Source organism: Nitratireductor sp. ATLC21, from assembly GCF_057196525.1.
The window spans coordinates 504,928-1,409,280 of record NZ_JBXUOU010000001.1 but is presented as its reverse complement, the minus strand read 5'-3'; the positions used below and the strand labels follow the sequence as shown (position 1 = coordinate 1,409,280).

At 59.3% G+C, this 904,353-nt stretch carries 848 protein-coding genes, 14 tRNA genes, 2 other RNA genes, 6 pseudogenes and 2 riboswitches (2 of these 872 cut by a window edge); of the genes and pseudogenes, 468 read left to right on the top strand and 402 right to left on the bottom strand.

Annotation, left to right across the window (positions count from 1 at the left end):
• Together AC2CHD_RS06910 and rpsU are read right to left on the bottom strand one after the other, a co-directional pair.
• Window positions 1–251, bottom strand: partial view of a tetratricopeptide repeat protein gene (locus AC2CHD_RS06910; RefSeq protein WP_229448386.1) — the beginning only. It extends 598 nt beyond the left edge of the window; 251 of the gene's 849 nt are visible here — the first part of the coding sequence; it begins with the start codon at window positions 249–251; its stop codon lies beyond the left edge, outside the window.
• Window positions 252–393: 142 nt separating this feature from the next.
• Window positions 394–621 carry a 30S ribosomal protein S21 gene (rpsU, locus tag AC2CHD_RS06905; protein WP_007008828.1) on the bottom strand — a complete coding sequence of 76 codons (228 nt, stop codon included), beginning with the start codon at window positions 619–621 and terminating at the stop codon, window positions 394–396.
• A 206-nt stretch (window positions 622–827) separates the two neighbouring features.
• Here rpsU and AC2CHD_RS06900 point away from each other — a divergent pair, with 206 nt between their 5' ends.
• The 6 genes from AC2CHD_RS06900 (at window position 828) to AC2CHD_RS06875 (ending at window position 7,527) form a co-directional block, all read left to right on the top strand.
• Window positions 828–1,973 (top strand): hypothetical protein, encoded by a 1,146-nt coding sequence (locus AC2CHD_RS06900; RefSeq protein ID WP_484553044.1) that lies wholly within the window; start codon window positions 828–830, stop codon window positions 1,971–1,973.
• A gap of 118 nt (window positions 1,974–2,091) precedes the next feature.
• The gene (locus tag AC2CHD_RS06895; protein WP_484553043.1) at window positions 2,092–3,345 is read left to right on the top strand and encodes a sarcosine oxidase subunit beta; all 1,254 of its coding nucleotides are present in this window, start codon (window positions 2,092–2,094) and stop codon (window positions 3,343–3,345) included.
• 15 nt (window positions 3,346–3,360) lie between these two features.
• The gene (locus AC2CHD_RS06890; RefSeq protein ID WP_484553042.1) at window positions 3,361–3,654 is read left to right on the top strand and encodes a sarcosine oxidase subunit delta; all 294 of its coding nucleotides are present in this window, start codon (window positions 3,361–3,363) and stop codon (window positions 3,652–3,654) included.
• A complete protein-coding gene (locus tag AC2CHD_RS06885) occupies window positions 3,654–6,635 on the top strand; it encodes a sarcosine oxidase subunit alpha (protein WP_484553041.1) in 2,982 nt (993 codons plus the stop codon). The genes AC2CHD_RS06890 and AC2CHD_RS06885 overlap by 1 nt, the downstream gene beginning before the upstream one ends.
• On the top strand, window positions 6,628–7,170 hold the full coding sequence (locus AC2CHD_RS06880; RefSeq protein ID WP_484553040.1) for a sarcosine oxidase subunit gamma: 543 nt from the start codon (window positions 6,628–6,630) through the stop codon (window positions 7,168–7,170). Before AC2CHD_RS06885 ends, AC2CHD_RS06880 begins: the two co-directional genes overlap by 8 nt.
• Before the next feature lie 60 nt (window positions 7,171–7,230).
• A complete protein-coding gene (locus AC2CHD_RS06875) occupies window positions 7,231–7,527 on the top strand; it encodes a hypothetical protein (RefSeq protein ID WP_484553039.1) in 297 nt (98 codons plus the stop codon).
• 12 nt (window positions 7,528–7,539) lie between these two features.
• Here AC2CHD_RS06875 and AC2CHD_RS06870 read toward each other — a convergent pair whose 3' ends face one another.
• A complete protein-coding gene (locus AC2CHD_RS06870; RefSeq protein WP_484553038.1) occupies window positions 7,540–8,943 on the bottom strand; it encodes an MFS transporter in 1,404 nt (467 codons plus the stop codon).
• A 21-nt stretch (window positions 8,944–8,964) separates the two neighbouring features.
• The gene (locus AC2CHD_RS06865; protein ID WP_484553037.1) at window positions 8,965–9,636 is read right to left on the bottom strand and encodes a helix-turn-helix transcriptional regulator; all 672 of its coding nucleotides are present in this window, start codon (window positions 9,634–9,636) and stop codon (window positions 8,965–8,967) included.
• A gap of 136 nt (window positions 9,637–9,772) precedes the next feature.
• Between AC2CHD_RS06865 and AC2CHD_RS06860 the strand changes: the two genes are divergently transcribed.
• Window positions 9,773–10,783 (top strand): DUF2156 domain-containing protein, encoded by a 1,011-nt coding sequence (locus tag AC2CHD_RS06860; RefSeq protein WP_484553036.1) that lies wholly within the window; start codon window positions 9,773–9,775, stop codon window positions 10,781–10,783.
• A 217-nt stretch (window positions 10,784–11,000) separates the two neighbouring features.
• On the top strand, window positions 11,001–13,007 hold the full coding sequence (locus AC2CHD_RS06855; protein WP_484553035.1) for a BCCT family transporter: 2,007 nt from the start codon (window positions 11,001–11,003) through the stop codon (window positions 13,005–13,007).
• A 70-nt stretch (window positions 13,008–13,077) separates the two neighbouring features.
• Here the strand turns inward: AC2CHD_RS06855 and AC2CHD_RS06850 are convergent, their stop codons facing one another.
• From AC2CHD_RS06850 to kynU, 5 genes are all read right to left on the bottom strand, one after another.
• Window positions 13,078–13,785 (bottom strand): SAM-dependent methyltransferase, encoded by a 708-nt coding sequence (locus AC2CHD_RS06850; protein WP_484553034.1) that lies wholly within the window; start codon window positions 13,783–13,785, stop codon window positions 13,078–13,080.
• A gap of 169 nt (window positions 13,786–13,954) precedes the next feature.
• Window positions 13,955–14,437 (bottom strand): MaoC family dehydratase, encoded by a 483-nt coding sequence (locus AC2CHD_RS06845; RefSeq protein WP_229448398.1) that lies wholly within the window; start codon window positions 14,435–14,437, stop codon window positions 13,955–13,957.
• Window positions 14,438–14,546: 109 nt separating this feature from the next.
• Window positions 14,547–17,663 carry an efflux RND transporter permease subunit gene (locus AC2CHD_RS06840; protein ID WP_484553033.1) on the bottom strand — a complete coding sequence of 1,039 codons (3,117 nt, stop codon included), beginning with the start codon at window positions 17,661–17,663 and terminating at the stop codon, window positions 14,547–14,549.
• A complete protein-coding gene (locus AC2CHD_RS06835) occupies window positions 17,660–18,832 on the bottom strand; it encodes an efflux RND transporter periplasmic adaptor subunit (protein WP_484553032.1) in 1,173 nt (390 codons plus the stop codon). Before AC2CHD_RS06835 ends, AC2CHD_RS06840 begins: the two co-directional genes overlap by 4 nt.
• Window positions 18,833–19,027: 195 nt before the next feature.
• Window positions 19,028–20,251: a kynureninase gene (gene kynU / locus AC2CHD_RS06830; protein ID WP_484553234.1), complete on the bottom strand. Its 1,224-nt coding sequence runs from the start codon at window positions 20,249–20,251 to the stop codon at window positions 19,028–19,030.
• Window positions 20,252–20,335: 84 nt separating this feature from the next.
• On the opposite strand from kynU, the gene AC2CHD_RS06825 reads away from it, so the two are divergent.
• Window positions 20,336–21,100: a GntR family transcriptional regulator gene (locus AC2CHD_RS06825; protein ID WP_484553031.1), complete on the top strand. Its 765-nt coding sequence runs from the start codon at window positions 20,336–20,338 to the stop codon at window positions 21,098–21,100.
• A 111-nt stretch (window positions 21,101–21,211) separates the two neighbouring features.
• On the top strand, window positions 21,212–21,886 hold the full coding sequence (locus tag AC2CHD_RS06820; protein WP_484553030.1) for an amino acid ABC transporter permease: 675 nt from the start codon (window positions 21,212–21,214) through the stop codon (window positions 21,884–21,886).
• 159 nt (window positions 21,887–22,045) lie between these two features.
• Here AC2CHD_RS06820 and AC2CHD_RS06815 read toward each other — a convergent pair.
• Both AC2CHD_RS06815 and cpdR read right to left on the bottom strand, forming a co-directional pair.
• Window positions 22,046–22,120 (bottom strand) — tRNA-Val (locus AC2CHD_RS06815).
• Window positions 22,121–22,237: 117 nt separating this feature from the next.
• Complete coding sequence (gene cpdR / locus AC2CHD_RS06810) at window positions 22,238–22,600, bottom strand: cell cycle two-component system response regulator CpdR (RefSeq protein ID WP_007008549.1); 363 nt, start codon at window positions 22,598–22,600, stop codon at window positions 22,238–22,240.
• A gap of 184 nt (window positions 22,601–22,784) precedes the next feature.
• Here cpdR and AC2CHD_RS06805 point away from each other — a divergent pair, with 184 nt between their 5' ends.
• Complete coding sequence (locus tag AC2CHD_RS06805) at window positions 22,785–23,675, top strand: N-formylglutamate amidohydrolase (RefSeq protein WP_484553029.1); 891 nt, start codon at window positions 22,785–22,787, stop codon at window positions 23,673–23,675.
• A gap of 276 nt (window positions 23,676–23,951) precedes the next feature.
• Entirely contained in the window at window positions 23,952–24,722 is a 771-nt protein-coding gene (hisN, locus tag AC2CHD_RS06800) for a histidinol-phosphatase (protein WP_484553028.1), read from the top strand.
• 6 nt (window positions 24,723–24,728) lie between these two features.
• On the opposite strand, the gene AC2CHD_RS06795 is transcribed toward hisN, so the two are convergent.
• Window positions 24,729–25,688, bottom strand: a complete 960-nt coding sequence (locus AC2CHD_RS06795) for an alpha/beta fold hydrolase (RefSeq protein WP_484553027.1) — start codon at window positions 25,686–25,688, stop codon at window positions 24,729–24,731.
• Window positions 25,689–26,114: 426 nt separating this feature from the next.
• Between AC2CHD_RS06795 and AC2CHD_RS06790 the strand changes: the two genes are divergently transcribed.
• Window positions 26,115–26,573, top strand: a complete 459-nt coding sequence (locus tag AC2CHD_RS06790; RefSeq protein ID WP_229448406.1) for an Hsp20 family protein — start codon at window positions 26,115–26,117, stop codon at window positions 26,571–26,573.
• Window positions 26,574–26,628: 55 nt separating this feature from the next.
• On the opposite strand, the gene AC2CHD_RS06785 is transcribed toward AC2CHD_RS06790, so the two are convergent.
• The 5 genes from AC2CHD_RS06785 to AC2CHD_RS06765 form a co-directional block, all read right to left on the bottom strand.
• On the bottom strand, window positions 26,629–27,198 hold the full coding sequence (locus tag AC2CHD_RS06785; protein WP_484553026.1) for a DoxX family protein: 570 nt from the start codon (window positions 27,196–27,198) through the stop codon (window positions 26,629–26,631).
• Window positions 27,199–27,203: 5 nt separating this feature from the next.
• Window positions 27,204–28,019, bottom strand: coding sequence for an HvfC/BufC N-terminal domain-containing protein (locus AC2CHD_RS06780; RefSeq protein ID WP_484553025.1), 816 nt, complete (start codon window positions 28,017–28,019; stop codon window positions 27,204–27,206).
• Window positions 28,003–28,923 (bottom strand): MNIO family bufferin maturase, encoded by a 921-nt coding sequence (gene bufB / locus AC2CHD_RS06775; RefSeq protein ID WP_484553024.1) that lies wholly within the window; start codon window positions 28,921–28,923, stop codon window positions 28,003–28,005. Before bufB ends, AC2CHD_RS06780 begins: the two co-directional genes overlap by 17 nt.
• A 44-nt stretch (window positions 28,924–28,967) precedes the next feature.
• On the bottom strand, window positions 28,968–29,273 hold the full coding sequence (locus AC2CHD_RS06770; RefSeq protein WP_229448410.1) for a BufA1 family periplasmic bufferin-type metallophore: 306 nt from the start codon (window positions 29,271–29,273) through the stop codon (window positions 28,968–28,970).
• Window positions 29,274–29,427: 154 nt separating this feature from the next.
• Complete coding sequence (locus AC2CHD_RS06765) at window positions 29,428–30,480, bottom strand: threonine aldolase family protein (protein WP_484553023.1); 1,053 nt, start codon at window positions 30,478–30,480, stop codon at window positions 29,428–29,430.
• Between the two features lie 548 nt (window positions 30,481–31,028).
• Here AC2CHD_RS06765 and gltB point away from each other — a divergent pair.
• From gltB to AC2CHD_RS06750, 3 genes are read left to right on the top strand one after another with little or no spacing between them, the layout of a single operon-like run.
• On the top strand, window positions 31,029–35,762 hold the full coding sequence (gene gltB / locus AC2CHD_RS06760) for a glutamate synthase large subunit (protein ID WP_484553022.1): 4,734 nt from the start codon (window positions 31,029–31,031) through the stop codon (window positions 35,760–35,762).
• A 25-nt stretch (window positions 35,763–35,787) separates the two neighbouring features.
• Window positions 35,788–36,378, top strand: a complete 591-nt coding sequence (locus AC2CHD_RS06755) for a glutathione S-transferase family protein (protein ID WP_484553021.1) — start codon at window positions 35,788–35,790, stop codon at window positions 36,376–36,378.
• Between the two features lie 18 nt (window positions 36,379–36,396).
• On the top strand, window positions 36,397–37,851 hold the full coding sequence (locus AC2CHD_RS06750; RefSeq protein WP_484553020.1) for a glutamate synthase subunit beta: 1,455 nt from the start codon (window positions 36,397–36,399) through the stop codon (window positions 37,849–37,851).
• 23 nt (window positions 37,852–37,874) lie between these two features.
• Here the strand turns inward: AC2CHD_RS06750 and AC2CHD_RS06745 are convergent, their stop codons facing one another.
• Window positions 37,875–39,119 (bottom strand): SGNH/GDSL hydrolase family protein, encoded by a 1,245-nt coding sequence (locus AC2CHD_RS06745; protein WP_484553019.1) that lies wholly within the window; start codon window positions 39,117–39,119, stop codon window positions 37,875–37,877.
• Window positions 39,120–39,140: 21 nt separating this feature from the next.
• Window positions 39,141–40,367, bottom strand: coding sequence for a lytic murein transglycosylase (locus tag AC2CHD_RS06740; RefSeq protein ID WP_484553018.1), 1,227 nt, complete (start codon window positions 40,365–40,367; stop codon window positions 39,141–39,143).
• Window positions 40,368–40,565: 198 nt separating this feature from the next.
• On the opposite strand from AC2CHD_RS06740, the gene galU reads away from it, so the two are divergent.
• Complete coding sequence (galU, locus tag AC2CHD_RS06735; protein ID WP_229448417.1) at window positions 40,566–41,438, top strand: UTP--glucose-1-phosphate uridylyltransferase GalU; 873 nt, start codon at window positions 40,566–40,568, stop codon at window positions 41,436–41,438.
• Between the two features lie 87 nt (window positions 41,439–41,525).
• On the opposite strand, the gene AC2CHD_RS06730 is transcribed toward galU, so the two are convergent.
• Window positions 41,526–43,088, bottom strand: a complete 1,563-nt coding sequence (locus AC2CHD_RS06730; RefSeq protein ID WP_484553017.1) for an outer membrane beta-barrel protein — start codon at window positions 43,086–43,088, stop codon at window positions 41,526–41,528.
• Between the two features lie 198 nt (window positions 43,089–43,286).
• Between AC2CHD_RS06730 and AC2CHD_RS06725 the strand changes: the two genes are divergently transcribed.
• Both AC2CHD_RS06725 and AC2CHD_RS06720 read left to right on the top strand, forming a co-directional pair.
• Window positions 43,287–44,282: a KpsF/GutQ family sugar-phosphate isomerase gene (locus AC2CHD_RS06725; RefSeq protein WP_484553016.1), complete on the top strand. Its 996-nt coding sequence runs from the start codon at window positions 43,287–43,289 to the stop codon at window positions 44,280–44,282.
• Window positions 44,283–44,484: 202 nt separating this feature from the next.
• Window positions 44,485–45,114, top strand: coding sequence for a LysE family translocator (locus tag AC2CHD_RS06720; RefSeq protein WP_484553015.1), 630 nt, complete (start codon window positions 44,485–44,487; stop codon window positions 45,112–45,114).
• Window positions 45,115–45,153: 39 nt separating this feature from the next.
• Here AC2CHD_RS06720 and AC2CHD_RS06715 read toward each other — a convergent pair whose 3' ends face one another.
• The 4 genes from AC2CHD_RS06715 to AC2CHD_RS06700 form a co-directional block, all read right to left on the bottom strand.
• Complete coding sequence (locus tag AC2CHD_RS06715) at window positions 45,154–45,615, bottom strand: NfeD family protein (RefSeq protein ID WP_484553014.1); 462 nt, start codon at window positions 45,613–45,615, stop codon at window positions 45,154–45,156.
• 4 nt (window positions 45,616–45,619) lie between these two features.
• Entirely contained in the window at window positions 45,620–46,579 is a 960-nt protein-coding gene (locus AC2CHD_RS06710; protein WP_229448422.1) for an SPFH domain-containing protein, read from the bottom strand.
• 202 nt (window positions 46,580–46,781) lie between these two features.
• Window positions 46,782–47,846: a ferrochelatase gene (gene hemH / locus AC2CHD_RS06705; RefSeq protein WP_484553013.1), complete on the bottom strand. Its 1,065-nt coding sequence runs from the start codon at window positions 47,844–47,846 to the stop codon at window positions 46,782–46,784.
• Window positions 47,847–47,973: 127 nt separating this feature from the next.
• Window positions 47,974–50,010 (bottom strand): 5'-nucleotidase C-terminal domain-containing protein, encoded by a 2,037-nt coding sequence (locus tag AC2CHD_RS06700; protein ID WP_484553012.1) that lies wholly within the window; start codon window positions 50,008–50,010, stop codon window positions 47,974–47,976.
• Between the two features lie 203 nt (window positions 50,011–50,213).
• Between AC2CHD_RS06700 and AC2CHD_RS06695 the strand changes: the two genes are divergently transcribed.
• Window positions 50,214–50,723 (top strand): OsmC family protein, encoded by a 510-nt coding sequence (locus tag AC2CHD_RS06695; RefSeq protein WP_484553011.1) that lies wholly within the window; start codon window positions 50,214–50,216, stop codon window positions 50,721–50,723.
• On the opposite strand, the gene modC is transcribed toward AC2CHD_RS06695, so the two are convergent.
• The 4 genes from modC to AC2CHD_RS06675 form a co-directional block, all read right to left on the bottom strand.
• Entirely contained in the window at window positions 50,698–51,921 is a 1,224-nt protein-coding gene (modC, locus tag AC2CHD_RS06690) for a molybdenum ABC transporter ATP-binding protein (RefSeq protein ID WP_484553010.1), read from the bottom strand. The two genes, AC2CHD_RS06695 and modC, sit on opposite strands and share 26 nt — an antisense overlap.
• Entirely contained in the window at window positions 51,918–52,601 is a 684-nt protein-coding gene (modB, locus tag AC2CHD_RS06685) for a molybdate ABC transporter permease subunit (RefSeq protein WP_484553009.1), read from the bottom strand. The genes modC and modB overlap by 4 nt, the downstream gene beginning before the upstream one ends.
• A gap of 9 nt (window positions 52,602–52,610) precedes the next feature.
• Window positions 52,611–53,348 carry a molybdate ABC transporter substrate-binding protein gene (modA, locus tag AC2CHD_RS06680; RefSeq protein ID WP_484553008.1) on the bottom strand — a complete coding sequence of 246 codons (738 nt, stop codon included), beginning with the start codon at window positions 53,346–53,348 and terminating at the stop codon, window positions 52,611–52,613.
• 303 nt (window positions 53,349–53,651) lie between these two features.
• Window positions 53,652–54,347 carry a tellurite resistance TerB family protein gene (locus AC2CHD_RS06675; protein WP_229448429.1) on the bottom strand — a complete coding sequence of 232 codons (696 nt, stop codon included), beginning with the start codon at window positions 54,345–54,347 and terminating at the stop codon, window positions 53,652–53,654.
• A 393-nt stretch (window positions 54,348–54,740) separates the two neighbouring features.
• On the opposite strand from AC2CHD_RS06675, the gene AC2CHD_RS06670 reads away from it, so the two are divergent.
• Window positions 54,741–55,598 (top strand): alpha/beta fold hydrolase, encoded by an 858-nt coding sequence (locus AC2CHD_RS06670; RefSeq protein WP_484553007.1) that lies wholly within the window; start codon window positions 54,741–54,743, stop codon window positions 55,596–55,598.
• A 4-nt stretch (window positions 55,599–55,602) separates the two neighbouring features.
• Here the strand turns inward: AC2CHD_RS06670 and trhO are convergent, their stop codons facing one another.
• On the bottom strand, window positions 55,603–56,553 hold the full coding sequence (gene trhO / locus AC2CHD_RS06665) for an oxygen-dependent tRNA uridine(34) hydroxylase TrhO (protein WP_484553006.1): 951 nt from the start codon (window positions 56,551–56,553) through the stop codon (window positions 55,603–55,605).
• A 114-nt stretch (window positions 56,554–56,667) separates the two neighbouring features.
• Here trhO and AC2CHD_RS06660 point away from each other — a divergent pair, with 114 nt between their 5' ends.
• Entirely contained in the window at window positions 56,668–57,594 is a 927-nt protein-coding gene (locus AC2CHD_RS06660) for an N-acetylmuramidase domain-containing protein (RefSeq protein WP_484553005.1), read from the top strand.
• Window positions 57,595–57,725: 131 nt separating this feature from the next.
• Window positions 57,726–58,364, top strand: a complete 639-nt coding sequence (locus tag AC2CHD_RS06655) for a 2-dehydro-3-deoxy-phosphogluconate aldolase (protein WP_484553233.1) — start codon at window positions 57,726–57,728, stop codon at window positions 58,362–58,364.
• 75 nt (window positions 58,365–58,439) lie between these two features.
• Here the strand turns inward: AC2CHD_RS06655 and mepK are convergent, their stop codons facing one another.
• Together mepK and AC2CHD_RS06645 are read right to left on the bottom strand one after the other, a co-directional pair.
• Complete coding sequence (gene mepK / locus AC2CHD_RS06650) at window positions 58,440–60,200, bottom strand: peptidoglycan L,D-endopeptidase MepK (RefSeq protein ID WP_484553004.1); 1,761 nt, start codon at window positions 60,198–60,200, stop codon at window positions 58,440–58,442.
• Window positions 60,201–60,441: 241 nt separating this feature from the next.
• Window positions 60,442–61,947 (bottom strand): sigma-54-dependent transcriptional regulator, encoded by a 1,506-nt coding sequence (locus AC2CHD_RS06645; RefSeq protein WP_484553003.1) that lies wholly within the window; start codon window positions 61,945–61,947, stop codon window positions 60,442–60,444.
• 157 nt (window positions 61,948–62,104) lie between these two features.
• Here AC2CHD_RS06645 and AC2CHD_RS06640 point away from each other — a divergent pair, with 157 nt between their 5' ends.
• From AC2CHD_RS06640 to AC2CHD_RS06590, 11 genes are all read left to right on the top strand, one after another.
• The gene (locus AC2CHD_RS06640) at window positions 62,105–63,964 is read left to right on the top strand and encodes a M3 family oligoendopeptidase (protein WP_484553002.1); all 1,860 of its coding nucleotides are present in this window, start codon (window positions 62,105–62,107) and stop codon (window positions 63,962–63,964) included.
• A 19-nt stretch (window positions 63,965–63,983) separates the two neighbouring features.
• Entirely contained in the window at window positions 63,984–65,114 is a 1,131-nt protein-coding gene (locus AC2CHD_RS06635; protein ID WP_484553001.1) for an aminodeoxychorismate synthase component I, read from the top strand.
• A gap of 14 nt (window positions 65,115–65,128) precedes the next feature.
• Window positions 65,129–65,413 (top strand): YciI family protein, encoded by a 285-nt coding sequence (locus AC2CHD_RS06630; RefSeq protein ID WP_229448438.1) that lies wholly within the window; start codon window positions 65,129–65,131, stop codon window positions 65,411–65,413.
• Window positions 65,414–65,507: 94 nt separating this feature from the next.
• Window positions 65,508–66,953 (top strand): homospermidine synthase, encoded by a 1,446-nt coding sequence (locus tag AC2CHD_RS06625; RefSeq protein ID WP_229448440.1) that lies wholly within the window; start codon window positions 65,508–65,510, stop codon window positions 66,951–66,953.
• A gap of 142 nt (window positions 66,954–67,095) precedes the next feature.
• Window positions 67,096–67,479 carry an Omp10 family outer membrane lipoprotein gene (locus tag AC2CHD_RS06620; RefSeq protein WP_229448441.1) on the top strand — a complete coding sequence of 128 codons (384 nt, stop codon included), beginning with the start codon at window positions 67,096–67,098 and terminating at the stop codon, window positions 67,477–67,479.
• A gap of 145 nt (window positions 67,480–67,624) precedes the next feature.
• A complete protein-coding gene (locus AC2CHD_RS06615; protein ID WP_484553000.1) occupies window positions 67,625–68,878 on the top strand; it encodes a phenylacetate--CoA ligase family protein in 1,254 nt (417 codons plus the stop codon).
• Between the two features lie 190 nt (window positions 68,879–69,068).
• Window positions 69,069–70,064, top strand: a complete 996-nt coding sequence (locus AC2CHD_RS06610) for a DctP family TRAP transporter solute-binding subunit (RefSeq protein ID WP_229448443.1) — start codon at window positions 69,069–69,071, stop codon at window positions 70,062–70,064.
• A gap of 103 nt (window positions 70,065–70,167) precedes the next feature.
• Window positions 70,168–70,863, top strand: coding sequence for a TRAP transporter small permease (locus tag AC2CHD_RS06605; RefSeq protein ID WP_484552999.1), 696 nt, complete (start codon window positions 70,168–70,170; stop codon window positions 70,861–70,863).
• Between the two features lie 5 nt (window positions 70,864–70,868).
• Window positions 70,869–72,485: a TRAP transporter large permease gene (locus AC2CHD_RS06600; RefSeq protein ID WP_229448445.1), complete on the top strand. Its 1,617-nt coding sequence runs from the start codon at window positions 70,869–70,871 to the stop codon at window positions 72,483–72,485.
• A gap of 274 nt (window positions 72,486–72,759) precedes the next feature.
• Window positions 72,760–73,434, top strand: a complete 675-nt coding sequence (locus AC2CHD_RS06595) for a GNAT family N-acetyltransferase (protein ID WP_484552998.1) — start codon at window positions 72,760–72,762, stop codon at window positions 73,432–73,434.
• Between the two features lie 34 nt (window positions 73,435–73,468).
• The gene (locus tag AC2CHD_RS06590; RefSeq protein ID WP_484552997.1) at window positions 73,469–73,669 is read left to right on the top strand and encodes a hypothetical protein; all 201 of its coding nucleotides are present in this window, start codon (window positions 73,469–73,471) and stop codon (window positions 73,667–73,669) included.
• Window positions 73,670–73,682: 13 nt separating this feature from the next.
• On the opposite strand, the gene AC2CHD_RS06585 is transcribed toward AC2CHD_RS06590, so the two are convergent.
• From AC2CHD_RS06585 to AC2CHD_RS06570, 4 genes are all read right to left on the bottom strand, one after another.
• Entirely contained in the window at window positions 73,683–74,807 is a 1,125-nt protein-coding gene (locus AC2CHD_RS06585) for a nickel/cobalt transporter (protein WP_484552996.1), read from the bottom strand.
• Between the two features lie 3 nt (window positions 74,808–74,810).
• A complete protein-coding gene (locus tag AC2CHD_RS06580; RefSeq protein ID WP_484552995.1) occupies window positions 74,811–75,476 on the bottom strand; it encodes a DUF1007 family protein in 666 nt (221 codons plus the stop codon).
• Between the two features lie 70 nt (window positions 75,477–75,546).
• Complete coding sequence (locus AC2CHD_RS06575) at window positions 75,547–76,449, bottom strand: LysR family transcriptional regulator (protein ID WP_484552994.1); 903 nt, start codon at window positions 76,447–76,449, stop codon at window positions 75,547–75,549.
• 11 nt (window positions 76,450–76,460) lie between these two features.
• Window positions 76,461–77,648, bottom strand: a complete 1,188-nt coding sequence (locus tag AC2CHD_RS06570) for an amidase (protein WP_484553232.1) — start codon at window positions 77,646–77,648, stop codon at window positions 76,461–76,463.
• 546 nt (window positions 77,649–78,194) lie between these two features.
• On the opposite strand from AC2CHD_RS06570, the gene odc2 reads away from it, so the two are divergent.
• The gene (odc2, locus tag AC2CHD_RS06565) at window positions 78,195–79,328 is read left to right on the top strand and encodes an ornithine/lysine decarboxylase (RefSeq protein WP_484552993.1); all 1,134 of its coding nucleotides are present in this window, start codon (window positions 78,195–78,197) and stop codon (window positions 79,326–79,328) included.
• Window positions 79,329–79,392: 64 nt separating this feature from the next.
• Window positions 79,393–79,956: a GNAT family N-acetyltransferase gene (locus AC2CHD_RS06560; RefSeq protein WP_484552992.1), complete on the top strand. Its 564-nt coding sequence runs from the start codon at window positions 79,393–79,395 to the stop codon at window positions 79,954–79,956.
• Window positions 79,957–80,044: 88 nt separating this feature from the next.
• On the opposite strand, the gene AC2CHD_RS06555 is transcribed toward AC2CHD_RS06560, so the two are convergent.
• The 38 genes from AC2CHD_RS06555 to AC2CHD_RS06370 all read right to left on the bottom strand — a co-directional run bounded on the left by AC2CHD_RS06555 (window position 80,045) and on the right by AC2CHD_RS06370 (window position 111,531).
• The gene (locus tag AC2CHD_RS06555; RefSeq protein ID WP_229448459.1) at window positions 80,045–80,326 is read right to left on the bottom strand and encodes an SCP2 sterol-binding domain-containing protein; all 282 of its coding nucleotides are present in this window, start codon (window positions 80,324–80,326) and stop codon (window positions 80,045–80,047) included.
• A 128-nt stretch (window positions 80,327–80,454) separates the two neighbouring features.
• The gene (locus AC2CHD_RS06550; protein WP_229448461.1) at window positions 80,455–81,129 is read right to left on the bottom strand and encodes a MarR family winged helix-turn-helix transcriptional regulator; all 675 of its coding nucleotides are present in this window, start codon (window positions 81,127–81,129) and stop codon (window positions 80,455–80,457) included.
• 351 nt (window positions 81,130–81,480) lie between these two features.
• Window positions 81,481–81,996 (bottom strand): hypothetical protein, encoded by a 516-nt coding sequence (locus AC2CHD_RS06545; protein ID WP_229448462.1) that lies wholly within the window; start codon window positions 81,994–81,996, stop codon window positions 81,481–81,483.
• The gene (locus tag AC2CHD_RS06540) at window positions 81,993–82,406 is read right to left on the bottom strand and encodes a hypothetical protein (protein WP_484552991.1); all 414 of its coding nucleotides are present in this window, start codon (window positions 82,404–82,406) and stop codon (window positions 81,993–81,995) included. Before AC2CHD_RS06540 ends, AC2CHD_RS06545 begins: the two co-directional genes overlap by 4 nt.
• Before the next feature lie 22 nt (window positions 82,407–82,428).
• Window positions 82,429–82,971, bottom strand: a complete 543-nt coding sequence (locus AC2CHD_RS06535; protein ID WP_484552990.1) for a rod-binding protein — start codon at window positions 82,969–82,971, stop codon at window positions 82,429–82,431.
• A 59-nt stretch (window positions 82,972–83,030) separates the two neighbouring features.
• Window positions 83,031–83,420, bottom strand: coding sequence for a hypothetical protein (locus tag AC2CHD_RS06530; RefSeq protein WP_484552989.1), 390 nt, complete (start codon window positions 83,418–83,420; stop codon window positions 83,031–83,033).
• 2 nt (window positions 83,421–83,422) lie between these two features.
• On the bottom strand, window positions 83,423–84,169 hold the full coding sequence (fliR, locus tag AC2CHD_RS06525; protein WP_484552988.1) for a flagellar biosynthetic protein FliR: 747 nt from the start codon (window positions 84,167–84,169) through the stop codon (window positions 83,423–83,425).
• 60 nt (window positions 84,170–84,229) lie between these two features.
• Window positions 84,230–86,317: a flagellar biosynthesis protein FlhA gene (flhA, locus tag AC2CHD_RS06520; RefSeq protein ID WP_229448467.1), complete on the bottom strand. Its 2,088-nt coding sequence runs from the start codon at window positions 86,315–86,317 to the stop codon at window positions 84,230–84,232.
• 97 nt (window positions 86,318–86,414) lie between these two features.
• Window positions 86,415–86,681, bottom strand: coding sequence for a flagellar biosynthesis protein FliQ (gene fliQ, locus AC2CHD_RS06515; protein ID WP_007008607.1), 267 nt, complete (start codon window positions 86,679–86,681; stop codon window positions 86,415–86,417).
• Window positions 86,682–86,684: 3 nt separating this feature from the next.
• A complete protein-coding gene (gene flgD, locus AC2CHD_RS06510; RefSeq protein WP_229448468.1) occupies window positions 86,685–87,083 on the bottom strand; it encodes a flagellar hook assembly protein FlgD in 399 nt (132 codons plus the stop codon).
• A gap of 3 nt (window positions 87,084–87,086) precedes the next feature.
• Entirely contained in the window at window positions 87,087–87,524 is a 438-nt protein-coding gene (gene flbT, locus AC2CHD_RS06505; RefSeq protein WP_229448469.1) for a flagellar biosynthesis repressor FlbT, read from the bottom strand.
• Window positions 87,521–87,871, bottom strand: a complete 351-nt coding sequence (gene flaF / locus AC2CHD_RS06500) for a flagellar biosynthesis regulator FlaF (protein ID WP_229448470.1) — start codon at window positions 87,869–87,871, stop codon at window positions 87,521–87,523. The genes flbT and flaF overlap by 4 nt, the downstream gene beginning before the upstream one ends.
• 36 nt (window positions 87,872–87,907) lie before the next feature.
• Window positions 87,908–88,957: a flagellar hook-associated family protein gene (locus AC2CHD_RS06495; RefSeq protein ID WP_484552987.1), complete on the bottom strand. Its 1,050-nt coding sequence runs from the start codon at window positions 88,955–88,957 to the stop codon at window positions 87,908–87,910.
• 11 nt (window positions 88,958–88,968) lie between these two features.
• Entirely contained in the window at window positions 88,969–90,429 is a 1,461-nt protein-coding gene (gene flgK / locus AC2CHD_RS06490) for a flagellar hook-associated protein FlgK (RefSeq protein ID WP_484552986.1), read from the bottom strand.
• Between the two features lie 37 nt (window positions 90,430–90,466).
• Window positions 90,467–91,723: a flagellar hook protein FlgE gene (locus AC2CHD_RS06485; protein WP_484552985.1), complete on the bottom strand. Its 1,257-nt coding sequence runs from the start codon at window positions 91,721–91,723 to the stop codon at window positions 90,467–90,469.
• 99 nt (window positions 91,724–91,822) lie between these two features.
• Window positions 91,823–92,497 carry a response regulator transcription factor gene (locus AC2CHD_RS06480; RefSeq protein WP_229448474.1) on the bottom strand — a complete coding sequence of 225 codons (675 nt, stop codon included), beginning with the start codon at window positions 92,495–92,497 and terminating at the stop codon, window positions 91,823–91,825.
• Window positions 92,498–92,636: 139 nt separating this feature from the next.
• Window positions 92,637–93,191 (bottom strand): transglycosylase SLT domain-containing protein, encoded by a 555-nt coding sequence (locus tag AC2CHD_RS06475; protein WP_484552984.1) that lies wholly within the window; start codon window positions 93,189–93,191, stop codon window positions 92,637–92,639.
• On the bottom strand, window positions 93,163–94,440 hold the full coding sequence (fliK, locus tag AC2CHD_RS06470) for a flagellar hook-length control protein FliK (protein WP_484552983.1): 1,278 nt from the start codon (window positions 94,438–94,440) through the stop codon (window positions 93,163–93,165). The genes AC2CHD_RS06475 and fliK overlap by 29 nt, the downstream gene beginning before the upstream one ends.
• On the bottom strand, window positions 94,437–95,720 hold the full coding sequence (locus AC2CHD_RS06465) for a chemotaxis protein (RefSeq protein WP_484552982.1): 1,284 nt from the start codon (window positions 95,718–95,720) through the stop codon (window positions 94,437–94,439). The genes fliK and AC2CHD_RS06465 overlap by 4 nt, the downstream gene beginning before the upstream one ends.
• Window positions 95,717–97,057: a MotB family protein gene (locus AC2CHD_RS06460; RefSeq protein ID WP_484552981.1), complete on the bottom strand. Its 1,341-nt coding sequence runs from the start codon at window positions 97,055–97,057 to the stop codon at window positions 95,717–95,719. The genes AC2CHD_RS06465 and AC2CHD_RS06460 overlap by 4 nt, the downstream gene beginning before the upstream one ends.
• Complete coding sequence (locus tag AC2CHD_RS06455; RefSeq protein ID WP_484552980.1) at window positions 97,054–97,701, bottom strand: hypothetical protein; 648 nt, start codon at window positions 97,699–97,701, stop codon at window positions 97,054–97,056. The genes AC2CHD_RS06460 and AC2CHD_RS06455 overlap by 4 nt, the downstream gene beginning before the upstream one ends.
• Entirely contained in the window at window positions 97,701–99,341 is a 1,641-nt protein-coding gene (gene fliF, locus AC2CHD_RS06450) for a flagellar basal-body MS-ring/collar protein FliF (protein WP_484552979.1), read from the bottom strand. Before fliF ends, AC2CHD_RS06455 begins: the two co-directional genes overlap by 1 nt.
• A gap of 117 nt (window positions 99,342–99,458) precedes the next feature.
• A complete protein-coding gene (locus AC2CHD_RS06445) occupies window positions 99,459–100,328 on the bottom strand; it encodes a flagellin N-terminal helical domain-containing protein (RefSeq protein WP_484552978.1) in 870 nt (289 codons plus the stop codon).
• Window positions 100,329–100,530: 202 nt separating this feature from the next.
• Complete coding sequence (locus AC2CHD_RS06440) at window positions 100,531–101,400, bottom strand: flagellin N-terminal helical domain-containing protein (protein WP_229448486.1); 870 nt, start codon at window positions 101,398–101,400, stop codon at window positions 100,531–100,533.
• 217 nt (window positions 101,401–101,617) lie between these two features.
• Window positions 101,618–102,355, bottom strand: coding sequence for a flagellar type III secretion system pore protein FliP (fliP, locus tag AC2CHD_RS06435; RefSeq protein WP_229448487.1), 738 nt, complete (start codon window positions 102,353–102,355; stop codon window positions 101,618–101,620).
• Window positions 102,352–102,855 carry a flagellar basal body-associated FliL family protein gene (locus tag AC2CHD_RS06430; RefSeq protein ID WP_484552977.1) on the bottom strand — a complete coding sequence of 168 codons (504 nt, stop codon included), beginning with the start codon at window positions 102,853–102,855 and terminating at the stop codon, window positions 102,352–102,354. The genes fliP and AC2CHD_RS06430 overlap by 4 nt, the downstream gene beginning before the upstream one ends.
• A 24-nt stretch (window positions 102,856–102,879) precedes the next feature.
• On the bottom strand, window positions 102,880–103,584 hold the full coding sequence (gene flgH / locus AC2CHD_RS06425; RefSeq protein WP_223021383.1) for a flagellar basal body L-ring protein FlgH: 705 nt from the start codon (window positions 103,582–103,584) through the stop codon (window positions 102,880–102,882).
• On the bottom strand, window positions 103,581–104,093 hold the full coding sequence (locus AC2CHD_RS06420) for a MotE family protein (protein ID WP_229448490.1): 513 nt from the start codon (window positions 104,091–104,093) through the stop codon (window positions 103,581–103,583). The genes flgH and AC2CHD_RS06420 overlap by 4 nt, the downstream gene beginning before the upstream one ends.
• A 9-nt stretch (window positions 104,094–104,102) precedes the next feature.
• Complete coding sequence (locus tag AC2CHD_RS06415; RefSeq protein WP_370633334.1) at window positions 104,103–105,206, bottom strand: flagellar basal body P-ring protein FlgI; 1,104 nt, start codon at window positions 105,204–105,206, stop codon at window positions 104,103–104,105.
• Entirely contained in the window at window positions 105,203–105,670 is a 468-nt protein-coding gene (flgA, locus tag AC2CHD_RS06410) for a flagellar basal body P-ring formation chaperone FlgA (RefSeq protein ID WP_484552976.1), read from the bottom strand. The genes AC2CHD_RS06415 and flgA overlap by 4 nt, the downstream gene beginning before the upstream one ends.
• A gap of 6 nt (window positions 105,671–105,676) precedes the next feature.
• Window positions 105,677–106,465: a flagellar basal-body rod protein FlgG gene (gene flgG, locus AC2CHD_RS06405; protein WP_229448495.1), complete on the bottom strand. Its 789-nt coding sequence runs from the start codon at window positions 106,463–106,465 to the stop codon at window positions 105,677–105,679.
• A gap of 12 nt (window positions 106,466–106,477) precedes the next feature.
• Window positions 106,478–106,786, bottom strand: coding sequence for a flagellar hook-basal body complex protein FliE (gene fliE, locus AC2CHD_RS06400; RefSeq protein ID WP_229448496.1), 309 nt, complete (start codon window positions 106,784–106,786; stop codon window positions 106,478–106,480).
• Window positions 106,783–107,202 carry a flagellar basal body rod protein FlgC gene (flgC, locus tag AC2CHD_RS06395; RefSeq protein WP_229448497.1) on the bottom strand — a complete coding sequence of 140 codons (420 nt, stop codon included), beginning with the start codon at window positions 107,200–107,202 and terminating at the stop codon, window positions 106,783–106,785. The genes fliE and flgC overlap by 4 nt, the downstream gene beginning before the upstream one ends.
• A 3-nt stretch (window positions 107,203–107,205) precedes the next feature.
• On the bottom strand, window positions 107,206–107,583 hold the full coding sequence (gene flgB / locus AC2CHD_RS06390) for a flagellar basal body rod protein FlgB (RefSeq protein WP_229448498.1): 378 nt from the start codon (window positions 107,581–107,583) through the stop codon (window positions 107,206–107,208).
• A 66-nt stretch (window positions 107,584–107,649) separates the two neighbouring features.
• A complete protein-coding gene (locus tag AC2CHD_RS06385; RefSeq protein WP_484552975.1) occupies window positions 107,650–108,291 on the bottom strand; it encodes a hypothetical protein in 642 nt (213 codons plus the stop codon).
• The gene (fliI, locus tag AC2CHD_RS06380) at window positions 108,288–109,685 is read right to left on the bottom strand and encodes a flagellar protein export ATPase FliI (RefSeq protein WP_484552974.1); all 1,398 of its coding nucleotides are present in this window, start codon (window positions 109,683–109,685) and stop codon (window positions 108,288–108,290) included. Before fliI ends, AC2CHD_RS06385 begins: the two co-directional genes overlap by 4 nt.
• The gene (gene flgF, locus AC2CHD_RS06375; RefSeq protein ID WP_229448501.1) at window positions 109,682–110,398 is read right to left on the bottom strand and encodes a flagellar basal-body rod protein FlgF; all 717 of its coding nucleotides are present in this window, start codon (window positions 110,396–110,398) and stop codon (window positions 109,682–109,684) included. The genes fliI and flgF overlap by 4 nt, the downstream gene beginning before the upstream one ends.
• Window positions 110,399–110,406: 8 nt before the next feature.
• The gene (locus tag AC2CHD_RS06370; RefSeq protein ID WP_484552973.1) at window positions 110,407–111,531 is read right to left on the bottom strand and encodes a DUF1217 domain-containing protein; all 1,125 of its coding nucleotides are present in this window, start codon (window positions 111,529–111,531) and stop codon (window positions 110,407–110,409) included.
• Between the two features lie 142 nt (window positions 111,532–111,673).
• On the opposite strand from AC2CHD_RS06370, the gene motA reads away from it, so the two are divergent.
• From motA to AC2CHD_RS06340, 6 genes are all read left to right on the top strand, one after another.
• A complete protein-coding gene (gene motA, locus AC2CHD_RS06365; RefSeq protein WP_229448504.1) occupies window positions 111,674–112,549 on the top strand; it encodes a flagellar motor stator protein MotA in 876 nt (291 codons plus the stop codon).
• Window positions 112,550–112,580: 31 nt separating this feature from the next.
• A complete protein-coding gene (locus AC2CHD_RS06360) occupies window positions 112,581–113,519 on the top strand; it encodes a FliM/FliN family flagellar motor switch protein (protein WP_484552972.1) in 939 nt (312 codons plus the stop codon).
• 25 nt (window positions 113,520–113,544) lie between these two features.
• On the top strand, window positions 113,545–113,931 hold the full coding sequence (gene fliN, locus AC2CHD_RS06355; protein ID WP_229448508.1) for a flagellar motor switch protein FliN: 387 nt from the start codon (window positions 113,545–113,547) through the stop codon (window positions 113,929–113,931).
• A gap of 39 nt (window positions 113,932–113,970) precedes the next feature.
• Entirely contained in the window at window positions 113,971–114,981 is a 1,011-nt protein-coding gene (locus AC2CHD_RS06350) for a FliG C-terminal domain-containing protein (RefSeq protein ID WP_229448510.1), read from the top strand.
• Window positions 114,982–115,061: 80 nt separating this feature from the next.
• Window positions 115,062–116,132, top strand: a complete 1,071-nt coding sequence (gene flhB, locus AC2CHD_RS06345; RefSeq protein ID WP_229448512.1) for a flagellar biosynthesis protein FlhB — start codon at window positions 115,062–115,064, stop codon at window positions 116,130–116,132.
• A gap of 16 nt (window positions 116,133–116,148) precedes the next feature.
• Entirely contained in the window at window positions 116,149–116,589 is a 441-nt protein-coding gene (locus AC2CHD_RS06340; protein ID WP_229448513.1) for a hypothetical protein, read from the top strand.
• A gap of 42 nt (window positions 116,590–116,631) precedes the next feature.
• On the opposite strand, the gene AC2CHD_RS06335 is transcribed toward AC2CHD_RS06340, so the two are convergent.
• The 7 genes from AC2CHD_RS06335 to AC2CHD_RS06305 form a co-directional block, all read right to left on the bottom strand.
• A complete protein-coding gene (locus AC2CHD_RS06335) occupies window positions 116,632–117,291 on the bottom strand; it encodes a helix-turn-helix domain-containing protein (RefSeq protein WP_484552971.1) in 660 nt (219 codons plus the stop codon).
• 6 nt (window positions 117,292–117,297) lie between these two features.
• Window positions 117,298–117,990 (bottom strand): response regulator transcription factor, encoded by a 693-nt coding sequence (locus AC2CHD_RS06330; protein ID WP_484552970.1) that lies wholly within the window; start codon window positions 117,988–117,990, stop codon window positions 117,298–117,300.
• A 253-nt stretch (window positions 117,991–118,243) separates the two neighbouring features.
• A complete protein-coding gene (locus AC2CHD_RS06325; RefSeq protein WP_484552969.1) occupies window positions 118,244–119,332 on the bottom strand; it encodes an ABC transporter ATP-binding protein in 1,089 nt (362 codons plus the stop codon).
• Window positions 119,329–120,972, bottom strand: coding sequence for a beta-galactosidase BglA (gene bglA / locus AC2CHD_RS06320; RefSeq protein ID WP_484552968.1), 1,644 nt, complete (start codon window positions 120,970–120,972; stop codon window positions 119,329–119,331). The genes AC2CHD_RS06325 and bglA overlap by 4 nt, the downstream gene beginning before the upstream one ends.
• Window positions 120,973–121,025: 53 nt before the next feature.
• Entirely contained in the window at window positions 121,026–122,162 is a 1,137-nt protein-coding gene (locus tag AC2CHD_RS06315) for a carbohydrate ABC transporter permease (RefSeq protein WP_484552967.1), read from the bottom strand.
• The gene (locus tag AC2CHD_RS06310; RefSeq protein ID WP_484553231.1) at window positions 122,159–123,121 is read right to left on the bottom strand and encodes a carbohydrate ABC transporter permease; all 963 of its coding nucleotides are present in this window, start codon (window positions 123,119–123,121) and stop codon (window positions 122,159–122,161) included. Before AC2CHD_RS06310 ends, AC2CHD_RS06315 begins: the two co-directional genes overlap by 4 nt.
• Before the next feature lie 272 nt (window positions 123,122–123,393).
• Window positions 123,394–124,749, bottom strand: a complete 1,356-nt coding sequence (locus tag AC2CHD_RS06305; protein WP_484552966.1) for an ABC transporter substrate-binding protein — start codon at window positions 124,747–124,749, stop codon at window positions 123,394–123,396.
• Window positions 124,750–124,848: 99 nt separating this feature from the next.
• On the opposite strand from AC2CHD_RS06305, the gene AC2CHD_RS06300 reads away from it, so the two are divergent.
• Genes AC2CHD_RS06300 through AC2CHD_RS06290 form a run of 3 tightly spaced genes read left to right on the top strand, consistent with a single transcriptional unit; the run spans window position 124,849 to window position 127,499 of the window.
• Window positions 124,849–124,995, top strand: a complete 147-nt coding sequence (locus AC2CHD_RS06300) for a hypothetical protein (RefSeq protein WP_484552965.1) — start codon at window positions 124,849–124,851, stop codon at window positions 124,993–124,995.
• 39 nt (window positions 124,996–125,034) lie between these two features.
• On the top strand, window positions 125,035–126,105 hold the full coding sequence (locus tag AC2CHD_RS06295) for a LacI family DNA-binding transcriptional regulator (protein ID WP_484552964.1): 1,071 nt from the start codon (window positions 125,035–125,037) through the stop codon (window positions 126,103–126,105).
• 38 nt (window positions 126,106–126,143) lie between these two features.
• A complete protein-coding gene (locus tag AC2CHD_RS06290; RefSeq protein ID WP_484552963.1) occupies window positions 126,144–127,499 on the top strand; it encodes a GH1 family beta-glucosidase in 1,356 nt (451 codons plus the stop codon).
• A 7-nt stretch (window positions 127,500–127,506) separates the two neighbouring features.
• Here AC2CHD_RS06290 and AC2CHD_RS06285 read toward each other — a convergent pair whose 3' ends face one another.
• A complete protein-coding gene (locus tag AC2CHD_RS06285; RefSeq protein WP_229448523.1) occupies window positions 127,507–128,289 on the bottom strand; it encodes an SDR family oxidoreductase in 783 nt (260 codons plus the stop codon).
• A 304-nt stretch (window positions 128,290–128,593) separates the two neighbouring features.
• On the opposite strand from AC2CHD_RS06285, the gene AC2CHD_RS06280 reads away from it, so the two are divergent.
• From AC2CHD_RS06280 to AC2CHD_RS06265, 4 genes are read left to right on the top strand one after another with little or no spacing between them, the layout of a single operon-like run.
• Window positions 128,594–130,195: an OpgD/OpgG family glucan biosynthesis protein gene (locus AC2CHD_RS06280; protein ID WP_484552962.1), complete on the top strand. Its 1,602-nt coding sequence runs from the start codon at window positions 128,594–128,596 to the stop codon at window positions 130,193–130,195.
• Window positions 130,179–130,334: a hypothetical protein gene (locus AC2CHD_RS06275; RefSeq protein WP_484552961.1), complete on the top strand. Its 156-nt coding sequence runs from the start codon at window positions 130,179–130,181 to the stop codon at window positions 130,332–130,334. The genes AC2CHD_RS06280 and AC2CHD_RS06275 overlap by 17 nt, the downstream gene beginning before the upstream one ends.
• Before the next feature lie 36 nt (window positions 130,335–130,370).
• Complete coding sequence (gene mdoH, locus AC2CHD_RS06270; protein ID WP_484553230.1) at window positions 130,371–132,188, top strand: glucans biosynthesis glucosyltransferase MdoH; 1,818 nt, start codon at window positions 130,371–130,373, stop codon at window positions 132,186–132,188.
• A gap of 9 nt (window positions 132,189–132,197) precedes the next feature.
• Window positions 132,198–133,376: an OpgC family protein gene (locus AC2CHD_RS06265; RefSeq protein WP_484552960.1), complete on the top strand. Its 1,179-nt coding sequence runs from the start codon at window positions 132,198–132,200 to the stop codon at window positions 133,374–133,376.
• 71 nt (window positions 133,377–133,447) lie between these two features.
• Here AC2CHD_RS06265 and AC2CHD_RS06260 read toward each other — a convergent pair whose 3' ends face one another.
• Window positions 133,448–134,848: an FAD-binding oxidoreductase gene (locus AC2CHD_RS06260; protein ID WP_484552959.1), complete on the bottom strand. Its 1,401-nt coding sequence runs from the start codon at window positions 134,846–134,848 to the stop codon at window positions 133,448–133,450.
• 398 nt (window positions 134,849–135,246) lie between these two features.
• On the opposite strand from AC2CHD_RS06260, the gene AC2CHD_RS06255 reads away from it, so the two are divergent.
• From AC2CHD_RS06255 to AC2CHD_RS06240, 4 genes are read left to right on the top strand one after another with little or no spacing between them, the layout of a single operon-like run.
• A complete protein-coding gene (locus AC2CHD_RS06255) occupies window positions 135,247–135,798 on the top strand; it encodes a hypothetical protein (RefSeq protein WP_229448528.1) in 552 nt (183 codons plus the stop codon).
• Complete coding sequence (locus AC2CHD_RS06250; protein WP_484552958.1) at window positions 135,795–137,126, top strand: GAF domain-containing protein; 1,332 nt, start codon at window positions 135,795–135,797, stop codon at window positions 137,124–137,126. Before AC2CHD_RS06255 ends, AC2CHD_RS06250 begins: the two co-directional genes overlap by 4 nt.
• Window positions 137,127–137,173: 47 nt before the next feature.
• Window positions 137,174–138,076 carry an ROK family protein gene (locus AC2CHD_RS06245; RefSeq protein ID WP_484552957.1) on the top strand — a complete coding sequence of 301 codons (903 nt, stop codon included), beginning with the start codon at window positions 137,174–137,176 and terminating at the stop codon, window positions 138,074–138,076.
• A complete protein-coding gene (locus AC2CHD_RS06240) occupies window positions 138,060–138,803 on the top strand; it encodes a copper homeostasis protein CutC (protein WP_484552956.1) in 744 nt (247 codons plus the stop codon). The genes AC2CHD_RS06245 and AC2CHD_RS06240 overlap by 17 nt, the downstream gene beginning before the upstream one ends.
• 18 nt (window positions 138,804–138,821) lie before the next feature.
• Here AC2CHD_RS06240 and AC2CHD_RS06235 read toward each other — a convergent pair whose 3' ends face one another.
• Both AC2CHD_RS06235 and AC2CHD_RS06230 read right to left on the bottom strand, forming a co-directional pair.
• On the bottom strand, window positions 138,822–139,463 hold the full coding sequence (locus tag AC2CHD_RS06235) for a TetR/AcrR family transcriptional regulator (protein WP_229449213.1): 642 nt from the start codon (window positions 139,461–139,463) through the stop codon (window positions 138,822–138,824).
• A gap of 123 nt (window positions 139,464–139,586) precedes the next feature.
• A complete protein-coding gene (locus AC2CHD_RS06230; RefSeq protein WP_484552955.1) occupies window positions 139,587–140,531 on the bottom strand; it encodes a nucleoside hydrolase in 945 nt (314 codons plus the stop codon).
• 98 nt (window positions 140,532–140,629) lie between these two features.
• Between AC2CHD_RS06230 and AC2CHD_RS06225 the strand changes: the two genes are divergently transcribed.
• From AC2CHD_RS06225 to AC2CHD_RS06210, 4 genes are all read left to right on the top strand, one after another.
• Window positions 140,630–141,646 carry an isopenicillin N synthase family dioxygenase gene (locus AC2CHD_RS06225; protein ID WP_484552954.1) on the top strand — a complete coding sequence of 339 codons (1,017 nt, stop codon included), beginning with the start codon at window positions 140,630–140,632 and terminating at the stop codon, window positions 141,644–141,646.
• Between the two features lie 110 nt (window positions 141,647–141,756).
• Entirely contained in the window at window positions 141,757–142,617 is an 861-nt protein-coding gene (locus AC2CHD_RS06220) for an ABC transporter substrate-binding protein (RefSeq protein ID WP_484552953.1), read from the top strand.
• A gap of 38 nt (window positions 142,618–142,655) precedes the next feature.
• On the top strand, window positions 142,656–143,606 hold the full coding sequence (locus tag AC2CHD_RS06215) for an amino acid ABC transporter permease (protein WP_484552952.1): 951 nt from the start codon (window positions 142,656–142,658) through the stop codon (window positions 143,604–143,606).
• Window positions 143,603–144,409: an amino acid ABC transporter ATP-binding protein gene (locus tag AC2CHD_RS06210; RefSeq protein WP_305082515.1), complete on the top strand. Its 807-nt coding sequence runs from the start codon at window positions 143,603–143,605 to the stop codon at window positions 144,407–144,409. Before AC2CHD_RS06215 ends, AC2CHD_RS06210 begins: the two co-directional genes overlap by 4 nt.
• Window positions 144,410–144,445: 36 nt before the next feature.
• On the opposite strand, the gene dgoD is transcribed toward AC2CHD_RS06210, so the two are convergent.
• Window positions 144,446–145,594, bottom strand: a complete 1,149-nt coding sequence (gene dgoD / locus AC2CHD_RS06205) for a galactonate dehydratase (RefSeq protein WP_229448538.1) — start codon at window positions 145,592–145,594, stop codon at window positions 144,446–144,448.
• Between the two features lie 19 nt (window positions 145,595–145,613).
• Entirely contained in the window at window positions 145,614–146,336 is a 723-nt protein-coding gene (locus AC2CHD_RS06200) for a FadR/GntR family transcriptional regulator (protein ID WP_255663659.1), read from the bottom strand.
• A 219-nt stretch (window positions 146,337–146,555) separates the two neighbouring features.
• On the opposite strand from AC2CHD_RS06200, the gene AC2CHD_RS06195 reads away from it, so the two are divergent.
• The 16 genes from AC2CHD_RS06195 (at window position 146,556) to AC2CHD_RS06120 (ending at window position 162,963) form a co-directional block, all read left to right on the top strand.
• Window positions 146,556–147,539, top strand: coding sequence for an arabinose ABC transporter substrate-binding protein (locus tag AC2CHD_RS06195; RefSeq protein WP_229448540.1), 984 nt, complete (start codon window positions 146,556–146,558; stop codon window positions 147,537–147,539).
• Between the two features lie 102 nt (window positions 147,540–147,641).
• Window positions 147,642–149,153 carry an L-arabinose ABC transporter ATP-binding protein AraG gene (gene araG, locus AC2CHD_RS06190; protein ID WP_484552951.1) on the top strand — a complete coding sequence of 504 codons (1,512 nt, stop codon included), beginning with the start codon at window positions 147,642–147,644 and terminating at the stop codon, window positions 149,151–149,153.
• 11 nt (window positions 149,154–149,164) lie between these two features.
• A complete protein-coding gene (gene araH, locus AC2CHD_RS06185; RefSeq protein WP_484552950.1) occupies window positions 149,165–150,115 on the top strand; it encodes an L-arabinose ABC transporter permease AraH in 951 nt (316 codons plus the stop codon).
• 83 nt (window positions 150,116–150,198) lie between these two features.
• Window positions 150,199–150,987 (top strand): SDR family oxidoreductase, encoded by a 789-nt coding sequence (locus AC2CHD_RS06180; RefSeq protein WP_484552949.1) that lies wholly within the window; start codon window positions 150,199–150,201, stop codon window positions 150,985–150,987.
• Window positions 150,988–150,997: 10 nt separating this feature from the next.
• Window positions 150,998–151,918: a 2-dehydro-3-deoxygalactonokinase gene (locus AC2CHD_RS06175; RefSeq protein ID WP_484552948.1), complete on the top strand. Its 921-nt coding sequence runs from the start codon at window positions 150,998–151,000 to the stop codon at window positions 151,916–151,918.
• Window positions 151,919–151,920: 2 nt separating this feature from the next.
• Window positions 151,921–152,559: a 2-dehydro-3-deoxy-6-phosphogalactonate aldolase gene (locus tag AC2CHD_RS06170; protein ID WP_484552947.1), complete on the top strand. Its 639-nt coding sequence runs from the start codon at window positions 151,921–151,923 to the stop codon at window positions 152,557–152,559.
• A 180-nt stretch (window positions 152,560–152,739) separates the two neighbouring features.
• Window positions 152,740–153,879 (top strand): amidohydrolase, encoded by a 1,140-nt coding sequence (locus AC2CHD_RS06165; protein ID WP_484552946.1) that lies wholly within the window; start codon window positions 152,740–152,742, stop codon window positions 153,877–153,879.
• The gene (locus AC2CHD_RS06160) at window positions 153,879–154,787 is read left to right on the top strand and encodes a LysR family transcriptional regulator (protein ID WP_484552945.1); all 909 of its coding nucleotides are present in this window, start codon (window positions 153,879–153,881) and stop codon (window positions 154,785–154,787) included. The genes AC2CHD_RS06165 and AC2CHD_RS06160 overlap by 1 nt, the downstream gene beginning before the upstream one ends.
• 106 nt (window positions 154,788–154,893) lie before the next feature.
• Window positions 154,894–155,781 carry an NAD(P)-dependent oxidoreductase gene (locus AC2CHD_RS06155; protein ID WP_484552944.1) on the top strand — a complete coding sequence of 296 codons (888 nt, stop codon included), beginning with the start codon at window positions 154,894–154,896 and terminating at the stop codon, window positions 155,779–155,781.
• Window positions 155,774–157,318 carry an aldehyde dehydrogenase family protein gene (locus tag AC2CHD_RS06150; protein ID WP_484552943.1) on the top strand — a complete coding sequence of 515 codons (1,545 nt, stop codon included), beginning with the start codon at window positions 155,774–155,776 and terminating at the stop codon, window positions 157,316–157,318. The genes AC2CHD_RS06155 and AC2CHD_RS06150 overlap by 8 nt, the downstream gene beginning before the upstream one ends.
• Window positions 157,319–157,403: 85 nt before the next feature.
• The gene (locus AC2CHD_RS06145) at window positions 157,404–158,228 is read left to right on the top strand and encodes a DUF3100 domain-containing protein (RefSeq protein ID WP_229448553.1); all 825 of its coding nucleotides are present in this window, start codon (window positions 157,404–157,406) and stop codon (window positions 158,226–158,228) included.
• Window positions 158,229–158,230: 2 nt separating this feature from the next.
• Window positions 158,231–158,707, top strand: a complete 477-nt coding sequence (locus tag AC2CHD_RS06140; RefSeq protein ID WP_229448555.1) for a hypothetical protein — start codon at window positions 158,231–158,233, stop codon at window positions 158,705–158,707.
• 207 nt (window positions 158,708–158,914) lie between these two features.
• A complete protein-coding gene (locus AC2CHD_RS06135; protein ID WP_484552942.1) occupies window positions 158,915–159,940 on the top strand; it encodes an aldo/keto reductase in 1,026 nt (341 codons plus the stop codon).
• Between the two features lie 259 nt (window positions 159,941–160,199).
• Window positions 160,200–161,456, top strand: coding sequence for a 3-oxo-tetronate kinase (otnK, locus tag AC2CHD_RS06130; RefSeq protein ID WP_484552941.1), 1,257 nt, complete (start codon window positions 160,200–160,202; stop codon window positions 161,454–161,456).
• Window positions 161,453–162,097 carry a 3-oxo-tetronate 4-phosphate decarboxylase gene (otnC, locus tag AC2CHD_RS06125; RefSeq protein WP_484552940.1) on the top strand — a complete coding sequence of 215 codons (645 nt, stop codon included), beginning with the start codon at window positions 161,453–161,455 and terminating at the stop codon, window positions 162,095–162,097. The genes otnK and otnC overlap by 4 nt, the downstream gene beginning before the upstream one ends.
• 98 nt (window positions 162,098–162,195) lie before the next feature.
• A complete protein-coding gene (locus AC2CHD_RS06120) occupies window positions 162,196–162,963 on the top strand; it encodes an SDR family NAD(P)-dependent oxidoreductase (protein WP_484552939.1) in 768 nt (255 codons plus the stop codon).
• Window positions 162,964–162,981: 18 nt separating this feature from the next.
• Here AC2CHD_RS06120 and AC2CHD_RS06115 read toward each other — a convergent pair whose 3' ends face one another.
• The 3 genes from AC2CHD_RS06115 to AC2CHD_RS06105 are packed head-to-tail and all read right to left on the bottom strand — an operon-like array spanning window position 162,982 to window position 166,332.
• Entirely contained in the window at window positions 162,982–164,196 is a 1,215-nt protein-coding gene (locus AC2CHD_RS06115; RefSeq protein ID WP_484552938.1) for a class I SAM-dependent methyltransferase, read from the bottom strand.
• Window positions 164,183–164,989, bottom strand: a complete 807-nt coding sequence (locus AC2CHD_RS06110) for a DUF1365 domain-containing protein (protein WP_229448564.1) — start codon at window positions 164,987–164,989, stop codon at window positions 164,183–164,185. Before AC2CHD_RS06110 ends, AC2CHD_RS06115 begins: the two co-directional genes overlap by 14 nt.
• Window positions 164,986–166,332: an NAD(P)/FAD-dependent oxidoreductase gene (locus AC2CHD_RS06105; protein ID WP_484553229.1), complete on the bottom strand. Its 1,347-nt coding sequence runs from the start codon at window positions 166,330–166,332 to the stop codon at window positions 164,986–164,988. The genes AC2CHD_RS06110 and AC2CHD_RS06105 overlap by 4 nt, the downstream gene beginning before the upstream one ends.
• A gap of 122 nt (window positions 166,333–166,454) precedes the next feature.
• On the opposite strand from AC2CHD_RS06105, the gene AC2CHD_RS06100 reads away from it, so the two are divergent.
• The 3 genes from AC2CHD_RS06100 to AC2CHD_RS06090 are packed head-to-tail and all read left to right on the top strand — an operon-like array spanning window position 166,455 to window position 168,237.
• Window positions 166,455–167,126 carry a sigma-70 family RNA polymerase sigma factor gene (locus tag AC2CHD_RS06100; RefSeq protein ID WP_484552937.1) on the top strand — a complete coding sequence of 224 codons (672 nt, stop codon included), beginning with the start codon at window positions 166,455–166,457 and terminating at the stop codon, window positions 167,124–167,126.
• The gene (locus tag AC2CHD_RS06095) at window positions 167,123–167,797 is read left to right on the top strand and encodes a ChrR family anti-sigma-E factor (protein WP_484552936.1); all 675 of its coding nucleotides are present in this window, start codon (window positions 167,123–167,125) and stop codon (window positions 167,795–167,797) included. The genes AC2CHD_RS06100 and AC2CHD_RS06095 overlap by 4 nt, the downstream gene beginning before the upstream one ends.
• Window positions 167,798–167,829: 32 nt before the next feature.
• Window positions 167,830–168,237 carry a DUF2177 family protein gene (locus tag AC2CHD_RS06090; protein ID WP_484552935.1) on the top strand — a complete coding sequence of 136 codons (408 nt, stop codon included), beginning with the start codon at window positions 167,830–167,832 and terminating at the stop codon, window positions 168,235–168,237.
• Between the two features lie 197 nt (window positions 168,238–168,434).
• Here AC2CHD_RS06090 and AC2CHD_RS06085 read toward each other — a convergent pair whose 3' ends face one another.
• The gene (locus AC2CHD_RS06085) at window positions 168,435–169,280 is read right to left on the bottom strand and encodes a fumarylacetoacetate hydrolase family protein (RefSeq protein WP_484552934.1); all 846 of its coding nucleotides are present in this window, start codon (window positions 169,278–169,280) and stop codon (window positions 168,435–168,437) included.
• A gap of 17 nt (window positions 169,281–169,297) precedes the next feature.
• The gene (locus AC2CHD_RS06080; protein ID WP_484552933.1) at window positions 169,298–170,032 is read right to left on the bottom strand and encodes an SDR family oxidoreductase; all 735 of its coding nucleotides are present in this window, start codon (window positions 170,030–170,032) and stop codon (window positions 169,298–169,300) included.
• A gap of 130 nt (window positions 170,033–170,162) precedes the next feature.
• Here AC2CHD_RS06080 and AC2CHD_RS06075 point away from each other — a divergent pair, with 130 nt between their 5' ends.
• The 13 genes from AC2CHD_RS06075 (at window position 170,163) to AC2CHD_RS06015 (ending at window position 183,923) form a co-directional block, all read left to right on the top strand.
• Complete coding sequence (locus AC2CHD_RS06075; RefSeq protein WP_484552932.1) at window positions 170,163–170,843, top strand: RraA family protein; 681 nt, start codon at window positions 170,163–170,165, stop codon at window positions 170,841–170,843.
• A 101-nt stretch (window positions 170,844–170,944) separates the two neighbouring features.
• Window positions 170,945–172,522, top strand: coding sequence for an ABC transporter substrate-binding protein (locus tag AC2CHD_RS06070; protein WP_484552931.1), 1,578 nt, complete (start codon window positions 170,945–170,947; stop codon window positions 172,520–172,522).
• Window positions 172,523–172,583: 61 nt separating this feature from the next.
• Window positions 172,584–173,528 carry an ABC transporter permease gene (locus AC2CHD_RS06065; RefSeq protein WP_484552930.1) on the top strand — a complete coding sequence of 315 codons (945 nt, stop codon included), beginning with the start codon at window positions 172,584–172,586 and terminating at the stop codon, window positions 173,526–173,528.
• Window positions 173,525–174,418, top strand: a complete 894-nt coding sequence (locus AC2CHD_RS06060; protein WP_484552929.1) for an ABC transporter permease — start codon at window positions 173,525–173,527, stop codon at window positions 174,416–174,418. Before AC2CHD_RS06065 ends, AC2CHD_RS06060 begins: the two co-directional genes overlap by 4 nt.
• Window positions 174,419–174,420: 2 nt before the next feature.
• Window positions 174,421–175,434 carry an ABC transporter ATP-binding protein gene (locus tag AC2CHD_RS06055; RefSeq protein WP_484552928.1) on the top strand — a complete coding sequence of 338 codons (1,014 nt, stop codon included), beginning with the start codon at window positions 174,421–174,423 and terminating at the stop codon, window positions 175,432–175,434.
• Window positions 175,431–176,423, top strand: coding sequence for an ABC transporter ATP-binding protein (locus AC2CHD_RS06050; RefSeq protein WP_223021320.1), 993 nt, complete (start codon window positions 175,431–175,433; stop codon window positions 176,421–176,423). Before AC2CHD_RS06055 ends, AC2CHD_RS06050 begins: the two co-directional genes overlap by 4 nt.
• A 66-nt stretch (window positions 176,424–176,489) precedes the next feature.
• Window positions 176,490–178,217 carry an IlvD/Edd family dehydratase gene (locus AC2CHD_RS06045; protein ID WP_484552927.1) on the top strand — a complete coding sequence of 576 codons (1,728 nt, stop codon included), beginning with the start codon at window positions 176,490–176,492 and terminating at the stop codon, window positions 178,215–178,217.
• Window positions 178,214–179,638, top strand: coding sequence for a neutral/alkaline non-lysosomal ceramidase N-terminal domain-containing protein (locus AC2CHD_RS06040; protein WP_484552926.1), 1,425 nt, complete (start codon window positions 178,214–178,216; stop codon window positions 179,636–179,638). Before AC2CHD_RS06045 ends, AC2CHD_RS06040 begins: the two co-directional genes overlap by 4 nt.
• A 169-nt stretch (window positions 179,639–179,807) precedes the next feature.
• Complete coding sequence (locus AC2CHD_RS06035) at window positions 179,808–180,848, top strand: LacI family DNA-binding transcriptional regulator (RefSeq protein ID WP_484552925.1); 1,041 nt, start codon at window positions 179,808–179,810, stop codon at window positions 180,846–180,848.
• Between the two features lie 582 nt (window positions 180,849–181,430).
• On the top strand, window positions 181,431–181,565 hold the full coding sequence (locus tag AC2CHD_RS06030) for a hypothetical protein (protein WP_349365601.1): 135 nt from the start codon (window positions 181,431–181,433) through the stop codon (window positions 181,563–181,565).
• Window positions 181,566–181,937: 372 nt separating this feature from the next.
• Window positions 181,938–183,191 (top strand): D-amino acid dehydrogenase, encoded by a 1,254-nt coding sequence (locus AC2CHD_RS06025; RefSeq protein WP_349365600.1) that lies wholly within the window; start codon window positions 181,938–181,940, stop codon window positions 183,189–183,191.
• An 11-nt stretch (window positions 183,192–183,202) separates the two neighbouring features.
• Window positions 183,203–183,754 carry an alanine racemase gene (locus AC2CHD_RS06020; protein WP_484552924.1) on the top strand — a complete coding sequence of 184 codons (552 nt, stop codon included), beginning with the start codon at window positions 183,203–183,205 and terminating at the stop codon, window positions 183,752–183,754.
• Window positions 183,690–183,923 (top strand): alanine racemase, encoded by a 234-nt coding sequence (locus tag AC2CHD_RS06015; protein ID WP_374730095.1) that lies wholly within the window; start codon window positions 183,690–183,692, stop codon window positions 183,921–183,923. The genes AC2CHD_RS06020 and AC2CHD_RS06015 overlap by 65 nt, the downstream gene beginning before the upstream one ends.
• 230 nt (window positions 183,924–184,153) lie before the next feature.
• On the opposite strand, the gene AC2CHD_RS06010 is transcribed toward AC2CHD_RS06015, so the two are convergent.
• Complete coding sequence (locus tag AC2CHD_RS06010; protein WP_484552923.1) at window positions 184,154–184,669, bottom strand: cupredoxin domain-containing protein; 516 nt, start codon at window positions 184,667–184,669, stop codon at window positions 184,154–184,156.
• On the bottom strand, window positions 184,666–185,085 hold the full coding sequence (locus AC2CHD_RS06005; protein ID WP_349365597.1) for a hypothetical protein: 420 nt from the start codon (window positions 185,083–185,085) through the stop codon (window positions 184,666–184,668). Before AC2CHD_RS06005 ends, AC2CHD_RS06010 begins: the two co-directional genes overlap by 4 nt.
• A gap of 218 nt (window positions 185,086–185,303) precedes the next feature.
• Between AC2CHD_RS06005 and folE (AC2CHD_RS06000) the strand changes: the two genes are divergently transcribed.
• The 3 genes from folE (AC2CHD_RS06000) (at window position 185,304) to AC2CHD_RS05990 (ending at window position 188,439) form a co-directional block, all read left to right on the top strand.
• Window positions 185,304–186,023, top strand: coding sequence for a GTP cyclohydrolase I (gene folE, locus AC2CHD_RS06000; RefSeq protein ID WP_484552922.1), 720 nt, complete (start codon window positions 185,304–185,306; stop codon window positions 186,021–186,023).
• Window positions 186,024–186,146: 123 nt separating this feature from the next.
• Window positions 186,147–186,854, top strand: a complete 708-nt coding sequence (locus AC2CHD_RS05995; protein ID WP_484552921.1) for an RNA polymerase sigma factor — start codon at window positions 186,147–186,149, stop codon at window positions 186,852–186,854.
• Window positions 186,855–186,918: 64 nt separating this feature from the next.
• Window positions 186,919–188,439, top strand: a complete 1,521-nt coding sequence (locus AC2CHD_RS05990; protein ID WP_484552920.1) for an FAD-dependent oxidoreductase — start codon at window positions 186,919–186,921, stop codon at window positions 188,437–188,439.
• Between the two features lie 13 nt (window positions 188,440–188,452).
• Here the strand turns inward: AC2CHD_RS05990 and AC2CHD_RS05985 are convergent, their stop codons facing one another.
• From AC2CHD_RS05985 to AC2CHD_RS05975, 3 genes are all read right to left on the bottom strand, one after another.
• Window positions 188,453–189,004, bottom strand: coding sequence for a DUF488 domain-containing protein (locus tag AC2CHD_RS05985; protein WP_229448590.1), 552 nt, complete (start codon window positions 189,002–189,004; stop codon window positions 188,453–188,455).
• A complete protein-coding gene (locus AC2CHD_RS05980) occupies window positions 188,997–189,206 on the bottom strand; it encodes a hypervirulence associated TUDOR domain-containing protein (RefSeq protein ID WP_007009994.1) in 210 nt (69 codons plus the stop codon). The genes AC2CHD_RS05985 and AC2CHD_RS05980 overlap by 8 nt, the downstream gene beginning before the upstream one ends.
• Before the next feature lie 110 nt (window positions 189,207–189,316).
• A complete protein-coding gene (locus AC2CHD_RS05975; protein ID WP_484552919.1) occupies window positions 189,317–190,156 on the bottom strand; it encodes a LysR family transcriptional regulator in 840 nt (279 codons plus the stop codon).
• Window positions 190,157–190,312: 156 nt separating this feature from the next.
• Here AC2CHD_RS05975 and AC2CHD_RS05970 point away from each other — a divergent pair, with 156 nt between their 5' ends.
• The 5 genes from AC2CHD_RS05970 (at window position 190,313) to AC2CHD_RS05950 (ending at window position 196,071) form a co-directional block, all read left to right on the top strand.
• On the top strand, window positions 190,313–190,912 hold the full coding sequence (locus AC2CHD_RS05970) for a 5-formyltetrahydrofolate cyclo-ligase (RefSeq protein ID WP_484552918.1): 600 nt from the start codon (window positions 190,313–190,315) through the stop codon (window positions 190,910–190,912).
• A 96-nt stretch (window positions 190,913–191,008) separates the two neighbouring features.
• On the top strand, window positions 191,009–192,619 hold the full coding sequence (gene ctaD, locus AC2CHD_RS05965; RefSeq protein ID WP_484552917.1) for a cytochrome c oxidase subunit I: 1,611 nt from the start codon (window positions 191,009–191,011) through the stop codon (window positions 192,617–192,619).
• A gap of 12 nt (window positions 192,620–192,631) precedes the next feature.
• Window positions 192,632–193,240, top strand: coding sequence for a Tim44/TimA family putative adaptor protein (locus AC2CHD_RS05960; RefSeq protein ID WP_484552916.1), 609 nt, complete (start codon window positions 192,632–192,634; stop codon window positions 193,238–193,240).
• A gap of 446 nt (window positions 193,241–193,686) precedes the next feature.
• A complete protein-coding gene (locus AC2CHD_RS05955; RefSeq protein ID WP_484552915.1) occupies window positions 193,687–194,616 on the top strand; it encodes a mechanosensitive ion channel family protein in 930 nt (309 codons plus the stop codon).
• Window positions 194,617–195,546: 930 nt separating this feature from the next.
• Complete coding sequence (locus tag AC2CHD_RS05950; protein ID WP_229448596.1) at window positions 195,547–196,071, top strand: PTS sugar transporter subunit IIA; 525 nt, start codon at window positions 195,547–195,549, stop codon at window positions 196,069–196,071.
• A 118-nt stretch (window positions 196,072–196,189) separates the two neighbouring features.
• On the opposite strand, the gene AC2CHD_RS05945 is transcribed toward AC2CHD_RS05950, so the two are convergent.
• The 4 genes from AC2CHD_RS05945 to AC2CHD_RS05930 form a co-directional block, all read right to left on the bottom strand.
• Entirely contained in the window at window positions 196,190–197,371 is a 1,182-nt protein-coding gene (locus AC2CHD_RS05945) for an MFS transporter (protein ID WP_484553228.1), read from the bottom strand.
• Window positions 197,372–197,506: 135 nt separating this feature from the next.
• Entirely contained in the window at window positions 197,507–197,728 is a 222-nt protein-coding gene (locus AC2CHD_RS05940; protein ID WP_229448598.1) for a hypothetical protein, read from the bottom strand.
• A gap of 75 nt (window positions 197,729–197,803) precedes the next feature.
• Window positions 197,804–198,022: a hypothetical protein gene (locus AC2CHD_RS05935; protein WP_484552914.1), complete on the bottom strand. Its 219-nt coding sequence runs from the start codon at window positions 198,020–198,022 to the stop codon at window positions 197,804–197,806.
• A 77-nt stretch (window positions 198,023–198,099) separates the two neighbouring features.
• Window positions 198,100–198,408, bottom strand: a complete 309-nt coding sequence (locus tag AC2CHD_RS05930; RefSeq protein WP_484552913.1) for a DUF1127 domain-containing protein — start codon at window positions 198,406–198,408, stop codon at window positions 198,100–198,102.
• A gap of 1,058 nt (window positions 198,409–199,466) precedes the next feature.
• On the opposite strand from AC2CHD_RS05930, the gene AC2CHD_RS05925 reads away from it, so the two are divergent.
• The 6 genes and pseudogenes from AC2CHD_RS05925 to AC2CHD_RS05900 all read left to right on the top strand — a co-directional run.
• Window positions 199,467–199,724, top strand: a complete 258-nt coding sequence (locus AC2CHD_RS05925) for a DUF1883 domain-containing protein (RefSeq protein WP_484552912.1) — start codon at window positions 199,467–199,469, stop codon at window positions 199,722–199,724.
• Window positions 199,721–200,266, top strand: a complete 546-nt coding sequence (locus AC2CHD_RS05920) for a toll/interleukin-1 receptor domain-containing protein (protein ID WP_484552911.1) — start codon at window positions 199,721–199,723, stop codon at window positions 200,264–200,266. Before AC2CHD_RS05925 ends, AC2CHD_RS05920 begins: the two co-directional genes overlap by 4 nt.
• 26 nt (window positions 200,267–200,292) lie before the next feature.
• Window positions 200,293–200,490 carry a hypothetical protein gene (locus AC2CHD_RS05915; RefSeq protein ID WP_229448603.1) on the top strand — a complete coding sequence of 66 codons (198 nt, stop codon included), beginning with the start codon at window positions 200,293–200,295 and terminating at the stop codon, window positions 200,488–200,490.
• A 12-nt stretch (window positions 200,491–200,502) separates the two neighbouring features.
• On the top strand, window positions 200,503–200,808 hold the full coding sequence (locus AC2CHD_RS05910) for a hypothetical protein (protein WP_484552910.1): 306 nt from the start codon (window positions 200,503–200,505) through the stop codon (window positions 200,806–200,808).
• Between the two features lie 87 nt (window positions 200,809–200,895).
• Window positions 200,896–202,455 carry a Fic family protein gene (locus tag AC2CHD_RS05905; RefSeq protein ID WP_484552909.1) on the top strand — a complete coding sequence of 520 codons (1,560 nt, stop codon included), beginning with the start codon at window positions 200,896–200,898 and terminating at the stop codon, window positions 202,453–202,455.
• Between the two features lie 331 nt (window positions 202,456–202,786).
• Window positions 202,787–202,897 (top strand): annotated as a pseudogene (locus AC2CHD_RS05900) (recombinase zinc ribbon domain-containing protein); the annotation flags it as partial.
• Here the strand turns inward: AC2CHD_RS05900 and AC2CHD_RS05895 are convergent.
• Together AC2CHD_RS05895 and AC2CHD_RS05890 are read right to left on the bottom strand one after the other, a co-directional pair.
• Window positions 202,898–203,287 carry a hypothetical protein gene (locus AC2CHD_RS05895; protein WP_229448606.1) on the bottom strand — a complete coding sequence of 130 codons (390 nt, stop codon included), beginning with the start codon at window positions 203,285–203,287 and terminating at the stop codon, window positions 202,898–202,900.
• Between the two features lie 193 nt (window positions 203,288–203,480).
• Window positions 203,481–203,557 (bottom strand) — tRNA-Met (locus AC2CHD_RS05890).
• Between the two features lie 229 nt (window positions 203,558–203,786).
• Here AC2CHD_RS05890 and AC2CHD_RS05885 point away from each other — a divergent pair.
• Window positions 203,787–204,740, top strand: coding sequence for a Gfo/Idh/MocA family protein (locus AC2CHD_RS05885; RefSeq protein ID WP_229448607.1), 954 nt, complete (start codon window positions 203,787–203,789; stop codon window positions 204,738–204,740).
• Between the two features lie 101 nt (window positions 204,741–204,841).
• On the opposite strand, the gene mnmA is transcribed toward AC2CHD_RS05885, so the two are convergent.
• Window positions 204,842–206,023: a tRNA 2-thiouridine(34) synthase MnmA gene (mnmA, locus tag AC2CHD_RS05880; protein WP_484552908.1), complete on the bottom strand. Its 1,182-nt coding sequence runs from the start codon at window positions 206,021–206,023 to the stop codon at window positions 204,842–204,844.
• A 288-nt stretch (window positions 206,024–206,311) separates the two neighbouring features.
• Between mnmA and sciP the strand changes: the two genes are divergently transcribed.
• Window positions 206,312–206,587 carry a CtrA inhibitor SciP gene (sciP, locus tag AC2CHD_RS05875; RefSeq protein ID WP_007009631.1) on the top strand — a complete coding sequence of 92 codons (276 nt, stop codon included), beginning with the start codon at window positions 206,312–206,314 and terminating at the stop codon, window positions 206,585–206,587.
• Between the two features lie 269 nt (window positions 206,588–206,856).
• Here sciP and AC2CHD_RS05870 read toward each other — a convergent pair whose 3' ends face one another.
• Window positions 206,857–207,231, bottom strand: a complete 375-nt coding sequence (locus tag AC2CHD_RS05870; RefSeq protein WP_229448609.1) for a flagellar export protein FliJ — start codon at window positions 207,229–207,231, stop codon at window positions 206,857–206,859.
• Between the two features lie 443 nt (window positions 207,232–207,674).
• Here AC2CHD_RS05870 and ctrA point away from each other — a divergent pair, with 443 nt between their 5' ends.
• Window positions 207,675–208,370 carry a response regulator transcription factor CtrA gene (gene ctrA / locus AC2CHD_RS05865; RefSeq protein ID WP_223021304.1) on the top strand — a complete coding sequence of 232 codons (696 nt, stop codon included), beginning with the start codon at window positions 207,675–207,677 and terminating at the stop codon, window positions 208,368–208,370.
• A 92-nt stretch (window positions 208,371–208,462) separates the two neighbouring features.
• Here ctrA and AC2CHD_RS05860 read toward each other — a convergent pair whose 3' ends face one another.
• Both AC2CHD_RS05860 and chpT read right to left on the bottom strand, forming a co-directional pair.
• Window positions 208,463–208,831 carry a response regulator gene (locus AC2CHD_RS05860; RefSeq protein ID WP_229448610.1) on the bottom strand — a complete coding sequence of 123 codons (369 nt, stop codon included), beginning with the start codon at window positions 208,829–208,831 and terminating at the stop codon, window positions 208,463–208,465.
• Between the two features lie 102 nt (window positions 208,832–208,933).
• Window positions 208,934–209,566: a histidine phosphotransferase ChpT gene (chpT, locus tag AC2CHD_RS05855; RefSeq protein WP_229448611.1), complete on the bottom strand. Its 633-nt coding sequence runs from the start codon at window positions 209,564–209,566 to the stop codon at window positions 208,934–208,936.
• 363 nt (window positions 209,567–209,929) lie between these two features.
• Between chpT and AC2CHD_RS05850 the strand changes: the two genes are divergently transcribed.
• The gene (locus AC2CHD_RS05850; protein ID WP_484552907.1) at window positions 209,930–210,520 is read left to right on the top strand and encodes a DUF1134 domain-containing protein; all 591 of its coding nucleotides are present in this window, start codon (window positions 209,930–209,932) and stop codon (window positions 210,518–210,520) included.
• 160 nt (window positions 210,521–210,680) lie between these two features.
• Window positions 210,681–211,919 carry a coiled-coil domain-containing protein gene (locus AC2CHD_RS05845; protein WP_484552906.1) on the top strand — a complete coding sequence of 413 codons (1,239 nt, stop codon included), beginning with the start codon at window positions 210,681–210,683 and terminating at the stop codon, window positions 211,917–211,919.
• Between the two features lie 2 nt (window positions 211,920–211,921).
• Here the strand turns inward: AC2CHD_RS05845 and AC2CHD_RS05840 are convergent, their stop codons facing one another.
• The 6 genes from AC2CHD_RS05840 to AC2CHD_RS05815 form a co-directional block, all read right to left on the bottom strand.
• The gene (locus AC2CHD_RS05840; RefSeq protein ID WP_484552905.1) at window positions 211,922–212,725 is read right to left on the bottom strand and encodes a TrmH family RNA methyltransferase; all 804 of its coding nucleotides are present in this window, start codon (window positions 212,723–212,725) and stop codon (window positions 211,922–211,924) included.
• Window positions 212,722–213,492, bottom strand: coding sequence for a HugZ family pyridoxamine 5'-phosphate oxidase (locus tag AC2CHD_RS05835; protein WP_484552904.1), 771 nt, complete (start codon window positions 213,490–213,492; stop codon window positions 212,722–212,724). Before AC2CHD_RS05835 ends, AC2CHD_RS05840 begins: the two co-directional genes overlap by 4 nt.
• Before the next feature lie 82 nt (window positions 213,493–213,574).
• Window positions 213,575–214,336: a 3-hydroxyacyl-CoA dehydrogenase gene (locus AC2CHD_RS05830; protein WP_484552903.1), complete on the bottom strand. Its 762-nt coding sequence runs from the start codon at window positions 214,334–214,336 to the stop codon at window positions 213,575–213,577.
• Window positions 214,337–214,428: 92 nt separating this feature from the next.
• Window positions 214,429–215,616, bottom strand: coding sequence for a choline ABC transporter ATP-binding protein (choV, locus tag AC2CHD_RS05825; RefSeq protein WP_484552902.1), 1,188 nt, complete (start codon window positions 215,614–215,616; stop codon window positions 214,429–214,431).
• Window positions 215,613–216,467 carry a choline ABC transporter permease subunit gene (gene choW, locus AC2CHD_RS05820; RefSeq protein ID WP_484552901.1) on the bottom strand — a complete coding sequence of 285 codons (855 nt, stop codon included), beginning with the start codon at window positions 216,465–216,467 and terminating at the stop codon, window positions 215,613–215,615. Before choW ends, choV begins: the two co-directional genes overlap by 4 nt.
• 135 nt (window positions 216,468–216,602) lie before the next feature.
• Window positions 216,603–217,550 carry a choline ABC transporter substrate-binding protein gene (locus AC2CHD_RS05815; protein WP_484552900.1) on the bottom strand — a complete coding sequence of 316 codons (948 nt, stop codon included), beginning with the start codon at window positions 217,548–217,550 and terminating at the stop codon, window positions 216,603–216,605.
• 226 nt (window positions 217,551–217,776) lie between these two features.
• Here AC2CHD_RS05815 and AC2CHD_RS05810 point away from each other — a divergent pair, with 226 nt between their 5' ends.
• On the top strand, window positions 217,777–218,397 hold the full coding sequence (locus AC2CHD_RS05810; RefSeq protein ID WP_229448623.1) for a thymidine kinase: 621 nt from the start codon (window positions 217,777–217,779) through the stop codon (window positions 218,395–218,397).
• A 9-nt stretch (window positions 218,398–218,406) separates the two neighbouring features.
• Here AC2CHD_RS05810 and AC2CHD_RS05805 read toward each other — a convergent pair whose 3' ends face one another.
• Window positions 218,407–219,417 (bottom strand): YeiH family protein, encoded by a 1,011-nt coding sequence (locus tag AC2CHD_RS05805; protein WP_484552899.1) that lies wholly within the window; start codon window positions 219,415–219,417, stop codon window positions 218,407–218,409.
• A 102-nt stretch (window positions 219,418–219,519) separates the two neighbouring features.
• Here AC2CHD_RS05805 and AC2CHD_RS05800 point away from each other — a divergent pair, with 102 nt between their 5' ends.
• The 9 genes from AC2CHD_RS05800 (at window position 219,520) to soxR (ending at window position 230,694) form a co-directional block, all read left to right on the top strand.
• Window positions 219,520–220,452: a LysR family transcriptional regulator gene (locus AC2CHD_RS05800; protein ID WP_484552898.1), complete on the top strand. Its 933-nt coding sequence runs from the start codon at window positions 219,520–219,522 to the stop codon at window positions 220,450–220,452.
• A 20-nt stretch (window positions 220,453–220,472) separates the two neighbouring features.
• Window positions 220,473–221,561 (top strand): hypothetical protein, encoded by a 1,089-nt coding sequence (locus tag AC2CHD_RS05795; protein ID WP_484552897.1) that lies wholly within the window; start codon window positions 220,473–220,475, stop codon window positions 221,559–221,561.
• 39 nt (window positions 221,562–221,600) lie between these two features.
• A complete protein-coding gene (locus AC2CHD_RS05790) occupies window positions 221,601–222,749 on the top strand; it encodes a hypothetical protein (protein ID WP_484552896.1) in 1,149 nt (382 codons plus the stop codon).
• Between the two features lie 252 nt (window positions 222,750–223,001).
• Window positions 223,002–224,912, top strand: coding sequence for an AAA family ATPase (locus AC2CHD_RS05785; RefSeq protein WP_484552895.1), 1,911 nt, complete (start codon window positions 223,002–223,004; stop codon window positions 224,910–224,912).
• Between the two features lie 63 nt (window positions 224,913–224,975).
• Window positions 224,976–225,383, top strand: coding sequence for an endonuclease domain-containing protein (locus AC2CHD_RS05780; protein WP_484552894.1), 408 nt, complete (start codon window positions 224,976–224,978; stop codon window positions 225,381–225,383).
• Window positions 225,384–225,806: 423 nt separating this feature from the next.
• Window positions 225,807–227,093: a DUF6638 family protein gene (locus tag AC2CHD_RS05775; RefSeq protein ID WP_484552893.1), complete on the top strand. Its 1,287-nt coding sequence runs from the start codon at window positions 225,807–225,809 to the stop codon at window positions 227,091–227,093.
• Between the two features lie 32 nt (window positions 227,094–227,125).
• Window positions 227,126–228,250 (top strand): DUF2333 family protein, encoded by a 1,125-nt coding sequence (locus AC2CHD_RS05770; RefSeq protein ID WP_484552892.1) that lies wholly within the window; start codon window positions 227,126–227,128, stop codon window positions 228,248–228,250.
• A gap of 182 nt (window positions 228,251–228,432) precedes the next feature.
• Window positions 228,433–230,112 carry a formate--tetrahydrofolate ligase gene (locus tag AC2CHD_RS05765; protein ID WP_484552891.1) on the top strand — a complete coding sequence of 560 codons (1,680 nt, stop codon included), beginning with the start codon at window positions 228,433–228,435 and terminating at the stop codon, window positions 230,110–230,112.
• Between the two features lie 147 nt (window positions 230,113–230,259).
• Window positions 230,260–230,694: a redox-sensitive transcriptional activator SoxR gene (gene soxR / locus AC2CHD_RS05760; RefSeq protein ID WP_229448635.1), complete on the top strand. Its 435-nt coding sequence runs from the start codon at window positions 230,260–230,262 to the stop codon at window positions 230,692–230,694.
• 10 nt (window positions 230,695–230,704) lie between these two features.
• Here the strand turns inward: soxR and AC2CHD_RS05755 are convergent, their stop codons facing one another.
• From AC2CHD_RS05755 to rnk, 3 genes are all read right to left on the bottom strand, one after another.
• On the bottom strand, window positions 230,705–231,484 hold the full coding sequence (locus AC2CHD_RS05755) for a MerR family transcriptional regulator (RefSeq protein ID WP_229448636.1): 780 nt from the start codon (window positions 231,482–231,484) through the stop codon (window positions 230,705–230,707).
• A gap of 51 nt (window positions 231,485–231,535) precedes the next feature.
• Window positions 231,536–232,114, bottom strand: a complete 579-nt coding sequence (locus tag AC2CHD_RS05750; RefSeq protein WP_484552890.1) for a GreA/GreB family elongation factor — start codon at window positions 232,112–232,114, stop codon at window positions 231,536–231,538.
• Window positions 232,115–232,257: 143 nt separating this feature from the next.
• Window positions 232,258–232,662 (bottom strand): nucleoside diphosphate kinase regulator, encoded by a 405-nt coding sequence (rnk, locus tag AC2CHD_RS05745; protein ID WP_229448640.1) that lies wholly within the window; start codon window positions 232,660–232,662, stop codon window positions 232,258–232,260.
• A gap of 454 nt (window positions 232,663–233,116) precedes the next feature.
• On the opposite strand from rnk, the gene AC2CHD_RS05740 reads away from it, so the two are divergent.
• The 3 genes from AC2CHD_RS05740 to AC2CHD_RS05730 all read left to right on the top strand — a co-directional run bounded on the left by AC2CHD_RS05740 (window position 233,117) and on the right by AC2CHD_RS05730 (window position 237,164).
• Window positions 233,117–233,884 carry a phosphatase PAP2 family protein gene (locus tag AC2CHD_RS05740; RefSeq protein WP_484552889.1) on the top strand — a complete coding sequence of 256 codons (768 nt, stop codon included), beginning with the start codon at window positions 233,117–233,119 and terminating at the stop codon, window positions 233,882–233,884.
• 151 nt (window positions 233,885–234,035) lie between these two features.
• Window positions 234,036–236,225 (top strand): anthranilate synthase, encoded by a 2,190-nt coding sequence (locus tag AC2CHD_RS05735; RefSeq protein ID WP_484552888.1) that lies wholly within the window; start codon window positions 234,036–234,038, stop codon window positions 236,223–236,225.
• A 57-nt stretch (window positions 236,226–236,282) separates the two neighbouring features.
• Window positions 236,283–237,164, top strand: coding sequence for a cation diffusion facilitator family transporter (locus AC2CHD_RS05730; protein WP_229448646.1), 882 nt, complete (start codon window positions 236,283–236,285; stop codon window positions 237,162–237,164).
• Here the strand turns inward: AC2CHD_RS05730 and AC2CHD_RS05725 are convergent, their stop codons facing one another.
• The 3 genes from AC2CHD_RS05725 to AC2CHD_RS05715 form a co-directional block, all read right to left on the bottom strand.
• Window positions 237,165–237,587 (bottom strand): YciI family protein, encoded by a 423-nt coding sequence (locus AC2CHD_RS05725; RefSeq protein ID WP_404934634.1) that lies wholly within the window; start codon window positions 237,585–237,587, stop codon window positions 237,165–237,167.
• A 160-nt stretch (window positions 237,588–237,747) separates the two neighbouring features.
• Window positions 237,748–238,242, bottom strand: a complete 495-nt coding sequence (locus AC2CHD_RS05720; protein ID WP_484552887.1) for an SRPBCC family protein — start codon at window positions 238,240–238,242, stop codon at window positions 237,748–237,750.
• Window positions 238,243–238,281: 39 nt separating this feature from the next.
• Entirely contained in the window at window positions 238,282–238,632 is a 351-nt protein-coding gene (locus AC2CHD_RS05715) for an ArsR/SmtB family transcription factor (protein ID WP_229448649.1), read from the bottom strand.
• 149 nt (window positions 238,633–238,781) lie between these two features.
• On the opposite strand from AC2CHD_RS05715, the gene AC2CHD_RS05710 reads away from it, so the two are divergent.
• The gene (locus tag AC2CHD_RS05710) at window positions 238,782–239,873 is read left to right on the top strand and encodes an AbrB family transcriptional regulator (RefSeq protein WP_229448651.1); all 1,092 of its coding nucleotides are present in this window, start codon (window positions 238,782–238,784) and stop codon (window positions 239,871–239,873) included.
• Between the two features lie 9 nt (window positions 239,874–239,882).
• Here AC2CHD_RS05710 and AC2CHD_RS05705 read toward each other — a convergent pair whose 3' ends face one another.
• From AC2CHD_RS05705 to AC2CHD_RS05695, 3 genes are read right to left on the bottom strand one after another with little or no spacing between them, the layout of a single operon-like run.
• Complete coding sequence (locus AC2CHD_RS05705; protein ID WP_484552886.1) at window positions 239,883–241,190, bottom strand: serine hydrolase domain-containing protein; 1,308 nt, start codon at window positions 241,188–241,190, stop codon at window positions 239,883–239,885.
• Window positions 241,180–241,875 carry a glutathione S-transferase family protein gene (locus AC2CHD_RS05700; RefSeq protein WP_484552885.1) on the bottom strand — a complete coding sequence of 232 codons (696 nt, stop codon included), beginning with the start codon at window positions 241,873–241,875 and terminating at the stop codon, window positions 241,180–241,182. The genes AC2CHD_RS05705 and AC2CHD_RS05700 overlap by 11 nt, the downstream gene beginning before the upstream one ends.
• Window positions 241,872–242,486 carry a dihydrofolate reductase family protein gene (locus AC2CHD_RS05695; RefSeq protein WP_484552884.1) on the bottom strand — a complete coding sequence of 205 codons (615 nt, stop codon included), beginning with the start codon at window positions 242,484–242,486 and terminating at the stop codon, window positions 241,872–241,874. Before AC2CHD_RS05695 ends, AC2CHD_RS05700 begins: the two co-directional genes overlap by 4 nt.
• Window positions 242,487–242,607: 121 nt before the next feature.
• Here AC2CHD_RS05695 and AC2CHD_RS05690 point away from each other — a divergent pair, with 121 nt between their 5' ends.
• Window positions 242,608–243,120: a winged helix-turn-helix transcriptional regulator gene (locus AC2CHD_RS05690; RefSeq protein WP_484552883.1), complete on the top strand. Its 513-nt coding sequence runs from the start codon at window positions 242,608–242,610 to the stop codon at window positions 243,118–243,120.
• Window positions 243,121–243,170: 50 nt separating this feature from the next.
• Here the strand turns inward: AC2CHD_RS05690 and AC2CHD_RS05685 are convergent, their stop codons facing one another.
• Window positions 243,171–243,638 carry an SRPBCC domain-containing protein gene (locus AC2CHD_RS05685; RefSeq protein ID WP_484552882.1) on the bottom strand — a complete coding sequence of 156 codons (468 nt, stop codon included), beginning with the start codon at window positions 243,636–243,638 and terminating at the stop codon, window positions 243,171–243,173.
• The gene (locus AC2CHD_RS05680) at window positions 243,635–243,970 is read right to left on the bottom strand and encodes an ArsR/SmtB family transcription factor (protein WP_484552881.1); all 336 of its coding nucleotides are present in this window, start codon (window positions 243,968–243,970) and stop codon (window positions 243,635–243,637) included. Before AC2CHD_RS05680 ends, AC2CHD_RS05685 begins: the two co-directional genes overlap by 4 nt.
• 381 nt (window positions 243,971–244,351) lie before the next feature.
• On the opposite strand from AC2CHD_RS05680, the gene leuA reads away from it, so the two are divergent.
• From leuA to AC2CHD_RS05660, 4 genes are all read left to right on the top strand, one after another.
• Window positions 244,352–246,076 (top strand): 2-isopropylmalate synthase, encoded by a 1,725-nt coding sequence (leuA, locus tag AC2CHD_RS05675; protein WP_370633358.1) that lies wholly within the window; start codon window positions 244,352–244,354, stop codon window positions 246,074–246,076.
• Complete coding sequence (locus AC2CHD_RS05670) at window positions 246,073–246,837, top strand: alpha/beta fold hydrolase (protein WP_484552880.1); 765 nt, start codon at window positions 246,073–246,075, stop codon at window positions 246,835–246,837. The genes leuA and AC2CHD_RS05670 overlap by 4 nt, the downstream gene beginning before the upstream one ends.
• Window positions 246,838–246,981: 144 nt before the next feature.
• Window positions 246,982–247,593, top strand: coding sequence for a hypothetical protein (locus AC2CHD_RS05665; protein WP_484552879.1), 612 nt, complete (start codon window positions 246,982–246,984; stop codon window positions 247,591–247,593).
• A gap of 66 nt (window positions 247,594–247,659) precedes the next feature.
• A complete protein-coding gene (locus tag AC2CHD_RS05660) occupies window positions 247,660–247,875 on the top strand; it encodes a DUF3955 domain-containing protein (RefSeq protein WP_484552878.1) in 216 nt (71 codons plus the stop codon).
• Between the two features lie 6 nt (window positions 247,876–247,881).
• Here AC2CHD_RS05660 and AC2CHD_RS05655 read toward each other — a convergent pair whose 3' ends face one another.
• Window positions 247,882–248,805, bottom strand: coding sequence for a metallophosphoesterase family protein (locus AC2CHD_RS05655; protein ID WP_484552877.1), 924 nt, complete (start codon window positions 248,803–248,805; stop codon window positions 247,882–247,884).
• A gap of 54 nt (window positions 248,806–248,859) precedes the next feature.
• On the opposite strand from AC2CHD_RS05655, the gene AC2CHD_RS05650 reads away from it, so the two are divergent.
• Complete coding sequence (locus AC2CHD_RS05650; protein WP_229448663.1) at window positions 248,860–249,345, top strand: NUDIX domain-containing protein; 486 nt, start codon at window positions 248,860–248,862, stop codon at window positions 249,343–249,345.
• Between the two features lie 93 nt (window positions 249,346–249,438).
• On the opposite strand, the gene AC2CHD_RS05645 is transcribed toward AC2CHD_RS05650, so the two are convergent.
• Window positions 249,439–250,428: a glutathione S-transferase family protein gene (locus tag AC2CHD_RS05645; protein WP_484552876.1), complete on the bottom strand. Its 990-nt coding sequence runs from the start codon at window positions 250,426–250,428 to the stop codon at window positions 249,439–249,441.
• Between the two features lie 274 nt (window positions 250,429–250,702).
• Between AC2CHD_RS05645 and AC2CHD_RS05640 the strand changes: the two genes are divergently transcribed.
• Both AC2CHD_RS05640 and AC2CHD_RS05635 read left to right on the top strand, forming a co-directional pair.
• On the top strand, window positions 250,703–251,212 hold the full coding sequence (locus AC2CHD_RS05640) for a GNAT family N-acetyltransferase (RefSeq protein ID WP_229448665.1): 510 nt from the start codon (window positions 250,703–250,705) through the stop codon (window positions 251,210–251,212).
• Between the two features lie 98 nt (window positions 251,213–251,310).
• Entirely contained in the window at window positions 251,311–251,517 is a 207-nt protein-coding gene (locus AC2CHD_RS05635; RefSeq protein WP_484552875.1) for a hypothetical protein, read from the top strand.
• A gap of 20 nt (window positions 251,518–251,537) precedes the next feature.
• On the opposite strand, the gene AC2CHD_RS05630 is transcribed toward AC2CHD_RS05635, so the two are convergent.
• From AC2CHD_RS05630 to AC2CHD_RS05615, 4 genes are read right to left on the bottom strand one after another with little or no spacing between them, the layout of a single operon-like run.
• On the bottom strand, window positions 251,538–253,598 hold the full coding sequence (locus tag AC2CHD_RS05630) for a hypothetical protein (RefSeq protein WP_484552874.1): 2,061 nt from the start codon (window positions 253,596–253,598) through the stop codon (window positions 251,538–251,540).
• 1 nt (window position 253,599) lies between these two features.
• Complete coding sequence (locus tag AC2CHD_RS05625) at window positions 253,600–256,410, bottom strand: DUF4159 domain-containing protein (RefSeq protein WP_484552873.1); 2,811 nt, start codon at window positions 256,408–256,410, stop codon at window positions 253,600–253,602.
• Window positions 256,407–257,324, bottom strand: coding sequence for a DUF58 domain-containing protein (locus AC2CHD_RS05620; protein ID WP_484552872.1), 918 nt, complete (start codon window positions 257,322–257,324; stop codon window positions 256,407–256,409). The genes AC2CHD_RS05625 and AC2CHD_RS05620 overlap by 4 nt, the downstream gene beginning before the upstream one ends.
• A gap of 28 nt (window positions 257,325–257,352) precedes the next feature.
• Window positions 257,353–258,375, bottom strand: a complete 1,023-nt coding sequence (locus tag AC2CHD_RS05615) for an AAA family ATPase (RefSeq protein ID WP_484552871.1) — start codon at window positions 258,373–258,375, stop codon at window positions 257,353–257,355.
• Between the two features lie 160 nt (window positions 258,376–258,535).
• Between AC2CHD_RS05615 and AC2CHD_RS05610 the strand changes: the two genes are divergently transcribed.
• From AC2CHD_RS05610 to AC2CHD_RS05600, 3 genes are read left to right on the top strand one after another with little or no spacing between them, the layout of a single operon-like run.
• Complete coding sequence (locus AC2CHD_RS05610) at window positions 258,536–259,165, top strand: DUF1285 domain-containing protein (protein WP_484553227.1); 630 nt, start codon at window positions 258,536–258,538, stop codon at window positions 259,163–259,165.
• Between the two features lie 2 nt (window positions 259,166–259,167).
• Entirely contained in the window at window positions 259,168–259,800 is a 633-nt protein-coding gene (locus tag AC2CHD_RS05605) for a CoA pyrophosphatase (RefSeq protein WP_484552870.1), read from the top strand.
• Window positions 259,800–261,068: a CCA tRNA nucleotidyltransferase gene (locus tag AC2CHD_RS05600; RefSeq protein WP_484552869.1), complete on the top strand. Its 1,269-nt coding sequence runs from the start codon at window positions 259,800–259,802 to the stop codon at window positions 261,066–261,068. The genes AC2CHD_RS05605 and AC2CHD_RS05600 overlap by 1 nt, the downstream gene beginning before the upstream one ends.
• Before the next feature lie 23 nt (window positions 261,069–261,091).
• Here AC2CHD_RS05600 and AC2CHD_RS05595 read toward each other — a convergent pair whose 3' ends face one another.
• The 5 genes from AC2CHD_RS05595 to AC2CHD_RS05575 form a co-directional block, all read right to left on the bottom strand.
• Window positions 261,092–261,277: a DUF1059 domain-containing protein gene (locus AC2CHD_RS05595; protein WP_229448673.1), complete on the bottom strand. Its 186-nt coding sequence runs from the start codon at window positions 261,275–261,277 to the stop codon at window positions 261,092–261,094.
• A gap of 120 nt (window positions 261,278–261,397) precedes the next feature.
• A complete protein-coding gene (locus tag AC2CHD_RS05590) occupies window positions 261,398–262,288 on the bottom strand; it encodes a LysR substrate-binding domain-containing protein (protein WP_484552868.1) in 891 nt (296 codons plus the stop codon).
• 328 nt (window positions 262,289–262,616) lie between these two features.
• Complete coding sequence (locus AC2CHD_RS05585) at window positions 262,617–264,503, bottom strand: ABC transporter ATP-binding protein (protein ID WP_484552867.1); 1,887 nt, start codon at window positions 264,501–264,503, stop codon at window positions 262,617–262,619.
• Window positions 264,500–266,347 carry an ABC transporter ATP-binding protein gene (locus AC2CHD_RS05580; RefSeq protein WP_484552866.1) on the bottom strand — a complete coding sequence of 616 codons (1,848 nt, stop codon included), beginning with the start codon at window positions 266,345–266,347 and terminating at the stop codon, window positions 264,500–264,502. The genes AC2CHD_RS05585 and AC2CHD_RS05580 overlap by 4 nt, the downstream gene beginning before the upstream one ends.
• Window positions 266,348–266,481: 134 nt before the next feature.
• Window positions 266,482–266,772: a hypothetical protein gene (locus AC2CHD_RS05575; protein ID WP_484552865.1), complete on the bottom strand. Its 291-nt coding sequence runs from the start codon at window positions 266,770–266,772 to the stop codon at window positions 266,482–266,484.
• An 896-nt stretch (window positions 266,773–267,668) separates the two neighbouring features.
• On the opposite strand from AC2CHD_RS05575, the gene AC2CHD_RS05570 reads away from it, so the two are divergent.
• The gene (locus AC2CHD_RS05570; protein WP_484552864.1) at window positions 267,669–268,115 is read left to right on the top strand and encodes a tRNA (cytidine(34)-2'-O)-methyltransferase; all 447 of its coding nucleotides are present in this window, start codon (window positions 267,669–267,671) and stop codon (window positions 268,113–268,115) included.
• Between the two features lie 234 nt (window positions 268,116–268,349).
• Here AC2CHD_RS05570 and AC2CHD_RS05565 read toward each other — a convergent pair whose 3' ends face one another.
• On the bottom strand, window positions 268,350–268,607 hold the full coding sequence (locus tag AC2CHD_RS05565; RefSeq protein WP_223021253.1) for a hypothetical protein: 258 nt from the start codon (window positions 268,605–268,607) through the stop codon (window positions 268,350–268,352).
• A gap of 119 nt (window positions 268,608–268,726) precedes the next feature.
• Between AC2CHD_RS05565 and hemF the strand changes: the two genes are divergently transcribed.
• Both hemF and AC2CHD_RS05555 read left to right on the top strand, forming a co-directional pair.
• Window positions 268,727–269,641 carry an oxygen-dependent coproporphyrinogen oxidase gene (gene hemF, locus AC2CHD_RS05560; protein WP_484553226.1) on the top strand — a complete coding sequence of 305 codons (915 nt, stop codon included), beginning with the start codon at window positions 268,727–268,729 and terminating at the stop codon, window positions 269,639–269,641.
• A 113-nt stretch (window positions 269,642–269,754) separates the two neighbouring features.
• A complete protein-coding gene (locus AC2CHD_RS05555; protein ID WP_484552863.1) occupies window positions 269,755–270,636 on the top strand; it encodes an EamA family transporter in 882 nt (293 codons plus the stop codon).
• A gap of 7 nt (window positions 270,637–270,643) precedes the next feature.
• Here AC2CHD_RS05555 and AC2CHD_RS05550 read toward each other — a convergent pair whose 3' ends face one another.
• Window positions 270,644–271,276, bottom strand: coding sequence for a LysE family translocator (locus AC2CHD_RS05550; protein ID WP_229448682.1), 633 nt, complete (start codon window positions 271,274–271,276; stop codon window positions 270,644–270,646).
• Between the two features lie 92 nt (window positions 271,277–271,368).
• On the opposite strand from AC2CHD_RS05550, the gene AC2CHD_RS05545 reads away from it, so the two are divergent.
• The 6 genes from AC2CHD_RS05545 to AC2CHD_RS05520 all read left to right on the top strand — a co-directional run bounded on the left by AC2CHD_RS05545 (window position 271,369) and on the right by AC2CHD_RS05520 (window position 276,196).
• The gene (locus AC2CHD_RS05545) at window positions 271,369–271,698 is read left to right on the top strand and encodes a DUF6665 family protein (protein ID WP_484552862.1); all 330 of its coding nucleotides are present in this window, start codon (window positions 271,369–271,371) and stop codon (window positions 271,696–271,698) included.
• A gap of 73 nt (window positions 271,699–271,771) precedes the next feature.
• The gene (locus AC2CHD_RS05540; RefSeq protein ID WP_484552861.1) at window positions 271,772–272,551 is read left to right on the top strand and encodes a class I SAM-dependent methyltransferase; all 780 of its coding nucleotides are present in this window, start codon (window positions 271,772–271,774) and stop codon (window positions 272,549–272,551) included.
• A gap of 270 nt (window positions 272,552–272,821) precedes the next feature.
• Complete coding sequence (gene petA / locus AC2CHD_RS05535) at window positions 272,822–273,385, top strand: ubiquinol-cytochrome c reductase iron-sulfur subunit (protein WP_484552860.1); 564 nt, start codon at window positions 272,822–272,824, stop codon at window positions 273,383–273,385.
• Between the two features lie 23 nt (window positions 273,386–273,408).
• The gene (locus tag AC2CHD_RS05530; RefSeq protein ID WP_484552859.1) at window positions 273,409–274,692 is read left to right on the top strand and encodes a cytochrome b; all 1,284 of its coding nucleotides are present in this window, start codon (window positions 273,409–273,411) and stop codon (window positions 274,690–274,692) included.
• Between the two features lie 29 nt (window positions 274,693–274,721).
• Window positions 274,722–275,546: a cytochrome c1 gene (locus AC2CHD_RS05525; RefSeq protein ID WP_229448687.1), complete on the top strand. Its 825-nt coding sequence runs from the start codon at window positions 274,722–274,724 to the stop codon at window positions 275,544–275,546.
• 98 nt (window positions 275,547–275,644) lie between these two features.
• Window positions 275,645–276,196, top strand: a complete 552-nt coding sequence (locus AC2CHD_RS05520) for an adenine phosphoribosyltransferase (RefSeq protein ID WP_223021247.1) — start codon at window positions 275,645–275,647, stop codon at window positions 276,194–276,196.
• A 7-nt stretch (window positions 276,197–276,203) separates the two neighbouring features.
• Here the strand turns inward: AC2CHD_RS05520 and AC2CHD_RS05515 are convergent, their stop codons facing one another.
• The 7 genes from AC2CHD_RS05515 to AC2CHD_RS05485 form a co-directional block, all read right to left on the bottom strand.
• Window positions 276,204–276,674, bottom strand: a complete 471-nt coding sequence (locus AC2CHD_RS05515; protein WP_229448688.1) for a MaoC family dehydratase — start codon at window positions 276,672–276,674, stop codon at window positions 276,204–276,206.
• On the bottom strand, window positions 276,671–277,138 hold the full coding sequence (locus tag AC2CHD_RS05510; protein ID WP_484552858.1) for a MaoC family dehydratase: 468 nt from the start codon (window positions 277,136–277,138) through the stop codon (window positions 276,671–276,673). Before AC2CHD_RS05510 ends, AC2CHD_RS05515 begins: the two co-directional genes overlap by 4 nt.
• A 269-nt stretch (window positions 277,139–277,407) precedes the next feature.
• Window positions 277,408–278,379, bottom strand: a complete 972-nt coding sequence (locus AC2CHD_RS05505; RefSeq protein WP_484552857.1) for a magnesium transporter CorA family protein — start codon at window positions 278,377–278,379, stop codon at window positions 277,408–277,410.
• 86 nt (window positions 278,380–278,465) lie between these two features.
• On the bottom strand, window positions 278,466–279,569 hold the full coding sequence (gene ychF, locus AC2CHD_RS05500; protein WP_484552856.1) for a redox-regulated ATPase YchF: 1,104 nt from the start codon (window positions 279,567–279,569) through the stop codon (window positions 278,466–278,468).
• A gap of 3 nt (window positions 279,570–279,572) precedes the next feature.
• Complete coding sequence (gene pth / locus AC2CHD_RS05495; protein WP_484552855.1) at window positions 279,573–280,292, bottom strand: aminoacyl-tRNA hydrolase; 720 nt, start codon at window positions 280,290–280,292, stop codon at window positions 279,573–279,575.
• A 24-nt stretch (window positions 280,293–280,316) separates the two neighbouring features.
• Window positions 280,317–280,967 carry a 50S ribosomal protein L25/general stress protein Ctc gene (locus tag AC2CHD_RS05490; RefSeq protein WP_484552854.1) on the bottom strand — a complete coding sequence of 217 codons (651 nt, stop codon included), beginning with the start codon at window positions 280,965–280,967 and terminating at the stop codon, window positions 280,317–280,319.
• A gap of 204 nt (window positions 280,968–281,171) precedes the next feature.
• The gene (locus AC2CHD_RS05485; protein ID WP_229448694.1) at window positions 281,172–281,594 is read right to left on the bottom strand and encodes a winged helix-turn-helix transcriptional regulator; all 423 of its coding nucleotides are present in this window, start codon (window positions 281,592–281,594) and stop codon (window positions 281,172–281,174) included.
• A gap of 102 nt (window positions 281,595–281,696) precedes the next feature.
• Here AC2CHD_RS05485 and AC2CHD_RS05480 point away from each other — a divergent pair, with 102 nt between their 5' ends.
• Window positions 281,697–282,257 (top strand): NADPH-dependent FMN reductase, encoded by a 561-nt coding sequence (locus AC2CHD_RS05480; RefSeq protein WP_229448695.1) that lies wholly within the window; start codon window positions 281,697–281,699, stop codon window positions 282,255–282,257.
• Between the two features lie 68 nt (window positions 282,258–282,325).
• On the opposite strand, the gene AC2CHD_RS05475 is transcribed toward AC2CHD_RS05480, so the two are convergent.
• The 6 genes from AC2CHD_RS05475 to lgt all read right to left on the bottom strand — a co-directional run bounded on the left by AC2CHD_RS05475 (window position 282,326) and on the right by lgt (window position 287,942).
• Complete coding sequence (locus tag AC2CHD_RS05475) at window positions 282,326–283,258, bottom strand: ribose-phosphate pyrophosphokinase (RefSeq protein WP_223021238.1); 933 nt, start codon at window positions 283,256–283,258, stop codon at window positions 282,326–282,328.
• A gap of 103 nt (window positions 283,259–283,361) precedes the next feature.
• A complete protein-coding gene (locus AC2CHD_RS05470; protein WP_484552853.1) occupies window positions 283,362–283,988 on the bottom strand; it encodes a hypothetical protein in 627 nt (208 codons plus the stop codon).
• A gap of 7 nt (window positions 283,989–283,995) precedes the next feature.
• Window positions 283,996–285,147, bottom strand: a complete 1,152-nt coding sequence (locus tag AC2CHD_RS05465; protein WP_484552852.1) for a M24 family metallopeptidase — start codon at window positions 285,145–285,147, stop codon at window positions 283,996–283,998.
• Entirely contained in the window at window positions 285,147–285,941 is a 795-nt protein-coding gene (gene pgeF / locus AC2CHD_RS05460) for a peptidoglycan editing factor PgeF (RefSeq protein WP_229448698.1), read from the bottom strand. Before pgeF ends, AC2CHD_RS05465 begins: the two co-directional genes overlap by 1 nt.
• Window positions 285,942–285,999: 58 nt before the next feature.
• Complete coding sequence (locus tag AC2CHD_RS05455) at window positions 286,000–287,088, bottom strand: class I SAM-dependent methyltransferase (RefSeq protein ID WP_484552851.1); 1,089 nt, start codon at window positions 287,086–287,088, stop codon at window positions 286,000–286,002.
• Complete coding sequence (gene lgt, locus AC2CHD_RS05450) at window positions 287,088–287,942, bottom strand: prolipoprotein diacylglyceryl transferase (RefSeq protein WP_484552850.1); 855 nt, start codon at window positions 287,940–287,942, stop codon at window positions 287,088–287,090. Before lgt ends, AC2CHD_RS05455 begins: the two co-directional genes overlap by 1 nt.
• A gap of 113 nt (window positions 287,943–288,055) precedes the next feature.
• Between lgt and AC2CHD_RS05445 the strand changes: the two genes are divergently transcribed.
• The 3 genes from AC2CHD_RS05445 (at window position 288,056) to AC2CHD_RS05435 (ending at window position 289,582) form a co-directional block, all read left to right on the top strand.
• Window positions 288,056–288,370, top strand: coding sequence for an accessory factor UbiK family protein (locus AC2CHD_RS05445; RefSeq protein ID WP_484552849.1), 315 nt, complete (start codon window positions 288,056–288,058; stop codon window positions 288,368–288,370).
• A 336-nt stretch (window positions 288,371–288,706) separates the two neighbouring features.
• Window positions 288,707–289,207: a type III secretion system chaperone family protein gene (locus AC2CHD_RS05440; protein WP_223021232.1), complete on the top strand. Its 501-nt coding sequence runs from the start codon at window positions 288,707–288,709 to the stop codon at window positions 289,205–289,207.
• A gap of 21 nt (window positions 289,208–289,228) precedes the next feature.
• On the top strand, window positions 289,229–289,582 hold the full coding sequence (locus tag AC2CHD_RS05435) for a tRNA-binding protein (RefSeq protein WP_229448702.1): 354 nt from the start codon (window positions 289,229–289,231) through the stop codon (window positions 289,580–289,582).
• Window positions 289,583–289,632: 50 nt separating this feature from the next.
• On the opposite strand, the gene AC2CHD_RS05430 is transcribed toward AC2CHD_RS05435, so the two are convergent.
• Together AC2CHD_RS05430 and AC2CHD_RS05425 are read right to left on the bottom strand one after the other, a co-directional pair.
• Window positions 289,633–289,989: a GFA family protein gene (locus AC2CHD_RS05430; protein WP_484552848.1), complete on the bottom strand. Its 357-nt coding sequence runs from the start codon at window positions 289,987–289,989 to the stop codon at window positions 289,633–289,635.
• Between the two features lie 5 nt (window positions 289,990–289,994).
• On the bottom strand, window positions 289,995–290,489 hold the full coding sequence (locus tag AC2CHD_RS05425) for a DUF2165 family protein (RefSeq protein ID WP_484552847.1): 495 nt from the start codon (window positions 290,487–290,489) through the stop codon (window positions 289,995–289,997).
• A gap of 146 nt (window positions 290,490–290,635) precedes the next feature.
• Here AC2CHD_RS05425 and AC2CHD_RS05420 point away from each other — a divergent pair, with 146 nt between their 5' ends.
• Window positions 290,636–290,878, top strand: coding sequence for a hypothetical protein (locus AC2CHD_RS05420; RefSeq protein WP_484552846.1), 243 nt, complete (start codon window positions 290,636–290,638; stop codon window positions 290,876–290,878).
• A 15-nt stretch (window positions 290,879–290,893) separates the two neighbouring features.
• Here the strand turns inward: AC2CHD_RS05420 and AC2CHD_RS05415 are convergent, their stop codons facing one another.
• Window positions 290,894–292,234, bottom strand: a complete 1,341-nt coding sequence (locus AC2CHD_RS05415) for a sensor histidine kinase (RefSeq protein WP_484553225.1) — start codon at window positions 292,232–292,234, stop codon at window positions 290,894–290,896.
• Window positions 292,235–292,551: 317 nt separating this feature from the next.
• Here AC2CHD_RS05415 and AC2CHD_RS05410 point away from each other — a divergent pair, with 317 nt between their 5' ends.
• Entirely contained in the window at window positions 292,552–292,899 is a 348-nt protein-coding gene (locus tag AC2CHD_RS05410) for an antibiotic biosynthesis monooxygenase family protein (RefSeq protein WP_484552845.1), read from the top strand.
• An 8-nt stretch (window positions 292,900–292,907) separates the two neighbouring features.
• Here the strand turns inward: AC2CHD_RS05410 and AC2CHD_RS05405 are convergent, their stop codons facing one another.
• Window positions 292,908–293,630 (bottom strand): response regulator, encoded by a 723-nt coding sequence (locus AC2CHD_RS05405; protein ID WP_484553224.1) that lies wholly within the window; start codon window positions 293,628–293,630, stop codon window positions 292,908–292,910.
• 35 nt (window positions 293,631–293,665) lie between these two features.
• A complete protein-coding gene (locus AC2CHD_RS05400; RefSeq protein ID WP_229448707.1) occupies window positions 293,666–294,166 on the bottom strand; it encodes a MarR family winged helix-turn-helix transcriptional regulator in 501 nt (166 codons plus the stop codon).
• A 260-nt stretch (window positions 294,167–294,426) separates the two neighbouring features.
• Between AC2CHD_RS05400 and AC2CHD_RS05395 the strand changes: the two genes are divergently transcribed.
• From AC2CHD_RS05395 to AC2CHD_RS05385, 3 genes are all read left to right on the top strand, one after another.
• Window positions 294,427–295,320 carry a branched-chain amino acid aminotransferase gene (locus AC2CHD_RS05395; RefSeq protein WP_229448708.1) on the top strand — a complete coding sequence of 298 codons (894 nt, stop codon included), beginning with the start codon at window positions 294,427–294,429 and terminating at the stop codon, window positions 295,318–295,320.
• Between the two features lie 120 nt (window positions 295,321–295,440).
• Window positions 295,441–295,716 carry a hypothetical protein gene (locus AC2CHD_RS05390; RefSeq protein ID WP_229448709.1) on the top strand — a complete coding sequence of 92 codons (276 nt, stop codon included), beginning with the start codon at window positions 295,441–295,443 and terminating at the stop codon, window positions 295,714–295,716.
• A 91-nt stretch (window positions 295,717–295,807) separates the two neighbouring features.
• Window positions 295,808–296,449 (top strand): MBL fold metallo-hydrolase, encoded by a 642-nt coding sequence (locus tag AC2CHD_RS05385; RefSeq protein WP_484552844.1) that lies wholly within the window; start codon window positions 295,808–295,810, stop codon window positions 296,447–296,449.
• Window positions 296,450–296,457: 8 nt separating this feature from the next.
• On the opposite strand, the gene AC2CHD_RS05380 is transcribed toward AC2CHD_RS05385, so the two are convergent.
• Window positions 296,458–296,979: an anthrone oxygenase family protein gene (locus AC2CHD_RS05380; protein ID WP_484552843.1), complete on the bottom strand. Its 522-nt coding sequence runs from the start codon at window positions 296,977–296,979 to the stop codon at window positions 296,458–296,460.
• 64 nt (window positions 296,980–297,043) lie between these two features.
• On the opposite strand from AC2CHD_RS05380, the gene AC2CHD_RS05375 reads away from it, so the two are divergent.
• Entirely contained in the window at window positions 297,044–297,655 is a 612-nt protein-coding gene (locus tag AC2CHD_RS05375; RefSeq protein ID WP_484552842.1) for a TetR/AcrR family transcriptional regulator, read from the top strand.
• Between the two features lie 226 nt (window positions 297,656–297,881).
• Here the strand turns inward: AC2CHD_RS05375 and AC2CHD_RS05370 are convergent, their stop codons facing one another.
• The 9 genes from AC2CHD_RS05370 to AC2CHD_RS05330 form a co-directional block, all read right to left on the bottom strand.
• Window positions 297,882–298,319, bottom strand: a complete 438-nt coding sequence (locus AC2CHD_RS05370) for a BA14K family protein (protein ID WP_229448713.1) — start codon at window positions 298,317–298,319, stop codon at window positions 297,882–297,884.
• A gap of 164 nt (window positions 298,320–298,483) precedes the next feature.
• The gene (locus AC2CHD_RS05365; RefSeq protein WP_484552841.1) at window positions 298,484–298,633 is read right to left on the bottom strand and encodes a hypothetical protein; all 150 of its coding nucleotides are present in this window, start codon (window positions 298,631–298,633) and stop codon (window positions 298,484–298,486) included.
• A 274-nt stretch (window positions 298,634–298,907) separates the two neighbouring features.
• A complete protein-coding gene (locus tag AC2CHD_RS05360; RefSeq protein ID WP_223005964.1) occupies window positions 298,908–299,123 on the bottom strand; it encodes a cold-shock protein in 216 nt (71 codons plus the stop codon).
• 413 nt (window positions 299,124–299,536) lie between these two features.
• On the bottom strand, window positions 299,537–299,749 hold the full coding sequence (locus tag AC2CHD_RS05355; protein WP_223021220.1) for a cold-shock protein: 213 nt from the start codon (window positions 299,747–299,749) through the stop codon (window positions 299,537–299,539).
• A 332-nt stretch (window positions 299,750–300,081) separates the two neighbouring features.
• Entirely contained in the window at window positions 300,082–300,552 is a 471-nt protein-coding gene (locus AC2CHD_RS05350; protein ID WP_484552840.1) for a VOC family protein, read from the bottom strand.
• 71 nt (window positions 300,553–300,623) lie between these two features.
• Window positions 300,624–301,199, bottom strand: coding sequence for a histidine phosphatase family protein (locus tag AC2CHD_RS05345; RefSeq protein WP_484552839.1), 576 nt, complete (start codon window positions 301,197–301,199; stop codon window positions 300,624–300,626).
• A gap of 54 nt (window positions 301,200–301,253) precedes the next feature.
• Window positions 301,254–301,691 carry a DUF1284 domain-containing protein gene (locus AC2CHD_RS05340; RefSeq protein WP_484552838.1) on the bottom strand — a complete coding sequence of 146 codons (438 nt, stop codon included), beginning with the start codon at window positions 301,689–301,691 and terminating at the stop codon, window positions 301,254–301,256.
• Window positions 301,688–302,293, bottom strand: coding sequence for a biotin transporter BioY (locus AC2CHD_RS05335; protein ID WP_484552837.1), 606 nt, complete (start codon window positions 302,291–302,293; stop codon window positions 301,688–301,690). Before AC2CHD_RS05335 ends, AC2CHD_RS05340 begins: the two co-directional genes overlap by 4 nt.
• Window positions 302,294–302,491: 198 nt before the next feature.
• Window positions 302,492–303,157 carry a GntR family transcriptional regulator gene (locus tag AC2CHD_RS05330; protein WP_484552836.1) on the bottom strand — a complete coding sequence of 222 codons (666 nt, stop codon included), beginning with the start codon at window positions 303,155–303,157 and terminating at the stop codon, window positions 302,492–302,494.
• 115 nt (window positions 303,158–303,272) lie between these two features.
• Between AC2CHD_RS05330 and AC2CHD_RS05325 the strand changes: the two genes are divergently transcribed.
• Both AC2CHD_RS05325 and AC2CHD_RS05320 read left to right on the top strand, forming a co-directional pair.
• Window positions 303,273–303,845, top strand: coding sequence for a helix-turn-helix domain-containing protein (locus AC2CHD_RS05325; RefSeq protein ID WP_484552835.1), 573 nt, complete (start codon window positions 303,273–303,275; stop codon window positions 303,843–303,845).
• Between the two features lie 71 nt (window positions 303,846–303,916).
• Window positions 303,917–304,402 (top strand): GNAT family N-acetyltransferase, encoded by a 486-nt coding sequence (locus tag AC2CHD_RS05320; RefSeq protein WP_484552834.1) that lies wholly within the window; start codon window positions 303,917–303,919, stop codon window positions 304,400–304,402.
• Here the strand turns inward: AC2CHD_RS05320 and AC2CHD_RS05315 are convergent.
• On the bottom strand, window positions 304,397–304,972 hold the full coding sequence (locus tag AC2CHD_RS05315; protein WP_484552833.1) for a DUF2239 family protein: 576 nt from the start codon (window positions 304,970–304,972) through the stop codon (window positions 304,397–304,399). The two genes, AC2CHD_RS05320 and AC2CHD_RS05315, sit on opposite strands and share 6 nt — an antisense overlap.
• Before the next feature lie 92 nt (window positions 304,973–305,064).
• Here AC2CHD_RS05315 and AC2CHD_RS05310 point away from each other — a divergent pair, with 92 nt between their 5' ends.
• The 3 genes from AC2CHD_RS05310 to uvrB all read left to right on the top strand — a co-directional run bounded on the left by AC2CHD_RS05310 (window position 305,065) and on the right by uvrB (window position 309,247).
• On the top strand, window positions 305,065–305,589 hold the full coding sequence (locus tag AC2CHD_RS05310) for a SixA phosphatase family protein (RefSeq protein ID WP_484552832.1): 525 nt from the start codon (window positions 305,065–305,067) through the stop codon (window positions 305,587–305,589).
• Between the two features lie 239 nt (window positions 305,590–305,828).
• Window positions 305,829–306,257, top strand: coding sequence for a GNAT family N-acetyltransferase (locus AC2CHD_RS05305; protein ID WP_484552831.1), 429 nt, complete (start codon window positions 305,829–305,831; stop codon window positions 306,255–306,257).
• 113 nt (window positions 306,258–306,370) lie between these two features.
• Window positions 306,371–309,247: an excinuclease ABC subunit UvrB gene (uvrB, locus tag AC2CHD_RS05300; RefSeq protein ID WP_484552830.1), complete on the top strand. Its 2,877-nt coding sequence runs from the start codon at window positions 306,371–306,373 to the stop codon at window positions 309,245–309,247.
• A 435-nt stretch (window positions 309,248–309,682) separates the two neighbouring features.
• Here the strand turns inward: uvrB and AC2CHD_RS05295 are convergent, their stop codons facing one another.
• Together AC2CHD_RS05295 and AC2CHD_RS05290 are read right to left on the bottom strand one after the other, a co-directional pair.
• Window positions 309,683–310,543 (bottom strand): HAD family hydrolase, encoded by an 861-nt coding sequence (locus AC2CHD_RS05295; RefSeq protein WP_484552829.1) that lies wholly within the window; start codon window positions 310,541–310,543, stop codon window positions 309,683–309,685.
• A gap of 159 nt (window positions 310,544–310,702) precedes the next feature.
• The gene (locus AC2CHD_RS05290; protein ID WP_484552828.1) at window positions 310,703–311,074 is read right to left on the bottom strand and encodes a GFA family protein; all 372 of its coding nucleotides are present in this window, start codon (window positions 311,072–311,074) and stop codon (window positions 310,703–310,705) included.
• Between the two features lie 1,279 nt (window positions 311,075–312,353).
• On the opposite strand from AC2CHD_RS05290, the gene AC2CHD_RS05285 reads away from it, so the two are divergent.
• A complete protein-coding gene (locus tag AC2CHD_RS05285; protein ID WP_484552827.1) occupies window positions 312,354–312,821 on the top strand; it encodes a hypothetical protein in 468 nt (155 codons plus the stop codon).
• A gap of 73 nt (window positions 312,822–312,894) precedes the next feature.
• Here the strand turns inward: AC2CHD_RS05285 and AC2CHD_RS05280 are convergent, their stop codons facing one another.
• The gene (locus tag AC2CHD_RS05280; protein WP_484552826.1) at window positions 312,895–313,128 is read right to left on the bottom strand and encodes a hypothetical protein; all 234 of its coding nucleotides are present in this window, start codon (window positions 313,126–313,128) and stop codon (window positions 312,895–312,897) included.
• Window positions 313,129–313,378: 250 nt separating this feature from the next.
• Between AC2CHD_RS05280 and AC2CHD_RS05275 the strand changes: the two genes are divergently transcribed.
• The 5 genes from AC2CHD_RS05275 to AC2CHD_RS05255 all read left to right on the top strand — a co-directional run bounded on the left by AC2CHD_RS05275 (window position 313,379) and on the right by AC2CHD_RS05255 (window position 317,402).
• On the top strand, window positions 313,379–313,699 hold the full coding sequence (locus AC2CHD_RS05275) for a BA14K family protein (protein ID WP_484552825.1): 321 nt from the start codon (window positions 313,379–313,381) through the stop codon (window positions 313,697–313,699).
• Window positions 313,700–314,045: 346 nt separating this feature from the next.
• A complete protein-coding gene (locus tag AC2CHD_RS05270) occupies window positions 314,046–314,288 on the top strand; it encodes a DUF1344 domain-containing protein (RefSeq protein ID WP_229448733.1) in 243 nt (80 codons plus the stop codon).
• A gap of 172 nt (window positions 314,289–314,460) precedes the next feature.
• The gene (locus tag AC2CHD_RS05265; RefSeq protein WP_229448734.1) at window positions 314,461–315,681 is read left to right on the top strand and encodes an NAD-dependent epimerase/dehydratase family protein; all 1,221 of its coding nucleotides are present in this window, start codon (window positions 314,461–314,463) and stop codon (window positions 315,679–315,681) included.
• A 12-nt stretch (window positions 315,682–315,693) separates the two neighbouring features.
• On the top strand, window positions 315,694–316,503 hold the full coding sequence (locus AC2CHD_RS05260; protein WP_484552824.1) for a glycosyltransferase: 810 nt from the start codon (window positions 315,694–315,696) through the stop codon (window positions 316,501–316,503).
• Entirely contained in the window at window positions 316,500–317,402 is a 903-nt protein-coding gene (locus AC2CHD_RS05255) for an NAD-dependent epimerase/dehydratase family protein (RefSeq protein ID WP_484552823.1), read from the top strand. Before AC2CHD_RS05260 ends, AC2CHD_RS05255 begins: the two co-directional genes overlap by 4 nt.
• Before the next feature lie 254 nt (window positions 317,403–317,656).
• Here AC2CHD_RS05255 and AC2CHD_RS05250 read toward each other — a convergent pair whose 3' ends face one another.
• Both AC2CHD_RS05250 and AC2CHD_RS05245 read right to left on the bottom strand, forming a co-directional pair.
• Window positions 317,657–318,865, bottom strand: coding sequence for a mandelate racemase/muconate lactonizing enzyme family protein (locus AC2CHD_RS05250; RefSeq protein WP_484552822.1), 1,209 nt, complete (start codon window positions 318,863–318,865; stop codon window positions 317,657–317,659).
• Complete coding sequence (locus AC2CHD_RS05245) at window positions 318,862–319,950, bottom strand: Zn-dependent alcohol dehydrogenase (protein ID WP_484552821.1); 1,089 nt, start codon at window positions 319,948–319,950, stop codon at window positions 318,862–318,864. The genes AC2CHD_RS05250 and AC2CHD_RS05245 overlap by 4 nt, the downstream gene beginning before the upstream one ends.
• Before the next feature lie 182 nt (window positions 319,951–320,132).
• Here AC2CHD_RS05245 and AC2CHD_RS05240 point away from each other — a divergent pair, with 182 nt between their 5' ends.
• Window positions 320,133–320,522: an acyl-CoA thioesterase gene (locus AC2CHD_RS05240; protein ID WP_484552820.1), complete on the top strand. Its 390-nt coding sequence runs from the start codon at window positions 320,133–320,135 to the stop codon at window positions 320,520–320,522.
• Window positions 320,523–320,525: 3 nt separating this feature from the next.
• On the opposite strand, the gene AC2CHD_RS05235 is transcribed toward AC2CHD_RS05240, so the two are convergent.
• The 6 genes from AC2CHD_RS05235 to AC2CHD_RS05210 all read right to left on the bottom strand — a co-directional run bounded on the left by AC2CHD_RS05235 (window position 320,526) and on the right by AC2CHD_RS05210 (window position 326,385).
• On the bottom strand, window positions 320,526–321,824 hold the full coding sequence (locus AC2CHD_RS05235; protein ID WP_229448743.1) for a hemolysin family protein: 1,299 nt from the start codon (window positions 321,822–321,824) through the stop codon (window positions 320,526–320,528).
• A gap of 60 nt (window positions 321,825–321,884) precedes the next feature.
• The gene (locus tag AC2CHD_RS05230) at window positions 321,885–322,772 is read right to left on the bottom strand and encodes an extensin-like domain-containing protein (RefSeq protein ID WP_484552819.1); all 888 of its coding nucleotides are present in this window, start codon (window positions 322,770–322,772) and stop codon (window positions 321,885–321,887) included.
• Window positions 322,773–322,893: 121 nt separating this feature from the next.
• Entirely contained in the window at window positions 322,894–323,442 is a 549-nt protein-coding gene (locus tag AC2CHD_RS05225; RefSeq protein WP_484552818.1) for an extensin-like domain-containing protein, read from the bottom strand.
• Window positions 323,443–323,754: 312 nt separating this feature from the next.
• Complete coding sequence (locus AC2CHD_RS05220; protein ID WP_484552817.1) at window positions 323,755–324,183, bottom strand: DUF3775 domain-containing protein; 429 nt, start codon at window positions 324,181–324,183, stop codon at window positions 323,755–323,757.
• 76 nt (window positions 324,184–324,259) lie between these two features.
• Window positions 324,260–325,150 (bottom strand): DMT family transporter, encoded by an 891-nt coding sequence (locus tag AC2CHD_RS05215; protein ID WP_484552816.1) that lies wholly within the window; start codon window positions 325,148–325,150, stop codon window positions 324,260–324,262.
• A 101-nt stretch (window positions 325,151–325,251) separates the two neighbouring features.
• A complete protein-coding gene (locus AC2CHD_RS05210) occupies window positions 325,252–326,385 on the bottom strand; it encodes a PQQ-dependent sugar dehydrogenase (RefSeq protein WP_484552815.1) in 1,134 nt (377 codons plus the stop codon).
• Between the two features lie 275 nt (window positions 326,386–326,660).
• Here AC2CHD_RS05210 and greA point away from each other — a divergent pair, with 275 nt between their 5' ends.
• Genes greA through AC2CHD_RS05190 form a run of 4 tightly spaced genes read left to right on the top strand, consistent with a single transcriptional unit; the run spans window position 326,661 to window position 329,786 of the window.
• Window positions 326,661–327,134 carry a transcription elongation factor GreA gene (greA, locus tag AC2CHD_RS05205; protein ID WP_229448749.1) on the top strand — a complete coding sequence of 158 codons (474 nt, stop codon included), beginning with the start codon at window positions 326,661–326,663 and terminating at the stop codon, window positions 327,132–327,134.
• 5 nt (window positions 327,135–327,139) lie between these two features.
• Window positions 327,140–328,228 (top strand): glycosyltransferase family 4 protein, encoded by a 1,089-nt coding sequence (locus AC2CHD_RS05200; RefSeq protein WP_484552814.1) that lies wholly within the window; start codon window positions 327,140–327,142, stop codon window positions 328,226–328,228.
• Window positions 328,225–328,983: a glycosyltransferase family 25 protein gene (locus AC2CHD_RS05195; protein WP_484552813.1), complete on the top strand. Its 759-nt coding sequence runs from the start codon at window positions 328,225–328,227 to the stop codon at window positions 328,981–328,983. The genes AC2CHD_RS05200 and AC2CHD_RS05195 overlap by 4 nt, the downstream gene beginning before the upstream one ends.
• Window positions 328,983–329,786, top strand: coding sequence for a glycosyltransferase family 25 protein (locus AC2CHD_RS05190; protein WP_229448753.1), 804 nt, complete (start codon window positions 328,983–328,985; stop codon window positions 329,784–329,786). The genes AC2CHD_RS05195 and AC2CHD_RS05190 overlap by 1 nt, the downstream gene beginning before the upstream one ends.
• 27 nt (window positions 329,787–329,813) lie before the next feature.
• Here AC2CHD_RS05190 and AC2CHD_RS05185 read toward each other — a convergent pair whose 3' ends face one another.
• Genes AC2CHD_RS05185 through AC2CHD_RS05175 form a run of 3 tightly spaced genes read right to left on the bottom strand, consistent with a single transcriptional unit; the run spans window position 329,814 to window position 331,958 of the window.
• Window positions 329,814–330,596: a hypothetical protein gene (locus AC2CHD_RS05185; protein ID WP_484552812.1), complete on the bottom strand. Its 783-nt coding sequence runs from the start codon at window positions 330,594–330,596 to the stop codon at window positions 329,814–329,816.
• A complete protein-coding gene (locus AC2CHD_RS05180) occupies window positions 330,593–331,429 on the bottom strand; it encodes a polysaccharide pyruvyl transferase family protein (protein WP_484552811.1) in 837 nt (278 codons plus the stop codon). Before AC2CHD_RS05180 ends, AC2CHD_RS05185 begins: the two co-directional genes overlap by 4 nt.
• Before the next feature lie 55 nt (window positions 331,430–331,484).
• Window positions 331,485–331,958, bottom strand: coding sequence for an Lrp/AsnC family transcriptional regulator (locus tag AC2CHD_RS05175; protein ID WP_229448756.1), 474 nt, complete (start codon window positions 331,956–331,958; stop codon window positions 331,485–331,487).
• A gap of 386 nt (window positions 331,959–332,344) precedes the next feature.
• Between AC2CHD_RS05175 and trxB the strand changes: the two genes are divergently transcribed.
• Window positions 332,345–333,319, top strand: coding sequence for a thioredoxin-disulfide reductase (gene trxB, locus AC2CHD_RS05170; protein ID WP_484552810.1), 975 nt, complete (start codon window positions 332,345–332,347; stop codon window positions 333,317–333,319).
• Window positions 333,320–333,395: 76 nt separating this feature from the next.
• Window positions 333,396–334,286, top strand: a complete 891-nt coding sequence (locus tag AC2CHD_RS05165) for a LysR family transcriptional regulator (RefSeq protein WP_223021186.1) — start codon at window positions 333,396–333,398, stop codon at window positions 334,284–334,286.
• A gap of 278 nt (window positions 334,287–334,564) precedes the next feature.
• Here AC2CHD_RS05165 and msrP read toward each other — a convergent pair whose 3' ends face one another.
• From msrP to AC2CHD_RS05145, 4 genes are all read right to left on the bottom strand, one after another.
• Window positions 334,565–335,542 (bottom strand): protein-methionine-sulfoxide reductase catalytic subunit MsrP, encoded by a 978-nt coding sequence (msrP, locus tag AC2CHD_RS05160; protein WP_484553223.1) that lies wholly within the window; start codon window positions 335,540–335,542, stop codon window positions 334,565–334,567.
• A 112-nt stretch (window positions 335,543–335,654) separates the two neighbouring features.
• Entirely contained in the window at window positions 335,655–337,700 is a 2,046-nt protein-coding gene (locus tag AC2CHD_RS05155) for an elongation factor G (protein ID WP_484552809.1), read from the bottom strand.
• 207 nt (window positions 337,701–337,907) lie between these two features.
• A complete protein-coding gene (locus AC2CHD_RS05150; protein WP_484552808.1) occupies window positions 337,908–339,437 on the bottom strand; it encodes a putative bifunctional diguanylate cyclase/phosphodiesterase in 1,530 nt (509 codons plus the stop codon).
• Between the two features lie 126 nt (window positions 339,438–339,563).
• Window positions 339,564–340,766 carry a pyridoxal phosphate-dependent aminotransferase gene (locus AC2CHD_RS05145; RefSeq protein WP_229448760.1) on the bottom strand — a complete coding sequence of 401 codons (1,203 nt, stop codon included), beginning with the start codon at window positions 340,764–340,766 and terminating at the stop codon, window positions 339,564–339,566.
• A gap of 182 nt (window positions 340,767–340,948) precedes the next feature.
• On the opposite strand from AC2CHD_RS05145, the gene AC2CHD_RS05140 reads away from it, so the two are divergent.
• Complete coding sequence (locus AC2CHD_RS05140) at window positions 340,949–341,869, top strand: EAL domain-containing protein (RefSeq protein ID WP_229448762.1); 921 nt, start codon at window positions 340,949–340,951, stop codon at window positions 341,867–341,869.
• Between the two features lie 4 nt (window positions 341,870–341,873).
• Window positions 341,874–342,725, top strand: coding sequence for an EAL domain-containing protein (locus AC2CHD_RS05135; protein WP_484552807.1), 852 nt, complete (start codon window positions 341,874–341,876; stop codon window positions 342,723–342,725).
• Between the two features lie 81 nt (window positions 342,726–342,806).
• On the opposite strand, the gene AC2CHD_RS05130 is transcribed toward AC2CHD_RS05135, so the two are convergent.
• From AC2CHD_RS05130 to AC2CHD_RS05120, 3 genes are all read right to left on the bottom strand, one after another.
• Window positions 342,807–343,295 carry a hypothetical protein gene (locus AC2CHD_RS05130; RefSeq protein ID WP_484552806.1) on the bottom strand — a complete coding sequence of 163 codons (489 nt, stop codon included), beginning with the start codon at window positions 343,293–343,295 and terminating at the stop codon, window positions 342,807–342,809.
• A gap of 136 nt (window positions 343,296–343,431) precedes the next feature.
• Window positions 343,432–343,689 (bottom strand): hypothetical protein, encoded by a 258-nt coding sequence (locus AC2CHD_RS05125; protein ID WP_484552805.1) that lies wholly within the window; start codon window positions 343,687–343,689, stop codon window positions 343,432–343,434.
• A 180-nt stretch (window positions 343,690–343,869) separates the two neighbouring features.
• The gene (locus AC2CHD_RS05120; RefSeq protein ID WP_484552804.1) at window positions 343,870–344,424 is read right to left on the bottom strand and encodes a methylated-DNA--[protein]-cysteine S-methyltransferase; all 555 of its coding nucleotides are present in this window, start codon (window positions 344,422–344,424) and stop codon (window positions 343,870–343,872) included.
• Window positions 344,425–344,579: 155 nt separating this feature from the next.
• Here AC2CHD_RS05120 and AC2CHD_RS05115 point away from each other — a divergent pair, with 155 nt between their 5' ends.
• From AC2CHD_RS05115 to AC2CHD_RS05100, 4 genes are all read left to right on the top strand, one after another.
• Window positions 344,580–345,209: a transglycosylase SLT domain-containing protein gene (locus tag AC2CHD_RS05115; protein WP_484552803.1), complete on the top strand. Its 630-nt coding sequence runs from the start codon at window positions 344,580–344,582 to the stop codon at window positions 345,207–345,209.
• A 166-nt stretch (window positions 345,210–345,375) separates the two neighbouring features.
• A complete protein-coding gene (locus AC2CHD_RS05110; RefSeq protein WP_229448768.1) occupies window positions 345,376–346,386 on the top strand; it encodes an ATP-binding cassette domain-containing protein in 1,011 nt (336 codons plus the stop codon).
• Window positions 346,383–347,192 carry an ABC transporter permease gene (locus AC2CHD_RS05105; protein ID WP_484552802.1) on the top strand — a complete coding sequence of 270 codons (810 nt, stop codon included), beginning with the start codon at window positions 346,383–346,385 and terminating at the stop codon, window positions 347,190–347,192. The genes AC2CHD_RS05110 and AC2CHD_RS05105 overlap by 4 nt, the downstream gene beginning before the upstream one ends.
• 67 nt (window positions 347,193–347,259) lie before the next feature.
• Entirely contained in the window at window positions 347,260–347,430 is a 171-nt protein-coding gene (locus AC2CHD_RS05100; protein WP_484553246.1) for a hypothetical protein, read from the top strand.
• Here the strand turns inward: AC2CHD_RS05100 and AC2CHD_RS05095 are convergent.
• Together AC2CHD_RS05095 and carB are read right to left on the bottom strand one after the other, a co-directional pair.
• Window positions 347,410–347,715, bottom strand: a pseudogene (locus AC2CHD_RS05095) (cupin domain-containing protein); the annotation flags it as partial. The gene AC2CHD_RS05100 and the pseudogene AC2CHD_RS05095 overlap by 21 nt on opposite strands.
• A 449-nt stretch (window positions 347,716–348,164) precedes the next feature.
• Window positions 348,165–351,662 carry a carbamoyl-phosphate synthase large subunit gene (gene carB / locus AC2CHD_RS05090; RefSeq protein ID WP_484552801.1) on the bottom strand — a complete coding sequence of 1,166 codons (3,498 nt, stop codon included), beginning with the start codon at window positions 351,660–351,662 and terminating at the stop codon, window positions 348,165–348,167.
• 403 nt (window positions 351,663–352,065) lie between these two features.
• On the opposite strand from carB, the gene ypfJ reads away from it, so the two are divergent.
• The 3 genes from ypfJ to AC2CHD_RS05075 all read left to right on the top strand — a co-directional run bounded on the left by ypfJ (window position 352,066) and on the right by AC2CHD_RS05075 (window position 355,244).
• A complete protein-coding gene (ypfJ, locus tag AC2CHD_RS05085) occupies window positions 352,066–352,992 on the top strand; it encodes a KPN_02809 family neutral zinc metallopeptidase (protein ID WP_229449223.1) in 927 nt (308 codons plus the stop codon).
• Between the two features lie 61 nt (window positions 352,993–353,053).
• Complete coding sequence (locus tag AC2CHD_RS05080) at window positions 353,054–353,569, top strand: DUF2937 family protein (RefSeq protein WP_484552800.1); 516 nt, start codon at window positions 353,054–353,056, stop codon at window positions 353,567–353,569.
• 163 nt (window positions 353,570–353,732) lie between these two features.
• Entirely contained in the window at window positions 353,733–355,244 is a 1,512-nt protein-coding gene (locus AC2CHD_RS05075; protein ID WP_229448772.1) for a VWA domain-containing protein, read from the top strand.
• Window positions 355,245–355,298: 54 nt separating this feature from the next.
• On the opposite strand, the gene carA is transcribed toward AC2CHD_RS05075, so the two are convergent.
• Window positions 355,299–356,498: a glutamine-hydrolyzing carbamoyl-phosphate synthase small subunit gene (gene carA, locus AC2CHD_RS05070; protein ID WP_484552799.1), complete on the bottom strand. Its 1,200-nt coding sequence runs from the start codon at window positions 356,496–356,498 to the stop codon at window positions 355,299–355,301.
• Window positions 356,499–356,891: 393 nt separating this feature from the next.
• On the opposite strand from carA, the gene AC2CHD_RS05065 reads away from it, so the two are divergent.
• Together AC2CHD_RS05065 and AC2CHD_RS05060 are read left to right on the top strand one after the other, a co-directional pair.
• Window positions 356,892–357,341: a GatB/YqeY domain-containing protein gene (locus AC2CHD_RS05065; protein ID WP_229449224.1), complete on the top strand. Its 450-nt coding sequence runs from the start codon at window positions 356,892–356,894 to the stop codon at window positions 357,339–357,341.
• A 148-nt stretch (window positions 357,342–357,489) separates the two neighbouring features.
• The gene (locus tag AC2CHD_RS05060; RefSeq protein ID WP_484552798.1) at window positions 357,490–359,703 is read left to right on the top strand and encodes a copper-transporting P-type ATPase; all 2,214 of its coding nucleotides are present in this window, start codon (window positions 357,490–357,492) and stop codon (window positions 359,701–359,703) included.
• 22 nt (window positions 359,704–359,725) lie between these two features.
• On the opposite strand, the gene AC2CHD_RS05055 is transcribed toward AC2CHD_RS05060, so the two are convergent.
• Window positions 359,726–362,119, bottom strand: coding sequence for a putative bifunctional diguanylate cyclase/phosphodiesterase (locus AC2CHD_RS05055; RefSeq protein ID WP_484552797.1), 2,394 nt, complete (start codon window positions 362,117–362,119; stop codon window positions 359,726–359,728).
• Between the two features lie 206 nt (window positions 362,120–362,325).
• Here AC2CHD_RS05055 and dnaG point away from each other — a divergent pair, with 206 nt between their 5' ends.
• From dnaG to AC2CHD_RS05030, 5 genes are all read left to right on the top strand, one after another.
• Window positions 362,326–364,263, top strand: coding sequence for a DNA primase (gene dnaG, locus AC2CHD_RS05050; protein ID WP_484552796.1), 1,938 nt, complete (start codon window positions 362,326–362,328; stop codon window positions 364,261–364,263).
• A 359-nt stretch (window positions 364,264–364,622) separates the two neighbouring features.
• Window positions 364,623–366,620 carry an RNA polymerase sigma factor RpoD gene (gene rpoD, locus AC2CHD_RS05045; protein ID WP_229448777.1) on the top strand — a complete coding sequence of 666 codons (1,998 nt, stop codon included), beginning with the start codon at window positions 364,623–364,625 and terminating at the stop codon, window positions 366,618–366,620.
• A gap of 117 nt (window positions 366,621–366,737) precedes the next feature.
• Window positions 366,738–367,157, top strand: coding sequence for a secondary thiamine-phosphate synthase enzyme YjbQ (locus tag AC2CHD_RS05040; RefSeq protein WP_229448778.1), 420 nt, complete (start codon window positions 366,738–366,740; stop codon window positions 367,155–367,157).
• An 82-nt stretch (window positions 367,158–367,239) separates the two neighbouring features.
• Window positions 367,240–367,533 carry an HlyU family transcriptional regulator gene (locus AC2CHD_RS05035; protein ID WP_229448779.1) on the top strand — a complete coding sequence of 98 codons (294 nt, stop codon included), beginning with the start codon at window positions 367,240–367,242 and terminating at the stop codon, window positions 367,531–367,533.
• Between the two features lie 113 nt (window positions 367,534–367,646).
• A complete protein-coding gene (locus tag AC2CHD_RS05030; RefSeq protein ID WP_229448780.1) occupies window positions 367,647–368,360 on the top strand; it encodes a DUF599 domain-containing protein in 714 nt (237 codons plus the stop codon).
• An 11-nt stretch (window positions 368,361–368,371) separates the two neighbouring features.
• Here the strand turns inward: AC2CHD_RS05030 and AC2CHD_RS05025 are convergent, their stop codons facing one another.
• Window positions 368,372–368,968: a TetR/AcrR family transcriptional regulator gene (locus tag AC2CHD_RS05025; protein ID WP_484552795.1), complete on the bottom strand. Its 597-nt coding sequence runs from the start codon at window positions 368,966–368,968 to the stop codon at window positions 368,372–368,374.
• Between the two features lie 135 nt (window positions 368,969–369,103).
• On the opposite strand from AC2CHD_RS05025, the gene AC2CHD_RS05020 reads away from it, so the two are divergent.
• On the top strand, window positions 369,104–369,529 hold the full coding sequence (locus AC2CHD_RS05020) for a VOC family protein (RefSeq protein ID WP_484552794.1): 426 nt from the start codon (window positions 369,104–369,106) through the stop codon (window positions 369,527–369,529).
• A gap of 71 nt (window positions 369,530–369,600) precedes the next feature.
• Here AC2CHD_RS05020 and AC2CHD_RS05015 read toward each other — a convergent pair whose 3' ends face one another.
• The 4 genes from AC2CHD_RS05015 to AC2CHD_RS05000 all read right to left on the bottom strand — a co-directional run bounded on the left by AC2CHD_RS05015 (window position 369,601) and on the right by AC2CHD_RS05000 (window position 372,453).
• The gene (locus AC2CHD_RS05015) at window positions 369,601–370,035 is read right to left on the bottom strand and encodes an FKBP-type peptidyl-prolyl cis-trans isomerase (RefSeq protein ID WP_229448785.1); all 435 of its coding nucleotides are present in this window, start codon (window positions 370,033–370,035) and stop codon (window positions 369,601–369,603) included.
• Between the two features lie 270 nt (window positions 370,036–370,305).
• Window positions 370,306–370,725, bottom strand: a complete 420-nt coding sequence (locus tag AC2CHD_RS05010; RefSeq protein ID WP_484552793.1) for a VOC family protein — start codon at window positions 370,723–370,725, stop codon at window positions 370,306–370,308.
• Window positions 370,726–370,816: 91 nt separating this feature from the next.
• Complete coding sequence (locus AC2CHD_RS05005; RefSeq protein ID WP_484552792.1) at window positions 370,817–372,070, bottom strand: RNA polymerase sigma factor; 1,254 nt, start codon at window positions 372,068–372,070, stop codon at window positions 370,817–370,819.
• On the bottom strand, window positions 372,067–372,453 hold the full coding sequence (locus tag AC2CHD_RS05000; protein WP_484552791.1) for a YciI family protein: 387 nt from the start codon (window positions 372,451–372,453) through the stop codon (window positions 372,067–372,069). The genes AC2CHD_RS05005 and AC2CHD_RS05000 overlap by 4 nt, the downstream gene beginning before the upstream one ends.
• A 174-nt stretch (window positions 372,454–372,627) precedes the next feature.
• Here AC2CHD_RS05000 and AC2CHD_RS04995 point away from each other — a divergent pair, with 174 nt between their 5' ends.
• A complete protein-coding gene (locus AC2CHD_RS04995) occupies window positions 372,628–373,332 on the top strand; it encodes an orotate phosphoribosyltransferase (protein ID WP_229448790.1) in 705 nt (234 codons plus the stop codon).
• Between the two features lie 74 nt (window positions 373,333–373,406).
• Here AC2CHD_RS04995 and AC2CHD_RS04990 read toward each other — a convergent pair whose 3' ends face one another.
• Window positions 373,407–374,276: a dihydrodipicolinate synthase family protein gene (locus tag AC2CHD_RS04990; protein ID WP_484552790.1), complete on the bottom strand. Its 870-nt coding sequence runs from the start codon at window positions 374,274–374,276 to the stop codon at window positions 373,407–373,409.
• A gap of 151 nt (window positions 374,277–374,427) precedes the next feature.
• Complete coding sequence (locus tag AC2CHD_RS04985; RefSeq protein ID WP_484552789.1) at window positions 374,428–376,410, bottom strand: OmpA family protein; 1,983 nt, start codon at window positions 376,408–376,410, stop codon at window positions 374,428–374,430.
• Between the two features lie 183 nt (window positions 376,411–376,593).
• Between AC2CHD_RS04985 and AC2CHD_RS04980 the strand changes: the two genes are divergently transcribed.
• The 3 genes from AC2CHD_RS04980 to AC2CHD_RS04970 all read left to right on the top strand — a co-directional run bounded on the left by AC2CHD_RS04980 (window position 376,594) and on the right by AC2CHD_RS04970 (window position 377,966).
• A complete protein-coding gene (locus tag AC2CHD_RS04980; protein ID WP_370633340.1) occupies window positions 376,594–377,043 on the top strand; it encodes a YcgN family cysteine cluster protein in 450 nt (149 codons plus the stop codon).
• A gap of 52 nt (window positions 377,044–377,095) precedes the next feature.
• Window positions 377,096–377,512 (top strand): nuclear transport factor 2 family protein, encoded by a 417-nt coding sequence (locus AC2CHD_RS04975; RefSeq protein WP_229448794.1) that lies wholly within the window; start codon window positions 377,096–377,098, stop codon window positions 377,510–377,512.
• 100 nt (window positions 377,513–377,612) lie between these two features.
• On the top strand, window positions 377,613–377,966 hold the full coding sequence (locus AC2CHD_RS04970; RefSeq protein WP_229448796.1) for a hypothetical protein: 354 nt from the start codon (window positions 377,613–377,615) through the stop codon (window positions 377,964–377,966).
• An 80-nt stretch (window positions 377,967–378,046) separates the two neighbouring features.
• Here AC2CHD_RS04970 and AC2CHD_RS04965 read toward each other — a convergent pair whose 3' ends face one another.
• Window positions 378,047–378,775, bottom strand: coding sequence for an SIMPL domain-containing protein (locus AC2CHD_RS04965; RefSeq protein WP_484552788.1), 729 nt, complete (start codon window positions 378,773–378,775; stop codon window positions 378,047–378,049).
• A 110-nt stretch (window positions 378,776–378,885) separates the two neighbouring features.
• Here AC2CHD_RS04965 and AC2CHD_RS04960 point away from each other — a divergent pair.
• Window positions 378,886–378,962, top strand: a tRNA-Ile gene (locus AC2CHD_RS04960).
• A 571-nt stretch (window positions 378,963–379,533) separates the two neighbouring features.
• Entirely contained in the window at window positions 379,534–388,071 is an 8,538-nt protein-coding gene (locus tag AC2CHD_RS04955; RefSeq protein WP_484552787.1) for an isopeptide-forming domain-containing fimbrial protein, read from the top strand.
• 68 nt (window positions 388,072–388,139) lie between these two features.
• Here AC2CHD_RS04955 and AC2CHD_RS04950 read toward each other — a convergent pair whose 3' ends face one another.
• Entirely contained in the window at window positions 388,140–391,811 is a 3,672-nt protein-coding gene (locus AC2CHD_RS04950) for a DUF7929 domain-containing protein (protein ID WP_484552786.1), read from the bottom strand.
• A gap of 10 nt (window positions 391,812–391,821) precedes the next feature.
• Entirely contained in the window at window positions 391,822–393,702 is a 1,881-nt protein-coding gene (locus tag AC2CHD_RS04945) for an NHL repeat-containing protein (protein WP_484553222.1), read from the bottom strand.
• A gap of 535 nt (window positions 393,703–394,237) precedes the next feature.
• On the opposite strand from AC2CHD_RS04945, the gene AC2CHD_RS04940 reads away from it, so the two are divergent.
• Genes AC2CHD_RS04940 through AC2CHD_RS04930 form a run of 3 tightly spaced genes read left to right on the top strand, consistent with a single transcriptional unit; the run spans window position 394,238 to window position 396,853 of the window.
• On the top strand, window positions 394,238–394,807 hold the full coding sequence (locus AC2CHD_RS04940; RefSeq protein WP_484552785.1) for a sigma-70 family RNA polymerase sigma factor: 570 nt from the start codon (window positions 394,238–394,240) through the stop codon (window positions 394,805–394,807).
• Window positions 394,804–395,460: a hypothetical protein gene (locus tag AC2CHD_RS04935; protein WP_484552784.1), complete on the top strand. Its 657-nt coding sequence runs from the start codon at window positions 394,804–394,806 to the stop codon at window positions 395,458–395,460. Before AC2CHD_RS04940 ends, AC2CHD_RS04935 begins: the two co-directional genes overlap by 4 nt.
• Window positions 395,453–396,853 (top strand): S8 family serine peptidase, encoded by a 1,401-nt coding sequence (locus AC2CHD_RS04930; protein ID WP_484552783.1) that lies wholly within the window; start codon window positions 395,453–395,455, stop codon window positions 396,851–396,853. The genes AC2CHD_RS04935 and AC2CHD_RS04930 overlap by 8 nt, the downstream gene beginning before the upstream one ends.
• Here the strand turns inward: AC2CHD_RS04930 and AC2CHD_RS04925 are convergent.
• From AC2CHD_RS04925 to AC2CHD_RS04910, 4 genes are read right to left on the bottom strand one after another with little or no spacing between them, the layout of a single operon-like run.
• The gene (locus AC2CHD_RS04925) at window positions 396,850–397,635 is read right to left on the bottom strand and encodes an ABC transporter ATP-binding protein (RefSeq protein ID WP_484552782.1); all 786 of its coding nucleotides are present in this window, start codon (window positions 397,633–397,635) and stop codon (window positions 396,850–396,852) included. The genes AC2CHD_RS04930 and AC2CHD_RS04925 overlap by 4 nt on opposite strands.
• The gene (locus AC2CHD_RS04920; protein WP_484553221.1) at window positions 397,635–398,636 is read right to left on the bottom strand and encodes a FecCD family ABC transporter permease; all 1,002 of its coding nucleotides are present in this window, start codon (window positions 398,634–398,636) and stop codon (window positions 397,635–397,637) included. The genes AC2CHD_RS04925 and AC2CHD_RS04920 overlap by 1 nt, the downstream gene beginning before the upstream one ends.
• Window positions 398,612–399,481: an ABC transporter substrate-binding protein gene (locus AC2CHD_RS04915; RefSeq protein ID WP_484552781.1), complete on the bottom strand. Its 870-nt coding sequence runs from the start codon at window positions 399,479–399,481 to the stop codon at window positions 398,612–398,614. Before AC2CHD_RS04915 ends, AC2CHD_RS04920 begins: the two co-directional genes overlap by 25 nt.
• Window positions 399,481–401,334 (bottom strand): TonB-dependent receptor plug domain-containing protein, encoded by a 1,854-nt coding sequence (locus tag AC2CHD_RS04910; protein ID WP_229448807.1) that lies wholly within the window; start codon window positions 401,332–401,334, stop codon window positions 399,481–399,483. The genes AC2CHD_RS04915 and AC2CHD_RS04910 overlap by 1 nt, the downstream gene beginning before the upstream one ends.
• Before the next feature lie 126 nt (window positions 401,335–401,460).
• Window positions 401,461–401,667: riboswitch (cobalamin riboswitch) on the bottom strand.
• 276 nt (window positions 401,668–401,943) lie between these two features.
• On the opposite strand from AC2CHD_RS04910, the gene AC2CHD_RS04905 reads away from it, so the two are divergent.
• The 11 genes from AC2CHD_RS04905 to AC2CHD_RS04855 all read left to right on the top strand — a co-directional run bounded on the left by AC2CHD_RS04905 (window position 401,944) and on the right by AC2CHD_RS04855 (window position 415,096).
• Window positions 401,944–403,596 (top strand): ABC transporter substrate-binding protein, encoded by a 1,653-nt coding sequence (locus AC2CHD_RS04905; protein ID WP_484552780.1) that lies wholly within the window; start codon window positions 401,944–401,946, stop codon window positions 403,594–403,596.
• 83 nt (window positions 403,597–403,679) lie between these two features.
• Window positions 403,680–404,717 (top strand): ABC transporter permease, encoded by a 1,038-nt coding sequence (locus AC2CHD_RS04900; protein WP_484552779.1) that lies wholly within the window; start codon window positions 403,680–403,682, stop codon window positions 404,715–404,717.
• Window positions 404,718–404,729: 12 nt separating this feature from the next.
• The gene (locus AC2CHD_RS04895) at window positions 404,730–405,887 is read left to right on the top strand and encodes an ABC transporter permease (RefSeq protein WP_229448810.1); all 1,158 of its coding nucleotides are present in this window, start codon (window positions 404,730–404,732) and stop codon (window positions 405,885–405,887) included.
• Window positions 405,888–405,910: 23 nt separating this feature from the next.
• Entirely contained in the window at window positions 405,911–408,529 is a 2,619-nt protein-coding gene (locus AC2CHD_RS04890; RefSeq protein ID WP_484553220.1) for a dipeptide ABC transporter ATP-binding protein, read from the top strand.
• Window positions 408,530–408,647: 118 nt separating this feature from the next.
• Window positions 408,648–409,586 carry a peptidase inhibitor family I36 protein gene (locus AC2CHD_RS04885; protein WP_484552778.1) on the top strand — a complete coding sequence of 313 codons (939 nt, stop codon included), beginning with the start codon at window positions 408,648–408,650 and terminating at the stop codon, window positions 409,584–409,586.
• A 195-nt stretch (window positions 409,587–409,781) separates the two neighbouring features.
• Entirely contained in the window at window positions 409,782–411,134 is a 1,353-nt protein-coding gene (locus tag AC2CHD_RS04880) for an NAD(P)-dependent oxidoreductase (protein ID WP_484552777.1), read from the top strand.
• A 14-nt stretch (window positions 411,135–411,148) separates the two neighbouring features.
• Window positions 411,149–412,459 carry an NAD-dependent dihydropyrimidine dehydrogenase subunit PreA gene (gene preA, locus AC2CHD_RS04875; RefSeq protein ID WP_484552776.1) on the top strand — a complete coding sequence of 437 codons (1,311 nt, stop codon included), beginning with the start codon at window positions 411,149–411,151 and terminating at the stop codon, window positions 412,457–412,459.
• A gap of 190 nt (window positions 412,460–412,649) precedes the next feature.
• Window positions 412,650–413,141: an RrF2 family transcriptional regulator gene (locus AC2CHD_RS04870; protein WP_484552775.1), complete on the top strand. Its 492-nt coding sequence runs from the start codon at window positions 412,650–412,652 to the stop codon at window positions 413,139–413,141.
• A 35-nt stretch (window positions 413,142–413,176) separates the two neighbouring features.
• Entirely contained in the window at window positions 413,177–413,644 is a 468-nt protein-coding gene (locus AC2CHD_RS04865; RefSeq protein WP_484552774.1) for a carboxymuconolactone decarboxylase family protein, read from the top strand.
• A gap of 40 nt (window positions 413,645–413,684) precedes the next feature.
• Window positions 413,685–414,059 (top strand): DoxX family protein, encoded by a 375-nt coding sequence (locus AC2CHD_RS04860; RefSeq protein WP_229448817.1) that lies wholly within the window; start codon window positions 413,685–413,687, stop codon window positions 414,057–414,059.
• Between the two features lie 92 nt (window positions 414,060–414,151).
• A complete protein-coding gene (locus AC2CHD_RS04855; RefSeq protein ID WP_484552773.1) occupies window positions 414,152–415,096 on the top strand; it encodes a DMT family transporter in 945 nt (314 codons plus the stop codon).
• A gap of 2 nt (window positions 415,097–415,098) precedes the next feature.
• Here AC2CHD_RS04855 and AC2CHD_RS04850 read toward each other — a convergent pair whose 3' ends face one another.
• The 4 genes from AC2CHD_RS04850 to paaI are packed head-to-tail and all read right to left on the bottom strand — an operon-like array spanning window position 415,099 to window position 418,436.
• The gene (locus tag AC2CHD_RS04850) at window positions 415,099–415,989 is read right to left on the bottom strand and encodes a PaaX family transcriptional regulator (protein WP_484552772.1); all 891 of its coding nucleotides are present in this window, start codon (window positions 415,987–415,989) and stop codon (window positions 415,099–415,101) included.
• A gap of 40 nt (window positions 415,990–416,029) precedes the next feature.
• Window positions 416,030–416,626 carry a TetR/AcrR family transcriptional regulator gene (locus tag AC2CHD_RS04845; RefSeq protein ID WP_229448822.1) on the bottom strand — a complete coding sequence of 199 codons (597 nt, stop codon included), beginning with the start codon at window positions 416,624–416,626 and terminating at the stop codon, window positions 416,030–416,032.
• Window positions 416,627–416,669: 43 nt separating this feature from the next.
• Window positions 416,670–417,980 (bottom strand): phenylacetate--CoA ligase PaaK, encoded by a 1,311-nt coding sequence (gene paaK, locus AC2CHD_RS04840; protein ID WP_484552771.1) that lies wholly within the window; start codon window positions 417,978–417,980, stop codon window positions 416,670–416,672.
• 18 nt (window positions 417,981–417,998) lie between these two features.
• Window positions 417,999–418,436 carry a hydroxyphenylacetyl-CoA thioesterase PaaI gene (gene paaI / locus AC2CHD_RS04835; protein WP_223022407.1) on the bottom strand — a complete coding sequence of 146 codons (438 nt, stop codon included), beginning with the start codon at window positions 418,434–418,436 and terminating at the stop codon, window positions 417,999–418,001.
• A gap of 115 nt (window positions 418,437–418,551) precedes the next feature.
• On the opposite strand from paaI, the gene AC2CHD_RS04830 reads away from it, so the two are divergent.
• The gene (locus AC2CHD_RS04830; protein ID WP_484552770.1) at window positions 418,552–419,790 is read left to right on the top strand and encodes a cytochrome P450; all 1,239 of its coding nucleotides are present in this window, start codon (window positions 418,552–418,554) and stop codon (window positions 419,788–419,790) included.
• 18 nt (window positions 419,791–419,808) lie between these two features.
• Window positions 419,809–421,842 (top strand): phenylacetic acid degradation bifunctional protein PaaZ, encoded by a 2,034-nt coding sequence (gene paaZ / locus AC2CHD_RS04825; protein WP_484552769.1) that lies wholly within the window; start codon window positions 419,809–419,811, stop codon window positions 421,840–421,842.
• A gap of 51 nt (window positions 421,843–421,893) precedes the next feature.
• Here paaZ and pobA read toward each other — a convergent pair whose 3' ends face one another.
• Window positions 421,894–423,066 carry a 4-hydroxybenzoate 3-monooxygenase gene (gene pobA, locus AC2CHD_RS04820; protein WP_484552768.1) on the bottom strand — a complete coding sequence of 391 codons (1,173 nt, stop codon included), beginning with the start codon at window positions 423,064–423,066 and terminating at the stop codon, window positions 421,894–421,896.
• A 268-nt stretch (window positions 423,067–423,334) separates the two neighbouring features.
• On the opposite strand from pobA, the gene AC2CHD_RS04815 reads away from it, so the two are divergent.
• The gene (locus AC2CHD_RS04815; protein WP_484552767.1) at window positions 423,335–424,081 is read left to right on the top strand and encodes a helix-turn-helix domain-containing protein; all 747 of its coding nucleotides are present in this window, start codon (window positions 423,335–423,337) and stop codon (window positions 424,079–424,081) included.
• Between the two features lie 9 nt (window positions 424,082–424,090).
• Here AC2CHD_RS04815 and AC2CHD_RS04810 read toward each other — a convergent pair whose 3' ends face one another.
• The 8 genes from AC2CHD_RS04810 to aptA form a co-directional block, all read right to left on the bottom strand.
• The gene (locus AC2CHD_RS04810; protein WP_484552766.1) at window positions 424,091–425,074 is read right to left on the bottom strand and encodes an ABC transporter substrate-binding protein; all 984 of its coding nucleotides are present in this window, start codon (window positions 425,072–425,074) and stop codon (window positions 424,091–424,093) included.
• Between the two features lie 45 nt (window positions 425,075–425,119).
• Window positions 425,120–425,980 (bottom strand): ABC transporter permease, encoded by an 861-nt coding sequence (locus tag AC2CHD_RS04805; RefSeq protein ID WP_229448829.1) that lies wholly within the window; start codon window positions 425,978–425,980, stop codon window positions 425,120–425,122.
• On the bottom strand, window positions 425,977–426,903 hold the full coding sequence (locus AC2CHD_RS04800; RefSeq protein ID WP_484552765.1) for an ABC transporter permease: 927 nt from the start codon (window positions 426,901–426,903) through the stop codon (window positions 425,977–425,979). Before AC2CHD_RS04800 ends, AC2CHD_RS04805 begins: the two co-directional genes overlap by 4 nt.
• 159 nt (window positions 426,904–427,062) lie before the next feature.
• A complete protein-coding gene (locus AC2CHD_RS04795; protein WP_484552764.1) occupies window positions 427,063–427,887 on the bottom strand; it encodes an ABC transporter ATP-binding protein in 825 nt (274 codons plus the stop codon).
• A gap of 13 nt (window positions 427,888–427,900) precedes the next feature.
• Window positions 427,901–429,352 carry a dihydropyrimidinase gene (gene hydA / locus AC2CHD_RS04790; RefSeq protein WP_484552763.1) on the bottom strand — a complete coding sequence of 484 codons (1,452 nt, stop codon included), beginning with the start codon at window positions 429,350–429,352 and terminating at the stop codon, window positions 427,901–427,903.
• Between the two features lie 51 nt (window positions 429,353–429,403).
• On the bottom strand, window positions 429,404–430,654 hold the full coding sequence (locus AC2CHD_RS04785) for a Zn-dependent hydrolase (protein ID WP_484552762.1): 1,251 nt from the start codon (window positions 430,652–430,654) through the stop codon (window positions 429,404–429,406).
• 13 nt (window positions 430,655–430,667) lie between these two features.
• Window positions 430,668–430,961 (bottom strand): cupin domain-containing protein, encoded by a 294-nt coding sequence (locus tag AC2CHD_RS04780; protein WP_025029618.1) that lies wholly within the window; start codon window positions 430,959–430,961, stop codon window positions 430,668–430,670.
• 1 nt (window position 430,962) lies between these two features.
• On the bottom strand, window positions 430,963–432,291 hold the full coding sequence (gene aptA / locus AC2CHD_RS04775; RefSeq protein WP_484552761.1) for an omega-aminotransferase AptA: 1,329 nt from the start codon (window positions 432,289–432,291) through the stop codon (window positions 430,963–430,965).
• A 245-nt stretch (window positions 432,292–432,536) separates the two neighbouring features.
• On the opposite strand from aptA, the gene AC2CHD_RS04770 reads away from it, so the two are divergent.
• The 6 genes from AC2CHD_RS04770 (at window position 432,537) to AC2CHD_RS04745 (ending at window position 436,595) form a co-directional block, all read left to right on the top strand.
• The gene (locus AC2CHD_RS04770; protein WP_484552760.1) at window positions 432,537–433,154 is read left to right on the top strand and encodes a TetR family transcriptional regulator C-terminal domain-containing protein; all 618 of its coding nucleotides are present in this window, start codon (window positions 432,537–432,539) and stop codon (window positions 433,152–433,154) included.
• A gap of 243 nt (window positions 433,155–433,397) precedes the next feature.
• The gene (locus AC2CHD_RS04765; protein ID WP_484552759.1) at window positions 433,398–434,132 is read left to right on the top strand and encodes a hypothetical protein; all 735 of its coding nucleotides are present in this window, start codon (window positions 433,398–433,400) and stop codon (window positions 434,130–434,132) included.
• On the top strand, window positions 434,129–434,500 hold the full coding sequence (locus tag AC2CHD_RS04760) for a DUF2019 domain-containing protein (RefSeq protein WP_484552758.1): 372 nt from the start codon (window positions 434,129–434,131) through the stop codon (window positions 434,498–434,500). The genes AC2CHD_RS04765 and AC2CHD_RS04760 overlap by 4 nt, the downstream gene beginning before the upstream one ends.
• A gap of 699 nt (window positions 434,501–435,199) precedes the next feature.
• On the top strand, window positions 435,200–435,571 hold the full coding sequence (locus AC2CHD_RS04755; RefSeq protein WP_229448838.1) for a DUF2019 domain-containing protein: 372 nt from the start codon (window positions 435,200–435,202) through the stop codon (window positions 435,569–435,571).
• Window positions 435,572–435,778: 207 nt separating this feature from the next.
• On the top strand, window positions 435,779–436,153 hold the full coding sequence (locus tag AC2CHD_RS04750) for a DUF2019 domain-containing protein (RefSeq protein WP_484552757.1): 375 nt from the start codon (window positions 435,779–435,781) through the stop codon (window positions 436,151–436,153).
• 64 nt (window positions 436,154–436,217) lie between these two features.
• Window positions 436,218–436,595, top strand: a complete 378-nt coding sequence (locus AC2CHD_RS04745; protein ID WP_484552756.1) for a DUF2019 domain-containing protein — start codon at window positions 436,218–436,220, stop codon at window positions 436,593–436,595.
• 63 nt (window positions 436,596–436,658) lie between these two features.
• Here the strand turns inward: AC2CHD_RS04745 and AC2CHD_RS04740 are convergent, their stop codons facing one another.
• Window positions 436,659–437,300 (bottom strand): glutathione S-transferase family protein, encoded by a 642-nt coding sequence (locus AC2CHD_RS04740; protein ID WP_484552755.1) that lies wholly within the window; start codon window positions 437,298–437,300, stop codon window positions 436,659–436,661.
• Window positions 437,301–437,465: 165 nt separating this feature from the next.
• Between AC2CHD_RS04740 and AC2CHD_RS04735 the strand changes: the two genes are divergently transcribed.
• Window positions 437,466–437,948 (top strand): CreA family protein, encoded by a 483-nt coding sequence (locus tag AC2CHD_RS04735; RefSeq protein ID WP_484552754.1) that lies wholly within the window; start codon window positions 437,466–437,468, stop codon window positions 437,946–437,948.
• 51 nt (window positions 437,949–437,999) lie between these two features.
• On the opposite strand, the gene AC2CHD_RS04730 is transcribed toward AC2CHD_RS04735, so the two are convergent.
• The 3 genes from AC2CHD_RS04730 to AC2CHD_RS04720 all read right to left on the bottom strand — a co-directional run bounded on the left by AC2CHD_RS04730 (window position 438,000) and on the right by AC2CHD_RS04720 (window position 440,642).
• A complete protein-coding gene (locus AC2CHD_RS04730; protein WP_484552753.1) occupies window positions 438,000–439,211 on the bottom strand; it encodes a PAS domain-containing sensor histidine kinase in 1,212 nt (403 codons plus the stop codon).
• Window positions 439,208–439,996 carry an alpha/beta fold hydrolase gene (locus AC2CHD_RS04725; protein ID WP_484552752.1) on the bottom strand — a complete coding sequence of 263 codons (789 nt, stop codon included), beginning with the start codon at window positions 439,994–439,996 and terminating at the stop codon, window positions 439,208–439,210. Before AC2CHD_RS04725 ends, AC2CHD_RS04730 begins: the two co-directional genes overlap by 4 nt.
• A gap of 214 nt (window positions 439,997–440,210) precedes the next feature.
• A complete protein-coding gene (locus tag AC2CHD_RS04720) occupies window positions 440,211–440,642 on the bottom strand; it encodes a PaaI family thioesterase (RefSeq protein ID WP_484552751.1) in 432 nt (143 codons plus the stop codon).
• Window positions 440,643–440,758: 116 nt separating this feature from the next.
• On the opposite strand from AC2CHD_RS04720, the gene paaA reads away from it, so the two are divergent.
• The 5 genes from paaA (at window position 440,759) to paaE (ending at window position 444,584) form a co-directional block, all read left to right on the top strand.
• Complete coding sequence (paaA, locus tag AC2CHD_RS04715; protein ID WP_484552750.1) at window positions 440,759–441,754, top strand: 1,2-phenylacetyl-CoA epoxidase subunit PaaA; 996 nt, start codon at window positions 440,759–440,761, stop codon at window positions 441,752–441,754.
• Window positions 441,755–441,759: 5 nt separating this feature from the next.
• A complete protein-coding gene (gene paaB, locus AC2CHD_RS04710) occupies window positions 441,760–442,047 on the top strand; it encodes a 1,2-phenylacetyl-CoA epoxidase subunit PaaB (RefSeq protein WP_484552749.1) in 288 nt (95 codons plus the stop codon).
• On the top strand, window positions 442,047–442,820 hold the full coding sequence (gene paaC, locus AC2CHD_RS04705) for a 1,2-phenylacetyl-CoA epoxidase subunit PaaC (protein WP_484552748.1): 774 nt from the start codon (window positions 442,047–442,049) through the stop codon (window positions 442,818–442,820). Before paaB ends, paaC begins: the two co-directional genes overlap by 1 nt.
• A gap of 134 nt (window positions 442,821–442,954) precedes the next feature.
• A complete protein-coding gene (gene paaD / locus AC2CHD_RS04700; RefSeq protein WP_484553219.1) occupies window positions 442,955–443,482 on the top strand; it encodes a 1,2-phenylacetyl-CoA epoxidase subunit PaaD in 528 nt (175 codons plus the stop codon).
• 22 nt (window positions 443,483–443,504) lie between these two features.
• Window positions 443,505–444,584 carry a 1,2-phenylacetyl-CoA epoxidase subunit PaaE gene (paaE, locus tag AC2CHD_RS04695; RefSeq protein ID WP_484552747.1) on the top strand — a complete coding sequence of 360 codons (1,080 nt, stop codon included), beginning with the start codon at window positions 443,505–443,507 and terminating at the stop codon, window positions 444,582–444,584.
• 608 nt (window positions 444,585–445,192) lie between these two features.
• On the opposite strand, the gene AC2CHD_RS04690 is transcribed toward paaE, so the two are convergent.
• The 3 genes from AC2CHD_RS04690 to AC2CHD_RS04680 all read right to left on the bottom strand — a co-directional run bounded on the left by AC2CHD_RS04690 (window position 445,193) and on the right by AC2CHD_RS04680 (window position 449,031).
• Entirely contained in the window at window positions 445,193–446,839 is a 1,647-nt protein-coding gene (locus tag AC2CHD_RS04690) for a thiamine pyrophosphate-binding protein (protein ID WP_484552746.1), read from the bottom strand.
• Complete coding sequence (locus tag AC2CHD_RS04685) at window positions 446,836–448,011, bottom strand: CaiB/BaiF CoA transferase family protein (protein WP_484552745.1); 1,176 nt, start codon at window positions 448,009–448,011, stop codon at window positions 446,836–446,838. The genes AC2CHD_RS04690 and AC2CHD_RS04685 overlap by 4 nt, the downstream gene beginning before the upstream one ends.
• Before the next feature lie 90 nt (window positions 448,012–448,101).
• Window positions 448,102–449,031 carry an alpha/beta fold hydrolase gene (locus AC2CHD_RS04680; RefSeq protein ID WP_484552744.1) on the bottom strand — a complete coding sequence of 310 codons (930 nt, stop codon included), beginning with the start codon at window positions 449,029–449,031 and terminating at the stop codon, window positions 448,102–448,104.
• Between the two features lie 100 nt (window positions 449,032–449,131).
• On the opposite strand from AC2CHD_RS04680, the gene ettA reads away from it, so the two are divergent.
• A complete protein-coding gene (gene ettA / locus AC2CHD_RS04675; protein WP_007008370.1) occupies window positions 449,132–450,781 on the top strand; it encodes an energy-dependent translational throttle protein EttA in 1,650 nt (549 codons plus the stop codon).
• Window positions 450,782–451,021: 240 nt separating this feature from the next.
• Window positions 451,022–452,143: a beta-ketoacyl-ACP synthase III gene (locus tag AC2CHD_RS04670; protein ID WP_484553218.1), complete on the top strand. Its 1,122-nt coding sequence runs from the start codon at window positions 451,022–451,024 to the stop codon at window positions 452,141–452,143.
• Between the two features lie 14 nt (window positions 452,144–452,157).
• Here AC2CHD_RS04670 and AC2CHD_RS04665 read toward each other — a convergent pair whose 3' ends face one another.
• Window positions 452,158–452,493, bottom strand: coding sequence for a DUF2293 domain-containing protein (locus tag AC2CHD_RS04665; protein WP_223022402.1), 336 nt, complete (start codon window positions 452,491–452,493; stop codon window positions 452,158–452,160).
• 125 nt (window positions 452,494–452,618) lie between these two features.
• Between AC2CHD_RS04665 and AC2CHD_RS04660 the strand changes: the two genes are divergently transcribed.
• Together AC2CHD_RS04660 and metF are read left to right on the top strand one after the other, a co-directional pair.
• Entirely contained in the window at window positions 452,619–453,638 is a 1,020-nt protein-coding gene (locus AC2CHD_RS04660; protein ID WP_484552743.1) for an ArsR/SmtB family transcription factor, read from the top strand.
• Window positions 453,638–454,558: a methylenetetrahydrofolate reductase [NAD(P)H] gene (gene metF / locus AC2CHD_RS04655; protein ID WP_484552742.1), complete on the top strand. Its 921-nt coding sequence runs from the start codon at window positions 453,638–453,640 to the stop codon at window positions 454,556–454,558. The genes AC2CHD_RS04660 and metF overlap by 1 nt, the downstream gene beginning before the upstream one ends.
• Window positions 454,559–454,893: 335 nt before the next feature.
• Here metF and AC2CHD_RS04650 read toward each other — a convergent pair whose 3' ends face one another.
• The gene (locus tag AC2CHD_RS04650; protein WP_484552741.1) at window positions 454,894–455,817 is read right to left on the bottom strand and encodes a DMT family transporter; all 924 of its coding nucleotides are present in this window, start codon (window positions 455,815–455,817) and stop codon (window positions 454,894–454,896) included.
• A 197-nt stretch (window positions 455,818–456,014) separates the two neighbouring features.
• Here AC2CHD_RS04650 and AC2CHD_RS04645 point away from each other — a divergent pair, with 197 nt between their 5' ends.
• Both AC2CHD_RS04645 and AC2CHD_RS04640 read left to right on the top strand, forming a co-directional pair.
• A complete protein-coding gene (locus tag AC2CHD_RS04645) occupies window positions 456,015–457,235 on the top strand; it encodes an alanine racemase (protein ID WP_229448861.1) in 1,221 nt (406 codons plus the stop codon).
• Window positions 457,236–457,292: 57 nt separating this feature from the next.
• The gene (locus tag AC2CHD_RS04640; RefSeq protein ID WP_484552740.1) at window positions 457,293–458,702 is read left to right on the top strand and encodes a cation:proton antiporter; all 1,410 of its coding nucleotides are present in this window, start codon (window positions 457,293–457,295) and stop codon (window positions 458,700–458,702) included.
• Here AC2CHD_RS04640 and AC2CHD_RS04635 read toward each other — a convergent pair.
• Window positions 458,699–459,877 carry a lytic murein transglycosylase gene (locus tag AC2CHD_RS04635; protein ID WP_484552739.1) on the bottom strand — a complete coding sequence of 393 codons (1,179 nt, stop codon included), beginning with the start codon at window positions 459,875–459,877 and terminating at the stop codon, window positions 458,699–458,701. The genes AC2CHD_RS04640 and AC2CHD_RS04635 overlap by 4 nt on opposite strands.
• 43 nt (window positions 459,878–459,920) lie before the next feature.
• The gene (locus tag AC2CHD_RS04630) at window positions 459,921–460,721 is read right to left on the bottom strand and encodes a glycoside hydrolase family 25 protein (protein ID WP_484552738.1); all 801 of its coding nucleotides are present in this window, start codon (window positions 460,719–460,721) and stop codon (window positions 459,921–459,923) included.
• Window positions 460,722–460,849: 128 nt separating this feature from the next.
• On the opposite strand from AC2CHD_RS04630, the gene AC2CHD_RS04625 reads away from it, so the two are divergent.
• Window positions 460,850–462,247: a serine hydrolase domain-containing protein gene (locus tag AC2CHD_RS04625; RefSeq protein WP_484552737.1), complete on the top strand. Its 1,398-nt coding sequence runs from the start codon at window positions 460,850–460,852 to the stop codon at window positions 462,245–462,247.
• 138 nt (window positions 462,248–462,385) lie between these two features.
• Here AC2CHD_RS04625 and AC2CHD_RS04620 read toward each other — a convergent pair whose 3' ends face one another.
• The 3 genes from AC2CHD_RS04620 to AC2CHD_RS04610 form a co-directional block, all read right to left on the bottom strand.
• Complete coding sequence (locus AC2CHD_RS04620; protein WP_484552736.1) at window positions 462,386–463,063, bottom strand: class I SAM-dependent methyltransferase; 678 nt, start codon at window positions 463,061–463,063, stop codon at window positions 462,386–462,388.
• A 2-nt stretch (window positions 463,064–463,065) separates the two neighbouring features.
• The gene (locus tag AC2CHD_RS04615; RefSeq protein ID WP_484552735.1) at window positions 463,066–464,310 is read right to left on the bottom strand and encodes a BtaA family protein; all 1,245 of its coding nucleotides are present in this window, start codon (window positions 464,308–464,310) and stop codon (window positions 463,066–463,068) included.
• 129 nt (window positions 464,311–464,439) lie between these two features.
• A complete protein-coding gene (locus tag AC2CHD_RS04610; protein ID WP_484553217.1) occupies window positions 464,440–468,066 on the bottom strand; it encodes a hydantoinase B/oxoprolinase family protein in 3,627 nt (1,208 codons plus the stop codon).
• Between the two features lie 160 nt (window positions 468,067–468,226).
• On the opposite strand from AC2CHD_RS04610, the gene AC2CHD_RS04605 reads away from it, so the two are divergent.
• The 9 genes from AC2CHD_RS04605 (at window position 468,227) to rnpB (ending at window position 475,052) form a co-directional block, all read left to right on the top strand.
• Window positions 468,227–469,198 (top strand): TRAP transporter substrate-binding protein, encoded by a 972-nt coding sequence (locus tag AC2CHD_RS04605; RefSeq protein WP_484552734.1) that lies wholly within the window; start codon window positions 468,227–468,229, stop codon window positions 469,196–469,198.
• Between the two features lie 99 nt (window positions 469,199–469,297).
• On the top strand, window positions 469,298–469,849 hold the full coding sequence (locus AC2CHD_RS04600) for a TRAP transporter small permease (protein WP_484552733.1): 552 nt from the start codon (window positions 469,298–469,300) through the stop codon (window positions 469,847–469,849).
• Window positions 469,849–471,153 carry a TRAP transporter large permease gene (locus AC2CHD_RS04595; RefSeq protein WP_484552732.1) on the top strand — a complete coding sequence of 435 codons (1,305 nt, stop codon included), beginning with the start codon at window positions 469,849–469,851 and terminating at the stop codon, window positions 471,151–471,153. The genes AC2CHD_RS04600 and AC2CHD_RS04595 overlap by 1 nt, the downstream gene beginning before the upstream one ends.
• Entirely contained in the window at window positions 471,153–471,677 is a 525-nt protein-coding gene (locus tag AC2CHD_RS04590) for a winged helix DNA-binding protein (RefSeq protein WP_484552731.1), read from the top strand. Before AC2CHD_RS04595 ends, AC2CHD_RS04590 begins: the two co-directional genes overlap by 1 nt.
• 129 nt (window positions 471,678–471,806) lie before the next feature.
• Window positions 471,807–471,992 (top strand): hypothetical protein, encoded by a 186-nt coding sequence (locus AC2CHD_RS04585; protein ID WP_229448873.1) that lies wholly within the window; start codon window positions 471,807–471,809, stop codon window positions 471,990–471,992.
• Window positions 471,993–472,157: 165 nt separating this feature from the next.
• Window positions 472,158–472,868: a J domain-containing protein gene (locus AC2CHD_RS04580; protein ID WP_229448874.1), complete on the top strand. Its 711-nt coding sequence runs from the start codon at window positions 472,158–472,160 to the stop codon at window positions 472,866–472,868.
• Window positions 472,865–473,632: an N-acetylmuramoyl-L-alanine amidase gene (locus AC2CHD_RS04575; RefSeq protein WP_484552730.1), complete on the top strand. Its 768-nt coding sequence runs from the start codon at window positions 472,865–472,867 to the stop codon at window positions 473,630–473,632. The genes AC2CHD_RS04580 and AC2CHD_RS04575 overlap by 4 nt, the downstream gene beginning before the upstream one ends.
• Window positions 473,633–473,841: 209 nt before the next feature.
• Window positions 473,842–474,531: a lytic transglycosylase domain-containing protein gene (locus tag AC2CHD_RS04570; RefSeq protein WP_229448876.1), complete on the top strand. Its 690-nt coding sequence runs from the start codon at window positions 473,842–473,844 to the stop codon at window positions 474,529–474,531.
• Window positions 474,532–474,611: 80 nt separating this feature from the next.
• Window positions 474,612–475,052, top strand: an RNA gene (gene rnpB / locus AC2CHD_RS04565) — RNase P RNA component class A.
• A gap of 73 nt (window positions 475,053–475,125) precedes the next feature.
• Here rnpB and AC2CHD_RS04560 read toward each other — a convergent pair.
• Window positions 475,126–476,235, bottom strand: coding sequence for a cystathionine gamma-lyase (locus tag AC2CHD_RS04560; RefSeq protein ID WP_484552729.1), 1,110 nt, complete (start codon window positions 476,233–476,235; stop codon window positions 475,126–475,128).
• Between the two features lie 362 nt (window positions 476,236–476,597).
• Here AC2CHD_RS04560 and mraZ point away from each other — a divergent pair, with 362 nt between their 5' ends.
• The 22 genes from mraZ to AC2CHD_RS04450 all read left to right on the top strand — a co-directional run bounded on the left by mraZ (window position 476,598) and on the right by AC2CHD_RS04450 (window position 502,746).
• Window positions 476,598–477,065, top strand: a complete 468-nt coding sequence (mraZ, locus tag AC2CHD_RS04555; RefSeq protein ID WP_229448878.1) for a division/cell wall cluster transcriptional repressor MraZ — start codon at window positions 476,598–476,600, stop codon at window positions 477,063–477,065.
• Window positions 477,062–478,081, top strand: coding sequence for a 16S rRNA (cytosine(1402)-N(4))-methyltransferase RsmH (gene rsmH / locus AC2CHD_RS04550; RefSeq protein WP_484552728.1), 1,020 nt, complete (start codon window positions 477,062–477,064; stop codon window positions 478,079–478,081). The genes mraZ and rsmH overlap by 4 nt, the downstream gene beginning before the upstream one ends.
• A gap of 8 nt (window positions 478,082–478,089) precedes the next feature.
• The gene (ftsL, locus tag AC2CHD_RS04545) at window positions 478,090–478,458 is read left to right on the top strand and encodes a cell division protein FtsL (RefSeq protein WP_229448880.1); all 369 of its coding nucleotides are present in this window, start codon (window positions 478,090–478,092) and stop codon (window positions 478,456–478,458) included.
• Window positions 478,458–480,179 carry a peptidoglycan D,D-transpeptidase FtsI family protein gene (locus tag AC2CHD_RS04540; protein WP_229449230.1) on the top strand — a complete coding sequence of 574 codons (1,722 nt, stop codon included), beginning with the start codon at window positions 478,458–478,460 and terminating at the stop codon, window positions 480,177–480,179. The genes ftsL and AC2CHD_RS04540 overlap by 1 nt, the downstream gene beginning before the upstream one ends.
• Window positions 480,180–480,241: 62 nt before the next feature.
• A complete protein-coding gene (locus tag AC2CHD_RS04535) occupies window positions 480,242–481,696 on the top strand; it encodes a UDP-N-acetylmuramoyl-L-alanyl-D-glutamate--2,6-diaminopimelate ligase (RefSeq protein ID WP_484552727.1) in 1,455 nt (484 codons plus the stop codon).
• Entirely contained in the window at window positions 481,693–483,117 is a 1,425-nt protein-coding gene (locus tag AC2CHD_RS04530; protein ID WP_229448882.1) for a UDP-N-acetylmuramoylalanyl-D-glutamyl-2,6-diaminopimelate--D-alanyl-D-alanine ligase, read from the top strand. Before AC2CHD_RS04535 ends, AC2CHD_RS04530 begins: the two co-directional genes overlap by 4 nt.
• A 3-nt stretch (window positions 483,118–483,120) precedes the next feature.
• Window positions 483,121–484,203: a phospho-N-acetylmuramoyl-pentapeptide-transferase gene (gene mraY, locus AC2CHD_RS04525; RefSeq protein WP_065814948.1), complete on the top strand. Its 1,083-nt coding sequence runs from the start codon at window positions 483,121–483,123 to the stop codon at window positions 484,201–484,203.
• A gap of 9 nt (window positions 484,204–484,212) precedes the next feature.
• Window positions 484,213–485,610 (top strand): UDP-N-acetylmuramoyl-L-alanine--D-glutamate ligase, encoded by a 1,398-nt coding sequence (gene murD, locus AC2CHD_RS04520; RefSeq protein WP_484552726.1) that lies wholly within the window; start codon window positions 484,213–484,215, stop codon window positions 485,608–485,610.
• 1 nt (window position 485,611) lies between these two features.
• Window positions 485,612–486,766, top strand: coding sequence for a putative lipid II flippase FtsW (ftsW, locus tag AC2CHD_RS04515; RefSeq protein WP_484552725.1), 1,155 nt, complete (start codon window positions 485,612–485,614; stop codon window positions 486,764–486,766).
• Between the two features lies 1 nt (window position 486,767).
• The gene (gene murG / locus AC2CHD_RS04510) at window positions 486,768–487,892 is read left to right on the top strand and encodes an undecaprenyldiphospho-muramoylpentapeptide beta-N-acetylglucosaminyltransferase (protein WP_484552724.1); all 1,125 of its coding nucleotides are present in this window, start codon (window positions 486,768–486,770) and stop codon (window positions 487,890–487,892) included.
• A complete protein-coding gene (murC, locus tag AC2CHD_RS04505; protein ID WP_484552723.1) occupies window positions 487,889–489,292 on the top strand; it encodes a UDP-N-acetylmuramate--L-alanine ligase in 1,404 nt (467 codons plus the stop codon). Before murG ends, murC begins: the two co-directional genes overlap by 4 nt.
• Window positions 489,289–490,251, top strand: coding sequence for a UDP-N-acetylmuramate dehydrogenase (murB, locus tag AC2CHD_RS04500; protein WP_484552722.1), 963 nt, complete (start codon window positions 489,289–489,291; stop codon window positions 490,249–490,251). The genes murC and murB overlap by 4 nt, the downstream gene beginning before the upstream one ends.
• A gap of 306 nt (window positions 490,252–490,557) precedes the next feature.
• A complete protein-coding gene (locus AC2CHD_RS04495; protein ID WP_484552721.1) occupies window positions 490,558–491,484 on the top strand; it encodes a D-alanine--D-alanine ligase in 927 nt (308 codons plus the stop codon).
• On the top strand, window positions 491,472–492,392 hold the full coding sequence (locus AC2CHD_RS04490) for a cell division protein FtsQ/DivIB (protein ID WP_484552720.1): 921 nt from the start codon (window positions 491,472–491,474) through the stop codon (window positions 492,390–492,392). Before AC2CHD_RS04495 ends, AC2CHD_RS04490 begins: the two co-directional genes overlap by 13 nt.
• Entirely contained in the window at window positions 492,389–493,705 is a 1,317-nt protein-coding gene (ftsA, locus tag AC2CHD_RS04485; protein WP_484552719.1) for a cell division protein FtsA, read from the top strand. The genes AC2CHD_RS04490 and ftsA overlap by 4 nt, the downstream gene beginning before the upstream one ends.
• A 66-nt stretch (window positions 493,706–493,771) precedes the next feature.
• A complete protein-coding gene (ftsZ, locus tag AC2CHD_RS04480; protein ID WP_484552718.1) occupies window positions 493,772–495,478 on the top strand; it encodes a cell division protein FtsZ in 1,707 nt (568 codons plus the stop codon).
• Between the two features lie 276 nt (window positions 495,479–495,754).
• Window positions 495,755–496,693: a UDP-3-O-acyl-N-acetylglucosamine deacetylase gene (gene lpxC, locus AC2CHD_RS04475; RefSeq protein ID WP_229448893.1), complete on the top strand. Its 939-nt coding sequence runs from the start codon at window positions 495,755–495,757 to the stop codon at window positions 496,691–496,693.
• A 171-nt stretch (window positions 496,694–496,864) separates the two neighbouring features.
• Window positions 496,865–497,707, top strand: coding sequence for an outer membrane protein assembly factor BamD (locus AC2CHD_RS04470; protein ID WP_370633360.1), 843 nt, complete (start codon window positions 496,865–496,867; stop codon window positions 497,705–497,707).
• Window positions 497,708–497,715: 8 nt separating this feature from the next.
• Window positions 497,716–499,389 carry a DNA repair protein RecN gene (recN, locus tag AC2CHD_RS04465; RefSeq protein ID WP_484553216.1) on the top strand — a complete coding sequence of 558 codons (1,674 nt, stop codon included), beginning with the start codon at window positions 497,716–497,718 and terminating at the stop codon, window positions 499,387–499,389.
• 124 nt (window positions 499,390–499,513) lie between these two features.
• On the top strand, window positions 499,514–501,625 hold the full coding sequence (ligA, locus tag AC2CHD_RS04460; RefSeq protein WP_484552717.1) for an NAD-dependent DNA ligase LigA: 2,112 nt from the start codon (window positions 499,514–499,516) through the stop codon (window positions 501,623–501,625).
• Window positions 501,626–501,718: 93 nt separating this feature from the next.
• Entirely contained in the window at window positions 501,719–502,447 is a 729-nt protein-coding gene (locus AC2CHD_RS04455; protein ID WP_484552716.1) for an AzlC family ABC transporter permease, read from the top strand.
• The gene (locus AC2CHD_RS04450; protein ID WP_229448897.1) at window positions 502,444–502,746 is read left to right on the top strand and encodes an AzlD family protein; all 303 of its coding nucleotides are present in this window, start codon (window positions 502,444–502,446) and stop codon (window positions 502,744–502,746) included. Before AC2CHD_RS04455 ends, AC2CHD_RS04450 begins: the two co-directional genes overlap by 4 nt.
• Before the next feature lie 7 nt (window positions 502,747–502,753).
• Here AC2CHD_RS04450 and AC2CHD_RS04445 read toward each other — a convergent pair whose 3' ends face one another.
• On the bottom strand, window positions 502,754–504,583 hold the full coding sequence (locus AC2CHD_RS04445; protein ID WP_484552715.1) for an aminopeptidase P family protein: 1,830 nt from the start codon (window positions 504,581–504,583) through the stop codon (window positions 502,754–502,756).
• A 230-nt stretch (window positions 504,584–504,813) separates the two neighbouring features.
• Between AC2CHD_RS04445 and AC2CHD_RS04440 the strand changes: the two genes are divergently transcribed.
• The gene (locus AC2CHD_RS04440; RefSeq protein WP_007007727.1) at window positions 504,814–504,993 is read left to right on the top strand and encodes a hypothetical protein; all 180 of its coding nucleotides are present in this window, start codon (window positions 504,814–504,816) and stop codon (window positions 504,991–504,993) included.
• A 77-nt stretch (window positions 504,994–505,070) separates the two neighbouring features.
• On the opposite strand, the gene AC2CHD_RS04435 is transcribed toward AC2CHD_RS04440, so the two are convergent.
• Genes AC2CHD_RS04435 through AC2CHD_RS04425 form a run of 3 tightly spaced genes read right to left on the bottom strand, consistent with a single transcriptional unit; the run spans window position 505,071 to window position 506,733 of the window.
• On the bottom strand, window positions 505,071–505,943 hold the full coding sequence (locus AC2CHD_RS04435) for a 50S ribosomal protein L11 methyltransferase (RefSeq protein WP_484552714.1): 873 nt from the start codon (window positions 505,941–505,943) through the stop codon (window positions 505,071–505,073).
• A 12-nt stretch (window positions 505,944–505,955) separates the two neighbouring features.
• Window positions 505,956–506,534, bottom strand: a complete 579-nt coding sequence (locus tag AC2CHD_RS04430) for an SCO family protein (RefSeq protein WP_484552713.1) — start codon at window positions 506,532–506,534, stop codon at window positions 505,956–505,958.
• 37 nt (window positions 506,535–506,571) lie between these two features.
• Complete coding sequence (locus AC2CHD_RS04425) at window positions 506,572–506,733, bottom strand: hypothetical protein (protein ID WP_229448902.1); 162 nt, start codon at window positions 506,731–506,733, stop codon at window positions 506,572–506,574.
• A gap of 251 nt (window positions 506,734–506,984) precedes the next feature.
• On the opposite strand from AC2CHD_RS04425, the gene AC2CHD_RS04420 reads away from it, so the two are divergent.
• Window positions 506,985–507,353, top strand: a complete 369-nt coding sequence (locus AC2CHD_RS04420) for a DUF488 domain-containing protein (protein ID WP_484552712.1) — start codon at window positions 506,985–506,987, stop codon at window positions 507,351–507,353.
• A 122-nt stretch (window positions 507,354–507,475) separates the two neighbouring features.
• A complete protein-coding gene (locus AC2CHD_RS04415) occupies window positions 507,476–508,006 on the top strand; it encodes a hypothetical protein (RefSeq protein WP_229448905.1) in 531 nt (176 codons plus the stop codon).
• A gap of 36 nt (window positions 508,007–508,042) precedes the next feature.
• Here AC2CHD_RS04415 and AC2CHD_RS04410 read toward each other — a convergent pair whose 3' ends face one another.
• Together AC2CHD_RS04410 and AC2CHD_RS04405 are read right to left on the bottom strand one after the other, a co-directional pair.
• Entirely contained in the window at window positions 508,043–510,541 is a 2,499-nt protein-coding gene (locus AC2CHD_RS04410) for an ATP-dependent helicase (protein WP_484552711.1), read from the bottom strand.
• Window positions 510,542–510,655: 114 nt separating this feature from the next.
• Entirely contained in the window at window positions 510,656–511,069 is a 414-nt protein-coding gene (locus tag AC2CHD_RS04405; RefSeq protein WP_229448908.1) for a MerR family transcriptional regulator, read from the bottom strand.
• A 151-nt stretch (window positions 511,070–511,220) separates the two neighbouring features.
• Between AC2CHD_RS04405 and AC2CHD_RS04400 the strand changes: the two genes are divergently transcribed.
• Window positions 511,221–512,099 carry a dienelactone hydrolase family protein gene (locus tag AC2CHD_RS04400; protein WP_484552710.1) on the top strand — a complete coding sequence of 293 codons (879 nt, stop codon included), beginning with the start codon at window positions 511,221–511,223 and terminating at the stop codon, window positions 512,097–512,099.
• Window positions 512,100–512,102: 3 nt separating this feature from the next.
• Here the strand turns inward: AC2CHD_RS04400 and AC2CHD_RS04395 are convergent, their stop codons facing one another.
• From AC2CHD_RS04395 to AC2CHD_RS04385, 3 genes are all read right to left on the bottom strand, one after another.
• Window positions 512,103–512,333 carry a hypothetical protein gene (locus AC2CHD_RS04395; protein WP_484552709.1) on the bottom strand — a complete coding sequence of 77 codons (231 nt, stop codon included), beginning with the start codon at window positions 512,331–512,333 and terminating at the stop codon, window positions 512,103–512,105.
• 174 nt (window positions 512,334–512,507) lie between these two features.
• Entirely contained in the window at window positions 512,508–514,145 is a 1,638-nt protein-coding gene (locus AC2CHD_RS04390; protein ID WP_484552708.1) for a chloride channel protein, read from the bottom strand.
• Between the two features lie 8 nt (window positions 514,146–514,153).
• Window positions 514,154–514,642 carry a thioesterase family protein gene (locus AC2CHD_RS04385; RefSeq protein WP_484552707.1) on the bottom strand — a complete coding sequence of 163 codons (489 nt, stop codon included), beginning with the start codon at window positions 514,640–514,642 and terminating at the stop codon, window positions 514,154–514,156.
• Between the two features lie 111 nt (window positions 514,643–514,753).
• Between AC2CHD_RS04385 and AC2CHD_RS04380 the strand changes: the two genes are divergently transcribed.
• Window positions 514,754–516,172 (top strand): FAD-binding oxidoreductase, encoded by a 1,419-nt coding sequence (locus tag AC2CHD_RS04380; RefSeq protein WP_229448914.1) that lies wholly within the window; start codon window positions 514,754–514,756, stop codon window positions 516,170–516,172.
• A gap of 191 nt (window positions 516,173–516,363) precedes the next feature.
• Window positions 516,364–520,173 (top strand): AsmA family protein, encoded by a 3,810-nt coding sequence (locus AC2CHD_RS04375; RefSeq protein WP_484553215.1) that lies wholly within the window; start codon window positions 516,364–516,366, stop codon window positions 520,171–520,173.
• A gap of 8 nt (window positions 520,174–520,181) precedes the next feature.
• Here the strand turns inward: AC2CHD_RS04375 and AC2CHD_RS04370 are convergent, their stop codons facing one another.
• From AC2CHD_RS04370 to AC2CHD_RS04355, 4 genes are all read right to left on the bottom strand, one after another.
• Window positions 520,182–520,412, bottom strand: a complete 231-nt coding sequence (locus AC2CHD_RS04370; protein ID WP_229448916.1) for a ribbon-helix-helix domain-containing protein — start codon at window positions 520,410–520,412, stop codon at window positions 520,182–520,184.
• Complete coding sequence (locus AC2CHD_RS04365; protein ID WP_370633342.1) at window positions 520,409–520,609, bottom strand: DUF4169 family protein; 201 nt, start codon at window positions 520,607–520,609, stop codon at window positions 520,409–520,411. Before AC2CHD_RS04365 ends, AC2CHD_RS04370 begins: the two co-directional genes overlap by 4 nt.
• Window positions 520,609–521,175, bottom strand: a complete 567-nt coding sequence (locus AC2CHD_RS04360; protein WP_484552706.1) for an SspB family protein — start codon at window positions 521,173–521,175, stop codon at window positions 520,609–520,611. Before AC2CHD_RS04360 ends, AC2CHD_RS04365 begins: the two co-directional genes overlap by 1 nt.
• An 86-nt stretch (window positions 521,176–521,261) precedes the next feature.
• The gene (locus tag AC2CHD_RS04355; RefSeq protein ID WP_484552705.1) at window positions 521,262–521,963 is read right to left on the bottom strand and encodes a TetR/AcrR family transcriptional regulator; all 702 of its coding nucleotides are present in this window, start codon (window positions 521,961–521,963) and stop codon (window positions 521,262–521,264) included.
• Between the two features lie 165 nt (window positions 521,964–522,128).
• Here AC2CHD_RS04355 and AC2CHD_RS04350 point away from each other — a divergent pair, with 165 nt between their 5' ends.
• Window positions 522,129–523,334 (top strand): multidrug effflux MFS transporter, encoded by a 1,206-nt coding sequence (locus AC2CHD_RS04350; protein WP_484552704.1) that lies wholly within the window; start codon window positions 522,129–522,131, stop codon window positions 523,332–523,334.
• Between the two features lie 117 nt (window positions 523,335–523,451).
• Here the strand turns inward: AC2CHD_RS04350 and ssrA are convergent.
• Window positions 523,452–523,819: a transfer-messenger RNA gene (ssrA, locus tag AC2CHD_RS04345) on the bottom strand.
• A gap of 152 nt (window positions 523,820–523,971) precedes the next feature.
• Between ssrA and AC2CHD_RS04340 the strand changes: the two genes are divergently transcribed.
• From AC2CHD_RS04340 to AC2CHD_RS04310, 7 genes are all read left to right on the top strand, one after another.
• On the top strand, window positions 523,972–524,283 hold the full coding sequence (locus AC2CHD_RS04340) for a DUF2853 family protein (RefSeq protein WP_229448920.1): 312 nt from the start codon (window positions 523,972–523,974) through the stop codon (window positions 524,281–524,283).
• Window positions 524,284–524,443: 160 nt separating this feature from the next.
• Window positions 524,444–525,238 (top strand): thymidylate synthase, encoded by a 795-nt coding sequence (locus AC2CHD_RS04335; RefSeq protein ID WP_484552703.1) that lies wholly within the window; start codon window positions 524,444–524,446, stop codon window positions 525,236–525,238.
• 15 nt (window positions 525,239–525,253) lie between these two features.
• Window positions 525,254–525,748 (top strand): dihydrofolate reductase, encoded by a 495-nt coding sequence (locus AC2CHD_RS04330; protein ID WP_484552702.1) that lies wholly within the window; start codon window positions 525,254–525,256, stop codon window positions 525,746–525,748.
• Window positions 525,749–525,896: 148 nt separating this feature from the next.
• On the top strand, window positions 525,897–527,003 hold the full coding sequence (gene hflK, locus AC2CHD_RS04325) for an FtsH protease activity modulator HflK (protein ID WP_484552701.1): 1,107 nt from the start codon (window positions 525,897–525,899) through the stop codon (window positions 527,001–527,003).
• Window positions 527,003–527,932: a protease modulator HflC gene (gene hflC, locus AC2CHD_RS04320; protein WP_484552700.1), complete on the top strand. Its 930-nt coding sequence runs from the start codon at window positions 527,003–527,005 to the stop codon at window positions 527,930–527,932. The genes hflK and hflC overlap by 1 nt, the downstream gene beginning before the upstream one ends.
• 12 nt (window positions 527,933–527,944) lie before the next feature.
• Window positions 527,945–528,130: a DUF2065 domain-containing protein gene (locus AC2CHD_RS04315; RefSeq protein WP_484552699.1), complete on the top strand. Its 186-nt coding sequence runs from the start codon at window positions 527,945–527,947 to the stop codon at window positions 528,128–528,130.
• A 191-nt stretch (window positions 528,131–528,321) separates the two neighbouring features.
• Complete coding sequence (locus tag AC2CHD_RS04310) at window positions 528,322–529,821, top strand: DegQ family serine endoprotease (protein WP_484552698.1); 1,500 nt, start codon at window positions 528,322–528,324, stop codon at window positions 529,819–529,821.
• Between the two features lie 56 nt (window positions 529,822–529,877).
• On the opposite strand, the gene AC2CHD_RS04305 is transcribed toward AC2CHD_RS04310, so the two are convergent.
• Together AC2CHD_RS04305 and serB are read right to left on the bottom strand one after the other, a co-directional pair.
• Window positions 529,878–530,441, bottom strand: a complete 564-nt coding sequence (locus AC2CHD_RS04305; RefSeq protein WP_484552697.1) for a GNAT family N-acetyltransferase — start codon at window positions 530,439–530,441, stop codon at window positions 529,878–529,880.
• Window positions 530,438–531,325 (bottom strand): phosphoserine phosphatase SerB, encoded by an 888-nt coding sequence (gene serB / locus AC2CHD_RS04300; RefSeq protein ID WP_484552696.1) that lies wholly within the window; start codon window positions 531,323–531,325, stop codon window positions 530,438–530,440. Before serB ends, AC2CHD_RS04305 begins: the two co-directional genes overlap by 4 nt.
• Window positions 531,326–531,355: 30 nt before the next feature.
• On the opposite strand from serB, the gene miaA reads away from it, so the two are divergent.
• Window positions 531,356–532,291 (top strand): tRNA (adenosine(37)-N6)-dimethylallyltransferase MiaA, encoded by a 936-nt coding sequence (gene miaA, locus AC2CHD_RS04295; protein ID WP_484553214.1) that lies wholly within the window; start codon window positions 531,356–531,358, stop codon window positions 532,289–532,291.
• A 90-nt stretch (window positions 532,292–532,381) separates the two neighbouring features.
• A complete protein-coding gene (locus AC2CHD_RS04290) occupies window positions 532,382–533,164 on the top strand; it encodes a GGDEF domain-containing protein (RefSeq protein ID WP_229448928.1) in 783 nt (260 codons plus the stop codon).
• 132 nt (window positions 533,165–533,296) lie between these two features.
• Here AC2CHD_RS04290 and AC2CHD_RS04285 read toward each other — a convergent pair whose 3' ends face one another.
• Window positions 533,297–535,192, bottom strand: a complete 1,896-nt coding sequence (locus AC2CHD_RS04285) for an ATP-binding protein (RefSeq protein ID WP_484552695.1) — start codon at window positions 535,190–535,192, stop codon at window positions 533,297–533,299.
• A gap of 352 nt (window positions 535,193–535,544) precedes the next feature.
• Here AC2CHD_RS04285 and AC2CHD_RS04280 point away from each other — a divergent pair, with 352 nt between their 5' ends.
• The 5 genes from AC2CHD_RS04280 (at window position 535,545) to AC2CHD_RS04260 (ending at window position 540,628) form a co-directional block, all read left to right on the top strand.
• Window positions 535,545–537,347 carry an acetolactate synthase 3 large subunit gene (locus AC2CHD_RS04280; RefSeq protein ID WP_229448930.1) on the top strand — a complete coding sequence of 601 codons (1,803 nt, stop codon included), beginning with the start codon at window positions 535,545–535,547 and terminating at the stop codon, window positions 537,345–537,347.
• An 84-nt stretch (window positions 537,348–537,431) separates the two neighbouring features.
• Window positions 537,432–538,004, top strand: coding sequence for an acetolactate synthase small subunit (ilvN, locus tag AC2CHD_RS04275; RefSeq protein ID WP_223021038.1), 573 nt, complete (start codon window positions 537,432–537,434; stop codon window positions 538,002–538,004).
• Window positions 538,005–538,131: 127 nt separating this feature from the next.
• Window positions 538,132–538,728 carry a LysE family translocator gene (locus AC2CHD_RS04270; protein WP_229448931.1) on the top strand — a complete coding sequence of 199 codons (597 nt, stop codon included), beginning with the start codon at window positions 538,132–538,134 and terminating at the stop codon, window positions 538,726–538,728.
• Between the two features lie 226 nt (window positions 538,729–538,954).
• A complete protein-coding gene (locus tag AC2CHD_RS04265; RefSeq protein WP_484552694.1) occupies window positions 538,955–539,452 on the top strand; it encodes a hypothetical protein in 498 nt (165 codons plus the stop codon).
• 48 nt (window positions 539,453–539,500) lie between these two features.
• Window positions 539,501–540,628 carry an ATP-dependent DNA helicase gene (locus AC2CHD_RS04260; protein ID WP_484552693.1) on the top strand — a complete coding sequence of 376 codons (1,128 nt, stop codon included), beginning with the start codon at window positions 539,501–539,503 and terminating at the stop codon, window positions 540,626–540,628.
• A 37-nt stretch (window positions 540,629–540,665) separates the two neighbouring features.
• Here the strand turns inward: AC2CHD_RS04260 and AC2CHD_RS04255 are convergent, their stop codons facing one another.
• Window positions 540,666–541,073 carry a SpoIIAA family protein gene (locus tag AC2CHD_RS04255; protein WP_229448934.1) on the bottom strand — a complete coding sequence of 136 codons (408 nt, stop codon included), beginning with the start codon at window positions 541,071–541,073 and terminating at the stop codon, window positions 540,666–540,668.
• 118 nt (window positions 541,074–541,191) lie between these two features.
• Here AC2CHD_RS04255 and AC2CHD_RS04250 point away from each other — a divergent pair, with 118 nt between their 5' ends.
• The 6 genes from AC2CHD_RS04250 (at window position 541,192) to AC2CHD_RS04225 (ending at window position 545,528) form a co-directional block, all read left to right on the top strand.
• On the top strand, window positions 541,192–541,932 hold the full coding sequence (locus tag AC2CHD_RS04250) for a pyridoxine 5'-phosphate synthase (protein ID WP_484552692.1): 741 nt from the start codon (window positions 541,192–541,194) through the stop codon (window positions 541,930–541,932).
• Window positions 541,933–542,049: 117 nt separating this feature from the next.
• On the top strand, window positions 542,050–542,631 hold the full coding sequence (locus AC2CHD_RS04245) for a transglycosylase SLT domain-containing protein (RefSeq protein WP_484552691.1): 582 nt from the start codon (window positions 542,050–542,052) through the stop codon (window positions 542,629–542,631).
• A 242-nt stretch (window positions 542,632–542,873) separates the two neighbouring features.
• Window positions 542,874–543,524, top strand: coding sequence for a TetR/AcrR family transcriptional regulator (locus AC2CHD_RS04240; protein ID WP_484553213.1), 651 nt, complete (start codon window positions 542,874–542,876; stop codon window positions 543,522–543,524).
• Window positions 543,525–543,572: 48 nt separating this feature from the next.
• Window positions 543,573–544,592: a ketol-acid reductoisomerase gene (gene ilvC / locus AC2CHD_RS04235; RefSeq protein WP_223021030.1), complete on the top strand. Its 1,020-nt coding sequence runs from the start codon at window positions 543,573–543,575 to the stop codon at window positions 544,590–544,592.
• 93 nt (window positions 544,593–544,685) lie between these two features.
• Complete coding sequence (locus tag AC2CHD_RS04230) at window positions 544,686–545,036, top strand: PilZ domain-containing protein (RefSeq protein ID WP_484552690.1); 351 nt, start codon at window positions 544,686–544,688, stop codon at window positions 545,034–545,036.
• A 207-nt stretch (window positions 545,037–545,243) separates the two neighbouring features.
• Complete coding sequence (locus AC2CHD_RS04225) at window positions 545,244–545,528, top strand: hypothetical protein (protein ID WP_484552689.1); 285 nt, start codon at window positions 545,244–545,246, stop codon at window positions 545,526–545,528.
• 48 nt (window positions 545,529–545,576) lie between these two features.
• Here the strand turns inward: AC2CHD_RS04225 and AC2CHD_RS04220 are convergent.
• The 3 genes and pseudogenes from AC2CHD_RS04220 to AC2CHD_RS04210 form a co-directional block, all read right to left on the bottom strand.
• A pseudogene (locus tag AC2CHD_RS04220) lies at window positions 545,577–545,780 on the bottom strand (phytanoyl-CoA dioxygenase family protein); the annotation flags it as partial.
• A gap of 142 nt (window positions 545,781–545,922) precedes the next feature.
• A complete protein-coding gene (locus AC2CHD_RS04215) occupies window positions 545,923–546,057 on the bottom strand; it encodes a hypothetical protein (RefSeq protein WP_484552688.1) in 135 nt (44 codons plus the stop codon).
• A 380-nt stretch (window positions 546,058–546,437) separates the two neighbouring features.
• Window positions 546,438–547,379, bottom strand: a complete 942-nt coding sequence (locus tag AC2CHD_RS04210; RefSeq protein ID WP_484552687.1) for a phytanoyl-CoA dioxygenase family protein — start codon at window positions 547,377–547,379, stop codon at window positions 546,438–546,440.
• Window positions 547,380–547,498: 119 nt separating this feature from the next.
• Here AC2CHD_RS04210 and AC2CHD_RS04205 point away from each other — a divergent pair, with 119 nt between their 5' ends.
• A complete protein-coding gene (locus AC2CHD_RS04205; protein WP_484552686.1) occupies window positions 547,499–548,359 on the top strand; it encodes a helix-turn-helix domain-containing protein in 861 nt (286 codons plus the stop codon).
• A gap of 29 nt (window positions 548,360–548,388) precedes the next feature.
• Here AC2CHD_RS04205 and AC2CHD_RS04200 read toward each other — a convergent pair whose 3' ends face one another.
• Window positions 548,389–548,751 carry a BA14K family protein gene (locus AC2CHD_RS04200; RefSeq protein ID WP_484553212.1) on the bottom strand — a complete coding sequence of 121 codons (363 nt, stop codon included), beginning with the start codon at window positions 548,749–548,751 and terminating at the stop codon, window positions 548,389–548,391.
• Here AC2CHD_RS04200 and AC2CHD_RS04195 point away from each other — a divergent pair.
• Complete coding sequence (locus tag AC2CHD_RS04195; protein WP_484553245.1) at window positions 548,737–548,931, top strand: hypothetical protein; 195 nt, start codon at window positions 548,737–548,739, stop codon at window positions 548,929–548,931. The genes AC2CHD_RS04200 and AC2CHD_RS04195 overlap by 15 nt on opposite strands.
• 151 nt (window positions 548,932–549,082) lie before the next feature.
• On the opposite strand, the gene AC2CHD_RS04190 is transcribed toward AC2CHD_RS04195, so the two are convergent.
• Entirely contained in the window at window positions 549,083–549,532 is a 450-nt protein-coding gene (locus AC2CHD_RS04190; RefSeq protein ID WP_484552685.1) for a BA14K family protein, read from the bottom strand.
• Window positions 549,533–549,716: 184 nt separating this feature from the next.
• On the opposite strand from AC2CHD_RS04190, the gene AC2CHD_RS04185 reads away from it, so the two are divergent.
• Window positions 549,717–550,832, top strand: a complete 1,116-nt coding sequence (locus AC2CHD_RS04185; RefSeq protein WP_484552684.1) for an endonuclease/exonuclease/phosphatase family protein — start codon at window positions 549,717–549,719, stop codon at window positions 550,830–550,832.
• 25 nt (window positions 550,833–550,857) lie between these two features.
• Here the strand turns inward: AC2CHD_RS04185 and AC2CHD_RS04180 are convergent, their stop codons facing one another.
• The 3 genes from AC2CHD_RS04180 to AC2CHD_RS04170 are packed head-to-tail and all read right to left on the bottom strand — an operon-like array spanning window position 550,858 to window position 554,002.
• Complete coding sequence (locus AC2CHD_RS04180; protein ID WP_484552683.1) at window positions 550,858–552,066, bottom strand: ABC transporter permease; 1,209 nt, start codon at window positions 552,064–552,066, stop codon at window positions 550,858–550,860.
• Complete coding sequence (locus AC2CHD_RS04175) at window positions 552,066–552,782, bottom strand: ABC transporter ATP-binding protein (protein WP_484552682.1); 717 nt, start codon at window positions 552,780–552,782, stop codon at window positions 552,066–552,068. The genes AC2CHD_RS04180 and AC2CHD_RS04175 overlap by 1 nt, the downstream gene beginning before the upstream one ends.
• Window positions 552,779–554,002 carry an efflux RND transporter periplasmic adaptor subunit gene (locus AC2CHD_RS04170; protein ID WP_484552681.1) on the bottom strand — a complete coding sequence of 408 codons (1,224 nt, stop codon included), beginning with the start codon at window positions 554,000–554,002 and terminating at the stop codon, window positions 552,779–552,781. The genes AC2CHD_RS04175 and AC2CHD_RS04170 overlap by 4 nt, the downstream gene beginning before the upstream one ends.
• 135 nt (window positions 554,003–554,137) lie before the next feature.
• Between AC2CHD_RS04170 and AC2CHD_RS04165 the strand changes: the two genes are divergently transcribed.
• The 3 genes from AC2CHD_RS04165 (at window position 554,138) to AC2CHD_RS04155 (ending at window position 556,072) form a co-directional block, all read left to right on the top strand.
• On the top strand, window positions 554,138–555,055 hold the full coding sequence (locus tag AC2CHD_RS04165; protein ID WP_484552680.1) for a PhzF family phenazine biosynthesis protein: 918 nt from the start codon (window positions 554,138–554,140) through the stop codon (window positions 555,053–555,055).
• Between the two features lie 106 nt (window positions 555,056–555,161).
• A tRNA-Lys gene (locus tag AC2CHD_RS04160) sits at window positions 555,162–555,237 on the top strand.
• 166 nt (window positions 555,238–555,403) lie between these two features.
• On the top strand, window positions 555,404–556,072 hold the full coding sequence (locus AC2CHD_RS04155; RefSeq protein ID WP_484552679.1) for a protein-L-isoaspartate(D-aspartate) O-methyltransferase: 669 nt from the start codon (window positions 555,404–555,406) through the stop codon (window positions 556,070–556,072).
• Window positions 556,073–556,243: 171 nt separating this feature from the next.
• Here AC2CHD_RS04155 and AC2CHD_RS04150 read toward each other — a convergent pair whose 3' ends face one another.
• Together AC2CHD_RS04150 and AC2CHD_RS04145 are read right to left on the bottom strand one after the other, a co-directional pair.
• Window positions 556,244–560,863, bottom strand: coding sequence for a translocation/assembly module TamB domain-containing protein (locus AC2CHD_RS04150; protein ID WP_484552678.1), 4,620 nt, complete (start codon window positions 560,861–560,863; stop codon window positions 556,244–556,246).
• Window positions 560,860–562,764: an autotransporter assembly complex protein TamA gene (locus tag AC2CHD_RS04145; RefSeq protein WP_484553211.1), complete on the bottom strand. Its 1,905-nt coding sequence runs from the start codon at window positions 562,762–562,764 to the stop codon at window positions 560,860–560,862. The genes AC2CHD_RS04150 and AC2CHD_RS04145 overlap by 4 nt, the downstream gene beginning before the upstream one ends.
• 371 nt (window positions 562,765–563,135) lie before the next feature.
• Here AC2CHD_RS04145 and AC2CHD_RS04140 point away from each other — a divergent pair, with 371 nt between their 5' ends.
• From AC2CHD_RS04140 to AC2CHD_RS04130, 3 genes are all read left to right on the top strand, one after another.
• Window positions 563,136–564,470: an acetyl-CoA C-acetyltransferase gene (locus AC2CHD_RS04140; protein WP_484552677.1), complete on the top strand. Its 1,335-nt coding sequence runs from the start codon at window positions 563,136–563,138 to the stop codon at window positions 564,468–564,470.
• Window positions 564,470–566,572: a 3-hydroxyacyl-CoA dehydrogenase NAD-binding domain-containing protein gene (locus tag AC2CHD_RS04135; protein WP_484552676.1), complete on the top strand. Its 2,103-nt coding sequence runs from the start codon at window positions 564,470–564,472 to the stop codon at window positions 566,570–566,572. Before AC2CHD_RS04140 ends, AC2CHD_RS04135 begins: the two co-directional genes overlap by 1 nt.
• A gap of 69 nt (window positions 566,573–566,641) precedes the next feature.
• The gene (locus AC2CHD_RS04130) at window positions 566,642–566,824 is read left to right on the top strand and encodes a DUF3008 family protein (protein ID WP_229448949.1); all 183 of its coding nucleotides are present in this window, start codon (window positions 566,642–566,644) and stop codon (window positions 566,822–566,824) included.
• Between the two features lie 30 nt (window positions 566,825–566,854).
• Here AC2CHD_RS04130 and AC2CHD_RS04125 read toward each other — a convergent pair whose 3' ends face one another.
• Entirely contained in the window at window positions 566,855–568,057 is a 1,203-nt protein-coding gene (locus AC2CHD_RS04125) for a pyridoxal phosphate-dependent aminotransferase (RefSeq protein ID WP_484552675.1), read from the bottom strand.
• 206 nt (window positions 568,058–568,263) lie between these two features.
• Between AC2CHD_RS04125 and AC2CHD_RS04120 the strand changes: the two genes are divergently transcribed.
• Window positions 568,264–568,971: a nitroreductase gene (locus AC2CHD_RS04120; RefSeq protein WP_229448951.1), complete on the top strand. Its 708-nt coding sequence runs from the start codon at window positions 568,264–568,266 to the stop codon at window positions 568,969–568,971.
• A 129-nt stretch (window positions 568,972–569,100) separates the two neighbouring features.
• A complete protein-coding gene (locus AC2CHD_RS04115; protein ID WP_484552674.1) occupies window positions 569,101–569,685 on the top strand; it encodes an EF-hand domain-containing protein in 585 nt (194 codons plus the stop codon).
• A gap of 100 nt (window positions 569,686–569,785) precedes the next feature.
• Here the strand turns inward: AC2CHD_RS04115 and AC2CHD_RS04110 are convergent, their stop codons facing one another.
• Genes AC2CHD_RS04110 through AC2CHD_RS04095 form a run of 4 tightly spaced genes read right to left on the bottom strand, consistent with a single transcriptional unit; the run spans window position 569,786 to window position 574,904 of the window.
• A complete protein-coding gene (locus AC2CHD_RS04110) occupies window positions 569,786–570,376 on the bottom strand; it encodes a sarcosine oxidase subunit gamma (RefSeq protein WP_484552673.1) in 591 nt (196 codons plus the stop codon).
• The gene (locus tag AC2CHD_RS04105; protein ID WP_484552672.1) at window positions 570,369–573,362 is read right to left on the bottom strand and encodes a sarcosine oxidase subunit alpha family protein; all 2,994 of its coding nucleotides are present in this window, start codon (window positions 573,360–573,362) and stop codon (window positions 570,369–570,371) included. The genes AC2CHD_RS04110 and AC2CHD_RS04105 overlap by 8 nt, the downstream gene beginning before the upstream one ends.
• Window positions 573,359–573,634 (bottom strand): sarcosine oxidase subunit delta, encoded by a 276-nt coding sequence (locus AC2CHD_RS04100; protein WP_484552671.1) that lies wholly within the window; start codon window positions 573,632–573,634, stop codon window positions 573,359–573,361. The genes AC2CHD_RS04105 and AC2CHD_RS04100 overlap by 4 nt, the downstream gene beginning before the upstream one ends.
• A gap of 10 nt (window positions 573,635–573,644) precedes the next feature.
• Entirely contained in the window at window positions 573,645–574,904 is a 1,260-nt protein-coding gene (locus tag AC2CHD_RS04095) for a sarcosine oxidase subunit beta family protein (protein ID WP_484552670.1), read from the bottom strand.
• A gap of 196 nt (window positions 574,905–575,100) precedes the next feature.
• Between AC2CHD_RS04095 and AC2CHD_RS04090 the strand changes: the two genes are divergently transcribed.
• The 7 genes from AC2CHD_RS04090 (at window position 575,101) to AC2CHD_RS04060 (ending at window position 583,990) form a co-directional block, all read left to right on the top strand.
• Window positions 575,101–577,566: a mechanosensitive ion channel domain-containing protein gene (locus AC2CHD_RS04090; RefSeq protein WP_484552669.1), complete on the top strand. Its 2,466-nt coding sequence runs from the start codon at window positions 575,101–575,103 to the stop codon at window positions 577,564–577,566.
• A gap of 105 nt (window positions 577,567–577,671) precedes the next feature.
• Window positions 577,672–577,944, top strand: a complete 273-nt coding sequence (locus AC2CHD_RS04085) for a hypothetical protein (RefSeq protein WP_229448958.1) — start codon at window positions 577,672–577,674, stop codon at window positions 577,942–577,944.
• 222 nt (window positions 577,945–578,166) lie between these two features.
• On the top strand, window positions 578,167–579,600 hold the full coding sequence (locus AC2CHD_RS04080) for a UbiA family prenyltransferase (RefSeq protein WP_484552668.1): 1,434 nt from the start codon (window positions 578,167–578,169) through the stop codon (window positions 579,598–579,600).
• Window positions 579,601–579,603: 3 nt separating this feature from the next.
• On the top strand, window positions 579,604–580,953 hold the full coding sequence (locus AC2CHD_RS04075) for an FAD-binding oxidoreductase (protein ID WP_484552667.1): 1,350 nt from the start codon (window positions 579,604–579,606) through the stop codon (window positions 580,951–580,953).
• 111 nt (window positions 580,954–581,064) lie between these two features.
• The gene (locus tag AC2CHD_RS04070) at window positions 581,065–581,502 is read left to right on the top strand and encodes an EamA family transporter (RefSeq protein ID WP_229448961.1); all 438 of its coding nucleotides are present in this window, start codon (window positions 581,065–581,067) and stop codon (window positions 581,500–581,502) included.
• On the top strand, window positions 581,499–582,506 hold the full coding sequence (locus AC2CHD_RS04065; protein WP_484552666.1) for an NAD-dependent epimerase/dehydratase family protein: 1,008 nt from the start codon (window positions 581,499–581,501) through the stop codon (window positions 582,504–582,506). Before AC2CHD_RS04070 ends, AC2CHD_RS04065 begins: the two co-directional genes overlap by 4 nt.
• 56 nt (window positions 582,507–582,562) lie before the next feature.
• Window positions 582,563–583,990: an aspartate aminotransferase family protein gene (locus AC2CHD_RS04060; RefSeq protein ID WP_484553210.1), complete on the top strand. Its 1,428-nt coding sequence runs from the start codon at window positions 582,563–582,565 to the stop codon at window positions 583,988–583,990.
• Between the two features lie 278 nt (window positions 583,991–584,268).
• On the opposite strand, the gene AC2CHD_RS04055 is transcribed toward AC2CHD_RS04060, so the two are convergent.
• Entirely contained in the window at window positions 584,269–585,996 is a 1,728-nt protein-coding gene (locus AC2CHD_RS04055; protein ID WP_484552665.1) for a hypothetical protein, read from the bottom strand.
• Window positions 585,997–586,233: 237 nt separating this feature from the next.
• On the opposite strand from AC2CHD_RS04055, the gene AC2CHD_RS04050 reads away from it, so the two are divergent.
• Together AC2CHD_RS04050 and AC2CHD_RS04045 are read left to right on the top strand one after the other, a co-directional pair.
• On the top strand, window positions 586,234–588,753 hold the full coding sequence (locus AC2CHD_RS04050) for a GcvT family protein (protein WP_484552664.1): 2,520 nt from the start codon (window positions 586,234–586,236) through the stop codon (window positions 588,751–588,753).
• Window positions 588,754–588,845: 92 nt separating this feature from the next.
• Window positions 588,846–589,688, top strand: coding sequence for a DUF1194 domain-containing protein (locus tag AC2CHD_RS04045; RefSeq protein ID WP_484552663.1), 843 nt, complete (start codon window positions 588,846–588,848; stop codon window positions 589,686–589,688).
• A gap of 6 nt (window positions 589,689–589,694) precedes the next feature.
• On the opposite strand, the gene AC2CHD_RS04040 is transcribed toward AC2CHD_RS04045, so the two are convergent.
• The 5 genes from AC2CHD_RS04040 to AC2CHD_RS04020 form a co-directional block, all read right to left on the bottom strand.
• On the bottom strand, window positions 589,695–590,180 hold the full coding sequence (locus AC2CHD_RS04040) for an SRPBCC family protein (RefSeq protein ID WP_229448966.1): 486 nt from the start codon (window positions 590,178–590,180) through the stop codon (window positions 589,695–589,697).
• An 81-nt stretch (window positions 590,181–590,261) separates the two neighbouring features.
• Complete coding sequence (locus AC2CHD_RS04035) at window positions 590,262–591,260, bottom strand: GlxA family transcriptional regulator (RefSeq protein ID WP_484552662.1); 999 nt, start codon at window positions 591,258–591,260, stop codon at window positions 590,262–590,264.
• A 216-nt stretch (window positions 591,261–591,476) separates the two neighbouring features.
• The gene (locus tag AC2CHD_RS04030) at window positions 591,477–591,617 is read right to left on the bottom strand and encodes a hypothetical protein (protein ID WP_229448968.1); all 141 of its coding nucleotides are present in this window, start codon (window positions 591,615–591,617) and stop codon (window positions 591,477–591,479) included.
• Window positions 591,618–591,881: 264 nt separating this feature from the next.
• Complete coding sequence (locus AC2CHD_RS04025; protein WP_255663563.1) at window positions 591,882–592,013, bottom strand: hypothetical protein; 132 nt, start codon at window positions 592,011–592,013, stop codon at window positions 591,882–591,884.
• A 30-nt stretch (window positions 592,014–592,043) separates the two neighbouring features.
• The gene (locus tag AC2CHD_RS04020) at window positions 592,044–592,226 is read right to left on the bottom strand and encodes a hypothetical protein (protein WP_229448969.1); all 183 of its coding nucleotides are present in this window, start codon (window positions 592,224–592,226) and stop codon (window positions 592,044–592,046) included.
• A 131-nt stretch (window positions 592,227–592,357) separates the two neighbouring features.
• Here AC2CHD_RS04020 and AC2CHD_RS04015 point away from each other — a divergent pair, with 131 nt between their 5' ends.
• Both AC2CHD_RS04015 and ligD read left to right on the top strand, forming a co-directional pair.
• Window positions 592,358–593,257 carry a LysR substrate-binding domain-containing protein gene (locus AC2CHD_RS04015; protein WP_229448970.1) on the top strand — a complete coding sequence of 300 codons (900 nt, stop codon included), beginning with the start codon at window positions 592,358–592,360 and terminating at the stop codon, window positions 593,255–593,257.
• A 47-nt stretch (window positions 593,258–593,304) separates the two neighbouring features.
• Window positions 593,305–594,204: a non-homologous end-joining DNA ligase gene (gene ligD / locus AC2CHD_RS04010; protein ID WP_484552661.1), complete on the top strand. Its 900-nt coding sequence runs from the start codon at window positions 593,305–593,307 to the stop codon at window positions 594,202–594,204.
• Between the two features lie 55 nt (window positions 594,205–594,259).
• On the opposite strand, the gene AC2CHD_RS04005 is transcribed toward ligD, so the two are convergent.
• From AC2CHD_RS04005 to AC2CHD_RS03970, 8 genes are all read right to left on the bottom strand, one after another.
• Complete coding sequence (locus tag AC2CHD_RS04005; RefSeq protein ID WP_484552660.1) at window positions 594,260–596,317, bottom strand: ASKHA domain-containing protein; 2,058 nt, start codon at window positions 596,315–596,317, stop codon at window positions 594,260–594,262.
• Window positions 596,318–596,389: 72 nt separating this feature from the next.
• Complete coding sequence (locus AC2CHD_RS04000) at window positions 596,390–597,346, bottom strand: methyltetrahydrofolate cobalamin methyltransferase (RefSeq protein ID WP_484552659.1); 957 nt, start codon at window positions 597,344–597,346, stop codon at window positions 596,390–596,392.
• Between the two features lie 52 nt (window positions 597,347–597,398).
• On the bottom strand, window positions 597,399–598,511 hold the full coding sequence (locus tag AC2CHD_RS03995) for a methylenetetrahydrofolate reductase (RefSeq protein ID WP_484552658.1): 1,113 nt from the start codon (window positions 598,509–598,511) through the stop codon (window positions 597,399–597,401).
• Complete coding sequence (locus AC2CHD_RS03990; RefSeq protein WP_229448975.1) at window positions 598,508–599,104, bottom strand: methylenetetrahydrofolate reductase C-terminal domain-containing protein; 597 nt, start codon at window positions 599,102–599,104, stop codon at window positions 598,508–598,510. The genes AC2CHD_RS03995 and AC2CHD_RS03990 overlap by 4 nt, the downstream gene beginning before the upstream one ends.
• Entirely contained in the window at window positions 599,091–599,393 is a 303-nt protein-coding gene (locus AC2CHD_RS03985) for a virulence factor (protein ID WP_229448976.1), read from the bottom strand. Before AC2CHD_RS03985 ends, AC2CHD_RS03990 begins: the two co-directional genes overlap by 14 nt.
• A 114-nt stretch (window positions 599,394–599,507) precedes the next feature.
• Window positions 599,508–600,140 (bottom strand): exopolysaccharide biosynthesis protein, encoded by a 633-nt coding sequence (locus tag AC2CHD_RS03980; protein ID WP_484552657.1) that lies wholly within the window; start codon window positions 600,138–600,140, stop codon window positions 599,508–599,510.
• Between the two features lie 126 nt (window positions 600,141–600,266).
• Window positions 600,267–600,896 (bottom strand): DUF4893 domain-containing protein, encoded by a 630-nt coding sequence (locus tag AC2CHD_RS03975; protein WP_484552656.1) that lies wholly within the window; start codon window positions 600,894–600,896, stop codon window positions 600,267–600,269.
• An 80-nt stretch (window positions 600,897–600,976) separates the two neighbouring features.
• Window positions 600,977–601,612 carry a DUF1638 domain-containing protein gene (locus AC2CHD_RS03970; RefSeq protein ID WP_484552655.1) on the bottom strand — a complete coding sequence of 212 codons (636 nt, stop codon included), beginning with the start codon at window positions 601,610–601,612 and terminating at the stop codon, window positions 600,977–600,979.
• 49 nt (window positions 601,613–601,661) lie between these two features.
• Between AC2CHD_RS03970 and AC2CHD_RS03965 the strand changes: the two genes are divergently transcribed.
• Window positions 601,662–601,820, top strand: coding sequence for an entericidin domain-containing protein (locus AC2CHD_RS03965; protein WP_484552654.1), 159 nt, complete (start codon window positions 601,662–601,664; stop codon window positions 601,818–601,820).
• 46 nt (window positions 601,821–601,866) lie between these two features.
• Here AC2CHD_RS03965 and AC2CHD_RS03960 read toward each other — a convergent pair whose 3' ends face one another.
• On the bottom strand, window positions 601,867–602,565 hold the full coding sequence (locus AC2CHD_RS03960; protein WP_229448981.1) for a corrinoid protein: 699 nt from the start codon (window positions 602,563–602,565) through the stop codon (window positions 601,867–601,869).
• Between the two features lie 305 nt (window positions 602,566–602,870).
• On the opposite strand from AC2CHD_RS03960, the gene AC2CHD_RS03955 reads away from it, so the two are divergent.
• The 6 genes from AC2CHD_RS03955 (at window position 602,871) to AC2CHD_RS03930 (ending at window position 606,885) form a co-directional block, all read left to right on the top strand.
• Window positions 602,871–603,341, top strand: a complete 471-nt coding sequence (locus AC2CHD_RS03955) for a hypothetical protein (RefSeq protein WP_484552653.1) — start codon at window positions 602,871–602,873, stop codon at window positions 603,339–603,341.
• A gap of 10 nt (window positions 603,342–603,351) precedes the next feature.
• Window positions 603,352–603,732 carry a hypothetical protein gene (locus AC2CHD_RS03950; protein WP_229448983.1) on the top strand — a complete coding sequence of 127 codons (381 nt, stop codon included), beginning with the start codon at window positions 603,352–603,354 and terminating at the stop codon, window positions 603,730–603,732.
• A complete protein-coding gene (locus tag AC2CHD_RS03945) occupies window positions 603,732–604,157 on the top strand; it encodes a hypothetical protein (protein ID WP_484552652.1) in 426 nt (141 codons plus the stop codon). Before AC2CHD_RS03950 ends, AC2CHD_RS03945 begins: the two co-directional genes overlap by 1 nt.
• A gap of 109 nt (window positions 604,158–604,266) precedes the next feature.
• Window positions 604,267–604,725 (top strand): hypothetical protein, encoded by a 459-nt coding sequence (locus AC2CHD_RS03940; protein ID WP_484552651.1) that lies wholly within the window; start codon window positions 604,267–604,269, stop codon window positions 604,723–604,725.
• A 7-nt stretch (window positions 604,726–604,732) separates the two neighbouring features.
• Window positions 604,733–605,119, top strand: coding sequence for a hypothetical protein (locus AC2CHD_RS03935; protein WP_484552650.1), 387 nt, complete (start codon window positions 604,733–604,735; stop codon window positions 605,117–605,119).
• Between the two features lie 191 nt (window positions 605,120–605,310).
• Window positions 605,311–606,885: a trimethylamine methyltransferase family protein gene (locus AC2CHD_RS03930; RefSeq protein WP_484553209.1), complete on the top strand. Its 1,575-nt coding sequence runs from the start codon at window positions 605,311–605,313 to the stop codon at window positions 606,883–606,885.
• A 2-nt stretch (window positions 606,886–606,887) separates the two neighbouring features.
• Here the strand turns inward: AC2CHD_RS03930 and AC2CHD_RS03925 are convergent, their stop codons facing one another.
• Complete coding sequence (locus AC2CHD_RS03925; protein WP_484552649.1) at window positions 606,888–607,766, bottom strand: META domain-containing protein; 879 nt, start codon at window positions 607,764–607,766, stop codon at window positions 606,888–606,890.
• A 90-nt stretch (window positions 607,767–607,856) separates the two neighbouring features.
• On the opposite strand from AC2CHD_RS03925, the gene AC2CHD_RS03920 reads away from it, so the two are divergent.
• Window positions 607,857–608,906, top strand: a complete 1,050-nt coding sequence (locus tag AC2CHD_RS03920; RefSeq protein ID WP_484552648.1) for an aldo/keto reductase — start codon at window positions 607,857–607,859, stop codon at window positions 608,904–608,906.
• Between the two features lie 152 nt (window positions 608,907–609,058).
• Window positions 609,059–609,984: pseudogene (locus AC2CHD_RS03915) on the top strand (alpha/beta fold hydrolase).
• 62 nt (window positions 609,985–610,046) lie between these two features.
• Here AC2CHD_RS03915 and AC2CHD_RS03910 read toward each other — a convergent pair.
• On the bottom strand, window positions 610,047–610,709 hold the full coding sequence (locus tag AC2CHD_RS03910; protein ID WP_484553208.1) for a L,D-transpeptidase: 663 nt from the start codon (window positions 610,707–610,709) through the stop codon (window positions 610,047–610,049).
• A gap of 499 nt (window positions 610,710–611,208) precedes the next feature.
• Here AC2CHD_RS03910 and AC2CHD_RS03905 point away from each other — a divergent pair, with 499 nt between their 5' ends.
• On the top strand, window positions 611,209–612,207 hold the full coding sequence (locus AC2CHD_RS03905; protein WP_484552647.1) for a glycoside hydrolase family 25 protein: 999 nt from the start codon (window positions 611,209–611,211) through the stop codon (window positions 612,205–612,207).
• 23 nt (window positions 612,208–612,230) lie between these two features.
• Here the strand turns inward: AC2CHD_RS03905 and AC2CHD_RS03900 are convergent, their stop codons facing one another.
• A complete protein-coding gene (locus tag AC2CHD_RS03900; RefSeq protein ID WP_484552646.1) occupies window positions 612,231–612,827 on the bottom strand; it encodes a thermonuclease family protein in 597 nt (198 codons plus the stop codon).
• A gap of 162 nt (window positions 612,828–612,989) precedes the next feature.
• Between AC2CHD_RS03900 and AC2CHD_RS03895 the strand changes: the two genes are divergently transcribed.
• The 3 genes from AC2CHD_RS03895 to AC2CHD_RS03885 all read left to right on the top strand — a co-directional run bounded on the left by AC2CHD_RS03895 (window position 612,990) and on the right by AC2CHD_RS03885 (window position 614,204).
• On the top strand, window positions 612,990–613,568 hold the full coding sequence (locus AC2CHD_RS03895; protein ID WP_484552645.1) for a TetR/AcrR family transcriptional regulator: 579 nt from the start codon (window positions 612,990–612,992) through the stop codon (window positions 613,566–613,568).
• A 13-nt stretch (window positions 613,569–613,581) separates the two neighbouring features.
• The gene (locus tag AC2CHD_RS03890; RefSeq protein WP_484552644.1) at window positions 613,582–613,869 is read left to right on the top strand and encodes a YciI family protein; all 288 of its coding nucleotides are present in this window, start codon (window positions 613,582–613,584) and stop codon (window positions 613,867–613,869) included.
• Between the two features lie 77 nt (window positions 613,870–613,946).
• The gene (locus AC2CHD_RS03885; protein WP_484552643.1) at window positions 613,947–614,204 is read left to right on the top strand and encodes a GIY-YIG nuclease family protein; all 258 of its coding nucleotides are present in this window, start codon (window positions 613,947–613,949) and stop codon (window positions 614,202–614,204) included.
• 197 nt (window positions 614,205–614,401) lie between these two features.
• On the opposite strand, the gene AC2CHD_RS03880 is transcribed toward AC2CHD_RS03885, so the two are convergent.
• From AC2CHD_RS03880 to AC2CHD_RS03850, 7 genes are all read right to left on the bottom strand, one after another.
• Window positions 614,402–618,151, bottom strand: coding sequence for a vitamin B12-dependent ribonucleotide reductase (locus AC2CHD_RS03880; protein WP_484552642.1), 3,750 nt, complete (start codon window positions 618,149–618,151; stop codon window positions 614,402–614,404).
• A 676-nt stretch (window positions 618,152–618,827) separates the two neighbouring features.
• Complete coding sequence (locus AC2CHD_RS03875) at window positions 618,828–620,363, bottom strand: inorganic phosphate transporter (protein WP_484552641.1); 1,536 nt, start codon at window positions 620,361–620,363, stop codon at window positions 618,828–618,830.
• Between the two features lie 115 nt (window positions 620,364–620,478).
• Entirely contained in the window at window positions 620,479–620,946 is a 468-nt protein-coding gene (locus AC2CHD_RS03870) for an NUDIX hydrolase (RefSeq protein ID WP_229448996.1), read from the bottom strand.
• Between the two features lie 234 nt (window positions 620,947–621,180).
• The gene (gene bluB / locus AC2CHD_RS03865; RefSeq protein ID WP_484552640.1) at window positions 621,181–621,894 is read right to left on the bottom strand and encodes a 5,6-dimethylbenzimidazole synthase; all 714 of its coding nucleotides are present in this window, start codon (window positions 621,892–621,894) and stop codon (window positions 621,181–621,183) included.
• Window positions 621,895–621,915: 21 nt separating this feature from the next.
• Window positions 621,916–622,413, bottom strand: coding sequence for a xanthine phosphoribosyltransferase (gene gpt / locus AC2CHD_RS03860; RefSeq protein WP_229448998.1), 498 nt, complete (start codon window positions 622,411–622,413; stop codon window positions 621,916–621,918).
• Window positions 622,414–622,557: 144 nt separating this feature from the next.
• Window positions 622,558–623,400: a universal stress protein gene (locus AC2CHD_RS03855; RefSeq protein ID WP_484552639.1), complete on the bottom strand. Its 843-nt coding sequence runs from the start codon at window positions 623,398–623,400 to the stop codon at window positions 622,558–622,560.
• Window positions 623,401–623,476: 76 nt separating this feature from the next.
• Window positions 623,477–624,229, bottom strand: coding sequence for a competence/damage-inducible protein A (locus tag AC2CHD_RS03850; protein ID WP_484552638.1), 753 nt, complete (start codon window positions 624,227–624,229; stop codon window positions 623,477–623,479).
• Window positions 624,230–624,417: 188 nt separating this feature from the next.
• On the opposite strand from AC2CHD_RS03850, the gene wrbA reads away from it, so the two are divergent.
• Together wrbA and AC2CHD_RS03840 are read left to right on the top strand one after the other, a co-directional pair.
• The gene (gene wrbA / locus AC2CHD_RS03845; protein WP_484552637.1) at window positions 624,418–625,017 is read left to right on the top strand and encodes an NAD(P)H:quinone oxidoreductase; all 600 of its coding nucleotides are present in this window, start codon (window positions 624,418–624,420) and stop codon (window positions 625,015–625,017) included.
• A gap of 135 nt (window positions 625,018–625,152) precedes the next feature.
• Window positions 625,153–625,237 (top strand) — tRNA-Leu (locus AC2CHD_RS03840).
• A 45-nt stretch (window positions 625,238–625,282) separates the two neighbouring features.
• Here the strand turns inward: AC2CHD_RS03840 and AC2CHD_RS03835 are convergent.
• The 3 genes from AC2CHD_RS03835 to AC2CHD_RS03825 all read right to left on the bottom strand — a co-directional run bounded on the left by AC2CHD_RS03835 (window position 625,283) and on the right by AC2CHD_RS03825 (window position 630,709).
• Window positions 625,283–627,694 (bottom strand): autotransporter family protein, encoded by a 2,412-nt coding sequence (locus AC2CHD_RS03835; RefSeq protein WP_484552636.1) that lies wholly within the window; start codon window positions 627,692–627,694, stop codon window positions 625,283–625,285.
• A gap of 317 nt (window positions 627,695–628,011) precedes the next feature.
• A complete protein-coding gene (gene recQ / locus AC2CHD_RS03830; RefSeq protein ID WP_484552635.1) occupies window positions 628,012–629,814 on the bottom strand; it encodes a DNA helicase RecQ in 1,803 nt (600 codons plus the stop codon).
• A gap of 136 nt (window positions 629,815–629,950) precedes the next feature.
• Window positions 629,951–630,709, bottom strand: coding sequence for an SDR family oxidoreductase (locus AC2CHD_RS03825; protein ID WP_484552634.1), 759 nt, complete (start codon window positions 630,707–630,709; stop codon window positions 629,951–629,953).
• A gap of 144 nt (window positions 630,710–630,853) precedes the next feature.
• On the opposite strand from AC2CHD_RS03825, the gene AC2CHD_RS03820 reads away from it, so the two are divergent.
• Together AC2CHD_RS03820 and ade are read left to right on the top strand one after the other, a co-directional pair.
• Window positions 630,854–631,411 carry a TetR/AcrR family transcriptional regulator gene (locus AC2CHD_RS03820; RefSeq protein ID WP_484552633.1) on the top strand — a complete coding sequence of 186 codons (558 nt, stop codon included), beginning with the start codon at window positions 630,854–630,856 and terminating at the stop codon, window positions 631,409–631,411.
• Between the two features lie 72 nt (window positions 631,412–631,483).
• Window positions 631,484–633,301, top strand: a complete 1,818-nt coding sequence (gene ade, locus AC2CHD_RS03815) for an adenine deaminase (RefSeq protein ID WP_484552632.1) — start codon at window positions 631,484–631,486, stop codon at window positions 633,299–633,301.
• Between the two features lie 9 nt (window positions 633,302–633,310).
• Here the strand turns inward: ade and AC2CHD_RS03810 are convergent, their stop codons facing one another.
• Together AC2CHD_RS03810 and AC2CHD_RS03805 are read right to left on the bottom strand one after the other, a co-directional pair.
• Complete coding sequence (locus AC2CHD_RS03810) at window positions 633,311–634,492, bottom strand: alpha/beta hydrolase (protein WP_484552631.1); 1,182 nt, start codon at window positions 634,490–634,492, stop codon at window positions 633,311–633,313.
• Between the two features lie 85 nt (window positions 634,493–634,577).
• Entirely contained in the window at window positions 634,578–636,035 is a 1,458-nt protein-coding gene (locus AC2CHD_RS03805) for a TrkH family potassium uptake protein (RefSeq protein ID WP_229449008.1), read from the bottom strand.
• Between the two features lie 133 nt (window positions 636,036–636,168).
• Between AC2CHD_RS03805 and ilvA the strand changes: the two genes are divergently transcribed.
• The 3 genes from ilvA (at window position 636,169) to AC2CHD_RS03790 (ending at window position 640,503) form a co-directional block, all read left to right on the top strand.
• Window positions 636,169–637,455 (top strand): threonine ammonia-lyase IlvA, encoded by a 1,287-nt coding sequence (gene ilvA / locus AC2CHD_RS03800; RefSeq protein ID WP_484552630.1) that lies wholly within the window; start codon window positions 636,169–636,171, stop codon window positions 637,453–637,455.
• Window positions 637,456–637,794: 339 nt separating this feature from the next.
• Window positions 637,795–639,156: a DEAD/DEAH box helicase gene (locus AC2CHD_RS03795; RefSeq protein ID WP_484552629.1), complete on the top strand. Its 1,362-nt coding sequence runs from the start codon at window positions 637,795–637,797 to the stop codon at window positions 639,154–639,156.
• Between the two features lie 132 nt (window positions 639,157–639,288).
• Window positions 639,289–640,503 (top strand): MFS transporter, encoded by a 1,215-nt coding sequence (locus tag AC2CHD_RS03790; protein ID WP_484552628.1) that lies wholly within the window; start codon window positions 639,289–639,291, stop codon window positions 640,501–640,503.
• A gap of 2 nt (window positions 640,504–640,505) precedes the next feature.
• Here AC2CHD_RS03790 and AC2CHD_RS03785 read toward each other — a convergent pair whose 3' ends face one another.
• A complete protein-coding gene (locus AC2CHD_RS03785) occupies window positions 640,506–641,342 on the bottom strand; it encodes an SDR family NAD(P)-dependent oxidoreductase (protein ID WP_484552627.1) in 837 nt (278 codons plus the stop codon).
• A gap of 201 nt (window positions 641,343–641,543) precedes the next feature.
• Here AC2CHD_RS03785 and AC2CHD_RS03780 point away from each other — a divergent pair, with 201 nt between their 5' ends.
• The 5 genes from AC2CHD_RS03780 (at window position 641,544) to AC2CHD_RS03760 (ending at window position 645,406) form a co-directional block, all read left to right on the top strand.
• On the top strand, window positions 641,544–642,578 hold the full coding sequence (locus AC2CHD_RS03780; RefSeq protein WP_229449013.1) for a cysteine synthase A: 1,035 nt from the start codon (window positions 641,544–641,546) through the stop codon (window positions 642,576–642,578).
• Complete coding sequence (locus tag AC2CHD_RS03775; protein WP_484552626.1) at window positions 642,578–643,318, top strand: alanyl-tRNA editing protein; 741 nt, start codon at window positions 642,578–642,580, stop codon at window positions 643,316–643,318. The genes AC2CHD_RS03780 and AC2CHD_RS03775 overlap by 1 nt, the downstream gene beginning before the upstream one ends.
• A gap of 15 nt (window positions 643,319–643,333) precedes the next feature.
• Window positions 643,334–644,188 (top strand): 3-mercaptopyruvate sulfurtransferase, encoded by an 855-nt coding sequence (gene sseA, locus AC2CHD_RS03770; protein ID WP_484552625.1) that lies wholly within the window; start codon window positions 643,334–643,336, stop codon window positions 644,186–644,188.
• Between the two features lie 91 nt (window positions 644,189–644,279).
• Window positions 644,280–644,837, top strand: coding sequence for an OmpA family protein (locus AC2CHD_RS03765; RefSeq protein WP_229449015.1), 558 nt, complete (start codon window positions 644,280–644,282; stop codon window positions 644,835–644,837).
• A 95-nt stretch (window positions 644,838–644,932) separates the two neighbouring features.
• A complete protein-coding gene (locus AC2CHD_RS03760; protein ID WP_484552624.1) occupies window positions 644,933–645,406 on the top strand; it encodes a DUF1203 domain-containing protein in 474 nt (157 codons plus the stop codon).
• A 75-nt stretch (window positions 645,407–645,481) separates the two neighbouring features.
• Here AC2CHD_RS03760 and ald read toward each other — a convergent pair whose 3' ends face one another.
• Entirely contained in the window at window positions 645,482–646,597 is a 1,116-nt protein-coding gene (ald, locus tag AC2CHD_RS03755) for an alanine dehydrogenase (protein WP_484552623.1), read from the bottom strand.
• Between the two features lie 152 nt (window positions 646,598–646,749).
• Here ald and AC2CHD_RS03750 point away from each other — a divergent pair, with 152 nt between their 5' ends.
• A complete protein-coding gene (locus AC2CHD_RS03750) occupies window positions 646,750–647,223 on the top strand; it encodes an Lrp/AsnC family transcriptional regulator (RefSeq protein WP_229449018.1) in 474 nt (157 codons plus the stop codon).
• 12 nt (window positions 647,224–647,235) lie between these two features.
• Here AC2CHD_RS03750 and AC2CHD_RS03745 read toward each other — a convergent pair whose 3' ends face one another.
• Entirely contained in the window at window positions 647,236–647,886 is a 651-nt protein-coding gene (locus AC2CHD_RS03745; RefSeq protein ID WP_484552622.1) for a 5-formyltetrahydrofolate cyclo-ligase, read from the bottom strand.
• Between the two features lie 212 nt (window positions 647,887–648,098).
• Here AC2CHD_RS03745 and AC2CHD_RS03740 point away from each other — a divergent pair, with 212 nt between their 5' ends.
• Entirely contained in the window at window positions 648,099–650,078 is a 1,980-nt protein-coding gene (locus tag AC2CHD_RS03740) for a bifunctional 2',3'-cyclic-nucleotide 2'-phosphodiesterase/3'-nucleotidase (RefSeq protein WP_484553207.1), read from the top strand.
• 159 nt (window positions 650,079–650,237) lie between these two features.
• A complete protein-coding gene (locus AC2CHD_RS03735; RefSeq protein ID WP_484552621.1) occupies window positions 650,238–650,543 on the top strand; it encodes a Dabb family protein in 306 nt (101 codons plus the stop codon).
• On the opposite strand, the gene AC2CHD_RS03730 is transcribed toward AC2CHD_RS03735, so the two are convergent.
• The 4 genes from AC2CHD_RS03730 to AC2CHD_RS03715 form a co-directional block, all read right to left on the bottom strand.
• The gene (locus tag AC2CHD_RS03730; RefSeq protein ID WP_484552620.1) at window positions 650,544–651,992 is read right to left on the bottom strand and encodes a cryptochrome/photolyase family protein; all 1,449 of its coding nucleotides are present in this window, start codon (window positions 651,990–651,992) and stop codon (window positions 650,544–650,546) included.
• Window positions 651,993–652,015: 23 nt separating this feature from the next.
• Window positions 652,016–652,339, bottom strand: coding sequence for a hypothetical protein (locus AC2CHD_RS03725; protein WP_484552619.1), 324 nt, complete (start codon window positions 652,337–652,339; stop codon window positions 652,016–652,018).
• Window positions 652,340–652,393: 54 nt separating this feature from the next.
• Complete coding sequence (locus AC2CHD_RS03720; protein ID WP_484552618.1) at window positions 652,394–653,938, bottom strand: CYTH and CHAD domain-containing protein; 1,545 nt, start codon at window positions 653,936–653,938, stop codon at window positions 652,394–652,396.
• A 232-nt stretch (window positions 653,939–654,170) separates the two neighbouring features.
• Window positions 654,171–654,245: transfer RNA gene (locus AC2CHD_RS03715), tRNA-Asn, on the bottom strand.
• A 186-nt stretch (window positions 654,246–654,431) separates the two neighbouring features.
• On the opposite strand from AC2CHD_RS03715, the gene AC2CHD_RS03710 reads away from it, so the two are divergent.
• Both AC2CHD_RS03710 and AC2CHD_RS03705 read left to right on the top strand, forming a co-directional pair.
• A complete protein-coding gene (locus AC2CHD_RS03710; protein WP_484553206.1) occupies window positions 654,432–654,731 on the top strand; it encodes a hypothetical protein in 300 nt (99 codons plus the stop codon).
• Between the two features lie 118 nt (window positions 654,732–654,849).
• Window positions 654,850–654,923 (top strand) — tRNA-Cys (locus AC2CHD_RS03705).
• Window positions 654,924–655,036: 113 nt separating this feature from the next.
• Here the strand turns inward: AC2CHD_RS03705 and AC2CHD_RS03700 are convergent.
• The gene (locus AC2CHD_RS03700) at window positions 655,037–655,978 is read right to left on the bottom strand and encodes a hypothetical protein (protein ID WP_229449024.1); all 942 of its coding nucleotides are present in this window, start codon (window positions 655,976–655,978) and stop codon (window positions 655,037–655,039) included.
• A 262-nt stretch (window positions 655,979–656,240) separates the two neighbouring features.
• Here AC2CHD_RS03700 and AC2CHD_RS03695 point away from each other — a divergent pair, with 262 nt between their 5' ends.
• The 9 genes from AC2CHD_RS03695 (at window position 656,241) to AC2CHD_RS03655 (ending at window position 669,211) form a co-directional block, all read left to right on the top strand.
• Window positions 656,241–657,176 carry a pirin family protein gene (locus AC2CHD_RS03695; RefSeq protein ID WP_484552617.1) on the top strand — a complete coding sequence of 312 codons (936 nt, stop codon included), beginning with the start codon at window positions 656,241–656,243 and terminating at the stop codon, window positions 657,174–657,176.
• A gap of 220 nt (window positions 657,177–657,396) precedes the next feature.
• Window positions 657,397–658,071 carry a protein-L-isoaspartate O-methyltransferase family protein gene (locus AC2CHD_RS03690; RefSeq protein WP_484552616.1) on the top strand — a complete coding sequence of 225 codons (675 nt, stop codon included), beginning with the start codon at window positions 657,397–657,399 and terminating at the stop codon, window positions 658,069–658,071.
• A gap of 205 nt (window positions 658,072–658,276) precedes the next feature.
• Window positions 658,277–659,641 (top strand): TolC family outer membrane protein, encoded by a 1,365-nt coding sequence (locus AC2CHD_RS03685; protein WP_484552615.1) that lies wholly within the window; start codon window positions 658,277–658,279, stop codon window positions 659,639–659,641.
• Between the two features lie 269 nt (window positions 659,642–659,910).
• Window positions 659,911–660,705 (top strand): PopZ family protein, encoded by a 795-nt coding sequence (locus AC2CHD_RS03680; RefSeq protein WP_484552614.1) that lies wholly within the window; start codon window positions 659,911–659,913, stop codon window positions 660,703–660,705.
• A 186-nt stretch (window positions 660,706–660,891) separates the two neighbouring features.
• Window positions 660,892–663,744 carry a valine--tRNA ligase gene (locus AC2CHD_RS03675; protein WP_484552613.1) on the top strand — a complete coding sequence of 951 codons (2,853 nt, stop codon included), beginning with the start codon at window positions 660,892–660,894 and terminating at the stop codon, window positions 663,742–663,744.
• A 406-nt stretch (window positions 663,745–664,150) separates the two neighbouring features.
• Entirely contained in the window at window positions 664,151–665,257 is a 1,107-nt protein-coding gene (locus AC2CHD_RS03670) for an outer membrane protein transport protein (protein WP_484552612.1), read from the top strand.
• Window positions 665,258–665,527: 270 nt separating this feature from the next.
• Window positions 665,528–666,454: a TerC family protein gene (locus AC2CHD_RS03665; RefSeq protein ID WP_484552611.1), complete on the top strand. Its 927-nt coding sequence runs from the start codon at window positions 665,528–665,530 to the stop codon at window positions 666,452–666,454.
• A gap of 242 nt (window positions 666,455–666,696) precedes the next feature.
• Entirely contained in the window at window positions 666,697–668,421 is a 1,725-nt protein-coding gene (ilvD, locus tag AC2CHD_RS03660; protein WP_484552610.1) for a dihydroxy-acid dehydratase, read from the top strand.
• Complete coding sequence (locus tag AC2CHD_RS03655; protein WP_229449032.1) at window positions 668,408–669,211, top strand: tetratricopeptide repeat protein; 804 nt, start codon at window positions 668,408–668,410, stop codon at window positions 669,209–669,211. Before ilvD ends, AC2CHD_RS03655 begins: the two co-directional genes overlap by 14 nt.
• Before the next feature lie 20 nt (window positions 669,212–669,231).
• Here the strand turns inward: AC2CHD_RS03655 and AC2CHD_RS03650 are convergent, their stop codons facing one another.
• The 3 genes from AC2CHD_RS03650 to AC2CHD_RS03640 form a co-directional block, all read right to left on the bottom strand.
• Window positions 669,232–669,519, bottom strand: a complete 288-nt coding sequence (locus tag AC2CHD_RS03650; protein ID WP_229449033.1) for a hypothetical protein — start codon at window positions 669,517–669,519, stop codon at window positions 669,232–669,234.
• 73 nt (window positions 669,520–669,592) lie between these two features.
• A complete protein-coding gene (gene xth, locus AC2CHD_RS03645) occupies window positions 669,593–670,384 on the bottom strand; it encodes an exodeoxyribonuclease III (RefSeq protein WP_484552609.1) in 792 nt (263 codons plus the stop codon).
• A 106-nt stretch (window positions 670,385–670,490) separates the two neighbouring features.
• Window positions 670,491–671,546, bottom strand: coding sequence for a polysaccharide deacetylase family protein (locus tag AC2CHD_RS03640; RefSeq protein WP_484552608.1), 1,056 nt, complete (start codon window positions 671,544–671,546; stop codon window positions 670,491–670,493).
• A 253-nt stretch (window positions 671,547–671,799) separates the two neighbouring features.
• On the opposite strand from AC2CHD_RS03640, the gene AC2CHD_RS03635 reads away from it, so the two are divergent.
• Window positions 671,800–673,179 (top strand): uracil-xanthine permease family protein, encoded by a 1,380-nt coding sequence (locus tag AC2CHD_RS03635; protein ID WP_484552607.1) that lies wholly within the window; start codon window positions 671,800–671,802, stop codon window positions 673,177–673,179.
• Between the two features lie 81 nt (window positions 673,180–673,260).
• Here AC2CHD_RS03635 and erpA read toward each other — a convergent pair whose 3' ends face one another.
• On the bottom strand, window positions 673,261–673,611 hold the full coding sequence (erpA, locus tag AC2CHD_RS03630; RefSeq protein ID WP_229449245.1) for an iron-sulfur cluster insertion protein ErpA: 351 nt from the start codon (window positions 673,609–673,611) through the stop codon (window positions 673,261–673,263).
• A 146-nt stretch (window positions 673,612–673,757) separates the two neighbouring features.
• Here erpA and AC2CHD_RS03625 point away from each other — a divergent pair, with 146 nt between their 5' ends.
• The 15 genes and pseudogenes from AC2CHD_RS03625 (at window position 673,758) to AC2CHD_RS03555 (ending at window position 689,950) form a co-directional block, all read left to right on the top strand.
• A complete protein-coding gene (locus tag AC2CHD_RS03625; RefSeq protein WP_484552606.1) occupies window positions 673,758–674,978 on the top strand; it encodes a deoxyguanosinetriphosphate triphosphohydrolase in 1,221 nt (406 codons plus the stop codon).
• Between the two features lie 59 nt (window positions 674,979–675,037).
• Window positions 675,038–676,795 carry an arginine--tRNA ligase gene (gene argS, locus AC2CHD_RS03620; protein ID WP_484552605.1) on the top strand — a complete coding sequence of 586 codons (1,758 nt, stop codon included), beginning with the start codon at window positions 675,038–675,040 and terminating at the stop codon, window positions 676,793–676,795.
• A gap of 111 nt (window positions 676,796–676,906) precedes the next feature.
• A complete protein-coding gene (locus AC2CHD_RS03615) occupies window positions 676,907–679,669 on the top strand; it encodes an SPOR domain-containing protein (RefSeq protein WP_484552604.1) in 2,763 nt (920 codons plus the stop codon).
• A 93-nt stretch (window positions 679,670–679,762) separates the two neighbouring features.
• Complete coding sequence (gene nagZ, locus AC2CHD_RS03610; RefSeq protein ID WP_484552603.1) at window positions 679,763–680,782, top strand: beta-N-acetylhexosaminidase; 1,020 nt, start codon at window positions 679,763–679,765, stop codon at window positions 680,780–680,782.
• A 61-nt stretch (window positions 680,783–680,843) separates the two neighbouring features.
• The gene (locus AC2CHD_RS03605; protein WP_229449246.1) at window positions 680,844–681,650 is read left to right on the top strand and encodes a segregation and condensation protein A; all 807 of its coding nucleotides are present in this window, start codon (window positions 680,844–680,846) and stop codon (window positions 681,648–681,650) included.
• Window positions 681,643–682,374: an SMC-Scp complex subunit ScpB gene (gene scpB, locus AC2CHD_RS03600; RefSeq protein WP_484552602.1), complete on the top strand. Its 732-nt coding sequence runs from the start codon at window positions 681,643–681,645 to the stop codon at window positions 682,372–682,374. The genes AC2CHD_RS03605 and scpB overlap by 8 nt, the downstream gene beginning before the upstream one ends.
• A 53-nt stretch (window positions 682,375–682,427) precedes the next feature.
• Complete coding sequence (locus AC2CHD_RS03595; protein ID WP_484552601.1) at window positions 682,428–683,546, top strand: ABC transporter ATP-binding protein; 1,119 nt, start codon at window positions 682,428–682,430, stop codon at window positions 683,544–683,546.
• Window positions 683,547–683,581: 35 nt separating this feature from the next.
• Window positions 683,582–683,806: a twin-arginine translocase TatA/TatE family subunit gene (locus tag AC2CHD_RS03590; RefSeq protein ID WP_223020928.1), complete on the top strand. Its 225-nt coding sequence runs from the start codon at window positions 683,582–683,584 to the stop codon at window positions 683,804–683,806.
• A gap of 53 nt (window positions 683,807–683,859) precedes the next feature.
• Window positions 683,860–684,435 (top strand): Sec-independent protein translocase protein TatB, encoded by a 576-nt coding sequence (tatB, locus tag AC2CHD_RS03585; RefSeq protein WP_484552600.1) that lies wholly within the window; start codon window positions 683,860–683,862, stop codon window positions 684,433–684,435.
• Window positions 684,432–685,265, top strand: a complete 834-nt coding sequence (gene tatC, locus AC2CHD_RS03580; RefSeq protein ID WP_065815102.1) for a twin-arginine translocase subunit TatC — start codon at window positions 684,432–684,434, stop codon at window positions 685,263–685,265. Before tatB ends, tatC begins: the two co-directional genes overlap by 4 nt.
• Window positions 685,266–685,331: 66 nt before the next feature.
• A pseudogene (locus AC2CHD_RS03575) lies at window positions 685,332–686,003 on the top strand (serine--tRNA ligase); the annotation flags it as partial.
• Between the two features lie 183 nt (window positions 686,004–686,186).
• A pseudogene (serS, locus tag AC2CHD_RS03570) lies at window positions 686,187–686,798 on the top strand (serine--tRNA ligase); the annotation flags it as partial.
• A 4-nt stretch (window positions 686,799–686,802) separates the two neighbouring features.
• A complete protein-coding gene (gene surE / locus AC2CHD_RS03565; RefSeq protein ID WP_007008238.1) occupies window positions 686,803–687,561 on the top strand; it encodes a 5'/3'-nucleotidase SurE in 759 nt (252 codons plus the stop codon).
• Entirely contained in the window at window positions 687,558–688,211 is a 654-nt protein-coding gene (locus tag AC2CHD_RS03560; protein ID WP_484552599.1) for a protein-L-isoaspartate(D-aspartate) O-methyltransferase, read from the top strand. The genes surE and AC2CHD_RS03560 overlap by 4 nt, the downstream gene beginning before the upstream one ends.
• Before the next feature lie 110 nt (window positions 688,212–688,321).
• On the top strand, window positions 688,322–689,950 hold the full coding sequence (locus AC2CHD_RS03555; RefSeq protein WP_484552598.1) for a peptidoglycan DD-metalloendopeptidase family protein: 1,629 nt from the start codon (window positions 688,322–688,324) through the stop codon (window positions 689,948–689,950).
• 88 nt (window positions 689,951–690,038) lie between these two features.
• Here AC2CHD_RS03555 and AC2CHD_RS03550 read toward each other — a convergent pair whose 3' ends face one another.
• Window positions 690,039–690,917: an ATP-binding protein gene (locus AC2CHD_RS03550; RefSeq protein WP_484552597.1), complete on the bottom strand. Its 879-nt coding sequence runs from the start codon at window positions 690,915–690,917 to the stop codon at window positions 690,039–690,041.
• A 242-nt stretch (window positions 690,918–691,159) separates the two neighbouring features.
• Here AC2CHD_RS03550 and yajC point away from each other — a divergent pair, with 242 nt between their 5' ends.
• The 5 genes from yajC to AC2CHD_RS03525 all read left to right on the top strand — a co-directional run bounded on the left by yajC (window position 691,160) and on the right by AC2CHD_RS03525 (window position 697,223).
• A complete protein-coding gene (yajC, locus tag AC2CHD_RS03545) occupies window positions 691,160–691,507 on the top strand; it encodes a preprotein translocase subunit YajC (protein WP_484552596.1) in 348 nt (115 codons plus the stop codon).
• A 69-nt stretch (window positions 691,508–691,576) separates the two neighbouring features.
• Window positions 691,577–694,150, top strand: coding sequence for a protein translocase subunit SecDF (gene secDF / locus AC2CHD_RS03540; RefSeq protein ID WP_484552595.1), 2,574 nt, complete (start codon window positions 691,577–691,579; stop codon window positions 694,148–694,150).
• Complete coding sequence (locus AC2CHD_RS03535) at window positions 694,150–694,539, top strand: Mth938-like domain-containing protein (RefSeq protein WP_229449051.1); 390 nt, start codon at window positions 694,150–694,152, stop codon at window positions 694,537–694,539. Before secDF ends, AC2CHD_RS03535 begins: the two co-directional genes overlap by 1 nt.
• Before the next feature lies 1 nt (window position 694,540).
• Entirely contained in the window at window positions 694,541–695,389 is an 849-nt protein-coding gene (locus tag AC2CHD_RS03530; RefSeq protein ID WP_484552594.1) for a phytoene/squalene synthase family protein, read from the top strand.
• A gap of 76 nt (window positions 695,390–695,465) precedes the next feature.
• Window positions 695,466–697,223 carry a DUF4153 domain-containing protein gene (locus AC2CHD_RS03525; protein WP_484552593.1) on the top strand — a complete coding sequence of 586 codons (1,758 nt, stop codon included), beginning with the start codon at window positions 695,466–695,468 and terminating at the stop codon, window positions 697,221–697,223.
• Between the two features lie 92 nt (window positions 697,224–697,315).
• Here AC2CHD_RS03525 and trmFO read toward each other — a convergent pair whose 3' ends face one another.
• A complete protein-coding gene (trmFO, locus tag AC2CHD_RS03520; protein ID WP_484552592.1) occupies window positions 697,316–698,719 on the bottom strand; it encodes a methylenetetrahydrofolate--tRNA-(uracil(54)-C(5))-methyltransferase (FADH(2)-oxidizing) TrmFO in 1,404 nt (467 codons plus the stop codon).
• A gap of 243 nt (window positions 698,720–698,962) precedes the next feature.
• On the opposite strand from trmFO, the gene AC2CHD_RS03515 reads away from it, so the two are divergent.
• Entirely contained in the window at window positions 698,963–699,412 is a 450-nt protein-coding gene (locus AC2CHD_RS03515) for a hypothetical protein (RefSeq protein ID WP_484552591.1), read from the top strand.
• 478 nt (window positions 699,413–699,890) lie between these two features.
• Here AC2CHD_RS03515 and AC2CHD_RS03510 read toward each other — a convergent pair whose 3' ends face one another.
• The gene (locus AC2CHD_RS03510) at window positions 699,891–700,031 is read right to left on the bottom strand and encodes a DUF1127 domain-containing protein (protein ID WP_007008226.1); all 141 of its coding nucleotides are present in this window, start codon (window positions 700,029–700,031) and stop codon (window positions 699,891–699,893) included.
• Window positions 700,032–700,364: 333 nt separating this feature from the next.
• Here AC2CHD_RS03510 and AC2CHD_RS03505 point away from each other — a divergent pair.
• Both AC2CHD_RS03505 and tig read left to right on the top strand, forming a co-directional pair.
• Window positions 700,365–700,449, top strand: a tRNA-Leu gene (locus AC2CHD_RS03505).
• Window positions 700,450–700,537: 88 nt separating this feature from the next.
• The gene (gene tig / locus AC2CHD_RS03500; protein ID WP_484552590.1) at window positions 700,538–701,974 is read left to right on the top strand and encodes a trigger factor; all 1,437 of its coding nucleotides are present in this window, start codon (window positions 700,538–700,540) and stop codon (window positions 701,972–701,974) included.
• 86 nt (window positions 701,975–702,060) lie between these two features.
• Here tig and radC read toward each other — a convergent pair whose 3' ends face one another.
• The 7 genes from radC to AC2CHD_RS03465 form a co-directional block, all read right to left on the bottom strand.
• Window positions 702,061–702,801: a RadC family protein gene (gene radC / locus AC2CHD_RS03495; protein WP_484552589.1), complete on the bottom strand. Its 741-nt coding sequence runs from the start codon at window positions 702,799–702,801 to the stop codon at window positions 702,061–702,063.
• 66 nt (window positions 702,802–702,867) lie between these two features.
• Window positions 702,868–703,695, bottom strand: coding sequence for a type I methionyl aminopeptidase (gene map / locus AC2CHD_RS03490; protein WP_229449058.1), 828 nt, complete (start codon window positions 703,693–703,695; stop codon window positions 702,868–702,870).
• 54 nt (window positions 703,696–703,749) lie between these two features.
• Window positions 703,750–704,451: a DNA/RNA nuclease SfsA gene (gene sfsA / locus AC2CHD_RS03485; RefSeq protein WP_484552588.1), complete on the bottom strand. Its 702-nt coding sequence runs from the start codon at window positions 704,449–704,451 to the stop codon at window positions 703,750–703,752.
• Between the two features lie 52 nt (window positions 704,452–704,503).
• Complete coding sequence (locus AC2CHD_RS03480; RefSeq protein ID WP_484552587.1) at window positions 704,504–705,478, bottom strand: hypothetical protein; 975 nt, start codon at window positions 705,476–705,478, stop codon at window positions 704,504–704,506.
• 142 nt (window positions 705,479–705,620) lie between these two features.
• Window positions 705,621–705,696: transfer RNA gene (locus tag AC2CHD_RS03475), tRNA-Glu, on the bottom strand.
• 80 nt (window positions 705,697–705,776) lie between these two features.
• Window positions 705,777–706,928, bottom strand: coding sequence for a YcbK family protein (locus AC2CHD_RS03470; protein ID WP_484552586.1), 1,152 nt, complete (start codon window positions 706,926–706,928; stop codon window positions 705,777–705,779).
• A 253-nt stretch (window positions 706,929–707,181) separates the two neighbouring features.
• Window positions 707,182–709,011, bottom strand: a complete 1,830-nt coding sequence (locus AC2CHD_RS03465; RefSeq protein ID WP_484552585.1) for a PHA/PHB synthase family protein — start codon at window positions 709,009–709,011, stop codon at window positions 707,182–707,184.
• Between the two features lie 114 nt (window positions 709,012–709,125).
• Between AC2CHD_RS03465 and AC2CHD_RS03460 the strand changes: the two genes are divergently transcribed.
• From AC2CHD_RS03460 to recJ, 5 genes are all read left to right on the top strand, one after another.
• Window positions 709,126–709,548, top strand: a complete 423-nt coding sequence (locus tag AC2CHD_RS03460; RefSeq protein WP_484552584.1) for a hypothetical protein — start codon at window positions 709,126–709,128, stop codon at window positions 709,546–709,548.
• A gap of 86 nt (window positions 709,549–709,634) precedes the next feature.
• Window positions 709,635–710,855, top strand: a complete 1,221-nt coding sequence (locus AC2CHD_RS03455) for an LL-diaminopimelate aminotransferase (RefSeq protein ID WP_484553205.1) — start codon at window positions 709,635–709,637, stop codon at window positions 710,853–710,855.
• Window positions 710,856–710,894: 39 nt separating this feature from the next.
• Entirely contained in the window at window positions 710,895–712,208 is a 1,314-nt protein-coding gene (locus AC2CHD_RS03450; protein WP_484552583.1) for a homoserine dehydrogenase, read from the top strand.
• A gap of 137 nt (window positions 712,209–712,345) precedes the next feature.
• Complete coding sequence (glpX, locus tag AC2CHD_RS03445) at window positions 712,346–713,323, top strand: class II fructose-bisphosphatase (protein WP_292896066.1); 978 nt, start codon at window positions 712,346–712,348, stop codon at window positions 713,321–713,323.
• 51 nt (window positions 713,324–713,374) lie between these two features.
• On the top strand, window positions 713,375–715,156 hold the full coding sequence (gene recJ, locus AC2CHD_RS03440; protein ID WP_484552582.1) for a single-stranded-DNA-specific exonuclease RecJ: 1,782 nt from the start codon (window positions 713,375–713,377) through the stop codon (window positions 715,154–715,156).
• 9 nt (window positions 715,157–715,165) lie between these two features.
• Here recJ and AC2CHD_RS03435 read toward each other — a convergent pair whose 3' ends face one another.
• The 3 genes from AC2CHD_RS03435 to folE (AC2CHD_RS03425) all read right to left on the bottom strand — a co-directional run bounded on the left by AC2CHD_RS03435 (window position 715,166) and on the right by folE (AC2CHD_RS03425) (window position 717,450).
• On the bottom strand, window positions 715,166–716,146 hold the full coding sequence (locus tag AC2CHD_RS03435) for a patatin family protein (RefSeq protein ID WP_484552581.1): 981 nt from the start codon (window positions 716,144–716,146) through the stop codon (window positions 715,166–715,168).
• A gap of 192 nt (window positions 716,147–716,338) precedes the next feature.
• Window positions 716,339–716,785, bottom strand: a complete 447-nt coding sequence (gene hisI / locus AC2CHD_RS03430) for a phosphoribosyl-AMP cyclohydrolase (RefSeq protein ID WP_229449069.1) — start codon at window positions 716,783–716,785, stop codon at window positions 716,339–716,341.
• Complete coding sequence (folE, locus tag AC2CHD_RS03425) at window positions 716,785–717,450, bottom strand: GTP cyclohydrolase I FolE (protein WP_229449070.1); 666 nt, start codon at window positions 717,448–717,450, stop codon at window positions 716,785–716,787. Before folE (AC2CHD_RS03425) ends, hisI begins: the two co-directional genes overlap by 1 nt.
• 242 nt (window positions 717,451–717,692) lie before the next feature.
• Here folE (AC2CHD_RS03425) and AC2CHD_RS03420 point away from each other — a divergent pair, with 242 nt between their 5' ends.
• The 3 genes from AC2CHD_RS03420 (at window position 717,693) to thrS (ending at window position 720,558) form a co-directional block, all read left to right on the top strand.
• Window positions 717,693–718,139 (top strand): iron-sulfur cluster assembly scaffold protein, encoded by a 447-nt coding sequence (locus AC2CHD_RS03420; protein ID WP_229449071.1) that lies wholly within the window; start codon window positions 717,693–717,695, stop codon window positions 718,137–718,139.
• Window positions 718,140–718,143: 4 nt separating this feature from the next.
• Window positions 718,144–718,461: a membrane protein insertion efficiency factor YidD gene (gene yidD / locus AC2CHD_RS03415; RefSeq protein ID WP_484552580.1), complete on the top strand. Its 318-nt coding sequence runs from the start codon at window positions 718,144–718,146 to the stop codon at window positions 718,459–718,461.
• Window positions 718,462–718,569: 108 nt separating this feature from the next.
• A complete protein-coding gene (gene thrS, locus AC2CHD_RS03410) occupies window positions 718,570–720,558 on the top strand; it encodes a threonine--tRNA ligase (RefSeq protein ID WP_484552579.1) in 1,989 nt (662 codons plus the stop codon).
• A gap of 69 nt (window positions 720,559–720,627) precedes the next feature.
• Here thrS and AC2CHD_RS03405 read toward each other — a convergent pair whose 3' ends face one another.
• Window positions 720,628–721,536 carry a hypothetical protein gene (locus AC2CHD_RS03405; RefSeq protein WP_484553204.1) on the bottom strand — a complete coding sequence of 303 codons (909 nt, stop codon included), beginning with the start codon at window positions 721,534–721,536 and terminating at the stop codon, window positions 720,628–720,630.
• Window positions 721,537–721,742: 206 nt separating this feature from the next.
• On the opposite strand from AC2CHD_RS03405, the gene AC2CHD_RS03400 reads away from it, so the two are divergent.
• The gene (locus AC2CHD_RS03400; RefSeq protein WP_484553203.1) at window positions 721,743–722,303 is read left to right on the top strand and encodes a nitroreductase family protein; all 561 of its coding nucleotides are present in this window, start codon (window positions 721,743–721,745) and stop codon (window positions 722,301–722,303) included.
• Window positions 722,303–722,911, top strand: a complete 609-nt coding sequence (locus AC2CHD_RS03395; RefSeq protein ID WP_484553202.1) for a flavin reductase family protein — start codon at window positions 722,303–722,305, stop codon at window positions 722,909–722,911. Before AC2CHD_RS03400 ends, AC2CHD_RS03395 begins: the two co-directional genes overlap by 1 nt.
• A 10-nt stretch (window positions 722,912–722,921) precedes the next feature.
• On the opposite strand, the gene AC2CHD_RS03390 is transcribed toward AC2CHD_RS03395, so the two are convergent.
• On the bottom strand, window positions 722,922–723,800 hold the full coding sequence (locus AC2CHD_RS03390; RefSeq protein ID WP_484552578.1) for an HpcH/HpaI aldolase/citrate lyase family protein: 879 nt from the start codon (window positions 723,798–723,800) through the stop codon (window positions 722,922–722,924).
• Between the two features lie 2 nt (window positions 723,801–723,802).
• The gene (locus tag AC2CHD_RS03385; protein ID WP_229449077.1) at window positions 723,803–724,258 is read right to left on the bottom strand and encodes a MaoC family dehydratase; all 456 of its coding nucleotides are present in this window, start codon (window positions 724,256–724,258) and stop codon (window positions 723,803–723,805) included.
• A 136-nt stretch (window positions 724,259–724,394) separates the two neighbouring features.
• Here AC2CHD_RS03385 and AC2CHD_RS03380 point away from each other — a divergent pair, with 136 nt between their 5' ends.
• Complete coding sequence (locus AC2CHD_RS03380) at window positions 724,395–725,540, top strand: DUF2336 domain-containing protein (RefSeq protein WP_229449078.1); 1,146 nt, start codon at window positions 724,395–724,397, stop codon at window positions 725,538–725,540.
• Between the two features lie 13 nt (window positions 725,541–725,553).
• Here the strand turns inward: AC2CHD_RS03380 and parE are convergent, their stop codons facing one another.
• From parE to AC2CHD_RS03340, 8 genes are all read right to left on the bottom strand, one after another.
• The gene (gene parE / locus AC2CHD_RS03375; RefSeq protein WP_484553201.1) at window positions 725,554–727,611 is read right to left on the bottom strand and encodes a DNA topoisomerase IV subunit B; all 2,058 of its coding nucleotides are present in this window, start codon (window positions 727,609–727,611) and stop codon (window positions 725,554–725,556) included.
• Between the two features lie 192 nt (window positions 727,612–727,803).
• Complete coding sequence (gene gcvP, locus AC2CHD_RS03370; protein WP_484552577.1) at window positions 727,804–730,605, bottom strand: aminomethyl-transferring glycine dehydrogenase; 2,802 nt, start codon at window positions 730,603–730,605, stop codon at window positions 727,804–727,806.
• 9 nt (window positions 730,606–730,614) lie between these two features.
• Window positions 730,615–730,983: a glycine cleavage system protein GcvH gene (gene gcvH, locus AC2CHD_RS03365; protein ID WP_484552576.1), complete on the bottom strand. Its 369-nt coding sequence runs from the start codon at window positions 730,981–730,983 to the stop codon at window positions 730,615–730,617.
• A 7-nt stretch (window positions 730,984–730,990) separates the two neighbouring features.
• Window positions 730,991–732,094 (bottom strand): glycine cleavage system aminomethyltransferase GcvT, encoded by a 1,104-nt coding sequence (gene gcvT / locus AC2CHD_RS03360; RefSeq protein WP_484552575.1) that lies wholly within the window; start codon window positions 732,092–732,094, stop codon window positions 730,991–730,993.
• Between the two features lie 42 nt (window positions 732,095–732,136).
• Window positions 732,137–732,244: riboswitch (glycine riboswitch) on the bottom strand.
• A 225-nt stretch (window positions 732,245–732,469) separates the two neighbouring features.
• Window positions 732,470–732,853 (bottom strand): helix-turn-helix domain-containing protein, encoded by a 384-nt coding sequence (locus AC2CHD_RS03355; RefSeq protein WP_229449083.1) that lies wholly within the window; start codon window positions 732,851–732,853, stop codon window positions 732,470–732,472.
• A gap of 211 nt (window positions 732,854–733,064) precedes the next feature.
• Window positions 733,065–733,904 (bottom strand): S-formylglutathione hydrolase, encoded by an 840-nt coding sequence (fghA, locus tag AC2CHD_RS03350; RefSeq protein WP_484552574.1) that lies wholly within the window; start codon window positions 733,902–733,904, stop codon window positions 733,065–733,067.
• Between the two features lie 4 nt (window positions 733,905–733,908).
• On the bottom strand, window positions 733,909–734,415 hold the full coding sequence (locus AC2CHD_RS03345) for a YaiI/YqxD family protein (RefSeq protein ID WP_484552573.1): 507 nt from the start codon (window positions 734,413–734,415) through the stop codon (window positions 733,909–733,911).
• Complete coding sequence (locus AC2CHD_RS03340) at window positions 734,378–735,505, bottom strand: S-(hydroxymethyl)glutathione dehydrogenase/class III alcohol dehydrogenase (protein WP_229449085.1); 1,128 nt, start codon at window positions 735,503–735,505, stop codon at window positions 734,378–734,380. Before AC2CHD_RS03340 ends, AC2CHD_RS03345 begins: the two co-directional genes overlap by 38 nt.
• A gap of 196 nt (window positions 735,506–735,701) precedes the next feature.
• Between AC2CHD_RS03340 and AC2CHD_RS03335 the strand changes: the two genes are divergently transcribed.
• The 3 genes from AC2CHD_RS03335 to dnaE all read left to right on the top strand — a co-directional run bounded on the left by AC2CHD_RS03335 (window position 735,702) and on the right by dnaE (window position 742,041).
• A complete protein-coding gene (locus AC2CHD_RS03335) occupies window positions 735,702–737,714 on the top strand; it encodes an acetyl-CoA carboxylase biotin carboxylase subunit (RefSeq protein ID WP_484552572.1) in 2,013 nt (670 codons plus the stop codon).
• A gap of 13 nt (window positions 737,715–737,727) precedes the next feature.
• Window positions 737,728–738,414: an HAD hydrolase-like protein gene (locus AC2CHD_RS03330; protein ID WP_484552571.1), complete on the top strand. Its 687-nt coding sequence runs from the start codon at window positions 737,728–737,730 to the stop codon at window positions 738,412–738,414.
• A gap of 102 nt (window positions 738,415–738,516) precedes the next feature.
• Window positions 738,517–742,041, top strand: a complete 3,525-nt coding sequence (gene dnaE, locus AC2CHD_RS03325; RefSeq protein WP_484552570.1) for a DNA polymerase III subunit alpha — start codon at window positions 738,517–738,519, stop codon at window positions 742,039–742,041.
• 60 nt (window positions 742,042–742,101) lie between these two features.
• Here dnaE and AC2CHD_RS03320 read toward each other — a convergent pair whose 3' ends face one another.
• Complete coding sequence (locus AC2CHD_RS03320) at window positions 742,102–743,412, bottom strand: DNA polymerase IV (protein ID WP_484552569.1); 1,311 nt, start codon at window positions 743,410–743,412, stop codon at window positions 742,102–742,104.
• Between the two features lie 82 nt (window positions 743,413–743,494).
• Between AC2CHD_RS03320 and AC2CHD_RS03315 the strand changes: the two genes are divergently transcribed.
• Window positions 743,495–744,070, top strand: coding sequence for a GNAT family N-acetyltransferase (locus tag AC2CHD_RS03315; protein WP_484552568.1), 576 nt, complete (start codon window positions 743,495–743,497; stop codon window positions 744,068–744,070).
• A gap of 95 nt (window positions 744,071–744,165) precedes the next feature.
• Here the strand turns inward: AC2CHD_RS03315 and AC2CHD_RS03310 are convergent, their stop codons facing one another.
• A complete protein-coding gene (locus tag AC2CHD_RS03310) occupies window positions 744,166–744,819 on the bottom strand; it encodes a DUF2608 domain-containing protein (RefSeq protein WP_229449091.1) in 654 nt (217 codons plus the stop codon).
• Between the two features lie 20 nt (window positions 744,820–744,839).
• Window positions 744,840–745,124 (bottom strand): DUF3572 domain-containing protein, encoded by a 285-nt coding sequence (locus AC2CHD_RS03305; RefSeq protein WP_229449092.1) that lies wholly within the window; start codon window positions 745,122–745,124, stop codon window positions 744,840–744,842.
• 225 nt (window positions 745,125–745,349) lie between these two features.
• On the opposite strand from AC2CHD_RS03305, the gene AC2CHD_RS03300 reads away from it, so the two are divergent.
• Window positions 745,350–745,721, top strand: coding sequence for a response regulator (locus tag AC2CHD_RS03300; RefSeq protein WP_229449093.1), 372 nt, complete (start codon window positions 745,350–745,352; stop codon window positions 745,719–745,721).
• 42 nt (window positions 745,722–745,763) lie between these two features.
• Window positions 745,764–747,128 (top strand): PleD family two-component system response regulator, encoded by a 1,365-nt coding sequence (locus tag AC2CHD_RS03295; protein ID WP_229449094.1) that lies wholly within the window; start codon window positions 745,764–745,766, stop codon window positions 747,126–747,128.
• A 599-nt stretch (window positions 747,129–747,727) separates the two neighbouring features.
• On the opposite strand, the gene rpmG is transcribed toward AC2CHD_RS03295, so the two are convergent.
• Complete coding sequence (rpmG, locus tag AC2CHD_RS03290) at window positions 747,728–747,895, bottom strand: 50S ribosomal protein L33 (RefSeq protein ID WP_007008183.1); 168 nt, start codon at window positions 747,893–747,895, stop codon at window positions 747,728–747,730.
• Window positions 747,896–748,240: 345 nt separating this feature from the next.
• On the opposite strand from rpmG, the gene AC2CHD_RS03285 reads away from it, so the two are divergent.
• Window positions 748,241–753,136, top strand: a complete 4,896-nt coding sequence (locus AC2CHD_RS03285) for a DUF7507 domain-containing protein (protein ID WP_484552567.1) — start codon at window positions 748,241–748,243, stop codon at window positions 753,134–753,136.
• A 176-nt stretch (window positions 753,137–753,312) separates the two neighbouring features.
• Window positions 753,313–756,669, top strand: coding sequence for a DUF7507 domain-containing protein (locus AC2CHD_RS03280; RefSeq protein WP_484552566.1), 3,357 nt, complete (start codon window positions 753,313–753,315; stop codon window positions 756,667–756,669).
• 60 nt (window positions 756,670–756,729) lie between these two features.
• Here the strand turns inward: AC2CHD_RS03280 and AC2CHD_RS03275 are convergent, their stop codons facing one another.
• Complete coding sequence (locus AC2CHD_RS03275; protein ID WP_484552565.1) at window positions 756,730–757,431, bottom strand: retropepsin-like aspartic protease family protein; 702 nt, start codon at window positions 757,429–757,431, stop codon at window positions 756,730–756,732.
• Between the two features lie 5 nt (window positions 757,432–757,436).
• Window positions 757,437–757,670 (bottom strand): DUF1289 domain-containing protein, encoded by a 234-nt coding sequence (locus AC2CHD_RS03270; RefSeq protein WP_484553200.1) that lies wholly within the window; start codon window positions 757,668–757,670, stop codon window positions 757,437–757,439.
• Between the two features lie 124 nt (window positions 757,671–757,794).
• Here AC2CHD_RS03270 and AC2CHD_RS03265 point away from each other — a divergent pair, with 124 nt between their 5' ends.
• Window positions 757,795–758,751: a nicotinate-nucleotide--dimethylbenzimidazole phosphoribosyltransferase gene (locus tag AC2CHD_RS03265; protein WP_484552564.1), complete on the top strand. Its 957-nt coding sequence runs from the start codon at window positions 757,795–757,797 to the stop codon at window positions 758,749–758,751.
• Between the two features lie 27 nt (window positions 758,752–758,778).
• Here AC2CHD_RS03265 and AC2CHD_RS03260 read toward each other — a convergent pair whose 3' ends face one another.
• Window positions 758,779–760,320, bottom strand: coding sequence for a sensor histidine kinase (locus tag AC2CHD_RS03260; RefSeq protein WP_484552563.1), 1,542 nt, complete (start codon window positions 760,318–760,320; stop codon window positions 758,779–758,781).
• Between the two features lie 120 nt (window positions 760,321–760,440).
• On the opposite strand from AC2CHD_RS03260, the gene AC2CHD_RS03255 reads away from it, so the two are divergent.
• The 4 genes from AC2CHD_RS03255 (at window position 760,441) to AC2CHD_RS03240 (ending at window position 762,840) form a co-directional block, all read left to right on the top strand.
• Window positions 760,441–761,001, top strand: a complete 561-nt coding sequence (locus AC2CHD_RS03255; RefSeq protein ID WP_484552562.1) for a thermonuclease family protein — start codon at window positions 760,441–760,443, stop codon at window positions 760,999–761,001.
• Window positions 760,998–761,609, top strand: a complete 612-nt coding sequence (locus AC2CHD_RS03250; protein ID WP_229449101.1) for a glutathione S-transferase — start codon at window positions 760,998–761,000, stop codon at window positions 761,607–761,609. Before AC2CHD_RS03255 ends, AC2CHD_RS03250 begins: the two co-directional genes overlap by 4 nt.
• 79 nt (window positions 761,610–761,688) lie before the next feature.
• Window positions 761,689–762,246 carry a uracil-DNA glycosylase family protein gene (locus AC2CHD_RS03245; RefSeq protein ID WP_484553199.1) on the top strand — a complete coding sequence of 186 codons (558 nt, stop codon included), beginning with the start codon at window positions 761,689–761,691 and terminating at the stop codon, window positions 762,244–762,246.
• 99 nt (window positions 762,247–762,345) lie between these two features.
• Window positions 762,346–762,840 carry an Lrp/AsnC family transcriptional regulator gene (locus AC2CHD_RS03240; RefSeq protein WP_229449103.1) on the top strand — a complete coding sequence of 165 codons (495 nt, stop codon included), beginning with the start codon at window positions 762,346–762,348 and terminating at the stop codon, window positions 762,838–762,840.
• Window positions 762,841–762,845: 5 nt separating this feature from the next.
• Here AC2CHD_RS03240 and AC2CHD_RS03235 read toward each other — a convergent pair whose 3' ends face one another.
• From AC2CHD_RS03235 to moaA, 10 genes are all read right to left on the bottom strand, one after another.
• On the bottom strand, window positions 762,846–763,403 hold the full coding sequence (locus AC2CHD_RS03235) for a DUF3299 domain-containing protein (protein ID WP_484552561.1): 558 nt from the start codon (window positions 763,401–763,403) through the stop codon (window positions 762,846–762,848).
• 9 nt (window positions 763,404–763,412) lie between these two features.
• The gene (locus AC2CHD_RS03230) at window positions 763,413–764,282 is read right to left on the bottom strand and encodes an NAD(P)-dependent oxidoreductase (RefSeq protein ID WP_484552560.1); all 870 of its coding nucleotides are present in this window, start codon (window positions 764,280–764,282) and stop codon (window positions 763,413–763,415) included.
• 36 nt (window positions 764,283–764,318) lie between these two features.
• Window positions 764,319–765,143 (bottom strand): ABC transporter permease, encoded by an 825-nt coding sequence (locus AC2CHD_RS03225; protein WP_484552559.1) that lies wholly within the window; start codon window positions 765,141–765,143, stop codon window positions 764,319–764,321.
• The gene (locus AC2CHD_RS03220) at window positions 765,140–765,853 is read right to left on the bottom strand and encodes an ABC transporter permease (RefSeq protein WP_229449107.1); all 714 of its coding nucleotides are present in this window, start codon (window positions 765,851–765,853) and stop codon (window positions 765,140–765,142) included. Before AC2CHD_RS03220 ends, AC2CHD_RS03225 begins: the two co-directional genes overlap by 4 nt.
• 155 nt (window positions 765,854–766,008) lie before the next feature.
• Window positions 766,009–766,794 (bottom strand): ABC transporter substrate-binding protein, encoded by a 786-nt coding sequence (locus AC2CHD_RS03215; protein ID WP_484552558.1) that lies wholly within the window; start codon window positions 766,792–766,794, stop codon window positions 766,009–766,011.
• A gap of 141 nt (window positions 766,795–766,935) precedes the next feature.
• Window positions 766,936–767,454, bottom strand: a complete 519-nt coding sequence (gene mobB, locus AC2CHD_RS03210) for a molybdopterin-guanine dinucleotide biosynthesis protein B (protein ID WP_484552557.1) — start codon at window positions 767,452–767,454, stop codon at window positions 766,936–766,938.
• Window positions 767,451–768,077: a molybdenum cofactor guanylyltransferase MobA gene (mobA, locus tag AC2CHD_RS03205; protein WP_484552556.1), complete on the bottom strand. Its 627-nt coding sequence runs from the start codon at window positions 768,075–768,077 to the stop codon at window positions 767,451–767,453. The genes mobB and mobA overlap by 4 nt, the downstream gene beginning before the upstream one ends.
• A 6-nt stretch (window positions 768,078–768,083) precedes the next feature.
• Entirely contained in the window at window positions 768,084–769,289 is a 1,206-nt protein-coding gene (locus tag AC2CHD_RS03200) for a multidrug effflux MFS transporter (protein ID WP_229449111.1), read from the bottom strand.
• A 114-nt stretch (window positions 769,290–769,403) separates the two neighbouring features.
• Complete coding sequence (locus tag AC2CHD_RS03195; RefSeq protein ID WP_484552555.1) at window positions 769,404–770,354, bottom strand: DMT family transporter; 951 nt, start codon at window positions 770,352–770,354, stop codon at window positions 769,404–769,406.
• Window positions 770,355–770,503: 149 nt separating this feature from the next.
• Window positions 770,504–771,508 carry a GTP 3',8-cyclase MoaA gene (gene moaA / locus AC2CHD_RS03190; RefSeq protein WP_484552554.1) on the bottom strand — a complete coding sequence of 335 codons (1,005 nt, stop codon included), beginning with the start codon at window positions 771,506–771,508 and terminating at the stop codon, window positions 770,504–770,506.
• Between the two features lie 174 nt (window positions 771,509–771,682).
• Between moaA and AC2CHD_RS03185 the strand changes: the two genes are divergently transcribed.
• Both AC2CHD_RS03185 and AC2CHD_RS03180 read left to right on the top strand, forming a co-directional pair.
• Window positions 771,683–772,036: a gamma-butyrobetaine hydroxylase family protein gene (locus tag AC2CHD_RS03185; protein ID WP_229449113.1), complete on the top strand. Its 354-nt coding sequence runs from the start codon at window positions 771,683–771,685 to the stop codon at window positions 772,034–772,036.
• Window positions 772,029–772,655, top strand: a complete 627-nt coding sequence (locus AC2CHD_RS03180; RefSeq protein ID WP_484552553.1) for a pyridoxamine 5'-phosphate oxidase family protein — start codon at window positions 772,029–772,031, stop codon at window positions 772,653–772,655. Before AC2CHD_RS03185 ends, AC2CHD_RS03180 begins: the two co-directional genes overlap by 8 nt.
• A gap of 6 nt (window positions 772,656–772,661) precedes the next feature.
• Here the strand turns inward: AC2CHD_RS03180 and AC2CHD_RS03175 are convergent, their stop codons facing one another.
• Together AC2CHD_RS03175 and AC2CHD_RS03170 are read right to left on the bottom strand one after the other, a co-directional pair.
• A complete protein-coding gene (locus tag AC2CHD_RS03175) occupies window positions 772,662–773,012 on the bottom strand; it encodes a VOC family protein (protein WP_484552552.1) in 351 nt (116 codons plus the stop codon).
• Between the two features lie 19 nt (window positions 773,013–773,031).
• Complete coding sequence (locus AC2CHD_RS03170; protein ID WP_484552551.1) at window positions 773,032–774,240, bottom strand: MFS transporter; 1,209 nt, start codon at window positions 774,238–774,240, stop codon at window positions 773,032–773,034.
• Window positions 774,241–774,372: 132 nt separating this feature from the next.
• Between AC2CHD_RS03170 and AC2CHD_RS03165 the strand changes: the two genes are divergently transcribed.
• Window positions 774,373–775,185: an AraC family transcriptional regulator gene (locus AC2CHD_RS03165; RefSeq protein ID WP_484552550.1), complete on the top strand. Its 813-nt coding sequence runs from the start codon at window positions 774,373–774,375 to the stop codon at window positions 775,183–775,185.
• A 30-nt stretch (window positions 775,186–775,215) separates the two neighbouring features.
• Here the strand turns inward: AC2CHD_RS03165 and AC2CHD_RS03160 are convergent, their stop codons facing one another.
• Window positions 775,216–775,668, bottom strand: coding sequence for a MarR family winged helix-turn-helix transcriptional regulator (locus AC2CHD_RS03160; protein ID WP_484552549.1), 453 nt, complete (start codon window positions 775,666–775,668; stop codon window positions 775,216–775,218).
• 32 nt (window positions 775,669–775,700) lie between these two features.
• On the opposite strand from AC2CHD_RS03160, the gene AC2CHD_RS03155 reads away from it, so the two are divergent.
• A complete protein-coding gene (locus tag AC2CHD_RS03155; RefSeq protein WP_484552548.1) occupies window positions 775,701–776,669 on the top strand; it encodes an alpha/beta fold hydrolase in 969 nt (322 codons plus the stop codon).
• 125 nt (window positions 776,670–776,794) lie between these two features.
• Complete coding sequence (locus tag AC2CHD_RS03150; protein WP_484552547.1) at window positions 776,795–778,675, top strand: L,D-transpeptidase family protein; 1,881 nt, start codon at window positions 776,795–776,797, stop codon at window positions 778,673–778,675.
• Window positions 778,676–778,880: 205 nt separating this feature from the next.
• Here AC2CHD_RS03150 and AC2CHD_RS03145 read toward each other — a convergent pair whose 3' ends face one another.
• The 11 genes from AC2CHD_RS03145 to AC2CHD_RS03095 form a co-directional block, all read right to left on the bottom strand.
• Window positions 778,881–780,335 carry a TrkH family potassium uptake protein gene (locus tag AC2CHD_RS03145; RefSeq protein WP_484552546.1) on the bottom strand — a complete coding sequence of 485 codons (1,455 nt, stop codon included), beginning with the start codon at window positions 780,333–780,335 and terminating at the stop codon, window positions 778,881–778,883.
• Window positions 780,336–780,465: 130 nt separating this feature from the next.
• Entirely contained in the window at window positions 780,466–781,266 is an 801-nt protein-coding gene (locus AC2CHD_RS03140) for a methyltransferase, TIGR04325 family (RefSeq protein ID WP_484552545.1), read from the bottom strand.
• A gap of 147 nt (window positions 781,267–781,413) precedes the next feature.
• A complete protein-coding gene (locus tag AC2CHD_RS03135) occupies window positions 781,414–781,929 on the bottom strand; it encodes a hypothetical protein (RefSeq protein ID WP_484553198.1) in 516 nt (171 codons plus the stop codon).
• A 70-nt stretch (window positions 781,930–781,999) separates the two neighbouring features.
• Window positions 782,000–783,343, bottom strand: a complete 1,344-nt coding sequence (locus AC2CHD_RS03130; protein ID WP_484552544.1) for an HlyD family type I secretion periplasmic adaptor subunit — start codon at window positions 783,341–783,343, stop codon at window positions 782,000–782,002.
• Window positions 783,344–783,356: 13 nt separating this feature from the next.
• The gene (locus tag AC2CHD_RS03125) at window positions 783,357–785,483 is read right to left on the bottom strand and encodes a type I secretion system permease/ATPase (RefSeq protein WP_484552543.1); all 2,127 of its coding nucleotides are present in this window, start codon (window positions 785,481–785,483) and stop codon (window positions 783,357–783,359) included.
• Between the two features lie 20 nt (window positions 785,484–785,503).
• Window positions 785,504–787,465, bottom strand: coding sequence for a type I secretion protein (locus tag AC2CHD_RS03120; RefSeq protein WP_484552542.1), 1,962 nt, complete (start codon window positions 787,463–787,465; stop codon window positions 785,504–785,506).
• 175 nt (window positions 787,466–787,640) lie between these two features.
• Window positions 787,641–789,431 (bottom strand): hypothetical protein, encoded by a 1,791-nt coding sequence (locus tag AC2CHD_RS03115; RefSeq protein WP_484552541.1) that lies wholly within the window; start codon window positions 789,429–789,431, stop codon window positions 787,641–787,643.
• A 485-nt stretch (window positions 789,432–789,916) separates the two neighbouring features.
• Window positions 789,917–790,402 (bottom strand): hypothetical protein, encoded by a 486-nt coding sequence (locus AC2CHD_RS03110; protein WP_484552540.1) that lies wholly within the window; start codon window positions 790,400–790,402, stop codon window positions 789,917–789,919.
• A gap of 146 nt (window positions 790,403–790,548) precedes the next feature.
• Complete coding sequence (locus AC2CHD_RS03105) at window positions 790,549–790,752, bottom strand: hypothetical protein (RefSeq protein ID WP_484552539.1); 204 nt, start codon at window positions 790,750–790,752, stop codon at window positions 790,549–790,551.
• Window positions 790,753–790,933: 181 nt separating this feature from the next.
• A tRNA-Val gene (locus tag AC2CHD_RS03100) sits at window positions 790,934–791,008 on the bottom strand.
• 78 nt (window positions 791,009–791,086) lie between these two features.
• On the bottom strand, window positions 791,087–791,770 hold the full coding sequence (locus AC2CHD_RS03095; RefSeq protein WP_484552538.1) for an HAD family hydrolase: 684 nt from the start codon (window positions 791,768–791,770) through the stop codon (window positions 791,087–791,089).
• A 145-nt stretch (window positions 791,771–791,915) separates the two neighbouring features.
• Here AC2CHD_RS03095 and rpiA point away from each other — a divergent pair, with 145 nt between their 5' ends.
• The 8 genes from rpiA (at window position 791,916) to AC2CHD_RS03055 (ending at window position 799,742) form a co-directional block, all read left to right on the top strand.
• Entirely contained in the window at window positions 791,916–792,617 is a 702-nt protein-coding gene (gene rpiA, locus AC2CHD_RS03090) for a ribose-5-phosphate isomerase RpiA (protein ID WP_484553197.1), read from the top strand.
• A gap of 22 nt (window positions 792,618–792,639) precedes the next feature.
• Window positions 792,640–793,185: a DUF2059 domain-containing protein gene (locus AC2CHD_RS03085; protein ID WP_484552537.1), complete on the top strand. Its 546-nt coding sequence runs from the start codon at window positions 792,640–792,642 to the stop codon at window positions 793,183–793,185.
• A 165-nt stretch (window positions 793,186–793,350) separates the two neighbouring features.
• Window positions 793,351–794,736, top strand: a complete 1,386-nt coding sequence (gene gor, locus AC2CHD_RS03080; RefSeq protein WP_484552536.1) for a glutathione-disulfide reductase — start codon at window positions 793,351–793,353, stop codon at window positions 794,734–794,736.
• A gap of 1 nt (window position 794,737) precedes the next feature.
• The gene (locus AC2CHD_RS03075; protein ID WP_484552535.1) at window positions 794,738–795,340 is read left to right on the top strand and encodes a gamma-glutamylcyclotransferase family protein; all 603 of its coding nucleotides are present in this window, start codon (window positions 794,738–794,740) and stop codon (window positions 795,338–795,340) included.
• A 132-nt stretch (window positions 795,341–795,472) separates the two neighbouring features.
• Window positions 795,473–796,849, top strand: coding sequence for a class II 3-deoxy-7-phosphoheptulonate synthase (locus tag AC2CHD_RS03070; RefSeq protein WP_229449131.1), 1,377 nt, complete (start codon window positions 795,473–795,475; stop codon window positions 796,847–796,849).
• A 99-nt stretch (window positions 796,850–796,948) separates the two neighbouring features.
• Entirely contained in the window at window positions 796,949–797,380 is a 432-nt protein-coding gene (locus AC2CHD_RS03065) for a GFA family protein (RefSeq protein WP_229449132.1), read from the top strand.
• Window positions 797,377–797,970 carry a hemerythrin domain-containing protein gene (locus AC2CHD_RS03060; protein WP_484552534.1) on the top strand — a complete coding sequence of 198 codons (594 nt, stop codon included), beginning with the start codon at window positions 797,377–797,379 and terminating at the stop codon, window positions 797,968–797,970. The genes AC2CHD_RS03065 and AC2CHD_RS03060 overlap by 4 nt, the downstream gene beginning before the upstream one ends.
• An 86-nt stretch (window positions 797,971–798,056) precedes the next feature.
• Complete coding sequence (locus AC2CHD_RS03055) at window positions 798,057–799,742, top strand: NAD+ synthase (protein WP_484552533.1); 1,686 nt, start codon at window positions 798,057–798,059, stop codon at window positions 799,740–799,742.
• Here the strand turns inward: AC2CHD_RS03055 and AC2CHD_RS03050 are convergent.
• From AC2CHD_RS03050 to AC2CHD_RS03040, 3 genes are read right to left on the bottom strand one after another with little or no spacing between them, the layout of a single operon-like run.
• Complete coding sequence (locus AC2CHD_RS03050) at window positions 799,739–800,401, bottom strand: ATP-dependent Clp protease proteolytic subunit (protein ID WP_484552532.1); 663 nt, start codon at window positions 800,399–800,401, stop codon at window positions 799,739–799,741. The two genes, AC2CHD_RS03055 and AC2CHD_RS03050, sit on opposite strands and share 4 nt — an antisense overlap.
• 39 nt (window positions 800,402–800,440) lie before the next feature.
• The gene (locus AC2CHD_RS03045; protein ID WP_484552531.1) at window positions 800,441–800,797 is read right to left on the bottom strand and encodes an SRPBCC family protein; all 357 of its coding nucleotides are present in this window, start codon (window positions 800,795–800,797) and stop codon (window positions 800,441–800,443) included.
• Window positions 800,794–801,108 carry an ArsR/SmtB family transcription factor gene (locus AC2CHD_RS03040; RefSeq protein WP_229449137.1) on the bottom strand — a complete coding sequence of 105 codons (315 nt, stop codon included), beginning with the start codon at window positions 801,106–801,108 and terminating at the stop codon, window positions 800,794–800,796. The genes AC2CHD_RS03045 and AC2CHD_RS03040 overlap by 4 nt, the downstream gene beginning before the upstream one ends.
• A gap of 145 nt (window positions 801,109–801,253) precedes the next feature.
• On the opposite strand from AC2CHD_RS03040, the gene AC2CHD_RS03035 reads away from it, so the two are divergent.
• On the top strand, window positions 801,254–802,471 hold the full coding sequence (locus tag AC2CHD_RS03035; RefSeq protein WP_484552530.1) for an MFS transporter: 1,218 nt from the start codon (window positions 801,254–801,256) through the stop codon (window positions 802,469–802,471).
• Window positions 802,472–802,517: 46 nt separating this feature from the next.
• Window positions 802,518–803,891: a glutamate--tRNA ligase gene (gene gltX, locus AC2CHD_RS03030; protein WP_484552529.1), complete on the top strand. Its 1,374-nt coding sequence runs from the start codon at window positions 802,518–802,520 to the stop codon at window positions 803,889–803,891.
• On the opposite strand, the gene AC2CHD_RS03025 is transcribed toward gltX, so the two are convergent.
• On the bottom strand, window positions 803,809–804,909 hold the full coding sequence (locus AC2CHD_RS03025; protein WP_484552528.1) for a DUF2865 domain-containing protein: 1,101 nt from the start codon (window positions 804,907–804,909) through the stop codon (window positions 803,809–803,811). The genes gltX and AC2CHD_RS03025 overlap by 83 nt on opposite strands.
• Window positions 804,910–805,076: 167 nt before the next feature.
• Window positions 805,077–807,392: an NADP-dependent malic enzyme gene (locus tag AC2CHD_RS03020; protein WP_484552527.1), complete on the bottom strand. Its 2,316-nt coding sequence runs from the start codon at window positions 807,390–807,392 to the stop codon at window positions 805,077–805,079.
• 309 nt (window positions 807,393–807,701) lie between these two features.
• Here AC2CHD_RS03020 and AC2CHD_RS03015 point away from each other — a divergent pair, with 309 nt between their 5' ends.
• A complete protein-coding gene (locus tag AC2CHD_RS03015) occupies window positions 807,702–808,532 on the top strand; it encodes a UDP-2,3-diacylglucosamine diphosphatase (RefSeq protein WP_229449142.1) in 831 nt (276 codons plus the stop codon).
• A 24-nt stretch (window positions 808,533–808,556) separates the two neighbouring features.
• On the opposite strand, the gene dgcA is transcribed toward AC2CHD_RS03015, so the two are convergent.
• The gene (gene dgcA / locus AC2CHD_RS03010; protein WP_484552526.1) at window positions 808,557–809,540 is read right to left on the bottom strand and encodes an N-acetyl-D-Glu racemase DgcA; all 984 of its coding nucleotides are present in this window, start codon (window positions 809,538–809,540) and stop codon (window positions 808,557–808,559) included.
• Window positions 809,541–809,654: 114 nt separating this feature from the next.
• Between dgcA and AC2CHD_RS03005 the strand changes: the two genes are divergently transcribed.
• From AC2CHD_RS03005 to AC2CHD_RS02990, 4 genes are all read left to right on the top strand, one after another.
• The gene (locus AC2CHD_RS03005; protein ID WP_484552525.1) at window positions 809,655–810,845 is read left to right on the top strand and encodes an ABC transporter permease; all 1,191 of its coding nucleotides are present in this window, start codon (window positions 809,655–809,657) and stop codon (window positions 810,843–810,845) included.
• 8 nt (window positions 810,846–810,853) lie between these two features.
• Window positions 810,854–811,666, top strand: a complete 813-nt coding sequence (locus tag AC2CHD_RS03000) for an ABC transporter ATP-binding protein (RefSeq protein ID WP_229449145.1) — start codon at window positions 810,854–810,856, stop codon at window positions 811,664–811,666.
• Window positions 811,667–811,675: 9 nt separating this feature from the next.
• Window positions 811,676–813,049 carry an MlaD family protein gene (locus AC2CHD_RS02995; RefSeq protein WP_229449146.1) on the top strand — a complete coding sequence of 458 codons (1,374 nt, stop codon included), beginning with the start codon at window positions 811,676–811,678 and terminating at the stop codon, window positions 813,047–813,049.
• 109 nt (window positions 813,050–813,158) lie between these two features.
• A complete protein-coding gene (locus AC2CHD_RS02990; RefSeq protein ID WP_229449147.1) occupies window positions 813,159–813,761 on the top strand; it encodes an ABC-type transport auxiliary lipoprotein family protein in 603 nt (200 codons plus the stop codon).
• Between the two features lie 19 nt (window positions 813,762–813,780).
• Here the strand turns inward: AC2CHD_RS02990 and AC2CHD_RS02985 are convergent, their stop codons facing one another.
• Together AC2CHD_RS02985 and AC2CHD_RS02980 are read right to left on the bottom strand one after the other, a co-directional pair.
• Window positions 813,781–814,821 carry a zinc-dependent alcohol dehydrogenase family protein gene (locus tag AC2CHD_RS02985; protein WP_484552524.1) on the bottom strand — a complete coding sequence of 347 codons (1,041 nt, stop codon included), beginning with the start codon at window positions 814,819–814,821 and terminating at the stop codon, window positions 813,781–813,783.
• 210 nt (window positions 814,822–815,031) lie between these two features.
• Window positions 815,032–819,849, bottom strand: a complete 4,818-nt coding sequence (locus tag AC2CHD_RS02980; protein ID WP_484552523.1) for an apolipoprotein A-IV repeat region-like domain-containing protein — start codon at window positions 819,847–819,849, stop codon at window positions 815,032–815,034.
• Window positions 819,850–820,112: 263 nt separating this feature from the next.
• Here AC2CHD_RS02980 and AC2CHD_RS02975 point away from each other — a divergent pair, with 263 nt between their 5' ends.
• Window positions 820,113–820,472: an Hpt domain-containing protein gene (locus AC2CHD_RS02975; protein ID WP_484552522.1), complete on the top strand. Its 360-nt coding sequence runs from the start codon at window positions 820,113–820,115 to the stop codon at window positions 820,470–820,472.
• A 150-nt stretch (window positions 820,473–820,622) separates the two neighbouring features.
• The gene (locus AC2CHD_RS02970; RefSeq protein ID WP_229449151.1) at window positions 820,623–820,943 is read left to right on the top strand and encodes a 2Fe-2S iron-sulfur cluster-binding protein; all 321 of its coding nucleotides are present in this window, start codon (window positions 820,623–820,625) and stop codon (window positions 820,941–820,943) included.
• A 39-nt stretch (window positions 820,944–820,982) separates the two neighbouring features.
• Here AC2CHD_RS02970 and AC2CHD_RS02965 read toward each other — a convergent pair whose 3' ends face one another.
• Window positions 820,983–821,597 carry a DUF922 domain-containing Zn-dependent protease gene (locus AC2CHD_RS02965; RefSeq protein WP_484552521.1) on the bottom strand — a complete coding sequence of 205 codons (615 nt, stop codon included), beginning with the start codon at window positions 821,595–821,597 and terminating at the stop codon, window positions 820,983–820,985.
• A 152-nt stretch (window positions 821,598–821,749) separates the two neighbouring features.
• On the opposite strand from AC2CHD_RS02965, the gene folP reads away from it, so the two are divergent.
• From folP to folK, 3 genes are read left to right on the top strand one after another with little or no spacing between them, the layout of a single operon-like run.
• Complete coding sequence (folP, locus tag AC2CHD_RS02960) at window positions 821,750–822,586, top strand: dihydropteroate synthase (protein ID WP_484552520.1); 837 nt, start codon at window positions 821,750–821,752, stop codon at window positions 822,584–822,586.
• A 15-nt stretch (window positions 822,587–822,601) separates the two neighbouring features.
• Window positions 822,602–822,961 (top strand): dihydroneopterin aldolase, encoded by a 360-nt coding sequence (gene folB, locus AC2CHD_RS02955; protein ID WP_484553196.1) that lies wholly within the window; start codon window positions 822,602–822,604, stop codon window positions 822,959–822,961.
• Window positions 822,930–823,484: a 2-amino-4-hydroxy-6-hydroxymethyldihydropteridine diphosphokinase gene (gene folK, locus AC2CHD_RS02950; RefSeq protein WP_229449154.1), complete on the top strand. Its 555-nt coding sequence runs from the start codon at window positions 822,930–822,932 to the stop codon at window positions 823,482–823,484. The genes folB and folK overlap by 32 nt, the downstream gene beginning before the upstream one ends.
• A 65-nt stretch (window positions 823,485–823,549) precedes the next feature.
• Here the strand turns inward: folK and AC2CHD_RS02945 are convergent, their stop codons facing one another.
• The 4 genes from AC2CHD_RS02945 to AC2CHD_RS02930 form a co-directional block, all read right to left on the bottom strand.
• On the bottom strand, window positions 823,550–824,095 hold the full coding sequence (locus tag AC2CHD_RS02945) for a hypothetical protein (RefSeq protein WP_370633352.1): 546 nt from the start codon (window positions 824,093–824,095) through the stop codon (window positions 823,550–823,552).
• 199 nt (window positions 824,096–824,294) lie between these two features.
• Window positions 824,295–825,353, bottom strand: coding sequence for a YcjF family protein (locus AC2CHD_RS02940; RefSeq protein ID WP_484552519.1), 1,059 nt, complete (start codon window positions 825,351–825,353; stop codon window positions 824,295–824,297).
• Window positions 825,350–826,831 (bottom strand): YcjX family GTP-binding protein, encoded by a 1,482-nt coding sequence (locus tag AC2CHD_RS02935; RefSeq protein WP_484552518.1) that lies wholly within the window; start codon window positions 826,829–826,831, stop codon window positions 825,350–825,352. The genes AC2CHD_RS02940 and AC2CHD_RS02935 overlap by 4 nt, the downstream gene beginning before the upstream one ends.
• A 70-nt stretch (window positions 826,832–826,901) precedes the next feature.
• The gene (locus tag AC2CHD_RS02930; RefSeq protein ID WP_484552517.1) at window positions 826,902–827,408 is read right to left on the bottom strand and encodes a SixA phosphatase family protein; all 507 of its coding nucleotides are present in this window, start codon (window positions 827,406–827,408) and stop codon (window positions 826,902–826,904) included.
• A gap of 266 nt (window positions 827,409–827,674) precedes the next feature.
• Between AC2CHD_RS02930 and dksA the strand changes: the two genes are divergently transcribed.
• Window positions 827,675–828,091: an RNA polymerase-binding protein DksA gene (gene dksA / locus AC2CHD_RS02925; RefSeq protein ID WP_223020818.1), complete on the top strand. Its 417-nt coding sequence runs from the start codon at window positions 827,675–827,677 to the stop codon at window positions 828,089–828,091.
• Window positions 828,092–828,199: 108 nt separating this feature from the next.
• Here the strand turns inward: dksA and AC2CHD_RS02920 are convergent, their stop codons facing one another.
• Window positions 828,200–829,036, bottom strand: a complete 837-nt coding sequence (locus AC2CHD_RS02920; protein WP_484552516.1) for a hypothetical protein — start codon at window positions 829,034–829,036, stop codon at window positions 828,200–828,202.
• Between the two features lie 241 nt (window positions 829,037–829,277).
• On the opposite strand from AC2CHD_RS02920, the gene cckA reads away from it, so the two are divergent.
• Window positions 829,278–831,860 (top strand): cell cycle histidine kinase CckA, encoded by a 2,583-nt coding sequence (gene cckA / locus AC2CHD_RS02915; protein WP_484552515.1) that lies wholly within the window; start codon window positions 829,278–829,280, stop codon window positions 831,858–831,860.
• 48 nt (window positions 831,861–831,908) lie between these two features.
• Here the strand turns inward: cckA and pncB are convergent, their stop codons facing one another.
• Window positions 831,909–833,213, bottom strand: coding sequence for a nicotinate phosphoribosyltransferase (gene pncB / locus AC2CHD_RS02910; protein WP_484552514.1), 1,305 nt, complete (start codon window positions 833,211–833,213; stop codon window positions 831,909–831,911).
• A 243-nt stretch (window positions 833,214–833,456) separates the two neighbouring features.
• On the opposite strand from pncB, the gene AC2CHD_RS02905 reads away from it, so the two are divergent.
• Window positions 833,457–833,795, top strand: coding sequence for a hypothetical protein (locus AC2CHD_RS02905; RefSeq protein ID WP_484553195.1), 339 nt, complete (start codon window positions 833,457–833,459; stop codon window positions 833,793–833,795).
• A 33-nt stretch (window positions 833,796–833,828) separates the two neighbouring features.
• On the opposite strand, the gene AC2CHD_RS02900 is transcribed toward AC2CHD_RS02905, so the two are convergent.
• Window positions 833,829–835,361 (bottom strand): acyl-CoA carboxylase subunit beta, encoded by a 1,533-nt coding sequence (locus AC2CHD_RS02900; RefSeq protein ID WP_229449161.1) that lies wholly within the window; start codon window positions 835,359–835,361, stop codon window positions 833,829–833,831.
• Window positions 835,362–835,473: 112 nt separating this feature from the next.
• Window positions 835,474–835,914 carry a lactoylglutathione lyase gene (gene gloA / locus AC2CHD_RS02895; RefSeq protein ID WP_229449162.1) on the bottom strand — a complete coding sequence of 147 codons (441 nt, stop codon included), beginning with the start codon at window positions 835,912–835,914 and terminating at the stop codon, window positions 835,474–835,476.
• Window positions 835,915–836,140: 226 nt separating this feature from the next.
• Here gloA and AC2CHD_RS02890 point away from each other — a divergent pair, with 226 nt between their 5' ends.
• Genes AC2CHD_RS02890 through AC2CHD_RS02875 form a run of 4 tightly spaced genes read left to right on the top strand, consistent with a single transcriptional unit; the run spans window position 836,141 to window position 838,921 of the window.
• The gene (locus AC2CHD_RS02890; RefSeq protein WP_229449257.1) at window positions 836,141–836,737 is read left to right on the top strand and encodes a cold-shock protein; all 597 of its coding nucleotides are present in this window, start codon (window positions 836,141–836,143) and stop codon (window positions 836,735–836,737) included.
• A 33-nt stretch (window positions 836,738–836,770) separates the two neighbouring features.
• On the top strand, window positions 836,771–837,277 hold the full coding sequence (locus tag AC2CHD_RS02885; RefSeq protein ID WP_484552513.1) for a DUF192 domain-containing protein: 507 nt from the start codon (window positions 836,771–836,773) through the stop codon (window positions 837,275–837,277).
• 23 nt (window positions 837,278–837,300) lie between these two features.
• A complete protein-coding gene (locus AC2CHD_RS02880) occupies window positions 837,301–838,065 on the top strand; it encodes an alpha/beta fold hydrolase (protein ID WP_484552512.1) in 765 nt (254 codons plus the stop codon).
• Window positions 838,052–838,921, top strand: a complete 870-nt coding sequence (locus AC2CHD_RS02875) for an alpha/beta fold hydrolase (RefSeq protein ID WP_484552511.1) — start codon at window positions 838,052–838,054, stop codon at window positions 838,919–838,921. Before AC2CHD_RS02880 ends, AC2CHD_RS02875 begins: the two co-directional genes overlap by 14 nt.
• A gap of 3 nt (window positions 838,922–838,924) precedes the next feature.
• On the opposite strand, the gene AC2CHD_RS02870 is transcribed toward AC2CHD_RS02875, so the two are convergent.
• Window positions 838,925–839,725, bottom strand: coding sequence for an enoyl-CoA hydratase/isomerase family protein (locus AC2CHD_RS02870; protein ID WP_484552510.1), 801 nt, complete (start codon window positions 839,723–839,725; stop codon window positions 838,925–838,927).
• A gap of 209 nt (window positions 839,726–839,934) precedes the next feature.
• On the opposite strand from AC2CHD_RS02870, the gene cysE reads away from it, so the two are divergent.
• Together cysE and AC2CHD_RS02860 are read left to right on the top strand one after the other, a co-directional pair.
• Window positions 839,935–840,771: a serine O-acetyltransferase gene (gene cysE / locus AC2CHD_RS02865; protein ID WP_484552509.1), complete on the top strand. Its 837-nt coding sequence runs from the start codon at window positions 839,935–839,937 to the stop codon at window positions 840,769–840,771.
• A 295-nt stretch (window positions 840,772–841,066) separates the two neighbouring features.
• Entirely contained in the window at window positions 841,067–841,273 is a 207-nt protein-coding gene (locus AC2CHD_RS02860; protein ID WP_007008028.1) for a DUF3126 family protein, read from the top strand.
• 90 nt (window positions 841,274–841,363) lie between these two features.
• Here AC2CHD_RS02860 and AC2CHD_RS02855 read toward each other — a convergent pair whose 3' ends face one another.
• Entirely contained in the window at window positions 841,364–842,149 is a 786-nt protein-coding gene (locus AC2CHD_RS02855; RefSeq protein WP_484552508.1) for a hypothetical protein, read from the bottom strand.
• A 164-nt stretch (window positions 842,150–842,313) separates the two neighbouring features.
• Here AC2CHD_RS02855 and AC2CHD_RS02850 point away from each other — a divergent pair, with 164 nt between their 5' ends.
• Window positions 842,314–842,841: a gamma carbonic anhydrase family protein gene (locus AC2CHD_RS02850; protein ID WP_484552507.1), complete on the top strand. Its 528-nt coding sequence runs from the start codon at window positions 842,314–842,316 to the stop codon at window positions 842,839–842,841.
• 200 nt (window positions 842,842–843,041) lie between these two features.
• Here the strand turns inward: AC2CHD_RS02850 and AC2CHD_RS02845 are convergent, their stop codons facing one another.
• From AC2CHD_RS02845 to AC2CHD_RS02835, 3 genes are all read right to left on the bottom strand, one after another.
• Window positions 843,042–843,656 carry a transglutaminase-like cysteine peptidase gene (locus AC2CHD_RS02845; protein WP_229449170.1) on the bottom strand — a complete coding sequence of 205 codons (615 nt, stop codon included), beginning with the start codon at window positions 843,654–843,656 and terminating at the stop codon, window positions 843,042–843,044.
• Between the two features lie 539 nt (window positions 843,657–844,195).
• Window positions 844,196–844,813 (bottom strand): PilZ domain-containing protein, encoded by a 618-nt coding sequence (locus AC2CHD_RS02840; protein ID WP_229449171.1) that lies wholly within the window; start codon window positions 844,811–844,813, stop codon window positions 844,196–844,198.
• A gap of 92 nt (window positions 844,814–844,905) precedes the next feature.
• The gene (locus tag AC2CHD_RS02835; RefSeq protein ID WP_484552506.1) at window positions 844,906–845,544 is read right to left on the bottom strand and encodes a PAS domain-containing protein; all 639 of its coding nucleotides are present in this window, start codon (window positions 845,542–845,544) and stop codon (window positions 844,906–844,908) included.
• 340 nt (window positions 845,545–845,884) lie between these two features.
• Here AC2CHD_RS02835 and AC2CHD_RS02830 point away from each other — a divergent pair, with 340 nt between their 5' ends.
• Both AC2CHD_RS02830 and AC2CHD_RS02825 read left to right on the top strand, forming a co-directional pair.
• Window positions 845,885–846,634: a rhomboid family intramembrane serine protease gene (locus tag AC2CHD_RS02830; RefSeq protein ID WP_484552505.1), complete on the top strand. Its 750-nt coding sequence runs from the start codon at window positions 845,885–845,887 to the stop codon at window positions 846,632–846,634.
• Window positions 846,635–846,731: 97 nt separating this feature from the next.
• Entirely contained in the window at window positions 846,732–847,163 is a 432-nt protein-coding gene (locus tag AC2CHD_RS02825; protein ID WP_229449174.1) for a CBS domain-containing protein, read from the top strand.
• 36 nt (window positions 847,164–847,199) lie between these two features.
• Here the strand turns inward: AC2CHD_RS02825 and AC2CHD_RS02820 are convergent, their stop codons facing one another.
• Window positions 847,200–847,457: a YjhX family toxin gene (locus AC2CHD_RS02820; RefSeq protein WP_484552504.1), complete on the bottom strand. Its 258-nt coding sequence runs from the start codon at window positions 847,455–847,457 to the stop codon at window positions 847,200–847,202.
• 288 nt (window positions 847,458–847,745) lie between these two features.
• On the opposite strand from AC2CHD_RS02820, the gene gatB reads away from it, so the two are divergent.
• The 5 genes from gatB (at window position 847,746) to AC2CHD_RS02795 (ending at window position 851,375) form a co-directional block, all read left to right on the top strand.
• Entirely contained in the window at window positions 847,746–849,248 is a 1,503-nt protein-coding gene (gene gatB, locus AC2CHD_RS02815; protein WP_484552503.1) for an Asp-tRNA(Asn)/Glu-tRNA(Gln) amidotransferase subunit GatB, read from the top strand.
• Window positions 849,249–849,255: 7 nt separating this feature from the next.
• Window positions 849,256–849,750 (top strand): GNAT family N-acetyltransferase, encoded by a 495-nt coding sequence (locus AC2CHD_RS02810; protein ID WP_484552502.1) that lies wholly within the window; start codon window positions 849,256–849,258, stop codon window positions 849,748–849,750.
• A 32-nt stretch (window positions 849,751–849,782) separates the two neighbouring features.
• Window positions 849,783–850,235: a GNAT family N-acetyltransferase gene (locus AC2CHD_RS02805; protein ID WP_484552501.1), complete on the top strand. Its 453-nt coding sequence runs from the start codon at window positions 849,783–849,785 to the stop codon at window positions 850,233–850,235.
• 102 nt (window positions 850,236–850,337) lie between these two features.
• Window positions 850,338–850,736 (top strand): NADH:ubiquinone oxidoreductase subunit NDUFA12, encoded by a 399-nt coding sequence (locus AC2CHD_RS02800; RefSeq protein ID WP_229449179.1) that lies wholly within the window; start codon window positions 850,338–850,340, stop codon window positions 850,734–850,736.
• 258 nt (window positions 850,737–850,994) lie between these two features.
• Entirely contained in the window at window positions 850,995–851,375 is a 381-nt protein-coding gene (locus tag AC2CHD_RS02795; RefSeq protein WP_229449258.1) for a DUF2155 domain-containing protein, read from the top strand.
• Window positions 851,376–851,386: 11 nt separating this feature from the next.
• On the opposite strand, the gene aat is transcribed toward AC2CHD_RS02795, so the two are convergent.
• The 7 genes from aat to AC2CHD_RS02760 form a co-directional block, all read right to left on the bottom strand.
• Window positions 851,387–852,007, bottom strand: coding sequence for a leucyl/phenylalanyl-tRNA--protein transferase (aat, locus tag AC2CHD_RS02790; RefSeq protein ID WP_229449180.1), 621 nt, complete (start codon window positions 852,005–852,007; stop codon window positions 851,387–851,389).
• Window positions 852,008–852,054: 47 nt separating this feature from the next.
• A complete protein-coding gene (gene accC / locus AC2CHD_RS02785; RefSeq protein WP_229449181.1) occupies window positions 852,055–853,398 on the bottom strand; it encodes an acetyl-CoA carboxylase biotin carboxylase subunit in 1,344 nt (447 codons plus the stop codon).
• Between the two features lie 16 nt (window positions 853,399–853,414).
• On the bottom strand, window positions 853,415–853,882 hold the full coding sequence (accB, locus tag AC2CHD_RS02780) for an acetyl-CoA carboxylase biotin carboxyl carrier protein (protein WP_229449182.1): 468 nt from the start codon (window positions 853,880–853,882) through the stop codon (window positions 853,415–853,417).
• Between the two features lie 21 nt (window positions 853,883–853,903).
• Window positions 853,904–854,347: a type II 3-dehydroquinate dehydratase gene (gene aroQ, locus AC2CHD_RS02775; RefSeq protein WP_229449183.1), complete on the bottom strand. Its 444-nt coding sequence runs from the start codon at window positions 854,345–854,347 to the stop codon at window positions 853,904–853,906.
• A 119-nt stretch (window positions 854,348–854,466) separates the two neighbouring features.
• Window positions 854,467–855,234 (bottom strand): DsbA family protein, encoded by a 768-nt coding sequence (locus tag AC2CHD_RS02770; RefSeq protein ID WP_229449184.1) that lies wholly within the window; start codon window positions 855,232–855,234, stop codon window positions 854,467–854,469.
• A gap of 83 nt (window positions 855,235–855,317) precedes the next feature.
• Window positions 855,318–856,679 carry a M48 family metalloprotease gene (locus AC2CHD_RS02765; RefSeq protein WP_484553194.1) on the bottom strand — a complete coding sequence of 454 codons (1,362 nt, stop codon included), beginning with the start codon at window positions 856,677–856,679 and terminating at the stop codon, window positions 855,318–855,320.
• 242 nt (window positions 856,680–856,921) lie between these two features.
• Complete coding sequence (locus AC2CHD_RS02760; RefSeq protein ID WP_484552500.1) at window positions 856,922–859,660, bottom strand: Rne/Rng family ribonuclease; 2,739 nt, start codon at window positions 859,658–859,660, stop codon at window positions 856,922–856,924.
• A 632-nt stretch (window positions 859,661–860,292) separates the two neighbouring features.
• On the opposite strand from AC2CHD_RS02760, the gene AC2CHD_RS02755 reads away from it, so the two are divergent.
• The 3 genes from AC2CHD_RS02755 to prfB all read left to right on the top strand — a co-directional run bounded on the left by AC2CHD_RS02755 (window position 860,293) and on the right by prfB (window position 865,550).
• Window positions 860,293–861,516 carry an N-acetylmuramoyl-L-alanine amidase gene (locus AC2CHD_RS02755; protein ID WP_484552499.1) on the top strand — a complete coding sequence of 408 codons (1,224 nt, stop codon included), beginning with the start codon at window positions 860,293–860,295 and terminating at the stop codon, window positions 861,514–861,516.
• A gap of 324 nt (window positions 861,517–861,840) precedes the next feature.
• Window positions 861,841–864,297 carry a penicillin-binding protein 1A gene (locus AC2CHD_RS02750; RefSeq protein WP_484552498.1) on the top strand — a complete coding sequence of 819 codons (2,457 nt, stop codon included), beginning with the start codon at window positions 861,841–861,843 and terminating at the stop codon, window positions 864,295–864,297.
• A gap of 121 nt (window positions 864,298–864,418) precedes the next feature.
• Window positions 864,419–865,550, top strand: a protein-coding gene (prfB, locus tag AC2CHD_RS02745; RefSeq protein WP_229449188.1) for a peptide chain release factor 2 whose coding sequence is annotated in 2 segments (ribosomal slippage) — window positions 864,419–864,487 and window positions 864,489–865,550 — 1,131 coding nt in all. Because the reading frame shifts where the segments join, the coding sequence is not laid out codon by codon here.
• Between the two features lie 65 nt (window positions 865,551–865,615).
• Here prfB and AC2CHD_RS02740 read toward each other — a convergent pair.
• Window positions 865,616–866,914 (bottom strand): M23 family metallopeptidase, encoded by a 1,299-nt coding sequence (locus AC2CHD_RS02740; protein ID WP_484552497.1) that lies wholly within the window; start codon window positions 866,912–866,914, stop codon window positions 865,616–865,618.
• Window positions 866,915–867,094: 180 nt separating this feature from the next.
• Complete coding sequence (locus AC2CHD_RS02735) at window positions 867,095–867,574, bottom strand: peroxiredoxin (protein ID WP_484552496.1); 480 nt, start codon at window positions 867,572–867,574, stop codon at window positions 867,095–867,097.
• Window positions 867,575–867,818: 244 nt separating this feature from the next.
• Between AC2CHD_RS02735 and AC2CHD_RS02730 the strand changes: the two genes are divergently transcribed.
• On the top strand, window positions 867,819–871,040 hold the full coding sequence (locus tag AC2CHD_RS02730; RefSeq protein WP_484552495.1) for a YhdP family protein: 3,222 nt from the start codon (window positions 867,819–867,821) through the stop codon (window positions 871,038–871,040).
• Between the two features lie 58 nt (window positions 871,041–871,098).
• Here the strand turns inward: AC2CHD_RS02730 and tyrS are convergent, their stop codons facing one another.
• Both tyrS and AC2CHD_RS02720 read right to left on the bottom strand, forming a co-directional pair.
• The gene (gene tyrS / locus AC2CHD_RS02725; protein ID WP_484552494.1) at window positions 871,099–872,352 is read right to left on the bottom strand and encodes a tyrosine--tRNA ligase; all 1,254 of its coding nucleotides are present in this window, start codon (window positions 872,350–872,352) and stop codon (window positions 871,099–871,101) included.
• 64 nt (window positions 872,353–872,416) lie between these two features.
• Window positions 872,417–873,091 carry an alpha/beta hydrolase gene (locus AC2CHD_RS02720; RefSeq protein ID WP_223004011.1) on the bottom strand — a complete coding sequence of 225 codons (675 nt, stop codon included), beginning with the start codon at window positions 873,089–873,091 and terminating at the stop codon, window positions 872,417–872,419.
• Between the two features lie 261 nt (window positions 873,092–873,352).
• Between AC2CHD_RS02720 and AC2CHD_RS02715 the strand changes: the two genes are divergently transcribed.
• The 9 genes from AC2CHD_RS02715 to AC2CHD_RS02675 all read left to right on the top strand — a co-directional run bounded on the left by AC2CHD_RS02715 (window position 873,353) and on the right by AC2CHD_RS02675 (window position 881,395).
• Entirely contained in the window at window positions 873,353–874,516 is a 1,164-nt protein-coding gene (locus AC2CHD_RS02715; RefSeq protein ID WP_484552493.1) for a cysteine desulfurase family protein, read from the top strand.
• 181 nt (window positions 874,517–874,697) lie between these two features.
• The gene (sufB, locus tag AC2CHD_RS02710; protein WP_484552492.1) at window positions 874,698–876,221 is read left to right on the top strand and encodes a Fe-S cluster assembly protein SufB; all 1,524 of its coding nucleotides are present in this window, start codon (window positions 874,698–874,700) and stop codon (window positions 876,219–876,221) included.
• The gene (locus AC2CHD_RS02705) at window positions 876,218–876,700 is read left to right on the top strand and encodes a hypothetical protein (protein ID WP_484552491.1); all 483 of its coding nucleotides are present in this window, start codon (window positions 876,218–876,220) and stop codon (window positions 876,698–876,700) included. Before sufB ends, AC2CHD_RS02705 begins: the two co-directional genes overlap by 4 nt.
• 46 nt (window positions 876,701–876,746) lie before the next feature.
• Entirely contained in the window at window positions 876,747–877,502 is a 756-nt protein-coding gene (gene sufC / locus AC2CHD_RS02700; protein ID WP_484552490.1) for a Fe-S cluster assembly ATPase SufC, read from the top strand.
• A 9-nt stretch (window positions 877,503–877,511) separates the two neighbouring features.
• A complete protein-coding gene (gene sufD, locus AC2CHD_RS02695; RefSeq protein ID WP_484552489.1) occupies window positions 877,512–878,783 on the top strand; it encodes a Fe-S cluster assembly protein SufD in 1,272 nt (423 codons plus the stop codon).
• Between the two features lie 159 nt (window positions 878,784–878,942).
• Window positions 878,943–880,184 carry a cysteine desulfurase gene (locus AC2CHD_RS02690; RefSeq protein ID WP_484552488.1) on the top strand — a complete coding sequence of 414 codons (1,242 nt, stop codon included), beginning with the start codon at window positions 878,943–878,945 and terminating at the stop codon, window positions 880,182–880,184.
• Between the two features lie 5 nt (window positions 880,185–880,189).
• The gene (locus AC2CHD_RS02685) at window positions 880,190–880,588 is read left to right on the top strand and encodes an SUF system Fe-S cluster assembly protein (protein WP_229449198.1); all 399 of its coding nucleotides are present in this window, start codon (window positions 880,190–880,192) and stop codon (window positions 880,586–880,588) included.
• 89 nt (window positions 880,589–880,677) lie between these two features.
• Entirely contained in the window at window positions 880,678–881,058 is a 381-nt protein-coding gene (gene sufA / locus AC2CHD_RS02680) for a Fe-S cluster assembly scaffold SufA (protein ID WP_229449199.1), read from the top strand.
• A 10-nt stretch (window positions 881,059–881,068) separates the two neighbouring features.
• Window positions 881,069–881,395, top strand: coding sequence for a TfoX/Sxy family protein (locus tag AC2CHD_RS02675; protein ID WP_484552487.1), 327 nt, complete (start codon window positions 881,069–881,071; stop codon window positions 881,393–881,395).
• A gap of 74 nt (window positions 881,396–881,469) precedes the next feature.
• Here AC2CHD_RS02675 and AC2CHD_RS02670 read toward each other — a convergent pair whose 3' ends face one another.
• Both AC2CHD_RS02670 and AC2CHD_RS02665 read right to left on the bottom strand, forming a co-directional pair.
• Entirely contained in the window at window positions 881,470–882,876 is a 1,407-nt protein-coding gene (locus tag AC2CHD_RS02670; protein WP_484553193.1) for a DEAD/DEAH box helicase, read from the bottom strand.
• Between the two features lie 164 nt (window positions 882,877–883,040).
• On the bottom strand, window positions 883,041–883,814 hold the full coding sequence (locus AC2CHD_RS02665) for an NAD kinase (RefSeq protein ID WP_229449201.1): 774 nt from the start codon (window positions 883,812–883,814) through the stop codon (window positions 883,041–883,043).
• Between the two features lie 161 nt (window positions 883,815–883,975).
• Between AC2CHD_RS02665 and AC2CHD_RS02660 the strand changes: the two genes are divergently transcribed.
• A tRNA-Thr gene (locus AC2CHD_RS02660) sits at window positions 883,976–884,051 on the top strand.
• 54 nt (window positions 884,052–884,105) lie between these two features.
• Here AC2CHD_RS02660 and AC2CHD_RS02655 read toward each other — a convergent pair.
• Both AC2CHD_RS02655 and AC2CHD_RS02650 read right to left on the bottom strand, forming a co-directional pair.
• Entirely contained in the window at window positions 884,106–884,519 is a 414-nt protein-coding gene (locus tag AC2CHD_RS02655; protein WP_484552486.1) for a DUF4440 domain-containing protein, read from the bottom strand.
• A gap of 93 nt (window positions 884,520–884,612) precedes the next feature.
• Complete coding sequence (locus AC2CHD_RS02650) at window positions 884,613–885,467, bottom strand: TrmH family RNA methyltransferase (RefSeq protein ID WP_484552485.1); 855 nt, start codon at window positions 885,465–885,467, stop codon at window positions 884,613–884,615.
• A 184-nt stretch (window positions 885,468–885,651) separates the two neighbouring features.
• Here AC2CHD_RS02650 and AC2CHD_RS02645 point away from each other — a divergent pair.
• The 12 genes from AC2CHD_RS02645 to rpoC all read left to right on the top strand — a co-directional run bounded on the left by AC2CHD_RS02645 (window position 885,652) and on the right by rpoC (window position 900,189).
• A tRNA-Tyr gene (locus AC2CHD_RS02645) sits at window positions 885,652–885,736 on the top strand.
• 32 nt (window positions 885,737–885,768) lie between these two features.
• Window positions 885,769–885,842, top strand: a tRNA-Gly gene (locus AC2CHD_RS02640).
• Between the two features lie 238 nt (window positions 885,843–886,080).
• Window positions 886,081–887,256 (top strand): elongation factor Tu, encoded by a 1,176-nt coding sequence (tuf, locus tag AC2CHD_RS02635; RefSeq protein ID WP_223004024.1) that lies wholly within the window; start codon window positions 886,081–886,083, stop codon window positions 887,254–887,256.
• A 562-nt stretch (window positions 887,257–887,818) separates the two neighbouring features.
• Window positions 887,819–887,894: transfer RNA gene (locus AC2CHD_RS02630), tRNA-Trp, on the top strand.
• Between the two features lie 297 nt (window positions 887,895–888,191).
• A complete protein-coding gene (secE, locus tag AC2CHD_RS02625) occupies window positions 888,192–888,395 on the top strand; it encodes a preprotein translocase subunit SecE (protein WP_007010606.1) in 204 nt (67 codons plus the stop codon).
• Between the two features lie 29 nt (window positions 888,396–888,424).
• Entirely contained in the window at window positions 888,425–888,952 is a 528-nt protein-coding gene (gene nusG, locus AC2CHD_RS02620; RefSeq protein WP_229450902.1) for a transcription termination/antitermination protein NusG, read from the top strand.
• A gap of 136 nt (window positions 888,953–889,088) precedes the next feature.
• Window positions 889,089–889,517 (top strand): 50S ribosomal protein L11, encoded by a 429-nt coding sequence (gene rplK / locus AC2CHD_RS02615; RefSeq protein ID WP_229450903.1) that lies wholly within the window; start codon window positions 889,089–889,091, stop codon window positions 889,515–889,517.
• 4 nt (window positions 889,518–889,521) lie between these two features.
• Window positions 889,522–890,226 (top strand): 50S ribosomal protein L1, encoded by a 705-nt coding sequence (gene rplA, locus AC2CHD_RS02610; RefSeq protein ID WP_229450904.1) that lies wholly within the window; start codon window positions 889,522–889,524, stop codon window positions 890,224–890,226.
• A 344-nt stretch (window positions 890,227–890,570) separates the two neighbouring features.
• Complete coding sequence (gene rplJ / locus AC2CHD_RS02605; RefSeq protein WP_229450905.1) at window positions 890,571–891,089, top strand: 50S ribosomal protein L10; 519 nt, start codon at window positions 890,571–890,573, stop codon at window positions 891,087–891,089.
• Window positions 891,090–891,140: 51 nt separating this feature from the next.
• Entirely contained in the window at window positions 891,141–891,518 is a 378-nt protein-coding gene (gene rplL / locus AC2CHD_RS02600; protein WP_229450906.1) for a 50S ribosomal protein L7/L12, read from the top strand.
• A gap of 181 nt (window positions 891,519–891,699) precedes the next feature.
• Complete coding sequence (gene rpoB, locus AC2CHD_RS02595) at window positions 891,700–895,839, top strand: DNA-directed RNA polymerase subunit beta (RefSeq protein ID WP_229450907.1); 4,140 nt, start codon at window positions 891,700–891,702, stop codon at window positions 895,837–895,839.
• A 150-nt stretch (window positions 895,840–895,989) separates the two neighbouring features.
• Window positions 895,990–900,189, top strand: a complete 4,200-nt coding sequence (gene rpoC / locus AC2CHD_RS02590; RefSeq protein ID WP_484552484.1) for a DNA-directed RNA polymerase subunit beta' — start codon at window positions 895,990–895,992, stop codon at window positions 900,187–900,189.
• Between the two features lie 116 nt (window positions 900,190–900,305).
• Here rpoC and AC2CHD_RS02585 read toward each other — a convergent pair whose 3' ends face one another.
• Window positions 900,306–900,587: a transcriptional regulator gene (locus AC2CHD_RS02585; RefSeq protein WP_229450909.1), complete on the bottom strand. Its 282-nt coding sequence runs from the start codon at window positions 900,585–900,587 to the stop codon at window positions 900,306–900,308.
• Between the two features lie 464 nt (window positions 900,588–901,051).
• Between AC2CHD_RS02585 and rpsL the strand changes: the two genes are divergently transcribed.
• From rpsL to tuf (AC2CHD_RS02565), 4 genes are all read left to right on the top strand, one after another.
• On the top strand, window positions 901,052–901,423 hold the full coding sequence (gene rpsL / locus AC2CHD_RS02580; protein ID WP_007010616.1) for a 30S ribosomal protein S12: 372 nt from the start codon (window positions 901,052–901,054) through the stop codon (window positions 901,421–901,423).
• 60 nt (window positions 901,424–901,483) lie between these two features.
• Window positions 901,484–901,954: a 30S ribosomal protein S7 gene (gene rpsG, locus AC2CHD_RS02575; RefSeq protein ID WP_229450910.1), complete on the top strand. Its 471-nt coding sequence runs from the start codon at window positions 901,484–901,486 to the stop codon at window positions 901,952–901,954.
• 27 nt (window positions 901,955–901,981) lie between these two features.
• A complete protein-coding gene (gene fusA / locus AC2CHD_RS02570; RefSeq protein ID WP_484552483.1) occupies window positions 901,982–904,072 on the top strand; it encodes an elongation factor G in 2,091 nt (696 codons plus the stop codon).
• Window positions 904,073–904,147: 75 nt separating this feature from the next.
• Window positions 904,148–904,353 carry the beginning of an elongation factor Tu gene (gene tuf, locus AC2CHD_RS02565; RefSeq protein ID WP_223004024.1) on the top strand. Its footprint extends 970 nt past the window's final position, so only the first 206 of its 1,176 coding nucleotides appear in the window; the start codon lies at window positions 904,148–904,150; its stop codon lies off the right edge, out of view.

The window sequence follows — 904,353 nt, the reverse complement described above, 5'->3', positions numbered from 1 at the left end:
TGGTACCGGCCCGCGCGGCCGTAAGCCGCGCCACGCATGTTGTAGGCTTCCGGTTCATTGGGGGTTCTCTGGATGACCGCACTCAGCGAGCCGATGTTCTCGGCGGAACCCTGCGCAGTGTCGATTCGACTCAGATCGGTGGCTGGATTGGTGGCGGTTTGGCAGGCCGCCAAGGGCAGAAGCGCTGCGAGAGCAAGGCCCGCAAGCATCTTGCGCGAAGTGCGGGACGGGGACGTGTCGAAAGAAGTCATGCCACTTAATGCCATAAGCCGAGTGTCAAACCAAGCCATTGCCGTCCCCATGCAAAAAGTCATCGGATATGCGAAAACGCGGCACGACCAAAAGATCGTACCGCGTCCTCTATAAGCAAAAATCGTCGAAAGCTGGGCGCTATCAGCGGGCGCCCGGACGTCCGCCGACCAAACCTTCGCGCTGAGCGCGCTTGCGCGCCAGCTTGCGTGCGCGGCGAACGGCTTCAGCCTTTTCGCGTGCGCGCTTTTCTGACGGCTTTTCGTAGTGCCCACGCATCTTCATCTCGCGGAAGATGCCTTCGCGCTGCATTTTCTTTTTCAGCGCGCGAAGCGCCTGATCAACATTGTTGTCGCGGACGAGTACCTGCACGTGGGTTTCCTGTCAGAACGTTGGTCTTCGATATGTTCAGCATTGAATTCAATTTTTCCTTTGCCCATGGGCAAAGGGTTCCGCGGCAGAATTCAGCCACGAATAGCGGTGGCACATAGCAGAAGCATTGCCCGCTGTCGAGTGATTTCTTGTGGACGCCTCTTTCGAGAGCTTATTCCTTCCTTCGCGTTAACGTAGAGAAAAGGATGCGCTACTACACAGGCGTGTTCTGCATATTGGAGTATATCGACATGGCGAATGGATATGGACGGGCTGTCGCCGGCTCTGGAACGGGCGCCATGCGGCTTGGTTTTGGCGCGGCGACTTTTGCACTGGTTGTCGGCTCGGCTGTCTACGGCGAGGTGGTCCATGGATATGGCTTGTTGCGCAAGGGCGACCCTGATTTCACGCCCTTCGGCCGCGCCCGTATTGGTTTTTCTGCCCTTGCAGCTTTGCTCTTGTACTTTGCTTTGAGACCTGTGATCCAAATTCTTCCAGTCAGGATCGAAGATCGCAGTCGGGTGATGGTTGGCATCGTTCTGGCTGCCGCGTTTCTCCTGGCTGTCGCAGCCGCTGTTCATTTCGTACCCACGGCACTGAATGATTATGTGCGTGAAATGCAGCCGCTTGGCATGGCCACGGAAGTCTTGCTCATTGCAGCCATTGGAAGCCTCTTGATGGCCGCCTGGGGCGCGCGTGGAAAAAGAGAGGGACGTCTGCTCGCCATTTTTCCGCCTGCGCTGGTGCTCACGGGCATGGCTGGTGTGGTGTTTCTTATTCTCATGGAGGAGATGTCGTGGGGACAGCACTGGATTGGTTGGGCCACTCCGGAGTTTTTTAGCCGGAATGTGCAGAACGAGACGAACCTTCACAATTTCTACACCTATCAATTCGAGGCAATCTATTACACGAGTGCTATCTTCTGCTTCATTGTGATGCCGTGGTGCTGGCCGCGCGGTGCCGGCGCGTTTTTCGCCCAGGTAGAGCCCTATCTGCCGTCACGCTTCTTTGCGTTGATGGCGCTTCCGGTCGCTTCGCTGATGTACGAAGCCTGGAACATTGTCCCCTATCAGGTCTGGTATTTTCTGGGCCTGATGATCGGTGTCGACATTGCCCGGCGGATTCAACCTGCAAGACTGCGCGCAGCTGCCTTCGGATTGGTGATCGTCTATGCCCTCACCATGCTGGTGTTTCTCTTTGGCGGAGAGGCGATGGTGGATGGGTACGAACTTTCCGAGGTTCGAGAATTCTATATCGCTTTTCTCTTCCTGGCGTTTGGCGGGATGCTGATGGAGCGTTTTTCGGGCGAGACACCACTTTTCAGGCAGACGAAAGCCCATCAGGAAGATTGACGCAAAACGGCAATCTCCGTCGCAATCAGTGCAAGGCATTGCCTCGTATTTCGCTACTGCTAGGCTGATATCCGGGGCGTCCGTTTGCAAGGCGCCTTGATTGTCTGCGGGGAGGCCCATGCGCAAATATTCTGTCTTCGCTATCGCTCGCGAGGCCATGCGTGGTCACAGGGGCTGGCCGCAACAGTGGCCGTCTCCCGAGCCGAAGAAGAACTACGATGTCATCATCGTCGGGGCGGGCGGTCATGGGCTCGGAACGGCCTATTACCTTGCAAAGGAGCACGGCATCACCAATGTTGCCGTGCTGGAGAAGGGCTGGCTCGGCGGCGGCAACACGGGCCGCAACACCACCATCATCCGCTCCAACTATCTCTATGACGAGAGCGCGGGCATCTACGATCATTCCGTCAAACTCTGGGACGGGCTTTCGCAGGATCTGAATTACAACGTCATGTATTCACCGCGCGGCGTGATGATGCTGGCGCACAATGTGCACGATGTGCAGGTGTTCAAACGCCATATCCATGCCAACCGGTTGAACGGCGTGGACAATGAGTGGTTGACGCCCGAAAAGGCGAAGGCCTACTGCCCGCCGCTCAACATTTCGCGCGAGGCCCGCTATCCGGTCATGGGCGCGGCGCTGCAAAGGCGCGGCGGCACGGCCCGCCACGACGCGGTTGCCTGGGGTTATGCGCGGGCCGCCGCCGCGCGTGGTGTCGACATCATCCAGAACTGCGAGGCCACCGGCATCAATCGCGGGCCGGATGGCGCCGTCACCGGCGTGGAGACCACGCGCGGCACCATCGGCGCGAAGAAAGTCGGCGTTGTTGCCGCCGGCCACTCTTCGGTGTTGATGCAGATGGCGGGCGTTCAGGTGCCGCTGGAATCCTACCCGCTTCAGGCGCTGGTGTCGGAGCCGGTCAAGCCGGTCTTCCCCTGCGTGGTCATGTCCAACACGGTCCATGCCTATATCTCCCAGTCCGACAAGGGCGAACTGGTCATCGGGGCAGGCACGGACCAATACACCTCCTATTCGCAGACCGGCGGGCTGCACATCATCCAGCACACGCTCGACGCCATCTGCGAGATGTTCCCGATCTTCACCCGCATGAAGATGCTGCGGTCGTGGGGCGGCATTGTGGATGTCACGCCAGACCGCTCACCCATTCTCGCAAAAACGCCGGTCAGCGGGCTTTATGTCAATTGCGGCTGGGGCACGGGCGGCTTCAAGGCGACACCGGGCTCGGCGCATGTGTTTGCCCACACGATCGCGCGCGACGAGCCGCATCCCATCAACGCGCCCTTCACGCTGGAGCGGTTCCGCAATGGTCGGCTTATCGACGAGGCGGCTGCCGCCGCCGTGGCGCATTAGGCGCAAGGGGATATCATGCTTCTCATTCACTGCCCCTATTGCGAGGAAGACCGACCGGAACTGGAGTTTCGCCATGCCGGCGAGGCGCATATTGCACGGCCTCGAAACATGGCCGAACTATCGGATGAAGAGTTCGAGCGCTTCTTCTTCATTCGCTCAAACCCCAAGGGCGTTGTCTATGAGCGTTGGCGGCATACCCATGGCTGCGCCCGCTTCTTCAACGCCGCACGCGACACCGTGTCGGACAAGTTTTTGATGACATACAAGGCTGGCGAGCCGAAGCCCGATCTCGAAGGGGAGGGCAAGTGATGACCCAGCCCTTCCGCCTCGCCACCGCTGGCCGGCTTGGCAAGGCCGATCCCGTTGGTTTCACCTTCGACGGCAAGTCCTTCGAGGGGCTTGCCGGCGACACGCTTGCATCGGCCCTGCTTGCCAATGGCGTGCATCTTGTCGGTCGCTCCTTCAAATATCACCGCCCGCGCGGCATGGTCTCCGCCGGTGCGGAAGAGCCCAATGCGCTGGTCGGCGTTCACCGGGATGCTGCCCGCAAGGCGCCCAATGTGCGGGCCACCGTTCAGGAAATTTACGAGGGGCTGAACGCGGTGTCGCAAAACCGCTGGCCCTCGCTCTCCTTCGATATCGGCGCGCTCAACGATCTGGCATCGCCCTTCTTCTCCGCCGGCTTCTACTACAAAACCTTCATGTGGCCGAAGGCCGCCTGGGAGCGGGTCTACGAACCCTTCATCCGGCGCGCTGCCGGTCTAGGAGAGGCACCTGACCGGCCCGATCCGGACTGTTACGCAAACCGTTTCGCCCATTGCGACGTGCTGGTCATCGGCGGCGGGGCTGCCGGGCTTTCCGCAGCGCTTGCTGCCGCCGATGCGGGCGCGCGTGTCATTCTGGCTGACGAACAGGCGGAAACGGGAGGCGCGCTGCGCTTTGAGACCGGCGCGATGATTGACGGCAAGCCCGGCTGGGACTGGGCGCGGGCCGTGGCGGCTGATCTCGCCGCGCGGGACAATGTCCGGCTTCTCACCCGCACAACGGGTTTCGGCTACTACGCACAGAATATGGTGGGGCTCGTCGAGCGGCTGACCGATCATCTCGCGAGCCCTGCGCAAGACCATCCACGTGAGCGGCTCTGGCAGGTGCGGGCAAGGCGCGTGGTGCTCGCCACAGGGGCCATCGAGCGGCACATGGTGTTTCCCGACAACGATCGGCCGGGCATCATGCTGGCGTCCGCCGCCCGCACTTATCTCAACCATTACGGGGTAGCGGTCGGGCGCAATGTGGCGGTTTACACGGCTGAAGACAGCGCATGGCAGGCGGCCATCGATCTGAAACGTGCAGGTGTTGCAATTGCTGCCATCGTCGATTGCCGGCCCGATCCGCAGGGACCGCATGTGGAGGAGGCGCAACGTCTCGGCATTGAGTGCCTGACGGGGCATGCCGTCACCGGCACGGGCGGCCGGCTCAGGGTTTCATCCATAAAGGTAGGACCGATTTCCGGCGGTGCGGAGCGCACGATCGCCTGCGATGCGCTCCTGACCTCGTCCGGCTGGACGCCAGCCGTCCACCTCTTCTCGCAGTCGCGCGGCAAGCTTGCCTTTGATGCCGAAACACAGCGCTTCCTCCCCGGCCAGACGGTTCAGGAACTGATCTCGATTGGCGCATGTGCAGGCAGCGTCGATCTGGAGGAGACGGTGGCCGACGCTCTGAAGGCCGGTCATGAAGCTGCCGGCGCATCCGGCAATCCACCAAAGCTTTCTTCCAATAGCACCGAGCGCTGGAGCGGCGGCATGCTGGGTGCGGGCGAGGGGGCAGGGGCGGAAAGCACCGCCAAGGCCTTTGTCGATTTCCAGAACGATGTGACCGCGAAGGACATCCGCCAGGCGGTGCGCGAGGGCATGCGCTCCATCGAGCACGTCAAGCGCTTCACCACCACCGGCATGGCGACCGATCAGGGCAAGACGTCCAACATGCACGGTCTCGCCATCGCGGCCGAAATGCTCGGAAAACCCATTCCCGACGTCGGCCTCACCACCTTCCGCGCGCCCTATACGCCCGTCACCTTCGGCGCGCTTGTGGGCCACGGCAAGGGCCGCCTGTTCGAGCCGGTGCGCCGCACGCCCATGCACGACTGGGCAGCAGCCCATGGTGCCGTGTTCGAGGATGTCGGCCAGTGGAAACGCGCCTGGTATTTCCCGAAGCCCGGTGAGGATATGCACGCCGCGGTCGCCCGCGAGTGCCGCACGGTGCGCCGGAGTGCGGGCATTTTCGACGCCACCACGCTTGGCAAGATCGAGGTCGTCGGCCCGGATGCCGCGCGCTTCATGGAGCTGATCTACACGAACCCGTGGCAGAAGCTCGGTGTCGGGCGCTGCCGCTATGGCGTCATGCTGCGCGAGGACGGGTTCATCTATGATGACGGCGTGGTGGGGCGGCTTGCCGAAGACCGCTTCCACGTGACCACCACGACCGGCGGCGCACCGCGCGTGCTCAACCATATGGAAGACTATCTCCAGACCGAATTCCCGGATCTGAAGGTCTATTTGACTTCCACCTCGGAGCAATGGGCGGTGATCGCCGTTCAGGGACCGAAAAGCCGCGACATCATCGCCCCGCTGGTGGAAGGGATCGACCTCTCCGACGAGGCGATGCCGCATATGTCGGTGCGGGAAGGGATGATCTGCGGCGTGCCAACGAGGCTTTTCCGCATGTCGTTCACCGGCGAGCGCGGTTTCGAGATCAATGTGTCGGCCGATTATGGCCGCGCCGTGTGGGAGGTCGTCTGGGCGGAGGGCGAGAAGCACGGCGCCTGCGCCTATGGCACCGAAACCATGCATGTGCTCAGAGCAGAAAAAGGCTTCATCATTGTCGGGCAGGAGACGGATGGCACCGTCACGCCGCACGACGCCGGGCTTTCCTGGGCGATCGGCAAAAAGAAAACGGATTTCGTCGGCATGCGCGGTCTGATGCGCCCGGACCTCGTGGCTCCCGGGCGCAAACAGCTCGTGGGCCTGAAAACGCGCGACCCGAACACGGTGCTGGAAGAGGGCGCGCAGGTCGTCGCTGACCCGCAAGCGCCGGTGCCTGTGCCTATGCTCGGCCATGTCACCTCCTCCTACTGGTCGGAGAATTGCGGGCATTCCATCGCATTGGCGCTGGTTGCTGGCGGGCATGAACGCATGGGTGAGACGCTTTATGTGCCCATGCCGGATGGCGCGATCGAAGTGGAGGTCACCTCCACCGTTTTCTTCGACGAGAAGGGAGAGCGCACCAATGGCTGACACGATTGCACGCGCCAACGCGCTCGAAGGCCGCTTTCTCAATGATGAAGGCATCACGTTGGTGCGCGCGGAGCCAGCCACACGGCTTTCTCTGCGTGGGCGGAAGACTGCGGTAAAGTCTCTCTCGAAGGCCCTGGGTCTCGATTTGCCACAGCGCCCGAAGGCGTCCACCACCAAGGATGGTCGCGTCGCCCTCTGGCTTGGCCCGGACGAATGGCTGGTGATCGACGAGACCGAAGCCGATCTGGTCGGTGTGTGTGCCTCGGTCAGGGCATTCCACTCTGCCGTGGACGTCTCGCATCGCAACACGGCGGTTCTGGTTTCCGGCCCGCATTGCGAGACTGTGCTCAATGCCGGATGCCCGCAGGACCTTTCTCTGGTTGCCTTTCCGGTCGGTGCCTGCTCGCGAACCGTTTTCGGCAAGGCTGAGATCGTTATGTGGCGCACTGGCAGCGATGCTTTCCGGGTGGAGTGTTGGCGCTCCTTCTCGGATTATGTCTTCATGCTGTTGGAGCAGGCTGCCCGCGACCGATGATCGGCGTAGCGTGGAACCGGACAGGCTGTTCCCGCATTGACCTGAAAAGGGAAGACATCAATGCAGCCTGACCACAAGAAACCGAGTTCTGAAACCAAAACCGAGAAGATGGAAAAGGAAGAAGCCCTAAGGGAAGGGCTGGAAGAGAGTTTTCCAGCGAGTGACCCGGTTTCCGTGACGCGCACAACCCGCACCGGAGCGCCGGGGGAGTTCGCGAAAAAGCCTCCGAGGGAGGCGACGGACCAGGAGGAACTCGAGGAAGAGCTGGAAGAAGGTCTCGAGGACACGTTTCCAGCGAGCGACCCTGTGTCCGTGACCTCGACGACCCACACGGGGCGACCCAAGAGAGAGCGCTAGCGGTTTTCGCTTCTAGCGGGCAACCCGCCAGACTGCCGCTGCGCCGAAGGCCGCCAGCGGGACAAAGCTGGCAAATACCCAGATCGCCACTGTTTGCATGGTCTCGGCCGCGCCGCTCTCGGCGAAGCCGGCCATGTTGGCAACAATGCCGGCAAGCGCCGCGCCGAGCGCAAATGCGATCTGCTGCGTGGTCGGCATCGCGGAGGATGCGCTGTCGCGCTCGGTTTCGGGGGCGGCAGCGACCACGCGGCGGATCAGAAAGCCCCACAACATGCCGAAGCCCGCGCCCTGAGCGATCGAGAGCAACACGACCGCCCACACTGGGCCGTCCGCCATTGCGGGACCGAGCAGAGTGACCGCCAGGAGGATCAGCAAGGCTCCGGTTTTCATCACCCGACGCTCTCCCATCTCATTCACCCCGGCGAAAACCACGGCCGTTGTGCTCCAGGCAACCGCTTCAGCCGCAATCACGTAGCCGGCTCCCAGTGCCGACAGGCCGTGGATGCGTTGCAGAAAGAATGGGCCATAAACCGTGAACGACATGGCTGCCGTACCAAGGGCAAGATTGGCAATGAAGCCAGCGCCCACAGGCGTGCGGATATCGAAAGCGCGCGTCGGAAACATCTTGTCGCTCTTGCGACTCCCATCCCTTTTAAGAAAGAGAAGAAACAGCACCGCGCCCGCTATCACCAGCGGGAGAGAGATGGACGGCGTCACATAGATCCCCGCTGTCGCTACCGAGAGTACGGCAAGCGACAGGAGCGCGAGCCTCATCATTGGAAAACGCTGCGCGCTCGCCATGCCCCCTTTGGTCGGGCGCAGGAATACTGGAACGAGAACCGCAAGCAGCAACGCCTGGATCGCGAAGGTCCAGAAACCCCAGCGCCACAGGCCGATATCTGCGAAAAAGCCACCAATCATAGGGCCGCAGAAGGCGGAAGCGCCCCAGATCGCCGACATCAGCGCAATCAGGCGCGGCCACATGTCCTTGGGAAAAAGACGCTGGATCGCGACATAGGTCAGCGCCACCAGCAGGCCGCCGCCCACCCCCTGACCGAAGCGCCCCAGCAGCATCACAGGCATGTTGGGCGCAAGTGCGCTGATCATGCAGCCCATCGTGTAGACGAGTGCCGCGATCACAAAGGCCCGGCGCAGGCCCACCGCCGTGGCTGCGAGGGCAGCCGCCGCCGCCGAGATGATCGACCCCAGCAGATAGAGTGATAGCGTCCAGCTCACCAGTCGGTCGCCGCCGATCTCCGCGACTGCCGCAGGCATTGCCGTTGCCACAAGCAGTGTGTCGGCGGCGTGAAGCCAGATGCCGAGGCACAGCAGTGCAAACTGGCCCAATTGTCCGGTTTTCAGGATTGCCGCCCAGCCGGTGTTGCCGAGAGGGCCCTCGGTGCTTGTATCTGTCATAATGACCTCGGCTTTTCAGGTTCAGTCGGCTGAACGTTCTTCTATGCGGTAGGCACAGCGCCTTGCGCCGGCCAGAATATGATCCGTCCTTTCGACCCGGGTCTCAGGGCCAAGAACGGTTTTGAAAACGTTGAGTTCGGAGCGGCAAAAACCCTGGCAGGCCATCGCGGCGGCACAGATAGGGCAATGATTTTCAATCAGGAGATAGGCGCCGTCCTCGAGAGGCTCGATTTCGGCCATATAACCCTCCCGCGCGCGGATACGGGCCAGAGCAGCAACACGCTCGGCGAGATCCGAATGTGCCCGGACCGCATGTTTGTAGGAGGTCTGCATTGTCTGTTCACGCTCGCCGATCAGCCTGTCGAGCCCTTCCTCTCCAAACACCCGTCGGATCGAGTTGATCAGTTCGAGTGTCAGGTCCGAATGGCTGTCGGGGAAACGGCCATGCCCCTTCGCCGTCAGGCGCCACACCCGCTCGGGGCGTCCAGGTCCACGTACCTCTTCTTGAAACTGCACCAGTTCACCCTGTTCCAGGCGCGAAAGCTGTTTGCGCACGGCTACAGTTGAGATGCCGAGCTGATGCGCCAGACGCTGGGCTGTCATCGCCCCCTTTGTCTTGAGGGCAAAGAGCAAACGGTCGTCAGCACTTTCTGGTGCTGCTTCGGTCTGAACTGATGCGGCAGGTTTGGTCATGGCACTCTCCGATTGATATTAAATAACCAATTGGTTTCTTTATTGTCAATCGGCTTGTCACCATCCCCAATGCGTGGCATCCCTCCGTCCGTGGGGGCGCAGAACATGATTCTTCGCCGTGAACCAGATAGCTCGCTTGTCCAAATTTGATCGCCTGAGCGACAACGCTCTTCTCACCGACAATCAGCGCCATGCGCTTCTTCAGCGGCACGGATGTTTCGTGCTTGCCTATTCGGTCGCGCATCAGCCGGGAATGCGGTATTTCGGCAATGAGGATGGTGTCATCGCTTACCGGATGGTGGGACGAACAGCCTATGCGCTGGCTGACCCGCTTGCACCAAGAGAACTTTGGCCTGCCCTGCTAGACGCGTTTGTAGCGGTCAAGAACGACGTGACCTTTTGGCAGGTCTCCCGCCCGATGGCAGAGCTTCTTTCGTCCAAGGGGTTTTTCGTCAATGCGCTGGGTATAGAAAGCCTGATCGATCTAAAAACCTATAGTTTCACCGGGCCTTCCAAGCGCAGTTTCCGCACGGCCACGAACCGTTTCACCCGCATGGGATGCCGCGTTGCGGAGGTTCCCGTGGCATCGCTGCAAGCGAAGCAGGTCGAGGATATCTCCCTCGGCTGGCGGCGCACCCGCACCACAAAACGCCGCGAGCTTTCCTTTCTCGTGCGCCCGATCCAGTTGCGTGATGAGCCCGATGTTCGAAAATTTTTCATACTGGATGGCGATAATCAGCCGCTCGCCTTTGCATTCTTTGATCCGTTGTATGAAGAAGGGAAGCTGATCGGATATCTTTCGGCAACACGCCGCTGGCTGCCGGATACCGATCCTCTGGCCGCTTACTTTCTCGTGCGCCATGCCGTGGAAACGTTTCAGGCTGAAGGCGTGCCGAAGCTTTATCTTGGTCTCATGCCGTTTCACAAGATCGAGGATCAGGAGTTCGAAAAGGACTGGCTGACCCGTCGTGCATTCCGATTCATCTACACCAATCCCCTTGCCCAGAAGCTGGTCTATCCCACGCAGTCGCTTGCAAGGCACAAGGAGAGCTATGGAGGGGAAGCGCGCGAGACCTGGTGCGCGATGAACACGAAGCCCTCCCTGCCGCGCCTCCTCAAGCTTGTTCGGGCGTGCGGAATCGTCTGAGCCCACGCCTCTTCTGTCAAGCGCTACCCGAAAGCCGACCTTGGCTTTGTCCGCCAAACATTGACAATCCACCTTATGCGCCGCAGAAACGAGACGCTTGCCGCCGGCGCTCTGACCGCGTGTCCCAGCCATTCAGGGGGTGTTTCCGCCCTTTGCGAGCCATTTTTTGAGAGCGCCAATCGCCATTTCAAAAACGGAAGCGCAGAGAGTATCCCTCATGTTCAAACGCTTTGTTATCAACCCACCGGTCTTTTTCGGTGCGGTATCCATCATCGCCGTGTTTCTTTTGATCGGTATCGTTTTTCCCGGCCGGGCAGGGGAGATGTTCTCCGCTTTGCAGAGCAACATTTTGGCGAGCTTCGGTTGGCTCTATCTCCTCTCCGTCGGTATTTTCCTGGCTGCAGTGCTTCTGTTTTCGTTCGGACAGTTCGGTAGACTGAAACTCGGTCCAGACGATTCTGAACCGGAGTTCAAATATCATTCCTGGGTTGCCATGCTTTTTGCGGCTGGCATGGGCATCGGCCTGATGTTCTATGCGGTTGGTGAGCCCATGACCCATTTTCTGGCGCCGCCCACAGCAGAGCCGGGAAGCATCGCCGCCATGCGAGAAGCCATGACGGTCACCTTTTTTCACTGGGGTATCCATGCCTGGGCCATCTATGCGGTGGTGGGGCTTTCGCTTGCCTATTTCGGCTATCGCTACAATCTTCCGCTCACCATCCGTTCCGGCCTCTATCCGCTGTTGAAGGACAGGATCAACGGCCCCATCGGCCATGCGGTGGATATCTTTGCCATTGTCGGGACCATGTTCGGCATCGCCACATCGCTTGGGCTGGGCGTCACCCAGATCAACGCAGGTCTCAATTATCTGATCGGATTGCCCATTGCGCCTTGGGTGCAGCTGCCACTTATCGCGGTCATCACCGCGTTTGCCACAATCTCGGTGGTTACCGGGCTGGACAAGGGGGTTCGCATCCTGTCGGAAACGAACCTGGTCGTGGCGGTCCTTTTGATGATCTTCGTGCTTGTGGTCGGGCCGACAGCAGATCTCTTTCGCGATTTCGTGCAGAACATCGGGCTTTATCTCGACACGCTCGTTCTGCGCACCTTCAACATCTATGCCTATGAGCCGACGCCGTGGGTTGATGGCTGGACCTTGTTCTACTGGGCGTGGTGGATATCCTGGTCGCCTTTCGTGGGCATGTTCATCGCGCGCATCTCACGCGGTCGCACAGTGCGCGAATTCGTGACGGCCGTCCTTTTTATTCCGGCAGGGTTTACCTTCTTCTGGATGACCGTCTTCGGCAACACGGCAATCTTCGTGGATACGGGCATTGCAGCGGGGGAACTGGGCGCGGAAGTGGCGAAGGAAGTTTCCGTCGGTCTTTTCCAGTTTTTCACCTATCTGCCGTTGACGGGACTGACATCGACGCTGGCCGTGGCGCTTGTCGCGATCTTCTTTGTCACCTCGTCCGATTCCGGTTCGCTCGTCATCGATACCATCGCAGCAGGTGGTGAAACGGAAACCACCACCCTTCAGCGGGTCTTCTGGTGTGCGCTTGAAGGCCTGGTTGCCGCATCTCTGCTTCTCGCCGGTGGATTGGGCGCGCTGCAATCTGCCACCATCGCCAGCGCATTGCCCTTCACGTTTGTGATGCTCGCCCTGGTCTGGGCGCTCTATGTGGGCATGCGGGCCGATCTGGCGCAGCGCGAAGCGCATGCTGCCGTGCCGCAGGTTGCTCCCGCTTATCCGGCTTCCGGGCTGACCTGGCAGCGCAGGCTTGGATTGATGCTGCATGCGCCAAGCGAAAAGGAGATCCTTTCCTTCATTCAGAAGGAGGTGAAACCTGCCCTTGAACAAGTGGCCAAGGAGCTCACCGAGCGAGGGCGTGAGGCGTTTGTGGAGGAAGAGGAGAGTGGCGCCATTGCCTTGACCTCGCCAGCCGAAGACATGCGAAACTTCGTTTACGGTGTCGCGCCAGCCTCTCAGAAACTGCCGGCCTTTTCTGCCTTCGATGCGGCAAGATCCGGCCTGCGCTACGAAGCCCGGACCGAGTTCTCGAGCGGTAGCAAGGGGTATGACATCATGGGAATGACGCGCGACCAGATCATCCATGATGTGCTGATTCAATATGAGCGTTATTTGCTGTTGGTTCAGTCGACAGCCTCAGAGCTCGTCTCTGCTGCACCGGAACATGACGTTCAGGCGCAAAAGGAGGACTAAAACCCTCCCTGGGGCCGGATTGCAGTCGCCTCCGGCCTCATTCGCCGTCCAGGCCTGACCGGTGGTTCGATCAGCGCGCGCGTATGGCCATGATCGATTTGTTCAGGAAGGCGAACTTCTCGAAAATGATGTTTCCGTCGTCGAAGAGCTGCTGCATCTGTGCCGCTGAAATCAGCGTGTTGTGCCTGACCAGCGAGCATGCTTCTCCGCGATCCGGCGTGCGGGGGAAAAAGCCCAGTGGGAACCGCTGAACGAGTGAGACCTTCATGGTTTTGGGCAGGTACTGAAAGCCGGGCAGGCGAAAATGCGGCTCGAAAGGAAACCAGTAATTCGGGGTCTGGACGAAGTAGCGGCTGGACAGTCTTTTGCTGTTTTCGGCAAACCGCTGCATCCTGTCCCAGCTTCCCATATGCTCAACCACGGAATTGGAGTGGACAAGGTCGAATCCTTCTCCCTGCAGGAGCTTCGGGTCGGCCGCGTCGCCGGCAATAGCTTCAAATATGTTCGTGTCTTCCACCTCTTCCGCTTCCAGATTGAGAAGCGTGATCTTGAGCTTGTTACGGTGGTGGTTGAGAAAGTCTGCGCCAATCTGCCAGTATTCTTCTGTGCCGCCGAGATCGAGAATGTTGATCTTTTGCTTCTCGTCCAGAGCGTCTTCGATAAGCGGGCGGATATGTTGAAATCGCCTTGCTCTGAAGTTGAACTCTAGGCTTTCGGGATCGCGGTAGGGGTTCTTCCGTTCTTCCTTTTGAAGTGATGGGCTGGAACTGAGCGTCATGGAGAACTCTTGGAGGAACGGTAATGCCCTCCAGAATCTGAAAGGCCGCAAGTATTATTAACGTGAATAACTGCGGAATACAGGTCGAGCAATTGTTTGCCGTCCGGTAACGTTAACGTCTGGCCCGAAACCGGCTTCCTGAAGCCAGCGCCTATGAGCGAGCCACTCTTTATTCATCCCGCCCGCGGTCCGGCATCGCCAGTGTCAGCCAGTGTGCTGTAAGTGCCGGCTTCAGTGAATTCTCGATTTCGACGGAAACGTCGTAATTCACCTCGGCGATACCCGAGGGACGTAATTTAATCGCGGCGAGCACGAAACGCGCGCGAATGCGGGCACCGCATCGCACCGGTGCCAGAAAGCGGATACGCTCGAAACCGAAATTCACACCCATCGCCGAGCCTTCAAGACGCGGCACTGCCTCGAACACCATTGTCGAAAGGAGGGACAGGGAGAGAAAGCCATGAGCGATCGTGCCGCCATAAGGTGTTTCCCGCGCGGCACGCTCGGGGTCGGTGTGGATGAACTGGTGATCATCGGTCGCTGCGGCGAACTGATCGATCATTTCCTGGGTGACGACACGCCAGTTGGACAGGCCGACTTCCTGTCCCACCAGTTTCTCGGCTTCCTCAATGCTGATTGTCCCGGTACTCAACGGGGCACTCCGTGGCTGTTGAAGGGGTCGCGCGGGCTCCATTCGCCCCCGCGCGCCGCGCACAGATACAGTTTTGTACGGCGATTGTCACCCGCTTCAGACCCAATGTTCAGGAGAGCTTGCCACCGAGGCGCGACGCGTGGTGAAGCTCGCGCTCAAGCCTTTCTTCTTCTTCCACTTTCGGGGTGATGAAACGGCCAAGCAGCAGATAAGCCACCGGGGTCAGGAAAAGGGTGGACAATGTGGAAAGGCCAAGGCCACCCACGATCACCCAACCAAGCGCGACACGCGCTTCCGCGCCGGCGCCGCTTGCAAGCACCAACGGTACCCCGCCCACGATCGTGCAGATCATTGTCATGGCAACCGGGCGCAGTCGGATGAGCGATGCCTCTTCAATGGCCTGGCGGACACCCATGCCCCGATCTCTGAGCTGGTTGGCAAACTCGACGATGAGAATGCCGTTCTTGGCCATAATGCCAACCAACAACACGAGGCCGATCTGGCTGTAAACATTGAGGCTGGTGCCCGTCAGCAACATGGCGAACACAGCGCAGGCAAGCCCGAGCGGCACCGTTGCCATGATGATGATTGCGCTGGTGAAGCTCTCGAATTGGGCAGCGAGCACAAGGAGAATGATGACCAGCGCAAAGCCGAAAATGATCAACATGGAATTGGCGGTTTCGCCGAGCGCGGCCGCCTCGCCGAGCGGCACGAGGCGCATGCCGGGCTCGAGGAAAGGTTCGGCAATTGTCTGCGCCCTTTCATAAGCTTCGCCCAGCGCCACATTGCCGAGTGCTGCATTGATCCCCACCGAGCGCAGTTGATCCTCGCGCGACAGGGATGGCGGAACAGCCTGTTCCTTGAGCGTTGCAATGACGGACAACGGCACGAAGCGGCCATCGCCTGCCTTGATGTAGATATTTTCCAGGTCGGTCGGATCGTTCACCGGATTCGTGGTCGAGACCAGTTTCACGTCCACGCTTCGGTCATCGATGAAGACCGAGCCGATCTTGCGGCCATCGAGCATTGCCTGGATGGTGTTGCCAAGGCCATCAATATCGATCCCCAGATCGAAGGCGCGTTCACGATCGATGGCGATCGAAAGCTGTGGTTGTGTCGTGTCATCGGAAAGGCGCGCCTGGCGGAAACTCGGATCCTCATCCATCGCTGCGACGATCTTCTCCGCGGCTTCCGTCAACTTGGCGTAGTTGTTGCCGGCTATCGCGAAACTCAGGCCGTTGCCCGCGCCGCGAATGCCGAGGCTGTTGGGTTGGAAAACAAAGGCACGCACACCAGGCTCATCGCGCACACGGGCAGAGATATCGGCAACGATCTCCTGCTGGCTGCGCTCGCGGTTTTCCCAGTCGGCCAGCCGCAATACAAGAAAGCCGCTGTTGGAGGAGCCGCGTCCGGCGATGGAAAATGTGCTGACCACTTCGCCGCTTTCGCGCAGTGGTTCTATCAGGGCCTCGATACGACGCATCCGTTCGGCAAAGTAGTCAAGGCTGACGCCCTGCGGTGCCGACACGCGCATGAAGGCGATCGAACGGTCCTCGCTCGGCGTGATCTCGGATTTGATGAGACCGAAGGCTCCATAGGAAGCGGCAGCGAAAAGCACCGAAATCACCACCACCACGGCCGGCGCGTTCAGGCAGGCTTGCAGGCAGCGCCGATAAAGGGTCGACAGGACACGCCCGGTACCTGAGCCGCTGCCTTGCTTTTCCTCCCCTTCGGGGTGTGAGGCCAGCATGCGAGAAGCAAGCATCGGACACAGCGACAGAGCCACGATGGAGGAGAGGAACACGGCCATCGCGAGCACGAAACCGAATTCCTTGAAAAGACCGCCTGCCTGCCCGGGCAGGAAGGAAATGGGAACGAAGACCGCTATAAGCGTGGCCGTCGTTGCCAGAACCGCGAAGAAAACCTCCTGCGTGCCGAGCACGGCGGCAGCGCGCGCGCCCATGCCTTCATTGCGCCGGCGCACGATATTCTCCAAAACCACGATCGCATCATCCACCACAAGACCTGTCGCCAGAACCAGAGCCAGCAGGGTCAGGATGTTGATGGAAAAGCCGGTCAGATAAATGGTTGCCAGCGTACCGATCAGCGCAACCGGGATGGCGAGACCTGGTATGATCGTCGCGCGAACGTCGCGCAGGAAGATGAAAATGACCAGAAGCACCACGGTCACTGAAATCAACAGCGCAATCTCGACTTCGTGTATGGCGCCGTTGATAAAGGTCGCATCGTCACTGGTCACCTCGATGTCGACCCCTTCGGGCAGGATCGCACGCACTTCTTCCACCGCTTTGCGGACGCCGGTAGAGATCTCGAGCGTGTTCGATTGGGCCTGGCGCACGATGCCCAGTCCGATGCCGGTGCGGCCATTGGCGCGCAACTGGCTTTCCCCGAGATCGCCACCTAACGTTACAGTCGCAACCTCTCCCAGCCGGACATTGTCCTTCAGATAGATCGCCTCGAACTCTTCCGGCGTCGAGATGGCGGCAGTGGCACGCACCGTCAGGTCCTGCGTCGTGTTGCTGAGCGAGCCGGCCGGTGTATCGAACGCGACGGTGCCAAGAGCCTTCGAAACATCGGCCACTGTCAGCCCCATACTGGAGAGCTTCGTCTGGTCGATGTCGACGCGGAAGATTTCCGTCCGATCACCATAAACCTGAACGTCTGCAACTCCGGGCACAGCCGAAAACGCATCAACGACCTCATCCTCCACCAGGGTGGTGAGTTGCTGTACCGGCATGCTTGCGGAGGTCAGCGCAATCCGCATGACCGCTTGCGCGTCGTTGTCGGATTTGATGATGCGCGGCGCTTCGGCATCATCGGGAAGACTGTTCTGGATGCGGCTCACCGCATCGCGCAGATCGGAAGCGGCTGTATCCAGGTTGACGTTATCGCTGAACTCCACCGTCACGCGGCTGCGGCCATAGGAGGAGTCTGAAGAAATCGCCACCACGCCGGAAACGCGAGCGGCCGCACCTTCGATCATGGCCGTCACTTCGCGGTCCATCGTTTCTGCGGCCGCGCCGGAGAAATTGGTGGAGACGGTGATAACCGGGCGATCGACATCCGGCAGTTCCCGAACTTCGATGCCGAAGAGCGCCGCAAGGCCCGCCACCGCGATCAGCGTGTTGAAGACAAAGGCAAGAACCGGGCGCCGGACAAACAGGGCGGTGATGCCGGTTTGGGCGTTCTGAAGCGTTTCCTTCACGACGCGGATCCTCCCGCATTGGCCTGTCTGGCGCCGGCACTGGCTGGCTTGCCGGCTGTTTCAATGGGAGTGCCTTCGCGCACATTGTGAATGCCCTGGGTGACAACGAGCGCGTTCTCGCCAAACTCTGCGTCAACAAGCACACTGTCGGCGTTGCGCTGAACGATTCGAACGGGCTTCTGGCGTGCCATACCGTCTTCAACTGCCCAAACGAATGGCCCGTCAGAGCTCCACTGAATGGCCAGCGGATCGATGGCCGGGTAGGTCTCGCCGGGAAAGCGCATGGAGATGGTGAAGGCCATGCCGGCGCGCAGGCGGTCATCGGGGTTGTCAATCCGTCCCTCGATGCGCAGCGTCCGGCTCTCCGGGTCGATCCGATTGTCGATCGCGCTTATTTCGCCTTCATGAACCGAAGACGCGCGTGCGACCGAAATGGCGGTCAGCGGCGATCCGATATCGATCAGGCCCGCATAGCGTTCGGGAATCCAGAAATCCACCAGGATTTGCGACCGGTCGTCTATGCTGGCGATTTCCGTGCTGTTGGTGACATAGCTGCCTGCGGAAATCGGGAGAATGCCGACCGTGCCGTCAATCGGCGCGGTGATGGATCGGCGTTCAAGGGCAAGTTCCGCTTCGCGTTTGGCCAGCTCCGCATTGCGCAGAGCAAGCTCGGCCTCGTTCTGTTGCACCACGCTCACCGTGTTGGAAGTGCGTAGCGCCTTGATGCGCTCGAGCGTCGCGCGGGCATCCTCAAGTGCGATGACGGCGCGATCAAGTGCGATCTCTTCGGCATCTGAATCGAGTTTGGCGATCAGATCGCCGGCCTTCACCTCCGCTCCCGAGGAGACCGCGATCTCGACCAGCGTGCCAGCGGTGAGCGGATTGACGACCACCGAGCGCCGCGCCCTGCCGGTGCCTATCGCGGTGAGCCGGTCGTTGATCGTCGCTTGTGTGATCGGTGTTGTCACCACCGGGCCCGGCGCACCGCCCCCGCCACGGCCTCCACGCTGCGGGCCGCGCTCTGCTGCGGCTTGTTGCGATCCAGATTGGGGTGAGACAAGCCCCGAGCGGGCCAGAACATCCTGTGCGCCGGGGTAGTAAAGGAACCAGACGAATGCTGCGACGATAAGAATGATGAGGCAGGCAACTGCCTGTTTCCAGAAAGACATGCACGCTCCGGCAATTCGGTTTTGGCAATGGAGGCGGCACTGATCAGCCGGTATACCGGTCGCTTCGAGCCTTGCCCTTTATGCCAGCTTCCGGGCGGCTTTTCATCTGTTCTAGTATTAAATTATCGTAAGGCTACGGGAAGCAAACGGCGTTGCTTCCCGGGTTGATGTTGAATGCATCGCCGCTGCCGGCTGTCAGGTCACCTTCGCGCGTCGGCGATATTCTTCCCGGTCCCACAGTTTTTCGCGCATCACACGTTCGAGTGTTTCTGCAGCAGCCAGGATGTCGGTGTGTCGCAAGTAGAGCGGGGTCATGCCGAAGCGCAGAATATCGGGAGCCCGAAAATCGCCAATAACGCCGTTGGCAATCAGCGCCTGCATGATCGCATATCCTTCAGGGTGCCTGAAGGACACCTGGCTGCCCCGCATCGCGTGATCGCGAGGGGTCACAAGCTTCAGTTCAGGGCAGCGGCGTTCGACCTCTAAAATAAAGCGGTCGCACAGTTCCTGCGATTTCTGACGCACCAGTGTCATGTCGACACCGTCGAATGCATCGAGTGCAATGTTGAGTGCGGAGAGGGAGAGGATCGGAGGCGTGCCCACCTTCATGCGGTCAATCCCCGCAGCCGGGGTATAATCCGTTGTGAAGGCAAACGGGGCGTTATGCCCCATCCATCCCGACAGCGCGGGGGTAACGCTCGTCAGGTGCCGTTCGGCGACATAAAGAAAGGCGGGTGCGCCGGGGCCCCCATTCAGATATTTATAGCCGCAGCCAACGGCAAAATCCGCCCCGGCGGAATCCAGATGAACCGGGAAGGCGCCGGCGCTGTGGCACAGATCCCAGATCGCCATCGCGCCTTTTTCATGAATGTGCCGGGTCATGGCCGCCATGTCGTAACGCCCACCGGTACGATAATCGACTTCCGTCAGAAGCACCGCAGCCACGCTTTCGTCCAGGGCGTCAATCATCGTCTCGGCCGTGGCGAGCTTCAACTCGTAGCCCTGCCCGAGGAGACGCGTGAGGCCGTCGGCGACGTAGAGATCGGTCGGAAAATTGTTTCGGTCGGATAGAATAACGCGCCGGGAGGGGCGCAGGGAGAGGGCGGCAGAAAGCACCTTAAAGACGTTGATCGATGTGGAATCTCCAACCGCGATGCAGCTTGCACTCGTCCCGACAAGGGCGGCTAGCTTCCCCGCTACCTGAGAAGGGAGGTCGATCCAGCCAGCGTCGTTCCACCCGCGCACCAGACGTTCGCCCCACTGATGTTCAATGATTTCGCTCATGCGATGATTGAGATCAGCCGGCAGCACGCCGAGACTGTTGCCGTCCAGGTAGATGACGCCGTCTGGAAGACTGAATCGGGAGCGATAGTCTTTCAACGGGTCCTTGCGGTCACCCTCCCGGGCACTTGCCATCATCGCGATATCCTGATTTTGTTCGGCTGTGCTCATTTGATCAAAATCCTGTTGGCCCGGCAGATTATATATAATATGATTGATTATATGAAATCTGAGGCCGAGACAATGCCGAAGCGTGACCTGCAGGAGCCTGAAGACGCGCTTTCCGCCCTAAAGCGGGACATTGTGGATGGAGTTCTGGCGCCCGGGGAGCCGTTGCGCCTGATGACGCTGTCGAAGCGCTACGGGATCGGATACACGCCTCTGCGGGAAGCGCTACCGCGTCTGGAAGAGGCTGGACTTGCGGTTCTCAGCCCCAATCGCGGTTATCGTGTTGCGTCCGTTTCCGTCGCGGAACTGGAGGATCTTGAGCAGGCGCGAGCGGTGGTGGAGACGGCGCTTCTCAAGGACTCTATAGCCCATGGCGATCTGGATTGGGAAAGCGCCATCGTGGCGTGTCATCACCAATTGTCTCGTGCGTCAACCTCGCTGCGCCGCGGCAGCTCCACGGCTTTTACGGTATGGATGGACGCGCATGACGCCTTCCATCAGTCACTTCTTTCGGCCGGCAGATCAGGCTGGTTGAGATCCTTTCAGCGTCAGATATCCGAGCAGTTGAGGCGCCATCATCAGGCTCTTCTGTTTTTGCCGGATGATGACACGGGGAACCCTGTCGAACATGACGCAGCGACTCAGGCGCTCCTTGAGGAAGCGCTGTCTATTTCCAATCACACGCGGTTGATGGATGCCGTGCTTGCCCGTGATGCGGAGCACGCGGCTAGCCTGCTGCGCGAGCACGTCCAGTTCACGCTGGCAGTCTATCAATCGGTAGCGAAACAATCGGTGGGGGATGGCCCGGCCAGGGCGTGAAGCCAGTCGAGCACTAGAACCGGGAAAGGGGTGCCTGACCCGTGTCTCGGTCAAACAGGATCAACCGGCCATCCGTGGGGATGCGGGGAGTGCCGCGGGAGGATTAAAAACATGCCGGGTTTCGTCGATACATTTCTTAATGCCGAGGTTTTTTTCCGTATCTTTCCGATGCTCCTGAAGGGGGTTTGGAATACGATCCTGCTTGCCCTCACAACGATTACGCTCGGAGGGCTTGCGGGGGTGCTCATCTGCCTGGCAAGGCTTTATGGGCCGCGTCCATTGCGCCTTCTCGCTGTTTTGCACGTGGATGTGTTTCGGGCGCTGCCGATTCTCGTTGTCCTCGTACTGATTTATTATGCCTTGCCCTTTGTCGGCATCCGCCTCAACGCGTTCACATCCGCAACCTTGGCGCTCGGACTGGTCTTTTCTGCGTTCACCGCGGAGGTCTTCCGCGCTGGCATCCAGTCGATTCCCGAGGGGCAAACCGAGGCGGCGAAGGCTCTGGGCATGCCGTTCTGGGCGATCATCTACAAAATCATCCTGCCACAGGCATTTCGCGTGGCGATCCCGCCGCACACGAGCAATTCCGTGGCAATTGCCAAGGATACGTCGCTGGCTTCGGTGGTCGCCATGCCTGATCTTCTCAAGCAGGCGACCGATGCCCAGGCGCTGACGGCCAATCCCACACCGCTAATCGCCGCCGCGGTCATGTATCTGATCGTGCTTTGGCCAGCGGTGCGTCTGGTGTCGTATCTGGAAGAGCGTTTTCGCACCGTGAAGCGCTGAGCCGACCGGTTTCCTCCCGGCTCTCGCGGCGCCCACCGGCCGGCTCGGTCGGGCCCGGCAAAAGGCAGGTCGCAAAACACCGAACGCCACCGATCCTGCAGACGAACGCAGCAGATGTAGCGCACCAACACAATGTATTAATTTGAAAGAGGGTTCGGATGGTGGGCGTGACTGGGATTGAACCAGTGACCCCTACGATGTCAACGTAGTGCTCTCCCGCTGAGCTACACGCCCATCCGACGCCGCGCATAGATCATAAAATTGCGGCAGGCGTCAATAGGTAGTTTGGGGATTTTACCGCAATTTCGACACCCGTCTCGAATGCCGCATCTCCCCGCTACGAAACGCCTCTCAGGCTGCTTGCAAAAGCTTTTCCACCTCATTCACGAGATCGCGCAGGTGGAAGGGTTTGGATAGGACTTTTGCATCCTGCGGAGCGTTCGAGTCGGGGTTCAGCGCGACAGCGGCGAAACCCGTGATGAACATCACCTTGAGGTCTGGGTCGATTTCCGTCGCCCGCCGTGCCAGCTCGATGCCGTCCATTTCCGGCATCACGATGTCCGTCAAAAGGAGAGAAAAGGGCTCTTCACGCAGCCTGTCATAGGCGCCGGCGCCATTGTCGAAGTCCACCACTTCGTAGCCTGCTCGTTCAAGCGCCTTCACGAGAAAGCGCCGCATATCGTTATCGTCTTCCGCCAGGAGAATCCGTGCCATTGTGCCGTCCGAATCGTGCGAGAGCGGTCGTCCCGCCAACCGCTTATGTGTTACCAGCTATATGATTCTCGCATGGTAAATATCAAGTGAATCCTTATGGGCCAGTCTGTGGAGCGGCTGGACAGGCGGGGGCGCCGGTGGCAGGCTTCGGAAGAATACAGCGTTGCGGAGGCGCAAAACACGAATGAATGCTGCAGCGGATTTCGGCACGGTGCCCGCCTTCGAGGTACATGCTCCAGCGTCGCAGGAGGTGCCCTTTGTTTTCAACTCGCCACACAGTGGACGCCATTATCCGCAACGTTTTCTTCAGATGAGCAAGCTCGATGCCAGGGTGATCCGGCGGTCGGAAGACTGTTATGTGGATGAACTCTTTTCCGGTGTCGTCGCCTGTGGCGCCCCTTTCCTGAAAGCCAACTTCCCGCGGGCCTATCTCGATGTGAATCGTGAGCCCTGGGAGCTTGATCCACGCATGTTTTGCGAGCCGGTGCCGCCCTATGCCAATATCCGCTCGCCACGGGTGGCGGGCGGGCTTGGTACAGTGCCCAAATTGGTGGGAGAGGGCCTCGACATATATCAGGGGCGGTTGCCGCTGGCTGAGGCGGTTTCACGAATAGAATCGATCTACCAGCCTTATCATGAATGCCTCAAACGCCTTCTCATCGACACGCATTGCGCGTTTGGGCATGGCATTCTCATTGATTGTCATTCCATGCCCGCCGGGGTGCGGTCTGGTGACGGCGGTCTGCGGCCGGATTTCATCATCGGCGACCGTTTCGGCGTGTCGGCTGCCCCTGTTCTCACGGAGTGGGTGATCGGGCTTTTAACCGCGCGCGGCTACTGCGTGGTGCACAACAAGCCCTATGCGGGCGGTTTCATTACAGAGCATTACGGGCGTCCCGCGCAGGGGCTTCACGCCTTGCAGATCGAGATCAATCGAAGCCTCTATATGGATGAGCGCACGCTGGAGAAGACGGCAGGCTTTCACGCGCTTAAAGAGGATTTAACAGATTTCGCCCGCGAGCTGATGCTCACCGCCAGCCAGCACTTCAGCGCTTTTCCCCTGGCCGCCGAATGATCCACGATTTTGCGGCAGTGCAGCATATGCTGTTGCCGATCTGCGGAAAAAGACACAAAAAAAGACCGCATCGTTTTGGCGACGCGGCCTAAAGTCTAGGGAGGAAACGCCCAAAAAGGGCATTCGGCAGATAAACTGCCTGATTGGAAGTTTATGTTGCATTGCAGCATTGTCAAGCGTTAACCGTTCCTGAACCGTTGCAAACGGTCGCATTCACAGCGAAGATCGGCTCCCGACCATTCGCCCGCCAGCAAATCCAGTATCCAGGAGTTTTCCATGACCGTCTCGCCGGCTCTGATGCGCCGCATTGCCGAAGCTGCCGCACAACAGACCCTGCCACGCTTTCGTCAGCCTGTGCTGATCGACAATAAGGTGGATGGTGGTTTCGATCCGGTCACGGAGGCCGATCGGGAGGCAGAGAAAGCCATTCGCGCGCTGATCGGTGAGGCCTATCCCGATCATGGCATACTGGGTGAGGAATTTGGCCTTGAGGGCGAGGCGAGCGATCACCGCTGGATCATCGATCCGATTGACGGCACACGCGCGTTCATCTCGGGCTTGCCGCTTTGGGGAACACTGGTGGGGCTAACGGTGTCGGGCCGGGCGGTTGCGGGCATGATGTCCCAGCCATTTACGGGTGAGCTGTTCTATGCGGTGGGTGAGGGCAGCCACTATGAGGGCCCCGGCGGTGCGCGCCGGTTGAAGACCCGCGACACGACCGAACTTTGCGATGCCACGCTGTGCACCACCACGCCTGCGCTCTTTGATGCTCTGCGTCGCGCGGCTTACGACCGGGTGGAAGAAGCGGTCTGTCTCGCCCGCTATGGCACCGATTGCTATGCCTACGCCATGCTGGCTGCGGGGCAGGTCGATCTTGTCATCGAGTCTGGCCTGCAGCCTTACGACATTGTCGCGCTGGTTCCGATCATCGAACAGGCAGGTGGGGTGATCACGAGCTGGGCAGGGGGGCGACCTGAAAGCGGTGGCGACATCATTGCTGCGGCAACCCGCGAGCTCCACGAAGAAGCGATGGCGCTGCTGCGCTGAGCCAGTTCAGTGGTCGATGTCGTCCGTGCCTTCCACAAAGGCAAAGAAAGCTGCAAGCGCCTGCTCGCGAAAGCGATCAGCCTCCTGAAGCAATTCGTGCCGCGCTCCGTCGATCGTCAACAGGGATCCGCTGCGCAGGTGCTGCACATAGGCTTCAATCGCCCTGTTGGAAACGACCCGGTCGCCGCCTGCTGCCAGTGTCAGCGAGGGGATGTGCAGCCGTGCCATGAACTCCGGCTCCGTCACCTGTTCCACCGCGCGGAACATCGCCCGCGTCCAGGCCACTGTCGGGCCATTGATGGCCAGCCCCGGCCAGGCCGTCACAGTCGCGCGGTTGCGGTTGAAGCGTTTCGGGTCGGAACTCAGCGCCGCGGGTGAAAAATCCGGGATCTTGAGCCGGTTTCGACGGCCCGGCATGTACATTTTGCCCAAGCCGATCGCATAGAGAAACCGGGCGAGACGCCTGACCCACACCGTTGTCGAAGAAGACGCCGCAAGGCCGAGCAGGGGCGCACAGAGCACCATGCGGCGCACGCGATTGGCAAGGCTGGGGGAGGCAAGAAGGGCGATCAGCACACCGGTCGAATGCGCAAGGATGTAGTAGGGGCCCCGGCAATCGGGCAGAACAACCTGCTCAAACAGCGCGTCCAGGTCGCGGACATAGTCGCCAAAGCTCTCCACGTAGCCGCGATTGGCATTCGCCAGAAGCCTTTCAGAGCCACCCTGCCCACGCCAGTCGAGGATTGCCGTCCCATAGCCCCGTTGCGCAAGATCATCGGCCGTTTCGAAATATTTTTCGATGTATTCGTTGCGGCCGGGAAGCAGCACCACTGTGCCGCGTTTCGTCTTGCCCCGGCCCGGCACGCGGGCATACCGAATCGAGATCCCGTCGCTTGTCCGCAACAGACCTGCCGTAATCCCCTCTGGTGCGGGATTTTCAGGAACCACAATCAGCAGGTCATCCATGCGGAAACATTGGCCTCAAGAGCGAAGATGAGGGGCGGAAGAAGATGATTTTCCTATGGATTGATAGAGCCGGGTCGGCTGAAAGGCAAGAAATTGAAAGGTTTGGGGAAATGAATGCCGGAAGCGACGTCATGCCGCTTCCGGCGTTCCGCACCGGTGGAAGGGACGTTACATCCGGTGCTACCCCGATGGCAGCGCGAGGCCAACCATCAGGTTCGCCAACCCTACCGTGATCAAGCTGAACGATTCCCGAGTGCACTGTTCATCGGCTGTTCATGTGCCTGGGACACACTCTTGAACCGGATTTTTGATGTCCCCATATTATCTCTGCGGCCGCCAGGATGGGGCCGTTGGCCACTCAGAAACGCCCAAAGCGGGTTTCGGAACAGGGCCATAACGCAATGTTGCTCAACAGGAGAACAGACCATGCGTCACGTTGATTTTTCACCTCTCTATCGTTCCACCGTCGGGTTCGACCGGCTCTTCTCGATGCTCGATACGCTCGGGCAACCGGATAACGGCCAGACCTATCCGCCCTACAATATCGAGCGCACGGGTGAGGACGCCTACCGCATCTCCATGGCGGTCGCCGGGTTCGGCGAAGAAGATATTTCCATTGAGGCCCACCGCAATGTGCTCACCGTCAAGGGTGAGAAGAGCACCGAACAGAAGGATGAAGGCGAGCTGCTTTACCGCGGCATTGCCTCGCGCAGCTTCGAGCGCCGCTTCCAGCTTGCCGATCATGTCGAGGTGACTGGAGCCAATCTGGAGAACGGCCTGCTTCACATCGAGCTTACGCGCAACATCCCCGAGGAGATGAAGCCGCGCCGCATCCCCATCGCTTCGGTGAAGGATGCGAAGGAGATCGAGGCGAAGGCCCACTAAGGCGAGTAATGCGTTGAAGACCTGACGGCGGCGCCCTTGTGGCGCCGCTTCTGGTTCAGGTGTTTGCAATCGCGCGGCGGCGCGAAAGAAGCGCGTCGAGCGAGATCAACCCCGCGCCTTTGACCCCGAGATAGAGAAGCAGGAAAACCCAGAGCGTGCGCTGGTCCCAGATCAGTCCGTCCGAAAAGCGATCGAACCAGGCGCCTCCCGTCTGGGAGCCGACCTTGTGAACGGCGATGTCGACATAGGACTGTACGAGCACAAAACCGATCATGCCGAGCGCGGCGATACGGGTGAAAAGCCCCACCACGATCAGCAATGGCAACACAAACTCCGAATACGTCCCCAGCCACACGATGATCCCCCACGGGATGAACGATACGGCGGAAACGTTGCCGCCCGCTGCCTCCACTGCCGGCAGCGCGATCTGGTAATACGCGCCGTCAGCGACGTGAAAGAAACCGAAAAAGCCGTCTCCGACTTTCGTACGTGCCGAGTTCAGGAAGTAGAAATAGAGAACGGCGAAGAAGGAGAAGCGGGCGGTGAGGCCCAGGAACCATCCGTCAAGCAGGCGCTCGACGGTCGAGAATACACGCGCATGCAGCGCCTCGATTGTCTGAAACACGGGCCTTAGTCCTTTTCGTCGATATCGTTGCTTGAACGGCAACCTGCAAAAGCGCCGCTTTCAATGGTCAAGGCAATTGCAGCCTGAAGATCGAATTCCGGCACCGCCTCAAGGGAGAGGCCCACGGCCTGCTGCAGTGGGGCTCCGCGGCTGAGCGCCTCAATAAAAAGAAACTGGCCGTGGTCGATTTTGCGCACCTGCACCGTAAGAGCCGGCCGCGTCACAAGGACTGCCTGCGCGAGACCGGCATTGATGCGTTCGGGCATCGGCCCTTCCCGATGGGCGGTAAAGATCGTGTGGATCGCGTAGGCGGACGAAATGAACCTTGCAGCCGGATGCGGCGTGAAGACCGCTGTCGCCAGGGCCTCCGGCGGCAGCGCACCCAGATCATCTGCGTCAAGCGGTGCATGGTCGGCCGCGTGATAGGCGTCCAGCCAGGCGCGTTCCAGCCGGGCAACGTCAGGCAGGTATTTCAGGTGGCTGATCGGAGCGCAGCCGGCGAGGAACCGAGCAAAATCTTGACCATACTCAAAGACCAGCCGCGAGCGTGGCGGATGCGCACGCACAAAATCTCGTGCGATCATGCGAAAGTTTTCCTTCCCGAGGATTTGTGCCACTGTCGGGAAGATCTCGGTCAGAGCCGTGACAAGGCTGTGCGTGACATTGTTGCGGTAGACATTGAAGCGCTTGTTTGCGGACTTTCCGCAGGGGCCGGTCAAACCTTGGGGCGTGGCGCGCCCGGGATTGAGCAGCACGGAACCAAACGCGCCGTCATACGCTGCTGAAATGCCTTCGGCGGGCATGTCAGGAGTGGAGGGCATGGCGTTTCACGTTCTGCTGTCGACCGCGATGGCGGTCGAGAATGCGCTCGGCAGCAATGGCCTCCGAGCGAAGGATTGGCCAATCGGGCACATCGGAATCCCATTCTACAAGCGTGTCGATCGGTCCACATTGTTCGATCACCGTCTCGTAAAGGCTCCATACGGGATCGGCGACCGGTCGGTCATGGCTGTCGATCAGAAGGGGCGCGCCCTCGTCGTCTTCCTGTTCGTCATGGCCGGCGAGATGAACCTCGCCCACATGTTCAAGTGGAAACTCGGCCAGATATTCGGTGGCGCTGAAACCGTGATTGGTTGCGGAAACGAAAACATTGTTGATGTCGAGCAGCAAGCCGCAGCCCGTGCGCTTCACGATTTCACGCAGGAAATCGGTTTCGTTCCAGCTGGATTCTGAGAAAAGGACATAGGTGGAGGGGTTTTCCAGCAGCATCGATCTGCCGATGGCTTCCTGCACCTGGTCGATATGCCCACATACGCGCTCCAGCGTCTCGTCGGTATACGGTAGGGGCAGAAGGTCGTTGAAGAATACATCGTCATGGGTCGACCATGCGAGGTGCTCGGACACCTTGAAGGGCTCGTAGCGTTCGACCAGGTTTGCAAAGCGGGACAGATGTTCGGGATCGATTGGGTCCAGACCGCCGATGGACATGCAGACACCGTGTAGCGAGACGGGCAGAAGTGTACGTATTTCGCTCAGGACGGCGTGCGGCGGTCCGCCCGCGCCCATGTAGTTTTCAGCGTGGATTTCGAGGAAGCCCACGGATGTGGGTTCCGCTTTTATCGCATCGAAATGCTGTGGTTTGAAACTCGCGCCGGCCCTGCCGGCGGGATGGAATGCCGGGAAGCGGTTTTGGTTTGCGGATTGAATCGCAAATTTGCGTGTCATCAGGCGCCTCCCGGCATTGCTGGTTCAGGATGCTGTCAGGCCGATCAGGACGGCAGGTCGCGATCGAGCGGCTCAAGCGAACCCATGCGGTCGCCAGGAAGCTCCATCGTGGTGCATGTACCGGAATCGACATACGTCCAGGCATTGCCCTGATAGTCGACCTTCGATGTGCCGGCGCAGGTGGTGCCGGGGCCGGCAGCGCAGTCATTCTTGCCTGCCATGGAAACGCCGTAGCATTTCTCTTTTTCCTGCGCCTGGGCAGCCGTGGTCGTGGCAAGGGTGCCTGCAGACAGGGCGGCTGCAACCGTTCCAGCGATATAGGCAGCGGTCAGTGCGGTTTTCGTGGACATGAAAAGATCTCCTCTAGAGGTCGCGTCGAAGCCGGATTCAACTCCGGCACGACCCGTTTTTTCAGAGGGACAGTTCACTTGGAAATCAAGCGCGCGCGAGCCACCATCACATGGGCGTGAAAGCGTGTTTATCGTCAGGCACGCGCGCGTGAGTTCAGCCTTGCAGCAGGTCTGTAAACCGACTGATTTCATAAGGCTCGGTTGCGAAGCTGGTCACGAAGCGATGAAGTATGTCCCCCTCGCTGATCTCGCTGGCGAAAGACAATGGTGGTTTCCAGGGGTAGAACCGCGCACCTGCCGCCTGAAGGCTCTCCGCCTTTTCGGCTGACATGAGTGCAAACACCTCGTTCGCCTGCGGCTGCCAGGCAAGGCGTATGCCTTCGGCACTATCGATTGCGGAGGCCAGTTCGCTGGTCATGGCGTTGGCGTGGCGGGCGGTGTGGAGCCACAAGTCGTCCCTGAAATAGGCTTCGAACTGTGCGGCGATGAAGCGTGACTTGGAAAAGAGTTGTGCGGCCCGCTTGCGCAGAAAATGCATCTGCCCGACCTTTGCAGGATCAAGCACAACAATAGCCTCCGCACACCAGCAGCCATTCTTGGTGCCGCCGAAGGAAACAATGTCGACGCCGCGCTTCCATGTCATTTCGGCCGGGGTGGTGTCGAGCGCCACAAGAGCGTTGGCAAAGCGCGCTCCGTCCAGATGCAACGGAATACCGGCCTCGCGGCAGATGCCGGCGATCTTCTCGATGTCGTCGAGAGAGTAGAGCGTGCCGATCTCGGTGGCCTGGGTGATGGAAGCGGCCATGGGTTGTCCCGCATGCACGAATTCAGCCGGGTGTTCGCGGATCGCGGCGTCGAGCGCGTTCGGATCCATGCGCCCCAACCGACCGGCAACCCCCTTCAGGCGCGCCCCGCCGGTCAGATATTCCGGCGCCCCGCCCTCGTCTTCGATGGCGTGGGCTTCCGTGTGGCAGAAGGCGACCCCGCCCGGCCTGGCAGCCCAGGCAAGCGACAGGCTGTTTGCGGCCGTGCCGGTGCCGACAAAGAAAACCGACACCTCGCGCTCGAAGACGTCGCAAAAGCTTCGCTCTACCTGTTTGTCCAGATCGCCTGTCCCATAGGCCGATGCGTAGCCGCCTGCATTGTTTGTGAGCGCTTCGGCGATTTGCGGATGGGCGCCGGCCCAGTTGTCGGAGGCGAAATTCATGCAGTCGATCTCTCTTTTGACCTTAAAATAAGCAGTGGCGGCGCGACATTGCGCGCTTCGCACCCTTCTATCAAGTCCCGAAGATTAGATGTTGCGGTCATTCGGTTGCTTTGCAGGATGATCTGCGGTCATGACGGATAATTTCGATAATACTTGCAGCTTGGGAATTTTCTTTCGCTTTTTGCGCAAAAAATTTGCATTTCCGTCTTGTCTGGTGTTGGTATTTCTGGCATTTCAGCGAATAGGACAGCACTCCTGTCTTATTGCGCGCAGATTGCGCTGCGGTGCATTGCAAACGCCTCCCCGGGTCGTGGTAATGTAGCAGTGATCGGCGCGACACAGGCGGTCCGGCAATGACCGGAGCAAAATCCATAGGCAGGAATGCCCCGCCCAAGAACAAGAAAATGCGCCGGAGCGAACCGGTAGCGTTCCTCCGGCTTCTAAATGGAAATGCCGTGCATACACCCCGGATGGCCGCAAGGGCAGCCCGGCGACTGAACGACCGCTCAGGGAGGAGAGGCTCTGGGCAACAATAGTGAGGAATTGCGATGACGGAAATGACGCCATCTGTTTCGACCAAGTTCGAACCTGCCGCCGAGGCTGGAGCGGCCACCGTCAAACGCACAGAAAAGCACGCTGTACCCGGCCTGCCGGCAGCGCAGGGGCTTTATGATCCGCGCAATGAACACGATGCCTGCGGTGTCGGCTTTGTCGCGCATATGAAGGGCAAGCGTTCGCACAGCATCGTCCAGGACGGGCTTGCCATGCTCGAAAACCTCACCCATCGCGGTGCCGTTGGCGCCGATCCGCTTGTCGGTGACGGTGCGGGCATGTTGATGCAGATTCCGGACCGTTTCTATCGTGAGGAATGGGCCGAACGCGGTGTCGAGCTTCCCGAGCCTGGCCATTATGGCGTCGGTCATTTCTTCATGCCGCGCGATGGCGCGCTGCGCGAGAAGATCGATACGATTATCGCCGATGTCGTGCGCTCGGAAGGGCAGGAACTGATCGGTTTCCGCGATGTGCCGGTCGACAATTCCTGCCTCTCCAAGGCGCCCGAAATCGTGGCGTCAGAGCCGGTTCATCGGCAGATTTTCATCGCGCGCGGTGCCGGCATCGAAAATGAAGAGGATTTCGAGCGCAGGCTCTACATCCTCCGCAAGGTGATTTCGGGCCGTGTGCGCGAGGAGCTGGAAGGCGGCACGCATGGTTTCTACACCGTCTCGCTGTCGGCGCGCACCATCGTCTACAAGGGCATGTTCCTCGCCTATCAGCTTGGCGCCTATTATAAAGACCTGAAGGACCCGCGTTTCGAGACGGCGTTGGCTCTCGTGCACCAGCGTTTCTCCACCAACACCTTCCCCTCCTGGGAACTCGCGCATCCCTATCGCATGGTCGCCCACAATGGCGAGATCAACACGGTGCGCGGCAACGTCAACTGGATGGCGGCGCGGCAGGCTTCGGTGGATTCGGAGCTCTTCGGCAACGACATTTCCAAGCTCTGGCCGATTTCCTATGAAGGCCAGTCCGACACGGCCTGTTTCGACAACGCGCTGGAATTCCTGTTCCAGGGCGGTTATTCGCTCGTCCATTCCATGATGATGCTGATCCCGGAAGCCTGGGCCGGCAATCGCCTGATGAGCGACGAGCGCAAGGCGTTCTACGAATATCACGCCGCATTAATGGAGCCGTGGGACGGTCCCGCCGCCGTCGCCTTCACCGATGGCGTTCAGATTGGCGCCACCCTCGATCGCAACGGCCTTCGCCCGGCGCGCTACATCGTCACCGACGATGATCGGGTCATCATGGCGTCGGAAGCCGGTGCGCTGGTGGTGCCGGAGGAGAAGATCGTCAGCAAATGGCGTCTCCAGCCCGGCCGCATGCTTCTGATCGACATGGAAGAAGGCCGCATCATCTCCGATGAAGAGGTGAAGGCGAAGATTGCCACGAAGCACCCCTTCCAGAAGTGGCTCGACAACACCCAGCTCATTCTTGAGGATCTGAAGCCGGTGGAGCCGCGCGCCCTGCGCAAGGATGTCTCCCCGCTCGATCTGCGGCAGGCTTTCGGCTACACGCAGGAAGACACGAAGATGCTGATGGCGCCCATGGCCACGACCGGCCAGGAGGGCATCGGCTCCATGGGCACCGACACGCCGATCTCGGCCATGTCCGACAAGCCCAAGCTGCTCTACACCTATTTCAAGCAGAACTTTGCGCAGGTAACCAACCCGCCGATCGATCCGATCCGCGAAGAACTGGTGATGAGCCTGGTCTCCTTCATCGGCCCGCGGCCCAATATTTTCGATCTGGTCGGCTCCTCGCGCCGCAAGCGGCTTGAGGTGCGCCAGCCCATCCTCACCAATGGGGATCTGGAAAAGATCCGCTCCATCGGCCACACCGAGGACCGGTTCGACACCAAGACCATCGACGTCACTTATGCCTCGGGCGAGGGGGCTGCCGGCATGCGCGGCGCGCTGGAGCGCGTGTGCGACCGTGCCGAGGCAGCCGTTGCCGGCGGTTACAACATCATCATCCTGTCGGATCGTCAGATCGGCCCGGACCGCATCGCCATCCCGATGCTGCTTGCCACGGCGGCGGTCCACCATCACCTGATCCGCAAGGGCCTACGCACGGCGGTCGGCCTCGTGGTCGAATCCGGCGAGCCGCGCGAGGTGCACCACTTCTGCTGCCTCGCCGGCTATGGCGCCGAGGCGATCAACCCCTATCTCGCCTTCGATACACTGCTTGCCATGCACAAGGCAGGCGAGTTCCCGCCGGAGGTGGACCCGCAGGAGGTCGTCCAGCGCTACATCAAGGCCATCGGCAAGGGCATTCTGAAGGTGATGTCCAAGATGGGCATCTCCACCTACCAGTCCTATTGCGGCGCGCAGATTTTCGATGCTGTCGGCCTCGAAAGCGATTTCATCGAGCAGTATTTCACCAACACCGCCACCACGATCGAAGGTGTCGGGCTGGAGGAGATCGCAGCCGAGACCGCGGGCCGTCACACATCCGCGTTCGGTCCCGACCCGGTGCTGAAAAACGCGCTCGAAGTGGGCGGCGAATACAATTACCGCATGCGCGGCGAAGCCCACATCTGGTCGCCCGATGCGGTCGCCTCCCTCCAGCATGCCGTGCGCGGCAAGTCCTGGGAGACCTATCGCGAATTTGCGAAAATGGTCGACGGGCAGGCAGCCGACGCCAAGTCCATTCGCGGCCTGTTCGCGATCAAAAAGGCGAAGGACACAGGCCGCAAGCCGGTCTCGCTGGACGAGGTCGAGCCCGCAGCCGAAATCGTCAAGCGGTTCTCCACCGGCGCCATGTCCTTCGGCTCCATCAGCCGCGAGGCGCACACCACGCTGGCGCGCGCCATGAACGCGCTGGGCGGCAAGTCGAACACCGGCGAGGGCGGCGAAGAGCCTGATCGCTATCTGCCGATGCCCGACGGCTCGATGAACCCGGAGCGCTCCTCCATCAAGCAGATCGCCAGCGGTCGTTTCGGCGTCACCACTGAATATCTCGTCAATTCCGACATGATGCAGATCAAGGTGGCGCAGGGCGCAAAGCCCGGCGAGGGCGGTCAGCTTCCCGGCCACAAGGTCGATGCCACCATCGCCAAGGTGCGCCATTCCACGCCGGGTGTCGGCCTCATCTCACCGCCGCCGCATCACGACATCTATTCCATCGAGGATCTGGCGCAGCTCATCTACGATCTGAAAAACGTCAATCCGGATGCGGATGTCTCCGTCAAGCTCGTCTCCGAGGTTGGCGTGGGCACGGTCGCGGCTGGCGTCGCCAAGGCGCGCGCCGATCACATCACCATTTCGGGCTATGATGGCGGCACGGGCGCTTCTCCGCTCACCTCCATCAAGCATGCCGGCAGCCCGTGGGAGATGGGGCTTGCCGAAACCCACCAGACCCTGGTGCTCAACGGGCTGCGCTCGCGCGTCGCGCTTCAGGTCGACGGCGGGCTGAAAACCGGCCGCGATGTCATCATCGGCGCGCTGCTCGGTGCCGACGAATACGGCTTCTCCACCGCACCGCTGATCGCCGCCGGCTGCATCATGATGCGCAAGTGTCACCTTAACACCTGCCCTGTCGGCGTCGCCACGCAGGATCCTGTGCTGCGCAAGCGCTTCAAGGGCACGCCGGAGCATGTCATCAACTACTTCTTCTATGTCGCGGAAGAGGTGCGTCAGTATCTGGCCGAGATGGGCTACACGAAGCTCGACGACATTATCGGCCAGTCGGATCTTCTCGAGAAGAATGCGATGATCGCGCACTGGAAGGCGCGCGGTCTCGACTTCACGAAAGTCTTCTACAAGCCCGATGCCCCGCGCGAAGCCTTGCGCTGGACGGAACGGCAGGTCCATCCGATTGATGACATTCTCGACCGCAAGCTGATCGACGCGGCAAAGCCCGCGCTTGAAAGCCGCGAAAAGGTGTCGCTCGATTTCCCGATCTGCAACACCGACCGGTCCGCCGGCGCGATGCTGTCGGGCGCGGTGGCCAAGCGCTACGGCCAGAAGGGCCTGAAGGACAACACGATCGATGTGCGCCTCACGGGCACGGCCGGTCAATCCTTCGGCGCGTTCTTGGCGCGCGGTGTCACCTTCACCCTTCATGGCGATGCCAACGACTATGTCGGCAAAGGTCTCTCGGGCGGGCGCATCGTCATTCGTCCGACGGACGATTCGAAGATCATTGCCGAAGAGTCCATCATCGTCGGCAACACCGTGCTTTATGGTGCGACCGAGGGCGAATGTTATTTCCGAGGTGTCGCCGGCGAGCGTTTTGCCGTGCGCAACTCTGGTGCCATTGCCGTGGTTGAAGGCGTCGGCGATCATGGCTGCGAATACATGACCGGAGGCGTTGTCGTCGTGCTTGGCCAGACGGGCCGCAACTTCGCAGCCGGCATGTCGGGCGGTGTCGCCTATGTGCTGGACGAGGCGGGCGATTTCGCCGAGCGCTGCAACATGGCGATGGTTGAGTTGGAGCCGGTGCCGGAGGAAGACGACATCCTGGAAAAGCTGCACCACCATGGCGGCGACCTCATGCATAAGGGGCGTGTCGATGTTTCCGGAGACATGACCCGTCATGACGAAGAGCGTCTGGCGCAGCTCATTGCCAATCACCTCCACTATACGGGGTCGTCGCGTGCACGGGCGATCTTGGACAATTGGGCCGACTATCGCCCCAAATTCCGCAAGGTGATGCCGGTCGAATATCGGCGCGCGCTTGAGGAAATGGAGCGCATGAAACTGGGCCTGGCGGCTGAATAGCCGCCACTTTCGAGGTCTCTTGCCAATGGACATCTTCGGCGATCAGAATTCGGGCAATTGCCTGAAGGTGAAATACACGGCCGACCATCTTGGTCTCGCCTATCGCTGGCACGAGCTCGACATCATGGCGGGCGAGAGCCGAACGGAGGCGTTTCTTGCCATGTCACCTTTCGGTCAGGTGCCGGTGGTCCGGTTCGATGACGGGCGGGTGCTCGGGCAGTCGGGCGCGATCATCCGCTATCTGGCGCGTGGCTCGGCCCTCCTGCCCGATGATCGGTTCGCGCAGGCTGAAATCGACCAGTGGATGTTCTGGGAGCAGAATATCCACGAGCCCAATGTGGCAGGTGCGCGCTTCCACGTGGTCTACCGCAAGGAGCCGGTGGAAACACGGGATCCAGCCAAGGTCGAGCGGGGGGATGCCGCGCTCGATTTCATGGATCAGGCGTTGAAGACGCGCGATTTCTTTGTGGGCGCTACGCTCACCATCGCCGACATTGCGCTGCTCGGCTACACGCGGCTTGCGCCGCAAGGCGGTTTTGAATTCGACGGGCGCAACGCGCTCACCCGCTGGATTGCACGGTGCGAGGATGTCCTCGGACTTCCGGCACTTCAATAGAATAACGGGGTTTACTCGATGGGTAAGGTTACAGGTTTTCTCGAAATCGACCGGCAGGTCCACAAGTATCAGCCGGCATCCGACCGCATTCGCCATTTCCGCGAATTCACGCTGCCCATGTCGGACAAGGAAGTCGAGAAACAGGCCGCGCGCTGCATGGATTGCGGCATTCCCTATTGCCACGGGCCGACAGGCTGCCCGGTCCACAACCAGATCCCGGACTGGAACGATCTGGTCTACAATGGCGACTGGGACGAGGCGATCCGCAACCTGCATTCCACCAACAATTTCCCCGAGTGGACGGGCCGCATCTGCCCCGCTCCCTGCGAGGAAGCCTGCACGCTCAACCTCGAAGATATTCCCGTTGCCATCAAGACGGTGGAACAGGCAATCGCCGACAAGGCCTATGAATCCGGCTTCGTGCGGCCCTATCCGCCCGAGCACAAGACCGGCAAGACCGTGGCCATCATCGGCTCGGGCCCGGCCGGCATGGCGGCGGCCCAGCAGCTTGGCCGCGCAGGCCATCAGGTTCATGTCTATGAGCGGGAGAGCAAGCCAGGCGGTCTGATGCGCTACGGCATTCCCGATTTCAAGATCGAGAAGCACTACATCGACCGCCGCGTCGAGCAGATGGAGGGTGAGGGCGTCACCTTCCATTGCGGTGTCAATGTCGGCGTCGACAAGCCGGTCGAGGACCTCCTTTCCGAATATGATGCCGTTTTGTATTGCGGCGGTTCGGAGCGCCCGCGTCCTGCCGGTATTCCTGGCGCCGACCTCGAAGGTGTGCACGACGCAATGCCCTATCTGGTTCAGCAGAACAGGCGTGTGGGAGGCGAGGACATCCAGTCTGTTGCCTGGGCATCCGATCCCATTGTGGCCGGCGGCAAGCATGTCGTGGTGGTCGGTGGCGGCGACACCGCGTCGGATTGTGTGGGCACGGCGTTTCGTCAGGGGGCGGTGCGCGTTACCCAGCTCGACATTCGTCCGCGCCCGCCGGAAAAGGAAGACAAGCTCGCCGTCTGGCCCTACTGGGCAACGAAGATGCGCACTTCCTCTTCTCAGGCCGAGGGGGCGGAGCGCGAGTTCCAGGTCGCAACGCTTGAATTCATCGGCGAGGACGGTGTTCTGACCGGCGTGAAATGCTGCCAGGTGGATGAGAAGCGCAAACCCATCGCAGGTACGGAATTCGTCATCCGCGCCGATCTCGCCTTCATCGCCATCGGCTTTTCCGGTCCGGCTGAGACGGGCGTTCTGTCGGAATTCGGGGATCGCCTGAAGACCGATGTTGATCGCCGCAACTCGGTCAACGTCAATGCCAATGACCGCGACTACAAAACGACGGTCGATCGGCTGTTTGCGGCAGGCGATGTGCGTCGCGGCCAGTCTCTGGTCGTCTGGGCTATCCGCGAGGGGCGTCAGGCCGCACGGGCGATTGACGAGTTCCTCATGGGAAGTTCCGTTCTGCCGCGCTGAGTGCTTCAGCAGAGTTTGAGAAATCAGGGCGTCGCCTGGGCGGATGGGCCAGGCGACGTCTTGTTTTGCGGGGATGTGTTCGTCTGAAGGGAAAAATTGTCTGCCCGACCAGATGGAGTGGCAGCCTCTCGAGGGCGTTCGCGGCTTTCGATACGCTCTTGACGCTCGATCGGCTTGACCACCGCGCCCATCAGTTCCACTCCGCCGTCGAGAGCGGGATCGGAAAGCGAGATTGGCATTGTCCGGTTCACCGGCGCAGGGTTTTCCGGATGAAGCACAAGGGCCGGGAGGCTCTCCATGCCGAGCTCGCCGATATCCGGAGACACAGCCTCCCCGAGCAGCTTGTTCAGAGGTTTCTCCACATAAAAGGCAACCTTGCGTTTTCCCGCGCGGGTAAGATTGATGCCGTCACTGCCGCGTAGCCGAACGGGCTGGCCGTTCATGTCGGGCCCGGTGAAGACAAAGCCACCATTCTCGTCCACAAAACCGTCCCAGATATCCACAAAGGAGCCGTCGATGGCTTCGACGGCGGTTTTGTAGATATCGTTGAATGCGAGCATGTCCGACGACATGCTCGATGATTTGAATGACGGCAGACCGCTCCAGACGAGGGGAATCTGCCTGTCTTCAACTGCTGCAGCAAAGGTTGCGACACGCTGTGTATATTCCGCGACCCAGGCTTCGGAGCGCGGCGCTTCGCGTTTGCCGTCAACGATGAGTTGCTGGCGATCATTGGAGCCAATCATCATCACCACAACCGCGGGTGATACATCGTCCAGAATGCCCGCTATTTCGCCGTTCCAATCGTAGTAGTCGTCACGGACGAAGCCGGACGACCCATTGCTCCGATTGATCACGCGCACGCCCGGTGATTCTGCGTATGCTGTGGTTAGCCCCTCGGCAAGTCCGCCTGCAAGGAAGTCCCCCACCACGAGGACGACGCGTGCATTGTCCAGCTTCTCCACTTCCGGGGGTGGCGGTTGCTGACGTGGAGCAGAAGGGGCTGCTGAACGGCGCCTTTGTGTCCCTTGCTGCTTTCTGGGTGCGGAACGTTGGCGGGTCGCAGGTTTTTGCGGCTCGCGTTGACGTAGAGCCCCACCGAAAAGAAGGTCGAAAAGGCCACGTCGCTTCTCGCGCTGATAATCCTGTGCCTCGGCGAGTGAGGGCAGGGTGATAGAAGCGGGCACGGCAAGAGCCAGAGCAATAGCGACGATGACAACGCGGCTGCCTTTGCCGCTGCCGTCGATACCGCTTCGTGTTAAGCCCATGCCCGCTCCCCTTGTTTCGGCTCAGTTTCCGCGCAGGCGACGAAGGACTTCTTTGCCGGGATGGCCATCCTCCTGCATACCATTGCGCGCCTGAAACGCGCGAATGGCGGCACGCGAGCCTGAACCGATCTTGCCATCAATCGGGCCATCATAATAGCCGAGGGCGCCGAGGCGCTTCTGCAGTTCCTCGGTTTCAGAATAGCTCAGACGCTCGAACGGACGGTTCCAATCCCGCACCAGACCGCCGTAGCCAGCGATCTCGTCGGCGAGCAGGCCCACTGCGAGGGCGTATTTGTCTGAGTTGTTGTAGCGTTTGATAACCTGGAAGTTCTTGGTCACGAGAAAGATCGGTCCGTCGCGCCCGTCGGGCACTTTCAGTTCGGCTGTGTCGCTCGGGCGCGGGAAGGGTTTGCCATTGGCACGGACCACACCGATTGACTGCCAGCGGCTCAACGCCATGTTGCCGCCGGGGAATTTGCGACCCCCGGGGAGGGCTGCGGTTTCGTAGCCCCAGGTCTCTCCGGTCCGCCATCCGTTGCGACGCAGGAGATTGGCTGCGGTCGCCAGCGCATCAGGAATGGATGTCCAGATGTCTCGCCGCCCATTGCCGTCCATATCGACTGCATAGGCTTGATAGCTGGTGGGGATGAACTGGGTGTGCCCCATCGCGCCAGCCCAGGAACCGGTAAGGTGGCCGACATCGATGTCGCCGGTCTGAAGGATTTTCAACGCTGCGATGAGCTGCTGGCGGGCGAATTTTGCACGGCGCTTGTCGGCATAGGCGAGCGTCGCCAGCGAACGCGGCACGCTGCGCATGATGCGCTCGTTCTTAAGCACTTCGCCGTAGTTCGATTCGATCGACCAGATGGCGAGCAGAATGTAGCGGCTGACACCAAACTGGCTTTCAATGCGGTCGAGCCACGGCTTCCACTGGCGGGCAAGTTGGCGACCGCGCTGAATTGCGTCTTCCTGCACACGGTTGTCGAAATATTCCCACGGCTCGGCGCGGAACTCGGGTTGGTAGCGCGCTTTTTCCAACACTTCTGGGTCCGGGGCCGTAATGCCACGGAAGGCGCGGTCATAGGTGGCGCCGGAAATGCCGTTCTGGATCGCCACGTTGCGGAACTGTTGAATCCATCTTTGGAAGCCGGCATCCGCATTGGCCGGTTGAAGGGTTACGGTGAAGGCAACCACGAAAGAAGCGACCAATGTCGCGACGAGGTTTCGTGGGGGCAAGCGGAACAACATCACGATCTCCGTTACAGGTACTCCAGCCTATCCATGGCATGCCCCGGTTAGAAAAACGTTTACCATGCTGTTATCCTTCGTGAACGATCTTCTCGCATTTCCGTCACGAAATACGCGAATTCATTATGGAAACATCAATCCGGCGTTGCTAAGGCAGCGCCAAGCTCATTTTCATAAACCTTCGGGGGTCGATTTCTGATGACGAAACTTCGCAAAGCGGTTTTTCCTGTTGCCGGTCTTGGGACAAGGTTCTTGCCTGCTACCAAAGCGGTGCCGAAGGAAATGCTGACCGTTGTCGATAAACCCGTCATTCAATATGTCGTGGATGAAGCGCGCGAAGCCGGGATAGAGCACTTCATCTTCGTGACCGGTCGCAACAAGGCGGTCATCGAGGATCATTTCGACATCCAGGTGGAATTGTATGACACGCTTGAGCGGCGCGGCAAGACTGAGGTGCTTGATCGGCTGCGCAGTCTGCAGCCGCAACCGGGACAGACAAGCTACACGCGCCAGCAGGAACCGCTTGGCCTTGGCCATGCGGTGTGGTGTGCACGGGAACTTGTCGGAAACGAACCATTTGCTCTTCTTTTGCCGGACATGATCATGCAGGCACCGAAAGGGTGTCTTTCACAGATGGTGGAAGTGTTTGAGAAGACCGGGGGCAATGTGGTCTCGGTGGAAGAATGCGATCCGTCCCAGACCCACAAATACGGGATCGTCGGACGCGGCGCCGATGTCGCCGGAGGGTTCGAGATCAACGGCATGGTTGAGAAGCCGAAGCCGGAAGACGCGCCATCGAATTTCTATATCAATGGTCGGTATATTCTTCAGCCGACCATCTTCGATCTTCTCGCCAAGCAGGAGAGGGGGGCCGGCGGCGAAATTCAGCTCACCGATTCCATGCTCACCTTGATGAAAGAACAGCCATTCCACGGGTACCATTTCACCGGTCGAACCTTCGACTGCGGATCGCCTGAAGGCTTCGTTGAAGCCAATCTCGCCTTTGCGCTGGAAAGGCCGGATTTGCGCAAACATGTGTTGAAGGCGGTTGCCGCTTCGGACCGTAGCTAAATTTTTCGAAAACGCCGTCATTTCCCGAAAATGGCGGCGTTTTTGCTTCTTTTCCGGAATTTTCAGGGAAATTCCGGAAAACGGCTTTTAGCGCTGCATCCGGATGCCCATGAAGACACTTGTGGCATCGTAATCACGGTCTGGGAGGCTGCTGGTACGCTTCTCATAGCGGGCGCGACCCGTCAGGCCCAGCGTGCGGTTCAGCCACCATGTCATGCCCGCTTCGCCATTCATGGTGAGGTCATGGCCACCGCTCATATAGTCTCGCCATGAAAGACCGGCAGCTGCTTCGGCGGTGAGGTTGGCGCGAATCTGCCTTTCGACGCGCAGGGTTCCTGCATAAAGGATCGACCCGCTGTCACCGGCATCCGTGGTGCCTTCAATTGTGGTCGAACCATCAAGCCTCACATTCGTGCCTCGTTGCGGAGACCAGTTCAAGGCCGCTGCAAGCGCAAGGCCCGAAACCGTATCGAGGCGTTCGTCATCCAGATCCTCTGCAATCCAACCGATGGACGCTTCACCGGCCAGCTTTTCCTCGATATCGACCATGACACCGGCGCGGGCGGCAAGGCGTGTTGCCGAACGCTCATAACCGGCGCTGTCCTGCTTCTGATCGTAGAACCGGCGACCGAACTCACCTTCGATAAAAGGTGTGAGTGCCGGTGAAATCGCATAGCCCGTGCGCAGGCGCAGTGTAGCCAGGGTAGAGTTTCGCTCTTCCTGAGAGAGGTTAGTGCCATCGATCAGCGTGGCATCGCCATATTGCTGTCGCGACACTGATCCCGTGGCGCTGAGGCGCAGTTTTCCAAGGTCCTTTGATAGGCCAAGGCTACCGTCGATTGTGTGACGCAGCGGACGATCATCCACGCCTGTGATGATCACAGGGGATGAAGCCGATTCGGGGCTGATTGCGTAACCGAGGCTGGCAAGTGCAGTGTAATCGCGCGCGAGATCGAAGCGCAGGCTGCCATCGATGCCGCCCTCGAGATCGGACACCTCTTCGCCGTCAACGGATTTGCGGTAGATGCCATACGCGCCCACGGTTGCGGCATGCCGGGCCCAATCGGAAGCCGCATTCAGGCGTAGCGTTGTCTGTGAAATGACCGCTTCGCTGCCATTGGTGCTGGAATCGGCGTTTGAGGTCCAGGTAAGCCCCTGTTCGAGTGTGGGAGTGACAATAACGGTGCCGACCCGCAATCCCAGCGCTGCATAGGGGTTTTCATCCGTTGCCTGATAGTCGCTTTCTATGGCGCTGGTTCGCGGATTGAGTGCTTCCGCCCGTTCGATGCGTTCAACAGCCGATGGCGCTTCGTCGCTTTCGGGTATCGCGTCGGTGACGACAGGGTCCAACACTGCCGGTTCTCGCGGAGATTGTGTGGGGCTGTTGCGCGCGGCACGCGCGCGTTCCCGCTCGACGGCCGTGGAGGGAGCGCGGGCAGTCCGGTCATTTTCCGTCTCCGCCCGGTTGGCTGGGCTGGGGGTGGCCGGCGTGTAAGCCGGAGCGGAAATTCCGGCACCAGAATCAGCCTGGATGGAGGACGTGATGTCTGTTTCGGAGACGAGCCCGCGCAGGCCTTCTGCTTGCTGTGCGCCCGCAATACCGGGTGTCAGCGCAAGCACAGACAGGCCAATCGCGGTCGACCCGTACAATCCGCGTATGCGGGAACCCACTCTGACACCGGGACGAGACATACAGATCCAGACTATCAAGACGCGCCATTCTTATGCTTACCGAAATCTAAACCTGTGTGGTTAACGGAAGGTTGAGCACTGCGGCGCTATGCTCACCCACCGAAGAATGGACAATCTGAATGGACAGCCGGTCACCAAGGCGGTAAGGGCATTGCCATGCTGAAAGACTCTTCCATCAAAATCGATCGGAAAAGCGTCGTCGCTTCCGCCGTTCGCACCCTTGAAACCGAACGGGCAGGCCTGAAGGAATTGGCCGATGCGCTCGACAATGGTCTTGCCGATCCGTTTGCAGAAGCGGTGCGTATCATTGCCGGGGTCAAGGGACGCCTGATCGTGACCGGTGTAGGCAAGAGCGGGCATATCGGCTCGAAGATTGCCGCCACACTTGCTTCGACAGGGACGCCCGCTTTCTTCGTGCATCCGGCAGAGGCCAATCATGGCGATCTCGGCATGATTGGTGATGACGATGTCATTCTCGCCATGTCTTGGTCGGGAGAAACCACTGAGCTGCACGGCATTGTCGCGTATGCGCGACGCTTTGCCATTCCGATCATTGCCATTACGGCGGGCAAATCCTCTGCGCTCGCCAAGGAAGCGACCGTGGTCCTCGGTCTGCCTCGTGCGCCCGAAGCGTGCCCGCATGGGCTGGCGCCGACAACCTCGACTGTCTTGCAATTGGTGATCGGTGATGCGCTTGCGGTCGCATTGCTGGAAGCAAGGGGCTTTACCGCAGATCATTTCCGCACATTCCATCCCGGTGGCCAGCTTGGGGCGAAACTGACCCAAGTGCGCCAGATCATGCATTCGGGCAGCGAGCTGCCACTCGCCAGCAGCGGCGCGCTGATGCGCGAAGCGATTCTGGAAATGACGCAGAAGGGCTTTGGCTGTGTTGGCATTACCGACAATGAGGGTGCATTAATCGGTATCATTACTGACGGCGATCTGCGTCGCCACATTGACAGTGAGCTTCTGTCAATGACCGTGAATCAGGTGATGACGCGCAATCCGAAGACGATTGGGCCGGAAACGCTGGCCGAAAGCGCGTTGCAGATCGTGAACTCGTCGGCCATCACAACGCTGATGGTGGTCGAAGACGGCAAACCTTGCGGTGTCGTACACCTCCATGATCTGCTGCGAATTGGCGCTGCCTGAAACCAGCTCGCGGCCTGGAGCCGAGTGTGAGACTTGACGACGCCCCGTTTTGACGGGGCGTTTTTTGTGGTCTCCCCGGTTGGTCGTGGGTTCATGCTGCCCGTGAGGATGATGCAAAAGGGGACAATTCTTCGATTGGGGGTGTCGATCTCCCATGCCATATTGGCGTTTTGAAACCCGAAGCACTCGCCGGGGAAGCACGATGCTTGCAGAACACGTTCAGCATCTTCTGGTCGTCTTTGGCGCTTATGTTGTTGTGATCGCCAGCCCTGGCCCCAGCACGTTGGCTATTATGGGGGTGGCCATGAAACAGGGGCGAGAAAGAGCGGTCCTTCTCGCCCTCGGAGTGGTGACGGGAAGTATGTTCTGGGCCGTGTGTGCAGCCACAGGCGTGGCGACGATGTTGACCGCCTATGCCGAAGCGATCTTTTTCATCAAGCTCGCTGGTGGGCTCTATCTACTTTACCTTGCCTGGAAATCCGCGAGGTCTGCCATGTCGCCGCAGACTGCAATCACGAAATCAATGGCACCGGCAAGGAAGATAATCTTCTATCGGAGAGGCGTGCTCTTGCACTTGTCTAACCCCAAAGCTGTTCTCGGCTGGGTGGCGATTATGGCGCTTGGAGTGGGGCCTGATGCGCCATCTCACACCTTGATCACAATCATAGCGGGGTGTGGTGTTCTGGGGCTCACAGTGAATGTGGGCTACGCTCTGCTTTTTTCGACCGGCGCTTTGGGACGGGCCTACCAGAAGTTCAGCAACTGGATCGAAGGAGCTTTGGCACTGGTTTTTGGCTATGCAGGTTTTAGGCTGCTCTTGGCCAGATCGTAAGTCCCGGAGAAGATTTAAGGCCCCGGGACTCTTGAAAATTCAGACGGCCTCGACGCGGAGGGTTCCGGCGTCTACCGATGCGACCCGGACGCGGGTTCCAGTCGGCAGGTCAGGACCGGCGACACGCCACAACGTGTCATCCAGCCGAATGCGGCCATATCCGTTTTCAATGGGTTCTTCGAGCGTTGCCATGCGGCCGATAAGCTGTTCTCGGCGCCGGTTCAGAAGCGGCTGGTCGGTTTCCTCATTGCGGCGCGAATCCATCAGGCGTTTGCCGGCATAGGCCGAGATGAGTGCCAGGGCGAGGAAAACCAGAACCTGCACCTGCCAGCTCCAAAGCGACAGGTCCCACAACTGCAGCGAAAGCGCGCCGGTCAGGATCGCGGCGATCCCGATCCATAAGAGAAAGACGCCGGGCACGAGGATTTCGGCTGCAAGAAGCACGAAGCCGAGCAGCATCCAGTTCCAAGGACCGAGTTCCACGATGACATGCTCGATCATGGGATTACTCCTGCGACGGTCCCGTGCGGGGAGGGCGGGCAGAAGAGACGCGCTGGCTCGTCGCTGAGGCTGCATTTCCTTCGCCAAACACCTCGCGTGCAATCGAGCCGATGCCGCCGAGCGAACCGATCAGTGAGGAAGCCTCGAATGGCATGAGGACGATCTTGTTGTTGCTGGAGGAGCCGATGGTGGCCAATGCTTCCGTATATTTCTGGGCCACAAAGTAATTGACGGCCTGAACGTCGCCGGCCGCAATGGCTTCCGAAACCACCTGGGTTGCGCGGGCTTCGGCTTCGGCGGCACGCTCGCGCGCTTCAGCGTCTCGGAAGGCGGCTTCCTTGCGGCCCTCGGCTTCCAGAATTTCTGCCTGCTTCAGGCCTTCAGCCTCAAGGATCTGCGCGCGCTTGTTGCGTTCGGCCATCATCTGGCGCGCCATCGATTCCACGAGGTTGGCCGGCGGATTGATATCCTTGATTTCGACACGCGTCATCTTGATGCCCCAGGGGCTTGCAGCATCGTCGACAATGCGCAGGAGCTTCTCGTTGATCGCATCCCGGTTGGACAGGAGTTCATCGAGATCCATCGACCCCATCACCGAGCGAATGTTTGTCATAGTCAGGTTCAGGATCGCATTTTCCAGACCCGACACCTGGTAGGCAGCCTCAGCGGCGGTGAGCACCTGATAGAAGGCAACGCCGTCGACTGCGACGATGGCATTGTCGCGGGTGATGACTTCCTGGGTGGGGACGTCAAGCACCTGCTCCATCATGTTCATCTTCGCGCCAACGCGGTCGATGAACGGGACAATGAGATTGAGGCCGGGCGTGAGCGTTCTGGTGTAGCGGCCAAAGCGCTCCACTGTGTAGTTGAAACCCTGAGGGACGGTCTTGATGCCTGCAAAGAGCAAAAGCAGGACAAGGACAACGAGGACGGGAATGATGATGTCAAAACCAGAGAAAAGCATATTCAGCTCCTGGAACCGCTTGTGCGGGAACGGATGTTTAGGCTGGCACGCAGTTTAAGGGTCTGCGCTGTGATGTGAACAGAAAGATCACGGATCCCATTGCCGCGGAAACAGACAGCGCGTCGACACAGGCTGTTTCCACAAAAAGTTGCAGCGCACGGCATATGCTTCGCCAATTATGACACCCTTGTGGCAGGACGTTTCACACCCAGCCAGCAAGCTCCCGGCGCACCAGGGTCTCGATCACAGCCATGCCTTCGTCGGTGTCGTTGAGACAGGGGATGTGCGTGAAATTCTTGCCACCAGCCTCATGAAAGATTTCTCCGCCTTCTCCAGCGATCTCCTCCAGGGTCTCCAGACAGTCGGACACAAAACCCGGATTGAATACCGCGATGGATTTGACACCCTCTTTTGCGAGCTTCTCGACGGTCTTGTCGGTGTAGGGCTGAAGCCATTCTTCCGGACCAAAACGGGACTGGAAGCAGGTGATGAGCTTCTTCTCCTCCCAGCCGAGGCGCTCGCGCAGGAGGCGGGTCGTTTTCTGGCAATGGCAATGATAGGGGTCGCCGCGCCTGAAATAGCTTTGCGGGATGCCGTGATAGGAAGCGATGACAACTTCGGGCTCGAAATCCAGGCTCTCAAAGTGCTTTTCGATGGAGCGGGCCAAAGCCTCGATATAGACCGGTTCGTCCTGATAGGAGGGCACGGTGCGTATGGCCGGCTGGAAGCGCATTTGCATGAGCGCTTCGAAGAACTTGTCGTTCACCGTTGCGGTGGTGGTGGCGGAGTATTGCGGGTAGAGCGGGAACATGACGATGCGGTCGCAGCCGCGCTCCATCAGACTCCTTGTCACCGTCTCGATGGAGGGTTGGCCATAGCGCATGGCCCAGTCGACGATCACATGCTCATGCCCCGACAGCGCCTGGGCGAGTTTTTCGCCCTGCGACCGGGTGAAGGTGCGCAGCGGCGATTCATTGCGCTCGTGGTTCCAGATTTCCGCATAAGCCGCGCCTGACTTCTTCGGCCGTGTATTGAGAACGATGCCGTAGAGGATCGGATACCAGATCGCCTTCGGCCATTCGATGACGCGGGGATCTGATAAAAACTCCTTCAGATATCGCCGCATCGGCGCGTAGGCGGTTCCGTCTGGTGTGCCGAGATTCACAAGCAAAACGCCTACCTTGCCGACATGGACAGGTGGGTGTTCCGCGGGCAGCGGGCCGACGGCTTTCGCTGCTTTGGGGTCGATTGTGGTGGGGAGATTCATGCTTTGGCTCCGATCATGCAAGGGAAGCTAGCGAAGCCGAGCCGGTTTTCAATGGAGCGCGTAGCCGCAGGGGCAAAAAAGAGCCCCGCCGGCTGGCGAGGCTCCGGACCGGTGCCGATGGGGCGGATCAGTTTGCGGTCGGCAGATTGATCTCCATACCCACATCGATGCGGTGTGGGTTTAGCTGCGGATTGGCGTCCGCGATGGCTTTCCACTTCACCGGGTCTCCATAATGTGTGCGGGCGATCTCCCAAAGCGTGTCTCCGCGCACAACCGTGTGGGTGTTTTTGTCGGCTGTCATGGCCTCTCCGGCGTCTTTTGCGGCATCTTCGGTCGCCTCGGTCATCTTCGCCATGGCTTTGCCGGCGTCGTCGGCGGCCTTCTCGGCCATTTCCTTTGCGCCCTCAGTCACGGCTTCGACAGCCTCGCCTGCCTTTTCCATGGTTTCCTCAACGGCTTTGGGTGCCTCGCTGGCGATTGTTTTCGACATTTCGGGCAGGTCCGGGGTCGTGGCCTCAGCCTCAGCAGCGGCGACGCTCGCATCGATTTTCGTGATGCGGCCGTCGATGGCAGGTTTGTACGGGCTGTTTTCGGCCAAGTAATCGGCAAGCATCTGTTCGAGGCCCGGGCCGTAATCATAGGCGTTTTCGGCATTCTCCGCGAAGAGCTTGTAACCGTCGCCCCCGTTGCGCATGAAATTGTTGGAGGCAACCGTGTAGGTGGCATCCGGATCGATGGCGGTCCAGCCGTCGCCGTCCTTTACCTGGACAGACTTGATGCGGCCTTCGCCGGGCGCGACAGACGGGTCGAAGCTGTACCGCAGGCCCGAAACCTGAGGGAAGCGCCCGGCGCCTTCCTCGATCTGGCTAACGCCGCTTTCGAGTGAGGCAACGACGTCTGCACCCTTCAACTGGAAGGTGGCAAGCGTGTTCTGGAAGGGCAGAACTCCGAGCACTTCACCCATGGTGACTTCGCCGGCATCGATGGAGGCGCGCAGGCCGCCGCCATTGGTGATGGCGAACTGCACACCCTGATCCCTGGCGCGCGCCACCATGGCATCCGTAACGAGATTGCCCATCTCGCATTCGCCGGCACGGCACGTTTCGCGGCTGCCATCGACAGCGGCTGACGTTTCAGCCACGATCTTGTTTTTCAGTTCCTCGATGGGGCCGGCCAGTTCCTTGACACGGGCAACAACGGCTTCGTCCTTGGCAACGGAAGCGTCGATCAGCTTGACGTCGCCCGTGGCGGCGGTGACGACACCCTCATCATCGAAAGTAAGCTTCAGTTCGCCGAGATATTTCGAATAGGATGCGGCCTGCACCACGGGCACCTGATGGCCGTCGGGATTGTCGACCATGGTCGGGTAGGGGCCAGCCGCCCCTTCGACCGTGTTGGACAGCAGCGTGTTTGAGTGGCCACCGACGACCACGTCGACACCGGGGATCTTCGCGATGGCCTCAAGGTCGCGCGGATAGCCGACATGGGTGAGCGCGATGACCTTGTTTGCGCCTTCGGCGGTGGCGGCTTTCACGGCTGCGGTGATGCCGGCCACGTCCTCGATGATTGAGACATTTTCGCCGGGCGAGGAAAGCTCCGCCGTGTCGTTGGCGACCGCGCCGACAATGGCGATCTTCTCGCCGCCCACATCGAGGATGAGATACTCCTTCACCCGGTCACCGAGTGCTGAAGCTTCCTTGGCCTTGACGTTGGAGCCCAGAACCGGGAACTCGACCTTGTCGAGGAAGGTGGCGAGACCGTCTTCGCCATCATCGAACTCATGGTTGCCGACGACCATGGCGTCGGTCTTCATGAGGTTCAGGAACTCGGCTTCGGCAGCTCCCTTGTAAGTGGTGTAGAAGAGCGAGCCCTGGAAATTGTCACCAGCGTTCAAAAGCAGGACGTTTTCGCCCTCAAGCGCCTTGCGGGACTCGGCCACGGCGGTGACGAGACGGGCTGCGCCGCCGAAACATTCGCCGGCTTCATCGTCTTCTGGCGAACAGGTGGAATCGTATTTGTTGATGGGTTCAATACGGCTATGCCAGTCATTCATGTGGAGAATGTTGAGCGTGTAATCGGCAAAGGCCGCACCGGTGCTCAGCGTCAATGCGGATGCGGTGAGCGATGCAATGGCGAGGCGTTTTCTGAAGGTCGATCTGTGCATGGTGACTTCTCCCGAATGGCTCTTTGCGGTCTCTACCGCCGCATTGTGACGCCCTGTTAAAGGCTTCGACCAGCATGTTTTCACCGGGCAGATGGCGATGCAAGAGAAAGTTGGGTCGCGAACCGAAAGTTCGCTGAAGGTCGCTCAAAGTGCTATTCTGGGTGATGCTGACGAGCCCAATGGGCTCCAGGGAGGTGAATGCCATGGACGCTGCAGAACTGCGCGCCATTCAGGCGCCGATTAAGGACCGCTATCGCGGAGAACCGGGTGCTGCTCTCATCACACTTCGCGCCAGGGGCGCGCTCGACGATCAAAACATTGCCTGCAAGGTGGAGACCGGTCGTGCGATCGCCGTTGCCGGGCTGCATCCGGCGACGGGGGGAACGGGGCTGGAGCTGTGCTCCGGCGATATGCTTCTGGAGGCGCTGGTCGCCTGCGCGGGCGTGACGCTGAAGGCAGTGGCCACGGCGCTGGAGATACCGCTCCGGGCCGGCACCGTCTCGGCGGAGGGCGATCTCGACTTTCGCGGCACGCTGGGCGTGGTGAGGGATGCGCCGGTGGGTTTTGCGGAAATACGGCTGTCCTTCGATCTCGACACGGATGCATCGCAGGAGCAGCTCGATCAGCTTCTGAAGCTGACCGAGCGCTACTGCGTGGTCTACCAGACGATCGCGAACGGCCCTTCGCTCAACGTGGCGATGACGCGGATGTGAGCGCGGGGCGAGGCTTTTCGACACGGGCCATCTCTACGGAAACCGCCTTGAGCAGGGCGTGGACCCGGCTGCCCGGCTGAAGGTCGAGCGCGTCTGCCGATTTTGCCGTGATGCGGGCCAGAAGCTGCTGCCCGCCAAAGCCAAGCGCGACCGTGGCGAACGCGCCGTCGCGGCGAATTTCCGCGACCGTTGCAGGCAATTGGTTGCGGATCGACAGCCCGTCATGGGGCGCAATGGCAATGGCGACATCGCCCGCCCGCACGCGCAGCCGCACCATCATGCCGGGTGCGAAACCGTTTCCGGTAAGTTCGATGCGGTCGTTGCCAAGCGCGATGGTGGCGGTGTGGTAGGAGGGGTCTGTATCTACCACGCGGCCCTCAAGGATGACGCCGGCCTCTTCGGGATCGCCGCCGGCGGCAAGGCCGAGGCGTGCGAGGATGGCTGCGGCGGGGCCGCTGTCCGTGACACGTCCGTTTTCAATGAGAACGACCGTGTCGGCCAGACGTGCGACCTCCGAGGTTTCGTGGCTCACATAATGGATGGGAATGCCGGCCTCGGTGCGGAGTCTCTCCAGATAGGGAAGGATCTCGTTGCGCCGCACTTTGTCGAGCGAGGAGAGCGGCTCATCCATGAGAAGCAGAGCAGGATCGGCAAGCAGCGCCCGGCCGATGGCGACGCGCTGGCGCTCGCCGCCTGATAGCGTGGCGGGTGCGGCGTCGAGGCGCGCCTCAAGGCCAAGCAGGGCCACCACTTCATCGAAGGCGCGGGATGCCGGACGGCGACCGGCCCAGCGGGCATAGGTGAGGTTTCTGCGCACCGAAAGATGCGGGAAGAGGCGCGCGTCCTGAAAGACGAAGCCTATGCCGCGTTTTTCCGGTGGGAGGTTCGTGCCCGTGGCTGAATCGAACAGCGTGCGTCCGCCCGCCACGATGCGCCCCGACTGTGGACGGGCCGTGCCGGCGATCATCTTGAGCAGGGTTGATTTGCCGGCACCTGATGGCCCGAACAGCGCGGTGACGCCTGCGCCGGCCTGAAAGGCGGTTTCGATCTCGAAACTGCCGGCGCGGCCCCTGATGTCGACATATAGAGCACTTCCGCTCCTCGCTGAATCGCGAAAATGCTCTAACTCATTGTTTTTCCGAAATTCCGGACGGAAAACCGGTTTCCACTTTTCCCGGAATTTCTTCAGCACGCTCATACGCGTCCTCCGGCGGTGAGCCTGCGGGCCAGATATTCGGACGCGAGGATGGCGGCGAGCGCCAGGGCTATGGCGATTGCGATCAGGCGAAGGGCGGCAGCGTCGCCGGACGGCGATTGCAGCAGCGCATAGATGGCAAGCGACAGGGTCTGCGTTTCGCCGGGAATGTTTGAGACGAAGGTGATCGTCGCCCCGAACTCGCCAAGCGCCTTCGCAAAGCCAAGCACTGCGCCGGCAATGACGCCCGGAAGGGCGAGCGGCAGGGTGACGGTGAAGAACACGGTGAGACGCGATGCGCCGAGCGTGCGCGCGGCTTCGCCAAAGCCCTGATCCATGGCTTCCAGCGACAGGCGGATGGGCCGCACGAGAAGCGGAAACGCCATGACGCCGGCGGCAAGCGCCGCACCTGTCCAGCGGAAGGCGAAGCTGATGCCGAACAGGTTTTCGAAGAGCTGGCCAAGCGGACCTTTGGAGCCGAACAGGAGCAACAGGCCATAGCCGGTGACGACGGGCGGAAGCACGAGCGGCAGGGTGACCAGCGCCTGAACGACGCCCTTTCCGGGGAACTCCCTGCGGGCCAGAAGCCAGGCCACCGCAAAGGCCGGGACGAGCGCGCAAAGGATGGCGGTAAACGCCACCCTCGCGGACAGGAGTATGATCGAAAGTTCGGTCTCGCCCATGTCGGCAGTCTATTCTGTAGCTTCGGAAAAACCGAGATCGGTGAAGATTGCACGACCGGCCTCGCTTTTCAGGAAAGTGAGGAAGGCTTCTGCGCTTTCGGCTCCATTCTTCGTGGCGGCGGCAGGGTAGAGGATCGGCGCGTGGCTGTCTGCCGGGAAAACATAGGCGCGCACCAGATCGCCGGCGGCTTTCTGGTCCGATCCGTAGACGATTGCCGCTTTCACCTCGCCACGGCTGGCGAGCTCCAGAGCCACACGGACGTTTTCACCGAACACGGCGTTCTTTTCGACGTCCTTCCAGAGACCGAGGTTTTCGAGCGCCGTGCGGGCATATTTGCCGGCGGGCACATGGCTCGGGTCGCCCATGGCGAAACGCTGGTCGAGCAGGGCGTCGGGGCTGTCGACCGGGTCTGTGCCCTCTGCGGCTGCGATGACGAGATTGTTGCCGGCGATGATGGTCTCGCTGTCGGAGCGGACCAGATCGCGTTCGATCAGATACGCCATCCAGTCGATGTTTGCGGAGATGAACACATCCGCCGGTGCACCAGCCTCGATCTGACGGGCAAGAACGGAACTGGAGGCAAACGAGATGACCACTTCCTCGCCACCAGCTGCCTGATATTCGCTGGCGGCGCGCTCGATGGCGTCCTTCATGCTGGCGGCAGCGAAGACGGTGAGCTTTTCAGCGAGAGCCGCGGTGGAGAGAGAAGCGAGTAGGGCGAGGCTCACAAAAGTGCGTTTGAACATGAAACCACCATAGATCATTGATGCGGGCGAATGCCGCGCCAGTCAGCGAGAATGCATGGTGGTCAGGTCTGGACATTCGCGCCCCGAATGCCGCCCGAACCTTGGGACAGAGGCAGCCATCACGCGCTGCCCGGACCGGATATTAGGAGGGGCGCGACGGTGGGGTCAAGGGAGGATGGGGCAAAGGTCTTGGGGACGGGGGTGTGTGGGGCGTGATGGTATCTTGGAAGTGCCGGTGCTCGCCCCTCATCCTCACCTTCTCCCCGCGTGCGGGGAGAAGGGGGCCTCGACGTTGAGAAACGGTCAGGCGGTTGCTCCGGAGACGGTAGCCTCGATATGGTCGACAAGTGCATCGGGCAGGCGCAGGCGGCCGGCGAGCATGTCGAGATAGCCGCGCTCGGCGCGCGTCTTCGGTTCTATGGTAAGCCGTGAAGCTGTGTAGAGCTCGATTTTCTGAGCGTCGGTCTGGGCTGCTTCGACCAAAGCATCGAGATCGACCGGACGTTCGAGCTCCTGGATGAGGAAGGCTTCCGCCTCGCCGTCGATGCCGGAGAGCCTGAGCTTGTCGGCGATCTTTCCGCGCTCGGCCTCGTCAATGTGCCCGTCGGCACGGGCAGCGGCGATCATAGCACGCACCAGTGCGAGGGCGAATTCGCTTTCACCCTGTGGCGCTTGAGCCGGGTTGAAACTCGTGTCTTCCGGCGGTGGAAGAAGGTCACCTTCCTGCGCGGCTTCGGTTGGTTCCTTGCCTGCCTGATAATTCTGATAGGCCTTGTAGGCTAAACCGGCCACGGCGGCGATGCCGCCAAGCTTCAGTGCACTGCCGGTGACCGAGCGTCCTGCGCTGGTGCCCAAAAGAACTGCAGCGATTGCGCCCGTCGCGAGCGGATTGTCCTTGGCAAGCTGTACCGCCTGGCCTGCCTTGTCCCGCACTGTGCCTTCGGTTCCGGGCACCTGCGAGCCCAAAAGGTCGTTCAGCAGTTTCTTGGGGTCGAACATCCGCATCTCCTCGTTTCGCGCAGTATACACCCTAGGGTTGGCAGGAAAGTAGGGATGCATTCATTGCATTGCAATGACAACGCCTGGCGTTACCGTGATGGCGCGGGTCATCACGGGCGAGCGAAGATCATCCGAACGGCTCGTTGGGTGCCGTGCCTCCTGAAAGGCGGGTCATAATAGCGGGCCGTGTGTCTTTTCTATGCCTGGCGATTTCGAATTGGAGCGCCTCGATCACTCCATCGCGCGGAAACCGCTCAAGAACAGCAGAGAGTGTTGCAGGCGCGATACGGTGCCGACCGGTGCCAAGATGCTGGGCACCGGCTGATTTGGCTTTGACATTTCGCACGTCCGGTGGCAATGGCTCCCGCCCCCTTATTTTTACAGGTATCGACCGTGAACGATGTTGTTTCCCATCGACTGAATCTCCCCGATGGCCGGCGTCTCGGCTGGCACGAATGGGGTGCAGAAAATGGCAAGACGGTGATTTTTTGTCCCGGGGCCGGCATGGCCGGGGCGATCCCGTTCGGCGAGGCGGCGGCCCGGCGAATGGGCTTGCGCATTCTCTCCGTAGACCGGGCTGGTCTTGGAGCGTCAGATGCCAATTCGGAGAAGAGCTTTGCGAGCTGGAGCGGCGACGTTGCTTCCTTGCTTCAGCATCGTGGAGGCAATGAGGCTTTGGCCATCGGATTTTCGCAAGGTGCGCCCTTTGCCTTGGCCTTGGCAGATACCGGTTTGGTCAACGCGGTGTCGGTGGTGTCGGGGCAGGATGAACTTGCATCGCCCGAGATGTTCTCGCAACTGCCTGAGCCGGTGGCAAACATGGTGCAGCTTGCAAAGGATGATCCTGAACGACTGGAGGCTGACGTCGCTGCCATTGCGACCGCTGAGTGGCTTTGGCAGATGATCGAGACAATGAGCGGGCCGCAGGATCGGGCATTTTATGCATCCGAAACCTTCGCGCCCCTTTATCGCAGGGCGCTTGAGGAAGGTTTTCGCCAAGGAGCTGCAGGATACGCTCGCGACACGCGTCTTGCCATGGCACCATGGCCCTTCCGGCTCGAGGACATCGTTTGCCCGGTGCGGCTGTGGTATGGCCTGGCTGATACTAGCCCGGTGCATGCGCCGGATTTCGGAGAGACTCTCAACAAGCGTTTGCCGAACAGCAAGCTTATGCGGCTCGAAAATGAGGGAAGCGCGATTTTGTGGAGCCATGCCGAGGCGATCCTTGAGGATCTTGCCGGTATGGGATGAAAGCTCAGGCCTCTTGCTTCCCTGCCGGCGTTCCGATGGGGAAGCGGTCGCCGCGTTTTTCTGCCAGCTCGATCTGACGCTGGCGCTCCGCATAGCGGGCGCGGTCCGCTTCGCTGCGACTTTCGGCGCAGTGGGGGCAGGCAATACCTTCCTGGAACAGAGGTGACGCGCGATCCTGCGTTGTCAGCGGATGCCGGCAGGCCCGGCAAAGCGTCGCTTCACCCTCTTCGAGCCCATGGCGAACAGAGACGCGTTCGTCGAAAACGAAGCACTCCCCTTCCCAAAGGCTCTCTTCTGCCGGCACTTCTTCGAGGTATTTCAGGATGCCGCCTTTGAGGTGATAGACGTCATCGACGCCAATCAGCTTCATGTATGCGGTGGCCTTTTCGCAACGGATGCCGCCGGTGCAGAACATGGCGACCTTGCGGCCTTTGAGGCGGTTGAGATTTCGCTCGGCCCAGGCCGGGAAATCGCGGAAGGTTTCAGTCTCCGGATCCACGGCGCGGGAAAAAGTGCCGATGGCAGTCTCATAGGCGTTGCGAGTGTCGACGACCACCGTCTCGGGATCGGAGATCAAGGAGTTCCACTCGGCCGGCTCCACATAGGTCCCTGCCTGATTAACAGGATCGACCTCGGGCACACCCATGGTGACAATCTCTTTTTTCAACCGGACTTTCATGCGGTGAAAGGGCATTTCGGAGGCCGTGCTGTACTTGACCTCCAAGCCTTTAAGCGCCGGCTTTTCTCCAAGATGTTCGATGAGCGCTTCGATGGCTTCGGGTGTTCCGGCCACCGTGCCATTGATGCCTTCGGCAGCAAGAAGGAGCGTGCCGCGAATGCCTCGCTCGCAGCAGAAAGCGGCAAGCTCGGAACGCAATGCCTTGTGGTCGGGGAGAGAGGCAAAGCGATAGAGCGCGGCAACGCGAAACGCTTGTTCGGGTGAGGAAGAAATCATGCGCGGTCTCCTACGCCTCTCCTGAACCGCATGCAAGAAAAAGCAGCGTTTTAAAGGTTTGAACGGGATGTGGCAGCCCTCTTCGAAATTGTATGTGCCGCGATTTATCCCCTCATGGTTGTTCTGACGGATAATTGTCCAATGCAACCATGGGCGAGAGCGATGTTTTCAAACACAGCAATCAGGGAAATCAGCGAAGCGGCCTCGAAGGCGGGAATCGAGCCATCCCTTTTATTGGCGGTGGCGCAGGTGGAAAGCGGTGGGAGATCTCATGTGGTACTGCGCGGCCGACCGGAGCCAATTATCCGGTTTGAAGGGCACTATTTCGATCGACGGCTCACTGGTGCCAAACGTGCGGAGGCGCGCGCGGCAGGGCTCTCTGCGCCGGAGGCTGGGAAAGTCGCGAATCCACGGGGGCAGGTGGAGCGCTGGCTGATGTTTGAAAAGGCCGCGCGCATCGACCGGAAGGCAGCCTGCGAATCCGTCTCCTGGGGGATTGGGCAGGTGATGGGGGCGCACTGGAGCTGGCTTGGCTTTGCCGATGTGGAGGCGCTGGTCGCAGAGTCCCGACGCGGCCTCGCCGGACAGGTTGCGCTGATGCTGCGATTTATCGAGAAAGCGGGCCTGAAGGATGCGCTGATAGCGCGGGACTGGGCGCGCTTTGCGCGCGGTTATAATGGCCCGGGCTACAGGCGCAACCACTATGACCGGAAACTCGCCCGGGCTTACCGAGCTTATTCGGCAGATGACCCGCCTCTTTCGGAAGCGGTGTTGCGGACCGGCATGCGGGGCGCTGCAGTCGAGAGCCTGCAGTTGATGCTGTGTGCCCTTGGTCGAAGGGTTGCGGTGGATGGCGTTTTCGGTCCGCAGACCGAGCTTGCCGTGCAGCGCTTTCAGACAGAAGCCGGCCTGGATTCGGATGGCGTCGTGGGCCCCGTGACCGTTGACGCGATGACACGCCGCTTGCCGTATCGCGCCTTAGGTTTGCGTTTGTGGGCGTATTTCCTTCGGCTCGGGCGATTTTTGGGAGCAATGTTTTGAGTTTTGCAACTTGCCAGATTCTGGAGAAAAGTGTTCATGGACTGCGAAATCCGTGTCTTGAACCGTTTTAACGCTGCGATTTCGCTCGGAGATGGAAAATTTTGAGGAGACGTTTGCATATGAACGCTGCGATGCAAAAGAAGAACGAGGTGCTGCTGGCTATCCTGCAAGGTCAGCCGGTGATACCGGTTCTCAAGATCGAGCGGTTGGCAGATGCCGTCCCGCTGGCGCAAGCGTTGGTGAAGGGTGGATTGCCGGCGATCGAGATCACGCTGCGCACACCCGATGCAATCGACGCCATCCGTCTCGTCAGCGAGGAAGTGCCGGAAGCGATTGTTGGTGCGGGCACGATCCTGACCGCGAAGGATTTTTCCTATGCGGTGGCGGCCGGCGCGCGTTTCATCGTCAGCCCCGGCATCACGCAGGAGCTGCTCGATGCGGCTTCGATGTCGGAGGTGCCGTTTCTGCCCGGTGCGGCGACGCCAAGCGAGGTGATGGCGGCGCGGGAAGAAGGGTACAGCCTGCTCAAATTCTTCCCTGCCGAGCAGTCGGGTGGCGCCCCCTTCCTCAAGGCTCTTTCTTCGCCGCTCGCCTCTATCCGTTTTTGCCCGACAGGCGGCATATCGCCAAAGAATGTGGGAGATTACCTCTCCCTGCCGAATGTGATTTGCGTGGGCGGGTCCTGGGTGGCGCCTGACGCAGCGATCGAAGCCGGGGACTGGACGACCATTGAAGCTCTGGCGCAGGCAGCGAGCCAGCTCAGGGGCTGATGGTCTCCTGAGCAAGGCGCCCAAAAAAAGCGGGGCCGGTTAGGCCCCGCTTTTTTGTTGAACTTTTGCCGTCTCTTAATTGGTGCGGAAACGGGCCATGGAGATAAAGTTGACCGCTTTTCCGGAGAAGCGCGTGGCGTCCGCCACGGTAATGTCCTGCTGGAACCCAGTCGTGTAGACGGTTTCGGGCGAACGGACGAACTCGCTGTCGAACGCCGGTGGGCGGGCTGGGGGCGTGGCTTCTGTCAGCATCGAATTCTGGCTGAGCGCGCGGGACGGTGCCTCAGACAAGGTGGCGACGACCACGGGCTGAGCGCCGCGGGCGACATCATTTGGCCCGGGCTTTGCCGATTTACGTGTGCTGCGCGCCCGGCTCTCCTGGCGGCTTTGGGGGAGTTGTTCCGCACGCGCGAGAAGCGCCTTGCGGGGGGAGGCGGAAACGGGCTGGCCTAGCTCCTCCTGGAGTGAAGAAGCGTCAGGAGCTTTCGCATCCACGTCGCCAGCAAGCGCGAAATCGCTCTTCACGGGTTCCGCATCTGCCTCTGGTCGCGGCTCGGGAAGCGCGGCGAGGGTGAACTCGTCAGCTACGGCGCGCTCGGGACGGCTTGAAGGCATTGGCAGATAGGCGGCCGTGGTGATCGGCTGCTCGGCTTCTTTGGCTTCGGCCAAAACGCCTGCAATCGCTTCCGGTGCATCCGTCTGGGCGGAAGCCATCTGCACGAGCGCTTCCTGGGTAGCGGTATCCGGCACATATTCCGGACGACGTGTCGGGATCGGGATGTTGGTGGCAACCAGCATCGCGGTTCCGGCGTTTTCAGGTGTTGCCTGCTCAATAGCAGGAGCTTCCTCCACCGGCTTGACTTCGAAGGGCAGCGGTTGGCCGACGGCAACATCCGGCCTCGGTGCAGCGCGCGGCGTGGGAAGACTGCGTTGTGGAAGGGCGGCCAAGATCGTGCTCGGCGTCTCGGGTTCGGGTTCGGGTTCGGGTTCGGGTTGCGGTGCACGTGCTGCCGCCGGCGCCTCAGGCTGGCGCGCTGCGGGTTGCTGCCGCGCAACGACCGTTGTGGTCTCTGCGGTATCCTCTTCCTCGTCGGCTCCACCACCAAAGAGTGCTGCCAAGAGGCCTCGGCCATTGCCGCCGCCATTGTCACGTGCGACCTGGATCGGGCTGCCGTTCCGCTTGCGCGATTCATAAGCAGCGAGTGCCTGCTTGTATCCGGGCAGCGGTTTGCCATCCGTAGGAACATGCATGGTCTTTCCATCGGGGAAGACCGCAAGAAGCTGTTTGCGGCTCATGCGGGGCCAATGGCGCACACCCCCCACATCGATGTGAATGAAGGGAGATCCTGAACGGGGGTAATACCCAACACCACCAGCTTGGAATTTGAGGGCGGCGTTCCGCAAATTGGAGAGCTTTACGCCTGGAATGTAGAAATCGATTGCCTTGCCGAGCATGTGTTGGCTTTTTTTGGCAACTCCGCTCGAGCGGCTACGCAGCATCGCATTCGTTTTGGGCGAACGGTAGGCCGAGACGACGTGTATGTAATCGCGCCCGCCGGCGGCGCGATAAACTTCCCACAACAGGTCGAGGACCTGCGGATCCATGTTGGTGGGTTCGTTCTGGCGCCAGTCGCGCAGGAAGCGGTTCACCTGCTTCAGGCCGCTCTGAATGTAGCGACCGTTCTTTTTGAACGTGATCTCCGCTCGCTCTTTCGTGTGGATGAAATAGAGCTTTAGAGTGCGTGTTTCCGCGTGAGCGGCGGGCGCTGCTGCGACAAGCGCGCCAACTGCTAGCATCAAACCGGCGATAAGCCTCACGCGTATGAGCGCAGGCAAGCGCCACCCAAGAACGTGAACGTCGTTTTGTTTCAAGATCCGTGGCCTTACAGGCTGGTGTTTGTCCCCCGAGCCTGAGGCCCGGACTGTGTGGTTCCCACCTTCCGATTATTCTGTTTAATGGTTAATTCGATCTTATTAAAGGAGGAATGCGCGAAGAGGATGGCGATATCGTGGCAAAATGAGACAAGCCGTCGCAGGGTAAACAGGACGTTAAACTCTGGACTGTGGCTTTGGGGCCTCAATCGTCTTTTGCGCGTGGGCGCTCGGTCGGATCGATGCCCATGTCTTTCAGTTTCCGGTATAGGGTTGAACGGCCGATTCCCAGCCGTCGGGCGATCTCGCTCATCTGACCACCATAGTGATCCAGAGCAAATCTGATGATCTCGCCTTCAATCTCCTCTAGCGGGCGTACGTTGTCGTTTTCGTCCAGAACGGCGACCTGCCCGGGCAGATCGCGGGGGACAGCCGACGAGAGTTGCGAGACCTCCTGCACCGCCGGATCTGCAGGGCGGGCGCGGCCCGCAGCTTCCATTCCGACATTCAGCAATTCGTAAGGATCAAGTCCTTCAACCTGGGCGAAGATCTGCGGAAAGTCAGCGACATCAAGGACGCCGGTTTCACACAGTACCACCGCCCGGAATACCGCATTTTCCAACTGCCGGATGTTGCCAGGCCAGTCGTAACGCTCAAGGAGTTCAAGCGCGCTGCGCGAAATCCCGGTAACGCGACTTGTTGCATTGTCGCCGAAGCGGGCGATGAAGGTTTGCACCAGAAGGGGGATGTCATCCTTTCTGTCGCGCAGGGGGGGCACCATGATCGGAAAGACATTGAGGCGATAGTAAAGGTCCTCACGAAACCGTCCTTCCTTCACGCGCTCGATCAGATTCTGATTGGTGGCCGAGATCAGGCGAATGTCTACTTTTTGCGTGCCGCGTCCGCCGACGGTGTCCACCTCCCCCTGCTGGACTGCCCGCAAGAGCTTTACCTGGACGTCGAGAGGGAGGTCGCCGATCTCGTCCAGAAAGAGTGTACCCGTGTCAGCCTCGGTAAACTTTCCGGCACGCTTTTCCGTGGCTCCCGTGAAGGCTCCCTTTTCATGACCGAAGAGGATGCTCTCCACCAACGTATCGGGGATCGCTCCGCAATTGACCGTGACGAAGGGTTTTCGCCGCCGCCGGCTTTCGCTCTGAATTGCCCGGGCGATCACCTCCTTGCCGACGCCCGATTCACCTTCGAGCAGGATGGGAATGTCGCTGGCAGCTGCCTTCCGGCCCAGCATAATAACCCGCGCCATGGATCGGCTGTTGGTGATCAGTTGGTTGAAAGACGATGCCTCCGCCGGTTTTTCGCCCCGTCGCTTGCGAATTTCCATGGCACTGACTTTGAGGGCATTGCTGATGGCAGTACCCAGCCGAGCGGGAGCCACAGGCTTTACAATGAAATCGAAAGCACCAGCGCGCATGGCTTCGACGGCGGTGTCTATGCTGCCGCGGGAGGTCTGAACAATGACCGGGATATCGGTCTCTTCCCCGCGAAGACGGTCAAGCATTTCCAGCCCACCCATCTGCGGCATCACCAGGTCAAGCACGATCGTAGACGGTGGCTTTTCGGCCCGTTCCAGAACCTCCAGTGCTTCCAAACCGTTTTCTGCAAAGAGCGGCGTATGCCCCAATTTCTCGACCGCCGCCTGAAGAAGGCGCCGCTGAACTGGGTCATCATCCACTATGAGAACGGCTTCGGACATGTCGCAATTATGCAATGGCTTTACGATATCGCGCTCAGTTTTTCGGCGCGGGCTGGATCAAAATGGCATAGGCTTCTAAACAAGGGCTCAAGAATCCCGGTGAACGAAACCTTTCGGCACCGCGGGGAGACAGCGATTTCTGCTCAACGAGGTTTATATGGCCAAGAACACTGACAGGGCCTCACACCCTGCGGCAACGGATGCGGCGCTAGCGGCTGAAAACGCAGTTTCTGAACTCGGCAACCTGCCAGAGTGGAATCTGGCTGATCTGTATCCGGCGATCGAGTCGCCTGAATTGAAGCGCGATCTTGATCGCGCGGCGGCGGAAGCTGCCGGTTTTGAGACGGCCTGGAAGGGCAAGCTGGCGGACGAGGCCGCGAGAGGGAATAAAGGCAGGCTTGGCGAAGCCGTTGAAGCCTATGAGTCCATCGAAGAACTGATGGGCCGAATCGTGTCCTATGCGGGCCTTCTCTACGCTGGCGACACCTCTGATCCAAAACGTGCAAAGCTCTACGGAGATGTGCAGGAGAAACTGACGGATGCGAGCGCGCATCTCATCTTCTTCACGCTGGAGCTCAACAAGATCGACGATGCCGTTATCGATGCAGCGCTGGAAGCGGATGCGAAGCTTGCGCGCTACAGGCCCTGGGTGCTCGATATCCGCCGTGACAAGCCCTATGAGCTGGAAGACAGGGTCGAACAACTTTTCCACGAGAAGTCGGTAACCGGGCGAGGAGCCTGGAACAGGCTGTTCGACGAGACCATGACCAGCCTTCGGTTTACCGTGGACGGGGAAGAGCTGGCGCTGGAGCAGACGCTCAACCTGTTGCAGGACGCGAATGGGGAGAAGCGTCGTAGCGCTGCCGAGGCTCTGGCTGACACGTTTTCCAGGAATTTGCGCACGTTCACGCTGATCACCAACACCCTGGCAAAGGACAAGGAGATTTCCGACCGGTGGCGTGGTTTTGAGGACATCGCTGATTCCCGCCATCTAGCGAACCGGGTCGAGCGACCAGTGGTGGATGCTTTGGCCGAAGCGGTCCGAAACGCCTATCCGAAGCTTTCGCATCGATATTACGCCCTGAAAGCCAAATGGCTTGGAATGGAGGTTTTGAACCATTGGGATCGCAACGCCCCCTTGCCGGAGACGCCGCAGGCAGTGATCGGCTGGGACGAGGCGAGGAAAACGGTGCTCGATGCCTATCAGGCCTTCGATCCGCGCATGGCGGAGATTGCGAGCCGGTTTTTCGATCGCAACTGGATCGATGCGCCTGTGCGTCCGGGCAAGTCACCGGGCGCTTTTGCACATCCCACGGTTCCGTCTGTGCATCCGTATCTGCTGCTAAACTATCTCGGAAAACCGCGGGATGTCATGACGCTTGCCCATGAAATGGGGCACGGCATCCATCAGGTGCTGGCCGGCAAACAGGGTGCCTTGATGGCGCCGACGCCACTGACACTGGCCGAGACGGCGTCGGTGTTTGGCGAAATGCTGACATTCCGTTCCCTGCTCGATCGGACGACCCAGAAGCGAGAGCGCAAAGCCATGCTGGCGCAGAAGGTGGAGGACATGCTGAACACGGTTGTCCGCCAGATCGCTTTCTACGAGTTTGAGCGGAAGGTGCATGCAAAGCGCCGCAGCGACGGGGAGCTGACCTCTGACCAGATCGGTGAATTGTGGCTCGATGTCCAGAAAGAGTGCCTCGGGCCTTCGGTGAAGCTGCGCGAAGGGTATGAGACTTTCTGGACCTATATCCCCCACTTCATCCATTCACCTTTCTATGTCTACGCCTATGCCTTTGGCGATTGTTTGGTGAACTCCCTCTTTGCGGTCTATCAGCAGGCCCCGGAAGGGTTTCAGGATAAGTATTTCGCCATGCTTGAAGCTGGCGGTACGAAACACCATTCCGAGCTCCTGAAGCCATTCGGGCTTGATGCCAGCGATCCGGATTTCTGGAGCAAGGGTCTTTCGGTGATCGAGGGTCTCATCGACGAGCTTGAATCGCTCGACGGCTAAGACAGGTTTCTCAGACGCAATGCCCGGGCAATTTCGGGGGCAGGTTCTTATTCGCGATGACGCGGCTGGCCGGGAGCTGCATTTCTCCCGGCCCCGCGCTGTTCTATCCGCATTGGATGCCGAGACATTCGACATCATGCTCGAACGGGCTGAGTTGGCGCGGCGTGAGGGGTTCTGGCTGGCAGGATACATGGCCTATGAGGCCGGATACCTGCTGGAGCCGAAATTGAGACCACTCCTGCCAGAAGGGCGGCGTGGGCCGCTTCTGTGCTTTGGCGTTTTCGATCCGCCCGAGGATCGGCCGATTGGCGCGCCGGTCGTGGGAGATGGCGCGCTTTCCGACGTCAGGCCGAGCTGGAGCAGTACGGATTACAGGAGCCGTTTTGAACGCCTACACGCGCATTTGCGGGCGGGTGACTGCTATCAGGCGAACCTGACCTTTCCCATCAAGGCGCGCTGGAGTGGAAAGCCTGCCGGGCTTTTCGATGCGCTTGGCGCACGCCAGCCGGTGCGGTACGGGGCGCTGGTGGAGCTTGGCTGGCCGGTAATCGTCTCCCGTTCGCCAGAACTGTTTTTTCAGGTTTCACGGGATGGTTGGGTCGAGACCCTGCCTATGAAGGGGACGGCGCCGCGCGGAGCAACGCCTAAAGAGGATGCGGCGCAACGGACCTTCTTGCGCAATGATCCGAAAAACCAGGCGGAAAACCGCATGATTGTCGATCTCCTGCGCAATGATATCTCCCGCATCAGCGAGGTGGGAAGCCTGGAGGTGCCCGAGCTCTTTCGGGTGGAAAGCTATCCAACCGTTCATCAGATGGTCAGTCGTGTTCGCGCGAAACTACGGCCGGATGTCGATTTTCGTGACATTTTTGCTGCGCTCTTTCCCTGCGGTTCGATTACAGGGGCGCCGAAAATCCGCGCCATGGAGATTCTTCACGGGTTGGAAGCAGCACCACGCGAGGCCTATTGCGGGGCGATCGGCTGGGCCGCACCTGACGGCACTATGCGTTTCAACGTGGCGATCCGCACGGTTTCGCTCTTTGCCGGGGGGGAAGCCGTCTACAATGTGGGCGGTGGGGTGGTATTCGATTCCACTGCCGAAGGCGAATATGAAGAAGCGATGCTCAAAGCGCGCTTCGCGATGACCTGAAAAGGGGATGGGTGATGTTTATCGTATCGTTGCGCTACGTTGTGCCGGTGGAGCAGGTGGAGCCGCATATGGAGGGGCATATGGCCTGGCTCGAGGATCATTACGCGAGCGGGATGTTCATGGCTTCGGGACGCAAGGTGCCGAGAACCGGTGGCATCATCCTGGCGCGCGGCGAGCGCGAGGCCGTTGAAGCCTGTATCGCCCAGGACCCGTTCGTGGCGAACGGTGTGGCAGAAGCAGAGATCATTGAATGCGCCATTTCACGCACCACCCAAGGCCTTGATGCGCTTAAAGAATAGCAAGGCTTTGGCGAACCGGATCAGCATTTGCGCTTTATTGTGACACGCTTCTGTGTTTTGGAAGCTCTACTGTTCTGTTTAGGAGAGGCGCGCAATGGCTGACAAGAAATGGCCCATCCATGGTGAAATCACCGGTCCGATCGTTATGATCGGCTTCGGCTCTATCGGGCGTGGTACGCTGCCGTTGATCGAGCGCCATTTCAAGTTCGACAAATCGCGCATGGTCGTGGTGGACCCGAACGACGCGGATCGCAAGCTTTTGGATGAGCGTGGTATCCGTTTCGTGCAGGCACATGTCACGAAGGACAATTACAAGGAACTGCTCAAGCCGCTGCTGACCGAAGGTGAAGGGCAGGGTTTTTGCGTGAACCTTTCCGTGGACACGTCCTCGCTGGATCTGATGAAGCTGTGCCGGAAACTTGGCGTGCTTTATATCGACACGGTGGTGGAGCCCTGGCTGGGCTTCTATTTCGATGACAAGGCCGACAATGCCTCGCGCACCAATTATGCCTTGCGCGAGACAGTGCGCAGCGAGAAGGCGAAAAATCCCGGTGGCACCACGGCCGTTTCCACCTGTGGCGCTAACCCGGGCATGGTCTCCTGGTTCGTCAAACAGGCTTTGGTGAACCTTGCTGCCGATCTCGGGCTCGAGTTTGCAGAGCCTGGCGTCAATGACCGCGAAGGCTGGGCAAAATTGATGAAGGCCTGCGGCGTGAAGGGCATACACATCGCCGAACGCGACACGCAACGCACCAAAAAACCCAAACCGATGAACGTGTTCTGGAACACCTGGTCGGTCGAGGGCTTTATCGCGGAGGGTTTGCAGCCGGCGGAGCTGGGCTGGGGCACGCATGAAAAATGGAAGCCGAAAAACGCGCGCAAGCAGAAGAAGGGCAACAAGGCTGCAATCTTTCTTGAGCAGCCGGGTGCCAATACGCGGGTGCGCAGCTGGTGTCCGACGCCGGGTCCGCAGTACGGATTTCTTGTCACCCACAATGAGTCTATCTCGATCGCCGATTTCTTCACGGTGCGTGACAAGAAGGGCAAGGTCGTCTATCGGCCGACGTGCCATTACGCCTATCACCCCTGCAACGATGCGGTGCTTTCGCTGCACGAAATGTTCGGAGCAGAAGGGAAGGCTCAGCCGGAGCAGCATGTGCTTGACGAAACCGAGTTGGTTGATGGCATGGATGAGCTCGGCGTCCTGCTCTATGGCCACAAGAAGAATGCCTACTGGTTCGGTTCGCAGCTTACGCTTGAGGAGGCTCGAGAACTCGCGCCATATCAGAACGCGACAGGACTTCAGGTGACGTCAGCGGTGTTGGCGGGGATGGTGTGGGCGCTGGAAAACCCTGAAGCGGGTATCGTCGAGGCCGATGAAGTGGATTACCGCCGCTGCCTTGAGGTGCAATTGCCTTATCTGGGGCCAGTGAAGGGCTATTATACCGACTGGACTCCACTTGAGGGCAGACCCGGCCTTTTCCCCGAGGATATCGACGAATCCGATCCGTGGCAGTTCCGCAACATTCTCGTGCGTTGATCGTTGAAGTGCGTGCTGTGCTTGCATTGATGACAAAATCGGGCAATTGGATTGGATGTTGCCGGGCCCTGAACAGGGCTGGGCCCAATTCAAGGCGGGCGCTGCCGGCCATATTCCAGTAGCGCGACAGGAGGCCAGAACCATGAAGACAAGCAAAATTCTGACGCTTGCGACGGTCGTTTCAGCTCTTGCGGTGGCCGGCTGCCAGACGGGTATGCCAGACGGTGGTGGGCAGCGCGCAGCGCGCCAGACCGGCGTCGAAGGACAGTGGATGGGCACGGACGGTGTGGCCGTGTCGACCCTTCAGGGCGGTCGCTTCAGCTCGCGCGCCGTGGAGACCGGCGAGGTCCTGACGGAGGGATCCTACTCGCATCGTGGGGCGCAGACCATCGATCTTTCCTTCTATTCGTTGAAGAGTCAGCGGCAGACCTCAGCAACATGTCTTCTGGCATCGAGCGACCGCATGAACTGCACGCTGGCCAATGGCACGAATTTCGTCCTGACGCGCACTTCTGGCGTTTCCTGATTGCGAACACAATGAAGGGAAGCCGGGACATACGGCTTGCCTTCCTCGTTTTGTTTTTGACCGACTGCACTGCATGACCTTGGTCGGTCTTGCCCGCGGGCGGCGATTGTTGCGATAACATGGTCAAAACCCTTCGGGAGGAGCCATGTCCCCGCATTTCGACGCGCTGGAAATCCGTGACCCAGCCGAGCGCGAACGTGACCTGTTTTCAAGGTTGCCGGATTTTCTGAACGGTGCCGTGGCCAAGGCCGATGGGCTTGCGAACTGGCTTTCGGGGCACGATCTCTCCGGCATTGTAGATCGCGCAGCCCTTGCGCGCCTGCCGGTCCTGCGCAAAACGGAGCTTCTGGATCGTCAAAGGACCACTCCGCCTTTCGGCGGGTTTGTCGATCCTGACGCGCTGGAGGGCGCGCGGGTTTTCATGTCCCCGGGGCCGATCTGGGAGATACAAGGGGCAGGTGCTGACCCCTGGCAGGCCGCGCGTGCCTTTTTCGCCGCCGGCGTGCGGCCCGGAGCGCGGGTTCACAATGCGTTCGCCTATCATATGACACCGGGCGGGTTCGTGCTCGACACGGGCGCGCGTGCGCTTGGATGCAGCGTATTCCCAGCGGGGACAGGCAATACGGACATGCAGGTGGAGGCAGCGGAGATCTTTCGTCCGGATGTCTATGCCGGAACGCCGGATTTTCTGCAAATGATGCTCGAACGGGCGGATCGCGACGGCAGGGACCTTTCGTCGATCCGGATTGGCCTGGTTTCCGGGGGAGCACTGTTTCCTGCCATGCGCGAAGCGTATCGTGCGCGGGGAATTCACGTGCTGCAGTGCTATGCGACGGCTGAGTTTGGGGTGATCGCCTATGAAACCTCCGGGGCTGACGGGGCACCGCTGCCGGGCATGGTCGTGAATGAAAACCTGATCGTGGAAATCGTGCGTCCTGGAACCGATGATCCGGTTCCGGAGGGTGAGATCGGCGAGGTGGTTGTCACCTCACTTAACCCGTCCTATCCGCTGGTGCGTCTCGGCACTGGTGATCTTTCTGCGGTTTTACCCGGCACAAGTCCGTGCGGTCGGACCAATATGAGGATCAAAGGCTGGATGGGGCGCGCTGACCAACGCACGAAGGTCAAGGGCATGTTCGTCGATCCCAAGCAGATCGCCGAACTCACCCGCAGGCATGCTGAGATTGAGAGGGCCCGGCTCGTTGTGACACGGGATGGCGCGAGCGATGCCATGACCTTGCATGTGGAGGTGCTCGCCGGCGCCACGCCCAACGCCGACGCCATCGAAACGACGCTGCGCGATGTGACCAAGATCGGTGGGCGCGTGGTTCTGGCTGAACCCGGTAGCCTGCCACGCGATGGCAAGGTGATCGCAGACGAGCGGGAATACTCAGACTAAAGCATAAGGGAGAAAAGGGGCTGGCAGTTCCCGTCTCGCTTGATTTCGCTCTGCCTGTATCACAGGATACATTTGCAATGGCGCGTGGGCGCGGAGGATCGCCCATGCCTTGCCAGAGAAGAAACAGGCGGTGACAGGCCGCGATTTTTCGGCCGCAGCATACTGCGGACCGCGGAGTGGAGGAGACCCCATGCGACTTCTGATCGGTGCCGTCTCGGCGCTTTCCCTGACCATGTTTGCAGGGCAGGCCCAAGCCCAGTGCGACGATGGCGAAATGGTTATCAAGTTCAGCCACGTGGTTGCCGAAAAAGGCCATCCCAAGGGAGATGCGGCAACGCTTCTGGCAGACCGGGTGAACGAGGAAATGAACGGAACTGCCTGTATGGAGGTGTTTCCGAATTCGACCCTTTATGATGACGACAAGGTGATGGAGGCCCTGCTTCTTGGCGATGTTCAGCTGGCTGCTCCTTCGCTTGCGAAGTTTGAGGCCTACACTCTCAAATATCGCCTGTTCGATCTTCCTTTCCTGTTTCCCACACTGGATGCGGTGAACAAGTTCACCACGTCAGATGACGGACAGGGCCTGCTGACTGTGATGGAAGACGAAGGCTATACGGGCCTTGGTTTCTGGTCTTCGGGTCTGAAACAGTTTTCTGCCGGCAAGCCGCTTCTGGAGCCGAAGGATGCGGCGGGGCTAAAGTTCCGCGTTCAGACGTCCGACGTTGCCGTTGCCATGATTGAGGCAATGGGCGCGTCAGCGCAGAAACTTGCTTTCAAGGAAGTGTATGGCGCGCTCCAGACCGGTGTCGTGGACGGCCAGGAAAACAGCTGGTGCAACATCTATACGCAGAAATTCTTTGAGGTGCAGGACGGCATCACTGAGACCAATCATCAGCTTCTCGCCTATCTTCTCGTGACGTCTACGGAGTGGCTGGACGGGCTTGATCCGGCGGTGCGCGACCAGTTCGTTACCATTGTTCAGGAAGTGACCGAGACCGCCAACGCCAATGTGGCCGATCAGGAAGGAACTTGCCGCCAGAACATTCTGGATGCCGGGGGCACGATCCGTGAACTGAGCCCTGAGCAGCGCGCGACATGGGTCGAAACCATGAAGCCCGTCTGGGCAAAATTCGAAGGCGATATAGGCAAAGAACTGATTGATTCAGCTGCCGCAAGCGGCTCCTGAGGTTTCAGTCTTTCCCGACGCGACGTCTCCCCTCGTCGCGTTATGCAGGGCCGTCCGCCGTGTGCGGGCGGTCTTGTGGCAGGCGATCTTCGGGAGGGAAATCATGGTTCTGTTATGGCCAGCGCTCGGGCTTGTCGCAATCGTGGCCGTCATGTTCCTCCTGGAACGGCGTTTTCCCGATGCGGTCGGGCGGTTTGAGGAGAATGTGCTTGCCATACTTCTGGCGGCGATCACATTTGTCTCTTTCACCCAGGTTATTGCCAGATACGGCTTCAACAGCGGATGGGGTGGGGCTCTGGAGTTCACACGCATCCTGTTTGCGTGGATGATCCTGTTCGGGATGAGTTATGGCGTGAAGAACGGCATCCATCTGGGGGTCGATGCTTTCATTCGGCTGCTTCCTTCCCGGCTTTTCAAGGCGGTGGCGATTTTCGGCGCTGTCTGTGTTTTCCTTTACGCCTTCATTCTTCTCTACGCGGGTTGGATGACGCTCGTGGGGGCCGATGTGTCCACCAATTGGCGCCAGACCGGCGCTATCGGATACTGGAAATTCATGTTTGACCGGGGCACCGGGCTCGACGATCTCCGCTACCCGCTCTGGATGCAGGAGGCGTTCGGACTGCAGGATCGCGTTCAGCGTTGGGTGGCCTATCTCATGTTGCCCGTGGGGCTCGCCCTCCTCGCATTTCGCGCTCTTGAGGGCGTGGTGGGTATCGCCAAGGGCGAGCGCGACCTGATCATTGCCGGCCACGAAGCAGAAGATCTCGTCGCCGAAAACAAAGATGCCCTGAAGGAGTAGCGGCGATGGAACCGGCCATTCTTTTCGTCCTCGTTTTGCTCCTCCTGTTCCTCGGGGTGCCGGTTGCGGTGGCCCTGGGGCTCTCGTCGCTTATCATCATCGCGTTCTTTTCCAGCGATTCCATCTCCTCGGTGGCGCTTCAGCTTTTCACGGCTTCGCAGAACTACACGCTTCTGGCGATTCCGTTCTTCATTCTGGCGTCCGCCTTCATGTCGACGGGTGGCGTTGCGCGACGCATCATCCGGTTCGCCATCGCTTCCGTCGGCCATTTTCGCGGCGGTCTGGCAATGGCGTCTGTGCTGGCATGCATGATGTTTGCCGCCCTTTCCGGTTCGTCGCCGGCAACGGTGGTTGCGATTGGTACAATAGCCATCGCCGGTATGCGGCAGGTTGGATACTCCAAGGAGTTTGCGGCCGGCATCATCGCCAATGCGGGCACCCTTGGCATTCTGATACCGCCGTCCATCGTGATGGTCGTTTATTCGGCGGCCACGGATGTGTCTGTGGGGCGGATGTTTCTGGCCGGTGTAGTGCCCGGGCTCGTTGCAGGTCTGATGCTGATGGTTGCCATCTATGTGATGGCACGGGTCCGCAACCTCCCGGCCGAGGAATGGAAAGGCTTTCACGAGATCGTCGAGGGCGGCAAGGAGGCGGGCTGGGGCCTTTTTTTGATCATCATCATTCTCGGCGGCATTTATGGCGGAGTTTTCACGCCGACCGAAGCGGCTGCCGTTGCCGCAGTGTATTCCTTCGCGGTGGCCTTGTTCGTTTATCGCGACATGGGACCCATGAAGAACGAGCGGTGGGTCAAGGAGGAAGATGGCCCGCGCGCAAGGGTGGGATTTTCGGCCACGGTCTATGCGCTCGCATTCTTCTTTGTCTGGATGATTTTGAGCTTTTTCCTGACAGCGGACTGGGACGGGGTGACGCTGCAGGGGCGTACGGTGACCGGGGTCGTCCTCTCTCTGGTGGCCATGGTGGCTTATGCAGTGTGGCGCAGCGGGGATGGGCCCGCGGCACTGCCGCGATTGCTTTCGGCGAGCCTGCCGATCTGGCGGCGCAATCTGAGCCTGATGGGACGGAATTTCCTGCGCGCCTTCTTCAACGAAGAGACACGGAAAGTGACGGTCGATGCTGCGCGCACAACGGTCATGCTGATGTTCATCATCGTCAACGCGCTTCTGTTCGCCCATGTGCTTACGGCCGAACGGATCCCCCAGGCCATCACAGGTCTCATGGTCGATGCCGGTTTCACCTGGTTTACCTTCCTGATCGCCGTGAATCTGCTTCTGCTTCTGGGAGGGCAGTTCATGGAGCCATCAGGCCTTCTTCTTATCGTTGCCCCAGTTGTGTTCCCCATCGCTATGGAACTGGGTGTGGATCCGGTCCACCTCGGCATCATCATGGTGGTGAACATGGAAATCGGCATGATCACGCCGCCAATCGGGCTCAATCTGTTCGTGACAAGCGGCATAACCGGCATGAGCTTGATCCAGGTGGTGCGTGCGGCGGCACCATTCGTGGCGGTTCTGTTTATCTTCCTGATACTGGTTACCTATATGCCGGTTATGTCAACATGGCTGCCATACAGCCTTATGGGGCCTGAGATCGTGACAAGGTAACTGCGATTTGAGGAATTTCGTTAAGTAAACGTTAACGATTGGGCAGTTAGGATTCTGACTGTCGGATCGGCTTTCCTCCTCCCAAGCACGGTTCGAAACGGGGCGGCCGACCAGTGGCCGCCTCGTCCGTTTTCATTCTCCTCTCTATCCATGCTCGAGTGCTGTCTGGCGCAGGTCTGCATGTCCTGCTGGGCCTTTCGTGCGGCGCGCCACCATGCTTTGCAGAACAATGACAAGGCTGGGCAAAGCCCGGGCAAGGCTGGAGAACATCCGTATGCAGACCGATCTCATCAAATGGAGCACCAGACCGCGCCCGGAACGCAAGGTGCTTGAGGGACGTAACGTCAGGCTCGAGCCCCTTGATCCGGTGCTCCATGGCAATGGTCTTTATGCCGTATCCACGGTTGCCGATGCGGATGAGCGATTTCGCTGGCTGGCAGAATATCCGCCGGAAAGCGAGGAGGCGTTCAGGCCCTGGCTTGAAACGGCGGCCAAGAGCGCCGATCCGTTTTTCTACGCAGTGATCGACAGGGCGACAGGACATGTCGGCGGCCGGCAGGCACTGATGCGTATCGACCGGGCCAATGGTGTTATAGAGGCTGGAAACATTTATTGGGGACCGGGGATATCGCGCAGCGTGCGGGCGACCGAGGCGCTCTATCTTTTTGCCAGCTACGTCTTTGATGATCTGGGGTACAGGCGCTTCGAATGGAAGTGCAACAATGCCAATCTGCCCTCGCGTCGCGCCGCAGAGCGGTTCGGTTTCAAGTTTGAAGGCGTCTTCCGTCAGCATATGATCGTAAAGAGCGAGAACCGCGACACGGCCTGGTACTCGATACTCGACAGCGAGTGGCCGGCGCTAAAAAGTGCATTTGACGCATGGCTTGATCCAGCCAACTTCGATAAGGAAGGCCGTCAGAAGAAAAGGCTGGAAGCTTTCAGGGACTGACCCTGGAGCTCGGCGAGCAGACAGGCAGGGTCCTTTGTCGGAAAATCGCAAGGCGGCGATCGCAGCCGCGCTCATCCTCATGGGTTTTGGTGTCGTGGCCTATCTGATGCCGCGCATCATGCTCGCCATCGGTGCCTATTCGCCCTGGATTGCAGGCGTCGTCGCTGTTCTTTTCGTGCTGGCATTCTTCATGGTCTTCTGGTTGCGCGCCCGCGCTCAGCGGAAACGCAACTGATCCGGCTAGCCACTCAGGCGGCAAGGCTTGCTGCCAGGAGGGTCAGGCCCAGAAGCATAACAAGGGCGGCGCCCCCGATCTCTATCGCAGTGTGAATGTGGTTGCTCGCGCGGTTGCCGCCCGACAAGGCCACTGCCCAGTTCTTCGCCGTAACGGCGAGGGTCGCCAGCACCGAAACGGTGATCGCCGTTCCGATCGACATGGCAATCACCGATAGAATGCCACCAAGCCAGAGGCTGTTCAGAAATGCAAAGGTGAGCACGATCAGTGCACCGGAGCAGGGGCGTATGCCCACGGCGGCGATGGCAGAGCCTGCGGTTTTCCAGTCAAAACGTTCTCCCGTCAGCAGGGCGGGGTCCGGGGCGTGAGAATGGCCGCAGCTGGGGCAGACCGCATCAGAGTCGTGATCGTGTGCAGCTTCGTGCCCGTGCCCGTGATCAAGGTCATGTCCACATGCGTGTTCATGCACGTGATGATGATGCTCGTGACCGCAGGTGGAGTGGTGGTGATGATCACAATCATGCGCATGAACATGGTGGGGAGTGTGTTCATGGACATGGGCCGCCGAAAGGCTGTGCATGGGTTGCGGGGCGGGGACACGGGTGCGGATGAGGCCTGTGAGCTTGCGCCAGAGGAGCCAGGCACCGAAAGCCGCGATCAGCCCGAAGCTTACAGTTTCAAGAAACCATGCCGCATCGGTCATGGAGATCGACGTCCCACGCAACGCGAGAAAGACGACACCCATCAGAATGATGGCGGTTGCGCCTTGAAGCAGTGCTGAGGCGAAAGAGAGAATGACGCCGCGGCGCAATGCCACCTCATTGGCGAGCATGTAGGAGGAAATGACGGCTTTGCCGTGTCCAGGTCCGGCTGCGTGGAAAACGCCATAAGCGAATGAAAGGCCGATAAGCACCCAGAGCTTGCTGCCATCTTCACGCATCGCCTTCAAGGCGCCGGTCAGAGTGCGATAAAATGCCTGCTGCTGTGCGTTGATCCATTGCAGGGTGCCAGCAAACGGGCCGGTCGGGTTGATCGCCGGTTCGGCCGCTCCAATGCCGAGCGAGCTTTGGGCCAAGGCCGCGCTGCAGATCAGAAGAAGGATTGCAGAGGCGGCAGCGACGTGGCGGAATCGGAGCATGGTTCAGCTATCCTTGCTGCAGATTAGCTCCAGGCGGGTAGCAAAGATCTGACTCATGTCATTGCCGGTTGGATCGTTGAAAAAAGCTTCTGTCAGCGTCTGCTGATTCTGGGCGATCGCTTCATCAGGATCCGGGCGAATGACGCTGCGGGTGCAGCCAGCCGGAAGATTGTTGACGGTCATGTAGCTGTCTTCAACGAAATCGATGGCTGTGTAGAAGGTGGGGTCGTAAACACCAAAATGAATTTCACCGCTAAGGGGAAGGGGCGCTTCGGGTGCGGATTCAAACAGGATGATGAGCTGATTGTCGACGAAGTCGGCGACAAGTCGGTCGGGGGCTTGCATGGGGACATCCTTGCCGTCCCGCGTGACCAACTGGAAATAATTGAAATCGGCAAGCGACCCGTGAACGACGCCTGCAACCTCTTCGAGTTCCGCCTGATCGAGCGCGAGGTCCTGGTTCTTGTCGAACTCGACCAGAACCGTGCTGGAGAAAAGGTCGTCGAAACGCCAGACGTGATGGAGGGACGATACGTTTCCAGCGTCATCGACATTCACGTCGAGCCGAGCTTCGGCAAACACGTGTGGATGAGCAAGGGCGGGAACGGCGAAGAGAAGGGCAAGAAGCGTGGTGCCGGTTCCAAACGTGTAATTCCTGCGAATCGGCATACCCAACAGTCCTGCTCCCAGATCGTCTTTGCTGTTATGTACACGAAACGGGCGGAAATTGGACGCGCTGTTATTTGTTGGGATAATTTTCTTTCAGCCACTGGGCGAGAAAGTCCACAAACGCGCGGACTTTTGCAGGCAAATAGCGTCGATGCGGATAGATGGCGTATATTCCGGCGCCGTCGAAGCTGTTTTGCTCGAGCAGGGGGACCAGACGACCGGCACTGATTTCCGGATCCGCGATGAAGTCCGGCAGGATGGCGAAACCCAGGCCGGACAAAGCCGCTGCTCTGGCCGCCATGGGGCTGTTTACCTCCAGGCGCCCGGTGACCGGGACATTGACGGTTGTGCCATCTTCCAGGCGGAACGGCCAATTCTGACGGTAGCGACTGTTGGTGTCTACAATACAGGGTAAATGGGTGAGCTCTTGCGGCGTGCCTGGTTCACCATGACGGGAGATTAACTCAGGGGACGCGCAAAGCACTACGCGGAAGGGGGCCAGCCGCTTGGCGATCAGCGAAGAGTCGGCGAGCTTGGTGATGCGAATCGCAAGATCGAACCCCTCTTCGACGAGGTCCACGAAACGGTCGTCGAGATTGATTTCGAGCGTGACGTCCGGGTGCGCGCTGGCGAAATCGATGAGTGATTGACCGATGGGAGCATCGGCAAATGTACGGGGTGCGGAGAGCTTTATCCTGCCGCGGACATCTCCTGAAGAATCGCGCACCGCCTCGGCAAGGTCCTCGACATCACGCAACAGTTCAACGGCGCGGGCGAAATAGGTGTGGCCGGCTTCCGTGAGGGACAACTGCCTTGTGGTGCGGTTGAGCAGAAGGGCGCCCAGTTCGTCTTCCAGCTCGCGGACATATTTCGACAAAAGCGCCTTCGATTTTCCGACCTTTCGCGCGGCGGCGGAAAAGCCTTCGGCCTCGACTACATCGACGAATGCGCGCATGCGGCTGAGTGTGTCCACGAGAGTTTCCTTCAGCTTCCAGAGAGGATGTCGGCGGCGATGCGGATGAGCTGCCGGTCGCTGCCGGCGGGCCCGAGCAGTGAGATGCCGAAGGGGGCATCATGCACCTGGCCGAGAGGGATGGTGATCTGCGGCCAGCCCAGTAGGCCGGCAATGGACGTAAGCTTCAGCGCAAGGCTTCGATATCGGTCGAGCTCTTCCTGCGTAGCGTTTTTCAGCGGCGCCACGGTCGGCTGGGTCGGCATGACGAGCACCATGTCGTGATCGAAGAGTGCTGCAAAGTCCTGTTGAAAACGATGGCGCTCAGCGCGCGCCTCGGCCACCGTCGTCGCGCTCAGACGGCTGCCAAACTCGAACCGTTCGTGAACGCCGGGACCGAGTTGCGGGTTTGCAGAGCGGATGAACTCGCCATGCACCTGCCAAGCCTCGAAAGCCTGGATAATACGGAAGCACTCGAACAGTCTGTCCATGGAGCCAGGCAGAGCAAGGAAGGCAGCGTCCCGGTCGAAATGATGCATGACCGACGCAAACATCGCGCCGTAGACCGAGCGCTCCTGCTCCGCGAAAAGAAGGGCCTCGAAATCCGAGATGCGGACCGGGCGCACGAGACAGTCCTTATGCGGATCGCTTCCAAGAAGCACATCGCCGACCCGTGAATAGATAATTGCATCCCGGGAGAACCAGCCAAACGTGTCGAAAGACGGGGCAAGGGGCATGGCTCCCTCGAGCGGGATGCGGCCGTGCGTCGTGCGGAGACCGATCAGGCCACAATAGGAAGCGGGCGCGCGGATGGAGCCATTCGTGTCAGAACCGGCGGCAATGTCGGCCAACCCGCCAGCCACCGCTGCGGCCGAACCGGAAGAAGAGCCACCGGTGAAACGTTGCGGTGCGGCGCGATTGACTGGAGCGGGGTAGTGGGCGTTCTGCCCAATCATCGAGAAGGTCAGTTCATCGGTTTGTGTCTTGCCAATGAAGCGTGCGCCCGCATCAAGAAGTTGCTGGATTGCGGGTGCTGTGTTCTGGGCACGGGGAAAATGCTCAGCGCGGCGCGGATTGCCGCCACCGGTCGGATATCCCGCCACGTCGAAGATATCTTTCACACCAAGCGTCAGACCCGCCAATGGTCCCTCGCCACTGGCAGGAGGAGAAGCGTCTGGGTAATCGAGGAAAGCGTTCAGCGTATCGCGCATCTTGATCATCATCGTCTTCCTCATCGCCCCAGAGCGCCAAAGGTCGGCATTCACGCGCTTTTTTTCAAGGACATAAAATTTTTCATTGATTGTGACAGCCGTTGCGCCTATATCCGCGCTGCCCAAAGTCGCACGTGCCTGTGGGTGTCCGCCGGGCCTCGAAAATGGCGAGGAAACCGGTACGGTACCTGGACCTAACCGCTCCAGTCGGTCTGATGGCCAACCATCAAACCGAGGACATCTTGAAGCAACGACGGTGCGGGCCTTTCTGGTGTCTGCCGGCTGTCCAAAAGCCGGGGTTACTGAAGAGGCACACCTTCATTGCCGGCAGTGCGGTTGGGATCTCCCATCCAAAGCTGAGGCAGACAAAGCGCATCTTCGCCGCGAGGCGGGAATGCATCGTAGCGCGTTATCGCATGACCTGGTTCCGGTGCTCTCCACCTGCCGGCTCCCGTGTGCGCATGCCGCGCCCTTTGTCCACCGCGGAAGCAAGGTTCGCTTTCGCAGTTCGAAGCTTCGGTAACGCGGTCTGAAAGCCGCGATTGGAGAGACACAATGGCCACCCAGCGTATTCTCGATTTCCTCGCCACCCGACGTCCCGAGGGGCCCTGCCTCGTCGTTGATCTCGACGTGGTGCGCGACAATTTTTGCGCCTTCGAAAAGGCACTGCCTGATTCCCGGATCTACTATGCGGTGAAGGCCAACCCGGCACCGGAAATCCTGCGTCTTCTTGCTCAGTTGGGCTCCAGCTTCGACACGGCTTCGGTGGCCGAGATCGAGATGGCGATGAATGCTGGCGCGACTGCAGACCGCATCTCCTATGGCAACACGATCAAGAAGGAGCGCGATATCGCGCGTGCCTATGAACTGGGCATCCGCCTGTTCGCGGTCGATTGCGAGGAAGAGGTGGAAAAAATCGCTCGTGTTGCACCCGGTAGCAAAGTGTTCTGCCGTGTCCTGACGGATGGCGCCGGGGCCGAGTGGCCACTGTCGCGCAAGTTTGGCTGTGTACCGGCCATGGCTGTCAACGTCCTGCGCCATGCCCGCGCCCTCGGTCTGGACCCCTACGGGGTTTCCTTTCACGTTGGTTCGCAGCAAACCGATCTCGACGCTTGGGATCGTGCACTGGCTGACGCGCGTGGTGTTTTTGGTGCGCTGGCCGACGAAGGTATTGTGCTGCGCATGGTCAATATGGGTGGCGGCTTCCCGACGCGTTACCTGCGGGATGTGCCAGCCGCTCAGGCTTACGGCCAGGCGATCTTTTCAGCGCTTCGCAAGCATTTCGGCAACCGCATTCCCGAAACGATTATCGAGCCAGGGCGCGGCATGGTGGGCAATGCAGGTGTCATCAAGTCGGAAGTGGTGCTGATCTCCAAAAAGGCGGACAACGACAATGTCCGCTGGGTCTATCTTGATATCGGCAAGTTTGGCGGTCTGGCCGAGACCATGGACGAGGCGATCCGCTACCCACTCGTGACGCGTCACGACGGCAGCGAAACGGCGCCATGCGTGCTCGCTGGTCCGACCTGTGATTCCGCCGATGTGATGTATGAGAAGACCCCTTATCCGCTGCCGCTGTCGCTGACCATAGGCGATGAGGTGCTGATCGAGGGCACGGGTGCATACACCACGACCTATGCATCGGTGGCTTTCAACGGTTTCGAGCCGCTCCGATCCTATGTGATCTGACCTAGACTGTGTTGCCCGCGCGCTGCAGCGCGGGCCGGGTTTTCCGGATTTCAGGATCAGGCTTATGGAACAGGCTGTTTTCGGCAGCGCATGTGCGCCTGCCATCTCGATTCTTTGCGAAAAGGCTGGTGATGCGGCCGAGCGGGAGGCTCTGCTGGATCGCGTCATGGGCCCTCGGCGCAAGTCAAAATCTTCGGAGAAGCTGCGCCGCGGTCGTTTGCCGGCGGAAGGTTTGGCGTTCGTTGCGCGTGACTTGGGCGGTCGTATGATCGGCTCTGTCCGCCTCTGGAACGTTCGCCTGGGCGATGCTGGCGCCAATGCGCTTCTTCTCGGACCGCTAGCAGTTGAAAGAGAGTTCGCCGGGCAGGGGATTGGCGCTGCGCTGATGCGCCATGCGATTGCAGAGGCGCGTCGGCTGGAGCATCAGGCTATCCTGCTCGTCGGTGATGCCGGCTATTATGGCCGCTTTGGTTTCACGTCCGACCTGACAGGGGGGATTTCCATGCCCGGCCCATACGAGGCCCACAGGTTTTTGGCGTTGGAGCTTACAACGGGCGCGATGGCGCACGCGAGCGGCACGCTTTGTCCCACCGGACGGAAAGCAGCTAGGCGCAGTCTGGTTGCTTGATGATGCCGGAGCGGATCGCACAGGATTTGCGATCCGCTCCGGCAAATCTTTTCTCAGAGCTTATGCGTCTCCAGCTCAGGGGAGTGCGTTACAAGATCTGGCTCAGCTGCATGGCGACAGACATGTCGCCATCAACCTTGAGTTTTCCCTGCATGAATGCAGCTGTTGGGTCGAGGTCGCCCGATATCATTGCTTCCAGATCGTCTTTGGACAAGCTGATGACGCAATCGGCCTGACCATCTTCAGTAGAAACAGCGCTGCCATCCACCACGATGACACCGTCATCTCCACAGTCAAACTTGACCGAACGGCTGAAATCCGAAGCCGCCACGCGGGCCTTCACTTTATCGGCAATTGCGTCCATCCCCATATGGATTCTCCCTGTATGCGCATCTGCGTTGTGTTGTCATTCGGTTGGCAATAGCACATGTCGGGTGCAGTCTGCCGCTGGCGGACAGTAGGTTATACTTGACGTTTACGTCAACGTCTTTCTTGCCGTCAACGTCGTGGTATTGGCGCTCGTTTCTTGCCGACAAGCAGGCGGTCGAGAAGTGCGATCAGAGCATCTCTATTGTCTTCTCCCCCTAGTCTTTCAATGATCCGCTTCTCATGCTGAGCCCACAATTTCGAGATCTCAGAAACGAAATCGGAGCCCTTTGCAGTGAGGTGCAGGGAATGTGACCGGCGGTCGATGTCGCCTTTGCGACGCTCAGCCAGACCGCGGGTCTCAAGGCAATCCATGAGTGCAACGAAATTGGCGCGCTTGATGCCCAACTGCTCCGCCACCTCTGTTTGCTTTTGGCCCGGATTGGCGGCAATCAGAGACAAGACTGCAAATTCGGTTGGTCGCAGCTTCACGCAGGCAAAGGACTTCTGGAAATCCTGAAATACGACAAGTTGCGCCCGGCGCAGCTTGTAGCCGATGGCGGTCGCCAGAAGCGGTAAACAGGGGCTCTGAGCGTGGCTCTCAAAAACATCAAGATATTCATTCCCGGGGTTTCCGGTGGATATATTGACCGAAGGCTGGGTCATCTTCACTGTAAATCTCCAAACTATACTCTTTCGGCCCGCATAAACCGCATCGTCGAAACAGTGCTTTGCATCTCGACCGATAATTGGCGAGACCACCGAAGTAGCAAAAGACTGTTTGCATACGTTGGCCGTATAAGGCAACGCCCTATATCCACATTAAACAGATCCATTTTGGACAAGAATGAGGCGTTTGGATACAAAAGTTCACATAGAATGAGGTTTTTGTATATTATGTTTATGGATATAAGTTTTATAAATAATATTATTTAATACTTCTACTTTTCGTATATGGCTTTGTCTGATTGCTAAAATCAATAAATATTATGGTTCATATGTATTTCTTCACCGCCAAAGCCTTCTTCGGCTCGGCGATCGCATATCTCACAACAAGTCGGGGGAAGCTCAAGCGGGATGTGAGAGCTTGTCTCTCTGTTCAATGCAATGGAGAAGGATGCGTCCGGAGATTATCTGCCATGCCCACCCCCGCTAGGCTTAGTGAGCGCTCTTCTTGGGTGCGGGCGCGGCTTCTGCCGGTCCGAGCCTGCTGCGGGCAGTCTTGTCGCGGATCTCGCTCTTCGACAAATATTCGGCCTGCTCGATGAATACCTCGTGGATGAGCTTATCGCCGACGCGCTCGTTGATGCTGTCGCGAAGCCCATCCCGGAAAGCTACAACGTCGAAGCCCTCTTTGCTTGTGTAGTCAATCGCGGGGTTTGCATAGAGGTGGGAATAAATTTCATCGACCAGCATCGTCTGGACAGGGATGCTGAGGGCGGGCAGTTTCTTCGAATCCACGGAGTAGGAGAGGCGGGTCAGAAAATAACCATCCACCACCCCGGCCTTGATCACCGGCACAGAGATGACATCGGTGCTCACATAGTCGAGGCCACCGAAAAATGCGGGTGGTGGCTCTGCACTGATCTTGGCCTGCGAGAACTGGAACGAATAGAGCATCGTTCCAACCGTGACGGCACAGATCCAGAGCGCGGCAAAAACGAATTTGATCATGCCGGTGAGGCCTGTCCGAATTCCTGCTGCGAGTAGGTGCCGTCTGTCTGTGCGCGCTGGATGGCGTCTTGCAGAAGATCGGCAACTTCGTTGACCGCACCCATGTGAGCCCGAATGGTGGCCTCGTTGTCGGCGAGCTTGTCGCGCAGGCGAATGAGAGCATCCCGGTGCGCATCGGCCAGCCCCGCCTCATTGGCGCCTTTGAGTGCCCGGGTCAGCTCGTAGAGGTGCCGGCTTTTGCGGGCGTTGGAAGCCTTGAGGTCGAAGGCGGGGTCGTTGCGGATTGCCGCGGTTTCCGCATCGATGGTTTCCTCAATGCGCCGCATGATCGCCAAAGCGCTTGCGCCACCATGCTGGTTCAACATGAGGGAGGCATTGTCGGAGTTTGCTGCGGAGGTCATATCATACATGGGGTTGTTCCGTTCCTGAACTTCAGCTGTCTTTGTCGCCGCCGGTCGGGGCCGTGTTCACGCCTAGCGTCTTGGCTGCTTCCCGTTGAATTTCCTCGACCATGGCAGTGGAAAGAAGCGCGCGTTTTCCGATCTCTTCCTGCTCAGGTGTTTGGGAGACTGCGCCTATCGGCACGGGCTTTTCATTTTCCACCGTATAGTCGCGCAAGACATTGCGCGCGATGCCGATGCCGCCCTTTTCTGCCAGCGTCTCGCTCAGTTGCTGGGCCAGCATGGAGCGCCACATTTCACCCGCGAGACCCTCGCCGTAGACGGCAGATGTCTCCTCAGGCAGAAGGGACTGCATAAAGTTCTGCAGCACCATCGCCTCAAATTTCTTTTCGACATCGGAAGGCGCGTTTGCGCTGGCCTTCGAAGTCTGGACGGAATTGCTGTCGAACACTGCCGAGAAACTTGCGGTCACACCGGATTTCGCCTGGAGCCGCTCTTTTGCAGCTGCAGCTTTGGCGGGGTCGGCGGCGCGCGCGACGTTCAGGACAATGTCGCCGGGAGGCGATATCGCCAAGGCGTCCTCCATCATTCGTTTCGTAGGCAGCATCTTCCCAGAACAAGCTTGTGGGAGGCTTAAGTCTCGACGGGTTTGCTCCGCTCGATGAACTCAAGACGTTCCCTGTCAGCAGCACTCCGCTCGGAGAGATCTGTGGCTTCGCGATAGGCTCGCGCGAGCGCATTGCCGCGTGCATCAGCCTGCAAGAGGCGCTGTGCTTCCTGCCTGGCGCGCTCGGTGCTTGTGCGGCTGCGTTCGAGCGCACTGGCGACGCGACGGTGATAGAGTTCAGGAAACAGGGCGGTTATGGCCGATCCGGCATCGAGCGTTTCGGTTATGGCTTTTGCCTCTTCGTGTGCGACGGCGGCCTCGGCCATGTGCGCGGCGTGTTGGGCCTGATGAAAATCCTTGAGGCGCTGCATGACCATAACCAGTTTCTGCAGGCGCTTCTGACGGGGTGTCGGCATCGCTAGCGACCTTCGAAGATTGGGAAGAAGCCCTCGGCAAACAGGCCGAGCAATGAGGGAATGGCGAAATAGAGTAGAATGATGCCTCCGGCGATTACGAACGGCAGGGAAATGAAGTAGATCGGGATTTGGGGCGTAAGCTTGTTGATGAAGCCAATCGCGAGGTTCACCAGGATTGCATAGGCCAGAAACGGGCTGCCAAGCCGGATCATCACGAAGAAGGCATCGGACAGCGTGTCGGTAATATCGGTCAGGGCCGATTGCGGATCGAACAGGCTCTCAATCGGGGCCAGCTCATAGGAGACCACAAGTGCGCGGATGATCTGATGATGAAAATCAAGAACGAAAAGCAACATCAGAGCAGACAGTGAAATGAATGCCGTCAGGGGTGGCTGGGCCTCGGCCTCTTCAATGGCCGTACCACCCGCGGCCATACCGAAGCCGGAAAACATTGCCATGGATGTGCCGATAAACTGCAGCGACAGCACATAAAAGCGGGCGATGAGACCAATCAGCGCTCCAATGGCCAGTTCGGAGGCGATCAGCAGGAAGAGGGGCCCAGGTTCATTGGACACATGTGGCGTGATCAGGTCCCATAGATGCGCCAGCAGGGCCAATGTGGCCGCGACGGCTGCGAACAGGCGGACCTGCATCGGCACACGAACGCTTGAAAGCCCCGGCATAAAGAGGAAGCAGCCGCCAATGCGGCAGAAAGCAAGAAAGGCGGCCAGGAGCGGGGTTTCCAGCATGGGCTCACGTCAACGCCGTAATCAATCGGGGGATCAGTCCCTGGAGACCGGAACCGGTCATCAGGAGATCGAGCCCAATACGCTGAGGTCGACCCCTTTCGCCATTTCCACATGGCTGAGCACGGGAAGCGTGGGGAAGAGCCGCTCGGTGATCATGCGCACATAGGGGCGTGCCTCTGGCGCTGTGACGAGAACGAAGCGTTCGCCGGCATCGAGGTGTTTGCGAATGGCGGTGCTGGCTTCCTGCCCGAACTCCTCGAGCTGGCGCGGGTCGATATCGAACTCGCGGATTTCGCCCTTGGCATCGCGCTTGAGCGCCTGGTGGAAGGCAAGGTCCCAGCGGCCGCCGAGCCTAAGGACCTTGAGCGTGTTGCCTTCAGTCAGATCTCCGCAGATCTGCTGCGCCATCCGAATGCGCACATGCTCCACGATCTGCTCGGTGCGGCGGATATGCGGGGCAATCTCCGCAATCGCCTCGATGATCAGGTGCAGGTTGCGGATCGAGACGCGCTCGGCCAGGAGCAGTTTCAGCACCGCCTGCAGGCCGGGATAGGTGATGTGGGAGGAGCAGATTTCATCAGCAAGCTTGCGGTACTCGGGGTCGAGCCGTTCAATCAGCGCCTTCATGTCCTTGTAGGAGAGGAGCTGCGGCAGGTTGTTGCGGATGACTTCGCTCAGATGGGTGAGCAGCACCGACATGTTGTCGGCGAAGGCATAGCGCTCGCGCTTCAGGTCGTCGGCAAACATTTCCGGCACTGAGAAGGCGCGCATACCGAACGCAGGTTCCTTTACTTCCTCACCGGGCATGTCCGGCATGCGGTTATTCCCGACGAGCACCAGAAGCTCTCCCACGCGCATCTGATATTCCGTCACCACGGTGCCGTGGATCTTGATGCGGTAACTCTTGGGCGGAATGGAGTAGTCGTCGGTCAGGCGTACTTCGGGCACCACAAAACCGTACTGAGCGGCGAACTTCTTGCGCATTTTGCCCATGCGATAGGCGAGCTCCTGATGCGATGCCAGAAGCCGCGTCGAAAGCTGTTTGCCGATGAGGAGTTCGATCTCGGCCGTTTTGAGTGAAGATTTGACGGAGTTGCGCTCCTCCTCTTCCTGGGAGAGCTGTTCCTGTCGTTGTGCTTCATTCTCTTTTTCACGCCGCTGTCGGGCACGCCGTGGCAAGGCGTAGCCTATACCGCCCATGATGCCGGCCAGTGCGACGAAGGGAAGGAAGGGGAGCCCGGGAACGAGGCCGAGCACGGTCAAGAGCATCGCGGCAACGAAGAGCGCACGCGGGTAGGCGCTGAGCTGTCCGAACACCGCCTGATCGGCAGAACCGCGCGTGCCGCCCTTGGAGACCAGCAGACCCGCCGCAAGAGAGACGATGAGTGCGGGGATTTGCGACACCAGGCCGTCGCCGACAGAAAGCTTGGTGAAGACATCTGCCGCTTCGCCGATACTCATATCGTGGCGTGCATATCCGATGGCGATGCCGCCGACGATGTTGATGGCGGTGATGATGAGGCCAGCGATCGCATCGCCGCGCACGAATTTCGAAGCGCCGTCCATCGCGCCGAAGAAGGAGCTTTCCTCTTCAAGTTCGGCGCGACGACGCTGAGCTTCCTTGTCGTCGATCGTACCAGCAGAAAGATCGGCGTCGATCGACATCTGCTTGCCGGGAATGGCATCCAGGGTAAAACGGGCGCCGACTTCGGCGATACGCGTCGAACCCTTGGTGATCACGACGAAGTTGACCACCACCAGGATCATGAAGACGATCAGGCCGATGACGAAATCACCGCTCATCACCATGCGCGAGAAGCCACCGATCACATAGCCGGCCGCGTTGGCTCCTTCATGACCTTCGGACAGGATCACGCGGGTCGTGGCGATGTTGAGCGAGAGGCGCAGCATCGTTGCGATAAGCAGGATGGTGGGGAAGGAGGAGAAATCCAGTGGCCTTTGAATCCATAGCGCGACCATGAGGATCAGCACAGAAAGCGCTATGGAAAAAGCGAGGCCGACGTCGATCAGGAATGCTGGAATGGGCAGAAAGAGAACAGCCAGAATGATGACGATGCCGATGGCAAAGCCGATGTCGCGGCCGTGCTTTCTGGTCTCTGCACCTGTGATTGCTTCGCTTAACGCCATGCCGGTATTCCCACTCAATTCAGGACGCGTTTGCACGTCCGTGTGTGGAAGCTAGCGTCTCAAGCTTGCGTGAAAGAGGAGAGGGGCTGAAAAAGCTTCAGAAGCCGCCTTCAATGCGCTGGAAAATGACGTTGCTGAAACCGGAAATCTGCGATGCGACGAAGGGTGCGGAGAAGGCGACAGCGACGAGGATCGCCACGATCTTGGGAACGAAGGTGAGGGTGATTTCCTGCACCTGTGTCAGCGCCTGTACGAGCGCGATCCCGACGCCGACCACCATGGCGACAATCACCGCCGGGCTGGAGGCGACCAGAACTGTCCAGATGGCATACTGAACAATATCGAGAGCGTCGGCTTCGTTCATCGTTCAGCGGATCACGACACCCGGTCCGACAGGGATTTTGTCGCCGCTTTCGAGAATGGCCATGACGCCATCGCTATACAGGCGCACCTCGGCCACCTTGCCGGTGGTTTCGCCATCGGCGGAAGTGATTTCCCGGCCCACTAGGCTGCCGGCCTGGGCAAGGGCGGAAGCCTGCAGGATCTGGTCGAGCTTGGCATTTGCCTGCACCGACTGCTCGACCTGCGAGAACGTGGCAAGCTGTGCCACATAATCGGTGGATTCCATCGGGCTGGTGGGATCCTGGTTTTTCATCTCCGCGACCAGAAGGCGAAGGAATGCCTGGTAATCGACGGTCTGGGGTGCTGCGGTCTGCTGGGTGCCGTTATTGTAGGTCTGGGCGCCTGATGCTGCTTCCACGTTCATAGCTTACTCTCCTGCAAGGGCGGTGACGGGCTCGCTGGTGGTGGATTGCGTGCTTTGCGTCATAATCTCGTCTTCAACGGGATAGAGCGCACGGATTTCCTTCAGAGCATCATACACCTGGCCGTTCGATACGAGTTCTTCCACATGCTTCAAGCCGGCCCGAATGCGCTCGCTTGTAAAGCTGTTCAAAAGCCGGGGGAGCAACTGAGCGAAGAGCTGACGCGCGTCGTCTGCATTGTCTGGCGTGATCAGCATTATCTGCACGGTGAAGTACAATTGACGCAGCGGCGTGTGCGCATCTTCTGCCTGAAGAACGTGGTTCTCGAGGAGGAATTGTACATTGTTCAGGAACTCGAGCGTGACTTTGCGGTCTGTCTTGATGACAGCGCCGTTGACATAGATCTTCTCGTTCGCTTTGAGTGATATTTTTAAAGTGCTCATTGCTGAATGCCGTCGCGGATGATCTGCGACACCTCGATAAGACCATCAAGGTTCTGCGATCGTCCCTGACGCACCTCTTCTCCCTCGCGCAGCAGCCATAAGCCGATTGAAATAAGATTGGCTCGGAGCTCTTTGGGTAGCTCGTTTTCCGGATTGCCTAAATCGTCGATGAAGGCAGTCCAGACGCGGATCATGAAGTGGATTGCCTCGACGGCTTCCTGCGAGTTCGGGCCCTTGTCGCGCGCGGCCTGAAGAAGATCGATCGAACGGCTCAGAACCTGTTCCTCCCGATCTCGGGCGTCGGCGAGCGAGTCTGTCTGAACTTCGCTGTAGGAAAACTGGTACATGTGCTTCCCGTTCGTTTGGTTCCGGCTGTCTGTCGGTTATCGCAGATAGTTCAAGATGCTGAGCTGCTGCAGGCGTGCGGTCAGTGCGTAGGAGGCGTCGAGCTGGGCTCTCAGATCGTTGACCCGCGTCGCAGCCTCGTAAGGATCTATGCCTTCGCTGTCCTTGATGAGCGTCTTGAACAAATCAACCTGTGTGGAAAGCCGCTCGCTGGCTGCTGAGACCCGGTTTTCGACAATCCCGGCCTGAGCCTGCGCATTTGCGATCTCGGCAACGGCTTCCCCAACAAGCGTGAGCGCCCTATCGTAAAGTACCGTGCGCGCTTCGCCACCGAGCGGGCCGTTGAGGAGATCGGAAATCGTGGTCGCAACCATAGCCAGCTTACGGATGCCGCTCTCATTGGCCGTCAGAGATGTCTCCGCGGTTTCATTCAGGGTGATACGGCTGGTAATCTTCTGGCTGGAGGCGCTGGACCAGTTGGTCTCCCAACCCACTCCGACGAACTGGGGTTCCACAAAATTGGTGAGGAAGTCGTCCATGTCGGCTGCGGTGATATTCGCCGCTGCCGGGTCGTTCTGACTGAAGCCGAACTTGGCCATAAAGGCTGCATCAAAGGCGGCTTTGGCTGGCGAAGCCGGGTCGTGGAAGTCGGACATCGGCTTGACGTCGGTGTTGATGCCAGCGAACAGATACTCACCATTGAGATTGGTGTTGAGTATGCCGGTGATCGACCTCAACACGCGCTCGGCTTCTGCCTGGGAAACCGAGACCTGGTCGATATCAGATTTTGCTGCGGTCAACGAGGCAAGCAGGCTTTGCCCGAGATCGCCAATTTGCGTCATAGCATTTTGTGTTGCTGAAAGACGGTTGGCGGCAATCGCGTTGGCGTCGACAAGCCCGTTGAGGCGGTCAATGTTACGAGTCATCGAAAGGTTGCGGCCGGCATGGGCACCAAGGGCAACGCCAACATCAGCATGCCGTCCGGTTTGCGACTCCTTCAGTCTTTCAGCCAGCTCAGCCTGCATGCGCATGGTCTGGTACCGCAGTGATTGCGACATAGCCAGCGATGAGATGAAGGAGGTTTTCATGGTCGGTCTTTCTACCGGGTCGCCTGCATCAGCGTAGAGAGCATTTCGTCGATGATTGAGATGAGCCGCGCTGAGGCTTCGTAGGCATTTTCGAGATCGAGCAACAACGCCATTTCATTATCGACGTTCACGCCTGTTGCGTTCGAGAGTGCAGTTGCGGTTCGTACGGCCAGAGCTTCCTTGCCTTCAGCACCGCTGGCCGCCTCCTTGCGACTGGCTTCCAGCCAGCCGACGGAATCGAACGAGAACGCGGTCACGCTCCTGTTTGTGTCGAGACCGGCCAGAGGATCAAATGCCATCGGTTCGTCGAGGCGTTGCGAGTAGGCGAGGAGCAGGTCCGAGTAGGATGCCGCGCCGCTTGTGTTGTGCAGATAGGCCGCGCCATTGGCACCGCCGTCACGCAGGAGCGAGGGGTTTCCTCCAGCGCTCTTGTCGAACGCTGTATTGATACGGATTGCTCCGGCCAATCCGTCAATGAGCGTGCCTGCGGGTGGAATGCCGGGGCCGCCGGCCCAGGTAAACAGGCCTGCCATGTCAGGCTGGGTGGCGCTTGGATCCGTCTCGGCAAAGGCCGTGATCAGGCCGCGTGCGACCTCGTCGAGTTGACGCTGCATCTGCAGCGCAGTCTCGTCGCGCAACTGCAGCGCAGCCGCTATCGAGCCTTTTGCACTTGTGTTTCCACCCACGCCGGGCACCAACGGGACGCCGTCAACATAGACCGAGTTTCCGGTCGTGCCTGGCCCGTAGCTTGTGTTCGGAGTGAATGTGACAGGCCGGGGAATAGTCTCAAACAAGGTGGCACCGTCGGCGGTGACGATGACCATATCGTTTCCGGAACGCGTCGTCGTCGAGATTGCGACATATTCGGAAATCTTCTTGAGTAGTGCTCCTCGCCTATCCAGCGCGTCCGAAACGTCGCGGCCGCTTCGCGTGCCATTGACGATCTCCGTATTGACGGTTTCGAACTCGCCGAGAAGGTAATTGAGATCTTCAACCGCTGTCGCGATATCCCGATCCGCATCTGCCCGGAAATTCTGTACCGAGATGGCGCCGTCATTGAGTGACCGCACCACCTGCTTGGCAGCCTGAACAGCGCTTTCTGCAAGAGTCGTGTTGGACGGCGTGGCCGCGTAAAGCTGCAAAGCCTCCTGCAACTTGCTGATCGCGGTGGCCGGCGCATTCGCATCGTCAACGCCATTGACGGTGAGGCGCATGGTGTCGAGCCCGCCAGACATCGCCTTCTGACCTTGCCAGGCCGATATCGCGAAGAGGTTTTGTCTGAAGAGAACTTCGTCGGCCGCGCGCCGAATCTGGACGACGCGCGCCCCGGGGCCCATGCTGGATAGGAGCGCGCTGCGATGCGCGTAGTCCGGATTGCTGGCTTCCGAAACGTTGCGAGAGACAACGGTGGTCTGGCGCGAGGTGTTGAAAAGCGCCGTCTGCGCAATGTTCAGTGCAGATGTCAGGGACATTTACGTTCTTCCACTCCCCCGTTCCGGAAACCCAGGCTTAGCGTTTCAGATTGACCAGAAGTTCCATCAGTTCGGAACCTGTCTGAAACGATTTCGAATTGGCGGTATAGTTGCGCTGAGCCTCGATCATGTCGGTCAGCTCTGTGGCGATGTCGACGTTGGAACGCTCCACAGCCCCCGGAGTTACCTTGCCAAGGCCGCCGGTTCCCGAAAAGCCCAACTGCACGCCGCCCGAATCCGCACTTTCGGAGAAGACGTTGCCGGTAATGACCTTCAACTGATCGGGGCTCTGCACATTGGCAAGAGGAATACGGTACAAAGCCCGCCGGGAGCCATCAGCGTATTGCGCGAAGATCGTCCCGTCCTCGGAGATCTCGACGCTGTCGATTGCATAGGGTGCGCTTCCATCCACCTCGCCGGTGACCGAGAACCCGGTATCGAGCTGGGTCATGTCGGAAAGATCGATGGTCAGCGTGTCGCCGCCCGGCACAGTCAGAGAGATATCCGTGGGGCTCGCGCCATCGAGTTTGCCGTTGGTGGGATCGAAGGTGAGCGTTGTCGTCGCCAATGCCGGATTTGCGTAGGGAAACGACGTGTTGGGTGCCGCATCAGCGCGGTCGTACACAGCGACTTCCCACGTGTCCGCACCTGTCTTGGTCATATAGACGTCGAGCAGTTGCTTGCCGCCCAGGTTGTCGTAGGCGACCAGCGAAGTCTTGTGGGTGTACTGAGCGGTCGCAGCATTGGCAGAGGGCAGATCCGCTGCCGCCACAACGTCAGAGCTTGACGGAAGGTTGGCCGTGAGCGTTCCGTTGCGCGATGGGGTGGCCACCAGCTCCGATTGCGCGATTGTGACAGCTTCAAGCCCGGCGTAACCGTTTGCGGTGACCGCTGGGATGCCGTTGGCGTAGCTGTAGCCCATGAGTTTATAGCCGGCCGCGTTGACGAGCTCACCGTTTGAGTTGGGCACGAAGGAGCCGGCGCGGGTGAGAAAGGGCTGACCATTGGTGCCCTGGACGACAAAGAAGCCATTGCCCTCAATGGCAAGGTCCGTTCCAGAAGTGGTGTATTGCAGCGGTCCGGACTTGGAAATTTCATAGCGGATCGACGTGGTCACACCGCCGGAGTTGTAGGAGCCGCCAGAGGACGGCAGAACAAGCGAGGAAAATTCCGCTTTCGCGCGCTTGTACCCATTTGTGCTGGAGTTGGCGATGTTGTCGGCGACGGTGGACAACCGGTTGGATTGTGCCGCCATGCCGGAAACACCGGTACGCATCATGCCGTAAAGGCCCATCGGAAGTCTCCTCATAGTCTACGCCGATCACGGTCAAGGTAGGAGGCGTGACTTGCGTGAAACTGGTGGTGGCACTTTCTGAAGAAAAAAATTGGCGGATCAGATGTCCGCCAGCCGGTAGCCAAGGTAGCGTTTGGAGTCGATCGGGTCGAACCCAAGCTTCTCGCGCAACTTCTTGCGCAATTTGCTGATGTGACTTTCCACCACGTTCTCTTCGACGTCCTCATCAAAGATGCCGTAGATGGCATTGAAGATCTGCGTCTTGGTCACCCGGCGTGTGGGGTTGCTCGCCAGATATTCCAGGATCCGGCGTTCACGGCGCGGCAGGGGAAGCGGTTGCCCCTCGATTTCCGGATCGCGCCCGTCGAAATAGATTCGCATGGTGCCGATTTCCGTGAAGGTGGCCGTTTCCTGCTGGGCGCGGCGACGGATGGCTGTGATACGCGCGAGGATCTCGCGGATGTGGACCGGCTTGCGAACGACATCGTCGACACCCCATTCGAACATGCGAAGCGTGTCGTCGAGCGAATTGCGTTCACTCAGAGCAATCAACGGTGCGGTGGAGCGCTCACGAATGCGCTGAGCCCGAATGCTGCCCCCATCGCATTGGCCGAGCAAGAAAGCGCTCACGGCCTTGAGTTCATCATCCGGAACAGTCTCGACCCATTCGCCGAATTCGTCTGGTGCGAATCCTGCGCTCGCAACCCCTTCACGATTGAAAAGTGAGTGATAACCTTCAGTCACCAACTCACGCTCGTCTATCACGACAATCACCGGCCCGCCCTCCGAATCAACTTATGTATCAAGTGGTAACTGGTCGGGCGAATCGCGCACAACTATGAAATCTCAGGAGTCAATATTGGGGAGTCTGGAAGCCTGGCCTTCTGGACCGTGCTCGAAAAAATAATTTCAATCAGGGATTGCAGAAACGGCGTGCCTCCGGTGTCCAGGCTCCAAAGCCCGTGGCAACCATATTGGCAATCACACGGCAAACGTATCTTTTCTGCGCTGGATCGTTATCAGGGCCTGCGTGATAGCGCGCGACAGCCATCGACCACGAGCCATGGCGTTGCTTGAGCTGGATCAAAAACCGGGCGGCATAATCGACGTTCTGGCGCGGGTCCAACATGGATCGCAGATTCTGGAACTGCTCGCCATGGTAGTGGTAATTGATCTGCATGCAGCCCAGATCGATAAGTTTCTTACCTTCGCTACGAGCGCGCTCAAAGCTGCGAATTGCATCCCCCGCGCTACGCGCGAAGACTGCCTTCCCCTCGATGTTCAGCGCGTAGGGTTGCAGGCTTCCCTTCACGCCCGTTTCCGTGAGGCCGACGGCATAAAGGATCCCGGGGGGGACACGGTACTTTTCCGCTGCGCGAAGGATTTCACCCTCACATGCATTCCCGGCGGCCTGGGCACTGCTCGCCATTGCCGAAAGGCTAAATATAAACGCCGCTATGAGACGCATCGGCGGTATCCTGTGCCTGCCGGCCGCCATTGCTGGCCTCCTCACGGGTAGAGCGATCACCGCCGGTTCCTCGCGAGGGATCACCCTCGCCGCGTCCATCGCTCATGGACTGGAACGCTCCGTCTCGCGTGTTGCCACCGGTCGCGGTGTTGGTTTGCCCGCCGGGCGTGGATTGTTGAATGGTGACCCGGTCAATGTCGTAGCCGAGTGAGCGCAGGGCCTTGACGATGGAGTCGCTGTCGGTGCTCAGGCGGTGGCGCGCCTCGGTGCTTTCAACCTGCAGATCAACCATCAGTTGCTCACCCACGAGACGCAACTTGGCCGTTACGGTTCCGAGTTCGGCTGGCTGAAGCTGGATCTTCAGGGTCTGCACCATCTTTCCGGCTTCGCCCTGCTGACTGGTCTGCAAATGTGCGGCCTCGCTTGTTCCGGCGCGCGGGGCCAAAGAGCTCTGGTCGCCGCCGACCGTGGGGGCGGGGGCGGGTGCACGCTGGATGGACACAACGCGGATTTCCTGTTGTTGCTGCTGGGCATTCTCGCGCACGGGCCCCTCATTGCCGCCCAGGCCTCGCAGCGTCGCCTCGGACTTTGCAGATTGTTGGGTGGTCTGCTCAGCCGCTATCGGCGTGGAAGACTTCTCACTGACAGACAATGCGGCTTTGTCAGATGCCTTTGGCAGTCCAGGAAGAGGTTGCTCGGCTCTGTCTACACGTTTGGCTGGTACTACGCGTTCCCGGGTCCGATCGTTCGCCTGAGGAAGAGGTTGGGCTGAAGCCATTTGTGGCGCAGCAGGGGCGTCTTCGGAAACCGGAGTGGCGGCCGTTCGTACCTCGCTGGATTGCACTGCAGGACCTTTACCGCCTTCCAGAAGCTCGTCCGCTGTTGCAGCCGCTTCCCCGTCACCCTTGGCGTCGCCTGTTTCACCGCTCAATCTACCGGGGACGGGTGCATTCGTTTGAGGAGAAAGTGTCTCGGGAAGGTGCTGCAGTTCGCCGTCTTCGTTTTGCTGTTCTTCTTCGCTGGAAGGCTCTTGCCGTGGCCCCAACCCTTCGGCAAGCGTCCAACGTATCGGCTGCCAACCTGTGGCTTCCTCGCTGATCTTCCTCTCCTGATTGCCCTTCGTGGTCCGTGTTTCCGTCAGAGCTTCCTCGAAGTCTGACGAAAGAGGCTCTCTGCCCGCACGTTTCTGGAGCCCCGCATCCAGCGTCTGCAGGGTGGTCGGCAAACTCCGGCTTATGGCGGGATTCATTGTGCGGTTTCCTTTCCAAGCAGCGCATCTATGTCGTCGAGTTTGCTGCGCATTTCCTTCAAATAGCTATCGGCCTCGTCATTCTCGGGATCACCGGGAAAAACGGCGTCGGCAGCCTCCTGCGTCATGAGAGATGCGGCGCTCTCAGCAATCTCAGCGTTGTTGTCGTCTTCAACGGAAATTTCTTCGTCAGGCAGGCGCGCATCCACGAGTTCCGGTTGGGAATCCGGCACGAGTGCAGAAGTATGCCGTGGCTCGTCAAGAACCGCCCTGGCTATCGCGACAGCCGCATCGAGCAATTCCTGATCGGCTTTTGATAGACGATGACGATCGATGCTGTTCAGGGCGGTCAGGACATCGTTCACATTGTCCGAAGTCACAGAAGCCATGTTCGCGTAGAGAACGGCTCTTGGATCGTTGCGTCCGTCTGCGTCTTGACCATAGGCCATGGCCTTTTGCGAAGCGAAGGCGAGCAGCCGCTCATAACCCTCAATGGCGCTCTTGCGGGCAAGCCGCAGATACACGATCCTCGCCTGTTCATCGGACATCTGTGCAGTCACTTCGTCAATCATGGAAGGGTCGACGGTATCGTTTAACTCCACCACTGCAGCCACGAATGTGTCGACGAACTGTGTTGCGTAGGGCGAACGTAGAAAACGCCGAACATATTGTTCCGATGCCCGGGTGAGCCGCTCTGTGTCTTTCAGCGCGGCAGCAAGCGGGATGCTACGCCGCAGGGCTGCCTCCTCTATAAGGGTTCCCGGGCTGAGAAGCCGGGCCTCATCAAGCATCCGAACCGCAAAAAGAGGGTTGTCCCGCGCCGTCACGGTCGCGCTGACGAGAGCGACTGGCGGCCCCACTTCCGGTGGAAGAGACTTGGGGTCGATTTCCTGAAGCACAGCGCGCGCCGCAGTGAAGTCTCCAAGCGCATAGCGCACTATTGCTTCGCCGAGCCGGGACTCCTGTGGGCCCAAAGAGAGCTTGGAGAAGAGCAATTCGAGAGTCTTGGGATTGCCGCCGCTTAACCCGTATATCAGCAAAGCCTGCAGGTTCCGCGGATCCGAGAAATCTGCCGGGTCGGCTTTGCGTATGCGGTTGTCAATGATGCCGAGCAGCTTTTGCTGCATGGGCAGGGCCGCATGATCGCCGTCTGCGATGCGGTCTTGAACGCGCTGAAGCGAGCGAACCATCTGATAGGGCTGCATGGAAGCTGCCTGCGCGCCGGTTTCGACGGCGAGACCGGTTATCAGAATAGCGGCGAATCTCGCAACTGCCCTCATCGTGGCACTTCCAGAAGGATTTCGATGCGGCGGTTGGCACTGGCGTACGGATCTTCGGGTACTTTGAGCTTGCGATCAGCAAAACCTGCCACCTGCTCAATGCGCATCTCATCCAGCCCGCCGCGCACAAGCATGTAATAGGCGGCCTGAGCGCGGGCGCTGGATAGACGCCAATTGTCGTAAGTCTCGCTACGGAATGGACGCCCGTCCGTGTGGCCACGAACGCTCACCTTGCCTGATTGTTCGCTCAGGGTCTGGCCGATCTTGTCCATGGCGAGAACGAGCTCCCGCTGCGGCACCGCCGACCCTACCGGGAACATGCCGTTTTCAAGATCATCGGTGATCGAAACAAGCACACCCTCGTCGGTTGCTACGACGGATATGGAGCTCTCGAGCGGTGTTCCCGCAAATTGTGCAGCAAGCTGGGATCGAATCTTCTCGGCCAGCTGCTCACCTCTTTCCAGCGCATATTGAGCAGGAGGCTCGGCGGGCGCTTTTGCGGCGTCGCTCTCGCTACTCTGTGATGTTTCGGGAGGAGCGGTTTCCTGTGCGCCAACGTCTTCCCGCTCCAGGGGTTTCAGGGGCTGAACCTCGCGAACCGGCTCGAGAGCGATTTGGGCCCCAGCCTCGGGTTCGGAAGCGTCCTGAGCGATAGCTGGTGGCGGATTTGCGCCGTTGCTTGGGAGATCGGCATCGGTTCCGGCAGAATTTTCCCGCGCATTGTCGGGGTCGCCCTGAACACCAATCTGCGGTCGCGCGACCTGCTGCGACCAGAAATCGGGTGCGAATGGATCGCGGTAGGATTCTCCTCCGGACGCGCCCGAGGAAGGGCCCGCAATCTGCGCACCTCCGTCCCCTTTCTGGGAAATGTTCTGCATCGTGTCGGTGTTGGATGCGATTTCGGCGAGCACGGCATAGGGGTCCGAGAACAGGTTCTCGTCAGACAGTTTCTGGATGTCCGACTGGCCGACGGAGTTCTCGAAACTCATCGGTCCTGATGTCTGCTCCTGGTTCTGCGATGGAGCGCCCGGTGCGTCATCTTCGACATCGTTGGGCGCGCTATCGACCGGATCGCCTTCGACGTCCTCAAGGCCCTTGCTGCTCGTGTTGCGATCGATGAGCTGCACCGGGTTGAAATAACTCGCAAGCGCGGTTTTCGTATCTTCGTCGGTCGCGTTGATGAGCCACATGACCAGGAAGAAGCACATCATGGCGGTCATGAAATCCGCAAAAGCGATCTTCCATGCACCGCCGTGATGGCCCTCGTCTTCGTCGCCGCCGCCACGACGAACGATAATGATCTCCGAGGCGCGATCCTCGTCTTCCGCAACGCTCATGAGATCAATCCTGCAAGTGTTTCCGACCACTCCGTAAGTCGGGTCTCAAAGAGTTCTTCATCGACTGAGATACTGAGGTCGAATCCGGGGGCTTCCGCAAAATCGACGTGACGCGCTTTCTCGCCAAGCCCTGCCTTCAGACTGTCCCACAATGCGGGCGAACCGCTGGCCCGGATGCGCAGGGTTTCACGGTCACCAACCGCACTGCGTATCACGCGTTCAAGTTCCGCGATCGATCGCTTCTGCAGATCCTCCGTCAGAACGCCGCCGAGGATCCGCGATGTGGCCTGCGAGGTCAGCGCGACCAGGTCGTCTTCCAGAGCGGCAAAGCGCGTTTCGATTGCCAGACCCACCGCTTCGCCCAGTTGATTGCGCAGTGCCTCGAGCTCGTGAGCGTGCCGTTCACGTTCCTGTTCGAGAGCCACTGCATGTTCTTGAGTGAGCTTTTCTGCCAGCGCGGCTTCTGCTGCCGCGATCATCTCGTCGAGCTGGGTCTGCAGTGGAGGAACTGCTTCCTTGGCAGGAGGCTCCGGGCGCTCGATCAGTGGATCGAAATGTGCGCTCTGCGCCCTGCGTGGGGAGGCGGGCGGGGCTGGGGTGCCGAAGTCCGGCAAAACGTCGAAGAGCGAAAGAGCGGGAGGCATCAACCGGCCTCCGCCTCAGCGCGCGCCCATTTGCGCAGAATGTGGGCTGTGCGCTCCTCGTTGAGGTCGACCATGCGGGCCAGACGTTCCTGCGGAGCAGGACGGATCTTGAGCCGGTGCGTGCCGTAGGTGTCGTCTTCCTCGAACTCAGGGTCGGAGTACGCGCCGTCGGTCAGACGTGCCTGTTCATCTTCCGGATTGGGCAGAGCCCGCTGCATGTCATCCGAAACCGGACCCTGTGCGATGGCCGGACGCATCAGGTTGGTCCCGATCGGTTTAAGGCCGAACCAGGTGACGAGAAACGCGACGAGGATGAAGGCGGCTGCGTTGATCAGGGTACCGGTGTGCTGTCCGACCGCATCAAGAATGCCCGGCTCAGGCATTGGTGTACCGTCGAGGCCGTCGATGAACTCGACCGATGAGACATTGATCACGTCGCCGCGAGCTTCGTTGAAGCCGGTAGCAGAGGCAACGACATTCTGAATTTCTGCAATCCGGGCATTGATTTGATCGGGTGTGGCGTTGGGACCGAGGATCTCCAGGATCCTTGCCTGATTGACCACCACGGCAATCGACATCTTGTCGACGCTGTAGCCGTTGCTGGTGGTGGCAATGCGCTTGGTGTTCAGCTCATAATTGGTGGTTTCTTCACGACGCTCGCTTTCTTCGGAGGATTTCGGACCCGCCGTTGCGGCCGTCTCGTCCTCGGGAAGATTCTGCGCCACTGAGGTTGGTTGAATGGCTGTTTCGCGATTGGCGCTGTCGCTGGAGCGGACGACCTGAACCGACCGTTCGACGCGAGAGTTCGGATCGTAAATGACCTCCTCGATCTGACGTGCGTCAGTGTTTACGTCTGCTTTGACGCTGGCGCGGAAATTGTCGGGGCCCAGATAGGGAGCCAGCGCGCGGCGAATGTTCTGCTCGATCTGGTTTTCGACCGTGCGTTCGACGCCTATGGAACGTTGCGCGGTGCTGTTGGAGGGATCATCGCCGGCGGCAAGCAGCGTGCCGGTCGAATCCAGAATGGTCACTTTCTCCGCATCCAGGCCGGGGACGGCGGCTGCGACGAGATAGCGGATCGACGAGGCTGCGTTGGTTGCATCCAGACTGGAGGCCCGAATGACGACAGAGGCCGAGGGCTGGCGTTCTTCCGTGCGGAATGTGCCGCGTTCCTGCATGACGATGTGAACCCGCGCTGCCTTAATGCCTGCGAGTGACTGAATGGTGCGGGCGATTTCGCCTTCAAGAGCGCGGACGCGGGTCACCTGCTGCATGAAGGTCGTGAGACCCAGGGAGCCGACATTGTCGAAGAGTTCGTAGCCCGCATTGGTGCTGCTTGGCAGGCCCTTCTCGGCCAGCAACATGCGCGCCTGCGCGGTTTTTCCGGCAGGTACCAGAACGGCCGTCCCATCCGAAACGACGTCAAACCCAATCCCTGCCTCACCCAGAACCAGTCCGATCTGGTTCACGTCGGACCTGTCGAGGCCGACATAAAGCGTCTCATAAGCGGGCCTGTTGAGATAGGCCGCGCCCGCTACGATGACGGCCATGAAAAGTGCCAGCATGCCCCCAAGAAGGGCAAGCCGGCGAGGGCCGAGACTTTTCAGGTTTTCAACGACGGTCTGAATCTGCTCAGGCAACGCCCAATGCTCCCATACGAGTTCTGTCCGTGAGACTAGACGTTGAAGCTTGTGCGAAAATGAAATGGGGCCGCGATGCGGCCCCATTGTGTGAGCGGTTTGGCTGCGGTTTGCGGCCTACTTGAAGAGGGAAAGAATGCTCTGCGCGTTCTGATTGGCGATGGCGAGCGCCTGAATGCCAAGCTGTTGCTGGACCTGAAGGGCCTGAAGCCGCGTGGATTCCTCGTTCATGTCCGCATCGACAAGCTGCCCGACCCCGCGCTCGATGGAATCCATCAGATTGGAGACGAAGTCCTTCTGCAGATCGAGGCGTGTCTTTGCCGCGCCGAGGTCGGCAGCAGCGTTGGACATGTTGGACAGTGCTGTCTCAACGTCCGTCAGGTAGCCATCAATATCCGCGTCAGTTCCATTGGTGACGATGTCGATGAGCATGATGTCGTCGGCCAGACCACCGGGAAGTCCGCCCGCCGCAAAGAGTTTCACGCTGGCAATGTCGATTTTGATCGTGTCGACCGTCACCGTTCCGGCTGAAGAGCGATTATAGGACGAAACGACTTCGACGTTTCCGGTGTCATCGGTCGCGAGAATGTTGGTTCCGGCATAGCTCGCACCGGTGGCAGCACTCTTGATGTGGTCAAGCAGGATGTCGATCTCGGCCTGGATTTTGCCTTGGTTCTCAGCACTCGCGCCGCGGGCTGTCACCAATTTGGACTTGATCGCATCCACCGCTTCCAGAACGTTGTTCATGGCCGTGTAGGATGTGTCGATCTTGCCGGCGCCCAGTCCGAGTGCGTCCTGAACCGCGGATAAAGCCTTGTTGTCGGAACGCATTGTCGTTGCGATAGACCAATAGGCGGCATTATCGCTCGCTTCAGCAACGCGGTAGCCCGTGGAGATGCGGCCCTGGACCACGTCCATGGCCTTGTTGGTCACCTTAAGGCTCTGCAATGCAACCATCGCAGAAGTGTTGGTCATGATGCTGGCCACGTGATCACCTCTTTGTTCAATCACTCCCGGTGGCACCGCGTGTTCGCGCCGGGTATGGTTAACGATAGGTAGATGCACATGGTTAACAGGCTATTAATGGAGGTTAACTGTTGCTCCAAATATCAAAAAAAGACGGGCCGCTCGAATGAGCGGCCCGTCCATTGTGGATTGATTCCGGCGCTTTTGCGCCGGGATCGATCTATTAGCGGAACAGCGACAGGATGTTCTGCGAGTTGGAGTTGGCGATCGAAAGCGCCTGGATGCCCAGCTGCTGCTGAACCTGCAGAGCCGACAGACGAGCCGATTCTTCGTTCATGTCAGCGTCGACGAGCTGGCCAACACCGCGTTCGATAGCGTCGGAAAGCTTGCCAACGAAGTCTTTCTGAAGATCGACGCGCGACTTGGCCGCACCAAGTTCTGCTGCCTGGTCGGCGAGGGAGGCGAGAGCCGTCTCGACGGTGCCCAAAGCAGTGTCGATTGCAGCGTCACCAACCTGGCCGCCGGAAGCATCGAACAGAGCCGCTGCAACGACGTTGGCTGCGGAACCACCGGTACCAGCCGCGTCGAGCACTAGAACGTTGGCACCCGTCAGCGTGATCTCGTCAATGGTGACGGTCGCGCCGCTGCGGTTGTAGGACGCAACGATGTTCACATCGGTGTTGTCCTGGATGATGTTGGAACCGGCATAGTTGGAGTTGCCGACGACCGACGTGATGTGAGCCTGGAGCGCGTTGATTTCGCCCTGGATCTTCTGCTGGTCTTCCTGAGAAGCACCGCGTGCCGTGACAAGCTTCTGCTTGATCTTGTCGACGGTGTCGATGACTTCATTGATACCCGTGTAGGCCGTGTCGATCTTGCCGGCGCCGAGACCAAGAGCATCCTGAACGCTGGAAAGGGCCTTGTTGTCGGACTTCATCGAAGTCGCGATGGACCAGTAAGCTGCGTTGTCGGAAGCTTCGCCCACGCGCAGGCCTGTCGAAATGCGGGACTGGGTGGTAGCCATGTTCTTGGAGATGGTGTTGAGGGTCTGCAGCGCCGTCATTGCCGACGCGTTGGTCATAAGACTTGCCATGGGATAAACGCCCCTGAAATACAAAACAAACGAGGGACATACCGGGCTTACCGGTATGACGGAGCGGCATCATGCCCTTGATCCTGTTGTAAGATCTGTCCGCCATGCTTGAAGGCATTTATCGCGGCAAAGTCCTACCAAAAGGATAATGGGCCGGCTTAATTTTGTCGGCTGGCGTTTTTTCTGAAGAAACGAATTGTGGGGCCGCGAAGCCCCTCTAAACGAAAGAGCGGACGAGGCTGCCGACGAGCAGGTTCCAGCCATCGATCAGGACAAAGAACAAAATTTTGAACGGCAGGGAAACGACGGTCGGTGGCAGCATCATCATGCCCATGGACATGGTGATGGTGGCAACGATCAGGTCGATAACGAGGAAGGGCAACACGATCAGGAATCCGATTTCGAAGCCGCGTCTGATCTCGGAGATCATGAAGGCCGGAACCAGAACTCGCAGGTCTGCAGTCTCCACCGTTACGTCGATGTCTACATTGCCGCGTTCTGCGGCCAGGTCGGCGAAGAGTGCAAAATCCTTCTCGCGGACATTGTTGACCATGAAGCCCCGAAAGGGTTCGGCAATGCGCTGGACCGCAACTTCTTCGCTGATCTCGTTGTTCATGAGCGGACGCATGCCTTCCGCCCAGGCTCTGTCGAAGGTTGGAGCCATGACATAGAAGGTCATGAACAAGGATAGGCTGATCAGGATGAGGTTGGCAGGAGTGGTGGGCAGCCCCATGCCGGCGCGCAGGATGGAGAAGGCGATCACGAAGCGGGTGAAGCTTGTGACCATGATCAGAATTCCCGGCGCAACGGACAGGATCGTCAGAAGACCGAAGAGCTGGATGATCGTTCCGATCGTGGAACCGTCTGCGCCCGTCAATGCCCCAAGATCGATGGATTGCGCCGCCGCAACGGTCGGAACGAGAGATGCGGCGATCAGAAGAGCAAGGCGTCTCATTCGAACAACAGAGCCCTGAAGAGGATTTGCTTGACCGCACCCTCGCTGCGAATGCTGGCGCGTTCTGCAAGATCAGAGCGCAGATGCTGAAGGCCGCTCGCGGTTTCCACCTGACGCAGTTTCACTGTGCGCAGGTATGCAAAAAGGTCCTGGTGGATCGCCGCTGCCATCACTGGGTCGGGCTCCCCCTCGAACACAAGAGAAAGTTCAGCACGAACCCAGACTTCGCTGGGTTCGGCGAGATTGGTGGTGATGGGCTCCAACATGAAGATGCCGGGCGGGGGGGTGGCGGCGCCATCCTCGTCGGGAGCGTGATTGGAGGCAACGCTTTCTGCTGCCGTAGCAGCGGGTTCCTCGGCGCTGCCCGATCTGCTCTGCAGATAGCTGCCGGCGAACCAAGCAGCTCCGGCAGCAAGGGCCGACATGACCAAAAGCATGCCCAACTGGACGACAAGGGACGGGCCCTTTTTTTCGGTGGGTTGCTGTTCAAGCAGCGCCATGCGTCTTGAGGCTCCGGCGTTGGGTTAGAATGGTAGCACCTGGTCGAGGAATTGCTGGCCATAGGGCGGCTGCTGTACCTCGCTGATCCGACCGCGCCCCCCGTAGGAGATGCGCGCTTCGGCGATGCGTTCGTAGGAAATCATGTTCTGCGGATCTATATCGCTTGGCCGAACGATGCCCTCGATGGTGAGGATGCGCAGTTCTGCGTTGACCCTGACCTCCTGGGTTCCTCGGATGCGCAGATTACCATTCGACATCACCTGTGTGACCACCGCGGCCACGAGGAGGCGAATGTTTTCCGAGCGCTCCGTCTGGCCGCCGCCTGCCGTCGATGTGCCGGAACCAATCTTGCCGTCGAGCGCGGCTGATGAGCCCGCGCCGCCGATGGAGTAGGAGCCAGAAAGACCCAAGCTGCGATCCACATCGCGCGAACGCTCGGATTCGTTCTTGAAACGAGCCTTGTCGTTGATCGATATCTCGACTGTCAGAATATCGCCGACATTGAGCGCGCGCGGATCTGTGAAGAGCCGGCTCTGCTTGTCGTCCCAGAGGGAGTAGCGAGTAAGCGCCGGGGCAGGGCGCTTTGGATAGTTGTAGGCGGCCATCACTTCCGGATCGATGGACGCTCCCACCTGCGTCATGGCCGGCTCTTTGCCAATCTCCTTGAGCGATTGGGAGCAGCCGGCGACGAAGGCCAGCGGGAGGAGAAATACGGGCCGGAACGTCATGTCGGGTCCTCCGGACGCGCGGCGCTGGCGATGATGGTCGTCAGTGTCGCTGCGGACTTGCTGTTCATTTCATTGAGGATGATGCCGGCCGTGCGCGGTTCGAGCTTCATCAGGATGGCGGCGGCGAGTTCGACACGGACTTCCGCAAGGCGTTCGGCGGCAGCGTCGGGTCGCATCGAGGCATAGATTTCCACGATGCCGGCTTCGGCCTGCGCGAGAAAGATGTTTCGGCGCTGGAGCCAGCCTTCGTAATCGGCGCGCTTTTGCTCGAGAGCGGCGATGCGCTCGTCCACTTCACCCTTGAGTTTCTCCAGTTCCATCGCCTGGAGAGCGTAGCGGCGGTCGCGTGCTGCATCGGCGATGTTTGCGCAGAAGCGCTCAACCTCGTCGGGCTTCATCGTTGCCGGGTTCTCGTTCGCCAGTGCATGGAGTGGCGCGATCTGGGTAGCGATCACGAGCGCCGCGAATGCGCCAGTGGTGATTTTTCTCAATCGAAGACTGCGGGACATGCGGTGCACCTATTGCAGCACGAGTTCGGCCTGAAGCGCACCGGCGGACTTGATGCCCTGAAGGATGGCGATGATGCCATCCGGCTTCACGCCCAGCCGGTTGAGGCCGGAAACGAGGGTTTGCAGATTGGGACCGTCCAGCAGAGCCACATTGGCATCGGGCTGGTCGGCTTCGATTTCGGTAAAAGGTTCGATGGCAGTCTCGCCGCGAGAGAACGGCTCGGGCTGAACCACACGCGGGGTCTCGGTGATGCGGACGGTGAGCGTGCCGTGGCTTATGGCAACGCGGGAGATGCGCACGTCATTGCCGATGACCACGGTGCCGGTGCGCTCGTCGACGACGACCCGGGCCGGACCGTCGGACTCCACCATCAGGTTTTCGATCTCGGCGTAGAAGCGGGCGTAGGAAATACCCTTGGGCCTGCGGATCCGAATGGTGCGGGCATCTTCTTCGTTGGCAAGCCGTGCGCCAAAACGGGAGCCGGTGTATGTGTTGATCGCGTCTGCAACACGCACGGCCGTGGAGAAATCCGCATTGCGCAATTGCAGGACAAGGCTGGCGCTATCGGACATGGAGGCCTCGACCTTGCGTTCGATGATGGCCCCGTTGGGCACGCGTCCCGAGGTGGGTACGCCCTGCGTGAGTGTCTCTGCCTGCCCCTGGGCGCTGAAACCGGAAACGATGACGGACCCCTGAGCCACCGCGTAAATTTCGCCATCGGCGGCGCGAAGGGGCGTCATCACCAGCGTGCCGCCAGCAAGCGACGTCGCGTCGCCAAGCGAGGAGACGCTGACGTCGATCCGAGCGCCCGACTGCACGAAGGGCGGAAGGTTTGCGGTGACAATGACGGCGGCGACGTTCTTTGCGCGGGCGCGACCGCCTTCCGACGCGATACCGAGATTTTCGAGCATCGCGCGCATGGACTGTTCGGTGAAGGGCGAGTTGCGCAGGCTGTCGCCGCTTCCCTGAAGGCCGATCACCAGTCCGTAGCCGACAAGCTGGTTGTCGCGTGCAGCCTGCAGCATCGCGATATCCTTGATGCGCGACGCGGCCTCGGCCGGGAGGCTGAGCGTGACCGCGAAGAGAATGGTGAGGAGGAGGCGATTCATCATATGGCACCGACCTGAACGCTACCATCTGCGAGGACGACCCCCATGAAGGTGCGACCGCTCTCAATGTTGCGCAAACGGATCATGTCGCCGGCTGCTCCGGCTTGAAGCGGTACGGCGCGGAGCGAAATGACGAGGGGGCCTTCGCTGAATGTCACCGTGACCGGGGTGCCGGTTTCCACCAAATAGGCGTCACGCACATAGCTGATGGGTATAAGGCGTCCCGGGAGGAGCGTACGCCGGGCGACTTTTCCGTCGACGTCTTCCAGCATTCGAGCAATCGCGGTGTTGCCGCGCGGGGGGCGTCGCAGAAACACTTCGTCGAGCGCGTCGACAGAAATGGTTTCGCCGGGATAGATGACACGCGTGGACACCACCGCCTGCTCCTGCGCTGCTACCGGAACACCGGTTACCAGGAAGCTGGCCAGCGCCAGGACAAGTGCGGAGACGATGGAGTGCGTGTTCATGCGAACCTACCGGATCGACTGGGTGACGGTTGCGGCCATCTCGTCGGCCGCGCGGATGACCTTGGAGTTCATCTCGTAGGCGCGTTGAGCGGATATCAGCTCGGTGATTTCTTTCACCGGATCGACATTTGAACCTTCGAGATAGCCCTGTTCGATGACGGCGAAGCCGGGATCTCCTGGTACGCCCTGGATCGCAGCACCCGAAGCGGGAGTTTCGCGGAAAAGGTTGTCACCGATCGGGTCGAGGCCCGCTTCATTGGCGAAATTGGCAAGGGTTAGCTGGCCAAGATCTTGAAGCTCTGCCTGCCCGTCGATCCGCGCAAAAACCTGTCCGGTCTTGTTGATCACAACCTCTACCGCGTCCTCGGGAATGATGATCGCCGGGTTCACATTGTAGCCTTGGGTGGTTACGAGCTGACCGGTCGCATTGGTGTTGAACGAGCCGGCGCGCGTATAAAGCGGCTCACCGTCAGTGCCTTCAATCTCGAACCAGCCCTTGCCGACGAGCGCTACATCAAGCTTGTTGCCGGTGTTGTTCATCGGGCCCTGGATATGCAGGTTGCGCACGGCTGCGGCTTTCACGCCGAGGCCGACATTCGCGCCTTCCGGCACGATCGCCTGATTGGCGCGACTGGGAACGCCCTGCATGCGCTCCGTCTGATAAAGCAGATCGGAAAACTCGGCCCGGGCACGTTTGAAGCCGGTCGTGTTGATATTGGCGATGTTGTTGGCGATCACTTCAAGATTTAGTTGCTGGGCGCTCATGCCGGTGGCGGCAATCGACAGGGCTTTCATCAATCAGGCTCCTCAGATGGCCATGCGGCTGATGTCGAGATAGGCGGTGACAAGCTTGTCACGTACGGCAATCGCAGCCTGTAGCGCCTGTTCGGCGCTCATGACCGCGTCCACCACTTCCCGGGTTTCTGCTTCACCTTGCAGCGCCTTGATGGAAACGCCTTCGGCATGGTTCAATTTCGCTACCGTATTGGCCGCCGCTTGCCCCAGCATTGCGCTAAAAGCTTCTCCGGTTTCGGAGGTGGGGGCCTGACGAGCCGGCTGCAGACCGGTGGCCTGCGTCAATGTCGAAGGGGCGATGCTGCCCACGGGAGGAATCATGACTGGCTCCGCATCAGATCAATGGTCATGGAAATGAGTTCGCGCGCTTGCTTGATGACCTGCAGGTTCGCTTCGTAGCCGCGATTGGCCTCACGCATGTCGGCCATCTCGATCAAGACGTTGACATTCGGCATCTTCACATAACCGCGCTCGTCCGCGGCCTCGTGACCGGGATTGAACTCGAGGGTGAAATCGGTGGGATCACGGGCGATCGACCCGACCTCGACAACACTGCCGCCAATATTGCGATCAAGCTCGGCAACGAAGCTGATGGTCTTGCGGCGGTAGGGGTCTCCGCCCGGAATGTCGCTGGTAGACTTGGCGTTGGCCAGGTTTTCAGAAACCACCTGCATCCGCTCCGACTGCGCTTGCAGGCCGGATGCGGCGACTTTCAATGAAGCGGAAAGGGGGTCCACAGCTTATCCTCTCGACGTGTTCATCAGCATGCGGTGGAAGGCTTTGACGATTGCCGTGTTGAGCTCGAAGGAGCGGCGAACCTCGCCTGCATTGGCCAGTTCGTCTTCCATTTTCACGGTGTTTTCAGAAGGCAGAACAGACGGATCTTCGGTGCTGTTTACTGAAAAGGAGGCGTTTGTCGCACCGAATTTGAGATGGTTTGGATTGGTGCTGGTCAATGCCACGCGCGAACCGTTCAAGACATTTTCGAAGGGCTCAACCTCCAGGGCCTTGTATCCGGGTGTGTTGATGTTGGCGACATTGCTCGCCACTGTCGTCTGGCGAACGGAAAGCCACTTCGCCTGCTGGGTGGCAAGATCAAACAGGTTGACGGGCTGCATCAGGCAAGTCTCTCGGTCTATGCAAACATCCTGACGGCACTTTATGCAGCCAGTCTTGTGCGGGCCTTACGTCCCGTCTTCTGCAGAAACCTTGACCACCAGTTCACGTGACGTGATCATTTCCCAGTGCCCGTTTTTCCAGACGATCTGAGAGACACGGCTGCCATCGGGCAGACGTGAGCCTCTCTGCACGAGCCAGTATCCGTCCTCATCCTCGATCATGGCGCGTCCGCCCGCCACATGCACAAGCCGAAAGCCTGGTTCATCGCCAGGAAAGGGCTGATTTTCCAGTGCTTCGGTGGGGGTGCGGTCGACGGTTCCGGTGGACGTGTAATCAACCTGCGGCAAAGGAATGATCTGCGAGGGGATACGGGCGCCGACCAAAGAGGGAAGAGCTTCACGGGAAGGTCCTTGTGGGGAGGGGCGCCCCGCAAATGTCATGGGTCGAACGCCAAACTGCTCCTGATTGAAGAAGATGTACCAGGGAAACATGGCACAGACAGCGGCCAGCCCGATACCGCCCACCATGATCATCCAGTCGCTGCGGCTGCTGCTTGGCTTGTGGAGAGAAGCCGTCTTTGGAATTCTGCGGGGAAGAAAGACGGATTTTCTTGAAGGCGGGGGCGTCTCGACAACAGGCGTGGCGGTTGGGTTGGGTTCGGTTCGCCGCCCGTCCGGGAGTTCGAGACTGGCCAGTTTAAGCGTCATTGTACCGGTTCTCCGGCTTTCAGTTTCATCGCCAGATCCGTGAAAGGATCAGTCGACCGCGGATCGTTTGGCGATTGTGTGAGGGCATCGTAGATGAGCGGTATCTGGCGCACGGCCTGATCGAGATCGGCATCGTTGCCGGGCTGATAGGCGCCCAGAAGGCGAATGTCGCGGGTGTCTTCGAAGCGGGCGATCATCGCGCGCAAGCGTGTCACCAAACGTTTTTCGTCCGGTTTCCATGCACGTTCGGCAAGCCGCGAAATGGAAGCGAGGGGATTGACCGGTGGGAAGCGGCCCTGCTCGGCTATTGCGCGGTCGAGCACCACGTGGCCGTCGAGAATGCCGCGTACTGCATCGGCAACCGGGTCGTTGTGATCATCTCCATCCACAAGGACGGAGAGGATCGCCGTGATGGAGCCGCGGCCGGTTTCGCCGGGTCCGGCGCGTTCGAGCAGGCGCGGCAGTTCTGTGAACACCGAAGCAGGATAGCCGCGCGCCACGGGTGGCTCGCCGGCGCCGATTGCCACTTCGCGCAGTGCATGGGCGAAACGTGTGATGGAGTCGACAATGAGCAGAACCTTGTCGCCGCGATCGCGAAAATATTCAGCGACGCTCATGGCCGTATCGGGTGCTCGGCGGCGCATCATGGCGCTTTCGTCGCTGGTGGCGACCACAGCCACCGATTTGGTCATTCCCTGCTGACCAATCGTGTCTTCCAGGAATTCACGGACCTCGCGGCCACGCTCTCCCACCAAAGCGATGACCACCGTGTCAAACGCATCGGCGTTGGCGAGCATGGACAGGAGCGTTGATTTGCCAACGCCAGAACCGGCAAACACCCCGAGCCTTTGTCCGTGGCAAAGAGGGGTAAAGATGTCGATGACACGAACACCTGTGCGGAAAGCCTCGGAAACCCGTTGCCGTTGCATGGCGGGTGGCGTGACAGGGGCCCCGCCGGCGGCGGAGCCCGCGCCACCGGGGGTGGGTTTCCCATCCGCTGGGCGGCCCAGGGCATCAATGACACGCCCACGCCATGCCGGTGAAGGCGCAAGGCTAAGTTGGCCACGATTGAAAACGGCTTCGCCCAGACCCACGGCCCCTGCTTCCTCGTAGGGAGCGACGAGCACGCTGTCTTGCGCGATGCGGACAATCTCCCCGGCACCGGCAATACCACCCCGGCGGGCCTGCCGCGAAACGACATCACCGAGCCTTGCCGTTTCAGAAAGGCCGCGCACGCTGTAATGGGTCGGAGAAACCTCGCTGACGCGGCCGCCGTGCCGGACGAGGAAACGCTGATCGCCCGCTATCCGCCGATAGGCTTCTTCGAGAGCGGTCAGTGCGGTCTCGCGCGGAGGGTCAGCCGAGATTGCAGGCTCTGTCACAACTTCACTCATGCGCCCAGAAGCTTAATGGCATCCTTGAGGGCGGTGTCGCTGTCGCTCATCAGGGCCGAAACATGTTCAAAGGTGCGCTGTACCTCAATGAGGTTCATCATTTCGAGAACCGGATTAACATTTGCTTCTTCCACAAAACCCTGGGCGACGCCCACATCCGGCTGGTCGATGACCGGCTGGGCATCATTGGCGACGAAGCCCGAATTGCCGAAACGAGCGTAATCCTGTGATGGAGCGAAGGCATAAAGACCGATAGCGCCGACCAACTGGCCGTTTTGACGAAGCGTTCCATCCGCGCTTGCTTCAGGCGGGCCGGCGAGAGGGTCAAGCAACAATGGCGCGCCTCCCGCATCCAATACCGGATGCCCGTCTATGCTGACCAGTTCGCCGGTCTCACGCATGGTGAAGCGACCGTCCCTTGTGACCACGGTACCGGCCGGCGTATCAAGCGCGAACCAGGCTTCGCCCTGTATCGCGAAATCGAATGGATTCTTCGTTTCACGCAGTCCGCCGGCATGGGTGGCGATGTTGGGTGTACCTGGTGCGGCAAACGAAACCGAATCCGGACCGTCGCCATTGACCATGTCGCGGAAGTTCACCGACGTGGCGCGGAAGCCGACAGTGCCGGCATTCGCGACGTTGTCGGCCAGTGTTCCAAGGCGTTTTTCGAGCGCTACCTGGGAGGACAGGGCCACGTAGAGTCCGGTCTGCATTGGATCTGTTACCTCTTCAACTGCGCGATGGTAAAAAGCATATCGGTGGAGATGCCGAATTCGGCGGGCTGGCTGAAAAGCGCTGCGATGGAAGTCTGCTGGGAGTTGGTCGGGTTCTCCAGTTCCCACATTGTGGTGAAGCGCTTCAGGAAATCCTCCAGCTTCTCGGGATCACGGAAGTCTTCGATGTCGATGCGCTCCTTGATCATCTCGACCTGCTTATCGATATCGGCCTGAGCAAGCGCTGCAGGGAAGCCGAGCGCCGTGCGCACCACCTCGGCGATGGCCTTGTCTGCCAGCAGCTCATAGTAGGAACGGAATTCAGGGGCCTTGCGCTGGAAGTAGAGCGCGAGGCGCACACCCTCGTTTTCACGTCCCGCATCCTCTTCGAGCGTCTGGCGCACATAGCGCTCGACCGCCAGATTGTTGGCGATGTTGTAGGTCGTTGCATCCTCGCCGTAGCGTGCGAAATTGAACGCTTCCGCAAGTGCCCTGTAGCGCTTGTCTTCGGTCTGGTTTGCCGGGCTGGCTGGATCGTCAATGCCGCCTTCCAGGACCGAACGAAGGAATTTGACGTCGATCACTTCATCTGGATCGAAGCCGTGCGCAAGCAAGGCGAAAGACAGCATTTCCTGATCGTTCATCAGATCATCGACAGATTTGATGTCAGGGATCTTCGCCAGATAGTTGTTGATGCTGCCGATCAGGGCCGGATCACTGGGAGAAGCGCCGTTCTTGAGTGCGCGGGTGAGATATTTGTCCACCGTTCCCTTTTGGGCGGGATTGTAATTGGTGGTGTCGACGCCGCCGGCGGCAAAGTTATAGGTCCGGGCAAATTCGGCATAGCGTTTGTCGGTGAGCTTGTTTGCGAAGCTTTCAGGATCGCTGATGCCTTCTTCCAGCACCTTCACCATGAAGGCCTTGGCGTAGGCCATGTCGTCCAGCCCATGCGCTTTCATTGCGTAGCGGAACAGGCGGTCGTCATTGACGAACTCTTCAATGGAGGTCACTCGACCGATGTTCTCCTGATAGTACTCGGTCTCCCGTTGCACCATGGGCTGCGACTGCACACGCTCCAGCGAACGCGACAGGTCGCGGTTGATGAGGTTGTAGCTTGTGAACGTGTTGATCAAGGCCGCCCTCCGCCATCTTCGGTTGCGCAACCCTAATCCGTCTATCTTGCGCGAGGCTTTCGCGGACGCTTCCGGTATTCAAGCCTCACGCAAGCCACGGCGGGTACACAGGAGAAAAGGCCAAGAAAAGATGGCGGTTTAGATGGGTATTCTGATCGGACTGGTGGTAACGCTCGGCTGCGTGATCGGCGGCTATATGGCGATGGGCGGACATGTGGATGTGCTCTTCCAGCCGTGGGAATTCGTGATCATCTGTGGGGCAGCGTTCGGCACGTTTCTGGTCGCCAACCCGATGTCGACGGTGAAGGATGCGGGCAAGGCCTGCATGGAGGCTTTCAAGGGCGCGGTGCCCAAAGAGACCGAGTATCTTGAAACGCTGGGCGTTCTTCACAGCCTGATGCGGGAGTTGCGGACCAAGTCGCGCAGCGAGGTTGAGGCTCATATCGACAATCCCGAAGAATCCGCGATCTTTCAGACCTATCCAACGATCCTGAAAAACAAGGATCTCACCAACTTCATTTGCGACTATTGCCGCATTATCATTATCGGCAATGCGCGCCCTTTCGAAATCGAGGCGCTGATGGATGAGGAAATCCAGACCATCCGGCGCGATAAGCTTAAATCCTACAACGCGCTCGTGGCGGTTTCAGAGGGGCTTCCTGCGCTGGGCATCGTGGCTGCCGTTCTTGGTGTGATCAAGGCCATGGGGGCGATCAACGAATCGCCGGAGATTCTGGGTGGCCTTGTTGGCGCAGCGCTGGTCGGCACGTTTCTGGGAATCTTCATGTCCTATGCGGTGGTTGGTCCGATCGCGACCAAGATCAAGATTGTTCGCGAGAAGAAAAACCGGCTTTACGTGATCGTGAAGCAGACCTTGCTCGCATACATGAACGGCTCGCTGCCTCAGGTGGCGCTGGAGTTCGGCCGCAAGACCATTTCCGCCTACGACCGGCCGACCATCGATGCGGTCGAACAGAGCACGATGAACGCCGGCGGTGGCGAGAAGCAGGCGGCATGAAGCAGCAGGATCAATGGAGTTTCAGCCGATCATGGCGTTGACGAATGACCCTGAACTGATGCGTGCGCTCGTCGTGGAGCGGCTGGTGGGCGCCACCGGAGATCCGCGAAAGGTTGTTGAGGCGGCGCGTTCATGCGCGACCCGTGCCCTGCCGCGTGTCATGGAAAGCCTGGAAGAAAAGCTGCCGACGCCGATAACGGTGGATCTGGTGGATGTCGAGATCGTTCGCCTTGCCGAGCTCAAGCCTCAGCCAGATTGTTGTGATGCATTGGTGGTGGTTCCTGGCGAAGCCTCCGGTGACGCTCTTACCATGCGGCTCGATCCCACAGCGATCTCCCTTCTTGTCGGAGCCATGTTCGGCGGCAATCCAGAGCTGCCGGCAATTCCTCTCGAACGTCCGCCTTCTGCTATCGAACGCGATGTGGCAGCACACGCCTTCGACATTTTTGCCAAGGCGCTCAACGGAAAGGGGGCCCGTTCGCTTGGATTGCGGTTGCAGATGCCAACCGTGCTGGCCGGCGCTGACTTTCGACGTTTCGTTGTGCGGGATGGGCCAGGTGTCCGCATCAGATTTGCCATTGGCGGGGAAGAGCACGGTGGTTTTCTCACTGCCTGGATGCCGCAGCGACTTCTGCTGGAAGTTCGCGACCCTGAAGCAGAAGACAATCGCCAGCAAAGTGCCAAGGCTGCCGACTGGCACAATCGCTTCAGCGATGAGGTTATGCGCTCGAACGTCCGCCTTAAGGCGACCATCCCGTTGATGCGGATGGCGCTTGGACAACTCGCGTCGCTTCATGAAGGTCAGGTGATCGAGTTTGGCGACGGGGCTCAAGCCGAGGCAAGGCTCGCGGTGCGCGACAAGACGGTTTTCACCTGTGATTTTGGAAAAGCCGGACATCACTACACGGTGCGGATCAAACAGCCCTTTGACGCCCGAAAGGACGTCGTCGAGGGGCTTCTGGCACAATGATGTGCCAGACAGGCGGTGAAGGAGAATGACCATGACGAATGCCCAGCCGGAGCCGCAGGAACACGGCGAGGAAGAGCTCAACAAGGCGATAGAGGAACTGAAAGACGTGCTTCACGAGGAGAGCTCCGGCGGCGAGGAACGGGTCGATTCCTTCTCGGGAAACCCTGACCTCGTCATGAGCATTCCGGTCGAGGTCCAGATTGTTCTCGGCAGTGCCGAGATGCCCGTGTCCCAACTCATGGCCCTTAAAAAGGGATCGACAGTTTCGCTCAACCGCCGGGTCGGCGAGCCGGTGGAGATCGTCGTGAACGGACGGCGTATCGCTCGGGGTGAGATCACACTGGTTGACAACGACCCGTCTCGCTTCGGGGTTAAACTCACGGAAATCGCCGGCAAGGCCTCCGTTGAATAAAGCGTGGAACGGTAAGCGGTTAGGAAGGTCGGTTCGATCATGACGGAAGCTCTGGCTCTGACACAGGCGCAAAAGGCTGCCACCATTCTTGTGGCGATGGGCAAGCCCTCTGCAGGGCGTCTCCTGAAATTCTTCAAGCAGGACGAGCTCAAGGCGCTCATGGAAGGAGCGCGTCTGTTGCGAACCATTCCACAGGCAGAACTCGAGAAAGTTGTCAGTGAGTTCGAAAGCGAATTCACCGAAGGCGCCGGGTTGCTGGATTCGGCCGACAGCATTGACACGATTCTCAATGAAACGCTTTCCGAAGAGGAAATGAACCTTCTCATGGGGCGCAATGCGCCAGCGGCGAGTGAGGCCGAAGAGGTCTGGGCCGAACTTGAGAAGCTTCCTGCGGAAGAACTGATCGAACTCATCTCCGCCGAACACCCACAAGTGATCGCAGCGATTCTGGGCGGTATCGCTCCCTCCATCGCCGCGAAAGTGTTGGTAAGCCTGGATAAAACCCTGCGCACCTCCGTCATCAGTCGGATGGCAGCGACGGGCGAAATGCCCGCCCAGGCGAAGAAGCTTATCGAGAACCGTATGAGTGACCTTCTGCGCAATATGCGTGCGGGCAAGGATTCTGCCGTCGGACTGGCGCGCGTGGCGTCTCTGCTCAACGAACTCGACAAGGAGCAGGCCGATGAGGTTATCCACGAGTTGGAATTGACCGGTACAAGCGATGTGAAAGCGATCCGCTCTCAGCTTTTCAGTTTCGAGGAGATCGTTCTGCTCGATCAGAAAGCACGTGTTGCGCTGTTCGACGGGTTGTCGAGCGAATTGGTCACGCTGGCGCTTCGCAATGCCTCCGAAGCCATCGTCGAAGCTGTGCTATCGGCGCTTGGCCAGCGCACACGCCGCATGATCGAGGCCGAACTCAGCACCGGTTCGGAGGACGTGCCAGAAGCCGATATCATGCAGGCTCGCAGACGCATTTCCGCAAGTGCTGTTCAACTTGCACAACAGGGCAATTTTGTTCTCCCGAGCATGCAGCAGCAGGAAGCAGCCTGACGCTTTCACGAAGGACAAGCCCGGGTCGCGATCCGGCACACCGGACTACTGTATTTGCAATCGCTTGAGCGAAGGTCCTGATGGCGGAAGGTGCCGACAAGGAAAGCAAGACCGAAGAGGCAACGGAAAAGAAGATCCGTGACTCCGTCGACAAGGGTCAATTGCCCTTCTCCAAGGAAGTGCCCGTTTTTGCGTCTTTTCTTGCCATACTGACCTTCGCAATATTCTTCGCGCAGGATAGCGCGATGCGGCTCGGCAGTTTTCTCTCCATTTTTTTGGAGCGGGCGGATGGCTGGTCGCTGGAGACGCGCTCCGATGCGATGGCGATCTACCAGCTTGTGTTTGTGGAGATCGCGAAGGTTGTCGGCGTCGTTATGGCTCTTCTTGTGACCGCTGGTATTGCTGCTTCGGTTTTTCAGAACACACCGCGTTTTGTCCTTGATCGGGTGAAGCCGAAGCTGTCGCGCATTTCTCTGAAAGAGGGCTGGAGCCGGATTTTCGGCGCCAAGGGTTTCGTCGAGTTCGCAAAATCGCTGGGCAAGATCATCGTTGCCGGCGGCTTTCTCATTCTGGCGATGCGCGAGGCAGAGACGCGACTGCTCGCGGGCATGATCACCAATCCAGTCGAGTTTACCTCGGTCATTCGCGATATCGCGGTTCAAAGTCTCGTCGTTGTGACGCTTGTGGTGGCGGTTATCGCGGTCGCCGACCTTTTCTGGTCTCGCCATCAATGGCGCGTGGACCTGCGCATGACCAGGCAGGAGGTCAAGGACGAGCACAAGCAGACTGAAGGTGACCCGATCGTGAAGGCGCGCTTGCGCTCGCTTGCGCGTGACCGGGCTCGCCAGCGCATGATGTCAGCAGTGCCTCAAGCCACACTGGTTATAGCCAATCCAACCCACTTTGCGATCGCATTGCGGTATCGCCGTGATGAGGATGCGGCGCCCGTGGTGCTGGCAAAGGGGCAGGATCTTATTGCGCTTCGCATCAGGGAAATTGCCACCGAGCACGGCATTCCAGTGTTCGAAGAACCGGTGCTCGCACGCTCCATGTACAAACAAGTTTCGATTGATAGTTTGATTCCGTCACAGTTTTACAAAGCTGTCGCGGAGTTGATCCGTCGCATCTACAGAACCGGTGAGAGACCGTAGTCAGCAGGGATACACTATGGATAAGCAGCCGCATTCGCCTGCTCGCGAAATCATCGTTGCCAATGCAATACGCGCAGTGGCGAACGAGTTGCGTCTTATCGACGTGGCCGACTATATCGCGTTTATTCGGCTGGAGAGCCTGGCGAGTGTCGCTGATATCGTTGAATCTGCTGCAGAGCTTTATTTCATGCCGGGTACGCTGCGTCTGGGGCACGGCTGTGACGCCCATGTGACATGGAGCGGAAGCCCGCGCATTTCGCTCGATCTGGAATTGCGCCCGCAGGGTGCCACGGTCTATTTCACCTTGGAACTCAGCGCCGACAATGCGGGCGTTGAAGTCAATTACGTGGCGTTTGACAATCCGTCCGATGATCCTGAGGTGAACTCACGTTATCTGGCCGAAGCCTTGCAGGCTTCGCGGATCGTGCGTAGCGAAAGGCCGCTCATCAACGGATGATCTTCGGGCTTGCGGGCCAGCATTGGCGCGGAAGATGGCCGGCTAGTCAATCAGTCCCTTGCGAAGCGCCTTGGCAACTGCGTGAACGCGGTTAACCGCGTTGAGCTTTTGCGTCGTGTTTGCCAGATATTGGTTTGCAGTATGTACCGATAGCCCAAGGCGCTTGGCGATTTCCTCGCTGGTCAATCCGTTGGCGGTCAGTTTCAAACACTGCAGTTCGCGTTTGGAAATGGTCGGGCTTGCGCTTTCCGCAGGGTGTGGGTCTCGTTCGATAAGTTGCGCGAAAAGAACGTGACATTGACTATGAAGATCAAAGAGAACATCGCGATCCAGACGAATGTTCTGGCCGAGAATGAAAACTGCACCATGATTTCGCTGATCCGTGGCGAGCGGTAGGATCAGGCCACTCCCCGCGTCAATCGGGGAGATTTCCTCCCAGTGCATGCCCGACGTCTCCTCAGGCATGGCAATCCCCCAGAACAGGGGATGGAAGGTTTCAGAAAGCTTGTCCGCAAAGCGTTTGGGTAATCGACTTGCGAACTCGATACTTTCGTTCCCTTGTTCGGTGGGCTGCCCTGTCAGACACGGGGTCAGGCGGGGTTTTGAGACGCCTTGGACCAGATAAAGATGAAACCGGTCAGCGCCGATGCTTTCGCTGAGCTCCTGCAGCTCATCTGCGATGTCCGAAAGCATCCCCGTCATACCGATCTATATGAGTCCGTTGCGAATGGCAGTTGCAATCGCCATAGCGCGGTTCTTGGCCGCCAGCTTGTGGATCGCGTGGGCGACATAACTGTTCACCGTGTTCGATGACACGTTGATGATAAGGGAGACCTCATCGGCCGTTTTTCCTTCAGAAACCCAATAGAGGCACTCCCGCTCCCGCTCGGAGAGCGGTTCGCCGACTGGGTTTGCTATTGTCTTGTAGCCTGAGAGAAGGTGACACAGACCCATCTGCAATCGACGCAGCTCGGCGAGATCAAGCGTGTCGGTCTGATTGGTGGATATCAGTGCGATGTAGCGCTTCTTGCCTGATGGCAGTTTGAGAAGGAACACCTCTTGCTGCTGATGCAGCGAAAGGTTCGCCACTTCATCGCAAGCCAGGAGCGCAGACAGTGCGAGCGGGTGCCAGCCGCGCGGCATCGCACCCGGAAAGGTTGAAATGGAGCTTTCCACGAGCCGCGTAATCGCGGTCAGCCCCACATCTTCGATCGTGTCGAAGGTCCAGTTGGAAACGAGAATGCTTGCCATGCCCGTGGCACTGTCTGGTGCAGCTTCCGCAATGAGGTAGGAGACAGGCTCGCCAGACTGACAATACCCGCGCGCAAGGTTGGAGAGATCGCGCCGCGATACGGTCTTGGACAGCCTTGCAGGGCGTTTCTCGCGTGTCTCAGTCGCCATTCGGTTTCACCGCAAATCCGCACCTTCAACGATCGGTGCCAAGGTTTCGCGGATACGCAATACGAAGCCCGCTAAATGCCCGTTCCATACAAATCTGATGGCGAAAGGGCCGGTAAAATCAGAACCGGTCGTTCCATTACGAGCTGCACAAAAGGGACGATCCAGAGTGGACGTTCGGAAGCCCCAGTAACTTCATTATGGTTAGGTAAGCTTTCGATTCGGGTCAAGAAATCCTGCGCGTGCTTCAAACGTTTCAAATATGAAGGAATGAGCGGCCCTCTTCGCTGAAAAGATGCATCTTTTCAGGCGCTGCAGTGATGCGGAGGCGATCTCCCTTGGCGTATTTCTGGACACCCGCCAGCTTCACGACGATGGCGTCATCCACATCTTTCACGTGTAAATAAACATTGGTGACTTCACCCAGCCGCTCGACGAAGTGCACATCGCCTTCAAAAAGGAAGTCGTCCTTATCTGCGATTCGCAGGTCTTCGGGGCGGACGCCGAAGTGGCACCGGGTGCCAGAGAGCGGTTCGGTGGAGGGAGTGGGAACCATGGTCTTCCGTCCACCTAGGCTGATAAGAGTGTTGTCGCCGGTTCTTTCGACCCGGGCCGGCTGGATGTTCATGGCGGGCGAGCCGATGAAACGGGCGACGAACAGGTTTGCTGGTTTTTCATAGAGGTCAATTGGCGCCCCCACCTGCTCGATATGACCCGAGGACAGGACCACAATGCGGTCGGCGAGCGTCATCGCTTCCACCTGATCATGGGTGACATAGATCATGGTCGTTTCGGGCATGGAGCTTTTCAGCTTGGCAATCTCAATGCGTGTGGCAACACGAAGCGCAGCGTCGAGATTGGACAAGGGTTCATCGAACAGAAACACTTTCGGATTGCGGACGATGGCCCGACCGATTGCCACGCGTTGACGTTGACCGCCCGAGAGGGCCTTAGGCAGGCGACCGAGATATGGAGTGAGCTGCAGAATTTCAGCGGCAGCGTGTACGCGCTTGTCGATCTCATCCTTCGGGGCTTTGGCGATCTTCATGCCGAAGGCCATGTTATCGTAGACTGTCATATGGGGGTATAGCGCATAGGACTGGAACACCATGGCGATGCCGCGCTGGGAAGGTGGGATGTCGTTGACCCGTTCGCCACCGATGAACATGTCTCCGCCGGTGATGTTTTCCAGCCCGGCGATCATGCGCAGCAGGGTGGACTTACCGCAGCCCGACGGGCCGACGAAAACGATGAACTCGCCATCCTCGATCTTCAGATCGATCCCGTGGATGACCTTTGTAGCGCCATAGCTTTTTTGAATGTTCTTCAAATCGAGCGCTGTCATTTTCTCACTCCCCGACTGCCGAACCAGCATCCATATGGCGGCAATTTCAAAAGGTTGTTCTCCATCACGCCGTCGGCCTCGGCGTCTTCCATGGTCGCATACGCTTCCAGATCCAGTGAAAGCTCGACGGGATGCCCGGTCATGTTGATGGCAATGATGATCGTGTGTGCCGCCATCGAGCGCTCGAAAAGGAGGACGTCCGATCCCGCTTCGCGAAACGTTATGTCGCCCTTGGCGAACACCGGATGCCGCGCGCGGAAGGCAAGCGTTTTGCGATAATGGGAGAGGAGGGAGCCCGGTCTGTCCTGGGCGGAGACCGCCAGATGCAGATGCTCCGGTGGAACGGGAAGCCATGGTTTTACGCCCGAGAACCCGGCGTTAACCTGTGTTTCCGACCACACCATCGGCGTTCGGCAGCCATCGCGCCCCTTGAAGGTAGGCCAGAACTGGATGCCATATGGATCCTGCAGGTCCTTGAAGTCGAGCACCGCTTCCGTGAGGCCCAATTCTTCTCCTTGATAGAGACAAACAGAACCGCGCAGCGTCAGAAGCAGCGTTGTCGTCATCTTGAGGAAGGCTTCGCGGTCATGCACCTGGTCGGCCCAACGCGAGGCGTGGCGCACCACATCATGGTTGGAAAAGCTCCAGCATGACCAGCCGTCGGGAGCTTTCTCCTCGAAAGCTTCGATGACCTGGCGGACGCGTTGCGGTGTCAGTTTCTCCTGAGACAGAAAATCGAAAGAGTAGCACATGTGCACCTTGTCGCCGCCGCTTGTGTATTGGGCAACGATGTCGAGCCCGCGCTGAGCGTCGCCCACTTCGCCGACGGCCGTAGTGCCGGGATACTCATCGAGCAGCGCGCGAAAACGCTTCAGGAATTCGAGGTTTTCAGGCTGATTCTTGTCGTAGAGATGGTCCTGATAATTGTAGGGATTGACCGCCGGAGCGATGGATGCGTTGCGGCGCTCCTGTTGGAGCGGGGGATTGTCTTCAAGCCCTGCCGAGTGAACGTAGAAATTGATCGTGTCGAGGCGGAAGCCATCGACGCCGCGCTCGAGCCAAAAGCGGACCGTATCGAGTAGCGCATCCTGCACGTCCGGATTGTGGAAGTTGAGATCCGGCTGGCTCGCAAGGAAATTATGCAGGTAGTACTGGCATCGGCTCGTATCCCACTGCCAGGCCGAGCCGCCGAAGATTGACAGCCAGTTGTTCGGCGGGCTGCCATCGGGCTTCGGATCGGCCCAGACATACCAGTCTGCGCGCGGATTGGTACGGTCCTGCCGGCTTTCTACAAACCATGGATGCTGATCGGAAGAGTGCGAAATCACCTGATCGATCATCACCTTGAGATCGAGCCGATGCGCCTCCGTGATCATGGCGTCGAAATCGGCCAGCGTGCCGAACATCGGATCCACTTCTTTGTAGTCGGACACGTCATATCCGAAGTCGAGCATGGGGGATTTGAAGAATGGCGAGATCCAGATCGCATCGACGCCGAGCGAAGCTATATAGGGCAGGCGCTGGGTGATCCCTTTCAGGTCACCGATGCCATCGCCGTTGGAATCCTGAAAGGAGCGCGGATAGATCTGGTATATGACCGCGCCGCGCCACCAGTCGGCGTCTTCCGTGTGTCGGCTCATGGCTCCAGGAGCATGTTCGAAGGGAACATCATGCAGAACATTCATGGGAACGGTCAGCCTCCTTTGACGGACCCGGCAAGAAGGCCGCGGACCAAATAACGTTGCAATGCGAAGAAAACGAGAATGGGCACCACAATGGCCACAAAGGCCGAGGCGGTAAGAATTTCCCAGTTGCCGCCGCGTGAACCGAGCAATTCGCGCAGACGTCCCGTCAGTACCAGTTGCTCTTCGTTGTTGCCGAGGAAGACGGTGGCGACGAGCAGATCGTTCCACACCCAGAGGAACTGGAAGATGGCGAAGGAGGCCAGCGCAGGAAACGACAGCGGCAGAATAATTTTTCGGAAGATTTCGAAGTCCGAGGCGCCATCCACGCGTGCGCTCTCGATGATTTCGCGTGGCAGGCCAGCCATATAATTGCGTAGGAGATAGATGGCGAGCGGCAGGCCGAAGCCGGTATGCGCAAGCCAGATGCCGATGAACGATTTACCGATGCCGACCGTGTTGTAAAGACGCAGGAGCGGGATGAGCGACATCTGAAGCGGTACGACCAGCAGGCCGACGATGGCGGCGAGCAGTAGCGCGCGGCCGGGGAACTCCATCCAGGCAAGCGCATAAGCTGCATAGGCAGCAATCAGGATGGGAATCACGGTGGCCGGAATGGTCACGGTCATCGTGTTGATGAAGCTTTTGCCAAGCCCTTCCGAGAACAGCACGTTCTCATAATTCTCCGTCGTGAATTTCGGCGGTTCCACGGTGCTTACGAAGATGCGCTGACCGCGCCCGGGTTCGGGTTTTTCCGAGTAAGCAATCGTATAGTTGCCCTCGGTGTCGACGGTCAGCATGCCGCCGTCGCGCAATTCGGCATTTTCTCCGACGGCAAACGCAGAGGGTTCACGCGAGGAAATGCCAAAGCCGGTGACCTCGCCACTGTTGCCCTCGAATACATTCCCGGTGAGCATATACCGGCCTTCCTGAAGCCTTGCCTCTTCAGGTGGCGCCGAACGTGCGACGAGATTGCGCTCGGATGAGGTCAGAGCTGTCCACCAGCCACTTACTGCCAGCTGATCCTTGTCGCGCAAGGAAGAAACGAGAATGCCGAGCGTGGGAAGCGTCCAAAGGGCCACGAGGAGGATGACGGAAATATTGACAACCCATGCAAGTGCGGGCCGGGAGCCGACGGGCGTGCTCATTTCATGTCCTTCCGTGCTTCACGGATGTTCCAGATCATGATGGGCGTGACCATGGCCATGATCACCAGCGCGATGGTGGAGGCGCGTCCGAAATCGAGGCCGCGGAACATCCAGTCGAACATGTAGTTGGCAAGAACCTGGCTGCCCCACTGGCCGTTGGTCATGGCGAGCACGATGTCGAAGACCTTGAGGACCAGAATGGTGATTGTGGTCCACACCACGGCGATGGTGCCCCAGATCTGGGGGACTTTTATCTTGTAGAAAATCTGGAAGGGTGAGGCGCCGTCGATGACGGCCGCCTCAATGGTTTCTTCAGGAATGCCGCGCAGCGCGGCTGAGAGAATGACCATGGCAAATCCCGTCTGGATCCAGATCAGGATGACCATCAGGAAAAAATTGTTCCAGAAAGGGAGGGTGATCCAGGCCTGCGGTTCGCCACCGAAAAATGTGACAATGGCGTTGAGGATGCCGATCTGTTCCGACCCTTCAGCGCGGTAATCATAGATGAATTTCCAGATCACGCTGGCGCCGACGAAGGAAATCGCCATGGGCATGAAGATCAGGCTTTTGGCGACATTTCCCCAGCTGATCCGATCGGTCAGGGCAGCGGCAATGAGGCCGAAGAAGGTGGCGGCGGCGGGCACCACGACGAGCCACAAAAGGTTGTTGCGCATGCTCTCGCGGAAAGCCGCGTCCTTGGCGAGCCAGGCGTAATTGGCCCCGCCGACCCAGTGCTCTCCGCTTGGTCCATAGAAAGACAGAACGATCGAGTTGACCACCGGATAGACCAGATAAATCCCCAGGATGATCACTGCTGGCCCAAGAAAAAGCCATGGACGGATGCCGTTGGCTGCATTGATGTTTTCAGCCACGCGGTGGCCGCGAGGCGGATAAATCATATCCAGCAATCGGTTGGAGCCCCAGAAATAGCCGAAGCAGGCCGCCACGCCGAGCACCATGACCAACACCGCCTGAACAAGCTTGATGTCGGGCAGGACAGTGTTGAGCGCGGAGAAGACGGCGACGGCGCAAAGCACCGCAAAGACGATGCCTGCAGCCATGATGCCCAGTGCGATCACGAGATTTCGAAAAAATGCACCAAGACCGGGTGAGCCGTCAGAAGGTCCTGTTTCGGTAGAGGAGATTGCCATGGCTGCCTCCCGGGGCCGCATGAGATGGGTTTGATCCGTCCCGCCGCTCTCGAGGCGGCGGGACCGCCGGATGCTTACGCCTACTTGATGGCGTCCCATTCCTTCTGGATGTCCGAGGCGACATCCTCGGCGGATTTGCCTCCAACATAGTCAATCATGCCGGTCCAGAATGCGCCGGCGCCAATCTTGCCCGGCATCAAGTCGGATCCGTCGAAGCGGAAGGTCGTCGCACTGGTCAGGATTTCACCCTGCTTGCGCAGTGCGTCATTGGAATAGGCGTCTGCATTGACCCCTTTGTGGGGTGTCAGGAATCCGCTTTGCGCCATCCAGAGTTCGTGTGCGATCGGTGTTTTCAGGAACTCGATGAAGGCGCGTGCCACCTCAGAGTCTTTCGTGATCGCAAAGACAGTTCCTGCACCGAGGAGTGGTGTTCCGAGATCCTTCTCCGCATAGGCGGGCAGATAGAAGAAATCTGCATCGCGGCCAAGTTCGGTGCCTTCGGGGAAAAAGGATGGAATGAAGGACGCCTGTCGGTGCATGTAGCATTTTGGCGGTACGGCGAAGAGACCATTGGGGCTATCGCGGAAGTCGGTTGATGCAACGGCGCCTGCGCCACCATCGACATAGTCGTCATTGCGGGCGAACGCACCGAACTCCTCGATTGCGGCGACGACGCGTTCATCGTTGAAGGGGATCTCGTTGCGCACCCACTGGTCGTAGACTTCCGGCGGCTGCGTACGAAGCATCATGTCTTCCACCCAGTCGGTCGCGGGCCAGCCGGTCGCACCACCCGAACCGAGGCCGATGCACCAGGGTGTTTCGCCATCGGCGACGATCTGCTCGGAGAGCGCTTTCAGCTCTTCCATGGTTTGCGGCACTTCATAGCCCGCGTCTTCAAAGTTTTCGGGAATGTACCAGACGAGCGACTTCACGTCGGCCTTGTAGGGAAAGGCGAAAAACGCGTCCGTCCCGTCGTTACCCTTGTAGGTTCCAAGGTCGACCCAGGACTGGCCCGCCGCGTAATTGTCCTTCATCCATTCGGCGGTATCGTTGCCAAGCGGTATGAGGAGGCCTTTCGATGCGAGATCGGCAGCGAGGCCGGGCTGCGGGAAAATCGCGATGTTCGGTGCACTCCCAGCCTGTGTATCGATAACGATCTGCTGTTCGAAGGAATCGGAGCCTGAATAGTTCACCGTGGCACCCGTGGCTTCCTCGAAGAAAGCAGTGATCGATTCAAACAGGTCTTTGTCGGCGCTCAGCCACGGGCCGAAGATGTTCAGCTCCTGTCCGGAGAAATCATATTCTGCCTGGAAGTCCTCATAGCTTTTCCAGTTGAAGCGGGCATCCTCGCCGGGGGTGAATTTCAGGTCGGCGGCATGAGCAGTGGCGCCGGCGAGCGCCAGAGCGAGCGCGCCGACAATCATGGACGTTTTCATGGTTCCTCCACATCGCGGCACAAGGCCGCTCCTCCTCGGGGTTCTGCATGTCCGGCGCAATGACAACGTTTTAAACGAAATTCAAAGCGCTTTGGATATATGCAGCATCAATCCGCAGGGTTTTGGAGTCAAGAGGGTGTTCAAATCGCCCTGGAAAAAACGCAGGAAATTGGAAAAATACCTTCATTTCTCTTGGTGTCTCACATTCCGCTGAATGAAGGACTTGATCTGATCGAAGGGCTGTGACACGAATTTTTAAAGCGCTTTGAAAAAAAGGAAGATGCATTGCCCGCCCGAAAAGCGATCAATCTCAAAATGCTCTCGGAAAGTCTGGGGCTGTCGCAAACGACTGTTTCACGGGCGCTGAATGGTTTTCCGGAGGTGGCAGAGAAAACGCGTGCCCGGGTGGTGGAAGCAGCCGCGCGACTGAACTATCGGCCGAGCCCAAGTGCAGCGAGCCTTGCGACGGGCAAGTCGCGCATGATCGGTCATGTGGTAAGCCTGTCCGAGCATATCATGATCAATCCGCATTTCGCCGATTTCATTGCCGGGGCCGGGGAAGTTTACGGCGAGAATGGATATGACATCCTTCTTCGGCTCGCGTCCCTTGAAGAACAGGAGCGCATTTATCGGGATCTGGTGGATGACCAGCGCGTGGACGGAGTGGTGGTTCACGGTCCCCTGACAGGGGACAGCCGCATTGGGATCCTCAACGCACTCGGGCTCCCCTTTGTCGTCCATGGGCGAAGTGACGAGGAAGGGGCGGATTATTGCTGGATGGATGTGAACAACCGTCGAGCCTTCCATCGAGCCACGAAGTTCCTGCTTGATCTGGGCCATCAAAGGATTGCGCTCATCAACGGGTTGGAGACCATGAACTTCGCAGATCGCCGGCGTCAGGGTTATGAAGCTGCGCTGAAGGAGGCCGGCATCGCGCCGGATGCGCGGCTGATGCACAGTTCCGACATGGTGGAGCCCTATGGTTACCACGCAATGCGGACATTGATGGAACTTGCCGAGCCTCCGACCGCGATCGTCGTGGCAAGTGTCCTGCCGGCCATGGGCGTGACCCGGGCGTTGGCAGACCTGGGCCTGCGGGCAGGTGAAGACGTTTCGGTCATCGCCTTTGACGATTGCCTGTCGTTCCTGCAGTCCGGCTCCAGATCCGGTTTCGGAGGCAGGGTGCCGGACATCCCCTACTTCACTGCAGTGCGCTCCTCCATCCGCGAGGCCGGTAAGCGTGTGGCGCAGATGCTTCTAGACCGTATCGACAATCCGCATGGCCCGCTTCAAAGCGAATTGTGGGAGGCCGATTTCGTCATAGGCCAGACCACTGCTCCGCCTCGGCGGCGCTGATTCTGGCTCCTCATCCAAGGCAAACCCGGGAACCCCTCATGTCCGCCACAGACACGGAAATCATGGAGCTTGAATTCTCTCGTGCGGATTTTCCGGACGATTTCATCTTTGGAACGGCCACTTCTGGCCATCAGATCGAGGGTAGCCGATTTGGTGGATGTGGTTTGTCGCACTGGGATACGTTCGCAGCAACGCCAGGGAACACGGTGCGCGGGGAAAGCGGGGCGACGGCCTGTGATCACTATCACAGATGGGAAAGCGATCTCGACCTGGTTCGCGATGCCGGGTTCGATTGTTATCGTTTCTCCACTTCCTGGTCGCGTGTGTTGCCGGAGGGGCGCGGCACAGTCAATGAAGCAGGGCTCGATTTCTATGACCGTCTCGTCGACGGCATGCTCGAGCGAGGCCTGAAGCCATTCGCCACGCTTTATCATTGGGACCTGCCAGCGCCGCTGGCAGATCTCGGCGGGTGGCGCAACAGGGATATAGCGGCCTGGTTCGCCGATTACGCCAATGTTGTCATGAAACGCATCGGCGACCGCGTGGCGACCGCTGCCACGATCAATGAACCGTGGTGTGTGGCCTGGCTCAGTCATTTCATGGGCGAGCATGCGCCGGGACTGCGCGACATTCGTGCGACTGCCCGCGCCATGCATCACGTGCTCCTGGCACACGGTTGTGCCACGCAGGCGATGCGCGCATTGGGTATGAACAATCTGGGTCTGGTTGCCAATTTCGAGTATGCGGCACCTGCGGATGATCGTCCGGAGGCACGAAAGGCCGCGCGTCTCTACGATGGCATATACAATCGCTGGTTCCTCGGAGGTGTGTTCAACAAAGCCTATCCGGAGGATGTGCTTGAGGGGCTTGGACCCCATATGCCAGAGGATTTCGAGAAGGATTTCGAGACAATTGGCGCGCCCGTCGACTGGCTCGGGATCAATTATTACACGCGCAAGCTGATTGCCGCGGATGAGTCAGACCAATTCCCTGCACTGAAGGAAGTGGAAGGGCCATTGCCCAAAACCCAAATGGGCTGGGAAATCTACCCTGATGGTCTGCATCACTTCATCACCTGGGTGCATGAGAGCTACACCAAGGGGCTGCCGATCTTTGTGACGGAGAACGGTATGGCTTCGCCCGACGAGGTGTTGAACGGGCAAGTGAATGATGTTGCCCGCATTGATTTCCTCAACCGGCACCTCGGTGCAGTGCGCAGGGCCCTGAGCGCGGGCGTTCCCCTGAAGGGCTACATCGTCTGGTCACTTCTGGACAATTACGAGTGGGCGCTCGGCTATGAAAAACGCTTTGGCCTCGTGCACGTCGATTTCAAAACACTCGAGCGCACGCCCAAGGCATCATGGCATGCGCTTGGGCGTGCGTTGAGACGCTGAAACCGGATCAGACCGAACGCGTCGCGCCGCCGTCAATGCGGACCTTGGTGCCTGTCACATAGGAGGCCCGCTCGGAGGCAAGGAAAACTGCCATGTTGGCAAATTCCTCAGGGTCGCCATACCGTCCCATCGGGATAGATTCTGCGGCCGCAGCGGAAACTTCCTCCAGCGGTTTGCCGGAACGGTTGGCCGCCGCTGTGTCGAGTTCGACGACGCGCTGGGTGTGAATGCGTCCCGGCATCAGGATGTTGACCGTAACGCCGTCCCGCGCAACCTCCGTCGCCAGCGTCTTCGACCAGCCGACGATCGCCGAACGGATACCATTGGAGAGGGCCAGAATGGGAATAGGCTGCTCCACGCCGGAAGAGGTGACGGTGAGGATGCGGCCCCATTTGCGCTCGCGCATCGCTGGCAGGAGCCGCCCGGTGAGATGAAATATGTTGGCAGCCATTGTTTCGAAATTCGCGATCCAGTCGCCGCGTTTTGCATCGACAGCCGTAGCGGGCGGAGGGCCGCCTGTGTTGTTCACGAGAATGTCGACGCCCCCTTCGGCCAGGAGCTTGTCGGCCAAATCGTCGATCGCGGCATGATCTGAAAGGTCCAGCTCATAGGCCTGGACGGCGCCTGCGCTTGCCGGCAATTCCTTCGCCCAAGCCTCGATCTTGTCCTTGCTGCGTGCGGCTGCGACCACGGTCGCGCCTTCCTTCGCCAGCCCCTGGGCAATGGCAGCGCCGAGGCCGCGGCTTGCGCCGAGCACGAGGGCGCGCTTGTTTTTAAGTCCTAGATCCATCGGCAAATTTCCCGGATTGATGCACCGCCAACAGCCTTTTATCCAATTCGGCCATGACGGCTTGTGGTGGGTTTGCTCACCTTAGGTGAGACGGTGCGATTGGGCACGATTCAGAACAGGATTGCAAGTCTTGAGGGGAAGCTGTACAGCGATCCGCCGCTCCGCGCTGTGCCTTCAAATCTTGGTAACGGTCAGTCTTCGAATGTTATGTCCAGTGCCGAAACAAAACCGCAATTAATGCGTTGAAAGCGCGTGGTTTGTGCCGCGGCTTCACCCTAAGTTTTCTTGCATACGAGCTCCATATATGGACCGACGATCCTTCCTTGTTTCCTGCCTGTCAGCGTCGCTGTTGGGTACGTCCAGCCTGACGGCTCTTGCAACCCAGGCGCGCGCCGAGAATCCTGCGCCGCAAGGCGTTGATGAGAAAGGAAAGGCACAGGCCTTTTCCTTTGAAGCTCTCACGGAGGCGATGAAGAGCAAAGCTTCCGAGCCATTCTCAAAGGCTGAGTTCAAGTTGCCGGAGCAGATAGCCAGCTTGACCTATGATGAGCATCGGGCGATTCGCTTCCGGCCCGATCACGCCCTGTGGCAGGGGGAGGCCCCATTCGAGCTTCAGGCCTTCCATATGGGCTGGTTGTTCAAGGAGCCTGTTCGCCTGTACGCGGTGGAGGGGGATAAGGCCGAGCCGATCCTCTTCACCGGTCGTGATTTCGAGTATCGCAAGCCGCTCGATCCGGCCCTTTTCGAAGATCTCGTGATGGAGGGTGAGGCCGGATTCCGGCTTCACTACCCTCTCAACGCTCCTGATGTGATGGATGAGTTGGTCTCATTCCTCGGCGCAAGTTATTTCCGTGCGCTGGGGCGGGACACGCTTTATGGGCTGTCGGCGCGTGGTCTCGCCATCGATACAGCTACCGCGAATGGGGAAGAGTTCCCCCGTTTCACCGATTTTTATATCGAGAAGCCAAATCGGCGCAGCAAGGAAGTGGTTGTCTATGCGGCGCTGGACAGCGAAAGTGTGACCGGCGCCTATCGCTTTGTCATAACGCCTGGGCGAAACACCGTCATGACGGTGACAGCACGCCTCTTCGCCCGCAAGGATATTGGGCGCCTCGGCGTTGCGCCAATGACATCCATGTTCCTCTTTGCTGAGAACAATGACAGCGCTTTCGATGACTATCGCGGGCAGGTGCACGACAGCGATGGTCTGAAGATCGTTCGCAAGGACGGTGACGAGCTGTGGCGTAATTTGAACAACCCCTCCCAGCTCGCAACATCCTTCTTTTCCGAAGACAGCCCGCAGGCTTTCGGGCTTTATCAGCGCGATCGTGATTTCGCGCAATTCCAGGATGCCGGCGCTCACTACGAACGCAGGCCGTCACTGCTTGTTGAGCCGCTCGAGGCCTGGGGGCGTGGCAACATTACTCTGGTGGAGATCCCCACCGACCTGGAAGTCAATGACAACATTGTCGCGTTCTGGGTCCCTGAAAGAGACGTCAAGGCCGGCGATGCCCTTGAATTCAACTACCGCTTGACCTGGGGCGCTATCGACGAACCGACCAACCGGTTCGCCAGAGTTATGGCGCTTCGCAGCGGAGAGGGCGGTGTTTCGGGCGTCAAGAACGAGGACGGGTTGCGCAAGTTCGTCGTGGATTTTGATGGTGAAGTCCTGCGGAACCTTCCCGGCGATTCAAACATTGAAGCAGTTGTAAACGTCAGCCGGGGCGAGATTGCCCATTCGGCGGTTTCCCGCATCGAGAGCAACGGCATGTGGCGTCTGGTGATTGACCTGAAGCCGAACGGTGCGGGTCCTGTCGAAATGAGCGGGCACCTCAAGCTCGATGACAAACGCCTTTCCGAAATCTGGAGTTATCAGTGGAGAGAAACAGATGATGCACGTTCGTGAGACGGATAGCCAGCCGATGACGCCTCTCCGTCACACTCTGCCGGCGGCGCCCATGGCGATGCCCGAACAGGTGCTTGAACGTCGGCGCGCTCGTCCGGCGCTTTTCTCCATCCTGCTCAAAAGATTGGCGTGGAAGTGAAGCCGGGTACGCACGTGACCCCCGAAAGGGGCGGTCATTGAACGCCGCGAGAGTGTGATGGTCAGCGTAAGACGCGTTTTGTCGATCCTTTTCTGCCTGCTTATGGCGGGACTCGTCGCTTCGCTTGCGGTCGGCTATTTTTCCGCCGACGGCATTCAATGGATCGACGCCATCCGTATTGTTCTTCTGGCCGCCAGCACAGCCTGGCTGGCCTGGGGCGCAGCTTACGCGTTCAACGGCCTGTTGACCTCTCCCATTTCAGAAAAGCACAAGCCTTTCGAACTGGCGCCGACAGAGGCGCGCACGGCGGTTCTGGTTCCCGTATACAACGAAGATCCGGTCAAAACCTTTTCCCATGTGGCCGCGATGATCGGCAGCCTCCACACGCTGGGTGCCGCCGGTCGATTTGATTTCGCGATCTTATCGGACACAAACGATGATCGCGTTGCGGCTGAGGAGGAGCGCTGGTTCCAGCGTCTGCTGGTGGAGAGTGGGGCGCAAACGGCGATCTATTACCGCCGTCGCGAGAAAAATACCGGCAAGAAGGCCGGGAATATCGCCGACTTTATCCGATCGTCCGGTGCATTGTACGACTATATGATCGTTCTCGATGCGGACAGTCTGATGGAAGGCTCCACCATGGCCGAGATGGTGCGGCGCATGGATTGCGAACCCAGGCTGGGATTGCTTCAAACCCTGCCCAAGATCGTTCACGCACGATCATTTTTCGGACGTGCGATGCAATTTTCCACCAGCTATTATTCCCCGATCTATACACGCGGCCTTGCATCCCTGCAGGGTGAGGCTGGTCCGTTTTGGGGCCACAATGCCATTATCCGCACGCGCGCGTTTGCTCAAAGCTGCGGGCTGCCGGAATTGTCTGGAACCCCGCCTTTCGGCGGGCATATTCTTAGCCATGACTATGTGGAAGCCGCGCTTCTGAGCCGCAATGGGTGGATCGTTCGCGTCGATCCGGATCTTTCCGGTTCCTATGAAGAGGGCCCCGACAATGTGGTGGACTTTGCCAAGCGCGACCGTCGCTGGTGCCAGGGCAATCTTCAACACGCTCGGGTGATGGTGGCCCCCGGCCTGAAGCCGTGGAGCCGGTTCGTCTTTGTCCAGAACATCATGGCCTATGTTGCATCGCCTCTTTGGGCTCTCTTCATCATGGCCTCAATCGCTGCGCCGGTGTTGAAGGGTGTGCCGGATTATTTTCCTGAACCGGGGCTGTTCCCGGTTTTTCCGCGGGTTGAACAGGGACTCGCGCTTACCCTGCTGGTCGGGGTTTTCGGCCTCTTGATCGGGCCGAAACTTCTCATCGTCCTGCGTGGCGCTTTGAGCGGTGTGAATGAGCGGTTTGGCGGCACTGGCCGGGCTTTGCTCAACACGTTGACGGAAATCCTATCGACGAGCCTGCTTGCGCCGATCATGTTGATGTATCAGTGCCGTGCGGTGGTAGAAGTGTTTCTCGGTCTCGATGGCGGATGGCCTGCGACTGATCGGGAAGCCGGCTCTGTCAGTCTTTCTGAAGCGTGGTCTGCAAGCTGGTGGATCAGTGCCACGGGTCTCGTTACGCTGGGCCTCGCTTTCCAGTTCGCCCCCGAATATGTGGGCTGGCTTCTTCTGGTGGCCGGACCGCAGGTTTTTTCGCCAGTTCTCATCCATGTCAGTTCGTGGAGTGCGATCGAGGCTGGGGAGACCGGGCTGTTCCAGACCGCAGACGATCGCGCGCCTTCGCCGGTGGTCCTGCGTCAGGAAGCAATTCTTTCTTACTGGCGAGGCGCTGCAGAGCCTGCGCCCGCAAATCAGCCGGTGACAGAACCGGCGCTCGAGCCCGCTGACGCGGAGCAGTGAGGCTGCCCTATGAATGCCCCCTTCATCCCCGCAAGCGTTGGCCGTGACCAGCGCCTGGACGTGTTTCGTGGTCTCGCTCTGATCACGATCTTCATCAATCACGTGCCGGGAAATCTCTATGAGAACCTGACATCCCGCAATTTCGGTTTTTCTGACGCCGCCGAGGCATTTGTTCTGATGTCAGGCATTGCCGTGGGGCTTGCGTATTCGCGCGGATTTCGCGAGGGAGCGTTCCTCGCGTCCTGCATGAAGGTTTGGCGGCGCGCAGGACTGCTCTATGTCACGCATATCGTATCGTCGCTTCTGGCCATTGCGCTGGTCGCTGGCGGGGCGCTGTATTTCGGCGTCTTCGAGATGCTCAGTCGCATCAATTTTGGTCCGCTTCTGACCAAACCATTGCAAACCATGGTCGGCGTGCCGCTCCTTGGCCACCAGCTTGGATACTTCAATATCCTCCCGCTCTACGCCGTGCTTTTGCTAGTGTCGCCATTCTACATAATGATTGGCCTGCGCAGCCCTCGGGCGCTGATCGCAGTGGCCGTTGTTGTCTGGTTGCTTGCGGGAACCTTCCGTCTGAATCTGCCCAATTACCCGAATCTGGGGGGGTGGTTCTTCAATCCGGTAGCCTGGCAACTGATCTACGCGGTGGGGATTGCGGGCGGCCTTTGCATGCTTGAGGGTAGAAAGCTCGTCCCCTATCGCGCGTGGCTGTTCTGGTTATGCGTCGCGTTTCTGGCGTTCTCGTGCATCTGGGTGCTGCTCAAGGCCGGTGCGCTGCCGGGGCGCAAGTTTCTGCCATTCTTCATTGCGGGCTTTGACAAGACCTTTCTGGCGTTGCCGCGGCTCCTCCACGCGCTCGCGCTTGCCTATGTCCTGACCAATGTCGCCTGGGTGGTCAAGGCCTTTCAATGGCCGGTTTTCCGGCCGATCGAGCTGATGGGGAGGAACGGTCTCGCCGTTTTCGCCTCCGGATCGGTTCTCGCAATCGTGCTGCAAATCCTGCGTTTGCGTTTTGAGACCAATTTCGCTTCTGATACCGTCTTGCTGGCTGTCGGGATTTGCCTGCAATACGCGGTCGCCCTGTTCCTTTCCAGACAGAAAGCAGAGCGAAAGGAAGCGCGGCGAGCCGCCGAACGCAAATTCATGCCAGGACCGACCGAGAAAGAGCGTCTTCGCGAGAGCGCTTGATCAAATGTGAGGCAGTGCCCAGGGCCGGGGGAGTGCCCCCGGCGCCGGTTGCGCTGGATCCCGCCCAGACCCTAAACTGCGGGCGGAATGTTCTGGTTGAGCCGGAAGATATTGTCCGGATCATATCGGTGTTTGATCTGCCGCAGGCGGTTCCAGGTCGCCTCCGGATACGCATGACGGATGCGCTGATCGCCTTCGTCGGCGAGGAAATTTACATACGCGCCGAGACCGTTATCGCCCAGTTCCTTCAGGCACTGAGAGACCCATTCTTCATTTCGCGCCAGTGTTTCCGGGGTATCAATCGCGAGAAACACAGTCATGATCTTCCGCTGCCGATGCGCAAAAGCGGTGGCCTCCGGTGCGATCCGGGATGCTGCTCCGCCCAGTACCCGGACCTGGATCATGCGAAGAGGGGCTTCGTTGCCTTCGATCAACTCAAGCATTTTTTCCGCCTGCGACTTCGTGATCCCATCCATGAAGGTGGTGCGTATGGAGACCGACTGATGAAGGATCGGGTCATCGGGCATATACATTGAGCTGTAAGGGGCCGGCCCAACGAGGTCTGCTATCGGCTTTGCCAGCGCCCTGAAGGGAGCGAGCGCCTTCTCAGCCTGATCGACCGGTCCGGCAAAGGCCATCATGCCCATGAGGACCGTTTTCCCAACCATTTCCGGCGGCAAAAAGGGCATGGGAGGTGCCGGCATCACCATCGCGATGGTCGAGAGTTCATCGGGCGCCGCCTCCGCTGCCGCTACAAAACCGGTTAGTGTCTCAGGCGTCAGGGGAAGGATGAGCGGTCCGCCGGTGAATTCGGGAAGCGGATGAAGTCGGTATTTGAAGCGTGTCACGACACCGAAATTGCCACCACCGCCTCTGAGAGCCCAGAAGAGATCTGGATGATTGTCGGCGTCAGCAATCAGGACTTCACCTGCGGCTGTAACCACCTCGAAGGCAAGGACGGAGTCGATCGTCAAACCGTGCTTGCGAACCATATATCCTATGCCGCCACCGAGGGTGAGCCCACCAATGCCGACCGTGGCCGCGTCCCCAAAACCAACGATGAGCTTGCGCTTTTCGACCTCGACCGTCACCTCGCCAGCAGTGAGACCGGCACCAGCCCAAACCCAGCTTTGATCCTGTGCGAATTCAAGCGCGTTCAGGTCGCGCAGATCGATCACAATGCCCCCGGAACAGGAGCTGTGGCCGCATGTGGAGTGTCCTCCGCTTCGCACCGCTATTTCAATGCCCTGTTCCCGGGCAAAGCGAAGTGTAAGTGCCACATCGCGCGCGTCGGCCACACGCATGATCAACGCGGGTTGGTGGTTCCAGTTGTTGTTTGCGAGTGTCCGAGCCTGTTCATACTCGGCATCCGAAGGACGGATAGGCTTGCCCCTGACTTCACTCAGAAGCGGTTTCAGGCGGAGCCCTGTTGAATCGGATAAATCCGAGTCTGGACGAATGAGATAATTCATTTTGTATATCCTGGTTGAACTATTTCGGTGTCCCATGCGGGTGAGGCGCACCGTCTTTGGTCGCTACACCGCACACAACAGCTCAGACCCAGCGTTCAGACGTTCTGGGCGGCGATCAGGGAAGGGTTCAGACATGTTCCCAGACCTGCGCATCCCCGCGCCATGCTTTTGGCGAGCGTCTTCGCGCTTCTTCCTCGCGGTTGCTTCGGGTTGATCGCTGCTGTCGTTGCAATGAACGCGGCAGCGAATGGCCAGTCGAATAGTCCACCGGGATTTCCGCAGCCTGCTAAATCTAGCTGCAAGGGATCATAAAAAAATGCTAAATAGCGTCCATGCGCGTCGGGGTGGGCCTTGGGGGGCTGCATCCCTCATGCGATCCAGGGAAGGCGAAACCAAAAATGCCGCGCGCACAGCGCCCTCATTCTCCTGAAGCCGAGTTGGCGGCGCTCAGCGCTTGCACTGATGATCTCGGCGCTGGCAGCGTTCTTTCGGCAGAACTCGCGGAGTTCTGCCAGAGCGGTGTCAGTGTGATTATCGCTGTTGGGGGCAGGGGCAATGTGCCGCTGAGCGGTCAAGGTTGCGCTTGTCGTGTTCTGGAAGACGGGCGCATGCGCATCCTCCTGTTACGCAGAAGCAATCATGCGATTATTGCTGCAGCGGATCAGGACGCCCCCATCGCCGTCACCTTTAGCCAACCGCTTACCCATCGATCCATCCAGATCAAGGGGATCAACCCTGCCACTGGCGAACCCACACTGAGTGACAGGCAGGCTGCTGTGGAGCAATCGGCCGGGCTGGAACAGGAACTTCGCGACGTGGATTATGCCCGCAGGTTCACTGAAGCATACTGTGCGGTCGACGTGGATGATCTCGTGGCGCTCGATTTTGATCCGGTGGCCGCTTTTGTGCAGACCCCGGGGCCGGGGGCTGGGGCGGAATTGCGCAAATGACCACCACCTGGCTCCCCGAGATACGCAATGCGCTTGAGGGCATCGTTCCTTCGATACTTGCCACGGCAGACGTTGACGGTATCCCCAATGTGTCTTTGATTTCACATGTGCAGTATGTCGATCCCGATCACGTTGCACTGTCCTATCAGTTCTTCAACAAGACCCGCCGCAATCTGCTCGCGACCAGACTGGCTTCCGTCACGGTTGTCGACCCGGATACGAATGCGCAGTATCGCCTCACCTTGGAGTATCTGGAAACGCAGACGAGCGGTCCACTGTTTGAGATCATGCGTGCCAAGCTCGCAGGAATTGCCTCGCATAGCGGCATGCAAGATGTTTTCCGCCTGCTTGGTTCCGATGTGTTTCGTGTGCGTGAGATAGAACCGGTCGTAAGCGAGGTGATCGCCAGGCCCATGAAACGCAATGCGTTGGCGGCCGCACGGCGCAGTTGCGAGCAATTCTCACGCGTCTCGGATATGGGGGAGCTGTTCGATACGCTGCTTGCCTGCCTGCAGCAGCACTTCGGAATCGAGCATGCCATGGTGTTGATGCTCGATCAGGTTTCCAAACGCCTGTACACGGTCAGCTCGCGTGGTTATCCCTTCTCCGGCATCGGTTCCGAAGTTGGCCTTGGGGATGGCGTGATCGGGGTCGCAGCCGCACAGCGCGTGCCCATTCGCATCGGGCATATGACGTCGCAGTATACCTATCGCGCTGCCGTTCTGGACAGTGCCAGGGCGGCCGGGCTCGAGTGGGAATGTGCCAATGCAATCGCCTTCCCCGGTCTTGAGGCGCCGCAGAGCCAGATTGCCGTTCCCATTCTGTGTGAGGACCAAACAATGGGGGTGCTGTTTGCCGAAAGCACAGAGCCCAACCAGTTTGGCTATGACGAAGAGGATGCGCTCACGCTGATTTCGGAGTTGGTGTCTGCACGGGTTGCCCTTTTGCAGAAAGAAGAGACTGCCGAGCGCATGCAGCCGGCTCCGTCCGGCAACGCAACCGCAGGCAAGGCCATCCGGCTCCGTCACTACAGGGTCGACAACTCGGTGTTTGTCGATGATGTCTACATCATTCGTGGTGTCGCGGGCGCGATCCTCTGGAAGCTCGCGCGGGAACATGCGCAGAGTGGGCGTGTCGCCTTCACCAACCGGGAACTGCGTCTCGACCCAGCGTTGCGGTTGCCCGACTACATCGACAATCTGGAGGCGCGGCTGCTTTTGCTTCAGCGACGATTGAGCGAACGTGGGGCCGGTATCGTCATCGACAAATGCGGTCGTGGACGCTTTCGATTTCTGGTGGAAGGCAAGCTTTTACTGGAGGAGACCTGAGAAGGAATTCAAGCATTGCTCAATGCAGCCAGCACAAGAGAGCTGAAATGATATGCTGTTTTGACATCGGCGGCTCCAAAACCGTTGTTGCCGATATGGGGGAAAACCAAAGGCCCGTCATCCGCCACCGGCAGATCACACCCGTGGGAGATTATTGTGCGTTTCGCGAGACCGTGAAGGCAATGGCGGGGAGAGGCACGACGCCTGTTGGCGTCTCGATCGCCGCGGTGATCGACCCGCATACCGGCTTGGCGCGCAGCGCCAATATTCCCTGCATTACAGGCCAAAAACTCGCCAGGGATCTGAACGAAACTTTAGGGCGTCCGGTTCATGTCATGAACGATGCGAATGCATTTGCGCTTGCCGAGGCCAGGGCAGGGGTCGGTGCCGGTCATCGGCATGTTCTGGCGGCAATTATTGGTACCGGTATCGGTGGTGCGATCGTTATCGACGGGAAAGTGATGACAGGTGCCACGGGCAATGCGGGTGAATGGGGGCATGGGCCGGCAAGCGCCATGCGGACAGGAACACTCCTGCCTGCCATTGAATGCGGGTGCGGACAGATGGGGTGTGTTGACACGCTTGGTGCCGCGCGCGGCATTGAGCGACTGCACGAGCACCTCCATGGCCTTGAGAGCGATAGCTATGAAATTCTTGAGCAATGGCATGGCGGAGGAGAACAAGCGACGCGGACCGTTGACGTGTTTCTCGACATTGTCGGTGGAGCATTGGCCAACATGGTAAATATGGTCGACCCTTCCATCGTGCCGGTCAGTGGTGGCTTGGCACAGGACGAACTACTCATGGAGGCACTCGATGCCGAGGTGCGTCAGCGCTGCCTCATAGAACGCAGTGGCCGATTGTTGGTCCCTGTACCGGGTGGAGTTGAGAGCGCACTGATCGGGGCTGCGATTTTTGCAAGGGAGTCACACGATGCGGGCAACCCTTGAGGTTTGCGTCGACACTCTGGAGGGAGTGGAAGCATGCGTCGAGGGTGGGGCCGACCGTATTGAGTTGTGCGCGGCACTTCCACTTGGCGGGCTGACACCCTCTTATGGCTTGATGCGGGCGGCAGCCAAATGCGGCGTGCCTGCCTACGCGATGATCCGGCCACGCCAGGGAGATTTCTGCTTCAGCATGCGGGAGATCGCTCTGATGCGGGATGATATTGCGGCCGCACAGGAGGCTGGTCTCGCAGGCGTTGTGTTTGGAGTGGCGGCGGTCGAGGGGGTGCTTGACAAGGAAGCACTTGAAATATTGAGCGAAGCAAGTGCCGGCATGGGGCGCACGCTCCATCGTGTCATCGACACGGTGGAGGACCGGCTGGTGGCAATTGACCTTGCTGTTGCGCTCGGTTTTGAAAGAATTTTGACGTCCGGCGGTGCTCCGTCGGTTCTGGAGGGGCAGGATGCGCTTGCTGCCATGTGTGCCCATGCAGGCGATCGCATCGAGATCATGGCAGGTTCAGGTCTGACGCCGGAAAATCTGGGCGAGATTGCGCGCTCAACCCGTATTCGCTCGTTCCATGCCTCGTGCAGCGTGGCGCTCAGGAGCGATCAAAAGATTGCCGGCTTGGGCTTCTCCCGCAGCGTGGAGCGGCAAACGTCCGCGCGGACAATTCGTGATATGAAAGACGTGCTGAAACGTCTTGAACTCGCCGAACAGACGGAAAACTAAGGTTTCGGGCTGGGCGAACTATTTACCGTCCGTGTCTTGCCAGTCTTTTGGCAGGTTTGGTTCCTGAACGAGCGGTGCCAATAGAACCTTGCCATAGATCGGGCCATGGCGTTTGCGCTGCTCGGGGTCTTCCTTGAAGGAAAGTGCATACTGGCCGATTTGGTGGAAGTAGGTGAGGCGCGCCCGCACGAGGCTTTCTTCTGGGCCATATCCCATGGCGCGAAAAGCGCGCTGCAGCAGCGTGATGCGCAGGTCATCCATCTCCGCCACTTCGCGTCCCAGCGCCCTTGATGTGCGCGACCAGTCGCGTACGGCAAGGTCCAGCAATGGGCTGAAGGGCTTTTCGTCTACCCAGATATGAACGATCTCGGTGAAGAACTGCAGGCCGTCGATGTCGGTGACGTCGCGCTTTGCCTCGAAGGGCGCGCAGTTCGCGCGGCGCCATTCGTTCAACAGTTCGTCGTGGAGATCCTTCAGGCTGGAGAAGTGAAAATAGAAACTGCCGCGCGTAACCTTGAAGTGACGGGCGAGCCGGTCGATCTTGACCTCGGCGATGCCGCGTTTTTCCAGCACCTTGCGCGCGGCCTTGACCCAGGCCTCGCGGCTCAGCGTCTGGCGCGGGGAGGACTTTGGGTCCGAGGCGGGCTTTGCATTCGTCATTCTTGCCAACGCTTTCTCCACTTCGGATGGGTTGCCGGCCTCATGTGTGACCGGAACCCAGATTTGGACCATGGCGACCTGGCTTCCGCTAGCAGAAGTTGAGCGCGGGGTCATCCCATGCCTTTATGGGAGGGCGCTGATGCGCTCGAGCATCAGATCGAAGAACGGGGCCGGGTCGATGCGTCGGAGGACGTTGACATTCTTCTCCTTTCCGGTGACGTGCCACCAGTCGACGACGGTCATGCCTATGGTCTCGGACGATGAAATATCGACGGTGACATAGCACTGGCGTTGTTCATAGATCTCCGGGGAAAGCAAATAGCCCGTCACGCATGCATCGTGGATCGGCCGCGCCTTGGTGGGAAATTTGTGGTCGCCATACTGGCAATAGAAATCGGCCATGTTGGCCGCTTCCAGGGCCGCGCGGCTGCCTGTGGCGCGCAGTGCCTGTAGCCACTCCGGTGTCATCTGCGCGGTGTAGGTGCAGTCAATTGGCGCCATGGTGACTGGTGCGCCCGAATGGAAGACTTTGTGGGCCGCATGCGGATCCACGAAAATATTGAATTCTGCTGCCGGCGTGGCATTGCCGCCTTCGAAGAAACCACCGCCCATCAGCACCACTTCGCGAATGCGCGGGATGATGCGCGGCTCCATGGTCATGGCCATGGCGAGGTTGGTCATCGGCCCGAGGGTGCAAACGGTGATCTCGCCTTCGGGCGCGGCCATAATCGTGCGCACGAGCCAGTTGACCGCATGCTCGTTCTGTACGGGGGTTACCGGTTCGGGCAGGTCTGCGCCGTCGAGGCCGGTCTCGCCATGAACGTATTCCGCCGTCATCAGCTTCTTCACCATGGGAGCCGGGCACCCCGCGAAGACGGGGACATTGGGACGCCCCGCCAACTCCACCACTTTGAGGGCGTTCCTCGTGGTCAGCGAAAGGGGGACATTGCCGCCAACTGTTGTGATGCCGACCACTTCCAGCTCCTGAGGCGAGCCCAGAGCGAACAGGATGGCAAACGCATCGTCCTGTCCAGGGTCTGTATCGATGATGATTTTTCTTGGCGCCATGCTCGTTGTCCAATTCCGTCTGCCTCGGCTATTGCCGACCACAATTCGATATGCATAAATACAGTACTGTATGGTATGTTCAAGCTGGGATGGTGGCCATGTCAATGAGTGCACGCGGCGAGTTTTCGAAAATTCCCGTACTCGATGTTTCCGGTCTGTATGACGGCGATGAGGAGGCGGTGCGCGCGGTTGCGTCAACCCTGCGCGGCTATCTTGAGAATATCGGCTTTCTATACATTGTCGGCCATCCGATCCCCCAATCCGATATCGAGGCGGTTCGTGAGGCGAGCAAGCAGTTCTTTGCTCTTTCTGAAGATGAAAAACTCAAGCTGCGAATAGACAAGAATTTCCGTGGCTATCTGCCGTTTGCCGGTTCCACGATCGTTACCTCGTCTGTGGCCACTGTCAGCAAGCCCAATCAGAGCGAATCGATTTTCTTCATGCACGAGGTGGATGCAAACGATCCACGAGCGCTTGCCGAGAAGCCTCTTCAGGGGCCGAACCAGTGGCCGGATGTGGCGCTGTTGCCGGAGTTTCGTGAAACCATCGAGCGCTATGTGGACCAGATGAGTATGCTGGCCCGCAAGATGGTCGCCGCTATCTCCATTTCGCTGGGGCTTTCGCCAGACGAACTGAACGCGCATTTTGAAGATCCGACGACATTTCTGAGGCTTCTTCACTACCCGACACAGAAGGCGGAAGAGGGGCTTTTTGGTTCTGCGCCACATACCGATTATGGGTTCATAACGCTGCTCGCCCAGGATGACGTCGGGGGACTTGAAGTGAAGAACAAGGCCGGCGACTGGGTGCCTGCGCCGCCGATCCCCAATTCCTTTGTCATGAATGTGGGCGACATTCTCGCCCGCTGGTCGAACGACGTCTTTGTCTCCACGCCGCACCGGGTGATCAATCGTTCGGGCCGCGAACGCTATTCACAGCCCTTCTTCTTCGACCCATCGATGGAAGCGCTGATTGAGGCCCTGCCGGCCTGTGTCGCGGAAGGTGCCACACCAAAATACGAGCCGGTGCTCTATGGCGACTACCTGATGGAGCGGATCGATAAAAATTACCATTACCGCAAGAAGAAGGCTGCGCAGGAGAGCGCCGCTGGCTGAGAATCGCAGCTGGATACGGTCCTGACGGTCCCGCGGGCCGCAGGGCTGTTTTGCAAAGGGTTAGACAGCCGGGCGCCGGCACATAAGAATAAATCCAGAGGAGAATGGGTATGAACACATATTTTACGCGTCTGACGGGGCTCGGCCTTGCCGCGGTGATTGGTGGCTGGAGCGTTTCGGCAATGGCTGCGGATGTGACCAAATCGCCGGAGGTCGAAGAGACCGGTAGGCTGACCATCGCCAACACGATCGACTTCGCGCCATTCGAATATCTCGATGCGGATGGCAAGCCGACAGGCATCATCATCGAACTGGCTGGCGAAGTCGCCAAACTTGTGGATGCCGAGCTTGATGTTCAGCGAACCCCGTTCCCTTCGATGATCCCGGGTCTGGCTGCCGGTCGCTTCAAGATTGCCTGGGAAACCTTCTCGGCCAATCCGGATCGTTTGAAACAGGTCGATTTCGTGATGTTCATCAAGGCCGGCATTGCCGCCTCCACATCACCGGAAAAGAAGGACGAGTTTACAGGGGAATTGCCTCTTTGCGGCAAGCGCGTCGGCGTTTCGGCCGGCAGTGCGTCTGACTTCCTCGTCGACAAGCTGACCGCCGAATGCACGGAGAAGGGGCTGGAGCCGATCGACAAGTCGGTGTTCAATTCCTCAACCGACATTATTCAGGCCGTGCTTGCCGACCGCGTTGATGCGCGTATGGACGATGCCACCGCCTCCAGCTATTTCGAGGTCACGAGCAAGGGCCAACTGGTCGTGCTGCCGACGCTCTATGACGTTGCGCCGCTCGGCCTTGCTATCGCCAAGGACGACAAGCCGACCGCCGACATGATGGTTTCGGCCCTTTCCGCACTGTTCGAGAACGGCACCTACCAGTCGATCCTCGAGAAATACGGAATGGGCGCCTATGCGATCAAGGAACCCTATTTCGTCGGTGACATGGAAGCGCTGCGGGCCGAGTGATCGGCCCATAGCGTCATTGCAGTGAATTTGGAGAAACGATGAGCAAGGTCGACGCGAGCGAAACTCGCCCCCAGCCATCCTCCCTGGTCGCGGATGTCGACCGTCTCGTCGTGGTGCCGCGCCGCAATTATGGCATATGGATCGGTACGGCACTCACCCTGGTGCTCTCGTTCTTCATTCTGCGCGCTTTCGCCGTGAACCCGGCTTTTGGATGGGAGACAGCCGCAGGCTATCTCTTCCATCCGTCGATCATGCGGGGTCTACTGAACACGCTGATCCTGACCGTGGTGATCATGGCGCTAGCCATCATCATCGGCACGGTGGTGGCCGTCATGCGGGTTTCTCCGAGCCCCGTCCTGCGTGGTTTCGCAGGGGCTTATGTGTGGTTCTTTCGCGGCGTCCCGGCGCTGATCCAGCTCATCTTCTGGTTCAATCTGGCGCTTCTGGTACGCGAATTTTCGCTGACGCTGCCGTTTGTCGGCGAGGTGTTCTCGATCCGCACAAATGACTTCATGACGCCGTTCTTCTCTGCCGTTGTCGCCCTGTCGCTCTGTGAAGCGGGGTATATGGCCGAGATCATCCGCGCGGGCATCAAGTCGGTGCCTTCTGGGCAATCGGAAGCGGCAAGCGCCCTTGGTATGCCCTATCGCAACATCCTGAAGCGCATTGTCCTGCCGCAGGCCATGCGTTTCGTCGTGCCGCCCACGGGCAATGAGGCGATCAATCTTCTCAAGATGACCTCGCTCGTGACCTTTATCGCGGTCGATGACCTTTTCTATTCTGCGCAGTCGATTTACGCGCGCACCTTCGAGACCATCCCGCTGCTGATCGTGGTCGCGTTCTGGTATCTGGCGGTCGTGTCCATCATGTCGGTAGGGCAGCATTTTCTGGAACGCCATTTCGGGCGCAGCGAGACCCGGACGGATTCTTGGGCTCTGCGCGTCATTCGCAATGCAATCGGATCTCATGCCAAGGAATTTTCTGTATGAGCAACACGCCAAGTGAAAATCGCGTGCGCTTTGGCGTGCCGGAGAACTCCATGGTGTTTGCCCGCGGCGTGCGCAAATCCTATGGTCAGCTTGAGGTGCTCAAGGGCGTGGACATCGATGTGCCAACCGGCTCGGTTGCCTGCATCATCGGCCCGTCCGGCTCCGGAAAAAGCACGTTTCTGCGCTGCATCAACCATCTGGAAAAGCTCACCGGTGGCATTCTTCTCGTCGATGGCGCCTTTGTGGGGTACGACCTGCGTGACGATCGTCTCTACGAGGTGAAGGACGACGAGCTATGCCAGCGGCGCGCCGAGATCGGCATGCTGTTTCAGTCCTTCAATCTGTTCTCTCACATGACGGTGATGGAGAACCTCATTGAAGCGCCCATCCATGTGCGTCGGATGCCGGCGGAACAGGCAAAGGCTGAAGCTCTGGAGCTTCTGGCGCGGGTGGGGCTGTCCGAAAAGGTCGACCGGTATCCGCGAGAATTGTCAGGCGGTCAGCAGCAGCGCGTGGCCATCGCGCGCGCCATGGCGATGAAGCCAAAGGTGCTGTTGTTTGATGAACCCACTTCCGCACTCGACCCCGAGCTTGTGGGGGAGGTTCTGCAGGTGATGCGTGATCTCGCCGAAGCCGGCATGACCATGGTCGTTGTCACCCACGAGATCGGCTTCGCCCGCGAAATCGGCGACCAGCTCATTTTCATGGATGGCGGCGTGATCGTCGAGCAGGGGGACCCGCGCGAGATGATCGCCAACCCGCAGTCGCCGAGAACACGGGAGTTCCTCTCAAAGGTTCTTTAGAGACGCCGTTTCCGAGCCTGTTTCAGGAGTGACCGGTCACCATTCGGCGATTGATCCGTCCTCGTGACGCCACACAGGTGCGCGCCAGCGATGCCCGATCTCCGCCTGCTTTCGCACAAACTCCTCGTTCACCCGAATGCCGAGGCCGGGTCCCCTGGGGATTTTCAGAAAGCCATCCTCCAGTTCAAAACCATGACCCGGCTCGAGATAGTCGGCCATGTCCTGCGTGGCGTTGTAATGAATTCCGAGACTCTGTTCCTGGATGAAGGCGTTGTGACAGACGGCATCCACCTGCAGGCAGGCGGCCAGCGCGATCGGTCCCAGCGGGCAATGCGGTGCAAGGGCGACATCATAGGCTTCGGCCCAGTGTGCAATGCGCAGCATTTCGGAGATGCCGCCGACATGCGCAGTGTCGGGATTGATTACGCTTGCTGCCCTTTGTTCGAACACCGGCTTGAAATCGAAGCGCGAATGCAGCCGCTCCCCGATGCACAGAGGGATCGAGGTTTGTCGGGAGAGATCGGCCAGCGTGCCGATATGAGCGGAATCGACCGCGTCTTCGATGAATATCGGCCTGAGATGCTCGATTTCCTTCAGCAATTGCTTCGACATTGGTGCGTGAACCCGGCCGTGGAAATCGAAAGCGAGGTCCATCTCGGTCCCGACAGCAGAACGCAGATCCGACAATTGCTGGACCACGCCATCGAGCTTCTTGTAGCTGTCGATGATCTGCATTTCCGCGCAGGCGTTGAATTTGCAGGCGCTGAATCCACGCTTCATCAGGTCTTTCGCGCCGGAAACGAGATCCGAAGGACGGTCACCGCCGATCCAGCAATAGCTGCGGATCTTGTCGCGAACGGCACCGCCCAGGAGGTCGTGGACGGGAGCGTTGTAATATTGCCCCTTGATGTCCCAGAGCGCCATGTCGATGCCTGACAAGGCGCTCATCAGCACCGGCCCACCACGATAGCATCCATTGCGATAGAGCATGTGCCAGATGTCTTCGATCCGCATGGGATCGGCGCCAATCAGAAAATCGGAGAACTCTTCGATCTTGGCTGCGAGCGTTGCAGCGTGACCTTCCAGAACGGGTTCGCCCCAGCCGGAAATCCCTTCGTCAGTTTCGATCTTGAGAAAGAGCCAACGCGGCGGAACAAGGAACGTGGTGAGCTTGGTGATCTTCATGAAAACGTGTCTTTTTTGGTTATGGTTTAACAGACCGGGCGGCGCTCACATCATGCTTGGCCTTGGCAATGAGGGCGAGGGCGAGCTTGCGTGCACCTTCGCTGTCGCGCAATCGCAGCGCCTCGACCAGTGCCCCATGTTGCCCGATCGATTCTTCGAGATTCTCGGCCGAGTGCGCCGAGGTCGACAGCATGAAGTTCAAAGCCGGGTCCATGAGAGCGCCAAACTGCTGGAAAATGCGGTTGTGGCTGGCTTTCAGAAGGAGCTCATGAAAGACGGTGTCGGCGGCGATAAAGGCTTCGACATCGTTGCCGGCCTTCGCCATCGCCTGCCACGCCGCTTCGATATCGGCGATTTCCTGCATCGTGGCCCGCCGCGCGGCCAGTTCTGCCGCCATCGGCTCAATCGCGCCGCGCGCCTCCAAAATGCAGTCGACCAACCCCATCCTGTCGAGATTGGGGCCAATCCATTCAAGGACCTGGTTGTCAAGAATGTTCCATTCGTCCTGCGGACAAACGATGGTCCCGATGCGAGGGCGGCTTACAACCAGACCCTTGGCCTGAAGGATTTTCAATGCTTCCCGGATGACCGTGCGACTGACGCCGTATTCTTCGCAAAGATCGTTCTCACGGGGCAGGTTGGAGCCCTCCGCGAACTTTCCCGAAAATATGTCCTGGGCAAGGGACTGCGCCACTGACAGGCGGACCCGTGGGCGGATCAGCTTACCCGCCGGAGCTTCCATGGTTGAAACGGTCACTGTCCTGTTGCCTCCACATTCTCTTTCCCGTCGGCTTTCTGGGAAAGCCGCGAGAGGGGTTCTTGTCGGCAGTCATGGCCGTCTTTTGTGCGTTGTCAAATCAATAGCATTATTTATCATACAAATGCAATTGACTAATATGATAATTGGACGTAATTTTCATCCGCTCTCAGGAGGGCGTCGCAGAGCAACAGGGAGGTTCTCATGCGTTTTTTGAAAACCGCAGCAATGGCTGCGATTGCCGGCACGCTTCTGGCCGGGTCGGCTTTGGCCGACGAAGTGAAGATCGGTTTTCTGGTTAAACAGCCGGAAGAGCCGTGGTTTCAGGATGAATGGAAGTTTGCTGATATCGCGGCTTCTGAAAAAGGCTTCACGCTGGTCAAAATCGGTGCGGAAGATGGCGAGAAAGTCATGTCTGCCATCGATAATCTCGGTGTTCAGGGTGTCCAGGGCTTTATCATCTGTACGCCCGACGTGAAGCTCGGACCGGGTATTGTCGCAAAGGCCGCCGCCAATGGTCTGAAGCTGATGACCGTCGATGACAGGCTGGTCGGTTCCGATGGCGAGCCTCTCGCCGATGTGCCTCACATGGGTATTTCGGCCGTGAAGATCGGCGAGACGGCCGGTGAAGCCATCGTTGCCGAGATCAAGAATCGCGGTTGGGATATGAGCAAGGTCGGGGCGATCCGTGTTTCCTACGATCAGCTTCCGACTGCAGTCGATCGGGTCGAAGGGGCGATTGCGAAGCTTAAAGAGGCTGGCTTTCCGGAAGCCAACATCTTCGATGCGCCGCAGGCACGTACAGACACCGAGGCCGCTCTCAATGCAGCCACCGTGGTTCTGAACAAGAATGCTGACATCAAGCATTGGGTTGCTTTCGGCCTCAACGATGAGGCTGTCCTCGGCGCAGTACGCGCTGCGGAAGGCGTGGGAATCGGCGCCGATGGCATGATCGGTGTAGGCATTGGCGGTGCAGATTCGGCGATCAACGAATTCAAGAAGCCAGAGCCAACGGGCTTCTTCGGAACGGTGATCATCTCGCCGAAGCGCCATGGCTATGAAACTGCACTCAACATGTATGAGTGGATTGTCGACGGCAAGGAGCCTGAGAAGCTGATCCTGACGTCCGGCGCTTTGGCGCTGCGCGACAACTACCAGGATGTCCGCAAGGAACTCGGCATCGAATAGCCGACGGTTTCCATGCAGCCGGCTTGTATTCATGCCGGCTGCTTTCCTCCCGCCTGTCGGGCGGGGTTCGACACTGGCTACGCTTTGGAGGAAGCCGGCTTCATGTCTTCCTATCTCGAATTCTCCGGCATCTCGAAGAGTTATCCCGGCGTTAAAGCGCTTTCCGACGTTTCTTTCGGAGTTCGCAAAGGCGCGGTTCACGGGCTGATGGGCGAGAACGGAGCAGGGAAATCCACGCTGATCCGCATTCTTTCTGGCGACGCAGCGGCCGATGAAGGCACTGTGCGCATAGACGGTGAGACGCAGAATTACCAGTCGACCCGCGATGCCTTCGATGCTGGCGTCGTTGTCATCCATCAGGAATTGCAGCTTGTGCCTGGGCTAACAGTCGCTGAGAACCTCTGCCTTGGACGGTTTCCTGCAACCGGCGGCGTCATCGGTTTCAGTGCCATGTATGAGGATGTCCGGCGCAAGCTCGAGCTTGCCGGAATCTCGGTCGATCCGACGCGCAAGGTTGCAGAGCTTTCCATCGGCGAACGCCAGATGGTCGAAATCGCCAAAGCCGTCATGCTGGATGCGCGTGTCATCGCGCTGGATGAGCCGACTTCCTCGCTATCCTCTCGTGAGAGCGAAATTCTTTTCACCCTGATCGACAGGCTGAGGGAGGATGGCCGCGTCATTCTCTACATTTCCCATCGGTTGGACGAAGTCTTCCGCCTCTGTGACAGCCTCACGGTTCTGCGCGACGGCAGACTTGCTGCCCATCACGAGACAATCGAAGGTGTCACGCGCGAGCAAATCGTCTCCGAAATGGTAGGGCGTGAAATCAGCGATATCTGGGGGTGGCGCGCGCGTCCCGTCGGAGCGGTCGAACTGGAGGTGGACGGGGTTTATGGCGAGAAGCTGCCCGTTCCAGCCTCCTTTCAGGCGCGAAAAGGGGAAATACTCGGGTTCTTCGGCCTCATTGGCGCGGGGCGTTCGGAGCTGTTGCGCATGATCAGTGGTGCCGATCCGCGCGCCGGCGGCCAGGTGCGTGTCGGCGGCGTGGACATCGGGTCAGGCCAACCGGCGGAGGCGATCCGCAAGGGGGTCGTTCTGTGCTCCGAGGATCGCAAGTTCGACGGCATCATCCAGGGCCGTTCACTCGAAGAGAACATCCTTATCTCTTCGCGCAGGCACCTGACGCGCTTCGGTGTGCTGGACCTGCGCCAGGAGGGGGAGGTCGCCGAGACCTTCCTGAAGAAGCTCAGGGTGCGCACGCCGTCGCGTAAGCAGGACATCATCAACCTGTCCGGCGGAAACCAGCAGAAGGTCATCCTGTGCCGCTGGCTCTCGGAAAAGGGTGTCCGGGTTCTACTCGTCGACGAACCGACGCGCGGCATCGATGTCGGTGCCAAATCGGAAATTTACGACATTCTCTATCAGCTCGCGGAGGAGGGGATGGCCATAGTCGTCATTTCCAGCGAATTGCCCGAAGTCATGGGCATTTGCGACCGTATCCTCGTGATGTGCGAAGGGCGCATCAGCGCAGAGATCGGGCGGGCTGACTTCAACGAACAATCCATCCTCGCCGCCGCGCTGCCGGACGAGGCCAGCGCCGCGTCGGTCGGTTAAGAGGCTTCACGATGACGACTTCCATCAAAAAGCTCATCCTGGGCGACCAGGGACTGCTTGTAATCTTCATTCTCGCCTTCGCGCTCGTGTCGCTGACGGTCCCCAACTTCCTGACCGAACGCAACATGCTCGGTCTCTTGCAGTCCGTTGTTACCGTCGGCGTGATCGCCTGCACCATGATGTTCTGTCTGGCGGCGCGCGATTTCGACCTGTCCGTCGGCTCCATTGTTGCTTTTTGCGGCATGGTCGCGGTGATGGCGTCGAACGCCACCGGGTCGATCTTTCTGGGTATTCTGACCGCGCTGGCTGCGGGCGCGCTGGTCGGCCTTTTCAATGGCGTCGTCATCGCCAAATTTCGCATCAACGCGCTGATCACCACGCTGGCAACCATGCAGATCGTGCGCGGGCTGGCGCTCATCTCGTCGGACGGGCGGGCTGTCGGTATCGACGATCCCATGTTCTACCAGCTGGCTCTCTCCAAGTTTTTAGGCGTTCCGACACCGATCTGGGTTCTGGCGGCTCTTTTCGTCATTTTCGGTTTTGTCCTGAACCGGACGGTTTTCGGCAAGAACACGCTTGCCATGGGCGGCAATCCGGAAGCCTCAAGACTTGCGGGCGTCAATGTCGACTGGATGCGAATCTGGATTTTCACGCTGCAGGGCTTCATTTGTGCGGTGGCAGGCATCCTGCTTGCCTCGCGCATCACATCCGGACAGCCGAATGCGGCCACGGGGCTCGAGCTCTCCGTCATTTCCGCTTGTGTTCTTGGCGGTGTGTCTCTGGCGGGCGGGCGTGCGACAATGACCGGAGTGATCGTCGGTGTGATGATCATGGGCATTGCAGAAAACGTCATGAATCTTCTGAATATTCAGGCTTTCTATCAATATGTGGTACGCGGGTTCATCCTGTTGCTTGCCGTGTTGCTCGATAATATGCGGTCGAGCGCAATCGGGCGACGCTGATGCAAGATGGCGTGTCGCAGATACTGGATTTGCCATCCTTTTAGCGAACGTTTGGCAGTGCCTTGGACATCGGGAGAGATCGCATGACATCTGGACAGGGACGGTTGAGCGGCAAGCGCATTTTTCTGACAGGTGCCGCTCAGGGCATAGGGCGGGCGATTGCCCAAGCCTGCCTGCGGGAAGGGGCTTCTCTATTTCTGGTGGACAGGGATGAAGCACTTCTCGAGCAGACGGTTGACCAACTCGGCAAGGCCGAGGGACGGCTGGCCCATGCTGTTGCCGATATCTCGGATGCCTCTGCCATCGAGGCGGCGGCAGCCATGGCCGGAATCACGATCGGGACACCCAACGCGCTCATCAACAATGCCGGTGTCAATGTGTTCCATGAACCGCTGCAGACAGACGATGAAGAATGGGCGCGCTGTTTCGACATCAATCTGAAGGGCGCATGGCATTGCTGCCGTTCGCTTCTACCCGGCATGATTGAAGCGGGCGGGGGCGCGATCCTAAACATCGCCTCGACGCATAGTTTCACAATCATTCCGCACACATTTCCCTATCCCGTTGCCAAGCACGCGCTTCTGGGCATGACAAAGGCGCTGGCGCTCGAATATGCGGGCAGGGGTGTGCGGGTGAATGCCATCGCACCCGGCTATGTGGAGACACAGAAAAACGTCGATTACTGGAACAGTTTTCCCGATCCGGATGCTGCGCGGGCTGAGACCATGGCCCTGCATCCGGGCGGTCGCATCGCGACGCCCGGCGAGATCGCCATGGCGTCGGTTTTCATGATTTCCGACGAATGTCCCTTCATGAATGCCGCCTGCCTCGTTATTGATGGTGGTCTGAGCGTTTTGCAGCATCCGGCCTGAGTTCACTTTCATGACCGACCCTTCCCGTCCGTTCTGCGCTGCCGTTGACTGGGGCACGAGCAGTTTTCGTCTTTGGCTTCTGGATGCCGAAGGAGCCGTCATCGCATCCAGCAGGAGCGACGAGGGCATGATGCATTGCGCGAAGGCGGGCTTTGCGCCGGTTCTTGGAGCCCATCTGGCAAAGGTGGAAGCGCCTGCCGGAACGCCTGTCGTGATCTGCGGGATGGCGGGTGCAAGGCAGGGGTGGCTGGAGGCCCCTTATGTGGAGGTTCCCGCGAGCCTCGAAGCATTGCCGACACAGGCAATAAAAATAGCCGGTACCAAGAACGATGTTCGTATCCTGCCGGGCATTTCGCTGAACGACCCGCAGGCGCCGAACGTCATGCGCGGCGAGGAAACACAATTGCTGGGTGCTGTGAGCGAGAGCGGCAATGCGTTGGTATGCATGCCGGGCACGCATAGCAAATGGGTCGAGATTGAAAACGGTGTGGTCACGCGTTTCAGCACGTTCATGACCGGAGAGCTTTTCTCGCTGCTCACGAAACATGGAATTCTGCAGCACGCGGTCGAGGAAAAAGCCGTTGTCTCGTCAGATGACCCAGCATTCCGGTCCGCACTGGAACACACCGAAGGACAGGCGCACGTTGCTCTTTCCGGCTTCTTTGGAGTCCGTGCTGCACAATTGCTTGGTCTGGAAACTCGTGGCGATGGTGCCGCCCACCTTTCCGGTCTCTTGATCGGCGGCGAGATCTCGGCCGCGCGAGAGCTTTTCGGTAAGGAGGGCAAGGTTACGTTGATCGCATCAGAGCCGATCAATGCGCTGTATTCGGTTGCCTTGGAAAAACAGGGTTTCCAGGTCGTCTCGAAAGATGCGGGAGAAGCCTCGCGGGCAGGGCTTTTCAGATCAGCTAAACGAATTTGGAGCCGATAGACATGCCGGAACGAGATGTGAGCTGGCCGGGAGAGAGGCGTGCGCTGGTAGCGATCCTGCGTGGCATTCGTCCTTCGGAAGTTGCGGCCATGACTGAGATGCTCATCGACGAGGGCATCACGTCCATAGAGGTTCCGCTGAATTCGCCGGAACCGTTTCAGTCCATCGAAACGGCCCTTGCGATAGCAGGAGACCGGGCGCTTGTCGGCGCCGGCACCGTGCTCACCGTCGAGGATGTCGAACGGTTGCATGATATCGGCGGCCGGCTGGTCGTGAGCCCGAATACGGACCCCGAGATTATCCGGCGCAGTGTGGCGCTCGGCATGATCTCCATGCCCGGTGTTTTCACACCCAGCGAAGCTCTTCTGGCGCACAAATGCGGGGCTTCGGCGCTTAAGTTTTTCCCGGCATCCGCGCTTGGCGTGTCCGGCATTGCGGCTATCAAGGCAATTTTGCCGAAGGGTGCTGTGGTGTGTGCCGTGGGCGGTGTCTCCGATGCGACGCTGGCCGATTATTTCAAGATCGGCGTGCACGCTTTCGGTCTGGGAACGGGACTTTATCGACCGGGTGATGCCGTTGATACAGTCAGGACGCGGGCCCGCAAAACCGTAGAGGCCTATGATCGTGCTTCGAGGGGCTGAATTTTCCACCAAAGTGTCGCGAGAGGCCGGATAGCCGCCTTGGCAGTTGTGAAGGCGGCGTTGCCTTTTCGATGAAAGGGTGATCGGAGCCTGTTCTTGACAATTGCGGGTGTCTCTTTCACCTCCTGTCGGGTGCGCGGCATCGGCGGCGTTCAACAGACAATCCGGAAAGGGTGGAAAATGTTCGAAAGCGCTCACATTGACGAGGCCATTGCGTGGCGTCGCGACTTGCATCGTCATCCCGAGTTGGGATTTCAAGAAGAGCGTACGTCGAAGCTGATCGCCGGTCTCCTGGAGGGCTGGGGCTGGCAGGTTCAAACCGGGCTTGCGAAGACCGGCGTGGTCGCGCGGTTGGGCGAGGGAGGGCATTCGATCGGATTACGGGCGGATATTGATGCGCTGCCCATCGAGGAAGCGACGGGGCTGGATTACGCTTCGAGCCACCCTGGAAAAATGCACGCCTGCGGGCATGACGGGCATACAGCGATGCTGCTTCTGGCCGCGCGTCAGATGGCGGCTGAAGGTGTGACCGGCGGAAACGTCACTCTGATCTTTCAGCCGGCAGAAGAAAATGATGGCGGCGCGCGCGTGATGATCGAGGAGGGACTTTTCAACCAGTATCCTTGCGACAAGGTGTTCGGGATTCACAATTGGCCAGGTCTCGCTCCCGGGCGCCTTGTCGCCCGCAACGGGGAAATGATGGCAGCCTTCGCGATTTTCGAGATCACCATCGGAGGGCGCGGCGGGCATGGTGCGATGCCGGAGCAGAGCGATGGTGTGGTGGCTGCGGCAGCACGCGTTTCAGCCGCGCTCCAGGAATTGCCGGCGCGGCGGTTGTCTCCGCTCGTGCCGGGCGTCGTTTCAGTGACGCAGATTCACACCGGCTCTGCATTCAACGTTTGCCCCGACCGGGCGGTCGTTTGCGGAACGACCCGCTGGTTCCAGTCTGAGGCAGGGGATGAGATCGAAACCAGGCTGGCCGAGGTGGTCCATGGCATTGCTGCAGCGCATGGCTGCCGGGCAAACATCGATTATCAGCGACGCTATCCCGCGACAATCAACAGTGCAGCCGAGGCGGGGCTTGCCAGGCAGGTGGGGGAGGGCATGGGTCTCGATGCCGGAGAGGCTGGACCGAGCATGGCATCGGAGGATTTCGCCTTCATGCTGAACGAAAAGCCCGGGGCGTATATCTGGTTGGGTGCCGCGCGCCAGGGCGAGAATCCCGGACTTCATTCGCCCAGGTTTGATTTCAACGATGAAGTGCTGCCGACGGGCGCCGAGTTCTGGGTGCGGCTGGTGCGGCAAGCTCTTTCTGTCTGATGGACGCTCTGGACAGCCGCTTCTTGCGGGCGTTTCTGGTCGTTGCTCGTGAGGGGTCGATCCGTCGCGCCGCTGAGCGGCTGAACGTTGCACCCTCGGCGATCAGCCGCAAACTGGCGGAAGCCGAAGCGCGGCTGGGTGTGGGTCTCGTGGAGCGTAGCGCGCAGGGCATCGTGCTGACGGATGCGGGGCGGCTGGTGCGTGAGCATGCACTCGTTCGGCAGGATGAGGAGACCTTTCTGCTCGATCAGCTCGGCAAGTTCAGGGCCTCGGGTGGGCAGGTGGTGCGTATTGCGGTCGGCGAAGGGTTTGCCGCAGATCTGATGCAGAATGGCCTGGCCCCGCTTGCAGCGAACCATCCTCATCTCAGGTTTCGCATCAACATTGCCGGAACGGAGGAAATTCAGCGTCAGGTGGTTGAAGGGGACGCGGATCTGGGCATCGCCTACAATCCTGTCCCCATGGAAGCAACACGCGCAGTGGCGCTTGCAAGGCAACCGCTCTGCGGTGTGGTCCCGGTCCATTCTCCGCTCGCTGAACTCCGGTCTGTACGGCTTGCTGAAATGCTTGATCACCCCTTTGCCATCCTTGATGCCCGCCATGGCATCAGGGCACTGGTTGCGCGTGCAGCCGGCGATCTTGGGCTTGCGTTGCGGCCCCAGGTGGAGACCTCCTCCATCGCTGCTTTGATTCGATATGTGGGCGCGGGCATAGGGGGGAGTTTTCTTCCCCGCTTTTCGGTCTCCATTCAGGCGGAGCGGGGTGAGGTTGCGATTGTCGAACTTGATGAGGAGAGCCTTCGGCATGTCAGTGCGCACCTCATGGTGCGGGCCCGCCGCCGGCTTCCGCAGTCAGCTTCAACGACGGTGGAATATCTCGCCGCAAACATGGCGGCATTTCGCGAATAGAGCATTTAGTGTTGCCAAAATTGCAACACTACGTGCCTGAATCGGCGTCTACTCAACAACACCCTGTCATCGCAGTGTCATGAACACCAAGTGGATGGGAGGTGGCATGACGCAGTCGGTTGGCGTGATCGGTCTTGGAGCTATGGGAATGGGCATGGCCCGCTCTCTTCTGGCCGGTGGCTTTTCCGTGACAGCTTTTGATCTTTCGCCGCAGGCCATGGCAAGAGCGAAAGACGCAGGCATTGCTGCGCAAGAGACACCAGCCGGGGTGATAGAAGCAAGCGACATCATTGTCCTCTCATTGCCCCTTGCCAGCCATGTGGATGCGACGATTGAGGCCGGACTGGCCGCAGGTGCCTTCAAGTCTCCAAAAATCATCATCGACACGTCGACTTCCGAAGCGGCGGTGAGCCGCAAACTGGCAGCGAAACTCTCCGAAATCGGCCACGGTTTCCTTGATGCGCCCGTCAGCGGCGGACCGCAGGGGGCGGCAAGCGGTTCCCTTTCGGTGATGCTGGGTGGCGATGCGCAATGGGCCGCGCAGGCGAAGCCGGTTTTGGATGCACTTGCCTCCAAGGTGATCCATGTCGGACCGAGCGGAGCCGGCAATATCGCGAAGCTCGTCAACAATATGCTCGTGGCCTGCCATATGCTGACCACAGCGGAAGGGCTGCGCCTTGCAGAGGCAGCGGGTCTCCCTGCCGAGGACGCACTTTCCGTCATCAACAGCGCAACGGGACGGAGCGCGCTGAGTGAGATTCATTTTCCCAACTGGGTTTTGAGCGGCACTTTCGACAGCGGTTTTTCTGCAGGTCTGATGCGCAAGGATGTGAGACTGGCGCTTGAATTGGCACGGGACAGCGGCTGTTCCATGCCGGTTTCGGAGCTGGTTGCGAAACTGTGGTCCGAGGAAAGCTCGGGCATCGCCGACAATCAGGATTTTATGCTGCTTGGCCGTGTTGCGGCCAGTACAGAAGAGAAGACGAATGGCTGACGACATACTCCCTGCAACCGACACGCGCACAGAAGTCGCGCGGCTGCTGACCGAGCTGCTTGGCAGTGCCGAGGTGCAAAATCACGTCGCCGGACGGTTGATGTCGGGCGATGGCGAGACCCTGGCCTTGACCGATCCGGCCACCGGCAAGGCCTTTGCCGAGTTCTTCGATGCCGGTGCAGCCGTGGTGGACAAAGCCGCCGAGGCAGCAGTTGCTGCGCAGCGCGAATGGTGGGGCAAGACAGCTTCGGAACGCGGGCGCATCATGTTCGAGATCGCGCGCCAGATTCGTGCTCATGCGGAACCGCTTTCCCGTCTTGAGGCGATCTCGGCCGGCCGTCCCATCCGCGATGCCGCGGGCGAGCCGGCTCGCATGGCTGAGATGTTCGAATATTATGCGGGCTGGTGTGACAAGATCAGTGGCGACGTGATCCCGGTACCGTCAAGCCATCTCAACTATACCCGCCACGAGCCGATCGGCGTGGTTACCCAGATCACCCCTTGGAATGCGCCGCTTTTCACCTGCTGCTGGCAGGTGGCACCGGCGATCTGTGCGGGCAATGCGGTGATGCTGAAACCTTCTGAGCTAACTCCATTGAGCTCGCTCGTCATTGCGGCCTTGTGCGTCAAGGCAGGTGCGCCGAAGGGGCTCGTCAATGTGATTGCAGGGCAGGGGCCGACGGCCGGCCAGAAGATGATCGAACACCCCGCGACGGGTCTGGTGGTGTTCGTCGGCTCGGCTGCGGGCGGTGCGGCGATCGCATCTGCCGCGGCGCGACGTCTCATCCCGTCAATCCTGGAACTGGGCGGGAAATCCGCCAACATCGTGTTTGCCGATGCAGATATCGACCGTGCCGTGGTCGGTGCGCAGGCGGCGATCTTTGCCGCGTGCGGTCAAAGCTGTGTGGCAGGTTCCAGGCTTCTGGTTCACCGCAGCGTGCACGCGCAGATGGTTGAAAAACTGGCGAAGGCCAGTGCCCGAATTCCAGTCGGCATGCCGCTCGACCCGTCCACCCAGATCGGCCCGGTCAACAACGCCCGCCAGTGGAACAAGGTGGACACTATGGTGCGTGCCTCCGTTTCAGAAGGTGCGCATCTGGCAAGCGGTGGCGGAAAGCCAGAGGCCCTGAGCGATACCGATGGTTTTTTCTATGCTCCGACAATTCTCGATCAGGTCTCCCGCGAGATGGAGATAGCGCGTGAAGAGGTGTTTGGCCCCGTGCTCTCCGTTCTTTCGTTTGAGGACGAGGAAGAAGCAGTGGCGCTTGCCAACGACACGCCCTATGGCCTGGCGGGAGCGGTCTGGACGCGGGATGTGGGCCGTGCACACCGCGTTGCAGCAAAAGTTCGCGCTGGCACTTTTTGGATCAACAGCTACAAGACAATTCATGTGATGTCGCCTTTCGGCGGCTTTGGCCAGTCGGGCTACGGGCGTTCCTCCGGCCGGGAGGCGCTTGCCGCCTACACGACCACGAAATCAGTCTGGGTCGAAACCGCAGCCGATCCGACGATCGGCTTCGGTTACGCGCCGGGCTGAACCGCATGGGCGGTCCCTCGGGGCCGCCCTTTGTTCCATCCCGGCCCGCGTTAAGAATGGGGCGGGCTTAAGAGAGGGGATCTCAATGGAGAAGACGAAAGACATACTTTTGGACTGGCGCCTTCATCTGAGCGTGCTGGTCATCACGGTCATCGCAGAAGCCGTCGGCGTAATCGCGGTGCCGATCGGCATCGGTTCGATCCTGCTTCTTCCACTGCTTTATGCCTTTGTGATGGGGCTCATTCTCAATCCCAACGTCATTCGCAAGGTGGAAGGCTGGATGGGGCAGCGCGAGGTCCGTGCTGCGTCACCGCTGATCGTGATCGCGATCATGCCGTTCATCGCCAAATTCGGTACGATTATTGGGCCGTCGATGGAGAAGATCATTGCTGCCGGGCCGGCTTTGATTTTGCAGGAGCTCGGCAATCTGGGCACGATTTTGCTTGCTTTCCCGGTTGCCGTTCTGGTGCTCGGCATGGGGCGGGAAGCAGTGGGAGCCACTTTCTCCGTCGCCCGTGAACCGAACATCGCGATCATCGCCGACAAATACGGGTTGAAATCCGCCGAGGGTGCCGGCGTCATGGGCGTCTATGTCATCGGTACACTTTTCGGGACGTTCATCTTCGCCATTCTCGCGTCGCTTCTGGCGACATCCGGCTGGTTCAGCATCGAGGCTCTTGCCATGGCGTGCGGCATCGGGTCGGGCTCGATGATGGCGGCCTGCTCCGGTGCGCTGTCTCACGCCGTGCCGGAGATGAAGGAGCAAATCCTTGCCCTCGCCGGGGCCAGCAATGTGCTGACATATGCAACAGGCCTTTACCTGTGCATCTTTGTGGCGTTGCCGGTGACCGAGAAACTCTATGACCTTCTGGGCCGTAAAGAGCCCGTGGCCAGCAACGCCGGAGAATGATCATGAGCACTGCTGAACTTCCTGTCGATTACGAAGCAAACACGAAGCCCGACCTTGGCCAGCATGCCGTGCTGCTGGCCGCCGTGTCCCTCATTGCGCTGGTGGGGAATACGGTTGCGACAGACGCTACGGTTATTCAGGGGTTGGTCGGCCTTGCCGTCCTTTACGTCATTGCGATGGTTGGCCTGGTTCTGACACATGTCGTTCCAATCAACCTGCCATCGGTCGCCTGGATCTCGCTCGTGGGTATACTCGCAACCTTGCCCTGGACACCCGGGAGCGCGTGGGTTCTGGACAAGGTGAGCCACGTGAACTTCCTCACGCTGGCCACGCCGTGTCTGGCTTACGCAGGTATCGCGATCACACGTCGCGAAATCTCAATCGCCAAGTCCTCGGGCTGGAAGCTCTTCATCGTGGCCGTTCTCGTGATGACGGGCACTTATGTCGGATCGGCAATCATCGCGGATCTGTTCCTCTGAAAGGATCTTGGGGCTACCGCCCGAATGCGTGGTGGCCCCAGGGCGCTGGATGCAGACTTGCTGCATTCGTTCAAAGATGCACTATGAGCGCCAGTGGCACCGTGTGTTTCTGCTGTCGAGCGTCCGAGCGCGATCCTCTGCGCCTAGTGTTAGAGGCAACGGCCGGTTCGGTGTCTGACTGGAAGGTTTGGATGGGAGCGGCGAGGCATGCCATTGACGGCCACGAAGCTTGGACCGGATGGCCCCGAGGTCTCACGCCTTTGTCTCGGCACGATGATGTTCGGGGACCAGACCGACGAAGAGGCTTCCGCAGCCATCCTCGATTGCTATCTGGCAGCAGGCGGCAATTTCATCGATACGGCGGACTCCTATGCAGGAACCCGATCGGAAACCATTCTTGGAAAGCTTCTGAACGAGCGCGATCTGCCCGTTTATCTTGCCACAAAGTGCGGCAATCCACTGCCGGGGATGAACGGAAGCGGCGGCCTCTCGCCTGCGTGGATTCTTCAGGCGGCCGAATTGTCGCGGGAGCGTTTGAAGCGGGATTCGATCGATCTCTACTATTTGCACCACGATGACAACTCGACACCGCTCAATGAAATTGTCGGGGCGATGGGAGAGCTTCTGACCAGAGGAACCATTCGCGCTTGGGGTGTCTCAAATTTCCGACCATGGAAGATCGTTGAGCTTGTCCATCTGGCGGACAGGTTCGGGATCACGAGACCGATCGCTGCACAGCCCTATTACCACATGCTCAACCGAACTGCGGAAGCAGACTATCTGCCAGCGTGCCGCCATTTCGGCATTGGTGTCGTTCCCTATTCACCGCTTGCACGAGGTGTTCTTACGGGCAAGTATCGCTCTGGCACACCGGAGGGTTCGCGCGCGGCGCGCGGAGATACCCGCATGCTGGAAACGGAGTTTCACCCTGCAACACTGGAACTTGCGGCTAGAGCGGCTGCGTATTCCGATCAGAAGAAGGTGCCGCCGGCGCATCTTGCGCTCCAATGGGTGCTGGCCAATGATGCTGTTAAAAGCGCACTCATCGGCCCGCGCACCGTCGGTCAGCTCAATGATTATCTCAATGCGGTGAAAGCACCCTACGATGCCGACGATGAAGCATTCCTGAGTGCGCTTTGCACACCAGGCACCACACCCGTGCCGAACTATTGGGACCCCCGCGCGCCTTTGCAGGGTAGGCGAGCTCGGTTTGAAACGTCATTTTTCCGCTGACATAGACAGACCCGTTGGTTCGATAAGGCTCCTGTAAAGTCTGAATGAGCGGAATACCCCGTGAGCCGATGAGCGGAGAGGAGCGGAAAATCGTCCTCGCGGTCATGGCTACTAAATGCAATCGGCGTCGAGCGGTTTTCAGCCGCAGCCTGGACAACGCCTTGAGGGCCCTTTCCCATCGTCGCAGAAAATGGAAAGCTAGCAGGCAACGGGCCCCAGGGAGGGCTTCAACTGTGTCCAACAGGCGGGGCAGGCATAAATGAAGCTTGGCTGTATCGGGGACGACTTCACCGGGTCGTCCGACCTTGGCAACACGCTTGCGAAAGCCGGTATGCGGGTCGTTCAATATTGTGGGCTCCCCAGTTCACCTGCCGCACCGGATGTGGAGGCCGGCGTCGTTTCATTGAAGACGCGGACAGTGCCCGCCGATGAGGCCGTCCGACAGTCGCTGGAGGCATTGGAGTGGCTGCGCGATCAGGGTTGCAGTCAGTTCTTCTTCAAATATTGTTCTACATTCGATTCAACATCTGAAGGCAATATCGGCCCTGTCGCGGAGGCCCTGAGTGAGGCGCTGGAGGCGGGACCAGTGATATTCTGCCCGGCCTTTCCCGCGACAGGTCGCTCCATCTATCAGGGACATCTTTTCGTCCATGACCGGTTACTCAGTGAATCCGGTATGGAAAACCACCCCCTGACGCCGATGCGGGATGCGGATCTGCGCCGGGTGTTGGCTTCGCAGACAAAAAAGCCTGTCGGCCATGTGGCGATCGGCGATGTGTTGGCCGGGCATGAAGCCATTCGACGCGCAATCACGCGGGAGTTCGAGGCGGGGCGGCCCTTCATCATTGTCGACGCGGTCACCGACGCACATCTGGTGGAGACCGGCAAGGCGGTGGCCGGTCTCCCGCTTGTGACCGGCGGCTCAGGGATCGCTCTTGGCCTTCCAGAGAATTTCGGCTGCCGCCCCGCCCGGCTCGCCCGTGGGGAAGGGTTCGGGCCGATGGCATCGAAGGCGGTGGCACTGGCGGGCTCTGTCTCCCGTGCCACATGCGGTCAGGTGGAGGCGCACCGAAGGGCAGGCCAGCCCGCCTTCGAGATTGTCGCTGCCGATGTGCTTGAAAAGCGGCTCAATGCGGACTCTCTGGCTGAATGGCTGATCGAACAAGAGGGCATTCCGCTGGCCTATTCTTCCGCCGATCCAGAAACGGTTTTGGAGAATCAGCGCCGGTTTGGCTGGGACACGGTGGCGCAGGCCATCGAACAACTGTTTGCAGAGACCGCACGTGCTCTCGTGCAGCGTGGCGTGGACATCATCATATCCGCCGGGGGCGAAACCTCCGGAGCGATCGTGTCGGCGTTGGAAATCGAGGCCTTCGAGATCGGGCCGGAGATTGACCCAGGCGTTCCAGCGCTTCAGGTCGTTGGAAGATCGCTGAGACTGGCGTTGAAATCCGGCAATTTCGGAGGACAGGATTTTTTCACCAAGGCAGCAGGGATTCTTGGAGCAAGTGCATGAGTGAAGAAACACGCCTGCGAGATGAAATCGCACTTTTGGCGAAATCTCTCTATGATCGCGGCCTGACCCATGGGTCCACCGGCAATATATCGGCGCGGCTCTCCGATGGCAGTTTGCTTGTGACCCCCACGGGGTCTTCGCTCGGCATGCTGGACCCGGCTCGCATTTCCCGTCTCGATGGATTGTTCAACCATATTGACGGCGATCTTCCAACGAAAGAGGTTCCCCTCCATTCAGCCTTTTACGAAACGCGTCAGGCCCAGACCGGCGCGGTGGTCCATCTGCACTCCACCCATTCGGTGGCGCTCTCGGTGCTGCCTGAAACGGATCCCGATAATGTGCTGCCACCCATTACACCCTATTCGCTGATGCAGCTGGGCAAGGTGAAGCTTCTTCCCTATTTCATGCCTGGAGACGCGGCGATGGGAGAGGCGGTAAGGGGCCTTGCAGGCAAGCATTCAGCAGTGCTTCTGGCCAATCACGGGCCGGTGGTGGCGGCAAAGAACTTGAGAGCAGCGGTTTTCGCCATGGAGGAGCTCGAAGCAACGGCCCGTCTGGTTCTGCTTACGCGCGGCATGAAGGCGAACCTTCTCACCGACAATGATGTGGCGGCCCTCGCGAAGCGGTATCCGGTCGAATAAAGGATTTTCGCGCATGCGAAATTGGGGGAGGCGGAGAATAGAGTGATCCGGCCTTTGTTTTGACGCGTAGTTTCCGGCAACAGAGGAGTTTGGGCGTCATGACAGGCAATACCGCAAAAGGCACGGTGTGGATCACGGGTGCCAGTTCCGGCATCGGGCGCGCGCTGGCGTTGCGTCTCGCGCGTCGCGGATGGCAGGTGGCGGCCAGTGCCAGACGTATGGAAGCGCTGGAAGAACTGGCGGCCGAGCAGACGGGGCACATCTTCCCTTATCCGCTCGATGTCACCAATTTGGCGTTGACCAGGCGCATTCACAGACAGATCGAGCATGATCTCGGGCCGCTCGATATGGCTATACTGGCGGCAGGCACCTACAAGCGCGATGGTGCTTTTGACTTCAGGGCCGAAACCGCGCAGGCAATGATTGCAGTCAATCTGCAAGGCACCTTGAATGCGCTTGAGCCGCTGCTGAAAACGATGATGCAGCGCGAGCGGGGCAAGATCGCCATCATGGCTTCAGTGGCGGGCTACAATGGTCTGCCTGGTGGCGCAACCTATGGCGCGACCAAGGCGGCGCTCAACAATCTGTGTGAGGCAATGAAGCCGGAGGCCGAGCGCCGGAACGTTTCGCTGAGCATCATAAATCCCGGTTTCGTGGATACGCCGCTTACGGCGCGCAACGATTTCCCGATGCCATTCCTGATCTCTGCGGAGGAGGCCGCAGACACGATCGAGAAAGGGCTCGATTCCGGGAAGTACGAGATCATATTCCCCTGGAAAATGAAGATGGCAATCAAGGTGTTGCACGCCCTGCCAGCGGCTCTTCGCTTTATCATTACCCGCAGGCTCGTGCGCGCCGGAGACTGATCCTCTCACTGTGGCAGGTTATCCAAGTTCGTATTGAACCACGTCGATACGACCGTTGCGGAAGCCTGCCCGGCAATAGGCGAGATAGTAAAGCCACATGCGGCGAAAGCGCTCGTCGAATCCGAGTGACGAAATGGCCTCCCACCCTCGTGCGAAGCGCGCTTCCCATTCGGTCAATGTACGTGCGTAGTCCTTCCCGAAACAATATCGGTCAGCGAGTGTCAGACCGGCGTTGAGAGCGGCATCTTCGAAGGCGCGTTGAGACGGGAGCATGCCGCCGGGAAAAATATAGGTCTGGATGAAATCCGCCTTCCGTCGATAGATCTCAAAGCGACTTTCATCCACGGTGATCACCTGGATGAGAGCACGCGCACCCGGTGCCAGGAGGGCACGGACACGGTCGAAATACACAGGCCAGTTCTCCTCGCCCACGGCCTCAAACATTTCGATGGAGACAATCTTGGAGAAGGTGCCGCGGCAGTCGCGGTAGTCTTGCAGACGAGTTTCAGACCTGTCGGACAATCCGGCTTGCGCAAGTCTTTCCCGGGTAAAATTGGCCTGCTCGCGCGACAGGGTCAGTCCGGTCACGCGGCAACCCGTCTTGCGGATCGCATGTTCAGCGAAGCCTCCCCAGCCACAACCAATTTCGAGAACATGATCGTCAGGCCCGATCTTCAGGCGATCGATGATGCGATCGTATTTGGCAGCCTGGGCTTCCTCCAGGCTCTGTGTTTGCGCGTTGAAGATGGCTGACGAATAAGTCATGCTCTTGTCGAGCCACTGGCTGTAGAATTCGTTGCCGAGATCGTAGTGGAAGGCGATGTTGCGCCTGCTTCCTGCACGCGAATTGCGCCGAAGACGATGCTTCAGCACATCGAGTTTGGAGATCAGCGACGAACTTTCCAACACGGCGCGCCAGCGTGTTTCATTGGCCAGTGCCAACTCGAGAATAGCGTCCAGGTCGGGCGTTTCGATATGGCCGTCGAGAAAGGCGCGTGCAAAGCCGTTGCTGCCTCCTGTCAGGATCTGCATGAATGCCCGCCCGTTCTTGAAGTGGAGCACGGCGGTAGGTCCTGGCCGTGTTCCGGCGGCTGTATGACGCCCGCCATCGGGGAAACGCAGAGTGATTTGACCGCAATCGATGGCGTCTGCCCAACGACAGACGATGCGCTGCCACAGAGGGCTCGATGACTGAGCGTGCAGTCGTCTGGAGGCATTTTCAATATGACTCATGAGGATCTGCCTTTCGATCGGATTTGACCAGAGACTGCGTGACCCGGTGCGGGGAAGGCACGTGCCTGTGGAAGGGGACCTTTTTCAGCCAGAGGCGTACCGCCTCGAGATGGATTGCACCGGTGATCTTAAGTGTCATCAGCGGGTGGCTGAAAAGCAGTCCGAGCAATGCCTTGTCGGTTAGGTCCTGTCGTCGCCCTGCAAAGGAGGCATGCAACACCGGCGCGTTCTCCTCTGTCTCGTTGATGGCGACCAGGACATCCTCTGTCGGCGGCAGGATACGGAAGTTGTACCTGCAGTTCATTGACAGGAAGGGTGATACGTAAAGCGCCTTGTCGCAGGCATGGCGAATGCCTTTCGCGGAAAGGTTCTCCGCAGGGATCACATAGGTGTGCCGTTCGCCGAAAGTGTTGCAAACTTCGTAGAGTATAAGCCGGACATCGCCCTGTTGATCCGTGCAGAAATACACGGACAGAGGGTTGAAGACGTAGCCAAAGATCCTCGGATAGCACAGCAGGCCCACCCGCATTGTCTTGGCATCGAAACCGGCCTTTTCAATCTGAGTGTTTACCCAGCGGCGCAATCCACCCCGAGTGCCATCGCCATGATCCGTGTCGTGGAAAGAGAACACGCCGGCGCGATTGTAGCTGAAGAACCACATGTGCTCCGACAGACAAGGCAACGCATCGAGATCGAGGTACAGAGCGAAAACCCGGTAACTCAGCCGGTGCGCCTTTGGGCGGTGACGTCGATGGACGACCTGTCCGGAATATATGGCGGAATCCCAGCTCATTCTGCGGCCACAGCATCCTGACTGAACGGCAGTGGCTGGTCTTGCCGATTGGCCCGCCATGGCGGAGAGACGCCGGCCAATTGCTCTGCCACGCCCAGTCCCGAGCGGATGCCGTCTTCATGAAATCCGCTCCCGAAATAGGCACCGCAAAACCAGGTTCTGCGGGTGCCCTGAAGGCGCCAAAGCTGCTTTTGTGCCACGAGCGCTTTCGTATCGAAGAGGGGATGCGTGTAGGAGAAGGCGGCAATCTGATCTTGCTTGGGAACCGCATAGACCGGATTGAGCGTCACGAAGAGCGGATGGGCCTGATCGAGATTCTGCAAACGGTTCATCCAGTAGGTGACACAGAGCTGGGGTTCGGCGAACTGGCGCGTTGCCTCGATGTAGTTCCAACTCGACCAGACACTGCGACGCTTGGGCATGAGCCCCGTGTGCCGGTGCAGCACCGCCTCATTGGGCGTGTAGGCGAATTGGCCCAGGAGCTCATATTCATCCTGACTTGGGTCTTCGAGCATGCGCAGCGCTTGGTCCGCGTGCGTGGCAATCACGACGTCGTCAAAAATGTCGGTATGCCCAGAAGCGTCGGTCACCTCCACCCCGCGATCCCGACGTCGGATCTTCGTTACGGGCGAGGCGAGGCGCACCTCGCCGTCGAAATCTTTTAGAAGTCGCTCGACATAGTTTCGGCTGCCCCCCGTGACAGTGCGCCAACGCGGACGGTGGGTGAGTGTCAGAAGCCCGTGTCGTTCGAAGAACCCGATAAAGGCGTGGAGCGGATATTCCCGCATCTGCGCAGCTGTGGTTGACCAGATCGCTGCGCCCATGGGCAAAAGATGGTTGTTGATGAAGCTATCGCTGTAGCCCGCCCTTGCAAGAAATGAGCCGAGCGTTTCGTCCGCATTGCCGCGTTCGATCAGAATGGATGGGGCCGTGCGGTAGAAGTGCATGATGTCGGCGATCATGCGCCAGAAGAACGGACGCAGGATATTTGCTTTCTGGCCAAGCAGGCCCTTGAGGCCGGACCCGGAATATTCGAACCGGCCGCCATCCAGCGACGCCGCAAAGGACATGTCAGAGGGTTGGGTGGAAACGCCCAGATGTTCAAAAAGAGAGACGAGTTCAGGATAGTTGCGGTCATTGTAGACAATAAACCCAGTATCCACTGCGGTGAGGCCGTTGGGGGTGATCACGTCGATCGTGTTTGCGTGTCCGCCAGGGCGCTGGTCCGCCTCATAGAGGGTCACCTGGCGAGAGCGGGAAAGCAGCCAGGCAGCCGAAAGCCCGGAAATGCCGCTGCCGATGACCGCCACGCGACTGTCGGTCGGTCTGTGTTTTCGTGTCAGCAACGGGCAACCCTCCATGGATGTTATTAAGAGTTACGGACATGGAGTTCGTTTGGATCTCCCGGCATCAAAAAATTTTGCTTGTTGTGATCCGGAATGCTCTAACTGTCGTAGCTCAGGGCATGAATCTCGATCTTTGCCCCACATTGCCTGCCGAACAGGCGCTTGCAGCGTTTCGCGCCGTTCACGACATTCGGCACCACACACCAGTCTTGCGGGGTTTGATGAAGGACATCTCCAGACCAGAGCCCAAAGACGATGTTGGACGGATGATCGTCCGCGTTGGTATGAGCGGCGACATGGAGGCTTTCGAACAGATTTTCCGCGCCTACGCTCCAAGGGTGCGCGCCTTCATGATGCAGCGTGTCCGGGACCCGCAAATCTCGGAAGAACTGATGCAGGAAACGATGGTCATGATCTGGCGCAAGGCCGCGCAATTCGACCCGGTGAAAGGCTCGCCCGGTGCCTGGATATTCACCATTGCCCGCAACTTGCGCATCGACAGCTATCGTCGTAGTCGGCAACCGGACTTCGATCCGAACGATCCGGCGTTTGTACCGGAAGCGGGGCCCGCAGCCGACGATTTCGTCGAAACGCAAGACCAGGAACAAAGGCTGCATGCTGCGCTGACCGGTCTGCCTGCCGAACAGCATGACCTTCTGAAACTCGCATTCTTCGAGGAGGTTTCGCACAGCGAGATCGCGACGCGTCTCGGTCTGCCGCTGGGCACGGTGAAATCGCGCATCCGGCTCGCCTTCTCGAAACTGCGTGCGGCTCTGGGAGACCGGCCATGAAAATTCGGCACCAGGTCAGCGACGCGCTTCTTCTCGATTACGCCACCGGTGTGCTTTCGGAGGGCTGGCGCATCGCGATTGCCACCCATCTCGCTCTGTCTCCGCAGAGCCGGCGCCGCCTTGCGCTGATGGAAATGGCGGGTGGAGCTTTGGTGAGGGATCTTCCGCCTGAGCCTTCGCCGCTCGATGAGGAGCGCAGCTGGATGGCGCTCATCAGGCGGTTGGAGAACTCAAAGACGCAAGATGAGGCACCGTCGCCCGGCCCAAACCCGCAGAACGCTACCTCTGTTGTCCTGCCCGAGCCTCTGCGCTCATATGTGGGGGGAGACGTGGCATCTGTGAAATGGCGGCCGCTTGGTCGCGGTGCCTATCACCTGCCCATTGCAGTGGACGACAAGAACACCATGGTCCGGTTGCTGCGCATTCCGGCGGGCAAGCCCGTGCCTGAGCACGGGCATCGGGGCCGGGAGTTAACGCTTGTTCTTTCCGGCAGCTTTCGCGACGGCGAGGCGTTATTTGCACGAGGCGATCTGGAAGAGGCCGACGAGACCCTGCAGCATCAGCCGGTGGCGACGGAAGGCGAAGACTGCATCTGCCTTGCCGTCACCGACGCCCCGTTGAAATTCCGCAGCTGGCTGGTGCGCGCCGTGCAGCCCATCCTTGGAATTTGACGTGCGCGAATGACCAAGCATCGGAGCGTTCTATGATCTACATTATCGCCTATATCGCAACGGCCATCGTGTTTTTCGGGCTGGATTATGTCTGGCTGTCGCGTGTGGCCACTGGCTTCTATCGAGACCGCATGGGGCATCTGCTTCTGGATCAGCCAAACCTTGCTGCCGCCGGGCTTTTTTACTGCGTATATGTGGCAGGTATCGTCTACTTCGCCGTCGCCCCCGCACTTGGCAACGGTACTGCAACCAGTGCCCTTATTGCCGGTGCACTCCTCGGTCTGATTGCCTATGGAACCTATGACATGACCAATCTGGCAACGGTGAAAAACTGGTCCGTGGCGGTGACGATCGTCGATATGGCATGGGGCACTGTACTGACAGGCGCGTCGGCCTGGGCCGGCTACATGGCGACGCTGCGTCTGGCCGAGAGACTTTAGCCCCTGCACGGGGCCGCCCACGCGTCCGAGACAGCGTTTGAATGTATAAAAGCGGTTGTGAATGGTGGCAACGGAAGGCCGTCGCCACCATTCTCACAGCTAGAAATATGCTGCAGCTACCCCGTTTTCTTGGGGCATTCATCGCTTGGTTCCCAGCACCTGCTTCAACAGTGAAGTGGTTCCCGCGCTTGGGCACTTCAGCCGTACGATACGCAAAGCTGCTTTTGCTTCCCAAGGCCCTCAATGCCAAGCTCTACTACATCGCCTGCCTTGAGATAACGCTGGGGGGAGAGACCCATGCCGACGCCGGGCGGTGTGCCAGTCGAGATGATATCGCCCGGTTGCAAGGACATGAAATCGGAGAGGTAGCTGACGAGTTCCGCCACCCCAAATACCATTGTCTGGGTGGAACCAGATTGCATCATTTCACCGTTCACCGTGAGCCACATGGAAAGGTTTTGAGGATCGGCGATTTCGTCTCGGGTTACGAGCCAGGGGCCGGTAGGCCCGAAGGTGTCGCAGGATTTCCCCTTGGTCCATTGTCCCTGACGCTCGTTCTGGAAAGCGCGCTCGGAAACATCGTTAAGGACGCAATATCCGGCCACATGTTCGAGTGCATCTTCCTTGCCCACATGCTTGGCGGCTTTGCCTATGACAACACCCAGTTCCACTTCCCAGTCGGTTTTGGTTGCGCCGCGCGGGATGACGAGATCGTCGTCGGGGCCGCAGATCGCGCTGGTGGCTTTCATGAATATTATAGGCTCGGTGGGAACGGGCAGTCCTGCCTCGCGCGCATGGTCACTGTAGTTCAAGCCGATGCAGATGAACTTTCCCGTGCCTGCGACACAGGGGCCGAGCCGCTGTTTTTCCGCGATGCGGGGCAGGGAGGATGCATCGAGTGCTGCCAGAGCCGCGAGCCCTTCGGGCGAGAGCGTTTCACCGGCAATGTCCGCGATATGGTTGGAGAGATCGCGCAGATCGCCATCGCCGTCGATAAGGCCGGGCTTTTCGGCACCGGCTGCGCCAAAGCGTACTAGTTTCATCGTGTTTTCCTATGGTTTCAGATCGTCCAGCCGCCGTCGATGACATAGGCCTGGCCGGTGGTGTAGGTGGCCCCGGCCAGATGCACGACGAGATCGGCGATTTCCTCGGCAGTCCCCAGCCGCCCCATCTGTTGGCGGCCCACGAAGGCCTTGCGGGCGGCTTCGTAGTCGCCGGTCGCTTCAAGCCGCTGGCGCAGCGACGGGCTGTCCACGGTGCCTGGGCAAATCGCATTGCAGCGAATTCCGCTGCCCACATAGTCTGCGGCGACGGATTTGGTGAGCCCGATCACCGCAGCCTTGGTGAGGCCGTAGACGCATCGATTGGGCGCGCCCTTCACGCTCGATACGACCGACGCCATGTTGATGATGCTGCCGCTACCCCGGTCCAGCATGCCGGGCAGCACAGCCTTGATGGTGTGGATCATCGCCTTGACGTTGAGATCCATGGCGAGGTCGATGTCCTCATCGTTCGCCTGAAGAACGGTTCCGTTGTGAACGATGCCAGCGCAATTGAAGAGAATGTCGATCCTGCCGATCTCCGAAACCAGCGCGGCGATGGCATTCATGTCACGGACATCGAGCAGGTGCGGTTCTATGGAGCCTGTCTGCCGGGCCAATGCCGAGAGGCTTTCTTCATTGATGTCCGTGGCGTGAACCGTTGCACCGGCTTCGGTCAGGGCGTGGGCGCTTGCAAAGCCTATTCCCTGTCCCGCTGCGGTGACGAGGGCGGTCATTCCAGTGAGTGAACCCATTTTCCATCCTTCATCGTCTTGAGTGGCGGTCGTCGAAATTGACTATTGACTCGGCGCAGCCTTCGCATATGATTTAACGATAAACCTAATGCAATTCAAGCATACAATCACTATGAAGGCGACCGCACCGATGGCCACCCTGGAAACCGAACCGCAACCGACCCTGATCGAACTCAGGGAGCGCTTCTTCACTGCTCTTCTCTCAGATGTCCTGGACGATCTCGGTTACATGAACCAGGCCATGCACCACACGATCCGGCCGCTCGACAGTTCCCTGGTGATGGTCGGAAGGGCGCGTACGGCGCTTTGCATGGATGTCTATGAACGTCCTGCGCCGGGTGAAAACCCCTATGAGCTCGAAATCAAGCTCGTGGACGATTTGAAGGTAGATGAGATTCCGGTTTTTGCATGCGGAACCTCGGGGCGCATGGCGCCATGGGGTGGGCTTTTGAGCACAGCGGCAAAGTTTCGTGGCTCAGCAGGGGCGGTTATGGACGGTTTGGTGCGCGACACGCGTGAAATTCTCGCCGCGGGCTTTCCCGTTTTCCACGGCGGCATTGCGCCGCTGGATTGCAAGGGGCGCGGCAAGGTCGCGGCGCTTGACGTCGGGATCGAGTGCTCCGGTGTGAAGGTCAATAGCGGCGATCTCGTCTTCGGCGATGCCGATGGTGTCATTGTCGTGCCGCAGGAAATAGAGGCCAAGGTTCTTGAGGTTGCGCAGGAACGTCTGCGCGGCGAGCGCAATACACTGGCCGATCTCGAGGCGGGAGAACGCCTCGCAACCGTGTTCGCGAAATATGGCATCCTGTAAGTCGTCGTGACTCGCACTTGCCATAAAGCGAAACTCTCGGACGCGGCGCGAAGCGTGCTTTCGGGGGAATGCTGACAAGAAAAACAGAGGGGTAGAGTGAAATGACGCACAGAAACTCAAAAAACCGGTTGCGTGGCCTGCTGGTTGCAGGCGCAATGGCGGTCGCTGCCGGGCCGGCTCATGCTGAACTTTGCGGTCAAGTGGGGGGCGACCTGGTGATGGGTATGGAGGCCAAACTCGGGACGCTCGATCAGCATGTGAACGCCGCCAATGCGACGCGCAATGTCGCCATGAATATTTTCGAAACGCTGATGACGCGCGACGAAAATATGGCGCCAATCCTTGATCTTGCAGAATCCCTCGACGTCAGCGAGGACAAGCTGACCTACACCTTCAAGCTTCGCCCTGGTGTGAAGTTTCACAATGGCAAGCCGCTGACCTCGGCGGATGTGGCTGCCTCCTTCGACCGATACAACCGCATTGGCGTCGATCGTTCCGCGCTTGGCAGTGTCGATCGCTGGGAAACGCCGGACGATGCGACCTTTGTGATCTTTCTAAAGGAACCGCAGGCAAGCTTCCTGGAGAGCATTTCCGCATCGACAGTGCCGATCGTCATCGTTCCCTCGGAACAGGCGAGTGCGGAGGCGACCCGGCTGGAGCCCATTGGCACTGGACCTTTCCAGCTTGAGGAGTTCGTGGCCGACAGCCATGTAAAGCTGAAGCGTTACGAGGATTACAAGCCCAACGAAACGCTTGACGCCATGTCGGGCTTTGCCGGCCGCAAGCAGGCCTGTGTCGACACCGTCACCTTCCGCACGCTCGCCGAACCTGGCGCCCGCCTTGCCGCTCTCGAAACGGGCGAAGTGCATATTGTCGAGGATGTGCCGACGCTCTCCAAAGAGCGCCTTGTCGGCAATGAGGACATCGTCCAGACTCAGCTCAAACATGCTGCCCTCTGGCTGAACTATCCGAACCTCTCGGAGCCGCCGACGGACAATGTGAAGGTTCGCCAGGCGATTCAGGCAGCCATGAATCTCGATGAAATCATGGATGCGATGAGCGATGGTTCCTACAGCCTCAACCCGTCATTCCAGTTTCCCGGCCAGACCTATTACACAGAGGCCGGCAGCCAGTATTACAATCAGAACGACCCGGAGAAGGCCAAAGCCCTGCTCGAGGATGCTGGCTACAATGGCGAGGCAGTCAAACTTTTGACCACACGGGATATTCCTCGCCTCTACACGGCTGCGGTTGTCATGTCGGAGCAGTTGAAAGCGGTGGGCATCAATGCCGAACTGGTGGTTCTGGACTGGCCTACTGCGCTTGGCATGAGCGTGAACGAGACGGAAGGCTGGAACTTCTTCTTCACGGGCTGGATCACGGTCACCGCTCAGGGCGGCGCCCAGTCGCTGCGCAACCTTGCCGATCCGTCCAATGTGCACAAGCCGAAGGACAACAAGTCCGACGCCGAGTTCATGAAGGAGTTTCAGATTTTGAGCACGAGTCCTGATTTGGAAGAGCGCAAAGCCGCTTTCGCCAAGGCTCAGGAGCGAGTGTTCGAGCAAGTGATGGCGATTCCCTTCGGCGTGACGCCGAAGAACCAGGCGACGCGTGCCAATGTGAAGGGCTATGTGCCATTCTTCAACACGCGGGTCTCTAATGTCTGGTTGGCCGAATAGCCAGCCATTCCGACCCATGTTCCGTCATGTATGAACCGGCACGGAAACGTTTGGAGGTCACATGCTTGCTTACACGCTGAGGCGCATAGCCCAGGCCGTGCCGATTCTTCTGCTCGTCAGCCTGATCTCCTTCGGGATCATGCAGCTGGTACCCGGGGATCCCGCCGCCGTTCTGGCGGGCCCCAACGCCACGCCTGACGAACTCATCAAACTGCGGCAGACACTGGGGCTCGACAAATCCCTTCTGTCGCAGATCATGATCTTTTACGGCAACCTGTTCCAGGGCGATCTCGGCTACTCCATTATTCTGGGAGAGCCGGTCCTGAAGGTGGTACTGGAGCGTTCTCCCATCAGCATATCGCTCGCGCTCTATTCGCTCGCGCTGACAGTCATCCTCGGGCTTTCCATCGGGGTCATTGCAGCGATGAAACACAATCGCTGGATCGATCAGGCAGCGATGACCTTTGCACTGATCGGGGTTTCCGTCCCCAATTTCTGGCTGGGACTTGTGATGATTGTCCTGTTTTCGGTGCATCTTGGTTGGCTGCCAACGGGCGGCTATGTGCCTTTCTTTGAAGACCCGGTTGGCTGGTTTCTCGCCGCAACCATGCCGGCGGTTTCGCTGGCAATGATGCAGATCGGACTGCTCGCCCGTCTGACCCGCTCTACCATGTTGGAAGTGCTGGGCCAGGATTATATTCGCACGGCCCGCGCCAAGGGTGCGAGCGAGCCACGGGTGATCATCAAGCACGCGATGAGCAATGTGCTGATCCCTGTCGTTACCGTGCTCGGAATGATCCTCTCGGTGCTTCTTTCCGGTTCGGTGATTGTTGAGACGATTTTCGCGGTTCCGGGGATCGGAGCGCTTCTCGGTAATGCGATCCTTGGACGGGATTATCCCATGATCCAGGGAGGTCTCATTTTCGTGGCGGCGGTTCTTCTGATCCTGAACATCGTTGTCGATGTGCTCTATGCCTGGCTCGATCCAAGGGTGCGCGTCCAATGAGCCATCTCGAAATCTCCAACAATCCGAGCGCGCTGCCTTTCCTGCGCCGGTTCCTTGGGGGGCGGCGTGTGCGCCGCCTCATCCGGCATCGATCCTTCATGATCGGGTTGTGGTTATGTCTTTTCGTGACGGCCATAGCCATTCTCGCTCCGATAATCTCAGCGGTCGATCCGAACAAGATGGCCATCCGTTCACGTTTCCAGCCGCCGTCTCTCGAGTTCCTTCTCGGCACAGACAATCTGGGGCGTGACCTTTTCAGTCGGGTGGCGTGGGGCGCGCGTCTGAGCCTTGCCATCGGTCTGGGCGTGGTTCTCCTCAATGCCGTGTTCGGCGTAATCCTTGGGGCGCTTGCGGGTTACTTCCGGCGTCTAGACGGTATTCTCATGCGTCTTTCGGATGCGCTCATGGCCTTTCCGTCGGTGCTGCTTGCCATCGGAATTGCCGCGGCGATGGGAGCGTCGGCCATGACGGCGGTGATCTCGCTGGCGGTCGTCTATATTCCACGCACGGCGCGTATCCTGCGCGCTTCGGTTCTGCAGGTGAATGAGCTCGAATTCGTCAATGCGGCGCGAGCGGCGGGTGCGGGCGACTTCCATATCTTACGGCGTCATATCCTGCCCAATTGCATGGCACCTCTGGTGGTGCAGCTCAGTTTCGTCTTCGCCTATGCGATTCTCTCGGAAGCAGTGCTCAGTTTTCTCGGGCTCGGGGCGGCGCCCACCGATCCCAGTTGGGGCATCATGATCTCCGAAGGCCGCAGTTATATCCGAGAAGCGCCCTGGATGACCATCATCCCGGGTATGGCGATCGCCATCACGGTGCTTGGCCTGAACCTTCTGGGGGATGGCTTGCGCGACGTACTCGACCCTCGCGTGAAGATGGAGCACTGACGATGCAAAAAAATCCAATTCTGCGCGTTGAGGGACTGCGCACCACGTTCACGAGTGACGATGGTGAGGTGGTCGCGGTGGATGATGTCAGCTTCGACGTAAACGAAGGCGAGATCGTTGGCCTTATCGGCGAGAGCGGCTCCGGCAAGAGCGTCACTGCGCTCGCCGTAATGGGGCTTTTGCCGAAGAGTACATCGCACGTTACTGCAGAGCGAATCATGTTCGATGGTCGCGACCTTGCGCACGCTTCCGAGCGGGAGTTGCGGCGGTTGCGCGGGGGCTCCATCGGTATGATCTTTCAGGAACCGATGAGTTCGCTCAATCCGGTTCTGAAGATCGGCGATCAGCTCATCGAGCCGATCCGTATTCACGAACGCATAAGCTACCGTGCAGCCTTCGACCGGGGGGTGGAGCTTCTAACCAAGGTCGGCATTCCGTCGCCTGTGCAACGCATGAATGATTATCCGCATCAGCTTTCGGGCGGTATGCGGCAACGGGTCATGATCGCCATTGCCCTGTCTTGCTCTCCCAAGCTGCTTCTTGCCGATGAGCCCACCACGGCGCTCGACGTGACCATTCAGGCCCAGCTCCTCGACCTTCTTCTGGAAATCCAGGCCGAGACAAAGATGGCGATCGTGCTGATCACGCACAGCATGGGGGTCATTGCTGAATGCGCCGACAAGGTGGTGGTCATGTATTCCGGCCGAATCGCGGAACAGGGCCCGGTCACGGAAATATTCGACAGGCCGGGGCATCCCTACACGAAAGGTCTCATGCAGTGTACGCCGGAACTGACCGGAAATTCCCGTCGATTGACCACCATACCGGGTACGCTGCCAAGCCTCAGCGCGCTGCCACCCGGCTGTCGTTTCGCGCCGCGCTGTGACCTCGCACAACCGGACTGCGTGGCCGGTAGACCGCCCATGATCGCTATAGGAAAGGAACATGCTTCTGCCTGTATCCGGGCGGATGAAATCGTCGCCTCGGCAGCACAACCAGAGGGAGCCGAGGTATGAGCAAAGCACCGCTTCTATCCGTTCGGGATCTTTCCAAATATTTCACCATCCGCAGCCCTTTCAGGGGCACGACCGTTGGCACAGTGCAAGCGGTCAATCGGGTGAGTTTCGATATCGGCGAGGGAGAAACGCTCGGGCTCGTTGGAGAATCCGGTTGCGGAAAATCCACGACCGGGCGGCTGCTTCTGCGTCTTATCGAACCGGACCGCGGGGAGGTCCTTTTCGAGGGGAGGGACCTCTTGAAGCTTGATGCCGGTGAACTCAAGGCCATCCGCAAGTCGATTCAGATCGTCTTCCAGGATCCGTTCAGTTCCCTCAACCCCCGTATGACGGTCGAAGACATTATCACCGAGCCGCTCTATGTGCAGGGAGGCATGACGCGACATGACATGCGCGACCGTGCCCGTATGCTGCTTGAGCGGGTGGGGCTCAATGCGGCGCATATCACGCGTTACCCGCATGAATTTTCGGGCGGGCAGCGGCAGCGGATCGGTATCGCGCGCGCTCTTGCGGCAGACCCGCGCTTCATCGTCTGCGACGAGGCGGTCTCGGCGCTGGATGTCTCGGTGCAGGCGCAGGTCATCAATCTGCTGCAGGATCTTCAGGAGGAATTCAACCTTTCCTACCTGTTCATCGCGCATGATCTTTCGGTCGTGCGACATATCTCGGACCGGGTTGCCGTCATGTATCTTGGTGAGGTGGTGGAGATCGCGGGAAAGGATGCGCTCTACGCCTCTCCACGTCATCCCTATACAAAGGCGCTTCTGGAGGCGATTCCGGTTGCTCATCCACGTCTCCGGGGCAAGCGTGCGCGCCTTGGCGGTGAGGTATCCAGCGCTCTCAACCCGCCTCCGGGATGCCGCTTCAGCCAACGCTGTCCTTTCGCACAAGACGTTTGCCGAAGAGAGGCGCCGGCGCTCAGGGAGTTGGGCGAGCGCCATCAGGTAGCGTGTCATTTTGCAGAGGAATTACAGGCCGTCGCAGCCTGAAAACCAATTCCGCTGCCATGACCGGAAGATCATCAGGGCCGTTGCGCCAATCTCGCGAGAAACGAAATGACCAGCAAAAAAGATCCGTTGCGTTCCACCGAATGGTTTGGAGGGCATGAAAAGGGAGCCTTCATTCACCGAAGCTGGATGAAAAACCAAGGCTTTCCTCAGCATCTTTTCGACGGCAGGCCTGTCATCGGCATCTGCAATTCATGGTCGGAACTGACCCCTTGCAACGGTCAACTGCGCGATTTGGCCGAACATGTGCGACGCGGCATATTCGAGGCAGGCGGTTTTCCCGTCGAGTTCCCGGTGATGTCGCTGGGTGAATCAAATATGCGCCCGACCGCCATGATGTTCCGCAACCTGGCGGCGATCGAGGTGGAAGAAAGCATTCGCGCGAATCCCATCGACGGGGTGGTTCTTTTGGCGGGCTGCGACAAGACCACACCGGCTCTTCTAATGGGGGCAGCGAGTTGCAACCTGCCGACGCTGCTGGTTTCTGCCGGCCCCATGCTGAGCGGCAGTTTCAACGGAGAGGTCCTGGGATCGGGAACGGACGTCTGGCGTCTCAGCGAGGAGATGCGGGCCGGAACCATCTCGCCAGACCAGTTTTCGGCGGCGGAGGCCGCCATGAGCCGGTCGCCCGGCACCTGCAACACGATGGGCACCGCCTCCACGATGGCCTGCCTTTCGGAAGCAATGGGGATCACGCTTCCAGGAAACGCTGCCATCCCTTCTGTGGATGCGCGGCGGCGCGTACTGGCGTTCATGAGCGGCAGGCGCATTGTCGAGATGGTTCACCAGGGACTGGGCATGTCGCAAATCCTGACGCGCGAGGCGTTCGAAAATGCAATCTGCGCAAACGCTGCAATCGGTGGATCGACCAATGCGGTTATCCATTTGCAGGCATTGGCGGGGCGGGTCGAGGTGCCATTCTCGCTCGATGACTGGAACCGCATTGGCCGCAACATTCCGACCATTGTCGATCTGATGCCTTCGGGCCGCTTTCTGATGGAAGACTTCTTCAATGCCGGGGGCATGCAGGCAGTGCTCAGAAGGCTTCTCGATGCGGAGCGTCTTCACGCGGATTGCCTCACGGTGAATGGCCGTACGATTGCCGAGAACAACAGCGCGATCCGGGTGCTCAATGAAGAGGTCATTCGTCCCTTTTCCGAACCGCTTACCGCGGATGGGGGGATCGTGGTGCTGCGAGGCAATCTGGCTCCCAATGGGGCGATTATGAAGCCTTCGGCCGCGACGGCGTCGTTGATGACGCACCGCGGCGCGGCGGTGGTGTTCGAGGACATCGATGACTACCACGCAAGGATCGATGATCCCGCACTCGACGTCGACGAAACCAGCGTTCTCGTACTGAAGAATTGCGGTCCGCGCGGGTATCCGGGCATGCCGGAGGTGGGGAACATGGGGCTGCCCCGCAAGCTGCTTCAGAAAGGCGTGACTGACATGGTGCGCATATCCGATGCGCGAATGAGCGGCACGGCCTATGGCACGGTCATCCTCCATGTATCACCGGAGGCGGCTATCGGCGGCCCCCTCGCGCTGGTGGAAAACGGTGACATGATTTCCATTGATGCATCGACAAACGCCATAGTGCTTGAAGTGCCGGACGAGGAGCTTGCCCGTCGCAAGGCAGATTGGGTGCCGGCCGCGCCGCCCGCCAGCGGGTTCGAGCGGATGTTTTCCAATCACATCTTGCAGGCGGATGAAGGGTGCGATTTCGAGCTTCTCAAGGGTCGGCGCGGGGCCGTGGTGGCGCGGGATTACGTATGATGAAGGAGGGAACCTTGTTGAAATGTGGAGCGGGACGCGCGGACATGACGCCGCCGGTGGGCATCCCTCATATCCTGTGGGGGGCGCGTACCGTTGATCTGGCCGAGAGCATTCACCTGCCGCTGCATGCGACAGCACTTTGCCTTGAAAACGACGGAACGAAAATTCTGGTCTGCGATCTCGATCTGACGGGATTGCCGACGCGTGTCTGTGATGAACTGCGTTCGGAAATCGAGCGTGAAACCGGCGTTCCGGCTGCTCACGTTTCGATAGGGGCAACGCACACACACAGCGCGCCCGTCTGGGATGCGGAGACGACCAATGGTCTGTCGCCGGACATGCCCGGAATGAAGCTGATGCCATCATGGCGCGAAAAGTGCCGGAACGCTGTTCTTTCAGCTTGCCGCACGGCGGTGGAAAGCCTGCAGCCGGCGCGCATCGCCTCTGGTTATGGCACAAGCGAGGTCACGCTGAACCGGCGTTTCTCCACGCCGGAGGGACGGATGGTGGTCAGCCCGCATCAGGGCGGGTTGCGCGACACCACGATAGCGCTCCTGCGTTTCGACGATCTCGACGGCAATACGATCGCAAGCGTGGTGGGTTACGGCACGCATCCAATCGTGCTCGCTCACCAGAATACGGCGATCAGCGCCGAGTTTCCGGGAGCTCTGAAAGAAGGTGTCGAGAAGCTCGTCGGCGGTATCTGTCTGTTCCTGCAAGGCAGTGCGGGTGATCAAATCCCGTTCGAGGCCCTGAGCGGCGATGTCCGGCTTGCCGAGCGGATCGGCAACCGGATCGCGGCAGATGCAGCCGCCACGCTCACCGCGATGTCTCCGATGAACTACCGCATGGAATACAGCCATGTGGTGGAATCGGGTGCGCCGCTCGGCGTTCAGAAGAAGACGGTGCTTGCCGACAACCCCGCGACAATCCGCGTTGCCGAAACCGTGGCCGAGCTGCCCGTCAAGCCGTTCGAGTCCATCGACGTTCTTGAAGAACGCGCGGCCGCGACCAAGGCGGAGCTCCACGCGTTGAAGAATGAAGGCGTGGACCATGACACGCTTGCCGATATTCATTTCCGGGCACGGCGCGACGATATCATGCTCGTCATGGCCCGGCGCGTTCAGGGCGTTTCGACGGTGCCCATTCCGATACGCGCCCTGCGCATCGGCGATGCGGTTCTGGTGTCGGCTCCGATGGAGATCTTTTCTGCCACGGGACTAGCCATCCGGGAAGCGTCGCCCTTCGGGATGACTTTCGTAGGAGGGTATACAAACGGGACCGAGGGGTATTTGCCACCAGCCGATTGCTATGCTGAAGGCGGCTATGAGGTGGAGCTTGCTTGCTATGTTTCGAAGGATGCAGAAGCCGTTTTCCGGCAATCTGCGATCGAACTGGTGAAAGCACTTTACACGGAGTGAAGGCGCTGAAGTGCCGAGAGTGGCACCCGGGAGAGCAAATAAACGCATTTACCGATGCTGAAGCTTTCAGTTGTCCACAGTCTCCAGACCCGCCAGGCCGCAATTCGGCGTATATCAATCACAGCAGCTTGTAGGGCCGCTGTGACGGGGCAATTGGGTCGAACGCGATATGGCCAAGAAGTCCGCCGTGGGGCGGTCGTCAAAACCGAGCCTTAAGGACGTGGCAAAACTCGCCAATGTCTCCGTGATGACGGTCTCCAATGTCATCAATGGACGCATGGCGCGTGTCGGCGACGAGGTGGCGGCTCGGGTGCGCGAAGCTATCCGCGAACTCAATTATCGCCCTCAGCGCAGTGGCCGCAGCTTGCGGCTGCAAAAGGAATTCGCGCTTGGACTGACGGTATTGCATCCTGATCGGCGTTTTCTCGACGATCCATACATCACCCAGGTTGCAGCGGGGATGAGCAATTATCTCGCTACCATCGGCTATAGCCTCATGGTGAACGGGTTGCGCAACCTCGAAGCTCTCAACACGTTGATGGAGCGCAGCTTCGGCTATGACGGTTTTGCGGTGATGGTCTCAGGTGAGCGTGAGCAGAGGGTGCAGGTCTATAAAAAACTCGCACAGCTCAAGCTGCCGATGGTCGTCATCCAGGACGCTCCACCATCTGATCTGCCTGAAGTCTCTTCGGTCTGTCAGGATGATGGTGTAGGGGCGGGGATGCTTGTCGAGCGCCTGATCAGCAAGCGAGCCAAGCGAATTTTGTTTGCCGCTTCCCGCCAGGTCTGGCCGGCTATGGAGAGACGGGCAGCCGCCGCCGTTGCCGCTGCGGGAAAGCGGGCACATATCGATCACCTGTCGTGCAGCGAAGATGATTTCGAATTGTCTATCCGCCAGATCGAAGCCTGGTTGCGAAGTCATCCTAACACCGACGCCGTTATGGGTGGCAACGACCAGCTTGGCCTTGCGGCGATGCAGGCTGCGGAGCGATGCGGTCTTTCCGTGCCGGCGGAACTGATGGTGACCGGCTATAACGCCTTCCTTTTCCAGAAATTCTCCAAGCCCACCCTGTGCAGCGTTTCCTCGCCTGCTTACGAAATCGGCCAGGAGGTCAGCAAGATGCTGATCGACCTGATCAATGGAGATGGGGGCGAGGCTCAGCATCTTCTGATGCCAGTAAGTATCGTCGAGGGCGGCTCCATCGGCTGATCTGAAATACATGCCCGACGATATTTGTTGGCTCTTATAGAGAGTGGTTTGAGTTGCTTTCCGAGAAGGAAAAAGGTGAAGGAATCCATACGAACCAAGAAAGAATAACGTTCTGTTTGGCTAAAAAGCTAGGAAGTCGCGGCCTTGGGTATCAGAGGCACATCTTCTCGGTACGTAGCGCACAGTGAGAGACAATTGCTTCTTGGGGCCGGTTAATACCGCTCGTCGGGTCGGAGTGGCCCCCTGCATGAACTGGTAGCGGAGGAGGGTTGCCGTCAATCCCCACACCTACCGGATATACGCTACAGGCTTCGATTATACTCCAGGGTTCTGGCGGCATAGTCACGCAGTGTGTTTGATCAGTTTGGCGTCGGCAAACGGCGCTATTCTCGATCAGTGTTTGCAGCCAACTTGTATGGGGCGGCGAAACCTTCGCGCAGTAGGCATATTCATCCATCGCCGCTGATCGTAGTTCGCTTATTCTTTGCATGAGCGCATTCGGTTTTTGGTCAAGCTACGGTGAGCACACCATTCGTGAAATCGGCGCCTACCCTTCGTCCTCGAACTCAAACCACAGAGGGAATGATGCGCGAGCATACCGGAAGGAAGTTCGATTGGGTGGCGGCGCTGGCGTTCGGCTCTGGCGCGGCGGTGATGATTCCGAGCATGATCGCTTTGGCAGTCTCGTTGATGGCTGTGTTCGTTCTGCTGTTCTGAAACCGTAGCAATGCGGGGAATTGCGTCTTGATTCGCTGGTCTAAGCCGTCTGGTCATTGCAAGCTGCGCGGGCTGCGCTATTGTGCGGCTTGGAAAACGATTGAGTTCGTAACGTGCCTAATTCTCGAATGGACAGGACATCGTCGCGGACCCGCATCCGGTTCATGAACCACGCGGGCAGTCTTATCGCATGCATCTAGCCCTGGCGCGGCCGCAAGGCCGTCGACCGGGGGCCGGAAATCCAACCAAGTCACAAATTCGGTTCTGATTTCCGGGTCCGCAACCGCTGGCCCGGTGGAGACGCATGATGATCGACAGACTTCCCAGCCGCTTGTGCGTGGCTTCCGATATTGTTGTCCGCGGGAGGCGGACATGAGGATCCTGATCGTAGGCAGCGGGGTCATCGGCGTGACCTCCGCATGGTATCTGGCGCGCGCCGGACACGAAGTCACCGTCCTCGACCGGCAGTCGGGTCCCGCGCTGGAGACCAGCTATGCCAATGCCGGAGAAGTGTCGCCGGGCTATTCGTCTCCTTGGGCAGGTCCGGGAGTGCCGTTGAAGGCGCTCAAGTGGCTCCTGATGAAGCACGGCCCTCTCGCCATCCGTCCCCGGCTCGATCCGGCGATGTGGTCGTGGTTGTTGCAGATGCTCGCCAACTGCACGTCGCGGCGATACGCCGTGAACAAGGCGCGCATGGTGCCGATCGCGGAGTATAGCCGTGACTGCCTGCGGGAACTGCGGGCCGGGACAGGTATCGCATACGACGAGCGGGTGCGCGGCACCCTGCAACTGTTCCGGACCCAGAAGCAGCTCGATGGAACGAGCGGAGATATCGAGGTCCTGAAGCAGTTCGGCGTCGAGTTCAACGTCCTTGATCGCCGCGGCTGCGTCACTGCCGAACCGGCGCTCGCGCGGGTAACCGAGAAGTTCGTCGGCGGCTTGCAGCTTCCTGGCGATGAGACGGGGGACTGCCGCGTCTTCACCGATAAGCTGGCGGCTCTCGCCTCTGCCGCGGTCGACTTTCGTTTTGGCGTCTCGGTTGAAGGACTCGTCCAAGAAGGCGGCAGAGTTTCAGGAGTCCTGACTTCGGACGGGTTGCTTCCAGCAGAGGTCGTCGTCGTCGCCGCAGGAAGCCACTCCCCCCGACTTCTCGCTCCTGTGGGCATCCATGTCCCTGTCTACCCGGTCAAGGGTTACTCGCTTACCATGCCCATAATCGATGAAGCGGCCGCGCCCGTATCGACGGTGATGGACGAGACCTACAAGATCGCCATCACGCGTCTGGGCGACCGCATCCGCGTCGGCGGCACTGCCGAGATATCGGGCTTCGACCTCTCGTTGCCGAGTTCGCGTCGCGCGCCGCTGGAGCATTCGGTCATGGACCTGTTTCAAGGGTCGGGCAGCGCCGCGGACGCATCCTTCTGGTGCGGCCTCAGGCCGATGACCCCGGACGGTCCGCCGATCGTGGGGGCCACATCGGTGGCCGGCCTCTACGTGAACACAGGGCATGGAACCCTCGGATGGACGATGGCCTGCGGCTCGGGACGAGTCCTGGCGGACCTCATTTCGGGCAAAATTCCCGATATCGACGTCTCAGACCTCGGGCCAGGGCGGTATCGGTCATGAGCGCGCAGGCGATGCGGGCGGGCGCCATCCTTACGATCGATCTTGAGGCGATCGTTTCCAACTGGCGGCTGCTGTCGAGACTGGCGGAGCCCGCCGAGTGTGCCGCTGTCATGAAGGCGGACGCCTACGGACTCGGAGCGCCCGAAGTCGCGGCCGCGCTTCAGGCGGCAGGGTGCAAAGCCTTCTTCGTCGCCCATCTCGAAGAGGGACTTGATCTCAGGGAGGCGATCGGTTTCAGCTCCCGCGTCGTCGTTCTGAACGGCACCCCTCCGGGTGCCAAGAACGAGTTCCTGCGATCGGTCTTGATCCCGGTCGTCGACACGGCAAGAGAGCTCGCTGCCTGGCGAAGTCGCGCCTGCGAAGCGGGACGCGGCGTGCCTGTCGCACTCCATCTCGACACGGGTATGTCTCGCCTCGGACTGTCGCCGGGCGACGTCGCCATGCTGGTAGACGATCCCGCCCTCATGGAGGGACTTTCAGTGGAGCTGATCATGAGCCATCTCGCCTGCGCCGACGAGCCGACGCATCGCGCCAACCAAAGTCAGCGGCGCGAGTTCGCCTAGCTCCGCTCGGTCCTCCCTCGCGAACTCGTCGGGTATCTTCCTTGGCAAGGGATTCCACAGTGACCTTGTGAGACCGGGAGCCGCGCTCTACGGGATCAACCCGGCTCCCGGGGCGCCAAATCCGATGCGTCAAGTCGTGAGGCTGTCCGTGCGCGTCCTTCAGCTATAGTCCTCCAGCAAGAAGCTGGAAAGGGGCGTGTGTTACATTGCCGTGCTGGCCAAAGACGGCGAAATTCTTATACACATCGTCGTAGACCCTGTAGTTGGGTTCGACGAAGCGGGCTGACGTTCAGAGCAGGCTGGCTGGTTTCAGAATGGAACGCTGGCCGCCATCCGCACTAGCCGCTGAATTTCGGCGTGTGCTCACCGCTTGCGAGGATGTCGAAGATTCCGAGTGATCTAGTCAATCCGCCCGCGGGCTAAGATGTCCTCGACTGACGGCAGGGCCGACATCACCTCAATCGTGATATCGCTTTCTGCCGGCGTCGTCCCTTCCCAGCCGGCGTCGCTCGGCTTTCCCACGACGATCCGACCGACCATTGCCGCCATCTCGTGCGGGACACAGTAATAATCATAGACACCCGGTACCTTGAGAACGATCTCTGCGCTTTCTCCCGGCAGGAGAAACCCGGTATCCCAAGGCTCCGCATTGGAGGGTATGCGGCGCGAACGGTCGTAATTTGCCGGGTGATAGGCTGTGGCGGTATGGCTGTTGCCCTTATCCCGATTGACGAAACGCAGGGCCGTGCCAGGCGAGACAGCAAGTCCGACAGGTGTGAACCAGATGCGCTCGCCGCGCGACGTGCCGCGCATTTCTATTGTCACGGCAGGTGCAGCCTTGAGCGAAGGCGAAAAGAGGAATGCGGCGCCAAGGCCGCCTCCCATTGCAAGGAATTGTCGACGCGGGGTGATCATTCTGCCAGACGTCCCTTGGCGTCAGCGTCATGGTAAAGAACGACATGCGCGTGTGGCTTGTCCACGCCCGGATGGCCGGCATTGTAGTAGATGTCGACGCCACTCACCGTGTGCGAGCCAATGCTCAGCCCGTCATAGGCGGTACCATTCTGCAGTTCTTCGAGGGGCGTCATGTAGACTGTGGCGGATAGTTTGCCATCGTGATCATAGGCCAGGAACGGGCCGGCGGGCAGGGTTTCGGGATCGACGAACAGCGTGCCGAGACTTGGGATAAACTCCGGCAGGGGTAAAGCATCGCTGACTTTGACGTAAGGTTCTCCGGGCGGTGCTTCCTTCAGGGTTTCCTCGTCATGCGCGACTGCTGGAGCTGCTGCAAGAAGCGATACGGTGGTAAACAGTATTTGCAGAAATTTCATGGGGTTGTCCTTTCCTGTTGGATGGAGGCCCTTTGGAGGGTGCTCGATCCATTGGATGCGCGCCGCTGCAAAACGTTCCCGAAATTGAGCCGCCCTGGCCGAATAAAAATTCTACGACGTTTCGGGAACGCAGCGCCGGGTCCGCGCATCCAATGGTCGAATGGAGCGATTGCCCCATCCCGCCGAGCGGCCGTCTTGCCGCAAGAAGGAGTTTGATTGTGCTCAACACGATGTTCCCCCCCGATCACACCTGCGACAGCGTCCCGGTATCTGCCCGAATTCGCGCACGTTTGAGGGATGCCGGCCACACCTTCCGGGCCAATGACAACATTGCGGCTTTCATCGAGGATGGTGAGCTGGAAGACCTTTGCCTGGAAGTCGAGAACCGGATGAATGCGGTGCTCGACGCACTCGTGATCGACACGGAGAATGATCACAACACCGTGGGCACCGCGCGGCGGGTGGCGAGGATGTTTGTCGATGAGGTGTTTGCAGGGCGGTATCGCCCGGCGCCGCCCGTCACCAGCTTTCCCAACGTCTCGCAGCTGAATGAACTGATGATCGTCGGCCCGCTCACGGTGCGCAGTGCCTGCTCCCACCATCTGTGCCCGATCATGGGAAAGATGTGGATCGGAGTCCTTCCCAGCAGGGAGGCTGAACTGATCGGTCTGTCCAAGTTTGCCCGCGTTTGCGACTGGATCATGAGCCGCCCGCAGATTCAGGAGGAAGCTGTGATCATGTTGGCCGATGAACTCGAAAGCCGTCTTCGGCCTGAAGGGCTGGCCGTCGTGATGGAGGCGGATCATTTCTGCATGCACTGGCGTGGCGTGAAGGATGAGCAGCCGGTGATGACGACGTCCATTATGCGCGGCGCGTTTTTGCAGAACGAGGCGCTGAGGCGTGAATTTCTCGACCTGCGAAAAGGGGGTGACAAGTGATCCTGATCAGACGTTCAAGATCAAGTCCGACAAGTCTATTCCGTTGGCTCGGCAGTGGTGAACCGTCGATGCCAGGGAACGGGATGAAGGGTGCTGGTGTTAGTCAACTCCGAGGAGGCACAAATGCATGAAGCCATCGAACGGGCTGCATCTGTATTCACTGAAGATGTTCCAGATACCGAATTGGCCAGGCGTGCGGCCCGAAAGGACGGCGGCGCCTTCGAGGCGATCATGCGTCGCCACAACCAGCTCCTGTTCCGAACGGCCCGGGGCATCGTGCGCAGCGACGGTGAGGCAGAGGATGTCGCGCAGGAAGCATGGATGCAGGCGTGGCGCGCGCTGTCGGGCTTCCGCGCCGAAAGCAAGCTTTCCACCTGGCTGGTCCGCATCACCGTCAACGAGGCGTTGGGCCGGTTGCGCCGGAAAAGCGCGCAAATCATTCCACTGGAGACAGCCATGATGTCGTCCGACAAGGACACACGCTCGGCACTGACGGAAGCACCTGCTCGTGGACCGGAGCATTCGGTCGAACGGTCCCAGCTCCGCGCTCTTATAGAGGCGCGCATCGCGGTGTTGCCCGAAGCATTTCGCAGCGTCTTCATGCTGCGGGCAATCGAGGACATGAGCGTTGATGAGGTGGCGGAGGTGCTGGACATTCCCGCAGCCACAGTCCGCACACGCTATTTCCGTGCCCGTGCCCTTCTGCGCGAAAGCCTCGCGCAGGAGATGGACGTTGCCATCGGCGAGGCCTTCAGCTTTGCCGGTGAGCGCTGTGATCGCATCGTGGCGGGCGTGTTGGCTCGAGCCCGGGCGGAAGGTCTCTGCGAGTAGGGCTGCTTGCTGAGCGGAAACAATCTGCGCTCTGCGGGACGAATGATACGAAGGGAGACATGGCATGGGCAATACGCAGGACGTGGATAGGGGCCCGGACCTCACTGAGGGGGTGACGTTGGCTGACTTCAACGACCGACAGATGTTGCGTGGGCATGTGGGGAAGGCCTCCGTTCTGCTTGCACGTGTTGGTGAAGAGGTTCTGGCGGTCGATGCCAGTTGCACGCATTACGGAGGTCCGCTGGACGAGGGACTGATCACCGGAGAAACCGTTCGCTGTCCGCTTCATCATGCCTGTTTTTCGCTGCGCACCGGCGAGGCTCTGGCCGCTCCTGCCTTTGACCCATTGTCATGCTGGAAGGTGGAGCGTGATGGCCAACGCATTTTCGTTCGCGAGAAGGCGGCGCCGCCGCCGCGCGTGATAGCAAACACGGATGAACCGCGCGCCATCGTGATCATTGGCGCTGGAGCTGCCGGATTTGCTTGCGCCGAAATGCTGCGCAGAAGAGGCTATGATGGGGCAATCACTCTTCTCGGCGCCGACGAGGATGCGCCGTATGACCGGCCGAACCTGTCCAAGGACTATCTCGCCGGAGATGCGCCGCCCGAATGGATGCCGCTCAGGCCGGATGAGTTTTACCAGAAGAACGACATCGATCTGCAACTGGGCGAAACGGTTTCCTCCATCGACGTGCCGGCGCACCGCGTGGCGCTGGAGGGCGGGCGTGTTCTGGAGTTCGACCGCCTTCTGATCGCGACGGGAGCGGAACCGGTTCGCCCACCGATCCCCGGTGCCGACCTGCCGCATGTCTTCACTCTGCGCAGCTTTGCTGACGGACGTGCCCTTGCCGATGCGGCAGAGAGAGCGAAAACTGCCGTTGTGCTGGGCTCGGGTTTTATAGGACTCGAGACGGCGGCGGCGCTCAGGCAGCGCGGACTGACAGTGCACGTGGTCACGCAGGATGCCCGTCCGCTTGAGAAGGTGCTTGGGCCTGCGCTGGGAGATTTTATTGCCGGGTTGCATGAAGACCATGGTGTCACTTTCCACATGCGGACTTCGATCAAGGCGATCTCCGCGAATGCGGTGACACTCTCTTCAGATGACACGATTGATGCGGACTTGGTTGTCATCGGTGCAGGTGTACGCCCGCGCACCGCACTGGCGGAGAAGGCGGGGCTGTCGGTCGATGATGGAATTCTCGTCGACGAACGGCTCCAGACGTCTGCCCCCGGCATTTACGCGGCGGGTGACGTGGCGCGCTGGCCGGGGCCGCAGAACCGAGAAACGATGCGCATTGAACACTGGGTGGTAGCAGAGCGCCAGGGTCAGGTGGTGGCTGCAAACATGCTTGGTGATGATAAGCCGTTTGACGACATGCCTTTCTTCTGGAGTGCACATTACGACATTCCCATTCGCTATGTGGGCCATGCCGAACACTGGGATGTTGCGGCCGTTGATGGCGATATTACAGCGTGCGATGCCAGCGTCAGCTACCGGAGGGGCGGGCGAACGCTGGCCGTAGCCACCCTTGGGCGAGATGTGGAGGCGCTGGTCAGAAGGCGAACCCTGCCAACCTCCGAATGAGGCCAGCTGGCCTCTACCGAGCTGGGTAGCGAACACGCAGGTCGGGGTCGATCACGGCGCCGTCGGACAAGTGCGCCTTGGTGAGCTTTCCGATGTCCATGACATGATAGACGCTCACGCCGCGTGCAATGAGGTGGTCGGTGATAATCCGCCGATGGCAGCGCCACCAGACCGCTTCCGCACACATGAGGGCGCATCGCCGCTCATGGCAAAGATCGAGCAGCTTGAGCAATGCTGATCGAAACGTGTCGGTGAGGGCGAAATCCGCGTAGTTGTGAAAGCTCTTGTTGCGCCAGAAGCCGTTTTCATCAGGCGGAATTTCTGCGACCTTGGACCTTAGACCGCCAAGGGGCGGGCAATGGATGTAGCCGATTCCATCAGATTGGAGCTGTGGCTTGAGTAACTCCGAATTATAGGACGGATTGGTCCGTGATCTCGGAAACCTGCGCACGTCGACAACCATGTCGATTGACGCTTCCAGAAGCATTGCCTTGAAGGTTTCCAGTGTCCGGTTCGAATGGCCGATCGTGAAAGCCACTGTTTCTGACTGGACCGCCTCATCCATTTTTTGAAAGCGCCGATTCCTTGTGAGCGGCGATATGATCGGTCTTGTCGCTCTTGATCTCGTACTGGGGCTCGTCTGGCGATGCGCGCCGCCTGTGCCCCTTGTACTCGAAGTCGCTGTCGTGGATCTTGATGATCTTTCCGGAGACCCGCCCGGCCTCCGAATTCCAGCTCACTGAATCACCGACATCGAACCTGGCCATTGGACTGTACTCCTCGTCTGGGCATTGCCAAGAACAACGCGTGGTGGATGAAGGACGTTCCAAATGCGAAGTGGTGTGGCCGTCCCGAGGGCCGCGATCGGGAACCCAGATCACCGAACCACCTGTTTGAGACCGTCCAATGCTATCGGCAATTCAGCGCGGGCCGTGCCCGCCTCTGCGTAGATAGCATAGGCGGGATAGGTGAAGCGGGGAGCTCCTGCAACGAGTTCGAGTTCGCCGGTTTCCAGGTGTGGTTTGACAGCACCTTTTCGAAAGTACCCGCTACCTCCAGCGCGAAGGATGTAACTCAGGCCGAGGGGTCCTAGGCCGACCAACAGCCCGTGTGGGTCTGTTGAAAGTGTCGCCGAAGCCTGTGACGCTGCAAACTGTGGCCCCCAGTCGACATGGACATAGTGCGGTTCTTCCGACGCAGCTTTCTGCACGGTCCGCACGAGAACGAGTTCTTCTTCCTCGATCAGTTCAACCTTGAAACCCGTCAACATCGGCGGTGCGTAAAGCACAGCGATGTCGAGCACGCCGGTCCGCAATTGCTCAATCAACTGGTCCGGCAAGCCGACATTGGCGCGAATGGCGATTTCCGGCCGGTTCTGCTTCATCCATAGCAGCCAGTCGAGCAGCACGGGGTTCCACAGGCTGAGTTCGCCCCCCAGAGCTATGATGCCGGTCTTTCCTGCCGGAATTTTGAGTTGCTGGCGAGCGCGTTCCCACACCTGGAGAAAGGACAGTGCGAAGCGTTCGAACTCACGGCCGGCCGATGTCAAAACCGCTCCGTTCCGGTTTCGTATGAAGAGTTTGCGTCCGAGTTCGTCCTCGAGCGTGCGGATACGTGCGCTCACCGTGGTTTGGGTGACATGCAGCCGCTCCGACGCTTTCAGGAAGCTTCCAGTGTGCACAATCTCCAGAAACGTTCGCGCGCGTTCAATATCCATCACGATCTCCGATAAATGCAATTTATTTGCACTGATACAGCATTTAATTCCGTTTGCCTTTGATTTTCGAAAGGCGCAGCCTGAGCGTGGTTCACGAGGAGTCCGCCAATGCAGCATTCGTCAAAGCCCCCGCAATATGCGTCCCCGCCATGCTTCATGCATGAGCTGTCCGCCAGCGGTGGCGGTGAAGATGTTGCCTCGAAGGACTGGACGGAGGTTCGACGCTGGCGAAAGGAAAAGCGCAAGCTCCTGATTGCGGCTCGGATGGCAAAGAGCCAAATCGAGCGGCAAGCCTGTTCCGACGGGATCGTTCGGAAGTTGGATCGGACGATCAAACAGTTCGCAGGCAAGGTGATCGGCATCTATTGGCCGGTACGAGGAGAACCGGACCTGCGCAACTGGGGCATCGAAGCCATCGATCGTGGTGGGCGGCTGGCGCTGCCGGTCGTCACTGAGAAGGGCGCGCCGCTTGAATACCGGCTATGGACTCCCGGTGATCCTCTGGAGCGGGGTGTCTGGAACATTCTCGTGCCAGCAGGGGGATCTGCAGTGCAACCTGATGTTGTCATCGCGCCACTCGTGGGTTTTGACGCAAGGAGCTACCGGCTCGGCTATGGCGGCGGTTATTTCGACCGCACTCTGGCGGCGATGTCCGCGAAGCCGCGGACGATAGGCGTCGGTTATGCCGACTGCGCGCTGACAAGCATTTTCCCGCAACCTCACGACATACCAATGGATGAGATCATCACGAGTTAACCGCTGAAGACAGGCAGTCGATTTTCGGACAAAGCGACGTGTCCTCGCCAATTCCTCGAGACCACCGTGCCTGTCGCATGAAAGAGGGTCCTGCACATGTTTGCGAATGCGCATGAGAAAGAGAAAGAGTTGGAGCGAGCCGCCGACACTCCACCATTCGTTCGCCGTTGGTTATTCTCGACCAATCACAAGGATATCGGAACACTCTATCTGATCTTCTCGATCCTTGCGGGCATTCTCGGCACTGCTTTGTCGGTCGCCATTCGTATGGAGTTGCAGGAGCCGGGCTTGCAGATATTTGCCGCCTCCGAAACCTTCAACGTGTTTGTAAGCGCCCACGGGCTCGTGATGATATTTTTCATCATGCCGGCGCTCATCGGTGGCTTCGGCAACTGGTTCGTGCCGATCATGATTGGCGCGCCGGATATGGCCTTCCCGCGAATGAACAACATTTCGTTCTGGCTGCTTGTCGTCTCGTTCCTGCTTTTCCTTATGTCGCTGTTCGTGCCGGGTGCGCCCGGTTCGTTTGGCCATGGAGGCGGCTGGACGCTGTATCCGCCTTATTCCGTGTCCGGACAGCCGGGGCCGGCGGTCGATCTCGTCATCCTGTCGATCCACCTGTCGGGCGCCTCATCGATCCTTGGGGCGATCAATTTCATCACGACGATCTTCAACATGCGCGCTCCGGGCATGACGCTGCACAAAATGCCGCTTTTTGCATGGTCCATGCTGGTCACTGCATTCATGCTCCTGCTGGCGCTACCGGTGCTGGCAGGCGCCATCACCATGCTTCTGACCGACCGAAATTTCGGCACGGCTTTCTTCGATCCGGCAGGGGGTGGGGATCCAGTCCTCTACCAGCATCTGTTCTGGTTCTTCGGACATCCGGAAGTCTACATCATGATCCTTCCTGCCTTCGGCATTATAAGCCACGTCATTGCGACCTTCGCCCGAAAGCCGATCTTCGGCTATCTCGGCATGGCATACGCCATGGTGGCCATAGGCGTGATCGGCTTCGTGGTGTGGGCGCACCACATGTACACCTCTGGCATGTCTATTGACAGCCAACGCTATTTCGCCTTCGCCTCAATGGTAATCGCGGTGCCGACCGGCGTGAAGGTCTTCTCCTGGCTTGCCACCATGTGGGGTGGCTCCATCACCTTCCGTGTGCCGATGTTGTGGGCGACCGGCTTCGTTCTTCTGTTCACGATCGGAGGCGTGACCGGCGTGGTCCTTGCCAGTCCCGGCGTCGACCGGATGTTACACGACACTTACTATGTCGTTGCGCATTTTCACTACGTTCTGTCACTGGGTGCAGCGTTCGCCATCTTCGCGGGCTGGTATTACTGGTTCCCCAAGATGACCGGTTACACGATGAACGAGACGTTGGGACGATTGCATTTCTGGCTCACCTTCACCGGCGTCAACCTGGTCTTCTTTCCGCAGCATTTTCTTGGCCTCGCCGGAATGCCACGCCGCTATGCCGACTACCCCGATGCCTTCGCCGGTTGGAATTATATCTCCTCGGTCGGATCTTATGTTTCAGCGGCAGGTCTTCTGGTTTTTCTTTTCGCTGTAGGTGAAGCCTTTTCCCGCAAGTGCCTTGCTGAAGCCAATCCATGGGGTGAGGGAGCGACGACGCTCGAATGGACGCTGACCTCGCCGCCACCGTTTCATCAGTTTTCGTCGCTCCCGCGTATAATGTGACAGGAGGCATGAATGAACGAGGTTATGGATGGAGCAACCAGCCTGCCCGGGATCATTCTGTTCTGGTTGTGGTGGATTTTTCTGACGTTTCTTGAAGCTGCGACACGGGTCAAGGATACCGAACATCAACCGCAGCCGACACAAGCCATGGCAGATGCCGCAATCGAGGATGGCACGACCCACACCGGCATCGCCAGAATTCTGCGCTTCGATCCCGCATTCGACCTCGACATGTTTCTGTACGGTGCGCGCCATGCCTACGAGACCATTGTGGAGGCGTTTGCGGCGGGGGACATGGAGAAACTTGAATCTTTGGTTTCGAAAGAGGTTCTGGCAATCTTCGTAAAAGACTGCGCCGCGCGCGCCAGTCGAGGGGAGAGTGTCGACCTCACCCTGATCGGTGTTAAAAGCATCGACATTGCGCAGATGGACGTGGCCGAGACTGCGATGGAAGTGACGCTACGCTTCCACGCGCAAATGATCTGGGTCGAACGCAGCGCCGAAGGTCTGATCGTCAGTGGGAATCCTGCGGAAATCATCGACGTGGTCGAAGCATGGACGTTCGCCCGCCCCATCCCGGTCCCCGGCAATGCATGGGTGCTCGTGGCCACCAGCGGTTGAACGGAGCAGGAAGTGAGGGGCGGGTTCTGTCTGCGTGCTTCAGACGCACCCACGACCCCTTGAAACAATGGGTTGAGTGGCTAGATTCATTGCATGTGTAACCTGTTTCTTTCATTGACGCTCAGGATAACCTCGCAAGCCCATGGGCTTGCCGGGGCGGCTTTGCGTTGATGTAAAGACATCGGCTCTTTTTCCGCTCCGGGTTCCTCGCACAGGTTCTTTGAGGTGATCCGCCGGTTCTTCCCGGTGTTGGAGAGAGACATGTTCATAATTGCCCAGCCCCTGCTCTGCAGGCGATGCGGTGATATTTCGCCGCGCGCAGCCACACGCTGCCTTCATTGCAAAACTCCGTTCAAGGCTACCGTTCGATCATCGCTGTCTTCCTATCAGGGATGCAGCCGATCAATGCGCAGCCACAAAGCGCATCGCTTCGACATGGTGCGGATGTGAATAACCTCCGCTCGACACTGACCCGTGTTCTGCTGCCGGTGCTGTTCACATCGGCGGCAGTTGCGTCATACATGCTGCACCCTCAGGCACTGGCTTGGCTCGAATTCGACGTGTCGGAGAAACCGATCCGTGTCCTGACGGGCGGGGCCGCCTATTTTTCGGCAGCCTGGCTGGGCGGTCGGCTCGTTGGACTTGCACTGGAGCGTGCTGGTCGCAAACGCCGTCAGGTGCCAAAACTTCTGCTTGAACTGGTTTCAGCGGCTCTTTTCATTGCCGCGACCATTGCAACTGTGATGCTGGTGATCGGCCAGAGCTGGAGCGGTGCCATCGCCGGTTCAGGCCTTGTGATCGCCGTCATCGGCTTTGCTTTGCGGAGCACGCTTGCCGATGTCTTTGCGGGGATCGCGGTTGGACTGGAAGCCCCTTACCGGATCGGTGATTGGATCTCCATCAACGATCGGACAAGAGGGCGGGTGATCGAAATCGGCTGGCGGACGACGCGGCTGTTCACACGCAACGACACCTATGTGATTCTTCCCAACAGTCAGATCGCCCAGCAGGCATTGACCAACTATAGTGCGCCCAATCGCAAGTATCGCGCGCAGGTTGAAGTTGTGCTCAGCCATGAGCTTCCCGTTGCGGTGGCGCGTGAGTTGCTGACCGACGCGGCGGCCCGTTCGCCGATCATTGTCAATGTCCCGAAGCCGGATGTGCGGGTCGCTTCCTACGATATTGACGGCGTCCGTTATCATGTGCGGTTCTGGGTGCCCAGTTTTGCCGACGATATCGATTGCCGTGACGCCATTTTCGGCCAAATCGACTCCGCGCTTCGCGACGGCGGATTGCCGCTGCCTGCTACAGGTTTGCGGTTGTTGAGCGAACGGGTAACGGGAGGCGCTCAGAGGCGGGAAATCGGCGATGCCTGACCGTCGGCCTCAATGCACGGAGTCAGAATTTTCTCATAAGAAAATTTTGTAATAATAATATGATTTGTTGCGTCTATGAGGTCTTGTTTATTTATTTCTTTGGGCTATATTAAAGTCATGGGTAAGAAAATTTACAAAATATTCTGCACCGGCCTTCGGGAGATTCATGTAATCGCCCGGGGTTTTACGTGCGAATCGTAGAAAAAACGCCTTCAGACTCCGGGTTTTCTTCAAGAAAAAATGTCAATTCTTTTGCGCAATTTCTTGCGGAAGCGGAGCGTAGAGTGTCCATTCGTAATACATTGCTGTTATGTCAAAAATGCCGCGCCGGTATTCCACGGGCTGCAGTGCGTTGCCCCTGGTGTTCTGCCTCAGTGCGCGTTTTCGCGAGCACGAGATATCCTGCTGACCATGAACTCCGACTTCGGAGTACGGGATACACCAGGAACCGTAGATACACGAATGATGGTCGGAGTGACCTTGAGCCAGGAGGCTGAGATGTCGCAGTCGTCCCACCGAGCCGAAGGAGCGCATATCCAAATCGGAACACCTCCCTGGCGCTGAATCCTCGGCGCCAGGGGACGTGGAGGGCGAACTCGGTTCGTCAATGCCTCATTAAATTTGGAGAAGCGCATATGGCCAAGAGAAAAGGCGATCAGAAGCGAAAGCAACCAAAGGGAAAAAAGAAGAAAAACATCCAACAGCCCGATGCGGTCACAGAACAGTTGGCATCCGCCAATCGGAAGCCACCTCGATAGACTGACCTTATGACATGAGGAAGTGAATGGCCGCCCAGGCAGTCAAAATCGCTTCCTTGGTCGGGTAACCCACGCTCCCCGGGCGTACAGACGTTCCCGCGCGGGGAGTTTGTTTGTCGTCCGGAATGACGGAGCGACTATCTTGGATCCCAGGAATAATGGATGGCGTGCGATGATACCCGCTCGTGTTTCCTTCGTGGTCGATTTCGAGATCGATGCAAATTCCAACGGCAGGAGAATGGCGCTGTGGAGGGTTGCTGCTCGAACTGCAGAACTACTGCCTAACAGCAGCAAGGCCGACGTCGCCAGCGCGCTTTATGCACGTGAGAGGCTGGGCACCACCGCGGTCGGCGGCGGCATCGCTTTCCCGCACGCTGTTGTGGAGGGTTTTCCGGAGCCGTTGATTCTGGTTCGGCGATTGAAAAGACCCATCGATTTTGGTGCTCCGGATGGGCGCGGAATCGATATTCTCGCGGCAGTGCTCGGCGACACAACCGATATAAAGTGGCTCCGCTCGGCTTTGATAAGGCTCGAGCGGCTCGCCCGGGATAAGAAACTGCTCACGCAACTGCGCAGTGCCGATAACTCAAATGAGGTCAGGGCGATATTACTGGAAAGCGGCCTTGAGGTTCGTATCGCTCGAGACATGATGACAATGGGTGGGGCGATGCGTTGCAAAATGCACGCTTTGGGTTGAGCTGGATCGATGTCTTTGAGCGCAGGCGCGACAGTTGCGCACTGGGGCTCGGGACGGTTGCCGCGAAAAACGCCATCTTTCCTATTGCACCGGAAGTGTCGCGACCGGTGTACAGGATTCAACCCGGTTCCGTGCGCGGATCGAGCCCCAGGGCAGCTGAGGAAGTATCGGGAAGAGGAACGAATTTCTCCCGCTCTTCTTCTGCAGGCAGACGCCCGTCGGCTTTCATGCTGAGCAAGAGGAACAGGGCGTATATCACGGCTACCGTGGATTCGAATAAAAAGAACGATGCCGGTCCGTAAAGCGACATGAGCGCGGCAGCGACAAGCGGGCCGATCGTTGCGCCGATGGAGTAGACCATCAAAAGGCGCCCGGATGCCGCGACATAATATTTGCGTTCCAATCGATCGAAGGCCTGAGCGACGCAAAGCGGATAAACGCTGCTGATCGCACCTCCGAATGCCAAAGCCATGACGATCAGAACGGCGCGCGGAAGTTCGACGGCAAGCGCGCCCGACAGTAGCCCCCATGACGCGCCGACTGCAATCAATATGCAGGACATGACGATGCGCCGGTCAAACTTTTCCGCCAGCATGCCCACGGGAACCTGAAGTCCCAGCCCTCCCAGCACGACGGTGCTCATGAACAGAGCCGCTTCAGAAGCGCTCAAGCCAATCTGGCGAGCGAAGACCACGCTCAGCGCATAGAAGGAACCGACGAGGATGCCTGCGACGCCGGCTCCCGCCAGACCGATCCGTGATACCTCATGCAGTCTTCGTACGCCGAGCACGCGCAACTCACCCAAATTCGGCTCTCCAAGGCGTGTCATGGCGATGGGAACAAGGGCCAGCCCGGTCAGTACCGAGGCCAGCATCAGATGGCCGCTGGAGTCGTCCGGGGCTAAGCTGATCAGTGTCTGACCCGTTGCGACGGCCAAGTAGAATACCAACATGTAGAAGCCGAGGACGCGCCCCCTGGTCTCATTGTTGCTGCGCTCATTGAGCCAGCTCTCAATTGCAGTGGTCATGCCCGCGATGCAAAAACCGTTGATCACCCGCAGAATGATCCAGACGATAGGCGTCGGGAAGAAACCGTAGGCAAGGCAGATTGCGGCGGTCAATGCGGCGAATGCCGAGAAGGCTCGGATATGTCCGATTCGCATGATGACCCGTTTCGCGCGATAGCCGCCGAGCACCAGGCCCAGATAATAAGACGCCATCACGACGCCTGTCAGAGCCACCGGGTAGTCTGCAGCCTCCATCCGTAGTGGGTAAAACCACGCCAAGCAAGCTGTTACCAGCCATGACGAGGATGGTGCCTCCCAGGAGGGACTTCACGGGAGCCAGCGATTCTACGAGGTTCCGAGGCATCGTTTGAAAATGCTCTCCTCCTGTGCCCGCATGATTGACGGACAGGTTGTCGCCCACCACCAGTATCAGAAACGAGCTTGTTCAGGCAGTTGGCGGAAGAAGAGCCTCGCCCGAAACCGCTTTTCAAATATTTTCCTCAATGAACGCAAATCAGCTTTGGCGATGGTCGATCCGCATCCAGCCAGCGTGGTTTGAGTCGCTTGGCTCGGCGTCGCGAATCCATGCAGATTGGGGGAACTGGCAAGAGCCTTGCGCAGGCACACCAAGCGGGTTTGCTTCGCATTCATACTTGCCAGCCCCTTGTGCAGAGCAATGGTGAGAAAAATTCTACTGTCGCGCTGTGAGCGACTGTATCATCATATCTAGGCAGCAGGTTTTACCACCCGCAGCCTAATACCGGTCGAACTCTCCCGCATCACCCCTTCAGCATAGTGATCCAGATGCGGCGGTGCAGCCCGCCCCCCGTCATCCTCCCAGCGCGCCAGGCATTCAGAGCTGGGCTCACCTGCATAGCCAATGCTGGCTGCAGGTTCGAACGTCTTCGGAAACAGTTTGCCGAAGTGTTCACTACGCATCATCATGTCATCGATCCTTCCATATTTGTCGTGGCGGCGGTTTGCTGATCTCTCCACGAATTGTACTCGCGCTTTTCGCCAGATCACGAAGCCAGAGGATTGCCCGACGCGCTCTGGCGCTCGACCTCTGGTGAGACCGGCCACATTCGCAATTCGCGATCGTCGAAGCCGTTGACGACGCGCGGAATGTCGTTTCGCGAAATCCCAATATCATCGAGCAAATTGTCGTCCATGGCCCGCAGAGCCGCGATCATCCTGCGGCGTTGCCAGTTTCGAACGACATTTCGAGCCAATCTGCGCAACCTGGCAGGTATTCTGTCTCTATTTGACTGGCCGAACTTGTGGGTCTCGGGAGACAAGGAAATGTCGGGATTGATAATTTCAGTGTGCATGACGCGTTCTCCAGATTGAGGAGGTTGAACCGACACGTTTGCGTCCTACTTTCGAGCCGTCCGCATATGAGCGGAATCGGGCCCTTCGGCGCATTCGTGACTCAGAGTATCGGTGTGGAGATCAGGAGTACCCCGCAGCGCAGACAGGCAAACGCCTTGTCCCGCCCGGGGTCACCGGCGGTTCAGATTGTTTCCTGCAGTGAGCAGGAACCTCATATGGAGACTGAACTTGGTCATGCTCCGTATTTGGGTTTGTCGGCGCACCTAATCAAGTGCGCAAGGTGCGCTGCGACCTTCTGGCGCGAGCTATGGTAGCTTGAGTCAATCGTGAACAGTTCGAGCAGGTTCAAACGCGTAATCGCGGACGCTGCCTTGACTTCCCGCACTGTCACAGACGGCTGCGCCACATGCTTTCTGGGTGTCTGAGATGAAGCGCTGATGGATTGGACTTGTCACAAGGACAAATCGGGATGTATCCGGATCAGATGCTCGGAGGCAATGGAAAGCGGACGTGTCCCGACATTAATGCCTTTTATCTCGAACCGTGGAAACCGCGATCCTGGCTGGAATGTGCGCTGAAATGAAGAACTCTCCAAAGTGCTCGCCGAATAGGTGACGACCCATCACCAGAGCGCGAGCGACCATCGCGGAGGCCACTGCCACTCGAACTCGGCTTACTGACGTGCCGCTTCGGGATATGTCGCGGTCGCTTGAGGAGTATGATGCCGCTCTGGCGTGTTCCAACACACGAGATGTAGTGTTATGGATATCGAGTCTTTGGACCGCTACCGTCAATCCCCACACCTGCCGGAAATACGCTACAGGCTCCGATTGTTCTCTCGGACATTGGCGGCCTAGCTATACTGACAGCACTGGAGCTTCCAGACCGTCCCGTCATAGCGAAAAAGCGGTCGATCAACTCTAGCCGCCGATGGGGTCCTCGGTCTTATCTGAAACTGCCAATCGCTTGGCGTCCGCCAAACGAAAAGCATGTCAGGTTTTGACACCCCAACGTGCCAGCCTCCATCTGAAGGACCGGTGGTTCACGGGTGAGCTCGATGAATTTTACCCATTACAATCTGGGGCACGTCGAACGGGGCAGTGTCGTCGTGGTGACGCTCAGCGGCAGCGCGGCCAACGTTCGCCTCATGGATGGCTCAAATTTCAGCAACTACAAGGCGGGCCGCCGCCATCGTTACGTCGGAGGACTTGCCAAACGTTCCCCCGTGCGCCTGCCGGTGCCGCATTCCGGCACCTGGCATGTTGCCGTCGACATCAGGGGTTGTGTGGTTCGGTGCGGTCTGGTGTTCAGGTGATCCGAGGTGATGCGCTCAAGCCTCTTCCTGCAATCAACGAGGCACCGCTGCGTAGCGTCCCCACACTCGTTCGCAATGCCGAGGACGAACTCGCGCCCACGACCGAGGCCCCCGATGGCCGGGTTTTCGATGTTTTCATCTCCCACGCATCGGAGGACAAGGATGAAGTCGTGCGACCGCTGGCGAATGCACTGCGCGAAGCAGGATTGTCGGTCTGGTACGACGAATTCGAATTGCGGATCGGCGACAGCCTTCGCCGCAAGATCGACCGCGGTCTGGGAAGCAGCCGCTTTGGCGTGGTCGTGCTGTCGCAGGCGTTCTTTGGCAAGGGCTGGCCCGAATACGAGCTCGATGGACTGGTAACCCGCGCCGTGTCGGGCGAACAGGTCCTGCTGCCGATCTGGCACAACGTCTCCAAACGCGAGGTGATTGGCTACTCGGCTTCGCTCGCGGATCGACTGGCGCGCAGTACCGCCACTCACACCGTCGAAGAGATTGCCGCGGAAATTGCCGACGTCGTGCGCCTGCCGAATGCAGCGTGACCCCGGACGCCCCAGGAGAGACCCAAATGAGAAAGCAGATTGAAGATGAATGGACAGGTTGGGACGGCGACACCATCGTCCGGCTGACCGACGGTTCGGTATGGCGCCAGGAGGAATATCACTATGAGTATCACTACGGGTACCGCCCCTCCGTGACCCTGTCCGGCAATGTCATGCATGTCGAGGGCATGAGCCGCGGCATTCGCGTCCGCCGGATCGACTAGGAGAACAGGGGAATGCAGACACGCATTGCAGGAGCCTGGACGGGCTGGAGCGGCGATACCATTGTCAAGCTCGCCAACGGAACGGTCTGGCGTCAGGATCAGTATTATTATCGCTATCAGTACAAGTACCGGCCATCCGAGACGCCAAGTTCCTTCGCCACCTCTTGCGTCGGCTTTCCCCAAACCAGCGCGAACAGTTCCTCGCGCGAGAGCTCTTGTGACGGCATTTTGGCTCCTTTCTGGTCAGTGGCCGGCGGGCATGCTTCGCTTACTTATCGACACTTATATCTAGCTGTGAACGATTTTCGACATTGGTGATTGTTTTTCAATCGTTCGGACTGTAAGGCTCTTTCGATCGACGGGCGATGTATGATCGCTTTTCGACAGCCATGAGGGAAAGCCGACATGAAGCTGGATATCGGGAATCCTGCCCATTTTCAGAACGAACCCGTTCCAGAGGGCGCCCGGCTCGCAGGGTGGGCGGCCCTCGTTCACGCGCTCGACGTGAAAGCACCGGTGCGAAGCCCTTCCTGCATCTCCGAACGGCACGTGCGCGGCAATCGTCGGGGGGAGGGCATCTGGGAGATCTATGACAAGCGGTATCAGCCGGACGATACCCTTGATGGGCATCTCGGCTTTGCCCTACGCCATGAGCCGATCGATTTTCTGGTTCTCAAACGCATCCTCGATGCACTGCCAGAACAGGACCTCATAGACTTCATCCAGCGGACACCGACCGGCGCGGTCACACGCCGCGTATGGTTTTTTTACGAAACCCTGACGGGCAAGCGCCTCGATATCGACGACGCCCCCACAGTTACCGCCGTCGACGCACTTGATCCGGAAACATATTTCACCGGTCCAGCGTCACTGTCCCTGCGCCATCGTGTGCGCAACAATCTGCTTGGCACGGGCGCGTTCTGTCCGATCATCAGGCGCACCGAAAAGCTGGAAGCATTTCTGGCCCTCCACCTTTCCAGGAAGGCCCAGGAGACGATAGGGCGGACAGGTGCTCATGTCGTCTCCCGGGCCGCGAGCTTGCTCCTGCTGGCCGACAGCCGCGCGAGCTTCGAGATCGAAGGGGAGCGCGCACCTGCCAATCGGCTCGAGCGCTGGGGACGCGCGGTTCTGGAGGCCGGCAAGCGTCCACTCAATCAGACCGAAATCTATCGCCTGCACCGCATCCTGATCGGCGACGACCGGTTCACCGAGATTGGATATCGCAGCGAGGGCGTGTTTCTGGGCGAGCGGGACCACAACCATGATCCGTTGCCCGAATTCATCGGAGCTCGCCCTCAGGATGTTTCCGACATCATGACCAGCCTCAATGAATGCAACAACAGACTGCGGATCTCAGACGTCGATCCGGTCCTGCAGGCCGCGGCAATCGCGTTCGGGTTTGTATACGTGCATCCGCTGGCCGACGGCAACGGGCGCCTGCACCGCTGTCTCATCCACCACGTGCTCGCCGAGCGCAAATACACCCCGCCCGGCATGGTGTTTCCTGTTTCTGCGGTCATGCTGCATCGTATCGACGACTACGCCTCGACCCTGAAGCGGCACTCTGGCCCCTTAATGGAGTTCATCGACTGGCGCGCGCTGCCCAATCACAATGTCGAGGTCACCAACGAAACGGCGGACCTCTATCGCTATTTCGAGTGTACCGAGGAGGCCGAGTTCCTCTATAGCTGCGTGCAGCGGACAGTCGAAATCGATCTGCCGCGCGAGATCGACTACCTCAAGTGCCGCGATCAGGCGCTGACCGCCATCATGAATCTGGTCGAAATGCCGGACCGTATGGCGCAGGACCTCATCATGCACATCCGCCAGAACGGCGGCTCCCTCAGCAAACGCCGCCGCACCGGCGAATTTGAGAAGCTGCGCGACGACGAAGTTCAGCAGATTGAGGCAATTGTCGCGGATGCCTTCCAAGATTTTGACAACAGCTACAGCACAGAACCCTAAGCTTCAGCCATCGTATTGTTCGGGATCGCACTTCGGTTCGAGCCGACAGAGATCGGCCACGACGTGGCGTGGCGGACGGGTGCCTCGGCGAAAGATGCAGGCAGGCGTCAGCGCGGAGTTCGAATCCCTCTCGGGGCCTCAAGTCGGAATGAACCTGAGCACCACATCGAAGGCCGGCCGCCGTGTGTCTCGCCCCAATCCGAAAGAAGAGTGGCAGTCAGCCGACGTGCCCGAACTCGCTATTGTCAGCCGCGAACTGTTCGAGCAGGCGCACGCGCGCAAACGCGAGCGCAGCCTTGACTATCCACACCATCATCGCCGACCGCGTCATATGCTTTCGGGGCTGCTTCGGTGCGGTGCGTGCGGATCAGGCATGTCGACCAACGGCAAGGACAAATCAGGCCGTATCCGGATCAGGTGCTCGGCCGCGACGGAAAGCGGGTCATGTCCCGACCCGAAAACCTTCTATCTCGAGACCGTGGAGACCGCCGTTCTGTCTGGCCTGCATGCCGAGATGAAGAGCCCCAGGGTACTCGCCGAATACGTGAAGACCTATCACGAGGAACGCAAGCGACTGTCCGCAGAGGCCGATGCTAATCGAATTCGGCTTGAGCGCCGCGCCGAGCAACTCAAGCGCGAGATCGACCGTTTGGTCGATCATCTCGCCAAAGGTATTGGCGATCCGTATGTGATCGGTCCCCGCTCGACTGAACTCTACCATGAGCGCGAGGCGGTTCTTGCAGAGTTGGAGAAAGCTCCACCTGCCTTCGAGGTCGTTTCGCTGCATCCCGCCATCCTGAAGCGCTATGAGGAGCAGCTCGAAGTCCTTCAACACGCACTGGCGGAAGGCATCCGGTCAGGCGACCGGGAATGTGCGGAAGCAATACGGGAACTGGTCGAAACGGTGACCGTCTACCGCGATCCTTCAGAACCCGGAGCGGTCGAGATCGAGATTGCAGGACGGCTCAACTCGATCCTTGGCGAACGTGCCTACCCCAATGGCGTCAAACGGGTGTGGGGATTGATGGTAGCGGAGGAGGGATTCGAACCCCCGACACAAGGATTATGATTCCTCTGCTCTAACCGACTGAGCTACTCCGCCGCCTGGAGGCCGGGGAACCTGTTTCAAAACCGGTCCGGTGCCTCACGAAGACGCGCGGATATAAGGGGGCGGTGTCTGTCGTGTCAAGCGGGGTTCACCGTTTCTTGGGGGAATTTGTCGAGGCTAACGATTTCGCTGAAGAAATTGGCGGGATTTCACGGGCAGGGTTGAGTCGCGAGGGCCGCATCTGTATGTGTTTCCTGCGCCAAAATCTTGGGCGAAGGATTTTATGAAACCGCGTATTGCCGTACTCGGATGTGGCTACTGGGGCTCGAACCACATTCGCACGCTTAAATCTCTGGGAGTGCTGGCGGCCGTGTCCGATGCCAATGAGGCACGGGCCGAAGGCTTTGCCAGCGAACATGAATGCGTTGCCATCTCACCCGACGCACTCTTCGAGCATGCCGAGATCGATGCGATCGTGCTGGCGCTGCCGCCGCAGTTTCACGCCGAATATGCCATTCGTGCCATGCGTTCGGGCAAGGATGTTCTGGTTGAAAAACCCATCGCGCTGACTGTCGAGGATGCCGAGCGCTCGGTCTCCGTGGCGCATGAAACAGGGCGCATTATCATGGTCGGCCATGTGCTGCGCTTCCATCCGGCTTTCGAGAAGCTGAAGTCGCTCATCGATCAGGGCGATCTCGGTGACATCCGCTATATTCATTCGCACCGGCTGGGGCTTGGCAAGTTTCACACCGAGAACGACGCTCTGTGGGATCTTGCCCCACACGATCTCTCGATGATCCTGGCGTTGACGGGAGCAGCTCCCGAAGAAGTGCGCGGCGAGGGAGCGGCGCTGCTCGACCATCTGAGCGATTTCGCGCATTTGCACATGCGTTTCCCCGGCGGCCTGCGCAGCCACCTCTTCACCTCTCGGCTTAACCCCTATCGTGAGCGTCGCCTGACAGTTGTCGGCGACAAGGCGATGGCGGTTTTTGACGACGTGGAGCCATGGGGGCGCAAGCTCGCCGTCTATCGCCATGCGGTCTGGCAGGATAGCGGCCACTGGGCGTTCACCACCAACGAGCCAACCTATGTGGATGTGGAAGAAGGGATGCCGCTGACGCGTGAGCTGCAGCATTTTCTCGACTGCATCGAAACAAGGAGCGAGCCGCGCACGACGGGCGAAGAGGCCATCGAGGTTCTGCGCATCCTGACGGCCGGTTCTGTAACGCATGGCTGACGCGTCTCGTCAGCCAGTGTAATTTTTCCAGCCACTGCCCATTGTAGCAAGATTGCCCGCTCCTTGCAGGCCACCAACCGCGAACGCAGGCGAAGAGAACCTTATGCGCTGTGGGAGGCTGCTGCCAGGCGTGTGAGCTGTGCTTCGGCTTCCCGCCCTCTTTCTGAACGCTCAATGAAGCCACCGCCAAAGACGCGGGCCTCATTACCGTCATCGGAGTAAAGCACGCAGGCCTGCCCGGGAGCGACGCCTGCCTCGCCCTCGGTCAGTTCAACCCAGGTCTTGCCGTCTGCGTGATGCAGCACGGCAGGGCGTGGTGGGCGGGTCGAGCGAACCTTGGCAAAGACCTCCATCCCATCTGCGGGCAATTCGTCAAGCGGCCCATCGCCCAGCCAGTTCACCTGGCGCAGGAACACCTTGTGCGTTTCCAGCGCCTCTCGCGGGCCGACAATGACACGCGCATTCTCGGCATCCAGATGCACCACGTAGAGCGGTTCTCCCGTGGCGACGCCGATACCGCGCCGCTGGCCGATCGTGTAATGCATGACGCCGTCGTGGCCGCCGAGCTTGCGCCCGTCCAGATGCACGATCTCACCCGGCGTTGCGGCTTCCGGCTTCAGCTTGCTGATGATGTCGGAATACTTGCCGCGCGGTACGAAACAGATGTCCTGGCTGTCCTGCTTGGTGGCAACGCTCAGGCCCATCTCCTCCGCAATGGCACGCACCTCCGGCTTGGACAGGCCGCCCAGCGGGAAACGCAGATAGTCGATCTGCTCCTGCGTGGTGGCGAAGAGGAAATAGCTCTGGTCGCGATCTGCATCCACCGGCCGTGTAAGGGCCCGGTGGGCGCCATTGGCGCGGCTGCGGATATAGTGGCCGGTGGCGAGTGCATCGGCGCCGAGATCACGTGCGGTCTCCAGAAGATCGGCGAATTTCACGGTCTGATTGCATGAAACGCAGGGGATCGGCGTTTCGCCGGCAACGTAGCTTTGAGCGAAGGGGTCGATCACGGCTTCGCGAAAGCGCTGCTCGTAATTCAGCACATAGTGGGGGATGCCCAGCGTCTCTGCGACACGGCGTGCGTCATCGATGTCCTGACCGGCACAACAGGAGCCCGGACGGTGTGTCGCCTCGCCATGATCATAAAGCTGCAGCGTGACCCCGACGACGTCATAGCCCTGTTTGGCGAGGATGCCGGCGACGACGGAGGAGTCCACGCCGCCCGACATGGCCACCACGATTCGGCAGTCCTGCGGGCGTCCGGGCAGGTCGAGGCTGTTCATTTGCTTGATCTTCTTTGTGTTTGATCGTGGCCGATTACATGCCAATGCGGCGAATATAGGTCAAGGATCTGCGTGCTTCCAGCCCGAAGGTTAACGAGAGCCATCAGGAGCCAAGCCCTGGTTTCCCGGAGGTTTGCCGCGCGGGTCGACGCAATTTGAAACAAAACGGCGACAAATCCCTAACGCGGGATTCATGTCCGTTACCGTATGCTTACCATGTGTTTAGGCAAATTTTAAAGCCGGCGCAGTAGCTTGTGTATCGGGTCTTGAGTTCAGGTAGAGAGTACTATGACCGAAATGGTTCGACCGCGCGTAAAATATGTGATCGGCCCGGATGGCAGCCCGCTGACAATTGCGGATCTGCCGCCGAGCAATACGCGCAGGTGGGTAATCCGTCGCAAGGCGGAAGTGGTGGCCGCAGTGCGCGGTGGGCTTTTGAGCCTCGAGGAAGCCTGTCAGCGATATCGTCTGACGGTGGAGGAGTTCCTCTCGTGGCAGGCTTCTATCGATGATCATGGCCTGGCGGGGCTGCGGACAACACGTATCCAGCAATATCGACATTGATCAGGTTTCGGCGCATTTCCACGAAAACTGGAAATTGCGTCGACTGCCGTTCAAACCCGAAAGGGGCCGGTGTTCTGCGCCGGCCCCTTTCTTTAAGGGCTCAGTGCACAGGTCGGTCCTATACGGTTACCCGGATCGGGGGTATTTTTGAGAAATGCTTGAAAATCTGGCTCTTTTCCTCGGGCAAAGGAACAACGCAAAACGGCAGGGAAATCCCCGCCGTTGAAACCGGTTCAGCGCTCAAATGTGGTCGTGTGGGCGGGCGGTAATCAGCCAGTCATCGCGCGGGATGCTGCTGCGTCCTGACGGCCACGCCCGTCACGGTTCTCCAGAGCTTCGGCCTTGGCAAGTTCTGCTTCCGCTTCGGACAGTTCCGCCTCGGCGGACTTACGCTGTTCGACAAGCTCTGCTTGCGAGGTGCGCAGGTTGTCGCGGCGCAGGCGCGCGGCCTTGGCAAAGGTTGGGTAGGCGAAATGGTTGAGATCGGTGATACCGGCCTTCGTTTCTTCCGAAATGATCTGCGCATCCAGCTCCGCAGCCATGCGGTCGAATTCGGCGATCATTGAATCCAGCTGTGCCATGCGGCGGCGCTTCTCATTAACCTGAAACTGCTTCAGTCGAACGAGGTTTTCACGCGGCTTCATACTCGATACTCCCACAATACGCACACACCAGCGCCCCTCGGCGGCTGTCCGTCCCGTTTACGCCGGGTCAGTCCTCGCAGGGTAAGCGCACTTAGGAAACAAATTCCTAAGATTTGGCCCCTTCGGTAACCATTCGTTTACGGGCATTGTTAATCATAAGGACGATGGCTTAAGGCACGGTAAAGATTGTGCGTGAGAAAGCCGTAATTTGATTGCGGGGAGAGTCGGTTAGCATGAATTGCTAATGTGATTCGATCTATTCATAGGCGGATATTTCACCATTGGAATCAAAGCGGTGCTTTCAAAAGCTGAAAAGGGAATCTGGTGCTTGCCAGACCGAATTAGATTTTGTTAACCATTAACTGGCAGCCTCCGATTCAGGCAATCATTGCTTCGGTGCCGGGTGCCTGCCAGGCCGGGTCGGCGGCGAGAAGGGGATAAAGATGCGCGTTTTGCTGATTGAAGACGACAGTGCCACGGCACAGAGCATCGAACTGATGCTCAAGTCCGAGAGCTTCAATGTTTATACGACGGACCTCGGAGAAGAGGGCGTCGATCTGGGTAAGCTCTACGATTACGATATCATACTGCTTGATCTCAACCTGCCGGATATGTCGGGCTACGAGGTCCTGCGGACACTGCGCCTTTCGAAAGTGAAGACGCCGATCCTTATCCTCTCCGGCATGGCCGGCATCGAGGACAAGGTGCGGGGCCTCGGCTTCGGTGCGGATGACTATATGACCAAGCCCTTCCACAAGGACGAGCTGGTGGCGCGTATTCACGCCATCGTGCGTCGCTCCAAGGGGCATGCACAGTCGGTCATCACCACCGGTGATCTGATTGTGAACCTGGATGCCAAGACGGTTGAGGTCGCTGGACAGCGCGTCCACCTGACGGGCAAGGAATACCAGATGTTGGAGCTGCTTTCGCTCCGCAAGGGAACGACGCTCACCAAAGAGATGTTCCTGAACCATCTTTATGGCGGAATGGACGAGCCGGAATTGAAGATCATCGACGTCTTCATCTGTAAGCTTCGCAAAAAGCTTGATGCAGCATCCGGCGGTCAGAACTTCATCGAGACGGTGTGGGGGCGCGGTTACGTATTGCGCGAGCCCGAGGAAATTCGCGAAAGCGCCTGACACCTTCTCGAATCCCCTTCAAAAACGCGCAAACCCGGCCGCGAGGCCGGGTTTTTTGCTTTGCCTGGATCTATTTCTATTGTGGCCGGGTGCTATGCGGCGGTCTGAAACTCTCGGAACTGCTCGAGCAATTGCGCGCGCGTAAAAGGCTTCAACATGTAGCCTTGGGCACCAGCCCGCTTCGCGCGCATGATCGCGCCGAGGTCGAGCTCAGCAAGACACAAGAGAATATAAGGCTTGAACTCTGCCGGCAAAGCCATCAACCGGCGAACGAGATCGCTTGAGTCCATATCCGGCAGAGAGCTGTCGATGATGATGATGTCGGCCATATCGTGGGCAGACAGATCGAGGGCCTCCTGCCCACTGGCCGCCTCAGTGACCATCATTTCCGCGCTGGCGAGTATCCGTTTGGCGACCTTCCGGATGACGCTGGAATCGTCGACGATCAGGCAGCGAGCCATTTTCCACATCCTTTCGTGCAATGCAGTTGCCGCTGTCAGGCAAGCAGGAAGGATTATGGAGCACGGCTGGTAAAGCTGCCGCAAAGACTTATGGTTAACGGACTATTTCCCTGCAGACAGGATGATCTCATCGGCCGTGGCGCGAATATTGACGGTCATGCCGGTATCGCGCGCCAGAAGCAGCGTGTAGTAAAACTGAACGCTGTGGGCATCGATGGGCTCTTCCGGTTTGCTTCCAGAGTGAAGCTCCAGAAATTTTGGGGGCACGCGGAGCATTGGCCCCTCGGCCTTGATCTTGAAGGCAGGCGCGCTTTCAAGATTTTCTAGGTAAACACGCAGTTTGCCGCCGCGTGGGATAGCGGAATTGGCAACCAGCAACAGGTTCAGCAAAAGTTTTACCTGGTTCTTGGGCAGAAGCGCACGCGCGCCGTGCCATTCAAGGTCGGGCTTTTCGTTCGCTATGAAGGCCGTGGCCACTGCCTGTGCATCTCCTGTATCGATCTGCATGCCAGCCGAGCCGGCGGCGCCAAAAGCGATGCGCGCAAATTGAAGGCGTGCCGAGGCGTTGACTGCGCTGGCGCGGATCAGGGCCATGGCATCTTCGTCAGCGCCGCCCTCATCTAATAGTTCTAGGCCGTTGTTGATCGCACCTACCGGCGAAATGATGTCGTGGCATACGCGGCTGCACAGAAGAGCGGCGAGATCGGTTGCGCTCAATGAGAAAAGTTCGGACATAGGCATCTGTCCTCCAGACGTTGTTGCCGATCGGGCCATCGCCGCCTGTGGACGCTGCGGTGCCGGCCGGTCTTTGCTCTTGTGGTTCCGACTTCGAACAGGCTCCAGTCACCAACCGAATCAGATCATGGAACGCGCTGCTTCTGGTTACACAGGCGCGCGAAAACCGGCAACAGTTTGGCCTGAAATGGCGCGGGCGACAGACGCTCATCCCGGGCGTGGGGCCATGCGCCGGCCATGTTTCAGGTTGAGGTTAACAGTTGGAAAAGATTCACGGCCTATTTTGAAGCAATCGTGGCTCTTGGCGGGGTAACGGTGGGCGGTCTGGGTCTATGACAGCCACTCATGGATGGAGAATGAACAATGCCTGCACGGCTTTTTGATTGGACGCGGTTTATCCAGCTTTTTCTGGTGGTTTTCGCGGTCGGCCTGGGCGCCATCTCCGTGACCACCAATACGGCACGGGCCAACAATGGTTACACAGCTCAGGAGATCGTTGACGCCGGACACGGATTTTTCGGTGCCACCACGGGTGGTCTGGCAACCGTGGTGGAGAAGGTCTTTTCCAATTACGGCTTGCCGAACGGATATGTTCTTGGCGAGGAAGGCTCCGGAGCATTCATCGGAGGCCTGACCTATGGCGAGGGCATGCTCTATACCAAGAACGCTGGCGACCATAAGGTCTTCTGGCAGGGACCATCTATCGGCTGGGACTATGGCGGTCAGGGATCCCGCGTCATGATCCTCGTCTACAACCTCAACTCCGTGAACGATCTTTATCGACGTTTCGGCGGCGTTGCGGGCTCTGCTTACCTGGTGGCGGGTCTTGGCTTCAATGCGCTGACCAATGACAACATGATTTTGGTTCCGATCCGCACCGGTGTCGGCGCGCGCCTTGGCATCAATCTGGGTTATCTGAAAATGACCCCGCAGCCGACCTGGAATCCTTTCTAAGGTGGCTCTCCCACGGTGGCGGGCAACTGATCGGTCCGCCGTCCCCAATGGTCAAAACGGCTTCCTGAGCGTATCAGCTTGACGTGCGTGTCGCTTTGCGTGACCCAATGAGGTAACAACTGCACATGCAGGGTTTCCTCGACGAAATGGGTTTCATGCGGTGATCACGACGATACTGCTTATTCTTCTGGGCTTTTTTATCGCAGGGTTTCTCGCTCTTGCTTTGGCGCCGCTTGTGTGGCGCAGGGCGGTGCGGCTTACGACAAAGCGGATAGAAGCCAGCATGCCGCTTTCCACCAATGAACTCGAGGCGGAGAAAGATCGGTTGCGCGCCAGCCATGCCATGGCGGCCCGCCGGCTCGAGATGAACATCGAGTCCCTGAATGCGAAGACGTCTTCGCAACTGGTCGAAATTGCCCGGTTGAGCGATGAGGCCCGGCAGCTTGCCGAGGATCGCGACGCACAGGACAAGGTGATTGCCGAATTGCGCAGCGAGACCGAAAAACAGCGCACGGCCCTGGCGGAGAACGCCGAAGTCATTTCCATGCTTGAAACCAAGCTGGAGGAAGCGCTCTCGGAGCTTGAAGTGCGCGGCAGCGCGCTGACGGAGCTCAATGACCGCTATGAGGAAGAGCGCTTGCTGGCGAGCAGCCGGCAGATCGAAATGGTCGCTCGCGAGACGGAATTGCGCAAGGTGGAGGATGATCTGGCCGAACTTCGCCGTGATCGCAAGGATGCGGTTCGCGCAGCACGCGAAGCCGAAACCGCTCGCAAAGAGGCTGAAGCCGGCTTGAAAGTGGCCGAGAAGCGCAACGCGGATCTTCAGAAAAAGCTGGAGGCACAGATGAGGGCGCTGTACGAACACGAGGAGAAGCTTGAGCGCCGTGAAGCCGAAATTGCACGTCTCCGCAAGGAGAAGAATGGGGCGAGCGAGGCCAGCTTGTCTGAGGAGGGTGCTCGCCGGCTGAAGGAAGCGGAGGCGGAATGCGAGCGCCTGTCACGTGAACTTGCAGACAAATCCCTGCAACTTCGTACGCTTTTGGCCGATGGAGGTGCAAAGACGACGGTCGTTCAACAGTCTTCCGACGGTGATCAGGAAAAACTCAAGACACGGATTTCCAGGCTGCTTCAGGAAAACAAGAAACTGCGTGCCGAGCTTTCTGAGAACAAGAAAAACGGAAAGGCTCCGCGTGCCAAGGCAGCCGATCATGCACAGGCGGATGGAGCGTTGCGCGAGCAGATCCATAGCCTGGCGGCAGAAGTGATCGGTCTGACGGCATCCCTGGAAGGGGAGAGTTCACCAATCGCCGAAGCACTTCGGTCTCAGGAGACAGGAGGCGACGGCCGCCCCATGAGCCTTGCGGAAAGAGTGCGCATTCTGCGCGAACGTGCATCCTAGCATCAGACCGGGCGCCAGAGCCGGTGTAGGGCAATCGCAGAGGCTGCGGCCACGTTGAGACTGTCGAAATCCGGGGCCATCGCAATGCGTGCGGTGGGAAGCCGCCTCATGTCCTCTTCCGAAAGTCCATGCCCCTCGCTGCCAAGAAGCAACGCATGGCGCGGGTCGCGCTTTATCTCCGCAATGTCCATCTTTCCTTGTGGGCTCAGCGCGAGAATTGAATAGCCCCGATCCTGTAGTGCCGCTGCAAGACTGGCTGTATCGCTGAACCGTGCGAAGGGAACTTTCAGCGTAGCCCCTACCGATACACGGATAGCCTTGCGGTAGAGCGGATCGCAACAATCGTTGGTGAGAAGCACGGCGGCAGCGCCGAAGGAAGCTGCGTTGCGGAAGATCGAGCCCATATTGTCGTGATTGGATATGCCCGCAAGGGCGACCACCAGCGCCGCGTCGGGCAGCGTATCGAGCAGCGCTTCGCCGCTTGTTTCGCGCTTGCGACCGATTGCCAGAATGCCCCGATGGATCTCGAAACCGGCAACCTCGTCCATGACCGCAGCGCTGGCTGTATAGATTGGAACGTCTTCGGGAATGCGCTCAATCAGGTCGCCGAGCCCGGCCACACGGTTTTCGCGCAGAAACACGCTTTCGGCTGTGAACCGGCTTGTGGAGAAGAGCACGTTGAGCACCACCCGCCCTTCGGCCACGAAACGGCCCTGCCTTCCCACGAGATCGCGTTCGCGAATATGGCGATAGGCAGCGATGCGAGGATCTTCGGCGCTTGCGATAGATAAGAGCTTCCGTTTCAACTGGCGAGCCCCATGCGCGCTTCCTTTGCCATCGCCACAAGGGTGTGGCGCATCTGTTTCGTGTCGCTTAGCGGAGATTTGAAGAAAATGCGGCACGTTCGGTCGCCGAGTGCCAGGTCGATCCCCTCGGGGTCAATCCCGGTCAGTTGCCATTTTCCTGAGGGAGCATTGGCAAAATGGCGGGCGTAGTTTTCAATCGCGTCTGCATGGTCGCTGTTCATATGGGCGATGGCACCCACTTCTGCTTCGGCCAGGCCGGTGAGTGCCGGGCTATCGATCACAAGTTCCGTTCGAGACAGCTTGTAGGCTCGTGCAAATCCTCCATTGAGAAGTGCCGTCTTTGGCTCCAGCCGGTAGAGAGAGAAATCCGGGAAATCGATATACAGCTTGGCCTTGGGATGGCGTGCGAGATAGCGACGCTTGGCGCGCGCATGGTCTTCGCTCTCGTGCTCCAGCCGCAATGCGGCAGCCTTGACGGAAAGGCGTGGATGCGCCAGCGGGTCGCCTTTGCCGGGTTCGCCCAACAGGAGGGAGCAGCGCGGATCGGATTCCAGCCCCTTCGTATGAGCGGACAGTCCAGACACCAGGATGAGCGGTGCGCCGTCCAGATCGGTTGCGGTGGCAACGCGGGTGGCAAAGGGTGCGCCGTCTTCTGGATCGATTGTCGCCAGTCCACCGAAGCGCGCAGCGCGCATAAGCGTCTTCGCAAGACGAATGGCATCCGCATCCGTTTCGAGAATGACGTCTTTTGTTTTTCCTTCGCTCATCGATGCCTCAATCCGTTGAAGCATCTCCTTCGCCGATCATGCTTTCGGCTGCAAGCGGCGACGGTGGATTTTCCGTAGTCTGCTATTTCGGCGCCATGCGGATCGCGCCGTCGAGGCGGATGGTCTCGCCATTCAGCATCTGGTTCTCGACGATATGGCAGGCAAGCGCTGCATATTCGGATGGTTCACCGAGGCGCGGCGGGAAGGGCACCTGCTGGCCGAGCGAGGCCTGCGCCTCTTCCGGCAGGCTCGCCATCATCGGCGTCTTGAAGATGCCCGGAGCGATGGTGCAAACCCGGATGCCGGAGCGTGAAAGATCGCGCGCGATGGGCAGTGTCATGCCCACCACCCCGCCTTTGGAGGCGGAGTAGGCCACCTGGCCGATCTGGCCGTCGAAGGCTGCCACCGACGCGGTGTTGACGATGACCCCGCGCTCGCCACCCTCAAGCGGTTCGAGTTCCTGGGCCTGGGCGGCAAACAGGCGGATCATGTTGAACGTGCCAAGGAGGTTGATCTCGATCACCTTGCGATAAAGATCGAGCGGGTGGGGCCCATCCCGACCGACGGTCTTAGTGGCCGTGACAATGCCGGCGCAATTCACCAGTATGCGGGGCGCACCGAGCTTTTTCGTTGCTTCAACCAGAGCCGCCAGACCATCGGCTTCGCTGGTGACATCGCATTTGACCGCAATGCCGCCGATATCGGCAGCCACCGCTTCGGCTCTCTCCATGCCGACATCGGCGATGGCGATCTTTGCGCCTTTGTCGGCGAGCGCGCGCGCGGTCGCTTCACCAAGACCTGAGCCTCCGCCCGTAACGAGTGCAACGATGCCGGATGGGTTCATGAGACTGCCTCCCTCAATGTGTCGTCAAGACACTAGCGAGGGAGGCCGGGCTGGAAAAGCGGCATCTGCGCAATGCCGCTGTGTGGAGATGCTCAGCGCCGGATGATGGCGCCAAGCACGTCGCGTATGCCAATCGCCCCGACAAAACGTGAGGCCTCGTCAAACAGCGCCACCGGCGCCGTCTGGGATTGCTGCATGGCCCGCATCACGGTTCGCAACGGCGTACCCGCCGTCGCCCAGAAGACCTTTGGCCTGTCCTCGGGCAGGTCTTCGACATTGTCGCAGGAGACCCAGATGGCAGGCTTGCCGTTTCTCTCAGCATCGATGACCAGCATGTTGTCATCGAACTTGAACCGCGTGGTCTTGCGCCGGTCGAGCCACAGCCAGCCTTCGCCGGCCGCCTCCAGGTCGCGCACATCGCGCATCACGTTCCAGGCGGTCAGCACAGAGAGCGGATTCACATTGGAAATGAAGTCCCGCACATAATCGTTTTCGGGTGCAAGAACGATGTCTTCCGGGGTGCCCGTTTGCACGATCCGACCGCCTTCCATGATGGAGATGCGGTTGCCGATCTTGAGCGCTTCCTCAAGATCGTGGCTCACGAACAGGATGGTCTTTTTCAGGCGCTCCTGGAGTTCCAGCAACTCGTCCTGCAGCTTGGTGCGGATGAGCGGATCGAGCGCGGAGAAGGGCTCGTCCATGAGCAGGATCGGCGCTTCCGTGGCAAAGGCGCGGGCAAGGCCCACACGCTGCTGCATTCCGCCCGAAAGCTCATGGGCATATTTGTCGGCCCAGTCGGTCAGATGCACCAGATCGAGCTGCGCCATCACGCGTTCTTTGCGCTCCTTGGCAGGCACACCTGCCAGCTCCAGCCCGAAGCCGACATTCTCCGCCACCGTGCGCCAGGGCAGGAGGGCGAATTGCTGGAAGACCATCGCCACGCACTCGCGGCGGATCTTGCGCAATTCGGCTTGCGAGCAGTTCACCACGTCCGCCTGCCAGTCGCCGTCGTGAACGACGACATTGCCACGCGCCACAGTGTTCAGCCGGTTCACCGCACGCAGCAATGTGGACTTGCCCGATCCCGAAAGCCCCATCAAAACGGATATCTCGCCGCGCTCGACGGTGAGGTCGCAATGGGCACAGCCGAGCACCGCGCCGGTTTCGGCAAGGATTTCCTCGCGGTTCCTGCCCGCATCCACCAGCGGAAGCGCTTCGGCCTTCTGGCGATCCGTCCCAAAGAGGATGTCGACCTTTTTGAAATCGATGGCCACGCTCATTTGTCGCTCCCCCGCTCGATGCGCGCGATGCGGTCGAGAATGATCGCCAGCACGACGATGGCGAGGCCGGCTTCAAGCCCGAGAGGAATGTTGACCGAGTTGAGTGCGCGCACCACCGGTTTTCCGAGCCCATCTGCACCGATCAGTGCAGCGATGACGACCATGGAAAGCGAGAGCATGATGCATTGGGTGAGACCCGCCATGATGGAGGGCAGGGCAGCCGGCAGTTCCACCTTCCACAGGAGCTGCCGTTTCGTAGCGCCGAACGCATGGCCGGCCTCAATCATGGGCTGAGGCACGGAGGTGATGCCGAGATAGGTGAGCCGGATTGGCGCCGGTGAAGCGAAGATCACGGTCACGATCAGGCCGGGTGCGGCACCCAGGCCGAACAGGATGAGAACGGGGATGAGATAAACGAAGGTCGGCAGTGTCTGCATCAGATCGAGCACCGGTCGCAGAAACTGATAGACGCGAGGATTGTGCGCTGCCCAGATGCCAACGGGAACGCCAATCGCCATGGACACGGCGGCCGCGGCCACGACGAGCACCAGCGTTTCAACCGTTTCTTCCCATAAACCCTGATTGATGATGAAAAGCAGGCCGAGCGCGACCGCGACTGAAAGCTTCCAGGAGCGTTGCAGCGCATAGGCAAGTGCTGCAATGGCAAGCACCAGAACGATGGCGGGAACGGCCAGCAAAATGTCCACCATTCCGTCGAGCACGTCGGCCAGAACATCTGCCAGCGTGTCGAACAGCCAGGCAAAATTGGTGGTCAGAAAGTCGAAGAAGTCTCGGCCCCACCGGCCGATGGGAGTTTTCCAGTCAGCGATCCATTCTGAAAGAGGGTCCATGAGCCCGGGGAGTTCCTTTTTTCGGATTTCTTCTTATGCGTTGCGTGTGCCGTCGGTGCGGCGGACTTTCGGCCTTCAGGCCGAAAGGGAGACGCCGCGGAGTGCCTGCCCGGGCACCCCGCACCGTCCTGTCGTCTACATGCCCAGATGCGCCTTCAAGGCATCGAGACCGGGCTCGCCCTCAAACGTGGTCACCCCTTCGAGCCACGGACCGAGCGTGTCCGGATTGGCCTTGAGCCATTCTTCGGCGGCCTTTTGCGGCTCGGCGCCGTCGTCAAGGATCTTGCCCATGATCTCATTCTCCATCTGGAGAGAAAAGACCATGTTCTTCAAAAGCTTGCCGAGGTTGGGGCATTCTTCGGAAAGGCCTGCGCGGGTGTTGGTGTGCACTGTCGCGCCGCCATAATTGGGGCCGAACACATCGTCGCCGCCTTCCAGATAGACCATCTCGATATTGGCGTTCATCGGGTGCGGTTCCCAACCGAGGAACACCACGTGCTCCTTCGATCCCACAGCGCGGCGCACCTGCGAAAGCATGCCGGCTTCCGAGCTCTCCACCACTTCGAAATCCTTGAGACCGAACGTGTCGTTCTCGATCATGTCGAGGATCAGGCGGTTGCCGTCATTGCCGGGCTCGATGCCATAGATCTTGCCGTCCAGCTCGTCGGCAAACTTGGCGATATCGGCAAAGCTCTTGAGACCCGCATCATAGGTATACTGCGGAACGGCCAGCGTGTATTTCGCGCCTTCCAGATTGGTGACCACGGTTTCCACCGTGCCATCCTCGCGGTAAGGCGCGATATCGGCCTCCATGGTCGGCATCCAGTTGCCGAGGAAGACGTCCACGTCATTGTTCTTGAGCGATGCATAGGTCACCGGCACTGAAAGTACCTGCGTTTCGGGCTCATAGCCAAGCCCCTCCAGCACCACCGAGGCAGTGGCCGTTGTTGCGGTGATATCGGTCCAGCCGACATCCGAGAAAGTTACGGACTGGCAGGACTCCGGTTCGGCGGCGAATGCGGTGCCCGATGCGAGACTTGCGGCGAGCGCAAGGACCTGGGACGTTTTTCGGCTCGGTAACATTGACGGCTCTCCTCTGTGTTTGTTCTTGGCTGAGCGCGGGTCTTAACCGGCTTTGCGCGTTATTTCAAAGGCAAGCACCAATTCAGGGGCGCTGCAAGCACAAACAGGTGTCTGTTTGCGCCATGCAAGGCGTCGTATGCGACGGTATTTGGTGGAAGAATGGCGTTGCGGCGTTTTCTAAAGTCTGCTGGTGGTGTTTAAGAGCGCGAACGATACAGGCAGCGCGATGGCAAAACTCTACTTCCACTACGCGACCATGAATGCCGGCAAGTCGACCATGCTCCTGCAGGCATCCTACAATTACCGCGAGCGCGGGATGAACACGATGCTGTTCGTCGCGGGCCACTACCGCAAGGAAGATGGCGGCTATATTTCCTCGCGCATCGGGCTCGACAGCGATGCGGAAATGTTCCGCGATGGCGATGACCTTTTTGCGCGCATCGCCGAGCACCACGACCACACGACGGTTCACTGCGTATTTGTCGACGAAGCGCAATTTCTGGAAGAAGAACAGGTCTGGCAGCTCGCCCGCGTGGCAGACAGGCTGGGCATCCCGGTCATGTGCTACGGGCTGAGGACCGATTTTCAGGGCAATCTCTTCACCGGATCGCAGGCACTTCTGGCGCTGGCGGACGAGCTGCGCGAAGTACGCACGATCTGCCGCTGTGGCCGCAAGGCCACCATGGTGGTGCGGCTCGGGCCTGACGGCAAGGTCGCGAAAAAGGGCGCGCAGGTCGCCATCGGCAAGGATGTCTACGTTTCGCTTTGCCGAAAGCACTGGGAGGAAGAGATGGGGCGCTGGAAGGCGGAGGATCTTGTGGGGTTTGCCGGGAGTGCTGCCGACTAGTCTGCTCGCTCAGGCGATACCCAGAAAGCGGATGAGCGCATAGCTCGCCACACCCAGCGCAGTCAGCGACAGAAGGGCTGCGACGATCACGCGCCCGCCGCTCTTCATCACGCTTCTCATATCGACCGTCAGACCAAGTGCTGCCATGGCGACAATCGTCAGAAGCCCCGACGTTTCATGCATGACGGGAAGCGCCGGGGCGGGGATGAGGTCTGCCGAGCGCAGCCCCATCATGGCCAGAAAACCGATGATGAACCAGGGCACCATCTCGAAGAACCCAAGCTTGACGCCGGTCCTACGCCCGTGGGTCAGCCCTAAAAGGAAGATCACCGGCCCGAGCATCAGCACACGAACCAGTTTGACCAGTGTTCCCACCTGAATGCCGATTGCGCCGGCCGGCGCGGCGGCGGCCAGCACCTGAGGCACCGCATAGACTGTGAGGCCGGCAAGCACGCCCGACTGGACCGGGCTCATGCCGATGGCCGCATAAATGACGGGCAAAAGCAGCACGACAAGAATGCTCAGAAATGCCGTGAAGGACAGGGAGGCGGCCACTTCCGATGCTTCGGCGCGGATCACGGGTGCTGCGGCTGCAATGGCCGAATTGCCACAAATGGAGTTTCCACAGGCGACCAGCGTTGCCAGTCCACGCGAGAGGCCGAGCGCGCGGCTGATCGCATAGCCTGCAACGAGCGAGAGTACGACCACGCCGACAATGCCGCCCACAAGTCCGAGGCCCGCATCGCCAAGGGCTGCGAGACTGATGGAGGCACCGAGCAAAACGATCGCCACTTCCAGCACCGCCTTGGCACAAAAATCGATGCCGGGGCGGAAGGCAGGGCTGATGCGCGCGATGGAGCTTATCGCGGCGCCGAACAGAATGGCGAGAACCAGTCCTTCAAGCCATGCCTCGCCGAGAAAAACCTGCTCCGCCCACGCGGCCACAAGCACCACCCCGGCGACAAGGAGGGAGAGAAAAACGCCGGGAAGAAGCTGAAACGGGTGGCGAAGTGCGGACATGAATGCGACCTGATGCGATGAACGCATTCTTGGTCGCATGAGCATTTATCGACTTCTATCGAATAATATGTCATATTTCATTCGTGAAAATCGAATGATCCCATGACTTTTGAACAATTGCTGATCTTTGTGGCCGTCGCCGAGCGGGAGCACCTGACCCAGGCTGCCGCCGCTGTCGGGCGTACGCCCTCTGCCGTCAGTGCATCGATCAAGGCGCTTGAGAGCTATTATGGTGTCGAGCTTTTTCACCGCGTTGGCCGCCGCATCGAGCTGACACGTGTCGGCAAGGTATTTCTTGGCGAGGCGCAGGCGACGCTCGCGCGGGTGCGCTCGGCCGAAACCATGCTTTCAGAGCTTGGCGGGCTGCGGCGCGGCACGCTCAATGTCCATGCGAGCCAGACGGTGGCTAGCTACTGGCTGCCGCCGGTGCTCATGCGGTTTCACAAGCTTTACCCCGGCATCTCGTTGAAACTCACTGTGGGCAACACCCGCATGGTGGCAGACGCAATGCTGGAAGGCGTGGCCGAGGTGGGGCTGGTCGAGGGGAGGGTGGATGAGCCGGCGCTCACCGTGCGCCGTGTGGATCGGGATGTCATGGCAGTCGTGGTCGCACCCACGCACCCGTGGGCCGAGGGGCCGCCTCTTACGCCGAAAGACCTCATCTCGGGAGCGTCATGGATCATGCGGGAGGAGGGATCAGGCACGCGTGCTGCCTTCGAAAGCACGTTAACCGAGATGGGTGTCGACCCAGCCGGGCTCAATCTGGTCATGGAGTTTCCCTCCAATGAGGCAGTGCTTTCCGCCGCGCGCGAGAGTGATTGCGCTGCGGCCATCTCCATGTCTGCCGCAGGCCCCCTGGTGGAGCGTGGTCTCCTGAAACTGGCCAATATCAATCTTGGCGCACGCGACTTCAGCCTGTTGCGGCACAGAGAGCGACGCCAGAGTGGCGCTGCCACCGCGCTTGAGGAATTGTGCGTCGAGGCCGGTAACGTCTTTCAATCGTCAATCGACCCACATATATTTCCGCAACCCTGACCTTTGCGGAGCGTATCATCATGGCCACCTTGCAGAATTTCGACACGGAGATCGCGAAGACCCGTGAGGTGGTCGACGAGATGCGCTCGAGGCTCGAGCAGTCGGGCACTGTGCTCGACAAGCTTGCCCGCACTGACGAAAAGATCGGCCAGGCCGATTTCGACATCGAGAATGCCCGCATTCAGGATGTCTTGACGCAGCAGAAGGTGATGGAAACCAACATCGCCGACCTGATCATCGGCCTTGAGGACGCGACCAATGTCTTCGGCTCCGAGTTCGAGAGCATGAAAAGCTATACGGGCTGGGAAAATTTTATCGGCATCTTCTCCAAGCAGAAGAAGCAGCGCATGCGCACCGAGCGTGTCCGCAACATGTCTCTGGCAGGCAATCTGCAGGAACTGCTTTCAAAATCGGACACCATCACCGGTATTCTGAAGGATCAGAAGCAGGTGCTCGAAGAGCGCTACCAGACCTCTGAGGCCAGCCTTGCCAAGGTCATCGAACGGCGCAAAACCACGATGGAAACCTTGGAAGCGACCCAGAAACGCATCGAGGAACTCAACCCGATGCTGCTCGACATCGAAAACCGGATCGCCGCTTCCACGAGCCAGAAGGACCGCACGGAGCTCGAGGGAGAACGCTCGAAGCTTGCCACCGAATACAATGAGGCACAGGCGAAGGAGCAGGAGCTTCTTGCCGAAAGCCAGACGCTTGAGCGCTACACCTCCATGTTCCAGACCTTCGTGGATTCGCTCAACAACCAGATCGCGGCCCAGTCGACGCTGATCAACAAGCTCACCATCGACACCGAACAGCGCATCGTTCTCTACAAGGCGCTTGAAGATTCATTGAAGACCGCAGCCCAGCAGGACGTGGCCCACCGCATCAACACTCTCGGCTCGAAGGTCGACAACACCGCCGAGGAGACGATGGCTGGCATCGGCGCAGCCGCTCAGCGGCACATTGGCGACCTGCTTGAATTGCATGAGAAAAACATGGTCACCACCGCCGACATCCAGCGCCGCAAGAAGCTTGCCGACGATGCCTTCGCCCGCCGCTTTGAGGACGTGATGAAGAAGCACGACGCCGCGAATTACGTTCGCAGCTGATGACGGCATGGGGGAAAACAGACAGTCGGGGCGATCTGCATGAATACCGCTCCTGACGCCGCATTGCGCTATTTCGACGCCATTGCGTCCGCGCTTGAAGGGCTCGGCGTCTATTTCGGTGACCGCTCTGCATCGCCTTTCCAGTCGCACGGTCTCGTGGCCGAAGTCGTCTCACCCTATATCGGACGGCTCGAGCGCTCTTTCGAGTGCTGGCAGAACCGTCTAGGTTTCATGGAAAAATTCCGCATCCAGCGCGCCGAGAGCGGTTATCCGGTTTTTCAGAGCGTGCTTGAGCTGGAAAACGACCGGCGTCAGGCCGAGAAACGTCTTGCCGGCATCTCCGGACCGGATGAACTTCGCGCCGAGATGGTCGATTTCATCCTGCGCCACCGGGAATTTCCGGCTGACCTCCAGCGCTCCATGGCCGAGCGCCTTTATCTGGAGCAATTGAAGGCGGGCAATGTGTTTTCGCCGTTCATTTTGCCGGAAACGGTGCGCGTTTCGGTGAATCCCAAGACAAAACGGCCGTATTATCTGGTGCATTGGGGTGCTTTTGACGGAAATTCGAGCCTGCCCATGGTCTATATGGCAGCGGTGGAGGATTCCTCGCCCGGCATGGTCAAGGCGCTTGTTTCCGACGATGGCAGGCTCAACGAGGATGTCGAGATCGGCCTGCCGGTGGGCGGTCTGCTCAATCCGGAGCTCGCGCATCAGTTCGACGATTTTGCGGAAAAGAACTCCGCCTATTCCCTGTCGCCCGCCACCATTGCCGGGAATCTCGACAAGGATTTCGACCACCTCCACCCCAAGCAATTGCGCCGGGTGGTGCTGGGGCCGTTCTACACGGCCGGCATCACGGAGAACAATTCGACCGTTGCGGAGGTGCTTGGCAAGGTGCGTCGGCAGGAAAATGCGTGGCTTCTCACCTGGACGGTGCAGGAGGTCTATTCAAAGACCGAACGCCCGGCCCGCAAGGGGCTGTGGTCCAGCCAGCCGGCGCGCGAGGAGTTCTTCATCGACACGGATGATCTCGACGCCGCCCGCATGGGCGTGAGCGCCTATGAGCAGCACGCGCTTGTACCGCACGAAGCCTATCAGGCGCTCTATGCCGCCGGCGAGGCGCAGAAGATTTTCGATGGCTACGACGTGCACGTCATTTCGGGCGGGCGGGTGATCACGGATGTGTAGCAGCTTCGCCCAGGCAGAAGACTATGCGCCAGCTTTTGTGCCCCCTTCTCCCCGCTTGCGGGGAGAAGGTGAGGATGAGGGGCGCGCGCCAGGGGTGAAAGTTTGGCAAGGCATGGGCGCCTTTCCGCCCGAAACGCTGCATGCCCCTCATCCGCCTGCCGGCACCTTCTCCCCGCAGGCGGGGAGAAGGGCGATGGCCGCTGGCGTTGTGCATCAGGGGCGGTTCCACTGCCCGACAGATCAGGAGTTTCCATGGACACCGGCCTGACGACCATCGACGAGAAGGACATCGAAAAGCACCGGGCGACGGCGCAGAGCCTTGTGACGCGCTTTGTGGTGCTTCAGTCTGATGGCGGCCGCTCCGGCACCGAGCTTGCCGGCACCGGGCGGCGTTTCGTGTCGACCGTCTCCACCGGCGCGCTGCGCAGGACGCGCGAGGTGGAGCTGGCGAAAACCATCGCCGCCATCCGGCAGGGCGACCCGATGCTGTCCATTCCGCAACACACGCTTCTCTATCGCACGCGTCGCGGGGTGGCCGTGGCGCTGGCCGTCGCCGATGTCTTTGCGCGTTCCACCGAGCTTGAAAGCCTTCAGGAGCGCAACGCCCGCAGCCCGCTCGAGGGTGAGGCCGCGCAGACCTATCACGCGCTCCTGCAGGCATCGGCCTATGTCGCTGCCTTCACGCTCTCGTCCTATCTCCTCCAGATGCTTGATGCCAACAGCGAGCCGGTGAACGACACGGATGAGCCGGATTTCCAGTTCGATACGCCGCAGGATGCGCTCAAAAGCGTTCTTGCCGCGCTCGAAGGCGCGATCTCGGGTGCTGCCGACGACACGGCGATGACGGCGCGCGCCCGCGCGCTTGCCCGCGTCGCAATCGAGGGGCTTCTGCAGCGGCGCAGCCGTTTCACCGGTCTCGGCGCGTTTGAAGACACGCATATGCGGCTTGAGGCCGACGATTTCACGCAGGACGGCTTCGACGTCGCACCGGGCAGCCGGCGTAAGCCGCTCGTCATGACCTTCAAGAAGCCCAACGAGATCATCGGCAATCACATCGCCAAATATCAGGCCATGAAGCTCGCCAAGATGCTGATGGCCTATGATTTCGACCGTCAGCTCAACCCGTTCGTCGAGCTGGGGGGCTTTCTGTTCACCTTCATCGGCGATGGCGCGCCGGGCACCGGCAAGACCATCCTCATTCAGATGACCGCCGGACTTTTGAACGATTACTGCCAGATCGCGGGCGTGCCGTTCCATTACGAGAATTTCGGCGTCGACCAGATTTCCTCCTATCAGGGCAAGTCGGGGCAGAACTGCAAGCAGTTCGTGGAAAATGTTCTGAGCCCGCGCGCCATCGGCTTCGGCACCATCGACGACATCGATCAGGTGGCGGCCAAGCGCTCCGACGACCGGGCGTCTGCCGGCCAGCAGGAGGTGACGGGCGTTCTGATGGAGAGCTTTGCGGGTGCGGGCACCGTTGTGCGCGGCAATTGCTCCTTCGGCATGTTCTCCAACTATCCGGAGAATGTGGACGACGCGCTGCGCCAGCGCGCCGGCGCGCGCTGGCTTGTCGACGGGCCGCAGACTTTTGAGGACTATGTCGACATTTTTGTGCTTCTGGCCGGCAAGAACCATGCGATCCCGCTCGGCGAGCACGAGCCGTTTGCAACACAGGAAATCAAGCGCGCGGTCGAGACTGCCTATGAGGCGCATTCGAAGCCTCAGGAAGAAGGGCTTGCGAAGGTCTATGAGCGCTTCCTGAACGATCGCGGCGAGCCGAAGACGCTCACGGATATCGGCGCCTATCTGCATGAGATCAAGCTCGCGGAGCCGCGCTTCACCGGCCGCGCCATCAAGAACATCACCGACGCCATCAAGATGCGCGCCATGGACATCGAGCTTCCAGACGAATGGTTCGAGACGCCCGACGCTTTCATGCGCAAAAGCTATGATGAAAAGAAAGCGATGATCGCCGAACTGCGCCGGCCATTCACGATGGACATGGTGATGCAGGAAATCAACCGCTACGCGGATTCGGAGTTCCGCTATTCGGACCGCTCGGACGATGCGGCCGTCTCCACCATCGTCCGCGACCAGCGCCTGCGCGAACGCGCCCTGCGCGAGATCGAGGACATGAAGGCGAGGGGTGTTTGGGGAGGTTGAATGAGCTTCCTTCTCCCCGCTCGCGGGGAGAAGGTGCCGGCAGGCGGATGAGGGGCGAACGCCATGCGCAATGCGAAGCCAGAACAGACCGAAAGAGCGCGCTCCCTGCGCCGCGCAGAAAACGATGCGGAAGAGGTCCTGTGGTCGGAACTGCGAAGTCGTCGGTTGAATGGCTTCAAATTTGTGCGGCAGCTGCCTCTCGGGCCGTATTTTGCTGATTTCGCCTGTAGGGAGAAGCACCTTGTGGTCGAAGTCGATGGCAGTCAACATGCTGAAAACACTGCGGATCGGCGTCGCGATAGCTATATGAACGAGAAGGGGTGGTCTGTGCTGCGGTTCTGGAATGTCGATGTGCTGAAACAGCGGGAACAGGTGCTCGAAACGATATTAGCTGTGCTGGACGGGCGGCTTTCGTCGTCGGTCGTGGCTGCTGACATGCGGTTTTCTCCCGCTGAGGGTCTGAAATGGTAAGGGGGATGTTTTTTCAAACTGTTGCACGCCCCTCATCCCCCTGCCGGGACCTTCTCCCCGTGAATACGGGGAGAAGGAAAACGGCGGAGGGCGAGGCTCCAATGCTTGGTCACTTGCAATTGTTGTGTGAGAAAACCCGCAATCTCTTTCCGGGCATGAGCAGAGCCATTCGAAATGACGAACCAGCGTCTGCGCGCCCTTCTCCCCGCGTGCGGGGAGAAGGTGAGGATGAGGGGCGAGCGCGAACGGCCTGTCTTTGGCGCGTCATGGGCGCTTTGGCGCCCGGATCGCTACACCGGTTTCATCCGCCAGCCGGCCCGTCATCCCCCTGCCGGGACCTTCACCCCGCGAGTGCGGGGAGAAGGAGGATGGCCGCAACGCTTACGTCTTTCTCTCCACATGTGCCGGGTGAGGAGTGACACCATGAACCTCCTCCGCGAAAACGATCTCATTTTCGGCCGCCTCCTGAAAATCGAAGAACCGCATCTGATCGCACGCTACAACAAGGCGCTGGATGCTTTTGGCGTGCCGCAGACGAAGCTCGCCTCCTTCGAGATCGACCGCACCGGCTTCTCGCCGCAGATCGCCGAGGAACTGGACGACGCGCAGTATCTCGATCCCAACGGCGTCAATCGCCGCTTCATCATCCTCACCCCGGCGCAGATCGAGCTGCCGGTGGTGCATACGGCCTTCTCCAACACCTCGCAGCTCGTCTACGAATTCATGATGGCCAATGCGCGCGCCATCAATGCGATCACCATCAAGGATGTGGTCTATGGCGAGATCGAGGAGCAGGTGAACCAGGTGCGCGACATTGAGGACCTGCTGTCCATCGCGCAGGTGGAGTTCAAGGTTCTCTCCGCCGAAGATCTGCTCGGAAAGGCCGCGGAGCTTGGCCGGCTTGCCGACCGGGTGAAGCATGAGCCCGACGCCTGGCGCGACGACGAATTGCTCAACCGCATGGTCGCGCTCGCGCGCGAAACCGGCGACATCCGCGAAAACAGCCTCGTGCCCGAACAGGTCGTGTTTCGGCATGATGCCTATTGGACGAGCCATTTCGGCGGCGTCTACATATTTGCCGATACGGACACGACAACGGTGATCGCCGATCCGGCGACGCCGGGCTTCCGCCGCTCGCGGCCATGGCAGGTGAGCTATCTGTCGAAGGACGATCCCGCGCGCATCTTCCGGTTTCTGGCCGAGACGGGCCGCATCCAGCTCCCCCGCGCCTCGTGGGTCGAACGCTCGAACTATCTCGCCCATCGCGGCGAAATGGTGCTGCTCGATCTGATACGCCGCGAGGAGCCGGATACGGATTTCGCGCGCGTCGATCCGGTATGGCTGCAGACCTGGACGCACCGCAACGCGAAACTGGTTTCTGGTGAGGGGAGTGTTCCGCTTCTCAACGCCGCCGTGCGCGAAATCAGCCAGACGGGTACGCTCAAGATCGAGGAGATCCCGCCGCGGGAACGCTTTCTCGTCACCCGCGCCGACCCCGCGCATAAGGATGCCTGGCTCACCAACCGGCTGATCTCCGATTTCGTGCCGTCCGATTTCATTGCGCGCTATGTTTTCAACAAGCAGGGTTTTTACCGCGATTACGAAACCTGGCCGGAAGGCTGGCGCGAATATGTTGTGGCGCGGCTGAAAACCGCATATCTCATGGACAAACCGGCGCTGCGAAAGCGCCTCTACGGCCTGGAAAACTGATCCAGGACCCAAACGCCTGAGGGAGGCGCTTCGTGCTCGATCCGATCGTTGAATTCTTCACCCGCGTGTTTCACTGGATCGGTCGCGGCATCGGGCTGCTGATTGCCTGGATCCTCTGGCCCTTCATGGCCGCTGGCCGCTGGTATACGCGGCGCGGCTGGATCATTCGGGGTTCGATCGGACTTGTGCTGCTCGCGATCGTTGGCTTCTACGGCTATTTCTTCTGGCAGACACAGGTCTGGACGGGCTTCAATCCCGATTACGTCGCGGAATACAATCTTGACGCGCGTGGCGTTTCCGCCGGCGAGCAGACAGCAGCCACGCAGGGCGGTGAGACACGGACCTGCGGACGGTCCGCCATCGTCGACGTGACCGCGGATCTCACCGATTTCAACGTCAACGACAATGCATGGATTTCCTCCATGCTGCTCTACAAGCTCGGCTTTTTCTTCGTGCTCGACTGGGACGACACGCCCTTCTTCGACAACAAGGCATCGTTCCAGCGCGGCATCAATCAGGCCGTTCGCCGCAGCGCCATCGAATTGGTGGATGCGCTTGGCCGCGTGCGCGGCACATCGCAGATCGACCGCGATCTGCAGAACGCGCGCGGCGCGCTGACCTTCGATGAGGAAACCTGGTATTTCGGGCTGAGCCCCTTTGGGCCCAAGACGCCCACCCCGAGCTTCTATCGCTCCGCCATCCGCGATCTGCGCAGCTTCAACGACCGGCTTGAGACTTGCGAGGCCGTGTTCGATGCGCGCGCCGACAATCTGATCCAGTATCTCGACCGCATTGCGAGCGATCTGGGTTCGACCTCCGATCTTCTGCGCCAGCGTTCGGAAAACTACAATTCCGGCTGGTTCGACACACGTGCCGATGATCGTTTCTGGTTCGCCTATGGCCAGCTCTACGCTTATTACGGCCTTCTGAAAGCGGCGGGTGCCGACTTTGAAGATGTCATCAAGCAGCGTTCGCTGGGCTCGCTCTGGGACACGACGGAAGAGCAGTTCCGCGCGGCGCTGAATGTGCAGCCCTTCATCATCTCCAATGGGCGTGAGGATGGCTGGATCATGCCGACCCACCTCGCCACGATGGGGTTCTACATCCTGCGTGTGCGCTCCAATCTCGTGGAACTGCGCCTGGTTCTGGACCGGTAGGTCAACCGATCTGCGGGTCAAACGCCGATGTCTGCCCCGCCTGCTGCTTCATTGCCACCGTCGCACATGCCCTGTCGCATTTTACGCATTGCGCGCCTCTTTTGCGACGGTGGACGTTTAGAATTCGCGGCTTTATGCCAATCGGCAAACGTTGCGGACCACCGGGAGAGGAAATCATCGTCATGGCCGAAGTGAAATCCGACATCGAGATCGCCCGCGCGGCGAAGAAGAAGCCGATCCAGGAAATCGGGGCGCGGCTCGACATTCCATCCGAACACCTTCTTCCCTATGGCCATGACAAGGCGAAGGTGTCGGCCGAGTTCATTGCAGAGGCCCGCAAGAACGGGAACGGCAAGCTGATCCTCGTCACGGCGATCAACCCGACGCCGGCGGGTGAGGGCAAGACGACCACCACGGTCGGTCTGGGGGATGGGCTGAACCGCATCGGCAAGAAGGCGGCGATCTGCATCCGCGAGGCCTCGCTTGGCCCCTGCTTCGGCGTCAAGGGCGGGGCAGCCGGCGGCGGCTATGCCCAGGTGGTTCCGATGGAGGACATGAACCTCCACTTCACCGGCGATTTCCACGCCATCACATCGGCCCACAACCTGCTTTCGGCGCTGATCGACAACCATATTTACTGGGGCAACGCGCAGGAGATCGACATTCGGCGCGTGGCCTGGCGGCGCGTGATGGACATGAACGACCGGGCGCTGCGCGAAATCGTCTGTTCGCTCGGCGGCGTGGCCAATGGTTTCCCGCGCGAAGCAGGGTTCGACATCACCGTTGCCTCCGAGGTCATGGCCATTCTGTGCCTTTCGACGGACCTGAAGGACCTCGAAAAGCGGCTCGGCGACATCATCATCGGCTATCGCCGGGACAAGAGCCCGGTCTTTGCGCGCGACATCAAGGCCGATGGCGCCATGACCGTGCTCCTCAAGGACGCACTCCAGCCCAATCTGGTGCAGACGCTGGAAAACAATCCGGCTTTTGTGCATGGCGGCCCCTTCGCAAACATCGCCCATGGCTGCAACTCGGTGATGGCGACAACCACGGCGCTGAAGATCGCCGACTATGTGGTGACGGAGGCCGGTTTCGGCGCCGATCTCGGTGCGGAAAAATTCTTTGACATCAAATGCCGCAAGGCAGGCCTCAAGCCCGCCGCCGCCGTGATCGTGGCGACCGTGCGGGCGCTCAAGATGAATGGTGGCGTCAAGAAGGAAGATCTGGGCACCGAGGATGTCGCATCCGTCAAGGCAGGCTGCGTCAATCTTGGCCGCCACATCGAAAATGTGAAGCAGTTCGGCGTTCCGGCCATCGTCGCCATCAACCATTTTCACACGGATACGGATGCCGAGATTGAGGCGGTAAAGGCCTATGTGGCCGAGCAGGGGGAAGAGGCCGTTTTATGCCGCCACTGGGCGGAAGGCTCTGCCGGGATCGAGGAGCTGGCGCACAAGGTGGTGGCGCTGGCCGAAAGCGGGGTCTCCCAGTTCGCACCGCTCTATCCCGACGACATGCCGCTCTTCGACAAGATCGACACGGTGGTGAAGCGCATCTATCGCGGCTCCGAGGCGATCGCCGACAAATCCGTGCGCAATCAGCTAAAGCAATGGGAAGAGCAGGGATACGGCCACCTGCCGGTCTGCATGGCCAAGACGCAGTATTCCTTCTCCACCGATCCCAATCTGCGGGGCGCACCCACCGGCCATGTGGTGCCGATCCGCGAGGTGCGGCTTTCCGCCGGCGCCGGTTTCGTGGTGGCGATCTGCGGTGAGATCATGACCATGCCGGGTCTGCCGCGCGTGCCGTCCTCCGAGCATATTTTTCTCAATGAAAACGGCCTGATCGAGGGGCTTTCCTGATAAAATGAGTCTGATGGCTGGGCGGGCTGCAGGCCCGCCAACTGCCTGCACGGGGACAGAGGGCAGGCCCGTATGTGGTACAAACTCAAGTTCACTTGAAGTTTAATCCTGGTCATGAGATTTTAGCCTCAACAGGAGAGGCTGCCGATGCTCACCATCAATCAGGTTTCAAGGCGCAGTGGCGTGGCCGCATCCGCACTGCGATATTATGAAGAGCGGGGATTGATCACCTCGGAGCGTGCAGGCTCTGGCCATCGGCGCTACCAGCGCGCCGTGCTGCGTCGCGTGGCCTTCATCGTTTTCGCCCAGCGGGTGGGGCTGTCGCTTGATGAGATCAAGGCGGAACTCGACAAACTGCCCACCGACCATGTGCCGAAGGGTGATGACTGGGCGCGGCTTTCCGAGCACTGGACGAAGCGCATCGATGAACGCATCGCCGAGATGGAGCGGTTGAAGCACGGCCTAACCGAATGCATCTCCTGCGGATGCCTCTCTCTGGAGACCTGCGCTCTGACGAACCCGGCCGACCGGGCAGGCCGGATGGGGCCGGGTCCGCGTTATTGGGTAGGTGCCAAGGCGTGAGCGACGTTTTTCAGCTTTCCTTCACACGCCTTGTCCAGCTGCGCATGGCAATCGGTAGCCATTTGGAAAAGCCGGGCGAAAGCGTTTCGTATCGCTGCTTGAAGTCATCGTGGCTTTCATAAATGTCGGCAAGCCCGGCGTAAGCGTCGTGTGAGCAGTCTCTACCCCACATCTGTGCCACCCAGGCATGGTGTCGTTGGATCAATGGATCAAGCGCCCGTGCTTGCGGCACTGTGCCGTCCTCCATTGTCTTCACTAGGTCCGCCTCGATCCCCGCGAGCGCACTCATGCGCTCTTTCATATCCTGATCGCTGATTGCCTTTGCTGCCGAATCGCTTGCGGTGACTTTCTCGTGTGTTGAATCACCAAGGCGATCTTTCAGCCATGCTTCGTATTCGGCCTGTTTTTCGGGCGTCACGAAGCCCTTGTACAAATTCTCATATTGCATCGCACGTTCTCCTTTCAGATGGGCGATCGTGCGGTCGATCGTCCTGATGAGCTGGCGATAGCGCTTGGCTTCGGCCGCGAGATGGCTGCGTTGTTCATTCAGCGCTGCCAGACTGTCGAAGCGCGGATCGTCGAGAATGGAACCGATCGTCTCGAGCGGCATCCCAAGCTCGCGATAAAGGAGGATCTGCTGCAGGCGCAGCAATTCCGCCTCTCCGTAGTAACGGTAGCGGTTCTCGCCGACACGCACAGGTGAAAGAAGGCCTATGGCATCATAGTGGTGAAGGGTCCGGACCGAGACGCCGGCAAGCTTCGCCAAATCGGTGACCATCCATTCTTTCATCGCGCACGCCTCCGCAGGACCAAGGGATTAATCCCTCCCCTGTCGTGAGGGTCAAGCGGCACTGGGCCCCGGGTCATCGCCGTCGGAGTATTCGGGGGAATGTCGCGCAATCGCATCCGCATTATGAACAAGGCGCAGCGCCGGGCGCGCCACCGCGAGCATCTTTCGACGTGCTGCTTCCGGCTGATAAAGCACGTCTTCGAGCATGAGGTGCTCCGGGTGAGAGTTGCCGTGTCTTGGAAGAACGATGCTCTCGCCTGCAGCCAGCCCGATAAGCGCCAGCCCGCGCAATGTTGTCAGTGGCAATGTCAGCCCGACGAAGCCTTGTAGTTCGTCGTGGCTGATGATGCGTGTTTGCGGGTGTTCATCACCCGTGCGGAAGCGCACACGGCTGTTCAACGTCGCCACATGGGCTGGCGCGTCTTCGCGAAGCACGACACGCGCTCCATCAAGCTTCGCGCGCAGAAGTGCCGCATACGCTTCACTGAAGTGGTGCCTGCGCTCCTGCAAAAATTCCAGAATGGTGAAGTCCTTGGTGGTGAGAATACATCCCTGCCCGGTCCACACGGCGATCTCCTGCTGATCTCCAGTACGGCCCTTCGCATGGGTGGTCGAAAGGGCCGTGAACAAACAAATCCGCACGCCACTTGCGTGGTCGTGCAGCCTGCATTTGGGTGGTTTCCCCTGCGCCCAAGGCATGGCGCAGGGGTCAAACTCCCGTCAGGAGATGTCCCGTGAAAAAGCGGAGATGCGGGCTCGTCATGATTGTGAGCTCAGGCGTTTTCTTCCTGGGTCACGCGGACCACGGTCAGCTTGTGAGTCTGACCTGTACGCGCGGTCCAGTCGATTGATTGGCCCTCCTTGAGGCCGATAAGCGCCGTGCCCACGGGTGTCGTGATGGAGATGCGGCCCTGTTCTATATCTGCGTCGCCGGGGTAAACCAGGGTCACGGTTTTTTCGGGCCCACCGTCGGCGGTATAGACGACGGTCGAACCCATGCGCACAATGGTAGCGGCAAGCGAGCCGTCGCGAACGACGCGAGCCCGGTCCAGTTCGGCCATCATGGTTTCCGATACGTCCGGATTGCGATCTTCCAGCGCCTCGGCCAGGCCGGTCAGGCGTTCATAATCGGTTTCGGAAATCGTGATGCTCGGCTTGCGCCCTGTCTTCTGCTGCATTGGCTTGTCCATGCGTGTCATCCGGGCATGCAACCATGCACGCCACGAGGCTTCGATTGTCGTACGAAATTCTGGTGATGCGCCTTAGAACCGTTTCCGCCGTGTGACCTGATCGTGTCGATCAACAGGCGGAGGAGCGCCCCTCGGTTCGGAGGCGCACGGCACCGAACCGGGGGTCAGTATCCCGCAATGGGACATACCCGGAAAAAAACGGACATGTGTTTTCGGTTCGTGCTCATTGTTTAAACGTGGTGCGTGGATCAGGCGATGTCAAGACAGTTGCAGTAAATGCTGGAGTAATGCGCAGGACCATTTGAGCCCGCCAGTTGCACGCTCACAGCAAATCTCTGACGGGTTTCGAACCTTCCCGAATTCAATCTTAATTACGCAACAATCATGGTGTTCGCATCCAGCGTGTTGCAAAACCGATCAGTCAGGAGGGGGCTATTAGGCTATGACAGGTGAGCGGGACGGATTCTTTCGACGGGTTGCGCGCCAGCGCGGGGCACTTGCACCGGTGCTCCTTCTCCTCGTGCTGACACTTGGCTCGTTCGCCTTCTTCGCCATTGCTGATGAGGTGGCGGAAGGGGAGATCAAGGCTCTGGATGAATATCTGCTCCTCTCCCTGCGTAATCCAATGGATGCGTCTGATCCGCTCGGCCCGCCCTGGCTGGAGGAAACCGCACTTGAGATCACCGCCATCGGCGGTTATCCGGTCATCGTTCTTTCGCTTCTCGTGTTGACAGGTCTGCTTCTTGTAACACGCCGTTTCGGTGCAGCCTTCTATGTGCTTTTGTCCGTGGGGTCTGGCGCGCTTGTCTCATATCTTCTGAAAAACCATTACGAGCGTCCGCGGCCGGATCTTGTCGAACATCTCGACGTGATCCACACGGCCAGCTTTCCAAGCGGTCACGCAACGGTCACCACAGTCGCTTATCTGACGCTGGCTGCTCTTGTCGTGCGTTTTTTTCCGGACTGGAGGGTCAGGCTTTATGTGCTTGCTGTCGCGGTGTTCATTTCCTTTATCGTCGGAGCAAGCCGCGTTTACCTTGGGGTTCACTGGCCGAGCGATGTTGCTGCAGGCTGGGCGCTGGGCGCTGCCTGGGCAAGTTTCATATGGCTGTGTCTGAGTCTCCTTGCGCTTTATCGCGGCAGACGGGCGGCCGATGGCTCGGGAAAGCGGTTGCGCGAAAGCGCTGTCGAGGTTATGGAGAAACCATGATGATGATTTCTTGCGCGAAACTCTGGTGGTGGGCCCGCTAACAGCGGCCAGCCGTGCAGTGTGCGCGCAGAAAAGACCATGGCCGCAGGTGAAAACCGGGCGGCCTTTTTTGTCTGCGCTTCCCGGCGGTGCCTGAAACAGGGAGCATGAAATGAGCCTGGAAGTTCTGGATAACGGCGCTGAGCGTTTTACGACCGCTGGCGGTGTGATGATCACGCGAAGCCGTGTGGAAACCGCCTATGAAGGCGCCATCGACGCCTATATCGATGCGCTGGATGAGCGCCGCGGGGCAGTTTTCTCCTCCAATTATGAATATCCGGGTCGCTATACCCGCTGGGACACGGCAATCATCGATCCGCCCCTGGTGATCTCGGCCCGTGGCCGCGAAATGAAGATCGAAGCGCTGAACACACGTGGCAAGGCACTTTTGCCCATCCTTGCCGACCGGGTTGCTGCACTCGATCCCGTGACGGTGAAGCAGCGCGATGATGCGCATCTTGAGGTTTCGGTGGCAGAGCCGGAGCGGGTCTTTTCCGAGGAAGAGCGCTCGCGGGTGCCCACGGTCTTTACTGTGCTGCGTGCCGTTACGGAGCTTTTTCACACCGATCACGATGCCAATCTGGGGCTCTATGGGGCGTTCGGCTACGATCTCGCCTTCCAGTTCGACCCGATAAGGCAGAGCCTCAAGCGCCCCGAAAGTCAGCGCGATCTGGTCCTCTACCTTCCTGACGAGATCCTGGTGGTCGACCATCACGCGGCCCGAGCCTGGCACGACCGGTACGACTATTCGGGCGAAGGCTTCTCGACGGCGGATCTGCCGCGAGATGGCGCGCGGGAGGCCTTCAAGACAGCCGATCATGTGCCGCCGCGCGGCGATCACGAGCCCGGCGAATATGCCCGTCTGGTGGAGAAGGCGAAGGACAGTTTCCATCGCGGGGATCTGTTCGAAGTTGTTCCGGGGCAAATGTTCATGGAACGCGCCGAACGCCGACCCTCGCAGATTTCGCGTCGTCTGAAGGAGATCAATCCCTCACCCTACTCCTTCTTCATCAATCTGGGCGAACAGGAATATCTTGTCGGCGCCTCGCCGGAGATGTTCGTGCGGGTCAATGGAAGGCGCGTCGAGACCTGTCCGATATCCGGCACGATCAGACGAGGCGATGATGCTATTGCCGATGCCGAGCAGATCATCAAGCTTCTGAATTCCAAGAAGGACGAGTCCGAACTCACCATGTGCTCTGATGTCGACCGCAACGACAAGAGCCGTGTGTGCGAGCCGGGGTCCGTGCGTGTGATCGGCCGCCGCCAGATCGAGATGTATTCGCGTCTCATTCACACGGTCGATCACATCGAGGGGCGGCTGCGCGAGGGCATGGATGCCTTCGACGCGTTTTTGAGCCATGCCTGGGCCGTCACGGTGACGGGTGCGCCGAAGCTTTGGGCCATGCGGTTCATCGAGGAGAACGAGAAGAGCCCGCGCGCCTGGTATGGCGGCGCCATCGGGATGGTGCATTTCAACGGCGACATGAATACCGGCCTGACACTTCGAACCATCCGCATCAAGGACGGTGTGGCGGAGGTGCGGGCGGGTGCGACGCTTCTGTTCGATTCCGATCCGCAGGAGGAAGAGGCCGAAACGGAGCTCAAGGCGTCGGCCATGCTGTCGGCGATCCGCGATGCCGGGAAAGCAAACACGGAAAATGAAACGCGCGCCGGTGCTCGTGTGGGTGAGGGGGTGAAGATCCTGCTTGTCGATCACGAAGATTCCTTCGTGCATACGCTCGCCAACTATTTTCGTCAGACGGGCGCGGAAGTGGTGACGGTGCGCTCGCCGGTCGCCGATGAGGTGTTTGACCGCGTTGCGCCGGATCTGGTCGTTCTCTCACCCGGACCCGGCCGGCCGGAGGATTTCGACTGTAAGGCCACCATCGCCAAATCTCGCGCGCGCAATCTGCCGATGTTCGGTGTTTGCCTTGGTCTCCAGGCGCTTGTAGAAGCCTATGGCGGCGAACTGCGCCAGCTCGCCGAGCCTATGCATGGCAAGCCTTCGCGCATTCGTGCCAGTGGAAACAGCCTTGTGTTCTCGGGCCTGCCTTCGGAAGTGACGGTTGGGCGCTATCATTCCATTTTTGCCGATCCGGTGCGCATGCCTTCCGCTTTCGTGGTGACAGCGGAGACTGAGGATGGTGTCGTGATGGGGATAGAACATGAGGAAGAGCCGATTGCAGCCGTGCAATTCCATCCCGAATCGATCATGACGCTTGGGCAGAATGCAGGGATGCGCATGATCGAGAATGTGGTGGCGCATCTGCCGCGCAAGGCGCGTGTGAAAGCGGCCTGAAACATTGAGCTTTTGTGTTCCCGTGGGGTTGGCCGGGAGCCGTGAAGGGGAACCGTCATGCCATCCAACGGCAAGCTTCAACGCATCGCAATGTGGTCCATTGTTGTTGCGCTGGGCATTTTTGCACTCAAGCTTGCCGCGTGGTGGCTTACCGATTCTGTGGCGTTGTTTTCCGATGCGATGGAATCGGTGGTCAACGTCGTCGCCTCATGCGTGGCATGGTATGCGCTGCGCATCGCCCACACACCGGCGGACGACAACCACCCTTTCGGTCATCACAAGGCGGAGTATTTCTCCGCCGTTCTGGAAGGCGTCCTGATCGTTGTTGCTGCGCTGCTGATCATCCATGAGGCTTGGACGGTTCTTTTCGACCCGCGCCTGCTCGATGCTCCGGTTCTCGGATTGCTGGTAAACGGGCTGGCTGCGGTCGGAAACGGCCTGTGGGCGTGGCTGCTCATCTCGACTGGGCGCAAGGCGCGCTCGCCGGCCATGGTGGCGGACGGCAAGCATCTATGGACCGATGTGGTAACCTCAGCCGGGGTGATATTGGGCCTCGTTCTTGCGGTTGCCACCGGCTGGTATTGGCTTGATCCGGTGATGGCGCTGGTGGTTGCGGTGAACATTCTGTGGCATGGCTGGCATCTGGTCGGCGATTCCGTCCAGGGGTTAATGGACGTGTCCGTGGAGCCGGAGGAACTGGCCAGAATCGAGCGTGTGATCGCCGACAATGATGACGGCGCACTGGAATTTCATGATCTCAAGACGCGTGAAGCGGGCAGGGCCCGCTTCATCGAGTTTCATCTGGTGGTTCCCTCGCAAATGACGGTCGAAAGCGCCCATCGCATCTGTGACCGTATCGAGGGAGCGCTCGCCAAAGCCCAGCCCGGCGCGGAAGTCACCATTCATGTGGAGCCGGAACACAAGGCGAAATTCTGCTGATCAGGACCGTTTGATGCCTTTTTCCAGCACATCAGGATACGTCTTCACGATCTCCTGAATCTCCTCGCTATAGTCGTCCATTTGCTGGATTTTACGCACCTCGATCGTCTCGTTGGGCGAGGCAGGGCAGCGTTTGGCCCACTCGATGGCATCAGCCATTGTTGGAACATTGATGATCCAGAAGCCGCCGAGCACCTCCTTGGCCTCGATGAAGGGGCCGTCGATCACCACCGGTTCGCCGCTGGCGAACGAAACCCGCGCGCCTGCAGACGGCGGATGCAGGCCTTCCAACGCTTCCAGAACACCGGCGGCACGCAATTCCTCATTGTAGGCCATCATTTTGGCCACCGCGTCGGCGGGCAGATCAAGCTCGGGGCCGGCCGTCTCATATCCCTTGGGGATCATCAGCATCATGTAGCGCATTGCAGGTTCCTTTCTCGCTGTTGCTCCCATCTAGGACGGACAGGGAAGGGGCGATCCGACAGGCTCATCGATTTCGTTTGGTGAACCCGGACCCCTACGACGCTACCGCGAGCCTGATTTCCGCGCCAGATAAAGCTTTTTGCCGATCCGGGGGCAGGGCCTAAGCGGCCTTGCGTTCGGCAAGCTGGCGATCGAGACGCGCATAACCCTGTTCCATGCCGTCGGACATGGGGGATTTCAGGATCATGTCGCGTGCTTCCTTCGATTTGCAGCGGATCACCATTTCCATGCGTGTGCCTTCGCCGTCTTCCTCGAAGGTGGTGGTGATTTCCGTGCCGCCGCCGGTCCAGTCCTCGTCAAACATTTCCTCGTGAACAATGCGGTGAGGGATGTCGATCTCCCGGTAGGTCGCCGTCATGCCCATATCGGCGCCATTTTCGGTGTTGTGCCAGACGTAGCGGCCTTTGCCGCCTTCCTTCAGGTCGATTTCGCAAACAGGCAGGGTCCAGTTTTCCGGGCCGGTCATCCAGCGCTTGATAAGCTCGGGTCGCGTGTGGGCATCGAAAACCATTTGCCGCGGAGCGTTGAAATGGCGGGTAATCACCAGCTCGTTATCCCCGCGGGTGGTGACTGTGAGAGTGTGGGGTTGTGGCATGCTCTTACCTTTTCGGAATTCGAGGGGGCTGACGCCTGTTCAGCCGGTCCCGGCCGGCGGTTCATTCACGGTCTTCAAGGTGTCGAGGAGTGCGTCGAGCTTTGCGTAACGCTCTTCCAGGAATTGACGGTACTGAGCGAGCCAGTCGATGGCATCGCCCAAGGGTTTGGCCTCGAGCTTACATGGACGTTTCTGGGCATCGCGGCTGCGCGACACGAGCCCCGCCTTTTCCAGCACCTTGATGTGTTTGGAGATGGCGGGCTGGCTGAGTTTGAACGGCTCAGCGAGTTGCATCACGGTTGCTTCGCCTTTTGCCAATCGGGCGAGAATGGCGCGCCGTGTTGGGTCTGCCAGAGCGGCAAATGTCGCATCCAATTGGTCTGTCTGCATGATGTTCACTTTAATTCTATTTTAGTTATATAACTAAATGGAAATATATAGTCAATGCCTCCTTTGGAGCCACACCGACCTGAAGTGAACATTCCCATCCGGGCACTCATCCTGTATGTCGTGACGGCAGGCAGTCAGGACACTCATTAATGGATTCCACACCGCAACCCTCTTTCGAAGGCCCGCTCACGCGCCTTGCTCCGGTTGCACAATGGCTGTTTCTCGTCGCGCTCACAGTGGCTTTCGCCGGCATCATGCTCTACGGGACGCTGCCGGCGGCGCTGCTGATTGGCCCCATGCTGGCAGCTGTTGCCACCGGGGCAATGGGTGCGCGCATTCGCGTTCCGGGTCTTGGCTTTGCCTCGGCGCAGACGCTGGTGGGGCTTCTGATCGGCGGTTCACTGGAGCCCGCGATCATCGCCTCCTTCGCTGATATCTGGCCCATTCTCCTGCTTACGGTTCTGGTAACGGTCGCGGCCAGCAGCTTTCTCGGCTTTCTTGTCAGTCGCTGGAGGATCCTGCCGGGCACGACGGCCGTCTGGGGGTCTGCGCCGGGTGCGGCTACGGCCATGGTTCTCATGGCAGGTGCATTCGGCGCGGATGCAAGGCTCGTGGCGTTCATGCAATATTTGCGCGTGATTTTCGTGACCGTTGCTGCAGCGCTCATTGCACGACTATGGGTGGACACTTCTGGTGTCGAAATGCCCGCAACAGACTGGTTTCCGCCGATCGGACTTGCGGCCTTTGCGATTACGCTGGTCACTGCGCTGGCGGGAGGGCTTTTCGGCAGGCTGGTGCGCTTTCCGGCGCCGTTCTTTCTTGGAGGCATGGTTGCCGGAGCGCTGGTGCATTTGGGCGGCGGTCTTGCGCTCGAGCTCCCGCCCTGGCTCATGGGCGCCTCCTATATGATGGTGGGTTGGACCATCGGCCTGAAATTCGACCGGGCGCTCCTGCGCACCGCCTTCAGGGCGCTGCCTCAGGTGGTGTTGTCTGTTCTTGCCCTCATGGCATTGTGTGGTGCGCTTGGGTGGTTTCTTCATGTGGAATGGGGCATCGACCCACTCACAGCCTATCTGGCAACGAGCCCCGGCGGCATGGATTCGGTTGCGATCATTGCGGCTGCCGCCTCGCAGAATGTGAACCTCTCCTTCATCATGGCGGTGCAGATGGCGCGTTTTCTTTTCGTGCTTCTGGCCGGCCCGCCCATCAGCCGCCTGGTGGCGCGGTGGGCAGGGCCTTAGAAATCGCGGTTATGTGTCCCCATAGACCTTGCTCCAGAAGTCCATATAGGTCGCCGGCGGCTCGGGAGACGTCATCATTTTCTGGCTGAGGAAGATGCCGATAATTCCGTTTTCCGGGTCGGTGTAGGCAGTTGTGCCGTAGCCGCCGTTCCAGCCGAAGCTGCCGGGCGCAAGCCAGGGCCGCGTCCTTTTCACACTCACCGAGACGCCAAGGCCCCAACCTGCTCCTCCGTCCTCCATGAACATATCGGCATGAGGGCCGGTCTTCTGATGGGGTGTGAGTTGATCGCGCGTCATCTCCGCGACGGATTCAGCCTTCAGATAGCGCCTGCCGTTCAGTTCGCCGCCATTCATCATCATCCGGCAGAATGCGAGATAATCGTCGACGGTGGTGGCGAGACCACCGGCCCCGGAATCGAGCGGTGGCGGAGCGCTGAAATCGATACCGTCTTCCGGGCCGTATGTTTTGATTTTCATGGCGCCGCCCGTAAAGTCCGGACCGTAGAGGGGTGGCAGGCGATGCTGTTTTTCGGGCGGCACGAAGAAATCCGTGTCCTTCATACCCAGTGGTTCAAAGAGCCGCGCCTTCATCAAGGCGCTCAGCCGCTCCCCCGCCACCCGTTCGATCAGAATGCCGGCCACGTCTAGACCGTTGTTATAGAGAAATTTTTCTCCCGGATGTGCCGCGAGCGGCAATGCGGCGAGCTGCTGCATATATTGATCCGGCGACATTTTCGGCAGAACCCAACTCGGTGCGACGCCGGCTTTGCGCATCGCCATCTGGATTGGATAGGCATCCGGAAACACCATGATGGCGCCGAGGCCGAAGGTCATGGTCAAAAGATGGCGAAGCGTCACCGGCCGGTTTGCCGGTACGGTGTCGTCGAGTGGCCCGTCTATCCGTTTCAGAACCTTGCGGTTTGCCAGCTCAGGCAAAAAGTCATCCACGGGACGATCCAGCGTCAGCAGACCTTCTTCCACCAGCATCATCGCAAGCGCTCCCGTCACCGGTTTGGTGATGGACGCCACGCGAAAGATCGTGTCGCGCTCCATTGGCGCACCTGAACCGTTCATCTCGAAGGTTCCGGCGCTCGCCACATGTGTCCGTTCTCCGTGGTGGACCAGCCAAGTGGCACCGGCAATTTCGCCCGCATCCACGCGGGCGTTCATGGAATGTTGCAGTGCGGCCAGGTCGGGAGTCACAGTGTGCATGGTGTTGGATCTCGAAGGCAGGGAGGAGGAGGCAAGTAGAACTCCGGCGCTGGTCAGCAGGGCGCGGCGGGTGCGGTCAATCTTTCGTCTTTCGCTACTCGGCATGGTCCCTCGCTCCCGGCGGCGCCAGCGTCGGTTTCTTGTCGAGCGGAACCATGTGGAAATAGGGTTCAGCCTCCGCCAGCGTTCGCGCATAGCTCGGCCGCTGCATGAGGCGGGTGAGATAGGCTGCCAGTTCCGGATGCCCGTCGTTTATCGCAACAATGTTGTTGGCATAAAACAGCGCGGGCGCTGCGGAGCAGTCTGCAAGCGAAAACATGTCCCCGAGCGCAAAGCGTTTTCCCTTCAAGCGCTTCTCGAGGAAGGTGTAGGCCGTCTTCAGCCCGTCGATTGCTTCTTCAACCCCAAAAGGATCGCGTTTCTCCTCGGGTCGAAGCTGATCTCCGACGACCTTCTGCAGGTTCTGGTGAACGTAATTGTCGCACAGACGGTCGATCATTCTAGCCTCGAGCGCCTGCTCGGGATCTGCCGGTACGAGGCGGGTCGGGCCGGGATGGAAATGGTCGAGATATTCGATCACGGTGGTCGATTCCACCACAACGCGGTCGCGCGCCTCATCCACCAGGGCCGGGATCTTGGTTGCTGGCGAAATGCTCTGGTAGGCTTTGCGCTCGCTCGGGTCCATCAGGTTGGGTATGACCGGCTCAAACGGCGTCTCATTCTCATAGAGCGCGATCAATGCCTTGTGGGAGTACGACGAGAGAGGGTGGGAATACAGTTTCAGGGTCATGGCTCAACCTCGCTTTTCTCCGGGCCGTGTGGCTCCGTGCCGGTGTGGTCGCCCGGCGCATAGCGCAGGATCAACGTCCCGTTTGGCAGTGGGCGTGTCTCGATCAACCGGAATCTGCGTGGGGCACTGCCTTCCTTGAAGAACGGCGTGCCTTTGCCGAGTTGGATCGGGACGATTGCAAGCATCAGTTCATCCACGAGACCTGCGCTCATAAGCGCATGTGAAAGCTTGGCGCTGCCGAAGACATAAATGTTCTTGTCGGGTGCAGCGTCGGCTTTCAACGCCCGTATTCCCGCGGCAATATCGCTCGTCACGCGTGTGTTGTTCCAGTCGGACTGGGTCAGTGTATGTGAGGCTACCAGTTTGGGCAGCGCGTTCATGAACGTTCTGACCTCGGACGCTTCCGACTCGTCAGCAGTCGTCCAGTAGTTCTTCATTCCTTCATAGGTGGTGCGGCCGAAGACAAGGCAGGCCGCATTCTTTCCGAAACTCCGGCTGAGGGCATCCAGCTCCTCGCACCAGGCTTCGCCATGGAAGCCAAGGTCCCATTTCTCCTCACCCTCAAAATTGCCGTCCAGTGTCACAAGCACCCAGATAATGACCTTGCTCATCTCGATCTCCCTTGAAGAGCGACGGTTTTCGGTGTCGAATTAAAACTGGTTTCATTTTCTAACTGGTTGTACCATATGCTTACTGGTAGCATTCTGCAATCAGAATTTTCAGGAGGCTTTCTTGCAGGATCAGCATCGCTCGGGTTGCCCGATCAATCTCACGGTCGAGGTGATTGGCGACAAATGGAGTTTGATTGTCGTGCGCGACATGATGTTCGGGAACAGGCGTCACTTCCGCGAATTGCTGAACAATTCAATGGAAGGGATTGCTTCAAACATCCTCGCCGACCGTTTGCGCAGGCTCACATCGGAAGGCGTGATCTCAAAGGCGGACGACCCCAGTCACAAACAGAAGGCAATCTACAGTCTGACGGAAAAAGGCATCGAGTTGGTGCCTGTCTTCGCCATGATCGGCGCTTGGGGCAGCAAATGGCTTCCGGTCACCGAGGAATTGTCGATCCGGGCGAAGATCCTTGCGGAGGGCGGACCGTCGCTCTGGGAAGATTTCATGGATGATCTGCGTGTGACGCATCTTGGGGCGCCACCCAATCGGGACAAAAAAGGGCCGGACGTGCGCGAGCGGCTCCAGGCAGCCTACGAGGCCGTCCTTGCCCGTCAGTCTGAAGCGGATTGAAGCTGAGACGTTCAGCGTGTCCCTGGTGCGAAAGCCGCCAGCGATAGGAGCTATGCCGCTTGGGCCAGCAGTGTTTCAAGCCGCCTGAAGCACGAGGACCACCCCTCCTCATGGCCATCACGCGATGCGGTCGAGGTGAAGAATGCCTGGTGGAAATGCATGTGCGTCTTGCCATCTTCGGTGTCGCTGAAAACGATCGTGACCACGGTTTCGTGTCCGCGCGCTCCGTCTTCCTCCTCCCAGGCATGGGTGAAAACAATCCGTTCGGGTGGTGAGACTTCGTGATATGTCCCGCTGACCCAGTGTTCTGAACCATCACTGCCGCGCATGCAGGTGCGAAACCAGCCGCCTGTGCGGATGTCGCCTTCCGAAACCGGTATCGTCATCCCCTCCGGGCAGCTCCAGCGGTCCAGATGTTCCTTGCGGGTCCACATCTCGAAAACGAGATCACGCGGGGCATTGAATACCCGTTGAATGGCGAGCTCGGCATCGGCTTTCTGCGTGGTCTCCACGTTCATCGTGGTTGCTCCTTCTGTATTTCTTGCAGGTAGCTGTCGAGGCGGTAGAAGCTCGCCTCCCAATATTGGCGGTAGGCTTCCACCCAGCCGGCGACATCCTTCAAGGGGGCGGCTTCGAGCCGGCAGGGGCGAAACTGGGCATGCTTTCCGCGTGAAACGAGCCCAGCTTTCTCCAGAACTTTCAGGTGCTTGGAGATGGCTGGAAGTGTCATCTCGAATGGTTCTGCCAGTTCGTTGACCGTGGCTTCGCCTTCCGCCAGCCGGGCGAGCATTGCCCGGCGGGTTGGGTCGGCGAGGGCGGAGAAAGTGGCGCTCAGTGCGTCGGTCTGCATTGCTTCACCAGTTAGTTAATTAACTAATTGGTAAAATACAGTTTGAATGTGCCTTGTCAAGCTCTCCGTTCCGCCTGCATGACGATCCACTTGCCAGCCGCGCCGGCGTCGTTTAAGGAAAGCTCCATGATGACGCGCCAGACAGTTTCCCGTTCCGCTCGTGCCGCCTTTTCCGGCGCGACTGTGCGCGCGCTAGCATCCAGCCTTCTTCTTCTCGGCCTTATCGGCGATCGCCGGGTCCGTTGAAGGAGCGCCCGGCGATCGATGTCGCCGGCTGGCAGAAGCTCTTTCTCCAAAACTTCACTTTACTGTTGACAGGCCCGCCGTGCGAAGCGCACGCAACCGGTGCCGGGAGAAAATGGAATGGACGCGCAGAACACGATGACTGACATGGAAAGAAACCGAGTACAGGGAGAGAAAGCCGCGCAGGGCCGGAAAGGCATGCCGGACGCTTCGGTCAAGTATCAGCCTTATCCGCAGATCGATATTGCTGATCGGACATGGCCTTCGAAGCGCATTGAAAAGGCGCCGATCTGGTGCTCGGTCGACCTGCGCGACGGCAATCAGGCATTGATTGACCCGATGGGGCATGAGCGCAAGGCGCGTATGTTCAAACTCCTGCTCGACATGGGCTTCAAGGAGATCGAGATCGGGTTTCCCTCCGCCTCGCAAACTGATTTCGATTTCGCCCGCTGGTGTATCGAAGAAGGTGGAGTGCCCGATGATGTGTCGCTGCAGGTTCTCGTGCAGTGCCGTCCGGAATTGATCACCCGCACCTTCGAAGCGCTGGAGGGCGCGAACCGTCCGATCGTCCACTTCTACAATTCCACCAGCGAATTGCAGCGTCGCGTTGTGTTTGGCAAGGATGTCGCCGGCATCAAGCAGATCGCCACCGATGCCGCCAAGATGGTGATGGACATGGCCGCCAAGGCAGGTGGTGGCTACCGGTTCCAGTATTCTCCGGAGAGCTTCACCGGTACAGAGCTCGACGTCGCGCTTGATATCTGCAATGCGGTGATCGAAATCATCAACCCCACTCCGGACAACAAGCTGATCATCAATCTGCCGTCCACGGTCGAGATGTCCACGCCTAATATCTACGCCGATCAGATCGAATGGATGTGCCGCAATCTCGACCAGCGCGAGAACCTGATTGTCTCGTTGCATCCGCATAATGATCGCGGAACCGGCATCGCCGCCACCGAGCTTGGCCTGATGGCCGGCGCCGACCGTGTCGAGGGCACGCTGTTCGGAAATGGCGAGCGGACCGGCAATGTCGATGTCGTCACCCTGGCGCTCAACATGTATACGCAAGGGCTCGACCCGGAGCTGGACTGCACCGACATCAACCGCATGAAGGATGTCTACGAATACTGCAATCAGCTCGTCATCCCCGAGCGGCATCCTTATGTGGGCGAACTGGTCTACACCGCGTTTTCCGGCTCCCATCAGGATGCGATCAACAAGGGCATGAAGGCTATCAAGACGGCGAACAAGCCGCTCTGGGAAGTTCCTTATCTGCCGATCGATCCACAGGATGTGGGACGATCCTATGAGGCGATCATACGGATCAACTCCCAGTCGGGCAAAGGCGGCATCGCCTATGTCATGCAGGCCGATTACGGGCTTAACCTGCCGCGCAATCTGCAGGTGGAATTCCGCGAGGACATTCAGGAGATCACCGACCGCGAGGGCAGGGAACTGCCTGCGAAGCAGATCTACGAACGTTTCATGGAACTCTATGTCGACCAACCCGGCGCGCGCCTCAAATTCGTCGATCACCAGACCTTCCCCGACACCAGCGTTAAAGGTCAGCGCATCGTCGAGGCGACGATCATGGACGGGGGCAGGGAGACGGTGATCAAGGGCGTGGGCACCGGCCCTGTAGACGGTTTCATCGACGCCCTGTCCAAACATCTGGGCGTCGCGATGTCGGTGGTCGATTATTCGGAGCACTCCATGCAGCAGGGCTCCAATGCAGCGGCCATCTGCTACATGGAAGTCCAGCATCCCGGCGGCAAGCTTTTCGGTGCGGGCGTCAACACAAACATCGTCACGGCCTCGCTCGAAGCGGTGGTGTCGGCGGCCAACCGGATCGTGGGGTGACCGGCACTCTTTTTCGTGAAGACACGGGCGAGGGGGATCCTACCCTCGTCCTGCTGCACGGCTTTGCCGGCAGCCACCGTGTCTGGGAGCATGTACGCCGCGCACTTCCCACCGGTCTGCGCATCCTTGCATACGATCTTCCCGGCCATGGCCGCTCGCTCGATTGCCCGGGTGCAGGCAAGGCGAAGGCCACCGCGCAGGCTGTCATCGATGATCTTGAGGCGCGCGGAATCGGGCGCTTTCATATGGCCGGCCATTCCTTCGGCGGTGCCGTCGCAGTCCTTGCCGCCCATCTCGCACCCCATGCCGTTGCTTCCCTGGCGCTGTTCGCGCCGGGCGGCTTCGGGCGGGAGATCGCCGGCGATCTGATGGTGGCGCGAGCACAAGCCGGCACTGACATCGAAATCGCAGCCGCCATGCAGGGCATGTTCGGGCCACATCGCACCGTTCCTCCCGAAAGCGTGGCTGAAGCCATCGCACTGAACGCCGTGCGGGGACAGCGCGAGAAGCTTGTCGAGATAGCAGCCCTGATAGTTCGCGATGGCAATCAGGGCGTTTTTCCAGCCGGTATGCTTGAGAACCTGACGATGCCGGTTCATCTCGCATGGGGTGCGCTGGATTCCGTGTTGCCACTTCGCCAGGCGGCACGTGCGCCTGGCTCTTTCACTCTTCACCATCTGGAAGGGGCTGGTCACATGCTACCGGAGGAAAGGCCAGAGGCAGTGGCCCGTATCATCGCGCGGAGTATCGGGGAGGTGTAAGGCTGGCAAATCCCTCAAAGTCCCCGGTTTTTCACAAATTTACTTTGTAAACGCTGCTTTCTAAAGCGGAACAAAACGTGATGATTTTCTGTTTTAGCCATGTTAACGATGGGTTAACGCTAAGTTTCATCAGGAGTCCTGCCCATGAGTGAGGCTGGTCAGTCCGCAGCTTCGGTTACCAATGTGCGCAATCTTTCTGAGGCTATGCGCGAGATGAAAAACGCGGCTGCCGACAGGGCGGATGTGGTCGTCGAGATGCGGGAGGCAAGTCGAACGCGCCTCGAATTGCTGGCTCAGGAACTTCAGCCGGTTTTCGCTGATGTGCCGGCGGATGATCCCTCTTTCGACTTTGTCATCTCTTCCGGGGAGCAGCCGAGGCTGTGGATCGACGCCGTCGCTCATGTGGTGATGGGGCGGGACCGCCGCACCTATCGGTTCCTGCGCGACACCCGTCTCGGTCGGGTGGTTCTGGCCGAGAGCACGGAGATCGCGCCGGTGGCCGATCAGGTCACACGCTACATCGCCGAACGCATGGTCGAACGCCAGCGCGCTGTGGAGGGTGATGTGGAAGTGTTTCGGCGCCCCGAAGCAATTGATGAACCCATGGCCGCCACCACCTCAGAAGGCTCCGCCTGGCGCAGCTTTCTGAGCGGATTGGGTCTCGTGGTTCTGGGTGGCATCGTTGGTGTCGTGGGCGTCGCCATTGCCATGTGGGATCGGTTTCCCGAACTGGAAACGCTATTGTCCCGTTTCTGAAGCTTCAAAATTTCGCCTCGTTTTCGGATCAACTTTTGGTTGAAGGGCCGATAGCGAGTGATTGTGATGAAGTTTCTGTTTTTTTGTGCCTTGCTTCTGGTCTCGACCGGTGTCTTCTCTCTGATCGCAGTGGTCATTATTGGCAGTTCCGTCGATGCCGCGGGTGTCCTCCACGAGCCGGTCGCCCTGATGGACCTGTGCGTCACGTCTTTGGTGTCGGGGCTCGCTCTTGGGTCGGTTTGGGCGTTCATGGTCTTCTACCGGAGCGTACGCCCGTCCTGACCGTGCTCAGCCAGCCGATGTCTCCCCACTGGTAAGCAGGGCCCCGGAGACCTCACCGATGGTGCCGTTTCCATCGGTAACACCGCGCCGGGAGAAGCGGATTTCCCAGGCCCCCGGCGCGCCGTCAATTTCGAAGAGATTGTAGTGGGCCGGCGGTTTGGCGCTACCATGGGACTGCCCAGCAGCGGCAACACCGACCACCGGCACCGTTTCCTCATTGGGGCCGTCGATGCGATGCACCGTCGGTTTGTGCGTGTGCCCGTGCAGAACGAGTTCCGCGCCGTGCTTGCGGATCAGCTTCTGGAACCGTTTGATGCCGTAGAGCCGCTTGGCTGCGTGGGTCGCCCCACGCACCGGAGGGTGGTGGATCATAATGACCCGAAAAAGCCCAGCTTTCCCAGTGATGTCGAGCATCTTTGCCAGCCGTTTTGCTTGCGCCTTGGAGAAATGCCCGCTCGCGAGAAAAGGCGCTGTAGCACGTGCCGAGGAAACGCCGATGATGGCGATCTTCTCCCGTACACGAAGATAGGGGAAGCCACCCTTGCCTTTTGGTGCCTTGCCATCGTCTCCTGTCATGTAGGCAGCCCATGCCTTGCAGCATCGCGCCAGCGCGCCTGGCACATAAGCATCGTGGTTGCCCGGGACCACGGAGATCTTGTCAGCCGGCCCGAGGCTTTCCAGCCACAGCCGTGCCATCTCGATCTCCTTGTCGAGGGCTAGGTTGACGAGGTCTCCGCTAAGCGCGATGTGGTCGGGTTCTGCCGCCAGCATGTCGTCGGTAATGCGGTCGATCAGACCATGATCGAGATTGAGCCTGCGGTTGCGGCGCCAGTTGATGTAACCGGTGATACGCTTGGAAGCGAGCTCCCGATAGCTTATGGCGGGGAGGGGGCCCAAATGGATGTCGGAAAAATGCGCAAGGCGAAACATGCTTTCGTGTGTAGAACACCCAAAACGCCCTGACCACCCCGCAGGATGCTGCATATGAATGAAACACCTCCTCAGCGCCCTTCCCCGCCGTTCAATGCCCGCCTTTTTCATTTCTGGTTGCGCTTGAGCCGCCCCATGACGCTCGGCATGCGCGGTGTGGTGTACGATCAGAAAGCTCATGCAGTGCTTCTGGTGCGCCACACCTATGTGAAGGGTTGGCACTTTCCGGGCGGTGGTGTCGAGCCAGGCGAAAGTACGGAGGCTGCCCTTGCCCGCGAACTGATTGAGGAAGGCAACATCGAGCTTATCGAAAGGCCGGTCCTCAAATCACTTCATTTCAATCGCATCGCCAGCAATCGTGACCACGTAGCGGTTTACCTGATCACACGATATCGCCAGACACATCCACATGTGCCCGACCGGGAGATTGCAGAGGCGCGCTTCTTTCCGCTCGATGGCCTGCCTGAGGGAACAACTGGGGGCACCCGCCGCCGTATCGCTGAAATATTCGAGAATGCCCCCGTCTCGGACGAGTGGTAGAGACGCAATACGGTTTGGTCAGAGAGGGTACTGTCGGTCGGGCCATCCTCCTCCCCATCCGACGTGGCGAGAAGGAGGATTGGCGGCTGCACCTCAGGCAGCCTGCTCCAAACGGTCGCGATTGTGTGGTGCAGTCAGATCGAGCTCCGGTCCCAGTGGTACGACCCCTGTCGGGTTGATCGTACCGTGGCTGCCATAATAGTGCGCCTTGATGTGAAGCATGTCGACAGTCTCCGCCACGCCTGGCACCTGGTAGAGTTCTCGCAGGTAATTGGAGAGCTGCGGGAAGTCGGCGATGCGGCGCAGATTGCATTTGAAATGCCCGACATAGACCGGATCGAAGCGTACGAGAGTCGTAAAGAGCCGCCAGTCGGCCTCCGTCAGGCGGTTGCCAGCAAGATAACGCTGGCGTGAGAGCCGTTCTTCCACGTCATCAAGAGCTTTGAAGAGCGCCTTGAACGCTTCTTCATAGGCTTCCTGCGTGGTCGCAAAGCCCGCCTTGTACACGCCGTTGTTGATGTTGTCGTAAACAAGCGTGTTGATGCTGTCGATCTCGCTGCGCAGATCTTCCGGGTATAGGTCCAGCGTCGCATCGCCCCACTCGTCAAAGGCATCATTCAACATGCGTATGATTTCCGCCGACTCGTTGGAGACGATCGTCTCGGTCTTTTTGTCCCAAAGCACCGGCACGGTCACTCTGCCCGAATAGGCGGGATCTGCCTTGGTATAAATCTGGTGCAGAAAGTCGAACCCATAAAGATCGTCGCCGGTGGCGCCGTCTTCCTTCAGGAACGTCCAGCCGTTTTCGCCCATGAAGTGATGGACGACTGACACGGAAATAACGTCCTCCAGCTTTTTCAACTTTCGGAAGATCAGCGTGCGGTGCGCCCAGGGGCAGGCAAGCGAGACATAGAGATGATAGCGACCGGGCTCGGCCTTGAAGCCACGCTCACGGCCTTCTACGGGCGTGCCGTCCTTGGTGACGAAATCCCGGAACTGTGATTTGGACCGCTGAAAGCGGCCGCCTGTCTTTGACGTGTCATACCACTTGTCGTGCCAGATACCTTCTACGAGCAAACCCATTCAAATCTCCTCTGTTTCGATGGATGTAGGGCATTGGTTGACCGATCCCAACCGTTGGGAGCGTAAACGCTGCGTCAACAACTTCCGTTCAGTGGCAAAGTTGCAGTGGACGAGGCGGAAAAATGCTGGTAGCGGGAATTCCCTTCAGCGAGGAAAATGCACGGCAATGATCCGGTTTCTGGTGGAGCGACGACGAAAGGACTGAAGGCCCCTGGCATGGGGCAGGCGCGCCTGCGGCCGCCTCCACCTTTCGAGACCACCGGAATAACTGCTCATGTCTTCTGCTGACATTCACTACCTGCCGGAAGAGCCGGCACACGACGCTGAAATCGAACTCATCAACGAGGAAGCCTTCGGCCCTGGCCGTTTTACGCGTGCTGCCTACAAGATTCGCGAGGGCGGGCCGCATGACCGCTCACTGTCCTTCGTGGCCGTTCATCAAAACCACGTCATTGCCTCGGTCCGCATGACATGGATCGCAGCCGGCGAGGGGCGGGCGCTCCTGCTCGGCCCGCTTGCGGTGCGGCCCGCCTTCAAGAGCATAGGCATAGGCCGCAAGCTTGTAGCCATCGCCGTCGAGGCCGCGCGCGAAGCTGGCGCCGGCTCCGTCGTTCTGGTTGGCGATGCCCCGTACTATGGACCGCTCGGCTTTGAAAAAATTCCCCAAGGTCAGCTTTCCATGCCGCGCCCTGTTGATGCGGAGCGTCTTCTGGCCGTCGAATTGAAAGAAGGTGCGGTGGCGACGCTGAAAGGTGACGTTACTCACGCTGCACTTTCAAGATAATCTCGACTCCCGGAAATAATTGTGGAATATAGATTGCCTATCCAAAGGTGATTTATGATTATATTTGTTATTGTAGAAATTTGTACAGAAAAGAATAAATGCGTTATTTCATGATATTTCCCTTCATCTCTCTCTTTTTGACGGGGTGTGTTTCCCCCGAACCCTACACCGTGGAACCTCGTGGACCGGGAGCGCTGACAGGGAGCGCCACGCCGCCGCCCTATGTGAAGGGCGGCTTTCCGGGAAAAGGGCGCCTCTGCGAAACACGGAACGGCGCCGGCGAGCCGGTGACCTACAATTGCTGAAGTCGGTTGGGCGCTGGTTTTCAGCGCCCCTCGCGATACCACATAGCGCCAAAAGCGAAGAGCAACAGCGCCAGTGCCAGAAGCCCGGTGAACACAGGAACCCGGCGCACGGCTTTCAGAATGCTGTCGTCAGTGGTTCTGAACCCGATCCAGTCATTGCCCGATGCGCTGCCGGTGCGGCGCACGGGAACGATGTTGGGCAGGTCGCTATCGGCAATTCTGCGCACCGAGCCGCCTGTCGCATCGGCGGCCGGTGCAAGCTTTTCCTCTGTAGAAATCATGTCGCCGAATTCCGGCGCGTTCACCGGCCCCACATGGGCAAGTGTTGTCAGGTCACCATTGGCGATGCTGTAAATGCCTATTTCATTCGTCTCCAGGCTTGTGGAGAAGCGGCCGGGTCCGGCGGGGCCAAGATCGGTCGATAGCGTGTTTCCCGAAGGGGTGGTGATCTCGGCCTGCGGCGCGCTTTCTTCCATTGTCTGGCGTGTGATCTCGAGCCGCATGCCGCGGCCCGCCGCCGAGAGGCGCTCTTCCTCGAGCTCCGGCTCCTTCATCAGCCAGTGGGCGATGCGGCGATAGAGCGCCACATGCGGGCCGCCACCCTCGAAACCGCGGGCCCACAACCACCCCTGATCCGACAGGAACATGCCGACCCGACCCTCGCCCTTGCGGTTCAGAATGAGAAGCGGCTGTTCGTTTGCCCCCTGCATGACCACCTGACCGTCTGGCCGGTCGATGCCGATCAGGCGGAACCAGCGGCTCCATACCGGAGGCTCGGAGCCAGCTCCTTCAAGGCCGCGCGTAACGGGGTGGCGTTCGCCGGTCTCTGTCAGGCGCGGATAAAAACCCTGTTCCACCACATCGCCCGTCGGCAGGCCGGGCAGGGCAGCGATCAGTGGCGTGCGGGCGATGGACTGGTTGCCGGCGAATTCCGGCCCCGCCGCGATCAGCAGCGCACCGCCATTTTCCACATACTCTGCGATATAGTCGTAGTAGAGGATAGGCAGCACATCGCGGTGCTGGTAGCGGTCGAAGATGATCAGGTCGAAATCGTCGATCTTTTCGACAAAGAGTTCGCGCGTCGGAAAGGCAATCAGCGAAAGCTCGTTTATCGGCGTCCCGTCCTGCTTTTCCGGCGGGCGCAGAATGGTGAAGTGAACGAGATCCACCGAAGCATCGGATTTCAGCAGGTTCCGCCAGGTGCGCTCGCCCGAATGCGGTTCGCCTGAAACCAACAGAACGCGCAGGTTTTCGCGGATGCCGTCGACGAGCGCGACCGCGCGGTTGTTCACATCCGTCAGTTCGCCCTCAACCGGGTCAATCGCCAGTTCGATGATGTTGCGTCCGGCATTCGGCACATCGATTTCGAGCAGTGTTTCCCGTCCGATCAGCGCCTCTTCGATGAAGAGTTCCTCACCATTGATGATCACGCGCACATCCACCGGGCCGCGCTGGTTGCCTGTTGCGACCACGCGATAGGTCATTTCCAGGGGCTTGCCCACTATGCCGAAACGTGGTGCGCGCTCGAAACGTATGCGGCGGTCCATCTCGTCGGCCTTGCCGGTGATCAGGCCATGGATCGGCGCGCCAATGCCTGCAGCGTTTTCAGGGACGTCGTGCACCTGACCGTCGGTGATCAGCACGGCCCCGCCCACGCGGGATGGCGGTACATCGCGCAGGGCACCATCGAGCGCCTCGAAAAGGTGTGTCTGGGCATTTTCAGTTGCCGAAGAAGACCGGCCAGTGCGCACCACGCGGGTTTCGAATTCCTTGAAACGGGCAAGCCTCGCTTCCAATTCGGCGGCGGCTTCGTCGGTCGTCTCGCTGCGTCCGTCGATCGTGGTCTGGCTCTGGCTTTCGTCGACCACAAGGGCGACCACGCTTTGAAGCGGCTCGCGCTCTTCATCGAGAAGCACCGGATTGGCCAATGCCGCGGCCAATGCGGCCAGCGCAGCCAGCCTAAGCCACGCGCCGCGTTGTCGTGTCCACAGTCCGAGGAGCGCCAGAAGCGCAACGGGGATGAGCAGCGCTGCCAGAACAGGCCAGGAAAAGAAGGGTTCGAAACTGAGCGACCAGTTCATCCTATTGCCCCAGCCGTTCCAGCAGGACCGGCACATGAACCTGATCCGATTTGTAGTTGCCCGTGAGCATGTACATCATGATGTTGACGCCCGCGCGGTAGGCATAAAGGCGTTGAAGCGGGTCGTTGGGCACGGTCGGCAGAAGCGGTTCGCCGCTGGCGTCCAGCGCCCACGCCCCGGCCAGATCATTGCCGGTGATCATGATCGGCGTCACCCCGTCACCCACCCGGACGGGCCGGTCGGTGCGGGTGGAGGAATCGAGCGATGCTTCCACCCAGAGCGGGCTGCCGCGATAGCGCCCCGGAAATTCCGGCAGGATGAAGAAGGATTTCGTCAGCACATGGTCTTCGGGTACCGGTTCCAGCGGCGGCACGTTGAGGCCGGAAAGGATATCGCGCAGGCGTTGCGTGGCAGGTGTCACGGCATCCGAGCCGAACCCGCTTGAATACTGATCGCGCGTGTCGAACAATACCGTTCCGCCAGACTGCATATAAGCGTCTATGCGGGCGATCGCTTCTTCGCCGGGCATTGGTGCGTCCGGGTCGATGGGCCAGTAGATCAACGGGTAGAAGGAAAGCTCATCGGTGGCGATGTCGACGCCTGCCGGTTCGCCAGGCTCCAGCGCGGTCTTCGCTGCAAGGAAAGCCGACAGCCCCTGAAGTCCGGCGCGGCTCGTGGCGTCGAGCGAGGAAAGCCCGGTGATCACATAGGCGATGCGCGTCTGCGAAATCGCCTCGATCGCCTCTGCCTCTCCGGCACGCTCGTCCTGCGCACGGGCTGCGTCCGGTGACATCATGGCAAGCATCAGGCCCATGGCCAATAGGGTCGCCGCACCCTTTGCCAGTTGCGGTTTGCGGCGAAGCCGTCCCCCGAGCCAGAGTACGGCGAGTGTGTCCAGCGCCAGAAGGGCGAGGGCGGCGGCAAAGAGTGGGCCTTTCAAGGGCTGTTGTTCGTCCAGTCCGTAGGAAATGGCGGTCATCGGGGCAGGGGCCTCAGGGCGAGTGATCGGGATCAGCTCCGTGTCGGGCGCAAGCAGGTTGTGGGCCACGACGCCTTCCTCGCTGCCATAGAGGCCGGGCGGGTGCTTCAGCGTCACGGCGTTTGTGTCTACGGCAAGAGGCTCGGCCTCGCCGGAGGGCGGCACAAGGCGCCCCTCCGCCGAAATCAGGCGATACGGTGCAAGCGCTCGCCCGCCTTCGGCAGCTGCAGTGTTGAGCGCCCCCTGATTGCGCGAAAGCTGGACGATCCGGCGCAGCATTTCCACGAAACTGCCGGAGATCGGCAGGTTCGACCAGGTCGCCTCAGGCGTCACGTGAAAGAGCACGATCTGGCCTCCGCCCCGCGAAACGCCGGTGACGAGCGGCGTGCCATCGGCCAGGTTTGCCCAGCTCCGCTCCACGATGTCGGGCGAGGGTTCGGCCAGAACCTGCCGGTTTACCGTCACGTCGCGCGGTGGCGCGAGATCGGAGAAGGGACCATTGCCCGGAAACTCAGCAACGGGTTGCGGCTCTGTCCAGGAGAGCGCGCCGCCGAGCGACCGTTCGCCCAGCCTGAGCCGAACGGGCAACAGATCCTCGTCATTGTCGGCCGCTGCCAGTCTGGGCCCGGCAAACCGCACCAGCGTGCCACCGCCATTCACCCAGTCGATCAGCGCCTGACGCGGGGCTGCCGGCAGTGTACCAACATCGGCCATGATGATCACCGCCGGCTTCTGCTCCAGCAATTCCGGCAGCGCTTCGGTCAGTTCGGCGCTCGATGGCTCCATGAGGTCGGCGAATGGCGCAAGCGCCCGCTCTATATAGTAGAGCGGCGAAAGCAGCGGCTGAGCCTGGTCCGCTTCGCTCTGTGAAATCAGGCCGATGCGCCGGCGCTTGCTGTTCTCATCGAGAACCCTCAGGCCGGCGGCCTGGTTCTGGCCCTCGATCCCCACAGACACGAAGTCGTTTCGCAGCTCGAAGGGAAGACGCATGGCGCCCGTCGCCCGGGTTTCGCCCGCGCCGAACGTGATTGTCGTTTCGGCGATGCGTCGGCCTCTCTCGTCACTCGCATAGGCAACGGCCTGACGCGGCCCTGTATCGTTTTGCGGGCGTGTTGCCGTGATTTCGAAGGCCTCCGCCGTGTTTTGCGTATCCGTCGCTGCGAGCAAGTCGAGCCGATCTGGTTGTGCCCACAAGACCTCTCCCGGGCTGCCGGAGAAAAGCGCGCTGAAGGCGGCTTCATCCCCACTCATGGCCAGACCGTCGGTCAGAACAGCAACAACGGCGCCCGGAAAATCATCCAGCGCTTCAGCGACCCGGCCATAGGTGGCCGGCCGATTGCCGGGGACGGGACGCGGTTGCGCTGCGTTGAGACGCTCCAGCGCCGTATTGGCATCGAAAGGTCCGATCTCCTGGTTCTGCTCTTCAGCTGTCAGCGCCAGGACGACTGGCTGTTGATTGACGCGGGCATCCTCGATCAGACGCGCCGCCGTGGCCACACGTTCGTCCCACTCAGGAGCTGCAGCCCAGCCATTGTCGAGCACGACGGCCAGTGCCGAGCCTTCGCCCGCTGCCTTCTCGCGCGGGTTCAACACCGGGTCGGCCAGGGCGAAAATAACCAGTGCGGCGAGCATCAGCCTGAGCAATGTCAGCCACCACGGACTCTTGTGCGGTATTTCCTCGCGTTTTGCGATTCGCGCCAAAATTTTCAGCGGCGGAAAGGTTTCGGTCTGTGGCCGTGGCGGTGTCAGGCGCAAAAGCCACCAGATCACCGGCAGGGCGATCAGCCCCCAAAGCAGGAAAGGTTGCGCAAAAGAGAGAGAAAGCCAGTTCACAAGCCCCTCTCCATTCCAAAGCCGGCATCGGCGCTCATGGCATTGTGTACGGTGACCAGCGCCTGCGCAGCAGGCTTGTCCGTGTGGTGCACGGTATAGCTCCAGCCGAGCCGCTTGCACCAGAAAGCCAGTTCCTCACGTCGAGCGAGATAAAGTCGCCGATAATCTTCTGCCAGTGTTTCGGCGCGGCCCGCTGTCAGTTTTTCGCCCGTTTCAGGGTCGGAAAATTCAGTGCGACCGGTGTAGGGGAAGCTTTCTTCCGCCGGGTCGACCACCTCGACAAGATGGGCGCGTGCGCCCCGGCTCGCCAGTTGGTCAAGCCAGGCGATGGTTTCTTCCACCGGATCGAGAAAGTCGCTCACCAGAACCACGTCCGAGAAACGGCGGATCTGCAGAAGGTCGGGCCGGGCCGGCAGGTCGGGGGTGTGCATGATCTGGGCCGCCAGCCGCTCTGCTCCATTTCGGGCGGAAAACGGATCGGTGACGCCGGGCCACGCGATTCGCTCGCCGCTTCGCGACAAGAGTTCTGCCAGCGCAAAGGTCAGCACGAGCGCTCGCGCTTCCTTGGGCGTTGGCGCCAGGGATGATTTGTAGAGCATGGAAGGCGATGGGTCGGCCCAGAGCCACACCGTGTGAGCCGCCTCCCATTCGCGGTCCCGCACATAAAGATGGTCGTCGCGTGCGGAGCGCCGCCAGTCGATGCGTGAAAAAGCCTCGCCCTCCACATAGGGACGGAACTGCCAGAAGTTCTCGCCTATTCCGCGTTTGCGTCGTCCGTGCCAGCCGGCGATCACGTTGTTGGCAACGCGCTTTGCATCCACAAGCAGGTCAGGCATCAGCGCGGCTCGCGCACGCGCGCGAACCAGCGCATCGCTCGATGCGACCGGTTTGGAAACTTCGCCGATCTTTACCATCAAGATCCTATCTGGAGCGCGGTGCCCATCAATCGAGCGCCTTCACGAGGCGCCGGATCACGTCGCGCACGGTCATGCCTTCCGCGCGCGCCGCGAAGGTCAATGCCATCCGATGTTGAAGCACAGGTTCGGCCAGCTCCCGCACGTCATCCACGGAGGGGGCGAGCCTGCCATCATAGAGCGCCCGGGCACGGGCACAGAGCGTCAGAGCCTGGCTGGCGCGAGGGCCCGGGCCCCATGCCACATGGCGGTCCGTGTCAGGGTTGCCGACGCCGGGCCTCGCCGTGCGCACCAGTTGCAGAATCGCATCGACCACGCTCTCGGGCACGGGCATACGGCGGATCAGCATCTGGATTTCCTTCAGCCGCTCCGGCGAAAGCGCGTTCTTTGCCTCAGCTTCATCCGTGCCCGTGGTTTCGAGAAGGATGCGTCGCTCGGCGTCGAGCTCGGGGTAGAGAATGTCCACCTGCATCAAAAAGCGATCAAGCTGTGCTTCCGGCAAAGGATAGGTGCCTTCCTGCTCCAGCGGGTTCTGCGTCGCGAGCACATGGAAGGGCGAGGGCAGGTCGTGCCGGTGGCCGGCCACAGTCACGTGATATTCTTGCATCGACTGGAGAAGCGCGGATTGGGTGCGCGGGCTGGCACGGTTGATCTCGTCCGCCATCAGAAGCTGTGAGAAGATCGGACCGGGCAGAAAGCGGAACGAGCGCTTGCCCTTCTCGTCCTGCTCCATCACTTCCGAACCCAGAATATCGGACGGCATCAGATCCGGTGTGAACTGGATGCGTCGTGCATCGAGACCGAGCACAACGCCGAGTGTCTCCACGAGTTTCGTCTTCGCGAGCCCGGGTACTCCGACAAGCAGTGCATGGCCGCCGGCGAGGATCGCCACAAGCGTGCGTTCCACCACCGCTTCCTGACCGAAAATCACCTGCCCGACGCCTTCGCGCACCATTGCTATATCTGATAGCGCACGTTCGGCTTCAGCGACCATTTCCTTGTCGCTCATGGGCTTTTTGCCCGGAACTTCGTTGTTGGAAACAATGGTCATGCCGTCTCGATCCTCGTTAAAGGCCCCGGGGGACTAAAGGGCAGCAGGAACGGACCACACCGGCACGTGTCTGGAGCGATTCGTGCCTTCACGTCCCTTTGGCAAACTTAAAACACTCAACAAGGCTGACAAGCGAAACAACAGTGACTATTTCGTGACCATGAACAAGAAAACGAGCAAGAGCCCGTCAAGCCTCGCGGGAGCCGCCGACACTGCCAGCCTGGAAGCCATGATCGCGCGCGCTGCCCGTTCGGGCAAGGGCGTACCGCCGGTGGAGCGCTGGAATCCCGAGTTTTGTGGCGATCTCGATATGGAGATTCGCGCCGATGGCACCTGGTTCTACATGGGAACACCGATCGGACGACCGGCGCTGGTTCAGCTTTTCTCCTCCGTTCTGCGCAAGGACGAGGACGGCAAGACCTATCTCGTCACTCCGGTGGAAAAAGTCGGCATTCGCGTTGAAGATGCGCCGTTTCTTGCAGTGGAGATGGTTGTGACCGGTGAAGGAGAGGCGCAAGCGCTTACCTTCCGCACAAATGTCGGTGATGTGGTCGAAGCCGGTCCCGGGCACGAATTGCGCTTCGTGGATCAGCCGGATACAGGCGGATTGAAGCCATATCTGCATGTGCGCGGAAGGCTTGAAGCTCTTGTCGCACGCTCTGTTTTGTATGAGTTGGTGGAGGTCGGGGAGGAGATCGAGATCGACGGGCGCATGATGTTCGCGATCCGCTCGCGCGGCGCAGTGTTTCCTGTCATGCCCGCTGACGCGTTGCATAGGCTGTCGCAATGACCATGACGAGCATCTCGAAAACTCTTTATTCGGCGGAAGAATTTCGCCGTCGCGCGGCGCGCCAGCAGGGACCCGCGGGAGCGGAAGATTACGGCGATCACAGCCTGAATCCCGACCTGCGTGAAATGATCGTGCGACCTGGGCTGCGTGATGCCGCCGTGCTCATACCGGTCGTTGACCATGCGGATGGCGCGTCGGTGATCCTCACCCAACGCACTCAGTCGCTTCGCAGTCACTCAGGCCAGATAGCTTTTCCGGGTGGGCGTATCGATCCGGAGGACGCGTCGCCGGAGGCCGCGGCCTTGCGCGAGGCAGACGAGGAGATCGGCCTTCTTCCCAATGCGGTCGATGTGGTCGGCCGCATGCCCGACTATTCCACCGGGAGCGGATACCGTATTGCTCCGGTCCTTGGCATCGTGCAACCAGGCTTTGATCTGCGCATCAACCCTGACGAGGTGGATGCCGCTTTCGAAGTGCCGCTGGCCTTCTTGATGGACCCCGCCAATCATCGGCGCGAAAGTCGTCTGTGGCAGGAAAAGGAACGGTTCTATTATACCATGCCCTTCGGTGAGCGCTTCATATGGGGTGTTACGGCCGGCATCATTCGCACTCTTTACGAAAGACTTTATGCTTGATGGACAAGCGATTGATTTTAGATTCGGAATGGCTGTCCGATAAAAAGCTACAGGCGCTGCTGGAAGCACTGTCTACGGGCGGTGATGAGGCGCGTGTCGTTGGTGGAGCTGTGCGCAACACGCTGCTTGGCCAAATAGTCACCGACATTGATATCGCCACCACCACGCAGCCGGATGAGACGGTGCGTCGGGCGCGGGGCGCCGGCTTCCGCACCGCGCCCACCGGCATCGACCACGGAACCGTTACGGTTATCGCGGAGGGGCAGGCCTACGAAGTGACCACGCTGCGCGCGGATGTGGAGACCGATGGCCGTCATGCGCATGTCACTTTCGGCCGCGATTGGCGCAGCGATGCCGAGCGGCGTGACTTCACCATCAACGCGCTTTATGCGCGCGCGAATGGCGAGATCATCGATCTGGTGGGCGGCCTTGAGGATCTCCAAAGCCAGACCCTGCGCTTCATTGGCGACGCCGATACCCGGATCACTGAGGATTATCTGCGCATCCTGCGGTTTTTCCGTTTTTTTGCCTGGTATGGGCGAGGCCGCCCTGATGCGGCGGGGCTCAAGGCCTGTGCACGTCATCGCGATGGGCTGGAACGGTTGTCGGCCGAACGTGTCTGGGCGGAACTTAAAAAACTCCTCTCGGCGCCGGATCCCTCACGTGCTCTCCTCTGGATGCGCCAGACAGGGGTTCTGACGAAAATTCTTCCCGAATCGGAAAAATGGGGAATCGACACCATCGCTCCGCTGATCCAGGCGGAGCAGACGCTCGGCTGGCGGCCGGACCCATTGCTTCGGCTTGCTGCGATCATCCCGCCCCATGAACCTCGAATTTTGGAACTGGGAAAGCGTCTGCGCCTGTCCAATGCTGAGAAGAAAGACCTTTCGGATTGGGCGAGTGCACCGGTACCCTCGGCGGATTTGAGCGAGAGCGGTTTCAGGAAACTCGCCTACAAAGCAGAACCAAATGGCCTCTGGTGGCGTCTGAAGTTGGCTTTGGTGAGTGCTCGTGCGCGAGCATCGGAAGACGACAAGGCGCTGATGGAGGCAGCCGGTTATACTCGCCTCATGAAGCTCGCTGAAGCATGGCAAAAGCCATCACTCCCGGTCGATGGGACCGATCTCGCAAAACTCGGGCTGCAAAAAGGGAAGGCCGTTGGAGAGGTTCTCTCCCTGCTGGAGGAAGAGTGGATCGCGTCTGATTTTTCGTTGAAACGCGACGCGCTGCTTGAGCGCGCCGCCTTGATGATCTCGTCCACCGGCTGAAAAGGTCGGTGAAACAAGCGTGGTCAGGCCGCGTTGCGCGCCTCTGCGATGCGTGAGCGAATGGCTTCAACCATGCTCTCGCGGATCACGGTTTCGCCGTGAGCTTCGCGCATATGCTCGGCTGCACGGCGAATGACCTCCGCCTCTTCTTCGTGGCGGGTGTGCCAGTCGCAGCCTGGAACGAGCGAGCCGCAATGAAATTCCTTCATGAGACGATCCTCCTGTTCTCAGTTTATGCGTGCCATGAACTATAACACGGAATGCGGCAAGAGGTTGCCGAAGGAAAAACCGTCAGCAGTCCGCGTGGATTGTTACTGTAAACCCAACGGTTATTCCGCCAGCATCCGTTCTATCTCGCTTCGTAGCCACGTCTTGAAATTGCGGACCTTGGCTGGCTCAGGCCTGTTTTGGGATGTGATCAGCCAATAGCTAAAGCGTGTCTTGGCGCGTTCGCGGAAGGGGGCGACGAGTTGACCGCCGCGCAGGGCATCATGAGCAAGCGTGTGCCAGGCAAGCATTACGCCCTGTCCGGCAATAGCCGCATCAAGACAGAGCGCTGCGTCGGTAAACGTATCGCCTTCCGCCAGATCCCGCTCGTCCAGGCCAAGCGGTTTTAGCCACACATCCCACTCGATGTTGGAATTGGCGTCACGGATGATGGGGGCGGTCAGGACGTCTTCCGGTGTTTTCAGATGCCTGGCGATCGAAGGGGCACAGACGGGAAAAACTTCCTGCGGCAAAAGATGTTCTGCGCGCACATCCGGCCAATTTCCCTCGCCGACACGGATCGCAAGGTCGATGTCCGTGCTGTCGGGATGTACCAGACCGATTGAGGCTTCAAGTCGGAGCTTGGTTTCTGGGTGTGCTCTTGCATAGCCGGCAAGACGGGGTACCAGCCATTTCGCGGCAAAGACCGGGGCGACGGAAATCGTCAGCACTGAATCCGTGTCATGGCGCGTTAGCGCTACAGCTGAATCGAGCGCTTGAAACCCTATGCCCAGCCGCTCGATGAACTGGCGTCCCAGCGCAGTCGGGCGAATGCCGCGTCCCGTCCGCTCGAAAATCGCGACGCCGAGCTGCGCCTCGGTCTTCACCACCTGTTGGCTGACGGCTCCGACCGATACGCCCAGCTCTTCTGCGGCAGCGCTTAATGAGCCGCCGCGACCGACCGCTTCGACGGCGCGTAGTCCGTTCAGGTGAACCCTTGGCAGATGTTTCATGCAGTTTTTCTAAAGTATCCGATAGGCAATCTCCATTGAAAATCATCGCATCCGAGCAGATTCTGGCTCCTGAACACGCCATTCCTCGAGAAAGGGAATGCTATGATACAGTTTTTCTGGATAAGAATTCAGGCTTTCAGGACCCGTTACCGGCGGGCGCGCAGGGCGCTCGCAGAACTTGAATGGCAGCACGATCCGCTGGCTCATCCGGTTTTGCGCACAATGTCGATGGAGGAGTTGGCCGACTTGCCCATGGACAGGACCGCGAACGCAAGGATGGTGGAGCCTGCTCGACACTTTGCGCCTGCGACTGCTGGTGCCGAACTGCCTACTCCGCCGCCATCCTTCCGCCCAGAAAGCCGCCTGACTGGCGTTTCCAAAGCTGTGCGTAAAGTCCGTCCCGTTCCACCAACGCCTCATGGGAGCCTTCCTCCACGATACGTCCCTGATCAAGCACGATGATCCGATCGAGGGCGGCGATGGTCGAAAGACGATGAGCGACAGCAATTACCGTCTTGTTCTCCATAAGTCGCTCAAGATTTTCCTGGATCACGGCTTCGATCTCGGAATCGAGCGCCGAAGTCGCTTCGTCGAGGATGAGGATGGGTGCATTCTTCAGCATCATTCTTGCAATCGCGATACGCTGGCGCTGACCACCCGAAAGTTTGACGCCGCGCTCGCCCACCACCGCATCATAGCCGGTGCGCCCTTTCGGGTCCGACACGTTAAGGATGAACTCGTGAGCCGAGGCGCGCTTCGCCGCGGCAATGATGTCCTCTTCACTGGCCTTGCCCCGGCCATAGGCGATGTTGTCGCGGATTGAGCGGTGCATGAGCATCGGCTCCTGGCTCACCACGCCGAACTGGGCGCGAAGCGAGGCCTGTGTCACCTGGGTGATGTCCTGCCCGTCAAGCAGGATTTTTCCATGCTCGGCCTCAAAGAGCCGCAGCATCAGATTCACAATCGTGGTTTTGCCGGCGCCCGAGGGTCCAACCAATGCCACCCTTTCCCCCGGCTTGATATGCAGATCGAGCCCTTCGATTATGCCGCTTTCCTTGCCATAGTTGAACGTGACGTTGTCGAAACGGATGTCTCCCTTGGCACGCTTCATCTCTTTGGCATTATCAGCGTCGCGGATAGCCGGTTCCACTGAAACGACCGTGGTGGAATCCTGCACGGTCGCATAGTTGCGGATCAGCCCGTTGATGTTGAACATCATCCAGCCGGACATCTGGTTGAGCCTGAAGACGAGGCCCATCGCGGCAGCGATCTCGCCGGTGGTGATCGCGCTGTCCAGCCAGCGCGATACGGCAAGAATAAAGATCGCAGCCATCATGAAACCATTGACGATAGCCACCGCCACACGCACCCGGGTGATGGCGCGCGTCAGTGTTTGAACGGCACTCAGAAAATGCGCCATGCCCTCGCGCACATAGGAATGTTCGCGCTGTCCGCTGTCGAACAGCTTGACGGCCAGGATGTTGGTGAAGGCATCCACCATCCGCCCGTTCAGGATCGAGCGCTGGTCGGCTGTACGACGGCCCGCCCGCCTGAGCGGGGGCAAGAGGTAGCGCGCGATCGCCACATAGGCCACGAGCCAAAGCAGGACCACCAGTCCCATGAACGGGTCGAGCACGGTGAGGATCGAAGCGGCCAGCACGACGAAGGTGAGGAAGCTCCACATGGTTTGCAGAACGTTGATGATGAAGTCGCCGGTTGCCTCACCGCCCTGCAGAATTTTGGTCGCGATGCGGCCTGCAAAGTCGTTCTGGTAGAATTCATAGGGTTGTTCGATCACACGGCGAAACGCCTGCCAGCGCACACGCTGATAGAAGGCCGGCGCGATCACCTGTTCTTCAAGGATGGTGTTGCCGATGATCACCACTGCACGGATGATGAGAAGGAGCGCGAGGAAACCGGCAAGTTTTTCCCAGTGGTCGGCAATCAGTGTCTGTGGCGAAGAGGAGTCCAGAAGGTCGATCAGCCAGCCAAGCGCCCAGTAAAGCCCTGCATCGACGGCACCCATCAGGCCGCCGGCGATCAGAAGCAGAATGAAGGGCCACTTGGCTTGCCGTGCGAAGAAAAGGATGAATTCATGCGCCTTGACGGGCAACACGGAGCGCCCGGTGTCGCCGAAGGGGTCGATGACCCCTTCGACGCTGCGCCACCAGCTTTCAGACCTGGGCGGTTCTTTGCTTTTCTCGTCTACGCTCATTCCGCAGCCTCATTTACGTCCAGATCGAGGAAACCGCCGGACTGACGCTGCCACAGGCTTGCGTAAAGCCCTCCGGCAGCCACCAGTTCGTCATGCGTGCCTTCTTCGACGATGCGGCCCTTGTCCATGACGACCAGGCGGTCCATTGCAGCGATGGTCGAAAGCCGGTGTGCAATGGCAATCACCGTTTTGCCCTCCATGAGGCGATAGAGGTTCTCCTGGATTGCCGCCTCAACTTCTGAATCGAGCGCTGAAGTCGCCTCATCGAGGATGAGGATCGGAGCATCTTTCAGCATGACACGGGCGATGGCAATGCGCTGGCGCTGGCCGCCGGAGAGTTTCACGCCCCGCTCACCCACATGCGCATCGAAGCCCTTGCGTCCTTTCGGATCGCTCAGCCCGCCGATAAAGCCCATCGCTTCGGCACGCCGTGCCGCTTCCAGCATCATCGCTTCGGTCGCGTCGGGTCGACCATAGAGGATGTTGTCACGTACCGACCGGTGAAGCAGGGACGTGTCCTGTGTCACCATGCCGATTTCGGCCCGCAGCGAATCCTGCGTGACCTCCGAAATATCCTGTCCGTCGATGAGGATGCGGCCACGCTCCAGATCATAAAAGCGCAACAGAAGATTGACGAGGGTGGACTTACCGGCGCCCGAACGGCCCACGAGCCCGACCTTCTCACCGGGCTTCACCGTAAGTGAGAGATCTTCGATGACGCCACCCTTCTTGCCATAATGGAAGCCGATCCGATCGAACTCGATCCGGCCTTTCGGGACGACAAGCGCTTTCGCGTCCGGCTTGTCATCCACCAGACGCGGCAGCGAAATCGAGCCGATGCCATCCTGCACGGTCCCGACATTCTCGAACAGCCCCGTCAGCTCCCACATGATCCATTGCGACATGTTCCAGAGCCTCAGCACGAGGCCGATGGCAACCGCCACTGCGCCCACCGATATTTCCCCGCCGATCCATAGTGTGATCGACAAATATCCCACCGCGACAAGGCAGGCCGAGTTCAGGAAATAGAGAAGGCCGTATAGACCGGTTACATATCGAAACTGAGCGTAAACCGTCTGCAGAAACCCATTCATCCCTTCGCGCGCAAAGCCAGCCTCGCGCTGTGCGTGCGAGAAAAGCTTCACCGTCTGGATGTTGGTGTAACTGTCCACCACGCGGCCGGTCATTATCGATCGGGCATCGGCTTGCTTTTCGGCGATTTTGCCGAGCCGCGGGATGAAATAAGCCATGAGGGCAATATAGCCGCCGAGCCAGAAAAGGATCGGAAGGGACAGACGCCAGTCGGCAGAAGCTGTCAAAAACAGAATGCCCACGAAATAGATCACGACGTAATTGAAGACGTCGAAGGTCTTGACGACGCACTCCCGCACCGCCAGTGCGGTTTGCATCAGCTTGGTCGCGATGCGGCCGGCGAATTCGTCCTGGTAGAAGCTCATCGACTGCTTGAGAAGATAGCGATGCACTTGCCAACGGATTCGCATGGGGTAGTTGCCCATGAGAATCTGGTGGTTGTTGAGACCGGCAAGCAAGATCAGTCCGGGCAGGATGATAAGGATGAAGCCCGCCATGCCAATAAGTCGCATCCCTTCCTCATCGAGGAATGTGGCCCGGTCGCGGTCCGATAGCCAGTCGACGATGTCGCCCAGAAAGGCGAACATCCAGACCTCCGCCAGGGCGATGGCCGCGACAAGAAACGTACCCAACAGGACATAGGGCCACGCGCCTTTCGTGAAATGCAGGCAAAAGGCGAAGAATGTGCGGGGCGGCTCCTGCGGTTCTTCGTTGGGAAAAGGCTGAAGCCTTTGTTCGAACCATTGAAACATCGTCTCAGGCGTCTTTCATTCTGGAGCCCGCGAACGTGATGTGTTGAATCACGTTCGCGGGATAGTTGTCTGTGTTCAAAAAGCTTTTCCGCGGGCGGCGGCTGGCGGAAAAGCGATGATTGCCGGTTGCCCGGCTATCTGTGGCCCTTGCGCGGCACGGATGCTGCAGGGCTGTTCGTTCGCGGCTTGCCCGGTCCCTTCAGGGGACCTGCACTCAGCGGCGCGGCGTGGCCGATACCGCCCATGTCACGAGCGATACTATGCGGCGGCCCTGCGGGCCTGCCGAGAGCGGCCTTGAAGGCTCCTGAAAGCAAGGTGGCAGGAGCGCCGTCGTTTCCGCGCTCGAGTGCGCGGGTGGCCGGGTCGGCTTTCGCGAGATTGTTCTTGCGGGGCGGCACGCCCCCTTTTTGAAGGTGTGCAGTCATGATGCAAATCCTTTGTGACAACCGGAAGAAACGGTCGGCGGATTCGCTCGGCTGCGGCTTTACCTGTGTTGAAAAAGCTGAAGAACGAAACCCGCCGTCAGGCCTGGTGCGGCGCCGTGTTCCACGGGCGCAGGCCTGCGAAGGAGGTAAGCATCGAATTGTCCATTGCCGCCTCCAGCGGTTTTCGTTTATAGGACGCGTCTTATAGCGTTCATAGCCGGGTTTGGCCAGATGATTTTTCACCAAAAGACCTACCAGGGGTTGTAGGAAAATTGATCTCCGTCGGCCCACCCCACAGGGAAGCGGGGCGGGTTTCGATGAGGGCTGCATGGTCCGCTGTCTTGTCATTCGAACAGCTTTCGCAGCATCGTCCAAAGGGCGGGGCGCTCCGGCATGGAAAACTTCATGTCCACGTCGGGAAGCTGACCTCGATGAGCCCTTCTTTGTTCAGTATGTCTATCGGGCGATATCGTAGCGCCGATTGTCAAAGCCCATGCCTCCAGCCGGCGATCCTGCGAGGTGGGGCGGTTTGGGTCTATGTGCGGAACGACAAAGTCGTTGTTGCGGCCGAACGGCCGCCGGGGGAAGCGGTTATGCATCGCGAACGTCCTTGAAAAGCGGGAGGAAATCCCGACGGACCGCGATACGTAGCTACCTGAAAAATTGGTGGGAGCGAGCCGAACCGTGTCCGCCGTCAGGCCTTCAGGCCAAAGGCGCGGAGCCAAGTCATGTAATGTCGATGCGTATCCATGCTTTTCTCCTGTGGTTCGCGTTGACAATGGTGGGCTTATACTCACAGTTGCAGAGAACTGCCACCTGTTTTTGTGCTCTTTCGTTCGCCCGCTGCCTGGTGTAACCGGAAAGCCACAGCCAGCCATGTCGAGAGACACAGCCAGATGCGTATCGCGCTCTATCAGCCAGACATCCCGGGCAATACCGGGGCCATACTTCGCCTCGCCGCCTGCCTGGGCTTTACCGTCGACCTGATTGAGCCGGCCGGATTCGACCTTTCCGACAAAAACCTGAAGCGGGCGGGCATGGATTACCTCGAGCGTGCCGCCCTGGTCCGTCATTCGTCGTGGGAAGATTTTGACCGCTGGCGTCGGGAGGAAAAGCGCCGTCTTCTGCTTTTCACAACCAAAGCCCAGATGCATTACACCGAGGTTTCTTACATCGAGGGCGACATTCTGATCTTCGGACGCGAATCTGTTGGAGCACCGGATTTTGTTCACGAGGCGGCTGATGCCCGTCTGGTGATCCCGATGGAGAAGGGCGCGCGGAGTCTGAATCTGGCCATGAGCGCGGCGATGGCTGCGGGCGAGGCGTTGCGTCAGTTGCGGTAAAGCTTCGAACCGGGAAGATGAAACCGGCTTTTCGTTTCCCAGGCAGCGCATCGAAGGGCCGGGTTGTTCTTTGTGCGCCCGCCAGGATGCATGGCGATCCGGCGTGTGTGTTTGATAAATCCTGGGTGGCATCATTTCACTTTCCTTTTCGGGAAAGGGATGCCTAAAAGTTCAAGTGAACTTTAAGTCAAGCTTCGTGTGGGTTGGCGTTTTTTGCTTGAGAGCAGTGGTTTCTCAGTCCGCGCTCGGTAAACGGCGCATCGTGAATTCGATCACATCGCCTGGTCGCTCGCACCAGCTTTCTATTTCGGTCCAGTAGGCTTGCTTGGGCCACCGCTCCAGCCATTCCCGTGCTTTTTCCCGGGCTTGCGCACGGGGCAGCGAAAAACTCTCCCGCAAAAAACCATCGCGTGGCAGGCGGCTTGCCCTGGCGCGGTGTTTGTCGAGGCTGCGTTTCAGCCCCTCCAGCGGTGGTTTTGCGGGCACTCGCACAAAAGAACTCCTTGACCCGATGGATAAGAAGCTTAGGCAACGCGGTTGAAAATTGCGAGTCATTTGTAGGGCTGTCCGCCTGCCGCAGCGTCGCGTAGGATCGGGCCAAAGGGAAGATGATGGAACGACCAGAGCTGCCTGCCGGTTTGCCGGAGAATATCGAAGACAAGAAAGTCGCTGCGCGCGCCTGGTTCGAGGAACTGCGCGACAGGCTGTGCGCTGCCTTTGAGGAACTCGAGGACGCGCTGACCGGTCCACTGTCAACACGCACGCCCGGCCGCTTTGAGCGCACCCCCTGGGAGCGGGAAGGCGGTAAGGGTGGTGGTGGCGTCATGTCGATTATGCACGGCAGGGTGTTTGAAAAGGTTGGCATTCACGTGTCCACCGTCCATGGTGAGTTTTCGCCCGAATTTCGAAAGCAAATCCCGGGCGCGGATCGCGATCCGAGCTTCTGGGCCTCAGGGATTTCGCTGATCGCCCACCCGCAGAACCCGCATGTGCCGGCCGTTCACATGAACACCCGCATGGTGGTCACCACCAGCCAGTGGTTCGGGGGCGGGGCTGATCTCACACCGGTTCTCGACCGTCGCCGTACTCAGGAGGATCCTGATACGGAGGCCTTCCATAAGGCCATGCGTTTCGTCTGCGAACGCCACGCAGCCATCGTCGATTACGAAAAGTACAAAGCCTGGTGTGACGAGTATTTCTACCTGCCGCACCGTCAGGAGCCGCGCGGCATTGGCGGTATCTTTTACGATTGGCTGCGCTCGCCGGAGGATAAGGGGGGCTGGCAGGCCGATTTCGACTTCACCCGTGATGTGGGACGTGCCTTCGCAGTCGTCTATCCGCATCTGGTGCGCAAGAACTTCAACACCAATTGGACGGAAGCTGACCGCGAGGAGCAACTGGTGCGGCGAGGCCGCTATGTGGAGTTCAACCTGCTCTATGACCGGGGCACGATCTTTGGTCTCAAGACCGGGGGCAACGTCAATTCCATCCTGTCCAGCTTGCCGCCCGAGGTGAAATGGCCCTGAGCCAGTATGGGGTTCAATCTCGCTGATCGATAAGCGGCAGTGTTTTTGATTTGAAAGTTGTGAACGGGTGGGGTCTTTAGCGAAGGCTGCTTCCCCGCCCGAGGACAATGCACATGAAACTGCCCCATATCCTGTTGGCGCTTCTGGTGACTGCCGTCTGGGGCTTCAACTTCGTCGTCATCAAGGTCGGCATTGACAATTTTCCGCCAATACTTTTTTCCGCGTTGCGGTTTGCGGCGGCGGCTTTGCCCCTTGCCTTTTTCGTGCCGAGACCTGTGATCGCCTGGCGCTATGTCATCGCCATTGGGGTCGTGCTGGGCATCGTCAAGTTCACGCTCCTGTTCTTGGCCATGGATGTCGGGCTTTCTGCCGGATTATCCTCGCTCGTGCTTCAGTCACAGGCGTTTTTCACCATCATGCTTGCGGCGTTCGTGCTGGGTGAACGGCCGACACGCATGCAGCTTCTCGGTATTTTCGTCGCCTTCTGCGGGATTGCCCTGATTGCGCTGACGGTAGACGCAAGCATCACGATCACGGGCCTGGCGTTGGGGATCGCCGCCGCTTTCATGTGGGCGATTTCCAATCTTCTGATGAAGCAGGCTGGCAAGGTCGACATGTTTCGCCTGATGGTCCATGTGAGCCTCATTCCACCGATCCCGCTATTTGCCCTTTCTCTCATGATCGAAGGCTGGGAGGCGGATATGGCCGCGCTGTCCAACATCAACTGGACCGGCGTTGGCGCGGTCATCTATATCGCTTACGCCGCAACGATCTTCGGTTTCGCTGTATGGGGAATGTTGATCAGAACCTATGGTGCGGGGCGGGTTGCGCCATTTTCCTTGCTGGTGCCGATTTTCGGGATGAGCTCGTCAGCCCTGTTTCTCGGCGAAACTTTTGGCCCGATGCGCATGGTGGCTGCAGCACTTGTTCTCGTCGGGCTCATGCTGACCCAGGTCAGGCAACGCGCGCCGCTGGCACAGGCGGGCGCTGCCTGAGACAGCCCTATGGGCGCATGGTCGCGAGTTTCAGGCCGAAACCGATAAACACCGTGCCAGTGAGCGCTTTCAGCCCGCGCTGCATGCGGACATTGCTGCCGATCGTCTTGAGGCCCGAAAACAGAAGCACGAGCGAGGAGAACCACACGATGTTCAGAAGCGAGTGGATCACCACGAGCGCGAAGGCCCAGAGGGTGGCGTCGGCATTGGCCGGAATGAACTGCGGAAATGCCGCCAGGTAGAACATCGATACTTTTGGGTTGAGCGCGTTGGTCAGAAACCCTTCGAATGCCGCGCGTATGAGTGTGCGCCGGCGTTTGGCAGGGGTCACCTCAAGCGGTGACGCAAAGCCATGCCAAGCCTGCCAAAGCGCTTTCATACCGATATAGCAGAGATAGGCCGCACCCAGCATTTTTACGATGAAGAACAGCTGGGCTGACTGCACCAGAATGATCGAAATGCCGAGGATCGACAAAGCGCCATGAACGTAGAACGCTGCGAAGAACCCGGCGATGTTGGCAAAACCGGCCGCTTTGCCTGAAGTGGGGACTGTCTTGGCAATCAACACGCCATTCGGGCCCGGCGACATGACAAGAAGTGCGGCAACCAATGTGAAGGTTCCAAGCTCGATCAGCGTCATGGTTCGTGCCCTGAGTTGAACGCGGTTGTGAGACGCGGCAGAATACTCGGCAAACGTTTTGATTGTCGAGCGATACAAGAGCGGCTCCTGACATGCTGAAACCACCCAGCACCGTGACCGGCCTCATGGTTCATCCCGTCAGTGGCGATACAGTGCTGCAAAACGAGATTGTGGCCGAGCAGGCGTCATCGCTCGGCCATGCCGGTCGAATTGCCGAAAAGGCACTCATGCATCTTGCCGAGGCAGACCCCGCCGATGGAGAGGATGTGGACCGCCGTCTTCACGCCGCCGCCGAAGCGGTGCATTTTTATTTCATCCAGCGTGAGCTTTGTGGCCTGCGCAGACATGACGACGTGATTGCCGAGCTGTCGATCCCTGGCAGGGTATTGGTGCGCCTCGGGGCGCGTATAGGGACGCGTTGAGCGCTGGCCTGCTGGATGTCGCGGTCTGGCCCGCTTGCTGCCGTCAGGGGTTCGTGGCACTGGCCTGCCAGCAATGGCAGACAGGAAAGACGGCGCCATGGAAAACGCTTACGGTACGCTGGCCTCGTGGGTTTATCATCTCGACAAACCCATAGGCCGCTCTTTCGGGGATATTGAGTTCTATCGCGACCGCCTGGCGGGCTGCACCGGTCCGGTGCTCGAGCCTGCAGCCGGTAATGGCCGTGTTCTCATCCCGCTTCTTGAGGCCGGGTTTGATGTTCGCGGTTTCGATGCTTCCGAGGAGATGGTGGCCTACTGCCGTAGGGAATGTGAGGCGCGCAGCCTGCCGTCACCGGTCGACATCGCACGCTTCGAGGATTTCGAATATGAAACGCGGTTCGGTGCTGTCATCATTCCTGCGGGTTCCTTCCAGTTGATCACGGAGCCGCGGCAGGCGCTGACCGTGCTTGAGCGTTTCCGCAAGGCGCTTCTCCCCGGCGGCCGGCTGATCCTCGATCTCGATGCATTGGCATGTCTTGCCGACACCGCGCTCGCGGCGCGGCACTGGCAGACGAAGGATGACCTGCTTACACTCGTCGAAAGCCGGGTGGAAACCTGTTTCCAGCGCCAGACAACGCTTTCGCAGCTGCGTTACGAGCATTGGCGCGAAGGCCGACTCGTGGCCAGCGAGATCCAGCTTTTTCACCTGCGTCTCTGGGGGCTCCTGGAATTCGAGCTGGCATTGCGCTCTGCCGGCTTCGCCGAGGTTAATGTCTTTGCGGACTATCGGACCGAGAGCGCTTTGGCGCCGGGTGCTTCCATCTTTACCTTTGAGGCAGTCGCGCCGCTTTGAGGGCGAGAGATCGGCGACCGAAACTTGGCAAAAGCGCCCGTATTGAAAAATAGGAGTTTTTAAGTCATCTTTATTCGCTGCGTTTTCCCCGCGACAATCTGCCCTGTAGGGTCGCCCCCGTCTGGACAAGTTCCTGCGTGGCGCATAGAAACCATCGAAAAATGCCGGGGGTAGAACCGGGCAGTTTCCGTCATGCGCGGGAGTTTGCTTGGGTTCGAGTGCAATAAGGCGTCCCCACCGGCCGACTCAAGGTGAAAGGATCGCAGTCCCGTGAGCGCTACCGATTCGACCGAACATACAAGGCGTGACTTTCTTTACGTCGCAACAGGCGTTGCCGGTGCCGTCGGTGCGGCTGGTGTTGCATGGCCGTTCATCGACCAGATGCAGCCCGATGCCTCCACCCGCGCACTGGCGTCAATCCAGGTTGATGTGTCCGGCGTTGAGCCTGGCATGTCCCTGACCGTCAAATGGCGTGGCCGGCCTGTGTTCATCCGCAACCGGACGGAAAAGGAAATCGAGGAAGCGCGGGCGGTCGCACTGGAGGATCTGAAGGATCCCGTGGCGCGCAACGCCAACATCGCCGCTGACGCGCCTGCCACTGACATCGACCGTTCTGCGGGCGAGGGCAAGGAAAACTGGCTGGTGATGGTCGGCGTTTGCACGCATCTCGGCTGTGTGCCGCTTGGCCAGGCCGGCGATTTCGGCGGCTGGTTCTGCCCATGCCATGGTTCGCACTACGACACCGCCGGCCGTATCCGCAAAGGCCCGGCTCCGGAAAACCTTGCGGTTCCGACATTTGAATTCGTGTCCGACACCGTCATTCAGGTCGGCTAAGGCTCGGCGAGAGGGGATTTTCTATGAGCGCTGGACATTCGACCTATACGCCCAAGACCGGCCTCGGCCGCTGGATGGATGCGCGTTTGCCGCTTCCGCGTCTGGTCTATGATTCTTTCGTGGCCTATCCGGTGCCACGCAATCTCAACTATGCTTACACATTCGGTGGCATTTTGACGCTGATGCTGGTCGCGCAGATCGTGACCGGCATCGTGCTGGCGATGCATTATGCCGCCAACACCGAGGTGGCCTTCAACTCGGTCGAGAAGATCATGCGTGATGTCAACTCCGGTTGGCTGATCCGCTACCTGCACTCCAATGGCGCGTCGATGTTCTTCATCGCCGTCTACGTGCACATCTTCCGCGGCCTTTATTACGGTTCCTACAAGGCGCCGCGAGAGCTCCTGTGGATCCTCGGCTGCATCATCTATCTCCTCATGATGGCGACCGCTTTCATGGGTTACGTGCTTCCCTGGGGCCAGATGAGCTTCTGGGGCGCGACGGTGATCACCGGCTTCTTCACGGCCATCCCCGTTGTGGGTGACTGGATTCAGCAGCTTCTGCTCGGCGGCTTCGCGGTCGACAATCCGACGCTGAACCGCTTCTTCTCGCTCCACTACCTTCTGCCCTTCATGATCGCCGGCGTCGTCGTGCTGCATGTCTGGGCGCTGCATGTCACCGGTCAGACCAATCCGACCGGCATCGAAGTGAAGCAGAAGACCGACACCGTGGCCTTCACGCCCTATGCGACCGTCAAGGATGCGTTCGCCATGGTCGTGTTCCTGGCTCTGTTCGCCTATTTCGTCTTCTACATTCCGAACTTCCTTGGTCACCCGGATAACTACATCGAGGCTGACGCGCTGAAGACCCCGGCGCACATCGTTCCGGAATGGTACTTCCTGCCGTTCTACGCGATCCTGCGCGCCATCACCTTCAACATCGGGCCTATCGATTCCAAGCTCGGTGGTGTTCTGGCCATGTTCGGCGCTATCGCGGTTCTCTTCGTCGTGCCGTGGCTCGATACCTCGAAGGTCCGTTCGGCGGTTTATCGTCCCTGGTACAAGCTGTTCTTCTGGCTCTTCGTCGTCAATGCAATCTTCCTGGGCTGGCTCGGCTCCCGCCCGGCAGAAGGCACCTATGTGGCGATGGCTCAGGTGGCGACGCTTTACTACTTCGCCTTCTTCATCGTGATCATGCCGGTTCTCGGCCTGGTCGAGAGGCCCCGCCGGTTGCCCAATTCCATCACAGAAGCGGTGCTGGAGAAGAAGTCCGCCGGCGTACCGGCCACAGAACAGGCAAAGGGCTGAGCGAGAGAATGCGCAAAGGGATTTTCGCAATGAAAAGCATCCTCAACGGATTGGCTGCGCTCGGCCTCGGCCTGGCAGCGGTCACGGCAGCGAACGCGGCCGAGTATCCGATCAAGAAGCCGGTCGAACAGGACTGGTCCTTCGCTGGCCCATTCGGAACCTATGACAAGGGCCAGTTGCAGCGCGGATTCAAGGTTTACCGTGAGGTCTGTGCGGCCTGTCACTCGATGAACCTTGTGGCCTTCCGCAATCTTGAGGATCTGGGCTATTCTGAGGCCCAGGTTCGTGCGATCGCAGCCGAATACGAGGTCGAGGATGGCCCGGATGATTCCGGAGACATGTTCATGCGTGCTGCAAAGCCGTCTGACCGTTTCCCGGCACCGTTCGCCAACCCGCAGCAGGCAGCCGCCTCTAACAATGGAGCGGTTCCACCGGACTTTTCGCTGATCGCCAAGGCGCGCGCCGTGGAACGTGGCTTCCCGACCTTCGTCTTCGACATCTTCACACAGTATGCCGAAGCTGGTCCGGATTATATCCACGCTCTTCTCACGGGCTATGAGGAAGATTCCCACGGGCACGAGGTTCCGGAAGGCACCTACTACAATCCGTATTTCATTTCCTCGGCCTCGCTTGCAATGGCACCTCCGCTTTCTGAAGGCATGGTCACCTACGATGACGGCGCGCCCGAGACCGTTGACCAGTATGCCCGTGACGTTGCAGCGTTCCTCATGTGGGCGGCCGAGCCCCACCTGGAAGCCCGCAAGTCCACCGGATTTGTGGTCATGGTCTTCCTTCTGCTCTTTGGTGGACTGATGTATCTCACCAAACGCAAGATCTGGGCGGACGTCCATTAAGGCGCCTGCAAGGCAAGAAAAAACAGGAAGGGCGCTTGAAGCGCCCTTTTCTTTTGCTTCGCAACGCGGCAAGAACTATCTGAACCGGGGCAGGGCACATGGCAGCTTCTCAGACACTTCAAGACACGCTTCTTTCCGCGATCCGCACCATTCCGGATTATCCGAAGCCGGGCATTCTGTTTCGCGATATCACGACCTTGCTTGGCAATGCGCGCGCATTTCGCCGGGCCGTGGACGAACTGGTCCATCCCTATGCGGGTGCCAAGGTCGACAAGGTCGCCGGCATTGAGGCACGTGGCTTCATTCTTGGAGGCGCGATTGCGCACCAGCTCTCTTCGGGTTTTGTGCCGATCCGCAAGAAGGGCAAGCTGCCGCACGACACGGTGCGCGTTGCCTACAGTCTCGAATATGGCATCGACGAAATGGAGATGCACAAGGATGCGGTGACGCCGGGCGAAAAGGTCATTCTGGTTGATGACCTCATTGCCACCGGTGGAACCGCCGAAGGTGCGGTCAAGCTCCTCACGCAGATGGGGGCCGACATCGTGGCAGCCTGTTTCGTGATAGACCTGCCTGATCTTGGCGGACGGGCCAAGCTGGAAGCGCTTGGCGTCGATGTTCACACATTGATCGCTTTTGAGGGCGAGTGAGACCGGTTCAGCCGGCTTTCATCAGCACCCCGTTTTCAAAGCTCATCACGGGCTCGCCATCTGCGCCGTGTGCCGCAGCGGAAAGCGAGACCAGATGCCAGCCGGGGCGGGAGGCCAGGGGACGATGGCCGGTCACGGCCCGCGTGAACGTGATCGTGTCTCCCTCGTAGACAGGCTTCAACCATTTCAGATTGGAAAAGCCGGGCGAAGGGCCGAATTCGGGTTTCTCGCCGGGTCCTTCCCACGGGCCGAACGCATCGCGTTCGATGCCGATCAGATTGTACCGCATCCACATGGCGCATGTATGCCAGCCGGAGGCGCATAGACGGCCGAACACGCTGTCGCGCGCTGCCTCTGCATCGGTGTGAAACGGTTGCGGATCGAACTGGCGACCGAACGCTATGATCTCGTCGGCTGTAAACGTATGAGTGCCCAGCGTTATTGTTTCGCCTAAGCGCAGAAACCGATCGAGGCTCATGCCGCGTCTCCCGTATTGCGCATTCTGAACATGATCGGGTTCTCCATCTCCATCACCGTTTCGCCGCGCTGGTTGGTGATCAGATGCCGGAAAGTGACGAGACCGATGCCGGGCCGCGATTTCAATGCCCGCCGTTCGAGCACGGTGGCTTTCCCCGTCAGTGTGTCGCCGGCGATCACAGGACGCCTCCAGCGGGCCTCGGTGATGCCTGGAGAGCCCTGCGAGGTGGAGTCCACCAACAACGCGTCATAGAGCATGCGCATGAAGATGGCGCAGCTATGCCAGCCGGAGGCCGATAGGCCGCCAAGAATGCTGGCTTTCCCCGCTTCTTCGTCCAGATGCATGGGTTGCGCGTCGAACTGGCGTGCGAAGTCCTTGATCTCTTCGGCACCAACGGTTTTTTCGCCGAAGGGGATGGTCACTCCGGGCTCAAGGTCTTCAAACGCCCACTTTTTGTCAGTCATGGTTCAATCCTGTTCAGGCTTGAACCTTATGGCCGCAAGCAGTGCATTCTTCAAGCACCGGATGGAGAAGATTGCCAGGCTTGGACGCTACAGAGCCGCGCGTCTTATAAGACGCGCAAAGGACGCTATAGTACTTTCAAATGAATTCATTTGAAAGCGACATGCATTAGATCGCCGTGCGTCCATTCGGACGCACAAAGGAGGATCTAAACTATTGATGGAGCATCGGAATAATCCGAAAATCGGATTCCACTTTTCGGTCCGATGCTCTAGAGCCAGCCGCGGCGTTTGAAATACCAGAAGGGCAGAAGAGCGGAGAGCACCATCAGCCCAAGGGCGAAGGGATAGCCGAGCGGCCAATGCAGTTCCGGCATGATATCGAAGTTCATGCCATAGACCGAGGCGACAAGCGTCGGCGGAAGGAAGATGACGGCCACCACGGAGAATATCTTGATGATGGCGCTCTGTTCGATGCTGATCATGCCAAGGGTCGCATCAAGCAGAAAACCGATCTTCTGTGAAAGCCCTGTCGTATGATCGGCAAGCGAGGCGATGTCGCGCGAAAGGGTTTTGATGCGCGCGCGTTCGTCCTTGCCGCTGCGGCCCGAGACCGCGCTCAGGAAGCCGGAAAGACGCTGCATGGTGAGAAGACTGTCCTGCAGTTTTGAGATCAGATCCTCTTTGCGGCCAATCCGGCGAAGGAGGATCTGGAAGTTACGGTCGCGTTTGGAGGCCTTCTTTTCGGAAGGATGAAAAATGCCTTTCGAAAGTTCCAGAATTTCGCGGCCCGCCCTTTCCAGAATGTCGGCAAGCCGGTCAGTGATGACTTCCAGAAGATTGATCAGCACCGCCTCACCATTGTTGCACCCAAGGGCGGCTTTCGCCGCTCTCTGGGGGAGGATCTGGAAGGCGCTGGGTTCGTGGAATCGAAGTGTGACCAGCGTGCCTGCGGGACTGAGAATGAAGGTTACGGGCCCCATCTCCGGCTGGTCGCCGTCTGCCCGCGCCGGCAGGGTTGCCGTCATGTAGTGCGCGCCGTCTTCGCTATAGAGCCGGCTTGAGATTTCGATTTCTTCCATGTCGGCACGCGTCGGAATTGCGATCCCGAGCCATGCTTCGACGGTCCTCTCTTCCTCCGGTGAGGGGGAAAGCATATCGACCCAGACGATTGCGTCCTGGTCAACAGATGCCAGCGCGACTGAATTCAGACGTTCGTTCTGGAGACTATAGGCCTTGATCATTGCTTCGTTCCCTCAAACCGGGAATGAAGATTTCCGGCTATTGGCACGCCGTCAAGACCAGGTCCTTCTGGCCAGTCGGTATGCGATCAGGTGTTGAACTTGAACAGCATCACGTCACCGTCCGTCACCACATACTCTTTGCCCTCATCACGCGCCTTGCCGGCCTCTCGGGCAGCCACTTCACCGCCGAGAGTGACAAAGTCTTCGTAGCCGATGGTCTGCGCACGAATGAAGCCGCGTTCGAAATCCGTGTGGATCACGCCGGCGGCCTGCGGAGCCTTTGCGCCCTTCTGCACCGTCCAGGCCCGGGTTTCCTTGGGGCCTGAAGTAAAGAAGGTGATCAGGTCGAGCAGTTCGTAGCCGGCACGGATCAGACGGTCGAGGCCGGGCTCTTCCAGCCCCATTGCCTCCAGATATTCAGCCGCTTCCTCATCGGCAAGCTGGGCCACCTCGGCCTCGATGGCGGCGGAAATCACCACCGTCATCGCACCCTGGGCCTTTGCCATTTCCTCCACGCGCTTGCTCTGGGCATTGCCTTCGGCAGCGTCGCCCTCGGCCACATTGCACACATAGAGCACTGGCTTTGAGGTCAGCAGGTTGAGGCCGCGCAGGATCTTCAGATCCTCCGCCGCGATGCCGTCCAGAAGCACGCGCACCGGCTTGCCGTCCTGAAGCAGCGCCAGTGCCTGCTCCATCATGGGCAGGAGCGTTTGGGCTTCCTTGTCCTTGCCGGTGGCGCGCTTCTGCATCTGCAGGGTGCGCCGTTCCAGGCTTTCGAGGTCGGCGAGCATCAGCTCCGTCTCGACGGTCTCGGCATCCGCCACCGGGTCGATTCGACCCTCCACATGGGTGATGTCGTCATCCTCGAAACAGCGCAGCACATGCACGATGGCGTCTACTTCGCGGATATTAGCCAGAAACTGATTTCCCAGTCCTTCGCCCTTGGAAGCGCCGCGCACGAGGCCGGCAATGTCGACAAAGGAAATGCGGGTCGGAATGACCTCCTTGGAGCCCGTCACGCTGGCAATCTTCTTCAGACGCGGGTCCGGCACGGCCACTTCGCCCGTGTTGGGCTCGATGGTGCAGAACGGGTAGTTGGCAGCCTGTGCCGCGGCCGTTTTGGTAAGCGCGTTGAAGAGCGTCGACTTGCCAACATTGGGCAGACCGACGATGCCGCATTTGAAACCCATTTCCTATTCCTTCTGGCCGAGGAGTTTTTTGAGCATGGCTGCCATCGGGCCGCTCTCGGGGAGGGGGGCGGAAGGCCCCTTCTGCCGCGCCTGGCGGATGTGGCTCTGTTGTTTGGCGGGCTTGCTGTCCCGTTTTTCGGCCGGCTCTGCGCCGGCACCCTTCACCGCAAGGCTGACCCGGTTCATGAAACCCGATTCATCGCCTTCGGCAAGCATTGCAATATTGTCTGCGATGGCGTCCAGCATCGGTTCAAGCCAGGCCTGGTCCGACTTGGCGAAGTCGCCCAGCACATGCGCGTTCACACGCGCCTTGTCGCCCGGGTGGCCGATGCCGATGCGCACGCGGCGGTAATCCTTGCCGCAATGGGCGTCGATCGACTTGATGCCGTTGTGGCCGCCCGAGCCGCCGCCCGTCTTGATGCGCAGCTTGCCAGGCGCAAGGTCGAGCTCGTCATAAAAAACGATCAGATCGTCGAGATCGATCTTGTAGAAGCGCATGGCTTCGCCGATCGCCTGGCCGGAGAGGTTCATGAATGTCTGCGGCTTGATCAGCAACACCTTCTCGCCGCCGATACGGCCTTCGGCCACCAGCGCGTTGAACTTCTTCGACCATGGCGAAAAACTATGGCGGCGCGCAATCGCGTCCGCCGCCATAAAACCGACATTGTGCCGGTGCCGTTCGTATTGCTGGCCGGGATTGCCGAGCCCTGCAATAAGCAGCATGAGGTTTCGCAGGAAAGGGGAGGATTACTCCTCGCCCTCGCCCTCCTTCTCTTCAGCCTCGACTTCAGCTTCGTCCTCGTCAGCCTCGGACTCTTCCGACTTGAGGCCGGCAGGGGCTGCGATGGTTGCGATGGTGAAGTCGCGGTCTGTGATGGTCGGCTGAACACCCTCGGGGAGTTTGACGGTAGAGATGTGAGCGGAATCGCCGATATCCATACCGTCCAGATCAACCTCGATGTATTCGGGGATGGCCGTGGCGGGGCAGGTGAACTCGACCTCGTGGCGCACAACGTTGAGAACACCGCCGCGCTTGATGCCCGGAGCGGTCTCTTCGTTGATGAAGTGAACCGGCACGTTCACGGTAACGACCGTGCCCTTGCCGATGCGCAGGAAGTCCACATGCATGACGAAATCGCGGACGGGATCAAGCTGATAGTCCTTCGGAAGGACCTGGATCTTCTTGCCGTCGACGTCGATGGTGGCAATCGTGGTGAGGAAGCCGCCGCCGAAAATCTTCATGGACACTTCCTTGTAGGGAAGCGTGATGGAAAGCGGGGCATCCTTGTCGCCGTAAATCACGGCAGGAACTTTACCGTTGCGCCGAATAGCCCGGGCGGACCCCTTACCGACCCGTTCGCGCGCCTCGGCCTTCAGCTCGTAGCTCTGATGGCTCATGGCCTATCCTTTCATGTTTTGGAGCGCTCCCGCGCAATCGGGGAACGTGAAAGCCTTCCGAATAAGAAACAGGCGGCGCATGATGCACTGCCTGAATACCGAAATCGATCGGACGGACTTCCGCCCGCGTTGCCTCCAAGGGTGTCTACGCGGACGGCGGGTCTATAGCCGATGCAAGGGGTATGTGCAAGGGCGCAAGCCCTTTCAGCCCATGGCTGCCGGCTGGATGGGCTGCGGTGGCCGGCCGCTGGTTTTTTCAGCGCTGACGCGTGCGTCGTACATTGCCCGGGCCGCTTCCATTCTGCCGGCGTTGGCGAGGGCAAACTGTTTCAATGCCGAAAGCGGTTGAGCAAGCTCATGCCCGAAGGCAGTCAATCGGTATTCCACGCTCGGGGGCACCGTCGGATGTTCGATGCGCTCAAGAAAGCCATCGCGTTCGAGGGCCCTGAGCGAACTTGTCAAAACCTTCTGCGAAATTCCATCCACGCGCCGTTTCAGCGCGTTGAAGCGCAACGGTTCCTCGTTGAGGCGCTCGATGATCAGAGATGTCCATTTGTCTCCAATCAACGACAGAACCTCGCTGATCGGTCGGCAGTTTTCAGAGATGTGTCCGTGACGTGGTTTCATAAAGGTGCCTTCTTGCAACCCGCTTTCCTCTGCCAGATATAGGGGCGGTTACTAAAAGATACCACCGGGAAATTGAGCCCGGGCGGACAGAGGAATGACGCTATGAAAAAAATCCTGGTTCTCGTTGGCTCCAATCGAAAGGAGTCGATCAATCATAAATTTGCACAGGCTTTGGAAAAGCTGGCCGACGGACGCCTTGCGTTCGAATATTTCGATCTCACCACATTGCCGATGTACAATGATGACGACGTTGGGGCGTATCCGGCCGCTGCGCAGCAGCTTAAGGACAGCGTTGCGGCAGCCGATGGCGTACTTTTGGTGACGCCCGAACACAATCGCTCCATACCCGCGGTTTTGAAAAATGCAATCGACTGGGGCTCGAGGCCCTGGGGACAGAATAGCTGGACCGGAAAGGCCACCGCCATCGTGGGATCCAGCCCGGGCGCCATGGGAGCGATTGCGGCCCAGATCCATCTTCGTTCGATCATGGTCAGCCTTGGAGCCACGCTGTTGACCAGCCCGGAAGTCTATCTGCAGATGAAGCCCGGCCTGATCGACCAGAACAACGACATCACCAATGAAGAAACGAAGGCCTTCCTGACAGGCTTCATCGATAAATTCTCTGCGTGGGTTGGCTCGGCTCAAGATCGCGTCGCTGCCTGAGCAAAGAGGCGCGCGAACAAAAAAGCCGGCTCTCGGAGCCGGCTTTTTTATCTGGGAATCTGTTTTTGTCAGTCAAACAGGCTCGAAACCGATTCTTCCGTTGCCGTGCGTGAGATCGCCTCGCCGATAAGGTCAGCGATGGTGATCGTGCGAATGTTTTCGGCCGCTTCCACTGCCGAACTGGGCTGGATGGAATCGGTGATCACCAGTTCCTTCAGGCGCGACCCGGCGATGCGCGCTGCGGCACCGCCCGAAAGGACGCCATGCGTGATATAGGCTGTCACACTCGTTGCACCGTTGTTGAGCAGTGCGTCGGCCGCGTTGCACAGTGTCCCACCGGAATCGACAATGTCGTCGATGAGCAGGCAGTCCTTGCCGCTGACGTCGCCGATCACGTTCATCACTTCGGATTCGCCGGGCCGGTCGCGGCGCTTGTCGACAATGGCGAGCGGTGCATCGATGCGTTTGGCGAGCGAGCGGGCGCGCACCACACCGCCGACATCTGGCGAAACCACCATGACATTGGAGAGGGTGTAATTGGCCTTCACGTCTCGCGCCATGACGGGCACGGCAAAAAGGTTGTCGGTCGGAATGTCGAAGAAGCCCTGGATCTGCCCTGCATGAAGATCGAGCGTCAACACGCGGTCGGCCCCTGCCTGGGTGATCAGATTAGCCACCAGCTTGGCCGAAATCGGTGTGCGGCCGGATGTGCGTCGGTCCTGACGCGCATAGCCGAAATAGGGCAACACGGCGGTGATGCGTCGGGCGGAAGAGCGCCGGAAGGCATCGATCATGATGAGGAGTTCCATCAGGTGATCGTTGGCCGGGTAGGCGGTCGACTGCAGAACGAAAACGTCCTCGCCGCGCACATTTTCCTGGATTTCGACGAAAATCTCCTGATCGGCGAACCGGCGAACGGTGGCTTTGCCAAGAGAAATGTTGAGATAGCGGGAAACGGCCTCTGCCAAAACCCGGTTGGAATTGCCCGCAAAGAGCTTCATGGAATGTCCTCGGAGAACGCCTTGACGCTTGACCGCGCTTTTAACGGGGTGAGGCTTTATTGCAAGCGCCTGAGGAAAGAATCACGATGAAATCCCGAAAAAATCAGCTCTGCCTTTGTACAAGCCAGGCGGATAGCTGACTGATGGTTGCATCGGCCACGGCTTCCATCGTCGCGTTGGTGACTGAAGACCAGCCGTCGCCTTGCCCCCCAGGTGCGGCTTGCTGCCCCTGAAAACGGTGCAGCCGGTTGCCTGAAGGATCGAGCACGTCCCAGACATAAATCACGGTCGTCTTGCCGCCATCGGCGATGGCTGAAAAATAGCCTTTCATCACCATGGAGGCGCTGCCGCCCTGGGGCACGATGGCAATACCGCTTTGTCGGGCTCGGGCTTCGAGGCGGAGGGAGAGCGCCGGGACGGCCTCTGCCGTTGCACCGATCACCGGGGCAAACTGTATGCGCTCACTGGTGGTCACGGCCTGCAGGGGGGCTGCCGCAGTCTCGTTCGCCGCGTCCGTCTGCAAGGCGAGGGCGGTTTCGGTTGGCTGCTGCTGAAGCCCGGTCTGCCCACCGGGAACAGTGCCCTCCGGTGTCGGCCCGGAATTCAGATCGAGCGGGGATCCCGTGTTGCAGCCGGCAAGACCGACAAGGCTCAACATGGCGATGCCCGTTATGGCGCGTTTAGTCAAAATACCGCAGCCCCCCTCAATGGCTTCGATCCTGCGCGGCATATTGCCTTCACCTCGTTATAAGGTCCAGCCCGTAGCGCGAAAGCGGCACGGGTGCGTCTTCGGTGGTCAGATACGTGCGGCCGAGACACATGGCGCTGCCAGTGTCGGAATCCATGATGATCATGTGTGCGAACAGCGTCATGCCTGGCGCGATGGGCTCTTCATTGCCGGCGTAGAACATCTGCGGATCCATCCAGGACGGCGAGAACCGCGCGCCCAGCGAATAGCCGCAGGCGTTCAGCCGGTGCTTTGTCAAGCCATGGGTTTCCATCACGCGTGCGTGCGCATCGAACACATCGCCGAATGTGCTGCCTGGCGTCATCGTCTTCTGCACTGCACTCAGCGCATCACGTGCCGCCTCGAAAAGCTCCTGATGCCTTTTGGAGACCTTGCCCGTCAGCACGGTCTGCATCATGGCTGCATGATAGTGATGATAAACACCGGCCCATTCGAGCGTGATCTGGTCGTTCTTGTTGAGCTTGCGCCGGCCCGCCTTGTAGCGGCACAGAAGCGCGTCCTCGCCCGAACCGATGATGAATTCATTGGCCGGATAGTCACCACCGCCGGCAAACACCGCGCCCTGCATGGCGGCCAGGATTGCGGCCTCGTCTCCGCCCTGCTTGATAAGTGGCAGCGCGGCGTCCAGTGCCTCATCGCCGAGCTTCGCAGCGCGTTTCACTTTCTTGATCTCCGCCTCGCTTTTGAACAGCCGCAGGCGGCTGACGAGATCTGACGCGTCCTCGATCTTGCCGAATGTCTGCAACTGCTCGTCGAGCAGGCGGGTGCTGCGGCCCGTGAGGCCATGCGTGTCGTATTCGACACCGATCCTGGCACCCAGCAGGTCGAGATCGTTAAGCAGATTGCGCAGGTCGACGGCCGGGTTGGCGTCGTGCCTGTCTGTCCACAGGACGATGTTTTCGATGGTGGAGGTGTGCCGCGCCTGACGCAGATCGGCCGAGCGTGTCAAAAGCACCATCGAGCCATCGGCTTTCACGACAAGGCACTGGAAGAAGCAGAAGCCGAACGTGTCGTAACCCGTCAGCCAGTACATGCTCTCCTGCGCGAAAAGCAGCATGGCGTCGAGCTTGCGCTCGGCCATTTCGATGACGAGGCGATCGCGCCGGGAATCGAATTCTGCCTGGTCAAAATGAAGCGCCATCAAATGTCCTCCAGGATGATCGCTGAAATCTGGCGTCCGTAGTCCCGTTCACCGCGATGCGTGGCGCGGCGATAGGAGTAGAAATGCTCTTCTTCTTCATAGGTGCAGCGCCCGATCTGCACGGCATGGACGCCGGCCGCCGTCAGCCGCGCCACCGTGTAGCCATTGAGATCGAAAAGCGCATGCCCGGCCTTGGGCGACGGGCGGAACCAGTCCCGGTTTGCCGGATTGTGGTTGACGAAACGCTCCACGAATTCCGGCCCCACCTCATAGTTTTCCTGGCTTATGGAGGGACCCAGCACGGCGGTGATGTTTTCCCGCTCCGCGCCCAGCAGTTCCATCGCCGCAATGGTGTTTTCCAGAATGCCGGTCAGAGCCCCTTTCCAGCCGGCATGGGCGGCTGCGATCACGCGCGCCTTGCCGTCGGCGAGCAGAATGGGCCCGCAATCGGCAGCAAGCGCGCCAATCGCCAGCCCCGGCCGGTTGGTTACCAGCGCGTCGGCCTCGGGTCGCTCTCCTGCAAAAGGTTCATCGACAATAACGGCATGGGGCGAGTGCACCTGGTGAACCGTCAGAAGATGGTCTGCGTCGACGCCCAGCCATTCGGCCACGCGTCGTCTGTTCTCGGTCACCGTCTCGCGGTCGTCGCCCGAGCCATAACCCACATTGAGCCCTTCATAGAGCCCTGTCGAAACGCCGCCCGCCCGGGTGAAGAAGCCATGCTTCACACCATTTTCCCGCTCACGGTCCAGTAGCGGGGACCGCAGGGGTTCCGGCCTCGTCGTGTCCAGCATGCGCCGCCTTTTCAGATGTTCTCAAGCGGCGGGATGGTGGGGCAGGGGCGAAATCAAGTCAATGCGCTGAGAGGAAAGGGGGAACCGCCACTGTGGATGGCGTCACGGCCAATACCTTGAACAATGTTCCCATCTGGTCGGGGCTGGCGAGCCGTTCCACATCGTTGCGAATGGCTTGCTGCTCCGTGGCGTTCCTGCCGGCACCCAGTCGTCCGGCGCGCTCCAGAAGGCCGAGCCCGATGAGAAAGTCACCCTGGCTCATCAGTTCGGCGGTCAGGCCCTGCTCCTTTGCTGCACCTGCCAGAGCGGAGAAATCCACATGCGCCGTCAGGTCGGCTTTGCCGGGCTCCTTCAGTACGTCCTGATAGGCGTGGCCGCGCATCGCCTGCAACGTGTCGCCGGTGGCCGCTGTCGCATAGCCATAATCGATGAAAAGCCCGGCGCCGCCCTCTCTGCCGATGCGTTCGGCGATGCGGGCCATCAGGGCATTGCGAGCGGGCGCGAGTTCCACGATTGCCCCTTCGGGTGCGTTATTTGCACCCGGCGGCAGTAGAGCGGGGTCCGCAGAGCCGGCCCCTGCCATGAACGCAAGCCGTTCTTCCGCATCGAGGCCAACCACGCGTTCGCGCCAGGCATTTCCGATCTTCACATATTGCCGGATGGGAATGGCGTCGAACAGCTCATTGCCAATGATGAAGAGTGGCCCTTCCGGCAAAGCGTCCAGATCGGCGATCCATGCCACTTCACCTTCCGGAAGCCCAAGCGTCTTACGCTGCACGTCGCTCAGCCGGGGGCTCGCTTCGATCATGAAAAGCCGCATTTGTTTTCTGAACGCCGGGTCGATTTTGGCCCAGGTCCGGAGCATGTCCTTCATCAGCGTTCCGCGTCCGGGGCCAATCTCGGCCACAACAGGCGTTTTTGGTGCGCCGCTCGCCTTCCAGGCCGAGTAGAGCCAGATGGCGCACAATTCGCCGAACATCTGGCTGATCTCCGGCGCGGTGGTGAAATCGCCATCGGCGCCAAAGGGCTGGCGCGTCGTGTAATAGCCCTCGTCGGGATCGAACAGGCAAAGCGCCATATAATCGGCGACGCTCATCGGCCCCGCCGTTTCGATCTGCGCTTTGATGCGGTCCTTCAGCGTCTTCATCAGGCTGCGGCCCGCGCCCTCAGCATCGCCCACACACCCACAAGCACCATGGGAAGCGAAAGCACCATGCCCATGGTCAGCCACCCGCCGGCCAGATAGCCGATATGCGCGTCAGGCTCGCGGAAGAACTCGACCACGATGCGCGATAGGCCGTAGCCGCACACAAACGCGCCGGCGACGAAGCCCGGCATCTTCAGCTTCAGCCCCTTATGGGTGAGAAAGCGCAGCACCACGAAAAGCACCAGCCCTTCGAGCGCTGCTTCATAAAGCTGGCTCGGATGGCGCGGCTCCGGTCCGCCATTGGGAAAGACAAAGGCCCAGGGCACGTCCGTCACCCGGCCCCAAAGCTCCGAGTTCACGAAGTTGGCCACACGCACCAGACCGAGACCGATCGGCACCACCGCCGAGACCGTATCGAACAGGCTCCAGGCACTGATGTCACGCTTCTTCGCAAACAAAAGCATGGCAAGCGTGACGCCGAGCAGCCCGCCATGGAACGACATGCCACCCTCCCACACGGCGAGAATGTCGAGCGGGTTCGCGATGTAGCGGGGAAGGTCGTAGAAGAGAATATAGCCGATGCGTCCGCCGGCGACGATGCCGATCGCTGCCCAGAGAACGAAATCGTCGAGATCCGTGACCGTCATCGCCGGCTTGCCGCCTGCCCACAGGCGCTCGTTCGAAACCAGCCGGCGCGCATACCACCAGCCAAGGAGTATGCCGACCACATAGCCGAGCCCGTACCAGTGGATGGCAAGCGGTCCGACCTGCAGCGCCACCGGGTCTATGTTGGGAAAGGGCAGGGCGGCCAGGGGCGTTAGCAGGTAATCGGTCAATCGGGCCTCCCGGCGCATGAAACATAGTCGCCGCAGGTATTGCGAAGCATCGGGGCGAGGTCAAGGCGCGGTTTGCCTTGCAATCGGCCGTCTTGCCCACTAGGTCAGAGGTTCAATCTGGGAAACGAGCCATGACCAACGGAAGCAACCGAATCCTCGACGAGTTCGCCAAGCTGATGACCGATGCCGCAGGTGCCGCTCAGGGCGTGCGCCGCGAGGTCGAGACAGCCTTTCAGGCACAGGCCGAACGCATTCTCAGCTCGATGGACGTCGTCCAGCGCGAAGAGTTCGAGATGGTGCGCGAGATGGCTTTGAAAGCGCGCGAAGAAAACGCGGCGCTCATTGCGCGCATCGACGCCCTGGAAGCAAAACTTTCGGAAGGCGGCGTGTCAAAAGCTGCGAAATCCGATTCGAAACCGGCGTCATCCACCCGGACGAAAAAATAATTTTTTATTACTGGCGCCTGTGTATGGCGTCGAAAAATCCTTGTCCGAGAGTCGCTTACGTCGCGCCGCTCTGTGCCGCGCGGCGTTTCTATCCACACGCTCCACAGGCTTTCGATAAAAAAGGTCTGGTCACGCGACTCTGCATCAATACACTGAATTTACAGCGTGATTCGTAACTGGTCATGCAGTCGGGCAGGGGCGGGCCCGCGTAAGTTCCATGCGTTGTCGTTGTCGCTCCACATTGTGTTTCAGGTCTGAAACGTCTTGCGGAAGAGCATTTCCGCTGTGGATTCTTGCGGGGTGTTGCGGCGCCTCCAGATACGGGAAAGCAGATTAATGAGCCTTCTTGAACTCGACATGACCCGTGATGCGCATCCCGTTGATGTCATCGAACATGTCGCGCACACCAATGACTGGAGCTTCGAGCGTAATGGCGACGACGAGATCGCCATCGCCGTGGCCGGCACATGGACCGACTATAACGTGTCCTTCTCCTGGATGGAGGAATTCGAGGCGCTGCATGTTGCCTGCGCCTTTGATCTGAAAGTGCCTGCGAAGCGTACCCTGGAAGTCATGCGGCTCCTTTCGCTCATCAACGAACAGATGCTGTTCGGCCATTTCGACCTGTGGGAGCGCGAGAATGTCGTGATGTTCCGCCAGGCGCTGGTTCTTGCCGGCGGCGTCGAGCCTACGGGCCAACAGGTCGAGACCATGCTGAACAGCGCTCTGGAAGCCTGTGAATGTTATTATCAGGCTTTCCAGTATGTCATCTGGTCCGGCAGCACCGCTCAGGATGCATTGAACAGCGTGTTGTTCGAAACCTACGGAAACGCCTAGGTCGCAAGAAGGGGAGCGGGCATGTCATCGGAGAAGGCCCCGGAAATCACATTCGACGATTTCCTGAAGGTGGATATCCGCATCGGCACCGTGATTGAGGCTGAACCTTATCCGGAAGCCCGCAAACCCGCCATCAAGCTCAAGGTCGATTTCGGTCCGGAGATCGGTATCAAGAAGTCGTCCGCGCAGATCACCGTGCATTATACGCCCGAGACTCTCGTCGGGCGGCAGGTGGTGGCGGTGGTGAATTTCCCGCCGCGCCAGATCGGTAAATTCATGTCGGAAATCCTCGTGATGGGGTTTTCAGACGAAAATGGCGCCATCGTTCTCGCTGGATGCGACGGGAAAGTGCCAAACGGCAGCCGCCTTCACTAAACAGCCTCAGCAGGCCTGTTCCGGGTTGTATAAATTCGGCCGTCCGTGCCTCAATCCAGAAAACCAAACGTCTCCGCGCCGTCGAAGTGGCGAATGCGCAGACCAGCAATCGCACCTGTTTCCATCAGCCGTGCATTGATGGCCATGCGGTTGCCTCGGTCTCGTGGGCTCCAATGGGTTGTGCATCCGCAGGTGGGGCAGTGGTGCATTGCAAGCGTCTTGTCGCCCTGCACATAGGCCACGGTTGTGTCTTCGCCGCTTAGAAAGCTCACCTCGGCAGGGTCGCAATGAAGCCAGAGTGCGCCGAGCCTGCGGCAGAGCGAGCAGTTGCAGTCGGTCAACCACAAGGGCCGTGCGGACGTTTCCATCCGCACGGCCCCGCAATGACATGCCGCTGTCAGGATCATATCCGTCAGGCGGCTTCGTCGTCGCGCTGGTTGACGAAGATCAAGACGCCGATGATCGCCATGTAGAACTTGAAGGCCGCGTCCTGTCCGTTCCACGTGTCGGACTGCCACATCAGGAACCATTCGCCCCCGACGACCATGAAGCCGAAGAACCAGACGAGAAAGCCGATCGTTGCACCCGCGACCATCAGTTTCTTGGATGCGTTGAACTCTGCAGCCGAAGCGTTGCGCGCACCGAGCATCCTGAGGCCGCCGAGCAGCAGAAGCACAAAGGTAAGGCCTTCACCGGCGATAATCAGCCAGTATCCCGCATGCCACAGCGCCGGCGTGGTGATAGCGCGATACATGGCTGAATTGCCGGGGAATGTCGTGTCCATGCTGAACACGTGCTGCACGAAGGCGAAGTTCGAGCCGTAATCGGTGATGTTGTTGAACGTCACCATGAAAGCAAAGGCAGCGAGTGCCAGCGTCATGGCGATTTTTGCGTAGCGTGAAGTCATGGGCCCCTTCCTTGGATGACCGGGCGGGCGAAATAAGCGTGTGTAGCCCGGTTGCGACTCAGTGTGTTAGACGAAAGGATAACGTGCAATTTACTGCAGGCGAAGGGTCAGGAAACTGCCCGACCCGCGATATCGGGAGACAAGTCTTGAAGACGATCGTCGAACTGACCAGCGCCGCGCGCCGCAAGGCTGAAATCGCCGGCCTCGACAGGCAGCTGGACAGGCTCAGTCTGGGTGACTGGGCCCGAAAGGGGGATTTTATTGAACTGGCGGGGCAGGGGGAAATCATCGTCTTCATGATCCGTGCCCGGCGCATCCGCGTGGATGCCGATGGCGTCCAGACACTGGTTTTCGAGTTGGATCACCCACCCCGCCCGGCTGTACGTTGACCTGGTTGAAACGCTCTATGAGGGCACGCGGATAACGGCCCGCAGTCCGCCGAGCGGGCTGTCGTCCAGAGTGACGTCGCCCCCGTGGCTACGGGCGATATCGCGGGCAATGGACAGGCCAAGCCCTGTTCCGCTTTCATCCTGATTGCGGGCTTCATCGAGCCGCACGAAGGGTTTGAAAACATCCTCGCGCATGTCGGCTGGGATGCCGGGCCCGTCATCGTCCACGGTGATGGTCAATGTCCCATTGCTGTTGCGGGCGGTGATCTGAACATTGGAGGCATAGCGGAAGGCATTGCCGATCACATTGTTCAACAACCGGCTGAAGGCGTTGGGCCGTACATGCAGATGCGTGTTGCCGTTGGTCTCGATCTTCAGCGTGCATCCGCGCAGGCCGGCTTCTTCCACAGCGCGTTCAAAGAAAGCGACGAGGTCGAATTCACCCGGATCCTCCGCCGCTTCGCCGCGCGCAAACGCGAGATATCCTTCCAGCATCGAGCGCATATCCTCGATGTCCTGATTGAGCGCCTCGATGTCCTCTTTGCTGCCAGCCACGGCAAGTTGCAGCTTGAAGCGGGTCAGAATGGTTCTGAGATCGTGGCTCACCCCCGTCAGCATGGCGGTTCGCTGCTCGATCTGCCGCTCGATTCTTTCACGCATCAAAAGGAAGGCACTGCCGGCACGGCGAATTTCCTCCGCACCGCGCGGCCGGAAATCGCTCGGTGTCGGCCGCCCCTTGCCGAAACTGTCAGCAGCGGCGGCCAATTGCAGGATGGGGCGGATCTGATTGCGCAGGAAGGCCACAGCAATGGCAATCAGCACCAGCGACGTGCCAACCATCCATAGAAGAAAAATATGCGTGTTGGATGCATAGGCCTGGCTGCGGCGGGCAAATACACGCAGGACCTGGTTCTCGAGCTGAATGCGAATTTCGATGATGTTTGAATTGCCCACCGTGTCGAGCCAGAAAGGCCGGTTGATCTGCCGGGTGATTTCTTCACCCAGCGTTTGATCGAGGATGGAAAAAAACGGTTTGGGGCCGGGAGCGGGCAGAGGATCGGGCGGCAGAAGGTCGATCTTCAGTGCCAGCCGTTCCTGCGCAATGCGAATGACCTGCGCATAGCCGTCATTGCCCGGATAGGTCTCGATCATGTCGATAATCGCAGAAATGTCGCGCGTGACAGCCTGGCTCAGACGCTGCGTGACCGTTTGCCAATGGCGCTCCATGAAAACGAAAGCGATGACGGACTGGAGAAGCAGCATCGGCGCAATCACGATGATCAGCGAGCGCGCATAGAGTTGCTTGGGCATATAGCGCGAAACGATGCGCCAGAACCGTCGCCAGGGCCTGCGCATGGCACCCAATGCCTGTTTGAAGTGCGTCAACGACGTAATCTTCCTGGCTGCCGTCTTCTGTTCTGAGTTGATGTTCAATTCCGCCATTCGCCCTTTCGGGCATCCATTCCCGAACTGCAATCCGGTCCGATCCTATGCATTGCGTGCGAAAGAGGGAACCGCTTTTCCGCGCGGCGTTCTCGCGGTCGAATTGTGCTGGCCTGTAAGCGGATACAACGTCAGCAACCGCAAGTGCGAAGAGCCTCTTGACTTAAAGTCAACTTGAACTTCGAAAGTGTGTGGCATGTCGGTTCCCATTGATTTTCCAAGGAGACACCATGCCCGCGCAGTCACAAGCAAATTCCAACCCGGGCGCGATCTATCGCGTCGATAAATTCACTGTTCCTGTCGCGGCCCGCGAGGAATTTCTCGATCGCGTCTCGGCCACGCATGCGCTTCTGCGAGAACAGGTGGGTTTCGCGGGGGACATCATTCTCGAGCAGGCCTCAGGCCCAGGCGTGTTCAATTTTGTCACGATGGTGGAATGGGAGGGGCCTGAGGCAATTGCGCGCGCAGGTGAGGCTGTGGCTCGGATGCATTCCGAAACGGGGTTCGACCGCCTCGAGATGATGGATCGCCTTGGCATAAAAGCGGATATTGCGAACTACCGGCCGCTTTCGGTTTGAGATACGGGCTATTCCACGCTTAGCCGATAACCGATGCCTCGCACGGTCTGCAGGTAGACGGGATTGGAAGGGTCGCACTCGATCTTGCGGCGCAGGCGGTTGATCTGAACGTCGATCGTGCGCTCGCCCACCTCCGAATCCTCTCCCACCAGTTCATGCCGCGGCACAGTTTCGCCCGCCCGCTCTGCGAAAATCACCATGATGTCACGTTCGCGGTCGGTCAGCTTCACCAGCTTGCCGCTGTGCTTGAGTTCTCGTTTGGCGATCTGGAATGCGTATGGGCCGAACACCACTTGCTCGACCTTGGGAGTGGATTGCGGCGCGCTACGGCGCAAAATGCTGTTGATGCGCAGCACGAGTTCCCGAGGATCGAACGGCTTTGGCAGGTAGTCGTCGGCGCCGGCTTCAAGTCCCGTGACGCGGCTGTCCGTTTCCGAAAGCGCGGTCAGCATAAGGATCGGTGTGTCCTTTTCTTCGCGCAGTGATCTGGTGAGCGAGACACCATCTTCTCCCGGCATCATGACATCGAGAACGACGAGATCGAAATCGAGTCCCACCAGTTTGCGGCGTGCTTCGGCCGCGTTGCCGGCAATGGTCACGCGGAAACCGTTTTCCCGCAGAAAGCGGTTGAGCAGGCTGCGAATACGCGTGTCGTCGTCGACCACCAGCAAGTGCGGCGCATCATCGCTCAGGACAGGTGGGTCCTTTTCGAGATTGCCGGTTTCGCTCATCGTGACGACCTCCTCAAGCGACGTGGACGCATTGCTCATTTAGAACGCCCGTTGGGCAGTTTGTCCATCTGAGCGCGCAATTCCGGGTTCACCATCGCGCGCAGAAAGCGTTCTACCGCCGTGCTGTCGCCCGGCTGAGCTTCTTCAAGTGCCGCACGGATGCGGCGGGACTGTGGCAGCGCCAGCGCCAGCGCCAGGTCGCGCCCCTTCTGCGTTGGGTAGAGTTCGCGTTGGCGGCGGTCGCGGGGCCCTGGGACCTGGACAATGTATCCATCGTCGATGAGCTGTTTGAGCACCCGAGCCAGGCTCTGCTTGGTGATCCTCAAGACTTCGAGAAGTTCCGCCACGGTCAGGCCGGGCAGCCGGTTGACGAAGTGCAGAACCCGATGGTGCGCTCGTCCGAAACCATATTGGTCAAGGATGGCGTCAGGATCGGCCGTGAAATCCCGGTAGGCGAAGAACAGATGCTCGATGATTGCGAAGTCAACGCCATCATCCAGTGTCAGCGGGGTTTTGATCGGGTCGGCGTCTGTCATGCTTGTTGGCTGCTTCCGGTCGTTTCGGTCGAGTGATGAAGAAATTATGTCAGCCTTATTGACATAATTTCAAGGCATGGTAATTTTTGACAATGTTTTCGTCCTGACGCGAACAAAAAGGTATCCTGAAGGTCATTTTTCGGAACATCCTTCAAATTCCTTTTGGTAACGCTTAGGCTGAGATGGATGAAAGCGTCGTCCTCAGGGCGGTATTTTCGATTTGCCCGGTTCCACGGAAACGAACCGGCGGGAGAGGTTACATGGCAGCGGTTCCTTTTGATCAGCTCGAGGGCTTTATCTGGCTCAATGGTGAATTCGTCAAATGGGCGGATGCGAAGATTCACGTATTGTCCCATGGTCTGCACTACGCCAGTGCCGTGTTCGAGGGCGAGCGCGCTTATGGTGGCGAGATCTTCAAGCTCACCGAGCACACCGAGCGCCTTCATGAATCCGCACGTATTCTTGGTTTTACCATTCCCTGGTCGGTGCAGGAAATTGATGATGCCTGTCGAGAGCTTCTGGCGCGACAGGGCTTCGCCGACGCCTATGTTCGGCCAATTGCCTGGCGCGGAAGCGAAATGATGGGCGTGTCGGCGCAGAACAACCGCATCAACCTCGCCATCGCGATCTGGCAGTGGCCGAGCTATTTCGATCCCGAGCAGCGTCTCAAGGGCATCCGTCTTGACATGGCCGAGTATCGTCGGCCGGATCCTCGCACGGCCCCGTCCAAATCCAAGGCCGCCGGCCTCTACATGATCTGCACGCTTTCCAAGCACGCGGCGGAGGCCAAAGGGTATGCTGATGCAATGATGCTGGATTGGCGCGGCCAGGTCGCTGAAGCGACCGGAGCAAACATCTTCTTCGTCAAGGATGGCGTCCTGCATACGCCGACGCCTGACTGCTTTCTTGATGGAATCACCCGTCGCACGGTGATCGATCTTGCCCGCCGTCGCGGCCTGGAAGTGGTTGAGCGTGCAATTATGCCGGAAGAGCTGGAAGGTTTTGAACAGTGTTTCCTTTGCGGTACCGCTGCGGAGGTCACACCTGTCTCCGAGATCGGCCCTTACCGCTTCGAAGTCGGTGAAATCACGCGTTTGCTGATGAATGACTATGCCAACGAAGTGCGTCCGGAGTTGCGCGTGGCAGCGCAATAAGTAGCCGCAACCGCAGGTTACTTCCTGAAATATTCACAGCCTCCTGTTTGACAAGGGCCGGAAACGCGCTTTCATGTGCGCGCCGGCCCTGGGAGGTCGGTGTTTTGAGAGGGACCGGATATGGAAGCTCTACTTCCTATTATTGTGCAGGCTGTGACTGGTGTTCTTGGCGGCGAGGCGATCGGCGCTGTCGTGAAGAAGGCCGCAATGGGTCACGGCGCCAAGATACTGAGCGGTATCATCGGCGGCGTCGGTGGCGGCGCTCTGCTGTCAAGCATGGGCGGCGATGCCGGTGCGTTGGGCGGTCTGCTTGGTGATGCTGTTGGCGGCGCTGTCGGTGGCGGCGTGCTCACCGGCATTGTCGGTGCTGTCATGGGCGCCATGAACAAGAGCTGATCTTCATCAATTTCATGAAGCGGGCAGCCGGGGGTGGTTGCCCGTTTCCCGTTTCTGTACCGCGTTTTCAGGTCATGACCACGAGGTCTTTATGGGCAATCTCCGGGCCGGCATCATCCCCGTGACGCCATTTCAGCAGAACTGCACCATTCTTTTCGATGAAGAGACCAAGAATGGGGTGGTGGTGGATCCAGGCGGTGAGGTGGACCGTATTCGCGGGGCTATTGACGACAATGATATCTCTGTTGAGGCGATCTGGCTGACCCATGGTCATATCGACCATGCTGGCGGCGCGATGGATCTCAAGGAGGCACTTGGTGTCCCCCTTATAGGGCCGCATGAGGACGACCGGGAGCTTCTGGCCAATCTTGAAAACCAGGCGCGCATGTTCGGCCTCGATCAATCCGTGCGCAACGTTATCCCCGACCGCTATCTGAGCGAGGGCGAAACGGTCTCCTTCGGTGAGCACGAGTTCGAGGTTCTTCATTGCCCAGGCCATGCGCCGGGGCATGTCGTGTTTTTCAATCGCAAGGCCCGGTTCGCTCATGTGGGCGACGTGCTCTTCAACGGTTCGGTCGGCCGTACCGACCTGCCGGGCGGCGACCATGATGCGTTGATCCGCTCGATCAGGGAGAAGCTGCTGCCGCTCGGTGACGATATCGGCTTCCTGTGCGGTCATGGCCCCGGTGGGCGTTTTGGCGACGAGCGGCGCTCGAACCCATTTCTCGTATAGTTGCGCGTTCAGTCTGTGCGCAGCCGGGCAATTCCATAGCCGGCAAGCGCCAGTGCCACGGCGGATGCGGCTGTCCGCGCCTGGTTCCAGAACTGCCATCTTGAAGAGTATTCGGACCAGATTGCTTCCGCTGCTTCGATTTCTTCCGGTACCGAAACCAGCGCCAGCGCCTCGTTCATCGGCACGTTGACCGCCATCGTAAGAATGAGGCCGAACACCAGGTAGGTCGCGGCCCCTGCGGCGATCCAGAAGGCTGGAGCCTTCTGCCCCTGGACCCGGATCATGAACGCTGTCAACGCAAGGACCACAGGTGTCAGAAAGAATGCGGGAAAGAACACCGCATTGCGCACCGAGGCGTTCATCGCCTGCATGGCGGCGATCGCCACACGCGGGTCTGTCTGGTCGAGGCCCCACATGGTTGAGCAAACCCACGCATAGAAGAACCCGAAGATCGCCCCGGAGAAAAGAATAGCCACGACCGAGAGGCCGGTTGTCACGCTGCGCATCGCCTTGTCTCCAAAATCGTACATATCTGTACACTTTATATTTTCGTACATTTGTGTACGGTGCGTGTCAAGGCAGTCGGAGATGTGCATGCGTGAGGAAACGAGGGTTGAACGCCAGGCGCAGATTGAGCGTGCCGCCTATCGGCTTTTGCACGAAAGGGGCTATGGCGGAACGTCGATGCTGGCCATTGCCAGGGAGGCGAGGGCGTCAAACGAAACGCTCTATCGCTGGTATGGCGACAAGAATGGTCTCTTCAAAACGATGGTCGAGGCGAATGCGCAGGAAACGCGTGAGGCTCTGCAGCGAGCGATTGAGACAGGGGAAGATCCGCTGGAATGTCTGGAGAACGTTGCCCCGGTTCTCCTGTCGATGCTTCTTGGCGAGAAGGCGGTCCTTCTCAACCGTGCTGCCGCTGCCGATGAGAGTGGAGAATTGGGCCGCGCCATCGCCGCTGGCGGACGCAGCGCCGTGGCGCCACTTGTTGAACAGTTGCTTCGCCAGGCCTGTGAGGATGGCTGTCTTGATGTGCTGTCGCCGTCGGCCGCTGCGGAACAGTTTTTCAGTCTTCTGATTGGCGATCTTCAGATCAGGCGCGTGATCGGTGTTTTGCCGGAGCCGCAACCTGACTTCGTTGTAGAGCGGGTGTCCAATGCCATGATGGCTTTCAAAACCCTTTGCGTTCGCTCCTGCTCTGATTGACATCGCGGCCGTGAATCAACTACAGATTGAATTTCGCGCGAGGCGATCGTTGGCTCAGCGGGTGGCTGCGATCCAGGTCTGGCGTTCGTTGCTTGTGTCCGAGGACCGGTTCTTCATTTTCCAGAGTGTCCCTTGGAGGCGTTCTTTATCCCCACATCCAGCTTTTCATGAAGAAAGGCCGGGCTGAGCCCGGCCTTATTTCAACTCGGGGCAGGGAACCCTGAGGTTAGCGCGGCTGGCAGAAATGGCGCTGACCGTCATAGCCCATGAACGTCCCGGTACGCCCGTCGAAGCTGCGATAGCGGTTGGAGCAATAGCGGAACCATTCGCGCGACCATGGCTCCATCGCGGGGCGATAGCGAACCGGATGTTCGCGATATACCGGGCGTTCCCGGTAGCGGTATGCTGGGCGCTCTCGGTATTGATAGACAGGCTGGTAGTCGGGACGATAGGGCGGGTCGATATAGACACGATCATTGTCGCGGCGCGACTCCGAGAGAAGCCCGCCGACAATGGCGCCTGCTGCCAGGCCGATCACTCCGGCGGCGATCGCATCATTGTTTTTGTGCCGATGGCGATGGCCGGCATCGGCGGTGGAGATCGCTCCAAGCGTTGTGGCTGCGACGGCAAGGGAGAGAATTCCCGTCTTCAGGAAGCGTTTCATGACTTTACCTCTTCAAACACGAGCTACGGTTTTTCAGGGGGATCCGCAGCTTTCGCCAAGGATTTACCCCTTCGCACCTGAATGGCACCTGAATGAGGCAGGCAGCCTGCATTCAACCGTTATGAAACATTCCAGAAGAGTGGAACGCGTTGCGGACACACCGCTCAAACGCTCTGCCGCGTCTCGCCTGCAAGCGTAATTGCGAGAGCTTCCGACAATGAATTCCAGCCGGGCTTGCGCCTTTCGCCGGTTACTCGGTGGGTGAGGGTGCGCGGATCCGGCTGGAGAATGCCCGATACTGACGATTGAGGCATTGGATCCCGCCATACCGGAACGCCGGGGCACAGGTTAAAGGCAGGCACCGGCGGGCAGGGCTTCATCTCCGCGGCCACGCCATTTCAGCAGCTTTGCCTCCCCATACAAGCTGGCGCAAAATCAGAGCGCGTCCAGCGATCGCTGGACGTTTCAGGGCAATTCCGGAACCGCCATAACGGCTCATTGCCCGGAACTGCTCAAAAACAGGGGCTTTGCCTCAATCGTTGTTGCGCGACACCGGCAAAGCTGTTCTGCAGGAATGCTGCGCCCCCCTCAGGGCGCAACCTCCAGGTTGACGGCTTTCGGGCCTTTGCCGCGCTTGTCCGGCTCGGTCTCGAATGTAACCTTCTGTCCGTCCTCGAGGCCCTGCAGGCCAGATGCCTGGACAGCTGAAATATGAACAAACACGTCCTTCTCGCCATTGTCCGGGGTAATGAACCCGTATCCCTTGGCCTGGTTGAAGAACTTGACGGTACCACTCTGCGACATAGGAAGGAGTCCTTTCTCCCTTTATGCTGGTTTCGGCGGGCCAACCTCTTGGCGGGTTTTGGCCCATGGCGTCATCGGTCGTTTACTGGGGGAGAAGAAACAGTCAGCTTCGCGCCTCTCATCGGGACCAATGTTGCGGGCTTCTCGCCCGGACAAATCTTTTGTCCTCATTGCTTCGACGCGACTTCCCGGAAGGGGGATTTGAGCCCCCGCCAGGGCATGCCATTCCAGTCTCCGGGCCGGCAAATGCCCGAATGGCAGGGAGCTTGTTCGATTTTTTTTAAGGGGGCAAGCGAAAGTTTTATGAATAATACGAATTGCGAAGAGCCATGCTTCTGCAATCTGTACGGGCAAACAAAAAGCGCGGCGAGTGCTCGCCGCGCTTGAAATGTGCATCCGAGAATGTCTCGAAATCAGGCTGCGGACAGATTGACTGCCTTCGGACCCTTACCCATACGGTCGGGCTCGACCTCGAAGGAAACCTTCTGACCATCGCTGAGCGTGGTCATGCCGGAACGCTCAACAGCCGAGATGTGAACGAACACGTCTTTCGCGCCATCATCGGGGGTGATGAAGCCGAAGCCTTTGCTCGCATTGAAGAATTTAACGGTGCCTGTCTGGGCCATTGGGAAACTCCTTTTCCCTTTGAGAAGTCGCGTCTGCGCAACGTGCACAGGTTAGCGGTGGTTCGAGAGTTTGAAGAAAATCGGGGAAAGGGGCCGTCCAAATCATAAAGCTTCCAGTCTCCGGGTCTGCAATCACCCGAGCGCGGATGAATCTATGACACGAAAGGGAAACAGCTACAAGACTGTCCGAAACGCCCTGTTGCGTCCCGTCTGAGGCGTGCCGCAGCGCGGTTTCTCGCAATCGCCCCTTTTTTCTTTGAACCGCACAAACACCAGTTTCAGCCACTTTTCAGCGCGTTTTCCGATCAATCTTCGACTAAGGTATAATATCCTCATCCTCTCGCAGCCGCTTCCAGTGCAGCAATATCGAGCTTTACCATTTTGAGCATTGCCTGGGTCACACGTTGTGCCTTGGCGGGGTCTCGATCATTTATCAGTTCGCCGAGCTGTCTTGGCAAAATCTGCCAGCTCAGCCCCCATCGATCCTTCAGCCATCCGCATTGCTCGATCGTTCCATCTTCTCCGAGCGCGGCCCATAGCTTATCGATCTCGCTCTGACTGTCGCATTCGACGATGATTGAGAAACTGTGGTTGAAAGCATCGAGCGGCCCGGCTTCGAGGCCTCGGTAGTGTTGATCACCGAGCATGAAGCTGGCGATCTTTACGCTTCCCGGCGGCCCGCTCGGGGTTTCAGCGGGTAGGGTGTTGAGGCTTTCGATCTTCGATCCCGGGATCAGTGACGTGTAGAGCCGGAGTGCGCTTTCCATGTCTTTTTCGAACCACAAATGCGGTATGACTTTCATGGTCGTGCCCTTTCGTCTGGCTGAATTTCTCCACGCAGGACGAGGGCCGGTGTTGAATTCCGACACGCCGGTTAGGTTTTTTCGGCAATCGGCCTCCAGCCGTGCAGGATTCGCATGTCCGGCAGTGCCGCGGACCAGAAATGCCCCTGAAAGGGCTGGTCATGGGCCCGGGCGATCGGCACACCGCGCAGGCTGCACAGGAGCAGCGTGCCAACAGCACCATGGGCGATGACAGCGATGTCTCCGGTTCCCTTTTCCATCCTGATCCTTTCCACGGCTGCAAGAATCCGGTGCTGCGCATCGATGGCGCGCTCCCATCCTCTCACGCTTATGGTCGGCTGGGCGAAGAATGCATCGGCCGTGCGTTCAAATTCCTCGGGTGGAAGAAAACCGGTCGCTGAGCGGTCATTTTCTCCAAGCATGGGGTCCGTTTTGACGTCGAGGTGGTGCCGGGCACCAAGAATGGCAGCCGCTTCAAGGGCTTTCTTTTCCGTGCTGGACCAGATTGTGCCAATGTTTTGCGCTGCGTTGCTTTCGGCAAAATGCTTCATGCGTTCGCGTCCGGTGGTGCTTAGCCCCCAGTCTTCCACAGCGATCGAAGGGTCAATGATGACCTCGGGGTGCGTGATGAAGAGAAGTTTTGCCATTGGTGCAGGTTCTGACACGGGGAGTGTCCGGCGTCCATCCTGCGGTTTGAAACGTCATCTGTGCTTATCTGGCGCCAGAAGTGCGCCCTCAAAGTCCTGTCGGGCAACGGTCGAGCACAAAGTAAGCCATTCACAGCCAACACACGCCTTCCGGGTCTTGCCATGGGCGAAGGCGGAGCGCATCCGCTCGATCAGTCTTTTGTCGGGGCGAAGCAAGCGGCCTGTCTCTGTCGCTTGGCCGAGCCAGTGTGAGAGTGCATGTGCTGCACGGGCATCGCGTTGGTTCACGCGCGGGTTGAGGCAATGTGGGTGCGAGCTTTCGTGAAGGAGCGGACGGCAAATGTCGTCAGGTCCTTCGACGAGAAGCAGATCTTCACCTGCATTGAGACGCGAAATGATCTCGTCGTAATTGGCGGTGAAGGCGGGGCTGTAGCCCCGCCCGACATAAGTGAGCATGCACAAAAGATGATGCGCACGCAGCCGAATTGTCATTTTGTCTCGCCGCGCTTTGCAAACCGCGCGAGCGCGACAAGGGATGCTGCTCCCAGTGCGGACTTCAGAATGCCGCCGACAACAAAGGGGGCAACGCCGAGCAGGAACGCCTTTTCCATCCCGATCATGCCGGCAAGCCAGATGCAGCCCATAGCAAGACAGAGTCCGTTCGCTGCGAGCATCGAGCTGAAGGCGAGAAGCGGGCGCTGGGCGTTCCATCCGCGCTCAGCCAGAAGGCCGACGAGGTAGGCCATGACCGGGAATGAGGCAAGATAACCGCCAGTCGGTCCTGCGAAGTGCGCAAGGCCGCCAGCACCTCCGGCCAAAACAGGCAGGCCGATCATCGCCTCGCCGAGCCAGGCAAGAACAGTCAGCGTGCCCAGGCGTGCGCCGTAGAGTGCACCAATCATCGCGATCGCGAAGGTCTGCATGGTCACCGGGACGGGTACCATGGGCACCTCGATGCGCGAGGCGAGCGCGAGAGCGAGGGTTCCAAGCACAACGGCGCTGACCTTGTAAGCAAGCGACTTCTGGTCAAGCTGCAAGACGCCCGCACTGCCGATCAGACCAGGGGTGTTCAGGGGGACGGTACTCTGTGACATTTCGCACCTTTTAAATTATAGATAATTTTTAATATTGATCTATTATTGAGTCCATATTCGAGCGGCTTTGGCAAGAGGGTGTGAATAATCCCTGCCTTTGCATCGGTTTCAGCGCATGTGAACGGGGTGCGCAACGAAGATGCGCGAAAGACATGGGGCCATATCCGCCCCATTTGAAAATGAAGCTTCCGAGGCTGGTTAGCCCTCGATCACAAATGCCTTGCGCTGTTTGCCGGATGCCGTCTCGACTGGCTTGTGTCCGACCCATTGCACATGCCGGGAGAGGACCGCGCATGCCGCGTCCGTTTCTCCACGCCGCAGGTGTTCGAGGATCGCACGATGATCGCGGTCTGTACGGATTTCCCAGTTGGAGCGCCATGCGGAGAACAGGAACCGGGCGCTGGCCGCATGGAGATCGTCTATGGCGGCAAGCAGGCGAGGCATGCCGCATGGGGTTACGAGAAGTCGGTGAAAACGCCGGTTTGCTGCTTCCCACGCGATGACGTCTTTAGCCTGATCGCCTTCCAGCGTTGCCTCCTCAGCTGCGGCGAGGATAGCCGGGGTCAGGTGCTGTGCAGCGTTGCGCAACGCCAGCACTTCCAGTGCCGCGCGCATCTCTGCCACTTCGCGCACCTGATTGAGATCGAAGGCCGCCACCCGGACGCCGCGGCGTGGCTCGTTCTTTGCCAGGCCCTGAGCTTCCAGCAGCCGGAATGCCTCGCGCACCGGCACATGGCTTGTAGCGAATTCCTCGGCGATATGATCCTGCCGCAACCGCGCCCCCGGTTCCAGTTTGCCTGAAACGATGCGCTCGGCCAGCGTGCGGGCAATCTGAGTGGCTTTGGTCTCTTTGCGTGCGGTCATAATTATAGATAATTTGGTTCGTGCTCTTTTGTCGAGTGCCGGCCGGCCCCTCTTTTGAGGGGCGTGTGGAACTGTGACGCTTGACGATTTTCATATATGGGATATTTTCTCAAATATGGATTCTGGATCGCATGGACCCTCAAGCGTTGACCGACGTATAGCCGAGCGCCTCCGCACACTTCGTCAGGAGCGTGGTTGGTCTCTGGAAGATCTTGCCAGTCGGAGCGGTGTGAGCAGGGCGACCCTTTCGCGACTTGAAAACGCCGAGGTCAGCGCCACTGCCAATGTGCTGGGCCGTCTCTGCCAGGCCTATGGCATCACGCTTTCGCGTCTCATGCACCTTGTGGAAGATGATTTTCCTCCACTTGTGCGGCGGTCTGCTCAGACGGTGTGGGAGGATGCGAAGTCTGGATTTAAGCGCCGGATCGTTTCACCTCCGGCCCGTGCGCTTGCCGGGGAGGCTATGGAGGGCCTGCTACGCCCCGGAGCGCAGATCACCTATGAAGGGCCACCGCGGGCGGGGTTGGAACACCACCTCGTTTTGCTGGAGGGTGCCTTGCATATCATGGTCGACGGGGCGTCTCACACACTGCATCCCGGCGACTGCCTTCGCTATCAGCTTCGCGGCCCAAGTCGGTTTGAGGCCGATGTGACCGCGGGTGCGCGCTATCTCCTTTTCACGGTCTGATCATGCCGAGCACTGCCACATTTTTCATAGAACGTGTTGATGCTATCAAAGCGCAAAGCCTCCTGCCTGAATTGGCTGCTTTGCTTCACGCTTGTGTCCATGACGGGGCGAGCATCGGTTTCATCTTGCCGTTCGGTTTGGAGGACTCTGCGCATTTCTGGCGCGAGAAAATTCTTCCAGCGCTCGGATCAGGCGGGCGCATACTGCTCGTCGCCTGGCAGGGCGGCAGGCTCGCGGGGGCCGTTCAACTTGTCGTCGATACCCCGCCCAATCAGCCGCATCGCGCCGAAGCTTCCAAACTGCTCGTTGATCCCGCCTGTCGCCGGCAGGGCATTGGGCGGGCGCTTATGAGAGCACTGGAAGCTGAGGCGGGAGAGCTTGGACGCAGCCTTATCACGCTGGACACCAGGACGAGCGACAAGGCCGAGCCGCTTTACGCTGCACTGGGCTTTTCCGTTGCGGGCGTAATCCCGGATTATTGCCGTGATCCGTTTCTCGATCGTCTCGACGCCACGACGATCATGTACAAGCGGATCGATGCCATGCGGGCTTTATGACACCGCTCGACTTTCGAAGGCCGGAGCCGCAAGACGTTCCGCGTGGGCCCGCAGGTCGGCAGGCCATTGGCCTGTTCTGCGTCGGAAGCTCTCTGCATCACCGGCATAAAGGGCGCGTGCCGCGTCTTCATATCCGGGCTGGTCGCCCAGCATCGCCATCATGAATGCATCGGCCGCCGATTTGGCTCTGCGGACTTTTTCATGGGGCGCATCCGCGGTGCGGGCGGCATCGACCAGCTTTCGCAGTGTTGCCGAAGCACCGCCGGGCTGCCCGTTCAGCCAGTCCCATTGGCGCGGCAGCAGGGTCACCTCGCGCGCCACCACGCCCAGCCTGGGTCGGCCGGGGGCGCGCTTCGGTTGCGTCTCCTCTTCCTTCGGAGCCAGCCTTGCCGCCACGTCCTCGCAGCTTCCTGCAAGGTTGAAGTCGATCTGTCTGCCCGACAGGTCATCGAAGATCAGCACATCGGCACCGGAATGCTCATCGAGCAGATTCTTGGCCGCCAGCGCAACCTCGACGGCGCTGCCTCTGGCGAGAAGCTTCTTGCCATGAAAGGCGGTGAAACTGGACATTGGGGTTATTCCTTTGAGTTGGGTGTTTTTACCCGGGTATAATAAATCTGTCAATATACCCGGGTAAATTCCTGATCGAGACGGGAGTGCGTATGAAAGAACTTCTGCTGTTGCGCCATGCGAAGTCGAGCTGGGAGGATCCGGGGCTGAGCGACGTTGCACGCCCGCTGGCGTCGCGGGGGCGTCGTGCTGCTCCGCTCATGGGGCGGGAGCTCATGCGGCGCGGCTGGCTGCCTGACCGGGTTCTGGTGTCTCCGGCCCGTCGTGCGCAGCAGACATGGCGCCTGGTTGCCGCAAAGCTTGGGGGTGCCGAACCGGAACTTGGCAGCGGGGAGGGGCTCTATATGGCCGCTCCCGAACACTTGCTTACCGTGCTGCAAGAGGTGCCGGAGCAAGCCCGGCGCGTTCTCCTTGTCGGTCACAATCCGGGCATGCAGGATTTTGCTATTCGTCTTGCCGGCCCGGGGTCCGAAGTGGATGCGCTTGAACGCATGCGGCAGAAATTCCCCACCGCCGCGATCGCCCGCTTTGGCTTTGAGGAAGAGTGGGCGGGGCTTGCGCTTGGCGGTGCACGGCTGCTTGATTTTATCAAGCCGAAGGATTTTTCCCCAAAATAGGTTTGCGGGCCGAGCTTGCGACAGCGGCGCATCCGCGCTAGCACGCTCTCAAACGTCTGGAGGTTTTATGTCCCGGTGAAGGGGGGCGGTTTGCGCCCCGGAAATGGATGCCGGAATTGGATAATTGCCGATTTATAAGCGGCTCGCGCATCCGTTTCGCTTTCTTCAATGCAGTTTTCCTGCAGTCAGCGTGCCTCTGGCAGGCGCGTTCGATGCTGCACAACCGGACATGACCGAAAATGATCAAGACCTATCAGCCCGGCGTCGATGACGACGCCATCGTCGATATCTGGCTTCGCGCCAGCCGGCTCGCGCACGCCTTCCTTGGCGAAGATTTCATCGCCGGGGAAGCTGACAACATCCGCAATGTCTACCTGCCTATGGCCGAGACACGCACCATCTGGGTGGATAACCGGCTCGTCGGCTTCATCTCGCTGCTTGGCCACCAGGTGGGCGGTCTTTTCCTCGATCCGGCGTTTCATGGCCGCGGTCTCGGACGAGCGCTGATGGATGATGCCGTTGCCCGCATGGGTACGCTCGAACTCGACGTCTTCGTGAAGAACGATCTCGGCCGACGCTTCTATGCGCGCTATGGCTTCGTTGCGATCGAGGAGCGTATCGACGAACCCACGGGTGAGCCGGTGCTGCGTCTTCGCTATCCTGCCTGACATGATGGCGGATGATGAATCCTGACACCCTTCTGTCAGGATCTGTGAGGGGTGACGCATTCCCTGTGCGTCACCCCTTTCCATTTCGGGTCCGCGGTTCCATATTCAGCCCCATGGCCAGATCATCCGAAAAGAAGAATGGCGGCTTCGCCGAAGCCCCCCAGCCCGCGCTTTCGGGCACGCCGCTTTCCGGTTCCCCCTCCGGTTCTATCGCGGACTGGGCGGATGAAATCGCGCAGGAAGCCGAGAAGCCTGCAAAACCGAAGAAGCCCAAGGCCCCCGCCGGACGCTCTTCCGCCGCCACCAAGACTTCGCGCGGCACCTCCATGGGCGGCGCGGCCTCGGCCAAGGAGCGCGCTGCTGCCGGTCTCATGCCGGTTGCCGGTCTCGATGTCACGCTGGAAGAGGCCGAAGGGCTGTCTTCCTCCGGCGTCACGGCCACGGTTGCCGCGCTTTCGAAGCTGATCGAAGGCGGCGATCCGAACCTTCAATCCACATGGACACCGCACCGCCCCGCGCGGCCGGAAAAATCCGAGGGCGGCATTCCGCTCAAAATGTCGACGGAGTTCAAACCCTCCGGCGATCAGCCCACGGCCATTGCCGATCTTGTCGCGGGCGCCCACGAAAACGAGCGCACCCAGGTCCTTTTGGGCGTCACCGGCTCCGGCAAGACCTTCACCATGGCCAAGGTGATCGAGGAAACGCAGCGCCCGGCCATCATCCTCGCGCCCAACAAGACGCTGGCCGCCCAGCTCTATGGCGAGTTCAAATCCTTCTTCCCGGACAATGCGGTCGAGTATTTCGTTTCCTATTACGACTACTACCAGCCGGAAGCCTACGTCCCGCGCTCCGACACCTATATCGAGAAGGAGTCCTCCATCAACGAGCAGATCGACCGCATGCGCCATTCGGCCACGCGCGCCCTGCTTGAGCGCGATGACGTGATCATCGTTGCGTCGGTCTCCTGCATCTACGGTATCGGTTCGGTCGAGACCTACACGGCCATGACCTTCCAGATGCAGATTGGCGACCGGCTCGACCAGCGCCAGTTGCTCGCCGATCTCGTGGCTCAACAATACAAGCGCCAGGACATCAATTTCGTCCGTGGCTCCTTCCGCGTGCGCGGCGACACGATCGAAATCTTCCCTGCTCACCTGGAAGACCGCGCCTGGCGCATCTCGCTCTTCGGCGACGAGATCGAGACCATCACCGAGTTCGACCCGCTCACCGGCAAGAAGACGGGCGATCTGCAATCGGTCAAGATCTACGCCAATTCGCACTATGTCACCCCGCGCCCCACGCTCAACCAGGCCATCAAGGGCATCACTGCCGAATTGAAGCAGCGCCTTGCCGAGCTGGAGCGCGCCGGTCGTCTGCTGGAAGCACAGCGTCTCGAACAGCGCACCCGCTTCGATCTCGAAATGCTGGAAGCCACCGGCTCCTGCGCTGGCATCGAGAACTATTCGCGCTATTTGACCGGCCGCGCGCCGGGCGAGCCGCCGCCCACCCTGTTCGAGTACATCCCCGACAATGCGCTCGTCTTTGTCGATGAGAGCCATGTCACCATTCCGCAGATCGGCGGCATGTATCGCGGCGACTTCCGCCGCAAGGCCACACTCGCTGAATACGGTTTCCGCCTCCCGTCCTGCATGGACAACCGGCCGCTCCGCTTTGAGGAGTGGGACGCCATGCGCCCGGCCACGATCGCCGTCTCCGCCACGCCCGGCAATTGGGAGATGGAGGCTGCCGGCGGCGTTTTCGCCGAGCAGGTCATTCGCCCCACCGGCCTCATCGACCCGCCTGTCGAGGTGCGCCCGGCCAAGACCCAGGTCGACGATGTGCTGGGCGAAATCCGCGAAACCGCCGCCAAGGGCTATCGCACGCTCGTCACCGTGCTCACCAAGCGCATGGCGGAGGACCTCACCGAGTACCTGCATGAGCAGGGCGTGCGCGTGCGCTACATGCACTCCGACATCGACACGCTGGAGCGCATCGAGATCATCCGCGACCTGCGCCTTGGCGCCTTTGACGTGCTGGTCGGCATCAACCTTCTGCGCGAAGGGCTCGACATTCCCGAATGCGGCCTCGTCGCCATTCTCGATGCCGACAAGGAAGGCTTTCTGCGCTCCGAAACCTCGCTCATCCAGACCATTGGCCGCGCCGCGCGCAATGTCGATGGCCGCGTCATGCTCTATGCCGACCGCATCACCGGCTCCATGGAGCGCGCCATGGAAGAGACGAACCGCCGCCGCGAGAAGCAGCTTGCCTACAATGAGGAACACGGCATCACGCCGGCTTCCATCAAGAAGAACATCGCGGACATTCTCGATTCCGTCTATGAGCGCGATCATGTCCGCGCCGACATTGGCGGTGCGGCGGGCAGGGGCGAGGACCTCAACAATCTCGTCGGCAACAACCTCGCCGCCCATCTCGAGCATCTCGAAAAGGCCATGCGCGACGCCGCCGCCGATCTCGATTTCGAGGAAGCCGCGCGCCTGCGCGACGAGATCAAGCGCCTGAAGGAAACCGAACTCGCCATCCTCGACGATCCGCTGGCCCGCGACGCCGGCGTGGAAAACACGCAAAAATCCCGCCGCGACAAGGCACGCAGCCGCAAGGGGCAGGGCGGGCAGGCCAAGGGCGCGGGCGTGGGCGCACCGTCAGCCCCTCATGGTGAGCCTGTCGAGCCACGAGAGGCGGGCAGCAAAGCTCCGGCCTCATCGCTCTTCCACAAGCCCGATCTGAACGAAATGGGCACCTCCGGCGCGCACGCCGTGCCTGCCGGCAAGAGCCTTTTCCGCAAGAACGATCTGGACGAAATGACGGTCGGCCGCACCGAAAAGCCGGTGCGCAAGCCGCTTCCGCAGAAGCCGGAAGACGACCCCAAACCGGTGAAACGCCACCGGCCCGGCATCGGCTCCTACGAAGATCCGGCGGACGAGCGGCGCGCGAAGCGCCGGCCCGGGAAGACCGGGCGTCCGGGGCGGTAGCGAGACGGTAGCGCCAAGTTCCTACGCTTGGTTTACGTTCCAGACGAGCTTAACTGATATATGAAAGACGTATTAGGTATTGTATCCGTATTGATTGAGTCGTTCCCGCGCGCGATCGATTTGTGATGTGGTAAATAGGTGATGCCAACGTTGGTTGGCGACGATCAGAGCTTCCACAGTTAAATCTAGTCGACCTCTTTCATACAAGTGTGTGTAGCCCTCCGAAACAGTATGTGTGTCTAAAAGATATCTCGCTGTTCCTAATCCGCGCTTTTTGTATAGCATACGAAGGTATATTGTGGCTTTGTATCCGGCCTCTGATTTTGCACGTAAGTAAATTTCGTGCATTGCTCTCTCAAAGTCAGCTGGCCCCTCTGTCATTGATAAATTCTCACATATAAGAAGAATAAAAATATACTTGAGGTGCTTGTAATTTCAAATTTGTTGGGTTTCCTCAGGGCGGTATCCGCACGATCGGGCAATCCGTCCAAGTATACCTCTTGTAATGATGTCTAGTTGAGAGTTTTCACTGTAGTCCGCCGGTGCGACAAAATCAACGCGGCCGTCCGATATCAGGCGATGTATTTTTGAAAGGTCACTGTCGCCGCGCGATGGATCATACACGGCTATCGAATTGCCTCCTTTGTAAGTAAGCATTTTCATTGTTGGGATATCGGTATCGCCATCCCCAAAGAAGATCATCCGATCAAAAGGTATTGGTCGCTCGTTTTCGGGTTTGAAACTGTTAATTGAGACGTTGTCCCAATTGTTTTCTATTCCTTTGTTGATTCTGAATAAATATTGAGTTTTTGTTGTGTAGTTTATTCCTACACCGGGCCATGAGGCTTCTTCATTTATATATATAAATTTTGATGCGTATATTTTTTTGAATTTTTCTCTAATCTTACAGCCATCGATCATTTCACTAATGCCAGAAGATACGATGTAATGCTCTATGCATAGGTTCCTCTCATGACCAAAGTTGTTAATCCGATCAAACCAGCTTCCATCTGCTAGGCCGGGGAACAAAGGAGCATCTTCTCCATGTTTGCGTAGTGCCTCTTTTGTAATAGGTTTTTGGAGTGATGCTGCCTTCCTTAGCATCGTGTGCATATAAACCAACACCTCATCGGCATCATGCTCGCGCGTCTGTTGTTTTACCTCGTCCCAGAATTCTGTTCTTTCCATACCAATGTCAGGAATGAAGCTTCGCTCTTGAAGATTCCCGTGAGCGAGTGTTCCATCGAAATCATAGATGAGCGCGGTACGTTGTGGACTTGGTGAGTCAATACCCATCGAAACGCAATCCTCATAAGTTGAATATTTTTGATTATGCAACTTAAGATTATTTTATATGTCAAGATTTTTTTAACATTTAGAAAAATTTAGGGGCCTTCTGTAGTTTAGGAGTAACAATCCCTGAGCGATATTGTTGAGGCCTGTTCGATTGTCGCCTCACTCCCGATCCCGCTCGAACCGCTCCTTCACCGGAAATTCTGGCAGCCATTTCTCGCGGCGTGAGACCCACAGCTCATAATCCGGCACAAGCTGGTCCGGCGCGTCCAGCGTGCCGAGATGCACTTCTATCTCGTCGCCGGTGCGGGCAAAGACCGAAGAGCCGCAGCGCGGGCAGAAGTTGCGGCCCTCAAAGGCGCTCGTCTCGCCGGTGATACGCACCGCCTCCGCCGCAAAGACGGCTGCCGCATAAAACAGCGCGCCATGGTGCTTGCGGCAGTCGAGGCAATGACAGATGCCCACGCGGTCGGGCTCTCTCGAAACCTCGATCCGCACCGCGCCGCACAGGCATCCGCCGCTCAACCGCTTCATTCCCTGCTTCCTTTTCTGCTTTTGGTCGGGTGCACTCTGCCGCCTGAAAGGTGCGACGGCAAGGAACACAGGCGCAGAGGGAGTGAGGCGGCTTGAAGAGTCCCGACAGCATCCGTGTCGCCTTCTCCTCGCGAACGGGGAGAAGGAGGCCGTCAGTCCCTACAGCTTCGTCATCATCGGACCTGATTCGAGGACCCATGCCAAAACGCCGGGGATAAACCGCAGCCCTTCAAGGCGAAACGCAATTTTTCTCAGCCGCACCCCATCACCACCGCAACGGCATGGATCCTATGGTCAAGCCATAGGAGACGACGTTGGCGAAGCGCATTCCCTACTCGCTATTCGCTACTCCCTATTCGCTCTTTTCTCCCCATCCCCAAAACCTCCACTACACTCCCTCCATCGCCCCTGTCGGGAACCGGGTCCGGAGCCGGGGATCAGGAGGGGTGACGGCAGCCTCCCCCTCGGGTTCGGTAACCCGAGGCCTGTGAGGGCCCGCAAAAGGCCGGCGGCCGGCATCATGTCGGTTGCGGAAAAGCCGCTAGGGCGCAGATCGCCCGAGTGACCGGTCGGCAGTCGGGACAGCGGCCGGCGGGGCGCGCTTTTCGCGCCACTTCAATTCCAACAGAGAGGCACGAAAAACGCGCCCCGTTTCCCGAACGATCCAGACCCCGGCGGCAACCCCGCGCGGGAACGAAGGAGCCTGCCCAAAATGTATCGCTGCTCAGCAAATTGCTCACCAACTTCAAACGCCCCCTTCTCCCCGCGAGCGGGGAGAAGGTGAGGATGAGGGGCGAGCGCCATCAGTGGCCGGGATACCGACACAGGTGGAAAAGATCGCAAGGCCCCGCCCGCCCCTCATCCCCCTGCCGGGACCTTCTCCCCGCAGGCGGGGAGAAGGAAGCCGACATCCCGGAAGCCGCGATCCATGGAAAAGTACGCTGGAACACGGCCCTGTCCTCGCCCCGCCCCCTCTGCAAATTGCACACCAACGTCAAACGCACCCTTCTCCCCGCAGGCGGGGAGAAGGTGAGGATGAGGGGCGAGCGCAATCACCTGCAAGGAGACCGACAGAGCTGGAAAAGCTCGCAAGGCCCCGCATGCCCCTCATCCCCCTGCCGGGACCTTCTCCCCGCAAACGGGGAGAAGGAGGCCGTCATCCCGAAAGTCGCAGGCTACCCGGGGCCCATTGGCAGAATGCGCAAGCACACGACCGGTCAACAGGAACCCGCAACGACCTTTTTCTCAAATCGTCAACGCAAAAGAAGGGAGGCCCCAAATGCAACGCAAAACCAGAAAATCGCCGGCGAAGACCGAGGCCAATGAGCAGCTGCTCGAGATCATCCGCGGCCTTGTGAAGATTCGCGACACGCTATTGGATGAGAAGGGCATCAAGCCACTTTTGCCCATTTGCCCGCCCGAATGGCCGCACGAGGAAATGCAGGTGGCGTTTCGCTATCTCGCGGGGCAGGCCGAGAGGCCGCAGCATTGTTCAAACCGGCGGTGCCGCCGCGCTGGCATGTGTCAGGCAGGGGCGGATGCGCTGCTGGAAGCAGACTGTTTTCCGGACTGGAGCGATAGCGACGTCTCGCGGCTCCATGCTGCCTGGCTGGGCGTCGTTTTGTGCTGGATCTATGATTGTGAGCGGTCTTTGCATTTCATGGAAATGACGCGGTATGGAACGCAGGCATGCAGCGTGCCGACACGGAAACAGGGCCTCGAGGAGCCCGGGAAAAAGCTTGCATGAAGAACCCTCTGACAGGGAAATGCCAGCATGTCTTTCTGCGCGTACGTCTCTCAGGCCCGGGTGGATGTGCCTCTTAGGCTTCGAACCTGGCGGCGCTGTCCAATCCGGCCTGAACCAGGTTCAATGGCAGGCGGTGTCCGCTCGCCCACGACCGCATCACATGACCGGCGACCCGTTCACGGGAGGCGCTATCGCTCCGTCTTATGCCAAGTTCGGCACACACGGCCTCAATGGCATTCTCCATCGCGGCCATTTCATCTGCATCGAAGATGCCAGCGCTTTTGTGCAGTACTCCAGGCTTGGCCATGTCCGGCCCTCCTCTGCCGTGGGAAGTCGCAGTCGGCGTGTGTTACCTCCAGTGCCGTCGTCTGCTCGTCCTTCGCCTTACACGGTAACAGGTTTATTTCCCGTGTCTATTATGGCGAATCTATGTTGCGAGGCCGCGACGGGCCTGCAAAAAAAATCAAGAGGGCATGAACCTTTCTTTCTCCCCCCGCGACAGACGGGCATCGGACGGCCGAAGTGGCCGGCCATCAATCCCAAAGGAGGATGAAGAAATGTCCCTGAAACGCACCATTGCAAAAGGCCTGATGGCCATCACTCTTGCCGCCACTGCACTTTCAACCGTCAGCGTGGAAAGCCGCGCAGGCAGTCTGTCTCCGGGCGAGGCGGCGGCCATCGCCGGGCTTGGCGGTTTCATCGCCGGTGGCCTGATCGCGGACTCGCGAGCCCGGTACTACGGTCCTGCGCCGGTCTATGGCCGTGCCTCAGCCTGGGATCGGCATGTGGCGCGCTGCTATGCCCGCTACCGCTCCTATGACGAGTACAGCGACACCTTCCTTGGATATGACGGCTACCGCCATCGTTGTCGCCTGTGAACGGTTCACGCCGAAATGCTGCGCGGTTACTCGATTTGACCGCGCCGCCGCCGCGTGCGTTGAAAATTCGGGCAGGTCGTGAACACGGCTTGTCCGGATTTTGTCGGTTTTTAGCCGCTGGAGGATGAACCAATCCGGGGATCCTGCGTTGTACGACCGACGATGGCCGGCGGATCGGGAGATTGCGGCAAAGCTTGGGCAGGCGACGTGTTTAAAGCGGTCACCCCGTTTGATTTGAGATTTCCGGCATCCCGCACCACCTTTTTCTCGCCGACCTGGTTTCCGGCTCCCCCAAAACTGTCAACGGGGATCGGGTCGGCATGTACACAGCAAAGGAGTTCCCTCCATGAAAAAAATCCTCGCAGCCCTTGCCGCAACCGGTTTTCTCACGCTTTCGGCCTACGCCGCCGAAGTTCAGGGAACCGTCGCTTCCATCGATGTTGCGACCAGAACGATCGCTCTCGACGACGGTACCGTCTACACCGCCGGTGAGGGCGTCGATCTCGCCAATGTTGCTGCAGGCGCCACGGTGACGCTGACAATTGACGACACGACAAATGAGGTGACCTCCGTCGAAGCGCAAATGTAGCCCTGCCCGTTCGTCCCTCCGGACGGGAGCCGGTCTCCACAGGAGGCCGGCTTTCTTGTTCGGGTTTGTCCTTTCGGAACAAACTGTCATAAAACAATGCTAAGGGGGCTTTCGAGAAGGGAATCGGTCCGGTTCCCTTGCCTTATGCATCGATGACCGGAGGCGGAATTTCATGAAGATTGCAGTTCTTGGCGGCGATGGGTTCGTCGGCTGGCCGACCTCGCTTCACCTGTCGGCCCGTGGGCACGAGATCCACATCATCGACAATCTGTCCCGGCGGTGGATCGATACCGAGCTCGGTGTCCAGTCGCTGACGCCCATGGACTCCATTCAGGAGCGCACCCGCATCTGGCATCAGGAAACGGGCCGTCGCATCCGCTTCCATCTGATCGACCTGGCGCGCGACTATGATGTGCTGAAGGCATGGCTTGCCGAGCACAGGCCCGATGCCATCGTGCATTTTGCCGAGCAGCGTGCTGCGCCCTATTCGATGAAGAGCGACCGCCACAAGAACTACACCGTCAACAACAACGTCAACGCGACCCACAATCTGCTCAACGCAATGACGGAGATAGGCCTCGATGCACATCTCGTCCATCTGGGCACAATGGGCGTTTATGGCTATTCCTCGGTTGGCGCGGCAATTCCGGAAGGCTATCTCCCGGTGGGCGTGGAGACGCTCTCGGGCGAGACGGCGTCGCAGGAAATCCTGTACCCGACCAATCCGGGCTCCATCTACCACATGACGAAGTCGCTGGATCAGCTTCTCTTCCAGTTCTACGCCAAGAACGATGGCGTGCGCATCACCGACCTGCATCAGGGCATTGTGTGGGGTACGCACACGGAAGAAACGAAGCTCCATGCGCAGCTTATCAACCGCTTCGACTATGATGGTGACTACGGAACAGTGCTGAACCGCTTCCTGATCCAGGCGGCGATCGGTTATCCGCTGACCGTGCACGGCACGGGCGGCCAGACGCGGGCGTTCATCCACATTCAGGATTCGGTGCGCTGCGTCGAGATCGCATTGAACAATCCGCCGAAGCGGGGCGACCGCGTGGAAATCTTCAACCAGATGACGGAAACGCACCGCGTGCGGGACCTGGCCGAGCTCATCGCGCGCATGACGGGCGCGAAGGTCGCGTACCTGCCGAACCCGCGCAAGGAAGCGGCGGAAAACGATCTGGTCGTGAGAAACGACAAGTTCCTGTCGCTCGGCCTCAACCCGATCACGCTGGAAGAAGGGCTTCTGGCCGAGGTCGTCGATGTGGCGAAGAAATTCGATTACCGCGTCGACCGCTCGCGCATCCCGGCCGTGTCCGCCTGGACCAAGGACATTGCGCCGACCATCGAGCGCGATCCGGAAGGCAAGCGGCTCAAGAGCGTGGGCTAAGCGACGGCTTTCATGTCGAAACACGCCTATGTGACGCTTGTCACCAACGAAGATTATGCGATGGGCGCGCTGGCTCTGGTGCGCTCGCTGCGGCTAACGGAAACGGATGCCGATCTTGTGGTGATGCACACCGGCGGAGCTCCTTCTGAAGCGCTGAAGCCGCTGGCTGCGCTCGGCGCGCGGCTGGTGCCGGCGGAGCTTCTGCCCACTTCAGATGCCTTCAACGAGCGGCATCAGCGCGCGCGGCTTCACGCGAATGCGCCCTTCACCAAGGGCAACAAGCCGAGCTTTCACACCCCGCTCGACAATTTCGCCAAGCTCCGGCTGTGGCAGTTGACGGAGTATGAACGGGTTGTCTTCATAGACGCCGACGCGGTGGTGGTGCGCAATATCGACCGGCTGTTCGGTTACCCGGAATTCTCCGCCGCGCCCAATGTCTATGAGAGCCTTGCGGATTTTCACCGGCTGAATTCAGGCGTGTTTGTAGCAGCGCCTTCGGAGGCAACCTTTGTCGCCATGCTTGCGCGACTGGATCAGCCCGAAGCGTTCTGGCGGAGGACCGATCAGACTTTTCTGCAGGCGTATTTTCCGCATTGGCACGGTCTGCCGGTGTTTTTCAACATGCTGCAATATGTGTGGTTCAACCTCCCGGCGCTCTGGGACTGGAACTCTGTTTCCGTGGTTCACTATCAGTATGAAAAGCCTTGGGAGCAGGATCATCCGAAAGCCGCGGAGCTGGGTCCTCTGATCGATCTTTGGCACGCCTTCCATTCGGGTGAGAACATTCCCGATGTTGAGACGCTGGCGAACCCCTCGCCATGAGTGGGCCCCACAGTATCGTCTCCGGCGGGACAGGGCTGGTCGGCCGTTTCATTGTCGAGGCGCTGCTGGCCGCAGGTCATCGGGTGACGGTGCTTGGCCGAAACGCACCTCCGGAAGGCCTTTTTTCAGGGGCGGTCGCATTTGCGCCCATGACGCTTGAGCCGACATCCATCTCGACGGCTCTGTTCGAGGGGGCGGATTTCTTCGTGCATGCTGCCTTCGACCATGCCCCAGGGAAATACCGAGGCGGAGAGGGCGAAGATGCCGAGGGTTTTCGCCGGCGCAATCTCGACGGAAGCATTGCCATGTTCCGCGCTGCGCGGGCGGCGGGTGTGGCGCGAACGGTGTTTCTTTCGACCCGGGCCGTTTACGGGCCCCGCGAGCCGGGAGCGATGCTCGATGAGAACGATGCCTGCCGTCCCGACACGCTCTATGGCGAGGTGAAACTTGCCGCCGAAGAAGCGCTTTCCCAACTTTCCGGAGACGGTTTTTCCGGCGTAAGTCTGCGGGTTACCGGTGTGTACGGGCCGGCCGGAACTGGACGATCTCACAAGTGGGAGAGCCTCTTTGAGGACTATTTGTCGGGCCGTGAGATTACACCGCGCATCGCGACGGAGGTTCATGGTGAGGATGTCGGATCGGCGGTGCGCATATTGTTGACCTCGCCCGCGGAAAAAATCGCGTCGGGTCTTTTCAATGTGTCGGATCTGACCCTCGATCGCAGTGAACTTCTAGCGCTGGTCGCTCGCGAGACCGGCAGTGAGAATCCACTGCCGCCCGCCGCCGATCGAGATGCGGTCAACGCCATGAAAACGGAACGTCTTCGTGCACTTGGATGGGCGCCAGGTGGGTGGGCGTTGCTGGAACGATCTATGCCCCTTCTGTTAGGCAGACGTTAACTGCTCCGTGGTTTGTGGAGCGGAGCTGCAACGGTCAACTTCATGTGTTGATTCAACTTGTTCACGTGTTGATTCAGGTTGTTCCTGAGATGAGTCCGTTTGCGGCGGCAAGTGTCTGAACAAGAATCGAATTCTTCCGTTCTGTGCGGTGAGCCAGCGCTTCTCCAAGCGCTGAGTTTCACTGTGCCTCTGCCATATATCTCCAAATCCGCAACGCGGGCAGGGCAGCCATCTTTTCCAATGAATTGCCTTCGCTAAAGCGGTGTCTGCTGCATTTGCAGGTGCAAATCAGTCCCGTTGTAGGGGTTGGCCTCTGCAATGGTTTCATCGAGTTCGACGCCAAGGCCGGGGTCGCGCGACGGAATGACAAAACCATCCTCCCAGGTGATTTTCTTTTTCAGCAGTTGCGCGTGGAAACCATCGAAGGTCCGGATCGCTTCAAGGATCAGAAAATTGGGAAGTGTGGTGGCGAGCTGAATGTTTGCCGCGGCAATGATGGGGCCGCAATAGCAGTGCGGTGCGATCTGGACGTGGTGGGCTTCCGCCATCGCGGCGATTTTCTTCGTTTCAAGCAGGCCGCCTGACCGGCCAAGATTGGGCTGAAAGATGCCGGCAGCGCCGAGGCTGAGAAGCTGTGCAAATTCATACTTCGTGGTGAGTCTTTCCCCCGTGGCGATTGGGATCGTGGTTGCACGTGCGACCTGCGCCATGGCTTCGGGACTGTCCGGAGGAACAGGCTCCTCGAACCAGAGCGGATCATAGGGCTCGAGCGCTCGTGCCATGCGGATCGCACCCGACGGTGTGAACTGGCCGTGGGTGCCGAACAGGATGTCGGCGCGCGTGCCGACAGCTTCGCGCACCGCAGCAACCAAGCGTATGGAAAGGTCGATATCGCTCTGGCGCGGCTGATGGCCGCCGAAGGCGGTGTATGGGCCCGCCGGATCGAATTTGACCGCGTCAAAACCCTGCGCAAGGCAGGCCAATGCGGCTTCGGCGGCAAGGTCGTGATCGTTGTAGACATTGCGTTCGCTATCCGTCTCGCCCGGTACGGCGCTGCCCGTGGCAGGGTAGAGATAGGTGTAGCTGCGCAGCCGCTCTTGCACCTTTCCGCCGAGCAGCTTGTAGACCGGTTTGCCCGCCTCTTTGCCGATGATGTCCCAGCACGCCATTTCCAGGGCTGACACGCAACTCATCAAAGTCGGATCGGGCCGCTGACTGAAGCCGGAGGAATAGGCACGGCGAAAGAAGGTTTCGATGTCGTGCGGGTCGTAACCGATCAGGTATCGTTCGGCCACGTCTTCGATCATGCGCGCGGTGAGGTGTGGACTGAAGGCGGCGGAATAGGCTTCGCCGTAGCCAACAACACCGCCATCGGTGACGAGCTTCACGAAGATGAAGTAGCGACCGCCCACATACGGAGGCTGGTTTGCGGTGACGAAGGTTTTGGCGTCCGCGATCTTCATTCGAAAACCAGCACGTTGCGTAGGGCCTGGCCATTGTTTACTGCGGCAATCGCCTCATTGATGTCTTCAAGCCGGTAGCGGCCGGTGATGAGTTCATCAAGCTTCAACCGGCCCTTTTGATAATGCTCGACAAGGATGGGTATGTCGTGTCGGAGCCGGGTTTCACCCATCTTGGAACCGATGATTTTCTGGTTGAGGGCCGCCAGCTTTCCCGGGTCATAGGGGATGCGCACGCCGTTGGCCGGCATGCCAACCACGATGACAGAGCCGTTGCGGGTGATATAGCGCGGGGCGCTTGCCAGGGCTGATTCGACGCCGACTGTAACGAACACGAAGTCCACGCCGCGCCCATGTGTAAGCGCTTTGATCGCCTTCGTGTGATCGGGGTCAGCGGGGCTGAACGCGTGGGTGGCGCCGAAATCGCGCGCTGCCGCGAGTTTGTCTTCACTCAGGTCGAGCGCGATGACCGGGCTCGCGCCGGCAAGTGCCGCACCCTGAACGGCATTGAGCCCGACGCCACCACAACCGATGACAGCCACAGCATGGCCAGCCGACACCCGCGCTGTGTTGGCGACTGCGCCAAAGCCGGTGATGACGCCGCAGGCAAGAAGCGACGCGACGTCGAACGGCATATCGGTTGGGATATGAGCGAGTTGACTTTCGTGAACGACCACCTTCTCGGCAAAGGCGCCGGTGCGCAGCCCCTGTTCACATGCGTCGCCATTGGTGAAGGTGAGTGGCCCCTGCTGATCGAGCGGGAACACCTCTTCGCACATGACGAGGCTCTGACGCGCGCAATAATGGCAATGGCCACAGGAGCGGATCAGCGTGACGACAACATGATCGCCCGGCGCCACACCAGTAACTCCAGAACCGATCGCTGAAACCACGCCGGCGGCCTCGTGACCATAGACTGCCGGAAGATCGCCGCCCCAGGCACCTTCGGCATAGGAGATGTCGGAGTGGCAGATTGCGCAGACCTTGAGGTCGACGAGAACTTCACCCTGGCGGGGCGGGGAAAGTTCAAGCGTTTCAATCGAGAGGGGTTTGCCGAACTCCCGGCATACGGCGGCCTTGATCTGCATGGAAACCTCGCTGGAATGCGTGCAAACCGGATTAAAGCCGGAAGTTTGTCTTTGGTGCAACGCAGATGCGACGTCGAAGCGCAACCATGCGTCAATGGAAGAGGTGCCATGCGCTAGCGTTTGTTGACCGGAAGCGGGCGTGGAGATAGGCCGGATGTAGATAAAAAAGGGAACGACAAACGATGAATGCACCGGAAACACCCACTGGAGATTTGACGCTACGCACGCAGGCGATGCCCGGTGACGCGAATGCCGCAGGCGATATTTTCGGCGGCTGGGTGATGGCGCAAATGGATCTCGCGAGCGGCATTCGAGCTGCCGAACGCGCCCATGGACGCGTGGTCACCGCCGGCGTGAAAGAAATGGCCTTCGCCAAGCCGATGAAAGTGGGCGATACCCTGTGCATCTACACCCATATCGAAGGGGTGGGGCGGACATCAATCCGGCTCAAGGTGGAAGCGTGGGCACAGCGTTATCTGTCACCGACCATGGAAATGGTCACCCATGCGGATTTCGTCATGGTAGCGCTTGATGCCAATGGCAAGCCCACACCGGTTCCGCTGGAAGATTGAGGCTTACGCCTCCGTCGATGCTTCGATTTTTGTGGCGAGCACGCGGTCGATCCGGCGGTTGTCCAGATCCATGACTTCGAAACGCCAGCCCATGGCATCGACGCTTTCGCCGGTCTTCGGCAAATGCGTGAATTCGTTAAGCAGGAAGCCGGCGAGCGTGGTGTAGGTGCGCTCGGCCGGGAGATTGAAGCCAAGATGATCGGCCATCTCGTCGGCAGGCATGGAGCCGGGAAGCAGCCAGGAGCCGTCGGCGCGCTCAACGATGTCCAGCTCACCTTCCTCGGCATCCGCACGAAAAATTCCGGCGATTGCTTCGAGAATATCGGATGGGGTGATGATGCCTTCGAAATGGCCATGCTCATCGTGCACCAGCGCCATAGGGATAGCGGCCTCTCGAAGAACGGAGAGTACATTGAGCGCGTCGGCCATGTCATGCACGATCGGTGCGGGCAGAACATGCGCCCGGATGTCCAGCGCTTCCCCCGATAGCTGGGCAGCCAGAAGATCGCGCAATTTGACGACGCCTTTTATCTCGTCGACCGAACCATCGCCAGCGGGCAAGAGGGAGTGGCCGGACCTTTTGACATCCTCCGCCAATGCCTTTTCATTCGCTGTAAGATCCAGCCAGTCGATCTCACCACGCGGGGTCATGATGGCGCGCGCCTTGCGATCGGCAAGCCGCATGACGCCGGCAATCATGCGGCGTTCATCGGATTCAATGGTGCCGCTGGTTTCGGCTTCGGCGATAAGCGTGCGGATCTCCTCATCGGTCACCCGTTGTTTTGACTCCGCGCTCTGGCCGAGCAATGCAAGGACCAGCCGCCCCGACACATCCAGCAGCCACACGAGCGGCAGGGTGATGCGTGACAGGAGACCCATGATCGGCGCAACCTTGACGGCGATGCCTTCAGCGTTCTTGAGTGCGATCTGCTTTGGAACAAGTTCGCCGACGATCAGCGACACATAGGTGATGAGAGCCACCACAAGGCCCACGCCGAGCGGATTTGCCAAGCCTTCCGACACACCTTGCAGGATAAGCCAATCGGACAGACGCGTGCCGAGCGTCGCGCCGGAAAAGGCGCCGGAGAGCACACCCACGAGCGTTATGCCGATCTGGACCGTCGAAAGGAAACGCCCCGGATCAGCCGAGAGGGCGAGGGCCCGTGCCGCACCGCGCTGCCCCTGATCCGCCCGGGATTTCAACCGGGCAGGTCTGGCGGAGACCACGGCCAGCTCCGACATGGCCATGAAACCATTGAAGAGAATGAGGACGAAGAGTATGGCGATTTCTACAATGAGCATGAAAGCTCTTTAGCACTCCGGGATGAACGGCGCGAGACTGCCTTGTGGGCAGTGGAAGCGCTATTTACAGGCGCGGTAGCCGTTGCGGCGGCCTTTCAGATCGAAATGAAAGTGATCGCGGTGATCGTAGTTGTAACCGGGGCCGAGAACGGTGGTGAAATAGTCACACCCTTCGGCACGCACAGAGTTCAACAGTCCGCGTTCGCGGAAGGCGAAAAAGCCCGGCTTGCGCACATCGATTTCGCGGCCGCTTTTCAGCTCGATGCTCATTACGTCAAGAGCGTTGCCTTTGGAATGCTCCGAAGCGACGCTGGTGCCGGCAATGCGGCGGCACGAATAGCTTGAGCCTTGCCGGATTTTTCCGATGCCGGTGAGATAGCGTTTGCGGGCGGCAGGAGCGAGCTCGTTTTTTGTCCAGCGGGCGAACGTTTCCGCCATCTGGCAATTCAGCGTGGCGGCTGGCGCCATTTCGATGTTGCCCGAAAGGCCACTGACTTTGACGGGCCAATCGATGCGGCAAGCACCACCGTCGTTGATGGGCTCCAGATCCTGATACTTGACGCCAAGGCGCTTGAGCCGGCGTCGACAGGCGATTTCTTCTGCTGGCATGACACGCGGCGAGCTTTCGTTGCGGGGCAGGGTCATGCGCGGATAGGAGACCATCATCGGGTTCGACGGAACCAGCGCCTGCAATCCCCTCGCATTTTCAGGTGCGGGAGTGGAAACAGTGGGTGTTACCACCTGTGGAACCGGTGCGATGGGAGCAGGTGCCAGTTGCGCGACCGGCACTGCTGCAGTCTGAACACCGATATCTACCGATGGGCGCGGGGACATCACATCGCTGACGGAGCAGGCAGAAAGAACCAGAAACGTGGCAGCAACCGCTGCGCGCCGCAGAGGTGCACGTAGGGGTGTTGCAACCGGGTTGCCAACACGAATACCGACCATGAACACGCCCCGTCGACCTTGTACGCTTCCAGAAGGAAGGTACCGTAGCCCGACAAGGTAAAGGAAAGGTCAGCAGGGGCATTCAGACCTGTGACCTCATTGTGACGCGTCGAGCAGGCAGCTATTTGCAGTAGAGGCTGTCGTTCCGACGTTGGGCCAAGTCCAGATGAAAATGGTTGGCGTGATCTGCATTGGCGCCTGGGCCGAGAACGGTCTTGAAAGGGCCACAGGCGGCTGTGCGGAAGGCATCGAGAAACCGCGCGCTTCCGCTCTTGGAGTTGGGCTTTTTCGCAACATCGAGTTCAGTGCCATCGGCCAAAGTGAAGCTCATGATGTCGAAGGCGTTCCCGTAGGCGTGTTCGGAAAGTTTCCGGGTCCCAGCGCGTGACCGGCAAACATAGGCCGAGGCATGCCGAACGGCTGTGATTGGCTGTTTGAGGTGACGCCTGGTGAGGGGCGGCGTTGTGTCCGTGAAGAAACGAGCGAGTGTGAGAGCCATCGCGCAATTGAGCGTTGCCTTGGGCTGTAATGCGATTTTCGCGGAAAGGCGTTCGATCTCCAGCGGATGAGCGATTGCGCAACCGGCAGCCTCTGCTATGGGCTTGTGCTCGGAATACGAAACACCAAGTTTTGTCAGGGCGCGGCGGCAGGCGACCTCTTTGGCGGGCATCCGGCCTGGCTTTTGCGCGGGCGGGCGTTTCTGGGGTTCGGTTTTTGCTGGTGGACGAGGCGAGGGGATGGGGACGATGACCGACATTTCCTCGCGCCGCACTTCTCCGCGGCTATTGGGTATGGGGCCTGTGGCCGGTAGGGGAACGGAGGCGGTCGGCTCAGCGGCACGTGCGTTGCTCGGGAGAGGAGGCAGGAACAGAGCGCAAAGCAGTATTGCCGGCAGCGCGTGTCGAACAGCTAAAAGAGCGATCATGCCGGATGTTTGCCGGAACTTAGGCTTATCGGGAAATAACGGTGTGTTTCGAAGTGTTCACGATACGCCGAGTGCATCCAGGCCTTCTATCAGCCAATCATAAAGCATCGGCATTCCGAGCAGATAGGTGGCGACATGCTTCGCGCCGTGCTGGCGGGCGTCCCTGACGGCTGTTGACCACTCCTTCACGTCGTAGTCGCCGCGCCCCACCCATGCCAGCGCAATCAATTCAGCAATCTCATCCACATTGAGATCACCCACCAGTTCTCGAAATTCCTCTTCGGTGAGGTCTTCTTCCTCTTCTTCGATCAGCCCGTCATGCTGATGCCGATCACGAGCATCGCCATCGATCTCGATTTCGCGCTCGTGACCATCATCATAGTCTGCGTTCAGCGCGGCGCTTAATATGCGCGCTTTGCCTGCCAGCAAGCGCACGGTTTCCGGGTCTATGGTCAGCGCCCATTCGCGCTCAACAGGCTTCTGCATGCGCTTCTCCTCCGGCACTTCGGAGATATGATAACGCAGAACGTGCGGAAAGCACGACGGATTGTTGACCTCCTGTTCAGGCCACGCTGCGTTGCCTGTTGCGCAGAGCCGGAACGATTTCGACTGCAAGGATCGCGGCAAAGATCAGACCGCAGCCGGCGAGACCGAGCGCCGGCAACCGTTCTCCGAGAAAGATCGCACCGAAAAGTGCGGCGAAGACTGCTTCCGTGGAGAGGAAAATCGCAGCTTGCGGGGCTGTGGTGTAGCGTTGGCCGATGACCTGCAATGTGAAGGCAATGCCGCCGGAGAAAATGCCGGCGTAGAGGATTTCGGGCAGGGCGGTGCGAATGGCGGACAGGTCGACCGGCTCAACAAGGCCCGCAATGGCGAGGGCTATGACAGCGGTGATACCGAATTGGCTGACGGATAGCGTGACAGGCCGGCCGGTATGACTAGCACTTCTTCCGATCATGATCACCTGAAGCGCCCAGAAGAGTGCGCAAAGGATGGTCAGCCAGTCGCCGGTGGTCAATGCCACGCTGCCTGCACCTGAGAGCAACCAGATGCCCGCAAGTGCAGACAAGGCTGCCGGCCAGACGACGAGGTGCGGCCATTGGCGGAACAGAAGAACGGCCAGAAACGGCACCATCACAACGTACAGGCCAGTGAGAAAGCCGGAATTGGTGACGCTGGTGGTCAGAAGCCCGACCTGTTGTGCCGCCATGCCTGCGAACAGAAGCAAACCAATAAGCAGGAAATTCCGCTTATCAGTGAAGGTCAACGACCTTGTGCTGCCTCGGGATTCCCATATTGCGAAGGGCAGCATGGAGAGGCAGGCGATGGCAAAGCGCAGACCGATGAACAGGAACGGGCCGATGGCATCCATCGCGGTCGACTGGGCGACGAAGCCCATGCCCCACATGGCGCCTGCAAGAAGCAATACAAAATTGGCCTGAACCCGTGTCATACGCCTGCCCGGAATGAGGAAATTGCGCATGTCTTACGGAGCCGCCGCCTGCCGCACAAGGGCCGCTCCACATGTCTCCTATGGGCCAGCCTGGCGATGCATCACTCCGAACGGAAGATGCGGATGATCTCGCCCCGGCGCTTGTCTGTCAAAAGCCATATCGAGCCGTCAGGTGCGACATTGACATCCCGTATGCGCCCGAAGGCTCCCTTGAAAAGGCGCTCTTCACCGAGGATTTTGCCATTTTCGTCTCGATCAAGTCGGGCGACGAGGTGGTATTTCAGCGCCGCGACCAGAAAATCCCCCTGCCATTCGGGAAACATTTCGCCCTGATAGACCGCAGTGCCAGACGGTGCGATGGACGGATCCCAATAGAATTCGGGCTGTTCATATCCCGGCGCTTCGTTGCCGACGCCGATCTTCGTGCCGCTGTAGTTGACGCCGTAGGAAATGACCGGCCAGCCATAATTCTTTCCGGCTTCGGGGCGATTGACTTCGTCGCCGCCGCGGGCACCATGCTCAACCGTCCAGACCACGCGGGTTACAGGGTCAAAGACGGCACCTTGCGGGTTGCGATGCCCCATAGACCAGATTTCAGGCGCGGTGTCGGCGCTCCCGGCAAAAGGATTGTCCTTGGGAACGGTCCCGTCGGGGTTGATCCTGAGCACGGATCCGGCGTGGTCGGTGGGATCCTGTGCCCGATCGCCTTCTCCCCGGTCGCCAATGGTGAAGAACAGGGTACCGTCTGGATGGAGCACGATGCGCGAGCCGAAATGTTGTCCTGCTCCAGACTTGCGGTTCATGGAAAAAATCGTCGCGACATCTTCAAGGCGCGCATCTGAGCCGTTTCGTACAAGGTTGGCCCGGGCAATGGCTGTGCCGGCTCCGCCCTCGCCAGGCTCTGAAAAAGAGAGAAAAATCGTTCCTGTCTCGGCAAAATCCGGCGAAACGGCAACATCGAGCAATCCACCCTGGCCGACAACGGCGACCTCGGGCACGCCCGCGATTGGGGCAGAGAGAGAGCCGTTGGAGAAAAGGCGCAACTGGCCCGGGCGTTCCGTGACGAGCGCGCTTCCATCGGGCAGAAAATCAAGCCCCCAGGGATTGGAGAGACCACGGACAAGGGTTTCGGCCTCGACCGTCACTGCCTGGGTGGTGAAGGTTTTGGCGGCGGCGGCGCCCGGGCAGGCAAGGAGACCGGCGGCGAGGGCGGTTCGAAGAATCTGGTCTTGCATCAGCGGGTCTCCCATTGTCTCTTTCATCTTGAGATAGGTTATGAGGGCTGTCGAACAAGGCGAGACAACGGGGCGCAACAAGAGGGGAAGAACGGACGCGCAAAAATTTGCGTGAAAATCGTCACCGGCTTGTTATATTGGGAGAGGTCATACGAAACGGTTCCGTAGGCAGACGCTTTCGGACCGTTTCTTTTTATGTCTGCACCGGCGGCAGGACGACGCTTCGCGTAAGGCGTGTGGGGTCTTCCTGCCTTCATGTCTGGAAGGTGAATGAAATGAACAAGGTCCCTATGACGCTTGCCGGAGCCGCGGCGTTGAAGGAAGAGCTGCGTTGGCGCCAGCAGGAAGAGCGGCCACGCATCATTGAGGCGATCGCGGAGGCGCGCGCCCATGGCGACCTTTCGGAGAATGCGGAGTATCACGCTGCCAAGGAGGCCCAGAGCCTCAACGAAGGCCGCATTGGCGAACTCGAAGATCTGATCGCGCGCGCCGAGGTCATCGACGTCACAAAGCTTTCCGGCGATACGATCAAATTCGGCGCCACGGTGATGCTGGTCGATGAAGACACGGAAGAAGAGAAGACCTATCAGATCGTCGGCGATCAGGAAGCCGATGTGAAGGCGGGCCGTATCTCCATTTCCTCGCCCATCGCGCGGGCACTGATCGGCAAGGCGGTGGGCGATTCCATCGAGGTCAACGCACCAGGCGGCGCGCGCGGCTATGAAGTGGTGGAAATCCGCTACGGCTGACCATCATGTCCGGTAAAACGCCCGAAAGCGGCCTGCGGCGCCGCGTCCGTGATGTGGACGTGGTGGCCCCCAACTTCAAGAAGCGGCTTTCGGGTGTCACCAGCACCATCGTGCAGCTTGTTCCAGAACAGTCGAAGACGCTTGCGATTGCGACGTTGGGGCCGGGACTGCCCGACACGCTGCCCAAATTGCGCTGGTGGCAGGTGCCAGGGCTTCTGCGAAAGCCGGCGAACCGACCCTTTCGGATATGGCATGCGCGGCGCAATCCGGAGATGCTGGCTGGGGTGGTGTTGCGGGACGTGTTTCGTGCGCCGCTGAAACTCGTTTTCACCTCCGCTTCGCAGCGCGAGCACACGCGCTGGACCCAGTTTCTGATCCGTCGCATGGACCGGGTCGTGGCCACCAGCAGGAAATCTGCGGGTTACCTCAAGGTTGAAAGCCGTGTGATCATGCATGGGATCGACACGCACCGTTTTTCGCCAGCGCTGAGCCCAGAGGCCGGGGCGGTCGCGGTGGGTTTGCCGGATGAAAAACGGTATGTCGGGTGTTTTGGTCGCGTACGGCACCAAAAAGGAACCGACCTCTTTGTGGATGCGATGATCGCGCTTTTGCCGGATCGTCCCGGCTGGTCTGCGATCATCGCCGGTCAGGCGACCGGGCCGCATATTGGTTTTGAGCGGGAGCTGAGGGAGCGCGTTCGCGCAGCCGGGCTCGCAGACCGAGTGCATTTTGTGGGCACGCGTCCGCAAATTCCAGCCTGGTATCAGGCACTTTCACTGTTTATGGCGCCGCAGCGCTGGGAAGGTTTTGGACTGACCCCGCTTGAGGCTATGGCCTCAGGAGTTCCGGTTGTCGCCACGGATGTGGGGGCTTTTTCGGAGCAACTGGAGGGCAGCGGGGCAGGTATTCTGGTGCCGGTTGACGATCTTGATGCGATGATTGCCGCTGCGGCGTGCTACATGGATGATGAAAAGCGGCGCAGTGTGGCGGCAAGCGCGGCGCTTCAGCATGCGCGCTCGCGTTTTCCGCTGGAGGGTGAAGCGAATGCGCTCAATGCCCTCTACGAAGACCTTTGGCATGAGGCCAGTACGTGAAGATCGAAGGATTCATCGTTCACCTGAAGCGCGCTACAGCGCGTCGTTCACAGGTGGAGCATCTGTTGGCGACGTTGCCTGTCGCAAGCCATGTGGTGGACGCCGTCGATGGTCAGGAACTCGGCGACGAGGAGATCGGGCGGCACTATGTGAAGGGACTGCATCAGCCGGTTTATCCCTTCGTGCTGAAGCAATCCGAGATCGCCTGTTTTCTGTCTCACCGCAAGGTGTGGCGCATGATCGTGGAGCGTGGGCTCGATGCGGGGCTTATCATCGAGGACGATGTGGCTCTCCAAATGCCGCTTTTCCGAAGGTGTCTCGCGCTTGCCAAACGGGGCTGCACGGGAAAGGCATATGTGCAGTTTCGCATCAGCCCTGTTCGGGGCAGGGTGCGGGAGGTGGCAGGGGGGGACGATGTTCGCCTCGTGGCGCCGGAGGTTTCGCAACTCGGCACGGTGGCACAGCTTGTGACACGCGAGGCAGCTGAGCATCTGCTTGTCCTGAGTGAGCGTTTCGACCGGCCGGTCGACACGTTTCTGCAAATGCGCTGGGTGACAGGGATCGCACCCTATTGCGTGGTGCCCTCGGGGATCAGTGATCAATCAGCCCAGATCGGAGGCAGCACGGTCAGTGTGTCGGGCAAGGTGAAGCGCAGCGCAGGCGAACGACTTTGCAGAGAATGGAAGCGTTTCGTTTATCGCAGCGAGGTGCGAAAATATTCTCGTTCCTGGCAGGCGCCCGAGGTGAAGCGGTGATGAAGACGCTGGTCATCAATCTGGAACGTGAAACGGCCCGGCTTGCGCATATGCGCAAGGTGTTTGGTGAACAGGGGCTCGACTTTACGGTGGTGAAGGCGGTCGATGCCAAGCTTCTTTCACCGGAGGACCTGAAGGCCGGGCGCACTGGAAAACCTCGATTTTACGAGTTGGGCGCAGGTGAAATAGCCTGTTTTCTCTCTCATCGGAAATGCTGGGAGATCGCGGCTCAGAGTGAAGATGCCTACACGATCATCTGTGAGGATGACATTTTCCTTGGGGAGAACGCATCGGCCATTTTTGGTGATGCAAGCTGGATACCCGCGGACGCAGGGGTTGTGCGACTGGAGGCGTGTCGGCCGAAGACGCTGATCGCCAAGGCGGCAGTTTCCACGGTGGCCGGTCGTAAGGTGCATCCTTTGCGCTTGGCACATGCTGGCTCGGGTGCATATGTCGTTTCCCGAGATGCCGCCGTCAGGCTGCTTCGTGAAACCACCGAGTTTTGCGACCCGCTCGATCAGTTCCTTTATAGTTCTGAAGAGCCGGCAACCGGTGCTCTGGAAAAATACCAGATGGTTCCCGCGCCTGCTATCCAGGAAGTATTTCTTCGAAAAGATAAATTGCTCGGAAGTTCATTGCTGGATGAACGTTACTCGGTCCAATCTACCGGGAAGCCGAGAGGTGTTGGGAAAAAGATCCTTCGTGAGATTGGACGCTCCAGGAAGAAAATCGCACGCTTTTTTGCCAACGTCTGGACTTATATAACCACCGAGAACATGTGGGTTCGTGTGCACTTCAAATAGTGGCAAGCGCCGCGCTGCTCACCTTTCTTAGATGCCGAAACGATGCATGAGTTCCGCAAGAGGAGAACCCTTTGGCGGTCGGGTGCCTTTCAAGCCGGCACTTCTGAGAACTTCATTCCACAGGTGAATGGTTCTGGTCTTCTCCGTGCAAATTTCTGCGAGGCTTTTTCGGCTATCGTAGAGCAGAGGGGCGTCCTTGAAGTGCAGTGGGTAGAAGACCTCTTCTGGCTCTGCCAGATCAAAAACACCGTGTTTCTTCGCGAGATAAGTAATAGCCTTTGGGCCAAATGTTCCCCAGGGAAGGGTTGCGGGTTCGATCTTCTTCCCGAGGAACCAAGATTTCAAGCGAAGGCGATTGGCGTCACGACCGCGCGTCCACGGCGGGATCGCATCCCGGTTAAAGAAAGAAAGGACCTCTTCAATAACTGGGTGATCCGGTTTTGCGTAGAGGAGGGCGCCATTGATGTAAGTGGCGCTTTCTCGTCCGAAAACGATGTCTTTTTCAAAGCTCACTGGTCTGAGGCAGATCATGTCCAAATCCGCCCATGCACCACGCTCCTCTTTTTGCAGTAGGAAACGAAAGTAGTCAGATGCGAGCGCGTAGGACCCCGTTTTTCTATGGCGTAGCCGATCGACTTCCAAACGGGAAAGTATTTTATTAGCGTCCAGATTTTGCACGCCTGGTGGGGTGTTTTTTATCTCTTCGAATGAATAGAGATTAACATCGTGTCCGGCGTCGACAAAGCTCTTTGCGGACAGAACCTCTATCTCGCCAAGGTTTCCTCCGATCCAAAGAGTGTTGATTTTCATCTAAGTGCTTTTTCTACTCTTGATTTCAGGCTTGTTGAAATCTGGTTTTTGAATTTTTCGCTAACTTTGTTTTTTGTGAATATCTTTTTCTCTCGGAAGCCGAATAACTCTCGAAGGCCGTTCTCAAATGCTTGGGTCGTTGGGGCGCCGAATTCGTTGATGATGTTGGTTCGCCCGTCTGGCTTCTTGGGCATATAGAGCGTCGGAATACCCATTGCCATGCAGGGCATGGCTGCATGTATGCGGGACGTGACAACCAGACTGGCTTTGTCTCTGTACAAGGCGAGGAGGTCTTTCGCGAATGCCCGTTGAACAGGCGAAGAGACCGGGGCCACTTCATGTTGGATGGCAAGTTTGCTTTTCCAGCGTTTTACTCGGTGTGCGGGTTTGGGAGCATCTACGAGAACAACAAGCTCTTCCTCGGGCTCCTGTGTGCGGGTCGGGAAAGTGAGCGTTGTACAGTAAGAAAGATACGCCTCCACACCCCAACTTTGAATGATTTCCAAAGTGCTCTGATCGCGGCAACCGATCGGAGCGTGTTTTTTGAAGTAATCTAAATGTTTCCGGTAGTATTCTGCCGCCCCAGGGGTGATGTGGAATCCGTGAAAGATCGGAGTGATCTTTTCGCTGGGCGGCCATGCCTGAGGGCGGTGGCTGAACCATCCATTCATGACAAGCAGACACTCATCGCCGTCATAAGTGTTTAGAGAATCACGATCCAGATAGAAATCGACTTTGGGTAGATGCTGTTCGACCGCCAGTGTCTGAATCCAATCGCCGATATTGGCAAGAATCCCGGTGGGATATTGAAATGACAGGGCGGCGATCTTCATTGGAGTGTCCCAGCGGCTTTCGGAAATCACTGACGAAACGTGCTGCACCAGCGCTCTAATCGATCGCCACCAGGCCTTCGTCCTTCACCTGGCGGATGGTGAGTGCGGTGCGGACCGTGTCTACATTGGGCGCGGAGGTCAGCTCTTCAATGACAAAGGTCTGGAAGGTGGTCAGATCCGTTGCCACGCAATGCAGCATGAAATCGGAATCGCCGGAGACCATCCAGGCGCGGCGTACGATGGGCCATTTCAGCGTTCGCTGAGCGAAAGTCTTCAGCTCGGTCTCCGACTGATAGTGAAGGCCGATCAGGCAGAAGGCGACCACATCATAGCCAAGTGCCGGGGAATTGAGCAGGGCACGGTAGCCCTTGATGATGCCGCCTTCCTCCAGCCGCTTGACACGCCGGAGGCAGGGTGGGGCGGAAATGCCGACGCGGCGCGAAAGCTCGACATTGGTCATCTTGCCATCGGCCTGAAGCTCGCGCAGAATTTTCCAGTCGATTGCGTCAAGATCGGCCTGTAGCGGCATAGTGTTTCCCATTTCTGCTCTAAACACGCGAGAATCTTTCATGCGCGCAGACCGAAATTAGGGCAAGCGTCCTGCCAAGCCAAGCAATGCATTCACCGGCAAGGTGGACTATCCACCGTGTTTGGAGCTCTCGCGAACGCGCAAATGCGGGGCAGCGGCATTCGGTAGCTGTTGGAAACCTGTTCCTCGCCTTGCACTTTGCGGTGGTGAATACTTAGATCATGTCACCGGATTGTTTTGGATGGTGGCCCAGGGGTGATGCCCGGAGGTCTGCTGTCCGGTTCGCGTTTTCTGCCCGCTGGTGGTTCCAACGCGCTTACAAGTCAAGAATGCCCGATGGGGTGGGAACATGCCCGCGGTGCTTTTAGGAAGAAAGGATTTCATCCATGTCACGTCGTCACGCGCCCGTCCTTATCATCGGCTCGGGTCCGGCCGGATACACGGCGGCGATCTATGCGGCGCGCGCCATGCTGAAGCCTCTTCTTGTGGCTGGTCTGGAACAGGGCGGACAGCTCATGATCACCACCGATGTGGAGAACTATCCGGGCTTTGCCGATCCGATCCAGGGACCGTGGCTGATGGAGCAGATGCGCGGCCAGGCGGAGAATGTGGGTGCGGAGATCGCCAATGACCTCATCGTCGATGTCGACCTGTCGTCGCGCCCCTTTGTGCTCAAGGGCGATTCCGGCACGGAGTACAGCTGCGATGCGCTGATCATCGCCACCGGCGCCAAGGCGAAGTGGCTCGGCCTGCCTTCCGAGCAGACCTTTATGGGTTTTGGCGTCTCAGCCTGCGCGACCTGTGACGGGTTCTTTTATCGTGGCAAGGATGTTGCCGTTGTGGGCGGCGGCAACACGGCTGTGGAGGAGGCGCTTTACCTGTCGAATCTCGCAAAGTCGGTGACGCTCATCCATCGCCGCGACGAACTGCGTTCGGAACGCATTCTTCAGGAACGCCTGATGGCCAAGGAGAATGTAACGATCATGTGGGATACCGTGGTGGAAGAGATCACCGGGACGCCCGCAAAACCGCCCATGCCCGCATCTGCATCGGGCGTGCGCGTGAAGAACGTGCATTCGGGGGCGGTGTCCGACCTCGCCGTGGATGGTGTTTTCGTGGCGATCGGCCATGCACCCGCGGTCGAGTTATTTGAAGGCAAGCTCAAGCAGAAGCCCAATGGCTATCTGTGGACGCAGCCCGGCACCACGCAAACGGATGTTCCGGGGGTGTTTGCTGCAGGTGATGTGGCAGACGACATCTATCGCCAGGCCGTGACGGCAGCGGGGCTTGGCTGCATGGCGGCGCTGGAAGCAGAGAAGTATCTGGCAGCCATGGAGACAAAAAAAGAAGCTGCCGAATAGACGGGAACGACGCAGCGACAGGAACGGGCGGCAACGCCCATGACGGTACAAGCGCCTGACAGAGGAGAACGAGGCGTTGGACTGGGACAAGCTCAGGGTTTTTCACGCCGCCGCAGAGGCTGGCTCGTTTACGCACGCCGCTGAAACGCTGCATCTTTCGCAGTCGGCCATTTCACGCCAGGTGAGTGCGCTCGAACTGGAAGTGGGGGTGCCGCTTTTCCATCGGCACGCTCGCGGGCTGGTGCTGACGGAGCAGGGCGAGATGCTTTATCGCACCGCTCATGACGTGCTGATGCAGCTGGAAAGCGTGCGCGTGCGGCTGACCGAGGCGAAGGACCGTCCGTCCGGTCTGTTGAAGGTTTCCACCACGGTGGGGCTCGGCACGGGCTGGCTGACAGAAAGGTTGCCGGAGTTCATCGAGCTCTACCCGGACATAGAATTGCAACTCATTCTCGACAATGAGGAGCTCGACCTGACCATGCGGCAGGCTGATTGCGCGATTCGGATGCGCCAGCCGCAGCAGCCGGATCTGATCCAGCGCAAGCTGTTTACTGTGCATTTTCATCTCTTTGCGTCGCCTTCCTACGTGAACAAGCATGGAAAACCGTCGTCCATTGCCGATCTGGACAAACATCGGATCGTGACATTCGGCGAGGCGGTGCCGCCGCATCTCAGCGATATGAACTGGCTGGAAACAGCCGGCAGACCGGAAGGGCAGAAACGCCAGACAGCGCTGCAGATCAACAACATCCTGTCGATCAAGCTGGCGGTGCAGCGCGGGGCCGGCATCGCCATGCTGCCTGATTATGTGGTGGGCAAGAGCAATGATCTGGTGCAGCTTCTGCCGGAAACCGCCGTGCCGTCATTCGACACCTATTTTTGCTACCCGAACGTGATGAAAAATCAGGCAAAGCTTCACGCTTTCCGGGATTTCCTCATCTCAAAATCAAGGCATTGGGCATTTTGACGCAGTATTTCCCAAGAAATACGGGGCGTTATGCAAAATTGCATGGGTGAATTGCAAAAACATGTGGTTGTTATTTAGGCTGTCATTGCCCATATGAGAAGCACTCCCGGGGGCGTTCTCCTCCCATTTGCCCCCGCGAGTGTTCCCCTCTGGAGGTTTCGCCTATATGGCACTTCCAATGACTAAAGCCGGATCTCCGTGATCCGGCTCTTTTTTTATCTGCCAGAGCTTTATGTCATTCCAAGGCTATGGTGCTGAGCGGGTTGCTCTGGTGAAAGTCAGCGAAAGAGCGGTTCGTTTTCCAACCCAGTATAGAGGCTGGCGACCTCCTCAGCATAACCGTTGAAGAGCTGCGTCGGTATGCGCTCGCCCGTATGCAGTACCTGCTCCTCGGCCTGACTCCAGCGCGGGTGGGGCACGTCAGGATTCACATTTGCCCAGAAGCCGTATTCACTGGCTGCGATCTCCTCCCAAAAACTCACCGGCCTTTTTTCTGTGAAAGAGATGCGTCGGATGGATTTGATGGATTTGAAGCCGTACTTCCATGGCAGAGCCAGACGCAGAGGCGCGCCGAATTGCTTGGCCAAGGGTTTACCGTACGCGCCGGTGACGAGGAAGGCGAGGTCGTTCGAAGCCTCTTCGATGGTCACGCCTTCGACATAGGGCCAAGGATACCACACCTGCTTCTGGCCCCCGGCGACGGAGGGATCATTGAAGGTTTCAAAGCGGAGATAGCGCGCGGACGAAAGCGGCCTCGCCATCGCCAGAAGAGCTGAAAGCGGAAAGCCGGTCCACGGCACTGTCATAGACCAGGCTTCGACGCAACGATGCCGGTAGAGGCGCTCTTCTAGTGGCATACGCTTTATCAAATCCTCGAAGGCAATGGTGCCCGGCTTTTCCACCAGACCATCAATCTCGATGTCCCAGGGGTGAGTCGAGAGCGCCTGAGCCGCGCGCGCGATCTGCTTGTGCGATCCGAATTCGTAGAAATTGTTGTAGGTGCTGCTTACATTCTCCGGGGTGAGCGGGCGTTCGATCCGGTAGGCTTCGTTCCGCTCCGCTGGGTAAAGAGATGCGGTTCGCGACGCGGCGTCTTCGTCTGCCTGCGCTTTTGCCGGCCGGGACAGCAAGCCTGGACCCGCAATCGCCCCCAGACCAAGTGCCGCGAGCACCGCACGGCGATTGGCGAAAACGCATTCGGGCGTCGCCATGCTTTCAGCTAATGCCCAGCGCGGGCGGCGGAAGATCGTGGGCATAGCTTTCTCCGGCGAGTTCCTGATAGCATCACCTTTGGTAAAACCGCTGGCCAGCGGTTCAAAATCACGGTGCTTCACGATTGCGTGGCGGTCTTTCAGATTGATGCTCCCATCAAGCCGCCTTGCCCTGCGCGCTCATCGCCGCATCCGCCAAGCGCCCGGTCAGTTCAGCCATGTGATCAAACGTGGCGCGATAGCTGGCGACACCCGCCGTGGCGGAACGCAACTCGATGATCAGATCGTCTGTTTCGGACGCGGGGATCGTCGCCTCGACAATGTCCCAACCTGTCCAGCCGGGGCGTGCGTCGAAGCCAAGAATCTGCCCGCGCCGTTGTGACAGAATGGCGGTGATGCGGGCAGTGGCATCTGAGGGGGTGTAAACCTCGACCTTGAGGACGGGCTCGAGGAGAACAGATGAGCACTCGGCAAGTCCTTCCTTCATGGCAAGTCGCCCGGCAAGCTGGAACGCCATGTCTGAGGAGTCCACCGAATGGTAGGAACCGTCCGAGAGGTTGACGGCGAGATCTATGACCGGAAACCCGAGCGGACCGGATTTGAGATAGTCGCGAACGCCCGTTTCGACCGAGGGTATGTATTGCTTCGGAACGACGCCTCCGGTGATCGTGTCGGTGAACTCGAAACCGGAGCCGCGGGGCAGGGGGCGTATCTCGAGCACAACATCGCCGAACTGGCCGTGACCGCCCGATTGCTTCTTGTGCCGGCCGCGTTTCGTGGTGCTCTTGCGGATCGTTTCGCGATAGGCAACGCTCGGCACGGTGGTGTCCACAGGGATCTGGTATTTGCCTTCCAGGCGCTCGCGGGTGACGCGCAGATGCATTTCGCCCTGCCCGCACAGAACGGTTTCTCCGGTCTCCTGCCTCTGTTCAAGGCCGAGCGAGGGGTCTTCTTCCATGAGCTTCTGCAAGGCGATCGAGAGCTTTGCTTCGTCTTTGCGCTCGCTTGGATGTACCGCCACCGAATAAACAGGCTGAGGATTCTCCAGTGTGAGGAGCGGCGGCTGCGGTGTCTTGGCTGAGGTCAGCGTGTCCCCCGTCTTTACCCCCTCAAGCTTGCCCAGTGCCACTGTTTCGCCGGTCCCCGCATTCGTGACTTTGGATTGTTCTCGCCCGAGAAGCGTGTACAGGCCGGAAACCTTGTCGATAGTCTGGCTGCTGCGCAGTTCCATGCCATCGCTGACCGAGCCGGAAAGCACACGTGAGACGGACAGCTTGCCTCCATGCGGTGTGTGGATTGTTTTCAACACCTGGAGGACTGGCTCACCAGATGCGTCCAGACCTAGCCGCCTTCTTGTCGCTTCAACATCTGGCGCATCGTGGCGAATTGCCTTCAGAAGCCGCAATATCCCATTGCCTTTTTCTGCTGAGCCGATCAGCACCGGTGTTACGGCCCCATCGCGCAGATCGGCCGCCAGGTCGTCGAAAATCGCATCACGGGGTGGCTCTATCTCCTCGAGCAGTTGCTCCATCAACCTGTCATCGTGATCCGCCAACGTTTCAAGCATCGAGAACCGCGCTTCAACCTCGCGTGCCCTGTCATCGTCAGAGATGGGGGCGATCTCGCTACTTGCGTGTTCCCGGTAGATATAGGCGCGTTCCAGGGCCAGATCGATCGATCCGATAACGATGCCGTCCTTGCGCAAGGCAATCTGGCGCAGAAGCAGCGGGGTCTCGCTGGTTGGCTGCAACATCTTGAGCATATCGCGCACGCCCATGGTGGCATGCTCGATCTTGTTCAGGAAGATCATGCGCGGAATGCCGAGCTCGTCGAGCCGATGGAGGGCGAGCTGCAGGGCGGGGATTTTTTTCTCGTCGGGTTCGGTGACGACGATGGCGATGTCGGCTGCAGCGAGAACCGGATCCGCCTCAAAGGCAAATTCAACCGATCCGGGACAATCCACGAAAGTCATGCTTTCATCAAGGAAACTGGTGGTGGCGACACACGCCTCGACACTCATCTGATGGGCCTTGGCTTCAGCGGAGTGATCACCCACGGTTCCGGAGCCAGTGCTGGCCTGCTTGGTTATGGCGCCGGTGCGCTCCAGAATGGCTTCAAGCAATGTTGTCTTGCCACTCGCAAACGGACCGACAATGGCGATGCACTTCGGTCCGCGACTTCTCTCTCCCGAGCGTTTTCCCATGGTCGGCGGCCTCCTCACACGCGTTTACTTGCACACGTTTCATGAGCGGCGGCCGGCCTGTGCGGCCGTCGCGCGGTCGTAGCGCGTAGACGGTGATCCGGAGCATTCTCCGCCCTTGAAGAACCCGTTTGCGGCACTCACATGCCGGTGCGCCAACGTTTCCCGTAGAATATGGTCACACGGCTTTGGGTTTTGGGCAAGGGGTTCTCAAGCGCTCAACGCCAGGGTTTCGAGATGCTCACTCTTGTGCCGGACCATGGGAGCGGGCTGAGGGCGCCCGAGGAAATAGCCCTGGAACCGATTGCAGCCGGCAGCGCGTGCGAGCTCGAACTCCGTCTCGGTCTCGATTCCCTCAGCAACGATTGTTAGCCCTTGAATGCGCGCGATCTGCGTCAATGCCGAGACGAAGACCTGTGCGATACGATCATGTCCGAGGTTTCGGATGTAGCTGCGGTCGATCTTGATCGAGTCGATCGGCAACGTCTTGATATAGTTGAAGCCGCAATGGCCTGTTCCAAAGTCGTCAAGTGCGATGTGGAACCCCATTGCGCGCAACCGTTCGATACGGGCGATGATTTCGGGTGTAGCCGCCGTGGCGACGGTCTCGGTGATCTCGAGAACGAAACGGTTGGCCGCCATGCCGGTTTCTTGCAGAACGCGATCCAGCATGTGCACCAGGCCATCACGCTTGAGCTGTTCTCCCGAGACATTGATGCTGATGCGCTCACATGACAAACGGTCAAGATCCAGGCAGGCGCGGCGGAACACCCATTCGCCGACCATGTCGATCAGGTTCGATCTCTCGGCAACAGGGATGAATTCGGCCGGTGAGATCATGCCGCGCACAGGATGACGCCAGCGCACCAGACCCTCCAGGGCCGTGCAGTTGCGCTCGGCATCGGTCAGCGGCTGATAGTGAAGTTCGAGCTCGTTCAGATAGATTGCGGCGCGCAATTCGCGCTCCATAAAGCGACGCTGGCGCTTCTCCGAGAGCATGTCGGGATCAAACACGGTTATACGCCCCCGTCCGGCTCCCTTGCTTTCATACAGCGCGAGATCCGCGAGCAACGGAAGCTCTTTCGGGCTGCTGGCATGTTCGGGTGCTATGGCAATGCCGATCGAGGCGCCAAGCGGTATCTGATGTCCTTCGCACACGCGCCCCTGCTGAAGCATTGAAAGCAATTTTTCGGCCCGGGAGCGGCAACGATCGAGGTCATTTCCGTACATGAGGATGGCGAATTCGTCCCCGCCCAACCGACCGATCGTGCAATCGGGGAAACAGTGTTTCGCGCAGGCAACCAGATGGGCGAGCGCCTGGTCGCCAAACTGGTGACCGAATCCGTCATTGAGCTGTTTGAAATGATCGAGGTCGACGAGCAGCAGCATGATGCGGCGCGGCTTTGAAAGCGTGCCGATGCTGGCGCTGAGTTCATCGAGGAAACGCCCGCGGGTGAGCGCGCCCGTGAGAAGATCATTTTCAGTAAGCCGTGTCCGCTCGGCTTCAATGCGTACGGCATCCTTGAGTTGGTCGGTCACGGTGCGTTTCAGGTATTCAAGCAAACCCAGGCCGGTCGCGCTGAGTACGAAACAGGTGAGCAACAGCCAATTCGGCACGCCACTTTCGCGTGGCACGATGAAATAGGCCACGGCGACGAGTGCCGTTGCTGTAATCAGAAGCGCTTGAACGCCTATGTAAACACGCGCGCCATTGCGGCGAACGGTGGAGAGGATGCTCATGCCCCTGGTGTCTCCCCGAATCCCTTGGAAAACGAGAGAACAATGAGAAGCTTAAAGAGTGCGTTAAGACTATTGCGCCGCAGAAGATTATTTTGCGGCGCAATAGTCCGGCTGTCGTTCGGACAGCTACTTGAGTGATGCCGTGAAGCGCTGGATGCGGTTGCAGGCTTCTTCGAGGAGCGCCTCGGACGTGGCGTAGGAGATACGGAAATTGGGTCCGAGACCGAAGGCCGACCCGTGCACAACCGCAACACCTTCCGCTTCCAGAAGCTCCGATACGAAGTCCTCGTCAGTGTTGATGGTTTTGCCGGACGGTGCCGTTTTGCCGATCAGTTCCGCACAGGACGGATAAACATAGAATGCGCCTTCGGGGACAGGGCAATTGATGCCCTTAGCCTGATTGAGCATCGACACCACGAGATCGCGGCGGCCCTGGAAGATCGCCTTGTTCCTGGCCACAAAATCTTGCGGACCATTCAAAGCCTCCACGGCGGCCCATTGAGCGATGCTGCAGGCACCCGAAGTCTGCTGACCCTGGATCATATCCATGGCCTTGATCAGCTCGATGGGACCTGCCGCGTATCCGATGCGCCAGCCCGTCATGGCGTAAGCCTTGGAAACCCCGTTCATTGTCAGGGTGCGCTCATAGAGCTTCGGCTCCACCTCGGCGATGGTGTGGAACTTGAAATCGCCATAGGTCAGGTGCTCATACATGTCATCCGTCAACACCCAGACGTTGGGGTGGGCGAGAAGAACTTCGGCAAGAGCTTTGAGCTCTTCAGCCGTATAGGCCGCCCCTGAAGGATTGGACGGCGAGTTCATGATCAGCCATTTGGTCTTAGGCGTAATCGCCTTTTCCAATGCCTCGGCGGTGAGCTTGAAGCCGTTCTCGATGCTGGTTTCAGCAGCTACCGGCGTGCCGCCGCAAATGGACACCATTTCGGGATAGCTCACCCAGTAAGGGCTCGGGATGACCACTTCGTCGCCGGCGTTGAGCGTCGCCATCATTGCATTGAACAGAACCTGCTTGCCGCCGGTAGCGACAATGGTCTGCTTCCAGTCGTAATCAAGGTTGTTCTCGCGCTTGAACTTGGCGGCAATCGCCTCACGCAGCGGCTGGATGCCGGAAACGGGTGTGTATTTCGTCTCGCCTCGGTTGATGGCCTCAATCGCTGCTTTCTTCACATTCTCCGGCGTGTCGAAATCCGGCTCGCCTGCACCAAGACCGATCACGTCACGGCCCTGGGATTTGAGTTCGCGCGCTTTCTGGGAAACCGCGATGGTTGCGGAGGGTTTTACGCGTGAAAGGGCATCGGCAAGGAAAGCCATAATGGAGGACTCCGGTTCCTGTGAGAATTACGCTGCACATCAGCGTGAACCTTCATGTCCGATCGTGCGCAGAATCGCAAGCGGCCAGCCAATTTGCGGCATTAAACCAGTCGTTAACGGCGAATAAAGGCGTTGGGTGGCATTTTGCGCACCATGAAAGAGACGTCTCAAGGAAGCGCAGCATGCCGCGCAGCATAGGCCTCGGCCACATCGCCCGCCAGGACGACGGGATCGCTGTGGGTATCTGGGGCGGCTATACATTGAAATCGGCCTTTCAACCGATCTTCTCCTTTCGTGAAGGCCGTCTCCTGGTCAGCGCGTATGAAGGCCTCATTCGCCCCTTTCGAGATGAAAAGCCTGTGGGCCCGGGCATCTTCTTTTCCAGTATTCCCGACATTGACCGGTTTCAGGTCGAAACGCTGGCTAGAACCCTGCACCTGTTGAATGCAGGTGTCAGTCTCGGCGAAACGGCTTCGCTTTTTGTCAACTTCGACCCGTCGCATTTTGTGGATGCCGCGTCCGCGGCGAGCGCGTTGCGCGACGTGCAGGGGGTGCTGAGGGAGGCAAATATCTCGGCTGAGCGTGTCGTCTGTGAAATTACCGAGCAGGAGACGGGGTCTGACGAGACACTCATCAGATTTGTGCAGGCGCTCAAAGGGTATGGACACCGGGTTGCGGTTGATGACTACGGAGCCGACAGTTCTGATCTGAAGCGGATTGAGGCTCTGGGGCCGGATATAGTCAAGTTCGATGGCGCCTGGACCGGTCGCCTTCTTTCCTCAGGACCTGGTGTTGCAATGCTGACCGATATGGTGCGGGCATTCGCGCAGAAGGGGATACGAACCGTTTTCGAAGGCATTGAAACCGGTGATCAGCTTGAATTGGCCGAAAGTTGCGGCGTCTCCATGGTGCAGGGGTTTGCGCTCGCCCGTCCGCAATTGGCACCCGGCGCTTTTGCCGAATTTGAGGCGGCACGCGAGAGCGAGCGACGACGGGTGCTGGCGGACACTGTAGAGCATCTTGAGCGAGGCAAGGTCGAAACGGCCAAACGCGACGTTTCCTCCAATCGGAGCGGACGCACCTTCGGGCGCCGTGGAACCTGAAAACATGAGCAGGCAGCGAAGCGTCGAGCCGGTCGCGGCCTCGATCCTGGTCGATGAGATCGGTCTGGAAACGGGGGTCTATGGCCGGTACCGGCTACGTAGCCTCTATCAGCCCCTCTTCCGCATTGCATCAGATATGCTGATACCCGAGGCGCTGGAGGCCTCAGTGTTGCCCATGCTCAAATCTCTGCCGGTGGACAGGGATGGCTTTCTTGCCTCGGTCGACCCTGCCGCGCAAGCTGATGTTCTGTCGCTCTGCAATCTCATGCATATCGGAAATCATCATCATGCCAGGCATGACAGTCTTTCCCTCCACGTGCCCTTCAGGCGGTCGATGCTCTGCGGACAAACGGCGCTGGAGCATCTTGCTCTTACCTTCGCGCGACTTGCGGAGACCGGTTTTCCTCCCAAATCCCTGGTGTGCAGTGTTCAAAATCCCGAACCCTGTGACCTGGAAGCCGTCGAGCGCTCGCTGGCGGTTCTGAACGCAGCTGGCGTGGGGGTGGCGATGGAGGGGTTCGGCTTGCATACGGAAACGGCTGAACTGTTGGAGCGTCTCCAGCCGCGCATTGTGAGCGTCGATGGCTCCTGGTTTCGACGCATTGCCGATGAACGTGCTGCATTGCGGCTCATGCGTCAGGTAATAAAAAGCCTCAAGCGCCGAGGTGCAAAAGTGCTGGTAAAAGGTCTCGAGAGCCCGGCTCATCTCCTGGCGGCACTATCCGTCGGTGCCGACCTGGTTCAGGGCGATCTGCTCGCCAGAGCTGAAGAAGCGGGGTGTGTGGCGGATGTGAGACCGCTGGATATCGGGCGTATATTCCGCGATCCGGAGACGGTCGTGGTTTCGCTCAAATGAAGCTCGGAGTGATTTGATCCAGCGTGGCTGGCCATGTTGTCAAAGGTCAGGGCCCGATACTGTCAGGCCCTGACCCTATCTTTAGTGTGCGGAATTGCTGTTTGCTGCCGTAACCGGCTCCTGGCTTTCGCCATAGGCGGCAGTCGCGGAGCGGAGATCGGTTCTGTTTTGGGTGTCATTTTGAAGCAGAGCGATATGCGCTGCGGCTTCCGGCTTGGAAATGCGCTGGAGCATTGATGCGAATTGCTCATGCTTTTGCACTTCAAGCGCTGCGCGCCTGGCCCAAGCCTCGATCGAGACGACGTCTGTCGGTTCCTCGGACACCATGGTCATCGACGAAAGCCGGTACTCGTCATTTATCGCTGTCGTCTTATTGGGAGCGCCGGGCGATGAGCCAGTTGCAGGGCCCGGCGGGTTCGAGTTGCCGTTCGAGCCTGTCGGCTGATCTTCGTTCGGTTCGGGTTGGGTTGCCTCGTTAGGCGGCGAAGCCGGCTCCTGTGGCTCAGGCCGGTTTGCCGGCGGTCTGACCCTGTCGAACAGAGGCAGTTTGTACAAGTTTCCGATCAGCACGATGCGTCCTCTCCTGATTAAAATTTGTGCAATTGGTTGTAGTTGAGTTTCAATTGCTACCAGAGAGGGATTTTAAATCGGTGTTCGAGACCGGAAAAATTCGAGGTAAATTTTGTGAAAACCGTATCGACTTGTATTAGGCCGCAGCCCTGTCGCTGGTGCCGGGCGCTTCTTGTTTTGAGGGGCTTTTGGACGATTTGCGCTCCTGCATTTTCTTGCGCATCACACGCAAAACTGCATTTAGAAGATCAATATCGATATAGAACTGCTTCGAAAGTTCGGGCGCTATCTGATCCATCTCTACGCCTTGTGCGATAAGGCGCTTGACCTGGGCAATCATCGCTGATGGCTCAGTGAGACGGTTTTTTATGCCGCTGTCGGCAGATGGAAGCATGGAATTCCCGCCGGTTGAAAATCACGGACGCAACGAACTCACGCTGAACAGAAATACCGCCGATAAATCGACCGATTGACGGCGAGATTGTGGCTGTCCCCGTTAATCACCGGCAGCCTACGAATCGACACTATTATGCGCCCGCTACGCTTGAGTGCAAGATATAGGGTTCAACCGGGGCTAGAAGGCAAATGTGCCCTGTGCGTCGATGGCATCGGGTGAGCGCGCGTTTTCCAGTGCAAGCATTTTTTGCTTTGTCGTGATGCCGCCATGGGCGGAAAAGCCGCCTATCTTGCCGCCCGCGGCAAGGACACGATGGCAGGGGATGATCAACGGGATGGGATTTTGGCCCATTGCCGCGCCGGTCTCCCGGGTTGCTTTCGGGAACCCCACGCTCTCGCAGAGAGCACCGTAAGTCGTCGTTTCCCCATAGGAGAGATGTCTCATGGCCGTGTAAAGGGTCCGATGAAACGGGCTGATGCCGGAAAGATCGAGAGGAACCTTCGAGAAGTCCTCCTGATTGCCGTTGAAATAGCTTTGGGCGGCCCCGATCAGATTTGCCATGGCGCCTGCCGCTTGTGTGGCTTTGCAATCAGGAAACCGCCGTTTCAGCAAGCGCTCGACCGCTTTTGCGTCCGGTGCAGGAAGAATGAAACGAGCAAGCCCGGACGCACTCCAGCCTGCACCGCAGAAGCCGAAAGCCGTTTCGAAAACCTGATAACCACTGGATGACATGGGAGCCTGATCACGCTGCTATCCAGCTTGCTTCTAACATGGAAACATTATGGTACGAAGAGTGAACAGTGACTGTCCTGACATGAGATTGCCACGCTTTGGTTTGCACGATAGAAGGCGCGCGGGTGGGGATGATCTGATCAAAGGAATGCGCCTTGCCGTTGTTTTCCCGTCTTTTGGCCGCCGGTCTCGTACTTGCCCTGCCTTCCCTGGCCGGTTGCGCAACGACTGGGAGCGATGGTCAAGCCAAAGTCGAGGCAGCTGAAAATCCTGCCGATGCGGCAGTGATTGCCAACAGCCTGGTCGCGGAACAGGACGCCGCGATTTCGGATGAGGATGTCAGCCCGGATGCATTTGCGGGGCAGCGTCCGCCGTCCGCCGCGCTCACGGCACTGGAAGCCGGGGCAGGCGTAAAGCCGGTGGCGCCGCGTAGCGCTGAACTCGATGCGCTGATCGCTCGCTATGCGACCATCTATGAGGTGCCTGAGCGGCTTGTGCGCCGGGTGGTCAAGCGGGAGAGCAATTTCGATCCCTCGGCACGCAACCGCATCTACTGGGGGCTTATGCAGATCCGGCACGATACGGCACAGACCATGGGATATCGCGGCCCCGCATCTGGTCTTCTCGATGCAGAGACCAATCTCAAATACGCCGTCAAATATCTGCGTGGCGCCTACATCACTGCCGATCGAAACGAAGATCGCGCGGTGCGCTTCTATGCCAGCGGTTATTATTACGACGCCAAGCGCAAAGGCTTGCTCAAGGAAACCGGGCTGCGGAATTGAGGCGCTGGCTTCGGCGGGAGCTGTCAGCAGGCTTTGACGCAGTGCGATAAACCCGTTCTGAACGATCTTCTATTGGTGTATGTCTTCTCCCTGCCGGATGCTGCTCGGCGGCTCCTGCTTGCAGTCATGGGAATGCGCTTGAACCGGCCGCCTCGGAGGATTGCAGATGAACGACATGAAGCCGGTGGGTGCCAATGAAGCTGCACCTGTCTTGCCATCCCTTGCAATTTCCGTGCGCGGGCTGACCAAGCGTTACGGGACCGTTCCCGCGCTGGACGGTATCGATCTGGATGTTCCGCGAGGCATGATTTTTGGCATTCTCGGGCCAAACGGTGCGGGAAAGACCACGTTGATCCGATTGCTTGCAACGCTTGCACGCCCCGACGGGGGCACTGCTTCGGTCATGGGGCACGATCTTGTTTCAAGCCCCCAAGCCGTAAGGGGTCTTATTGCGTTGACGGGCCAGTTTGCCTCCCTCGATGAAGATCTGACGGGGCGTGAAAACCTCATCATGCTCGCGCGCCTGTGGGGCTTTTCAGCCAACGCAGCCAAGGAAAGGGCAGATGAGCTGCTTGCGGCTTTCGAGCTTTCGGACGCCTCCAGAAAGCAGGTGAAGTCCTATTCTGGCGGGATGCGCAGACGGCTCGACATTGCAGCATCGCTGATCGTGACGCCGGGCGTCCTGTTCCTTGACGAGCCGACCACCGGTCTCGACCCCAAAGCCCGGCAGGGCGTCTGGAAGATGATCCGCTCACTGGCTCAATCGGGTGTGACAATTCTTTTGACCACCCAGTATCTCGAAGAAGCGGATCAGTTGGCCGCGCGTATCGCGGTGATCGACCGTGGCCGCAAGATCGCTGAGGGAACGAGCCGGGAACTCAAATCGGCCATTGGTTCGGGGTTCCTGCATGTCGCTCTTGGTGATCATGCGCGGTTGGGCGAAGCGGAAGCCATTTTGGAGCAGGCTCTGGGAGCGCCCGTTCAACGCAGTGCCGAAGGCGCACAGCTTTCTGTGGTTGCAGGATCGACCAGAGCCGCAAACGAGGCGCTGGGGCTGTTGATTTCAGCAGGAATAGAGCTCTCCGATTTCTCGATGGGCTCTCCCAGTCTCGATGAGGTGTTTTTCGCTCTCACCGGGCAACCGATGGATGAAGAAGCGGGGGGAGAGACGTCATGAGTTCCGTAGAGACCGGCCCGGCGCTGCTATCCCACGCGGCTCGACCGCCCCGACCGTCAGCACTTGCCAATGCGCTGACCTTTGGTTGGCGGGCGGTGTTGAAATTCAAGCATGTGCCGGAGCAATTGTTTGACCTGATCATGACACCGCTCATGTTCACGCTGCTGTTCACCTTTGTCTTCGGTGGCGCCTTGGCGGGGTCGACGAGCGACTATCTACAGTTCTTCCTCCCCGGCATTCTTGTGCAGACCGTGGTGTTCAACTCGGTTTATTCCGGGATGGGGCTTTCAACGGATCTGTCAAAGGGATTGTTCGACCGTTTCCGCTCGTTGCCGATATGGTCTCTTTCGCCCTTTGCAGGGCTGATGGTCGGAGATGTTCTGCGCCACACGATTGCGGGGTCGATCATCCTCTCCGTCGGGCTGGCCTTGGGCTATCGCCCGGAAGCGGGGATGGTGGGGGTTCTATTCTCATTTTTGCTTCTGATTGTCATTGGCTTCGGTGTCGGCTGGATTTTCATAGTGCTCGGCCTGCTCATCCGTACACCCATGACCGTTATGACGATCGGTTTCACCTTTATTTTTCCGCTTGTATTCGCCTCCAACATCATGGTGCGTCCCGAGACGATGCCGGGATGGCTCGAAGCAATTGTGGTGCGGAACCCGGTGACGCACATGGCGACGGCCCTGAGAGGGCTGATGAGCGGAACGGCCACAGCAGGCGATGTGGTGCTTGCTTTGACGGCGCCGGTGCTTTTGACGATCGTTCTGTCACCTCTCGTTTTGTGGCTTTATCGGCGCAATTAGCGAGTGTGTTCCGGATCGCAGAAAAAGAGCGCGCCCCCGTTGGGAGGGCGCGCTCGGAGTTGAGCAAATGAGCCTCGTTCTCTTCCCGGTATGGGACAAGGTCGAATCCTTTGTCCTGATACTGGAAGAGGAGGCAGTCGATGCCCTCAGCGCAACCGCTGAAGTGCCTCAGGTGCCCCGGCAACTCATAATACGAGCCTTTCGGGTACGCCGTCCGCCGGCCGTCGACCTCAATTAAAAACGTGCCCTGCACAACCACGGTCCGGATGGACTGGCTGTGATAATGATACGGGTTGTCCTTCCCGGCGGGGTACAGAACGAAGGCCTCATAAGGGGCCTCTCCTGCGAGGTCGCCGCGAACATTGGCATATTTGATGCCACCCGAATCCGGGATCTCGATCCACTCGAGTTCCGATGCGGGGAAGGATACGATCCTTTCCTTGAGCGATGCGGGGCCCGAGCAGGCGACAATCACGGCTGTCACTGCCGCAAGCGGCAGGGCAATTCTCAAAAAGAACTTCATCGCAAAAAATCCCAGGTGCTCGAAAATGCGCACAGGGCCTTAAAATATTTGGCCCCGATATCTTGCTCCAATGGCGGGAAAAGCGCCGATATTCCAATTTTACCAATGTCCTTCGAATGCTTTCGATGTTCAGTTTCCACATCCGGCGCAGGAATGCTGTTTACTCTGTATATTGCTATAATATTTGCTATTATGCGCCGTTGTTTATGCGTTTAATATCGTCGTTTACGAGGGGCATCCAGTCGAACTTTATCTATTCGACAGCGCGTTTTCATCGCCTTCGCTGTGGCGAATGCCTGAGATCAATGTAGGAAATGTTAGACGGCGAGGGACATGCTTTCCCGGTCGGTGGTGTCGGCACACCGAGCGCTTGCACCATGTGGCATGGGGCGTGGGGAGGCTGCAGCCGCCGGGTCGGTGTGGCGGCTGCGCTCGTCTCGTCTGACTGCTTAGAGGAAGTAACTCTGCAGTGGCCGCACCTCGAGGCTGCCGGCCTTCAATGCGACAATGGCTTCGGCGGCAGCTTCCGCACCTGCCATGGTGGTGTAATAGGGCACTTTCTGCATCAGGGTCGCGCGGCGCAGCGACTTGGAGTCCGACATGGCTTTCTGGCCGTCCGTCGAATTGAACACGAGCTGCACCTGGCGGTTGCGGATCGCATCCTCGATATGCGGGCGGCCTTCCAGAACCTTGTTGATCTTCTCGGCCTTGATGCCGTTTTCGCGCAGGAAACGGGCGGTGCCGCCGGTGGCCAACACATGCCAGCCGGCGTCGGCGAGCCGCTTGACGGCGGGCAGGACACGGGCCTTGTCATCGTCGCGCACGGAGACGAAAAGCGTGCCCTCGCGAGGCAGATCGACGCCGGCACCGAGCTGCGCCTTGGCAAAGGCGAGCGCGTAATCGGTGTCGAGACCCATCACCTCGCCCGTGGATTTCATCTCCGGTCCAAGCAGCGTGTCGACGCCGGGGAACCGGGCGAAGGGGAAGACGGCTTCCTTGACCGCGATATGACCGAGGTCGCGCGCGTTCGGCATGGCGCCATAATGGGCGAAGGCGTTTTCCAGTGTTTCGCCCGCCATGATGCGCGCGGCGATCTTGGCGATGGGGCGGCCGATGGTCTTGGCGACGAAGGGAACCGTGCGCGAGGCGCGGGGGTTGACCTCAAGCACGTAGATCTCGCCGTTTTTGACGGCGTACTGTACGTTCATCAGGCCGCCGACCTTCAGCGCGCGGGCGAGGGCTGCGGTCTGCTGGTCCAGTTCTGCCACAAGGCCCTCGTCAAGAGAGTGAACCGGCAGGGAGCAGGCGGAATCGCCCGAATGAATGCCCGCTTCCTCGATATGCTCCATGATACCGGAAACATAGGTCTGGTTGCCATCGGACAGGCAGTCCACATCCACTTCGACGGCCTCTGTGAGATAGGTGTCGAAAAGGAGCGGGTTCTTGGAGAGTAGCGTGTTGATCTGGCCGGTCTTGTCGGCCGGATACTTCTGGCGGATTTCTTCCGGCACAAGGCCCGGCACCGTATCGAGCAGATAGGTCTGCAGCATCGTCTCGTTGTGGATGATCTGCATGGCGCGGCCGCCCAGCACATAGGAGGGGCGCACGACCAGCGGGAAGCCGAGTTCGGACGCCACCACACGGGCCTGCTCAACGGAGTAGGCGATGCCGTTCTTCGGCTGCTTCAGGCCGAGCTTGACCAGCAGCTTCTGGAAGCGGTCGCGGTCTTCGGCCAGGTCGATCATGTCGGGCGCGGTGCCGAGGATCGGGATGCCGGCCTTCTCCAGCGCGTCGGCAAGCTTCAGCGGCGTCTGCCCGCCAAACTGCACGATCACGCCGTGCAGCGTGCCGGCGGCCTGTTCGGCGCGCAGGATTTCGAGCACGTCTTCGGGCGTCAGCGGCTCGAAATAGAGACGGTCGGAAGTGTCGTAGTCGGTGGACACGGTCTCGGGGTTGCAGTTGACCATGATCGATTCATAGCCGGCATCGGCCAGCGCGAAGGCGGCATGACAGCAGCAATAGTCGAACTCGATGCCCTGGCCGATACGGTTGGGGCCACCGCCGAGGATTACCACCTTCTTGCGGTCGGAAACGCGGGCCTCGTCGGCAACAGCGCCGGCGAAAGGCAACTCATATGTCGAGTACATATAGGCGGTGGGTGCCGCGAACTCCGCCGCACAGGTGTCGATGCGCTTGTAGACGGGATGAACGCCAAGGGAATGGCGAATCTTTTGAATCTCTTCCGTCTCTTTCTTCGTGAGCGACGCGAGGCGCGCATCTGAGAAGCCCATGGACTTCAGAAGGCGCAGGTTTTCGGCATCTTCCGGCAGGCCGTGTTCGCGTACCCGCTCTTCCATGGCGAGGATCGCTGCGATCTGCTCCAGGAACCACGGGTCGATGCGGCACATCGCGTGGACGTCTTCGAGGCTGGTGCCGAGGCGGATGGCCTCGGCCACCATGCGCAGGCGATCGGGCGTGGGCGTGCCGAGGGCCGCGCGGATGGCGTTCTTGTTTTCCGAAGGATCGCCTTCCGGATCGTATCCGGGGATCTCGATCTCATCGAGGCCGGTGAGGCCGGTTTCCAGGCCACGCAGGGCCTTCTGGAAGGATTCGGCAAAGGTGCGGCCGATGGCCATGACCTCGCCCACCGACTTCATGGCCGTGGAAAGCACCGGTTTGGAGCCTGGAAACTTCTCGAAGGCGAAGCGCGGGATCTTGGTGACAACATAGTCGATGGACGGTTCGAAGGAAGCCGGTGTGGCACCGCCGGTGATGTCGTTCTCCAGCTCGTCCAACGTGTAACCGACGGCAAGCTTCGCTGCGACCTTTGCAATGGGAAAGCCGGTTGCTTTCGAAGCAAGTGCTGAGGAGCGCGACACGCGCGGGTTCATCTCGATGACGACGAGACGGCCATTCTCTGGGTTGACGGCGAACTGAACGTTGGAGCCGCCGGTCTCCACACCGATCTCGCGCAGCACCGCAATCGATGCGTTGCGCATGATCTGGTATTCCTTGTCCGTCAGCGTCAGGGCAGGGGCCACGGTGATCGAATCGCCCGTGTGCACGCCCATCGGATCGACGTTTTCAATGGAGCAGATGATGATGCAGTTGTCCGCGCGGTCGCGGACCACTTCCATCTCGTATTCCTTCCAGCCGAGAACGGATTCTTCGATCAGGACTTCCGTGGTGGGGGAGGCATCGAGGCCTGAGGAGACGATCTCGAAGAATTCCTCGCGATTGTAGGCGATGCCGCCGCCCGTGCCGCCCAGCGTGAAGGAGGGGCGGATGATGGCGGGCAGGCCGACAAAGTCGAGCGCCTGCGCGGCCACGCCCATGGCGTGGTTCATGTAGCGCTGCTTGCGGTCGCTCTCGCCGAGGTTCCATTCGTTTTCGAGATCGTCCAGCGCCTTGTCGAGAGCGTCGCCGGAGAGCTTTTCCTTGAGCTCCTTGCGCTTTGCCTCGTGTTTTTGGCGATCGGCGTTCTTGACGTCGGAGGCGTTGGCGAGCATCGAGCGCGGCGTTTCAAGCCCGATCTTGGCCATGGCCTCGCGGAACAGTGAACGGTCTTCGGCCTTGTCGATGGCCTCGGGCTGGGCGCCGATCATCTCGACATTGTAGCGCTCCAGAACGCCCATGCGGCGCAGGCTGAGAGCGGTGTTGAGCGCCGTCTGGCCGCCCATGGTGGGGAGCAGCGCGTCGGGTCGCTCCTTGGCGATGATCTTGGCGACAACTTCCGGCGTGATCGGCTCGATATAGGTCGCGTCGGCAAGCTCCGGATCGGTCATGATCGTGGCCGGGTTGGAGTTCACCAGAATGACGCGATAGCCTTCTTCTCGCAACGCCTTCACGGCCTGAGTGCCGGAATAATCGAACTCGCAGGCCTGGCCGATAACGATGGGGCCGGCCCCGATGATCAGGATCGACTTGATGTCGGTGCGTTTTGGCATGGAAGATCACTCGCGCGTGTGAGCCGACGCCGCACGGGCGTATGCCGCGCGCAGGCCGGGCAAAAATTGTCGGGCTAGGCGCGCCTTATAGGCAATGGGCGAGACTTACGGAACCCCGAAAATGAGGATTTCAACGCTGCTTTCGCCTGAAATGCTGTTTCGTGGTGGGGGTGTGCATTCATCAGGGCCGAATGTCGTTTCTGTGGGGACGCGACCGGGCCGCTTGGTTGCCTGCGGCATGGAGACGGTTTTCCATGATACTCGGATCTACCCGTTTTCGGCGGAATTGAAATTCCCGGAAACCAACAATTCCTTCCGTCACGCAGGCGGGCAAACAACCTCTGGCCTTGTGGCGTATAAGCCGATAACTAGTATTTATTGGAAGCAATCGGGAATTTTGCGCATGCGCTGGAAGGGTCGTCGCCAAAGCAGCAATGTCGAGGACCGTAGGGGTCGGTCGGGGAACGGGGGGATGTTCCCGGGGGGATTTGGTCGGTCAGGTGGCCGCGTGAGGCTTCCTGTCGGCGGCGGCAGACGCGCCGGGGGCGGGCTGTCCGGTATCCTTGTGCTCGTGGTTCTTTTCTTCGCTTTGCGTGCCTGTGGCATCAACCCGTTGGAGATGCTTTCTGGTCAACCGGGTGGCGGCGGTAGCCAGACCACCACAACGCAGCAGCAGTCTCCGAGCGGCGCCAGCGATCAGATGAAGCAGTTTGTGAGTGTCGTGCTGGCCGAAACGGAAGACACCTGGAATGGCATATTCGAATCGCAGGGGCTCGACTACAAGGAACCATCCATGGTCCTCTTCACCGATTCCGTGCGGTCAGCCTGTGGCTTTGCTTCCGCGGCGACGGGCCCGTTTTATTGCCCCGGCGATCAAAAGGTCTATCTCGACCTCGGCTTTTTTGATCAACTTTCACGCCGTTTTGACGCATCGGGGGATTTTGCGCAGGCCTATGTGGTGGCCCATGAAGTGGGGCATCACGTGCAGAACGTCACTGGCATTCTGCCGCGTTTTAACCAGATGCGCCAACGTATGAGCCAGGCTGAGGCGAATGCGATGTCGATCCGGGTGGAACTGCAAGCGGATTGCTTCGCCGGCATCTGGGCACATTACACGGCCCAGAAAGGACTTCTCGATGACGGCGATATCGAGGAAGCGTTGAACGCTGCCAACCAGATTGGCGACGATACGCTGCAACGCCGCACACAGGGTTATGTGGTGCCGGAAAGCTTTAACCATGGTACGTCCGAACAGAGGCGGACATGGTTTGCGCGGGGGCTTAAGAGCGGACGGCTGGCCGATTGCGACACGTTCAACGAGCCTATCTAGAAACGCGCCAATCCAGACCTGAGCCGGTCGTTCCCTTACCACGCACGAGGTGGATCGGAACATGTTTGGACTAGGAAGAATACTGGGCCTCGCCTTGACGCTGGGCTGCGGCCTGGTCACGTCGCAGGCTCCCGAGTTTTCGCAACAGTACCGGCAACGGCTCAACGGCGCTCAGGACGAGTTGAGACAAGTCGTCGAAGCTTTTGACGCTGATGCCGCAGACAACAATCTGAACCGCGAAACTGCGATACAGGTATACGAAAAGACCGGTAGTGCTTTCCTTCAGGACCGTGCCGAGTCCGTTCGGGCGGCGATCGGAAGGTTGGGGGATCTGGAGCGGCAATCTCAGGCGTTTGATGAGGCTATGCCAGTGCTCAGGCCCCTGGTTGTGGCGCGAGCACCAGACGGTCCCATCTTTCAGGGGGCTTTAAGAGATTTCGAACCCGCCATACCGGTTACATTGCACGGATTTATCTGGGCAGGTGCCGGGCTGATACTCGGTTTCTGTATCGCTTGGCTCATCGGTCTGCCATTTCGGCGAAGGCAACGTTATTCAACGCGCAATCTTCGCGTGTAGAATTGCAACTACCCGTTTAACGCGTTTTTAAAACCCGCGAAGTAGTTTGCCGCCAACAAATAAAGCTTGGGTGGGCAACATGGTTTCTCGGTTTGGACGCGTTTTGCGCTCTGGTAGGCGGCTGTGTCAGCGTTTCGGTGCTGACAGGTCTGGTAATTTCGCAATGATGACCGGCCTGTCGGCCATGGCATTGATCGGCGCGTCCGGTTTTGCTGTTGATTATTCGAATCTGAGCCGGGTGCGCTCTGAATTGCAGAACGCACTCGACACGGCTGCCTTGGCCGTGGCCCAAAAGGGCAAGAAAATCTCGGATTCTGAAGCGAATTCTATCGCTTACAACTATCTCAAAGGGAATCTGGACAGAAACTTCGATGCGTTGAATGTTGAACGCGATGGTCGTTCTGTACGTGTTACGGCCAAGGTCGATGTGGATCTGATGTTCGGCGGGATACTCGGCAAGGACACCATGCCCGTCGATGCAGTTTCGCAGGCCGACGTCGCCCTGGTGTCTTATGAGATCGCTCTGGTGCTCGATACGACGGGTTCCATGCAGGGCAGCAAACTGCGCGACATGAAAAAAGCCGTCGAAGAAATGATCGACAACATCTCCGCGCAGGTAGACAACAAGGATCGATTGCGCTTTGCGCTTGTTCCCTTCTCGACCTTTGTTAACGTCGGTCCGCAATATGGGCCGGAGTTCGACGAAAAGGGTAAGATGAAGGAGGGAACTGGGGCGCCTTGGCTTGATCTCTACGGGGAAAGTGAGATTCCTCAGCTCGAGCTCCAGACCGGCATTAGCCGCTTCCAAGTCTACAACACTCTGGGTTACGAGTGGAAAGGCTGCGTGGAAACCCGCATGCGCGATGGCAACACGCGGCATGATGTGGCGGCAACGCCTGCAGATCGTCGAGACCCCGCCAGCCTTTTCGTTCCTGCATTTGCGATCGATGAACCGAATACACATTGGTCAGAGCGCTTTTACAATGATTACCTCGACTCGTCGGTCGATCCTCTCGACAACAGTCTTCTGGGCAAAGTGAAGAAGGTCGGAAAATACGGTTTTGATCTTTTGGGGAATGTGCTGGGCGGCAAAAAGCCGAAACCCAAATACGATGCACCGGGGCCGAACTATATGTGCAGTTCGGAGCCACTGACACCGCTCACCAACGATTATGCTTTGCTCAAGTCGAAGGTAAAGCAGTTTGAGGCTGAGGGTAACACCAACATCATGGAAGGCGTTTCCTGGGGGGCACGTGTTCTTTCACCGGACGAGCCTTTCCCCGCGGGGAATTCGGAGGATGGCCTGGTTAAGGTCATGGTCGTTCTAACGGATGGTGCAAACACGTTTGGTGTTTTGAATAACCGTCTCCGGTCCCGCTATACGAGCTTTGGCTACATGGTTGAAGGTCGCCTCGATGGAGAGGTCAATGCAAGCTCCAGCAAATCCACAAGGCTGATGAACGACAAGACGATCGAAGCCTGCGATTTTGCAAAGGAAAGCGGTATCGACATCTACACCATCAGGCTTGAGGTCCGTGATACCGGCACGGGCGACATGATGCGTTCCTGCGCCAGTCGGCCAGACCAGTATTTTGACACCCCTTCCAGTCGCCAGCTCAAGGAAGTGTTCGACAAGATCGGTGAGCAGATCGTCAAGCTGCGTCTTTCTTCCTGATCGCTGCTGCGGACGTGCAGAACAAAAAAGGGCGGCCCGAGGCCGCCCTTTTGCTTATTCAGCAAGCGCTGGTTCGCCGCGCCGTTCACGAATGAGATTGGCGAAACGACGGAAGAGGTAATGGGAATCCTGCGGACCGGGTGAAGCCTCCGGATGATGCTGGACCGAGAAGACAGGTTTGCCGACGACTGTCAGGCCGCAATTGCTCCCGTCGAAAAGAGAAACATGTGTTTCCTCGACGCCTTCCGGCAGAGTGTCGCCATCCACCGCGAAACCGTGATTCATGGAGACGATTTCCACCTTGCCGGTGGTGAAGTCCTTCACTGGATGGTTCGCACCGTGATGACCCTGGTGCATTTTAACGGTTTTCGCACCGAGCGCGAGCGCGAGCATCTGGTGTCCGAGGCAGATGCCAAACAGGGGAATTTCGGTTTCCAGCAACTCCCGGATCATCGGTACGGCGTATTCGGCAGTGGCGGCGGGATCGCCGGGCCCGTTTGACAGAAACACCCCGTCGGGCTGCAGGGCCAGAATGTCCGCTGCACTTGTCTTTGCAGGGACCACGGTGACTTTGGCACCGAGGCCGGCAAGAAGGCGCAGAATGTTACGCTTTGCACCATAGTCGACAGCGACAATGTGATGGGTAGTGTCCTCCACAGACCGGTAACCTTCGTCCCAGACCCAGGGTGTCTCCGTCCATGCCTGCGACTGGCCCGAGGAGACCTCTTTTGCCAGATCAAGCCCGACGAGACCGCTCCAGTCACGCGCCTTGGCCTTCAAGGCGTCGATGTCGAAACTTCCCTGGGGATCGTGCGCTATGACGGCATTCGCTGCACCCTTTTCACGCAGGAGCGCCGTCAAAGCACGTGTGTCAACACCGCTGATGGCCACGATGCCGCGGCGCTTCAGCCAACCATCGAGATGGCCGCTCGCACGATAATTTGACGGGTTGGTGATATCAGCGCGGAACACGGCACCGACCGCGCCGGCGCGGGCAGCAGGATGAAGATCTTCAATGTCTTCATCATTGGCCCCGACATTGCCGATATGCGGGAAGGTGAAGGTGACGATCTGGCCGGCATAGGAAGGGTCGGTGAGAACCTCCTGATAACCTGTAAGCGCCGTGTTGAAGCAGAGTTCGCCGATCGCTTCGCCGCCGGCTCCCACGCCCTTTCCCTCGATCACAGTGCCATCAGCCAACACGATCAGGGCTGTTGGCCGGCTCGTGCTCCAGGGGGCGGTTTTGGTCGCCATTGGGGTCTCCATCATTCGTGTGCCTGACCACCCTCGCAGGCAGAGGCCTGCGAGGGCTTCAGGTTTTCTTAACATGATCTGCGAGCAGACCGGTTCTCACTTTTTGCCGTCAAACGCAAGGGGGCATCGGCATGGGGGGCTTGAAAGACACTCGCACATGGGCCATATGCCCCAGCGAATTGGGTCCGCGGAAAGGCAAAAGGCTGGCGGATTCAGGCCGAAAAGGAAATTGTCCATGCAAGCCGCGGACAATAGGCAAAGGCTGCAAATCGGTCAATCACTCGCAATTAATTATTTATGTCAATGTTTCCAATGGTTTATTGGGGCGTTGTCGCTTGCTTCGTGAGTTGGCCGGAGCTATGTTCGTCCTAGCGACGGGAGACAGGTGTTATGATGCGCGAGAAACTCGCCAAGGCGTTGAACGACGCCGTCAAACAGAAAGACAAACGCCGCATTTCAACGCTGCGTCTGGTTCAGACTGCGATCAAGGATCGCGATATTGCCAATCGTGGAGCCGGCAAGGACCCGGTTAGCGATGAGGAAATCTTGCAGATCTTGTCCAAGATGGCCAAGCAGCGGCAGGAATCCGCGAAAGCCTTTGAAGAGGGCAACCGGCTGGAGCTTGCGGAGCAGGAGCGCGAGGAAATCGCTGTCATTTCCGAGTTCCTCCCCAAACAGCTTGGTGAAGATGATCTCAAGCAGGCCTGTGCGCAAGTCGTGCATGAAGTCGGTGCAGACGGGCTTCGGGACATGGGCCGATGCATGAATGTGCTCAAGGAGAAATTTCCAGGGCGCATGGATTTCGGCAAGGCCAGCGGCATTGTCAAAGGCATGCTGCGCTGATCGCGTAGGCGGCTTTTTCTGAGAAAAACTTGCAGGCGGCTCAACCGAGCCGCCTTTTTTGCGTTTGTGAGTTAAGGAGGCTCGGTTCTTGACCTTCCAGTTGCTGGAAGGGTTACCACAGGATCCGGATTGTTTCAGGAGTTTTCGGATGGCTGACGACCAGAAACATCATGCGCACGGGGCGCACGGGGCGCACGGCAGCTGTGACAAGCAGGCGTCTGGTGAAAAGAAAGCCGCGCCGCAGGGAACCAAGTATACCTGTCCAATGCACCCGCAGATCGTGCGTGACCAACCAGGATCCTGCCCGATCTGCGGTATGGCCCTTGAACCCATGGGGGTTGCAGACGGGGAAGGACCAAATCCGGAGCTGGTGGACTTTACCCGCCGTTTTCAGGTTAGCGCTTTTTTGGCCATTCCGCTCCTATTGGTCGCCATGGGGCCGATGGTGGGGGTGCCTTTTCGACACTGGATCGGAGAGCAGGCGGCCGTATGGCTCGAGTTCGTGCTGGCCACTCCAGTTGTTCTTTGGGCGGCGCTTCCATTCTTTCGCCGCGGTTACGAATCCTTCCTCAATCGCAGCCCGAACATGTGGACCCTGATCTCCATAGGCGTTGGAGCGGCCTATGCTTATAGCGTGGTGGCGACGTTCGCGCCGGGCCTCTTCCCCGCCCAATTTCGGGGCGAGGGGGGAGCCGTGCCGGTTTATTTCGAGGCTTCGGCGGTCATCGTTGCATTGGTTTTCCTTGGTCAGGTGCTGGAGCTGCGGGCGCGGGAGCGAACTGGTTCAGCCATCCGCGCGTTGCTCGATCTTGCTCCCAAAACAGCACGACGCCTCAAGGAGGATGGGGCCGAAGCGGATATACCGCTTGAAGAGGTCCGTGTCGGGGACCGGCTGCGGGTCCGTCCCGGTGACAGTGTGCCGGTCGATGCCATGGTCGAAGAGGGACGGTCGTCGGTTGATGAATCGATGATCACGGGCGAGCCGGTTCCGGTTGAAAAGTCAGAGGGTGATCCGGTGACTGGCGGAACCATCAACAAGAACGGCACGCTGATCGTGCGGGCACAGCGCGTGGGCTCGGAGACTGTGCTTTCGCAAATCGTTGACATGGTCGCCAAGGCGCAGCGTTCCCGCGCGCCTATCCAGGGCCTTGCCGATCGGGTTTCCTTCTATTTCGTGCCAACCGTTGTGCTGGTGGCAATACTGGCTTTCGTCGTCTGGGCTCTGTTCGGACCAGAACCCTCAATGGTTTTCGCGATAGTCTCTGCGGTTTCGGTGCTCATCATTGCCTGCCCCTGTGCGCTGGGACTGGCAACTCCGATGTCCATCATGACAGCGACGGGACGGGGGGCGCAGAGCGGTGTACTGATCAAGGACGCCGAGGCGCTGGAACGGTTCGCCGGTGTGGACACGCTTATCGTCGACAAAACGGGGACGCTGACTGAAGGACGTCCCAGACTAACAGACGTCGTCGTGGTCGGAACGTTGGACGAGAAGCAGCTTTTGATGTTCGCTGCCAGCCTGGAGAGGGGATCTGAGCATCCCTTGGCTGAAGCGATCGTCGCCGGCGCGGAAGATCGTGGCATTGGGCTTGAAAAGGTCAGCAATTTTGATGCGGTCACCGGCAGGGGGGTGGTCGGTCGGGTCGCCGGTCGCCAAGTGGTGCTCGGGAACAAGGCGATGATGGAACGGGCCGGAGTCGCGATCGAGCGTTTGATCGAGCGCGCCGATGCGCTTCGTGCGGAAGGCAAGACGGCGATGTTCGTATCCGTGGATGGCGAGGCGTCGGGTCTGGTCGCTGTGGCCGACCCGGTCAAGGAAACGACCTCTGATGCCATTCGTAAGCTTCACGAACTCGGGTTGAACATCATTATGGCGACGGGTGACAACGAACGAACGGCGAAAGCGGTGGCCGCGCGGCTGGGTATTGATGAAGTGCGGGCCGATATGTTGCCGGAGGATAAGCAGAAGCTGATTGAGGAACTACGAGAAAGAGGTGGTCGCGTTGCGATGGCCGGTGACGGGGTGAATGACGCGCCCGCACTTGCTGCTGCCGATGTCGGGATTGCTATGGGGACGGGCGCTGATGTGGCAGTGGAAAGTGCCGGGATAACGTTGGTGAAGGGTGACTTGAAGGGGATCGTGCGCGCTCGCGCGCTTGCTCAGGCAACGATTCGCAACATCAAGGAGAACCTCTTCTTCGCCTTTGTCTACAATGCTCTAGGTGTTCCGATCGCGGCCGGCATACTTTATCCTGTCTTCGGCACCCTGCTGTCACCGATGATTGCCGCAGCCGCAATGAGCCTGTCCTCCGTTTCGGTCATAGCGAATGCGTTGCGGCTGCGTACTGTCAAGCTTGGATAGGGTTTGCTGCAGCCCCTAGGGGTCACGCGGCGTTGGCATCCGTGCTTTCTTCTTTCGTGCGGACGCCATCTTCGCGCAGCTCCTCGAGCGGGCTTGGGCGTCCCAGATAATAGCCCTGACCGATCTGGCACAATTCATTCGCAAGGAAGCTTAATTCGCCTGACGTTTCGACCCCTTCGGCCAGGACCGGGAGACCGAGACCACGGCCGATGCCCAGCACCGCGCGAACGATGGTGGCAGCCTGTTCGTTTGTATCGACCTGTCGAATGAAACTTCCATCGATCTTGATCTTGTCGAAGGGGAAAGCGCGTAGATTGGAGAGTGAGGAATAGCCCGTCCCGAAATCGTCCATTGCCACGCGGATTCCGAGTGTTTTCAACTGACGGAGTGTGGTGAGCGCGCGATGCATATCGCGGACAAGAGCCGTCTCGGTGATTTCAATCTCAAGGCGATGCGGTGACAACCCGGTCTCAAGCAGGATGCGATGAACCGTTTGAGCGAAGTTCACGCTGTGAAGCTGGATCGCTGAAACATTTACCGCGACCATCAGGTTGCTTTTCCAGCCAACGGCGGCCTGGCACGCTGTCTTGAGAACCCATTCACCGATCGGAACGATGGCGCCGCTTTCTTCTGCCACAGGGATAAAAATACCGGGCGAGACGTTGCCTCTTTCGGGATGGTGCCAACGCAGAAGCGCCTCGTAGCCGATCAGTTCGCCGCTATCGAGCTTTTTCTGAGGCTGATAAACTAGATGAAATTCGTTGCGGGTCACTGCATGGCGCAGTTCGTGTTCCATTATTCTGCGGGAACGGGCTTCGATGCCCATGGCGTGTTCGTAGAATCTATAGGTGTCGCGTCCTTCGGATTTGGCGCGGTAAAGTGCCGTGTCGGCGTGGTTGATCAGTGTCTCCTGATCCTGAGCATCGCGTGGATACAGGGCAATGCCGATGCTGGTTGACATCAGACCGTCGCTGCTTGCCCGCGCGTTCTCTGCCCGGAAAGCTTCAAGCACCCGTTCGGCGAGTGTTGCCGCTTCCTTCTGATTGGAGATACCAGGAGCGATGATGGCAAACTCGTCACCACCGAGACGTGCCAGCATTTGCCCCTCGCTCAGAACGCTGCCGGCGTTGTCTGCGACCTTGCGCAGCATCGCATCACCTGCGGCGTGTCCGAACAGATCGTTGACCTCTTTGAACCGGTCAAGGTCAAGGCACAGCAACGCTATCGACTTTCCATCGGCGAGTGTTGCCATCTCTTTTTCAAGCTGGGCTGTGAAGCTCCGCCGATTGGGCAGATTGGTCAGCGTATCGTTCATCGCCAGGCGACGGATGTCGGCTTCTGCCTTCTTCCGCTCGAAGAGGTCGCGTACCGCAATCACGGTATGCGGTTTGCCGCTGTAGTCGATGGTTCGGGAAAGAAGCTCAACCGGTCTGCTCGTTCCATTGGCGTTCTCGAGCGTGGTTTCCCAGACAGGTTCTTCGGCATTGGCGCCGTCGAGCTGGATGGCGCCGAACAGGGTCGTAAAATCCATCCCCACCAGTTCCTCGATGGTCCGCCCACATAATCTTGCCAGGCTCTGATTGGCTGTAACGATAACTGTATCATCACAAACCAGAAGACCTTCGAAGGCAGCGTTGGCGAGGCCACGCATCCGGCGTTCCTCCGCGACGGCACGCCGCTTGTCACGAATGTCTACCCAGAGGGCCAAAGCCGTCAACGCGAAGATCAGCACGGCTGCGAGAGACACTGCCGCTGCCAGAATTGTGGAAGGAACGGAAAATTGAGAAATGGTGATGGCTGGATCAGGAATGATCGAGGCGGCGCCCATCGCTGTGAAATGCATGGTGCAGATTGCAACGGTCAGCGTCAGGCTCGCCAGGAAGTTTCGTGTCTGCGAGGTTCGTGCGAGAGCAATCTGAATGGCGAGGGCACCAAGAACAACACCGGCGATCACGGAGGCTGCCACCAGCACCATGTTCCACTCAAGCCGTCCCTCGACTTCGAACGCGATCATGCCGGTAAAATGCATCACTGCAATTCCACCTCCGATGATCGACCCTCCAACGAGTTGATGGTCCCTGGTGGGGCGTGCCGTGGCAACGGACATTCCCAGACCGCTACACAAGATTGCAAGGATCAGGGACAGGGCCGTAAGCGGGACGTCATATGCCGTGGGCATGCCGGGGGAGAAGGCCAACATGGCGACGAAGTGCGTGGCCCAGACACCAAAACCGAAGCAAATGGCGGCTACTGTCGTCCATAAGAGGCGGGTTTGGCCCGTCGATTTGCGCAGATGCCTAAGAAGCGTCACCGCCGCAAACGAGGCGATCGCCCCCAGAACGCCAGCCAGCACAACCAGCCGGAGATCGTGTTCATTGACAATGCAGTTGTAAACCGTAAGCACGTGTACCGCCATCCTGATGCTTGCAATGCCGGCCTTGTTGGCCGGTCCGTATCCAATCGATCTCCGGGGTTTAGCATCTGCGCTTGAACAATCGGTTAAGTTGTATGATGGGCGGCTCCCTCTCTTGTCTTTTCCGGCTGTGAATACCGTGAAGAAGCCTCTTCAAGAGTCGCGGTCGCCGACGATCGTGCTTATATGATCCGGTAGGCAGGATAAAAATGCGCTTTCCGAACTCCTTTCTCGATGAACTCCGTGACCGCGTGCCCATATCGCAGGTGGTGGGAACGCGCGTCACGTTCGATCGCAAGAAGACAAATGCGTCGCGTGGAGATTACTGGGCGTGCTGCCCTTTTCATGGAGAGAACACACCGAGTTTTCATTGCGAAGACAGGAAGGGGCGCTACCATTGCTTCGGTTGCGGGGTTTCGGGAGACCACTTCCGGTTTCTGTCAGAACTCGATGGCATTGGTTTTCCAGAAGCCGTGGAGCGGGTGGCCGACATGGCTGGCGTGCCCATGCCGCAGCGCGATCCGCAGGCAGAGCGGCGCGAGCAGCAGCGCGCGTCCCTGTCTGACGTCATGGAGATGGCGGCGGGTTTCTTTCAGAGCATGCTGCAGGAGCAACAGGGGGCGGAAGCGCGCGCCTATTTGCGCGGACGGGGGCTTTCCAGCGCTACTCAGCAGGCTTTTCGCATTGGCTTTGCCCCTTCCAGCCGGAATGCACTCAAGGAATACCTGGCTGGCAAAGGGGTAACAAAGGACCAGATCGAGGCTTGTGGTCTTGTTGTGTTCGGCCCCGATATACCGGTTTCCTATGATCGCTTCCGTGACCGGATCATGTTTCCGATCGAGGACGCCAGAGGGCGTGTGATCGCTTTCGGCGGGCGCGCCATGTCGAAAGACGTGCCGGCCAAATATCTGAATTCCCCCGACACCGAGCTCTTCCACAAGGGAACGGTCCTTTACAATCTCGCCCGCGCGCGACGGTCGGCAGCCAAGGGCACCCCCGTGATCGCGGTGGAAGGCTATATGGACGTGATCGGGCTCGCACAGGCTGGTTTCGAGAATGCCGTTGCGCCATTGGGCACAGCCTTGACCGAGAATCAGCTGGATCTCCTTTGGCGCATGTCAGGAGAGCCGGTTCTGTGTTTCGACGGGGACGAGGCTGGCTTGCGGGCCGCCTGGCGTGCGGCAGATCTCGCGCTGCCGCTTGTGCAGCCGGGGAAAAGCCTGCGCTTCGCGCTCCTGCCTGAGGGCAAGGATCCCGATGATCTCGTGCGGGAGGAGGGGCCTGATGCGTTTGCTGCAGTTCTTGCCGGAGCGCGGCCGCTTGCCGATATGCTTTGGATGCGAGAGACGTCCGGCAAAGTGTTCGACACTCCAGAACGCCGGGCCGAACTGGAGCGCAACCTGCAGGCATTGACGGGGCGGATCGGGGACGAGAATCTGAGGCGCCATTACAGTCAGGACATGAGGGAGCGCGCGCGTGCTTTCTTTGGCGGAAACCAGGCGCAACGCGGCGGTGGACGCGGGTTCCGTGATGGTGGCACAGGAGGACGAAGCCGCGGCTTCGGCGGGCGCCCTGGTGGCGCATCCGGGCGATTGGCTGTCTCGGAGAGCCTCGCCCGTTCTGCGCTTGTTCGCAGCTCATCACCGACGATGCCGCTGCGTGAGGCAACGCTTCTTGTTTCGCTCGTCAACCATCCGCCCTTGATTGATGAGTATTTCGATGCGCTGGATCAGATGCTTTTGGCTAGCGCTGATCTCGGGCGGTTGCGCATGGCGATCCTCGATGCAGTCGCGCATAATCCGGCGCATGATCGCGAGGTTCTTCTGCGAAAGATCGAGGCGGATGGGCTTCTTCCAATCTGGCAGCAGGCCGAAGCGCGGGTGAAGTCCGCCTATATGTGGCCAGCGCTCGAAAATGCTGCGCTGGATGACGCTCGGGAAGCCTTTGCGCAGACGCTCCACTTGCACCGGCGCGCAGGCTCTCTACATAAGGAGCTTAAAGCGGCCGAACTGGCGCTCGCCAATGACTGGAATGAAGAGGATGCGCGGCACTTGGTGGAAATCCAAGCCGAGCTGAGCAATCTGCAGGCAACCGAAGCGCTCATCGAAGGCTTTGGTATTCTATCGGGGCGTGCGAATCGGTCCTGACGACGAAGGCGCATCGCTGTGGGGTTTCGGTCTGTGAACGTTCGAAAAAGCACCTGAATCACTGTTTGATTCGCTTTTTTGACACGAATCACCATGCTTCACCTTGACGCCGCGTCGGAATACAGGAATCAGGATCGATTCGAGAATGAGCCGTGCTGCCGCGGAAGATCGGACAGCACGCAAGAACAAGATACCGAAATTGGACGTGACAGGGAGTCCACCTAAGTATCAGGGTTAATCCGGCATTAACGCGGCCAGCGCTAGATCACGAATCAGGTTGCGAAATGCCGCGACGGACAGCCGTTGCAGCGGCGGCGACGGGGTGGCATGGAACCCCGCTCGGTTGGAGAAGGCAAAGCATGGCGACAAAAGAGAAGGAAGAGGTCGAAACCGAACGTGAGGGCTCCGATGGTCCCTTGCTCGACCTCTCCGACGACGCAGTCAAGAAGATGATCAAAGCCGCCAAGAAGCGCGGCTATGTGACGATGGACGAGCTGAATGCCGTCCTTCCTTCCGGCGAAGTCAGTTCCGAACAGATCGAAGACACGATGGCGATGCTCTCGGATATGGGCATCAATGTGGTGGAAGAAGATGAGGTCTCGGAAGACAATGATTCCAGTGATAGCGAGGAAGGCGGCGAGCTGACCACGCAGTCGGGAACCGCTGTCGCGACGACCACGAAGAAAGAGCCCACAGATCGCACCGACGATCCCGTGCGTATGTATCTGCGCGAGATGGGTTCGGTGGAGCTTCTGTCGCGCGAGGGCGAAATCGCCATTGCGAAGCGCATTGAGGCCGGCCGGGAAACGATGATCGCGGGGCTTTGCGAGAGCCCGCTGACCTTCCAGGCGCTGATCATCTGGCGTGACGAGCTGAACGAAGGCAAGATCCTGCTGCGCGAGATCATCGATCTCGAGGCCACTTATGCGGGCCCAGAAGCAAAGCAGGCGCCGGTCGTCCAGCGTCCCGATGAAGAAAACAAGCCGGCGGCTGAAGAAAAGCCAAAGCGTACCCGCGGTGACGACGTCACGGACGTGGGTGGTGAAGGACAGCCGGAGGAAGAGGACGACGAAGAGGATGAAGCCAATCTGTCGCTCGCCGCGATGGAGGCTGAACTCAAGCCCGGTGTCATGGAGACGCTGGACTTTATCGCCGACACCTACAAGAAGCTGCGCAAGCTGCAGGACCAGAAGGTCGAGTCGAGCCTTGCCGACGGCGATAGCCTGTCCAGCAGCCAGGAACGACGCTACAAGCAGTTGAAGAGCGAGCTGATCACCTCGGTGAAATCTCTGTCTCTCAACAATGCGCGTATCGAGACTCTGGTCGAGCAGCTCTACGACATCAACAAGCGTCTCGTGCAGAATGAAGGTCGTCTGCTGCGGCTTGCCGAAAGCTATGGTGTCAAGCGCGAGTCGTTCCTCAAGGAGTATCAGGGTTCGGAGCTCGATACGAACTGGACCGAGCGTGTTGCGACGCTTTCCGGCAAGGGCTGGAAAGAGTTTTCGAAGAACGAGGCGAAGGCGATCGAGGATCTGCGGGCCGAGATCCAGAATCTTGCGCAGGAGACCGCGATCTCCATCGGTGAGTTCCGACGCATCGTGAACCAGGTGCAGAAGGGTGAGCGGGAAGCGGCCATCGCCAAGAAGGAGATGGTCGAGGCCAATCTGCGCCTCGTGATCTCCATTGCCAAGAAGTACACGAACCGGGGCCTTCAATTCCTGGATCTGATCCAGGAGGGCAATATCGGCCTGATGAAGGCGGTGGACAAGTTCGAGTATCGTCGCGGCTACAAGTTCTCCACTTATGCGACCTGGTGGATCCGGCAGGCGATCACGCGTTCGATCGCTGATCAGGCCCGCACGATCCGCATTCCGGTTCACATGATCGAGACGATCAACAAGATCGTGCGCACTTCGCGCCAGATGCTGCACGAGATCGGGCGTGAGCCGACGCCGGAAGAGCTGGCCGAGAAGCTCGCCATGCCGCTCGAAAAGGTGCGCAAGGTGCTGAAGATCGCCAAGGAGCCGATCTCGCTCGAAACGCCTGTGGGCGATGAGGAGGATTCGCATCTCGGTGACTTTATCGAGGACAAGGGTGCGGTTCTGCCCATCGATGCGGCCATTCAGGCAAACCTGCGTGAGACGACGACGCGCGTTCTTGCCTCGCTGACACCGCGCGAGGAACGCGTGCTGCGCATGCGTTTCGGCATCGGCATGAACACCGATCACACGCTGGAGGAAGTTGGTCAGCAGTTCTCGGTGACGCGTGAGCGTATCCGCCAGATCGAAGCGAAGGCGCTGCGCAAGCTCAAGCACCCGAGCCGGTCGCGCAAGTTGCGGTCGTTCCTCGACAGCTGATCGACAGTCCATTCCGATCGAGAAGAGCCGGGCGAGGAGCCCGGCTTTTTCTTTGCGTTTTGGGCGGAACGGCCAACCCCGCTTGACAGGCTGGCCTGACCCGGGCACCACGACACGATGCAACAACGGCTGCTTTCCGTTTCGACATCAGGTCCGGGTCTTTACGAGTTCACCGATCAGGTGGACCTGTTCGTAAGGCAAGCTGGGATTGATGCCGGCCTGCTTACGGTCTTTGTTCGTCACACCTCTTGTTCGCTGATCATTCAAGAGAACGCAGATCCGGATGTGTCACGCGACCTGCAGACCTTTTTTTGCAGGCTCGTGCCGCCATCCGATGATGCGTCGATGACCTGGGTGACGCATCGTCTGGAAGGGCCTGACGACATGCCTGCTCATATAAGGGCGGCGCTGACACAGACCTCCATCGGCATACCGGTGATGAACGGCCGCCCGGGCCTCGGAACTTGGCAGGGCATTTACCTTTATGAGCACAGAAGACAGCCGCATCGCCGAGAGGTGATTCTTCATCTGGCCTGAGCAAAACGCTGAGTTCCGGTTTCGCTGGCAGTCGGGTAGGGTTAAGTTGCTATAGAGTTTTGACAGTGAGGGGAGTACGGGCATGTCATTCCTGAAGCGCCTGTTCGGAGGAGGAACGGACACATCCACCGCGGGGGAAGGAAAGCCGGTAGGGGATGCTGTCGAGCACAAAGGTTTCATGATCCAGCCCACTCCGTTTTCTGAAGGCGGCCAGTTTCAGACTTGCGCGGTGATCTCCAAGGAGGTGGATGGCGTTCGCAAGGAGCATCGCCTCGTTCGGGCCGATCGCTTCCCAAGTGCAGATCTCGCCGCAGAGCAGGCGATCCGCAAGGGACGGCAGGTGATCGATGAGCAGGGTGACCAGATTTTCAGCTGATCCGGTCGTCCTTTGCTCTTTATGCGCCTTCACACAGCAATGGCTGACTGGACCAACAGCGAGGCTTCGGTCAGACTTGCAGTCTGTGATCTACAGGCTGAAAGGCATTTACATTGACGCTCGCAGCTTCGCTCTTTCCCATCTTTTGCTGGGGGTTCTACACCGTTTTTGCCAGCTGGTTGGAAAAGCGCCGGCCCTCATTGTCCATCATCATGGGAGCGCAGCGCCATCGGTGGGTGCGCAACGCGGTGCATCGCGAGACACCGATGGATGCCATCCTGTCGGGCAATTTGATGGGAGCGGTGTCATTTTTCGCGTCCACAACCGTTCTGATCATTCTGGCCATCATCGCGGTGTTCGGGCAGATCAGTGCTGTGGTGGAAGCAGTGTCCGTCATGCAGCCGACGCTGGATATCTCGAAAGCGGCCGTCGAGCGGCATCTGGTCCTGTTTCTGGTGATGTTCGTGATGGCATTTCTATCCTTCACGCTGTCGCTGCGGCAGTTCAACCACTTCTGCATCATGCTCGGCGCAGCGGACGAGGCGGATGAATGCGACCCTGAGGAAATCTATGTCATGGCCGCGCTCAACACCATCGCGGCACGCAATTTCAATCAGGGTATTCGGGCCTACTATTTCTCATTGGGTATGATCGCCTGGTTCGTCTCCGTGTGGGCGGCTATCGGCGTCAGTGTTTTGCTGTTTGCGTCGATACTCTACCGAGAATTCTTCTCCGCTGCCCGTGAACTGGTGGCGGGTCTCAAGGTTGAGGTCACCAATCCTGCACAGAAGGGGATGGCCAGGAAGAGGAACTCGGACAAGCCATAGACTGCCCACGCCTATGGCGTGGGAGCCAGCCCCTCAATCAGCCCAGCGAGAGCTGTACGGTAGGGTTCGACATCCGCACCAGCGTCAATAGCCAGCGCTGCCCGATCGAATGCCGCGCCTAGCAAGCCGGTCAGTGCATCGAGCGGCAGATCGCGGATCTGGCGGGCCTTGATGGCGGCCTCCAGCCCCTGCTTCAAGGTTCTGTTGCCGTGGCGGTTGTCCACCTCATCCATTCCGCTTCTTCCGAGAACAGCAGGACCATCAAGCAGCAAGAGGCGTGTGCGTCCGGGCGCAGCCATCGCTTTCAGATAGGCTTCGCCGCCTTCGATCAAGGCGATCGTGGCGGTCGAAGATGTGGTTGTGTGCCTCTCGATTTCATCCGCCACTGTGCTCGCTTCACGTTCAACCACAGCGGCAAAGAGAGCCTGTTTGTCCGCGAAATGATGATAGAGCGCTCCCCGCGTGACACCGGCCTCCCGGGCTATCTCCGGCGTCCCTGTCTCCGCATAGGACTTGTCCACGAAAAGACGCCGGGCGGCCTCGATGAGCCTCTCGCGTGTTTCATCACTGCGCTCGCGGTTGGAGCGCCGACCTGTTTCCTGTTGCATACATGCAGCCTGTATGTTAATTTCCAATACATGCAGTCTGTATGTTTATAGCGGCGGTCGCTGATTGCAAGTGTTTTGGGCGTCGCGAGAACAAGGCATGCAGTTGTGTCCAACGCGCCAACAGGAACCACACCGATGAAAATCACCAGCTATTACCCGGTTGTCATGACGGAAAAAGTCGCCGAAACCGCAGCGTTTTACTGCGCCCATTTCGGCTTTCATCCGGCGTTTGAGGCGGACTGGTATGTCCATCTTCAGTCAAGCAGCGACCCAAGCGTCAATCTCGCCATACTGAACGGAAACCACGCGACCGTTCCGGAGAGCGGCAGGGGGCAGGTGTCAGGTCTGATCCTGAATTTTGAGGTCGATGATGTAGACACCGAATATGCGCGGCTGAAAGGAGCCGGGCTTCCAATGCTGCTGGAACTGCGTGACGAAGCGTTCGGGCAACGTCACTTCATCACTGCCGATCCGAATGGTGTGCTGATCGACATCATCAAGCCGATCCCACCCTCTGCGGAGTTTGCAGATCAATATTCGCCTGATGCCGTTCCCCAGTAGGGTTGCTGGTGAAGGGAGATCAGATTGGAAGCCGCGGTGCGATTGCACCAGCGGCTTCCGCACTGTCGTGATCAGGCGCCAACGATTTCGACGACTTCAATGTCAAAAATCAGATCGTGTCCGGCCAGCGGATGATTGGCGTCCACCGTGATTTCATCATCACCCACGCCAACCACGGTAAGGGAAATCTGGTTTCCGTCCTGCGTGGTGGCCTGGAGGTTGGAGCCCACCTTTACGTCCAGCTCCGGGGGCAATGCCGAACGTGGCACGGCCTGAACCTGGTTTTCGTCTCGGGCACCGTAGGCCTCAGCCGCGGGGATGTTGAGCGTGCCGCTCTCACCCTGCTTCATACCCTGGATCTGCCGGTCGAGGCCGGAGATTATCTGGCCGCTGCCTACCTTGAACTCGAGTGGTTCGCGTCCGGCCGAGGAATCAAACTGCGTGCCGTCGGCCAGCTTGCCTGTGTAATGGATGCGCACGACATCGCCGCTTTTGACCTGGCTCATGTCTGTCTCTCAATCGCTTTCGTGTGAGAAGATGTTGACGCGGCATAGCGCTCTGCGTCGGCGAACAGGGATGTGGCAACGCCTCTCTTACCCTTGTCGACACAGCCTAGTGCGTGCGGGGCACTCCTGTAAAGCGATGGAAGGCAAACGGCCGGGGATGTTTTGTCCCCGGCCGCCTTCCGCAGCGTGGAACGGCCCTGGGGCTTGGGGAGCACCTGGGGTGGGCCAAGCGCCGCGAAAGAGCGTGTGTCTTGCAGAAACCGAGCGCCTTTATTTGCCGACGATCGCCCAGGCCACACCAAAGGGATCGACAAGTTGCCCATAGCGATCCCCCCAGAACATCCGCTCCAGAGGCATTGTTACCTTCATGCCGGCGCCCACCGCGCGTGCCCACCAACCGTCGACATCGTCAACGTTCAGGGTCAGCGTGTATCCGGCATGCTCTCGCAGGGGCTGGCCATACTCAGGATAGGCGTCGCACAGCATGAGCGATCCGCCGTGAACGTAGAGATGAATGTGCATGGTGCGGCCATTGTCGTCTTCCGGTTGTCGGAAAACCTCTTTTGCCGCCAGGGCCTGTTTGTAGAATTCGGCGGCTTTTGATGCGCCATCGACAATGAGATAAGGGACTACACCACCCAGAACCTCGGGCATCTCCTGTTCATCTGCAACATTGTGGGTTTCGGACATGATTTTCTCCTAATAGCAAGCCCGCGATGTCGGGACTTGTCATCAGGACGAATAGTGGTCGGCAACTCCGACAAGCCTACCGATTTTTTGTTCAATCCACCCGGTTCTTCACGGCCAGGCGGTCAAGATGCTGACGTATATGCGCAGCTTCGGCTGGCGTGCGCGCTAAAGCTATGGCGCGGTCAAACGCTTCGCGGGCTTCTTCCGCACGACCGATTTCGCTCAGATAGGCACCGCGCACACCATGATAATAAAAATATCCGGAAAGGCGCTCTGCGAGAGGCGCGATCAATTGCAATGCGGCTTCGGGCCCGTGCGTTTTGGAGACTGCGACTGAGCGGTTGAGCGTGATGACGGGTGACGGAGTCTGGCTTTCCAGCATCTGATAAAGAAGGTCGATTTCTTCCCAGTCGGTTTCCTCCGGCGTGCGGGCGCGGGCGTGAAGCGCGGCGATCGCCGCTTGTATCTGGTAGGAGCCGGGCCGTCCGTGACGCAGAGCCTTGTCCACCAGGGCCAATCCCTCTTCAATGCCGGTGCGGTTCCAGAGCGAGCGGTCCTGGTCATCAAGCAGAACGGCGTTGCCATCCGCATCTGTGCGGGCGGCGCTGCGTGCATGCTGGAGAAGCATGAGGGCGAGGAGACCCATGATCTCGGGTTCGGAGGGGAAAAGCCTCAACAACAGGCGGGCAAGCCGGATCGCTTCATCGCACAGCGAGGCGCGTACGACGTCTGTGCCGCTGGTCGTGGAATATCCCTCGTTGAAAACCAGGTATATCATCGCAGCGACCGCACCGAGCCGCTTCGAGCGCTCGACGGCATCGGGGGCCGCAAAGGGTACATTGGCCTCTGCGACCCGACGTTTGGCGCGGGTGATGCGCTGTTCCATTGCCTTTTCACCAACCAGAAAGGCGCTGGCGATCTCTCGCACGCTCAGACCGGAAACAATACGCAACGCAAGCGCCACCTGCTGGGTTGCGGGGAGGTCGGGGTGACAGCACACGAACATCAGCCGAAGAATGTCGTCGCGGTAGTGCGCATCGTCCAGCCGTTCCGCCATGTCGGCTTCGACATCGTCGAGGTCCGATATCCTGTCTTCGGGGGGAAGAGCGGTGTTGCGACTGTCCCGGCGAACACCGTCTAGCGCTGCATTGCGGCCGACGAAAATCAGCCAGGCGGTCGGGTCGCGCGGCGGGCCCTTAAGGGGCCAATTCTTCAAAGCCCGCAGACATGCTTCCTGAAAAGCCTCCTCGGCCCGGTCGAGATCGCGGAAATAACGCAGAAGCGCGCCCATAGCCTGCGGGCGCGCGCTCGTGAGGGCATTCTCGATCCAGGCCAGCTCAGTCATTTCGTAGATGCTTCTTTCTCAGGCAGGTTGCCTTTCTCAAAAATCTGTACCGGACGGATTTCGAAGGTGACGCTCTCGCCTTCCTTCATGCGTTTCGCGAAATCGACCACCTCTTCCAGGTTTTCGCAATCGACGACATAGAAGCCGAGCAACTGTTCCTTGGTTTCGGCAAAGGGGCCATCGAGCACCAGGTGCTCGTTGCCGGAAGCACGAAGCGTTGTTGCAGCGGAGGTGGGCATCAGACGGATCGCAGGGCCCATCCGGTCCGTGTCGACCAGTTCTTTCTGGACGCGCCGACGCTTGGCGAGGACAGCATCGTCCTCTTCCTTGGACCAGGACATGACGACGTCTTCATTGTGGTAGCAGAGAATTGCGTAAAGCATTCCGGTTCCTTTCTCGATTGGAAGACGGCGAAGCTTGCCGCATTCCGACACGATGCGTCGAGATAATTGTGGGGTGGATGGCGCAAAGCCATCCACCGGAATATTGTCGGAAAAACTTCCGCCCGGCGTTCAATCCTGATAGCTGAAAGCCGCGTCACCAAACGAGAGCCAGCCATGTTCGCCAACACATTCCCCGACCGCGCCCTGATTGCCGAGACCGTGGCCAAGATGCTGATCGAGATCAAGGCGGTTCATTTCCGGGCTGACGAGCCCTATACGTTTACCTCAGGCCTGAAGAGCCCGGTCTACATCGACTGTCGGAAGCTCATCTCCTATCCGCGCATTCGCTCGGCCATCATGGACTTCGCGGCCTCAGTCGTCTTGCGCGATGCCGGCTTTGAAAAATTCGATGCGGTGGCCGGCGGCGAGACGGCGGGTATTCCCTTTGCTGCCTGGCTCTCCGACAAACTCGGCCTGCCCATGCTCTACGTTCGCAAGAAGCCTAAGGGATTTGGCCGCGATGCTCAGATCGAAGGCAATCTGAATGAAGGGGCGCGGTTGCTTTTGGTGGAAGATCTGACCACAGACGGTGGGAGTAAGCTCAAATTCGCCGAGGCCGTCCGCAAGGCGGGCGCCGAGGTGACCGACACTTTTGCCGTTTTCTACTACGGTATTTTCCCCGATACCCCGAAGCGTCTGGAGGATGCCGGCATGAGGCTTCACTATCTCACCACTTGGTGGGACGTTTTGCAGGTAGCGCGTGCGGACAAGCTTTTTGACGAAAAGACGCTCGATGAGGTGGAGAAGTTTTTGAACCAACCGCTTGAATGGTCTGCTGCCAATGGCGGCATCTCCGAGATCGGCGAAAAGGCTGGCTAACAGACGATCAACCGAACCTCAGCAACAAATGGCAGGCGGCGGTTTCGCAAAACGAAACTGCCGCTTTTCTGTTTTCACAAGGGTATCTCGTCGAGAGCCGTTTTTTGTTCGTCGGTGAGCGGCATATGCGGCGGTAGCGGCGTGGCAAAGTCTGCGTCATCATGCAGTCTCGCAGTCAGGTATTTCACCGCAGGAATAAGCGGGTGAGCAGAAATCGCGGTGCGTGCACTGGACGCCGCCTCCAGGGCATTATCATTGGTGGGTTCGGCCCAAAGTTTTGCAACAAGCGGCGCGGTCACGCTGGCAGTTGCCGAAATGCATCCGGCGTAATTTTCAGATTCCGCCTTCGAAATTGAGGCTTCGTTGCTCGGGAAGACGGCAAAGTCACTGATCTTTGCCAGTTCGGAAGCATAGTCGAGATCGCCTGAACTGTCTTTCGCACCGGTTATGCGATCAGGGAAGGCATCTTTCAGACGGCGGGCAAGGGCCGGGGAGAAGGTAAGGCCCGTCATCTGGGGGAAATTATAGAGATAGACGGGAATGGGGGTTCCGGACGTGCTGGAGATCAGCCGTTCAAACCAGGCGAACAGGCCCTCATCACTCACTCCCTTGTAATAATAAGGTGGCAAGACCAGCGCTGCGGCGAAGCCCAATTCGTGAGCGCGGCGGGTCAGCGCGATTGTTGTCTTCAGATCTGGTGTGCCGGTACCAACCATCAGTCTGGTGGTGTCGAGGGCGCCGGCGGCGGCTTCCATGAGGGTAGTGCGCTGCTCAGGGCCGAATGAGTTGGCTTCGCCCGTGGTGCCGAGCACGTTCAGCGCATCGCATCCATTGTCCAGCGCCCATTGCGCGTGGCGCAGAAAACGGGTCGTGTCAGGGTCACCCGAAGCTGTCACAGGTGTTGGGACGGCGGCGATAACACCACGCAGGCCGTTGCGCGTCATGAAGGAACTCCTTTGAAGCCGGCAATGAATTCGAAGGCATCTTGCAGATTTCGCAAACACAGCAAAGCCCGGTCGGAGGAGGGAACATCCGACCGGGCTCCTTTCGCCAGCCCGCAGCCAGAGCATGGGGCGGGCAGAAAGGGGTCAGTGCCTATCTGGCGCTGGCCACCGGAGCGACAAGCGGGGTGATACGCCGCAGTGCCACACGCCTGTTCTCGCGTTCGCGCTCCTGGGTATCGATTTTAAGGTAGCGCTCGCCATAGCCCTGAGTGACCAGGTTTTCCGGCGGGATGCCGAACACATCCGTCAGCGCGCGGGCCACCGATTCGGCGCGGCGATCCGAGAGCGCCAGATTGGCGAGATCCGAGCCCACAGCATCCGTATGGCCTTCGATCAGAAAGGTCTCGGCAGGATTCTCGTCCAGCATGCGCTCAATGGCGGTCGCAATCGCTTCGAGCTCGTCAATCTCGCTCTCTTCGATATCGGCCGAGCCGAAGGCGAATTCGACTGTATCGAGATCGATGCGACGAACCATATCGCGTAGGCGCGCTGAGCGTTTGACCTCTTCAAGCGAGTATATACGGCGCACGGGTTCTACCGGAGGCTTTTCAAGGAAAGTATAGTAACGCTCCGGATCCTCCACACGCTCTGCCTCCAGAATATAATCGCTGACGGGGATCGTCAGGCGAAGTGGTGGCAGCTCGCGAGCCGGATCATGCCACCGGTCGACGGTCTCGAGGCGCTCGTCTGGTACGAAGACGAGGACCTGTTCGCGGCCATCCGGCGTAACCCGCACACGGCGAATGACGTCGCCATAACGGCTGCGAACGGTGATCAGGCGAACACCATTCGGACGCGTGACAACCTCGCGCACACGGTCGCGCGGCAGCTCCTCGTAATAAACTTCGTCATCCTCGCGGATAAGGCGGTCGCTGTCCTGGCTTTCGACGAAAATCTGATTGTTGATCTGGATGATCGTTCGATTGTCATTGAACTCGCGTACGACCTCCGCCGATTCGCGGCGCTCTCGCAGTTCACGCCGGCGCTCGCGGCGTTCCTCACGCGTTTGACCCAGTTCGATCCGTTCGCCGCGCTCTTCAAGAATGTTGCGGATTTCGCTGCGAAGCGTTTCTGGATTGATCGCGTCAGCCTGCGCCTCGGCGTCGCTTTCAGGCATGGGGGCCTGTTGTGGTTCTGCCTCGGCGTTGGCATTCTCCTCTTCCGCGGCGCTCTCCGCCTCGGATGCTTCGGCTGGAGCGGAGGACTGCGCTCCTCCGTTGGCCTCTGGCTCCTTTTCGCTATCCAATACAGGCGCGGCGTTTTCAGGCAGAGGCTCGATTTCCTGCGCTTCGGGCTCGTTGCCACTCTCTGGCTGAGCTTCAATCACTTCATTTGTACGTTCTTCCGCGGGCGTGGGAGCAGCGTCCTCCGCTTGTCCGGAAGGCTCTTCTTCAGCCGACCGTTCCTCGGCGGGCTGCTGAGCGGCTGGCGCCACCTCTTCAACAGGCTGGTCTTCTGCGGGTTCTTCCGTGCTGGGCGAGGGGGTGGGCTCTGCCGGCAGATCTGTGTCGTCGGAAGCTGGTTGAGAGCCTGCCTCAGGCTGAGCGGCGGTGCCTTCCCCGGCGTCCGGAGTGCCCTCTTCTGCACCAGAAGTCGCTTCTCCCTCGGCAGGAGCGCTTTCCGCAGGGGCCGTTTCTTCAGCGGCTTCGGGCTCGACAGGGGGCGTAGGCTGCTCTTCCGGTGCTTCAAGACCGGAGGGGGCGTCCTCAGGCGCTCCTGCGTTGTCGGTTCCAGGCTCTTCCTGTGTGCCCGGTTCGTCGGCGGCTGCCGGCTGCTCGACTTGAGTTTCGGCAGCAGGTGCAGTTGCCTCAGGCTCCGATGTCGGCTCGGGTTCCGACGCTGGCGCGGCCTCGTTCTCAGCTGGAGCCTTGTCCTTGTCCTTCTGCTTTTTTTCGCCGCGCTTTTTCAAGAGCGCCCGCCAGGCTTCTTCGGTCATGCCTTTGGGCTTTTCGGCCTGTGCCAGCACCACCCCGGAGTAGCGCTCCGTTGCGATGCTCGGCTGCGTTGCCAAAGGTGCGGCAGCAATGAGCAGACCGAGGGCGGTTGTCGTCATGATCCGCTTTCGCGTCGTCATAAAATCTCTCCTGTATGCAGGCGTCCCATCGCCGCTTTAACCGCTTCGATGGCGTTCGGTTCCCTTTTTCCCGCAATTGATACTCCTGCGTGTGGAAGCGTGACTGCGAAGTGACGAGAACGTGTCTGAAACGGGGCCCTTACGATGCTTGACGTGCGATCCTTGGCGGTTCAAAGCTCGAGCATGACGACGAAGAAATTCTGGAAGACCAAGACGCTGGCAGAACTCAACGACCAGGAATGGGAAGCTCTTTGCGATGGCTGTGGCAAATGCTGCCTCGCCAAACTCGAGGACGAGGACACCGGTGAGATTTACTGGACGAGTGTGGGATGCCGCTTGTTCGACGGCGAAACGTGCCGATGCAGCGACTATGGGAACCGGCTGAAGCGCGTTCCTGATTGCGTGCGGCTTACACCGGACAATGTGGGCAATATCCCCTGGCTTCCCAGCACTTGCGGATATCGCCTCGTGGCAGAGGGCAAGGAACTGCCATGGTGGCATCCGCTGGTTTCGGGTGATCCAAACACTGTGCACGAAGCCGGCATTTCCATTCGTGGCCGGGTGAAGACCAACGAAGATCAATTGGCAGAGCCGGAAGACTATTTTGCCTTCATCCTGGATGAGGAACCATAGACATCACCCGATGTTTTCTTCTGGGGCGCTTTACGAATGAGGAGTTATGCCGATGTCCGATGAAAAGGCGCTGAGCCTTGTGCAATCCTTTCTGAATGCCCTGAACGCCAGCGATCACGATGCTGCTCTGGCATTGGTAAGCGATGATGTAGCGCACGATCCGTTCGACGGAGAGCGAGAGATCGGCCGAGAGAAACTGCGTTGGCGTCTCGGATTGAGGACTCGGCATTTCGACGAGCGCCTTGCAGATATCACCGTCATGAATGCCCCAGGTGGCATTCGTGCGGCTGCGGAGTTTACGGTTCGCGGCACCTACCGAACAACTGCAGAAGGCCTGCCGGAGGCGACAGGGCAGACTTATACGCTCCCCGGCGGAATGTTTTTCGAGATCGATGGCGGCGAAATCACGCGGATCAGCGAGCATCGAAATCCGGTCCAGTGGAACGCGGCTTTGTCGGCCATCGGCTGAATGCGATATGAACAGCCCATTCCTCATTGGTTCAGGAGTGTTTTGAGATTGTGATCTCCATCAGGGGCGCGAGAGGGTCCCAAACACCAAGGAGAGCACAATGTTCGAGAAACTCAAGATTGCCACGCTGTCAGCCATGATCGGGTTGGGCACGCTGCTTGCGGCGCCGGCAACAGCTCAGGCGGACAGCCTTTACTTCGGCTTTGGCATTGGTGGCCCCTCGGGCGGTTATCTTTACGGAAATAGCGCCCGCAGTCATCGTGCCGAGCGTCCTCGTCGCCATCACAGCGCGTGCACCCCTAGACAGGCGGTTCGCAAGGCGGAACGCATGGGTATCCGTCGCGCCCGGGTGGTCAGGGCCAATCGGAACATCATTCGCGTTGCAGGACGCACCCATTGGGGGCGGCAGCATGTTGTTTTTGCTCGCGCCCCACGGTGCCCGGTTATCCGTTGAGTGCGGATTGACCGAGATAAAACACGAAAGCCGCCGGCGAGCGCCGGCGGCTTTCGATTTCTGATATTCGATCGTCGGGTTTACCGGTCGAGTTCAAAGGTCACATTGACCTGTACCTGATAGGCGTTCTCGCCTGCTTCCACGGGGACAGCCTCGGCTGAGGCCTGCATCCGAACAGCCTTGCCAGCATAGGGCATCGGGGGGCGCTGATGCATCTGTTCGGAGATCTCAACGATGTCGCCCAATTTCACGCCGGCAGCCTCTGCCAATGTCTTGGCCTTGTCGAGTGCATCCTTCACGGCGCGCTTTCGGGCCTCGGTGATGGCCTCGGATGGATCGTCGTTGGTGAAAGTAAGTCCGCCGCCCTGATTCACACCAAGACTTACCGACCGATCGAGAACAGTCCCGACTTTAGCGAGATCGCGGATGCGTACCGTGAGCGTATTGCCGACCTCGTAGCCCACGATGCGTGGCGTCTTTTCCTCGTTCTTCTCGTTGGGGTACACATAGCGCGGGTTGATGGACAGACCGCCTGTCTGCAGATCACGCGCTTCAATGCCGTCTTCCTTCATCGCATCGATGACTGCGGTCATTGCCTGATTGTTTGCGTCGAGAGCGTCGCGTGCCGTTTCTGCTTCACGCACCACGGCGATTGTGAGAACTGCCATATCGGGGCTGACAGCGGCTTCTCCCTCGCCAGTCACGATGATTCGCTTATCCCTATCGTCTGCCAAAGTTGGAACAGCGCTGAGCAGGGAAGCAGCAAGCACGGGAGCAGCGAATACGGCGGGGAAGACGGATTTGGTCATGGAAATCTCCTTTTGCGATGTCCCGAAAAGCGACCTAGCTATGGATTGTGTGTCGATTGCGGCAAGATGGCTTGTGCGCGGCGAAAAAAGCAATTAATCCATCGGCCACCGGGCCTGTAGCTCAATTGGTTAGAGCCGGCGGCTCATAACCGCTTGGTTGGGGGTTCGAGTCCCTCCGGGCCCACCATCGACCAGACTTCTGGTGGTGCAGATCTATCCCGGTTGTTTGGTACGGTTTTTTTATCATAACTGATTAAGTTTTTATTAATCCACGGATTCCCCAAGAATTGGTGTTTCCGGTGGAGAAGCTACTACTACGATCTATATTTTTATTCGTATTTTGTCTTTTTCCGGACTTTGCCTTTTCCCAAATCGGCATCGGTTTCCGTGGAGATGGCAGTTATGTAGGGACGATCGGCACCAACAAAGGATCAGTCGAAGCTTACAAATGTCCGGCCGGAACAGTGCTTCGAGGTCTCCACCACGCCGACGTCTCCATGAGCGCAAATCTTTCCACCGTTCGCGGTATGACAGCACAGGTGGGGCTTTATTGCGCGTCGATATCTGTTCTTCCTAACGGAACGGTTGAAACCATCAACACGTCAGCCAATGGTACCCCGGAAATTTCGGGTTACGGCTATCCCAATCAAGGAACCCAGCGACATGGATACTGTCCTCCAGGACAGATTGTTCATCAGCTAGGTGGATACGATCGGGTTGTGTCTCCAAGCACATTTCGTTGGGCTTCGAGTTTGCGAATGGAGTGTCGTCCTCTTCAACTCGGTGCATCGGATTGGGTTTCCGTCAATACGGCTGCTACAGCTGGCGTTCAGACCGTTGGGGTGAATGAGGGCAACGCCACGCACACTTTCCGGGGCTGGTTTTGCAACAATGAGGCCTATCGAGCAGCCTCGGGTATTCATAGGCAGGCTGGTGGGAGGGGCTACGATGGTATCAATGTCTATTGCGGCCAATTGGAGCAAGCGCGCCACTCGGCGGCTCTGAATTTTTCCGACTTTGCTTGGGATCAAACGATTGGCGGCACAGGCTGGCTGCTCAATTTGACCAAGGATGGCGTTCTTCTCGACAATGGAAGCGGACTTTCGGGAGAAGATGTTGAGCCATATCTCGCTGCTTCCGACAACGATACGGCTGATTATGATTCCAGCAAGGAGGTTTATGTTCTGCCGGGATCCGGCTATGGGGCCACGGCCTCACAAAGGCCGGCAGGCATTCCCGAAAACTCTTTTGCGGAAACAGGCAGTTGCGCGAGCAACATCCTAAAGGTCGACCAGGAAGATAGCACCTGTTCTCTCACGGTTACGGGGCGACCCGATCTTTCGATTTCCATCTCAGCGCCGGCGGGTGTTTACCACGCGCCAGGCGACACGATGGATATGAGTGTGAGCGCCACCAATCTTGGCCCCGGTACTGTCCAAACCTCTGATGGATTCGCCATCACGGTGTCCGTGCCGGCAGGGTGGACAGCCAGCCCGGTTCCCGGGTGTACGGTCTCAGGGCAAACGGTGTCGTGTGCTATAGACACGCCTCTTTCGCCCGCTCCTGTCCCTGGAGGCAGCGGCGGAAACATAGGCTTCACAATCCCGCTGGTCGCAAACTCGGATGCCGTTTCAGGAAGCTATCCGCTTGTTGCCTCGCTTGACCGGTCTGTCTCCGACGGAGACACCGACCCGACGAACGATGATTTTGTTCTGTCAAACGATCAGGCGCAGGGGACTGTGCAGTTCGTCAAATTGCCCAGACTCACGCTTCGCAAGACCACCTTGGATGATGTCGGCAGCTTCACCTTCACCGGCAACAATGGGTGGGAAACTCAGACGATCACCACTGTGTCCCAGGGCGTTGCTCAACCGGGGGCCACACAGATCCTGGCGGAGGTCGACGTCCAGACGGTCATTTCAGAGACGTTGCCGCCCAATTGGGTTCTGGACGACGTTGTCTGTTTGGGAATGGGGACAGGGGGAACAGTGTCGTTTGATGAGAATTCCTTCACACTTTCTCCCGAGGCGGTGGCGGTCGATAGCGAGATCGACTGTGCGGTTATCAATCAGAAGGTTCTGTTGAATACTTCGAAGAGCTCGGATGTTGGCAACGGTGTCGGCGTCCAGGCGGGGGACACGATCACCTACACGCTGACGACCCAGGTGACCGGAGGGACGACCTCTCAGGACCTGGTTTTATCAGACACGCTGGGGGCGGGGCTCGACTTTGGCAGCGTCACCTCGCCGGGGGCTTTCGTTCCAGATACGGGAAGCGCGCCGAACCTCTCCTTCACCTTGCCTGCCGGCACGGCAGCGGGAACCTATAGCGTGTCCTATACGGCGACGGTTTCTGACAGTGCTTCGGGATCGGTTTCCAACAGCGCTGTGGCCGATGTGGGGGATTGCTCTCCCTGCGCGACCACGAACCCGCTGGTGGAACTGAACACATCGAAGGCTTCGGATGTGGGTGACGGTGTTGGCGTACAGGCGGGCGATATGATCACCTACACGCTGACCACACTCGTAACCGGAGGGACCACAACACAGGATCTGGTTCTGACCGATACGTTGGGGGCGGGGCTCGATTTTGGCAGTGTCACGGCGCCGGGGGCTTTCGTCTCAGATACGGGGAGCGCGCCGAACCTCTCCTTCACCTTGCCTGCCGGCACGGCAGCGGGAACCTATAGCGTGTCCTACACGGCGACGGTGTCTGACAGTGCTTCGGGATCGGTTTCCAACAGTGTGGTGGCCAACATCGGCGACTGCTCTCCTTGCGCGACCACGAACCCGCTGGTGGAACTGAGCACATCGAAGGCTTCGGATGTGGGCGACGGTGTCGGGGTTCAGGCGGGGGACACGATCACCTATACGCTGACGACCCAGGTGACGAGGGGAACGACGACACAGGATCTGGTTCTCACCGACACGCTGGGGGCGGGGCTCGACTTTGGCAGTGTCACGGCGCCAGGGGCCTTCGTTCCAGATACGAGCGGCGCACCGATCCTGTCCTTCACCTTGCCCACCGGCACGGCAGAGGGAACCTACAGCGTCTCCTACACCGCGACTGTATCAGACAGTGCGTCGGATTCGGTTTCGAACGCAGCGTCTGCTGATATTGGCGAATGCAGCCCCTGTTCCACAAACAATCCTCTTGTGACGACCAGCACCTCGAAAGCTGTCGATGTGGGCGATGGTGTAGGCGTTCAGGTTGGAGATACGCTCACCTATACGCTAACGGCCGTTATTGCAGCCGGCGTCTCAACACAGGACCTGGTTCTCAGTGATGTTCTGGGGTCGGGCCTGGAGTTTGGCAGTGTTACGGCGTCGGGCTCGTTTGTTCCAGACACAGGCAGTGCGCCCAATCTGTCATTCACGCTTCCCTCAGGAACACCTGCAGGAAGCTATGCCGTTTCCTACACAGCGACAGTGACCGATTTGGCTTCGGGGCAGGTGTCAAACGCGGTGAGTTCAAATTTTGGGAGCTGCGCGCCCTGCGCTACGACGAACCCTTTGGTGGAATTGAGCACATCGAAGGCTTCGGATGTGGGTGACGGAGTGGGCGTACAGGCGGGGGACACGATCACCTACACGCTGACCACACTCGTGACTGGAGGGACCACAACACAGGATCTGGTGCTGACCGATACGTTGGGAGCGGGGCTCGACTTCGGCGGTGTCACGACGCCCGGGGCTTTCGTTCCAGATACGGGAAGCGCACCGAGCCTGTCGTTCACGCTTCCTGCCGGCACGGCAGCGGGAACCTATAGCGTGTCCTATACGGCGATGGTGTCTGACAGCGCATCGGGATCAGTTTCCAACAGTGCGATGGCCGATGTGGGGGATTGTTCTCCCTGTGCGACCACGAACCCGCTGGTGGAACTTAGCACATCGAAGGCTTTGGATGTGGGCGATGGTGTCGGGGTTCAAGCGGGGGACACGATCACCTATACGCTGACCACTGTGGTGACGGGCGGCGTGACGACACAGGAGCTGGTTCTCACCGACACGCTGGGGGCGGGGCTCGACTTTGGCAGTGTCACGGCGCCGGGCTTGTTTGTTCCGGATACGAGCGGCGCACCGAGCCTCTCCTTCACCTTGCCTGCCGGCACGGCAGCGGGAGCCTATAGCGTGTCCTATACGGCGACGGTATCGGACAGTGCGTCGGATTCGGTTTCGAACAACGCCGTCGCCAACATCGGAGACTGCTCTCCTTGCGCGACCACGAACCCGCTTGTTGAACTGAGCACATCGAAGGCTTCGGATGTGGGCGACGGTGTGGGCGTACAGGCGGGGGACACCATCACCTATACGCTGACGACCCAGGTGACGGGTGGAACGACGACACAGGAGCTGGTTCTCACCGATACGCTGGGGGCGGGGCTCGACTTTGGCAGTGTCACGTCGCCGGGGGCCTTCGTCTCAGATACGGGAAGTGCGCCGAGCCTCTCCTTCACCTTGCCTGCCGGCACGGCAGCGGGAACCTACAGCGTCTCCTACACAGCGACGGTATCTGACAGTGCATCGGGATCGGTCTCCAACAGTGCGGTGGCCGATGTAGGGGATTGTTCTCCCTGCGCTACGACGAACCCTTTGGTGGAATTGAGCACGTCGAAGGCTTCGGATGTGGGTGATGGTGTTGGCGTACAGGCGGGGGACACGATGACCTATACGCTGACCACACTCGTAACCGGAGGGACCACAACACAGGATCTGGTTCTGACCGACACGCTGGGGGCGGGGCTTGACTTTGGCAGTGTCACGGCGCCGGGGGCTTTCGTTCCAGATACGGGAAGCGCGCCGAACCTGTCATTCACGCTTCCTGCAGGCACGGCAGCGGGAACCTACAGCGTGTCCTACACGGCAACGGTTTCTGACAGTGCTTCGGGATCGGTTTCCAACAGTGCGGTGGCCAACATCGGCGACTGCTCTCCCTGCGCGACCACGAACCCGCTGGTGGAACTGAGCACATCGAAGGCTTCGGATGTGGGCGACGGTGTGGGCGTACAGGCGGGCGACACGATCACCTACACGCTGACGACCCAGGTTACGGGAGGAACGACGACACAGGATCTGGTGCTGACCGACACGTTAGGGGCGGGGCTCAACTTTGGCAGTGTCACGGCGCCGGGGGCCTTCGTCTCAGATACGGGAAGTGCGCCGAGCCTCTCCTTCACCTTGCCCACCGGCACGGCAGCGGGAACCTATAGCGTGTCCTATACTGCCATGGTGTCTGACAGTGCATCGGGATCGGTTTCCAACAGTGCGGTGGCCAATATCGGCGAGTGCTCTCCCTGCGCGACCACGAACCCGCTGGTGGAACTGAGCACATCGAAGGCTTCGGATGTGGGTGACGGTGTGGGCGTACAGGCGGGGGACACGATCACCTACACGCTGACGGTCCAGGTGACGGGTGGAACGACGACACAGGATCTGGTTGTGACCGATACGCTGGGAGCGGGGCTCGACTTCGGCAATGTGACTGCATTGGGGCCATTCGCAGCCGACACCGGCAGTGCGCCCGAGCTCTCCTTCACACTTCCCGTTGGAACGTCGGAGGGGACCCATAGTGTGTCCTATACGGCGACAGTATCGGACAGTGCCGCTCTGGAAGTACAAAACAATGCAGTTGCCAACATCGGGGATTGCTCACCCTGCACAACCACAAATCCACTCGTTGAACTGAGTACCTCGAAAGTCTCGGATGTTGGCAACGGTGTCGGCGTCCAGGCGGGGGACACGATCACCTACACGCTGACCACGGTGGTGACGGGCGGTGTGACGACGCAGGATCTGGTTTTATCAGACACGCTGGGGGCGGGGCTCGACTTTGGCAGCGTTACGGCGCCGGGGGCTTTCGTTCCAGATACGGGAAGCGCGCCGAACCTCTCCTTCACCTTGCCTGCCGGCACGGCAGCGGGAACCTATAGCGTGTCCTACACGGCAACGGTGGCTGACAGCGCATCGGGATCGGTTTCCAACAGTGCGGTGGCCGATGTGGGGGATTGCTCTCCCTGTGCGACCACGAACCCACTGGTGGAACTGAACACATCGAAGGCTTCGGATGTGGGTGACGGAGTTGGTGTTCAGGCGGGCGATACGATCACCTACACGCTGACCACACTCGTGACTGGAGGGACCACAACACAGGATCTGGTGCTGGCCGATACGTTAGGAGCGGGGCTCGATTTTGGCAGTGTCACGGCGCCGGGGGCTTTCGTTTCAGATACGGGGAGCGCGCCGAACCTGTCATTCACCTTGCCTGCCGGCACGGCAGCGGGAACCTATAGCGTGTCCTACACGGCAACGGTTTCTGACAGTGCTTCGGGATCGGTTTCCAACAGCGCTGTGGCCAACATCGGCGACTGCTCTCCTTGCGCGACCACGAACCCGCTTGTTGAACTAAGCACATCAAAGGCTTCGGATGTGGGCGACGGTGTGGGCGTACAGGCGGGCGACACGATCACCTACACGCTGACGACCCAGGTGACGGGGGGAACGACGACACAGGAGCTGGTTCTCACCGACACGCTGGGGGCGGGGCTCGACTTTGGCAGTGTCACCGCTCCAGGGGCCTTCGTTCCAGATACGAGCGGCGCACCCGTCCTGACCTTCACCTTGCCCACCGGCACGGCAGCCGGAACCTACAGCGTCTCCTACACGGCGACGGTATCGGACAGTGCGTCGGATTCGGTTTCGAACAGCGCCGTGGCCGATGTGGGCGATTGTTCGCCCTGCATGACCTCCAATCCACTCGTTGAATTGAGCTCATCCAAAACATCGGATGTAGGGGACGGTGTCGGGGTTCAGGCGGGGGACACGATCACCTATACGCTTACGGCCGAGGTGACGGGAGGAACGACAACACAGGATCTGGTGCTGACCGACACGCTCGGGCCGGGGCTCGATTTCAGCACTGTAACCGCGCCTGGCCCATTTATTGCCGATGCCGGTTCCGCGCCGGTGCTGTCCTTCAGGCTTCCCGCGGGATCGGCAGCGGGGACACACAGCGTTTCCTATACGGCGACGGTCTCCGAGAGTGCTACCGGACCCCTGTCCAACGCGGTGGTCGCGAATGTGGGAGAATGCAAATCCTGTACAACGGCAAATCCGCTGGTCCGGCTTGGTACGTCAAAGACGTCGGATGTGGGCGACGGTGCGTCCGTCGAAATCGGAGACACGCTGACCTACACATTAACGACGGTGGTTGCAGACGGGACGACAACGCAGGATCTCGAATTAACCGATACGCTCGGGCCCGGGCTCAGATTCGGCAGTGTGGTCAGTTCCGGCCTGTTCGAAGCAGAAACAGGTGCAGCGCCGGAGCTTTCCTTCAAGCTTCCCGCGGGAACGCCGGCTGGAACTCATAGCATCACCTATACGGCTGTCGTTGACGAGGATGCACCGGTGACCTTGTCCAACACAGTGGTTGCCAGCAATGGGGCGTGTGCACCTTGCCGAACGGAAAACCATATTCCTCCGGATGTGAGTGTTGCAAAATCGCTTGTGACGGAGGGAGGCGCGGTTCCGGGGCTCGCCGAATTGGGAGAGCCCCTTACATTCGAGATCGTGCTGACCAATGTCGGTAGCGCTGCCATCGACTTTTCCGTGCTCGATGTTCTGGACCCGCATTTGCGGTTTGTGGCCGCCAGCCACGGTGGACGCCACAGCAGCGGTACTGTCGAGTGGACAGGCTTGACTGTCCCGCAGCGCGAGGGGAGCACCAACGGTCAACTTGTTCTGAGGGTCGATGCCTCTGTGGTCGAACGACTGGCACACCCGGCGGATACGGTAGTCAACTTTGCCAAACTCCCCGCTGAAGCGGACCCAGATTGCCCCTCCGAACAATGCGTCGTCCTGCCTCTCCAGTTCCCCGGGTTGAGCTTGACCAAAACCGGTGGATTCTCGGATATGGATGGCGACGGCTTGGCTTCACCCGGCGATGTCCTCCTCTACGAGTTTGAAGTCACCAATACCGGCAAGCTTCCGGTCACCGACATTCGGATCGAGGACCATGGTCCTAAGTTCAATGGGCATGCTGCGAATGGCCGCTTGTCTGATGTGCAGCCGGCAACGCTAGCGCTGGAGGTAGGGGAGACGGAGCGCTTTTCAGCCAGCTATCTGCTCACGCAGGCTGATATCAAGAATGGTGCGGGAACGTCCGAGGCGGTTGTGAACACAGCAATTGCTTATGGCTCAGTTTTGGATGGCGGCGGAGCGGTGTTTTCGCTCGCTTCGAACGAAAGCACGCTGCCACTGACATTACCGGCTGGGGCCGGCAACCTTACAATCAGCAAAACTGCGGAAAGAACGACAATCCGGCGGGGTGAGTTGGCGCCATTCACGATCATCGTAACCAACAATAGCGATGGGCCCGTTCGAGGGTTGAAAGTGGAGGATCGGCTTCCGCCGGGGTTTCGCTTTGTTGAAGGTTCTGCACTGGTGGATGAAGCGCCGGCAGCCCCGGTCGTGAATGGCCGCTTGTTGCGCTTCGATGACATTTCGCTGGCGGCCCGCAGTTCCATTGAAATCCGCCTGAGCATGAACGCCCCGGCGTCTATAGGCCCAGGTGTTTACATCAACACAGCGGTGCTGACCGATCCCCTCGGTCGCCGGATATCCTCCGAAGCTCAAGCCAGTGTCCGGATAGAAGAGGAGCCGGTTTTCGACTGCGGTGATGTGATCGGCAAAGTCTTCGATGACACAAACCGAAACGGGTATCCGGACGATGGTGAACCGGGACTGCCGGGGGTGCGATTGGCCGCAGTAGAAGGGAAGTTGATAACAACCGATGCGGCGGGTCGCTTTCATATACCATGCGCGTCGCTGCCAGATCAGCGATTGGGGACCAACTTCGTTGTCAAGCTCGATGCTCGAACCCTGCCTTCCGGCTATCGCCTGACGACGGAACATGTCCGGGTGGTTCGTTTGACGGCGGGCAAAATGACCAAAATCAATTTCGGCGCATCGATCCAGCGCCTGGTGCGGCTTGATCTTCGGAGCGACGCCTTCATACGAGGGAAAAATGCGCTGAAACAGAACTGGCTCTCCGCTGTCGACCAGCTGATCGAGATTCTCGACAGGGAGCCCTCCGTCCTGCGGGTGAGCTATCTGGATGAAGAAGGCAGCCCTACGCTCGCGAGACATCGTCTTGCATGGGTTGAAAAACGTATCACGAACCATTGGCGCCGGTGGGGCGGACGGTACCGTCTGGACATTGAAACCCGTGTTCTCACCGGGAAAGTCCGACCCCCTGGATATTCGGGGTTTGACCTGGGCCAGGCCATCGGAGAGTGAAGCTCATTGGGGAAGGATAAACGCCCCGCCGGCAAAACCGGCGGGGCCATTTTCGAGAGGTGCTCCGGCTACTGGAGCTGATTGCCTCTGTCACGCGGCCGCAGGAGTTGCGGATTGATGCGCAGGGGACGATCAAGCTGCTGCCGGGGCACCCGGTTGACCGGCGGCGTCACGCGAATCTGCCGGCAATTCGGGTATTTGCCCGTGGTGCCGGGCGGGCAGCGGCGCTGCACGACCGGACGACAGTTCGGGAAGGTTCCCGTTGTTCCCTGCGGGCAGCGGCGCTGCACAACCGGGCGGCAGTTGGGGAACGTGCCAGTCGTTCCACGCGGGCAGCGGGGCCGCACGATGGGTGCGCAGTTGGGATAGCGCCCCGTGGTTCCCGGCGGGCACTGACGCTGCACCTCCGGCTTGCGGCAGGCACCGGCCACCAGACGTGTTCCACGCGGACAGACGCATTGTCCGTCCTGGGTGCGGATCATACCCGGAAGCAGGCGGCATTGCTGGCGGATTGGCCGGCAATTGGGCGGCGTGCCCGTCGTGCCGCGCGGGCATTCGCGCTCGACCTGCGGCTTGACGCAACGGCCGTTTGCCAGGCGCGTTCCGCGTGGGCAGACACAGCGGCCATCGCGGGTGCGGATCTGGCCCGGCAGGAGCCGGCATTGCGGCCGGGGATCTGCCTGCGGCTTCGGATCGGGCTCGCGCGGCGGTGTTGGCCGCGGCGTGGGCAGCGGAACCGGAGCGGTCTGCGTGCCGACGCACTGGCCATTGCGGAAGGTGGTGCCTTCCGGACAGACACAGCGCCCGTCATTGTTGAGAACGAGACCCGGCGAACATTGCTGGTCCTCATCCTCATCCGCCAGAACCGTGAAGTCATGGCAGTCATAGGCACGGCCATCTCCAGCACCATCCGGCGCACCTGAGAGCGAGGGCGCGGTGCGCACATCCGCTTCACGGTCGATCACCGCAGCGCAGTTGCGTCCCGATGCACCATTGCCCACTGCGTTGGCGAGACCGCCATCTTCCGGCAGCTCGACAACCACCTCATGCGTGCGGCCTTCGCCACTGGCAAGGGTGAGGTCGGCTTCGCAGGCGAAGGGAAGCTCGGACGGCTCGGGCGAACAGCCGAAGGGCGGATTTACCGAGACGATCCGGGCCGGAACGCCGCCAAACCCTTCGACCCGAAGCGCATCGCCGATGCGAACCGGACCGGAGATCGATGACGGACCTTCGTTGCGGATGGTGATCTGGAACGTGCAGGGCTGGCCAAGCAGGCACTCTGCATCGCCGGCCTTCTCGACCGTGATCTGCGTGCCGCCCTGAGCACAGGCCTCGCCGATGGGATAGACGATGTCGTCTCCCGGAGCCGGGCCGAAGGAACCGCGTGCGCAGTTCTCGAACCGCTCATTGGGTGAGACATTGACCGTCACATCGAAGTGCCGCGCGGTTCCGGGTGTCATGACAGCGCCGGGGATCTCACAGGTGAGATTTGCCGCAGGCACCGCGCCGCACGACCATTCCGGGCCGTCAGGCGTGACAGTCTGGACATTGACCGGTGCACCGCTGCCGATGATCTCGGCGGCGTCGTTGACGCGAACCGGACCGACGGGTGCTGCCGTTCCGGCATTGCTGACCGTGATCCGGCAGGCCACACCTTCTGCGAGCGACACGGTGGGCTCACAGGTCTTCTGGATGCGCATTTGCGGCTGGCCGCCCGGGATGCCCGGTATGGTAGCCGTTGCACAGGCCTCGTTGTTGGCGAGATCGGTTTCGCCTTCAAGCGCGGTCACCTTCGCACAGTTCTCGACCTCGCTTGTCGGATAGTCGCCAACAATCGTGGTCACGAGAATGTCCGTCGATGCGCCCGGCACGAGGTTCAGGCCCGGATGATCGCACTGGAACGTGTTGCCGGCGAGCGGCGCGCACGACCAGGGCGGTGAGGGGCTGAAGGATGCCGAGGCGACATCACCGGCCGGGAACGTGTCCACGAAGCTGATGGGGCCGCTGATCGGCGTGGCACCGGCATTGAGGATGGTCACGACATAGGTGCAAAGACCATCCGGCGTGCAGACCGTGGGTTCTGCGCGCTTGCGCACGGCGATGTCCGGAATGTCGTTCTCCGGCGGCGTGCAGGCCGGATCGCCCGGCAGGCAGATCGCGATTGTGGCGCAGGCCTTGTCGTTGGTCGGATCGCCGAACGGATCCTTGCCGCTGGCCGTGTAGTCATATTCGGCGCAGTTGCGGATCGCGCTCCAGCTCCATGCCGGTCCCGGCTGGAAGCCGAGTTTCAGCTCCACGAACTCGCCTGGATTGAGGGTCGTTTCGGGGTGCTCGCACGACATGGGGCTCATCATCGGAACGCAGGTCCATGGCGCATTTGGCCCTGAAACCACCGTTGCATTGCCGGGCGTCGTGACCTCATCCAGAACGATCTTGCCGGTGTAAGGGGCGTCACCCGCATTGGAGACGCGAATGGTGAAATCGCACGAACCGTCGATCTCGCATTCGGCCTCATCGGCGCGCTTTTCGACCTTGATGTCGGGTTCGCCTTCATCGTCGGGCGGGCATTCGAGGTCTTCGGGGATTTCAATGTCGACCACCTGTGAACAGCATAGCCCAACGCCCTCGGCCGGACCCGCATAGGTCTCGATGCCTGTGACGATCAGATGAACCGTATCGCCAGGCAGCGCGCCGGTGATTTCCCATTCCAGCGTCCCGCCGCCGGCCGGAACGGGCTGGCTCGGCGGATCGATGGTGATGCCGGGTGTGGTGGAGGTCACGGTGACGACATTACCTGCCATCTCCGGACCGACATTCATGCGATAGATATAGGCACCGCCGCCGGGAAGGCAGTCCACCTCACCGGTCTCGACCGAGAAACACGCCTCTTCCGGCCCGTCGCCGGGTGGCGGGGGAGGCGGTGGCGGCTCGCAATCCGTTACATCGATGGTGATGGTGGTCGGGTCGCCGGTCTTCCAGTCGCCATCGTCCGGCAGGGCCGGGTCGTGCGACGGAATGGTGGCGACAAGCCCGCCGGTTGCCGTGCGGATCACGGCCACATTGGCCTGATTGTCGACATTGGTTGCGGCAGGGAACGCCGCCTGGTCGATCTTTGCCTTGATGGTGATGTCGATGGCGCGCTCGGTCAGACTGCCGTCGCCGTCGAGATCGGCGGCCGACAGGTGGAAGTCCGATTGGGTGAGCGTGTCGTCCAGGGTGGCGGTCGTGCTGACCACATGGGGTGGAACGGCCCCACCGCCGACACCTATAATGTCGCCGCTGAAAGTGGCGTCGACAATCGACAGATTGGCGGGAAGTTGATCGGTAAACTCGAAGGTCACATTGGTGAGAAACGCGTCGAGGCCCGGGTGGGCGATCATATCAGGTGTGCCGCGCACGCCGAGGCGCAGGCGGTATTCCACATAATCGCAATTGAGCTGTGCTCCGCGCTTTTCAAGGAAAGGCGTCAGATCAGGCTCGACTTCGGGCACTTCCGGTTCAAGTTCAATGCGTGGGCCTTCGGCGTCGCCCGGCGTTTCGAGAACCTCAAGCTCCTCGATCGTCCGGTCCTGTGCTCTGGCCTGATTGATGCCGGAAAGCGGTATGAGCGCGGTGGAGAGCGCCATGCCCGCCACCAGAAGCCAGCGCGGCGAGCGCGCTTTTTCTGCAAGGGGTTTCATGATCGTCTCCATGACGTTGTTGACCGTGGTCCGGTCGGCGGGAAAAGTGAACATGATCATCTCTCCCTCCTCACGGCGCACAGGATTCAAGCGGCGTTTCAAGCGGCAACGTCACCTTGCAACAGGGGAAGTAGCCACCCGCCTCGGCGTCGGACTGCTTATAGAAGCACAGGCCGAGATCGACGGTTTCGCCAGGGATGTGGCCGTTGATGCCGAGAGTGAACGGCGTGGCCAGGCTGGGAACCGTCTGCTTGGACGGGGAAACGCCGACGCCGGGCGTCAGCGATTTCGCGGAAAGCGAATCGCCACCGACGCCGGCGCGGTCATGGATGTAGAGATCGGCTTCAAGCCCTGCGGGCGTACAGAAATACGCTGCAGTCTCCAGCTCGATACAGGGCGGGAGATCGTTGGGCGGCGGGAAGCCGGGCGGCCAGCCGGGGACGGGAATGTCGCCCGGATAGGGGATAGGCTCGTAGTAACCGGCGCGGCCCTCACAGGGACGCCAGACCTCCACGTCGCCGACATGTCCCTTAACCTCGGGGTCTTCGAAGAAACCGTCGTAATCGGCAAACCACGAGCCGAAGGGCGGTTCGTTTTTTGGCCGCACGAGCGTGCTTCTCGTAAGCTGTACGCCATGGACGGCAAGTGGCCCGCCTTCGATGAGCTGGTCTTCAAGGGCAGGGTTGTCGCGCAGCCTGTCGCCGGTTTTGACCAGCGTGGCGGCGCAGGCGTTGCGATTGAAGAAGCCTTCGGCGTCATAGCCATATTGCAGATCGATGCCGCCGGCTCCCTGTCGGTATGGTTCGGGAAAGCCGACTGCATATTCCTGAGGTGCCGGCACCCAGATGCTTTCGGTTTCGGGATCGTCAGGGCTTTCGCGCCAGTAGCGCAGCACCGATGCCTCGCCGCTGTCGGCGAAGCTTGAGTAGTCATAGCGGCTTTCGACCTCGCCCCGCTGGGCAAGGTACATGAAGCCGCGCGTGTCGAAGGCGATGTCGGTGACCGGAAGGTCTTCCTCGGCTTCCACCGTCAGCTCCCAGCGCGGGTCGCCGGCGAAGGTGCCGTCGCGGGCGATGCCCACGGACCAGATTTCCGCTTCCTCACCGACTGCGTAGTAGAGGCGTCCGCCATGCATGGCGAGGCCATAGACGCGACGCTCTTCCTGCGTGTAGCCCCAGCTTTTGGGCTCTTCCGCGTCGAAAGCAGCACCCTGTATATCCATCACGGCGCCATCGTCGCCCACGGGATCGAGCCCGCGTGCCGGCCTGCCGTCGACGCCATGATCGAACGTGTCGATGAGATTGCCGTCGATATCGATGCGGTGAATGAGACCGCTGTCTAGATCGGAAGCGAAGAACTGGCGGTGTGACCGGTCAAAGGCGATGTTGCCGATGCCGGGTCCGCTGTTGGTGTCGATATTGGCAAACAGGGTCACGGCACCGGTGATACCGTCGATTTTCCAGATCGAACCGGGGCCGCCGCCATTCTTCTCGCCGAATTGCCCATCCATGAAGCGTGCGCCGGCTTCGCCGCGGCGCTGCCGTTCGGGCCGCCCGTCCTCGTCTTCGTCTTCCGTGACGATCTGGAGGCCGTGCAGGGACGTGGCCGCCGCATAGAGGTTCGGCACGATGGCCGTGGTCTCTTCGCGCTTGCCGTCATCATAGGCAAGGCCGAACACCTGGCCGATTTCGGAGGCCGGTACTTCGAAGGGTGGCGGCGTAAAGACCACCTGCCCGCTGGGTGGGGCGCCGAGCCAGGTCATGTCGAAGATGCGCAGCGAGGCGCGCTCGGTGTCGATGAAGGTTTCGTCGACCGGGTCAACGCCGGGCAGAAGACCTTCCTCGAAACCGGGGATGAGCGTGCCGGGAAAACCGGTCACGGCCATGAAACCCGGCTGGATGATCGCGTTTTCCTGCGCGCTCGCTGGCGCATGTGTTGAAAAGCCCGCCATGATTGCGAGCGCTATGGCGGCGGTGCTTTCAAGAAAGCGTTTGGCGATTCTGCCAGAACGCGCATGTGCGTTTTCTTCGCACCGTGCCGGGAACTGCCGGTTATGCCCCATAACGTGCCTCCCGAAGCCGTTTCGGAAGGTTGCCGGATGGGCATCCTTCTCGAGCCCTGTTCCCCTTGTTCCGGTGTATCCCCCCGAAGCGAGGTTCATTTCAACCCCGTCATGGGAGAGCCTACGCCTCGGCTTACGCAAGGTCAACAAAACCGCCCCAGCCATGCGCCGCGGCGGCTTCAACGACCGTTTGCAGTCGATATGCCGTGTCATCAGAACACTCCTTTCCGGGTGCGCACCATGCGTACCCTGCAGGGTTTGTCTGACGAGGCTGTGAAAAGGTTCACACTGAAGAGCGCCGTAAAGCCGATAGAGGGAGGCAATTCTGTTTCCACCGAACCGCAAATGGACTAGCTTTTCAGAAACTGGGGGAAGCGATGAACCGAAACGCACCGTCGCGCAACACACTGTCGAAGAGCCAGGCATGAGTGGTTCGGATCAGACATCCGATGCTGCACTCGTGGCCAGAACGGCGCGCGGCGACAGGGCGGCGCTCCGGCTCTTGTTCATGCGGCATCACACGCGGGTGTTCCGTTTCGTGATGCGCCAGACGGGATCGGAAACCATGGCGGACGAGATTGCGAATGAAGTGTTTCTGGAGGTGTGGCGCCAGGCGCCGCGCTTCGAGGCGCGCTCTCAGGTCTCCACCTGGCTGCTTGGCATCGCCCGTTTCAAGGCGCTTTCGGCCTTGCGCAAGCGCCGGGAAAGCGCGCTGGATGACGGGCAGGCGGAGGCGATTGCCGATAGCGCCGACACGCCCGAGGTCACCACAATGAAGGATGACAAGGCGGCGGCGCTGCGCTCATTCGTCAACGCGCTGTCCGAGGAGCATCGCACCGTGGTGGATCTCGCCTATTATCACGGCAAGTCGGTGACCGAGATCGGCGAAATCCTTTCCGTCCCCGTCGCCACCGTCAAAACCAGAATGTTTTACGCCCGCAAGAAGCTTGGAGAAGCTCTGCAGGCGGCAGGATATGATCGAGGCTGGCCATGAGCGAGAACGCACAATCAAACCGCCGCGACCGGCTTGAGGCGCTGTTGCCCTTCTTCCTGAACGGCACGCTTTCGGGCGCGGAACTGCGTGAGGTCGAGGAATGGCTCGCATCCGATCCGCAGGCCATGGCCTCGTTGGCTGACGCTGAGGGTGAATATTCGGCCACGATTGCCGACAATGAGGCGATCCGTCCGCCGGACGATGCGTTGACCCGTTTTTCCAGAGCGTTGGCCGAAGAAGCAGGGCCTGAAAGGGCCGCGAAATCCTCGCTGCGTGAAAGATTGGCCGGCTTTCTGCCTTCGCTGCCGGTGCAGGCTGCGTGGGTGGCCGCCGGGCTTGCGCTCGCCATTCTCGTGGGCCAGACGGTCTGGCTCAATTTTTCGCAGACCGAGCAATATTCCGTGGCCGGCGCGGATCGCGAGGATGCACCCTTCGCCTTCGTGACGTTTGCGGCGGATGCCTCCATGACGGATGTCTCGGCATTGCTGGAGGAAAGCGGGACCGAGATTGCCGCCGGACCGCTGCCGGGTGGGCTCTACCGTGTTCTTGTTCCTGCCGAAACGGTGGAGCAATACGACGCAATTGTTGCCGGGCTCGAAAAGGCTGAATTCGTGGAAACCGTCGTCATCGGACGCAGACCAGGCGATGACTAGGCTCGTTTCACGCATGCTGGCGGGTATCGCCATCACAGCCCAACTGGTAATGGCCGCGCACGCTCAGACCTCCGCACCAGCCGAGGCTGGGGGCGGTGAAACGCAGGCTCGCGCAGCCTCCGGCGAACGGCACGTGGTTTATCTGCCGCAGATGCTGGCGGAGCTTTTTGGTCCGGGGACGGGTGGGGCTGCACCGGCGCAGCCCGCCGCATCCGGTGACGCGCCTTCAACAGATGGCAATGCTTCAGGCGGCGGGGCTCGCCCGACCGTTCCTCCTCCCACGACGGCGGGAGCGGGCGCCAATGCCCGGCCTGTCGCGCCGCAACGCGCCATCTCCGGGGCTTTTGTGCCGGATGAGGTGCTTGTCACCCTTGACGGCGATGCGGATGTGGCCGCCGCCGTGGCCGCACAGTTCGGCCTGGAGCTGCGTTCGGCCCGTGGATCGGCTTTGCTCGGGCGCACCGTTGCCCGGTTCGGCATCCCCGACGTGCGTCCGGTGGCCTTTGTGCTTGCACAGCTCGAGGGTGACGGCCGGCTGTCAGATCGTGTGCCGAACCATGTGTTTCAGCTTCAACAGGCGGCAGGCGTTGTCAATTACGCCTTCGAGCGGATTGCGCTCGATGCCGGTGCGGTGAGCGGAGAGAATGTGAGCGTGGCCGTGATCGACACGGCGCTGGATGAGGCGCACCCGGCCCTTGTCGACCGTGTGGCACGCGTGTTTGACGCGCTCCCCGACATGGCGGTGAAAGACCGGGAGCATGGCACGTCCATCTCTGGGCTGATTGCTGGCGATGGGCCGTTTCGCGGCATGGCGCCCGGCGTGCGGCTTCTCCATGCACGGGCTTTCGAGGGCGGTATCTCCAGCACGAATGTGCTTCTGGCCGCACTCGACTGGGCGGTGGAAGAGGGGGCGCAAATCGTGAATATGAGCTTTGTCGGGCCGGAGAACCCGCTTTTCTCGTCCGCCTGCCGCAATGCGATGGCGCGGGATGTGGTGCTTGTTGCCGCTGCCGGCAACAATGGACCCGGCGCGCCTTTCGGCTATCCTGCAGCCTATGATGGGGTGATCGCCGTGACGGCAACGGATGTGCATGACCGGGTGATGGGAAAGGCCAATCGCGGCCGTTATATCGATCTTTCAGCGCCGGGCGTGAACGTGGTGGCGCCAATTCCCGGCGGCATGGATGTGGTTACCGGCACATCTTTTGCCGCTGCAATCGTCTCAGGCGCGATTGCCAATCTGATCCATGCCGGCGAGGACGCCGAGCCAGAGACGCTTTCGCAACTGTTGCGGACGACTGCGGTGGATCTGGGCCGACCTGGACGGGATGATGATTTCGGCGACGGACTTGTGAACACACGGGCGGCAATGGAAGGACGGACTGCCAATTAGCCGCCTGTGGAAGCCTTCTTGAGACCTACAGGCGCGATGACCAGGCCCTGATCGTCTTGGGCACGATGGGCTGTCACGCCGTAAATTATCGCAAGGTTTTCATCCGAGAGCACGGTTTCCGGCGTTCCAAGCGCAGCCAGCTTTCCTTCGTTGAGAAGCATGACCTGGTCGCACCATCGGGCGGCCAGTGTGAGATCGTGGAGCGAAACCAGAACGGTTCTTCCTTCGGCGGCCAGCCGTTTCAGCGATTGCATCAGCATGATCTGGTGCGCTGCATCCAGGCCCGAGGCTGGTTCATCGGCCATGAGAAGCGGTGTTTCCTGCGCGATTGCACGCGCCATCAGTACGCGAGCCTGCTCGCCGCCCGACAGCTCCGTTGCGACCCGGTCGGCAAGCGGTGCAATGTCTGCCATTGCCATGGCGCGGGCGATTGCGGATTCGTCCCGGGCGTTCGGACGCTGACCGAAGGCTCGCCATGGCAGGCGGCCAAGGGCCACCAGATCGCGCACGGACAGACGCCAGCCTATGGTTCTCTGCTGCGGCAGATAGGCGATGAGGCGGGCGCGTTGGGCTGGGCCGATCGCCGCGAGATCGTGTTCGCCGAGCTGCATGGCGCCCGCGGCGGCTATGTGCCCGTTGAGCGCGCGCATGAGCGTGGATTTACCGGCGCCATTCGGCCCCAGTAGACCGATCACCTGTCCAGGTTCAAAATCGAACCTGATGGCATCAAGGACCTGCCTCTTTCCAAGTACTACGCTCAGATTTTTGACCTGGAGGTTCATCACAGCATCTCCCGGCGGGCGCGGACAACGAGCCACAGGAAGAACGGCGCGCCGATAAGCGCCGTCAGAACGCCGACATTGAGCTCGCCGGCTGGCAGAACGATCCGCGCGGCGATGTCTGCCGCGAGGAGCAATGCTGCGCCGCCAAGGCCGGCCGGTAACAGGAGACTGCTTGGCATCCTGTTGGTGAGCGGGCGGATAAGATGAGGCACAACCAGGCCGATGAAGCCGATCGTGCCGCTCACTGCAGTGGCCGCACCGACGGAGAGTGCGACACCGGCTACAATCATGAAGCGTGCGCGGCCCATATGAATCCCGAGACTGGAGGCTGCTTCCTCCCCAAGTGAAAGCGCGTCTATCGCGCGGGCTGAGAGCGAAATCAGGAACCAGCCCACAGCCATCAGCGGCAAGGCGATCGCCACAAATTCCATGGACCGGTCTTTGAGAGACCCGAGCAGCCAGAAGATGATCTCGTAGGAGGCAAAAGGGTTGGGCGACAGGTTGAGAACGAGTGAGGTAAGCGCTCCTGCGAGACTGGAGAGCGCAACGCCCGCCAGAATAAGTGTAAGCGTTGAGCCCTGGCGGGCGGCGATCGCAAGCAAGATGAGAACTGCGAGGAGTGCGCCGAACAGCGCACCGGCGGGGAGGGCGTAGAGCGAGCTTCCGGCAAGCCCCGAGTAGAAGACCAGCACCGCTCCGAGCGCTGCCATGGAGGACACGCCGATCACGCCGGGTTCGGCCAGCGGATTGCGCAAAAACCCCTGAAGCACCGCGCCGGAAAGCCCGAGTGAAATGCCGATGGCGAGACCAAGAATGGCGCGCGGCAGGCGAATTTCGCGCATGATGATGGCCGCTGCCTCTCCTCCGCCAGCAAAAAGCCCGGCAACGCTATCTCCTATGGACAGTTCAGCTGGGCCAACCAATAGCGACACGACGAAAAGCGCGAGAGCCAGGAGTGTAAGCGATATGGAAAGCCTCATGGCGCGGCGCTTTCGGGGCAGGGGGCCATCGTGGAGCGGAGCGCTGCCAATGCCCGCACGGCTTTGATCACCAGGGGCGTTCCGCAAGACAGAGAGCCTTCAGGCACGAATGCGCCGACGCGCGTCTGCGGAAGAGCGGCTATGGCGGGATGACGTGGTACGTATTCTCCAAGCGTTGGCGCCGTCTGAGGTGTGCTCATGTTGATGACATCAGGTTGTGCGGCGATCACCTGCTCAAGCGGAAAGGGTGCTACGCCAACGATGCCCATTTCGGCGGCAAGATTGACAAAGCCCGCAGCCCGCATCACGGAATCGGCCAGCGTGCCGCGCCCCGAGGCGATGCCATTCTGATCATAGGCGATCATCGTCGGGTGCTTGCCGCAATGTCTGGCGGCAATCGCTTTGAGTTCGCTGGTGAAATCGTTTGCTATGGTTTCGGCTTTTTTCTCCTGTCCGATGAGCGCACCCATGCGCCGGATTTCACCGGGAATGGTTTCAAGTGTCTGCGCGAAGGAAAACTCTTCGACATGAAAGCCGAGACGTTTCAGCAGCGCGGTGGTGTTGTGCAATGAGTAAGTGCCGGTGACGACCAGGTCGGGATTTTCCAGAAACACTTCTTCTGCAAGCCCGTGATTGACCGGGTAGCCCTGCGCTTTCTCATGCAGCATGGAGAGGCTCGGTTCGCGCGCCAGAAAAGAGACGGACACCAGCTGGCCAGGTTCTGCCAATGTCATGGCAAGCTGGTCAGTGCACAGATTGAGCGACATGACCCGTTTCGGCATGGCTTCGACCGGCGCGACAAGCAGCGCGCCGGCCAGAAGAACAAGGCCGGAAAGGCAGGGGAGGCGTTTCCGGCGCTTCAACATCAGGGAGCGAACTTTGCCCGGAAGCCGGCAAACACGCCGAAGCCGGGTGTGCCATAGCCCTGAACGACTTCATATTTCTGATCGAGCAGGTTTTCGCCTCTCAGATAGAGTTCCGTGTTTTCGTTCGGCTTGTAGGCGATTTTCGCGTTGAGAAGAACGTAGTCATCCAGCGCCGAGCGCGGGCCGTCGACATAACCGTCCACCGTATCGAGAGCGATTTTCGCCGTTGCTCCGATCTCCCAGCGTTCGGCTGGACGGATGGTGGCGCCGAGGGCGATGTCGTGCTTCGGGATGCGCACTTCCCGCAGTCCGTCGGTCTGTGTTGCTTTCGTGTAGGTGTAAGCGCCACGCAGGTCGAGCCAGTCGGTTGCCGCGTAGGCAAAGGACGCCTCCACGCCGCGCGTTTTCACCACGCCATCGGTCTGGATGTTCTGATAGGTGACCGGGTGGTAGCCGATATAGTCCTCGACATCGATCATGAAGAAGGTGAGGTCGGTGACGAGCCTGTCATCCAGAAAACGCTGTTCGACACCAATATCAAAGCCGATGCTGGTTTCTGGCTTCAGGTTGATATTGCCATAGAATGGTGCGTAGAGCTCATAGAGGCTCGGCGCGCGATAACCCGTTCCGACCGAGGAGTGGAAACGGGTTCCGGTGCTGGCAAATTCGTAGGAGCCGGTGGCACGCCAGGATGTGTGACCGCCGAAGGTGCTGTGTTCGTCGTGGCGGAGGCCCGCTGTCAAAGTCAGCGCGTCAAACGGGCTGTAGATCGCGTCGATCCAGCCGCCGCCCATCGAAACGTTTTTATCGACACTTGCGGTAAGGGCGGTCTGACGCTCCCAATCCGCGCCGAAATTGAGCGTCAATTGGGGAGAGATTTCCAGAGAACCGAGATAATCCAGCTTGTAGCGCAATCCGTCAAAGGTTGAGGTGGAACCGAAGCCGCTGGTGCTTTCGCGGGCAGTATCGGATATCTGCGCGGACACCGTGTTGTTCAATTGCCCGTCAAACAGAGAGAATTCGGCACCAACCCGCCCGGCTGCCTGTCGAAACGTGCCATTCGCCGGGCTGTCAGCGATGGGATACCCATCATCCGTCTCCGTTGAACCATTCAACAAAAGCCCGCTGGCGAAGACGGCCAGATCGTCGCTGATCTCGTATCGGCCGCTGAATGTCCCGGTCAGATTGGTGTACCCATCATCTTCAACACCGGATGACGCCATTGAAAAGCCATCGGTGGTGAAGCCAGATAGAGAAAGGCCAAACTCGCCGCGGTCGAAACCGCCCGTCAGCGTGTAATTGCCAAAGCCGGTTTTGCGCGACCCGCCTTCGACATGAATGCCGTGTTCGATGCCCTGCGGAATGCCGCCAAGCGTCGAGAGATTGACCACGCCGGCAATTGCATCGGAGCCATAGAGCGTGCTCTGCGAGCCTTTCAGAACTTCGATCCGCCCAATGCCGCCGGAGAGAAGATGACCATAGGCGGACTGCACGGTGGGGCCCGAAACCTCCGAAATATCGATGCCCTCGAAGAGCGTCTTTACATACTGCCCGCGAAGGCCGCGCATGATCAGCGTGGTGGTGTTGCCCGGACCGCCATTCGGGGAGAGATTGAGACCAGGCAGTTGATTGAGATAATCCTGTACCAGTGGCAAAGACTGTTCCTCGATCTCATCGCGCTCGATGATTTCCACGGTCGAGCCCACTTTGGACGCCTCTGTGGGCGTGCGGCTGGGGGTGATGACCAGGGTGTCGAGCTCAAAGTCCTCGGCCTGCGTGGTGAGCGCGGAGAAGCCAAGTATCAGTGCGGTCGTGCTGGACAGGATAGAATTTCGGTGTCGGCGTGAATGCATGCGTGTGCTCCAGGACCAGGTTCTTAGGTGTGCTGGAGAGCGACAGACGCCTGAGTTCGGTCTCCCCGCCAGCGATGACAATCGCCACCACTGCGAGAAACACAGCCCCGGAAGCGTCCCGCATCCGGTCGGTGACGGCCTGAGGCAGGTTTCCTGGCTCGCGCTTCACTGGCTTCCTCGCCTTCCCGGGCCTTGCACCCAGTGGCATTCGAGGAGCCTCTGCGCTCACAGTTGCGGGAGCAGCCACGGCTTCGGTTCGAAACGACCGTTCCGTGTTCCCTTTTCTCTGGCGGATGAACACCCTGCCAGAGCACCTCAAGCGAACCGAAATCGCTTAGCAACTGGCCGTGACAGCGTCAATCGCAAGGTTGGCGCAGATCCCTGGAACGTGACTCCTGACGTCAGGGTTTGGCAGCAACGAAACGCATCTCTTGTTGCGAAATCGGCTCTTCATGTAATTTTTGCGGCAATGCTGTCGCAAATCCGTCATTGGGTTTGTCGAAAAAGTTGCAGAATTCCCTCCTCCAACCTCGAGGCAATTTTGACATCGGGGTCGGGATGGGAAATGCTAACGGCGAACCGAAAACGGTAAATAATGGGAGTGCGTCGATGACGTTTTTCAAGAGCAATGGCGAGAATGTGCCGGCACACGTCGCCGACATGGCGAATGAGGCACGTGCCGGCAGAATGGACCGGCGAGAGTTTCTTGCGCTCGCAAGTGCGCTCGGCGCATCGACAGCAACCGCCTACGGCATGCTGGGGCTCGCAGCCCCCACACACGCAATGGCGCAGGAGCCGAAAAAAGGCGGTACGCTGCGTGTGGCGATGTTCATCAAGGATCCGAAAGATCCACGCACGGCCGACTGGTCGGAGATCGCCAACGCCATGCGCCAGACGCTTGAGCCGCTGGTAAAGTACACGCGCGATTTCACCTTTGAGGGCAAGCTCCTCGAAAGCTGGGAAGTCAACGAGGACGCGACTGAGTACATTCTTCACGTGCGGCCGGGCGTGACCTGGAACAATGGCGACGCCTTCACCGCGGATGACGTGATCTACAACTTCAACCGCTGGTGCGATCAGACCGTGGAAGGCAATTCCATGCCGGCCCGCATGGCTTCGCTCGTCGATCCGGAGACCAAGAAGGCGCGCGAGGGCGCGATCGAAAAGGTCGACGACATGACGGTGAAGCTCAACCTGTCGGCACCGGATATTTCGATCATTCCGGGCATGTCGGACTATCCGGCCCTTATTGTTCACCCAAGTTTTGATGAAACGGGTCGCGATTTCGTTGCAAATCCCATCGGGACCGGTCCGTTTGAACTCGTGTCCTATGAGGTCGGCAACCGGGTGGAGCTGAAGAAGCGGGCCGACGGCAAATGGTGGGGCGGCGAGGCCTATCTCGATGGTATCGAGTTCATCGACTACGGCACGGATCCGTCCGCGACCGTCAGCGCCTTTGAATCCGGAGAAATCCACACGAACTACGAGACCACCGCCGATTTCGTCGACATTCTGGATTCACTCGGACTGGTGAAATCCGAGGTCACTACGGCGACAACCATCGTGGCGCGCACCAATGTCGACAACGCGCCCTATGACGACGAGAAGGTGCGCCGGGCGCTGCAGCGCGCCGTCGACAACACGACCGTGCTGGCGCTTGGTTACAACAATGCCGGCGAGGTGGCCGAGAACCACCATGTTTGCCCGATCCATCCCGAATATGCAGAGCTGCCGAAGCTCAAGCGCAATCTGGACGAAGCCAAGGCCCTGATGGAGGAAGCCGGCCAAATGGACTATGAGCACGAGCTCATTACCGTGGACGAGGACTGGCACAAGAACACGGGCGACGCCATCGCCGCCCAGTTGCGCGAGGCCGGCTTCAAGGTGAAGCGCACGGTCCTGCCCGGCTCCACCTTCTGGAACGACTGGACGAAGTATCCCTTCTCCATGACCAACTGGAACATGCGCCCGCTGGGCATTCAGGTGGTGGCACTCGCCTATCGCACCGGCGAGGCGTGGAACGAATCCGCCTATTCCAACCCGGAACTCGACAAGCTGATCGAGGAGGCGCTGGCCATTCCTGATCCCGACAATCGCCGCGAGGTGATGAAGAAGATCGAGGAGATCATTCAGAGTTCGGGCATCATCCTACAACCCTATTGGCGCAAGCTTTACAACCATTCCGTGGAGGCCGTGAAAAATCACGGCATGCACCAGACCTTCGAGATCGATCTGGAAAAGGTCTGGCTCGACGAGGGCTAAGACTGAACCAGAAAGGGGGCCACGAGGCCCCCTTTTGCGCAGGCAATCAATAACAACCTCCGCAAACGGGGGAAGGGGAAACCGTGCTTGGGTTTATTCTAAGACGTCTGGGCGTCATGGCATTGACGATGCTTTGTCTGACCCTTGTTGTTTTCTTTCTGGTCAATCTTGAGCCGAACCTCAAAAAGCTGGCGATCAGCCAGCTCGACATGCGTTCCTCTGCAGCGGAGCTCGAAAGTTGGCTTCAGAAGAACGGGTACCGCCAGAATTTCTTCGTGCGCTACGGCCAGTGGCTCGGCGTGGTGCAGAAGCAGCCGAATGTCGATCCGGAAACCGGTGTGTCTTCGCCACGGTTCTCCTATTGCGATGAACCGGCCGAGCCCTATTACGGCGGCATTTTACAGGGAGACTTCGGCTGCTCGACCAAGTTCAAGGTGCCGGTCGCCGAAAAGCTCTTTCCGGCCCTTGGCGCTACCGGCATCCTGATGTTCTGGGTCATGGTGGTGATGGTTCCCGTCGCACTTTTGATCGGCGTCCTCGCGGGGATGCGGGAGGGGACGCGAACGGACCGAACACTCTCCGTCGCCTCGATCGCCACCACGGCAACACCGGAATATGTGTCCGGCGTGATCTTTGCGGTCATATTCGCCTCATGGCTGGGATGGTTGAACGGTTCGGCCGCGACAGCCACGCGCCAGGGCATTTCCTTCTACAATTTCACCCTGCCGGTGATGACGATGGCGATTTACGGCATCGGCTATATCGCGCGCATGACACGGGCCTCCATGGTGGAGGTGATGACGCAGCAATATATCCGCACTGCCCGCCTCAAGGGGCTGGGCTTTCGCGCCGTGGTGATCAAGCACGCGCTGCGCAATGCGCTGATCGCCCCCTTCACCGTCATCATGCTGCAGTTCCCCTGGCTTCTGACGGGTGTCGTCATCGTGGAAGTGATGTTCCGCTATCAGGGGTTTGGCTTCACGCTGGTGGAGGCGGCCAGCAACAACGACATCGATCTGCTTTTAGGCTGTTCTCTGGTGTCGGTCTTCGTCGTCCTGTCCACCCAGCTCATTTCGGATGTGGGCTATGCCTATCTCAACCCGCGCATTCGCGTGCATTAGGGAGGCCGCGCGATGCAGGTAGAAACCCTTGGCATTTTCGGCATCATCTTCGGCGTGCTGGCGCGCTTCTGGCCGGTGTGGATCGCGCTGGCCATCATCCTGTTCTTCAGCCTGCGCTTTCGTGAGCGGCTCGGCCTCTATGGACAGCTTTTTGAAACGGGCGTCGGCGTTGCCGGTGTGATGATCTGCTTCTTCTGGCTGTTCACGGCAATCTTCGCCGGTACGGTCGCGCCCTTCGATCCGTTGGCGCAGTTTCCGATCATGAAGAATGTGCTTCCAGGCGGGATAGAGCCGGAAAGCGGACAGGCCTTTCTGTTCGGGGGCGACCGGCTGGCGCGCGACGTGTTCTCGCGCATGGTTTATGGCAGCCAGATCGTTCTGATCATCGCGCCTGCGGCGACGCTGTTCGCGCTGATGGTGGGCACCACGCTCGGCCTGCCGGCGGGTTATTATGGCGGGCGGATCGACAGTTTCCTGTCCTTCCTCGCCAATCTGGTGCTCGCCTTTCCGGTCATCCTGCTCTTCTATCTTCTGGTGACGCCGGGCATCCGTGAAACACCCATTCCGCAATGGATGGCCGGTGTGTTCTTCATCTTCCCCATCGTGTTTTTCGTGACGCTGTTCTGGACGCGCTACAGAAGCCGACCGCAGCTTCTGGCGATCCAGCTTGCGCTGACATTGCTCATCGGTGGCTGGGCCTATCTGGGGCTCGTGTTCGATGCCGATCCGCTCGGCATCATCTCGATCAGCTCCAACCAGCTTAACATCTTCGTGGCGGTTGTCTTCGCCTCGGCACCGGGCGTGTTTCGCATCGTTCGCGGGCTGGTGATGGACATCAAGACACGGGACTATGTGGCAGCAGCCCAGACGCGCGGCGAAACGCCCTGGTACATCATGCTGTGGGAAGTGCTGCCCAATGCGCGCGGGCCACTCATTGTCGATGTGTGCCTGCGCATTGGCTACACGACCATCCTTCTTGGAACGCTCGGTTATTTCGGCCTCGGTCTCGCGCCCGAAAGCCCGGACTGGGGTACGGGCATCAAGGAATCGAGCCGTCTGCTCCGGGCGTATGTTCATCCGGCGCTGCCGCCCGTTTTTGCCCTCATGTCCTTCGTGCTCGGGCTGAACCTGCTTGCCGATGCGCTGCGTGAGCAGTCACTGAAGGATTGAGGATGAACACTGAGAGCGACGCCATGAACGAAGCCATCAGCATCACACGCGGTCAAAAGAGCGGTCAGCCCATTCTGGAGATCGAAAACCTCTCCATTTCGTTTTTCACGCGCGCCGGCGAAATCCCAGCAGTGATGGATTTTTCCTGCGAGGTCATGCCCGGTGAGGCGATGGGCATTGTGGGCGAATCCGGCTGCGGCAAGTCGACCGTTTCACTCGGCATCATGCGCGATCTTTCCAATGTCGGGCAGATCGTCGGTGGCCGCATCAGGTTCAAGGGCCGTGACATGGCCGAGATGAGCGAGGAGGAGCTGCGCCAGATCCGCGGCAATGAGATTGCCATGATCTATCAGGAGCCGATGGCGAGCCTCAACCCGGCCATGAAGATCGGCCAGCAGCTCATGGAAGTGCCGCTCATCCACGACAATGTGTCGAAGGACGAGGCGTGGCGCCGCGCGCTGGAGATGGTGGAAGCGGTGCGACTGCCCGATCCCGAACGCATGATGCGGTCTTACCCGCACCAGCTTTCCGGCGGCCAGCAGCAGCGCATCGTCATCGCCATGGCGCTTCTGTCGAAGCCGGCACTGCTCCTGCTGGATGAGCCGACCACCGCGCTCGACGTGACAGTCGAGGCGGGCATCGTCGAACTGGTGAAGGGGCTGGGCAAGAGATACGGCACGTCGATGATCTTCGTGTCGCACAATCTGGGCCTTATCCTTGAAACCTGTGACCGTGTAACAGTGATGTATTCGGGCGAGGCGGTGGAAACGGGCCGCGTTGAAGACGTGTTCGACCGGATGCGCCATCCCTATACGCAAGGGCTCTTCCGCTCCATTCCGCTGCCGGGTGCCGACAAGAATGAGAGGCCCTTGATTGCCATTCCCGGCCAGTTGCCGCTGCCGCATGAGCGCCCGAAGGGCTGCAATTTCGGCCCGCGCTGCCAGCATTTCAAGGAAGGTCTGTGCGATGCCGGCGACGTGCCCATGCTGCCGGTTGAAGGGCATCAGCGGCACCATTCCCGCTGCCTGCGCTTTGATGAGATCGACTGGAATGCGCTGCCGGAAGGCGCGATTGTGGACAAGGAGCCGATAGAGGCCGGCAAGCCGATGCTCCGCATCGAAAATCTCAAGAAATACTACCACGTCGCCGCCAACAGCATCTTCGGTGGCGGGGATACCAAGACCGTCAAGGCCAATGAGCAGATCAGCTTTGAGGCGCGGGAATCCGAAACCGTGGCGATTGTGGGCGAATCCGGCTGCGGAAAATCGACCCTCGCCAAGGTGCTCCTCGGGCTGGAAACGGCGACGGATGGCGAAGTGGTGCTGGCAAACGAGCCCATTCAGTCCATAGCGGTCGAAGACCGGGATACAGGCACGGTGGCCGGCATCCAGATGGTGTTCCAGAACCCGTTCGACACGCTCAATCCCAGCCATTCAGTCGGTTCGCAGATCGTGCGCACGCTGGAGAAGTTCAACATCGGCAAGACGCTGGCCGACCGCAGGCAGCGCATGCTGGAACTGCTCGATCTGGTAAAGTTGCCACGCGCCTTCGCAGAGCGCATGCCGCGTCAGCTTTCCGGCGGGCAGAAGCAGCGCATCGGTGTCGCCCGTGCCTTTGCCGGCAATGCCAAAGTGGTGGTGGCGGACGAGCCCGTCTCCGCGCTCGACGTTTCCGTGCAGGCGGCGGTGACCGAACTGTTGATGGACATTCAGCGCAAGAACAAGACCACCATGCTGTTCATCAGCCATGACCTGTCCGTCGTGCGCTATCTGGCCGACCGTGTGGTGGTCATGTATCTCGGCCATATCGTGGAGCAGGGGACGACTGACCAGATATTCGCGCCGCCCTATCATCCCTATACGGAGGCGCTGCTCTCGGCGATCCCGATTGCCGATACGTCTGTCCGCAAGAAGCATATCGTGCTCGAAGGGGACATACCCTCGGCGATGAACCCGCCCTCGGGCTGCCCCTTCCAGACGCGATGCCGGTACAAGGACCAGGTGCCAGGCGGCAAGTGCGAGCGAGAGGTGCCGCCGTTGAAGGACCTTGGCGACGGACATTTCAGCCTTTGCTGGCTGGACGATGACGTTCTGAAATCCATGGAGCCGGTGATCAGTTTCGATGCGCCGCGGAAAGCCGGCAAACCGGCGCGCCGGCAGGGGAAGGCAAAGGCGGCCAGTCAGAAACCGAAGGCAAAGGGCGAAATCCGGCCGATTGCCGGAGGTCGAAAGCCCGTCAAGGCCTCTGCGGCTGACCTTTCAGCGGTGCGCGGTTCTTCCTCGCCGAAGCGGGTCCAGGCCGAAGCGGGGGCAGGGCGTCAGGCCGCATCTGCCCGCGTCAAGCCCGCCACTGCAAAGGCGGCAAAAGACGCGAAGCCCGCCCGCATCCGCCAGCCCAAAAAGCCGGATGATCTGAAGCTGATTTCCGGCGTGGGGCCGAAGCTGGAGGCGCGGCTCAACGAGCTGGGCGTCTACACCTTTGCGCAGATCGCGGCCTGGAAAAAGGCCGAGCGCGACTGGGTGGATGATCATCTGAGCTTCAAGGGCCGGATTGAACGCGACGACTGGGTGAAACAGGCCAAGGCGCTGGCCAAAGGCGGTGTCGAGGAGTATGTGCGGGTTTTTGGCAAGAAGCCGCGCTGATCCCGATCCCGTCACGCATTTTAAGCGATCTCTTCTGGATATCGTTACGACTTTGCATCACTTTGCGCGGGCCAGCCCATATGCGATGGAGAAACGTGTGCCTGCCCGGATGGTTCCCATGTTGCTTGTCCTGCTGACCCTGGCAGGATTGTCGATCCCCCTTTCGAGCTCTGCCTATGCGCAGGGTGGTGTTGCCGCCGAGGCGACTGCCGATGTGAAGATGCGCGAAGGGCCGGGCATGCGTTATCGCGCCGTGCTTACCATCCCGCGGGGCGCCCGCGTTGCGACATTGCGCTGTACACGGCGCTATGAGTGGTGCGAGGTGGGGTATGCAGCGCGAAAAGGATGGGTCTCTGCGAGACATCTGCGTGATACGCGTCCGCGCTATCGTGATCGCCCGATTTCCGATGTCGGTGCTTTGATCGGTTTGGAAATCTTTGATTTCGTGATGCGAGAGCTGGAGGACCGCGACCGCGACGATGCGTTTGATGAGATTGCGGGCTCTGGCGGTGATCGCCGCCCGACACCGCGCAACGCCTGTTTCTACGATCGTCCGAACTTTCAGGGGCGCCAGTATTGCGTGGGCATTGGTGAAGACGTTCGCGCCCTTGCGCCCGGGTGGCGTGGGCGCATTGCCTCGGTTCGTGTGGGGCAGCGCGCCACGGTCGAGATCTGTTCGCGCCCTGGCCATGATGGACGCTGCAGTCAGCTCACGCGTGATGTGCCGTTCGTGCGCAGCGGCCATGCGGTGTCGTCTTTCCGTGTGCTCCGTCGGCGGGCAGGTGATGAACCCGATGTCGAGCCGGTGCGTCGGGCGTGCTTTTTCGAACGTCGTGAGTTTCGCGGTGCAAGCATCTGTCTCGATGCAGGTGATGGGAACCCGGCGCTGCCGCGTGACTGGGTGCGCCGCATTGCGTCGGTGCGTCTTGAAGGCGGTGCCGAGGTGCGCATCTGTGATCGGCGTAATTATGGTGGTTGGTGCGAAACGATCGAGCGCAGTGTGCGCCGTCTGAGCGATGTCTTCAACGATCCTGTTCGTTCCATAGAGGTCTATTGATCGGACCATCGGGATGGTTCTTGCAAGTGCGCCGGCCCTCGGGCCCGCGCATTCGCTTGGGATGTCTGTGTTGCTAAAATATGAGTAGAAATATCATATAATATCAATGCGATACATCGCATTCCAAAATTTGACCGATTGATAAAAAATTGAAACTGCGTTAGCCTTTCCCCAATAATAAAAGGGGAATACGGAATGGCTGATGGTCTCTATGCGGACGGCATCGCCGCCGGCCGCCTTTCCGGTGAGGAGTACGACAGGAACTTCTCCGACCTGCATCCACCGCTCGACCGCCATGAGGCGGCCGTGGAGGCGGATCGCTGTTACTTCTGCTTCGATGCGCCGTGCATGACGGCGTGTCCGACATCGATCGACATACCCATGTTCATCCGCCAGATTGCCACGGACAATCCGCTGGGCTCTGCCAGGACGATCTTCGACCAGAACATTCTTGGCGGAATGTGCGCCCGCGTTTGCCCGACGGAGACGCTGTGCGAAGAAGCCTGCGTGCGTGAAAAAGCGGAGGGCAAGCCGGTGCAGATCGGCCGTCTGCAACGCTATGCCACCGATGCGGCGATGGCCGCTGGCGCACAGTTTTATGAGCGTGCCGCGCCAACCGGCAAGCGGGTTGCCATTGTCGGAGCGGGGCCTGCGGGGCTTGCCTGCGCCCATCGACTGGCCGTGCACGGGCATGACGTCACCATCTTCGAGGCTAGATCAAAGCCTGGCGGCCTCAACGAGTTCGGCATTGCCGCCTACAAGACACCGGATGGGTTCGCCCAGGCCGAGGTGGACTATGTGATGGCGATTGGCGGCATCACGCTTGAGGAAGGCAAGGCGCTGGGGCGGGACTTTTCGCTCGGTGACCTTAGCCGGGATTTCGACGCCGTGTTTCTCGGCATGGGGCTGGCCGGCGTCAACGCGCTTGGCGCGGACGGCGAAGATGTGGAAGGAGTTGAGAGTGCGGTGGATTATATCGCACATCTGCGTCAGGCGCAGGATCTCGCCAGCCTGCCGGTCGGTCGTCGTGTCGTCGTGATCGGCGGCGGGATGACGGCCATCGACGCTGCCGTTCAGGCAAGGCTCCTTGGCGCCGAGGAGGTGACGATCTGCTATCGCCGGGGCCAGGAACACATGAACGCATCCGAATTCGAGCAGGATCTGGCTGCCTCCAAAGGCGTTGTCATCCGGCACTGGCTGCAGCCCCGGCGCATTCTCGCGGAGAATGGCAAGGTCACGGGGATCGAACTTGAATACACAGCGCTGAAGGACGGAAAGCTGTCCGGAACCGGTGATACACTGACCCTGCGCGCCGACCAGGTGTTCAAGGCCATCGGCCAGTCTTTCGAGGCCGGGGTTCTGAATGGCTCCGGCGCATCGATTGCGCTTGAGGGGCGTCGCATCAAGGTCGACGAGGAAGGGCGAACCTCCTTGTCGAAGGTCTGGGCCGGCGGCGACTGCATCGCCGGCGGCGACGACCTCACCGTTTCGGCAGTCGCGCAGGGACGTGACGCGGCCGAAAGCATCCATCGCGCATTGGCCGGCTGAGGAGCGAGAAACCCATGGCAGACATTCGCAGCAATTTCATTGGTATCAAGTCTCCCAATCCGTTCTGGCTTGCTTCCGCACCGCCCACCGACAAGGCCTACAACGTCGAACGCGCCTTCAAGGCGGGCTGGGGCGGTGTCGTCTGGAAGACGCTTGGCGAGGAGGGGCCACCGGTCGTCAATGTCAACGGACCGCGCTATGGCGCGATCTGGGGGGCTGACCGCCGGCTTCTCGGCTTGAACAACATCGAGCTCATCACTGACCGCGATCTCTATCTGAACCTGCGTGAAATCAAGCAGGTGAAGAAGAACTGGCCTGATCGCGCACTGATCGTTTCGCTCATGGTGCCGTGTGAGGAACAGGCCTGGAAGGCAATCCTTCCCTTGGTCGAGGAAACCGAAGCCGATGGCATCGAGCTCAATTTCGGCTGTCCGCATGGCATGAGCGAGCGTGGCATGGGGTCTGCTGTTGGACAGGTGCCCGAATATGTCGAGATGGTGGTGCGCTGGTGCAAGCAGACCACGCGCATGCCTGTCATCACCAAGCTCACGCCGAACATCACTGATGTGCGCAAACCGGCTCGCGCGGCTCATGCGGGCGGCACGGATGCGGTGTCGCTCATCAACACGATCAACTCGATCACGGCGGTTGATCTCGACACTTTTGCACCCGAGCCCACAATCGACGGCAAGGGATCTCATGGTGGCTATTGCGGCCCTGCGGTCAAACCCATCGCGCTCAACATGGTGGCCGAGATCGCGCGCGATCCCGAGACCGCCGGCCTGCCGATTTCCGGCATCGGCGGTGTCACCACATGGCGTGATGCGGCCGAGTTCCTGGCGCTGGGGGCAGGAACGGTGCAGGTGTGCACCGCGGCCATGACCTATGGCTTCAAGATCGTCGAGGAAATGATCGAGGGGCTGGAAAACTGGATGGACGCCAAGGGGCACGCCACGCTTGATGACGTGATCGGCCGGGCGACACCAAACGTGACCGACTGGCAGTATCTCAATCTAAACTACGTGACCAAGGCGCGGATCGATCAGGATCAGTGCATCAAATGCGGGCGCTGTCACATTGCCTGCGAAGACACTTCTCATCAGGCGATCACCGCCATGGTGGATGGCAAACGCCATTTTGAGGTGATCGAAGAGGAATGCGTTGGCTGCAATCTTTGTGTCAATGTCTGCCCGGTGGAAGGCTGTATCGACATGGTGCCGCTGGCCGCCGGCGCGCTCGACAAGCGCACGGGCGAGACAGTCCAGCCCGTCTACGCCAACTGGACGACGCATCCCAACAACCCGGCCAAAGTGGCTGCGGAATAGCGAGAGCGGCGGCGGCATACTGCCGCCGTTTCCCTGTACACCCTCTTCACACGCATCCCTGCGCTAAAAGCCTGCCGCCCGTCTGACCGAGCAACACGGCCATCTGTCAGGAGATGGCAATTGGTGGTTTTGCTTCTATTGCGGATATAAAATATCCAGGATATTAAATATCGATATTACGGAGGTCGAGATGAAACTAAGCGAGGGTGTCGAGGCTGCTGTTCATTGCGCCACGCTTCTGGCGCAGCTGGATGAGGGACGAGCCATGCCTGCCAGTGCGCTGGCCGAATATCACGGTCTTTCGCAAAGTTATCTTCTGAAACATCTCAAGCAGCTCACGGCGGCAGGTCTTCTGGAATCTGTTCCCGGCCCCCATGGGGGCTATCGGTTGGCGCGCTCCGCGGATGCGGTCACGCTGCTTGACGTGGTGTTGGCGATCGAAGGTCCCAAACCTGCCTTTCGCTGCGCCGAAATTCGCCAGCGCGGGCCGGGGGCTTTGGAGCCGAAGGCCTACACGAAACCATGCGGTATCAACGCTGCCATGCTGCGCGCCGAGCAGGCTTACCGTGCCGAGCTTCGCAAGACGCGGCTTTCCGATGTGATTTCCGATTATGAGGCGAGCGCTGATTCCCGCTCGCTTGCCTTCGGCTGCGCTTTTGTCGAGCGCCATCAACGTCCATAGGGCAGTGCCCGAGTTTAGAAGAGAAGGACAGGACTATGCAGGAACGTCTGAACTACATGAAAACCCAGCCCGAATTGATCGGCACCGTGCTTGATCTGAAGAAGGCCGTGGATAAATCCGGGCTGGATCGCGGGCTGATCCATCTGGTGAACCTGCGTGCCTCGCAGATCAATGGCTGCAGCTATTGCGTCGACATGCACACGCGCGAGGCGCGGAGGGATGGCGAGAGCGAGCAACGCGTGCATCTTATCTCGGCCTGGCGGGAATCTCCCCTGTTTACGGAACGGGAGCGCGCGGCCCTCGGGTGGACCGAACGCCTCACAAAGATTGCCGAAGGCCCGGTGGAGGATGAGGATTACGAAAACATGCTTGAGCATTTTTCAGAACCGGAACTGGTCCAACTCACGGTTCTGGTCGGCCTGATCAACGTCTGGAACCGGATCGCGATCCCGTTCCGCTCCGTACATCCTGTCGTTCCGGATAGCGCGCGGAACGTGGCGTAGGGAGAGTGGCCATTTCATCTGCAATCGATTGGAGTGGATGATGTTTGAAACAGTACCCACGTTCATTCCTGTTCTGGGGCGTTTGCTTCTTGGTGGAGCCTTCGTCTTCGCGGGATTGCGCAATCTTGGCAGTATGTCCTTTCTGACGGGTGCGCTGTCCGCGCGCGGGGTGCCCCTGGCTTCAATCGTGCTGATAACCGGTATAGCGATCCAGTGTGTGGCCGGGCTCTTGCTGATGATCGGTCTGTATTCCGCATTTGCGGCTTTGGGATTGATTGTATTCCTGATCGTCGCAACCCTGATCTTTCACAATTTCTGGGATTATCAGGGAGAGGAGCGGGTCGCGCACCTCAATGGTGTGATCACCAACACTGCTCTTGCCGGAAGCTTTCTGCTCGTCGTCGCGTACGGATGATCCAAGCCTTGCAAGTTTACGGAAGAACCCGGAAACCGGTTTCGGTTTCCGGGCCTTTTCTTTAAACATCGGGGGGAGAAAGGGAGGCGGGTTTGACCGACACCGTGGACACCAAGGCGGCGCGCCGCGCTACACATCGCTCAAGCGCGACTGGTATTCAGAAGAAGCTTGGGCATCTTGCCATGCTCGGCTTCGCAACATTGGTGGCCGGCTCGTTTTCGCTAGGGTCCTTGGCTGCGCCGCATATTGGCCCGGTCGCCCTCAATGCGGCGCGTTTCCTGATCGGGATTGTCTTCATGGGCGTGATGGTGCAGCTTGTTCTGCGCCAGCCGCTGCCTCTCCCCAAAGCCCCATGGCGCTTTCTGGTGCTGGGCGGGCTGATGGCATTCTATTTCGTCACCATGTTCATGGCGCTTGGCATGACAAGCCCGGTGTCGACCGGGGCGGTGTTCACGTTGATGCCACTGCTCAGCGCCTTTTTCGGGTTTCTCATTCTCCGACAGGTGCCGCGCGGGCTTGTCATACCAAGTCTCGTCCTGGCGGGTCTGGGCTCGGTCTGGGTCATTTTCGACGGGAATCTGGAGGCCATGCGTCGCTTCGATCTGGGCAAGGGAGAGTTGATCTTCTTCGCCGGTGTGGTTGCGCACGCCGCCTATGCCTCATTGGTGCGGCTTTACAACCGCGGTGAACCCATCATCGCATTTACGTTCTGGACGCTTCTGGCAACCGGTTTTCTGATAGCGATTTATGGCGTGCCGGAGATTGCTGCGACTGAATGGAGTGCATTGCCGTCGATTACCTGGATCGCGATCTTTTATCTCGCGATTTTCACGACGGCGGGCACCTTTTTCCTGCTCCAGTTTGCCGCTCTGCGTCTGCCGGCCTCAAAAGTTCTGGCTTATAACTATCTGACGCCGACGCTGATCATTGTGTTCGAGGGGCTGCTCGGTCATGGCTGGGCCAGCCTTTCGGTGATCGCAGGCGCGGTTCTCACCATCTTCGGATTGATCATTCTGGCATTGTCGCCCGAAAGGTGAACCTATCCGACAAACCGGCGCTGGAAGGCGTCGGCGTTCCTGAGCGGCGGCAGGCCTGTCTGATCAAGCCAGCGTTCGCTGGGCTCGACAAGCCGGCGATAGATCTCGTGAACCAGGCTCCTTGCCTTTTCTCCCGGCCAGTCCTTTGGCAGGAGAGCCATTGGCAGGCCGGGATCGCGCAGAACGATCCGTCGCCAGTCATGGATAAGCAGGGTTCGCGCTGCCATCGCGTCCACTGGGGTTGGAAGCGGCGTTTTAGAAAGGCTGTCAGCCAGGGGTGTATACTCGGCAACCAGTTGGCGATAGGCGCCAGCGATCTCTTCTGAAGGCCAGAGGTTTCGCAGCATTTCGGGGTGCTCGGCGCTCGAGCCGTGGATCACCAGCATCTCGCTCAAAGGAGCATCGCCGGGTGCCGTGCTGTCGGGTGGCTCTACGGTGCGTGGAAGAAGATAGATTCCATCGGCGATCTTGAGAAATCCGCCGTCCTTTAGAGTGGCATCATGCATGCCATTGCTGCCGGGTGCGGCGATAGCAACGGTCCACGAACCATCCCAGGCTGGTGGCCCGCCCGCATAGATACGACGGGTCGCAAGGTCAAAGGCGTGCCGGCCGTGCTTGTCGAGGGAGAAAAACGAGTTGCGACCGCGTCGCTCGCGCACCACCCAACCGTCGCTGGCAAGCCGGGACATGGCCGTGCGCAATGCTCCCGCTTCGATGCCAAGCCGCGCCATGACCTCTTGGAGCCCCGCTAGCGGCGCTTCGCCGCCGCGCGGCACAATGGCGTCGCCGAAGAGGGTGATCACCAGAGACCAGACGCGAACACGCCCGCGCTGATGCAGACGTTCGATCAGGTCGGCAAGGGCGGATTCGGAAGGTTCTGCGGGCACATCCATTCTCTTCAAATGCCATGGCAGAACGGGGCGGGCAAGACTGTCAGTCGAGCGTGGAGACGCCGCTCACAAGCAGATGGGTCGCGAGCCTTGCATAGTCCTGCCTCGAAATTCCGCGATCCTCGCGAAACCACATGTAGAACCAGTTGAGCATACCGAAAAGGCTCATCGTGACCGGTTTCAGAAGTGGCCTGTTGTCGAAGGCCGTGGGATTAACCTGACGCACCGCTTCGGCGAAGATCGCCACCAATTGCCGCTCCAAAGCCTTCAACTGTTCCTGTTGTCGCTCGGGGAGAAGCTGAAGGCCGGAAAGTTGAACGCGGTGCTCATTGTCGGCGTCGCGATAGGCTTCGAGCAGGGCCGTGACCAGCCGTTCGAGTCGTGCACGAGGCCCGGCCTCCGGATCATCCGCCTCTTCCACCGCCTCCACCAGTTCCTGAAGATGGGTCTCGATGATGTCGAAGAGCAGCGCTTCCTTGGAGGCGTAGTAGTGGTAGAGCAGCGCCTTGGAGACACCCAGTTCTGTTGCAAGCTGGTTCATTGAGGCGCGGTCGTAGCCATCACGCGCGAAAATGCGCGCAGCGCCATGCAGCATGGCGTCGCGCTTGTCGTCGTAGTCCTTGGCGCGTGTGCGGGCCATCAGTTTCCTTCGAAATCAGGATGCTTGGAAATGTCGGGTAAGATCATTGTTTTACCCGCTTGTCGATGATGCGCACGGCCTTGCCCTGGCTGCGGGCCACACTGCCGGGATCGGTCGCGTGGACGCGCACCGTCACGCCGACCACATCCTTGATGCGTTCGCCGAGCTGGCGGCAGGCGGCGAGGCGAACATCTTCACTCGCTTCGAGCGAGGCCATCTCCACATGGATGGTCATGGCGTCCATGCGGCCTTCCTGCGCCAGCTCGATCTGGAAATGGGGCGCAAGGCCCTTCACGGTCAGAATCTGTTCCTCGATCTGGGTCGGGAAGACGTTCACTCCGCGAAGGATCATCATGTCGTCCGAGCGGCCGGTGATCTTTTCCATGCGACGCATGGATCGCGCTGTGCCGGGAAGAAGCCGTGTCAGATCGCGGGTGCGGTAGCGCACGATGGGGAAGGCTTCCTTGGTGAGCGAGGTGAACACGAGTTCGCCCATTTCGCCATCCGGCAGCACTTCGCCGGTTTCCGGGTCGATGATCTCGGGATAGAAATGATCTTCCCAGATGTGCAGCCCGTCCTTGGTCTCCACGCATTCATTGGCAACGCCCGGTCCCATCACTTCCGACAGGCCGTAAATGTCGACCGCATGCATGTCGAATGCGTCTTCGATCTCGGCCCGCATGGCGTTGGTCCAGGGTTCGGCACCAAAGATTCCCACCTGCAGTGGGCTCTTGCGCGGGTCCAGCCCCTGCGCCCGGTATTCGTCCAGGATCGAGAGCATGTAGGAGGGGGTGACCATGATGGTCTGCGCCCGAAAATCCTCGATCAGCGTGACCTGGCGTGCGGTCATGCCGCCGGATGCGGGCACCACAGTGGCTCCAAGCCGTTCCGCGCCATAATGCGCGCCAAGCCCGCCGGTGAAGAGCCCATAGCCATAAGCCACATGCACGACATCACCGGGGCGTGTGCCAGACGCGCGGATCGAGCGCGCCATGACCTCCGCCCAGGTGTCGATGTCCTTTTCGGTGTATCCCACCACGGTCGGCTTGCCGGTGGTTCCGGAAGAAGCGTGAATACGCACCACTTTCTCACGCGGCACGGCAAACATGCCGAAGGGATAGTTGTCGCGCAGATCCGTTTTTACGGTGAAGGGGAATTTCGAGAGATCGGAGAGCTCTTTCAGGTCGTCGGGGTGAACGCCGGCAGCATCGAAACTCTTCCTGTAATGCGGCACATTCTCATAGGCGTGGTTCAACGACCATTTGAGACGTACCAGCTGCAACGCCTGGATTTCATCGCGCGAGGCGATTTCAATGGGATCCAGCTCTTCTTTTCTTGGGGTCAGGTCTTTCATGTGTCTCTCCCGAAGCTCTCAGGCCTCCTCCTCGAAATGTTTGCCGCTGATCACGCGAGAATTGCCACGGAATTCCGCGATCAGCTTGCCGTCCTGGTTTTCGACCCGCACGTCATAAATCCCGGAGCGGCCGAACCGCGCAACCTCCCTCGCGACTGCTTTCAGCCGGTCGCCGAGCGCGGCGGGCGCGATGAAGGTGATGGAATTGTGCTGTGCGACAACGATCTGATTGTAGGAGTTGCAGGCAAAGGCGAAGGCCGAATCCGCCAGCGTGAAGATGTAGCCACCATGGCAAATGTCGTGCCCGTTGGTGTGGTGTTTCTCCACCGTCATGGAGAGGGTCGCGCTGCCCGGGGCCACCGCATCGAGGCTGCATCCCAGCCATTTGGACGCATCGTCGCGCGCCCACATCGCCTGCGCGCTGCGCTCTGCGATCTCCTGTGGAGACAGTTGCATTTGTGACATTTAGGCTCCTCCCGAGGCCATCAACGCAATCAGACTTGCATAAACCGACCGGTCGGTCAATAATACTGTTGTGAGGAGGCGGTGGTGCCGCTTCCGGGAGGATAGCATGACGAAAACGGCACAGATCGCTGTGGCGGAAAGCCAGAAACTGGCGCAAGAGTTCGAATTGACGGCACTGCCATCGGGTTTCGTGGATGACCCGTTTCCGGTCTATCACGCGCTTCTGGAGCATGCACCCTTGAAGCGCTTTTCCGATGGCTCCGTTATGCTGTCGCGCTATGCCGATCTCGATCGCGTCTACCGCGACACGAAAACCTTCTCCTCCGACAAGAAGGCGGAGTTCCGGCCGAAATTCGGCGACACACCGCTCTATGAACATCATACGACAAGCCTCGTCTTCAATGATCCGCCGCTCCACACGCGGGTGCGCAAGATCATGATGGGGGCGCTGACGCCGCGCGCGCTGGCAGCCCTTGAGCCGGGCCTGATCACGCTGGTCGACGGCCTGCTCGACCGTATGGAAGAGAAGGGCGAGGTCGATCTGATCGAGGATTTTGCCGCGGCGATTCCGGTCGAGGTGATCGGCAATCTGTTCGATATTCCCCATGAGGAACGCGAGCCGCTGCGCGACTGGTCGCTCGCCATTCTCGGGGCGCTGGAACCGGTTCTCAGCGATGAGCAACTCAGATGGGGCAATACCTCCGTCACCGATTTCAAGGCCTATCTCAAGGATATCGCCGACGACCGGCGACGCAATCCCGGCGATCCGGCGACCGACGTTCTGACCCGTCTCATCAACGGTATCGAGGGGGAGGAGCTCTCCGAGGTGGAGCTTTTGCAGAACTGCATCTTCATCCTCAATGCCGGTCACGAGACCACCACGAACCTGATCGGCAACGCCCTTTATGAGCTGTTGCAATGGCCCGAAGAGAAAGCGCGGCTTGAAGCGGACCCGGACCTGATTGCAACGGCTGTCGATGAGTTCTTACGCTTCCAGAGCCCCAATCAGCTTGGCAACCGCATGGCGGTGGAGCCGGTGGAGTTTTATGGTGAAACCGTGGAGCCTGGCACGCCGATCCATTTGTGCATTGGTGCTGCCAACCGCGATCCTCGCCAGTTCGCCGAGCCGGACCGGCTCGATGTGGGGCGCAAGCCGAACAAGCATCTGGCCTTTGCCGGCGGCCCTCATCTGTGCGCGGGCTTCTCGCTTGCGCGCATGGAAGGACGCATCGGCATTTCGCATTTTCTCAAACGTTTTCCCGATTACCGGCTGACCGGCGAACCCGAACGCACCGGACGTGTGCGCTTTCGCGGCTTCTCCCGGCTGCCGGCGCGGGTGCGCTGATCAGTAAAGGAGTTTTCCATGAGCGTGATGCGGCTTGAAAGCTATGTGGCGGGGGCGTGGGTTGCGCCCTCGGGCGACCTCAAACCCCTGCGGAGTGCGGTCACCGGCGATGTCGTTGCCGAACTCGGCTCGCAAAAGCTGGATTTCGCCCGCATGGCCGATCATGCCCGCCAGGTGGGCGGACCGGCGCTGCGCGCGATGACGTTCCACGACCGCGCCTTCGCCATCAAGGCGCTGGCGCAATATCTGAACGACCGCCGCGATGCGCTCTACGAGCTTTCCTACGAGACCGGCGCGACCAAGCCTGACTCGATGATCGACATCGATGGCGGCATCGGCACGCTGTTCGTCTATTCGTCCAAGGCCCGGCGCGAGCTGCCGGACGATCACGTCTATGTGGATGGCGCGCTGGAGCAGCTTTCCCGCTCCGGAAACTTCGTTGGCCAGCACGTGGCGACCCCGCTTCAGGGCGTGGCCGTCCACATCAACGCCTTCAATTTCCCCGTCTGGGGCATGTTGGAGAAGCTTGCGCCGACACTGATCGCCGGCGTTCCGGCCATCGTCAAGCCGGCCTCCGCCACCGCGTGGCTCGCCGAAGCCTGTTTCCGCATGATCGTGGAATCGGGCCTGTTTCCGGAAGGCGCGGTGCAGTTCATCGCCGGCTCCACCGGAGAGCTGCTTGACCGTCTTAGCGGTCAGGATGTGGTGTCCTTCACGGGCTCTGCCTCCACTGCATCCATGCTGCGCGCCAACCCGAAGATCATCGGCAATTCCGTGCGTTTCGTGGCCGAGCAGGATTCGCTCAACGCTTCGGTGCTTGGCCCGGATGCAGCACCTGGAACGCCTGAATTCGATGCCTTCATCAAGGAAGTGCACCGCGAAATGACGGCCAAGGCCGGCCAGAAATGTACCGCCGTGCGTCGTATTTTCGTGCCGGACGCGCACCGCGATGCGGTCACCGACGCGCTCATCGCCCGGCTTGAGAAGACCGTGGTTGGCAATCCGCGCAGCGAAGGCGTGCGGATGGGCGCGCTCGCAAGCCTCGCCCAGCGCGACGACGTTCTTGAGAAGGCCGGCATTCTGGCCACCGAGGCCCGCCGTGTCTTCGGCGATCCGGATGCGTTTTCAGTCACCGATGCCGATGCCGGCGCGGGCGCTTTCGTGCCGCCCATGCTGTTCTCCTGCGACGATCCCGATGGCGCTCAGAAGCTGCATTCCGTCGAGGCGTTCGGCCCCGTCTCCACCATCATGCCATACCGTGATCTCGGCCATGCGCTGAGGCTTGCCAATCGCGGTGAGGGCTCGCTTGTCGCCTCGGTCTTCACGCATGATCCGGCGGTTGCCCGGCAGGCGGTTCTGGAGGCGGGCGCTTTCCATGGCCGGCTCTATTTCGCCAACCGCGACACCGGCAAGGAGGCAACCGGCCACGGTTCGCCGCTGCCGCACATGGTGCATGGCGGTCCCGGCCGCGCCGGCGGCGGTGAAGAGCTTGGCGGTGTGCGTGGCGTGATGCATTACATGCAACGCACCGCAATCCAGGCAAGCCCCGACCTGATCGCCGGCATCACCAACCGCTATGTGGCGGGCGCTTCGACCGAAGAGAAAGAGCCGCATCCCTTCCGCCTGACCTTTGGCGAACTGGAGCCGGGCCGCACGATCTGGGTGGGGCCACGCGAGGTGACGCTGGCGGACATCGAGCATTTCGCCGAGTTCACCGGCGATACATTCTACGCGCATATGGACGAGGAGGCTGCCGCGGCCAATCCGTTCTTCCCCGGCCGGGTTGCACACGGCTATCTGATCCTTTCCTTCGCGGCGGGCATGTTTGTCGATCCGGCACCGGGCCCGGTGCTCGCCAATTATGGTCTCGACAATCTGCGCTTTATGAAACCGGTTTCTCCTGGTGATGCGCTCAAGGTGCGCCTTACGGTGAAGCAGAAGACGCGCCGCAAGAACGAATATGGCGAAGTGCGCTGGGATGTCGGCGTTTACAATCAGGAAGGCGAACAGGTTGCCGCCTATGAACTCCTGACGATGAACGCCATGGAGTGACGGTTCAAAACCGCTTCAAGTTCCTCCGGCCTGATCTTTTTCGGTTTCGGGCTAGAAGGGCAGGCCCACATAATTTTCGGCCAGCATGGTAAGCGCGGCACGCGACTGGAACAGATAATCGAGTTCCGCATGCTGGATCCGCTGGCCGAACGTGCCCTGGTCGGGAAACCGATGCAGGGTGCTCGTCATCCACCAGGAAAAACGCTCGGCCTTCCACACACGCGCAAGTGCCTTGTTTGAGTAATCGTCCAACCCGGCGGAGGACCGCTCGATATAGAATTCCCGAAAGGCATCAAAGAGATAGCGCACGTCGCTCGCAGCGAGATTCAAGCCCTTCGCGCCGGTGGGGGGCACGATGTGAGCGGCGTCGCCAGCCAGAAACAGACGGCCAAAGCGCATCGGTTCCGCCACGAAGGACCGCAGAGGCGCAATGGATTTTTCGATCGAGGGCCCGGTGATCATCGCCTCGGCAGTGGCTGTCGGCAGCCGTTTGCGGATCTCCTCCCAGAAGCGGTCGTCGGACCAGTCCTCGACGTGCTCATCCGCCCCCACCTGAACGTAGTATCGGCTGCGGGTCGTTGAACGCATGGAGCACAAGGCGAAACCGCGTGGGTGGTTTGCATAGATCAGCTCGTCGCCCACCGGAGGCACTTCGGCGATGATGCCAAGCCATCCAAACGGATAGATGCGTTCGAAGGTTTCGATGGCGTCTTGCCGGATGGATTTGCGGGAAATTCCGTGGAAACCATCACAACCGGCGATGAAGTCGCAATCGATGCGATGGAGCTTCCCGTCCTTTTCATAGGTCACATAGGGGTGGGCGCCCTCAAAATCGTGCGGCTGAACCTTTCCGGCCTCGTAGACGGTGATGGCGCCTGCGGAGCCTCGACCGTCCATCAGGTCCTGTGTGACCTCTGTCTGGCCATAAACAAGAACGCGTTTGCCGCTGGTCAGGGCATGGAGATCAACCCGGTGACGGCGGTTGTCGAATGCCAGATCGAACCCGTCATGGGGCAGGCCTTCGCGGCGCATGCGCGTGCCCACACCGGCTTCATCGAGCAGTGCGGCGGTGCCTTCCTCAAGCACGCCTGCGCGGATTCGCGAGAGCACATGTGCCTTCGACGCCCGCTCGAGAATGACATTGTCGATGCCGGCATTGGTAAGAAGCTGTCCAAGCAGCAGGCCTGCCGGGCCAGACCCTATTATGACGACTTGTGTTCGCACGCTTCGTCCTTCCTCCCTTGGTGAGGGGAAGACTGAAAGACGCAACGCTGTCGGACAATGGACATTTGTCGCAAACGATTGCACTTTTCGATCATGTTTGAAGAGAAGTGCGATGCGGACCAGAGTTCCAAACTACCGACTTTATCAAGAAGAATCAGGCGAATCCTCTGATTTTTGGCTCCACTGTGAAACGCTCTCTGCTCGCAGTGCGCTGCACAATTGGGAAATTTCGGTGCATCGGCACAACGCGCTTTTTCAGCTGTTCTGGATGACCGCAGGAGAGGGAAAGCTGATCGGTGAGGATATGGCGGGGGGCGTGTTTTCCGCTCCTTGCGCCATTTTTATTCCCCCGGGGGCGGCGCATGGGTTTCACTTTGCTCGAGGTTCCGAAGGCGTCGTTGCGACGGTTCTCGCAGACCGGCTGGCTTTGCCGCGTGCGTCAGACAGGGCGTTTTCGACCTACTTCACTCAGTCGCGCATTGTGCCCATGGGGAATGACACGGCCGGTGAAGGGACGCATCTGGAGCGCCTTTTCTTTCAGTTGCTTGAAGAACATGGCAAAGCTTCCGTTCTGGGCCGTGATCTGTTGCTGGACATGCATGTTACCGAAATTCTGCTGCGGCTGGCGCGCGCTGGTGTGCGAGCATCCTCGTCGGAGCCGCAGGGCAGGTCAGACAGCGACAGCCGGCGGCTCTTGGCACTGGAGACACTGATCGCAACGCATTTTCGCGAGCATCGTCCCGTTGCCTTCTACGCTGAGAAAATCGGTGTATCGGTCGCGCAGCTGAACCGGATCGCACGACGGGAGGCGGGTGCGAGCGTCTCGCGGTTGCTCGCACGCCGTCTGATTGACGCGGCGCGCCGTGATCTGGTCTTCACACCCACACCTGTTCAGGCGATAGCCTACTCGCTGGGCTTTCAGGATCCGGCGTATTTCAATCGCTTTTTCCGGCGTCAGACCGGCACCACGCCGGGCGTCTATCGGGAGACGCAACGGCGCAGGCTGGCGTCGTGATACAAGCAATCACATAGCCTTCTTGGTCACCTCGTGGGTGAAAGCGCCTTCCGGCTGCTTGGTGATCACCGGATCGGATCCGCCCTGCAGCAATGTCTCCACCGTCTGCTGATAGGCGGCCTCATCCAGTGTGGCGTCTTCACCCAAAAGCTTGGCAATTTCGCCCATCATCCGCGTTTGGTGCTTTTCGGTCTGCGCACCGGTTTCGTCATTATCGAGCACGATCATAGCCGCTTCTTCCGGGTTGTCCTTTGCCCACATCCAGCCCTTCATCGAAGCCCTTACAAAACGCGCCATCCTGTCCACGAACTCGGGATCCTGAAGCCTCTCTTCCAGCACGTAGAGACCATCTTCCAGCGTCGCCACGCCTTCGTCGGTGTAGTTGAAGACCACGATATCGTCTTCGGTCAGACCGGCATCAATCACCTGCCAATATTCATTGTAGGTCATGGCGGTGATGCAGTCGGCCTGTTTCTGCAAAAGCGGGTCAACATTGAAACCGATCTTCTGGATCGTCACTCCGTCTTCCGAACCGTCTCGCGGCAGGCCAAGTTTCGACAGCCAGTTGTAGAGCGGATACTCATTGCCGAAGAACCAGGTGCCCAGCGTCTTGCCCTTGAAGTCTTCCGGTTTCTCGATGCCGGTTTCCTTGCGGCAGACCATGGTAAGGCCGGACCTGGCGAAGGGCTGGGCGATGTTGACCACCGGGGCACCCTTTTCCCGTGCGGCAAGCGCGGAGGGGAGCCAGTCCACCATAACATCGGCGCCGCCACCCACGAGGACCTGAACCGGGGCAGCATCGGGGCCTCCCGGCTTGATCTCAACGTTCAGATCTTCTTCTTCGTAGAAGCCCTTGTCCTTGGCCACGTAATATCCGGCAAACTGTGCCTGCGTCACCCATTTGAGCTGCAAGGTCACATCGTCTGCGGCGATTGCCTGTGAGGCGGTGAGCATCAGTACGCCGGACAATAGTCCTTTCACTGCGTGTTTCATCTTCGCTTCCCTCTTTGATTGGGCCGCCGTTCTCCACGCGGCCGGTTATCCACTCCTCATGGATGGATGCCAGAAGGTGACAGCGCGCTCCAGAAGCGCCACCGCACCATAGAAAAGTGAGCCTGCCAGAGCCGCCATCGCGATCTCTGCCCACACCATATCGATGTTCATGCGCCCCACCTCGGTGGAAATGCGGAACCCCATGCCCACGATAGGCGTGCCGAAAAATTCGGCGACGATGGCCCCGATCAGCGCCAGCGTGGAGTTGATTTTCAGTGCATTGAAGATGAAGGGGGCTGCCGCCGGCAGGCGCAGCTTGAAAAGCGTCTGCCAGTAGGACGACGCATAGGTGCGCATCAGATCGCGGTCGATGGCGGAGGAGGCTGAAAGCCCCTCGACCGTGTTCACCAGCATGGGAAAGAAGGTCATGATGATGACGACAGCGGCCTTGGAGGGCCAGTCGAAGCCGAACCACATGACCATGATCGGCGCGACGCCGATGATCGGCAGGGCGGAGACGAAGTTTCCAAGCGGCATCAGGCCGCGCTGCAGGAAGGGCGAGCGGTCGATGGCGATGGCGGTCAGGAAGCCGGCGCCGCAGCCGATGGCGTAGCCGATCAGAACCGCCTTCAGGAAGGTTTGCTGGAAATCGGCCCAGAGTGTCGGCAGGGAGGATGTGATGCGGGTCCAGATGGCGCTGGGTGGCGTGAGGAGCACGGGAGAAATGTCGAAACCGCGCACGACGCCCTCCCACACCACTAGAAGCGTGATACCGAAGATCGCCGGGATGAGCAGGCCAAGCGCACGTCTGGCGGATGCCGAGTGCGGGTTCAGCCTGGCGAGCCACTCGTTCAGCGCCCATGCGGCGGCCCAGAAAAGAAGCGCTCCGGTCAAGGCCCAGTTCATGGCTTTGCTCCCATCCGGGCCATCACCACGCGCTGGCCGATGCCTACAAGCCCCACCAGGAGGGCCGCGAGTGCGGCAGCCATGAAGAGGGCCGACCATATCTGCACCGTCTGGCCGTAATAGGAGCCGGCCAGAAGCCGCGCGCCGAGGCCCGAAACCGCCCCTGTCGGCAGTTCGCCGACAATCGCGCCGACAAGGCTGATCGCCACCGCCACCTTCATGGAGGTGAAGAGATAGGGAAGGGCGGCCGGCCAGCGCAGTTTCCAGAAGGTCTGAGTGCCGCTGGCATTGTAGGTGCGCATCAGGTCGAGCTGGAATGCTTCCGGGCTGCGGAAGCCTTTCACCATGCCCACCACAACGGGAAAGAAGGAGAGATAGGTGGAAATCAGCGCCTTGGGCAGAAGGCCCGAGAGGCCGATGGCGTTCAGCACCACGATGATCATTGGTGCGACCGCCAGGATCGGGATCGTCTGGCTTGCGATCACCCACGGCATGACGGATTTGTCCATCGCCCTGTTGTGCACGATGCCGACGGCAAGCAGCACGCCGAGCGCGGTGCCGATCACGAAACCTAGCAGGGTGGAGGAGAGGGTGATCCAGGCGTGATAGAGCAGGTTTCGCTTGGATGTGAGCTGGGTTCCGACCGTGGTTTTCCAGATTTCCGCCAACACCTGATGCGGCGAGGGCAGAACGGGACGCTCCTGCGCCATCGTATCACGCACGAGATCGGTGGCTGTCCATCCCGTCCCCGCCCGCTCATAGGCGTCGATCTGCCATGGGGCGTTGAGATAGACGGTGAAGGCGTACCAGATCAGGATTATGACGCCGAGCACGATGAGGATCGGCAGCGTTTTGCCTTCCACCGCGCGGCGGAAGACGGGCGTTGTGGTGCGGGTCGGGGCTGTGTCCGTCGCCGCCGTCATAGTTTCACCTGCTGGGCGGGGTGCTGCCCCTCATCCGCCTGCCGGCACCTTCTCCCCGCACGTGGGGAGAAGGACGACGCGGCGACGTCTATGCCTCCTTCTCCCCGCCTGCGGGGAGAAGGTGAGGATGAGGGGCGGGCGCAAACGGCAATCATTGGCTCAGTCATCGCCATGCCCCGCACGCAGACCCTCGCGCACCCGGTGTGCGACTTCCAGAAATTCCGGCGATTCCCGAATGTCGAGCGGTCGTTCCTTTGGCAACGGGGAATCGATCACGTCCGTCACGCGGCCGGGCCGTGGCGACATGACGATGATGCGCGTCGAAAGATAAACCGCCTCCGGTATCGAGTGGGTCACGAAGCCGATGGTCTTGCCGGTGCGGGCCCACAGGTCTAGCAACTGTTCGTTCAGGTGGTCGCGCACGATTTCGTCGAGCGCGCCGAACGGCTCGTCCATCAGAAGGAGATCGGCGTCGAAGGCGAGCGCACGGGCAATGGATGCGCGTTGCTGCATGCCGCCGGAAAGCTGCCAGGGAAACTTCTTCTCAAAACCCGCCAGGTTCACCAGATCGAGCGTGCGGTGCACGCGCTCTTTCTGCTCTGCCTTCGAATAGCCCATGATCTCCAGCGGCAGGGCGACATTCTGCTCGATGGTGCGCCAGGGAAAGAGCCCCGCCGCCTGAAACACATAGCCATAGGCCCGCTTGCGGCGCGCCTCTTCCGGCGTCATTCCGTTGACAAGGATTTCGCCGGCGGTCGGCTGCTCCAGATCGGCAATCACACGCAGAAACGTGGTCTTGCCGCAGCCCGATGGGCCGATGAAGGAGACGAACTCACCCTTGTTGATGGTCAGGTCCACATCGGCGAGCGCACGCACCGGCCCGTCATTGGTTTCGAAGGTGAGGCCGAGCCCCTTCGCTTCCACGACGGGCTGGCTGGTTTGAGGGGAGGACGCTTCCTGGCGGATTGCTGGGTTGGCGTTCAATGGATGTGCCTCCTTATACGCCGCTCGCCGGAATGCCCGTCCGCTCCACCTTGCGCGGCGCGGTCACTTCCTTCCATTGCGAAAGCGCCCGGTTCACCGCCATGTGCGGCTCGCGCGCCACGAATTTCCCGTGGCCGGGCTTGGGCTTCACCACGCCATCCTCGACCACGATCTCGCCGCGCGACAGAACGGTCTTTGGAAGGCCCTTCACCTCAATACCCTCGAACACATTGTAATCGATGGCCGATTGCTGGCTTTGGGCGGAGATCGTCTTCGTGGCTTCCGGGTCCCAGATCACGATGTCCGCATCGGCGCCCTCAACGATCGCACCCTTTTGCGGATACATGTTCAGGATTTTCGCAATATTGGTGGAGGTGACGGCGACGAATTCATTCATGGTCAGCCGCCCTGTATTGACCCCGTAGGTCCACAGAACGGGCATGCGGTCCTCAAGCCCGCCGGTTCCATTGGGGATTTTTGTGAAATCGCCCACGCCATAGCGTTTCTGGTCCGTCGTGAAGGCGCAATGGTCGGTCGCCACCACCTGCAACGATCCCGCCTGCAAGCCCGCCCACAGCGAATCCTGATGCTGTTTGTTGCGGAAGGGCGGGCTCATCACGCGGCGCGCGGCATGGTCCCAGTCGGCATTGGCATATTCGCTTTCGTCCAGCACCAGGTGCTGGATCAGCGGTTCGCCGTAAACGCGCATGCCCTTCTGCCGCGCGCGGCGGATCGCCTCGTGGCTCTGCTCGCACGATGTGTGCACCACATAAAGCGGCGTGCCTGCCATGTCGGCGATCATGATGGCTCGGTTGGTGGCCTCGCCCTCCACCTCGGGCGGGCGCGAATAGGCGTGCGCCTCCGGCCCATTGTTGCCTTCCTCCAGAAGCTTTGCCTGAAGCTGTGCGACCACATCGCCGTTTTCGGCATGGACGAGGGGCAGGGCGCCCAGTTCCGCACAGCGCTGGAACGACGAATACATCTCGTCATCGTCCACCATCAGCGCGCCCTTGTAGGCCATGAAATGCTTGAAGGAGGTGATGCCCTTTTCCACCACCTCTGGCATCTCGTTGAACACCTGCTCGCCCCACCAGGTGATCGCCATGTGAAAGGAATAGTCGCAGGTCGCCCGGGTCGACTTGTTGTCCCACATCTGGATGGCTTCCAGCAGGGATTGACCGGGCGAGGGCAGGCAGAAATCCACCACCATCGTCGTGCCGCCCGAGACGGCAGCGCGGGTGCCGCTTTCGAAATCGTCGCTCGAATAGGTGCCCATGAAGGGCATTTCCAGATGGGTGTGCGGGTCGATCCCGCCCGGCATCACATAGCAGCCGGTGGCGTCGATCTCATGATCGCCATGAAGATCGTGGCCGATCGCCACGATCTTGTCGTGCTGTACGAGAATGTCGGCCTTCCACGTCCGGTCGGCCGTGACGATGGTTCCGTTTCTGATGACCTTGGACATGAGTTTCCCCTCTTATTGTGTTGTCCTCGGCGGATTTGGGGGATCGTCAGATCATTCGACGATCTCCGCCGTTTCCACCACGGCATGGAAAAGAACGTCCGCACCCGCTTGCGCCCACTCCTTCGTGATCTCTTCCGCCTCATTGTGCGAAAGCCCGTCGACGCAGGGGCACATCACCATGGCGGTCGGCGCCACCTGATTGATCCAGCAGGCGTCGTGTCCGGCGCCCGAAACGATGTCGCGATGCGAATAGCCAAGCCGTTCGGCGGCGTCGCGGATCGCCTTCACGCAGCCTTCGTCGAAGGTGACCGGGGCGAAATGGCCGACCGGCTCGATCTCGAATTTGATGTCGAGCGCGTCGCAGATCGTCTCGATGCCCGCCTCGATCTTCGCGCGCATTTTGTTCAGCGTCTTCTCGTCAGGCGAGCGGATGTCGACGGTAAACACCGTCTTGCCCGGAATGACGTTGCGGGAATTGGGGTAGACCTCCACATGGCCGATGGCGCCCACGGCGTTTGGCTGGTGGTCCATCGCCACTTCATGCACCAGCTCCGTCACCCGCGCCATGCCGAGCCCGGCATTGCGGCGCTTGGGCATCGGTGTCGAGCCGGTGTGGCTCTCCTTGCCGGTCAGCGTTACCTGCAGCCACCACAGGCCCTGCCCATGGGTGACGACGCCGATGTCGACGAGCTCGTCCTCAAGGATCGGTCCCTGCTCGATGTGCAATTCGAAGAAGGCCTTCATCTTGCGTTGGCCGACAGGCTCGTCGCCCTTCCAGCCGATGCGCTCCAGCTCGTCGCCGAAGCGCTTGCCTTCCGCGTCCGTGCGGTCATAGGCCCAGTCGCGCTCATGGACGCCCGCAAACACGCCCGACGCCAGCATGGCCGGCGCAAAGCGCGTGCCTTCCTCATTGGTCCAGTTGGTCACGACGATGGGGTGCCTGGTCTTGATACCGAGATCGTTCATCGAGCGGATGATCTCGAGCCCACCCAGAACGCCGAGCACGCCGTCATATTTTCCGCCCGTCGGCTGGGTGTCGAGGTGGGAGCCCACATAGACGGGCAGGGCGTCCGGATCGGTGCCTGCCCGTGTCGCGAACATGGTGCCCATTTCGTCCACGCCCATTTCGAGCCCGGCTTCCTCGCACCATTTCTGAAAGAGTTTGCGGCCTTCGCTGTCCTCGTCGGTCAGTGTCTGGCGGTTGTTGCCGCCGGCCACACCAGGCCCGATCTTCGCCATCTCCATGAGTGAATCCCAGAGGCGGTCGGCGTTGATCTTCAGGTTCTCGCCCGGTGCGGCCATGTTGTGTTGTCCCTTACTTCAATTCCACTTCGACGAACGACATCGGTTTGTCGCCGCCATTGATGACATTGTGCTCCACGCCCTCGTCGCGGCGGTATGAAACGCCCGCTTCAAGGTTGTTGTGCACGGTTTCGCCACCCGGCATTTCCAGATGGAAGGCGCAGGGCGTGAGCGTGGTGATCACATAGTCCATGCCATGGCGGTGCCAGCCGGTTTCCGCGCCCGGCGCGAAATCCCAGCGGGTCACGCGCACGCGCTCGTCGTCGATCAGTACCTCATGGGTGGCCTTTTCGCGTTCCGTCGCCATGTCAGTCGATCATCCTCAAAACGTCGCGCAGATTGTCGATCAGCTCGTCGATCTGGCCTTTCGAGATAATCAGCGGCGGCGAAAGGGCGATGATGTCGCCGGTGGTGCGGATCAGGAAACCGCGCTCATAGGCTTTCAGGAAGGCGGAGAAGGCGCGCTTCGTCGGTTCGCCGGGAATGCCCTCAAGCTCCACCGCGCCGACGAGACCGATGTTGCGGATGTCGATCACATGCGGTTCGCCCTTGAGCGAGTGCAGCGCATCGGCCCAGTGGTCGGCAAGCTCCGAGGCGCGCGTGAGCAGCCCTTCTTCCTGGTAGGTGTCGAGCGTGGCCAGACCCGCCGCACAGGCAATCGGATTGCCCGAATAGGTGTAGCCGTGGAAAAACTCGATCAGGTGTTCGGGCCCGTTCATGAAAGCGTCGTGGATTTCCTTCTTCACGAAAACCGCACCCATGGGGATGACGCCGTTGGTCACCCCCTTGGCGGTGGTCATGATGTCCGGCACCGCGCCGAAATAATCCGCAGCAAACGGCGCGCCGAGGCGGCCGAAACCGGTGATGACCTCATCGAAGATCAAGAGAATGCCGTGCTTGTCGCAGATCTCGCGCAGACGCTTCAGATAGCCCTTCGGCGGGATCAGCACGCCCGTGGAACCGGCCACCGGCTCGACAATCACCGCCGCCACCGTCGAGGCGTCGTGCAGCGTGACGATGCGCTCCAGCTCGTTGGCCAGGTCGCCGCCATGCTCGGGCTCGCCGCGCGTGAACGCGTTCTGGCCGGGCAGATGCGTGTGCGGCATGTGGTCGACGCCCGTCAGAAGCGTGCCGAACATCTTGCGGTTGGCAACGATGCCGCCCACCGAGATGCCGCCGAAATTGACGCCATGATAGCCACGTTCGCGGCCGATCAGGCGGAAGCGGGAGCCGTCGCCCTTGGCGCGGTGATAGGCAAGCGCGATCTTCAGCGCCGTATCGACGCTCTCCGAGCCGGAATTTGTGAAGAACACATGGTCCATGCCTTCCGGGGCAATCGCTGCCAGCCGGTTGGCGAATTCGAACGCGATGGGATGCCCCATCTGGAAGGCGGGCGCATAGTCGAGCTGTGCTGCCTGCTGCTGAATGGCCTCGGTGATCTTCGGCCGGCAGTGGCCGGCGTTCACACACCATAAGCCTGCCGTGCCATCCATGATCTTGCGGCCATCCTCGGCGGTAAAATGCATGTCCTTGGCGGCGACCAGCATGCGCGGCGTTTCCTTGAACTGCCGGTTCGCGGTGAACGGCATCCAGAACGCAGACAGATCGTTCGGCCGCTTGTTGAGCCTGTCGAGCATGACCAAGCTTCCCCTGATTGTTGTTTCGCTCGGCTTGTCCCGGTCAATGCTTGGTGCTTTGCGCGAAGATATGCTACGCAATTTTTGACCGTTTGGACAAACGTTAACACCGCCATGTTGGCGGTCAAGGGGATAGTAGGGGAAATGTCCTTGCGCTGGCGCATTCCACAGTGGACTAATCGGCTGGACCAGCGTGGCCTTTCGCCATGGGCTGGTGATGTCCGCCATGCGGGCGAGGCCACCTGATGGACAAGCCCGCCGCCCGTCCAAAGCGCACCCGCATCCAGCGCGAAAAGCGCGAACTGATCGGCGAGGCCGCGCTGGAGGTTTTTTCCCAGCACGGGTTTCGCGGCTCGACCATTGACCAGATTGCCGATGCGGCCGGCATGTCGAAGCCCAATCTCCTCTATTATTTCAAGAACAAGGAGGAGATTTTTGCGACTTTGATTCACCGTCTCATGGAGACCTGGCTCGCCCCCCTGCGCGAGATGGATGCGGCGGGTGATCCGCACACCGAAATCCGCTCCTATATTCGCCGCAAGATCGAGATGTCGCGTGATTTCCCGCGCGAGAGCCGGCTGTTTGCCAATGAAATCCTGCAGGGCGCACCGCGTATCCTGCCGCTGTTGGAAGGCGAATTGAAGGAACTGGTGGACGAGAAAGCCGCGATCATCGCCACATGGATGCGCGCGGGACGCCTGAAAAAGAGCGATCCCTACCACTTCATCTTCGCCATCTGGGCGACCACCCAGCACTATGCCGATTTCGACGTGCAGGTGCGTGCGGTGTTGGGCGAAAAGCGCGGTGGCGAGGGCCGTTTCGAGGATGCCGCGCGGTTTCTGGAGGGGTTGTTTCTGGCCTGAGGAACGGCGCTTATCGAGACGGTTCGTCATGAGGATGCGATAAGGGCTGGCCCCGTCCGGGGATAAACCCGCGCTCATACCCGCAATCCTGATCTTTTTTCTTTTCCCAAGCATCTGACCAAGCATCTGAATTGTCTTCGGAACGCGCATCGTTCCCCGCATCGCATCAAGAAAAGGTTAGGAATTTTATCCTCGCCACCCGCAGTGGCCCGATCATAGCCCCGTTGAATGAGGCGGGGTCAGATGGTCAGCGAAGGTGACGAGCGAGAACTTGCCAGGGAATATGCGGCGCTGCGCGCGGCCTATGCCGAAGGCGCGTTTCTGATACGGGCTTGGCATTTGCAGGCCTTGCTGGAGGCGCGGGCGAACTTCAATCCCGCTCAGCCGCGTGTTCCGCGTGGTTACCGCTACGGTGGGCGGTGGACTGGGCCGGGTGGCGACTGGGGCGGACCTGCACGGGACGATGGCCGTGCGAGAATTGTGGCGGTCAGCGGCGACCCGGACGAGCCGAAGATCCCCCACAGGAGACCTGCGCGGGCGCGTGAGCGCAATCGGATCGGCCGTGCTGCGGCCGGGTATCTGCGGACGCTTCCGCTTTGGCAGCAGGTTCGCTTTCTCGCGCGGGTCGGCTGGCTGGCGAACGAAGCCGGGCACACGATCCGATCCTACTCTGATGAGCCGCGCGCGCTGGAGGAACTTAAGGAACGTGCGACTGTACCGAGTCCGGGCTATGATATACACCATATAGTTGAGAAAGCGCCGGCATATCGTGACGGATTTTCGCGGGAGATGATCGAGAGCCCGCAGAACAAGGTCCTGGTACCGCGGTACAAGCATTGGGAGATCACGGCCTGGTATGCAACGAAGGATGAGAGATTTGGAGGTCTTTCACCTCGAGAGTATCTTCGCAGTGAGTCCTGGCAAAAGCGCGTTGAGATAGGGTTGTTTGCACTGCGATATCATGGAGTTTTGAGATGATGGTGAAGAAAGGGAAAGCGGTTCCGGCTGACGCCACAGTGCAAGAATTCATCGATCTCAGCCTGACACAGCATGAGGCCGTGCTTTATCTAGAAACGCGGGCCTACAATCGCGCCTATGAGAAAATCCGCAAACTAGTTGACAAGCTCAGGTTGTCCCCCGGTGATCAGCGTCGTGTTCTAGTCGATCTGTTCGACCATCCAAACCCTCAAGTGCGATTGAACGCAGCCAAATATGCTCATCCTCTTTTCCCGGAGGAGTCTATTCAAGTCGTTCAATCCATCATTGATGCCAAAAAATATCCGCAGGAAGCGCATGCCAGGAGCGCGCTTGATTATCTGATGTTCGGGCCATTGCCCCGAGAATGATGGTTGTCCAGCGTTGTTGACGTAGGACGTCGCTCCTGAACCCACGGCAATCCATCCGCGAGAGCGCGGTGGATATTGAGATTGCATAAGCAAGTTTCAACCCGCACCAACCCCGTGTTCCGCGTGGTTACCGCTACGGTGGGCGGTGGACTGGGCCGGGTGGCGACTGGGGCGGACCTGCACGGGACGATGGCCGTGCGAAAATTGTGGCCGTCAGCGGCGACCCGGACGAGCCGAAGATCCCCACAGGAGGCCTGCGCGGGCGCGTGAGCGCAATCGGATCGGCCGTGCTGCGGCCCGGTATCTGCGGACGCTTCCGCTTTGGCAGCAGGTTCGCTTTCTCGCGCGGGTCGGCTGGCTGGCGAACGAAGCCGGGCACACGATCCGATCCTACTCTGACGAGCCGCGCGCGCTGGAGGAACTTAAGGAACGTGCGACTGTACCGAGTCCGGGCTATGATATACACCATATAGTTGAGAAAACGCCGGCATATCGTGACGGATTTTCGCGGGAGATGATCGAGAGCCCCGACAACAAGGTGCTGGTTCCACGGTACAAGCATTGGGAGATCACGGCCTGGTATGCCAAAAGAAATGGCAAGTTCGGTGGCCTTTCTCCTCGAGAGGCTCTCCGTAATGCCACTTGGCGCAGGCGGGTAGAGATAGGACTGTCGGCATTGAGGGAACATGGAGTTTTGAGATGACGGTGAAGAAGAGAAGTGAGCTCTCCGTCGATCAGATTATCCGGCGGTTTATCGACCTCAGCCTGACGCAGCATGAGGCTGTGCTATATCTCGAAACACGGCCCTACAATCGCGCTTATCTTAAGATTAAAGGTTTGGCGGAAGAACTGGAAGCACGCCCCGGTGATCAGCGGCATGTTCTGGTCGATCTTTTCGACCATCCAAACCCGCAAGTGCGTTTGAACGCAGCCACATATGCCCATCCCCTTTTCCCAGGTCCGGCCATTAAGGTCGTTCAATCCATCATCGATGCCAAAAGACATCCACAGGAAGCGGATGCCAGGACCGTGCTTGACTACTTGATCAATGGACCTCTTGAACCGGAATGATGGAGTTGTTGCGAAGATGACATCTCGACATCATACCGAAACCCAGGCCCGTTCATTGAACATGCTGGATGGGTTGGACGCTTGGATAGGTCTGCTGCCAAATCCAATGATTTGGGAGGATTCTTGTTTCAGCAACTTCTTCGAGGGCGTCAGGGCGCGGGCGGGTAGAGGCCGGCCTTTTGCGTTGCAGCGGCTTGGAACTTTCAAATGATGACGAGACGCAAGAATAACGCTCCCGTCGATGAGATGCTGCAACGCTTCATAGAACTGAGCCTGACGCAGCATGAGGCGCTGCTATATCTTGAGACCGGGCCTTACAATCGCGCTTATATGAAAATCAAAAAGCTGGTTGAAGAACTGGAAGCGCGCCCGGGCGATCAGCGTCATGCGCTGATCGAACTGTTTGATCACGACAATCCTCAAGTGCGGCTGAACGCCGCCAAACATGCCCACCCTCTTTCTCCGGATAAGGCCATTCAGATTGTTCAATCCATCATTGATGCCAGGGCGCTTCCGCAGGAAGTCTATGCCAAGGATGTACTTTCATTTCTGATGTATGGACCACGGTTTGGGCGAAGGTAGAAAGCCGCCGGGAGGAACGCGAATTGATGGGGCGATATGCACTGAGAGAGTTTAGAGTGCTGAAATGAAGTCCAAAGCCGCTCGTCTTGCAAACCAGTCGGACGATAGCCTCATCGCGCGTGCCGCTGAAATTGGCATGGAACAGGATCATGCGCTGTTGGGAAATGAAATTTCCCGTTTTAACAAGCTCTTCGACGAACTGATTTCGATTAAGAATGAACTACGCACGCGGCCAGGAGATCGGCGGCGGCTGTTCATGAAACTCTATGAGCATCGAAACATGCAGGTGCGTCTGAATTCCGCCAAGGCGACCCTCGCCGTCGCGCCGCAGGAGGCGCGGGCGCTTCTGGAGTGGATCGCGGAATCGAAGCATAATCCACAAGCTGGCGATGCCGGGATGTGCCTCTGGGCGCTGGATGAAGGGATCTTCGTTCCGGAATGAGTTTCAGCAACCGATGCAGGCAGTGATGCAGTGTCATGTCATCAGCCGGCAGAACCCGCAAACTCATCGCGCGCGATAGAGCGCATGCTGTGCGTCGAATGCGCGCTGATAGTCGGGACGGCTCGTGCCGCGCTCCATATAGGCGCAGAGGCTGGCGTGTTTCTCAATGAGTGAACTGCCCTCCAGCCGGCGCAGCACGGTCACCATCATGATGTCGGCCAGGCTGAAATGGCCGCAAAGCCAGTCCCGTTCTGCAAGCGCATCCGAAAGATCCCTGAGCCGGAGATCGACCTTTTCGTCGAGGAGGGCGAGGAGTTCACCGAACCAGGGGCGGTCCCGTACTGTATAGCCTGCAGCCTCCCGCTCGACGATGGGTGGCTCTATGGTGTTCAGGGCGGCAAAGAACCAGGAGAGTGCCTTCGCGCGCGCCCGTTCATCTTCCGGCAGAAGACCGGTATGTTCGCTGGCAATGTGAAGAAGGATGGCGCCCGTTTCAAACAGGCTCACCGTGCCCGTTTCAAGGGTGGGGATCTGGCCGAACGGCTGGAGCCTGCGATGACTGGGCTCCTTCATTTGCTGGAACGAAACGGTGCGGATATCATAATCCTGCCCGACCTCCTCAAGCGCCCAGCGCACACGCATGTCGCGGGCATGACCCTGCCCACGGTCGGGTGATTTCTCAAAAACAGTCAGAAGCGGACGCATCTTGTTTCTCCCTTGTCACTGCCCTCAAGTTCGAAGGACGAGAAGCAATGCCGTGATCCGACATGTTCCTTGCTCTTCAGACCCGGTTTTCAGCGAGAGGACTTCAATATCGCGCAAATTGCCCCATATGCGCAGAACGCATCGTCGTAACGAAAGGATCAGTCCATGCGCCCTTCCTTCATTGCCGCTTCGTTTCTGATGACCGCCCTTGCCGCGAGCCCGGCCTCTGGCGAGCAGGTGGGTGAGGTGGGCGTGGACTGGCTCGGAAACGACATCGTGATAGAGGCCGTGAGCGATCCCGAAGTGGAGGGTGTCACTTGCCACGTCACCTATTTCGATCGCGGTATGATCGACCGGCTGCAGAAGGGAAACTGGTTTGAGGACCCCTCCAACTCCTCCATTTCTTGCCGACAGACGGGGCCCATTGTCATTGGTGACATCGATCTTGGCGAGGATGGCGAGGAGGTGTTCAAACAGCGCCAGTCGCTGATCTGGAAGTCGGTCGTCGTCAAGCGCATTTACGACGAGAAGAACGACACGCTGATTTATCTCTCCCACGCCCGTCAGGTGCAGGATGGTTCGGCCAAGATGGCGATCTCCACCGTGCCGCTTTACGGCACTCAGGCGCGATGGGTGAAAGAGGAGTAAGGCGCAGCGCGCGTTCTCCTGTCAGCTCGGTTTGGTCGCCTGAGGGGCTATTCAAGGAACTGTTTGCGGCGCTGTTTGAGGCATTGAAAACAGAAACGTCGTTTCCTTCTCGTCGCTTTCAACCTCCAGCTTGCCTTTGTGGGCGCGGGCGATTTCGGAAGCGATGAACAGCCCAAGGCCCAGCCCTTTCTGATGCGCGCGCACTTCGGCGCGGGAAAAGGGCTGGAAGAGCCTGACGCGCACGTCCGGAGGAATCGGCCCGCCGGCATTGGTGACGCGGATTGAGAGAACGCCGTTGCGGCATGCGGAAACAACGCGGACGGCTTCACCCTCGGAGCCATGATCGATGGCATTGCCCACGAGATTGGAAACGAGCTGGCCGATGCGCCCCTCGTCACACTCGATCGGATCCGGAAGATCGATCTGTGTTTCAATCCTCGCCTCATCGCGACCGGCAACGACCTCGTCCACCACCTGCTGGATGACGGGCCCGAGTTCGACCCTCTTCATCTCCACCGCCATGCCTTTGCCAAGGCGGCTCGCCGCCAGGTCAAGCATGTCGTCGATGAGACTGCTCATCCGCGCAATGCTGGAGCGCATGAGGGTGACGACTTTCTCGCGTTTCTCCGGATCGGGGTCTCGCGCCAGAATCTCCGCGCCGCTGCGGATGGAGGCCAAAGGGTTGCGCAGATCGTGGCCGAGCACGGCGACAAACTGCTCGCGCAGTTTCGCCGTCTGCTTTTCGTACCAGAGTCCCTGTTCCAGCTTGATCCGCTTTTGAACCGCATTCTCGACGCGTTCCTCCAGCGATGCGTTGAGTGTGGCGAGTTCTTCACGGGCCTTTTCGGCTGCGCGGCGCGCTTCCAGAAGTTCCCGCTCATATTGCCGGCGTTGACGCGCCCGAAACAGCGCGATGCGCACGGAGAGGGGCGCGCCATCGGCGTCGCGCACTTCGCGGGCGTTTGCAAGCACTGGCATTGTGGTGCCCGAAGCGTCGGAGAGATCGAGCGCCACCTCGTCGAAAAAACCCTGCATGCGCAGCAGGGGGGCAAAGTGGGTTTCATAGAAGATGCGCCCCGGGGCGCTCAGAATGTCATGAAACGCCTTGCCTGCGAGTTCCTCTTTCGAATAGCCGAGCCAGTCCACGAGCGTTTGATTGGCGCGCAGGATATAGCCGCTGGGGTGCAACGAGACATAGGCGCAGGGAGCGTTTTCATAAAGCTCCTCCGCATCATCCACCGCGTTCTTGTAGACCACGTTCACACGAAATTCCTCATGGCCTTGATCACCTCATCGGGTGCGCTCAGATTTGGGCAGTGTCCGTAGGCATCAATAAGGGCCAGATGCGCATCGGGTATGTGCTCTTTCACGTATTTTCCGACCTGTTGACCCGCGATGACATCTTCCTTGCATTGCAGCACGAGACACGCGGGGCGAACCGAGGCCAGATCGGCCCGGTTATCGGACAGGAAGGTTGCACGTGCGAATGCGCGGGCAATATCCGGATCAGTCCGGCAGAAGCTGTTCTCAAGCTCTTCTGAAAGCTCGGGGCGATCCGCATTGCCCATGATCAAGGGCGCCATCTGCGCCGACCAGCCCATGTGATTTTCGTCGAGAAACTCCAGGAGTTCTTCCAGTTGCTGGCGCGAAAACCCGCCCTGATAGTCTCCGTCATTGAGATAGCAGGGGGAGGGGCAGACCAGCACCAGCTTCTCGAAATGCTTGGGCGACTTGATCGATGCCAGTGCGCCGATCATGGCGCTCACCGAGTGTCCGACAAAAATACCGTTCTCGACATTTAACGCTTCGCAGATCTCCACCACGTCATCCGCGTAACCTTCCAGCGTGGCGTATTTCTTCTGATCATAGGCACCAAGATCAGAGCGGCCCGCACCGACATGGTCGAACAGGATCACCTTGTGGTCGCGCTCGAATTCCGGTGCAACGAAACGCCACATGTTCTGATCGCACCCGAAACCATGAGCGAAGATCATCGGCTTCTGGCCTTCGCCGCTGACATTGATGTTGTTGCGTTTGATGATCGACATTCAGAACTGACCCATTGTTATCAGGGTGGACCTGCCGCCGCTGGCCAGCCACAGGAGAAATTGTCTGCTGTCGGTGGTGGGTTGCCTCCCTCTATGCATGCTAAGCCATATTTATCATGCGCGGAAGCCGGTTGTGGTTTTTTGTGTTTCCGTTGCGGAAGGCTGAATGACCCATCGGTTCACGTGCGCTTCCGGCCAAATGAAGGGCTTCATTTTATTCGAGATAGGCATAGGCTCCGGTCGCGGTGAAGGCCAGGCGAGGGTCGCTTTCGCCCCGCATCTCCACCCGCACATAGGCCATGCGCCGACCATTCGACAGGATCTCGACGCGGATTGCGAGCGGACCCGGCTTCAAAGGCCGGATGAAATGCGTGGTCATGTCCACCGTGGTGCAGGTTCGAAAGTGGCCATTGGCGGCGGAAAGCGCTGCCACGGCGCAGGTGTCGGCGGCGGAAGCCGTCGCCTGCCCGCAGATCACCCCGCCCACATGCACCAGATCGGCATTTTCCGGAAGACGGAAATCGACCCCCGTCTCATCCGCCGATAGCGCTTCGATTGCCAGCGCTTGGATCCACGGTGCGAAGACAGTTTGGAGCGTCTCCTTTGCCGCGCCAAGTGCCTTTTCGGTGTCGAACGGATCGGTCATGTCACTCGAATCTCCAAAAAGCGTTACGAAATATTGTCATGAATTGTATTTTTTGTTACATGTCATGCGTGGGCTTTGCCCCGCCCTGAGCCGCGCGTGAGCATGGAGGACGAGCGATGTATAGCCAAGGGCTTATCGGCGCGAAGACCGATACCAAGGAAGACGAGGCCTTTCTTGCCGCCTTTCAGGCGCGCATCGATGCCGAAGAGAAGATCGAGCCCAACGACCCGATGCCGGAGGGCTACCGCAAGACGCTCGTTCGCCAGATCGGCCAGCACGCGCATTCCGAGATTGTCGGCATGTTGCCGGAAGGCAACTGGATCACGCGCGCTCCCTCGCTGCGCCGCAAGGCGGCACTCCTTGCCAAGGTGCAGGATGAGGGCGGCCACGGGCTTTATCTCTATTCCGCCGCCGAGACGCTGGGCGTTTCGCGCGAGGAGATGACCGAAGAGCTTCTCAGTGGCAAAGCGAAGTATTCCTCCATCTTCAACTACCCGACGCAGACCTGGGCCGACATCGGCGCGATCGGCTGGCTGGTGGATGGGGCGGCCATCATGAACCAGATTCCGCTCTGCCGCTGTTCCTATGGTCCCTATGCGCGCGCCATGATCCGGGTGTGCAAGGAAGAAAGCTTCCATCAGCGTCAGGGCTACGAGATCATGATGACGCTTGCGCGCGGCACGCCCGAGCAGAAGGAGATGGCGCAAGATGCGCTGAACCGCTGGTGGTGGCCCTCGCTCATGATGTTCGGTCCTTCCGACAGCGACAGCCAGCACAGCGACCAGTCCATGAAGTGGAAGATCAAGCGTTTCACCAATGACGAGCTCAGACAGAAATTCGTCGATGCGACGGTGCCGCAGGGCGAGTTCATCGGCCTGACCTTTCCCGATCCCGATCTGAAATGGAACGAGGAGAAGGGCGGGTACGATTTCGGTGCCATCGACTGGGACGAGTTCTGGCGTGTGGTGAAGGGGCATGGCCCCATGAACCGCGAGCGCATCGCGGCGCGGCGGAAAGCCTGGGAGGATGGCGCATGGGTGCGCGAGGCGGCCCTTGTCCATGCGGAAAAACGCAAAGCCCGCCGCGAGGCGGCGAAAATGGCGGCGGAGTGAGTGACATGACGAAGAACCTGATCCCCCTTTGGGAAGTTTTCATCCGCCCGCGCAACGGGCTGGCACACAAGCATTGCGGTTCGGTTCACGCCGTCGACGAGGTGATGGCGTTGCAGGCCGCGCGCGATGTCTACACGCGCCGGGGCGAGGGCACCTCCATCTGGGTCGTGCCGTCGTCTGCGATCACCGCGTCGGACCCGGAAAACAAGGACGAGAATTTCGAGCCGGCAATGTCGAAGGTCTACCGTCACCCGACCTTCTATGACATTCCCGAAGATGTGGGACATATGTAATGGCTGCCGCGTCTTCCATCTCTCGTGAAACGCTGACGGCGTTCCTGCTGCGCCTTGCCGACGACCATCTGGTTCTCGGCCACCGGCTTTCAGAGTGGTGCGGTCACGCGCCCATGCTGGAAGAAGATCTCGCCATGCCAAACATGGCGCTCGATCTCATTGGTCAGGCGCGGTCGCTCTACCAATATGCCGGCGAGGTCGAGGGCAAGGACCGCGACGAGGATCAGCTGGCCTATATGCGCCGTGAACGTGAATATGTGAACTGCCTGATGGCCGAGCGCCAGAACGGCGATTTCGCACACACCATGCTGCGCCAGTTCTATTTCGCAGCCTTCATGCAGCCGCTCTGGCAGGCCATGATGACGTCGACCGACGAGCATCTCGCCGGCATCGCCGCCAAGGCCCAGAAGGAAGTCGCCTATCACATCCGCCATGCCGGCGAATGGGTGGTGCGCCTTGGCGACGGCACCGAGGAAAGCACCCGCCGCATGAAGGCCGCTGTCGAGGCGCTCGCGCCCTATGTGGACGAACTGTTCGAGAGCGACGACGTCACCCGTGCCATGGCCGAGGCCGGCATCGCGCCCGACCCGTCCACCCTGCGGCCTGCCTTCGACGCCATTGTTGGCCCGGTCTTTGCCGAGGCTGGCCTTGAATGGGTGGAAACGCCCTATGGCCAGACTGGCGGCCGTCAGGGCCGTCACGGCGAAGCGCTGGGCTTCCTGCTCGCCGAGCTGCAATACATGCAGCGCACCTATCCGGGGATGACCTGGTGAGCGCGAGGTCGGATAAGGTCGTGACAGCCTCCTTCTCCCCGCCTGCGGGGGTCCAAAGGACGGGCCGAGACCAGCGGCTCGGCCCCGGCGGGTCCCGGCAGGGGGATGAGGGGCGAGCCTGCCTCTCGGATGCTGTGCAAAGCCCCTCATCCGACCCTTCGGGCCACCTTCTCCCCGCGCGCAGGGAGAAGGAAGAGAGCGCCTATCGCGCCGCCGCCGCCGTGGTTGATCCGGAAATCCCCGCCGTCACCATTGCCGATCTCGGCATCCTGCGCGGTGTCGAGGTGGAGGGGAACGTTGCCGTCGCCCGCCTCACGCCCACCTATACGGGTTGCCCGGCGGTGCTCGCCATTGAACTAGCGGTGGAAACGGCGCTGCGTGAGGCGGGTTTCGAGCCGCGGGTGGAGCGCGTCATCTCTCCTGCCTGGACCACGGACTGGATCACGGCGGAGGGGCGGGAAAAGCTGCGCGCTTACGGCATCGCACCTCCGGCAAAAGCCTCCAATTCCATTCGCGCCCTGTTCGGCGAGACGGAGGTGGCATGCCCACGCTGCGGCTCGCTCGAGACCGCGCGCATTTCCGAGTTCGGCTCCACGGCCTGCAAGGCGCTTTACCGCTGCCAGAGCTGCCACGAGCCTTTCGACTATTTCAAATGTATCTGACAGAACCCAGACCGAGGTGACCATGGCCCCGCGTTTTCACGATCTGAAAGTGGCCTCCATCGAGCGCCAGACACCCGAAGCCGTGGCGATCGCCTTTGAGATCCCGGCCGATCAGGCCGAGGCCTTTGCCTTCACACCCGGCCAGTATCTGACGCTCGCCACCGACATTGACGGCAAGGAAGCCCGCCGCTCCTATTCCATCTGTTCCGCGCCCGGCGATCCCTATCTGCGCGTCGGCGTGAAGAAAGTTGCCGATGGCCGCTTCTCCACCTTCGTCAACGATGTGCTTTCGGTCGGCGACACGATCCGCGTGATGCCGCCGCAGGGGCGTTTTACCGCGCTCAAGGGCGAGCGCCACGATTACCTTCTGTTTGCCGCCGGTTCCGGCATCACGCCGATGCTTTCCATCGCCCGCACGGTTCTGGCCCATGAGCCCGACAGCACGATCACGCTGGTCTATGGCAACCGCTCCACCGAGACGATCATGTTCCTTGAGGAACTGAACGACCTCAAGGACCGCTATATGAACCGCTTCACGCTGATCCATCTCCTGTCGCGCGAAACGCAGGATGTGGAGCTTCTGAACGGTCGTATCGATGCAGAGCGTGTTGGCGAGCTGGCCGCTGGTGGTCTCATCGAGCCCGCCGCCATGGATGGGGTGTTCCTTTGCGGCCCCGGCGAGATGATCGATGCGGTTTCCGGTGCGCTTCAGAGCATGGGTGTCGAGCGCGACCGCATCCGCTTCGAGCGCTTCACGCCCTCCGGGGAGGCGCCGGCCCCGCGCAAGGCGTCGAAGGCCGCGCGTGAGGCTGTTCAGGATGGCGTTGCCATTGAGGTCGTGGTTGACGGCGTGCGCCGCAGCTTTTCCATGCAGGATACCGATGGCACCGTGCTCGACGCCGCCCACAAGGCCGGCATCGAACTGCCTTATTCCTGCGCCGGCGGCATGTGCTGCACCTGCCGCTGCCGCGTTGTGGAGGGACAGTCGGAAATGGCCGTGAACTTTTCGCTGGAACCCTGGGAAGTGGAAGCCGGCTTCACGCTCGCCTGCCAGACCCGCCCCACGGCGAAAAAACTGGTTCTCGATTTCGACGCCGCCTGACCAGCGCGCTTCATTTCTGCTCAACAGTTAATGACGCGCTCCTTCTCCCCGCTGGCGGGGAGAAGGTCCCGGCAGGGGGATGAGGGGCGAGCACCTGCTCCTATTGATTTTGCGCTGCACGCGCCATGCCGCCCCCGCCCTTCGCCTTTCGGCAAGCTCAAGAGGCTCAGGATGAGGGCTGTGTTGGTGCGTGTGGTGTCGTTGCGATCGCCTCGAATAGGTGGTTCAAGCTCCCGGCTCGCTTCCCGAATAGCGCAAAATTCCGCCTGACCAGCGCGCTTCATTTCTGCTCAACAGCCAATGACGCGCTCCTTCTCCCCGCAAGCGGGGAGAAGGTCCCGGCAGGGGGATGAGGGGCAAGCGCCTGCTCTTATTGATTTCACGCTGCACCCTCCATGCCGCCCCCGCCCTTCGCCTTTCGGCAAGCTCAAGAGGCTCCGGATGAGGGCTGTGTTGGTAGCAAGTCGGAACCCAACCTATCAGTGGGCTTTCAAACGTAATCCCGCCTGATCAAAGATAGCACGGTCAATCTGCCTTCTCCCTCATCCTGAGCCTGTCGAAGGGCGGGGGAGAAGGCACGCGCTGCCATGGCTGTTGGCCAACGATGCTCAGCGCTTCTCACGAATATCCGTCAGCGTCTTTGCCGGCGTGATGGCTTCCGGGTCGAGCTTGATCTCGATCAGCGCCGGTTTACCACTCGCCTGCGCGCGTTCGAAGGCACCCGCAAATTCTTCCGTCTTCTCCACTGTCTCGCCATGCCCGCCATAGGCACGGGCAAGCGCTGCGAAATCGGGGTTGTTGATCGAGGTGCCGGAAACACGGCCGGGATATTCGCGCTCCTGATGCATGCGGATCGTGCCGAAAATGCCGTTGTTCACCACCACCACGATGATCGGCAGGTTCTCCTGCACGGCGGTGGCGAATTCCTGGCCGTTCATCATGAAGCAGCCATCGCCGGCAAAGGCCAGAACGGGCCGCTTGGGGAAAAGCGCCTTGGCGGCCACGGCTGCCGGCGTGCCATAGCCCATCGAGCCAGAAGTCGGCGCGCCTTGCGTGGCGAAACGGCGGAAGCGGTGAAAGCGATGCACCCAGGTGGCGTAATTGCCGGCGCCATTGGTGAAGATCGCATCCTCCGGCAGAACGCTTTCCAGATACTCCATGATCGGACCCATCTGCACCGTGCCGGGGCCGGTCTTTGGCGGGGTCGACCAGTCGAGATAGGCCTGATGCAGGCGCTCGGTCTCCGCCGCCCACGGCGCATCACCGGGCGCGAGCCCGGCAAACGCTTCGGCGAAGGCTGCCGACGATGCATTGATGGCAAGCGTTGGGCGGTAGACACGGCCAAGCTCATTGGCGTCGGCGTGCACATGCACCAGCTTCTGGTCGGGATAGGGGCTCTTCATGAGCGTGTAGTCGGAGGAGGGCATCTCGCTGAACCGGCCACCAACCAGCAGCACCAGATCGGCCTCCTTGATCGCGGCTGCGAGCTTTGGATTGGGGCCTATGCCCACATCGCCGGCATAGGAGGGGTGCAGGTGATCGAACAGCATCTGCCGGCGGAACGAGCAGCCGACGGGCAGGGACCACGCTTCCGCCGCCTTCTGAAAATCGGCCACGGCTTTCTCGTTCCAGCGCGAACCGCCGAGAATGACGAAGGGGCGCTTGGCATCTTTCAGGAGAGCGGCAAGCTCTTCCATCTCGGCGTTGCCCGGTCGCGTCTCCACTGGTGTGTAGGGCAAGGCCGCCGGCGCATCCACCACGCTGGTCAGCATGTCCTCGGGAAGCGAAATCACCACCGGGCCGGGCCGGCCGGACGTCGCGACTGAAAAGGCGCGGGTCAAGATTTCGGGAATCCGCGCCGCATCGTCGATTTCGGTCGCCCATTTGGCGACGGGGCCGAAAAAGGCGCGGTAATCCACTTCCTGAAACGCTTCGCGTTCACGCGCGTGGCTTGCCACCTGTCCAATGAACAGGATCATCGGTATGGAATCCTGCATGGCGATGTGAACGCCGGGCGAGGCGTTTGTTGCGCCGGGCCCGCGCGTGACGAAGCAAATGCCGGGCTGGCCGGTCAGCCGTCCGTGGCAGTCGGCCATCATCGCCGCGCCGCCTTCCTGGCGGCAGACGATGTTGCGGATCTTTGAATCGTGAAGCGCGTCGAGCACCGCCAGGTAGCTTTCGCCCGGCACGCTGAAAATGCGGTCGACGCCATTGGCTTCAAGGCTGTCGACGATAAGCTGGCCGCCGGTCTTCATTCGCTGTCTTCTCCGATTTCGCGCAGGATCTCTGCCGTGTGTTCGCCAAGCCTTGGGCTTGGCCGCTCAACGGCGAGCGGTGTCTGTGAAAGGTTGATGGGGGAGCGCACCGAGGGTAGCGCCGTGCCGTGCCCGTCATCGAGAGAAAGCTGCATGCCGCGTGCCTTCACCTGCGGATCGTCGAACATCTCCTCGATCGTGTTGATCGGGCTTGCCGGCACCGCGTTTGCGTCGCACTCGCCCAAAAGCGCTCCCTTTTCCCAGCCCGCCAGCGTGGCCACGATGCGTTCGCGCAGCGCTGTGCGGTTGGCCACGCGCGCCGGGTTGGTTGCAAAGCGCTCGTCTTCCGGCAGATCGTCAAGCCCGACGATCTTGCAGAAGCGCTGGAACTGGCCGTCATTGCCCACGGCGAGGATGATGTGCCCATCCTTCACCGGCAGCACCTCATAGGGCGCGATGTTCATATGCGCATTGCCCATCTGCACCGGGCTGTTGCCGGAGATAAGGTAGTTCATGTTCTGGTTGGCAAGCACGGCGACCTGACTGTCGAGCAGCGCCATGTCAATGTGTTGACCCTGGCCGGTCGCCTCCGCGTGGCGCAGTGCCGCCTGAATGGCGATCACCGAATAGAGCCCGGTGAAGATGTCGCTCACCGCCACGCCCACCTTCTGCGGCTCGCCGCCCGGTGCGCCGGTGATGGACATCAGGCCCGACATGCCCTGAATGATGAAGTCGTAGCCCGCACGTGGCGCATAAGGGCCGGTCTGGCCAAAGCCGGTGATGGAGCAATAGACGAGGCGCGGGTTGATGGCCTTCAGGCTTTCATAGTCGAGCCCGTATTTTTTGAGACCACCCAGCTTGAAGTTCTCGATCAGAACATTGGCGGTGGCGATCAGCTTTTTCAGCTTCTCCGCCTCTTCCGGCTGCGAGAAGTCGAGCGCGATGGAGCGCTTGCCCCGGTTGCACGAATGGTAATAGGCAGCCGAGAGATTCTCGCCATCCGCACCTTCCACGAAGGGCGGTCCCCATTTGCGGGTATCGTCTCCGCCAATGGGGTTTTCGACCTTGATGACGTCAGCGCCCAGATCGGCCAGAACCTGACCTGCCCATGGCCCGGCCAGAATACGCGCCAGTTCGATGACGCGAACGCCCTTCAGGGGTGGGTTGTTCATGATCGCCCGCAGCCCTCCAAAACTCATGCCGTTTTGAGGTAGCAAACCGCAGGGCGTGCTTCCAGATGCGCAGACAGCATTATTTTGGCATTAATTGATGAGTTTTCCGGCCCAGCGAACAAAGTCCTCCATCGCCCTCTCGCGGCCGATCTCGTTGAGAGATTCATGTCGGAAACCGTCGTAGATCGTTGTTTCAAGATTCAAAAAGCCGTTTTCTCGCAGTCGGCTTTCGAGCTTGCGGACGATCTTCCCGCCTTTGGTGGAGGGGTCTTCGCTTCCACCGACGAGCATGAAGGGCAATGTCTTGCGGGCGGCCTCCAGTGCCGCATTGTCGGCTGCCTTCAGACTGAGATCGAAGAGTGCTGTCCAGATGCCGATGGATGCTTCCCATCCGGAGAGTGGGTCTGCGATATATTTGTCCACTTCGCTCTCATCCCGAGACAGCCAGTCCGCATCGGTGCGCCGGTCGGGAAAGGCACGCGCCCAGCTGGCGAAGGTGAGTTTCGGCAAAAGCCGCGAGGGAACGTCCGAGCCCAGGCGAAAACGCTCCCACGCGAGCACGGCCTTGCCGGCCAGCGCCTCCGCCCTTGTGGCGAGCGGCGCATTCCAGATCGCCGCGCCAGCGAGGCGGTGGCCATTGCGCAGCGCATAGTTGAGCGCGATCATACCCCCCATGGAGTGGCCGAAAATGATGATCGGAAGTCCGGCATGCTCCTTGGCAATGTATCTGTGAACCGTCTCCACATCCTTGAGCAGCGTTCCGGCGGTCGCCTTCGGCCCGATATGGCCGAGTGGCGCGCCGGGAGCCCTGGTTTTCCCGTGGCCGCGATGGTCATGCGCGTACACATGGAAACCGCTTTCGGACAGAAAATCTGCGAAACGGGCATAGCGGGCCGCATGCTCTGCCACCCCATGGTTGATCTGTACTGCAGCGCGCACGGTTTCGCGCGCCCGGCGTGTCAAAACATGCAGATCGGACCCGGTCGGCGATGCCAGGCGGGTTTCAGCATCGAAGCCCATCTTCCCTCCTCACGGCGGATTGCCCCGCCGCTCCGTTTGGCCTACATACGCTGCGCAACAGGTTCCCCCAATTCGAGTGAGACGGAGCGCGACGAGCCACATGGCACGCCAATTCATCTACCACATGTCCGGCCTCAGCAAGGCCTATGGCTCCAAGAAGGTTCTGGAGAACGTACACCTGTCCTTCTACCCGGATGCGAAAATCGGCATTCTCGGCCCCAACGGCGCGGGTAAATCGACCGTTCTGAGGATCATGGCCGGCCTCGACAAGGAGTTCACCGGCGAGGCGTGGCTCGCCGAAGGCGCGACCTGCGGATATCTGCCGCAGGAGCCGCAGCTCGATCCGGCCCTCGACGTGATGGGCAATGTGATGGAGGGCGTCGCCGCCAAGAAGGCGATCCTCGACCGCTACAACGAGCTGATGATGAACTATTCCGACGAGACGGCGGAGGAGGCGTCCCAGCTTCAGGACCAGATCGACAGCCAGAACCTCTGGGATCTGGAAAGCCAGGTGGAAATGGCCATGGAGGCACTGCGTTGCCCGCCGGGCGATGCTTCCATCGATCATCTTTCCGGCGGTGAAAAGCGCCGCGTTGCGCTGTGTCAGCTCTTGCTGCGCCAGCCCGACCTGCTTCTCCTCGACGAACCGACCAACCATCTCGACGCCGAGACCACCGCATGGCTTGAAAAGCACCTGCGCGAATATCCAGGCGCCGTGCTCATCATCACCCACGACCGCTACTTCCTCGACAATGTCACGGGCTGGATTCTCGAGCTCGACCGCGGTCGCGGCATTCCCTATGAAGGCAACTACACCGCCTATCTGGAAGCCAAAGCCAAGCGCATGCAGCAGGAGGGGCGCGAGGAAGCCGCCCGCGAAAAGGCGCTGGCGCGCGAGCGCGAGTGGATGGCGGCCAGCCCCAAGGCCCGTCAGGCCAAGTCGAAGGCCCGTATCCGCGCCTATGACGAGCTGGTCCAGTCGGCGGCCGACCGGCGGCCCGGCGACGCGCAGATCATCATTCCCGCCGGCGAGCGGCTTGGCAATGTGGTGATCGAGGCAGAAGGGCTTACCAAGGGCTATGGCGACCGCCTTCTGATCGACAATCTCGAGTTCAAGCTGCCGCCCGGCGGCATTGTCGGCGTCATCGGTGCCAACGGCGCCGGTAAGACGACGCTCTTCCGGATGATCACCGGCCAGGAAAAGCCGGATGCCGGCGAGATCCGCATTGGTGACACCGTCAAGCTCGGCTATGTCGACCAGAGCCGCGATGCGCTCGACCCCAACAAGACGGTCTGGGAAGAGATCTCCGGCGGCAACGACATCATCAAGCTGGGCACCCACGAGGTGAACAGCCGTGCCTATTGCTCGTCCTTCAATTTCAAGGGCGGCGATCAGCAACAGAAGGTCGGCACGCTATCCGGCGGTCAGCGCAACCGTGTTCACATGGCCAAGCTGCTCAAGGAAGGCGGCAACGTCCTGCTGCTCGACGAACCGACCAACGATCTCGACACCGAGACGCTGGCCGCACTCGAAGACGCACTTGAAAACTTCGCCGGTTGCGCAGTTATCATCTCGCATGACCGCATGTTCCTCGACCGCCTGGCCACCCACATCCTCGCCTTCGAAGGCGACAGCCATGTGGAATGGTTCGAGGGCAATTTCGAGGACTACGAGCAGGACAAGATCCGCCGCCTCGGTCCCGACAGTGTCAATCCGAAGCGGGTGACCTACAAGCGACTGACGCGGTAGACAGACCGGTCCTTGTCGATAAAATATGGCGGGAGGGGCTTCGGCCCCTTCATCTTTTTGACATTTACACTCTGTTTGAGTGTTTAAATCAGTATCGGATCGTGAACGTCCGCAGTCGTGTTTCCTTGACACTATGGCGTTTCAGCGTAAATCCGCCCCAGAAGGCAAACACAGGCACGGACCATGTTGCGCACCGGCGAGCCAGAGGCTTCAGATTTCGCACCACACCACTCCAACGCCATGACGCGGGTCTGCGTTGGCGGGATTGGTGTCGAGATCCCCGAGGCATCCATCTCAAATGAAGAGCTGGTCGACAGCTTCAATGCCTGGGTCGACATGGAAAACCCGAGGAGAGAGGCGAGGGGGCTGTCACCCTTGGCCAAGTCCGATGCGGATTTCATCGAGCATGCCTCCGGCATCAAGCGCCGCCACGTCTATGAGCGCGACGGCATTCTGGATCCGAACCGCATGGCTCCCATCATTCCGGCCCGGGCCGACGATGAGCTTTCGGTCATGGCCGAGTTCGGTGCGGCGGCCGCCCGCAAGGCGCTTGATCAGGCCGGTGTCCAGGCGCGGGATGTCGATCTCGTCATCTGCGCCTCCGCCCATCACCAGCGGCCCTATCCGGCCATCGCCATCGAAATTCAAAAGGCGCTCGGCACCAGCGGTGCGGGTTTCGACATGGGGCTTGGTTGCTCCTCGGCGCTCGCCGGTTTGCATGTGGCAACCAATCTCGTGCGCTCCGGCGCGCATCGCCGTGTGCTCGTGGTCACGCCTGAGCTCATCACCGCGCATCTGAATTTCCGCGACCGGCAGACCCATTTCATTTTCGGAGATGCCTCCGTGGCGGTTCTGATCGAGGCGCTGGGCGCGCGCGAAGAACGTCCCGGCCACTTCGAGATTGTCGACACGCGCAGCTGGACCCAGTTCTCCAACAATATCCGCACGAATTTCGGCTTCATGAGCCGCCTTGCGCAGGATGATCCGTCCTATCTCGCCATGGAAGGCAATCTCATCAAGCAGAACGGCAACAAGGTCTTCAAGGATGTGACCGTTGCCGGCCACAAATTCATCGTCGATTTTCTGGCCGAGCATGGTCACACGCCCCAGACCATGCGCCGTTTCTGGTTGCATCAGGCCAATGCACGTATGAATGCCATGATCCTGAAGCTCGCTTTCGGCGGCGAGGTGGGACAGGATCGCGCCCCCACCGTGCTCGACCGGCTGGGCAACACGGCTGCTGCCGGTGCCATTGTCGCACTGGAAGAAAACCATCGGGACATGCAACCCGGCGAACATGGGCTGCTGTGCGCTTTCGGTGCTGGTTATTCCATCGGCGGTGCGCTGCTCAGGATGATGTAGGCGCTCGCTACGCTTCAGCTCTGCCTGGCTTCCAGCCCGTCCTCTTCTTCCGGATCGAGCAGACGTGTGGCGCGCCAGCGCGTCAACACCGTATTGATGTCATCGACAATGAAGTGGCGTGCCGCGTCCCGGTCATAGCCATCGTCCAGCATTGCGTCATAGTCGGTATGCTCGTGGCGGATATGGGTGATGGTGGCGAGCCAGACTGCGATGGCCGGCGGCAATGTGCGCAGCTTGCGGTCATTGGCCTTGTCGCGGATAGCCTCGGCGTCGGCCATCGGTGCCCAGGGAATCAGCAATGTCAGCGCCTTGTCGACCGATTTGCGTCGCCCGGTAGAAGCCCGCTTCATTGTCATAAAAACCTTGTTCTGCTTGGGTTCTGGGCAATTGGCTCTCTTTGCACACTGAACTGTGCTGCCTTGCCAAGCAAGTCGAAACGATATAAACATATCTTTATATCTATTGGGAGAAGCGCATGCTCATGCGTCCGGCAATTCAACTCGACCAGATGGTCGACACGTTGAAAGCGGCGGCAGAAACCAGCCGCCTGCGTATCCTTGCGCTCTTGTCGCAGGGGGATCTGACCGTGACCGACCTGACCGAAATTCTTGGTCAGTCGCAGCCGCGCGTTTCCCGCCACCTCAAGCTTCTGCTGGAGGCCCAGCTCATCCTTCGCTATCAGGAAGGCTCCTGGGCCTATTTCCGCCTGTCCGATGCCGAGGCAGCGCGCGAGTTTGTCGACGGTGTCATTTGCAGGCTGGATCGTGCCGATGCCGTCATTGAGCGTGATCTGGAGCGGCTTGCTGCCATCAAACATCGCCGCGAAGAGCGTGCGGCAGAATATTTTGCGCAGAATGCGGCGAGCTGGGATCAGATTCGCTCTTTGCACGTGCCCGACAAGGCGGTCGAGGAAGAGCTGCTGAAGCTCATCGGTGCGCGGCCGTTCCAGTCCATGGTGGATCTCGGCACCGGCACGGGGCGCATGCTGGAGCTTTTTGCCCCACTCTATCAGCGCGCCGTCGGGATCGACCTTTCGCGTGAGATGCTTGCGGTCGCCCGCTCCAACCTCGACCGCGCGGGCATTGGCCATGCACAGGTTCGGCTTGGCGATATTTCCGCCCCGCAGCTCGAGCGTGACGCCCATGACCTGGTGACCATCCACCAAGTCTTGCACTATATCGACCGGCCAGGCATTGCCATCCGTGAAGCTGCCCGGCTGTTAAGACCGGGTGGGCGGCTGGTGATCGTGGATTTCGCGCCACATGAGCATGAGTTCCTGCGTGAGGAACATGCGCATATGCGTCTGGGGCTGGCCGATGGCCAGATCGCCGAATGGCTTGACGAGGCCGAACTGGACCTTGCTGAAACACTTGAATTTGCGCCGCAGGGTGAGGCTGGAAAAGGTCTCACGGTCAAGCTCTGGCTTGCCCGCGACCGGCGCATGCAGATTGCCGATGGCAGAGTGCCGTCATTTGCTCAAAAGGAGACGGCTTGATGCCGCAACAGCGTTTTTCCCGCCAGCCCGATGTATCCGGAAAGCTCCGTGTATCGTTCGAGTTCTTCCCTCCGAAGACGGATGCCATGGAGGCGCGTCTGTGGGAGACGGTGAAACGGCTTGAGCCGCTTTCCCCCTCGTTCGTCTCGGTCACCTATGGTGCCGGCGGTTCCACACGTGAACGCACGGCACGCACGGTCAAGCGCATCCTTGAGGAAACGCAACTTACGCCAGCCGCGCACATGACCTGTGTGGATGCATCGCGCGAAGACGTCGATCAGGTGGTGGGCGAGTTTGTTGATATGGGTGTGAAGCGCTTTGTGGCCCTGCGCGGCGATCCGAGCGCCGGTGTCGGAGCAGCATACCGCCCGCATCCCGACGGCTATGCCAATGGCGCTGAGCTGGTGGGTGCGATGAAGCGTCAGGGCGATCTGGACATTTCGGTCTCGGCCTATCCGGAAAAACATCCCGAAAGCCCCGATTTCGCCACTGATATCGATATGCTCAAGCGCAAGGTCGACAATGGTGCGACGCGCGCCATTACGCAGTTCTTCTTCGACAACGATCTTTATGAGCGTTATGTCGAGCGTGCGCGCCGTGCGGGCATATACATTCCCATCGTGCCGGGTGTCCTGCCGATACACAATTTCACGCAGGTGGCGAATTTTGCCGGGCGCTGCGGCGCCAGCATTCCCGGCTGGCTTGCAGAACGCTTCGCCGGGCTCGAAGACGAGCCGCAGATACATGCTCTTGTGGCCTCTGCGGTCGCTGCCGAACAGGTGCTCGATCTCATGGAGCGCGGCATTGGCGACTTCCATTTCTACACAATGAACCGGGCCGATCTTGTTTATGCGGTCTGCCACATGATCGGGATTCGTCCGCGTTCCGCCTCGAAAGTGGAGCAGCCTGCCGCTGCTTGAAATAAAGGGCCGGATGAACCGGCCCTTTTCGTATCATATCAACAAACTCGGATGCGCTGCCTTCCAGGTGGCTGCTCCGATCATGGATTTACGGCAACACACCCATCACAAGGGCGCCGATAAACACGAATGCCGCGCAAATCATCAGTGCATTCACAGGCCGTGTCAGTCCCATGCCAAAGCCTCCTCTGCTTATTTGCAAGCCGGATTCTACGGATGGAGCGCTGTCCGACAAGCGGATTTTATGCTGCGCCGCGGCAGGTTTGTGAAAAAACCAACCCTTACTGCTCGTGCTCGTTTGAAATCATTGAGCAATTGGTCTGATTCACTTTGTGTTAACGGATGCGAGCCTGGAACCTTCCGTCGATGATGATCAATCCGACGGCGATTAGCACGATGCCGGCGATTTCAGAGGGAGCCAGCCGTTCACCCAGGAACAGGCTTCCAAGCAATATGGCGCTCACGGGATTTAGGAAAGTGACCAGGGATGCATTGGTCGCGCCGGCGGTTGCCAGGATCCGGAAATAGATCAGATACGCGAATGCGGTAGAAAGCACGGCCAGCCCCAGGACCGCGGACCAGATTTCGCAGGAGAACCCGGTCAGGTTATCCGGTCCGTATAGTGCGAACACCAGAGGGATCATGATGATACTCGAGGCGGTCAGCTGGCCTGTGGCGACGATGGTTGGGGGCACGCCGCGAAAACGCCGTCCATAGATGAAGGCGAGGCCATAGGAGATCGCGCCGCCGATCAGCGCGAGTTTTGCCCATAGCGGACCGCCAAGCCCGGAGAGGACGCCCGGGCCGATCATTACGGCAGTGCCTGCAACGCCGAATGCGATGCCGATCAGCTTCGCCGGAGTGAGCCTTTCGTCCGCAGTAAGGACATTGGCAAGAAGAGCGGTCCAGAAAGGTGTCGTGGCATTCAACACAGATGCAAGCCCGGCTCCCAATTGTGTCTGTCCCGTGAAGATCAGCGAAAAGGGAATGACGTTGTTGAGGAGCGCCAACACGACAAAGCCGCCGGCGAGAGGCAGAGCCGTGTGGAAGGATGGTCCGCGGACGGTCAGGAAGAGATGGAGCACGAGGGCCCCGATCGAGACGCGAAACATGACAAGCACCAAAGGCTGCATCTCACTGACAGCAATGCGCGCGAAGAAGTAGGATCCGCCCCAGACCGTGCCCAGCAGGATGAGAAGAGCCCAGTCTTGCGTCGACATTTGATAACCGGTCGTCTGAGCGGGCGCTTGGGAAGTCATTGTCCCTCCTTCGGTTTGGATCATTCGTCCGCTTCCTGCGTTAAGTTGCGGGGAGGGGAGCTGCCACCCGAAACCTGCCTGAAACCCAAACCGACGCGGTTTTCAACCGCAATCGCTGCGGTGGAACGTTTACATGCAACGCAAATCCACTACGCTTTCCTCCCGCCCTTTGCGTTCATTCGAACCAGGAGCTGCCAATGCAGATTTTTGAGACCGCCCGAGACGCTGCCCTCAAGCTACGTCCGGATGATCCGGTCTACTGCTTTCGGCCTGAAGTGCTCAAAGCCGATGCCCGCAATTTCATGGGGCAGTTTCCGGGCAAGACTGCCTATGCAGTGAAAACCAATGGCGAGAAACTCGTTCTGAAAACGCTGGCTGAGGCGGGTGTTGATGCCTTTGATGTGGCGTCTCCGGCGGAATTTGCCGCCGTTCGCTCCGTCGCGCCCAACGCCGAAATGCTCTACATGCATCCGGTCAAGGCGCAGTCGGATATTCGCCTTGCCCTTGAAGAGTATGGCATTCGCGTCATCGTGGTCGACCATGAGGACGAGGTGACGAAACTGATCCGGGTCGTCCGTGCCCTCGACATCGACCCCGGCTCCCTCACTGTTTTCGTACGCATTCAGACCAAAGGCCATGCAGCTTATGAACTGTCGAAGAAATTCGGAGCCGGCCCGGCGCAGGCAGTCGAGCTCTTACGCCGTCTGGATCGTCATGGCTATAAGCTCGGCCTGTGTTTCCATGTCGGGTCTCAAATCCAGGATCCGGACACTTACGAGCGCGCGCTCGCATCAGCCGACTGGGTGCGGGGCAGGGCCGGTGTCGAGCTTGCGGCCCTCGATGTCGGCGGCGGCTTCCCGGCGGAATATGGCCACGATCCCAACCGCAGGAAGCCCGAAATGCCAAGCCTTGATGAAATCATGGCGCGGCTGCGGGCCGACATCGTGGAGTGGGGTTTTGACGATATGCCGCTCGTGGCCGAACCTGGCCGTGTCATCGTCGCGCGTGCCTTTTCGCTGATTGTGCGCGTACTGCTGCGCAAGGGCCGCCGGCTTTACATCAATGATGGCATCTGGGCTTCGCTTTCGGATTCCTGGACCGGCAAGATCACACTGCCGGCCCGCTTCATTCCCGATCCCGCGATCCGCAATCGCAACGGTGATCCTGAAAAGCTGGTTCCGTTCAAGGTTTGCGGGGCCACCTGTGATTCCGTTGACATTCTTTCGCGTCCATTCTGGTTGCCGGAAACGGTGGATACCGGCGATTGGATCGAAATCGGCCATATTGGTGCCTATTCCCTGTCGCTAAGAACCCGTTTCAACGGGTTTTATCCCGATACGTTCGTCGAGGTAAAAACACCTTTCGATGCGGGCGCAGCGCCGGAAGGCTTTGCCAGCCTCGAAACCATGGCGGACTGACCGGGCGCAAAAGGACAAGGGGAACAGTTTTTGGAAGCGGAAGCACATGCCTTTCCTTTGACGGAGGTCGCCTTCGTCCTTCTCGTAGCCATTGCGCTCGGGCTTGGCCTTATGCGGTTGAAGCAACCGCCGCTTGTGGGGTTCATTCTGGCCGGCGTGGTCATGGGGCCGACCGGCTTCGGCCTCATAGGCAATTCCGAAAACGTGATAGCGCTTGCCGAGATGGGCGTCCTCATGCTGCTTTTCTTCATCGGCATGGAGTTGTCCCTCAGAGCTTTCATCATGAGCCTCAGGCCCGCCGTACTCGTGGCCGTCGGGCAATTGTCCGTGGCGCTGGCCATCGGTCTGTCCATTGCATGGATGAGCGGAACGGGGCTCGCCGAGGGCATCATCTTCGGCTTCATCATCGGTATTTCCAGCACGGTCGTCGCCATGAAAATGCTCGACGACATGGACGAACTGCGCCGTGATGCAGGGCGCATCGCCATAGCGGTTCTCATCGCCCAGGACATTGCCGTTGTGCCGATGCTCATCATCGTCTCCGCGCTGGGTGGCGCGGATACCAGCCTCGTTGCCATCGCCGCGAAAGTGGCGCTGGCGGTCGGCTTTCTGGGGTGGCTTTTGTGGTGGCTCGGCCGGCGGGGCAAGCTGCGCGTACCCTTCGCCGATGCGATCGGCGACAATGTGGAAATTCTCGCTCTTGGCGCGCTGGGTGTCTGTTTCGGTGTCGCGGCGCTATCGGGTTTCCTCGGCCTTTCGCCGGCCTACGGCGCATTCGTCGCGGGTATTCTGGTCGGCAACTCAAACCTTCGCGCGCGTATCATTCCTGTCATCGAGCCGATTCAGAGCGTGCTCGTGGTGATCTTCTTCCTGTCCATCGGCCTGCTGTTCGATCTGGGCTATATCTGGAACAATCTCTGGATGGTGCTGGGGGCAGCGTTTCTCGTCATCGCCGCCAAGACGCTGCTCAATGTTTTTCTGTTGCGCGCCACCGGTCATGATCGCAACACGGCGCTGATCGGTGGCCTTTCCATGGCGCAGATCGGCGAGTTTTCATTCGTGCTGGCGGCGGCCGGGCTATCGGCCGGCGCTCTGGCGCAGGACAGTTATCGTCTCGCGATTGCTGTGACAGCAATCTCCCTTCTCTTCTCGCCTGCCTGGATGTCCGTGATGCGTCGCATCGAAGACGTCGCGGCTCAGGGTTTCTCTTCCTATCGTGAAGCCTTGTCGGAAGCTTATGCCGATGAGATCGAGAATGTCGGTGAGGGACTTTGGTGGGTGCGCGCCCGCTATCGCGCCGGCCGGATGACCCTGCGCAAATGGCGCGCGCGCCGTGCGTTGGAAAAGGCCGCCAAGGCGGCCAGGAGGGAACGGGAGGAGTCGCCCCCCGAGGCTGTTACGATGGAAGCCACGACCCGGCAACCCGATCAACGAGAGGCCACCGGGACGTCGAAGCAAAAGGTCTAGAGGTTGGAAAACAGTGTCGGTGTCGGCCACCCGTCGGCGGGCAGGCCAAGGCGCAGTTGCTCCTGGCGCACGGCTTCGCGTGTTCCGGCCCCCAGAATGCCGTCGATCTTACCCACATCGTGGCCGCGTGCGGCAAGCTTGGTCTGCAGCTGTTTCATCGTCTCCGGCGCCAGGCCCTGTTCAGGCGATCCCACGTCGAAACGGGGCGCACCGGCAAGACGCGCGGCCAGATGTGCCGCCGTCAGGGTGTAGATGAGCGACTGGTTCCACTCTAGATAAATATCGTAATTGTCATAGACGAGGAAGGCTGGACCCTTGTGCCCCATCGGAAGCACCAGTCCTGTCGGCATTCCGTCGGCTGGTAGGGGGCTTCCGTCGCGGCGCGTCACGCCCATTGCCGCCCATTCCGAACGGGGCAGTTTGTTGACGCGGCCGGTTTTCTCCCAAGCCATCTGGTCGGGCACGCGCACTTCTTCCATCCACGGCTGACCGGGTTTCCAGCCCAGCGACTGAAGGTTTTTTGCTGCGGTCAGAATCGCGTCGGGAGAGCTGCCCTTAAGGTCAACTTTGCCGTCGCCATCGCCGTCAACACCCTTGGTGTAATAGTCGGACGGCAACATTTGCATCTGGCCGATTTCGCCCGCCCAAGCGCCGGTTACGTCAGCGGGCACCCAGCCCTGATCGATCAGGTGCAGAAGCGCGATGAGCTGCGGGCGGAAGATTTCCGGACGGCGGCAGTCATGCGCCAGCGTGGCGAGCGCGTTGAGGGTCGAGAAGTCACCCTGCACGGCGCCGAAATCCGTCTCCAGCGCCCAGAAGGAGGCGATCACCGGCCCCGGTACGCCGAACTCGTTCTCTGCCCGTGCAAAGATGTCTGCATATTTCTGCAGATTGGCCGCGCCGTTTTTCAGGCGATAATCGTTGATCATGCGGTTGGCGAATTCCGCAAACGTCTGGTTGAAGACACCCTGTGCCCGATCGCGCTCCAGAACTTTCTGGTCGATGCGCGCGCCGTTCAGCGCGGAGAGCCCGCGCTCGCTAACTCCGTCTGCGGCAGCGTCCTGACGCACACCTTCTCGCCAGGCGTTGAAATCACCACCGCACTGTTGCGCCAGGGCGCTGCCGGTGAGGCCGAAGGCAAAGAGCGCTCCGAGCAAAATGGTTTTACTGCGCATGTCTACTCTCCTTGGAAACGCACGCCGTGGGCGCTTCGTGTTGTCATCTGGCGTTGGCCTTCAGCCAGTTTTTCCAGGCTGTCGCATTGCCGTTAAACACGTTGATGTCGGCTTTACCCTCTATGCCGGGGATGACACCGGTACCGGTGTATTGCCAGAAGACCCACGGATGGTTTGCATATTTGTCGTCCGGGTGTCCGGCCACCGAGCGTAACCAGAAGGGATAGCCTTTGAAACTGCTGAGGCCGTTGTCGTCAAAGAAATCGATCGATGTGTAGATAATGGGGCGCTTGCCGTAATGCCGTTCCACCGTATCGAGGAAAATCCGCATCTCTGCGCGCACTTTCTCCGCTGGCGGGCGGGTCGTGCAGGTTGGCGAGAAAGGGTTCCACTCCATGTCGAGCACGGGTGGGAGTGCCGAGGCATCCCGCGGCACGTTGCGGATAAACCAGCGTGCTTGTTCGATGGCCGGCCGGCAGAAGTAGAAGAAGTGATAGGCGCCGCGGGGCACACCCGCCGCCTTGGCCTCGCGCCAGTTGCGCGCGAAAAAGTCATCCACCCGGTCGCCGCCTTCTGTCGCTTTGATAAAAGCGAAAGAGATGTTGTTGCGCGCGACCTTATTCCAATCGATTTTAGCCTGATATTTGGCCACATCAGTGCCATGGATCGCATAGTGCCAGGGCGCCCGACCTTTCCATTCATGCGGGTCGGTGTCGCCAAACCGCAGGCCATGGCTGGTTGAAGCGGGTGTTTGCACCTTGGGAGCAATATCGGAAAAATCATAGTCGACCGTGGAGCAGCCAACGAGCAAGACGGATAGACTGGCGATGATCAAACGACGCATGATGTGCAGAGGCTCCCCCGGATGCGAATCAGCGAAATTGAGCGTCGCTCACAGGAATAGGCGAAGATGACAGCCCAGTCACCACGGCAGGCCCGGCAGCGAGACGAAATCAGGAACTGGAAGTGCGAATGCGGCTGATGTTCAGGCTTCTCAAGTGGCTCCTCAGCCTCATTTTGATCGTGCTCATCGGGGGGGCTTTGTGGCTGTATCTTGCTCCCCCCGCTCTTATCCGCGTTGGTTCCAATTACGCGGCCAAAATTATCTGCTCGAATGTCTTTGTAGCGGGCCGCGACCCGCAGACCGTGCTTGAGCAGGATGTTCAGGCGCCGGGGCACCCGCTCCTGAAGCTCATGCGCGTGCGGGTCGAGCCGTCCGATGCCACGGTTCACACCGGCCTCTTCGGTGTTTTTGGCGGGGGGCTTGCCGTCTATCGCGGTGCGACCGGCTGCGCCGCCGTGCCCGATGGCGATGTGGACGCGGCACTGGGCGCCCGTTTCGACAGGCAGGAGCCTTCGCCTCAGGGGACGGATCTGTGGCCGGATGGCCCGCGCATCGACGTAAAGGGGCATGAGCTGGTGGCCAAACTGCTTGATGATCCCGCGCTCACCGGCCCCGGCATGCGCGCCGTGGTCGTCGTGCAGGATGGCCGCATCATTGGCGAGCGCTTTGGCGAGGATGTCGCCCATTACACGCAGCCCCTGATCGGCTGGTCCATGACCAAAACCGTTACCGCCGCCCTCATCGGCACCCGCGTCAAGGCCGGTCGCCTGTCCGTCGAGGATAGAAATCTGTTCCCCGAATGGGCGGATGACGAACGATCGCAGATCACCGTTGCCGATCTTCTCGCCATGGAGAGCGGTCTCTACTTCAACGAGGATTACGGCGATGTGAGCGATGTCACGCGCATGCTCTATCTCGCCTCGGACATGCCGGCCTTCGCGGCTGACCAGAAGCTTGAAAGCCCGGTCGGCGAGGTTTTCAACTATTCGAGCGGCACGAGTGTTCTCCTGTCGCGTGTGTGGCAAGACACGTTCAGCGCGCCCCAGGATGCGCTGGCCTGGCCCTATGAGGCCCTGTTCGGTCCGCTCGGCATGGACAGCGCCGTCTTCGAGACCGATACGCGTGGCACTTATGTCGGGTCCTCAAACCTTTATGCATCTGCGCGTGACTGGGCGAAGTTCGGCCAGCTTCTCCTTCAGGATGGCGTGTGGAAGGGCGAGCGCATTCTGCCCGAAGGCTGGGTGCGGTGGATGCGCACCCCCACCGAGGCTTCGGGCGGCGAATATGGCCGTCATGTCTGGCTGCACGGCCCGCGCGCCAACACACCGCGCGGTGTACCGGAAGACGAGGGTTTCGACCTGCCTTCTGATGCATTCTGGATGCTCGGCCATGATGGCCAGACCATCACGGTCATCCCCTCGCTGCGCATGGTGGTTGTGCGCATGGGCCTCACACCCTCACGCCTCGGCTACAAGCCACAGGCGCTGATCGAGGCTCTGGCGAAACTTCCGGGGAAGATGGAGTAGGGTGAAGTTGTGCGTGGTTCGACAAGCTCACCATGAGGGATGGGATTGGCTGCACAACTGGTGAGCAAGGGCGTGGAACCGGTCTTCACCGCGAAGCTCCACTTCCCTCATGGTGAGCTTGTCGAACCACGCACCACGTCAATGCAACAGTATCTCGTCTACCGCAGGCAGTTCCACAATCGCCCGCACGGCGTAACCGCGAAAAGACGAGTCGAAACGCAGGTTTGCGCCCCGTTTCTCGCATTCCGATTCCAGTGCTTCACGCAGTGAATCACGCGGCGTCACGTGGAAGGCTGCAAGCCAGCGCCGCAGTCCTGCGCGGAACCAGCCGGGCAGGCGCTCCTGCTGGCCGAAATCCACGATGTGCAGCGACCCGCCCGGCGCAACGCAGTCGAGGCCGGCTGCAATGGTCTCGCGCCATGGCGGGATCATCGACAGCGAATAGGAAATGAAAACCCGGTCGAACCGGGTTTTCCCGAACAGCGCTTCGGCATGGAAAGAAGATGCATCGGCCTTGGCCAGTTGGGCCTCAATGCCCTCGCGCTCCATGCGCCGTCTGGCGGTTGACAGCATCTCCTGCGAGATGTCGAGGCCGAAGAGCCGCGCTTTTGGAAAGTGGCTCGACACGAGCGCCAGATTGCGCCCCGTTCCACAGCCCAGCTCCAGTACCGTGCCGCCTTCCGGCACGTTCAGCCCGCCGATCAGCCCGTCGCGCCCAAGCAGATAATATTTGCGCGTCAGATCATAGATATGGCGCTGGCGGCGATAGACGCCGTCCATCAGGCTGGCGTGGCCTGCGGCCTGCGGCATGGCCATTCTCAGGCCGCCTTCACATAGAGGTGGAAGCCGCCATAGATCGCCGAGCGATCATTGGCTGAAAGTTCGCGCGAGCGGATTTTCTCATAGTGCCACTGGTTCAGAATGTGGTCGTGTACGCGGCCCGGCAGCAGGCTCGGTGCTGCGGCTGTGCGGAAAATGACGCGGGCGCCGGGCGCTGCCGTGCGGGTTATCTCGCTCCACAGCGCGTTGAGCTGATCATCGTTCATCCAGTCCTGGGCGTCGAGCAACACATAGCGGTCCACGCTCTGTGCCGGCTTTTTACCCAGCACATCCATCAGGTTTGCGTGATGCACGGTCACGTTGTCTGCTGCTGCGCGGATTGTCTCGAAGTTTCGGCGTTCCAGATAGGCGGGCAGGGCGGCCTCGTCCTGTGCGGGGTAGTGGCGTGCAAAAGCCTGCCAGGCGAAATAGTTTTCCTTGAGCGGAAAATGGCAGGCGAGTTTTTCAAGGCGGCTCGAGAGCACGTCTGCCATGCTGCCGTTGCCGGCGGTGATGAGTGAATCGTACTGTGCGGGCGGAATACCCAGGCCGAACAGGGAGGCTTTGCGTGACGTCGCCCAGCGGACCAATTTCCGCTCGAAGAGGGGCCGCAATTGCTCATCGAAGAAAAGGCGCTGGTCGCGCATAGAACGTGATTTCATGATGTCGGCAGGGTTCACGCCATAAAGTTTTGCGACCGTGTGGCCCGTGGCGATGAAGAGGCCGAGCAGGCCTTTGCGATAGAAATTCTTGCTGAATGCATCGATCCGGCGGCGCCCGAGCGGTCCACGTTTCTCCCAATGCCGGCGTGACTGGGCATCGAGTGCGGGCGCGATGAAACGCTCATAGGCCTGTTTGTTGGAGCGCTGGTTGGTGGCGCCGAAAAACCGGAGGAGGTCGCCATGGTTTGGCAATGTCTTGAAGGCTGCGAGCTTCAGCCGGTTGAGCGCTACATGCGCGGCGTTCAGGTCCACGGCGTCGATCTTTGCCGGCTGGCGGGTGAGATAGGCCAGCACATTGCAGCCGCCCGACGCGATGGTGACGATGCGATGGCTCTCATCGAGTTCCATCGCGGCCATGTCCACGTCCGGGTCTTCCCAGATCTGCGGATAGACGAGGCCCGAGAAAAGAAGGGCGAAGAGGCGTTCGGAAAGGCCGGCGCGCGTGGTGGCCCTGTTCTGGTAGACCGCCTTGCCGAGATGGCGGCGGGTGGAAAGGCCGGTGCCGGCTGAAAGATCTGTCATGGGTCTCTCCCCTCAATCTTTTATTGAGGGGCTACTGCGCTTCCATGACAGGCGCGTGAACGCTGAATGACCGAGTGTGACGGGGCTGTTAAAGGCGGGGAATATTCCCCGCCCGCAGTGCCGAGCGCTTTACGCCTTTCCGAACCCACCGGCGGTGGGCGTGGTCACGATCACCGCTTCACCGGCCTCGATGACTGTCTGGTCGCAGCCCTTGAGCGTTTCGACGTGGCCATCACGGCGGCGCACCTCGGTCTTGCCCATTTCTCCGTCTCCGCCGCCCTCTACGCCGCGTGGCGGCAGGGTGCGGTGAGAGGAGAGAATGGCGCATTCCATGGTTTCGAGGAAGCGAATGGTGCGGCGCGTGCCGTCGCCCGCATTCCACTTGCCCTTGCCGCCCGAGCCTCCGCGGATGTGGAAGTCCTCGAGCAGAACCGGGAAGCGCAGTTCAAGGATTTCCGGGTCCGTCAGGCGTGAATTGGTCATGTGGACATGCACGCCCGACGCGCCGTCAAAGCCGCGTCCGTCATTCATGCGCCCTGCTGGAGCACCCGAGCAGATGGTTTCGTAATACTGATATTCTTCGTTGCCGAAGGTCAGATTGTTCATCGTGCCCTGGCTGTTGGCGATTGCCTTCATCGCGCCGAACAGCGCATTGGTCACGTGCTGGGACGTCTCCACATTGCCGGCCACGACAGCCGCCGGATAGGAGGGGCGCAGCATGCAGCCTTCCGGGATCACGATGTTGATTGGCCGCAGGCAGCCCGCATTCATCGGGATCTGCCCTTCCACCATCACGCGGAAGGCATAAAGCACCGCCGCGCGGGTCACAGGTTCGGGCGCGTTGAAATTGTTCTTTTGAACATCCGATGTGCCGGTGAAATCGACGGTCGCCTCGCGCTTCTCGCGGTCGACGGTGATCTTCACCTTGATCACCTGGCCGGTATCAGTCGGATATTCATATTCCGACGCATCCGGCAGGCGTTCGAGCACGCGGCGCACGGCTTCTGCCGCATTGTCCTGCACATGGCCCATATAGGCCTGCACCACGTCCAGACCGAACTGGTCGATCATCTTGCGCAGTTCCGCCACACCCTTTTCATTGGCGGCGATTTGCGCCTTCAGATCGGCGATGTTCTGGTGCGGATTGCGTGCGGGGTAGGGGTGGTCGGTGAGAAGCGTGTGCAGGTCCTGTTCGCGGAAGCGGCCGCCATCGACGAGCTTTAAATTGTCGAACAGAACGCCTTCCTCGTCCACCGTGGTCGCCAGCGGTGTCATGGAGCCGGGGGCGGTGCCGCCGACATCGGCATGGTGGCCGCGCGAGGCGGTGTAGAACAGGATGGTTTCGCCGCGATCATCAAACACGGGCGTGACCACCGTGATGTCGGGCAGATGCGTGCCGCCATTGTAAGGCGCGTTCAGCGCGAACACGTCGCCGGGGCGGATATTGCCCTTGTTCAGCCGGATGATTGTTTCCACCGAACGGTCCATGGAGCCCAGATGCACCGGCATGTGCGGGGCGTTGGCCACCAGCGCGCCATTCTGGTCGAAGACCGCGCAGGAGAAATCGAGCCGCTCCTTGATGTTCACCGAATAAGCGGTGTTCTGCAGCGTCACGCCCATCTGTTCGGCGATCGACATGAACAGGTTGTTGAAGACCTCCAGCATCACCGGGTCGGCTTCTGTGCCAAGGGCTGCCATGCGGGCCTTTTTCTCCACGCGCCGCATGAGGATATGATCGAGTGCAGTAATCTCGGCCTGCCAGCCGGGCTCCACGACAACCGTCTGGTTGGCCTCGATGATGAGGGCAGGCCCGTTGATTTTTGCACCGCGCGACAGGGCTTCACGCCGGAAGATACCGGCATCATGCCATGCGCCATCGCAGAAGATGGGACGCGTTTCGCCGGGCTGTGGCATCGTTTCGGTGGTCGCCTGCTCCTGCTCCACCGGTCGTCCGTCGCCGGCGTCCAGTCCCTCGACGCTGACGGCTTCCACCACCATCGGCTTGTCGTCATAGACGAAGCCGAACTGCGCCTTGTGCGCCGCCTCGAAGGCGGCTTTGGCAGTCTCAAGCGTGCCGTCGAAGGCAATGGGCAACGTCGTATCGGTGCCCTCGTAGCGGATTTCCAGCTTTGTGGCCCAGACCACCTTGTCGCCGGTGATGCCCTGATCGGCAAGTTCGGCGCGCACTTCTTCGCGCAGCGACGCCGAAAGCGCGTCGATGGCCTCCAGCGCGCTTTTTGAGAATGGCTGCATCAGCGCCTGCTGGCGCGAGGCAAAGACGGTCGCAAGCCCGATGCCATAGGCTGAAAGCAGGCCCGACATCGGATGGATGAGCACGGCTTCCATGCCAAGCGCGTCGGCCACGAGACAGGCATGCTGGCCGCCCGCGCCACCGAAGCAGTTCAGCAGGTAGCCCGTGACGTCATAGCCGCGCTGTACGGAAATCTTCTTCACCGCATTGGCCATGTTTTCCACGGCAATGGTGACAAAACCTTCCGCCACGGCTTCCGCCGGGCGTCCGTCGCCGAGCTTTTCGGCAAGCGCGGTGAAACGCGCGCGCACGGCGTCCACATCGAGCGGCTCGTTCTGCTCGGGGCCGAAAATGGCCGGGAAGAAGTCGGGCTGCAATTTTCCGAGCATCACATTGGCATCGGTTACGGCGAGTGGCCCGCCACGGCGGTAGCAGGCGGGGCCGGGATTGGCGCCAGCCGAATCCGGACCGACCTTGAGCCGGTTGTCCTCGAAATGCAGCACCGAGCCACCGCCGGCGGCCACGGTGTGTATGCGCATCATCGGCGCGCGAATGCGCACGCCCGCCACTTCCGTGTCGAAGGCGCGTTCATATTCTCCGTCATAATGGGCGACATCCGTCGAGGTGCCGCCCATGTCGAAGCCGATCACCTTGTCGAAGCCGGCAAGCCGCGCGGTCTCCACCATGCCGACCACGCCGCCGGCAGGACCGGAGAGGATCGCATCCTTGCCCTGAAACTTGTCGGCTGCGGTCAGACCGCCCGACGACATCATGAATTTGAGGCTGGGGCCCTGGCCGTTCTCATCGACGCCCAGTTCTGCCGCCACGCGGCTCACATAGCGTGACAGGATCGGCGACAGATAGGCATCCACCACCGTCGTGTCGCCGCGCCCAACCAGCTTGATGAGTGGTGAGGTCTCGTGGCTGACAGAGACCTGCGAGAAACCGGAATCGCGGCAAAGGCTTGCAGCGGCTTTCTCATGCTCGGGATATTTCCACGCATGCATGAAGACGATGGCCACCGCATCGATGCCGTCGGCCTTGGCCGCCTCGATCTCGCCCTTCACGGCTCCAAGGTCGAGTTCCGTTTCCACCGTGCCGTCCACGCGTCGGCGCTCCGGCACCTCGATCACGCGCTCATAGAGCTGTTCGGGAAGAATGATCTCCTTGGCGAAGATGTCGGGCCGCGCCTGGTAGGCGATCTTCAGCGCGTCGCGAAAGCCTTTGGTGATGAGAAGCACCACGCGGTCGCCCTTGCGCTCCAGAAGCGCATTGGTGGCCACCGTTGTGCCCATCTTCACGTCGCCGATCAGATGCGAGGGCATGGGCTCGCCCTTTTTGACGCCGAGGTGATCGCGAATACCCTGAATACCGGCGTCGGCATAGGCTTCCGGATTTTCAGAAAGCAGCTTGCGGGCAAAGAGCCCGCCATCGGGGGCGCGGCCGATAACGTCGGTGAACGTGCCGCCGCGGTCGATCCAAAAATCCCATTTGCCTGCTGTCATCATCGGTTCCTTCGCATTATCCTTGCCGGAAGGAGAACCATGTCTCGGATAAAACGTCAATAATTTATTGACATATTATCTGGATGTGCCACGCTGCCTAAGTCGCAGCGAAGAAGGTGAGGGAACGCCTCCGTTGCATTATAGAAATGGGAGATCAAACATGCATCATTCCGTCAAGTTCGCTTTGGCCGCAGCTGCGCTCGGCTTTGCCACATCCGCATCGGCGCAGACCAAGTGGGATATGCCGGTGCCTTATGGCGACACCAATTTCCACACTCAGAACATCGTTCAGTTTGCCGACGATGTGAAAACCGCCACCAATGGCGGGCTCGAAATCACCGTTCATTCAAACGGTTCACTCTTTAAGCATCCGGACATCAAGAATTCCGTGCGTCAGGGGCTCGCCCAGATCGGTGAGATCCTCGGCTCGCGCCTTTCCAACGAAGATCCGATCTACGAAGTGGATTCCATCCCCTTCCTGGCAACCAGCTATGATGATGCGAAGAAGCTTTATGATGCGTCGAAAGAGCAGCTTGCGGCCAAGCTTGAGGAGCAGGGATTGCAGCTGCTTTTCTCTGTGCCCTGGCCGCCGCAGGGCATCTACACCAAAAAGGAAATTTCCTCGGTTGACGACCTCAAGGGCCTGAAGATGCGTGCCTACAATGCGGCGACCGAACGGCTCGCCCAGCTTGCCGGGGCATTGCCCACACAGGTCGAGGTGCCCGATCTGCCCACAGCCTTTGCCACGGGGCGTGTTGAAGCCATGATCACCTCACCGTCGACAGGTGCAAACTCCAAGGTCTGGGATTTCCTCTCTCACTACTCCGATGCGCAGGCGTGGCTGCCGCGCAATATGGTCTTCGTGAACAAGGCAGCATTCGGCGCCCTGTCGGAGGATCAGCAGGCAGCTGTGCTCGAGGCGGCCGCTACCGCGGAGACCCGTGGCTGGGAGGCTTCCGTCAAGGAAACGATGGAGAAGACGCAGATCCTGAAAGACAACGGCATCACCGTGACGGCGCCCAGCGCTGAGCTCAAGGAAGGGCTGGCAGCGATCGGTGCTGAGATGTCGGCGGAATGGGCCGAAAAGGCCGGCGACGAAGGCAAGGCCGTTCTGGACGCCTACAAGAACTGATCGCTTTGACAGGCGCTGCAGGCGACGGAACATTTCGTTGCCTGTAGACGCGTTGCCGCGTGCAACCGCAATCTGACCGTCGGAGCGGAGACGACGACAATGAGAAAGACATTAAACGGGCTCTATGGCGCGGCCGAATGGCTGGCCATGGCTGCTCTCGGCGTGATCGCTCTTATGGTGTTTGCGCAAGTGCTCGGACGTGTCATCGACACTGTGATGGGCCTTTTCGGTCTGCCACCCTTCGGATTTCTTGTTCCGTCGCTGGCTGAGATCGCTGGCTTTCTGCTGGTGGGAGCCTCGTTCATGGCGCTCGCCGGCTCGCTTCGCGGCGGTGCGCAGATTCGCGTGACCTTGGCATTGACAGCCATGCCCGACAGGATGCGGCAAATGGCCGAGGTATTCGTGCTTGTCATAGGTGCCGCGCTGTCGGGATTCTTCTTTTACTATGCGTCAAAGCTCGCCTTCGACAGCTACCGTTTCAACGAGTTGTCCTATGGCATTATCGCCGTTCCGCTCTGGATCCCACAGGCGGTCATGGCGCTCGGGGTTGGTGTTTTCACCCTTGCCCTTCTGGACGACCTCTTTGCGGCTCTCGCCGGGAGGCCTCCATCCTATCTGGCAAATGAAGATGGCGCAGCGGAGGAGGTGTGATGGATCTTCTGACCATTTCTCTCACACTCGGCGGCCTGCTCCTCGTTTTGCTGGCGGCAGGACTGTGGGTCGCGTTGGCGCTCATGATTGCCGGTCTTGCCGCCATCTTCTTCATGGTGCCGGTGCCGCCCGGCGCGGTGATGGCCACCACAGTATGGGGTTCCATCAACTCCTGGGACCTTGCCGCTCTCCCGATGTTTATCTGGATGGGGGAGATTCTCTTTCGCACGCGGCTCGCAGAAGACATGTTCGCCGGGCTGGCGCCGTGGATGCGGCGTCTGCCGGGACGGCTTCTGCACGTCAACATTCTTGGCTGTGCCATTTTCGCCGCTGTGTCGGGTTCGTCCGCCGCCACCACGGCCACCATTGGGCGCATGTCTCTCCCGGAACTCAGAAAGCGTGGCTACGACGAGCGCATGGCCATCGGCTCGCTCGCTGGTTCAGGCACGCTCGGCCTGCTTATTCCTCCCTCGATCATTCTGATCGTCTACGGTGCGGCCACCGAGCAGTCGATCGCGCGACTTTTCATCGCCGGGGTTATTCCCGGCCTGATGCTCGCAGCGCTCTTCATGGGCTATACGGCAGTCTGGTCTCTGATCAATCGCAGGCGCATGCCCGAAGCCGATGCACGTGTGCCCTATCTTCAGCGCATTTGGCAGACCCGTCGCCTTTTTCCGATCCTTGCACTCATCGCCGGGGTTATCGGTTCCATTTATGGGGGCTTTGCTTCTCCCACGGAGGCGGCAGTCGTGGGAGTGGTGCTTGCGCTGGCGCTCTCTTGGTTCACCGGCACGCTCAATCGTGTGACGTTTTCTGATGCGTTGCGCAACGCTTCACGTACCTCCTGCATGATCGTGCTCATTCTGGCTGGCGCATCGGTGTTGACGGTGGCTATGGGCTATACGGGCATTCCCCGGGCGCTGGCGCAGTTCATAGCAGAACAGGGATATTCGCCCTATGCCCTGCTCGCGGCGCTGACATTGTTCTTCATCGTTCTCGGCTGTTTTCTGGATGGCATTTCGATCGTCGTGCTGACCGCCTCCGTCATTTTGCCCATGGTGGAGGCTGCGGGGCTCGACATCATCTGGTTCGGCATCTATCTCGTCATCGTGGTCGAGATGAGCCAGATCACACCGCCGGTGGGTTTCAACCTGTTCGTCATTCAGGGGCTGACCGGCCACAACATTCTGAAGGTCGCCGGCATGACACTGCCGTTCTTCCTCATGATGATCGTTGCCGTGGTGCTGATCATCATGTTCCCGCAACTGGCGCTGTGGCTGCCGCAAACCATGCTCGCGAGGTGATGATGTCGAACGCGGAAAGGAAAGTCGGTCCGGTGGTCTCTGCTGCCCATCTGGCCGCCGGTGCCATGCCGGCATTGTCGGAGATCGAATTTGCGATGACCGTGATGAACCATTCCTTCGAGCGCTGGATGGTACGCTGCATGGCGGCTGCAGGTGTTCCGGGACTGCAGCCCACCGCCGTGCAAATTCTGCACGCGGTCAATCATCGGAACCGGGAGAAGACGCTTTCGGAATTGTGCATGATGTTCAACATCGAGGATGTGCACGTCGCTTCCTATGCCATCAAGAAACTTGCCGCGCTCGGCCTGGTCAAGACCGGGCGCAGAGGCAAGGAGAAGACCGTCAAGGCCACGGCGGAGGGCGCTGCGGCTTGCGAGCGCTATCATGAGGTTCGCGAGGCTCTGCTTGTTGCCAGCACAAAGCGGCTCAAACTCGATGAGGAGGCGCTTTCTGGCATCGCAGCGGTTATGCACGCCCTCTCTGGCCAGTACGATCAGGCTGCGCGCAGCGCGACCAGTCTTTAGTCCTCTCTTCTGATCCCGCATCGTTACCGACAGTCACTCAACGTGACGAAACTCCGTGCCGGCGCGCGCATTTCCCTTTTGTGAGCGCGGCGACGCGCTTTTGAGATGCGCTTTGTATGGAGAGTGGATATGAAAAAGTTTCTAGCCGCCACCGTTTCGGGCCTTGCCCTTCTTGGACTTGCTGCCTGCAGCGAAGGCGACAACACGACCACCCAGAGCATCGAGCCCGAGCAGCAGGATGCGACCCCGATGGATCCGCCGGCTGCAGCGCCGGAAGCTGAGCCGATGCAGGATCAGGATACGACCAGTCAGTAAGGGCCAGCCAATAAAGGCCATCAAAGGCCAATAAAGGTATGACCCGTCAGGCTGCGTATTGAGTGCCTGAGACCAAAGACCGGATGGCGCAAAAGGTGCCGTCCGGTTTTTGCTTGCGCCAAACTGCGCCTCGAAATCCAAAGCGTTTGCGGTTACAAAACCGACATGACGTTTTGGGATCGGATAACAGACTTTATCACGCGCGCGCCGGGCAATGCGCTGTCGGCGATGGTCGAGGCCATCCGCACGGTTTTCGAAGGCGACCCGCAACTGCGCCGGCGTGTTGCCTTTTCGATCGCCATCATCGCCCTGTCGGCGAAAATGGCTAAGGCAGATGGTGTCGTCACGCAGGACGAGGTGCGGGCGTTTCACGAGATTTTCTCGGTTCCGCGCAATGAACAGGCCAATGTTGCGCGTCTATACAGCCTCGCTCAGCAGGACGTGGCCGGCTTTGAAGCCTATGCGCATCAAATGGCTAATCTATGCGGATATGGCGGACCCAATTGCATGGTCCTCGAAGACATTCTTGATGCGCTCTTCCATATCGCAAAGGCCGATGGTGTGATTCACGAGCGGGAGACGGCGTTTTTGCAGCGCGTCGCAGAGATCTTTGATATTGGCGAAGATCATTTTGAGCAAATTCTGTCACGTCACGCCATTAAGGGAGATGGCAATCCCTATCTGGTTCTGGGCGTTGATCAGGATGCACCGTTCGAGGACATCAAGCGTCATTATCGCAAGCTGGTCGCCGAGAACCACCCAGACAGGCTGATCGCGCGTGGGGTTCCCGAAGAATTTTTGGCCATCGCCAACACTCGTCTTGCCGCGATCAATGCCGCCTATGAGAGCATCGAGAAAGTGCAGGTGCGCGCTTGAGTGTGGACGTCCTGAAAGCTGCCTCATTTGAGCCGGATTTCCAAGGCGCAGAGGTTTGTCCATCTCCCAATTTTGGCGAGCGGCGGAATGGCTGCACTCCCGATGCTCTTATCCTTCACTACACTGGAATGGAGACCGGCCAGAGCGCGCAGGACTGGCTTTGTGCGTCAGAGAGCGAGGTTTCAAGTCATTACCTCGTTCATGAAGATGGACGCATCGTGCAGATGGTTCGTGAGGCGGACCGCGCATGGCATGCAGGCCGGGGCACCTGGCAGGGCCGCGATGATGTGAATTCCTGGTCCATCGGCATCGAAATTGCGAATGCCGGGCATCCCATGGGGTTACCGGAATTCCCGGAGGCCCAAATCGAAGCGGTTTTGAGACTTGGGCGCGATATCTGCCGGCGTCACGGTATTTCACCAAAACGCGTTCTTGCTCACTCCGACATTGCCCCTGGCCGAAAGGTAGATCCAGGGGAACGTTTCCCATGGAAGCGCCTGGCGGAAGCAGGACTTGGCCATTTTGTCGCAACAGCGTCTGTTTCAGGCGGACGTGTCCTCGGCCCGGAGGACGACGGGCCAGCCGTTGAGGCGCTGCAGAGATTGTTGAAACGCTATGGCTATAACATCGATGTCAGCGGTGTTTATGACGAAAAAACCCAAACTGTTGTCCGGGAATTTCAAAGACATTTCAGACCTTTAGAGGTTGGTGGTCTGGCTGATGCGACAACATGCATAATTCTGCGGGAATTGTTGTATAATTGATCTGTGATTGATTCTTCTCCCTGACGATCACTCACTCCCAAGACTGGCGCAAAATTACATCGATTCATATTTATTGAATTGAAGCGCCTTTTTTGTTTCCCCTTCGCTTGCAAAACACCGCCCGTGTTGAGGTCGTGGGACCCTTGTCCTGGCCTCTTGAAAAAGCAAAACCGCCGCGCGAATGCCGCGGCTCAGAGTTACGGGTCGAAATGAAAATCAAAACCTTACTCGCGGCAGCGATCGCTGTCGGCGCTGCAACGTCTTTGTCCAACGCTGGCGAGAAGACCAACTACGCACAGGAAATAGCTCTGCATTCCGCGAAGAAGAGTGCTGAGAAAACCACCAAAGGCGAAGATGCTCCTAATCTGCTTCGGACAATTCTTCGCGGCGGAAATGGTTCCCAGGCGAGCAAGGTCGATATGACCACCACCGCGTCCGTCAAGCCGGCGAAAGCCACCAAGAAGACCGCTTCAAAGTCGAGCAGGAAGAAAACCACGGTGAAGACGACCGTCCGTTCAAGCGGGAAGGGCGGTTCCTATCAGACGATCATCGCTCAATACGCTTCGGCTTATGGGGTGCCGGTTTCCCTGGCGAATGCGGTGGTCCGGGTTGAGAGCAACTACCGTGCCAATGCACGGGGAGCGGCAGGCGAAATTGGCCTCATGCAGATCAAGCCGGCCACGGCGCGCATGATGGGCTACCGCGGTTCGGCCAAGGGGCTCTACAATCCCGACACCAACATCAAGTATGGCATGAAGTATCTCGCCAAGGCGCACAAGCTCGGTGGAGGCACGACCTGCGGGACGATTCTGAAATACAATGCAGGCCATGGCGCAAAGCGCATGAACCCGATCTCTTCGCGTTATTGCTCGAAGGTGAAGCGCATTCTCGGACACTAAGTTCGGGAATACGGGGTTTCGTGTGCAAACGCATGCGTTTTGAGTTGCGTTTTGTCGCACGAAACCCTTTATACGTCCTGCCAGCCGGTCGGACGGCCGCGCGAACGAGAGCCGAAAGGCTGTTTGCGAGGAAAGTCCGGGCTCCACGGAAAAACGGTGCCGGATAACATCCGGCGGGGGAAACCCCAGGGAAAGTGCCACAGAAAGCAGACCGCCCCGCCTGTTTTTCGGTTGTTTTTCAGCTATTTGCCGAGAACCGAAAAACTGGCGGGGTCAGGGTGAAAGGGTGGGGTAAGAGCCCACCGCGTCGACGGTAACGAAGACGGCATGGTAAACCCCACCGGGAGCAAGACCGAATAGGAATGGCGCGAGGGGCGACCCTCAGGGCGTTTCCGGCCCAGCCGTTCGGGTAGGTTGCTTGAGGCCGATGGCAACATCGGACCCAGAGGAATGGCCGTCACGTTGCATCGTTTTCGGGCGTTGCAGCCATACAGAACCCGGCTTACAGACCGGCTGGCACCGATTTTCCGAAATTCGCCGATTTTTCCGGAATTCGACGGATTTCGGCTCCTTTTCAGAAAATTTCGAACAGTTTCACGCCGTTTTCAATGCAGCGTCGATCGCCTGCCAAAGGGCGTCTGTCGGCTCGCATCCGACCGACAGACGAACGAAACCTTCGGCCACATCATCACCCCATCGCGCGCGCCGTTCGGCCGAGGTGTGAACGCCGCCGAACGAGGTGGTCGCCTCAATGAGCGGACAGGTATCGATGAAGCGCTCTGCCTGTTCTTTCGAGCCGAGCGTCAGTCCGACGAGCGAACCGAAACGGAGCATCTGGGTTTTGGCAAGGGCGTGCGAGGGATCATTCTTCAGGCCAGGATAGCGCACCGACCGGACCGCCGGATGATCTGCGAGACGTGTTGCAATGGTCTCGGCGGATGAGCACATACGGTCAAAACGCACTTCTAGCGTTTCGAGCCCGCGCAGGACCAGCCATGCTTCGAAGGGGCCGGGGATGACACCGGCAAGTTTGCGCCACTCGCGGATCGTTTCGATCATCGTCGCGTCGCGGCCTGCGACGTGGCCGAAAAGCACGTCGGAATGTCCGTTGGGGGCCTTGGTGTCGGCGGCAAGCACAAGATCGACGCCGAGATCCAGCGGTCGCTGGCCATAGGGGGTCATGGTGGTGTTGTCGGCGACAACGATTGCGCCCGAAGCATGGGCAGCCTTCGTGATCAATTGAATGTCGCACAGATCAAGGCCGGGATTGGACGGCGTCTCGATGAGCACCATGCGGTATCCGGCAAAACCACCTTCTGCGAATGACGCGGTCGGGCGGGTGTCGTAGCTGATGCCAAGACGGGTGAGGTGCTTTTCCAGAAGAACTCGGGGTGTGTAGTAGCCGTCCGAGGGCAGGAGTACCCGATCGCCGGCTGAAAGCAGGGCCAGGAGAACCGACGAGATGGCCGCCATGCCCGATGGGAAGACGATGGCTTCGGCATCCTCCAGATGTGCGAAGGCTGCCTCCACCGCCTCCCAGGTGGGGTTGTCAAACCGGCCATACTGACGCGCGCCCGCCGGGTCGCCGGGCAGATGAAACACCGAGCTCATGACGATCGGCGTAGAGAGCGGGTCGCCTTTTGAAAGGTTGCCCGAATGAAGGTGTGAGAGGCTTGCTGCACGGGCATTCTGACTTTCGGACATTGGGCTCCTCACGCTGAATTTGGATGGATGCTGGCCGGACGGCACGAGGCTCTTCCTAACCTTTTGTTAGCCTTAATGCACGATAAATGACCATGGCCCGATGCATGTCCAAAACGCCTGTCATTGCGGCATTTGTGAAGCTTAATCCCGTTGACGCCCATATCGGCCCATGGTACCCCATATAACAAATCAGCGTTTCGTTGCAGTTGGAGTACGGGTTCCTCCCATGTCGGCCTCTTTTTCCGGGCGGCGTGGAAGCTGGGATTCACCCTTGCAGGGGGGCGGGCAAATGTTCGGAGAGCCGCGTCTGAGCGCGGCTGAAGAGATGCAGAGGGGCATGGGCCTTTTGGCCACAACGCGTCATGGACCGGTTTCTGTCGAATGCAGTAAACAAGATCGACTCCAAGGGTCGGGTCTCGGTGCCGGCGCATTTTCGCTCCGTCGTTCAAAAACGTGGCTTTACCGAACTCTATGCGCTGCGAGCGCTCGACATTCCTGCGATGGATGTGGGCGGTCTCGATCTGCTCGACCGCTACGAAGAGCGGATCGCGCAGGAGGACCCTTTTCTGCAGACTGCGGACGATATGTCGTTTTTCGTGCATGGCGACGGCGCGTTCCTGAAACTGGATCAAGATGGGCGCATCACCGTGACGGATTTCATTCGCGAGCACACCGGGATCACGAAGGATGTGGCCTTCGTCGGGCGCGGGCATTTCTTTCAGATCTGGGAGCCGGAGCGGCTGAAAGCCCATGGGCAGGCGGTGCGCGAACGGCTTCTCAAGCTTCGGCAGGCGGCCACATCGGCCCGTACTGCCGGACAGTCGGAATGATGGCGGGCCCCGGCGGCGAAAGCCCGGCCGGTGGCGGACCGGCCCGCCACATTCCGGTTCTTTTGCGTGAAGTTCTCGACGCTCTTCGGCCTCTCGACGGCCAGCATTTCATTGACGGCACGTTCGGTGCCGGCGGCTACACAACCGCGCTGCTTGAAGAGGGTGCATCGGTCACGGCAATCGACCGCGACCCGACCGCCATCGAAGCAGGTCAGGCACTTGTGGAGCAATGGGCTGGACGTCTCAGACTGGTGGAGAACCGGTTTTCCAGGCTCGACGAGGTGGTTGAGGGCCATGTCGACGGTGTTGTGCTCGATATCGGCGTTTCCTCCATGCAGATCGATCAGGCCGTGCGCGGTTTCTCCTTCCAGAAGGATGGACCCCTCGACATGCGCATGGAGCGCTCGGGTTTGAGCGCGGCCGATGTGGTCAACACGATGAAGGCGGGCGATCTGGCGCGCATATTCGGAATTTTGGGCGAGGAGCGTCAGGCAGGGCGTATCGCGCGTGGTCTTGAGAGACTGCGCGCTGAAAAACCTTTCGAGACAACGCTGGAGCTGGCGCGTGCCGTCGAAAAAATCGTTGGCCGTCGACCGCAGGAGAAAATTCATCCCGCAACGCGCGTCTTTCAAGGGTTGCGTATCTACGTCAATGACGAGCTTGGTGAACTGGCGCGGGCGCTTTTTGCGGCCGAACGGGCTTTGAAGCCCGGCGGGCGGCTGGTCGTGGTGACGTTTCATTCTCTGGAAGACCGGATCGTGAAACGCTTCATGGTTGAGCGGGCCGGTGGCCAGGGCGGTTCCCGCCATCTGCCGGAGGTGCATGACGCCGCTCCCACATTTCACAAACCGGCCAAGCCCGTCGCGCCAACACGGGAAGAGACGGAGCAAAACCCCAGGGCGCGCTCGGCGCGGCTAAGACTGGCGGTGCGCAGTGAGGCACAAGCCGGAGAGGTTGATTTCGACATTGTCGGTCTTTCGCGCTTTCCGCGGCCGGCACGTGCTGGTGAGAGGTAGAGGCAAAGATGTTTCGCACGAGCGATATTGTGCTGATCACGGTCATGATGGCGGCGGCAGCGTTTACCTACAAGACCAAGCACGATGCCGAAGCCAAATATGAGGAGCTGCGCAAGATCGAGCGACAGGCAGAGCTCGAGGAGGATTCGATCGATCTCCTCAAGGCCGACTGGAGCCTCTTGACCCAGCCAGCGCGCCTGCAGCGACTGGCCGAGACCTATAAGGACGAATTGGGACTGCAGCCGGTGGAGGCGCCTCAGATAGCCGAATTCTCCGACCTTCCGGAAAAATCCTTGACCATTGAAGGGCTCGTCGGCGGCATGGCGGATGCCGGCGGCGAAGCGGATCAGACGACAACCGGGGCGGTGCAGCCATGATGAGCTCGAGCGGATATGCAGACGACCTGGCTTCCTCGGCTGTTCGCCGAGGGGCCGCAACCATCGTGATGGACGGAACCGGCAAATCCCGCGGCGGGCGGGCCCAGAACCGGGTGGTGATGGCGATGGCCGTCATGTTCGGTATTTATGCGGCACTCGGCGGGCGGCTGGTTCATCTCGCCTTGCAGGATGAGCCCGAGCCAAGCGTTCCCGCCGCGCGCGTCACCGCCTCACGGCCCGATCTTGTGGATCGCAATGGTGAAGTGCTCGCGACCGACATCAAGACAGCTTCGCTTTTCGCGGAACCACGGCGGATCGTGGACATCGATGAGGCGATCGAAAAGCTTTCGACCGTTCTTCCCGATCTCAACTATCAGCAGACCTATCGGAGGCTCGACAGCGATGCGGGCTTCGTGTGGCTGCGCCGTCAGCTGTCGCCGCGCCAGCAGGCGGACATTCTGGCACTGGGCGTGCCAGGGCTTGGTTTTCGCACGGAAAAGCGGCGTTTCTATCCGGGCGGACCGACCGCATCGCATATCCTCGGGCTCGTGAACATCGACAACAAAGGCATCGCGGGCATCGAGAAATTCGTCGATGACCAGGGCCTTGCAGACCTGCAGGCCACGGGGCTTGCGGTGGAGGGGCATCTGGAGCCCGTCAAGTTGTCGATCGACCTGCGTGTACAGCATATCATCCGCGATGAACTGGTTCAGGCACTCGACCGGTATCAGGCAATTGCAGCCGGTGCTGTGGTGTTGAACGCCAATACCGGCGAAGTGGTGGGGATGGCATCCGTGCCCGATTACGATCCCAACAATCCGGTGAATGCGCTCGACAAGGACCGGTTGAACCGCATGTCGGCCGGCGTGTTCGAGATGGGCTCGACCTTCAAGATCTTCACGACCGCGATGGGGCTCGATTCGGGCCTGGTGAGCATCAATGACAGTTTCGACGCGACACGCCCCATTCGCATCGGCGGTTTCACAATCAACGACTTTCACGGCAAACGTCGCGTCTTGAGCGTGCCCGAGATTTTCATCTACTCTTCCAACATCGGCACAGCAAAGATGGCCGATGTGGTCGGTATCGAGGGGCACAGAGCGTTTCTTGAGAAGATCGGTCTTCTGGGGCGGATGTCCACGGAATTGCCCGAAGTTGCCTTGCCGACGGAACCGAAGGAGTGGAAGAAGATCAACTCGATCACGATCTCCTACGGTCATGGTGTGGCCACGACACCGCTGCAGACCGCGGTGGCGGCCGCGGCCATGCTGAACGGTGGCAAGCTTATTCCGCCAACGTTCCTGCCGCGCTCGGAGGCGGAGGCAGACGAAATCGCAAAACAGGTGATCTCGCCCAAGACAAGCGCCCAGATGCGCTATCTCTTCCGCCTCAACTCAGAAAAAGGTTCCGGCCGGCGGGCTGAGGTCGAAGGCTATTATGTGGGTGGTAAAACGGGCACGGCTGAAAAGGTCGTCAACGGCCGCTACTCCAAGAATGTTCGTTTCAACGCATTCATCGCCGGTTTCCCGGTCGACGATCCCGAATATATCGTGCTGGTATTCGTGGATGAACCCAAGCCGGAGCGGGACGGGATCGGTGCGACCGCGGGTCTGAACGCCGCGCCTATGGTGCGCAACATCATCCGCCGTTCGGCGCCGTTGCTTGGCGTGAAGCCTGAATTCGGTCAAGAAAGTGATGCCTTGCTGATTTCGCAGCAGTGAGTCGGCGCAGTGAGACGGCCATGTGCCGAGACAACAAACGCAAATGAAAGTACCGGGGCCTCATGAAGTTCAGTGAATTGGCGGAGATTCTTCCTCAACAGGGATTGTTGTCTGCGGAAGCGGAAGTCTCGGGGATTTCCGCGGATTCGCGAAAGGTAGAGGCGGGGGATCTGTTTTTCGCCCTGGCGGGGACAAAGGCCAATGGTGCAGCATTTGCGGCAGAAGCTGCCAGTAAGGGGGCAGCCGCCATCGTTGCTGCTCCCGGAGCGCTTTCTTCCGATCCCGGCGTTCCTGTCATTGAAGCAGAGGACCCCCGGCACGCTCTTGCCCTGTGCGCGGCGCGTTTTTTTCCGCGCCAGCCCGATACGATGGTTGCGGTGACCGGGACCAGCGGCAAAACCTCTGTGGCCTCATTCACGCGCCAGATCTGGGAACACGCGGGCCTGGCCGCAGCCAGCATCGGCACGACCGGCGTGGTGGCACCGGGGCGCGACGAGTATGGTGAACTGACGACGCCCGATCCGATCGCGCTGCATCGGCTGCTCGACGAACTGGCAGGTGAGGGTGTTAGCCATGCCTCCATGGAGGCATCGAGCCATGGCCTAGACCAGCGCCGTCTTGATGGGGTGCGGCTCTCGGCTGGTGGTTTTACCAATCTGGGCCGCGACCATATGGATTATCATCCAACGGTTGAGGAATATCACAAGGCCAAGCTCCGGCTCTTCGACACGCTCCTTACAAAGGGAGCGCCTGCGGTGGTCTTTGCCGACGATCCCTGGACCGAACCAACGGTAGCAGCCGCGCAAGCTGCGGGTCTCGACGTGCGCACGGTGGGGCGGCGGGGGACATTCCTGACGCTGAAGCGGGTTGAACACGAGCGTCACCGTCAGCGGGCGGAAGTGGATGTCGACGGGGTTATCTACGAGGTTGACCTGCCGCTTGCCGGCGATTTCCAGGTGGCCAATGCATTGGTTGCGGCCGGGTTGGCAATCAGCACCGGAACGGCGGTTGAGACGGCGTTTGCGGCCCTGGAGACCCTCAAAGGGGCGTCGGGTCGTCTCGAGCTCGTGGGGACGGCCGAAAACGGCGCCCAGGTCTATGTGGATTATGCCCACAAGCCGGATGGGCTGGAGAACGTGTTGAAATCTGTCCGCCCCTTCACGACAGGGCGAGTGATCGTCGTCTTCGGCTGTGGCGGTGACCGCGACACGGGGAAACGCCCGATCATGGGTGAGATCGCGGCGCGACTGGCGGATGTGGCGATCGTGACGGACGACAATCCGCGATCGGAAGATCCGGCAACCATCCGGGCCGCCATCATGGCGGCAGCGCCGGGAGCGCGTGAAATCGGGGACCGCCATGAAGCGATCCGGTATGCCGTGTCGATGCTTGAAGAGGGCGATACATTGATTGTCGCTGGCAAGGGGCACGAAACCGGACAGGAAATCGCCGGCGAAAAACATCATTTCTCGGACCATGAGGAAGTGCGGGCCGCACTCGCGGAGCGGGCCCGATGAGCGTTTTGTGGACACATGATGCGCTGGTACAGGCAACGGGGGGCAGACCGCTCGGCCAGCCGGTCGCGGCGATTACCGGCATCTCCATCGACACGCGGACGCTGCAGCCGGGCGATGCGTTTTTCGCGATTCAGGGCGAGCGGTTCGACGGACATGATTTTGCCACCGCAGCCATGGCGGCGGGAGCCTCCGTTCTGGTGGTTTCCGAGGCGAAGCTGCCGGCGCTCGGGCGGTTGGCTGTTCCGAAAGTTGTTGTGCCGGATGTACAGACGGCCATGGAAGATCTGGGCCGCGCCGCGCGCCTGCGCAGCCGCGCCAAGATCGTGGCGGTGACCGGTTCGGTTGGCAAAACGTCTACCAAGAACATGATGCGGCAGGCCTTTTCGGCTTGCGGAAGCGTTCATGCAGCGGACCGTTCTTTCAACAATCATTGGGGGGTGCCCCTGACGCTCGCCAGGATGCCGGCCGATTGCGATTTCGCGATTTTCGAGATCGGCATGAACCACCCGGACGAAATTCGCCCGCTGGTGAAGATGGTGCGCCCGCATATTGCCGTTGTCACGCTGGTGGCGGCGGCGCATCTCGGCTTCTTCAAGAGTGTCGATGAGATCGCGCGTGCCAAGGGCGAGATTTTCGAAGGTGTCGTGAAGGGCGGTGCTGCGCTCGTCAACCGCGACGACAAGCGCTGGAAACTGCTTTCGGCGATTGCCGGGGAAGCCGGTGTGAAGACCATTGCGGGATTTGGCGAGAATGCGCGCGCCGATGTCCGGTTGATGCATGCTGAATGCGGCGCGCAATCCTCCACCTTTGCCGTGAAGATCGAAGGCCAGGAGACTGAGGTGCGGCTCGGTGTTCCGGGGCGGCATATGGTTCAGAACGCGCTTGCCACACTGGGCGCTGTGCATCTGGCGGGCGCGGATGTGGAGAGGGCGGCGATGGCGCTGGGCTCCTTCGGCACGGAAGCGGGGCGTGGCGCGCGGCACCGGCTGATGCTGGAGGATGGCGCGTTTACGCTGATCGATGAGAGCTTCAACGCCAATCCGGCCTCGATGGAGGCCGCGTTCGATCTGCTGCAACGCGCGGACGTGGGCGAGGGCGGGCGGCGCATCGCCATTCTCGGCGACATGGCGGAGCTTGGCACCCACGCGCCCAAACTGCATGCGGGGCTGGCGGATCTTGTCACGGGAGCGGGAACGGACTGCGTGTTTCTGGCCGGACGCGAAATGAAGGCGCTGGCTGAGGCGCTGCCGGAGGGGCTGCCGGTGGAATATCGCGAGACGACGGACGAATTGCGCGAACTTGTGATCAACGCGGTGAAGCCGGGCGACGCCGTGATGATCAAATCTTCGAAGAGCATCGGCTTCAACAAACTGGTCGACGCCTTTATCAACACCTATCCGGGCGCGGCGACGGGGGACTGATCCATGCTCATGATGCTCGTTGAACTGGCCGATGAAGTTTCGGTCTTCAACGTATTCCGTTACATCACTTTCCGCACCGGCGGAGCGCTGATCACCTCGGCGCTGATCGTTTTTCTGTTCGGGCCGATGATCATCGCCTCGCTCAGGGTGCGGCAGGGCAAGGGACAGCCGATCCGTGCCGACGGGCCGCAGACCCATTTCAAGAAGGCCGGTACGCCGACCATGGGCGGGCTCATGATGCTGTCGGGCATTCTGGGCTCGTGCGCGCTGTGGGCAAACCTTTCCAGCGTTTATGTCTGGGTGGTGCTGATGGTGACGGTGGGCTTTGGCGCCATCGGATTCTACGACGATTATCTGAAGGTGACGAAACAGTCGCATCTCGGATTTTCGGGCAAGGCGCGGCTTTCGGCGGAATTCCTGATCGCGGGGCTTGCGGCATGGACCATCATGCAGGCGGGGCAGGCGCCGTTTTCCTCGTCGCTGACTTTTCCGTTTTTCAAGGATTTCCTGCTCAATCTCGGTATTTTCTTCATCCCGTTCGCGGCTTTCGTGATCGTCGGGGCGGGCAATGCGGTGAACCTGACGGACGGGCTCGACGGGCTTGCCACCGTGCCGGTGATGGTGGCGGCGGCTTCATTCGGCGTGATCGCCTATCTCTCCGGCAACGCCATTTTCGCCAACTATCTGCAGATCCATTTCGTGCCCGGCACGGGTGAGCTGGCGGTGATCCTCGGAGCCGTGATCGGCGCGGGGCTCGGCTTCCTGTGGTTCAACGCGCCGCCGGCGGCGATCTTCATGGGGGACACCGGATCACTGGCGCTGGGTGGCCTGATCGGCTCGGTGGCCGTGGCCACCAAGCACGAGATCGTGCTCGCCATTATCGGCGGGCTGTTCGTGGTGGAAATCCTGTCGGTGATCATCCAGGTGGCGGTCTTCAAAATGACCGGAAAACGCGTGTTCCTGATGGCGCCGATCCACCATCATTTCGAGAAGCTCGGCTGGACGGAGAGCCAGGTGGTGATCCGGTTCTGGATCATCGCAGTGCTGCTTGCCCTGATCGGGCTCTCCACGCTCAAGCTGCGCTAGGGGTCGCGAATGATCCCGGCCACGGTTTTCAACGACAGGACCATCGCCCTTTTCGGGCTCGGCGGTTCGGGTATCGCCACCGCCCACGCGCTGATGGCCGGCGGGGCGCGAGTGACGGCCTTTGACGACAACCCCGACAGCGTGGCGCGGGCGGCGGGTGAAGGAGTGCCGACCGGAGATCTGCGCAACATCGACTGGAACAGGCAGGAGGCGTTCGTCCTTTCGCCGGGTGTGCCGCTGACGCATCCGCGTCCGCACTGGAGTGTGGATCTGGCGCGGGCAGCGGGAGTGGAAATCATCGGCGACGTGGAGCTTTTCGCACGCGAGCGCCGGGTCCATGCATCTGGGGCACCGTTTGTTGCCATTACCGGCACCAACGGCAAGAGCACGACAACAGCTCTGATCGCACACATTCTCAAAAGTGCGGGACGCGACACGCAGATGGGTGGCAATATCGGCCGGGCCGTGATGACGCTCGAACCTCCTGCTGCTGATCGATACCATGTGGTGGAATGCTCCTCCTATCAGATCGATCTTGCTCCGACGCTTGATCCTTCCGTTGGCATTCTGCTCAATCTTTCGCCCGACCATCTGGACCGGCACGGCTCCTTCGAGAATTATGCGGGTATCAAGGAACGCTTGGTGGCGAGGAGCGGGCTGGCGATAGTCGGTGTCGACGATCCCGACTGCCGGCACATCGCCAACCGGCTTGAAAAGCAGGGACGCAGGCTGCAGCGAATCTCGGCGACATCATCGCTCTCCGATGGGTTCTATCTGGAGGGTTCCGATCTCATGCGAGCCGCCGATGGCGTCGCCGAAAAACTGGCGACGCTTCAAGGCATCGGATCTCTGCGCGGCGCGCACAACGCTCAGAACGCGCTGGCGGCCCTTGTGGCCTGTCTCGACTGCGGTCTGACGGCGGACCAGATCCAGGCCGGTTTCAGCAGTTTTCCCGGGCTTGCCCACCGCATGGAGCAGGTGGCCCGCCGGGAACGGGTTCTCTTCGTCAACGATTCCAAGGCCACCAATGCCGATGCGGCGGAGCGGGCATTGGCAAGTTTCGAGCGCATCTACTGGATCGCGGGCGGCCTGCCCAAGGAGGGCGGGATCGAGACGCTGAAAAGCTTCTTTCCGCGGATCGCCAAGGCCTACCTCATTGGCGAGGCGGCACCGGCTTTCGCTGCCACCATCGGGGAGGCGACGACGTTCGAGATTTCGGGTACGATAGACAAAGCCGTAGACCATGCGGCGCGCGATGCGGCGGGCGATCCCGCGCCGGAATCTGTTGTTCTGTTTTCGCCAGCCTGTGCGAGTTTCGATCAGTTCAGAAATTTTGAGGTGCGTGGCGATGCCTTCCGCGAAGCGGTGCGTTCGCTCGCCGGTACCGAAATGATGGGGAGCAAGTGACATGGTGAGCCGCACCGATCGCAGCCCGGTGGCTAACTGGTGGTGGACCATTGACCGGTGGTTTCTCGCGGCCTTCCTCATGCTGATGGGGCTGGGCGTGGTCCTGTCGTTTGCGGCAAGCCCCGCCGTGGCGGAGCGCATCGGCTTGTCGAGTTTTCATTTCGTCACGCGCCAGATCGTTTACATGCTGCCTGCGTTGGTGGTCATGATCGCGATTTCCTTCCTCAGTCCGCGTCAGGTACGTCGGGTCGCCCTCGTCATGCTTGCGGGCGCGCTGGTTCTGATGGTGGTCACCCTTTTTGCGGGCATGGAAGTCAAGGGTTCGCGGCGCTGGCTCTATGTATTCGGAGTGTCCGTCCAACCTTCCGAATACCTGAAACCGGCCTTTGTGGTGATCTGCGCGTGGCTCTTTCATGAGCACGCCCGGCAGCCGGAGATCCCGGGCAACCTGTTCGCAATGCTTCTTCTGGGGCTCGTGATCGCGCTGCTGGTGGCGCAGCCCGATCTCGGCCAGACCATGCTGGTTCTCGGCACCTGGGGGGCGATGTTCTTCATCGCCGGAATGCCATGGTTGTGGATTGCGGTGCTTGGTGCATTGGGTGCAGGCGGGGCATTTCTTGCCTACACGATTTTCCCTCACGTGGCCGACCGCATCGACCGCTTCCTGACCGGTGAGGGTGACACCTATCAGGTGGATATGAGCATCGAGGCGATAACCCGTGGCGGCTGGTTTGGACGTGGTCCTGGCGAAGGGACCGTCAAACGTATCCTACCTGACAGCCACACGGATTTTGTCTTTGCGGTTGCCGGTGAGGAGTTCGGCATCATCCTGTGTCTGATCCTGCTGGGGCTGTTTGCCTTTGTGGTCTTGCGCGGGCTGACGAGAGCGCGGCGTGAGGAGGATGACTTCACACGCTATGCGGTGAGCGGCCTCGTTATCCTGTTTGGTTTTCAGTCAATCATCAACATGGGTGTGAATGTCCGTATGCTGCCGGCCAAGGGTATGACGCTGCCCTTCATCTCCTATGGCGGTTCGTCGCTGATCGCCATGGCCATTTCCATGGGTTTCGTGCTGGCGCTGACGCGCCGCAAACCGGAGAAGCGCCGCCCTGTGGCCTATGCGCCGGCATCGGGACACGAGGCGATCGCGAACTGATATGAAACGTGGCACGATCCTTCTTGCCGCCGGTGGGACCGGCGGTCATCTCTTTCCGGCTGAAGCGCTGGCACATGCGCTACACGCGCGTGGGTGGCAGGTGCATCTGGCGACAGACAAGCGGGCAGCGCGCTTCTCCGGCGATTTCCCCGCCGAGGAAACCCATGTCATTGAGAGCGCCACATTCGGTTCGAAAAACCCGGTTGCGCTTCTGAAAGCGGGCTGGACCATCTGGCGTGGCGTCAAGCAGGCCTCGGCGCTGATGCAGCGGCTGAAGCCTGCTGCGGTGGTCGGTTTTGGCGGATATCCCACTCTCCCCCCGCTCTGGGCGGCGACGCGAAGAGGTATTCCCGCGTTGATCCATGAGCAGAATGCCGTGATGGGACGTGCCAACAAGGCGCTGGCATCGCGTGTGGAGGCCATTGCCGGTGGCTTTCTGGCCGATGAGGGACCGTTTGCCGACAAGATTTTCATGACGGGCAATCCGGTCCGTCCGGCAGTTATTGAGGCGGCTGGCGAGGCTTACCGAGCGGCAGATTCGCAGGACGCATTTCGTTTGCTTGTTTTTGGCGGCAGCCAGGGGGCGCAGTTTTTTTCCGACGCCATCCCTGCTGCAATCGCGAAGCTCGCGCCGAAGCAAATCAAACGCCTTCGCGTCACTCAACAGGCGCGACCGGAAGACGAAGCGGAAGTTCGTGCCGCTTATGACAAGCTTGGTGTGCCGGCAGAGGTTTCGACATTTTTCAACGACATGGCGCGGCGCATTGCCGAGAGCCATCTGGTGATATCGCGTTCGGGTGCCTCGACCGTTTCTGAGATTGCAGCGATTGGCCGACCGGCCTTTCTGGTGCCATACCCACATGCGCTCGATCACGATCAGGCAGCCAATGCAGCAGCGCTGGAGCGCGCCGGGGGGGCTGAACTCCATCCGCAGGCCACGCTCAGCCCCGAGCGTCTTGCCGAACTGATCGGAGGAGCGATGGAGCAGCCTCAACGCCTCGCCGACATGGCCGCGGCAGCGCATGGCGTGGGTAAAACGAATGCGGGCACGTTGCTTGCAGACCTCGTTGAGGCTATTGCCTCCGGCCAATCTGCCAAATCAGTGAAAGAAGGAAGCCACGCATGAAAATGCCGGAGACGATCGGAACCGTGCACTTCGTCGGCATCGGCGGCATCGGCATGAGTGGTATCGCGGAAGCTCTGCATACGCTGGGGTACCAGGTGCAAGGGTCGGATCAGGCCGAAAATCCCAATGTTGTGCGTTTGCGCGAGAAGGGTATCGAGGTTTTCGTGGGACATGCCGCCGAAAATCTCGGGGAGGCCGAGGTCATTGTGGTCTCGACGGCCATCAAGAAGAACAACCCGGAACTCGTGGCCGCGCGTGAAAAACACCTTCCGATCGTGCGTCGCGCGGAAATGCTGGCCGAACTGATGCGATTTCGCCAGGCGGTTGCCATTGGAGGAACGCACGGCAAGACCACAACCACTTCGATGGTGGCTGCCCTGTTCGATGCAGGTGGATTCGATCCGACAGTCATCAATGGCGGCATCATCAATGCCTACGGCACCAATGCCCGGATGGGCGAGGGCGACTGGATGGTGGTGGAGGCCGATGAAAGCGATGGAAGCTTCCTGAAGCTGCCCGCGGAGATTGCCGTCATCACCAATATCGATCCGGAGCATCTCGATCATTATGGTGATTTCGACAAATTGCGCGCTGCGTTTCGCCAGTTTGTCGAGAACGTACCGTTTTATGGCTTTGCTGCCATGTGTATCGACCACGCCGAAGTTCAGGCGCTTGTTGGGCGGATCGAGGATCGCCGGGTGGTCACTTACGGCGAAAACCCGCAGTCGGATGTGCGCTTTTCCAATCACCGGATGGATGGGCCGGTTTCCGTGTTTGACGTGACCTTCCGCGATCGCAAGACGGGTGGCACGGAAACGCTCGAAGGACTGCGCCTGCCCATGCCCGGAAAACACAATGTTTCGAACGCGACGGCGGCGATTGCCGTGGCGCATGAACTGGGCATCGACCATGAGGCGATCCGGACAGGCCTTGCGGGCTTTGGCGGCGTTAAACGCCGTTTCACGCTCACAGGAAACTGGAACGGCGTGAGCGTTTTCGACGATTATGGGCATCACCCGGTGGAGATCCGTGCGGTTCTGAGAGCCGCTCGGGAAGCATGCAAGGGGCGTATTCTCGCCATTGCTCAGCCGCACCGTTATTCGCGCCTGCACGATCTCTACGATGATTTTGCGGCTTGCTTCAACGAGGCCGACAAAGTGTTGATTGCCCCGGTCTATGCTGCCGGTGAAGACCCGATCGAAGGCGTGTCGTCCGAGGCGCTGGTGGCACGGATTCGTGCGGCCGGACATCGGGACGTTGCCCATATCGAGGGACCGGAGGCGGTGGAACCCATAGTACGGAGCTGGGCGGAAGAGGGCGATTTCATTGTCTATCTGGGCGCCGGCAACATCACGCAATGGGCCTATGCGCTTCCTGACGAACTGGGGGCGAATGGATGAGTGGGGCCGCTCTGCTCGACCGTCTCGGGGATCGTCTGTCGGGGCTGCGGGGGCGTCTGACACCCGACGCCGGCATGGACAAGATCACCTGGTTTCGCGCTGGCGGGCCTGCTGACGCGCTGTTTCAGCCCGCTGATGAAGAGGATCTGGCTGCCTTCCTGAAGGCGGTGCCGGAAGACATTCCGGTGACCATGGTGGGGATCGGTTCGAACCTGCTTGTGCGCGAAGGTGGCATTCGTGGTTTTGTGGTGCGCCTGTCGGCCAAGGGATTCGGCCAGGCGGAGATCGTTTCCGATACGCAAATCCGAGCCGGAGCGGCCATCCCCGACAAGCGGCTCGCAGCAGCAGCGCTGGAGGCGGGCATCGGTGGTTTTCACTTCTATCACGGCATACCCGGCGGACTGGGTGGGGCGCTGCGCATGAATGCGGGCGCCAATGGCGTCGAGACCAGGGAGCGGGTCGTGGAAGTGCGCGCGCTCGACCGGAACGGCGACCTGCACGTCTTCTCGAACGCCGATATGGGATACGACTACCGCCATTCCTCGGTGCCAAAAGATCTGATCTTCACCTCCGCCCTGATGGAGGGCTACCCCGAAGACCGGGAGACGATCCAGAAAGAGATGGATGCGGTGCAGCACCATCGCGAGACCGTGCAGCCGGTGCGCGAGAAGACGGGTGGTTCGACATTCAAGAACCCTCCCGGCACATCGGCCTGGAAGGAAGTCGACAAGGCCGGATGCCGCGGGCTTACCATCGGCGGTGCGCAGATGTCGCCCATGCACTGCAATTTCATGATCAACACGGGTACGGCGAGCGGGTACGATCTCGAGTATCTCGGTGAAACGGTCCGGGCGCGCGTGCTTGAGCATTCAGGGATTCGCCTGGAGTGGGAGATCAAACGCATCGGCGAATTCAGGCCGGGGCGCGAGATCGATCCGCTGTTGGGGCAAATGCTCTGAGGATGAAACCAGGCCTGCGCATGAGGCGGGTTCTGTTCCGATCGTGAGGCCCTTCATTCGTGTCGTGTCAAGTTGCGCGGCAGGGGTGTTCGCGTTCACAAAGTGTAAAATTTTCAGAAAATTGAATCTTCGGGAATCTCAAGCCCTTGCCATGGAATCAAACCTCTGATTCTTTGGCTCATAAGTAATCACTGATTTGAGTCGCGGCGTTCGGGTCGGGGGCTTTCCTAATCGAGGAGGTCTCACTCGGCCAATGCAGCTTATCGCCCAAAATTCTGGGCGGCCGGACAAGGGGGTAGCCGGACCATGAAGAGAAAGAACGTTGCCGTGCTTATGGGAGGTTTTTCCTCTGAACGGCCCGTCAGTCTTTCTTCCGGCTCTGCCTGTGCCGATGCTCTCGAGGTTGAGGGATATGCCGTCACGCGCGTCGATGTCGGGCGCAATGTGGCGCGTGTCCTGTCCGAGCTCAACCCGGATGTCGCCTTCAATGCCCTGCATGGCCCGTTCGGCGAGGACGGGGCGATCCAGGGGATTCTCGAATATCTCGACATTCCCTACACGCATTCGGGCGTGCTTGCATCCGCATTGGCCATGGACAAACAGCTCGCCAAGACGGTGGCGAAGGCTGAGGGTATTCCCGTTGCCGATGCGCTGGTGGTGAACCGTTTCGAGATCGGCAACGAGCACCCCATGGCGCCGCCCTATGTGGTGAAACCCGTCAATGAGGGGTCGAGTTTCGGTGTGGTCATTGTCACCGAAGGGCAGAGCAATCCGCCGCAGATCATCGGGTCCACCGAGTGGCAATACGGCGAGCGCGTGATGGTGGAGCGCTACATTGCGGGGCGTGAATTCACCTGCGCGGTGATGGGGGATCGGGTGCTTGGCATCGCGGAGATCATTCCGGTTGGGCACGCCTTTTACGATTACGATTCAAAATACGTTCCGGGCGGCTCAAAACACGAATGCCCGGCAAAACTTTCACCAAATATTTACCAAAAAATAGAAACACTGGCCCTTAAGGCACACAAGGCTATTGGCTGCCGGGGCGTGTCCCGGTCCGACTTCCGTTTCGACGATCGCAAATCCGATGATGGGGAGCTTGTCTGGTTGGAGGTGAACACGCAGCCCGGCATGACGCCAACCTCTCTGGTGCCCGAGATCGCCGCTGCGGCGGGAATTGGGTTTGGTGAATTGTTGAGTTGGATTGTGGAGGACGCCTCGTGTTCTCGCTGACGTCATCTCAAGCCGGGACTGGCCGGAGCGGCGGACGCTTTCGCGCAGGCGACATCGTATTGCCGCGCTGGCTGCGTCGTCCGGCGCGTTTCATGCACAGGGTCAACGCAGGCGAAGTCGAGGCGCCGCGCTACGGCGCGACGATCGCGACCGCCGTGCTGCTTAGTGCGACGGCGGTATACGGGACGCTGGCTGGCGGGCATCTGCCGCAGGTTCTGCAGAGCGTTACCGCGCGGACGGGACTTGCAATCGCACAGGTCCATGTGGTCGGAAATGAGGAAACCTCGGAGATCGATGTTCTGCAGGAGGTCGGTCTGAACGGCTGGACGGCTCTGGTGGGCTTCAATGCCGAGGATGCCAGGCAACGTCTTTCCGGTCTGCCCTGGGTCGAGGGTGTTGCCGTGCGCAAGGTCTACCCGGCCACGCTCGAAGTGGACATCACCGAGAAGAAGGCCTTTGCGATCTGGCAGCACGGCAATGAGCTGTCGCTGATCGAAAAGGATGGCTCCGTGATCGCGCCGTTCGATGGTGGTCGGTATACGACGCTGCCGATGGTGATCGGCGTCGGCGCGCGCGAGGCGGGGCCTGAATTCATTGCCAAAGTCGCCAGGCATCCCTCCATCGCGAACGAGGTGCGGGCCTATATCCGCGTGGGGGACAGGCGCTGGGATTTGCGGCTTAAGAATGGCGTTACCGTGAAGCTGCCCGAGAAGAACGAGGCGCTGACGCTGGCGACGCTCGCCGCCCTTGATCGCAAGAACGGTCTTCTGTCGCGCGAAATCACTTCGGTGGACATGCGGCTGCCCGATCGTATGGCGATCGGTCTTTCGGAAGAAGCTGCCAAGGCGCACCAGGACGCGATGCGTGAGCGCTACAAGACGCGAATTGCAGACGGGGCGCAGATATGAGCTGGTTATCAGATCCCAAAAAGGGTGCTGCCCGCCGCTCCGGCATCATCACCGTGCTTGATGTCGGGTCGAGCAAGGTCTGCTGCATCATCGCCAGGCTGATGCCGGCGGAAGAGGGGCGGGCACTGCGCCATCGCACGCATCGTGTGAAGGTCATCGGCATTGGCCATCAGCAATCGCAGGGCATGAAGTCGGGCGTGATCGTCGATCTCGACCGGGCCGAGGAGGCGATTCGGCTGGCTGTGGATGCGGCCGAGCGCATGGCGGGGCTGACCGTGGATTCGCTGATCGTCAACGTGTCGGCGGGGCGGCTGCGCAGCGAGACGATCTCGGCGTCGATCAATCTTGGCGGTCACGAAGTCGCCCAGTCCGACATCAACCGCGTTCTCGCGGCTGGTGCGCGGCAGGGGCTGGAGACCGAGCGCGAGGTGGTGCACTCGCTGGCGACGGGGTTCAGCCTCGATGCCGAGCGCGGCATTCGCGATCCGCGCGGCATGGTCGGTTCCGAACTCGGTGTCGACATGCACATCCTGACAGCCGATGCGGCGCCGCTGCGCAATCTGGAGCTTTGCATCAACCGCTCGCATCTTTCGGTCGAGCGCATGGTGGCAACGCCCTATGCGAGCGGCCTGGCGGCACTGGTGGACGACGAGGCGCAGATGGGCGCGGCCTGCATCGACATGGGCGGCGGCACGACGACGATCTCCGTTTTCGCAGAAGGGAAATTCGTGTGGGCCGATGCGCTGCCGGTGGGTGGCAATCATGTGACGATGGATCTGGTGCGTGGGCTGTCGGCGCGGCTCGAGGATGCGGAGCGGCTGAAGGTGATGCACGGTTCGGCGCTGATCTCTTCGAGCGACGACAGGGATATCGTTTCCATCCACCCGATGGGGGCGGATCCAAGTGAACAACCGATACAGGTGCCGCGCGCGGTGATGACAAGGATCATCCGCGCGCGCATCGAAGAAACGCTGGAGATGGTGCGCGACAAGCTCAACCGCTCCGGCTATGGCGGCCTTGTGGGGCGCCGCGTTGTGCTTACGGGCGGGGCAAGCCAGCTTGTTGGTCTGCCCGAGGCAACCCGGCGGCTGTTTGGGCGCAATGTCAGGCTCGGGCGTCCGCTCGGCGTGGCGGGGCTGCCCGAAGCGGCCAAGGGAGCGGCTTTTTCCGCATCCGTGGGGCTGTTGATTTATCCGCAGGTGGCGGAATTCGAGAACCGTGGCCGCGGCGGCAAGAGCGGCATATTCACTCGCGCGACCGGCACTGGCGGCCGGTTCCAGCGCGTCAGCCAATGGCTGAAAAGCAACTTCTAGCGGGGGCGCGCCCCAAATGACGACCGCGGCGGCGAGGCGGCGGCAAAGGCGGAAAGGACGAGGACAATGACTATCAATCTGCAGAAGCCGGATATTACCGAGCTGAAGCCACGCATCACCGTGTTCGGTGTCGGGGGCGGGGGCGGCAATGCCGTCAACAACATGATCAATGCTGGCCTGCGGGGCGTCGAGTTTGTCGTCGCCAATACCGACGCACAGGCGCTGACCCAGTCCAAAGCCGAGCGCCTGATCCAGCTTGGTGCTGCCGTGACCGAAGGACTGGGTGCCGGTTCGCAGCCGGAAGTTGGAAAGGCCGCCGCCGAAGAATGCATCGACGAGCTGGTCGATCACCTGTCCTCGACCCATATGTGCTTCGTGACCGCCGGCATGGGCGGTGGTACCGGCACCGGTGCTGCGCCCGTCGTGGCACGCGCTGCCCGCGAAAAGGGTATTCTGACCGTTGGCGTCGTCACCAAGCCGTTCCACTTCGAAGGCCAGCGCCGCATGAAGACGGCGGAAGCCGGCATCGAGGAACTGCAGAAGTGCGTCGACACGCTCATTGTCATTCCGAACCAGAACCTCTTCCGCATCGCCAATGACAAAACCACCTTCGCCGACGCTTTTGCGATGGCGGACCAGGTGCTCTATTCGGGCGTTGCATGCATCACAGACCTGATGGTCAAGGAAGGCCTGATCAACCTCGACTTCGCCGACGTCCGTTCGGTGATGCGCGAGATGGGCAAAGCCATGATGGGCACGGGTGAGGCTTCCGGCGAGGGCCGTGCAATGGCCGCTGCCGAAGCTGCCATCGCCAACCCGCTGCTGGACGAAAGCTCCATGAAGGGCGCGCGCGGCCTTCTGATCTCGATTACCGGCGGACGCGACCTGACCCTGTTCGAGGTGGACGAGGCAGCAACCCGCATCCGCGAGGAAGTGGACCCGGACGCGAACATCATTCTCGGCGCGACTTTCGACGAAGATCTCGAAGGCGTTATCCGCGTCTCCGTCGTGGCAACCGGTATCGACAAGTCCGCTGCCGAAATTTCTGCCCCCGCCACGGCAACGCGTACCATGCAGCCACCTCGGACCATTGAGGCGCAGCGTCCGGCAGCGGCTGCTGTTGAGGCGAAGCCGCAGCCTGCCTCTGACCTGGTGGCGGAAGCCATTCGTCAGGCTGAGCGTACGAATTCGGAGCCTGCTTCGGCGCCAGCTGCAACACCCGCTGCTGCACCTGCTGCCACCCAGGCTGCACGTCCGGCCATGAGCAATGGCGGCTTCCAGCCGCAGAGCTCGCTCTTCCGTACTGCTCAGCCCGTACAGCCGGCTCCGCGCGCCGCTGCACCTGCACCCAAGCCGGTCCAGCCAGCCCCTGTGGCTGAACACACCGAGCCACAGCCGCAGATGCGGGTTCAGGAGGAGCAGGTTTCCGCTCCCCGGATGCCGCGCGTTGAAGATTTCCCCCCGGTGGTGAAGGCCGAGATGGAAGCAAAGACGCAGGAGCATGAAGACCGTGGGCCGATGGGGCTTATCAAACGTCTCACTCACGGGCTGTCCCGTCGTGACGGCGACCAAGGCTATGCCGAGCAGCCCCGCGAGCCGAAACTGCGCCAAGCTGCTCCTCAGCCGCGTCGCGCCCCGGAGAGTGAAGGCCAGCTCTATGCACCGCGCCAGGGGCGTCTGGATGAGCACGGCCGGCTCACGACCCAGACTCGGAGTGCCCAGGAAGAGGATCACCTGGAGATTCCCGCGTTTCTTCGCCGGCAAGCCAACTAGGCGAGAAACTCTGTTACAAACGTTGATCGGGGGGATGCGACGCATCCCCCTTTTTTGTTAAAATTCAGTAAATAATTCAAAAAGTTATAAGACACTCGTATTTTTCTTATGCCGTAACATGAAGTAAGAAAGCGTGATTTGGAGTCTGTATTGCGCGACATTATCTTTCGTTGCGAATAACGGTGGGGTGTGGGACGCATTTTGGGGGTGTCGTCCTGAAACGTTGGACAAGCCGGCGCTGAGAGGCGCGGCCTCGAAGAGCTCACGGGGACCATTTTGCTCGAATATCAGACGACACTCAAAGCACGCTGCTCTCTGTCGGGCATCGGTGTTCATAGCGGCAAGCCGGTCTCCATTCACTTTTCCCCTGCTGAGCCAGATACTGGTATCGTTTTTCAACGCATCGATGAGGCTGGCACTGGCCGTGTGATTCGCGCGCTTGCTTCCGAGGTTTGCCAAACCGACCTATGCACCGCCCTTGGTGACGCGCGCGGCGAATCCGTCGCCACGGTTGAGCATCTTATGGCCGCTCTTCTGGCTGTCGGAATTGACAATGTGGTCATCGAGATCGATGGCAGCGAAGTGCCTGTTCTCGACGGCAGTGCGATCGGCTTCGTGGATGCCTTTGAACAGGCCGGTATCGCCACACTTTCCGTCAAGCGCCGGTATATCCGCGTCGTGAAGCCCGTTCGCATCGACAATGGCGGTTCCTGGGCCGAGTTTCGCCCCTATGACGGCACACGCTTTGAGGTCGAAATCGACTTCGAGACCCCGGCAATCGGTCGTCAGTCGCTCAGTCTTGACCTGAACGCTGAGAATTTCCGCCAGGAGGTCGCGCGCGCGCGCACGTTCGGTTTCATCAAGGATGTCGAGCGCCTTTGGGCTGCAGGCTATGCCCTGGGTTCCTCGCTTGAGAACTCGGTCGTGATCGGTGAGGACCACAAGGTCATCAACATGGAAGGCCTGCGTTATCCCAATGAGTTCGTGCGCCACAAGATGCTCGACGCGGTTGGCGATCTCGCTCTGGCCGGTGCTCGGTTTATCGGCTGCTTTCGTTCCTATCGTGGCGGGCACCGGCTCAATGCGGCGGCGCTGCGGCACCTTCTGACCGATCGCTCTGCTTATGAGATCGTTGAGACCACGCGGCGTGAGCAGGGGCGTCGGGCCGAGATGGTGGCTGTGAGTGCGCCGGTTTATGCGCCCTGGACGCTCTGAACTGCGTTTTTCTGCTGCATTTGCGAACGGGCTTTCCTGCTGAAACGCCACAAAATTGTACGATTGGCAGGCAATAGCGTTGCCGCGTGGCGGTCATATGCTCTATGACTGCGTTCCGAAATTGATTTTCCGTTTGCGAGAGGCGAAATGCGTTCAACTTTTGTTGCCGGCATGACCAGGACAGGCAAGGTGGCCGTTACCGCGGCTTCGGTGCTTGGCGTTTCGCTTCTTCTTGCTGCGTGCAATGCCGAGAAAGACCTGGATCTATCGACCTATGTCGAGCAGACGGATCCGGCGGATGTGCTTTACAATCAGGCGCTGGCGAACATGAATGCCGGTCGTCTGAAGGAGGCAAGCGCCAAGTTCGAGTCCATCGATCGGCAGCATCCCTATTCCGAGTATGCCCGCAAGGCGATGGTGATGAACACATTCGCCAATTACCGGCAGGGCAAATATGACGAGGCGATCAACGGCGGCAAGCGCTACGTTGCCCTTTACCCGACCACGGAAGATGCGGCCTATGCGCAATATCTTGTGGGGCTCAGCTATTTCCGCCAGATTCGGGACGTGACCCAGGATCAGCGGGAAGCACGCCGTACGCTTGAAGCGATGGAAGAAGTCGTGCAGCGCTGGCCGGATTCGGAATATGTCGAGGACGCGCAGGCCAAGATCCGCTTTGCGCGCGATCAGCTCGCCGGCAAGGAAATGCAGATCGGGCGCTATTACCTCGAACGGCGTGAATATGTTGCCGCCGTGCGGCGTTTCCGTGGTGTTGTGGAAACCTATCCGAACACACGCCATGTCGAAGAGGCGCTGGCGCGCCTGACGGAGTCCTATTACGCCATGGGACTTGTTTCGGAAGCGCAGACGGCCGCCGCTGTCCTTGGGCATAACTTCCCGGATAGCGACTGGTACAAGGACTCCTACGCCCTTCTGCAGTCTGGCGGACTGGAACCGCGTGAGAACACCGGTTCGTGGATCTCCAAGGCTGGGGCGGCGATTCTGGGCGGCTGACCCGAACCATGCTGTCTCACCTGTCGATCCGCGATATCGTCCTGATTGAACGCCTCGACATGGATTTCTCCGGAGGGCTCTCGGTGCTCACCGGTGAAACCGGTGCGGGCAAATCCATTCTTCTTGATTCTCTTTCGCTCGCGCTTGGCGGGCGCGGTGATGCATCTCTGGTGCGCCATGGCGCCGATCAGGGGCAGGTGATCGCCGTTTTCGACCTGCCGGCCTCGCACCCTGTGCGCGCCCTGCTGGCTGAGAACGCGATCGACGATGAGGGCGATATCATTCTGCGTCGCGTGCAGAGCGCGGACGGGCGCACGCGTGTCTTCATCAACGATCAGCCTTCCAGCGTGGCGCTGATGCGCCAGGTGGGACGTCAGCTGGTGGAAATTCACGGCCAGCACGACGAGCGCGCGCTGGTGGATGCGGGAATCCACCGGGACCTTCTCGATGCATTTGGCGGGCATGGCGAGGCTGTTGCGCGCGTGCGGCTTGCATGGCGCGATCTGCGCAAATGCGAACAGGAGCTGGCGCGGCACAGGGCGCGTGTGGAAGCGGCTGCGCGAGAGGCCGATTTTCTGAGGGCTTCGGTGGAGGAGCTTTCCAAGCTCGATCCGCGCCCGGATGAAGAGGCGATGCTCGCCGAAGAGCGCGCAGGCATGATGCGGGCCGAGAAAATCGCCAGCGATATTTCCGACGCGCAGGAGGTTCTCTCCGGCAACGCGTCGCCGGTCTCGCAACTTTCCAGCCTGTTGCGGCGCTTGCAGCGTAAGGCGGAGGATGCGCCGGGTCTGCTCGACGGGATCATCGAGCCGCTTGATTCGGCGCTTCTTTCGCTCGACGCAGCGCAATCGGCCGTGGACGAGGCGATGCGGGCGACGGAATTCGATCCAAAACGCCTTGAGGACACCGAAGAGCGGCTCTTTGCCCTACGTGCCGCAGCCCGCAAGCACAATGTTCAGGTGGATGATCTGGCCGAACTATGTGCGCGCATGGTGGGCGATCTGGATGAACTGGATGCCGGCGAGGAACGGCTGGCAGTGCTGGAGCAGGACGCGAAGGTGGCAGTCGCGACCTATGACGCGGCGGCGGCGGAGCTTTCGCAATTGCGCCGCGAGACGGCGGCCGCACTCAGCAAGGCGGTGATGGCCGAACTGCCGGCACTGAAGCTGGAGCGGGCAGAGTTCATCGTTGAGATCGCGACGGAGGCCGATGACCGTGGCGAAGACGGCATCGACCATGTGGAGTTCTGGGTGCGCACCAACCCCGGGACACGCGCGGGGCCGATGATGAAGGTTGCCTCCGGCGGCGAGCTTTCGCGCTTTCTGCTCGCGCTCAAGGTGGTGCTGGCCGATCGGGGCTCGGCACCGACACTTGTGTTCGACGAAATCGATACGGGCGTAGGCGGCGCGGTGGCCGATGCCATCGGCCAGCGGCTTGCGCGGCTCTCCGAGCGCATTCAGGTGCTCTCGGTGACCCATGCGCCACAGGTGGCCGCGCGCGCGGGCACACATTATCTGATCGCCAAGAGCGGCGGCACCGACCGGGTTGCGACCGGGGTTTCGGTGATGGACACGGATGCGCGCCAGGAAGAGATCGCAAGGATGCTGGCCGGCGCCACCGTGACGGACGAGGCGCGCGCTGCCGCCCAGCGCCTGCTGCAGGGAAGCCGGGTCGCCTCCTGACGGTTTCTGTTCACGGCACCATGGCCGGCCTTGTCAGTAGGGATGAGCTGCGTAAAAAGACGGCTGCCAAAACCGCGCGCGGATCGATTAAACTGCGCTTTTGAATACATCCGGATAGATCGTCATGCCCAAAGCCAAGCAAGCCGTTGATACGCTGACGGAGGCCCAAGCCAGGGACGAGTTGCAAAAGCTCGCCCGAGAGATCGAGGAGCATGACAGGCGCTATCATGGTGAGGATGCACCGACGATCTCGGACGCCGAATATGACGCGCTGCGGCGGCGCAACCTGGCCATCGAACAGCGCTTTCCCGATCTCGTGCGGGAGGATTCACCCTCGCGCCGGGTGGGGGCGCCTGTTTCGGAGAAATTCGAGAAAGTGCGGCACAAGGTGCCGATGCTTTCGCTCGACAACGCGTTTTCCGATGAGGATGTGGTCGATTTCGTGGCCCGCATACGCCGCTATCTGAAGCTTGATGCAGACGCGCCGGTGGCGATGACGGCCGAGCCCAAGATCGACGGTCTTTCGCTTTCGCTTCGCTATGAGAACGGACGCCTCGTTTCGGCTGCCACCCGCGGCGACGGGCAGGAGGGGGAGAACGTTACCGCCAATGCGCGGAATGTGAGCGACATTCCCAATGTGCTCGACGGCAACCCGCCGGAGGTGATCGAAGTGCGCGGCGAGGTCTATATGACCCATGCCGATTTCTTCGCGCTCAACAAGAGGCAGGAGGAGGCTGGGAAACCGACCTATGTGAACCCGCGCAACACGGCGGCGGGCTCGCTGCGCCAGCTCGACTCCTCCGTGACGGCGGCGCGGCCGCTCAAATTCTTCGCCTATGCGTGGGGTGAGGTTTCCGACATGCCGTCCGACACGCAGACGGGCATGGTGGCGGCGCTTCAAAGCTACGGCTTTCGCGTCAACGATCTGATGAAACGCTGCGAGAGCGCCGAGGCGCTTCTGGCGCAATACCGTTTGATCGAGGAAAAGCGGGCAACGCTGCCTTATGACATCGACGGCGTGGTCTACAAGGTGGACGATCTGGCGCTGCAGCAGCGGCTGGGCTTCGTGTCGCGCAGCCCGCGCTGGGCGATTGCCCATAAGTTTCCGGCCGAGAAGGCGACGACCATTCTGAACGGCATCGACATCCAGGTGGGACGCACGGGCGCGCTGACGCCTGTGGCGAGGCTCGAACCCGTGACCGTGGGCGGCGTGGTGGTGACCAATGCGACGCTGCACAATGCCGAGGAGATCGAGCGGCTGGGCGTGATGATCGGCGATACGGTGACCGTGCAGCGCGCCGGCGATGTGATCCCGCAGATCCTCGGTGTGATCGAGGAGAAGCGACCGGCGGATGCGCAGGCTTTCGAGTTTCCGAGCGTGTGCCCATGCGAACTGAAGACGCCTGTGGTGCGGGAGGGGATAGGCTCTGGTGCGGAGGGCGTGGTGCGGCGCTGTTCGGGCGAATTTGCCTGCCCGTTCCAGCGGGTCGAGCATCTGCGCCACTTCGTGTCGCGGCGCGCCTTCGACATTGACGGGCTGGGCGACAAGCAGATCGAGTTCTTCTTCAACGATCCCGATCTGCCGGTGAAGGCACCCGGGGACATTTTCACGCTCGCAAGGCGCGATGCCGACAATCTGAAGAAGCTGAAGGACAAGGAAGGGTGGGGCGCGACCTCGGCCGCCAACCTGTTCGACGCCATCGAGGCGCGGCGCTCCATCGCGCTGGAGCGGGTCATCTATGCGCTTGGCATTCGCCATGTGGGCGAACAGACGGCCAAGACGCTGGCGCGGGCCTATGGCACCTGGCAGGAGTTTCACGATGCGGCGCTGGCAGTGGCCAATGGCGACGCGCAGGCGCGCGAGGAAATGGATGCGCTGGACGATATCGGCGATGCGGTGATCGATTCCCTGGCGCATTACTTCGGCGAGGCGCACAACCGCGAACTGGTGGAGGCGCTGGCAGGTGAGATCGATGTGCAGGAGGCGGAACGGCCAGCGATGGATTCGCCCGTTGCCGGCCAGACCATCGTGTTCACTGGCGCGCTGGAGCGCATGTCGCGCGATGAGGCCAAGGCCATGGCCGAACGGCTGGGCGCGAAGGTGGCAGGCTCCGTCTCCAAGAAGACGGATCTGGTGGTTGCTGGACCAGGCGCGGGCTCGAAACTCAAAAAGGCTGCCGATCTGGGAATCGAGGTGATCGACGAGGATGCCTGGTTCGAACGGGTGGGCGGCTAGTCCCGGCGTTTCACCACCATTGATGGGTGGCTCAACGGAATTCATGTGACTGGTCAGTCTTGTTGACCTAAACTGCGCTCCTCTGGAGGATTCATGACAGCCGACATTGCCAAGGAAAACGCGCGCCCGCGCGATTTTGCGCAAGGGGTGCGCGACAGCGTGCCCGTGGTGGTCGCGGCGATGCCGTTTGGGCTGTTGTTTGGCGCACTGGCGGTGGAGAACAATTTTTCGGTTTTCGAAGCCGTTCTGATGAGTGCCACAATCTTTGCCGGCGCGAGCCAGATGGTCGGGATCGACCTGTTCGGCCAGAAAGTGGCGCCCTGGCTGATTGTGTTGTCGATCCTTGCCGTGAATTTCCGCCATGTGCTCTATTCCGCGACCACAGGGCGGTGGATCGCGCATTGGGGCCCCGTTCAGCGCCTGCTTGGCTTCTTCATGCTGGTCGATCCGATGTTTGCGGAGACCGAGCGGCGAGGCGAGACGCATGGAACCGTTTCCTTCGGCTGGTATATGGGCGCTGCGCTGCCGCTCTATCTCTCCTGGGTGATCGAAGCCTGGCTTGGTGCGCTGTTCGGCAACCTGGTTCCCGACCCACATGCGTTGGGCATCGATTTTCTGTTGCCCATCTATTTTCTGGGGCTGGTGATGAGTTTCCGCAAACGCTCCTTCTGGCTCCCCGTGGTTCTGATGAGCGCGGCGGCTTCCATGCTGGCCTATCGCACCGTCGGCTCGCCCTGGCATGTATCCATCGGGGCGATCGCGGGGGTGGCGCTGGCCGCCATCATGGCGCCCGACGCACGCAAAGGCAGGAAAACGCGATGAGCACCACGGTCTGGATTATTCTTGCCGGTGCGGTGCTGACGTTTCTGACACGTATCGGCGGACATATGGTGCTGTCGCGCTTCGAACGCATACACCCGCGCGTGGAAGCGGGGTTGAATGCCGTGCCCGCCGCCGTTCTGACCACGCTGGTGGCACCGGCCGCCATGAATGGCGGTATACCTGAAATCGCGGCCCTGACGGTCGGTGTCGTGGTATCGCTGGTCGCTGGTGGCATGATGCCGATGTTTCTGTCCTCGGCAGCGGTGCTTATCCTGCTCCGCCACCTGATCAGCCAGTAAGAGCCTGTCAGCCCAGCGGGGCGGTCGCGTTTTCAAGCCATCCCAGGGTTTCGCCGTCGAGCAGCGGTGTCAGCGTTTCACGCACGCGAGCGTGATAGGCATCGAGCCAGGTGCGCTCGCCGGCAGAAAGCAGGCTCATGTCGATCAGACGGCGGTCGAACGGGCAGAGTGTCAGTGTCTCGAAACTGTGCATGTCGATGTCTCCGCCGGCGATAGCGGTCGCCGGTTCCACAACGATCAGGTTCTCGAGCCGGATGCCATAGCCGCCGGGCTTGTAGTAGCCGGGTTCATTGGACAGGATCATGCCTGCCTCCAGCACCTGCGTTCCGGTTTTGGCAATGCGCTGTGGCCCCTCATGGACGGCCAGATAGGATCCAACACCATGACCGGTGCCATGGGCATAGTCGAGGCCGGCCTGCCACAGGGCGTGGCGCGCGAACGGGTCGAGATCCATACCGCGTGTCCCCTTGGGAAAGCGCAGTGTGGAAAGGGCGATCAGGCCTTTTAGAACACGCGTGTAGCGTTCCCGCATCTCAGCACTGGGACGACCGATGATGATGGTCCGGGTAATGTCGGTGGTTCCATCGTCATACTGCGCGCCGGAATCGACCAGATAAAGCTCGCCTGCCTTGAGGGTACGATTGGTCTTCGTGGTAACGCGGTAGTGGATTATCGCGCCGTTTGGCCCAGCACCGGATATCGTGTCGAAGGAGATGTCGCGAAGCGGCATCTGCAGGCTCTGGCCTGTCTCTGTACGGCTTTTCTCCAGCTCCTGCACTGCGCCGATCTCGTCGACCGCGCCGGGTTCCTGAGAATCGAGCCATGCGAGGAAGCGCACCATGGCGACACCATCTCTGCGATGGGCAGAACGGGCACCCTCAAGTTCGGTGGGGTTTTTAATCGCACGAGGAAGGCGGGCCGGGTCATCAAGATCCGCGATGCGGCCGCCAGCCTCTTCCACGACCAGACGCAGCCGCTCGGCTGCGAGCGATGGATCGAGGCCTATCGAACCCGGGTTTCCGGCCGCGGCCGAGAGTTCCGTCTCCAGCGTCGAAGGTGCTTTCAGATCTGCGAGCTGGGTCAGATAGGCTTCGGTTTCGCGGTCGAGCTTGCGCTTGTCGAGGAAGAGCGAGGGCCGCCCTTCGGCGGGGATAATGGCAAAACCCAGGGCCAGCGGTGTATGGGGCACGTCCTGCCCGCGAATATTGAATGTCCAAGCAATCGATGACGGGTCTGTAAGCACTGTACAGGCGGCGCCTGCCTCACCGATGGCTTCTGCCATGCGACCGAGCTTCGCGGTGGCGCGTTCTCCTGCAAGGTCCTTCGAATGGATGCGGGTCTGAGCCAGTGGCGGGGAAGGGCGATCTTCCCAGATGCCATCGACCAGATTGTCGTCTGTTGGCACAAGCTCGATTCCACGCGCTTCGGCCTTGCCACGGAGAGCACGAAGCTCCGCAATTGTGTGCAGCCATGGATCAAAACCGATGCGGCAACCGGGCTTCGCGTTTTTGGCGATCCATTCGCGCGGCGGAGTGTCGATCAGGCTCTCGATGGTGAAAATGGATGGATCAGTCTGTTCGGCAGCCTGAAGTGTGTAGCGGCCATCAACGAAGAGAATGGCGCGATCCTTAAGGATCAGCGCTGCGCCCGCCGATCCGGTAAAGCCTGTCAGCCAGGCAAGCCGCTCGGATGAGGGAGCAACATATTCGCCCTGATGCTCGTCTGCGCGGGGCACGAGATAGCCGTCGAGCCCCGCTTTCGCCATTGCCTCACGGAGACGCCCGACGCGGGCAATGCCCTGGCTGGGGTCGGCGGTAACATCGAAAGACTGAAACATGGAATCTTGCCGCTTGGACTGAAAAAATCGAGCCGAACCTACAGCATGGGTGAAAAAAGCGGAACGGGTCTTCAAAGATGGATGCTTGTATTGCGCCGCACAATTGATTGTTGCAATGCAAAATCAGATGGTAGCCATGCGCAATCGGCGCTGGTTGGGGCGGCTTTGCGGGCCTATCTTTGGACCATGAGCAACGGAGCTTTCGTTGCAGGAATTCAAGGAGAAATCAGATGGCCCAAAAGCGTGGCTTTTTCCGCGGCGCATTCGACGCGCTGATCGAAGCCCGTCAGAAGCAGGTCCGGAGCTATGTCAACGGCGCGCTTCTGATGCTGGACGACGAGACGCTGCGTGCGCACGGCTACAATCGTGACGAACTCAAGCGCAGCCGTAGCGTATCGCACATGTTCTGATCCGCTTTTAGTAGCGATGGTTCAAACCCCGGCAGCCCAGCTTCCGGGGTTTTTGCTTGCCGGTGTTTCCGGCGCACTCAGCGCTTCATTTGGATTGTGACCCAGCCTTCACGCGCCTGGGTGCGCACGTGGCGGAAACCCTGCCCCCCATAGGCCGCAACAACTGCTCGTCTCTGCCGTTCGAGAATGCCCGACAGAACGAGCGACCCGCCAAGCGTTATATGGTTTGCCATCGCAGGAGCCAGAGCCATGAGCGGACGGGCAAGAATGTTCGCGACGATCAGGTCGAAGGGTTTCTTGCGGGCAAAGACCGCGTGATGAAAGCCGGGGGCCGTGTGCGTTTCAACCAGGCTTGCAACGCGGTTGAGCCGGACATTTGATGCGGCCACCTCGGTGGCGATCGGATCAATGTCGGTGGCCAGTACCGGAATGCGGGCGGCCCTTGCAATCGCGATGGCGAGCACGGCACTACCGGTGCCCAGATCCAGTGCATTGCGCGGGTGTTCGCTTTTGAGAATGTCAGAAAGCGCGCTCAGACATCCGGCCGTGGTGCCGTGATGACCGGTGCCGAAAGCGAGGCCGGCGTCGATCTCTATGGCGATGTCGCCGATACGCTGCAAATGCCGATCATGGCTTCCGTGGACCAGAAACCGGCCCACACGGACCGGGCGCAGGCCTTCTAGCGAGTGGCTGACCCAGTCTATCTCCGGAACCGCTTCCCGCTCGAGCGGGGGGAGAGGGGAAACATCCGCAAGACTTTCCCGCACCCGTCGTTCCAAACCGTCAACGTCGTCTTCGGCATAGATCGATATCTGGAAGATACCGCTGTCTTCATCGGGCTCGAAAATACTGATCGGCAGCCCATCATCCTCAAAATGCGCCTCGAGAATTGAAAAAATCGATTCGGCCTGCTCGCGCGGCGCCGTCAGGTAAAGTCGTGTTTGGCCCATGAATTTCCGGTGTCAGGTTTCGTTTGCCAGACGCTTCAACTTGGCGATGGCAGTTTCACTGTTTTCTTCATAGGCGATCGTGCCGAAAAAGTCGCCATCGCTGTCGAGCAGCAGGATCGAAGCAGTGTGATCCATTGTGTAGTCGCCATCCTCCAGCTCGACCTTGCGAACATAGATGGAAAAGCCTTTGGCCATGGCGGCGACCTTCTCCGGGTCGCCGGTGATGCCGGTGATGCGGTCCGAGAAATTCGATAGATAGGTCTTCATGACCTCGGGGGTATCGCGCTCCGGGTCAATGGAGACGAAATAGGGTTTGATGTCGGCAGCTTCATCTCCCAGTTGCTCGAGATAACCGTCAAGCTCGAACAGGGTGGTCGGGCACACTTCCGGGCAATGGGTGAAGCCAAAGAAGACGACTCTGGGGCCGCCTCTGAATGCGGCTTCGGTGATGGTGTTGCCATCCTGGTCAACAAGTTCGAATGGCACACCGAAGGCTTTTCCCGAATTTTGCTGCTGGTACCACTGAAACGTGAGAAGGCCGACGCCGACGGCCATGACCGCCAGGATGCCGATGAGGATGGAACGCATCATTGATGTTTACCTGAAACGAGAAGGCTGAGAGGTGGCGTCAAAAGCACCAGGACAAGCCGGATTCCACGAGCGCGAGAAAAATCCCGGCCCCCTTTTCCAGCCACATGGCAAAGGCCAAGCCGGTGAAGGCGGCCAGAAGCAGAGCCGCTGCGCCCAGTTTAAGCCAGATGGCCGTGTGCCGTGGATGCTCTATTTTCATGCCCTACAATAGCTGAAAGTGCTGGCTGCGCGCAAAGCCTCATCTTGTCGCAAGGCAATGGCCTCAAAAGCAACCTCCCGCCGCCTGGAGGCCGACGGGAGGTTCAGGGTTGAGGTTAAGTTGCCATGATGGCCATGGGGACGGGTCAACCCCACATATGCACTCTAACGATTTATGGTTTGAAATTGATTGGCTTGATCTTCAATCATCGCGTGTAGCTGATTGTGTTCGATGGCTGCGGGAGGTTTGCCATGGCGAATGCCGATATTCGGGTGAAGCGCATCTATGATCCCGTAGAGGACGGCGACGGAAAGCGGATCCTCATCGACCGGTTATGGCCGCGGGGCATGAGCAAGGAGCGCGCGGCACTGGACGCTTGGATGCCCGATATCGGGCCGAGCCACGCGTTGCGTAAGTGGTATGCGCACAGACCCGAGCGCTGGAGCGCGTTCTGCGAGCGATATCGGGAGGAACTGGCCACTCGGAACGAGCTTTTGCAGGAATTGATGGACGCCGCGGAAGAGGGGCCTTTGACATTGCTGTTTTCGGCGAAGAATCGCGAACGCAACCAGGCCGTGGTCGTTCGCCAGCTGTTGCAGGAGAGGTGTGATTCGCGCTGAAAGCCTCTTCAACCAGTGATTGTTCTTTGTATTTTGAGGCAGGAAATGAGGAAAACCGGGGATGATCCAGCTTGTCGTAGGTGTTTAGCCTATACGGCCATGTCGCACTCTTGACTTACAGAATGCTTATAGAGACATATGTGCGCGTTTCACCTGTTTATGGTGGTAATTACGGTATCGGGGCGGATTTCATGATCAAGGATTTCGACAAGCTCAAGCAGCAGCTCAACGAGCTTTCGGAGGCGGTGAACAAGTTTGAGTCGGAAGCCGTTCAGCTTCGTGTGGTGGAACTGGTCCTGGGCCAGAATGACCCCCGGCCTGGCGGGTTTTCCGAGGGGGGGATCAATGATTTCATCGCCGGCCCCGGTATGATGCAGGTCGTGCGGAGCACGTCTCGCCCCGGTCGACGCCGGACAACCACTGACAGTGCCAAGGGCGCCGTGGCTGCCTTGAACGATCTGCTTGAGAGCGACTTTTTCGATGCCCCCCGAACCATCGGCGATATTGTTGCTCGCTGTCAGGAGACATTCGGCATGCGCTACAAATCGAACGCCTTTTCGGGGCCGCTGTCGCGCCATGCGCGCACGGGCGTCTTGTCGCGGGAGAAGAATGCCGACGGCAAGTTCGTTTACGTCAAGCCGGGGACTGACTGAGCGCGGAGGCAGGATCGACCGCTGCGCGGTGCGAGGCTAGACCCGTTCGACAAAGCCGTCGAGAACGCGCTTTTGGCCTGCCTTATCGAAATCGATGGTGAGCTTGTTGCCCTCGATCGACGAGACGTTGCCATTGCCGAATTTGAGGTGGAACACCCGGTCACCGACCTTGAAGGCAGAGGGCGTGTCGGACACGGATTTGGCGACAAGTTCGCCTTCGATCACGCGACCCTTGACCGAGCCGCGGCCTGCGCCATAGCCCGAATCCGCCTCGCCATAACCGATGCGCTCCACCTGATGGCCGGAGCGGTTGCCCCAATTGCGGGTGGTGGCTTCGGTCCGGTTTTTCTGGGCGCGCTGCCAGCCGGGCGTGGCATAGCTGTTTGAAAAGGCGGGCTGATCGTCGAAGCGGGACTTGCCATAGGGGTTGGGCCGGCCGGGCTGGCCGGCGGAATAGCCACCATAGCTGTTGCTTTCCTCTGCCACATCCACATGGGCCTCGGGCAGCTCGTCGAGGAAGCGTGAGGGGATGGTCGACTGCCAGAGGCCATGAATGCGCCGATTGGAAGCAAACCAGATGTGCAGGTTTTTCTTGGCGCGGGTGAGGCCGACATAGGCGAGGCGCCGCTCTTCCTCCAGGCCCGAGCGGCCACCCTCATCGAGCGCGCGCTGGTGGGGAAAGAGGCCTTCCTCCCAGCCGGGCAGGAACACGGTGGGGAATTCGAGACCCTTGGCGGAATGAAGCGTCATCAGACTGACGGCATCAAGTTCCTCGTCGCGTTCGGCATCCATGACGAGCGCGACATGTTCGAGAAAGCCGCGCAGACTGTCGTAATCCTCCATGGAGCGGATCAGCTCCTTGAGGTTTTCAAGCCTGCCGGGAGCCTCGGCGGAGCGGTCGTTCTTCCACATGTCTGTATAGCCGGACTCTTCAAGGATGATCTCGGCAAGTTCGGTATGGGGCGTGCGGTCGAGCATGCCCTGCCAGCGCTCGATATTGTCGACCAGCGTACGCAGCGAGGCGCGCGGCTTGGGCTTCATCTCCTCGGTGCCGACGAGATCGCGCGCGGCCTGCAGGAGGGTGGCTTCGCGCATGCGCGACACGTCGTGGATCTGCCGCACGCTGGCTTCGCCCAATCCGCGCTTCGGCGTGTTGACGATACGCTCGAAGGCGAGATCGTCGGCGGCCTGCGCGACGATGCGGAAATAGGCCATGGCATCGCGGATTTCCATGCGCTCATAGAAGCGCGGGCCGCCGATGACGCGATAGTTTAAGCCTAGGGTGACGAAACGGTCTTCGAATTCGCGCATCTGGAAGGACGCGCGCACGAGGATGGCGATGTCGTTGAGCGCGTGGCCCTTGGCCTGAAGCGCCTCTATTTCCTCGCCGACGGCGCGGGCTTCCTCTTCCGAATCCCAGGCGGCATGGACCTTGACCTTGGGATCGTCGGGATCGGACTGTTCGGTGAACAGCGTCTTGCCAAGCCGCCCCTCATTGTGGGCGATAAGGTGGGAGGCGGCGCCCAGAATATGGGCAGTGGAACGGTAGTTGCGCTCCAGCCGGATGACGGCGGCCCCGGGAAAATCCTTCTCGAAGCGCAGGATATTGTCCACCTCGGCACCGCGCCAGCCATAGATGGACTGGTCGTCATCGCCCACGCAGCAGATGTTGACGGGTTCGCTGCTCTTGGGGCGCTGGGCCAGAAGCCGGAGCCACATATATTGCGCGGTGTTGGTGTCCTGATACTCGTCGACGAGAATGTAGCGGAACTTTCGGTGATAGTCGGCAAGCACATCCGGATTGTCGCGCAGAATGCGGATCGGATGGCACAGGAGATCGCCGAAATCGACGGCGTTGAGCGTCTTCAGCCGGTCCTGGTAGGCGGCGTAGAGTTCACGGCCCTTGCCATTGGCAAAGGCGCGGGCATCCCCCTCGGGAATGTCCTTGGGCGCGAGGCCCTTGTTCTTCCAGCCATCGACCATCTGCGCGAACTGGCGCGGCGGCCAGCGCTTGTCGTCGAGCCCTTCGGCCTGGATGATCTGTTTCATCAGGCGGATCTGATCGTCGGTGTCGAGGATGGTGAAAGAGTTTTTGAGTCCCGCCAGCTCTGCATGCTTGCGCAGGATCTTGACGCCGATGGAGTGGAATGTGCCAAGCCAGGGCATGCCCTCGATGGCCTCGCCCACCAGGGTGCCAATGCGCATCTTCATCTCGCGCGCAGCCTTGTTGGTGAAGGTCACGGCGAGGATCTGCGAGGGATAGGCGCGCCCGGAGGCCAGAATATGCGCGATGCGGGTGGTCAGCACCCGTGTCTTGCCGGTGCCGGCGCCGGCGAGCACCAGAACGGGCCCCTCGGTGGTCTCGACGGCAAGACGCTGCTCGGGATTGAGCGCATCGAGGTAGCGGGTGTCGGGACCGCCCGAGCGCGCGGCCATGGCGCGCGCGGCAATGCCGGAAGGCTTGTGCGCTGCCGGGGGAGGCGGGGTGGGGTCGTCCTCGTCGAAGAACGGAATATCGTCAGGAAAGCCGGACATCGGACCTGCATATGGTGATTCGGGGGGCAAAGCCCAAGGATGTTTTCCATTTGTACCGGTTTGCGGGCCTCGAACCAAGGTGTTGACAGCCGGCAAATTCATCCGTTCTGGTTATCAGTGCTCACTCTCGCAAAGCGAATGGTCGGAAAGGGCGCGAAGAACGTAGCAATCGCAAACCGTGCCGTTGTCACAGCTATCAACGATGCGTTGCAGTTCATGCTCAAGTTTCCGGAGGCGCGCTATGCGCTCGCGCACTTCCTTCAGGTGCTCTTGGGCGATGCTGTCGGCTGCTTCACACGGCTTTTCGGGATGGCTGCTCAGTTCTATGAGCGAGCGAATGGCGTCTATGCCGAGGCCGAGATCGCGGGCATGCCGAATGAAGGTCAGGCGATCCACGGCGTCGCGGCCATAGCGCCGCTGGTTGCCCGAAGAGCGTTCGGGCGGTTCGATCAGGCCGGTCTCTTCGTAATACCGGATTGTCGGCACTTTCACGCCCACCCGCTTCGATAGTTCTCCGATGGACCACATGAGGATCGCTCCTAACTTTTATTGCCGGAGATATAGGGATTGGCGGTCAGGAGCGAAAGTCTGCCGTCGCTCACGCGGGTGTGAATGGACCTCAGCCACACGGACTATAGTCTTTGCACAGCGGGGCCCAACAACAATCGGGAGTGAATTCATGCAGGATCAGCCCAAGATCACACAGGCGATGATTGATGCGTATGACGAATACACGCATCTCACACTCGATCGCCGCGCTTTCATGAACAAGATGACGAAGCTTGCAGGCTCGGGAGCTGCGGCTGCTGCTATCGTGCCGATGCTCGCCGCCAATTCTGCGCGGGCGGCGATGGTGGCTGAAGATGATGATCGCCTTTCGTCGGAGGATATCACCTACCCGGGCGACGGCGGCGATATGGCGGGATATCTGGTTCGCCCGACCGGTGCGGAGGGAAAACTTCCGGCGGTGATTGTCATCCATGAAAACCGGGGCCTCAATCCACATATCCGCGATGTCGCGCGGCGCATGGCGCTTGAGGGTTTCGTTGTGCTGGCGCCCGACTTTCTTTCTCCCTCCGGCGGCACGCCGGAAGACGAGGACAAGGCGCGTGAAATGATCGGCCAGCTCGACGGTGGCGAGACGGTGCGCAACGCAGTTGCAACGCAGGCGTTTCTGGCTGGACACGATGCGACCAACGGGAATGTCGGCGCCATCGGTTTCTGCTGGGGTGGTGGGCTGGTAAACCAGCTGGCCGTGAACGATCCCGATCTTGATGCAGGTGTTGCCTATTACGGACGCCAGGCTGATGCGGCTGAGGTTGCCAAGATCGAAGCGCCGCTGCTGCTCCACTATGCCGGGCTCGACGAACGGATCAACGCAGGGATCGACGCTTATCGCACCGCGCTCGAAGAGGCCGGCAAGGACTTCACCATTCATGTCTATGAGGGCGTGAACCACGCGTTCAACAACGACACGTCGGAAGCCCGCTATGACAAGGAAGCCGCTGATCTGGCCTGGGAGAGAACGGTGGCGTTCCTGAAGGAACAGCTGTCCTGAAACTCAGAACGGGTCGAAAGGCGCCGGATCATAAGCGATGAAGAGGCGCTTCTGGCGCGCGGTGCGGACGATGGCGCGGACATAGATCAGGTCGATGGGAATTGGCCTGCGGTTTCGCTCGAGCCAATAGAGTTCGTCCTCAATGGATTTCAGCGCGCGCCAGAAGTCGTAATCCGTGATCTCGTGTGTGCGCGCGAGACCGTCCGACAGGGCTTTGGCTTCCTCGTTCAACACCGGGCTTTCCGCCAACCACGAATCGAATGCGTTTATGAAGGATGGTCGGCGTGCCGCTTGAGCGCTTCAAGCGGAGGGCATGGTTAAACTTGTGCAAAGATGCTGCCTTAACCGGTATGGTTAATGAAAACCTGCTTTCATGATGCGAGCGGGCGGATCTTGTAGTCCGGCAGCCTATCTATGCTCTTCCTCACTCATATCCACGAGCGCGCGGTTGAAGAAGCGCAGTGCACGGACATGGCTTGCGAAAGCGATGACCTTGCTCGGATCTTTCAAATCGACCACCGGCAGGCGGTCGTGCCCGCCTTTGTCGAATGCGCGCAACGAAGCTTCCAGTGTATCGGTTGGTTTGAGTGAAGGAGCACCAGTTTCGGGGTCATAGGTGACCGGCTCGCCCTCATCATCCAGTGGCTCCATGAAATCCATGACGCGAATGGATTGGCCGAGGGCCCGGTGAGGGCCTTCGACGAGGAAAAGACCGCGCATCTCGAGCTGCCATTGGAACCAGGAATGGCCGTGAATGGTTTGGGTGATGCCGTGCGCCACGGCGACGGTCAGCAAAAGTGCGATTGAGAGTTCGTAGCCACCGGTCAGTTCAAACACGATGACGGTTGTAGATATGGGTGCGCCCAGAACAGCGCCGGCGACGGCTCCCATGCCGAGGATGGCGTAAAGCCCCTCGCTTGAGGCCATGGTGGGAAAAACCGATGCAGCGATGATCCCGAATGCGCCTCCGGTAAGCGCCCCGAGAAAAAGGGCTGGTGAAAAGATGCCGCCGCCAAAGCGCATGGCGAGCGTTATGGACGTGGCGGCCGTTTTCACAACAATCAGCGCCAGCATGGTCATGAGCGGCAGGCGGTTCCACAGAGCCATGTCGGTGATCTCGTAGCCCACGCCCAGCACATGCGGGAAGACGACGGCGATGCCTCCGACAATCAGGCCGCCGACGAGGGGACGCGTCCAAAGCGGAATGCGGATCCCACGAGCCGCATAATCCGAGACGAAGAGCGAGAACTGAAAGAGGATCGCCACCACGGCTGCCGTGACCCCCAGAAGGGCGAAGGCCGGGAATTCCCAAAATGAGGTGATCTGGTGTGTGGGGACCAAAAACGCGGCGGCGCTCCCGAACCAAAGCCGGGATGCCACCGCGCCAGCAGCCGAAGCAATGACGATGGGGACGAAGGAGCGCATGGCGTAGTGGCCGAGGATGACCTCATGAGCAAAAAGAACACCGGCAATGGGAGCGTTGAAGGAGGCTGAAATCGCGCTGGCAACACCTGCACCCAAGAGGGTGCGCCGACACCATTCGGGCAGGTTGGCGCGCCATGCAATGGCCGTTGCCAGAACGGCGCCCAGATGGACCACAGGGCCCTCGCGTCCTGCGCTTGCGCCTGAGCCGAGTGACAGGGCGGTGACGAAAGCGGAAAGCAGGCCTTCACGAAATCTGAGCTTTCGCCCCGACAAGGCACGCGCTTCGATGACATCGGCCACGGCACCTGTGCGCCGCGCTTCAAGGCGTGTGAGGAGAATGCCGACCAGGAGACCGCCGACAACGGGACCGGCCATGATCCAGTACCAGGGCAGGGAGAGGGCGGCGGTGAACACACGTTCCGAACTCGTGCCGAGCCAGAAGAGCTGGAAGAAGCCGATCAGCTCGCGGAACGCAATTGCCGCGATCGCCACTGCGAGGCCGAGAAACAGCGACAGGAGCCAAACGAGGGGCAGCCGCGCCTCGAGGAAGGCGCTGATATTCGGCTCGATCCACGTTCGCAGAATCTGTGGCAGACGCTGTATCAGCTTGAGAAGGGGCATGCGAAACCCTAGCGCTTCCGGCGGCGGATGGCGATGGAGTGGCCGGCCTGTTCCGGTTGCGGAAGCGATTTGTGCATGGCGAACATCGTTTCGATGCGGCCAAGCACATCTGCGGGAAAGGGCGTGACCTTCGGGCCTGACATATCGATGTGCAACGTCAGCGTCTCGCAGGTGGCGGCCAGCCAGCCGTCCTCGGCATGGCGCAGCTCCTGATAGGAATGAAGGCGTTTTTCGTCATGATCAAGGAGCTGATAGGTGCCACGAACCTTGTCTTCAAGATGAAGTTCGCGCAGGTAGCAAAGGTGGATTTCCGCCGTGTAGGTGGTCAGGCGCCGGTCTGCCGCATAGCGCGCACCCATTCCAAACCCCTCAGACACTTCTTCATAGGCGCGGTCGAAAAGAACCGTGTAATAGGCCATGTTCAGATGACCGTTGAAGTCGATCCAGTCCTTCTGCAGCTCGAAGACAGATGAGCAATGGAGTGCTTTGTCTGGCATTGTGTTTCTCTATTCCCTGGCTGCGGACTATGTTCGACTTGCATCAGATTCGGATAGAAACGAAAACGATCCTGTGCGGCAAGGGTTGGACCACCTGATTGGAGAAGTTGAATGGCGCTTGCGGAATTGGAACAGGTAGCAAGGAACGAAGAAGGTGTTCGGCTTGTGCTGGACCTTTTGCGTCAGCGTTATGGGGAGCGGCTGGCCACCGGACATTCGGTTCGCGAGCAGCATGCCCATTCCACGAGTTATATCCCTCCGCAATTGCCGGACGCCGTCTTTGCGCCGCAAAACGTCGAGGAAGTTCAGGATGTGGTGCGCATGTGCGCCGAGCATCGCGTGCCTGTCATTCCCTTTGGGACCGGGTCTTCTCTGGAGGGCCACGTGAATGCGCCGGGCGGCGGGATCTCTCTTGATCTGATGAACATGAACCGCATTCTTTCCGTCAATGCCGAAGACCTGGATTGCACCGTGGAGCCCGGTGTGACGCGTGAGGACCTCAACCATTATCTGCGCGATACGGGCCTGTTCTTCCCGATCGATCCAGGCGCAAATGCAAGCCTGGGAGGCATGGCCTCGACGCGAGCATCGGGCACCAATGCAGTGCGTTACGGGACGATGCGCGACAATGTGGTGAACGTGCAGGCTGTGATGCCGGATGGACGGCTGATCACCACAGCACGACGCGCCCGCAAGACATCGGCCGGCTACGATCTCACGCGGCTTCTGGTCGGTGCCGAGGGCACGCTGGGCATCATCACCGCGTTGACCTTGAAGCTTTATGGCATTCCTCAGGCCATCTCGGGTGGCGTATGTCCGTTTCCGGACGTCGAGTCGGCGTGCCAAGCGGTGATCACGACGATCCAGATGGGCGTGCCGGTGGCGCGTATCGAGTTCGTCAATGCACTCGCGATGAAGGCCATCAACGCCTATTCCGATCTGAATTACCCTGAAAGCCCGTGCCTGTTTGTCGAGTTTCACGGAAGCGATGCCGGCGTAAAGGAGCAGGCTGAAACCTTTGGCGAAATCGCGGAAGAGTTCGGTGGCGGCCCGTTTCAGTGGACGAGTGTTGCGGAGGAACGCACCAAGCTGTGGAAAGCACGCCACAACGCCTATTGGGCGAGCGTCGCGCTGCGACCTGGAACGCGCGGCATCTCGACGGATGTCTGCGTTCCCATTTCGAGGCTCGCCGAGTGCATTCTGGAAACCGAGGCGGATATCGAGGAGCAAGGGCTGATGGCCACGGTTCTCGGCCATGTGGGCGACGGCAATTTTCATGTGCTCGTTTTGATGGACATGGACGACCCGAGGGAAATCGAGCAGGCCGAAGCTTTTGTCGCGCGCCTCAACAAGAGGGCACTTGCCATGGATGGCACCTGTACGGGTGAACACGGGATCGGGCAGGGCAAGATGCGGTTCCTGGAGGAGGAACTCGGGGATGCGGTGGATGTTATGCGGGCGGTCAAACAGGCGATCGATCCGCTCAACATCATGAATCCCGGCAAGGTGGTGGGAAGCAGGCGGTTATAAGCGATCCCTTGTGCGATCATATGGCCGACCGGCGCTTTAATGTCGTTGAGAGCGCACTCGGCCCATTCTGCTTTCCGCGGAATCTTGAAGATGCTCTAACTCATTGTTTTTATGCAGTTCCGGGCGGAAAACCGGTTTCCACTTTTCCTGGAATTGCACTAGTGTAGGCCAACGGTGTTTGAACCAGGGAGATCGAACTGGCCCGGCTGTTTGTATTCTTCGGTGGACTTGTGGTGCTGGCGCTGACCTCGGCGCTCGTTGCCCCCTATTTCATCGACTGGAATCATTACCGATCCGCGTTTGAGCGTGAAGCGGGGCGGGTGCTCGGCCGCGACGTGCGGGTGGAGGGCACCGCGCGAGCACGGCTTTTGCCGTTTCCCTCGCTGACCTTCACCGATGTGGTTGTGGCCGGCGAAACGCCGGATGCACCGGGCATGACGGTGGACGAATTCTCCATGCATGCCGAGCTTGCTCCGTTTCTGCGCGGCGAGGTGCTGATTTTCGACATGCAGCTCACGCGGCCGAAGGCACGTATTTCTGTGGCCGCGGACGGCGGAATCGACTGGGCCGTGCGTCCTTCCGGGCCCTTCGATCCGCGGCAGGTAACGCTTGAAAACGTCAGTATCGTCGATGGCGCGGTGACCCTTCGCCATGAAGCGAGTGGGCAAATTCATCAGGTGTCCGATATCGATGCGGAGCTTTCCGCTCGCAGCCTGGCAGGACCCTGGCGGATTGGAGGATCGCTCGCCTTCGACGGTTTGCCAATGCGGGTTTCCGTTTCGACGGGTACGCTTGGGGATGACGGACGCATGCGGTTGCGGATCGATGCATTGCCAGACGATCTTCCTGTCAGGGTGGCGATGGACGGTCAGGCGCGCATCGAAGACGAAGCCGCCTATTATGACGGCACGTTTGCGCTGAACACCTATAGCCAGGAAGCGATGGCCGAGCTGCGCGAGGAGGACGAGCAGGCCCCGGCTCTCACCACGGGGGCGGCGAGCAACCGACTGACCGGCAGCTTCGATCTCAGGCACGATCAGCTTCTGGTTGATGCGTTTCGCTTCGAGACGGGGCCAATTGATGCCCCCTATAGCGCAGAGGGCAGGGCGCGCATCGAGTTTGGCAGCGCGCCGCGTTTTCTCGTAGAGGCGGACGGAGCCCAACTTCGTTTTGAACCGGAGGAGGGTGAAAGCGGCTCTGTCGCCGGACTGGACCTCAATGCACGCTTCAACGCGTTTGCGAACCTCATGCGCGCTCTGCCGGCGCCGGGCATCCCCGGTGAGATCGCAATCAACCTACCGGCAATCGTGGCCGGAGACACGACGATCCGGAATATCGAACTGCGGGCGCAGCCGGCTGACCGCGGCTGGTCGATCGGCTCTGTGGCCGCGACGCTGCCCGGCCGGACGCGCCTGGAAGCCAGTGGCCTTTTGACCACGCGCGATGCCCTTGCCTTCAAGGGACGGATGCTGCTCGCGATCGCACAGCCATCGGGCTTTGCGGCCTGGATTTCGCGCGATGTGGATGATGCCATCCGTCGCCTCTCTTCGGCCGGTTTCAGCGCAGATGTGGATCTCTCGCGGCGCGCACAGACCTTCGAAAGGTTGGAGCTTATCCTGGGCGGCGCACGCTTCAATGGACGCGTGGAACGGCAGGCGCCCGACGATGCGAAACCCTCTCTGGACATTGCGCTCGAGGGGGAGGCGCTCGATCTGGACGGTATTCGGGCTTTTGCCTCGCTTTTCGTGAATGACGCCGGTGTGAACAGGCTTTCCGGACATGACGTGGATCTCGCGGTGAAGGCGGGACCCGTTGCTGCCGGAGGTGTGGAGGCGGACACGGTCGACACGGCTCTGCGCCTGCGCGCGGGCGTGCTTGAGATCGACAAGCTGACACTGGGCGGGCTTGCCGGCGCCCAGATCAGCGCCACAGGGCAGCTTCGCGATTTCTCCACCGCGTTGACGGGCCAGATCGACGCGACGATCCTGTCGACCGATCTTGCCGATCTCGCAATGATGGCGGCCGACCGCTTCCCTGAAAACCGCGTTCTGGAGGGTATTGCCCAGCGGGCCCAGGCCTTTCCGGGGCTATTGGAAAATGCGGAAATCAACCTTGTCGCCAGCGCGGCCAACAACAGGGACGGTACGGTGGGGCTCGCGGTCAGCGCGGAAGGGGAGGCCGGTGGCACCGATCTCAGCTTTTCGCTCTCCGATCGCAGCCCCAGGGACGATGCGCTGCAGGGCGAATTCAAGCTTTCCGTGACGGCCAGAAACGATGATGCCGCGGTGCTTTATGGCCTTGCAGGCCTACCGGCGCTTCCGCTCGGGTTGGTTGGCGATGCCAAGCTTGAACTTACGGCCTCGGGCTCGCTGGCAGATACGGTCAGCACACAGGCTGCGGTCACCGGGCAAGGCTTTACCGCATCTTTCGACGGTGAACTGGCCAATGCCCTCTCGACACCTGCTCTTTCCGGCAGGGTGCGCGTGGAGAGCGATGATATCGAGCCATGGCTGGCTGTCGGCGGCGTCGTGCTGCCGGGATTTGGGCTTGGATTGCCCGTCGAGCTCGCAGCGGCGCTCGAGTGGAGCGAAAAGGTGGTCGTGCTCTCCGGGCTCTCAGGTGTGGTGGCCGGAATGGATCTGAGTGGCGATTTCAACATTCTGCGCGATGGCGGCAAACCGCGTATCGACGGTGCCCTACGCCTGGCGCGTTTTGACCTTGCACCGGCGGCAGAGCTCGTTCTGGGACCGGATGTGTTGTCGGGCGAGGAGAGCGGGGCCTGGCCTGAAGAACCGTTTGCTGGCGATGTCAGTCTGCCGTTTGCAGCCGATCTCGACCTTCAGACGGACGCGCTCTGGGCTGGGTTCCTCTCGGCTGGGCAGGAGGCTAGCCTGAAGCTGAAACTCGACGATGAGGGGCTGACGGTTTCCGATCTGAAGGCGGCGGCCTTTGACGGTTCGATCGAGGGTTTTGCGACGCTTAAAAACAATGCCGGAACCGGGCTTCTGACGGCGCAGATCGGATTGAAGGACACGGCGCTGGACGCGCTTATGCCGCAGGGGAGCCTTCAAGGTCGTCTCAGTGGCCATGCCAGCGTGACAGCCAGCGGCAAGACCGTGAACGGCATGGCCTCGGCTCTCACCGGATCGGGCTCGGTCACGGTGAACGATTTGAGCATACGCGATCTCAACCCGCAGGCTTTGCCGCTGATCCTTCAAAAGGCTGATGTTCTGGGAAATGAGATTGATGCCGCACAGACCGAGATTTTCGCACCGCCTATTCTTCGTGAAGGCGAATTTCAGGTGGGGAGCACCGAGTTTGCCTTCACGATCGCCGGAGGTGTTGCACGCACACCGCCTATGCGACTTGAGGCAGAGGGAGCCATATTGACCACGACGGCGTCGGCTGATCTTCAGCGCATGACGGTCGAAACGGACGGGGCGCTGGTTTTTGATCCCGGTCTCGAGGCGGTTGTGGGGGCGGAGCCTCGCGTGGACCTGGTGGCATCGGGACCGTTTGGCGATGTAGAGGCATCGCTTTCAATCGGGCCGCTTGCTCAGTTTTTGACCCAGCGCGCGCTGGAGCGCGAACAGGTGCGGGTGGAGCGCATGCAGTCGGTGCTTCTGGAAAAGCAGAGGCTGCGCCGCGAGGCACGCTATTTCGCAGCACTCCAGACCGAACGCGAGCGAGCGGAAGCAGAGCGCCAAAGACTGGAACGCGAACTGCGTCAGAAGCGCGAGGCGGAAGAAGCAGCGCGCCGAAAGGCAGAACGAGACGCCGAAGCTGCGCGCCGAGCTGCAGATGCTGAGCGTGCTGCAGAAGCGCGAAAGCGCCGGCAGCAAAATTCCCCGCGCGAAAGCGCCATACCCTCGGAGGTCGAGCGAGCTCCGCTGGAGGCTCCGGAAGGCGCGAATTCGCCTGATGCGGTTTCAGAATTCTTTCGCTCGAAGAACCTTTCTCCCGAGAGGCTTCGCGAACTTCTGGGCTCAGACGGGGGGTGAACTGAGGGTCAAGCGTTGTCGGGAGTCCGGGTTTTCAGATCCTGAAGAACATAGAGCCGCAACCGGGAAGAGAGATTGTTTTCGTCTTGGCGGGCAGCGTCCACCTCTGCAATAAGCGCTGCCAACGAGATATTTCTCCGCCGGGCAATGCTCTCCAGCTCGGCAAGGAACGGCTCTTCTAAAGATACACTTGTTTTATGGCCACGGATGCTGACCGAACGCTTGGCGATCCCGCTCATTTGGGCGGGGTGTCCCGCTTCTCTTCGCGTTTGTGCCCTTCAAGCAGGCTCACTGAACGCGCCTGTTGGCTCTCATTCAAGAGGCGTTCGGCCTTGGTGCGTCCGTGAAGGATCCGATTTTCCGTGGCGCGCTGTTCTTTCTCTTCGCGGGCGCGGCGCTTGCGCTGCTGCCTGAGATTGACCAGTTCGCCCATCATCACTTCTTTCGGAAAGCGTCGAGGGATACGACTTCGGCCCCTTTGCCTTCGGATGCAGGAGCTTCTTCCTTTATGGGATCGCTTTCTGTCTCCGCCTTTTCCTTCTTGGTCTTTTTTGCCGGCTTCTTCCTGGCAGCGGGCTTTTGCGTTTCTTCGGCAGTATCCTCGGGATAAACCTCGGTAATGTCCGCGGATTGCTCGCCTTGCTCCGGCTTGACGTCGAACTCGAGCTCGAAGTTGACCGAGGGGTCGTAGAAACCGCGGACTGCGGAGAAGGGCACGCTCAGCATTTCGGGAACGTCGGCAAAGGACAAACCGACCTCGAAGCCAGTCTCGCTGACTTTCAAATCCCAATATTGATACTGCAATACGATTGTCATCTGCTCGGGATAACGCTCACGGAGCCGCGAGGAGACGCGGACGCCAGGAGCGTTGGTCAGGAAGGTGATGAAGAAGTGGTGCTCACCAGGAAGTCCGGTGCGCGCAACTTCTGCCAGAACCTTGCGCATTACGCCACGCAGAGCGTCCTGAGCGAGAATATCGTATCTTATGCGGTCTTCGGCCATCAACAGGAACCGGTTTGTGAATCTTCGACCTACCTCTAATCAAGGACTGTGCTCAGGTAAACCGGCAAAAGCCGGGTTCCGCAGCGTCAAGCGCGCAAAGCGCGGTCGCCCGACGATATTTCTTCGTTTTCCGACCGCTTCCTGCCATAGGCGCGCAGGAAGGTTTTGACCGCGCAGGCGGCTGTTTCCTGAAGCCGATTGCTCCCCAGCTTCTCGCCAAAGAGAGCGGGGATCTGCAATTCGGTGTTCACCAGGGCAAGGAATTGACGTGCCGCGATGTCGGGGTTGTCGAGATCAAGATGCCCTGCATAGGCCAGACGGGCGAAGCGAGAGGCGAGCGCAGACCAGACCTTGCCCGGCCCGTCGGTGCGCCAGCTGGCGAAGAGCTGCGGATGCCGCTCGCCTTCGCTCTGGATGAGCTTGCGAAGATATTTCCCATCCTCGTCGCACAGGCAATTCTGCGTCAGGCGCACTGCAAAGGCGACAAGTTCCTTTTCGAGGTTTTCGGGATGATCGGGAAAGGTTGCCAACACCTCGAAACTACGGGCATTGCAGCGCTGGGTGATTTCGGTGACGACGGCTGCGAACAGCTTATCCTTGTCGCCATAGTGATTGTATACCGTTTGACGCGAGACCGAAGCTTCGGCGGCGATCATGTCAATGTTTGCGCCGGCATAGCCTTCCCGGCAGAAAACGCGCGCGCCCGCTTCGAGAATGGACACGCGCTTGGCGGCATGTCCGCGTGTCGGGAGCCTGTCAGTAGCGTTGATCGCATCCATAAAAAACATATATGTGTGATTGACAAATTAGACAAGACTGTCCAAAAATATAGTCAATAAAGATCAGCTTTGTGAGCCGCGCCATGCTGGCAGCTGCGCCGGGCCTTCTCCTTTGTGTTTTGTCTTGAATGTGACGCCGATCGCGGCGGTCACCTTTTCTGAAAGCGAAAATCAATGACCACAAGATTTCTGCGCATTGCGCTGGTTCTTGGCCTTCTAACTGCCGTCGGCCCGTTCGCCATCGATATGTATCTGCCGGCCCTGCCGTCGATTGGCGCAGACCTCGATGCAGGCACCGTTCCGGTGCAGATGTCACTTCTGGTGTTTTTTCTGTCGATGGGGTTGGCTCAGATCATCGTTGGACCGATTTCCGATATGGTGGGCCGCAAGGTCCCACTCTATGCCGGGCTTATTGTTTTCATCATCGGCAGTATCGGCTCGGCGCTCGCCAACAATATCGAAATGCTGATAGCGTTCCGGTTCCTGCAGGGGCTGGGGGCTTCGGCCGGAATGGTCGTACCGCGCGCTGTGGTGCGTGATCTTCACACCGGTACCGAAGCGGCGCGGCTCATGTCGCTCTTGATGCTGGTGTTCTCCATCTCGCCCATTCTGGCTCCGCTTACGGGGAGCGTGATCATCGCCACTCTTGGGTGGCGGGCGGTATTCTGGTCCGTGACTGTCGCTGCAGTGTTTGGCCTTTTCCTTCTTGCAACCGCGCTGAAGGAAACAAGGCCTGTTGAGGAAAGGAAAGGCAGTTCGCTGCGCACGGCGCTTGCCGGCTATCGTTTTCTCCTCGGGGATCGAAAGTTCATGGGGCTGACGTTCATCGGCGGTTTCGGCATTTCCAGCTTCTTCGTTTATCTGTCGAATTCGTCCTTTGTGCTGATCGACCATTACGGCCTGTCGCCGACGCTCTACAGTGTCTTCTTTTCCATGAATGCAGTGGCGTTTTTCACCATGTCGCAGCTCACGGGGCGGTTGACGGAGCGATATGGTCTCCGGCGTGTCGTGCGGGTCGCTGTCGTTTCCTATGCGACGACAATCGTGGCCATGTTGGTGGTCATGGCAGCGGGGCTGCAGTCGCTGTGGGTGCTGGCCGCGTTCCTTTTCGTGGGCTACGGGTTTCTGGGCCTTGTTATCCCAACCACTTCGGTTCTGGCGATGGATGATCACGGCACCATTGCCGGCACCGCATCGGCCCTGATGGGAACGCTGCATTTTGCCATCGGGGCCACGGCCATGGCTGTATCGGGGCTGTTCTTTGACGGGACGCCATTGCCAATGGTGACGAGCATTGCCGTGTGTGCCGTGCTCGCGCTTTCTTTGACCCATCTGACGCTGGGACGTGATCAGCAGCCTGCGCGGGCGGCAGCTGAATGAGTTCGGATGGCTGGCAAGGCTGTTTCTGGAGGGGGCGCTGAGGCGCCCTTTCTGTTGCGGGCGGCAGGAACACTCCCGCCGGAAAAAACGGAAACTCACAAAATAAAAAACTGGAAGAGTGGAGGCTTCTGTTGCCAGGTGCCTCCGAACCCCGCCTGAAGGTGCGAACCCTCAGGAGTTTAAGTGAAGCTATCGCGCTGCATTAAGCAGCGAGACGTGCCTCCGCATAGTTGTCGTTTGCAACTACTGGTTTGACCCGATAACGGTGGTATCATGCCGAGCGAAAGTCCGATCTTTACACCCTCGTCGATCCTGTTTCGCCCCCGTCAGAAGCCGTCGGCGGACGCATGGTCTTCGGCGGTTTCTGGTGGAGGCGCCGGGCACTGCCCCCGGGTCCGAATGGTTTATTACACCGGCAGTTTATCGCCATAGTCGGTCGAGCCGACGGTGCGAATATAGTGAGGCAACCGGAGCAAGAAAAGGGGGATTCTGGCGAAAAGTCTTTTCGGCATTGACTTGACGTCATGCTTTGCGGAATGTCTGCAATGGTGTGGGAAGAACTTTGGCAAACGTTGAGGTTGCGTTGCTGGCCGGATCGTGTCGAAGGGGGCCCACGATTTAAAACGAGGGAAAAATCATGGCCGATTATCTCGCGGATGTCCGCAAATATGATGCAACCGCTGACGAGGACATCGTCAACAAAATCGTAAAGCATCTTGGCATCGCGTTGCGCAACCGGGACTCGTCGCTGGTCTCGTGTACCGATTCCAGCGAGCTTGATCGTGTGCGCGAGAGCTGGTGCATGAAGAAGCTCGGCGAATCCGACGGCGCAAAGTGCGATTCCATCATCGAGAAAGTCTGCGAGACAATGTCCGGCGACAATTCGAAAAGCCGCGTGACCTTCTACTATCTTGTGGCGAAGCATCTGGGCAAACTGTCGAGCCTCTGAGCTTCTGGCTATGCCACTTGTTCATGCTGCGCCCCTGCCAGCTCGGCGGGGGCGTTTTCATTTGGGTGTGAGAGAGCGCGACAATCAGCGTGCCGGGCACTTTTCGTGCTTGCTGTCTGCTTTATGATGCGGCGACAACCCCAGCCCGAATCGGACCACCATGCGCCAATATCTCGATCTTCTTTCCCATGTTCTCGAAAACGGCGTCGACCGTGACGATCGCACGGGAACGGGTACGCGCGGCGTTTTCGGCTATCAGATGCGCTTCGATCTGGAAGAGGGGTTTCCGGTCCTCACCACGAAGAAGCTGCATCTGCGCTCCATCATTCACGAATTGCTGTGGTTTCTGAAGGGCGATACGAATATCGCCTACCTCAAGGAGAACGGCGTTTCGATCTGGGACGAATGGGCAGACGAGAATGGCGACCTCGGTCCGGTTTATGGGGCTCAATGGCGTTCGTGGCCGGCACCGAACGGTGGGCAGATCGATCAGATCACGAATCTTCTTAAAGGGTTGCGTGACAATCCTCATTCGCGGCGGCATGTGGTTTCTGCCTGGAACCCGGCCGAGGTCGATTCCATGGCACTGCCGCCATGCCATTGCCTGTTCCAGTTCCATGTGGCGGAGGGGCGGCTCTCCTGCCAGCTCTACCAGCGCTCTGCCGACATCTTTCTCGGCGTGCCCTTCAACATCGCGTCCTATGCGCTTTTGACCATGATGGTGGCGCAGGTGATGGGACTGCGGGCAGGGGATTTCGTGCATACGCTGGGCGATGCACATCTTTATTCCAATCATTTCGATCAGGCGCGCGAGCAGTTGACGCGCACACCAAAGCCGCTGCCGACAATGTGGATCAACCCTAACGTGACCGATCTGTTTGCGTTCCGTTTCGAGGATTTCCGGCTGGAGGGCTATGTGGCCGACCCGACGATCCGCGCACCGATTGCGGTTTGAGCGGGAGGGAAGCTGATGAGCGTCGAACTGGTTGTTGCGATGGCGGAGAATGGCGTGATCGGGCGCGACGGGGATCTGCCCTGGCGGCTTTCCACGGATCTCAAGCGCTTCAAGGCCATCACCATGGGCAAGCCCGTTATCATGGGGCGCAAGACCTGGGAGAGCATTGGCAAGCCGCTGCCTGGTCGGCGCAACATCGTCGTCACGCGGCAGGCGGACTATGCTGCTGAAGGGGCGGAATGCGTATCTTCCCTAGACGTGGGGCTGGCTTTGGCAGTGGCTGGCGACCCCGGCCAGGATGTGTGCGTGATCGGTGGGGGGCAGATTTATCGGGAAGCGATGGACAGGGCCGATCGCCTGCATGTCACGCATGTCTATGCGCGGATCGAAGGGGATACCGTGTTCCCTGAAATCGCCCCCGAAATATGGGAGGAAGTCTCTCGCGAGGAGGTGCCTGCGGGCGAAAAGGACGTTTACGCCACCTCCTATGTGGTCTACCAACGACGCTGAAGAGGCAGGGCAGCGCTCTCTTTTCGCTGGAAAGAGCGGGAAACGCGGCGGGCTGCCGCGTTGAAAGAGGATTTGCCGCTACCTATAACTGACCGGATGGGAGAGCTGTCCTCGACGGACGGAACCCGGATCGAGAAAAGGAACAAGAATGCCCTGGAATAATCAAAGTGGCGGAGGCGGCCCTTGGGGCGGCGGCAATAACGGAGGCCCCTGGGATCAGGGACCGCGTGGGCCGAGTGGACCGCAGGGATCTCCGCCCGATCTGGAAGAGATCATCAAACGCGGCCAGGACAGGCTGAAAAACGCGCTGCCCGGCGGCGGCGGCATCAGCCCGGCCATGGTCGGTCTGGTGCTTCTGGCACTGGCGGGTCTGTGGCTTTTCAAATCCGTTTATACGGTGCAGCCGGATGAACTGGCCGTCGAACTGCGCTTCGGCAAGCCGAAGCCTGAGCTTTCCGAGCCGGGGCTGCATTTCCATTGGTGGCCGATCGAGACTGTGGAGAAGGCTTCCGTTGCCGAACGGCTGGTGGATATCGGCCAGACCAGGGGCGGGGCTTCCAGCGGGCTCATGCTTTCCGGTGATCAGAACATCGTCGATGTGAAGTTTTCCGTTGCCTATCAGGTTGCCGATCCTGCTGCCTATCTCTTCAACGTCGCCAACCCCGACGAGACGCTGCGCCAGGTGGCTGAAAGCGCCATGCGTGAGGTTGTCGGCCGGCGTCCGGCACAGGACATTTTCCGTGATGACCGCCAGGGCATTGCCGAAGATGTGCGTGTGACCATTCAGACAGCGCTCGACGAATACGGCACGGGGCTGACGGTCAACGCGCTGTCTATTGAGGACGCCGCACCGCCGCGCGAGGTGGCCGATGCGTTCGATGAGGTGCAGCGCGCCGAGCAGGACGAAGACCGTTTCGTGGAGGAGTCCAACCAGTACTCCAACCAGAAGCTCGGTCAGGCGCGTGGTGAAGCCGCGCAGATCCGCGAAGAGGCGGCTGCCTACAAGAACCGTGTCGTTCAGGAGGCGGAAGGTGAGGCGCAGCGTTTCATCTCTGTCTATGACGAATATGCCAAGGCTCCGGCGGTGACGCGCAAGCGTCTGTTCCTGGAGACGATGGAAGGCGTGCTGCAAGGCTCGAACAAGGTGATTGTCGAGCAGAATGGCGGACAGGGCGTCGTGCCTTACCTGCCATTGCCGGAACTTCGCCAGCAATCGCAGCAGCAGCCGCGTGGAACCGCGGGAGGGAGCAACTAATGTCCAACCGTCTTCCCATACTCGTCATCATTGGCGCGGTTCTGCTCTTCCTGCTCTATTCGGCGATTTTCGTCGTCAACGAGCGTCAGCAGGCCATTGTTCTTCGTTTCGGTGAAATCGTCGACGTGAAGACCGAGCCGGGCCTTTACTTCAAACTGCCCTTCGCTTTTGTCGAGGCGGACAATGTCCAGATCATCGAAGACCGCATCCTGCGCTTCGATCTCGATGACATCCGTGTGCAGGTTTCGGGCGGCAAGTTCTACGAGGTGGATGCGTTCATCGCCTATTCGATCAACGATCCCCGCAGGTTCCGTCAGACCGTTTCGGGCAGTGTCGCGCTGGCTGAACAGCGACTGCGGACCCGTCTTGATGCGGCCTTGCGCCGGGTCTACGGTCTGCGTGGCTTCGAGGCGGCTCTTTCGGAAGAGCGTGCATCGATGATGCGTGAGGTGGCCGAGGAATTGCGGCCTGCCGCTGCATCGCTGGGGCTTGAGATCGAGGATGTGCGCATTCGCCGGACCGACCTGACGGCGGAGGTCTCCCAACAGACTTATGACCGCATGAAGGCGGAACGACTGGCGGAGGCGGAGCGCCTGCGTGCACGTGGCCGTGAGGCTGCCGCGCGCATCCGCGCCCGGGCCGATCGTGAAGTGGTCGAGATTCTGGCTGCCGCCCAGCGCGAATCGGAGATCCTGCGCGGTGAGGGCGAGGCGGAACGCAACGCCATCTTTGCCGAGGCATTCTCGCGCGATGAGGACTTCTTCGAGTTCTATCGTTCGATGAACGCCTATCAGCAGGCTCTCGACCCGAATGGCACCACCATGCTTTTGTCGCCTGATTCGGAATTCTTCCGTTTCTTCAACGACTCCAGCGGCGGTGGAGCCCGCGTGACAGCGCCGGCTGCTCAGGGCACCGCTGCCGGCCAGTGACCGGCGGCTGATATGAGCGATTTCATTGCCGCCCTGGGCCTGGTTCTCGTCATCGAGGGCCTGGTCTATGGCGGCATGCCGAGGCTGGCCAGAAAACTCGCCCAGCAGGTTCTTGAAATGCCGGACAGCGCGCTTCGCGCAGCGGGCATCTCGGCCATGGCACTCGGTGTGTTGGTGATCTGGCTTATTCGAGGTTGAAACAGTTTGCGGCCCGCATGGAATTCCCGTGCGGGCCGCAAACGTGCCGTAATCAGGCCCAATCATACAGATGTGAAACGCCTGTTAATGGAATCCAGTCAGTGTTGAGCCTAAAGTTCCGCCAGGGTGCCGGCTTACCGTTCCAGCGACGGGCCGTTCCACCAAACAAGCCATCTGGAGAAACGCTCTCAATGTTCCCGACGAAGATTTTACGCGCCACGCGGGTGGCACCAGTTGCCGCGCTGATCGCGCTGGGTGGTCTCAGCTCCGCTCCGGTGATCCTGGCACAAGAAGCAAGAGCAGAGGGCCCGGCTTCGGTGGCTGATCTGGCTGAGCGGCTTGCCGGCGCGGTGGTCAACATCTCCACTTCGCGCTCCGCGGATGGGGGCGCGTCGGGACGCGTGCCGCTGCCAAAGCTGCCGGAGGGCTCGCCGCTGCAGGAGTTTTTTGACGATTTCTTCCAGGATGAGCCTGAACAGGAGCAGGGGCCGCGTCAGGCCCAATCGCTGGGCTCGGGCTTCGTAATCGATGCGCAAGAAGGCATTGTCGTCACCAACAACCACGTGATCTCCGGCGCAGACGAGATCGTCGTCAATTTCACCGACGGCGGCAAGCTGGACGCCGAATTGCTGGGCGTGGACACGAAGACCGATCTGGCTGTGCTCAAGATCGATCCAAGCAAACGCAAATTGCAGGATGTTCCGTTCGGGGATTCCGACAAGATGCGGATCGGCGACTGGGTGATGGCGATCGGCAATCCGTTCGGTCTTGGTGGAACGGTGACCGTGGGCATCGTTTCGGCGCGCAACCGCGAAATAGGCTCAGGTCCTTACGATGATTTCATCCAGACGGATGCGGCCATCAATCGCGGAAACTCCGGCGGGCCGCTGTTCAACATGGATGGCGAGGTGATCGGCATCAACACGGCCATCATTTCGCCGACCGGTGGTTCCATCGGCATTGGCTTTTCCATTCCATCGGCGCTGGCCATCAAGGTGGTGGATCAGTTGCGTGAGTTCGGTGAGACGCGGCGCGGCTGGCTCGGTGTGCGTATTCAGGAAGTCACAGATGAGATAGCCGAGAGCCTTGGCATGGGCAAAGCCATGGGCGCGATGGTGAGTGGTGTGATCGAAGGTGGCCCAGTGGACGACGGATCCATTCAGCCGGGTGACGTGATTGTCGAGTTCGACGGAAAGGCTGTCGATAATGTGCGCGAACTGCCGCGCATCGTTGCCGAGAGCCCGGTTGGCAAGGAAGTGGACGTCGTCGTCGTCCGTAAGGGCGAGGAAGAAACCGTACGGGTGACGCTCGGACGGCTGGAAGATGGTGAGAAACTGGCTTCCGCAGAGACGAAAACGGACACGCCCGCCGGCGAAAGCGAGGCTGTCTCCTCGGCGGCTGTTCTGGGAATGCACATGGCCACTCTGGATGATCAACTGCGGGAGCAGTTTGAAATCACTGCTGATGTTAGCGGCGTGGTTATCACAAAGGTGGATGAGGGATCCCCGGCATCGACGAAGGGCGTTGCCGCGGGCGATGTCATCGTGGAGATCGCCCAGGCAACAGTCTCGACACCCAAGGAAGCGCTGGACCGGCTCGAAGAGCTGAAGGGGCAGGGGCGCCGCAACGCATTGCTGATGCTTGCCTCGAAGAATGGTGAGCTTCGTTTCGTCACATTGCGGATGGACTGAGCTTTGGTCACATATCGCAGATCAAACGCAGCCCGGTGGGATGACCACCGGGCTTTTTATTTTTGCGCGGCGCGCCAATCCGATTGTGTGAGCCTGTAAAGCGCATGGCGTTTCAAATGCGGATGGCTCTCTGGAACGCCGGGATGATCAAAGTCTCCATTCGGATCGTGGTGCATCCCGATACGCCGCATGACGGCGATGGAACGTGCATTGTTAACAACCGCGAAGGAGACGATTTCCTCAAGCCCAAGCTTGTCAAAACCGAATGCAAGCCATGCCTGAGCGGCTTCGGTCACGTAGCCTTTGCCCCAATACTCCGGGGCCAGCCGCCAGCCGATTTCTATCGATCCATCCGGCAGGTTGGTGAGACCTGAAGGCTTGTGCAGCCCTATAAAGCCGATCGGCTGGCCAGAGCATTTCAGGGCTGCCGCCGCGAACCCGAAGCCATTTTTCGCAATGCCGTCACGAACCCTGTCCATGACGGCATCAGCCTCCTCGCGGTTCCGGCGGAAAGGGAAGAACTCCATGACCATGTCGTCGGAATTGATGCGATGGAAAAACGGACGATCTTCCTCGCTCCAATTTCGCAGGACCAGACGGTCGGTCTCCAGGAGGGTCATTGAATGAAGTCCGATTCTCGGTAGCCCTGCAGGAAGAGGAGCGCTGTGAGGTCGCCGTGGTCGATGCGCACGCCGGCCTGAGCGGCAACGGCGGGTTTGGCATGGAGCGCAACACCGAGGCCCGCCCGTTCGATCATGTCGAGATCGTTGGCTCCATCGCCGACTGCCAGCACGTCCTGCCGTGGAATGCCCTGTTGTGCGGCGAGGCGATCCAACGCCTCGGCCTTGGCTGCGCGGCCCAAAATAGGTTTTGCAACCTCGCCGCTGAGTTTCCTGTCATGCGTAAGGAGCCGGTTAGCCTGCTGGGTGTGAAAGCCGAGTTTTTCACCGACCGGTCCCGTAAACTGCTCGAAGCCGCCCGACACCAAGGCAGTGAATGCACCGGAGGCCTTCATTGTGGCGACCAGCGTACGCCCGCCAGAAGCGAGCGTGATGCGTTTTTCAATAACGCTGTCGATGACATCGAGGGGCAGGCCCCTGAGCAAAGCGACGCGTTCTTCCAGTGCGGGCTCAAATGCGATCTCGCCATTCATGGCGCGACGGGTTATCTCCGCAACAGCTTCCTTGAGCCCGAGTTCGGCTGCAAGCTCGTCGATGCATTCCTGATCGATCATGGTGGAGTCCATGTCGGCGATCAGCAGTTTCTTGCGACGCCCCTGCGCATTCTGCACCGCTATATCCACGGGGCTGCGGGCGAGGGCATCACGCAGGATGGAATCTGCGGCTTTGGGGTCAACTCCGGGCTTCAGGACAATATCACAAGCGAGGTTTTCCCCCAGCCAGTCGATGGCGCTTGCATCGAGCGCCTTCATGGCCATAGTCGCAACGTCCGGCGTCAATGCGCGTTTTGCCGGATGGGAAATGAGGGTGGCTACGAGGGACATGGGCGCTTTCCGGGAGCTTGAATGGCAGGCATGCTGAACGATGCGATCCTGATAGCCGGGCCAACGGCCAGCGGCAAGTCTGCGCTGGCGCTGCGTCTGGCTCTGGAGGTCGGCGGTGCGATCGTCAACGCCGACTCCATGCAGGTCTATGACGTGCTTCGGGTTCTTTCGGCCCGGCCGGGGACAGATGATCTGGATAGAGCGCCGCATCATCTCTATGGGCATGTATCACCTTCCGTCGCCTATTCGACAGGGGCCTGGCTGGACGATGTTTCTGCGCTTCTTGAGAAGGGCGCTCTCGCAGGTCGTCGTGCAATCTTTGTGGGCGGGACCGGGCTTTATTTTCGAGCACTTCTCAATGGTATCGCACCCACGCCACCAGTTCCTGAGCCCGTGCGGTCTCATTGGCGGAAGCGTCTTGCGGATGAAGGGCCCGAGGCGCTTCATCGTGTTCTTTCAAAGCGCGATGCGGCGGCTGCGGCTGCGATAGGACCCACGGACGGGCAGCGCATCACCCGTGCTCTGGAGGTTCACGATGCCACTGGCAAGGCACTGAGCGCCTGGCAGGACGAGACAACCCAACCGTTGGTCGCCCGGGAAAACAGCACCTGTATCGTGCTTGAGCCGGAGCGCTCATTTGTTGTCGAGCGCATCGAAAGTCGTTTTGACAGCATGATTGCGCAGGGCGCGCTTGAAGAAGTCATGGCTCTCCTTGCGCTCGATCTTACGGTGTCTCTTCCGGCAATGAAGGCCATCGGGGTGCCCGAACTGACTGCGTATTTGCGGAATGAGTGCACATTGGAACAAGCCGTCACACAAGCAAAAACCTCTACGCGGCGCTATTCCAAGAGACAGGCAACCTGGTTTCGGCACCAACTCGACGATCAGTGGCTGAGGCTGCCCATCGGCAGTCACACAAGATCAACGGATGAACTTGTGACTGCCATCAAAAACAATCTCAAATAGCCAATATGGCGCCACTTCTACCTGTGGAGATTAACCTTGCGTAAGTAAGGCTGTGCGAGAACGGCTTAAAGGGTGTCGTTCGGGGCCAGCATGCGTTTCCACAAAGCGGAGTCGGCGTTTATTGTATTCATTTCGCTCGTCCTTGGAGCGGGGGGAATGCTCGCCTATGCCTATTGGCTTCTGCGTTCGGATATAGGCATCTTTCCGGTTCCGCGGGAACTCGGAAGCTTTATCCAGCTTCTGTTCATTTCCGGGGTACTGCTTGCCACCGCCACCCTTTTCGGCCTGTTCTTCATCTATCCGCTGATCCGCACCCAGGTGCAGGAGGAAGGGAAGTTACGGGCGATGACCGAAACGCTCAGTGCACGATCGGAATCCCTTCAGCATGCTGCCCTGACCGATAGCCTTACGGGCATGCAGAACCGGCGCTTTTTCGATGATGCTTTGAGGGAATATCTTCAGGAGTTTCGCCGTATCGAAAAGCCCGTCGGGCTGATGGTGCTCGATCTCGACCACTTCAAACAGGTCAACGACACACACGGTCATGACGTGGGAGACGACGTGCTGCGCGCCGTGGCGCGTTGCCTGAAGGACCTGACCCGCTATCATGATGTGGTGGCGCGCATGGGGGGCGAGGAGTTCGCCATTGTCGCACCGAACATGAACAATGAATCGCTGGTAAAACTGGCTGAGCGGATTCGGCGGGCGGTTGGCGCGCTTGTTATCGAAACGTCGAATGTGAACATCCGCGTGACGATCAGTGTGGGGTTGTCGATCTGGAACGGCCGCGAATCCGCCGAGGAATTCTATCGCCGGGCCGACAAAATGCTCTACGAGGCCAAACGCCTGGGGCGCAATCGGGTGTGTGCCTGACGAAGTTGCGGCTCGTTTTTCTCATCCCCTGGAACATGCTTCGCTGACAGGGCGTAGGGCAAATGGTCCTGTGCTCTGTGATCCTGCACAGTATCAGCGCTTTCCATGCCCTGGCTGCAGACGGCTGAGCTATCAGCGAGTTCCGAATTTTCCGCGAGGCTGGGGTGTCGTGCCCGTGTAGCGGCTGAGAGAAGACGCATCCGAGGGCCGCAATGGGGGGAGGGGCGCTGGCCGAACGGTCCCGTTCTCAACCGAACGAGAGACATGACCGACAGAATATCCCTGATCACCTGCCTGAAGTCCGGCAGGCACGGGGGCTCCGATATTGGGAGATGTCTCCACCTGCGTCCGCGGTGTGCGTCCGGTGTCTCGCAAGCGGCTGACGATGGATGCGAGGTCCACTTCGCGATCGATCTCTTCCGGGTTGGAGGCCCTGTGCCTGTCGTTTTCGCGAACGCCCGGCAAGGCATGTGGCGGAAGAGATTCGAACTTCATGCGCATGGTCGTCGCCACGCCCTCACCGAAGGCAATCGCTTCCCGGCGACCCATGGCAGACAGGAAGGAGAGCATGGAGGCGGAGGAATCGGCAATCGCAGAGCGGATGATCGCCTGATCCTGATCGTTGGCCAGGCGCATGGCGAAGACGGTGGAGCATTGCGACAGAACGGTCGGGTCAAGCTCTCCCGGACGCTGGGTCACCACGCCGAGATAGCAACCGTATTTGCGCCCTTCCTTTGCGATGCGCGCCAAAGCGTGACGCGTCGGAGCAAAGCCAAGGCGCGGATCGGCCGGCATGTAACGGTGGGCCTCTTCGCAGACGACGAGAAGATTGAGTTTCCCTTCACTCCACAGCGCAAGGTCAAAGGCCAGACGCGCCATGACAGAGCAGACGGAGTTGACCACTTCAGGCGGCATGCCTGCCATTTCGAAACAGGTCACGGTTTTGCCATGACTCGGGACACGGAAGAGCCTGCCGATCGTTTCGTGGATCGTGTCTTCGATAACCCGGGCAGCGAACATGAAGCGATAACGCGGATCGTTGATGGCCGCTTCGATGCGTGTCTTCAGGCTGCGATAAAGAGGGCGTTCCACCTTGTTTTCAAGCTGACCAATGCGTTCATCGATCTCCTTGAGGACATCAGCCATGCGATACGGCACGGGTGTGTCTGCAGTCAGGCCGCCAGCATCATTGTTGCGTCGCAGCGCGGCCGCGGTACCCGGATTTCGATAGAGATGCTTGGCGTTGGGAATGAGATCGCGGAGGAGCTCGACCTCTTCTGGAACGGGTTCGCGGCCCCTGAAAAGTACTTCGACAAGTTCCTCCAGCCGAAACAGCCAGAAGGGCAGGTCGAGTGTGTTGGTGTCGACGCGAACCGCGTGTTCTGGCAGCGCGGAGGCAAACTCATTGTGCGGGTCCAGGATCAGCACCCGCAGGTCAGGCCGGGAAGCGATGGTCTTTCGCAGCAGAAGTGAAACGGCGGAAGATTTGCCCACGCCCGTGGTCCCGACCACCGCGAAGTGACGGTTGAGAGTATCGTCCACGGCTATGCAGGCGTCGATTGCCTCGTCCTGCGACAGCTTGCCGATGACGGCTTGCTGGCGGCCAGCGAGATCATAGACCGCCTGAAGGTCGCGAGAGCGAATACGATGGGCAGGGGCACCGATATGGGGGTACTCGGTGATGCCACGGTCGAAGACCGGTTCCGAGCCGCGGTCCCGGACCTCCCCGACCAGTTCGACGGAAATGGCGATGGGATTGGCTTCGCCGTCACGCCAGCGGTGTTGGGGACGTTCGACAGCATAGACAAGGCCGACGGTCCGTGTTGTTCCCATATTAATGGAAATCATCTTGCCGACGGTCCAGTAATTCGACTGACCTGCATCGTCTATTTCGGTATCGGCAGCAATGGTCGCACGGGCGCCATCACAGTGCACCACGTGGCCGAGCAGACGCCGGCGCGGCTGATCGGCCGCGCGCCGTTCCTGCGACGTGGTTTCGCCCTGCGTCGTTCCGCCTTCCAAATACATCGTGCCACCCCATTTTCCCTAATCCACAAACCTAAGGGCACGAGGTTAAGACCACGTGTTTGGGGATGGTTGAGGAGGGGTAAACACGACCGTTCAACTGGTCTGCGTTAGCCGGTTGACGAACCGCTCGAGCAACCTTATTGTGCGCGGCCATGATGACACGAAACATTCTTATCGTAGGAAGGCGCATGGGCAAGGCGGCGTAGCCGTCTGGCGAAAGCTCCCATGCGCGAAACACAGGCTCCTTCGGGGGCCTTTTTTATTGGCCCGGTGTTTCCTTGGGGGCACGGGGCGGCTAAACCAACTTCGCCGGTTGACAGAACGAGCCGGTAGACAGAACGGAAAGACCAAGATGAACAAGGCAGTGTCGGAGCCAGCAGCGGATACATCCGCCCACAACGAGATGACGGGAGCGGAAATCGTTGTGCAGGCGCTCAAGGATAACGGGGTCGAGAATATTTTCGGATATCCGGGCGGCGCCGTGCTTCCCATTTATGACGAGCTCTTTCAGCAGGAAGAGGTCCGGCACATCCTGGTGCGCCATGAACAGGGGGCAGGGCACGCGGCCGAAGGCTATGCTCGGGCCACCGGTAAGGCGGGCGTGATGCTGGTGACGTCCGGGCCGGGCGCCACCAATGCGGTGACGCCGCTGCAGGATGCCTTGATGGATTCCATTCCGCTTGTTTGCATCAGCGGGCAGGTGCCGACTGCGCTGATCGGTTCGGATGCCTTTCAGGAGTGCGATACGGTGGGCATCACCCGCCCGTGCACGAAGCACAACTGGCTTGTGAAGGACGTGAACCAGCTTGCAGCGATCATTCATGAAGCTTTTCACGTGGCGACCACGGGGCGCCCCGGACCTGTCGTCGTGGATATTCCCAAGGATATCCAGTTCGCCAAGGGCACTTACACCCCGCCGCAGACGGCGCCTCGTACCAGCTACCAGCCTCAGGAGCAGGGCGACATCAATCAGATCAAGGCCGCGATCGAATTGATGGCGCATGCCAAGAAGCCTGTGATCTATTCAGGCGGCGGTGTGATCAATGCCGGGCCGGAAGCAAGCCATTTGCTTCGTGAACTGGTCGATCTCACGGGTTTCCCGATCACTTCGACACTGATGGGACTGGGAGCCTATCCGGCTTCCGGCGCCAATTGGCTCGGCATGCTGGGCATGCACGGAACCTATGAAGCCAATATGGCGATGCATGATTGCGATGTGATGTTGTGTGTCGGTGCGCGTTTTGATGATCGCATCACCGGGCGTCTCGACGCGTTCTCGCCGAATTCGCGTAAGATTCACATCGACATCGATCCCTCTTCGATCAACAAGAATGTGCGGGTTGACGTGCCGATCATCGGCGATGCCGGACGCATTCTCGAGGATCTGGTGCGCTTGTGGCGGGCAACCGCCAAACCCAACAAGGCCGCGCTCAAACCCTGGTGGACGCAGATCGACATCTGGCGGGCTCGCGATTCTCTGGCTTACAGGCCGAATGAGGATGTGATCATGCCTCAGTATGCGATCCAGCGGCTTTACGAATTGACCAGGGATCGGGACGTTTATGTGACGACCGAGGTCGGCCAGCACCAGATGTGGGCGGCGCAGCATTTCGGCTTCGAAGCCCCCAACCACTGGATGACGTCTGGCGGACTTGGCACGATGGGCTATGGCCTGCCTGCCGCGCTTGGTGTGCAGATCGCGCATCCAGATGCGCTAGTGATCGACATTGCCGGCGACGCCTCGGTGCAGATGACAATTCAGGAAATGAGCGCGGCGGTTCAGCACAACGCGCCGATCAAGATTTTCATCCTGAACAACCAGTATATGGGCATGGTGCGTCAGTGGCAGCAGCTTCTGCATGGAAACCGCCTGTCGCACTCCTACACCGAGGCGATGCCCGATTTCGTCAAACTGGCCGAAGCCTATGGGTGTCACGGTATCATGTGTGACAAGCCGGCTGCGCTTGACGATGCGATCCGCGAGATGATCTCGGTGGACAAGCCGGTGATCTTCGATTGCCGCGTTGCAGCGCTTGCAAACTGTTTCCCCATGATCCCCTCCGGCAAAGCGCACAACGAGATGCTGCTTCCCGATGAAGCCAGTGACGAAGCGGTGGCCAATGCGATCGACGAAGAGGGCCGGCAGTTGGTCTGATGGTGTCGAGGCGTCTTTCTGAATGTGGCAAGACGCTTTGATTTCAGTCCGTTACACAATGGTTTTGCAGAAGAGATTCACGCAATGAACGCGCAACTACAACCCACCGGCTCTGCCTATTTCATAACCAAGGAAACCGAAGCTGCCCAAACACACACGCTGGCGGTTCTCGTGGACAACGAACCGGGTGTTCTCGCCCGCGTCATCGGCCTTTTTTCTGGCCGCGGTTACAACATCGACAGCCTGACCGTCTCAGAAACCGAACATGAGCGGCATCTTTCGCGCATCACGATCGTCACGCGCGGCACCGGCCATGTTCTTGAGCAGATCAAGCATCAGCTCGAGCGCATTGTGCCCGTTCACCGCGTGGTCGACCTTTCGGTGGTGGCCGACGAGCGTGGCCATGACCGGCCGATGGAGCGGGAGCTGGCGCTGGTGAAGGTGAGGGGGCAGGGAGACGACCGTGTGGAGGCTCTGCGCCTCGCCGACGCTTTCCGTGCTCAGGTGATCGACGCCAATACAGAGCACTTCATCTTCGAGATTACCGGGCGGGTTTCGAAGATCGAGCAATTCATCGCGATCATGAAGCCGCTCGGCCTGGTGGAGGTGTGTCGCACGGGCGTTGCGGCGATGAACAGGGGACCGGAGGGAATGTAAGGCGCCGGCCAGGGCGAGGGACAATTTTTCGACGCATGGGGACAAGTTTCACATGGCCTGTGTCGGAAACCAGGTCAATAATGCTGACCTTCCTGTCTTCTTCTGGTTGCTGTGTGGGAGCAAACGGATGTCACCTGATGTCTTCCTCGCCTTGCTGGTTTTCTCTTTTGTTTCCTCCGTTACGCCGGGACCAAACAATTTCATGCTGTTGGCCTCCGGCGTGAATTTTGGCTTTCGGCGTACGATTCCACATATGCTCGGCATTGCCGGTGGTTTCGCCTCGCTGCTTCTGGCCGTTGGCTTCGGTCTTGGAGCGGTGCTCACGGCGGTGCCGGGGCTCCATACCGTTTTGAAGGTCGCCGGCGGTGCCTATCTCCTCTATCTTGCCTGGCGCATTGCGATGTCGCGGGCGCTGGGCGAGGCCGGGAATGGCAAGGCCGAGCCGATGACATTTCTTGAGGCGGCTGCCTTTCAGTGGGTCAATCCCAAAGCCTGGGTCATGGCTTTGACTGCGATGGCGGTCTATACGGATCCTGCGGCACCGTTTCTGACGGTCTTTCTGGTGGCTTTCGCTTTCGTCATCGTCAATTTCCCAAGCGTATCGGTATGGGCCGGTTTCGGCGTTGCGTTGCGAGGGTTTCTGGCCGACCCCGTTCGTCTCAAATGGTTCAACATAGCCATGGGCATTGCGCTTGCCGCGACACTGTGGCCGATGCTGCGCTAGCGCGCCGTGCGTCCTCTTGGACGCACAAAGGACCCTCAATCTTCTTGTTTTTCCGCATTTATGCGGACGTCAGGTGATTCCACCTGACTGCAAAATGCTCTCGCGCCATCTGCTTAAGTTTGTCCTCCAGGACGAGTTATAGCGGAGGCGATCAAACCTCCGTGCTTGCATACATCATATTAGCCGGCTATCTTTGCCGCTTCCCGCAGCGCGGCGGAGTGGTCGAATGGCGAGGCTTGATGAAGCCACAGTGACCTGGCGGTTGTTCCTGTGCACATTTGCTGTTTCGATCGTTTTGTTCGCCATCGGTTGGTTCACCTACGAGCCGCCAGCCGAGAAACCTCTGCTCAACATCGTTGGGGGCGGTTTTACCGTTGACCACACCAAGGCGGAGATCCGGTACGATCTTTCGGTCAAGGAAGTTCGCCCACTCCGTCACGGCATGATCATCGAGGCGAGCTTCGAAGACCCTGCAGGAAACGGTTATTACGTGGTTCGGGAGCGTGCCCAGCGCTGGCGCAGGCAATACAGTCTGCGTTCTCCTCCGGTTTGTGGTGTGAGAGCGCGTAAACGCTATCTTGTCATGCTGCGGGTATTAAGCGACAGGGGAGATGTCGAGCTCTGGCACGACGTCCTTTACCTCACAAGTCATCTGGGTGAGGATGTCATGCCGGAGCCTCCGGTTACCACATGGCCAGGCCGGAATTTTTCCCCTAATCAATAGCTCCGGTGCGGCCTGTTCAGGCGGGAGCGAATCTGCTTTCTGGACCCTATGGAATTCTCCCCGCAACAAGATGCTGCGCTCAACGCCGTGGCACGTTGGCTCAAGGCCGGTCAAAGCCAGATTTTCCGTCTGTTCGGTTATGCTGGAACGGGCAAGACGACACTGGCGCGCTATTTCGCCGAACATGTGGACGGCGATGTTCAGTTTGCTGCCTTTACCGGCAAGGCCGCCCAGGTTTTACGCTCGCGCGGTGCCACCAATGCCCGCACCATCCATTCGCTGATCTATCGTCCGCGTGGAGAGGAGGAGGTGGAGGATGAACTGACCGGGCGTACGTCCATTTCTCCCACATTCTCGCTCAATCGGCAGAGTCCCATCGCCAAGGCAGCCATGGTGATCATTGACGAATGTTCGATGGTTGACGAGGCGCTCGGGCGGGACCTCATGTCGTTTGGAACACCCATCCTGGTTCTGGGCGATCCCGGCCAGCTCCCGCCGATTTCGGGAGGCGGATTTTTCACCGAGCATGAACCAGATCATCTTTTGACGGAGATCCATCGGCAAGCAAGGGACAACCCCATCATTCAGCTTGCGCTCGATGTGCGGGAGGGGCGGGAGATTGCCTATGGCGATTATGGGGCTGCCAAGGTGATTTCCAAGGCTGAAGTCGATCAGGATCTGGTCCTCTCGGCCGATCAGGTTTTGGTGGGAACCAACCGTACACGTCGGCGCTACAACCAGCGCTTGCGCGAGTTGAAGGGTTTTGATGCTGTCTATCCTCAAGCTGGAGACAAGCTCGTATGCTTGCGCAATGACCCGGCCAAGGGGCTGCTCAACGGGTCGCTGTGGAAGGTGATGACTTCATCGAAGGAGACAGTGAAGCCGGGCATCAATCTTCTGGTTTCTCCCGAAGAAGACGATCCCGACCGCGGTGTGTCCAAGATCAAGCTGTTGAAGGCGGCTTTTGAAGATCCGGAGGCGGAGATTCCCTGGCAGACCAAGAAGCGGTTTGACGATTTTGATTACGGCTACGCACTGACGGTGCACAAGGCGCAGGGCTCGCAATGGGACGAGGTGGTGCTCTTTGATGAGAGTTATTCCTTCCGCGACACCCGCCAGCGCTGGCTCTATACGGCGATTACCCGCGCTGCCGAACGCCTGACCATCGTGCGGTAGAGCGCTTCGGTTTTTATCGGATTTACGTTAGCGCCGATCACGCTGGTGGAGATGCGGGTTCGGCACCCAGCCATTTCCACGCCTCTTCGACCTTTTCATAAGGGAAGTATTCCATTTCCATGGTGAAGAACGGGCGAAAAAGGGCGATCGTCGTGCCCATCCAGCCCGGTCCACCTGCCACAGCATATTTGCGAATGTGCTTCAGCGCGTGGGTTTTGCCCAGTATTGTCTGTTCCTTGAAGGCAGCCTGCCAATCAAAGCCTTCGTAGTCATGAATGATGACCAGAAGATCGATCTTGTCATGCACCTCATAGGCGCCTTCGAGAAGGCCATAGAGGTTCTCGACGTCGGCTGCCGTGATGTGCCCCACAACTTCGAAAGCATAGGCATCCTCGCGCGTGGTTTCGATGCGTCGGACATTCGGAGGCGTGTCGTTGATGGTCATTATTCTCTCCTGACCGCTTCTGCCTGCATTATCAACGCTGTCTGGGCCTGTCCGTTCCCGCCTGATCGCGCTATGGAGCGGGGACGATCCAAAACGTCTTAGAAAGCAGAAATCGACAATGCCGGCAAAACTCTCCGTCAATCTCAATGCTGTTGCCATGCTGCGCAATCGGCGCGACCTGCCATGGCCGAGCGTTACGGGACTTGGCCGTATTGCCCTGGAGGCGGGTGCCAGCGGGCTGACGGTCCATCCCAGACCGGACCAGCGGCATATCCGCTTTTCCGACCTGCCGGAGATCCGGGCGTTGCTGGATGACGAATTTCCCGACCGCGAGTTCAACATCGAGGGGTATCCCGCTGAGGAATTTCTTGCTCTCGTGGAAGAGCACCAGCCAGAACAGGTGACGCTGGTGCCGGACGACCCGGCGCAGGCGACCTCGGACCATGGCTGGGATTTTTCCGGGCAGGGCGAGTTTCTTCAGCCCATTATCGCGCGGCTGAAAAAGCAGGGCTTTCGGGTCTCGCTCTTTGCCGACCCGGATCCGGAGCAGGTGCCGCACGCTGCCGCGCTCGGAGCCGACCGGATCGAATTGTACACGGGGCCATATGGCGCTTGCCATGATGATTCCGGAAAGGCGGCTATCGAGCTGGAAAAGCTCGGAAAAACGGCGGACGCCGCCGCGAACATCGGGCTCGGTGTCAATGCGGGCCACGATCTGACAGTGGCGAACCTTCCTGCACTGGCGCGCCGCATTCCCGGCCTTTGTGAAGTCTCTATCGGGCATGGGCTTACTGCCGATGCGCTGGAACATGGCATGGCACAAACCGTCCGTCGCTTCATGCGCGCTTGCGAAGGGTGAGTTTTGCTCTCTCTGAGCCGCACCTCGTCACGGAATCGCCCAGAGCGTTAACGCTTGCGCATAGGGTTTCTTAGGATTCGCCAGCCTATGCAGGGGATGCGGGTTTTGAGGTGTTCCATGCGTATAGTTGCAGTGATCATGCTGCTCGCGCTGGCGTTGGCAGGCTGTGCTTCGACGCCGCGCAGCATCAACAATGTTTGTACCGTCTTCGATCAGAAGCAGGGCTTTTTCGGTGGCTGGTACACGCAGGCCAAGCGCGCCGAGCGAAAATATGGTGTCCCTGCAGAGGTGTTGATGGCGACGATCCGGATCGAATCCGGTTTTGACGCCGATGCACGCCCGCCGCGCCGGAAGTTGCTTGGTTTCATACCCTGGAAGCGCGCTTCGAGTGCCTATGGCTATTCGCAGGCGCTCGATGGAACATGGGAGCGCTACAAGCGCGAAACCGGGAATCTGATGGCGAGGCGCACGAGTTTTGCCGATGCCGTCGACTTTGTCGGCTGGTACCACCAGACCAGCCACAGGACCAACGGTGTTGCTCTCAATGACGCCTATGGACTTTATCTCAACTATTATGCGGGGCATGCGGGATATCGGCGCGGGGTGTGGCGCAGCAGTCCTCATATGCAAAATTCCGCCCGAAAAGCCGCCGGCATGGCCAATCGCTACGCACAGCAGATGCGGCAGTGCGGGCGCTGAAAACCCCGTGCGTTTTCTGAATAGGCTTTTTGTTGCGTCGCTGCGAGCGCGCTCAACCTTAATGGAATGAATCTATGGCCCCTGCATCTCGCCCGGATGCGGGGCTTTTCCTGCCTGTCCTGGTCGCGTAGTCGAAGAGGGACCTTGTTGCTCACGAACCTGCTTGCAATCCGACGGTTCATATGACAGAACCGTACCGTACGGTACGATCAGAAACAGGAAACATCACCTTCGTGCGCCACATGCCGGAAATGCAGGACGAATTCACGCCCCGCCAACGCGCGGTTCTGGACAAGGCGCTCGGTCTTCTGGTGGAGGGCGGGGAGCGCGCGCTGACAACCGCAGGGCTGGCGCGTGCGGCCAATTGCTCGAAGGAAAGCCTGTACAAATGGTTTGGCGACCGCGACGGGCTTTTGGCCGCGATGATCGCCCATCAGGCGAGCAAGGTGCGCGCCCGGATAGACGGAGGCGAGAAGCTGGACCATGGCCGCTTTCGTGCGCATCTGGTGGATTTCGCCAATGATCTTCTGCAGGTTTTGAGCGGAGACGTTTCGCTGGCACTCAACCGGCTGGCGATCGGGCAGGTGAGCCGCGAAGGCAGCCGGCTGGGCGCGCTTCTCATCGAGCGGGGGCGGCGCGGCATCGACAAGCGCGCGGGAGCGTTGCTGGAAGCGGGGCGACAGCGCGGGCTGATTGCTTATCACGACCGAGATGCTGCTTATCACACACTTTACGGCCTGATCGTGCGCGACCTTCACGTGCGCATGCTTTTGGGCGAGGCCGGTGTGCGCCGGCCGGACAATCACGCCGCGCTCGCGGAGGAGGCGGTGGAGCAGTTTTTCGTGCTTTTTGGGGTGCGAAAAGAAGAGACGGCAAGCCGGGACAGGACCTAGGCAGTCGAAAACGAACAACACCAAGTTGGATCAGGAAAGGAACTGAGTATGCGTGTGTATTATGATCGCGATGCCGATCTCAATCTCATCAAGAGCAAGAAGGTCGCCATTATCGGTTATGGCAGCCAGGGCCGCGCGCACGCGCTGAACCTGAAGGATTCCGGCGCCAAGGACATCGCTGTTGCGCTGCGTCCGGGCTCGGCAACCGCCAAAAAGGTCGAGGCCGATGGTCTGAAGGTGATGTCGGTGGCCGAGGCGGCTGCTTGGGCCGACCTGATGATGATGGCCACGCCTGACGAGCTGCAGGCCGGCATCTACAATTCCGAGATCGCGCCGAACATCCGCGACGGTGCGGCCATTGCCTTCGCGCATGGCCTCAACGTGCATTTCGGCCTGATCGAGCCGAAGAAGACGGTCGACGTGCTGATGGTTGCGCCGAAAGGCCCGGGCCACACCGTGCGCGGCGAATATGAGAAGGGCGGCGGCGTACCGTGCCTGGTTGCCGTTCACCAGGATGCTTCCGGCAATGCGCTGGACCTCGGGCTCTCCTATGCTTGCGGTGTTGGCGGCGGCCGTTCGGGCATCATCGAGACCACGTTCCGCGAAGAGTGCGAGACGGATCTCTTCGGTGAGCAGGTGGTTCTGTGCGGTGGTCTGGTCGAGCTCATCCGTGCCGGCTTCGAGACGCTGGTCGAGGGTGGTTATGCGCCGGAAATGGCTTATTTCGAGTGCCTGCACGAAGTGAAGCTGATCGTCGACCTCATCTACGAGGGCGGCATTGCCAACATGAACTACTCGATCTCCAACACCGCAGAGTGGGGCGAGTATGTCACGGGCCCGCGCATCATCACGGCAGAGACCAAGGCAGAGATGAAGCGCGTTCTGCAGGACATCCAGTCCGGCCGTTTCACCACCGAGTGGATGCAGGAGTGGCACGCCGGTGCAGCCCGCTTCAAGGCGACCCGTCGCCTGAACGACGAGCATCCGATCGAGGAAGTCGGCGAGAAGCTGCGTGGCATGATGCCGTGGATTTCCAAGAACAAATTGGTGGACAAGGAAAAGAACTGATCTTTCCCAAAGTCTCAGAGAGAAGGCCGCGGCATCGCCCGCGGCCTTTTTCTTTACCGGTCCTTCATCTGCCTGTCCCACCATGAAACGGACATGCTGGCACAATTTTCGCTGCGTGGTCCTCCAGAAGTGGGCAAATGCGAGGAGATGGTGATGATTTCGGACGCGGAAAGACGATTACCTTCCGGGCGCACGGTTTCGACCGAGCGTCGCAACGAACCGCGCGATCCCGTGGAGCGACGTGCCCGGCTCTTCTGGAACAACGGCGCCTGCATGCTTCTGGGTATGGTGCGTGATCTCAGCGAGAGCGGCGCGCGCATCCGCTTCTGCGACATCTGTGCCGTGCCGGATGAATTTTACGTCGAGATTGAGGGCAGCGATCGCGTGCGCCGGGCCAAGATCTGCTGGCGCAGCCTGACGGAGATCGGAGTTGCCTTTGGGTAAATTTTTGCCCTACATGAAAATTTACTTTATGTTTTTGCATAATTCAAGATAATAATATCGCTTTGGTAAATAGTTATATTATTTTTACTTGATGAAAACATCCATTCAAACCAGTATAGAGCGCATGATTTTTGTATTTATTAAAACGGTTTTGCAATGCGCTTATTTTGTAAATTTGCATTTTTACCCTTGTTCCTTTTCCCCGGAATGGCTTCAGCTGAAGACGTGTCCATCAAGTTCGAGAGGCAGATGGAGGTGAGTTCGCGTTGCGGCGAGGCGGCCCGCGAGACCTGGCAGAATCCGATTGTCTTGCCGGACGTCGGTGGGGTGCCAGGCTATGACGTGGCGGTGGTGGCCGGTCCGCGACTGACGGACGCCTATCGTCCCGTGCTCGTCTGTCTGATCAACACCGAGACAGACGTTGTGACCCTGTCAAAAGGGTTCGACATCAGTCCTCTCCTGCCAGGAGCGCATGCGCTGACAGGAGAGTGACGATATATATGCCCAGGGCCTTGGTTTGTCGTGAATTGACTAGCCTGTTCAGGCTGTTAGCGGCCAGGGTTCAAGGCCCAGAAGCTTTTCCCCCAGCTCCGTGAGCTTCGCCGTCTTCGCGTTGTTCTTTTCCCATTCGCGCGGGTCGCCGGGGAAGGCGTCGCGCTTGGGGTGGTCGAGTTCGCGCCAGAGGCGGAGGTGTTCTTCCTCGTTTCCGTGTTCGGCCGGATGCGTGGCGATATACTGGGTCATTCCCGATGAAGTTTATGTAGAGATCGAAGGCAACGATCGCGTGCGCCGGGCGGTCATTCGCTGGCGAAGCCAGACGGAGATCGGCGTGGCGTTTGCGTGAGGGGGCGGGTGCCGGACGTAAATCCCGTCCGGCACGGTTAGCCTATTTTGCGACGATCGCATCAATAATGGTTTTGCCGTCCTCGAAGGAGATCTTGGCCTTGTCCAGACGGATTTCTGTGCGCTCATCAGTTAGGACGACATTGCCGCTGGCATGCATAACGTTGGTGTCGTCCACTGTTATCTCTTCAGCGCTCACTTCGAAACGATCAAGAATGGAAGTATCACCTGCCGCAAGTGCAGATCCGCTTATTAGAATAATTGATATAAGTGAAAATGATATTCTATTCATTGCATAAAGCCATTCTTCTTTAAAGTATTTAATTCTTCTATACCTGCCTTGTTATTCAGTGTTTGCGGCAAATTTGTGTTTGGCCTTCTTCATGGGGTGACGAAGACGGACAAAGCGGGCAGGCATAACAAAGCCTTATCCCTGCCCAGAGGGAAGCGGTTTGCCTCCCATCGAAACAGACAAGTCCTGAACCCTGCTGCTTCTTTTCAACTATGCGACGGCCAGGGTTCGCCTCGGACGGCAAACCCTTTTCGTGATCTCACGTCTCAATCCCATTCCGTTAGCCCCAGAAGCTTCTCTCCCAGCTCCGTGAGCTTCGCCGTCTTTGCGTTGTTCTTTTCCCATTCGCGTGGGTCACCGGGGAAGGCGTCGCGCTTGGGGTGGTCGAGTTCGCGCCAGAGGCGGATGCGTTCGAGGCGCTCTTGCTCATTTTCGAATTCGGCCGGGTGCATGGAGATGTATTGTGCCATCCGAACCCGGTCCTTCGAATGGTTGGGGCGCACGCCATGTGCCAGGAGCGAGTTGAAAATCAACAGGTCTCCTGCCTCCATGTCGATGTTGGTGATCTTGAAACCAGTCGTGTCCGGATGCATGGGATCGCGGTCGGCGGGCTGGGTCTTCACCCAGTCATCGAAATGCTCGAAGAGCTCGGGAATGCACTGGAAACCGCCAACATCGCCGTCTTGCTTCTTCAGGCTCAAGACGCCCTGAACGCCGATTGGCAGGGGGCGGAGCGATGTGTCGGCATCCCAGTGGATGAAGCCGTTGGGATTGCCGGGGGCTTTCTTCGGCACGTTGAGATTGGCACGGTCGATGGTGACCCAGAGGTCTTCGCGGTCCCAGATGTCGACGAAGGCATCGTAGACGCGCTTTTCCATACGATTATCCCACAGATACTGGTGATTGTAGATCTCCAGCATGCCGGTGTTGTTGAGCTCTTTCATTTTATGCTCGCGGCGCTGCGGAGCGTACCAGGTCGCCGGGTCTTTGGGGTCTTTTTCGTCGAACTCCCATAGGAGCTCCACCAGACGCTCGACATTCTCGCGGGGCACGGCCTGACGTACAATGACGTAGCCCTTCGTGATCCAATGCTGCCAGTCGTCTTCAGAAAGCACACGCAGTGGCAGTGTCTTTTTGATGTCCTTAAGCTGCGTGCCAACCTTGCTGGTTGAGGGGTGCGCATCGCGCTTGATGGCCGCTTCTTGCATGGTTTCCTCCCGAATATTCCTACTTACAGGGATCAGAATACCGCGGCCCCCAGGGCGATGTTGTACTCTCGTGGCCGATATTGATACGATTATGGCCTTCTGAGGCTGTGGAGCGCTGGATGAGGCCTTTTCTTGAGACATTACCCAAGGTGCCGGGTGCCTCCTGGAGTATGCTCAATCGTCGGCTCGAGGATGGTATTCCCTTCGAGTGGCACCATCATCCCGAATACGAGTTGACGCTGACACTGAATTCCGTGGGGCAGCGTTTCGTCGGCGATCATGTGGGGGAATATGACGATGGCGATCTGGTTCTGGTGGGCGCGAACCTGCCGCATACATGGGCTTCCCGGTCGCGGCGGAACCCTTCTCTACCCCATGTGGCGCTGGTCATGTGGTTTCGTCACGAATGGGCGGCGGCACTGGGGGAGGGGTTTGCGGAGCTGCGCCCCATAGAAGGGCTCTTGTCGCGCGCAGAGACCGGACTTGCCTTTTCGGCAGAGGTTTCCGCACGGGCGCGGCCCCTGATCGAGGCACTTTTCGAGGCGGAGTTGGCCGAGCGGTTTCTGGCGCTGGTGCGGGTATTGCTGCTTCTGGCAGCAGACACGGATGCGGAACCTCTTGCAAGCACGGTGGCGGCGCGTGATCTCGATCGGGCCGACCGCGAACGGATAGATCGCGTTCTTTTGCATATTCATACCCACTACGCGGAGCGGATTACCAACGCGGAGCTGGCCAAGATTGCAGCGCTCAGTTCCTCCGGTTTGCATCGTCTGTTTCGCCGGCATACGCGCACCAGCATTTCGGACTACGTAATGCGGCTGCGCATTGGTGAAGCCTGCATGCGGCTTTCCTCAAATGATCAGCCAATCGGGCACGTGGCTGCAGCGGTCGGCTATCACTCGCTGGCCAATTTCAACCGGCAGTTCAAGGCTTTGCGAGGCATGACCCCAAGAGCTTATCGGGCGCTGTTTCGCGGGTGAGGCTCGCATCTCTTTTTCAGGTAGCCAGCCTATCGGCCGTAAGGCGATACACAGCGTTTGCGTGGACCGCGATGGGGCTGGAAGGTGTTGTCTGAAGCGCGAAACGAACGGTATTTCCCGCCGCACCAAGCCAGATGCGCGGCGCGCGCGTTATGGCTCGGATATGGGCGTGCCACCCCCGTGCGCTGCGCTGGCTCATAGCGCCAGTAGAACGATCGCGCTCCATGGCGTGGTCTCAACAATGGCCGACCTGGACCGTACACATCGTTGAAACCGAAGAAATAGCCCGCAAAGCGGCCATGCGGATCATGCCAGGGCGACCATGAGGGATCGGTGCGATGATTTAAGCGATAGGCAGTGCGGCAACGCTCTATCCAATGGCGACGATGCATGTCGCCCAGTGTCAACTGCATTCGGCCGGGAAAGAGATGCCGCATCGCGCGGCGTTCGTTCCAGCTGTCCAGGCATATGCGGCTGCTGGTGGCCGCGAGCAATTTGCCAGCAGCCGCCATTTGTGTGCCGACCAAACAAAACGCCACGACAAGAATGACTTTAAAACAACGCATCAATAACAACTCCAGATAGCAGTCGGAATTCTGGATTGCTTAGCGGGAGTTGAAAAGCCAAATTGTCCTAAAGATCGTTTCAAGTCCGTGCGACAGGACAGGCTGAAAAAAAATGGCGCGGTCGATCCCGCGCCAAAGCCAGAAATCTCGCCGTTGCCTAACGGTAGTACGGCGAACGGCAGGACCGGCGTGGGCCGTGGTAGGGCTGAAACGTGTTATCCGACGCGCGGTAGGAGCGATAGCGATTGTAACACCACCGCACATGGGCACGTGACAGTCTCACTGGCTGGCCGTAGTAGGGGCGCGCGGGACGCGGGCGGACGTAGCCAGGACGGTAGTAATAGGGAGCTGGCCGGCCGAACTCCAGGTAAAATCCTGCGCGCGGGCGATGCCTGTTCCAGTGGCGGCGTTGTTTATGGTGGCGCCATTTCCTGTGGTTGCGGTGATTTACCTGCGTTACAGGCGTTTCTACAGCCGAACGCTCTACCGCTCCGGAAGTCGCGCTTCCAGCGATACCGAGTGTATTGGCATTTGCAGGTGCGCCGACGAAAGCGAAGCCAAGGGCGATCAGGCCCGAGCACGCGATTCTTGTCAGTCCGTGTTTCATAGTGGTCTCCTGGTTTCCAGACCCCAAAAAGCCCCTTCATCCCATCCAACAAGCAATGTCAGAGATGCTTATACTATCAGAAGCAAGCATAATCTCCATGAACGCGCGATGAATGGAGAAGTTGCCGGTTTTTTGCACCGAGCTCAGGCTTGTAATCCGTGCTCGAGCGTTTAAACGTTCATGCATGTCGCTGCGGCTTGCCACTTTCAACGTTGAAAATCTGATGAACCGGTTCGATTTCTCCGGTTTCCGCAACGATCTGCATCGCGATCGCGCGCTATCGCTCTATGAAATCGAGGATGAAGCGCATTATCGCGCGCTCGAACAGGCGCGAGCCGTAGCGTTGACGGACGATGCGAGGCAATTGACTGCGCTTGCCATCGCAGCGACCCGTGCAGACATTCTGTGCCTTCAGGAAGTCGACAATCTCGCCGCACTCAAGGCATTCGAGTACGGCTATCTCTTCAAGATGATCGGGAACGGTTATCGGGAGAAGTATTCGGCGTCGGGGAACGATTCACGCGGGATCGATGTGGCGGTGATGATGCGGCCGATGACTGCGCATGGCCAGCCGATCGAATTCGAGCGCCTGACCAGTCATGCCCATGTGACCTTCTCGGACCTGGACCTTTACAACGACGCTCTGGCTGACCTTGGTATCGAACCGCAGGACCGCATTTTCCGCAGGGATTGTCTGGAGCTGGACATCAAGATCGCTGGCCGCCCCATGACGCTCTACGTCGTGCACTTCAAGGCGATGAGCCCGCCACGAAATGGGATGGATGGCCGCACTGCCTCGATGCCGGTGCGAATGGCTGAGGCGGCTGCGGTCCGCCGCATTATCGAAGAGCGTTTCGGCGGCGCCGCGCGGGCATCTTCGAAGCGCTGGGTGGTGTGCGGCGATTTGAACGATTATCGCGAGCGCCTGGTCATTTCCGGAGAAGCGCATGAGGGATATCATTTTGAGCCTGTGCAGGAAACGCTTTCCAGCGTCAACACGCTGACCGCTGGCGGCTTCTGCGAGAATCTGGTGGAGCGCCGACCTGAAATGGATCGCTGGACGCTTTATCACACCAGAGGGCCCGAAGAACGACATCTATGCCAGCTCGATTATCTTCTTGCCTCAAAAGCGCTCGCCGAGCGCAATCCACGGGCAGTACCTGAGATCATCCGCTCCGGCCAGCCATGGCGCACGATCTTTCCACCGGAGCAGGATGTACCCCGTTTTCCCCGCGTGGGCTGGGATCGCCCCAAAGCTTCCGATCATTGTCCGGTGGTGGTTCAACTCGACATAACCTGATCGGGCGGAGAGCCGGCAACAACGTTTATTCGTGCCGAAGGGCATCGATCGGATCAAGACGGGCGCCGCGTAGGGCGGGGAAAAAGCCGAAGACGATGCCGATGAACATAGAAACTGTTGCGATCGCGGTGATGGCGGCAAGGCTGGGCACGAAATCCACATTCATAAGAGCGGTTACGACCCAGGCGATGCCAAGGCCGATGCCGATCCCGATGACACCTCCAAGCAGTGACAGAACGGAGGCTTCTGTCAGGAACTGAACCAGAATGTCACGCTGGCGCGCACCGATGGCCATGCGGATGCCGATTTCGCGGGTGCGCTCGGTTACCGATACCAGCATGATGTTCATGATGCCTATTCCGCCGACCAGAAGGCTGATGGCGGCGATCGCGCCGAGTATCGCCGTGACATTGCCAATAATGCTGCTCGCCTGGCGCATATATTCGGCCATGTCCTCAACCTGAAAGTCATCATTCCGTCCCGGTGCAATTCGGCGGAGACGGCGCATCTCCTCCGCCACCTTTGCCTTGAGGGTAGGGATAGATGCCTCGCTGGGTGCGTTGATCAATATCTGCTCAACATCGTTCTTTCCGCTGATGCGGGTTTGAAACAACCCGAGCGGCATCATCACGATAGTGTCCTGATCTCCGGAAAATGAGGCTCCCCTGGCGGAAAGTTCGCCGACAATCCGACAGTGGAACGAGCCAAGCCGAATGCGTGCGCCGATCGGATTCTCCACACCGAAAAGCGCTTCTGACACCTTGCTACCAACCACGCAAATGCTGGCATTGCTGGCCAGTTCCACGGCTGTGGGCAAGCGTCCCCGTTTTAGCGACCAGTCGCGGAGTCCGAAATAGGCGCGGCTAACGCCCAGAATCTGACCAGAAAGTCCCCGCGCTCCATAGGAAACACGGAGACGGGTCTCTGCATGCCCGGCAACGATCCCGTAAGGGCCGATGGTCTTCTCGAGAGAGAGTAGATGCGTGTTTGTCAGCGCGCGTGCTGTCGCGACGGCCGGCATGGATGGATCCCTGGGCATGCCGGCGAAAACGAAGATAAGGCGGCTTCCAAGACCGGCCATCTCAGAACGAATTTTTTCCCGCGCGCCGCCACCGATCGTCAGCAGCGCGATCACCGCGGCGACGCCGATAATCACTCCGAGCAGTGTGAGAAAGGAGCGCATCTTGTTGCGGACGACGGAGAGAAGCGCCAAGCGAACCGACTCAAGCAGCATCAGCCCATTCCCTCATCGCAACTGTCATAAGCGATCCGCCCGTCCCGAAAGCCGATCTGCCGCCCGGCAAAGGCTGCGATATCCGCTTCGTGTGTAACCATCACAATGGTCAGGCCCTGCTGCCGGTTGAGATCGGTCAAGAGCGTCATGATTTCATGGCTGCGCTCGGTGTCCAGATTTCCGGTCGGCTCGTCGGCCACGAGCAGGGTCGGTTCCGAGACGAGTGCGCGGGCAATCGCGACCCGTTGCTGCTGACCACCCGAGAGAGCGCTTGGGGTGTGATGCTCACGCCCTTCAAGCCCGACCTGCGCCAATGCTCTTCGCGCCAAGGTCCGGCGTCTGGGGGCCGACAGACCGCGATACACAAGAGGTAGCTCCACGTTCTCGAGAGCGGTGGTTCTTGGCAGCAGATTGTAGCCTTGAAACACAAAGCCGATGTGCCGGTTGCGCAGGTCGGCGCGAGTTCCCTTGTCCAGGCGACCAGCGTCAGTTCCGTTAAAATAGTAGTCGCCACGCGAGGGGGTGTCGAGCGAGCCCAGAATGTTCATTGCGGTGGATTTCCCCGAACCCGATGGCCCGGTGACCGCCACAAACGATCCTTTCTCGATCTGGAAGCTGACATCCGACAGCGCATGGATCTGCATGTCGCCTTCGCCATAGCTGCGCCAGACCTTTGAGAAGGCAAGAAGCGGGGAAGACCCGGGCGGCGCATTCATTGTGTCAACGCACCGAACTGCTCGCCGGTGATGACCTCCTGACCAGCCAAGAGGCCGGAGATAACCTCGGCCTTTTCCCAGTTGCGTACACCAAGCTTCACGCGGACCGCTTGTGGTTTGCCGTTCTCAAGCACGTGGACGAGCACGAGATCGTTTGAGCCTTCGGATGCGGCCGGAGAGGATAGGTCTTCCAGGATACGGGGCCGATAGCGCAGGGCGCTGGTGGGAATGAGGAGAGCGTCGCGAACTGCGTTGGTTCTGATCGAAACAGAGGCTGTCATGCCCGGACGCAGTTTTAGATCGGTGTTGCGTACGTCGAGATTCGCCTCGTAGGTGACCAGATCGTTTTCGTTCGTGTGTTCAAACGAAACATTGCGGATTGTTGCGCTGAAGCTCTCATCGGGATAGGCCTCGACGGTGAAACTCGCCTCTTGTCCGCTTCGCACCGCCCCGATGTCGGCCTCGTTGATTTTCGCGACCAGTTCCATCTGGTCCAGATTTTCAGCCAAGATGAAGAGTACGCCGTCATCGGAGGAGGCAAATATGGTTTTGCCGGGTTCGGCCTTGCGTGCCAGAACCACTCCGTCGATCGGCGAGCGGATGGTCGTCCGGGCGAGGTCAAAGCGTCTCAGTTTGAGATCGGCCTCTTTGGCCTTTAGATCGGCGCGTGCGGTGGCGACACGGGTTTCGGCGCGGTCATGCTCGGCCTGAATATCTTCCAACTTCTGTTCGCTAAGGGCATTTCTTGCTTTTAGCGCCATGGCTCTTTCGAGCTTGCGCCCGGCTTCGCGCAAGGAAATTTCCGCGTCGGACAGGCTTGCCTTTGCCGTTGCCACAAACGCTTCTGTCCGTTCCACGGCATATTCGAACACTGTAGAATCGAGCGTGGCCAGTATATCGCCGCGGCGGATGCGCTGGCTCTGTTGCACGGGAACAGAATGGACTGTGCCTTTCAATTCGCTTGAGATCTCGACTTGAGTGCGAGGCCGCAAAACCGCTGTTGTTGCCACTTGAACGACGAGATCACCCCGCTGGACGGGTTGTACCGTGTAAGCGCTGTCTCTCTGACCTGACTGGGTGCCGGCGAGAACCCAGACACCCGTTGCCAGAATTGCTGCACCTGTCAGGAGCAAGGGCCACCGGCGGCGTTTAGGGTTGAGGGCGGTGTTTTTCTCCCGGTTCTGTGCGGTTGCCGGCCCGTCAACTTCATGGTTGGTCATGTCCATGGTCGCCTGTTGTTTGCGGCGCCCCCCTTTCGTTCTGACGTGGTATGAGGAAAGTGGGCAAAAGATGGCGAAGCACGGCGAGCCCTGCCACATTGCCGCGGTGAGATGAATTTTTCTGTGAGAGGCGAAATGACTGGTCGAAACTATTATATTTACGACGTTTTTTCCGATGAGCCACTTTCAGGAAACCCATTGGCCGTGGTGCTGGATGCGGACGGGCTGGACGATGCGGCGATGCAGCGGATCGCGGGGGAGTTCAATCTGTCGGAGACCGTTTTTGTCGGACAGGCGGCGAGCAAGAACCACACTGCACGCCTCCGTATCTTCACGCCGCGTACGGAATTGCCTTTCGCCGGCCATCCCACGGTGGGAGCTGCGATTGCTCTTGCCGAGCGGGCAGCTAAGACAAGTGGCGCTCCCCAGACTTCGATCGTGATGTTGGAGGAGGCGGTAGGGCCAGTGCGCTGCGCTGTGACGGCAGGGAAGGGGGCGGCCTATGCGGAGTTCGATCTGCCCAGGCTTCCAATGTCGCTCCCGTTCCCCATAGAGCCGGAAGCGGTGGCGGCGGCGCTTGGGCTTGGTCATCACGAAATCGGCTTCGAGAACCACACGATCAGCACCTGGAGTGCAGGTGTGCCTTATGTCTGTGTGCCGGTGGCCGATCTGGGGGTGGCTCGCCGTGCGCGGCTCGATGCTGGCCTGTGGCGTTCGCTTCTCCCTCCGATGGAGGGACCGTCTGCCGCTCCCTATGTTTACTGCCGGGAGACGGTCAACCACGATCACGCATTTCATGTCCGCATGTTCGCCCCTGATGACGGGATTCCCGAGGATCCGGCAACAGGATCGGCGGCGGCTGCCTTTGCAGGTGCGATCATGCAGCATGATGCGCTTGTCGATGGAGCGCATGGGTTCCTGATCGAGCAAGGCATTGAAATGGGGCGGCCTTCCAGCATCCGCCTTGAAGTCGACGTCCACCACGGCGCGATCACTTCTGCCCGGATCGGCGGTCATGCGGTGCGCGTGGCGGAAGGGAAACTGTTGATTTGAGCAATAAGTGACAAACTCATGTCAGAGTGTCTTGCATGCGTGGCCGAAACCGTTTAAGGAGCCGGTCATTCGGTTGACGGCGACCTGATCGCCGCCCGAAATGGTCGGGTGATTAGCTCAGTTGGTAGAGCAGCTGACTCTTAATCAGCGGGTCACAGGTTCGAGCCCTGTATCACCCACCAATCTTTTATTCATTGTATTTCAAACGGAATCTTTGGCCCCACCGGTGGAGCTATGCACGCTGCATGCGCTGCCATGCATATGTTCATGGCCGTAAGGATGGACGCTGAGAGGGGTTTGGCGGCATTATAGAGCTCGCTTTTTCTTCATGATCGAAGCCAGACAGGTTTGAGTAACAAACAAAACTCCGAGCAGAACGAGGATCGCCGCCGCGCGATGCTGGCGGTGTTGAGACGGCGTGGCATCGTCTCCGAAACAGTGCTCGATGCAATGGCCGAAGTGCCGCGCGACCTGTTTGTGCCGGAGCATCTCGCCGAACTCGCCTATGAGGATGGGGCGCTGCCCATTGGTGACGGGCAGACCATATCGCAGCCCTATATCGTTGCCCTGATGACCGAGGCTGCCGAGCTCAAACCGGAAAGCCGGGTTCTGGAGGTGGGTACGGGCTCGGGCTATTCCACGGGCGTCCTGTCGCGGATCGCCGGGCATGTTTTTTCGATTGAACGTCACGATTCACTTGCGATCGCCGCGCGTCGGCGCCTGGCAGATGTGGGCTACCTCGACAATGTGAGCATCGTCGTGGGTGACGGGACGCTGGGGCTGCCGGAGGAAGCTCCGTTCGACGCCATCATCGTGGCCGCAGCAGGACCGCGTGTGCCGGAGGCGCTGAAAGCGCAGCTCGCTCTCAACGGGCGGCTCGTCATGCCGGTGGGCTCTGCTGCAGGATTCCAGCAGCTCAATTGCATCGTGCGTGAAGGGGAAACCGACTTTCGCACCGAGGTTCTCGCGCCGGTGTCCTTCGTACCGTTGATCGGCGCCCAGGGCTGGCAGCGCTGAAGCTCCGCCTGGCCTGAACCTGAAAGGCGGAGATCTTCGCGAAGGATTTTTCTGCGGAACTTTTGTCGCCTGGCGGTGTTTCCAGTCAAGGCGCGCACCCACCATCCCCCCGACCCGAACCCAGCGCGCCGTTTGCCGGCCAGTTTCCTGGCCGGCTTTCTTTATTCGGGATCAATAGTCTTTTTCGAAGAATATACCGAGGCTTGAGTTGCCATCGGATCCCACCGCGCCGCGCGCTTTCAGATCCTCGGTAATGTCGAGATTGATCGTGCCCCGCGTCGTGCCTTTCGCGCCGGCTTCAACCCCGAGATAAATATTATCCTGGATGTAGCGACCCGCGCGCACCGCCGCATTGCCCTCGCTGTCGGTGACGACATCCAGATCGTCGAGCCCCGTCGCATTGCGCAAAGAGCCCAGAAGAGAGCTGTTGGATCCGCCGGCGAGTTCTGCGGCGGCGGCAGCTAGCTGGGCAATCTGAACGGCAGAGAGCTCGTCGATGCCACGATTGAAGATGAGGCGGGCAAGCACTTCATCCTCGGGCAATTCCGGTTGCGAAGAGAACGTGATGTTCAGGTCGGAGACACGGCCGTTCACATTGATGAACACGATGATATCGTTGCCGCGCGAGCGGGCGATGAAGTCGAGTTGCGGATCGAGGTCGCCCACCAGGGTGACTTCTCCTTCGTCGAAGGTTATGCGCTGACCGATGATCGACAGTCGGCCGCGAATGAGCTTGAAACCTCCGACCGGCTGAATGTTCGTTACCGGTCCTGTCAATCTTACCGAGCCTCCGAGTTCCGCATCGAGGCCGCGACCGCGCACAAAGATGCGGGCCGGCGCTGTCACATTGATGTTCAGCCGCATAACGCTCGGCCGTGCGGAGGGCATCGGCGTACCGTCATCTGCGCGTGCACGCTCAAGAGTGCGCTGTACAGCGGGGGGCGGATCGATATGGCGCACATTGATCTGAGCAGCGCCGCCGCCGATGCTTTCGGGCACGAGAATTTCGGCCCGCTCCACATTCACCTCGCCAGCAAGCAGCGGATCGCGGGTGAGGGGGCCTGTCATGGTCAGGGCACCGTTAACGGTTGCCGTCACCATTTCTCCGTCCGTGTGTCTGGCGTTGTTCAGCCCGATCCTGAGATCGGCGGGAAAGCCCGCCTGCGCATTGGTGGAAATCGTGCCGGATACGGAAACCCTGCCGCCTGCCGCCAGGGCCGCCGACCCCTCCGTGATGGATATCCGATCGCCATTGACGGCGGCAGCCAGGCGGACGTCGCCGACGCGCAGATTGGTGAGCGGATCAACCGCTGACGCGTTGGCAGTCGTGATTGTGCCGTTGACGACGGGATCTGCCACGGCGCCGGAGACGCGGATACTGGCGGAGGCGGTTCCGGAAAGCTGGGTTCCACGATCGGCAAGGAAACGATTGGCGATCGAAAGCGGTGCGGTGCCTGCAAGGTCAAGCCCAAGGCCGGACCCGGACAGCGGGATCGTGCCGCTCGCTTCTATTCCCAGCCCTGACGGGCCATCCGCCGTCAGTCGGGCAAGCTCAATCGCGTTGCCCGCGTAACGTCCGCTGGCGGCGAGTTGAAGCGGGCCGAGGCCCGCGCTGGACAAAGGTGCAGCCCGCAGACCGGTGGCGCGCATGTCGAAGCTTGCCTGCGGCTCGGTGAGCCTGCCGGTCACCCGTGCGCTGCCTGTCAACTGCCCGGCAAGGTCCTGACCGCGAACGACACGGTTCAGTGCGGCCAGTGGGAAAGCGTTGAGAGCAACATCCAGGGAAAGCTGACCGTCGTCGATGGGGACCGCGCCACGTGCTGTGGCGTTCAAACCTTCCGGGCTGGTGATGGCGGTGTCGACGTTCAGTCGATCGCCATTGCTCGTTCCGGCAGCATTGATCGTCAGCGTACTCAAACCTGCTTGCGTCAAGATTGGAGAGGCGATCTGGCGTCCGTCGATGTCAAAATTGACAAGCGGTCTGTCTCGGGTGCCCTTGATCTCTGCCTTGCCGTCGAGCGTCCCGCCAAGACCGAGCTCGGGCTGGATCGTATTGGCGATGGAAAGCGGGACGCTTTGGAGATTGACCGCGAGATCGAGAGCATTGGCGAAGCGACCTCCGGCCGTAATGCGACCGCCCGCGATATCGATCACCAGCGGATCCAGTGTAAAGGCATTGCCTTCCACAAGAAGGGACGTGGGGTCCACAAGACGGGCCTTTACCGCCCCCTGTTCCAGGTGGAGTTCGTTGAGCCTGAGGCGATAGCCTTCGCCTTCAGGTGCGAGTGCGCCCTGGGTTTCAATTTCAGTGCCCTGTTCAAGCAAGGCTTTGCCTTCGAAATCCGTGGCCCCTTCGTTCTGGCGCGCGGTGGCTTCGACCAATGTAATGCTCAGGCCGCCTGCGCTGATCCCCTTGGCATTGATCGAGCCGACGGCGGAGGGCACCCCGAACAAATCCTCGATTGTTGCAGCAATTGCCGCATTTGAAATGCGCGTCTGATCGACGGCGAGATCGCGGACAGTGGCGTTTACGTCGGCAATCTGGCGTTCGTCCACATGGGAGAGAGAGAGAGCGGCCTTCACGCTGCCGGTTGCCTCCCGAAGCAGCAACGCAGCCGCCGTGGAAACATCGGCGGCGTCGACATTGATGCGACCGTCGATCAGGCTTTTGCGCACATTCTGAACAAGATTGCCGCTGGCAGTGGCACCTCCTGCTCGGAAGGAAAATTCAGTCAGCCGCCGTTGATCCGGTGAAAGAACGAGTTGGCCGGACAGGTCCACTCGCTCCCCAGCCAGGAAGGCGGAGCCGTCGACGGCCCCCGTCAGGACTTCATCTTCCAGTTGCCCATCGAAACCGACAGTGGCCTCGCTGAGGTCCCGGCCGGACAATCTGCCGCGCGGCGCATCGGCTTTCACCGTGAGATTGATGCGTCCCTCTGCCCCCTCAGCGCGGCCTGTGGCTGTCAGGCGGCCTGATGCATTTTTCGCGACAAGGGCCATGTTTTCCAGCGCAGCGTCGAAGCGGAAGTTCGCTGTTCCGGTGGCAAAGGTACCGTCAGCCTGCAAGTTGAACTGATCGTTTGCGAGGGAGAGCGCGCGTGCAGTCAATCCTTCAGGACCTCGTGCCACACCGCCCTCTATCCGCGTGGTGCCCGCAAGCAGGTTTCCTGCAACTTCGTTCTCGATACGCAGGTCGGTTGCCGTACCGTCGAGGTCGAGATCGAATGCGCCGCTGATGGGGCGCACGGTGCCATTGGCGGCGAGATTGACCGAACCGCCCAGTGCCTGACCCGCAAGGCCAGAGAAAGGCGCAATGTCGCTTGCTCTAAGCTTGATATCGCCGTTAAAGGCGAAATCTCGGATCTGGCCGGTGAGGGCGGTCTCCAGTCCGTTTCCGGAAATGCTAACCTTTTCCAACACGACGGGATTGCCAGCCTGCCAGTCGCCGCGCGCCATGATATCAAGGGTGTCGCCGAGTGCTTCGGCGATCTTTGCTTGTGTGGCAGTGATCTCGGAGAGGCCTCCGTCGATCTCGAAGCTTATCCGCCGGGAAAGTGGATCATTCAGGTTTTGCGCCAACCCGCCCATCGTGAGGATGGTACGCCCGGCGGCTAGTTCTGCAGTCTGAAGTCCATTCAGCTCAAGCTTTCCATTCCAACGCTCGGACCCGGCCTCGCCGAAGGTGATGTCCAGTTTTGCCGATTGAAGAGAGGTCTGTCCACCTGCAACGGGCAAAAGCACGCGGTCGCCCTTGGGGTTGGCTACTGAAGCGCCAAGTGAGAGAGCAGTGAGGAAATTGTCGCTGCTGGTCTCTGCAACGGCCTCGATGCGCATGGAGGCGCTGGCGACCTGAAAATTTTCGAGCAGGATCCCGCCACCTTTCTTCGAAACGCCATTGACGTTGATGCGGGTGCCGGCGCCGAAGAAATCCTGAAACTGGGCCGGCACGAGCCTCTTGATGGTGCCGGCGAGGCGGGCGGAAAAGCCCAGGCCCTCCTCGCGTTCGCGAAGCCGTGCCGTGCCGCCAAAAGCGGGTACGCCGTCCGCCTCAAGTGCAAGTTTGATGTCGAGCTGGCTTAGCGGTCCGCTGCCGGCAAGGGTGAGTTTGAGTGGCGGGCGGCCCTGGACGTTGAGAAGATTGGCGACCACGCCATTGGCCGGCTCATCGAGAACCAGATCGAGATCCAAAATCTCGGTTTCGTTGGAATACGCAGCTTCAAGCGCAAACTGGCCGCCAGGACCGTCCAGGCGCTGCACGTCGAAATTGCTCTCGAGCGTTCCGCTGTCGATTTTGAGAGCCCCTATCAAGGCGAGGTCGGCGGAAAGGCCGAAGACTTCCTGTCCGAAAGATGCCTGTTTTATCTCGAGCGCTTCGAGATTCACGGCAAGCGGCAGTTCCGGGACCTGGAAAGAGCGCGACTCGGGCGAGGGCAGTCCCTTATCGGGCAGTGGACGGCGTGTGACCTCAATATTTTCGGCGGCAAGCTTTTGTACTTCGAGACGCTGGCGCAGCAGCAGCGTGGAGCGGCTCCAGTCGATGGAGGCGTTGCTGATGCGCAGCCAAATCCCTTCCCTGTCAGCGATGGTGATTTCACCGATGGTGGCCTGTGAAGACAGCGCACCGGAAATGCCGGAAATGCGAATCTGCCGGTTGGGCGTGGAGAGCTGATCTTCCAGAAGACGCGTGAAGAATGAGCGCTCTTCATCGGGCGTGCGTTCACTGGGTGTGTCCTGCGCCATGGCGGGCAACAGGACGAAGAGCAGGATCAGAGCTGCGAAAAAGCGGATCAAAACGCTTGTCCTATTCCGACGTAAAAGGCAACGCTCGGATCGCCGTCGCGTCGATCGAGCGGAACGGCGACATCGAGACGCACGGGACCCAACGGGGTGAGATAGCGCAGACCGGCGCCGACACCGATCCGCACATCCTCCGAGAAGTCGGGGAAGGATTCCGCCCCAACGGTCCCGGCATCGATGAAACCGACGACGCCAATAGAATTGGTAACGCGCGCGCGCAGTTCGGCAGACGCTTCCATCAGCGACCGTCCGCCCGCGATACCATCCTCCATCTCCACGCCGATGTTTCGATAGGCGTAGCCGCGGACCGAACCACCCCCGCCGGCAAAGAACAGCTTGTCGGGCGGCGTTTCGTCAATGGGCGCGCCGACCAAGGCACCGATCTTGGCGCGTCCGGCCAGAACGAAGCGGCCGTCACTTCCGAAATCATGGTAGGCGCGGCCTTCCAGAAGCATGCGCGCGGCCAGGTTGCGGTATTCCATTTCGTAGAATGGTTCGAGCGACAATTCGGCAAAAAATCCTTCGGTCGCATCGGCGGGATTGTCCCGGCTGTCATAGGTCAGCGTGCCCGACAGACCGACGGTGGTGAAATCCCGTGTTCCGAAGTCGTCTTCGAAGCGGGCGCGGCCGGCATTGGCGAACAGGCTTCCAGACAGGGCTTCAGTAAACTCGTGCCGGAAGCCAAGTTCGGCGCTGACTGCCGTGCGTGTATAACGTTCGAGCACCTCCCGGTCGCCGAATATGGAGGCATGGAAATCCGTGTCGGGCGTATAGACACCGGGCTTGATGAAAGTGGCGCCAACGCGGTAGGTCAGATCTTCAGGCTTGAACGTGTTGCCGATGCCGGAAACCTGCCCTTCGAAACGGAGTCGTTCAGCACGGCCGAAAAGGTTTCGGTGCATCCAGTAGGCCTGTACGCCAAGCCCGTCGAGCGTTGAATAGGTGCCGCCGACACCGAACCGGCGTGGCAGGCGTTCCTGGACGATAACGGCGAGCGGGAGGAGGCCATCGGCGCCGATCTCGTCCGCTTCCTCGATCCGGGCAGAGCGAAAAACATCAAGCTTCGACAGGCGCTCGCGGGCGCGGTCAATATCGTCCGGGTCGTATTCGCGACCGGGAACAAGTCCGGTCTGGCGCGCCACGAAGTCGGGATCCATCCGTTCCGTCCCGCTGACGGTGACAACGCCATACGCTGCACGGCGACCAGGCTCAACGGTCAGGATTGCGTCCACCGTTTTGGTTTCATGCGCGGCGGTAACGCGACGCTCCACGATCTCGGCCTTGGCATGCCCCTGATGGCGCCAGGCTTCAACCGCGAGGCGACCTGCCTTCAGGATGGTACCGGATGCAGCGACTTCTCCTGACTGGAAACCTTCTTTTGCCGGGTCTTCGACGCGATCATTGCGGTTCAGCGGCGGCGGCGCCTGATTGATGATCCGCGCCTGGTCGAAATGAAAGACAGAGCCCGGGTCGACGGCGACGCGAACGCTGGCCGGATTGGCAATATCCGCGTCAATGGGAAGCCCGGATACCTCTTGCCCGTCAATGGTGATGCTGATGGAGCCGCCATAAAGCGCCGAACCGTAGAGCGTGTTGAGGAGACGGCGATAGTCGCCGCGCGCCTTGACGATCAACCCCGCAGCACCCGAAGCGGGTTTCTCGCGGTCCGCCCAGAGAGAGGAGGCGCCCTTGAGTTTTTTCTCGGTTTCGTCCGCGCCATAGGGGAGGACAAATTCTACCGTGTAATTCCAGGGTTCACCGATTGTGTCCGGCTCTTCGGCAGCCTTGTCCTTGCCAAACAGCTTTAAGCCGAACAGCTCGAAGGCATTGGCAGAAGGCGGCGAAAAGGCGAGCATGAGCGCGAGCAGCAACGGCCCGTGCAAACGCCGACCCATCGACGGTCTCGCGTCGATTCCACTCAAACCCGTCTCCCATTCTCGAGCTGAAGTGTCGGTCACCAACCTTGCCGTGACGTTAACGCCTGTCGCCCGTATGCTGCAAAACAGTGCGGTTAAACCACAAACCGCTTTTGCGGCCAATGCGGCTTATCGGGTCAGGCCAGACAATTGTGGCTTAAAGCCGGCGTTATTGGGAATGAAGCGAGATCGGAACCAGGAAAGGCCGGAAAGGTTGTGTCATTGATGACAAAGATGCTCAACTGCCTCGACTGAGCTGAACAATCGCTGACGGTCGGGTTTTCAGGAAAGGTGCGTATTGCATGGCACAAATGCCCCGAGAGCAGAAGCGCGTTAACCGGAAGCCGCCTGTGCGTGCGAAGCGAACGGCTCCTGTCCGTCAGACAAAATATCGTGAGAGCAAAGACAGGCCCGTCTTCATCGTGGACGGCGCACGGACCCCTTTTCTGAGGGCGCGCGGAAAGCCGGGTCCATTCACGCCGGTAGACCTTGCCGTTCAATGCGGGCGGCCCCTGCTGGCGCGACAGAATTTTTCTCCCGCCAGTTTTGACAAGGTGATCCTCGGCTGTGTCAACGTCCTTGCCGACGAGATGAACCCGGCACGGGTGGCAGCACTGCGGCTCGGCATGGGTGATGCGATGCCGGCCTTCACTGTTCAGATCAATTGTGGTTCCGGGATGCAGTCGATAGACACCGCTTTCCGAACGATCGAAGCGGGAAAGGCCGATCTTATCCTTGCCGGAGGAACCGAAGCGCTTTCCCACGCGCCACTGGTGTGGCCGCAGGAAGGCGCTGCTTGGTTTGGCCGTTTCGCTTTTGCCAAATCGGTTTTAGAGAGGCTCGCCGCCCTGGGTGCGTTGCGACCGCGCATGCTCAAGCCGGTCATCGGGCTTGAGCGGGGACTGACCGACCCCGTCACCCAGCTCAATATGGGGCAGACGGCCGAGAAAATCGGCCATATCTTCAATATTTCCCGTGAAGCTGCTGACGCTTACGCGCTGGAAAGTCACCAGCGATTGGCGAGGGCACAGAAAAGCGGCACTCTCAAAGGGGAAGTCGTTCCTGCAGTGACCCGCGATGGCGTCTTATATGACCATGATGACGGCGTTCGCCCGGATACCTCGATGGAGCGGCTCGCCAAGCTGAAACCCGCTTTTGAGAAGCCTTTCGGCAAGGTCACCCCTGGCAATTCTTCGCAAATCACCGATGGAGCCTCCTGGGTGATCCTTGCGTCCGAAGAGGCGCTCAAGAAGCACGGTCTTACCCCGCTGGCCCGGATTGTCGACAGTGAGTGGTCGGGACTGGATCCGTCCATCATGGGTCTGGGGCCGACATTGTGCTCGACGGCGTTGCTCGAACGGCAAGGTCTGACCCGTGAAGACATTGAATTGTGGGAGCTGAATGAGGCTTTTGCGGCGCAGGTTCTTGCGTGCCTCGCGGCGTGGGAGGATGACGACTATTGCCGCCATGTTCTCGGGCTCGAAGCTCCGTTCGGCCGCATCGACCACAATCGCCTCAATGTGGATGGGGGAGCAATCAGCCTCGGGCACCCGGTGGGAACCAGCGGCAACCGGATCGTACTTCACCTGGTCAACGCCTTGCGCAGAGGTGGTTTCAAACGTGGTGTGGCAACCGAATGTATCGGCGGCGGCCTTGGTGGCGCGATGCTGATGGAGGTGGTTTGATGGCTGTTGGAACGATACCCGCTGGCAAGCATCTCAATCGAAACCGGCTCGCGCTCGGCCCCGACGCGCAGGAGGTTGCGAAAACCGAACATTGGTCGCTGTTCAGGGACGAAGACGCTGTTGCCTGGCTGGTGCTTGACCGGGCGGGGGAGAGCACGAACACGCTTTCCGAACCGGTGATGAGCGAATTGGAGACCCTGCTGGAAAAGGTCGAGGCGGTGCAGCCGAAAGGGCTCGTGCTGCGCTCGGGCAAAGCCGGAGGTTTTATCGCCGGAGCCGATATTCGCGATTTTTCCGGTGTTTCTCAAACGGATGTGGTGGAAGCCCGCATGACGCGGGCCCATGCGATCGTTGACCGTCTGGCAGCGCTCCCCATGCCGAGCGTTGCGGTGGTCCACGGCCATTGCCTCGGCGGCGGGCTCGAGCTGGCTCTCGCGTGCAGGTTCAGGATAGCTGTCGAGGGAGCGGTCTTCGGGTTTCCCGAAGTGCTTCTCGGACTTCATCCCGGACTGGGAGGGACGTTCCGGCTGCCGGCGCTGATCGATCCGGTCGAAGCCATGAAGATGATGCTGACTGGAAAATCCGTGCATACAGCCAAGGCACGGAAGCTCGGCCTGATCGACGCCGTGGCCGAGGAGCGACATGTCGTGAACGCGGTCAAAGCGGCCATCTCGGGAGATCTGAAACCGACAAGGCGCGGCGCGGGTTTGAGCCGCTTCTCGTTTTATCGGCGTCTCGCCGCGCGCAAGATGCGTTCCATGGCTGCCAAGCGTGCGCCGGAGGAACATTATCCCGCCCCTCATCGATTGATCGACCTTTGGGAAAACCACGGCGCCGGGAAAAAAGACGTGATGCAGAAGGAGGAAATCCGCTCCTTCTCGCGTCTTTTGACCGGTGAGACGGCGCAGAATCTCATCCATGTCTTCTTCCTGCGTGAAACTCTGAAGGCTGGAGGAAAGGGGACGAGCGACATTGCGCAGGTTCACGTTATCGGTGCCGGGACAATGGGCGGGGATATTGCCGCATGGTGCGCGGCGCGCGGTCTCAGGGTCACGCTGTCCGATCTCGATGAAAAGGCTCTTGCGGCAGCAATCGGAAGAGCAGGGAAGCTTTTTGATACACGTCTGCATAGCGGGATCGCCAGACGCGACGCATCCGATCGGCTGACACCGGATTTTGCGGGCGATGGTGTCAGGCAGGCTGATCTGGTGATTGAGGCGGTTGCGGAAAAGGCCGAGGTCAAGCGCAAGGTTTTCGAGACGGTCGCGCCTTTGATGAAGAAGGACGCTATTCTCGCGACCAACACGTCCAGCATCCCCCTGAAAGAGCTGCGAACGGCTGTTCCGTTTCCCGAAAGGCTGCTGGGGCTGCACTTCTTCAATCCTGTCGCACGCATGGAACTCGTCGAAGTCGTTTCACATGATGGGGTTTCGGCTGCGGCGCTGGCGCGGCTTAAAGCTTTCTGCGGCTCTATCGACAGACTTCCCGCAGCGGTCAAAAGCTCGCCGGGCTTTCTTATCAACCGCGTTCTGACGCCTTACCTCACCGAGGCGTTTGTTATGCTCGACGAAGGCATGCAAAAAGAAACCATCGATCAGTCTGCGGTTTCGTTCGGCATGCCCATGGGGCCGATCGAACTTGCCGACCGCGTCGGCCTGGACATTTGTCTGGAAGTGGCCCGCACCATGCGGGCCGGTCTCGACACCCCAGTACCGGATGTGCCCGCCTGGCTGGAATCCATGGTGGCGGAAGGACACACCGGGCGGAAGGCGGGACGCGGGTTTTATACCTACGATAGAAATGGCGGGCCGAGAAAAAGTGCCAAACACCCCGAGCCGCAGGCGGCCATCACGGATCGCCTGATCCTCCCCATGCTCAACACTTGCGTGACCTGCCTGCGCGAAGGCGTTGTGGGGGACGAAAAAACGCTTGAGGGGTCGATGATCTTTGCCACGGGGTTTGCTCCGTTTCGGGGCGGGCCGCTTCGATATGCGCGTGCGCGTGGCATAGAGGAGATCGTTGCCGCGCTTGAGCGCCTGCAGGCGCAGCACGGCGATCGCTTCAATCCCGATCCGTATTGGCGAAATTTATCTTCGGGTTGAAAAATCCCGGGAACTCAGCCCGATCCGGAGTCTTCTTCCTAGAGTGAATACTTCAAACAGGAGGCAAAGATGCCGGCAAAATCCAAGGCGCAACAAAAAGCCGCCGGTGCCGCCCTCGCGGCCAAACGTGGTGAGACGTCCAAGTCGGAGCTCCAGGGCGCGTCGAAGGAAATGTATGAATCGATGAGCGAATCGGAGCTCGAAGAGCTTGCGGAGACGAACCGTAAAGGGTTGCCGAACCGGAAGGACTGAGGCGCGCTCAACAGCGCGCCCGCTTCCGGTTCAGCCGGCGGCGGTTTTTTTCACCGGTTTATCCAGCCTGGCGGCAATGAAACGCTGCAGCCGTTTGGCCGCCTCGCGCAGCGTTTCCTCATCCTGGCACATGGAAATTCGGATATGCCCTTTGGCGGCATCACCGAAACTGGCGCCCGGCAAGACTGCGACATTTTCCTGGTTCAGGAAGTCCCAGGCAAATTTCTCGCAATCCTGCTCTATCGCCCGTATGTCGAGCATTACATACATGCCACCCTGAGAGCCGCGCACGATCACGTCGTTCAAGCCGCGCACCGCCTCAAGAAACGCTTCGCGCCGTCTGGTATAGAGCTCTGCGATCTCACGCATGCCGAACCCGTTCTCTGCGGCAGCGATGGCCGCGTGGGAAGTGAAATCGGGCAGCCCATAGGTGGCCACGAGGTTGAGATTGGTCAACACGGCGATCATGTCGGCGGGTCCGGTGAGCCATCCGACCCGCCACCCGGTCATGCCGTGGCTCTTCGACAGGGAATTGATAACCAGCGTGCGCTCCTTCATATCGGGCAGGGCGCGCGGCGAGATGTGCTCCTTCTCCGAGCGGATGGTCCAGTAAACCTCGTCGGACAGGAGCCACAGATCGCGTTCGCGGCAGATCTCTGCGATACGCTCGATCGTGGCGCGAGAGTAGACGGCTCCGGTGGGGTTGTTGGGCGAATTGATCAGGATTGCGCGCGTGTCTGCTTCGAGTGCGGCTTCGATTTCCTCGAGGCTCGGCTCAAAATCGTTTTCCGCATGGGTTTCGATTTCCGTGTAGCGCCCCCCGGCGGCGCGCACCGTGCCTGGATAGGTGGCGTAATAGGGCGACACGATCACCGCATGATCGCCCGGGTCGAGCACCCCCTGGAAAGCCGCGTAGAGCGCGCCCTGGCCGCCGATGGTGACCATGATCTCTTCGGAGCTTGTCCTGGTCCCTGTACACTCTTCCGATAATTTCGCCAAGGCCTGTCGCAGGCGGGGCAGACCGGGAAGTTGCGTGTAGTGGTGATGGCCGCCCCGGACGGCATTGACGCAGGCTTCGACCGTACCTTCCGGAGTATCAAAATCGTGGTCGCCCACAGACAGCATGATGACGTTTTCACCGGCCTGCTTGCGGGTCATGGCGGCGAAGTGGATTTCCCACCCGTTTTTGCCGGACGGGACGATGCCTGAAATGCGGGAGGAGGGCTTTGGCATTGGGGGCTCCAGGGGCGAACTTGGCATTCGACTTGAAAAAAACAGGCCCTTCGACTACGAGGACCGGCGCATTGGTCGGCGTTTTAGCAAATCGACCGGCGTGAGAACAGCGCAGTGAGTGAGTGCATTTGGTCCTGAATGGATCGCGATATTGATGCAGGGGGCATTGTCGCGCATCTGAAAGGACCGCCAGGAAGGATAGTGGCATGTTAGCCCCTGACAAGAAGAACGAACTGTCCATTACCGACATTGTCGATCAGGCGATGCTGACGCGGCGCTCCGTGCGGGCGTTTCTGCCCGATCCTGTCGATGACGAGACGATCAGAGATATTCTTCGTGTCGCCGCGCGCGCGCCCTCGGGCACCAACATGCAGCCCTGGAAGGTCTATGTGGTGTCGGGCGAGCGCAAACAGGCGCTTTCCGAGGCTATTCTTTCTTCCGGTGTACGCCCGGAAAAGATCGAATGGGACGAGTACAAATATTATCCCGACAAGTTCTTCGAGCCCTATCTCTCGCGCCGTCGTGCGGTGGGATATGCACTTTATAGCCTTTTGGGCATCGGTCGCCGTGAGGTGGAGCGCATGCGCGCTCAGCATGATCGCAATTTCACCTTCTTCGATGCTCCCGTCGGCCTGATCTTCACCATCGACCGACGATTGAACAAGGGATCGTGGATCGATCTCGGCATGTTTGTACAATCGGTGATGATTGCCGCACGCGGGCGTGATCTTCATACCTGCCCACAGGCTGCATTTGCACCTTACCACAAGCAGATCCGCCCGATCCTCGGCATTCCCGATGAGGAAATTGTCGTCTGCGGTATGGCGCTTGGCTACGAGGATGCCTCAAAACCAGAGAATGCCCTGCGTAGTGAACGGGCGCCGCTCGAGGAGTTTGTCTCCTTCGTTCGTTAAGTCATTTCCCACGAATGTTGCTTACGAAATTGTAATTTCCCGGCAAGGTCGTCGTAATGTGAGATCGGCGACTATCTCCTCGTTCCCTGCCGCATTTCCCTGGCGGCGCCCCCTTACGAGGAGACTGATATGAAAAACAAGATTCTTTTGTCCGCCGTGGCCCTGAGCCTGATTGCCGGTTCTGCTGCGATCGCTCAGGAAGCTTCGTCCGACCAAGCTGCACCGCCGGCTGCAGGAGAGCGAATGAAAGGCGGCAAGATGATGCGGGGGTTTTCCCGCATCGATACCAACGGCGATGGGAACCTATCCATCGAAGAGTTTTCCTCTGTTCATATCGAGCGTTTGAAGGCCGCCGATGCTGATGGCGACGGCGTGCTGTCTGAAGCCGAACTTCAGGATATGGCTATGAAGCGCATGGCCGAGCGGCGGGCGAAACGCGCTGCACAGCGTCTCGACATCGATGGTGATGGCACCGTTACGATTGCGGAGATTGAAAGCCAGCAGGCAAAGCGCTTTGCGCTGATGGATGCCAATGACGATGGCAAAGTCGACCAGCGCGAAATGCGCCGTGGCTTCCGCCAGATGGCAGGGGAGCGTGGCGGACGCCACGGAAAAATGATGCACCACAAGCGTGACCACAGAGGTGGCCCGCGCGGTGAAATGCATCAGGGCAATCCGCCGGCGGAAATGGCTCCTGACGGCGATAATGGCTGACGACGACCGCCGGAGGCGCCGAACGTGCCTTCGGGATGATAAAACCGGTTCGTGGGTGCTCCGCGAGCCGGCCGATAGGTCCGGTGTCGCCGCGCCGGGCCTATCTTATCGTATAGCCCACATCTTCGGATGCGCGGCGGAGCGTTTTGGCAAAAGCCCGCGCAAATGAGCGGAAGACATATAGCTCGAAGCGTTTCTCGCCACGGCGCTGGATTTGAACAAACAGGTCGTGATGCGCTGTGGCCCGTCCGGTGTGGACGGGAAAGGCAGAGAGGCTGAAATCGAGCGCGAAAAGCTTGGCAAGAACCCATTCGACCTTGGGGCCTTCAACCGCGAACACCGCGCGCCCATGCGAGAGATCGGTCACGGTTCCCGCGCTCTCATCAATGGCGGCAATCATAACGCCGGCCAGAGCCTCGTCCTGACCACTTACGAGAAATCGGCCAGGGCCGATGTTGAAGGCGCATGTGCCTTCACGGTTGGCAGCGCCGCTTCCCGGTGAAGCTGAAAGTTTTAGACGGCAGATGGCGGAAAGATTTTCCGTCAGCGTCTTTTCCTCGCCAGGCCAGGCGCTGGCCTCGACGATCGATCCCTTTATGGCTTCCAAGATCGTCACACCGGTCCCTTCAACAAAGTCGCCATAGGAGCCGGGGCGGAAATCGCTGCCCAGCGGTGATGTGCGCTCAACCATGCATGCGTTCTCCATCCGGATCGAAGAAATGATGGCTGACGATTTCCACCTGGCCGAAACGCTTGCGCAGCGGATCAGACAGATGCGCTCGCGTGCCATGGCGGGCCTTGCCACCCCGGACAAGCGCAAGGCCGATATATTTCTGCAGCGCAGGTGAGTAGCAGAAGGCTGTCACATGGCCGATGCTTTCGCCGGGCTCGTCTGGAGTTCCACGCTCAACCAGATGCGCACCTCCGCCAAGCTTTTGTCCATCCAGAGAGATGACGCCGACAAGCCTGAGGCGGTTTTTGTCGATGAGGGCAGGGCGGTCCATCAGGCCCGAACCGATGAAGGGCTTTTTCTTTGACAGCATCCAGTCGAGATAGAGATCGCGGGCGGTGGTTCGTCCGTCAATCTCGGCTCCGGTCACGTGGCCTTTCTCGATTCGTAATGCACCGAGCGCTTCCATGCCATAGGGGGTGATGTCGAACGGTTCGCCCGCCTCCATCAAGGCTTCCCATATGAGTGTTCCGTAACCGGCACCGCAATAGACCTCATAGGCAAGCTCGCCGGAAAAGGAGAGGCGGCAGATCATGACGGGTGCGCCTTCGATCTCGCCATGCACGATGCCCATGAAAGGCAGGGTCTCATTGTCGACCCTGGTTCCGCTAACGCAACGCTCCAGCACGGCGCGCGCCCTCGGACCGGCAATGGCCGCGCCGGCCCACTGGTCCGTCACCGAGGTGAGATGGACCTTGAGTTCGGGCCAGAGAATGTCGAGACAATATTCCAGATGCTGCATCACCGCGCCGGCATTGGCGGTGGTGGTGGTCATCAGGAAGTCGGTCTCGCCAAGCCGCCAGGTGGTGCCGTCGTCAAAGGCAATGCCGTCTTCGCGCAGCATCAGGCCATAGCGCGCCTTGCCCACTTTCAGCGTGGAGAAAGTGTTGGTGTAGACCCGATCGAGGAAGGCGGCGGCGTCGGGTCCCTTCACCGCGATCTTGCCCAGTGTGGAAACATCGACAATGCCCACGGAGCGGCGCACCGCCGCTGCCTCGCGGATGTAAGCCTGTTCGACCGTTTCGCCGGCAGCGGCATAAACCAGTGGGCGATGCCAGAGACCTGCCGGCGTCATCTCGGCACCGTGGTCCACATGCCAGTCATGTATGGGGGTATAGCGCTCTGGCTTCAGATCGCCATAACGTTCCGCGGCCATCGCACCGATGGCCACCGGCGAATAGGGCGGTCGAAAGCGCGTGGTACCGGCCTCGGGGATCGTGATGCCGCGGGCCGCCGCCATGATGGCGAGGCCGGGCACATTCGATGTCTTGCCCTGATCGGTCGCCATGCCGAGCGTGGTATAGCGCTTCAGATGCTCGACGCTGACAAAGCCTTCGCGGTGGGCGAGCCGCACATCATCGGCGGTCACATCGTGCTGGAAATCGACAAAAGCCTTGCCTTTTCCGCGAATTTCGAGAACCGGGGCTGGCGTCAGGTCGAGAGGTTCAGGCGCGATCTCGGGCAGCCTGCCGCGTGAGGGGCGCTTGCCAGCACATTTGAGGCCCGCATCACGACCGCTTCTAAGGGCGTCAACAGTGCCGAATGTACCGAGGAATGCGCCTGCGCCTGCCCACCGTTGTGTTGGCTCGGGTGGCAGGAAGGCCTGTTTTTCCTCATCCCAGACGGGCTTTGCGCCAGCCTGGCTCGCCAGATGAAGTACGGGCTGCCAACCACCGGAAACCGCCAGACTGTCGCACTCGAGCGGTCTGGCATCTCCCGACAGCGTACCGGATGCCGCATCGTACGCTTGAACAAACACGCGTGAAAGCGTCTTGCCGCCCTTGGTGCCCACGATGGCGTGTCCGGTGAGCGGCGAAACGCCTGCCGCGGTGGCAAGTTCGCTGGCGGCACTGCTGATCCTCGCGCGCACATCCACAATGGCTGCGACATGGCCGCCAGCCCGCTTGATGGTGGCTGCCGCCTCATAGGCACTGTCATTGTTGGTGAAAAAGATCGTTCTGTTTCCCGGCAGAATGCCGAATTCTGCGGCATAGCGGCGTGCGGCGCCGGCCAGCATGACACCCGGACGATCATTGCCGGGAAAGACGATCGGGCGTTCAAGCGCACCCGTTGCAAGCACAACATCCGTTGCGCGGATCGTCCAGTGCCGCTGGCGTGGGTGTCCCTTCGGCGTGCGGGCCACATGATCGTGGACGCGTTCGAGCGCGGCCAACGTGTTGCCGTCATAATACCCCCAGACCGCGGTGCGCGTTAAAAGGCGGACATTGTCGAGGCTGGCAAGCCGTGCTGTCAGGTTTGAAGCCCATTCGTGGGCGTGTTTTCCCTCGATGATTTCGCCGGACCAGCGCGCAAAGCCGCCCGTGACAGGCTCCTGTTCGGCGAGGATCACGCGCTTTCCGGCCTTTGCCGCAGCCTCGGCTGCCATCAGGCCGGCGATGCCTCCGCCCACCACCAGAACGTCGCAGAAGGCGTTCACCCGCTCGTAGCGTGAAGGATCGGCCTCGTAATCGGCTCTGCCAAGACCGGCGGCACGGCGGATGAAATGTTCGCACATCATCCAGAAGCGCGTGCCCTTGAGTGGCCCGATCACCGGCCCCATGAAGGTCTTGTAGTAGAAGCCCGCACCGATCAGCCGGCCGCCGAGTTGGTTTACCGCGCCAAGATCCCATGCCAGAGAAGGAAAGCGGTTCTGGCTTTCTGCGCGCAGACCGTCATAGATTTCGATCTGCGTGGCAGGAATGTTGGGCTCGCGCACGCCTTCCCGCAACAGCGTCACGAGCGCGTTCGGTTCGTCGACACCGGCGCTGAAGACACCGCGCGGGCGGTGATATTTGAAGGAGCGACCCATCAGCGAAACACCATTGGCGAGCAGCGCCGAGGCCAAAGTGTCGCCGGCATGGCCGGACAGGTTCTCGCCGTCGAAGGTGAATCGGACGGTGCGGGTACGGTTGATCAGCCCGCCGGAAGTGGATCGGCGCGGGCTCATGCGGCGTCTCCGCCAGAAGTCTTTCGCGCGAAGGAGACCGTGAAAATCTCGTGGGTCAGCGTGTCGCGTTCCACCACCAGATGCGCACGGCATCCACCTGCGTGCTGCCAGAACTCGTGGTGCCGCCCGGCCGGGTTCGGCCGGTGATAGACATAGTCGAGCCAGGCCTTCGTGTCAGTCGAGGCAAGGTCGGGTCGGGTGCGCGTCGCATCCCCCTGATAGGAGAATTCGGCGAGGTCGCGAGGGCCGCAATGGGGGCAGTCGATCAGCATGGCATTCCCCTCAATGCAGTTTGGGTATCGGGCCGTGACCCGTTTCATCGATTGCGGCACCGCGCTCGAAGCGGCTGAGCGTGAAGGGCGCGTTGATGGCGTGGGGTTCGTCCTTTGCGATGGTCCATGCGAAGGAATAGCCGGAGGCTGGTGTTGCCTTGAAGCCGCCATAGCACCAGCCGCAATTGAGATAGAGACCGGGCAGAGGACCCCTGGTGATAATCGGGGATCCGTCCATCGACATGTCCATCACGCCACCCCAGGAGCGCAGAAGCCTCAGCCGTGCGACGGAGGGGAACATGGCGCAGATTTCGCTCATCACATCCTCGACCGTGGGGAGGTTTCCGCGCTGGGCGTAGGAATTGTAGAAATCCAGGCTGCCGCCGAAAACCAGCCCGCCCTTGTCCGATTGCGACATGTAAAGATGGCCGGCACCGAAGGTCACGACGCAGTCGACAAAGGGCTTGATGGCTTCTGACACGAAGGCCTGAAGAACATGGCTTTCAATAGGAAATCGCTCAATGCCCGCGCGCTGCAGCACGCGGCTGGTGCTGCCGGCCACGGCCAGCGCAACCTTTTTTGCACGGATCTCGCCTCTTGTGGTGGAAACGCCCGTGATCTGATCGCCGTTACGCAGGAAGCCCGTCACCTCGCAATTCTCGATCAGGTCGACGCCCCGGCGATCGGCTGCCCGCGCATAACCCCAGGCGACCGCATCGTGGCGTGCGGTGCCCGCGCGTGGCTGAAGAAGTCCGCCGACGACCGGAAAGCGCGCCGATTTTGACGTGTCGAGACCGGGCACCTTGCGTGCGATCTGCTGCGGCGTGAGCCACTCGGCGTCGACACCGCTATGGCGCATCGCATTGCCCCGGCGGATGAAAGCGTCGGCCTGACCCGGACTGTGAGCGAGGTTCAGAACGCCACGCTGGGAGAACATCACATTGTAATTGAGCTCATGGGAGAGGTTTTCCCAGAGTTTCATCGAAAATTCGTAGAAACGAAGGGATTCGGGTAAGAGATAGTTGGAGCGTACAATCGTCGTGTTGCGACCGATATTGCCGGAGCCCAGCCAACCCTTTTCCAGTACGGCCACATTGGTGATGCCGTGTTCGGCTGCAAGATAATAGGCAGTTGCGAGCCCATGGCCCCCACCACCGATGACGATGACATCATAGCTCGGTTTGGGATCGGGCTTGCGCCAAGCCGGCTTCCAGTCACGATTGCCCGATAAGGCATTTTTCAGAAGCGAAAGAGCTGAATATTCCGCCATGCGCCGCCATTCTTTTTGCCAGACCCAGACCAAAGCTATAGGACAGGCTGGACACTGGAGGCAAATAAAGCGCCATGGCTTTTCACAGACCCGACTCCGGCACGGCCCTATGCTTGCTGCGCAGGCGTGGCTCAGGCAATGTTCTCTGATTAAAGCCGATCTCCGATTGCGTATGATTCTGAAAAGACTGCTAGACATGTTGCTGACATTTCGCGCCTTGCCGGTCGTCCTGTGCCTCGTTTTCCAGCTGGCCAGCCTTGCGCCGGCGCTGGCTCAGGGACCGGAAAACTTCCTGACGACGCAACGCGAAAAGCTCTCTGAAATCGAAGCCACCGTCGACGGGCTGGAACAGGAGATCGACGATCAGGCCACGGACGATGGCGAACTCGTCTCGGTCCGGGTTGAGTTGGAAAAGCTGGCGCGGGAAGTCTTCGATGCCAGCCTGGCATTTCGTCCGAGGCTTTCTGAGATCAATACGCGTCTCGAACAATTGGGAGAACCGCGCAAGGAGGGCGAACCGGCAGAACCGGAGGAGGTGACGCGGGAACGCACCCGCCTGCTCGACGAGAAGGCGAGCTTCAACGTGCTGATCGGCGATGCCGAGAGGCTTACCGTTCGCATCAACAGTGTCGTCGATGGGATTGCAGAACTGCGTCGTGACCTCTTCACACGGACGCTTTCACGCCGCTACGACGTTTCGGCCGCCTTGAGTGCGGACGTTGCCGGGGAGTTCGCACAAGAGGTCGGGCGCGTTTATCAGCGGGTTTCCGCCTGGCTCTCTTTCGTGTTCAAATATCGCCTGAAATCGCTCTTGCTTGCCACCACACTGGCAACGATTGCCGCTCTTACGCTGCTTTTCGGGGGGCGGCGGTTGTTTGGCGATTTCGTAGAGCCTGATCCCACCGAGGCAGAACCCACCTATCTCAGCCGTCTCTCGGTGGGGCTCTTTTCCACCCTGATCCCGTCTTTGTCGATCGGGGTTTTTCTGGCATCGACCTACTATTTCCTAGATTACTTCAGTCTTCTCCGAACTGATATTCAACCGCTTCTCTGGTCGCTTTTTTCCGTCATCATCCTCGTCTATTTCGTCTACCGCCTGGCGCGCGCCATTCTTGCGCCGCGACGTCCGAACTGGCGGCTTTTGCCGGTGCGGTCTCAGGCAGCTCAATGGCTGCTTGTTCTGGCGGTGGTCACCGCGATCGCGACCGGGTTCGATTATTTCATGGACCAGGTCTATTCGCTGTTCGGTTCTCAGCTCTCGCTGACAGTGGCCACCAGCCTCGTGGCTACCGTCATTGTGGGACTGCTTATCATGGCGATTGGCGGCGTCAGTCCTCTGGATGACGAGGAGGGCAACCCGAAGCCATGGCCACTTAAGTTCCGCTATCTCTTGTTCGCTCTGGGGGCTGCGATCATTATCGCGGCGATGCTCGGCTATATCGGCTTTGCGCGGTTCCTTTCCCAGCAGGCCGTGGTCACGGGCGCGATCATCGCCACCATGTATATCGGCTTCCTGACAGCAGGGGCGATCACGTCGGAGGGCGCGTTCGCCAATTCCTGGCTGGCACGGCGGCTGGAGCGTTACACGGCTTTCGATGAAACCGCGCTTGACCAGCTCGGCCTTGTCACCGGCATGCTGATCAACATGATCGTAATCCTGATCGGCGTCCCGCTCATCCTTCTGCAGTGGGGGTTCCGATGGGCCGATCTGACGGCGTGGAGCTATCGTATCGCCGGCAGGATACAGGTCGGCTCTCTCTCATTCTCCATCGTGGGAATCCTCACCGGTATACTCGTTTTCGTAATTGGCTATTTCGTCACACGCTGGTTCCAGAGCTGGCTCGACGGCAAGGTGATGGCGCGCAGCCGCATGGATTCTGGCGTGCGCAATTCCATCCGCACCGGCATCGGCTATGTGGGGCTGGTGATCGCTGCGCTGATCGGTATCTCGGCGGCCGGTATCAATCTGTCCAATCTCGCCCTTGTGGCTGGTGCTCTTTCGCTCGGAATCGGTTTCGGGCTGCAGAACATTGTCTCGAACTTCGTTTCGGGTCTGATTTTGCTCGCCGAACGCCCGTTCAAGGCGGGCGACTGGATCGTTGCGGGCGGCGTGTCCGGCACGGTAAAGAAGATTTCCGTCCGCGCCACGGAGATCGAAACGTTTCAGCGCCAGTCGGTGATCCTGCCGAATTCCGAGCTGATCAATGCGGCCGTCGGCAACTGGACCCACCGCAACAAGCTTGGACGCATGGAGATACCGATCGGTGTTGCCTATGGGTCCGACGTTCGGCGCGTACACGAGATCCTGCTTGAAATTGCCAGATCCCATCCGCTTGTTCTCAAGAACCCTGAACCGTTCGTACTGTTTGCCGGCTTTGGCGATTCCTCTCTCGATTTCGAGATCCGTGTTTATCTTTCAGACATCCTCATGCAGCTCAACGTGCAGAACGACATCCGTTTTGCCATCGTGGATGCGTTTGAAGCAGAGGGGATCGAAATTCCGTTTCCGCAACGCGATATCCACGTGCGCTCCGGGCTGTTCAGGGCACAGGAGCCCGACGAGACGCCAAACGAAGAAGAATTGGCGGACGGGGTCCAGGACGAGCAAGGTGATTTACCGGCAGGCAAAAGGCGGCGCCGACGCAAGGTCGACCCGGAATAGCGGCGGGAAGCTGGATGCGCCGTTCAGTTGCCGTTCAGGTTGAAATCTCTATAAACGGGGCCAAAGGGCAGTCGTGCCCGCTGTTACAGGGGTGGTGAAACACCGATGAAAACCATGAAGATATTTGCACTTGCGGCCACCACGTTCATTTTCGCCGGCGGTTCGGCCTTTGCTGCGAGTGTGGTCAATCGCGACAGCGAACCACAGACCATCGTCGTTACCGAAGGCGGCTCGCAATCGGAGATCGTGGTGGGTGCGGGCGAAACGATCGAGTTCTGTGCGGCCGGCTGCTTTGTCACCATGCCCAATGGTGACCGCGAAGTGCTGACCGGTTCTGAAACGGTCGAGATTTCCGAGGGCCGTGGCCGCGTGCGCTGAGTGTATCGGTCTCGAGGTTCGAATGCCTCATCAACAAAACTCCGGCAGACCCTGCCGGGGTTTTTTTGTGCGCCTGGTTTTCGCTGCTTGTCCTTAGGGAAGCCTTAAGCCTGTTTTTGATTTCTGTCTGCACATTTGCCTCGTCTATCGATGGCTTCAGACTTTGGAAGCTCCTTTCGCGTATGGCCGTTTGAAGAACGGTCATCTCGTCGGGGGGCTTTTATGGACGCGCGATCTGAACGCAATGCAGTGCCTTTGGCTGTCGATCTCGACGGCACGCTGATTGCGACCGATCTTCTGTGGGAGAGCCTCTTTATGCTCCTGCGCCGGAAGCCGCTGTGTCTGTTTCTCCTTCCACTTTGGCTGCTGGGCGGCAAGGCGCGGCTCAAATGCGAGATCGCCGCACGTGTAGAGCTGGACGCGGCAGGGTTGCCTTACCGGCAGGATCTTCTCGCACAGCTACGCAAAGACAAGGCAGACGGGCGACATATTGTTCTGGCAACGGCTTCGCCGAAGAAATTCGCGGATGCAATCGCAGAACACCTCGGGGTTTTTGACGAAGTCATCTCCACCGAACCCGGGCGCAACATGGCATCCGGCATGAAGCGTGACGCGCTGATCGAGGCGTTTGGCGATGGCGGATTTGACTATGCGGGCAATAGCCGCGCCGATGTTGCTGTCTTCGATGCCGCACGCAGTGCGATCGTGGTTGCGCCTGATCGCGCCGCCGCGCGCTGGCATGCCGTCAATGGTGGCGAGTTGCTGACGGCACCCCGGCCAACGGTCAAGACTTATGTAAAAATGCTCAGAGTTCATCAATGGCTGAAGAACAGTCTGATCTTCGTGCCGCTGATTCTCAGCCATGAATATTTCAATGTTCCGCTGCTCGTCCTCTGTGTCCTGGCCTTCATCTCATTCAGCACGGCGGCCTCGGCCATCTATATTCTGAACGATTTTTTCGACCTCGGACTGGACCGCCGGCACCCCACGAAGCGGAACAGGCCCTTTGCAAGCGGGATGCTTTCCATTCCTTTCGGCTTTGCCTCGATGCTCGCGCTTCTGGCGATCAGCGGCGCAACGGCGCTTTTCCTGCCGCCGCTTTTCGGCCTGGTGCTGATTGCCTATCTGGTGGCCACGACCGCTTACTCCCTATCCCTCAAGCGGATGTTGCTGATTGACGTGTTGACGCTGGCAGGTCTCTACACGGTGCGCATTCTTGCCGGTAGCGCGGCGACCATGATTGGCGTCTCATTCTGGCTACTGGCATTCTCCGTGTTCTTCTTTCTCTCGCTTGCGCTGGTCAAGCGGTATGTTGAGCTCCGCTCCACGGAGCTCCCGGCCGGCGAGCGCATTGCGGGGAGGGGGTATCGCGCAGAGGATCAGGAAGTGATTGCGCAGGCGGGTATGGCCTCCGCCTTTTCCTCGGCGATGGTTCTGGCGCTCTATATTCAAAGCAGCGCTGTGCGTGATCTTTACGAGATGCCGTGGCTGATCTGGCCGCTTTGCCCAATCGTCCTCTACATCACGATCCGCATGTGGATCCTGGCGCGGCGCGATGAAATGCATGACGATCCCATCGTCTTCATCATCAGTGACTGGCGCAGTCAGCTGTTTGGTTTGCTTGGTGCGCTTCTCCTGTTCACGGCGGGGCTCTGAGGCATGACTGAATTCGGGGCGTTCGGATTGGTGCGCAAAGGCACGGCTCAGGCGATCGGCGCTGAAGACGCGATCCAGCGGCTGTGTACGGGCCGGGGATTGCCTGAGACAGTTCTGCCCTATGGCAATGGGCGCTCCTACGGTGACACATGTTTGAACGATGCCGGCGCGCTGATCGACATGCGCTCCATGAAGCGCATCCTCTCATTCGATGCGGAGAGCGGGATTCTGACGGCTGAGGCCGGGCTCATGCTGTCGGACCTCATTGCTCATGTCGGTCCAAGGGGATGGTTTCCCGCCGTGGTGCCGGGCACGCAGTTTGTCACCCTGGGCGGCGCGATTGCCAATGACGTGCATGGCAAGAACCATCATTGGCGCGGCACGTTCGGATGCCATGTGGTCTCGTTCACGCTGCTGCGCTCGGACGGCCAGACGCGGCATTGCAGCGAACAGGAGAACGTGGAGCTCTTTCGCGCCACCATAGGCGGCATGGGGCTGACCGGCCTCATCGTCGAGGCGACGATCCGGCTGATGAAGGTCGCTTCCGTCGATGTGAACGAGCATGTGCGTGGCTTTTCGGGGCTCGGCGAATATTTTGACCTTGCCGAAGAGGCTGACACCAACAACGAATATGCTGTGGCCTGGCTCGATCAACTGGCTTCCGGCGCCAATGCGGGCAGGGGGTTCCTGCTCACGGCAAATCATGCGGAGGATGGGGAGGTCTACAGTTCTCCTTCCAGCCCCCGTCTTGCCATTCCATTCCGGCCACCGCTCAACCTCCTGAACCGCTGGTCCCTGACCCTGTTCAACCGTGCATTCGCATGGAGCAAGGCACGGGTGGAGGGGGTCCGGCGTTCTTCATATCAAAGCTATTTCTTTCCGCTCGATGCCGTGCGCCACTGGAACCGGCTCTATGGTCCGCGTGGTCTTCTGCAGCATCAAAGCGTGGTGCCGTTCGACGCGGCGCGGGAGACCATTCCGGCCATGCTGATGGCGGCGCGCGAGGCCGGGCAGGCTTCGTTTCTGACCGTGCTCAAGCGTTTCGGCGATGTCGCTTCGCCAGGCATTCTCTCGTTTCCGAGGCCGGGCTATACGCTGACGCTGGACTTCTCCAATGCCGGCTCGGCCACATATGCCCTGTTTGAGCAGCTTGATCGCATGACGGTCGAGGCGGGCGGTGCGGTCAATCCCTACAAGGATGCGCGCATGGGAGCGGATTTGTTCGAGGCGTCTTTCCCGGGATGGCGCGATCTCGAGGCGTTGCGCGATCCTGCATTTCTTTCCGACTTCTGGCGGCGCACGGCGCTGCAATTGCCGGCCGAGGCCACACGGGGGCGCCATGCTGCCGAATAAATGGCCGGTTCCGGTTGCGCACCGAAAAACTCACGCAATGGATGCAATTTTTCTGCAGCGCTTCACGCTTTGTTTGCAAGAGGACGCTATGACGGACAAGGGCGGGACACGATGAAATATATACCCTTCATACTCTTCACGGTGATGACCAACGCGGCTGCGCAGCTCATGCTGAAGCACGGCATGATGACGCTCGGCGATTTGAGCTTTGCCGGTGCCAACCCGATCCTGAAGATCCTTCAGATTGTCTTCAGTCCGTGGATTTTCGCGGGCCTGTGTGTGTTCGTCATTTCCATGGCCTCTCATCTCTACGTGCTTTCGAAGGTGGATCTGTCCTTCGCCTATCCATTTCTGAGCCTTGCCTATGTGGCGGTGGCGGTGTTCGCGTATCTGCTCTTCAAGGAGGATCTGAACGCCTATCGCATTGCCGGCATTGCGCTCATCTGCGTCGGCACCGTGCTGATCGCACAGAGCGGCCGCGAGATGCCTGAAGAGCAGGCAGCGCTCGCCAAAGACAAACCTCAGTCCGAAAGGTCGATGATCCAATGAGACATATCATTTTTGGCGGTGACGGCTTCGTCGGCCGGCACCTGGCCCCCAAGCTCGTGGCCGATGGCGAAGAGGTGATCGTTGCCGATATCGTGAAGAGCGACCTGCCGCACTATCGCCAGGTGACGTTTGTCCATTGCGATGTGACCGATCCCGCGGCGATTGAGGCGGTGGGCATGAAGGCCGACGACATGGTCTATAACCTGTCGGCCAAGATGCTCTCGCCGATCCAGGTGCGCGCCAAACGGCACGATTTCTTCTATCCGGTGAATTATCACGGCACGGTCAACATCATTGAGGCGATGGACAAGGCGGGTGCGAAAAACCTCGTCCACTTTACCACCGACATGATCTACGGCCATACCGTCACTTATCCGATGACCGAGGATCACCCGGTTTCGCCGCTTGGCGAATACGGCCAGTCGAAGCTCGATACGGAAGTGCTGGCAGCCGAATGGCGCAAGCGCGGCATGAACATCTCGCTGTTCCGCCCGCGTCTCATCATCGGGCCGGGACGCCTGGGCATTCTGGAAAAGCTGTTCAAGCTGGTGGACATGAATCTGCCGGTGCCGATGATCGGCTCGGGCAAGAATCCCTATCAGTTCATCTCTGTGTTCGACTGTGCGGAGGCTGCGCGCCTTGCCTGGAAGGCCGGTGTGCCGAACGAGGCCTATAATCTCGGCTCGCTCAACCCGCCGCCGGTGCGCAAGCTGCTTGGCGATCTGGTGAAGCATGCGGGCTCCAAATCGATCCTTGTGCCGACGCCCGGATGGGCCGTGAAGCGCACGCTCGATTTGCTTGACCGAATGAACATGCCGCTCATGGATCCGGAGCAATATCTGATTGCCGACGAGATGTGCGTGCTCGACGTCTCCAAGGGTGAGCGCGACCTGGGCTGGGTGCCGCAATACAATGATGGCGACATGCTGATTGCCGCCTATGACGAATATCGTGCCAAGAAATCTGGCCAGGCCGTCGGCGCCAGCCAGGTTGCGGCCGAGTAGGAGAGGTCGCCATGACCGTCGTGACAAAGACCGAGACAGAAGGGGCAAGGCCCGTGATGGATGCACCCGAACTCGCACCCAGGACAATCGCGAAACCCGATCTTCTCACCGTGGAAGATGCCAAGGCTTTGAGCGTCGAGCGGATGACCGATCTGTTCAAGGCGCATCTGAACCCCGGCCAGCTTCACTTCATGAAGCTTCTGGGCTTCCACAAGATCAAGATCGAAAGCGCTGAGGGGATGTATTACATCGACCAGAACGGTCGAAAGATCCTCGACTTCTTCGGCGGTTTCGGGTCGCTGGCCTTCGGCCATAACCATCCTCGGATTCTCGAAGCGCGCAAGAAATTCCAGGACGAGAAGCGCCATGAGATCGCCATCGCCTTTATGTCGCAATATGCGACGGCGCTCGCTGCCAATCTGGCCGCCTGTTCGCCGGGTGAGCTCGACATGGTGTTTTTGGGCTCTTCGGGCTCCGAGGCGATGGAATCGGCGATCAAGCTCGCCGAGCGCGCGGCCGGTCCCAAGCGGCCGAAGGTCGTCTATGCAGAAAATTCCTTCCACGGCAAGACCAAGGGCGTTCTCACCATCACCGATGGCAATCTCTACCGCGCCGAGTTCCGCCTGACGGACAACACGGTGCGTGTACCCTTTGGCGATATCGATGCCATCGAAACAGCTTTCCGCACCGATCCGGAGATTGGCTCGATCGTTCTTGAAACGGTGCAGGGCGGTGGCGGCATCAACGAGGCGCCGCGCGAATTCTGGCAGAAGCTGCGCCAGCTCTGCGACCAGTACGGCGTGATCTGGGTGGCCGACGAGGTGCAGTGCGGCTACGGGCGGACCGGCCGTTTCTACGCCTTTGAGCACTATGACGTGGTGCCGGACATCACCGCGCTCGCCAAGTCGCTGGGTGCCGGCAAGGCGGCCATGGCCGCGATGATCGCCAAGCGCGACATCTACATGAAGGCCTATGGCACGCCGAAAACGGCGATGATCCACGCCATGGCCACGTTTGGCGGTATCGGCGAGGCCTGCGCCACGGCCATCGAGGGCACCAATGTGCTCTACGACGAGGCGCTGATGGAGAACGCCGAAAGCACCGGCGCCTATCTGGTCGAGCGTCTCAATGCGCTGAAGGACAAGTATCCGCGCATCATCAAGGACATTCGCGGCCGTGGCTGCATGGTCGGGCTCGAATTCCATGATTTCTCGCAGACCCTGCCGGCGGTCCTACGCCCGGTGGTGGGTGTGCTGGACGAAAAGCTGAAGGGTTCGCTCTCTGGCTTTGTCGGTGCGCTTCTGCTGCGCGATTACGATGTGCTGGTGGCCTTCACCGAATACAACCGCAATGTCATCCGTCTCCTGCCGCCGCTCATTATGCGACCCGAGCATGTGGACAAGCTCGTGGACTCGCTCGATGCGCTGCTTGGGCGCGGTGTCGTTTCCATCGTGAAGGATTTCGTCAAAAGCCAGGTGAAGTGAGAGCCTGCTTCTGAGAGAATGAGTCTGAAACGCTTTTCAAGGCTTTGAAACGTTTAGGAATAGCGCCTCTCGCGCGACAACTGGCCGGGCTTGTCCCGGCCTTCTTTTTGTCTGCGATGGCGTTCGTTCCTCATCCGCCTGCCGGCACCTTCTCCCCGCAGGCGGGGAGAAGGAGGCTTTCATCAGCGTTGCGGCCATCGCCCTTCTCCCCGTAAACGGGGAGAAGGGGCGGCAGGCGGATGAGGGGTGTGCGCCCGGCTTTGAAAGAGCTGCCGCGCCTATTCGATCCGGTCTGCCATACGGGGGCTGAGATAGGCATCGAAACATTGGTTAAGCGCGATGCGCTCATGGTCCTGCATGGCGGGGGCGTAAATCTTCAGAAGATCCGCATTGGCCGTGGTCAGTGGGCAGGTGGGGTGCAGGATCAGGTCCGTGTGGCGAACGGCTTCCAGCGCTTCGGCATCCGGCGGGGGAACGGCGCGTGTCGGATCGGCACCAATGGCCACATGCAGGGGCGCACTCCGATCCAGTAGCCAGGGGAAGGGATTGACGAAGTTGAGGTTGAGGATGGTTTCGAACCTGATTCCCTGTTCCGCTTCCAGCTCGCGGATCGCGTCGATGGCACCGTCGATGGCCAGGAGATGCGCGGCCTGAAAGTCGAATTCCGAATAGTACATATAGGCCGGAAGTTCCTGAATGCGGATGAAATCGGCATAGGTATCGCGATGCCGGGCGTAGAAATCGAGCATCTTTTCCGACCGCCGGAGGACTTCGGGGCGCATGTTGACGCGTCCCAATGTTTTCAGGTTGCTGTTCGGCAGCTCAACATTCTTGATCGCGCCGATATAGGTGCGAGCCGCGCGCTCAACCGTGTTGACGAGTGGCGGGAGTGCTGCTGCAGCGGCGAGAGCGACTGCGACCAGAAAGGCCGGGCTGCGGGCCGTTTCGGTTTGCCAGAGCCGCGTGAGGGCGGGCAGAATTGCGGGCCAGATGAAGATGAGCGCCTGGCTTCCGGTGTTCTGGGTCTCGAAGAAAATGCCGGCGATGAGCACCGCCATGATCCAGAAGGCTTCATGGTCGATGACGCTTGCCATGCCCGAGAGGCTTCCCGAGCGGAGTTTTGCCAAAAGGGCGGCGCGATCGTGGAAGATCAGCGTGAGTGCGAGAAGGCCCGCCGGAGCGACAATGCCGAATGTGTGGGACGCGGCCTGAAGGAAACGCGGCAGAAGGCTTCCCTCATTCATCACCACCAGTGCCAGAATATCGGCGAAATAGTTGAGCGTGAAACCGCTTGCGGCTTCCAAAAGACCGAGAATGCCGAGGAACAGGACGGCGGACGCGATGGCGGTTCGCAATGAGATGCGGCCTGCTGCGAAGGCAAAGGCGCAAAGCAGCCCGCCTGATACGAAGCCGGTGATCTTTGTCAGGAAAAGCCCTGTCATGCCGGCGACAATGGAAATCAGCAGGAGGCGCTGATCACGCAGATAGATGAGCGCGACAGTCAGCACATAAAGAAGCTGGCAGACCTGCCTGTTGTATATGCCAAACCCGTCGGAGCCGGGAAAGGAATAGAATTCGCGTGTGTTGAAAGGCAGCACGGCGAAGACGAGGAATGGCAGGAGCAGCGCCAGCGCGGTGGCGCGTGACCTTTGATCCACTCGCCAGAGTGCCAGCGCCATCAGCGGTGCGGTGACTGCAAAAAGCGACCAGTGCACCAGAAGCAGCGGTTGTGCGTTGGAAAAGAGTTTGACGCCGCCGGCAAACAGATAATAGCCGAGGGGGCCTACCGGTGCGAAGAAATCCGTGGCCGGAACCTGCCCGGAAAAGAGCCTGTTGGCAGCATCGAAATAGATGAACAGGTCCCAATACATGGGGCCGATCGGCACATTCAGCGGCAGGGCGAGAAACGCCGCCATCACAAGTGCGGTGATCGCGAGAATGGAAACCGGGCTTGTCAGCCAAGTGCGCCGTTTTGCTGTCGCTGCGTGATCGACCGCCATCGTCATGTGTGTCCCCGAAAGCAAATATCCTGCCGTTGGGGCATTTTTTACCGGAGAGGCGGTGAAAAGAGGTTAATCGGCTGGGCAAAACGTCCGATTTGCTTAATGGCGCGCGCCGCTTCTGTGATGTCGCATTCAGGCAAAACAGCCCTGTGCCCGTCAGACTAGGATCGGCTTCTGTCACGGGTCATATCCAGCCTGGCTGCACAGTTCGGCCGGAGAGCGATCGAGGGGAGTGAGAGCATGAAGGCCAATGCGCGAGCGGTAGTCATCGGCGGTGGTGTGGTGGGGGTATCGACGCTCTACCACCTGGCCAAAAAAGGCTGGTCTGATGTGGTGCTGCTTGAGCGCAAGGAATTGACATCCGGCTCCACCTGGCACGCCGCCGGCTTGCTGCCGCTGTTCAACATGAGCTACTCGGTCGGACAGATCCACAAATACTCGGTGAAATTCTATCAGGAGCTTCAGGAGGAGACCGGCATGAATGTCGGTTTCACGCAGTGCTCCAACATTCGTCTCGCGCGTACCAAAGATCGTTGGGACGAGTACATGTATTACGCCGGGATTGCCGAAACCATTGGCATTCCTGTCAATGTTCTCACGCCTGAACAGGTGAAGGAGATCTGGCCGCTTTGCGAGACCGACGGGCTTCTCGGCGCGATCCAGCATCCCGACGACGGCTATATCCAGCCGGCCGATCTGACACAGGCACTTGCCAAGGGCGCGCGTGATCTCGGCGCAACCATCTATCGCAACACCGCGGTGACCGCGATTGCACAGGGCGATGACGGGACCTGGACCGTCACCACCGACAAGGGCGAGATTGCCTGTGACCATGTGATCTCCTGCACCGGCAATTTTGCCCGCAGGACGGGTGCCATGGTCGGGCTCGACGTGCCGGTGATCCCGGTCGAACACCAGTACATCGTCACTGAGCCGCATCCCGCCATTGTCGCGCGCAAGAAAGAGGGGCTGCCCGAAATGGGCGTTCTGCGCGAGAGCGATTCCTCCTGGTATATGCGCGAGGAGAATGGCGGTCTCCTGCTTGGTCCTTACGAGGTCGGTGCGCCCTGCTGCTATGTGGACGGTCCGACCGACGACAGTGAGTACGAGCTGTTCCAGGAGGATCTGGAGCGGCTCATGCCCTATGTGGAAACGGCGATCGCACGGGTTCCGGCCTTTGGCGAGGTGGGGATCAAGAAGATCTACAATGGCGCCATCGCCTATACGCCCGACGGTTCGCCGATCATCGGACCGGCGCCCGGCCTTAAGAATTTCTGGCTGAATGAGGGACACTCATTCGGTGTGACGGCGGCCGGCGGGGCCGGCTGGCAGCTTGCCGAATGGATTGTGGAGGGCGAGCCCTCCATCGACATGATGGGTGTCGATCCGCGCCGCTTCGGACCCTATGCCACCGAAGGCTATCTGCGCGAAAAGAACGAGGAGGCCTATGCCAATGTCTTCACCGTGCATTATCCGGATGAGGAGCGCCCGGCCGCCCGGCCACTGAAGACGACGCCGAGCTATGAGCGAATGAAGAAGCTCGGTGCCGTGTTCGGCTCCGTTTACGGGTGGGAGCGGCCCAACTGGTTTGCGCCGGAGGGTTATCAAGTTACGGAAAGCGAACTGGGCGTTGGTGCGGATGTTCTCCTGAAGCACAATCACGCGCCGGCGCTTGCTGATGGTCGTGTCGTTGAAAAATGGTCGTTCCGCCGCTCAAACTATTTTGAGCATGTCGGGAACGAGGTGAGGAACGTCCACGAGAATGTCGGGCTTCTCGACATGTCGGCCTTCGCCAAGATCGAGGTTTCGGGGCCGGGGGCAAGGGTCTGGCTCGACAGCATTCTCGCCAATCGTATCCCGAAGAAGCGGGGCAGGGTGGCGCTGTGCCATCTGCTCACGAAGAACGGCGGGGTGCGTTCCGAATTCACGGTTTACGAGTGGAAGCCGGGGCGGTTCTATCTGGTGTCCGCCGGTGCCTATGAGGCGCATGATCATGACGTGCTCTTCAAGCTTGCTCCCGATGACGGTTCCGTTGCTCTGCGGCCATTGACGCAGCAATATGGCGTGTTCGTTCTGGCCGGGCCGAAAAGCCGTGACGTGATGCGCAGGCTTACCCGCACGGACCTATCCAATGCGGCGTTTCCGTGGCTTTCGGGCAAGGAGATTTCAATCGGGCGTGCGAGCGCCCATGCGCTGCGCGTGAATTTCGTAGGTGAGCTTGGCTGGGAGTTGCACCATCCGATCGAGCAGCAGAGCCTGATCTTCGATCTGATCATGGACGCAGGCGCGGAGTTCGGCATCAAGCCCTTCGGCATTCGCGCCATGACAGCGATGGCCATTGAGAAGAGCTATCGTCTGATCCCACGCGAACTCTCCATTGAATATACGGCCTGGGAAAGCGGGCTCGACCGTTTCGTTCATCCCGACAAGGGTGATTTCATCGGTCGTGAGGCGCTTCTCAAGCAGCGCGAGTCGGAGCTCAACTGGAACTATGTCACGCTGCAGGTTGCGGGTGTCGTTGACGCCGATGCGCGTGGTAACGAGGCAATCTACAAGGCCGGAGAACTGGTCGGGCGCGCCACCCATGGCGGTTTTGGCTGGCGGGTGGGCAAAAGCCTGGCGCTCGCCATGGTGCGCCCCGAGCATGCTGCGGAAGGGACTGAACTGGACATCAGGATTTTGGGCAAGCTCCACCCGGCGAAGGTGATCGGAGAAAGCCCGTTCGATCCAGAGAATGCAGCCTTGCGCGCCGACGGCTAGCGAATTGCAAATCGTTCTTCGCTCTTGTTCAGGTGGACGATTACGCCAAATAGCGGGATTTGTATGCGGTCGATCATGCGCTAGACTGGGCTATGCGCAGGTCAGAAACGACTCAGCGATTTCCTAGAAGCAGCTTGATCGCTGCCTTCGTTGGGTTTTGCAGCGTTTTTTTTGCTGGCGGACCGGCAGCGAAAGCCCAGGAAATCGTTGATGTCCAGCTTGTTTTGGCGGTCGATGTCTCGCTGTCCATGTCCTCAGGCGAACTGGAGATTCAGCGCCGCGGATATGCAGAAGCTCTTGTTCATGATGACGTTGTGAACGCCATATTGAGTGGACTGCATGGAAAGATTGCCGTGACCTATTTCGAATGGGCCGGTCATTTTTCGCAACGCGTGATCATCCCCTGGACCCGCATCGCTTCTGCTGAAGACGCTCAGCGCGTGGCCGAGCAATTGTCAGCCAATCCCCCTAGCAGTGCGCGCCGGACCTCGATCTCCGGCGCCCTTGATTTTGCCAGTGATCTGCTTGCTGAAAGCGGGTTCCGGGGGCTGCGCCGCGTGGTGGACGTCTCCGGAGATGGTCCCAACAACCAGGGCGGCCCGGTGGTAGCGGCACGCGACCGGCTGGTGGATATGGGCATAACCATCAATGGCCTGCCCCTGATGACCAATGGCGGGCTGACAACCAGTTTCGACGTCAAGGACCTGGATACCTACTATCGAAACTGTGTGATCGGAGGGCCGGGCGCCTTTGTCGTGCCGGTGAATGACTGGTCGCAGTTCCCAGAAGCCATTCGGCGCAAGCTTGTGCTGGAGCTTGCGGACACGAAAAAGCACGAGCTGCATGTGGTGCTCGCGCAGTTTCATAGTGCCTATGACTGCCTCGTCGGCGAAAAGATGTGGCGGGACCGCTCCTGGATGTGGCGCGATCCCTGATGGCACTTACAGTCTGGAGGCAATCTCTTCGAGTTGCTCGGCGCATTGGCCCCAACCCTCATGGAAGCCCATCTTTTCATGAGCTTCGACATCTTCCGCGTTCCAGTGGCGCGCCCGGGCGATATAGCGTGTCTTGCCTTCGCCCGCGTCCTCCAAGGTGAGGATCATGGTCATGAAGGGCTTTTGAGAGGGCTTCCACGCCTCGGTAAAGGCATCGGTGGTAACGATTTTCTCGTTCTCAATCACCTCAAGAAATACGCCTGGATTGGGATACTCGTTTCCATCCGGATCCCTCATAACAACGAGGCTTGAGCCGCCCGGGCGCACGTCCATCTCAACTTTCGAGATGGTCCATGGCTTTGGTACGAACCATTGCTGGAGGATCTCCGGGTCTGTCCAGGCACGGAAGATTTTTTCGCGCGGTGCATCGATGATGCGGGCCAGAACCAGTTCGTTTTCGGCGGACGGTGTGACGTCGATGGTCGTGGTCATTGTGGTGCTCCCATTGGTTGTCTATGCATCGAGAACGAATGGCAGACCTCCACTCCGACACGTGCCGTTCATTTTTTTCGGTCAAGCGACGAGAAGCTGCTTGCGGTCGGCGCGTTCCTGCTGGGGCGATCGGGCGTAGAGTTCGCGGTAGCATTTTGAGAAATGCGATGCCGAAACAAAGCCACAGGCGACGGCAACCTCCACCACAGGCAGGGAAGACTGGATAAGCAGGTGGCGGGCTCGGTCGAGCCGGATTTCCAGATAATAGCGCGCTGGGGAACGTCCCATCTCCTGCCGGAAGAGCCGCTCGATCTGGCGGCGGGAAAGGCCGACATTCTCGGCGATCTGCACCAGAGAAAGAGGTTCGGCCAGGTTGGCCTCCATCAGTTCGATGATGGTCAGGACTTTGGAATTTTGAACACCGAGCCTGGCCCTCAGCGGCAGGCGCTGGCGGTCGGATGGGCTGCGGACGCGATCTGTTAATAATTGCTCGCAGACCCGGTTGATCAGGCTCTCATCGAAATCTTCACCGATCAGTTTCAGCATCATATCCATTGCGGCTGTGCCACCAGCGCAGGTGTAGATATTCGCCTCTGTCTCGAAGAGATCAGCAAACACATGGGCACGAGGGTATCTTTCAGCGAAACCAGGCAGGTTCTCCCAGTGTATTGCGCATCGCCGGTCGGTGAGGAGACCGGCTCCGGCCAGAACATAGGCTGCCGTGCACAGCCCGCCAATGGCGACGCCGCGGTTGTACTCCTCGCGCAGCCAGGCAAAAACGGTCTTGTTGTTGTAGTCCTCGATGTTCAGACCGCCGCACACGATGACCATTGACGGGCGCTCGTGCCCGACCATCTTCTGCCTTTCGGCTGCGAGAGAAGTCCCGACGGCAACCTCCACGCCATTGGATGCGCGAACAGGTGCTCCGTCGCTGCTTGCCAGGCGCCATGTATAGGCCTCATAGCCTGCCATCCGATTGGCGGTTCGCAAGGGCTCCAGCGCGGCCGAAAAAGCCATCATGGTGAAGTCGGGGATGAGAAAGAAAACGATTGACCGTTTGTGATGGTTCTCGCCCGGCATGGTGCCTCCCGATCGCACATGACGCCCGCTTCCCGGGTCAAGTCGCTGTCATCCAAGCGTCATCAGGAAACGGGTTTTCTGTCAATCCGGGAGGCCGCGCAGGGCGTGTTTTACCGGCATTTGCGTTCGATGCCGACGATCCCGAGTGCGCAAACAATGTTCTCCCCCGCGCCGGTGTGACGCGGTGGGTGTTCAATATGGCCTGGGAGGGATTTGTCAGTTGACGAGAAAACCGAACCGCGCACCAGCGAGTGCGCCGGTCTCACCCGGCATGGTCTTGCCGAACCGCTGACGGGCAAACACCGTGTTCGGGTTCGAGCCCCGTTGGCGGCGTATAAAGCGGGCAAACAGCTTCATTCTGCGCTCCAGAAACATTTTTATCGAAAGACAATCGGCTCTCACCGAGCGCCTTCTCATGCAGGATGGAGTGGGGTCGCTCGTTCGATGCAGCGAAATTATCGTGTGCGGATGATCAAGGAGATGGAAAAAGCGAAGCGCACGTTAGAAAAAGCGACATTCAGAGGATTTGCAGCGCAGGGCAAAAAAAGACCCCGACATACGGGCCGGGGTCAGCTTCGCTTAGGATAGGCTGCGCATAAGCGCGTGGCTTTTGTCTTCATGTCAGTGCGAGCACCGGCCTGAGGGCCTGGGCTTCCTCGCGGGGTGGCTGCCGTATTTCGCGTGATGGGTCATCGCGTCGAACTCGATCGCGAAATCCCGCACGGCCTTCAGGGCCTTTGTCAGCAATGTCATTCCACACTCCTCCTTGTCTGGGACAGCACTTCAGAAACGGGATATGCTGCGATTGTCCTGCCCATCGGACTGAACACCGGTGTAATGTGCGGGCCAGCCGATATCCTTGCGGATTTCTGCAGGAAGCGTGTCGATCAGACGCTCGGTGCGCCTACGGTTCAGAGTCGTCCGGTAGTGACGGACATACTGGTTCATGCGTGTGAATACAGACATTGTCCTTCTCCTCTGTCTGGCTGCTTTGCCAGACGTCATCGCCTGACAAGGTTGACTATGCCGCAAGGTTGATGTTCAATCAAACACAATCGAATGATCTTTTTGTTCAAAGTTATTGAATGGAGAACGGCATGAACGCCCCCCTCAATCATCCGATGCCCTTATTGGAGCTCGATGTGCTGCGCACCTTTGTGGCAATTGCGGAGACCGGCAGTTTCACCGCAGCGTCCAATGCGGTTTTCCGGACGCCTTCAGCCGTCTCCATGCAGATCAAGAAGCTCGAGGAAATGTTAGGACGCTCGGTCTTTCAGCGCGATGCGCGCTCGGTGTCACTCACTGCAGACGGTGAGTTATTATTGAACTATGCTAGGAGATTGCTGGCTTTGAACCGGGAAGCGGTATCGAAGTTCGTGATGCCCGATATCAGCGGCATCGTTCGATTAGGATCGCCGGATGACTATGGCGAGCGCATCTTACCCAGCGTTCTCAAACGCTTTGCAGAAACCCACCCTTCCATTGCTGTCGATGTGGTCATTGACCAGAGCGCGAACCTGCGCAAGCGCATGGCCAACCGGCAGCTCGATCTTACACTTCTCACATGCACCGAAGGATCTGAAGACAGCAGCGTTCAGATCGTTTTCACCGAACCCATAGTCTGGGCGGGTGCCAAGGGCGGTTGCGCTCATTTGCGCGAACCGCTGCCGCTTTCCCTTTGGGAGGAGGGCTGCGCCTGGCGCGCTGGCGCGCTCTCTGCCATGGAAAAAGATGGCCGCGACTACCGTATCGCCTATATGAGCGCCCACACGGCCGGACAGCGGGCTGCTATCCTGTCGGACCTCGCCATCGCGCCACTGCCCAAATCCTTCCTGCGGGACGATCTCGTGGAACTTGGTCCGAAGGACGGTTTGCCGAAGCTATGCAACTATCACATCGGCATGGTCGTTGCTCCTGATGCCTCGGCGCCGGTGCGGGCTGCGGCCGACCATATTCGCTCGACTTTCGATATTTTCAGCGAATCCGGTCGGTTTTGAACGAAACGCGCGCCGTCGGAGCTGAAACAAGCTGGAGGCCGGTGCAGATGAGTTCGGATGATCGATTGCAGATTGGCGGTGTTTCGCTGTCCAGTCCGGATAAGGTGCTGTTCGAAGAGGACAGTATCACCAAAAGCGACCTGGCGCGGTATTATGAGCAGGCGAGGCAGCGGATGCTGCCGCATCTGAAAAAGCGGCTCATCAGCCTGGTGCGTTGCCCGGACGGGCGGGCGAGGCCCTGCTTCTTTCAGCGGCATGGCGGGAAAGGGTTCCCGGAGGCTGTGCGACGCCTGGAGATAGCCGAGAAGAGTGGCGACAAGGACGAATATCTCTATATCGATGATTTGAAGAGCGTGATCGCTGCAGTGCAGATGAGCACGCTGGAATTCCATATCTGGGGCTCGCGCATTGATCGCCTCGAGTTCCCCGACCGGCTGGTCTTCGATCTTGACCCTGACCAGGAACTCGATTTCAACGCTGTTCGAAGCGCGGCATTTGCCGTGCGAGCCCGACTGGCTGATCTCGGCCTGCGTACAGTGGCTCTTTTGACCGGGGGCAAGGGTATCCACGTAATCGCGCCGCTGGAGCGACGCCGGCAATGGGCTGATGTCAAGGATTTCGCCCGCGGGTTTGCAAAACGTCTTTCCGACGACGAGCCTGAACGGTTTTTGGCGGAAGCCTCGAAAGCCAAGCGGGAAGGGCGGGTTTTTGTCGACTGGCTGCGCAACGAACGCTCGGCCACGGCCATCGCGCCTTATTCGACGCGAGCGAAGCCCGGAGCGCCAGTGGCCACACCTGTCTCCTGGAGTGAGCTCGAGGCCATCACTTCATCCAGTGCGTTCAACCTGACCTCTATGCCAGAGCGACTGAAAGCACCTGATCCTTGGGCCGAGAGTGCCGACTGGCGCCAATCGATCACCGATAAAATGCTGAAAGCCGTGCATTGAGGGCAGGGCCTCTGACAATGAATGCAGACGTTTTGCATCCATTCGCATGTTGCTGCTATTGGTGTTTCCTTCGTGCCGCACGTTCCTCGCGGGAGCGCCGGCGAGGGCGCGCGTGGCCTGTTTCATTGGCTGCGGTATCCGACCTCGAACGAGGGGGGAGATGCACCTGCCCGGCGAGTTTCAGGAACGGGTCGACCTTGTTGGGAAGAGCCATGGCATTCACGAAATGCTCCTGGAATTTTGGCTCAAGCGCTGTTTCGATTTTCTCGATGCGGCGCACCGTTTGTTCGATTTCACGGCGATGGTCGCGATTGAGCAAGGCCATGCGTGCACCCGTTCCGGCGGCGTTGCCAACCGCCGACACACGGGCCAGATCGCAATCGGGTATGAGACCCAGAACCATGGCATATTGCGGATCGATGAAGGAGCCGAAGGCGCCGGCAAAGCGGATGGTGTCCACGGTCTCCACGTCCTGCTTCTCCATCAAAAGCTTGATGCCGGCATAGAGCGCCGCCTTGGCAAGCTGGATGGCCCGTACATCATTTTGGGTGACAGTGATGCGCGGTTCAGTTTCGCTCAGAACATAGGAAAACGTACGGCCCTCGGCGACGATGCGCGGACTTTCACCCGCCAGCATTCCGTTCACCACACCATCTTCGGAAATGATGCCGGCGAGATACATCTCCGCGATGACCTCGATGATGCCGGAGCCGCAGATGCCGGTGACGCCGGTCTGGCCGAGCGAAGCGAGAAAACCCGGTTCGTCCGACCAGAGCTCGCTGCCGATCACACGAAAACGCGGTGTGAGCGTTTCACGGTCGATGCGCACCCGTTCGATGGCGCCGGGTGCCGCGCGCTGACCGGATGAAATTTCCGCACCCTCGAAGGCAGGACCGGTGGGTGAAGATGCGGCGACCACCCGGCTTTTGTTGCCCAGAACGATCTCCGCATTGGTCCCCACATCGACGATGAGCATCATTTCAGCCTGCCGATGCGGGCCTTCAGAAAGGGTGACGGCAGCCGCGTCGGCTCCGACATGGCCCGCAATGCAGGGCAGGAGATAGGTTCGCGCGCCCGGATTGAGGTTGAGTTTCAAATCGTCCGCCCTGATGCTGACGGCCTCGGACACTGCCAGCGCGAAGGGGGCACCGCCAAGTTCCGTCGGGTCTATGCCAAGAAACAGGTGGTGCATGATGGGATTGGCAACAAAGACGGTGTCCAGAATGTCGGTGCGCGCGATGCCGCCGTCTTCGGCAACTTTCTGCACGAGTTTGGAGATTTCCTCGCGTACGGCGCGGGTCATGCCCTCGCGTCCGTCCGGGTTCATCATCACGTAAGACACCCGACTCATCAGATCTTCGCCAAAGCGGATTTGCGGGTTTGACGCGCCAGCCGAGGCCACCACGCGGCCCGACAATAGCGACACGAGATGCATGGCGATGGTGGTGGAACCGATGTCGCAGGCAAGCCCGTAGGCCTCATTCTTCAAGCCCGGCCACAGAGCAATGAGCCGGGCAATGTCGTCATCCGCGTCTTGATGGAGGGCGGCGGTAACGGCCCAGTCTCCCTTGCGCAAGATCGCCTGCACTTGTGGCAGGAGATGCGCGTCTACCTCGATGCGACCAAAGCTCCAGTCTCTCTGCAGAGCGGCTTTCAGGCGGTCGAGATCGCCGAGGGGCTTGTGCATGTCGGGCTCTTCAACCTCGACATAGCAAAGGTGCACGGCGGGGTGTCGCTCGATGACACGCGTATCGGCGTCCTTGCGCACCACTTGCGCATTGATGACCGCATCCTGGGGTACATCAACCACCAGATCACCCTCGATGGTGGCGGAACAGGAAAGGCGGCGGCCGGGCGGCAGAACGCGCTTTTCTGCATATCGGGCTTCCTTTGCGCCGAGCGGTGATATGTGAGCCGGGGACGAAGAAATCTTGTGCTTGGCGAAATGTCCTTCCTGCACCTCAATCTGGCATCGGCCGCAGGTGGCGCGCCCGCCGCACACGCTCTCCACATAGACACCAAGCTGCCGCGCGGCATCGAGCACGGTCGTGCCCCTTCGGAAGCGACCCCGCTTGCCCGACGGCATGAAGAGCACGAGGGGATCGTCATTCATGGCGAGGTCCGTTTTCCTGGAAGCGGAACTGGAAATGCGCTGCGTGGCCAGTGGAGGCAAATCAAAGCTTGTTCACCCCCGCGCCCGACGCGCCTCGCGGCCGCCGCGCCGCCGCCCGCCGGAGGAAGCGGGGGCTGCAGCAGCCCCAACCGGCTCGCCTGATGCTGCGGGCTGGTGGTCGCGATAGGTCATGATCCAGTTCTGGCAGTTTGGGTCTGTGCCGTTCAACACATTGGCGGCGCGCACCATTTCCATCTCCTGCGGACGGCAGGGGTTCATGATTGCGCTCGTCATGCCGGCTCCAATCACCATGGGGATAAAGCCCGCATTGATGCCATGCCTGTGCGGCAGGCCGAAGGAAATGTTCGAGAGCCCGCAAGTGGTGTTCACCTTCAACTCCTCTCGAAGTCGCCGCAGGAGACGGAAGACCTGCTGGCCGGCGGTCCCCATGGCGCCGATGGGCATCACCAGAGGATCCACGACGATGTCATGGGCGGGAATGCCATGGTCGGCAGCGCGCTGAACGATTTTTTTCGCAACCTCGAAACGCACATCGGGGTCTTCGGATATTCCGGTCTCGTCGTTGGAGATGGCGACGACAGGCACGTCATATTTCCGGATCAGCGGAAGGATCGCCTCGAGCTTTTCCTCTTCCCCGGTGACCGAATTGACCAAGGGTCTGCCTTTGGCGATCTTCAGGCCAGCCTCGATAGCGGCAGAGACTGAGGAATCGATGGAAAGCGGTACGTCCACCAGGTTCTGTACGATTTCAAGAGTCTGGACCAGAAGTCCGGGTTCCGTCGCGTTGGGGTCGACCGCCGTGACGCCGGCATTCACGTCGAGCATGGTGGCGCCGGCTGCGACCTGAGCCAGTGCATCGCTTTTCACGGTCTCGAAATTGCCGGCCACCATTTCGGCAGCAAGCTTCTTGCGTCCGGTCGGGTTGATGCGCTCGCCGATCACGCAGAAAGGTTGGTCGAAGCCGATCACGACTTCCCGGTTTGCAGAGGCGACGATGGTTCTGGTCATTCAAATTCCTCCTGGAGGCATGGTGGGCGTCCATGCGGCTGCTCGATGGTTTTCATTCGCTGGATGCCTCGCTCGCATCCTTCACCATGTCCACGGGCGTCTCGCTCGGATTGTCATGCAGAATGTGTTCGAGCCGCTCGGCCACCATGGCATCGTCGGCGCCCGGCTCCCGCTTCCACGGTTTGCGGCCTTTCAGAACGCCGGAATCGTGAACGATTTCCGCGACGAACTCCTCTTGCCGGTAGGCCATGACATGAATGCCGGAAACGCCCTCGATTTCCTTCACCTCATTGATGATGTCGATGCACAGGCGCTTGCCTTCTTCCTTCTGCTTTTCCGCGCCTTCAAGCCGCGTGATCACGGCATCGGGAATGTGGACGCCGGGGACGTTCGAGCGGATCCAGCGGGCGGTTTTCGCCGAGGCGAGCGGCCCAACACCAACCAGAATGAAACATTTCTCGTCGAGCCCCATATCGCGCACCCGCTTCATGTAGTCCCTGAGCATCGGCACATCATAGCAGTACTGGCTCTGAACGAATTGCGCGCCGGCAGCGATCTTTTTGGCAAGTCGGTGAGGGCGAAAATCAAAGGGCGGGGCGAATGGATTGATGGCCGCGCCGAGGAAAACGGCGGGTGGCGTTGTGAGGGTGCGACCGGAAAGAAACTTTTCCTCGTCGCGCATGGTGCGGACGGTTTCCAGAAGAGACATGCAGTCGAGGTCGAAAACGGGTTTTGCGCCCGGCTGGTCGCCTGCCTGCACGCCATCGCCCGTCAGACACATGATATTGCCTACGCCCATGGCGGCGGCCCCCAAAACGTCGCCCTGTATGGCGATGCGGTTCCTGTCACGACATGCGATCTGCATGATCGTGGCGTAGCCCATGCGCGTGAGCAGCGCGCAGATTCCCATGGAAGACATGTGGCAATTGGCACCGGAGGCGTCCACTGCGTTGATGCCGTCCACCCATCCATCGAAGATTGCCGCTCGCTCAAAGACATCCTGCGCATTGGCGCTGTCGGGTGGATTGAGTTCTGTTGTCACCGCAAATTCACCGCGCCGCAGCACACGTTCCAGCCGGCCCCGCGACGAATGACCAGGCAGGGGCTCGAGCGGCAGGTCGACGCCATCGGGGTTTTCGTCGATCTGGGGCGGGCGGGGCATCATTCAGTATGGCTCCGTTCGGCATCCCGCGTGCGTGCTGCTTGTGCCGTGACCCGTAGCCAGGCAGAGCTTTCTCTTAAGGACTGGTCGACAGGCTTCTGCACGTCGAAGATCGTTTGCCCCCCGCGCATGGCCTGAGCCCCCTCCCAAGCCTTCACCCAGACGCACGGCATGTCCGGTTCCACCTCGCAGTTCCCATTGCTGCGTACGCCGCCGCAGGGACCGTTGCGCAGCTGCTTTGGGCAATTCATGGGGCAGGACATGCCAGTGGAAGACAGGATGCACTGGCCGCACATGCGGCAGTCGAACATCAACCCCTTCATATGGCGCTCGATGAATTTTACTGGCGCCTCGGCGCGTGCATACCCTACGGCCTTCCAGAATGGGTGAAGGAGGAGGAAGAAGCGCGAAAAGCGAGCGTAGACCCATTCAAGAAAGCGCGCGTGGCGCACAGACCAGCGGCGCATCGTATAGCGGCGCTGGACGCGGCGCTGCGGCGAAACATCGGCTGGTTTGTAAGCAAGGGTTTCACGCGCCTTTTTTACCAGCGTTGCCTGGGTGACGGTCGGTGGCTTTGTGGCGCTATCGATCGGCATGGCCACCCGCCTTGACGAGCGCCAGCAGGCGTTCTCTGTTGAACTCGCGGTCAATCGCTTCAAGAGCCAGATTGGCCTCTGCTTCCAGATCGTCGCTAACGGAGACCGGCTCGCCGCGCCGCCACTCGGCAAGGTAGGCGTCGGTGTCCCGCGCGCCGACGCGCATGGCGCACATGTCGATGGCCTCGGTGAAGCGAAGGGGCAGTTCGCGCTTGGCTGTCTGCCGTCCCTTTCTGACAATCACCTGAGCGGGGATGTCGCGCCAATATACTATGATCAGCTGGGCCATAAGCGCCTGTTCCTTCCTCGATTTTCAGAATTGCTGCATTGCTGCGCGCCCGCTTGCTGCAAGGCGACGCGCGTGCATTCAAATGCGACGTGGAAGGGAAGAGTAGCGCGAGGGCTAGTGCATCACAGCGCCGGCCATCATGCTGGCGCCGATCACGACGCCCGCAATGACCATGAGGGAGAGGACACCACATGTGATGGCAATACCAAGAAGGATACCGTCACGCTCGGAGAGGGCCAATCCGATCAGCGTACAGGAGAAGGCGGGAAACCAGTTGCCGAGCGGGATAGGAAGCGTCACGGCGATCGACAGGATCAGGGCGGCAAGGCCGATGATCCTGTCGGCATGATCGCGTGCAAACGGCCAGTAACGCGGCTTGATCAGCCGCTCGAGCCAGATCAGACGCGGGATGAGGCGTTCGCTCATATGGCGAAATTTGTCGGCGCCGATGGCCTTGTTGAGCAGGAAACGGGGCAGCCAGACGGTGCGATTGCCCATCACCATCTGCAGGGCGACCAGAACCAGCGGCGGCCCGAGCACGAGCGTGCTGCCGGGGGGGAAGGGCAGGAGGTTGAGGCTGGCAAAGAAAACAAGAAGGGTGGCGAAGCTGCGGTCGCCCAGCGCCTGGCGGATTTCGCCGATGGTTACCTTGTCTTCAGCGTGCTTCGCGAGGTCGCGAAAGATGCGCGACAGCCTGCGCGGCGGAAGGTGAGCCGGCGGTGCGCTCAACACCGTATCCAAATCCATTCCCTCCGCCTTCATTTCACTCTTTAGCCAGCCGTTCGAATCCCGGTCGGGATGACGTACAGTTTTGTATGGATGGCGTTAAGCCTTCATGACAAAAGCCGCAAGCACCGTTCTGCTGGCCCAGGCTTATGGGAGACGGCGGAATTCAAGAATATCGAGCACGGATTCACGCTGCGGTGCCGGGAATTCCATCCGCCAACCATCGTCACGGTCGCGAAAAACATAGGCCACCTGATCGCTGTCGCGGCCGGAGCCATAGGATGGCGGGCGGTCGGGCGACACGAAATAGCTGCCGAGATAGATCAGCCGATTGTCGGAGTCGGTAAAAAAGCGGCCCTTGGTCCGCTGCGATCCGGTCAGTTTTTCCAACACCCAGCCGGCTCCGTCGTCGCTGACTTTGCAATGGAACCAGTCATAGACCACGAGTAGAACAAGACCGCCTGCTTTTATGGTGCGGCACTCCCAATCGCCCGTGAGATCGAACTCCTCAAACGAGCGTTGATCGCGCTGCTCGATTTCTTCCAGAATTGCCACATCCGGCGCTGCCCCACCGGTTTTCGCCTGCTTCACGGCTTCGGCACGTATCCGTTCATATGCGTCGAGACGCGCGGCGTCGCGGTAAGTGATGTCCTGCATCACCGTGTCTTTTTCGAAACCGGCCCGCTCCATATCGAGTTTTTCCTGAACCAGCGACTGTGCGCTTACCGGGACTGTGCTCAGGCCTATAACCAGGGCGGGGAGGAAAATGCGGCGCATGAAAATATCTCCTGAAAATCACCTAATATGCTGGAAAATTGCACCGCCAATGTAACCATTTCATGGCGTCGGATGCGCCGCTATCGACCGCTTTGCGCCGCTAAGGCAAGCGCGTTGGTCAGATCGCCGTAGCCGGTTTGACGCTTTTCATAGGTCAATCCCAAAAAAACTGCCGCATTCTGTGCGACGCGCTCGAGCTCTGGGTCTTCTGTCTGCGCGAGGTAGACGAGTTTCTCATAATTGCCGAAGAAATCGCCGATCAATTCGGGATGCCTGTCGAGACCGAGCGGTTTCATGAAAAAGGCATAGAACTGGCGACACAGAAAGTCGGTCATGTAGAAGGAAAGCATGTCGTCTTCGGCAGTGGCATCGAAGGCCGAAAGCCCCTGGTAAAATGCAAAACAATGCGGGCCATCGATGCGTGCGACACCGTGTTTCTCACAGACGCGGTCGAGCGCTCCTCCGGTACCGCAATCCGCATAACCGACGAAGATGTGACGATAGCCCTCCGAGCGCGCCTTGACTATGGCCGCATCCATGGCGGGGGCGATCCGGTCGGGGCGATAATGGTATTCTGCGGGGAGGCAGGTCAGCTCCAGATGCGCGAAGCCAAGCGCGTCTCGTACAGCCAGAACCTCTCGCGCGATCATGCCGCATGCGATGACGAGAACCTTTTCGGGTCCGAGAACTTTTTGCGGTTTCGCGCGTTTCTGCATCGTCACTGTCCCGTTGATGCGGGCGATCTATCTGCGATGGAGACAAACCATGAAAGTGTCACTTCTTTCCCGGCTGGCCATTCTCGTTATCGTCGCCGGTTCTGTTGCCGGCTGCGCCAACACAATTCGCGGCGTTGGCAAGGATGCGGCCAACGCGGTCGATGCGACGCAGAGCGCGGGACGCGACATTTCGCGGTCTACCTACTGACACCCGACCAGCCTGAAACCCGAGCGGCGGGTGAGCGTAGCCAGGATCAGGCGCCAGCCGATACATTGTGCTTGCGCTTGATCAGTTCCTTGGCCATCTCGACCGTTACCGCCGCGTCGCGGCAATAGGCATCGGCTCCCACCGCCTTGCCGAACTCTTCGTTGAGCGGCGCACCGCCGACGAGGACAATGTAGTCGTCGCGGATGCCTTTTTCCTTCATCGTGTCGATGACGACCTTCATATAGGGCATGGTGGTCGTCAGCAGTGCGGACATACCGACAATGTCCGGCTGATGCTCCTCGATCGCATTCAGGTAATTTTCGACCGGATTGTTGATGCCGATGTCGATCACATCGAAGCCGGCGCCTTCCATCATCATTCCGACCAGGTTCTTGCCGATGTCGTGGATGTCGCCCTTGACTGTCCCGATCACCATCTTGCCTTGCTTGGGCGCGCCGGTTTCGGCAAGAAGCGGCCGCAGGATGGCCATGCCGGCTTTCATTGCGTTGGCCGAAAGGAGCACCTCAGGGACGAAGAGAATGCCGTCACGAAAATCCTCACCGACGATGCGCATGCCTTCAACCAGAGCGTCCGTCAGCACTTCATAGGGTTGCCACCCGCGGCTCAGAAGGATGTGCGTGCCTTCCTCGATCTCCTCTTTGAGCCCGTCATAAAGGTCGTCGTGCATCTGCTGCACGAGCTCGTCGTCCGGAAGCTCCGAGAGGATGATTTCGTCGTCGGACATGCTCTGCCTCCTGCTCGTCATGTTGCGCAAACGTTGCATGCCGTGCTGCGCTCATGATGGTACACCATAGTGCGATGCCAGCAGAATACGGTGCGAAACACCTGAATATATAGCTGATTTGCGACTCGGGCCGTCAGGAAAGCGACGGCCTGACTCAAGCGGCACTGGCAGCGAAGATAGAAATTGAAAGGTTGTATTTTTATGAGTTTAAAATCATAGGTTGATTATTAGCGGTATGTTAAGCGGTGTAGGGTTTCATAGAAGCTGCAAGAGGGGGCTTGTCTGCTTGTGTAAGGAGCAGGGTCATGTTCAGAACCTCTCTATCTGCAGTTTTGCTTAGCGCCATTTTTATCGCACCCGCCGCGGCTGTTACTGACACGGTCATTTTCAACGGCAATGTCATTTCAACATGTCTGATCACTGTAGGAACGCCCGGTGTTCTGTCTACCAATGGCGCGATGAATGTCCTTTCATCGAGCGAGGCAGGTGGCGTTTCAGGTACGGCCACCGTTGTCACCACGGGAACGGACTTCAATCTGTCGACGTCCGCGCCATCGTCCTTTTTTCTTGCGCCTGCTGGCGGAGATGACGATGTGAGCTTTACCACGCATTACAGCGCGTCAGGGGTGACATCGCTCCTCGATGTGGTGGGCACTGTCACGTCTCCGCTCGGGCTCGGCTTGACCAATGTCGATGTCGATCTTTCCGCAACGAAGTCGGCTGGTGTTTTTCCCGCTGGAAATTACACGGCCCAGGTGACGCTGACCTGTGAATAAACGTGTTTGGATGAGTGTCGTGCTGGCCGCGGTCGTCGCGGCTGGTTGCGGCGCGAGCGCTGCGCAGTCGATGACGCCGATGCGCGGCAAGATATCGAGTTTTGACGATACGTTTTCGGTGCGGGTTTTTCCTTACAATCCCTATCCGCACAGAATTCGCATGGCGGTGAAAGTCTACGATCAGGACTTCCGGCCGATCGCTGCGCAGGTTTCTCCCGCAGAAGCGATGGTCGGCAGCAAATCATCCCGCTCTGTGCTCGTCTCGATAGGGTTCAACGACCAGAAGGTCAGGCGTGTCAGGATCTGTACCGAGAGTGTGCCGTTTCCTGGCCGCGGCACCAACATTAAGGCTCAAGTATGCGGACGTTTCATAGCTTATCGTATCGATTGATGGGGGGCTTTGTGCTTCTGTTCCTGAGCGCATCCGTTGTTTACGGGGATAGCGATCAGTATGTCATCAATCAAAATCAGACCGGTGTGACCCTGCCTGGCGTTGTGATGCCGAATGGCTTTGACGAGATCAGGGCGGCGGACGGGACCACCTGCCGTGCCTCCATGGCGAATTCCGGTGCTTATCTGGATTCAGGCGTCATCGGAGACAACAGTTCGCACCGCATTTCCGCCTATGGGCGACTGGTGGTGCCGCTGGGGCAAAAACCGCGGCGGCTGGACTGCGACAAGCTTTATCAGCTGGAACTGAAACGTCTGGAACTGGAGGTTGAGCTCATGCGGCAGGGGCTGGATCCGCGCATGCGGTCTAATCCCGAGGGAGATTGGGCAAGCGACGCTTCCTGGTCCAACAAGGGCAGGCGCTAAATGCGCCTGTTCTTTGGGATAATTGTTTCTTTTCATGCTCTTATTCCTGTTGACGGAGCTTTGTTTCGGCACTACATGGCGCCCTTGATTTTCAACCTAGGGTTTTGTCATGAAGTATATTTATTCTTGTGCGTTGTTGCTTCTGGGTACCGTTTCCTCGCTCGGAGCCCAGTTGGATATTCCTTTTAGAGCCTCTCTTGAGGAGAGCTGCACCATCGAGCTTCAGTCCGATGGTTTGCTCGTTCGGGATGGTTTGGAAGTTCTTGATTCCGCAGCCGCCGGTGGGCGGGCTGGCGTGGCCACGATCTACACGACAGGTGCCGGGTTTCAAACGTCGCTTAACACGCCGCAAGCCTTTTCATCTGCTCCGAGCGGCACGGGCGGTGTGACGTTCACCTCCACCTATAGCTCGACAGGGGCCACGACCACTCCGAAAGTTGCAGGTTCGACCATCACTTCGCTTGAAGTGGGGGCCAGCACTCTGTCGGTCGATCTCCGTGCCGTAGCGAGCAATGCCATCTTCCAGAAAGGCGATTATGAAGCCTTTGTCACAGTGACCTGTGAATAGGGAAATCATGTACAGATCGATATTGGCAGCGATGATTGCGGCTTGTGCCGGTACTACACCGGCCTGGTCGCAATCCATGTCGCCCATGCGGGGAGAGATCCGCAGTTTCGCGGACAGTTTCGCCGTACGGGTTCACCCGCGAAACCCCTACAAACATCGCATCAATGTGAGCATTCGCGCTTATGATGCGGATTTCAGGCCGATTGAAGCGCGCATATCGCCACCGGATTTTTCGCTCGGGGCCGGTGCCTCGCGCTCGGTGCTGGTTGTGGTGAATTTCAACGGAGTTCGTGAACGAAGGGTGCGTATATGCACCGAGAGCGCACCTCTTGCAGGCAAGGGCGTTGGAATGAAGGCGCAGATCTGCGGAAAATTTATCGGCCATCATCTGTGAGGCGTGATTGGCATTGAGCTGGCTGCGGGAAACGATGGCAGATCGATCGTTTCCATTTTGACGCTGTTCCCTTCTGCTCACCAGTTGCGACACCATCTGCCGCTCGCGGAACGGAAGTTGCCGCTGCAGACGCTAGGCTCGCATCATGAGTCTCATGACGATCCTGGCGTGGAGTTTGCGCGATGACGATGATGGCCGGTGACGAGGGAACACAGGATCTGCCGCGCCGGAGCCGCTCCGGACGCGGCGAGCGCGGTGGCGCGGCGGCGCGCAGGGCGGCGCGAAGCAGTGGCGGGCCGGGGCTGCAATTGTCCTATATCCGCCGGTCGCTGAAACCCTATGAGGTGCTCGATGAGGAAGCGCTTTCACTCGTGGAGGCAAATGCCGACACGGTTCTCGAGGAGATAGGGATTGAATTCCGTGATGATCCGGAAGCGCTTTCTCTCTGGAAGGACGCGGGAGCGGATGTCAGAGGTGACAGGGTGCATTTCCCCAAGGGATTGTGCCGGCAACTTCTCAAAACCGCACCTTCAACCTTCACGCAGCACGCGCGCAATCGGGACCGTTCTGTGGAGATCGGTGGCAACTCCACGGTCTTTGCGCCGGTCTATGGTCCACCCTTTGTGCGGGATCTCGATGGAACGCGCCGCTATGCGACCATTGAAGACTTCCGTAATTTCGTAAAACTCGCCTATATGGCTCCATCGATCCATCATTCAGGCGGCACCGTGTGCGAGCCTGTGGATGTTCCGGTGAACAAGCGCCATCTCGACATGGTGTTTGCGCATATGCGCTATTCCGACAAGCCCTTCATGGGCTCTGTCACGGCGCCGGACCGCGCCGAAGACACGGTCGCCATGGCGAAAATTCTGTTTGGCGAGGATTTTGTCGATCAGAACACAGTGGTCATTAATCTGATCAACGCCAACTCGCCCATGGTCTTTGACGAAACCATGCTGGGAGCGGCAAAGGTCTATGCGCGGGCCAATCAGGCCTGCATCGTCACACCATTCATTCTCGCCGGCGCCATGAGTCCGGTCACGGTCATCGGCACACTGACGCAGGTCCTGGCCGAAGTTTTGGCCGGTGCAGCGTTCACGCAACTCGTTCGTCCCGGAGCGCCAGTTCTTTTCGGCACCTTCGCTTCCTCGATTTCCATGCAATCGGGCGCGCCCACCTTCGGTACGCCGGAACCCTCCCTGGTTTCCTACGGGGCAGCGCAGCTTGCGCGACGCCTTGGGCTTCCCTTCCGAACCGGTGGTTCGCTCACGGGCTCCAAGATACCTGATGCCCAGGCGGCTTATGAAAGCGCCAACACGCTGAACTCTACCGTTCTCGCCGGAACCAATTTCGTACTTCACGCAGCTGGATGGCTGGAGGGCGGCCTGGTCTCTTCTTATGAGAAGTTCATGATGGATGTCGATCAGCTCGGCATGCAACAGCGGCTGTGTGAACCTCTCGACGTTTCGGAAAATGGTCAGGCGATGGACGCCATCCGCGAAGTGGGGCCAGGAAGCCATTATCTGGGTTGTGCCCATACGCAGGCCAATTTCCAGACGGCGTTCTATCGCTCGTCCGTTGCCGACAACAATTCCTATGAGCAATGGGCGGGAGAGGGTGAGAAAACCGCGGCGCAACGGGCCAACCAGCTCGCCCGGAGCTGGCTCGACGCGTATCAGGCCCCGCCACTCGATTCAGGCATTGAAGAGGGCCTGCTTGATTTTATCGCCCGGCGGAAGGAATCGATGCCGGACGCCTTCGCGTGAAATCAACCGGCCGGAAACGCGTGAAGCTTTCGTCCATCGATTGTCTGAAGCACAAGGGCGCCTTCGGGCGTGGTGGCGTAAAGTCTAACGTCAGCCAGGATGGAGAGGAACTTTTGCTCCTGATCCATCAGGGCTTCGGCACAGGCCATTCTGGTGGTGGCAGCTGGCCCCACTTTCAGTTTGCCATTCGCCTCGGTCCAGCTTGTCGAATAGCGGTTGCATGAAGCGTGGCCACTGACGCTGCCGTCCGTAGCGAACCTGACGGACACACGTGAGCTGTCGATTATGCCGCGTCCATCGATGTCTTCCACAACCCACTCCGTATCAACGATTGCGTCCATGGTGACGGGGGTGAGGCGGGTTTCAGATTTCGCAGGCAAAAGGAACATTGTTCGTAGGTCGATTTCGCCTTGTTCGGGATCGATCAAGACCGCCTCCAACGACCAACGCTTCAGCGAACCAACATGAATGGCGCCATGGAGGTGGTATATTCTGTCTGGCTGAAGCTGGCTCTTTTTCACCGAGAGGCTGAAGGGAATTGGCACTTGCTTTCCGTTGAGTGCGATCCTTGCTTCCGCAATGGGAGGCGCGTCCGCGGGGGGCAGGGCATCACGGAGCTCAACGGTTGCGACACTGTCCAGCGGCAGCGCTACGCGCACGAGATAGGCAAGTTCGCCGGAAATCGTCAGCATATCGTTCTCCGCGTCTTGGGCGAGGGCTTCGGAGCCCATGATCGCGCCAGCCATGAGGGCAATGCTTTTGAGGAGGGTGCGTCTTTGCATCAACATGCTTGTCTTCAATCTGCCTTGGGTGTCCCGTAGTTTTTGGTTGTATTTGCTCTCTGGTGCTATTTTATGGCGCATAAAAAGTGGGCAGATCATCGGTCGATCAAAGCTTGCGTGTCGCGGTAACCGGCCTATGATGTGGCGATTGGCGCGTCCGCGCCTGATTTCAGCACCCGGAGAGTTTTGATGGAAAAGCGCCGTCTTGGACGCAGCGACCTCCTTGTTTCTCAGATTTGCCTAGGCACCATGACTTATGGTGAGCAGAACACCGAGGCAGAAGGCCACGAACAGATGGACCGCGCCGTGGAGCGCGGGGTGAATTTTCTGGACATGGCCGAACTTTATCCAATCCCCCCGAAAGCAGAGACACAGGGTCGGACGGAACGTATCGTCGGCACCTGGATGAAAGCGCGGGGCAATCGCGATCAGGTCATCATAGCGTCCAAGGTGATCGGCCGCACGGCCAATGAATGGTTCCGGGGCAACAGGCCATCGAAGCTGGTGCGCGCCGACATTATGGATGCCATCGACAAGTCGCTTGCCCGGCTCCAGACGGACTATATTGACCTTTACCAGATTCACTGGCCAGACCGTGAAAACCCGTTTGGCTCCAACCCGACACGTGTCACGTTGGTGTCGGAGCCGCTGGCTGATGAAACACCGATCGCGGAAACGCTGGCGGTGTTCGATGATCTGGTGAAAGCTGGAAAAATCCGGCATTTCGGTCTTTCCAATGAGAGTTCCTGGGGTGTCATGCGGTTCATAGCCGAGGCCGACAAAGGTGTTGGGCCAAGGGTCGTTTCCTTGCAGAACGCCTACAACCTCATGAACCGCACTTTTGAAGTGAACCTTGCAGAGACCTGTCAGCGTGAAGAGATCGGCTTGCTTGCCTACTCGCCGCTCGCCCAGGGCTATCTGACCGGTAAGTACGATGATGGCGCCATGCCGGAAGGGTCGCGGAAGGTTCTGTTCGACCGCCTTCAAAGGTACGAAAAGCCGGGTGGTCCGGAGGCTGCCAAGGCTTACAACATGATGGCGCGAGAATTCGGTCTCACGCCGGCCACCTTCGCACATGCCTTTGTGAATTCGCGGCCTTTTATGGCATCCAATATCATCGGGGCGACCACGATGGCGCATCTTGAAGAGGCGCTTAATGCTCTCGAGGTGCGCTGGACAGAGGAGATGCAGACGGCTGTCGATTATCTGCATCAACGGATCGGCAATCCAAGCCCCTGAGGCGCCAGCAGGACGATGCCGGTCAGCGGCATCGTTCTTGATAGAATTTCAACAGAATTCGTTTTCCTGTCGGATCGGTGTGGTCTTCTGCGTCCTTCGAGCATCGCAATGACGGTGCGTCGCAGCGACGGCCGGTTTGACAGGAGAGCGCGATGTTTAAAACTGCCTTTGCTGCCGCTTGTACGGCTCTTTTCCTCACAGTATTCGCGGCTTCGCCTGCGCAGGCGGCGGCCGGGATATCCAAACCGCTGAAGAGCGGGGAGGTGGAAGCTGGCGGCCTTCAATATCACTATCAGATCCACGGGGAGGGTGAGCCGCTGCTCCTGTTGCATGGGGTCTCGGACTGATCGAGATGTTCGGGCCGGTGTTGTCCATGCTTGCAGCAGAGCGGGAGGTTATTGCCATCGACCTGCAGGGGCATGGCCGCAGCGAGCTTGGTGATCGTCCGATCAGCCTGGAGGCGATGGGCGATGATATGGCGTCTATTCTCGAACAACTGGGTTATGGCCGTGTGGATGCCATGGGCTATTCCATGGGGGGCGGTGTTGTCCTGCGTCTGGCCGTGCAACACCCGGACAAGGTGCGACGCATCGCGCTTGTCTCGGCGGGCTTTGCGCAGGAAGGCTTCTATCCTGAAATGCTTCCCATGCAGGCTGAGGTGGGGGCCGGCATGGCCGAGATGATGAAAGATACGCCCATGTATCAGTCCTATGCTGCGGTGGCGCCGGATCCCTCTCTCTTCCCGGACCTGCTCGACCGCATGGGCGCCTTCATGCGCAAGCCCTATAATTTTGCCGAGGATGTGAAGACATTGGACATGCCTGTGATGCTGGTGTTTGGCGATTCGGATATGTATCGGCCTGAGCATATTGTGGCGTTTTACCAATTGCTCGGTGGCGGGCTGAAGGATGCTGGCTGGCAGCGCGAGAACATGTCTCAAAACCGCCTGGCGATCCTGCCGAATCTTACGCACTACGACATCGGTGTTTCGCCCAGGCTGACCGAAACCGTGTTGCCGTTCCTGAACGATGACCAGGTCAATGCGCCGTGGACAGCGGATGACCTGACGCGCAAATAGGCGCGTTGCGGGAGAACCTCCCTTGCCGGGCGGGAACCGGCAAGGGTATTCATGCTTGTGGGTCAGACCATGTCAGGCCCAGCTTGTCCGCCGCCAAGCACGACCATGCGGGAGCCGCGCGGGACGCGCTTGTAGAGATCGATGATGTCGTGGTTCAGCAAGCGAATGCAGCCTGATGACACCGACCGCCCGATCGACCAGGGCTCCGTCGTGCCGTGGATGCGGTAGAGCGTGTCCTTGCCATCCTTGTACAGATAGAGCGCGCGCGCGCCGAGTGGATTGTCGATCCCGCCCTGCATGCCGGCGGCGAGGGGACGGTAGCGCTCCGGTTCACGGTTTATCATCGCGAGAGTGGGGGCCCAGTTCGGCCACTCGGCCTTCCGTCCGATAATGCCGTCGCCTTCATATTCCAGCCCCGCCTTGGCGACGCCGATGCCGTATCGCATGGCCTTCCCGTTCTCCATTACCAGGTAGAGAAAACGGTTTGCGGGATCGACAACAATGGTACCCACCGGCTCGTTGGTCGGATAATCGACCATCTGGCGCAGATATTTGCGATCCATCTTGGTGACGTCGATTGCCGGAATGACGATGCCGTTGTCATCGATCTCGCGGTACATCTCCTGATAGTAGGAGAGCATGGGACCGGGGACGTCTGCCGCGGGGATGGTGCTGCGGCCTGTGGTGGTGCAGGCGGCAGCGAATGCAGGCAGGAGCAGCAACATGACGAGCCGCGCAACGCGGGGGGCTGCGCGTACAATATTGGTGTGGAACAAGGATACTCTCCTTACGTATGGGATTCGGAATTTCATGTGTGGTTCGCCTCTCCGGCGCGGATGCGTGGGAGCGTTGAGTGGCGCTTGGCATGCGGTTCTCGAAAAATTGTGGCAAAGACCGGACCTGTGCCCGAATGTCGCGCGAATAGCGTTCTTCAGTCGAAATCCGCCCATGCGGTGAGGCATTTTTCCCACAGTCTGCGCCTCGTGAGGGGCGGCCCAACGCCGTTCACCGCTCTCAGGGGCTCATTGCCCTTTCGTGGCACGGATTGGGAGGGGCGGGCGGTCTGCTCACCGGGAAGCAAACACGGGTGGCACAACTTTCATCGTTGCAACGTGGTTAACAGGTCGATTCAAACTTTATTGGTAAGTTTGCAATAACACTGCCCTTTCAACCGGTGGAACGGGCACCGGGCTTCCAAATTCCTCGAACTCCTGCAGATCGTCTATGCGTGTTCCTGCATTCCTTCGACCTGTCCTTTTAACGCTTGCTCTGACCGGCTGCACTGGCGGACCCAGCATTGACACCGCACTCAAGATCGATCCGCCCTCACGCGAGGTGACGAGTTCGATCGTGAGGCCGGATGTGGGACTGCCGGGCGCCGCAATCGCTCAAAGCGAGGCCAGTCACGTGAGCGAGGCGGGGATGACGGCCATTGCCGAGCCTGACCGTGTCTCGACACCTGCGCTTGAACAGGTGGCGATGATCACGCCGCCAAAGCCGACACTGCGCCCCAAGAGCGCTGCGCGCGGTAAAGTGTACCGCAGCCAGTTCGGTGATGCTCATCCGATCAATTTCGGGAAGATCACACCGAAACATCATGCGGTGCACGGTGTTGATGTTTCGCGCTGGCAGGGTGATATCGACTGGGAAAGGCTGCGAGAGCGTGGCGCCAACTTCGCCTATATCAAGGCGACGGACGGGGTCGACCATATCGATCCGATGTTCAAGAAAAACTGGAACGGAGCAGCTGAAGCCGGCATTCGACGTGGTGCCTATCATTTTTTCTTCTGGTGTCGCAGGGCTTCCGATCAGGCTGAATGGTTCATCCGCAATGTTCCGAAGGTGAAGGGCGCGCTGCCGCCGGTCCTGGATGTGGAATGGAACCACCAGTCAAGTTGTAAGTGGAAGCCATCGCGCGCGGAAGTCATCGAAAAAATGCAGGTTTTTCTGGATCGGTTGGAACGCCATTATGGACAGCGGCCAATCATTTACACCGCGCCCGATTTTTATGAAGACAATCTGAAGGGGGCTTTCCCCAACCATCCGTTCTGGCTGCGTGCCGTGGCGGAACACCCCTCGAAAGTCTATCCGGGACGCGATTGGGTCTTTTGGCAGTATTCAGGCTCGGGCTTGAGCCAAGGCGTGAACGGCAGGATCGACCTCAATGTCTTTCACGGCGATGAAAGCGCCTGGTGGCGCTGGCTGGGGAAGGTGGCCGGCTGATCCTGCCGGAGAAGCGGGCTCCCTTAGCTACACCAGGATTCCTTGAAACCGCGCCAGCGATGAGCGAGCCCTTCGGCGATGAGTTGATCGCCGATGGGCTTTCCGTCTCGATAGATACTTCTGAGTTTGCGACCATAAACATCCCGATCGTGCTTGCTCGTGCGACGCAGCTCGAACGGGCCTGAATTGATTAGCTGCTGAAAACGGCGTTGCGCGCGGCGAGCGAGCTTTTTTTCGTACGCGCATTCGGGTGAGAACAGTTCGGGCGTGTTGAAACCTGTCACCCTGATTTTATCGCCGTTCACATAGAGCGTGTCTCCATCGACGATGCAGTTCATGCGCTTGCCGCTTCCGCAGATCGGGAAATACCGGGCGATATGTGGCTGGCTCTCCGATCGGGGAGCGCTAAAGAGACCTGAGATCCTGTCCGTGGGGACAACGGAATAATGCGCTGCCGCCCAGCCGGCGACAAGCGCGAGCGTGATCAAGCCGAAACCGTCCTTGAGCACCCGCAATGGGCGCCATGGCCGGGTGTTGCGCTTCCTTCCGTGGCACGAAGACGAGCGCCAGTGGTTGTTGTTTCTGCTTCTTCTGGAGGAAAGGTCGTAAGTGCGCGCCATTGTCCGCTCCCTGGCGGAAGTGGAGCAGGGCGGGATGAAGATGGGGTTTGATTCACCCTGAAAATTTTAAGGATTGGCGTGCTTCCTGCACTGAATCCGGTGGCCACTTGATTGATTTGGACAATTGTCCTAATTGTGGGAAATCAATCGTGCGAGGTCTTCATGGCTGCTGTTTCTACTCGTGATCAGATCGTCGAGATCGCGGATGACCTGTTTTACCGGGGCGGGTTCGAGGCCACGTCATTTGCCGATATTGCCGCCGGGGTCGGTATTTCGCGGGGCAATTTCTATTATTATTTCAAGACCAAGGACGAGATTTTGGATGCCGTCATCGACCGGCGGATCGCGCGCACCCGGGGAATGCTCGACGGGTGGGAAACTGAGGCTCCTGAGCCGCGCGAGCGGATTGTTGCCTTCATTGAACTTCTGATCGCCAACCGTGCTCCGATCATGGCTTATGGATGCCCGGTTGGCACTTTATGCGCCGAACTCGCCAAGCTCGATCACGTGCACCAGGATCGGGCGGCGGATATCTTCGGCCTTTTTGCCCATTGGCTTGAAAAGCAGTTCAGGGCGCTGGGCGCAGAGGAGGCGGCGCGGGAATGGGCGCTGCATGTGCTGGCCTGGTCGCAGGGGGTGGCGTCGCTTGCCTCCGCGTTCAAGGACGAAGCGTTCATCCGCCGGGAAGTGGCGGACATCACCGGCTGGCTCGATCGCCAGATTGTTTCACTCTCACAATAGGGACTCGATTTGCATGTTCGTTACTCTTTTGAAGTTTGCCGAGAACCGAAGCGCCGCTGGGGAGTTCATGGCTGGCCACAATGAATGGATCGCAAAGGGGTTTGCCGATGGCGTTTTCCTGAGCGTCGGCTCTCTGGATTTGGGCGGTGGAGCGGTTATTGCCCATGGGGAGAGCCGTGAAGCCCACGATGCACGCATTGCCGCCGATCCATTCGTGGAGCATGGCGTGGTGAGCGCGGAGACCTATGAGATCGACCCCAAGCGCACGGTGCCGGCGCTGGCGTTTACGAAGGCTGGGTAGCGGCGGGCTCATCTTGCAGGCGCAGCACGGTTTTGTCGTTGATTGGCCGGAAGAGCGGTTGGGACCAATCTTCAGGCATGACCGGCTTTGTCTATATGCTCTCCAGCCAGAAGCGCAGCCCGATCTATATCGGGGTGACGCGACTCGTCTGGTATGAAGAGCACTTTGACATTCGCGATGCGATTCAACGGGAAAAATCGCTGAAGCGCTGGCCGCGGCAGTGGAAGATCGTGCTGATCGAGACGACCAATCCGGAGTGGAATGAGCTCTTGCGGGATGGGGCTGGTGACGCGGTGCTGGTCCGGCATGGATCCTCGGGTCAAGCCCGAGGATGACGAAAGAGAGCGACTGGGTGGACGTCCCTCGTCATGCGGCTGTCGGCTGTGCGCCATCTTCCTCAACCTCGTCATCCTCGGGCTTGACCCGAGGAACCATGCCATGACGGTCACCGAAGTGTTGGCGGTCAAAGCATCACCCAAGAAAAAACCCGCGCCTGAGTAGCGCGGGTTTTAATCGTCAAAGGGTGAAAGCCTCAGCTACATCCGCTCGTTGCGCCGCAGGTGTCGCATTTCTCGCAGGTGCCGTTTCTCACCATGGTGAAGTTCTGGCACTCCGAGCACATATTGCCCGTGTAACCCTGCATGATCGCCTGCTGGCGGCGGTGGGTTTCGACCTTCTTGGCGTCGGCGGCTTCCGTGGCGGCGGCGTCGGTGAAGACATCGTTGATGTCGTTATCCTGTGCAACCTCTTCGGCCAGTTCCTTCGCACGCTCCTCATAGTCACGACGGAAGGCGGTGGCTTCCTCGTGCAGTTCGGAGACCGCCGGCTTCAACGCATGCACCGTTGCTCCGGAGGAGATGGCACGCACCGTGCTGCCGGATGAGCCCTTGGGCTCGCCACCGGACTTGCCGGAGACGACCTTGAGCGGCGCGCCGCGGGTCAGGCCCTTGGAATAGGGCAGGGCCTTGCCTTCATTGATGCCGCGGCCAAGCGCGGTGTTGGTGAAGTCGGACGTGTCCACATGGGCAAGGTCGGACCGGTCGAGATAGGAAACGGCCAGTTCGCGGAACACATAGTCGAGGATCGACGTGGCGTTCTTGATGGCGTCATTGCCCATGACCATGCCGGCCGGCTCGAACTTGGTGAAGGTGAAGGCCTCCACATATTCGTCGAGCGGCACGCCATATTGCAGACCGAGCGAGATGGCGATGGCGAAATTGTTCATCATGGCGCGGAAGGCTGCGCCTTCCTTGTGCATGTCGATGAAGATCTCGCCAAGGCGGCCATCGTCAAACTCGCCGGTGCGCAGGTAGACCTTGTGCCCGCCGATCACCGCCTTCTGGGTATAGCCCTTGCGGCGGTTGGGCAGCTTCTCGCGCTCGCGCACCACCTTTTCGACCACGCGCTCGATGATCTTCTCGGAGATCGTCGCGGCCTGGGCGGCGGTTGGTGCTGCGGCCAGTTCCTCGACCAGATCGTCGGCATCCTCTTCATCATCGGCGATGAGCGAGGCATTGAGCGGCTGTGAAAGCTTGGAGCCATCACGGTAGAGCGCATTGGCCTTGAGCGCCAGCTTCCAGGACAGGAGATAGGCCTCCTTGCAGTCCTCGACCGTGGCATCATTGGGCATGTTGATGGTCTTGGAGATGGCGCCCGAGATGAAGGGCTGGGCAGCCGCCATCATGCGGATGTGGCTTTCCACCGAGAGATAGCGCTTGCCGATCTTGCCGCAGGGATTGGCGCAGTCGAAGACGGGCAGATGCTCCTCCTTCAGATGCGGTGCGCCTTCCAGCGTCATGGCACCGCAGATGTGGATGTTGGCTGCCTCGATCTCTTTCTTGGAGAAGCCAAGTGCGGCCAGCATGTCGAAGGAGAAATCGTCGAGCTGCTCGTCGGTGAAGCCAAGCTTCTCGCGGCAGAAATCCTCGCCCAGCGTCCACTTGTTGAAGGCGAACTTAATGTCGAAGGCCGATTTGAGCGCGGCGTTGACGGCGGCGATCTTCTCGTCGTCGAAACCTTTGGCCTTGAGGCTCGTCGGGTTGATGGCCGGCGCCTGGTCGAAATTGCCATGACCGACGGCATAAGCCTCGATCTCGGCGATCTGGGCCTCGGAATAACCGAGCGTGCGCAGGGCTTCCGGCACGGCGCGGTTGATGATCTTGAAGTAGCCGCCACCGGCCAGCTTCTTGAACTTCACCAGTGCGAAATCGGGCTCGATGCCGGTCGTGTCGCAGTCCATGACGAGGCCGATCGTGCCGGTGGGCGCGATGACGGTGGCCTGCGCATTGCGGTAGCCGTGCTTTTCACCCAGCTCCAGCGCGCGGTCCCAGGCTTTGCGTGCATGCTCGATCAGATCGGCATGGGGGCAGTCTTCGGCAATGAGCGGCACCGGGTTCACGGCGAGCTTCTCATAGCCATCGCTTTCGCCATGGGCGGCGCGGCGGTGGTTGCGGATGACACGCAGCATGTTTTCCGCATTGCGCTCATAATCGGCGAAGGGGCCGAGTTCGCCAGCCATTTCGGCGGAGGTCGCATAGGCAACGCCGGTCATGATCGCCGTCAGCGCGCCGCAGATGGCGCGGCCTTCAGGCGAATCATAGGGAATGCCGGAGGTCATGAGGAGGCCGCCAATATTGGCATAGCCGAGGCCAAGCGTGCGGTACTCGTAGGAAAGCTTCGCGATCTCCTTGGACGGGAACTGCGCCATCATCACGGAGATCTCGAGCACCATGGTCCACAGGCGCACCGTATGCTCATAGGCCGCGATGTCGATGGAACCGTCCTTGTTGCGGTATTGCAAAAGGTTCATCGAGGCCAGGTTGCACGCCGTGTCGTCCAGGAACATGTATTCCGAGCAGGGGTTCGAGGCGCGGATCGGGCCCGCTGCCGGCGAGGTGTGCCAGTCGTTCATGGTGGTGTTGTAGTGGAGGCCCGGATCGGCGGACGCCCATGCGGCATAGCCGATCTTCTCCCACAGATCGCGGGCCTTCACGGTCTTGGCGACCTTGCCGTCGATGCGGTTGATCAGGTTCCACTCGCCATCGGCCTCTACAGCCCGCAGGAAATCGTCCTTCAGCGAGACCGAGTTGTTGGAATTCTGGCCGGAGACGGTCAGATAGGCTTCCGAATCCCAATCTGTGTCATAGGTCTTGAAATCGAGATCGGTGTAGCCCTGTCGCGCGAACTGGATGACGCGCTGGATATAGTTTTCCGGCACGGCATTGCGCTTGGCGGCCTTGATCTCGCGCTTCAGCGCCGGGTTCTTGGCCGGATCGAAGCAATCATCATTGGCACCCTCGCAATTGATGCAGGCCTTCATGATGGCGTCGAGATGTTTTTTGGCGATCTTGGAGCCGGTGACGAGGGCGGCAACCTTCTGCTCCTCCTTCACCTTCCAGTCGATGTAGGATTCGATATCCGGGTGATCGACATCGACCACCACCATCTTGGCGGCGCGGCGCGTGGTGCCGCCCGACTTGATGGCCCCGGCGGCACGGTCGCCGATCTTGAGGAAGGACATGAGGCCCGACGACTTGCCGCCGCCGGAGAGCTTTTCGCCTTCGCCGCGCAGATGCGAGAAATTCGAGCCGGTGCCCGAACCATATTTGAACAGACGCGCCTCGCGGACCCACAGGTCCATGATGCCGCCCTCATTGACCAGGTCGTCACCCACGGACTGGATGAAGCAGGCATGCGGCTGCGGATGCTCGTAAGAGGATTTGGACTTGGTCAGCTTTCCGGTAAAGGGATCCACATAATAGTGGCCCTGGCCGGGGCCATCGATGCCATAGGCCCAGTGCAGACCGGTGTTGAACCATTGCGGGGAGTTGGGCGCAACGCGCTGGGTGGCGAGCATGTAGCACAGCTCGTCCATGAAAGCCTGGGCATCTTCCTCGCCGTTGAAATAGCCGCCCTTCCAACCCCAGTAGGTCCAGGTGCCAGCAAGACGGTTGAACACCTGCGCGGCGCTGGTCTCGGACCCATAGCGCTCCTCTTCCGGCAAGTCCTTGAGGGCTTCCTCATCGGCCACCGAGCGCCACAGGAAGGAGGGGACATCATTCTCCTCAACCTTTTTCAGGCGCGCAGGTACGCCTGCCTTGCGGAAATATTTCTGAGCCAGAATGTCGCTGGCGACCTGGGAGAACTGCGCCGGAACGTCGATATTCTCCAACCGGAAGACCACGGAGCCATCCGGGTTCTTGATTTCGCTCGTGGCCTTGCGGAAAGAAATCTCCGCATATGGGCTCTGGCCTTGCTTTGTGAACCGGCGTTCGATGCGCATTTTGTCCTCTTCGCCCCTAATCCAAATATAGTGTCTGCACCGGCGAATGCCTCATCACATTTTCACCGTGCAGACGCTGTGTCCGCCGACTGCCATCCACCGCAGCGAATGACTCTCCTTGACCGAAGGTTGGTGCTTCTCAAAGGATCGGGAAGAAGACCCATTCGAAGCGTTGTCTCGCCCTGAGCGAAATCGCCCCCAACCTGACGCCGTTGCTACGCTAACGTCACATAACATTCACATTATCTGGTGCGCAGAATATCTGAAGACACTAAATATAGTGTTAACAGCTTCTTTATACCAGATCGAAACTTACACCCTCGCTTGCGATTTTCCGCGGCGCAAACGACACCGTTCTGCCCAGAAAGCTGTTCGGGCAGGTCTCGGAAACTCAATACAAAATTGGAAAATCGACCGGGTTTTCGCCGACCAATCGCACCTTACGAACGCAGGCGCAAAACCCATAAAAAGCGACTCGTACCCGGACGTCAAGGAGTCGAGTTTGGATCATTTATGACCGCAAGATGTTGTGTGTCACATGTGTGAATAATGGGGAAGTCACTCAGTCGCTGTTGCGGTTTGAGAAACCCATCGTTCCCGGTGTCTTGCGAAGCCGTGCACGGAAATTGGACGGGGCGAGCCTTCCGAGCATACCCGCTTGGGAAAAATGCTGATGTCAGGCGATGAAGTCCAGCACCAGAAAGATGCCGGCAGAAAGCAATGCGGCAGCCGGCACCGTGGTCACCCATGCTGCGACGATCGTGCGCACATGAGCGCGGCGCACAAGTTTGCGTCGTGCAATCTCCTCGCGCGATGTCTTCTGCAACTCGATTTCCAGATCGTCATCATCGCTGGTTCCATTGTCCGTCTTGAGCCGAACGCCCTTGCGTTCGAGATAGGCGCGGCGGCGTTTGGAATGCGCCGTGTACCACTCACGGAAAAAACCAACGCCGAAAATCGCGCCGACGGCAGTGTGTGTGGAACTGATCGGCAGGCCTAGGCCCGAAGCGATGATGACGGTGATAGCGGCGGACAGCGCGACGCAGAACGCGCGCATCGGATTGAGTTTCGTGATTTGCTCGCCGACCATGCGAATGAGCTTGGGCCCGAAAAGGACGAGGCCGATCGAAATGCCAGCGGCGCCGATGATCATCACCCAGAGCGGGATGGTGACAGTGGTGTTCACCGCGCTTTCGTGAACCGTGAAAACGATGGCGGCAAGGGGGCCCACTGCATTTGCAACGTCGTTGGCGCCATGGGCAAATGAGAGGAGGGCTGCCGAGATGACCAGGGGCACCTTGAAGAGGCTACGCAGAGACTGGTTGCGATTCTCCAGACCCTCAGATTGTGCATGCACAAACAGATGAGCCAGAAACCAGGTGACCGCGAAAAAGGCGAGGCCGATGATCCCGGCGCCTGTGCCGCTGACCGGAAAGACCTTTTTCAATCCCTTGAGCGCAAGGTAGGCGGCAAAAGCTCCCGCCATGATGGCGATCAAAAGCGGCAACCAGCGCCGCGCCGCCGAAATCTTGTCGTCCTGATAAATGATGGCGGTTTTGATGAAGGCGAGGAACAGCGCAGCGATAACGCCTCCGACCAGGGGGGAGACCACCCAGCTCGCGGCGATCTGCATCATCGTCGACCAGTCAACAGAGGAAAAACCTGCAGCAGCGATACCTGCGCCCATGACACCGCCGACAACTGAATGCGTGGTCGAAACCGGAGCGCCGATCCAAGTTGCCAGATTGATCCACAGTGCCGAAGAGATGAGAGCGGCCATCATGGCCCGAACAAATGCTTCGGGTGTTCCCACCGCAGCCGGGTCGATGATGCCTTTTGAAATTGTGTCAACGACATCGCCGCCGGCAATAAGCGCTCCGGCGCTTTCGAACACGGCTGCAATAAGCAAGGCGCCGCCGAGAGTCATCGCCTTGGCACCGACAGCGGGTCCAACATTGTTGGCAACATCATTGGCGCCGATGTTCAACGCCATGTATGCGCCGATGGCAGCCGCAGCAATGATGATGACGGCGCGCGGTTCACCGAAGGTGTAGGTGGCAGCGAAAATGGCGGTGAGTGCCAGAAAAAGCAGGCCGAGCCCCGGCGCGACCAGCCCGCGTGCGACGGTTGTCGTGGCTTCCTCTACGTGGACGAGCTTGTCGAGGTCCTTGTCGAGGGTCTGCTTGCGCGGGTTGGTGGCGGATTCGCTCATGCGTTTTCCCGTTTCTGCCAATGTGTCGCTGCGGGTCGAGCGTTCGGCGAAGAAGTCCGCCTCCGGTTAGGAAACTATGTTCCTCACGGCAAGGGTTGACGGCAAAAAAGGGGGCTCAGGCCGCGATTTCCCGTGGATTGTGAGCGAACTGAACAAGAAGCTCACCCAGGTCCGGCTCCTGGACAGCGGTGGCTGCGTCCTGCGGCGTGAACCATTGACGGGTTCGCTGCTTGCGTTCCGGCCATTTGGAACGCTCTTCCGTGACTTCGAGGGGAATGACGGCGACCTCGCAGGGCCATTCGACACCGGTTCCATCGAGCTTGTGATAATAAAAACGCCCGATTTCATTTTCACTGGCGCAGCCTCGCACGCCTGCTTCTTCGCGGGCTTCACGCTGCGCAGCCATGGCAAGGGTTTCTGAACCCTCCGGCCACCCCTTGGGCAGAACCCAACGACCAGTACCACGGCTTGTCACAAGCAGAATCTCGATGCCATTGCCATCGGCGGTCGCGCGCCACGGCAGGGCTGCAGCCTGCACACGGCGGGGGTTTCCGCCGAACAGACGCCGGACCGTCTCGGTCAACCGCAAACGTGTGCCGTGAGTGAAAATCGCGCTTCTCCTTCGCCCGGACACGATGTGCCAGGAATTGCTTCTTTTCTACAAGTGACTGTTTCTACGCTTAATTTACGCGCCGAGCGGATCCAACCGCCGAACCGCTTATGCGCTCGAATCGTGGAACGCAGAAAGCCTGCTGGCAGACATAGTGAATTGGTGCCAAAAATCAAGGGTTTGGCGCTTTGATCGCGTCTGGAGCCATCACTCGCTTGCCCGCTTTGGCGCCGTCCATCTTTCTTGATGGAGATGTAATGCGAGATCGTCACGTTCCCGCCAGCCGCGTTTTTCAAGTTCGGGCCGTTCGTGAAAGCCACGCACGTGCCCGACACATAGATATCCTACAAGTCGCAGCCGGTCGGGGATGTCGAGCACTGCCTTGACGCGGTCTTCATGCAGTATGCTGACCCAACCAACGCCAATTCCTTCAGCACGAGCGGCAAGCCACAGGTTTTGTATGGCACACACCGTGCTGAAAAGGTCCGTGTCAGTCATGTGCGTGGCGCCGAGGACGACGGGACCACCGCGCTTGGGATCACTTGTGACGCAGATGTTAAGGGGAGCAGACAGGATCCCCTGTAATTTGAGAGAGCGGTATTGAGCCTGCCGGTCGGCGGGAAAACGGATCGCAGCCTCCTCGTTTGCATCGGCAAAGATCCGGGCTATGCGAGCGCGTGTTTCCTTGTCGCGTATCAGGATGAAGTCCCAGGGCTGGGAGAGACCGACCGACGGTGCCTGGTGGGCGGCCGTGAGCATGCGAGAGAGCGCTTCTTCGCAGATCGGGTCGGGAAGAAATTCGCCACGGACGTCACGACGGGTGGCTATGGCCCGATAGACAGCGTTCCGCTCCGCAGCTGCAAACGCTTCACCGGAGGTCAGGCCATCCACGGTATCGTGCTTCTTTGCTCCGTGCGACATGCGGCCTTTCCTTCGCGCCGTTCAGCCGCGCTGATCTTCCGCGATCGGTTTCTGGTAGGAGAACCCCATATCCCAGGGGAAGTAGATCCAGGTGTCCTGAGAGACTTCGGTGACGAAGGTGTCAACAAGGGGGCGCCCTTTTGGTTTGGCGTACACTGTTGCGAAATGCGCCTTGGGCATCATGGCGCGGACGATGGCCGCCGTTTTTCCCGTGTCAGTCAGATCGTCGACAATCAGGACGTTTTCGCCGTCTTCCTTCAAAAGCTCCGGATTGATCTCCTTCAGAACCTGAAGATCACCTTGCTCGGTGTAATCGTGATAGGAAGCGACACAAACCGTCTCGATCAGGCGAATGCCCAGCTCCCGCGAAATGACGGCAGCGGGCACCAGACCACCGCGCGTGATGCATACGATGGCCTTCCAGCCGCCATTTGCGCCAGCAAGCCGCCAGGCAAGCGCGCGCGCATCACGGTGAAACTGGTCCCACGAGACGGGGAAGGCTTTTTCGGGAAGAGACATCGGCATCGCACTCCATGGGCGCATCAGGACGGCAGATCGGAATGCGCGGTGAATTAGCCGGAAAGGGATGTCGAACGCAAGCCCGACACCCGTCGAAGATGGATTTCCCGCCAGGCTGCAGTGGGCGCGCCAACCGGGCGGCGCTCAATGAGCCATGAAAGTTGGCACCGTCATGCTTTGCAGGATGGTGCGGGTGGCACCCCCGAAAACGAACTCCCGCAATCTCGAGCGACCGAATGCTCCCATGACAAGAAGGTCGGCGCCGGTATCGGAGACGCGGTTGTCAAGAATTTCTCCGTGAGAAACACCACCGGACTGCTCTACCTTGACGGTGACTTCGATCTCGTGACGGGCCAAAGCGGTGGCTATTGCCGTGCCGGCCATGGAGGCGTCGCGACGAGGTGTGTCCTGCGGATCGATGCAGAACACCTCGACACTGTCCGCTTCCTTCATGAAGGGCAATGCGTCGAAAGCTGCTCTTGCGGCCTGCCGGCTTCCATTCCAGGCGAGCAGAATTTTCTTGAACTCGGCTTCGCGCGCCTTGTGGATATAGGGCACGAGAAGGACCGGGCGCCCACTTTCAAAAAGAAGAGCCTCGACATTGGCTTCCATGGCCCCCGCAGCATCCGGATCGGTCTGCTGGGCAATGACAAGGTCAGCGCTGCGGGCGCTCTCAATGCCTGAAATGGCGGAATCGCCTGAGACACTGTCGAAACCGCGCCATTCATTGCCGACGCCTTCTTTGCGCGCACGCTCGTTGAAAAGATTGCGGATTACAGCGTGGCGGCGGCCGGCCTCCTCATGCATATCCACACTCAGGTCGACCACAGGGCCTCCCATGGGTGAGGCCATGACCATCGGCAATGCCTCCGCGTGCAGCCCGATCACGTGGCTGCGGTGACGGGCCGCCAGAGGCAGGGCGAGATCGAGAACGCGGGGGGCGTCGGCTTCGCTTTGAAGAATCGCGAGAATGGTCTTGTAGCTCATGTCAGCCTCCTTGGAGCTGCGATGAAGTGCCTTCTCTATTCTTAACGCTTTCCCGGGCAGAAAGTTTTGCCCCAGATCAACCTTTTACCACCTGCCTGTCCGGAATGGACGCGAGCATGCCGCGGATTGCATCCACGGCGGCTGTGAGTGCTGCTGTTGAGCGAGAACGAACGACGATTTCTGTCCAGAAGGTGCCGTCCTGATATTTTGGATAGGAGCCGATGATGGTTTCAGGATGCGCGGCCTGGATTTCACCCAACGGGCCACCGATTGCGCCCTCGGGCAACGGGGAGGGCACAGTCTCGGAGATGAGCTTTGCGCCTGTCTTCAATGTGGGTATCACATTGTCGAGCATGGCCTGAAAAATGGCCGGAACGCCCGCCATCACATAAACATTTTCAACGCGGAAACCGGGCGCGACCGAAATCGGGTTGTCGATGTGCTCTGCGCCCTCAGGCATGCGTGCCATGCGCTTGCGAGCCTGAGAAAACTCTATTCCGCGACGGGCGTAGTGATCTTCAAGAAGACGATAAGCCTTTTCGTCGTAACCGCACGGCCGGCCGAAAGCACGTGCGATGGAATCGGCGGTTATATCATCATGGGTCGGGCCAATGCCGCCGGTGGTAAATACGTATGTACTCCGGGCGCGCAGCGCATTCACCGCTTCGACGATGGCCGCCTCGTCATCCGAGACGATCCGGACCTCTTTCAGATCTATGCCGACTGCTGTCAGCATATCCGCCAGGTGGCCGATGTTCCTGTCTTTGGTTCGCCCTGACAGGATTTCGTCACCGATGACCACCATTGCCGCCGTTACAAGCTCGTTCATTCTCCAGGATCCCTGTTGTCGAAAGAAGAGATAGACCTGTGCCCAAGCCAGGGCAATGGGTTTGAAACGGTGAACAGTGTGTCGGCTTTGGTGCGGTTTTTAGTGAACCAGACAAGGGTTACATCCGTTGGCATCGCAGGGTCGTGGTTGGCGACCGAAACCGAATTTGCAGCAAAGCGGAGCAGACAATGACCAAAATTCTGGTTCTTTACTATTCGAGCTGGGGGCATATGGAAGCCATGGCCCAGGCCGCGGCCGACGGTGCGCGGGAGGCCGGTGCCGACGTGACCATCAAGCGCGTGCCCGAGCTGGTGCCGGAAGAGGTGGCAAAGAAGGCGCACTACAAGCTCGATCAGGACGCACCGTTCGCTGAACCTCTGGAGCTTGCTGATTATGACGGTTTCATATTCGGCATTTCGACGCGCTATGGCATGATGGCTTCGCAGATCAAGAACTTCCTGGATCAGACCGGACCCCTTTGGGCCGAAGGCAAACTGATCGACAAGCCTGCGACTGTCATGTCTTCCACCGCGACGCAGCATGGTGGCGCCGAGATGGCGCTGGCTTCCACGCAGCTCGCTCTTCAGCATCACGGGATGCTGATTGTGCCGCTCTCTTATGCCTATCAGGACCAGATGGGCAACGACACGGTTCGCGGTGGCGCGCCCTACGGCATGACCACCACCACGAATGGTGACGGCTCTCGAATGCCTTCCGATCAAGAGCTCGAAGGCGCGAAGTTTCAAGGCAAACGGCTGGCCGAGATTACTGCGAAGCTGGCAGCCTGAGAGAAGGTTTGGCTCACTACGGGGAGGGGCGCCATGCGCGGTCCCTCCCTTTGTGTTTATGAACAAGCGTATTCTTTGAAGAACATGCGTATCCCGCTTGATCAGCAGGGTTTCTACCGCTAGTCGTTGACGTGTGCGGACGTGGCGAAACTGGTAGACGCAGCAGACTTAAAATTTGCCGCCTTCGGGCTTGCGGGTTCGACCCCCGCCGTCCGCACCAACAATCCAGCTGACGGTGGGTTTTGGCGAAACCGCAAGCGCTGTTTTACCAAGTGATGCTCAGGCCGAGATTCCCCTCGAATATTTGCTTCTTCTCGCCACCGATGTTTGTGGTGTAATCGGCAGTTGCAAAAAGCCCGACCTGCTTGGTGAGGTTCGCGACAAGCCCTGCACCCAACTCCAGTGAGGTGCCTTCGAGCTCGGTTGCAACCGGATCCCCGCCGAAACGCAGGATGTGATCTGACGAGAATGTGTGCCAGAGATTGGCCTTGAGATAGGGTTTTAGGCTGCGACCACCCTCGGCCTGAAAATCTCCTTCCAGACGCATTCCCAGCCGCCCGGTTAAGACGTTGTCTGTATCGAATGTGACTGTCGAAAAACGGTCGTTCTGGTCGTCGAGGGAAAGGTGTTGCCAGATCAACTGGGCCTGCGGTTCCAGACGCCAGCGATCGTGCACGACAATGGGGTAGCCCGCCTCTACAGAGGCCGCGATACTGGAACCATCCACATCAATGGCTTCGCCGGCGTCGGAGCGTGTCTCTCCACCAAACCAGGTGCCGAGCAAAACGCCATCCACATACCACCCATGGGGCGCAACATGCGTCCAGTAGCCGCCCACGCTGGTGCCATGGACATCGAGTTCGCCAACTGCCAGATCATTCCAGCCGATGGCCTGGCCTGTAATGTCACCGTTCATGCGGGCGTGACTGATGAAGATACCCGCACGATCAATGTGCCCATCGTCGCTTTCGCGACCAATCAGGTCCTGGCCGATCTGGAAGCCAAACAAGTTCCCGTCAAAACCCTGGGCAACGGTGCCCTCCCATTTGCTCTCGACCGATTGGCCGAAGAGCCTGCTCCAGCTCGCGGGCAAAACCGCGTCACCATTCTGGAGAAAAGGTTGTGCTCCACGCCTTTCATGAAACGTGCCAAGCGTGGATGCGGCCAAATGCTGAAGCACGGGAGGAACGGCGGAATAGGTCGCAACCTCCGGACGGTAAAGCGGTACCGTTTCGCCGGTCACCAGGGACGCGCCTGGGGTGGGCGGCGGTGTGACCGGCCCTGGAGCAGGCTCCGGCACAGAGGGCGAGGGGGTTGTTGGGTTGACGACAGTCGAACGCAGATACCAGTTCTCCTGCGTCCCGGCGGAAACACCGCCTCTATAAAGCTGATATTCGAAGGCTCCGACCGCGACGCGGTCGTTGAGGGAGAAAGCTCCGGCTGCAGTCGTGCCGCTTCCGGTTGCTTCCACAACCATGATCCCATCCTGAACCGTGGCGCCACCACTGCCGCCTGCGTTCACGATTGAAATACCGGTGGAACCGGTAGCGGTCCCCTCAGCAATCACAAGCTTGTCTGAAGGCGAGGCGTCGTCTCCCAGCACCGTGTTCAAAGAGAGGTTTCCACCATCTCCGACGTAATCGCCTGTGATCGTGAAAGTATCAGTGGCACTGTTCCCACCATTGGTCAGATCGATGGTGCCGGCATTGCGCACGATTGCGCGCTGGCCGGCGCCGAACGCATTGATGCCGCCATTTGCAGAGCCGCCGAACAGAGTGCTGGTCGCATCGATGTTCACGGTGCCGGTGCCCGTCCCGCTGTCGCCGAGCGTGAGTGTTTCACCGCCCGCGAAGGTCAGCGCGGATGCTGCGTTTACATTGATGGTTTCGAGTGTCTGGAAACGATCGGGGGTGCCAGTCACCACGCCTTCCAGGGTCAGCTCGTCTGTGCCAAGGCCGCCGAGAAACGCGTTCATGCTGGCGAGATTGGTTTCGTTCAGGTTGCGTAGCATGGCGGTATCGTCGTCGCCGCCCATATCCACATTGCCGCCAATGCTTCCGCCGCCATCCCAAAGAAGCGTATCGGATCCCACGCTCAACAGGACATCCCCTCCAACAGAACCGCCGGTGATCGTGACGCGGTCCGTGCCTCCGCTGACGCTGATGTTGCCGCCGATGGAGCCCCCGGACAGGATGATCGTGTCGTGCCCGAACCCGGCCGACAGATTGCCGTCAATGGCGCCGCCAGACATATCGAAGACGTTGTTGGCGAGTCTCATATGGACGCGACCGATGCGCCCACCAGTCATGACCGCTTCGTCGCCATCGTCGAAGTAATTGACGATGTGGCCGCCGGACATGAAGAACGTATCGAAATGTCCACCCTGGTTCAGGCTGTCGATTTGGCCGCCAGTCATCCTGAAATCATCGATCCCGTCGCCTTGCTGCAACTGCCCGTTGATTTCACCTGAATGGACTTCGACCGTATCGACGTCGGGGCCAAATGTGATATTGCCATTAATGACGCCGGTGCCACCAGCAGGCAGTGTCAGCGTGTTGTCGCCGGAAAGGTCCAGAACATCGCCCGTGTGCGTTCCGCTGTCACAGACGAACACGTCGTTGCCGGCTGTTGGGACGAGAGTGCAGGCGGCCTGGGCGTTGGAAACCGGCCAAGCCAAGAAACCTCCCAATGCGCTGCCCGACAACAAGATTGCGGTTAATCGACCGTTGAACGTGCGATAGTGCATGTGCCCCTCAAACCACTGGCATCACGACGCAGCTTGTTGTTCTGGTCGGCGCTTCTTCGGAATATCAGGATTCTAGAAGTGCCATTTTTGAGTGCGTGGTGATGGTCTGTTGCAGTTCTACCAAGCTGCCCTTTGCTTGCCGAATCTTAGATACCGTTAATTTACAAAGATTAACGAGACCTAACTCGGCTTACAATTGCTCTGCGGCTGGATTTTTTCGCCTTGCATCTCCGTTCGCAATCTTCGGTTCAACCATGACTGACGATAACATCCAGAAAGGCTTCGCCGTAGCGCTCGAGCTTGGCATCACCAATGCCGGAAATCCCCGCCATCGCCTGTCGGGAGGTAGGGCGAACGGCAGCCATTTCGATCAGGGTGCGGTCGTGGAAGATCACATAAGGCGGCAGGTTTTGTGCTCGGGCGATCTCGATGCGCTTTTCGCGCAAAGCTTTGAACAATTCGGCATCGGCGGGAGCCAGCGCGCTGGCAGCCTCGCTTCCTGAAGCACGGCGGCTTCTGCCCTTAGCTGCGGGCCGAGGAACACGCAGCATCAGCTTTGGTTTTTCCCGCAGGAATTGCGCGCCTCGTTCTGAAATGGAAAGTCCGCCATGGCCGCTGAAATCCACATCGACGAAACCATGAGCGACCATCTGGCGAAGGATGGAGCGCCAGGTGCGCTGATCGTGTTCCTTGCCGATGCCGTAGGTGGAGATCTGATCATGACCGAAGCGGGCTATGCGCTCATCTTCCGCACCGAGCAGCACGGATACGATGTAGGCCTGACCGAAGCGTTCGCCTGTGCGGTAGATGCAGGAGAGCGCCTTTTGCACAGCGATGGAGCCGTCGAAACGCTCCGGCGGGTTGGCACAGGTATCGCAATTGCCGCAGGGCTCACAGTGGTCACCGAAATAGTTCAGCAGAACCTGACGGCGGCATTGAGCCGTTTCCGCAAGCCCTAGCAGAGTGTCGAGCTTCTGCATTTCCATTCGTTTGCGTGGATCGGGCGCTTCGGACTCCTCGATGAAACGACGGCGCAGAGCAATGTCGTCGAAACCGTAAAGCATCAGGGCTTGCGATGGCAGGCCATCGCGGCCGGCACGGCCCGTCTCCTGATAATAGGCTTCAATGCTGCCAGGCAAATCGAGATGGGCAACGAAGCGCACATCGGGCTTGTCGATGCCCATGCCGAAGGCGATCGTGGCGACCATGACAACGGCTTCTTCGCGCTGGAAGCGTGTCTGATTGGCTTCGCGCATCTCACGGTCCATACCCGCATGATAGGCGAGTGCGTTCCAGCCTTCCGACTGAAGCCAAGCGGCAGTCTCGTCGGTTTTGCGTTTGGAAAGGCAGTAGACGATGCCGCTCTCGTCCCTGTGCTTTTCAAGGAACCGCTGGAGCTGCCGACGCGGATTGTCCTTTTCTTCAATGGCATAGTGTATATTGGGCCGGTCGAAACCAGCGATGAAACTGTCGCGTTCGGCGATACCCAGATGTGCAATGATCTCCGCGCGGGTGGGGGCGTCAGCGGTTGCCGTCAAGGCCATGCGCGGTGTGTCGGGGAATTCCTGCACCAGCGCATCGAGTTGGCGATAATGGGGGCGGAAATCGTGACCCCATTGGGAGAGGCAGTGGGCTTCATCGATTGCAATGAGCGACAGGGGAACCTGCTTCAACCGGTCTACGACAGCCGGTCTCAAGAGAGTTTCGGGCGAAACATAGAGAAGGTCTAAAGCGCCTTTTCCTATCGCCTTCCAGATGGCCTGTCGGGCTTCGAGTGGTAAATTGGAATTCAGTGCAGCGGCCCGTACGCCTGCCTGTTTCAATGCCGCGACCTGATCGGCCATGAGCGCGATGAGGGGCGAAACTATCAGGCCAAGGCCTGGGCGGCAAAGTGCGGGAATTTGATAGCAAAGGGATTTGCCGCCACCTGTCGGCATCAGGACGAACGCGTTGTTGCCCGCGATCACATGATTGACGATTTCCGCCTGGCGACCCCGAAAGGCCTCATATCCGTAGACGGTCTTGAGGATGTGCGTCGGGTCAGCGGTCACGGCAGGCCTGTCGGGAGAATCGGGTGATTATTCTCTCATAACAGGTTTCGCCCAGCGCTGCAGACCGGGGAGGCGGGTGAGGTGCGGCAGCGCCGCACCGTGCTTTTTTGCGCGCTTGTGGGCAGCAAAGACCTCTTTAAGCGTTGCTGCCGCCATCCACGGCCAGTGATGCGCCTGTGATGTAGTGCCCCTGAGGGCTTGCGAGATGAGCGACCATGGCAGCTATGTCGTCCGGCGCGCCGTATCGACCAACTGCATTCAATGCGCGCTGCCCGTCCGCTCCCGGTCCATCTGCCGGATTCATGTCGGTATCCGTTGACCCGGGATCGACCACATTGACCGTAATGCCGCGTGCGCCGACATCGCGGGCCAGCCCTTTGGTGAAGCCGATGAGAGCGGACTTGCTCATGGAATACAGCGTAACACCGCCATGGGGAACGCGCTGGGCGAAACAGGAGCCTATCGAAATGATGCGGCCCCCTTCACCCATATGTGAAAGTGCTGCCTGGGATGCGACGAAAACGCCTTTCACGTGGATGCCAATCGTGCGGTCGATCTCTTCGATCGTCACCTCTTCCGGTGGACCATAAGGGAAAATACCGGCGTTGTTCACAAGAATATCGAGACGGCCAAAGGTTTCGGCAGCGGTATTGACCGCAGTGGTGATTGCATGGTGGTCGGCGCTGTCGGCCTGGATGGCAAGGCCGCGACGACCGGCGGCATTTATCTCAGCCACAACGTCTTCGGCCTTTGTCGCGCTTGCAGCATAGGTGATTGCAACGTCGGCGCCACGCGCTGCAAGACGCCGGGCGATGGCCGCTCCAATCCCGCGGCTTCCCCCTGTTACGAGCGCTGCCTTGCCAATCAAATCCTGGTGCTTTTCCGTTCGGGTCATGGTGAGCTCCTATTTATGTACCGATCGTTATAAAAATAGTCAGGCTTGAGAAATCGGGTCAAGGAAATTATTTACGGCTTGGTACAAAAGGTTTTCAGAATGGCTGGACGCGGCAGGCCTAGAGCTTTCGACAGGAACAAAGCCTTGCATCAGGCGATGCGGGTGTTCTGGTCATGCGGATATGAAGGTGCTTCGGTGAGTGAACTGGCTGAAGCAATGGGCATCAACAAGCCGAGCCTTTATGCGGCATTCGGCTGCAAGGAGGCTCTCTTTCGTGAAGCAATAGAGCTCTATGAGCGTGAAGAGGGGGCTCCAGTCAGTGAGGCCTTGCAAAACGGGAGGACAGCACGGGCGGCCATCGAGACGGCGTTGCGCGTCAATGCGCGCAGCTACACGAATCCAGAGAATCCGAGAGGTTGCATGGTCGTCATTTCAGCCCTTGCAGGAGCGCCGGAGAACAATCCGGTTTGCCGGTTCCTGGCTGAAAACCGACAGGGCAGTGAGGACGATTTCCGTCGACGTGTGGAACGCGGGATTGCAGACGGGGATGTGCCGGAGAGCGCCAATCCCCGCAGCGTAGCCGCATTTTACGCAACCGTTATGCACGGACTTTCGATCCGCGCCCGAGACGGGGCCACAGCGGCCGAACTCGAGCGGGTCGTCGATAGCGCCATTGCAGCGTGGGACACCATCGCGCGCTGAGAGGCGGCTGTCAAACAGGCTGGCGAGAAACGCGCAGGTTTGACAAAGTGTGTCCTCTATCAGGAGGATACCATGCCCAACACCAAGCCCCTACCGTCCACTGAACTCAAACCGTGGCATACGGTTGCACCGCTTCTGGTGGATGTGGCCATGGGGCGCCGCCCGGCTGACCTGGTGGTGCGCAACGGGCGCTGGGTGAATGTCCATTCGGGCGAAGTGATTCCCGCGACAGATATCGCCATTGTGGCAGGACGCTTTGCTTATTGCGGGCCTGATGCGAGCCACGCCATAGGCGAGACAACCAAGGTGGTCGACGCCACTGGGCGCTACCTCGTGCCGGGACTGTGCGATGCGCATATGCACGTGGAGAGCGGCATGGTGACAGTGACGGAGTTCTGCCGCGCCGTGGTACCGCATGGGACGACCTCCATGTTTGTTGATCCCCATGAGATCGCCAATGTTCTTGGCCTCGACGGCGTGCGGCTGATGCATGACGAGGCCATGGCGCAGCCGATCAATGTTTTCGTGCAGATGCCATCCTGTGTGCCTTCCGCTCCGGGCCTGGAGAATGCCGGCGCCGAAATCACGGCCGAGGATGTGGCGGAAGCCATGAACTGGCCAAACATCATCGGGCTTGGCGAAGTGATGAATTTCCCCGGTGTAGCTGCAAACAACGCGACGATGATTGGGGCAATTGCTGCGACTGTGAAGGCTGGGAAGACGGTTGGCGGGCATTATGCCTCGCCGGACCTTGGTCTGCCGTTTCACGGTTATGTGGCCGGCGGGCCGGAGGACGACCATGAGGGCACGCGCGCCGAGGATGCAATTGCACGCGTAAGGCAGGGCATGAAGGCCATGCTGCGGTTGGGCTCAGCCTGGTATGATGTGGCAAGCCAGATCAAGGCGGTGACAGAACAGGGGCTCGACCCGCGCAATTTCATTCTGTGCACAGATGACAGCCACTCTGGAACGCTGGTCGATGACGGGCATATGGACCGAGTGGTGCGGCATGCGATCGCCCAGGGGCTGAAACCGGTTACGGCGATCCAGATGGCGACGATCAACACGGCCGAGCATTTTCGTCTCGAACGCGAGCTTGGTTCTATCGCACCGGGACGGCGAGCCGATTTTCTCATCGTGTCGGACCTGGCCGAACTTGCCATTGACGAGGTGTTCGCGCGGGGTGTGAGGCTCGCGCGGGGTGGTCGGCTCGAGGCAGACATTCCCGTTTATGATTACCCCGAGAAGGCGAAGAGCACGGTGCGGCTTGGCAAGGAGATTGCAGCAGAGGATTTCGACATCGCGGCGCCGGAAGGGGCGAAGCATGTGCGGGCGCGGGTGATCGGTGTAATCGAGAACCAGGCGCCAACGCGGGCACTCGAAGCAGAACTCACTGTCGAGGACGGGGTTGTCGCCATGGATCGGCGCAATGATGTCTGCCAGATTGCTCTGGTGGAACGGCATCGCGGCACAGGGCAGGTGACGAACGGTTTTGTTTCGGGCTTCGGCTATATGCAAGACTGTGCGATGGCCTCGACGGTTGCACATGATTCACATCACATGATCGTGGTGGGGACCAATAAGGAGGACATGGCGAAAGCCGCCAACCGGCTGGGCGAAGTCGGCGGCGGCGTGGTGCTTTTCTCGAAGGGGCGCGAGCTCGCGCTGGTCGAGATGCCGATTGCCGGGCTGATGTCGGACGAGCGCGCGGAAGTGGTGGCGCGGAAGGCGGCGAAGCTGACTGCAGCCATGCGAGAGATGGGCTGCACGCTCAACAATGCCTATATGCAGCATTCGCTTCTGGCGCTGGTGGTGATTCCGGAACTTCGGATCTCCGACGCAGGTATCATCGACGTATCGAATTTCCGAAAGGTCGACTTGTTTCTATGATAAACCAGATCACCGGCGTCGTCCTTGGCCGGTCGCGAGCTCTATAACGTTGAGCGGCGTGGTGATGACGATATCGGCGGCCGAGCCGAACGTCTGTCCGAGGCCGCGCACAAGTCTCTCCATTTGGCCTATAACCACGTCTTCATCCTCCTCGTTCAGCTCTCCCTCGCTGGACAAGCGCTCGCCGAGCAGGCGAACGAGGACCGGATTCTCGGCAAATTTGGTGTGGTTGAGCCAGTCTCCGGAGGAGACATTGGTGACATCGATCACCGTCACACCCAGCGCCGTCAGGTCTTCTGCGTTGCGATAATCACCGAGCCGAGGCTGATTGCCGGCAATGAAGCCGGAGAGGGTGAGTGCTCTGTCATTCTGGGAAGTCAGGACTGCAAAGGGCCGCTGTGGCACGCCGTAGCGCCGCATCTGGCCCTTGAACACATCGATATCGATGTCTGGAGAGGCGAGGATGACGTCGGCGAGCCTTCCCCCGAGATCGCGATCTCCTGAAAGGGCAAGCTGACGCAAGGCCTCCATGGTCACCCAACTGCCCATTGAATGAGCCACAACATCGATGCGTCGAGCACCGGCGCGGGCGAGCGTGCGCAGGGTCTCTTCAAGCGCGTCGCGCGCTGAAGTGGCACTGTTGCTGTCATAGACATAATCGATGGTGCGGCCAGCCGACGGCCAGGAGAACAGAATCGGCGTGCCGGCATATTCTGAATCATGAAAGATCTGCGCGGCTCGATAGACCGCGTCGTCGAAGCCAGTGTTGTATCCATGGATAAAGACGAGTGCGCGTCCGTTGTGGGCGGCGATGTCGTCTCTGAGTGCTTTTTCGAAATCGCTTCCCCCGGCAAAGAGTATTGCGCGGTGAGCCGCAAAATAGCGGGCAGGGTCGGCAATACGGGGATTTGGAGCGAGCTCCATCTTTCCGGTTTCATGCACGGCGGGAACCGTGATCTCGACCTTTGCGAAGGCCGGTTCGGGTGCCCGCCCGCCGGCAAATATTTCGCCAGGCTTGTCGGTTGGCATTCGATTGGTGGCGATGAAAATGCCATGATTTCCGGCAATCTGATCAGAGCGTGCAGGTGCAATCGTTTCGGCTATCAGACGGGAAGCGTGCGGGTTTGCACAGCCCGTGATCAGGAAGAGCAGCAGAAGGACGAACAGGTTCGGGAATTTGCGGAACGGCATGCGACGAAAATCCTGCTCGTGCTTTGTGGATCAAAAATATCGGATCCCAGGTCTCATTAGGAGGAAAGAGGTTTCACTTGGAAGCCTATCTTTCCCAGAAAACCGGCGTGAAGATGACCAAAACCGCCAATATTTCAAGCCGTCCCATCAGCATGGCAAAGGCGATTATCCATTTGGCGAGATCGGGAACCGGCGCAAAGCTGCCCGCGGGGCCAACGACCTGTCCAAGACCGGGGCCGACATTGGTGAGGCCGGTCAGCGCGGCGGAAATGGCGGTGACGAAATCGAGTCCGGTGGCGGCAAGCAGCAGGATGATGACCGCCCAGATAACAAGAAATGCCGACATGAACAGCACGACTGCGCGTTGCAGATCGTCATCCACCGGTCGGTCGCCGTAGCGCACTGTGACGATCGTGTTTGGATAGACGAAGCGGCGCAGGCCATTTGCCAGAAGCTTGAACAGGATCAGGAACCGATAGGCCTTGATTCCACCGGTGGTCGACCCGGAACAGCCGCCGAGGAACATGGCGACGAAGGCAGCGGCCACGGCAAAAGCTCCCCATTGGGAATAGTCGTCGCTGGCATAGCCTGTGGTGGTGATAATCGACACGAAATTGAAGGCCGAATGGGTGAGGGCATCGAAAAACGTGTGGTCGTGGACAAGACGCAGATAGATGGCAACGGCTAGGACGAACACGATCACATAACCGGCGAAGACGCGGATCTGAGGATCGCGTAGCGCATCAAGTCTGCCGCGAACGGCAAAGAGGATCAGGATTGAGAAGGGCAGTGCCGAAATGAACATGAAGAGGGTGCTGATCCAAAGGACCGCCGGATTGTCGGCGTAATAACCCATGGACGCATCGTGGGTGGAGAAGCCTGCCGTCGCGATGGTTGTCAGTGCGTGATTTACTGCATCAAACGCCCGCATGCCCGCCGCCGCATAGGCAATGGCGCAGGCGAGTGTGAGCAGCGAGTAGATGCTGATGAGGCCCAGCCCGAATGTCGAGAAACGGTCGAAAGGCCGGTCTTCGATATCGGAGGATTCGATCCGGAAATACGACACGCCGCCCACATTGAGAAACGGAAGGACGAAAAGTCCTAGCGCAATCACACCGAGGCCGCCGATCCATTGTAGTATGGAGCGCCAGATAAGCAGCCCGGGAGGCATACTGTCGAGACCTACGATAACCGTGGCGCCAGTTGCGGTGACGCCTGAAACGGATTCGAAAAATGCATCCGCCACACTGAATTCCACCGAAGAGGCCAGCATCGGCACGGCTCCGGCGATGCAGGCCGTCATCCACAAGAGGTTGACAACGAGAAAGCCGAAACGGGAGGAAATGGCAGGCGCGCGCCCTTGGGTGGCAAGCGACACGCCAATGGCAAGCCCGCCGGTGAAGAGTGCGGAAAAGGCAAACACCTGCCAATCGTCATTGCCATAGTAAAGGTCTACGGCGGCCGGGATGAGCATGGCGGCCGAAAGGTATATGGCAAAGACCGCCGCGATGTGGAGTGCGGCGCGTATGGCGAGATACTGCAAGGACTGAACCTCAGGCTGCTCATCAAAGCGTCTGTTGTTCGGGAAACGGTCCCCCTCCCTGGCGCGAGAGTGGCGTCCCGCGCCCCGATATGCAATAGCCCGTAGGACACAAGTACGGGATAGGCAAGAGAGCATGAGTGCAGCAGCGAGAAAGGACGAGTTCGTCAATGCGGTCGCGGAGGCGGCGGACGCGCTGCGCTCGCTTTTTGCCGAGACGCCGCTTCAGGAGAACGATTACCTGTCCAAGAAAACCGGCGCCCGGGTTTTCCTGAAGCGTGAGGATCTGACGCCGGTTCGTTCCTACAAGATACGCGGCGCCTTCAATTTCTTCCGCAAGGCGATGGCACGCGGAGGGCAGGAGCGAACCTTCGTTTGTGCTTCGGCGGGCAATCATGCACAGGGATTTGCTTATGTATGCCGCCATTTCGGCTGCAAGGGCGTCGTTTTCATGCCGGTTACGACGCCTCAGCAGAAAATCGACAAAACGCGTATTTTCGGCGGAGATTTCGTTGAAATCCGGCTGATTGGCGATTTTTTTGATGATTGTTACCGTGCCGCGCTTTCATTCGCAGAGGAAAGTGGCGGGGCAATGGTGCCGCCATTCGATCACCCGGACATCATCGAGGGGCAGGCGACAGTCGGACGAGAGATCGCCGAGCAGATCCAGTCGTTCGACGGGGCGCAGATGGACGACAGCCTGGTGATTCTGCCCGTCGGCGGTGGCGGGCTGGCCTCTGGCGTGACGCGTTATCTTACCGCGTGCGGGGAGGCGGGAGCCTTTGCTTTTGCCGAACCGGAGGGTGCCGCCAGCCTGCAGCAGGCGCTGGTGCAGGACCGGCCTGTGCGGCTTGAAAGGGTAGACAATTTTGTCGACGGGGCTGCTGTCGCCGAGATTGGCGCGGCTCCGTTTTCGCATCTCAAGGCGTTTGATGCCGAGGCCGTGCATCTGGTGCCGGAGAACCGGCTATGCGCGACGATGATCGAAATGCTGAACATCGAGGGGGTGGTTCTGGAACCGGCGGGAGCGCTGGCGATCGATACGCTAAAGGATTTCGCGCCGCAGGACCTTGCAGGGCGAACCGTGATTGCAGTGGTGTCGGGCGGAAATTTCGACTTCGAGCGTCTGCCGGATGTGAAGGAACGAGCGCTTCGCTTTGAGGGGCTTAAAAAGTACTTCATTTTCCGCTTCCCGCAGCGACCTGGTGCATTGCGCGATTTCCTCGATCTTCTGGGGCCGGAAGACGACATCACGCGGTTTGAATATCTCAAGAAATCGGCGCGCAATTTCGGTTCGGTTCTGATCGGCATAGAGACACGGAACCACGCAAACTTCGATGTGCTGACCCAACGGTTCGACGCTGCAGGCTGGGCCTATCAGGATATTACGAACAACGACACGATCGCCGGATTGATCATCTGAGGCTGAGGGCAAAGGGGGAACGCTCCCTGCCGTTCGGACGCCGTTCCGTGAGGGACCGTCTGGTTGCAAAGCACAAATTAGAGATTGCACTTTGTCCTCGAATAGCCCATATGACGCCAAGACGCATGGGCTGGCGCTGCCGGCTTTCTAAAATGACTGGTTGCGTCTGATGCCACCGCCCGCGGGCGGGAGCTTAAGCCGGCACTGCCGGCGCGACAGCGCAGCCGCACGGGGTATACCCGTCGTCTCGTCGTTCATTCAAACATTTATTCGGCAGGTTGCGCCCTGCCACGTATCAATTGCGACGCCTGACGGCGTCAGCATGGGAAAGATTGCAAATTGACCAATGACAACAATGCGAAACAGATTGGTTTCGCGGAACTGGGAATTACGGGCTCACTGTTGAAGGCGGCTGAAGATGCGGGGTTTGTGACCCCCAAGCCGATCCAGGAGAAGGCCATTCCCGCAATGCTTGCTAAGCGCGACGTTCTCGGAATCGCACAGACCGGTTCCGGCAAGACGGCGGCTTTCTCACTGCCCATTCTCTCGCAGATCATCGCGCTTGGCTCCAAACGGGTTCGCAAGACCGCCAGGGCGCTGATCCTGTGCCCGACGCGGGAACTGGCCGTGCAGATCGACGATGTGGTGCGTGAACTTTCGCGCCACGCGCATCTGGCCACAGCGCTGGTTCTTGGTGGTGTCTCCCGCAACAGCCAGGTGAAGCGGCTTGCTCAGGGTGTCGACATCCTGGTGGCGACGCCGGGCAGACTGACCGATATCGTGCGGTCAGGCGAGCTTTCGCTGGCCGAAACACGCTGGCTGGTGCTCGACGAGGCCGATCGAATGCTGGACATGGGCTTCATCAATGATGTGCGGCGCATCGCGCGTGCAACGCATCCTGCGCGCCAGACCGCATTGTTCTCCGCGACCATGCCCAAGGAAATCGAGGGGCTTGCAAAAAGCCTGCTCAACGATCCCTTGCGGGTCGAAATTGCAAAGCAGTCGACCACGGCGGGTGAGATCACTCAGCATCTGGTGATGGCGCGTACCAAGCAGAAGCGCAAGATTCTCTCCGACATGCTGGCAGATGAGGCCATGCGATCGGTGATCGTCTTTGCGCGTACGAAGCACGGTGCCGATCGTGTGACACGCGATCTGGAGCGTGATGGGTTCGAGGCTGCCGTTATTCACGGAAACAAATCCCAGAATGCCCGCCAGCGCGCGCTGAACGGCTTTCGGGACGGATCGGTGCGTATTCTCGTGGCGACCGATATCGCGGCGCGTGGCATTGACGTTCCCGGAATCAGCCATGTGGTGAATTTCGACCTGCCCGACCAGCCCGAAAGCTATGTGCATCGCATCGGGCGTACTGGCCGCAATGGCGCTTCCGGCGAGGCAGTGACGCTGTGCGATCCCGCCGAGGCTGACAAGCTTAAGGCCGTGGAAAAAATTATCCGGATGCGACTGCCATTGAAGGCGGATTACACATCGGAGCCTGATCCGGTCCGTCAGCCCCCGGCCAACAATGCCGGTGAGCGTCGCGCTGCGCCGAAACCTTCGAAAGGTGGCGAAAATCGCAGACCGCAGCGGTCCGCTGCGAAACCGCAGCACCGCGCAGAACAAGGGCAAAACGAAGGCGACAAACCCGTACGCCGACGCCGCAGAAACCGCAACAGGCGGCCTGGCATGCGCGCCGCTTAGCCTTTTGAGCCATATTCACGATCAGGGCTGATCGGCCGATAGGCCGGTCTGGCCCAATTGTCGCCGGCGGCCTGTTCGGTTAGGCCAAGTCTGTCTGGGCTTGTGGCAAGAACGGGAGGGAATGGCGAAGCGATGATCGGTCTTGCGACTTTGGCGATTGGATATGTCCTGTCGCAATTCTACCGGTCGTTTCTGGCTGTCCTGACCCCGGCGTTGACGACCGAACTCGGTGCCACCAAGGCTGAGCTTTCGATGGCGTCGGGTGCGTGGTTCGTTGTTTTTGCCCTGATGCAGTTCGTGGTGGGCGTGTCGCTCGACCGCTATGGCCCACGCCGCACGGCAGCTTTTTTGCTGACGGTTTGTGGCGGGGGTGGCGCGCTGATGTTTGCACTCGCGCCGACGCCTGGCACAATCATTCTTGCCATGGCACTCAACGGGGCAGGGTGCTCTGCCGTCTTGATGGCCTCCGTGTTCATCTTCGCAAAATCCTTTTCGGCGGGACGCCTTACCATCCTCATTTCCTGGCTGGTCGCCTTCGGGACGCTCGGCAATGTTGTGGGATCTGCGCCGATGGCTGCGGCGGCAGAAGCTTTTGGCTGGCGAAGCGTGATGGGCGGGCTGGCTTTTTTCACGATTCTCACCGGCATCGCCATTCATCTGCTTGTTCGGGATCCTGCCCCGGCAGGAGAAACTGGACAGGAAACCGGTTCGGGGTTCAAGGGATATCGCGAGCTCCTCAGCCTTCGCGTGCTCTGGCCAATCCTTCCTTTGACTGCCTTGAACTATGCGCCCGCCGCAGGCATTCGCGGGCTTTGGGCCGGGCCCTATCTTTCCGAGGTCTATAGCGCGGATGCGCTGATGATCGGGAAGGCCACGCTTTTCATGGCGCTGGCGATGTCGGCCGGCAGTTTTGTCTACGGCCCGCTGGACGTTTTTTTTCGCACACGGAAATGGGTGGCCGTGGGCGGCAACCTCATCGGGCTCTTGGCGATCCTGTTCCTGGCTATCAGCCCGGTCACGTCTATTGTCACAACCACGACCATCTTTGTGGTCATCGGCCTGTGTGGCGCGAGCTATGGCCTGTTGATGGCGCATGGCCGAGCGTTTGTTCCAGCCCATCTGACGGGGCGCGGCGTGACACTTTTGAACTTCTTTTCAGTGGGCGGCGCCGGGGTGATGCAGTTTCTCACCGGTGGCGTTGTGTCAGTATCCACCGTGCCTGGCGATCCGGTAGCAGCGTACCAGACCCTGTTCGTTTTCTATGCGGCGCTGATTGCTCTTTCACTGGCGATATACCTGGCCTGCAAAGATGCTCCGCCCGAGATCGAGCGGAGGCATGGCGGCTGAGGTCAGGTTTTGGCGGATGCGCGTTTTTCCGTTTTCTTACGTGGTCCCAGGGAACGCTTGTTCCAGCCAGTCAGGCGATACATGACAAAAAAGATCAAGGACGATGGGAAGAGCCGCAGAAATTTAAGCGGCCAGACCAGCCGCTTTGGGAAGGTGATTTCGTACCCGCCCTTTTGAAGGCCTCTATCGATGCGGCGGGCAGCCTCCGACGCGGTCAAAAGTGCCGGCATAGAGAAATTTGTCTTCCTGGTGAGCGGCGTGGCAACAAAGCCCGGATTGATGATTTGAGTCCGGATGTTGAGCTTCTCGAAATCGTAGCGCAAACCTTCGACGAGATTGTTGAGCGCGGCTTTTGTCGACCCATAAGCGGCAGCGGACGGCATTCCGAAGAAAGAGGTGACAGAGCCCATGACCGCGATGTGGCCGAAGCCGCGGTCACGCATCCGGTCGGACACCGGAATCAAGCCGTTCAGTGTGCCAAAAACATTGATCTGGTAGCTGCGAACAAAGTTGGTGGTTTCAAGCCGGTCACCCCGCACCGGCAAATATGTTCCTGCATTGAAGACTGCCAGCGTGATAGGTCCGAGATTTTTTTCGATTTGCGCAACGGTGCGCTCCATCCCTGCTTCGTTCATCACGTCGCAGGGGAAAACGAATATTCGCCCTTCGAGATCTTCTGCTTCACGGGTGATGGAGGAAAGACCATCTTCGGCGCGGGCAGTGGCGGCGACAGTGTATCCCTGGCCGGCAAGACGCACCGCAAGCGCCCGTCCGATGCCGGTGCTGGCGCCGGTGATCCATGCTACTCCATCCTTTGGATTGGCCCGGTAAAGCGCCATCCCAATCCCCTCCAATTTTGGGGCAGGTTTATCGGGCGTGGCGCATGTTGAAAAGCGCCTTGTGGACAGTACACACGGAAATCGTTTCTGCAGGCATACAATAAGCGACAGCTTTGCGTGCTTTTGCGCTGTGGCGCAAAATCGCACCTTGCAACGCCGCTATGGGCTTTCTAACCTCCGCAAAAATCGAAAGAGGATGCCATGAAAAACTCGGTTGTGGACGCCATTGGCAATACCCCACTGATCCGCCTCAAGCGGGCCTCCGAAGAAACGGGATGCGAGATTTTCGGCAAGGCCGAGTTCATGAACCCGGGCCAATCGGTCAAGGACCGGGCCGGGCTTTTTATCATCCGCGATGCAGAGAAACGGGGGCTTTTGAAGCCAGGCGGCGTCATTGTGGAAGGCACTGCGGGCAACACCGGCATCGGCCTGACAGTGGTGGCCAAGGCGCTGGGTTATCGCACCGTGATTGTTATTCCCGAGACCCAGAGCCAGGAAAAGAAAGATGCCTTGCGGGTGCTGGGAGCTGAACTGATCGAGGTTCCGGCTGTCCCCTACAAGAACCCGAACAATTATGTGAAGGTTTCCGGCCGCCTTGCCGAGCAGCTCGCAAAATCGGAGCAGAGCGGTGCCATCTGGGCCAATCAGTTCGACAATGTCGCCAATAGGGAAGGCCATGTGCGCACAACCGCTGCGGAAATCTGGGAGCAGACGGGAGGAAAGATCGACGGTTTCGTTTCGGCTGTCGGCACAGGGGGAACCCTGGCTGGAGTGGCAGAGGGCCTGCGCGGCAAAAGCAGAGATGTGAAGGTGGCACTGGCCGATCCGATGGGGGCGGCCCTTTTCAGCTATTACACTGCGGGTGAACTGAAATCCGAGGGCACGTCGATCACCGAAGGTATAGGGCAAGGGCGTATCACGGCCAATCTGGATGGCTTTGCGCCCGATTTCTCTTTCCAGATCCCCGACGACGAGGCGCTGCCGATCGTCTTTGATCTGGTGCAGGAGGAGGGGCTGTGTCTTGGCGGCTCGACCGGGATCAATATCGCCGGCGCCATCCGGCTTGCGCGGGAACTGGGGCCGGGGCATCGCATTGTGACGATCCTCTGTGACTACGGAACGCGCTACCAGTCCAAGCTCTTCAATCCATCATTCCTGCGCGAAAAGGGGCTGCCTGTACCCGGCTGGATGGATCAATCTCCGGAGATCGACGTTCCGTTCGAGGAGGTTGCCTGATGGCGCAGACGGAAGCGCTTTTTCGAGATGATGCCTATATGCGCGAAGGCGCGGCGCGCGTCATCGGGATCAATGATCGCGGCGGAATCGTTCTGGACCGCACGATGTTTTACGCCACGTCTGGCGGGCAGCCGGGCGACACCGGACGCTTTGTCCGCGAGGATGGCTCGATTATCCAGATCGCTGCCACGGTGACGGGGGAGACCAAGGATGAGATCATCCATGTGCCCGTTGCGGAGCAGGTTTTACCCGAGATGGGCGAGACTTTGCAGCTAACGATCGACTGGGATCGCCGCTTCAAGCTGATGCGTATGCACACGGCCTGTCACCTTCTGAGCGTGATCTGTCCTTTTCCGATCACCGGGGCTTCGGTGAATGAGGCCGATTCACGGGTAGACTTTGATCTCCCCGATGCAAGCGTCACCAAGGAGGATGTCAGCGCCAGGCTGATGGAGCTGGTGAACGGGGGACATCCTGTCTTCACCCGCTGGATCAGTGAGGAGGAGCTTGATGCCAATCCCGGTCTTGTGAAATCGAAGAATGTGCGACCGCCGCGGGGGGCTGGGCGCATCAGGCTTGTCTGTATCGGCGATGAGGCGAGCGTCGACAGCCAGCCATGCGGCGGCACGCATGTTGCGAACACGGCCGAAGTCGGGGAAATCCATATCGGGAAGATCGAGAAAAAGGGGCGGGAGAACCGCCGCTTCCGCATTCGTTTTGGCCCTCCGCCAGCAAACTGATATCGCGAGGATCCCATGAGTGAAACAAGCCGATTTACCGTTTCGTCCGAATGGCTGGAGAACCGACTGGATCAACCCGGTCTCTCCATTGTCGATGCCTCCTGGTATCTGCCGGCGCAAGGGAGAGATGCGAAGGCGGAGTACGAGGCAGCCCACATCCCAGGGGCGGTGTTTTTCGATCAGGACGCGGTTGTGGATGCCGGTTCTGATTTGCCGCATACGCTGCCAGATGCCGCAACCTTTCAGCGGCATGTGAGCGCCATGGGGATCTCCAAAACCGACACCATCGTGGTCTATGACGGGCCGGGCCTGTTTTCTGCGCCGCGTGTGTGGTGGATGTTCCGGGTCATGGGCGCGCAAGATGTGCGGGTTCTCGATGGCGGCCTGGACGGCTGGCGGGCCGAGGAGCGTGTGCTGACCAACGAGCCAACCAAGATCGCTCCCTCCGTTTTCAACGCTGCGCTGGATGAAACGCGTGTCGCCGACATCGATGCTGTACGGAAGGCTGTTGAAGACGGATCAGCGCAGATCGCCGATGCGCGTCCCGCGAGACGCTTTACAGGTGAAGATCCGGAGCCGCGTCCTGGCATGCGTTCGGGCCACATGCCAGGAGCACGCAATGTGCCGGCTTCGGCTCTTGCGCGCGACGGCAGGCTTCTTGCACCGCCGGATTTGCGGGCGCTGTTTGAACAGGCGGGCATCGATCTAAATCGACCTGTGGTGACATCCTGTGGTTCCGGGGTGACTGCGGCGGTGATCACGCTGGCGCTGGAAACGCTGGGGCACACGGACAATCAGCTTTATGACGGATCCTGGAGTGAGTGGGGTGGCCGTGAAGACACACAAGTTGTGACCGGGAAGGAAGGCTGAAAGACAGGCAACAGCACGTTCATCCTGAATTCAGACGTCTTGCACAAAGATCGCCAGAACGGACGAACCTGTTTCCTGAAAGGAGCTTTCCATGTTGAATCGCCGTCAGATGCTTGGGACCGTCATTGCAGCGGCCTTTTTGCCGAGTGCGGCCATGGCACAATCCACCATGCCTTCGGCATCTCGCATTCAGCGGAGCCTGGAGGCAGCTCCAACGAGGCGCGTACGCCCGCAGGACCGTGTGACTGTGCGCGAACTGAAACGCCGGCCCGACCTGCGCCGTCGTGCGCCTTCCATCGATATTCAGGCGATCAATTTCGGCTTTGATTCGGCTGAGATCCCTTACTCCCAGTTTCGCAAGGTGGAAGAGATCGCCAATGCCCTGCATCAGCTGCGTCGCCGGCGGCCGGGAACCATTGTGCTTCTGGAAGGGCACACGGATGCGGTCGGGTCTTTCGGCTACAACCAGCAACTCTCCGAGCGCCGTGCTGCTTCACTGAGGCGCGTATTGGTGCGCGAGTTCGGTGTGCCCGCGCGTATGCTGGAGACAGTTGGTTATGGCGAGGAATTTCTTTTGGTGCCCACACCCAATGAGAACTGGCGCAACCGGCGCGTGACCCTGCGCCGCATCGACGACTTCCTGCGCTGACAAGAGGACGCTGACAGGCGGATTTGGCTGGATTCGGGTGGAAGTGGATAATCCGGCAGGCAAACTGGTCCCTTCATTATTGAAGGAGACCAGTTATGGGACTGATCAAATTTGTGGCCATGACGAGCGATGAAGCGAACGCCTTTCGCAATGGCGCACCCGATGCTTATGGGATGAAGCCCGAACGAAGATTATCGGACGGCAGTGGTGTTCCATGCCGCCATTGCCTTCGTTCGGTACCTGAGGGAAAACCCTATCTTGTCCTGGCGTACCGGCCATTTCCGCAGACCCAGCCCTATGCCGAGACGGGGCCGATTTTTCTGTGTGCGGACGAATGCGAACGGGCACCGGACAGCGATGTCATGCCCGAACTGTTTCGCGCCCGCACGGAATGGCTTGTGCGCGGTTACGGTCATGACGATCGTATTGTCTATGGCACGGGGGCAGTGACGCCGAAACAGGATATTTGTACGCGGGCACACGAACTCCTGCAGCGTGAAGATATTGCCTATCTTCACATGCGTTCTGCGCAATACAACTGCTATCAGGTGCGCATAGACCGGGCCTGACCGCCTTTACCTCGAGCAACGAACAAAAAAGCCCGCCGTTTCCGGCGGGCAACGTTGGAGGCAGAGTGTTTATTTTCAGGCGGCGAGCGCGGATTTCGGCTCGGCCATTTCGTAGCCCAACGCTTCGGCAACGGCCTGGTTTGTGATGCGGCCCTTGTGGACGTTCAGGCCATTGCGCAGGTTCTGATCGTCGACGAGTGCCTTAAGGCCCTTGTCGGCAAGCTGCAGACCATAGTGCAGTGTGGCGTTGTTCAAGGCATGTGCCGAGGTAACGGGCACGGCGCCCGGCATGTTTGCCACGCAATAGTGAATGATGCCGTCGACCTCATAGGTGGGGTCAGAATGGGTGGTGGCATGCGAGGTTTCGAAGCAACCGCCCTGATCGATCGCGACATCGACCAGCACGGCGCCCTTCTTCATGCCCGAAAGCATCTCGCGGGTGACCAACTTGGGCGCTGCAGCGCCAGGAATGAGCACGGCGCCGACAATGACATCGGAAGAGAAGCATTCTTCTTCCAACGCCTCAACGGTGGAGTAGCGCGTGTGGACGCGGCCATTGAAGATGTCGTCCAGCTTGCGCAGGCGGGGAATGGAACGATCGATGATCGTCACATCGGCACCGAGGCCAACGGCCATCTTGGCCGCATTGAGACCCACCACGCCGCCGCCGATGATGGCGACCTTGCCGGGAAGAACGCCCGGAACGCCACCAAGGAGCACGCCCCGTCCGCCATTGGCCTTTTGAAGGGCGGTGGCACCAGCCTGTATCGCAAGACGGCCCGCCACTTCCGACATGGGAGCAAGCAGGGGGAGGCCGCCGCGCGTGTCGGTCACGGTTTCGTAGGCAATCGCAGTGACGCCGGCATCGACAAGACCTCGGGTCTGATCCGGGTCAGGCGCGAGGTGAAGATAGGTGTAGAGGATCTGGTCTTCGCGCAGCTGTACCCATTCGGCGGGCTGCGGCTCCTTGACCTTGACGATCATGTCCGACTTGGCGAAGACCTCCTCCGCCGACCGGGCAATGATGGCGCCGGCCCCACGATAGGCATTGTCATCGGCACCGATGCCCGCACCCGCACCGGTTTCCACCAGCACCTCGTGCCCGTGCGCCACATATTCGCGTACCGAACCGGGCGTCAGGCCGACACGGTATTCGTGATTCTTGATCTCTTTCGGGCAGCCGACGCGCATGGGCGTTTCCTCCGGGCTTAGCAGCGATTTTTCTGGCTCAATGGATGAGACCACAAAAACGGCCGAACGTCTTTGCGAAGTTATTTGCGCTGCGGCTGGTTTTTCGTTATTTCTTGCGTAAAATCGCGAGAACTTGGGAGGAATTTCGAAGAATGGCTCTTGATAGGATTGATATCGCCATTTTGGAAGTTCTGCAGAAGGATGGGCGAATATCCAATTCCGCGCTTGCGGAACAGGTGGGCCTGTCGCAGTCAGCCTGTTCGCGCCGCCTCGACAATCTGGAAAAGAGCGGCGTCATCAAAGGATACCATGCCCGGCTTTCAAATGCAGCCCTTGGCCATGGCGTCACCGTCATTGTTCATATCTCGCTTTCGGGACAGTTTGAACGCACACTCAGCGAGTTTGAGGCGGCAGTGCAGCGCTGTCCGAATGTGGTGTCCTGCCATCTCATGTCGGGTGAGTATGATTATATCCTGCGGATTGCGGCGCGTGACCTGCAGGATTACGAACGGATTCACAAAGAGTGGCTGACCGGTATGCCCCATGTGATCAAGATCAATTCCGCTTTCGCGTTGCGCGAGGTGGTGGACAGGACCGGTATGGGGTTGAAACCGCAGATGGCCTGACGGCGGGGGCAATCAGCCGGCAACAACAATGTGGTCCATTGGAATGTCGTGGGGCTGCGGGTAGATCGTCGGCACTTCGGCTAGGGCGTAGCCGATGCCGATGAGAAGCGGCCGTTTCGGCAAGACGGCGATGGTTCGATCATAAAACCCGCCACCATAGCCCAGTCGGTAGCTGGAAGCATCGAAACCCACCAGCGGGGAAATGATGATGTCGGGAATGACCGTCTTGTCGACTGACGGAACGGGAATGTTCCAGACCCCGCGTTCAAGCCTGTCTCCCGGGCGATAGGGGCGGAAGAGGAGGGGTGCGGCTTTCCGTATGACGACCGGCAAGGCTGGCGTGGCGCCGCGGTTATCGAGGGTGGCGAGCCATGGGCGCAGGTTCGGTTCGCCCCGAAACGGCCAGTAGAGGCCAAGGACGCGGCCTGAAGGATCTCCGATCAGAGCGTCGAGCTTTTGCGCAATGACGCCCGCAAGGCGCGCGCGCTCGGCGGCGGGGATGGCTAGGCGCTCAGTGATCAGGCGCTCGCGTGTGGCCCTGCGCCAGCGGCGAACCTCCGGCCAAACCTCCTCATGGGATGAACCGGCTCCGTCGGCCAGCTCGTGCATGAAGCAGGGTGGAGAGGCATAGGTCATTTTACGTTCGTTTGCTTCATCGTTCATCGCATCTCTCCCCATCGTTCAAAGCGGTCAGCCTTGAGGAGGCTGCATCGGCTGCTGCTGCAATCCTGTCCTGGACACGACAGACGACCGTCATGGAGCGGCCTGGACCCGTGTCACGCCGGCGTCACGAGATTTTGCTGGAAGTCTCAACGCGACGGCGCAATCATGCTCCTTCGCCGGTTCTTTTCAAAGGCCCAGGAGAGACGATCATGATGTCCGCATACGCCTCCATGTCCCGCCGTTCGTTCCTGGCGGGCTCTGCTGCCGCAGGTTCCATGGTGCTGATGCACCCTTTTTCCGCCAAAGCTTCGGTGAACCAGGCGCATCTGCGCATCACGGAGACCACCGATCTGCATGTGCATGTCTTTCCCTATGATTATTACGCGGACAAGCCGAATGACACGATGGGGCTCGCCCGCACCGCATCGATCATTGACGCAATCCGCGCCGAGGCGACGAACTCGATCCTTGTCGACAATGGCGACTTCCTCCAGGGCAACCCGATGGGGGATTACATCGCCTATGAGCGCGGCATGCGCGAGGGAGACATTCACCCGGTGATCAAGGGCATGAACACGCTGGGCTATGATTGCTCCACGCTTGGCAATCACGAGTTCAATTACGGGCTCGATTTCATGTTCAAGGTGCTTGCGGGCGCCAATTTTCCCTTTGTCTGTGCTAATCTGACCAAGGGACAGCTTGCCGCAAATGGACGCGATGATGACCTGTTCCTGAAACCCTATGTCATCCTTGACCGGACAGTGAAGGACGGCAGCGGGGCGGAGCATCCCATTCGTGTCGGCCTGATCGGCTTTGTTCCGCCGCAGATCATGAACTGGGATTCCAAACATCTGACCGGCAAGGCGATGACGCGCGACATCATTCGCGCGGCGGAGGCCTGGGTGCCGCAGATGCGCGAGGAGGGCGCCGACATCGTGGTGGCGCTGTCTCATTCCGGTATCGGTCCGGCGCAATATGAGGAAAACCTCGAAAATGCGTCTTTGTTGCTTGCGGGCGTTGAGGGCATCGATGCGATCGTGACCGGTCACAGCCATCTCGACTTTCCCGGTCCGAAGTTCGAGGGGATCGAAGGCGTGGACAATGCGAAGGGCACGATCGCAGGCAAGCCGGCCGTGATGGGCGGTTTCTGGGGCTCGCATCTGGGTCTCATCGACCTGCTTCTGGAAAGGGACGGGCAGAGCTGGGTGGTCGTGAATGCGACCTCCGAGGCGCGCCCGATTTTCAAGCGGGTGGAACGCCAGACCGAGCCGCTCGTCGAGAGCAAGGCGGAGGTCGAGGAAGCGGTCCGCGACGACCACGAGGCAACCCTTAAATATGTGCGCACGGCTGTGGGCAAGACGTCTGCGCCGCTGCATTCCTATTTCGCGCTGGTGGCCGACGATCCCTCCGTGCAGATCGTGAGTCAGGCACAGACCTGGTACATCACCGACATGCTGAAGGATGGCGAGTACAAGGATCTGCCGGTCCTGTCGGCGGCAGCGCCCTTCAAGGCGGGTGGTCGCGGCGGCCCCGACTATTATACGGACGTGCCGGCCGGCGATATGGCCATCAAGAATGTGGCCGATCTCTATCTGTATCCAAACACGGTTCAGGCCGTTCTGGTGACCGGGGCGGATGTGAAGGAATGGCTGGAAATGTCCGCTGGAATTTTCAACCAGGTGAAACCGGGCAAGGCAGACCAACCGTTGCTCGACCCATCCTTCCCCTCCTACAATTTTGATGTGATCGACGGTGTGACCTATCGGATCGACCTGTCGCAGCCGCCCAAATATTCATCCAAGGGCGAGCTTCTCAACGCGGAATCAAGCCGTATCGTTGACTTGCAATTCAATGGCCAACCCATTGACCTGGCTCAGAAGTTCATTGTGGCGACGAACAATTATCGTGGCGGTGGAGGGGGAAACTTCCCCGGTATCGGCCCAGACAAAGTGATCTTTGCCGCGCCCGATACGAACCGTGATGTAATCGTGCGCTATATTGTCGAGCAGGGGACGATCAACCCCACGGCCGATGCCAACTGGGCATTCAAACCATTGCCGGACACATCGGTCCTGTTCGAAACGGGACCGAAAGGAGCGGAATTCGCTTCCAGCGTCGAGGGGGTTTCGATTGAACCCGCGGGCGAGGGGCAGGAGGGTTTCGCCCTCTATCGCATTACGCTTTGGCGATAAAATCTGGTGGGCCGGGCCGTAAGCTCGGCCTTTTTTGTATAAGAAACAGTTCTTTGCTGAAGGGTGTTGAGATTCTGATTCCGCTCCAGCGACATGGCGATGCATTGACATTCGTATGGTACGGCGCGATCTGCGGGCACAATTTCAGGAGGCAGGCCCGTGATTCGACACATCGTTTTCTTCAGCGCCAAGGATGAGGCTGACGTAATGCGGATTGCCGAGGGCCTTGGCATGCTGGCTGACATTCCGCATTCGGATTTTTTTGAGGTTGGTCTCAACCGCAAGGTCGATCAGATCGGCACTGAGGTGGATGTCATCGTTTATGCGGAGTTCCGTGACGAAGCTGCACTCGCCGCGTACAAGGCTCATCCGACCTACCAGGCATGTACTGCAAAGGTACGGCCTCTTCGGGAGATGCGCATGGCTGCGGATTTCGTTTCCAGTAAATCCGGCAGACCGGCATAGTCAGCCAGCATTCCTGACGGATTTATACGCGTCGAGCGCACGTTCGCGGGCAGTTTTGTGATCAACCATCGGGCGTGGATAGGTTTGACCTAGTTCTACATCAGCCTTCTCAAGAGCGCTTTGGGGGGCTTTCCAAGGCTGATGCAGGTGTTTGTCCGGGAGTGGGGCCAGTTCGGGCACGTATCGGCGGACGTAATTTCCATTCGGATCAAATTTCTCGCCCTGAAGGACGGGATTGAAGATGCGGAAGAACGGTGCGGCATCGGCACCGGATCCAGCCACCCATTGCCAGTTGGCCGGGTTGGAGGCGGGGTCGGCATCAACCAGTGTGTCCCAGAACCATTCCTCGCCCTCACGCCAATGGATGCCCAGATGTTTCACGAGGAATGAGGCGACGACCATCCGCGCGCGATTGTGCATCCAGCCGGTCTCCCAGAGCTGACGCATGGCCGCATCGACGACGGGGTAACCCGTCTCGCCGCGCTGCCAGCTTTGCAACGCATCGTGATCCTTGCGCCAGGGGAACGCGTCGAAATCGCGATTGTAGTTTTCCGTTGCAAGGCTCGGGTTGTGGAACAAAAGGTGCCAACAGAACTCGCGCCAGCCGATTTCCTTGCGAAACGTTTGCAGATCCTCTTCGTCGATGTCGCTTTCACCGTCCAATGCCTGCCAGATCTGGAATGGGGTGATTTCACCATGCGCGAGATGCGGTGAGAGGCCCGAGGTGCCAGGCACGGCCATGAGATCGCGGCGGGATTTGTAGTTTTCGCCGGTTCCATCCACGAAGTCTGCCAGTCTTTCGCGCGCGCCCCTCTCGCCTGGTGTCCAGCTTTCCTGCAGGCCTGTCGACCAGTCGGGTTTCTGCGGGAGGAGATTCCAGCCGTCCAGCGTGTCACCCTGCAGATGGCCCTCATAGTGCTTGACCTGTACCGGTGGATCGGCAGGCGGGCGCGGGTGGATGGTGTCCCTCATCGCACGCCAGAAAGGCGTGAAAACCCGGTAGGGTCCCCCCGAACCGGTCTTCAAGCGCCATGGCTCGTGAAGCAGGTGGCCGGAGAAGCTGTCCGTTTCAATCCCGCGCTCTCTGAAAACGGACTTCATCCGGGTGTCGGATGCGATGCCCGCGGGGTCATAGCGCCGGTTCCAGAAAACGGTTCCTGCACCGGTCTCCTGGGCCAGCGATGTGGCTGTCTCCACCATGGGGCCTCTACGAAGAACCAGATTCAATCCGGGCTTTTCAAGCGCTTCTTTCAGCGCTGTCAGGCTGTGGTGCAGCCACCAGCGCCGTGCGCCGCCCAACGGTCGGGCGCCTTCGCTTTGCTCATCGAGAATAAACGCTGCGGCAACGGGATGACCCGACTCAGCGGCGGCACAGAGAGCGAGATTGTCGCCCACGCGCAAATCGTGCCGGAACAGAAGTAGGACCGGGCGCTCATCATCGACGGGCATGTGATCTCCCATGCGCAAGAGGATCAATCATCGTTTGTGGCGTTGAGCTGCTCGGGCCGCAAGCCCTCGCCGCCGCCTTCTTCCGTTTTTAGCAACCCGCGTGAAAGAGCCCATGTTCTGAGTGCCGTGAGAAGAGCTTGCTCACGGGTCATGCCCGCTCCCTCCATGGCACTGAAACGGTCCAGGGCCGCAACGATGTCGTTTGGAAGCGCGCGCGTTAAGTTGGCCAGCGATGCGCGTGGCGCTGTCTTTGTGAACTGTTTCATCATTCCCGCCCGAATTTGGTGTGTTGATCTACAATCGGCACGATCAAAAAATGTTCCACCGCTCTCTGCTGGCTCACGCATCTGTGTTTGCGATGGAGGAAGGTTTGCGCCCAACCGTGGGAACAGCTTGTCGGTTTAGGGCTCGATATGCTTCCAGAACGGGGAGGATTCGTGCAACAGCTTCCAGTCTTCGATGGTTGCAGGCCAATCATACACGCTGCGTGTCTCGCAAGCCCCCCACAGCCGGCCAATGGCGCGTTGAGCCGACGGGTCATTGATGGAGGAGAGGGGGGGCTTGCTGAGAACGAGTTCAGTCACAGCCGCATCGTTCAAACTCCCAAACATCGTTTGCAATGTTTTCAACCGGCTGGATATTCGCTTTACGCTGGCGGGGGTGTAGAGCGGACCGAGAAACTCTATGGCATAGCGGAGCTTTTTCAGCGCCTTGCGTAGCCCGTGTTTCTGGTCTGTGGTGAAACTCTCGATCCCTTCTGCACGTGCAAAGAGGTGATTCCACCGCTTGCTCAGCTTTTCGTCTGCCAGATCCTTAAGCTTTCGGTCGGGTTTCGACGGAGCGTGAAGACCTGTCTGGATCAACTCGGAGAGACCAAGCAAAAAGACGTTCACGCGTTCCGCCGAGAGGGTATGCCGAAGATCGGCCCGGACATCGCGAGTGTGCCGTTCAAGGGTGCTCAAAACGAGGTTCGCGCCGGGTTCCTGGTGAATGTCTGCATAGAATGGGCGGGCAATATCGTTCAAAACGACGTCAAGATCGCGCAAGCGCCCAATTTCGTGACCCAACCAGCGCGCCTCATTGGCGAACTGGTCGGCGATGGGACGCCCGATCACCCGGTCGAAGAGCGAAAGCGCACTGCGCAGCCTCCGTAGGCCTATGCGCAATTGGTGCGGGCCCTCGACATCCTCGGACTGCCGGACAGCCTCGATGTTTGCTGAAATCTGCGCCAGACATTCCTGCAATATGTCTTGCGCGGCTTCGCCAACACCGCTCTTGCGGGTGATCGGAACGCGCAGGGCCTTGCGGGGCGAGGCCGGGGGCTCGATATAGCCGTTTTCGGCCAGGAGCACACTGCGTGCCGCCTTTGAATAGCGGGAGAATCGCAAGGCGCCATCCGGAAGTATCATGCGCGCGCTCCGGTAGAGACCAGCCGGCTGCCCGTCGATCAGTTCGATTTCGAGCTCGTGAAGAGGAGCGCTGCGCCCTGCTGCCTTCACGGCGCCGCTGTCGAGCGCGATTTCTGCCCTTGTGCCGTCCTCGAGATGGAGGTCGACCTGCGTACGGCGTATGCTGGTTTCGGCAACTGTCTGGAGTTGCACGTTCTCAACGAGCTTTATGATATGGTCTCGGACCTTCCGATTGTCGATTGCATCGACCGAAACCACGCCGTCAGGAACCACGCCCTCGATTTCGGTGACCCTGGACAGCCCACCTTTGATGGACCCGTTGAGCTTGACCGTCTGCACCCACTGCGTGCCGGTACACCTCAGGCGCAGCGTAATCCCGTTGTTGCGCAGCACACCATCCGGCGTGTCAAAATAAAAGCTGCGCAGGTGCCGCGTGCCGCGCATCCTTCGTATGGCAGGGGGCAATTGCTCTATGCGCGCGAGCGTGGTGGGCACTTGCTGCTTTTCCAGCAAAAGCTTCAACTCGATTTCGGGCAAGAAGAATCCCCGCACAAATGAGCAGACGAGAGGGCTTGGCTACAGTTCATCCTAGACCGGATCGATGGGTGAAGAAACATTCTCGCATAGCAAGCCGTTCTCAACCGCATGAGATTTGTGGGGAGGGCGACAAGATCCGCTGGGACAAACCGCTCAGACAAGGTGCGGAATCCAGGGCTAATACAATCGTGCCCAAAGGCGACTGCGCTATAACGAATTGTCCAAAGAAAAGTGGCTCCCCGGGCCGGATTCGAACCAGCGACCAACCGGTTAACAGCCGGTTGCTCTACCACTGAGCTACCGGGGAATGCCTGTGCTCGTGCGAGTGAGCGTGCCTATAGCAAACCAAATTCAGCTTTGCAAAGCGCCAATTGTGATTTTCGCGGATTTTTTCCGGTCGCCCCTCCCAATCAAGGATTTCGCAACGCATATGGAAGGTCCGGTATTGGTATGGACGAGATTGATTGGCCGCCAAAGGGCGATGGAACAACGTATGGATCAGCAAAACAATGATACCGAGGCAGCGCGGAACGGACGCCCTTCGGTTTCTCTCATGGGGAAAAGGATTCCCATTCCCCGTTCGCGGCTCGCCCGAATCGGAGGAGGCTGCATGCTGGTGGTACTGGGCCTGTTCGGCTTTTTGCCTGTGCTTGGCTTTTGGATGATCCCACTTGGATTGCTGATACTCTCCTACGACATCGCATTCGTGCGTCGCCAAAGACGCAAAGTGACCGTTTGGTGGAACAGGCGCAGTCAACGCAGCCAAGGGCAACACAGCGCGCGCGATTCATGACCAGGTTCCTGAAGTGGAACCGCGCTGACTCTGCGTTTATTTTAGCAGCAATCACATTTGCCCGCTTGACGAGGAATTGGACGCAACCTATTGAACAGCCCGTTGCCGCTTGCGGCATGGCCTCGTGGCGGAGTGGTTACGCAGAGGACTGCAAATCCTTGCACCCCGGTTCGATTCCGGGCGAGGCCTCCAAATTCTCTTTCTACCCAGCGCAAGTGAAACGTTAGGCGTCGGTCGTTTCCGTTCGCGCCGGCTCCATTGTGCTGACTTTGCGGGGCGCACAAGACGAATCACGCCGTCGGCGTTTATTTGCGGCTCCAGCATTTGATATGCACTTCCGAAAGCCTGCAGCCCTCATATTGCTTCTCGATCACCCAGCGACCACGGCTTACGGTGAAGGAGGACCAGTAGTAGCCTTTGAAGAGAAACCCGAGGTTTAGCAGCTGGGCCATCGGACGCATCTCCTTCGACGCTTCAATCCGAGCATCAAGCTTGTACCGGCAGTAGAACGGACCATTTTTGGTCGACAGACACTGGTCCAGATCGAGCGCGTGTATCTTCAGCTTCGCATCTTTAAGAATCAGGGCATTGGCAAGCTGCAGGCGAAATTGAAGATTTCGATATTCTGCGGCTTCGATCTGCAGGGCGCTTGGACCGCGCAGCAGATCGATCCTGCCTGCATCTGCGTAGCGCTCCTCCTGCGGGTCAGGAGGGGCTTTCGCGGGCTCCCAGGGGATGACGGCGTAATCTTCGTGGAGCGTGCCTGGCTCAACGGAGACATGAAGTTTGGCCAGACTGCCTGCCGCTCGTCGGCCGGCGATATAGAAAGGGAACTTGGCGGAAACCATATCGCGCGGGCAGTGCTTGCCGCCTGGTCGAGCCCGGGGACGGAAAAAACCATCCTTGGGATGGATGCAGAATGAATAGGGGCCTCGGGTAAGCCGATATTGCCCGCCGGCTCGGAAATCGGGATTAAACGGAACGGCGCCCAGCCGTCCCTTCTTGTCTATATAAGCCACCAGAACCGACATCCTTTCCATTTTCGGCGCTTCGCGCTTCCAGCATTTGCGCGATGTCAGTTGCGTCCATCCGCCGACGGCCCGGTAAGGTGAATTCAAGGAGGATTCCGCGTGAGCAACGAAAACCGTCTGCTCGCCCGAATTGCAGACCTCCAGATTCAGGGCGAAAGCAGGAGTAATCAGCATCAGCTGAAACAGGAATGCAAAGGGGAAATATGCTTTCATCATGTCTTGCCCGCCGGTTTCTTGATCGAAAACGGTGCCGGATATTGCCCCGAACGCAACTCATGAATTCGACTTACCGGGATACCCCTGCCGGTCACATACGGGGCGTTCTTTTCTGCACCCGACGCACTCCAGGGTGCGCTGCCGCCCTTGAAACCATGTGCCCCGTGGAAGGTGACGGACTGTCAATAGGAGCGACGTTTCAGGCCGTCGAACCGAGTGATAGGATTTCTCAAACAGAATGCTTGCTGCGAAGGATGCTGCCATGAGCTGGAATCCTGCTCTCACGCCGGGATGTCCTGATGATATCGAGGCCGATTCCATTGAAACGCTGATCATTCCACGGGCGCGCGATATCGGCGGGTTCGAGGTGCGGCGGGCGCTGCCTGCGCCGCGGCGACAGATGGTGGGGCCGTTCATTTTCTTCGACCAGGCGGGGCCTGCGGAATTTCTGACCGGTCAGGGGATTGATGTTCGGCCGCACCCGCATATCGGATTGGCCACGGTGACCTATCTGTTTCGTGGCGATTTCCATCATCGCGACAGCATCGGCTCGGATCAGGTCATTCACCCCGGCGCGCTGAACTGGATGGTTGCCGGGCGAGGCGTTTCCCACTCGGAGCGTACAAGTGCCGCATCAAGGCAGGGGCCGCACAGTCTTTTTGGCATTCAGACCTGGGTGGCATTGCCTGAGGCAATGGAAGACGCGTCCCCCGTTTTTGAACATCACGGCAAAGAGACACTTCCTCAAATCAGCGATGATGGCGTGCGCTTGCGGCTCATTCTGGGACGCGCCTACGGCGAAACGGCGCCGGCGACCGTCTATAGCGATATGTTCTACGCTGATGTGACGCTGGAGGCAGGTGCGCGCTTTCCACTGCCGGACGACCATGAGGATCGCGGCATCTATGTCACCGAAGGTGAAATATCTGTCGCCGGGCAGGTCTTCGAGGCAGGGCGCATGATGGTTTTCCGCCCCGGCGATGCCATTACGGTGGGGGCTGGAGCGAATGGCGCGCGTTTGATGGTTCTCGGCGGCGCCACGATGAGTGGGCCGCGTTATATCTGGTGGAACTTCGTGGCGTCCTCGCAGGAGAGGATAGAAGCGGCCAAGAACGACTGGCGCAATGCAAAATGGGGCGCAGGGCTTTTTGACCTACCCCATGGTGACGACCAGGAATTCGTACCGCTTCCTGGTTGAGCGTTTGAGCAGCGCATGGCCGTGTCTGCTTCCGGTCAGACCCGTTCGCGCCCCTATGGCGATTGGCATTTCTGTCCGTGTCAGTGGTCCACGACTGGCTGCCCTAGAGCGATTGACAGGGGCGGCGGCAGCCGTTAGCAAACCCTTCAAATCGTTGTTTTCGCCAAAGCGGGAAACCTCTTCATTCGATCGTGCGAAAACGGGCTTCGGGAACAGACGCATGACAATCGATTTCTCCCAACAGCGCGCCAATATGGTGGAAGGGCAGCTGCGTACGTCCGATGTGACGAGCAGCGCACTTCTTGAAGCGATGGGTGAGATTCCACGCGAGGCCTTCGTGCCGGGACGTAAGAAGGCGCTCGCCTATATCGACGAGGACATTGAAATCGCTTCGGCTGCCGAAGGAAACGGTGCGCGCTACCTGATGGAGCCCGCAGCTTTCGGCAAGCTGGTTCAGCTCGCCGACGTTCAGTCCAGTGATGTGGTTCTCGATGTGGGGTCGGGTACCGGATATTCCGCAGCCGTGCTGTCGCGTCTCGCCAGTTTTGTTGTTGCGCTGGAGAGTGACGAAGGGCTTTCGGGAATGGCGACAGAGGCGCTCAACGAGCTGGGTTGCGTCAATGTTGCGGTTGTAGGCGGCGCCTTGCAGGGCGGATATGCAGATGATGCACCGTATGATGTGATCATTGTCGGTGGTGCCGTGGACCGCGTGCCGCAAACCCTTCTGGATCAATTGCGCGACGGTGGACGTCTCGTCGCAGTGATCGGGGAAGGCAATGCGGCACAGGCACATCTGTTCGTGAAGGACGACGGCATCGTTTCAAGCCGGCCAGCCTTCAACCTCTCAGTGAGGCCGCTGCCCGGATTTCAAGAAGAGCCGGCATTCATTTTTTGAGGTGAGACTTGTTGCTTTCATGCAACGGAATTGATCAAGGGATTGATGTAACATCTTTTTAAAGAGCGCCTGATTTGGGGGTGGGGGACATGGCGTTGCAATTGTCTCCCGGGCGTGGTCGCCGGTCGAAAGACCGGAACACATAGTCGGGGTGGTGGTGTCCTGAAAGACGCGGCTGCCGATAACAGTCCGAGGTTGACAGATCGTGCCTTTTTACCGTCGTTTCCTTATCCCCCTAGTGGCCTCCTCTGCGTTGATTGCAACGCCAGTCACCGTTTCCGCCGAGACCATCCTGGGTGCCCTGGCGAAGGCTTACGAGAACAACTCTACCCTCAATGCGGAACGCGCAGGCGTTCGAATCACGGATGAAGATGTGGCGATCGCGAAGTCCGGCATGCGGCCACGAGTCCAGGGCACCGCTTCGCTCGCACTGACCCACAATGATGGCACCGACATTCGCACCGGCGAATTTGGTATTTCGCTTACGCAGCCGATCTTCGACGGTTTTCAGACACGAAACAATGTTGAGGCTGCCGAGGCTTCGGTTCGGGCGGCCAATGAGGCGTTGAGGAATCAGGAACTCGACACGCTCTTCAACGCTGCCAGCGCGTATATGGACGTGATTCGTGATCGCCAGATCGCGGCGTTAAGGGCACAGAATCTGGAATTTCTGGAGGAGCAGGTCCGTTCGGCACGCTCGCGTTTCGACGTGGGCGAGGGGACGAGAACCGACGTTGCGCAGGCGCAGGCGCGTCGGCAGGCGGCTCTGGCGCAGCTCAGTGCGGCTCGCGCAGCCGTAACCTCCAGTTCGGCCGTTTATCGTCAGCTTATCGGCGATGCGCCCGACAATCTGAAAGCGGCAGGCCCTCTGACCAATTTGCTTCCCAAAAATCTGGATAGTGCCCTCGCACTCGGTCTTGCGGAGCACCCGGTCATCAAAGCGCGTCAACATCAGATCGACACCGCCTCTTTCCGTGTAAAGTCTTCCGAGGGCGCTTTCCTGCCGCAGCTTTCGGGGTCCGTGGGGCTGTCTCACAGCTATCAGGATACCTCACCGGGCCTTTCGAGCGACGGATCGAGAGACAGTGCGCGTATCGGGCTTAATCTTACCGTCCCGATCTATCAGGGTGGACAGGCTTCCGCTCAGGTGCGCAAAAACAAGGAAACGCTCGGTCAGGCGCGCATCAATCTCGATGTGAGCCGGGATCAGGTTCGCGCGGCCGTGGTTTCGGCATGGAGCCAGTATCAGGCTGCGCGCGAATCGCTCGCGGCCAACCGTGAATTGGTGCAGGCTGCCCAACTGGCGCTCAATGGTGTGATCGAAGAGCGTAATGTGGGGCAACGCACCACGCTCGATGTCTTGAATGCGCAAGCGGATGTGATTGACGCAAAGATCAATCAAGTCAGTGCGGAGCGTGACATCGTGGTTGCCAGTTACGCAATTCTCTCGGCAACGGGCCGGCTCTCAGCCAGCCGGCTTGGTCTTCAGGTCAGCCAGTATCGTCCTGAAGAGCATTACCAGGCCGTCAAGGACAAGTGGTACGGTCTGCGTACCCCGGATGGTCGCTGAGGGCGACCTGTTCCGCCCCTGACGTGGCGCGCCTCTTTCGAAACGCGCCTCTTTCGAAAATTGAGTTTTGATGAATGCCGGACTTCGTTGAGTCCGGCATTCTTGTGTGCAACCTGAAACTGCGTGGGCGCGGGGATTCTCATAAGGCTGACCGTGCGTTACGCTTCTTCATATGATTCGACCGCCTGTTCCGGCGCCCGGATGGACTTGAGATCGCGGGTCCGCGCAGGCAGGTGAGGCGGACGCAGCTGGAGGCGGCAGGTTTGACGATGTCACAGGGTTTTGGGGCGCAGAAGATGGAAGCTGCAGTCGAGGCGCTGACTTCCAACGGGAGTCAACGTGAGCCCTCCATGGAGGAAATACTCGCCTCGATCCGTCGCATCATTGAGGACAATGACGCCCCCTCAGCAAAATCATCCGAGAAAGCGGGCCCTGAGGCCATTGCTGCGAACGAGGCTGTAGCGCAGCGGAACGAGGCGGCTTCCCCGGATCAGGTCTCGAGCCGGCAGCCGAACCAGGAAAGCGAGGAAGCTTCATCCATTCAGCCGCCAAGACCTGACGAAACGCCGAGCGCCGACATGTCGGGTGACGTTGAAACCTTCAAGTCGGAGTTGCGAGAGACGTCAGATCCTGAAGTAGCCTCTGATGCTGAGGTGCCGGGAGCGCATGTCGCTGGTTCATCCTCATCGTTTGCCTCCACAATTGATCGCGGGCTGATGCAACGGATCGCCGAGGTTGATGCAGTACAGAGTGCACCGGGTTCTGTTGAGAGTGCTGGTCGTGTCGAGAATAAGCTCCATGACGATGAGCCCCGCCTACCGGCTGCCGCCGAGCGGACCGAGGAAGCGAAACAGGGCATCCTTTCGGAATATACCGGGCGTAAGGTGGCTGCCGCATTCGGCGAGTTGAATGAAGCCTTTGAAGCCAGCAGGCGGCGCAATTTCGATCAGATGGCCGAAGAAATGCTGAGGCCCATGTTGCAGGACTGGCTCGACAACAATCTGCCAACCATTGTCGAGCGTCTTGTGCGCGAGGAGATCGAACGGATCGCGCGTGGCGGGTAGGCTGCGCCCTCTGCCGGTTGACTTGACCTGACCCTTCGGCTTTACACCGTTCTGTGAAGAGACCAGATTGCTGGTTTGCCGCTTTGTCGCCTTCTTCGGGGTGGCGGAGCGATCAATTGTTGATTCCACGCAGTTCCGGAGGGGCCGTTTGCATGTTCCCGGGATTGCTCTAGCGCGGAAACCCTCATGCTTGAAAAGACTTACGACGCGGCAAGCGTCGAGCCGAAAATCGCCGCTCGCTGGGAAGAGACCGATGCCTTCAAGGCGGGAGCCGGCGCGGAAGCGGGCGCGGACTCCTTTACCATCGTCATTCCACCCCCCAATGTGACCGGCTCACTGCATATGGGGCATGCACTCAACAACACGCTTCAGGACATCATGGTGCGTTTCGAGCGCATGCGCGGCAAGGACGTTCTGTGGCAACCGGGCATGGACCATGCGGGGATTGCCACGCAGATGGTTGTCGAGCGTCAGCTCATGGAGAAACAGCAGCATCGCCGCGACATGGGCCGCGAAAAATTCATCGACAAGGTCTGGGAATGGAAGGCCGAGTCCGGTGGCGCGATCATGAACCAGCTGAAACGGTTGGGGGCTTCCTGCGACTGGTCGCGTGAACGCTTCACCATGGACGAGGGGCTTTCGAAGGCCGTGGTGGAGGTTTTCGTTTCGCTCTACAAGCAGGAACTGATCTATAAGGACAAGCGTCTGGTCAACTGGGACCCGAAGCTTCTGACGGCAATCTCGGATCTCGAGGTCGAGCAGATCGAGACCAATGGCAATCTTTGGCATTTCCGCTACCCGCTGGCTGACGGGCTGACCTATGAACATCCCTACAAGCTGGATGAAGATGGCAACCGGGTGACCTGGCGGCCGTCGGACGGCCAGCCGGATGGCTATGAGACGCGTGACTATGTGGTGGTCGCCACGACCCGTCCGGAAACCATGCTGGGCGATTCCGGCGTGGCGGTGCATCCTGACGATCCGCGCTACAAGGAACTGGTCGGAAAGAATGTGCTCCTGCCGCTGGTTGGCCGGCGCATCCCGATCGTGGCCGACGATTATCCGGATCCGGAAGCAGGCACCGGCGCGGTGAAAATGACACCTGCGCACGATTTCAACGATTTTGAGGTCGGCAAGCGCCATGATCTGGCACAGATCAACATCATGGCGACCGATGCCACGATAGCCCTCAAGGCTAATGAAGCCTTTCTCGAAGGGTTGGAAGGCGCGGATGCGCCGCTTGCTCGCACGATCGCCGAACTCGATGGTGTCGATCGCTTCAAGGCGCGCGAGAAGATTGTCGCCATGATGGATGAGGCGGGGCTTCTGGAGAAGGTGGAGCCCCACAAGCATATGGTGCCGCACGGCGACCGCGGCGGCGTGCCGATTGAACCCTTCCTCACCGACCAGTGGTATGTGGACGCAAAGACCTTGGCGAAAACGGCGATCGCGTCCGTGCGCGAAGGCCGCACGAAATTCGTGCCCAAGACTTGGGAAAAGACCTATTTCGAGTGGATGGAAAACATTCAGCCATGGTGTGTTTCCCGCCAGCTTTGGTGGGGGCATCAGATTCCGGCGTGGTACGGCCCGGATGGGCAGGTCTTCGTCGAGAAGGACGAAGAAACCGCGCTTGAGGCTGCAATCCAGCACTATATTTCGCACGAAGGGCCGTGGAAGGCCTGGGTTGAAGAGAAGCTTGAGAATTTCAAGCCAGGCGAGATCCTGACCCGGGACGAGGATGTGCTCGACACATGGTTTTCCTCAGCTCTGTGGCCATTTTCAACGCTGGGATGGCCGGACAAGACGCCTGAGCTTGCACGTTATTACCCGACCTCGGTTCTGGTGACGGGCTTCGACATTATCTTCTTCTGGGTCGCCCGGATGATGATGATGGGCATGCATTTCATGGAGAAGGAGCCGTTCCACACGGTCTATGTCCACGCGCTGGTCCGGGACAAGAACGGCGCCAAAATGTCGAAGTCGAAAGGCAATGTCATCGATCCGCTCGAGCTGATCGACGAGTATGGTGCCGATGCCCTGCGCTTCACGCTGGCCATCATGGCAGCGCAAGGCCGCGACGTGAAACTGGACCCGGCGCGTGTGGCTGGTTACCGCAATTTCGGCACCAAGCTCTGGAATGCAACGCGTTTTGCCGAAATGAACGGGGTCAAGCGTGACGAGAATTTCCGTCCTGGGGATGCGAAGCTCGCCATAAACCGCTGGATTCTGACCGAGCTGACGCGGGCTGCCAGGGGAATTACCGAGAGCATCGAGACATATCGCTTCAACGAGGCGGCGGGGACGGCTTACCGGTTCGTCTGGAGCCTTTTCTGCGACTGGTATCTGGAACTTCTGAAACCTGTCTTTGCGGGGGATGATGAGGCGGCGAAGGCGGAGGCCCGCGCGTGTGCGGCCTATGTGCTTGAGGAAACCTACAAGCTTCTGCATCCAATGATGCCGTTCATGACCGAGGAGCTCTGGGCGCATACAGGAGGAGACGCTGGCCGGGATAGCGTTCTGGCGCTAACCCGCTGGCCGGCCCCAGACTTTGAGGATGAGGATGCGGCCGCCGATATCAACTGGCTCGTCGAGCTGGTGTCCGGCATACGCTCTGTGCGCGCCGAAATGAACGTGCCGCCGTCTGCGACGGCGCCTCTGGTGGCTGTTGATGCCGATGAGGCAACGCGGGCGCGTGTTGCCCGGCACGACCCGGCCATTCGACGCCTTGCGCGGGTCGGAGAGCTTGGTTTTGCGGGAGAAGCACCGAAGGGATCAGCGCAGATCGTGCTCGGCGACACCACGTTCTGCCTGCCGCTTGGTGACCTGATCGACCTGTCGGCGGAAGCTGCGCGGCTGGAAAAGGAAATCACCAAAACCTCCGCGGAAATGCAGCGGCTGGAAAAGAAGCTGGGCAATGAGAAATTCGTTGCGAATGCGCCGCAGGAGATCGTTGCGGCCGAGCGCGAGAAACTGGCGGAATTCGCCGATGCGAAGGCACGTCTCGAAGTGGCGCTTGCCCGTGTGAACGAAGCGGGCTGACGACAGGGGTCTGGGACCAAGATCAGAGGGTCACAAGCCGCGCTCAACCTGCAAGGTGGGCGCGGCTTTCTCATTGGGCTGATGATTCGTGATCGGATGGCGACGACGCGTGTCGGAGACGTTCCGCGCGACCGGTTTGTGACGTTTTCACGAAATCTCTGACAGGTGTTGCTATTGTGCAACTTGCTTCAAATTCGCGTTTGCTTTGGAGCGAAATGTGTCGATTTGAGGGGAATTTTAAGGCCATGGCGGCTTTGCTGAGCCTGACAGAGCACGTTGCTCCGCCAATATCCGATAGAGGTATTACGTTCACGTAAGCGTGAGGTGGGGTAAGCTGTACAGTAACAATTGAGCTTCGAGACGCCGCTGCTATTCTTGAAGCAGCAATTGGAGGAGAGGGGATCTCATGCGTTTGGTTCGGATTCTATCGGCTACGACCGTTCTGGCTGCGGCTATTGGTTCAGCCCAAGCGGGTGGTTTTTCGCGTGGCACTGCTGACACCGACATCCTTTACGAGGATGGCAACTTCAACATGCGTGCGGGTGCGATCATCGTCGTTCCGACGCAGAAGTTTTCCAAGTCGGTCAATCCGGCGCTTGTCGGTACGGATTACCTCGACACCTACGTCATTCCATCGGGTGCCGTGAAGATCAAAATGACGGACAATTTGTCCTGCGCGGGCACTTACACGGACGTTTACGGTGCAGCTTCGACCTATGCGTCGCCATTTGGTCCCGCTTTAAAACTGTCAGAGAAGTTTACCGTTACCGAGTTCGGTGCGACCTGTGCCGTGTTCATGAACATGGGGAAGGGGCGGCTTGCCGTTTTGGGCGGCGCTTTTCTTGAAAAATTCAATTACGACTTTGTCGGTGGCGGGGGCGCGCTTGACGTTGGCCTCACAAGCAGCGCCGTGGGGTGGCGAGCCGGTGTCGCTTATGAAATTCCGGATATCGCGTTTCGCACCGAGCTTATGTATCGCTCCGGCACGACACATGATGCCAGCGGCAGCGGTAATCTGACGGTGGCTCCTGGCGTTTCCATTCCGGTACCGGCAGCCGGTGATGGCGAACTTCCGCAGAGCGTGGAATTGAAAGTACAATCCGGCATCGCACCCGGCTGGCTTGCCTTTGGTTCCGTTCGCTGGACTGACTGGTCTGTTAATGAAACGCTGAACCTTAATGTGACCGGCGTCGGCACCAGCCAGAACCAGTATTACTGGCGGGATGGATGGACCATCACCGGTGGTGTGGGCCATGCGTTTACAGACAATGTGTCGGGTCTTGTCAGCCTTCAGTGGGACCGTGGAGTGTCTACTGGTTATGACTTCCGCACCGACAAGTGGCTTTTGGCGGCCGGCGTCAGCATGAAGGATTCTCTGGGTGGGGAGCTCCGCCTGGGTGGTGCTGTGTCTTATCTGGCGAGCGCAGAGGCCACGAAGGGGATCGAAGCCGGCAATGCGGTGGATTCAGGTTGGGCTGGCATTCTATCGGCCAACTACAAGGTCAAATGGTAGGCTCATTCAAAAGCCCAGAGGGGTTAATCCCATCTCTCCAAAGACCCGGCTTCGGCCGGGTCTTTTTTATTCCTGGCAGGAAGGCCAACCATTCTTGCGGGCGACCATGCTGTCGGCGGTGGGAGGACGAGACTTGTATTGCGACGGGTTTTGCCGCACATAAGAGCAGTCACCCGATCCGGGCCCCTCTGGCAGGCAAGGCGTTGCCTGTGATGTCGGATCGAACGACAACGCGCAAACGCGGCGCAAACCTCGTATCTCTCCATGACAATGCATGACTGGCTTTGGCCCGGTTTTCTGGCCTTCGTGGCCGTAGTCCTCATTTTCGATCTTTTTGTCCTGCACCGACGCGATCACGTCATCACGACGCGCGAAGCGATGAAGACAGTGGCAGGCTATGTGGCTCTGGCCATGGTCTTTGCGATGGGCGTGTTCTACTTCGGCGGCAAGGATCGGGGGGCGGAGTTCCTGACCGGATATCTGATCGAACAGGCGCTTTCTCTCGACAATATCTTCGTCATCGCGCTCATATTCACCTATTTCAAGGTGCCTTCCGAAGCGCAGTATCGCGTGCTCTTCTACGGCATTCTCGGCGCGATCGTGATGCGTCTTTCGCTGATCGTTCCGGGCGTAAAGCTGGTTGATCAGTTTATGGTCATCGGTATGGCGCTGGGGGCGCTTCTCGTCTTCTCCGGCTTCAAGATGATGACCTCCGACGAAGAGATGATCGACCCGGGGGAAAGCCGGATCGTGAAACTTCTGATGAAAACCGGGCGTGTCACACAGGAGTATGAAGGCTCGCGCTTTTTGACAAAGCGCAACGGCGTTCTTTTCATGACTCCGCTTTTCGTCGTCCTGGTGACAGTGGAATTCACGGATCTGATCTTTGCGGTCGATTCCATTCCGGCCGTTCTCGCCATCTCCAATGATCCCTTCATCGTCTTTTCATCCAACGTGTTCGCGGTGATGGGATTGCGCGCGATGTTCTTTGTTCTCTCCGGCATGATGCGGACCTTCAAACACCTCAAAACCGGACTTTCTCTGGTTTTGATGTTCATTGGCCTCAAAATGCTGGTTGCGCACTGGATCAAGATTCCCTCACCGCTGGCTCTCTCTGTCACGGTGCTTCTGATCGGAGGTTCGATCGTCGCCTCGATCATCGCGCGAAAGCGTGAGGAACAGGGAATGCAGTCTTGAAACTGTTGTGAGGGGCAGGGCCGCTTTGTGCGCCCTGTTTCCACTGCTGACAGCCCCTGACTGTTGTGCACAGGGCAATGTGTTCATTTGGCAACAGTTTCTCAATAAGCATTCGGTTAAGAATGGGGTGGGACGAAACGCCAATTTCCCGCCATAAACCCGGCGCATCGAAAATGCTCGATGGCGCACGGGACACAACCGACTGTTCAGGAGAAGTGCCGCGCGCTGCGGCTGGGGTAATTATGGACGCAAAAGCAATTTCGAAAGACAAACTTCCAAGCCGATACGTCACTGTGGGCCCGGCAAGGGCACCGCATCGCTCGTATCTCTACGCCATGGGGCTTTCGGAAGAAGAGATCGCGCAGCCGCTCGTGGGTGTTGCAACCTGCTGGAACGAGGCTGCGCCCTGCAACATTTCGCTGATGCGTCAGGCGCAGGTGGTCAAGAAGGGCGTTGCGGCCGCTCATGGCACGCCGCGCGAGTTCACCACCATCACGGTGACGGACGGCATCGCCATGGGACACCAGGGCATGAAGTCTTCGCTCGTGTCGCGCGAGGTCATCGCCGATTCCGTCGAACTCACCATGCGCGGCCACTGCTATGATGCACTGGTCGGCCTGGCGGGCTGCGACAAGTCGCTCCCCGGCATGATGATGGCGATGGTGCGCCTCAACGTGCCGTCGGTCTTCATCTATGGTGGCTCGATCCTGCCCGGTACCTATCGCGGCCGGCAGATCACGGTTCAGGACGTGTTCGAGGCCGTCGGCCAGCATTCCGTGGGCACGATCTCCGACGAAGACCTGACCGAGATCGAGCAGGCAGCGTGCCCGTCGGCCGGTTCCTGCGGCGCGCAGTTCACGGCCAACACGATGGCGACGGTTGCCGAGGCGATTGGCCTGGCGCTGCCTTATTCCTGCGGCGCGCCGGCTCCTTACGAGATGCGTGACCGGTTCAACTACGCATCGGGCGAGAAGGTGATGGAGCTCGTCGCCAAGCAGATCCGCCCGCGCGACATCGTGACCCGCAAGGCTCTGGAAAACGCTGCAGCTGTCGTTGCGGCTTCGGGCGGCTCGACCAATGCGGCGCTACACCTGCCAGCCATTGCCCATGAGGCGGGTATCGAATTCACCCTGTTCGACGTGGCGGAGATTTTCAAGAAGACCCCGTATATCGCCGATCTGAAGCCGGGCGGCAAATATGTCGCCAAGGACATGTTCGAAGCCGGCGGAATTCCGCTGCTGATGAAGTCGCTTCTGGAGCACGGATATCTGCACGGCGACTGCATGACCGTAACTGGCCGCACAATTGCCGAAAACATGGAGCATGTTCCATGGAATGCAGATCAGGATGTGGTTCGTCCGGCGAACAATCCGATCACGAAGACCGGCGGTGTGGTTGGCCTGAAGGGCAATCTCGCGCCTGAAGGGGCTATCGTGAAGGTTGCCGGCATGAAGAACCTGACGTTCTCGGGCCCGGCGCGCTGCTTCGATTCCGAGGAAGAGTGTTTCGCTGCTGTTCAGGAGCGGAAATACAAGGAAGGCGAGGTGCTGGTCATTCGCTACGAAGGTCCGAAAGGTGGACCGGGGATGCGCGAGATGCTTGCGACCACGGCAGCGCTCTACGGCCAGGGAATGGGCGATAAGGTTGCGCTCATCACCGATGGCCGGTTTTCGGGCGCGACCCGCGGGTTCTGCATTGGCCATGTGGGGCCGGAAGCGGCAGCATGTGGGCCGATCGGCCTGTTGAAGGACGGCGATGTGATCACCATCGACGCCGAAGCTGGAACGATTGATGTGGCGCTCAGCGATGAAGAACTCGCGGAGCGTGCGAAAAAATGGAAGCCGCGCGAGACGGACTATCAGTCCGGCGCGATCTGGAAATATGCCCAGACGGTTGGACCGGCCCGCGATGGTGCCGTCACCCATCCGGGGGCAAAGAAAGAAACGCACTGTTATGCGGATATTTGAAGCAGGGAAAACAGCTGTTCTTGCCGGTCTGGTAGCGTCCTTCGTGACGCTGCCGGGCACCGCCTACGCGCTGGACGAGAACACTGTGATTCAGGAGCAGGAAAAGCGCAGCCCCTGGGCCGTTTTCCGCTTCGCTTTCTCTGCTTACAAGCGGGGCGACAAGGAAGAGGCGCTGGAAGCTTACCGCTACGCTGCCGAGAACGGGCAGGTGGGCGCGCGCTGGAAGCTGGCTCGCATGTATGCCGAAGGTGATGGTGTCGCCCGCAATGATCGTGAGGCGTTCAAGTTCTTTTCGGCCGTGGCACAACAGGATGTGCGGCCGGGCAGCCCGGACGAGACCTATGTCTCTGACGCGCTTGTGGCACTTGGCAAATATCTCAAGACCGGCATTCCCGACAGCCCGATTCGCGCAAATCCTTTGGCTGCCCAGGAGCATTTTATGCGGGCGGCTGCGACCTACCGGAATCCGGAAGCTCAGTATCAGGTCGGCCGGATGTTTCTGGACGGTGAGGGCGTGGCTCAGAGCGTGCAGCAGGCTGCGCGCTGGTTTCAGCTCGCTGCCGAGAAGGGGCATTCGGGTGCGCAGGCCATGCTCGGGCATATCCTTTTTGAAAGCGGTCGCGTGGTGAAAGGCCTGGCGATGATGACAGCGGCGTTAGACCGTGCTGCGCCAAACGACGTCGGCTGGATCCGCGCCATGCAGGAGCAGGCCTTCGCTCTCGCCGGAGAATCGGATCGGCGCACGGCAATTGCTCTGGCGCACGACCTGCGCGACAACGGTTTCGATTGATCGGTAAAAGAGGCGGGCCTTTAGTGCCCGCCAAACAGGTTGCGATATTGCGCCACCGCCATTGGACTGGCTTTTTCCAGACGCTTTGATGTCTGGAAGCAGGTTTCGTCGAGAATTTTCCAGGATGAATTGTTGAGAACCATCTCGCACCGCGCCAGACGTGGCCCGTCCGGCAGCGCCAGGCAGGTTGTTTGACCCTGACGGAAAGCGGAGCCATTGGCACGGCAAAGGCAATCGGCCGCAGAGGTGCCTGCGATCGGTAGAGAGAGCGTGACCGCCAGAGCGGCGATCCCGACGTACCGTAACATGGGCATAATGTGATCACGTTAGCACAGGGGACGACACCTGGCCATTGACCCGCGTTAAATGCGGCCGGGGTGTTCAGACGGGGCGCAACTTCAGATCAAGAACGACAGGGACGTGATCGGATGGTTTCTCCCAGCCACGTGTGTGCTTTTCGACCGTCACAGCGCCTATATGATCAGCGGCTTCCGGAGAAAGCATCAGGTGATCGATGCGGATCCCGTTGTTCTTCTGCCAGGCACCCGCCTGGTAATCCCAGAACGTATAGACGCCATCGTCCTGATTGACCGCACGCAATGCGTCGGTGAACCCCAGAGCACCCAACCGCCGGAAGGCTTTCCGGCTTTCCGGGCGAAAGAGGGCATCGCCCACCCATGCCTCAGGATTCTTTGCATCTTCCGGTTCTGGTATGACGTTGTAGTCGCCTGCCAGAACCAGGGGTTCTTCCAGCTTGAGACGCTCGGCGCTCCACTTTTCAAGACGCTCCATCCAGCTGAGTTTGTAAGAAAACTTTTCGCTGTCGACGGGGTTGCCGTTCGGCAGGTAGAGCGAAACGACCCGGAGAACACCTTTGTCGGTGGAAAACACGCCCTCGATGAAACGCGCCTGCTCATCGCCATCGTCACCCGGCAAACCGCGATTAACCTCGTCAAACCGGAGTTTTGAAAGGAGCGCGACGCCGTTGAAGCCTTTCTGACCATGGGTTTCCACATGGTAGCCGAGCGCTTCGATCGGTTCGCGGGGAAAGAGTTCGTCGACGGATTTGATTTCCTGAAGACAGGCGATGTCCGGCCTGGACTCTTCAAGCCAGTGCAGGAGGTTGTCGATGCGCGCCTTGACGCCGTTGATGTTCCAGGTAGCGATCTTCATGGGGCCCTTCCACAACTCAACTCTTTCTTAGGTTGGTCGGGAATGTGCCGCAACCGCCTTGTGCAGAATACTGACAGGCTGTGCCGAGTGTCACCCGATTGAGGCTTCAGCTTTTCCGGAAGCGAAACGGCAGACCGGACAAGAGGGCGCGCACATAGCGCTTGCGCTGATAAAACCCGTTGAGTGAAACGCGCGGCAAAGCCGTTGCAGCCTTGCTGCATGTCTCTGACAGGAGGCCGGGTCTGGTGGTGACTGCGGCGATGAACCCTGCTTCCCTTGCCGCCGCGATTTCACGTGCACCGACAGCGGAAGCAAACCCGTATGGATACGCGAAGGTGGTGGGTTTGGTGCCCACATAGCCGCAAACCTTCGACGCAGACTGGGTCAACTCCGTATGAAGGCGCTTGTCATCCACCTTGGTCAGATTTGTGTGCGTAAGCGTGTGTGCGCCAAAGCGAGCAAGCGGGTCTGCGGCGAGCGCGGCAAGTTCGCGGGCGTCCATCGTCAAGCGTTCAGTGATTTCGAGCGGGTCAATGCCATGAGCTTTTACCAGAGTGTCGAGCCGGGTGATGGTGGCGTCTTCGTCTTCTGCATCATTTATGGCGTTTGCCAGACGGTCAAACAGAGCGACCCGCTCGGCCCGGTGCCTGATATCCACGCGTGAATCAATTCCGAACACTGAAAGATCGACGTCGTCCGTGTTCATGACAAGTGCCTCGGCGGTCTTCCACCAGATGGATCTGGTACGCTCGACGAAGCCTGGTGTGATGAAGATTGTATAGGGTACAGCGTGGCGCCGGAACACGGGCGCAGCGAAACGTGCATTGTCCCGATAGCCGTCATCCAATGTGAAACACACATATCTGCGTGTGTCCCGGCGATCCGCAAGACGCTCAGGCAAATCCTCGAGTGCTATCGGTGTAAGGCCTTGCTCGCGGCAGAGCTGGATGGCCTGTTCAAGGAAAGTGGGCGTTATGCTCAACCAGGCATTGGGTACCCAGTTTGCGGGACTTTCAGGATCCACATGGTGTAGGGCGAAAATGACCCCGCGTTGTGGTTTGGCCAGCGGCAAGCCCAGTTTCAATGCCAGGGCTGTTCCCTCCAAGCCGGCGCGGATCAGCTCATAGCGGGCAGATCTTTTGAGAGCTTGAAGAGAAGGCATCAGGGGCTTGGCATCTTTCGATCGAGGTGGGTGACTGAGGACAATCGATTTCCGGCGTGTGCCTTGAACCGAAGCTGCCACGATCCAAGCAGAAAATGTTGAAGAATTTCCTTCGGTAGATCTCAGGATTTGTGATGCAATTCGCGCTTGAAATCTGGCTGTCTTTCAAAAAAATATAGATAGATGCGTGCCCGTTTGTGCCCGATGCTTCACCAAAAAGATTTCAGAGTTTCTGAAGCAACCGGGGAACCACATGACACAAACGACCATAAGCGATGGCGATCAACTGTCGCGCGCAGACCTGAGTAATCCCGATTATACGCCTCCGCTTCTGCAGGCGGTACCGCTTGGAATTCAACACGTGCTGGCGATGTTCGTTTCCAACGTGACCCCAGCGATCATCGTGGCAGGTGCCGCTGGTTTCGGTTTCGGGTCAAATTCACCGGATTTCCCAAATCTCATCTACATGATTCAGATGTCGATGCTCTTTGCCGGAATTGCGACGCTGTTCCAGACCATTGGCATGGGGCCGGTTGGCGGGCGACTTCCGATCGTTCAGGGCACAAGCTTTGCCTTCTTGCCGGTGATGATCCCGATCGTGGCGGGGCAGGGCGTCGCCGCTATGGGGGCATTGATGGGCGGGGTCGTGGTTGGCGGTATCTTCCACTTCTTTCTCGGCAGTTTCGTGGGGCGCCTGCGTTTCGCGCTGCCACCGATGGTAACGGGTCTGATTGTTCTGATGATCGGACTGTCGCTCATCAAAGTGGGAATTCAGTATTCCGCTGGCGGTGTGCCGCTGATCGGAAAGCCCGCTTATGGCAGCTTGCAAAATTGGAGCGTTGCGCTGGTGGTGGTTGTGGTCACATTGCTGCTGAAGTTCTTTACACGTGGCATGTGGTCGATTGCGGCCGTTCTCCTCGGCCTGGTGGCAGGCTACGTTGTGGCCCTGGCGCTGGGTATGGTCAGCTTTTCCAATGTCGGAAACGCATCATGGGTGGCGGTCCCCGTTCCATTCAAATGGGGTTTCGAGCTTGCGCTCCCCGCGATTATCGGAATGTGTTTCATGGCGGTCATTTCAGCAATAGAGACAGTCGGTGATGTGTCCGGAATCACCAAGGGGGGAGCCGGCCGCGAGGCGACGGAGAAAGAAATCTCAGGCGCCACATACGCGGATGGGCTCGGAACGGCCATCGCTGGTGTTTTTGGCGGTCTGCCCAACACCTCGTTCAGTCAGAACGTCGGCCTGATCTCAATGACAGGCGTCATGAGCCGACACGTGGTGACCTATGGTGCAATTTTCCTCATCCTTTGCGGGCTCATTCCGAAAGTCGGCGCGCTGATCTCGACAGTGCCGATCATGGTGCTTGGCGGAGGTGTCATTGTGATGTTCGGCATGGTCGCAGCGGCAGGTATCAATATGTTGTCGGACGTGCACTGGAATCGGAGAAACATGGTGATTTTTGCCGTGTCGCTCTCTGTGGGCCTGGGCTTGCAGCTCGAGCCAGGAGCGCTGCAGCATCTGCCGAAGACCGCGCAAATTCTCATGACCTCCGGTCTTCTGCCTGCTGCGTTCCTGGCAATCGTCCTGAACCTTATCCTGCCACAGGAAGCGGGGGCGGAACGGGATAACTGAGCCGCCTCTGGCCCAAAATATGAAAAGCGCCGCGAAACGATACGCGGCATTTCTCAAAAAGACGATCGTTGCGAAGAAAAGTCAGATCGAAAAGCTGGTTCCGCAGCCACAGGAGGCGACGGCGTTCGGATTTTTGATCTGAAATGACTGGCCGATCAAATCGTCGACAAAGTCGATTATCGATCCGCCCATATAAACGAGCGACAGGTCATCGATGAGGACGGTTGCCCCATCCCGCTCGATGGCGTGATCGTCTTCGTTGCGCTGATCTGTGAGGTCGAAAGCATAAGAAAAGCCAGAACAGCCGCCACCTTCCACCGAGACGCGCAGGGCGATCTTGCCCGGCTCATCCTTCAGAATGGTCGCGATGCGCTTTGCGGCAGCTTCCGTTAGTTCAACGCTCTTCAATTCGGTTCCAGCGTCCATGCCCATGATGGTTGTCCTGACGGTCACCTTGCGTTCGTGTTCATGGAATAGGTATGAAGCCGCAGGCAGCAAGTCAACCTGAGCGAGGCGGTCGGGTTTCAAAGGGGACAGTGGCAGGCCGATCAGGGCTGCCTGAGAAGGTGTTACCAAGCATGGAAAAGGATCAGGGCTTACAGAACATCGGCTTTGGCTATCGCCCCCGCGCTGCCTATGCGACAGATCCGGCGGCGTCGCGCGGCCGGCTCGTGATGGAGCCCGAGAGCCCGACACGCACGCCTTTTCAGCGCGACCGGGATCGGATCATCCATTCTACGGCGTTTCGCCGCCTTAAGCACAAGACGCAGGTGTTCATCGCCCATGAGGGCGATCATTATCGCACGCGGCTGACCCATTCGATTGAAGTGGCGCAGATTGCCCGTGCTCTCGCGCGGGCGCTTTGCTGCGACGAGGATCTGGCGGAGGCGATCGCGCTGGTGCATGACTTCGGTCACACGCCATTTGGACATACCGGAGAAGACGCACTCGACGTACGCATGGCAAAATGGGGGGGCTTCGATCATAACGCCCAGTCGCTGCGGATCGTGACCGAGCTTGAAAGCCGCTACGCGGAGTTTGATGGTCTCAATCTGTCGTGGGAAACACTGGAGGGGTTGGTCAAGCACAATGGACCGCTTACGAATGCTGAGGGAGAAGGGCTGGATGGCCCTGTTCCGCAATCCATTCTCGACTATGTCGCCCGCCACGACCTAGAACTGGCCCGTTTCGCCGGGATCGAAGCGCAGTGTGCGGCGATTGCGGATGATATTGCCTATAATGCGCATGACATCGATGACGGTTTGCGTTCCGGCCTCCTGACGCTTGAAATGCTTGAAGAGGTCGGTCTGCCGGGAAACATCCTCGCGGACGTCGGGCGCCGCTATCCCGCGCTTGATCCGGTGCGCCGCGGGCACGAGCTCATGCGGCGGCAGATAACGGCGATGGTAGAGGACGTGATCGTGGCTTCTCGACAGCGTCTTGAAGTTCTCAAACCCGCCAGTGCGGATGCTGTGCACGATGCAGGTTTCACGATCGTCGCATTCTCGGACCACATGGCGGCGGAAGAAAAGGAGCTGAAACGTTTTCTCTACGCCAATCTGTACCGTCATGAGGCGGTTGTGGCGGTCCGGGCGCGTGCCGACCGGATCGTGAAGGATCTCTTTGACGCGTATTTCGACAATCCGCGTGAGATGCCCGAGGGGTGGCGTGATGGCCTCGAAATGGCAGGAGATGCGGAAAAGGCCAGGCTGGTGGCCGATTTTCTCTCCGGCATGACGGACACCTATGCGGTGAAGGAACACCAGCGCCTGTTTGACCAGACTCCTGATTTGAGCTAGTGCCAACCGCAATTCCGCCCCGTGCGGACGACAAAGATCTTTCTTTCAGGACATCGTCCATGAACATTTTCGCCGATTTCACAGATCGGGTCGCCAAGACCATTGAAGCTCTCGGCCTGCAGTCCAACAGTGGGGAGGCGCTTGACCTTTCGCGCGTGGCCGTCGAACCTCCGCGTGATGCGAGCCATGGTGACGTGGCGACCAATGCGGCCATGGTGCTTGCGAAGTCAGTTGGTGAGAACCCGCGAGCGCTGGGGGAGAAGATCGCCAAAGCATTCGAGTCAGATCCCGACGTTGCCGCGGCTACGGTGGCGGGTCCAGGCTTTGTGAACCTGAAGCTGAGCGACAGTTTCTGGCAGGCCCGGCTTGGTGAAATGCTGGATCTCGGTACGGAGTACGGCCGCTCGCAGATGGGGCGGGGAGAGAAAGTGAATGTCGAATATGTCTCGGCAAACCCAACAGGCCCCATGCATGTGGGTCATTGCCGTGGCGCGGTGGTGGGGGATGCGCTCGCGAATCTCCTTGCCTTTGCGGGTTATGATGTCGCGCGTGAATATTACATCAATGATGCGGGCGTGCAGATCGATGTGCTCGGTCAGTCGGTGATGCTGCGGTACCGCGAGGCGCTGGGTGAGAAGATCGACGAAATTCCCGCGGGTCTTTATCCAGGTGATTATCTGGTGCCGCTGGGCGAAGAACTTGCGCGGGAGTTTGGCACGAAACTTCTGGAAATGCCCTCCGCTGCAGCGATGACGATCGTCAAGGACAGGGCTGTCGAGAGCATGATGGCGATGATCCGGGACGATCTCGCTGCACTGAATATTCGTCACGATGTATTCTTTTCGGAACGCTCATTGCATGAGGGCAATGGCGGGATGATCCGGTCGGCGATCAACGATCTCACCATGAAGGGCCATGTTTACAAGGGTAAATTGCCGCCGCCGAAGGGGCAAAAACCTGATGAGTGGGAGGATCGCGAGCAGACGCTTTTCCGTTCGACAGAGGTGGGGGACGATATTGATCGCCCATTGATGAAATCGGATGGCAGCTTCACCTATTTCGCGGCTGACGTGGCCTATATGAAGGACAAGCTGGACCGGGGCTTCGAACATCTGATCTATGTGCTTGGTGCTGATCATAGCGGCTATGTTAAGCGCTTGCAGGCCGTGGCGCGGGCGCTGGCGGAGGACCGGGTGGACCTGACCGTGCTTCTCTGCCAACTCGTGAAGCTGTTCCGCGGCGGAGAGCCTGTGCGCATGTCGAAGAGGGCAGGGGAGTTCGTTACCCTGCGCGAGGCGGTGGACGAGGTGGGTCGTGATCCGATCCGCTTCATGATGCTCTACCGCAAGAACGATGCTCCGCTCGATTTCGACTTTGAGAAAGTGACGGAACAGTCGAAGGATAATCCTGTTTTCTATGTGCAATACGCTTCCGCCCGAAGCCACTCGGCATTTCGCCAGGCAGGCGAGCAACTCGGTGTGGAGGAATTCAGCCGCGCGGAGATGAAGGCTCAGCTTGGAAAGCTCACGGACGAGGGCGAGATGGCCTTGGTGCGCAAGCTTGCTGAATACCCTCGGCTTGTCGAAAGTGCAGCGCAGGCGATGGAGCCTCACAGGTTGGCATTCTACCTTTATGATCTGGCAAGTCTGTTCCACGCCCAGTGGAACAAGGGTAGCGAGACAGCCGACTTACGTTTTGTTAAGGTTAACGATCCAGAATTGACCTATGCCAGACTGGGTCTGGTGCAGGCAGTTCGCGATGTGTTGACATCCGGGCTTGCGTTGATCGGGGCCGAGGCGCCTTCTGAGATGCGCTGACCCCATCCCGTAAGGGGTGCGGTGGTCTGTCACCTTTTGCCCACATTGCGCTGGTACCCGACAATTGTACGACGTCGCGGGCGTCTACCGAGTGTGAGTGCGGAAAAAAGCATGGCAGATCATAGCTCGAACCAACGCGCGGATAGCGCCGTTTTTTCTGAGGACGACCCATTTGCGGAACTGACCCGCATTATGGGCCACGACCCACGGCGCGCCGAAGCGTCCGGCAATGAGGCCGAGCAGGAGGGCGATGATCTCGCGCTTGAGCTCGAGAACGAATTGCTTGGCGATCTGGCGGAATTTTCCGACGAGGTTCATGAGGAAGCAGTTCCCCAGGACGACTGGCAGCCTCAGCCATCGGGCGACTGGCGTTTCGATGCTGTTGAGGCAGAGCAAAGGCCTGATGAGCCTGCCGTCGACATCGCGGCCGATATGGCTGATGAACTCGACGAGAGCTTTGCTGCGAGTTTTGAAAGCGAAATGCGCCTGGAACCGGCTGACGATTTTCCAGCCGTTTCAACGCTGCCTGAGGAAGAGGCCGAAGTTTCAGAATCTGTTGAGGGTGTTGAAGCTGAACTCGTTGAGCAGCATTTCTCCGAGTTCGACGTCGATATGGCCGAGCCAAGTGGCCCTTTTTTCGAACCGGACTATGAGCGCGACGAGCCCATAGAGAGTCCAGCCCAGAAAGATGCGCTTGAGTTCAGCGATCAGGACTTCGCGCAACTGGATAACGATCTCGAAGCTTCTCTGGCGAACGAAGATTGGTTCGGCTCCGAGAATGACGTCGGCGAGCAGTCCCTCGAAACCACGGATGCTGCGACTTCCGCGGCAGATCCGTTTACTGATCTGGTGACGGAAGAGGCACTGGAAGCCGCCGAACCGGACGTTGCCCTCGATCCGTACAATGCGGAACCCGATTACCCCGCTGAACGCGATGATTTCGAGGAATTCGAGCAATCCGAGGTGTCGCTCAGTCTGGATCAGGCTGAAGACACAGCCGCCAGTGCAGATCCGTTCCTTTCTCCTCAGGCGTTTGCCTCTTCCATCGCTCAGGGCGCCGAGCGGGCGAGTGCGGTGGACGGGGATGTCGCACGCGAGGATCATGATTTTACCGCGACCCTTGAAGATCAGCTTTCAGCGTCGCCCTCCGAAGAGCCGGCGCCTGTAGAGCCGCTGGTCCAACCGCAAGCGGAAGATGGTCTGCAGGCCGAAGCCACTTGGGAAGGTTTTGACACTGTTGATACGGAGCCTGAGCTGCCAGCTGAAGATGATCCTGTGGAGGCGACTTTGGCTGCTCCGTTCTGGCAACAGCCGGAGCATCCCTCTGACGCACTGTCCTCGGAACACCAGTCATCCGTACCGCATATCGATACAGTTGATGTGCCAGGAAACGAACGGGTCCAAGTCGAAGATTCCGCACACATTCCGGAGTTCATAAGCGAACCGGAGCGTGTGCCTGAAACAGAATCGGACGACCTGGAGCTTGCTCTTGCGCGTGCCTTTGGGGACAGTGAAAGCCTGCCTGGGACAGTCGCAGCTGCAGAGGTCGGTTATGAGGCCGGCACCGCGGTGCCCAACGATGCATATGCTGCTGCTGCCCTGCAGCCAACCGAGCAGGCCCGGGAAGAAGAGGATTTCGGTTTCGAAACTGCTTTTGCGGATAGTTTTTCCGAACCGGATGACTTTGCCGGGCCGAGCGAAGAACGAGCAGTTGATAAGCGGGAAGCAGATCCTGCCGACGCTTTCGTGGTCTCGGATATGGACTCCTGGAGCGATCCGTCCGAAGAATTCGAGCGGGGACCGGGAAGCTTTGCTTCAGAGACTGCGGGAGCCGTGGCTGGGCGTTCTGGGCCGCTTTCCAATCGCCGAAACCTTGCAATGTTCGGCGTGGCCGGAGGCGTTGCCATTCTCGCTCTCGTCGGCTTTTTCGCCTTCAGCGGCGGTGGCGAAGACAATTCTGCACCAGTGGTTGTTCGAGCCGATGACGAGCCCATAAAAGTGAAGCCGGAAAACCCCGGGGGCGAACAGGTTCCCAACCAGGACAATCAGGTCTATCAGAGGGTTTCGGGTGCAGAGGCCGGCACTGATCCTGTTCAGGAACGGCTTGTTTCGACGGCAGAAGAGCCCGTGGACGTGCCACAAGCGGCGCCGAAGTCGGAGGAGAGGCTATCGTCGAGTGCCGACGATACGGTAACCCCGACGAGCGAGCCGGTAACGGCAATGACACCACGGCGCGTACGCACCATGGTGGTTCGACCGGACGGCACGATTGTTCCGCGTGAGCCGGAGGCACCTGCCCAGAATACTGAAAACGCTGTGGCAACTGGTAACGTTGAAAGCCCTGAGCAGCAGGTTGAAGCTATGACAGCCCAGCAGGCGAGCCAGGAAGCAGCGCCGGATGCGCGGCTTGCGAGTGCAGATCCGCTGAACGGATCAGCGGAAGATGCGAACGCCTCCGCGGGCAATGTGCCGGTTACAGCGCCGGTCCCGCCCTCACGCCCTGCTGCACCACCTTCGCAGCCGCAGCGAACTGTTGAAACAACACCTCCTGCTCAGGTCGCAGCAGCGCCCAGCCAGCCTGCGCAACCTGTTGCGCAAACACCTGCGCCCGCGCCTGTGACCTCTGGTTCGGATGGCTGGTCGGTGCAGATTTCTTCGCAGCCGACCGTGGAAGCAGCGCAGAAGTCGTATCAGGACATGGCTCAGCGCTATGGCGGTCTTCTGACCGGAAAAGGCGTGAACATCGTCAAGGCTGACATTGCAGGTAAGGGAACTTATTACCGCGTGCGCATTCCCTCATCGTCGAAGGATGAAGCAATTCGCCTTTGCTCGCAGTTGAAGTCGGCGGGAGGAAGTTGCTTCGTTTCGAAGTGATCTTGCATCCGAGCCAACCGAAACCGCCGCCATTGTGCGGCGGTTTTTTCTTGTTTCCTTTTCCAGATTCGCGAGCCCGGTTATCCTGACGGCATGAGCGAATCAAAATCCATGATCCTCGGTGCGACGGGGAAAGAACTAACGGCGGATGAAATCGCCTTCTATCGTGATGAGCGGCCGTGGGGCTTTATCCTGTTTGCGCGCAATGTCGGCGAGCCCGCACAGCTGAGCGACCTTGTGGCATCCATGCGCGACAGTGTCGGCAGGCCGGATGCGCCGGTGTTCATCGATCAGGAAGGGGGCAGGGTGCAGCGCATCCGTCCGCCCATGGCAGGCAGCTATCCGACGGCCTCCGAACTCGGCCGCATTTACGCAAGAAGCCCGGAAGTGGGACTGCGTGCGGCATGGCTGATGTCGCGCCTGCATGCTATGGACCTCAGACGCTATGGGATCACGGCGGATTGTCTGCCGGTGCTCGACGTGCCGATTGCCGGTGCGCATGACGTGATCGGCGATCGCGCCTATGCACATGACCCGCAGACGGTGATTGCACTTGGCCGCGCTGCGAGCGAGGGGTTGATGGCAGGCGGTGTTCTGCCGGTGATGAAGCATATGCCGGGCCATGGGCGCGCCTTTGCGGACAGCCACAAGGCGCTGCCCGAGGTGTCGGCTTCCCTCGACGAGCTGCGCACGCACGATTTTATTCCGTTCAAGGCGTTGGCAGACCTGCCGATGGCAATGACTGCACATATCGTGTTTCATGCAATCGACCCGGAGCGGCCAGCGACCACATCCGCCAAAGTGATCCGCGACATTATCCGAGGCGAGATCGGCTTCGATGGGCTCCTGATGAGCGATGACGTGTCGATGCACGCACTTTCTGGGGATTTCTCGCAACGGGCGGAAGCAATCCTTGCGGCGGGCTGTGATCTCGTCCTTCACTGTCATGGGATTATGCCCGAAATGCAGGCTGTCGCCGAAAAGGCGCCTGAATTGTCGGGCAAAAGTCTGGAGCGGGCTAATCGTGCACTGGCTTGCCTCAATCCGGGGGATGATACGGAAGAAAAGGTCGCGCGCGCGGAATTCGAGGAGTGCTTCGCGGCGGTCGCTTGACGATAAGGGTCGATGACGCTTGGCGCAGAACGCTGAAAAGACGGCTGTGAAACCGGCACCCATGGACAAGCTGTGGGACGACAATGCGAAGGAGCATGGCGTTTCCGAGCCTGCCCTGACGGTTGATGTCGATGGTTTTGAAGGGCCGCTCGACCTGCTGCTCCACCTAGCACGCACACAGAAGGTGGACCTCGCGCGCATTTCCGTTCTCGCCCTTGCTGAGCAATACATCGCTTTCATCGAGAAAGTGCGCAAAATGCGGCTGGAGCTGGCGGCCGACTATCTGGTGATGGCGGCCTGGCTGGCCTATCTGAAATCACGCCTGCTGATCCCCAAAAAGCCGGAGGATGAAGAGCCGACCGGTGAGGAAATGGCCGCACTCTTGCAGTTCCGCCTGAAAAGGTTGGAAGCGATGCGCGATGCGGCAGCGCGTCTTGTCAACCGCAATCGTCTGGGCCGGGACGTGTTTGCCCGTGGCATGCCAGAGCCGGTGATCGTCCAGAAAGAGAGCGCTTTTGCGGCGTCGCTCTATGATCTGCTCACTGCCTATGCCTCACAGCGCCAGCGCCGTGCGGTGACGAATGTGCGCATTGCAAAGCGGGGCGTCTGGTCGCTCAAGCAGGCGCGTGAAATTCTGGTGCGGATGATTGGCGACTTTGGCGACTGGACGGCGCTGGATCACTTCCTGATGCGTTACATGACCAAGGCTGAGGAACGGGCGACAGCCACTGCGAGCGCTTTCGCGGCCTCTCTCGAACTGGTGCGGGAAGGCGCCCTTGAAATCCGACAGCAGGAGCCGTTTGCCCCCATCTACATGCGGACGGGCAAGAAGGCGCCAGCCAGCCTTTTTGAGAATGCCGATGACTGACAACAGCAATGTGGTTCCGTTTGTCGCCAATGAGGGCGAGCTGGAAAACGAAACCTCCGAGACGCATTCGCCGCATCTCGTCGAGGTCAAGCGGATGGTGGAGGCGATTGTTTTCGCGAGCGCGGAGCCGGTGGCCGAAAAGGCTCTGGCGGAGCGTCTGCCCGATGGAACCGATGTTGTCCAAGCTCTGGCCGAACTTCAGAAGGATTATGAAAAGCGCGGGGTGAACCTCGTCCGCGTCGAAAACAGTTGGGCGTTTCGAACAGCAAGCGACCTCTCGTTCCTCATGAACCGGAACGCTGTCCAGCAGCGCAAATTGTCGCGTGCCGCGCTCGAGATGTTGGCGGTGATCGCCTATCACCAGCCGGTCACGCGTGCGGAGATCGAGGAAATTCGGGGTGTGGAGACGTCCAAGGGGACGCTCGACATTCTGCTTGAAACGGGCTGGGTCAAGATGCGCGGCCGCCGCCGCACACCGGGGCGCCCGGTAACCTATGGAACCAGCACAGAATTTCTGGATCACTTTGGGTTGACGGAGCTGCGCGATCTGCCGGGCATCGATGAGTTGAAGGGGGCTGGACTGCTTTCCGCCAGAATGCCGGTCAACTTCTCGGTGCCGCAGCCGATGACTGATCCGGATGAACTCACAGAAGATGAAGATCCGCTGACAGATATCGACCTGGAAGAACTTGGTCTGTTGACACCGCTCGCTGAGGATGATTGACGGAAGTCCTGCGGGACAGGGGCCGCCTGCGATCCATCCAGGGATACCGGTGCATGGACAATAAGAAGCAAAGTTCGGCGCGTGGAACGGCCGGCGTCAGCTTCGCGGCGCGTCTTTCCTTCCAGAATATCAGCCATTCCTATGCTTCGGGCGTGCAAACACTCAGGGACGTGTCTCTTTGCGCGGAGCCTGGCGAGGTGCTTTGTCTTCTCGGGCCTTCCGGTTCCGGCAAGACGACGCTCCTCCGGATTGCTGCCGGCATCGAGGCTCAGCGCTCCGGCCAGGTGTTTCTGAACGAGCGCGAAATTGCCGGTCCGAACGTGTTTTTGCCGCCCGAAAAGCGCTCGATCGGTCTCGTGTTTCAGGACTTTGCGCTTTTCCCGCATCTGACCATTCTCGACAATGTGCGCTTCGGACTGACCGCCCTTTCGGGTGAGGAAGCCCAGAAAGAGGCAATGATCGCGCTTGAGCGGGTCGGGCTTGAAGGCTATGCCGGCGCCTATCCGCACGTGCTGTCAGGCGGTGAGCAGCAGCGTGTTGCGCTGGCGCGGGCGCTGGCGCCACGACCGGCGGTGCTTTTGATGGATGAGCCATTCTCAGGGCTCGATTCCCGTTTGAAGGACAGTGTGCGCGCGGAAACGCTCTCCATTCTGCGGCAAAGCCGTGCGACCGCCGTTGTGGTGACCCATGACGCAGAAGAAGCCATGCGTATGGGTGACCGGATAGCACTTCTCAAGGATGGAAAACTCGTTCAGGTGGGGACCGCCGAAGAGCTTTATCGACGCCCCGCCGATCTTTTCGTGGCCGGCTTCTTTTCCGAGATCAACGAGTTTGATGGACAGGTGCACGCCGGCAGTGTGGAAACGCCTCTGGGGCGTTTTTCGGCAGATGGGCTGGAAGAGGGCGCGGATGCAACTGTTGCGGTTCGCCTGTCCGGGTTTCAGGTGGATCAAGAGCGCGGTTCCGTACCGGCGCGCATCGTTTCCAGGCGCTTCCTCGGCGTGGTGGAATTTCTCGAGCTCGCGATCCCCGGGGCTGACCGGCATGTGCGTGCCCGCGTGCGCTGCGGGCAGTTGCAACCGGGCGTGCGGGACATATGGCTGAACGTGATCGAGAGCGATGTTCTCGTATTCGCGAGACAATCGTTTGAAACATCGCGCGAAACCGCATAAATCAAATCAATGGCAATTGGTGAAAGAGACTGATCATGGGTTCCTTTTCAATCTGGCACTGGCTTATCGTGCTCGTCGTGGTGCTGCTCCTGTTTGGACGCGGCAAGATACCCGAGCTGATGGGCGACATGGCCAAGGGCATCAAGAGCTTCAAAAAGGGCATGTCCGACGATGATGAGGACACGACCAAGACGGTCGAACATCAGGCCGATGAGCCGGTGAAGGAAGCGAGCAAGCCGAGCAAGAAGAAGTCCGGCTGATTCGCCGCAATTCGCACAGCGTTTCCGCTTCCTGCTATCCGTTCCGGTGACCTATGTTTGATCTTGGCTGGCCCGAAATCATGGTGATCGCCATCGTCCTGATCGTCGTGGTCGGGCCGAAGGACTTGCCGCGCATGTTGCGCACCTTTGGGCGTACGACGTCCAAACTGCGCACCATGGCCGGCGATTTTCGCAAGCAGTTCGATGAAGCGCTGCAGGAGGCCGAGCTTGATGATGTGAAATCCCTCGTGGATGACGCGCGCAAGCTCGATCCGCGCAACGAGATCAAGAAACATCTCAACCCGATCGAGAAGGTGGGGCAGGAGATCCGGTCCGGTCTCGATGCGGCGATGAAACCGCAGGCGGCGAAATCCGGTCCGCCGGCGTCAAAGGAACCGCATGCGGCGGAACCAGCCAAGGCAGGCGCAACCCAGATGCCAGGTAAGGCGAAGCCCAAGGCCACGGCCAAGCCCCGCACGGCGACGAAAACGGCAGCGAAGCCAGGGGCGACCAAGGCACCGGCAACAAAGCCCGCGACGACGGCCAAGCCAAAGGCAGGCAGCAAAACCAAAACGGCGGGCGCGACCAAGCGCGCTCCGGCAAAGAAGACTAGCGGAGCCAAGTCGTGAACGCCGAACGTGACGACGATATCGATCAGTCTTCCGCACCGCTGATCGACCACCTGATCGAGCTCCGATCGCGCCTGATGTGGGCGCTTGCCGGTTTTTTTGTGGCCTTCCTCGTCTGCTTTTTCTTCGCCAAGCAGATTTTCAATCTGCTGGTCATCCCGTTCCAGTGGGCAACCCAGTGGGCGGGTCTAGACGCGGACAAGGTGGACCTGATCTACACCGCGCCGCAGGAATTTTTCTTCACCCAGATCAAGCTCGCCATGTTCGGCGGACTGGTGCTCGCCTTTCCGGTGATCGCCATGCAGGTCTATAAATTTGTGGCGCCCGGTCTTTACCGCAATGAGCGCCGGGCCTTCATGCCGTTCCTGATCGCTTCGCCTATTCTGTTCTTGATTGGTGCGGCGCTTGTCTATTTCTTCTTCACGCCGATGGTGATGTGGTTCTTCCTGTCCATGCAGCAGGTGGGGCCGGACAACACTGTGCAAATCTCGCTGTTGCCCAAGGTTTCCGAATATCTCGGGCTGATCATGACGCTGATCCTGTCCTTCGGGCTGGTGTTTCAGCTTCCGGTGGTGACGACGCTGATGGCGCGGGTGGGGCTTCTCACCTCGACTGGGCTCGCCGACAAGCGCAAATATGCGATCGTGGCGGCGTTTGTCGCGGCGGCGATCCTGACGCCGCCGGACCCGGTGAGCCAGATCGGTCTTGCGCTTCCGACCATCCTTCTCTACGAAATTGCCATCTGGGCCGCCCGTATGGTTGAGCGCCAGCGCGAGAAGGAAAAGACCGCGCAGGACGAAACCGACGAAGCGGACCAGCCGACCGCCTAGATTTGCTGGCTTTCCTGTCGCGTTCGAGGCGGTTCACCGCAATCTCTCCGCGATTGGAAATCTGACATGCTCGACATCAAATGGATTCGCGAGAACCCGCAGGCGCTGGATGAAGCGCTGAAGAAGCGCGGCGCGGACCCTGAAAGCGCGAAGCTTCTTGCGCTCGACGAAGCGCGCCGCCAGCACCTGACAAAACTTCAGGAAGCGCAGGAGCGCCGCAATGCAGCTTCCAAGGAAATCGGCAAGGCGATGGCTTCCGGCGACAAGGAGCTTGCCGAGAAGCTGAAGGCCGAGGTGTCGGAGCTGAAGAGCTTCGTTCAGGATGGTGAAGCCGAAGAGCGGCGTCATGATGCGGCGCTGAACGACGCGCTGGCGCGCATTCCCAATGTTCCGCTCGACGATGTGCCGGTTGGCGCTGACGAGAACGACAATGTGGAGGTGCGCAAACATGGCGAGCCGAAGCGCGCCAACTGGGCCAAGGAGCATTTCGAGATCGGCGAAGCGCTCGGCCAGATGGATTTCGAACGCGCGGCGAAGCTTTCGGGCGCGCGCTTCACGGTGCTTTCGGGGCAGCTTGCCCGTCTGGAGCGTGCGTTGGGGCAGTTCATGCTCGACCTGCACACGCAGGAGCATGGCTATACGGAAGTACAGCCGCCGCTTCTGGTGCGCGACGATGCGATGTTCGGCACCGGACAGTTGCCGAAGTTTGAAGAAGATTTGTTTGAGGCAGTTAGCGGAGATGCTACCCAACTAGCCCTAAAAGTAGCAATGGATGAAACTTGGCGAAACTTACCTGATGATATTCGTCGAAAGCTTGAGGACCCAGAAAGAGAACGCGATCCGATTTTGTCTTTTGCGGATAAATCTCTTGCGACGATTTTGGATCAGTGGGCTAAAGAGCGTGCTCGTATTTCTGCAAGAAAGTGGCTGATCCCGACGGCGGAAGTTTCACTCACCAATCTGGTGCGCGAGGAAATTCTCGATGGCGAAAAGCTGCCCCTGCGCTTCACCGCGCTGACGCCATGCTTCCGTTCGGAAGCGGGTTCTGCGGGACGCGATACGCGCGGCATGCTGCGCCAGCATCAGTTCTACAAGGTGGAGCTCGTCTCGATCACCGATGCGGAAAGCGCGATTGACGAGCATGAGCGCATGACACAATGCGCCGAAACCGTACTCAAGAAGCTCGATCTTCCGTTCCGCACCATGGTGTTGTGCACCGGCGACATGGGCTTTGGCGCACGCAAGACCTACGATCTGGAAGTGTGGCTGCCGGGGCAGAACGCCTATCGTGAGATTTCGTCCTGCTCGGTCTGCGGCGATTTTCAGGGGCGGCGCATGAATGCGCGCTACCGGGTTGCGGGCGAGAAGCAGACGCGCTTCGTGCACACGCTCAACGGCTCGGGAACGGCGGTTGGCCGGGCGCTGATTGCGGTTCTGGAGAATTATCAGAACGAGGACGGCAGTGTCACGATACCGTCAGCGCTGAAACCCTATATGGGCGGCCTGGAGAAAATCGAAGCATTAGAGGATTGAGACTTTGCGCATTCTGTTGACCAATGACGATGGCATTCACGCGGAAGGACTGGCGACGCTGGAGCGGATCGCCCGCACGCTGAGCGACGATGTGTGGGTGGTGGCGCCTGAGACCGACCAGTCGGGCTTTGCCCATTCGCTGTCATTGTCCGAGCCGCTCAGAATGCGCAAGATCGACGACCGGCATTTTGCCCTGCGCGGCACGCCAACGGATTGCGTGATCATGGGCGTGCGGCACGTGATGGACACGCCGCCGGACCTGATCCTCTCTGGCGTCAACAATGGCACCAATATTGCCGATGACGTGACCTATTCGGGCACGGTGGCCGGCGCGATGGAGGGGACGCTTCTTGGCATTCCCTCCTTTGCCTTGAGCCAGGCCTATGATTTCACCGACGAGAGCCGTTATATCCCCTTTGCGACGGCAGAGGCGCTCGCACCGCCAATCCTCAAGAAACTGATCGAGCGGCCGATGCCGGAGGGGGTGCTGGTCAACATCAACTTCCCCAACTGCACGCCTGAAGAGGCCAAGGGCACGCTCGTGACCGTGCAGGGCAAGATGGTGCACGGGCTCAACGTGGAAGAACGCCGCGACGGGCGAAACTATCCGTATTACTGGCTGCGTTTCGGGCGCAAACAGGCCGACATCCGCCAGGGCAGCGACCAGGCGGCCGTCCGCGACGGTTATGTTTCGGTCACGCCGCTGCATCTTGACCTGACGGCGCACGAGGTGCGCGATCAACTGGCCAAGGCGCTGGCATGATCGAACCGGGGCAGGAGCGAGAGAGCTTTGCCGCCTTCATGCTGCGCATGCGTGCAAGCGGGGTCGGCAGCAAGGAGCTCTTCGCCGCGATGGAAGCGACGCCGCGCTGCAGCTTTCTGCCATCGGAATGGTACGCGCTTTCCTGGTCCGATCGAATGGTGCCAATTGCCTGCGGCGAGGCCATCGAAGGTTGCGACTTTCAGGCCCAGGTGATTGATGCGCTGGCGTTGTCTTCCGGACACCGGGTTCTGGAGATTGGCACTGGATCCGGTTTCACCGCAGCCGTTATGGGACGTCTGGCGGGGAGGGTGCTTACACTCGACCGCTACCGAACGCTGGGAATGGAGGCACAGTTGCGCTGGGACCATCTGGGTATCAGCAATGTGGTTGCACGCCATGCCGATGGAACGGATGGGGCGCCCGCTGATGGGCCCTTCGACCGAATCGTATCCTGGGCGGCTTTCGATGATCTGCCGCGGCGATTTGTGGATCAACTCTCAACGGGCGGGGTGATGATTGCGCCAATCGGCCCCGGAGATGATGTTCAAAGCGTTGCCAAACTGGAGAAAGTCGGCAGCAGGTTTGAGCGGACGGATATTGCGGAAACGCGCCTTCAGCCACTCCTGAAGGGGGTTTCGTCAGCGATCTGAAACCGCGAGGAACAGCGCGATTTATTAATTTCCGCGCGCGGCTTAACCGCTGAGTAACATTAACGCGATTTAATTGCTCGTGTTCAGGTATTGGGTACGCGGGTAGTCAAATGCGTTGTATTGCACGGAATTTCGATCGCGCGCTTTTGCGCGGAGCCGCCGTCATCTTGATCGGCGGTGTGGCGGCAGGATGCAGCTCAGACCTCTCGCGCTTCAAGTCTAGCGACTTTGCTGATGCGCGATCGACAAATGGCAGTGTGGCGATGGCGCCAGCCAGCCAGCCTTATCCCGGCGATACGGCGAGTGGCCTTGATACTACCTATACAGGATCCATCAGCAGGCAGGGCGGAGGGCCGCGGCCATCAGCTTCAGTTGGCGGCGCGATGCAGCAACCTTTGCCCGCGCCCACGAATACCGCGGCTCGCGCTGCAACGCGGCCTGTCGATCTGACCGCCCCCAGCGCTGCCAGCGGCAGTGTGCAACGCCAGCCTATCGCGGCGCCAACACAAACGGCACCGGCGGTGGCGGCTGCTCCTCAGCCGCAGCTTGACCGCACTCCGACCGGATCGATCGCGCGTCAGTCGGCGCAGGCCCCCGCACGCAGTGGCAACAGCGGCGATAGCGGCTGGAGCGATGTGGGCGGCACGACCATCACCGTGCGCGAGGGCGAAACGGCTTACAATCTTTCGCGACGCTTTGGTGTTCCCGTGGGAGCAATCCTCAGCGCCAACAATCTTTCGAGCGCGTCCGAGTTGAAAGCGGGACGGCAGATTGTCATTCCGACCTATGTTTATTCGCGCCGAGCACCGGTCTCTGCACCGGACAATGATGCGCGCGCGTCACAGCAGGCTGCACGCCAGCCGATCCCAAATGAGCCGGCGCCACAGCGCGAGCCACAGGAGCGCCTTGCTGTCCTGCGCGAAACGCCCCGGCCAAAATCGCGTCCGCAAGGTGCTGAGACCAACAATGCCGCTGCAAACACCCACAGCGCTGGTGGGAGAACGGCTACGTCCCCTGTCACCTCGAGCGCGGGGGGCACATATACGGTCGTTTCAGGTGATACGCTTTACGGCATTGCCCGCAAGACTGGCGCGAGTGTTGGTGCCATCAAGGCGGCGAACGGTCTGTCGGATGGCTATCTGCGGGTCGGGCAGACGCTGGCCATTCCGTCGGGCAATGGCGGCGAGCAGTCGCAGGTGGCGGGCGTGACGCAGCAGAAAGTTGACAAAACAACGACAAGCGCTACGACACGTGAAACCACGCCTACAGTAAAAGCATCTGCTCCGCAGGCAGCTTCCTCCACGCAGACCCAGGTTGCAGCCGTTGCAACGCAGAGCAACGATGTTGCGCCGGATTCCACCGGCATCGGCAAACTGCGCTGGCCCGTTCGTGGGCGGATCATCTCGGATTTCGGCAGTACGTCCGGTTCGGCCCGCAATGATGGCATCGACATCGCCGTCCCGGCAGGCACACCTGTCAAGGCTGCGGAAAACGGTGTTGTGATTTATGCCGGTGATGGCCTCAAGGAATTCGGAAACACGGTTCTGGTACGGCACGATGATGGCATGGTTACGGTCTACGGACATGCTAGCGCGCTTCGGGTCAAGCGTGGCGAGAAAGTGCGACGCGGTCAGGAAATCGCGCTGTCGGGCATGAGCGGCAGTGCCGATCGTCCCAAACTGCACTTTGAAGTGCGCAAGGATGCGACGCCCGTCAATCCGAGTGGCTATCTGGAATAAGCGTTCCCTGGATAACGAGAAAAGCTGCGGCCTGCCAGACCTCCGGTCGGGCCGCCTCTTTGACCCGCCCGAAAGGGCGGGTTTTTGTTCATGTGTCCAACCGTTTTCCGAGACGACCGGCAAGATCCTGGATGAACTGCCAGGCCACACGTCCGGATCGGCTGCCCCGCGTGGTTGCCCATTCAAGCGCTTCAGCGCGGAGCGCTTCTGGAGCTATCTTCAGGCCGAAATGAGCAACATAGCCGCGGACCATTTCGAGATAATCATCCTGCGAACATTTGTGGAAACCGAGCCAGAGCCCAAAGCGATCCGATAGCGAAACCTTTTCCTCAACGGCTTCCGACGGGTTGATCGCCGTGGAGCGCTCGTTTTCGATCATGTCCCGCGGAAGAAGGTGGCGCCGGTTGGATGTGGCGTAAAGAATGACGTTGGCTGGCCGACCCTCGACACCACCTTCCAGCGCCGCCTTCAGCGATTTGTAAGATGTGTCGTTTTGATCGAAGGACAGATCGTCGCAGAACAGGATGAATCGGAAGGGGGCAGCCTTCAGAAACGCCATGAGCTGAGGAAGCGTTTCGATATCTTCCCGATGGATCTCGACCAGTTTCAACGGTGGCTGTCCGGCCGCGGCGGTGCGGTTGACCTCTGCGTGCACCGCCTTAACCAATGAGGACTTGCCCATCCCCCGGGCGCCCCACAAAAGGACGTTGTTGGCCGGGAGGCTTTTGGCGAAACGGTCCGTGTTGTCTGCAAGAATATCGCGGACCCGGTCGACTCCTCGGATAAGACTGAGCTCTACCCGATTGACGTTTTCTACAGGTTCAAGGGCTTTTCGCTCAGCCTGCCAGACGAAGCAGTCGGCCACATCGAAACGGGGAGGTACAGCAGGTGCGGGGCCGAGATCCCGAACCGCAGCGATCAACCTGTCCAGCTTCTCGCTCAACACTTCGATGGTCTTGTCGGTCATGATTCCCTCACGAAGGCGTGTGCTGCCATGGATTGCGTACCGTACGGTACGGTTCTTTCATAGGGGCGCGGTATTTGCAAGCGGGTAAGGGGGCAATGCGGTACGGAGTGCCGAGCGGGAGTGCACACGCTTGCAGAAGTCGGTGTGCCGAGACGGTGAACAGTTGCAATGGATAGGCGAAAGTCTATATTCCGGCCACATTTATGACCAGCCGGACGTCCGGCGCATATCAGGAGTTTTCGATGTTTATCACCCCGGCATACGCACAGGCTGGAGCAGGCGGAGCGCCTGACATCTTTGTCAGCATTCTGCCTTTCGTCCTGATCTTTGTGATCATGTATTTTCTTATCATCCGTCCGCAGCGCCAGCAGATGAAGAAGCGGACTGAAATGCTGGCCGCTGTTCGTCGCGGCGACACGGTGGTGACGGGTGGCGGTCTTGTCGGAAAGGTGACGAAGGTCATCAACGACGCCGAGCTTGAAATCGATCTCGGCGGCGGAAACAAAGTGACGGCGATGCGCGCCATGCTTGCCGAGGTACGCGTCAAGGGCGAACCGGTGGCCGACAACAGCCAGTCCGCCAAGAAATAACCGCAATATGACGTGATTGCCGGGAAGGGCCGGCAAAACGGCCCTTCCAAACCGAACCGACGAGGCCCCATGCTACATTTTTCGCGCTGGCAAACGATCCTCATATGGCTGGCCGTGGCGCTTGGTGTCGCCTATGCGGCGCCAAACATCATACCGCCATCCTACCTGTCCTCGATGCCAAGCTGGGCGCCTTCAAGGCCGATGACCCTGGGTCTCGACCTTCAGGGCGGTTCGCATATTCTTCTGCAGATCGAAAAGCAGGAACTGATCGAAGAGCGCATTGTCACGACGCGTGACGATATCCGGAGGCTGCTGCGCGAGAAGCGGATCGGCTACACGGGGCTCACGGGTTCGGGCCAGACCGTTCAGGTGCGCATCCGCGACGTGGGCCAGGTTGCGGAGGCCAAGGAAGCGCTGCGTGAGCTCACACAGCCGGTCAATTCGGGACTGTTCGGCGGTGGGACCGTCACCGAACTTCAATTGACGGAGCCGGAGCCGGGACTGCTGCGCTATTCGTTGACGGAAGAGGGGATCAACTATCGGATTTCCTCAGCATTGTCGCAGTCCATCGAGGTGGTAGGGCGTCGTGTCAACGAGCTCGGCACAACCGAGCCGATCATTCAACGCCAGGGTGACGACCGTATTCTGGTTCAGGTACCGGGTCTTCAAGATCCTCAGCGCCTGAAGGACATCCTCGGCCAGACGGCCAAGCTTACTTTCCAGATGGTGGATCAGTCGGTGCCGGTGCAGGAGGCCATAAACGGCCGTCCTCCTATTGGAACGACGATCAAATACTCGGTGGACGATCCGCCGGTTCCCTATTTGATCGAAGACCGGGTCATCGTTTCGGGTGAAAACCTCGTGGATGCGCAGGCGACATTCGATCAACGGACCAACGAGCCCGTCGTGAGTTTCCGCTTCGATACCAAGGGCGCAACCCGTTTTGGCCAGGCGACACAGGAGAATGTCGGGCGGTTGTTCGCCATCATTCTTGACGACCAGGTCATCTCTGCACCGCAAATCCGCGAACCCATTCTGGGCGGCACCGGCCAGATATCGGGAAGTTTCGACGTTCAGTCGGCCAATGATCTGGCTGTTCTGCTGCGCGCTGGCGCGCTGCCAGCTACGCTTACAATCATCGAAGAGCGTACGGTCGGTCCGGGCCTTGGGCAGGATTCGATTGATGCCGGCAAAATCGCTTCGGTCATCGGTGCGGCTCTGGTTATTCTGTTCATGATCGCGGCCTATGGGCTTCTCGGTGTGTTCGCCGTGGTGGCGCTCGCAGCGAATGTGACCATGATTATCGCGATCCTATCGGCGCTCGGGGCAACCCTTACGCTTCCCGGTATTGCCGGTATCGTTCTCACGATTGGCATGGCGGTCGATTCCAGTGTGCTTATCTTCGAGCGTATACGCGAAGAGCGGGCTGGCGGGCGCTCATTGATCCAGGCGGTAGACACCGGTTTCTCCAAGGCTTTGGCGACGATCGTCGATGCCAATGTGACGACACTGATCGCCGCCATCATCCTTTTCTATCTCGGTTCTGGACCGATCCGCGGCTTCGCCGTCACGCTTGCCATCGGTATCGCCACGACAGTGTTCACGGCCTACACGCTGACACGCTGGATCGTAGCCGACTGGGTGCGGCGCCGCCGTCCGAAGGAGCTGCCCCGTACGCCGCTGCGTTTCGTGCCGGACAACACGAGTATCGGCTTCATGAAGCTGCGGCGCGTCACCTTTACGCTCTCGGCCATTGCGTCGATCGCGGCGGTGGCGTTGTTCATGACCGTGAACATGAACTATGGCATCGATTTTAAGGGCGGTTCCTCGATCGAGGTTCAGTCTCGCGAGGGACCCGCAGATATCGGCGATATCCGTGCTCGCCTTTCCGATCTCAACCTTGGAGAAATCCAGGTTCAGGAGTTTGGCGATCCGCGTGAGGTGCTGATCCGGGTTCAGGCGCAGGATGGCGGCGAAAACGCGGAGCAGACCGTGATCACAAAGATTCGCGGTGAGCTTGAGGACGCCTACGAATTCCGCCGCGTTGAAGTCGTCGGGCCGACGGTTTCCGGTGAACTTGCCCGTGCAGGTACCATAGCGGTGCTGGTATCGCTGATGGCGATCCTGATTTACATCTGGCTGCGGTTCGAGTGGCAGTTCGCCGTGGGTGCGATCCTGGCGACGCTGCACGATGTCATCATGACGGTCGGGTTCTTCGTGATTACCGGGATCGAGTTCAATCTTTCGAGTATTGCCGCGATCCTGACGATCGTGGGTTACTCCTTGAATGATACGGTGGTCGTCTATGACCGTGTGCGCGAGAATCTCAGACGGTTCAAGAAGATGCCACTGCCTGAGCTTCTCAACCTGTCAATGAACCAAACATTGTCGCGTACCATCATGACGTCGGTGACGACGCTGCTGGCGCTGGCGGCTCTGTTTGTCTTTGGCGGCGAGGTCATTCGCTCCTTTACGGCGGCGATGATCTTCGGAGTGGTGATCGGCACCTATTCATCGATCTTCATCGCTGGGCCTTTGCTGATCCTGTTCCGCATGCGCTCCACTGGCGCGCTGGGCGCGGAGCAGGCTGGCGATGACGCATCAGCCGGTTCGGAGACGACCGGACAACTGCCGGCCAAGTGATGGCGGGCGGGATCGAAATCCGCGCGGCCCACTTTCCGGGCCGTGCTCCGATTGATGCCTATGGCAATGGCGGTTTCCGCTTCGCCGACATGTCGCATCGGGGTTCGATCCTGTGTTTGCCTTCGGGCATTCACGGATGGGATGTCAGCGGTTTCGGCGAACTGGAGGAGGCAGATCTTGCCCGCATGTTCGATGAGGCCAGCGAATTCGACATTTTGCTTGTCGGTACGGGTGAGCAACTGATTCCGATGCCGGCCGAGCTCCGCAAGCGATTTCGCGAGGCCGGCGTGGCGGTGGAGACCATGGCCACCGGCGCGGCAGTGCGGACTTACAATGTGCTTTTGGCCGAAGACCGCACTGTGGCTGCAGCGCTGATCGCTGTCGACTAAGATGACTGATTGGCATCAATACGTCGTTTCTCTGGTGCGGGATACCGATCCGGATCGCTATCTTTCTGTTCTTTATGCTCCGGAAGAAAAGCGCTCAGCTCTTTTCGCACTTTATGCGTTCAACGCCGAGGTGGCGGGCATACGGGACCGTGTGAGCGAAGCCCTGCCGGGCGAGGTGCGGCTGCAGTTCTGGCGTGATGTTCTGATGGCCCAGACAGCATCGGAAAGCGTCGAAGGCTCGCCCCTAGCGGTCGCACTGCTCGAGGCTGTTCGTTCTCATCAGCTTCCGGTCCAGCCTCTGCTGGATCTCCTGGAAGCGCGTATCTTTGATCTTTATGACGATCCGATGCCGAGCCGGAATGACCTGGAAGGTTATTGTGGCGAAACGGCTTCTGCACTTATCCAGCTGGCTGCGCTGGTTCTCGACCCGCCAGCTGCCGCTCGGTTTTCCGAGGTTGCCGGACATGCCGGCTGTGCACAGGCCATCGCCGGGCTTCTTCGCATGCTGCCAATCCATCGCAGGCGGGGACAGTGCTACATACCCGCCGACCTGCTCGCAGCGGCCGGAACCACACGCGAGGCTCTGCTGAGTGGCGAGGACAAGGCGGGTTCGGTGCGCGCACTTGCCGCGATGATTGCGCTCGGCAGGCACCACGTGACAAGATTTGAGGAAGGGGCGAAGGATCTTCCAGCCAGCCTGCGCTCGGCGTTTCTGCCTGCAGGCCTTTCAAGCACTTACCTTGATCGTCTCGAGACAGGTGGGGAGGCGGTACTTGATGAAATTGTCTCGCTTCCTCTTTGGCGGCGTCACTGGCTCATGTTGAAACGGGCCGTGAGAGGTTGGCGCTAAGCCACCAATGCGATTGCCTAATTTGCGCCGTGCTCACATGCTCGTGTTCGTCTGGCAATCTGCTTGAGGACGTCTTTTGTCTGAAAAATCGAATAGAAATCATGGGGCTGTCGGCTGGTTTCAATCACTGCAAGAGGCCGGTGCCGCGATGGTGGAGGCTGTATCCCGCTTCCCCGTGACGGTCGGGTTTTTGTTTGTCACGGCGGCGCAGGCCAATGCCCTTGTTGCCTACAGTAGCCTGTTTTCGTCTCGGATTTTTGGCGCGGCCTCCCAGGAAAGCCAGCTTTTCGCACTGATCGGGGCCGTGCTTGCATCATTTGCTGCAACGCTGTTTGCGCAATCCAGGCGTCTCTCGTCGTGGGCGTGTTATATTCTGCCCGCGGTTGCCGGATTGGCGGCATTCACCGTGATGTGGCCACCGATCGGTGTGCGAACTGTGGAGTGGGCATTTTTGTTCTCTCTGGCAGCGCTCGTTCCCATAGCGCCCTTTGTCGGCAGAGGGACAGGCGACGCCTTCTGGATGTTTACGGCGCGTTTGGCTTTTGCGGCTGCGCTTGCCCTCCTCGCATTCGTTCTTTTCTGGGGAGGTGCCTCTGCAATACTGGCGAGCCTCACCAACCTTTTCGGTATCGGCATTTCGAACGGCCTCTACAAACATATCGGGGTTTCCATTTGTCTCTTCGTTGCTCCGTTGTTCGGTCTCGGTCAGACACCCTTTGTGTTTGACGAGGAGCCGGGCGGGCGTGAGCGTGACATGATGCAATATGGAATGCGGGCGCTTGGCGACTTTGCAGCAGTTCCGCTTCTCATCATCTACGCGATAATCCTGCATCTCTACACGATGAAGATCGTCCTTACCGGTGAGATCCCGCAGGGGCAGATCGGCTGGTTGGTTCTAACCTATGGTGTCTCCACGGTTGCGGTACTGCTTCTAACCAAGCCGTTTCTAGACACAGCACGCGCGCCGACCCGTTTTTTCGTTCGCTTCTGGCCTTTGATCCTTGTGACGCCGCTTGGCCTTCTCTTTTACGCACTGTGGTTGCGCGTGAGCGTTTTCGGATGGACCGTGGAACGCTATTTTCTGGGGCTTTTCGGCGTAGTGATGCTTGCTCTTGTCATTCTGCAAGCGCTCCGGCCTTTGCGTGGCGATATCCGTGTGGCGGCAGGGCTGCCGGTGATCGCGCTTCTCATTGGCAGTTTCGGCCCTCTGGGGGCTGTCGACTGGTCGATCAGGTCGCAACAGTCACGCTTTCTTGAGCTCGTCCGCGGCGAGCCCGACGATCATCAAACCAAGGCGGAAGCATTAGCCGTGCTGCGCTATCTCAGTGGAGAGAATGCCGAGCTTGGTGTAGCGCCTGAAGGGTTCTCGCCGTCTGGAGAAGAAAGCCTTTACCGGCAGATTGCGCATGCGTGGAACCTGGATCCGGACAATCCTGTCCAGCGTGGGCGTCAATGGTATTCTTATGACAGGAACTCGACCGTTATGGTCGCTCTGGATGGGTTCGATGTGCTTTTTCAGCACGTAAGAGTAGACCAAAAGGATGGTGCCAACAGCCCCTTGTCATTGCCTGACGGAACCAGTCTCAAATTGACTCTGAACAAGAACGAAGTTTCGCTGACCTCGGAAACAGGCACCCCCACCCTCTTCAAGGTCGAAACCTCAAGAATAGTCGAACTGTCGACTCAAGCTGACCAATCAGCTTTGTTGCGCCTCGAGGCGGACGGGAAGCAGATCCTATTGATCCCCACCACTCTGTCTGCCAGTTCATACCCCGAAACTGTGCTAACGCATTTCTATGGCGCGGTGGTTCTGCGCAGCAGCGACTGGGAATGAGGGTTTGGCGACATTTGCAAATGCCCTGAACGAACAAGGGGTGCGCCAACCGCACCCCTGACAGTTTGCATTTCAAAGCACGAGAGGCCGAGCTATTCGGCTGCCTCAGCCGCGGGAAGCCCGTCAAGCCATGCTTTGAAGTCCGCAAGCGCGCGCGCCGTAATTGCTTTCTTCTTGGCGACCGATTTCTCCTTCCCGCGAAGCCGCTTGCCTTCCGGCTTTGGGACTTCCACGGGAGGGAAAAGGCCGAAATTGACGTTCATTGGCTGAAACGAACGTTTTCCGGGCTCATCATCCGCAACAATGTGTCCGCCGGTGATGTGGTTGAGCAGGGCACCGAAGGCGGTGGTCTGCGGCGGGGTGGGGATGGAGCGCCCCAAACGTTCCGCGGCAGCGAAACGACCAGCGATCAATCCCATGGAAGCACTTTCCACATAGCCTTCGCAGCCTGTGATCTGGCCGGCAAAGCGCAACCCCGGGCGGCTCTTCAACTGCAAGGTCCCATCCAGAAGGGTCGGGGAATTCAGATAGGTGTTGCGGTGCAAGCCGCCGAGACGTGCGAACTCGGCGTTCTCCAGACCCGGAATCATACGGAAGATGCGCGTTTGCTCGCCATATTTCAGTTTCGTCTGAAATCCGACCATGTTGTAGAGCGTGCCGAGTGCATTGTCCTGACGCAGCTGGACGACCGCGTAGGGCTTTTCGTCCGGCTTGTGCGCATTGGTCAGGCCCATCGGTTTCATCGGGCCGTGACGCAAGGTTTCGGGACCGCGCTCTGCCATCACCTCGATGGGGAGGCAGCCGTCGAAATAGGGTGTGCCTTCCCACTCCTTGAATTCGGTCTTGCCGCCATCTAGCAACGCCTGAATGAACGCTTCGTACTGCGCCTTGTTCATCGGGCAATTGATATAGTCCTTACCCGTTCCGCCGGGGCCGACCTTGTCATAACGTGACTGGAACCACGCCACATCGAGATCGATTGAATCGAAATGAACGATAGGGGCGATAGCGTCAAAGAACGCAAGGGATTCGGCACCGGTTGCCTCTGAGATCGCTTCCGCAAGGGCCGGAGCGGTGAGAGGGCCCGTTGCGATGATCGCCAGATCCCAGTCCTCGGGCGGAAGGCCGGTCACTTCTTCACGCTTGATCGTAATCAGCGGGTGAGCCTCCAATGCCGCGGTCACGGCATGTGAAAAGCCTTCGCGATCCACTGCAAGCGCGCCCCCGGCTGGGACCTGATTGGAATCGCCCGAACGCATGATAAGTGAGTCCGCCAACCGCATCTCCGCGTGGAGCAGACCGACCGCATTGGTCTCTGCGTCGTCTGAACGGAAGGAATTAGAACAGACCAGTTCGGCAAGGCCATCGGTCTTGTGGGCATCCGTACCGCGCACCGGGCGCATCTCATGCAGAATGACTGGAACGCCAGCCTGCGCAACCTGCCAGGCAGCTTCTGAACCGGCGAGCCCGCCGCCAATGATGTGTATCGGTTTCATGGGGAGGAGATAAGCTGCCGTGTGAGGGAATGCAACGGGATAGAAACCGGCGCTAACCAAATATGCAGTGTCCTGCCGGGAACGCTTCCCTCGTCGCCCAACGCGCCCTAAACTGTGACGATGGGGCTTGGAATTTTCAGAGTTGGAGCGGTTTGCATTGCGTCTGCACTCTTCTGGGTGGGCGATGCGAACGCAGAGCGCGTGTATCTGTGCAGCGGTTATGGCTGCTATTACAAGAAAAGCATGACGATCGACACGGCGATGAGGCAAAGACTGGTTGCCATCATGGCACCGGGCAAAGCATCTGCGAAGGCTGAACGGAAAGCCGTGGCGCAGGCGGTTCGCTATTTCGAAACCGTGGCAACCCAGACCATCGGTGTGCGGGACGGCCCGAAATCGGCTCCCGGCGGCGCGCGGGTCTACGGGCAGATGGACTGTATCGACGAGTCGCGCAACACGCGCACGCTGCTACGCTATCTGGAGCGACACGGGCTTCTTCATCATCACACTGTTCAGCGAAACTCCGCGCGCGGTTTCTTTCTCGACGTGCGCTATCCGCACGCTACGGCGGTCCTGCGCGCGAAAAGCGGTGAGGAATGGGCGGTGGACAGCTGGTTCGAGCCAGCCGGAGGGGCACCGGACATCATGAAGCTGACCGAATGGAAAACGCGCGGTGTGCGAGGCGAACGATAGGCAATAAAAAACGACACCCGCCGAGGGAGGAGGTTCGGCGGGTGTCGTTATGGGATGACCGGCAATTTTGGGAGGAGGAGGTTGCCGGTCTATTCGCCAGGGTTGGGAGGAGGTAACCCAGGCGAAATCTATGAAACTCAAATCCTGACAGGCCCCATATGGGGAGGCTGCTGCCCGGAAACAACACCCGCCGAGGGAGGAGGTTCGGCGGGTGTCGTTTTGGGATGACCGGCAATTGGGAGGAGGAGGTTGCCGGTCGGTTCCTTCAGGATTGGGAGGAGGATAACCCCAAAGGAAACTCTAAAATTCTGTTTGGCGTGCCGTTCCCGGCTCTGCCGCCCGTTTCAACACCTGCCGGGGGAGGAGGTCCGGCAGGTGTTGTTTTGGGTGACCGACAATTGGGAGGAGGAGGTTGTCGGTCATATTCGTCAGGATCGGGAGGAGGTGATCCTGGCGAAACTCTTAATCTCAAATGCCCTTAGAGGGACTTGCGCGCCACGAAGGGGATGTCGCCGCGGGAGATGCCCAGATCGTTCAACTCGCGGTTGGACAGGCGGCTCAGCTCGGTGACGGTCTGACGGTAACGGCGCCAGTTGCGGTAATTGCGGATGATGTTCATCTCAGTGCTCGCTTCGTTTGAATTCCGTGTTCGTTTGTTGAGCCTGAAATAGTCCCATCCCGCTCAGCTTTGAAGTGCCAATGTTGCATGACAGCAATGCGATTTGTGCAATGCAGCATGGCGCTTTTGCGGCTGCGTTATGGCGGATGTTCGGCTTGGATATAATCGATTTATAAAAGCGTGGGAAAAATCAGGCAGCATGTTCGTGTTGGGCTGGTTGGCGAAAGGCATAAAAAAGCCCTGAATCTTGCCAATTTTGCTTTGATAGACTAGGTGCAGGTGATATAGAACCCGCGCTTTCGGAAGCTTAGGGCGCTCCTTGGGTTTTTCGAAGCGGGTGTGGTGGAATTGGTAGACACGCAGGATTTAGGTTCCTGTGGCGCAAGCCGTGGGGGTTCAAGTCCCTCCACCCGCACCAGAAGGGCCGATCCCGGTAAGATTCCCCGACAGGAAGAGCGGTGGGCGCCGTGAAAGCGGCGGCAAAAGCGAATACAAAGGTATGATGGATGCAGGTAACCGAAACTCTCAACTCAGGGCTCAAGCGCGAACTTAAGGTCGTCGTTCCTGCAAAGGACATGGAGGCGCGCCTTAGCCAGCGTCTCGATGACGCGAAGGGCAAGGTCAACCTTAAGGGGTTCCGCCCCGGCAAAGTGCCCGCACAGCACCTGCGCCGCGTCTATGGCAAATCCTTCATGGCTGAGGTCGTGAACGAGATCCTTGCGGACACGCAGAGCATCCTGACCGACCGCGGCGAGAAGCCGGCCATTCAGCCGGAAATCTCCATGACCGAGGACGAAAAGGAAGCCGAAAAGGTTTTGGCCGGCGATGCGGACTTCGAATTCTCGATGTCTTACGAAGTCATCCCGCCGATCGAACTCAAGAGCTTCTCCGATATCAAGATCACGCGTCAGGTTTATGACGTCACGGATGAGGAAGTCGAAGAGCAGGTTAAGCGCGTCGCCGATTCTGCCCGCACCTATGAGGTGAAGAAGGGCAAGGCCGCCGAAGGCGACAAGGTGAAACTCGACTATCTCGGCAAGATCGATGGCGAGCCCTTTGATGGGGGCGCTGCCGAGGATTCCGAGGTCGTGATTGGTATGAACCAGTTCATCGCTGGTTTCGAAGAGCAGCTTGTCGGTCTCAAGGCCGGCGATGAGACCACAATCAAGGTGACTTTCCCGGAAGAATATGCGGCAGCGCATCTGGCCGGAAAGGAAGCCGAGTTCGACATCAAGGTCAAAGAAATCTCCAAGCCCAATGATTTGGAGATCAATGACGAGACCGCAAAGCAGCTTGGCCTGGAATCGGCCGAGAAACTTCGCGAGATCGTTCGTGGCCAGCTCGAGAACCAGTTCGGCCAGGTAACCCGCCAGAAGGCGAAGCGGCAGATTCTCGACGCGCTGGATGAGGCATACAAGTTCGAAGCGCCGTCCAAGCTGGTGGAAGCCGAGTTCGAGAATATCTGGAACCAGGTGACCCGCGATCTCGAGTCTGCCGGCCGGACCTTCGAAGACGAGGACACGACCGAGGAAGAGGCGCGCGAAGAGTATCAGCGTCTTGCCGAACGCCGTGTGCGCTTGGGACTCGTTCTGTCCGAGATCGGCGAAAAGGCCGAGGTGAAGGTCAGCGATGAAGAGATGCAGCGTGCGCTCATTGAATCGATCCGCCGCTATCCTCCGCATCAGCAGCAAGAGATTTACGAGTTCTATCGCCAGAACCCGCAGGCCATGGCAAACATCCGTGCGCCGCTCTTCGAGGAGAAGGTCATCGACCATCTGCTCGGTGAAATCTCCGTCACCGACGAAAAGGTTTCGCGCGACGAGCTGATGGCGGATGATGAGGACGAAGCGGAGGCAAAGCCCGCGAAAAAGGAGAAGGCTGCTCCGAAAAAGAAAGCCGCTCCGAAGAAGGCTGCCGCCAAGAAGAAGGAAGAAAGCGAGTAATCGCTTCTCTTCTTTTGTGAGACGATTGGAAAAGGCCGCTCTTTCAGCGGCCTTTTCTTTTTGACGCCTTTAGCCCCAAAGCGGGATCAGATCAGCTGAAGCCCCTTGAAGCTCGCATGCCCCTTCTTGCCAATGATGATGTGATCATGGACCGTAATGCCCAATGGTTTGGCGGTGTCCACGATGGTTTTGGTCATGTCTATATCTGCGCGGGAAGGGGTTGGGTCGCCTGAAGGGTGGTTGTGGACGAGAATCACCGCCGTTGCGGCAAGCTCCAAAGCGCGGCGTACCAGTTCTCGTGGATAAACCGGGGTATGATCGACGGTACCGGTTTGCTGAACCTCGTCGGCAATGAGCTGGTTTTTTTTATCGAGGAAGAGGACGCGGAATTGCTCTCGATCCTCATGGGCCATCACTGCGGTGCAGTATTCAATCACCTGTGACCATGACGTCAGGAGTTGGCGGTCGCGCAAGTCTGCCTTGAGCATTCTTTGAGCCAGGGCTGCTGCCACTTTGATATCTCGCGCGGCAGCCTCTCCTATACCGTCGATTTCCTGCAACAGACGCTCCGGCGCGCCGAAAATCTCGGGAAGCGAGCCAAAGCGCTCCAGCAAGGCTTTTGCCGGACCTTTGGTGTCTGCACGCGGTATGGAACGGAACAGAAAAAGTTCCAGCAGCTCATAATCAGAGAGCGCTGTGCTACCCGTTTCCGCAAAGCGCTGCCGCAAGCGGTCCCGATGTCCATGATAATGCGGCTTCATGCCGGATTTTCGAGTGGGCACAATCGGCCGTTCGGCCAGAAAACCGTGATCGTCGTCCTCTTCCATGAAATGTCCCCGCCACTGTTCCATGGGAACGTGCGGTTTGCCGATGGCGCACGTCCTGGTGGCAGTCTAAGCCGGGAGACCGGGCCGGTCGAGCCCTGCAGGCGAAAGCGTGAAAATTTCGCACCCGGTCTCTGTGACGCCGATCGAGTGTTCATACTGAGCGGACAAAGAACGATCGCGTGTGACTGCAGTCCAGCCGTCCGAAAGGACTTTTACATGCGGCCGGCCGAGATTGATCATCGGTTCGATGGTGAAGATCATGCCCGGACGCATTTCGACACCTTCGTTCACACTGCCATAGTGCAGGATGTTGGGTGCGTCATGGAACAGTTGACCAACACCATGGCCGCAAAAATCCCGCACAACCGAACAGCGTTCACCTTCTGCGTAGGCCTGGATAGCCGCTCCGATGGCTCCGGTGCGTGCGCCCGGCTTCACCGCGGCGATGCCGCGCATGAGGCACTCATGGGTGACCTCCAGCAGCCGTTCGGCGGCGCGCTTGATCGTACCGACGGGATACATGCGGCTTGAATCGCCATGCCACCCATCGAGGATATAGGTGACGTCGATATTGACGATATCGCCATCGCGCAGCGGTTTGTCATCCGGAATCCCATGGCAAACCACGTGATTGATGGAGGTGCAGGTGGACTTTGTATAACCACGATAGTTCAATGTCGCGGGGATCGCTCCGTGATCCATCCCGAACTCAAACACAAATCTGTCGATTTCGTTGGTGGTAACCCCTGGGGCGACCCGGCTTGCAAGCTCGTCCAGGCAGCGGGCGGTGAGACTTGATGCCCGGCGCATGCCCTCGAACCCTTCTTCGCCATAAAGGCGGATCTGTCCGGTGTTTCGCATAGGGGCGGAATCTGCTTCGAGATAGGTGACCATGAGGTTTGAATCGCTTGCGCTTGGACTGGATAAGGTTGCCGGATTTTGCTGTTTTTATAGCACGATGTCTATCAGACGATCCGGTTTGATTGCTTCAGGGCTGATTTGGCACTTGATGGCGTAGGCTTCAACCCCGGCTTTGTCAGCAAGTGCAAAAGCCTTTGCGTAAGCCGGGTCGAGATCGTCACACAAACGAAAGCGCGCGCAATCACCTCTTTGAATGAGATAGATCATGATAGCGCGGTGGCCTGCCTTGCGCATGGTGACAAGCTCGTGCAGATGCCGTGCTCCCCGCTCCGTCACCGTGTCGGGAAATTCCGCAAGTCCCTCTTCGCGCATGAAATGCACATTCTTTACCTCCACATAGGCGCGAGGGCGTTCCGGCTCCTCAAGAAGCATATCGATGCGTGAGCGTTCTCCATAGCGCTGCTCGCGCTTCAATGAGCCGTATGTGGCAAGATCGGACACAAGGCCGGCACGGATGGCCTCTTCCGCAAGCCTGTTTGGCAGTCCCGTGTTTATCCCGACCAGGGTGCCGTCAGCCTCGACGATCTCCAGCCGGTGTCGGTATTTTCGCTTCGGATCGTCGGAGCGGGAGAGATAGACGCGCGACCCTTTGGCTGTGAGCCCGAGCATGGAACCGGTGTTTGGTACGGAGACGGTGACCTCTGTACCGTCCATCAATGTGACGTCCGCCAGGAAACGCTTGTAGCGGCGGATCAGACGTGCCTCGATGAGCGGTGTTGAGAATTCCATGAGGGTCCTTCGAAAAGTGCCTGTTGGGAATGGCTGTGCCTTCTCGGATCGATCAGCTTCGCGCCTGTTGCTGGGGCAGCGCGGCAGCACGTTTTCGATAATAGGGGCCCAGCACCAGCGGCGTCAGATACATGGGGATCTGGTAGCAGCCGATGAAGAGCAGCAGCGAATCGGTCACGCCGGCGGGGAGGGCGGTGAGGAAGAGGCCAATATTGCGATTACCCGCGGCAATTCCCAATGGTGCGGCCATGGTGTTCTTGCCAAAGCGCTCGAGCAGAACCGTGACAGCGATCTGCAGCATGAAATTGGCTGCAAAGGCAATCGCCAGATTGAGGCCCACCCGTGCCGGATCGATCAAAAGCGTTTCGCCGACCGCTGACATGAGGCCGATCACCACGATGCCCATGAGGATGGCGGAGAGCCCGTCGATCGACTGGATCGCAACCGGCGTGGGGTTTTCCAATGCAAATCGGCGAAGGACGAATGCTGCGGACACGGCCAGCACGATGACAGCCAAAAGCCGGCCGGCAGCCGCGAAAATGACGTCTGCACTGCCGAGTGCCGGTGTGAGCCAGAAAACGGGCAGCACAGTGAGTGGCAAGAGTGCTGTTCCAAGCGTCATGACCCGCATGACGGGGGCAGGGTCATTACCGGTCATGATTGCCAGGTGCGGGCTGCCGGAAACCGGAGCTGCAGCGGCCATCAAAACCAGCGCGGTCGGCAGCACACCTTCCCAGCCCATTGCGAGGAAGGAGAGCGCGAACCCGATCGGCAGCAGCAATTGAAAGGCGAGGGTGGCGACAAGCGACTGACGCAGGTCCCCCAGAGCACCGACAAGGGCTTTCGGGCCCATTCTCAGAGCCGCAAGGAAGAGCAAAGCGGCGATCATTTCGGCGATCCAGGGTTTGGCCGCGTGCGCGGCCGCCGGTGAAGCGATGCCGACCAGAAGCCCGGCGATCAGGAAGAACCGTGCGCGCGAGGCGGCAAAACCGAGCGCCTTCTCAGCAACAATCAACGGACCTTGCATTTCATGCCTTCCTGCGCGTCTCAGTGAGTTCTCACATCCCCATCAGTCCAAAAAAGGACGAGCGAGAAGTACGCGGGCTGGCACGCCGGGTCAAACGCCACACGGCTTTGTTCACTGATGCACAATGTCAGGAAGAAAAAACTGGCACGCCCAACGGGACTCGAACCCGTGTTTCCGCCGTGAAAGGGCGGCGTCCTAGACCGCTAGACGATGGGCGCGCTCAAGACGATCCGGCTTATAGTGAGCTTCGTTGCCGGGGGCAACCCGTCTTGTGATGGTTCTATGCTTTTTTTGTGATTTATTTTCTGCGACGGCAGCGCCAGTTCCAGTCACGCTCCGGGCCGACGTCGACATGCACCGATTTCGTATGACAATAGGTGCCTACGCCGCCGCGGCCGGGCATGGAGCGAACATATTTCGCCAGTTCCCATTTGCTGACGCCATCGATCTGGATGTCTGCGGCTGCACAATACATATGAAGAGACTTACGGGCCCCTCGAACGCGGCGATTGTAACTGGGGCTGCGATAACCTGAAGTGACGACGATTCGTTTGCCGTAATGTCGTTCGATCGCCTTGAGCATGCCGACCAAGGCGGGTTTCAGGCAGGCCGTATCAACGCTCTCACGCTGTTTGAGAAGGCCATTGGGGGCAAGACGGGCCATGCCTGCGGCCGAGGCGACCTGGTAAGCAGGTTCTTCCTCGTAAATATCCGCGTCGGCATCATCGTTGCCTGTCTTGCTCGAAAACTCGAACAGGCTTTCGCCTTGCCTTACACCAGGGAGGGCAGAACCCATATTGACTGATGCCTGCACGGGCTTTGTGTCGGGTGAGGCTGAGGCAAGCACAACCTTGGAAGTTTCTGCGGGTTTGGCTTTGCTCGTTTCGACCAGCGGACGGGAGGCTTTCTCTGCCGCTTTCGCTGCCTTGGGTTCTTTTGCGGAGAAAAAGGCTGAAAGAAAACTTTGCCGTTTGGAAGCTGATTCGCTCTCGGACTGCGGTGTCGTATCGGCTTCCGCAACCTCTTCAGAAGCATCTTCTTCAGCTGGAGCGACGGTCGCAGTCTGTGTTGGCACGCTTTCGGTCGGAGGAGCAGGGTCTTCTGAAACGTTGTCGGCGGCGACCGCCTCGGTTGATGAGACAGGTTCTTTCTGGGACGCTGCTGCTGTTTCCGTTGCGACCTCCTCTGGGGCCGCTGCCTCTTCTTTTTGACCAGGACGTTCGGAGGGGAGAGGCATCGAAGTCGAGGCTTCCGACCCGCCGGCGCCTTCTGCTGCCGCAAACAGGGTGGCGTCGCTCGTCGAGAGCGAAGAATCGGTTTCGCCGTTTTGCAGTGCAGTCGGGGCGAGACCCAGTTGGGTCACAGGATCAGAGGTGGTGGAGCAGGATGCCAGAAATAGAGCGCAGATCACACCCGCCAGACTGGATCGACCATGCCTCAACACCGACATATAGCGTTTTCCGCTCTCGTCCCCCAACAACAGAAATATGCCCCTCAATTGATTGAATCACGCACACGACGATGAACTGAATTCCGTTCGCAAATCTATAGCAAGTGCTTGTCTTGCCTGCGAATCCCAGCCCCATGAACAATCATATAGGCGGTAGAAAACAATTGAGGCAAGAACATGTTTCATGCCGAAACTACGTCAAAGTTCCCTTGGGGCCTCTAAAAGCATTGTTTCGTTCTGTCATTTTGTGTGATCAGGCGCGGATGCGCACATAATCTCCCGGAGCTTCACCAAGCGCATTCTTGTTCTTCCCTGGTTTGCGGGCTTTCACCTGGCGGCTGTCCTGAGAAAGGATCCAGTACTGCCAGCGCGGCCACCAGGAACCGGCGTGCTCATCGGCGTTTGCCATCCAGTCATCAAACTCGCCTTCGGGGTCTCTGCCCGTCCAAAACTGGTACTTTTTCATCTCGGGCGGGTTGATGACGCCGGCGATGTGACCGGAACCCGCCAGCACAAACTCAACCGGCCCACCAAAAAAACGGCTGCCAAGGAAGACGGATTTGGCTGGTGCTATGTGATCCTCACGCGTGGCAAGGTTGAATATCGGGATCTTGATGTCTTCCAGATGAAGCGATTTTCCGCGTAGAACGGCGCGGCCCTGGGAGAGGTTGTTCTCAAGATAACAGTTGCGCAGGTAATATGAGTGATTGGCGGCTGCCAGCCGTGTGGAATCGGAATTCCAGTAAAGAAGGTCGAAAGGCAGAGGCGCCTGACCGCGCAGGTAATTGTTGACCACATATGGCCAGATCAGATCGCCTGCGCGCAGCATATTGAAGGCGGTGGCCATGCGTGTGGCGTCCAGGTAGCCGCGTTCACGCATGGCTGCATCCAGAGCCTGGATCTGGTCTTCATCCACGAAAACCTTGAGATCGCCAGCAAAGGTGAAATCCACCTGTGTGGTCAGGAAGGTAGCGGAAGCGATACGGTCGTCTCCCTCGGCTGCCATCAGGGCCAGACCGGCTGCCAACAGGGTTCCGCCCACGCAGTATCCCATAGCGTTGACCTGTTTTTCTTCTGTCGCAGCCTCGATCGTGTCCAGCGCGAACCTTATGCCCTGGTCGATATAGTCTGCCCAGTCATACCGGGCGTGTCGCTCGTCCGGATTGACCCATGAAATCACAAAAACCGTATGCCCTTGCTCAACGGCCCAGCGGATGAACGAGCGCTTGGGATTGAGATCGAGGATGTAGAATTTGTTGATCCAGGGAGGAACAATAAGCAGCGGCCGCTTCAAAACCTTCTTCGTCGCGGGCGCGTATTGCAGAATTTCGACCAGTTCGTTGCGGGCTATCACCTTGCCCGGAGTGTTGGCCAGATTCTCGCCGATCTTGAATTGTGAACTGTCGGATTGCCGGAGTTTGAGGTCGCCTTTCCCTGCGGCAATGTCTTCGGCGAGCATCCGCATGCCGCGTACGAGATTTTCCCCGTTACTTGCCATGGTCTCACGATACAGCTCAGGGTTCGTAAGGAGAAAGTTCGACGGCGATAGGGCCTGGCTCATCTGCTCCACATAGAACCGCGCCTTGTGACGCGTTATGTCATCAAGGTCGTCGGCGCCGTCCACGAGGTCTGCAGCCCAACGCGCAGTGACGAGATAGGCCTGCTTCAGGAAACTGAAAAAAGCATTGCGTCCCCATTCGGGATCCTGGAAGCGCTTGTCCGTAGCCGCAGCGGAGGCGTAGTCGCCCACGTTCTCCTCGCTCATTCGGCGGATGGCATTTGCCCAGATGCCCATGAACTCGGCGAACAGACGTGTCTGGGCCTCCAGCGCGCGGGTGGGATCGCCCAACCAGTATTCACTGACGCGCGAAAAGGTTCTGATCATGTCGGCAAGGGGGGCGGCGGTTATGTCGCTGGCTTCATTCTTTTCTCTCGCTTGCGTCCAGGAGGCGGCGGCCTTGCCGAGTTCCTCAAGCGCGCGCGCCAGGTTTTGTGCCAGACGTTCGGGGTCTTTTGCGAAATACTGGTCGAATGCCGACTCTTCGTGATTTTCTGCGCCCGTGGTCTGCTTTTCTCGAGCCATAATCTGCGCCTGCAACCTGAACGCGCCTTTCAAGCGGCGCGGTGTTAACGTAATCTCCACGGGAGGCTCCCCCGCGACCATCATGCATGGTAGTGGCTTGAATCGGAAGAGAATATGAAAATCAGAGCTCACCGCGGTTTTTTTCGCATCACCGAAGCATTTGCCTTGGCGGCTTCCCTTTCGCTTGTGCTCGGTGGATGTGTCAGCGCGAGTTTGGAAGATGCAGCGCCTTCCGCGGCGATCAGCACGCCACCGCCCTTGCCAGGCCCTGCTTCACAAGCTGGGACCGGGGCAACCAATACGTCTGCTGCGCGCAACACGGGTGCCTATCCCGATCTCAACATCCCGCCGGAATCAGCGGCTACGCCAATTGATTCAAGTGAGAAGGATGCACTGACGCGGGATCTCTCCGCAGTGCGGGAGCGCCTGGCGGTCCGGGCTCCAAGCAACGACGCCGAAGCAGAGGCTGCACGGTTGCGCCGTCTTGCCAAAACGCATGCGGAGCGGCAGCTCGAGGAAATCGAAAAGAGCGAATAACCTCAGCTCTCCTTTCCCTCGACCACTGAGTGGAATGGGTATATGAGGACCGGTCACCGGTCTCGCGTCACCTGCATCGAGGTATGATGATGGAAGAATTTCATAAGATCCGTCGGCTCCCGCCCTATGTTTTCGAGCAGGTGAACCGCCTGAAGGCGAGTGCGCGTTCGCGTGGTGCCGATATCATTGATCTCGGCATGGGAAACCCCGATCTTCCAACGCCGCAGGCCATTGTCGACAAACTGTGTGACGTGGTGCGCGATCCGCGCACGCATCGCTATTCATCTTCGCGTGGCATTCCCGGTCTTAGACGGGCACAAGCGGCCTATTACCAGCGTCGCTTCGGCGTGAAGCTTGATCCTGAAACTCAGGTGGTCGCGACGCTGGGGTCGAAGGAGGGGTTTGCCAATATGGCCCAGGCGATCACCGCGCCGGGCGATGTGGTGCTGTGTCCAAATCCGACTTATCCCATTCACGCATTCGGGTTCATCATGTCGGGTGGTGTCGTGCGGGCTATCCCCGCCGAGCCTGACGCGAATTTCATTCCGGCGCTCGAGCGTGCGGTGCGCTATTCGACGCCAAAGCCGATCGCCCTCATCCTGAATTACCCGTCAAACCCCACGGCCTGTATGGCGTCGCTGGATTTTTACAAGGATGTGGTTGCCTTTGCGCGCAGGAACGATCTGATCATTCTTTCTGATCTTGCCTATTCGGAGATCTATTTCGAGGGCAATCCACCACCTTCGGTTCTGGAAGTGCCCGGCGCAATGGACGTCACGGTGGAGTTCACCTCGATGTCCAAAACGTTTTCAATGCCGGGCTGGCGCATGGGCTTTGCCGTGGGCAATGAGCGGCTGATCGCCGCGCTGTCGCGTGTCAAATCCTATCTGGATTATGGCGCCTTCACACCGATCCAGGTGGCGGCTGCGGCTGCTTTGAATTCCGATGGTACGGAGATTGAAGAGGTGCGCGAAATCTATCGCCGCCGCCGGGATGTGCTTGTGGAATCGTTTGGCCGCGCCGGCTGGGATGTGCCGCCGCCACCTGCCACCATGTTTGCCTGGGTGCCGATCCCGGACGCCTACCGAGAACTCGGCTCTTTGGAATTCTCCAAACTTTTGGTCGAAAAGGCCGAGGTGGCGGTTGCACCCGGTATCGGTTTTGGTGAGTTCGGGGACCAGTTCGTGCGTATCGCGCTGGTGGAAAATGAGCATCGGATTCGGCAGGCCGCCCGCAGCATCAAGCGCTTCCTTGCAACCGCGCCGGAAAACACCGACAACGTCATTCCGCTCGGCGCCCGTCGCTGAGTCTAACCACTGAACTATCGAGAAGGAGCACGCCTCATCATGGCCGAAGCGTTGCGTATTGGAATTGCGGGTTTGGGAACCGTGGGTGCCTCTGTCGTGCGTTGCATGACGGACAAGGAAGCGGAACTCACCAGGCAATGCGGACGCACGATGGCTCTGACGGCGGTTTCTGCCCGCGACCGTAATCGCGACCGCGGAATAGAATTGGGTAATGCGCAGTGGTTTGACGATCCGGTCGAACTGGCCAGTTCGGCCGAGATCGATGTGTTGGTGGAACTGATCGGTGGCGACAGTGGTGCGGCTTATGATGCGGTGAAGGCGGCACTGGAGGCGGGGCACCACGTGGTGACTGCAAACAAGGCGCTCCTCTCCAAACACGGTGTCGCGCTGGCCGCAATCGCGGAGGAGAAGGGCGTTCTTCTCAACTACGAAGCGGCGGTGGCCGGCGGCATCCCCGTTATCAAGACCATGCGTGAAGCGCTCGCCGGGAATGAAGTGAGCCGTGTGTTCGGAATCATGAACGGCACGGCAAACTACATTTTGACACGCATGGAAGAAGAAGGGCTCTCCTTCGAGGACTGCCTTTCAGAAGCGCAACGCCTTGGATATGCCGAAGCCGACCCCACCTTCGATATCGAGGGACACGATACGGCGCACAAGCTTTCGATCCTGACCAGCCTCGCCTTTGGGTGCAAGATCTCTGCTGACGATATCTATATGGAGGGTATCTCAAATATCAGCCAGGCTGATATCCGCGCAGCCAGCGAGCTTGGTTACCGGATCAAGCTCCTGGGTGTGGCCGTCAAGACCGACAGCGGGATCGAGCAGCGAGTTCACCCCACCATGGTGCCGACGCAATCTGTCATCGCGCAGGTCCATGGTGTGACCAATGCCGTGGCGATTGAGACGGATGTACTGGGCGAGCTTCTGCTTTCGGGACCCGGCGCGGGAGGAAATGCAACGGCCTCCGCGGTCATCGGCGATATGGCCGACATTGCGAAAAGCCGTCCGGGTTTTCAGCACGGCCCGGTTTTTGGGCGACCCGCTGCCAAGCTGAAACCCTACAAGCGGGCTCGAATGCGCTCGCATGAAGGGGGCTATTTCATCCGCATGACTGTGCATGACCGGGCCGGTGTCTTCGCGGCCATTGCCAAGCGTATGGCTGACAATGACATTTCGCTCGAATCGATCGTCCAGCATGCTGATGGCGGCCTGCCGGACGAGCAGAAGAATGTGATTCTCGTGACCCACGAGACGACCGAAGCAGCCGTCCGCAAGGCAGTCGATGGCGTGATGAAGGACGGTCATCTCGTGGACAAGCCGCAAGTTATCCGCATCGAGCGGGCAGCCTGACGCACATTTCGAGCCTGTCACATTTATTCAATCGATTCATGTTTTTGACGGGGCGGCCGGGGTCTTGCCGTGCCGCGCCGTCTTTGTCACAAGAAGCCGCCGCCCATGGAAGGCGGTGAACATCAGGATCTGGATACATGTTGAAAGCCACGCAGGCGGGTCTCGACCGCATTCTCACACTGGAACTCGTTCGTGTGACGGAGCGCGCGGCTGTTGCTGCGGCAAGGCTGCGGGGCCGCGGCGACGAGAAAGCGGCGGATCAGGTGGCCGTTGACGCCATGCGTTCGGAGCTCAACCGTTTGCCGATCAAGGGCACGGTGGTGATCGGCGAGGGCGAGCGCGATGAAGCGCCGATGCTTTATATCGGAGAAGAAGTGGGTGTGGGTGAGGGACCCGAGGTCGACATCGCGCTCGACCCGCTGGAAGGCACCACGATCTGCGCCAAGAACCTGCCAAACTCGTTGGCTGTGATTGCCATCGCGGAGCGCGGCAGCCTGCTTTATGCGCCCGACGTCTACATGGAGAAAATCGCTGTCGGTCCTGGTTATCCCGAAGGTGTCGTCGATCTCGATGCTCCCGCCGTGGAGAATATCGAGGCGCTGGCAAAGGCCAAGGGTGTGCCGGTCAACGAGATCACGGCCTGTATTCTCGACCGGCCGCGCCATGCGCGCCTGATCGAGGAAGTGCGCGGCACGGGTGCCGCGATCCGGCTGATCGGCGATGGTGACGTGGCCGGCGTCATACACACGACCGATCCGGATGAAACCGGCATTGATATCTATCTCGGCATCGGCGGCGCGCCCGAGGGGGTTCTTGCGGCGGCAGCGCTGCGCTGTATCGGAGGGCAGATGCAGGGACGCCTGCAGCTCAATACCGAGGAGAAGATCGCGCGCGCGGCGAAGATGGGCATTTCCGACCCGAACAAGGTCTACCGTATGGATGAGATGGCAAAGGGTGATGTGTTGTTTGCCGCGACCGGTGTGACGGACGGCAATCTGCTCTCCGGTGTCAAATTCGGCCGCGACCAGATCTCCACCCATACGATCGTCATGCGCTCTTCTTCGCAGACGGTGCGCGAGATCATCGCCCGCCATCAGGATCTGGACAAGTTCTGAGAACCTCAAAGTCGCTTGCCATTGTTCATCCTCTGTGAAACCTAGTCGGCGATGACTGGCGACAAGCGATATTTCCTGGATGTGCGGCACTCGGCACGCGGGCTTGCGTGGGAGCATCGGTTGGACCTGCGCGGCGAGAACGTTGCGCTTGCGATGGCGCAGACCCATGGTATTCCCGAAATCGTTGCGCGCGTTCTGGCCGGTCGTGGGGTGGAGTTGGACGAGGCCAAACGTTTTCTCGACCCGACGATTCGTGATCTCCTGCCCGATCCAGCGAGCCTGACCGACATGGAGAAAGCCGCCGAACGGCTGGCCCGCGCTGTTCAGCGCGGCGAAAAGGTAGCGATTTTCGGCGACTATGATGTCGATGGTGCTGTTTCCTCGGCCATGATGAAGCGCTTTCTTGCGCACTACGGCATCGCATCCGAAATCTACATTCCGGACAGGATCTTCGAGGGCTATGGACCAAATCCCGAGGCGATGAGAGAGCTTGCCGGCAGGGCAAGCCTGATTGTCACCGTGGACTGCGGCGTCAACAGCGCCGTCGCCATCGCAGCGGCGACGGAGGCGGGTGCCGACGTGGTGGTTCTCGATCATCACCAGGTAGGCGGCGAGTTGCCGGAGGCGGTCGCGGTGGTGAACCCGAACCGGGAAGATGACCTCTCAGGCCAGGGATTCTTGTGTGCCGCCGGTGTTGTGTTTCTTGCTCTGGTGCAAACGGTCAAACGTCTTCGCCAGGAGGGGGCGGTAAAGGGCGCGCCGGACCTGTTGGGGCTTCTTGATCTCGTGGCGCTCGGAACGGTGTGCGATGTGGTGCCGCTGGTGGGCGTCAACCGCGCCTTCGTGGTGAAGGGGCTGTTGGCCGCGCGTCAGATGAAAACGCCGGGACTGGCCGCGCTGGCACGCGTGTCGCGCATTGGCGAACCACTCAACCCCTACCATCTCGGCTTCATGATCGGGCCGCGCATCAATGCCGGTGGCCGTATCGGCAACGCGGCTTTGGGCAGCAATCTGCTCGCCAGCGACGATCCGGCCGAAGCCGCGAAAATCGCAGAGACACTCGACCGGCTGAATACCGAGCGTCAGGACATGGAAACGGTGATGCTTGCGGAGGCGAAGGCCGAGGCGGACGCCGAGTTGATGGCCGGCGAGGGGCCCGCTGTGCTTGTTACCGCGAGCGACCGCTGGCATCCGGGCATCGTTGGTCTTCTGGCGTCCCGCCTCAAGGACCATGCAAGGCGGCCGACCTTTGCGATCGCTTTCGATCCGAGCGGCAAGGGCACAGGCTCGGGGCGCTCCATTCCGGGATTTGATCTGGGCAAGATCGTTCGTGAAGCGGTCTCCGAAGGGTTGTTGGTCAAGGGCGGCGGCCATGCCATGGCGGCCGGGATTACCATTGAACGCGGTAAGCTCGGGCCGCTTAGGGCGTTTTTCGAGGAGCGGGCTGCTCGCGCGGTGAAAAAGCTGAGGGATGCTGAAAGCCTGAAGGTCGATGCGGCACTCTCTGCCGATGGAGCAAATTTTGCGTTGCTCGATGCGTTGGAGACCGCCGGGCCGTTTGGCTCGGGTCACCCGACACCAGTGTTGGCGCTGCCGCGCCACCGTCTGGCCGATGCACGGATCGTGGGCAATGGACATATCCGGGTCGATCTGCGCTCACAGACAGGCGCGCGCATGGAGGCCATTGCCTTCCGGGCTGCCGAGACGGATCTTGGCAATTTCCTTTTCGCCAACCGCGGTGCGACGATCCACGTTGCGGGGACGCTGGCCGCCAACCACTGGAACGGAACGAAGCGCATCCAGATGCGGCTTCAGGATGCGGCGAGCGCATGAAAGCGGGGATTACCCCAGAACGGCGATGATCCGGTCAAGCTCTGAGAGGCGGGCCTGGGTGGTCTCGTAACCGATCGCAATGGCTTCATCGGCACGGTGGAACTCGGTAAGGCCGATGTGGCCGAGCTTGGGCTGGAGCGACAGATCCGGCGGGTCGCCCGCCATACGCGCGCGCGAAATTCGATCCTGAATGATGTTGAAGGCTTCGACCATCACGCCGGTAATGCCGAGCCGCTGATCGCGCTGATGCGGGCCCTTTTCCACCACTAGCGGGGCTTTGTCGCCTTGCTCGGTTTCCCGAGGCATATCGGCTGCGTGCTTGATGACTGCAGCGCGTCCAAACAGGTCGTAATGAAGATTGACGGCCATGACGAGGGGCTGTTCATAGGTTCGGCAGGCCGAAACAGGGACCGGATTGACGAGCGCGCCGTCAACAAGCACTCGACCGTTGCAGGTAACTGGTTCGAAAACGCCCGGCAACGCGTAGGAAGCCCGCATCGCAGTGATGAGTGACCCGCTCGACAACCAGATCTCGTGGCCGGTGCGAATTTCGGCAGCGACGCAGACAAACGGCTTTGAAAGATCATCAAAGGTCACGCCGCGCAGATGCTCTTCCATGCGGGCCGTGAGTTTCATCCCGCCAAACAGACCGCTGCCGCCGAAATTGATGTCGAGCAGTCCAAAAATACGCCGCTTGGTCAGGGAACGGGCAAAATCTTCCAATTCATCCAGCTTACCGGCCAGATAACAGCCACCCACCAGCGCGCCGATAGAGGTGCCGGCAATCATACCGATGGGGATGTTCGCTTCGTCGAGTGCGCGCAGGACACCGATATGAGCCCAGCCGCGCGCAGCGCCGCCGCCGAGGGCAAGCGCGATACCATTGCGGGGATTTGGTGCAGGCACCCGCTCGGCCACGGGTGGCTCAGGCGAACCCAAATCGCCCTGCCTGCTGTCTTGCTTCCTGCGTAGAGATGCCCAATCGAGCATGATCATCTCCTCGTCCCCATGGCATCATGCCTGGGAACTGTATCAAATTGGTGAATATGCGTCGCTTTGACGAACCGAACGGTTCAACGCTGCCTCACCGGGGAACGTGGCGAATCTGCCAGCCTCTAGATGTGCGTTCCCGAGAAGAAAGTCTACGCCGCGGTCGATCAAGAAATCGAGACCGACTTTTGGTCAAGCGTGTCCGTCTTTGTGATCCAAGGGCTTCATGCCGAGGTCGATGAGAACCGCCTTGCCATCACGGACAGAGACGTTTCTGTAGAAACAGGAACGCCGGCCGGTGTGGCAGGTGGCACCATCGCCAGCAACCTTCACGCTCAAATGCACCGCATCCTGATCGCAGTCCGTGGCGATGGAGACAATGTGCTGGACGTTGCCGGAGGTCTCGCCCTTCTTCCAGAGCTTACCCCGCGAGCGCGACCAGTAATGGGCAATGCCGGTTTCAAGCGTCATTGCCAATGCCTCGGCATTCATGTGCGCAACCATCAGGAGCGCATTCGTTTCGGCATCTGTCACAACCGCCGTAAGAAGGCCGTTGGCGTCAAAGCGCGGCGAAAAAGCCGCGCCTTCTTCAAGCGCGGCCTTATCGGATGGGGCTGGAGGAAAACTCAATGTCGTCATCAGCGATGATTGTCGCGCAGCATGGTCATGAAGCGCGCCTGCTCCTGAAGATCTTCTCGATATGCACCCGTAAACGTGGTGGTGAGCGTGACGGAGCCCTGTTTGCGGATGCCACGCATGGCCATGCACATATGCTCGGCCTCAACCAGTACGGCCACGCCGCGCGGTTTCAGGACATCCTGAATGACATGGGCGATCTGTGCGGTCATGGCTTCCTGCGTCTGCAGGCGGCGGGCGAAAATGTCGACAACGCGGGCGATCTTGGACAGGCCGACCACCTTCCCATCCGGCAAATACGCCACGTGTGCCTTGCCGATGATTGGCACCATGTGATGCTCGCAGTGCGAGTGGAACGAGATGTCCTTGATCAGGACCATATCGTTGTAGCCCTGCACCTCTTCAAAGGTCCGCCCCAGTTCCTCGGCGGGGCATTGGTCGTAACCGGAGAACATTTCGCGGTAGGCTTTGGCCACGCGCTTGGGCGTTTCGATCAGACCTTCTCGAGCAATGTCGTCACCAGTCCAGCGCAACAGGGTGCGCACGGCGTTTTCCACCTCTTCCTGAGATGGACGTTCGGTAGCCGGCTTGTCCATGTAAGATTTCGTCTCCGCGATTTTCTCACCCTTTTCGGCATGAGGCGGAAAATTCTTGATAATGGCGTCCATAGAAGGCGTCTCCCGTAGTCCCTGTCTCGGCAGGGACGAGTTGAACGGTTCACGGCCTTATCCAGCGGGTATTGGAGAAAAATCTCAGCCCGGCCTGACAGTGGCGTGCGCGAAACTGGTACCCACAATGGCATCATGCCTTGTCGCAGGCCCACAGCGACCATTATATAAGTGGCTTGAAGCAGAAGGGAAGGTGCCGAAGCGACTTTGATGTGTTTCGGTTGCGGCAGAACGGAAATTCTATGCTGGACGACGTCTACAACGCGAAAATTCTTGGTTTTGCCGGAAATATTCAGCGGATCGGGCGGCTGGAAGCACCCGATGCTTCTGCAAAGGCACATTCCAAACTTTGCGGTTCGACCGTTCTGATCGATCTCAAGGTCGAAAATGACACGGTTGTCGATTTCGCACATGAGGTAAAAGCTTGCGCTCTTGGACAGGCTTCATCTTCGATTATGGCCGCTCATGTGGTGGGAGCGAAGTTTGACGAGTTGCGGCAAGTCCGCGAACAGATGTACGCCATGTTGAAAGATGAGGGCGCGCCGCCAGCCGGCCGTTTCGAGGATCTGAAATATCTGGAGCCGGTGCGTGGTTACAAGGCGCGTCATGCGTCCACGCTGCTGACGTTTGATGCGGTGGTGGATGCCATCGACCAGATCGAGAAGGCGCGTGCCGGCGCTGCCGCCTGACGTTATGGCAAACGGTGCGCGGAGCCGAAACTGGCAGGGGCCCTGGCCCAAAACCCCGGGGCGTGTTCTGGGCACGGCTTTGGTGCGGTTCTATCAGCTCACCCTGTCGGGTTTCATTGGCAATTCCTGCCGGCATCTCCCTACCTGTTCGGAGTACGCCTATGAAGCGATTGCCCGCCATGGCTTGTGGGCTGGCGGCTGGATAGGGCTTTTTCGCCTTGTGCGCTGCGGGCCGGGTGGTACCCACGGGCTTGATCCGGTGCCCGAACATCTGGATGAGCGTCTGAAATGGTGGGCTCCCTGGCGGTATTGGCGTCTTTAAGGTGCCTTACAGGGGTTTACGCTTTCCGCTGATGGCGCTAAACGCCCCTTGCTTACATACACCAAGACCACCCGCGCTCGTTGGCGGGACTGGATAAGGAGAAGTCTTATGGCCGAGGCCGTTTCCCTCAAATTTCCCGATGGTTCCGTTCGCGACTACGATGCGGCGACGACCGGCGCCGACATTGCTGCCGGCATTTCCAAGTCACTTGCCAAGAAGTCGGTCGCCTATGCGCTCGACGGCACCGTGCGCGACCTTTCCGACCCTGTCGGCAAGTCGGGCGACATCGAAATCATTACCCGTGAGGATCCGCGGGCGCTGGAACTCATTCGGCACGATGCTGCTCATGTGCTGGCCGAGGCCGTGCAGGAATTGTGGCCCGGCACGCAGGTGACCATCGGCCCGGTGATCGAGAACGGCTTCTACTATGATTTCGCCCGCAACGAGCCTTTCACGCCCGAGGAGCTGCCGGTCATCGAGAAAAAGATGGCCGAGATCATCGCGCGCAACAAGCCTTTCACCAAGGAAGTCTGGTCGCGCGACAAGGCCAAGAAGGTGTTTGCCGAGAAGGGCGAGAGCTACAAGGTTGAACTGATCGACGCGATCCCCGAGGATCAGGACGTGAAGATCTATGCGCAGGGCGACTGGTTTGACCTGTGTCGCGGTCCGCACATGGTGTCCACCGGTCAGATCGGCAAGGCGTTCAAGCTGATGAAGGTGGCCGGCGCTTATTGGCGCGGCGATGCCAACAATCCGATGCTGACCCGCATTTACGGCACAGCCTGGCAGACGCAGGAGGAGCTCGACCAGTATCTGCATATGCTGGAAGAGGCCGAGAAGCGCGACCATCGCCGCCTTGGCCGTGAGATGGACCTATTCCATTTCCAGGAAGAGGGACCGGGCGTCGTCTTCTGGCATTCCAAGGGCTGGCGCATGTTCCAGAACCTCGTCAGCTACATGCGCCGCAGGCTCGCCACCGATGGCTATGATGAGGTCAACGCACCGCAGGTGCTCGACAAGAGCCTGTGGGAGACCTCTGGCCACTGGGGCTGGTACAAGGAGAACATGTTCAAGGTTGAGTGCGCCGATGACGAGGCGGAAGACACCCGCACCTTCGCGCTGAAGCCGATGAACTGTCCCGGTCACGTGCAGATATTCAAGCACGGCCTGAAATCCTATCGTGACCTGCCGATCAGGCTTGCCGAATTCGGCAATGTGCACCGCTATGAGCCATCTGGCGCGTTGCACGGGCTGATGCGTGTGCGCGGCTTTACGCAGGACGATGCCCACATCTTCTGCACGGAAGAGCAGCTTGCGGCCGAGTGCCTGAAGATCAACGACCTGATTCTCTCCACCTATGCTGATTTCGGCTTCGAGGAAATCACTGTCTACTTCTCCACGCGGCCGGAAAAACGCGTCGGCTCCGATGCGCTATGGGATCATGCCGAAGAGATCATGAGCAAGGTGCTGGTGCAGATTGCCGAACAGTCGGGCGGGCGCATCAAGACCGCGATCAATCCCGGCGATGGCGCATTCTACGGTCCGAAGTTCGACTATGTGCTGAAGGATGCCATTGGCCGCCAGTGGCAATGCGGAACGACCCAGATCGACTTCAACCTGCCGGAGCGCTTTGGCGCGTTCTATATCGATCAGGATTCAGAGAAGAAGCAGCCGGTTATGGTGCATCGCGCCATCTGTGGTTCGATGGAACGCTTCCTTGGCATTCTGATCGAAAACTATGCCGGACATTTCCCGCTCTGGTTTGCGCCGGTGCAGGTGGTGGTGGCGACGATCACCTCCGACGCCGATGTTTATGCGCTGAAAGTGACGGAGACGCTGAAGGAGGCTGGGCTTCTGGCTGAGGCGGATCTGCGTAACGAGAAGATCAACTACAAGGTCCGCGAGCATTCGCTGGCCAAGGTTCCGGTCATTCTCGTGTGCGGCAAGCGCGAGGCTGAGGAGGGCACGGTCAATATCCGCCGTCTGGGCAGCCGCGATCAGGCTTCCATGTCGCTCACCGATGTCACCGCAATGCTGGTCGAGGAGGCAATGCCGCCTGACCTCAAGCGGAAGGCTGCAAAGGTGCCTGCGGCCTGAAGGCGTTCAATGCTTCATTCGGAAAAAGCCGCGCCGATGCGCGGCTTTTTCATCTGAGGCGGAAGCAAATCAATCTGGAAACTGATTGCGCGTATCGAGCAGGTCTGTGGGGAGGAGTTCAACGTCCTGATTGCGACCGGGGACGACCGAGAAATCGCGTTGGTAGATTCGGTCACGATTTTTGGCGACGATGGTGTAGTCGCCCTCCGCTAGCACCATGGATGCATAGGCACTGACCGTTTCGTAGACGATTTCGCCTGTGTCGGTGAGCACCGACCAGGCGGTGTCGGCAATGGCTTCGCCACCGCGTTCGCGCACGAGCTTCATGGTGAGGTCGGCGGCCCGGTGCTCGACTGTCGCTTCAGTGAGCTTGCCAGCTTCGACACGGATATCGGAGCGGATCACGGCATTCATGGCGCCATACTTGGCGACGACGTGATATGTGCCGGCATTGAGACGCACGATGCTGCCAGGCTGAACGTCCGGGAGAATCAGGGTACCGTCTCCGATATTGTCTTCACCGGCCTCGTAGATTGAAAAGCGAAGCTGATTCTGCGGAATCCTCACGCCGCCGGGAAGGATTGCATTCAGTTTCAGGCCACCCGCGTCAAGGAACAGGTCCTCACGCATCGGTTCCCGCCCGACCGTGATGCGCTTGGTGACACCGGCGCGACCGTAGGCAGCGTGTACCAGATAGCTCCCCGGGGCGAGCTGGAAAACCGTGTTGCCGCCACGGGCGGTGGCCACCAGTGGGAGCTTCTCATCTGCGCCTGGCTGCGTCCCAAAAATACGCCAAACAAGCCCATTCGGGATCTCCTCGCCACCCTCATTCAGGTGAGCGACAAGAGTAACCTCGCCAGTCTCGGCGATGGCCAAGGCATTATCCACTGAAGCAGGAGCATAATTGTTGAGGCCCGGCAGGCGCAGACCATCCACTGCATTTGCCCTATCTTCCTGCGCATGAGCGGGAAACGCCATCAGTGGAGAAGCACACAGGGCGAAACAGGAGAGTATCGATCTTAAAGGACTGCGCATGCCTGACATGAAGCCCAAGGCGGTGGCAATTTCAAGGCGATTGTGCGATCTGAATTCCACGAAAGAAAGCTTTCGCAAAACATTCTGCCTGAGTCAGGCCTTTTTATCCTACAGGAGACAGACAATTGCACCCATCCGTGCTTGATTTCATGCTTGCGCGCCGCTCGACGCCGGTGAAAGATCTTGCGGAACCAGCGCCGTCCGACAAGGAAATCGAGACCATATTGAAGGTGGCCTCGCGTGTGCCAGATCATGGCCGGTTAACACCGTGGCGTTTCATTCTTTATCGGGGCGACGCCAGAAAGCAGGTGGGTGAGGCCTTGGCCGCACGCGCCATGGAGCGGGAACACAACCTCCCGGAGGCGCGGATCGAGCAGGAACGGACCCGGTTTTCGCGCGCACCCCTGGTGATTGGCGTGGTGTGCGTTCCCAAAGAGAGCCCGACAATCCCCGAGTGGGAGATGTTCCTCTCCGGTGGCATGGCTGCAATGAACCTGATGATTGCCGCCAACGCTCTGGGCTACGGCACCAATCTCATTACAAACTGGTATTCGGATGATGCCGAAGGTCGCCGCATATTGGGGCTCGCGCCGCAGGAGCGTGTGGTTGGATTTGTGCACATCGGCTCTTTTGACGGTGAGCTTCTGGAACGACCGCGCCCGGAGCTTGATGATATCGTCTCCGAGTACACCGGACCGTGGGAGGAATGATGTTCTACGAACCATCCAAGGGCCATGGGCTACCACACGACCCGTTCAAGGCCATCGTGTCGCCGCGCCCGATTGGCTGGATTTCCACGCTCTCTCAAGAGGGAATTGCCAATCTCGCTCCATATTCCTTCTTCAATGCGATCTCGTCCAATCCGCATTTGGTCTTCTTTTCCTCGGAAGGGGCAAAGGACAGCGCTACCCACGCCGAAGAGAGCGGCGAGTTTGTCGTCAATCTGGCCAGCAAACATCTCGCCGAACAACTGAACGCCAGTTCGGTGGATGCGCCGCGTGGTGTCAACGAATTTGCATTTGCCGGCCTCACGGAAGCTCCCTCAAAGCTTGTAAAGCCGCCGCGCGTGGGTGAATGCCATGCGGCGCTTGAATGCAAGGTGACCGAGGTGAGGCGTCCGCTGGGTCTCGATGGGGCACCGGCGGGCGTGATTGTTGTTACCGGTGAAGTGGTTGGCGTGTATATCAGCGAGGCCGTGTTGAAGGATGGCCAGTTCGATGCCGTCGCTGCAAGCAATCTCGCGCGTCTCGGCTATCGCGATTATGCGGCGATCACCGAGACTTTCGAGATGACACGGCCGCAATGGAAGGGCGACTGAACCCCTTCGGTCAATCCTCAGAAACCGCAGCGGCGCGTTCAAGAACACGCTGGGCAAGGGCGAGGTGCGGGCGATCATACATTCGCCCGCCAATGTTCACCACGCCTGCATCGCCCGCGGCGGAAAATGCCTTCACCACCGCGCGCGCGTCCTCTATCTCCCGAGCGGAGGGCGTAAAAATGGTATTGATGGGCTCGATCTGGGCCGGATGAATGGCCATCTTGGCGACGAAACCATCACGGGCAGCGGTGCGGCATTCTCTCTCAAATGTTTCTGTGTCGGAGAAGTTGGGGAATACCGTGTCAACGGCTGGAACACCCGCTGCCGCGGCAGCCAGAAGCGTCATGCTGCGCGCGAGCTGGAAGAGTGATGTATAGCTTCCGTCTTCGTGGCGCGCTGTGAGCGCGCCGATATGCGCGGAAAGATCTTCGGCTCCCCAGGTCAGTCCGCAGAGACGCGGGCTGCAATTGCGGTAGCTGGCGGCATTCAGAACGCCAAGGGCAGTTTCCGTGATGATCGGGAGAATGCGTGTTCGCCCGTCTTCTATCCCGTTTTCTGCTTCGTGGACGCGCAGCATCGTTGCGAGACGTGCCACGTCGTCTCCGCCTTCGGCCTTGGGGAGCATGATGCCATCCGGTTTGCCCTTCATGATCCCGTCGAGGTCATCATTGGTGAAACCGGAGGACAGGTCGTTTACCCGCACAAAAAGCCGAGCTTTTGTGCGGGCTCGTGCGTGCTCCAGAAACGCGGCCGTGACGCGACGTGCTTCTTCCTTCTTGTGGAGACCGACTGAATCTTCCAGATCAACAATCAGAACGTCGCTTGATCCGTGCAAAGCCTTTTCGAGCTTGCGTTCAGAATCGCCTGGAACAAAGAGCAGCGAGCGCATGTTCAAGCGCTCTTTTTCTTGAGGATCATCGCCTGGCGCAGGCAGCGGGCCACCAGTTTGTCATTCTGATTGAAAGCCCGATGCTCGAATTCCACGATGCCTCGATCGGGCTTAGATTTGGATTCGCGCACCGACTTCACCTCCGTCTCGACACGGATCGTGTCGCCGTGGAACACCGGGTTCGGGAAGTTGGTTTCGGTCATTCCAAGGTTGGCCACGGTGGTGCCGAGCGTTGTGTCGTGTACCGAGATGCCGATCATCAGACCGAGGGTGAAGAGTGAGTTGACCAACGGCTTGCCCCACTCGGTCTTCTCTGCAAAATCGAAATCGATGTGAAGCGGCTGAGGGTTCAGCGTCATGGTTGAAAACAACATGTTGTCGCTTTCGGTAACGCTTTTGCGCAGGGTGTGTTGAAACACCTGTCCTGGCTGGAATTCCTCAAGATAAAGGCCCGCCATAGGGCTCCTCCCGTCCAAAGGATGATCTGTCTCTTGATAGGGGCGGCGGCGGCGGGCCGCAAGTCGCTCTTATGGTAAACGTTTCCTATACGAATTCACGCTAGGTTTGCTTCAGACAGGGCGGGAGTGTGACTTCGTGCAAGTGGTTCAGCATTTTCTCAAGTGGACGCAGACGGCAAAAGTGTCCGAACGCGCAGGAGCAGCAGCAGCCCTCGCCAGAGCCTATCTCGAGGGAGAGCTGCCGTTCGAGGATCGCTACGCGGCAGAGGCCGCACTGACGGCTTTGCTTGACGATCCATCTTCCAAGGTGCGCTTCGCGCTGGCCGAGGCGCTTTCCATGAGCCGGCACGCGCCCGTGCAGGTGGTGGCGGCTCTGGCGTCTGATCAGCCGGACGTCGCTGCGCCAATCCTGGCGCGCTCTCCGGTTCTGTCCGACACTGATCTCATTGATCGGGTCGCGGACGAAAGAGTGGCAACCCAATGCCTCATCGCGCGGCGTGCGCATCTGAGTATGAGTGTGTCTGCCGCCATAGCGGAGGTGGGGGCTCTCGAGGCTTGTATAGCTTTGGCGGAAAACTCGAGCGCGGACATTGCGGCCGTGAGTTTTCGCCGCATGATCGAACGCCACGGAAACGATGCGCGTTTGCGGGAAAGACTGGCTGGGGACCCGCGTTTGCCCTCGGATTGCCGCCACGTGCTCTTGCGACAGTTGGGAGAAGCCTTGCGGGACGCTCCTTTAGTGCGAGCGCTGGTGGGCGCGGCGCGTGCGGAGAAGCTCACCAAGGATGCCTGTATTCGCGCTTCGCTCACGCTGATCGAGACCCTCGACGCCGATGAGCACGGGGCCATGGTTGAGCATCTTCGCATCCAGGGGGAATTGACGACCAGTTTCATCGTGCGACTTGTGGCCCATGGAAAGATCGATTTTTTTGGCCATGTCCTTATGTCATTGACAGGAGAGTCCCTGGCAAGGATCGGGGGGCTTCTGGTAAGTGGACGCGATCTACCGCTGGCCGCTCTTTTCAAAAAAGCAGGTCTTGCAAAGCCTGTTCATGCACCGATCATCCGAGCTTTGGCCGTCTGGCGTGACGTCGCGCTCGGTAAGCGGATAGCAGGCGCTCAAGAGGTTTCCTGGCTGATGCTTGAGAGCATTGGAGCCACGCCGGGGCAGGATGGACCTGCAGCGGATGCCGCAGAACTGGCCGGGTTGTTACGGTCCATTCACCTAGACGCCTTGCGCGAGAATGCGCGTATTCAAGCACAGGCGATCGCAGCCGCCTGAAGAACCAGGCGCTTCAGATGTCCAGCTCGTCAGCGAACTCTGCGTTCTCCTGAATGAAGCGAAAGCGTGCCTCGGGTTTGGTACCCATCAGGGAATCTATGGCGCTCTTTGTCGCCTCTTCGCCATCGAGAACGGACACGCGCAGCAATGTGCGTTTGGCCGGATCCATGGTCGTTTCCTTGAGCTGGCTCGCCATCATCTCGCCAAGTCCCTTGAAGCGCCCGATCTCGACCTTACCACGACCCGTGAACTCCGTTTCCAGAAGCTCGTCCTTGTGCGCGTCGTCGCGAGCATACATGGTCTTGCCACCCTGGCTGATGCGGTAGAGCGGGGGTACGGCCATGTAGAGATGCCCGTTCTCGATAAGCTGCGGCATCTCCTGGTAGAAGAAGGTGATCAGCAGAGACGCGATATGCGCGCCGTCGACGTCGGCGTCCGTCATGATGATCACGCGATCGTAGCGCAGGTCATCTTCGCGATATTTCGACCTGGTGCCGCAGCCAAGCGCCTGAACGATGTCGGAGATCTGCTGGTTGGCGGCGAGTTTTCCGGTGCCGGCACTGGCCACGTTCAAAATTTTGCCTCGCAGTGGCAATACGGCCTGACTGGCTCGATTGCGCGCCTGCTTGGCGGAGCCTCCGGCGGAGTCGCCCTCGACAATGAAGATTTCGGCACCCGCCGCTGCACCCATGGTACAGTCGGCGAGCTTTCCGGGAAGGCGCAGTTTTCGCACCGCACTCTTGCGGCTGACTTCGCGTTCCTGGCGGCGGCGCAGGCGTTCGTCTGCGCGGGCCACAACCCAATCGAGAAGCTTGGAGGCCTCCTGCGGATTTTCCGCAAGCCAGTGGTCAAAGGGATCGCGCACGGCGTTTTCGACAATGCGCATGGCGGCAGCCGTGGCCAGCTTGTCCTTGGTCTGGCCGACGAATTCCGGCTCGCGAACGAAGACGGAGAGCATGCCGGCGGCCGAGATCATCACGTCTTCGGAGGTGATGATGGACGCGCGCTTGTTGCCGGTGAGCTCGGCATAGCCGCGAAGGCCGCGCAGGAGCGCGTTGCGGAAGCCGGTCTCGTGGGTTCCGCCTTCGGGAGTGGGCACGGTGTTACAGTAGGAATTGAGCATGGCGTCGCCGCCATACCAGGTGATCGCCCATTCCACCGCGCCATGGCCGGAGCTCTTTTCGCTGCGGCCGGAAAACACTTCCTTGGTGACCTGAAACTGCCCGTCGAGCGAAGCGATCAGATAATCCTTCAATCCGCCGGGGAAGTGGAAGGTGGCCTTGTCCGGCGTCTGGTCTTTCTCACCGATCAACTCGGGCGCACAGACCCAGCGGATCTCGACACCGCCGAAGAGATAGGCCTTGGAGCGTGCCATGCGGTAAAGGCGCGCCGGTTCAAACTTGGCGCCCTTGCCGAAGATCTGCTCGTCCGGCTTGAAGCGCACTTTCGTGCCGCGACGGTTGTGGACATCGCCGAGCTTTTCGAGCCCGCCCTGCGGCAGACCGCGCGAAAAGGTCTGGCGGAAGAGCTGTCGATTGCGCGCGACCTCGACTTCAAGGAGTTCGGAGAGCGCATTCACGACAGAAACGCCCACCCCGTGCAAACCACCGGAGGTCTCATAAACCTTGGAATCGAATTTGCCGCCGGCATGCAGCGTGGTCATGATGACCTCGAGCGCCGACTTGTCCTTGAACTTAGGGTGCGGGTCTACGGGGATGCCGCGACCATTATCCGTGACAGAAAGAAAGCCTTCCGCGTCCAGCTCCACCTCGATGAAAGTGGCATGACCGGCCACCGCCTCATCCATGGAGTTGTCGATGACCTCGGCGAAGAGGTGGTGCAGCGCCTTGTCGTCGGTGCCGCCAATATACATGCCGGGACGGCGGCGGACAGGCTCAAGGCCTTCCAAAACCTCGATGTCGGCAGCACTGTAGCCATCTCCGGACGATGTGGGCGAGGGGGACGGCGCGGGGCGCGGTGCGGGCTTGCGTTCAGGCGCTGCCGGCTCCGGTGCTTTCGCACGTTCCACATTTGCGGTCATTCCGGCGAAGAGGTCGTTGTTGTCGTCCATGAAGCGTGTTGTGTCCTGTCCGCGAATCACATCGCAGTTTGCCATGGATTCCAGGGCAAAGCGAAGCCTGTTCCGGTTCCGTTCGGAGTGTGTGGACGACGCTTTATCAGAAAGCGCGGGCCCCAGCCAAGTGCATGCGGCAAAAAGAGCGATCATCTCCCCCGACAGGGGAGATGATCCGTGGTGTTAGTCTCAGCTGGCCAATGCCTCGATGGGCGGGCAGGCGCAGACCAGATTGCGGTCGCCGCTGACATTGTCGACGCGCGAGACCGGCGGCCAGTATTTGGACGCGGACGCCAGCGCACCCTCGGGGAAGGCGGCTTCATTGCGGCTGTAGGGGTGTGTCCACTCGTCGCCCATCAGCTCCATCGCCGTGTGGGGTGCATTGACGAGAGGATTGTCCTCGTTCGGCCATACGCCCTTTTCAACCTTCGCTGCTTCCTCGGCAATGGAGATCATCGCCTGACAGAAGCGATCAACCTCGCTCTTTGGCTCCGATTCCGTTGGTTCGACCATCAATGTTCCCGCAACCGGAAAGCTCATGGTCGGGGCATGGAAGCCATAATCGATGAGCCGCTTGGCGATATCGTCGACGGTGATGCCGGCACGATCCTTGAAGACGCGCGTGTCGAGAATGCACTCATGCGCGACCCGGTCATTGCGGCCTTTATACAGCACCGGATAGTGCTCTTTCAGCCTGTGAGCGATGTAGTTGGCGTTGAGGATTGCCATTTCCGTCGCCCGTTTGAGCCCGTCTCCACCCATCATTCGGATATACATCCACGTGATGGGCAGGATCGACGCGCTGCCATAGGGCGCTGCCGCGACCGCCTGGTCGCTGCCCAGCGCCACATGGCCCGGCACGAATGGTTTGAGATGTGCCTTGACGCCGATGGGGCCGACACCGGGGCCCCCACCACCATGGGGGATGCAGAAGGTCTTGTGCAGGTTCAGGTGGCAGACATCCGCGCCCAGATCGCCCGGACGCGCAAGGCCGACCATGGCATTGAGATTGGCGCCGTCGAAATAGACCTGGCCGCCATGCTCATGAATGACCGCGCACATGTCGCGCACGCCTTCCTCGAACACGCCGTGGGTGGACGGGTAGGTGAGCATGAGAGCGGCTAGCTTGTCTGAATGTTCTGCCGCTTTGGCCTTCAAATCGTCCTGATCGATATTGCCATCATCCGTGCAGCGCACGACCACCACCCGCATACCCGCCATGGAGGCGGACGCCGGGTTGGTGCCATGGGCGGAGGAGGGGATGAGACAGATGTCGCGACCGGCCTCGCCACGCTCGGCATGGTACCGGCGGATCGCCAGAAGACCGGCATATTCGCCCTGGCTGCCGGCATTGGGCTGCAGGGAGACCGCATCGAAACCGGTGATTTCCGAAAGCCAGCGGTCGAGATCCTCGATCATGCGACGATAGCCTGCCGTGTGCCCGGCAGGAGCAAAGGGATGCAGCCCCGCCACTTCCGGCCAGCTGACCGGCATCATCTCGGCGGCGGCGTTGAGCTTCATGGTGCAGGAGCCGAGCGGGATCATGGCGCGGTCGAGTGCCAAATCCTTGTCGGCGAGCCGGCGCAGGAAGCGCATCATTTCCGTTTCCGAGCGGTGGGCATGGAAGTCGGGCTGGGTGAGGAAGCCTTCGCCACGCGCTTTTGACGGAGCAAGGCGCGGTGCTTCATCCGGCAACTGCGCACCGAACAGGGCGGCAACGGCGGCAAGATCATCCTCATCTGTGGTCTCGTCGACATTGATCCCGATCCGATCCGCGTCGATCACGCGAAGGAGACGGCCGCCAGCCTCGGCTTTCTGGGCGATTTCGTCAGCCTTGCCCGGAACGGTGGCGGTTACCGTATCGAAGATCTTGTCGCCCGCCAGTTCGATGCCTGCGGCTTTCAACGCTGCATGAAGGCGCGACGCACGCGCGTGGATGCCCTCGGCGATGGCAACGAGGCCTTCCGGTCCGTGCCATATGGCAAAGGCTGCTGCCATATTGGCAAGCAGGGCTTGCGCGGTGCAGATGTTGGAGGTCGCCTTGTCGCGGCGAATGTGCTGTTCGCGGGTCTGGAGCGCCAGACGATATCCCGGGCGGCCGTGGGCGTCGACCGACTGGCCGACGAGACGGCCGGGCATCAGACGTGTGAGCTTGTCAGAGACTGCACAATAGGCAGCGTGCGGGCCACCAAAGCCCATCGGCACACCGAAGCGCTGCATTGAGCCAACAGCGATGTCCGCGCCAAGCGCTGCCGGCGTTTCGCTCAAAAGCAGGCCGAGCGGATCGGCCACCATGATGACGATGGCACCCTTGTCTTTGGCCTTGGCGATAAGCGCGCTGTAATCGCCATAGACGCCATATGTATCCGCCCAAGGCACGATGAGGGCGAACGTGTCGTCGTCGATCGTGTCGCCGTCAACCTCAATGCCCAATGGCTCGGCGCGGGTGACGACCACATCACGCGTTTGCGGATGGAGTTCGCCGGCAAGTGCCAGCCTGTTGCGCTTGGAACGATGGTGCCGCCAGGCAATGCCCACGGCTTCCGCCACGGCCGACCCTTCATCGAGCAGGGAAGCGGAGGCGACAGGCAGGCCGGTCAGCTCTGTTACCAGCGTCTGGAAATGGAACAGGAGCTCCAGGCGGCCCTGACTGATTTCAGATTGGTACGGCGTGTAGGCCGTGTACCAGGCCGGGTTCTCGAACAGATTGCGCTGGATGACCGGTGGCACCTTCACGCCGTGATAGCCGGTGCCGATGAAGCTTTTCAGAACCTTGTTCTCGCGCATGGCGGCGCTGAGCTCGGAAAGAGCCTCGGATTCGCTGGCCGCCGGTGGCAGGTCGAGCGGACGGTCGAGGCGAATGGATTTCGGCACCGCCTGCGTGATGAGCGTTTCGAGCGAAGGAACGCCAAGCGTTGCCAGCATGGCCTTGGTTTCCTCACCGCGCGGGCCGATATGGCGGGCGGCGAAAGAGAGTGATTTGGCAGACATGGTGTTTCCTCAGGCAATCGACGCCTTGTAGGCGGCTTCGTCCATAAGGCCTTCGAGCTGGCTCTGATCGGCAAGTTTCATTTTCCAAAGCCAGCCATCGCCGGTCGGGGCAGAATTCACCAGGGCCGGATCGCCTGTCAGAGCATCGTTCACTTCCGCGACTTCGCCATCGACCGGAGCATAGACATCGGAGGCAGCCTTGACGGATTCGACCACCACGGCAGTGTCACCCTTGGAGAGCGTGGCGCCGGTTTCCGGCAATTCGACAAAGACCAGATCGCCAAGCTGTTCCTGCGCGTAGTCGGTAATGCCCACGGTTGCGACGCCGTTCTCGACTTTGATCCATTCGTGATCTTCGGTGAAATAGGTCTGGCTCATCTGGCTGTTATCCTTTTTTGTAGCGCTGCGGCGTGAAGGGAAGGGGATGGACGTCGAGTGCGATGCGATTGCCGCGCACTTCGGTAAAAAGACGGGTGCCGGGTTCGGAGAGCGGTTTGGCCACATAACCCATGGCCACCGGGTGTCCGGCCGAAGGCCCAAACCCGCCCGATGTGACGCGGCCGACCCTCTCGCCTGCCTCGTTGATCAACAGCGCACCGGCACGGACCGGCTGACGACCTTCCGGCTTCAGACCGACACGCTTTTCCCTTGCGCCCTCCGCGATGATTTTCTGCAACGCTTCCGCGCCGATGAACTGGCCCTTTTCGCGCAGCGCCTTCGGCACGGCCCATAGGATGGCCGCACTCGCCGGATCTGTGTTTTCGTCGAGATCCTGACCATGCAGGCAAAGGCCTGCTTCCAGGCGCAGGCTGTCGCGCGCGGCAAGACCCACCCATTGAACCCGTTCATCGTCGAGCAGCGTGCGGACAAAACGCTCCGCCTCATCGACGGGCAGTGCCACCTCGAAACCGTCTTCGCCGGTGTAGCCCGAACGGGCCGCGAACCAACCCTTGCGCGGCTCGGTGCCGGTCATGAAGGTGAGGTCGCTCAGATCGAGGCCCGCCGCAATCATGGCAGCTTCGGCTTCAGGGCCCTGCAGCGCCAAGAGCACGCGTTCTAGCGGGGTGAGCGAAACCTCGAACGCGGTAGCAATGGCCCGGAAATGCGCTTCGTCCTTGTCGGCATTGCCGGCGTTTGCAACGACCATGAAGCGGTTTTCGCCAAGACGCGTGACAATCAGATCGTCGATGATGCCGGCATTCTCGTTGAGAAGAACGGTGTATTTCGACTGGCCATCCTTCAGGGCCGCTGCATCGATGGGGCAGGCGCGCGACAGGAAATCGGCGGCACCGGCGCCTTCAAGCTCGAACAATTGCATGTGGGAAATATCGAAGAGGCCTGCACTTTCGCGCGTGTGCAAATGCTCTTTCATGACGCCGGCAGGGTAGGTCAGCGGCATACTCCAGCCGGCGAATGCGCCGAAACGCGCGCCTGCATCTTCATGCAGCGCTTCCAGCGGCAGGTGTTTTTGGGGTTTCGTGTCGCTCATCATTCCTCCAGAATCGCACGCATGCCGCGATAAGCGACATGTTCGTGCCCCTCTGTCGGAAGCCTGAGAGACTCGCGCAGCCGGAACTCTGTCGACCACGCTTACACCTTCGGCGCGGGGATCGCTCCCCGACTTTCCAGAGTGTCTTGGCCCGTCTACGGTTCTTTTGCCTGAGAGATTTCGGGCGATTTCCCCTTCGGCGTCCGCTCCGGCACTTGCCGGTTTGGCCCTCTCCCGCAGCCAGGCAGGGCTTCTGCCCTCGACGGCTGGAAACTAGCGCAGGCGAATGTGTTTGTCACCTGACATAATGCTCTGCCTGGCATTGGCATGATGGTTTCTGTGCACAAGAGAGACGACGGCTTTAACGACCGTTTCTCAACGTGAGCCCACCGCGCGGGCAAGGTCGGCTTCGATCTGGGCGACCAGACGGTTTGTCTCGTCCTGAAGTTTGCGGATACGCTTCAGATTGGCTGAAACGGCATTGACAAGTTCCGAGCGGCTTTCATCAGCGGGCGAGACTCCGACACCATGCAACAGCCAGGACAGGCTCACATTCAAAACGCCGGCAAGCATGGCAAGACGGTTGGCGCGTGGTTGTGCCCGGTCGCTCTCCCAGGCCTGTATCGTTGCTGTCTTCACGCCCAGACGGCGGGCGAGTTCAGCGACAGGAAGTCCAGCAGCGTCGCGGGCTCGTGAAAGGCGGCCGCCCATCGTGTCGTGATCGGGTGAATCTGTATAAATGTGTGCGGTGTCATGCACCGGTCTGAACCTCCATATTCCCAGCGGACATCTCCGGTTGTGTCTTCCACCCCGAGAGCAGGTTATTCCCATGAAGCATGCCGGAAGGGACGCTTCAGGACAAGTTTTGGCAATATCGCGGAATGGGGCGATGGCAAAATATCGTTATTTCTCGGTGTGTTGACCTGGAAAGGTGAGAGGGTGATTCATGGATGTCACAAATTGATTCAGATCAAGATGTGCCCAAACGCTTGGCGTGCCAGGCAAGATGATCATTCATGAAGCTCGAGATGAAGAAATAGGAATGGTCGTATCCCTCGCGCATGTTGAGCGTAAGTGGAATTCCGGCCTTCTTGCAGGCTTCTTCGAACAGCCATGGCCGCAAACCTTCGTCCAGAAACCCGTCTGCGGTGCCCTGGTCGATCAGGAACTCTGGAAAGCGTGCGCCATCGGCGACGAGCGCACAGGCGTCGTATCGGCGCCAAGCCGCCTGGTCCTTGCCCAGATATTTCTCAAGCGCTGGCTTCGACCAGCCGGCCGTGGATGGTTCAACTATCGGAGCGAAGGCGGAGCAGCTTTTGAACCGGTCGGGGTTTTTGAGCGCGATCGTCAGCGCGCCATGCCCTCCCATGGAGTGTCCGAAAATGCCCTGACGGTCCATATCCGCCGGAAAGTGTTTTGCGATCAGTGCCGGTAGTTCGTCGGCAATGTAGGAATACATTCGGTAATTCCTGGCGAAAGGCTCCTGTATCGCGTCGACATAAAAGCCGGCACCCTTGCCGAACTGCCAGTTCTCCGGCTCGTCCGGCACATCATCGCCGCGCGGGCTGGTGTCTGGGCAGACCACAATCATGCCGAGCTCTGCGGCCATGCGGCGGTATTCGCCCTTGTCCATGACATTGGCGTGGGTGCAGGTTAGGCCGGACAGATACCACAGGACGGGGCAGGGGCCATCTTCGGCTTGCGGCGGAACGAACACGGCGAATGTCATGTCGCATTGGCAGGTTTCGGCTTCGTGGGTGTAAACGCCCTGAACCCCGCCATGCGAGCGGGCGGTGGAAACGGTTTTCATAGGTTCAGTCCTTTGGTTCTTTCAATGCGCGGCGTACCGTTCGGTCGAGCGCCTGCAGGAAGTCGGAGCGATCGCGGGCGGTGAAGCCGGGATTGTATCCCTTGATCTCCCCGGATTCGCGCAGGTCCTGCTTGAGATTGCGCATGGCGACGTCCATGCCGATGCTTGCGGGCGTGAAAGTCCGCCCGGTGGGCCCAAGCACATGCACGTCCCTTTCGACGAGGCGCGCTGCCAGCGGCACATCCGCCGTGATGGCGATGTCGCCCTTAACGGCATTCTCCACGATCCAGTCGTCGGCGGCGTCGACGGTGCCCGGCACCACGACGTGCCGCACCATGGGATCGCGTGAAGGACGCAATCCGCCATTGGAGACATAAACGATCACAACCCCGTGCCGCTCGGCGACACGGGCTGCTTCCTGTTTCACCGGACAGGCGTCCGCATCCACATAGAGGGTCGGCAAGGTCTCGATCTCAGTAAACCACCACGGAACGGATGGATTCGCCGGCATGCATGAGGTCAAAGCCCTTGTTGATCTCATCGAGCGAAAGCGTGTGCGTGATCATCGGGTCGATGTCGATCTTGCCCTCCATGTACCAGTCGACGATCTTGGGCACGTCTGTGCGGCCGCGCGCGCCGCCAAAGGCGGTGCCTTTCCAGGTGCGTCCGGTGACGAGCTGGAAGGGACGGGTGGAGATTTCCTGACCCGCGCCGGCCACGCCGATGATAATCGATTCACCCCAGCCGCGATGCGCGCTTTCCAGCGCCTGGCGCATGACAGTGACATTGCCCGTGCAGTCGAACGTGTAATCCGCGCCGCCGATCTGGTCCGCACCGCGCTTGGTCATGTTGACGAGATAGGGGACAAGGTCTTCGCCGACTTCCTTCGGATTGACAAAATGCGTCATGCCGAATTTTTCGCCCCACGGTTTCTTGTCATTGTTGAGGTCGACGCCGATGATCATGTCGGCACCGGCAAGCCGCAGGCCCTGAATGACATTGAGGCCGATGCCGCCGAGGCCGAACACGATCGCAGTCGCGCCGATTTCCACCTTGGCTGTGTTGATAACGGCTCCTACGCCAGTGGTCACACCGCAACCGATGTAACAGATCTTGTCGAAGGGGGCATCGGGATTGACCTTTGCCACCGCGATCTCGGGAAGAACGGTGAAGTTCGAGAAGGTCGAACAGCCCATATAATGATGCAGCTTTTCGCCGTTGATGGAGAAACGGCTCGTGCCGTCGGGCATCAGGCCTTGGCCCTGGGTCGAGCGGATGGCGGTGCAAAGATTGGTCTTCTGCGACAGGCAGGACGGGCACTCACGGCACTCGGGCGTGTAAAGCGGGATTACGTGATCGCCCTTCTTGAGGCTGGTGACGCCGGGGCCCACGTCCACAACGACGCCGGCGCCCTCGTGGCCGAGAATCGCCGGGAAAATTCCCTCGGGATCGGCACCCGACAGAGTGAACTCATCCGTATGGCAAATGCCGGTCGCCTTCACTTCGATCAGCACTTCGCCTTCGCGCGGCCCGTCGAGGTCGACCTCCATGACTTCAAGTGGTTTTCCTGCCTGAACGGCGACAGCGGCACGGGTTTTCATGGACACTTCTCCTGCAAGTCCGGAATCTACGCCGAAAGTTTCAGGAAATGCATCAAGCCGCAAGTCCGATCGGGCCTGCGGATGACGCAAACTGGCAAAGCCGCTTCGCACATGACAGTGCCGCGAAGTGCTTGAGCGGGGCGGCATCAGGCCATAGAACAGTGTCAACGCTGCTCGTTGGGGGGAACCACCGTTCATGTTCAAGAAGATCCTCATTGCCAATCGCGGTGAAATCGCCTGCCGGGTGATGAAGACAGCAAGCCGGATGGGCATCGCGACTGTCGCAGTCTATTCCGATGCCGATGCGGATGCTGTGCATGTGGAGATGGCCGATGAGGCGGTGCATATCGGCCCGGCTGCGGCCAATCAGAGCTATCTTCTCGGCGATCGGATCATCGCCGCCTGCAAGCAAACCGGGGCTGAAGCCGTTCACCCAGGCTACGGATTTCTTTCCGAGAATGCTGCCTTCTGCGAAAAGCTGGAGGCGGAGGGCATCGTTTTCATCGGTCCCAAGCCAAAGGCCATTCAGGCTATGGGCGACAAGATCACCTCCAAGAAGATTGCTGCAGAAGCAGGGGTCTCGACCGTTCCAGGTTTCATGGGGCTTATCGACGATGCCGAACATGCGGTGAAGATTGCCGGTGAAATCGGTTATCCGGTGATGATCAAGGCATCGGCCGGCGGTGGCGGCAAGGGCATGCGGATCGCGTGGAACGATGATGAGGCGCGCGAAGGCTTCGAACGCTCGAAATCCGAGGCGGCATCATCCTTCGGCGATGACCGGATCTTTATCGAAAAATTCGTGGAAGAGCCGCGGCATATCGAAATCCAGGTGCTGGCCGACGCGCACGGCAATTGCCTCTATCTGGGGGAGCGCGAATGCTCCATTCAGCGCCGCAATCAGAAAGTGGTTGAGGAAGCGCCATCACCCTTTCTCGATGCGGAAACCCGCGCCGCCATGGGCGCGCAGTCCGTGGCGCTTGCAAAAGCCGTTGATTATCAAAGTGCTGGCACAGTCGAGTTCATCGTCGACAAGAGCCGCAACTTCTATTTCCTCGAAATGAACACACGCCTCCAAGTGGAGCATCCGGTGACCGAGCTTGTCACCGGGATTGACCTGGTGGAGCAGATGCTGCGGGTGGCCGCAGGAGAGGCGCTCTCCTTTGAACAGGCAGATGTCAAGCTCAATGGCTGGGCCATTGAAAGCCGCATTTATGCCGAGGACCCTGTGCGCAACTTCCTGCCCTCCATCGGCCGGCTCACCCGGTATCGCCCGCCTCAGGAAGGGCGTTTTGGGGATGCGGTGCTGCGCAATGACACCGGTGTGACCGAAGGCTCCGAGATCTCGATGTTCTACGACCCGATGATCGCGAAACTGTGCACCTGGGCGCCGGAACGTCTGGACGCGATCAATGCCATGAGTGAAGCGCTCGACCGATTTGTCATTGACGGGATCGAACACAATATTCCTTTTCTTGCCGCCCTGATGAGCCATCCGCGCTGGCGCGAAGGGCGGTTGTCGACAGGTTTCATTGCCGAGGAGTTCCCGGAAGGCTTCTCTCCGCCTTCCCCGATGGCTGGCGAGCGAACGGTGCTTGCCGCCGTGGCGCTGGCCGTGGAGCTTCTGCGGCGCGACAGGCTGGACCGGCTGACCGGTCGACTGGCCCCGCATTCGGGTGAACTGAAGCGCGACTGGGTTGTGCGGTTGGAGGACACGTATCTCCCGGTCAGTCTTGTTGAGGGCATGATTTCAATTCCGCTGGAAATGGATATCCGCATTGACGGTGCTGACCCGTTGACCGTGCGCTCCAACTGGCGTCCCGGGGAGCCGGTCTGGGAAGGGGAGGTCAATGGCCGTAGTGTTGCCGTTCAGGTGCGGCCCATTCTGAATGGAGTGAAGCTTGCGTGGCAGGGCGTCTCAGCGGATGCGCGCGTGATGCTGCCAAGAATTGCTGATCTGGACCGGCTGATGCCGGTGCGCGAAGCGCCGGACACATCCAAAATGCTGCTATGTCCTATGCCGGGGTTGGTCGTCTCCATCGCCGTCACGGAGGGACAGGAGGTGAAGGCCGGCGAGACGCTGGCCATCGTCGAGGCGATGAAGATGGAAAACGTCCTGCGCGCGGAGCGAGATGCTACCGTCTCCAAGATCAACGCAGCGCCGGGCGATAGCCTTGCCGTGGACGCGGTTATAATGGAATTCGAATAGGAGTTTTTTCTGAATGGCGGAGAACATAAAGCGGGCAGCGGCGCTGTTTGACCTCGATGGCACGCTGACGAACCCGTTCACCGGAATTTCAAACGGCATCCGCCACGCGATGGAAAAGATGGGGCGCACTGCGCCCGACGATGCCACCATTCGCTCTCATATCGGGCCGCCCTTGCAGGTAACCTTTGCTGCGTTTCTGGAGACGGATGACGAAGCGAGGATCTGGGAAGCGGTCGGCCACTACCGTGACCGCTATCAGGAGATCGGCAAGTTCGAGAACGAACTGATTCCCGGAATCAGGGATGTCCTCGTCCATTGCGTTGAGGCAGGATATTTTCTGTCGGTGGCGACGTCGAAACTGGAGAGTTACAGCAAGGACATCATCGCCCATTTCGGCCTCTCGGAATATTTTCATGCGATTCATGGTTCCGCGCCCGACGGGACCAATTCAAACAAGGCAGACCTGATCCGGCATATTCTGGCGAACGAACCCATCGATCCATCAAACGTCGTTATGATCGGCGACCGCCTTCACGATGTCGCTGGTGGCAAAGCCAATGCAATTCCGGCAATCGGCGTTTTATGGGGTTTCGGTGACAGGGACGAACTCGAAGAGGCCGGAGCCGTAGCGGTCGTTGAGCTCCCTTCGCAGCTTGCCGCTGCGATCGATCGGGTTCTGGTGCCTGCACCGGCGATCTGACCCCTGAATAAGCCGTCGGCGGCGGAGCGTCGGTCTTTACGCTCGATGCTCAATACGGAACAATGGCGATCTGAGTCTTCAGGAAAGAGACGGCATCAATTCATGGCGAGCGACCGACGTTTGCGCGACCCGATTTTCGCGGCAGCAGAGCGTGAGAAAAACAGACCCGAGCGCCCCTTCATACATCTGCGGGTACATTCGGCCTATTCGCTTCTCGAAGGCGCGCTGCCACTAGGCAAGATCATTGGTCACGCACTGAAGGACGAAGCGCCCGCGATTGCCATTACCGATACGAACAATCTGTTCGGCGCGCTGGAGTTTTCGCAAAAGGCATCCAAGGAAGGTTTGCAGCCGATCATCGGATGTCAGCTTGATTGTGCCTTCGAGGATGCGCTGGCCGAGGCCCGGCGCGGTAATGGCCGCAAGGGCGGTGGCACGCAGTATGAGCCCCTCGTTCTGATCGCGGCCACCAAGGAAGGCTACGCCAATCTTGTGCGCCTGGTGAGCCGCGCGTATCTGGAAAACGAGCCGGGGGAGGCCACTCATATCACCACGGAGTGGCTGTCCGAACTGGCTGAGGGGATTATCTGCCTGACTGGAGGGCCGCGCGGACCCGTCGGGGCGGCGCTCAAGGCGGACCGTCCGGAGGTTGCCGAGCAGCGGCTGATGTTTCTCAGGGAATGTTTTGGCAACCGGCTCTATGTGGAACTGGAGCGGTTCGAGGGCTACGACCGGGCTTTGGAGGCGGCCACCGTTGAGCTTGCTTACAGGCATGAATTGCCGCTGGTTGCCACCAATGAGGCATTTTTCCCCGCTCGCGACGATTATGAAGCCCATGATGCGCTGATCGCCATCGCGGAAGGGGCGGTCATTGCCATGGATGACCGCCGGCAACTCACCCCTGACAATTATCTCAAGAGCCAGGCCGAAATGGCACGGCTCTTTTCCGACCTGCCTGAGGCCATCGACAACACGATCGAGATTGCCCGGCGCTGTTCCTATTTTACGCAGACGCATCCGCCAATCCTGCCGCGCTTTACGGGCGCGGACGCTGCCGATGCGGAAGCGGCCCTTCAGGCAGAAGCCGACGAATTGCGGCGGCAGGCTCATGAGGGGTTGCAGCATCGGCTTGAAACACAGGGGCTGGCGGAAGGCTATACGCGCGAGACCTATGTCGAGCGGCTTGACTACGAGCTCGGCATCATCGAACGCATGAAGTTCCCCGGATACTTTCTGATCGTTGCCGATTTCATCAAATGGGCCAAGGCACAGGATATTCCGGTGGGGCCGGGGCGTGGTTCGGGTGCGGGCTCGCTCGTGGCCTATGCGCTGACGATCACGGATGTGGATCCGCTGCGCTTTTCGCTGCTGTTCGAGCGCTTTCTCAATCCCGACCGCGTGTCGATGCCCGACTTTGATATCGACTTTTGCCAGGACCGCCGCGAAGAGGTCATCCGCTACGTGCAGGAGAAGTACGGCCGCGATCAGGTGGGGCAGATCATTACCTTCGGAACCCTGCAGGCCCGCGCCGTGCTGCGCGATGTGGGGCGCGTGCTGCAGATGCCCTACGGACAAGTGGACAGGCTCTGCAAGATGGTGCCGTCCAATCCGGCCAATCCCACGCCGCTGCCCAAGGCGATCGAGGACGAGCCGCGCTTTGCGGAAGAAGTGGAGAAGGAGCCGATTGTCGGAACGCTTCTCGACTATGCGCAGAAGCTGGAAGGGCTCTACCGCCACGCCTCCACGCACGCTGCCGGCATCGTGATCGGTGATCGACCGCTCTCGGAACTGGTGCCCATGTATCGCGATCCGCGGTCCGACATGCCGGTCACCCAGTTCAACATGAAATGGGTCGAGCAGGCGGGGCTGGTCAAGTTCGACTTTCTTGGCCTGAAAACGCTGACGGTTCTGGAAACGGCGGTGAAGCTCATCCGCCGGCGCGGGATCGAGATCGATCTTTCACGCATTCCGCTGGATGATCCGGACACCTACGCGATGCTTTCGCGCGGCGAGACGGTCGGCGTGTTCCAGGTGGAATCGGCGGGCATGCGCAAGGCGCTGATCGGCATGAAGCCGGACCGGATCGAGGACATCATTGCGCTTGTGGCGCTTTACCGTCCAGGTCCGATGGAGAACATCCCGACCTACAACGCGCGCAAGCACGGCGAAGAAGAAATCGCTTCGATCCACCCCAAGATCGACCATCTGGTGAAGGAGACGCAGGGCGTTATCGTCTACCAGGAGCAGGTGATGCAGATCGCCCAGGAGCTGGCCGGCTACACGCTCGGACAAGCTGACCTTCTGCGTCGCGCCATGGGCAAGAAGATCCGTGCCGAAATGGAAAAGCAGCGCGGCATCTTCGTGAAGGGGGCGACCGAGCGCGGCGTTTCCAAGCAGCAGGCCGATTTCATTTTCGATCTTCTGGCCAAGTTTGCCGACTACGGCTTCAACAAATCGCACGCGGCCGCCTATGCCATCGTCTCTTATCAGACGGCCTATCTGAAGGCGCATTACCCGGTCGAGTTTCTGGCCGCGTCCATGACCTACGACATGGCCAACACGGACAAGCTCAACGACTTCCGGCGCGATGCCATGCGGCTGGGCATCGAGGTCGTTTCACCCTCGGTTCTGACGTCGCATCGCCCATTCGAAGTGGGCGAGAACAAGATTTACTACGCCCTTGCCGCAATCAAGGGCGTGGGCGATGCGGCGGTGGAGCACATCGTCGAAAAGCGCAACGAAAAGCAATTTGAAAGCCTTGAGGATTTCTGTGCCCGCATTGATCCCAAGATTGTTGGCAAGCGGGTGTTCGAAAGCCTCATTCAGGCGGGCGCGTTTGATTGTTTCGGCCATGACCGGGCAGCACTGTTTGGTGGCATCGACCGTTTGATGGGCATGGCTTCGCGCGCTGCCGAAGATGCGGCGATGGGACAGGGCGATATTTTCGGCATGTCGGGGGGCGGTGAGCCGCAGAAAATCCACCTGCCTGCGGTCGAACCATGGTCGGCTGCCGACAAGCTCCACCGCGAATTCCAGGTTGTCGGCTGCTATCTCTCGGCTCATCCGCTCGATGAGTATGCCGAAATCCTCGAGAAGATGCGGGTGCAGAATTGGGCCGATTTCCAGGCTGCGGTGAAACGCGGTGCGACGGCCGGCCGGCTTGCCGGCACCGTCACCTCCAAGCAGGAACGGCGCACACGCACCGGCAACAAAATGGGGATCATTCAGCTCTCCGATGCCACGGGTCAATATGAAGCGGTGCTGTTTTCCGAAGCCTTGGCACAGTACCGGGATCTGTTGGAGGCGGGCTCGTCCGTGGTCATCATGGTGGGAGCCGAAAACAGACCTGAAGGGGTCAATCTGCGTATACAGGCCGTGCAGTCCCTGGAAGAGGAAGCCTGTCGTATGCAGAAGGCGTTGCGGATCTATCTGCGTGATCCCAAGCCGCTACCGGCGATTTCCTCGCAGCTCACCCAGCGTGGTGATGCGCAAGTGAGCCTGGTGGTGATCAAGGATGGCGGACAGGGGGAGATCGAGGTGGGGCTACCCAACCGCTATCGCATTTCGCCGCAGATCGCCGCCGCAATGCGCGCCGTTCCGGGCGTTGTCGAGGTTGAGCTCGTCTAAGATTCGATTGTTTGCCTTGCAGACGTGCAGGCAAGGGCCGGTGCACATATCAGGCAGCGGTCAGGTTTCTTCATCGCGCTGCGGACGTCCAGCCTGTCCGTGGCCAAAGGTGTAACCGGTTTCAACGGCCTGTTTGCCGAACTTTTCGCGCAGACTGTCCATCGCGCCCTCCGCGAGAGCGCGTTTGTGGGAGAGACGGTCCACAAGGTCAGGGGGATCTGCCCTTGCCGCATCCGTAAGATCACTCACCCCGATGCCGAGCAAGCGAAACCGCGTGCCGTCGATCTCACGCTTAAGAAGCTCGAGCCCGGTGTGGAAAATCCGGTCGGCCAACCGGGTCGGGTCTTCCAATTGTCGATTGCGCGTGCGGATCCGGAAGTCAGAGGTCTTGAGCTTCAAGACTATCGTGCGCCCGGCTATATCCGCTTTCTTGAGGCGGGTTGAAACGCGCTCCGAAAGTGCACGCAACACCGGAACCAGATCCGCCGCACTCGACAGGTCGTTGTTGAACGTGGTTTCCGAAGAAACACTCTTCGCCTCACTGCGCGGCTTAACGCTCCGGTCGTCCAGTCCGCGCGAGAGGTGATAAAGACGATCTCCCATGGTGCCATAGCGGCGCATGAGGTCGCCACGCTCCATGGTCTGCAATTGTCCGATGGTGCGCACGCCGTCTCGCGCCAGCGTCGCGGCAAAAGCCTTGCCCACACCCCAAATAAGGGTGACAGGCTTCTGCGAAAGAAAGGAGAAAGCTTCCGTTCTGCCGATGACTGAGAAACCCTTCGGCTTGTCCAGATCGGAGGCCACCTTGGCCAGAAATTTGCAGTAGGACAGTCCGACAGAAACGGTAATGCCCACCTCTTCTTCCACCTGACGCGCAAAGCGGGCGAGCACCATTGCCGGAGGAGCGCCATGCAATTTCGCGGTGCCGGAAAGATCAAGGAAAGCCTCGTCGATGGAAAGCGGTTCGACCATCGGGGTGAGCGCCTCCATCATCGAGCGTACCTGGCGTCCGACACGAACATATTTCTCCATGTCGGGCTTGATCACGACCGCCTCGGGGCAGGCTTCAAGCGCTTTGAACATGGGCATTGCAGAACGCACTCCGTTGATCCTGGCGATATAGCAGGCTGTTGAAACCACGCCCCGCTTTCCGCCGCCGATGATGACGGGCCTGTCGCGTAGCGCCGGATTGTCCCGTTTTTCGACAGCAGCATAAAAGGCGTCGCAATCGATATGTGCCAGGAAAAGACCTTCCAGCTCCGCATGGGCGAGCATACGCGGACTGCCGCAGGACCGGCAACGCCTCGACGCAGTCTGCGCCGGGGTCAGGCAATCACGACAAAGGCCGTGTGGAAGGGCGTTGACAGGCATGGTTGATCATGTGAACATAAAGTGAACATGAATATTACTGGAAACGCTGACGCTGCACAAGCTGTGGGCGGGGAGAGCATGGGTGCTCTATGAGGTTGCGCCTTTAACGCCGCATCTGTGGCCGGCATTTGAGGAACTGTTCGGTAAACAGGGCGCCTGTTACGGGTGTTGGTGTACGCATTTTCGGCTTCCGCCGTCGGTGCGACGCGAGAACAATCGCGAGCGTAACAAGGATCACATCAAAGCGCGGATCGAGGCTGGTCCGCCGCCCGGTCTGCTGTTGCTTGAGAACGACCGTGCTGATGGTTGGATGCAGATTGGACCGCGCGGTGATATTCCCGAGTGGAACAACAAGGGCAGGGTTTCAGCACCGGTAGAGGATGGCGATGCAAGGGACCCGGCCGTCTGGGCGATATCCTGTTTTTTCCTGAGGCCGTCCGCACGTGGCAAGGGCCTGTCGCATCAGCTTGTAGCTGCGGGAATCGAACATGCCCGCCGTGGAGGGGCGCGCATTCTGGAAGCGTGTCCGATAACCCATTCGAGAGATTCGCGCTCTATTGGCCTGTTCGTCGGGGCCACACGGGTCTTTGAAAAGGCGGGCTTCAAAATGGTTCTGGAGCGCAAGGCCGGCCGGCCGCTCATGCGGCTGATATTGTAATTTCTGAAACTTTCTCACCTGTATCAGGCACCCGTTTCCGGTGTCGCGCACCAACCTCTTTCAGCCATGAAAGACCATGCGGGAAAGCTTCCCGGCTATAGTGCGAGTGAGCGGGCGATCTTTTCACCGGCCTCCTTCCAGTGCTCCACCACCGTGATCCCTGCAGGGATTGGCGGCATGAGCGCTCGAACAGAATTGTCGGCCATAAGATGAAAGAGGTGAGCATCCTCGACCGTGTCGCGCACGGAAACGAGGTTGTAATACATGTCATCGACGAAGGCGACGGGACGGGGATGCTCCCCACGCAAGCGCTTGATCGCAGGACCCTTGGCCCGCTCCGTCGTCAGTAGCGGATAGCGCATATCGAGCTGATCGAGCAGGGTGCGACGCGTCTGCCGGTAACGGTGTGGCATCGCGGTCAGAAGAACAACCTGGCTCGCTGTGGACAGGCGTGCGATGGTTTCGGATGCATCCTCGGCGAGCTTTTGCCAATCATGCTGAACCTCGAAGAAGGAATCGACGAGCTGCGAGACCGTCTCGTCGTCGGCGCGGACACCTGTGGTCAGGTCGACAACATTCCCGTTCAAGCCAAAACTTTCCAGCTTCAGTTCGAAGCCGCGGGTGCGCAGGTATTCCGGAAACGGTCTGATGAACTCCAGTATCACGTCGTCGACATCCAGCACGAGAAGAGGGTCGTTGCTGAGCGAAAGTTCGTCAATCTGCCTGGCTGTTTCAGGGTCAATCGTCATGTAGCTTGTCCAAAGTCATATTAAGGCTGGATGTCGTAGGATGGGTTGCCGTGGGGCAGCAGGGACGGCGCCCGTGCGACGATCTCCGGAGCGATGCCGCTTTCCTGGGAAAACCGTAGCAAGGTCGGTTCATGCGCGAGGATGAATTGCAAAACCCCGGTCAAAAAGCCTGGTTCAGCCGCCGCCGCGCGAATCTGATTTGCCTCGATACCGGTCAGTGAGAGGAACCTGGGAAGGAGCTGCTCGTCTGCCGCAATAAATGCCAGGGCAGAAACGGCGATGGTCTCGGCTTCCTCTCGTTGCATGGTGGTATCTCTCCATTGGGCTTGAAAAGCCATCGTGGCTCGGCGATCAGATCAATTGCGCAGCGATACTGGGCCGCTATGCTGTAAAGCTACGATTCGCAGGCGCCCATTACCGATTCATAAATCAAATCGTGCAAGGGTGGCGCCGGAAATTTCGCGATTTGAGGCGGTGTCGGCGAGAACAGGTGACAAGCGGCGGCGCGGGGTTGAGTGGGACGGGGTGAAATGCCGAAGAAAGTCATGATCGTCGAAGACAATGAGCTCAACATGAAGCTCTTTCGCGATCTTATCGAGGCCAGCGGCTATGACACCGTTCGGACGCGCGACGGACTGCATGCGCTCGACCTTGCTCGTGAACATCGCCCCGACCTCATTCTGATGGATATCCAGTTGCCAGAGGTTTCGGGGCTTGAGGTCACGAAATGGCTCAAGCAGGATGATGACCTCCACACGATCCCCGTCATCGCGGTGACGGCTTTCGCGATGAAGGGCGATGAGGAGCGTATCCGCCAAGGTGGATGCGAAGCCTATATCTCGAAGCCAATTTCTGTGCCGAGTTTCATCGAAACGATCAAATCCTATCTTGGGGATGCCTGATGCTGCTGATGGCTTCCCGGAGACATTCGTGAGGAGCCGGTCATGACCGCGCGCATTCTGGTTGTCGACGACGTCCCGTCGAATGTGAAGCTGCTCGAAAGCCGGCTCTTGGCTGAGTATTTCGAGGTTGTCTGCGCCTATAGCGGGGCAGAGGCGCTGAAAATCTGTGCTGATGGGAAGGTGGATGTCGTCCTGTTGGACGTCATGATGCCGGAAATGGACGGATTCGAGGTGTGCCGCAGGCTCAAGTCAGAGGCTTCGACACAGCACATTCCGGTTGTGATGATTACAACACTTGGCGAAACATCGGATCGTGTGCGAGGCTTGGAGGCGGGCGCTGACGACTTCCTGACAAAGCCAGTCGGCGCGCTTCAACTTGTCACGCGGGTCAAAAGCCTCGTTCGGCTGAAAATGCTCACAGATGAATTGCGGTTGCGCACCGAGACCATCGACAATGTGGGATTTGAGCCGGGTATGGAGGACGACCGGCGCGGGACGCCCTCTGTTTTGTTGATCGACGAGAACACCCAATCTTCTGCTGCGGTTTCTGCCATGCTGCAGCGTCGCTTCGCGCTTGACATCGAGGATGATCCCCAGGCCGGATTGTTTCGCGCGGCCGAGGGTGGCTATGAGTGCGTTCTCGTTACCTCCAACTACGCCTCCTACGATCCATTGCGGCTTTGTGCTCAGTTGCGGGCGCTGGATCGTACGCGTCTCCTGCCGGTCATGCTGGTGGTTGATGGGGATGAGGAGGGGATGATCGCCCGAGCGCTGGAACTGGGCGTGAATGATTATATTGTTCGCCCGATTGACGCGCAGGAACTACAGGCGCGTTTGCGGACGCAGCTGCGACGCAAGCGCTACAATGATCGCCTTCGGACGAGTGTCAGTCAGAGTTTTCGCATGGCTGTCACCGATCCGCTGACGGGGCTGCATAATCGGCGCTATCTTGATGCGCATTTGCCAAAGCTCCTGGCGCGAGCTGTTGCCCGGCGACGGCCTTTGTCCGTAATGATGGCTGATATCGACCGGTTCAAAACGATCAATGACCGCTGGGGGCACTCCAGTGGCGACGATGTGTTGCGCGAGTTCGCTGATCGATTACGCCAGAATATCCGTGGTATCGACCTGATTTGCCGGTTCGGGGGCGAGGAATTCGTCGTTGTGATGCCAGATACCGAGCATGACATGGCGGAGATGGTGGCAGAACGTTTGCGGGTTGCCATTGCCAGCGAACCTTTCACGGTCGACGGAGGCAAAAATGCTATTGCCGTTACCACAAGCGTAGGGGTTGTTGGCTGCGCAAATGGCAATGATGATCCGGCCGATCTGATAAAGCGTGCGGACATTGCGCTCTATGATGCGAAGAGCAAAGGCCGCAACCGCGTGGTGGCTTCTGCAGCCTGAAGTCGCAGCACACATGATGCCAACCAGAGAGGTGACGGCGCACGTCAGTCGGACCTCGAGAAGGGCAATTGTTGCCTTATTCGTGGCGCGTAATCGCACAACACCAAAGAGTGATGATGCGTTCCACCAATTTGGGGGCTGACGGAGTGCCGCATCCGCCCCATATTTAACCCTAACGTAAGGGAGTTGGCGGGAATGGTTAAGTAAGTGTTGATTTTCTAACCGCCCTGCGCAAATCTCTCGCCGAAAGGGGCGGGTCTTATGTCTCGGCGTTGTCGTCGGGCAGCCGCCTCGGGATACCCCATGATGCTCAGGTCCGCCGCATCTCCTGGGTCCGTGGGGTCGGCCGGCCGGCGCTGGTTGAAAGTGGCCTCCTCGTACCGCTGCCAGTTTGCCGACCGGCCCCCAGTTTCTTCACCGCTTCCCAATATCTTCAGATGATGATTTCCGACTTCCGAAGCACATGGAAGGCTTTCTGCAGAGCGCATTTGCGGATCGCACTGGGAAATCGCACGGGGAAATCGCATCGGGAAGTTGAGATCTCAAACAGAAAACGCCGCCCGAAGGCGGCGTTTCGAAGGAACACGGTGAAACCGGATCTATTTGATCTTGGTTTCCTTGAACTCCACATGCTTCTTGGCGATGGGGTCGTATTTGCGCTTGGTCATCTTGTCGGTCATCGTGCGGCTGTTCTTCTTCGTGACGTAGAAGAAGCCCGTGTCCGCCGTCGACTGAAGCTTGATCTTGATGGTCGTGGCCTTCGCCATGTCTGTCGTCCGTTTCTGGTGGTTTGTCGGTCGCGCAAAAGCAGAATCTCTCCACCAGCGCTTAAAGAGTCTGGCGGACACATAAAGGGTACGCGCGGAAAGTCAAGCCGGGTTGTTTGAGGCGCGGTGTCAAAAAAGCGCGCAAACAGTCTCTGTCTCCCCGTGTGCACGGTGATACCCCACGCATGAACGGTTGCGAAGGATGAGGGGAAACTCACACGTATAACGTCAGGGCGCGTTTGCGAGCCTGCGTGAAGAATTGTGGGCACCGAGGGTTGGAAAATGCAATTATTTTAATATAAATTTATTAATAAATAGTTTTTCCATGATTTTAGGAAATAAAACATGAGAAAAATTATTAGATCATCAATATTTGATTTCAAAAAGCTCTCTTTCTTTTCCTGTTTCTGGGCTTGTGCCATCCTGGGGGGCTTTCTGGGAATGCCGGGAGGAGGGGCTGGCGCTCAAACTCTACCTGATTTTGGAACGTGCGATTCTCGCATGTGGCTGTCTCAGGGAACACAGACCAGCTTGAATGCGATCGACACGTCCACGAACCCTTTCACATTTGTGAACCAGGGGAGCGTGTCCTTCACCTATAACGGAACGGCTTACAACCCGTTGGACAATTATGGCTATGCTGTAAATAATAATTCGCCAACCCTTTATAGAATTGGTTCTAACGCTCAGGCTCAAAACCTTGGAACTATTGCCGGTCTCCCATCGGGTTTTAAGGCGAATACGGGAGAGATATCTGATGATGGCTCTTACTATGTATATAGTAGAACTCATGATAACAGTTTATACAAAGTAGATATCCCTACGACATCAGCAACCAGAATACCTCTGAGTAGAAGTGTATTTCTTACGGATCTGGCGTGGTCCAACGGGCTTCTTTACGCCAAAGAAGGTGACTCGCGCCAACTGATTTCCATCAACCCGGTAACCGGGGCGGTTATAAATATTGGTGATACAGGGCTTGCTGCGAGCAGCCTCTTCGGTGCGATGTTCGGCACACCAAATACCGTCTATGGCTCAGGAAATAGCGGAGAGGGCTTTTTCGAGTTTGATACTGCTACCGGGCGCGCAACCCGCATTTCCAACTCCCCCGGTTCGTCAATCAACGACGGCATGAAGTGCGCGACAACAATACTCAGCTTTCCAGCGGACATCGCCATTTCCAAAACGGATGGGAAGGAGGCTTACATCCCAGGGGAGGACGTGACCTACGCAATAACAGTGGTCAACAACGGTCCATTCGGGGCTACCGACATTGGGGTGGATGACCCGTTGCCAGCGGGGGTCACCGAAGCGAACTGGACCTGTTTCGGATTAAACGGCGGCGTGTGTGACGCGGCAAGCGGAACAGGCGCGCTCGACAATCAGACCGCCAGTCTTCCGGTGGGGGGCGTGGTGACGTATAATCTCACGATTTCGATCCCACCGGATCATTCGGGAGATTTGATCAACACGGCGACGCTCAATCTTCCTGACACGATCATCGACAATTCTCCAGAAGACAACAGTGATACCGACACCGACCTTGAAGCCTCGATGTCGATCGTCAAGGCAGCCAGACATGTTGACGCCAACGGAAATGGCAAAGTCGATGTTGGCGAGGAGATCGTTTACGACTTCACAGTTGAAAATACAGGTGGCGCAACGCTTACCGACATCGAGATCACCGATTCAAAGGTGAGAATCGAGGGAAATCCAATTCTCTCCTTAGCTCCAGGGGCAAGCGACAGCGAAACCGTGAAGGGATACTACACGGTCACCGAGGCGGACCTGATCGAAGGTAAGGTCGACAATCTCGCTTCCGGTTCAGCGAAGGGGCCAGACGGTCAAGACGTCACCGCAAAATCTCGGGCACCGAACGGCAACCCAGGAGATCCCACAAGCATCGAAACACCAATGGAAGGCGACTACGACTTCGTAAAGGAGGCAGAGCACGTAGACGCAAATGGCAATGGGCGGATCGATGCCGGCGAAACGATCAGCTACAAGTTCACCGTGGAGAACACCGGCAATGTTCCGCTGACGGATATTGTGGTTACGGATTCTCGAGCGACGATTGAAGGCAGCCCGCTAGCGGGACCGCTGGAGCCCGGTGCTAAAGACGAGGAAAGTGTCAAAGGCACCTACGTCGTAACGCAGGATGATGTTGATGCTGGTGATCTCGACAACGTTGCCGATTCAACCGCAAAGCTGCCGACCGGCGACGATGTCACGAAGCAATCCCGTCCGCCTGGGGGCGATGCCGGCGACCCCACCAGACCGCCTGGGGGCTTGGAGCAGGAAACCGATTATGATGTGGTCAAAAGGGCGGTGCACGACGATGCTAACGGCAACGGTCGAGCTGATGTTGGTGAGGAGATCAAGTACGATTTCACGGTGACAAACACCGGCAACACGACTTTGACCAATGTGGAAATATCGGATCCTAAGGCTGAGATATCCGGAAGTCCGATCGGCTCCTTGGCGCCAGGGCAAATTGACTCGGATTCGGTCAAGGGAGTTCACAAGATCACCGAGGAAGATTTGGCTGCGGGCAGCGTAGAGAATGTTGCGCTGGCGACGGCGAAGGGACCGAACGGCGAGGATGTCAATAAGCAATCGCGACCGCCAGATGGTCAGGAGGGAGACGCAACACGCGTCGAAACGCCCCTGGAGGGCGATTATGACTTCGTCAAACAATCGGAACATGAGGATGCGAATGGAAACGGTTTGATCGATGCTGGTGAGGTGATCAGGTATAGGTTTACCGTTGAAAATACGGGGAATGTTTCGCTCACCGACATCGTGGTAACGGATTCGCGGGCCAGCGTGGAAGGCAGTCCGCTGGCCGGGCCGCTCGCTCCAGGCCAGAAGGACGAAGAAAGCATATCCGGCACCTATGAAGTCACCCAGGCAGATATCGATGCCGGTGATCTCGATAACCTTGCCACCTCGAATGCCAAGTTGCCCAATGGAGATAGCCTATCCAAGCAGTCGCGCCCTCCAGGTGGAGAAGCAGGTGAGCCCACACCGCCACCTGGCGGCCTGGCAACCGTGTCTGACTACGATCTTGTCAAGAAAGCAGAGCATATCGATGCCAATGGAAACGGATTTGCCGATGCTGGTGAGGTAATCGAATACACATTCACCGCTGTGAACACGGGCAACGTCACACTCAGCAACATCGCGGTAACCGACGACAAAGCGGAGATTAAAAATAGCCCTATAGCTTCGTTGGCGCCGGGCCAGAGTGATTCCAACGTCACAGCCGAGCATGTCATCACTCAAGAAGAGATTGATGAAGGCTCGTTTTCAAACAATGCGACCGCCGTAGCGCAAAATCCCAAGGGCGAAGACGTGGTCAGACATGCTCGTCCACCGGGGGGGCGCCCCGGCGATCCGACGACAGTACCATTCGAGACGATCCCGTCCGTAGAGCTTGAGCTTTCAGGGGAGTGGATCGACACAAACTCAAACGGGTTTCCAGATCCAGGTGAGCCGATCCAGTATTCATTCTCGGTTCGCAATACGGGCAATACGACGTTGGAGGACCTTGCGATCGATTCGATCGATTGGGAAACGTCCACAGTCCGGCCGGCGGCGAGAGCCGCATCTGTCTACAGTGGTTTAATTCCAGCTCTAAAACCAGGGGCAGAATTGGATTCCCTACCGAAGGTTTCCTATCCCATCACGCAGGCTGATATCGACGCTGGCGGTGTTGCCGCTACGACCAGAATTAGCGGTCGCACCCGAGACGGTACGGTGGTTTCGGATACGTCTGATGACCCGAATAACACAACAGATGAGGATCTCGATGGCGATGGGGAGCCGGATGATCCCAACTACACTCCGCTGCTGCAGGTCAGTGCACTCGGACTGAAGAAGTCAGGTGTGTTTGAGGGGACGGCCGGACGGCTTGCCAAACCTGGCGATACCATCCTCTACACATTGACTGCGACCAATGAAGGCAATGTGACCGTCTCGAATGTCAGGCCAGCGGACCCAGGACCACGATTTGGCGGGCAGCCGGGCAGTGGGAGTTTCACGCCTTTCTCTCCAGCCAGTGCGGATCTTGCTGCAGGAGAAACCAAGACTTTCACCGCAACATACACACTCACTCAGCGCGACATTGATGCAGCGGAGGGTCTTGAAAACGGCATCCAGAACTCTGCCAAGGCGTCTGGCCGTGGGGCGGATGGGCGGGAAGTCTTCTCACCGGTTGCAGGGGCTACCGTGGTGTTGCCTGGCTACGCTATTGGCAAAACGACACCGCTGGCGGAGGTGCGGCGTGGTGATCGGGTTCCCTACACGATTACCGTGAAGCAGCTTGGGTCTGCCGGCGGCAGCGCTGTCAAAATCATCGACATGACACCGGCGGGGCTGACATTCGCCCGTGGAAGCGCGAAGCTGAACGGCAATCCTGCAGAGCCATTGGTCGAAGGCCGCAGACTGACATTCGAAAACGTCACACTATCCCCTGGCGAAGCGGCAATTGTTGAGCTCGACCTCGTCGTGACTGGAGCCGCCAAGCCTGGAGAGTACGTAAACAAGGCCTGGGTGGAAACGACGGAAGGAGCCGTTGTTTCCCGTATTGCAACGGCCGTCGTAGAGGTGGTTGTCGAAGCCGTTTTCGATTGCGGCGACATCATCGGAAAGGTGTTCGATGACAGGAACCGGAATGGTTACCAGGAAGAGGAAGAGCCGGGTCTTCCGGGAGTGAGGCTGGCTACGATAAAAGGCCTGTTGCTGACATCAGACGCTCAAGGGCGCTTTCATATCGCCTGTGCGGATCTGCCTGATCAGCGGATCGGTACAAACTACATTTTGAAGCTCGACCCTAGATCATTGCCTTCCGGATACCGTCTCACCACGGAGAATCCACGTGTGGTTAGGCTTACAGCCGGCAAGGGGTCGGAGTTCCTTTTTGGCGCAACAATCGGCCGTGTGGTTCGCCTCGATCTGACCGACGCAGCGTTTTTGCAAGGCTCCGCGAGGTTGAACCCGGAATGGGAACGGCAAATCAATCAAATGATAGTGCTGCTCGATCAGGAACCGTCTGTTCTACGTCTCATTTATACCGGTTCCGGGGACGACACGAGGATGGCGGTGAAGCGTTTGCGGGAAATTCGCCGGATGGTTAGTTCCGCCTGGGGTCGGACCGGGCGAGGCTATCACCTGGAGATTGAAACGCGCTTCCGGCCTCAGAACGCTAAGGCCTCTGTCCAAAACGAGAAGTTTGAATAACGGTGGCACCCGTAGAGGCGCGCGCTTAGGGTGGCCCAACTGTAACGCTACCTCTCTGTAACTCGTGTGCCGAGTGCGCCTGTTCTAGGGCTCGCAAATCCAATTGCCGTTCGTATCACCAGTGTTCCCGACTCAAGTACTGCGTCTGGCCAAGAGGCCTAATCAGAAACCGAACCATGAACGATGGTATGATGAGGCTTGTCATGTTGAGAATTCTCCAGACGACATTGCTTGAGCAGCACGGTGTGGCAAACCCAACCCGATCTCTTCGAAATCTTGCCTGGGCCACATCTGGTCTGTTGAATTGTCAGAGAGAAAGAAAAGTCTCTCCAGCGAAAGGATTTTTTTGTTCCATAATCGGCTGGAACCCGCAGATGAACCTAAGGCCGCCAATCGCAATTCGTGCGATAGTGCTCACCATTCTCATCGCCTTTGGATCGATCATGTTTGGCGAACGGCAGGCGAACGCGCAGGACATTCCGCCCACGTCACCCTGTACGCCGGGTATCGGTCAGACGCCTGCCGGATGGACGGACGGGGAAGGCAGTCCGGATTGTTCAACGCCTGAGGAGTGGGGCGCAACCTATGCCTGGGATGACGCGCCACTGCCGGCCGTTCCAACAGGTGATACGACGTTCCTCTCCATGATCGGCGGACCAGACTATTACGAATCCATCCTCACCACGATGAACGGGCTTGTACCTGGCCGTACATATCGAATTCCGTTCTATGCCATTGGACGCGCATCGGCTGCCGGCAACCGCCCAAGTGCCTGTGAAGGGCTCAAGCTGACGACAAGCGGCGCCAATGAAACAATCATGTTTCCCGATACGACTGCTTGGGAACAGTCTGTTTTTGTTTTCACTGCCGTGTCGAGCTCGCAAACTCTTGAAGTTGCCGCAGAGGGGACCTCCAACTGCCTGATCAGTTTCGCGTTGGGAGCGGAGGTCATTGAGATTATCAAAACGGTTTCGGAGGGTGATAAAGCTGGCGATGTCCTGACCTTCACGATGACTGTAGAGAACCAAGGTATCGGTTCATTGACCGGCGTTGCGATCAGCGAAGAGAACCTGGTGCGCGCTGACGGTACGCCCCTGACGGCTGACAGCGGTCCGACATTCGTATCCGCTTCATCCGGTTCCTCCGAGGGCACGCTGGTTGAGGGGGAGACGGCCACTTACACGCTGACCTACACACTCACACAAGAGGACATTGATGCGGGTGGATTGTCCAATCAGGCGACCGCAGAAGGGACGGATGAGAACGGCAATCTTTTCAACGATATTTCCAGTGATACGGCAGGCGTAGACGAGAACCCTACCAGCGCAATGTTCCCACCCAATCCCGACTACGATTTTGTCAAGAAGGGGGAGTTGGAAGATGCCAACGGCAATGGACTGGCGGATGCAGGGGAACTGATCAACTACACTTTCAGCGTTGAAAATACTGGCAACGTGACGCTCACGGACATTGTCGTTGAGGATGACAAAATCGCGGTCTCCAACAGTCCGATTGCCTCGCTGCTCCCAGGGGAAAGCAAAACCGATTTGACTGGGGCCTACGAGATCAAACAGGAGGATATCGACAATGGGTTCGTCGAAAATCTGGGCACAGCAACCGCTAAGGATCCGCAGGGCAAAGATATCGAGCGACTGTCCCGGTCGGTTGAAGGGGTTGCTGGTGAGCCAACAACGATCAATTTTGAAACACTTACCAGGCTTGAAGTTGACCTGATTGATGAATGGAACGACACAAACGGGAACGGCTTTCCCGATCCAGGTGAGCCGATCGTTTACACCTTCGTAGCGCGCAACACCGGTAACGTCACGATAGACAACATCACCATCTCCTCATTGCAGATCGGGCCCGACACATCGGGACCTCCACCTTCGGTACCCGTTCCCAGCGGAAGCCTCTCGAGTTTTGCACCGGGCAGCGAGGACAGGACGACATTTCAAACGACCTACGAGCTCACTCAGGCCGATATCGACGCTGGCGGGATCGTCGCGACCGCCACCGCGGATGGCATTGCACCCAACGATACGCCGGTCTCCGACATATCTGATGATCCAGATGAGACAGCTGACGTTGATTTGGAAGGAGACGGGGAGCCTGACGATGCAACCGCGACGCCGTTGCCGCAAAATATCTCCCTAGCGCTGGAAAAACATGGTGAGCTTCAGTCCACCGACGAAGAGTTTGCCGAGCCGGGAGATACCATTCTTTATACGTTCAAGGTGACAAACGACGGCAATGTAACTGCCACAGATGTAGTTCCATCCGATCCCGGACCTCGGTTCAACGGACAGCCAGGCAGCGGTAAACTGTCGTCATTCACTCCGGCTGTTGGGGAATTGGGTGCAGGGGAGAGTATCACCTTCGAGGCGACGTATACGATGACACAAAGTGACATCGACGAAGCGCAGGGTATCGAAGGGGGCATAAAGAACACTGCGACTGCGAGAGGTAAAGGTCCTGCGGGACAGGAGGTGATCTCACCCGAGGAGGAAGCTGTTGTTGATCTGCCTGGTTATGCCATCACCAAGGTGACCCCGATGGCAGAAGTGGTACGCGGTGGTCGTGTTCCTTACACGATCCGCGTAAAGTCACTTGGCCTCTCGACAGACAGTACCATCACTGTCATCGACATGACGCCCCCGGGTCTGACATTTGTACGCGGGTCTGCTTTGTTGAACGGCAGTTCTGTCACACCCGTAGCGGAAGGACGGAAGCTAACATTCAAGGATGTTGCCCTTACTGCCGAAGGAGAGGTCCTGATCGATCTCGAACTGGGCGTGACCGCCGCTGCCAAGCCTGGCGAATATGTGAACAAGGCTTGGGTGGAGGATCTTTCCGGAGAAGTCATCTCACGAGTTGCAGAAGCAACCGTTGAGGTGGTGGTGGAAGCTGTTTTCGATTGTGGTGACATTCTCGGGAAGGTCTTCGACGACCGTAACCGCAATGGATACCAAGATGCCGGGGAGCCGGGCTTGCCTGGTGTGCGGATCGCCACGGTCAAAGGGCTGCTGCTCACGGCAGACGATCACGGGCGTTTCCATGTCGCCTGCGCGGATTTGCCCGATCAGCGGATCGGGACCAATTACATCATGAAGCTCGATCCGCGCTCGCTTCCATCCGGGTACCGCCTCACGACGGAAAATCCACGTGTGGTTCGCCTCACTGCGGGTAAGGCATCGGAGTTCATGTTTGGTGCCTCAATCGGACGTGTGGTTCGGCTGGATCTGGCGGATGCGGCCTTCGTCCGGGGGGCACATGACCTGATGACGGAGTGGCGGCACCAGGTTTCACAGCTCATCAACCTTCTGGAAAAAGAACCTTCGATACTCCGTCTCGTCTATGCGGAAGGAGGCGAAGGAAGACGACTTGCAAACAGGCGTGTGCGTGCGTTGCGCAGATTGATTGCGAACGAATGGCGCGATGTCGGTCGTCGTTATCAGCTGGAAATCGAAACGCGTGTGCAGAGCGCGGCCCCGCGCGATGCGAGATCCGCCAGGAATGCAGTCTACAAATAGACCCTTTATGAACACCCGGGCAATTGCTCCGGGTGTTCGTCGTCTCCGTTTATGCCGTGCTCAGTCGCGAAGAACGATGCGGTCGCCCCGCAGATCGAAGCCATTCAATGTGTTTATAAAGCTCATGCCGAGCAGGCTTTGATCAAGGCGTCCCGGTTGTGCGACGTAAATCGGAAGGTCATTGCGCGAAATGGCTCCTACATTGACCGTATCAGCTCTTGCCCGGGCGACAAGTGTGGTGCCATTTGCTGTTGCCACCGGTACTACGAAGCGCAATCCCTCAGGTTCGAAACCTGCTGCGCGTGCATCTTCATCCGACAAAACGATGCTGCTGGCGCCCGTGTCGATCAGCATTCGAAGATTGGTGCCATTCACGTCTGCGATAACCTCGAATTGGCCGCTAGAGGATCGCTCAACGATCACATTGATTTGGCCGTCCTTACTGACAGTGGTCATTGGGCTGCCGGGTATCAGGCCAGCCGTTACGCGACTGGCAATATCCTGAAGTTCATAACGGTACTGATAGGCGGCCACCAATGCCAGAAGCAGAAAAACCCAGAAGGCAAGGGTTCTTGCAACGTCTCCGATCCTCAGTCCTGATCCCAAGAAGCCCACGATAAGGACGGCTGCCCAGAGGCCTAGATACAGGGTGGCGGCGAAGGCCGAGTTTTCGAGCCCAAACACCCGGCCAGAATCGTGATTGGCAATCAGCAGGATCAAGCCTCCGCCAAGCGCCGACATCAATAACCAGAACAGGCGCATGGCTCCTATTGCCCCTCCATTCGTTGGCGCGCAATGCGCGCGCGCCGGGTTTCGCGGCGCGGTCTACGTTCCACCTGTTCCAGGCGCGCAGGAAGTTGGTTCATTACCGTCTCGCGCTGCTGGGACGTCATGGAGAGCCAATTCGCGATTTCAGCGCGTGTGCGTCCGCAACCGAAGCAGAATCCGGAGTTCACATCGATCGAGCAAACGAGGATGCACGGGGTTTTGATCTCGACCATCATCTTTCCATCATTTCCAGAAGACATGGGGCATCGCGCCCCTCGACGCAAGCGGTCTGTCTACCATTGCGCTCGGCGCGCTTGGTGGCTATCTCGTTTCCGACACCAAACGGGAACCAGCTCAATGTCCTTCTCCGGAATGCCTTTCGATGACGTCCGCTCCCTGCTTTCCCAATTGAATGCACCCGACGAGGCCGCTGCAGAGGGGATGGCAAAAGCATTCCACCGGGCGGGTTACAGCGGCGGGAAACTGGGGCGACTGTACGAGATTGGAGTCTGGCTCGCTCGCACCCGCGGCGCTGTCCCACCTTTGATCGGCAAATCCGGTGTTGCGCTCTATGCCGCGACTCATGGTTTCGATGAGGCGGGTCTTGCCGAGCAACGGGCGCAGGTGGATGCTGTCGCGGCGGGGGCTGCGGCGGTATCGCATTTGTGCGTGGCCAATGACCTGTCTCTCAATGTCTTTGATCTGGCGCTCGATTTGCCCTCCAATGACATGCGCACGGATGCCTCCCTGGATGAGCGAGCCTGTGCTGCTACGATTGCATTCGGCATGGAAGGCACCGCTGAGGGGGTTGATTTGCTCTGTGTGGGAGCGTTGGGCGCTCAGGCGAGGCTTGCAGCAAGCGCAATGCTTCTTGCCCTTCTCAAAGGCGAATTGGATCAGTTCAGCCAGTCTGAGCGGGCGGTCATCTCTGAAGCGCTTGCTTTCCACGCCGATCACCTGGCGGATCCACTGGAAGTGCTCCGGCGATTTGGAGGGCGGGATATGGCCGCGCTTACGGGAGCCATCCTTGCGGCCCGTGCACAAAACATCCCCGTTGTTCTTGATGGTTTGCCGGCTCTGGCTGCGGCTGCGGTGCTTTACAAGTCAGCGCCGCACTCGATTTCTCATTGCGTTCTCGCGAGTTGCCATGGTCCGTTTGAGAAGTGGGTGGCCGCGGAGCTCTCGCTTCAACCCTTGCTTGGGCTGCAGTTTGCAGGGGAGGCGGGGTGTGCGGGGGCTGTGGCGGCCGATATTGTCAAGTCGGCGGCAGCACTCGCGGGTGGGGTTGCAGAGGTCGCGAGGCGCTTGGGTTAGGTGAAGCATTCCCGCGGAACGGTCCCTTCAAGCGTTACCTCGTGATGCTTGCTTGTGCTCGGTTGGAACAGCGGGGAGTTCCTCCATCACACGCGAGCGGGGAAAGGCCACGATGGCGTCGGTGCCTGAGCGCAATCTCGAGTTGAGCTCGAAAACACCGTTGTGCAAGGCTGCCAACCCCTGCACGATGGGCAGACCAAGGCCTGTGCCCTGTTCCGCACTCTTGATGGCTATGGACCCCTGGCCAAATGCGGAGAGGACGACGGCCAATTCGTCTTCCGGGATGCCCGGGCCGTTGTCCTTTATGGCGATGTATTGACCGCCACCCGCCGTCCACCCGACCCGGATGTGGACAGAACTACCGGTCGGACTGAACTTGATGGCGTTTGACAGAAGATTGAGGGTGATTTGGCGAACCGCACGTTCGTCGGCGAAAAGTCTCAATAGAGTGGGCTCAACGTCAACCCTGAAGGAAATGTCTTTGCTACGCGCTTTCATCTCCATCAGGCGGCAGCAATCCTCCGCAATCGCGCCGAGGGACAACGGCTCTTCGTTGAGCCGATAGCGACCGGCCTCTATGCGCGAAAGATCAAGTATCTCGTTTATCAGGCTGAGAAGATGCTTTCCGGACGTGTGAATATCGTTCGCATAGTCGCGATAGGTGGTGTTTTCGAGCGGTCCCAGAACCTGGTTGGCCATGACTTCTGAAAACCCCAGAATGGCATTGAGCGGTGTTCGGAGCTCATGGCTCATGGATGCGAGAAAACGCGATTTTGCCAGATTGGCTTCCTCAGCGCGCCGGCGCGCTTCATCTGACATGGATTTGGCTGTTTCAAGTTCGCCTATCAGCGCGTTCTTTTCACTCTGGAAAGAAAGGAGCCTCAATGCCGCGCGGTTTCGATGGTGTGCAACGTAGGCCAGGAAAGGGAGCGCGGCTGCGAGGACCAAACACATCATCAGCGAACCTGTCGTCGGAGCATTGCTGACCGTGAAGGCGAACATGCAGATCGGCAGCGCAAACGCGGCTACCAGTGCGCCGCTTAGGGTTGCCGTCACGATCGCTGTCCCGGCGATCACAAGAAGGAGTAGCGCCCCCTGCATGATCTGCGGTTCGGAGAAGGTGCTGGCTGGAAGAGGCAGATATGCGAAATACGCCCATCCAACGCCGCTGGTGAAATGGGCGGCAAAAAGCCAGTGCCGCATTCGCGTGACCTCAATCTCGTTTTCCGGCATCCGTTCCAGACGACGGGCGAGGAGGAAGAGCGGTACATAACCGAGAAGTGTGGTTAAGGCCCACAGACATGTGATTTTCAGGTCAACCCCAAGATAAATCCCGCCGAGGCTCATCGTCAGAATGAGCAAAGCCGGTTTGACGGCGTTCGAGAGAATGTCTCGCGCGTGCAGTTTCAGCATGTCGCGGTTGAAATCGGGAGGTCCGAGGCTTTGCGAAAGCCGGTCGCGCGTACGGCGCACGGCAAGCCCCACATTGCTGTTGCGATGCGGCTTGGTGCGGTCCACAATGAACTTGTCGGCGAACTTGTCAGCCGATTTTGACGCTTCCGCCACCATAACCCGTTTTTGAATTCCCGCTATTCACTGCTCAACTTATTCGTGAATGATTAAGAGACCCTTCAAAACATGAGAGGCCGACGAAACAGACGGACCCGCGGCCGCAGATCAATTCGCTTTATGGATATCCTGCTGACACTGTTGTTGTTGGGGGGAATTGCGCTCTTGGTCGACAGGGTGCAACGCCTTGGCGGACAGACACTGAGAGGTGACGTGATCGTGCATGATGGCGATACGCTGACGCTCGCGGGCGAGCGCATTCGCCTTGAAGGCATTGATGCGCCGGAGTTTCAGCAACGGTGCACCAGCAACGGGAAGGATTATGCTTGCGGGCGTGAGGCGCTTCGGGCCTTGCGTCGACTGGTGGCTGGTGGGGAGGTCACCTGCGAAGGCTATCAGCGTGATCGCTATGATCGGCTGCTCGCACGCTGTAGGGTTCACGATACCGATCTGGGTGAAGCGCTCGTTGCGGCAGGCTGGGCATTGGCCTATGGCGATTATGATGCGGTGGAAGCGGAGGCGCGCCGGGCCCAGCGTGGCATATGGGCGGGCAGTTTCGAGGCGCCGCGCGACTGGCGTGAGGAACATCAGGGAGAGCCGCGTCCCGGCGACGGTGATTTGCTGAGGCGCCTTTGGGAGTGGCTTATGGGCTGGTTTTCAGGTGAGGGTAGCGGAACATGAAGCTCTATGATGGTGGCCGGGCACCCAACCCGAGGCGTGTACGGATATTTCTGGCAGAGAAGGCAATTGAAGTGCCGATCGAGCCGGTGGACATGGGCGCCATGGGGCACAAGTCTGAAACGCTCACTCGTCTCAACCCGCTGCAGCGTCTGCCTGTTCTGGAGTTGGACGACGGGACCGTTTTGACGGAAACGGTTGCCATATGCCGCTATTTCGAGGAGCTCTACCCTGAACCTGCGCTTTTCGGCAGGGGTGCGCTCGGCGTCGCCACGGTTGAAATGTGGCAGCGACGCGTTGAAATGCATCTGTTTTATCCCATTGCGCAAGCCTTCCGGCACCTGCATCCGGCCATGAAGGATTGGGAGGTGCCGCAGGTTGCGGAATGGGGGGAAGCAAACAAACCCAAGGCCCTGGAGTTTCTTGCTTATCTCGATAAGGCGCTGGCTGATCGTCCATTTATCGCGGGGGAAGCTTATTCGATCGCCGATATTACCGGGCTGGTGAGTATCGATTTCATGAAGCTTGCACGCCTGTCAGTCCCCGATGGGCTGGATCATTTGATGCGTTGGTATCACACCGTCGCCGGCCGCCCGAGCGCGAAGGCCTGAGAGACCCGGCGTGCAGAAGCCGCAGCTCGAACCATTGCTGGCGCGAATTCGCAGTTGTCGGATTTGCGTCGAGAACCCGATGGGCGCCCCTTTGCCGCATGAGCCCCGTCCGGTTGTTGTGGGATCGGACACAGCTCGCATCCTCATTGCCGGCCAGGCACCGGGGACGCGGGTTCACGCCTCTGGATTGCCGTTTGATGATCGGTCCGGAGATCGCTTGCGAGATTGGCTTCAGGTGGATCGATCTCAATTTTATGACCCGGCATGCTTTGCCATCGCGCCGATGGGATTTTGCTTCCCGGGTCTTGATGCCAAAGGCGGGGATTTGCCACCCCGTCGCGAGTGCGCACCCGCATGGCGGGCGCAACTGATGGCAGCAATGCCACAGATCGAACTTGTTCTCGTCATCGGGCAGTATGCACAGGCCTGGCACCTTGGCTCTGAGAAATCCAGAACCCTCACCGAGACCGTGCTTGACTGGCGTCGACTGATGGCACTCGACCTCAGCCCCCGCGTTTTGCCGCTGCCGCATCCCTCATGGCGCAACACAGGCTGGCTGAAAAAGAATCCCTGGTTTGAACACGAGTTATTGCCCGTCCTGCGTGAGGAAATTCATCGGCTTCTGTCTGAGAAATGAGGATTATTCGGTCGCGTATTGGTCAATACAGGCAAAAAATTTCTTGTTGCTGGCGCGATCTCTTGTCATTTTAGGAAATCATTTTCTCTGGAGCTGATTATGGACCGCCTTGATCGCAAGATCCTGCGTTTGTTGCAGGAAAATTCAACCCTTGCCGTAGCCGATGTGGCAAAAAAGGTCGGGCTCTCCACCACGCCGTGCTGGAGGCGTATCCAGAAGCTGGAAGAAGAAGGCGTCATTCGCCGGCGCGTCGCGGTGCTTGATCCGGAAAAGGTCAATGCCCGGGTGAACGTTTTCGTGTCCATCCGCACCAACATGCACAGCCACGAATGGTTGAAGCGTTTCTCCGAGGTGATCCAGCAGTTCCCGGAAGTGGTCGAGTTTTACCGGATGAGCGGCGAGGTGGACTACCTGCTTCGTGTCGTGGTGCCGGACATCGCCGCCTATGACGCGTTTTACAAGAAGCTGATCGCGAAGATCGAAATCCGGGATGTTTCATCCACATTCGCCATGGAACAGATCAAATACACGACCGAATTGCCACTCGACTATCTTGTCCTGGACAAGGATTCGGGTGGCGGCAATGGCGGCTGAGCGGGCTATTCGTCGTCGTTTATGACACGATGCCAGGGATTGGCGGGGAAAGATGTTAGCGGTGCCGGCGAACTCTTGTTTGGAGTGACCGTAGCATGCCGCATCGTGTAGGCCGACTCTATAATCGCTGGGCCGTCGAGAATGAAAAGCTGGGTTTTTTCACGTCCGGACTGGAGAGAGCCGGTTATTGTCACCGGCTCGTAGTTGTAGCTTAACCGGTATGGGGACGACGGAACGACCCGGACGATCTGATCGGGAGGTGGTTGCTGCATGTGGCTGCAGGCACCATGGCGCGCCACCAGGATAAAGGAATAGACAAGCTCACCTTCCAGGTCGGCAGGCAGGAGAAAGCCGGAGAGGCTGACGGCCTGTTCGTCGAGATCGGCCGGGCGAGCGTTTTGTTCGTCCACAGGGGCAGGCGAGACGAGATCGCTCCAGGAGAGAGCCCGAATACCGCCGGCCAGGTCAGGGCGTTCGGTGCCGGCAGCAGCAGGTGCGATACAGACCGACGCGGGCAAAGCGGCAAGAACTGCTGCAAGACATGCCACGCGCCGGCGGGTCATCGTGGACTCCTATTTCGCAAGTCGGGCGAGCAGGGACGATGTATCCCAGCGATTTCCGCCCATTTTCTGTACATCCTTGTAAAATTGATCCACCAGCGCGGTGACGGGCAGGCTGGCGCCGTTGCGATCAGCCTCTGCAAGGCAAATGCCGAGATCCTTGCGCATCCAGTCAACCGCGAAGCCGAAGTCGTATTTCCCTTCACTCATCGTCTTGTGACGGTTCTCCATCTGCCAGGAGCCAGCCGCTCCCTTGGAGATGACGTCGACGACTTTCTCGATATCGAGTCCGGCTTTCTGGCCAAAGTGAATGCCCTCGGCAAGCCCTTGCACCAGCCCGGCGATACAGATCTGGTTGATCATTTTCGTCAGTTGTCCTGCGCCGGCCGGGCCCATCAGGCCTACCATCCGTGCAAAGGATTCGATCACCGGTTTGGCCTTCTGGAAAACGACTTCCTCGCCGCCGCACATCACGGTCAAAACACCGTTTTCCGCCCCGGCCTGTCCGCCGGACACGGGAGCGTCGATGAAAGCGAAGCCACGCCTCTCGGCCTCTTCAGCGAGCTCGCGCGCAACCTCTGCAGACGCCGTGGTGTTGTCGATGAAGACCGCACCCTTCTTCATGCTCTGGAAAGCTCCGTCCTCGCCGAGTGTCACCGAGCGAAGATCGTCGTCATTGCCCACACAGGCGAAAACGAAATCCTTGTCGATCGCTGCTTCCCGCGGTGTCGGCGCGTGAGCGCCGCCATGTTCCTTGACCCAGCTCTGTGCCTTCGCTGCAGTGCGATTATAGACCGTGACTTTATGACCGCCCTTGTTCTGAAGATGTGCGGCCATCGGATATCCCATGACTCCGAGCCCAATGAATGCGACGTCCGCCATTTCGAAACCTTCTCCCTGATATGCGTGTTGTGCGCCTCAGCGCTTCAGATGTTTGGTAATTCGACGCTCGATCCAATCAACGGCGTTGCGGAGGATCTCGACGAGGCCAAGATAGATGATGGCCGCCCAGATGTAAGTCTGGAAGTCGAAGGTGCGTGCATAGGCGCGGCGTGTCTCACCCATCAGGTCATAGACCGTGATGATGGCGACGATGGCGGACCCCTTGATCATCAGTATGATCTCATTGCCATAGGGCCTGAGCGCGACAATGAGTGCTTGCGGGAGGATGATCTTTCGCGCGGTCTGAAATCTGGACAGGCCCATTGCAGCCGCCGCTTCCCATTGCCCCTTGCCGACGCTCTCGATGGCGCCACGCAGAATTTCCGCCTGGTAGGCGGCGGTATTGAGCGTGAAAGCGAAGACGGCGCAGTACCAGGCCTCTCGGAAGAACGTCCACAGGCCCACAGCCTGAAGTTCCGGTCTGAAAGAACCGAGGCCGTAATAAACCAGGAAGGTTTGGGCAAGCAGCGGCGTTCCACGGAAAAAGTAGACATAGGCGTAGGCGAGGGCGGCAATCAGCTTGCTCTTCGAGGAACGTCCGAGTGCGATGGGCACGGAAAGGAGCGCCCCCAGGAAAACCGAAACGACGACAAGCTGAACGGTGATCCAAAGGCCTGAGAGATAGCGCGGCGCGTAGCGGGTGAAAATGTCCGGGTCCCAGGCGTTGATCATGAACCCCAGAACGGCGAGGCCCAGCGCTGCCCAGATCGTGAGCAGGACCACGCCGATTGTGCGAGCGCGCGTCCAGCCCTTTTTGACGACGGGCGGACGTTCCACCGAGGCTTGTGTTTCGGCACTCATCGCTGGACTCCATGGCGTTTGGTCCAGTTTTCAATTGTGCGCAGGACGATTGAGGAGAGCATGGCCAATACGAGATAGAGCAGACACGCGATCCCGAAAAACAGGAAAGCCTCCTTGGTGACGCGCGCGGCAATGCCCGTCTGGCGCAGGATGTCGGCGAGGCCGATCACGGATACGAGCGCGGTGTCTTTCAAAAGAATCAGCCAGAGATTTGAAAGGCCAGGCAAGGCAAGCCGTATCAGCTGAGGCAGGATGATGAGGCGCATGGTCTGCGCGTTTGAAAGACCGATTGCGTGACCGCCTTCGTACTGGCCTTCTGGAATAGCGCGAAAGGCGGCCAGAAACACTTCACTTGCATAGGAGGAGAACACGGCGCCGAGCGCGATCATGCCTGCTACAAAAGCGTTGATCTCCACACTCGCGCCGGGATTCACGAGCCGCACGATCTGCTGAAGGCCTATCTGCGCGCCGTAGAAAACAAGAAAGAGAGTCAAAAGCTCAGGCAGTCCACGGAAGATCGTCGTATAGATGTTGGCCGCAAGACGTAAGGTCTTGTCGCTCGAGCGCTTCCCCAACGCAACGAAAAAACCGATTGCCAATCCCAGCGGTAACGTGGCCAGCGCCAGAGAAACCGTTAGAAGCACGCCCTTGGCGATATCATCGCCCCAGCCTTCCGGCCCAAAACTCAAAAGGGTCCAGACCCTTTCCATCTCCCAAAACCCCTGTCCGAACCGCCTGATCCGGCCTTTGACGCCAACTGGCGATTTTTCTCGTTCGGGCTCTTTTACCGGAGCCGCATGCAACACAGGCGGCCGCACTTCCGAAGGCGGCCGCCTGTGACAGTATCATCAGGACATAACGACGCTCAGTCGCCGTAAGCGTCGAACGTGAAATACTTGTCGTTGATTTCCTTGTATTTTCCATTCTCGCGAATGGCTGTGATCGCAGCGTTCAGCTTTTCGCGAAGCTCGTCCTCTCCCTGCCGCACAGCAATGCCGATCCCGGGGCCGTAAATGTCCTCGCGCGGGGTGAGTGTGCCCAGAACCTTGCAGCAGGCGCCATCGTCACTGTCGAGAAATTCCTGCAGCACGATGATATCGTCGATGACCGCATCAAGCCGCCCATTGACCATGTCGAGCTTGTATTCCTCCGCGGTCGGATAGACCTTCACGTCACTGTCGGTAAAGGTGGTTTCGGCGAAGTTCGCGTGGGTGGTCGAGCCCTGCGCACCGATAACCTTGCCGGCGAGATCTTCCGGTGTGGTACCGGCAATATCCGACTCCTTGGGCACGACCAGCGCGGGTGGCGTGTTGTAATACTTGTTGGTGAAGTCGACCTGCTTCTTGCGCTCTTCGGTGATCGACATGGAGGCCACGATGGCGTCGAACTTGCCCGCCTGCAACGCGGGAATAATACCGTCCCAGTCCTGCGTGACGAACTCGCATTCAGCCTTCATCTCTTCGCAAAGCGCTTTGGCGATATCGATATCAAACCCTTCAAGAGAGCCGTCTGCGGTCAGGTTGTTGAAGGGGGGATAGGCACCTTCAGTGCCTATCTTGAGCTTCATCATGTCCTGGGCACGAGCCGAGCCCACTGCCAGAGCCAAAGCTGCCGCAGGCAGTGCAAGCGCGATACGCCTTGAAATACGCATTCTGGTTCCTCTCAATCTTATTATCTGCCGCTTCCGGCTTCCTGCCGGGCGGAACATGAAGCCGGATATTCCCACCGATCCGATTCAAATTGCAACCTTAAAGGTGACTGGTCCCATGCAATGAAGAGAGGGGGCGTTCCCCTAGCGCGCCTTTCGGCCGATGCCAGTGTGGCTAATAACAAAATCGGCGATCTGCTCCACCTCTCCGAGATCAAACCGTGGCAGATCCCCGGTATCTGTCTCGTGGTCTCCGGCAACAGCGACGATGGTTGGGTCGTCTGGTGCCAGGAAGGTCAGATCGGGCGCTTCCCGCCGCCGGCATTCCAACTTGGGATGATTTTCGCGTTTAAAACCTTCGATCAGGACGAGATCGCACGGGGAGAGACGCGCGAGCATTTCGGCCAGGCTCGGCTCTTCTGCGCCCTTCAGTTCATGAATGATCGCCCAGCGGTTTTTGGAGACGATCGCCACCTCCGAAGCCCCGGCGCTCCGGTGGCGGTGGGAGTCTGTGCCTTCATGGTCGATGTCGAACGCATGGTGTGCGTGTTTCAGCGTGGCGATCCGGAAACCGCGCTTCGTCAATTCCCTCACAAGCGCCGCTGTCAGGGTGGTTTTTCCGGAATTCTTCCAGCCTACAATGCCAAAAACCGCCTGTGTCACATTGCTTCCCTTTGGTGCCTTTCACGCGCTATCTGGAGATCTTCGGGCGTGTTGATATTGAAAAACGGATCGGCTTCGGGACTGCAAGGAAAGTCCACGAGAGCCGCGTTGTGTCGTTCGCAGGCATAGGCGCGAAGGCGACGGGTGCCGCCACTGGCAAGATGGCGGGCAAGGTCATCGACGAGGTGTTGAGGCCAGAGAGCGAAGACCGGATGAAGTGTGCCGTTGCTGCATGCCATTGCAGGCCCACCTGAAACACGAGCCGCTTCCATCAGGCGCGCAACAAGGTCTGCAGGAAGAAAAGGCGTGTCTGCTGCAGCGGTCACGATATGTGAAGGCTTGGGAGCGTTCGTTTTCGCCCATTCAAGGCCCGCCAAAACGCCACCCAACGGACCCATAGGTTCGGGGAGGGGATCGGCAATCACCTCAAGCCCCAGCGGGGCGAACCTCTGCGGGTCGCCGTTGGCGTTGAGCACCATGCGGTCGACCTGAGGTGAAAGCCGCTCCATTACCGTTTCGATGATGGTTTTGGCGTTGAGACGCAGCAGTCCCTTGTCGCCGCCACCCATGCGCTGCGCCGTTCCACCGGCAAGGATTACTCCAGCAACGCCCAAGCTCATCATCTCGCCTCAAATGTTTCCTGCCTGGCGGGCAACATAAATCACATAAAGCGATGCGACGATGGCGAGCGTGGAGGATGCGAGCATCACCCATATCAGCGGGAATGGGCCGGTTTCCGGAGAAAGCACAGCCCCGGCTATAACTGAAAGCGCCGCGCCCCCGCCGATCTGCAGCGCCCCGCCGAGGCCTGAGGCCGAACCTGCAAGATGCGGCCTGACGCTGACAATACCGGCATTGGCATTTGGCATGGTCATGCCGTTGCCGATGCCGACAAAGAATGAGGGTCCAAAAAGCGACATCGGATGGAAAAACCCGCCTGCAAACAGCACCAGCGAAAGAACAAGTCCGAGAGAGGCAAAAATATTGCCCGCAAGCATCATGGGATTGATGCCGATCCGCCTGGAAAAACGAGCAGTAAGGAAATTTCCGATCATGTACCCGACCGAGATCAGAATGAAATACATTCCGTATTGCGAAGGCGTCAGATCAAGAATTTCGGTGGCGACGTAGGGGCCGCCGCCGAGGAATGCAAAAAAAGCTCCCGATGCCATGGCCGCAGTTGCCGTGTAGCCCCAGAAACGCCTGGCCCGGAAAAGCTCGGGGTAGTTTTTCACTTGGGCCGTCATGCTGGCGGATAGGGTGCGGTTTGTCTCGCCCAGGTCGAGATACACCACCAGAAACGAGATGATCCCGAAGCCGAGGATCAGGTAAAACGTCGCTTTCCATCCGTAGAGCTCATCCAGGAACCCTCCGATCAAGGGCCCGAGCATGGGAGCGAGCGTCATGCCCATGGTGATATAGCCTATTCGGCTTGCCGCCTCGTCTGCACCGACCGTGTCGCGAACGATTGCCCTTGAGAGAACCATGCCGGCGGCCGCGAAAGCCTGCATCACCCGGCAAATCAGGAAAACCGTGATGTTGGGCGCCATCAATGCCGCGATCGTTGCCAAAATGAATATTGCGAAACAGGTCAGCATGACCGGGCGTCGGCCGAAATGGTCCGAAGCGGGGCCGATCCCCAGCTGAAGGACGGCTGTGGCCGCTAGGTAGAGCGAGACCGCCAGTTGAACGATGCTGTAATCCGCCTGGAAATACTCTGCCATGCCGGGAAGGGATGGCAGAAAAACGTTCATGGAAACCGCTGCCGTTGCGGTCGCGATCACGAGTGTCACGATGTGAGGCGGTGTTGCGGAACGGGATAAGATTTTTTCCATAACGACTTGCGAACCTTGCATGTTCATCGGCCTGGTTACTTTGACCGAATGGTGCCGGCATTGTGGGATGATGCTTAATTTGGCCGGCGGTGTTGTCCGAGGGGCTTAAACACGTCATGTGCCCTCAGTGGCCATTCCGGGACTGGTGCTTTTTGCGGCAGGTTTTGTCCGATTGACGATCTGCTCGCGGTAAAGCGTGTAGAGACCTGAACATACGACCAACAACGCGCCCGTAATCATCACGCGATCGGGCCAGTCGGAAAAAAACACAATGCCAAGGCCGATAGCCCATAAGAGCGCCGTATAGCGAAACGGCGCGATGAAGGAGAGCTCGCCAACCCGCAGCGACAGCACGATGAAATGATAGCCACAGACAATGCACAATGTGGCGCCCACGAGAACAGCGAAATCTGTTCCGCTCATTGGGGCCCAGCCTCCGTAGGGTACGAGTAAAACCGCGCCGGCGATCGTCACCGAAGCGGCGGTTGCGGCCGAAATCAGGGGCGAGGGGACATCTGGCGGGATCTTCCGGGTCGTAAGATCGCGCATGGTGGCAAACGCCACCGCTGCCACACCGTAAAGCGAATAGGCGTTGAAGGCATCGAAGCCAGGCCGAATGATGATCAAGATGCCGATGAAACCCACCAGGATAGCGCTCCAGCGGCGCCACCCAACCGGCTCGCCCAGAAAGAAGGCCGCACCGAGTGTGACAGCCAGCGGGAGTGCCTGCATGACGGCTGCAAGGTTTGCAATCGGCATATGGGCGAGGGCTGAAAGGAAACATATGGTCGCGCCGGTCTCGCCGGCAACGCGCAAGGCCACCATGGGGTGGAAGATGGCACGCGGCGCCTTCAGCGCCTTCCAGTGCCAAGCCAGCAGAAGCATCACCAGTGTGGCCATGACTCCGCGTACCAGCATGACCTGCGCCATGTTCATGTTTTCGGCGACGAGCTTTGTCAGGCCGTCATTGACCGTGAAACCAGCCATGGCAATGGACATGAAAAGCGCACCGCGCGCATTCGGCGAAAACGACACGACCACCTCGCGATGCACAGCGGCGAACACGCGACGGTTTTCAACGCACCGTGTCCACCTGGAATGAGTTCCTATGGTCTTCGGGAGAAACGAATCCCACCTCCACTATGGGATCCGATGCTAAGTATACCTTATGGAATTGGCAATCGGTTCGTGGCTGAAAAACCGGAGGCTGCGATCTAGCCGCCGGTGACGCTCATATGCCGCGAAACCGACGGACGATTGGTGCGCCGGTCAATGACGAAATCATGTCCCTTGGGTTTGCGGGCAATGGCACTGTCGATGGCCGTGGCCAGAAGATCGTTGCCTTCCGATGCTCTGAGCGCAGCCCGCAGGTCGGCTGAATCATCCTGGCCGAGGCACATATAGAGCATGCCCGTGCAGGTGATGCGCACACGGTTACAGCTTTCGCAGAAATTGTGTGTCATCGGTGTGATGAAGCCAAGCTTTCCGCCGGTTTCAGCGACTTCGACATAGCGCGCCGGGCCACCCGTTTTGAAAGGAATGTCTTTTAGTGTGAATTCCCGCTCCAGTTGAGCGCGAAGGAGGGACAGCGGAAGATACTGGTCCGTGCGGTCACCGTCGATTTCGCCCATGGGCATCGTTTCGATCACGGTCATATCCATTCCGCGACCATGTGCCCAGCGCAACATTGCGGGGATTTCATCTTCGTTGAACCCCTTGAGGGCCACGGTGTTGAGCTTGATCTTCAGGCCGGCATCCTCTGCTGCCTCAATGCCGCGCATGACCTTTTCCAGCCTACCCCACCGGGTGATTGCATGAAATTTGTCCGGGTCCAGCGTGTCGATCGAAACGTTGATGCGCTTCACACCGCAGTCGGCCAGCTCACCGGCAAAGCGCTCGAGCTGAGACCCGTTGCTTGTCAGGGTAAGCTCGTCGAGTGCACCGGTTTTCAGATGCCGCGAGAGCTGGCGCACCAGGTGCATGATGTTCTTGCGTACCAACGGTTCTCCGCCGGTCAAACGCAGGCGCCGAACGCCTTTTTCGATGAAGACGGTGCAGAGACGGTCCAATTCCTCGAGGCTCAGCAAATCCCGCTTGGGGAGGAATGTCATGTCCTCCGCCATGCAATAGACACAACGAAAATCGCATCGATCGGTCACCGAAACACGCAGATAGTCGATGGCGCGCCCGAAGGGGTCGATCATGGTGCTCTGCGTCATAGGCTCGCTTCCGCTGGCATTCTTCATCGGGTTGGTACTCTGTTATGTCGTGACACAAGGTTCGCTGGTCAAGCGCTGCAGGCTAGCATTGGTGCAATTGTCCGAGCAATTGCAGGGAAGGGCTTTTCACTTGGGCCAAAGCTGAATAGGTCTAGAACCGAAAGGTGGTGGCGTATGAAACCTCCCAAGGAACTGCGTGTTTCAAAGGACCGTTCAGTCATGACGGTTCTCTTTCCGGATTCCGAACCAGCAGAGTTGTCGGCGGAAATGCTTCGCGTGCTGTCCCCCTCGGCTGAGGTTCAGGGACACTCGCCCGAACAGCGCGTGACAGTTTCTGGAAAACGGCATGTAACCATCAGCCGGGCAGAGCCCGTCGGCAATTATGCTGTGCGGCTTGTGTTCAGCGACGGGCATCAAAGCGGCATTTTCACCTGGGCCTATCTGCATGAACTCGTCACGAGCAAAGAGGCCAAGTGGCAGTGGTATCTGGACGACTTGCAGCAAAAAGGATTGAGCCGTGATGCTTGAGCAGGACGCATATTCCATTACGTCGATTGAAGCCCTTGAAGTGCTTTACGGGACGCCCGGCCAAGCCTCTCTCGTCAAGGTCACAGACCGGGTGATACCAGAGTATGCAGCGCTGGTTGAAGCGTCGCCTTTCGTGGCGCTCGCCACCATCGGGCCTGAGGGGATTGACTGCTCGCCGCGCGGCGACAAACCCGGCTTCGTGCGCATTCATGATGAGAAAACGCTCATGATGCCCGACCGGCGCGGCAACAACCGTATGGATTCGCTACGAAACATTGTTCGTGATGAACGGGCCGCCTTTCTCTTTCTGATCCCGGGAGCCGGTACGACATTGCGCGTCAACGGTCGTGCGCGGCTTTCAGCCGATCCTGATTTGTGTGCTTCCTTTGCTGTTGATGAAGCCGCGCCGCGGTCGATCATCGTTCTTTCGGTGGAGGAGGTTTATTTTCAGTGCGCCCGGGCGATCGTTCGTTCCGATCTCTGGAACAGTGAAAAGCATGTTGATCCGCAGAGCCTGCCGACGCCTGGGCAAATCCTGCAGGTGACAAGCCGGGCCGAGATCGACGGCGTCTCTTATGACCGGGAATGGCCTGAACGCGCCCGAAAGAGCATGTGGTAGTTTCCCTCAGCGGTGAACGAGAATGTTCACCAACTTTCCGAAGGGGTCCCGGGTGTAGAAGCGCCTGACACCCCAGGGCTCTGCAGCTGGCCCGTACTCAATCGGGTATCCTGCCTTCCGGACCCTCTCAAGCGCCTCATCGAGATCGTCCACCTCTATGGAAAGATCGGGCACTGGCGTGTCCGATCCGCCCTGTGACATGATGCTGACCTGCAGGGACATCTTTTCCTGTGCGCCATAGGTTGCGATCCAGCCCTGGTCCATCAGGATGTCCAGCCCAAGGACTTCGGCATAGAAATGCTTTGCCTTGTCAACTTGCGCCGAGGCGATGTTGGCGACAATTCGCTTCACTTGCATGGCCTCTCTCCGTTCGGTTTCATCCCGCCTTTTTGAGATTTGGGAGAAACACGGTCAACAGGCCGAGCAGTGGCAGGAAGGAGCAGATCCTGTAGACGAACTCAATCCCGGTGCTGTCTGCGATAATGCCCAGCACCGCTGCCCCCAGGCCACCGAGGCCGAAAGCAAAGCCAAAGAACATGCCAGCGACCATGCCCACGCGACCCGGCAGCAGTTCCTGCGCGAAGACCACGATTTGCGGGAAGGCTGATGCGAGAATTAGGCCGATTGCGACGCTCAGGACGGGGGTCCAGAAAAGGTTCGCATAAGGGAGAGCCAGGGTGAATGGCAGAACGCCGAGAATGGAGAACCAGATCACGGTCTTCGAACCGATACGATCACCGATCAATCCTCCCAAAACGGTGCCGGCTGCCACCGATCCGAGGAAAACGAACAGAAGAATCTGTGACTGCTGGACGCTGATGCCGAATTTCTCGATGAGGAAGAACGTGTAATAGCTTGAAATGCCTGCCATATAGACGTTCTTCGCAAAGACCAGAGAAACTAGAACTGCGAGCGACATGGCAATCTTGCCGCGTGGAAGGGTGAGGGCCTGTGCAGGTTCTGCACGTTTTGCAGCGCGCTGCCGGTAGCCCGCATACCATGCGCTCACACGCCACAGAACGATCATGCCGAGAAGGGCCGCGAGGCAAAACCACGCGACGCTGCCTTGACCTCTCGGCACCACGATAAAGGCGGCGAGCAGTGGACCGATTGCAGACCCGGCATTGCCACCCACCTGGAAAACCGCCTGCGCCAGCCCGTATCGGCCACCCGAAGCGAGACGCGCTACACGAGAAGATTCGGGGTGAAAGATCGCCGATCCCAGTCCAATAAACATCGCGCCGGTCAGGAGCAACGCGTAGTTGGCAGCCGTTGCCAGCAGAAGCAGTCCGAAAAAGGTCGAACCCATACCAACGGGTAGGGAGTAAGGCATCGGTTTCTTGTCGGTGGTCAGTCCGATTGCCGGCTGGAGCAGCGACGCGGTCACCTGAAATGCCATGGTCAAAAGACCGATCTGCCAGAAATCCAGCCCGTAATCGCTTTTCAGCATCGGATAGATTGCCGCAAGCATCGATTGCATGATGTCGTTCAACATGTGGCAAAAGCTGACGGCCAGAAGAACCGCGAATGCGGTCTGTTCTGCTGGTGCGGTGGGCCGGTCGGCGGTGGTGTCGGTCACGTTCATGCTCCATGGGAAGAGGCTGCCGATTGGACGGCAGCCGCTTATACGCTTCTTGCAAATGACCTGCGTCAGTGATTTGGTCTAGTTTTTTCGCAAGTGGGCCAAATGCGTTCTCCCTCTCGTCCAGACAAAGTTGTGTTCAACAGGGACCGGCCGGTCGACGATGAAAAGCGTCGCTCATGGCTCGAGCAAATGGAGGGCGATCTCGTCATCGGCGAGATTGCGCAGGCGGCGCATGCCGAGGTGCCTGCGCATCGTCATACGCGGGGGCAGCTTCTTCATGCCAGCCGCGGTGTGGTGTTGGTCAGGACAAGTTTTGGTCACTGGATCGTGCCCACCGGTCAGGCCATCTGGATACCCTCGGGGTTGGAGCATGCGGTGGAGATGATGACCGATGTGCGCGTGCAGTCGGTTTATATTTTGCCTGAAGCGATCCCTGATCTGCCATCGAGGCCGCGTGTCGTTCGTATCACACCACTTTTGCGCAGCCTTCTGGAGGAGGTGGCGTCCTTGCCGCATGTGGCTCAACCGACCGGCCGAACCGGCTTGCTCTATAAGCTTATCATGCATGAAATTCCACGTTTGCCGGAATTGCCGCTCGGATTACCCTTTCCGTCGGACCCGCGGCTTGTGCGCATGTGCCGATCTTTTCTTGAAACTCCGGAGAGCCGCGTCACCATCGATCATTGGGCACGGTCGGCAGGCATGAGCCGCCGCACATTCACCCGACATTTCAAGCAGGAGGTCGGGCTTAGCCTCTCGCTTTGGCGTCAGCAGGCCAGTTTGTTTGCCGCGTTGCCGAGGCTGGCAAGCGGCGAAGCCGTAACCACGGTGGCTCTGGATCTGGGTTATGAAAGCGTTGCCGCCTTCACGACGATGTTCAAGCGTATGCTGGGTGCATCGCCGCGCAACTATCTGAAAGCGCCCGACGCGGAAAGTGGCACGTAAGATACGCGGCGTTGGTTGAAAAACCGCACCTCAATCATCTGCCAGCGCCTCGCTGATGCGACGCATCTGCTCCCCCATCGCTTCACATTGCGCCGGCGTCGATTGCGCCATCACCCGATCAATGAGTTTGGTGTAAACCGCAAGCGCTTCCATGAGACGCTGTTCACCATCCTGCGTCAGATAGAGGCGCAAGACGCGACGGTCATTGGCGTCGTTCTCACGACGTACCAGACCCTGCGTTTCAAGTTGGGGCAGCAACATGGTGATGTTCGAGCGCCCAACCAGAAGGCGGCGCGCCAGATCATGCTGAGATTGGCCGGGATGCCGATAGAGGTTCATCAGCATGTCGAGCTGCGCAATCTTGAGGCCGAGAGGCTCGAGTGCCTTGCTGAGCGCTCGAACAATGGCTTTTTCTGCGCGTGCAACAGCGATCCATGTGCGGAAACGCGGATTGTCCCAAGGGAGATCTTGTAATTTGTTCATGATTGAACTAACTTTGTTCATGCTTGAACATTATGTGGGTTTCCACCATGACTCGTTTCAGCCTGAGCATCCTGAAGAACCTTTTTGGCACATTCGAATATGTCGCGCCAAGCCTTGGCGGGCGTCTGGCATTCTGGTTGTTTTGCCGAACGCCCGATCCGATGCAGCAGACAGAGAAGGAGAGGCGTCTTCTCGCACAATCCCAGGATTTTATGCGGCAAGCACGCAGGCATCACCTGACGACAACCCATGGCGAGATCACGGCGTATGAGTTCACAAACTGGGGCGCACGGCGCGATGGACCGGCGGTGTTGGTCCTCCACGGCTGGCGTTCGCGAACGGAACATATGCGGGCCGTTGTGGAAGCTTTGCTTCGGCGAGGGTTTCGCGTTGTTTCGATGGACCTTCCAGGACACGGAACTTCAGGCGGGAGAGTGCTTAATATACCCAAGGCGGTTGCAGCCGTGAATTCCGTCGCCCAATGGCTGGGGCCGTTTGACAGCATGGTGGGACATTCCTTTGGAGGCGCGGTTGCACTCAACGCGATTGCCGGTTCTGTGGCCGGATTTGCGGCTGTGCCGGTGCGACGCCTGGTGACCATTGCGTCACCCAATGCGCTCCCTGAACTTTTTTCGCAGTTTGGTGCTTTTCTGGGGCTGGGTCCCAGAACCCAACAAGCCTTCGAAGACCGTGTTGAGGTGATCGCTGGCACACCTTTGCGGGCATTCGTTGCGGCTGAGCAACTGCGCCAGGTCCATGTCCCGACACTGGTCATTCATGCGCCGGAGGATAAGGAGGTGCCTTCCTCGGATGCCATAGCAATGGGTGAGGCGGGGGACCATGTCACGGTGGTGTGGGCGCCTGGCCTTGGACATCGGCGTATTCTTGCGGACACAGGCATCGCTTCACGTGCGGCAGAATTTGTCGCGACGCGCAGGATAACCTGGTTGAAGCCGGCAGCTGCAGCGCCGTTAGAAGATTGTTTACCAGTCCTCGATTGAGCGTGAATTTCATAACAATTTTATCGATCAGCCCGCGACCTTGGGGTCGAGACCTGTTATTTTGGTTGTGAAACAGAATATCCTGGTTGTGGCAACGAGCTCAAATCTCGGCGGGGTGATCGATTATGTTGAAGTCCATGCGCAAAAGCGGGCTGACCTGCATGGCAGCTGTGCTGTTCGCTGGAGGTATGGGGCAGGCCCATGCGCAGTCGGATAATCTTTTTGACATGCTCTTCGGAGGGGGCAATCGGGCACCGGCCCGGGCCCGGAGCGAGCCGCCGCGGACCGTCAAGCCCGCCCCGGTAAAGCGGAAGCCGGCGAAAGCTCCAAAGATTTCAGGCCCGTCTTACTACAGTTACAAGCCAGCGCCGCTTGCTCACGTCGAGTTTTCCGAAATTTCAATTCCTTTGTCTGAAGTTGCATTTGCGCCGACCCTCGAGGGGGTGTCCTTCCGGGAAGCCCTTCCCATGCTGGAAGGGGTGGAGTTGTACGCTGAAAAGGAAATTGCCGACGCAATCGTGGCATTTTACTCTCAGAAGCCCGACTTCATCTGGGTTTCCGGTCATCAGGTCAACGAGCGCGCGAAGCGCGTCCTGCGCGTGCTCTCGGAAGCCTCCAGTCATGGGCTTTCGGATGTCGACTATACGGTTGGTGTCCCTTCGAGCGACTTCTCCTATGACGACATCGCAAGCCGCCAGAAAGAGTTGATCCGCTTTGAGATGACGCTTACTGCACGCGCCCTGCGTTATGCGCGCGACGCGCATGCAGGCCGTATCAATCCCAACAAGCTCTCAGGGTATCATGATTTTCCCGAGAAGCCGATGGACCTGGTTCAAAGCATTGGCTTCATGGCAAATATGACAGAGGCGGATCGCTATCTGGAGGGGCTGCACCCGCGCAATGACGCTTACCGCCAACTTCGTGCCGAGTTGGAAGTGTTACGTGGCGCTGCCGAGCGTGAGATAAACGTCGACCCGAAGACATTCGTCCGCCCCGGTGGAAAATCGACTGAATTCGCCAAACTGCTCAAAATCATTGAGCGTGATGCCAATGATGCCTTTCTGGAGGCTCACGGTGCTGTTCTGAAGGACCATCATGGAAGTGAAGCCTATGATGAAGCCTTGGTCCCGGTCATCAAGGCAGCACAGGAAAGTCACGGCCTCAAACCGGATGGCATCATCGGGCCACGGACGGTCGCAGCGATCGCCGGGGTTTCAAAAACCGCGCGGATCGAAAAGGTGCTTTATGCGCTAGAGCGGTTGCGCTGGCACCCGTCAGAGTTGGGCGAAACACGGGTGGTGATCAACGCCGCTGCTTTCAACGTCGATTTCTTTGAGAATGGGAAGCCGCGGCTTTCCATGCGCACGGTGGTCGGACGGAACAGCAACCAGACCAGTTTCTTCTACGACAAGCTGGAAACCGTGGAGTTCAACCCATATTGGGGGGTTCCGCGTTCGATCATCGTCAATGAGATGCTCCCGAAGCTGTGGCGTGATCCAAGCTATCTCGACCGCAATGGCTATGAGGTGATCAACGGTCAGGGGCGTCAGGTTTCGTCTTCCGCCGTGAACTGGGGGCGCTACGGAGCCAATGTTCCCTACAGCGTTCGCCAAAAACCGGGACGCAGCAATGCGCTGGGTGAACTCAAGATACTCTTCCCCAATCGCCATGCGATCTACATGCATGACACACCGGCCAAGAGCCTGTTTCAGCGGGACACGCGCGCGTTCAGCCATGGTTGTGTTCGGCTGGCAGACCCGCGCGCCATGGCGGCGGCGGTTCTGGGGGTCTCCGTCGATGAGGTCTCGCGTGCTATCGAGACGGGGGACCGCAGCCGTCCTACCCGGCGCAAGATCGAGCGGGACATCCCGGTTTATGTCGGTTATTTCACGGCCTGGCCGCAGACGGATGGGGTGATTGCCTACCATGGCGACGTCTATGAGCGTGACGTCCATTTGAAAGCTGCGTTGGAAAAAACCACGGACATGCGCTCTTCAAGTATCTGAGTGCACAAGGTTCTTGCGGACAAAGCTGGCCGGCGCGCTGAATGCGAAACCGATCCAATCGCGCCAAGGCTTCATTCGCACCAGGGTCACGGCCCTAGAGCATTTTGCAGTCAGGTGGAATCACCTGACGTCCGCATAAATGCGGAAAAACAAGAAGATTGAGCGTCCTTTGTGCGTCCAAGAGGACGCACGGCGCTCTAGGTCTTCAGTCGCGCCAGAAGGTGGGAACGAGAAGAACCACAACCGCGAGTATCTCCAGCCGGCCGAGCAGCATTGTGGCCGAAAGGACCCATTTTGCGAAATCGCTGAGCGGCACGAAATTGCCGGAGGGGCCGATCGTTGTGCCCAGTCCTGGACCGACATTGGTCAGTGCGGTGAGCGAACCGGTTATCGAGGTCAGGAAATCGAGACCCGTCGCGGCCAGCAAAAGCGTTGCCACCACCCACGATATCAGGAAGCCGGTAACGAAAAGAACCACGGAGCGTTGCATTTCCTCGTCAACGACCCGCTTGCCATAGCGCAAGGCCTGAACGGAATGGGGATGAATGAGCAAACGGAGACCATTGCGCAGCATTGCTCCCAGAATAAGGAAGCGATAGGCCTTGACGCCGCCTGAGGTTGAACCGGAACAACCTCCCAAAAAGGTCGCGAAGAAGGCCAGTGTGACTGCAAAAGGCCCCCAAAGCGTATAATCCTCGCTGGCAAAGCCGGTCGTGGTGATGATCGACGCAAAATTGAAAGCCGTGGAGGCAAGAATGTCGTCGAATGGATCACCGGTGGCGATACGACGCTGCACGGCCAGTACAAGAACGATCATCGTCACATAGCTGAGGAAGAGCCTGATCTGCGGATCGCGCAGGGCATCAAGGCGCCCCCGCGCGAAGAACAGCACCAGAATGGAAAAGGGCAGGGCGGCGAGCAGCATGAAGACCGTCCCAACCCACAAGACGGCATTGCCTTCGAAATAGCCAAAGGACGCGTCGTGCGTGGAGAATCCGCCTGTGGCGATGGTGGTCATGGCGTGGTTGACGGCGTCGAAATTGCTCATCCCGGCCGCAGCATATGCAAGGGCGCAAAGTGTCGTCAGAAGACAATAAATGCCTACAAGCGCTATGAGAAAGCTGATGAAGCGCTCAAAAGGACGGTTCTCAATATCCGATGATTCGACGCGGAAGTAAGAGAACCCGCCCACTTTAAGCAGCGGAAGCAGGAAAAGGCCGAGCGCGACCACCCCGATCCCGCCAATCCATTGCAGAATCGAACGCCACAGCAGCAGCCCGGGCGGCAAGGTGTCCAGTCCGGCGATGACGGTGGACCCTGTCGTGGTGATTGCCGATACCGATTCGAACACGGCTTCGGCAAGGTCGAGCTTCAGCGATGCCGTATAGAATGGCAGGGCACCCACGAGGCCCAGCATCAGCCACAGCAACACCACCACCAGAAACGTCGTTTGCGTGGAGCCACGGGTGAGGGGGGCGCGTGTGGCGGCGGCGATGGTAAGGGCGATGGCGCCTGTCGCCAGCGAGCAGACGACAAAGATCTGCCAGTCGTCATTTCCGTAATAGAGATCAACTGCGGCTGGAAGAAGCATCGAAGCGGCGACATAAACAGCGAAAATGGCCGCTGGGTAGGTGGCCGTCCGGATTGTGGATGGTTGCACTTTCTCTACCTCGAAATGAACCGGCTCCGTGGTAGAGGAGAATGCGCTTCAAGGAAAGAGACTTCACAAGAAGTGTAGGCATGCACGATCGGCATAGCTAAGGGCAAAGGCATCCGGTGCCGGATGGCGGTCAATCTCTCACACAATAAAAACCGGCACTTTCGCTCGCACCATATTCGGGATGCGTGTCGATCACGTGAGAAAGCGAAGGAATGCTCCAGCGGTCAACGACCCGATAGCCCATGCTATCGAGCGATTCCAGAAACGAGGCTTCACTACGGATTTGATAAGGCACCAGGGCCGGCCCGATCCGCTCCAGGGTTACGATGGTTTCTCCCTTCCGCAGCGCTACCTTGTTCAGGAGCAGGTGTTTGGGCAACGCCACCAGACGTCCAAGAAGAGTGACCAGGGGAAGGTCCAGATATTGCAGCAAACCTGATCCGAGAAACAGGTCGTAGGGGCCGTATCCATCGATGCTGCTTGTGAACTGCAAATTGTCGATACCGTCGTGGCGAGCACGTTTTTCTCCTGCCTTTACGATGGCTGGAACGTCGTAGATGGTCCATGCGATGGAACCGATTTCGGGCAGAACACTTGTGAATGCACGGAATTTCGTGCCCATGTGGCCGCCTGCGTCAAGCAGTGAACGGATATCCTGGCGGCGTTGACTGAGCCAGAACAGGACCGGGTAATCCCACGGCATCAGTCGGCACATCTCTTCGAACGCCACCCCCGCGACCGCGTCATGATCATATCCGGCGAGACCACGCCGGCTGGCGGCGCTCAGGGCATCGTCATAGGTGGCGTAGACACCTGAGAAACGCACGGAACGATGCGCGACCATCCGCATCCGGCCAGTTGCCGCCTGAAACGGCAGGAGCGCTGTTCCGTGCACTCGCTTGAGACCCTGTTTGATATGGTTCAGCGACATTTCTGAAATTTTTGCCCGTTTGCTCAAAAACCAGGTTTTTCTGACGAAAACGTAGCCTCTGAGCCCTGTTTTCACCAATTCATCAATCCGGCTTAGGGAAGAGCCGATCTGATTAGAGAGCAGGAAGGGTTCATGATGCCGAAGGTTTCAGACCGGGAACCCATGTTTCTTTGCCAGCGCCCAGATCTCGCGGTTCGTGGCGATCAGGCGGTTGATGGAACTGGTGATGTTGGCGATTTCGGCATCATCGATGGCGTCGACCTTTCCATATTTCAATCGGTCGCCTGAATCCGAAATCCGCATGAGCAATGTGGAGACGTTCTCTCCCGTGTCATCAAAGGAATAAATGCAGTGATTGTATTTGTTTCGAAGCTTGGCTTCGCTCATCATGCGGCGTGTGACGCCCAGCACGTCTTCACGGATCTGCGGCTCGGTCCGATCGAGTTTGGCGAGGCGTTCAACCAGATCAACACGCGCTCTCGACGTGTTCAGGGTCAGGAAGATCACCGTGGCAGTTTCCATGTCCACCCGGGCGAGCCCGGCGATAAGATGAATGAGAAGGCTTTCCGTGTTGGTCCATGTGTAATTCAACTGCCCCAGCAGGGTCAGCACGTCGCGGAAACGCTGATTGCCTTCCTTCATCGCAAGAGTGCCCGCACTCATCTGGAATGGCTCGATGAAGCGTATGCTAGCACTGCGCATTTCAAGCGTCCACGCCGCCCGCAGATGGGGTTCAATCCTCACGGAAAGCGCGATTCATGCTGTCCATGATCGGTTTCGAGAGATACTCGAAGAATGTGCGTTCCGCTGTCTGGATCAAGACTTCCGCAGGCATGCCTGGCGTGGGCAGAAACCCGCGGACACGGGCGAGTTCGCTTGGAGGCAGGCGAACACGCGCAAGATAGATCTCGCGCTTGTCAGCCGCGGACTGATCACGCAGGGCGTCGGCCGAAACATAGAATACCTCGCCTATCAGGACAGGCGTGGTGCGCTGATTGAGGGCGGTCAGCCGAACAGTGGCCTCCTGGCCAACACGCACACTGTCGATCTTGGTGCGCGGAATCTGGGTTTCGATGATTAGGGGAACATCGGAGGGCAAGATCTCGGCGATGCTCTTGCCGCTCTCAATGACCCCGCCCGGGGTGTGGTAATACAACCGTATGACGGTACCGGTAACGGGCGCATTGATGGTGGCACGGCGCAACACATTCTCGGCTGCGCGTGACTGCTCTCGCACCGCATCGAGTTCGGCCTCGATGGCTTGCAGCTCATCGAGAGCGGCCTGTCTATAGGCCGCAAGGGTTTGGTCTGCCTGCTGCCGGTAACGGGCGATCTGCGCCTGCGTTTCATCCACTTCTGCAGCGAGGCGTCCGATCTGCCCCTCCGCTTCGGCCATGGCCCGCTTGATCGCCGAAATCTCCGGTTTGCGCATCAGCCCCTGCTGATAGAGTTTTTGCTTGCCGGTGAACTCATCGGAAAGGAAGGCAAGTTGGCGGGTCAGAGCCTCATGCTGTGCTTCGTACCCCCGACCTCGAATTTCAAGTGCGGCGATGTTGTTGTTGAGCAGCTCGATTTCACTGTTCAGCTTGCGTTTTGAGGATGTGAAGTTGAGTTTCTGGCTGTCGAGGATTTCCGCGACTTCCGGATCGACCATCCGCTCGGTCAGCTCACCTGGAAACTCGATGCTGTCTTTCTCCTGATATTCCGCGCTCAATCGGGCGACGATGGCCAGCAGGCGGGCGCGCCGGAGAAAGAGTTGCCGTTCATTGGCAAGAGCCGAGGTCTCATCAAGCTGAACCAAGGGTTGGCCAGCGACGATGTGATCGCCTTCCGAAACCAGTATTTCCTTGATCACGCCGCCTTCGAGATGCTGGACGATCTTGTTTTGACCAGTGGCGACAAAACTGCCTTGCGAGATGACGGCCGCGGCCAGCGGGGCGAAACTTGCCCAAACCCCAAAACCGCCAAAGCAAAGAACCAGCAGGACAATCCCGGCGATGGATTGTTTGCGTATCGAGCGCGGAACGTCCGCGTACCACGTCATGTCCTGGAGTTTTGCGATATCTGAGGAACTCATCGGGAGCCTGCCTTCAGGGGAGCTGAGCGGCCAGAGGGCCGTTTTGCAGTTGTCCGGCCTGGTGTGCCGCAAGTGCGCGCAGCACGTCCTCGCGGCGACCGAACATTGAAATCGTGCCGTTCGTCATCAGCAGAATCTTGTCGACATGCTGAAGCAGGGATGGGCGCTGTGTAATGACGACCGCGGTAATCCGGTTATGCTTGGCATGCTTCAACGCCCGCGCCAGGGCTGCATCTCCGGCACTATCGAGGTTCGAATTCGGTTCATCGAGAACAATCATGCGCGGATTGCCAAAGAAAGCGCGGGCGAGGGCGATCCGTTGCTTCTGTCCGCCCGACAGGGGGGAGCCGTCGGCCGCAACGATTGTTTCGTACCCCTGCGGGAATGTTGCGATCATCTCGTGCACGTCGGCGAGTATTGCCGCCTGATAGATTTCCTGATCGTCGACATCGTCGCGCATGCGCGCAATGTTGGCTTTGATGGAACCCGGGAAGAGCTGAACGTCTTGCGGTAGATAGCCGATATTATCGCCGAACTGACGTTGATCCCAGTTGCGCAGGTCCATGAGATCCAGGCGAACGCTGCCTGAGGTCGGCAAGATTGACCCGACGAGCATTTTGCCGAGCGTCGTTTTTCCGGCGCCGGAATTGCCGATCACGGCGAGTGAATCTCCTGGGCGTAGAGAAAAATTGATGCCGTTGAGAACAACGCGTTTGGTGCCCTGGGGCACATAAAGTACCCGTTCCACGTCCAGTCTGCCTTCGGGCTTCGGCAGCACCAGCCGTTCGAGATTCAGAGGAGAGGACCGGAGCAGCGTGCTGATCCGGCGATAGGCTCCGCGTGAGAGAATGAACTGATTCCAGCCTTCGATGGAGCCCTCTATCGGCGCCAGCGCCCGGCCTGCGATGATGGAGGCAGCGATCACCATGCCACCGGTTATATGGCCCTGGATGGCGAGATAGGCCCCCCAGCCGAGCAAGGCGACTTGCGTCAGCAGGCGGATGGCCCGGGAGGTGGCGGCCGAAACGATGTTGCGGTCCTGTGCCTTGACCTGCGCCTTCAGCGAACCGGCGGTATCCTGCCCCCAGATCTTCACCGCTTCCGGGATCATCGCCAGGGCGTTGATGATCTGAGAGTTTCGCGCCATGGAATCGAGATGCAGATTGGCTTTGCTCTGAAAGACATTCGCTTCGCCGAACGGGGCTGCGGTGGCACGCTGGTTGATGAAGGCGACCAGGGTGAGGAGGAGCGCCGAAAGCACCACAATGCTTCCCAGATGAGGGTGGACCAAAAAGACGGCGAGTACGAAGATCGGAGCGAAGGGGATGTCGAGAAAGGCGAGCAGCGTGCCTGAGACCAGAAATGAGCGCAGTTGCTGCAGGTCGCCGAGGGTCTGGTACTCGCGTCCGGTTCCATGCAGCGAAGCGCGCGCCGCCGCACTCAAGATCGGCGCCCCCAATTGAGCCGCGACCTCGACTGCCGTGCGCATGAGGATAAATCGTCTTATGGCGTCGAAAATGGCTTGAAGCAGTACTGCGCCCACGATGACAATCGTCAGCATAATAAGGGTATCGGTGGAGCGGCTGGTCAGAACGCGGTCAGAGATCTGGAAGAGATAGATCGGGATGGCGAGAACGAGAATGTTGCTGGCGTTGGTGAACAGGAGCACCATGAGCATGTTTTTTCGCACCGCTGACAGGCCTGCGGTGAGGCTCTTTGAAAAGTCTACTGGGCCGAGCCGGCGGTGAAACGAGCCTTTGGTGCCGGTGCTGTTGGTAATTTCTGCTGCTTTGGTGCCTGATTGAGTGTTGTCGATCTCGTTTCTATCGGGGGCACGTCCCGAGTGGGGGTTATCTGCTTGCGCGGCATTGTCCCCTGATTGTATCGCGCTGGGAGAGGGCTTGTCTTGCCGCGAGCCCGGAGCGGTGTCATCTGCGGGGGTGAAATCGCCGCTGGGTTCTGCCTTTCCTGACGGTTCGCTTGTTCTTGCAGCCCGGGCATCCACTTCCTTGAAGATGCGAGAAATCTCTTCATCGGCAGCGCGCAGAATTCGCTGTTTGCGCGCCTCCTCTTCCGTGCCAAACGTGCAGGAGGAGGCGTCGTTCACATGGGCCAGCCGCTTTTTCGGTTTGTCCAGCATGTCGTTCCCCCCGGCCTTTGCTACCCAAGCATCGTCTGCATCACGTCTGCGGTGCCACCGTCAGGGATCGACGCATCGGATGGATTTTGTCCGGCGTCCCCTTCGCCTGGTGCTACGAGATCATCGCTCAAAAACACCACCGCCTCGCTGATCAGCGTGTCGGCGCTCTTGGTATAGAGGCCCGTGTCGTGCGAAATCAGTTCAGCCTGAATGAGCAGCTCATCGGAGTAGACCGACCCCGCTATGTACGTTGTGGAATTTACACCGCCATCGACAATGGCCGCTTGATTGATGAGTGCGTTGGAGCCGGTGGAGATATCCCAAGATGCGTCGGCATTTTCCGCGGTTTGGCTCTTCGCAAGCGCGACCTGGTCCGCATCGCCCAAAACATTGGTCTGGCTGACATATTGGAGATCGACCACGTCGCCGGAAATATAAAGGACCCGGATGGTAGGCACGCCGGCGAAATCCATTTCCGAAAGAAGCGATTGTGGAGCGGCGCCCGTGCTCTCGGCCAGCTGGTTCAACGCTTCCAGATAGGAAGGGGGCATCTCTTCGAACGATACGGTTCCATACTGGGTGATGGAAGCCTCGTTCCACAGGAGATTTCCACTGGTCGAAAGCGTGGCGGTGCCCTCGGTCTGAAAATCACCAACCGTCCCAACGATATCATCATCCAGAAGTATGTTCGTCTGGCTTATAATGTTGGCATGATAGACATTGCCGCCGACGATGATGAGGTCGTAGTAGTTTCCCAGCTCGGCAAGCGACGAAGCGTTGATGACCGTGTTGTCGCCGAGAACGATTTCGGTTCCGCCACCGGAAGCCGACATGATCGTGATGTCATTGTCCTCCACGAAGCTGACCTGCTTGATCCAGTTGGTCAGCATCAGATCGCCGTCGATCCGTGAAACCTGCCAGTGGGCAGGAAATACCGGATCGCCTTGGGCATTCTGGACGCCAGCCGGAGGCGGATTGTCGATCGTCCGAATGGTGGCGGTGTTGAAGGCTTTGGTCGGTGTTTCCGTCAACGATTTCCAGCCGTTGAGCGCTTCGCTCGTCGTGTCGTTGTCGCTCCATACATTCAACTGACTGATCACGTTGATATGGACATAGTCGCCGGCCACGGCGAGCACCGGCGCCCCGTACCAATCATTCACCAGTATTGCCTCGTTGACGAGCAGGTTTGCTCCTGCTTCGACATTCATTGTCGAGTGCGTTGAGAAATCGGTCGCGTCCGCGTCCGGACTTTCAACTTTCGCAATTTTCGTTGGGAGATGGGCATCCAGTACCGGCAGGTCCTCGACTTGCTGACCGTTCACAAACTTGCCCTCTATGGTTTCGCCCCGCAGGACGAACACACCGTCGCCTTCCCCCAGCGTGTCGATGAACGCGTCGGCAAGGTCCGGCGCATGCATGATGAAGTCTCCGATCTCAGCAGCGGATCCTGGCGCCTCAAGATCGGCGAATGGCTGGAGAGACGAGGCGGCCTCAATAAGATTTGCAAGTGCCGAGTCTGCGTCACCGACGGGATTGAGGCGCAGCCCATGATCGCCGGTGCTCAGATAGTCATTGTCTTCCAAATAGGCCTGTTGCTTGAGGTAGAAAGCAAGCGAGCCGAGCGGCTGGTATTCAGCAAAAACTTCTGTGTCGGCTGCCATGAAGGGTGTGCTGCCACCCATCAGAGCCGGGACAGCACTTTGACCGTCGAGCTCTAGTGGTATTGGATCGAAACGCACATGGACGATCAGATGCGCGTCAAATCTATCGATCGGGGGCGGCGCGTATTCAATCCGTGGAGAGAAGCCTTCAAGAGCGTAAGGGCTGACAATGTTAATACGGACATTCAGGAGCTCATTGGGCTCCAACGGGGTTTCCTGAAGCGCCTTGAAGTCCGCATAGTCGAGCCTCAGCCTGGCGTCTTCAATGGCCTGGGAAAACAGTCCGATGAAGTGGGCGATCGCTTCTGTGGTTTGATCCATATGCATAAAGCATCACCTTGCTTCGACCTGAGCTGGATCGACATCCTGCCGACCATCATTGTCCGCACACACTGGTTGAAAGGTGCGGAGGTTTGCGGGTGTCAGACGAAGGGTGAATGTCGCAAACCTCCGTCTCCGGCGCCCAGGGGGGGCGGGCGCCGGAAGTCGCTTGTTGTCAGGCGTCGTCTTCGCCGACAACGGTGTTGTTCAGATCGCCACCAACCACGGTGGTATCCACGCTGTTGCCGAGTACATTGGCGCCCATGACGATCTGCTGATTGAAGGCACTGGTGTCGACAAGCGCATCCGCGCTCGCCTCTGAAATGCCATTCACATAGCCATCATCGCCATTGTTGGATCCCCACATGCCTCCGGCGCCGCCTGCGCCGCCTGCACCTGTGGTCGCGATGCCACCCATGCCACCGGCGCCGCCATTGCCGCCTGAGACCGGTCCGGCCCATGCATCACCAGCGTCACCGCCGATTGCAGAAGCCCAACCGCCTGCGCCGTTGCCACCATTGCCACCGTCGCCACCGCGTGCGGCACCTAGGCCGAAGCCTTCCCCTTCGCCGAGGCCAAAGCCGAGGCCTGCGCCGCCGTCAGCCGCGCCGCCCAGACCACCGAGGCCGCCCATGCCGCCTACGCCGCCGTCGCCGCCGGTGCCTGTTCCGCCATTGCCGCCGGAGCCTTCACCACCTGCAGCACCGGTGCCGGTGCCTCCTGCACCGCCAGCGCCAGCTGCACCGCCGGCACCACCTGCGGCCGCTGCTGCATCTGCTGCAGCGGCAGCGTCTGCTGCACCGCCCAGTCCAAGACCACCGGAGGCTGCGGCAGCATCGGCTGCAGCGGCTGCATCGGCCGCAGCGTTTCCGCCGTCGCCGGCTTCACCGCCCGAGCCGCCTTCGCCGCCTGAACCTTCACCGCCGGCGCCACCGGTTCCGGTACCACCTGCGCCACCTGTGCCATAACCGCCCAGGCCGCCTGCGCCTCCGGCGCCGCCTGCGCCGCCGGCACCGCCCGTGCCACCATCGCCGCCAAGGCCGACGCCGACACCAAGGCCACCGAGGCCAAGACCTGTACCGGTGGCTGTTCCACCTGATCCGCCTGCCGCGCCGTTGCCATTGCCGCCATAGGCTTTGGCGTCGTCAGCCATGCCGCCGCGGGCATAGCCACCGTCGGCATAACCGTGCGCACCATTGCCGCCATCGGCGTCGGCATCGCCGCCACCTTCGCCACCGTCGCCGCCGGCAACGATGCCATCATCGGCTGTCGCATTGCCGCCCGTCGCGTGGCCATTCTGATTGAAGGCGGCCTCATTTGAGACGTTCGGGTTCTCAAGCGTATCGTTGTCTACCAGGTCGTTCACCTGACCGATCACGAAGGCATTGTCATTCCCGCCGCCATTGAGCGAGTTGTTGAGAATGTCGTCAAACGACATGTCATCGCCCGGATCGTAGGAAATTTCGCCGTCGCGGTTGATGAACAGTTGGTCGACTGTGCCGCCACCGTAGATGTCCACGTCCGCGAAATCATCGTCGGTGGGCACAAAACCGTCCAGACCAACGTTCACGGATGTGTTGACCGAGGTGGCGACGTTTGTGGCCACGTCTGTGTTGTTGGTCGCGTTGTTCTCGGCGTTGTTCTGTGCCGTGTTGCCGGCATTGTTGCTTGCCGTGTTGTCGGCGGCATTGGTGGCAGCGTTCTCAGCCGTGTTGCCAGCCTGATTGGTGGCCGCATTCTGCGCTGCGTTGGACGCTACGTTTGTGCCGGCATTGTTGCTGGTGTTGTCGGCATCATTGGTGGCGCCGTTGTCCGCGTTGTTGCCGGCGGTGTTTTCCGCCGTGTTGATTGCGGTCTGTTCCTGGCCCTGATGCTGCCATTCACCTTGATGCTGATGTTGATCCTGGTCCTGATTGTTGCCAGGCCAGCCAGGGAAGAATACGCCAAAACCGTTTTGTTTGGGCATGATCGTGTCCTCATCCTCAAAATGAGAACCGTGTGGACACGATCACTGTTCATCTCTCAGGTGATATTGTGTCTACACGGTCCTGCTGTTTCGCGGCCCATGAGCCGCCTTTGGAAGTGCAGAGCCACGTTCGGACATCGAATGAAGATGCACTCCTCCCTCTGCCGGATGAGACCCGTGATCCCGGTGTGAATCCCCACCGCCCACATCATCGTTGCGACCCATGAACAGTCTTCACGGGCAGGGACGGGCTTATCCGACGGGAGGAATTGTCGTGCCGGGACCGCCAACAAAAAACCTGCAAATTCGGTCGATTGGGGCTCATCAGGGCCTGACCATAGGTCCACCCACCACGTCAAAATGGGTAGAGGCGGGGTAGCCAGGTTTGGGTGAGTCGGAGAAAGCATGGCGGAAACATGCCGCTTTCCACAGCTTTGTACCTGCAAGGCGAGCCGACCGGGAACGCCTTGATTCGGCGAAACTGCTCAGAAGCGAAAAGTCCAGTAAAGACAGGCGAGCGTAGCCAGGCCGAAACCTATGAAGGCCAAAGTGCGCAAAAGCACATTGCGCCGTAGCGTGTCCAGTGACAGATGAGCCGCCACGATCCCCACGGCGAAAAGGAAGTGCCAGTCGAGGAGAGCCTGCAGCGCTTGCATATTGCCGAACGCCAGCCTTGCACCTTGCACACCGACAATCGTTGCAAACAGCACGATGGCTGCCAGATAGAGCGGGGTTGTACCGCTTGTGTGCACCACTGCTGCCGCCCGGATTGGCAGTATGGTGACCAACATGGCTGCAAGGGCGTAGAGAGCAGCCAGTGGCATGAAGCTTGATGCGCTGGCAAGCCCATCAAGCCTCTCGTTGCCGAGGCTACCAAACCCGTATCCCTTGCTCTGAAGTGCGAACCCGAGGGCGACGAGCAACCCAGTCAAGACTGCAACGACAAGGAAGGCGGACGCTGTGCGGTTCATGCAGGATCACTCCGGTATTGAGACACTCCTCGCTTAGGATGATCCGCAGGTCTTGAAAAGTCCGGAGAGCAGAATTGCTGCTCAAGAACATGCATGGCCTGGATGGGCCACTGACAGAGGAGGCCGCGCAAGAGCAAGTTTAGCCGTTAGGAGTTGGCGACTTTCTTGCGTTCCTCACGCGCGAGGCGACGTTTCTCAACCTCGTTGAGAACATAGCAGGCGTCTTCTGCCTCGGATTTGCTGATGCCGGCTACGATCGTCATGCCGATCATTGCCGGCTCGTTACGCAGATTGTCCCAAACGGTCCAGAGTTCTGAAGGGTCCAGGACTATCTCGTAGCGGGGTTTCATCTCCCGTCTCCTTCATCGGGTTGATCTCCGTGTCTTGCCTAATGAGAGATCAATGATTCTGATGAAAGAGAAGTAAGTAAAAACAATAGGATATGACTAAAATTGTACTGAATTTTCCAGGCCGCACAGCGGTCCGAGCGGGCCTTCAAGGCGGACAGACAGGAAGATAAGGAAGATGGGATGGTGGGCGCGGCAGGGATTGAACCTGCGACCCCACCCGTGTGAAGGGTGTGCTCTCCCGCTGAGCTACGCGCCCGCTGACGACGTGTCGCCAAGCGAGCCGCGATATAAGGGGCGGCGTGGGTGGGTGTCAAGCGGGCTTTCGGTCCTGTGGTCAGGACGCCGTCGCAGCGATCAGATTTTCCACCATTTCGACTGTGAGCTCGTCAAAACCTGAGATCACACGTGAGGGTTCAAATGTGCTTACATGCTGATCGGTATAGCCAAAATCAACCGCGATAACGGGAACGCCGGCGGCCTTCGCTGTGTCGATATCCGTCCGCGAATCGCCAACCATCACCGCCCGTTGAGGATCAGCGCCTGCCATGGCGATGGTCCGCAAAAGATGACCGGGGTCGGGTTTGCGCATGGGGAAGGTGTCGCCGCCACATATCGCGCGGAAATGTCCGACAAGACCAAGCGCTTCAAGAAGCGAAAGAGACATCCCTTCGAGTTTGTTGGTGCAGACTGCTGCTGTGTATCCCGCCGCCAGAAAACGTTCGATCGTCTCGACCGCGCCGGGAAAGGGGCGGGAATGACCGGGGACGTTGGCGGTATAATGCTCCAGGAAAATGGCCTGCAGCGCGTCCAGCTGGTCTCGGGCCAGATGCCTTTTACGAAGGGCGAAGGCCCGCTCGATCATCACACGACTGCCAAAACCGACAATGCGGTTGATGTCTTCCTGCTTCACCGGTTCCATGTCGACAGTCTCGAGGCAGTGATTCAGGCTGTCGAGCAGGTCTGGTGCCGTGTCGACGAGTGTTCCGTCGAGATCGAAGACAATGATTGGCGCTGACATGATGTTCCCTTCGTTGAGTTTCACTGGGATACAGTGCACGGCTGGGTGAAGCAAGTTTGGCCCTGTCGCCGCCCATGCGCTCTGGCCTGCATTGCGGGGAGCGATAAAACGGGTTAGGAACCGCTGAGATATGACCGGGGGCAAGATGTCGGCGGATATGCGGGAATTGAAGATCGAGGCTGCTCGGGCCGCGCTTGATCACGTTGAAGACGGGATGCGGCTGGGCATCGGAACAGGGTCCACCGCAGAGGAGTTTGTCCGCCTGTTGGCTCAACGGGTGGCTGGTGGCCTGACCGTGATTGGGGTGCCTACTTCGGAACGCACGGCCAAGCTGTGCAGCGAACTGGGTGTAGCGCTCACCACACTCGAAGAAACACCCGAACTGGACCTGACTGTGGACGGTGCCGATGAAATCGGCCCGCAGCTTGGTTTGATCAAGGGGGGAGGAGGCGCGCTGCTGCGCGAAAAGATCGTCGCGGCGGCCTCCAAACGGATGATCGTCATTGCCGACAAGTCGAAAATCGTTGAAACGCTCGGTCGTTTTCCATTGCCGATTGAGGTCAATGCCTTTGGGCTAGGCGCTACGGTTCGGGCCATCGGTGAAGCCGCGCGTGCGCTCGGACTCGAAGGAAGCCTGGAAGTTCGGGAAAGGGACGGATCATCGTTTGTTACCGATGGCGGGCATCTCATCGTTGATGCATCTTTTGGCCGCATTCCCGATCCAAGAGCATTGGCAAGCGCTTTGAACGCCATACCGGGTGTTGTAGAACACGGCCTGTTCCTCGACCTCGCGGACACCGCTTTCGTGGCTGGTGATGGCGAGGTGCGAACCCTCCGGGCCGCATGAACAAGAATGGAGTGAGAAACATATGAACCTGGCAACCCGCATCCGCCTTGTTGCAGCTTCTGCAGCCTTGGCGATGACGTTCGCTTTCACCCCTGCCGGCGCGCAGGAGATTTCCGCTTCGCATCTTGCAGCGGCACGCTCCGCGATTGATGCGATCAACGCCACCGATGATTTTGATGGCGTTTTGCCCCAGGCGGCAGCGGCTCTGAAATCAGAGCTCATTCGCAAAAACCCGGACATGGTTGCACTGATCAATGCCACGGTCGACGAGAAGGCCATTGAACTGGCGAGCCGTCGGGTCGATCTGGAGCGCGAAGCGGCACAGGCTTATGCTCGTGTCTTTACGGAGCAGGAGCTTACCGAAATCGCGCAGTTCTACTCGTCACCGACCGGGATCAAGCTGATAGAGGATGGCCCGATCGTGACCCGCGAGGTGCTGAAGGCCGGTGAAATCTGGCGGCGTGGCATTGCCCGCGATCTCGCTCAGATGGTGGGCCAGCAGATCCAGGCCGCGACCAAGGCGACAGGAAACGGAGAGGCTTCTGAAGAGGGAACGAAGGCTCAATAAGCTTTCGATCACGAAACAGTTAGAGCCCGGTCTTCGTGCCGGGCTTTTATTCTTCTATGGGCGTTTCTAAGTGAGTTCTGCAACGAGGCGGTCGCAGGGGTGCCAAACGGCGCCAGCCCGGTGAACGCCGGTTATTCTAGTTATTCAAGGGGCGAGAAATAGACGATGAGCGATTTCGACTACGATCTATTTGTGATTGGCGGCGGTTCGGGCGGTGTGCGCGCCGCACGCGTGGCCGCGGGGCTGGGGAAGCGCGTTGCGATTGCTGAAGAATACCGCTTTGGCGGCACCTGTGTCATTCGCGGCTGCGTACCCAAAAAGCTCTATGTCTATGCCTCTCAGTTTCCTGAGCATTTCGAGGATGCAGCCGGGTATGGCTGGTCGGTGCCCAAACCCACGTTTGACTGGAAAACGCTCGTCGCCAACAAGGACCAGGAGATCACTCGGCTCGAAGGTCTCTATCGCAAGGGACTTGAGAATGCCGGCGCCGACATTTTCGAGGCGCGTGCAATGCTGGTGGATCGGCACACGCTCGATGTCGGAGGAAAGCGCGTAACTGCTGACAAGATCATCATCGCCGTTGGCGGTCGCCCCAATCCACATGTCGCATTGCCCGGTCAGGAGCTCTGTATCTCTTCCAATGAGGCATTTGATCTTCCTGAACTGCCTTCGAGCATTGTGATTGAAGGTGGTGGTTATATCGCTGTCGAGTTTGCAAACATTTTCCACGGCCTGGGTGTCGACACGACGCTGGTCTATCGCGGTAAGGAAATCCTGTCGCGCTTTGATCTCGATTTGCGGCGTGAGCTTCATGCTACCATGGAAGCCAAGGGGATCCGCATCATCTGCCAGGATGTCCTTACCCAGGTCGAAAAGCGCGCCGATGGTGAATTGGATGTTCGCCTGAAATCGGGTGAAGTGCTGCGGGCGGGCCAGGTGATGCTTGCCATTGGCCGAATTCCCAATACTGAAGGGCTGGGACTTGAGGCGGCCGGCGTTGAAACGGGCAAGACCGGTGAGATCATCGTTGATGCGTATTCACGCACCAATGTCGACAATATCTGGGCGCTGGGCGATGTCACCAATCGGGTACAGCTGACACCGGTCGCGATCCATGAGGCGATGTGCTTCATCGAGACCGAGTATAAGGGCAATCCGACCGAGGTCGACCATGACACGATCGCCACCGCCGTGTTTTCCCAGCCGGAGATTGGTACGGTCGGGCTTTCCGAGGACGAGGCAGCGCAACGTTTCGACCGACTGGAAGTCTATCGTGCGAGCTTCCGCCCCATGCGGCACACGCTTTCCGGCCGTCAGGAGAAAATGCTGATGAAGCTGGTTGTGGATGGCGAAAGCCGGCGGGTGCTCGGTGCGCACGTCCTTGGGCCGGATGCCGGCGAGATGGCGCAGGTGTTGGGTATCGCCCTCAAGGCGCGGCTCACCAAGGACGATTTTGATCGAACCATGGCAGTGCACCCATCGGCGGCCGAAGAACTGGTCACGATGTATCAACCGACCTACCGTGTCGAAAAAGGGCAGCGGGTCGACTGATATGGGGGAGGGCGCGGCAGCGGGTGCTCTTGTCGGGTATTTTGGCTATGGGTCGCTCGTCAACCGCGATACCCATCGCACCGAGATTGTGAATGCGCTGCCTGCTCGCCTGAAGGGCTGGCGGCGCCACTGGGTGCGTCGCGATGAGGCAAGCAACCGAGCCCTTCTGAGCGTGCGCCGTGAAGCAGGGGCCGTCATCGACGGCCTGCTGGTCCTGGATCGGGCTGAGAACCTTGCCGCAGTCGATATTCGTGAAGAGCGTTACAAGCGCGTCTTGATTACGCCGGACGATCTTGAATTGACCGGAGGGGTGCCGTCGGATTGCCCGCTTTATGTATATGAAGCATCGGTTTGCGAAGGGAAGGGGCGTCTGGAGATCATCCAGTCCTATCTCGATGCAGTGCTTCAGGGTTTCCTGCGTGAACATGGCTGTGCCGGGGTCGAGCGTTTCATTCATGAGACCGACGGCTTTGATGCTGCTATCCTTGCGGATCGCAAGAGGCCAACCTATCCGCGCGCCGTGACGCTTGCGGCCGAGGAGCAGGCTTTTTTCGATGCACTTTTAATGCAGATAACTCCTGATTTTGCATCTTTCGTGCGTTAGTGTTTCCTTCATGCCACAATTGCGGGCTAGTATCAGGCGCTTCCTTTGGTTAAGAAGCGGCCTTCCAGTATCCGTCTTGGAGATTTCAGCGGATAGAGGGCATGATCCTGTAGCAACTGTCGAGTAAGCAAGATGACGAAGTGGTCGCCGAATTCGTGGAGAAACAAGCCAATCCAGCAGGTTCCGGCCTATCCGGACGCTGAAGCCCTGGCCGAGGTCGAGGCGCGCATGGCCACGTATCCGCCGCTCGTTTTTGCAGGCGAGGCGCGCAAGCTGAAGAAGCAGCTCGCTGCTGTCGCCGAAGGCAACGGTTTCCTGCTTCAGGGGGGCGATTGCGCCGAAAGCTTTGCCGAGCACGGCGCGGACAACATCCGCGATTTCTTCCGCGCCTTCCTGCAGATGGCCGTTGTCCTGACCTATGCGGGATCGCAGCCCGTTGTGAAGGTCGGGCGCATTGCCGGCCAGTTCGCCAAGCCGCGCTCCTCAGATAACGAGACCAAAGGCGATGTGGTGCTGCCGAGCTACCGCGGTGACATCATCAACGGCATCGAATTCGACGAAGCCTCGCGCATTCCCGATCCTGCGCGCCAGGAGATGGTCTATCGGCAGTCAGCCGCGACACTCAATCTTCTGCGCGCTTTTGCCCAGGGCGGGTTTGCCAATCTGGAGAACGTTCACAAGTGGATGCTGGGCTTTCTGTCCGACAGCCCGCAGGCCGAGCGCTATCAGGAACTCGCCAATCGCATTTCCGAGGCGGTCGACTTCATGCGTGCCATTGGCATCACGGGTGAAAGCACCCATGCACTGCGCGAGACGGATTTCTACACCAGCCATGAGGGTCTGCTTCTTGGGTATGAGGAGGCATTGACGCGCGTCGATTCCACCTCCGGCGACTGGTACGCCACATCCGGTCACATGATCTGGATCGGTGATCGCACGCGCCAGCCCGATCATGCTCATGTGGAATACTGCCGTGGCATCAAGAATCCGCTTGGGCTGAAATGCGGTCCCTCGCTCTCGCCGGACGGCCTGCTCGAACTGATTGATATTCTCAACCCGGAAAATGAGCCCGGCCGCCTGACCCTGATCGCACGTTTCGGCGCGGACAAGGTCGCAGACCATCTGCCGAAGCTCATTCGGGCGGTGGAAAAGGAAGGCCGCAAGGTCGTGTGGTCCTGCGATCCTATGCACGGCAACACCGTCACTGCCGCGGGCTACAAGACGCGACCCTTCGACCGCATTCTCAAGGAGGTCCAGACCTTCTTCGAGGTGCACCGCGCCGAGGGCTCGCACCCGGGCGGCCTGCATGTGGAGATGACCGGCAAGAACGTTACCGAGTGCACGGGCGGCGCGCGTGCCATCCGCGACGAGGAACTGCAGGATCGATACCACACGCATTGTGACCCGCGTCTCAATGCCGATCAGGCGCTGGAACTGTCTTTCCTGGTGGCGGAGCTCTTGAAGAAAGACCGAGAGTCATTGCCGGCAGGCAAGGTCGCCAACGGCTGAAACGGATTGAGCCATAGCTTCAGCGATAGTTGATGTCGCTTGGGGCGTGCCACTGATAAACATGGTCTCCATACGACTTGGTCGCGTTGGGAGAGAACCATGACAAACGAATGCAGCGGATCGTGCCTGTGCGGTGCGGTCCGTTTTCGCACCAAGGGCTCATTGCGTGGTGTGGTCTATTGCCATTGTTCGCAGTGCCGCAAGCAGACGGGGCTTTACTATGCGGCGACGGATGTCGACGTCTCGAACGTGATGCTCGAAGGCGAGGATCAACTCACCTGGTATGCGGCGTCCGATTTTGCGCGACGTGGATTTTGCAAGACATGCGGCTCAGCCTTGTTCTGGAGACGGCTTGGCGCGGATAAGATCTCAATACTGGCCGGTGCGTTCGACCTGCCGTCCGGGCTCACCGCCGAAAGCCATATTTTCGTGGCGGACAAGGGCGATTTCTATGATATCGCGGATGGGTTGCCTCAGTATCAGCGCGGCAGCCCTGGTGTCATTGTCGCGGAGGAACGTGAGCAGGAATGACTGACATTTCGGACGCCCTCAAACTCGAGACACGTGTCGGCCTCCCGGCAGACCTGCTTTATCTCGTGGAGAAATATCCGCGCGAGGTCTGGCAGGGGCATCCCAATCTCGGTGAAATGGCCCGGTTCTGGCTGCAGCGACACGACATGTTCCGCGAGTTGGGGGGCATGCTGAAGACGGGAATGGTCGACTACCGGGAAGAGAGGCTTGCACCGCGCGATTTTGCTGGCTGGTTTGCGCCGCGCCTGCGTTTCTTCCTGCAGCAACTCCACGGGCATCATCAGATAGAGGATATGCACTACTTCCCGGTTTTCGCGAAAGCCGAGCCGCGCATGAAGCGCGGATTTGATCTGCTCGACAGTGATCATCATGTGATCCATGACGCCTTGGAGCGCAATGCGCAGGCGGGTACAGCCTTCCTGCAGGCGCTGCAGGCCAACAATGCGCGCGAGCGCTTCGCTGCGGATGCCTATGCACGCGACAATGAGGCGCTGCTTGGCATGCTTCTTCGGCACCTGGACGATGAGGAAGATCTGATCATCCCGCTCATTCTGGACCGCAGCGAGGAGGGGCTTGGCGTGGGTGTCTGACCAGAGCGGCAGTGTTGCCAGCGGGGGGTGCAAAGGCTACACGCTTAAGGCACTTCGCTTCCTCAGACATATCGAACAGGAACGTCATGGTACCCAAATCTGCCCCTTCCGACATTCTGCGCATCGCCACCGCTCAGCTCAATCCGGTTGTGGGTGATGTCACGGGAAATCTGGCAAAAGCGCGCGAGGCCAGGGCAGAGGCCGCGCGCCATGGTGCCGATCTCGTTCTGTTCACGGAGCTGTTCATTGCCGGTTATCCGCCGGAAGATCTGGTCCTCAAACCGGCCTTCGTCGACGCGTGCGAGAGGGCTGTTCGCGAGCTTGCCGAAGACACCAAGGATGAGGGGCCGGGTGTCATCATCGGGGTGCCGCTCAAACGAGAGAGCGGGCTGCACAATGCGGTGATGGTCCTCGATGGTGGTGAGGTGATCGCCGAACGCTTCAAGCTTGATCTTCCCAATTACGGAGAATTCGACGAGAAGCGTGTTTTCCAGCCGGGACCGCATATGCCGGGGCCTGTCAACTTCCGTGGTGTTCGCATCGGCATCCCCGTCTGCGAGGACATTTGGGGGGAACTCGGCGTTTGCGAGACGCTGGCCGAATCGGGGGCCGAGATGCTCCTGGTGCCGAACGGCTCGCCTTATTATCGCGGCAAGGTCGAAGTGCGCCAACAGGTGGTCATTCGCCAGGTGATAGAGAGCGGTCTGCCGATCCTGTATGCCAATCAGCTCGGCGGGCAGGATGAACTTGTCTTCGACGGCGCATCCTTTGCCATCCAGGCCGACAAATCCCTTGCCTTTCAAATGAGCCAGTTCGAGGAGGTCGTCTCGATATCGACCTGGAAACGCGAGGGAGAGGGGTGGCGCTGCGATGACGGTCCCATGTCGAAGATCCCGGAGAAGGAAGAAGCCGATTATCGTGCCTGCATGCTGGGCCTGCGCGACTATGTGAACAAGAACGGCTTCAAGAATGTGGTTCTTGGCCTATCGGGCGGCATCGATTCTGCCATCTGTGCTGCGCTGGCAGTGGATGCTTTGGGGGAGGAGCGGGTTCGCTGCATCATGATGCCATACCACTACACCTCCAAGGATTCGCTCAAGGATGCGGAAGACTGCGCGCGGGCGCTGGGTTGCCGTTACGACATCGTTCCGATCTTCGAACCGGTCGAAGGGTTCTCGAACGCTCTCGGCCAGCTTTTTGAAGGCACCAAGGAAGGAGTGACGGAGGAAAACCTGCAAAGCCGCACCCGCGGCACCATCCTCATGGCTGTCTCGAACAAGTTCGGCTCCATGGTTGTCACCACGGGCAACAAGTCGGAAATGTCCGTCGGCTACGCCACGCTCTACGGCGATATGAATGGCGGCTTCAATCCAATCAAGGATGTGTACAAGATGCAGGTCTATGCCCTGTCGGCCTGGCGCAACACGACCGTTCCGCCTGGCGCGCTGGGGCCTTCGGGAGAGGTCATTCCGCAAAACATCATCGACAAGGCGCCGTCTGCCGAGCTGCGTCCGGATCAGACGGATCAGGATTCCCTGCCGCCCTATCCAGTGCTCGACGATATTCTGGAATGTCTCGTTGAAGGGGAAATGAGTGTCGACGCGATCGTCGCGCGCGGGCACGATCGCGAAACGGCCCATAGGGTCGAGCATCTCCTCTATATTGCCGAATACAAGCGTCGGCAGGCTGCACCCGGTGTGAAGATTACCAAGAAGAATTTCGGGCGGGACCGTCGTTACCCGATCACGAACAGATTCAGGGATCGATCCTAGGTTTCTGTTTTTTCAGGATTTTGTTTGGGTTTTGCTTGCTGTTCTCCCGTCCGGGCCTCCAGGTCCTTTCGGGTTGAATAGACCCGGTCGACCAAGCCCCAGGCACAGGCTTCCTGCGCTGTCATAAAGAAGTCTCGGTCGAGCGTTCGCTCCACCTCCTCTTCCGTGCGCCCGCAATGTTCTGCATAGAGCCGGATCAGCCTGCGCTTCAGCTTCAAAATATCTTCTGCGTGGCGCTGCACGTCGGATGCCTGGCCACGAAAACCGCCGGAAGGCTGGTGTAGGACGATGCTGGCATTGGCAAGGGCCGCACGCCGACCAGGCGCGCCCGCCATCAGCAGAAACGATCCCATGGAACCGGCCGTCCCCATGCAGACGGTCGCCACGGGGCTGTTGATGAAATTCATCGTGTCATAGATGGCGAACCCGCTCGAGACGACGCCGCCCGGTGAGTTTATGTAGAAGGAGATTTCCCGTTCCGGGTTCTCCGCTTCCAGATAGAGAAGCTGCGCGCAGATGAGCGCCGCCGAATCGTCATTCACCTCGCCGTTCAGAAAGATGATCCGCTCCCGCAGGAGCCTCGAATAGATGTCGAAGGAGCGTTCACCTCGGGGTGATTGCTCCACAACCATGGGGACGAGCGCCATCGTGTCGCGCATGCGCGATCTCCTTGTCAACAATGTCGTTTGGTATGGGTCTTAGGCAGCGAGCGCCGTGGGCCCCCAATTGCCGTTCGCAGCCATGCGGGGTAGGGCGCGCGGGCTGTGCGTCAGTCGGAACCAGGTCTTGCCGCCAGGCGCCGGGCCGATCTCAAAAGTCACGAGGGTCTGCGGTGTGTCCGTCTCGATGTCGTGCAAGGTGTAGCGCACTCTGGAAAACGGTACCGTGTCGAGCATTTCGTATTCCGGCATGCCTATGCTTCCGTCCGGTTTACCAAGCCAGCTTTCAGCCAGCTCGGCAATGGTGAGCGCACGCCAAACCTTCTCGGGAGACGATTCCAGAAGATACTCCAAGACAATGGTTTCATGTTCTTTTTCGTCTTTGGCTTCGCTCATTGGTCCATCTCCCTGAGCAGTGTTTGGAGCTTCTCGACCCGTTCTGGCCAGAAGGCGCGATATCGTGTCAGCCAGCTCACCGCAGGCTCCATTCCACCGGCCCTGATGCGGTAGCGCATCTGCCGGCCCAGTTTTTGCTCTTCAATCAGTCCTGCCGCACGCAACACAGCGAGATGCTGCGACACTGCCGGCTGGGATATGGCCAACCCTTCGCGCAATTCCGTCGCGTTGCGCTCGCCGCTGCTCAACCGTTCCAGGATTTGCCGGCGCGTCGGATCGGCAAGGGCTTTGAAGATTTCCGCTTCTGTCATGCCAAAAACATAAGTCGATTCTTATGCGTTTTGCAAGGGGCCTTGTCGGGACTGGCCCATTGCGCAATCGTGTTGGCGGGCTAGGATGCACCAAACCGCGTCCGCGGGGAGGCCACGGCCATTCGGCCAAACATCAGAGTTTTTCATGTCTTATCTGAATTTTCTTCGCGAGAACGCGCGCTGGCTTGCGGGCGGATTTCTTCTCACGTTGTTTTCTTCTTTCGGGCAGACATTCTTCATTTCGCTTTCTGCAGGTGAGATCCGCGCGGAATATGGCCTTTCCCACGGCACGTTCGGCACGCTCTACATGGTGGCCACACTGGCCAGTGCATTCACCCTTCCACGGCTGGGACAGATCGTGGACCGCTATTCGGCGCGCAAGGTCACCTTCATCATCATTCCTCTGCTGGCGCTGGCCTGCATCTCCATGGCGCTATCGCATTCGTTGCTCGTACTGGTGGTGACGATTTACATGCTGCGCCTGTTCGGGCAGGGGATGATGACGCACAATTCACTGACGGCGATGGGGCGCTGGTTTTCTGCGCAGCGCGGGCGCGCGGTGTCTGTGGCGACCCTCGGCCACAATGTGGGCGAGGCAATTCTGCCCCTAGCCTTCGTTGCGGTAGCTGCTCTCGTCGGCTGGCGCAACAGCTGGTTCATCGCCGCAGCCCTGCTTCTGCTGTTTGCCTTGCCGGTCATTTCCGGCTTGATCGCCGTTGAGCGGGCGCCGCGCGCCAGCGATCCAACGGAACGCCGCAGCACCGCCCGTGACTGGACGCGCGGCGAGGTCCTGCGCGATCCCGTGTTCTACCTGCTTCTGCTCGGTGTCATGGCGCCGGGCTTTATCGGCACCACGATCTTCTTTCATCAGGTTTATCTGGTGGAATTGCGTGGATGGTCGCTGGAGGTGTTTGCCTCTTCCTTCACCTTCATGGCCTCGATGACCGTGGTGTTCGCCCTGATTTCCGGGCAGTTGATCGATCGGTTTTCAGCGGTTTCACTTCTTCCCGGTTTCTTGATCCCTCTCGGCTCGGCCTGTCTCATACTCGCGGCCAGCAATGCCCAGTGGAGCGCGTTTGTTTTTATGGGCCTGATGGGGGTTTCCTATGGTTTCTCATCCACTCTTTTCGGTGCGTTGTGGCCGGAGGTCTACGGCATCAGGCATCTGGGCTCCATCCGTGCGCTCACCGTCGCCATCATGGTCTTTGCAACAGCCATGGGTCCGGGCATTACCGGATTCCTGATTGATCGCGGCGTCAGCTATCCGTTTCAGATCGGGATAATGGGGATTTATTGTCTTGCAGCCTGCGTGATGCTTTTGTTTGTATCCCGTGGCCTCGCTGCCCGTCAGCTAGCTGCATAGCCGGTTCTCCTTGCCAATTGCAGCGCTTTTGGATAGGCCCGCACCCATGACAGTCACCGTTCGTTTCGCGCCGTCTCCGACCGGCCATATCCATATCGGCAACACGCGCACCGCGCTCTTCAACTGGCTCTACGCAAAGAAAAGGGGCGGGCGCTTCATTCTGCGTTTCGACGACACGGATGTTGAGCGCTCGCGCAAGGAGTATGCCGATGGCATCTCCCGCGATCTTGAATGGCTCGGCATCAAACCGGATTTGACCGTCGCGCAGTCGCAGAGGTTCAGCCTCTACGACGCGGCGGTGGAAAAGCTCAAGGCCGCGGGGCTTCTCTATCCTTGCTACGAGACGCCGGAGGAGCTGGAGCGTCGGCGCAAAATCCGCTTGTCGCGCCGCCTGCCACCCGTTTACGGCCGCGAGGCTTTGAAGCTGAGCGATGAGGAAAGGGCCGCGCTGGAGGCTGAAGGCCGCAAGCCCCACTGGCGCTTTCTCCTGCCCAATTATCGGAGTGATCCCTTTACGACCGAACGCACGGAAGTCCAGTGGGACGACGTGGTGCGCGGTCCCCAGATGGTGGATCTCGCTTCCATGTCGGATCCGGTTCTGATCCGCGCCGATGGCACTTATCTCTACACGCTGCCCTCGGTGATCGATGATATTGATCTTGGCGTCACGCATATCATCCGCGGCGACGACCATGTGACAAACACGGGCGCGCAGATTGCGTTGTTTAGGGCGCTTTCAGCGGAACCGCCGGCTTTTGGACACCACAATCTGTTGACAACCGTATCGGGTGAGGGACTGTCAAAACGTACAGGTTCCCTTTCCGTCGCCAGCCTGCGCGATGCCGGAATAGAACCCATGGCGGTCGCTTCGCTTGCCGTGCTTATCGGCACCTCAGAGAACGTGACCGCGGCCTCCTCAATGGAAGAGCTGGCCGCGCTTTTCGAACCGACGTCAACGTCCCGGTCGGCGGCGAAATTCGACCCCGCCGAACTATCGGGCCTCAGCCGACACCTCATTCAGACGTTGCCATTCGGCGAGGTCGCGGATCGCCTGTCCCTGTTGGGCATCGCGGGGGACGATGCCGAGGCATTCTGGATCGCCGTGCGCGGCAATCTAGAGACGGTTTCCGAAGCAGAAGACTGGTGGCGGATCGTAAAGAAAAGCCCGGCCAAGGATGCGGATCTATCGACAGAGGACCGTGATTTCGTTCGGGCTGCCGCAAAACATTTGCCTGAGGAGCCGTGGGACGCGGATACCTGGCGCGCATGGACTGGGGCCGTCAAAGCGGAAACCGGCCGTAAGGGGCGCGGCCTCTTCATGCCGCTGCGTATCGCCCTCACGGGGCGGGAGCAGGGTCCGGAGCTCGCAGGTCTATTGCCTCTTTTGGGTCGGGAAGAAACGCTGGCCCGACTATCCTGACACGTCGCTGGGCTGCTTCATCGTCGAATGAGCGGGCTGGAGGGACGGTCTTGTTCAGTACCGGTTCCGGGATTTCACTTTGTTCGACTTCCTGTTTCGGAGGCACTGCCACATAAAAGCTTGGGGACGTGTCGGAGGTCTTTTCGTTTGCGATCAATTGGGGCTCCGGCGCGTTCGTGGTCTCCTCGTCTGAGAAAGCTCGCGCGTCTACTGCTTTTTCCCCTGCCAAGATGGTGAAACGTCTGTCCTTTCGGCAGCTGCAGGTTTCGCGGGAGACGCCTGTGCGACGGTAGCTGAACGCCTTTGGAAGCTCACGATAGGGGGTGCCATCCACCGTCGAAACCATGTCTTCGGCCTCCTCGTTCAAAACGTCATGTGCATAGAGCGCCACCTCCGCTCCTGGACACCGCGCCATACAGGTCTTTTCGTCCCTGGAAAATTTGTCCTTGGATACGGAAAAGGAGATTGGGAAATAATACCCGTCGCACGTCCGCACGCACATGGTTTGAAAAACCGTGCTGGGACGATGCCGCTTGCGGGGCGCTGACGTCGCGCTTTTCTTTGCTGTTTCTCTGGTGCTCTTGCGCGCTTGTGCGGCGCCCTTATCTTGGCAATTGTTGGCCCTCAGCCTTGCCTGAATTCGCGAGCGTTGCGCCTGAGAGCCGCCACCGATGCGGCCTTGCTGCCGGCGCAGTTTCGCGAGGTTGTTCTCCATGCTTGCGGCAGATTTTCTTAGCTGCGCACATTCAGGAATCCGGTTGCCGAAAATACCGAAGCCACACCTTGCCTGCTTCATGCGCGCCCGAACGATGCCGAGTTGCTGCTGCTGCTTTGCTATGGCGCCAGCGTAGTTCCGGCTTTTTTTGGATGAGCCCGACGGCAATGCCGCGAGTTGCGCCTCGAGTGTTTTGCAGATGCGCGATGTTGCTTGGGAAGGCAAAACTGTGACTGCAACGATTGGCATGGCTGTAAAAGCCAGCAAAATCAATCGCAACAGGTGTTTTCCAACCAGACGCATTTTGTGCCCCGCCTGCACTTTCCGGCTGACGCGCGAGCAGACCGCATCGCACTTCGGTATACATCGCCGGTTGAACGGCGAAGTTAAGGCAACCAGGTTAAGCTAGGGTTAGAGACAACAGTTTTTCACCGGCTCGCCTTCTATTCATTCTCCGACCCGACTGGCAGTCAGCCGGTCATGACCGCCTTGCTTTTTTGCAAGGCCTCCACGGCTGCGAGAGCAGTCATGTTCACGACGCCGCGTGAGGTCACCGAAGGTGTCAGAATATGTGCAGGCATGGCCGTTCCAAGGAGAATTGGGCCGACATGCAGCGCATCTGTCATAATCTTCAATGTGGTCAGCGTGATGTTGGCTGCGTCGAGGGTGGGGAAGACGAGAAGGTTGGCCTCTCCGGTGAGCGATGCCTGTGGGTAGACGCGCTGGCGCAGTACCTCAGAGAGCGCGGAATCGCCGTGCATCTCACCATCGGACACAAGATCCGGCGCGATGCGCTTCAGCGTCAATGCGGCTTCGCGCATCTTGATCGAGCTCTCAGAATCGCGTGAGCCAAAATTGGAGTGCGACAGCAGCGCCGCCTTGGGTTCGATACCAAACCGCCGGATTTCTTCGGCTGCCAGAATGGTGGTTTCCACGATCTCGGAAGCCGTGGGGCATAGCGTGACGTAGGTGTCGGTGAAGAATGTCACGCCAAACTGCGAGATCAACATGGAAAGGGTGGAGAGATCGCACACCCCTTCGCGTTTGCCGATGATCATGTCGACATAGCGCAGATGCTTTTCAAAGCGCCCTTCGAGGCCGCAAATCATGGCGTCGGCTTCATCGCGCATCATGGCGATGGCGGCAATGACCGTTGTGTTGGTGCGAACCAGTGTTCTGGCCGCTTCGGGCGTCACACCGCGTCGGCCGGCCAGTTGCACCAGCAGATCCACATAGTCGCGATAGCGCGGGTCATCTTCCGGGTTGATGATGGCGAAGTCCTCGCCAGGTCGAATACGCAGGCCATAACGCTTCAGTCGCGTTTCCACCACATGCGGGCGGCCGATGATGATGGGCTCTGCAATGCCTTCCTCAATCACAACCTGGGCAGCGCGCAGCACGCGCTCATCTTCTCCATCGGCGTAGATCACGCGCTTGGTTCCCGCGCCCTTGGCCGCGGAGAAGACAGGTTTCATCACCAGACCCGAGCGGAACACGAAACGGTTCAGCCGATCAAGGTACTGGTCCATGTCCTCAATGGGGCGTGCGGCAACGCCGCTCTTCATAGCCGCTTCTGCAACAGCCGGAGCGATGCGCAGGATGAGACGTGGGTCGAAGGGTGAAGGGATAAGGAAATCCGGACCGAAGATCGGTGTCTCAGCGGAATAGGCACGCGCCGCGACATCAGAGGGTTCTTCGCGAGCCAAGCCGGCGATTGCCTTCACAGCGGCACGTTTCATTTCCTCGTTGATGGCGGTCGCCCCGACATCGAGTGCTCCTCTGAAGATGTAGGGGAAGCACAAAACGTTGTTCACCTGGTTTGGGAAATCCGAGCGCCCGGTGCAGATCATGGCGTCGGGCCGTGCTTCGCGCGCCACGTCCGGCATGATTTCGGGCACGGGATTGGCGAGCGCAAGTATCAGCGGCTTTTCGGCCATGTTCGCCAACATTTCCGGCTTTAGAACACCGGCTGCCGAAAGCCCGAGGAAAACATCTGCACCACCGATCACTTCGGCCAGCTTGCGGGCCTTAGTGTCCTTCACATAGGGCGCTTTCCAGCGATCCATCTCCTCCTTGCGGCCTTCGTAGACAACACCGTGCCGGTCTGTCAGCCAGATGTTGTCGGTTTTTGCGCCGAGCGAAACAAGCAGATTGAGGCAGGCGAGCGCGGCAGCTCCCGCACCAGACGAAACGATCTTGGCCGAAGCTATGTCCTTGCCTGCCAGTTCGAGACCGTTCAGAACGGCGGCGGCGACGATGATTGCAGTGCCATGCTGATCGTCGTGGAACACGGGGATGCCCATGCGCGCCTTCAACTGCTCCTCTACCTCGAAGCATTCAGGCGCTTTGATATCTTCAAGGTTGATGCCGCCGAAGGTGGGTTCGAGGGCGGCGACGGTTTCCACCATGCGATCGATTTCAGGCGCGTCGATCTCGATGTCGAATACGTCGATGCCGGCGAATTTCTTGAAAAGGACGGCCTTTCCTTCCATCACCGGCTTGGATGCAAGTGGACCGATATTGCCGAGCCCCAGCACTGCCGAACCGTTCGAGACCACGGCCACGAGGTTTGCGCGGGCCGTATAATCGGCAGCGCACTTCGGATCATCATGGATGGCCATGCAGGGGGCGGCGACACCGGGTGAATACGCCAATGCCAGATCGCGCTGGTTGCCCAAAGGCTTGGTTGCTTGGATTTCCAGCTTGCCGGGGGTTGGGTGACGGTGAAAGAAGAGCGCAGCTTCGTCGAATTCTGATCGCTGCGGCTTCTTGTTGTCGGACGACATTGGCTGCTCCACATTATGGCTCTGGCGGCGTGGCCGTTTGGCTTGCGGCATTGCATCCGAGCGTCGCGCAATTTTGTGAAAAGGCTCCGACGCTCGCACGGCCTGATTCATCTCCTGTGCTTAGGCGCTCGCAGAGGCTTTTTCCAGCGTTGAATGTCGCGAAGCAGTTTCATGCGCTGGAATCATGCCGCGACCGGATATTTTGCGGTCTGCTGGAGCCGATTTTCCGTATTGAAACGGTAGTCGTCATATGTCTGTGACATGAATCGGGCCATAGAATGCGCGACTTAACAAGGCTCAGGCGGGACAATGACCGGCGCTGAACACCGCAGATTTCGCGCACTCTTCATTTCAGACGTTCACCTCGGCTCGAAACCGGCAAAGGCCGAGTTTCTGATCGATTTTCTGCGCTATCACGATGCAGACAAGATCTATCTGGTCGGTGACATCGTCGATGGTTGGCGCCTCAGGCGTTCATGGCACTGGCCGGCGGCACATAACGACGTGGTGCAGAAGCTTTTACGCAAAGCGCGCAAGGGTGCCGAGATCACATATATCGCCGGGAACCACGACGAGTTTCTTCGCTCGTTTCAAGGGATCCATTTTGGTGGAATCGTCGTGGCTGACCGGGTGGTTCATGAGACGGTCGACGGGCGAAAGTTCCTCGTCATTCACGGTGACCAGTTTGATCAGGTCGTGCACAACGTACGCTGGCTCGCCTATCTCGGCGACAAGGCGTACGATCTGGCCATTGTCGTCAACCGCGTGATCGGGCGGGTGCGGCGTGTGCTGGGACGACCTTACTGGTCCTTCTCCTCATGGGCGAAGATCAAGGTCAAGAAGGCGGTCAAATTCATTAGCTCCTTCCAGGACGTGCTTGCGCAGGAAGCCCAGCGCTCCGAAGTTGACGGTGTTATCTGCGGTCATATCCACCATGCTGCGATGGAGGATATCGGCGGGGTCACCTACATGAACACGGGCGACTGGGTGGAAAGCTGCACGGCCCTTGTCGAGCATTTCGACGGGCGCTTTGAAATCATCACCTGGGCACAGGTTCTCGGTGCGAACCCTGCGGTCGCCGAGGTCCGGGAAAAGGGGGTGGTGACTGCATTTCAAAGAAATCGGATCAAAGCCGCCTGAGCACTTTCGATACCCGGAAGGCATTTACCCCCAGAGCTGCGGTGAGGGCGGTGAGACCAGCGAACCGGAATAGGAGAGCCCATGAGGGCGATCCTTGGCCAGAAGCAGTGGCCCGTCCAGATCCACGTAATCGGCGCCCTGGGCAAGCAATACAGCGGGCGCCATGGCGAGCGACGTCCCGACCATGCATCCCACCATCACGCCGAAGCCCATTTCACGTGCGCGGTCTCGCAATTCCAGCGCTGCGGTCAGGCCGCCCGTCTTGTCCAGTTTGATGTTGACGAAGTCATAAAGCCCCGCAAGGTCGGGGAGGCTTTCGGCGGTGTGCACGCTTTCGTCCGCGCAGATCGGCACAGGATGCGGGATTTCGCGCAGGAGCTCATCCTTGCCGGCGGGCAGGGGCTGTTCAATCAGAGCAACGTGGAATTCCGCCGCCGCCAGAATGTTCTCGCGGATATTCTTTTCCGTCCAGCCTTCATTCGCATCCACGATAAGGCGGCTGTCGGGGGCCGCGCCTGCCACCGCATGAATGCGCGCCGCGTCGTTTTCTCCGCCCAGTTTCACCTTCAAAAGCGGACGGGTTGCATGCGCGCGCGCCTGGGCGGCCATTTCCTCAGGCTCAGCGAGAGAAATCGTGTAGGCGGTTTGAAGGGGGCGCGGGGGGATGGTGCACGCAGTTACGGAAACGCGCCGACCGGAGAGTTTCGCTTCCAGATCCCACAGCGCGCAGTCGACGGCATTGCGCGCCGCTCCGGCTGGCATGGATTTGGCGAGATCAGCGCGGCTGATACCGTTGGCGATGTCCTCTCGCATCGCTTCAATCTGGCTGATCACGCTCTCCTCAGACTCGCCATAACGGGGGTAGGGCACACATTCTCCCTGCCCACGGACACCGTTTTCGCTCACCGTGCAGGTGACGACTCGCGCCTCCGTTCGCGAGCCTCTGGAGATCGTGAAAACGCCAGCTATGGGAAAGCTCTCGGTGCCTGTGGCCAATTCGCGTGTCATTTCCGCCCTTCTTCTCGCAAAAATCTGAATTATCAGAGGAACATGCCTTATATGGAGGCTGTGTGAGCCGGCAAGCGGTTCCCTTTGGACCTGCTCCGAACTAATGATGGTGCCATGTTGACCAATTCCGTTGACGACGCAAGCGACGCGGGGCGCCCGACCGGCCAGAGTGAGGAACCTCACCTGGAAACAGGCATCGAAGATGGCGTGCTCTCATGCCGCCTTAGAGGCGCGTGGAACACGCGCACCGTGGCTCGGGTCGACGCGCGTATGCGTAAGCTGGAAGCGCAGGATGAGCCGCAGCATGTCCGGATGGATCTTTCCGGGGTGACAAGCCTCGATACGGCAGGGGCGTGGATTATAGAACGTCTTGTCTATGCACATCAAAGGCGCGGTGCCGAGGTCGTGATCAGCGGGGAAAGCGAGGCGGCCAAGATACTTTTGCCCGCGGTGCGGGATGCTGTCGAACAGGATAGCGAAAGCAAGCCCCCGAAAAAAAACGCGCTGTTTCTCAACATGTTGGAGCGGATCGGCCACGCCATGTACGAGGCGCGGGACGATATCATCTATGGTGCTCATATTCTGGGGGCTACCATCGGCGGCGCCCAGATGAAACTTGGCCGCGCGCATGCCATCAATCCTGCCGCCATCGTCAACCAGATTGACCGGATGGGGGTGGGTGCGGTCCCGATTATCGTGCTGATGTCGGCCATCGTCGGCGCCATCATCGCCCAACAGGGCGCGTTCCAGCTGCGGTATTTCGGGGCTGAAATCTTCGTTGTCGACCTGGTCGGAATTCTCATTCTGCGCGAACTCGGCGTGCTGATGACCGCGATTATGATCGCTGGCCGTTCCGGCAGCGCGATTACCGCTGAAATCGGCTCGATGAAGATGCGCGAAGAAGTGGATGCGCTGACCGTGATCGGTCTTAATCCGGTCGGTGTTCTCGTCTTTCCACGTCTCGTGGCACTCATGGTGGCAGTTCCCTGTCTCACCATCGTTGCCAACTTTGCAGCGCTCGGTGGCGCGATGCTGATCGCTTGGCTTTACTCGGGGATCCCGCCGGAAGCCTTTATTGACCGGTTGAGAGATTCCATCGATCTTTCAACGATCTTTGCCGGTTTGATCAAGGCGCCCTTCATGGCTCTGATCGTCGGAATCATTGCTTCCATCGAGGGAATGAAAGTGGGGGGAAGTGCCGAGTCGTTGGGAACCCACGTCACCGCGTCGGTGGTCAAGGCGATTTTCGTGGTGATCGTTGTGGATGGGATGTTTGCCATCTTTTACGCGGCAATCGACTTTTAGGTGGCGGGATGGTGCTAACCCAAGAACGACAGGAAGAGCAGGTGGCGCAGTCGCGCGATGTGGTTCTCTCCGTGCGCGATGTAACAGTCGGGTTTGGTGATACGCTGGTGCTCGATGGCCTTTCGCTTGATGTGTACCGCGGTGAAATTCTTGGCTTTGTCGGGGCCTCGGGCGCGGGAAAGTCCGTGTTGCTGCGTACCATCCTCGGTCTCGTGCGAAAGCAGTCGGGATCCATTCACCTGTTGGGGCAGGATCTCGACGCGGCGACTGATGAAGAGCGACTGAAAGTCGATATGCATCAGGGTGTGCTGTTTCAGCACGGTGCGTTGTTTTCGGCCCTCACGGTCCTTGAGAACATACAGGTGCCGATGCGTGAATATCTGGATCTGCCGCGCGCGCTGATGGATGAACTGGCCTATCTGAAACTCGAACTCGTGGGATTGCCGCGCAACGCTGCGCCGAAATATCCCTCCGAGCTCTCCGGTGGCATGATCAAACGCGCAGCGCTTGCACGCGCGCTGGCGCTTGATCCGGACATCGTATTTCTCGATGAGCCGACCTCCGGCCTTGACCCGATCGGCGCGGCCGAGTTCGATGAGCTGGTCGGGAAACTGCGCGACACGATGGGTCTGACCGTCTATATGGTCACGCACGATCTCGACAGTCTCTTGACGGCGTGTGACCGCATTGCCGTTCTCGGTGGCAAACGTGTGCTCGTGGAAGGCACGGTCGAGGACATGCTTGCATGCGACGATCCTTGGGTGAAAGCCTATTTCAGGGGAAAGCGCGCACGGCAAATCGACCGTACCGCGAGAGGTTAGCAGGTTATCATGGAAACCAGAGCCAACTACGTTCTTGTCGGCTTCTTCACCGTGCTGGTCATTCTGGCTGCATTCGGTTTCGTCTATTGGAGCGCAAATATCGGTGACCGGGGAGAGACGGCAGTTCTGCGGTTTCGGATTCCCGGTTCCGCGTCAGGTCTCTCGCGTGGCAGCGCGGTTCTCTTCAATGGCGTGAAGGTGGGCGATGTTCGACGGGTTTATCTGGACCTTTCGAACCCCAGCGTGGCGATTGCTGACGCTGAGGTCGACCGCCTGACACCGATCACGCGGTCCACCAAGGCGGATGTCGGCTTGGCCGGATTGACCGGCACGGCCAATATCGAGCTGACGGGGGGCGATCCAACGGAGCCTAATCTCTTCGATCTGGCAGAAGAACAGGACACGGTCGCGGAAATCCAGGCGAGTCCTTCAGCGGTGACCAATCTTCTTCAGACCGCGCAGAGCCTGCTGACGCGCGCCGACAATGTGGTGTCCCAGCTTGAGGGATTTACCAAGGACGCCCGGCAGCCGCTGACCGACACGGTCAAAAACGTCCAGCGTTTCTCTGAAGCCTTGGAGCGCAATGCGTCGGGCATCGATTCCTTTCTCGCGAATGTGAGCTCTCTTTCAGAGACGATCTCCAACGTATCGGGCCAGCTCGACAGCACCCTGAAGGCGGCTGAAGAACTGATCACGTCGGTGGATCGCGACAAGATTTCGTCCATGGTGAGCAATTTTGACGAGTTTTCCGGTCGACTCGAAAAGGCGAGCCGCAACATCGACACGGTCATGTCCAGCGTCGAAGAAACGGTGCGCTCGATCGGTACGTTCTCGACCAACGCCAATCAAACGCTGGCCAAGCTCGACGGTGTTCTGGACAGTGTGGATCCCGCCACGGTGAAATCTGCCGTCGGAAATTTCGAAGAAGCAAGCGCTACGGTGAACCGGGCAGCCAAAAGCATCGCCGATGTCAGCGAAACTGTGGACAAGCGCAAAGAAGATATCGATCAGTTCATCACCAATGCCAGCGAACTGGCCAGCCAGTTGAACAAGTCGTCGGTGCGGCTCGATTCGGTTCTCGCCAAGCTCGACGGCATGCTCGAATCCGGTGACGGCGAAGGCCTCATGGCTGATGCGCGTGAAACACTCAAATCGTTTCGCAAGATGGCTGAAACACTTACGGTTCGGGTCGATGCGATCTCCGGAAACCTCGAGCGCTTTTCGGGCGGCGGATTGCGAGAAGTCGAGTCGCTGGTTCGCGATGCACGGCGCTCCATCAACCGGATTGAAAGCGCTGTCACGGACTTCGAGCAGAACCCGCAGCGCATCATAACAGGCGGAGAGGGCACGATTCGTCGTTATGACGGCCGGGTGCGACGTTGACATTCATGCAGCATCATCCCAAACCAGATGAGATAAGGTCGTTGGTTTTTTAACGATTTCAGGGGCTGGTCCCGCCGGGTTCACCGGCGTTCGGATTGAGGAGCGTTTGTTGAGGACGAGGGCGAGGATTATAGCGCTTCTGGCGCTGGGGGGCGTTCTGTCCGGCTGTGCTGCCTTGCCAGGCGGCGGGCCTGCGCCCGTCGATGCATTTGACCTCACCACACCCTCCGTATCGCAGGATGGGCGTCGCGTTAGCCGAAAACAAATTCTGGTGACCGAGCCCACAGCGATAAAGATGCTCGACGGGCAGGACATCGTCGTGAAAACGTCGAGCGGTGCCATTCAGTATCTTGGCGGTGTGCGGTGGGCAGATCGCCTGCCGCGAATTGTCCAGACGCGTATGGCTGATCTCTACCAGCGCTCGGGTCGCTTCGGTGGTGTGGGTATGCCAGGCGAAGGACTGGCAATCGATTACCAGATCCTGGCAGACTTGCGCGCCTTCAATGTCCGTGTGGACGGGCAGGATCGTGCTGAAGTCGAGATCTTCGTTCGCATTCTGAATGATCGAAACGGGGTGGTGCGGGCTTCCCGCATCTTCAGTGCTTCGGTGCCCGTGGGCGGGAGCGGCGGGCAAGCATTTGCTTCGGCGCTCGACCGTGCCTTCGGCACGGCCATGGCCGGACTGGTGGACTGGACTGTGGCGAACATCTGAAGTTTTGGACGAGGCTGATTCAGAAGCGACTGATCACAGTGGCTCCGACCGACTGGAATGTGTCCATCTGCATCAAGGCATCGATTGACTCTTCAAGGCTTATCTGGCGCCCCACAAGGCGATCAGGAGCGAGCTTACCCGCCTGAATCATGGTCAGCATCGCGTCATAACGGTGTGCCTGCATGCCATGACTGCCAAGAATCTCCAGTTCATGCGCGATGACCCTGGCCATCGGCACTTGCGGAGTGCTGTGACCGGCCAGCATCAGCCCGACCTGAACATGCTTGCCACGGCGACGCAGGCTCTGAATGGAATTGAAGCAGGTTTCGGGGTGTCCCAATGCGTCGATGGAGACATGCGCACCACCATTGGTCAGGTCGAGGATCGCTTCAGCGACACTGGACACCCTGGTTGCGTTGATGGTGTTCACGGCGCCGAGTTGACGTGCAAGCTCAAGCTTTTCCTCTGCGATATCCACGGCGACGACATTGGCTCCCAGCGCGCCGGCGATCATGATGGCGGAAAGACCGACGCCGCCGCAGCCGTGTACTGACACCCATTGACCGGCGGAAACCTTCCCCTGATCCACAACCGCTCGAAACGACGTTGCGAAACGGCAGCCTAGGCTCGCCGCGGTCACGAAATCCATGGTTTCAGGCAGTGCCACAAGATTGAGATCGGCCTGGTCGATCGCGACGAATTCTGCGAACGAGCCCCAGTGGGTAAAGCCCGGTTGGAACTGATTGTGGCAGACCTGTTGGTGGCCGGCATGACACTCGGGGCAGGTTCCGCACCCCCCGACAAAGGGAACGGTGACCCGATCGCCGACCTTCCAACGCTGTACATCCCTGCCGATGGCTTCCACAGTGCCAGCCAATTCGTGACCGGGGACATGCGGAAGCCGGATGTCCGGGTCGTGCCCCATCCAGCCATGCCAGTCGCTGCGACAAACTCCGGTAGCCTGGACCCTGATCACCACGCCGTGGGTGGTGGGTGTCGGGTCGGGCAGGGTAGCGATCTGGGGCGCTTGCGCAAAACTCTCAAAAAGAACGGCTTTCATATGGATCTCTCAAAGGCTGAAATCTTGAGGGCTGGATCACCAGGGCTGTTGATGATGTGCCAGGGGCAGAGGGATTGTCTTGTTCCTGCGGGCATTGTGCTTTGGCGCAAATAGTGTCCGGCCGCTGTGTGCGCGGACCTGAATGCCGCTACCGCGAAAGAAAACGGGCCCTGATGGGCCCCGTTCGCCATTTCAAATCCGCGCCGGTTGTTAGCGCAGGCGGCCACTGGCATGAGCCAGCATCGTGTAGACCTTGCCGGTGTCGGAGGTCAGATAGGTCTGGGTCATCATATTGTCGCGATCGGAACGGGAGACATCCCGCAACAGTTTCTCGAAATCACGGCAGTACAAATCGACAGCGGCATGAAATTCAGGATCAGAACGATATTTGTTCTGAATCTCGTCGAATGTCTGCTGCCCCTTCAACGTATAGAGGCGGCGCGTGAAGACGTTCCGTTCGCCGCGACGATACCGGTCCCAAAGATCGATCGAGGCTTCATGATCGATTGCCCGAGCAATATCCACGGAGAGCGAGTTCAGCGATTCCACCACATGCAGGGCTGACCGGTCTTCCTTCTGAACGGATGAGGCCGGGCGTTCCCGCTCGTTGCGACCTTCTTCGTTGGAAGCGCTGCGCAGGAGGTCGCGAATCCAGCCACCGCCAGCCGCTGGCTGGCTTGCCTGCTGGGGCGCGCGTGTGGGCTCTACCGGACGCGAAGCCGGTGCCGCGGACTGACGCGGCCTTTCAATGACCGGCTGTGCCGCTGCTGAGGGCGCCTGCGGAGCAGGTGCTGGTGCCGCCTGGCGCAATGGAGGTGTATCGGTGGGCAGGCGATTCTCGCTTGCTCGATCACGACCGGGCATCCGGCCGGATTTCGATACGATATCCGAAAGCTCTTTCAGCGCGTTCACCTGTTCTGTGATCGCGTTGCGCATTGCCGAGGTCGACTGTTTGGCTTCAGCCGGCAGTTCGGCAATTCCGCGTTTCACATCACTGCGCGTCTGCTCGAGCTCGTTGCGGATTTCGGCAGCCGTTCGACGAATTTCATCCGTTGCTCCGCTAAAGCGGCTTGTAGCCGCTTCCACGACTTCGGCGATCGACTGTCGAATACCTTCGACTGACTGCTGCGTGCGTCCCTCGGCGGTGGTGAGGGTTCGTGCCACAAAATCCTCGAACGCGTTCATTGTGCGCTCGATATGCTCGGATTTCTCAGCCAGGCCGGAGGCCAGGGCCTCCAGCGCCTTCTGACGGTCCTCAAGATTCCCGCTCAAGCCCGATTGCGCGCGCTCCAGCAACTCTGATGCTGTCTCCAGAACCTTGCTGTGATCTTCGAACCGGCTCGCAATCGCTGAAATTTCGCGAAGGGTCCTGTCGGAGAAGTCAGCCAGACGGCCGGAGTTTGCATTGATGAGGCTTGCTGAGTTGGAGAAGGTTTCGGCAGCCTTTTCCGCGTTCTCGGCAAAGCTGGTGGCTGTGGTGCTGAGGCGCTCGTCCACCTCAGAGAGATTTTTGGACGCCGTGGAAATCAACGCGCCCAGACGCTGGCCGGAAATGCCGAGTTTCTGAAGAAGCTCGTCGATGTGCCCGGTCAGGTTCGTCTGCACATTTTCGAAAGCAGATAGAGCTTCGTTCGTTCGATTGGTCAGCGCATTGAGCAGAGCAGCGTTCTCTGACTGCAGACGCTGCGTCGTTTCCGTCGTGATTGCCTGAATGCTTTCGCGCAGCTCGCCGCCGCTGGCAGCGAAACGCTCCACGAGCGGTTTCGCCGTCTCGTCCAGAATACGCGACATCTCCGCTGTACGGCCCGCCAGGATGGAATTGAGTTCGCGCGTGCGCTCTTCCAGGCTCGAAACGGTTTCGTTCGTACGTTTGCCGATGTGTTCGTCCACCGACGCAAAGGTCTGAGCGATCGTGTCGGCAGTGGAGACGAGACGGGCCTGCGTGGTGGAGAGTTGCTGGTTGACGTGTTGGGCAACCGACTCTGCGCTTTCCCGCAGGCGCGCATCTGCGTCGTTGATGCCGCCGGAGATGGCGCTGGCGATCATGCTGGCACTGTTCGACAGGCGTTCCTGAAGTTGCGAAAGCGATTCGCTCATGGCACTGGCACGTGCGTCGAGCTCGGCCGATGTCTGGTGAGTCCGGGCTATGACACGCTGGTCAAAGTCCTCGAAAGTCTTGGAAAGATCTTCCGTGCGCGCCGTGAGCTGTTCCGTGGTCTGATCGACCCGGCTCAGGATCTTGCGATCCGCTGCATCAAAGGTGTCGGTGATTGCCTTGGTGTGTTGCGACAATGTCTCCGCGGTCGTCTCCAGGCGCGCAGCGATGCGGCCATCAACTTCGGCAAAGGTCTGCGCGAAGACGCCGGCACGCTCGGTGAAGCGCGCCGAAGCGTCGTCAAATGTCCGGTCGATGTCCTCGATGCGTGCGCCGAGGGTCGATGCGGTTTGTTCGGCGCGCGCGGCAATGCGCTTGTCTGCGTCCTCGAACACCTTCGCTGCTTCCTCGTTCAGCGTCGAGGTTGCCTCGATGACTTTGTCGCGCAGGGCGCCCGCGACGACAACGGCGCTGTTCTCCAGTGTGCTGCGGACATTTTCCACGCCGATCGATAGCGCTTTTTCCATAGTCTGGGTGCGCTCTTCGATGATCCCCGTCTGCTTGGTGAAGATCTCGTTGACGCGCATGGCTTCGTCTTCGATCACGGCATTGAGTGCAGTGCGGTGTTCATCGATCTTGGCAATGTTGGCGTCGAGGGCTTCACCGAAACTGTCACGCGTTTTGGCAAGCTGCTGCACCTGCTCGCCGATTCCGGCTTCGAAGGTTGCGCGCGCCAGATCGAGTTTCTCCATATCCGCGCTGAATGCGCCGGAGAGCCGCTGGTGCGTTTCCTCGAATGCCTGGATCTGACGCTGTGCGGCCTCGCTCATGCGCGATTGGGTCGCGTCGATACGCTCAATACCTTCGTCGAACTGAGCGGCCATCTGCGACCAGTTCTGGTCGAGACGTTTGCCAAACTCACCGGCTGTGTTTTCCAGCATGATGCTGGTCGAAGCCACAAGGTCTGACAGCTCGCTGCCAAGGGCGGTTTTGCCTGCCTCGACAGCTGCGGAGACCTCATCCTTGCCCTGAGCGAAGGTGTTGGCGATTTCGCGGGTACGTTCAACGAGTGTTTCGTTGATGCTGCGCGCCCGCGCTTCCAGAGCTGAGTTCAGCTTCTGCGTGCCGGCGTCGAGCGCTTCGGCACGCGTGGTAAACTCGGCGATGAGAGCGCGGCCCCGCTCGGTGACGGCATTTTCGAGCTGGCCAAGGCGGGTGTCGAATTCACCGGTCAGGGATTCAGTGGCCTCGCCCAAGGAAGACATAAGAGCGGAGCTGCGGGTCTCGAACAGCGAACTGAGCGAGCGCGTCGTCTGATCGGTGCGTTCGGCGAGCGTCGCCATGCGCTCATCGAACAGGTTGCCGAGTGTCTGCGCCGCTTCCTGGGTTTCCTTTGTGAGCGTGCCCAGACGCGAATCGAGAACCTTGGTCAGGGTCTGTTCCGCATCTTGCGTGTTCTGGCTGAAGGCAGAGATGCGCGAGTCAAGCACATTGCCCAGCTTGGTGGCTGCTTCTTCAGCGCCATCGGCAAGGGCGGAGACACGCGAATCGAGCAGGCCACCAATCTTCTCGGTGGCTTCGTCGGTTCTTTGCGCGAGCGTGGCCATCCGCGTGTCAAACAAGGTGGCGAGATTCTGGGTTGCATCCTCCGTCCCCTTGGTCAGGGAGGCAATGCGGGTATCGAGCAGGCTTGCCACGGCGTCGCCAGACGTGGTGATGCGCTCCGAAAGGCTTTGGATGCGATCGTCGATCCCCTTATGAAGGGTGCCGCCAGTGCCTTCGAGCTGCTTCAGCAATGCTTCACTCGACGCGTTCACCGATGCCGCAAGTTGGCGGGATGCATCGGCAATCGTTGCGCGTATGCGCTCGCCGGCCGTGTCCAGCTCATCTTTCAGTATCTCGTGTGCGCCGGCTATGGACGCACGAACACGCTCGGCATGGCCTACTATGCCCTCGCGCTCGGACCCCAGCCCATCAACCAGATGGCGAATACGCGTTTCGTTCTCCGAATAGGCACGCTCGAGTTCGCTCACCTCGGTGTGAACCAGCGTTTCAAGTTCCACCGCGCGGGAGAGGGTGCGATCCATGCCGTCCCCCATCGCCTGAACTTCGCGGCGAACGGCCTGGCCAACGGTCATGATGCGTTCGTGGGCGAGGTTTTCAGGTTCGGCGAGGCGGAAGGCTGCCTCTGCCATGGATTGCGCGGCAAGCCTCATTTCCTGGGCGCGGCGCACCATAACTGCAAAGCCCCAGAACAGAATAACCGGAACGACAATGCCAACCAGCAGGGCGATCGCGTGCGGAGCCGCCAAAAGGGCGTCGGTCGAGCGGATCTGCCAGAGTTCGGGACCGTAGAGCATATGGCCAAGGAGCAGGCCGCCGCCGATCCACAGTGCCGAGAGAATGGCAACCAGCCAATAGGCGGTGTTGGGGGCGCGTCGGTCGAATTTGCGCATCACCGCACTGAAGTCGCCGGCACGGTCGTCGTTGGCGGGCGCGAATGACGGGGCGGCAGTGTTCTCGGGGGCAGGATCGACCGGTGTGAGGTTCTTCCGGTTGGCGAGCGTATCCTCTGATTTCTCGGGAGATTTCTCGGGTTTGGAGGCGGTGCTGGTAGCCTTTTCCGTCGCAGCGGCGGTGGAAACCGGGGAGCTCGCCTTTGCGGACGGGGCGGGTTCAGCCTTTCCCTTGGAGGATGGCGCAGTGTCTTTCTTCTCGCTCACGGCGACTTTCTCGTCTCCGTTCTGATCGCGATTTTCGCGCGCGAGTTCCTCGGCCGCTGCAGAAATCTGCGCTTCCAGGTCCTCCATGGAGGCGGCGATGTCCAGGTCGCCATTCTCCAAGCCGTCTGCAAGCTCCAGGTCGAGGGCATCCTCGAGTTCCTTCGCAAAATCGCGCTTGGGTTGATTCTTCTTTGCTACTGTACGCGCCATACCGCCAAACCTCAGCTACTCTCAGCCGGAGCCTCATACGCAAACCAGAGGAACCTCGTACTCCGACACTATGCCCAAAATGAGCCAAGCGTATCGTAATGGGACAAGGCTCTGTTGAAAACACGCAATCGGCTCGATGTGTAAAAGTTTAAACATAAGGTTAACGACGTTTATGGTGAAACAGTCACTTTGCAGCAATCCCATTAACCCGTTGTCCATCCGGCATTAATAGGGTGTGAAGATTGACGTAGAGGAAGCCGGAGATGAATGGTCAGGTTGTTTCAGAGGGGCTTTTCGACGAGCGAGGCGCAGGCACGGGTCCAACCCCGTTCGATCTCGCACATTTGGCCCGTCAAACCATGGGTGATCCGGCTCTGGCGCTCGAAGTTCTTGGCATGTTTCAAACCCAGACCGGGGGCATGCGTGAACGTATGCTCTCGTCCGACCTTCAATCGAGACGCGAGATGGCCCATGCGCTTGTCGGCTCAGCACGTGGGGTAGGGGCGCAGGCAATTGCTGCCTGTGCTGCGGTCATCGAAAAGAAGCCTGACGATGATGGCAGCATAAGGCAACTCGCGAAATTGATCACGGAAGCCAATGATTTCATTTCGAAATTGCGGTGATTTTCCTCTCCACTGGAAGACACGGATTGCCTTTCAGGTCCAAAAACCATAAGTGAAGCGCTGAAGTTGAGCGTGAGCGCCCCAGGGGCGGCTGCGCCCATATTATTGCCGCACAATCCGCGACCATTTCACCAAAAGCTGAGTGACCGCATGCCGAAGATCACCTATATCGTCCCCGATGGTACGCGCTTCGATGTCGATGCCGCCAATGGGTCCACGGTCATGGAAAACGCAATTCGCAATGCTGTACCGGGCATCGAGGCGGAATGTGGCGGGGCCTGCGCCTGCGCCACTTGCCACGTATATGTGGATGAAGAGTGGGCTGGCACAGTCGGCCAACCCGAGGCAATGGAAGAGGATATGCTGGACTTCGCCTACGAGGTTCAGCCGACTTCGCGTCTGTCTTGTCAGATCATTGTGCGCGATGAACTGGACGGTTTGATCGTTCGCATTCCCGAGCGACAAGCCTGAAGAGACAAGTTTTGCATGCAGCGCAACTGACCATGCGCCTCAACCGGGGTTCCGCCCTTTTTCAAGCTGCTCCAGGCGGTAGTTTAGCAGGCGCATCAATCGCCATTCGAAATTGCCGCTTTCGATACGGTCGAAACGCACCTGTGCGGCATCGTGCTCATCAAGTTTCTTCTGTGCCACGCGCTCCGCGCGCGCCTGAAGTGTCTTGCAATCGGAATGGGGCGCGAGTTTTCCAATTTCGCTTTCAATGCTGCGCGCGTAGCGTTTGGCAATGCCCAGATGGCTCTCTTCATGGCGTTTGATGTCCTTAGAGAGCGTGTCCCAGATGAGAGCGGTTTCCGGGCCTGCGGTCTTGCGGTTGCGCCAGCGTGGCAGGAATACGCGCGCATCGACTGAAACCTTGACATCCGCAATGCGGCAGCGGCGCTTTTCCTCCTCATAGGTGATCTTGGTCTTGAACTCCATGCGCGTCGCGCCGGGGTGGCGCTGCCCGGTGCTTTGTACATGAGGGCCGCGCGAGCGAAGCTGTTGTTCTATTTCGCTCAGCGTGTTTCCACCGATCGAGAAATAACTGTAGGTACGGGAAATGTCGGCGCTTGTGGCGGAACTCGTGGCGAGGGCCAGCAGGGCGAAGGTCAGCGTGATGCGTTTCATATTGTCTCCCAAAAACACCCTGCGACCTGAGACGCACGATGACAAGCCTGACCTGAATGGTTTCCGACTCGTTCCATAGAACACATTGCGGTTGATTTTGGCGGCAATGAGCCGCAAAAACGCCTGACTGTGATCCGGAGGCTGAAAGCCCTATGACTTTTCCTGTCTGGCGACTTGCGCATGGGCGCGACCTTGTTCTCGGACCAGATGCCATCATTATGGGCATTTTAAACGTCACACCGGACAGTTTTTCCGATGGGGGCGCTTTTGTCAGTCTCGATTCCGCGCTTCGCCAAGCCGACACGTTGATCGGCGAGGGAGCTCACATCATCGATATCGGCGGGGAATCGACCCGGCCGGGTGGTGTTCCAGTGACAGCAATTGAAGAGCAGGATCGGATTTTACCGGTGTTCGAAGCGCTTGCCGGTCGTGATGATGTCTTACTCTCCGTAGATACTTACCGGGCTGAGACGGCCCGGCTGGCGGTCGCTGCAGGCGCACATATCGTCAATGATGTCTGGGGGCTTCAGCGCGAGCCGGACATTGCGGCTGTTGCTGCGAAAACCGGAGCAGGGCTTGCCATCATGCACACGGGACGCGAGCGGGAGAAGCTTCCCGATGTGATCGCCGATCAGTTCTCGTTTCTGCGTCGCTCTCTTGAGATCGCTCGTCAGGCAGGCGTGAGCGATGATCAGATCATGCTGGATCCGGGTTTTGGTTTTGCCAAGGACACGGCAGAGAACATCGAAATCATGGCCCGTTTTGAAGAACTGACGGGGCTTGCCTTCCCTCTTCTTGTCGGTACATCGCGCAAGCGTTTCGTTGGGGTGGTCACCGGCCGGGAAAATGCGGAGGCGCGGGACGCGGGAACGGCTGCGACCAGTGCGCTTCTGAGAATGAAAGGCGCGGCCGTTTTTCGTGTGCACAATGTCGCAATCAACAGGGACTGCCTGAGAGTTGCGGATGCTATTCTTGCAGCTCAGAGATAGGCCGGTGAGGCGATGATGTATGTTATCCGGATGAAGAATTGTGCTTTCTTCGCACGCCATGGCGTGCATGACGAAGAGGAGCGCCTGGGGCAGCGTTTTTATGTGGACGCGGAGCTCACCGTAGAGCCCGGGCGGGCTTTGAGCAACGATTCCCTTGAAGGGACAGTTGATTACGGCGCAGCCTTCAAGGTCATCGAAGAGATCATTTCCGGCAAACGCCGCTTTCTGATCGAGGCATTGGCACTTGAGGTGGCAAAGGCGCTGGCGTCCCGCTTTCCACAGATCGCGCGATCTGAAATCACGATACGCAAGCCCAATGCACCCGTTCCAGGAGTGCTGGACTATGTCGAGGTTTCACTGGCCTGGCCCCAATAAGATGCAGGATGTCTTTCTGGGGTTGGGTGGTAATGTCGGCGATCCACGTCGTGCAATGCAGATGGTCTTATCCACCTTGGATGCGAGGGATGACACTGAAGTTCGTTCGGTTTCCTCGCTTTACCGGACGCCGCCCTGGGGCAAGCTTGATCAGCCTGATTTCCTCAACGCTGTTGCCTGGGTGCGCACCAATCTTGCTCCGCACCCGCTCCTCGAACAGTGCCTGACGATTGAACGTGCTCTCAAGCGTGTGCGTCAGGAACGTTGGGGGCCGCGCCCCATTGACGTGGACATATTGATTTACGGGGATTTGGTGGTGGATGAAGCGGGGCTGACGATACCACATCCGCGCATGGCCGAGCGCGCGTTTGTCCTGGCTCCGCTGGCCGAGATCGCGCCGGCGCAGGAGATCGCCGGAAGGTCGATCAAGACGCTTCTGGAACCGCTTGATCAAAGCGGTATGGAACGGATCACACCGGACGGATCCTGGTGGCGTATCAATGAAGACAAAAAAAGCGACTGATTGCCGCTTTTCTATCCAGAGAACCTGGAAACATTATCGGGTTAGCGCGCTGGAGGGACCGGCTGCTACTGTCGAGCGATGGCTTCGATGCCGCCGGAATCCGTGCGCTTCAGCTTCATTCCGATGACAGGAACCATGTCGTCGTTCACCTGTACAGAAATGGTGATGTGCATGGTGTTCTTGTCACTGATGCGCGCGCGCATGGCACCGCTCAGTGATGAACGGTGAAGTGCGAAAACCACGTCATTCCCAATGACTTTGCCCCCGGTAACATCGAGGCCTTTTCCAGCCGCGCCGTCAAGGAATGTGCCACGGTAGCCGCCCTTTTCGCGGACCACGCTGGCTTTCATGGGCTGCGTGAAAACCCCAACACGGCAACTTCCGTCCAGTGCCATGCCAATGTTCTTTTCGGGCGTGCCGCCGTCGAAGTTGCAGACGAATTTCGTGCCCTTGTATTTCCCGGCAACAATCTCACCCGGCCCCGACCAGCTTCCTTCGACTGACTGGAAAAAACGCCTCTCGCTTTCCGAGGCTTCCGCCGAGCCGGCCAGTCCGGACATCGGGGCAGCGGCAGCGGCCAGAAGGGCAAGCTTGAGCGCGAATTTCAGCATGAGCTAAAGAACCAAGTCTGGTTGAAACGAAATCTGACGGAAATCCTGCCGCAGATTGGTTAAGGCTTTGTCTACCATATCGCGGCGATTCGGTGCAGCCGCCGTACGCATCAAACCCTGGTTCCCGGACATCATAATTGGCGGGTGTGTCTTTTGAGACTCACCTGACTGGCTCGCGGGCACAGAAGAGTCGCTCCGCCTAAGCGCTGTCTTTGCTCGCATTCTTGGTGGCGGCGAAACTCGTTAACGCTTTCAGAAAATCTCCTACGCCAGGCCTGGGAACGCTGTTGAAGGGAAGCGGCCGGGCTGCTTCCATGGCGGCAATGCCGATGCGCGCCGTCATCATGCCATTGACCACGCCTTCGCCGAGTTTGGCAGAGAGGCGCGCAGCCAATCCGTGGCCGACGACTTGCTGCACAAGCGTTTCACCTGCGGCCATGGAACCGGTGATGGCAAGATGTGTGAGAATGCTGCGCACGAGGCGCATAAAACCGAGGAACCCGGGACGCGCGCCATAGAGGTCGGCGATGCGCCTTGTCAGCCGTGCAGCCTCGAAGAGTACATAGACAATATCCACCAACGCCCTTGGGGATACGGCAGTCACCACCGAAACACGCTTGGCGGCGTTCAGAACCTGGATGCGGGCCATCGTGTCGAGAGGAGCAAGAAGTTCCTTTTCGGCAACCGCAAGCAGGTCCGCCCCGTCGATCACCTCATCTTTCAAACTCTCGAGCGTTCTGCGGCCGGCAGCCGTCTCGGGCTTGTGCGCGAGCAGGCCCACAAGATGCTCCACGGTTTTTCGCGCCTCTCTGGTGTCGTTCCCAAGGATTGCCTCCATCGCATCCCGGCGGAGCGTCTCAATGGAAGCGAGCCGCAGGATGCCGAGCACCTCCCGTACGATGATTGCCACCAATGCTATCAGCGCGATGGCCGCCACGCCCAGCGCCAGCCAACCCAGCCAGTCGGCTCGGCTGAAAAGATCGCGGATCAAACGGTCGGTCCACAGGCCAATCGCCAGTGAAATGAGAATTCCGAAGGCTGCAAAAAATACACGCCCGAGCAGGGATCGGCGGCGAGGGGGGACCGGTGGCGGATCAGAGAATGCAGGATCCGGATTGGCGAAAAAATCATCGCTCTCTGCGACCACCACTCCGGCCTCGCCGGGTTCGATTGACCGCGGTTTCCGTTTCGCCGCCGGTTTGTCGGCACTGGCGGATTTTGGTGGATCCATACGAAATGAAGCGGGCGCTCTCTTCATGCGAGGTGGTCTCCCACGAGGAACTGAAGAGCCCGGTCGAGCCTGATATGGGGTAGGGACAGGGTAATGCCTTCCGCGGTGCGTTCCAGTCGCGGAGGGCGAAAGCGCACAAAGCGGAGCGTTTCTTCCGCAGGGGGATCGCCACCGTCCTTACCCGGTTTGGGCTGTTGAAAGATCAAGCCGGGCTTTTCAGGCAGGTCACCCGGAAAGATCGCCGTTTCCGTATCGCCATCGAAGGTGTCACCCGCGATGGTTTCGCCCTTGAGAGGTGTCCCGATAATAACAGGCAAGGTTTCCTTGCCTTGCCTCACCGTTCCTTCGCGTGTGGCCCGCACGGCGGCCATGGCGAGGACATCCACCGCGGCGCCCGAGAAATCGGCCCTGGCAATGGCCCGGTCGGCGAGCCTTCTTACAATTGCCTGCAACCGGTCATGGCTCTCGTGATGAATGTGATCGGCCTTGGTGGCCGCCACGAGTATCCGGTCGATGCGATGGGAAAACAGGCTGGTCAGAATATTTCCCCGCCCCTGTCGAAAACAGGACAGAATTTCGGTCAAGGCCTGCTCGAGGTCGGTAACAGCCTCCGTACCAGCGTTCATGGCCTGCATCGCGTCGATCAGTACGATCTGACGGTCGAGCCGGGCGATATGCTCCCGAAAAAACGGGCGAATGACATGTGTCTTGTACGCCTCATAACGCCGCTCCATCATGGCATGCAGTGAGCCGGGCTGTGCCTTTGTGCCGGGTTGGACGTTGAGAGGAGCAAATGTCAGGGCTGGAGAACCTTCAAGCTCGCCAGGCATCAAGAACCGGCCGGGCGGCAGTGTCGAAAGGGCCCTTTGATCAGATTTGCACGCACGCAGATAGGAGGAGAAAGCCTCGAAGAGCTTGCGAGCAGTCATTTCGTCGGCTGGTTGGCCAGGGTCGCAATCGTGGGTCTGATCACGCCACTCCTTTGAGAGATCGGCGCGTCCCGGTAGGGCTGACAACTCCAATGCTTCACGGCTGAAGGTCTCGAAATCCTTTAGGAGAAGTGGAAGGTCGAGCAGCCATTCTCCCGGATAATCAACGATATCGAAGGATAGTTTTCCGCGAGACAACAACCGATTCCAGGCTGACGCGGATTCGAACTCGACGGTCAGGCGGAGTTCGGAGATGGCGCGGGTCGATTCAGGCCAAATGCGACTTTCCACCAGCGCGGCGATATGGTCTTCGTACTGGAAACGGGGCACCGCATCATCGGGCTGATGCTCCAGGTAAGCTTTGGATATCCGGCCCGAATTTTGTGCGTCGAAGAGGGGCAGGCGCCCTCCATGCAGCAGATTGTGCACGAACGCGGTGATGAACACGGTTTTGCCCGCGCGTGACAGCCCTGTCACGCCGATTCTGAGTGATGGCGACATGAGACCGGCGGCACGTCCGGCCAGTGTGTCGAAAGCGATCCGTGCTTCGTCGGTGTAAGTGGTCAATGAAGCCAAGTGGCGAAATCCTCAAAAATCGCAAGACCTTGCATATAGGAAACCGACGCTGCGATAGAAGAGCGCTTTCTCAGCGACCCGGTTTCAGGAAGGTTTCCAGCCGCCCGCCATTGCGTCTCAAATCAGCCAGAGGACCCTCGAAGCTGATGACGGCGAGACCGCATGTGGGGAAGCCCGAGCCCGCCGCCTGAAACGCTTGCTTGTCGCTTTCGCTCGGCAGTTCAAATGCAAGATCCTCCATCATCGGATTGTGTCCCACCACCAACAATGTATCGGCGGCGGGCGCTTCTCGCACGGCCTGGAGGTAATCTGCCGCGTCGGAGTTGTATAATTCCCGCACCATGTCGGTTTTGGGAGGCTGATCGAAAAGTGTGGAAGCGAGGTGCTCAAGGGTCTCGACAGCGCGCCTGGCCGGTGAGCACAGGACCAAATCGGGAATCAATCCACTGGAACGCATGCGCTGACCGAGTTTTCGGGCGTCATTTTGCCCTGATTGGGTTAGGCCTCGGTCATAATCTGACACGCCAGGCGCGCCCCAACCGGCCTTTGCGTGACGAAGCAAAAGAAGCCGAGACATCAGAAAAATCCGGAAAAAAATGAAGGAAACCTGTCTGAACGCCTCTGAAATAAGCGAAAAATGCGCGGTTTCTCTATCATTTTACCCTCGTCAAAAACCTTTTGCGGCGCTTTCGGGAGTTTATACGCTTCGCGCGTCTGAGGTAGGAGATATCCACTTTTTCCGCTGCAATTAACAAAAGCGTGAAGCAGGTGGCCTTTGTGCTTGTGGTTGTGGGGGTGCGTGAATATATAGGCGCGGGCGTCACAATATCTCAGGGTGACTCGATGAATGAGCTCAGCAATGCCGAATACGTGCCCACCGAGGACGAGCCCTTCATGAATGAGCGCCAACGTTCATATTTCCGTGCGAAATTGCTGCGTTGGAAGAGCGATATTCTGAAAGAGGCGCGTGAGACCCTCGAGGCACTGCAACAGGAAAGTGCAAACCACCCGGACCTCGCTGATCGAGCGTCGTCCGAAACCGATCGCGCAATCGAACTGCGCGCGCGTGACCGTCAGCGGAAGCTGATCTCCAAAATCGATGCTGCACTCCAGCGGATCGAGGAGGGGACTTACGGGTATTGCGAAGAGACGGGTGAACCCATCTCGCTGAAACGTCTCGATGCACGCCCGATCGCAACCTTGTCGATCGAGGCTCAGGAACGTCATGAACGACGTGAGAAAGTCTATCGCGACGATTAATCTTATTACAGGCTTGAACGGAAGTTTGTCTTGTTTGTACGCGCCACCCCCCGGGTTGGCGCTTTTTTCTTGTCTTGAGCGTATTCGAGAATGGTCGAACGCCAATTGTTAGTGCTTCTGCTCCGACAGTTCTTCCAGCAGCTTGCTCATCTCATCCTCAAGGGTGTGATCGCTGCTCTTGCTTGGAGCGCTGGACCGTTCGGTCCGCGATACGTCCAGATCCACCACAGGGGCCTCACGGGTGTGCGCTGCGTCCGCTTCTTGCAGGTTTTCAATGCGCTGCTCAATTTCCGGGTCCCGTTTTGGGACGGATGGCGACACGGCAGCCAGTGTTGCAGTTGACGTCGAAGCCACGGTGGGGCGCGAAGAGATCGGTGTGACCGAATCACGGACAGGCTGCATCGCTTCTGTCGGGTAGCGGCGCGGGGCGGACGTCGGGGCTGGTGCCGGGCGGCTCGCGATCTGGATCTCAGGGTTTGGCGTTGCAGGTCGGCGCTCCGGTAGCGGCGTTCCCCGTTCTTCCGAACGAGGCAGGGGGCGGGGTTCATCTCGCCCATTGTCCGGTTCTTCGGCGTTCTCGATTTCCCTGTCCCTCGGCGAAGGCCGCCCTTGGCTGCCGGGAAGTTTGCGTTCAGCCTGCTCCGGATGTGCGCGCCCGATATTGGTTTCAACGACCAGGTCCGTCGGGCCGCCGATGAGAATGAGGTGCTCCACCTCATCACGACGAACCAGAACAAGACGTCGATTGTTGTCCACAGGAGTGGCGTCCATCACGGCCAGACGCGGCTGCTTACCGCGGGAGCTCGAAATAAAGGTCCCGGCCGTAAAACGACGATTGACCCGTACAAAGACGAGCAGAACAATCGCGACGGCAACGAGAATGATCGTCCAGAAGGCCGCGGTCGCGTACGCCTCTCCAAATATTCCCACAAGCCAATCGCGCATTCGTTCACTCCAGTCTCAATTTAATCTGCCAAAATATGCGTCTCGCAGGTGAGCGGCAACCCATGGAAGCCATGCCACCTGGAAGCACCGTGGTTTTCAGCAGCAAAATTCGCGCAAAGGATGGCGATTTGCGGTTCGATTACACGTGTACGCTTGCAGATGCCGGGAGCCCTGATATATCCCGATGAGGCTGGGTTCGCGTGGAACCCGGCAGGAATTGGGCGCGACAGACGGGAAACGCATGGCCAAGCAGACCGGGGGAGAAATCCACGCAGCACCGATCGTCGACCAGAGTTCTCGACCTGGTGCCATTACGCGCCTGATCATCTTCATTGTCATTCTCACGCTTTCCGCGGTTGCTTTTTCTGTTTTCCGCGAACGTCTCGGGGATCCGTTTCTGCTCGGTCTTCTTGGCGTTTTGGCGATGATTGGCGTGGGGTTTCTGTTCGCGACAGCGATCGGTTTCGTGCAGGTCGCCCCGCGTTCGGCAGGAAGTGAGCTCTCCAGGGCTTTTGTCGATTCCATGGAGGAAGGCCTCGTGGTTGCGGACGCCAAGGGCCGCATCCTTTACGCCAACAATGCTTATGCACAAATGACGGGTGCCACATCGGTGGCGGATGTCAAAACGGTCGATGCGCTGCTGGCAGATAATCCGGAAGCTGCACCGGTGGTCGAAAAACTTTCAGCGGGTCTGCGTGACGGACGCGCGGGCGATGGAGAATTTCGCCTCGCGCGCTCGATCCGTCCCGGCGGTGCCTTGGGCGCGCGCTGGTACAGAACGTGGGCGCGTATTTTCAAGCTGCCGGGCTATCGCCAGCCGGTCTCGGCTTGGCAAATTGCGGATATTTCGGAAGAACGCGCGGAACAGGAACGCTTTTTCCTGGATCTGCAGAAGGCCATTGACCATCTGGACCATGCACCAGCCGGTTTTTTTGCGGCCGATCCGGACGGGCGTGTCACCTATATCAATGCGACCCTGGCAGAATGGCTTGGCATCGACCTTGCCAATTTTGTGCCGGGCGCGGTCCGCTTGCCCCAAATCGTTGCGGGTGATGGCATGGCGTTGATAAACGCGGTGAAGGCCGACCCAGGGACGGCGCGCAATGCGGTGATCGACCTTGACTTGTCGACCGTGGGTGGCGAGGTGCTGCCTGTCCGGTTCATGCATCGAGTGACAGCCAGCCGCGAGGGAACGCCAGGGGCGACCCGCACGATTGTTCTGAACCGCCAACTGGGTGAAGACGCTTCTGCGGACCTTCGTGCCTCCGAAGTGCGTTTCACCCGCTTCTTTAACTCCACACCGATGGCGATCGCATCCGTGGATCATGAAGGGCGAATTCTGCGAACGAATGCGCCGTTCCTCTCGCTTTTCTCGCGGGTCGTCGACAGTGATGCGGTTGAACGCCATATCAAGCTCGATACTGTCATCCACGAAAACGATCGCGAGGCATTTGCAGCAGCGCTCGAAAGGGCGAAGCAGCGCCAGGCAGAGATCGCGCCAATCGACACCATGCTGCCCGATGACGCTGAACGGCATGTGCGTTTCTACGTCAATCCTGTGGTCGATCACGAAGGAGGCGAGGGGGCTGAGGAAGCCGCGATTGTCTATGCGGTTGAAACCACGGAGCAGAAGGCGCTTGAGGCGCAGATGGCGCAGAGTCAGAAAATGCAGGCCGTGGGGCAACTCGCCGGTGGCATCGCCCACGACTTTAACAACGTGTTGACGGCCATCATCATGGCCTCGGACCTGTTGCTGACCAATCACCGTCCATCCGATCCGTCCTTTCCGGACATCATGAACATCAAGCAGAACGCCAATCGCGCAGCCTCGCTCGTACGGCAACTTCTTGCGTTCTCTCGCCGCCAGACCCTGCGTCCGGAGGTGCTCAATCTAACGGATGTGCTTGCGGATCTGAGAATGTTGCTTGCTCGCCTTGTCGGCAGCGAAATCTCCCTCTCCATTGAACATGGCCGAGACCTCTGGCCGGTGAAGGCGGATATCGGTCAGTTTGAGCAGGTGGTGGTCAATTTGACGGTCAATGCACGCGATGCCATGCCCGAAGGCGGCAAGCTGGCAGTCAGGACCCGCAATATTTCGGCTGAAGAATGTGCTCAATTCCCGTATCGTGAGATGGTGGCCGCCGACTATGTGACAGTTGAGGTCAGCGACACGGGTACTGGCATCGATCCCGATACTATCAAGAAGATTTTCGAGCCCTTCTTCACAACCAAAGAGGTGGGCAAGGGAACCGGGCTCGGCCTTTCCATGGTCTATGGCATTGTGAAACAGACCGGCGGCTACATCTTCTGCGATTCTGAACTGGGTGAAGGCACCACATTCCGGATTTTCCTGCCACGACACATTCCAAGCGAAGCTGAAAAATCGGCCGAAGAAGCTGCTGCGCGGGGGAATGACGCAGCGAAGGCGAAAGAGGAGAAACGCGATCTTTCCGGCTCCGCGCGCGTGCTGCTCGTGGAGGATGAGGATGCTGTGCGCATGGGTAGCGTGCGCGCTCTTTCCTCACGAGGTTACGAGGTGCATGAGGCAAGTTCGGGCATTGAGGCGCTTGAGATATTCGAGGAACTGGACGGTAAGATCGATATCGTCGTTTCCGATGTGGTGATGCCTGAAATGGACGGCCCGACGCTGCTCGGTGAACTGCGCAAGGCGCAACCCGACATCAAGTTCATCTTTGTGTCTGGTTATGCAGAGGATGCATTCGCCAAGAACTTGCCAGAGGATGCGCAGTTCGGCTTCCTGCCCAAGCCTTTCTCTCTGAAACAGCTTGCGACTGTCGTGAAGGAAATGCTCGAGGAAACCTGAGACCGCTAAGGCCGCAATAGCGGCCTTTGGGGCAGGCTGGATGGCGTCTCAGACTGAGACTTTGCGACTGACACGGTTTTGCGCACCGAACAGCTCGATGTAGCGTTCGATCTCAGCAGGATCGCCTGTCGCTTTTTCCGGATTATCAGACAGCTTGACCGCCGGTCTGCCGTTGGCCTTGCTGACTTTGCAAACAACCGAAATCGCCTTAAGGCCGTTCACTTCGGTCGGCGCGCAATTCTCGAAATCATTGGTGAGATTTGTGCCCCAACCGAATGCCATGCGCACATTCCCTTCGAAGTGCCGGTAGGTGTTCTCGATCGTGTCCACGTCCAGACCGTCCGAAAAGATCAGCAGTTTATCGCGGGGATCTTTTCCGTGCTTGCGCCAGAATTCCATGATGCGTTCTCCACCCTCGATGGGGGGAGCGCTGTCTGGTCGGAAGCCCGTCCAGTCTGCCACCCATGGTGGCGCGTTGCGCAGAAACGTATCAGTGCCGAACGCATCGGGAAGCACGATCAGCAGATTGCCACCGTAGTAGCTCTGCCAGTCTTCGAGCACCCGGTAAGGAGCCTGCAGCAATTCTTCGTCGGTTTTGGCCAAGGCGGCCAGCACCATCGGCAACTCGTGCGCGTTGGTGCCAAGTGCTTCAAGATCCGTGTCCATGGCGAGGAGGACATTGGATGTGCCTGTGAATGAATCTCCGATGCCCTCTTTGAGTGCTTCCACACACCAGCGCTGCCAGAGGAAGGAGTGCCGACGCCTTGTGCCGAAATCGGATATCTTCAGTTCCGGTAGCGTTTTTAGACGCTCGACCTTCGACCACACCTTGGCCTTGGCGCGCGCGTAGAGCACGTCAAGCGCGAAAGGGCCGAGTGAGCGCATGGCAGCCCGCGACCGCAACTCGTTGATAATGGCCAGGGCAGGGATTTCCCACATGGTGGTTTCCATCCACTTGCCGTGGAAATGCAGCTCGTATTGACCGCCACGACGGGTGAGTTCGTATTCGGGTAACCGGAAATCCGCGAGCCAGTTGAGGAATTCGGGCTGAAAGATCTGCTTGCGACCGTAGAACGTGTTGCCGGCGAGCCAGATCATTTCCTTTTTTGTGAACCGGATTGCACGGGCGTGATCCAATTGTTCGCGCAGTTCTCCTTCATCGATCTCGTCTGCCAGGAGAACAGTTTTGTTTCGATTGATGAGGGAAAAGGTTGCATCCACATTGGGATACAGACCCCAGATCATCTGCAGCATCAGGAGCTTGTAGAAATCCGTATCGAGAAGGCTGCGACAGATAGGGTCCAACTTCCAGGCGTGGTTGTAGACGCGACGCGCGATATCGGTTTTCGGCATGGGATGCGTTTCCTGAGTGTGTCATTCACCGGTTCGCGGCGTTTGATCGGCAGACCACACCGGCAGACCGGAATTGTCAACGACCGCCGGCGCCAAACTTGTCTCAATTGGCCGAGATCTTTGGGGGAATATCTTCTGTCATCGCCATTCTTCAGCTTTGAGGCAATTGCGATTTGGATGGTTAAAGCTTCGTTAATGGATGCGGCGGAGACTGTTTGCGGGAGGAGTCTCGAGGAGATGAGTATGATCTACTCTGGCTTTTCCAAACGACGTCTGGCTTGTTGTGGTGCTTTTCTATTGGGGCTTCTGACGTCATTCTGGACCGTGGCCGTCGCGCACGAAGCGCAGAGCGGGTGGCGGTATCCCTACGCTTGTTGTTCTGATCAGGATTGTCAGCAGGTCTCCGACGCAGCCATCGAGGAGGGACCTGAGGGCTACGTGGTCAAGGTCACCGGCGAAGTTCTGCCTTACACGGATAAACGGGTGCGGAACTCACCTGACGGCGTCTATCACTGGTGCTCCGTGGCAGGCAAGAAGGATGGGCGGACCATCTGCCTGTTCGTGCCGCCGCGCAGCTTCTGATGGATCGCGGGACCCGACGTGCAGCGCGGAACCTCAAAGCGGGATGTTGTCGTGCTTCTTCCAGGGATTTTTGAGATCCTTGTTGCGCAGCATCCGTAAGGCACGCGCAATGCGCATCCGGGTGGAATGAGGCATGATCACCTCGTCCACATAGCCGCGCTCGGCTGCCACGAAGGGAGAAAGAAAGCGGTCCTCGTACATTTTTGTGTGGGCTGCGATCTTTTCTGGATCATCGATATCCTTGCGGAAAATGATTTCCACCGCACCTTTGGCGCCCATCACGGCAATCTGGGCGGAGGGCCAGGCGTAATTGATGTCGCCGCGAAGATGCTTCGAGGCCATGACGTCGTAGGCTCCACCGAATGCCTTGCGCGTGATGAGGGTGATTTTGGGCACGGTTGCTTCGGCGTAGGCAAAAAGCAGTTTTGCGCCGTGCTTTATAAGACCACCATATTCCTGGGCGGTGCCGGGCAGAAAACCGGGAACGTCCACATAGGTGACGATCGGAATATTGAAGCAATCACAGAACCGGACGAAGCGAGCGGCCTTTCTGGAAGCGTCTGAATCCAGAACGCCCGCCAAAACCATGGGTTGGTTGGCCACGAAACCAACAGTTCGCCCTTCGACACGACCAAACCCCGTGACGATGTTTTTGGCGAAGGACGCCTGGATTTCAAAGAAATCCGCTTCATCGCAGGTCTTCAGGATCAGTTCGCGAATGTCGTAGGGCTTGTTGGCATTGTCCGGGACGAGCCGGTCAAGAGAATAGTCCGGATCGGACACTGACTGGAAACATTCGAGCTCCGGTAGTTCGCCTGTGTTCGAGGTGGGCAGAAAGTCGATAAGGCGACGCATCTGCAGAAGGGCTTCAACGTCGTTGTCATAGGCACCGTCGGCAATGGACGATTTGACGGTATGAACGGATGCGCCGCCGAGCTCTTCTGCTGTCACGGTTTCGTTGGTCACGGTCTTCACCACGTCCGGACCGGTGACAAACATGTATGATGTGTCGCGGACCATGAAGATAAAGTCGGTCATGGCGGGGGAATAGACATCGCCGCCCGCGCAGGGCCCCATGATCACGGATATCTGGGGAATGACGCCGGAGGCGAGGACGTTGCGTTGAAAAATTTCAGCGTAGCCGCCGAGCGCTGCCACCCCCTCCTGAATGCGCGCACCACCCGCGTCGTAAAATCCGATGATGGGCGCACGGTTCTTGAGCGCCATCTCCTGCACCTTCACCACCTTTTCCGCATGCGCCTCGGAAAGAGAGCCGCCGAAAACGGTAAAATCCTTGGCGAAGACAAAGACCGTGCGGCCATTGACCGTCCCCCAGCCTGTCACAACACCATCGCCGGATATGCGCGTCTTCTCCATACCAAAATCGGTGGATCGGTGTTCGACGAACATGTCGAATTCTTCGAAAGACCCTTCGTCCAGAAAGATCTCGATGCGCTCTCGCGCCGTCAACTTTCCTTTGGCGTGCTGGGCATCAATGCGCCGCTGGCCACCCCCCTCGCGCGCGGCGGCGCGACGGCGTTCCAACTCGAGAAGAACCTCTTTCATGCTTGTCTCCCCCCAAAGGCGATCAATCAACGGCTCCAATGCTGTTAGCATGGTGTCAACGACGCGGAAATACGCCGTGCATCTCATATGACGCACGGCGCGTTTGCAGAATTTACCAGCTTCCGGTGTTTTCCATGGAGGCCCAGGGCTCGGCCGGTTCCTTCGCGCCACCCTTTTGAAGAAGCTCGATGGAGATCCCATCCGGGGAACGAACAAAAGCCATACGACCGTCGCGAGGGGGGCGGTTTATGGTGATACCTGCCTTCATCAACCGGTCGCAGAGAGCGTAAATGTCATCAACCTCATAGGCGAGGTGTCCGAAATTGCGGCCGCCGTCATACTTTTCCGGGTCCCAGTTATATGTGAGCTCGACAAGCGGCGCCTGTTCCTCTTTGGCGCGGTCTTGATCCGCAGGCGCGGCAAGGAAAACCAGAGTGTAGCGTCCTTTTTCATTCTCCGAGCGGCGAACTTCGGTCAAGCCGAGCTTGTTGCAATAGAAATCGAGCGATTCATCAATGTCTTTTACACGGACCATGGTGTGCAGATAACGCATCTTGTCTCTCGCTTGCTGGTTTACGTATACGGTACGGGGTGTCTACCCGTTTTATTCGGCAATGTTGCACGTTAACCGGTTGTGCCATTTCGCCGAAATCTCTCAAATCCGGCTGATTTCACCTGCTGTTGAAAATCAGAAACTGGGTCTTGCTATGCCACAAAGCGCCAATGCTATCTTTGAAACACACAGTGAGTCGGGCGGACTTGAGAAAAGGCTTGATGGGATGGACGACAAGTCCTCGACAACCAAGAGGTACGAGGCTGGCGACAAGGCGCCCAAGGCGGATGACGCTGCGGAAGCCGGGGAACTGGTAGAAATCTCTGGCGCCATTAAATGGTTCGACGTGGCGAAAGGCTATGGCTTTATCCTCCCTGACGATGAAGAGCATGGTGATGTGCTACTTCACGTAACCTGCCTGCGCAAGGATGGGTTCCAAACTGCGCTGGAGGGTGCCAGGATAGAGTGTCTTGCCCGCCAGGGCGATAAAGGCCTGCAAGCCTTCAAGGTGGTCTCTATCGACCTTTCGACCGCGATTCATCCGAGCGAGGACCAGGCACCGCGCACCCATGTTTCGGTGGTTGCGGAAAGCGGTTTGGAGCGAGCGCTCGTCAAATGGTTCAACCGCACCAAAGGCTTTGGTTTCCTGACCCGGGGCGAGGGCACCGAGGATATCTTTGTCCACATGGAGACACTGCGCCGCTACGGACTAACGGAGTTGCGGCCTGGGCAGGTGGTGATTGTGCGCTTCGGTCGCGGCGAAAAGGGCCTCATGGTTGCCGAAATTTATCCGGATAACGGCACACCTCCTCCCACGCATTAGCGCTTGTAACCTGCGCCCCGGAGAGTGCTGAGAATGCCGAGTTTCCTTTCACGCCTGCCATTTTGCATCCGTTCGTTCGGTCTTATGGCGGTGTTTCTGCTGATCGCGATAAACACCGGTTTTGCTCAGACCTCTGCAATGCGCTTGCCAGTCGACCCTGACCCTTTGGTGGTTTTGACATCGGCTGGGGAAGTCGCTTTCAATATCGAGATTGCCGATGAGCCGGCGGAGCGTCAGCGAGGCTTGATGTTCCGTCAGTCCATGCCGGTCGATCGAGGCATGCTCTTCATCTTCCCGGCGGAAAGCAGACAGGGGTTCTGGATGCAGAACACACCGCTGGCGCTTGATCTTCTTTTCGTAAGCGCGGATGGAGAGGTTCGGGCAATCGCACCGGGGACGCCATTCTCGACGGCATCGATTTCGCCGGATGTCGAATCCCAATTCGTGCTTGAACTACTGGCCGGAACCGCGCAGAAGATGGGTATCGAGGTCGGTGATCGTCTGCGTCATCCGCGGATTGGGGCTGCCGGCGCACAATAGTCAGCAACGGCGTTTTCCAGAACATGCAATCTTTCAACCATGACGGGTTCGACCTCTCCTTCATTGATGAGGGGCAAGGTGTTCCCATTCTTCTGATACACGGTTTTGCTTCCACACATTATGTGAACTGGGTGGCCCCCGGCTGGGTGAAAACTCTGCGTGATGCCGGCTTCCGCGTGATCGCACTGGACAATCGTGGCCACGGGCGCTCGACCAAAAGCCATGATAAGAAGGATTACACGCCGCAAAAAATGGCCAGCGATGCGGCGGCACTGCTTGATCATTTGGGCATCGCGAAGGCCCATGTTATGGGCTACTCCATGGGAGCGCGCATCTCCGCATTCTTGGCTCTGGCCCACCCGGAAAAGGTCGCCACCTTGATCCTCGGGGGACTAGGGTTGGGTATGATCGAGGGGGTCGGCGAGTGGGATGAGATCGCGGAGGCGCTGTTGGCGAGCGATCCAGAGACCATTCTGTCGGAACGTGGTCAGATGTTCCGCAAATTCGCTGATCAGACGAAGAGCGACAGGAAGGCGCTGGCTGCCTGTATTGCAACGTCGCGCACGCTTTTAACCGCACAGGATGCAGGCAGGATTACAGCGCCGACGCTCGTTGCGGTAGGGACCCGCGATGACATCGCTGGCTCGCCCGAAGGGCTGGCGGATCTGTTGCCCAATGGCGCCGCGTTTGCCATTGAGAGAAGGGACCATATGCTGGCAGTCGGCGATCGAACATTTAAGGCTCGCGTGCTGGCATTTTTGGAGGAGCACCCTCTTGATCAAACCTAAAGCGATTTCATTTGTCGGCGCAGAAGACAATCGCCTGACCGGCGACATCTGGGACGGTGGCGGCCAGCCTGTCGTTTTCCTACACGGTGGCGGGCAGACCCGTCGCGCATGGGATGCCACTGCGCGGGATGTGGCCAGCCGTGGAATGCGCGCAATAGCTGTCGATCAGCGCGGTCACGGCGAAAGCGCCTGGGTGGAAAGCGGGCATTATGGCTTTCACCATTACGGCGCGGACGCAGCGGCAATTTTCCGCCAGGTTCAAGAGCGTTTTCATACCCGGCCGGCAGCCGTTGGCGCATCGCTTGGAGGACTTGCTTCGCTGACGGCTGAAATGCGCGAAGGCCCGCTGCTGGATGCACTGGTTCTGGTTGATATCACGCCGCGACTTGATCCGGCTGGCGTGAACAAAATTCAGGGTTTCATGGGCGAGCGGATGGAAGAGGGGTTTGCGTCTCTCGAAGAAGCGGCTGACGCCATAGCGGCCTATCTTCCACATCGCGCGCCCCGCCGATCACTGGAGGGCTTGCGCAAGAATCTGCGACAGGATGAAGATGGCCGCTATCGTTGGCACTGGGATCCAGCCTTTATCAAAGGGGCGGCAAACATCAATTCCGGTGCCGAAGCGTTGATGCAGGAACTTATTGCGGGTTTGCCGCGACTACATCTGCCTGTTCTTCTGGTCCGTGGGATGCGTTCCGAATTGGTGCAGGAAGCACATGCCCGGGAATTTGTGACGCTTGCTCCAGCAGCATCCTATGTGGATGTCGGCGGAGCCGGGCACATGGTTGCAGGCGACCGAAATGACGTGTTTGCGACCGAAATTTTGAAGTTTCTGGGCCGAGACAAGGCAGCCTGAACCTTAGCGACCCCGAAAGCGCGCAGGGCGGCGCTCGCGGAATGCCGCACGACCCTCCGCATAATCGGCACTTTCGAAGGTGATGTCACCCAGCTCCTGGGCGCGCGAGATGTCCTCGGAGCGGCATGTGAGTGCCGCGGTGATGGACGCTTTGGACGCGTGGATGGACAAGGGGGCGTTGACGGCGAGCATCGCTGCAATGGCATCAGCTCTGCTCACCAGAACGTCGGTAGGAACGATCTCGAGAATAAATCCGCAGTCTCTTGCCCGGGCCGCATCGATTCGGGCGCCGGTAAATGTGAGATAGCGGGCCATTTGTGCGCCAGTGGTTGCCACAACGTCTCCCATAGCCTCGACCGGGTAGGCGAGGCCGAGGCGCGCTGCGGGGATTGCAAAGAGCGCATCGGGTGTTGAAATGCGCAGATCGCACGCGGCTGCCAAACCGAAGCCGCCTCCAAAACAGACACCGGAAATTGCAGCAATGGTGGGCAGGCGTGTGTTGCGGATGGTGGCAAATGCCTTCGCATTCAGACGTTCATAGACTCGCGCCGTTTCCGCGTTCCGCCGCACGGTATCGAACTCTGCAATGTCGGCGCCTGCGCAAAAATTATCGCCTGCGCCCCGCAATATGACGGCGCGGACGGTTTCATCAGCCTCAAGATCTTCAATAGCCTTGATCAGATCATGCCACATCGCCTGAGAAACCGCATTCATCTTTCCCGGGCGCGAGAGGAGAATTGTGGCGACACCGTTTGCGCAGGAAACGCGCAAGGCTGGCTCAGTGGATTGCGCAGGCACGGTCATACATCAATTTTCCTGTATCTATGCTCACGGATTTTTGCGGTTCAACTACCTTGGCTTCTGACGTATGTTGGCGTGCAAGGCAAGCTTGTGCCTTTGTGAGTTTTCTGGCGGAGGTGCCAGGTGAAAGCCGCACCAATGTGGGAAATGATGAAATGGAGCGTCCTTCACAGGTTGGGAGAGACGTGTGTTGCTCCGGATGGAGAAATCCAATGAACGCACACAATGCAATTCGCCAACGCAGTTCCGGGAAAAGCACACCGCAGCCCGTCGATCCGATTTGGTATGCCGTGCGCGAGGAGGCAGAGGCGGCCGTCGCCAATGATCCGCTTCTCGCAGCGTTTCTCTATGCGACGATCCTCAACCATGACGACCTTGAAAACGCGGTCATACACAGGGTGGCAGAGCGGCTCGACCATCCGGATATGGGTGCAGACCTGATCCGTCAGACCTTCCATGCCATGCTGAGTTCACAGCCTGAATGGCGAACGGCTGTGCGCGTCGATATTCAGGCGTATTATGATCGGGATCCGGCCTGCGACCGTTTTCTGATGCCGGTGTTATACTTCAAGGGGTTTCACGCGATCCAGACACACCGTTTGGCGCATTGGCTCTGGAACGAAGGGCGCCGGGATTTCGCCCTCTACCTGCAAAGCCGTTCCTCCGCAGTTTTTCAGACCGACATTAATCCGGCAGCCCGCATGGGCAAGGGGATCTTCATTGATCATGCGACGGGAATCGTGATCGGCGAGACAGCTGTGGTTGAGGACGACGTTTCTCTGTTGCATGGTGTGACGCTCGGCGGCACCGGCAAGGAAACGGGTGACCGGCATCCGAAAATTCGGCGCGGTGTTCTGATTGGTGCCGGTGCGAAAATCCTCGGCAATATCGAAGTTGGTCATTGTGCTCGGGTGGCCGCGGGATCGGTCGTGCTGAACGATGTGCCCCCCGCGAAGACGGTTGCAGGCGTTCCTGCGAAAGTGGTCGGCGAATCCGGCTGTAGCGAACCCTCTCGCTCCATGGATCAGATCGTGCACGGTGGAGCCTGAACAGCTTTCCGAAGCTACCAGAGAGACTTTTCTCCAGTGCGAAGAGCGCCGTGGTCGGTTGTGGCTTGCCTCTCCAAATGAGGAGGACGCGGTTCACCCTCGGGGCTTTCCGGCTGAAATTCCCGTTTCAGGGTTTACAGTGGCGGCGGGCTCATGTCAGAAGCGCGCGACCGCAGCATTGCCGCCGGTCCGCCCCTCGGGTTAGATGGCGGTACTGCACGAAATTTGAAGCCGCGCATCAGAGCGTCTCACTCGATGTTCATAACTGCGTTGGGCAATGCACTGGAGATGTCTCTTGAATCCTGAGGAAATCAGAAAGCTGGAAGCGTATTTCAAACGCACCTTCAACAATCCCGCATTGAGCGTGAAGGCACGTCCTCGCAAGGACGATTCCTGTGAGCTCTATCTTGGCGACGAGTTTCTCGGGATCATCTTCAAGGATGAGGACGAGGGAGAACTGTCTTACAATTTCTCGATGGCCATTCTCGACATCGACTTGTGATATTCTCTAACGAGAAGAAGTCTTTATAGGCCTGCACACCCGGCTGTGCGGGCCTTTTTCTTGCATGAGAGCATTCGGGCATGTCCGCTTTCACTCGGGCGTGTTGAGGAGGCGAGACGCTTTCTGCCTTATCGCCCGGTCGAGAACCTGCCACTCGCTGAGCAGTGCGGCGGGAAAGCGATAGGTCAAGCTTAGGCGGTTGCCTATGTTGATATCCCGTTCGCAGGGTGCCAGGGCCTCTTTTGCGGCAGTGCCCGTCAAGCAGCGGGCCACAAAGGGTTGCTCGGCGTTGTCGGTCTCCGCGATTGCGAGCACTTCGCCCGCAAAACCCGACTCCTTCTTGAAGCGGTGGAAGCGGACATTGCTCGGGCCGGCAACAGAGCGGGCCTCGATGATTTGCCGATAGACCGGTTCCAATCGACTGCTCATGTCCCGAGACATGACCTGCTCTTCGAATGTGAGGAATATGATTTCGCGGGAGCCGCCGACATGATTGAACGCGTCCCGCCGCTCGGAGGCATATCCTTCGAGCTCGGGCCAGGAGAGATAAAGGTCAAGACGCAGCGTCACACCGTCCATGCGCGCGCTCTTAAAGCGTATCGCGTTTTCAGGGACTGTCAGCACGTTGTTTCGGATCACGATTTCGCGGAGCCGATCCGACGTGGTGTGTCCCGCATCGGATAGGGAAGCCCCATACCAGCGCCCGAAACCGAGAATTCCCAGAGACAGCACCAAAAGAAGCAGGCAAAACTGGAAAACGCGGAACGCAAAACGGTTCCTGCGTGCATCCAGCCCCGGGCGGGGATCTCCTGTGGTTTCGTCGGTCGACAGTATTGTGCCCTCACGCATGCCTTTCGTACGGGAAAGAATCAGCATCAAGCTCGCGAACAAGAATGGAGCCTTGGATAGACATGGTAAAGAGAGTGTAAAATCAGGTTCAGAGATACCCTTAGGGTTGCAGGAGGGGTTTTGTCCGCTCACCGTATTCTGATTTGCGGTTGGATGTTGCACAGTGCGCGTTCATCGAACTGGAGTGAACTATGCCGATTTATGCATTGGCGGGCGAAAGCCCGATTTTCGAAGACAGGGAAACCAACTGGATCGCGCCGGATGCATCGGTCATCGGTCGGGTACGCCTTGGCCGCAACGCCGGCATCTGGTTCGGTGCGGTGCTGCGTGGCGACAACGAGCCCATCGAAATCGGCGAGAACACCAACATTCAGGAACATTCGGTGCTGCATACGGATATGGGGTTCCCGCTGACCATTGGGCGTGGCTGCACCATCGGCCACAGGGCGATATTGCATGGCTGCAGGATTGGCGAGAACAGTCTGATCGGCATGGGCGCTATCGTCCTCAACGGAGCCGAAATCGGCAAAAATTGCCTTGTAGGCGCGGGCGCTCTGGTGACGGAAAACAAGAAGATCCCCGACAATTCGCTTGTCGTTGGTTCGCCTGCGAAAGTGGTGAGAGAACTCGATGACGAGGCCATACGCAACCTCCAATGGTCATCGGCTCATTATGTTGAAACTGGAAAGCGCTTCCTGAAAGATCTGAAGCCGCTCTGATGTTCCGCGGAAAAAGGCGGAGCCGACCCATGGGGTGGGCCGGCTCCTGAACCCGGTCGTTGGGGACGGGGAGGTGGGGACTCGACCGGGTGTCCCAAAGCGGACCCGCCTGCGTGGAGGTCATAAATGCAGGAAGGTCCGTTGGATGTCAGCCTGTCATGGGCGCGCTCCGTCCATCGCGCCCACGATTATGAGATGTTTCAGCGGCTCGAAGCAACGCTGCCGACGGCGATGGAGCGCCCATCATTGATGGTGACCCATTTGCCGGAATGAGACGCCGACTGGCGTTTCAGATAGGTGTAGTCCGTATCCGTCCAGACGGAAACACGCGCCTCCAGATTGTCCAGTATATAGTCCCCCATGCTGGTGACGACCGTCAGAACCGCGTGACCATCGCCGTTGGGCTGACGCACAACCGTAATCAGAAGATTGCCGGCCGGAACACCCGCGCGAATGAGGCGCCGACGCTTCTCAAGGACATAGTCCTCGCAGTCGCCATAAGCCTGTGGGTAGGACCAGTACTCTTCAATGCCCCACATTTCCATGTCTGTGCGCGGCATTACCGTCGAGTTGACCGCGTTGTTGACGTCGATCATGGTCTGCCAGAGCTTGCGCGTCAGTTTGACCGGCCGCGGACGCGCCGTGGTCTGGCGGCACTCTTCCGTCTCGCGCTGGCACAGTTCGTAATGCCCGATCGGCTGACTGGTCAGTCCGCCAACTTTCATGAAATTGGGTGTGGCGAACGCGCTCGTGCTGAGCGCTCCGATCACCATTGATGCTGCGGCGATGAGCCGTGCGCCTTTTGAAAGCCCCATTGTCTTATCTCCCCGTTTGAGGAGACAATGACAGAGGGGAATTTATTCCAGGCAAAATTGCACAGTATAAATCGCGCTAAATTCGAATTGTATTTGGTTTTAATAAGAATAGATTTTGAGTTTTATTTGAGGAAAATTTGTCTAAAATTGTAGCGAATTCCACAATCATACCGAAGTGCCCGGGCTGTCACGGTTTTTGGCGTTGCCGATGCGGTGTTGAGGGGGCCGCAACTCGGCGCGGTGGCGAGGTTGTCGCGAGTGTGTACGAGCTGGCGCTTTGACCCGCCCGGGAACACCAGACCTGGTCGGTGCGAGTGAGCATGGAAGCAAGGCGGTGTTTCACTCGCGCCAGTGCGCCGTGATGGCATGTAGGTGCGCGCCAACGACGATATCGGAGTTGAACGCAGCCGTCGTGCTATGTGAGCTTGCAAGGCTCACTCACTTCATTTCAGGCCTGGAAGCCTCTCGTCGCCCGAGAGAGGGAGGTCATTGCTGGAAAATCAGAAAGCCAGGAGGCGTGGATCGGCGCCCTACGGAAATCAGACTTCCGCCGGCAGGGAGAACTCTGCCTCTAGGGCCTGGCGATCCTGAATGCTGGCGAATTCGATGGCGACGCCGTCGTCGAAGTGACGGACCACCTGACCTCGCATTGTGCCAATATGAACCTGCGTGCCACGTTCGGGCCTGACTTCGCTCTCAATGGCGGCCCCGGAGAGCGATAGGTCGATAATGCGGCAACGATACTCGCGACCGTCCGGCAGACGCAGGACGCTGATCGGATTGCGTGGCGCGATGCGCTCGTGACGGCGATCTTCAGGCAGATCCAGTTCGTGCTTGTTGGCCAGCCAGGTAAGCTGGGCCGCGAGTTTATCACGCTTGCGTTCCGAGGCGACCACCGTCATGGCGAAACCATCACGGTTGACCCGGATAATTTCACCTTCAATGCGACCGACATGATCGAGATAGGCGATCACGCGCTCACCCTGTCGTCCGGATCGCTGGGCAATCAGGCAGACATCACCCGGCGACATGTCTGTCACCCGGCAAGCATGCTCGCTACGGTCTTCCAGCATGAAGCGGCCGTAGATCGACACTTTCACGCGCTGAAAACTGCGTCGCTCATCGTCCAGATTGGACCGGTTTATCGCCGCTGACATGGTGGTATGCGCTCTTCGCTCTGGCGGTTCTTGCTGCCCTAAACAGGCAGCGCAATGTTATGCCTAAGCGGTTAACAAGCGGTAAGAGGCAACTATGCGTTGCGTCCCCCGTCAAAAACCACCAGATGACGGAAGCGTCGACCTTGTCCAGGTTCGATCAGGCTGTCCGTGATGGAGCGTTTTTCAGGAACCAGCGGGGGAACCTCAACCGCGGGCCGGTTTTTAAGAAGCACTGGTTCGCGATCGGCATCTATGAGACGAAGAGACGTTACTTCGCAGTCAACGAGACTCTCTGCGCCCAGCCAGAAAGGCTTTTCGCAGGCGAGGAGGGAGCCCATGGCGCGGGGGCTTTCCATGCCGCCTTCCAAAGGCAGCATCAAAAGCTCGAAGGTTGCTTTGTCGCCGGCCTTGTTCTTTCCGTCGAATGTTAGGATGACGACGGATTTCATGTCGAAGACACTGCGCGCGAGCTTCCCCACGACAGTCTGATCGCGGCCGGCCCATAAAGATGCAAAGGAAAGGCCCTTCAGCTCTTTTCCAAATGTGGCACACAGTCTGGTGCCGGCGAGGCGGAACACGGCTTCACCCCGTGCATCCTTCTCGAGAATAAATGTATCTGCCAGAAGGGATTTGATCTCTGCCGGCTCAACTTCCGTGCGCCTGGGGGCCGGACGATTGCCACGCAACCTGTTCCAATATTGGAACAACGTTACCGAACCATCATGTCTCATGCCTCTTGGCTCCTTACTTTCGGCCCGGGCCTGTCTCATAGGCGGACAGGTGCGGGCATTTTCAATAGCGACATGTGGATGGGGTGCAGGTTGCGTGCCAAAGCGCCCGAGGTTGTTCACCTCACCGTTTTGTTAAGGTTAAAAAAGAGTTTCATTTGTAGGGATTCGCCGAAGCTGGCAGGGTTTTGGGAGACGGCAAGGCCGAATCATTGGCAGGCAGATACGGGCAGGACCGAAGTTCTGAATAGAACAAGAACCGGCAGGGGGGGCTCGGCAAAGCCGTTCAGGTTGTTTGACCTGAACGGCTTTTTTCCTTCAGACAGGTCTGCTAGGCAAAATCATGAACAGTGAAGAAGACCGCCGCGCGGAGCTGTCTGCGCAAAACGAGACCCTACCGCATCACAGCGATGACGGACGCGAACCGGTGTTCAATCTGGCGCCTGTAGTGACGGGGCTAGGCCTTCTGTGCATCGCCATCTACGCGGTGGAGGCGTTCTGGCTTAACTTCGATCAGCAGATTTGGCTGATGGTCCATCTCGCGTTCATCCCCTTTCGCTACACGGGGCCGGTGGCGATGGATCTCTATGCCCTGACCAGTCCTGTTACCTATTCGTTTCTGCATGGGAGCTGGGGCCATCTGCTCGTGAACATGGTGTGGCTCGCCGCGTTCGGCTCTCCGCTTGCCAACCGGATTGGTGCGATCAGATTCCTTTGTTTCTGGGTGGCCGGAGCTTTGGCCGCAGTGGCGCTTCACTTTTTCCTTTACCCTTCATCGATGGTTCCGCTCGTGGGGGCTTCCGGTTCGATCTCGGCGATGATGGGAGCAGCAGCTCGGTTTGCCTTCCGGGTCGATCGCCGGGCGCAGAAGCCGGCGTTCACCGGTCCGGTCCTGCCGGTATCAGTGGTTTTGAGGTCGCGCATGGTGCTGGTCTTTCTTGGTGTTTGGATGGTTGCAAACCTCGTGACGGGCCTATTCAGCGGGACCGCGGTCGATGGGCCACAGATCGCATGGGAGGCCCATATCGGTGGCTTTCTTCTGGGATTTTTTGGCGTTCGGGCATTCGAACCCGGTCAGGCTGCCCGTTACTAGATTCGGCTACTTGTTGAGCGCCTGATGGAATTGCGACACTTGCCAAGCCGTCTTGCTCGGCGCAACATTGGCTTGTTGCGAGGAGAAGGAGATTGCCATGACGGTGAAGGCCATTCTGGACGCCAAAGGGCGCAATGTCGTCACCATTGCCCCAGATATGAAGCTCGCGGACGCAGCAAAGCTTCTGTCGGAACGCGGTATCGGTGCCGTCGTGGTGACCGAGCGCGATGGCCGTATTGCCGGCATATTGTCGGAACGCGACATTGTGCGCGTTGTCGGCAGGGATGGTGCTGTTGCTCTCGATCAGCCGATTTCCAGGGTTATGACGTCGAAGGTGCAGCGCTGTCATGAGCAGAACACCATCAACGAGGTCATGCAGATCATGACCACGGGGCGTTTTCGCCATCTCCCAGTGGAAGAAAACGGCAAGATTGCCGGCATCATTTCCATCGGAGACGTGGTCAAGAAGCGGATCGAGGATGTGGAGCGTGAGGCGGAAGACATCCGCAGCTACATCGCCACAGCCTGAAAAATGAGAGGCTGCCTTTCGGCAGCCTCGCCCAACCTAGCGGTTGTCACCTTGTGAGCGAACCAATTCCAGTCCGCGTCTTGTAATGCGGTAAGGTCCGCCATTGCGCGACTTGATTGCGCGTTTGCGTTTGATTTTTCTGAAGATGATCATGTCGAGGCCGGGTAAATACCAGCCATCGCGGGTGATGCAGTTCAGTTCGATGATCTGGCCGCGGTCATCTTTCTCAATGTCTATGCGGCCGCCCTGCGCCAATATGTGCAGGATGCGCTGTTCTGCGCGGGAAATGTCCATTTCTTGAAGTCCTGGAAAAAACCAGTGGCCAAATGGCCACAAAACATCGCCGCGCCATCTCTGGATGGTGCGGGGGTTTCAAGGTTTTCTCGCCCCGACCCTGTCTTCGTTCAGGTTCGGGGCCTTACCGGGCCTCAAGGCTGATGGACATAAAAACTCCGTTCGTTCGGAGGTTTCATAATGCAAACTTCGGCAGGAATAAAGCGCTTGGCTTGCCACAGGAGAGTGTTTGGTCTAGCGAATGCGCATTCATCATAGAACCATCCGACTGCACGGCACCGTGAACCCATGACAATCATCGATACGCGCACGCCCGATCCCAAGCGTTTTATCTCCGGAGCCACTGGCGACTGGGAAATTATCGTCGGCATGGAAATCCATGCGCAGGTTACCTCTGAAGCAAAGCTCTTCTCGGGTGCCTCCACGTCTTTCGGCGCTGAGCCCAATGCCAATGTTTCTCTCGTGGATGCGGCCATGCCCGGCATGCTTCCGGTGATCAATGAAGTGTGCGTGAAGCAGGCAATCCGCACGGGGCTGGGCCTTAAGGCGCAGATCAACCTGCGCTCCGTTTTCGACCGCAAAAACTATTTCTATCCGGACCTGCCCCAGGGCTACCAGATTTCCCAGTTCAAGCAGCCGATCGTCGGCGAGGGCAAGGTGACTGTTTCAGTCGGCCCGGCCAAGGACGGCTCGTTCGAGGAGATCGAGGTTGGCATTGAACGTCTGCATCTGGAACAGGACGCCGGCAAGTCGATGCATGACCAGCATCCGACCATGTCTTATGTGGATCTCAACCGATCCGGCGTTGCGCTGATGGAGATCGTCTCCAAGCCCGACATACGTTCCGCTGACGAGGCCAAGGCTTTCCTGACAAAGCTGCGCACCATCCTGCGCTATCTGGGCACTTGCGATGGCAATATGGATGAAGGCTCCATGCGTGCCGATGTCAATGTGTCCGTACGCCGGCCCGGTGGTGAATTTGGCACACGTTGCGAGATCAAGAACGTGAATTCGGTGCGTTTCGTCGGGCAGGCCATCGAATCGGAGGCGCGCCGCCAGATCGCCATTCTGGAAGACGGCGGTAAGATCGACCAGGAGACGCGTCTCTTTGATCCTGTCAAGGGCGAGACCCGCTCCATGCGCTCCAAGGAAGAAGCGCATGATTACCGCTATTTCCCGGATCCGGATCTGGTGCCGCTGGAGTTCGACCAGGCATATGTGGATGCGCTTGCCGCTGATCTCACCGAGCTTCCCGATGAGAAGAAGGCACGGTTCATCGAGACATTCGGTCTTTCGGAATATGACGCATCGGTGCTTATTGCCGAGAAGGCCACAGCGGATTTTTTCGAGAAAGTTGCTGAAGGCCGTGACGGCAAGGCCGCAGCCAACTGGGTCATCAACGATCTTCTTGGCGCGTTGAACAAGGCCGGGCAGGGGATCGAGGACACAAGCGTGACCCCCGACCAGCTGGGCGCTATCATCGACCTGATCAAGGACGGTACGATTTCCGGCAAGATTGCCAAGGACCTGTTTGAGATCGTTTTCACTGAGGGCGGCGATCCGCGTGTCATCGTTGAAGAACGCGGGATGAAGCAGGTCACCGATACCGGTGCCATCGAAAAGGCCGTGGATGAGGTGATCGCGGCCAATCCGGACAAGGTCGAACAGGCCAAGGCCAAGCCTACGCTTGCCGGCTGGTTCGTCGGGCAGGTGATGAAGGCTACGGGCGGCAAGGCCAATCCGCAGGCGGTCAACGCGCTTGTGAAGGAAAAGCTCGGGATCGATGCCTGATAACGGCATGGATTTTTTCGTACGCACGGCAAGCGAGCGGGACTTGCCCGCCGTGCGTGCGCTTCTCGTGCAGACGTGGCACGACACCTATGACCCGATCTATGGGCGCGAGCGTGTGGTTGAAATTACCGATAGTTGGCATTCTCTGGATGCACTGAGCGCGCGTCTGAAACGGCCACACTCGGAATTCGTTGTTGCGGATAGTGGCCAGCGGATCGGCGGGATGGCGTTTGCAGTGGCCGGCGATGACGGGAAGAAAATCCAGCTGCATCAGCTCTATGTGCATCCTGATTGCCAGGGAAAAGGCATCGGAATGGCGCTTTTCTCCGAGATTGCTCAGTGTTTTCCTGAAGCGCGTGAAATCACGCTCGAGGTTGAAGAGGCGAACAGCAGGGCAAGAGCCTTTTACGAACATCTGGGATTTGAGGAGGTTGGGAGAAGCGGCGACTGCGGTGGTGCGGGCTTCGAGCTGCCGGCGCTCATTTATCGCCGGGGGCTTTGATGGTGACGGGTGAGGGAGCGCGCACCGAAGGAATGTTGATACGAATCGCCGAAAGGCGTGATGTGGGGGCCATCGTCGCACTCTTTGCTGCGGATGCCGTGGGTGGTCATGGTGACACAACCGACCCCGATTCTGCAGAGGCCTATCTCGCGGCATTCGAGCGCATTAGCGATAGCCCGAATGACACGCTTTACGTGGCCGAACTGAACGGCGAGATCGTCGGTACATTCCAGACAACGCTCATTCCGGGAATGCCGGGTCGCGGTGGTACAAGCTTTCAGATCGAGGCTGTGCAGACGCGGCAGGATATGCGCGGCCGTGGAATAGGTGCGTTGATGATCAACCACGCCGTTTCAAAGGCGAGGGCGGCCAATGCCCGTCTGGTACAGCTTATGTCCAATGAGACGCGCGAGCGCGCGCACGGGTTTTATGAGCGGCTTGGCTTTGCCAAAAGTCATGTCGGTTTCAAGATGAAGCTGAAATGACTCTGGAGGATCGACTGGAGGTCTTGCCTTCCGGCGCAGCGGACGCCATAACGCCAACCACGAGCCATCTGTGACGATGACAGCGAGCGACTTGAGGACGCCATGAAGAAGTTTTTGCTTCAGTTTTTCACCTGGTGGAACGGCCAGACGCTGGGCACGCGCTTCCACACGTGGCGCAAGGGCACACGCGTCGGTGAAGACGAATTCGGAAACATCTATTATGAAGGTGGTAAGGATTCCGAGGGACGCACGCGCCGCTGGGTGATCTATAATGGCATTTCCGATGCTTCGCTCGTTCCGCCCGGTTGGCATGGCTGGCTGCACCACCGTGTCGACGTGGCGCCTGTCGACGAGAACTACACGCCGCGCGAGTGGCAGAAACCGCATCTTCCCAATCTGACCGGCTCCCCCGCAGCCTACCGTCCGAAAGGTTCGATTGCCACTGGGGCGGATCGCCCGCGTGTGACTGGCGACTATGACGCCTGGACGCCCGGCGGCTGAGGCTGATCGCTGATCTCGCCACAATTGCGCAGTAGATTGCTGTTCGTCCATACGGACGCACAAAGGACGATCTGAACCATCGATAGAGCATCGGAACCAGCCGAATACCGGATTCCACTTTTCGGTCTGATGCTCTAGTCGTAAGCTTGACCGGGTTCTGGGCGATTCCGTCTGGTTGTCAGAGCTTGCAAGCGAACAAAACGGGTGTGGAGCCATATGAAGTCAGGCCAGAAGAAAAACGCCAGTTTCGGGCTGCTTATGGCGATGGGACTGGCGATAATGGCGACTGCGCCGGTCCAGGCTGCCAGAATCAAGCATCCGGTTGCCGAATTTACGGGTATCGACAAGATTACCGGACGAATCATCGCCTTTGATGTTTACATGGACGAGACAGTTCAGTTCGGAGCGCTGCAGGTCACGCCGCGGGTTTGTTACACGTCCGAGGAAACCGAAGAGCCACGCACCGACGCGTTTGTGGAAGTGGATGAGATCACCCTGGACCGGGAGATTCGACGCATCTTCACGGGCTGGATGCTTGCCGAGAGCCCTGGTCTGAACGCCGTCGAGCATGCGGTCTACGATGTCTGGCTCAAGGGCTGCAAGGAAGACACTGACGTACCCCCGCCGGAAACCAACTGATCTGAGCTCCGTTACGGATTGAAGCGGGCTTCACCGCTCTGCAGGGCCTCCTGCAAGAGCTGCTCGTAGCGGGCTCTGGGGACATCTATCGCCCCAAACTGCTTCAGATGCGGCGTGGTGAATTGCGTATCGAGGAGCATGAAGCCCTGTGCGCGCAGGCGCTCCACAAGGTGAGCAAGACAGATTTTTGACGCGTCGGTGCGGCGCGAGAACATGCTCTCACCAAAGAAAGCGCGCCCCAAGGTCACGCCGTACAGCCCGCCGACCAACCCTTCATCCGTCCAGGCTTCCACGGTGTGGCAATGGTCATTTTCAAACAAAAGCCCGTAGGCTTCGCGGATCGGAGCATTGATCCACGTTTCATCGCTGTCGCGCCGCGCTTCTGCACAGCCTTCAATCACCCCGTCAAAGTCTGTGTCGAAAGCAATGCGAAAAGGGTTGCGACGCAGGCGCTTTGCCAAGCTTTTGGGAACGTGAAACGCATCCAGCGGGATGATGCCACGCGTCTCTGGCCGCACCCAAAAAACCTCCGGATCCTCCGCGCTTTCCGCCATCGGGAAAACCCCGGTGGCGTATGCCCGAAGAAGAAGATCCGGAGGAATCCGAAATCCTGGTGCGAAAGGTCGTGCCATCGTGTCCAACCGGCGCGGCGCCGGAGAATCACAGCGAGCGGCGAGCCTCAGCTCGTCTTTGCCAGGTAATTCTCCAGCCAGTGGATGTCGTAATCGCCATTGGCGATGTCAGGATTGCCGACCAGATCCTGGAACAGCGGCAGGGTGGTCTTGATGCCATCCACCACAAATTCGTCCAGAGCGCGGCGCAGACGCATCATGCACTCAACGCGATTGCGCCCATGCACGATCAGCTTGCCGATCAGGCTGTCGTAGTAAGGCGGGATGCGGTAACCCGAATAGACGCCTGAATCAACGCGAATTCCCAGACCGCCCGGCGTGTGGAAGTGCGAGATGGTGCCGGGTGAGGGCGTGAAGGTGCGCGGGTCTTCGGCATTGATGCGGCACTCAATGGCGTGGCCCTCGAAGCGAACCTCATCCTGTGTGCAGGAAAGACCGCCGCCAGAGGCAACGCGAATCTGTTCGTGCACCAGATCGATGCCGGTGATGGCTTCGGTGACCGGATGCTCCACCTGGAGACGGGTGTTCATTTCGATGAAGTAGAATTCACCGTTCTCGTAGAGAAACTCAATCGTACCGGCGCCCGAATAGCCGAGATCGGCGATCGCCTTTGAGACGACTTCGCCGATGCGGTTGCGCTGTTCGACATTGAGAGCGGGAGAGTTGGCCTCTTCCCAAACTTTCTGATGGCGGCGCTGGAGCGAGCAGTCACGTTCGCCCAGATGGATGGCATTTCCAGCACCGTCGCCCATCACCTGAACCTCGATGTGGCGCGGCTTTTCGAGATATTTCTCGATATACACCGCGTCGTCGCCGAAGGCTGCACCAGCTTCCGAGCGCGCTGTTGAAAGCGCCTCAGCGAGATCGGCCTCGGTGCGTGCGACCTTCATGCCGCGGCCGCCGCCGCCGGCAGAGGCCTTGATCAGAACCGGGTATCCGATGTCAGCGGCAATCCGCTTGGCTTCCACATCGTCGGTAACGGCGCCATCGGAGCCCGGAACGACGGGAATGCCAAGCTCTTTCACGGTTTTCTTGGCCGTGATCTTGTCGCCCATAATCCGGATATGTTCCGCAGAAGGCCCGATGAAGGTGAGGTTGTGGGCTGCCAGAATCTCGGAGAACTTGGCGTTTTCGGAGAGAAAACCGTAACCGGGATGAACGGCATCCGCACCGGTGATCTCGCATGCAGCCAGAATTTGATGAATGTTCAGATAGCTGTCGCGCGAGGGTGGTGGCCCGATGCATACACTTTCGTCGGCAAGGCGCACATGCATCGCATCCGCGTCGGCCGTGGAATGGACGGCGACGGTCTGGATGCCGAGCTCCTTGGCGGCGCGCAGAACGCGCAGGGCGATTTCGCCGCGATTGGCGATGAGGATTTTGTGAAACATGCGCGCCTGTCCCGGACTACTCGATCACAACCAGCGGCTCGCCGAACTCGACCGGCTGGGCATCCTCAAAGAGGATCGCTGTCACGGTGCCGGAGCGGGGAGCGGGGATCTGGTTCATGGTTTTCATCGCTTCGATGATGAGAAGCGTCTGGCCCTCCTTCACGGACTGACCGACCTGGATGAAGGGGCTCGCGCCTGGCGCGGGCGCCGCATAGGCGGTTCCGACCATCGGGGACGGCACGGCATTCTTTGAATCAGCCGGATTTGCGGTGGGAGCCTCTTCCTTGGGCGAAACCGCGGGTGCAGCAGGAGCGGGAGCGGGGGCTGGCGCCGCGTAGGTCTGCACCGCCGCAGCGGCCTGCTTGGCCACGCGAATCCGCAGATCGTCCTGCTCGACCTCGATTTCAGTGAGATTGGTGTCGTTCAAGATCGTCGCAAGCTCGCGAATGAGTTGCTGATCGACCCCCGTCTTTTTTGTCGACATATTGTTATTCCTGCCTTGTTCTCAATCGGGCTGGCTTGCGGCCAACGCATCCAGCGCGAGTACATAACCGATTGTGCCCAAACCGCAAATCATGCCTTTTGCGGCCGGAGCAATCATCGAAACGTGGCGAAAGGCCTCGCGTGCGTGAATGTTGGAGATATGCACCTCGATCACCGGTAGCGGACTGACGGCGCGGATTGCATCGTGAAGGGCAATGGACGTGTGCCCATAGGCACCGGGATTGATGACGACCCCAATCGCGCTTTCACCTGCTTCATGGATCCAGTCAACGAGGTCGCCTTCGTGGTTGGACTGGCGAAACTCGACCTGCATTCCAAGAACCGAGGCCTTTTCCTGGCATGATGCTTCGATCCCCGCCAGGGTATCGCCGCCGTAAATGCCGGGCTCCCGTTTGCCGAGCGCATTCAGATTGGGCCCGTTCAATATGAAGACTGTTTTCGCCATGAAATTGTCCCCTGGCCCTTCGCAACATGCTCCGTATGCTCCTCTATAGAGGGCTTAGACCGTGCCGCAAAGATGGCAAGGGGCTTCTTTGTCTGTCCACAGCGCGCTCGACGCGCCGATCAATTGCTCTGCGAGCGTGCCTGGTCGATTTTCTCGGCAAGAACATCCTTGCCAAGGGCGCCGAACACCACTTCATCGCCGATGACATAAGCGGGTGTACCGGTGACCGCAAGCTGATTCGCCAGTTCATAAGTCTCGGCAAAAATCTTTTGAATGGCGGGGTTCTCCATTTCCTTGCGCAACTCGGTCTCGTCGATCCCTGCCTCCTTAGCAATCTTGATTGCCAAATTGCCATCGGCGCGCGTTTCTGCACCTAGGAGCTGCTGATGAAACTCGGCGTATTTTTCCGGCGCGATGGCGTGCACAGCCATCGACACCACGTGAGCTTCACGGGATTGGGCGGAGAGGATGGGAAACTCCTTGAGAACGAAGCGAACATCATCATTCTCTTCCACCAGTGCCTGCATATCGGCCATGGCCCGTTTGCAGTATCCGCAATTGTAGTCAAAGAATTCAACCACAGTGATGGCTGCGTCCGGATTGCCGACCACACCGTCATAGGGACTATTGAAAAGCTGGTCTTTCTTTTCTTCCATGACAGCTTGCTGAGCCATTTTTTGCTCTTCACGCTGCTTGGCCTCAAGCGCATCCTGAACCTCCAGAAGGAGTTCGGGATTGTTGAGCAGGTAGTCGCGAACAATCTGTTCCACTTCTGGCTTGCCAAGCGGTGCCGCAGTCTCGGCTTGTGCAGCAACGCTGAACAGCGTGAAGGGCGCAAGCACAGCGGCCGTGGCGGCGAGCACTCGGATTTTTCTCGTGAAGATCATGTCATGTTCCGATTCATCTGTTTGGTTGAGCGGGTGCACTCATGCATCACTCATGGGTGCGGACGGGGCCGCAAAGGTTCATCCTAACCCGGTTTCTTGAATTGAATGATGTCCTGCGCACGCAGCCAGCCGGGCGTGCCGCGTTTCATGCGCTTTTGCGCTCTGGTGGCAAAGATTTTCGCATCCTGATACTGGCCGAGATGGAAATAGCCTTCTGCGGTGGCCAGTTCGGCAGCAGCGATTTCGCCGATCTGGCCATAAGCCTGGGCAAGATACCGATAGCCATTGGCATATTCGGGCTCGCGCGACAGGCCGGTTTGCAGCTCCGAAGCAGCTTTTCTCACCAGGTCCGGCTTGCCAGTCGCAAGCAGGGCCTGTCCGTAGCCCACCTGCAGAAGGCCCGGGGTTCCAGGCGCAAGGGAAAGTGCGCGCGCATACGCATTGGCGGCGTCTTCAGGCCGGTTGGCTTTGATGAGGATATCTCCACGAAGTTCCTGGAGATAGGGGTTGCCTGGCATTTGAGAAATCAGCGCGTCAACCTTTTGCAAGGCGGTACGCGGATTGCCAGTAAGATATGTGGAGATCGCATCGCCATAGCGTGCAGGGATGCCACGAGGATCGTTGCGGAACAGGCGCTGCACAGCCTGGCCGCCCTCCATGTAGGCGGCAATCTTGGCGCGCATCATGTCATGACGCAGCTGCAGTTCAGGCGGATCCTTGCGATCGAAGTGGCTGCTCTTGCGGGCGAGCTCCTCCAGATTGGCGATGCGTTCACGCGGCATGGGATGGCTAATCTGGTAGGGGTCGACATTGACCCCGGCGAGTGCCATGCCACCTGCCAAACGTTCGAACGTTTTAAGCATTCCTCTGGCCGACTGTCCGGTCCGATTGAGGTATTCAATAGCGGTCCGGTCCGCAGTGGCTTCTTCGGAACGCTGATAGCCAAGCAGGCTGCGGCGCGCCATTTCGGCGCCTCCAGCCGCCATGCCAACGCCAGCAGATGCCAGCCCGCGAGAGTCAGAGGCCGCGCCTGCGACGCCCGCACCGATTCCGATCAGGGCAGAAACGATCGCCATGGTTTGGGCCCGCTGCAACTGTTGGCGCAAACGCTCCTGGTGGCCGCCCGCGATATGGCCGGCTTCATGGGCGATCACGCCGATCACCTCGTTGGGGGTCTCCGCATCCGTCAGAGCGCCAGTGTGAATGAAGATACGGCGTCCATCCACAAACGCATTGAAGCTGCGATTGTTGACCAGGACAATATCGATACCAGATCTCGCAAGCCCAGCGGCCTTGAGAATCGGGCGAGCGTATTCCGAGATAAGCGCTTCAATTTCCGCGTCGCGGACAACGGTCACCCGGGCCTGTGCAAATGCGGCAGGGGCCGTGACCATGGTCAGATAAGCGGCAGCTAGGAAGAAGGCAATCGTTCGCGTCACAGTCATGTAGGCCATGGGGTTTCTCACAAGCATTGCCGAAGTGGTAGACGAGCATAAGGGCAATGGGAAGGCAGAACCGCGTGTGATCATGGAGTTGTGATCCATCGCGTCGCTATGTCCCGAACGCAAGAAGCCGGCGCGGGGCGCCGGCTTCCGGTGATGAAAGAACGAAGGCTGGAAGCGGAATTCGGTGTTCTCCAGTCGTCGATCAAAAAGTTGAGCGTCTCACGCTCTTCCAGGTTCGCGGCCTAGAAGAAACTTTTACGTTGCCACCAGCCGGTTTTGCGCGGTCGATCAGTTTCCGATGATTCTGACGACGACACCACGGGTTCGGCTTCTGCCGCAACACCGTCTCTGGCAGGACGTTCGTTTTCCTCTGCCTTGGCTTTTGTTGAGGTCCGCCGGGTGGAGGTTCGACGTTTTTTCGTAGCCGCGGTCACACTCTCTTCAGATGCAACTGTCTCGGTGGACACGTCCTCGGCAGCCTTCTTTTCTGCAGGGGGTGTTGCGCCATTGCTCGTGTCTTCCGGCGTATGGGCTTCGGCTGCGGAAGTTGACGTCTTGCGTGCACGACGGCGCGGTTTCTTGGCCGGCTTCTCATCTGTTGCAGCTTCCTGCTGGGCGTCGGCCGGTGTTTCCTGTTGTACCGCCTCTGCCGATGCTTCGATGTTGTCCGAATTGTCGGCCTGCACCGTTTCGGAAGCGACGGTTTCGCCGTCCTGATTCACATCCTGGGATTGGCTCTCTCGGCGGTTTTTCCGCCCGCCCCGTTTTCCGCGATGGCGCTTCTTGCGTTCGCCTTCACCGGCTTCGGCGGTCGCGGTGTCGAGAGTTTCCTCGGCGGTCGCAATCTCGTCTTTTGCGTTCCCGTCGGTCGCGTTGGCGTCAACTGCGCTGTGCTCTGTGCTTTCAGCTGTGCTCTGCTCGGTCGCAGCCTCGCCATTGTTGTTGCGATTGCGACCACCGCGCCGCTTGCGCTTGCGCCGACGTTTGCGAGGCTCGCCATCCTCACCATTGGTGGCTTCGTGGGAAGGAGCGGCGGCTTCTTCCGGTTCCGAAATTTCGATCGGAGCGGTCGGGGCAGGCTGTTCCATACCGGACTTGTCCGCTGGTTGCTGCCTTGTGATCGCAAAATGCTGCGCGCCGACTTCATCATCCGCTTCAACGGTGATGCTCACGCCGAAGCGATTTTCCATCTCAACGAGGTTGGCGCGCTTGTGGTTGAGGAGATAAAGCGCTGTGGGTGTGGGGGTCCTTACAGCGATATTGTTGCGGGAATCCTTGAGAAGATATTCCTCAATGGAGCGGACCACGAACAATGCCACCGAGGAATCGGAACGAATATGCCCCGTGCCACCGCAATGTGGGCAGGGCTGCATCGTGCTTTCAAGAACGCTTGCACGAATGCGCTGACGCGACATTTCCAGAAGTCCGAAATGCGAGATCCGCCCCACCTGAATGCGTGCGCGATCATTCTTGAGGCAGTCCTTGAGCCGCTTTTCGACGGCACGGTTGTTTCGGTTTTCCTCCATATCGATGAAGTCGATCACGATCAGGCCTGCGAGATCCCGCAAGCGCAACTGACGCGCAACTTCTTCCGCGGCTTCCAGATTGGTCTGGAGCGCGGTGTCTTCAATGGAGTGTTCTTTCGTGGAACGGCCGGAATTGACATCGATCGCGACCAGCGCTTCCGTCTGGTTGATGATGATGTAGCCACCTGATTTCAATGTCACCTGGGGTTGCAGCATCCGGTCCAGCTGCGCTTCGATGCCATTGCCTGCGAAGATCGGCGTGACCTCACGATAGGGCTGCACGACCTTTGCGTGGCTCGGCATGAGCATCCGCATGAAATCCTTGGCTTCGCGATAACCCTCCTCGCCAGCGACTAGAACTTCGCCGATATCCTTGTTGTAGAGGTCGCGTACGGATCGTTTGATCAGGCTCCCTTCCTCATAAACCAGGGCAGGGGCCGTTGATTCCAGCGTCAGGGTGCGGACCTTTTCCCATAGACGCATCAGATAATCGTAGTCGCGCTTGATTTCCGCCTTGGTGCGGTTGGCGCCGGCTGTGCGCAGGATCACTCCCATGCCCTGCGGAACATCGAGCTGTTTTACCACATCCTTCAGGCGTTTGCGGTCCTGAACATTGGTGATCTTCCGCGAGATGCCGCCGCCGCGAGCGGTGTTTGGCATCAGGACAGAGTAACGTCCGGCGAGCGAAAGATAGGTGGTCAACGCCGCGCCCTTGTTGCCGCGTTCTTCCTTGACCACCTGGACCAGAAGTATCTGGCGGCGCTTTATGACTTCTTGGATCTTGTAATTTTTGCGGGCAGCACGACGCGGGGGCTGAACCTCTTCAAGCGCGTCATCGGCGCCTACAGTGTCGACGTTCTCTTCCTCGTCGTCGCCGTTGCTTTCGTCGACGTCGCCATCGTCCTTGAAGCGGCCGCGGCGGGAGCGTTTGGCACGGGGTTCTTCCGAAACGACGTCTCCTGCCGCCTCGGCAGCCATGGATGCGGGCTTGTCCTCGCCTTCATCTTCGACGGTGTCGTCGTCACCGGACGAATCATTTTTCTCTTCGTCGCCGACGCTTTCGTCCTGCTTCGCAGATTTCTTGCGGGTGTTGGCGCGGCGACGCTTCCGTCCGTTCTTCTGTGACTGACGCTGTTCGCCTTCCTCCTCGTCTTCGTCCGCCTTGGCTTCCGCCGCCTCGGCCTCGATGAGTGCCTGACGGTCGGCTACCGGGATCTGGTAGTAGTCAGGATGGATCTCGCTGAAGGCGAGAAAGCCGTGCCTGTTTCCACCATATTCGACGAATGCCGCCTGAAGCGAAGGTTCGACACGTGTGACACGCGCAAGATAGATATTTCCGCGAAGCTGCTTCTTATCCTGAGATTCGAAATCGAATTCTTCGATGCGATTACCGCGAAGGACGACAACCCTTGTTTCCTCCGGATGGGAGGCATCTATTAGCATTTTGTTCGGCATAAATTCTTGTCTCCCCGGCAGGGAACGATTGTCGGGCCGGACTCCACGTGGGTCGCCGCAAGCCAGTGTGACAATCTGTGCCGGATAATCTGAGGTTCGTCGGCGTTGAAGGCCGCGCGAAATTGGGCCGGAACACCGATTTCGCGGTGCGCTTTAATCCGGATCTATTTCCAATCGCGCCTGAAGCCATTCCATCGCCCGGCAGAACCGTTTCAACCAAAGCCCGGATTTACGGGCCAGCTTTTGCTCATAGCGAGCCGGCACGGACGTTTCTTAAGGTCCGGCCGTTTCCTACGTCAGAGCTCTCATGTCTGGAGATTGCCCTGAAAAATTCCTTCTGAATCACCGCCCGTTCCGGTTTGCGGCGGCGGAAAAGGTTCGCCCCATTGCTCATCGCCGTTTGTCAGCAGGGACTCAAACCAAGGACGCTTATCGCGATGATTCATAGATGCTTTTATGATTTGACAGTTGTATTGGCAACCCTGATTTCCATCGGCGGGCTGCGCTGAAGGCTGATGGAGAAGCGCGTCATCAATTGCCCAACGGTTGCCGACAGCGCATAAAAACTGGGAATTTTCCGGCGATTCGAAAGAAAAACGCCATTTTTCTCAGAAGGAATCGGTCTCGATTCGATGGAAATTCGCACAAGGCATCGCAAAGAGGCAGTTTTGCACAGACCGACACTATTCATTTGGGCTCTTTTCGCGGCGATCACTCTTGCTTTCAACAATGCCGTTGGTGGTGAGCCGATCTTCAAGGCGCACGACTACAAGATGGCTGGCGATGCGCAGTACACGCGCATCGTTGTTCATTTCGATCAGGAGCCTGAATTCCGGTGGTTTCTCTTGCGCGATCCCAGCCGTTTGGTTGTTGATCTTCCGCCGACGGAATTTTCGTTCGATCCGTTGGAATTGCGCGCTCGCGGTCTGGTCGAATCTGTCCAGTACGGTGCGGTTGACGCGTCTCGCGCGCGACTGCTCTTCCGGGCGGTGGGTCCGTTCTCTGTCGAAAAAGCCGAGGTGATGAAGAATGAAACCTCAGAAGGATTTCGTCTGATCATTGAGATGCGTGCCAGCTCAGCGGAAGATTTCGATGCAGCGCTTCGTGCGAGCATGTTGCAGCCCCAATCGGTGGAGCCAGCGGAGGGCGCCACACCGGTGCAAGATCGCTTTACCGTTGCGCTGGATCCAGGACATGGCGGTGCGGATGGCGGCGCCCGCGGCATCAACGGGACGATCGAAAAGCAGATCACCTTGCTGTTTGCGCTTGAGCTCGCCCGGAAACTGGAGGAAACGGGGCGTTACCGGGTCGTCCTGACGCGTGAAGATGACCGGTTTCTGCGTCTCGACGAACGGGTCCGGATCGCGCGCGAGAAAGGTGCAGATCTGTTTGTCTCGGTTCACGCCGACGCCATCGCTATCCGCAGTGTGCGGGGCGCAACTGTGTACACGGTTTCAGACAAGGCATCGGATGCCGAGGCGGCGGCGACAGCGGCCCGGGAAAACCTTTCGGACGAGATTGCCGGCAAGGTGCCCGAAGAGGAGCAAGATGAAGTTGAGGATATTCTTGTTGATCTTATCCGGCGCGAGACACATGCGTTCTCCATCCGCTTTGCCCGCACCCTCATCGGCAAATTGTCTGATACGGTTCAATTGGTGAAGAATCCTCATCGCTACGCGGGTTTCCGGGTTCTTCGTGCGCCTGATATACCCTCAGTGCTTCTGGAACTCGGCTATTTGTCGAACCCGGAAGATGAAGCCCAACTTCGGGATCCGAAGTGGCGTGCTGAGACGATGGATGCGATTGTCGAAGCTGTGGGCTACTTTGCGAAGGCCAATGGCGCTGCGGGCGGATGATTAAAAGACGTTGCAAGACTGCAACGCTTGAAATGATTAACGTTGTCAGCGGTTCTGCCGTTTATGCCGCCGCATTTTGCCCACAAGGCTGAGGCAGTAAGAACCCATGCAGGATTTTCCGGAAACACCTGGTGCTCCGGGCGGAAGATCATGACAAAAAGTGGTATATAGAATCGCTGTCAGCGAAGAGGGCGGAGTGTGTCGCAGCGACACGGCAGGACTTCGTCGCTGGTCTTCGTGATGCGGTTGGAATTTGAAAGACAGCTCTGGCGGTTTTGACTTTTTGCAGCAAAAGGCCACGCCGGAGTATGAATTGGAGCGGGCATGGTACGTCTCATCGGGTATTTCTTTGGCGTTGGCATCGTGCTGGCGTTGCTGGTGGCAGCGGGCATCGCGCTATATGTCGGCGATCTTACGAAAGATCTTCCCGACTATGAGGTGCTGGCGAAATATGAGCCGCCGGTGACCACCCGTGTTCATGCCGCTGACGGCGCGTTGATGGCTGAATTCGCGCGCGAGCGTAGATTGTACCTTCCCATCCAGGCAGTACCTGATCGGGTCAAGGCCGCGTTTCTCTCTGCCGAAGACAAGAACTTTTACAAGCACCCGGGCGTTGACGTGACAGGCCTTGTGCGTGCTGTGATCACCAATATCCAGAATTTTGGTTCTGGCCGCCGCCCCGTCGGAGCATCGACGATCACACAGCAGGTAGCAAAGAACTTCCTGTTGACGTCCGATCAGACTATGCAGCGCAAGATCAAGGAGATGGTGCTCTCCTTCCGTATCGAGCAGGCTTATTCCAAGGACCGTATTCTTGAGCTCTACCTGAACGAGATCTTTTTCGGCCTTGGCTCCTATGGCATTGCCGGAGCGGCGCTGACCTATTTTGACAAATCCGTCAATGAACTGACGCTCGCCGAAGCGGCTTACCTCGCGGCGCTTCCGAAAGGTCCCTCCAATTATCACCCTTTCCGGTACACGGAGCGCGCCATTGAGCGCCGCAATTGGGTGATCGATCAAATGGTCGAGAACGGCTATGCGACTTCAGAGGAGGGCGAAAAAGCCAAGGCGACCGGGTTGAACGTTTCTCCGCGCCGACGCGGGACCTATCTCTTTGCGGGCGAGTACTTCACAGAAGAGGTTCGTCGCGACATCATCTCACGCTATGGCGAGGACGCGCTGTATGAGGGTGGCCTGTCCGTTCGCACGACACTCGATCCGAAACTGCAGCTCTACGCCCGTAAGGCGTTGCAGAATGGTCTGATCCGCTACGATACGCTGCGCGGATACCGCGGGCCTGTTGCGCAGATCGACGTTTCGGGAGACTGGGGTGTGCCGCTCGGTGAAATTGACGAGCTGAGCGATGTGCCGGAATGGAAGCTCGCTGTCGTTCTTGGAACCGAAGATGAGAAAATTTCCATAGGTATCAAGCCTGAGCGCACAGTCTCCGGCGCTCTTTCGGAAGACAGGGAAACAGGTACAATCGCGCTTGAGGACATGAAATGGGCCATGCGGCATGTCGTCGACGGCGAACGTCTCAAGGCCAACAAGCAATCGGACGTTCTGAAGCCGGGCGATGTGATTTTCGTCGAGAAGAAGCCGGATACCGAGCGCGCTTGGCAATTGCGTCAGGTGCCGGAAATTGAAGGGGCGCTGGTGGCCATGGATCCCCATACGGGACGTGTTCTGGCCATGGTTGGCGGCTTTTCCTATGCCGATTCCCAGTTCAATCGGGCAACACAAGCCTATCGTCAGCCGGGTTCCGCCTTTAAGCCCATCGTATACGCCGCAGCATTGGACAATGGCTACACGCCGGCTTCAGTCGTGCTTGACGCACCGATCTCGATCCAGGTCGGCAATGAGGTCTGGGAGCCAAAGAATTATGGCGGAAAGTCCGCCGGTCCCTCCACGCTGCGTGCTGGTATCGAGCGGTCGCGCAATCTCATGACCGTGCGCTTGGCCAAGGACATGGGCATGCAGCTGGTGGCCGATTATGCAGAGCATTTCGGCATTTATGACAAGATGCTTCCGGTGCTGGCCATGTCCCTTGGCTCCGGTGAAACGACGGTCATGCGCATGGTGTCGGCTTATGCGGTGATGGCAAATGGCGGCAAGCAGATCGTTCCGTCGCTGATTGACCGTATTCAGGACCGCTACGGAAAAACCGTCTACAAACATGACCGCCGTGAATGCGTCGGGTGTGTCGCAAGCGAATGGAAAGGGCAGGAGGAGCCGGAGATCATCAATGATCGCGATCAGGTTCTCGATCCCATGACCGCTTATCAGATTACCTCAATGATGCAGGGCGTGGTGTCGCGGGGCACCGCGGTCACGGTTTCCGAGCTTGGCCGCCCGATTGCCGGTAAGACAGGGACGACGAATGACGAGAAAGACGCGTGGTTCGTCGGCTATACACCCGACCTGGTCGTTGGCGTGTTCATGGGCTATGACACGCCACGCCCGATGGGGCGTGGCTCCACTGGCGGTGGCCTTGCGGCTCCGATCTTCAAGGAGTTCATGGCGAATGCGCTGAAGGATATGCGCCCCGTCGATTTTCAGGTTCCCGAAGGCATGAACATCATTCCCATCGATCGCAAGACGGGAATGCGCGCCCAGGCCGGGCAACCCGGTGTTATCATGGAAGCCTTCAAACCGGGGACGGGGCCCGCCGACAGCTATTGGGTTATCGGTATGGAGGACCTTGAAGGAGCAGGTACCCCTCGGGTCATTTCTCCGCAGGCCAATCGTGCTGTGAACTCGGGCGCTGGCGGGCTCTACTGATATTGTTGCCTGAGAGTGCGCGTGTCCGCTTTACACAAGCGGGCACGCTCCATATGGTCCGACACGATTCAGGACGCCGTTTCTGAAAAAAAATCCAAACAAACCGAGGTGTTAATCTGCAATGCGCGCAGAAACCGAAAATCTTGTCGACGAAATCAAGCAGGCCATAAGCCTGCTGAGGAGGCATCTTTGACTGGGATGAGGCGGTAAAAAGGCTCGATTATCTCAATTCTCGCGCTGAAGAGGCCGATCTGTGGAACGATCCGCAAGAGGCCCAGAAGCTTATGCGCGAGCGTCAAATGCTCGAAGAAAACATCACCAGTGTTCGCAGCCTTTCGCAGGCGCTCGAGGACAATGTCGGTTTGATTGAACTTGGCGAGGAAGAGGGCGACACTTCCGTGGTTTCGGAAGCCGAAGCTGCTCTCAAGGCGCTCAAAGAAGAGATCGCCGCCCGTCAGGTCGAAACCTTGCTCTCCGGAGAGGCTGACAGCAACGACACTTATCTGGAGATTCATGCCGGTGCCGGAGGCACCGAAAGCCAGGATTGGGCGCAAATGCTGCTGCGGATGTACACGCGATGGGCAGAGCGCCGCGGCATGAAAGTCGACGTGATGGAGGTCCATGACGGCGAAGAGGCTGGCATCAAATCTGCGACACTGTTGATCAAGGGGCGAAACGCCTATGGGTGGCTGAAGACGGAGTCGGGCGTGCATCGCCTTGTTCGTATTTCTCCCTATGACAGCAATGCGCGGCGGCACACCTCTTTCGCCAGTGCCTGGGTCTATCCGGTTATCGATGATACGATCGAGATTGATATTCCCGACTCCGAGGTTCGCATCGACACATATCGGGCTTCGGGAGCGGGTGGTCAGCACGTCAACACGACCGACTCGGCTGTTCGCATAACGCATATCCCGAGTGGCATTGTGGTTCAGTGCCAAAAGGAACGGTCACAGCACAAAAACCGCGCTACTGCCTGGGACATGTTGCGGGCTCGCCTCTATGAAGAAGAGCTCAAAAAGCGTGAAGACGCTGCCAGCGCGACCGAAGCCTCAAAGACGGATATTGGCTGGGGCCATCAGATTCGCTCCTATGTCCTGCAGCCATATCAGTTGGTGAAAGACCTGCGCACCGGCGTGGAAAGCACAAGCCCTCAAGATGTGCTCGACGGCAAACTGGATGCTTTCATGGAAGCGGCCTTGTCGCAGCGTGTTCATGGCAGCGATGGCGCGGAGGTCGAGGACCTGGCATAGTTGCCCGTTTACCTCGGCGCGGCATTTCTTGCGGGCGGACGCATGGCGTTCGCCCGTATCTATTTTCAGGATTCGCTTTTGAGATATTTGGCGATCTTGCGCCCCGCACTAATAAAGCGGGAGGGGTTTATGGCTGCACCGGATCTGCGAACTTCGTAATGGAGATGTGGTCCCGTGGAGCGGCCACTGGAACCGACTTTTCCCACCGTGGTTCCCACATCCACCTTGTCACCAGTCTTTACCAGGATCTTGCTCATATGCGCATAGCGGGTCGTCAGGCCGTTTCCGTGATCAATCTCCACCATGCGTCCATATCCGCCGTTCCATCCTGCTTTGATGACAGTGCCTGCACCGGTGGCATGAATGGACGCGCCGCGTTTGGCTCGGAAGTCGATGCCCGAATGGTGTGCAAGGCGGCCGAGAAAGGGATCTTTCCGCGCGCCGAAACGGCTCGAGATCTGTGCTCCCGGGGCAGGGCTTGCCAGCGGTAGACGCCTTGCCTTGGCCTTGACCTCATTGAGATGGGACAGCGCTTCATCCAGTTCGCGCACCTGATCCTCAAAGACCAGAGCAGATGTGGATGCCAGAAGGGGACCTCCGACATTCTGTTCTCTATGGTCGCTGGCGATTGTCAGCCCCACATCTTCTAACGAACCAGCTATGGCATCAGCCGTCTGGTAGGCATCGTCGGCAAGCAATCTCACACTGTCAATCTGTTCGGTTTCGATAGTCTCCAGCGCGCGATTGAGCTTTACGAAAAGGTAGTCGGCTTTATCGGCAGCCGACAATTTCTCACTTTTCTGCGAGGTCCTTGAGCGGAGTGGCCAGGGGACCGAGCCAGTATGGGAGGGGGCAAACGAAGCGACCGCGATGCTGCCGGTGGCGGTCGGGTCGAGTAGCGGTTTGTTCTCGGCCTTGATCTTGGGCCTTGGCTCTGGCACAGGCGGGTTGGCGGGCAACAATTCGGCCCCCGCGCGGTTGAGCACAGGGTCAAGCCGGCTTTGTCGTTTGGTCAACTGATCCTGCCGTGCGAGCAGCTCACCGACCTTCTCTTGCATGAATTGTTGATCAAGAAGTTGCCGGCTGGTTACGCGATCCAGTTGTGCGCGAAGCGCAGAAATTCGATCTTCGTATGCCTGCTGGAGCCGTGCCTGCCGGGCAACGGTGGCGCCGATGAGATCATCCCGGAACACCAGATACGAGGTGGCAAGGAGATAGCCTATCGCCAGCGCGGCCACAGCCGAACCAGCCATGGCGGCGATCCATGGCCGCACTGTGAAATGCCGGATCGTATCACCCCGCGCGATAATAATCGTATGGGGTTCCTTACGTTTGCCGAAAACCGCAGATTGCTGTGGGCGCATCGAAAATCGTACTTATATTGAGCAGACCTTGTTCGATGCCGATTACACTTGATTAGGGTTAACAAAGTTTTTCGTGCCGTGGTTGAGCGGCATTAAAAAACACAAGAGCTGGTGCAGTCTCTTCTCTGGTGAAATACAGGTTGGGGATGCAGCTGCAAACCAATTGGCAAGGAGAGCCTATCAGCGGCCCGATTCCAGCGCTTTTGTGGCCTCTAGCACTGACTGGGCGTGGCCCGGCACCTTTACTTTGCGCCAACACTCGGCAATGCGGCCCTCACGGTCGATCAAGTAGGTGGAGCGCTCGACACCCATATATTTTCGCCCATACATGCTTTTCTCGACCCAAACGCCGTATGCTTGAAGTGTCTCCTTCTCCTGGTCGGAAACAAGAGACACTGTCAACGCGTGTTTGCTTTTGAACTTGTCGTGGCTTTTGGGACTGTCTGGGGACATGCCGAGAAGCACCGTGTCCAGGACGTCGAATTCGGGTTTGAGCGCTGTAAAGTCGATTGCTTCTGCAGTGCAGCCGCTGGTGTCGTTTTTCGGGTAAAAGAAGAGAACGACGTTTTTCCCGCGGAAGTCCGACAATCTGATTTCGCCGCCACCATCTGCGGGCAATGCAAAATCCGGTGCTTCGCTTCCTTTGACGGGTCCTGTCATTTTCTTTCCCCTGTTTGTGGATAGGCGGTGGAAGGGAGAGATATAATCAAGTCGATGGATTCGTCCATGGCTGCGCGTGTCGACGGGAACGGTTTTGGATCAGCAAGGTGCTTCACATAGAAAGGTCAGGTTCAAGCGCGGCGAGATTGCGGCTCTCGAGACTTACCCCTCCACCCATAAGAGGGCGCGCCGGGTTCTCCGGCGTTCTGTCTTCTGGCGCTGGCTAAGGCGTGGCGTCGCCGGATTGGCATTCGCGGTTGCGCTCCTCGTTGCGCTTGGTCTGGTCCTCCAAGTGGTGGGGACGGGAACCATCGGTCAGGAGCGGCTGCGGTCGGCGGCGCAGCGGGCGCTGACCTCCCTTGCTGGTTATGACGTCGAGACCACGATGGGGGCCTTGAGGTTGGTCCCCAGCGACCGCAGTCTGATCGCTCTTGAGATACGCGATGTGCATCTGACGAAGGTCGAAACCGGCGAAACCCTGATCAATGCCGACACGCTCCGGTTTGGTTTCAGGATGTTGCCCCTGCTCACAGGGCAGATCAAGGTAGGAAGCGCCGAGATTTCCGGTGCGCGCATTCAGCTTGCCGCATTGTCATCACGATCTGAAGAAGTGGCCGCCGTCGCGCGCTGGAGAAAGCCTGTCGATCCGAGCCTGGTTGAGAAAGATGTTTTTGACGGTCTCAGGCGTGTTTATGCACTGACCGAACGTATGGGAACGCGATATCTGCGTCTGCGCGATGTGGAGGTCGTCCTGGATGAGGCCTCCAAGCGGAGCATGGCCATCGACATCAATGCTTCCATGGCGCCTTCAGGAAAGTTCGATTTCAAGAGCAATGTCTCACTCGACGACCATGGTTTTGAAATTGTTGGAACTGCCTTACGCCCCATGCGAGAGGGGCCGATCCAGTCGCTGGATGTGGAAATTTCGGCTCCGAAGCCGTCGCTCCTGGAAACCGCGCGCGCTGTTTCCGGGCGCGATGAACGAACACTCGGCCTTCTTGGGGCGGTCCGCCTATCGCTGAGTGGCAGCGAAAGCAAAATCGGTAATGGCCGGCTGAAACTCGAACTGGCTCTGGAAAACGCCCCCTTTGATCTTGGAGAAGATGGGGTTTTGTCCGCGACGGGCCGTATCCGCGCCGAGGTCGGGGATGATGAGGGCATGATCGTTATCAACCAAGCGAACATGGTTGTCGGTCGCTCTGCGTTCAATTTTACAGGGCGGATTGTCCCTGTCCAAAACACCGGAACCGGGAATGCGGTCTATCGCTTTGATCTCGCCAGCAGCAAATCCACAATCGCACCGATTGATTCTCCTGAGGCTGCCGTTCCCTTCGTTGCAGGCGTTTCTGGACGGATAGACACAGCAAGTGGACGCATCGTCGGAGATACGATCCGCATTGCCACCGCATCCGGTGTGATCACGGCGAGCGCTGCGGTCACCCTCAGGTCTGGAAAGACGCCAGGGCTTTCGCTCGCCGTCTATACCGAAGGTATGCCGACCCATGAGGTGAAGCAGTTCTGGCCGTGGTTTGCTGCCTCAGGCGCGCGCGAGTGGGTTCTTGGGAACCTGTTCGGCGGGCGGGTCGCCGAAGGCAATCTTCGCCTGCGTGTGCCGCCGGGGCGTTTTGGCAATGGAAAACCGCTGAACAATGAAGAAGTCAGTGGAGCCTTCACGGTTGCTGATGCGCGGTTCGACATCGCTGGGCGGATACCGCCGGTGCGGGACGCCGTCGGACGCATCGCATTTCAGGGTTCAGATATCGATATTGCCATCGAAGCGGGCACGGTCTTCATGCCGAGTGGGCGGAAAGTGGCTGCCAGCAAGGGATCGCTCACGGTGCGCAATGCCCATGTAAAGCCACGCATCGGCAAACTTGAGATAGACGTGGCAGGTAAGGCTCCGGCCATTGTCGAACTGGCTTCATATGAACCTATCGACGTGTCCGACAAGATCGACATTTCGCCTCAGGATGTGACTGGTGATGTGACCGGACATGTGACCGCCGACATCCCCTTGAGCGATGGGATACCGCGCGAGGATCTCGGTTGGCAGGCGACTTTGGAATACAAGGATCTTTCGATCGCCAAGCCCTTTGATGGGCAGATGGTTGCGGATGCCAACGGAGTGCTGATCGTTGAGCCGGGCAGGGCGGACATATCCGCTTCGGCGACCCTGAATGGTGTGCCGGCACGTCTGGACCTCGTTGAACCTTTCGGAGAGTCCGAGCTGAAGCGTTCACGCAGGATCGAACTGACGCTCGACGACAAGCTGCGCAACAAAGTGGTGCCTGGCCTGGATGGCATCCTGTCTGGTCCCATGACGGTGGACTATTCTGAACTCGCCGATGGGCGCAAGGCGCTCTCGGTAAAACTCGACCGCACCCGCCTGACGCTTCCCTGGATTAACTGGAGCAAGGGGGCCGGAATCCCGGCTAAGGCGTCTTTCGTTCTCCTGGAGACACCATCGTCGATGGAGCTGACCGACTTTCGACTAACGGGCGAGACATTTTCAGCCGAAGGGCGCATCACCATTGCCGACGGCGAGCTCTCCGGCGCACGTTTCGTCAAGGCCAGACTGAACCGGGGGGACGATTTTTCTGTCTCTATCGACCGGTCAGGCAGGAACTACAAGGTAACTGTCAGCGGTGCGTCGTTGGACGGGCGCGCGATGATCAAGCATTATCTCGCAACCGGGCAGGGCAGCGCCGATAACGGAGGTGGTGCGGGGGCGAATGCCGGCGTCACACTTGACGCGAAACTTGCCCGCGTGACCGGGTTCGGCGGTGCGGTTCTGAGGGATGTTGCCCTCAATTACGCGTCTGCCGCGCAAGGCGCGGGCCGCCTCGAAATCTCTGCGACGACGGCCTCGGGCGGAAAGGTGACTGTGACGCGTGGCCCAAGCGGTATCGCGGCCAATTCATCGGATGCCGGCACGGTGATGCGCTTCGTCGATTTCTACGAGAACATGGAAGGCGGGCGGATGGCCTTGTCGCTGAGCGAAGGGAAAGGCGGTGTATTGAGCGGGCGCGTATCAGCTGAGAATTTTTTCATCGTTGACGAACCGCGCCTGCGTTCGCTGGTGTCCGCAACCGAAAGCGCTGGCGAGGTAGATGCCAACAGAATCAGCTTCGAACGTGGCTATGCAACAGTGCTCAAGGGCCCCCGCCGCCTGGAGCTCAGAGATGGTGTTCTGCGCGGGCCATTGATAGGCACGACCTTTCAGGGAACCCTTTTTGACGCGAATGACAATATCGCGATTACCGGTACCTTCATGCCGCTTTATGGTCTGAACCGCATCTTTGGTGAAATCCCGGTGTTCGGCGAAATCCTTGGAAACGGGCGCGATCGCGGGCTGATTGGAATTACCTATCGGCTTTATGGCAAGCTCGCCGAGCCTCAGATGGAGGTGAACCCCATCTCGGCCATCGCCCCAGGTATCTTCCGGCAGATATTCGAGTTTCGATAAAAAAAAGTGCGCCCGGACGGGGCGCACCTTAGATGTCTTGGCGTTGAATTCCCTCGGTTTAGACCGGGCGCAGGAGCACGTGCTTTTTCTTCCCGAGGGACAGCTTCACCACGCCCTCATCGGTGATGTTTTCGATGGTGACCTCCTGCCTGTCATCGCTCACAGGCTGGTCGTTCAGACGAAGAGCTCCACCCTTCACATGACGGCGGGCTTCGCCATTGGAACCGGCCAATCCTGCGGTCACAAAAAGCGAGAGAACACCAATTCCGTCCTCGAGCGCGGAGCGCTTCACTTCTATGGTGGGAAGCGTTTGCGCCAGAGACCCTTCTTCGAACGTCTTGCGTGCGGTCTCTGCTGCTTCTTCGGCAGCAGCGCGGCCATGAAGCATGGCAGTCACTTCAGTAGCAAGGATCTTCTTTGCCTCGTTCAGCTCCGCTCCCTGCAGCGCCCCAAGTCGCGCAATCTCGTCCATGGGCATGGTCGTGTACAGCTTCAGGAAGCGCTCGACATCCGCATCCTCTGTGTTGCGCCAGTATTGCCAGAAATCGTAGGCGCCGAGCATATCGGGGTTGAGCCACACAGCGCCGTCGGCGCTCTTGCCCATTTTCGCGCCAGACGCGGTGGTCAGGAGAGGTGAGGTGACGGCGTAGAGTTGTGGCGTGCCCATGCGGTGGCCGAGATCGATGCCGTTGACGATGTTGCCCCACTGATCGGAGCCGCCCATCTGCAGACGACAGCCAAGCCGCTTGTTCAGCTCCACATAGTCATATGCCTGGAGGATCATGTAGTTGAACTCCAGGAACGATAGCGACTGTTCGCGATCGAGGCGCAGTTTCACCGAATCGAATGACAGCATTCGATTGACCGAGAAATGGCGGCCCACATCGCGCAGAAACTCAACATAGTTGATGCCCAGTAGCCAGTCTGCGTTGTTGACCATCAACGCATCCTGCGGTCCCTCGCCGAAGGTGAGGTAGTTGGAGAAAACCTTTTTGATTCCGGAGATGTTCTCGGTAATCGTCTCGGGTGTCATCAGCTTGCGCGCCTCGTCTTTAAAGGACGGGTCGCCGATCATACCGGTGCCGCCCCCCATCAACGCGATCGGGCGGTGGCCGGTCTTCTGCAGCCAGTGCAGCATCATGATCTGGATCAGGCTGCCCACGTGCAAGCTGGGCGCGGTCGGATCGAAGCCGATATAGGCTGTGACCGTCTCATTCCGGAACAGTTCATCGAGACCAGCATCGTCGGAGGTCTGGTGAATGAACCCGCGCTCGCTGAGCGTGCGCAGGAAATCGGATTTGAAGGCGGTCATGGTCTTTCAGGCTCTTTGATTTCGGTGGATGCGGCGACACCAGGGCCCGCATCCCTGCAATAGATTATTTCAGGCGTTTGGGGCGAGGTTCGGAAAGTTCACCGCGCAGTCGGCGATCAAGATAATCCGAGCACTCGCCAATCAGCTCGTCGACGTGATCCGTATAGAAGTGGTTCACACCGGGCATGGTCTTCTGGGTAATGGTGATACCCTTCTGAGATTGGAGTTTGTCAACCAAGCCCTGAACGTCGGCGGGTGGGGCAACCTTGTCGGCGTCGCCGTGAATGATCAAACCCGAGGACGGGCAGGGTGCAAGGAACGAGAAATCGTAGAGATTGGGCTGCGGCGAGATGGACATGAAGCCTTCGATCTCGGGTCGGCGCATCAGAAGCTGCATGCCGATCCAGGCACCGAAGGAGTAGCCCGCGATCCAGCAGTTCTTCGAATCGGGATGCAGCGACTGGACCCAGTCGAGTGCTGCGGCCGCGTCGGAGAGTTCTCCGGTACCGTGATCGAACGCGCCCTGGCTGCGGCCGATGCCGCGGAAATTGAAACGCAGCGTGGTGAAACCCCGGCTTTGGAACATGTAGAAAAGATCGTAGACGATCTTGTTGTTCATGGTGCCGCCGAAATGCGGGTGTGGATGCAGGATGAGCGCGATCGGAGCGTTCTTTTCCTTCGACGGCTGATATCGTCCTTCCAGACGTCCGGCAGGCCCGGCAAAAATGACCTCAGGCATGAGTACTCCACATTGGGCATCGCTGCATTTCAGGTTCAACGGGGATCGAAGTCCCTTAACCCTTGACGCGACGCCGACGCCTCCATAGAAGCTAGTTTAGAATTGTTCAAAATTGATGGCGCGCGAGCAACCATCATATCGGCAAGCCGGGTAAATAGGACGGCTCGCCCTGAAAATTCAAGGAAATTACGTCAAGCTAGGCAAGTTTGGCCTGAATGACGTGAAGCAGACAGAGGATTCGCGGAGAAAAGCGGAAGATCAATGTCGGCAACGCGAGCATATCTCGATTTCAATGCCAGTGCACCGCTTGTCGAAAGGGCAAGGGTGGCGATGCTTGACGCGCTGTCCATGCCGGGAAATCCGTCATCCGTTCATGCTGAGGGCCGGGAAGCCAGGCGCGTCCTGGAAGAGGCCCGCAAGCACGTGTCTCGTCTTGTGGGTGGCCGTGCGGAGCATGTTGTTTTTACCTCCGGTGCAACCGAGGCGGCAGCGATGCTTCTTACTCCCAACTGGACAATGGGGCGCGCGGCACTCCAATTCTCCACGCTTTATGTGAGCGCCGCTGATCATCCCTGCGTCTTGAAGGGTGGGCGGTTTCCTCGAAATAAAATCAATATCATACCGGTTCAATCTGATGGACTGATCGATCTGGGCGCGTTAAAGGCGCTGTTGGCCGCGCACGATCGGGATGCAGGCCTGCCATTGGTTGCCGTCCATGCGGTGAACAATGAAACGGGCGTCATTCAGCCGATTGAGGAAATCGGACGTTTGGCCAAGTCACATGGCGCAACCACGATTTTTGACGCCGTCCAGGCTGCAGGCCGTATTCCGTTGGATATTTCAGCGGGTTACGCTGACTATTTTATATTGTCGTCGCACAAGATCGGCGGACCCAAGGGAGCTGGGGCGGTGGTCGGCAACGCCGACCTGATGATGCCGCGGGCGCTGATCGGTGGCGGTGGTCAGGAGAAAGGTCATCGGGCCGGCACCGAGAATCTCGCTGCCATCGCCGGTTTTGGTGCCGCCGCTGCAGAAGCCCTCAAAAATCTGGAACGCGTCGATCTTGTGGCAAAGCTGCGCGACCGCTTTGAAACCGCCATTCTAAAGCATATTCCGGATGCCGTGATTCACGGACTTGGTGTGAACCGTGTTGCGAATACGTGTTTCTTTTCCATTCCGGCCATGAAAGCTGAAACCGCGCAGATTGCCTTTGATCTGGGTGGTGTGGCGCTTTCTGCGGGGTCTGCTTGTTCATCCGGTAGGGTTGGACCGAGCCATGTCCTTGAAGCTATGGGCCTCGGTAACGAAGCCAGTGCCCTGAGGGTCTCCATTGGACATGAGACCACTGAAGCGGATTTGGCCTTGTTTGAGAGTGTTTTGGTGAATATCGCCAGGCGGAGGAAGGGCTCTGCGAAGGCCGCTTGAAGCGGCAAAAGGGAAAAACGAGGGTAAAGCGCATTAAAATGGAAAAAAAGACACATATTTAATATGTGACCAGATGAAACCTTTGCTCTGACGCACTACATGAAGTCTGCCGAAAGGCGACCACGGTGTGCTCAATTTGAAGACGGCCGGGCCTTGACCCCGGCATGGATGGAGAACGCATATGCCTGCCGTGCAGGAAACGATTGATCAGGTCCGCATGATCGATGTGGAGCAGTACAAGTATGGTTTTGAAACGCTTATCGAAAGCGATCTGGCGCCCAAGGGCCTGAACGAAGACATCATCCGCTTCATTTCAGCCAAGAAGGATGAGCCGGAATGGATGACGGAATGGCGTTTGAACGCCTACAAGCGCTGGCAGGCCATGGAAGAGCCAAGCTGGGCGCGCGTCAGCTACCCCAAGATCGACTTTCAGGATCTGCATTACTACGCAGCGCCGAAGAACCAGACCGGCCCGAAGTCGCTGGACGAAGTCGATCCGGAATTGCTCAAGACTTACGAAAAGCTTGGTATACCCCTGAGAGAACAGGAGATTCTTGCCGGCGTTCGCAAGCAGGGCGAGCCGAGTGAGCTGGACGAGAACCCGAGCGACAATGTCTACAGCTCTGGCCGTGTGGCGGTTGATGCGGTGTTCGATTCCGTATCGGTCGTGACCACCTTCAAGGAAGAGCTTGCCAAGGCCGGTGTCATCTTCTGTTCCATCTCCGAGGCGATCCGGGAACATCCCGAACTGGTCCAGAAATATCTGGGATCGGTCGTGCCGGTGTCGGACAACTATTATGCTGCGCTCAATTCCGCCGTCTTCACGGATGGCTCCTTCGTCTATGTGCCGAAGGGCGTGCGTTGCCCGATGGAATTATCCACGTATTTCCGCATCAACGAGCGCAACACCGGCCAGTTCGAGCGCACGCTGATCATCGCGGAAGAGGGCGCCTATGTGTCCTATCTGGAAGGCTGCACCGCGCCGCAGCGCGACGAGAACCAGCTCCACGCCGCCGTGGTCGAGCTGATCGCGCTCGACGATGCGGAGATCAAGTACTCCACGGTCCAGAATTGGTATCCGGGCGATTCCGAGGGCAAGGGCGGCATCTACAATTTTGTCACCAAGCGCGGCGATTGCCGGGGCAACAATTCCAAGATCTCCTGGACCCAGGTGGAGACCGGTTCGGCGATCACCTGGAAGTATCCGTCCTGCATCCTGCGTGGCGACAACAGCCGCGGCGAGTTCTACTCGATTGCTGTTTCCAACGGCCATCAGCAGATCGATTCCGGCACCAAGATGCTGCATCTGGGCAAGAACACGTCGAGCCGCATCATCTCCAAGGGCATTTCTGCCGGCAAGTCGCAGAACACCTATCGCGGACAGGTTTCGGCGCACCGCAAGGCGGCCAACGCCCGAAACTTTACCCAGTGCGACAGTCTGCTGATCGGCAATGAATGCGGCGCGCACACCGTGCCCTATATCGAAGCGAAGAACGCCACCGCGCAGTTCGAGCACGAGGCGACCACGTCGAAGATTTCCGAGGATCAGCTGTTCTACGTCATGCAGCGCGGCATTCCCGAGGAAGAGGCGATCGCGCTCATCGTCAACGGCTTCGTGAAGGACGTCATCCAGGAACTGCCTATGGAGTTCGCCGTCGAGGCGCAGAAACTCATCGGTATTTCGCTTGAAGGTTCAGTCGGTTGAGGAAGGTCATCGGGATCGTCATCGCTGCTTGTGCTATCGCGGTGGTCGTTGCAGCCGCGATGGTGTATTTCGGCGGTGATCGCCAGGAGACATATTACACCGAGACCTTCCTGGATGGATTTGGCGAACTGAGTGACGGGGAACGGCCGGCTCGTGCCAATGCGGATCTGTTCGGATTGCTTTCCGAGCTATGGCCGGGTTCCTCGCTTGCAGAAAGCGCGCCCCTGTCCACGCAGGTTCAGGATTATCTCAAAGAGGAAGGGGGACCTTCCGCTTCGATATTCATCCAGAAGACAGTGGGGGGAGCTCTGGTGGAAATGGTGGCGGACGGATTCGCTGATGACTCTGTGGCAGGAAGTCGCTTTCGCGCAGTCCTTGTAGAGGAAGACGGGCTGTGGCGCGTGGAGCGGATGGGTGTGCAGCAAAGGTGCTATCGCAGTCTTATGCCTGACCGCTGGACCACGAGCAGATGCCCCTGACCTGATAAAGAACGCTAGTAAACGAGAAGATTGATCGGACGACCCAATGCTTGAAATCAAAAACCTGCACGCCCGCATCGCCGAGGACGGCACCGAGATTATCCGTGGCCTCAACCTGTCTGTAAAGGCCGGCGAAGTGGCCGCGATCATGGGGCCGAACGGCTCCGGCAAGTCCACGCTGTCCTACATCCTGGCCGGCCGTGACGACTATGAGGTGACCGAGGGCGAGATCCTTTACAATGGCGAGTCCATTCTGGAAATGGATCCGGCAGAGCGTGCCGCCGCCGGCATTTTCCTTGCCTTCCAGTACCCGCTGGAGATTCCGGGCGTTGCCACGATGGAGTTCCTCAAGACCGCCATTAACGCGCAGCGCAAGGCGCGTGGCGAGGAGGAGCTGAAGATCCCCGAGATGCTGAAGCGCGTGCGTACCGCAGCCGACGAGCTCGACATGAGCATGGACATGCTCAAGCGTCCGCTCAATGTCGGTTTCTCGGGCGGTGAGAAGAAGCGGGCCGAAATCCTGCAGATGAAGCTTCTGGAGCCAAAACTCTGCGTTCTGGACGAGACCGATTCCGGCCTCGACATCGATGCGCTGAAGATCGTCGCCGATGGCGTGAACGCCCTGCGTTCGCCGGATCGTGCCGTGCTGGTGATTACCCACTACCAGCGTCTTCTCGACTACATCGTTCCCGACACGGTTCACGTTCTCTACCGCGGCCAGGTGATCAAGTCTGGCGACAAGGATCTGGCGCTTGAGCTGGAGAAGAACGGTTACGCCGGCGTCATCGACGCAGCCGCTTGAGGTGACGAGATGAACCTTCATGCTCAAAACACGCTGACGGAGGCCGAGACGGCGCTGGTCAACGGCTATTCCAGCCGTTTTTCCGACCTGCCCGGCGATGCCGATGTCACCGTCCGTCGCGATGAGGCGCTCGAGCTTCTCAAGCAGGGCCTGCCCACGCGCCGCGTCGAAGCCTGGCATTACACCGACCTGCGCCGGCTTCTCTCCGTCGTTCCGGATTTCAAGCCGGTCGCCAATGCCGAGGCCGTTGCGCCGCTGATCGAAAACGCGCTCGTCCTGCCTGTGCTGAACGGCACTGCGCATGGCCGCGAGGCAGGACCCGAAGGGCTCACGGTCGCCACGCTCGCCGACAAGCTGCAGGAAGGCGCGCTGCCTGCCGAATGGCTGACGGCTTCCGACCGGTTCGACGCTGTCGGCGCGATCAATGCAGCCTTCGTTTCGGATGGCTACTGGCTCGACATTGCCGAAGGTGCGGAGCTTGACCGCCCGATCGAGCTTCAGAATATCCATGCGGGCGGCCAGGTGCATGGCCGCTTCGTGGTCAATGCGGGAGCCGGCGCAAAGGCGACCATTATTGAGCGCCAGACCGGTGCCGGCGATGCGCTTGCATCGTCCGTCACGCATCTGGACGTGGCCGATGGCGCGCATGTGTTCTGGATTCTGCTCCAGGAGCAGCCGGATGATGCGGCCTATCTCGGCCAGTTCACGGCCTCGCTGGGCAGGGACTCGACCCTCACGCTCTTCATCCTGAACAGCGGCGGCAAGCTGGTTCGCCAGGAAGTGAAGGTTGAAGCGCGGGGCGAGGGTTCCGAGTTCAAGCTTCGCGGCGTGAATCTGCTCGGCGGCGAGACCCATTGCGACGTGACCATGGTGCTCGATCACCTGGCGCCCGACACGGTTTCGACCGAGACCTTCCGCAATGTGGTCACCGGCAAGGCCAATGGCGTGTTTCAGGGTCAGATCCGCGTTGCGAAGATCGCCCAGAAGACCGACGCCAAGATGGCCTGCAATACGCTGTTGCTGTCCGATGAAGGCGGGTTCTCCTCCAAGCCCGAACTCGAGATCTTTGCCGATGATGTGGCCTGCGGCCATGGCGCGACAGTGACCGATATCGAAGAAGATCACCTTTTTTACCTCATGGCGCGTGGCATCGACGAGAAGACCGCACGCGGTCTGCTGGTCAAGGCGTTCGTGGCCGAGGTTATCGAGGAACTCGAGGATGAAACCGTGATCGAGGCGCTGGAGGCCAGGCTGGTCGACTGGTTCGCCGAGCACGGTTAGAGCGCCGTGTGTCCATTCGGACGTACAAAGGTCGCTCTATCCTATTGGAGCTTCGCATCGTGCTTTCCGAAAATCGATTTGGATTTTCGGGCCGATGCGATAATCCCAAACCACTCACGCCCGCCTTTCTGAGCGAGGGGCGGGCACGCGGGGTTCGAAATGGACCATAAGGTCGACACTATGCGTTATGACGTTGAAGCCGTTCGTCGGGATTTTCCGATCCTGGCGCGAGAGGTTTACGGCAAGCCGCTCGTCTATCTCGACAATGGCGCGTCGGCGCAGAAACCGCAGGCGGTGATCGATGCGATCACGCACGCCTACAGCAATGAATATGCCAATGTTCATCGCGGCCTGCATTTCCTCTCGAACGCCGCCACGGATGCCTATGAAAAGGCGCGTGAAACGGTCCGGCGCTTCCTGAATGCGGAAAGCACCGATCAGATCATCTTCACCAAGTCGGCCACCGAGGCGATCAACACCGTCGCCTATGGCCATGCGATGCTGAATATCGGCGAGGGCGATGAAATCGCTCTGTCGATCATGGAGCATCATTCAAACATCGTGCCCTGGCATTTCCTGCGCGAGCGCCACGGTGCCAAGCTCGCCTGGATCCCGGTCGATGAGCAGGGCGTGCTCACGGTCGAGGCGTTCGAGAAGACGCTCACCGACCGTACAAAGCTCGTCGCCATTACGCATATGTCGAATGTGCTTGGCACCGTCACGCCGCTCAAGGAGATCATTCGGATCGCCCATGAGCGCGGGATTCCGGTTCTGGTCGATGGCAGCCAGGGCGCTGTCCATCTGCCGGTCGACGTACAGGCGCTCGACTGCGATTTCTATGTCTGCACCGGGCACAAGCTCTACGGTCCTTCGGGCATTGGCGTGCTCTACGGCAAGAAGGAGCGCCTTGCCGCCATGCGGCCCTTCCAGGGCGGCGGCGAGATGATCGAGGACGTGACGCTCGACAATGTCACCTACAACGTTCCACCGCACCGTTTCGAGGCCGGGACGCCTCCCATCGTGCAGGCGATCGGGCTTGGCGCGGCGCTGGAGTACATCGAAGGCATTGGCCGCGAGGCGATTGCGGCTTATGAGGGCGATCTGGCTCGATATGCGCATGAGCAGCTTGGGAAGATCAATTCGCTGCGTATCTTCGGCACCGCTCCCGACAAGGGCGCCATCGTCTCGTTTGAGATCGAGGGCATTCACGCGCACGACGTGTCAATGGTGATCGACCGGGCTGGAGTGGCCGTTCGGGCAGGAACTCACTGCGCGCAGCCACTCTTGAAACATTTCGGCGTGACCTCCACATGCCGTGCATCGTTTGGCATGTACAACACACGCGAGGAGGTAGACGCCCTCGCTGAAGCGCTGGAGAAAGCGCGGCGTTTTTTCGGGTGAGCAAGATGACTGATACACCGCAGGACACGGAGCAGACGGCTGAGGCCGTGGCTCAACAGGAAACCGAAGCCAAGACGTCTTCCATTCCGCAGGAAGAGCTTGCGCGTCTGACGGACGACATCGTCAGTGCGTTGAAAACGGTCTACGATCCGGAAATTCCCGCCGACATCTATGAGCTCGGCCTGATCTACAAGGTCGACATCGAGGATGACCGCTCTGTGAAGATCGACATGACCCTGACCGCTCCTGGCTGCCCCGTGGCCGGCGAAATGCCGGGCTGGGTGCAGAACGCTGTCAGCACCGTCGAAGGCGTCAGCGACGTTGAAGTGACAATGGTCTTCGATCCGCCATGGACACCCGATCGCATGTCCGAGGAAGCCCAGTTCGCCGTTGGCTGGTACTGAGGTCTGCACTTGCAACACTGGGCGTTCTTGCCCATCTTCACAAGAGAACCTTTCCGCGAGCCTTTCACTCGCCGTGAACGGAGAATTTGATGAGCCGATTTCAAGTGATGACCATGACCGACGCGGCTGCCAGCCGGGTGCGCGAGATCGTTGCCGCCCGCGAAGGTGCCATGGGGGTGCGTGTGGGGATAAAAAAGGGCGGCTGTGCGGGCATGGAATACACAGTCGATCTTGTCACTGAGGCTGATCCGAAGGACGACCATGTGGAACACGAGGGCGCGCATGTCTATGTGGCGCCGGAAGCCGCTCTTTTTCTGCTTGGCACCGAGCTTGACTTCGAAGTAACCAAGCTGCGCACGGGCTTCACCTTCAACAATCCCAACCAGACATCGGCTTGCGGTTGCGGAGAATCCATTGAGCTGAAGCCAGCGGATCTAAAGGCGCTCGCCGAAGCGCGCGGCACTGCCTGACCGTCTGGCCGTGGACGACGACGCCATACGCGATCTGTTTGCGGGCCTCGGGCCGATCTCCATTCGACGTATGTTCGGTGGCAAGGGCATTTACCACCAGGGCGTTGTCTTTGCTTTGCAGGTTGATGGGGAGATATTGCTGAAGGCGGACGCTCGGAGCGCCCCGGCGTTTCAGGCAGTTGGCTGCAGACAATGGATGCCGGCTGGCCGAAAAGGGCGAGGGCCGGTTGCTATGCCTTACTGGTCCATCCCTGAAAGTGCGATCGATGATGCTGAGGAAATGACGCTCTGGGCACGCCGTGCATATGAGGCGGGCGTGCGAAGCACAAAAAAATAGGCTTTTGCATAACAAGAAGCCGCTGCGGATGTACTCCGGCAGCGGCTTGGTTGAGTGCGTCACCCTGTGTCGTGTCAGGTTTTTACCGCAATCTTCATGAAAGCAGGCACATCCTCGCCGAAACCGACCGTGGCTTCATCTTCACGCTGCTGATGGCGGCGCTGCTCTTTTGGCTGCTCCGCTTTGTCCTGCTTTGCCTTGCGATCGGCATTCTCGGATTTGATATCGTTTTTTCGCGTTTTCTTGCCGGAGGACGGCTTTTCCTCCGTCGCCGCAGCGGCTTTCCCGCCGCGCTTTGCACCACGGCCGCGCTTGGTCTCGTTGTCCGTGCTCTCATCCGCTTGCAGCGTGGATAGGTCACCGTCTAGCCATTCCACATCCTGGCCGATCAGCTTTTCGATGGAATCCATGTACTTGCGATCCGCCTTGGTGATCAGCGTGAACGCGGCACCCTTGCGGCCTGCACGACCGGTACGGCCGATCCTGTGCACATAGTCATCAGCATGGGTGGGAATATCGAAATTGAACACGTGGCTGACATCGGGAATGTCGAGACCGCGGGCGGCGACGTCCGATGCGACCAGCAATTTAAGATTGCCCTTGCGGAAGTTCTCCAGCATCGTCATCCGCGCGCGCTGGTCCATGTCTCCGTGGAGCGCGCCAGCGTCATATTCGTGACGGACGAGAGAGCGGAACAGTGTCGCCACTTCGCTCTTGCGGTTGCAGAAGATGATGGCGTTCTTCAACGTGTCGCCCTGTGCGTCGATCAGCGAACGCAAACGCTCGCGCTTCTCCCAGGGCTTGGCACCGCTCTTTACAAAACGCTGGGTAATGTTCGTTGCCGTGGTCGCCGGCCGGGAGACCTCCACACGGACAGGCGCCTGCAGAAACTGCTCGGTAAGCTTGGTGATCTCCGGCGGCATGGTAGCCGAGAAAAACAAGGTCTGCCGTGTAAAGGGGATGAGTTTGCAGATACGCTCAATGTCCGGGATGAAACCCATATCGAGCATGCGGTCCGCCTCGTCGATCACGAGAATCTCTACACCGGTCAGGAGAAGCTTTCCGCGCTCGAAATGATCAAGCAGGCGCCCCGGTGTCGCGATCAACACATCGGCGCCGCGCTCCAGCTTCTTTTCCTGCTCGTCAAACGAAACGCCACCGATCAAAAGCGCGATGTTGAGGCGGTGGTTCTTGCCGTATTTGACAAAGTTCTCCTCGACCTGCGCTGCGAGCTCGCGTGTGGGCTCCAGAATAAGCGTCCGCGGCATGCGCGCCCTTGCGCGACCGCGCTCAAGGCGCGTTAGCATGGGCAGGACGAAAGAGGCGGTCTTTCCCGTGCCTGTCTGGGCAATGCCCAGCACGTCCTTGCCGTTCAAAGCATGCGGTATGGCGCCTGCCTGGATCGGTGTGGGCTGCGTGTAGCCCGCATCGGCCACGGCGGAAAGGACCTTTTGGGACAGGCCCAGATCGGAAAATGTCAACGCTTCCTGAGCGGTGTCTTGTTCTTCTGCTGGCACGTTTCGGCTGTCTTTGTGTTTGCGGCGTAATGCCGCCTTGTGAGGTCTTGGAGACCCGAATCCCTCGAGGGCGTACGGCCTGACGCGTTCGATGTCAACAGATCACTTGCCGTAAAGTCAGCTATTGTTCAGTAACGAAACTGCTCCGAAAGGATGCGTTCGTTCCAGGAATGGCTTTCGTCGAAGAGGACCGTGACGGTTTCGTCGTGCGATTCGCGAACCACAACTGAAACGACGGATTTAATTTCCGTGTGGTCTGCAACCGCATTCACCGGCCGCTTTTCCGGCTCGAGAATATCAAACCGCACAGTCGCCTGATTGGAGAGCAAGGCACCTCGCCAGCGGCGTGGACGAAACGGACTGACCGGAGTAAGTGCAAGAAGCGGTGCGTCCAGCGGAAGAATTGGTCCGTGGGCGGACAGATTATAGGCCGTGGAGCCGGCAGGCGTGGCCACCATCACACCATCGCAAATCAGCTCTTCAAGGCGGACCTTGTCATCAATGGCAATACGGACCTTTGCCGCCTGGTAGGACTGGCGCAGAAGCGAGACCTCGTTAACCGCAAGCGCCCTGACCTTGTTACCATCGGCATCGATGGCTTCCATCTGGAGAGGCCGCACGGTTTCGGGAATCGCTGCGGCCACACGCTCGCGCAAGCCTTCCTCACGGTACTCGTTCATCAGAAAACCGATCGAGCCGCGGTTCATGCCGTAGATGCGCTTTCCTGCTCCCATCGTTTCGCGAAGTGTATGGAGCATGAACCCATCACCGCCGAGCGCCACGATAACGTCGGCATCCTCCGGACGTTCCTGACCGTAGAGGGCGGACAATCGTTTCGCCGCTTCCTGAGCATTTTCGGTGTCGGCGGAAACAAAGGCGAGGGCCATCGGTTGTTGAGTCATGGCAATCAGACTGCCTTGGATTAAGCGGCGGGTTGCTATCGGTTAGCACGCGGAGGTTGGCCTGCAAAGGCAATCGGACTGGCATTCATGTGGGGATCGTATATGGTCGATGCCAGTTTTGATTTTACTCTCGCGCACTTTGTGCTAACGGAGCGCCGGATGCCCTTGTAGCTCAGTTGGTAGAGCACCTGATTTGTAATCAGGGGGTCGGCGGTTCGAGTCCGTCCGGGGGCACCAACTTCTCCTTGTATGTGCCTCTCCGTCCAGACGCGGCGCTGGAAGAAAAAACGCTCAGAAATCGTCGCAGCTTTCCGCAATCTGGGTCTGATCGCTTTCCTCGATTTTTGCTTCCCCGATCACAAAGCGTTCCTTCGTGAGAACGGAATTGTTCGGAAAATCATAGCAGACAGTCACGATTGTTTCGGCATCGCTCTCTTTATCGACGCGATAGCGGATATTGGTGCCGTTGCCCGTGGCTTCCTCCCAGGTGTCCATCGTCTCGAGAAATTCTGCTTTTGTCTGTTCAATTCCGATGTCGTTGAGAATGATCCGCGCATCATCGGACAACAGGTCTGAGAGCGCCTGCCGGTCGGCGGTGCGCAAAGCATCGAACCATTGCGCAAGCACCTTGTCCTCCTCGGCGAGGGAGTGGGAAACAGTCAAAGCCATAGCGGCAATGATCAACTGTATGCGGTGCAGCCTCATTGGAAACCCCAATCGCGTGCGGTTGTGTTCTGTCGACGCCGGCATTCTATCGGCATTGGAGCGAAACGGAAATCCTGCACCGATATGAGGGGTTCAACCGCCTGAAATGGTGTTCAGATGCCTGCAGGCCGCGTAGAGTGAGACCGCGGCGGCATTTGATACGTTCAGCGATCGGATGGCGCCGGGCACATCGAGGCGGGCAAGGGCGGAGACGGTTTCACGGGTTTTTTGGCGAAGACCTTTGCCTTCGGCGCCCAGAACCAGAGCGATCCGATCCGCCTGAAAGGTGTCTTCCAAACGTTCAGGCCCCTCAGAATCAAGGCCGATCGTCTGGAATCCGGCCTGGGACAGCTCCTCGAGAGCCTCCGCAAGGTTACGCACTGTCAGATGGTCGATATGTTCGAGCGCGCCGGAGGCTGCCTTGGCAAGAACACCGGATTCGGCGGGGCTATGGCGCGCAGTCGTCACCAGGGCGTTCACGCCGAAAGCCACGGCAGAACGCATGATGGCACCGACATTGTGCGGATCAGTCACCTGATCAAGCACGAGGACAAGGGCGGCGCCATTTAGATCCCGGAGTGGTTTGGGGCTGAGGGGCTCTGCTTCCAAGAGAACACCCTGGTGAACGGCGTCGGGCCCGACAAGCCGGTCAATCTCGCGCGGCTCGACGGTTTCGACCGGAAAGGGCAGGGACGCCGGGTCATTCAAATCGAGACGCGCGGAAGCGTTTCGGGTGACGGAGAGACGCCTGATTCGACGCTGTGGATTGTCCAGCGCTGCGCGAACGGTGTGGAGCCCATAGAGACGAACGAGACCATCCTCGGTAGCGGCATCGGCATGGACAGGCCCTTTGCCACCTCGCTTTTGTGTGGCGCGTTCTCTGTGCGCGCGGCGCAGGCGAGCATAATGGCTGTCTTTGGGGGTTCTGGAATTGTGATCGTCGCTCATGGCGCTTCTATAATCCGGCGGCGGCATTCTGGAAACCGGATTTGCAGGAGGAAAGTTTTTCGGCGAAGATTTGCGACAGGCGGTTGACACCGGAGAGCCGCCTCGTCATAAGGCGCATCGCGGAACGGAGCAGGGCGATTTGCCTTTCGAAATTCCGCCACGTCGCTGAAGCTCCGACGGAAACGGAGGGGTGTCCGAGTGGTTAAAGGAGACGGACTGTAAATCCGTTCGCTATGCGTACGCTGGTTCGAATCCAGCCCCCTCCACCACCGTCGATCAGAGCCAGCGAAGCGAGAACCCGGCGGGTATAGCTCAATGGTAGAGCAGCAGCCTTCCAAGCTGAATATGCGGGTTCGATTCCCGCTACCCGCTCCAGCTTTTCCCTTGTTTATCGACCACATTTGAATGTCGTTGCGTCGCCTGTCTGTCTTGGCATCGGCGAGAATGTTCTGCCGCAGTTTACCCGCGCAGCGGTCGGCTTTGCGACGTTTGTGCAGCCAAAAGGCGCGCGATCACCCCGGAGATGGTAAAGGGGCTTGTAATTTATCGACTTTGTCGGTAATCGCCCCGCATCTAAAACCCAAACGCATCCACGGCGCCAAAGGAAGTTGCAATGGCCAAAGGTAAATTTGAGCGTACGAAGCCGCATGTGAACATCGGCACGATTGGTCACGTTGACCACGGCAAGACGTCATTGACGGCAGCGATCACGAAGTATTTCGGCGAGTTCCGCGCCTATGACCAGATTGATGGCGCTCCGGAAGAGAAGGCGCGCGGCATCACCATTTCGACGGCTCACGTTGAGTATGAGACGGAAGCCCGTCACTATGCTCACGTGGACTGCCCCGGCCACGCCGACTATGTGAAGAACATGATCACGGGTGCGGCACAGATGGACGGCGCGATCCTGGTTGTTTCGGCAGCCGATGGCCCGATGCCGCAGACGCGCGAGCACATTCTTCTTGCCCGCCAGGTTGGCGTTCCGGCGATTGTGGTGTTCCTGAACAAGGTCGACCAGGTTGACGATGAGGAGCTTCTTGAGCTGGTGGAGCTCGAGGTTCGCGAGCTTCTTTCGTCCTACGACTTCCCGGGCGATGACATTCCGATCGTGAAGGGTTCGGCGCTTGCAGCTCTTGAAGACTCCAACAAGGAGATCGGCGAGGACGCGATCCGCAAGCTGATGGCCGAGGTTGACGCCTACATTCCGACGCCTGAGCGTCCGGTTGATCAGCCGTTCCTGATGCCGATCGAGGACGTGTTCTCGATTTCGGGTCGCGGCACGGTTGTGACGGGTCGCGTTGAGCGCGGCATCATCAAGGTTGGTGAGGAAATCGAGATTGTCGGCATCCGTCCGACGACGAAGACGACCTGCACGGGCGTTGAGATGTTCCGCAAGCTTCTGGATCAGGGCCAGGCTGGCGACAACATCGGTGCGCTTCTTCGCGGTGTCGAGCGTGAGGGCGTTGAGCGCGGTCAGGTTCTGGCCAAGCCGGGTTCGGTTACGCCGCACACGAAGTTCAAGGCAGAAGCCTACATCCTGACGAAGGAAGAGGGCGGCCGTCATACGCCGTTCTTCACGAACTACCGCCCGCAGTTCTACTTCCGTACGACGGACGTGACGGGCATCGTTCACCTTCCGGAAGGCACGGAGATGGTGATGCCGGGCGACAATGTGACGGTCGACGTCGAGCTGATCGTGCCGATCGCCATGGAAGAGAAGCTGCGCTTCGCTATCCGTGAAGGCGGCCGCACCGTCGGTGCCGGCATCGTCGCATCGATCACTGAGTGATCGAAGCGGCGTTGCCGAAAGCGACCGACGCAGCCAATACCAAAACGGGCGCGAGCGCATTTTGGCCCGGTGCCGGCATCGTCGCATCGATCACGGAGTGATCAGGCAGGAGCCATTGTCATAAATGACGATGGCGACACCTATAATTTTCAGGCGGGGCGCTGGAGACAGCGCCCCGTTTTTTGTGCCTGAAGGGTGAGGGGTCTGAAGGGTGAGGGACAATGGCGAGAGTGCTTCTTGGCCTGTTGATCGTTTTCGTGATTGCGGGGATGCCGCAGGCCTCGGCGGCGCGAAACTGTCCCGAACGTCCGCCGTGCAAAGGGTGCGGCTGCAAGGGCGGTCCCGGATATCGCGCGCCGGATGGCAAGTGCGTCAGTTTCAAAAACCTCCACCGCAAATGCGGCACACCGCCTGAAAAACGCTGTATCTTTGAAAACGCCCCAGGCACGGGAGCAAACAAAAGCTGCGCGTTGAAAAGTCCGCGAAAAAAGTGAGGTTTTCGGCGAATGAAGGCAAACTACTTCTTGAACTGAAAATGCGTTTGGGCAATAAGGGCGCCGATAGGGGTATAGCTCAGTTGGTAGAGCGGCGGTCTCCAAAACCGCAGGTCGGGGGTTCGAGCCCCTCTGCCCCTGCCAACATAGCATTGGAGATCCGGTTCAGATCGCCCTCGGGGCAACTCGTCGCCACAATCTTGCGTGGGGGCTTGCAAGAATCGGACTTCGGTTCTATGTAGATCAAACAGACACGCGGTGCGTGGAGCCGGGAAAGCGGCTTTACGCGCCTTTGTCGTATGGGTGGAGTATGAGAATCGATTCGGTTTTCATGTTTCTCCGTGGCTTGGGGCAGGCTTTGCCGGTCTCTTGCATCTCTCCCGATCGGATCGGGAACAATAAATAACCTGGCTTGCCAGGCTTCAGAACCAAGAGCGGCATATGGCGTCGAAAACCACGAATCCTTTCACGTTTCTTCAGCAGGTTCGGTCCGAAACCGCGAAAGTGACGTGGCCCTCGCGGCGTGAGACCTTGATCTCTACGGTGATGGTCATCGCATTCGCCACGCTGGCGGCCATCTTCTTCTTCGCTGCCGATCAGCTCATGGCCTATGGCATCGAGCTTATCCTTGGCATTGGCGCCTGACACTGGACGATTGACGGAGTGCGATTGAAATGACTGCGCGTTGGTACATCGTCCACGCCTATTCCAACTTTGAGAAGAAGGTTGCTGAATCCATCGAGGAGCAGGCCCGTCAGAAGGGTTTGACCGGCAAGATCGAGCAGGTCGTTGTTCCGACCGAGAAGGTGGTGGAAGTGCGCCGTGGTCGCAAGGTCGACGCGGAGCGCAAGTTTTTTCCCGGTTACGTTCTCGTCAAGGCGCAGCTCACTGATGCCGTCTTTTCGATGATCAAGAACACGCCGAAAGTGACTGGCTTTCTTGGCGATTCCAAGCCGGTACCGATCACCGAGGCGGAGGCTGAGCGCATTCTGACGCAGGTTCAGGAGGGCGTTGAGCGTCCCAAGCCCTCGGTCACCTTCGAGATCGGCGAGCAGGTGCGCGTCGCTGACGGGCCCTTTGCTTCCTTCAACGGTTCCGTTCAGGAAGTCGACGAGGAGCGTTCGCGGCTCAAAGTCGAAGTTTCGATTTTTGGACGGGCGGTGCCCGTCGATTTGGAATTCGGTCAGGTCGAAAAGGGCTGACCGTGTTGCTCCTCACGGGGCTTCGTCGGTGGAAGGGAAGGGTGGCTTAGCCGGCTGCTGATTTCCGGACCACCAAACTGCAATGCCGGTCGATCCTTTGCGGGATGGTCGGCGTGAACGACAAGGCAGATGAGATATGGCTAAGAAAGTTGCAGGCCTGCTCAAGCTTCAGGTTCCCGCGGGTTCGGCGACGCCGTCGCCCCCGATTGGTCCTGCGCTTGGTCAGCGTGGCATCAACATCATGGAGTTCTGCAAAGCATTCAATGCGCAGACCCAGGAGATGGAGAAGGGTTCGCCGATTCCGGTCGTCGTGACCTACTACCAGGACAAGTCCTTCACCTTCACGATGAAGACGCCGCCGGTGAGCTACTTCCTCAAGAAGGCGATCAACCTGAAGTCGGGTTCCAAGGAGCCGGGCAAGTCGGTGGCTGGCAAGATTTCGCGTGCCAAGGTGCGTGAGATCGCTGAAGCGAAGATGAAAGACCTGAACGCGAACGACGTCGATGCGGCCATGCGCATGGTCGAGGGCTCTGCGCGTTCCATGGGCCTGGAAGTGGAGGGCTGACGATATGGCGACGAAACTTTCCAAGCGCGTGGCAAAGGCCCGTGAAGGCATTGATCGTGACAAGGAATACGCTCTCGATGAGGCCGTGGCGCTCTTGAAGGATCGCGCGACCGCCAAGTTCGATGAGACCATCGAGATTGCGATGAATCTCGGCGTTGATCCGCGCCATGCTGACCAGATGGTTCGCGGCGTTGTCAATCTGCCGAACGGCACGGGCCGCACGGTTCGCGTCGCTGTGTTCGCCAAGGGCGACAAGGCGGACGAGGCGAAGGCCGCCGGTGCAGACATCGTCGGTGCCGAGGATCTGGTGGAGATCGTCCAGAAGGGCGAGATCGACTTCGATCGCTGTATCGCGACACCGGACATGATGCCGCTGGTCGGTCGACTGGGTAAGGTGCTTGGCCCGCGCGGCCTCATGCCGAACCCGAAGGTCGGCACCGTGACGCCGGACGTTACGGCCGCGGTCAAGGCTTCCAAGGGCGGCGCCGTCGAGTTCCGCGTCGAGAAGGCCGGTATTGTGCATGCTGGCGTTGGCAAGGCGTCTTTCGATGCCAAGGCGATCGCTGAGAATGTACGTGCTTTTGCCGATGCGGTGATCAAGGCGAAGCCGGCTGGTGCGAAGGGCAACTACCTCAAGAAGGTTGCCATCACCTCGACCATGGGCCCTGGCCTGCGCATTGATGTGGCGAGCCTCACGGCTGCGTCCTGATGAGATTTCGGGGAGGGCGCTCCGGCGCCTTTCCCAAAGACTTTCCGCACCCTCGGGTGTGGAAGCCGGAAGGAAACTTCCGGAACATCCTGTCCGAGATTGCAGGCGGTTCGCCTTAATCCCTTTTCGGGGTCTGCATGAGACGGGTGGGACCGGAGACCGGGGCTTGCCCCGTTTGAAGGTTCGAACCGTGTTGGCCTTTTGTCCGATGCCGGAGTTCCGGTTGGCGAAAGGGGACAGGATCCTCGAGCGTCGCTTGGGTGATCCGAGTTTGCGGATGCCCTGCGGCAAAAGGCAAACCGGCGGATGTGTCTTTCGGGACTTTCCGTCAAATGGAGAAGGCAGTGGACAGAGCGGAAAAACGCGAATTCGTCGCGGATCTGAATCAGGTGTTCAGCAACACCGGTTCGGTCGTCGTGGCCCACTATGCCGGTCTGACCGTCGCACAGATGAACGATCTTCGTTCGAAAATGCGCGGGGCAGGTGGCACAGTCAAGGTTGCGAAAAACCGTCTCGCCAAAATCGCCCTTCAGGGAACCCCGTCCGAGAGCATTCAGGCCCTTTTCGAAGGCCAGACCCTGATTGCCTATTCGGACGATCCGGTTGTCGCTCCTAGGGTCGCCAATGACTTCGCCAAGGGCAATGACAAGCTTGTCATTCTCGGCGGTGCCATGGGTGAGACCGCGCTCGACGCCGACGGTGTGAAGGCACTCGCCTCGCTGCCGTCGCTGGACGAGCTCAGGGCAAAGCTGGTCGGCATGATTTCGACGCCGGCTACCCGGATCGCACAGGTTGTCAACGCGCCCGCGGGTCAGCTCGCGCGCGTCTTCGGCGCCTATTCCAAGAAGGACGAGGCGGCGTGATGCCGGTCCTCAAGACCAACAACACAGTTCGAACACAAAAGGAAATGTACAATGGCTGATCTTGCTAAGATCGTTGAAGACCTGTCGAGCCTGACCGTCCTCGAGGCGGCTGAGCTTTCGAAGATGCTTGAAGAGAAGTGGGGCGTCTCCGCTGCTGCGCCGGTGGCTGTTGCTGCTGCTGCAGGCGGTGCTGCCGGTGGCGAAGCTGCTGAAGAGAAGACCGAGTTCGACGTCGTTCTCGCCGATGCAGGCGCTCAGAAGATCAACGTCATCAAGGAAGTTCGCGGCATCACGGGTCTCGGCCTGAAGGAAGCCAAGGACCTCGTTGAGTCCGCTCCGAAGGCGATCAAGGAAGGCGTGTCCAAGGACGAAGCCGAGAAGATCAAAGAGCAGCTCGAAGGCGCTGGCGCCAAAGTCGAGCTGAAGTAATTCGGCGTCCGGCCCGCAGGGATTTCCGATCCGTGCGGGCCGGAACACTGAAGACGGAATCCAAACCTCTTTCCTGTGGGCCGCTCGCGGCTTTCAGGAAACGGGTTTTTATCCGTTTGGATTGACCGCCGGAATGGCGGTTCACGTGGTGCATGCAAGCCAGGCAGGGCAAGGAGCGACGATGGCCGAGACCCAAACGTTTAATGGTCGCAGGCGGGTACGCAAATTCTTCGGAAAGATTCCGGAAGTTGCGGAGATGCCGAACCTTATCGAGGTTCAGAAGGCATCCTATGACCAGTTCCTGATGGTCGAGGAGCCCGAGGGCGGGCGTCCTGACGAGGGGCTGCAGGCGGTGTTCAAATCGGTGTTCCCGATTTCGGACTTCGCCGGGACGGCGATGCTTGAATTCGTGAAATACGAATTCGAGGATCCCAAATTCGATGTTGACGAATGCCGGCAGCGCGATCTCACCTTCGCTGCGCCGCTCAAGGTGACGTTGCGCCTGATCGTGTTTGACGTCGATGAGGACACCGGCGCGAAGTCCATCAAGGACATCAAGGAGCAGGACGTCTACATGGGCGATATGCCGCTCATGACGTCGAACGGTACCTTCATCGTCAATGGCACCGAGCGCGTAATCGTTTCGCAGATGCACCGCTCGCCGGGCGTGTTCTTCGATCACGACAAGGGCAAGTCCCATTCGTCCGGCAAACTTCTGTTTGCCGCACGTGTCATTCCCTATCGTGGCTCCTGGCTCGACATCGAGTTCGATGCCAAGGACATCGTCCATGCGCGTATCGACCGCCGCCGCAAACTGCCTGCGACGTCGCTTCTTATGGCGCTTGGCATGGACGCTGAAGAGATCCTGTCGACCTTCTATGATCAGCTTACCTATGTGCGCGATGGTGAAAACTGGCGCGTTCCCTATACGGTTGAGCGTTTCAAGGGCCTAAAAGCCACAACGGACCTGATCGACGCCGACAGCGGCGAGGTGGTCGTTGAGGCTGGCAAGAAGATCACGGCACGCCAGGCGAAGCAGCTTGCCGAGAAGGGCCTGAAGGCCATCCGTGCCACTGAAGACGATCTTTTGGGCAACTATCTGGCCGAGGACATCGTCAATCCGGAAACGGGCGAGATCTTCCTTGAGGCTGGTGACGAGATCGATGAGAAGACGCTGAAGGTGCTGCTCGAGACGGGCGCGACCGAAGTGCATTTCCTCGACATCGACCACGTCAATGTGGGTGGCTACATCCGCAACACGCTGGCTGCCGACAAAAACGAGTCGCGTCAGGATGCGCTGTTTGACATCTACCGCGTCATGCGCCCGGGCGAGCCGCCCACGCTTGAGACGGCGGAGGCGATGTTCCATTCGTTGTTCTTCGATGCCGAGCGCTACGATCTTTCGGCCGTTGGCCGCGTCAAGATGAACATGCGTCTCGAACTGGACGCGGAAGACACCGTGCGCGTTCTGCGCAAGGAAGATATCGTTGCCGTGGTCAAGACTCTGGTCGAGCTGCGCGACGGCAAGGGCGAGATCGACGACATCGACAATCTCGGCAACCGCCGTGTGCGTTCTGTCGGCGAGCTGATGGAAAACCAGTACCGAGTCGGTCTTCTGCGCATGGAGCGCGCGATCAAGGAACGCATGTCCTCGATCGAGATCGACACGGTCATGCCGCAGGACCTGATCAACGCCAAGCCGGCGGCTGCCGCCGTGCGCGAGTTCTTCGGTTCCTCGCAGCTCTCGCAGTTCATGGACCAGACCAACCCGCTCTCCGAGATCACCCACAAGCGCCGTCTTTCGGCACTTGGACCGGGCGGTCTGACGCGTGAGCGCGCGGGCTTCGAAGTGCGCGACGTGCACCCGACCCACTATGGCCGCATCTGCCCGATCGAGACGCCGGAAGGCCCGAATATCGGTCTGATCAACTCGCTGGCCACCTTTGCCCGCGTCAACAAGTATGGCTTCATCGAAAGCCCGTACCGCAAGATCGTGGATGGCAAGGTCACGCAGGACGTGGTCTATCTCTCCGCCATGGAAGAGGCCAAGCACTATGTTGCCCAGGCCAATGCCTCCATCGGCGAGGATGGCAGCTTCACGGACGAGTTCGTCATCTGTCGCCACGCGGGCGAAGTGATGATGGCGCCGCGTGAAAACGTCGACCTGATGGACGTGTCGCCGAAGCAGCTTGTTTCGGTTGCGGCAGCGCTCATCCCGTTCCTGGAAAACGATGACGCCAACCGCGCTCTGATGGGCTCGAACATGCAGCGTCAGGCCGTGCCTCTGGTGCGGGCTGAAGCGCCGTTTGTCGGCACCGGCATGGAGCCGATTGTGGCACGCGATTCCGGCGCAGCGATCGCTGCTCGCCGCACCGGTGTCGTTGATCAGGTGGATGCGACCCGTATCGTTATCCGTGCAACGGAAGACGTGGACGCATCGCGTTCGGGTGTCGACATCTACCGCCTGATGAAGTTCCAGCGTTCCAACCAGAACACCTGCGTCAACCAGCGTCCGCTGGTGCGCGTCGGCGACCGGGTCAACAAGGGCGATATCATCGCGGACGGTCCGTCGACCGATCTTGGTGATCTGGCGCTTGGCCGGAACGTGCTCGTCGCGTTCATGCCCTGGAACGGCTACAACTACGAGGACTCCATCCTTCTGTCCGAGCGCATCGTTCGCGATGACGTTTTCACCTCCATTCACATCGAGGAATTCGAAGTGATGGCGCGTGACACGAAGCTTGGACCGGAAGAGATCACGCGTGACATTCCGAACGTTTCGGAAGAAGCGCTGAAAAACCTCGACGAAGCCGGTATTACCTATATCGGGGCCGAAGTTCAGCCAGGCGACATCCTGGTCGGCAAGATCACACCGAAGGGTGAAAGCCCGATGACGCCGGAAGAGAAGCTTCTGCGCGCCATCTTCGGTGAGAAGGCTTCGGACGTTCGCGACACCTCCATGCGCATGCCGCCCGGCACGTATGGAACGGTCGTTGAAGTGCGCGTCTTCAACCGCCACGGCGTTGAAAAAGACGAGCGCGCGATGGCCATCGAGCGCGAGGAAATCGAACGTCTCGCCAAGGACCGTGATGACGAGCAGTCGATCCTCGACCGCAACGTCTATGCGCGCCTTGCTGAGATGCTCGAAGGCAAGCAGGCGATTGCGGGCCCCAAGGGCTTCAAGAAGGGAACGACCCTTTCTGCCGAGGTTCTGGACGAGTATCCGCGGTCGCAGTGGTGGCAGTTTGCAGTCGAGGACGAGAAGCTTCAGGAAGCACTTGAAGCCATGCGTGCCCAGTATGACGAGTCCAAGAAGGCGCTCGAGCAGCGTTTCATGGACAAGGTCGAGAAGGTGCAGCGCGGCGACGAGATGCCTCCGGGCGTCATGAAGATGGTCAAGGTCTTTGTTGCCGTGAAGCGCAAGATGCAGCCCGGCGACAAGATGGCCGGCCGTCACGGAAACAAGGGTGTCGTGTCGCGCATCGTTCCGGTGGAAGACATGCCGTTCCTGGAGGATGGCCAGCATGTGGACATCGTGCTCAACCCGCTGGGTGTGCCGAGCCGCATGAATGTCGGCCAGATTCTGGAGACGCATCTGGGCTGGGCCTGCGCCGGTATGGGCAAGCAGATCGGTGAGCTGATCGACAGCTACAAGGAGAGCGGAGATATCAAGCCGCTGCGCCAGACGATCGAGGCGATCATTCCGGACAACGATCGAAATGAGCCAGTGCGGCAATATGACGATGAGAGCATCATTCGTCTGGGCGAGCAGATGCGTCGCGGCGTGTCCATCGCCACGCCGGTCTTCGACGGTGCACACGAGGCGGACGTCAACGACATGCTGGCGCAGGCTGGCATGCAGACCAGTGGCCAGGTCACGCTTTACGATGGACGCACGGGTGAGCCGTTCGACCGTCAGGTGACCGTCGGCTACATCTACATGCTGAAGCTGCACCACCTTGTGGACGACAAGATCCACGCCCGTTCGATCGGGCCGTACTCGCTCGTTACCCAGCAGCCGCTGGGCGGTAAGGCGCAGTTCGGCGGTCAGCGCTTCGGCGAGATGGAGGTCTGGGCACTCGAGGCCTATGGCGCTGCCTACACGCTGCAGGAAATGCTGACTGTGAAGTCGGATGACGTGGCTGGCCGTACCAAGGTCTATGAAGCCATCGTGCGCGGCGACGACACGTTCGAGGCAGGCATTCCTGAGAGCTTCAACGTTCTCGTTAAGGAAATGCGCTCTCTTGGCCTCAATGTGGAGCTTGAAAACTCCCGCATTGACGCAACCGAGACCGAGCAGCTGCCGGACGCTGCGGAATAAGCGTTATCGCGTGTCGCGGGGGCACTCTCGCGACACGCAATCGTCGTTCGCAAGGCAGCTTAGCGGCCAAGCATTTGAACCGGTGGGACACGCGGCGGCAGTCTTCACCGAAGTTTAAAAGGGACAAGGCGTCCCGAAAAGGAGATCGGCATGAACCAAGAGGTCATGAATCTTTTCAACCCTCAGGCGCCGGCACAGACTTTCGACTCGATCAGGATTTCTCTGGCCAGCCCGGAGAAGATCCTGTCCTGGTCGTATGGCGAGATCAAAAAGCCCGAGACCATCAACTACCGTACGTTCAAGCCCGAGCGTGACGGTCTTTTCTGCGCGCGCATCTTCGGTCCCATTAAGGACTACGAGTGCCTCTGCGGCAAATATAAGCGCATGAAGTACAAGGGCGTCATCTGCGAAAAATGCGGCGTTGAAGTCACGCTGTCGCGGGTACGCCGTGAGCGTATGGGCCACATCGAGCTGGCCGCTCCCGTCGCTCACATCTGGTTCCTGAAGTCGCTGCCTTCGCGTATCGGCACGCTGCTCGACATGACCCTGAAGGATATCGAGCGGGTTCTCTATTTCGAGAACTACATCGTGACCGAGCCGGGCCTTACTGCGCTTAAGGAAAATCAGCTGCTCTCGGAAGAAGAGTATCTGATCGCGGTCGACGAGTATGGCGAGGACCAGTTCACCGCCATGATCGGCGCCGAGGCGATCCATCACCTTCTGGAATCGATGGATCTCGACAAGATTGCCGGCGACCTGCGTTCGGAACTGGCGTCTACCACGTCTGAGCTGAAGCAGAAGAAGCTCTTGAAGCGGCTCAAGGTGGTCGAGAATTTCCTCGAGTCCGGTAATCGCCCTGAATGGATGATCATGAAGATCGTGCCGGTCATCCCGCCGGACCTGCGCCCGCTGGTTCCGCTGGATGGCGGTCGCTTCGCGACGTCCGATCTCAACGACCTTTACCGCCGTGTAATCAACCGCAACAATCGTCTGAAGCGCCTTATCGAGCTGCGTGCTCCGGGTATCATTATCCGCAACGAGAAGCGCATGCTTCAGGAGGCCGTCGACGCATTGTTCGACAATGGCCGTCGCGGACGTGTGATCACCGGTGCCAACAAGCGCCCGCTGAAGTCGCTTTCCGACATGCTGAAGGGCAAGCAGGGCCGCTTCCGCCAGAACCTGCTCGGCAAGCGCGTCGACTATTCGGGCCGTTCGGTGATCGTGACCGGTCCCGAGCTCAAGCTGCACCAGTGCGGCCTGCCGAAGAAGATGGCGCTCGAGCTGTTCAAGCCGTTCATCTACGCCCGTCTTGACGCAAAAGGCTACTCGTCCACCGTCAAGCAGGCGAAGAAGCTGGTCGAGAAAGAAAAGCCGGAGGTCTGGGATATCCTCGACGAGGTTATCCGCGAGCATCCTGTTCTTCTGAACCGCGCCCCGACGCTGCACCGTCTGGGCATTCAGGCGTTCGAACCCGTGCTGATCGAAGGCAAGGCGATCCAGCTTCACCCGCTGGTGTGTACAGCCTTCAACGCCGACTTCGACGGCGACCAGATGGCCGTGCATGTGCCGCTTTCGCTGGAAGCACAGCTTGAAGCACGCGTGCTCATGATGTCGACCAACAACATCCTGCACCCGGCCTCCGGCGCACCGATCATCGTGCCGTCGCAGGACATGGTTCTCGGACTCTACTACCTGTCCATCATGAACCAGAACGAGCCGGGCGAGGGCATGGTCTTTGCCGACATGGGCGAATTGCACCATGCGCTGGAGAACAAGGTCGTTACGCTGCACACCAAGATCAAGGGCCGGTTCAAGACCGTCGACGCGGAAGGCAATCCTGTGTCGCAGATCCACGAGACAACGCCTGGCCGTATGATCGTGGGCGAGCTTCTGCCGAAGAATCACAATGTGCCTTTCGACATCTGCAATCAGGAACTGACCAAGAAGAACATCTCCAAGATGATCGATACGGTCTATCGTCACTGCGGGCAGAAAGAGACAGTGATCTTCTGTGACCGGGTGATGCAGCTTGGCTTCAGCCACGCCTGTCGTGCTGGCATCTCCTTCGGCAAGGATGACATGGTTATCCCTGATACCAAGGAGAAGCTGGTTGCCGAGACCGAGGCGCTCGCCAAGGAATATGAGCAGCAGTACAATGACGGCCTGATCACGCAGGGCGAGAAGTACAACAAGGTCGTCGATGCCTGGGCCAAGTGCTCGGAGAAGGTCGCCGACGAGATGATGAAGCGCATCAAGGCGGTCGAGTTCAACGAAGACGGTCGCCAGAAACCGATGAATTCGGTCTACATGATGTCGCATTCCGGTGCCCGTGGTTCGCCGGCGCAGATGCGTCAGCTTGCCGGCATGCGTGGCCTGATGGCCCGTCCGGACGGCTCCATCATCGAGACGCCGATCATCTCGAACTTCAAGGAAGGCCTGACCGTGATGGAGTACTTCAACTCCACCCACGGTGCCCGTAAGGGGCTGGCCGACACGGCTCTGAAGACGGCAAACTCGGGCTACCTGACCCGTCGTCTGGTTGACGTCGCGCAGGACTGCATCGTCACCGTACCGGATTGCGGCACCGACAAGGGCCTGACCATGCAGCCGATCGTGGATGCCGGTCAGGTGGTCGCTTCCATCGGTCAGCGTGTGCTGGGCCGCACGGCGCTTGATGACATCATCAACCCGGCCACGGACGAGGTCATCGTTTCGGCAGGGCGTCTGATCGATGAGCGTGATGTCGAGGCGATTGAAAAGGCTGGTATCCAGACTGTTCGCATTCGCTCGGCGCTCACCTGTGAGGTGCGCAACGGTGTTTGTGCGGTCTGCTATGGCCGTGACCTGGCACGCGGTACGCCGGTCAATATCGGTGAGGCGGTCGGCGTTATCGCCGCCCAGTCCATCGGTGAACCGGGCACCCAGCTCACCATGCGTACCTTCCACATGGGCGGTACGGCGCAGGTGGTTGACCAGTCGTTCCTGGAAGCGTCCTTCGAAGGTACGGTCAAGATCCGCAACCGCAATGTGGTGCGCAACTCGGAAGGCGATCTCATCGTGATGGGCCGCAATATGGCGGTTCTTATCCTTGATGAGAACGGTGAGGAGCGTGCAAGCCACCGCCTGACCTACGGCTCGCGTCTCTTCATCGACGAGGGCGACAAGGTGAAGCGCGGTCAGCGTATTGCCGAGTGGGATCCTTATACGCGTCCGATGCTGACCGAGGTGGAAGGCACCGTCGCGTTCGAGGATCTGGTCGACGGTGTGTCGGTTCAGGAAACGGCCGACGAGTCGACCGGTATCACCAAGCGCGAAGTCATCGATTGGCGCTCGACGCCGCGCGGTACCGACCTGAAGCCGGCGCTCACGGTTCTGGACTCCAAGGGCAAGGTGGCCAAGCTTGCCCGCGGCGGCGATGCACGCTTCCTGCTGTCGGTCGAAACGGTTCTCTCCGTGGAGCCGGGTTCGAAGGTCAAGCCGGGTGACGTGATTGCTCGTATTCCGACCGAGAGCGCGCGCACCAAGGACATCACCGGTGGTCTGCCGCGCGTTGCGGAACTGTTCGAGGCTCGTCGTCCGAAGGATCACGCCATCATCGCCGAGATCGATGGCACGATCCGCTTCGGTCGCGACTACAAGAACAAGCGCCGCATCGTCATCGAGCCGCATGACTCGACGCTGGAGCCCGCGGAATATCTTATTCCCAAGGGCAAGCCGTTCCATCTTCAAGACGGCGACCAGATCGAGAAGGGTGATTTCATCCTCGACGGCAACCCGGCACCGCACGACATCCTGGCAATCAAGGGTGTGGAGGCGCTGGCTTCCTACCTGGTCAACGAGATCCAGGAAGTTTACCGGTTGCAGGGCGTGTTGATCAACGACAAGCACATCGAGGTGATCGTTCGCCAGATGCTGCAGAAGATCGAGATCACGGCACAGGGCGACTCGACCTACATTCCGGGCGACCATGTCGACTCGGTCGAGTTCGAGGAGATCAACGAGCGTCTGGTCGAAGAGGGCAAGAAGCCGGCCGAGGGCCAGCCGGTCCTTCTGGGCATTACCAAGGCTTCGCTGCAGACTCCGTCCTTCATCTCCGCGGCCTCCTTCCAGGAGACCACGCGTGTGCTGACCGAGGCGGCTGTCGCCGGCAAGATCGACACGCTGCAGGGCCTCAAGGAGAACGTCATTGTCGGACGCCTTATCCCGGCCGGTACGGGTGGCGCCATGAGCCAGGTTCGTCGGATCGCGCGCTCACGCGATGATCTGATCCTGGACGAACGGCGCAAGAGCTCCGGCGCGGAAACCGCCGATCCCATGATCGCGGACATGACGACGAGCGCCGCCGAGTAAGGCTCGCGTTAGAAACAACTGAAAAAGGCCGTCGGGGTGATCCGGCGGCCTTTTTTGTATTGCATGATGATCGGTGAGAACCGCAGTGGATAAGCTATGGAGCCAATGCAGGCGTCTCAGACCGGCTCGTCAAACGTAACGATGGCGATTTCGCCTTCAAGTGCACCCTGCCAGGCGGAAAGATGGGGCTCCTCGTCCGGCTCACCTTCCATATCTCCGATCCGATCAAGTTCGGCTTCTGCGTAGCCTTCCCGTGCCAGGGCCTCCAGGGCCAGCCGCACTGCCGTGTCGTCATCTGGAGCAAGCAGCATGATATGCACGCCCTCGCTTTCCTCGCCTTTTTCACGCCAGACCCGACCGGTGATGATGGTGACTGCGCGCTCTTCAGATTCGTTCATTGTCTTTCCTGATTCTTGCAGGTCAGCGAATGCCCCTGTTAGGGCTCGTTTTTTCGCATGGACCCTCTGAAAATGACAGAGGAGACGCGTGGTTTCGCTTCGAAAAGACGTCTGTTTGGGTAATATTCTGTCTTAGCGGCCAACAAGTGGCTCGAAGCAGGCCCATGCGCCATATAATTGCGCAGGTGGGGTTGACGGTTAACCGACATACGAGTAATACCCGCTTCGTCCGAGCCGATGTGAGGCTTTTTCTTTCGGGGCGACACGCCCTGGATCAGGTCTCAAACAGGGTTCGTTTTTGCGAGCGACAGAATTTGCGGCGCATGAAGCGGAAACGCTTCCTCTGCTGTATGTCCGGGCAAGACCGTTAATGCGGTTTGCGGCCCGGATTTATGCATGAACGCAGACTGTTCTTGAAGCGGCCCTCGGGCTTGAGACACGGAATTGTAACAAGGGAAGGTTTGATGCCTACCGTTAACCAGTTGATCCGCAAGCCGCGCATTGCGCCGGTTAAGCGCAATAAGGTTCCGGCCATGCAGGCCAACCCGCAGAAGCGGGGCGTATGTACGCGCGTTTACACAACGACGCCGAAGAAGCCGAACTCGGCTATGCGCAAGGTGGCAAAGATCCGCCTCGCCAACGGGTTTGAGGTCATCGGTTATATCCCGGGTGAGGGGCATAATCTTCAGGAGCACTCCGTGGTGATGATCCGCGGCGGCCGCGTGAAGGACCTTCCGGGTGTGCGCTACCACATTATCCGTGGCGTGCTCGACACCCAGGGTGTGAAGAACCGCAAGCAGCGTCGTTCGAAATACGGCGCCAAGCGTCCGAAGTAGGTTTCCCGGCTTCGGCGCTTTGTTTTTGAGCCGGGCCTTCGAAGGTAAGAGACGAAAAACATGTCCCGACGCCATCGCGCAGAAAAGCGAGAGATCAACCCCGATCCGAAATTCGGTGACACGGTTGTTACGAAATTCATGAACGCCATCATGCTTGATGGCAAGAAATCCGCTGCGGAGCGTATCGTTTACGGTGCGTTCGAGCAGGTGGAAGAGAAGCTGAAGCAGGAGCCTGTTGGTGTTTTCCACCAGGCGCTGGAGAATGTCGCTCCGCACGTCGAGGTTCGTTCCCGCCGTGTTGGTGGTGCAACCTACCAGGTGCCGGTCGATGTTCGTCCGGAGCGTCGTCAGGCGCTGGCCATTCGCTGGCTGATTTCTGCAGCACGCAAGCGCAACGAGACGACCATGGTTGATCGCCTGTCTGGCGAGTTGCTCGATGCAGCGAACAATCGCGGCACTGCCGTCAAGAAGCGCGAAGACACGCACAAGATGGCGGAAGCCAACCGCGCGTTCTCGCACTACCGCTGGTAGCCTTACGGATCGAAGAGGTACACGACGATGTCCCGCGAATATAAGCTCGAAGACTACCGCAATTTCGGTATCATGGCGCATATCGACGCCGGCAAGACGACGACGACCGAGCGCATTCTTTTCTATACCGGCAAGTCTCACAAGATCGGCGAAGTGCACGACGGCGCTGCGACGATGGACTGGATGGAGCAGGAGCAGGAGCGCGGGATCACGATCACGTCTGCTGCCACGACCACCTTCTGGGAAGGCCGTGATGGCAAGAAGCGCCGCTTCAACATCATTGACACGCCCGGGCACGTCGACTTCACCATTGAAGTCGAGCGTTCGCTGCGCGTTCTCGATGGTGCTGTTGCTCTGCTCGATGCCAATGCCGGTGTTGAGCCGCAGACGGAAACCGTTTGGCGCCAGGCGGACAAGTACAAAGTCCCGCGCATGATCTTCTGTAACAAGATGGACAAGATCGGAGCCGACTTCTATCGTTCGGCCGAGATGGTCAAGACCCGTCTTGGTGCGCAGGCTGTTGTTATGCAGCTGCCGATCGGCGCTGAGAACGACTTCGCCGGCGTTGTCGACCTGATCGAAATGAAGGCGCTTGTCTGGCAGTCGGAGAATCTTGGCGCTGCTTGGGACGTCGTCGATATTCCGGCCGATCTTCAGGAGAAGGCGGAAGAATATCGCGAGATGCTCATCGAAGCCGCCGTTGAAATGGATGAGGCTGCGATGGAGCGTTATCTCGAAGGTGAAATGCCTTCGAATGACGAGATCCGCAAGCTGATCCGCAAGGGCACGATCGAGGTCAAGTTCTTCCCGATGTTCTGTGGCTCTGCCTTCAAGAACAAGGGCGTGCAGCCGCTGCTCGACGCCGTTGTCGACTTCCTGCCGTCGCCGCTCGATGTCCCCTCGATCAAGGGCATCGATCCGAAGACGGAAAGCGAAATCGCACGCAAGTCGTCGGATGAAGAGCCGCTTTCCATGCTGGCCTTCAAGATCATGAACGACCCCTTCGTTGGCTCGCTCACCTTCTGCCGCATCTATTCGGGTGTGCTGAACAAGGGTGCTTCGCTCGCCAACACGGTGAAGGACAAGCGTGAGCGCATCGGCCGCATGCTGCAGATGCACTCGAACTCCCGCTCCGACCTGGAAGTTGCTTATGCAGGCGACATTGTTGCTCTGGCCGGCCTCAAGGAGACCACGACGGGTGATACGCTTTGCGATCCCACGAAGCCGGTCATTCTGGAACGTATGGAGTTCCCGGATCCGGTGATCCAGATCGCGATCGAACCGAAGACCAAGGGCGACCAGGAAAAGATGGGCCTCGCGCTCAACCGCCTTGCTGCCGAGGATCCGTCCTTCCGCGTCAAATCCGACGAAGAATCCGGTCAGACCATCATTGCCGGCATGGGCGAGCTTCACCTCGACATCATCGTCGATCGCCTGAAGCGCGAGTTCAAGGTCGAGGCCAATGTTGGCGCACCGCAGGTTGCTTACCGTGAGACGATCACCCGCGAAGCGGAAGTCGACTACACGCACAAGAAGCAGTCCGGTGGTTCCGGCCAGTTCGCCCGCGTCAAGATTGTGTTCGCGCCGAACACCGAGAGCGAGGAATTCGAATTCGAATCCAAGATCGTCGGCGGTTCTGTTCCGAAAGAATACATTCCCGGCGTCCAGAAGGGCATCGAGAGCGTTCTTTCTTCCGGTCCGGTTGCAGGCTTCCCGATGCTCGGCGTGAAAGCAACGCTTATCGACGGTGCCTATCACGATGTTGACTCGTCGGTTCTGGCCTTCGAAATCGCTGCTCGCGCAGCATTCCGCGAAGGCGCACAGAAGGCTGGTGCACAGCTTCTCGAGCCGATCATGAAGGTCGAAGTCGTGACGCCGGAAGAGTATGTGGGCAGCATCATCGGTGACCTGAACGGGCGTCGTGGCCAGATCCAGGGCCAGGAAGCACGCGGCATTGCCACGGTGATCAACGCCATGGTGCCGCTGGCCAACATGTTCAAATACGTCGACACACTGCGTTCGATGTCTCAGGGCCGCGCCCAGTACACGATGCAGTTCGATCACTACGAGCCGGTTCCCAGCGCGGTGGCGCAGGAGATCCAGAAGAAATACGCGTAATCCGCTCAGACACGTTTGTTACGGATTCTCGAGAGTTGAAAGAGCCCGAACGGGCACAAGGAATGGAGAGCTCACATGGCCAAAGGTAAATTTGAGCGTACGAAGCCGCATGTGAACATCGGCACGATTGGTCACGTTGACCACGGCAAGACGTCATTGACGGCAGCGATCACGAAGTATTTCGGCGAGTTCCGCGCCTATGACCAGATTGATGGCGCTCCGGAAGAGAAGGCACGCGGCATCACCATTTCGACGGCTCACGTTGAGTATGAGACGGAAGC

Excerpts from the sequence above, each read along its gene's own strand:
- AC2CHD_RS06900 (WP_484553044.1), top strand. The coding sequence starts at position 828 with ATGCGCTACTACACAGGCGTGTTCTGCATATTGGAGTATATCGACATG.
- AC2CHD_RS06895 (WP_484553043.1), top strand. The coding sequence starts at position 2,092 with ATGCGCAAATATTCTGTCTTCGCTATCGCTCGCGAGGCCATGCGTGGT.
- AC2CHD_RS06890 (WP_484553042.1), top strand. The coding sequence starts at position 3,361 with ATGCTTCTCATTCACTGCCCCTATTGCGAGGAAGACCGACCGGAACTG.
- AC2CHD_RS06885 (WP_484553041.1), top strand. The coding sequence starts at position 3,654 with ATGACCCAGCCCTTCCGCCTCGCCACCGCTGGCCGGCTTGGCAAGGCC.
- AC2CHD_RS06880 (WP_484553040.1), top strand. The coding sequence starts at position 6,628 with ATGGCTGACACGATTGCACGCGCCAACGCGCTCGAAGGCCGCTTTCTC.
- AC2CHD_RS06875 (WP_484553039.1), top strand. The coding sequence starts at position 7,231 with ATGCAGCCTGACCACAAGAAACCGAGTTCTGAAACCAAAACCGAGAAG.
- AC2CHD_RS06870 (WP_484553038.1), bottom strand. The coding sequence starts at position 8,943 with ATGACAGATACAAGCACCGAGGGCCCTCTCGGCAACACCGGCTGGGCG.
- AC2CHD_RS06865 (WP_484553037.1), bottom strand. The coding sequence starts at position 9,636 with ATGACCAAACCTGCCGCATCAGTTCAGACCGAAGCAGCACCAGAAAGT.
- AC2CHD_RS06855 (WP_484553035.1), top strand. The coding sequence starts at position 11,001 with ATGTTCAAACGCTTTGTTATCAACCCACCGGTCTTTTTCGGTGCGGTA.
- AC2CHD_RS06850 (WP_484553034.1), bottom strand. The coding sequence starts at position 13,785 with ATGACGCTCAGTTCCAGCCCATCACTTCAAAAGGAAGAACGGAAGAAC.
- AC2CHD_RS06835 (WP_484553032.1), bottom strand. The coding sequence starts at position 18,832 with ATGTCTTTCTGGAAACAGGCAGTTGCCTGCCTCATCATTCTTATCGTC.
- kynU (WP_484553234.1), bottom strand. The coding sequence starts at position 20,251 with ATGATGGCAAGTGCCCGGGAGGGTGACCGCAAGGACCCGTTGAAAGAC.
- AC2CHD_RS06825 (WP_484553031.1), top strand. The coding sequence starts at position 20,336 with ATGAAATCTGAGGCCGAGACAATGCCGAAGCGTGACCTGCAGGAGCCT.
- AC2CHD_RS06820 (WP_484553030.1), top strand. The coding sequence starts at position 21,212 with ATGCCGGGTTTCGTCGATACATTTCTTAATGCCGAGGTTTTTTTCCGT.
- cpdR (WP_007008549.1), bottom strand. The coding sequence starts at position 22,600 with ATGGCACGGATTCTCCTGGCGGAAGACGATAACGATATGCGGCGCTTT.
- AC2CHD_RS06805 (WP_484553029.1), top strand. The coding sequence starts at position 22,785 with ATGAATGCTGCAGCGGATTTCGGCACGGTGCCCGCCTTCGAGGTACAT.
- hisN (WP_484553028.1), top strand. The coding sequence starts at position 23,952 with ATGACCGTCTCGCCGGCTCTGATGCGCCGCATTGCCGAAGCTGCCGCA.
- AC2CHD_RS06795 (WP_484553027.1), bottom strand. The coding sequence starts at position 25,688 with ATGGATGACCTGCTGATTGTGGTTCCTGAAAATCCCGCACCAGAGGGG.
- AC2CHD_RS06790 (WP_229448406.1), top strand. The coding sequence starts at position 26,115 with ATGCGTCACGTTGATTTTTCACCTCTCTATCGTTCCACCGTCGGGTTC.
- AC2CHD_RS06780 (WP_484553025.1), bottom strand. The coding sequence starts at position 28,019 with ATGCCCTCCACTCCTGACATGCCCGCCGAAGGCATTTCAGCAGCGTAT.
- bufB (WP_484553024.1), bottom strand. The coding sequence starts at position 28,923 with ATGACACGCAAATTTGCGATTCAATCCGCAAACCAAAACCGCTTCCCG.
- AC2CHD_RS06770 (WP_229448410.1), bottom strand. The coding sequence starts at position 29,273 with ATGTCCACGAAAACCGCACTGACCGCTGCCTATATCGCTGGAACGGTT.
- AC2CHD_RS06765 (WP_484553023.1), bottom strand. The coding sequence starts at position 30,480 with ATGAATTTCGCCTCCGACAACTGGGCCGGCGCCCATCCGCAAATCGCC.
- gltB (WP_484553022.1), top strand. The coding sequence starts at position 31,029 with ATGACGGAAATGACGCCATCTGTTTCGACCAAGTTCGAACCTGCCGCC.
- AC2CHD_RS06755 (WP_484553021.1), top strand. The coding sequence starts at position 35,788 with ATGGACATCTTCGGCGATCAGAATTCGGGCAATTGCCTGAAGGTGAAA.
- AC2CHD_RS06750 (WP_484553020.1), top strand. The coding sequence starts at position 36,397 with ATGGGTAAGGTTACAGGTTTTCTCGAAATCGACCGGCAGGTCCACAAG.
- AC2CHD_RS06745 (WP_484553019.1), bottom strand. The coding sequence starts at position 39,119 with ATGGGCTTAACACGAAGCGGTATCGACGGCAGCGGCAAAGGCAGCCGC.
- AC2CHD_RS06740 (WP_484553018.1), bottom strand. The coding sequence starts at position 40,367 with ATGTTGTTCCGCTTGCCCCCACGAAACCTCGTCGCGACATTGGTCGCT.
- galU (WP_229448417.1), top strand. The coding sequence starts at position 40,566 with ATGACGAAACTTCGCAAAGCGGTTTTTCCTGTTGCCGGTCTTGGGACA.
- AC2CHD_RS06725 (WP_484553016.1), top strand. The coding sequence starts at position 43,287 with ATGCTGAAAGACTCTTCCATCAAAATCGATCGGAAAAGCGTCGTCGCT.
- AC2CHD_RS06720 (WP_484553015.1), top strand. The coding sequence starts at position 44,485 with ATGCTTGCAGAACACGTTCAGCATCTTCTGGTCGTCTTTGGCGCTTAT.
- AC2CHD_RS06715 (WP_484553014.1), bottom strand. The coding sequence starts at position 45,615 with ATGATCGAGCATGTCATCGTGGAACTCGGTCCTTGGAACTGGATGCTG.
- AC2CHD_RS06710 (WP_229448422.1), bottom strand. The coding sequence starts at position 46,579 with ATGCTTTTCTCTGGTTTTGACATCATCATTCCCGTCCTCGTTGTCCTT.
- hemH (WP_484553013.1), bottom strand. The coding sequence starts at position 47,846 with ATGAATCTCCCCACCACAATCGACCCCAAAGCAGCGAAAGCCGTCGGC.
- AC2CHD_RS06700 (WP_484553012.1), bottom strand. The coding sequence starts at position 50,010 with ATGCACAGATCGACCTTCAGAAAACGCCTCGCCATTGCATCGCTCACC.
- AC2CHD_RS06695 (WP_484553011.1), top strand. The coding sequence starts at position 50,214 with ATGGACGCTGCAGAACTGCGCGCCATTCAGGCGCCGATTAAGGACCGC.
- modC (WP_484553010.1), bottom strand. The coding sequence starts at position 51,921 with ATGAGCGTGCTGAAGAAATTCCGGGAAAAGTGGAAACCGGTTTTCCGT.
- modB (WP_484553009.1), bottom strand. The coding sequence starts at position 52,601 with ATGGGCGAGACCGAACTTTCGATCATACTCCTGTCCGCGAGGGTGGCG.
- modA (WP_484553008.1), bottom strand. The coding sequence starts at position 53,348 with ATGTTCAAACGCACTTTTGTGAGCCTCGCCCTACTCGCTTCTCTCTCC.
- AC2CHD_RS06675 (WP_229448429.1), bottom strand. The coding sequence starts at position 54,347 with ATGTTCGACCCCAAGAAACTGCTGAACGACCTTTTGGGCTCGCAGGTG.
- trhO (WP_484553006.1), bottom strand. The coding sequence starts at position 56,553 with ATGATTTCTTCCTCACCCGAACAAGCGTTTCGCGTTGCCGCGCTCTAT.
- AC2CHD_RS06660 (WP_484553005.1), top strand. The coding sequence starts at position 56,668 with ATGGTTGTTCTGACGGATAATTGTCCAATGCAACCATGGGCGAGAGCG.
- AC2CHD_RS06655 (WP_484553233.1), top strand. The coding sequence starts at position 57,726 with ATGCAAAAGAAGAACGAGGTGCTGCTGGCTATCCTGCAAGGTCAGCCG.
- AC2CHD_RS06645 (WP_484553003.1), bottom strand. The coding sequence starts at position 61,947 with ATGTCCGAAGCCGTTCTCATAGTGGATGATGACCCAGTTCAGCGGCGC.
- AC2CHD_RS06640 (WP_484553002.1), top strand. The coding sequence starts at position 62,105 with ATGGCCAAGAACACTGACAGGGCCTCACACCCTGCGGCAACGGATGCG.
- AC2CHD_RS06635 (WP_484553001.1), top strand. The coding sequence starts at position 63,984 with ATGCCCGGGCAATTTCGGGGGCAGGTTCTTATTCGCGATGACGCGGCT.
- AC2CHD_RS06630 (WP_229448438.1), top strand. The coding sequence starts at position 65,129 with ATGTTTATCGTATCGTTGCGCTACGTTGTGCCGGTGGAGCAGGTGGAG.
- AC2CHD_RS06625 (WP_229448440.1), top strand. The coding sequence starts at position 65,508 with ATGGCTGACAAGAAATGGCCCATCCATGGTGAAATCACCGGTCCGATC.
- AC2CHD_RS06620 (WP_229448441.1), top strand. The coding sequence starts at position 67,096 with ATGAAGACAAGCAAAATTCTGACGCTTGCGACGGTCGTTTCAGCTCTT.
- AC2CHD_RS06615 (WP_484553000.1), top strand. The coding sequence starts at position 67,625 with ATGTCCCCGCATTTCGACGCGCTGGAAATCCGTGACCCAGCCGAGCGC.
- AC2CHD_RS06610 (WP_229448443.1), top strand. The coding sequence starts at position 69,069 with ATGCGACTTCTGATCGGTGCCGTCTCGGCGCTTTCCCTGACCATGTTT.
- AC2CHD_RS06605 (WP_484552999.1), top strand. The coding sequence starts at position 70,168 with ATGGTTCTGTTATGGCCAGCGCTCGGGCTTGTCGCAATCGTGGCCGTC.
- AC2CHD_RS06600 (WP_229448445.1), top strand. The coding sequence starts at position 70,869 with ATGGAACCGGCCATTCTTTTCGTCCTCGTTTTGCTCCTCCTGTTCCTC.
- AC2CHD_RS06595 (WP_484552998.1), top strand. The coding sequence starts at position 72,760 with ATGCAGACCGATCTCATCAAATGGAGCACCAGACCGCGCCCGGAACGC.
- AC2CHD_RS06585 (WP_484552996.1), bottom strand. The coding sequence starts at position 74,807 with ATGCTCCGATTCCGCCACGTCGCTGCCGCCTCTGCAATCCTTCTTCTG.
- AC2CHD_RS06580 (WP_484552995.1), bottom strand. The coding sequence starts at position 75,476 with ATGCCGATTCGCAGGAATTACACGTTTGGAACCGGCACCACGCTTCTT.
- AC2CHD_RS06570 (WP_484553232.1), bottom strand. The coding sequence starts at position 77,648 with ATGATCAAGATGCGCGATACGCTGAACGCTTTCCTCGATTACCCAGAC.
- odc2 (WP_484552993.1), top strand. The coding sequence starts at position 78,195 with ATGGCCACCCAGCGTATTCTCGATTTCCTCGCCACCCGACGTCCCGAG.
- AC2CHD_RS06560 (WP_484552992.1), top strand. The coding sequence starts at position 79,393 with ATGGAACAGGCTGTTTTCGGCAGCGCATGTGCGCCTGCCATCTCGATT.
- AC2CHD_RS06555 (WP_229448459.1), bottom strand. The coding sequence starts at position 80,326 with ATGGGGATGGACGCAATTGCCGATAAAGTGAAGGCCCGCGTGGCGGCT.
- AC2CHD_RS06545 (WP_229448462.1), bottom strand. The coding sequence starts at position 81,996 with ATGATCAAATTCGTTTTTGCCGCGCTCTGGATCTGTGCCGTCACGGTT.
- AC2CHD_RS06540 (WP_484552991.1), bottom strand. The coding sequence starts at position 82,406 with ATGTATGATATGACCTCCGCAGCAAACTCCGACAATGCCTCCCTCATG.
- AC2CHD_RS06530 (WP_484552989.1), bottom strand. The coding sequence starts at position 83,420 with ATGCCGACACCCCGTCAGAAGCGCCTGCAGAAACTGGTTATGGTCATG.
- fliR (WP_484552988.1), bottom strand. The coding sequence starts at position 84,169 with ATGCTGGAAACCCCGCTCCTGGCCGCCTTTCTTGCTTTCTGCCGCATT.
- flhA (WP_229448467.1), bottom strand. The coding sequence starts at position 86,317 with ATGGCGTTAAGCGAAGCAATCACAGGTGCAGAGACCAGAAAGCACGGC.
- fliQ (WP_007008607.1), bottom strand. The coding sequence starts at position 86,681 with ATGAACGAAGCCGACGCTCTCGATATTGTTCAGTATGCCATCTGGACA.
- flgD (WP_229448468.1), bottom strand. The coding sequence starts at position 87,083 with ATGAACGTGGAAGCAGCATCAGGCGCCCAGACCTACAATAACGGCACC.
- flbT (WP_229448469.1), bottom strand. The coding sequence starts at position 87,524 with ATGAGCACTTTAAAAATATCACTCAAAGCGAACGAGAAGATCTATGTC.
- flaF (WP_229448470.1), bottom strand. The coding sequence starts at position 87,871 with ATGTACCAGTTTTCCTACAGCGAAGTTCAGACAGACTCGCTCGCCGAC.
- AC2CHD_RS06495 (WP_484552987.1), bottom strand. The coding sequence starts at position 88,957 with ATGAAAACCTCCTTCATCTCATCGCTGGCTATGTCGCAATCACTGCGG.
- flgK (WP_484552986.1), bottom strand. The coding sequence starts at position 90,429 with ATGTCCCTGACATCTGCACTGAACATTGCGCAGACGGCGCTTTTCAAC.
- AC2CHD_RS06485 (WP_484552985.1), bottom strand. The coding sequence starts at position 91,723 with ATGGGCCTTTACGGCATGATGCGTACCGGTGTTTCCGGCATGGCGGCA.
- AC2CHD_RS06475 (WP_484552984.1), bottom strand. The coding sequence starts at position 93,191 with ATGCGTCTCATAGCGGCGTTTATATTTAGCCTTTCGGCAATGGCGAGC.
- fliK (WP_484552983.1), bottom strand. The coding sequence starts at position 94,440 with ATGAATCCCGCCATAAGCCGGAGTTTGCCGACCACCCTGCAGACGCTG.
- AC2CHD_RS06465 (WP_484552982.1), bottom strand. The coding sequence starts at position 95,720 with ATGAGGGCAGTTGCGAGATTCGCCGCTATTCTGATAACCGGTCTCGCC.
- AC2CHD_RS06460 (WP_484552981.1), bottom strand. The coding sequence starts at position 97,057 with ATGAGCGTTGCGGAAGACGAGGATCGCGCCTCGGAGATCATTATCGTT.
- AC2CHD_RS06455 (WP_484552980.1), bottom strand. The coding sequence starts at position 97,701 with ATGCCTCCCGCTCTTTCGCTCTTCGACGTTTTGCCGGACTTCGGCACC.
- AC2CHD_RS06440 (WP_229448486.1), bottom strand. The coding sequence starts at position 101,400 with ATGGCAAGTCTTATGACCAACGCGTCGGCAATGACGGCGCTGCAGACC.
- fliP (WP_229448487.1), bottom strand. The coding sequence starts at position 102,355 with ATGAGACGCCTTGCTCTTCTGATCGCCGCATCTCTCGTTCCGACCGTT.
- AC2CHD_RS06430 (WP_484552977.1), bottom strand. The coding sequence starts at position 102,855 with ATGGCGCTGCTTGAACAGCAACCCACCGAAAAAAAGGGCCCGTCCCTT.
- flgH (WP_223021383.1), bottom strand. The coding sequence starts at position 103,584 with ATGACGTTCCGGCCCGTATTTCTCCTCCCGCTGGCCTTCGTCGCCGGC.
- AC2CHD_RS06420 (WP_229448490.1), bottom strand. The coding sequence starts at position 104,093 with ATGTCCCGCAGTCTTCGATTGAGAAAAATCACCACTGGCGCATTCGCG.
- AC2CHD_RS06415 (WP_370633334.1), bottom strand. The coding sequence starts at position 105,206 with ATGATGAATCGCCTCCTCCTCACCATTCTCTTCGCGGTCACGCTCAGC.
- flgA (WP_484552976.1), bottom strand. The coding sequence starts at position 105,670 with ATGAACACGCACTCCATCGTCTCCGCACTTGTCCTGGCGCTGGCCAGC.
- flgG (WP_229448495.1), bottom strand. The coding sequence starts at position 106,465 with ATGAAAGCCCTGTCGATTGCCGCCACCGGCATGAGCGCCCAGCAACTA.
- fliE (WP_229448496.1), bottom strand. The coding sequence starts at position 106,786 with ATGATTCCTCCCGTGGGCAGCATCGCCCCTTCGACATTGACGCAGGCC.
- flgB (WP_229448498.1), bottom strand. The coding sequence starts at position 107,583 with ATGCAGCCCGTCAACCTGTTTGATCTTGCCACCCAGCAGGCGAAGTGG.
- AC2CHD_RS06385 (WP_484552975.1), bottom strand. The coding sequence starts at position 108,291 with ATGACGCTTAAACTGGCCAGTCTCGAACTCCCGGACGGGCGGCGAACC.
- fliI (WP_484552974.1), bottom strand. The coding sequence starts at position 109,685 with ATGAGTGAAGTTGTGACAGAGCCTGCAATCTCGGCTGACCCTCCGCGC.
- flgF (WP_229448501.1), bottom strand. The coding sequence starts at position 110,398 with ATGCAGACCGGACTCTACGTGGCCCTGTCCTCCCAGGTAGCGCTCGAA.
- motA (WP_229448504.1), top strand. The coding sequence starts at position 111,674 with ATGGGTATTCTGATCGGACTGGTGGTAACGCTCGGCTGCGTGATCGGC.
- AC2CHD_RS06360 (WP_484552972.1), top strand. The coding sequence starts at position 112,581 with ATGGCGTTGACGAATGACCCTGAACTGATGCGTGCGCTCGTCGTGGAG.
- fliN (WP_229448508.1), top strand. The coding sequence starts at position 113,545 with ATGACCATGACGAATGCCCAGCCGGAGCCGCAGGAACACGGCGAGGAA.
- AC2CHD_RS06350 (WP_229448510.1), top strand. The coding sequence starts at position 113,971 with ATGACGGAAGCTCTGGCTCTGACACAGGCGCAAAAGGCTGCCACCATT.
- flhB (WP_229448512.1), top strand. The coding sequence starts at position 115,062 with ATGGCGGAAGGTGCCGACAAGGAAAGCAAGACCGAAGAGGCAACGGAA.
- AC2CHD_RS06340 (WP_229448513.1), top strand. The coding sequence starts at position 116,149 with ATGGATAAGCAGCCGCATTCGCCTGCTCGCGAAATCATCGTTGCCAAT.
- AC2CHD_RS06335 (WP_484552971.1), bottom strand. The coding sequence starts at position 117,291 with ATGACGGGGATGCTTTCGGACATCGCAGATGAGCTGCAGGAGCTCAGC.
- AC2CHD_RS06330 (WP_484552970.1), bottom strand. The coding sequence starts at position 117,990 with ATGGCGACTGAGACACGCGAGAAACGCCCTGCAAGGCTGTCCAAGACC.
- AC2CHD_RS06325 (WP_484552969.1), bottom strand. The coding sequence starts at position 119,332 with ATGACAGCGCTCGATTTGAAGAACATTCAAAAAAGCTATGGCGCTACA.
- bglA (WP_484552968.1), bottom strand. The coding sequence starts at position 120,972 with ATGAGCCGACACACGGAAGACGCCGACTGGTGGCGCGGCGCGGTCATA.
- AC2CHD_RS06315 (WP_484552967.1), bottom strand. The coding sequence starts at position 122,162 with ATGAGCACGCCCGTCGGCTCCCGGCCCGCACTTGCATGGGTTGTCAAT.
- AC2CHD_RS06310 (WP_484553231.1), bottom strand. The coding sequence starts at position 123,121 with ATGGTGCTCGGCGTGGCGGCCTGCTTCGGCTATTTCTGGGGCTCCAAC.
- AC2CHD_RS06305 (WP_484552966.1), bottom strand. The coding sequence starts at position 124,749 with ATGAAAACGTCCATGATTGTCGGCGCGCTCGCTCTGGCGCTCGCCGGC.
- AC2CHD_RS06300 (WP_484552965.1), top strand. The coding sequence starts at position 124,849 with ATGCAGCATCAATCCGCAGGGTTTTGGAGTCAAGAGGGTGTTCAAATC.
- AC2CHD_RS06290 (WP_484552963.1), top strand. The coding sequence starts at position 126,144 with ATGTCCGCCACAGACACGGAAATCATGGAGCTTGAATTCTCTCGTGCG.
- AC2CHD_RS06285 (WP_229448523.1), bottom strand. The coding sequence starts at position 128,289 with ATGGATCTAGGACTTAAAAACAAGCGCGCCCTCGTGCTCGGCGCAAGC.
- AC2CHD_RS06280 (WP_484552962.1), top strand. The coding sequence starts at position 128,594 with ATGGACCGACGATCCTTCCTTGTTTCCTGCCTGTCAGCGTCGCTGTTG.
- AC2CHD_RS06275 (WP_484552961.1), top strand. The coding sequence starts at position 130,179 with ATGATGCACGTTCGTGAGACGGATAGCCAGCCGATGACGCCTCTCCGT.
- AC2CHD_RS06265 (WP_484552960.1), top strand. The coding sequence starts at position 132,198 with ATGAATGCCCCCTTCATCCCCGCAAGCGTTGGCCGTGACCAGCGCCTG.
- AC2CHD_RS06260 (WP_484552959.1), bottom strand. The coding sequence starts at position 134,848 with ATGAATTATCTCATTCGTCCAGACTCGGATTTATCCGATTCAACAGGG.
- AC2CHD_RS06255 (WP_229448528.1), top strand. The coding sequence starts at position 135,247 with ATGCCGCGCGCACAGCGCCCTCATTCTCCTGAAGCCGAGTTGGCGGCG.
- AC2CHD_RS06250 (WP_484552958.1), top strand. The coding sequence starts at position 135,795 with ATGACCACCACCTGGCTCCCCGAGATACGCAATGCGCTTGAGGGCATC.
- AC2CHD_RS06245 (WP_484552957.1), top strand. The coding sequence starts at position 137,174 with ATGATATGCTGTTTTGACATCGGCGGCTCCAAAACCGTTGTTGCCGAT.
- AC2CHD_RS06240 (WP_484552956.1), top strand. The coding sequence starts at position 138,060 with ATGCGGGCAACCCTTGAGGTTTGCGTCGACACTCTGGAGGGAGTGGAA.
- AC2CHD_RS06235 (WP_229449213.1), bottom strand. The coding sequence starts at position 139,463 with ATGACGAATGCAAAGCCCGCCTCGGACCCAAAGTCCTCCCCGCGCCAG.
- AC2CHD_RS06230 (WP_484552955.1), bottom strand. The coding sequence starts at position 140,531 with ATGGCGCCAAGAAAAATCATCATCGATACAGACCCTGGACAGGACGAT.
- AC2CHD_RS06225 (WP_484552954.1), top strand. The coding sequence starts at position 140,630 with ATGTCAATGAGTGCACGCGGCGAGTTTTCGAAAATTCCCGTACTCGAT.
- AC2CHD_RS06220 (WP_484552953.1), top strand. The coding sequence starts at position 141,757 with ATGAACACATATTTTACGCGTCTGACGGGGCTCGGCCTTGCCGCGGTG.
- AC2CHD_RS06215 (WP_484552952.1), top strand. The coding sequence starts at position 142,656 with ATGAGCAAGGTCGACGCGAGCGAAACTCGCCCCCAGCCATCCTCCCTG.
- AC2CHD_RS06210 (WP_305082515.1), top strand. The coding sequence starts at position 143,603 with ATGAGCAACACGCCAAGTGAAAATCGCGTGCGCTTTGGCGTGCCGGAG.
- dgoD (WP_229448538.1), bottom strand. The coding sequence starts at position 145,594 with ATGAAGATCACCAAGCTCACCACGTTCCTTGTTCCGCCGCGTTGGCTC.
- AC2CHD_RS06200 (WP_255663659.1), bottom strand. The coding sequence starts at position 146,336 with ATGGAAGCTCCGGCGGGTAAGCTGATCCGCCCACGGGTCCGCCTGTCA.
- AC2CHD_RS06195 (WP_229448540.1), top strand. The coding sequence starts at position 146,556 with ATGCGTTTTTTGAAAACCGCAGCAATGGCTGCGATTGCCGGCACGCTT.
- araG (WP_484552951.1), top strand. The coding sequence starts at position 147,642 with ATGTCTTCCTATCTCGAATTCTCCGGCATCTCGAAGAGTTATCCCGGC.
- araH (WP_484552950.1), top strand. The coding sequence starts at position 149,165 with ATGACGACTTCCATCAAAAAGCTCATCCTGGGCGACCAGGGACTGCTT.
- AC2CHD_RS06180 (WP_484552949.1), top strand. The coding sequence starts at position 150,199 with ATGACATCTGGACAGGGACGGTTGAGCGGCAAGCGCATTTTTCTGACA.
- AC2CHD_RS06175 (WP_484552948.1), top strand. The coding sequence starts at position 150,998 with ATGACCGACCCTTCCCGTCCGTTCTGCGCTGCCGTTGACTGGGGCACG.
- AC2CHD_RS06170 (WP_484552947.1), top strand. The coding sequence starts at position 151,921 with ATGCCGGAACGAGATGTGAGCTGGCCGGGAGAGAGGCGTGCGCTGGTA.
- AC2CHD_RS06165 (WP_484552946.1), top strand. The coding sequence starts at position 152,740 with ATGTTCGAAAGCGCTCACATTGACGAGGCCATTGCGTGGCGTCGCGAC.
- AC2CHD_RS06160 (WP_484552945.1), top strand. The coding sequence starts at position 153,879 with ATGGACGCTCTGGACAGCCGCTTCTTGCGGGCGTTTCTGGTCGTTGCT.
- AC2CHD_RS06155 (WP_484552944.1), top strand. The coding sequence starts at position 154,894 with ATGACGCAGTCGGTTGGCGTGATCGGTCTTGGAGCTATGGGAATGGGC.
- AC2CHD_RS06150 (WP_484552943.1), top strand. The coding sequence starts at position 155,774 with ATGGCTGACGACATACTCCCTGCAACCGACACGCGCACAGAAGTCGCG.
- AC2CHD_RS06145 (WP_229448553.1), top strand. The coding sequence starts at position 157,404 with ATGGAGAAGACGAAAGACATACTTTTGGACTGGCGCCTTCATCTGAGC.
- AC2CHD_RS06140 (WP_229448555.1), top strand. The coding sequence starts at position 158,231 with ATGAGCACTGCTGAACTTCCTGTCGATTACGAAGCAAACACGAAGCCC.
- AC2CHD_RS06135 (WP_484552942.1), top strand. The coding sequence starts at position 158,915 with ATGCCATTGACGGCCACGAAGCTTGGACCGGATGGCCCCGAGGTCTCA.
- otnK (WP_484552941.1), top strand. The coding sequence starts at position 160,200 with ATGAAGCTTGGCTGTATCGGGGACGACTTCACCGGGTCGTCCGACCTT.
- otnC (WP_484552940.1), top strand. The coding sequence starts at position 161,453 with ATGAGTGAAGAAACACGCCTGCGAGATGAAATCGCACTTTTGGCGAAA.
- AC2CHD_RS06120 (WP_484552939.1), top strand. The coding sequence starts at position 162,196 with ATGACAGGCAATACCGCAAAAGGCACGGTGTGGATCACGGGTGCCAGT.
- AC2CHD_RS06115 (WP_484552938.1), bottom strand. The coding sequence starts at position 164,196 with ATGAGTCATATTGAAAATGCCTCCAGACGACTGCACGCTCAGTCATCG.
- AC2CHD_RS06110 (WP_229448564.1), bottom strand. The coding sequence starts at position 164,989 with ATGAGCTGGGATTCCGCCATATATTCCGGACAGGTCGTCCATCGACGT.
- AC2CHD_RS06100 (WP_484552937.1), top strand. The coding sequence starts at position 166,455 with ATGAATCTCGATCTTTGCCCCACATTGCCTGCCGAACAGGCGCTTGCA.
- AC2CHD_RS06095 (WP_484552936.1), top strand. The coding sequence starts at position 167,123 with ATGAAAATTCGGCACCAGGTCAGCGACGCGCTTCTTCTCGATTACGCC.
- AC2CHD_RS06090 (WP_484552935.1), top strand. The coding sequence starts at position 167,830 with ATGATCTACATTATCGCCTATATCGCAACGGCCATCGTGTTTTTCGGG.
- AC2CHD_RS06085 (WP_484552934.1), bottom strand. The coding sequence starts at position 169,280 with ATGAAACTAGTACGCTTTGGCGCAGCCGGTGCCGAAAAGCCCGGCCTT.
- AC2CHD_RS06080 (WP_484552933.1), bottom strand. The coding sequence starts at position 170,032 with ATGGGTTCACTCACTGGAATGACCGCCCTCGTCACCGCAGCGGGACAG.
- AC2CHD_RS06075 (WP_484552932.1), top strand. The coding sequence starts at position 170,163 with ATGGCCACCCTGGAAACCGAACCGCAACCGACCCTGATCGAACTCAGG.
- AC2CHD_RS06070 (WP_484552931.1), top strand. The coding sequence starts at position 170,945 with ATGACGCACAGAAACTCAAAAAACCGGTTGCGTGGCCTGCTGGTTGCA.
- AC2CHD_RS06065 (WP_484552930.1), top strand. The coding sequence starts at position 172,584 with ATGCTTGCTTACACGCTGAGGCGCATAGCCCAGGCCGTGCCGATTCTT.
- AC2CHD_RS06060 (WP_484552929.1), top strand. The coding sequence starts at position 173,525 with ATGAGCCATCTCGAAATCTCCAACAATCCGAGCGCGCTGCCTTTCCTG.
- AC2CHD_RS06055 (WP_484552928.1), top strand. The coding sequence starts at position 174,421 with ATGCAAAAAAATCCAATTCTGCGCGTTGAGGGACTGCGCACCACGTTC.
- AC2CHD_RS06050 (WP_223021320.1), top strand. The coding sequence starts at position 175,431 with ATGAGCAAAGCACCGCTTCTATCCGTTCGGGATCTTTCCAAATATTTC.
- AC2CHD_RS06045 (WP_484552927.1), top strand. The coding sequence starts at position 176,490 with ATGACCAGCAAAAAAGATCCGTTGCGTTCCACCGAATGGTTTGGAGGG.
- AC2CHD_RS06040 (WP_484552926.1), top strand. The coding sequence starts at position 178,214 with ATGATGAAGGAGGGAACCTTGTTGAAATGTGGAGCGGGACGCGCGGAC.
- AC2CHD_RS06035 (WP_484552925.1), top strand. The coding sequence starts at position 179,808 with ATGGCCAAGAAGTCCGCCGTGGGGCGGTCGTCAAAACCGAGCCTTAAG.
- AC2CHD_RS06030 (WP_349365601.1), top strand. The coding sequence starts at position 181,431 with ATGATGCGCGAGCATACCGGAAGGAAGTTCGATTGGGTGGCGGCGCTG.
- AC2CHD_RS06025 (WP_349365600.1), top strand. The coding sequence starts at position 181,938 with ATGAGGATCCTGATCGTAGGCAGCGGGGTCATCGGCGTGACCTCCGCA.
- AC2CHD_RS06020 (WP_484552924.1), top strand. The coding sequence starts at position 183,203 with ATGCGGGCGGGCGCCATCCTTACGATCGATCTTGAGGCGATCGTTTCC.
- AC2CHD_RS06010 (WP_484552923.1), bottom strand. The coding sequence starts at position 184,669 with ATGATCACCCCGCGTCGACAATTCCTTGCAATGGGAGGCGGCCTTGGC.
- AC2CHD_RS06005 (WP_349365597.1), bottom strand. The coding sequence starts at position 185,085 with ATGAAATTTCTGCAAATACTGTTTACCACCGTATCGCTTCTTGCAGCA.
- AC2CHD_RS05995 (WP_484552921.1), top strand. The coding sequence starts at position 186,147 with ATGCATGAAGCCATCGAACGGGCTGCATCTGTATTCACTGAAGATGTT.
- AC2CHD_RS05990 (WP_484552920.1), top strand. The coding sequence starts at position 186,919 with ATGGGCAATACGCAGGACGTGGATAGGGGCCCGGACCTCACTGAGGGG.
- AC2CHD_RS05985 (WP_229448590.1), bottom strand. The coding sequence starts at position 189,004 with ATGGATGAGGCGGTCCAGTCAGAAACAGTGGCTTTCACGATCGGCCAT.
- AC2CHD_RS05980 (WP_007009994.1), bottom strand. The coding sequence starts at position 189,206 with ATGGCCAGGTTCGATGTCGGTGATTCAGTGAGCTGGAATTCGGAGGCC.
- AC2CHD_RS05975 (WP_484552919.1), bottom strand. The coding sequence starts at position 190,156 with ATGGATATTGAACGCGCGCGAACGTTTCTGGAGATTGTGCACACTGGA.
- AC2CHD_RS05970 (WP_484552918.1), top strand. The coding sequence starts at position 190,313 with ATGCATGAGCTGTCCGCCAGCGGTGGCGGTGAAGATGTTGCCTCGAAG.
- ctaD (WP_484552917.1), top strand. The coding sequence starts at position 191,009 with ATGTTTGCGAATGCGCATGAGAAAGAGAAAGAGTTGGAGCGAGCCGCC.
- AC2CHD_RS05960 (WP_484552916.1), top strand. The coding sequence starts at position 192,632 with ATGAACGAGGTTATGGATGGAGCAACCAGCCTGCCCGGGATCATTCTG.
- AC2CHD_RS05950 (WP_229448596.1), top strand. The coding sequence starts at position 195,547 with ATGATACCCGCTCGTGTTTCCTTCGTGGTCGATTTCGAGATCGATGCA.
- AC2CHD_RS05940 (WP_229448598.1), bottom strand. The coding sequence starts at position 197,728 with ATGAATGCGAAGCAAACCCGCTTGGTGTGCCTGCGCAAGGCTCTTGCC.
- AC2CHD_RS05935 (WP_484552914.1), bottom strand. The coding sequence starts at position 198,022 with ATGATGATGCGTAGTGAACACTTCGGCAAACTGTTTCCGAAGACGTTC.
- AC2CHD_RS05930 (WP_484552913.1), bottom strand. The coding sequence starts at position 198,408 with ATGCACACTGAAATTATCAATCCCGACATTTCCTTGTCTCCCGAGACC.
- AC2CHD_RS05925 (WP_484552912.1), top strand. The coding sequence starts at position 199,467 with ATGAATTTTACCCATTACAATCTGGGGCACGTCGAACGGGGCAGTGTC.
- AC2CHD_RS05915 (WP_229448603.1), top strand. The coding sequence starts at position 200,293 with ATGAGAAAGCAGATTGAAGATGAATGGACAGGTTGGGACGGCGACACC.
- AC2CHD_RS05910 (WP_484552910.1), top strand. The coding sequence starts at position 200,503 with ATGCAGACACGCATTGCAGGAGCCTGGACGGGCTGGAGCGGCGATACC.
- AC2CHD_RS05905 (WP_484552909.1), top strand. The coding sequence starts at position 200,896 with ATGAAGCTGGATATCGGGAATCCTGCCCATTTTCAGAACGAACCCGTT.
- AC2CHD_RS05885 (WP_229448607.1), top strand. The coding sequence starts at position 203,787 with ATGAAACCGCGTATTGCCGTACTCGGATGTGGCTACTGGGGCTCGAAC.
- mnmA (WP_484552908.1), bottom strand. The coding sequence starts at position 206,023 with ATGAACAGCCTCGACCTGCCCGGACGCCCGCAGGACTGCCGAATCGTG.
- sciP (WP_007009631.1), top strand. The coding sequence starts at position 206,312 with ATGACCGAAATGGTTCGACCGCGCGTAAAATATGTGATCGGCCCGGAT.
- AC2CHD_RS05870 (WP_229448609.1), bottom strand. The coding sequence starts at position 207,231 with ATGAAGCCGCGTGAAAACCTCGTTCGACTGAAGCAGTTTCAGGTTAAT.
- ctrA (WP_223021304.1), top strand. The coding sequence starts at position 207,675 with ATGCGCGTTTTGCTGATTGAAGACGACAGTGCCACGGCACAGAGCATC.
- AC2CHD_RS05860 (WP_229448610.1), bottom strand. The coding sequence starts at position 208,831 with ATGGCTCGCTGCCTGATCGTCGACGATTCCAGCGTCATCCGGAAGGTC.
- chpT (WP_229448611.1), bottom strand. The coding sequence starts at position 209,566 with ATGTCCGAACTTTTCTCATTGAGCGCAACCGATCTCGCCGCTCTTCTG.
- AC2CHD_RS05850 (WP_484552907.1), top strand. The coding sequence starts at position 209,930 with ATGCCTGCACGGCTTTTTGATTGGACGCGGTTTATCCAGCTTTTTCTG.
- AC2CHD_RS05835 (WP_484552904.1), bottom strand. The coding sequence starts at position 213,492 with ATGAGCGAAGGAAAAACAAAAGACGTCATTCTCGAAACGGATGCGGAT.
- AC2CHD_RS05830 (WP_484552903.1), bottom strand. The coding sequence starts at position 214,336 with ATGAACCCATCCGGCATCGTTGCACTCGTTACGGGCGGAGGCTCAGGT.
- choV (WP_484552902.1), bottom strand. The coding sequence starts at position 215,616 with ATGAGCGTGGCCATCGATTTCAAAAAGGTCGACATCCTCTTTGGGACG.
- choW (WP_484552901.1), bottom strand. The coding sequence starts at position 216,467 with ATGGACCCTCTTTCAGAATGGATCGCTGACTGGAAAACTCCCATCGGC.
- AC2CHD_RS05815 (WP_484552900.1), bottom strand. The coding sequence starts at position 217,550 with ATGTTACCGAGCCGAAAAACGTCCCAGGTCCTTGCGCTCGCCGCAAGT.
- AC2CHD_RS05810 (WP_229448623.1), top strand. The coding sequence starts at position 217,777 with ATGGCAAAACTCTACTTCCACTACGCGACCATGAATGCCGGCAAGTCG.
- AC2CHD_RS05805 (WP_484552899.1), bottom strand. The coding sequence starts at position 219,417 with ATGTCCGCACTTCGCCACCCGTTTCAGCTTCTTCCCGGCGTTTTTCTC.
- AC2CHD_RS05800 (WP_484552898.1), top strand. The coding sequence starts at position 219,520 with ATGACTTTTGAACAATTGCTGATCTTTGTGGCCGTCGCCGAGCGGGAG.
- AC2CHD_RS05795 (WP_484552897.1), top strand. The coding sequence starts at position 220,473 with ATGGCCACCTTGCAGAATTTCGACACGGAGATCGCGAAGACCCGTGAG.
- AC2CHD_RS05790 (WP_484552896.1), top strand. The coding sequence starts at position 221,601 with ATGAATACCGCTCCTGACGCCGCATTGCGCTATTTCGACGCCATTGCG.
- AC2CHD_RS05785 (WP_484552895.1), top strand. The coding sequence starts at position 223,002 with ATGGACACCGGCCTGACGACCATCGACGAGAAGGACATCGAAAAGCAC.
- AC2CHD_RS05780 (WP_484552894.1), top strand. The coding sequence starts at position 224,976 with ATGCGCAATGCGAAGCCAGAACAGACCGAAAGAGCGCGCTCCCTGCGC.
- AC2CHD_RS05775 (WP_484552893.1), top strand. The coding sequence starts at position 225,807 with ATGAACCTCCTCCGCGAAAACGATCTCATTTTCGGCCGCCTCCTGAAA.
- AC2CHD_RS05765 (WP_484552891.1), top strand. The coding sequence starts at position 228,433 with ATGGCCGAAGTGAAATCCGACATCGAGATCGCCCGCGCGGCGAAGAAG.
- soxR (WP_229448635.1), top strand. The coding sequence starts at position 230,260 with ATGCTCACCATCAATCAGGTTTCAAGGCGCAGTGGCGTGGCCGCATCC.
- AC2CHD_RS05755 (WP_229448636.1), bottom strand. The coding sequence starts at position 231,484 with ATGAAAGAATGGATGGTCACCGATTTGGCGAAGCTTGCCGGCGTCTCG.
- rnk (WP_229448640.1), bottom strand. The coding sequence starts at position 232,662 with ATGCAGCAGAAGACAGGGCGCAAGCCGAGCATCACGATTTCCGAAACC.
- AC2CHD_RS05740 (WP_484552889.1), top strand. The coding sequence starts at position 233,117 with ATGACAGGTGAGCGGGACGGATTCTTTCGACGGGTTGCGCGCCAGCGC.
- AC2CHD_RS05735 (WP_484552888.1), top strand. The coding sequence starts at position 234,036 with ATGAGCCTGGAAGTTCTGGATAACGGCGCTGAGCGTTTTACGACCGCT.
- AC2CHD_RS05730 (WP_229448646.1), top strand. The coding sequence starts at position 236,283 with ATGCCATCCAACGGCAAGCTTCAACGCATCGCAATGTGGTCCATTGTT.
- AC2CHD_RS05725 (WP_404934634.1), bottom strand. The coding sequence starts at position 237,587 with ATGCGCTACATGATGCTGATGATCCCCAAGGGATATGAGACGGCCGGC.
- AC2CHD_RS05720 (WP_484552887.1), bottom strand. The coding sequence starts at position 238,242 with ATGCCACAACCCCACACTCTCACAGTCACCACCCGCGGGGATAACGAG.
- AC2CHD_RS05715 (WP_229448649.1), bottom strand. The coding sequence starts at position 238,632 with ATGCAGACAGACCAATTGGATGCGACATTTGCCGCTCTGGCAGACCCA.
- AC2CHD_RS05710 (WP_229448651.1), top strand. The coding sequence starts at position 238,782 with ATGGATTCCACACCGCAACCCTCTTTCGAAGGCCCGCTCACGCGCCTT.
- AC2CHD_RS05705 (WP_484552886.1), bottom strand. The coding sequence starts at position 241,190 with ATGCCGAGTAGCGAAAGACGAAAGATTGACCGCACCCGCCGCGCCCTG.
- AC2CHD_RS05700 (WP_484552885.1), bottom strand. The coding sequence starts at position 241,875 with ATGACCCTGAAACTGTATTCCCACCCTCTCTCGTCGTACTCCCACAAG.
- AC2CHD_RS05695 (WP_484552884.1), bottom strand. The coding sequence starts at position 242,486 with ATGAGCAAGGTCATTATCTGGGTGCTTGTGACACTGGACGGCAATTTT.
- AC2CHD_RS05685 (WP_484552882.1), bottom strand. The coding sequence starts at position 243,638 with ATGAACGTGGAGACCACGCAGAAAGCCGATGCCGAGCTCGCCATTCAA.
- AC2CHD_RS05680 (WP_484552881.1), bottom strand. The coding sequence starts at position 243,970 with ATGCAGACCGACGCACTGAGCGCCACTTTCTCCGCCCTCGCCGACCCA.
- leuA (WP_370633358.1), top strand. The coding sequence starts at position 244,352 with ATGACTGACATGGAAAGAAACCGAGTACAGGGAGAGAAAGCCGCGCAG.
- AC2CHD_RS05665 (WP_484552879.1), top strand. The coding sequence starts at position 246,982 with ATGAGTGAGGCTGGTCAGTCCGCAGCTTCGGTTACCAATGTGCGCAAT.
- AC2CHD_RS05660 (WP_484552878.1), top strand. The coding sequence starts at position 247,660 with ATGAAGTTTCTGTTTTTTTGTGCCTTGCTTCTGGTCTCGACCGGTGTC.
- AC2CHD_RS05655 (WP_484552877.1), bottom strand. The coding sequence starts at position 248,805 with ATGTTTCGCCTTGCGCATTTTTCCGACATCCATTTGGGCCCCCTCCCC.
- AC2CHD_RS05650 (WP_229448663.1), top strand. The coding sequence starts at position 248,860 with ATGAATGAAACACCTCCTCAGCGCCCTTCCCCGCCGTTCAATGCCCGC.
- AC2CHD_RS05645 (WP_484552876.1), bottom strand. The coding sequence starts at position 250,428 with ATGGGTTTGCTCGTAGAAGGTATCTGGCACGACAAGTGGTATGACACG.
- AC2CHD_RS05640 (WP_229448665.1), top strand. The coding sequence starts at position 250,703 with ATGTCTTCTGCTGACATTCACTACCTGCCGGAAGAGCCGGCACACGAC.
- AC2CHD_RS05635 (WP_484552875.1), top strand. The coding sequence starts at position 251,311 with ATGCGTTATTTCATGATATTTCCCTTCATCTCTCTCTTTTTGACGGGG.
- AC2CHD_RS05630 (WP_484552874.1), bottom strand. The coding sequence starts at position 253,598 with ATGAACTGGTCGCTCAGTTTCGAACCCTTCTTTTCCTGGCCTGTTCTG.
- AC2CHD_RS05620 (WP_484552872.1), bottom strand. The coding sequence starts at position 257,324 with ATGGTAAAGATCGGCGAAGTTTCCAAACCGGTCGCATCGAGCGATGCG.
- AC2CHD_RS05615 (WP_484552871.1), bottom strand. The coding sequence starts at position 258,375 with ATGACCATTGTTTCCAACAACGAAGTTCCGGGCAAAAAGCCCATGAGC.
- AC2CHD_RS05610 (WP_484553227.1), top strand. The coding sequence starts at position 258,536 with ATGAACAAGAAAACGAGCAAGAGCCCGTCAAGCCTCGCGGGAGCCGCC.
- AC2CHD_RS05605 (WP_484552870.1), top strand. The coding sequence starts at position 259,168 with ATGACGAGCATCTCGAAAACTCTTTATTCGGCGGAAGAATTTCGCCGT.
- AC2CHD_RS05600 (WP_484552869.1), top strand. The coding sequence starts at position 259,800 with ATGGACAAGCGATTGATTTTAGATTCGGAATGGCTGTCCGATAAAAAG.
- AC2CHD_RS05595 (WP_229448673.1), bottom strand. The coding sequence starts at position 261,277 with ATGAAGGAATTTCATTGCGGCTCGCTCGTTCCAGGCTGCGACTGGCAC.
- AC2CHD_RS05590 (WP_484552868.1), bottom strand. The coding sequence starts at position 262,288 with ATGAAACATCTGCCAAGGGTTCACCTGAACGGACTACGCGCCGTCGAA.
- AC2CHD_RS05585 (WP_484552867.1), bottom strand. The coding sequence starts at position 264,503 with ATGAGCGTAGACGAGAAAAGCAAAGAACCGCCCAGGTCTGAAAGCTGG.
- AC2CHD_RS05580 (WP_484552866.1), bottom strand. The coding sequence starts at position 266,347 with ATGTTTCAATGGTTCGAACAAAGGCTTCAGCCTTTTCCCAACGAAGAA.
- AC2CHD_RS05575 (WP_484552865.1), bottom strand. The coding sequence starts at position 266,772 with ATGACTGCACACCTTCAAAAAGGGGGCGTGCCGCCCCGCAAGAACAAT.
- AC2CHD_RS05570 (WP_484552864.1), top strand. The coding sequence starts at position 267,669 with ATGCGTATCGCGCTCTATCAGCCAGACATCCCGGGCAATACCGGGGCC.
- hemF (WP_484553226.1), top strand. The coding sequence starts at position 268,727 with ATGGAACGACCAGAGCTGCCTGCCGGTTTGCCGGAGAATATCGAAGAC.
- AC2CHD_RS05555 (WP_484552863.1), top strand. The coding sequence starts at position 269,755 with ATGAAACTGCCCCATATCCTGTTGGCGCTTCTGGTGACTGCCGTCTGG.
- AC2CHD_RS05550 (WP_229448682.1), bottom strand. The coding sequence starts at position 271,276 with ATGACGCTGATCGAGCTTGGAACCTTCACATTGGTTGCCGCACTTCTT.
- AC2CHD_RS05545 (WP_484552862.1), top strand. The coding sequence starts at position 271,369 with ATGCTGAAACCACCCAGCACCGTGACCGGCCTCATGGTTCATCCCGTC.
- AC2CHD_RS05540 (WP_484552861.1), top strand. The coding sequence starts at position 271,772 with ATGGCAGACAGGAAAGACGGCGCCATGGAAAACGCTTACGGTACGCTG.
- AC2CHD_RS05530 (WP_484552859.1), top strand. The coding sequence starts at position 273,409 with ATGAGCGCTGGACATTCGACCTATACGCCCAAGACCGGCCTCGGCCGC.
- AC2CHD_RS05525 (WP_229448687.1), top strand. The coding sequence starts at position 274,722 with ATGAAAAGCATCCTCAACGGATTGGCTGCGCTCGGCCTCGGCCTGGCA.
- AC2CHD_RS05520 (WP_223021247.1), top strand. The coding sequence starts at position 275,645 with ATGGCAGCTTCTCAGACACTTCAAGACACGCTTCTTTCCGCGATCCGC.
- AC2CHD_RS05515 (WP_229448688.1), bottom strand. The coding sequence starts at position 276,674 with ATGAGCCTCGATCGGTTTCTGCGCTTAGGCGAAACAATAACGCTGGGC.
- AC2CHD_RS05510 (WP_484552858.1), bottom strand. The coding sequence starts at position 277,138 with ATGACTGACAAAAAGTGGGCGTTTGAAGACCTTGAGCCCGGAGTGACC.
- AC2CHD_RS05505 (WP_484552857.1), bottom strand. The coding sequence starts at position 278,379 with ATGATCAAGGCCTATAGTCTCCAGAACGAACGTCTGAATTCAGTCGCG.
- ychF (WP_484552856.1), bottom strand. The coding sequence starts at position 279,569 with ATGGGTTTCAAATGCGGCATCGTCGGTCTGCCCAATGTTGGCAAGTCG.
- pth (WP_484552855.1), bottom strand. The coding sequence starts at position 280,292 with ATGCTGCTTATTGCAGGGCTCGGCAATCCCGGCCAGCAATACGAACGG.
- AC2CHD_RS05490 (WP_484552854.1), bottom strand. The coding sequence starts at position 280,967 with ATGAGCCATCAGAGCTACGAGCTGAAGGCCGAGGCGCGCGAACGGGTC.
- AC2CHD_RS05485 (WP_229448694.1), bottom strand. The coding sequence starts at position 281,594 with ATGAAACCACGTCACGGACACATCTCTGAAAACTGCCGACCGATCAGC.
- AC2CHD_RS05480 (WP_229448695.1), top strand. The coding sequence starts at position 281,697 with ATGAAAAAAATCCTGGTTCTCGTTGGCTCCAATCGAAAGGAGTCGATC.
- AC2CHD_RS05475 (WP_223021238.1), bottom strand. The coding sequence starts at position 283,258 with ATGAAGCTCTTTGCGGGCAATTCCAACCGGGTTTTGGCAGAGGCCGTT.
- AC2CHD_RS05470 (WP_484552853.1), bottom strand. The coding sequence starts at position 283,988 with ATGCCGCGCAGGATCGAAGCCATTGAGGGGGGCTGCGGTATTTTGACT.
- AC2CHD_RS05465 (WP_484552852.1), bottom strand. The coding sequence starts at position 285,147 with ATGGCGCTTCATTTTGACCAGGCAGAATTCGATTCCCGGCGCGATCGC.
- pgeF (WP_229448698.1), bottom strand. The coding sequence starts at position 285,941 with ATGCTGGACACGACGAGGCCGGAACCCCTGCGGTCCCCGCTACTGGAC.
- AC2CHD_RS05455 (WP_484552851.1), bottom strand. The coding sequence starts at position 287,088 with ATGAAGACGCTGAAGGACCGCATCAAAGCGCAGATCGAAACGGCGGGG.
- lgt (WP_484552850.1), bottom strand. The coding sequence starts at position 287,942 with ATGCGCCGGGAGGCCCGATTGACCGATTACCTGCTAACGCCCCTGGCC.
- AC2CHD_RS05445 (WP_484552849.1), top strand. The coding sequence starts at position 288,056 with ATGACCAACGGAAGCAACCGAATCCTCGACGAGTTCGCCAAGCTGATG.
- AC2CHD_RS05440 (WP_223021232.1), top strand. The coding sequence starts at position 288,707 with ATGAGCCTTCTTGAACTCGACATGACCCGTGATGCGCATCCCGTTGAT.
- AC2CHD_RS05435 (WP_229448702.1), top strand. The coding sequence starts at position 289,229 with ATGTCATCGGAGAAGGCCCCGGAAATCACATTCGACGATTTCCTGAAG.
- AC2CHD_RS05430 (WP_484552848.1), bottom strand. The coding sequence starts at position 289,989 with ATGATCCTGACAGCGGCATGTCATTGCGGGGCCGTGCGGATGGAAACG.
- AC2CHD_RS05425 (WP_484552847.1), bottom strand. The coding sequence starts at position 290,489 with ATGACTTCACGCTACGCAAAAATCGCCATGACGCTGGCACTCGCTGCC.
- AC2CHD_RS05415 (WP_484553225.1), bottom strand. The coding sequence starts at position 292,234 with ATGCGCAGGCCCTGGCGACGGTTCTGGCGCATCGTTTCGCGCTATATG.
- AC2CHD_RS05410 (WP_484552845.1), top strand. The coding sequence starts at position 292,552 with ATGCCCGCGCAGTCACAAGCAAATTCCAACCCGGGCGCGATCTATCGC.
- AC2CHD_RS05405 (WP_484553224.1), bottom strand. The coding sequence starts at position 293,630 with ATGAGCGAAACCGGCAATCTCGAAAAGGACCCACCTGTCCTGAGCGAT.
- AC2CHD_RS05400 (WP_229448707.1), bottom strand. The coding sequence starts at position 294,166 with ATGACAGACGCCGACCCGATCAAAACCCCGCTGACACTGGATGATGGC.
- AC2CHD_RS05395 (WP_229448708.1), top strand. The coding sequence starts at position 294,427 with ATGGCAGCGGTTCCTTTTGATCAGCTCGAGGGCTTTATCTGGCTCAAT.
- AC2CHD_RS05390 (WP_229448709.1), top strand. The coding sequence starts at position 295,441 with ATGGAAGCTCTACTTCCTATTATTGTGCAGGCTGTGACTGGTGTTCTT.
- AC2CHD_RS05385 (WP_484552844.1), top strand. The coding sequence starts at position 295,808 with ATGGGCAATCTCCGGGCCGGCATCATCCCCGTGACGCCATTTCAGCAG.
- AC2CHD_RS05380 (WP_484552843.1), bottom strand. The coding sequence starts at position 296,979 with ATGTACGATTTTGGAGACAAGGCGATGCGCAGCGTGACAACCGGCCTC.
- AC2CHD_RS05375 (WP_484552842.1), top strand. The coding sequence starts at position 297,044 with ATGCGTGAGGAAACGAGGGTTGAACGCCAGGCGCAGATTGAGCGTGCC.
- AC2CHD_RS05370 (WP_229448713.1), bottom strand. The coding sequence starts at position 298,319 with ATGAAACGCTTCCTGAAGACGGGAATTCTCTCCCTTGCCGTCGCAGCC.
- AC2CHD_RS05365 (WP_484552841.1), bottom strand. The coding sequence starts at position 298,633 with ATGCCTCAATCGTCAGTATCGGGCATTCTCCAGCCGGATCCGCGCACC.
- AC2CHD_RS05360 (WP_223005964.1), bottom strand. The coding sequence starts at position 299,123 with ATGTCGCAGAGTGGTACCGTCAAGTTCTTCAACCAGGCCAAGGGATAC.
- AC2CHD_RS05355 (WP_223021220.1), bottom strand. The coding sequence starts at position 299,749 with ATGGCCCAGACAGGCACCGTTAAATTCTTCAATGCGAGCAAAGGCTTC.
- AC2CHD_RS05350 (WP_484552840.1), bottom strand. The coding sequence starts at position 300,552 with ATGAAAGTCATACCGCATTTGTGGTTCGAAAAAGACATGGAAAGCGCA.
- AC2CHD_RS05345 (WP_484552839.1), bottom strand. The coding sequence starts at position 301,199 with ATGGCAAAACTTCTCTTCATCACGCACCCCGAGGTCATCATTGACCCT.
- AC2CHD_RS05340 (WP_484552838.1), bottom strand. The coding sequence starts at position 301,691 with ATGACAATTCGGCTGCGTGCGCATCATCTTTTGTGCATGCTCACTTAT.
- AC2CHD_RS05335 (WP_484552837.1), bottom strand. The coding sequence starts at position 302,293 with ATGTCACAGAGTACCGTCCCCCTGAACACCCCTGGTCTGATCGGCAGT.
- AC2CHD_RS05330 (WP_484552836.1), bottom strand. The coding sequence starts at position 303,157 with ATGACCGCACGCAAAGAGACCAAAGCCACTCAGATTGCCCGCACGCTG.
- AC2CHD_RS05325 (WP_484552835.1), top strand. The coding sequence starts at position 303,273 with ATGGATTCTGGATCGCATGGACCCTCAAGCGTTGACCGACGTATAGCC.
- AC2CHD_RS05315 (WP_484552833.1), bottom strand. The coding sequence starts at position 304,972 with ATGTCCAGTTTCACCGCCTTTCATGGCAAGAAGCTTCTCGCCAGAGGC.
- AC2CHD_RS05310 (WP_484552832.1), top strand. The coding sequence starts at position 305,065 with ATGAAAGAACTTCTGCTGTTGCGCCATGCGAAGTCGAGCTGGGAGGAT.
- AC2CHD_RS05305 (WP_484552831.1), top strand. The coding sequence starts at position 305,829 with ATGATCAAGACCTATCAGCCCGGCGTCGATGACGACGCCATCGTCGAT.
- uvrB (WP_484552830.1), top strand. The coding sequence starts at position 306,371 with ATGGCCAGATCATCCGAAAAGAAGAATGGCGGCTTCGCCGAAGCCCCC.
- AC2CHD_RS05295 (WP_484552829.1), bottom strand. The coding sequence starts at position 310,543 with ATGGGTATTGACTCACCAAGTCCACAACGTACCGCGCTCATCTATGAT.
- AC2CHD_RS05290 (WP_484552828.1), bottom strand. The coding sequence starts at position 311,074 with ATGAAGCGGTTGAGCGGCGGATGCCTGTGCGGCGCGGTGCGGATCGAG.
- AC2CHD_RS05285 (WP_484552827.1), top strand. The coding sequence starts at position 312,354 with ATGCAACGCAAAACCAGAAAATCGCCGGCGAAGACCGAGGCCAATGAG.
- AC2CHD_RS05280 (WP_484552826.1), bottom strand. The coding sequence starts at position 313,128 with ATGGCCAAGCCTGGAGTACTGCACAAAAGCGCTGGCATCTTCGATGCA.
- AC2CHD_RS05275 (WP_484552825.1), top strand. The coding sequence starts at position 313,379 with ATGTCCCTGAAACGCACCATTGCAAAAGGCCTGATGGCCATCACTCTT.
- AC2CHD_RS05270 (WP_229448733.1), top strand. The coding sequence starts at position 314,046 with ATGAAAAAAATCCTCGCAGCCCTTGCCGCAACCGGTTTTCTCACGCTT.
- AC2CHD_RS05265 (WP_229448734.1), top strand. The coding sequence starts at position 314,461 with ATGAAGATTGCAGTTCTTGGCGGCGATGGGTTCGTCGGCTGGCCGACC.
- AC2CHD_RS05260 (WP_484552824.1), top strand. The coding sequence starts at position 315,694 with ATGTCGAAACACGCCTATGTGACGCTTGTCACCAACGAAGATTATGCG.
- AC2CHD_RS05255 (WP_484552823.1), top strand. The coding sequence starts at position 316,500 with ATGAGTGGGCCCCACAGTATCGTCTCCGGCGGGACAGGGCTGGTCGGC.
- AC2CHD_RS05250 (WP_484552822.1), bottom strand. The coding sequence starts at position 318,865 with ATGAAGATCGCGGACGCCAAAACCTTCGTCACCGCAAACCAGCCTCCG.
- AC2CHD_RS05245 (WP_484552821.1), bottom strand. The coding sequence starts at position 319,950 with ATGCAGATCAAGGCCGCCGTATGCCGGGAGTTCGGCAAACCCCTCTCG.
- AC2CHD_RS05240 (WP_484552820.1), top strand. The coding sequence starts at position 320,133 with ATGAATGCACCGGAAACACCCACTGGAGATTTGACGCTACGCACGCAG.
- AC2CHD_RS05235 (WP_229448743.1), bottom strand. The coding sequence starts at position 321,824 with ATGCTCATTGTAGAAATCGCCATACTCTTCGTCCTCATTCTCTTCAAT.
- AC2CHD_RS05230 (WP_484552819.1), bottom strand. The coding sequence starts at position 322,772 with ATGGTCGGTATTCGTGTTGGCAACCCGGTTGCAACACCCCTACGTGCA.
- AC2CHD_RS05225 (WP_484552818.1), bottom strand. The coding sequence starts at position 323,442 with ATGCCCGCCAAAGAGGTCGCCTGCCGCCGCGCCCTGACAAAACTTGGT.
- AC2CHD_RS05220 (WP_484552817.1), bottom strand. The coding sequence starts at position 324,183 with ATGCAGAAGCCTGTTGAGCGCGAATGGGCGCTGACCATAGACCCGGAA.
- AC2CHD_RS05215 (WP_484552816.1), bottom strand. The coding sequence starts at position 325,150 with ATGACACGGGTTCAGGCCAATTTTGTATTGCTTCTTGCAGGCGCCATG.
- AC2CHD_RS05210 (WP_484552815.1), bottom strand. The coding sequence starts at position 326,385 with ATGCAAGACCAGATTCTTCGAACCGCCCTCGCCGCCGGTCTCCTTGCC.
- greA (WP_229448749.1), top strand. The coding sequence starts at position 326,661 with ATGAACAAGGTCCCTATGACGCTTGCCGGAGCCGCGGCGTTGAAGGAA.
- AC2CHD_RS05200 (WP_484552814.1), top strand. The coding sequence starts at position 327,140 with ATGTCCGGTAAAACGCCCGAAAGCGGCCTGCGGCGCCGCGTCCGTGAT.
- AC2CHD_RS05190 (WP_229448753.1), top strand. The coding sequence starts at position 328,983 with ATGAAGACGCTGGTCATCAATCTGGAACGTGAAACGGCCCGGCTTGCG.
- AC2CHD_RS05185 (WP_484552812.1), bottom strand. The coding sequence starts at position 330,596 with ATGAAAATCAACACTCTTTGGATCGGAGGAAACCTTGGCGAGATAGAG.
- AC2CHD_RS05180 (WP_484552811.1), bottom strand. The coding sequence starts at position 331,429 with ATGAAGATCGCCGCCCTGTCATTTCAATATCCCACCGGGATTCTTGCC.
- AC2CHD_RS05175 (WP_229448756.1), bottom strand. The coding sequence starts at position 331,958 with ATGCCGCTACAGGCCGATCTTGACGCAATCGACTGGAAAATTCTGCGC.
- trxB (WP_484552810.1), top strand. The coding sequence starts at position 332,345 with ATGTCACGTCGTCACGCGCCCGTCCTTATCATCGGCTCGGGTCCGGCC.
- msrP (WP_484553223.1), bottom strand. The coding sequence starts at position 335,542 with ATGCCCACGATCTTCCGCCGCCCGCGCTGGGCATTAGCTGAAAGCATG.
- AC2CHD_RS05155 (WP_484552809.1), bottom strand. The coding sequence starts at position 337,700 with ATGGGAAAACGCTCGGGAGAGAGAAGTCGCGGACCGAAGTGCATCGCC.
- AC2CHD_RS05150 (WP_484552808.1), bottom strand. The coding sequence starts at position 339,437 with ATGAGCATCCTCTCCACCGTTCGCCGCAATGGCGCGCGTGTTTACATA.
- AC2CHD_RS05145 (WP_229448760.1), bottom strand. The coding sequence starts at position 340,766 with ATGGCTTTCCTTGCCGATGCCCTTTCACGCGTAAAACCCTCCGCAACC.
- AC2CHD_RS05140 (WP_229448762.1), top strand. The coding sequence starts at position 340,949 with ATGCCGCGCAGCATAGGCCTCGGCCACATCGCCCGCCAGGACGACGGG.
- AC2CHD_RS05135 (WP_484552807.1), top strand. The coding sequence starts at position 341,874 with ATGAGCAGGCAGCGAAGCGTCGAGCCGGTCGCGGCCTCGATCCTGGTC.
- AC2CHD_RS05125 (WP_484552805.1), bottom strand. The coding sequence starts at position 343,689 with ATGCTTCCATCTGCCGACAGCGGCATAAAAAACCGTCTCACTGAGCCA.
- AC2CHD_RS05120 (WP_484552804.1), bottom strand. The coding sequence starts at position 344,424 with ATGTCATCCAGTGGTTATCAGGTTTTCGAAACGGCTTTCGGCTTCTGC.
- AC2CHD_RS05110 (WP_229448768.1), top strand. The coding sequence starts at position 345,376 with ATGAACGACATGAAGCCGGTGGGTGCCAATGAAGCTGCACCTGTCTTG.
- AC2CHD_RS05105 (WP_484552802.1), top strand. The coding sequence starts at position 346,383 with ATGAGTTCCGTAGAGACCGGCCCGGCGCTGCTATCCCACGCGGCTCGA.
- AC2CHD_RS05100 (WP_484553246.1), top strand. The coding sequence starts at position 347,260 with ATGAGCCTCGTTCTCTTCCCGGTATGGGACAAGGTCGAATCCTTTGTC.
- carB (WP_484552801.1), bottom strand. The coding sequence starts at position 351,662 with ATGCCAAAACGCACCGACATCAAGTCGATCCTGATCATCGGGGCCGGC.
- ypfJ (WP_229449223.1), top strand. The coding sequence starts at position 352,066 with ATGCGCTGGAAGGGTCGTCGCCAAAGCAGCAATGTCGAGGACCGTAGG.
- AC2CHD_RS05080 (WP_484552800.1), top strand. The coding sequence starts at position 353,054 with ATGTTTGGACTAGGAAGAATACTGGGCCTCGCCTTGACGCTGGGCTGC.
- AC2CHD_RS05075 (WP_229448772.1), top strand. The coding sequence starts at position 353,733 with ATGATGACCGGCCTGTCGGCCATGGCATTGATCGGCGCGTCCGGTTTT.
- carA (WP_484552799.1), bottom strand. The coding sequence starts at position 356,498 with ATGGCGACCAAAACCGCCCCCTGGAGCACGAGCCGGCCAACAGCCCTG.
- AC2CHD_RS05065 (WP_229449224.1), top strand. The coding sequence starts at position 356,892 with ATGCGCGAGAAACTCGCCAAGGCGTTGAACGACGCCGTCAAACAGAAA.
- AC2CHD_RS05060 (WP_484552798.1), top strand. The coding sequence starts at position 357,490 with ATGGCTGACGACCAGAAACATCATGCGCACGGGGCGCACGGGGCGCAC.
- AC2CHD_RS05055 (WP_484552797.1), bottom strand. The coding sequence starts at position 362,119 with ATGGCGGTACACGTGCTTACGGTTTACAACTGCATTGTCAATGAACAC.
- dnaG (WP_484552796.1), top strand. The coding sequence starts at position 362,326 with ATGCGCTTTCCGAACTCCTTTCTCGATGAACTCCGTGACCGCGTGCCC.
- rpoD (WP_229448777.1), top strand. The coding sequence starts at position 364,623 with ATGGCGACAAAAGAGAAGGAAGAGGTCGAAACCGAACGTGAGGGCTCC.
- AC2CHD_RS05040 (WP_229448778.1), top strand. The coding sequence starts at position 366,738 with ATGCAACAACGGCTGCTTTCCGTTTCGACATCAGGTCCGGGTCTTTAC.
- AC2CHD_RS05035 (WP_229448779.1), top strand. The coding sequence starts at position 367,240 with ATGTCATTCCTGAAGCGCCTGTTCGGAGGAGGAACGGACACATCCACC.
- AC2CHD_RS05025 (WP_484552795.1), bottom strand. The coding sequence starts at position 368,968 with ATGCAACAGGAAACAGGTCGGCGCTCCAACCGCGAGCGCAGTGATGAA.
- AC2CHD_RS05020 (WP_484552794.1), top strand. The coding sequence starts at position 369,104 with ATGAAAATCACCAGCTATTACCCGGTTGTCATGACGGAAAAAGTCGCC.
- AC2CHD_RS05015 (WP_229448785.1), bottom strand. The coding sequence starts at position 370,035 with ATGAGCCAGGTCAAAAGCGGCGATGTCGTGCGCATCCATTACACAGGC.
- AC2CHD_RS05010 (WP_484552793.1), bottom strand. The coding sequence starts at position 370,725 with ATGTCCGAAACCCACAATGTTGCAGATGAACAGGAGATGCCCGAGGTT.
- AC2CHD_RS05005 (WP_484552792.1), bottom strand. The coding sequence starts at position 372,070 with ATGACTGAGCTGGCCTGGATCGAGAATGCCCTCACGAGCGCGCGCCCG.
- AC2CHD_RS05000 (WP_484552791.1), bottom strand. The coding sequence starts at position 372,453 with ATGCTTTACGCAATTCTCTGCTACCACAATGAAGACGTCGTCATGTCC.
- AC2CHD_RS04995 (WP_229448790.1), top strand. The coding sequence starts at position 372,628 with ATGTTCGCCAACACATTCCCCGACCGCGCCCTGATTGCCGAGACCGTG.
- AC2CHD_RS04990 (WP_484552790.1), bottom strand. The coding sequence starts at position 374,276 with ATGACGCGCAACGGCCTGCGTGGTGTTATCGCCGCCGTCCCAACACCT.
- AC2CHD_RS04985 (WP_484552789.1), bottom strand. The coding sequence starts at position 376,410 with ATGACGACGCGAAAGCGGATCATGACGACAACCGCCCTCGGTCTGCTC.
- AC2CHD_RS04980 (WP_370633340.1), top strand. The coding sequence starts at position 376,594 with ATGACGACGAAGAAATTCTGGAAGACCAAGACGCTGGCAGAACTCAAC.
- AC2CHD_RS04975 (WP_229448794.1), top strand. The coding sequence starts at position 377,096 with ATGTCCGATGAAAAGGCGCTGAGCCTTGTGCAATCCTTTCTGAATGCC.
- AC2CHD_RS04970 (WP_229448796.1), top strand. The coding sequence starts at position 377,613 with ATGTTCGAGAAACTCAAGATTGCCACGCTGTCAGCCATGATCGGGTTG.
- AC2CHD_RS04965 (WP_484552788.1), bottom strand. The coding sequence starts at position 378,775 with ATGACCAAATCCGTCTTCCCCGCCGTATTCGCTGCTCCCGTGCTTGCT.
- AC2CHD_RS04955 (WP_484552787.1), top strand. The coding sequence starts at position 379,534 with ATGGAGTGTCGTCCTCTTCAACTCGGTGCATCGGATTGGGTTTCCGTC.
- AC2CHD_RS04950 (WP_484552786.1), bottom strand. The coding sequence starts at position 391,811 with ATGATCATGTTCACTTTTCCCGCCGACCGGACCACGGTCAACAACGTC.
- AC2CHD_RS04945 (WP_484553222.1), bottom strand. The coding sequence starts at position 393,702 with ATGGCGGGCTTTTCAACACATGCGCCAGCGAGCGCGCAGGAAAACGCG.
- AC2CHD_RS04940 (WP_484552785.1), top strand. The coding sequence starts at position 394,238 with ATGAGTGGTTCGGATCAGACATCCGATGCTGCACTCGTGGCCAGAACG.
- AC2CHD_RS04935 (WP_484552784.1), top strand. The coding sequence starts at position 394,804 with ATGAGCGAGAACGCACAATCAAACCGCCGCGACCGGCTTGAGGCGCTG.
- AC2CHD_RS04930 (WP_484552783.1), top strand. The coding sequence starts at position 395,453 with ATGACTAGGCTCGTTTCACGCATGCTGGCGGGTATCGCCATCACAGCC.
- AC2CHD_RS04925 (WP_484552782.1), bottom strand. The coding sequence starts at position 397,635 with ATGAACCTCCAGGTCAAAAATCTGAGCGTAGTACTTGGAAAGAGGCAG.
- AC2CHD_RS04915 (WP_484552781.1), bottom strand. The coding sequence starts at position 399,481 with ATGTTGAAGCGCCGGAAACGCCTCCCCTGCCTTTCCGGCCTTGTTCTT.
- AC2CHD_RS04910 (WP_229448807.1), bottom strand. The coding sequence starts at position 401,334 with ATGCATTCACGCCGACACCGAAATTCTATCCTGTCCAGCACGACCGCA.
- AC2CHD_RS04905 (WP_484552780.1), top strand. The coding sequence starts at position 401,944 with ATGACGTTTTTCAAGAGCAATGGCGAGAATGTGCCGGCACACGTCGCC.
- AC2CHD_RS04895 (WP_229448810.1), top strand. The coding sequence starts at position 404,730 with ATGCAGGTAGAAACCCTTGGCATTTTCGGCATCATCTTCGGCGTGCTG.
- AC2CHD_RS04890 (WP_484553220.1), top strand. The coding sequence starts at position 405,911 with ATGAACGAAGCCATCAGCATCACACGCGGTCAAAAGAGCGGTCAGCCC.
- AC2CHD_RS04885 (WP_484552778.1), top strand. The coding sequence starts at position 408,648 with ATGTTGCTTGTCCTGCTGACCCTGGCAGGATTGTCGATCCCCCTTTCG.
- AC2CHD_RS04880 (WP_484552777.1), top strand. The coding sequence starts at position 409,782 with ATGGCTGATGGTCTCTATGCGGACGGCATCGCCGCCGGCCGCCTTTCC.
- preA (WP_484552776.1), top strand. The coding sequence starts at position 411,149 with ATGGCAGACATTCGCAGCAATTTCATTGGTATCAAGTCTCCCAATCCG.
- AC2CHD_RS04870 (WP_484552775.1), top strand. The coding sequence starts at position 412,650 with ATGAAACTAAGCGAGGGTGTCGAGGCTGCTGTTCATTGCGCCACGCTT.
- AC2CHD_RS04865 (WP_484552774.1), top strand. The coding sequence starts at position 413,177 with ATGCAGGAACGTCTGAACTACATGAAAACCCAGCCCGAATTGATCGGC.
- AC2CHD_RS04860 (WP_229448817.1), top strand. The coding sequence starts at position 413,685 with ATGTTTGAAACAGTACCCACGTTCATTCCTGTTCTGGGGCGTTTGCTT.
- AC2CHD_RS04850 (WP_484552772.1), bottom strand. The coding sequence starts at position 415,989 with ATGGATGTGCCCGCAGAACCTTCCGAATCCGCCCTTGCCGACCTGATC.
- AC2CHD_RS04845 (WP_229448822.1), bottom strand. The coding sequence starts at position 416,626 with ATGGCCCGCACACGCGCCAAGGACTACGACGACAAGCGCGACGCCATG.
- paaK (WP_484552771.1), bottom strand. The coding sequence starts at position 417,980 with ATGAAAGACCTGACCCCAAGAAAAGAAGAGCTGGATCCCATTGAAATC.
- paaI (WP_223022407.1), bottom strand. The coding sequence starts at position 418,436 with ATGCAACTGTCTCCACAGGAGATCGCAGAGCGCAGCGCGCAGGCGATG.
- AC2CHD_RS04830 (WP_484552770.1), top strand. The coding sequence starts at position 418,552 with ATGACGAAAACGGCACAGATCGCTGTGGCGGAAAGCCAGAAACTGGCG.
- paaZ (WP_484552769.1), top strand. The coding sequence starts at position 419,809 with ATGAGCGTGATGCGGCTTGAAAGCTATGTGGCGGGGGCGTGGGTTGCG.
- AC2CHD_RS04815 (WP_484552767.1), top strand. The coding sequence starts at position 423,335 with ATGACCGCAGGAGAGGGAAAGCTGATCGGTGAGGATATGGCGGGGGGC.
- AC2CHD_RS04810 (WP_484552766.1), bottom strand. The coding sequence starts at position 425,074 with ATGAAACACGCAGTGAAAGGACTATTGTCCGGCGTACTGATGCTCACC.
- AC2CHD_RS04805 (WP_229448829.1), bottom strand. The coding sequence starts at position 425,980 with ATGAACTGGGCCTTGACCGGAGCGCTTCTTTTCTGGGCCGCCGCATGG.
- AC2CHD_RS04800 (WP_484552765.1), bottom strand. The coding sequence starts at position 426,903 with ATGACGGCGGCGACGGACACAGCCCCGACCCGCACCACAACGCCCGTC.
- hydA (WP_484552763.1), bottom strand. The coding sequence starts at position 429,352 with ATGTCCAAGGTCATCAGAAACGGAACCATCGTCACGGCCGACCGGACG.
- AC2CHD_RS04785 (WP_484552762.1), bottom strand. The coding sequence starts at position 430,654 with ATGGCCGCACCGGGCGAGAACCTGAAGATCAACGCCGACCGCCTCTGG.
- AC2CHD_RS04780 (WP_025029618.1), bottom strand. The coding sequence starts at position 430,961 with ATGGCGACGGAACGCGAAAAGGCCACCCATGAGGTACTGATCGACGAC.
- aptA (WP_484552761.1), bottom strand. The coding sequence starts at position 432,291 with ATGCTCGACAGGCTCAACAAGCGGCCGAACGATCTGTCTGCGTTCTGG.
- AC2CHD_RS04770 (WP_484552760.1), top strand. The coding sequence starts at position 432,537 with ATGGACAAGCCCGCCGCCCGTCCAAAGCGCACCCGCATCCAGCGCGAA.
- AC2CHD_RS04765 (WP_484552759.1), top strand. The coding sequence starts at position 433,398 with ATGGTCAGCGAAGGTGACGAGCGAGAACTTGCCAGGGAATATGCGGCG.
- AC2CHD_RS04760 (WP_484552758.1), top strand. The coding sequence starts at position 434,129 with ATGATGGTGAAGAAAGGGAAAGCGGTTCCGGCTGACGCCACAGTGCAA.
- AC2CHD_RS04755 (WP_229448838.1), top strand. The coding sequence starts at position 435,200 with ATGACGGTGAAGAAGAGAAGTGAGCTCTCCGTCGATCAGATTATCCGG.
- AC2CHD_RS04750 (WP_484552757.1), top strand. The coding sequence starts at position 435,779 with ATGATGACGAGACGCAAGAATAACGCTCCCGTCGATGAGATGCTGCAA.
- AC2CHD_RS04745 (WP_484552756.1), top strand. The coding sequence starts at position 436,218 with ATGAAGTCCAAAGCCGCTCGTCTTGCAAACCAGTCGGACGATAGCCTC.
- AC2CHD_RS04740 (WP_484552755.1), bottom strand. The coding sequence starts at position 437,300 with ATGCGTCCGCTTCTGACTGTTTTTGAGAAATCACCCGACCGTGGGCAG.
- AC2CHD_RS04735 (WP_484552754.1), top strand. The coding sequence starts at position 437,466 with ATGCGCCCTTCCTTCATTGCCGCTTCGTTTCTGATGACCGCCCTTGCC.
- AC2CHD_RS04725 (WP_484552752.1), bottom strand. The coding sequence starts at position 439,996 with ATGTCGATCATCAAACGCAACAACATCAATGTCAGCGGCGAAGGCCAG.
- AC2CHD_RS04720 (WP_484552751.1), bottom strand. The coding sequence starts at position 440,642 with ATGACCGATCCGTTCGACACCGAAAAGGCACTTGGCGCGGCAAAGGAG.
- paaA (WP_484552750.1), top strand. The coding sequence starts at position 440,759 with ATGTATAGCCAAGGGCTTATCGGCGCGAAGACCGATACCAAGGAAGAC.
- paaB (WP_484552749.1), top strand. The coding sequence starts at position 441,760 with ATGACGAAGAACCTGATCCCCCTTTGGGAAGTTTTCATCCGCCCGCGC.
- paaC (WP_484552748.1), top strand. The coding sequence starts at position 442,047 with ATGGCTGCCGCGTCTTCCATCTCTCGTGAAACGCTGACGGCGTTCCTG.
- paaE (WP_484552747.1), top strand. The coding sequence starts at position 443,505 with ATGGCCCCGCGTTTTCACGATCTGAAAGTGGCCTCCATCGAGCGCCAG.
- AC2CHD_RS04690 (WP_484552746.1), bottom strand. The coding sequence starts at position 446,839 with ATGAAGACCGGCGGCCAGCTTATCGTCGACAGCCTTGAAGCCAATGGC.
- AC2CHD_RS04685 (WP_484552745.1), bottom strand. The coding sequence starts at position 448,011 with ATGAACAACCCACCCCTGAAGGGCGTTCGCGTCATCGAACTGGCGCGT.
- AC2CHD_RS04680 (WP_484552744.1), bottom strand. The coding sequence starts at position 449,031 with ATGGGCTTCGATGCTGAAACCCGCCTGGCATCGCCGACCGGGTCCGAT.
- ettA (WP_007008370.1), top strand. The coding sequence starts at position 449,132 with ATGGCACGCCAATTCATCTACCACATGTCCGGCCTCAGCAAGGCCTAT.
- AC2CHD_RS04670 (WP_484553218.1), top strand. The coding sequence starts at position 451,022 with ATGACGCGGGTCTGCGTTGGCGGGATTGGTGTCGAGATCCCCGAGGCA.
- AC2CHD_RS04665 (WP_223022402.1), bottom strand. The coding sequence starts at position 452,493 with ATGAAGCGGGCTTCTACCGGGCGACGCAAATCGGTCGACAAGGCGCTG.
- AC2CHD_RS04660 (WP_484552743.1), top strand. The coding sequence starts at position 452,619 with ATGCTCATGCGTCCGGCAATTCAACTCGACCAGATGGTCGACACGTTG.
- metF (WP_484552742.1), top strand. The coding sequence starts at position 453,638 with ATGCCGCAACAGCGTTTTTCCCGCCAGCCCGATGTATCCGGAAAGCTC.
- AC2CHD_RS04650 (WP_484552741.1), bottom strand. The coding sequence starts at position 455,817 with ATGACTTCCCAAGCGCCCGCTCAGACGACCGGTTATCAAATGTCGACG.
- AC2CHD_RS04645 (WP_229448861.1), top strand. The coding sequence starts at position 456,015 with ATGCAGATTTTTGAGACCGCCCGAGACGCTGCCCTCAAGCTACGTCCG.
- AC2CHD_RS04635 (WP_484552739.1), bottom strand. The coding sequence starts at position 459,877 with ATGCGCAGTAAAACCATTTTGCTCGGAGCGCTCTTTGCCTTCGGCCTC.
- AC2CHD_RS04630 (WP_484552738.1), bottom strand. The coding sequence starts at position 460,721 with ATGCGTCGTTTGATCATCGCCAGTCTATCCGTCTTGCTCGTTGGCTGC.
- AC2CHD_RS04625 (WP_484552737.1), top strand. The coding sequence starts at position 460,850 with ATGCGGCTGATGTTCAGGCTTCTCAAGTGGCTCCTCAGCCTCATTTTG.
- AC2CHD_RS04620 (WP_484552736.1), bottom strand. The coding sequence starts at position 463,063 with ATGGCCATGCCGCAGGCCGCAGGCCACGCCAGCCTGATGGACGGCGTC.
- AC2CHD_RS04615 (WP_484552735.1), bottom strand. The coding sequence starts at position 464,310 with ATGACAGATCTTTCAGCCGGCACCGGCCTTTCCACCCGCCGCCATCTC.
- AC2CHD_RS04610 (WP_484553217.1), bottom strand. The coding sequence starts at position 468,066 with ATGACAGCAGGCAAATGGGATTTTTGGATCGACCGCGGCGGCACGTTC.
- AC2CHD_RS04605 (WP_484552734.1), top strand. The coding sequence starts at position 468,227 with ATGCATCATTCCGTCAAGTTCGCTTTGGCCGCAGCTGCGCTCGGCTTT.
- AC2CHD_RS04600 (WP_484552733.1), top strand. The coding sequence starts at position 469,298 with ATGAGAAAGACATTAAACGGGCTCTATGGCGCGGCCGAATGGCTGGCC.
- AC2CHD_RS04595 (WP_484552732.1), top strand. The coding sequence starts at position 469,849 with ATGGATCTTCTGACCATTTCTCTCACACTCGGCGGCCTGCTCCTCGTT.
- AC2CHD_RS04590 (WP_484552731.1), top strand. The coding sequence starts at position 471,153 with ATGATGTCGAACGCGGAAAGGAAAGTCGGTCCGGTGGTCTCTGCTGCC.
- AC2CHD_RS04585 (WP_229448873.1), top strand. The coding sequence starts at position 471,807 with ATGAAAAAGTTTCTAGCCGCCACCGTTTCGGGCCTTGCCCTTCTTGGA.
- AC2CHD_RS04580 (WP_229448874.1), top strand. The coding sequence starts at position 472,158 with ATGACGTTTTGGGATCGGATAACAGACTTTATCACGCGCGCGCCGGGC.
- AC2CHD_RS04570 (WP_229448876.1), top strand. The coding sequence starts at position 473,842 with ATGAAAATCAAAACCTTACTCGCGGCAGCGATCGCTGTCGGCGCTGCA.
- AC2CHD_RS04560 (WP_484552729.1), bottom strand. The coding sequence starts at position 476,235 with ATGTCCGAAAGTCAGAATGCCCGTGCAGCAAGCCTCTCACACCTTCAT.
- mraZ (WP_229448878.1), top strand. The coding sequence starts at position 476,598 with ATGGACCGGTTTCTGTCGAATGCAGTAAACAAGATCGACTCCAAGGGT.
- rsmH (WP_484552728.1), top strand. The coding sequence starts at position 477,062 with ATGATGGCGGGCCCCGGCGGCGAAAGCCCGGCCGGTGGCGGACCGGCC.
- ftsL (WP_229448880.1), top strand. The coding sequence starts at position 478,090 with ATGTTTCGCACGAGCGATATTGTGCTGATCACGGTCATGATGGCGGCG.
- AC2CHD_RS04540 (WP_229449230.1), top strand. The coding sequence starts at position 478,458 with ATGAGCTCGAGCGGATATGCAGACGACCTGGCTTCCTCGGCTGTTCGC.
- AC2CHD_RS04535 (WP_484552727.1), top strand. The coding sequence starts at position 480,242 with ATGAAGTTCAGTGAATTGGCGGAGATTCTTCCTCAACAGGGATTGTTG.
- AC2CHD_RS04530 (WP_229448882.1), top strand. The coding sequence starts at position 481,693 with ATGAGCGTTTTGTGGACACATGATGCGCTGGTACAGGCAACGGGGGGC.
- mraY (WP_065814948.1), top strand. The coding sequence starts at position 483,121 with ATGCTCATGATGCTCGTTGAACTGGCCGATGAAGTTTCGGTCTTCAAC.
- murD (WP_484552726.1), top strand. The coding sequence starts at position 484,213 with ATGATCCCGGCCACGGTTTTCAACGACAGGACCATCGCCCTTTTCGGG.
- ftsW (WP_484552725.1), top strand. The coding sequence starts at position 485,612 with ATGGTGAGCCGCACCGATCGCAGCCCGGTGGCTAACTGGTGGTGGACC.
- murG (WP_484552724.1), top strand. The coding sequence starts at position 486,768 with ATGAAACGTGGCACGATCCTTCTTGCCGCCGGTGGGACCGGCGGTCAT.
- murC (WP_484552723.1), top strand. The coding sequence starts at position 487,889 with ATGAAAATGCCGGAGACGATCGGAACCGTGCACTTCGTCGGCATCGGC.
- murB (WP_484552722.1), top strand. The coding sequence starts at position 489,289 with ATGAGTGGGGCCGCTCTGCTCGACCGTCTCGGGGATCGTCTGTCGGGG.
- AC2CHD_RS04495 (WP_484552721.1), top strand. The coding sequence starts at position 490,558 with ATGAAGAGAAAGAACGTTGCCGTGCTTATGGGAGGTTTTTCCTCTGAA.
- ftsA (WP_484552719.1), top strand. The coding sequence starts at position 492,389 with ATGAGCTGGTTATCAGATCCCAAAAAGGGTGCTGCCCGCCGCTCCGGC.
- ftsZ (WP_484552718.1), top strand. The coding sequence starts at position 493,772 with ATGACTATCAATCTGCAGAAGCCGGATATTACCGAGCTGAAGCCACGC.
- AC2CHD_RS04470 (WP_370633360.1), top strand. The coding sequence starts at position 496,865 with ATGACCAGGACAGGCAAGGTGGCCGTTACCGCGGCTTCGGTGCTTGGC.
- recN (WP_484553216.1), top strand. The coding sequence starts at position 497,716 with ATGCTGTCTCACCTGTCGATCCGCGATATCGTCCTGATTGAACGCCTC.
- ligA (WP_484552717.1), top strand. The coding sequence starts at position 499,514 with ATGCCCAAAGCCAAGCAAGCCGTTGATACGCTGACGGAGGCCCAAGCC.
- AC2CHD_RS04455 (WP_484552716.1), top strand. The coding sequence starts at position 501,719 with ATGACAGCCGACATTGCCAAGGAAAACGCGCGCCCGCGCGATTTTGCG.
- AC2CHD_RS04450 (WP_229448897.1), top strand. The coding sequence starts at position 502,444 with ATGAGCACCACGGTCTGGATTATTCTTGCCGGTGCGGTGCTGACGTTT.
- AC2CHD_RS04445 (WP_484552715.1), bottom strand. The coding sequence starts at position 504,583 with ATGTTTCAGTCTTTCGATGTTACCGCCGACCCCAGCCAGGGCATTGCC.
- AC2CHD_RS04440 (WP_007007727.1), top strand. The coding sequence starts at position 504,814 with ATGGCCCAAAAGCGTGGCTTTTTCCGCGGCGCATTCGACGCGCTGATC.
- AC2CHD_RS04435 (WP_484552714.1), bottom strand. The coding sequence starts at position 505,943 with ATGGGCCAAACACGACTTTACCTGACGGCGCCGCGCGAGCAGGCCGAA.
- AC2CHD_RS04430 (WP_484552713.1), bottom strand. The coding sequence starts at position 506,534 with ATGATGCGTTCCATCCTCATCGGCATCCTGGCGGTCATGGCCGTCGGC.
- AC2CHD_RS04425 (WP_229448902.1), bottom strand. The coding sequence starts at position 506,733 with ATGAAAATAGAGCATCCACGGCACACGGCCATCTGGCTTAAACTGGGC.
- AC2CHD_RS04420 (WP_484552712.1), top strand. The coding sequence starts at position 506,985 with ATGGCGAATGCCGATATTCGGGTGAAGCGCATCTATGATCCCGTAGAG.
- AC2CHD_RS04415 (WP_229448905.1), top strand. The coding sequence starts at position 507,476 with ATGCTTATAGAGACATATGTGCGCGTTTCACCTGTTTATGGTGGTAAT.
- AC2CHD_RS04410 (WP_484552711.1), bottom strand. The coding sequence starts at position 510,541 with ATGTCCGGCTTTCCTGACGATATTCCGTTCTTCGACGAGGACGACCCC.
- AC2CHD_RS04405 (WP_229448908.1), bottom strand. The coding sequence starts at position 511,069 with ATGTGGTCCATCGGAGAACTATCGAAGCGGGTGGGCGTGAAAGTGCCG.
- AC2CHD_RS04400 (WP_484552710.1), top strand. The coding sequence starts at position 511,221 with ATGCAGGATCAGCCCAAGATCACACAGGCGATGATTGATGCGTATGAC.
- AC2CHD_RS04390 (WP_484552708.1), bottom strand. The coding sequence starts at position 514,145 with ATGCCCCTTCTCAAGCTGATACAGCGTCTGCCACAGATTCTGCGAACG.
- AC2CHD_RS04385 (WP_484552707.1), bottom strand. The coding sequence starts at position 514,642 with ATGCCAGACAAAGCACTCCATTGCTCATCTGTCTTCGAGCTGCAGAAG.
- AC2CHD_RS04380 (WP_229448914.1), top strand. The coding sequence starts at position 514,754 with ATGGCGCTTGCGGAATTGGAACAGGTAGCAAGGAACGAAGAAGGTGTT.
- AC2CHD_RS04370 (WP_229448916.1), bottom strand. The coding sequence starts at position 520,412 with ATGAGCGGGATCGCCAAGCGTTCGGTCAGCATCCGTGGCCATAAAACA.
- AC2CHD_RS04365 (WP_370633342.1), bottom strand. The coding sequence starts at position 520,609 with ATGATGGGCGAACTGGTCAATCTCAGGCAGCAGCGCAAGCGCCGCGCC.
- AC2CHD_RS04360 (WP_484552706.1), bottom strand. The coding sequence starts at position 521,175 with ATGGCCGAAGACCGCATAAGATACGATATTCTCGCTCAGGACGCTCTG.
- AC2CHD_RS04355 (WP_484552705.1), bottom strand. The coding sequence starts at position 521,963 with ATGTTTTTTATGGATGCGATCAACGCTACTGACAGGCTCCCGACACGC.
- AC2CHD_RS04350 (WP_484552704.1), top strand. The coding sequence starts at position 522,129 with ATGACCACAAGATTTCTGCGCATTGCGCTGGTTCTTGGCCTTCTAACT.
- AC2CHD_RS04340 (WP_229448920.1), top strand. The coding sequence starts at position 523,972 with ATGGCCGATTATCTCGCGGATGTCCGCAAATATGATGCAACCGCTGAC.
- AC2CHD_RS04335 (WP_484552703.1), top strand. The coding sequence starts at position 524,444 with ATGCGCCAATATCTCGATCTTCTTTCCCATGTTCTCGAAAACGGCGTC.
- AC2CHD_RS04330 (WP_484552702.1), top strand. The coding sequence starts at position 525,254 with ATGAGCGTCGAACTGGTTGTTGCGATGGCGGAGAATGGCGTGATCGGG.
- hflK (WP_484552701.1), top strand. The coding sequence starts at position 525,897 with ATGCCCTGGAATAATCAAAGTGGCGGAGGCGGCCCTTGGGGCGGCGGC.
- hflC (WP_484552700.1), top strand. The coding sequence starts at position 527,003 with ATGTCCAACCGTCTTCCCATACTCGTCATCATTGGCGCGGTTCTGCTC.
- AC2CHD_RS04315 (WP_484552699.1), top strand. The coding sequence starts at position 527,945 with ATGAGCGATTTCATTGCCGCCCTGGGCCTGGTTCTCGTCATCGAGGGC.
- AC2CHD_RS04310 (WP_484552698.1), top strand. The coding sequence starts at position 528,322 with ATGTTCCCGACGAAGATTTTACGCGCCACGCGGGTGGCACCAGTTGCC.
- AC2CHD_RS04305 (WP_484552697.1), bottom strand. The coding sequence starts at position 530,441 with ATGACCCTCCTGGAGACCGACCGTCTGGTCCTGCGAAATTGGAGCGAG.
- serB (WP_484552696.1), bottom strand. The coding sequence starts at position 531,325 with ATGTCCCTCGTAGCCACCCTCATTTCCCATCCGGCAAAACGCGCATTG.
- miaA (WP_484553214.1), top strand. The coding sequence starts at position 531,356 with ATGCTGAACGATGCGATCCTGATAGCCGGGCCAACGGCCAGCGGCAAG.
- AC2CHD_RS04290 (WP_229448928.1), top strand. The coding sequence starts at position 532,382 with ATGCGTTTCCACAAAGCGGAGTCGGCGTTTATTGTATTCATTTCGCTC.
- AC2CHD_RS04285 (WP_484552695.1), bottom strand. The coding sequence starts at position 535,192 with ATGTATTTGGAAGGCGGAACGACGCAGGGCGAAACCACGTCGCAGGAA.
- AC2CHD_RS04280 (WP_229448930.1), top strand. The coding sequence starts at position 535,545 with ATGAACAAGGCAGTGTCGGAGCCAGCAGCGGATACATCCGCCCACAAC.
- ilvN (WP_223021038.1), top strand. The coding sequence starts at position 537,432 with ATGAACGCGCAACTACAACCCACCGGCTCTGCCTATTTCATAACCAAG.
- AC2CHD_RS04270 (WP_229448931.1), top strand. The coding sequence starts at position 538,132 with ATGTCACCTGATGTCTTCCTCGCCTTGCTGGTTTTCTCTTTTGTTTCC.
- AC2CHD_RS04265 (WP_484552694.1), top strand. The coding sequence starts at position 538,955 with ATGGCGAGGCTTGATGAAGCCACAGTGACCTGGCGGTTGTTCCTGTGC.
- AC2CHD_RS04260 (WP_484552693.1), top strand. The coding sequence starts at position 539,501 with ATGGAATTCTCCCCGCAACAAGATGCTGCGCTCAACGCCGTGGCACGT.
- AC2CHD_RS04255 (WP_229448934.1), bottom strand. The coding sequence starts at position 541,073 with ATGACCATCAACGACACGCCTCCGAATGTCCGACGCATCGAAACCACG.
- AC2CHD_RS04250 (WP_484552692.1), top strand. The coding sequence starts at position 541,192 with ATGCCGGCAAAACTCTCCGTCAATCTCAATGCTGTTGCCATGCTGCGC.
- AC2CHD_RS04245 (WP_484552691.1), top strand. The coding sequence starts at position 542,050 with ATGCGTATAGTTGCAGTGATCATGCTGCTCGCGCTGGCGTTGGCAGGC.
- AC2CHD_RS04240 (WP_484553213.1), top strand. The coding sequence starts at position 542,874 with ATGCCGGAAATGCAGGACGAATTCACGCCCCGCCAACGCGCGGTTCTG.
- ilvC (WP_223021030.1), top strand. The coding sequence starts at position 543,573 with ATGCGTGTGTATTATGATCGCGATGCCGATCTCAATCTCATCAAGAGC.
- AC2CHD_RS04230 (WP_484552690.1), top strand. The coding sequence starts at position 544,686 with ATGCTGGCACAATTTTCGCTGCGTGGTCCTCCAGAAGTGGGCAAATGC.
- AC2CHD_RS04225 (WP_484552689.1), top strand. The coding sequence starts at position 545,244 with ATGGCTTCAGCTGAAGACGTGTCCATCAAGTTCGAGAGGCAGATGGAG.
- AC2CHD_RS04210 (WP_484552687.1), bottom strand. The coding sequence starts at position 547,379 with ATGCAAGAAGCGGCCATCAAGCGCGATGCGCACCCCTCAACCAGCAAG.
- AC2CHD_RS04205 (WP_484552686.1), top strand. The coding sequence starts at position 547,499 with ATGAGGCCTTTTCTTGAGACATTACCCAAGGTGCCGGGTGCCTCCTGG.
- AC2CHD_RS04195 (WP_484553245.1), top strand. The coding sequence starts at position 548,737 with ATGGCGACGATGCATGTCGCCCAGTGTCAACTGCATTCGGCCGGGAAA.
- AC2CHD_RS04200 (WP_484553212.1), bottom strand. The coding sequence starts at position 548,751 with ATGCATCGTCGCCATTGGATAGAGCGTTGCCGCACTGCCTATCGCTTA.
- AC2CHD_RS04190 (WP_484552685.1), bottom strand. The coding sequence starts at position 549,532 with ATGAAACACGGACTGACAAGAATCGCGTGCTCGGGCCTGATCGCCCTT.
- AC2CHD_RS04185 (WP_484552684.1), top strand. The coding sequence starts at position 549,717 with ATGTCGCTGCGGCTTGCCACTTTCAACGTTGAAAATCTGATGAACCGG.
- AC2CHD_RS04180 (WP_484552683.1), bottom strand. The coding sequence starts at position 552,066 with ATGCTGCTTGAGTCGGTTCGCTTGGCGCTTCTCTCCGTCGTCCGCAAC.
- AC2CHD_RS04175 (WP_484552682.1), bottom strand. The coding sequence starts at position 552,782 with ATGAATGCGCCGCCCGGGTCTTCCCCGCTTCTTGCCTTCTCAAAGGTC.
- AC2CHD_RS04170 (WP_484552681.1), bottom strand. The coding sequence starts at position 554,002 with ATGACCAACCATGAAGTTGACGGGCCGGCAACCGCACAGAACCGGGAG.
- AC2CHD_RS04165 (WP_484552680.1), top strand. The coding sequence starts at position 554,138 with ATGACTGGTCGAAACTATTATATTTACGACGTTTTTTCCGATGAGCCA.
- AC2CHD_RS04145 (WP_484553211.1), bottom strand. The coding sequence starts at position 562,764 with ATGGGTCGGCGTTTGCACGGGCCGTTGCTGCTCGCGCTCATGCTCGCC.
- AC2CHD_RS04135 (WP_484552676.1), top strand. The coding sequence starts at position 564,470 with ATGGCTGTTGGAACGATACCCGCTGGCAAGCATCTCAATCGAAACCGG.
- AC2CHD_RS04130 (WP_229448949.1), top strand. The coding sequence starts at position 566,642 with ATGCCGGCAAAATCCAAGGCGCAACAAAAAGCCGCCGGTGCCGCCCTC.
- AC2CHD_RS04125 (WP_484552675.1), bottom strand. The coding sequence starts at position 568,057 with ATGCCAAAGCCCTCCTCCCGCATTTCAGGCATCGTCCCGTCCGGCAAA.
- AC2CHD_RS04120 (WP_229448951.1), top strand. The coding sequence starts at position 568,264 with ATGTTAGCCCCTGACAAGAAGAACGAACTGTCCATTACCGACATTGTC.
- AC2CHD_RS04115 (WP_484552674.1), top strand. The coding sequence starts at position 569,101 with ATGAAAAACAAGATTCTTTTGTCCGCCGTGGCCCTGAGCCTGATTGCC.
- AC2CHD_RS04110 (WP_484552673.1), bottom strand. The coding sequence starts at position 570,376 with ATGGTTGAGCGCACATCACCGCTGGGCAGCGATTTCCGCCCCGGCTCC.
- AC2CHD_RS04105 (WP_484552672.1), bottom strand. The coding sequence starts at position 573,362 with ATGAGCCCGCGCCGATCCACTTCCGGCGGGCTGATCAACCGTACCCGC.
- AC2CHD_RS04100 (WP_484552671.1), bottom strand. The coding sequence starts at position 573,634 with ATGCTGATCGACTGCCCCCATTGCGGCCCTCGCGACCTCGCCGAATTC.
- AC2CHD_RS04095 (WP_484552670.1), bottom strand. The coding sequence starts at position 574,904 with ATGGCGGAATATTCAGCTCTTTCGCTTCTGAAAAATGCCTTATCGGGC.
- AC2CHD_RS04090 (WP_484552669.1), top strand. The coding sequence starts at position 575,101 with ATGTTGCTGACATTTCGCGCCTTGCCGGTCGTCCTGTGCCTCGTTTTC.
- AC2CHD_RS04085 (WP_229448958.1), top strand. The coding sequence starts at position 577,672 with ATGAAAACCATGAAGATATTTGCACTTGCGGCCACCACGTTCATTTTC.
- AC2CHD_RS04080 (WP_484552668.1), top strand. The coding sequence starts at position 578,167 with ATGGACGCGCGATCTGAACGCAATGCAGTGCCTTTGGCTGTCGATCTC.
- AC2CHD_RS04075 (WP_484552667.1), top strand. The coding sequence starts at position 579,604 with ATGACTGAATTCGGGGCGTTCGGATTGGTGCGCAAAGGCACGGCTCAG.
- AC2CHD_RS04070 (WP_229448961.1), top strand. The coding sequence starts at position 581,065 with ATGAAATATATACCCTTCATACTCTTCACGGTGATGACCAACGCGGCT.
- AC2CHD_RS04065 (WP_484552666.1), top strand. The coding sequence starts at position 581,499 with ATGAGACATATCATTTTTGGCGGTGACGGCTTCGTCGGCCGGCACCTG.
- AC2CHD_RS04060 (WP_484553210.1), top strand. The coding sequence starts at position 582,563 with ATGGATGCACCCGAACTCGCACCCAGGACAATCGCGAAACCCGATCTT.
- AC2CHD_RS04055 (WP_484552665.1), bottom strand. The coding sequence starts at position 585,996 with ATGACGATGGCGGTCGATCACGCAGCGACAGCAAAACGGCGCACTTGG.
- AC2CHD_RS04050 (WP_484552664.1), top strand. The coding sequence starts at position 586,234 with ATGAAGGCCAATGCGCGAGCGGTAGTCATCGGCGGTGGTGTGGTGGGG.
- AC2CHD_RS04045 (WP_484552663.1), top strand. The coding sequence starts at position 588,846 with ATGCGCAGGTCAGAAACGACTCAGCGATTTCCTAGAAGCAGCTTGATC.
- AC2CHD_RS04040 (WP_229448966.1), bottom strand. The coding sequence starts at position 590,180 with ATGACCACGACCATCGACGTCACACCGTCCGCCGAAAACGAACTGGTT.
- AC2CHD_RS04035 (WP_484552662.1), bottom strand. The coding sequence starts at position 591,260 with ATGCCGGGCGAGAACCATCACAAACGGTCAATCGTTTTCTTTCTCATC.
- AC2CHD_RS04030 (WP_229448968.1), bottom strand. The coding sequence starts at position 591,617 with ATGAAGCTGTTTGCCCGCTTTATACGCCGCCAACGGGGCTCGAACCCG.
- AC2CHD_RS04025 (WP_255663563.1), bottom strand. The coding sequence starts at position 592,013 with ATGACATTGCTGACAAAGGCCCTGAAGGCCGTGCGGGATTTCGCGATC.
- AC2CHD_RS04020 (WP_229448969.1), bottom strand. The coding sequence starts at position 592,226 with ATGTCTGTATTCACACGCATGAACCAGTATGTCCGTCACTACCGGACG.
- AC2CHD_RS04015 (WP_229448970.1), top strand. The coding sequence starts at position 592,358 with ATGAACGCCCCCCTCAATCATCCGATGCCCTTATTGGAGCTCGATGTG.
- ligD (WP_484552661.1), top strand. The coding sequence starts at position 593,305 with ATGAGTTCGGATGATCGATTGCAGATTGGCGGTGTTTCGCTGTCCAGT.
- AC2CHD_RS04005 (WP_484552660.1), bottom strand. The coding sequence starts at position 596,317 with ATGAATGACGATCCCCTCGTGCTCTTCATGCCGTCGGGCAAGCGGGGT.
- AC2CHD_RS04000 (WP_484552659.1), bottom strand. The coding sequence starts at position 597,346 with ATGACCAGAACCATCGTCGCCTCTGCAAACCGGGAAGTCGTGATCGGC.
- AC2CHD_RS03995 (WP_484552658.1), bottom strand. The coding sequence starts at position 598,511 with ATGATGCCCCGCCCGCCCCAGATCGACGAAAACCCCGATGGCGTCGAC.
- AC2CHD_RS03990 (WP_229448975.1), bottom strand. The coding sequence starts at position 599,104 with ATGCCGATCGATAGCGCCACAAAGCCACCGACCGTCACCCAGGCAACG.
- AC2CHD_RS03985 (WP_229448976.1), bottom strand. The coding sequence starts at position 599,393 with ATGGCCCAGCTGATCATAGTATATTGGCGCGACATCCCCGCTCAGGTG.
- AC2CHD_RS03980 (WP_484552657.1), bottom strand. The coding sequence starts at position 600,140 with ATGGATTTGGATACGGTGTTGAGCGCACCGCCGGCTCACCTTCCGCCG.
- AC2CHD_RS03975 (WP_484552656.1), bottom strand. The coding sequence starts at position 600,896 with ATGCGCCGCATTTTCCTCCCCGCCCTGGTTATAGGCCTGAGCACAGTC.
- AC2CHD_RS03970 (WP_484552655.1), bottom strand. The coding sequence starts at position 601,612 with ATGCAGAAACGCGCGAAACCGCAAAAAGTTCTCGGACCCGAAAAGGTT.
- AC2CHD_RS03965 (WP_484552654.1), top strand. The coding sequence starts at position 601,662 with ATGAAAGTGTCACTTCTTTCCCGGCTGGCCATTCTCGTTATCGTCGCC.
- AC2CHD_RS03960 (WP_229448981.1), bottom strand. The coding sequence starts at position 602,565 with ATGTCCGACGACGAAATCATCCTCTCGGAGCTTCCGGACGACGAGCTC.
- AC2CHD_RS03955 (WP_484552653.1), top strand. The coding sequence starts at position 602,871 with ATGTTCAGAACCTCTCTATCTGCAGTTTTGCTTAGCGCCATTTTTATC.
- AC2CHD_RS03950 (WP_229448983.1), top strand. The coding sequence starts at position 603,352 with ATGAGTGTCGTGCTGGCCGCGGTCGTCGCGGCTGGTTGCGGCGCGAGC.
- AC2CHD_RS03945 (WP_484552652.1), top strand. The coding sequence starts at position 603,732 with ATGGGGGGCTTTGTGCTTCTGTTCCTGAGCGCATCCGTTGTTTACGGG.
- AC2CHD_RS03940 (WP_484552651.1), top strand. The coding sequence starts at position 604,267 with ATGAAGTATATTTATTCTTGTGCGTTGTTGCTTCTGGGTACCGTTTCC.
- AC2CHD_RS03935 (WP_484552650.1), top strand. The coding sequence starts at position 604,733 with ATGTACAGATCGATATTGGCAGCGATGATTGCGGCTTGTGCCGGTACT.
- AC2CHD_RS03930 (WP_484553209.1), top strand. The coding sequence starts at position 605,311 with ATGGCCGGTGACGAGGGAACACAGGATCTGCCGCGCCGGAGCCGCTCC.
- AC2CHD_RS03925 (WP_484552649.1), bottom strand. The coding sequence starts at position 607,766 with ATGATCTGCCCACTTTTTATGCGCCATAAAATAGCACCAGAGAGCAAA.
- AC2CHD_RS03920 (WP_484552648.1), top strand. The coding sequence starts at position 607,857 with ATGGAAAAGCGCCGTCTTGGACGCAGCGACCTCCTTGTTTCTCAGATT.
- AC2CHD_RS03910 (WP_484553208.1), bottom strand. The coding sequence starts at position 610,709 with ATGTTGCTGCTCCTGCCTGCATTCGCTGCCGCCTGCACCACCACAGGC.
- AC2CHD_RS03905 (WP_484552647.1), top strand. The coding sequence starts at position 611,209 with ATGCGTGTTCCTGCATTCCTTCGACCTGTCCTTTTAACGCTTGCTCTG.
- AC2CHD_RS03900 (WP_484552646.1), bottom strand. The coding sequence starts at position 612,827 with ATGGCGCGCACTTACGACCTTTCCTCCAGAAGAAGCAGAAACAACAAC.
- AC2CHD_RS03895 (WP_484552645.1), top strand. The coding sequence starts at position 612,990 with ATGGCTGCTGTTTCTACTCGTGATCAGATCGTCGAGATCGCGGATGAC.
- AC2CHD_RS03890 (WP_484552644.1), top strand. The coding sequence starts at position 613,582 with ATGTTCGTTACTCTTTTGAAGTTTGCCGAGAACCGAAGCGCCGCTGGG.
- AC2CHD_RS03885 (WP_484552643.1), top strand. The coding sequence starts at position 613,947 with ATGACCGGCTTTGTCTATATGCTCTCCAGCCAGAAGCGCAGCCCGATC.
- AC2CHD_RS03880 (WP_484552642.1), bottom strand. The coding sequence starts at position 618,151 with ATGCGCATCGAACGCCGGTTCACAAAGCAAGGCCAGAGCCCATATGCG.
- AC2CHD_RS03875 (WP_484552641.1), bottom strand. The coding sequence starts at position 620,363 with ATGAGCGAATCCGCCACCAACCCGCGCAAGCAGACCCTCGACAAGGAC.
- bluB (WP_484552640.1), bottom strand. The coding sequence starts at position 621,894 with ATGTCGCACGGAGCAAAGAAGCACGATACCGTGGATGGCCTGACCTCC.
- gpt (WP_229448998.1), bottom strand. The coding sequence starts at position 622,413 with ATGTCTCTTCCCGAAAAAGCCTTCCCCGTCTCGTGGGACCAGTTTCAC.
- AC2CHD_RS03855 (WP_484552639.1), bottom strand. The coding sequence starts at position 623,400 with ATGAGCTACAAGACCATTCTCGCGATTCTTCAAAGCGAAGCCGACGCC.
- AC2CHD_RS03850 (WP_484552638.1), bottom strand. The coding sequence starts at position 624,229 with ATGAACGAGCTTGTAACGGCGGCAATGGTGGTCATCGGTGACGAAATC.
- wrbA (WP_484552637.1), top strand. The coding sequence starts at position 624,418 with ATGACCAAAATTCTGGTTCTTTACTATTCGAGCTGGGGGCATATGGAA.
- AC2CHD_RS03825 (WP_484552634.1), bottom strand. The coding sequence starts at position 630,709 with ATGACCCGAACGGAAAAGCACCAGGATTTGATTGGCAAGGCAGCGCTC.
- ade (WP_484552632.1), top strand. The coding sequence starts at position 631,484 with ATGCCCAACACCAAGCCCCTACCGTCCACTGAACTCAAACCGTGGCAT.
- AC2CHD_RS03810 (WP_484552631.1), bottom strand. The coding sequence starts at position 634,492 with ATGCCGTTCCGCAAATTCCCGAACCTGTTCGTCCTTCTGCTGCTCTTC.
- ilvA (WP_484552630.1), top strand. The coding sequence starts at position 636,169 with ATGAGTGCAGCAGCGAGAAAGGACGAGTTCGTCAATGCGGTCGCGGAG.
- AC2CHD_RS03790 (WP_484552628.1), top strand. The coding sequence starts at position 639,289 with ATGATCGGTCTTGCGACTTTGGCGATTGGATATGTCCTGTCGCAATTC.
- AC2CHD_RS03785 (WP_484552627.1), bottom strand. The coding sequence starts at position 641,342 with ATGGCGCTTTACCGGGCCAATCCAAAGGATGGAGTAGCATGGATCACC.
- AC2CHD_RS03780 (WP_229449013.1), top strand. The coding sequence starts at position 641,544 with ATGAAAAACTCGGTTGTGGACGCCATTGGCAATACCCCACTGATCCGC.
- AC2CHD_RS03775 (WP_484552626.1), top strand. The coding sequence starts at position 642,578 with ATGGCGCAGACGGAAGCGCTTTTTCGAGATGATGCCTATATGCGCGAA.
- sseA (WP_484552625.1), top strand. The coding sequence starts at position 643,334 with ATGAGTGAAACAAGCCGATTTACCGTTTCGTCCGAATGGCTGGAGAAC.
- AC2CHD_RS03765 (WP_229449015.1), top strand. The coding sequence starts at position 644,280 with ATGTTGAATCGCCGTCAGATGCTTGGGACCGTCATTGCAGCGGCCTTT.
- AC2CHD_RS03760 (WP_484552624.1), top strand. The coding sequence starts at position 644,933 with ATGGGACTGATCAAATTTGTGGCCATGACGAGCGATGAAGCGAACGCC.
- ald (WP_484552623.1), bottom strand. The coding sequence starts at position 646,597 with ATGCGCGTCGGCTGCCCGAAAGAGATCAAGAATCACGAATACCGTGTC.
- AC2CHD_RS03750 (WP_229449018.1), top strand. The coding sequence starts at position 646,750 with ATGGCTCTTGATAGGATTGATATCGCCATTTTGGAAGTTCTGCAGAAG.
- AC2CHD_RS03745 (WP_484552622.1), bottom strand. The coding sequence starts at position 647,886 with ATGAACGATGAAGCAAACGAACGTAAAATGACCTATGCCTCTCCACCC.
- AC2CHD_RS03740 (WP_484553207.1), top strand. The coding sequence starts at position 648,099 with ATGTCCGCATACGCCTCCATGTCCCGCCGTTCGTTCCTGGCGGGCTCT.
- AC2CHD_RS03730 (WP_484552620.1), bottom strand. The coding sequence starts at position 651,992 with ATGCCCGTCGATGATGAGCGCCCGGTCCTACTTCTGTTCCGGCACGAT.
- AC2CHD_RS03725 (WP_484552619.1), bottom strand. The coding sequence starts at position 652,339 with ATGCGTGAGCCAGCAGAGAGCGGTGGAACATTTTTTGATCGTGCCGAT.
- AC2CHD_RS03710 (WP_484553206.1), top strand. The coding sequence starts at position 654,432 with ATGGATCAGCAAAACAATGATACCGAGGCAGCGCGGAACGGACGCCCT.
- AC2CHD_RS03700 (WP_229449024.1), bottom strand. The coding sequence starts at position 655,978 with ATGATGAAAGCATATTTCCCCTTTGCATTCCTGTTTCAGCTGATGCTG.
- AC2CHD_RS03695 (WP_484552617.1), top strand. The coding sequence starts at position 656,241 with ATGAGCTGGAATCCTGCTCTCACGCCGGGATGTCCTGATGATATCGAG.
- AC2CHD_RS03690 (WP_484552616.1), top strand. The coding sequence starts at position 657,397 with ATGACAATCGATTTCTCCCAACAGCGCGCCAATATGGTGGAAGGGCAG.
- AC2CHD_RS03680 (WP_484552614.1), top strand. The coding sequence starts at position 659,911 with ATGTCACAGGGTTTTGGGGCGCAGAAGATGGAAGCTGCAGTCGAGGCG.
- AC2CHD_RS03675 (WP_484552613.1), top strand. The coding sequence starts at position 660,892 with ATGCTTGAAAAGACTTACGACGCGGCAAGCGTCGAGCCGAAAATCGCC.
- AC2CHD_RS03670 (WP_484552612.1), top strand. The coding sequence starts at position 664,151 with ATGCGTTTGGTTCGGATTCTATCGGCTACGACCGTTCTGGCTGCGGCT.
- AC2CHD_RS03665 (WP_484552611.1), top strand. The coding sequence starts at position 665,528 with ATGCATGACTGGCTTTGGCCCGGTTTTCTGGCCTTCGTGGCCGTAGTC.
- ilvD (WP_484552610.1), top strand. The coding sequence starts at position 666,697 with ATGGACGCAAAAGCAATTTCGAAAGACAAACTTCCAAGCCGATACGTC.
- AC2CHD_RS03655 (WP_229449032.1), top strand. The coding sequence starts at position 668,408 with ATGCGGATATTTGAAGCAGGGAAAACAGCTGTTCTTGCCGGTCTGGTA.
- AC2CHD_RS03650 (WP_229449033.1), bottom strand. The coding sequence starts at position 669,519 with ATGTTACGGTACGTCGGGATCGCCGCTCTGGCGGTCACGCTCTCTCTA.
- xth (WP_484552609.1), bottom strand. The coding sequence starts at position 670,384 with ATGAAGATCGCTACCTGGAACATCAACGGCGTCAAGGCGCGCATCGAC.
- AC2CHD_RS03640 (WP_484552608.1), bottom strand. The coding sequence starts at position 671,546 with ATGCCTTCTCTTCAAGCTCTCAAAAGATCTGCCCGCTATGAGCTGATC.
- AC2CHD_RS03635 (WP_484552607.1), top strand. The coding sequence starts at position 671,800 with ATGACACAAACGACCATAAGCGATGGCGATCAACTGTCGCGCGCAGAC.
- erpA (WP_229449245.1), bottom strand. The coding sequence starts at position 673,611 with ATGGGCATGGACGCTGGAACCGAATTGAAGAGCGTTGAACTAACGGAA.
- AC2CHD_RS03625 (WP_484552606.1), top strand. The coding sequence starts at position 673,758 with ATGGAAAAGGATCAGGGCTTACAGAACATCGGCTTTGGCTATCGCCCC.
- argS (WP_484552605.1), top strand. The coding sequence starts at position 675,038 with ATGAACATTTTCGCCGATTTCACAGATCGGGTCGCCAAGACCATTGAA.
- AC2CHD_RS03615 (WP_484552604.1), top strand. The coding sequence starts at position 676,907 with ATGGCAGATCATAGCTCGAACCAACGCGCGGATAGCGCCGTTTTTTCT.
- nagZ (WP_484552603.1), top strand. The coding sequence starts at position 679,763 with ATGAGCGAATCAAAATCCATGATCCTCGGTGCGACGGGGAAAGAACTA.
- AC2CHD_RS03605 (WP_229449246.1), top strand. The coding sequence starts at position 680,844 with ATGGACAAGCTGTGGGACGACAATGCGAAGGAGCATGGCGTTTCCGAG.
- scpB (WP_484552602.1), top strand. The coding sequence starts at position 681,643 with ATGACTGACAACAGCAATGTGGTTCCGTTTGTCGCCAATGAGGGCGAG.
- AC2CHD_RS03595 (WP_484552601.1), top strand. The coding sequence starts at position 682,428 with ATGGACAATAAGAAGCAAAGTTCGGCGCGTGGAACGGCCGGCGTCAGC.
- AC2CHD_RS03590 (WP_223020928.1), top strand. The coding sequence starts at position 683,582 with ATGGGTTCCTTTTCAATCTGGCACTGGCTTATCGTGCTCGTCGTGGTG.
- tatB (WP_484552600.1), top strand. The coding sequence starts at position 683,860 with ATGTTTGATCTTGGCTGGCCCGAAATCATGGTGATCGCCATCGTCCTG.
- AC2CHD_RS03560 (WP_484552599.1), top strand. The coding sequence starts at position 687,558 with ATGATCGAACCGGGGCAGGAGCGAGAGAGCTTTGCCGCCTTCATGCTG.
- AC2CHD_RS03555 (WP_484552598.1), top strand. The coding sequence starts at position 688,322 with ATGCGTTGTATTGCACGGAATTTCGATCGCGCGCTTTTGCGCGGAGCC.
- AC2CHD_RS03550 (WP_484552597.1), bottom strand. The coding sequence starts at position 690,917 with ATGACCGACAAGACCATCGAAGTGTTGAGCGAGAAGCTGGACAGGTTG.
- yajC (WP_484552596.1), top strand. The coding sequence starts at position 691,160 with ATGTTTATCACCCCGGCATACGCACAGGCTGGAGCAGGCGGAGCGCCT.
- secDF (WP_484552595.1), top strand. The coding sequence starts at position 691,577 with ATGCTACATTTTTCGCGCTGGCAAACGATCCTCATATGGCTGGCCGTG.
- AC2CHD_RS03535 (WP_229449051.1), top strand. The coding sequence starts at position 694,150 with ATGGCGGGCGGGATCGAAATCCGCGCGGCCCACTTTCCGGGCCGTGCT.
- AC2CHD_RS03530 (WP_484552594.1), top strand. The coding sequence starts at position 694,541 with ATGACTGATTGGCATCAATACGTCGTTTCTCTGGTGCGGGATACCGAT.
- trmFO (WP_484552592.1), bottom strand. The coding sequence starts at position 698,719 with ATGAAACCGATACACATCATTGGCGGCGGGCTCGCCGGTTCAGAAGCT.
- AC2CHD_RS03515 (WP_484552591.1), top strand. The coding sequence starts at position 698,963 with ATGACGATCGACACGGCGATGAGGCAAAGACTGGTTGCCATCATGGCA.
- AC2CHD_RS03510 (WP_007008226.1), bottom strand. The coding sequence starts at position 700,031 with ATGAACATCATCCGCAATTACCGCAACTGGCGCCGTTACCGTCAGACC.
- tig (WP_484552590.1), top strand. The coding sequence starts at position 700,538 with ATGCAGGTAACCGAAACTCTCAACTCAGGGCTCAAGCGCGAACTTAAG.
- radC (WP_484552589.1), bottom strand. The coding sequence starts at position 702,801 with ATGGAAGAGGACGACGATCACGGTTTTCTGGCCGAACGGCCGATTGTG.
- map (WP_229449058.1), bottom strand. The coding sequence starts at position 703,695 with ATGGTCACCTATCTCGAAGCAGATTCCGCCCCTATGCGAAACACCGGA.
- sfsA (WP_484552588.1), bottom strand. The coding sequence starts at position 704,451 with ATGGAATTCTCAACACCGCTCATCGAGGCACGTCTGATCCGCCGCTAC.
- AC2CHD_RS03480 (WP_484552587.1), bottom strand. The coding sequence starts at position 705,478 with ATGCAAGGTCCGTTGATTGTTGCTGAGAAGGCGCTCGGTTTTGCCGCC.
- AC2CHD_RS03470 (WP_484552586.1), bottom strand. The coding sequence starts at position 706,928 with ATGTCGGTGTTGAGGCATGGTCGATCCAGTCTGGCGGGTGTGATCTGC.
- AC2CHD_RS03465 (WP_484552585.1), bottom strand. The coding sequence starts at position 709,011 with ATGGCTCGAGAAAAGCAGACCACGGGCGCAGAAAATCACGAAGAGTCG.
- AC2CHD_RS03460 (WP_484552584.1), top strand. The coding sequence starts at position 709,126 with ATGAAAATCAGAGCTCACCGCGGTTTTTTTCGCATCACCGAAGCATTT.
- AC2CHD_RS03455 (WP_484553205.1), top strand. The coding sequence starts at position 709,635 with ATGATGGAAGAATTTCATAAGATCCGTCGGCTCCCGCCCTATGTTTTC.
- AC2CHD_RS03450 (WP_484552583.1), top strand. The coding sequence starts at position 710,895 with ATGGCCGAAGCGTTGCGTATTGGAATTGCGGGTTTGGGAACCGTGGGT.
- glpX (WP_292896066.1), top strand. The coding sequence starts at position 712,346 with ATGTTGAAAGCCACGCAGGCGGGTCTCGACCGCATTCTCACACTGGAA.
- recJ (WP_484552582.1), top strand. The coding sequence starts at position 713,375 with ATGACTGGCGACAAGCGATATTTCCTGGATGTGCGGCACTCGGCACGC.
- AC2CHD_RS03435 (WP_484552581.1), bottom strand. The coding sequence starts at position 716,146 with ATGCTCGATTGGGCATCTCTACGCAGGAAGCAAGACAGCAGGCAGGGC.
- hisI (WP_229449069.1), bottom strand. The coding sequence starts at position 716,785 with ATGACGACATTGAGTTTTCCTCCAGCCCCATCCGATAAGGCCGCGCTT.
- folE (WP_229449070.1), bottom strand. The coding sequence starts at position 717,450 with ATGGACGCCATTATCAAGAATTTTCCGCCTCATGCCGAAAAGGGTGAG.
- AC2CHD_RS03420 (WP_229449071.1), top strand. The coding sequence starts at position 717,693 with ATGCTGGACGACGTCTACAACGCGAAAATTCTTGGTTTTGCCGGAAAT.
- yidD (WP_484552580.1), top strand. The coding sequence starts at position 718,144 with ATGGCAAACGGTGCGCGGAGCCGAAACTGGCAGGGGCCCTGGCCCAAA.
- thrS (WP_484552579.1), top strand. The coding sequence starts at position 718,570 with ATGGCCGAGGCCGTTTCCCTCAAATTTCCCGATGGTTCCGTTCGCGAC.
- AC2CHD_RS03405 (WP_484553204.1), bottom strand. The coding sequence starts at position 721,536 with ATGGCGTTTCCCGCTCATGCGCAGGAAGATAGGGCAAATGCAGTGGAT.
- AC2CHD_RS03400 (WP_484553203.1), top strand. The coding sequence starts at position 721,743 with ATGCTTGCGCGCCGCTCGACGCCGGTGAAAGATCTTGCGGAACCAGCG.
- AC2CHD_RS03395 (WP_484553202.1), top strand. The coding sequence starts at position 722,303 with ATGTTCTACGAACCATCCAAGGGCCATGGGCTACCACACGACCCGTTC.
- AC2CHD_RS03390 (WP_484552578.1), bottom strand. The coding sequence starts at position 723,800 with ATGCGCTCGCTGCTCTTTGTTCCAGGCGATTCTGAACGCAAGCTCGAA.
- AC2CHD_RS03385 (WP_229449077.1), bottom strand. The coding sequence starts at position 724,258 with ATGGCGGGCCTTTATCTTGAGGAATTCCAGCCAGGACAGGTGTTTCAA.
- parE (WP_484553201.1), bottom strand. The coding sequence starts at position 727,611 with ATGGACGACAACAACGACCTCTTCGCCGGAATGACCGCAAATGTGGAA.
- gcvP (WP_484552577.1), bottom strand. The coding sequence starts at position 730,605 with ATGTCTGCCAAATCACTCTCTTTCGCCGCCCGCCATATCGGCCCGCGC.
- gcvH (WP_484552576.1), bottom strand. The coding sequence starts at position 730,983 with ATGAGCCAGACCTATTTCACCGAAGATCACGAATGGATCAAAGTCGAG.
- gcvT (WP_484552575.1), bottom strand. The coding sequence starts at position 732,094 with ATGAGCGACACGAAACCCCAAAAACACCTGCCGCTGGAAGCGCTGCAT.
- fghA (WP_484552574.1), bottom strand. The coding sequence starts at position 733,904 with ATGAAAACCGTTTCCACCGCCCGCTCGCATGGCGGGGTTCAGGGCGTT.
- AC2CHD_RS03345 (WP_484552573.1), bottom strand. The coding sequence starts at position 734,415 with ATGCCGGCGAATCCATCCGTTCCGTGGTGGTTTACTGAGATCGAGACC.
- AC2CHD_RS03340 (WP_229449085.1), bottom strand. The coding sequence starts at position 735,505 with ATGAAAACCCGTGCCGCTGTCGCCGTTCAGGCAGGAAAACCACTTGAA.
- AC2CHD_RS03335 (WP_484552572.1), top strand. The coding sequence starts at position 735,702 with ATGTTCAAGAAGATCCTCATTGCCAATCGCGGTGAAATCGCCTGCCGG.
- AC2CHD_RS03330 (WP_484552571.1), top strand. The coding sequence starts at position 737,728 with ATGGCGGAGAACATAAAGCGGGCAGCGGCGCTGTTTGACCTCGATGGC.
- dnaE (WP_484552570.1), top strand. The coding sequence starts at position 738,517 with ATGGCGAGCGACCGACGTTTGCGCGACCCGATTTTCGCGGCAGCAGAG.
- AC2CHD_RS03320 (WP_484552569.1), bottom strand. The coding sequence starts at position 743,412 with ATGCCTGTCAACGCCCTTCCACACGGCCTTTGTCGTGATTGCCTGACC.
- AC2CHD_RS03310 (WP_229449091.1), bottom strand. The coding sequence starts at position 744,819 with ATGACGATTGACCCTGAAACAGCCAGGCAGATTGACGAACTTTCGCTC.
- AC2CHD_RS03305 (WP_229449092.1), bottom strand. The coding sequence starts at position 745,124 with ATGCAACGAGAGGAAGCCGAGACCATCGCCGTTTCTGCCCTGGCATTT.
- AC2CHD_RS03300 (WP_229449093.1), top strand. The coding sequence starts at position 745,350 with ATGCCGAAGAAAGTCATGATCGTCGAAGACAATGAGCTCAACATGAAG.
- AC2CHD_RS03295 (WP_229449094.1), top strand. The coding sequence starts at position 745,764 with ATGACCGCGCGCATTCTGGTTGTCGACGACGTCCCGTCGAATGTGAAG.
- rpmG (WP_007008183.1), bottom strand. The coding sequence starts at position 747,895 with ATGGCGAAGGCCACGACCATCAAGATCAAGCTTCAGTCGACGGCGGAC.
- AC2CHD_RS03285 (WP_484552567.1), top strand. The coding sequence starts at position 748,241 with ATGAGAAAAATTATTAGATCATCAATATTTGATTTCAAAAAGCTCTCT.
- AC2CHD_RS03280 (WP_484552566.1), top strand. The coding sequence starts at position 753,313 with ATGAACGATGGTATGATGAGGCTTGTCATGTTGAGAATTCTCCAGACG.
- AC2CHD_RS03275 (WP_484552565.1), bottom strand. The coding sequence starts at position 757,431 with ATGCGCCTGTTCTGGTTATTGATGTCGGCGCTTGGCGGAGGCTTGATC.
- AC2CHD_RS03270 (WP_484553200.1), bottom strand. The coding sequence starts at position 757,670 with ATGGTCGAGATCAAAACCCCGTGCATCCTCGTTTGCTCGATCGATGTG.
- AC2CHD_RS03265 (WP_484552564.1), top strand. The coding sequence starts at position 757,795 with ATGTCCTTCTCCGGAATGCCTTTCGATGACGTCCGCTCCCTGCTTTCC.
- AC2CHD_RS03260 (WP_484552563.1), bottom strand. The coding sequence starts at position 760,320 with ATGGTGGCGGAAGCGTCAAAATCGGCTGACAAGTTCGCCGACAAGTTC.
- AC2CHD_RS03255 (WP_484552562.1), top strand. The coding sequence starts at position 760,441 with ATGGATATCCTGCTGACACTGTTGTTGTTGGGGGGAATTGCGCTCTTG.
- AC2CHD_RS03250 (WP_229449101.1), top strand. The coding sequence starts at position 760,998 with ATGAAGCTCTATGATGGTGGCCGGGCACCCAACCCGAGGCGTGTACGG.
- AC2CHD_RS03245 (WP_484553199.1), top strand. The coding sequence starts at position 761,689 with ATGGGCGCCCCTTTGCCGCATGAGCCCCGTCCGGTTGTTGTGGGATCG.
- AC2CHD_RS03240 (WP_229449103.1), top strand. The coding sequence starts at position 762,346 with ATGGACCGCCTTGATCGCAAGATCCTGCGTTTGTTGCAGGAAAATTCA.
- AC2CHD_RS03235 (WP_484552561.1), bottom strand. The coding sequence starts at position 763,403 with ATGACCCGCCGGCGCGTGGCATGTCTTGCAGCAGTTCTTGCCGCTTTG.
- AC2CHD_RS03230 (WP_484552560.1), bottom strand. The coding sequence starts at position 764,282 with ATGGCGGACGTCGCATTCATTGGGCTCGGAGTCATGGGATATCCGATG.
- AC2CHD_RS03225 (WP_484552559.1), bottom strand. The coding sequence starts at position 765,143 with ATGAGTGCCGAAACACAAGCCTCGGTGGAACGTCCGCCCGTCGTCAAA.
- AC2CHD_RS03220 (WP_229449107.1), bottom strand. The coding sequence starts at position 765,853 with ATGGAAAGGGTCTGGACCCTTTTGAGTTTTGGGCCGGAAGGCTGGGGC.
- AC2CHD_RS03215 (WP_484552558.1), bottom strand. The coding sequence starts at position 766,794 with ATGCGTATTTCAAGGCGTATCGCGCTTGCACTGCCTGCGGCAGCTTTG.
- mobA (WP_484552556.1), bottom strand. The coding sequence starts at position 768,077 with ATGATGAGCTTGGGCGTTGCTGGAGTAATCCTTGCCGGTGGAACGGCG.
- AC2CHD_RS03200 (WP_229449111.1), bottom strand. The coding sequence starts at position 769,289 with ATGGAAAAAATCTTATCCCGTTCCGCAACACCGCCTCACATCGTGACA.
- moaA (WP_484552554.1), bottom strand. The coding sequence starts at position 771,508 with ATGACGCAGAGCACCATGATCGACCCCTTCGGGCGCGCCATCGACTAT.
- AC2CHD_RS03185 (WP_229449113.1), top strand. The coding sequence starts at position 771,683 with ATGAAACCTCCCAAGGAACTGCGTGTTTCAAAGGACCGTTCAGTCATG.
- AC2CHD_RS03180 (WP_484552553.1), top strand. The coding sequence starts at position 772,029 with ATGCTTGAGCAGGACGCATATTCCATTACGTCGATTGAAGCCCTTGAA.
- AC2CHD_RS03175 (WP_484552552.1), bottom strand. The coding sequence starts at position 773,012 with ATGCAAGTGAAGCGAATTGTCGCCAACATCGCCTCGGCGCAAGTTGAC.
- AC2CHD_RS03170 (WP_484552551.1), bottom strand. The coding sequence starts at position 774,240 with ATGAACGTGACCGACACCACCGCCGACCGGCCCACCGCACCAGCAGAA.
- AC2CHD_RS03160 (WP_484552549.1), bottom strand. The coding sequence starts at position 775,668 with ATGAACAAATTACAAGATCTCCCTTGGGACAATCCGCGTTTCCGCACA.
- AC2CHD_RS03155 (WP_484552548.1), top strand. The coding sequence starts at position 775,701 with ATGTGGGTTTCCACCATGACTCGTTTCAGCCTGAGCATCCTGAAGAAC.
- AC2CHD_RS03150 (WP_484552547.1), top strand. The coding sequence starts at position 776,795 with ATGTTGAAGTCCATGCGCAAAAGCGGGCTGACCTGCATGGCAGCTGTG.
- AC2CHD_RS03140 (WP_484552545.1), bottom strand. The coding sequence starts at position 781,266 with ATGTCGCTGAACCATATCAAACAGGGTCTCAAGCGAGTGCACGGAACA.
- AC2CHD_RS03135 (WP_484553198.1), bottom strand. The coding sequence starts at position 781,929 with ATGAGTGCGGGCACTCTTGCGATGAAGGAAGGCAATCAGCGTTTCCGC.
- AC2CHD_RS03130 (WP_484552544.1), bottom strand. The coding sequence starts at position 783,343 with ATGAGTTCCTCAGATATCGCAAAACTCCAGGACATGACGTGGTACGCG.
- AC2CHD_RS03125 (WP_484552543.1), bottom strand. The coding sequence starts at position 785,483 with ATGCTGGACAAACCGAAAAAGCGGCTGGCCCATGTGAACGACGCCTCC.
- AC2CHD_RS03120 (WP_484552542.1), bottom strand. The coding sequence starts at position 787,465 with ATGGATCAAACCACAGAAGCGATCGCCCACTTCATCGGACTGTTTTCC.
- AC2CHD_RS03115 (WP_484552541.1), bottom strand. The coding sequence starts at position 789,431 with ATGCCCAAACAAAACGGTTTTGGCGTATTCTTCCCTGGCTGGCCTGGC.
- AC2CHD_RS03110 (WP_484552540.1), bottom strand. The coding sequence starts at position 790,402 with ATGAACCGCACAGCGTCCGCCTTCCTTGTCGTTGCAGTCTTGACTGGG.
- AC2CHD_RS03105 (WP_484552539.1), bottom strand. The coding sequence starts at position 790,752 with ATGAAACCCCGCTACGAGATAGTCCTGGACCCTTCAGAACTCTGGACC.
- AC2CHD_RS03095 (WP_484552538.1), bottom strand. The coding sequence starts at position 791,770 with ATGTCAGCGCCAATCATTGTCTTCGATCTCGACGGAACACTCGTCGAC.
- rpiA (WP_484553197.1), top strand. The coding sequence starts at position 791,916 with ATGTCGGCGGATATGCGGGAATTGAAGATCGAGGCTGCTCGGGCCGCG.
- AC2CHD_RS03085 (WP_484552537.1), top strand. The coding sequence starts at position 792,640 with ATGAACCTGGCAACCCGCATCCGCCTTGTTGCAGCTTCTGCAGCCTTG.
- gor (WP_484552536.1), top strand. The coding sequence starts at position 793,351 with ATGAGCGATTTCGACTACGATCTATTTGTGATTGGCGGCGGTTCGGGC.
- AC2CHD_RS03075 (WP_484552535.1), top strand. The coding sequence starts at position 794,738 with ATGGGGGAGGGCGCGGCAGCGGGTGCTCTTGTCGGGTATTTTGGCTAT.
- AC2CHD_RS03070 (WP_229449131.1), top strand. The coding sequence starts at position 795,473 with ATGACGAAGTGGTCGCCGAATTCGTGGAGAAACAAGCCAATCCAGCAG.
- AC2CHD_RS03065 (WP_229449132.1), top strand. The coding sequence starts at position 796,949 with ATGACAAACGAATGCAGCGGATCGTGCCTGTGCGGTGCGGTCCGTTTT.
- AC2CHD_RS03060 (WP_484552534.1), top strand. The coding sequence starts at position 797,377 with ATGACTGACATTTCGGACGCCCTCAAACTCGAGACACGTGTCGGCCTC.
- AC2CHD_RS03055 (WP_484552533.1), top strand. The coding sequence starts at position 798,057 with ATGGTACCCAAATCTGCCCCTTCCGACATTCTGCGCATCGCCACCGCT.
- AC2CHD_RS03050 (WP_484552532.1), bottom strand. The coding sequence starts at position 800,401 with ATGCGCGACACGATGGCGCTCGTCCCCATGGTTGTGGAGCAATCACCC.
- AC2CHD_RS03045 (WP_484552531.1), bottom strand. The coding sequence starts at position 800,797 with ATGAGCGAAGCCAAAGACGAAAAAGAACATGAAACCATTGTCTTGGAG.
- AC2CHD_RS03040 (WP_229449137.1), bottom strand. The coding sequence starts at position 801,108 with ATGACAGAAGCGGAAATCTTCAAAGCCCTTGCCGATCCGACGCGCCGG.
- AC2CHD_RS03035 (WP_484552530.1), top strand. The coding sequence starts at position 801,254 with ATGTCTTATCTGAATTTTCTTCGCGAGAACGCGCGCTGGCTTGCGGGC.
- gltX (WP_484552529.1), top strand. The coding sequence starts at position 802,518 with ATGACAGTCACCGTTCGTTTCGCGCCGTCTCCGACCGGCCATATCCAT.
- AC2CHD_RS03025 (WP_484552528.1), bottom strand. The coding sequence starts at position 804,909 with ATGCGTCTGGTTGGAAAACACCTGTTGCGATTGATTTTGCTGGCTTTT.
- AC2CHD_RS03020 (WP_484552527.1), bottom strand. The coding sequence starts at position 807,392 with ATGTCGTCCGACAACAAGAAGCCGCAGCGATCAGAATTCGACGAAGCT.
- AC2CHD_RS03015 (WP_229449142.1), top strand. The coding sequence starts at position 807,702 with ATGACCGGCGCTGAACACCGCAGATTTCGCGCACTCTTCATTTCAGAC.
- dgcA (WP_484552526.1), bottom strand. The coding sequence starts at position 809,540 with ATGACACGCGAATTGGCCACAGGCACCGAGAGCTTTCCCATAGCTGGC.
- AC2CHD_RS03005 (WP_484552525.1), top strand. The coding sequence starts at position 809,655 with ATGTTGACCAATTCCGTTGACGACGCAAGCGACGCGGGGCGCCCGACC.
- AC2CHD_RS03000 (WP_229449145.1), top strand. The coding sequence starts at position 810,854 with ATGGTGCTAACCCAAGAACGACAGGAAGAGCAGGTGGCGCAGTCGCGC.
- AC2CHD_RS02995 (WP_229449146.1), top strand. The coding sequence starts at position 811,676 with ATGGAAACCAGAGCCAACTACGTTCTTGTCGGCTTCTTCACCGTGCTG.
- AC2CHD_RS02985 (WP_484552524.1), bottom strand. The coding sequence starts at position 814,821 with ATGAAAGCCGTTCTTTTTGAGAGTTTTGCGCAAGCGCCCCAGATCGCT.
- AC2CHD_RS02980 (WP_484552523.1), bottom strand. The coding sequence starts at position 819,849 with ATGGCGCGTACAGTAGCAAAGAAGAATCAACCCAAGCGCGATTTTGCG.
- AC2CHD_RS02975 (WP_484552522.1), top strand. The coding sequence starts at position 820,113 with ATGAATGGTCAGGTTGTTTCAGAGGGGCTTTTCGACGAGCGAGGCGCA.
- AC2CHD_RS02970 (WP_229449151.1), top strand. The coding sequence starts at position 820,623 with ATGCCGAAGATCACCTATATCGTCCCCGATGGTACGCGCTTCGATGTC.
- AC2CHD_RS02965 (WP_484552521.1), bottom strand. The coding sequence starts at position 821,597 with ATGAAACGCATCACGCTGACCTTCGCCCTGCTGGCCCTCGCCACGAGT.
- folP (WP_484552520.1), top strand. The coding sequence starts at position 821,750 with ATGACTTTTCCTGTCTGGCGACTTGCGCATGGGCGCGACCTTGTTCTC.
- folB (WP_484553196.1), top strand. The coding sequence starts at position 822,602 with ATGTATGTTATCCGGATGAAGAATTGTGCTTTCTTCGCACGCCATGGC.
- folK (WP_229449154.1), top strand. The coding sequence starts at position 822,930 with ATGTCGAGGTTTCACTGGCCTGGCCCCAATAAGATGCAGGATGTCTTT.
- AC2CHD_RS02945 (WP_370633352.1), bottom strand. The coding sequence starts at position 824,095 with ATGCTGAAATTCGCGCTCAAGCTTGCCCTTCTGGCCGCTGCCGCTGCC.
- AC2CHD_RS02940 (WP_484552519.1), bottom strand. The coding sequence starts at position 825,353 with ATGAAGAGAGCGCCCGCTTCATTTCGTATGGATCCACCAAAATCCGCC.
- AC2CHD_RS02930 (WP_484552517.1), bottom strand. The coding sequence starts at position 827,408 with ATGTCTCGGCTTCTTTTGCTTCGTCACGCAAAGGCCGGTTGGGGCGCG.
- dksA (WP_223020818.1), top strand. The coding sequence starts at position 827,675 with ATGAATGAGCTCAGCAATGCCGAATACGTGCCCACCGAGGACGAGCCC.
- AC2CHD_RS02920 (WP_484552516.1), bottom strand. The coding sequence starts at position 829,036 with ATGCGCGATTGGCTTGTGGGAATATTTGGAGAGGCGTACGCGACCGCG.
- cckA (WP_484552515.1), top strand. The coding sequence starts at position 829,278 with ATGGCCAAGCAGACCGGGGGAGAAATCCACGCAGCACCGATCGTCGAC.
- pncB (WP_484552514.1), bottom strand. The coding sequence starts at position 833,213 with ATGCCGAAAACCGATATCGCGCGTCGCGTCTACAACCACGCCTGGAAG.
- AC2CHD_RS02905 (WP_484553195.1), top strand. The coding sequence starts at position 833,457 with ATGATCTACTCTGGCTTTTCCAAACGACGTCTGGCTTGTTGTGGTGCT.
- AC2CHD_RS02900 (WP_229449161.1), bottom strand. The coding sequence starts at position 835,361 with ATGAAAGAGGTTCTTCTCGAGTTGGAACGCCGTCGCGCCGCCGCGCGC.
- gloA (WP_229449162.1), bottom strand. The coding sequence starts at position 835,914 with ATGCGTTATCTGCACACCATGGTCCGTGTAAAAGACATTGATGAATCG.
- AC2CHD_RS02890 (WP_229449257.1), top strand. The coding sequence starts at position 836,141 with ATGGACGACAAGTCCTCGACAACCAAGAGGTACGAGGCTGGCGACAAG.
- AC2CHD_RS02885 (WP_484552513.1), top strand. The coding sequence starts at position 836,771 with ATGCCGAGTTTCCTTTCACGCCTGCCATTTTGCATCCGTTCGTTCGGT.
- AC2CHD_RS02880 (WP_484552512.1), top strand. The coding sequence starts at position 837,301 with ATGCAATCTTTCAACCATGACGGGTTCGACCTCTCCTTCATTGATGAG.
- AC2CHD_RS02870 (WP_484552510.1), bottom strand. The coding sequence starts at position 839,725 with ATGACCGTGCCTGCGCAATCCACTGAGCCAGCCTTGCGCGTTTCCTGC.
- cysE (WP_484552509.1), top strand. The coding sequence starts at position 839,935 with ATGAACGCACACAATGCAATTCGCCAACGCAGTTCCGGGAAAAGCACA.
- AC2CHD_RS02855 (WP_484552508.1), bottom strand. The coding sequence starts at position 842,149 with ATGCTGATTCTTTCCCGTACGAAAGGCATGCGTGAGGGCACAATACTG.
- AC2CHD_RS02850 (WP_484552507.1), top strand. The coding sequence starts at position 842,314 with ATGCCGATTTATGCATTGGCGGGCGAAAGCCCGATTTTCGAAGACAGG.
- AC2CHD_RS02845 (WP_229449170.1), bottom strand. The coding sequence starts at position 843,656 with ATGGGGCTTTCAAAAGGCGCACGGCTCATCGCCGCAGCATCAATGGTG.
- AC2CHD_RS02840 (WP_229449171.1), bottom strand. The coding sequence starts at position 844,813 with ATGTCAGCGGCGATAAACCGGTCCAATCTGGACGATGAGCGACGCAGT.
- AC2CHD_RS02835 (WP_484552506.1), bottom strand. The coding sequence starts at position 845,544 with ATGAGACATGATGGTTCGGTAACGTTGTTCCAATATTGGAACAGGTTG.
- AC2CHD_RS02830 (WP_484552505.1), top strand. The coding sequence starts at position 845,885 with ATGAACAGTGAAGAAGACCGCCGCGCGGAGCTGTCTGCGCAAAACGAG.
- AC2CHD_RS02825 (WP_229449174.1), top strand. The coding sequence starts at position 846,732 with ATGACGGTGAAGGCCATTCTGGACGCCAAAGGGCGCAATGTCGTCACC.
- AC2CHD_RS02820 (WP_484552504.1), bottom strand. The coding sequence starts at position 847,457 with ATGGACATTTCCCGCGCAGAACAGCGCATCCTGCACATATTGGCGCAG.
- gatB (WP_484552503.1), top strand. The coding sequence starts at position 847,746 with ATGACAATCATCGATACGCGCACGCCCGATCCCAAGCGTTTTATCTCC.
- AC2CHD_RS02810 (WP_484552502.1), top strand. The coding sequence starts at position 849,256 with ATGGATTTTTTCGTACGCACGGCAAGCGAGCGGGACTTGCCCGCCGTG.
- AC2CHD_RS02805 (WP_484552501.1), top strand. The coding sequence starts at position 849,783 with ATGTTGATACGAATCGCCGAAAGGCGTGATGTGGGGGCCATCGTCGCA.
- AC2CHD_RS02800 (WP_229449179.1), top strand. The coding sequence starts at position 850,338 with ATGAAGAAGTTTTTGCTTCAGTTTTTCACCTGGTGGAACGGCCAGACG.
- AC2CHD_RS02795 (WP_229449258.1), top strand. The coding sequence starts at position 850,995 with ATGGCGATGGGACTGGCGATAATGGCGACTGCGCCGGTCCAGGCTGCC.
- aat (WP_229449180.1), bottom strand. The coding sequence starts at position 852,007 with ATGGCACGACCTTTCGCACCAGGATTTCGGATTCCTCCGGATCTTCTT.
- accC (WP_229449181.1), bottom strand. The coding sequence starts at position 853,398 with ATGTTTCACAAAATCCTCATCGCCAATCGCGGCGAAATCGCCCTGCGC.
- accB (WP_229449182.1), bottom strand. The coding sequence starts at position 853,882 with ATGTCGACAAAAAAGACGGGGGTCGATCAGCAACTCATTCGCGAGCTT.
- aroQ (WP_229449183.1), bottom strand. The coding sequence starts at position 854,347 with ATGGCGAAAACAGTCTTCATATTGAACGGGCCCAATCTGAATGCGCTC.
- AC2CHD_RS02770 (WP_229449184.1), bottom strand. The coding sequence starts at position 855,234 with ATGATCTTCACGAGAAAAATCCGAGTGCTCGCCGCCACGGCCGCTGTG.
- AC2CHD_RS02765 (WP_484553194.1), bottom strand. The coding sequence starts at position 856,679 with ATGACTGTGACGCGAACGATTGCCTTCTTCCTAGCTGCCGCTTATCTG.
- AC2CHD_RS02760 (WP_484552500.1), bottom strand. The coding sequence starts at position 859,660 with ATGCCGAACAAAATGCTAATAGATGCCTCCCATCCGGAGGAAACAAGG.
- AC2CHD_RS02755 (WP_484552499.1), top strand. The coding sequence starts at position 860,293 with ATGGAAATTCGCACAAGGCATCGCAAAGAGGCAGTTTTGCACAGACCG.
- AC2CHD_RS02750 (WP_484552498.1), top strand. The coding sequence starts at position 861,841 with ATGGTACGTCTCATCGGGTATTTCTTTGGCGTTGGCATCGTGCTGGCG.
- AC2CHD_RS02740 (WP_484552497.1), bottom strand. The coding sequence starts at position 866,914 with ATGCGCCCACAGCAATCTGCGGTTTTCGGCAAACGTAAGGAACCCCAT.
- AC2CHD_RS02735 (WP_484552496.1), bottom strand. The coding sequence starts at position 867,574 with ATGACAGGACCCGTCAAAGGAAGCGAAGCACCGGATTTTGCATTGCCC.
- tyrS (WP_484552494.1), bottom strand. The coding sequence starts at position 872,352 with ATGACCGCCTTCAAATCCGATTTCCTGCGCACGCTCAGCGAGCGCGGG.
- AC2CHD_RS02720 (WP_223004011.1), bottom strand. The coding sequence starts at position 873,091 with ATGCCTGAGGTCATTTTTGCCGGGCCTGCCGGACGTCTGGAAGGACGA.
- AC2CHD_RS02715 (WP_484552493.1), top strand. The coding sequence starts at position 873,353 with ATGTCGGCAACGCGAGCATATCTCGATTTCAATGCCAGTGCACCGCTT.
- sufB (WP_484552492.1), top strand. The coding sequence starts at position 874,698 with ATGCCTGCCGTGCAGGAAACGATTGATCAGGTCCGCATGATCGATGTG.
- sufC (WP_484552490.1), top strand. The coding sequence starts at position 876,747 with ATGCTTGAAATCAAAAACCTGCACGCCCGCATCGCCGAGGACGGCACC.
- sufD (WP_484552489.1), top strand. The coding sequence starts at position 877,512 with ATGAACCTTCATGCTCAAAACACGCTGACGGAGGCCGAGACGGCGCTG.
- AC2CHD_RS02690 (WP_484552488.1), top strand. The coding sequence starts at position 878,943 with ATGGACCATAAGGTCGACACTATGCGTTATGACGTTGAAGCCGTTCGT.
- AC2CHD_RS02685 (WP_229449198.1), top strand. The coding sequence starts at position 880,190 with ATGACTGATACACCGCAGGACACGGAGCAGACGGCTGAGGCCGTGGCT.
- sufA (WP_229449199.1), top strand. The coding sequence starts at position 880,678 with ATGAGCCGATTTCAAGTGATGACCATGACCGACGCGGCTGCCAGCCGG.
- AC2CHD_RS02665 (WP_229449201.1), bottom strand. The coding sequence starts at position 883,814 with ATGACTCAACAACCGATGGCCCTCGCCTTTGTTTCCGCCGACACCGAA.
- AC2CHD_RS02655 (WP_484552486.1), bottom strand. The coding sequence starts at position 884,519 with ATGAGGCTGCACCGCATACAGTTGATCATTGCCGCTATGGCTTTGACT.
- AC2CHD_RS02650 (WP_484552485.1), bottom strand. The coding sequence starts at position 885,467 with ATGAGCGACGATCACAATTCCAGAACCCCCAAAGACAGCCATTATGCT.
- tuf (WP_223004024.1), top strand. The coding sequence starts at position 886,081 with ATGGCCAAAGGTAAATTTGAGCGTACGAAGCCGCATGTGAACATCGGC.
- secE (WP_007010606.1), top strand. The coding sequence starts at position 888,192 with ATGGCGTCGAAAACCACGAATCCTTTCACGTTTCTTCAGCAGGTTCGG.
- nusG (WP_229450902.1), top strand. The coding sequence starts at position 888,425 with ATGACTGCGCGTTGGTACATCGTCCACGCCTATTCCAACTTTGAGAAG.
- rplK (WP_229450903.1), top strand. The coding sequence starts at position 889,089 with ATGGCTAAGAAAGTTGCAGGCCTGCTCAAGCTTCAGGTTCCCGCGGGT.
- rplA (WP_229450904.1), top strand. The coding sequence starts at position 889,522 with ATGGCGACGAAACTTTCCAAGCGCGTGGCAAAGGCCCGTGAAGGCATT.
- rplL (WP_229450906.1), top strand. The coding sequence starts at position 891,141 with ATGGCTGATCTTGCTAAGATCGTTGAAGACCTGTCGAGCCTGACCGTC.
- rpoB (WP_229450907.1), top strand. The coding sequence starts at position 891,700 with ATGGCCGAGACCCAAACGTTTAATGGTCGCAGGCGGGTACGCAAATTC.
- rpoC (WP_484552484.1), top strand. The coding sequence starts at position 895,990 with ATGAACCAAGAGGTCATGAATCTTTTCAACCCTCAGGCGCCGGCACAG.
- AC2CHD_RS02585 (WP_229450909.1), bottom strand. The coding sequence starts at position 900,587 with ATGAACGAATCTGAAGAGCGCGCAGTCACCATCATCACCGGTCGGGTC.
- rpsL (WP_007010616.1), top strand. The coding sequence starts at position 901,052 with ATGCCTACCGTTAACCAGTTGATCCGCAAGCCGCGCATTGCGCCGGTT.
- rpsG (WP_229450910.1), top strand. The coding sequence starts at position 901,484 with ATGTCCCGACGCCATCGCGCAGAAAAGCGAGAGATCAACCCCGATCCG.
- fusA (WP_484552483.1), top strand. The coding sequence starts at position 901,982 with ATGTCCCGCGAATATAAGCTCGAAGACTACCGCAATTTCGGTATCATG.